At 58.9% G+C, this 922,746-nt stretch carries 783 protein-coding genes, 21 tRNA genes, 4 pseudogenes and 1 CRISPR repeat array (2 of these 809 running past the window's edge); of the genes and pseudogenes, 356 read left to right on the forward strand and 452 right to left on the reverse strand.

Annotated features, from left to right (window positions below; genetic code table 11):
• The 17 genes from gyrA to OOT55_RS04245 all read left to right on the forward strand — a co-directional run.
• Nucleotides 1–559 carry the 3' portion of a DNA gyrase subunit A gene (gyrA, locus tag OOT55_RS04165; protein ID WP_265367887.1) on the forward strand. 2,012 nt of this gene lie to the left of the window's left edge, so the window shows 559 of its 2,571 coding nt (coding positions 2,013–2,571); its start codon lies beyond the left edge, outside the window; its stop codon occupies nt 557–559.
• A 90-nt stretch (nt 560–649) separates the two neighbouring features.
• On the forward strand, nt 650–1,747 hold the full coding sequence (gene pheA, locus OOT55_RS04170) for a prephenate dehydratase (protein WP_265367888.1): 1,098 nt from the start codon (nt 650–652) through the stop codon (nt 1,745–1,747).
• A gap of 8 nt (nt 1,748–1,755) precedes the next feature.
• Nucleotides 1,756–4,014, forward strand: a complete 2,259-nt coding sequence (locus OOT55_RS04175) for a bifunctional prephenate dehydrogenase/3-phosphoshikimate 1-carboxyvinyltransferase (protein ID WP_265367889.1) — start codon at nt 1,756–1,758, stop codon at nt 4,012–4,014.
• Between the two features lie 103 nt (nt 4,015–4,117).
• Nucleotides 4,118–5,029: a sulfate adenylyltransferase subunit CysD gene (gene cysD, locus OOT55_RS04180; protein ID WP_265367890.1), complete on the forward strand. Its 912-nt coding sequence runs from the start codon at nt 4,118–4,120 to the stop codon at nt 5,027–5,029.
• A gap of 2 nt (nt 5,030–5,031) precedes the next feature.
• Nucleotides 5,032–6,444, forward strand: a complete 1,413-nt coding sequence (gene cysN / locus OOT55_RS04185; protein ID WP_265367891.1) for a sulfate adenylyltransferase subunit CysN — start codon at nt 5,032–5,034, stop codon at nt 6,442–6,444.
• A 135-nt stretch (nt 6,445–6,579) separates the two neighbouring features.
• Nucleotides 6,580–7,845: an IS110 family transposase gene (locus tag OOT55_RS04190; RefSeq protein WP_265365638.1), complete on the forward strand. Its 1,266-nt coding sequence runs from the start codon at nt 6,580–6,582 to the stop codon at nt 7,843–7,845.
• Nucleotides 7,846–8,652: 807 nt separating this feature from the next.
• Complete coding sequence (locus OOT55_RS04195; protein WP_265367892.1) at nt 8,653–8,919, forward strand: ComEA family DNA-binding protein; 267 nt, start codon at nt 8,653–8,655, stop codon at nt 8,917–8,919.
• 145 nt (nt 8,920–9,064) lie between these two features.
• A complete protein-coding gene (gene pyrF / locus OOT55_RS04200) occupies nt 9,065–9,772 on the forward strand; it encodes an orotidine-5'-phosphate decarboxylase (RefSeq protein ID WP_265367893.1) in 708 nt (235 codons plus the stop codon).
• A 109-nt stretch (nt 9,773–9,881) separates the two neighbouring features.
• On the forward strand, nt 9,882–10,535 hold the full coding sequence (cmk, locus tag OOT55_RS04205; protein WP_416140993.1) for a (d)CMP kinase: 654 nt from the start codon (nt 9,882–9,884) through the stop codon (nt 10,533–10,535).
• 71 nt (nt 10,536–10,606) lie between these two features.
• Entirely contained in the window at nt 10,607–11,962 is a 1,356-nt protein-coding gene (locus tag OOT55_RS04210; RefSeq protein ID WP_265367895.1) for a phosphomannomutase CpsG, read from the forward strand.
• A gap of 121 nt (nt 11,963–12,083) precedes the next feature.
• On the forward strand, nt 12,084–12,974 hold the full coding sequence (gene galU, locus OOT55_RS04215; RefSeq protein WP_265367896.1) for a UTP--glucose-1-phosphate uridylyltransferase GalU: 891 nt from the start codon (nt 12,084–12,086) through the stop codon (nt 12,972–12,974).
• Between the two features lie 3 nt (nt 12,975–12,977).
• On the forward strand, nt 12,978–14,384 hold the full coding sequence (locus tag OOT55_RS04220; RefSeq protein ID WP_265367897.1) for a mannose-1-phosphate guanylyltransferase/mannose-6-phosphate isomerase: 1,407 nt from the start codon (nt 12,978–12,980) through the stop codon (nt 14,382–14,384).
• Nucleotides 14,385–14,972: 588 nt separating this feature from the next.
• Nucleotides 14,973–16,652 (forward strand): 30S ribosomal protein S1, encoded by a 1,680-nt coding sequence (gene rpsA, locus OOT55_RS04225; protein WP_265367898.1) that lies wholly within the window; start codon nt 14,973–14,975, stop codon nt 16,650–16,652.
• A gap of 207 nt (nt 16,653–16,859) precedes the next feature.
• Complete coding sequence (locus tag OOT55_RS04230; RefSeq protein ID WP_265367899.1) at nt 16,860–18,095, forward strand: ATP-grasp domain-containing protein; 1,236 nt, start codon at nt 16,860–16,862, stop codon at nt 18,093–18,095.
• 32 nt (nt 18,096–18,127) lie between these two features.
• Nucleotides 18,128–20,122: a hypothetical protein gene (locus OOT55_RS04235; protein WP_265367900.1), complete on the forward strand. Its 1,995-nt coding sequence runs from the start codon at nt 18,128–18,130 to the stop codon at nt 20,120–20,122.
• Nucleotides 20,123–20,486: 364 nt separating this feature from the next.
• Nucleotides 20,487–20,909 (forward strand): DUF6795 domain-containing protein, encoded by a 423-nt coding sequence (locus tag OOT55_RS04240; protein ID WP_265367901.1) that lies wholly within the window; start codon nt 20,487–20,489, stop codon nt 20,907–20,909.
• A 19-nt stretch (nt 20,910–20,928) separates the two neighbouring features.
• Entirely contained in the window at nt 20,929–22,083 is a 1,155-nt protein-coding gene (locus tag OOT55_RS04245; protein WP_265367902.1) for a lipase family protein, read from the forward strand.
• A 172-nt stretch (nt 22,084–22,255) separates the two neighbouring features.
• Here OOT55_RS04245 and metH read toward each other — a convergent pair whose 3' ends face one another.
• On the reverse strand, nt 22,256–25,972 hold the full coding sequence (metH, locus tag OOT55_RS04250; protein ID WP_265367903.1) for a methionine synthase: 3,717 nt from the start codon (nt 25,970–25,972) through the stop codon (nt 22,256–22,258).
• 232 nt (nt 25,973–26,204) lie between these two features.
• On the opposite strand from metH, the gene OOT55_RS04255 reads away from it, so the two are divergent.
• The 8 genes from OOT55_RS04255 to OOT55_RS04290 all read left to right on the forward strand — a co-directional run bounded on the left by OOT55_RS04255 (nt 26,205) and on the right by OOT55_RS04290 (nt 37,971).
• Nucleotides 26,205–28,562, forward strand: coding sequence for a glycosyltransferase family 4 protein (locus OOT55_RS04255; RefSeq protein WP_265367904.1), 2,358 nt, complete (start codon nt 26,205–26,207; stop codon nt 28,560–28,562).
• A gap of 2 nt (nt 28,563–28,564) precedes the next feature.
• Nucleotides 28,565–29,611, forward strand: a complete 1,047-nt coding sequence (locus tag OOT55_RS04260; protein WP_265367905.1) for a glycosyltransferase family 4 protein — start codon at nt 28,565–28,567, stop codon at nt 29,609–29,611.
• 143 nt (nt 29,612–29,754) lie between these two features.
• Nucleotides 29,755–31,089, forward strand: a complete 1,335-nt coding sequence (locus OOT55_RS04265) for a glycoside hydrolase family 130 protein (protein WP_265367906.1) — start codon at nt 29,755–29,757, stop codon at nt 31,087–31,089.
• A 66-nt stretch (nt 31,090–31,155) separates the two neighbouring features.
• Nucleotides 31,156–32,568, forward strand: a complete 1,413-nt coding sequence (locus tag OOT55_RS04270) for a mannose-1-phosphate guanylyltransferase/mannose-6-phosphate isomerase (protein WP_265367907.1) — start codon at nt 31,156–31,158, stop codon at nt 32,566–32,568.
• A 142-nt stretch (nt 32,569–32,710) separates the two neighbouring features.
• Nucleotides 32,711–33,298 carry a Fe-S biogenesis protein NfuA gene (nfuA, locus tag OOT55_RS04275; RefSeq protein ID WP_024460018.1) on the forward strand — a complete coding sequence of 196 codons (588 nt, stop codon included), beginning with the start codon at nt 32,711–32,713 and terminating at the stop codon, nt 33,296–33,298.
• 172 nt (nt 33,299–33,470) lie between these two features.
• A complete protein-coding gene (locus OOT55_RS04280; protein ID WP_265367908.1) occupies nt 33,471–34,628 on the forward strand; it encodes an efflux RND transporter periplasmic adaptor subunit in 1,158 nt (385 codons plus the stop codon).
• The gene (locus OOT55_RS04285; RefSeq protein ID WP_265367909.1) at nt 34,628–36,580 is read left to right on the forward strand and encodes a MacB family efflux pump subunit; all 1,953 of its coding nucleotides are present in this window, start codon (nt 34,628–34,630) and stop codon (nt 36,578–36,580) included. The genes OOT55_RS04280 and OOT55_RS04285 overlap by 1 nt, the downstream gene beginning before the upstream one ends.
• Before the next feature lie 5 nt (nt 36,581–36,585).
• Nucleotides 36,586–37,971, forward strand: coding sequence for an efflux transporter outer membrane subunit (locus OOT55_RS04290; protein ID WP_265367910.1), 1,386 nt, complete (start codon nt 36,586–36,588; stop codon nt 37,969–37,971).
• Nucleotides 37,972–37,986: 15 nt separating this feature from the next.
• Here OOT55_RS04290 and OOT55_RS04295 read toward each other — a convergent pair whose 3' ends face one another.
• The 4 genes from OOT55_RS04295 to OOT55_RS04310 all read right to left on the reverse strand — a co-directional run bounded on the left by OOT55_RS04295 (nt 37,987) and on the right by OOT55_RS04310 (nt 48,586).
• Nucleotides 37,987–40,470 (reverse strand): NAD-dependent epimerase/dehydratase family protein, encoded by a 2,484-nt coding sequence (locus OOT55_RS04295; RefSeq protein WP_265367911.1) that lies wholly within the window; start codon nt 40,468–40,470, stop codon nt 37,987–37,989.
• Nucleotides 40,471–40,661: 191 nt separating this feature from the next.
• Complete coding sequence (locus tag OOT55_RS04300; RefSeq protein WP_265367912.1) at nt 40,662–41,735, reverse strand: 3-deoxy-7-phosphoheptulonate synthase; 1,074 nt, start codon at nt 41,733–41,735, stop codon at nt 40,662–40,664.
• A gap of 491 nt (nt 41,736–42,226) precedes the next feature.
• The gene (locus OOT55_RS04305) at nt 42,227–45,754 is read right to left on the reverse strand and encodes a UvrD-helicase domain-containing protein (protein WP_265367913.1); all 3,528 of its coding nucleotides are present in this window, start codon (nt 45,752–45,754) and stop codon (nt 42,227–42,229) included.
• A gap of 108 nt (nt 45,755–45,862) precedes the next feature.
• On the reverse strand, nt 45,863–48,586 hold the full coding sequence (locus OOT55_RS04310; protein ID WP_265367914.1) for a PD-(D/E)XK nuclease family protein: 2,724 nt from the start codon (nt 48,584–48,586) through the stop codon (nt 45,863–45,865).
• A gap of 204 nt (nt 48,587–48,790) precedes the next feature.
• Here OOT55_RS04310 and OOT55_RS04315 point away from each other — a divergent pair, with 204 nt between their 5' ends.
• On the forward strand, nt 48,791–51,388 hold the full coding sequence (locus OOT55_RS04315) for an EAL domain-containing protein (protein ID WP_265367915.1): 2,598 nt from the start codon (nt 48,791–48,793) through the stop codon (nt 51,386–51,388).
• Nucleotides 51,389–51,394: 6 nt separating this feature from the next.
• Here the strand turns inward: OOT55_RS04315 and murI are convergent, their stop codons facing one another.
• Nucleotides 51,395–52,225, reverse strand: a complete 831-nt coding sequence (murI, locus tag OOT55_RS04320; protein ID WP_265367916.1) for a glutamate racemase — start codon at nt 52,223–52,225, stop codon at nt 51,395–51,397.
• 206 nt (nt 52,226–52,431) lie between these two features.
• Here murI and rmuC point away from each other — a divergent pair, with 206 nt between their 5' ends.
• Both rmuC and OOT55_RS04330 read left to right on the forward strand, forming a co-directional pair.
• Nucleotides 52,432–54,021 (forward strand): DNA recombination protein RmuC, encoded by a 1,590-nt coding sequence (gene rmuC / locus OOT55_RS04325; RefSeq protein WP_265367917.1) that lies wholly within the window; start codon nt 52,432–52,434, stop codon nt 54,019–54,021.
• A 54-nt stretch (nt 54,022–54,075) separates the two neighbouring features.
• Nucleotides 54,076–54,540, forward strand: a complete 465-nt coding sequence (locus OOT55_RS04330) for a DUF2489 domain-containing protein (RefSeq protein ID WP_265367918.1) — start codon at nt 54,076–54,078, stop codon at nt 54,538–54,540.
• Here OOT55_RS04330 and trmA read toward each other — a convergent pair.
• From trmA to OOT55_RS04345, 3 genes are all read right to left on the reverse strand, one after another.
• Nucleotides 54,537–55,625 (reverse strand): tRNA (uridine(54)-C5)-methyltransferase TrmA, encoded by a 1,089-nt coding sequence (gene trmA, locus OOT55_RS04335; RefSeq protein ID WP_265367919.1) that lies wholly within the window; start codon nt 55,623–55,625, stop codon nt 54,537–54,539. The two genes, OOT55_RS04330 and trmA, sit on opposite strands and share 4 nt — an antisense overlap.
• 74 nt (nt 55,626–55,699) lie before the next feature.
• Nucleotides 55,700–56,482: a hypothetical protein gene (locus OOT55_RS04340; protein WP_265367920.1), complete on the reverse strand. Its 783-nt coding sequence runs from the start codon at nt 56,480–56,482 to the stop codon at nt 55,700–55,702.
• Nucleotides 56,479–58,017, reverse strand: coding sequence for a two-component system sensor histidine kinase NtrB (locus tag OOT55_RS04345; protein ID WP_265367921.1), 1,539 nt, complete (start codon nt 58,015–58,017; stop codon nt 56,479–56,481). Before OOT55_RS04345 ends, OOT55_RS04340 begins: the two co-directional genes overlap by 4 nt.
• A 277-nt stretch (nt 58,018–58,294) precedes the next feature.
• Here OOT55_RS04345 and OOT55_RS04350 point away from each other — a divergent pair.
• From OOT55_RS04350 to pepN, 9 genes are all read left to right on the forward strand, one after another.
• Nucleotides 58,295–58,370: transfer RNA gene (locus OOT55_RS04350), tRNA-Val, on the forward strand.
• Between the two features lie 34 nt (nt 58,371–58,404).
• Nucleotides 58,405–58,481 (forward strand) — tRNA-Asp (locus OOT55_RS04355).
• A 645-nt stretch (nt 58,482–59,126) separates the two neighbouring features.
• A complete protein-coding gene (locus OOT55_RS04360) occupies nt 59,127–60,467 on the forward strand; it encodes a hypothetical protein (protein WP_265367922.1) in 1,341 nt (446 codons plus the stop codon).
• Nucleotides 60,468–60,538: 71 nt separating this feature from the next.
• Nucleotides 60,539–61,678, forward strand: a complete 1,140-nt coding sequence (locus OOT55_RS04365; RefSeq protein ID WP_265367923.1) for a cyclic nucleotide-binding domain-containing protein — start codon at nt 60,539–60,541, stop codon at nt 61,676–61,678.
• A 74-nt stretch (nt 61,679–61,752) separates the two neighbouring features.
• Nucleotides 61,753–62,649 (forward strand): NAD(+) kinase, encoded by an 897-nt coding sequence (locus OOT55_RS04370; protein WP_265367924.1) that lies wholly within the window; start codon nt 61,753–61,755, stop codon nt 62,647–62,649.
• Between the two features lie 7 nt (nt 62,650–62,656).
• A complete protein-coding gene (locus tag OOT55_RS04375) occupies nt 62,657–63,649 on the forward strand; it encodes a metallophosphoesterase (protein ID WP_265367925.1) in 993 nt (330 codons plus the stop codon).
• Between the two features lie 102 nt (nt 63,650–63,751).
• Entirely contained in the window at nt 63,752–64,600 is an 849-nt protein-coding gene (locus OOT55_RS04380) for a rhomboid family intramembrane serine protease (RefSeq protein ID WP_265367926.1), read from the forward strand.
• Nucleotides 64,601–64,641: 41 nt separating this feature from the next.
• A complete protein-coding gene (locus OOT55_RS04385; RefSeq protein WP_265367927.1) occupies nt 64,642–64,902 on the forward strand; it encodes a YeaC family protein in 261 nt (86 codons plus the stop codon).
• A 356-nt stretch (nt 64,903–65,258) separates the two neighbouring features.
• Nucleotides 65,259–67,940 carry an aminopeptidase N gene (gene pepN / locus OOT55_RS04390; RefSeq protein WP_265367928.1) on the forward strand — a complete coding sequence of 894 codons (2,682 nt, stop codon included), beginning with the start codon at nt 65,259–65,261 and terminating at the stop codon, nt 67,938–67,940.
• 89 nt (nt 67,941–68,029) lie between these two features.
• Here pepN and lpxH read toward each other — a convergent pair whose 3' ends face one another.
• Complete coding sequence (gene lpxH, locus OOT55_RS04395; RefSeq protein WP_265367929.1) at nt 68,030–68,752, reverse strand: UDP-2,3-diacylglucosamine diphosphatase; 723 nt, start codon at nt 68,750–68,752, stop codon at nt 68,030–68,032.
• Nucleotides 68,753–68,759: 7 nt separating this feature from the next.
• Entirely contained in the window at nt 68,760–69,269 is a 510-nt protein-coding gene (locus tag OOT55_RS04400; RefSeq protein ID WP_265367930.1) for a peptidylprolyl isomerase, read from the reverse strand.
• Nucleotides 69,270–69,409: 140 nt separating this feature from the next.
• On the opposite strand from OOT55_RS04400, the gene tmk reads away from it, so the two are divergent.
• Nucleotides 69,410–70,027, forward strand: a complete 618-nt coding sequence (gene tmk, locus OOT55_RS04405) for a dTMP kinase (RefSeq protein WP_265367931.1) — start codon at nt 69,410–69,412, stop codon at nt 70,025–70,027.
• Between the two features lie 11 nt (nt 70,028–70,038).
• Here tmk and traF (OOT55_RS04410) read toward each other — a convergent pair whose 3' ends face one another.
• Entirely contained in the window at nt 70,039–71,268 is a 1,230-nt protein-coding gene (gene traF / locus OOT55_RS04410; protein WP_265367932.1) for a conjugal transfer protein TraF, read from the reverse strand.
• Nucleotides 71,269–71,424: 156 nt separating this feature from the next.
• Complete coding sequence (locus tag OOT55_RS04415) at nt 71,425–72,051, reverse strand: RluA family pseudouridine synthase (RefSeq protein WP_265367933.1); 627 nt, start codon at nt 72,049–72,051, stop codon at nt 71,425–71,427.
• Between the two features lie 239 nt (nt 72,052–72,290).
• Here OOT55_RS04415 and OOT55_RS04420 point away from each other — a divergent pair, with 239 nt between their 5' ends.
• The 9 genes from OOT55_RS04420 to OOT55_RS04460 all read left to right on the forward strand — a co-directional run bounded on the left by OOT55_RS04420 (nt 72,291) and on the right by OOT55_RS04460 (nt 80,707).
• Nucleotides 72,291–73,304: a DNA polymerase III subunit delta' gene (locus OOT55_RS04420; RefSeq protein WP_265367934.1), complete on the forward strand. Its 1,014-nt coding sequence runs from the start codon at nt 72,291–72,293 to the stop codon at nt 73,302–73,304.
• A gap of 159 nt (nt 73,305–73,463) precedes the next feature.
• Complete coding sequence (locus OOT55_RS04425; protein WP_265365857.1) at nt 73,464–74,498, forward strand: IS110 family transposase; 1,035 nt, start codon at nt 73,464–73,466, stop codon at nt 74,496–74,498.
• Between the two features lie 612 nt (nt 74,499–75,110).
• Nucleotides 75,111–75,461 (forward strand): PilZ domain-containing protein, encoded by a 351-nt coding sequence (locus OOT55_RS04430; RefSeq protein ID WP_024460045.1) that lies wholly within the window; start codon nt 75,111–75,113, stop codon nt 75,459–75,461.
• A gap of 221 nt (nt 75,462–75,682) precedes the next feature.
• Nucleotides 75,683–76,462 (forward strand): TatD family hydrolase, encoded by a 780-nt coding sequence (locus OOT55_RS04435; protein WP_265367935.1) that lies wholly within the window; start codon nt 75,683–75,685, stop codon nt 76,460–76,462.
• A gap of 175 nt (nt 76,463–76,637) precedes the next feature.
• Nucleotides 76,638–77,261 (forward strand): dUTP diphosphatase, encoded by a 624-nt coding sequence (locus OOT55_RS04440; RefSeq protein WP_265367936.1) that lies wholly within the window; start codon nt 76,638–76,640, stop codon nt 77,259–77,261.
• A 72-nt stretch (nt 77,262–77,333) separates the two neighbouring features.
• Nucleotides 77,334–78,662 (forward strand): UDP-glucose dehydrogenase family protein, encoded by a 1,329-nt coding sequence (locus tag OOT55_RS04445; protein ID WP_265367937.1) that lies wholly within the window; start codon nt 77,334–77,336, stop codon nt 78,660–78,662.
• A gap of 2 nt (nt 78,663–78,664) precedes the next feature.
• Nucleotides 78,665–79,156, forward strand: coding sequence for a transcription/translation regulatory transformer protein RfaH (gene rfaH / locus OOT55_RS04450; RefSeq protein WP_265367938.1), 492 nt, complete (start codon nt 78,665–78,667; stop codon nt 79,154–79,156).
• A gap of 105 nt (nt 79,157–79,261) precedes the next feature.
• On the forward strand, nt 79,262–79,711 hold the full coding sequence (locus tag OOT55_RS04455) for an NfeD family protein (RefSeq protein ID WP_265367939.1): 450 nt from the start codon (nt 79,262–79,264) through the stop codon (nt 79,709–79,711).
• A gap of 69 nt (nt 79,712–79,780) precedes the next feature.
• Complete coding sequence (locus OOT55_RS04460) at nt 79,781–80,707, forward strand: SPFH domain-containing protein (protein WP_265367940.1); 927 nt, start codon at nt 79,781–79,783, stop codon at nt 80,705–80,707.
• A gap of 145 nt (nt 80,708–80,852) precedes the next feature.
• Here OOT55_RS04460 and cysN (OOT55_RS04465) read toward each other — a convergent pair whose 3' ends face one another.
• From cysN (OOT55_RS04465) to OOT55_RS17825, 3 genes and pseudogenes are all read right to left on the reverse strand, one after another.
• The gene (gene cysN, locus OOT55_RS04465) at nt 80,853–82,757 is read right to left on the reverse strand and encodes a sulfate adenylyltransferase subunit CysN (RefSeq protein ID WP_265367941.1); all 1,905 of its coding nucleotides are present in this window, start codon (nt 82,755–82,757) and stop codon (nt 80,853–80,855) included.
• Between the two features lie 294 nt (nt 82,758–83,051).
• On the reverse strand, nt 83,052–84,548 hold the full coding sequence (gene cysD, locus OOT55_RS17765; protein ID WP_416140994.1) for a sulfate adenylyltransferase subunit CysD: 1,497 nt from the start codon (nt 84,546–84,548) through the stop codon (nt 83,052–83,054).
• Nucleotides 84,549–84,812: 264 nt separating this feature from the next.
• Nucleotides 84,813–84,995, reverse strand: a pseudogene (locus tag OOT55_RS17825) (helix-turn-helix domain-containing protein); the annotation flags it as partial.
• A gap of 520 nt (nt 84,996–85,515) precedes the next feature.
• Between OOT55_RS17825 and OOT55_RS04475 the strand changes: the two are divergent.
• Complete coding sequence (locus tag OOT55_RS04475; protein WP_265367942.1) at nt 85,516–86,922, forward strand: MBL fold metallo-hydrolase RNA specificity domain-containing protein; 1,407 nt, start codon at nt 85,516–85,518, stop codon at nt 86,920–86,922.
• A gap of 42 nt (nt 86,923–86,964) precedes the next feature.
• Nucleotides 86,965–87,687: a transposase gene (locus tag OOT55_RS04480; RefSeq protein ID WP_265367943.1), complete on the forward strand. Its 723-nt coding sequence runs from the start codon at nt 86,965–86,967 to the stop codon at nt 87,685–87,687.
• Between the two features lie 79 nt (nt 87,688–87,766).
• Here the strand turns inward: OOT55_RS04480 and OOT55_RS04485 are convergent, their stop codons facing one another.
• Nucleotides 87,767–88,405, reverse strand: coding sequence for a hypothetical protein (locus tag OOT55_RS04485; RefSeq protein WP_265367944.1), 639 nt, complete (start codon nt 88,403–88,405; stop codon nt 87,767–87,769).
• Nucleotides 88,406–88,659: 254 nt separating this feature from the next.
• Complete coding sequence (locus OOT55_RS04490; protein ID WP_265367945.1) at nt 88,660–89,583, reverse strand: DUF4351 domain-containing protein; 924 nt, start codon at nt 89,581–89,583, stop codon at nt 88,660–88,662.
• Between the two features lie 218 nt (nt 89,584–89,801).
• Here OOT55_RS04490 and OOT55_RS04495 point away from each other — a divergent pair, with 218 nt between their 5' ends.
• The gene (locus OOT55_RS04495) at nt 89,802–93,104 is read left to right on the forward strand and encodes a hypothetical protein (RefSeq protein ID WP_265367946.1); all 3,303 of its coding nucleotides are present in this window, start codon (nt 89,802–89,804) and stop codon (nt 93,102–93,104) included.
• 175 nt (nt 93,105–93,279) lie between these two features.
• Nucleotides 93,280–93,738 (forward strand): hypothetical protein, encoded by a 459-nt coding sequence (locus OOT55_RS04500; RefSeq protein WP_265367947.1) that lies wholly within the window; start codon nt 93,280–93,282, stop codon nt 93,736–93,738.
• Between the two features lie 122 nt (nt 93,739–93,860).
• Here the strand turns inward: OOT55_RS04500 and OOT55_RS04505 are convergent, their stop codons facing one another.
• The gene (locus OOT55_RS04505) at nt 93,861–94,304 is read right to left on the reverse strand and encodes a hypothetical protein (RefSeq protein WP_265367948.1); all 444 of its coding nucleotides are present in this window, start codon (nt 94,302–94,304) and stop codon (nt 93,861–93,863) included.
• Nucleotides 94,305–94,700: 396 nt separating this feature from the next.
• On the opposite strand from OOT55_RS04505, the gene OOT55_RS04510 reads away from it, so the two are divergent.
• The 24 genes from OOT55_RS04510 to OOT55_RS04625 all read left to right on the forward strand — a co-directional run bounded on the left by OOT55_RS04510 (nt 94,701) and on the right by OOT55_RS04625 (nt 126,159).
• Nucleotides 94,701–96,764 (forward strand): hypothetical protein, encoded by a 2,064-nt coding sequence (locus tag OOT55_RS04510; protein ID WP_265367949.1) that lies wholly within the window; start codon nt 94,701–94,703, stop codon nt 96,762–96,764.
• Between the two features lie 25 nt (nt 96,765–96,789).
• Nucleotides 96,790–97,149, forward strand: a complete 360-nt coding sequence (locus OOT55_RS04515) for a hypothetical protein (protein WP_265367950.1) — start codon at nt 96,790–96,792, stop codon at nt 97,147–97,149.
• The gene (gene rfbB, locus OOT55_RS04520; RefSeq protein WP_265367951.1) at nt 97,142–98,209 is read left to right on the forward strand and encodes a dTDP-glucose 4,6-dehydratase; all 1,068 of its coding nucleotides are present in this window, start codon (nt 97,142–97,144) and stop codon (nt 98,207–98,209) included. Before OOT55_RS04515 ends, rfbB begins: the two co-directional genes overlap by 8 nt.
• Before the next feature lie 98 nt (nt 98,210–98,307).
• Nucleotides 98,308–99,189, forward strand: coding sequence for a dTDP-4-dehydrorhamnose reductase (rfbD, locus tag OOT55_RS04525; RefSeq protein ID WP_265367952.1), 882 nt, complete (start codon nt 98,308–98,310; stop codon nt 99,187–99,189).
• A complete protein-coding gene (rfbA, locus tag OOT55_RS04530; protein ID WP_265367953.1) occupies nt 99,186–100,055 on the forward strand; it encodes a glucose-1-phosphate thymidylyltransferase RfbA in 870 nt (289 codons plus the stop codon). The genes rfbD and rfbA overlap by 4 nt, the downstream gene beginning before the upstream one ends.
• A gap of 319 nt (nt 100,056–100,374) precedes the next feature.
• On the forward strand, nt 100,375–104,787 hold the full coding sequence (locus OOT55_RS04535; protein WP_265367954.1) for a glycosyltransferase: 4,413 nt from the start codon (nt 100,375–100,377) through the stop codon (nt 104,785–104,787).
• Between the two features lie 329 nt (nt 104,788–105,116).
• The gene (locus OOT55_RS04540) at nt 105,117–105,854 is read left to right on the forward strand and encodes a sulfotransferase family 2 domain-containing protein (RefSeq protein ID WP_265367955.1); all 738 of its coding nucleotides are present in this window, start codon (nt 105,117–105,119) and stop codon (nt 105,852–105,854) included.
• An 88-nt stretch (nt 105,855–105,942) separates the two neighbouring features.
• Nucleotides 105,943–106,695, forward strand: coding sequence for a hypothetical protein (locus OOT55_RS04545; protein ID WP_265367956.1), 753 nt, complete (start codon nt 105,943–105,945; stop codon nt 106,693–106,695).
• A 182-nt stretch (nt 106,696–106,877) separates the two neighbouring features.
• Complete coding sequence (gene rfbC / locus OOT55_RS04550) at nt 106,878–107,423, forward strand: dTDP-4-dehydrorhamnose 3,5-epimerase (RefSeq protein WP_265367957.1); 546 nt, start codon at nt 106,878–106,880, stop codon at nt 107,421–107,423.
• 21 nt (nt 107,424–107,444) lie between these two features.
• On the forward strand, nt 107,445–107,789 hold the full coding sequence (locus tag OOT55_RS04555; RefSeq protein ID WP_211331030.1) for a MarR family EPS-associated transcriptional regulator: 345 nt from the start codon (nt 107,445–107,447) through the stop codon (nt 107,787–107,789).
• Nucleotides 107,790–107,831: 42 nt separating this feature from the next.
• A complete protein-coding gene (locus OOT55_RS04560) occupies nt 107,832–109,163 on the forward strand; it encodes a hypothetical protein (protein WP_265367958.1) in 1,332 nt (443 codons plus the stop codon).
• A 21-nt stretch (nt 109,164–109,184) separates the two neighbouring features.
• Nucleotides 109,185–110,456, forward strand: coding sequence for a glycosyltransferase (locus OOT55_RS04565; RefSeq protein ID WP_265367959.1), 1,272 nt, complete (start codon nt 109,185–109,187; stop codon nt 110,454–110,456).
• A 15-nt stretch (nt 110,457–110,471) separates the two neighbouring features.
• A complete protein-coding gene (locus OOT55_RS04570; protein WP_265367960.1) occupies nt 110,472–112,499 on the forward strand; it encodes a glycosyltransferase in 2,028 nt (675 codons plus the stop codon).
• Between the two features lie 5 nt (nt 112,500–112,504).
• The gene (locus tag OOT55_RS04575; protein WP_265367961.1) at nt 112,505–113,434 is read left to right on the forward strand and encodes a hypothetical protein; all 930 of its coding nucleotides are present in this window, start codon (nt 112,505–112,507) and stop codon (nt 113,432–113,434) included.
• 23 nt (nt 113,435–113,457) lie between these two features.
• Entirely contained in the window at nt 113,458–115,062 is a 1,605-nt protein-coding gene (locus tag OOT55_RS04580; RefSeq protein ID WP_265367962.1) for an aldolase catalytic domain-containing protein, read from the forward strand.
• A 10-nt stretch (nt 115,063–115,072) separates the two neighbouring features.
• Nucleotides 115,073–115,753 (forward strand): cytidylyltransferase domain-containing protein, encoded by a 681-nt coding sequence (locus OOT55_RS04585; protein WP_265367963.1) that lies wholly within the window; start codon nt 115,073–115,075, stop codon nt 115,751–115,753.
• Nucleotides 115,750–116,397 (forward strand): HAD family hydrolase, encoded by a 648-nt coding sequence (locus OOT55_RS04590; protein ID WP_265367964.1) that lies wholly within the window; start codon nt 115,750–115,752, stop codon nt 116,395–116,397. Before OOT55_RS04585 ends, OOT55_RS04590 begins: the two co-directional genes overlap by 4 nt.
• Nucleotides 116,398–116,693: 296 nt before the next feature.
• A complete protein-coding gene (locus tag OOT55_RS04595) occupies nt 116,694–119,594 on the forward strand; it encodes a glycosyltransferase (RefSeq protein WP_265367965.1) in 2,901 nt (966 codons plus the stop codon).
• Between the two features lie 27 nt (nt 119,595–119,621).
• A complete protein-coding gene (locus tag OOT55_RS04600; protein ID WP_265367966.1) occupies nt 119,622–120,572 on the forward strand; it encodes a hypothetical protein in 951 nt (316 codons plus the stop codon).
• A gap of 19 nt (nt 120,573–120,591) precedes the next feature.
• On the forward strand, nt 120,592–122,571 hold the full coding sequence (locus OOT55_RS04605) for a glycosyltransferase family 2 protein (protein WP_265367967.1): 1,980 nt from the start codon (nt 120,592–120,594) through the stop codon (nt 122,569–122,571).
• Nucleotides 122,558–123,973 (forward strand): glycosyltransferase family 4 protein, encoded by a 1,416-nt coding sequence (locus OOT55_RS04610; protein ID WP_265367968.1) that lies wholly within the window; start codon nt 122,558–122,560, stop codon nt 123,971–123,973. Before OOT55_RS04605 ends, OOT55_RS04610 begins: the two co-directional genes overlap by 14 nt.
• Before the next feature lie 58 nt (nt 123,974–124,031).
• Entirely contained in the window at nt 124,032–124,802 is a 771-nt protein-coding gene (locus OOT55_RS04615) for an ABC transporter permease (RefSeq protein ID WP_265367969.1), read from the forward strand.
• Nucleotides 124,799–125,539: an ABC transporter ATP-binding protein gene (locus OOT55_RS04620; protein WP_265367970.1), complete on the forward strand. Its 741-nt coding sequence runs from the start codon at nt 124,799–124,801 to the stop codon at nt 125,537–125,539. The genes OOT55_RS04615 and OOT55_RS04620 overlap by 4 nt, the downstream gene beginning before the upstream one ends.
• 53 nt (nt 125,540–125,592) lie before the next feature.
• Nucleotides 125,593–126,159 (forward strand): hypothetical protein, encoded by a 567-nt coding sequence (locus OOT55_RS04625; RefSeq protein WP_265367971.1) that lies wholly within the window; start codon nt 125,593–125,595, stop codon nt 126,157–126,159.
• A 183-nt stretch (nt 126,160–126,342) separates the two neighbouring features.
• Here OOT55_RS04625 and OOT55_RS04630 read toward each other — a convergent pair whose 3' ends face one another.
• Both OOT55_RS04630 and OOT55_RS04635 read right to left on the reverse strand, forming a co-directional pair.
• On the reverse strand, nt 126,343–127,128 hold the full coding sequence (locus OOT55_RS04630) for a glycosyltransferase (RefSeq protein WP_265367972.1): 786 nt from the start codon (nt 127,126–127,128) through the stop codon (nt 126,343–126,345).
• A complete protein-coding gene (locus OOT55_RS04635; RefSeq protein WP_265367973.1) occupies nt 127,125–128,087 on the reverse strand; it encodes a glycosyltransferase family 2 protein in 963 nt (320 codons plus the stop codon). The genes OOT55_RS04630 and OOT55_RS04635 overlap by 4 nt, the downstream gene beginning before the upstream one ends.
• Nucleotides 128,088–128,160: 73 nt before the next feature.
• Between OOT55_RS04635 and OOT55_RS04640 the strand changes: the two genes are divergently transcribed.
• From OOT55_RS04640 to OOT55_RS04650, 3 genes are all read left to right on the forward strand, one after another.
• Nucleotides 128,161–129,084 (forward strand): NAD-dependent epimerase/dehydratase family protein, encoded by a 924-nt coding sequence (locus OOT55_RS04640; protein WP_265367974.1) that lies wholly within the window; start codon nt 128,161–128,163, stop codon nt 129,082–129,084.
• Nucleotides 129,085–129,326: 242 nt separating this feature from the next.
• The gene (locus OOT55_RS04645; RefSeq protein WP_265367975.1) at nt 129,327–129,950 is read left to right on the forward strand and encodes a DUF6036 family nucleotidyltransferase; all 624 of its coding nucleotides are present in this window, start codon (nt 129,327–129,329) and stop codon (nt 129,948–129,950) included.
• A complete protein-coding gene (locus OOT55_RS04650) occupies nt 129,947–130,408 on the forward strand; it encodes a hypothetical protein (RefSeq protein WP_265367976.1) in 462 nt (153 codons plus the stop codon). The genes OOT55_RS04645 and OOT55_RS04650 overlap by 4 nt, the downstream gene beginning before the upstream one ends.
• A 136-nt stretch (nt 130,409–130,544) precedes the next feature.
• Here the strand turns inward: OOT55_RS04650 and OOT55_RS04655 are convergent, their stop codons facing one another.
• Nucleotides 130,545–130,712, reverse strand: a complete 168-nt coding sequence (locus tag OOT55_RS04655) for a hypothetical protein (protein ID WP_265367977.1) — start codon at nt 130,710–130,712, stop codon at nt 130,545–130,547.
• Between the two features lie 87 nt (nt 130,713–130,799).
• On the opposite strand from OOT55_RS04655, the gene OOT55_RS04660 reads away from it, so the two are divergent.
• Entirely contained in the window at nt 130,800–131,822 is a 1,023-nt protein-coding gene (locus OOT55_RS04660) for an MraY family glycosyltransferase (RefSeq protein ID WP_265367978.1), read from the forward strand.
• On the opposite strand, the gene OOT55_RS04665 is transcribed toward OOT55_RS04660, so the two are convergent.
• Nucleotides 131,819–133,738, reverse strand: coding sequence for a polysaccharide biosynthesis protein (locus OOT55_RS04665; RefSeq protein ID WP_265367979.1), 1,920 nt, complete (start codon nt 133,736–133,738; stop codon nt 131,819–131,821). The two genes, OOT55_RS04660 and OOT55_RS04665, sit on opposite strands and share 4 nt — an antisense overlap.
• A 253-nt stretch (nt 133,739–133,991) precedes the next feature.
• A complete protein-coding gene (rlmKL, locus tag OOT55_RS04670; protein ID WP_265367980.1) occupies nt 133,992–136,181 on the reverse strand; it encodes a bifunctional 23S rRNA (guanine(2069)-N(7))-methyltransferase RlmK/23S rRNA (guanine(2445)-N(2))-methyltransferase RlmL in 2,190 nt (729 codons plus the stop codon).
• Between the two features lie 346 nt (nt 136,182–136,527).
• Between rlmKL and rmf the strand changes: the two genes are divergently transcribed.
• The gene (gene rmf / locus OOT55_RS04675; protein WP_024460100.1) at nt 136,528–136,740 is read left to right on the forward strand and encodes a ribosome modulation factor; all 213 of its coding nucleotides are present in this window, start codon (nt 136,528–136,530) and stop codon (nt 136,738–136,740) included.
• Nucleotides 136,741–136,864: 124 nt separating this feature from the next.
• On the opposite strand, the gene OOT55_RS04680 is transcribed toward rmf, so the two are convergent.
• A tRNA-Val gene (locus OOT55_RS04680) sits at nt 136,865–136,941 on the reverse strand.
• Between the two features lie 151 nt (nt 136,942–137,092).
• Here OOT55_RS04680 and OOT55_RS04685 point away from each other — a divergent pair.
• The 4 genes from OOT55_RS04685 to OOT55_RS04700 all read left to right on the forward strand — a co-directional run bounded on the left by OOT55_RS04685 (nt 137,093) and on the right by OOT55_RS04700 (nt 138,783).
• Complete coding sequence (locus tag OOT55_RS04685; RefSeq protein WP_265367981.1) at nt 137,093–137,536, forward strand: hypothetical protein; 444 nt, start codon at nt 137,093–137,095, stop codon at nt 137,534–137,536.
• A gap of 205 nt (nt 137,537–137,741) precedes the next feature.
• Nucleotides 137,742–138,140: a type VII toxin-antitoxin system MntA family adenylyltransferase antitoxin gene (gene mntA, locus OOT55_RS04690; protein ID WP_265367982.1), complete on the forward strand. Its 399-nt coding sequence runs from the start codon at nt 137,742–137,744 to the stop codon at nt 138,138–138,140.
• Nucleotides 138,125–138,538: a type VII toxin-antitoxin system HepT family RNase toxin gene (gene hepT / locus OOT55_RS04695; protein ID WP_265367983.1), complete on the forward strand. Its 414-nt coding sequence runs from the start codon at nt 138,125–138,127 to the stop codon at nt 138,536–138,538. The genes mntA and hepT overlap by 16 nt, the downstream gene beginning before the upstream one ends.
• A complete protein-coding gene (locus OOT55_RS04700; protein WP_265367984.1) occupies nt 138,535–138,783 on the forward strand; it encodes a hypothetical protein in 249 nt (82 codons plus the stop codon). Before hepT ends, OOT55_RS04700 begins: the two co-directional genes overlap by 4 nt.
• 75 nt (nt 138,784–138,858) lie before the next feature.
• Here OOT55_RS04700 and OOT55_RS04705 read toward each other — a convergent pair whose 3' ends face one another.
• On the reverse strand, nt 138,859–140,688 hold the full coding sequence (locus OOT55_RS04705; protein WP_265367985.1) for an ABC transporter ATP-binding protein: 1,830 nt from the start codon (nt 140,686–140,688) through the stop codon (nt 138,859–138,861).
• A 54-nt stretch (nt 140,689–140,742) separates the two neighbouring features.
• Between OOT55_RS04705 and OOT55_RS04710 the strand changes: the two genes are divergently transcribed.
• A complete protein-coding gene (locus tag OOT55_RS04710; RefSeq protein ID WP_265367986.1) occupies nt 140,743–141,135 on the forward strand; it encodes a hypothetical protein in 393 nt (130 codons plus the stop codon).
• On the opposite strand, the gene OOT55_RS04715 is transcribed toward OOT55_RS04710, so the two are convergent.
• Nucleotides 141,136–141,987 carry a pirin family protein gene (locus OOT55_RS04715; protein ID WP_265367987.1) on the reverse strand — a complete coding sequence of 284 codons (852 nt, stop codon included), beginning with the start codon at nt 141,985–141,987 and terminating at the stop codon, nt 141,136–141,138.
• 44 nt (nt 141,988–142,031) lie between these two features.
• Nucleotides 142,032–142,637, reverse strand: coding sequence for an FMN-dependent NADH-azoreductase (locus OOT55_RS04720; protein ID WP_265367988.1), 606 nt, complete (start codon nt 142,635–142,637; stop codon nt 142,032–142,034).
• A 115-nt stretch (nt 142,638–142,752) separates the two neighbouring features.
• Here OOT55_RS04720 and OOT55_RS04725 point away from each other — a divergent pair, with 115 nt between their 5' ends.
• The gene (locus OOT55_RS04725) at nt 142,753–143,685 is read left to right on the forward strand and encodes a LysR family transcriptional regulator (protein WP_265367989.1); all 933 of its coding nucleotides are present in this window, start codon (nt 142,753–142,755) and stop codon (nt 143,683–143,685) included.
• On the opposite strand, the gene OOT55_RS04730 is transcribed toward OOT55_RS04725, so the two are convergent.
• Nucleotides 143,641–145,023, reverse strand: coding sequence for a class II fumarate hydratase (locus tag OOT55_RS04730; protein ID WP_265367990.1), 1,383 nt, complete (start codon nt 145,021–145,023; stop codon nt 143,641–143,643). The genes OOT55_RS04725 and OOT55_RS04730 overlap by 45 nt on opposite strands.
• A gap of 74 nt (nt 145,024–145,097) precedes the next feature.
• Nucleotides 145,098–145,946 carry a fructosamine kinase family protein gene (locus OOT55_RS04735; RefSeq protein WP_265367991.1) on the reverse strand — a complete coding sequence of 283 codons (849 nt, stop codon included), beginning with the start codon at nt 145,944–145,946 and terminating at the stop codon, nt 145,098–145,100.
• A 54-nt stretch (nt 145,947–146,000) separates the two neighbouring features.
• Between OOT55_RS04735 and uvrB the strand changes: the two genes are divergently transcribed.
• From uvrB to OOT55_RS04750, 3 genes are all read left to right on the forward strand, one after another.
• Nucleotides 146,001–148,004 carry an excinuclease ABC subunit UvrB gene (uvrB, locus tag OOT55_RS04740; RefSeq protein ID WP_265367992.1) on the forward strand — a complete coding sequence of 668 codons (2,004 nt, stop codon included), beginning with the start codon at nt 146,001–146,003 and terminating at the stop codon, nt 148,002–148,004.
• A 1-nt stretch (nt 148,005) separates the two neighbouring features.
• On the forward strand, nt 148,006–148,656 hold the full coding sequence (locus tag OOT55_RS04745) for an alpha-ketoglutarate-dependent dioxygenase AlkB family protein (protein ID WP_265367993.1): 651 nt from the start codon (nt 148,006–148,008) through the stop codon (nt 148,654–148,656).
• Between the two features lie 169 nt (nt 148,657–148,825).
• Nucleotides 148,826–149,479 (forward strand): response regulator, encoded by a 654-nt coding sequence (locus OOT55_RS04750; RefSeq protein ID WP_265367994.1) that lies wholly within the window; start codon nt 148,826–148,828, stop codon nt 149,477–149,479.
• Here the strand turns inward: OOT55_RS04750 and OOT55_RS04755 are convergent, their stop codons facing one another.
• Nucleotides 149,480–150,892 carry a sodium/proline symporter gene (locus tag OOT55_RS04755; protein WP_265367995.1) on the reverse strand — a complete coding sequence of 471 codons (1,413 nt, stop codon included), beginning with the start codon at nt 150,890–150,892 and terminating at the stop codon, nt 149,480–149,482. It lies immediately after the preceding gene.
• Between the two features lie 144 nt (nt 150,893–151,036).
• Here OOT55_RS04755 and uvrC point away from each other — a divergent pair, with 144 nt between their 5' ends.
• A complete protein-coding gene (gene uvrC, locus OOT55_RS04760) occupies nt 151,037–152,875 on the forward strand; it encodes an excinuclease ABC subunit UvrC (RefSeq protein WP_265367996.1) in 1,839 nt (612 codons plus the stop codon).
• Between the two features lie 59 nt (nt 152,876–152,934).
• Here the strand turns inward: uvrC and OOT55_RS04765 are convergent.
• From OOT55_RS04765 to OOT55_RS04785, 5 genes are all read right to left on the reverse strand, one after another.
• A tRNA-Leu gene (locus OOT55_RS04765) sits at nt 152,935–153,029 on the reverse strand.
• A 45-nt stretch (nt 153,030–153,074) separates the two neighbouring features.
• Nucleotides 153,075–153,161: transfer RNA gene (locus OOT55_RS04770), tRNA-Leu, on the reverse strand.
• 26 nt (nt 153,162–153,187) lie between these two features.
• A tRNA-Cys gene (locus OOT55_RS04775) sits at nt 153,188–153,261 on the reverse strand.
• Between the two features lie 101 nt (nt 153,262–153,362).
• Nucleotides 153,363–153,908 (reverse strand): CDP-diacylglycerol--glycerol-3-phosphate 3-phosphatidyltransferase, encoded by a 546-nt coding sequence (pgsA, locus tag OOT55_RS04780; protein WP_265367997.1) that lies wholly within the window; start codon nt 153,906–153,908, stop codon nt 153,363–153,365.
• Nucleotides 153,909–154,128: 220 nt separating this feature from the next.
• Nucleotides 154,129–154,623, reverse strand: coding sequence for a MarR family winged helix-turn-helix transcriptional regulator (locus OOT55_RS04785; protein WP_202960771.1), 495 nt, complete (start codon nt 154,621–154,623; stop codon nt 154,129–154,131).
• A gap of 257 nt (nt 154,624–154,880) precedes the next feature.
• Here OOT55_RS04785 and ectA point away from each other — a divergent pair, with 257 nt between their 5' ends.
• The 17 genes from ectA to OOT55_RS04870 all read left to right on the forward strand — a co-directional run bounded on the left by ectA (nt 154,881) and on the right by OOT55_RS04870 (nt 172,199).
• On the forward strand, nt 154,881–155,393 hold the full coding sequence (gene ectA / locus OOT55_RS04790) for a diaminobutyrate acetyltransferase (RefSeq protein ID WP_265367998.1): 513 nt from the start codon (nt 154,881–154,883) through the stop codon (nt 155,391–155,393).
• A gap of 142 nt (nt 155,394–155,535) precedes the next feature.
• Nucleotides 155,536–156,972 carry an aspartate kinase gene (locus OOT55_RS04795; RefSeq protein ID WP_265367999.1) on the forward strand — a complete coding sequence of 479 codons (1,437 nt, stop codon included), beginning with the start codon at nt 155,536–155,538 and terminating at the stop codon, nt 156,970–156,972.
• Nucleotides 156,960–157,859 carry a tetratricopeptide repeat protein gene (locus OOT55_RS04800; RefSeq protein ID WP_265368000.1) on the forward strand — a complete coding sequence of 300 codons (900 nt, stop codon included), beginning with the start codon at nt 156,960–156,962 and terminating at the stop codon, nt 157,857–157,859. Before OOT55_RS04795 ends, OOT55_RS04800 begins: the two co-directional genes overlap by 13 nt.
• 133 nt (nt 157,860–157,992) lie before the next feature.
• On the forward strand, nt 157,993–159,600 hold the full coding sequence (locus OOT55_RS04805; RefSeq protein WP_265368001.1) for a BCCT family transporter: 1,608 nt from the start codon (nt 157,993–157,995) through the stop codon (nt 159,598–159,600).
• Complete coding sequence (locus OOT55_RS04810) at nt 159,597–160,577, forward strand: quinone oxidoreductase family protein (RefSeq protein WP_265368002.1); 981 nt, start codon at nt 159,597–159,599, stop codon at nt 160,575–160,577. Before OOT55_RS04805 ends, OOT55_RS04810 begins: the two co-directional genes overlap by 4 nt.
• Before the next feature lie 39 nt (nt 160,578–160,616).
• The gene (locus OOT55_RS04815; protein WP_265368003.1) at nt 160,617–161,525 is read left to right on the forward strand and encodes a 5'-nucleotidase; all 909 of its coding nucleotides are present in this window, start codon (nt 160,617–160,619) and stop codon (nt 161,523–161,525) included.
• Between the two features lie 228 nt (nt 161,526–161,753).
• Nucleotides 161,754–162,728 carry an HTH-type transcriptional regulator CysB gene (cysB, locus tag OOT55_RS04820; RefSeq protein ID WP_265368004.1) on the forward strand — a complete coding sequence of 325 codons (975 nt, stop codon included), beginning with the start codon at nt 161,754–161,756 and terminating at the stop codon, nt 162,726–162,728.
• Between the two features lie 308 nt (nt 162,729–163,036).
• Nucleotides 163,037–164,002 (forward strand): YbgA family protein, encoded by a 966-nt coding sequence (locus OOT55_RS04825; protein ID WP_265368005.1) that lies wholly within the window; start codon nt 163,037–163,039, stop codon nt 164,000–164,002.
• Entirely contained in the window at nt 163,989–164,957 is a 969-nt protein-coding gene (locus OOT55_RS04830) for a MerR family transcriptional regulator (protein WP_265368006.1), read from the forward strand. The genes OOT55_RS04825 and OOT55_RS04830 overlap by 14 nt, the downstream gene beginning before the upstream one ends.
• A complete protein-coding gene (locus tag OOT55_RS04835; protein ID WP_265368007.1) occupies nt 164,957–165,397 on the forward strand; it encodes a nuclear transport factor 2 family protein in 441 nt (146 codons plus the stop codon). Before OOT55_RS04830 ends, OOT55_RS04835 begins: the two co-directional genes overlap by 1 nt.
• Entirely contained in the window at nt 165,397–166,842 is a 1,446-nt protein-coding gene (gene phrB / locus OOT55_RS04840; RefSeq protein WP_265368008.1) for a deoxyribodipyrimidine photo-lyase, read from the forward strand. Before OOT55_RS04835 ends, phrB begins: the two co-directional genes overlap by 1 nt.
• Nucleotides 166,843–166,853: 11 nt before the next feature.
• Nucleotides 166,854–167,609, forward strand: a complete 756-nt coding sequence (locus OOT55_RS04845; protein ID WP_265368009.1) for an SDR family NAD(P)-dependent oxidoreductase — start codon at nt 166,854–166,856, stop codon at nt 167,607–167,609.
• A gap of 26 nt (nt 167,610–167,635) precedes the next feature.
• A complete protein-coding gene (locus OOT55_RS04850) occupies nt 167,636–168,901 on the forward strand; it encodes an NAD(P)/FAD-dependent oxidoreductase (RefSeq protein WP_265368010.1) in 1,266 nt (421 codons plus the stop codon).
• Nucleotides 168,901–169,689: a DUF1365 domain-containing protein gene (locus OOT55_RS04855; RefSeq protein ID WP_265368011.1), complete on the forward strand. Its 789-nt coding sequence runs from the start codon at nt 168,901–168,903 to the stop codon at nt 169,687–169,689. The genes OOT55_RS04850 and OOT55_RS04855 overlap by 1 nt, the downstream gene beginning before the upstream one ends.
• A 2-nt stretch (nt 169,690–169,691) precedes the next feature.
• Nucleotides 169,692–170,960, forward strand: a complete 1,269-nt coding sequence (locus OOT55_RS04860) for an SAM-dependent methyltransferase (RefSeq protein WP_265368012.1) — start codon at nt 169,692–169,694, stop codon at nt 170,958–170,960.
• Between the two features lies 1 nt (nt 170,961).
• Entirely contained in the window at nt 170,962–171,486 is a 525-nt protein-coding gene (locus tag OOT55_RS04865) for a DUF2878 domain-containing protein (protein WP_265368013.1), read from the forward strand.
• Nucleotides 171,471–172,199 (forward strand): hypothetical protein, encoded by a 729-nt coding sequence (locus OOT55_RS04870; protein WP_265368014.1) that lies wholly within the window; start codon nt 171,471–171,473, stop codon nt 172,197–172,199. Before OOT55_RS04865 ends, OOT55_RS04870 begins: the two co-directional genes overlap by 16 nt.
• A gap of 20 nt (nt 172,200–172,219) precedes the next feature.
• On the opposite strand, the gene OOT55_RS04875 is transcribed toward OOT55_RS04870, so the two are convergent.
• Together OOT55_RS04875 and OOT55_RS04880 are read right to left on the reverse strand one after the other, a co-directional pair.
• Nucleotides 172,220–172,543 (reverse strand): EscU/YscU/HrcU family type III secretion system export apparatus switch protein, encoded by a 324-nt coding sequence (locus OOT55_RS04875; RefSeq protein ID WP_265368015.1) that lies wholly within the window; start codon nt 172,541–172,543, stop codon nt 172,220–172,222.
• Nucleotides 172,540–174,042, reverse strand: coding sequence for a flagellar hook-length control protein FliK (locus tag OOT55_RS04880; RefSeq protein WP_265368016.1), 1,503 nt, complete (start codon nt 174,040–174,042; stop codon nt 172,540–172,542). Before OOT55_RS04880 ends, OOT55_RS04875 begins: the two co-directional genes overlap by 4 nt.
• Before the next feature lie 93 nt (nt 174,043–174,135).
• Between OOT55_RS04880 and ccmA the strand changes: the two genes are divergently transcribed.
• Genes ccmA through OOT55_RS04915 form a run of 7 tightly spaced genes read left to right on the forward strand, consistent with a single transcriptional unit; the run spans nt 174,136 to nt 179,511 of the window.
• Nucleotides 174,136–174,816, forward strand: coding sequence for a cytochrome c biogenesis heme-transporting ATPase CcmA (gene ccmA, locus OOT55_RS04885; RefSeq protein ID WP_416140973.1), 681 nt, complete (start codon nt 174,136–174,138; stop codon nt 174,814–174,816).
• Nucleotides 174,806–175,492 carry a heme exporter protein CcmB gene (gene ccmB, locus OOT55_RS04890; RefSeq protein ID WP_265368018.1) on the forward strand — a complete coding sequence of 229 codons (687 nt, stop codon included), beginning with the start codon at nt 174,806–174,808 and terminating at the stop codon, nt 175,490–175,492. The genes ccmA and ccmB overlap by 11 nt, the downstream gene beginning before the upstream one ends.
• A gap of 25 nt (nt 175,493–175,517) precedes the next feature.
• Entirely contained in the window at nt 175,518–176,270 is a 753-nt protein-coding gene (locus OOT55_RS04895; RefSeq protein ID WP_265368019.1) for a heme ABC transporter permease, read from the forward strand.
• Nucleotides 176,267–176,485 carry a heme exporter protein CcmD gene (ccmD, locus tag OOT55_RS04900; RefSeq protein ID WP_265368020.1) on the forward strand — a complete coding sequence of 73 codons (219 nt, stop codon included), beginning with the start codon at nt 176,267–176,269 and terminating at the stop codon, nt 176,483–176,485. Before OOT55_RS04895 ends, ccmD begins: the two co-directional genes overlap by 4 nt.
• A 50-nt stretch (nt 176,486–176,535) precedes the next feature.
• Nucleotides 176,536–177,006: a cytochrome c maturation protein CcmE gene (gene ccmE, locus OOT55_RS04905; RefSeq protein ID WP_265368021.1), complete on the forward strand. Its 471-nt coding sequence runs from the start codon at nt 176,536–176,538 to the stop codon at nt 177,004–177,006.
• Nucleotides 176,996–178,984 (forward strand): heme lyase CcmF/NrfE family subunit, encoded by a 1,989-nt coding sequence (locus OOT55_RS04910; RefSeq protein ID WP_265368022.1) that lies wholly within the window; start codon nt 176,996–176,998, stop codon nt 178,982–178,984. The genes ccmE and OOT55_RS04910 overlap by 11 nt, the downstream gene beginning before the upstream one ends.
• A complete protein-coding gene (locus tag OOT55_RS04915; RefSeq protein ID WP_265368023.1) occupies nt 178,981–179,511 on the forward strand; it encodes a DsbE family thiol:disulfide interchange protein in 531 nt (176 codons plus the stop codon). The genes OOT55_RS04910 and OOT55_RS04915 overlap by 4 nt, the downstream gene beginning before the upstream one ends.
• A 300-nt stretch (nt 179,512–179,811) precedes the next feature.
• On the opposite strand, the gene OOT55_RS04920 is transcribed toward OOT55_RS04915, so the two are convergent.
• Together OOT55_RS04920 and OOT55_RS04925 are read right to left on the reverse strand one after the other, a co-directional pair.
• Nucleotides 179,812–179,888: transfer RNA gene (locus OOT55_RS04920), tRNA-Asp, on the reverse strand.
• A 19-nt stretch (nt 179,889–179,907) separates the two neighbouring features.
• Nucleotides 179,908–179,983 (reverse strand) — tRNA-Val (locus tag OOT55_RS04925).
• Between the two features lie 194 nt (nt 179,984–180,177).
• On the opposite strand from OOT55_RS04925, the gene OOT55_RS04930 reads away from it, so the two are divergent.
• From OOT55_RS04930 to OOT55_RS05000, 15 genes are all read left to right on the forward strand, one after another.
• Nucleotides 180,178–180,654, forward strand: coding sequence for a cytochrome c-type biogenesis protein (locus OOT55_RS04930; RefSeq protein ID WP_265368024.1), 477 nt, complete (start codon nt 180,178–180,180; stop codon nt 180,652–180,654).
• Nucleotides 180,651–181,928: a c-type cytochrome biogenesis protein CcmI gene (gene ccmI, locus OOT55_RS04935; RefSeq protein ID WP_265368025.1), complete on the forward strand. Its 1,278-nt coding sequence runs from the start codon at nt 180,651–180,653 to the stop codon at nt 181,926–181,928. The genes OOT55_RS04930 and ccmI overlap by 4 nt, the downstream gene beginning before the upstream one ends.
• Nucleotides 181,929–182,066: 138 nt before the next feature.
• Nucleotides 182,067–185,576 (forward strand): chromosome segregation protein SMC, encoded by a 3,510-nt coding sequence (smc, locus tag OOT55_RS04940; protein ID WP_265368026.1) that lies wholly within the window; start codon nt 182,067–182,069, stop codon nt 185,574–185,576.
• A gap of 45 nt (nt 185,577–185,621) precedes the next feature.
• Nucleotides 185,622–186,848, forward strand: coding sequence for a cell division protein ZipA (gene zipA, locus OOT55_RS04945; protein ID WP_265368027.1), 1,227 nt, complete (start codon nt 185,622–185,624; stop codon nt 186,846–186,848).
• A 72-nt stretch (nt 186,849–186,920) separates the two neighbouring features.
• Nucleotides 186,921–188,966 (forward strand): NAD-dependent DNA ligase LigA, encoded by a 2,046-nt coding sequence (gene ligA, locus OOT55_RS04950; protein WP_265368028.1) that lies wholly within the window; start codon nt 186,921–186,923, stop codon nt 188,964–188,966.
• Nucleotides 188,966–189,574 carry a transglycosylase SLT domain-containing protein gene (locus OOT55_RS04955; RefSeq protein WP_265368029.1) on the forward strand — a complete coding sequence of 203 codons (609 nt, stop codon included), beginning with the start codon at nt 188,966–188,968 and terminating at the stop codon, nt 189,572–189,574. The genes ligA and OOT55_RS04955 overlap by 1 nt, the downstream gene beginning before the upstream one ends.
• A gap of 73 nt (nt 189,575–189,647) precedes the next feature.
• On the forward strand, nt 189,648–190,073 hold the full coding sequence (locus OOT55_RS04960; protein WP_265368030.1) for a hypothetical protein: 426 nt from the start codon (nt 189,648–189,650) through the stop codon (nt 190,071–190,073).
• Between the two features lie 445 nt (nt 190,074–190,518).
• A complete protein-coding gene (gene hemB, locus OOT55_RS04965) occupies nt 190,519–191,502 on the forward strand; it encodes a porphobilinogen synthase (protein WP_265368031.1) in 984 nt (327 codons plus the stop codon).
• Nucleotides 191,503–191,509: 7 nt separating this feature from the next.
• Complete coding sequence (locus tag OOT55_RS04970) at nt 191,510–191,785, forward strand: DUF3012 domain-containing protein (protein ID WP_265368032.1); 276 nt, start codon at nt 191,510–191,512, stop codon at nt 191,783–191,785.
• 7 nt (nt 191,786–191,792) lie between these two features.
• On the forward strand, nt 191,793–193,301 hold the full coding sequence (locus tag OOT55_RS04975) for a Wadjet anti-phage system protein JetA family protein (RefSeq protein WP_265368033.1): 1,509 nt from the start codon (nt 191,793–191,795) through the stop codon (nt 193,299–193,301).
• Complete coding sequence (locus OOT55_RS04980) at nt 193,282–193,995, forward strand: DUF4194 domain-containing protein (RefSeq protein ID WP_265368034.1); 714 nt, start codon at nt 193,282–193,284, stop codon at nt 193,993–193,995. The genes OOT55_RS04975 and OOT55_RS04980 overlap by 20 nt, the downstream gene beginning before the upstream one ends.
• Nucleotides 193,996–193,998: 3 nt before the next feature.
• Complete coding sequence (locus tag OOT55_RS04985) at nt 193,999–197,622, forward strand: ATP-binding protein (RefSeq protein WP_265368035.1); 3,624 nt, start codon at nt 193,999–194,001, stop codon at nt 197,620–197,622.
• Nucleotides 197,619–198,431 carry an ion transporter gene (locus OOT55_RS04990; RefSeq protein WP_416140974.1) on the forward strand — a complete coding sequence of 271 codons (813 nt, stop codon included), beginning with the start codon at nt 197,619–197,621 and terminating at the stop codon, nt 198,429–198,431. The genes OOT55_RS04985 and OOT55_RS04990 overlap by 4 nt, the downstream gene beginning before the upstream one ends.
• A 4-nt stretch (nt 198,432–198,435) precedes the next feature.
• A complete protein-coding gene (locus OOT55_RS04995; protein WP_265368036.1) occupies nt 198,436–199,284 on the forward strand; it encodes an ATP-binding protein in 849 nt (282 codons plus the stop codon).
• A gap of 119 nt (nt 199,285–199,403) precedes the next feature.
• The gene (locus tag OOT55_RS05000; RefSeq protein ID WP_265368037.1) at nt 199,404–200,195 is read left to right on the forward strand and encodes a peptidylprolyl isomerase; all 792 of its coding nucleotides are present in this window, start codon (nt 199,404–199,406) and stop codon (nt 200,193–200,195) included.
• A 66-nt stretch (nt 200,196–200,261) separates the two neighbouring features.
• Here OOT55_RS05000 and OOT55_RS05005 read toward each other — a convergent pair whose 3' ends face one another.
• From OOT55_RS05005 to OOT55_RS05020, 4 genes are read right to left on the reverse strand one after another with little or no spacing between them, the layout of a single operon-like run.
• On the reverse strand, nt 200,262–200,708 hold the full coding sequence (locus tag OOT55_RS05005) for a Dabb family protein (RefSeq protein ID WP_265368038.1): 447 nt from the start codon (nt 200,706–200,708) through the stop codon (nt 200,262–200,264).
• Nucleotides 200,705–202,690 (reverse strand): CASTOR/POLLUX-related putative ion channel, encoded by a 1,986-nt coding sequence (locus OOT55_RS05010; protein WP_265368039.1) that lies wholly within the window; start codon nt 202,688–202,690, stop codon nt 200,705–200,707. The genes OOT55_RS05005 and OOT55_RS05010 overlap by 4 nt, the downstream gene beginning before the upstream one ends.
• Nucleotides 202,691–202,720: 30 nt before the next feature.
• Nucleotides 202,721–205,873, reverse strand: coding sequence for an efflux RND transporter permease subunit (locus OOT55_RS05015; protein ID WP_265368040.1), 3,153 nt, complete (start codon nt 205,871–205,873; stop codon nt 202,721–202,723).
• Nucleotides 205,873–206,985 (reverse strand): efflux RND transporter periplasmic adaptor subunit, encoded by a 1,113-nt coding sequence (locus tag OOT55_RS05020; RefSeq protein WP_265368041.1) that lies wholly within the window; start codon nt 206,983–206,985, stop codon nt 205,873–205,875. The genes OOT55_RS05015 and OOT55_RS05020 overlap by 1 nt, the downstream gene beginning before the upstream one ends.
• A 215-nt stretch (nt 206,986–207,200) precedes the next feature.
• Here OOT55_RS05020 and OOT55_RS05025 point away from each other — a divergent pair, with 215 nt between their 5' ends.
• Complete coding sequence (locus OOT55_RS05025) at nt 207,201–207,569, forward strand: hypothetical protein (RefSeq protein ID WP_265368042.1); 369 nt, start codon at nt 207,201–207,203, stop codon at nt 207,567–207,569.
• On the forward strand, nt 207,556–208,110 hold the full coding sequence (locus tag OOT55_RS05030; protein ID WP_265368043.1) for a hypothetical protein: 555 nt from the start codon (nt 207,556–207,558) through the stop codon (nt 208,108–208,110). Before OOT55_RS05025 ends, OOT55_RS05030 begins: the two co-directional genes overlap by 14 nt.
• Nucleotides 208,111–208,136: 26 nt before the next feature.
• Here OOT55_RS05030 and OOT55_RS05035 read toward each other — a convergent pair whose 3' ends face one another.
• On the reverse strand, nt 208,137–211,211 hold the full coding sequence (locus OOT55_RS05035; protein WP_265368044.1) for a glycoside hydrolase family 15 protein: 3,075 nt from the start codon (nt 211,209–211,211) through the stop codon (nt 208,137–208,139).
• Between the two features lie 186 nt (nt 211,212–211,397).
• Between OOT55_RS05035 and OOT55_RS05040 the strand changes: the two genes are divergently transcribed.
• The 6 genes from OOT55_RS05040 to OOT55_RS17830 all read left to right on the forward strand — a co-directional run bounded on the left by OOT55_RS05040 (nt 211,398) and on the right by OOT55_RS17830 (nt 220,143).
• Nucleotides 211,398–213,077 (forward strand): VRR-NUC domain-containing protein, encoded by a 1,680-nt coding sequence (locus OOT55_RS05040; RefSeq protein ID WP_265368045.1) that lies wholly within the window; start codon nt 211,398–211,400, stop codon nt 213,075–213,077.
• Entirely contained in the window at nt 213,070–215,352 is a 2,283-nt protein-coding gene (locus OOT55_RS05045) for an ATP-dependent DNA helicase (protein WP_265368046.1), read from the forward strand. The genes OOT55_RS05040 and OOT55_RS05045 overlap by 8 nt, the downstream gene beginning before the upstream one ends.
• Before the next feature lie 196 nt (nt 215,353–215,548).
• Nucleotides 215,549–216,805: a GGDEF domain-containing protein gene (locus OOT55_RS05050; protein ID WP_265368047.1), complete on the forward strand. Its 1,257-nt coding sequence runs from the start codon at nt 215,549–215,551 to the stop codon at nt 216,803–216,805.
• Between the two features lie 116 nt (nt 216,806–216,921).
• Nucleotides 216,922–219,072 carry a glycoside hydrolase family 32 protein gene (locus OOT55_RS05055; RefSeq protein WP_265368048.1) on the forward strand — a complete coding sequence of 717 codons (2,151 nt, stop codon included), beginning with the start codon at nt 216,922–216,924 and terminating at the stop codon, nt 219,070–219,072.
• A gap of 74 nt (nt 219,073–219,146) precedes the next feature.
• On the forward strand, nt 219,147–219,938 hold the full coding sequence (locus OOT55_RS05060) for a glucose 1-dehydrogenase (RefSeq protein WP_265368049.1): 792 nt from the start codon (nt 219,147–219,149) through the stop codon (nt 219,936–219,938).
• Nucleotides 219,931–220,143 (forward strand): YchJ family protein, encoded by a 213-nt coding sequence (locus OOT55_RS17830; protein WP_416140975.1) that lies wholly within the window; start codon nt 219,931–219,933, stop codon nt 220,141–220,143. The genes OOT55_RS05060 and OOT55_RS17830 overlap by 8 nt, the downstream gene beginning before the upstream one ends.
• 34 nt (nt 220,144–220,177) lie before the next feature.
• On the opposite strand, the gene OOT55_RS05065 is transcribed toward OOT55_RS17830, so the two are convergent.
• The 8 genes from OOT55_RS05065 to cadR form a co-directional block, all read right to left on the reverse strand.
• On the reverse strand, nt 220,178–223,165 hold the full coding sequence (locus OOT55_RS05065; protein WP_265368050.1) for a Tn3 family transposase: 2,988 nt from the start codon (nt 223,163–223,165) through the stop codon (nt 220,178–220,180).
• A gap of 9 nt (nt 223,166–223,174) precedes the next feature.
• Nucleotides 223,175–224,146 carry a site-specific integrase gene (locus tag OOT55_RS05070; protein ID WP_265368051.1) on the reverse strand — a complete coding sequence of 324 codons (972 nt, stop codon included), beginning with the start codon at nt 224,144–224,146 and terminating at the stop codon, nt 223,175–223,177.
• Between the two features lie 40 nt (nt 224,147–224,186).
• A complete protein-coding gene (locus tag OOT55_RS05075; RefSeq protein WP_265368052.1) occupies nt 224,187–224,621 on the reverse strand; it encodes a PIN domain-containing protein in 435 nt (144 codons plus the stop codon).
• Entirely contained in the window at nt 224,618–224,839 is a 222-nt protein-coding gene (locus OOT55_RS05080) for an AbrB/MazE/SpoVT family DNA-binding domain-containing protein (RefSeq protein WP_265368053.1), read from the reverse strand. Before OOT55_RS05080 ends, OOT55_RS05075 begins: the two co-directional genes overlap by 4 nt.
• Nucleotides 224,840–225,114: 275 nt before the next feature.
• Complete coding sequence (locus OOT55_RS05085) at nt 225,115–228,237, reverse strand: efflux RND transporter permease subunit (RefSeq protein ID WP_265368054.1); 3,123 nt, start codon at nt 228,235–228,237, stop codon at nt 225,115–225,117.
• 10 nt (nt 228,238–228,247) lie between these two features.
• Complete coding sequence (locus OOT55_RS05090) at nt 228,248–229,204, reverse strand: efflux RND transporter periplasmic adaptor subunit (RefSeq protein ID WP_265368055.1); 957 nt, start codon at nt 229,202–229,204, stop codon at nt 228,248–228,250.
• A 34-nt stretch (nt 229,205–229,238) separates the two neighbouring features.
• Nucleotides 229,239–230,474, reverse strand: coding sequence for a TolC family protein (locus OOT55_RS05095; RefSeq protein WP_265368056.1), 1,236 nt, complete (start codon nt 230,472–230,474; stop codon nt 229,239–229,241).
• A 588-nt stretch (nt 230,475–231,062) separates the two neighbouring features.
• On the reverse strand, nt 231,063–231,485 hold the full coding sequence (gene cadR, locus OOT55_RS05100; protein ID WP_265368057.1) for a Cd(II)/Pb(II)-responsive transcriptional regulator: 423 nt from the start codon (nt 231,483–231,485) through the stop codon (nt 231,063–231,065).
• 155 nt (nt 231,486–231,640) lie between these two features.
• Here cadR and OOT55_RS05105 point away from each other — a divergent pair, with 155 nt between their 5' ends.
• From OOT55_RS05105 to OOT55_RS05130, 6 genes are all read left to right on the forward strand, one after another.
• On the forward strand, nt 231,641–232,540 hold the full coding sequence (locus tag OOT55_RS05105; RefSeq protein WP_416140976.1) for a cation transporter: 900 nt from the start codon (nt 231,641–231,643) through the stop codon (nt 232,538–232,540).
• Between the two features lie 203 nt (nt 232,541–232,743).
• Entirely contained in the window at nt 232,744–233,316 is a 573-nt protein-coding gene (locus OOT55_RS05110; protein WP_265368059.1) for a DsbA family protein, read from the forward strand.
• Nucleotides 233,317–233,472: 156 nt separating this feature from the next.
• On the forward strand, nt 233,473–234,720 hold the full coding sequence (locus OOT55_RS05115; RefSeq protein ID WP_265368060.1) for a cytochrome P450: 1,248 nt from the start codon (nt 233,473–233,475) through the stop codon (nt 234,718–234,720).
• Between the two features lie 189 nt (nt 234,721–234,909).
• Entirely contained in the window at nt 234,910–235,881 is a 972-nt protein-coding gene (locus OOT55_RS05120; RefSeq protein ID WP_265368061.1) for a sodium:calcium antiporter, read from the forward strand.
• Between the two features lie 833 nt (nt 235,882–236,714).
• Entirely contained in the window at nt 236,715–237,734 is a 1,020-nt protein-coding gene (locus OOT55_RS05125) for a DNA-binding protein (RefSeq protein ID WP_068810574.1), read from the forward strand.
• Nucleotides 237,735–237,804: 70 nt separating this feature from the next.
• Nucleotides 237,805–238,119, forward strand: coding sequence for a YchJ family metal-binding protein (locus OOT55_RS05130; RefSeq protein ID WP_265368062.1), 315 nt, complete (start codon nt 237,805–237,807; stop codon nt 238,117–238,119).
• A 165-nt stretch (nt 238,120–238,284) separates the two neighbouring features.
• Here the strand turns inward: OOT55_RS05130 and corA are convergent, their stop codons facing one another.
• Nucleotides 238,285–239,358 (reverse strand): magnesium/cobalt transporter CorA, encoded by a 1,074-nt coding sequence (gene corA, locus OOT55_RS05135; protein ID WP_265368063.1) that lies wholly within the window; start codon nt 239,356–239,358, stop codon nt 238,285–238,287.
• A 129-nt stretch (nt 239,359–239,487) separates the two neighbouring features.
• The gene (locus OOT55_RS05140) at nt 239,488–239,916 is read right to left on the reverse strand and encodes a CBS domain-containing protein (RefSeq protein WP_265368064.1); all 429 of its coding nucleotides are present in this window, start codon (nt 239,914–239,916) and stop codon (nt 239,488–239,490) included.
• Nucleotides 239,917–240,098: 182 nt separating this feature from the next.
• Here OOT55_RS05140 and OOT55_RS05145 point away from each other — a divergent pair, with 182 nt between their 5' ends.
• Together OOT55_RS05145 and secD are read left to right on the forward strand one after the other, a co-directional pair.
• Nucleotides 240,099–240,485, forward strand: a complete 387-nt coding sequence (locus tag OOT55_RS05145) for a hypothetical protein (RefSeq protein ID WP_265368065.1) — start codon at nt 240,099–240,101, stop codon at nt 240,483–240,485.
• A gap of 45 nt (nt 240,486–240,530) precedes the next feature.
• Entirely contained in the window at nt 240,531–242,834 is a 2,304-nt protein-coding gene (secD, locus tag OOT55_RS05150) for a protein translocase subunit SecD (protein ID WP_265368066.1), read from the forward strand.
• On the opposite strand, the gene OOT55_RS05155 is transcribed toward secD, so the two are convergent.
• On the reverse strand, nt 242,826–243,845 hold the full coding sequence (locus OOT55_RS05155; RefSeq protein WP_265368067.1) for a diguanylate cyclase: 1,020 nt from the start codon (nt 243,843–243,845) through the stop codon (nt 242,826–242,828). The genes secD and OOT55_RS05155 overlap by 9 nt on opposite strands.
• Before the next feature lie 218 nt (nt 243,846–244,063).
• Here OOT55_RS05155 and OOT55_RS05160 point away from each other — a divergent pair, with 218 nt between their 5' ends.
• Nucleotides 244,064–245,374, forward strand: coding sequence for an acetyl-CoA C-acetyltransferase (locus OOT55_RS05160; protein ID WP_265368068.1), 1,311 nt, complete (start codon nt 244,064–244,066; stop codon nt 245,372–245,374).
• A gap of 10 nt (nt 245,375–245,384) precedes the next feature.
• Nucleotides 245,385–247,517, forward strand: a complete 2,133-nt coding sequence (locus OOT55_RS05165) for a 3-hydroxyacyl-CoA dehydrogenase NAD-binding domain-containing protein (protein WP_265368069.1) — start codon at nt 245,385–245,387, stop codon at nt 247,515–247,517.
• A gap of 79 nt (nt 247,518–247,596) precedes the next feature.
• On the opposite strand, the gene OOT55_RS05170 is transcribed toward OOT55_RS05165, so the two are convergent.
• The 4 genes from OOT55_RS05170 to glgC are packed head-to-tail and all read right to left on the reverse strand — an operon-like array spanning nt 247,597 to nt 252,518.
• On the reverse strand, nt 247,597–248,022 hold the full coding sequence (locus OOT55_RS05170) for a PilZ domain-containing protein (protein WP_265368070.1): 426 nt from the start codon (nt 248,020–248,022) through the stop codon (nt 247,597–247,599).
• 8 nt (nt 248,023–248,030) lie between these two features.
• On the reverse strand, nt 248,031–249,539 hold the full coding sequence (gene malQ / locus OOT55_RS05175; protein WP_265368071.1) for a 4-alpha-glucanotransferase: 1,509 nt from the start codon (nt 249,537–249,539) through the stop codon (nt 248,031–248,033).
• A complete protein-coding gene (locus tag OOT55_RS05180; RefSeq protein WP_265368072.1) occupies nt 249,539–251,260 on the reverse strand; it encodes a glycoside hydrolase family 57 protein in 1,722 nt (573 codons plus the stop codon). Before OOT55_RS05180 ends, malQ begins: the two co-directional genes overlap by 1 nt.
• On the reverse strand, nt 251,250–252,518 hold the full coding sequence (gene glgC / locus OOT55_RS05185) for a glucose-1-phosphate adenylyltransferase (protein ID WP_265368073.1): 1,269 nt from the start codon (nt 252,516–252,518) through the stop codon (nt 251,250–251,252). Before glgC ends, OOT55_RS05180 begins: the two co-directional genes overlap by 11 nt.
• Before the next feature lie 318 nt (nt 252,519–252,836).
• Between glgC and glgB the strand changes: the two genes are divergently transcribed.
• The 3 genes from glgB to OOT55_RS05200 are packed head-to-tail and all read left to right on the forward strand — an operon-like array spanning nt 252,837 to nt 258,121.
• Complete coding sequence (gene glgB, locus OOT55_RS05190; RefSeq protein ID WP_265368074.1) at nt 252,837–255,029, forward strand: 1,4-alpha-glucan branching protein GlgB; 2,193 nt, start codon at nt 252,837–252,839, stop codon at nt 255,027–255,029.
• Nucleotides 255,026–256,501 carry a glycogen synthase GlgA gene (glgA, locus tag OOT55_RS05195; RefSeq protein WP_265368075.1) on the forward strand — a complete coding sequence of 492 codons (1,476 nt, stop codon included), beginning with the start codon at nt 255,026–255,028 and terminating at the stop codon, nt 256,499–256,501. The genes glgB and glgA overlap by 4 nt, the downstream gene beginning before the upstream one ends.
• Nucleotides 256,502–256,537: 36 nt before the next feature.
• On the forward strand, nt 256,538–258,121 hold the full coding sequence (locus OOT55_RS05200; protein ID WP_265368076.1) for a PQQ-dependent sugar dehydrogenase: 1,584 nt from the start codon (nt 256,538–256,540) through the stop codon (nt 258,119–258,121).
• A gap of 69 nt (nt 258,122–258,190) precedes the next feature.
• Here the strand turns inward: OOT55_RS05200 and OOT55_RS05205 are convergent, their stop codons facing one another.
• Together OOT55_RS05205 and OOT55_RS05210 are read right to left on the reverse strand one after the other, a co-directional pair.
• A complete protein-coding gene (locus OOT55_RS05205) occupies nt 258,191–258,586 on the reverse strand; it encodes an ectoine synthase (RefSeq protein WP_265368077.1) in 396 nt (131 codons plus the stop codon).
• 82 nt (nt 258,587–258,668) lie between these two features.
• Nucleotides 258,669–259,286 carry a redoxin domain-containing protein gene (locus tag OOT55_RS05210; protein ID WP_265368078.1) on the reverse strand — a complete coding sequence of 206 codons (618 nt, stop codon included), beginning with the start codon at nt 259,284–259,286 and terminating at the stop codon, nt 258,669–258,671.
• Nucleotides 259,287–259,471: 185 nt separating this feature from the next.
• Between OOT55_RS05210 and OOT55_RS05215 the strand changes: the two genes are divergently transcribed.
• Together OOT55_RS05215 and OOT55_RS05220 are read left to right on the forward strand one after the other, a co-directional pair.
• Nucleotides 259,472–260,173: a hypothetical protein gene (locus tag OOT55_RS05215; protein WP_265368079.1), complete on the forward strand. Its 702-nt coding sequence runs from the start codon at nt 259,472–259,474 to the stop codon at nt 260,171–260,173.
• A gap of 1 nt (nt 260,174) precedes the next feature.
• Entirely contained in the window at nt 260,175–261,599 is a 1,425-nt protein-coding gene (locus OOT55_RS05220) for a Y-family DNA polymerase (protein ID WP_265368080.1), read from the forward strand.
• A gap of 61 nt (nt 261,600–261,660) precedes the next feature.
• Here the strand turns inward: OOT55_RS05220 and OOT55_RS05225 are convergent, their stop codons facing one another.
• Nucleotides 261,661–264,726, reverse strand: coding sequence for an efflux RND transporter permease subunit (locus tag OOT55_RS05225; protein WP_265368081.1), 3,066 nt, complete (start codon nt 264,724–264,726; stop codon nt 261,661–261,663).
• A gap of 30 nt (nt 264,727–264,756) precedes the next feature.
• Nucleotides 264,757–265,878, reverse strand: a complete 1,122-nt coding sequence (locus OOT55_RS05230) for an efflux RND transporter periplasmic adaptor subunit (protein ID WP_265368082.1) — start codon at nt 265,876–265,878, stop codon at nt 264,757–264,759.
• A 357-nt stretch (nt 265,879–266,235) separates the two neighbouring features.
• On the opposite strand from OOT55_RS05230, the gene OOT55_RS05235 reads away from it, so the two are divergent.
• Entirely contained in the window at nt 266,236–269,355 is a 3,120-nt protein-coding gene (locus OOT55_RS05235; protein WP_265368787.1) for an error-prone DNA polymerase, read from the forward strand.
• Nucleotides 269,356–269,373: 18 nt separating this feature from the next.
• Here the strand turns inward: OOT55_RS05235 and OOT55_RS05240 are convergent, their stop codons facing one another.
• The gene (locus OOT55_RS05240) at nt 269,374–269,976 is read right to left on the reverse strand and encodes a DUF938 domain-containing protein (protein WP_265368083.1); all 603 of its coding nucleotides are present in this window, start codon (nt 269,974–269,976) and stop codon (nt 269,374–269,376) included.
• Nucleotides 269,977–270,015: 39 nt separating this feature from the next.
• Nucleotides 270,016–271,608, reverse strand: coding sequence for a fused MFS/spermidine synthase (locus OOT55_RS05245; RefSeq protein WP_265368084.1), 1,593 nt, complete (start codon nt 271,606–271,608; stop codon nt 270,016–270,018).
• 131 nt (nt 271,609–271,739) lie between these two features.
• Here OOT55_RS05245 and OOT55_RS05250 point away from each other — a divergent pair, with 131 nt between their 5' ends.
• The gene (locus tag OOT55_RS05250; protein ID WP_265368085.1) at nt 271,740–272,405 is read left to right on the forward strand and encodes a hypothetical protein; all 666 of its coding nucleotides are present in this window, start codon (nt 271,740–271,742) and stop codon (nt 272,403–272,405) included.
• 259 nt (nt 272,406–272,664) lie between these two features.
• On the opposite strand, the gene rimO is transcribed toward OOT55_RS05250, so the two are convergent.
• Nucleotides 272,665–273,984: a 30S ribosomal protein S12 methylthiotransferase RimO gene (gene rimO / locus OOT55_RS05255; RefSeq protein ID WP_265368086.1), complete on the reverse strand. Its 1,320-nt coding sequence runs from the start codon at nt 273,982–273,984 to the stop codon at nt 272,665–272,667.
• 116 nt (nt 273,985–274,100) lie between these two features.
• On the opposite strand from rimO, the gene pabB reads away from it, so the two are divergent.
• A complete protein-coding gene (gene pabB, locus OOT55_RS05260) occupies nt 274,101–275,492 on the forward strand; it encodes an aminodeoxychorismate synthase component I (protein ID WP_265368087.1) in 1,392 nt (463 codons plus the stop codon).
• 30 nt (nt 275,493–275,522) lie between these two features.
• Here pabB and thrH read toward each other — a convergent pair whose 3' ends face one another.
• Entirely contained in the window at nt 275,523–276,140 is a 618-nt protein-coding gene (gene thrH / locus OOT55_RS05265; protein ID WP_265368088.1) for a bifunctional phosphoserine phosphatase/homoserine phosphotransferase ThrH, read from the reverse strand.
• 455 nt (nt 276,141–276,595) lie between these two features.
• On the opposite strand from thrH, the gene OOT55_RS05270 reads away from it, so the two are divergent.
• Together OOT55_RS05270 and OOT55_RS05275 are read left to right on the forward strand one after the other, a co-directional pair.
• On the forward strand, nt 276,596–277,324 hold the full coding sequence (locus OOT55_RS05270) for a phosphoadenylyl-sulfate reductase (protein ID WP_265368089.1): 729 nt from the start codon (nt 276,596–276,598) through the stop codon (nt 277,322–277,324).
• 42 nt (nt 277,325–277,366) lie between these two features.
• On the forward strand, nt 277,367–277,705 hold the full coding sequence (locus OOT55_RS05275) for a hypothetical protein (RefSeq protein ID WP_265368090.1): 339 nt from the start codon (nt 277,367–277,369) through the stop codon (nt 277,703–277,705).
• A gap of 144 nt (nt 277,706–277,849) precedes the next feature.
• Here the strand turns inward: OOT55_RS05275 and msrA are convergent, their stop codons facing one another.
• The 8 genes from msrA to OOT55_RS05315 all read right to left on the reverse strand — a co-directional run bounded on the left by msrA (nt 277,850) and on the right by OOT55_RS05315 (nt 285,360).
• Nucleotides 277,850–278,497: a peptide-methionine (S)-S-oxide reductase MsrA gene (gene msrA / locus OOT55_RS05280; protein WP_265368091.1), complete on the reverse strand. Its 648-nt coding sequence runs from the start codon at nt 278,495–278,497 to the stop codon at nt 277,850–277,852.
• Nucleotides 278,498–278,841: 344 nt separating this feature from the next.
• Nucleotides 278,842–279,915, reverse strand: a complete 1,074-nt coding sequence (sohB, locus tag OOT55_RS05285) for a protease SohB (protein WP_265368092.1) — start codon at nt 279,913–279,915, stop codon at nt 278,842–278,844.
• A 58-nt stretch (nt 279,916–279,973) separates the two neighbouring features.
• Nucleotides 279,974–280,627 (reverse strand): cation/multidrug efflux pump, encoded by a 654-nt coding sequence (locus tag OOT55_RS05290; protein WP_265368093.1) that lies wholly within the window; start codon nt 280,625–280,627, stop codon nt 279,974–279,976.
• A 15-nt stretch (nt 280,628–280,642) separates the two neighbouring features.
• Nucleotides 280,643–281,443 carry an NAD(+) diphosphatase gene (gene nudC, locus OOT55_RS05295; RefSeq protein ID WP_265368094.1) on the reverse strand — a complete coding sequence of 267 codons (801 nt, stop codon included), beginning with the start codon at nt 281,441–281,443 and terminating at the stop codon, nt 280,643–280,645.
• A gap of 4 nt (nt 281,444–281,447) precedes the next feature.
• Nucleotides 281,448–283,157, reverse strand: coding sequence for a pilus assembly protein (locus OOT55_RS05300; RefSeq protein WP_265368095.1), 1,710 nt, complete (start codon nt 283,155–283,157; stop codon nt 281,448–281,450).
• Between the two features lie 214 nt (nt 283,158–283,371).
• The gene (gene dnaQ, locus OOT55_RS05305; RefSeq protein ID WP_265368096.1) at nt 283,372–284,082 is read right to left on the reverse strand and encodes a DNA polymerase III subunit epsilon; all 711 of its coding nucleotides are present in this window, start codon (nt 284,080–284,082) and stop codon (nt 283,372–283,374) included.
• Nucleotides 284,083–284,084: 2 nt separating this feature from the next.
• A complete protein-coding gene (gene rnhA, locus OOT55_RS05310) occupies nt 284,085–284,522 on the reverse strand; it encodes a ribonuclease HI (RefSeq protein ID WP_265368097.1) in 438 nt (145 codons plus the stop codon).
• Between the two features lie 25 nt (nt 284,523–284,547).
• Nucleotides 284,548–285,360, reverse strand: coding sequence for a class I SAM-dependent methyltransferase (locus tag OOT55_RS05315; RefSeq protein ID WP_265368098.1), 813 nt, complete (start codon nt 285,358–285,360; stop codon nt 284,548–284,550).
• Nucleotides 285,361–285,445: 85 nt separating this feature from the next.
• Here OOT55_RS05315 and gloB point away from each other — a divergent pair, with 85 nt between their 5' ends.
• Together gloB and OOT55_RS05325 are read left to right on the forward strand one after the other, a co-directional pair.
• A complete protein-coding gene (gene gloB, locus OOT55_RS05320; RefSeq protein ID WP_265368099.1) occupies nt 285,446–286,231 on the forward strand; it encodes a hydroxyacylglutathione hydrolase in 786 nt (261 codons plus the stop codon).
• A 141-nt stretch (nt 286,232–286,372) separates the two neighbouring features.
• Entirely contained in the window at nt 286,373–287,968 is a 1,596-nt protein-coding gene (locus tag OOT55_RS05325; protein ID WP_265368100.1) for a lytic transglycosylase, read from the forward strand.
• Between the two features lie 93 nt (nt 287,969–288,061).
• Here the strand turns inward: OOT55_RS05325 and OOT55_RS05330 are convergent, their stop codons facing one another.
• From OOT55_RS05330 to OOT55_RS05390, 13 genes are all read right to left on the reverse strand, one after another.
• Nucleotides 288,062–289,927, reverse strand: coding sequence for a SurA N-terminal domain-containing protein (locus OOT55_RS05330; RefSeq protein WP_265368101.1), 1,866 nt, complete (start codon nt 289,925–289,927; stop codon nt 288,062–288,064).
• Between the two features lie 251 nt (nt 289,928–290,178).
• Complete coding sequence (locus tag OOT55_RS05335; protein ID WP_024460227.1) at nt 290,179–290,451, reverse strand: HU family DNA-binding protein; 273 nt, start codon at nt 290,449–290,451, stop codon at nt 290,179–290,181.
• Between the two features lie 366 nt (nt 290,452–290,817).
• Nucleotides 290,818–293,238 (reverse strand): endopeptidase La, encoded by a 2,421-nt coding sequence (gene lon, locus OOT55_RS05340; protein WP_265368102.1) that lies wholly within the window; start codon nt 293,236–293,238, stop codon nt 290,818–290,820.
• Between the two features lie 167 nt (nt 293,239–293,405).
• Nucleotides 293,406–294,695, reverse strand: coding sequence for an ATP-dependent Clp protease ATP-binding subunit ClpX (gene clpX, locus OOT55_RS05345; protein WP_265368103.1), 1,290 nt, complete (start codon nt 294,693–294,695; stop codon nt 293,406–293,408).
• 146 nt (nt 294,696–294,841) lie between these two features.
• Complete coding sequence (clpP, locus tag OOT55_RS05350; protein WP_265368104.1) at nt 294,842–295,477, reverse strand: ATP-dependent Clp endopeptidase proteolytic subunit ClpP; 636 nt, start codon at nt 295,475–295,477, stop codon at nt 294,842–294,844.
• 161 nt (nt 295,478–295,638) lie between these two features.
• Complete coding sequence (gene tig, locus OOT55_RS05355; RefSeq protein WP_265368105.1) at nt 295,639–296,952, reverse strand: trigger factor; 1,314 nt, start codon at nt 296,950–296,952, stop codon at nt 295,639–295,641.
• A 73-nt stretch (nt 296,953–297,025) separates the two neighbouring features.
• Nucleotides 297,026–297,110: transfer RNA gene (locus OOT55_RS05360), tRNA-Leu, on the reverse strand.
• Nucleotides 297,111–297,268: 158 nt separating this feature from the next.
• The gene (locus OOT55_RS05365) at nt 297,269–298,282 is read right to left on the reverse strand and encodes a TraB/GumN family protein (protein WP_265368788.1); all 1,014 of its coding nucleotides are present in this window, start codon (nt 298,280–298,282) and stop codon (nt 297,269–297,271) included.
• Between the two features lie 88 nt (nt 298,283–298,370).
• Nucleotides 298,371–299,549, reverse strand: coding sequence for an acetyl-CoA C-acyltransferase FadA (gene fadA, locus OOT55_RS05370; RefSeq protein ID WP_265368106.1), 1,179 nt, complete (start codon nt 299,547–299,549; stop codon nt 298,371–298,373).
• Nucleotides 299,546–301,720 (reverse strand): fatty acid oxidation complex subunit alpha FadB, encoded by a 2,175-nt coding sequence (fadB, locus tag OOT55_RS05375; RefSeq protein ID WP_265368107.1) that lies wholly within the window; start codon nt 301,718–301,720, stop codon nt 299,546–299,548. The genes fadA and fadB overlap by 4 nt, the downstream gene beginning before the upstream one ends.
• A 61-nt stretch (nt 301,721–301,781) precedes the next feature.
• Entirely contained in the window at nt 301,782–302,351 is a 570-nt protein-coding gene (locus OOT55_RS05380; RefSeq protein ID WP_265368108.1) for a helix-turn-helix domain-containing protein, read from the reverse strand.
• Between the two features lie 28 nt (nt 302,352–302,379).
• Nucleotides 302,380–302,739: an MmcQ/YjbR family DNA-binding protein gene (locus OOT55_RS05385; RefSeq protein WP_265368109.1), complete on the reverse strand. Its 360-nt coding sequence runs from the start codon at nt 302,737–302,739 to the stop codon at nt 302,380–302,382.
• Between the two features lie 56 nt (nt 302,740–302,795).
• The gene (locus tag OOT55_RS05390; RefSeq protein ID WP_265368110.1) at nt 302,796–304,490 is read right to left on the reverse strand and encodes an NAD-dependent malic enzyme; all 1,695 of its coding nucleotides are present in this window, start codon (nt 304,488–304,490) and stop codon (nt 302,796–302,798) included.
• A gap of 15 nt (nt 304,491–304,505) precedes the next feature.
• On the opposite strand from OOT55_RS05390, the gene OOT55_RS05395 reads away from it, so the two are divergent.
• Nucleotides 304,506–304,919 carry a hypothetical protein gene (locus OOT55_RS05395; protein WP_265368111.1) on the forward strand — a complete coding sequence of 138 codons (414 nt, stop codon included), beginning with the start codon at nt 304,506–304,508 and terminating at the stop codon, nt 304,917–304,919.
• Nucleotide 304,920: 1 nt separating this feature from the next.
• On the opposite strand, the gene OOT55_RS05400 is transcribed toward OOT55_RS05395, so the two are convergent.
• The 3 genes from OOT55_RS05400 to ffh are packed head-to-tail and all read right to left on the reverse strand — an operon-like array spanning nt 304,921 to nt 307,308.
• Complete coding sequence (locus tag OOT55_RS05400) at nt 304,921–305,436, reverse strand: hypothetical protein (protein ID WP_265368112.1); 516 nt, start codon at nt 305,434–305,436, stop codon at nt 304,921–304,923.
• Between the two features lie 16 nt (nt 305,437–305,452).
• Nucleotides 305,453–305,896: an META domain-containing protein gene (locus OOT55_RS05405; RefSeq protein WP_265368113.1), complete on the reverse strand. Its 444-nt coding sequence runs from the start codon at nt 305,894–305,896 to the stop codon at nt 305,453–305,455.
• An 11-nt stretch (nt 305,897–305,907) separates the two neighbouring features.
• Nucleotides 305,908–307,308, reverse strand: coding sequence for a signal recognition particle protein (gene ffh, locus OOT55_RS05410; RefSeq protein ID WP_265368114.1), 1,401 nt, complete (start codon nt 307,306–307,308; stop codon nt 305,908–305,910).
• 207 nt (nt 307,309–307,515) lie between these two features.
• Between ffh and OOT55_RS05415 the strand changes: the two genes are divergently transcribed.
• Together OOT55_RS05415 and OOT55_RS05420 are read left to right on the forward strand one after the other, a co-directional pair.
• Entirely contained in the window at nt 307,516–308,319 is an 804-nt protein-coding gene (locus OOT55_RS05415) for a cytochrome C assembly family protein (protein WP_265368115.1), read from the forward strand.
• 66 nt (nt 308,320–308,385) lie between these two features.
• A complete protein-coding gene (locus tag OOT55_RS05420) occupies nt 308,386–309,660 on the forward strand; it encodes an HlyC/CorC family transporter (protein ID WP_265368116.1) in 1,275 nt (424 codons plus the stop codon).
• 7 nt (nt 309,661–309,667) lie between these two features.
• On the opposite strand, the gene OOT55_RS05425 is transcribed toward OOT55_RS05420, so the two are convergent.
• From OOT55_RS05425 to OOT55_RS05480, 12 genes are all read right to left on the reverse strand, one after another.
• Nucleotides 309,668–309,901 (reverse strand): hypothetical protein, encoded by a 234-nt coding sequence (locus tag OOT55_RS05425; RefSeq protein ID WP_265368117.1) that lies wholly within the window; start codon nt 309,899–309,901, stop codon nt 309,668–309,670.
• A 44-nt stretch (nt 309,902–309,945) separates the two neighbouring features.
• Nucleotides 309,946–311,337, reverse strand: a complete 1,392-nt coding sequence (cysS, locus tag OOT55_RS05430; protein WP_265368118.1) for a cysteine--tRNA ligase — start codon at nt 311,335–311,337, stop codon at nt 309,946–309,948.
• Between the two features lie 6 nt (nt 311,338–311,343).
• Nucleotides 311,344–313,077 (reverse strand): glutamine--tRNA ligase/YqeY domain fusion protein, encoded by a 1,734-nt coding sequence (locus OOT55_RS05435; protein WP_265368119.1) that lies wholly within the window; start codon nt 313,075–313,077, stop codon nt 311,344–311,346.
• A gap of 163 nt (nt 313,078–313,240) precedes the next feature.
• Complete coding sequence (gene mltG, locus OOT55_RS05440) at nt 313,241–314,269, reverse strand: endolytic transglycosylase MltG (protein WP_265368120.1); 1,029 nt, start codon at nt 314,267–314,269, stop codon at nt 313,241–313,243.
• Nucleotides 314,266–315,132 carry an aminodeoxychorismate lyase gene (gene pabC, locus OOT55_RS05445; RefSeq protein ID WP_265368121.1) on the reverse strand — a complete coding sequence of 289 codons (867 nt, stop codon included), beginning with the start codon at nt 315,130–315,132 and terminating at the stop codon, nt 314,266–314,268. Before pabC ends, mltG begins: the two co-directional genes overlap by 4 nt.
• 81 nt (nt 315,133–315,213) lie before the next feature.
• Nucleotides 315,214–316,455, reverse strand: a complete 1,242-nt coding sequence (fabF, locus tag OOT55_RS05450) for a beta-ketoacyl-ACP synthase II (protein ID WP_265368122.1) — start codon at nt 316,453–316,455, stop codon at nt 315,214–315,216.
• Between the two features lie 191 nt (nt 316,456–316,646).
• Nucleotides 316,647–316,883 (reverse strand): acyl carrier protein, encoded by a 237-nt coding sequence (gene acpP, locus OOT55_RS05455; RefSeq protein ID WP_012487300.1) that lies wholly within the window; start codon nt 316,881–316,883, stop codon nt 316,647–316,649.
• Between the two features lie 209 nt (nt 316,884–317,092).
• On the reverse strand, nt 317,093–317,836 hold the full coding sequence (gene fabG, locus OOT55_RS05460) for a 3-oxoacyl-ACP reductase FabG (protein WP_265368789.1): 744 nt from the start codon (nt 317,834–317,836) through the stop codon (nt 317,093–317,095).
• 8 nt (nt 317,837–317,844) lie between these two features.
• Nucleotides 317,845–318,792, reverse strand: coding sequence for an ACP S-malonyltransferase (fabD, locus tag OOT55_RS05465; protein WP_265368123.1), 948 nt, complete (start codon nt 318,790–318,792; stop codon nt 317,845–317,847).
• 52 nt (nt 318,793–318,844) lie between these two features.
• Entirely contained in the window at nt 318,845–319,846 is a 1,002-nt protein-coding gene (gene plsX, locus OOT55_RS05470; protein ID WP_265368124.1) for a phosphate acyltransferase PlsX, read from the reverse strand.
• A 33-nt stretch (nt 319,847–319,879) separates the two neighbouring features.
• Nucleotides 319,880–320,062 carry a 50S ribosomal protein L32 gene (gene rpmF / locus OOT55_RS05475; protein ID WP_024460253.1) on the reverse strand — a complete coding sequence of 61 codons (183 nt, stop codon included), beginning with the start codon at nt 320,060–320,062 and terminating at the stop codon, nt 319,880–319,882.
• A 40-nt stretch (nt 320,063–320,102) separates the two neighbouring features.
• On the reverse strand, nt 320,103–320,639 hold the full coding sequence (locus OOT55_RS05480) for a YceD family protein (RefSeq protein ID WP_265368125.1): 537 nt from the start codon (nt 320,637–320,639) through the stop codon (nt 320,103–320,105).
• Between the two features lie 120 nt (nt 320,640–320,759).
• On the opposite strand from OOT55_RS05480, the gene OOT55_RS05485 reads away from it, so the two are divergent.
• Complete coding sequence (locus OOT55_RS05485; protein ID WP_265368126.1) at nt 320,760–321,347, forward strand: Maf family protein; 588 nt, start codon at nt 320,760–320,762, stop codon at nt 321,345–321,347.
• Between the two features lie 38 nt (nt 321,348–321,385).
• Here the strand turns inward: OOT55_RS05485 and OOT55_RS05490 are convergent, their stop codons facing one another.
• Complete coding sequence (locus tag OOT55_RS05490) at nt 321,386–322,036, reverse strand: HAD-IA family hydrolase (protein WP_416140977.1); 651 nt, start codon at nt 322,034–322,036, stop codon at nt 321,386–321,388.
• 31 nt (nt 322,037–322,067) lie between these two features.
• Nucleotides 322,068–323,063, reverse strand: a complete 996-nt coding sequence (gene rluC / locus OOT55_RS05495) for a 23S rRNA pseudouridine(955/2504/2580) synthase RluC (protein ID WP_265368128.1) — start codon at nt 323,061–323,063, stop codon at nt 322,068–322,070.
• A gap of 769 nt (nt 323,064–323,832) precedes the next feature.
• On the opposite strand from rluC, the gene rne reads away from it, so the two are divergent.
• The 7 genes from rne (at nt 323,833) to OOT55_RS05530 (ending at nt 329,792) form a co-directional block, all read left to right on the forward strand.
• Complete coding sequence (rne, locus tag OOT55_RS05500; RefSeq protein ID WP_265368129.1) at nt 323,833–327,030, forward strand: ribonuclease E; 3,198 nt, start codon at nt 323,833–323,835, stop codon at nt 327,028–327,030.
• Between the two features lie 147 nt (nt 327,031–327,177).
• Nucleotides 327,178–327,268, forward strand: a tRNA-Ser gene (locus tag OOT55_RS05505).
• A gap of 345 nt (nt 327,269–327,613) precedes the next feature.
• Entirely contained in the window at nt 327,614–328,297 is a 684-nt protein-coding gene (locus tag OOT55_RS05510) for a Bax inhibitor-1/YccA family protein (protein ID WP_123637431.1), read from the forward strand.
• 67 nt (nt 328,298–328,364) lie between these two features.
• Nucleotides 328,365–328,757 carry a sulfurtransferase complex subunit TusD gene (tusD, locus tag OOT55_RS05515; RefSeq protein ID WP_265368130.1) on the forward strand — a complete coding sequence of 131 codons (393 nt, stop codon included), beginning with the start codon at nt 328,365–328,367 and terminating at the stop codon, nt 328,755–328,757.
• 16 nt (nt 328,758–328,773) lie between these two features.
• Entirely contained in the window at nt 328,774–329,136 is a 363-nt protein-coding gene (gene tusC, locus OOT55_RS05520) for a sulfurtransferase complex subunit TusC (protein WP_265368131.1), read from the forward strand.
• A gap of 11 nt (nt 329,137–329,147) precedes the next feature.
• A complete protein-coding gene (tusB, locus tag OOT55_RS05525) occupies nt 329,148–329,456 on the forward strand; it encodes a sulfurtransferase complex subunit TusB (RefSeq protein WP_265368132.1) in 309 nt (102 codons plus the stop codon).
• Nucleotides 329,457–329,459: 3 nt separating this feature from the next.
• Nucleotides 329,460–329,792 (forward strand): TusE/DsrC/DsvC family sulfur relay protein, encoded by a 333-nt coding sequence (locus OOT55_RS05530; protein ID WP_265368133.1) that lies wholly within the window; start codon nt 329,460–329,462, stop codon nt 329,790–329,792.
• A gap of 26 nt (nt 329,793–329,818) precedes the next feature.
• Here OOT55_RS05530 and OOT55_RS05535 read toward each other — a convergent pair whose 3' ends face one another.
• The 6 genes from OOT55_RS05535 to OOT55_RS05560 all read right to left on the reverse strand — a co-directional run bounded on the left by OOT55_RS05535 (nt 329,819) and on the right by OOT55_RS05560 (nt 334,949).
• Nucleotides 329,819–331,192, reverse strand: a complete 1,374-nt coding sequence (locus tag OOT55_RS05535; RefSeq protein WP_265368134.1) for an alanine/glycine:cation symporter family protein — start codon at nt 331,190–331,192, stop codon at nt 329,819–329,821.
• A 3-nt stretch (nt 331,193–331,195) separates the two neighbouring features.
• Entirely contained in the window at nt 331,196–331,525 is a 330-nt protein-coding gene (yajC, locus tag OOT55_RS05540) for a preprotein translocase subunit YajC (protein ID WP_265368135.1), read from the reverse strand.
• 146 nt (nt 331,526–331,671) lie between these two features.
• On the reverse strand, nt 331,672–332,115 hold the full coding sequence (locus tag OOT55_RS05545; RefSeq protein ID WP_024460266.1) for a helix-turn-helix domain-containing protein: 444 nt from the start codon (nt 332,113–332,115) through the stop codon (nt 331,672–331,674).
• Nucleotides 332,116–332,472: 357 nt separating this feature from the next.
• On the reverse strand, nt 332,473–332,955 hold the full coding sequence (gene bcp / locus OOT55_RS05550) for a thioredoxin-dependent thiol peroxidase (protein ID WP_265368136.1): 483 nt from the start codon (nt 332,953–332,955) through the stop codon (nt 332,473–332,475).
• Between the two features lie 82 nt (nt 332,956–333,037).
• Nucleotides 333,038–333,919 (reverse strand): carbon-nitrogen hydrolase, encoded by an 882-nt coding sequence (locus OOT55_RS05555; protein WP_265368137.1) that lies wholly within the window; start codon nt 333,917–333,919, stop codon nt 333,038–333,040.
• The gene (locus OOT55_RS05560; RefSeq protein ID WP_265368138.1) at nt 333,906–334,949 is read right to left on the reverse strand and encodes an agmatine deiminase family protein; all 1,044 of its coding nucleotides are present in this window, start codon (nt 334,947–334,949) and stop codon (nt 333,906–333,908) included. The genes OOT55_RS05555 and OOT55_RS05560 overlap by 14 nt, the downstream gene beginning before the upstream one ends.
• A gap of 154 nt (nt 334,950–335,103) precedes the next feature.
• On the opposite strand from OOT55_RS05560, the gene OOT55_RS05565 reads away from it, so the two are divergent.
• Nucleotides 335,104–335,583, forward strand: a complete 480-nt coding sequence (locus tag OOT55_RS05565) for a molecular chaperone DnaJ (protein ID WP_265368139.1) — start codon at nt 335,104–335,106, stop codon at nt 335,581–335,583.
• 14 nt (nt 335,584–335,597) lie between these two features.
• Here OOT55_RS05565 and OOT55_RS05570 read toward each other — a convergent pair whose 3' ends face one another.
• From OOT55_RS05570 to OOT55_RS05585, 4 genes are read right to left on the reverse strand one after another with little or no spacing between them, the layout of a single operon-like run.
• A complete protein-coding gene (locus OOT55_RS05570) occupies nt 335,598–336,416 on the reverse strand; it encodes a methyltransferase domain-containing protein (RefSeq protein WP_265368140.1) in 819 nt (272 codons plus the stop codon).
• An 8-nt stretch (nt 336,417–336,424) separates the two neighbouring features.
• Complete coding sequence (locus OOT55_RS05575; protein WP_265368141.1) at nt 336,425–337,036, reverse strand: tRNA-(ms[2]io[6]A)-hydroxylase; 612 nt, start codon at nt 337,034–337,036, stop codon at nt 336,425–336,427.
• A 14-nt stretch (nt 337,037–337,050) separates the two neighbouring features.
• The gene (locus tag OOT55_RS05580) at nt 337,051–337,539 is read right to left on the reverse strand and encodes a DUF1289 domain-containing protein (protein ID WP_265368142.1); all 489 of its coding nucleotides are present in this window, start codon (nt 337,537–337,539) and stop codon (nt 337,051–337,053) included.
• A gap of 1 nt (nt 337,540) precedes the next feature.
• Entirely contained in the window at nt 337,541–338,599 is a 1,059-nt protein-coding gene (locus OOT55_RS05585) for an SMP-30/gluconolactonase/LRE family protein (protein ID WP_265368143.1), read from the reverse strand.
• Nucleotides 338,600–339,423: 824 nt separating this feature from the next.
• On the opposite strand from OOT55_RS05585, the gene acnB reads away from it, so the two are divergent.
• Nucleotides 339,424–342,042: a bifunctional aconitate hydratase 2/2-methylisocitrate dehydratase gene (gene acnB / locus OOT55_RS05590; protein WP_265368144.1), complete on the forward strand. Its 2,619-nt coding sequence runs from the start codon at nt 339,424–339,426 to the stop codon at nt 342,040–342,042.
• Nucleotides 342,043–342,167: 125 nt separating this feature from the next.
• On the opposite strand, the gene OOT55_RS05595 is transcribed toward acnB, so the two are convergent.
• Nucleotides 342,168–344,627, reverse strand: a complete 2,460-nt coding sequence (locus OOT55_RS05595) for a pectinesterase family protein (protein ID WP_265368145.1) — start codon at nt 344,625–344,627, stop codon at nt 342,168–342,170.
• 150 nt (nt 344,628–344,777) lie between these two features.
• On the opposite strand from OOT55_RS05595, the gene OOT55_RS05600 reads away from it, so the two are divergent.
• The 3 genes from OOT55_RS05600 to OOT55_RS05610 all read left to right on the forward strand — a co-directional run bounded on the left by OOT55_RS05600 (nt 344,778) and on the right by OOT55_RS05610 (nt 347,538).
• Nucleotides 344,778–345,515 carry a dienelactone hydrolase family protein gene (locus OOT55_RS05600; protein WP_265368146.1) on the forward strand — a complete coding sequence of 246 codons (738 nt, stop codon included), beginning with the start codon at nt 344,778–344,780 and terminating at the stop codon, nt 345,513–345,515.
• A 98-nt stretch (nt 345,516–345,613) separates the two neighbouring features.
• Nucleotides 345,614–346,636, forward strand: coding sequence for a DUF3080 family protein (locus OOT55_RS05605; RefSeq protein WP_265368147.1), 1,023 nt, complete (start codon nt 345,614–345,616; stop codon nt 346,634–346,636).
• Nucleotides 346,637–346,701: 65 nt separating this feature from the next.
• A complete protein-coding gene (locus OOT55_RS05610) occupies nt 346,702–347,538 on the forward strand; it encodes an SDR family oxidoreductase (RefSeq protein WP_265368148.1) in 837 nt (278 codons plus the stop codon).
• A gap of 37 nt (nt 347,539–347,575) precedes the next feature.
• Here OOT55_RS05610 and OOT55_RS05615 read toward each other — a convergent pair whose 3' ends face one another.
• The 4 genes from OOT55_RS05615 to OOT55_RS05630 form a co-directional block, all read right to left on the reverse strand.
• Nucleotides 347,576–348,034, reverse strand: coding sequence for a methylglyoxal synthase (locus OOT55_RS05615; protein ID WP_265368149.1), 459 nt, complete (start codon nt 348,032–348,034; stop codon nt 347,576–347,578).
• Nucleotides 348,035–348,062: 28 nt separating this feature from the next.
• The gene (locus tag OOT55_RS05620; RefSeq protein ID WP_265368150.1) at nt 348,063–349,085 is read right to left on the reverse strand and encodes a quinone-dependent dihydroorotate dehydrogenase; all 1,023 of its coding nucleotides are present in this window, start codon (nt 349,083–349,085) and stop codon (nt 348,063–348,065) included.
• Nucleotides 349,086–349,153: 68 nt separating this feature from the next.
• Nucleotides 349,154–349,375, reverse strand: a complete 222-nt coding sequence (locus OOT55_RS05625) for a DUF2835 domain-containing protein (RefSeq protein WP_265368151.1) — start codon at nt 349,373–349,375, stop codon at nt 349,154–349,156.
• On the reverse strand, nt 349,372–350,265 hold the full coding sequence (locus tag OOT55_RS05630) for a substrate-binding periplasmic protein (RefSeq protein WP_265368152.1): 894 nt from the start codon (nt 350,263–350,265) through the stop codon (nt 349,372–349,374). Before OOT55_RS05630 ends, OOT55_RS05625 begins: the two co-directional genes overlap by 4 nt.
• A gap of 258 nt (nt 350,266–350,523) precedes the next feature.
• Here OOT55_RS05630 and OOT55_RS05635 point away from each other — a divergent pair, with 258 nt between their 5' ends.
• On the forward strand, nt 350,524–352,071 hold the full coding sequence (locus tag OOT55_RS05635) for a glutamate synthase-related protein (protein ID WP_265368153.1): 1,548 nt from the start codon (nt 350,524–350,526) through the stop codon (nt 352,069–352,071).
• A gap of 98 nt (nt 352,072–352,169) precedes the next feature.
• Here the strand turns inward: OOT55_RS05635 and ltrA are convergent, their stop codons facing one another.
• Together ltrA and katG are read right to left on the reverse strand one after the other, a co-directional pair.
• Nucleotides 352,170–353,447, reverse strand: a complete 1,278-nt coding sequence (ltrA, locus tag OOT55_RS05640) for a group II intron reverse transcriptase/maturase (protein WP_265367236.1) — start codon at nt 353,445–353,447, stop codon at nt 352,170–352,172.
• A 791-nt stretch (nt 353,448–354,238) separates the two neighbouring features.
• Nucleotides 354,239–356,467: a catalase/peroxidase HPI gene (gene katG, locus OOT55_RS05645; protein ID WP_265368154.1), complete on the reverse strand. Its 2,229-nt coding sequence runs from the start codon at nt 356,465–356,467 to the stop codon at nt 354,239–354,241.
• A gap of 238 nt (nt 356,468–356,705) precedes the next feature.
• On the opposite strand from katG, the gene OOT55_RS05650 reads away from it, so the two are divergent.
• Nucleotides 356,706–357,605 (forward strand): hypothetical protein, encoded by a 900-nt coding sequence (locus tag OOT55_RS05650; protein ID WP_265368155.1) that lies wholly within the window; start codon nt 356,706–356,708, stop codon nt 357,603–357,605.
• Between the two features lie 91 nt (nt 357,606–357,696).
• Nucleotides 357,697–359,064, forward strand: a complete 1,368-nt coding sequence (gene dbpA, locus OOT55_RS05655; protein ID WP_265368156.1) for an ATP-dependent RNA helicase DbpA — start codon at nt 357,697–357,699, stop codon at nt 359,062–359,064.
• A 10-nt stretch (nt 359,065–359,074) separates the two neighbouring features.
• On the opposite strand, the gene OOT55_RS05660 is transcribed toward dbpA, so the two are convergent.
• From OOT55_RS05660 to OOT55_RS05690, 7 genes are all read right to left on the reverse strand, one after another.
• Complete coding sequence (locus OOT55_RS05660; RefSeq protein WP_265368157.1) at nt 359,075–360,280, reverse strand: pyridoxal phosphate-dependent aminotransferase; 1,206 nt, start codon at nt 360,278–360,280, stop codon at nt 359,075–359,077.
• A 13-nt stretch (nt 360,281–360,293) separates the two neighbouring features.
• Nucleotides 360,294–361,700, reverse strand: coding sequence for an amidase (locus tag OOT55_RS05665; protein WP_265368158.1), 1,407 nt, complete (start codon nt 361,698–361,700; stop codon nt 360,294–360,296).
• Nucleotides 361,701–361,717: 17 nt separating this feature from the next.
• A complete protein-coding gene (locus OOT55_RS05670; RefSeq protein ID WP_265368159.1) occupies nt 361,718–362,662 on the reverse strand; it encodes a D-2-hydroxyacid dehydrogenase in 945 nt (314 codons plus the stop codon).
• A 28-nt stretch (nt 362,663–362,690) separates the two neighbouring features.
• Complete coding sequence (locus OOT55_RS05675) at nt 362,691–363,950, reverse strand: aspartate aminotransferase family protein (RefSeq protein ID WP_265368160.1); 1,260 nt, start codon at nt 363,948–363,950, stop codon at nt 362,691–362,693.
• A 68-nt stretch (nt 363,951–364,018) separates the two neighbouring features.
• On the reverse strand, nt 364,019–365,161 hold the full coding sequence (locus OOT55_RS05680) for an isocitrate/isopropylmalate dehydrogenase family protein (RefSeq protein WP_265368161.1): 1,143 nt from the start codon (nt 365,159–365,161) through the stop codon (nt 364,019–364,021).
• A 5-nt stretch (nt 365,162–365,166) separates the two neighbouring features.
• Nucleotides 365,167–366,645 carry an NAD-dependent succinate-semialdehyde dehydrogenase gene (locus OOT55_RS05685; protein WP_265368162.1) on the reverse strand — a complete coding sequence of 493 codons (1,479 nt, stop codon included), beginning with the start codon at nt 366,643–366,645 and terminating at the stop codon, nt 365,167–365,169.
• A 211-nt stretch (nt 366,646–366,856) separates the two neighbouring features.
• Nucleotides 366,857–371,749: an NAD-glutamate dehydrogenase gene (locus tag OOT55_RS05690; RefSeq protein ID WP_265368163.1), complete on the reverse strand. Its 4,893-nt coding sequence runs from the start codon at nt 371,747–371,749 to the stop codon at nt 366,857–366,859.
• 225 nt (nt 371,750–371,974) lie between these two features.
• On the opposite strand from OOT55_RS05690, the gene OOT55_RS05695 reads away from it, so the two are divergent.
• From OOT55_RS05695 to OOT55_RS05745, 11 genes are all read left to right on the forward strand, one after another.
• Nucleotides 371,975–372,934: an AAA family ATPase gene (locus OOT55_RS05695; protein WP_265368164.1), complete on the forward strand. Its 960-nt coding sequence runs from the start codon at nt 371,975–371,977 to the stop codon at nt 372,932–372,934.
• The gene (locus OOT55_RS05700) at nt 372,934–373,902 is read left to right on the forward strand and encodes a DUF58 domain-containing protein (protein WP_265368165.1); all 969 of its coding nucleotides are present in this window, start codon (nt 372,934–372,936) and stop codon (nt 373,900–373,902) included. The genes OOT55_RS05695 and OOT55_RS05700 overlap by 1 nt, the downstream gene beginning before the upstream one ends.
• Nucleotides 373,903–373,914: 12 nt before the next feature.
• Nucleotides 373,915–374,460 carry a DUF4381 domain-containing protein gene (locus OOT55_RS05705; protein WP_265368166.1) on the forward strand — a complete coding sequence of 182 codons (546 nt, stop codon included), beginning with the start codon at nt 373,915–373,917 and terminating at the stop codon, nt 374,458–374,460.
• Nucleotides 374,453–375,466, forward strand: coding sequence for a vWA domain-containing protein (locus tag OOT55_RS05710; protein WP_265368167.1), 1,014 nt, complete (start codon nt 374,453–374,455; stop codon nt 375,464–375,466). The genes OOT55_RS05705 and OOT55_RS05710 overlap by 8 nt, the downstream gene beginning before the upstream one ends.
• Nucleotides 375,466–377,367: a VWA domain-containing protein gene (locus tag OOT55_RS05715; RefSeq protein ID WP_265368168.1), complete on the forward strand. Its 1,902-nt coding sequence runs from the start codon at nt 375,466–375,468 to the stop codon at nt 377,365–377,367. Before OOT55_RS05710 ends, OOT55_RS05715 begins: the two co-directional genes overlap by 1 nt.
• A gap of 53 nt (nt 377,368–377,420) precedes the next feature.
• Nucleotides 377,421–379,124: a BatD family protein gene (locus tag OOT55_RS05720; protein ID WP_265368169.1), complete on the forward strand. Its 1,704-nt coding sequence runs from the start codon at nt 377,421–377,423 to the stop codon at nt 379,122–379,124.
• Nucleotides 379,124–379,414, forward strand: a complete 291-nt coding sequence (locus OOT55_RS05725; protein ID WP_265368170.1) for a GIY-YIG nuclease family protein — start codon at nt 379,124–379,126, stop codon at nt 379,412–379,414. Before OOT55_RS05720 ends, OOT55_RS05725 begins: the two co-directional genes overlap by 1 nt.
• Complete coding sequence (locus OOT55_RS05730; RefSeq protein WP_265368171.1) at nt 379,411–380,016, forward strand: tRNA-uridine aminocarboxypropyltransferase; 606 nt, start codon at nt 379,411–379,413, stop codon at nt 380,014–380,016. The genes OOT55_RS05725 and OOT55_RS05730 overlap by 4 nt, the downstream gene beginning before the upstream one ends.
• A gap of 26 nt (nt 380,017–380,042) precedes the next feature.
• A complete protein-coding gene (locus OOT55_RS05735; protein ID WP_265368172.1) occupies nt 380,043–382,979 on the forward strand; it encodes an insulinase family protein in 2,937 nt (978 codons plus the stop codon).
• Nucleotides 382,980–383,607: 628 nt separating this feature from the next.
• Nucleotides 383,608–384,459, forward strand: coding sequence for a PP2C family protein-serine/threonine phosphatase (locus tag OOT55_RS05740; RefSeq protein WP_265368173.1), 852 nt, complete (start codon nt 383,608–383,610; stop codon nt 384,457–384,459).
• Nucleotides 384,459–386,807, forward strand: a complete 2,349-nt coding sequence (locus OOT55_RS05745; protein WP_265368174.1) for a bifunctional serine/threonine-protein kinase/formylglycine-generating enzyme family protein — start codon at nt 384,459–384,461, stop codon at nt 386,805–386,807. Before OOT55_RS05740 ends, OOT55_RS05745 begins: the two co-directional genes overlap by 1 nt.
• A gap of 32 nt (nt 386,808–386,839) precedes the next feature.
• Here the strand turns inward: OOT55_RS05745 and murB are convergent, their stop codons facing one another.
• From murB to OOT55_RS05780, 7 genes are all read right to left on the reverse strand, one after another.
• Complete coding sequence (gene murB, locus OOT55_RS05750; RefSeq protein WP_265368175.1) at nt 386,840–387,865, reverse strand: UDP-N-acetylmuramate dehydrogenase; 1,026 nt, start codon at nt 387,863–387,865, stop codon at nt 386,840–386,842.
• A gap of 13 nt (nt 387,866–387,878) precedes the next feature.
• Entirely contained in the window at nt 387,879–388,352 is a 474-nt protein-coding gene (locus OOT55_RS05755; protein WP_265368176.1) for a low molecular weight protein-tyrosine-phosphatase, read from the reverse strand.
• 247 nt (nt 388,353–388,599) lie between these two features.
• Nucleotides 388,600–389,355: a 3-deoxy-manno-octulosonate cytidylyltransferase gene (kdsB, locus tag OOT55_RS05760; protein ID WP_265368177.1), complete on the reverse strand. Its 756-nt coding sequence runs from the start codon at nt 389,353–389,355 to the stop codon at nt 388,600–388,602.
• A complete protein-coding gene (lpxK, locus tag OOT55_RS05765) occupies nt 389,352–390,383 on the reverse strand; it encodes a tetraacyldisaccharide 4'-kinase (protein WP_265368178.1) in 1,032 nt (343 codons plus the stop codon). The genes kdsB and lpxK overlap by 4 nt, the downstream gene beginning before the upstream one ends.
• Nucleotides 390,384–390,399: 16 nt before the next feature.
• Nucleotides 390,400–390,825: an ExbD/TolR family protein gene (locus tag OOT55_RS05770; RefSeq protein ID WP_265368179.1), complete on the reverse strand. Its 426-nt coding sequence runs from the start codon at nt 390,823–390,825 to the stop codon at nt 390,400–390,402.
• 19 nt (nt 390,826–390,844) lie between these two features.
• Nucleotides 390,845–391,471, reverse strand: coding sequence for a MotA/TolQ/ExbB proton channel family protein (locus OOT55_RS05775; protein WP_024460312.1), 627 nt, complete (start codon nt 391,469–391,471; stop codon nt 390,845–390,847).
• 127 nt (nt 391,472–391,598) lie between these two features.
• The gene (locus OOT55_RS05780; RefSeq protein WP_322113826.1) at nt 391,599–393,989 is read right to left on the reverse strand and encodes a DNA internalization-related competence protein ComEC/Rec2; all 2,391 of its coding nucleotides are present in this window, start codon (nt 393,987–393,989) and stop codon (nt 391,599–391,601) included.
• A 165-nt stretch (nt 393,990–394,154) separates the two neighbouring features.
• Here OOT55_RS05780 and OOT55_RS05785 point away from each other — a divergent pair, with 165 nt between their 5' ends.
• Both OOT55_RS05785 and OOT55_RS05790 read left to right on the forward strand, forming a co-directional pair.
• Nucleotides 394,155–396,329: a hypothetical protein gene (locus OOT55_RS05785; protein WP_265368181.1), complete on the forward strand. Its 2,175-nt coding sequence runs from the start codon at nt 394,155–394,157 to the stop codon at nt 396,327–396,329.
• Nucleotides 396,330–396,416: 87 nt separating this feature from the next.
• Complete coding sequence (locus OOT55_RS05790) at nt 396,417–396,956, forward strand: DUF2062 domain-containing protein (protein WP_265368182.1); 540 nt, start codon at nt 396,417–396,419, stop codon at nt 396,954–396,956.
• Between the two features lie 10 nt (nt 396,957–396,966).
• Here the strand turns inward: OOT55_RS05790 and OOT55_RS05795 are convergent, their stop codons facing one another.
• The 3 genes from OOT55_RS05795 to OOT55_RS05805 are packed head-to-tail and all read right to left on the reverse strand — an operon-like array spanning nt 396,967 to nt 400,103.
• Complete coding sequence (locus tag OOT55_RS05795) at nt 396,967–398,196, reverse strand: lipoprotein-releasing ABC transporter permease subunit (protein WP_265368183.1); 1,230 nt, start codon at nt 398,194–398,196, stop codon at nt 396,967–396,969.
• Nucleotides 398,189–398,872: a lipoprotein-releasing ABC transporter ATP-binding protein LolD gene (lolD, locus tag OOT55_RS05800; RefSeq protein ID WP_265368184.1), complete on the reverse strand. Its 684-nt coding sequence runs from the start codon at nt 398,870–398,872 to the stop codon at nt 398,189–398,191. The genes OOT55_RS05795 and lolD overlap by 8 nt, the downstream gene beginning before the upstream one ends.
• Nucleotides 398,865–400,103, reverse strand: coding sequence for a lipoprotein-releasing ABC transporter permease subunit (locus OOT55_RS05805; RefSeq protein WP_265368185.1), 1,239 nt, complete (start codon nt 400,101–400,103; stop codon nt 398,865–398,867). The genes lolD and OOT55_RS05805 overlap by 8 nt, the downstream gene beginning before the upstream one ends.
• Nucleotides 400,104–400,284: 181 nt before the next feature.
• Between OOT55_RS05805 and OOT55_RS05810 the strand changes: the two genes are divergently transcribed.
• Together OOT55_RS05810 and OOT55_RS05815 are read left to right on the forward strand one after the other, a co-directional pair.
• The gene (locus tag OOT55_RS05810; RefSeq protein WP_265368186.1) at nt 400,285–400,899 is read left to right on the forward strand and encodes a PilZ domain-containing protein; all 615 of its coding nucleotides are present in this window, start codon (nt 400,285–400,287) and stop codon (nt 400,897–400,899) included.
• Complete coding sequence (locus OOT55_RS05815; RefSeq protein WP_265368187.1) at nt 400,896–401,234, forward strand: hypothetical protein; 339 nt, start codon at nt 400,896–400,898, stop codon at nt 401,232–401,234. Before OOT55_RS05810 ends, OOT55_RS05815 begins: the two co-directional genes overlap by 4 nt.
• Here OOT55_RS05815 and sthA read toward each other — a convergent pair.
• Genes sthA through OOT55_RS05860 form a run of 9 tightly spaced genes read right to left on the reverse strand, consistent with a single transcriptional unit; the run spans nt 401,221 to nt 409,871 of the window.
• On the reverse strand, nt 401,221–402,618 hold the full coding sequence (sthA, locus tag OOT55_RS05820) for a Si-specific NAD(P)(+) transhydrogenase (RefSeq protein ID WP_265368188.1): 1,398 nt from the start codon (nt 402,616–402,618) through the stop codon (nt 401,221–401,223). The two genes, OOT55_RS05815 and sthA, sit on opposite strands and share 14 nt — an antisense overlap.
• A 5-nt stretch (nt 402,619–402,623) precedes the next feature.
• Nucleotides 402,624–402,920 (reverse strand): (Na+)-NQR maturation NqrM, encoded by a 297-nt coding sequence (gene nqrM, locus OOT55_RS05825; protein WP_265368189.1) that lies wholly within the window; start codon nt 402,918–402,920, stop codon nt 402,624–402,626.
• 57 nt (nt 402,921–402,977) lie between these two features.
• On the reverse strand, nt 402,978–404,021 hold the full coding sequence (locus OOT55_RS05830) for an FAD:protein FMN transferase (protein ID WP_265368190.1): 1,044 nt from the start codon (nt 404,019–404,021) through the stop codon (nt 402,978–402,980).
• A 13-nt stretch (nt 404,022–404,034) separates the two neighbouring features.
• The gene (nqrF, locus tag OOT55_RS05835) at nt 404,035–405,258 is read right to left on the reverse strand and encodes an NADH:ubiquinone reductase (Na(+)-transporting) subunit F (protein WP_265368191.1); all 1,224 of its coding nucleotides are present in this window, start codon (nt 405,256–405,258) and stop codon (nt 404,035–404,037) included.
• Between the two features lie 17 nt (nt 405,259–405,275).
• Nucleotides 405,276–405,884, reverse strand: coding sequence for an NADH:ubiquinone reductase (Na(+)-transporting) subunit E (gene nqrE / locus OOT55_RS05840; RefSeq protein WP_265368192.1), 609 nt, complete (start codon nt 405,882–405,884; stop codon nt 405,276–405,278).
• A gap of 2 nt (nt 405,885–405,886) precedes the next feature.
• Nucleotides 405,887–406,546 (reverse strand): NADH:ubiquinone reductase (Na(+)-transporting) subunit D, encoded by a 660-nt coding sequence (locus OOT55_RS05845; RefSeq protein WP_123637490.1) that lies wholly within the window; start codon nt 406,544–406,546, stop codon nt 405,887–405,889.
• 3 nt (nt 406,547–406,549) lie between these two features.
• Entirely contained in the window at nt 406,550–407,329 is a 780-nt protein-coding gene (locus OOT55_RS05850; RefSeq protein ID WP_265368193.1) for a Na(+)-translocating NADH-quinone reductase subunit C, read from the reverse strand.
• Complete coding sequence (locus OOT55_RS05855) at nt 407,322–408,524, reverse strand: NADH:ubiquinone reductase (Na(+)-transporting) subunit B (protein ID WP_265368194.1); 1,203 nt, start codon at nt 408,522–408,524, stop codon at nt 407,322–407,324. The genes OOT55_RS05850 and OOT55_RS05855 overlap by 8 nt, the downstream gene beginning before the upstream one ends.
• Before the next feature lie 3 nt (nt 408,525–408,527).
• Nucleotides 408,528–409,871, reverse strand: a complete 1,344-nt coding sequence (locus tag OOT55_RS05860) for a Na(+)-translocating NADH-quinone reductase subunit A (protein WP_265368195.1) — start codon at nt 409,869–409,871, stop codon at nt 408,528–408,530.
• Between the two features lie 467 nt (nt 409,872–410,338).
• On the opposite strand from OOT55_RS05860, the gene mfd reads away from it, so the two are divergent.
• Both mfd and OOT55_RS05870 read left to right on the forward strand, forming a co-directional pair.
• Nucleotides 410,339–413,800 (forward strand): transcription-repair coupling factor, encoded by a 3,462-nt coding sequence (mfd, locus tag OOT55_RS05865; protein WP_265368196.1) that lies wholly within the window; start codon nt 410,339–410,341, stop codon nt 413,798–413,800.
• Nucleotides 413,797–414,717 (forward strand): CsiV family protein, encoded by a 921-nt coding sequence (locus OOT55_RS05870; protein WP_265368197.1) that lies wholly within the window; start codon nt 413,797–413,799, stop codon nt 414,715–414,717. The genes mfd and OOT55_RS05870 overlap by 4 nt, the downstream gene beginning before the upstream one ends.
• Before the next feature lie 101 nt (nt 414,718–414,818).
• On the opposite strand, the gene OOT55_RS05875 is transcribed toward OOT55_RS05870, so the two are convergent.
• The 3 genes from OOT55_RS05875 to OOT55_RS05885 all read right to left on the reverse strand — a co-directional run bounded on the left by OOT55_RS05875 (nt 414,819) and on the right by OOT55_RS05885 (nt 417,025).
• Entirely contained in the window at nt 414,819–415,034 is a 216-nt protein-coding gene (locus OOT55_RS05875; RefSeq protein ID WP_024460332.1) for a cold-shock protein, read from the reverse strand.
• Nucleotides 415,035–415,230: 196 nt separating this feature from the next.
• Nucleotides 415,231–415,785, reverse strand: coding sequence for a hypoxanthine-guanine phosphoribosyltransferase (locus tag OOT55_RS05880; RefSeq protein ID WP_265368198.1), 555 nt, complete (start codon nt 415,783–415,785; stop codon nt 415,231–415,233).
• Nucleotides 415,778–417,025: a mechanosensitive ion channel family protein gene (locus OOT55_RS05885; RefSeq protein WP_265368199.1), complete on the reverse strand. Its 1,248-nt coding sequence runs from the start codon at nt 417,023–417,025 to the stop codon at nt 415,778–415,780. The genes OOT55_RS05880 and OOT55_RS05885 overlap by 8 nt, the downstream gene beginning before the upstream one ends.
• Nucleotides 417,026–417,316: 291 nt before the next feature.
• Between OOT55_RS05885 and OOT55_RS05890 the strand changes: the two genes are divergently transcribed.
• The 3 genes from OOT55_RS05890 (at nt 417,317) to OOT55_RS05900 (ending at nt 418,749) form a co-directional block, all read left to right on the forward strand.
• Nucleotides 417,317–417,631, forward strand: coding sequence for a DUF6763 family protein (locus OOT55_RS05890; protein WP_265368200.1), 315 nt, complete (start codon nt 417,317–417,319; stop codon nt 417,629–417,631).
• 127 nt (nt 417,632–417,758) lie between these two features.
• Nucleotides 417,759–418,361, forward strand: a complete 603-nt coding sequence (gene lexA / locus OOT55_RS05895) for a transcriptional repressor LexA (RefSeq protein ID WP_265368201.1) — start codon at nt 417,759–417,761, stop codon at nt 418,359–418,361.
• Nucleotides 418,354–418,749 (forward strand): cell division inhibitor SulA, encoded by a 396-nt coding sequence (locus OOT55_RS05900; RefSeq protein ID WP_265368202.1) that lies wholly within the window; start codon nt 418,354–418,356, stop codon nt 418,747–418,749. Before lexA ends, OOT55_RS05900 begins: the two co-directional genes overlap by 8 nt.
• Nucleotides 418,750–418,822: 73 nt before the next feature.
• On the opposite strand, the gene OOT55_RS05905 is transcribed toward OOT55_RS05900, so the two are convergent.
• The 3 genes from OOT55_RS05905 to topA form a co-directional block, all read right to left on the reverse strand.
• Complete coding sequence (locus tag OOT55_RS05905) at nt 418,823–419,080, reverse strand: hypothetical protein (protein WP_024460338.1); 258 nt, start codon at nt 419,078–419,080, stop codon at nt 418,823–418,825.
• A gap of 67 nt (nt 419,081–419,147) precedes the next feature.
• On the reverse strand, nt 419,148–419,657 hold the full coding sequence (locus tag OOT55_RS05910) for a DUF6586 family protein (protein WP_265368203.1): 510 nt from the start codon (nt 419,655–419,657) through the stop codon (nt 419,148–419,150).
• A gap of 31 nt (nt 419,658–419,688) precedes the next feature.
• Nucleotides 419,689–422,310: a type I DNA topoisomerase gene (gene topA / locus OOT55_RS05915; RefSeq protein ID WP_265368204.1), complete on the reverse strand. Its 2,622-nt coding sequence runs from the start codon at nt 422,308–422,310 to the stop codon at nt 419,689–419,691.
• A 341-nt stretch (nt 422,311–422,651) separates the two neighbouring features.
• On the opposite strand from topA, the gene OOT55_RS05920 reads away from it, so the two are divergent.
• On the forward strand, nt 422,652–423,356 hold the full coding sequence (locus tag OOT55_RS05920) for a hypothetical protein (protein ID WP_265368205.1): 705 nt from the start codon (nt 422,652–422,654) through the stop codon (nt 423,354–423,356).
• On the opposite strand, the gene OOT55_RS05925 is transcribed toward OOT55_RS05920, so the two are convergent.
• Complete coding sequence (locus tag OOT55_RS05925) at nt 423,316–423,828, reverse strand: hypothetical protein (RefSeq protein WP_265368206.1); 513 nt, start codon at nt 423,826–423,828, stop codon at nt 423,316–423,318. The genes OOT55_RS05920 and OOT55_RS05925 overlap by 41 nt on opposite strands.
• A gap of 131 nt (nt 423,829–423,959) precedes the next feature.
• On the opposite strand from OOT55_RS05925, the gene OOT55_RS05930 reads away from it, so the two are divergent.
• Nucleotides 423,960–424,412 carry a universal stress protein gene (locus tag OOT55_RS05930; RefSeq protein ID WP_265368207.1) on the forward strand — a complete coding sequence of 151 codons (453 nt, stop codon included), beginning with the start codon at nt 423,960–423,962 and terminating at the stop codon, nt 424,410–424,412.
• A gap of 20 nt (nt 424,413–424,432) precedes the next feature.
• Here the strand turns inward: OOT55_RS05930 and OOT55_RS05935 are convergent, their stop codons facing one another.
• A complete protein-coding gene (locus OOT55_RS05935; RefSeq protein ID WP_265368208.1) occupies nt 424,433–426,331 on the reverse strand; it encodes an ATP-binding cassette domain-containing protein in 1,899 nt (632 codons plus the stop codon).
• Nucleotides 426,332–426,541: 210 nt separating this feature from the next.
• Here OOT55_RS05935 and OOT55_RS05940 point away from each other — a divergent pair, with 210 nt between their 5' ends.
• The gene (locus tag OOT55_RS05940; protein WP_265368209.1) at nt 426,542–428,533 is read left to right on the forward strand and encodes a transglycosylase SLT domain-containing protein; all 1,992 of its coding nucleotides are present in this window, start codon (nt 426,542–426,544) and stop codon (nt 428,531–428,533) included.
• Nucleotides 428,534–428,552: 19 nt separating this feature from the next.
• Here OOT55_RS05940 and OOT55_RS05945 read toward each other — a convergent pair whose 3' ends face one another.
• Complete coding sequence (locus OOT55_RS05945; RefSeq protein WP_265368210.1) at nt 428,553–429,491, reverse strand: chemotaxis protein; 939 nt, start codon at nt 429,489–429,491, stop codon at nt 428,553–428,555.
• Nucleotides 429,492–429,699: 208 nt separating this feature from the next.
• Between OOT55_RS05945 and OOT55_RS05950 the strand changes: the two genes are divergently transcribed.
• Nucleotides 429,700–430,929, forward strand: coding sequence for an EAL and HDOD domain-containing protein (locus OOT55_RS05950; RefSeq protein ID WP_265368211.1), 1,230 nt, complete (start codon nt 429,700–429,702; stop codon nt 430,927–430,929).
• An 8-nt stretch (nt 430,930–430,937) separates the two neighbouring features.
• On the opposite strand, the gene OOT55_RS05955 is transcribed toward OOT55_RS05950, so the two are convergent.
• The 6 genes from OOT55_RS05955 to OOT55_RS05980 all read right to left on the reverse strand — a co-directional run bounded on the left by OOT55_RS05955 (nt 430,938) and on the right by OOT55_RS05980 (nt 437,782).
• Nucleotides 430,938–431,183, reverse strand: a complete 246-nt coding sequence (locus OOT55_RS05955) for a glutaredoxin family protein (RefSeq protein WP_265368212.1) — start codon at nt 431,181–431,183, stop codon at nt 430,938–430,940.
• Complete coding sequence (locus tag OOT55_RS05960; RefSeq protein WP_265368213.1) at nt 431,184–432,452, reverse strand: DUF5610 domain-containing protein; 1,269 nt, start codon at nt 432,450–432,452, stop codon at nt 431,184–431,186.
• A gap of 74 nt (nt 432,453–432,526) precedes the next feature.
• Complete coding sequence (locus OOT55_RS05965; RefSeq protein WP_265368214.1) at nt 432,527–433,318, reverse strand: FHA domain-containing protein; 792 nt, start codon at nt 433,316–433,318, stop codon at nt 432,527–432,529.
• 108 nt (nt 433,319–433,426) lie between these two features.
• On the reverse strand, nt 433,427–434,119 hold the full coding sequence (locus OOT55_RS05970; protein WP_265368215.1) for a sensor histidine kinase: 693 nt from the start codon (nt 434,117–434,119) through the stop codon (nt 433,427–433,429).
• Between the two features lie 54 nt (nt 434,120–434,173).
• On the reverse strand, nt 434,174–435,817 hold the full coding sequence (locus OOT55_RS05975; RefSeq protein ID WP_265368216.1) for a tetratricopeptide repeat-containing response regulator: 1,644 nt from the start codon (nt 435,815–435,817) through the stop codon (nt 434,174–434,176).
• 177 nt (nt 435,818–435,994) lie between these two features.
• Entirely contained in the window at nt 435,995–437,782 is a 1,788-nt protein-coding gene (locus OOT55_RS05980; protein WP_265368217.1) for a bifunctional diguanylate cyclase/phosphodiesterase, read from the reverse strand.
• Nucleotides 437,783–437,895: 113 nt separating this feature from the next.
• On the opposite strand from OOT55_RS05980, the gene cmoA reads away from it, so the two are divergent.
• Nucleotides 437,896–438,630: a carboxy-S-adenosyl-L-methionine synthase CmoA gene (gene cmoA, locus OOT55_RS05985; RefSeq protein ID WP_265368218.1), complete on the forward strand. Its 735-nt coding sequence runs from the start codon at nt 437,896–437,898 to the stop codon at nt 438,628–438,630.
• Nucleotides 438,627–439,613, forward strand: coding sequence for a tRNA 5-methoxyuridine(34)/uridine 5-oxyacetic acid(34) synthase CmoB (cmoB, locus tag OOT55_RS05990; protein ID WP_265368219.1), 987 nt, complete (start codon nt 438,627–438,629; stop codon nt 439,611–439,613). The genes cmoA and cmoB overlap by 4 nt, the downstream gene beginning before the upstream one ends.
• Before the next feature lie 12 nt (nt 439,614–439,625).
• Here the strand turns inward: cmoB and OOT55_RS05995 are convergent, their stop codons facing one another.
• The gene (locus tag OOT55_RS05995) at nt 439,626–440,171 is read right to left on the reverse strand and encodes a flavodoxin (protein WP_265368220.1); all 546 of its coding nucleotides are present in this window, start codon (nt 440,169–440,171) and stop codon (nt 439,626–439,628) included.
• A 181-nt stretch (nt 440,172–440,352) separates the two neighbouring features.
• Here OOT55_RS05995 and OOT55_RS06000 point away from each other — a divergent pair, with 181 nt between their 5' ends.
• The 3 genes from OOT55_RS06000 (at nt 440,353) to OOT55_RS06010 (ending at nt 443,675) form a co-directional block, all read left to right on the forward strand.
• The gene (locus tag OOT55_RS06000) at nt 440,353–441,072 is read left to right on the forward strand and encodes a response regulator transcription factor (RefSeq protein ID WP_265368221.1); all 720 of its coding nucleotides are present in this window, start codon (nt 440,353–440,355) and stop codon (nt 441,070–441,072) included.
• Complete coding sequence (locus OOT55_RS06005) at nt 441,069–442,481, forward strand: ATP-binding protein (protein ID WP_265368222.1); 1,413 nt, start codon at nt 441,069–441,071, stop codon at nt 442,479–442,481. The genes OOT55_RS06000 and OOT55_RS06005 overlap by 4 nt, the downstream gene beginning before the upstream one ends.
• Before the next feature lie 267 nt (nt 442,482–442,748).
• Nucleotides 442,749–443,675 (forward strand): GGDEF domain-containing protein, encoded by a 927-nt coding sequence (locus OOT55_RS06010; RefSeq protein WP_265368223.1) that lies wholly within the window; start codon nt 442,749–442,751, stop codon nt 443,673–443,675.
• Nucleotides 443,676–443,685: 10 nt separating this feature from the next.
• Here the strand turns inward: OOT55_RS06010 and rluB are convergent, their stop codons facing one another.
• The 5 genes from rluB to OOT55_RS06035 form a co-directional block, all read right to left on the reverse strand.
• Nucleotides 443,686–444,708, reverse strand: a complete 1,023-nt coding sequence (gene rluB / locus OOT55_RS06015; protein ID WP_265368224.1) for a 23S rRNA pseudouridine(2605) synthase RluB — start codon at nt 444,706–444,708, stop codon at nt 443,686–443,688.
• Entirely contained in the window at nt 444,705–445,559 is an 855-nt protein-coding gene (scpB, locus tag OOT55_RS06020) for an SMC-Scp complex subunit ScpB (RefSeq protein WP_265368225.1), read from the reverse strand. Before scpB ends, rluB begins: the two co-directional genes overlap by 4 nt.
• 40 nt (nt 445,560–445,599) lie before the next feature.
• Nucleotides 445,600–446,469: a segregation and condensation protein A gene (locus OOT55_RS06025; protein ID WP_265368226.1), complete on the reverse strand. Its 870-nt coding sequence runs from the start codon at nt 446,467–446,469 to the stop codon at nt 445,600–445,602.
• Between the two features lie 125 nt (nt 446,470–446,594).
• Complete coding sequence (locus OOT55_RS06030; RefSeq protein WP_265368790.1) at nt 446,595–447,221, reverse strand: L-threonylcarbamoyladenylate synthase; 627 nt, start codon at nt 447,219–447,221, stop codon at nt 446,595–446,597.
• Nucleotides 447,222–447,268: 47 nt separating this feature from the next.
• The gene (locus OOT55_RS06035) at nt 447,269–448,102 is read right to left on the reverse strand and encodes a PHP domain-containing protein (protein ID WP_265368227.1); all 834 of its coding nucleotides are present in this window, start codon (nt 448,100–448,102) and stop codon (nt 447,269–447,271) included.
• A 97-nt stretch (nt 448,103–448,199) separates the two neighbouring features.
• Between OOT55_RS06035 and OOT55_RS06040 the strand changes: the two genes are divergently transcribed.
• The 7 genes from OOT55_RS06040 (at nt 448,200) to OOT55_RS06070 (ending at nt 452,929) form a co-directional block, all read left to right on the forward strand.
• Nucleotides 448,200–448,940 (forward strand): VC0807 family protein, encoded by a 741-nt coding sequence (locus OOT55_RS06040; protein ID WP_265368228.1) that lies wholly within the window; start codon nt 448,200–448,202, stop codon nt 448,938–448,940.
• A 29-nt stretch (nt 448,941–448,969) separates the two neighbouring features.
• Nucleotides 448,970–449,269 carry a YciI family protein gene (locus OOT55_RS06045; RefSeq protein WP_265368229.1) on the forward strand — a complete coding sequence of 100 codons (300 nt, stop codon included), beginning with the start codon at nt 448,970–448,972 and terminating at the stop codon, nt 449,267–449,269.
• Between the two features lie 125 nt (nt 449,270–449,394).
• Entirely contained in the window at nt 449,395–450,084 is a 690-nt protein-coding gene (locus OOT55_RS06050; RefSeq protein WP_265368230.1) for a TIGR04211 family SH3 domain-containing protein, read from the forward strand.
• 17 nt (nt 450,085–450,101) lie between these two features.
• On the forward strand, nt 450,102–450,713 hold the full coding sequence (locus OOT55_RS06055; protein WP_265368231.1) for a peptidylprolyl isomerase: 612 nt from the start codon (nt 450,102–450,104) through the stop codon (nt 450,711–450,713).
• Nucleotides 450,710–451,474 (forward strand): pyridoxine 5'-phosphate synthase, encoded by a 765-nt coding sequence (locus OOT55_RS06060; protein ID WP_265368232.1) that lies wholly within the window; start codon nt 450,710–450,712, stop codon nt 451,472–451,474. Before OOT55_RS06055 ends, OOT55_RS06060 begins: the two co-directional genes overlap by 4 nt.
• Nucleotides 451,475–451,570: 96 nt before the next feature.
• Nucleotides 451,571–451,984 carry a CBS domain-containing protein gene (locus OOT55_RS06065; RefSeq protein ID WP_265368233.1) on the forward strand — a complete coding sequence of 138 codons (414 nt, stop codon included), beginning with the start codon at nt 451,571–451,573 and terminating at the stop codon, nt 451,982–451,984.
• Nucleotides 451,985–452,137: 153 nt separating this feature from the next.
• Complete coding sequence (locus OOT55_RS06070) at nt 452,138–452,929, forward strand: TrmH family RNA methyltransferase (protein WP_265368234.1); 792 nt, start codon at nt 452,138–452,140, stop codon at nt 452,927–452,929.
• Between the two features lie 200 nt (nt 452,930–453,129).
• Here OOT55_RS06070 and OOT55_RS06075 read toward each other — a convergent pair whose 3' ends face one another.
• From OOT55_RS06075 to leuC, 20 genes are all read right to left on the reverse strand, one after another.
• A complete protein-coding gene (locus tag OOT55_RS06075; RefSeq protein ID WP_265368235.1) occupies nt 453,130–454,428 on the reverse strand; it encodes an ammonium transporter in 1,299 nt (432 codons plus the stop codon).
• A gap of 366 nt (nt 454,429–454,794) precedes the next feature.
• Nucleotides 454,795–456,813 carry a transglutaminase TgpA family protein gene (locus OOT55_RS06080; RefSeq protein ID WP_265368236.1) on the reverse strand — a complete coding sequence of 673 codons (2,019 nt, stop codon included), beginning with the start codon at nt 456,811–456,813 and terminating at the stop codon, nt 454,795–454,797.
• Nucleotides 456,806–457,789 (reverse strand): DUF58 domain-containing protein, encoded by a 984-nt coding sequence (locus tag OOT55_RS06085; RefSeq protein WP_265368237.1) that lies wholly within the window; start codon nt 457,787–457,789, stop codon nt 456,806–456,808. Before OOT55_RS06085 ends, OOT55_RS06080 begins: the two co-directional genes overlap by 8 nt.
• A 107-nt stretch (nt 457,790–457,896) precedes the next feature.
• Nucleotides 457,897–461,334 carry a LamG-like jellyroll fold domain-containing protein gene (locus tag OOT55_RS06090; RefSeq protein ID WP_265368238.1) on the reverse strand — a complete coding sequence of 1,146 codons (3,438 nt, stop codon included), beginning with the start codon at nt 461,332–461,334 and terminating at the stop codon, nt 457,897–457,899.
• Between the two features lie 204 nt (nt 461,335–461,538).
• A complete protein-coding gene (locus tag OOT55_RS06095; RefSeq protein ID WP_265368239.1) occupies nt 461,539–462,462 on the reverse strand; it encodes an AAA family ATPase in 924 nt (307 codons plus the stop codon).
• Nucleotides 462,463–462,497: 35 nt separating this feature from the next.
• Nucleotides 462,498–463,685, reverse strand: coding sequence for an O-succinylhomoserine sulfhydrylase (locus tag OOT55_RS06100; protein ID WP_265368240.1), 1,188 nt, complete (start codon nt 463,683–463,685; stop codon nt 462,498–462,500).
• Nucleotides 463,686–463,696: 11 nt separating this feature from the next.
• Nucleotides 463,697–465,232, reverse strand: coding sequence for an amidophosphoribosyltransferase (gene purF, locus OOT55_RS06105; RefSeq protein WP_265368241.1), 1,536 nt, complete (start codon nt 465,230–465,232; stop codon nt 463,697–463,699).
• A gap of 56 nt (nt 465,233–465,288) precedes the next feature.
• Nucleotides 465,289–465,783 (reverse strand): CvpA family protein, encoded by a 495-nt coding sequence (locus OOT55_RS06110; RefSeq protein ID WP_265368242.1) that lies wholly within the window; start codon nt 465,781–465,783, stop codon nt 465,289–465,291.
• Nucleotides 465,784–465,894: 111 nt separating this feature from the next.
• Nucleotides 465,895–466,461: an SPOR domain-containing protein gene (locus OOT55_RS06115; RefSeq protein ID WP_265368243.1), complete on the reverse strand. Its 567-nt coding sequence runs from the start codon at nt 466,459–466,461 to the stop codon at nt 465,895–465,897.
• Complete coding sequence (gene folC, locus OOT55_RS06120) at nt 466,454–467,791, reverse strand: bifunctional tetrahydrofolate synthase/dihydrofolate synthase (RefSeq protein WP_265368244.1); 1,338 nt, start codon at nt 467,789–467,791, stop codon at nt 466,454–466,456. Before folC ends, OOT55_RS06115 begins: the two co-directional genes overlap by 8 nt.
• Nucleotides 467,792–468,655 carry an acetyl-CoA carboxylase, carboxyltransferase subunit beta gene (gene accD, locus OOT55_RS06125; RefSeq protein WP_265368245.1) on the reverse strand — a complete coding sequence of 288 codons (864 nt, stop codon included), beginning with the start codon at nt 468,653–468,655 and terminating at the stop codon, nt 467,792–467,794.
• 83 nt (nt 468,656–468,738) lie between these two features.
• Nucleotides 468,739–469,545 carry a tryptophan synthase subunit alpha gene (gene trpA, locus OOT55_RS06130; protein ID WP_265368246.1) on the reverse strand — a complete coding sequence of 269 codons (807 nt, stop codon included), beginning with the start codon at nt 469,543–469,545 and terminating at the stop codon, nt 468,739–468,741.
• A gap of 24 nt (nt 469,546–469,569) precedes the next feature.
• The gene (trpB, locus tag OOT55_RS06135; protein ID WP_265368247.1) at nt 469,570–470,814 is read right to left on the reverse strand and encodes a tryptophan synthase subunit beta; all 1,245 of its coding nucleotides are present in this window, start codon (nt 470,812–470,814) and stop codon (nt 469,570–469,572) included.
• Nucleotides 470,804–471,442 carry a phosphoribosylanthranilate isomerase gene (locus OOT55_RS06140; protein ID WP_265368248.1) on the reverse strand — a complete coding sequence of 213 codons (639 nt, stop codon included), beginning with the start codon at nt 471,440–471,442 and terminating at the stop codon, nt 470,804–470,806. Before OOT55_RS06140 ends, trpB begins: the two co-directional genes overlap by 11 nt.
• Nucleotides 471,443–471,522: 80 nt before the next feature.
• Nucleotides 471,523–472,422 (reverse strand): tRNA pseudouridine(38-40) synthase TruA, encoded by a 900-nt coding sequence (truA, locus tag OOT55_RS06145; RefSeq protein WP_416140978.1) that lies wholly within the window; start codon nt 472,420–472,422, stop codon nt 471,523–471,525.
• 112 nt (nt 472,423–472,534) lie between these two features.
• Complete coding sequence (locus OOT55_RS06150; protein ID WP_265368249.1) at nt 472,535–475,729, reverse strand: FimV/HubP family polar landmark protein; 3,195 nt, start codon at nt 475,727–475,729, stop codon at nt 472,535–472,537.
• Between the two features lie 360 nt (nt 475,730–476,089).
• On the reverse strand, nt 476,090–477,199 hold the full coding sequence (gene asd, locus OOT55_RS06155) for an aspartate-semialdehyde dehydrogenase (RefSeq protein WP_265368250.1): 1,110 nt from the start codon (nt 477,197–477,199) through the stop codon (nt 476,090–476,092).
• A gap of 254 nt (nt 477,200–477,453) precedes the next feature.
• Nucleotides 477,454–478,533 (reverse strand): 3-isopropylmalate dehydrogenase, encoded by a 1,080-nt coding sequence (gene leuB, locus OOT55_RS06160; RefSeq protein WP_265368251.1) that lies wholly within the window; start codon nt 478,531–478,533, stop codon nt 477,454–477,456.
• 273 nt (nt 478,534–478,806) lie between these two features.
• Nucleotides 478,807–479,454, reverse strand: a complete 648-nt coding sequence (gene leuD / locus OOT55_RS06165; protein WP_265368252.1) for a 3-isopropylmalate dehydratase small subunit — start codon at nt 479,452–479,454, stop codon at nt 478,807–478,809.
• Nucleotides 479,451–480,887: a 3-isopropylmalate dehydratase large subunit gene (gene leuC, locus OOT55_RS06170; protein WP_265368253.1), complete on the reverse strand. Its 1,437-nt coding sequence runs from the start codon at nt 480,885–480,887 to the stop codon at nt 479,451–479,453. The genes leuD and leuC overlap by 4 nt, the downstream gene beginning before the upstream one ends.
• A 121-nt stretch (nt 480,888–481,008) precedes the next feature.
• On the opposite strand from leuC, the gene OOT55_RS06175 reads away from it, so the two are divergent.
• Together OOT55_RS06175 and OOT55_RS06180 are read left to right on the forward strand one after the other, a co-directional pair.
• Nucleotides 481,009–481,875, forward strand: a complete 867-nt coding sequence (locus OOT55_RS06175) for a LysR family transcriptional regulator (protein WP_265368254.1) — start codon at nt 481,009–481,011, stop codon at nt 481,873–481,875.
• 142 nt (nt 481,876–482,017) lie between these two features.
• Nucleotides 482,018–482,761, forward strand: a complete 744-nt coding sequence (locus tag OOT55_RS06180; protein WP_265368255.1) for a TIGR04219 family outer membrane beta-barrel protein — start codon at nt 482,018–482,020, stop codon at nt 482,759–482,761.
• Between the two features lie 65 nt (nt 482,762–482,826).
• On the opposite strand, the gene OOT55_RS06185 is transcribed toward OOT55_RS06180, so the two are convergent.
• The 3 genes from OOT55_RS06185 to prmB form a co-directional block, all read right to left on the reverse strand.
• Nucleotides 482,827–483,600 carry an amidohydrolase gene (locus tag OOT55_RS06185; protein ID WP_265368256.1) on the reverse strand — a complete coding sequence of 258 codons (774 nt, stop codon included), beginning with the start codon at nt 483,598–483,600 and terminating at the stop codon, nt 482,827–482,829.
• 91 nt (nt 483,601–483,691) lie between these two features.
• Complete coding sequence (gene aroC / locus OOT55_RS06190; RefSeq protein WP_265368257.1) at nt 483,692–484,789, reverse strand: chorismate synthase; 1,098 nt, start codon at nt 484,787–484,789, stop codon at nt 483,692–483,694.
• A 40-nt stretch (nt 484,790–484,829) separates the two neighbouring features.
• On the reverse strand, nt 484,830–485,747 hold the full coding sequence (prmB, locus tag OOT55_RS06195; RefSeq protein WP_265368258.1) for a 50S ribosomal protein L3 N(5)-glutamine methyltransferase: 918 nt from the start codon (nt 485,745–485,747) through the stop codon (nt 484,830–484,832).
• A gap of 221 nt (nt 485,748–485,968) precedes the next feature.
• Here prmB and folE point away from each other — a divergent pair.
• Nucleotides 485,969–486,511: pseudogene (gene folE, locus OOT55_RS06200) on the forward strand (GTP cyclohydrolase I FolE); the annotation flags it as partial.
• A 9-nt stretch (nt 486,512–486,520) separates the two neighbouring features.
• Here folE and OOT55_RS06205 read toward each other — a convergent pair.
• The 7 genes from OOT55_RS06205 to OOT55_RS06235 form a co-directional block, all read right to left on the reverse strand.
• Nucleotides 486,521–487,480, reverse strand: coding sequence for a DUF4892 domain-containing protein (locus tag OOT55_RS06205; RefSeq protein ID WP_265368259.1), 960 nt, complete (start codon nt 487,478–487,480; stop codon nt 486,521–486,523).
• Nucleotides 487,481–487,494: 14 nt separating this feature from the next.
• Nucleotides 487,495–488,403: an alpha/beta hydrolase gene (locus OOT55_RS06210; protein ID WP_265368260.1), complete on the reverse strand. Its 909-nt coding sequence runs from the start codon at nt 488,401–488,403 to the stop codon at nt 487,495–487,497.
• Entirely contained in the window at nt 488,400–489,353 is a 954-nt protein-coding gene (locus tag OOT55_RS06215; RefSeq protein WP_265368261.1) for a substrate-binding periplasmic protein, read from the reverse strand. Before OOT55_RS06215 ends, OOT55_RS06210 begins: the two co-directional genes overlap by 4 nt.
• Before the next feature lie 3 nt (nt 489,354–489,356).
• Entirely contained in the window at nt 489,357–489,824 is a 468-nt protein-coding gene (sixA, locus tag OOT55_RS06220; protein WP_265368262.1) for a phosphohistidine phosphatase SixA, read from the reverse strand.
• A 9-nt stretch (nt 489,825–489,833) separates the two neighbouring features.
• A complete protein-coding gene (locus tag OOT55_RS06225; protein WP_265368263.1) occupies nt 489,834–490,256 on the reverse strand; it encodes a DUF4389 domain-containing protein in 423 nt (140 codons plus the stop codon).
• Complete coding sequence (locus OOT55_RS06230; RefSeq protein ID WP_265368264.1) at nt 490,256–491,275, reverse strand: NAD(P)H-dependent glycerol-3-phosphate dehydrogenase; 1,020 nt, start codon at nt 491,273–491,275, stop codon at nt 490,256–490,258. The genes OOT55_RS06225 and OOT55_RS06230 overlap by 1 nt, the downstream gene beginning before the upstream one ends.
• Before the next feature lie 480 nt (nt 491,276–491,755).
• The gene (locus OOT55_RS06235) at nt 491,756–492,292 is read right to left on the reverse strand and encodes a flavin reductase family protein (protein ID WP_265368265.1); all 537 of its coding nucleotides are present in this window, start codon (nt 492,290–492,292) and stop codon (nt 491,756–491,758) included.
• A gap of 175 nt (nt 492,293–492,467) precedes the next feature.
• Between OOT55_RS06235 and OOT55_RS06240 the strand changes: the two genes are divergently transcribed.
• The 8 genes from OOT55_RS06240 (at nt 492,468) to OOT55_RS06275 (ending at nt 497,418) form a co-directional block, all read left to right on the forward strand.
• Nucleotides 492,468–492,544 (forward strand) — tRNA-Pro (locus OOT55_RS06240).
• 25 nt (nt 492,545–492,569) lie between these two features.
• Nucleotides 492,570–492,646, forward strand: a tRNA-Arg gene (locus OOT55_RS06245).
• A 161-nt stretch (nt 492,647–492,807) separates the two neighbouring features.
• A tRNA-His gene (locus OOT55_RS06250) sits at nt 492,808–492,883 on the forward strand.
• Nucleotides 492,884–492,995: 112 nt separating this feature from the next.
• On the forward strand, nt 492,996–493,844 hold the full coding sequence (folD, locus tag OOT55_RS06255; RefSeq protein ID WP_265368266.1) for a bifunctional methylenetetrahydrofolate dehydrogenase/methenyltetrahydrofolate cyclohydrolase FolD: 849 nt from the start codon (nt 492,996–492,998) through the stop codon (nt 493,842–493,844).
• A 10-nt stretch (nt 493,845–493,854) separates the two neighbouring features.
• Nucleotides 493,855–494,550: a pseudouridine synthase gene (locus OOT55_RS06260; protein WP_322113827.1), complete on the forward strand. Its 696-nt coding sequence runs from the start codon at nt 493,855–493,857 to the stop codon at nt 494,548–494,550.
• A complete protein-coding gene (locus tag OOT55_RS06265) occupies nt 494,543–495,574 on the forward strand; it encodes a methyltransferase (RefSeq protein WP_265368267.1) in 1,032 nt (343 codons plus the stop codon). The genes OOT55_RS06260 and OOT55_RS06265 overlap by 8 nt, the downstream gene beginning before the upstream one ends.
• A 290-nt stretch (nt 495,575–495,864) precedes the next feature.
• Nucleotides 495,865–496,275: a DUF6795 domain-containing protein gene (locus OOT55_RS06270; RefSeq protein WP_265368268.1), complete on the forward strand. Its 411-nt coding sequence runs from the start codon at nt 495,865–495,867 to the stop codon at nt 496,273–496,275.
• On the forward strand, nt 496,276–497,418 hold the full coding sequence (locus tag OOT55_RS06275) for a lipase family protein (protein WP_265368269.1): 1,143 nt from the start codon (nt 496,276–496,278) through the stop codon (nt 497,416–497,418). It begins immediately after the preceding gene.
• A gap of 51 nt (nt 497,419–497,469) precedes the next feature.
• On the opposite strand, the gene OOT55_RS06280 is transcribed toward OOT55_RS06275, so the two are convergent.
• Both OOT55_RS06280 and OOT55_RS06285 read right to left on the reverse strand, forming a co-directional pair.
• Nucleotides 497,470–498,219 (reverse strand): methyltransferase domain-containing protein, encoded by a 750-nt coding sequence (locus OOT55_RS06280; RefSeq protein ID WP_265368270.1) that lies wholly within the window; start codon nt 498,217–498,219, stop codon nt 497,470–497,472.
• Between the two features lie 3 nt (nt 498,220–498,222).
• On the reverse strand, nt 498,223–498,846 hold the full coding sequence (locus tag OOT55_RS06285; RefSeq protein ID WP_265368271.1) for a DNA-J related domain-containing protein: 624 nt from the start codon (nt 498,844–498,846) through the stop codon (nt 498,223–498,225).
• Between the two features lie 241 nt (nt 498,847–499,087).
• Here OOT55_RS06285 and OOT55_RS06290 point away from each other — a divergent pair.
• Nucleotides 499,088–499,163 (forward strand) — tRNA-Asn (locus tag OOT55_RS06290).
• Between the two features lie 71 nt (nt 499,164–499,234).
• Here the strand turns inward: OOT55_RS06290 and OOT55_RS06295 are convergent.
• The 4 genes and pseudogenes from OOT55_RS06295 to OOT55_RS06310 all read right to left on the reverse strand — a co-directional run.
• Nucleotides 499,235–500,782: an alpha/beta fold hydrolase gene (locus OOT55_RS06295; protein WP_265368272.1), complete on the reverse strand. Its 1,548-nt coding sequence runs from the start codon at nt 500,780–500,782 to the stop codon at nt 499,235–499,237.
• Complete coding sequence (locus OOT55_RS06300) at nt 500,782–502,317, reverse strand: putative bifunctional diguanylate cyclase/phosphodiesterase (RefSeq protein ID WP_265368273.1); 1,536 nt, start codon at nt 502,315–502,317, stop codon at nt 500,782–500,784. The genes OOT55_RS06295 and OOT55_RS06300 overlap by 1 nt, the downstream gene beginning before the upstream one ends.
• A 319-nt stretch (nt 502,318–502,636) precedes the next feature.
• Nucleotides 502,637–503,848, reverse strand: coding sequence for a glycoside hydrolase family 26 protein (locus tag OOT55_RS06305; protein ID WP_265368274.1), 1,212 nt, complete (start codon nt 503,846–503,848; stop codon nt 502,637–502,639).
• Between the two features lie 398 nt (nt 503,849–504,246).
• A pseudogene (locus tag OOT55_RS06310) lies at nt 504,247–504,786 on the reverse strand (AsmA family protein); the annotation flags it as partial.
• A 117-nt stretch (nt 504,787–504,903) separates the two neighbouring features.
• Between OOT55_RS06310 and OOT55_RS06315 the strand changes: the two are divergent.
• The 3 genes from OOT55_RS06315 (at nt 504,904) to OOT55_RS06325 (ending at nt 507,815) form a co-directional block, all read left to right on the forward strand.
• Nucleotides 504,904–506,457 (forward strand): FMN-binding glutamate synthase family protein, encoded by a 1,554-nt coding sequence (locus tag OOT55_RS06315; RefSeq protein WP_265368276.1) that lies wholly within the window; start codon nt 504,904–504,906, stop codon nt 506,455–506,457.
• Complete coding sequence (locus OOT55_RS06320) at nt 506,450–506,962, forward strand: DUF3806 domain-containing protein (protein WP_265368277.1); 513 nt, start codon at nt 506,450–506,452, stop codon at nt 506,960–506,962. Before OOT55_RS06315 ends, OOT55_RS06320 begins: the two co-directional genes overlap by 8 nt.
• 280 nt (nt 506,963–507,242) lie before the next feature.
• Complete coding sequence (locus tag OOT55_RS06325) at nt 507,243–507,815, forward strand: TMEM165/GDT1 family protein (protein WP_123637559.1); 573 nt, start codon at nt 507,243–507,245, stop codon at nt 507,813–507,815.
• Between the two features lie 144 nt (nt 507,816–507,959).
• Here the strand turns inward: OOT55_RS06325 and OOT55_RS06330 are convergent, their stop codons facing one another.
• Nucleotides 507,960–508,382, reverse strand: coding sequence for an HIT family protein (locus OOT55_RS06330; RefSeq protein ID WP_265368278.1), 423 nt, complete (start codon nt 508,380–508,382; stop codon nt 507,960–507,962).
• Nucleotides 508,383–508,969: 587 nt separating this feature from the next.
• On the opposite strand from OOT55_RS06330, the gene OOT55_RS06335 reads away from it, so the two are divergent.
• Entirely contained in the window at nt 508,970–510,799 is a 1,830-nt protein-coding gene (locus OOT55_RS06335) for a DEAD/DEAH box helicase (RefSeq protein WP_265368279.1), read from the forward strand.
• A 258-nt stretch (nt 510,800–511,057) separates the two neighbouring features.
• Here the strand turns inward: OOT55_RS06335 and OOT55_RS06340 are convergent, their stop codons facing one another.
• A complete protein-coding gene (locus OOT55_RS06340; RefSeq protein WP_024460422.1) occupies nt 511,058–511,339 on the reverse strand; it encodes a hypothetical protein in 282 nt (93 codons plus the stop codon).
• 27 nt (nt 511,340–511,366) lie between these two features.
• On the reverse strand, nt 511,367–514,291 hold the full coding sequence (gene rapA / locus OOT55_RS06345; protein WP_265368280.1) for an RNA polymerase-associated protein RapA: 2,925 nt from the start codon (nt 514,289–514,291) through the stop codon (nt 511,367–511,369).
• A gap of 185 nt (nt 514,292–514,476) precedes the next feature.
• Here rapA and OOT55_RS06350 point away from each other — a divergent pair, with 185 nt between their 5' ends.
• Nucleotides 514,477–515,373 carry a D-hexose-6-phosphate mutarotase gene (locus OOT55_RS06350; RefSeq protein ID WP_265368281.1) on the forward strand — a complete coding sequence of 299 codons (897 nt, stop codon included), beginning with the start codon at nt 514,477–514,479 and terminating at the stop codon, nt 515,371–515,373.
• A 139-nt stretch (nt 515,374–515,512) separates the two neighbouring features.
• Here the strand turns inward: OOT55_RS06350 and OOT55_RS06355 are convergent, their stop codons facing one another.
• The 6 genes from OOT55_RS06355 to OOT55_RS06380 form a co-directional block, all read right to left on the reverse strand.
• The gene (locus tag OOT55_RS06355; protein ID WP_265368282.1) at nt 515,513–516,496 is read right to left on the reverse strand and encodes a malate dehydrogenase; all 984 of its coding nucleotides are present in this window, start codon (nt 516,494–516,496) and stop codon (nt 515,513–515,515) included.
• A 216-nt stretch (nt 516,497–516,712) separates the two neighbouring features.
• Nucleotides 516,713–517,897 (reverse strand): lipopolysaccharide assembly protein LapB, encoded by a 1,185-nt coding sequence (gene lapB, locus OOT55_RS06360; RefSeq protein ID WP_265368283.1) that lies wholly within the window; start codon nt 517,895–517,897, stop codon nt 516,713–516,715.
• 5 nt (nt 517,898–517,902) lie between these two features.
• On the reverse strand, nt 517,903–518,202 hold the full coding sequence (locus tag OOT55_RS06365; protein WP_265368284.1) for a LapA family protein: 300 nt from the start codon (nt 518,200–518,202) through the stop codon (nt 517,903–517,905).
• Nucleotides 518,203–518,229: 27 nt separating this feature from the next.
• A complete protein-coding gene (ihfB, locus tag OOT55_RS06370) occupies nt 518,230–518,520 on the reverse strand; it encodes an integration host factor subunit beta (protein WP_265368285.1) in 291 nt (96 codons plus the stop codon).
• A gap of 158 nt (nt 518,521–518,678) precedes the next feature.
• The gene (gene htpG / locus OOT55_RS06375) at nt 518,679–520,580 is read right to left on the reverse strand and encodes a molecular chaperone HtpG (RefSeq protein WP_265368286.1); all 1,902 of its coding nucleotides are present in this window, start codon (nt 520,578–520,580) and stop codon (nt 518,679–518,681) included.
• A 224-nt stretch (nt 520,581–520,804) separates the two neighbouring features.
• The gene (locus OOT55_RS06380; RefSeq protein WP_322113828.1) at nt 520,805–523,249 is read right to left on the reverse strand and encodes a glycoside hydrolase family 3 protein; all 2,445 of its coding nucleotides are present in this window, start codon (nt 523,247–523,249) and stop codon (nt 520,805–520,807) included.
• Nucleotides 523,250–523,439: 190 nt separating this feature from the next.
• Between OOT55_RS06380 and OOT55_RS06385 the strand changes: the two genes are divergently transcribed.
• From OOT55_RS06385 to OOT55_RS06395, 3 genes are all read left to right on the forward strand, one after another.
• Complete coding sequence (locus OOT55_RS06385; protein WP_265368287.1) at nt 523,440–523,859, forward strand: secondary thiamine-phosphate synthase enzyme YjbQ; 420 nt, start codon at nt 523,440–523,442, stop codon at nt 523,857–523,859.
• A 78-nt stretch (nt 523,860–523,937) separates the two neighbouring features.
• Nucleotides 523,938–524,912, forward strand: a complete 975-nt coding sequence (locus tag OOT55_RS06390; protein ID WP_265368288.1) for a DnaJ C-terminal domain-containing protein — start codon at nt 523,938–523,940, stop codon at nt 524,910–524,912.
• Between the two features lie 2 nt (nt 524,913–524,914).
• Entirely contained in the window at nt 524,915–525,247 is a 333-nt protein-coding gene (locus OOT55_RS06395) for a chaperone modulator CbpM (RefSeq protein WP_265368289.1), read from the forward strand.
• Between the two features lie 53 nt (nt 525,248–525,300).
• Here the strand turns inward: OOT55_RS06395 and OOT55_RS06400 are convergent, their stop codons facing one another.
• Nucleotides 525,301–526,092: an ion transporter gene (locus OOT55_RS06400; RefSeq protein WP_265368290.1), complete on the reverse strand. Its 792-nt coding sequence runs from the start codon at nt 526,090–526,092 to the stop codon at nt 525,301–525,303.
• A 10-nt stretch (nt 526,093–526,102) separates the two neighbouring features.
• On the reverse strand, nt 526,103–526,774 hold the full coding sequence (locus tag OOT55_RS06405) for an RluA family pseudouridine synthase (RefSeq protein WP_265368291.1): 672 nt from the start codon (nt 526,772–526,774) through the stop codon (nt 526,103–526,105).
• 36 nt (nt 526,775–526,810) lie between these two features.
• Here OOT55_RS06405 and OOT55_RS06410 point away from each other — a divergent pair, with 36 nt between their 5' ends.
• Nucleotides 526,811–527,041 (forward strand): DUF2970 domain-containing protein, encoded by a 231-nt coding sequence (locus tag OOT55_RS06410; protein WP_265368292.1) that lies wholly within the window; start codon nt 526,811–526,813, stop codon nt 527,039–527,041.
• 5 nt (nt 527,042–527,046) lie between these two features.
• On the opposite strand, the gene OOT55_RS06415 is transcribed toward OOT55_RS06410, so the two are convergent.
• Both OOT55_RS06415 and OOT55_RS06420 read right to left on the reverse strand, forming a co-directional pair.
• Entirely contained in the window at nt 527,047–527,529 is a 483-nt protein-coding gene (locus OOT55_RS06415; RefSeq protein ID WP_265368293.1) for a MarR family winged helix-turn-helix transcriptional regulator, read from the reverse strand.
• Between the two features lie 172 nt (nt 527,530–527,701).
• On the reverse strand, nt 527,702–527,839 hold the full coding sequence (locus OOT55_RS06420; protein ID WP_265368294.1) for a hypothetical protein: 138 nt from the start codon (nt 527,837–527,839) through the stop codon (nt 527,702–527,704).
• 365 nt (nt 527,840–528,204) lie between these two features.
• Here OOT55_RS06420 and OOT55_RS06425 point away from each other — a divergent pair, with 365 nt between their 5' ends.
• Nucleotides 528,205–529,869 carry a nitrite/sulfite reductase gene (locus tag OOT55_RS06425; RefSeq protein WP_265368295.1) on the forward strand — a complete coding sequence of 555 codons (1,665 nt, stop codon included), beginning with the start codon at nt 528,205–528,207 and terminating at the stop codon, nt 529,867–529,869.
• Nucleotides 529,853–530,362, forward strand: a complete 510-nt coding sequence (locus tag OOT55_RS06430) for a DUF934 domain-containing protein (protein WP_265368296.1) — start codon at nt 529,853–529,855, stop codon at nt 530,360–530,362. The genes OOT55_RS06425 and OOT55_RS06430 overlap by 17 nt, the downstream gene beginning before the upstream one ends.
• An 83-nt stretch (nt 530,363–530,445) precedes the next feature.
• On the opposite strand, the gene OOT55_RS06435 is transcribed toward OOT55_RS06430, so the two are convergent.
• The 11 genes from OOT55_RS06435 to OOT55_RS06485 all read right to left on the reverse strand — a co-directional run bounded on the left by OOT55_RS06435 (nt 530,446) and on the right by OOT55_RS06485 (nt 542,316).
• Nucleotides 530,446–531,525 carry an alkene reductase gene (locus tag OOT55_RS06435; RefSeq protein WP_265368297.1) on the reverse strand — a complete coding sequence of 360 codons (1,080 nt, stop codon included), beginning with the start codon at nt 531,523–531,525 and terminating at the stop codon, nt 530,446–530,448.
• 151 nt (nt 531,526–531,676) lie between these two features.
• The gene (gene yiaK, locus OOT55_RS06440; protein WP_265368298.1) at nt 531,677–532,699 is read right to left on the reverse strand and encodes a 3-dehydro-L-gulonate 2-dehydrogenase; all 1,023 of its coding nucleotides are present in this window, start codon (nt 532,697–532,699) and stop codon (nt 531,677–531,679) included.
• Between the two features lie 21 nt (nt 532,700–532,720).
• The gene (locus tag OOT55_RS06445) at nt 532,721–533,890 is read right to left on the reverse strand and encodes an ABC transporter permease (protein WP_265368299.1); all 1,170 of its coding nucleotides are present in this window, start codon (nt 533,888–533,890) and stop codon (nt 532,721–532,723) included.
• Nucleotides 533,887–534,642, reverse strand: a complete 756-nt coding sequence (locus OOT55_RS06450; RefSeq protein ID WP_265368300.1) for an ATP-binding cassette domain-containing protein — start codon at nt 534,640–534,642, stop codon at nt 533,887–533,889. The genes OOT55_RS06445 and OOT55_RS06450 overlap by 4 nt, the downstream gene beginning before the upstream one ends.
• 12 nt (nt 534,643–534,654) lie before the next feature.
• Nucleotides 534,655–536,193, reverse strand: coding sequence for an alpha/beta hydrolase (locus OOT55_RS06455; RefSeq protein WP_265368301.1), 1,539 nt, complete (start codon nt 536,191–536,193; stop codon nt 534,655–534,657).
• A gap of 18 nt (nt 536,194–536,211) precedes the next feature.
• On the reverse strand, nt 536,212–537,357 hold the full coding sequence (locus OOT55_RS06460) for a patatin-like phospholipase family protein (RefSeq protein WP_265368302.1): 1,146 nt from the start codon (nt 537,355–537,357) through the stop codon (nt 536,212–536,214).
• Nucleotides 537,358–537,376: 19 nt separating this feature from the next.
• The gene (locus OOT55_RS06465; RefSeq protein ID WP_265368303.1) at nt 537,377–539,005 is read right to left on the reverse strand and encodes an AMP-binding protein; all 1,629 of its coding nucleotides are present in this window, start codon (nt 539,003–539,005) and stop codon (nt 537,377–537,379) included.
• Nucleotides 539,006–539,185: 180 nt separating this feature from the next.
• Nucleotides 539,186–539,992, reverse strand: a complete 807-nt coding sequence (locus tag OOT55_RS06470; protein ID WP_265368304.1) for a dienelactone hydrolase family protein — start codon at nt 539,990–539,992, stop codon at nt 539,186–539,188.
• A 113-nt stretch (nt 539,993–540,105) separates the two neighbouring features.
• Nucleotides 540,106–540,417, reverse strand: a complete 312-nt coding sequence (locus tag OOT55_RS06475; protein ID WP_265368305.1) for a YqfO family protein — start codon at nt 540,415–540,417, stop codon at nt 540,106–540,108.
• A 38-nt stretch (nt 540,418–540,455) separates the two neighbouring features.
• The gene (locus tag OOT55_RS06480; protein WP_265368306.1) at nt 540,456–541,313 is read right to left on the reverse strand and encodes a CheR family methyltransferase; all 858 of its coding nucleotides are present in this window, start codon (nt 541,311–541,313) and stop codon (nt 540,456–540,458) included.
• Nucleotides 541,314–541,362: 49 nt separating this feature from the next.
• Complete coding sequence (locus OOT55_RS06485; RefSeq protein WP_265368307.1) at nt 541,363–542,316, reverse strand: chemotaxis protein CheV; 954 nt, start codon at nt 542,314–542,316, stop codon at nt 541,363–541,365.
• A 224-nt stretch (nt 542,317–542,540) separates the two neighbouring features.
• Between OOT55_RS06485 and flgA the strand changes: the two genes are divergently transcribed.
• From flgA to OOT55_RS06510, 5 genes are all read left to right on the forward strand, one after another.
• Nucleotides 542,541–543,311 (forward strand): flagellar basal body P-ring formation chaperone FlgA, encoded by a 771-nt coding sequence (flgA, locus tag OOT55_RS06490; protein WP_265368308.1) that lies wholly within the window; start codon nt 542,541–542,543, stop codon nt 543,309–543,311.
• 140 nt (nt 543,312–543,451) lie between these two features.
• Nucleotides 543,452–543,766, forward strand: coding sequence for a flagellar biosynthesis anti-sigma factor FlgM (gene flgM, locus OOT55_RS06495; protein WP_265368309.1), 315 nt, complete (start codon nt 543,452–543,454; stop codon nt 543,764–543,766).
• Between the two features lie 76 nt (nt 543,767–543,842).
• On the forward strand, nt 543,843–544,322 hold the full coding sequence (locus tag OOT55_RS06500) for a flagella synthesis protein FlgN (protein ID WP_265368310.1): 480 nt from the start codon (nt 543,843–543,845) through the stop codon (nt 544,320–544,322).
• Nucleotides 544,323–544,401: 79 nt separating this feature from the next.
• Nucleotides 544,402–544,477: transfer RNA gene (locus tag OOT55_RS06505), tRNA-Arg, on the forward strand.
• Between the two features lie 36 nt (nt 544,478–544,513).
• Nucleotides 544,514–545,224: a 16S rRNA (uracil(1498)-N(3))-methyltransferase gene (locus OOT55_RS06510; protein WP_265368311.1), complete on the forward strand. Its 711-nt coding sequence runs from the start codon at nt 544,514–544,516 to the stop codon at nt 545,222–545,224.
• Between the two features lie 10 nt (nt 545,225–545,234).
• Here the strand turns inward: OOT55_RS06510 and OOT55_RS06515 are convergent, their stop codons facing one another.
• The 3 genes from OOT55_RS06515 to ttcA form a co-directional block, all read right to left on the reverse strand.
• Nucleotides 545,235–547,679 (reverse strand): putative bifunctional diguanylate cyclase/phosphodiesterase, encoded by a 2,445-nt coding sequence (locus OOT55_RS06515; protein WP_265368312.1) that lies wholly within the window; start codon nt 547,677–547,679, stop codon nt 545,235–545,237.
• Between the two features lie 139 nt (nt 547,680–547,818).
• Nucleotides 547,819–548,931 carry an alanine dehydrogenase gene (gene ald, locus OOT55_RS06520; protein ID WP_265368313.1) on the reverse strand — a complete coding sequence of 371 codons (1,113 nt, stop codon included), beginning with the start codon at nt 548,929–548,931 and terminating at the stop codon, nt 547,819–547,821.
• 63 nt (nt 548,932–548,994) lie between these two features.
• Complete coding sequence (gene ttcA / locus OOT55_RS06525; RefSeq protein WP_265368314.1) at nt 548,995–549,876, reverse strand: tRNA 2-thiocytidine(32) synthetase TtcA; 882 nt, start codon at nt 549,874–549,876, stop codon at nt 548,995–548,997.
• 211 nt (nt 549,877–550,087) lie between these two features.
• Between ttcA and OOT55_RS06530 the strand changes: the two genes are divergently transcribed.
• The gene (locus OOT55_RS06530; protein WP_265368315.1) at nt 550,088–550,840 is read left to right on the forward strand and encodes a flagellar brake protein; all 753 of its coding nucleotides are present in this window, start codon (nt 550,088–550,090) and stop codon (nt 550,838–550,840) included.
• Between the two features lie 132 nt (nt 550,841–550,972).
• Nucleotides 550,973–552,544, forward strand: coding sequence for a methyl-accepting chemotaxis protein (locus OOT55_RS06535; protein ID WP_265368316.1), 1,572 nt, complete (start codon nt 550,973–550,975; stop codon nt 552,542–552,544).
• Between the two features lie 10 nt (nt 552,545–552,554).
• Here OOT55_RS06535 and gorA read toward each other — a convergent pair whose 3' ends face one another.
• The 11 genes from gorA to OOT55_RS06590 all read right to left on the reverse strand — a co-directional run bounded on the left by gorA (nt 552,555) and on the right by OOT55_RS06590 (nt 567,252).
• Entirely contained in the window at nt 552,555–553,922 is a 1,368-nt protein-coding gene (gorA, locus tag OOT55_RS06540; protein ID WP_265368317.1) for a glutathione-disulfide reductase, read from the reverse strand.
• Between the two features lie 424 nt (nt 553,923–554,346).
• Complete coding sequence (locus tag OOT55_RS06545) at nt 554,347–555,768, reverse strand: GTPase/DUF3482 domain-containing protein (RefSeq protein WP_265368318.1); 1,422 nt, start codon at nt 555,766–555,768, stop codon at nt 554,347–554,349.
• Nucleotides 555,765–556,811, reverse strand: coding sequence for a DUF2868 domain-containing protein (locus OOT55_RS06550; RefSeq protein WP_265368319.1), 1,047 nt, complete (start codon nt 556,809–556,811; stop codon nt 555,765–555,767). Before OOT55_RS06550 ends, OOT55_RS06545 begins: the two co-directional genes overlap by 4 nt.
• 92 nt (nt 556,812–556,903) lie before the next feature.
• Nucleotides 556,904–557,137, reverse strand: a complete 234-nt coding sequence (locus OOT55_RS06555; protein ID WP_265368320.1) for a hypothetical protein — start codon at nt 557,135–557,137, stop codon at nt 556,904–556,906.
• A gap of 88 nt (nt 557,138–557,225) precedes the next feature.
• A complete protein-coding gene (gene cysG / locus OOT55_RS06560) occupies nt 557,226–558,656 on the reverse strand; it encodes a siroheme synthase CysG (RefSeq protein WP_265368321.1) in 1,431 nt (476 codons plus the stop codon).
• Nucleotides 558,657–558,972: 316 nt separating this feature from the next.
• Entirely contained in the window at nt 558,973–560,265 is a 1,293-nt protein-coding gene (serS, locus tag OOT55_RS06565; RefSeq protein ID WP_265368322.1) for a serine--tRNA ligase, read from the reverse strand.
• A gap of 228 nt (nt 560,266–560,493) precedes the next feature.
• A complete protein-coding gene (gene crcB, locus OOT55_RS06570) occupies nt 560,494–560,868 on the reverse strand; it encodes a fluoride efflux transporter CrcB (protein ID WP_265368323.1) in 375 nt (124 codons plus the stop codon).
• Entirely contained in the window at nt 560,868–562,220 is a 1,353-nt protein-coding gene (locus tag OOT55_RS06575) for a replication-associated recombination protein A (RefSeq protein WP_265368324.1), read from the reverse strand. The genes crcB and OOT55_RS06575 overlap by 1 nt, the downstream gene beginning before the upstream one ends.
• On the reverse strand, nt 562,220–562,840 hold the full coding sequence (lolA, locus tag OOT55_RS06580) for an outer membrane lipoprotein chaperone LolA (protein WP_265368325.1): 621 nt from the start codon (nt 562,838–562,840) through the stop codon (nt 562,220–562,222). Before lolA ends, OOT55_RS06575 begins: the two co-directional genes overlap by 1 nt.
• 510 nt (nt 562,841–563,350) lie before the next feature.
• The gene (locus tag OOT55_RS06585) at nt 563,351–564,616 is read right to left on the reverse strand and encodes an IS110 family transposase (RefSeq protein ID WP_265365638.1); all 1,266 of its coding nucleotides are present in this window, start codon (nt 564,614–564,616) and stop codon (nt 563,351–563,353) included.
• A gap of 341 nt (nt 564,617–564,957) precedes the next feature.
• Nucleotides 564,958–567,252 (reverse strand): DNA translocase FtsK, encoded by a 2,295-nt coding sequence (locus OOT55_RS06590; protein WP_265368794.1) that lies wholly within the window; start codon nt 567,250–567,252, stop codon nt 564,958–564,960.
• Between the two features lie 314 nt (nt 567,253–567,566).
• Here OOT55_RS06590 and trxB point away from each other — a divergent pair, with 314 nt between their 5' ends.
• The 4 genes from trxB (at nt 567,567) to infA (ending at nt 570,626) form a co-directional block, all read left to right on the forward strand.
• Nucleotides 567,567–568,514 (forward strand): thioredoxin-disulfide reductase, encoded by a 948-nt coding sequence (gene trxB / locus OOT55_RS06595; protein ID WP_265368326.1) that lies wholly within the window; start codon nt 567,567–567,569, stop codon nt 568,512–568,514.
• A gap of 53 nt (nt 568,515–568,567) precedes the next feature.
• Entirely contained in the window at nt 568,568–569,290 is a 723-nt protein-coding gene (gene aat, locus OOT55_RS06600; protein ID WP_265368327.1) for a leucyl/phenylalanyl-tRNA--protein transferase, read from the forward strand.
• A 23-nt stretch (nt 569,291–569,313) separates the two neighbouring features.
• Nucleotides 569,314–570,024 (forward strand): arginyltransferase, encoded by a 711-nt coding sequence (locus tag OOT55_RS06605; RefSeq protein ID WP_265368328.1) that lies wholly within the window; start codon nt 569,314–569,316, stop codon nt 570,022–570,024.
• Between the two features lie 383 nt (nt 570,025–570,407).
• Nucleotides 570,408–570,626 carry a translation initiation factor IF-1 gene (infA, locus tag OOT55_RS06610; protein ID WP_265368329.1) on the forward strand — a complete coding sequence of 73 codons (219 nt, stop codon included), beginning with the start codon at nt 570,408–570,410 and terminating at the stop codon, nt 570,624–570,626.
• Between the two features lie 113 nt (nt 570,627–570,739).
• On the opposite strand, the gene clpA is transcribed toward infA, so the two are convergent.
• Nucleotides 570,740–573,013: an ATP-dependent Clp protease ATP-binding subunit ClpA gene (gene clpA / locus OOT55_RS06615; protein ID WP_265368330.1), complete on the reverse strand. Its 2,274-nt coding sequence runs from the start codon at nt 573,011–573,013 to the stop codon at nt 570,740–570,742.
• Between the two features lie 24 nt (nt 573,014–573,037).
• Nucleotides 573,038–573,424, reverse strand: coding sequence for an ATP-dependent Clp protease adapter ClpS (gene clpS / locus OOT55_RS06620; protein WP_265368795.1), 387 nt, complete (start codon nt 573,422–573,424; stop codon nt 573,038–573,040).
• 273 nt (nt 573,425–573,697) lie between these two features.
• Between clpS and cspD the strand changes: the two genes are divergently transcribed.
• Entirely contained in the window at nt 573,698–574,003 is a 306-nt protein-coding gene (gene cspD, locus OOT55_RS17770; protein ID WP_322113830.1) for a cold shock domain-containing protein CspD, read from the forward strand.
• A gap of 113 nt (nt 574,004–574,116) precedes the next feature.
• Here the strand turns inward: cspD and OOT55_RS06630 are convergent, their stop codons facing one another.
• On the reverse strand, nt 574,117–576,351 hold the full coding sequence (locus OOT55_RS06630; RefSeq protein ID WP_322113839.1) for an NADP-dependent isocitrate dehydrogenase: 2,235 nt from the start codon (nt 576,349–576,351) through the stop codon (nt 574,117–574,119).
• Between the two features lie 95 nt (nt 576,352–576,446).
• Here OOT55_RS06630 and OOT55_RS06635 point away from each other — a divergent pair, with 95 nt between their 5' ends.
• Entirely contained in the window at nt 576,447–577,028 is a 582-nt protein-coding gene (locus OOT55_RS06635) for a pseudouridine synthase (protein ID WP_265368332.1), read from the forward strand.
• A gap of 510 nt (nt 577,029–577,538) precedes the next feature.
• Here OOT55_RS06635 and sucD read toward each other — a convergent pair.
• The 9 genes from sucD to sdhC all read right to left on the reverse strand — a co-directional run bounded on the left by sucD (nt 577,539) and on the right by sdhC (nt 588,978).
• Nucleotides 577,539–578,411: a succinate--CoA ligase subunit alpha gene (gene sucD, locus OOT55_RS06640; RefSeq protein WP_024460477.1), complete on the reverse strand. Its 873-nt coding sequence runs from the start codon at nt 578,409–578,411 to the stop codon at nt 577,539–577,541.
• A gap of 122 nt (nt 578,412–578,533) precedes the next feature.
• On the reverse strand, nt 578,534–579,697 hold the full coding sequence (gene sucC / locus OOT55_RS06645) for an ADP-forming succinate--CoA ligase subunit beta (protein ID WP_265368333.1): 1,164 nt from the start codon (nt 579,695–579,697) through the stop codon (nt 578,534–578,536).
• Between the two features lie 138 nt (nt 579,698–579,835).
• Nucleotides 579,836–581,275, reverse strand: coding sequence for a dihydrolipoyl dehydrogenase (lpdA, locus tag OOT55_RS06650; RefSeq protein WP_265368334.1), 1,440 nt, complete (start codon nt 581,273–581,275; stop codon nt 579,836–579,838).
• Nucleotides 581,276–581,387: 112 nt separating this feature from the next.
• Complete coding sequence (gene odhB, locus OOT55_RS06655) at nt 581,388–582,644, reverse strand: 2-oxoglutarate dehydrogenase complex dihydrolipoyllysine-residue succinyltransferase (protein ID WP_265368335.1); 1,257 nt, start codon at nt 582,642–582,644, stop codon at nt 581,388–581,390.
• 52 nt (nt 582,645–582,696) lie between these two features.
• On the reverse strand, nt 582,697–585,531 hold the full coding sequence (locus tag OOT55_RS06660; protein WP_265368336.1) for a 2-oxoglutarate dehydrogenase E1 component: 2,835 nt from the start codon (nt 585,529–585,531) through the stop codon (nt 582,697–582,699).
• A 226-nt stretch (nt 585,532–585,757) separates the two neighbouring features.
• Nucleotides 585,758–586,462, reverse strand: a complete 705-nt coding sequence (locus OOT55_RS06665) for a succinate dehydrogenase iron-sulfur subunit (RefSeq protein ID WP_024460482.1) — start codon at nt 586,460–586,462, stop codon at nt 585,758–585,760.
• A 12-nt stretch (nt 586,463–586,474) separates the two neighbouring features.
• On the reverse strand, nt 586,475–588,238 hold the full coding sequence (sdhA, locus tag OOT55_RS06670; RefSeq protein ID WP_265368337.1) for a succinate dehydrogenase flavoprotein subunit: 1,764 nt from the start codon (nt 588,236–588,238) through the stop codon (nt 586,475–586,477).
• A 3-nt stretch (nt 588,239–588,241) separates the two neighbouring features.
• Complete coding sequence (gene sdhD, locus OOT55_RS06675) at nt 588,242–588,610, reverse strand: succinate dehydrogenase, hydrophobic membrane anchor protein (protein ID WP_265368338.1); 369 nt, start codon at nt 588,608–588,610, stop codon at nt 588,242–588,244.
• Complete coding sequence (gene sdhC, locus OOT55_RS06680) at nt 588,604–588,978, reverse strand: succinate dehydrogenase, cytochrome b556 subunit (RefSeq protein ID WP_265368339.1); 375 nt, start codon at nt 588,976–588,978, stop codon at nt 588,604–588,606. The genes sdhD and sdhC overlap by 7 nt, the downstream gene beginning before the upstream one ends.
• A 641-nt stretch (nt 588,979–589,619) precedes the next feature.
• Between sdhC and OOT55_RS06685 the strand changes: the two genes are divergently transcribed.
• The 3 genes from OOT55_RS06685 (at nt 589,620) to xthA (ending at nt 594,280) form a co-directional block, all read left to right on the forward strand.
• Entirely contained in the window at nt 589,620–590,897 is a 1,278-nt protein-coding gene (locus OOT55_RS06685) for a citrate synthase (protein ID WP_265368340.1), read from the forward strand.
• A gap of 280 nt (nt 590,898–591,177) precedes the next feature.
• The gene (locus OOT55_RS06690) at nt 591,178–593,361 is read left to right on the forward strand and encodes a carboxy terminal-processing peptidase (RefSeq protein WP_265368341.1); all 2,184 of its coding nucleotides are present in this window, start codon (nt 591,178–591,180) and stop codon (nt 593,359–593,361) included.
• 106 nt (nt 593,362–593,467) lie between these two features.
• Nucleotides 593,468–594,280 (forward strand): exodeoxyribonuclease III, encoded by an 813-nt coding sequence (xthA, locus tag OOT55_RS06695; protein WP_265368342.1) that lies wholly within the window; start codon nt 593,468–593,470, stop codon nt 594,278–594,280.
• 73 nt (nt 594,281–594,353) lie between these two features.
• On the opposite strand, the gene OOT55_RS06700 is transcribed toward xthA, so the two are convergent.
• The 3 genes from OOT55_RS06700 to OOT55_RS06710 all read right to left on the reverse strand — a co-directional run bounded on the left by OOT55_RS06700 (nt 594,354) and on the right by OOT55_RS06710 (nt 600,293).
• Entirely contained in the window at nt 594,354–595,859 is a 1,506-nt protein-coding gene (locus tag OOT55_RS06700; protein WP_265368343.1) for a tryptophan halogenase family protein, read from the reverse strand.
• Nucleotides 595,860–595,944: 85 nt separating this feature from the next.
• Entirely contained in the window at nt 595,945–598,977 is a 3,033-nt protein-coding gene (locus OOT55_RS06705; RefSeq protein ID WP_265368344.1) for a TonB-dependent receptor, read from the reverse strand.
• 278 nt (nt 598,978–599,255) lie between these two features.
• Nucleotides 599,256–600,293, reverse strand: a complete 1,038-nt coding sequence (locus tag OOT55_RS06710; protein ID WP_265368345.1) for a glycosyl hydrolase family 95 catalytic domain-containing protein — start codon at nt 600,291–600,293, stop codon at nt 599,256–599,258.
• A 250-nt stretch (nt 600,294–600,543) separates the two neighbouring features.
• Between OOT55_RS06710 and OOT55_RS06715 the strand changes: the two genes are divergently transcribed.
• Nucleotides 600,544–601,038, forward strand: a complete 495-nt coding sequence (locus OOT55_RS06715) for a hypothetical protein (protein ID WP_265368346.1) — start codon at nt 600,544–600,546, stop codon at nt 601,036–601,038.
• A gap of 150 nt (nt 601,039–601,188) precedes the next feature.
• Nucleotides 601,189–601,596: an HU family DNA-binding protein gene (locus tag OOT55_RS06720; protein WP_024460491.1), complete on the forward strand. Its 408-nt coding sequence runs from the start codon at nt 601,189–601,191 to the stop codon at nt 601,594–601,596.
• A 41-nt stretch (nt 601,597–601,637) separates the two neighbouring features.
• Here the strand turns inward: OOT55_RS06720 and OOT55_RS06725 are convergent, their stop codons facing one another.
• The gene (locus tag OOT55_RS06725; protein ID WP_265368347.1) at nt 601,638–602,120 is read right to left on the reverse strand and encodes an HIT domain-containing protein; all 483 of its coding nucleotides are present in this window, start codon (nt 602,118–602,120) and stop codon (nt 601,638–601,640) included.
• Nucleotides 602,121–602,251: 131 nt separating this feature from the next.
• Here OOT55_RS06725 and OOT55_RS06730 point away from each other — a divergent pair, with 131 nt between their 5' ends.
• Both OOT55_RS06730 and OOT55_RS06735 read left to right on the forward strand, forming a co-directional pair.
• Nucleotides 602,252–603,979, forward strand: coding sequence for a proline--tRNA ligase (locus OOT55_RS06730; RefSeq protein ID WP_265368348.1), 1,728 nt, complete (start codon nt 602,252–602,254; stop codon nt 603,977–603,979).
• 20 nt (nt 603,980–603,999) lie between these two features.
• The gene (locus tag OOT55_RS06735; protein ID WP_265368349.1) at nt 604,000–604,593 is read left to right on the forward strand and encodes a lytic transglycosylase domain-containing protein; all 594 of its coding nucleotides are present in this window, start codon (nt 604,000–604,002) and stop codon (nt 604,591–604,593) included.
• Here the strand turns inward: OOT55_RS06735 and OOT55_RS06740 are convergent.
• The 4 genes from OOT55_RS06740 to OOT55_RS06755 all read right to left on the reverse strand — a co-directional run bounded on the left by OOT55_RS06740 (nt 604,565) and on the right by OOT55_RS06755 (nt 607,448).
• Nucleotides 604,565–605,056 (reverse strand): regulatory protein RecX, encoded by a 492-nt coding sequence (locus OOT55_RS06740; protein ID WP_265368350.1) that lies wholly within the window; start codon nt 605,054–605,056, stop codon nt 604,565–604,567. The two genes, OOT55_RS06735 and OOT55_RS06740, sit on opposite strands and share 29 nt — an antisense overlap.
• 9 nt (nt 605,057–605,065) lie before the next feature.
• Nucleotides 605,066–605,632 (reverse strand): DUF4136 domain-containing protein, encoded by a 567-nt coding sequence (locus tag OOT55_RS06745; protein ID WP_265368351.1) that lies wholly within the window; start codon nt 605,630–605,632, stop codon nt 605,066–605,068.
• Between the two features lie 146 nt (nt 605,633–605,778).
• Entirely contained in the window at nt 605,779–606,810 is a 1,032-nt protein-coding gene (gene recA, locus OOT55_RS06750) for a recombinase RecA (RefSeq protein WP_265368352.1), read from the reverse strand.
• A 104-nt stretch (nt 606,811–606,914) separates the two neighbouring features.
• The gene (locus OOT55_RS06755) at nt 606,915–607,448 is read right to left on the reverse strand and encodes a CinA family protein (RefSeq protein ID WP_265368353.1); all 534 of its coding nucleotides are present in this window, start codon (nt 607,446–607,448) and stop codon (nt 606,915–606,917) included.
• A gap of 103 nt (nt 607,449–607,551) precedes the next feature.
• Between OOT55_RS06755 and mutS the strand changes: the two genes are divergently transcribed.
• Together mutS and fdxA are read left to right on the forward strand one after the other, a co-directional pair.
• Nucleotides 607,552–610,173 carry a DNA mismatch repair protein MutS gene (gene mutS / locus OOT55_RS06760; protein ID WP_265368354.1) on the forward strand — a complete coding sequence of 874 codons (2,622 nt, stop codon included), beginning with the start codon at nt 607,552–607,554 and terminating at the stop codon, nt 610,171–610,173.
• Nucleotides 610,174–610,217: 44 nt separating this feature from the next.
• The gene (fdxA, locus tag OOT55_RS06765; protein WP_036159885.1) at nt 610,218–610,541 is read left to right on the forward strand and encodes a ferredoxin FdxA; all 324 of its coding nucleotides are present in this window, start codon (nt 610,218–610,220) and stop codon (nt 610,539–610,541) included.
• 69 nt (nt 610,542–610,610) lie between these two features.
• Here fdxA and rpoS read toward each other — a convergent pair whose 3' ends face one another.
• From rpoS to tilS, 13 genes are all read right to left on the reverse strand, one after another.
• Nucleotides 610,611–611,618, reverse strand: coding sequence for an RNA polymerase sigma factor RpoS (rpoS, locus tag OOT55_RS06770; protein WP_265368355.1), 1,008 nt, complete (start codon nt 611,616–611,618; stop codon nt 610,611–610,613).
• A gap of 116 nt (nt 611,619–611,734) precedes the next feature.
• Nucleotides 611,735–612,382, reverse strand: coding sequence for a peptidoglycan DD-metalloendopeptidase family protein (locus tag OOT55_RS06775; protein ID WP_265368356.1), 648 nt, complete (start codon nt 612,380–612,382; stop codon nt 611,735–611,737).
• A 311-nt stretch (nt 612,383–612,693) separates the two neighbouring features.
• Nucleotides 612,694–613,626 carry a DUF368 domain-containing protein gene (locus OOT55_RS06780; RefSeq protein ID WP_265368357.1) on the reverse strand — a complete coding sequence of 311 codons (933 nt, stop codon included), beginning with the start codon at nt 613,624–613,626 and terminating at the stop codon, nt 612,694–612,696.
• 41 nt (nt 613,627–613,667) lie between these two features.
• The gene (locus OOT55_RS06785) at nt 613,668–614,312 is read right to left on the reverse strand and encodes a protein-L-isoaspartate(D-aspartate) O-methyltransferase (RefSeq protein ID WP_265368796.1); all 645 of its coding nucleotides are present in this window, start codon (nt 614,310–614,312) and stop codon (nt 613,668–613,670) included.
• 84 nt (nt 614,313–614,396) lie between these two features.
• The gene (gene truD, locus OOT55_RS06790) at nt 614,397–615,398 is read right to left on the reverse strand and encodes a tRNA pseudouridine(13) synthase TruD (protein WP_265368358.1); all 1,002 of its coding nucleotides are present in this window, start codon (nt 615,396–615,398) and stop codon (nt 614,397–614,399) included.
• On the reverse strand, nt 615,395–616,360 hold the full coding sequence (locus OOT55_RS06795; RefSeq protein WP_265368359.1) for a YheT family hydrolase: 966 nt from the start codon (nt 616,358–616,360) through the stop codon (nt 615,395–615,397). The genes truD and OOT55_RS06795 overlap by 4 nt, the downstream gene beginning before the upstream one ends.
• Nucleotides 616,361–616,373: 13 nt before the next feature.
• On the reverse strand, nt 616,374–616,853 hold the full coding sequence (gene ispF / locus OOT55_RS06800) for a 2-C-methyl-D-erythritol 2,4-cyclodiphosphate synthase (protein WP_322113831.1): 480 nt from the start codon (nt 616,851–616,853) through the stop codon (nt 616,374–616,376).
• Nucleotides 616,853–617,578, reverse strand: coding sequence for a 2-C-methyl-D-erythritol 4-phosphate cytidylyltransferase (gene ispD, locus OOT55_RS06805; protein WP_265368360.1), 726 nt, complete (start codon nt 617,576–617,578; stop codon nt 616,853–616,855). Before ispD ends, ispF begins: the two co-directional genes overlap by 1 nt.
• A 38-nt stretch (nt 617,579–617,616) precedes the next feature.
• Entirely contained in the window at nt 617,617–617,892 is a 276-nt protein-coding gene (gene ftsB, locus OOT55_RS06810) for a cell division protein FtsB (protein WP_265368361.1), read from the reverse strand.
• A 220-nt stretch (nt 617,893–618,112) separates the two neighbouring features.
• Nucleotides 618,113–619,402, reverse strand: coding sequence for a phosphopyruvate hydratase (eno, locus tag OOT55_RS06815; RefSeq protein WP_265368362.1), 1,290 nt, complete (start codon nt 619,400–619,402; stop codon nt 618,113–618,115).
• 56 nt (nt 619,403–619,458) lie between these two features.
• On the reverse strand, nt 619,459–620,310 hold the full coding sequence (kdsA, locus tag OOT55_RS06820) for a 3-deoxy-8-phosphooctulonate synthase (protein ID WP_024460511.1): 852 nt from the start codon (nt 620,308–620,310) through the stop codon (nt 619,459–619,461).
• Nucleotides 620,311–620,359: 49 nt separating this feature from the next.
• Nucleotides 620,360–621,988, reverse strand: coding sequence for a CTP synthase (locus tag OOT55_RS06825; RefSeq protein ID WP_265368363.1), 1,629 nt, complete (start codon nt 621,986–621,988; stop codon nt 620,360–620,362).
• Nucleotides 621,989–622,111: 123 nt separating this feature from the next.
• Nucleotides 622,112–623,446 (reverse strand): tRNA lysidine(34) synthetase TilS, encoded by a 1,335-nt coding sequence (gene tilS, locus OOT55_RS06830; protein WP_322113832.1) that lies wholly within the window; start codon nt 623,444–623,446, stop codon nt 622,112–622,114.
• A gap of 153 nt (nt 623,447–623,599) precedes the next feature.
• Between tilS and OOT55_RS06835 the strand changes: the two genes are divergently transcribed.
• A complete protein-coding gene (locus tag OOT55_RS06835; protein ID WP_265368364.1) occupies nt 623,600–625,537 on the forward strand; it encodes a S9 family peptidase in 1,938 nt (645 codons plus the stop codon).
• A 2-nt stretch (nt 625,538–625,539) separates the two neighbouring features.
• Entirely contained in the window at nt 625,540–626,061 is a 522-nt protein-coding gene (gene greB, locus OOT55_RS06840; protein ID WP_265368365.1) for a transcription elongation factor GreB, read from the forward strand.
• 46 nt (nt 626,062–626,107) lie between these two features.
• Here the strand turns inward: greB and OOT55_RS06845 are convergent, their stop codons facing one another.
• From OOT55_RS06845 to OOT55_RS06855, 3 genes are read right to left on the reverse strand one after another with little or no spacing between them, the layout of a single operon-like run.
• Complete coding sequence (locus tag OOT55_RS06845; RefSeq protein ID WP_265368366.1) at nt 626,108–626,614, reverse strand: CC0125/CC1285 family lipoprotein; 507 nt, start codon at nt 626,612–626,614, stop codon at nt 626,108–626,110.
• Between the two features lie 57 nt (nt 626,615–626,671).
• Nucleotides 626,672–627,403, reverse strand: a complete 732-nt coding sequence (locus OOT55_RS06850; protein WP_265368367.1) for a hypothetical protein — start codon at nt 627,401–627,403, stop codon at nt 626,672–626,674.
• Entirely contained in the window at nt 627,400–627,891 is a 492-nt protein-coding gene (locus OOT55_RS06855) for an RNA polymerase sigma factor (protein WP_265368368.1), read from the reverse strand. The genes OOT55_RS06850 and OOT55_RS06855 overlap by 4 nt, the downstream gene beginning before the upstream one ends.
• A gap of 131 nt (nt 627,892–628,022) precedes the next feature.
• Here OOT55_RS06855 and OOT55_RS06860 point away from each other — a divergent pair, with 131 nt between their 5' ends.
• Complete coding sequence (locus OOT55_RS06860) at nt 628,023–629,417, forward strand: S8 family serine peptidase (RefSeq protein ID WP_265368369.1); 1,395 nt, start codon at nt 628,023–628,025, stop codon at nt 629,415–629,417.
• Nucleotides 629,418–629,441: 24 nt separating this feature from the next.
• On the opposite strand, the gene OOT55_RS06865 is transcribed toward OOT55_RS06860, so the two are convergent.
• The 15 genes from OOT55_RS06865 to cysM form a co-directional block, all read right to left on the reverse strand.
• Nucleotides 629,442–630,437, reverse strand: a complete 996-nt coding sequence (locus OOT55_RS06865) for a hypothetical protein (protein WP_265368370.1) — start codon at nt 630,435–630,437, stop codon at nt 629,442–629,444.
• A 65-nt stretch (nt 630,438–630,502) separates the two neighbouring features.
• Complete coding sequence (locus tag OOT55_RS06870; RefSeq protein ID WP_265368371.1) at nt 630,503–631,318, reverse strand: hypothetical protein; 816 nt, start codon at nt 631,316–631,318, stop codon at nt 630,503–630,505.
• 421 nt (nt 631,319–631,739) lie between these two features.
• Nucleotides 631,740–632,492 carry a hypothetical protein gene (locus tag OOT55_RS06875; RefSeq protein ID WP_265368372.1) on the reverse strand — a complete coding sequence of 251 codons (753 nt, stop codon included), beginning with the start codon at nt 632,490–632,492 and terminating at the stop codon, nt 631,740–631,742.
• A 357-nt stretch (nt 632,493–632,849) separates the two neighbouring features.
• A CRISPR array of direct repeats spans nt 632,850–636,182; the repeat unit is 28 nt; unit sequence TTTCTGAGCTGCCTGCGCGGCAGCGAAC.
• Between the two features lie 130 nt (nt 636,183–636,312).
• Nucleotides 636,313–636,876 carry a type I-F CRISPR-associated endoribonuclease Cas6/Csy4 gene (gene cas6f / locus OOT55_RS06880; protein WP_265368373.1) on the reverse strand — a complete coding sequence of 188 codons (564 nt, stop codon included), beginning with the start codon at nt 636,874–636,876 and terminating at the stop codon, nt 636,313–636,315.
• A gap of 3 nt (nt 636,877–636,879) precedes the next feature.
• Nucleotides 636,880–637,899 carry a type I-F CRISPR-associated protein Csy3 gene (gene csy3, locus OOT55_RS06885; protein WP_027330763.1) on the reverse strand — a complete coding sequence of 340 codons (1,020 nt, stop codon included), beginning with the start codon at nt 637,897–637,899 and terminating at the stop codon, nt 636,880–636,882.
• Between the two features lie 31 nt (nt 637,900–637,930).
• Entirely contained in the window at nt 637,931–638,908 is a 978-nt protein-coding gene (gene csy2, locus OOT55_RS06890; RefSeq protein WP_027330762.1) for a type I-F CRISPR-associated protein Csy2, read from the reverse strand.
• Entirely contained in the window at nt 638,901–640,259 is a 1,359-nt protein-coding gene (gene csy1 / locus OOT55_RS06895; RefSeq protein WP_265368374.1) for a type I-F CRISPR-associated protein Csy1, read from the reverse strand. The genes csy2 and csy1 overlap by 8 nt, the downstream gene beginning before the upstream one ends.
• A 46-nt stretch (nt 640,260–640,305) precedes the next feature.
• Complete coding sequence (gene cas3f / locus OOT55_RS06900) at nt 640,306–643,713, reverse strand: type I-F CRISPR-associated helicase Cas3f (RefSeq protein WP_265368375.1); 3,408 nt, start codon at nt 643,711–643,713, stop codon at nt 640,306–640,308.
• Nucleotides 643,710–644,693, reverse strand: a complete 984-nt coding sequence (cas1f, locus tag OOT55_RS06905; RefSeq protein WP_265368376.1) for a type I-F CRISPR-associated endonuclease Cas1f — start codon at nt 644,691–644,693, stop codon at nt 643,710–643,712. The genes cas3f and cas1f overlap by 4 nt, the downstream gene beginning before the upstream one ends.
• Nucleotides 644,694–644,812: 119 nt before the next feature.
• Entirely contained in the window at nt 644,813–645,643 is an 831-nt protein-coding gene (locus tag OOT55_RS06910; RefSeq protein ID WP_265368377.1) for a WYL domain-containing protein, read from the reverse strand.
• 227 nt (nt 645,644–645,870) lie between these two features.
• On the reverse strand, nt 645,871–647,160 hold the full coding sequence (locus OOT55_RS06915; protein ID WP_322113833.1) for an HD-GYP domain-containing protein: 1,290 nt from the start codon (nt 647,158–647,160) through the stop codon (nt 645,871–645,873).
• A gap of 250 nt (nt 647,161–647,410) precedes the next feature.
• Nucleotides 647,411–648,205 (reverse strand): nucleoside triphosphate pyrophosphohydrolase, encoded by a 795-nt coding sequence (mazG, locus tag OOT55_RS06920; protein WP_265368378.1) that lies wholly within the window; start codon nt 648,203–648,205, stop codon nt 647,411–647,413.
• A gap of 116 nt (nt 648,206–648,321) precedes the next feature.
• Entirely contained in the window at nt 648,322–650,559 is a 2,238-nt protein-coding gene (relA, locus tag OOT55_RS06925; protein WP_265368379.1) for a GTP diphosphokinase, read from the reverse strand.
• A gap of 59 nt (nt 650,560–650,618) precedes the next feature.
• Nucleotides 650,619–651,986, reverse strand: coding sequence for a 23S rRNA (uracil(1939)-C(5))-methyltransferase RlmD (gene rlmD, locus OOT55_RS06930; protein WP_265368380.1), 1,368 nt, complete (start codon nt 651,984–651,986; stop codon nt 650,619–650,621).
• Nucleotides 651,983–652,882 carry a cysteine synthase CysM gene (gene cysM, locus OOT55_RS06935; protein WP_265368381.1) on the reverse strand — a complete coding sequence of 300 codons (900 nt, stop codon included), beginning with the start codon at nt 652,880–652,882 and terminating at the stop codon, nt 651,983–651,985. Before cysM ends, rlmD begins: the two co-directional genes overlap by 4 nt.
• A gap of 148 nt (nt 652,883–653,030) precedes the next feature.
• Here cysM and OOT55_RS06940 point away from each other — a divergent pair, with 148 nt between their 5' ends.
• Nucleotides 653,031–655,829, forward strand: coding sequence for a response regulator (locus tag OOT55_RS06940; RefSeq protein WP_265368382.1), 2,799 nt, complete (start codon nt 653,031–653,033; stop codon nt 655,827–655,829).
• Nucleotides 655,830–655,971: 142 nt separating this feature from the next.
• On the forward strand, nt 655,972–657,603 hold the full coding sequence (locus tag OOT55_RS06945) for a sodium:solute symporter (protein ID WP_265368383.1): 1,632 nt from the start codon (nt 655,972–655,974) through the stop codon (nt 657,601–657,603).
• A gap of 485 nt (nt 657,604–658,088) precedes the next feature.
• On the opposite strand, the gene OOT55_RS06950 is transcribed toward OOT55_RS06945, so the two are convergent.
• Nucleotides 658,089–660,272 carry a galactose-1-epimerase gene (locus tag OOT55_RS06950; RefSeq protein ID WP_265368384.1) on the reverse strand — a complete coding sequence of 728 codons (2,184 nt, stop codon included), beginning with the start codon at nt 660,270–660,272 and terminating at the stop codon, nt 658,089–658,091.
• Nucleotides 660,273–660,373: 101 nt separating this feature from the next.
• Between OOT55_RS06950 and OOT55_RS06955 the strand changes: the two genes are divergently transcribed.
• Nucleotides 660,374–662,248 carry a DUF5060 domain-containing protein gene (locus tag OOT55_RS06955; protein ID WP_265368385.1) on the forward strand — a complete coding sequence of 625 codons (1,875 nt, stop codon included), beginning with the start codon at nt 660,374–660,376 and terminating at the stop codon, nt 662,246–662,248.
• 119 nt (nt 662,249–662,367) lie between these two features.
• On the forward strand, nt 662,368–662,955 hold the full coding sequence (locus tag OOT55_RS06960) for an SCO family protein (protein WP_265368386.1): 588 nt from the start codon (nt 662,368–662,370) through the stop codon (nt 662,953–662,955).
• A gap of 29 nt (nt 662,956–662,984) precedes the next feature.
• On the opposite strand, the gene OOT55_RS06965 is transcribed toward OOT55_RS06960, so the two are convergent.
• From OOT55_RS06965 to OOT55_RS07005, 9 genes are all read right to left on the reverse strand, one after another.
• Entirely contained in the window at nt 662,985–664,697 is a 1,713-nt protein-coding gene (locus tag OOT55_RS06965; RefSeq protein WP_265368387.1) for a hypothetical protein, read from the reverse strand.
• Nucleotides 664,698–664,814: 117 nt separating this feature from the next.
• Complete coding sequence (gene recO, locus OOT55_RS06970) at nt 664,815–665,534, reverse strand: DNA repair protein RecO (protein ID WP_265368388.1); 720 nt, start codon at nt 665,532–665,534, stop codon at nt 664,815–664,817.
• Nucleotides 665,535–665,549: 15 nt separating this feature from the next.
• On the reverse strand, nt 665,550–666,449 hold the full coding sequence (era, locus tag OOT55_RS06975; protein WP_265368389.1) for a GTPase Era: 900 nt from the start codon (nt 666,447–666,449) through the stop codon (nt 665,550–665,552).
• 3 nt (nt 666,450–666,452) lie between these two features.
• A complete protein-coding gene (gene rnc, locus OOT55_RS06980) occupies nt 666,453–667,157 on the reverse strand; it encodes a ribonuclease III (protein ID WP_265368390.1) in 705 nt (234 codons plus the stop codon).
• On the reverse strand, nt 667,157–667,573 hold the full coding sequence (locus OOT55_RS06985; protein WP_265368391.1) for a DUF4845 domain-containing protein: 417 nt from the start codon (nt 667,571–667,573) through the stop codon (nt 667,157–667,159). The genes rnc and OOT55_RS06985 overlap by 1 nt, the downstream gene beginning before the upstream one ends.
• A gap of 31 nt (nt 667,574–667,604) precedes the next feature.
• On the reverse strand, nt 667,605–668,486 hold the full coding sequence (lepB, locus tag OOT55_RS06990; protein WP_265368392.1) for a signal peptidase I: 882 nt from the start codon (nt 668,484–668,486) through the stop codon (nt 667,605–667,607).
• 22 nt (nt 668,487–668,508) lie between these two features.
• On the reverse strand, nt 668,509–670,308 hold the full coding sequence (gene lepA / locus OOT55_RS06995; protein ID WP_265368393.1) for a translation elongation factor 4: 1,800 nt from the start codon (nt 670,306–670,308) through the stop codon (nt 668,509–668,511).
• A gap of 184 nt (nt 670,309–670,492) precedes the next feature.
• A complete protein-coding gene (locus tag OOT55_RS07000; RefSeq protein WP_322113834.1) occupies nt 670,493–671,884 on the reverse strand; it encodes a DegQ family serine endoprotease in 1,392 nt (463 codons plus the stop codon).
• A 154-nt stretch (nt 671,885–672,038) separates the two neighbouring features.
• Nucleotides 672,039–672,974, reverse strand: a complete 936-nt coding sequence (locus OOT55_RS07005; protein WP_265368394.1) for an OmpA family protein — start codon at nt 672,972–672,974, stop codon at nt 672,039–672,041.
• A gap of 125 nt (nt 672,975–673,099) precedes the next feature.
• Here OOT55_RS07005 and pyrC point away from each other — a divergent pair, with 125 nt between their 5' ends.
• Nucleotides 673,100–674,155, forward strand: a complete 1,056-nt coding sequence (gene pyrC / locus OOT55_RS07010) for a dihydroorotase (RefSeq protein WP_265368395.1) — start codon at nt 673,100–673,102, stop codon at nt 674,153–674,155.
• A gap of 35 nt (nt 674,156–674,190) precedes the next feature.
• Nucleotides 674,191–674,829, forward strand: a complete 639-nt coding sequence (rnt, locus tag OOT55_RS07015; protein WP_265368801.1) for a ribonuclease T — start codon at nt 674,191–674,193, stop codon at nt 674,827–674,829.
• A gap of 41 nt (nt 674,830–674,870) precedes the next feature.
• Here rnt and OOT55_RS07020 read toward each other — a convergent pair whose 3' ends face one another.
• Nucleotides 674,871–675,005, reverse strand: a complete 135-nt coding sequence (locus OOT55_RS07020) for a hypothetical protein (protein WP_265368396.1) — start codon at nt 675,003–675,005, stop codon at nt 674,871–674,873.
• Between the two features lie 178 nt (nt 675,006–675,183).
• On the opposite strand from OOT55_RS07020, the gene OOT55_RS07025 reads away from it, so the two are divergent.
• Nucleotides 675,184–676,005: a universal stress protein gene (locus OOT55_RS07025; RefSeq protein WP_265368397.1), complete on the forward strand. Its 822-nt coding sequence runs from the start codon at nt 675,184–675,186 to the stop codon at nt 676,003–676,005.
• Between the two features lie 166 nt (nt 676,006–676,171).
• Here OOT55_RS07025 and OOT55_RS07030 read toward each other — a convergent pair whose 3' ends face one another.
• Nucleotides 676,172–676,831 carry a DUF3313 family protein gene (locus OOT55_RS07030; protein WP_265368398.1) on the reverse strand — a complete coding sequence of 220 codons (660 nt, stop codon included), beginning with the start codon at nt 676,829–676,831 and terminating at the stop codon, nt 676,172–676,174.
• Nucleotides 676,832–676,847: 16 nt separating this feature from the next.
• The gene (purL, locus tag OOT55_RS07035) at nt 676,848–680,714 is read right to left on the reverse strand and encodes a phosphoribosylformylglycinamidine synthase (RefSeq protein ID WP_265368399.1); all 3,867 of its coding nucleotides are present in this window, start codon (nt 680,712–680,714) and stop codon (nt 676,848–676,850) included.
• Nucleotides 680,715–681,028: 314 nt separating this feature from the next.
• On the opposite strand from purL, the gene mltF reads away from it, so the two are divergent.
• Both mltF and OOT55_RS07045 read left to right on the forward strand, forming a co-directional pair.
• Nucleotides 681,029–682,513 (forward strand): membrane-bound lytic murein transglycosylase MltF, encoded by a 1,485-nt coding sequence (gene mltF / locus OOT55_RS07040; protein ID WP_265368400.1) that lies wholly within the window; start codon nt 681,029–681,031, stop codon nt 682,511–682,513.
• Between the two features lie 52 nt (nt 682,514–682,565).
• Nucleotides 682,566–683,192, forward strand: a complete 627-nt coding sequence (locus OOT55_RS07045) for an IMPACT family protein (RefSeq protein WP_265368401.1) — start codon at nt 682,566–682,568, stop codon at nt 683,190–683,192.
• A 37-nt stretch (nt 683,193–683,229) separates the two neighbouring features.
• On the opposite strand, the gene OOT55_RS07050 is transcribed toward OOT55_RS07045, so the two are convergent.
• Both OOT55_RS07050 and OOT55_RS07055 read right to left on the reverse strand, forming a co-directional pair.
• The gene (locus OOT55_RS07050) at nt 683,230–684,432 is read right to left on the reverse strand and encodes an MFS transporter (RefSeq protein WP_265368402.1); all 1,203 of its coding nucleotides are present in this window, start codon (nt 684,430–684,432) and stop codon (nt 683,230–683,232) included.
• Complete coding sequence (locus tag OOT55_RS07055) at nt 684,429–684,599, reverse strand: rubredoxin (RefSeq protein WP_265368403.1); 171 nt, start codon at nt 684,597–684,599, stop codon at nt 684,429–684,431. Before OOT55_RS07055 ends, OOT55_RS07050 begins: the two co-directional genes overlap by 4 nt.
• Nucleotides 684,600–684,693: 94 nt before the next feature.
• On the opposite strand from OOT55_RS07055, the gene OOT55_RS07060 reads away from it, so the two are divergent.
• Nucleotides 684,694–686,499, forward strand: a complete 1,806-nt coding sequence (locus OOT55_RS07060; RefSeq protein ID WP_265368404.1) for an ABCB family ABC transporter ATP-binding protein/permease — start codon at nt 684,694–684,696, stop codon at nt 686,497–686,499.
• 7 nt (nt 686,500–686,506) lie between these two features.
• Here OOT55_RS07060 and traF (OOT55_RS07065) read toward each other — a convergent pair whose 3' ends face one another.
• From traF (OOT55_RS07065) to OOT55_RS07080, 4 genes are all read right to left on the reverse strand, one after another.
• On the reverse strand, nt 686,507–687,988 hold the full coding sequence (traF, locus tag OOT55_RS07065) for a conjugal transfer protein TraF (protein ID WP_265368405.1): 1,482 nt from the start codon (nt 687,986–687,988) through the stop codon (nt 686,507–686,509).
• A gap of 77 nt (nt 687,989–688,065) precedes the next feature.
• Nucleotides 688,066–688,512 (reverse strand): DUF6491 family protein, encoded by a 447-nt coding sequence (locus OOT55_RS07070; protein WP_265368406.1) that lies wholly within the window; start codon nt 688,510–688,512, stop codon nt 688,066–688,068.
• Between the two features lie 60 nt (nt 688,513–688,572).
• Complete coding sequence (locus OOT55_RS07075; RefSeq protein ID WP_265368407.1) at nt 688,573–689,535, reverse strand: D-Ala-D-Ala carboxypeptidase family metallohydrolase; 963 nt, start codon at nt 689,533–689,535, stop codon at nt 688,573–688,575.
• A 24-nt stretch (nt 689,536–689,559) separates the two neighbouring features.
• Entirely contained in the window at nt 689,560–691,251 is a 1,692-nt protein-coding gene (locus OOT55_RS07080) for a L,D-transpeptidase family protein (RefSeq protein WP_265368408.1), read from the reverse strand.
• Nucleotides 691,252–691,350: 99 nt separating this feature from the next.
• Here OOT55_RS07080 and OOT55_RS07085 point away from each other — a divergent pair, with 99 nt between their 5' ends.
• The gene (locus OOT55_RS07085) at nt 691,351–693,459 is read left to right on the forward strand and encodes a TonB-dependent siderophore receptor (protein WP_265368409.1); all 2,109 of its coding nucleotides are present in this window, start codon (nt 691,351–691,353) and stop codon (nt 693,457–693,459) included.
• A 412-nt stretch (nt 693,460–693,871) separates the two neighbouring features.
• A complete protein-coding gene (locus tag OOT55_RS07090; protein ID WP_265368410.1) occupies nt 693,872–694,699 on the forward strand; it encodes a MipA/OmpV family protein in 828 nt (275 codons plus the stop codon).
• Between the two features lie 108 nt (nt 694,700–694,807).
• Here OOT55_RS07090 and OOT55_RS07095 read toward each other — a convergent pair whose 3' ends face one another.
• From OOT55_RS07095 to pdxH, 11 genes are all read right to left on the reverse strand, one after another.
• Complete coding sequence (locus tag OOT55_RS07095) at nt 694,808–695,365, reverse strand: hypothetical protein (RefSeq protein WP_265368411.1); 558 nt, start codon at nt 695,363–695,365, stop codon at nt 694,808–694,810.
• Between the two features lie 268 nt (nt 695,366–695,633).
• Nucleotides 695,634–696,752, reverse strand: a complete 1,119-nt coding sequence (locus OOT55_RS07100) for a protein kinase domain-containing protein (RefSeq protein WP_265368412.1) — start codon at nt 696,750–696,752, stop codon at nt 695,634–695,636.
• Nucleotides 696,749–697,162 (reverse strand): DUF3010 family protein, encoded by a 414-nt coding sequence (locus tag OOT55_RS07105; protein WP_265368413.1) that lies wholly within the window; start codon nt 697,160–697,162, stop codon nt 696,749–696,751. The genes OOT55_RS07100 and OOT55_RS07105 overlap by 4 nt, the downstream gene beginning before the upstream one ends.
• Before the next feature lie 158 nt (nt 697,163–697,320).
• On the reverse strand, nt 697,321–698,058 hold the full coding sequence (locus OOT55_RS07110) for a HEPN domain-containing protein (protein WP_265368414.1): 738 nt from the start codon (nt 698,056–698,058) through the stop codon (nt 697,321–697,323).
• Between the two features lie 103 nt (nt 698,059–698,161).
• Nucleotides 698,162–698,479, reverse strand: a complete 318-nt coding sequence (locus OOT55_RS07115; protein ID WP_265368415.1) for a hypothetical protein — start codon at nt 698,477–698,479, stop codon at nt 698,162–698,164.
• 326 nt (nt 698,480–698,805) lie between these two features.
• Nucleotides 698,806–699,999, reverse strand: coding sequence for an NAD(P)/FAD-dependent oxidoreductase (locus OOT55_RS07120; protein ID WP_265368416.1), 1,194 nt, complete (start codon nt 699,997–699,999; stop codon nt 698,806–698,808).
• Nucleotides 699,996–700,514, reverse strand: coding sequence for a tRNA adenosine(34) deaminase TadA (gene tadA / locus OOT55_RS07125; protein WP_265368417.1), 519 nt, complete (start codon nt 700,512–700,514; stop codon nt 699,996–699,998). The genes OOT55_RS07120 and tadA overlap by 4 nt, the downstream gene beginning before the upstream one ends.
• Nucleotides 700,499–700,768 carry a DUF1653 domain-containing protein gene (locus OOT55_RS07130; RefSeq protein ID WP_265368418.1) on the reverse strand — a complete coding sequence of 90 codons (270 nt, stop codon included), beginning with the start codon at nt 700,766–700,768 and terminating at the stop codon, nt 700,499–700,501. The genes tadA and OOT55_RS07130 overlap by 16 nt, the downstream gene beginning before the upstream one ends.
• A gap of 38 nt (nt 700,769–700,806) precedes the next feature.
• Nucleotides 700,807–702,015 carry a CaiB/BaiF CoA transferase family protein gene (locus tag OOT55_RS07135; RefSeq protein ID WP_265368419.1) on the reverse strand — a complete coding sequence of 403 codons (1,209 nt, stop codon included), beginning with the start codon at nt 702,013–702,015 and terminating at the stop codon, nt 700,807–700,809.
• Entirely contained in the window at nt 702,012–702,989 is a 978-nt protein-coding gene (locus OOT55_RS07140) for an NAD(P)H-quinone oxidoreductase (protein ID WP_265368802.1), read from the reverse strand. The genes OOT55_RS07135 and OOT55_RS07140 overlap by 4 nt, the downstream gene beginning before the upstream one ends.
• A 20-nt stretch (nt 702,990–703,009) precedes the next feature.
• On the reverse strand, nt 703,010–703,654 hold the full coding sequence (gene pdxH / locus OOT55_RS07145; RefSeq protein ID WP_265368420.1) for a pyridoxamine 5'-phosphate oxidase: 645 nt from the start codon (nt 703,652–703,654) through the stop codon (nt 703,010–703,012).
• 129 nt (nt 703,655–703,783) lie between these two features.
• Between pdxH and mobA the strand changes: the two genes are divergently transcribed.
• From mobA to OOT55_RS07165, 4 genes are all read left to right on the forward strand, one after another.
• Complete coding sequence (mobA, locus tag OOT55_RS07150; RefSeq protein ID WP_265368421.1) at nt 703,784–704,416, forward strand: molybdenum cofactor guanylyltransferase MobA; 633 nt, start codon at nt 703,784–703,786, stop codon at nt 704,414–704,416.
• A gap of 323 nt (nt 704,417–704,739) precedes the next feature.
• Nucleotides 704,740–706,224, forward strand: coding sequence for a SulP family inorganic anion transporter (locus tag OOT55_RS07155; protein WP_265368422.1), 1,485 nt, complete (start codon nt 704,740–704,742; stop codon nt 706,222–706,224).
• Nucleotides 706,225–706,238: 14 nt separating this feature from the next.
• Complete coding sequence (locus OOT55_RS07160) at nt 706,239–707,093, forward strand: universal stress protein (RefSeq protein ID WP_265368423.1); 855 nt, start codon at nt 706,239–706,241, stop codon at nt 707,091–707,093.
• A gap of 2 nt (nt 707,094–707,095) precedes the next feature.
• Entirely contained in the window at nt 707,096–707,476 is a 381-nt protein-coding gene (locus tag OOT55_RS07165) for a VanZ family protein (RefSeq protein ID WP_265368424.1), read from the forward strand.
• Here OOT55_RS07165 and OOT55_RS07170 read toward each other — a convergent pair.
• The 7 genes from OOT55_RS07170 to OOT55_RS07200 all read right to left on the reverse strand — a co-directional run bounded on the left by OOT55_RS07170 (nt 707,462) and on the right by OOT55_RS07200 (nt 718,645).
• Nucleotides 707,462–708,346, reverse strand: coding sequence for a CHASE domain-containing protein (locus OOT55_RS07170; RefSeq protein WP_265368425.1), 885 nt, complete (start codon nt 708,344–708,346; stop codon nt 707,462–707,464). The genes OOT55_RS07165 and OOT55_RS07170 overlap by 15 nt on opposite strands.
• A 46-nt stretch (nt 708,347–708,392) precedes the next feature.
• Entirely contained in the window at nt 708,393–709,388 is a 996-nt protein-coding gene (locus tag OOT55_RS07175) for an alpha/beta hydrolase (RefSeq protein ID WP_265368426.1), read from the reverse strand.
• 123 nt (nt 709,389–709,511) lie between these two features.
• Nucleotides 709,512–711,446 carry a dihydrolipoyllysine-residue acetyltransferase gene (gene aceF / locus OOT55_RS07180; protein WP_265368427.1) on the reverse strand — a complete coding sequence of 645 codons (1,935 nt, stop codon included), beginning with the start codon at nt 711,444–711,446 and terminating at the stop codon, nt 709,512–709,514.
• Between the two features lie 74 nt (nt 711,447–711,520).
• Nucleotides 711,521–714,172 (reverse strand): pyruvate dehydrogenase (acetyl-transferring), homodimeric type, encoded by a 2,652-nt coding sequence (aceE, locus tag OOT55_RS07185; protein ID WP_265368428.1) that lies wholly within the window; start codon nt 714,170–714,172, stop codon nt 711,521–711,523.
• A 205-nt stretch (nt 714,173–714,377) separates the two neighbouring features.
• A complete protein-coding gene (locus OOT55_RS07190) occupies nt 714,378–717,245 on the reverse strand; it encodes an insulinase family protein (RefSeq protein ID WP_265368429.1) in 2,868 nt (955 codons plus the stop codon).
• Nucleotides 717,245–718,357, reverse strand: a complete 1,113-nt coding sequence (locus tag OOT55_RS07195) for an AI-2E family transporter (protein ID WP_265368430.1) — start codon at nt 718,355–718,357, stop codon at nt 717,245–717,247. Before OOT55_RS07195 ends, OOT55_RS07190 begins: the two co-directional genes overlap by 1 nt.
• A gap of 39 nt (nt 718,358–718,396) precedes the next feature.
• The gene (locus tag OOT55_RS07200; protein ID WP_265368431.1) at nt 718,397–718,645 is read right to left on the reverse strand and encodes a sulfurtransferase TusA family protein; all 249 of its coding nucleotides are present in this window, start codon (nt 718,643–718,645) and stop codon (nt 718,397–718,399) included.
• A 155-nt stretch (nt 718,646–718,800) separates the two neighbouring features.
• On the opposite strand from OOT55_RS07200, the gene OOT55_RS07205 reads away from it, so the two are divergent.
• The gene (locus OOT55_RS07205) at nt 718,801–720,243 is read left to right on the forward strand and encodes a M48 family metalloprotease (protein WP_265368432.1); all 1,443 of its coding nucleotides are present in this window, start codon (nt 718,801–718,803) and stop codon (nt 720,241–720,243) included.
• Between the two features lie 19 nt (nt 720,244–720,262).
• Here the strand turns inward: OOT55_RS07205 and OOT55_RS07210 are convergent, their stop codons facing one another.
• The 4 genes from OOT55_RS07210 to OOT55_RS07225 all read right to left on the reverse strand — a co-directional run bounded on the left by OOT55_RS07210 (nt 720,263) and on the right by OOT55_RS07225 (nt 725,493).
• A complete protein-coding gene (locus OOT55_RS07210; RefSeq protein WP_265368433.1) occupies nt 720,263–723,595 on the reverse strand; it encodes an EAL domain-containing protein in 3,333 nt (1,110 codons plus the stop codon).
• A 125-nt stretch (nt 723,596–723,720) separates the two neighbouring features.
• On the reverse strand, nt 723,721–723,945 hold the full coding sequence (locus tag OOT55_RS07215; RefSeq protein WP_265368434.1) for a SlyX family protein: 225 nt from the start codon (nt 723,943–723,945) through the stop codon (nt 723,721–723,723).
• Complete coding sequence (locus OOT55_RS07220; RefSeq protein WP_265368435.1) at nt 723,942–725,120, reverse strand: serine hydrolase domain-containing protein; 1,179 nt, start codon at nt 725,118–725,120, stop codon at nt 723,942–723,944. Before OOT55_RS07220 ends, OOT55_RS07215 begins: the two co-directional genes overlap by 4 nt.
• Nucleotides 725,113–725,493 carry a c-type cytochrome gene (locus tag OOT55_RS07225; protein ID WP_265368436.1) on the reverse strand — a complete coding sequence of 127 codons (381 nt, stop codon included), beginning with the start codon at nt 725,491–725,493 and terminating at the stop codon, nt 725,113–725,115. Before OOT55_RS07225 ends, OOT55_RS07220 begins: the two co-directional genes overlap by 8 nt.
• Nucleotides 725,494–725,592: 99 nt before the next feature.
• Here OOT55_RS07225 and yciH point away from each other — a divergent pair, with 99 nt between their 5' ends.
• Nucleotides 725,593–725,919, forward strand: coding sequence for a stress response translation initiation inhibitor YciH (gene yciH, locus OOT55_RS07230; protein WP_265368437.1), 327 nt, complete (start codon nt 725,593–725,595; stop codon nt 725,917–725,919).
• A gap of 263 nt (nt 725,920–726,182) precedes the next feature.
• Nucleotides 726,183–726,719, forward strand: coding sequence for an energy transducer TonB (locus OOT55_RS07235; protein WP_265368438.1), 537 nt, complete (start codon nt 726,183–726,185; stop codon nt 726,717–726,719).
• A 61-nt stretch (nt 726,720–726,780) separates the two neighbouring features.
• On the opposite strand, the gene OOT55_RS07240 is transcribed toward OOT55_RS07235, so the two are convergent.
• The 17 genes from OOT55_RS07240 to rpsB form a co-directional block, all read right to left on the reverse strand.
• A complete protein-coding gene (locus OOT55_RS07240; RefSeq protein ID WP_265368439.1) occupies nt 726,781–727,731 on the reverse strand; it encodes an acetyl-CoA carboxylase carboxyltransferase subunit alpha in 951 nt (316 codons plus the stop codon).
• Between the two features lie 181 nt (nt 727,732–727,912).
• Nucleotides 727,913–731,413 (reverse strand): DNA polymerase III subunit alpha, encoded by a 3,501-nt coding sequence (gene dnaE, locus OOT55_RS07245; RefSeq protein WP_265368440.1) that lies wholly within the window; start codon nt 731,411–731,413, stop codon nt 727,913–727,915.
• A 15-nt stretch (nt 731,414–731,428) separates the two neighbouring features.
• Nucleotides 731,429–732,046 carry a ribonuclease HII gene (gene rnhB / locus OOT55_RS07250; protein ID WP_265368441.1) on the reverse strand — a complete coding sequence of 206 codons (618 nt, stop codon included), beginning with the start codon at nt 732,044–732,046 and terminating at the stop codon, nt 731,429–731,431.
• A complete protein-coding gene (gene lpxB / locus OOT55_RS07255; protein WP_265368442.1) occupies nt 732,043–733,227 on the reverse strand; it encodes a lipid-A-disaccharide synthase in 1,185 nt (394 codons plus the stop codon). Before lpxB ends, rnhB begins: the two co-directional genes overlap by 4 nt.
• Before the next feature lie 9 nt (nt 733,228–733,236).
• The gene (lpxA, locus tag OOT55_RS07260; RefSeq protein WP_265368443.1) at nt 733,237–734,007 is read right to left on the reverse strand and encodes an acyl-ACP--UDP-N-acetylglucosamine O-acyltransferase; all 771 of its coding nucleotides are present in this window, start codon (nt 734,005–734,007) and stop codon (nt 733,237–733,239) included.
• 70 nt (nt 734,008–734,077) lie between these two features.
• On the reverse strand, nt 734,078–734,515 hold the full coding sequence (gene fabZ, locus OOT55_RS07265) for a 3-hydroxyacyl-ACP dehydratase FabZ (RefSeq protein ID WP_024460588.1): 438 nt from the start codon (nt 734,513–734,515) through the stop codon (nt 734,078–734,080).
• Between the two features lie 90 nt (nt 734,516–734,605).
• Nucleotides 734,606–735,616, reverse strand: a complete 1,011-nt coding sequence (lpxD, locus tag OOT55_RS07270; RefSeq protein ID WP_265368444.1) for a UDP-3-O-(3-hydroxymyristoyl)glucosamine N-acyltransferase — start codon at nt 735,614–735,616, stop codon at nt 734,606–734,608.
• 14 nt (nt 735,617–735,630) lie between these two features.
• The gene (locus OOT55_RS07275; protein WP_265368445.1) at nt 735,631–736,146 is read right to left on the reverse strand and encodes an OmpH family outer membrane protein; all 516 of its coding nucleotides are present in this window, start codon (nt 736,144–736,146) and stop codon (nt 735,631–735,633) included.
• Between the two features lie 126 nt (nt 736,147–736,272).
• Complete coding sequence (bamA, locus tag OOT55_RS07280; RefSeq protein WP_265368446.1) at nt 736,273–738,918, reverse strand: outer membrane protein assembly factor BamA; 2,646 nt, start codon at nt 738,916–738,918, stop codon at nt 736,273–736,275.
• Between the two features lie 108 nt (nt 738,919–739,026).
• Nucleotides 739,027–740,379, reverse strand: coding sequence for a sigma E protease regulator RseP (gene rseP, locus OOT55_RS07285; protein ID WP_265368447.1), 1,353 nt, complete (start codon nt 740,377–740,379; stop codon nt 739,027–739,029).
• A gap of 10 nt (nt 740,380–740,389) precedes the next feature.
• Entirely contained in the window at nt 740,390–741,577 is a 1,188-nt protein-coding gene (gene ispC / locus OOT55_RS07290) for a 1-deoxy-D-xylulose-5-phosphate reductoisomerase (RefSeq protein ID WP_265368448.1), read from the reverse strand.
• A 7-nt stretch (nt 741,578–741,584) separates the two neighbouring features.
• Complete coding sequence (locus OOT55_RS07295) at nt 741,585–742,451, reverse strand: phosphatidate cytidylyltransferase (RefSeq protein ID WP_265368449.1); 867 nt, start codon at nt 742,449–742,451, stop codon at nt 741,585–741,587.
• A complete protein-coding gene (uppS, locus tag OOT55_RS07300; RefSeq protein WP_265368450.1) occupies nt 742,444–743,193 on the reverse strand; it encodes a polyprenyl diphosphate synthase in 750 nt (249 codons plus the stop codon). Before uppS ends, OOT55_RS07295 begins: the two co-directional genes overlap by 8 nt.
• Nucleotides 743,194–743,258: 65 nt before the next feature.
• Nucleotides 743,259–743,816: a ribosome recycling factor gene (frr, locus tag OOT55_RS07305; RefSeq protein WP_265368451.1), complete on the reverse strand. Its 558-nt coding sequence runs from the start codon at nt 743,814–743,816 to the stop codon at nt 743,259–743,261.
• A complete protein-coding gene (gene pyrH, locus OOT55_RS07310) occupies nt 743,806–744,549 on the reverse strand; it encodes a UMP kinase (protein WP_024460596.1) in 744 nt (247 codons plus the stop codon). Before pyrH ends, frr begins: the two co-directional genes overlap by 11 nt.
• An 88-nt stretch (nt 744,550–744,637) precedes the next feature.
• Entirely contained in the window at nt 744,638–745,513 is an 876-nt protein-coding gene (tsf, locus tag OOT55_RS07315) for a translation elongation factor Ts (protein WP_265368452.1), read from the reverse strand.
• Nucleotides 745,514–745,612: 99 nt separating this feature from the next.
• Nucleotides 745,613–746,356, reverse strand: coding sequence for a 30S ribosomal protein S2 (gene rpsB / locus OOT55_RS07320; RefSeq protein WP_265368453.1), 744 nt, complete (start codon nt 746,354–746,356; stop codon nt 745,613–745,615).
• Nucleotides 746,357–746,688: 332 nt separating this feature from the next.
• Here rpsB and uxuA point away from each other — a divergent pair, with 332 nt between their 5' ends.
• From uxuA to OOT55_RS07365, 9 genes are all read left to right on the forward strand, one after another.
• Nucleotides 746,689–747,873, forward strand: a complete 1,185-nt coding sequence (gene uxuA / locus OOT55_RS07325; RefSeq protein ID WP_265368454.1) for a mannonate dehydratase — start codon at nt 746,689–746,691, stop codon at nt 747,871–747,873.
• A 78-nt stretch (nt 747,874–747,951) separates the two neighbouring features.
• Nucleotides 747,952–748,722 carry a type I methionyl aminopeptidase gene (gene map / locus OOT55_RS07330; protein WP_265368455.1) on the forward strand — a complete coding sequence of 257 codons (771 nt, stop codon included), beginning with the start codon at nt 747,952–747,954 and terminating at the stop codon, nt 748,720–748,722.
• A 2-nt stretch (nt 748,723–748,724) separates the two neighbouring features.
• Nucleotides 748,725–751,436 (forward strand): [protein-PII] uridylyltransferase, encoded by a 2,712-nt coding sequence (locus tag OOT55_RS07335; protein ID WP_265368456.1) that lies wholly within the window; start codon nt 748,725–748,727, stop codon nt 751,434–751,436.
• A gap of 295 nt (nt 751,437–751,731) precedes the next feature.
• Nucleotides 751,732–752,946 carry a succinyldiaminopimelate transaminase gene (gene dapC, locus OOT55_RS07340; protein ID WP_265368457.1) on the forward strand — a complete coding sequence of 405 codons (1,215 nt, stop codon included), beginning with the start codon at nt 751,732–751,734 and terminating at the stop codon, nt 752,944–752,946.
• Nucleotides 752,947–753,268: 322 nt separating this feature from the next.
• Nucleotides 753,269–753,940, forward strand: a complete 672-nt coding sequence (gene nth / locus OOT55_RS07345; RefSeq protein WP_265368458.1) for an endonuclease III — start codon at nt 753,269–753,271, stop codon at nt 753,938–753,940.
• 40 nt (nt 753,941–753,980) lie between these two features.
• Nucleotides 753,981–754,370 (forward strand): SirB2 family protein, encoded by a 390-nt coding sequence (locus OOT55_RS07350; RefSeq protein ID WP_265368459.1) that lies wholly within the window; start codon nt 753,981–753,983, stop codon nt 754,368–754,370.
• A 4-nt stretch (nt 754,371–754,374) separates the two neighbouring features.
• Entirely contained in the window at nt 754,375–755,427 is a 1,053-nt protein-coding gene (locus tag OOT55_RS07355; protein WP_265368460.1) for a lysylphosphatidylglycerol synthase transmembrane domain-containing protein, read from the forward strand.
• A 2-nt stretch (nt 755,428–755,429) separates the two neighbouring features.
• Entirely contained in the window at nt 755,430–757,661 is a 2,232-nt protein-coding gene (locus OOT55_RS07360) for a glycosyltransferase (RefSeq protein WP_265368461.1), read from the forward strand.
• 158 nt (nt 757,662–757,819) lie between these two features.
• Nucleotides 757,820–758,341 carry a hypothetical protein gene (locus OOT55_RS07365; RefSeq protein WP_265368462.1) on the forward strand — a complete coding sequence of 174 codons (522 nt, stop codon included), beginning with the start codon at nt 757,820–757,822 and terminating at the stop codon, nt 758,339–758,341.
• Here OOT55_RS07365 and OOT55_RS07370 read toward each other — a convergent pair.
• The 3 genes from OOT55_RS07370 to OOT55_RS07380 form a co-directional block, all read right to left on the reverse strand.
• Nucleotides 758,338–758,682 (reverse strand): hypothetical protein, encoded by a 345-nt coding sequence (locus tag OOT55_RS07370; protein WP_265368463.1) that lies wholly within the window; start codon nt 758,680–758,682, stop codon nt 758,338–758,340. The genes OOT55_RS07365 and OOT55_RS07370 overlap by 4 nt on opposite strands.
• A 44-nt stretch (nt 758,683–758,726) precedes the next feature.
• On the reverse strand, nt 758,727–759,674 hold the full coding sequence (locus OOT55_RS07375; RefSeq protein ID WP_265368464.1) for a rhodanese-related sulfurtransferase: 948 nt from the start codon (nt 759,672–759,674) through the stop codon (nt 758,727–758,729).
• Nucleotides 759,675–759,781: 107 nt separating this feature from the next.
• Nucleotides 759,782–760,099: a BolA/IbaG family iron-sulfur metabolism protein gene (locus OOT55_RS07380; RefSeq protein ID WP_265368465.1), complete on the reverse strand. Its 318-nt coding sequence runs from the start codon at nt 760,097–760,099 to the stop codon at nt 759,782–759,784.
• Nucleotides 760,100–760,181: 82 nt separating this feature from the next.
• Here OOT55_RS07380 and OOT55_RS07385 point away from each other — a divergent pair, with 82 nt between their 5' ends.
• Nucleotides 760,182–760,382, forward strand: a complete 201-nt coding sequence (locus tag OOT55_RS07385; protein ID WP_265368466.1) for a hypothetical protein — start codon at nt 760,182–760,184, stop codon at nt 760,380–760,382.
• Nucleotides 760,383–760,427: 45 nt separating this feature from the next.
• Here OOT55_RS07385 and OOT55_RS07390 read toward each other — a convergent pair whose 3' ends face one another.
• The 4 genes from OOT55_RS07390 to OOT55_RS07405 all read right to left on the reverse strand — a co-directional run bounded on the left by OOT55_RS07390 (nt 760,428) and on the right by OOT55_RS07405 (nt 763,444).
• The gene (locus OOT55_RS07390; protein WP_265368467.1) at nt 760,428–760,973 is read right to left on the reverse strand and encodes a hypothetical protein; all 546 of its coding nucleotides are present in this window, start codon (nt 760,971–760,973) and stop codon (nt 760,428–760,430) included.
• Nucleotides 760,970–761,701: an OmpA family protein gene (locus OOT55_RS07395; RefSeq protein WP_265368468.1), complete on the reverse strand. Its 732-nt coding sequence runs from the start codon at nt 761,699–761,701 to the stop codon at nt 760,970–760,972. The genes OOT55_RS07390 and OOT55_RS07395 overlap by 4 nt, the downstream gene beginning before the upstream one ends.
• Complete coding sequence (locus OOT55_RS07400) at nt 761,649–762,968, reverse strand: hypothetical protein (RefSeq protein ID WP_265368469.1); 1,320 nt, start codon at nt 762,966–762,968, stop codon at nt 761,649–761,651. The genes OOT55_RS07395 and OOT55_RS07400 overlap by 53 nt, the downstream gene beginning before the upstream one ends.
• A 104-nt stretch (nt 762,969–763,072) precedes the next feature.
• Nucleotides 763,073–763,444, reverse strand: a complete 372-nt coding sequence (locus tag OOT55_RS07405; protein WP_265368470.1) for a diacylglycerol kinase — start codon at nt 763,442–763,444, stop codon at nt 763,073–763,075.
• A gap of 162 nt (nt 763,445–763,606) precedes the next feature.
• Here OOT55_RS07405 and OOT55_RS07410 point away from each other — a divergent pair, with 162 nt between their 5' ends.
• Nucleotides 763,607–764,158: a phosphatase PAP2 family protein gene (locus OOT55_RS07410; protein WP_265368471.1), complete on the forward strand. Its 552-nt coding sequence runs from the start codon at nt 763,607–763,609 to the stop codon at nt 764,156–764,158.
• Nucleotides 764,155–765,228 (forward strand): MJ1255/VC2487 family glycosyltransferase, encoded by a 1,074-nt coding sequence (locus OOT55_RS07415; protein WP_265368472.1) that lies wholly within the window; start codon nt 764,155–764,157, stop codon nt 765,226–765,228. The genes OOT55_RS07410 and OOT55_RS07415 overlap by 4 nt, the downstream gene beginning before the upstream one ends.
• Before the next feature lie 18 nt (nt 765,229–765,246).
• Here OOT55_RS07415 and arfB read toward each other — a convergent pair whose 3' ends face one another.
• From arfB to rpoE, 5 genes are all read right to left on the reverse strand, one after another.
• Nucleotides 765,247–765,660: an alternative ribosome rescue aminoacyl-tRNA hydrolase ArfB gene (gene arfB / locus OOT55_RS07420; protein WP_416140997.1), complete on the reverse strand. Its 414-nt coding sequence runs from the start codon at nt 765,658–765,660 to the stop codon at nt 765,247–765,249.
• A gap of 25 nt (nt 765,661–765,685) precedes the next feature.
• Complete coding sequence (locus tag OOT55_RS07425) at nt 765,686–766,147, reverse strand: SoxR reducing system RseC family protein (RefSeq protein WP_265368474.1); 462 nt, start codon at nt 766,145–766,147, stop codon at nt 765,686–765,688.
• A complete protein-coding gene (locus OOT55_RS07430) occupies nt 766,144–767,073 on the reverse strand; it encodes a MucB/RseB C-terminal domain-containing protein (RefSeq protein ID WP_265368803.1) in 930 nt (309 codons plus the stop codon). Before OOT55_RS07430 ends, OOT55_RS07425 begins: the two co-directional genes overlap by 4 nt.
• Nucleotides 767,074–767,082: 9 nt before the next feature.
• Nucleotides 767,083–767,769 carry a sigma-E factor negative regulatory protein gene (locus OOT55_RS07435; RefSeq protein ID WP_265368475.1) on the reverse strand — a complete coding sequence of 229 codons (687 nt, stop codon included), beginning with the start codon at nt 767,767–767,769 and terminating at the stop codon, nt 767,083–767,085.
• Between the two features lie 136 nt (nt 767,770–767,905).
• Nucleotides 767,906–768,496, reverse strand: a complete 591-nt coding sequence (gene rpoE / locus OOT55_RS07440) for an RNA polymerase sigma factor RpoE (protein ID WP_024460621.1) — start codon at nt 768,494–768,496, stop codon at nt 767,906–767,908.
• A gap of 387 nt (nt 768,497–768,883) precedes the next feature.
• Between rpoE and nadB the strand changes: the two genes are divergently transcribed.
• Nucleotides 768,884–770,506 (forward strand): L-aspartate oxidase, encoded by a 1,623-nt coding sequence (nadB, locus tag OOT55_RS07445; protein ID WP_265368476.1) that lies wholly within the window; start codon nt 768,884–768,886, stop codon nt 770,504–770,506.
• Nucleotides 770,507–770,536: 30 nt separating this feature from the next.
• Here nadB and OOT55_RS07450 read toward each other — a convergent pair whose 3' ends face one another.
• Both OOT55_RS07450 and OOT55_RS07455 read right to left on the reverse strand, forming a co-directional pair.
• Complete coding sequence (locus OOT55_RS07450) at nt 770,537–770,965, reverse strand: protein YgfX (RefSeq protein WP_265368477.1); 429 nt, start codon at nt 770,963–770,965, stop codon at nt 770,537–770,539.
• A gap of 7 nt (nt 770,966–770,972) precedes the next feature.
• Entirely contained in the window at nt 770,973–771,221 is a 249-nt protein-coding gene (locus tag OOT55_RS07455; protein ID WP_265368478.1) for a succinate dehydrogenase assembly factor 2, read from the reverse strand.
• A gap of 249 nt (nt 771,222–771,470) precedes the next feature.
• Between OOT55_RS07455 and OOT55_RS07460 the strand changes: the two genes are divergently transcribed.
• Complete coding sequence (locus OOT55_RS07460) at nt 771,471–772,403, forward strand: YgfZ/GcvT domain-containing protein (protein ID WP_265368479.1); 933 nt, start codon at nt 771,471–771,473, stop codon at nt 772,401–772,403.
• Nucleotides 772,404–772,474: 71 nt separating this feature from the next.
• Nucleotides 772,475–773,311, forward strand: a complete 837-nt coding sequence (locus tag OOT55_RS07465; protein WP_265368480.1) for an HDOD domain-containing protein — start codon at nt 772,475–772,477, stop codon at nt 773,309–773,311.
• A gap of 8 nt (nt 773,312–773,319) precedes the next feature.
• On the opposite strand, the gene OOT55_RS07470 is transcribed toward OOT55_RS07465, so the two are convergent.
• Both OOT55_RS07470 and OOT55_RS07475 read right to left on the reverse strand, forming a co-directional pair.
• Nucleotides 773,320–774,579 carry a valine--pyruvate transaminase gene (locus OOT55_RS07470; RefSeq protein WP_265368481.1) on the reverse strand — a complete coding sequence of 420 codons (1,260 nt, stop codon included), beginning with the start codon at nt 774,577–774,579 and terminating at the stop codon, nt 773,320–773,322.
• Between the two features lie 8 nt (nt 774,580–774,587).
• The gene (locus tag OOT55_RS07475) at nt 774,588–775,901 is read right to left on the reverse strand and encodes a YihY family inner membrane protein (protein ID WP_265368482.1); all 1,314 of its coding nucleotides are present in this window, start codon (nt 775,899–775,901) and stop codon (nt 774,588–774,590) included.
• 115 nt (nt 775,902–776,016) lie between these two features.
• Here OOT55_RS07475 and wrbA (OOT55_RS07480) point away from each other — a divergent pair, with 115 nt between their 5' ends.
• Genes wrbA (OOT55_RS07480) through sppA form a run of 3 tightly spaced genes read left to right on the forward strand, consistent with a single transcriptional unit; the run spans nt 776,017 to nt 778,987 of the window.
• Nucleotides 776,017–776,640 (forward strand): NAD(P)H:quinone oxidoreductase, encoded by a 624-nt coding sequence (wrbA, locus tag OOT55_RS07480; RefSeq protein WP_265368483.1) that lies wholly within the window; start codon nt 776,017–776,019, stop codon nt 776,638–776,640.
• Nucleotides 776,641–776,644: 4 nt separating this feature from the next.
• Entirely contained in the window at nt 776,645–777,049 is a 405-nt protein-coding gene (locus OOT55_RS07485; RefSeq protein ID WP_265368484.1) for a DUF2069 domain-containing protein, read from the forward strand.
• Nucleotides 777,050–777,103: 54 nt separating this feature from the next.
• Entirely contained in the window at nt 777,104–778,987 is a 1,884-nt protein-coding gene (gene sppA, locus OOT55_RS07490; protein ID WP_265368485.1) for a signal peptide peptidase SppA, read from the forward strand.
• Here the strand turns inward: sppA and OOT55_RS07495 are convergent.
• From OOT55_RS07495 to OOT55_RS07520, 6 genes are all read right to left on the reverse strand, one after another.
• On the reverse strand, nt 778,984–779,694 hold the full coding sequence (locus OOT55_RS07495; RefSeq protein WP_265368486.1) for a UbiA family prenyltransferase: 711 nt from the start codon (nt 779,692–779,694) through the stop codon (nt 778,984–778,986). The genes sppA and OOT55_RS07495 overlap by 4 nt on opposite strands.
• 173 nt (nt 779,695–779,867) lie before the next feature.
• The gene (locus OOT55_RS07500; RefSeq protein WP_265368487.1) at nt 779,868–781,232 is read right to left on the reverse strand and encodes an alkaline phosphatase family protein; all 1,365 of its coding nucleotides are present in this window, start codon (nt 781,230–781,232) and stop codon (nt 779,868–779,870) included.
• A gap of 226 nt (nt 781,233–781,458) precedes the next feature.
• Nucleotides 781,459–782,589 carry a metabolite traffic protein EboE gene (gene eboE / locus OOT55_RS07505; RefSeq protein ID WP_265368488.1) on the reverse strand — a complete coding sequence of 377 codons (1,131 nt, stop codon included), beginning with the start codon at nt 782,587–782,589 and terminating at the stop codon, nt 781,459–781,461.
• Nucleotides 782,577–783,722 carry a 3-dehydroquinate synthase gene (locus OOT55_RS07510; RefSeq protein ID WP_265368489.1) on the reverse strand — a complete coding sequence of 382 codons (1,146 nt, stop codon included), beginning with the start codon at nt 783,720–783,722 and terminating at the stop codon, nt 782,577–782,579. The genes eboE and OOT55_RS07510 overlap by 13 nt, the downstream gene beginning before the upstream one ends.
• Before the next feature lie 24 nt (nt 783,723–783,746).
• The gene (locus tag OOT55_RS07515; protein ID WP_024460636.1) at nt 783,747–784,643 is read right to left on the reverse strand and encodes a TatD family hydrolase; all 897 of its coding nucleotides are present in this window, start codon (nt 784,641–784,643) and stop codon (nt 783,747–783,749) included.
• A gap of 33 nt (nt 784,644–784,676) precedes the next feature.
• Nucleotides 784,677–785,588, reverse strand: a complete 912-nt coding sequence (locus tag OOT55_RS07520; protein ID WP_265368490.1) for an EboA domain-containing protein — start codon at nt 785,586–785,588, stop codon at nt 784,677–784,679.
• A gap of 204 nt (nt 785,589–785,792) precedes the next feature.
• On the opposite strand from OOT55_RS07520, the gene OOT55_RS07525 reads away from it, so the two are divergent.
• Nucleotides 785,793–786,221: an FKBP-type peptidyl-prolyl cis-trans isomerase gene (locus OOT55_RS07525; protein ID WP_265368491.1), complete on the forward strand. Its 429-nt coding sequence runs from the start codon at nt 785,793–785,795 to the stop codon at nt 786,219–786,221.
• Nucleotides 786,222–786,263: 42 nt separating this feature from the next.
• On the opposite strand, the gene OOT55_RS07530 is transcribed toward OOT55_RS07525, so the two are convergent.
• The 4 genes from OOT55_RS07530 to OOT55_RS07545 form a co-directional block, all read right to left on the reverse strand.
• A complete protein-coding gene (locus OOT55_RS07530) occupies nt 786,264–787,706 on the reverse strand; it encodes a glycoside hydrolase family 28 protein (protein ID WP_265368492.1) in 1,443 nt (480 codons plus the stop codon).
• Between the two features lie 200 nt (nt 787,707–787,906).
• Nucleotides 787,907–787,983: transfer RNA gene (locus tag OOT55_RS07535), tRNA-Arg, on the reverse strand.
• Between the two features lie 367 nt (nt 787,984–788,350).
• Nucleotides 788,351–788,438: transfer RNA gene (locus OOT55_RS07540), tRNA-Ser, on the reverse strand.
• A gap of 227 nt (nt 788,439–788,665) precedes the next feature.
• A complete protein-coding gene (locus OOT55_RS07545) occupies nt 788,666–789,229 on the reverse strand; it encodes a nitroreductase family protein (RefSeq protein WP_265368493.1) in 564 nt (187 codons plus the stop codon).
• A 261-nt stretch (nt 789,230–789,490) separates the two neighbouring features.
• On the opposite strand from OOT55_RS07545, the gene OOT55_RS07550 reads away from it, so the two are divergent.
• The gene (locus tag OOT55_RS07550) at nt 789,491–790,882 is read left to right on the forward strand and encodes an adenylate/guanylate cyclase domain-containing protein (RefSeq protein ID WP_265368494.1); all 1,392 of its coding nucleotides are present in this window, start codon (nt 789,491–789,493) and stop codon (nt 790,880–790,882) included.
• Nucleotides 790,883–790,923: 41 nt separating this feature from the next.
• Here OOT55_RS07550 and queF read toward each other — a convergent pair whose 3' ends face one another.
• Genes queF through OOT55_RS07565 form a run of 3 tightly spaced genes read right to left on the reverse strand, consistent with a single transcriptional unit; the run spans nt 790,924 to nt 793,533 of the window.
• Complete coding sequence (queF, locus tag OOT55_RS07555) at nt 790,924–791,754, reverse strand: NADPH-dependent 7-cyano-7-deazaguanine reductase QueF (protein WP_265368495.1); 831 nt, start codon at nt 791,752–791,754, stop codon at nt 790,924–790,926.
• 20 nt (nt 791,755–791,774) lie between these two features.
• Complete coding sequence (locus OOT55_RS07560) at nt 791,775–792,518, reverse strand: ABC transporter permease (protein WP_416140999.1); 744 nt, start codon at nt 792,516–792,518, stop codon at nt 791,775–791,777.
• Nucleotides 792,519–792,537: 19 nt separating this feature from the next.
• Nucleotides 792,538–793,533, reverse strand: coding sequence for an ABC transporter ATP-binding protein (locus OOT55_RS07565; RefSeq protein WP_265368497.1), 996 nt, complete (start codon nt 793,531–793,533; stop codon nt 792,538–792,540).
• A 63-nt stretch (nt 793,534–793,596) separates the two neighbouring features.
• Here OOT55_RS07565 and OOT55_RS07570 point away from each other — a divergent pair, with 63 nt between their 5' ends.
• Nucleotides 793,597–794,013, forward strand: a complete 417-nt coding sequence (locus tag OOT55_RS07570; RefSeq protein ID WP_024460645.1) for a PA2817 family protein — start codon at nt 793,597–793,599, stop codon at nt 794,011–794,013.
• 185 nt (nt 794,014–794,198) lie between these two features.
• On the opposite strand, the gene OOT55_RS07575 is transcribed toward OOT55_RS07570, so the two are convergent.
• The 4 genes from OOT55_RS07575 to OOT55_RS07590 form a co-directional block, all read right to left on the reverse strand.
• A tRNA-Gly gene (locus OOT55_RS07575) sits at nt 794,199–794,274 on the reverse strand.
• 14 nt (nt 794,275–794,288) lie between these two features.
• Nucleotides 794,289–794,364: transfer RNA gene (locus OOT55_RS07580), tRNA-Glu, on the reverse strand.
• 26 nt (nt 794,365–794,390) lie between these two features.
• Nucleotides 794,391–794,466: transfer RNA gene (locus OOT55_RS07585), tRNA-Gly, on the reverse strand.
• Between the two features lie 2 nt (nt 794,467–794,468).
• Nucleotides 794,469–794,544, reverse strand: a tRNA-Glu gene (locus OOT55_RS07590).
• A 230-nt stretch (nt 794,545–794,774) separates the two neighbouring features.
• Here OOT55_RS07590 and OOT55_RS07595 point away from each other — a divergent pair.
• Nucleotides 794,775–795,557: a hypothetical protein gene (locus tag OOT55_RS07595; RefSeq protein ID WP_265368498.1), complete on the forward strand. Its 783-nt coding sequence runs from the start codon at nt 794,775–794,777 to the stop codon at nt 795,555–795,557.
• Between the two features lie 31 nt (nt 795,558–795,588).
• Here OOT55_RS07595 and msrB read toward each other — a convergent pair whose 3' ends face one another.
• Nucleotides 795,589–795,984, reverse strand: coding sequence for a peptide-methionine (R)-S-oxide reductase MsrB (msrB, locus tag OOT55_RS07600; RefSeq protein WP_265368499.1), 396 nt, complete (start codon nt 795,982–795,984; stop codon nt 795,589–795,591).
• Nucleotides 795,985–796,097: 113 nt separating this feature from the next.
• Here msrB and OOT55_RS07605 point away from each other — a divergent pair, with 113 nt between their 5' ends.
• A complete protein-coding gene (locus tag OOT55_RS07605) occupies nt 796,098–797,312 on the forward strand; it encodes a pyridoxal phosphate-dependent aminotransferase (protein ID WP_265368500.1) in 1,215 nt (404 codons plus the stop codon).
• A 24-nt stretch (nt 797,313–797,336) separates the two neighbouring features.
• Entirely contained in the window at nt 797,337–797,828 is a 492-nt protein-coding gene (locus OOT55_RS07610; protein ID WP_265368501.1) for a hypothetical protein, read from the forward strand.
• A 137-nt stretch (nt 797,829–797,965) separates the two neighbouring features.
• On the opposite strand, the gene OOT55_RS07615 is transcribed toward OOT55_RS07610, so the two are convergent.
• From OOT55_RS07615 to OOT55_RS07625, 3 genes are read right to left on the reverse strand one after another with little or no spacing between them, the layout of a single operon-like run.
• Nucleotides 797,966–799,087 carry a 4-phosphoerythronate dehydrogenase gene (locus OOT55_RS07615; protein WP_265368502.1) on the reverse strand — a complete coding sequence of 374 codons (1,122 nt, stop codon included), beginning with the start codon at nt 799,085–799,087 and terminating at the stop codon, nt 797,966–797,968.
• Nucleotides 799,088–799,990 carry a 5'-3' exonuclease gene (locus tag OOT55_RS07620; protein ID WP_265368503.1) on the reverse strand — a complete coding sequence of 301 codons (903 nt, stop codon included), beginning with the start codon at nt 799,988–799,990 and terminating at the stop codon, nt 799,088–799,090.
• Nucleotides 799,987–800,550 carry an elongation factor P hydroxylase gene (locus OOT55_RS07625; RefSeq protein WP_265368504.1) on the reverse strand — a complete coding sequence of 188 codons (564 nt, stop codon included), beginning with the start codon at nt 800,548–800,550 and terminating at the stop codon, nt 799,987–799,989. Before OOT55_RS07625 ends, OOT55_RS07620 begins: the two co-directional genes overlap by 4 nt.
• Nucleotides 800,551–800,754: 204 nt before the next feature.
• Here OOT55_RS07625 and OOT55_RS07630 point away from each other — a divergent pair, with 204 nt between their 5' ends.
• Entirely contained in the window at nt 800,755–801,453 is a 699-nt protein-coding gene (locus OOT55_RS07630) for a hypothetical protein (protein WP_024460654.1), read from the forward strand.
• Between the two features lie 64 nt (nt 801,454–801,517).
• Here OOT55_RS07630 and tusA read toward each other — a convergent pair whose 3' ends face one another.
• Nucleotides 801,518–801,772: a sulfurtransferase TusA gene (gene tusA, locus OOT55_RS07635; RefSeq protein WP_265368505.1), complete on the reverse strand. Its 255-nt coding sequence runs from the start codon at nt 801,770–801,772 to the stop codon at nt 801,518–801,520.
• Between the two features lie 152 nt (nt 801,773–801,924).
• Between tusA and OOT55_RS07640 the strand changes: the two genes are divergently transcribed.
• The gene (locus tag OOT55_RS07640; RefSeq protein WP_265368506.1) at nt 801,925–802,305 is read left to right on the forward strand and encodes a hypothetical protein; all 381 of its coding nucleotides are present in this window, start codon (nt 801,925–801,927) and stop codon (nt 802,303–802,305) included.
• A gap of 76 nt (nt 802,306–802,381) precedes the next feature.
• Complete coding sequence (locus OOT55_RS07645) at nt 802,382–802,672, forward strand: antibiotic biosynthesis monooxygenase family protein (protein ID WP_123637756.1); 291 nt, start codon at nt 802,382–802,384, stop codon at nt 802,670–802,672.
• A gap of 6 nt (nt 802,673–802,678) precedes the next feature.
• On the opposite strand, the gene rlmM is transcribed toward OOT55_RS07645, so the two are convergent.
• From rlmM to OOT55_RS07660, 3 genes are read right to left on the reverse strand one after another with little or no spacing between them, the layout of a single operon-like run.
• Nucleotides 802,679–803,734, reverse strand: a complete 1,056-nt coding sequence (rlmM, locus tag OOT55_RS07650) for a 23S rRNA (cytidine(2498)-2'-O)-methyltransferase RlmM (RefSeq protein ID WP_265368507.1) — start codon at nt 803,732–803,734, stop codon at nt 802,679–802,681.
• Entirely contained in the window at nt 803,731–804,366 is a 636-nt protein-coding gene (locus OOT55_RS07655; RefSeq protein WP_265368508.1) for an alpha/beta family hydrolase, read from the reverse strand. The genes rlmM and OOT55_RS07655 overlap by 4 nt, the downstream gene beginning before the upstream one ends.
• On the reverse strand, nt 804,359–804,589 hold the full coding sequence (locus OOT55_RS07660; RefSeq protein WP_265368509.1) for a YheU family protein: 231 nt from the start codon (nt 804,587–804,589) through the stop codon (nt 804,359–804,361). The genes OOT55_RS07655 and OOT55_RS07660 overlap by 8 nt, the downstream gene beginning before the upstream one ends.
• Before the next feature lie 71 nt (nt 804,590–804,660).
• Here OOT55_RS07660 and OOT55_RS07665 point away from each other — a divergent pair, with 71 nt between their 5' ends.
• The gene (locus tag OOT55_RS07665) at nt 804,661–805,185 is read left to right on the forward strand and encodes a glycine cleavage system protein R (RefSeq protein WP_265368510.1); all 525 of its coding nucleotides are present in this window, start codon (nt 804,661–804,663) and stop codon (nt 805,183–805,185) included.
• 205 nt (nt 805,186–805,390) lie between these two features.
• Here OOT55_RS07665 and OOT55_RS07670 read toward each other — a convergent pair whose 3' ends face one another.
• The 17 genes from OOT55_RS07670 to OOT55_RS07750 form a co-directional block, all read right to left on the reverse strand.
• Nucleotides 805,391–809,461 (reverse strand): DUF6701 domain-containing protein, encoded by a 4,071-nt coding sequence (locus OOT55_RS07670; RefSeq protein ID WP_265368511.1) that lies wholly within the window; start codon nt 809,459–809,461, stop codon nt 805,391–805,393.
• A 50-nt stretch (nt 809,462–809,511) separates the two neighbouring features.
• Nucleotides 809,512–809,913, reverse strand: coding sequence for an MSHA biogenesis protein MshP (locus tag OOT55_RS07675; protein ID WP_265368512.1), 402 nt, complete (start codon nt 809,911–809,913; stop codon nt 809,512–809,514).
• A gap of 19 nt (nt 809,914–809,932) precedes the next feature.
• Entirely contained in the window at nt 809,933–810,706 is a 774-nt protein-coding gene (locus OOT55_RS07680; RefSeq protein WP_416140979.1) for a PulJ/GspJ family protein, read from the reverse strand.
• The gene (locus tag OOT55_RS07685; protein WP_265368514.1) at nt 810,706–811,185 is read right to left on the reverse strand and encodes a prepilin-type N-terminal cleavage/methylation domain-containing protein; all 480 of its coding nucleotides are present in this window, start codon (nt 811,183–811,185) and stop codon (nt 810,706–810,708) included. Before OOT55_RS07685 ends, OOT55_RS07680 begins: the two co-directional genes overlap by 1 nt.
• Entirely contained in the window at nt 811,169–811,627 is a 459-nt protein-coding gene (locus OOT55_RS07690; RefSeq protein WP_265368515.1) for a pilus assembly FimT family protein, read from the reverse strand. Before OOT55_RS07690 ends, OOT55_RS07685 begins: the two co-directional genes overlap by 17 nt.
• A 23-nt stretch (nt 811,628–811,650) precedes the next feature.
• Nucleotides 811,651–812,070, reverse strand: a complete 420-nt coding sequence (locus tag OOT55_RS07695; protein WP_265368516.1) for a type IV pilin protein — start codon at nt 812,068–812,070, stop codon at nt 811,651–811,653.
• Nucleotides 812,071–812,094: 24 nt separating this feature from the next.
• Nucleotides 812,095–812,508, reverse strand: a complete 414-nt coding sequence (locus OOT55_RS07700; RefSeq protein ID WP_265368517.1) for a type II secretion system protein — start codon at nt 812,506–812,508, stop codon at nt 812,095–812,097.
• A gap of 141 nt (nt 812,509–812,649) precedes the next feature.
• Nucleotides 812,650–813,219, reverse strand: a complete 570-nt coding sequence (locus tag OOT55_RS07705) for a hypothetical protein (RefSeq protein ID WP_265368518.1) — start codon at nt 813,217–813,219, stop codon at nt 812,650–812,652.
• 4 nt (nt 813,220–813,223) lie between these two features.
• Nucleotides 813,224–814,444 carry a type II secretion system F family protein gene (locus OOT55_RS07710; protein ID WP_265368519.1) on the reverse strand — a complete coding sequence of 407 codons (1,221 nt, stop codon included), beginning with the start codon at nt 814,442–814,444 and terminating at the stop codon, nt 813,224–813,226.
• On the reverse strand, nt 814,444–816,180 hold the full coding sequence (locus OOT55_RS07715; RefSeq protein WP_265368520.1) for a GspE/PulE family protein: 1,737 nt from the start codon (nt 816,178–816,180) through the stop codon (nt 814,444–814,446). Before OOT55_RS07715 ends, OOT55_RS07710 begins: the two co-directional genes overlap by 1 nt.
• A gap of 1 nt (nt 816,181) precedes the next feature.
• Complete coding sequence (locus OOT55_RS07720) at nt 816,182–817,558, reverse strand: tetratricopeptide repeat protein (protein ID WP_265368521.1); 1,377 nt, start codon at nt 817,556–817,558, stop codon at nt 816,182–816,184.
• Nucleotides 817,555–818,478 (reverse strand): ExeA family protein, encoded by a 924-nt coding sequence (locus tag OOT55_RS07725; RefSeq protein WP_265368522.1) that lies wholly within the window; start codon nt 818,476–818,478, stop codon nt 817,555–817,557. The genes OOT55_RS07720 and OOT55_RS07725 overlap by 4 nt, the downstream gene beginning before the upstream one ends.
• A gap of 13 nt (nt 818,479–818,491) precedes the next feature.
• Nucleotides 818,492–820,249 carry a pilus (MSHA type) biogenesis protein MshL gene (gene mshL, locus OOT55_RS07730; RefSeq protein ID WP_265368523.1) on the reverse strand — a complete coding sequence of 586 codons (1,758 nt, stop codon included), beginning with the start codon at nt 820,247–820,249 and terminating at the stop codon, nt 818,492–818,494.
• Nucleotides 820,246–820,575, reverse strand: coding sequence for a hypothetical protein (locus OOT55_RS07735; RefSeq protein WP_265368524.1), 330 nt, complete (start codon nt 820,573–820,575; stop codon nt 820,246–820,248). Before OOT55_RS07735 ends, mshL begins: the two co-directional genes overlap by 4 nt.
• The gene (locus tag OOT55_RS07740) at nt 820,568–821,245 is read right to left on the reverse strand and encodes an MSHA biogenesis protein MshJ (RefSeq protein ID WP_265368525.1); all 678 of its coding nucleotides are present in this window, start codon (nt 821,243–821,245) and stop codon (nt 820,568–820,570) included. The genes OOT55_RS07735 and OOT55_RS07740 overlap by 8 nt, the downstream gene beginning before the upstream one ends.
• Entirely contained in the window at nt 821,238–821,867 is a 630-nt protein-coding gene (locus tag OOT55_RS07745; protein WP_265368526.1) for an MSHA biogenesis protein MshI, read from the reverse strand. Before OOT55_RS07745 ends, OOT55_RS07740 begins: the two co-directional genes overlap by 8 nt.
• The gene (locus tag OOT55_RS07750; protein ID WP_265368527.1) at nt 821,867–822,724 is read right to left on the reverse strand and encodes an MSHA biogenesis protein MshI; all 858 of its coding nucleotides are present in this window, start codon (nt 822,722–822,724) and stop codon (nt 821,867–821,869) included. The genes OOT55_RS07745 and OOT55_RS07750 overlap by 1 nt, the downstream gene beginning before the upstream one ends.
• Nucleotides 822,725–823,105: 381 nt before the next feature.
• Here OOT55_RS07750 and trmL point away from each other — a divergent pair, with 381 nt between their 5' ends.
• The 4 genes from trmL to mnmC all read left to right on the forward strand — a co-directional run bounded on the left by trmL (nt 823,106) and on the right by mnmC (nt 826,803).
• Nucleotides 823,106–823,573 (forward strand): tRNA (uridine(34)/cytosine(34)/5-carboxymethylaminomethyluridine(34)-2'-O)-methyltransferase TrmL, encoded by a 468-nt coding sequence (gene trmL / locus OOT55_RS07755; protein WP_265368528.1) that lies wholly within the window; start codon nt 823,106–823,108, stop codon nt 823,571–823,573.
• A 127-nt stretch (nt 823,574–823,700) separates the two neighbouring features.
• Nucleotides 823,701–824,165 (forward strand): flavodoxin domain-containing protein, encoded by a 465-nt coding sequence (locus OOT55_RS07760; protein ID WP_265368529.1) that lies wholly within the window; start codon nt 823,701–823,703, stop codon nt 824,163–824,165.
• Nucleotides 824,162–824,683 (forward strand): flavodoxin FldB, encoded by a 522-nt coding sequence (gene fldB, locus OOT55_RS07765; RefSeq protein WP_265368530.1) that lies wholly within the window; start codon nt 824,162–824,164, stop codon nt 824,681–824,683. The genes OOT55_RS07760 and fldB overlap by 4 nt, the downstream gene beginning before the upstream one ends.
• Nucleotides 824,680–826,803: a bifunctional tRNA (5-methylaminomethyl-2-thiouridine)(34)-methyltransferase MnmD/FAD-dependent 5-carboxymethylaminomethyl-2-thiouridine(34) oxidoreductase MnmC gene (gene mnmC / locus OOT55_RS07770; protein WP_265368531.1), complete on the forward strand. Its 2,124-nt coding sequence runs from the start codon at nt 824,680–824,682 to the stop codon at nt 826,801–826,803. Before fldB ends, mnmC begins: the two co-directional genes overlap by 4 nt.
• A gap of 12 nt (nt 826,804–826,815) precedes the next feature.
• Here mnmC and OOT55_RS07775 read toward each other — a convergent pair whose 3' ends face one another.
• Complete coding sequence (locus OOT55_RS07775; RefSeq protein ID WP_265368532.1) at nt 826,816–827,484, reverse strand: DUF502 domain-containing protein; 669 nt, start codon at nt 827,482–827,484, stop codon at nt 826,816–826,818.
• A 52-nt stretch (nt 827,485–827,536) separates the two neighbouring features.
• Here OOT55_RS07775 and OOT55_RS07780 point away from each other — a divergent pair, with 52 nt between their 5' ends.
• Complete coding sequence (locus tag OOT55_RS07780) at nt 827,537–828,349, forward strand: glutaminyl-peptide cyclotransferase (protein WP_265368533.1); 813 nt, start codon at nt 827,537–827,539, stop codon at nt 828,347–828,349.
• 95 nt (nt 828,350–828,444) lie between these two features.
• Here the strand turns inward: OOT55_RS07780 and OOT55_RS07785 are convergent, their stop codons facing one another.
• Nucleotides 828,445–828,651 (reverse strand): cold-shock protein, encoded by a 207-nt coding sequence (locus tag OOT55_RS07785; RefSeq protein WP_265368534.1) that lies wholly within the window; start codon nt 828,649–828,651, stop codon nt 828,445–828,447.
• Between the two features lie 312 nt (nt 828,652–828,963).
• On the opposite strand from OOT55_RS07785, the gene fnr reads away from it, so the two are divergent.
• The 7 genes from fnr to OOT55_RS07820 all read left to right on the forward strand — a co-directional run bounded on the left by fnr (nt 828,964) and on the right by OOT55_RS07820 (nt 835,151).
• The gene (fnr, locus tag OOT55_RS07790; RefSeq protein WP_265368535.1) at nt 828,964–829,704 is read left to right on the forward strand and encodes a fumarate/nitrate reduction transcriptional regulator Fnr; all 741 of its coding nucleotides are present in this window, start codon (nt 828,964–828,966) and stop codon (nt 829,702–829,704) included.
• 39 nt (nt 829,705–829,743) lie between these two features.
• Complete coding sequence (locus OOT55_RS07795; protein ID WP_265368536.1) at nt 829,744–830,337, forward strand: DUF4202 domain-containing protein; 594 nt, start codon at nt 829,744–829,746, stop codon at nt 830,335–830,337.
• A 73-nt stretch (nt 830,338–830,410) separates the two neighbouring features.
• Nucleotides 830,411–830,761, forward strand: a complete 351-nt coding sequence (locus OOT55_RS07800) for an ArsC family reductase (protein WP_265368537.1) — start codon at nt 830,411–830,413, stop codon at nt 830,759–830,761.
• A gap of 70 nt (nt 830,762–830,831) precedes the next feature.
• A complete protein-coding gene (gene dapD / locus OOT55_RS07805) occupies nt 830,832–831,866 on the forward strand; it encodes a 2,3,4,5-tetrahydropyridine-2,6-dicarboxylate N-succinyltransferase (RefSeq protein WP_265368538.1) in 1,035 nt (344 codons plus the stop codon).
• An 84-nt stretch (nt 831,867–831,950) separates the two neighbouring features.
• Entirely contained in the window at nt 831,951–833,081 is a 1,131-nt protein-coding gene (gene dapE / locus OOT55_RS07810; protein WP_265368539.1) for a succinyl-diaminopimelate desuccinylase, read from the forward strand.
• Between the two features lie 34 nt (nt 833,082–833,115).
• Nucleotides 833,116–834,333: an MFS transporter gene (locus OOT55_RS07815; RefSeq protein WP_265368540.1), complete on the forward strand. Its 1,218-nt coding sequence runs from the start codon at nt 833,116–833,118 to the stop codon at nt 834,331–834,333.
• A gap of 59 nt (nt 834,334–834,392) precedes the next feature.
• Nucleotides 834,393–835,151, forward strand: a complete 759-nt coding sequence (locus OOT55_RS07820) for a DUF1461 domain-containing protein (RefSeq protein ID WP_265368541.1) — start codon at nt 834,393–834,395, stop codon at nt 835,149–835,151.
• Here OOT55_RS07820 and djlA read toward each other — a convergent pair.
• From djlA to OOT55_RS07835, 3 genes are read right to left on the reverse strand one after another with little or no spacing between them, the layout of a single operon-like run.
• The gene (gene djlA, locus OOT55_RS07825; protein WP_265368804.1) at nt 835,126–835,935 is read right to left on the reverse strand and encodes a co-chaperone DjlA; all 810 of its coding nucleotides are present in this window, start codon (nt 835,933–835,935) and stop codon (nt 835,126–835,128) included. The two genes, OOT55_RS07820 and djlA, sit on opposite strands and share 26 nt — an antisense overlap.
• 35 nt (nt 835,936–835,970) lie before the next feature.
• Nucleotides 835,971–837,593 (reverse strand): protein adenylyltransferase SelO, encoded by a 1,623-nt coding sequence (locus OOT55_RS07830; RefSeq protein WP_265368542.1) that lies wholly within the window; start codon nt 837,591–837,593, stop codon nt 835,971–835,973.
• A gap of 34 nt (nt 837,594–837,627) precedes the next feature.
• Nucleotides 837,628–838,239: a hypothetical protein gene (locus OOT55_RS07835; protein WP_123637791.1), complete on the reverse strand. Its 612-nt coding sequence runs from the start codon at nt 838,237–838,239 to the stop codon at nt 837,628–837,630.
• A gap of 339 nt (nt 838,240–838,578) precedes the next feature.
• Between OOT55_RS07835 and OOT55_RS07840 the strand changes: the two genes are divergently transcribed.
• Nucleotides 838,579–839,325 carry a peptidase gene (locus tag OOT55_RS07840; RefSeq protein WP_024460696.1) on the forward strand — a complete coding sequence of 249 codons (747 nt, stop codon included), beginning with the start codon at nt 838,579–838,581 and terminating at the stop codon, nt 839,323–839,325.
• Here OOT55_RS07840 and OOT55_RS07845 read toward each other — a convergent pair.
• The 12 genes from OOT55_RS07845 to OOT55_RS07900 all read right to left on the reverse strand — a co-directional run bounded on the left by OOT55_RS07845 (nt 839,279) and on the right by OOT55_RS07900 (nt 855,461).
• Nucleotides 839,279–840,295 (reverse strand): zinc-binding metallopeptidase family protein, encoded by a 1,017-nt coding sequence (locus tag OOT55_RS07845; protein ID WP_265368543.1) that lies wholly within the window; start codon nt 840,293–840,295, stop codon nt 839,279–839,281. The two genes, OOT55_RS07840 and OOT55_RS07845, sit on opposite strands and share 47 nt — an antisense overlap.
• Nucleotides 840,296–840,300: 5 nt before the next feature.
• Entirely contained in the window at nt 840,301–841,263 is a 963-nt protein-coding gene (locus OOT55_RS07850; RefSeq protein ID WP_024460698.1) for an alpha-E domain-containing protein, read from the reverse strand.
• A gap of 1 nt (nt 841,264) precedes the next feature.
• Entirely contained in the window at nt 841,265–842,713 is a 1,449-nt protein-coding gene (locus OOT55_RS07855) for a circularly permuted type 2 ATP-grasp protein (protein WP_024460699.1), read from the reverse strand.
• 529 nt (nt 842,714–843,242) lie between these two features.
• Nucleotides 843,243–843,704 (reverse strand): hypothetical protein, encoded by a 462-nt coding sequence (locus OOT55_RS07860; RefSeq protein ID WP_265368544.1) that lies wholly within the window; start codon nt 843,702–843,704, stop codon nt 843,243–843,245.
• Nucleotides 843,705–843,710: 6 nt separating this feature from the next.
• Entirely contained in the window at nt 843,711–844,805 is a 1,095-nt protein-coding gene (locus OOT55_RS07865) for an RHS repeat-associated core domain-containing protein (RefSeq protein ID WP_265368545.1), read from the reverse strand.
• A gap of 320 nt (nt 844,806–845,125) precedes the next feature.
• Nucleotides 845,126–845,527: a DUF4279 domain-containing protein gene (locus OOT55_RS07870; RefSeq protein ID WP_265368546.1), complete on the reverse strand. Its 402-nt coding sequence runs from the start codon at nt 845,525–845,527 to the stop codon at nt 845,126–845,128.
• 2 nt (nt 845,528–845,529) lie between these two features.
• On the reverse strand, nt 845,530–846,627 hold the full coding sequence (locus OOT55_RS07875; protein WP_265368547.1) for an RHS repeat domain-containing protein: 1,098 nt from the start codon (nt 846,625–846,627) through the stop codon (nt 845,530–845,532).
• Nucleotides 846,628–847,313: 686 nt separating this feature from the next.
• Entirely contained in the window at nt 847,314–849,983 is a 2,670-nt protein-coding gene (locus OOT55_RS07880; RefSeq protein WP_265368548.1) for an RHS repeat-associated core domain-containing protein, read from the reverse strand.
• Complete coding sequence (locus OOT55_RS07885; RefSeq protein ID WP_265368549.1) at nt 849,983–851,971, reverse strand: hypothetical protein; 1,989 nt, start codon at nt 851,969–851,971, stop codon at nt 849,983–849,985. The genes OOT55_RS07880 and OOT55_RS07885 overlap by 1 nt, the downstream gene beginning before the upstream one ends.
• 808 nt (nt 851,972–852,779) lie before the next feature.
• Nucleotides 852,780–853,901, reverse strand: coding sequence for an endo-1,4-beta-xylanase (locus OOT55_RS07890; RefSeq protein WP_265368550.1), 1,122 nt, complete (start codon nt 853,899–853,901; stop codon nt 852,780–852,782).
• A gap of 17 nt (nt 853,902–853,918) precedes the next feature.
• Nucleotides 853,919–854,527, reverse strand: a complete 609-nt coding sequence (locus OOT55_RS07895; RefSeq protein WP_265368551.1) for a carbohydrate binding domain-containing protein — start codon at nt 854,525–854,527, stop codon at nt 853,919–853,921.
• A 271-nt stretch (nt 854,528–854,798) separates the two neighbouring features.
• Nucleotides 854,799–855,461: a 2OG-Fe(II) oxygenase gene (locus OOT55_RS07900; RefSeq protein WP_265368552.1), complete on the reverse strand. Its 663-nt coding sequence runs from the start codon at nt 855,459–855,461 to the stop codon at nt 854,799–854,801.
• Nucleotides 855,462–855,573: 112 nt separating this feature from the next.
• On the opposite strand from OOT55_RS07900, the gene OOT55_RS07905 reads away from it, so the two are divergent.
• Entirely contained in the window at nt 855,574–855,837 is a 264-nt protein-coding gene (locus OOT55_RS07905) for a hypothetical protein (RefSeq protein ID WP_265368553.1), read from the forward strand.
• Nucleotides 855,838–855,872: 35 nt separating this feature from the next.
• Here OOT55_RS07905 and OOT55_RS07910 read toward each other — a convergent pair whose 3' ends face one another.
• Nucleotides 855,873–856,208, reverse strand: a complete 336-nt coding sequence (locus OOT55_RS07910; protein ID WP_024460702.1) for a DUF1820 family protein — start codon at nt 856,206–856,208, stop codon at nt 855,873–855,875.
• 171 nt (nt 856,209–856,379) lie between these two features.
• Between OOT55_RS07910 and miaB the strand changes: the two genes are divergently transcribed.
• The 5 genes from miaB to lnt all read left to right on the forward strand — a co-directional run bounded on the left by miaB (nt 856,380) and on the right by lnt (nt 862,196).
• On the forward strand, nt 856,380–857,756 hold the full coding sequence (miaB, locus tag OOT55_RS07915; RefSeq protein ID WP_265368554.1) for a tRNA (N6-isopentenyl adenosine(37)-C2)-methylthiotransferase MiaB: 1,377 nt from the start codon (nt 856,380–856,382) through the stop codon (nt 857,754–857,756).
• 477 nt (nt 857,757–858,233) lie between these two features.
• A complete protein-coding gene (locus OOT55_RS07920; RefSeq protein ID WP_265368555.1) occupies nt 858,234–859,283 on the forward strand; it encodes a PhoH family protein in 1,050 nt (349 codons plus the stop codon).
• A gap of 13 nt (nt 859,284–859,296) precedes the next feature.
• Nucleotides 859,297–859,803 carry an rRNA maturation RNase YbeY gene (gene ybeY, locus OOT55_RS07925; protein WP_265368805.1) on the forward strand — a complete coding sequence of 169 codons (507 nt, stop codon included), beginning with the start codon at nt 859,297–859,299 and terminating at the stop codon, nt 859,801–859,803.
• The gene (locus tag OOT55_RS07930; RefSeq protein ID WP_416140980.1) at nt 859,793–860,683 is read left to right on the forward strand and encodes an HlyC/CorC family transporter; all 891 of its coding nucleotides are present in this window, start codon (nt 859,793–859,795) and stop codon (nt 860,681–860,683) included. Before ybeY ends, OOT55_RS07930 begins: the two co-directional genes overlap by 11 nt.
• 4 nt (nt 860,684–860,687) lie before the next feature.
• The gene (lnt, locus tag OOT55_RS07935; protein ID WP_265368556.1) at nt 860,688–862,196 is read left to right on the forward strand and encodes an apolipoprotein N-acyltransferase; all 1,509 of its coding nucleotides are present in this window, start codon (nt 860,688–860,690) and stop codon (nt 862,194–862,196) included.
• 7 nt (nt 862,197–862,203) lie between these two features.
• Here the strand turns inward: lnt and OOT55_RS07940 are convergent, their stop codons facing one another.
• Both OOT55_RS07940 and OOT55_RS07945 read right to left on the reverse strand, forming a co-directional pair.
• Complete coding sequence (locus OOT55_RS07940) at nt 862,204–863,088, reverse strand: MBL fold metallo-hydrolase (protein ID WP_265368557.1); 885 nt, start codon at nt 863,086–863,088, stop codon at nt 862,204–862,206.
• Nucleotides 863,089–863,108: 20 nt separating this feature from the next.
• Nucleotides 863,109–863,444, reverse strand: coding sequence for an ArsR/SmtB family transcription factor (locus OOT55_RS07945; RefSeq protein WP_265368558.1), 336 nt, complete (start codon nt 863,442–863,444; stop codon nt 863,109–863,111).
• 284 nt (nt 863,445–863,728) lie between these two features.
• On the opposite strand from OOT55_RS07945, the gene OOT55_RS07950 reads away from it, so the two are divergent.
• Nucleotides 863,729–863,941, forward strand: a complete 213-nt coding sequence (locus OOT55_RS07950; RefSeq protein WP_024460709.1) for a DUF2892 domain-containing protein — start codon at nt 863,729–863,731, stop codon at nt 863,939–863,941.
• 3 nt (nt 863,942–863,944) lie between these two features.
• Here OOT55_RS07950 and OOT55_RS07955 read toward each other — a convergent pair whose 3' ends face one another.
• Nucleotides 863,945–866,083 carry a methyl-accepting chemotaxis protein gene (locus OOT55_RS07955; RefSeq protein WP_265368559.1) on the reverse strand — a complete coding sequence of 713 codons (2,139 nt, stop codon included), beginning with the start codon at nt 866,081–866,083 and terminating at the stop codon, nt 863,945–863,947.
• 255 nt (nt 866,084–866,338) lie between these two features.
• On the opposite strand from OOT55_RS07955, the gene OOT55_RS07960 reads away from it, so the two are divergent.
• The 3 genes from OOT55_RS07960 to OOT55_RS07970 are packed head-to-tail and all read left to right on the forward strand — an operon-like array spanning nt 866,339 to nt 869,896.
• Nucleotides 866,339–868,048 (forward strand): ExeA family protein, encoded by a 1,710-nt coding sequence (locus OOT55_RS07960; protein ID WP_265368560.1) that lies wholly within the window; start codon nt 866,339–866,341, stop codon nt 868,046–868,048.
• Entirely contained in the window at nt 868,048–868,857 is an 810-nt protein-coding gene (locus OOT55_RS07965; RefSeq protein WP_265368561.1) for a general secretion pathway protein GspB, read from the forward strand. The genes OOT55_RS07960 and OOT55_RS07965 overlap by 1 nt, the downstream gene beginning before the upstream one ends.
• 43 nt (nt 868,858–868,900) lie before the next feature.
• On the forward strand, nt 868,901–869,896 hold the full coding sequence (locus OOT55_RS07970) for a lyase (RefSeq protein WP_265368562.1): 996 nt from the start codon (nt 868,901–868,903) through the stop codon (nt 869,894–869,896).
• A gap of 1 nt (nt 869,897) precedes the next feature.
• Here the strand turns inward: OOT55_RS07970 and OOT55_RS07975 are convergent, their stop codons facing one another.
• From OOT55_RS07975 to OOT55_RS07995, 5 genes are all read right to left on the reverse strand, one after another.
• On the reverse strand, nt 869,898–870,266 hold the full coding sequence (locus OOT55_RS07975; protein ID WP_265368563.1) for a DUF6164 family protein: 369 nt from the start codon (nt 870,264–870,266) through the stop codon (nt 869,898–869,900).
• A gap of 2 nt (nt 870,267–870,268) precedes the next feature.
• Nucleotides 870,269–871,594, reverse strand: a complete 1,326-nt coding sequence (locus tag OOT55_RS07980) for a sensor domain-containing diguanylate cyclase (protein WP_265368564.1) — start codon at nt 871,592–871,594, stop codon at nt 870,269–870,271.
• 131 nt (nt 871,595–871,725) lie between these two features.
• Nucleotides 871,726–872,094, reverse strand: coding sequence for a cytochrome b5 domain-containing protein (locus OOT55_RS07985; RefSeq protein ID WP_265368565.1), 369 nt, complete (start codon nt 872,092–872,094; stop codon nt 871,726–871,728).
• 22 nt (nt 872,095–872,116) lie between these two features.
• The gene (locus OOT55_RS07990) at nt 872,117–873,415 is read right to left on the reverse strand and encodes a ferredoxin reductase family protein (RefSeq protein WP_265368566.1); all 1,299 of its coding nucleotides are present in this window, start codon (nt 873,413–873,415) and stop codon (nt 872,117–872,119) included.
• 73 nt (nt 873,416–873,488) lie between these two features.
• A complete protein-coding gene (locus OOT55_RS07995) occupies nt 873,489–874,844 on the reverse strand; it encodes an MBL fold metallo-hydrolase (protein ID WP_265368567.1) in 1,356 nt (451 codons plus the stop codon).
• Between the two features lie 322 nt (nt 874,845–875,166).
• Here OOT55_RS07995 and OOT55_RS08000 point away from each other — a divergent pair, with 322 nt between their 5' ends.
• The 3 genes from OOT55_RS08000 to OOT55_RS08010 all read left to right on the forward strand — a co-directional run bounded on the left by OOT55_RS08000 (nt 875,167) and on the right by OOT55_RS08010 (nt 877,928).
• Entirely contained in the window at nt 875,167–875,751 is a 585-nt protein-coding gene (locus OOT55_RS08000) for a gluconate 2-dehydrogenase subunit 3 family protein (RefSeq protein WP_265368568.1), read from the forward strand.
• 2 nt (nt 875,752–875,753) lie between these two features.
• On the forward strand, nt 875,754–877,445 hold the full coding sequence (locus tag OOT55_RS08005; protein ID WP_265368569.1) for a GMC oxidoreductase: 1,692 nt from the start codon (nt 875,754–875,756) through the stop codon (nt 877,443–877,445).
• Between the two features lie 75 nt (nt 877,446–877,520).
• Nucleotides 877,521–877,928 (forward strand): NIPSNAP family protein, encoded by a 408-nt coding sequence (locus OOT55_RS08010; RefSeq protein ID WP_265368570.1) that lies wholly within the window; start codon nt 877,521–877,523, stop codon nt 877,926–877,928.
• 15 nt (nt 877,929–877,943) lie between these two features.
• Here the strand turns inward: OOT55_RS08010 and OOT55_RS08015 are convergent, their stop codons facing one another.
• Nucleotides 877,944–878,702: a substrate-binding periplasmic protein gene (locus OOT55_RS08015; protein WP_265368571.1), complete on the reverse strand. Its 759-nt coding sequence runs from the start codon at nt 878,700–878,702 to the stop codon at nt 877,944–877,946.
• A gap of 119 nt (nt 878,703–878,821) precedes the next feature.
• On the opposite strand from OOT55_RS08015, the gene OOT55_RS08020 reads away from it, so the two are divergent.
• From OOT55_RS08020 to OOT55_RS08035, 4 genes are all read left to right on the forward strand, one after another.
• Nucleotides 878,822–881,068, forward strand: coding sequence for a heavy metal translocating P-type ATPase (locus OOT55_RS08020; protein WP_265368572.1), 2,247 nt, complete (start codon nt 878,822–878,824; stop codon nt 881,066–881,068).
• 28 nt (nt 881,069–881,096) lie between these two features.
• On the forward strand, nt 881,097–882,608 hold the full coding sequence (locus OOT55_RS08025; protein ID WP_265368573.1) for a TolC family protein: 1,512 nt from the start codon (nt 881,097–881,099) through the stop codon (nt 882,606–882,608).
• Nucleotides 882,601–883,920 (forward strand): multicopper oxidase family protein, encoded by a 1,320-nt coding sequence (locus tag OOT55_RS08030; RefSeq protein ID WP_265368574.1) that lies wholly within the window; start codon nt 882,601–882,603, stop codon nt 883,918–883,920. The genes OOT55_RS08025 and OOT55_RS08030 overlap by 8 nt, the downstream gene beginning before the upstream one ends.
• Before the next feature lie 133 nt (nt 883,921–884,053).
• Complete coding sequence (locus tag OOT55_RS08035) at nt 884,054–884,422, forward strand: DUF883 family protein (protein WP_265368575.1); 369 nt, start codon at nt 884,054–884,056, stop codon at nt 884,420–884,422.
• Nucleotides 884,423–884,453: 31 nt separating this feature from the next.
• On the opposite strand, the gene OOT55_RS08040 is transcribed toward OOT55_RS08035, so the two are convergent.
• Complete coding sequence (locus OOT55_RS08040; protein ID WP_265368576.1) at nt 884,454–885,446, reverse strand: diguanylate cyclase domain-containing protein; 993 nt, start codon at nt 885,444–885,446, stop codon at nt 884,454–884,456.
• A 185-nt stretch (nt 885,447–885,631) separates the two neighbouring features.
• On the opposite strand from OOT55_RS08040, the gene wrbA (OOT55_RS08045) reads away from it, so the two are divergent.
• Nucleotides 885,632–886,234, forward strand: coding sequence for an NAD(P)H:quinone oxidoreductase (gene wrbA / locus OOT55_RS08045; RefSeq protein WP_265368577.1), 603 nt, complete (start codon nt 885,632–885,634; stop codon nt 886,232–886,234).
• Nucleotides 886,235–886,301: 67 nt separating this feature from the next.
• Here the strand turns inward: wrbA (OOT55_RS08045) and OOT55_RS08050 are convergent, their stop codons facing one another.
• Nucleotides 886,302–887,468, reverse strand: a complete 1,167-nt coding sequence (locus OOT55_RS08050) for an endo-1,4-beta-xylanase (protein WP_265368578.1) — start codon at nt 887,466–887,468, stop codon at nt 886,302–886,304.
• A 205-nt stretch (nt 887,469–887,673) separates the two neighbouring features.
• Here OOT55_RS08050 and ppsA point away from each other — a divergent pair, with 205 nt between their 5' ends.
• Genes ppsA through glgP form a run of 4 tightly spaced genes read left to right on the forward strand, consistent with a single transcriptional unit; the run spans nt 887,674 to nt 896,308 of the window.
• Nucleotides 887,674–890,061 (forward strand): phosphoenolpyruvate synthase, encoded by a 2,388-nt coding sequence (gene ppsA / locus OOT55_RS08055; protein ID WP_265368579.1) that lies wholly within the window; start codon nt 887,674–887,676, stop codon nt 890,059–890,061.
• Nucleotides 890,058–891,053 carry a 2-hydroxyacid dehydrogenase gene (locus OOT55_RS08060; protein WP_265368580.1) on the forward strand — a complete coding sequence of 332 codons (996 nt, stop codon included), beginning with the start codon at nt 890,058–890,060 and terminating at the stop codon, nt 891,051–891,053. The genes ppsA and OOT55_RS08060 overlap by 4 nt, the downstream gene beginning before the upstream one ends.
• Before the next feature lie 7 nt (nt 891,054–891,060).
• Nucleotides 891,061–893,793 carry a cation-translocating P-type ATPase gene (locus tag OOT55_RS08065; protein WP_265368581.1) on the forward strand — a complete coding sequence of 911 codons (2,733 nt, stop codon included), beginning with the start codon at nt 891,061–891,063 and terminating at the stop codon, nt 893,791–893,793.
• A gap of 1 nt (nt 893,794) precedes the next feature.
• On the forward strand, nt 893,795–896,308 hold the full coding sequence (glgP, locus tag OOT55_RS08070) for an alpha-glucan family phosphorylase (RefSeq protein WP_265368582.1): 2,514 nt from the start codon (nt 893,795–893,797) through the stop codon (nt 896,306–896,308).
• 18 nt (nt 896,309–896,326) lie between these two features.
• Here glgP and OOT55_RS08075 read toward each other — a convergent pair whose 3' ends face one another.
• The 10 genes from OOT55_RS08075 to OOT55_RS08120 form a co-directional block, all read right to left on the reverse strand.
• Nucleotides 896,327–897,517 carry an efflux RND transporter periplasmic adaptor subunit gene (locus tag OOT55_RS08075; protein WP_265368583.1) on the reverse strand — a complete coding sequence of 397 codons (1,191 nt, stop codon included), beginning with the start codon at nt 897,515–897,517 and terminating at the stop codon, nt 896,327–896,329.
• A gap of 60 nt (nt 897,518–897,577) precedes the next feature.
• Nucleotides 897,578–899,938 carry an ABC transporter permease gene (locus tag OOT55_RS08080; RefSeq protein WP_265368584.1) on the reverse strand — a complete coding sequence of 787 codons (2,361 nt, stop codon included), beginning with the start codon at nt 899,936–899,938 and terminating at the stop codon, nt 897,578–897,580.
• A gap of 6 nt (nt 899,939–899,944) precedes the next feature.
• On the reverse strand, nt 899,945–900,649 hold the full coding sequence (locus OOT55_RS08085) for an ABC transporter ATP-binding protein (RefSeq protein WP_265368585.1): 705 nt from the start codon (nt 900,647–900,649) through the stop codon (nt 899,945–899,947).
• Nucleotides 900,646–901,062, reverse strand: a complete 417-nt coding sequence (locus OOT55_RS08090; protein WP_265368586.1) for a hypothetical protein — start codon at nt 901,060–901,062, stop codon at nt 900,646–900,648. Before OOT55_RS08090 ends, OOT55_RS08085 begins: the two co-directional genes overlap by 4 nt.
• Before the next feature lie 89 nt (nt 901,063–901,151).
• The gene (locus OOT55_RS08095; protein ID WP_265368587.1) at nt 901,152–902,273 is read right to left on the reverse strand and encodes a lipid A deacylase LpxR family protein; all 1,122 of its coding nucleotides are present in this window, start codon (nt 902,271–902,273) and stop codon (nt 901,152–901,154) included.
• A 264-nt stretch (nt 902,274–902,537) separates the two neighbouring features.
• On the reverse strand, nt 902,538–903,131 hold the full coding sequence (locus OOT55_RS08100; RefSeq protein ID WP_265368588.1) for a TetR/AcrR family transcriptional regulator: 594 nt from the start codon (nt 903,129–903,131) through the stop codon (nt 902,538–902,540).
• Nucleotides 903,132–903,256: 125 nt separating this feature from the next.
• Entirely contained in the window at nt 903,257–904,165 is a 909-nt protein-coding gene (locus OOT55_RS08105) for a hypothetical protein (RefSeq protein WP_265368589.1), read from the reverse strand.
• A 96-nt stretch (nt 904,166–904,261) separates the two neighbouring features.
• On the reverse strand, nt 904,262–906,391 hold the full coding sequence (locus OOT55_RS08110; protein WP_265368590.1) for an MtrB/PioB family decaheme-associated outer membrane protein: 2,130 nt from the start codon (nt 906,389–906,391) through the stop codon (nt 904,262–904,264).
• 13 nt (nt 906,392–906,404) lie between these two features.
• Nucleotides 906,405–907,337 carry a DmsE family decaheme c-type cytochrome gene (locus OOT55_RS08115; protein WP_265368591.1) on the reverse strand — a complete coding sequence of 311 codons (933 nt, stop codon included), beginning with the start codon at nt 907,335–907,337 and terminating at the stop codon, nt 906,405–906,407.
• Nucleotides 907,324–909,426 carry an OmcA/MtrC family decaheme c-type cytochrome gene (locus OOT55_RS08120; RefSeq protein WP_265368592.1) on the reverse strand — a complete coding sequence of 701 codons (2,103 nt, stop codon included), beginning with the start codon at nt 909,424–909,426 and terminating at the stop codon, nt 907,324–907,326. Before OOT55_RS08120 ends, OOT55_RS08115 begins: the two co-directional genes overlap by 14 nt.
• Before the next feature lie 365 nt (nt 909,427–909,791).
• On the opposite strand from OOT55_RS08120, the gene OOT55_RS08125 reads away from it, so the two are divergent.
• Nucleotides 909,792–910,430 (forward strand): c-type cytochrome, encoded by a 639-nt coding sequence (locus OOT55_RS08125; RefSeq protein ID WP_265368593.1) that lies wholly within the window; start codon nt 909,792–909,794, stop codon nt 910,428–910,430.
• Nucleotides 910,431–910,444: 14 nt separating this feature from the next.
• Complete coding sequence (locus tag OOT55_RS08130; RefSeq protein ID WP_265368594.1) at nt 910,445–911,050, forward strand: NapC/NirT family cytochrome c; 606 nt, start codon at nt 910,445–910,447, stop codon at nt 911,048–911,050.
• 61 nt (nt 911,051–911,111) lie between these two features.
• Here the strand turns inward: OOT55_RS08130 and purU are convergent, their stop codons facing one another.
• Together purU and OOT55_RS08140 are read right to left on the reverse strand one after the other, a co-directional pair.
• Nucleotides 911,112–911,972, reverse strand: a complete 861-nt coding sequence (gene purU / locus OOT55_RS08135; protein ID WP_265368595.1) for a formyltetrahydrofolate deformylase — start codon at nt 911,970–911,972, stop codon at nt 911,112–911,114.
• 84 nt (nt 911,973–912,056) lie between these two features.
• A complete protein-coding gene (locus OOT55_RS08140; protein ID WP_265368596.1) occupies nt 912,057–912,974 on the reverse strand; it encodes an AEC family transporter in 918 nt (305 codons plus the stop codon).
• Between the two features lie 458 nt (nt 912,975–913,432).
• Between OOT55_RS08140 and OOT55_RS08145 the strand changes: the two genes are divergently transcribed.
• From OOT55_RS08145 to fusA, 10 genes and pseudogenes are all read left to right on the forward strand, one after another.
• Nucleotides 913,433–916,384 carry a ribonucleoside-diphosphate reductase subunit alpha gene (locus tag OOT55_RS08145; RefSeq protein WP_265368597.1) on the forward strand — a complete coding sequence of 984 codons (2,952 nt, stop codon included), beginning with the start codon at nt 913,433–913,435 and terminating at the stop codon, nt 916,382–916,384.
• Between the two features lie 221 nt (nt 916,385–916,605).
• A complete protein-coding gene (locus OOT55_RS08150; RefSeq protein WP_265368598.1) occupies nt 916,606–917,883 on the forward strand; it encodes a ribonucleotide-diphosphate reductase subunit beta in 1,278 nt (425 codons plus the stop codon).
• A gap of 421 nt (nt 917,884–918,304) precedes the next feature.
• A complete protein-coding gene (locus OOT55_RS17835; RefSeq protein WP_416140981.1) occupies nt 918,305–918,892 on the forward strand; it encodes a histidine phosphatase family protein in 588 nt (195 codons plus the stop codon).
• A 527-nt stretch (nt 918,893–919,419) separates the two neighbouring features.
• Nucleotides 919,420–919,701, forward strand: coding sequence for a hypothetical protein (locus tag OOT55_RS08155; protein WP_265368599.1), 282 nt, complete (start codon nt 919,420–919,422; stop codon nt 919,699–919,701).
• A gap of 553 nt (nt 919,702–920,254) precedes the next feature.
• Nucleotides 920,255–920,722 (forward strand): DUF1294 domain-containing protein, encoded by a 468-nt coding sequence (locus OOT55_RS08160; protein ID WP_265368600.1) that lies wholly within the window; start codon nt 920,255–920,257, stop codon nt 920,720–920,722.
• Nucleotides 920,723–920,766: 44 nt separating this feature from the next.
• Entirely contained in the window at nt 920,767–921,192 is a 426-nt protein-coding gene (locus tag OOT55_RS17840; RefSeq protein WP_416140982.1) for an NUDIX domain-containing protein, read from the forward strand.
• Entirely contained in the window at nt 921,179–921,547 is a 369-nt protein-coding gene (locus tag OOT55_RS17845) for a GFA family protein (protein ID WP_416140983.1), read from the forward strand. The genes OOT55_RS17840 and OOT55_RS17845 overlap by 14 nt, the downstream gene beginning before the upstream one ends.
• Complete coding sequence (locus tag OOT55_RS08165; protein ID WP_265368601.1) at nt 921,526–922,002, forward strand: hypothetical protein; 477 nt, start codon at nt 921,526–921,528, stop codon at nt 922,000–922,002. The genes OOT55_RS17845 and OOT55_RS08165 overlap by 22 nt, the downstream gene beginning before the upstream one ends.
• 27 nt (nt 922,003–922,029) lie before the next feature.
• Nucleotides 922,030–922,245 (forward strand): annotated as a pseudogene (locus OOT55_RS08170) (DUF6122 family protein); the annotation flags it as partial.
• A 216-nt stretch (nt 922,246–922,461) separates the two neighbouring features.
• Nucleotides 922,462–922,746: the start of an elongation factor G gene (fusA, locus tag OOT55_RS08175; RefSeq protein WP_265368602.1), read on the forward strand. It continues 1,803 nt past the right edge of the window; 285 of the gene's 2,088 nt are visible here — the first part of the coding sequence; its start codon is at nt 922,462–922,464; its stop codon lies off the right edge, out of view.

Here is a 922,746-nt window from a genome sequence, read left to right on the forward strand (position 1 = left end):
GAAAGCGATCGAGCTGGACGAAGGAGATTCGTTGGCGTTCACCGCCATCACCAATGGTGACCGTGATGTGATGCTGTTCTCCAGCAGTGGTAAAACCGTGCGCTTCAAGGAGTCCACCGTACGTTCCATGGGTCGAGTATCCCGAGGTGTACGCGGTATTCGCATGGACGACGAGTATCAGGTGGTTGGCATGGTAATTCCGCAGGAGGGCGGTAAAGTGCTGACCGTCAGTGAGCACGGTTATGGTAAGCGCACGCCGGTGGAAGAGTTCCCCACCAAGGGTCGCGGCGCTCAGGGCGTTATCGGCATGCAGACCACCGATCGCAACGGCTCGGTGGTGGGCGCGGTGCAGGTGCTCGACGGTGAAGAAATCATGATGATCACCGACATGGGCACGCTGGTGCGCACCCGGGTGGATGAAGTCTCGGTATTGAGCCGTAACACCCAGGGTGTGCGTCTGATTCGCCTGAAAGAGGGTGAGCACGTCAAAGGCGTGGAGCGCATCGAAGAAGACGAAGAAAGCGGCGAGTCCCTGGTAGAAGAAGACGGCGCCGAGTAACGGGTGACTTTTTTGGCACCCATAGCGGTGCCGAAAAAACACGACGACAGGCACCCAACGGGTGCCTTCTCAATGGTAAACGATGCTTCTATGAACGAATCTGAACAACTGAAGGCGCTGCGCGATCGCATCGATGCGATCGACGACCAGATTGGCAAACTGATTTCCGAGCGGGCTCAGTGTGCCCAGGAAGTGGCTGAAGTCAAAAAGAGCGCAAACCCGGAAGAAGCGGCGAAAAGTTTTTACCGTCCCGAGCGTGAGGCCCAGGTGCTGCGTAAAGCCATGGAGCGCAATCAGGGTCCGCTGAGCAACGAGGAAATGGCGCGACTGTTCCGGGAAATCATGTCGGCCTGCCTGGCCCTGGAACAGCCGATCAAAGTGGCGTTTCTGGGGCCCGAGGGCACCTTTACCCAGCAGGCGGCGCTCAAACATTTCGGTCACTCCGCCATCGCCTTGCCGTTCTCGGCCATTGATGAAGTGTTTCGCGAAGTGGAAGCCGGTGCAGTCAACTACGGGGTGGTCCCGGTGGAGAACTCCACCGAGGGTGTGGTCAATCACACCCTGGATAACTTCATGACCTCCAACCTGAAAATCTGTGGTGAAGTCGAGCTTCGGATTCATCAGAACCTGTTGATATCCGATGTCACCCACGTGAAAAATATCAGCCGTATTTACTCCCACTCACAGTCTCTGGCCCAGTGTCGCAAGTGGTTGGACGCGCATTATCCGAATGCCGAACGGATTGCCGTCAGCAGCAATGCGGAAGCGGCCAAGCGCCTGAAAGGGGAGTGGAACGCGGCGGCCATTGCGGGCAGCATGGCTGCCGAATTGTACGGCTTGAAAGTATTGGCCGAGAAGATCGAGGACGAACCGGACAATTCCACCCGGTTTCTGATCATCGGTACCGAGTCGGTTCCGCCCAGCGGCGATGATAAAACCTCGCTGGTGGTGGCCATGCGCAACGAGCCCGGAGCCCTGCATAACCTGTTGGAGCCGTTCCATCGTCATCATATCGATCTGACCCGCGTTGAATCCCGGCCGGCGCGCACGGGTGCCTGGACGTACGTGTTCTTTATTGACTTCAGTGGTCACGCCAAGGATGTCGAAGTGAGCGAGGTGCTCAAGGAAGTGTCGTCGCGGGCGGCCGATCTGAAGCTGCTCGGCTCCTACCCGAAAGCGGTTCTTTAAGGGCGCTCATGTCGGTCATTTCAGAGGGACACGTAAAGCCTGATCAGACGCCGGTCATCGGCAAGCTGGTGGTGGTCGGTCTGGGCCTGATCGGGGGCAGTCTCGCCATGGGGTTGCGCCAGAGGCACGCCTGTAACGAGGCCATTGGCGTCGTTCGCCGACCGGATGCGGGACGCAAAGCCATTGAGCTGGGCGTCGTGGATCGGGTGGTGGATGACCTTGGTGTCGTGGCGGGCGAGTTGGGCGCGGGCGATGTGATTTTTATCGCGGTGCCGACCCTGGCGGTGACGTCGGTTCTGACCGCGATTCGCAATCAGGTCTCACCGGAAGTGACGGTGACCGACGGAGCCAGTGTCAAAGGCAGTGTGCGTTCCGCCGCCGAATCCGTCTACGGCCAGATTCCTGCCCAGCTGGTACTGGGGCACCCCATTGCCGGTTCCGAGCGCAGTGGAGTCACGGCGTCCAACCCGGATCTGTACGAACACCATCGTGTCATCCTGACGCCGCTACCCGAGACCGGTGCAGCGCATCTGGAGCGGGTGCGTGCACTGTGGCAGGCGGTTGGGGCTGAAGTGCTGGAGATGTCGGTCGAAGAGCACGATCAGGTGCTTGGGGCCACCAGTCACTTACCGCACGCCATCGCCTATTCGCTGGTGGATACTCTCGCCGAAGACATCGGCAACCCGAACATTTTCCGCTACGCCGCCGGTGGCTTCAGGGACTTTACCCGCATTGCCTCCAGTGACCCGGTGATGTGGCACGACATCATGAAAGCGAACCGGGGTGCGGTTCTGGATTCGCTGGATCTGTTTATCGACAACCTGACCCGGTTGCGCGCGGCCATTGATCGTGAAGACAGCGAGTATCTGCTGGGCGTCTTCACCCGTGCCAAAGCCGCCCGGGATCATTTCACCAATATTCTGGCCAAGAGAGCGTTTGTACCTGCCATGACCACAGGAAAAATAGATTACCTATTGCAACCCGGCGGCGCCGTGACCGGCACCATTCGGGTGCCGGGAGACAAGTCAATTTCCCACCGTTCGATCATGCTCGGCTCATTGGCCGAGGGCGTGACCGAAGTAGAAGGCTTCCTGGAAGGGGAGGATGCGCTGGCGACGCTACAGGCGTTTCGAGACATGGGCGTGGTCATTGAAGGGCCGAGTGAAGGCCGGGTCAAAATTCATGGTGTGGGCCTGCATGGCCTGAAAGCCCCCAAAAAGCCGCTCTATATTGGCAACTCCGGGACCACCATTCGCCTCATGTCGGGAATTCTCGCCGGGCAGGCATTTGACAGTGAGATCAGTGGCGATGAATCCCTGGCCAAGCGGCCCATGGATCGCGTTGCCAACCCGCTGCGTGCCATGGGGGCCGTGGTCGAAACCGCTGAAGGTGGCCGTCCGCCACTGAAAATCAAAGGTGGGCAGGCGCTGAAAGGCATTGACTACAAACTGCCCATGGCCAGTGCTCAGGTGAAGTCCTGCGTATTGCTGGCTGGGCTGTACGCCGAGGGCACCACCCGCGTAACCGAGCCGGCGCCGACTCGCGATCACACTGAACGCATGTTGACCGGTTTTGGCTACACCGTGAAGAAAAACGGTGCGGTGGCCGAGCTCACCGGCGGCGGTCACCTCACCGCGACCAGAATTGAAGTGCCTGCGGACATCTCTTCCGCCACCTTCTTCATGGTGGCCGCGAGCATTGCCCCTGGATCGGACCTGACGCTGACTCACGTTGGCATCAATCCCACTCGGGTCGGTGTCATCAACATTCTGAAAGCTATGGGAGCCGATCTGACGCTCGGCAACGAGCGTACCGTCGGTGGTGAGCCGGTGGCCGACATCCGTGTGCGCTACGCGCCGCTCAAAGGTATTCACATCCCGGAGGACCAGGTACCGCTGGCCATTGATGAGTTCCCGGCGCTGTTTATCGCCGCCGCCTGCGCGGAAGGGGAGACGGTGCTGACCGGTGCGGAAGAGTTGCGGGTGAAGGAAAGTGATCGCATCCAGGCCATGGCCGATGGCCTGACCACCTTCGGCATCGATGCCCGGCCCACCCCCGATGGTATTGTGATCCGGGGCGGTACCATGGGTGGCGGTGAAGTGGAAACGCACCACGACCATCGCATTGCCATGTCGTTCGCGATTGCGGCACTTCGGGCCACTCAACCGATTCGGGTCAAGGATGCCACCAATGTGGCCACCTCGTTCCCGACCTTCGTGGAGCTGGCCAAACAGACCGGAATATCCTTAGAAGTAATCGATCATTAAAGGACAGGGCGCATTACTCTATAATGCGCCCTACGTTAAATCCCAGTCACCCAAGGGCGGGTGCATCTAACGCGTGTCCCGCCCCCAAACAGTGTTGAGCGGAATGTCAGACAAATACAATCTTACCCACCTGAAACAGCTGGAAGCCGAAAGCATCCACATCATTCGTGAAGTGGCAGCGGAATTTGATAACCCCGTGATGCTCTACTCCATTGGCAAAGATTCGGCGGTCATGATGCATCTGGCCCAGAAGGCTTTTTATCCAGGCAAACCGCCGTTCCCTCTGATGCATATCGACACCACCTGGAAGTTCAGGGAAATGATCGAGTTCCGTGAAAAGCGTGTGAAGGAACTCGGCTGGGACCTGATTGTGCACATCAACGAAGAAGGGGTAAAAATGGGCGTGGGCCCGTTTACCCACGGCAGTGCCAAACATACTGACATTATGAAAACCCAGGCGCTCAAGCAGGCGTTGGACAAGTACAAGTTTGATGCGGCGTTCGGTGGCGCCCGCCGGGATGAAGAGAAGTCCCGGGCAAAAGAACGCGTGTATTCCTTCCGCGACAAACACCACCGCTGGGATCCGAAAAACCAGCGTCCGGAGTTGTGGAATATTTACAATGGTCGGGTCGACAAAGGCGAGAGCATTCGTGTATTCCCGCTGTCGAACTGGACCGAGCTGGACATCTGGCAGTACATCCATCTTGAAAAGATACCGCTGGTCCCGTTGTATTTCGCAGCCAAGCGCCCGGTCGTCAAGCGCGACGGTACCTGGATTATGGTGGATGATGACCGTATGCCGCTGGAGCCGGGCGAAGAACCGGAAATGAAAATGGTGCGTTTCCGCACCCTGGGTTGCTACCCCCTGACCGGCGCAGTGGAATCCGAAGCGACCACGCTGCCGGAAATCATTCAGGAAATGCTGCTGACCAAAACCTCTGAGCGCCAGGGCCGCGTGATCGATCACGACAGCTCCGGCTCCATGGAAAAGAAAAAGCAGGAAGGGTACTTCTAATTATGAGTCACCAAAGCGAATTGATCGAAACCGATATCGACGCCTACCTCGAACAGCACGAGAACAAAGAACTACTGCGTTTCCTCACCTGCGGTAGCGTCGACGACGGCAAAAGCACCCTGATTGGCCGCCTGCTGCACGACTCCAAAATGATCTACGAAGATCAGCTGGAATCCATCAGCTCGGACAGCAGCAAGTACGGTACCACCGGTGAGAAAGTGGACCTGGCACTGCTGGTGGACGGCCTGCAGGCCGAGCGTGAGCAGGGCATCACCATTGATGTCGCCTACCGGTATTTCTCCACCGCCAAACGCAAATTCATCATCGCCGACACCCCGGGGCACGAGCAGTACACCCGGAACATGGCCACCGGTGCCTCCACCTGTGACCTGGCGGTGATTCTGATCGACGCGCGCCACGGGGTCATGACCCAGACCCGTCGCCACAGCTATATTGCATCGCTGTTGGGCATCAAGCACATTGTGGTCGCGGTCAACAAAATGGACCTCGAGGGTTTCAGTGAAGAGGTCTATAACCACATCAAGTCGGATTACCTCAACTTTGCCGAAAAGCTGGGAATGACCGATGTCCAGTTTGTACCCATGTCCGCCCTCGAAGGCGACAATGTGGTCAATCGCAGCGAGCGCTGCGACTGGTACACCGGCCCGACACTGATGGAAATCCTGGAGAATGCACCGGTTATGGCCGAGCGCAACTTCGAGGACTTCCGCTTCCCGGTCCAGTACGTGAACCGCCCCCACCTGAACTTCCGTGGATTCTGCGGCACCATCGTGTCCGGAGTCGTGAAGGTGGGTGATGAAGTCAAAGTGTTGCCCTCGGGCAAGAAAAGCAGGGTCAAATCCATCGTGACATTCGATGCTGATCTGCAGGAAGCCTTTGTCGGGCAGGCCGTGACCATCACGCTTGAAGACGAGATCGATGTCAGTCGTGGCGATATGATCGTGCACGCGGCGGATAAGGTGGAGCAGACCAATCATCTCAAGGCGCATCTGGTCTGGATGAATGAGGACGCGGGCGAGCCGGGCAAGGAGTATCTGTTCAAGTTCGCCAGTAAACTGGTCTCGGGGCACATCGATAACCTGGAATACCGGGTGGATGTGAATACCCAGGAGCACAAACCGGCGGACAAACTGCAGTTGAACGATATTGCGGTGTCCGAGTTGTCGTTCAGTCAGCCGGTGGTGGTGGATGCCTATCCGAATCACCGGATGAGTGGCTCGTTCATCGTGATTGACCGGCTGACCAACCTCACTGTCGGTGCCGGCATGGTCATCGAAGGCCTGCGCCGCACCAAAACCAGCCACCACCAGTTCAGTGAATTCGAACTGGAGCTGAACGCCCTGGTCCGCAAGCACTTCCCTCACTGGGATGCTAAAGACCTGTCTAAGCTGTAGAGCCTTTTAGGGGGGGCTGGTTGGGCTCCCCCGTAGTCAGTTATAAGGTAGAAAAAAGAAAGGGGACCCTCATAACTCGGTAACTTGCTGTAACAGCAAGGTGCGAAGAACCGAGAGCATTGGAGGTGTCCCCTTATGCGCAAGTATAACTATCGTGCCCAAAATTTCCAGAAGGTGAACTGGGATCAACTGCGTGAGCAGACGGCGGGCGAGCGGTTGATTCTGGCGATTGATGTGGCCAAGAAGGACTTCTACGTGGCGCTGATGAAGCCGGACCGGACGGTTCTGAAGACCATCCGCTGGGAGCATCCGCAACAGAGCCCGGCCCTGCTGCGGGAACTGGCGAACCTCAAGGCTCAGCGCCTGGAGGCGGTCATGGAGCCGACCGGTACCTATGGCGACGCCTTGCGCTACCAGTTGAGAGCTCTGGGTGCCGAAATCTACCGGGTCAGCCCCAAGCGGGTGCACGACGCCGCTGAAGTGTATGACGGGGTCCCGAGCCTGCACGACGCCAAGGCGGCTTACCTGATCGGCCGGCTGCACCTGGATGGCATCAGTCAGCGCTGGCGCGAGCCGAGTGAAGCGCGTCGAGCTCTGCGAGCCTTACTGAATCGGCTGGAGCAGGTACAGGAGCGCCACCAGCGGGCACTGAATCGGCTCGAAGCGTTGTTGGCCCGGCACTGGCCGGAGGCGCTGTGCTGGCTGACATTGCAGAGCGCCAGCTTGCTGCACCTGCTGGCCGAGTACGGCGACCCGGTTCGGGTGACGGCACAGCCGGAGCAGGCGGACCGACTGCTGCGCCGAGTCGGTGGGCACATGCTTAAGACGTCCAAGCGCGAAGGCCTGCTGCGCAGTGCCGCCACGACCTTGGGCGTGCCGGTGGTCGAGACCGAACACGAACTCATCCGGGCCCTGGCCCAGGAGATGCTGGACACACGGGCGCAGTCCCGCGAGCTGGAGCGAGCGCTGTCCGAGCACGTCGAGCACACCCGGGAGCTGGCCTGGATGGCCGAGGCACTGGGCCATAACAGCGCGGTGGTGCTTTACTGTGCCCTGGGTTCGGCCAATGACTACCCGCGTGCGGCCAGCTATCTGAAAGCGGCGGGGCTGAACCTCAAAGAGCGCTCCAGCGGCAAACACAAAGGGCAGCTGAAGCTGACCAAGCGAGGGCCCGGGGTGGTGCGCCACTACCTGTACTTCGCCGCCCTTCGCCTGATACGTCAATCAGGCCCGGCCAGAGCCTGGTATGACGCCAAGCTGGCCCGACACCGAGGCCCCAAGGGCAAACTGATCATCGCGCTGATGCGCAAGCTGGCCAAGGCGCTGTGGCATGTGGCTCAAGGCAAGCGGTTCGATCCGGCCAAGCTCTTTGCCGAGCCACCCCGGGCCGAAGTGGCATAAGCACCACCGAGTCGACCGATGAGGACGAACAGAGACGAGCAACAGGAGCGAGCAATGAGTTAATCCAGCCGTAACACGCTGGCAACGAGTCTTCCTTCGGGCTGACCTTCGATCCGACCTCTAGCCCAGTCTTGAGGCTCCTAAGTAGTCAAGAGGCAGCCCGCGGGATGATCCATGGAACGCGATACCCAAGGTAACTGAGTTGATGCCGCCAGGCGGACATCCGATGCGAGAGGTTCGGTTGACCCCATGGACGTTCATCCGGGAGGCCTTCGAGCTGGCACACAGGCTAAACACACGAGTACCACCGGCATGTGCGTCAACGACTCAGGCAATGCCAGCAGACTCGTGTGCCCAACAGGCAGGTAAAATGATTAAATAAAGGGACTTGACTGAGTTATGAGAGGTCGGATTACGCTCCGCTAATCCGACCTACGCGACCGGGCCTCCAGTGGGTGCTAGTTCCCGAAACGTTCAGTGACCCCCGCGGAGGTTGGGCATACCCTTGTGAGACCGTCACCCGCCTGGACGGCGGGTGATGAGCCTACAGGGATGTATTTACGGCGTGTCTCACAAGGGTATGCCCAACCGCAGCACTCTGATACGAAGTGCATCTCCAAGAAAATCAAAGAAACCTTCACACCCACAATGTGATCCCTATCAAATCTCAGAAAATTGTCGGCAATTTCCTACAAAACGCCGCGCACATTTCCCCTACGCGCCACGCTCCTCGCTGAATAATCTGACTCCCACGTCGTCGGACGACGTTTACTGTTTACTCAACAAACCAAGCAAAAGGAGTTCATCATGAAACTGATCTCATCCTTCCTGTGTGCCATCACCCTGCTGTTCAGCGCCGTGGCTTTTGCAGCCCCGTCAGCCCCCGTCAACATCAATACCGCTGATATTGAAACACTGTCAGAGCTCGACGGCATTGGTCCCAAAAAAGCCGAGGCCATTGTGGCCTGGCGCGATGAGAACGGCGAGTTTGTCAGCCTGGATCAACTGGTGGAAGTGCAGGGCATTGGCGAGGCGACCATTGAGTCAAATCGCGATCATATGACGCTCAACTAAGCCCCGGCCATTGTCGGGCCCGGTTGGAGCTGCGCTTCAGCCTCTCCCCGGACAGCGATTAGACGCTGCAATTTGATGCCAAATTTGCTTTAATGGCAGCCCGGATTCACTGAATCCGGGCTTTTTTTGTGCACAGGGGGAAAATATGCCCAATCCCGAGGCTCCACGCATTGTTGTCGCCATGGACTACGACAACGCTGACGACTGCCTGACCATGGCGCGCCGGCTTTCACCGGAGAACTGTCGGCTCAAGGTCGGCAAAGAACTTTTTACCCGCAGTGGCCCTGCCGTGGTAGAGCAACTTCAGGGGCTGGGGTTCGATATTTTTCTGGACCTGAAATTCCACGACATTCCCAACACTACGGCAGGCGCCGTGCGCGCGGCGGCTGAGCTGGGCGTTTGGATGGTCAACGTCCACGCCAGCGGCGGCGAGCGCATGATGTGCGCCGCCCGCGAGGCCCTGGATAAAGTCTCCGGCCGACGCCCGTTACTGATCGGTGTCACGGTACTGACCAGCATGACGGAAGCGGACCTGCACTCTGTCGGAGTTGCCCGTACGCCAATGGAACAGGTCCTGCATCTGGCTGATTTGAGTCATAAAAGTGGCCTGGATGGTGTGGTATGCTCGGCTCAGGAGGCCCGAGCGTTGAGCGAGCGGCTCGGCCCGGATTTTTGCCTGGTCACCCCCGGGATTCGTCCGGCGGACAGTGCGACGGATGACCAGCGTCGGACCCTGACGCCACAGGAAGCGATCGCTGTGGGGAGCCACTACCTGGTCATTGGCCGCCCAATCACCCGGGCAGCCGACCCCATTGCCCGCTGCCGGGAAATCGCCCAGAGCATTGCCCCTTGAGGCAAGGCCTCAATCCGTTGATGGCAAGCCGTGCTGTCCGGCTCGGCGCTCATCCGGAAACGAAAACGTTCAAGACAGTTAAGGAACCCGCGTGACCGAAGACAGTCCCATCCCGGTAATTGCGATTGACGGCCCCAGTGGTGCCGGCAAAGGCACCCTCAGTCGGTTGGTGGCCAAGCGCCTCGGGTACCACCTGCTCGACAGTGGGGCCCTCTACCGATTGACCGCGCTCGCGGCCATGAACGCCGGCGCCGATCTGGATGATCCGGAGGCGGTGGCCACCGTGGCCCGCCATCTGGATGTCCGGTTTGATGCCGCAGGCGAGGACACGCGAATTCTGCTGCAGGAGCAGGATGTCTCCCGCGACATCCGCACCGAGGCGGTCAGCATGAATGCGTCCCGGGTGGCGGCTTATCCGCCGGTTCGGGAAGCGCTGCTGCAACGACAGCGAGATTTCCGTCAGGCACCGGGATTGGTGGCTGACGGGCGTGACATGGGCACCACCGTCTTCCCTGATGCTGGCGTCAAAATCTTTCTTACTGCCAGCCCTGAAGCGCGCGCGGAGCGCCGCTACTTGCAGTTGCGGGAGAAAGGAGAGAAAGTGGATATGGACGCCTTGGTGGCGGATATCCGGGAGCGGGACAAGCGGGACAGCGAAAGGGCCGTGTCGCCTCTGAAACCTGCCAGCGACGCCCACTTGGTGGACAGTACCGAACTGACCATTGAGCAGGTGTTGGAGAGAATTTTAAGCTATACCCGCTAGACGGGTAGAATCCGGCGCCCGGGCGGTGTCGGGACAACGACTACCAATAACACAAACCGGACGGAACGAAGATGAAACTGACCTGTTTTAAAGCCTACGACATCCGCGGCAAGTTGGGCGAAGAGCTCAATGAAGACATCGTCTACCGCATCGGCCGCGCCTTTGCGGAATACCTCAAACCGAAAGCCGTTGTGGTCGGCGGTGATGTGCGGGAAACCAGCGAGTCGTTGAAACTCGCCTGCGCCCGCGGCCTGCAGGACGGTGGCGCGGACGTGATTGATATCGGTCTGTGCGGCACCGAGGAGATTTACTTTGCCACCAGCCACCTGAAAACCGACGGTGGTATTGTGATCACGGCCAGTCATAACCCGATTGACTATAACGGCATGAAAATGGTGCGGGAAGGCTCCCGTCCCATCAGCGGGGATACGGGCCTGAATGATATCCAGGCCATGGCCGAGGCCAATGAGTTCCCCCCCGTCGACGAGTCGAAGCGAGGCGCCTACCGTAAGGGCTCGGTACTGGAAGACTACATCCAGCATCTGCTGAGCTACGTCGACAAGGACAAGCTCAAACCCATGAAACTGGTGGTCAACGCCGGCAACGGGGCGGCGGGGCATGTCATTGACGCCATCGAACCGCACCTGCCCATGTTCGAATTCATCAAGGTCCACCACGAGCCGGATCCGACTTTCCCGAACGGTATCCCCAACCCACTGCTGCGCGAAAACCGCGCTTCCACCAGTGAGGCCGTGATCAAACACGGCGCGGATATGGGCATTGCCTGGGACGGCGATTTCGATCGCTGCTTCCTGTTCGATGAGAAAGGGGAGTTCACGGAGGGCTACTACATCGTCGGCCTGCTGGCCGAAGCCTTTCTGCTCAAGGTGCCCGGCAGCAAGATCATCCACGACCCGCGCTTGACCTGGAACACGATAGACATCTGCGAAAAGCACGGCGGCACCGCCATTCAGTCCAAAACCGGCCACTCCTTCATCAAGGAGCGCATGCGCAGCGAGGACGCCATTTACGGCGGGGAAATGAGCGCCCACCACTACTTCCGGGACTTCGCTTACTGCGACAGCGGCATGATCCCCTGGCTGCTGGTCGCCGAGCTGATTGGTCGCAAAGGCCAGACCCTGTCCGAACTGCTGCAGGACTGCATTGATCGCTTCCCGTCACCGGGTGAAATCAATAGCAAAGTCGATGACGCGGCGGCCGCCATTGACCGGGTGTTCGAACACTACAAGGATCAGGCCAAGGCCGTTGATCGCACCGACGGCATCACCATGGAGTTTGACAATTGGCGCTTCAACCTGCGCATGTCCAACACCGAACCGGTGGTGCGCCTGAACGCCGAAAGCCGCGGCGACAAGAAACTGGTGCAGGAAAAAACCGACGAAGTGTTGGCGCTGCTGAATCAGTAAGTTACGAGTGAAAGGGTGGGGTTCACCCGATGCCGCGACCGGACAACTCTAACCCTCCACTCTAAAAATCAACCGGACACAACACTCTGGGAACGACCCCCAACACTCAAGGAGATCACCCATGCAGATCAAAAAAGCCGTCATCCCTGTTGCCGGACTGGGCACCCGTATGCTGCCCGCCACCAAAGCCATCCCCAAAGAGATGCTGCCCGTGGTCGACCGGCCCCTGATCCAATACGTGATTGAGGAGGCGGCGGCGGCTGGCATCAAGGAGATCGTTCTGGTCACCCATGCCAGTAAAAACTCCATCGAAAACCACTTCGATACCAGTTTTGAACTGGAAGCCCAGCTCGAAGCGCGCCTCAAGCGCTCACTGCTGGAGGAAGTCCGCTCCATCACTCCGCCGGGACTGACCGTCATTTCCGTGCGTCAGGCCGAGGCCAAAGGCCTGGGTCACGCCATCCTGTGCGCCCGCCCGGTGGTGGGGGAAGAGCCCTTTGCCGTGATGCTGCCTGACGTATTGATCGACAAGCACCACTGTAACCTGCGCAAAGACAATCTCGCGGCCATGACCCGTCGCTTTGATGAAACCGGTAGCAGCCAGATTCTGGTTGAGGAAGTGCCCTGGGAGCAGGTGCACAAATACGGGGTGGTCGACTGTGATGGCGCGCAAGTTGAGGAAGGCCAATGTGCCGCCGTGAAAGGCATGGTGGAAAAACCCGAACGCGATGCGGCGCCGTCCAATATGGCCATCGTCGGTCGCTACGTACTGTCCAGATCCACCTGGGATCTGCTGGCCAAAACCCAGCCGGGCGCCGGCGGTGAAATTCAGTTGACCGACTCGCTGGACGCTCTGGTGACCGACGAGACCGTTGAGGCCTACCGCCTGCTCGGTAAGAGCCACGACTGCGGCTCGAAACTGGGCTACATGATGGCCAATATTGAATACGGTGTTCGTCACCATGAAATTGGCGAACAGTTTGATGCGTACCTCAAGAGTCGGCAGGGCTGATCAATGATAGTTCCCGTCATCCTTGCCGGCGGCTCCGGGTCACGCCTGTGGCCCCTGTCGCGCAAACACTACCCGAAACAACTGCTCAAGCTGTTTGGCGACACCACAATGTTGCAACAGACGCTGCTGCGCCTGGAGGGGGTGCCCAACCTGGGCGACCCGATTGTGGTGTGCAACGAAGAGCACCGCTTTATGGTGGCGGAGCAGTTGCAGGAAATCGGTCAGAGCAGAGCGTCCATCCTGCTTGAACCGGTGGCACGAAATACCGCACCAGCACTGGCGCTGGCGGCGGTCAAGGCCCGCACACTGGTGGATAACCCGACGCTGTTGGTGTTGGCGGCGGACCATATGATCCAGGGCGTGGAGGCGTTTCAGATTGCCATCGCCGAGGCGGTGAAGGCCGCCGAGTCCGACAAGCTGGTGACCTTCGGCATTCAGCCCACCCGGCCCGAAACCGGCTATGGCTATATCAAGACCCGGCGCGAGGGGCAGGGCAGTCATCCGGTAGAGCGGTTTGTGGAAAAACCGGATCTGGCCACCGCCGAGCAGTATCTGGCGGAGGGCGGCTATTACTGGAACAGTGGCATGTTCGTCTTCCTCGCCAAGACCTTCCTGTCCGAACTGGAGCGCTGCTCCCCAGACGTTCTCTCGGCCGCCGAACGGGCCTACGACCGGGCCAGCATCGATCTGGACTTCGTCCGCATCGACCGGGAGGCTTTCGCCGAAGCGCCGGACATCTCCATTGACTACGCGGTGATGGAAAAAAGCCGTGCCGTGGTTTGCGTGCCTCTGAACGCCGGCTGGAGCGATGTGGGCTGCTGGCAGTCGTTCTGGGAGTTGTCCGAGAAGGATGACCATGGCAACAGCTTCGTGGGCGATGCCATTGATGTTGACTCTCGCGACACACTGGTGTTCACCCAGGACAAACTGGTGGCCACCATTGGCGTCAATAACCTGATGATCATCAATACCCCGGATGCGGTTCTGGTCGCTGACAAGAGTCAGGCCCAGCAGGTTAAAAAGGTGATTGCCCGGATTGAGCAGGACAACCGCACCGAGCATCTCCAGCATCGGGAGGTTTATCGTCCCTGGGGTTGCTACGACTCGGTGGACCAGGGTACCCGCTACCAGGTCAAGCGCATCCGGGTCAAACCCGGCGCGAGCCTCTCCCTGCAGATGCACTATCACCGGGCCGAGCACTGGGTGGTCGTCAAGGGCACCGCCCAGGTGGAATTGGACGACCAGACGCTGCTGCTGTCCGAGAATGAGTCGACCTATATACCGGTCGGCACCCGCCACCGCCTGAGCAACCCGGGCAAAATCCCCCTGGAAATCATCGAAGTCCAGTCCGGCCCCTACCTGGGCGAAGACGACATCCAGCGCTTCGACGACAACTACGGCCGGACTTAATAGAAGGGGTGTAGAAGCATCTCGTAGAACATCCGGGTGCTTTGTCGTGTAGTGCTCCGGTTGGGTATACCGTTGCGAGACACGCCATGAATACATCCCTGTAGGCTCTGCACCCGCCGTCCAGGCGGGTGACGGTCTCGCAACGGTATACCCAACCTCCGCGCTGCCAGCGTAACGTTCCGGGAACAAGCACCTTGGGCTGAACATGGCACTGAGGGACGGGGAGCGGAAGCCCTTTCAAGACCGTAAGCGGAGGGACTCCGCGCGTCGAGCCCCCAGGGATGGGTTTACGGCGTGTCTTGAAAGGGCTTCCGCTCCCCGGCCCGGACGTGATGCCAATCACTTCGCACGAAGCCCCAGTTCTTGCTATCTCCCCCAAGATCTGCTAGCCTGCCGCGCTTGCTAGAGCGTGTATCCAGACCATTGTGTACAGACCCTGGCATGGGCAGCCCGGCTGGCGCCAGCTTCGAAAGCCGGATCACTGTCTCTTTCATAAACTGACCCGTACCACTGGCAGTACGGTAAACCCGTGACACCGCACCACAGACAAGCGGATCGAGCGGGTACTAAAAGGTAGCATGAATGTCCATGAGCGAAAGTTTTGCTGAACTGTTTGAAGAGAGCCTGAAATCCGTCGATATGCAGCCGGGTACCATCGTGACCGGTGTTGTCATCGACGTCGACAAAGACTGGGTAACGGTACACGCCGGCCTCAAGTCAGAAGGCGTAATCCCGGCCAGCCAATTCCTCAATGAAGATGGCGAGCTGGAACTGCAAATCGGCGACGAAGTACAGGTCGCACTGGAAACCGTAGAAGACGGTTTCGGTGAAACCCGCCTGTCTCGCGAAAAAGCCAAGCGCGCTGAAGCCTGGAAAGTGCTCGAAGCCGCTCACTCCGCCGACGAAGTGGTTAAAGGCGTTATCAACGGTAAGGTCAAAGGTGGCTTCACCGTGGATGTCTCCAGCATCCGTGCCTTCCTGCCGGGCTCTCTGGTAGACGTTCGCCCCGTGCGCGACACCACCCACCTCGAAGGTAAAGAGCTGGAATTCAAGGTCATCAAGCTCGACCAGCGTCGCAACAACGTTGTGGTGTCCCGCCGTGCCGTGCTGGAGCAAGCCAACTCCGAAGAGCGCGAAGAACTGCTGGCGACCCTGCAAGAGGGTATGACCATCAAGGGTATCGTCAAGAACCTGACCGACTACGGTGCGTTCGTAGATCTGGGCGGTGTTGACGGCCTGCTGCACATTACCGATATGGCCTGGAAGCGCATCAAGCATCCGAGCGAAATCGTCAATGTCGGCGACGATATTGAAGTGAAAGTCCTGAAGTTCGACCGCGAGCGCAACCGCGTTTCTCTGGGTCTGAAGCAGCTGGGTGAAGACCCGTGGGTCAACATTACCGCTCGCTACCCGGAAGGCGTCAAGGTCAAGGCCGTGGTGACCAACCTGACCGACTACGGCTGCTTTGCCGAGCTGGAAGAAGGTGTGGAAGGTCTGGTTCACGTGTCTGAAATGGATTGGACCAACAAGAACATTCACCCCTCCAAGGTTGTGAATGTAGGTGACGAAGTGGAAGTCATGATCCTGGATATCGACGAAGAGCGTCGTCGCATCTCCCTGGGCATGAAGCAGTGCCAGGAAAACCCCTGGGACGTCTTCGCTCGTACCTACGCCAAGGGCGACAAGATCAGCGGCAAGATCAAGTCCATCACCGACTTTGGTATCTTCATCGGTCTGGACGGTGGCATCGACGGTCTGGTTCACCTGTCCGATATCTCCTGGCATGAGACAGGTGAAGAAGCGGTACGCAAGTACAAGAAGGGCGACGAGCTGGAAACTGTGGTTCTGGCCATCGACCCCGAGCGTGAGCGCATCTCTCTGGGCATCAAGCAACTGGAAACCGATCCGTTCTCAGAGTACCTGGCCGAAAACGACAAGGGCTCTGTGATCAAGGGTATCGTGAAGGAAGTTGAAGCCAAGGGTGCGACCGTGACTCTGGCGGAAGACGTTGAAGCCTATCTGAAGGCCTCTGAACTGAGCCGCGAGAAAGTGGAAGACGCGCGCAACGTGTTGAAAGAAGGCGAAGAAGTAGAAGCCAAGATCATCAGCGTTGACCGCAAGAACCGCACCATCAACCTGTCTGTGAAGTCCAAGGACGTCGCCGACGAGAAGGCTGCGGTAAAAGAGCACAGCGCCAAAACCGCTGAGCAGGCTTCGCCCACCACTCTGGGTGACCTGATCAAGGCGCAGATGAAGAACCAGGACTGATTCGTTAGTCACAGGTTGTTCAGAAAAAGGCCGGCATTCGCCGGCCTTTTTTTATGGAAACCTCGGTATATAACTATAAAGTCTATCGATACCATACGTGTCCCGGACCTCCCGGCTGGTACAGTGCACGCCTCTTGTCTATGTTTATAGATGAGCCCGCGCGATATCGCCCGGGGTGTACTACCGCCATGTCTGGAGAATCGCACCATGAGTTCCAAGCACACCTTCAACCCTGAAAAAGGTTACGTCGCATTGTTGGGCTGGGCCCTGGGGGCGATTGAGGCGGCCGACAAATTCGATCGCCGCTACGTGGTGGTGGCCCCGGAGTGGGCTGAAGACTACTGCAAGCAACACGATATTCCCTATGTACCCTGGAACTTCGAACGGCTGAACGACCGCTCCATGGAAATCGCCCAGACACTGAAGGACATGGGTGTGGATGTGGCGATTCCGCTGTTTGAGGAAACCGTTGAATGGGCGGGTGCGATCAACTCGGTCTTACTGGATAATCCACGCCTTTTTGGCCAGTCCATGTTGCTACGCGACAAAGCATTGATGAAGCGCCGTGCGCAGCTCGGTGGAATCCGTGTGGGCATTTTCGAGGAGGCCCACGACAAGGAAGACGTCATCCGGTTTCTCAAACGGGTAAACCAGACGCTGCTGAAACTGGACGGTGACCCGAACGATCCGATTCACCTGAAGGCCTTCGACAAGGCCGGTTGTCTGGGCCACCGGGTCATTCGCACTCCGGATGAAGTGGATTCCATTCCCGATGAAGAATTTCCGGTGCTGATGGAGTCTCATCTGGACGGCTGGGAGTTTGCCGTCGAGGCCTGGATTCACAACGGCAAAATCTGTTTTCTGAACATCTCCGAGTATGTCACGCTCGGTTACTCCGTGTTTGTACCCGCGACCCCGGAGCTTGAAAAATATCGTCCGCAGATTACCCAGCAGATTGAAAAGCTGATCAAGACGTTTGATATTGATTTCGGTTTTGTCCATCCGGAATACTTCGTCACCAGCGATGGCGAAATGTATTTCGGGGAAGTGGCCTATCGTCCCCCGGGTTTCAAGGTGTTTGAGTTGCTTGAGCGAGCGTACGGATTCAACGCCTACCAGGGGCTGATTCTGTCGTTCGACCCCAAAACCACTGAAGAAGAAATCAAGGCCTTTTTCCCGCGGGAAGTGGTCGATGCCAAAGGCCATGCCGGCTGTTTTGGCGTTTACCCCCGTCGTCGCGTCGTCAGCAAACTGGAAATTCCGGAAGAGACGGAAGATCATCCGTACTTCGATTTTCACGAGCTGACCCCGCCACTGGAAGAAACCGTGACCAAGCGCACGGCATTTGGTACCCACTGGGGATTGATCTATTTCTTCGGTGAGGACCCCTACACCATGCGGGATTTGCTCAAACATCAGGAAGAGCTGGATTTCTATGTATAATCAACTCCGTTGCATGAGTTGAGGAGGCCGGCTTGAGCCAAACGGAACCGAACTATAGCGCCGACGCGGACAAGTTGGCCCGCCTGGGAAATCAGTTGGATGAGGCGATTGAACAACTGGCGGAGAGCCGTGAGTTTGCCAGGATCACCAAGCTTCAACGCCTGTTGGATATCGCCCGTCGGGTGATGTTTCTTGACGGGGGGTGCGTCTTTCTGGAAGCGCGTGCCCAGCGCCTGGAAGAGGCGGGCGTGTTTGAAGGGTCCGATTGGGCGCAACCGCAAATCCTGATTCCTTCGCTGACCACCTATTCGCTGAAAAGCCCGGATGCCCACACGGTGGTCATTGAGGCCATCAGTGAGCTGCGCCTGTTGGCCATCGCCATGGGCGATTATCTGCACCCCAGTATGTCGGCGGAGCAGGCGCATCATTATTTGACCCAGGTGCTGGCCATCAATCTGGAGCTGTTGTTCGGCGCGCCCAGCGAAGCCGAGCGCGAGCAGCAGGGGCGGCTGGCACTGGCGACCCGGTCGCTGTATCGGCATTTGGCCGAGCGCATTGGCTATGAACATGTGATTGATAAGCTGATTGAAGAAATCTGGCGGATCCTTCAGCAGCGTCCCATCGAAGTCGACAGTGTAAAACGGATGATCACCCAGATAGCGGTCTGCCAGACCAATCCCGAGATAGACCTGGGGATCAGCGGGCAGGGGGCTGACCGTTTGATCAGCAGTCTTTACGGTCCGACTCAGGCCTGTCGGGAGGACCCCGGGGTAGCGGTCTATCAGGAGCGGTTGCTGGCCATGGACAGCGGCGCCTTGCAGTACGAAGCGACCGGCTTCGCCCGCGCGATGCATGATACCGGGTTGGTCTCGCCCTATCATCCGGTGCTGCTTCGCCATTTGTTGGAGCACGGTGACTACCTGTTGTCCGAGGCGCTGGGATTGTCCAGTACCGGCCGCGATTGTTTATTGTGCTACGACGAACTGACCCGAGCCATCATTGATCAGGCGATTTATCCCGAAACGGCGCAGGGGATCTACGGGCTCGCGCTGATGCTCGAGCGTGGCATCCTCTATCAGCCCGCCATGGCGCCCGCTCTGTGGCGCCAATTGGCACTGCCGATATCACCGTACTGTCGGGAACGCCTGGAAATGATCTTTGGTGCTCAGCCATCACCTACAGCCTGGTTGATGCAGGGCGTCCTGTGCATGTTGGGCCAGCCGCTGGGTGTGGGGCAGGGTAACAATCCCACATGCCAGTCTGCTCGAGCCTTGTCCATGTGGGCCTATAACGATCCCGACTATCTGCTACAGATGGTGGTCTGGGCGGCCCGTGATGATGAAATCATCATTCATTTCGAGGGGCAGCCAATCTCCTCCCGGGAGAGTGAGTCGGGGGTCGCCTCCGATATACCCATGGATCTTGATCCGGTCTCGCTTCTGGTCGTACCCCATCTGGATCGCATCTATGCCGAAATGGGGCGTCGTTGTGTCGGGCGGGAAGGCGACCCGCACCGATGGGTGAACCCGGAGTTCCACGGCTGGTGGTCGGGTCGGGGCTTCCGTATTAATGTGGATGTCACGACGGGACAGCTCTGGGAGCTGGATGACTTTCTGCGCCACTTCTACGCCAGCTATCATCCCTACTACAACGGTAACCAGCCGCTGATCCACCCACAACCGGCCGGCATTGCCGTGACCGATAGCGCGGCCCGCTTTGTGGGATGGCATGCCATCACCATTCTCAGGGTCGCGCTGGATCCCAAAGAAGTGATGCGGGTGTACTTCTTCAACCCGAACAACGACAGCGGTCAGCACTGGGGGGATGATGTGCTGGTCAGCACCGCCGGCAATGGCGAGCGCTTTGGTGAAGCTTCTTTACCCTTCGAGCAGTTCGCCTCCAGACTCTATATTTTCCATTACGATCCGCTCGAACGAGGCGAGCTCGCCAACGTCACCGACGAAGAGCTCACTCGCGTCAAAGAGCGCATCCACCGCAGTTGGGGTGCCGACCGGCAGCCGTCATAAAGGCCACGGGGTTACGGCGGATACGGGGTCCAATCGTTGCGCTCGGCCGTAGGGCGGATAAGCGGCTCTGGCGCGCATCCGCCGTTTCCCCGCCCGTGGTAATCGTAGGACGGATCGGCCCGACGCGTCGGAGCCTTCGGCGCATCCGCCAAATAATCCCCCAACCGTGACCAACACCTCACTTTTAATGTCCCCTTCATCGAACCCCTTGACGATATTTCGCCGCCTTCGGTATCTTTCCTGGTTCCAATGGAAATGCTTCACCGGTACAAAGGATGGCCCCATGACTCGACCTCGACGACTCCCCTCCGTACTACTCAGCATTGCCGTATTTCTTTTGATCTGTTCACAGCAAGGAGCTGCCATGGCGTTTTTTTCAAAGAAGGAAGTGGTGCTCAGCTCACCCTTCGCCGCTCAGATTACCTACCAAGGAAAGCCGGCTTCCGGTGCCAGGATAAAGCGCATCATCAAATGGCAGAGTCAGGTTGGCGAAGAGGACTTTGCCGAGGCGGATGATCAAGGCCACTTTTCGTTTCCGGCCATAAGAGATAGTTGGCGTCGGTTACTTCCCGCTGAATTTGTGGTTTATCAGGATATTGTTGTTCAGTACCAAGACCAGGAATTCAAGATCTGGATCGGAAGCAAACGCGAAGAGCATGAATGGTCAGAGCTCGGCGGAGAGCCGATCAATATGCATTGCGAGCTGACCGATGAGATCCGCCGAGTTGATGTCAAGCGGGGACTGTTAGGTACGAATTGTCACTGGGAACGTATAGAGGTTCGTTAATTACAAGGAGGAACGGAAAATGGAATTGACTCCACTGCGAGCGTCGGAGTTGGCTGATGGCATATATGACGTTCAAGACCGTGAACGCTTGAAGCTCTTCTTACTGAGACCCGAGTTTTCGGGTAAAGGGAGTGGTTTACTTTCCGCAGAGGTGGGTACCCGGTTAATCAATACGGAAGATGCGTTTGGTCTGTGCGCTCTGGGGCGCGGACAACGAGAAAATGAACTCTTTTTCGTCTTCCGTGGCTCCACTTGGGCCAACTACGGCGCCGACTGGGCCAGCAATGCCAGAATCGGTCTGGAGCGAGGCAGAACTGGCACCTTGGTCCATATCGGTTTTAATCAGATCTTCAGCAGCCTCCTGCCACAGTTGAAGGACTTTCTCGATAAACATCCGCATATTTCCGGTCCGATCCACTGCATTGGTCACAGTCTGGGCGGCGCAGTGGCGTCGCTGGTGGCCGACTGGATTAGAAGCCAACGTCGCAACCCGGTCAAACTCTACACCTTTGGCGCGCCTCGTGTCGGGTTGGAAGGCTTTGCTCGGCATCTGACCAACAGGCTCCACACGGGCAATGTGTACCGTGTCTACCATAAAACCGATCCCGTCCCGATGATTCCGGTTTACCCCTACCGCCACCCGCCATCACCCGGTGATGGGTATCACATTCCCTGGGGCCCAGGCGCCATATCTTTTGCCGCTCACCGTATCGGTCACTATGTGGACAGCACTCGTCAGTGCAGTTGGTTGGCGTTGAAAGGACGTCCTAACCCCGAGTTGGGAGAAGAGGCGCTCAAACAATGGTTGTCTCGAGACACGCTGGATAATCCCGCGGACCCGTCGGTCTGGGAGCGGATCAATAGTGCGATGGCGTGGGTGCTGAGGAAAATCAGCGTGGTGTTTGTGGCGCCGATTCAGACAGCATTGATGGGCGGGCTGACCTTGGCGGACCGAATTGCGCTGGCCTTACGGCAGGGCGTTGATGCTTCCAAAGATGCCGGGTTCTGGGTATTGCGGTTGATGCGACGGATTATGCGGTTGTTGGGTTTTGGGGCGATTGCTGAGACGACGGCGGAGCTGACGAGGGAGTTGATGCGCTGGGTGCTGATCCGGCTGATTGATCGAATGACCCAGATGGCGCAGCGGGCGTTGCGGCATTTGCGGGGTGGTTGATAGGTCTGGTGCCGGTTTGCCATGTTCGTCTTGGGTTGGTAACGGCGGATGCGGGCTTCGCCCTCCGATGCGTCGGACCGATCCGCCCTACGGCCGAGCGCAGCGGTATAGACCCGCGTAGGGTGGATAAGGGGCGCAGCCCCGTCATCCACCATGGAGAGTCAGGAGGGGATCACTCCGTCCCCGGCTCATACCCGAGCACCGGGCTCAACCAGCGCTCCATTTCGATCAGGCTCATACCCTTACGCTTGGCGAGGCTTTCCACCTGATCTTTCTGGATTTTACCCACATTGAAATACTTGGATTTCGGGTGGGAGAAATACCAGCCTGATACCGCCGCCGTCGGGTACATGGCGAAACTTTCGGTCAGTTCGAGGCCGGAATTTTTCTCTGCATCCAGCACCCGGAACAGCGTTGCCTTCTCCGTGTGGTCCGGGCAGGCGGGGTAACCCGGAGCGGGGCGGATGCCCTGGTATTTCTCCCGGATCAATTCATCGTTACTCAACGCTTCATCCGGCTGATAGCCCCAGAACTCGGTCCGCACCCGGCGGTGCATATGTTCTGCAAACGCTTCGGCCAGACGGTCGGCCAGGGCTTTGACCATAATCGCATTGTAGTCGTCCCCGGCCGCCTCGTACTCCTTCGCCAGCTCTTCGGCGCCGATACCGGCAGTGACCGCAAAGCCGCCAATGTAATCCCGCTTGCCGCTGTCTTTGGGGGCTACGAAGTCTGCCAGCGAATAGTTGGCGGGATCATTTCCCGGCTTCTGATTCTGCTGACGAATATGGTGCAGGGTATCGATCACCTTACCCCGATCGTCATAGAGTTCGATATCGTCGTGATTGACTGTGTTGGCGGGCCAGAGACCGATCACCCCGCGCGCCTTCAGACGTTTCTCGTCGATCAGCTTGCGCAACATTTTCTGGGCGTCGTCAAACAGGTTGCGCGCCGCCTCACCGACCACCTCATCGTCCAGAATTTTCGGGTACTTGCCGGCCAGGTCCCAGGACATGAAGAACGGTGTCCAGTCGATGGTATCCAGCAGATCTTCCAGCGGGTAATCATCAAAGACTTTCAAACCGGTAAAGGTTGGCGCCGGTGGGGTGTATTCCTCCCAATCCATCTTGGGTGCATTCTCGATCGCTTTCGGGTAAGTGCGCAGGGTGCCGCGCGGCTTTCGGTTGGCATTGCGCTCGCGCACCTTGTCGTACTCGGCCTGCAGGTCGGCGACGAACTTCGGGCGGTTGGCATCCGAGAGCAGGCTGCCTGCCACACCGACGGCGCGGGAGGCGTCAGCCACATACACTACCTGGTTCAGGTTGAAGGCCGGGTCGATCTTGACCGCCGTGTGTGCCTTGGACGTGGTGGCGCCACCGATCATCAAGGGTTTATCGATGCCCTGACGTTGCATTTCCCGGGCGACATTCACCATTTCATCCAGCGACGGGGTAATCAGACCCGACAGACCGATGATATCGCAGTTCTCTTCGACCGCGACCTTGAGGATTTTTTCGGTGGGCACCATGACACCCAGGTCGACCACCTCGTAGTTGTTACACTGCAATACAACACCGACGATGTTCTTGCCGATATCGTGCACGTCCCCTTTGACCGTGGCCATCAGAATCTTCCCGTTGGGCTTGCTGGCCTCGGTTTTCTCCGCTTCGATAAAAGGTTGCAGGTAAGCCACGGACTGCTTCATCACCCGGGCGGACTTGACCACCTGGGGCAGGAACATCTTGCCCGCGCCGAACAGATCGCCGACCACATTCATGCCATCCATCAACGGACCTTCAATGACATCCAGTGGCTTGTCCGCGCGTTGGCGCGCTTCTTCGGTGTCTTCGATGATGTAGGCGGTGATGCCTTTGACCAGTGAGTGCTCGATGCGTTTTTCCACAGCCCAACTGCGCCACTCGAGATCTTCCTTTTTCTCACCGCCGCTGCCGTCGCCTTTGTATTTCTCGGCAATTTCCAGCAGGGCTTCCGTCGCGTCGTCTTTGCGGTTGAGCACCACATCTTCGACTTTTTCTTTCAGCTCGGCGGGCAGGTCGTCGTACACCGCCAACTGACTGGCGTTGACGATACCCATGTTCAGTCCGGCCTTGATGGCATGGTACAGAAACACCGAGTGAATCGCTTCGCGCACCGGATTATTGCCCCGGAAGGAGAACGACACGTTGGATACACCACCGCTCACGCCGGCGTGGGGCAGGTTGTCCCGGATCCAGCGGGTGGCTTCAATGAAATCCACCGCGTAGTTGTTGTGTTCTTCAATGCCGGTGGCAATGGCAAAAATATTCGGGTCGAAAATGATGTCCTGCGGCGGGAAGCCTACCTTGTCGACCAGAACGCGATAGGAGCGTTCACAGATCTCTTTCTTGCGCTTGGCGGTATCGGCCTGGCCGTCTTCATCAAACGCCATCACCACCACCGCAGCGCCGTACTTGCGACACAACCGGGCGCGTTCGATGAACTCTTCTTCGCCTTCCTTCAGGCTGATGGAGTTGACAATCGGCTTGCCCTGAATGCATTTCAGCCCGGCCTCGATCACCTCCCACTTGGAGGAGTCCACCATCACCGGCACCCGAGCAATGTCGGGTTCGCCGGCAATCAGATTGAGAAAGCGCACCATGGCTTTCTCGGAGTCCAGCATCGCCTCATCCATATTGACGTCGATCACCTGGGCGCCGCCCTCGACCTGCTCCAGCGCGACTTCCAGCGCGGTGGTGTAGTCCTCTTCCACAATCAGACGCTTGAACTTGGCCGAACCGGTGACGTTACAACGCTCGCCCACGTTGACGAACAGAGAGTCCTTGGTGATGTTGAAGGGTTCCAGGCCGGACAGACGACAGGCCGGCGCAATGTCGGGCAACGGCCGGGGCGCGTGACTGGCCACCGCATCGGCGATCGCTTTGATGTGTTCCGGTGTGGTACCACAGCAGCCACCGATAATGTTCACCAGACCGCTGGCGGCAAACTCTTCGACGACGGCGACCATTTCCTCGGGGGACTGGTCGTACTCACCGAATTCATTGGGCAGGCCGGCGTTCGGGTGTGCCGACACCCAGCAGTTGGCCACCCGGGACATTTCCTGCACGTAGGGCCGCAGCTCCTCGGCACCCAGAGCGCAGTTCAGCCCCATGGAAAAGGGACCGGCGTGGGCCAGGGAGTTGTAAAAGGCTTCGGTGGTCTGCCCGGACAGAGTGCGCCCGGAGGCATCGGTAATGGTGCCGGAAATCATCAACGGCAGCTCAACACCGTTCTGCTCAAAATAGGTCCGTACCGCAAAGGTGGCGGCCTTGGCGTTGAGGGTGTCGAACACGGTTTCAATCAGAATCAGATCCGAACCGCCTTTGACCAGCCCGTCCAGGGCTTCCATATAGTTCTCGACCAACTCATCGAAGGTGATATTGCGCGCGCCCGGGTCGTTCACATCCGGAGAGATGGAGCAGGTGCGACTGGTGGGCCCCAGTACCCCGGCGACAAAGCGGGGTTTGTCCGGGTTGTCGGCGGTGTACTCATCGGCAATTTCCCGGGCCAGCCGCGCGGCGGCCAGGTTCAGCTCCGGTACCAGTTCTTCCATGTCGTAGTCCGCCATGGACACGCGGGTGGAGTTGAAGGTGTTGGTCTCGACGATATCGGCCCCGGCGTCGAGGTAGCCCTTGTAGATGTCTTTGAGCATGGCCGGTTGGGTGATGGCCAGCAGGTCGTTGTTACCCGCGACATCCTGGTGGTAATCCGCAAAGCGCTCGCCCCGGTAGTCGGCCTCGGACAGCTTGAGGTTCTGGATCATGGTGCCCATGCCGCCATCGAGAATCAGGATGCGCTCGCGCACCAGGCGATGGAGGGCGTCAATACGGGCTTGGCGATCGTCGGTCAGGCTCATGGATTACCTATCAAAGGGGATTGATTTGATTCGAAAGGGCATGGATTTTACCAGAAATGGCAGGCGAGTCGTAGCCCAGGGCAAAAGCCAACAGCCGGACTTGAAACTTTGCTCTCTGCCCCTATATACCGATTCGATATAGCGCCCGGTTGCTCGCCAGTGTGACTGGGTAGAGTGCCGGTAGTCATTGGTCTGCCGGGTAGACTGAAACCTTCAGATGGAGTTGATTGTTGTGGCCAAATCAGCTTTCTCCGATATCAAGTCCATAGCGGTTATCGGCAATTACGCTCCCCGCCAGTGCGGTATTGCCACTTTTACGACTGACCTTGTGGAATCCTTGTCCAGGGCGGTGGGTGAAAACGCCTGCTGGGCGCTGGCAATGAATGATCAACCCGAAGGGTATGATTACCCGGGTAAAGTGCGTTTTGAAATAAACCAGCACCAGTTGAAGGATTACCGGCTAGCGGCTGATTACCTCAATATCAGCCATATCAATCAAGGTGAACACAGTGATGTGGTGTGTGTGCAGCATGAGTACGGTATTTTCGGGGGGCCGGCGGGCAGTTACATTCTGGAGTTACTGGGCAAGCTGCGCATGCCCGTAGTCACTACACTGCACACGGTGTTACCTGATCCTGATCCCAAGCAGCGAGCCGTTTTACGTCAGTTGGCTGATCTTTCCGACCGACTGGTAGTGATGGCGCACAAGGCGGTCGATATCCTGCAGACCCACTACGATATTGGCCCCGACAAAGTGGCTTATATTCCGCACGGTATACCCGATATGCCCTTTGTGGACCCTAATTATTACAAGGAACAGTTTGGGCTGTTGGATAAAAAAGTCGCTCTCACCTTTGGGCTGCTGTCGAAAAACAAAGGCATTGAGTATGCCCTCAAAGCGATGGCGCGCGCCGTCAAATCGTGCCCCGATCTGGTTTATGTGGTTCTTGGTGCCACTCATCCCCATGTCCTGAAGGCCGAAGGAGAAGACTACCGAATCAGTCTGGGTCAGTTGGTACGCAAACTCAAACTGGAAAAACACGTTATTTTCCAGAACCGGTTTGTCACCTTGGACGAGCTGTGCGAGTACCTGGCGGCTGCGGATGTGTATATTACCCCCTATGTGGAGGAGAACCAGATCACCTCCGGCACCCTGGCCTACGCCATGGGCACGGGCAAACCGGTGATTTCCACCCCCTATTGGTATGCTCAGGAGATGTTGGACGAGGGACGGGGGCGGTTGGTTTCCTTCAAGGATTCGGACGCAATGGGCGAAGCTCTGGTGGACTTGCTGAGCGATGATGCCGAGCGGCACAGAGTGCGTAAACGTGCCTATGATTTCAGCCGAAGCCACGTGTGGAGCCAGGTGGCGCAACGGTATCTGCAACTGTTCAGGGAGGTCAAAGCCGAGCGCAGTCGCTGCCCCAGGCCTTATCAGTCATCTCCCAGCCTCTCCGGTCGCTTGGGGTTGTCGCAAGAGCTGCCGGAGCTGAGACTGGACCACTTGGCAGCCATGACGGACGACACAGGCATGCTTCAGCACGCCCGTTACAACATTCCCGACCGCGATCACGGCTATTGCACGGACGACAATGCCCGCGCTCTGATGGTAGCGGCTCAAGCTTGCAGTCTTGCGCCGGAGCAGTCCGATTTGCCCCGGCAACTGGCCGACCGCTACCTGGCGTTTCTTCTGCACGCCTTCAACCCGGACGCCGGTGGTCGTTTCCGCAATTTCATGAGTTATGACCGCCGCTGGTTGGAAACCCGAGGCTCAGATGACTCCCATGGGCGTGCCCTCTGGGGGCTGGGCACCACGATTGCGCTCTTGGGGGCTGGTCAAAGCCTGCCCGTGGCTACCAGCTTGTTTAAAGCGGCGCTTCCAGTTGTAGAGGAGTTTCCCTATGTTCGGGCTCAGACCTTTGCGCTGCTGGGGCTTTGCGGATACCTGAGCGTGTTCTCGGGTGACTCTGAAGCCCGGCGGATTGCCACTGAGCTGGCCGAAAAACTCTACCGAGCGTTTACAAAGGCGGATGACCGGGAGTGGCCCTGGCCGGAAGACGTGCTCACTTACGACAACGCGCGCCTACCTCAGGCGTTAATCGTCGCGGGCGAGTGGTTGGGACGGCGGGATATGGTGGAAAGCGGTGTCAATAGCTTGTCCTGGCTGGTGGATGGCCAGTTGGAGGGGCCTCTGGGCGAACAACATTTTGTCCCCGTGGGTAACAACGGTTGGTATCCCCGAGGCGGCCACAAGGCGCGTTTTGATCAACAGCCTTTGGAAGCCAACGCCATGCTGGACGCTTGTTTGGCCGCCTACCGAGCCACAGGAGAGGAGCTCTGGCTGGAGCGAGCCATGATTGCCTTTAACTGGTTTCTCGGACAAAACGACTTGAGCCTGTCCCTTTATGACGCCAAAACCAATGGGTGTTGCGACGGGTTACAGAGCGACTGCGTCAACCTCAACCAGGGAGCCGAGTCGACTTTGGCCTGGTTGCTCTCGGTAGGGGCTTTGCAGCTCTTGTCCGAGCAGCAAGTGTTGCAGCCGAGAGGGGGCGAGGTATCAGTCGAGGTTCGGTCAGAGGAGGTCTAGCTGTGCGAATAGCCATGCTCTCACCCATTGCCTGGCGCACGCCGCCGCGTCACTACGGCCCCTGGGAGCGCATTGTGTCCCTGCTCACAGAGGGATTGGTCGCGCGGGGCATGGATGTAACCCTGTTTGCCACTGCTGACTCGCGCACCCGAGCGAGGCTTCAAGCTGTCTGCCCGTGCGGTTACGAGGAGAATGAGCGTCTGATTCCCAAGGTCTGGGAGTGTCTTCATATTTCAGAAGTGTTTGAGCGGGGTGGGGAGTTTGATCTGATTCATAACCATTTCGATTACCTGCCGTTGACATATTCGGCCATGACGTCGACACCAGTGGTCACCACAATCCATGGCTTTTCTGATCCAGGCATCTTGCCGGTCTACGAAAAGTACAACGGGCGCTGCCATTACGTCTCCATCAGTAAGGCTGATCGGGTCCCCTCGCTGGATTACGTTGCCAACGTGTATCACGGGATCGATCTGGACAACTTCACGCTCCGTGAGGTGCCTGAAGATTACCTTCTGTTTTTTGGTCGTATTCATCCGGATAAAGGAGCGGCCGACGCCATAGAGATTGCCCGGCGCAGTGGTAAGCGGCTGGTTATGGCCGGCATTGTCCAGGATGATGATTACTTCAATCGCTATGTGGAGCCAGCGCTGAAGCCGGGCAAGGTTGAGTATCTGGGCAGCGTCGGCGCCGAGCGTCGGAATCGCCTACTGGGTGGAGCCTTGGCTCTCTTGCACCCGATCCATTTTGATGAACCCTTTGGTCTGTCCGTGGTTGAGGCCATGGCGTGTGGCACACCTGTGATCGCCTACAGACGAGGGAGTATGGCCGAGGTGATTGATTCGAACAGGACGGGTTTTCTGGTCAGGGACCAGGACGCCGCCGTGGACGCTGTAAAACGTCTGCCTGAATTGCAACGTATTGACTGCCGGACTCACGTGGAGCGGCATTTTTCCGTCGAACGTATGGTGGAAGACTACATTCAGGTATATCGGCATATTGTCGACGTTCGACTGATGGGAGCAGAGACTTTGCAAACGGAGAACTAACGGGAGAAACTATGCATAGGGTTCCCAGGGTTAGACGACGCAAGTGGAAGTTGATGCCCGACTCGGGACGGGTCATTTGTCGGCCCCATATCCCAGGGGGCAACCCGGATCAACTGCGCAACCTTATCCAAAGAGTGTTGGATATGCCGGAGGCACAGGTCCGGGAGGTATTGTCTCAGGTTCAGTTGGACTTCTCGGATCGGCACCGCAACCTTCCCCGCATTCTGGAACGTCACTTCGATCTGGTGGCGCATTGTGTACCCGATGCATATTCACTGACGGCCTGTCAGCGGGAGTTGATTGGCGCCTACGTGACCATGGAGTACGCCTACTCCTCCGCGGCTCTGTTCAATCCCTCCATCGTGCCTCATCCGGATCAGACGGGTCTGGACTCTCGTGATCTGCGTTTTGTGCTTAGTCTGAGAGCTGTAGGCGAGGGTCATATATCTTCGATCGAATTTCGTAGCGGCGTGATCGGGGCCAACGGCAACGTCTTGTTTGATCCGGTCAGTGACTACGTCGAAACTCCAGTTCGTCAAGCGAACCCCATCTATGACAGGGGGCTGTTTACATTGAAGCTGGAGGACATGAATGTTGACCAGAATATTGCGCAGACACTGATGGAGCGGTTACCTGCCCGGTTTGACTATCGCACGCTGCAGATTGAGCTGAATGGCCTGTGTCACCAGCTGGACTACGAGCCTGCTGTTGTCAATCGGACTTTCTCGGCCGTTAACTGGCTGGCCAACTCCAATTACGAGCTGGACTTCGATCCGGGCAGACCCATTTCCGAAAGAGTGCTCTTCTCGACTTCAGAGCTTGAGCGAAGCGGAGTGGAGGACGCCCGTTTTGTCCAGTTTCATGGGGACGGTGGTGACTGCACTTATTACGCAACATATACCGCCTACGACGGTGCTAATCTGCTACCTCAGTTGATCGAGACACGGGACTTCGTGCATTTCAAAATGTTTACTTTGAGTGGTCGAGGGGTTCAGAACAAAGGTATGGCGCTTTTCCCGAGAAAGGTTCACGGCAAATACGTCATGCTCTCCCGTCAGGACGGTGAAAACAACTACTTGATGGTGTCTGATAACCTGCACGTGTGGAAAAGCTACAGCACTTTACAGGTCCCTGCCGAGCCTTGGGAATTTGTGCAATTGGGTAATTGTGGTTCCCCGTTGGAAACCCGTCGGGGCTGGTTGGTCATTACCCATGGGGTGGGGCCCATGCGAGAGTATTCCATTGGAGCCATTCTGCTCGACAGGGATGAGCCGAGTCGGGTGATAGCCCGGTTGCGACGTCCTCTTTTGCGACCTCACCAGGAAGAGCGGGAGGGTTATGTGCCCAACGTGGTTTACAGCTGTGGCTCATTGATTCATCAGGGTGAACTGATTATGCCCTACGCCATGTCGGATATCAGCAGTGGCATGGTGAGTGTGAATGTGGATGAACTGATCGACTGTATGGATCCGATTTGATAGCAAAAAGGATTGAAGCGATGTTTCGACGGTGATTATCGAAGTTAGAACATAGGAGATACCGACATGATTCTTCCCGTGGTACTTGCTGGCGGTTCTGGAACCCGGCTCTGGCCGCTGTCCCGAACCCATTATCCGAAACAACTGCTCAAGCTCTTTGGTGATGCCACCATGTTGCAACAGACCCTGCAGCGTCTGGAGGGGCTGGAAGGCCTGGGAGACCCCTTGGTAGTGTGCAACGAGGAACACAGATTTATGGTGGCCGAACAGCTACAGGAAATCGGCCAACATCAAGCGACTATTCTGCTTGAGCCGGTCGGGCGCAATACGGCGCCAGCTTTGGCGTTGGCGGCATTGCATGCCTGTGAACTGGAGGACGACCCAAAGCTTTTGGTATTGGCTGCCGATCACATCATACGCGACGTGCAGGCTTTTCGCAGTGCCGTACAGGTCGCCTTGGTAAGTGCCGCCAAGGGTAAATTGGTGACCTTTGGCATTCGTCCTACTTGCCCTGAAACCGGATATGGCTACATCAAGACGTCGGAGCAACCGGATGTCGAGGGGGCCCACCAGGTCGAACAGTTCGTGGAAAAACCCGATTTGGCCACTGCCGAACGGTATCTGGAGCAAGGTGGTTTTTACTGGAACAGCGGAATGTTTGTCTTTCGGGCTCAGCCCTTTTTGGATGAGTTGCGACGGTATTCACCACAGGTGGTGGAGGCCGTCGAGGCCGCCTATCGAGAGGCCGTCAAGGATATGGACTTTGTGCGCACCAGTGCTGAGGCCTTTGCTCGGGCACCGGAAATCTCCGTGGATTATGCCGTCATGGAGCAGAGTGATAACGTGGTCTGTGTGCCTATGGATGCGGGCTGGTCCGATGTGGGCAGTTGGCAGTCGTACTGGGAGCTGTCCGAAAAGGATGAAAGGGGTAACAGTTTGGTTGGTGATGTCTTTGACTTTGGTTCCCGAGATACTCTCGTATACTCCCGGGACAAGCTGGTGGCAACCTTGGGTGTCGATAACCTGATGGTCGTGAGCACCCCCGATGCTGTCCTGGTGGCGGATAAAAACGCCGCACAGGACGTGAAAAGAATCATTTCCCTCCTCCGCGAGCGGGGTCGCAGTGAGCATCTGCAGCACCGGGAGGTTTACCGCCCTTGGGGTTGTTACGATTCGGTAGACCAGGGCACTCGTTATCAGGTCAAACGCATCCGGGTGAAACCCGGAGCCAGTCTTTCCTCACAAATGCATCATCACCGGGCCGAGCACTGGGTCGTCGTCAAGGGTACCGCCAAGGTGGAAAAGGGAGACGAAACACTGCTTTTGTCGGAAAACGAATCGACCTTCATTCCATTGGGCACTCGGCACCGGCTCAGTAATCCCGGCAAAATTCCTCTGGAGCTCATTGAGGTCCAGTCCGGGGCCTACCTGGGAGAAGACGACATCGTCCGCTTTGACGACCATTATGGGCGTGCTTGACTGGCCTCCTGAGAGGGTGTCACCGCGTTTCGTGGCCTGACACCCGATCAGCCCTTTGTTTCCCGCCTCAATATCCCGTAAAATACCCGAGTAAATCAATCAGGTATACGCCTGTCCCAGTATTGGAGGCCCGCACGCCACTATGGTCAATGTACAGATCACCGAATCCGCCCAGCAGTACCTCAAAGAGCTTCTGGACAAACAGAAGGACAGTGAGGGCGTCGGAATTCGCATGTTTGTTGCCAGCCCGGGAACCCCCCAGGCCGAGACCTGCATTGCCTACTGCCGCCCCGGCGAAGAAAAGGAAGACGACGAAATTGTCGAACTGACCGGCTTCAAAGCCTACTTTGAAGGTCGCAGCCTGCCCTACCTGGAAGACGCCAAGGTCGACTACTCCCCGGATCGGATGGGCGGGCAGCTCACCATTCGGGCGCCCAACGCCAAAATGCCCCAGGTCAACGACGACAGTCCCCTGGAAGACCGCATCAACTACGTCCTGTACAACGAAATCAACCCGGGCCTCGCCTCCCACGGCGGCAACGTCAGCCTGGTGGAGATTACCGAGGACAACTATGCCGTGCTGCGCTTCGGCGGCGGCTGCCAGGGCTGCGGCGCGGTGGAAGTGACGCTGAAAAACGGCGTTGAAACGACGCTGAAAGAAAAACTGCCCGAGTTGGCGGGTGTTCGGGATGTGACCGACCACACCGACCGCACCAACGCTTATATCTGACGCGATCCGCCGCAAGCCCGGTGTCCTATCCGTGTTAACGGATGTAAAGCCGGGTTAAAGCCCGGTAAAAGCGCTGCCAACCCGGTCGCATCTCCCGCACAATAGCCGCTCCAATAAATGCAATCAGGAGCGGCAACAACGGATGGTGTATTCCCGGCGGTTATTCAAAAAGGTGGCTGTTGTCACCGCGCTCATTCTGCTCACCCTGATATTGGTCGGACTGTGGCCAAACGGCTCCGATGAGGAGGCCCTCGCCAGCGTGGAAGTGCGGCGTGGCAATATCGAGGCGCTGGTCACGGCGACCGGCGTGTTGCAACCCCGAACCTATGTGGACGTCGGAGCCCAGGTGTCCGGCCAGTTGGAAAGTCTGCATGTGCAGGTGGGGGATGAGGTCAAACAGGGGGATCTCCTGGCGGAAATCGACCCCACGGTGTACCTCGCCCGTGTCGACGGAACCCGAGCGCAGTTGCGCAACCAGCAGGCGCAACTGAAGGATCGCAAGGCACAACTGACGCTGGCCGACATTCAGCTCCAACGCCAGAAAAACCTCTTCGCCGAAGACGCAACCACCCGCGAGGCACTGCAGAGTGCCGAGGCCTCACTGCGCTCTGCAGAGGCGCAGATCGAAGCGCTGACCGCCCAGATCGAACAGACCCAGTCCACCTTGCGTGCCGAGGAAGCCAACCTTGAGTACGCCAAAATTTACGCCCCCATGGATGGCACCGTCGTGACCATTGACGCCCGTCAGGGGCAGACGCTGAACGCCTCCCAGACAACCCCGATACTGATGCGCATTGCGGACCTCGACACCATGAGTGTTCAGGCGCAGGTCTCGGAGGCGGATATTGGCCAGCTGGAAACGGGCATGCCGGTCTACTTCACTACCCTGGGCAACCAGGGGCGGCGCTGGGAAGGGGAGTTGTCCCGGATTGAGCCGACCCCCCTGGTCGAAAACAATGTGGTGCTCTATTACGCCCTGTTCGATGTGCCAAACCCCGGCGGCCGCCTGCTGCCCCAGATGACAGCCCAGGTATTTTTTGTCGCCGGCGCCGCTGACGATGCCCTGGTTGTTCCGGTATCCGCACTGCGCTATGGGGGCCAGGAGCGGCGTGACGCCGGGACGGACTCCGCCAGCGGTCGACCGGCGACGGTGTCTGTGGTGCGTCCCGGTGCCGCGCCGGAGTTGCGGAACGTGCGTGTCGGCGTCACCGATCGGGTGCACGCGGAAATCCTGTCCGGTTTGCGTGAGGGCGAGCGGGTTCTGCTCAGTGGACCCGAGAGTCGTAACCGGCGTGAGCAGGGCAATCGCCTCCCCCGGATGTTCCGCTGATGCCGAGTACCCCCATATTGAACCTGTCCGGGGTTACCAAGAGCTACCATAACGGCGAGCTCGAAACCCGGGTACTGCATGGCATTGACCTGACCGTTTACCCGGGAGAGTTTGTCGCGATCATGGGCGCGTCCGGCTCGGGGAAGTCGACCCTGATGAATATTATCGGGTGCCTGGATAAGCCCACAGACGGCCAATACTGCTTTAACGGGCGCGACGTCGCCCACCTGTCGGCGGATGAGTTGGCCCAGTTGCGTCGGGAATCCTTTGGTTTTGTTTTCCAGAGCTACAACCTCCTGCCCGGCGCCAGTGCGCTGGAAAATGTCGAGATGCCGGCGATCTACTCCGCGCTCACGCCTGCCCAGCGGCGCGAGCGGGCCCGGGAGCTGTTGTCCACACTGGGACTGGCCGACCGGCTCGACCACAAGCCCAGCCAATTATCCGGTGGCCAACAGCAGCGGGTTTCAATTGCTCGAGCCCTGATGAACGGTGGCCAGATCATTCTTGCCGACGAGCCGACCGGCGCGCTGGACAGCCATAGCGGACGCGAGGTGATGGCTCTGTTGCAGTCCTTGTCCGAGCAGGGCCATACGATTGTATTGATCACTCATGATCCGGCCGTGGCGAAGCACGCCCACCGGCGCATCGATATCAGTGACGGTCGGATTGTCGCCGATCCGGGCGCGGCTGAACCGGTATCGGGCGCGGAGCCGCCGTCCGACCAACCCGCGGCCGATTGGCACCGCGACCCGCCGTTCCGCAATGAACTGACCGAAGGCACCAAAACCGCATTTCGCTCGTTGGGCAGTAACCTGTTTCGAACGGCGCTGACCCTGTTGGGGATTGTGATTGGTGTGGCCTCGGTCATCACCATGCTGGCCATCGGTGACGGTGCGCGCCAGGACGTGGTGGACCGGATCAGTTCCATGGGGAGTAATCTGTTGCTGGTCCGACCCGGCGGGCCGGACCAGCGCGGTGGGCGCTGGAGTGTGACCACTCTGGTTCCGGAGGACATGGACGCAATCAACCAGACCGTGCCCAATATCATCGCCGCGATTCCCGAACTGACCGGCGGTCAGACGCTGCGTTATGGCAACTCGGATCATCGCGCCGAGATCAACGCGACCTCGTACGCGTTTCCGGCGGCGCGCCAGTGGTCGGTGGCGCGCGGCAGTTTTTTTACCCTGGAGCAGCAGAACAACTATACGTCGGTGGCGGTATTGGGACAGACCGTCGCGGACTCGCTGTTCGGCGAAAAATCCCCGCTGGGCGAGTACATCATGATTCACAACGTGCTCTTCCAGGTGATCGGGGTCATGGAAGAGCGGGGCGCTTCCCCCATGGGACAGGACCAGGACGACGTGGTGCTGGTGCCCTATACCACCGGAAGCCTGCGTCTGTTTGGCCAACAGCACCTGCGCAATATCACCGTTGCCGTGGCGGATACCGACCGGATGAATGCCACCCAGGATGCGGTTCATCAACTCTTGCTGCAACGCCACGGCACCGAGGACTTCCAGATTCGCAACATGGCCTCGTTGATTGAAGCCATTTCCGAAACCCAGGATACCCTGACCTGGTTGCTTGGCTCCATTGCCGCCATTTCCCTGTTGGTTGGGGGGATCGGGGTGATGAATATCATGCTGGTCAGCGTCACCGAGCGCACCCGGGAAATCGGTATCCGCATGGCCACCGGCGCGCGAACACGACATATTCTGCAACAGTTTTTGATTGAGGCGCTGGTGGTGTCCGCCCTGGGCGGGTTGATCGGCGTCGTATTGGGACTGTCGGTGGCGGCGGTACTGAGCTACTTTGGCACACCCATTTACTATTCCCCGTTGCCGGTGGTGCTGGCATTCAGTTGCGCGTTTGCCACCGGCCTGATTTTTGGTTATCTGCCCGCGCGCAAGGCGTCCCGGTTGAATCCGGTCAACGCCCTGGCCACGGAGTGAACGCGATGAAATGCAACGTTTTTGCCGTATGCTGCAGCCTGAGTGTTCTGGTGGGGTGCGCGAATATCGATCCTGTGCCGCGCCCCGACATCGATGCCGGTCTGACCTGGAACAGTGCCCTGGCCGCATCCGGCGCGAGTGAGGACGGGAGTCCCTCAGCGAACTGGTGGCAGACGTTCAGCGCTGAACCTCTCGATACCCTGATGCGGCAGGCCTTACAGAACAGCCCGGACCTGATGGCCGCAGAGCAGCGCCTGCGCCAGGCGGATTGGCAAATGCGCGCCACGGGCGCCTCGGTGTATCCCAGCGTCAACGTCGGGGCGGCGACCAGCAGGCGCAGTAACCAGGACATCGAAGGTGATAGCCGCTCTTCGGAGTCCACGTCCACCAATCTCGGGTTGAGTTATGAGCTGGACCTGTGGGGTCGGGTGGCCGCGGAACGGGCCTCCGCCCGCGCTGGTTTTCGGGCCAGTGAACAGGATTACCGCGCCGCTTACCTGAGTCTGACCGGCGCCATTGCCAACACCTGGTTTGAATATCAGGCGCTGCAGGCTCGCATTCAGATCGCCCTGGATAATATTGCGCTGAGCGAGCAGGTAATGAATGTTGTCCAGGTGCGCTATCGCAATGGCGTGGCCAGCGCGGCGGATGTGGCTCGCCAACGCACCAACCTGCTGTCCCAGAAGGCGCAGTTGCCGCCACTGGAGTATCAGATGGAGCAGACCCGCCGGGCGCTGGCGGTACTGGTGGGCGAGGTGCCCCAGACGCTGTCGGTTGAACCACAGGCACTCAGCGACATCCGTTTGCCGGAGCTGAAGGCTCAGCCGCCCGTGGAGGCCATTTTTGCGCGGCCGGATGTGGCTCGCGCCGAAGCGCAGCTACAGGCCGCCGATGCGGACGTGGCGGTGGCTCGCCGGGCGTTTCTGCCCTCCCTTAGTTTGAGTGCCGGTTTCAGCTTATCGACGGCGGAACTGTTTTCGTTGAGTGATGCGCGTGAATCCGACAACACCGGCCTGTCCCTCAGTCAATTGATTTTCGATGGTGGCCGAACCCGCGCGCGGAGCCGTCAGGCGGAGGCGAGACGTCAGGAACTATTGGCTCAGTACCGGCAGACGCTGCTGGTGGCGTTGCAGGAAACCGATGATGCCCTGGGGCGTGTCACCCTGGAAGCCGGACAGGAGATAAGCGATCAGGCGATTCTGGCGGAAGCGGAACGGGCTTTACGGCTTACGGAAGTGCGTTATCGGGAGGGCAGTGATGACCTGTTGACCCTGATCGACGCCCAGCGGAGCCTGTTTCAGGCCCGGGAGCGACTGGTCGAGCGTCGCCTTGATCGTTTATCAGCGGCGGTGACCCTTTACCAGTCGCTCGGCGGCTCAGGACAACAGTAAGCTCAACTATTCGAGCTATTTGATTATTGCATCATACTCGCCGTAGCGTCCTTTGATCGGTCCGCGACGAATGCTCAGGGCGATAGCTGTTACACCGCAAAACAGGCCCGCCAATAGAGCGGCGATGTCTGCCGAGTAGGCAAGCGGCGTCACTAGCAGAATCAGCCCAAGGGGAACAATCAGCCACCGAAGCGGTCGGGCGGACTCCGCCAGGGCAATGCCCGCGACGGTGATCATCAGCGCCCCCACCAAATGGTCCCAATTGGCCAAAGCGCCGTCGTTGCCCAGTGTCACGCGGGTAAACATCAACCAGACGCCGATGACTATCACCAGCGCCAGACTCCAGGGGAGATTGACACCGGTGATCACCGAGTCTCTGAGAATACTCAGCGGGTTGCGTTCGAAGTGTTCCCGCTCGGAATCAGTTCGCCCCTCATCCGTATCGCCGGTAAAAAAGACCTTCAGTACAGGGGCGCCCGCTTTATGGCGCCGAAGCAGGAACTCGCCGGTGGCAACAAATTCGTTAAAGGCGTAAGCGATCTGCAGGAGCATCAGGGCTGCCATAGCGAGGCAGAGCGTGCACCAGGTGCCAATCAGGATGGGCTGAATGATGATAAAGGTGATCGATACCACCCCGAGCGGGACAATCAACACACCGAATGAGGCTACCAGCCAGGGCATGGTGCGCCAGCGTCGGGTGCTGCCTGTCAAACCGATCAACACTTCAAGGGCGTATACAATCGCGCCCAAGCCCGCATCGGCTACGGGAAACGATTCCGAAATCTCTGAGGTGGTAATGGCCTCTGTCCCATTCTTACCGTCGGCCCCCAGGCCTGTAAAGAAGGGATCCCATACCCCATCAATGTACCCGAGCTGATAGGCTGCCATATAACGGGAAATAAAAAAGCCGACCAGAGCGAGGGCAATGACCGGTAGCCGCTGGAGCCAGCTCGAAGGATTGTTATCCCAGCCCGGGGGATAGAGCGGGCCGGTAGTGGCGGCTACCGGAGAAACGCCGGGTGTCGGTCGCACCGCCGCTGAAAATCCGATCGCCAGCATCCCCACCAGAGTGCCATTCAGGTAAGCGGAAGCATTGTCTGTCCAGAAAGCCAGCGGGGCAAACAATACCCAGAGTCCAATGAGCGAGCAGACCCAGCGTGCCCAAGCCATTTTCCACGACAGAGATGCAGCGGCGAAGCCGATCAGCAACACTCCGGATCCCCAGTCACTGTAGGCCAGACCCGTGTCGGCGTAGCCCAGCAGTACCGGCGAGGAGATAAGCCAGAACCCCAGCGCTACGTTAATGAAATGTGCCCAGATCGTGTTCCCATGCGCTTGGCGGAACTCCCGTTGGTGTTGGACGAACAGCCGCTGCGGATTGTGTCCGTGCTCATCGGCTTCTTCGAGCCAGTCAGGAGGCGTAATGCCATTGGCTTTGTACCAGCCCAAAGGGTCTTTCTTCAGCTTTTCGACAATCTTGGGCAAAGTGTCAAACAGCGTGTGCTGGGGAGACCAGCCCAGTTGCTCCCGCGCCAGGCGCGTATCCAGCTCGTAGTGATCGTCGGCCAGATCAATCATGAAGGGACGAATAAAGGGCTTTTCGCCTTTATCGAAATCATCCGGGATCACCGCCTCACCTTTCTCTTCAACAAAGGCGCCGGTTTTGGCGATGGGCTTGGGTACCGATACCGTAGCCCAGTGCTCTTTTCCATGGATCAGTTCGCCCAGCCGGTTTTGCAATGCTTCATAGGTGTCGCAGCGTTCTTCGCCCACCAGAATGGCATTTTCCCTGGGCAATTCCTTACGCCGCTCCAGGGTCAGCCTGAAGGCTTCGATCATATCCTCTTTGTGAATGCAGGCCTGTCCAACGCCCGTGTTGCCCGCGTAGAGGTGACTTTTCAGATTGTGTTCATAGATACGGACAATTTGATGTGCCAACGTGGGGACACAGTGAGTTTCATCATAGAGACCGGCAAGCCGAAGTAGTGTATAGGGCATATCGCCGGCATATTCGCGAATGACCGCCTCGGTTTCCGCCTTCGATTGTGGATAAATCCACTGAGGTTGGATCGGTGTGTCCTCATTGATGCGTTGGCCCGGCGAGAGTGGTTGGTGGACCAGCATGGTGCTGGAGTAAATAAATCGCTCCACGTCAAAGCCTCGGAGCCCTTCGAGCAGGTTGCGTGTGCCTTCGACGTTGACTTTTCGGTAGAGCGGTGAATGCTTTCCAGAGAAATCAAAATAAGCGGCCAGATGAATGACCGCAGCGATATGACGCCCGCACTCTTTTGCGACTGTTTCGAGAGTCAGTTGAACGGAATCGGAAGCGCTGAGATCAAATGTGTAGCTCGCATCCGCTTCATCGCTCTTGGCAATATCCAGCGCCACAATGCGATAGTGATCGCGCAACGCCCGGGTGAGCGCGGTACCGATAGCGCCCGCACCGCCGGTGATTAATACGACGGGTTTCTCGCGATTGTTCGCCTGTCTGTTACTCATAGATCAGCTCCCGTTCGCGGTTGATAGAAGGCGAAGAGTGCGTCACTGATGACGATCCATCATATTGACGGCAATTGAAATCTAGCACTTCGATTGGGAGGGTGCAATTGAACCGGCTAGAGATTGAGAGTATCAACAAAAAAAGAGCGCCATATGGCGCTCTTTTTCATTGCGGAGAAAGGAGAGAGCGATTATCCGCGCTTCTTAAGGTGATCTTTAATTTTATCTCGCATATCTTTCAGAGCGCGTTCGGTAGTCTCCCAATCGATACAGGCATCGGTAATCGACACCCCGTACTTCAGATCCTTCAGATTTTCCGGAATCGGCTGGTTGCCCGCGCCAATATGACTCTCCACCATCAGGCCGATGATCGAATCATTGCCTTCCATAATCTGGTTGGCCACGTTCTCCATCACCAGCGGCTGAAGCTCATGGTTTTTGTTGGAGTTCGCGTGACTGCAGTCGACCATGATATTGGGCGGATTGACCCCGGCCTTCTCCAGTTCCTGCTCGCACATGGCAACACTGACCGAATCGTAATTCGGCTTGCCGTTACCACCGCGCAGCACCACATGGCCGTAGGGGTTGCCACGGGTGTGGATAATCGATACCTGGCCCTCGGTGTTGATCCCCAGAAACCGGTGCGGCTTGGAGACTGACTTCAGGGCGTTGATCGCCACGGTCAGACTGCCATCGGTCCCGTTCTTGAAGCCCACGGCGCCGGACAGGCCACTGGCCATTTCCCGGTGCGTCTGGGATTCGGTGGTGCGGGCACCAATGGCGGACCAGCTGATCAGATCCTGCAGGTACTGGGGTGAAATCGGATCCAGCGCCTCGGTAGCGGCGGGCAGGCCCAGCTCGGCAATATCCAGCAGCAGTTTGCGGCCCATATGCAGACCTTTCTCGATCCTGAATGAGTCGTTCAGGTCGGGGTCGTTGATCAGGCCTTTCCAGCCGGTCGTGGTCCGTGGCTTCTCGAAATAGACGCGCATCACCACATAGATGGTATCGCTGACCTCATCGGCCAGTGTCTTCAGACGCTGGGCATAATCCATCGCCGCGTCCACATCGTGGATGGAGCAGGGGCCAATTACCACAAAAATCCGCGGGTCCTTACGGTCGAGGATATTGCGAATGGTTTCCCGCCCCTGGGTGACAACCTCCCGGGCCTTGTCGGTCATCGGCAGCTCGCGCTTGAGGTCGGCCGGTGAGATCAACAGCTCCTGGGAGACAACGTTGAGATCGTCTATTTGCGTGTCGGTCATTAGGGTTAGTCCATAGAGTGTTTCGAGAATACGGCACCATTCTACTGAAAATGGGGCACTTTTTGGGAGAAATTTGCCGATGGGGTTGATAGTTTTTGTTGTTTTGTAGCGCGGTATTTGAATTGCGTCACTCCGAGGATGACGCTCCGGCTGGGCATACCCTTGAGAGACACGCCGTGAACCCGTCCATGGGGGCTCATCACCCGCCGTCCAGGCGGGTGACGGTCTCTCAAGGGTATACCCAGCCTCCGCAGTGCCAGCGTAACGTTTCGGGAACTAGCGATCACACAACTATCGAGATGGCACTGAGGGGCGGGGAGGGGAAAGCCTTTCAAGACCGTAAGCGGAGGGACTCCGCGCGTCGAGCCCCCAGGGGCCGCTCTATGGCTCCTGCCATCGCGGCATTCGTGCATCCATGCACATCATGGGTTTACGGCGTGTCTTGAAAGGCTTTCCCCTCCCCGCACCGGACGTGATGCACCTCCAAAGTGTTACGGGTTGACCTCCACCAACCGCTTTTCCGAGGCCAGCAGCGGAAAATACAGGGCGGTTTTGATGGGGCGGGTTTCGCCCAGGTCCTGCATTACCCTGGCATAGCGCGCTAACTGCGGCGTATAGGTCGCCACCTCCTGCGCCACAAACGCCTCCGGCGACTGATCCGTCTCCGGTTGGCTGCTCTTGTAATCCACAATCCAGCGCACACCGCCATCCACAAACGTCCGGTCAATCACCGACTCCCGGACCTCGGTGCCCACCACATGATGAATCGCCCGTTCACAGGCACTGTCCTCATGAGTCGGGTCCAGCAGCCAGCGGCCATCCGGGTCGGTCAGCGTCTGATGCAGACCCCAGCGAATCTTCTCCAGAGCCTCCGCAATGGTCTCCGGCTCCCAGCCGAACTGGCGCAACTGCAAGGTCCAGAATGGTCGCTGCTGCTCCGCCCAGGCCTCCGACCAGGCGTCCAGTGGCTGCTCGGTCAGACGCTGCAACTGGTTGTGCAACACCGTGCCCGTATGGCGGGCCAGGCGGGCGGCCGGGGCTTCCACCTCGGGGATGTTTTCCTCATCGCCAAACTCCCGCCCCCGGTACGCCTGTAACACGGTCACCTCGGTGGGCGCCGGTGCCCGCCAGTCCGGGGCCAGGCGGAGGATGTGCTGGAGTCCTTCGTAGTCGCTATCACCACCGGAGGTGACCGCGGGCACCTGGGTGCCCGTCGGGGCGCTCAACATCTGCGGCTGAACGGGCTCCCAGATGGTGCGTAACAGAGAGCCCTGGCGGGGCGCGCGAGGCTTGCCGCTGCGCGCATCCAGCCCCACGCAGGCCACCAGGTGCAGCCGCTTTACCGCCCGGGTGCATCCCACGTACAGCAACCGGGTGGCCTCAAAACCGTCCCGCAGCTTGGCTTCGTTGCGCATAAACTGATAGAGCGGGTCGGTGTCGGTGCCGGTGGGTGCCAGCGGCCCCAGCAGCAGTTGGCGTTCGCCGGCCTGGTTGATGCGCTGCTGCCAAAGCAGCAGCTCCTTGTCGTCGCTACTGCTCGCCCGGTCCAGGCCCGGAATGATGACGGTGTCGAACTCCAGCCCTTTGGACTTGTGCAGGGTCATCACCTGCAGTCGCGGGTTGGCATCGGCGCGGGGCGCGGCGAACAGGCTTTCCACGCCGCGCTCGAAGGTGTTCCAGTCCCGCAGGCCGCCACCGTGCTGGTGTTTTTCCAACAGGTTGAAGTAACTGGGAATATCCTGGGCGTCGCCGGGCTCGGCGAGCAGGGCGGGGCCGCCCAGGGCCAGCCAGATGCCTTCGATCCACTGGCGCAGGGGTTTGCGATGACGCTCCCGCCAGGCGGGTTCCAGGACGGCCATCAATCGGTCCAGACACTGCCGACCGGTATCGGTGATGCCCGGGACCTGATCCCGAAGCTGTAATTGCCGCCAGATCACCGGCCAACCGTACCTGGGCCAGGGGTTCTGCACACCGAGATCGGTGGTGACCAGTGCGTGCAGGTCGTGCAGGTCCAGACCGCACCAGGGGGCGCGCAGGATCGAGAGCCAGGCGATGCGATCATCCAGATTCAAGAGGGCCCGGGTCAGCGACATCAGGTCGACAATGGCCATACGACTGGCGAGTCGGTCAATTTCCGTGGCCTGCCAGTGCAGGCCGCGCCGGGCCAGGGCGGGCAGAATCCATTGCAGGTGTGGCCGGCTGCGTACCAGAATGGCCACCGAATCCTCATCATCGGCGGCCAATGCCCGCTCGGCGAGTTCCGCCACCGACTCGGCCTCCTGCAACTGTGCCAGCGTCTTGTCCGGGCTGGCCTCGGGATGGCTGGTCTCGCTGTCGGCCTCCTCCGAGTCGTTCTGATGCAGACAGCCGTAAAACTGCACCGCCTCGCCCTCCAACGGCGCGTTGAAGGCAATTGACGGTGAGTAGCGCACGGCCCCGCGACCGATATCGTCCCGGGCGGGAAAGGCCCGGGAGAAAATGTCGTTGACCCAGCGCACGACGTTGGTCTGGGAGCGGAAGTTCACGGTCAGATCCAGCGCGGTCATGGGCACCTCGCCGATGCCATGCTCGCGGGCGTCCAGAAACAGGCCGACATTGGCGTCGCGAAACCCATAGCAGGACTGCATACCGTCCCCCACGATAAACAGGGTGCGGCCGTCGTCGGGTTGCCAGCCCGCAGTCAGTTGTTCCAGCAGCCGCAATTGCGGGGCCGCCGTATCCTGAAATTCATCCACCAGAATATGCTGGATGCGGTAATCCAGTTTGAGGGCGATATCCGAGGGGTTTTCTTCATCCCCCAGAGCGAAACTGGCCGCCTGGGCAATGGCGCTGTAATCGGTGGCGCCCAGCTGTTTGAATACCAGGGTCAGTTCGGCGCTGAGCAGGGGGAGCAGCCGGGTCAGGCTGTCGAGCAGTTGCCACTGACTTTCCGTGTACTCCGCCGGGGGCAATTGGCGCACGGCGTGCAGTTGCTCGGCCAGGTCCGGGGTGTCCTCCTGAATCTGTGCGACCCACTCCCCGTACTGCTCTTTCAGTGCGGCGCCGGGTTTGCCCGCGGGAAAGCCCTCTTTTTTGGTCAGTCGTTTGCGCCACTCGCCCCTGGCGGTGAGCATCAGCTCGGCGAGCGCCTGCCAGTCGGCCACCGCCGCCGGGCCCGGATCGGGCAGGGCGGTGATACCTTTCAGTCGCAGAATCGGGCTTTCCGGGTTGTCCTGCTCGACGTTCGTGGCGGCCTGATCGGCCAGGTGGCACAGCTCGCTGGCGTGGTAGCCGATGCCGTCGGTCACCCGGCTCAGCTGTTCTTCAATCACATCCCGCAGCACCGCCTCCAGGTAGGGGCGGGCGTGGGCCTGCTGGGCCTCGAGCATCACGCCCAGCCACTGGTCCCGCTTGGCCAGCAGACGCATCAGCAGCGTTTCGATGGCCGGCAGATTGGTGTCCAGGTGACGCAGCAGGCGCTTCAGGTCCTCGCGGACGGTGTCGTCGGTTTCCAGTCGGGCCAGGAACTGATGCACGGCCTGGCGGTAGGCGAGTTCCGGGGCATCCAGGGTGTCCGGTTGCGCGCCGAGCTGGCTGTCCAGGGGCAGTTGCCGGGTGATGGCCCGGCACAGACTGTCGATGGTCTGGATGCGCAGTCGCTGTGGGCTCATCAGCAATTGCCACTGGCACTCTTCGTCGCGCTGCAAGACCGCCTGAGCCAGACGCCAGGTGCGCCGGGCGTGGGGGTTTTCCGGCTCCGGCTGCTCGGCGGCCTCGCGCAGGGCCGCCATGATGCGGTCCTGCATTTCCCCGGCGGCCTTGCGGGTGAAAGTGATCGCGAGGACTTCTTCGGGAGCGTCGCAGCGGGCCAGCAGGGTCAGGACGCGCTGGGTCAGCAGGCCGGTTTTGCCCGAGCCGGCGGGCGCGGCCACCGCAAAGGAGCGGGTCGGGTCCAGCGCCGCCTGCCGTGCGTCGAAGTCCGGTGGCGCATCGGGGCTGAAGGCACCGTGGGGGAGGTTGTCCAGTGTTGTTGCGTCCATAAAGGTATCGTTGTCAATTTATACACGGGTTTTCGGTGGATCGGTCCGACGTCTCGGAGGGGCGAAAGCCCCGTCATCCACCATCAATTTGGGGCGCGGATCGCACCATCACGGGATAAACCGTGCGATGGTGTCGGCTTCCAATATCCGGTTTAACGGCACCAACTGCCCGCTGTATCGCTGCGCCTTGGCGTCCTTGAAATCCACCCGGGCATCGCCGGCCATAAAGGTCCGGGCCAGGTCGCTCAATACCTCACGCCACTCGGCCCGTTGAGCGTCCCAATCCTCACTGGGTTTTACCCCGGGCGGGGGCGTACTCAGGGCACCGAGGCCAATCCACTGCAGGGCCTTGGGGTTGAGCTGCGCGAAGGCGATTCCACTCACCGGATCTTCCTCGGTGACCGCATACAGCGGCAGTTGCGGCTCGTCGGGGCGCGGGCCCTGCCACTGATTGGCATTGAGATCGGCGCCGGTCTTGTAGTCGATCAACAACCGCTCGCCGTTTTCCAACTCGTCGATACGGTCGATAAAGAGCGTCAGGTTCAGGCCGTTGAATTCAATCTGCCGACGTTGCTCGGTGGCCACCACCCGAAAGGGCGGACGGCCTTTTTCGAGCGCCAACCAGCGCTCGATCATCAGGCTCAACCGCTCCTGCTCCAGTGCGCAGTACTCCGGCCCCAGCTCTCGCGGCCGTCGCTGACGGATTGGCGCCAGAGTCTGTTCGCACGCGCGGCTGATCAGTGCTTTCAGGGCGTCTTCCTCAATGGCGTGCAACTGAGCGGAGTCCCGCAGGGTTTTCCAGACGGTGGCCAACACGCCGTGCAACACCGTACCGCGCTCCGCGGGGGACAGGCCCAGGACCGGCGCATCCGGGAGCTGAGCCCCCAGACGCAGTTGGGCGAAGGCGTTGAACGGGCAGGCCGCTTGATGCTTAAACAGCGAGCTGCCACCGGGCGCTTTGCTGCCGGCGGTGATACCGGGCCCCCTGGCGCTGTGTACCGGTGTGAGTACTCGGGCTTCCCCCAGGGCGGCCTCGAAGGCCTGTCGGGCACTGATGGGTTCCGGCACCAGTTCGGCCAGTGGCGTTTCCGGCAGGGCGCGAATCAGGGGGCTGGGTGACAGGTCGCCCTGATCGTCGCTGTGGGGTGCGCTGAATACCACCTGCTCGGCACACTGCCGGTAGTGGTCGGTCAGGCTGCGGGCAAAGTGCAGTTCCCGCTCGGCACTGGCGTGGGGCATCTGCCGGTCCCGCTGTAGTTCGAGCGGTATCAGGGGGTTGGGGGCGGGTACCGGTGGCCATTGGCGCTGATGCAGGCCCAGTACCCAGCAGTGGCTGAAACGCAGGCCGGCGCCTTCCAGTGCCCCGAGAATCTGAATGGGTGAATCCGGGGTCTGGGCCTGAAACGGGGTCTGCTGGGCCAACTGGTTCAATTGGCTAAGGGCCTGGCTCAATGTCAGGTCGGCGCCGGTGGCCTCAAGGGCGGCAAAGGTTTCCAGCAGCTCGTGCCAAAGTCCCAGTTGCTGGAACTCCTGGCTGTCCAGCCGGCGCGGGCCGGGCCAGCCCAGGGTATCCAGCTGCTGGCGGAATGTCCCGGCCCACTGGCGGGCGCTGCCGGAGCGGGGCAGGCGCCGCCGTTGCTCATCAAGCAGTTGCAGACGCCGGTTCAGCGTCGGGGTCAGCTCCGACGGTTCGGACGAAAGCGCCGTGCTGTCCTCCATCTGGTCAAGCCACTCTGTGATGGCCTGGCCATGGAAGCGCAGGTCGCTTCCGGTGAGCTCAAACTTGCCCTGTTCCCGTAACCGGGTGACCCACTGCGCGCGCAGCACGGTTTCTTCGCTCCCCCAGAACGGGTTCTGGAGCAATTGACACAGTTCGTTCAGCGGCCATTGGTCCCGCAAGAGTCCGAGCAGGCTCAGGGCGGCGTGTATCAGCGGGGTAGTGCCCAGCGGCACCCCGGCCGAGAAGTTGAACGGCAGGGTATAGCGCGGCGTTCCCGGCAGCGGAACGGTGGGTTCAAAAACCTCGGCAAAGACCCGCTCCACCTGATCCCGTCGTTGGCCCAGGTCCGGGACGATGATACCGATGACGGCCTCCGGTGAGGTCTGCAACTGGCGGAGGCTCCACACGGCGGCCGCGCGCAATTCGGTGTCCGCATCCGGGGTCGATACGCGATGCAGGCGGTTGTCGGTAGTACCTTTGGGCGACAGGGCAATACGTTCGCGCGCCGCGGCCTGCAGAATGCGTTGATGGAGCGGTGGCAGATCGTCAAAACCCAACAGCCACAGTCGGGGTTCCGGCGCCAGTGCGCCGGACTCATAGGCCTGGGCCACGATGGCCTGACCGGCTTCCGGCGTCATCAGGCGACGACTCGCCAGCCGCTGCTCAAACAGCTCGGCCCAGCGCAGAAAGCTGCGGCCATTCCCGTTGAGGTAGAGGTCTTCCCGGAGTGTGTCCGGAGAGACCTCCCATAGCGCGAGCGCGCGCAGCGCCGAGTCTGCTTGCTGGGCCAGAGGGTCGGCCTGGAGCAGTGCCTGGGCCTCGTCCGACTGGCCAATCACCTGTTCCCAGACCCACTGACGCTGGTGGCGGCTGGCCAGAGCGCGGTCGCAGCCGGCGTAGCCCCGGGTGACCAGGGTCTGCCACTGCTCGTCCAACCAGCGGTTGAGGGGCCATACCCGTGGGGCCTCCCAGGCCGCTTTGCCCTGTTCCCGCTGGTATTGGCTCCAGGCCTTGAGCAGGTGGCGGCGCAGCCGGTCGTTGGCGGTGATGATGGGCTCACCGGCATTCAGGGCCGGTATCAGGGGGGCCAGGTCAAAGAGAGAGGTCGCCATGGTGCTCCGGAGTCTGGGTCGTTTGCGCGAAGAATAGCATGCTCGGCCCGAGGCTTCAGGGATGGTGCTCTTTCCCTTAAATGATTGATGCGCCAGATTCTGTGCTAGTCTTGAGAAAGCTTTGAGAAAAACGAGGGTAGGGCGGTACCCACGGAGCCTACTTGGGATCACCATCGACCGGGACCGCCATTCTGGGGAATACAAATGCCGTTGATGACATCGATCAACACCAAGCTGTTGGCGATCGTGGTCTTGTTCGCAGCGATCAGTGGGGTGTTGATTGGCTTGTGGCAGGGGGCGGAGGAATCGCGTCGCCTGCAGCGGGGATACGATGAGCGACTTCGGGCGTTGGGCGAGCGCTATCGGGACCGCCTGGCCCAGGAGTTCGCCCGTCGTCAGAACCTGTTGACGGCGACGAGGGATGCCTTGGCCGATTCTCTGAGGCGTACCGCCGGGGACGCGGTCCCTCCGGATTTCGGATTCCAGCGCGACCCTGATGGTGCGGTGCGGGAATACCTGGGCGAATCGGGCGTTTTCATCCACCGGAACGCCCCGATCACCGACCACATGCGCCGGCTGGTGTACCACACCAATGGCACCTGGTTGAATATCGAACCGCTGTTGAAGACCCAGTTCAACGCCTTCTATCTGATTACCCGGGATCGGATCAGTCGCATCTGGCCCGCGTCTCTGGTGTCCGGGCATCGGCCCGACCACGACGTCACTCAGGAAATTTTTTATACCCTCGCCGCCCCAACGGAGAACCCGTTGGGCAAGCCGCGTTGGACGCCCATCTACTTTGACTATTACCCACAGGTATGGACCACGTCATTACTGGTACCACTTTACGTGGAGGGCCGCTTTGAAGGGGTGGTCGGGGCGGATCTGGATATGTCGTTTCTGTTCGGCCAACTCAGTCAATTGGAGTCTGACTTCGACTCCCTCAACGGGTTTATCTTCAGTGCCGATGGCGAGTTGATTCTGCATGGTGATCAGGCTGCCGAGCAGCCGGTTTGGCGGCACGACGAATATCGGGTCTTCAATCAGCGGGCTGAGTTGAGTCCGGGAATGAGGGCGTTTATTGATCGCTCCCGATCAGGCGACTGGGCACCGGGCGGGGTGTTCAGTCACGAACTGCGGGGCGAGATGCAGCGCATCAGCTACCAGCCGCTACCCGAGCTCGATTGGTATATCGGGCTGCATTACCCCGAGTCCATGCTGGAAGCCCGGCACGCCGAAACCATGATGACCATCTACCAGAACATCGCGGGCATGTTGTTGTTTCTGTCGCTGGGGATGTACTACGGATTGAAATGGTTGGTGACTCGCCGGATTCTGCAACTGGCGGACACGACGGAGCGCATCGGCGTTGATAACTGGTCGATCCGGCTTCCGGAGTCGGGCAATGACGAAATCAGCCAGTTGGCCCGGGGCATGAACCGCATGCTGGAAAAAATCAACGAGTTGTTTCGCGGTCTCAATAACAGCATTCAGGATATGGAACGGCTGGCCTATTATGACCAGCTTACCGGCCTGGAAAACCGGCTGTTGTTCAAGGAGCAGCTGCGCACCGCACTGTTCTCGATTCGGCGCGAGGGCCACAATCTCGCGCTGCTGTATCTCGACCTGGATCACTTCAAAGACATCAACGACAGTCTGGGCCATGAGGCCGGAGACCGGTTACTGGTGCAGGTGTCCCAGCGGCTGAGGGCCTGTCTTAGGGACGAGGACTCGGTCGCCAGGCTCGGCGGAGACGAATTTGCCATTTTGTTGCGCAACGTTTCGGAGCCACGGTATGCCTCCATTGTGGCGGAAAAAATCATTGATGCACTGAGCCACCCGGTTCGCTTGAATGCCCAGGAGGTGGTGGTGGGCACCAGTATCGGCATCACACTGGCGCCGGACGACAGCAAGAACCTTGAACTGTTGATGCGCAACGCCGATCTGGCGATGTACCAGGCCAAGTACCACGGGCGCAATGTGTATCGTTTCTATACCCCGGATATGAACCGGGAAGTGGAGCAGCGTTTACGCCTGGAGCGCGAGTTGCGTCTGGCACTGCAGAATCATGAGTTCGAGCTGTATTATCAGACCCAGCTCGATATGCAGACCGGAGCGGTGGTGGGGATCGAAGCCTTACTGCGCTGGAACCATCCGAGCCGGGGCCTGGTGCCACCGGATGAATTCATCCCCGCCGCCGAGGAAAGCGGACTGATCGTACCCATTGGTCAATGGGTCATACGAGCGGCCTGCCAGCAAGCGAAAAATCTCCACAAGGCACAATTCAAGCACATCAAAGTGTCGATCAATGTGTCGGCAAGACAGCTCAGTGACCGGGACTTCGTGGCCGACTTCAAAGCAGTGGTGCAGGATACCGGCGTTGCGCCCGAACAACTGGTGCTGGAGGTCACCGAAAGCACCCTCATGGCAGACACCCGGATCGCGCTGGCGCATCTGCACGCGCTGCGGACCCTGGGTGTGGGCCTGGCGATTGACGACTTCGGGACCGGCTACTCCTCGCTGAGTTACCTCAAGCGTCTGCCGGTGACCTGCCTCAAAGTGGATCGCAGCTTTGTTCAGCAACTGCCGGCGAACGAGGAGGATCGGGCGATTACCACATTGATCGTCGCCATGGCCAACAGTCTCAATTGCCGGGTGGTGGTGGAAGGTGTGGAAACCGAGCCGCAGTGGGCCTTTCTACGCGAGTGTGGTTGTCACTTCGGTCAGGGCTATTATTTCAGTTATCCGGTGCCGGTGGAGCAACTCATGGTGGGCTTGCTGGAGGCCTTGAAGAGTGAGTGACGGCCGTCAGTCGTTGGAGACGGCAATCACCTGAACATCGGTGATGCCGAATTCGCGAAGCGCCGGTTCGAGCCGCTCGACTTCCGGCCCATCGGCGGTGAACAGAGCCTGATGCGATGGGCTCGTGCATGCGGATCCCTCCAGCCCCAGCTCGGCCAACCAGTAGGCCACTCGCCGGGCAATGGCTTCCCCGGAATCAATCAACGCCACGTCCGGCCCCACAACGGCCTGTAATTCCCGCTTGAGCAGAGGGAAATGGGTGCAGGCCAGTACCAGCGTATCCATCTCCGAAGCGCGCGGATGGGCCATCATGGGTGACAGCAGATCCTGCAATTGCTCCGGTGAAGGCGTCTGCCCGCGCAGGTGTGCTTCGGCCAATCGAACCAGTTCAGAACTGCCCAGTGAAATGACGGTGCAATCCGGGGCGAACTGCTGGATCAGGTCCCGGGTATAGGGGCGGGCGACGGTGCCCGGTGTGGCGAGCAGACCGATGACTTTGGTGTGCGACCGTTGGGCGGCTGGCTTGATCGCCGGAACCACGCCCACGATCGGCTCGCGGAAGTGGGCCCTGATGTGCGGCAGGGCGAGGGTGCTGGCACTGTTGCAGGCCACCACCACCACGTCCGGGCGGCTGTGCTGAATCAGTTGGTGCAGCACCCGATCGACGCGGGCAATCAGGATCGCTTCGCTTTTGGTCCCGTAGGGAAAGGCGGCATTGTCGGACGCGTAACTCACCGAGCAGCCCGGGAGCAGTCGCTGGATATCCGCCATGATGCTCAGGCCGCCGACACCGGAGTCGAACACCAACAGGCGAGGGGGGCGGGCATCAACGGGCATAACAAACATCCGGGGTTGAAAGGTCCGTGGTCACTGGCTTCACAGTCGTTCTTGCGCTCCTCGGTTGGATTTCGTTCCGGCCGTTGGGCCGGCGGTGGCGAATGCGACGTGGGCAGCGCCGGTCAGGCTTGGTAGAATCGCCGCGACGATTGTATTTTGCTCCCCGGTTCCGCACAAGGGAACCGGCCAAATAACGGGAATGACCTTTGCCTCTGACCAACGTGACGTTATTGATGGCCGCCGCCGGAGGCCTGCTGATCGGCCTGGTACTGACCGTGCTGTTTTACCACTGGCGACTCAAGGAAGCCGTGGCGGCGCGGACACGGGAGTTGGAGCAGACCCTTCAGCAAGCGCAGAGTGACTGGGCGTTGGAGCAGGCCGATCATCGCCATGAGCGGGCCCGACTGGAGCGACAACTGGCGGACCTGCGCAGCCGCGAAGAGGAGCTGCGTCAGCAGTGGCGTGAGAGTCAGCAACAGCGAGAATCCCTCCAGACGCGGCTGAGCAATGTACAGCAGGAACTCGCCGCCGCCCGGGAAAAGCTCGAATACCTGGGCGAAACCCGGCAGGAGCTGCGTCAACGCGAACAGGCCCTCGCCGAAGCACGCCGTCGGGCGACGGAACTGGAAACCCGGCTCGGGCAGGAGCGGGAGCAGTTTGAATCCCAATTGGCCCTCTTGCAGGATGCCAGGAAGCAACTGACCGGTGAATTTGAAAATCTCGCCAACCGGATTTTTGAAAGCAAGCAGCAGCAATTCTCCCACAGCAGCAAATCCCTGCTGGAGACCGCCATCGACCCCCTGAAGACCCAGCTCACGGACTTCCGTCGCAAAGTGGAGGACGTGTATGAAAAAGAAAACGCCGAGCGGAACAAACTCGCCGGTCACATTGAGCAGTTGCACCGTCAGGCATTGAAAATCGGTGAAGATGCCGTCAACCTGACCCAGGCCCTCAAAGGCAATACCAAGTCCCAGGGCAATTGGGGGGAAGTGGTTCTGGAGCGGCTGCTCGAACAGTCCGGGTTGCAGAAAGGCCGGGAGTATGAAACCCAGGTCAGCTACGCGAGTGCCGATGGCGGGCGTCGCACGCCGGATGTCATCGTGCGCTTACCGGAAAACAAGGACATCATCATCGATGCCAAGGTATCGTTGGTGGATTACGAAAAGTATTGTAACAGCGACGATCAGGGCGAGCGCGACAGGTTCCTCGCGCAGCATATTCAGTCGCTACGCAACCATATCCGCGGTTTGAGCGTAAAGGACTACGAGCAGCTCGATGGCGTTCGGGCGCTGGATTTCGTGTTCATATTCGTGCCCATTGAAGCGGCCTTCATGCTCGCGCTTCAGCAGGACCCCAAGCTGTACAGTGACGCCTACGACAAGCACATCATTCTGGCCAGCCCGACCACCTTGCTGGCCATTCTGCGCACGGTTGAAAATATCTGGCGATACGAGAAGCAGAACAAAAACGCCGAACGCATTGCCAAAGATGCCGGGGCACTGCACGATCAGTTTGTCTTGTTGTTGGAGGCACTGGATACCGTGGACAACCACATCGGTAAAACCCGGGAGGCGTTCGACACGGCACGCAAGCGCCTGGCGACGGGCAAGGGCAACCTGCTGCGTCGGGTGGATAATATTCGTCGCCTGGGCGCCAAAACCAAAAAGACCATCGGTCGGGACAGGCTGGAAGAGGCGGATGAGTCCGTGGCCCTGCTGGACGTCGATGAAGCGCCGGACGCGGATGAGGCGCTGGAGGATGCCGCAGACCGGGACGACGAGAAATCCACGGACTGAGGACCAGTCGGCCCATCGCGAACCCTGAATCAAGTTGACTGAAAGGATCAAACCATGAGCAGTACCTGGATCATCCTGAGCATCGTTGGAGTCGTCATCATCGTCGCTCTGGCCGTTGTTGCCGGCACTCTGCAGTACAGAGTGCACAAGCTGAAACAGGCACGCAAAGCCCAGGAGTCGGCGTTGCAGGCCGAGAGTGATGCCCAGCGGGAGCGGATCAACAAGAGCATACAGGTCATCGCCCATTCCATCGGCTCGGACGACATCACACTGACCGAGGCCAGTATCCGGATCAGTGTCCTGCTCGACAGCCTCGGGGTGGACGATGAGGTGCGGGAAGAGTTTTCCGCCTTCTACGAGCTGAAAGGCGCAACCGAACACATCCCGTTTCTGGATGCCTGGAAAGCGCTCAGCAAGAAAGAGCAGTTCCGCTTTGACCGGGAGCGCGCCACGCAGGAACAGTTCCACGAAAAAGCGGTGGTGGATGCCGCCAAACGCATCCGCGGCCGCCGCTTCTAACGCTTGCGAAGTACGACGCCGCACTCCAGGTGATGGGTATACGGGAACTGATCAAACACCGCAAAATGTTCGATACGATGGGTCTGGGTAATCGTATCCAGATTATGCTTTAGCGTATCCGGATTGCAGGACACATACAGAATATTATCGAACCGTTGGGTAATGCGGGTGGTGTGCGGATCCAGCCCGGCCCGGGGTGGATCGACAAAAATGGTGCTGAACGCGTAGCTGTCCAGGTCCACGTGGCGCAACCGGCGAAACGGCCGGACCTTATCCAGCGCCTGGGCAAAATCCTCGCTGGACATTCGCACCAGCGTCACGTTCTCCACGCCGTTCAGGCGCTGATTGTACTCGGCGGAGGCCAGCGAACTTTTGGCCAGCTCGGTTGCCAGAACGTTGCGAAAATTCTGCGCCAGCGGCAGCGTGAAGTTGCCATTCCCACAGTAGAGCTCCAGCAGGTCCCCACCGAGGGAACGGCTGTGATCCACGGCCCAGGTCAGCATTTTTTCACAGACGCGCCCGTTCGGTTGAGTGAACCCGGTTTCCACCTGCTGGTACTGGAACGTTGTGTCACCCACCTGCAAGCGCTCAATCACAAAGTCCCGGTCCAGCACGACCTTCTGCTTCCGGCTTCGACCAATCAGGTCCACGCCCAACTGTGTTTTCAACGCTCGCGCGGCCTCTTCCCAGGCGTCATCCAGGCGCTTGTGATAGAGCAGGGTGATCAGAGCCTCGCCGGACAGCGTGGTCAGAAACTCCACCTGGAACAGTTTGAGCCGCAGTACCGGGTCGGCATTGATGGCCGTCAGCAGTTCGGGCATCAACTGATTGATCTGCTCGGAGGCAACGGGGAAATCCTCAATAAGAAAAGGTTTCTTGTATTCCCCGGGCTGATACATGGCGTAGTTCACCTGGCCATCCTCCTGCCACATCTTGAACTCGGCACGTAACCGGTAATGGGTTTCAGGAGAGCTGAAAACGTCAATCTCGGGCAGGTCGAAGCGGGCGAAATCCTCCTTCAGTCGCGCCAGTTTCTGGTTCAACTGGGCATCGTACTGCTCGGGGAATACTTGATGAATGGCCATAGTGTCGGGTCTGTGTGAAAAGCGGGGCGTCCGCCCCGAAAAGGGGCGGATTGTAACAGCTCAACGGCAGCTTTTCAGGGTGCCCGGCACTCACCCCAGTCGCAGACAATAAAGCTCTGGCTCTGCTGACCGCAGTAGATGCCATAGGCCTCGTGGGGCCACTCGTTGGCAATCACCACCAGTTCGGCATTCGGGCAGGTGTTCGCCATCCGCCGCTCTATGTCCCGATAACTGCGGCCGGGGGCGAGATTGCGGGGTATTTCGAGGGCCAGGGTCGGCACGTCACCCATTGTGACCGGGCGTTCGGCATCCGCCACCAGCGCGTCCCGCACCAGAAGGTCGCGTTCGGAGTCGGGGGTCAGGTAACGGCGCTCGGTCAAGGTCGGTTCCAGTTCATCCAGCCGGCGCTGGCAGACAATTCGCTGATTGTTGGCACTGCGCTCGTTCAGCCGCAGCTCTCGCTCCGCCCGGCCCTGATGTTCGTGTTTGAAGCGCACAGCGGACAGTGCCAGGGCGTGGCCGGCGTAGTCACGGGTTTCTCCCGCCAGGGCCCGGTTCAACTGATTGTCGGCGCCGGAGAGTACCTCGGCGTGGGCATCCATCCAGAGGGTGCGCAAGTCCTGGGCGTACAGCTTCAGCTCCGGGCTTACCGAGGCGCACTGCGAGAGCAGGCTCTCTGTGTAAATGGCCTCCGACAGTACCGCGCGGGCCATGTCGTTGCGCTCCTCCTCGGAGGGCGGTACCACTTTGGGTCCGGCACAGGCGGTAAGCAGCAGCGCAAGTGCCGTCAACAGAGCGGGAATCACGGACCGGCCGGTGGTGGGCGCTGGTGACCAGGCTTGAAGTGTTCGAATCATAAGGAAGACCCCGAAGAAAGCGAGTGAGATGGGCGATGATGTTCGGTGCGGTCGGCCAGGGGCAGCCGAATGGTAAAACAGGTACCCTCGCCGGGCATTGAGTCCACTTCGATGGTTCCGGAGTGGTGCTCGGTAATGATGAAATACGAAACCGACAAGCCGAGGCCGGTACCCTGGCCCACTTCCTTGGTGGTGAAAAACGGTTCGAAAATATGCCGGCGCACCTCTTCGGACATGCCCGGGCCGTTATCCTCGATCTGTAAAACCGCGGCCCCTCGCTCCAGGTAGGCGCGCAAGTGAATGACCGGCGCGGTGTCGGGGGTTTCGTCGCGCTCATCGCTCTGGAGTGCCTGAACGGCATTGCGCAGCAGGTTCAGAATCACCTGCTGGATCTCCGCGGCTGAGCCCACCACGGGAGGCAGGTCCGGGGCCAGCTCGGTGATGATTTCCGGGCGTCGATGCCCCTGGCTGCTCTGCAGGTTCAGGGTGTTGTCACTCAGTTCCAGCGTGTGCTGAATGATGCGCCCGAGGTCAAACTGCTCGTGCGCCCGATTGTTGCCTCGAGAGAACTCCAGCATATTGCTGACAATGTGCATTGAGCGTTCGCCCGCCTCGCGAATGTCTTCCAGAAAGTGAAACACCCGCCGCTTGGTCAGATATTGATGGAGTTGGGCCAAGTCCAGTCCCAGCTCCCGGGCCACCTTGTGATTCTGTTCGAGTTTGAGCGAGGTGCGCCGCTGAATGTTCTGAACCCCATGCAGTACCGTGCTCAAGGGATTATTGATTTCGTGCGCCATACCGGCGGCCAGTTCGCCAAGCGACATCATTTTTTCGTTCTGGATCATCATATTCTCGATGCGCACACGCATGGTGATGTCATCCAGCCGAATCACCGCCCCGATCGCCTGCACCGCAATCAACGGATAAATACTCAGATCGGTATAGCGCGCATTGCTGCCCTGGCCCTCCTGAATGTTTTCATTCACGAAGGGTACGCCGCTTTCAATGGTGCGGGTGATCGTCTCCATGGAAATGGGCAGGGCCGGGTAGACCTCCGCCAGGGGGCGCCCCAACGCCTGCTCCGGGCTCAGGCCGGTCGCCAGTTCGGCGGCACTGTTCCAGTGCGTTACCGTCCCGTCCGGCGTCACGCCAATCAGGACGGACGGCATTGCATTGATGATGCTGTGGAGGTAGTCCTGGGTTTCCCGCAGCAGAATCTCGGTGGCCTGATGGTGAGCGACTTCGTCCTGCAACTGCTGATTGGTCTGGTTCAGGCTCTCGGTGCGTTCGGCGATACGCGCCTCAAGCTCCACCTTGTTCTGGCGCAGCGCGTTGCGCGCCCGCTTGTTGTTCAATCGGCTGCGTTGCAGACCGATAATCAACAGCGTCTGAAACACCAGAAGAAGCACGATCACTCCCCAGAGCAGGGCAGCAGGCCACGCGGACTCTTCCTGAGCCCAGACCGCTGGTGACCAGACCAGCCACAGTCCCAGCCAGAGGAGTCGAAAACCGTGTTTCAGCCGGCGCGCATTCAAAGGCGATATCGCTCGTGTTGTTATCGGTGACAAAGGGGCATTCTAACCCCCTGAGGACCTAACTTCTAACGAACTGCGTCAAAATTCGGCGCCAAATCCGAAGCGGTGCAGGCAAAGCCCATTTTCACCCGCTCCGGCAGCGTTGGCGACGGCCATGAATCCATCGCCAAATGATCAAAAAATGCCCAACAATCAACATCTTGGCTTTTTTATCAATAATTTCCCGAAAGTGTTTGACACCGGTTCGGATTTCGGTAGAATGCGCAGCCCATGGCGAGGGTGGTTAGCTCAGTTGGTAGAGCGGCGCCCTTACAAGGCGTAGGTCACAGGTTCGACTCCTGTACCACCCACCACTTCGTTAAGTGCGTTCCCTTGCCATGACAGCGCGGACCGGTAGTTCAGTTGGTTAGAATGCCGGCCTGTCACGCCGGAGGTCGCGGGTTCGAGTCCCGTCCGGTCCGCCATATTAAGAAAGAGCCCCACAAGTTGGGGCTTTTTTGTGCCTGTAAGAAACTGCCGTGGTTCGCCGCGGACGGGGCTCGAACCCGCAGGGTCGACCAATTTGTCGGGAACAAATTGGGACGGCGAAGCCGCCCGGAGGGTGAGCCTCAGGATGAGGCGAATCTTTCCCGTCCGGTCCGCGCAGCGCAAAGCGCTGCCAAGGCGTTCAGCAATCACAAGCATTTCGAGTGAGTCCCGTCCGAGGACGTGATGCTACTCCACAGCTAACTGAGAACCCGCCCCAAAAAAAATCCCCACAATCACGAAACTGTCACACCCCAATCGTACTCTAACCCTGACGGATCGGCGCATGGAAGGGACTCCACCATTAACGACGCGCCGCGAACCAAAGAGGATATGATTGTGGAAGACTACCTGGAAGACCTGCTGGATTACAGTTTCGATGACATTGACGACGACGGTGCTGAAGACTACTCCGACCTGTAACGCCCTCCCCCCTGAACGGGCCCGTCCGGGCCGATTATTCTGCCGACCGGATCACAGAGTCATTGCCAAGCAACCGGCATAATGCGCCGGTCAACTTGAGTGTTGGCGGATTTTGACGTTAACTGTCAATAGTGTCCCTGTCATCAATACCCGGTTTGCCTATGGCCCATCCCAACTCGGAACACACCGAAGCGGTGTTCTTTTTCTCTGGCGATCAGGTTGCCCGGGAGATGTTGTACACCGAGTTCGAAGCGATTCTGGATGGCTTTGTGCCGGTGCCCGACTACGCGGGCCAGACCGCCAAAGCCGCTTACCTGACCATCAATCCCCAATTGCAGATCAGCGCATTGGTGTTTTTCGTCATCGCCTTTGACGGGCGGGGCATGGTGGACAATCGCTGGAACCTGCCGCTGCAACAGTTGGTCGAGCAGGCCTCCCGGGGGCCGGATCTGGGCGCGGGGCCGATTCGTCTGGTGTGTTTCAGTCAGTGCCCGGTGGCCTGGCAGCAGCAGTATCTGTGGGACCCGCAAATGGAGCCGGGCCGCAACAGCTTTGTGTTGTTGCGCAAATCGGTGGCGCGCAACCGCCTGGGACTGGTGAAGTATGAACCGGAGCCCGAGGAGACAAAGGACGAGGAATCCATTGCGCCCCGTGAGGCACAGAAGCTCAGAAAGGCACTGCACGAGCACTACTCTCAGGAGATGCGCGACCGACTGGCCCGTATGCTCAAGGAGCAGCGGCTTCGCATCACCACCCTCAACAATCGCCATGCCCGCAGAATTGATGGACTCAACCAGGAACACCAGCAGAGGCTGCAGGCCTACCGGGACAAAGTCCGCCAACTGCAGGAGCAGAATGGCGAGCTGAGCCAGCGTCTGGAGACGTTGAAAGAGAACTTTGATGCCCAGGTTCAGAAAATCGAGGGCATGCGGGAGTACTTCAGTCATAAGCTGAAGGCGGCCCATGCAGATGAAAACCTGCAGCTCCAGACACTGCAGGAAAACTATGAGATGGAGCTCGAGGCCCGGGTCCAGAACGCCACCGCCGAGCTGGAAGAACGCCTGGGGATGCGTGAAATGGAGTTGTTCTACCGGCACCAGCAGGAAAACAACTTCAAGGAAGAGATTGCCCGCCTGCGCCAGGAAAACCAGAGTCTGCTGGAGCAGGGTGGCGGGCAGTTGCTCGACCGGCTGGATCGGGCCGGCCTCAGTTTTGTCGCGTTTCACCCCGGTGTCGGTCAGCTCACCGTTCCCGCCAGCGAGATGGCCGCCTACCTCGACGACCCGGAGACCTTCGCGGCCCGGGCCGCCGGTGTGGTACCGGCGCTGTACAAGGAGTGGCTGGCACACTCCCGCGAGCCGGTCTGTACCGCCAAAAACGACCAGGGCCACGTCTGTGGCAAGGCTTTGGCCCAGGTCGCCCGCCCGGCCGACTTTCACCCCGGCGAAAGCGATCGCTGTGCGGCCCATCAGGTGGTGGTCGGTCAGCGCTTGGCACAGTAGGGAAAACGGCGCACAATAACGCTCAATTCCACTCGCTCAGCGAACCATGCGAAATCGGTAAGGAACGACCCATGCTGTCATCGCAGCCTCAGACGCCGACCTCCGATCCGGCTTTTGATCTCTCTCTGACCCGCACCCTGGTGCCGCTCAAAGACATGAGCGAAAGCCACCTCCGGGACCTGCTGTCGCACAGTCAGGCGGAAGTGGTCTTTGCCGGGCAGACCCTGTTTCGCGTCGGCGAATACGATCGCCAGCACCTGTACCTCCTGCACGGTGATATTCTCCTGACCGACCGGCAGGGCGCGCAGACCCGGGTCAAGGGGCGTTCAACCCTGGTGCCTCTGGCCCACCAGCAGCCCCGGCCGGTGACGGCGGTTGCCGAGACAGATTGCAGTATCCTGCGCATCGACAGTGAGCGCCTGGACCAACTGCTGACCTGGAGTCAGGTGTCGGACTATCTGCAATTGAACATCTCCCGGGAACGGGATCTGGATGAAGACATCGACTGGATGACCACGGTGTTGCGCTCCAACCTGTTTTTCAAGGTGCCGCCCCTGAATGTCGAGCAGATTTTCTATCGGCTGAAACCCCGGGTGGTCCATACCGGTGAAACCATCATCCGCCAGGGTGAAATCGGCGACTGTTGCTATTTCATCAAGGAAGGGGAGGCCGAGGTTCACCGCCATGGGGACGGCCGTTGGACGCACCTGGCCGACATCGGTCCGGGCCGGTGTTTCGGGGAGGATGCGCTGGTGAACGATGCCCCGCGCAACGCCCGGGTGCGTATGCTCAGCGACGGCGTGCTGATGGTGCTGGACAAGCAGGATTTCTACCGACTGCTCAAGGCCCCCGAGGTGCCGACGGTACCGCTGGCCACCTTGCCGGAAGCCCGTGCCCGAGGCGCCGTGCTGGTCGATACCCGCAGCGAGGAGGAGTACAGCGCGCAGCACCTGTCGGAGGCGGTGAACATCCCGCTCAGCCTGCTGGCCATCAAATCCCGCCTGCTGGCCGATGACGTGGAATACCTGTGCTACTGTGACACCGGCCGCCGCAGCCGGGCCACGGCCCACCTGCTGCGTCAGCAAGGGTATCGGGCGCAGGCACTGAACGATGCGCCGGCGCTTTTTGGCGATCCTCAATGGGCAGAACAGTTCGATGACCCGACCCCTTATGTGTTAAAAGAGGGCCGGGCCTGTCCGGAGCCCGCCTGAAGCTATCACCTCTGGGGCACCCCTCCGGTGCCCCGACATGCCAATAAACTGACCATTGCGACGAGAGAGTCTGAATGTCCGAATTCACCACCATCGGCCTGATAGTGCGCCGCAACAGCGATCGGGCACTCTATTCCCTGAAGCGCCTGATCCGCTTCCTGCAGAGTCGGGGCCGGGCGTTTGTGCTTGAGCAGGAAACCGCCGAGCACTTTCCGGACAAGGATCTGATCAACGACGCAACGCACACCGTCTCCCTGGAAGAGCTGGGCTCACACTGCGATCTGGTGATCGTGGTGGGTGGCGATGGCAGTATGCTCAGCGGCGCTCGTGCGCTGGTCGACAGTGGTGTGCCCTTGTTGGGGGTCAACCGGGGTCGCCTGGGCTTCCTGACCGACATCACGCCGGAAGACATTGAAGAGAAGGTGGGCGAGGTGCTCGCCGGCGAATACGTCGAGGAGCAGCGTTTTCTCCTGGACATGAGTGTCTATCACCGTGGCCAACTGGTCAGCGCCGGCGATGCACTCAACGATGTGGTGCTGCACCCGGGAGAATTTATCCGGATGCTGGAGTTCGAGCTCTATGTGGACGGCCACTTTGTGACCAGTCAGCGCTCCGACGGCATGATCGTCTCCACGCCCACCGGTTCCACCGCTTACGCGTTGAGTGGTGGCGGGCCCATCCTGCATCCGCGCCTGGACGCCATCGGCCTGGTACCCATGAACCCGCACACCCTCAGCAGTCGCCCGATGGTGGTGCCCGGGGACAGTGAAATCAAAATTCTGGTGGGCGAGCATAACAATACCAACCCTCAGGTCACTTGTGATGGTCAGATGCATTTCATGGCCCACCCGGGCGACGAGGTGCTCATTCGCAAAAAGCCGAAGCTGCTGAAATTGATTCACCCGGTCAACCACAACTTCTATGAGCGCTGCCGCTCCAAGCTGGGGTGGGGCGGGCACTTGCTGGACTGAGGTATCAATGGGGTCAGAGTCGTTTGGTGCGGGTTTATCGGGACAGTGGCAGGGCTATGACGTCATCGGCGACGTTCATGGCTGTGCCGATACTCTGGAGCGGCTCCTGCGCAGACTGGGTTACCGTCAGGGTGCCAGCGGCTACTACCATCACAGCCGTCAGGCGATTTTCGTCGGCGATATCATCGACCGGGGCCCGAGAATCCGTGAAGCCCTGCAGTTGGTGCACGCCATGGTGGCCGCCGGTGCCGCCCGCATGGTGCTGGGCAACCACGAGTTCAATGCCTTGGCCTACTACACGCTCAAAACCGGTGGGCGCCCGGGTGCCCCGGCCGACTATCTGCGTCCCCACACCGCCCGCAATACCCGTCAGCTCGCCGAAACCCTCGCCCAGTTCGCCGACTACCCGGAAGAGTGGAACCGGTATCTGGCCTGGTTTCGCCGCCTGCCGTTGTTTCTGGAGTGGCCGGGTTTTCGCGTGGTCCATGCCTGCTGGGACGCGGAGCTGATCGCCCGACACCGGGCCCGTTTTGGTGACGGTCACTTCGACGAGACGTTCCTGCAGGAAACCGCCATCCCGGGCAGTGTGGCGGCACGTACCAAACAGCGCCTCACCAGTGGTGTCGACCTGCCTCTGCCGAAAGGTATGACCATCGTTTCCAGCGACGGTGTCGAACGGACGCACTTTCGGACCAAATTCTGGGCCCCAGACGCGCAGACCTACGCGGAGCTGCTGTTCCAGCCCGATCCCCTCCCGGAGGGTTTCGGGCAGCAACCGATCAGCCCCGAACACCGGCAACAGATGGTAACCTATGGCGCAGAGGAAAAACCGGTGTTCGTCGGCCACTACTGGCTCAAGGGCCACCCGGAACCCATTGCCCCCAACATCGGCTGCCTGGATTACAGCGCGGTCAAATTCGGGCGACTGGTGGCCTACCGTTTCGACGGCGAAACGCAACTGAACCCGGAAAAATTTGTCTGGGCCTACGTCGATCCCTGATAGATTATTTGATGTCCACCTGTATATTTGCGTAGGGCGGATCGGTCCGACGCATCGGAGCGCGCATCCGCCGTAACCAAACTTCAACCAACGAGCCCCCAAGTGACCTGGATTCCTGTCAAACAACTCCCCCTGACCCGCGACCTGACCGAGCTCAGCCGTTTCCTTCGCCAGAGAGGCCTGATTCATCGCATTACCGACGAAGGCACCCACCAACAGATCTGGGTCCAGGATCCGGCTCTGGTCGACCCATTGGCGGATCTGACCGAACGTTGGTTGCAGGGCGAACTGGAGCTGCCCACGGATGAATCACCGCGCCGCGATGTGCCTGCCGGTCCTGGCCCCCGACAGTTCCCGGTCACTCTCGCGCTGCTGCTACTCAGCGCCACCGGTACCCTGATCGGCATGAACCTGCTCGGCGGTGCCCTGATTCCCTGGCTGACCTTCCAGCCCCTGAGCCTGACCGGTGCCGGCCCGGAATTTGGCAGTTGGAGCGAGGCCATGGCCCGGGGCGAACTATGGCGCCTGCTGACACCGGCATTTCTGCATTTCAGCGCCTTTCACATCCTGTTCAACGGCCTCTGGATCTGGGAGTTGGGTCGGCGCCTGGAGGCCGTACTGGGTGTCGGTCACTACCTGCTGTTTTTCGTCGGCACCGCCATCGCCGCCAACCTGGCCCAATTTGCCAGCGGCCCGTCGGTTTTTGGTGGCATGTCGGGCGTCGTCTACGCCCTCATCGGGTTCATCTGGATGCGCCAGAAATTCAGCCCCCATCCGATGCTGGCAGTCCCCCCGGGCATCATCGGTTTTATGCTGGTCTGGCTGGTCATCTGCTTCACCGGCATCGTCGACCGCTTTATCGGTGGCTCCATCGCCAACGGCGCCCACTTCGGCGGCCTCCTGGCTGGCATGGCCTGGGGCATCCTGACCAGCAAAAACCCGGCGCGCTGATTTGTTATACTGCCTCCAATACCTGAACACAGAGCGATCCCATGAATTACCAAGACCTGCTCAATTCACTGACCCCGGAAATCTATGACAACCTCAAGCGCGCCGTGGAACTGGGCAAATGGCCCGACGGCCGGGTGGTGACGCCGGAACAACGGCAGCATTGCATGGAGGCGGTCATCGCCTACGAACACAAACATCTACCCCCGGAGCAACACACCGGCTACATTCCCCCCAAGCCCCACACTCACTGCGGCGGCGAAGGCGAGGTGGCTGAGGCCGAGCAGCCTCTCAAGTGGAAGTGACACTTTTATTTTGTCTTTTGGGATAAGTTGTAGTCCGGCCGGAGGCGGGGTAGACCGTTCGGAGACCCGCCGTGAATACATCCCTGTAGGCTTCTCATCGGCATCCATGCCTCAGAGAGTCTCCGAACGGTCTACCCCGCCTCCGGCCTCCGAGCTATCGTAAGTCCGTGAGGCAACCACAGTTTCTACAACGTGCAGAGGGCCGGTTCAGGGTGTATGGTTCCCAGACCGTAGAGCGGGGGACCCGCGATCCGAGCCCCCAGGGATGGGTTTACGGCGTGTCTGGGAACCATACACCCTGAACCGGCCCGGTCCCTGAATTTGGCACCCCACGCTTAAAATATTTGGAGTTATTTATGTCCGCACGCGACGCACAACCGAAAGCCATTCAACTGAAAGACTACCGGCCGCCGGAATACCTGATCGACCGCACCGAACTGCACTTCGACCTCGGTGCCAACAAAACCCGCGTCACCAGCACACTGACACTGCGCCGCAACCCCGACGTGACCCCGACCGGCAAAGGCCTGACCCTGCACGGCCAGGAAATCGAACTCGTCTCCGTGGCCGTCGACGGTCGCCCACTCAGCGACAATGAATACCGCCTCGACGACGAAAGCCTGACCCTGCTCGACGCCCCCGAACAATTTGAACTGACCACCGTCGGCGACATCGACCCCAAAAACAACACCTCCCTCGAAGGGCTCTACCGCTCCAGAACCATGTACTGCACCCAATGCGAAGCCGAAGGCTTCCGCAAGATTACCTGGTACCTGGATCGCCCCGATGTGATGAGCGAGTTTTTCACCACCGTGGTGGCCGACGAAAAACAGTTCCCGGTCCTGCTCTCCAACGGCAACCTGATCGAGCAGGGCAGCGCCGATAACGGCCGCCACTTTGCCACCTGGCACGATCCACACAAAAAGCCGGCCTACCTGTTTGCGTTGGTGGCGGGTAACCTCGAGCACATCGAAGACACCTTTACCACGATGTCCGGTCGCGAAGTGACGCTGAAGATTTTTGTCGAAGCCAAAGACCTCGACAAATGCGGACACGCCATGACGTCCCTGAAAAACGCCATGCGCTGGGACGAAGAACAATATGGGCGGGAATACGATCTGGATATTTTCATGATCGTCGCCGTAGACGATTTCAACATGGGCGCCATGGAAAACAAAGGCCTCAATATCTTCAACACCGCCTGCGTATTGGCCAAACCGGAAACCACCACCGATGCCGGTTTCCAGCGCGTTGAAGGCGTTGTGGCCCACGAGTATTTTCACAACTGGTCCGGCAACCGCGTCACCTGCCGGGACTGGTTTCAGTTGAGCCTGAAAGAAGGTTTCACCGTCTATCGGGATGCGACTTTCTCGGCGGATATGGGCTCGCCCACGGTCAAGCGGGTGGAAGATGTGTCCATGCTGCGCACCCTGCAATTCGCCGAGGATGCCGGTCCCATGGCGCACCCGGTGCGGCCGGATTCCTACATCGAAATTTCCAACTTCTACACCCTGACCATTTACGAGAAGGGTAACGAAGTCGTGCGCATGTTGGCCAACCTGTTGGGGCCGGAGCTGTTCCGCAAAGGCACGGACCTGTACTTCGAGCGCCATGACGGCCAGGCGGTCACCACTGAGGATTTTGTGGCGGCGATGGAAGCCGTATCCGGTCGCGACCTGACCCAGTTCAAACGCTGGTACGATCAGGCCGGCACACCCAAGCTGACCGTGACCGATCGCTGGGACGAGGACGCCGGGGAATACCACCTGACCATTGCCCAGAGTTGCCCGCCCACGCCCGGGCAACCGGAAAAACAACCCTTTCATATTCCGGTAGCCATGGGGCTGTTGGGCAGCGCCGGCTCACTGCCGCTGAAGATCAAGGGGCAGGCCCCGAACCCGGACACCGATGACAACACCCACACCGTGCTGGAATTGACGGAGGCGGAGCACACCTTCGTATTCGAGCAGTTGCCGGAAAAACCGGTGCCGTCCCTGCTGCGCGGTTTCTCCGCACCGGTGAAATTGCATTATGACTATTCCCGCGATGACCTGATGCGCCTGATGAGTGGCGACAGCGACGGCTTCTGTCGCTGGGATGCCAGTCAGCAATTGGCCATTCAGGTGATTGAGGATGTGATGGCCGTCTATCAGAAGGGCGACGATCTGAGCGGCATTGCCATCGATGAACGGTTGATCGAGGCCAACCGCCTGCTGCTGCAGGACGAGTCGCTGGATAAAGCCATGGTGGCCCTGATGCTCAGCCTGCCGTCAGAAGCCTATCTGGGCGAGCAGCAGGACGAGATTCAGGTGGAGGCCATCCACCACAGCCGGGCTGCGGTCAAACGGGCTCTGGCCGAGGCGCTCAAACCCGAGTTGACCCGGATTTACCGCGCCTACGATCACGGCAAACCCTACCGGCCCACCGCGGATGACATTGCCGAGCGCAGTCTGAAAAATGCCGCGCTCAGCTATCTGATGACCCTGAACGAAGCGGAGATGATCAAGGCCTGTGAGCAACAGTACCGTCAGGCCAACAATATGACCGACGCGATCGCGGCGGTGGGTGAGTTGGTCAACAGCCAGGCATCCGGTGCCGAAACGGTTCGGGAGCAGGTGTTGGCGGACTTTTACCAGACCTGGAAAGACGAGCCGTTGGTGGTGGATCAGTGGTTGCGGGTGCAGGCGACCAGCAGTCGGCCCAATACCTTGGACGTGGTACGCGAACTGGAACAGCACCCGGCGTTCGAACCCAACAACCCGAACAAGATCCGGGCGCTGGTGGGTGCCTTCACCAATGCCAATCCGATCAACTTCCACCGCGCCGACGGGGCAGGGTATCGATTCCTGGGCGATCAGATTCTGCGCCTGAATGCCGTCAACCCGCAGATCGCCGCGCGGCTGGTGACGCCCTTGACCCGTTGGAAAAAGTATCCGAAAGCCCTGCAGGAATTGATGCACGCCGAGCTGGAGCGCATCAAGGCCGAACCGAAGTTGTCCAAGGATGTGTACGAGGTGGTGAGTAAGAGTTTGGTGTGATGGTGGGTGCGGTGAGCTCGGCAAGCGCGTTAAGTGGGGCAACGGCGGATGCGCGCTGCGCGCATCCGCCGTTATCCTGTCTGACGTCGTTACAGCTCCCAAGACTCCAACTGCAACACCCCGGGCTGCGCCACCAGACACCACCCCCGCTCGTGCCAATCCCCCAACACAATCCGCTCCCCCGGCTGGCCATTCAATTCCAGCGGGTGGCGGGCGGGCCGGTGGGTGTGGCCATGAATCAGCAGGTCAGTGCCTTCCTTGCGCATCGCTTTTTCCACCTCGCTCGGCGTCACATCCATAATATCCTGCGCCTTGTTGCTGTTCATGCTCTTGCTTTGCAGGCGCATATGCGCCGCAAGCTCACGACGTTTGTCCAGCGGCAGTGACAGGACTTCCGCCTGCCACTGGGGAGAGCGAACCCGACGGCGGAAGGCCATATACTCGGCATCCCGCGTACACAGACTGTCGCCGTGCATCAGCAGGGTGGGGCGTCCATACAGGTTGATCACACTCGGGTCCGGCAACAGTTCCGCACCGCAGGCACGGGCGAAGTCATCGCCGATCAGAAAGTCCCGGTTACCGTGCATCAGGTAGATGCGCGTGCCGGACTCCGCCAGCGTCTTCAGCGCCCGGGCGACGGCCCTCGACAGTTCACTGTTATCGTCGTCGCCAATCCAGGCATCAAAAAAATCACCCAGAATATACAGCGCCTCCACGCCCCGGGCCTGTTCCCTGAGGAAGCGGAAAAAGCCTTCGGTAATAACGGGCTCGCGCTCATTCAAATGCAGATCGGAAACAAACAACCGCGTCATGGAGAACTTACTCGCTGACGCTGGCTTTCTCGATCAACACCGGCTCAACCGGAACGTCCTGATGCCCGGCTTTGCTGCCGGTGGGTACCGCCTTGATCTTGTTCACCACGTCCATGCCTTCCACCACCTTACCAAACACGCAGTAGCCCCAGCCCTGCATGGACTTGTCGCGGTGGTTGAGGAAGCTGTTATCCTGAACGTTGATGAAGAACTGAGAGGAGGCGCTGTGCGGGTCATTGGTGCGCGCCATGGCGACGCTGCCCACCGCATTGCCCAGACCGTTGTCGGCTTCGTTTTCAATCGGGGCCCGGGTCGGCTTCTGTTGCATGTCTTCGGTCATGCCGCCGCCCTGGACCATGAAGTTGCTGATCACACGGTGAAAGATGGTGCCATCGTAAAAGCCATCCTGCGCGTACTGCGCGAAATTGGCCGCTGTTTTGGGCGCTTTCTCGTGGTTCAGTTCGATGGTGATGTCGCCATAGGAAGTATGCAGAGTGACCTTGGATGCGGTGCTCATAGTGGAACCCTTATGTTAGGACTAAAAGCCCGCATCTTACCACAAGGCCGTCATCACCAGATAAGCGTTAAGATGCCACCTGCTCAACCATGATAAACTTCGCACAGAATTTTATGCCATAACCACAGGACCCATCATCCGTGACCCCAGGCCGCTTTATCACCGTGGAAGGCACCGAAGGTGTCGGCAAGAGCACCAACCTCAACTTCATCCAACAGTGGCTGGAGGGGCAGGGCCATCGTGTGCTGGTCACCCGTGAACCGGGCGGTACGCCCTTGGCGGAAGAGATACGCAGCCTGCTGCTGGCACCCCGGGACGAGACGGTGGATCCGATGGCGGAGTTACTGATGGTGTTCGCGGCCCGCGCCCAGCACCTGGAGCAGGTGATCAAACCGGCGCTGGCGGCCGGCACTTGGGTACTGTGTGACCGCTTCACGGACTCGACCTACGCCTATCAGGGCGGCGGCCGGGGATTTGATCAGAGCGTCATTGCCCAACTGGAAACCCTGGTACAGGGCGAACTGCGTCCGGACCTGACCGTCATTCTGGATATTGAGGTCGAAAAGGGGTTGGCCCGCGCCAGTCGGCGCAGCGTGCCGGATCGGTTTGAAGGGGAGGCGGTAGCGTTTTTCGAGCGGGTGAGGGCGGTGTATCGGGTGTTGGCCGCCCGGGCACCGAACCGCTACGCGGTGGTCGATGCCGGGCAACCTCTTGAGCGGGTCCAGCAGGCCATCAAACAGGTCTTAATCAACCTGTAGAGTTCTGTATTTTAGAACCGCAGGCCCAACTGCATGGAAGCACCGGCGGTATTTCCATCACCGGTAAAGCCGGCAATATCCACATTCACCACATTGAACGGTGAGAAGCCAACACCCACCGATACGGTGTCTTCCACGTTATCTTCCAGATCGCGCTGGAAGCCCACCCGCAATTGCGCCCAATTGAAAGCGTTCAGCTCGGCGCCGGCGCGAACAAACTGGGTGTCCTGCCCGGTGGCAAAGTTCGGGCTGGTGTTCAGATCGGCGGCAACCTCGGCGGTAAACCAGCTGCCCTCGTAACCAACGGCGGTCGTGGCGCGCGGCTTAATCTCCAGCGTGTCGCCGGGCACAATGGTCTCGTACTCATTGCTGATCAGGTTCGACACCGTCAGGGCGTAGCGCATGTCGCCGCACAGGTAAGTTGCCCCCAGGTCGACGTTCACATCGTCGGTTTCCACGGTGTACTGATCACCGTCGAAATCGTCCTCATCAAAATCGTCCACGGTGGAGGAGTACACAAACGTCATCACGTGCATCCACTTCGGCGTCACCCCCAACAGCAGGCGCGAGTCTTCACCGGTCTCCAGACTCCTGGCCATCGCCAGGCCCACCTCGGACACCGCCGCACCACGGCCCACACCGTAGGACTGCAGACCGGAGGGGTCGAAGTTGGTTTGACCGACAGACTCTTCGATGTATTGGTAATCTTCCTCGTTGATCACTGTTTGCACGGCGGCCTCGACACGAGTTTTACCGACTACCGACAAAGACAGAAGATCATTGGGGATGGCCAGAACAAAACTGCCGCCAGCGCCAATGTTGGCGGTCTTGTCTGCAATATTCTCCAGGCGGCGAATAGCCTCCTGGGCTTCTTCTTCCATCAACTGCCGCGCTTCCTGCTCCGACGCCAGCGGATCATTGGGGTCAAAGCCACCAATCTCGTCGAAGTAGTCATAGGCCGTTTTTTCTTCCAGTTCATCCAGGTAATCAGCCAGATCTTCCAGGCCGTCGATCAGGTCGTCTTCGTCTTCACCCAGCACGCCGCCGTTGAAAACCAGGGCAAAGTCGTCTCGTCCCTCAAACTTGGCGCCCAGACTCGGGTTATAAACCACACCGTCGGCATAACCGCCGGTGGCGTAACCCGCCCCGGACATACCGGTCAAGCGTCCGTTGTAGTAGTCACCGGCAACAGCGACGCCGGAAGCGGCCATCAAGGCCATGCTGAGAAGCGTTTTTTTCATTTTACAAACCTGTGAAGGAGAAACTGAGGGAAACGTAAAAAAATGTTAGTGGTTAAATTGTGACCCATTATATAAGCAGGTGCAATAACCCATTTGGGTGTTATTAGAAAATGGTCTTGATCTTGCCTCGGGGAGAAGCTTTGGCAATAACAGCGGCTAAAAAGCGGGCGGTGACTCACAGTGCACGGGTGAACCGGTCTGCGGATGGCTAAATTCAATTGTGGTGGCGTGCAACAGCAGACGCTCCGAAGCGGCGAGATACCCCGGCGTCGCATACAGATTGTCCCCCAGAATCGGATGCCCCAACGCCTGCATATGCACCCGAAGCTGATGCGACCGCCCGGTCACCGGCTCCAACGCCACCCGCGTCACGTCCGCACCACGCTGCAGAACCCGATAACGCGTCAACGCCTTCTTGCCGTCAGTATAGTCAACTTTCTGTCGGGGTCGATTCGGCCAGTCACAGATCAACGGCAAATCCACCTCCCCCGTATCAGCCTCCACCACACCGCCGACCACCGCCGTATAACGCTTATGCACCGTCCGCTGCTCAAACTGCCGAGCCAGATGCTTCTGCGCCTCATACCCCAGCGGAATCAACACCAACCCCGACGTCGCCTGATCCAGCCGATGCACAATCCGGGCATTAGGGTAGGGCGCCAACAACCGATTGATCAGACAATCCTGCTTCTCCGGCCCACGCCCCGGCACCGTCAACAACCCGGCGGGCTTATTGACCACCAGCAGCGTATCGTCGGCATAGACAATCTCAGGAAGTACCATCGACCCCACCAAAAAAGGCGCCATTGTACCCCAGACGACCCGCACTGAGGTCCGTGGAGGGGAAGCCCTTTCAAGACCGTAAGCGGCGGGAATCCGCGCGTCGAGCCCCCAGGGATGGGTTCACGGCGTGTCTTGAAAGGGCTTCCCCTCCATGGGCCGGACGTGATGGAGCAACCGCTGGGCAACCACCAACCCGAACGCGTACAATACCGCCAAACTTCAACCGAAACCGACGCCCCATGTCCGAACACTTCCCGGCCCTGCCATACCCCTGGCAAAAAGAACCCTGGCAACGCCTCAACCGCCAAATCAGCGAAGGCCAACTGCCACACGCCCTCATGTTCGCCGGCCCCCCAGGCATCGGCAAAGCCCACCTGGCCACCGCACTCGCCCAGCGGCTCCTGTGCCAGACACCCCAGCAAGACACCGCCTGCGGCAAATGCCACAGCTGCGGCCTGCTCAAAGCCCAGACCCACCCCGACCTCACCGTGCTGCAACCGGAAGAGCCAGGCAAAGCCATCAAAATCGACGCTATCCGCGAACTCACCCAGACCCTGGGCACCACCGCCCAACAGGGCGGCTACAAAGTCGTCATCCTAGAGCCGGCCGAAGCCATGAACGCCAACTCCGCCAACGCCCTGCTCAAAACCCTGGAAGAGCCCGCTGACGACACCGTGTTGATCCTCATCAGCCATACCCCCAGCGCCGTGCTGCCCACCATCCGCAGCCGCTGCCAACTGCGCAGCTTCGCCATCCCGCCCCAGGCCCAGGTCCTGAACTGGCTCAACCCCCTGGTCTCCGGCAGCGGCTTCGAACCCGAAGCCCTGCTCGAACTGGGCCGAGGCGCACCCCTGCACGCCCTGGCCCTACTCGAAGGCGACGCCCTCGAACAACGCCGACAGCGCGAAAAAGACTTCATCAGACTCTGCGACCAGCAGCTTACCGCCATCCAGCTCGCCGACCAATGGCAAAAAGGCGACGTCGGCGAAGCCATCGAATGGCTTCTCATCTGGCTCTACGACCTGGCCCGATGGCAAGCCGGCGCCGACGTCTCCACCTTCAAACCGCTGCCGGATCACCTCCAACACCAATTCCAGCGCATCCCCCCGGCGCTTCTACACCGGTACCTGGAAAAACTCCTCACCGTCAAAAGCCAATGGCTCAGCGGCGCCAACCCCAACAAACAGCTACTATTGGAAGAGTTGTTGCTCGATTGGGGTGTCGTGATGCGGCAGGCGATGAGGGCGGCGTAGAATTTGGGTTACGGCGGATGCGCTTCGCTTATCCGCCCTACACGACCTGCCGTAGTATGCGTAGGGCGATGAGATGGTCTCCTCCCCTCCTAATCGGCGTCGCGATGCGCCAAGATAGGGGAGGAATAAGTTCCTATCTGAGATGAGTGGGAGGAGACCATGGCAAAGCTTACAACGATTGGCATTGACCTCGCAAAGAATGAGTTTGCAGTGTACGGACTGGGCCCGAATGGCCAGTGCGGGTGGAGGCGCAAATTGCGCCGCAAGCAACTGCTTAATCAGATGGCAAAGCTGGCCCCTTGCAAGGTAGCCATGGAAGCCTGCGCCAGCGCCCATTACTGGGGGCGCAAGCTACAGGCACTGGGGCACGAAGTGAAGCTGCTGCCGGCCCAGCATGTGAAGGCGTATCTGCGGGGCCAGAAGAACGACTACAACGATGCCCAGGCGATCGCCGAGGCCTGTGAGCACGGACGAATCCGCCCGGTGGCGATCAAGAGTATCGAGCAGCAGGATGAGCAGATGCTGCACAAGCTGCGCCGCAGCGTGATCGCTGAGCGCACCCGGATGGGCAACCGGCTGCGAGGCTTGCTCGCCGAGTACGGTGTCATCATCCCTGAGGGGATAGCGGCCCTGCGCCGGGAACTGCCCCTGGCGCTGGAGGATGCCGAGAACGAGTTGAGCCCACGGGCTCGGCAGTTGCTGCACCGTCAGTATCAGCGCTTCCTGGAGGTAGAAGAGGAGTTGGCCTGGTATGACCAGGAGGTGAAGCGACAGGCCAAAGCCGATGAGGTCTGCCAACGCCTGGATGCGCTGCCGGGTGTTGGCCCGGTGGTAGCCAGCCAGCTCAAAGGCTGGATGGGCGATGGCCAGCAGTTCGGCCGGGGGCGGGATGCCTCGGCGGCACTGGGGGTAATACCGAGACAGAACAGCACCGGTGGCAAGGAGGTCCTTCTGGGGATCAGCAAACGGGGTGATCCCTATGTGCGGGCGCAGGTGATCCACGGAGCTCGGGCGGTGGTGTCACGAGCGGACCAGAAAAGCGACCCGCTCAGCCGCTGGATCCAGCGCATCAAGGCCGAGCGGGGGTTCAACAAAGCCACCGTAGCGCTGGCCAACAAGTTAGTCCGCATGGCCTGGGTGATCATCGCCCGAGGCGAGCGGTACCGGCCGATCGAGGAGCGAATGGCCGGATAAGTTAATCAGGGAGCGAGTGGAATAGACAAACGAGGCGACGTAGATAGTTACGGAGGTAAACCTTCCCTCAGGTTGCGAGGGTCACAGCGATCGATGGCATAACAGGTCAGACCGGCCTGCCGAAAACCTGACTTATCCGAGGGCCCCAAAGGCCGTTAGGGCGATGAGGACGGCAGGCGCGCATCTTCCATCAAGGCCAGAGGCGACAAAGCCGCCTCGTTCAACAGGCCGGATATACGGGAGCCAACCTGTCCCTGACATCGAGCACTGAGACCTTGCAAACGGGGAGGAGACCATATACGGATAAGCGCGAAGCGCGCATCCGCCGTAACCAACCCCAACCAGCGCGACGTATGGCACTGAGGGCTGCGGAGGGGGTGAACCTTTCCAAGACCGTAAGCGGCGGGACTCCGCGCGTCGAGCCCCCCATGGACGCCCCACACGGATGTGGGAAGTGTCCCGGAGCGCCGGGAGCGCGAAGGGGGGCCGGGTTTACGGCGTGTCTTGAAAAGGCTTCCCCCTCCGAGGCCCGGACCCAACTCAAGCACCTTATCTGGACACCAAGGTACGAATCCATTACTGTTTCACCAAAATCCAACACCGGAGCAGAGTATGCACGCACTTGGCGGTGCCCGAAACGGGATACTTTCTCTCACCATCAAAGACAAAGCCGTGCTCTACGCGGCCTACATGCCCTTCGTCAAAAACGGCGGCCTGTTCATCCCCACCGGCAAAAGCTACAAACTGGGCGATGAAGTCTTCATGCTCCTCAACCTCATGGACGAACCCGAAAAAATCCCCGTCGCCGGCAAAGTCGTCTGGGTCACCCCAAAAGGCGCCCAAGGCAACCGCGCCGCCGGCATAGGCGTCCAATTCAGCGACCAGGACAACACCGCCGTCAACAAAATCGAAACCTACCTCGCCGGCTCCCTCGAGTCCGAGAGGCCGACGCATACCATGTAGTGTATGCGTCGAGGTTGGGTTACGGCGGATGCGGCCTCTGGCCTTATCCGCCCTACGCAAACCACGGCCGCTCGCGTAGGGCGGATAAGCGCGAAGCGCGCATCCGCCGTAACGAACTCCAACATACCCAACCACCCGCATTAACCGGCACGACATACCCACCCCTGGTATGCGACAATCCCTCCCCAACATCCATTCACCCGAATTTACGACCGACTGCAATGCTGACCGACTCCCACTGCCACCTCGACCGCATCGACCTCAAACCCTACAACGGCGACCTCGACGCCGCCCTCGACGCCGCCAGAGAGCGGGGCATCCGGCAATTCCTGTGCATCGGCGTCAGCCTCGAAAACCGCGAAACCGTCGTCGACATCGCCCGCCAATACCCCGACGTCTACGCCTCCGTCGGCGTCCACCCCTGCGACGTCGAATCAGGCACCGCCACCGTCGAACAGCTGGTAGAGTGGGGCGGGGCACCCGAAGTCATCTGCCTGGGCGAAACCGGGCTCGACTACCACTATGCCGAGCAGACCAAAGAACTCCAACAGGAAAGCTTCGCCCTGCACCTCAAAGCCGGTGCCCAAGCAGGACTGCCCATCATCGTCCACACCCGCGAAGCCCGGGAAGACACCCTGGCCCTCATCCGCGAACACGGCAGCACCGAACACGCCGGCGTCCTCCACTGCTTCACCGAAACCTGGGACATGGCCAGCCAAGCCCTCGACCTCGGCTACTACATCTCCCTATCCGGCATCGTCACCTTCAACAGCGCCAAAGCCCTGCGCGAAGTGGCCAAACAGATCCCCCTCGACCGCCTGTTGGTCGAAACCGACTCCCCATACCTAGCGCCGGTCCCGCACCGGGGTAAATCCAACGAACCCCAATACGTACGCGAAGTGGCAGAGTTTGTCGCCGATCTCCGGGGAATGCCCGTAGAAAAGCTCGCGGAGCAGACCACCGAGAATTTCCATCGGTTGTTTCCGAAATCTCGAGGTTAGGCAACGGCGGATGCGCCTTCGGCTCCGAGGCGTCGGACCGATCCGCCCTACGCAAACCACGGCAGGTCGTGTAGGGCGGATAAGTGCGAAGCGCGCATCCGCCGCTACCGGGCTCCGTCAACGCTCCAAACAATCAATGTATAATGCCGCCACAAAAACCAACCGGAGACACCTGATGCCCCGCACCCAACAACTGATGATCATGCTCGACCTGCAAGACAGCATGAACACCAAAGTCCACCCGGAATGGCGCTCCCAGCAATTCGAATTCTACCGCGCCATCTGGATCGAATGCGCGGAGCTGCTCGAACACTACGGCTGGAAATGGTGGAAAAAACAGACCCCCGACACCGACCAGGTCGCCCTCGAACTCATCGACATCTGGCACTTCGGCCTCAGCATCCTCCTGCAAAACAGCGACGACCTCGACGCACTGGCCGCCGACATCGACCAACAGCTCAACGTGAGTACCGACGAACCCGACTTCCGCCTCGACCTCGAAGCCTTCGCCGGCGCCACACTGGCCGACCGCGAATTCCACATCGACAAATTCGGCCGCCTCATGGCCGGCGTCGACATGAGCTTCGAAGACCTCTACCGGGGCTATGTCGGCAAAAACGTCCTCAACTTCTTCCGGCAGGACCACGGCTACAAAGACGGCAGCTACCGCAAACACTGGCAGGACGGCCGGGAAGACAACGAGCACCTGGTGGAAGTGGTGCGGGAACTGGATGCGGGGAGTCCCAGCTTCAAAGATGACCTTTACCAGGCGCTGGTAGCGCGGTACCGCCACACATAGAAATACCCACCCAACCCCGTTATCATACGCCCCAACGAAATCCACTCTCTTTATGAAAGGGACCTTACCCGCATGAAAGTTACCGTATTTGGTACCGGCTACGTCGGTCTGGTGCAAGGCGCCATCCTCTCCGAAGTCGGCCATGACGTGGTCTGTGTTGATGTAGACGCCAAAAAGGTCGAGCGCCTTAAAAACGGTGAAATCCCGATTTACGAACCCGGCCTGGAGCCGCTGGTGACCGAAAACTACGCCGCCGGCCGCCTGCATTTCACCACCGACGCGGCCGAGGCCGTCAAACACGGTGACCTGCAATTCATCGCCGTGGGTACTCCGCCGGACGAGGACGGCTCCGCCGACCTCAAATACGTGCTGGCCGTGGCCGAGACCATTGCCACCCACATGGAAAAGCGCCAGGTCATTATCGACAAGTCCACTGTGCCCGTGGGCACCGCCGACAAGGTGAAAACCAAAGTCGCGGAAACCCTGGAAAAGCGCAGCCGCACCGACCTCGAATTTGCCGTGGTGTCCAACCCCGAATTCCTGAAAGAAGGCTCTGCGGTGGCCGACTGCATGAAGCCGGACCGCATTATCATCGGCACCGATGACGACTACGCCGAGGAAATCATGCGCGAGCTGTACGCGCCGTTCAACCGTAACCATGACAAAGTCATGATCATGGACGTGCGCAGCGCCGAGCTGACCAAGTACGCCGCCAACTGCATGCTGGCCACCAAAATCAGCTTTATCAACGAAATTGCCAACCTGGCCGAATTGCTGGGTGCGGATATCGAAGCCGTGCGGCAGGGCATCGGCAGCGACCCGCGCATTGGCTACCAGTTTATCTACCCCGGCGTGGGCTACGGCGGCTCCTGCTTCCCGAAAGACGTCCAGGCCCTGATTCGCACCGCGGACGACATCAACTTTGACGCCAAAGTACTCAAGTCGGTGGAAGCGCGTAACAACGAACAGAAAACCACCCTGTTCCAGAAAATCAACAAACACTACGGCGGCGACCTGAAAGGCAAAACCTTTGCCGTCTGGGGCCTGTCCTTCAAACCCAACACGGACGACATGCGCGAAGCGCCCTCCCGGGTGCTCATGGAAGCCCTCTGGGCCGCCGGCGCGAAAGTGCAGGCCTACGACCCGGAAGCCATGGAGGAAACCCAGCGCATTTACGGCAGCCGTGACGATCTGAGCCTGTGCGGCACCAAAGAAAGCACCCTGAAAGGCGCCGACGCCCTGGTGATCGTGACCGAATGGCAGGCCTTCCGCGCTCCGGATTTTGAGCTGATCAAACAGCAACTGGCCCAGCCGTTGGTGTTCGACGGCCGCAACCTGTTCGATCCGAAGCGGATGGTCAAGAAAGGTTTCACTTATTACTCTGTGGGCCGCCCTTCGTAAATATGACCCAACCCAAATGGTATCTGGTGCAATGCAAACCACGGCATGCGTTTCGGGCCGAGGAGCACCTCGCCAACCAGGGCTTTGAGTGCTTCCTCCCGTCGCACCGGGTCAAGCGTAAACACCGCGACAAATACCGGCTCGTGACCGAGCCGCTATTTCCGCATTACCTCTTCATCCGCCTGGACGACGAGAGCAACTGGGGCGTCATCCGCTCCACCCGCGGCGTCGCCCAGGTGGTGACCTTTAATGGCGTTCCCAAGCCGGTACCCGAAGACATCATCGAGGGGTTGCGGCAACACTGCGCGCTGCTCAACGGCGCCGAGCCGGAACCGCTGTTCAGGGCAGGGGACCGGGTGGTGATCACCAAAGGCGCCTTCCGTGAGCTGGAAGCCGTGGTGTACGCCACCAAAGGGGAGGAGCGCGTCGTCCTGCTGCTCAACCTCCTCAACCAACCCCAACACATCGAAGTCCCCATCGACGCCATCCGGTAACCCGATCACACCACCACCGAGTTTTACATCGCTCGGCGGGTGCCCCACACGGCGGTGGATGGTACTATGGACGCCTGAACCAATAACAACCGCACGGACGTTACTATGCTGATTACCACCTACGCATTCTGGCTACTGCTGGGCATCGCCTTACTGCTCTCCGAGCTGTTTATCCCCGGGCTGATCGCCGCCTTCTTCGGCATTGGCGCGCTACTGGTCGGCCTGCTCACACTACTGGGCATCATCGACACCCTGGTCGCTCAACTGGCCGTCTTCGCCGTGTTCAGCCTCGTGGCCCTGTTCGCCCTGCGCAAACACTTCCACCGCTGGCTACGCGGCGCCGAAGCCGACCGCTCCGCCAAGGACATGGACGACGCGGGCGTCATTGGTTCCCGGGTCAAAGTCCTGACCGACTTCACCGACGGCACCGGCAACGTACAACTCAACGGCGCCAAATGGGACGCCGAATCCCCCGATCCCCTGAAAATGGGTGACACCGCCTGGGTCACCGAACACAAAGGCATTATTTTGGTTGTCAGTGCGAATAAGCCGTAACCATGCGTGACGCGACTCTTTAATCTGATGGAACTGCATAATTCATTACCTTAACCCGGAGAACCACCAATGGAACTTGATATCCCCACAATCATCATGCTGGCCATCGTCGCGCTGGTCATCATCACCCTCGTCAAAACCGTACGCATCGTCCCACAGCGATCCGCCTTCATCGTCGAGCGCCTCGGTAAATACGCCAAAACCCTCGAAGCCGGCTTCCACATCCTGATTCCGTTCGTCGACAAAGTGTCCTACCAGCACACACTGAAAGAAGAAGCCATCGACGTCCCCAGCCAGGCCTGTGTGACCAAAGACAACATTCAGGTCGTCGTCAACGGCGTCATCTACCTGCAGGTCATCGACCCGAAACTCGCCAGCTACGGCATCAGCGACTACCGCTACGCCGGTATCCAACTGGCGCAGACCACCCTGCGTTCAGTGGTCGGTAAAATCGATCTGGACAAAACCTTTGAAGAGCGGGAATCGATCAACGTCCAGGTGGTGCAGGCGCTGGACGAAGCGGCCAAACCCTGGGGCGTGAAAGTCATGCGCTACGAAATTGCCGACATCGAACTGCCCGCCACCATCCTCGACGCGCTGGAAAAACAGATGCGCGCCGAGCGTGAACGCCGCGCCACCGTCGCCGAATCCGAAGGCGAACGTCAGGCAAAAATCAACGTGTCAGAAGGGCAGAAGCAGGAAACCATCAACCTGTCCGAAGCCGAAAAGCTGCGTCAGATCAACGAAGCCGAAGGTAAAGCGCGGGAAATTGAAATGATCGCCACCGCCACCGCGGAAGGTATTCGCCGCGTCGCCGAAGCCATCAACCTGGAAGGCGGCAAAGATGCTGTGAACTTGAGAGTTGCGGAACAGTACGTACGTGAGTTCGGCAAGCTGGCGAAAGAAAACAATACCATGATTCTCCCCGCCGAATTCGCAGACATCGGCGGCGCCGTCGCCGCCATCACCCGGACATTGGAGTCCGCCAAGAAATAATGGATGTCCCGCTGGGAGGGTTGCGTAGGGCGGATAAGGCCGAAGGCCGCATCCGCCGTAAATACACGTGACGCACGGTAACGGCGGATGCGCTTCGCTTATCCGCCCTACGCGGACAATGCCGTACGCCGCCCGCCCAACACAACTACGCCAAATACCCCCGATCCGCCATAAACTGAATCACCCGCTCGGCGGCCTCATCGGCGGAAATATCCGTGGTATTCAACACACACTCCGCATTCACCGGCGGCTCATAAGGCGAATCAATCCCGGTAAAGTTCTTCAACTCCCCCTTACGCGCTTTGCGATACAAGCCTTTCACATCCCGTTGTTCGGCCACCTCCAGCGGCGTATTCACATACACCTCCACAAACTCATTGGCCTCCAGCAAGTGACGGGCCATATCCCGCTCGGAGCGGAAGGGCGAAATGAACGCGGTAATCACAATCAACCCCGCATCCACCATCAGTTTGGCCACCTCCGCAATGCGGCGGATGTTCTCCACCCGGTCCGCATCGGTAAAGCCCAGGTCCTTGTTCAGACCGTGACGGACGTTATCGCCGTCCAGCAGATAGGTGTGATGACCGCGCGCATACAGCTTCTTCTCCACCAGGTTGGCAATCGTGGACTTGCCCGCGCCGGACAAACCGGTCAGCCAGAGCACACAGGGCTTCTGGTTCTTCAGTTGCTGACGCGCCTGCTTGTTCACATCCACATGCTGAACGGTAATGTTCTGGCTGCGCCGCAGGGAGAAGTGAATCATGCCCGCGCCCATGGTGTTATAGCTCAGGCGATCGATCAGAATGAAACCACCGGTATCGTGGTTGTCCTTGTAGGCATCAAAGGCGATGTCCTGGTCCAGGTTGATGGTGCACACCCCGATGCCGTTCAGCGCCAGGTTCTTGGCCGCAGTGTGCTCCAGGGTGTTCACATTCACCTGATACTTGATGTCGGTAATGGTGGCCGATACGGTTTTGGTGCCGATTTTCATCAGATAGGTACGGCCCGGCAACATCGGGTCGTCATTCATCCAGACGATGGTCACCTCGAACTGATTGGCGACGGAGGCGGGGGTGTCAGACGCACAGAGCAGATCGCCCCGGGAGATATCGATCTCATCGGTCAGGGTCAGAGTTACCGATTGCCCGGCCACGGCCTCGTCCAGATCACCGTCGAGCGTGTAAATGCGCTCCACGTAACTCTCACGACCGGAGGGCAGGGTGCGTATTTTATCGCCCGGGTGAATGACCCCACTGGCGAGCTGTCCGGAAAAACCCCGGAAATCCAGATTGGGCCGGTTCACCCACTGCACCGCCATGCGGAAGGGCGATGCCTGCATCAGTTCATCATCCACCTCCACCGTTTCGAGGTAACCCATCAGGGTCGTACCCCGATACCAGGGCATCCGCTCACTGCGTTCGATAATATTGTCGCCCCGAAGCGCGGACATCGGAATGAAAGTGATATTTTCCAGACCAATCTGCTTGGCGAACTCACGGTATTCCTCAACGATGCGATTAAACGTTCTTTCCGAGTAATCCATCAGGTCCATCTTGTTGACGGCGACCACCACATGGCGAATGCCGATCAGTGCCGCCAAGTAACTGTGGCGTTTGGTCTGGGTCAGAATGCCTTTGCGGGCATCGACCATCAGAATCGCCGCATCGGCGGTGGACGCGCCGGTCACCATATTGCGGGTGTACTGCTCATGCCCCGGTGTGTCGGCAACAATGAACTTGCGTCGGTCGGTGGAGAAAAACCGGTAGGCCACATCGATGGTGATACCTTGCTCGCGCTCGGCGGCCAGGCCATCCACCAGCAGGGCAAAGTCCAGCTCCTCACCTTGGGTACCCCAACGGGCGGAGTCCGCCTCCACGGCGGCGAGCTGGTCTTCAAACAGCATCTTGGATTCAAACAGCAGACGCCCGATCAGCGTACTTTTGCCATCGTCCACACTGCCGCAGGTAATAAAACGCAGCAGGCTCTTGTGCTCGTGCTGCTCCAGATATTCGTTAATGTCTTCCGCGATCAAACTCGATTGGTGGCTCATAATCTTGTCCTGTGAATCTCTTTTGGCATCGGCGGATGCGGGTTTAATCGCTGCGCTCGACCCCTACGCAAATTTGGATGCTGAGGTCCGGGAAGGGAAACCCCTTTCAAGACCGTAAGCGGCGGGAGTCCGCGAGGCGAGCCCCTATGGACGCCCCACATGGATGTGGGAAGTGTCCCGAAGCGCCGGGAGCGCGAAGGGGACCGGGTTTACGGCGTGTCTTGAAAGGGGTTTCCCTTCCCGGACCGGACGTGATGTCACACCAGGCTCGCCAAAACCCAACCCAAACATTGCTCAAAAATACCCTTCCTGCTTCTTCTTCTCCATCGACGCGGAAGAATCATGGTCAATCATCCGCCCCTGACGCTCGGAAGTGCGGGTCAACAACATCTCCTGAATAATGTCCGGCAACGTATCCGCCTCGGACTCCACCGCGCCGGTCAACGGATAACAACCCAAGGTCCGGAAGCGCACCTTCTTCATCATCGGCACCTCGCCCGGGTTCAACGGCATGCGGTCATCGTCCACCATGATCAGCGTACCGTCGCGCTCCACCACCGGGCGCTCGGCGGAATAATACAGAGGCACAATCGGAATCTGCTCCAGGTGGATGTACTGCCAGATATCCAGCTCCGTCCAGTTCGACAGCGGGAACACACGAATGGACTCTTTCGGGTGTTTTCTGGCGTTGTACAGCTTCCAGATTTCCGGGCGCTGGTTCTTCGGATCCCACCGGTGGTTGGCGGTGCGGAACGAGAAAATCCGCTCCTTCGCGCGGGACTTTTCCTCATCCCGGCGCGCGCCCCCAAATGCCGCGTCGAACCCGTACTTGGTCAACGCCTGCTTGAGCGCCTCGGTTTTCATGATGTCGGTATGAATGGCCGAGCCATGAGTAAAGGGGTTGATGCCTTGCGCGCGGCCTTCTTCGTTGACGTGGACAATCAGCTTCATGCCGGTTTCCTTCGCCATGCGCGCGCGGAACTTATACATCTCCTGAAACTTCCAGGTGGTATCCACGTGCAGCAGAGGGAAGGGCGGAATGGACGGCGCGAAGGCCTTCATCGCCAGGTGCAGCATTACGGCACTGTCCTTACCGATGGAGTACAGCATCACCGGATTCTCCGTTTCCGCGACCACTTCGCGCATAATCTGAATGCTCTCGGCTTCCAGCCGCTGAAGATGTGTGAGTGCCATAGGATTCCTCTTTGATGGTGTTTGCAATGCTGAATGGTCGGCGTCGACCGGTGACTGTTTGACGGCCTGGGGATGTTGTTTCGACGTGGGTGTCGGTGGATGACGGCCTTCGGCCTTATGCCACCCTACGGGACTTGAGCCGATAGAATCGCTATCCTGGGGTTGTGAACTCTCCCCGGCACCCTCGGGATTAGACGTGTCCATTGCAGGTTGGGCGGGCCAATGGGGTGTGGTTAATAATTGAACGGATCGTTCGCCCGTCAGCCAAGGTTTCAATGGCTCGTGCCGGCTCAAATCCACCGATTGAAGCACAAGCACCGCCTCGGTACCCAGGGTCTGTTCCAGGCGATCGAGAAACGTCGCAATATCATCGGCACGAGGCGGGGTAGGGAGGGCGGACCACAACAACTGGCCGCGACCGTCCCGGGCATAGAGTTGATAACCGCGCAGTGGCTTACCGTCATAGTCGCCCCGAATCGAGCGAATCCCCCCGGTCAACACCTTCCGCCGCCCGGCCTCCACCGCACGCTCGGCCAGCACCTTATCCAGCACCTCACGGGAAGGCCCGTCAGCGACGCTCAACCCCCACCGCTCCATATACCGCCCGGCACTGCGCCCGGTAACCTCAATCCCCCGGTCTTCCAGAAACCCGCTTACAGCCCGAAGACTCCAGAGTTCACTCCCATTGCCCGGCGTAGGGCGGATAAGCGCAAAGCGCGCATCCGCCGTTGCAGGACTTGCAGCATCTGCCGCTCCTGAGCTCTCGGCTTCCGAAACCCCTGGGTCTACAACGTTCAACTGAGCCTCTCCCGCACGCTCGGATCCAGGACGATCAGACGCTTCACGCCCTTTACGCCCCCGAGCCTTCGTCTCCACCGCCGCCCAACCCCCGGCCACAAACCGCTTGTAAGCGTCCGTAATAGTCGGTCGAGTTAACCCCGTCAACTCACTGATTTCCTTATAAGTTTTCTGCTCAATCCGCAGCCGCACCGCCTGCTTACGCAGCCGGTTCAAGTCCTCCGGAGAAAGCCGTTTACCACCCATAACCCAACCATCAGTGATCAGAAAACACCCAGATTACCCAACAATCACGCCAATGTAAAACATTTAGTGTCCTGAAAATCAAAGGGGTCAGAGTCGTTTGATTTACTTGGTATCAAACGACTCTGACCCCTTTGGTTCTCGGAAGCCCCAAAAAACGTGACCTAAATCACACAACCCCACCTTTGTAGTCAATCTCCTACAAAACCCACCCACAATCTCCTATTTCCCGCGCCACCGGACCCATGGAGAATACACATCACAGGGAAGCGAAAGGAAACACGCCCCGCCAGGAACGGCAAAGGAACCTCAGGCAGGACGCCAACAGGACGAGCACTGACATGACGTCACAGGAAGCGGCTCAGAGGGTAGGGGAATCAGGAAGTGCAGCCCGCCTGCACAGCTCAGGACGAGCAAACGCACGGTCCGTCGCGTCAGGCATCAGACCGTCACCATCAAGGGCCAGCGCCCCGCGCTGGCCCTTGTCTTATATGGTGGGACTTACTAAAAACTGAGAACACCAATGGACTACCCAAAATTCCAACACCACGGCGGCGCCGACGGCGTCACCGGCAGCTGCCACCGCTACATCGCCGGCCCAGACCACGCCGTACTCATAGACTGCGGCCTCTTCCAGGGCCAGGACGCCGACCACATCGACAGCCTCGAACAACACCAGATCCACTTCGACCTCAGCGCCGTCTTCGCCCTCATCATCACCCACGTCCATATCGACCACATCGGCCGCCTGCCATACCTCATGGCCGCCGGATTCAAAGGCCCCATCTACTGCTCGGAACCCTCCGCCAAACTGCTCCCGCTGGTCATCGAAGACGCCCTCAAAATCGGCTTCACCCGGGACGCGCGGCTGATCAACCAATTCCTCGATACCGTCAACCAACAGCTCAAACCGCTTCCATATCGGCAATGGCACACCATACTGGACGACGAGCAACGCAAAATCCGCATCAAACTCCAGCGCGCTGGCCACATCCTCGGCTCCGCCTACGTTGAAGTCGACCAGCTCGACAAACCCTCCGGGCAAAGCCACCGCACCGTCTTCTCGGGGGACCTGGGCGCGCCTTACGCGCCGCTGTTGCCGGCACCCAGGTCCCCCTACAAAGCCGACACCCTGATCATCGAAAGCACCTATGGCAATCGCATCCACGAAAGCCGCAAGGATCGGCGCCTCAAGCTCAAAGCCGCCATTGAACACGCCCTGAAAAACGACGGCACCGTGATCATACCGGCCTTCAGCATCGGCCGAACCCAGGAGCTGCTCTATGAGCTGGAAGACCTGATCTACCGGGGAGGGGAAACCTGGCAAAAAATGGAAATCATCGTCGACTCACCCCTCGCCGCCAAATTCACCCAGGTGTATCGAGAGCTAAAACCCTTCTGGGACGCCGAAGCCCAGAAGCGGCTCAAGGCCGGTCGTCACCCGTTGAGTTTTGACAACCTCTACACCGTCAACAGCCACGAAGAACACCTGCAGACCGTGGACTACCTCGCCAAAACCGGCCGCCCGGCCATCGTCCTGGCCGCGAGCGGCATGGCCGCCGGGGGCAGGGTGGTGAACTACCTCAAAGCCATGCTGGGAGATGAGCGCCACCAGGTCCTGTTCGTCGGCTACCAGGCCCACGGCACCCCCGGTCGCACCATCCAGCAATACGGCCCCACCCACGGCTGGGTCGAACTCGACGGCGAGCGCCGCACCATCCGGGCGGGTGTCACCACCATCGGCGGCTACTCAGCCCACGCAGACCAGAATGACCTGGTGCATTTTGTAAAACGGATGAAGCAATGGCCCAGCACCATCCGCTTGGTCCACGGCGACCGGGAAGCAAGGGAAACGCTAAAGGAAAAATACCAGGCACTGGGCGAATCCCGTCACCACCACTTCAACATCCTTCTACCCACCAACGACTAATCAAAGGGGTCAGAGTCATTTGAATTTTACAAGGAGGAAATCATGCCAAGACGGCCACGTCCCTATTTGCCAGGGTACCCGCAACACGTTATTCAACGGGGCAACAACCGAAGCGCTTGTTTCGCAGATGAAAAAGACTACAAGGTCTATTTAAAGTATTTGCGGGAAGCGGCCGAACAGTGTCAGGTGGCCCTACACGCTTACGTTTTGATGAGCAATCACGTTCACCTGCTGCTCACGCCCTCAGATGAGTCTGGTGTCGCTCGAATGATGCAAGCTTTGGGGCGACGATATGTGCAGTACTTCAACAAAAGCTACGAACGCACCGGGACGTTGTGGGAGGGGCGGTACCGATCAACCTTGGTCGACTCCGAAAGTTACTTGCTTGCAGCGTACCGATATATAGAACTCAACCCCGTGCGGGCAGGCATGGTAGATCACCCATCAGAATACCCTTGGTCGAGCTACGCCCATAATGCTGTGGGGCGTACAGACGCCCGAATTACGCCTCATCCGGGCTATGAAGCGTTGGGTGCTCACCCGAAAAGGAGGCAAGAGGCTTACCGGGCCCTGTTCGAAGAAATATTGCCGAAATCCGATGTTCAGAAAATAACCGAAGCCACCGAACGAGCTTGGGTATTGGGCAGTGAACGTTTCAAACGAGACTTCGAGCGACGAACAGGGCGCCCCGCCGCAGCTCGGCCGAAGGGCGGTGACCGCAAATCAGCCGACTGGAAGAAAACCAAAGGGGTCAGAGTCGTTTGATTCTGGCCTGAGAGTAAATAATCAAACGACTCTGACCCCTTTGATCCCCAAAGCCGACAACTTCCCCCAGACCGGAAACCTACACACAGATCTCCGTTTCCTCCTGGCTCAACTCTTCCAGCGTCTCGATCGTCCCGTCGGGCGAGACCTGAATCAGATTCTCTCCGCGTACCAGACACTGCGAGTCCCACGCCACATGAACGATATAACCCTCGTCGTTCGCCTCAAAGGCCAGCGGCGTCAGTACGCTTAAGTTTGGAGTGTGAGTCAAATACACAAACAGCTCCGCCTCGGTATCAATGTCGCCAAAAAATTCCAGTAACAGCGCGTCGGAATCAATAACGGTCGCGTCAAAACCGGTTAAAGACACCGCATAAACCGGGCAGTACATGGGGCGACACTGAGCACCAAAACCGGTATCAAGAACCGTGGTCTCCTCAAGAATGGCTTTCTGAGTATCATCCAGAGCCTCATAGGTTGACTCATCAAAGGTCATCAACCGCTCAAATTCATCGCTCCCCAGCCCGGGAATCGCACCCAGACGAATCTCCCAATAGTCCACGGGTTGGGCGAGATCGAAATCCTCGGCCGAGTACTCCCCGGAGAAGGTGGTTTCCGGAATTGAAAGCGTTTGTCGAGGGTTCTCCGGTGAAGGTTGGTCATCGCCGGAGCAGGCGACCAGGGACAGGCTGATGGCGAGCAGTAATGTACGAGTCATGGGCATTTCCCTATAGTAGTGAGTGAACACAGGTACACGGGTAGCGTAGCCAAGGAAAATGTAGGACTGTGTAAGGTTTTGTTCGGAAACTGTGTGCCAGCCGGCTCGCTGGTCTGCTCAGGCCGCAGACGTAAGCCGCCTGAATCACCATGAACACGACGAGCCCGGGGAGGGCAAGCAGTGGAACTGCAGGGGGCGTGAACGCCTACTCGTGAAACCGAGTAATTGAGAACCGGATACGACAAATGAACCTGCTATTCAAACACCTCGGCTAGCGTCTCGGCATCCAACACACGGTCACTCCAGGCTTCGATTTGCTCGACGGAGGCGTTATTCACCCGCTCCTGAGTCACCTCGTCCAGAGTCCCGAAGCGTTTAGTGAGGAATCGGGTTAGCATATTGACAGCCTCTTGGCGACGACCTTCTTCCCGACCTTTTTCAAGACCTTCCTGTCGACCTTTCTCAAGCCCGATACTGGTAAAGCGCTCTGCAAAACCGGCCATTTCATCACTCTCCCGCTGATATTCTCGCTCATAGTGCTGACGTTCATTATCCGTCAGGTCAGTATAAATGTCGACAAAGTCCACGTACTTGCGGCGTCGGTTCCAGTCTGGCTCCAAAGACAGCAGCCCCTGAATGGCTTTGGCATATATTTCAACCTTTAATGCCTTAGGCCAGCACATATTAGGCAAGTTCAATCGGGCCACAATGTTGTCGCTATTCTGCCAGAGCTCATAGGGCAGGGCACTTAACTCACATTTGACGTACCTGAAGTCCAGATAAGTGTGCTGATCGCTTCCCAGCCGCAACCGCTCAGGAATGTGGCCAGCCTTATTCAGAAAAATGACCACGGGCACCACTCTATCCGTATCATACAGCTCTGCCAGATCCAGGCAGTAATGCGCAAGACGCCCGATGGAAAATCGGCCAGCGTTCGACTCCTCTTCCAGCACAAACAGAAGTGCTTCTCGCTTCCCGTCCGGCCATTCGACCAGCAGTGGCACATCCAGCTCCCGAAACCGGTCACCAAGCCGTTCTTTGAGCTGTTCCTGCCGTATGGGCACAATTTTAACGCCCGGTCCCAATGCCGCATGCTCCTCCGGCGCGAACAGCTCCAGAGCTTGTCGAGGGTAGTCCAGTATCAGGTTTTTGAAATTTTGGTCGTGGCTGGCAGGCATGAGCACTCCCTGGCTTTTAAGCTGTATATCCAGACAGTATTGTGTAGGTGACGGGTTGTCAACGCTGTATAGAGCGCCATCAAACGACTCTGACCCCTTTGATCGACCCCTTTGATCCCCCAAGCACAAACCGCGTATCATCACCATATTCAACATAATAAAACCGCCTCAGGAGCCACAGGGCGGCAGGAATCCGTTACCGCTACAGGAGTTCCATCATGGACGCCGTCAAAACGACCCTCATCATCCCGGCCCTGACAATTGCCCTGGCAGCCTGTGGTGGCGGAGGAGGGGGTGCCGGAGAGAACTCCGGAAACCCCTCCGGCGGCCTCTTGGACACGCTTGACGACATACCGGAAATCCAGTCCTATCGGCCCGTCTTCCCTGAACCGCGCTATGACGGCATCACAGAACAGGCTTCGCTGACACGGCAGAACAGCTTCTACTTCGTTGAAGCGGTCTACCAGCTTCTGGATCCCATATTCGAAGCCGGTACCACGCAGTTTTATATCGATAAGCCCGGAATACTGGATTACCCCTACACCGGCCCCTCGGATTTCCAGTGCATCAGCGGCAGCCTGGATCACGCCCAGCACGAACGGGATGACCGGATTGTCCAGGTGATAACACTCGATCAGTGTGAGAGCCGCGACCACGGAAAGGCCCATGGCCAGGTCATCTCGGAGGTATTTATCGATGCCGAAGGGTGGCCCACCCATGCCATCGCCACCTATCGGGACCTCACCCTTGAGGTGGAGGGAGAGCGCTTCAATTACTACGGCCAAATCACCACAACACCGGAGCGCCGCCTGTTGGTGGATTACCTGACAATCCGTAATTCCGCACTGGACGCCACCTACCACGCCCGGGACCTCGAGAGCCTGGACGGTACGCTGACCGGCCCCATTTACCACAGCCACTGGGGTTATGTAGAGATAACCGCCGAGCCGGGCCGGACGTCGCAGACCAGGCTGGACGGCGCCGGGAACACCAGCCTCGATATGGCGTTTTATCGCGCTTACACCGCCTCCATCCTGGAGTTTTCACTGTCATCCCCCGCCATTGAGGCAGAATTTGCGGTGTCAGCCCTTGAAACCTCCGCACCGCTCGACGACCTGTTCCTTTGGCCCTATCGTGACAACCAGGCGCCTCAAGGGCAGGTGGACACGCCGGAATTGGTCGAGCCAGGCCATACGATGATCCTGGACGCCTCCGACTTTCGCGATGCGGATGATGACTTCGTCACCTATTCCTGGCGCCACCTGAGCAAACCGGACGGCTGCAAGGATGCATTGCCAAAAAGTGCGCCGGTAGTTGAACTTCGGGACGCCTGCAGAGGCACACACGAGCTGGAGCTCGTGGTCAGTGACGGATTCAATGAGGTTGTTCGGCCTTTCACGGTAACTGTCGCCGGTCCGCTACCCCAGGCAGAGAAGGTTGTGGCGCTGGAGTCCGAGGACGACTCTGAATCACTGTCGCTGCAAGTCGAAGTGAACAACGCCTCCGAAGCAGGTCCGCTCAGCTATGCCATTGCCTATGGACCACCGGGCGTTGAGGTCAGCTCATCCGGCCTCGTGACCGGAATCCCGGAGCGCCTGTTTCAGACCAAAGGCGGCAGTGTATACATCGGTATTGAAGTGAGTAACGAGCGCTCCGTGGTACAGGAGTTCACCATCAACTACCCCAACCGGGCACTGGAGATCGCCGCCACCAACCGCGGCGGTGCTCCCAATGACCTCTCGCGCGGATGGCAGGACATCAACAATGACGGTAATCCGGAACAACTGGTCGATTACAACGATACCTTCGCCATCATCGAAGTGCACGAGGGGGCCACACGATACCGCCACCTGGAAACCAGAGCTTTCTCGACCGACTTCCTGAGTGATAAAACCGTCATCGACTACAACGCAGACGGCCAGATGGATATAGTGCTGCTGTACCCGGAAAAATATGTCGCCCTGTCTGGCGAGGACTTCAGTCTGATTGCCGAAGTGCCCCGGGACTCCAGCATCGCCGAGCAAAGGGTTGCCGAGCTGTTTCCCGACACGCCGGTGCTCTACGGCGATATCGATGGCGACGGCGCCGATGATATTCTCCGGCTCCCGTTAACGGGTGCCGTCGAGCAGTTCACCGTCGAACACTACAGTGACGACTCAGAGACCTTGCTACAGACTTATACCCTCAATGTCCCTGAGCTGGACGGTGAATACGGGTTTGAAACCCGGTTCGTCAATCTGGATGACGAACCGGGGGACGAGCTCGTCCTGGCCCCCTACAGATCCGATCAACTCTACCTGCTCAAACGCGCTGGCACGGTGTTCGAGTTGAGCCGGAAGATCACTTACCCGGAGCGGGGCGAACACACGGCTCAGAACCGGCTTGAAAGCCTGAGCCAATTTACTGAGCACTCCGCCGCCATGATGGGCAGTGCCGACGATGGACAGCTATTCGAATTCAGCCTGCTTGATGATCCGGTTCACTACGAGTCCGGCTTTCAGCATTACTCATTGGAGCTCGACGGTGTGAATGGCCTGCGCACGATTCGTAGCGGCCCCAACAGTATCGATGTGATCGGCGTTCGCCAGTGGCTGAACGAGCAGGGCGAACCGCAAAGCGAAATGACCCTGAGCACACTCACGGCTGACCTGGAATGGACCGGGCATCAACGATTTCCCGAATTGCCCACGCCTTACAGCCTGGATGACGTTGTCAGCATCAGTGCGGCGGACGAATCCCGGGATTTCTGGCTATACGTCCATTGGCCACCCAGCTACAGTGTGATAGACCCGGTATTGGGAGTAAGCATTTTCAGCGCGGAAGCGGTTGCCACTGCGCTCGGGTCAGGCGACCTGGATGGTGATGGACGAGTGGAGGCCTACGGAATCAGCGACGCTGGACTGTATAGGCTAAATAGCGATACCTATGCGTTTGAGTTGGTGGACGACTCGCTGCCTGAGCGCACCTTTGAGGAGGAGGGGCCGTTTGTGGCGACGTTTGCTGGCACCAATCCAGCATTGTTTGTACCTTGGGAGTTTCAGTCCAGTGGGCGGAAGCCCCGGCTGGACATCTACGAGTACCGCGACAATAACGTGCAGCGCACCGGCACCCTCACATTCGATACCGAACCACTAGACATGGGCCACGCACAACAGGATGTAACCGGCGATGGTATTCCGGAGCTTATCGTATGGAATACCATCCGGCAGACCGAGTTCTGGGTCATCGACAGCAGCCTGAACGTGGTGGCGCAGTTCACCACGGAAACACCGATAGATGGCGTGTTTGAGCTCCCCACACAAACGTCCGATAGCCTCGTGGCCTACCAGCAAGGGCAGGGCGCGGGCAACTGGCGGGATACCCATATCATTCAAATCGACCCGAAGTCGGGCCGAATCTTCACCCGATCGCCCATCTTGCCGGGCTGGACGGATAAGAACGGCCTGGCCTGCCTGGGAGACAACCTGGCCGATTGCACCAAAATGGTCATCACGAGCCGCGGGGTATTTTCGTTGAAGTAAACACCTTGGCTCGCTTGGGGCGGCACCCATGCGGTGCCGCCCCAAGCCCGACTCACCTTGCCGGGAACCAGGCTACTATGAACAGTGGCTTGAACAAATAAACTTTAAAAGCCTGACCATCATGACAAGACTGATTTTTATACTTTCTCTGCTTCTTTTATCATCGTGTGGGAAGGTGACTGATTTAAGTGACTCCGAGCCTGCTCAAGACCAGTTGATAGGAAGGACTTATTGCACGGAGAGCAACCTGTTCATTTATGAGTACATCCCCTCATCAAACTTCTACGACAATAATAATGCCGATTATTATTTGGCGACTTATATCGAAAGTCCGGATGAGACGCTGGAGGGGCATTTAAGTTGGCTTGAAAGCGGAACCTCACTGGAGAAAATTGCGGACGTTTATTTTGTTGGAAAGGGCAGTAAGCTGAGAATTCAGTCGCTGTTTTTCCATATTAGCCCACTCTGTTGTCGATATTTTTCCCCTATTGGCACCCTGGAAGGACACGAATCAAAACGGATTGATCTGAGGAATATTTTTGATCAAGAGTATTCCGCTGACTCACCTTTCTCTCGCCTCGGTGTGGACTTCACGCTAAGTCCGGACGATAGGTACATAAAGTCGTGTGAGTGACAATGTGAATCGAGCCGCCTGATAAGCAGCGAGATATAGTTACTTGCTATAAAAAATAACCAGCTAATAGATTTCCAGTTCTGGCACAGGAGGGGTATCGTTTGCCGCTACGCTTTCCCTGCCTATTGAGAGCGGACACACTCTAACTGAAATCCATAGTCGTTTATGTTGACCATCGCGCACTCAGTCACCGATATCTGGCCTGGCGGCGTGCCGTCCTCGTAGTAAAGAGTGCCCGAATACAGGCTGTAACCATCGTACGCGTACCCACTGTAGTCGGCTTCGTTCAAGCCGTCTTGGCGGAATATTACGAAAAAGGGCTGGTAGTCCAAGTACGCATCAAGGGCGCAATTCTGTGCGGCCTCAATTTCCTCCTCATTCCGGTCCTCAGAGTCGCCTCTATACACTGTGCCACAGTCCGTCGCATTGCTTCCTGACGCCTCTTTGATTTGGGAGGAGAAGTCATCGGCATCGCCTGGTGTGGGATCATCGCTTTCAGATTCGTCGGAACCACATCCCGCCATTAACAGGGAGGAAAGAAACACGGTTTTTACGTACCTGTTCATTTGAAAATCTCCTTTTTGGTGCATTTATACAATGACCGATACGTTAACACATGTACCCACAGCCGTCTGACGGGGCAGCGATACCGGAACATAAATTATCTCCAATTATTGCAAAATGACTGTCCGGTCTCTACCATCCGTTCATCCTGTGAACAATGCGCCCGGGATGGGCACTCAATTCAACCCTCTGGTGATGCCGTCATGACAAGGTAGGGCGGTAGCGTATCCGGGCTCAAAACTGTAAAATCTTGTAAATAAACCGGCCGCTACAGGGTAGTTTTGGCGAAAAGTCGTTAAATTGCGTGAAAATGCCTGGAAATTTCCGCAAAACGTTGAATTCAACCGAGTAGCTCCCGCCTACTCAGCCCGTGACGAATACCCGGATAATCGCTATTTATGCCCAAGTTCCCTCATAACCTGAGCACCATCCTCCATATGGGTGCCGGCAACGCCGATGAATTGCCCGAATACCTGAACACCAACGCCAAACGAATCCTGCTGGTCGAGCCAAACCCCAAGTTGGCCGAAAACCTGCGTCGGCGGACGGCGGACGATGCGCGCATTGAGGTCCTTGAGGTCGCTGTATCCGACGACCCTCAGCGACACTTGCTGACTGAATACAATATTCCTGAAGCGGCCAGCCTGTACAAGCCCGACGGGCTCTACAAGCTGTTCCCGGGGCTGAGAAGCATTGTCCAGCACTCTGTAGAGGTCCGTCACCCCGCTGCGCTGGTTGCGGATACGCTCCCGGCTGAAGAATCCAACCTGCTGGTGATTCAGGTGCCGGGAGCCGAGCAGTCGATTGTTGAGGCCCTGGCGGCGGAGAACCTGCTGGGGCGTATCAGCCAGTTGGCGGTTACCTCCTCTGACAAGCCGCACTACACCTCGGGCAGTGCGGCGCCTGCCGTGCTTGATGTCCTTAAGGGAAGCGGCTTTGAAGTGGCGGAAGAAGACCGCTCGAACCTCGATTGGCCCCAGTGGCACCTGATGTTTGATGCCCGCGCCCATAAGATCAAAGCGCTGGAAGCGGCTCTAAATGAAAAACAGGCTCAAATCGAAGCTGTCCAGCAAGAGCTCTCGGCTAAAGAAAATGAGCTCAGTGGGCTTGCGGAAGAGTTAGCTGCTCGCGAATCGAAAATTAAATCGCAGGAGGAGCGGTTATCTCAGGCAGAAAGGAGTAATGGAGAGTACAAGCAGCGTATCGAGACTACGCAACGACAGCTCTCTGCCAAGGACAACGAACTAAAAGGCCTTAAGGAAGAACTGGCTGCGCGGGACTCGACAATTAAATCGCAGGAAGACCGGCTGTCCCAGGCGAATGACAATACCAAAAAGCTCGAAGGCGAGCTGAAGCAAAAAGAAGAGCGCATCAAAGGCCTCACCGCCGAGCTGGAAGAACGCACCAACCAAGCAAAACAGCAAGAGCAAAAGCTGAAAGAGGCCGGCAGCAAACAAGCCGAACTCACCGAGCGCCTCCAGCAGCACGAAAAAACCATCAACACCCAAAAAGAGCAGCTCGATCGTGCCCAAAAGGCTCAGGCAACCGCCGAACAGAAGGCCACAGACTTGGCCAACAGAGTCCAGGCCCTGGAACAGCAGCTCAAGGCCCAGCACGCCGCACAGCAGCAGTCCGATAAACTGCTGCAACGCATGGAGTATCTGTTTGAGCAGCAAAGCCTGCAGCTTGAACAAGCCGCCAATGCGTTGGGTCGTCACGTCAGCGTGACTGCCAAAACCACCGCCAAAGAGCTGGAAGCCGGTATCCAGCTCCAGCAACAGTACGGCTCGCAGATGATTGGCCTGGAAGAGCAGGGCAAACGACTGCCTTCCACCGTGGCGCTTCAGCTATCGCGCCAACTGAAATCCCAACCGTACGACGTCATTATCGAAATGGGCAGTGGCGTCACCACCTCCTTTCTGGCGCACACACTACGCAGTCGCCCCCAGGAGAGCGTGAGCAAGACAGCCGCCAATACCGATGTAGCTCACTATATCGACCCCAGCGATGAAGATCTCCCCAAGCGCATCGTCTGCTTTGAGCACAGTCGTGCCCGGTTCAATCACCTGCAGAGCACGCTGAAGCAAAGCGGCTTGGCGCCGGTAGTCAATCTTCATTTTGCCCCTCTGGTGCCCTACCAGCATCAGGGCACGGAATACCTGTACTACGACTGTGCAAACCGTTTGCAGCAACTGGCCAATCTGTTTGAAAATCGCCAGGCCAGAATCTTTGTCCTGCTCAACGAGAGCGCGGAAGAACAACAGCCGGATCGGTTCGCCGCTTTACCGCAACTGCTTCAATACCTGTCGGCACATACCCTGGATGTTGTGGTAAACGATGTGGACAAGCACGCAGAGCTGATCGATCAATGGCAGGCACTGCTCAACACTCGCGGCCTCGAGTACCAACCCGCCGTTGAGTTTGGCGCGCCCACCGCGCAGCGCCTGACCATTAACCCCTAAACCATGAAAGGATGCAGGAGCCAAAATGCCGCTGGATAAACCTTTAAACCTAGACTTCGACTCGTCCGGCTCCCCGTCGAATGGGCTGCCGGACCAATCGTCGCCCAGCCCCAAATCGGGCGACCTGGCGACCCAGGTAGAAGAGCTGAAAAAAGAGCTGCAAGCCAAAAACAGAATACTGGATGCCAAAAATCAGGAAATCAGCGAGCTCAAAATCAAAAACCGGCAGCTGAATGACACCAACAACGACATTCAGGCCCGGCAACAAATACTGGAAGAAGAACTCGGCAAAGCCGAAGCCCAAATTGAACTGATTCAGGAACTGCTGCTGGAAGACGAATCGTCAGAAGCGAGCAAGAAAGAGGAAAACAGTAAACATGAGTAAAACCATACTGGTCACCGGCGGCGCCGGCTTTATTGGCTCCGCCGTGGTACGCGAGCTGATCAATAACAGCGAGCACACGGTCATCAACCTGGACAAGCTCACCTACGCCGGTAATCTGGACTCGCTGACCAGCGTGGCCGACAACCCACGCTACCAGTTTGTGCAGGCGGACATCACCAATGCCGAACAGATGGACCGCATACTGGCGGACACACAGCCGGACATCATTATGCACCTGGCCGCCGAAAGCCATGTAGACCGCTCCATCGACGGCCCGGCGGACTTTATCCAGACCAACATCGTCGGCACTTACACGCTGCTGGAAGCGGCCCGTAAATACTGGAGCAGCCTGAAAGCGAGCGATGCCGCCAAGGCGGAAGGCTTCCGCTTCCATCATATCTCCACCGACGAAGTCTATGGCGACCTGGAAGGTACGGACGACCTGTTTACCGAAACCACTTCCTACGCCCCCAGCAGCCCCTACAGTGCCAGCAAGGCCAGCTCGGACCACCTCGTCCGCGCCTGGGGCCGCACCTTCGGCCTGCCGGTGGTCATCACCAACTGCAGCAACAATTACGGGCCATACCATTTCCCGGAAAAGCTCATCCCGCTGATGATTCTCAACGCTCTGGCGGGCAAGCCGCTGCCGGTGTACGGCGACGGGCAGCAGATCCGGGACTGGCTCTACGTGGAAGACCACGCGCGGGCCCTGATTCTGGTTGCCCAGAAGGGTGAGCTGGGAGAAACCTACAACATCGGCGGCCACAACGAAAAAGCCAACCTGGAAGTCGTGCAGACCATCTGCGACCTGCTCCAGGAGCTGGTACCGCAGGACGCCAACTACCGGGACCTGATCACCTTCGTTACCGACCGCCCGGGTCACGACCACCGCTACGCCATTGACGCCAGCAAAATCCAGAAAGAACTGGGCTGGACACCGGAAGAAACCTTCGAAACCGGCCTGCGCAAAACCGTCCAATGGTACCTGGACAACAAACCTTGGTGGCAAAAAGTCCAAGACGGCACCTACCGCGGCGAACGCCTCGGAGTAGGTGCCTAGCACCGCAGTCTACGTAGGGTGAATAAGGGCAAAGCCCGTCATCCACCAAAACCCCACATGGGTTCGCTGACACCAAACACCAAAATGGCACCACCACTATGAAAATCCTCCTCCTAGGCCAAACCGGCCAGGTCGGCTTCGAACTAAAACGCGTGTTCGCCCCGCTGGGCGATATAGTCGCGCCAACCCGAGACCAGCTCGACCTTGTGAACAAACAGGCCGTAGCGGACTACCTGAGCGAACACAAACCACACTTGATCCTGAACGCCGCCGCTTACACCGCCGTCGACAAAGCCGAAAGCGAGCAAGAGCTTGCCAGCCGTTTGAATGGCGGGTTACCACAGCAGTTGGCGGATTACGCCAAACAAGCCAATGCCAGCCTGATCCACTACTCATCCGACTATGTGTACCCGGGGCAGAGCGATCAGCCCTTCGATGAGAGCGCACCCACAGGCCCCTTGAGTGTGTACGGCAGAACCAAGCTGGAGGGAGACGAAGCCGTCACCGCCAGCGGTTGTCAGCATTGGATATTTCGCACCAGTTGGGTTTACAGCGCCCGTGGTCATAACTTCATGAGAACCATGCTCCGCCTGGGCAAGGATAAAACCGAACTCAAGGTGGTGGCGGACCAGATCGGCGCTCCCACACCGGCGCGGCTCATTGCCCAGGTATCCCTGCTGGCCTACCTGCGGGGTATTCCTGCGGGCACGTACCACCTGGCACCCAGAGGTGAAACCAGTTGGCAAGGGTTTGCCAAGGCCATTTTCAATCTCTATCGCGCTATGGGCCAGCCATTGGCCATTGAGCCTGAATCGGTACACGCCATTCCCACCGCTGATTACCCAACCCCGGCTAAACGGCCGCTGAATTCCAGGTTAGCACTGACCAAGCTCGAAACTGCGCTCGGGATAACGCTACCTCAATGGGAAAGCCAATTAGAACAAACCCTTGAAGAATCTATCGATCGGGAGACAACATGAAAGGCATAGTACTGGCCGGAGGTTCCGGCACCCGTTTACACCCCATCACCATGGGCGTTTCAAAACAACTTCTACCCATTTATGACAAGCCGATGGTGTACTACCCCATCTCCGTACTGATGCTGGCCGGTATCCGGGATATTCTGATTATCAGCACGCCGGACGATATGCCTCAGTACGAAAAGCTGCTGGGCAATGGCGAGCAATTCGGTGTCAACTTTACCTACAAGGTGCAGCCAAAGCCCGAAGGCCTGGCCCAGGCCTTCATTATCGGTGAAGAGTTTATTGGCGACGACAGCGTCTGCCTGGTGCTGGGCGACAATATCTTTCACGGTCAGCACTTTAGCGACCAACTGAAGCGTGCGGCTAAAAAAGAGAAGGGCGCTACGGTATTTGGCTACTGGGTAAAAGATCCGGAACGCTTTGGCGTCGTGGAATTTGATGACGACGGAAAAGCCATCAGCATCGAAGAAAAGCCCAAAGAACCCAAGTCCAGCTACGCAGTAACGGGCCTTTACTTCTACGACAATGACGTGGTTGAGATTGCCAAATCCGTACAGCCCTCTGAACGAGGTGAGTTGGAAATCACCTCCATCAACAACGCTTACCTAGAACGTGGCGACTTGAGTGTCGAGCGCCTGGGACGAGGATTTGCCTGGCTGGATACCGGGACACACGATAGTTTGCTAGAGGCTTCCCAGTACGTGCAAACAATTGAGCATAGGCAAGGTTTAAAAGTAGCCTGTTTGCAAGAAATTGGATGGCAAAACGACTGGATTACTGACTTGCAGTTACAGGAGCAGGGCAATCAGCTTGATAAAACCCAGTATGGAAGGTATTTGCTTGGACTTGTGTCTCATGGATAGGCAGCTTAGTTAAAGTTATAGTTTTGGGTTGACAGCGATCACTTTAGTTCTAGGTTGTGCAGTTGAAATGGCTTGCTCTGTTATGCCTCTCCTCATTGGAGTGAGCATTAAACACAAGGTGAGTTAAATTGAAAGTATCACTAAATCCGTTGTCTTCTTCAATTAATGCGAAGGGTGGCCTGGATGACGCACAATTCTGAGTGTTTTTGAGAAAGAAGTAAATTTTTTTAAACTTGGTGGCTTGCGTCAGCCCCTTCTATTTATTCTAGAGCGCCTGGCGCCCTCCACCACCTAAGCGCTAACGTATAATAGGTTTCATATGATAGATAAAGATGTGTCGCCCCTTACGGAAGGCAACTTATTGTTTTTAAAAGGGATGTATAGTGACGCGATCAAGAAATACCGAAAAGCCAAAACCGTCCTCCCTGACTTCGAAAACATTATTGAATTCAATATTAATAGAGCCCTTGAGCTTCTTGATGACAAGGGGGGGGTAGGTGGCTCTAACGAAGACTGCACACTGGGGGAAGTAACTTCCCGGCGTTCTAATAATGAATGTTCTTCAGAGGCAAAGATTGCGGTTGTTGTTCACGTCTATTATTTGGAGATGTGGACGCTGATTAGGAATCGATTGTTAGCCATAAGAACTAAGTTTGATCTGTTTGTAACCTTTTCTGAAACTATCGACGTAACATTTGCTGATATTGTAAGAAATGAATTCTCTGATGCTAGAGTGAGCCGAGTTAAAAATGTTGGGTTAGATATAGGCCCTTTTCTAGGTTTAGTCCCAACTCTAGTTGAGGAAAAATATACTTGTGTGTGCAAGCTACACACAAAGAAAGGTTTGGGAGCTCAAGGGGCGGCATGGCGGGATTTGATGCTGGATTCTTTGGTGGGTTCAGAAGAAAATTTTTGTACTATCGTTTCTGCGTTTTCAAATAACAACAACTTGGGTTGTGTGGGGTCTTTGCCTATTTTTCAATCCGCGCAGCGGTTGATGTATGGTAACAAAGGTGTTGTTGAATCATTTGTTGAATTTGTGAGCGGTGATCATGGAAAAGTTGGTGATTGGGGCTTTTTTGCGGGAACGATGTTTTGGATAAGGCCCGAGCTTTTGCTGGGGTTATGCGAATTTATTAAGACTAAGGGGATTCTGTTTAGCGACAATTATAAGGAAGACGGTCTTATTGAGCATGCAATCGAACGAATTTTCGGGCTGATTCCTCGCTTGTATGGGGCTTCGGTGGGGTTGTTGACTGCTAAGGTGGATTCGTTTAGTGACTCAGGTTTAGTTATTGATTCTGATGAATCGCTCATAGGGAAAGCGAACATTTCAGATGTGTTGAAAAGGTTGGTTTCTTACGAGAGCGATCGAAAGCTCATTCAAAAATCGGGCCTTTTTAATGAGAATCAGTACTTGGCCCACTTCCCGCCTCTTAGATGTGCGGATGTAGATCTAATTACTCACTATCTGACATTCGGGACCTTCAAAGGCGTGCCTCCTGACGGAATATTTAAGCCGCAAGATTATCGACACGCCAATAAGGATGTTACAAGTTCTGGAGTTGAGCCATTTGTTCATTACCTCAGATATGGTGCTAATGAAAACAGGCAATTAACAATTTCCTCAGGTGCCTACAAAGAAGATTCGGCATTTTTGCGCTATAAGGTTATGAATGCGGTTAATATTGACTGGCCTTCACTTTCTTCTAGGTCGGGAAGGGGCGGATTAGTTTCGGTAATAGTTCCGGTCTATGGTCAAGGGGAACTTACCAAGAATTGCATTGAATCATTGTACTTTTCAAAAAACGAAACATGTTGGGAGCTAATTGTCGTAGATAACGGGAGTGACTTGAGCACTAAATCCATTTTGGAGGAGCTTTCCCGAAAATATGGATTTAAATTGGTTACAAATGATCAAAATTTAAACTTCGCTTTAGGTTGTAATGTCGGATTTTCAGAGTCATCAGGAGAATATGCAGTCTTTTTGAATAATGATACGACTGTGAGCGATGGTTGGTTGGATAATATGATCCGGCCAATGATTAACTCTAGAGATATTAAAGTTGTTCAGCCAAAACTAGTTTTCCCTGATGGAACGGTTCAGTGTGCGGGTGTTGTGTTTTCTAGGTGGAGCAACCTTGGCTACCCTTTATATGCTGGCCTCCCAGCCAATTCTTCTGTAGTAAACAAAGGGAGATTCTTACATGCAGTCACAGCCGCGTGTATTGGTGTTAGATCTAAAGATTTTGCTGATGTTTGCGGGTTTGATCCTTACTTTATAAATGGTCAAGAAGATGTTGATTTTTGTTTGCGTGTTTGTAATCAGAAGCGTCAATGCTGGTACGAGCCAACCTCAGTGGTGGTTCATCATGAAGGAAAGTCCGAAGGTAGAGGGAAATACATAAGCAAAAATCGAAAAAAGTTTGTTGATCGCTGGTCTACAAAAATTTTATTTGACGATCAGTCTCACTATGATGATGATCACGCTGTTGTGGTTTCGTGGTCGTTAGATTCAATGAAAAACTTAAAAAGTGGCGTAGCTATATATCGACCGGTATTTCAGTCTGAGGGTTCAAGTAATTTTCCGAAAGATAGTTGTGCTTCTCCTTTTAGGTTTATAGATGCATGTGACGTGACGCACGTAGATGAGGCTTTTGACTCGTTTCTTCAGGGTGCGCAAACACATAACAGAGAGTTGCCGACGGTACTTATGGTTGCTCATGCTGCAGGGAAGTCACTTTTTGGTGGTGAGCGAAGCTTTCTTGACATGCTTGTAGCGGTGTCTGAGCTAGACTTGAATTTGTATATTTGTCTTCCTCAGGTGGCTAATCAAGAGTATTTAAGCGCGCTTAGATCTCTGTCTGCTGGTGTTTATTGTTTTGACTATAAACATTGGTCGGCGAACCAAGGCCCTAAGTACGATGCAATTGAACGATTTAAATCTATTATGTCATTTCATGATGTGCAGTTTGTTCATGTTAACACGCTAATGCTTAGAGAACCTCTGTTGGCGTCAAAAGAGCAAGGTGCCGTTAGCTATTGTCATGTCAGGGAACTGATTAGCAAAGATGAATATCTCTGCAGGCATATAGGGCTGGATGCCGAGCCGATTAAGCAATATGTGAGAGAACATTCCGATTTCATAATAGCTAATTCCGCCGCTACTAAAAATGACTTTGGTGGTGATGAAGCAGTTTTCTTGGCGCCCAATGTTGTGGATGTTGATGTTCTTGATATACCGGAACGAAACGAGAATGATGTAGTTTTTGGTGTTATTAGCAGCAATATTCCAAAAAAGGGTATCTATGATTTGGTCGAAGTGGCAAAGCTGTGCGAAGAAGAGTGTCCCGACGCAAAGTTTGCACTGATCGGGCCAAACAATTCGTATGTTGAAAGTATCAAAGAGTCCATAATATCTTCAGGCTCTCCTCAGAATATAATTTTCCCTGGTTACTTTGATTCTCCAGTAGAGGCAATTTCTAAAGTCGATGTTGTTTTAAACCTTTCGTCTTTCGCGGAGTCCTTCGGACGAACTGTTGCGGAAGGTATGGCTGCAAGGAGGGCGGTGTTAGGTTATAGTTGGGGTGCTTTGCCAGAACTGGTAATCGACGGATTCAATGGTTATCTTTCTCCTTTTGGTGATACTCATGCTGTTGCTGAAAAGGTGAAGCTTCTCTACCGATCTAGGTCGGAAAGGAAAAGATTGGGCGAAAATGGTAGGCAGCATGTGCTGAGAAGGTACTCACCCCCAAGTCTCGTCAGCAATTTCAAGCTTTCTTACCTGAGAGGATATGCTATCAGTTTAGATAAGCGGTTTAACACTGATAGCAGACTTGTTGGAACGCTTGATATTGCCTTTCAAAAGTACTCTGTCAGCTTTAATTCGCTATTCAAGAAAGTTAGTGTTGTTATTCCAGTTTACAATGCGATTGATTATTCGATGGCGTGTATTCAAAGTGTTTTGAAATACACCGACATGAGATATGCCCAAATTATAGTCATGAATGACGGAAGTACAGATGAGATAGGCGTGAAAAAACTTAGTAATTTCTGCTTAAATCATCCTAATATAAAGTATATTGATAATAATGTGAACTTGGGTTACACGAAGACTGTTAATAAAGCAATACAATCGACATCCAACGATGTGGTTTTGTTGAATAGTGATACAGAAGTTACGTCTGGATGGTTGTTTGGTCTGCGTTTGGCAGCATATAGCAGTGAAACGGTAGGTACTGTTACATCAATGGGTAACAATTCAGGAGCATTTTCCTTCCCAAAGCCGGGCTTTTGCAATGTCCCTGAGGATGGTATGAGTAGAGAGGTCTATGCTGAAAATATTCTCGCCGGAAGCATTGGCTCACCTTTAATTAGACTGCCGACTGGGAATGGCTTCTGTATGTACATCAAAAGATCACTTATTAACCAGGTGGGAGTTTTTGACGAAAAGTCTTTTCCAAAAGGGTATGGGGAAGAAAATGATTACTGCATGAGGGGGATCAAGAATGGTTATTTCAATGTTATATCTCCTTGGTCATATGTCTTCCATGTAAGAAGTGCCTCATTTGCAAGTCAGAAAGATGTTTTAATTAAGCAGGGCGAAAAAGCGTTGGATAGACTCCATCCAAACTATAAAAAGCTCGTGAAAGTTAGTTTTAATGGGCTTCTTATTAAAAAAGTTCAATCTAACGCCTCTAGATTGCTTCTTCGTTATCAGGCTCAAGATTAAGGTTTTATGCTTATAGCTTAAATTTTTATTGCGCTTTAAGTCGTTACAATGCTTATAGTTTGGCTTAGATGCTGTGCAGTTGTCGTTCCTGACCTGATGCAAGGTTCGCATAGGCTACCATTCTGAGGTTCACCCATATCATGGACTTAGAGTTAGATACAGAGATGTGTTTTGCAATGGCTTGGTATATTTGATACGCATCATTTTGTCTGAGCTATATTTTGGTCTTTGTCTGACCATGAATAATGTTTAAATGAAAGAGAAGGCTCTCCAGCATGTTTCGATATTCAGCCATTAGCAATAGCGCGTTGAACATGAACTCGTCGTTTATGATTAGTAAGTCCCACGCGCTAAGTTTGTATAAAAAAGCTGCCGTATACTCTTTTATACCAAAAAATGCGTGTTCAACACTTCGTTATTCTGTCGCTATAGAGAATGAGTGCTTGCCTCCTGGTGGAGATATTAATTGGATTCACGCCAACAATGCGACATTCTCTGTGACATTGCAAGAAGCGCTTCTTGCAAAATATAGATTCGTTGTTCTGCGCTGCCCTTTTCGTCGATTGGCGAGTGTTTTTTTGGATAAAATAGTTAACAAGGAGGCTCCGACAGCGTGGACCTATTACTCTCTTATTGGAAGAGAGCGTTCGTTAGATGATGTGACGTTTGAATATTTCATTAACTCGTTGCTGAGCCTAAAACTTTTAAAACATGAGATTCATTGGCGGCCTCAAGTAGATTTTCTACTTTACGAGGAGTATTCGGACGTTTTTTGTGTAGAAAGGTTTTCTAGCGCCATTCAGACTCTTAAAGAAAAAATTGATTTTGACGTTTTTGATGCTAGGGAGCTTACTAAGCACGGTTCAGATAGGTATTCTCTAATAGAGGAAGGACTCTGGCATGATGTCCCGGTTAAGGAGCTCTACTCATTGAAAATGGCAGGTCGCCTTCCTTCAGTGGAAGGTATGTATCCTCGGCATATATACTCAGCAGTTTTAAATGGATACAAGAATGATGTTGAACTGTACAGTAGTTGGTGCAATAGCAAGCTTTTGCTAAAGCCATAAAGTACTTTATGCTATTGAAGGTTGGTGTTTTGGTTTGGTCCTATTTTGTCGAATTGGTTGATTTGGTTTTGTTGAAGGATAATTGCTTATGGAAATGCTATCGCCACGAGCTGCTTCCGCTCTTTTAAGTGCGAGATTGAGTTCTAGGTTTGATAGGTTTATCGAGCTTTTTTTTGATGAAGAAGTTTCAGCGCTTAGTTATGTTGGTTTTCAAGAGTTGATATCGGATGCTCTTGAAATTCCTGATTTGAATCTTGCGCGCCGCTGGGTGTCCGCCCTTCTTAAGCGTGACTTGTCGTCCAGGGAGGTTGCTAAGATTATTGCATATATTCCTGCTCAAAAAGCTTGCTCAGAACATCCTGAATCAAAGAGTTCTGGCCAGCTAGCTGAGGGAGAAGGCGACCCTAATGCATGTGAGGCTGCTCTTTACTGGTGTTGTGGTGGTGACTACCAGTTCTCGGAGAGGTGTTCTCTGAAGCAGAATTTTTCTGCGAGTGGAAGGTTAGAGAAGGTTAATTTTGAAATTGGTGCAATGGAGAAAAATTGCACTGCGGTACGTTTCGATATATCCAATCGTCCGGGCGCGTATCTTGTAGAGAGTCTTCGTCTTCTTGGGTGTTCAAATGAGCAGCTTTGGTGCTGGTCTGGAACGTTGAGCGATGTTGGTAGAATTGTTGACGTCGATTTAGTTTGTCCTGCTAGTATGAACGCCTTTGGCGTAGCTGGAGTGGCTGCTTATAGTAACGATCCTCAATTTCAACTCACAATTGATGATGGAATACTTGATCAGTTATCTAGGTCGGGTGGACGATTGGAGCTTGTCGTTCGCGCCTTTGTGTGATTTTTCTTGGTTGGCGTGAAGGGGATTCTGTAGCGGATGTGAATACGTTATAGTGTGTGGATCGTTCTTTACGTTTGTGAATGAGCCTTTTAGTTTTGATTTATGATTGACTCATTTAAAAGTTCTGAATTTTGTTCTGAATGATTGTTTAAATTGGTGTGATTTCGTGCATAAGGGGTAGTATGGAGTATAGAAAACTGAATGTTTCAGGCGTCGCTTTGTTAACACCAAAAGTTTTCGGTGATGAACGTGGCTTTTTTATGGAGACGTTCCGCCAATCAGAGTTTGTTGAGCACTGCGGTGATTACCAGTTTGTCCAGGACAACCACTCAAGCTCCAGTAGAGGGATTCTGCGCGGGCTTCATTATCAACATAAGCAGCCTCAGGGGAAGTTGGTGCGTGTTACCCGTGGCGAGGTGTTTGATGTTGCGGTGGATATGCGTAAAAGCTCCCCAACCTTTGGCCAGTGGGTGGGCGCCTATCTCAGTGAATCCAACAAGCAGATGCTATGGGTTCCGCCGGGTTTCGCTCATGGCTTCTATGTAACCAGTGAGATGGCCGAGTTTCAGTACAAATGCACGGATTATTATGCACCTGGCGATGAGTATAGCTTGCGCTGGGATGATCCCACTGTAGGCGTCAAGTGGCCGGTTCAGGATGGCAATGTCAAGCTCTCGGACAAGGATGCCAATGGACTGGCGTTTTCGGATTGTCCTTATTTTGACTAGTAATGTGGTAAATGGCTGATCATGATGGATGACGAATACCGATATAAGGTGCTTAAGGTTCTGGAGGATCAGCCAGAAATCACCCAGCGGCAGTTGGCCAAGTCCCTCGGCATCAGTCTGGGCAAGGTGAATTATTGCCTGAAAGCGCTGGCGGAGAAGGGGATGATCAAGGCTGCCAATTTCAGAAACAGTGAGAATAAAAAGGCCTATGCTTATCTTCTGACGCCTCGCGGTATTGAGGAAAAGGCCCGTATGACCGTTGATTTTCTCCGAATCAAACTGGCTGAACATGAAGCCCTGGCTCGTGAAATTGCCGAGCTTAGAAAAGACGTGTCTGAGCTTCAGGATAAGCGGCGTCCCTATTAGTTTCGTACTCATATTTTATTTTTTATTGGGAGCAATGTCTACATGGCCCTGGTTGTTGGAGCTTTACCCCATAGTCAATGGCAGCGGCTGTCCCCTCTGTTGGAGGCGATGGGCTGGGACGGTCGGTCGTCCGAAGTTGAGCGTTGGTACTTAAGTGACCGTTCACCGAATGGTTCGGGTGATGTCAGCTATGTGCTGCTTCACAGCCGTCCGGAGCGTTGTATTGCGCAGGCCCTGGCGGATGGATGCGATATGAAATCGGCGGTTTCCGCATGGATTGCATCGGCAGAATCGTTATTGGCCTTTTTCCGACACAATCGTTCTCAGGCTGCTCTGTTGGATGTTGATGCGGTGTGTGATAGTCCGGATGAGGCATTGAAATGGCTGGCTCAAAATCACGCCGCACTGAAGACGGCTGCTAACTCGGCGTTAGAGCGTTCTGTTCGGGTCGGGACTGTCCGAGACGGGCAGGACCTGGATCAGAATCTTGACCTGCTGGTCGCTGTGCAGGCTGCGGATCAAAGTACGAACATTCAAGGTTTATTGCCTTACTTCGAGGCTGGCTCTGTCCCCGTGGGGAAAGAGACCTATGCCCGACCTTTGGTCGATCTAATGTCTACCGTTGCGAGCATTGAGACTGTAAAGCGCAATAGTAGGGCCGCAAAAGAGAGCGAAGAACAGGTTAAATCCCTTAAAGATGAGAATGATTTAGTTATTAAAGAGCTGTTCAAAGTTCAAGAGGAACTTGAACGCTACTACCTGAAGAGTAAAGACAAAGATGCTGAGCTCGAGCGCCTACGATCTGAGAATGGAACGGTCAAGGGGGAATTGGTGTCCCTCAAGAGCAAGCTCGAGTATACCGCTTCTGAAATGGAAAAATTCAGTCGGGACAAGCAGAAAGAAATTGCGGGCATTCGGAAGACGTTAAGTGATAAAGAGCGGGCGCTCAGTAAAGCGACCAAGCGGGCGCAGAAACTGGAACGTGAGCGCGACGAACTGAATGCCGCGTTGATGGCGGTGCAGGGCAGTCTGTTCTGGCGTCTGACTTTCCCGCTGCGGTGGGTGCTGGGCAAAGTCAAGCGGGTTGGTGGTCTGTTTCGTCGACGTGGTATCAAGAAAAATGTGAAAGTGCTTCAGCAGTCGGAACTGTTTGATGGTCAATGGTACTTGGCGCAGTACCCGGATGTCGTACAGTCGGGATTGAAGCCGGAGGAGCACTATGTGCGCCACGGTGCCTTTGAGGGGCGCGATCCGGGCCCGTACTTTTCCAGCAAGAATTATCTGCGCGCGAATCCGGATGTGGCCAAGGCCGGATTGAATCCGTTGGTGCATTATGTGTTGCATGGAAAGGATGAAGGACGGCGAGTTGCGTAAGTTATGCCCACAGGAGGTGTTGTGAAGGTTGGGGTTTGTGGATGGGAGTTGTCCCATAATGCGGCGGGTCGGGCGGTTACGCTGCTCGATCTATATCGGCGGGTGCCAGGGTGCGAGGCATCGCTGATTGGCTGCATTTTTCCCCATTGGGGACGTGAGCTCTGGAGCCCGTTGCAGGGAATGGGGCTGGATCCCGACGTGGTGCTTGTGGAAGACCCCGCTCGCTTTCTGGCGCAAGCCGAGGCGCTGGTTAAGCGTCAGCGCTTTGATCTCGTACACCTGTCCAAACCCAAGTTGCCCAATATTATTATCGGCTTGTTGTATAAGCTGATCTGGCAGGCGCAGGTTATCGTTGATATCGATGATGAGGAGCTGGCGTTTGTGGGTGCCGATCACCCGGTGACGGCCCCCTCTGAGCTGGAGGTTCCCGTCGATGACCTGACCGGCAAGGCGGCCACCCAGTTGGCGGTCGGGCTGTCCCGCTACTTTGACGGCATAACCGTCTCTAATCCCGCGCTGCAGCGGGTGTATGGCGGTGAGGTGATTCCCCATGCGCGCGACGAGGTCTCGTTCAGCCCTTCGCTGGCCCGTCGACGGTTCAATCGGGCCCTGTTTGGCATACCGGACGACTGCAAAGTGGTGCTGTTCAGCGGTACACCCCGCAAGCACAAGGGGATTTTTGATATCGCCGAGTCGCTTGCCACCCTTGGCCGGGGGGATGTGCGGTTTGTCCTGGTGGGGGACTTTCCGTTTTCGGACGTCAAGGAGGAGCTGCTGCGCATTCGGGGAGTGAACTTTCAGTTTGTCGCGGGTCAGTCCTACCGGGATACGGCGGATGTAGTGTCGATTGGCGATGTGGTGGTACTGCTGCAGGACGCGGAGTCCCGGGCGGCGGAGTTTCAGGTGCCTGCCAAGCTGACCGATGCACTGGCAATGGGGTTGACGGTGCTGGCTCAGGAGCTGCCCGCATTGAGTGATTTGGCGGCGGCGGGTGCTTTCCAGCCCGTTACCCGTCAGAGCCTGACCTCCGCACTCGCGACGGCGTTGGATGCGCCCATTGATCCGGTTCATTCAAGTGCCAGAAACCTCTTCCTGGAGCGGTTGTCCATGCAGAGTGTGGCGCCCCGCCTGGAACGCTATATCGTTGGGTGCGGTCGCAAACGCTCGACGACAAAACCCACTGATCTGGAGCCTTTTCGGAATCAGTTGCTGGAAACCGATAGCGCTGGCCGGAGCCGGGTTTCCAACGATTTTCTGCGGTTGGTGTCCGATACGCTTTCGACACTTGCCTGACGCTTAATTTATTCAATGAGTCACGCTATTTTGGCCAATTCGTCTTCACCCTCCGTGTCCGACTACTTCGATAACATTTATCTGGTGAACCTGGAGCATGAGACCGAGAATCGCTTCAAGGTGGCTCACCATCTGCGCGCCCATGGCATCCGGTTTGAGCTGTTTGCAGCGGTAAACGGTTACCAGGGGAGAGCGTATGCCAAGTGGCAGGAATACTCGGCCCGGCCCCTAGGGGCTTTGCGGCGTTTCCCGGAGTTCAACGAAAAGGAAAAAAGCCGGGGCAAGCACTTTATCGAGTCTGCCGGGGCGATCGGCTATATCCACACCTACATTGCCATTCTGAAAGACGCCAGGCGGCGTAATTTCAAACGCATTCTCATACTTGAGGATGATGTCATCCTCGCCAACGATTTCGGTGAGGCCTTCAAGCGCTTTCTGACGTCGGTGGGTGATGACTGGAAGGTGTTGCAATTGGGGGCCTCCCAGTACAAGTGGGGCGATGTGGACCTGGATGCGGCCAAGGCCAACGGCTATTACTATCCGCGTAGCCTGGCAACCTGTGGTTCCTTTGCGATTGCCTTTGATCACAGTGTGTTTGAGGAGCTGATCGAGATCGAATCCAGCTTTGAGGCGCCCTTTGACCACATTACCCTGGGCGAGCTCTATGAGCGGCACTTTGGTAAGTGCTATGTGGCGTACCCGAACATCGTGATGCCGGATGTTGGCACCAGTACCATTCGCGGTGCCCGGAATCAGTTTGAGCACGGTAAACGCATGAAGTGGGATGTCACCAATTTCGACTATCCCCTGAACAAGTTCAGCGTGGGGTTACTGGTGCGTCATCCCGCTCAGGCCAGAAGTCTGCTGGATGCAGTAAAACGCAATGAGCTACCGGTAACGCTTGCGGTATTGGGTGTTTCGCCCGATGGGGTGCGTCCCATTCATAACGCGGAGCTGACCACCGTTGAAGACTGGCAGGGCGCCCTCCCGGAAGACGCCTTGGGAGAGCTCCCGGCCTACGATTGCTATGCCTATACCGCGTCGACTGCCGATGTAGAGATAAGCGACATTATTCGGTTGGTGGAGTCCAGGCTTGCGTTGTCCCCGTCTGATGGTGGCACCCTGATTCCCTTCCAGCCCCGGGTTCGAGCGTTGGTGGCGGGGCGGGTGAGTACCATCATCCCGTCCTACAAGCGCCCGGAGAACCTGCTGCGAGCGTTGAGCTCTGTGGCTGGCCAAAGCTGGGCGGACAAGGAAGTGATCGTGGTGTCTGATAACGGCGAAGGTAGCCCGTACAACGAAGAAACCCGCGCGGTCGTTGAGAAGGTGCGACGCAAGTACCCTGATGTCACCATTCACTATGTCGAACACAGCGTCAATCGCAATGGGGCGGCGGCCCGGAACACCGGGTTGCAGTACGCCTCCGGGGAGTTTGTCACCTTTCTCGACGATGACGACGAATATTTGGGTGGCCGACTGGAAAAGTCCGTTCGGAAGCTGCAGGTTCTGCCCAAGGCCGTGGGAGCGGTCTATTGTGGGTTTCTGGGGTGGAACTCTCCGGCCAACAATGAGTCCCGGTACCCGAAAGGTAATGTGTCGGAACACATTTTAACACTGGATTACAAAAAACATTATCTTCACACCAATACGGCGACCTACCGGCGCCTGTACCTTGATATGATTAATGGCTTTGACGAAAGCTACCCGCGTCATCAGGACCTGGAGTTCAACCTCCGATATATGGCGGTTTCCGGGTTTGAGACCGTACCCGAATGCCTGGTTCGCCTGAACCCTCAACCTTCGACGGTCAGCAACAAGGTGTACGGTACGCGCTTTCTGGCCATCAAGCAGAAGTTCCTGAACGAATTCGCCTGGCTGATTGACCGCTTTGAGGCGCCACTGAGAGACCGGATTTATCACACGCACTGGGATGAGGTGCATCGGTATGTAGCGGACCGCGATGAGGTGTTGGCGGCGCTGCGTGGCCAGGTCACCAATGGCGAGTTGCAATTATTTTTAAGACTGACAGGCGAGGGACAGTAGGTTTTATGATCGTTAACGTAGGTGGATTTGGACACACCGGCAATACAGCACTGTTGGACTTTCTGATCGATACGGGCCACTTTGCCCCCCTGGCCCGGGATTTTGGTGAGTCATCAATTATGCGGGGCAAATGGTGCCTGAACGGGATGTTCAAGAGCCTGAAGCAGGGGCAGTGTGATGTCCCGGTTTCGTGCTACACGGACGCCTTTTTGGGGGTCATTCGTGATGAACATGAGCCGTTCGGCCCACCGGATATCAATGATTTCAAGCGGAATGCGCGGGTGTTGCACCTGTTGGGCGATGGGTATCGGACATTGGTCAAGCGGCTGGCCGATGACTTTGAACAGGCCCTGACCAGCCGATCCGGGGAAGCGGCATTTATCAGTCAGACGGTTGCACCGTTCTATCGCGAGCTGGAAGCGCTGGTCAAAAGCAAAACCCCCACGGGTGAGCCGGGGTACATGCTGACCCGAAATGACCCGGCGGGCTATGCCATCGCGCTGTTGGACAAGATAGAATTCGATTTTCACTTGTCCATCATTCGTAATCCGGTGGATGTGGCCTATGAGTGGTGCCAGTTTTACCATAAAACCGTTGATGAGCCGACGATCCGAAAGTTCGCAAACCAGTTCTGCAAGAAAATCGATCGGTTTACTCGTGAATTTGAGGCGCTGAAGCCTCGAAGCCGTGAACGGGTAGCCTTGATCGCGTTTGAGGATATTGTTTCTTCCGCGCCGGTTCGCGCCTCGCTGTGCGAGCGTCTGGCGATTCCGGTTCCCTCCCAGGCAGTGCGTTTCGATGCATCGAAGTCTGTCAAGAACGTTGGCGTAGGGCAGGGCATGAATGAAGACCTCAAGTCGTTTGTCACGAAAGTCTGCGGCAAGAAATACGATGAATTCTCGCGGCGTTATGAGTCGTTGCTTGTTTCGCCTTAGCACACAGATTGGATGGGTGAGTTATGAAGGTTTTGGATTGCACATTACGGGATGGCGGTTATTACAATAGCTGGAATTTTACGGCCAGCCTGGCGAACGCTTACCTGAAAGCAATGGTGGCAGCCCGGGTGGATGTTGTTGAGCTGGGGCTACGCTCGTTCATCAACAAGGGCTTCAAGGGGCCCAATGCCTACACGACGGATGATTATCTGGAGTCTCTGGAGATTCCCGCCGGGCTGGATGTGGCGGTTATGGTAAATGCCGCGGAGCTGGTGGGCGAGGCGGGCCTTGAAGAGAAGCTGGGCCGGCTGTTTCCCAAAGCGGCGTCGGATTCCAAAGTGGATGTGGTGCGCATTGCCTGTCACGTTCATGAGTTCAAAGAGGCATTGCCGGCGAGCCAGTGGCTGAAAGACAAAGGCTTTACCGTCGGGTTCAACCTGATGCAGGTGGCGGATCGCTCTCCGGACGAGATTTCGGAGTTGGCCAAGGAGGCCAGTCAATATCCGGTGGATGTCCTGTACTTTGCCGACAGCATGGGCAGTATGACGCCAACCGATACCCTGAATATTCTTGGCCACTTCAGAACGCACTGGAAGGGCCCCATGGGTGTCCATACCCACGACAACAAAGGGTTGGCCCTGCAGAACACCATGACGGCCCTGGAGCAGGGCGTAGAGTGGCTGGACGCAACGGTCACCGGTATGGGACGTGGCCCGGGCAATGCCCGTACCGAGGAGTTGGTCATCGAGGCGGCGGATATTCGTAAGACGGAACTGAATCTGGTACCGCTGATGACGCTGATTCGTGAGTTCTTTCAGCCATTGAAAGCCCAGTGCGGCTGGGGTTCCAACCCGTATTACTACCTGTCCGGCAAGTACGGGATTCATCCGACCTACATTCAGGAAATGTTGGGAGACTCCCGCTATAGTGAAGAGGACGTACTGGCGACCATTGATCACCTGAAACAGGAAGGTGGCAAAAAGTTCAGCTTTAACACACTGGACGCCACGCGTAACTTCTATGTCGGTAAGCCGAGAGGGAACTGGAAACCGTCTGACCGGTTTGCGGATCGCGAGGTCCTGTTATTGGGTACCGGGCCCGGCGTGGCGGATCACCGGCAGGCGCTGGAGAGTTATATTGCCAGGCATAAGCCCGTCGTGGTCGCCATGAATACCCAGTCGGCGCTGGATCAATCATTGATTGATGTCCGTATTGCCTGCCATCCCGTACGCCTGCTGGCGGACCGTGACCATTACTCGGAGCTGCCTCAGCCCCTCATTACGCCGGCATCCATGTTGCGTGATGACGTCAAGGCGGCCTTTGAGGGTAAGGAGCTTCTGGATTACGGACTGTCCGTCGAGGAAGATACTTTCCGGTTTGATGATTATGCCTGTGTGTTGCCGTCGTCGTTGGTGGTCTGTTACGCACTGGCGGTGCTGACCGCCGGAAGTGCTCGCCGCATCCTGATGGCCGGGTTTGACGGCTATTCGGCCGATGATCCCCGTAACGCGGAAATGAACACCATCCTCAGTCTGTATCAGGATCATGACCAGTCACGGGAGATCCTGTCGATTACGGATACTCGCTACGAGATGCCCGCTAAAAGTGTTTACGGGATGATGGGGTAGAGCCATGGGGATGAACGTATTTTTGCCCTGCCGTCAAGGCAGTGAGCGGGTGCCGAGGAAAAACATCAAGCCGTTTGCGGATTATCCGAACGGCCTGTTGCAACTGAAGCTGGAGCAACTGAGCGATGCAACCCGGGTGGACCGGATTTACCTTTCCACCAACGATAATGACATTATCGCTTACGCGGAATCTCTGGATAACCCGAAGCTGGTGGTGCACCGTCGTGACGACGCGCTCTGTACCAGTGCCACCAGTACGGATGAACTGATGGCCCACGTGGTGGACCTGATCCCGGGTGGCGATGTGTTGTGGACGCATGTTACCTCGCCGTTTGTCGGCTCCGACACCTATGATCAGATCATTCAGGCGTATTACGACGGGCTGGAGCAGGGCTACGACTCATTGATGACAACGACCCTGATCCGTTCCTTCCTGTGGAATGATGACGGTCCGATCAACTATGACCGAGCCGTTGAGAAGTGGCCCCGTACCCAAACCCTTCCCGCCGTTCATGAAGTCAACAGTGCGGCCTTTGTGAGCAGCCACGATAACTATCAGCGTTTTCAGGACCGGATTGGCCAGAACCCGGTTCTGTTTCCGTTAGGTCATATTGTGGCCCATGATATCGACTGGGACGATGACTTCATTCTGGCGGAGTCAATTGTGAAAGCGGGACTGGTCAACGTATGATGGATCAGTACCGAACAATCGTGTTTGATTGCGACGGGGTCATTCTGGACTCCAACAAGGTAAAAACGGAGGCGTTTTATCAGGCCGCCTTGCCTTACGGGGAAGAAGCGGCGAGGGCGTTGGTGCAATACCATGTGAGTAACGGTGGTATATCCCGTTACGTCAAATTTGAAGCCTTTCTCTCGGAGTTGGTGCCTGCGGGAACTCCAGGCCCTGGGCTGGATGAACTCCTCGAACGCTATGCCAGCTCGGTAAAACAGGGACTGCTGGAGTGTCGAGTCACCGAAGGACTTGATGAGCTGAGGGCGGCAACGCCCAAGGCGTCCTGGCTGGTGGCTTCGGGTGGAGACCAGAACGAGCTCAGGAGTGTTTTTGCGCAGCGAGAACTCGCCTCGTTATTTGATGGCGGGATTTTCGGAAGTCCGGATGACAAGAAAGTGATTCTGCAGCGTGAGTTGGCGGCTTTGCCCGATGACGAACCTGCTCTGTTTATTGGTGACAGCCGCTATGATCATGAAGTGGCTCAGGCATTTGGTCTGGACTTCGTGTTTGTCAGGCAGTGGACGGAGTTCAGCGGGTGGGAGGCCTATTGCCGAAGCCATGGCATTCCGGTGGTGGATGCACCGAGGGACCTGCTGAGCTGATGATGGACGAGCGCCGAGCCGCGAAGGAGATCGCTGCATCCGGGTGGTTTGATGAAACCTGGTACCGCGAAGTATACGGTGCTGATGACGCATCGAACCTGGATCCGGTAACCCATTACCTCCGCTACGGGGCAGACTGTGAAAGGGACCCGAGCCCCTGGTTTTCCACGTCTGCTTATCGGGATCAGGTCGGGCGGTCTGTTTTGGCGGGTATCAATCCGCTCTGGCATTACATGCAGTTTGGGCGGCTGCAAGGGCGAAGAATTTCGCCTTCGACACTGGCGAATGATAGGAAGGTGACCGCCCGTCACGCGTTGGAGTTCAGCGCGAAAGCACTGGAAAGCAAGCTCTGGGGTGGCTTTTCAGAGGCCGCGTTGTCGGCCTTGCAGGCCAAGGTGTGTATGCCGGCGGTAGACGATGCTGAGCGAGCATCGGCTTGCTGGGCGCTGGCCCGTTGGTTCTCTGCCCGGGGCGACTCTCTCAGGGCGGTGCGCTATCTCGAGCAGCGGGCCGTTATTGACGCTGATGGCTTTTCTATTGGCGCTGAAGGCTCTTCTTCTCGCGACCAGCTCATTCTGCTGGTAAACAGCCTGGCGTTGGCCGGTAATGGCGAACGGGCCTGGGCTCTGTCAGGCAACGCGAGGCGGCGTTTCAGGGGAGCGGTGGATGTTCAACTGATCAGCGCCAATGCGCTCTGGGCTCTGGATGACCTTCAGTATGAGAGCGAGCGCCTGTCGACCATTAACAGCGTATTCCAGTCAATTGGTGCGTGTGCAGTAGAAAAAGCCGATGCCAGTCAGCCGTTGGCACTGGATAATTTGCGCTGTGAGCCTGCACCTGAGGTGGATGCCTCAGGCGAGCTTATTACCATCATCATGCCGGTATTCAACGCGGGCGACTCGGTGGCCTTTGCGATCGAGAGTATTCTGGCTCAGAGCTGGTCCCATTTTGAGCTGTTGGTGGTGGACGACTGCAGTGAGGATGACACCGTTGCCGTTGTTTCCCGCTATTGTGAACGGGACCAGCGGGTTCGACTGATCCGGAATCCCCGGAACGCCGGAGCCTACTATTGCCGTAATCTTGCGCTTGCGGAAGCCAAAGGTCGGTTGATTACGGTGCACGACAGCGATGACTGGTCCCATGCCGAGAAGCTGGAGCGCCAGGTGGCCGCGTTGCGGAGTTCGCCCTCTGCGGTGGCGTCACTGACCGATTGGGTTCGGGCCCGGGAAGACCTGTTTTTTACCGGTACCTACCGGTTCGGCGGCACGCTGGTTTCTGAAAACCTGTCGTCACTGATGTTTCGCCGCTCAATTCTGGATGAGTTGGGCAGTTGGGATCTTGTCCGCGCCGGGGCGGATACCGAGTTTTTGCGGCGGATAAAAGCCCGATATGGCAAATCCTCTGTGGTGAAAGTGAACCCTGGCACTCCGTTATCATTCTCGTTGGATCAGCCCAGGTCGCTTACACGTACCTCATTGACCCACACGCGAACCCAGTTTTACGGCCCGAGACGAGAGTACCGGGAGAGCGCCGCTGCATGGCATCGAATGGCCGCACCAGATCAGCTGTTTGTCTCGCCGGAAGCCAGTACACGACCGTTTCCCGCTCCGGATGTCATGCAGGTAACGCCAGGACATCCGCGCCGCTATGACCTGGTGGTGGTCGCTGATTTCAATATGAGCGGCGGAGCCTATGGTTCCACAATGCAGTACGTTGAAGCCGCATTGGCCTTGGGGCTGAGCGTGGCGCTTTGTCAGTGGCGGCGCTTTGACCTGGATACAACCGCTCCCTTCAATGAGGGGCTACGCCGCCGGGGCTTGAGTGGGGAGTTTGATGTTCTTGCTCCGGGTGATGAGGCCACGGCTGAGACCGTGCTGATTGGCTATCCGGTCATTCTGAACCAAAAGCCGGATCTGCTTCCGGTGCTGCGGACGGAACGGCTGCTGATCCTCGTCAACCAGATGGCATCCCGACTGTACTCGGGAGGGGACGCTCAATACGATCCGGTCGAAGTCACGGACGACATTCATCGCTGGTTTGGTGTTTACCCCACGTGGGTTCCCATATCGGGTCTCGTTCATCGCCTGATGATTCAGGATGGGCGTTACCCAAGGATCCATGATGACATTTGGACCCCGTTGCAGCCCGTCAATCTGGACTCTGCGGAGCATGTGCGTTGGCGCGGCGGCGAACGGGCAGTTCCGGTTATTGGTCGGCACTCCCGGGATCATTACACCAAGTGGCCCCAAAGTGCGGAGCGAATCAGTCAGGCCTACTGCGCCGGTCAGGCCTGCGAGGTGCGTTTGCTGGGCGGTGCCGATTGTGCACTGAGTATACTGGGGGAGAAACCCCGTAACTGGGTGTTGCACCCTTTCACGGATGATACCGCTAGCTTCCTGAAGGACCTCGACTTCTATGTTCATTATCCCTACGAAGATTATATCGAGGAGTTTGGCCGAGCGGTTCTGGAGGCGATGAGTTACGGAATACCGGTAATATTACCGCCGGTTTTCCGGGATACCTTCGGCCCGGCGGCGACTTACGCGGAGCCGGACGAGGTTTGGCAGCGTGTTACTGAGCTATGGCAAAGTGAACAGGCTTACCTGGAGGCGGGCCGTAGATCCTACGAGTTTGTCCGCCGGAACGCAGGCTATGATCAGCTCGCCAATCGATTGAACCGGGAAATGACCACGATGAGTACGCAAGAGCAAACCGAATTTGAACTTCGCCGAAAGGTGGAATCAATACAAGTGCGACTTGAGCAAGCCGAACGTGAGTTGTCACAAAAACACCGGGAAGTGGCCTCCTTGACACGCCTTTTGGAAAATCGTGATCGGGTCCCCGAACGCTCCTTTCCGGTTCGCCCCTGGTATGAGCGATTCTGGCGGACCGCCAGTAAAAAGCTGCCTGGTCGGGCCCTCAGGGCCATTGCCAACTCCTCATGGTTTGACGCTCAGTGGTATCGGGACCACTATCCCGAAGTGCAGGGTAGTGCACTGTTCAAGCTATCTCCTGCACTGCATTACCTGAGGGTAGGGGGCTTTGAAGGCAAGGACCCGGGGCCGGACTTCGATAGCGATTGGTACTTGAACACCAACCCCGATGTCAAGGCGGCCGGTGTAAATCCCTTGTACCACTACATTCTGTTTGGCCGGAGCGATGGACGCCGCCCCCACCCGGGGAAATCCGAACTCTAATCCGATTATTGATTACGACGTGTCACGATGAAACCTATTTATTTTGTACATATTCCGAAAACTGCGGGCACCAGCTTCCGGGTAGCCTCTTTGAAGTATTACGGTAAGCGTTCCATTGTGTGCGACTATGGAGAGTCGGCGCCTGAAACGAGCGACCTGGTCAGACAGTATGCTTACCAGAACCGAGACTACTGGAAGCTTTTTGAGCAGATCAAGCGGGATGGCTCAGCCATGCTGGGAGGGCATGTTTCGATCTTGAAGTACGTCACCGGTCTGGGTGTTGCCAATACCGTCGTTTTCTTTCGAGACCCCCTACAGCGAATGTACTCTGAGTATCAGCACCTTGTTAGGCATAAGGGGTTTAAGGAGAGCTTTAGAGACCTGTATACCCGGAACCCTTATATTAATGTACTTTCTCGTAAGCTCGAAGGCGTTCCGGTGGAGGCCGTTGGCTTGCTCGGTTTGACAGAAGCTTACGGCGAATCGTTAGCGTTATTTAATCGTTGTTATGGAGCTGAACTGACGGAGCTTCAGGAGAATATGGGTAAAAAGCGTGTCGATGATGCACATGATATCGATCCGGTGAGTGTTAGCGAATTTTTGAAGCTTAATGAGAAAGATGTAGAGCTCTACCGTTACATTCAGACTCTTTTTTCTCAGAGACTGGAGCTGTTCCAGCGTAAGCTTCCATATGCCCATTGTAAGCTGGCGAGTGTCACCCCAAAGAAGGTTTCCGGGTGGGCATGGTGGGAAGGTGAAGGTACCAGCTCCGTGGAAATTGATATCCGGGTGAATGGTACCGTTGTTGGACGTGCCACTTCCACTGAACTTCGGTCGGGACTTCTTCGGGCATCACCTCCGAGGGGGGGGTATGTCGGCTTCTCGCTTCCTATTGAGGTGTCACCGGGGGACGAGGTCGATTGTGTTGTTTCGAAAACGGGACAAGTCTTCCCACCCAATAGACATGTGTTCGCCTGATGACGGATGTTGGACGACTATGAACATTATTGGGCGTATTAAAACACTCGTCAGATTTTGGCTCGATGTAAGAATGGTTTATTCCAGTCCGCTCTTTGATGAGACGTTTTACGGCAAGCAGAACAATCCAGGTGGGGCCGTTTCCCGGCTTCAATCGGTTGTTGAGTTTTTGACAGACCGTGAGGCCTACGAGATCAGTCCTTCGCAAGGCTTCAGCTCAGACTGGTATTTACACCGATACCCGGACGTAGAGCAGCTGGGGGTTAACCCGCTAGTGCATTACCTTCGCTTTGGCAAGGCGGAGGGTCGCCTTCCGTTTCACGGAGCGACACCGGGCGAGCCTGTCCCTGAGGGTGAGTCCTGGGTTTCTCGCCAACACTCATTGCTCTGGGGCGGCTTTGAGCATCTTGCGATGCCAGCTTTGATACGCTGCATTAAGAAGAAGCGGGACATGGACGCCATGTTGACCGTGGCGGAGTGGCACTACGCCTACGGAGACCTTCACAAGGCGTCCAATCTTCTTGAAGGCTGCCTGAGTAATGCAAAACCACCGCACTTAAAGCGTTGTCTTGTAGGGTTGAGCAAGTGCTATAGCCTGTTGGCGGAACGTGAATCACTCGGGGAGCTGCTTTCGAAGGAAGAGAACCGCCTGGCACTATCAGATGATCTTCCGTTTGTGGAATCCAATAGTGTGGTTGGCCGGGCAGAAGGGCGGCTGGAGCCGATCAATCGTTTGTATCGCGCCCATGGGTTGGCTCCTGTGGCGCCTCAGGAGAGCAGCCGGCCGCTCTCACTGAAGAATCTCACGGGCCTCGTTGACGCAGAGGGTGATTTCGAGTGCGCCGACCCGCTGGTCAGTGTTGTTGTGCCTGCGTTTAATGCGGAAGAGGGGATAGGGACCGCTTTAGATAGCCTGTTGTCTCAGACCTGGCGCAATCTTGAAGTGATTGTGGTCGACGACTGCAGTTCGGATGCGACGTGCCGCGTAGTAGAGGCGTATGCTGCAACGGACGCGCGGGTTCGTCTACTCAGAAACGAGCGGAATAGGGGAGCTTACCCCAGTCGCAACAGAGGGATGCAATCTGCAAGCGGTCAGTTTGTCACGGTTCACGACAGTGATGACTGGTCTCACCCACAGAAGCTTGAGCGCCAAATGCAACCACTGCTCCAGAATGACCGGTTGATCGCCACCGTCAGCAGCTGGGCCAGAGTGACGCCGGATATGCGTTTTGTGGGCTCCTGGATGCTGACTCAGGGATTCATTGAAGACAATTTCTCTTCCTGGTTGATAAGGCGGGACATTCTGGAAAGAATCGGGTTATGGGATGCCGTGAATGTGGCCGCAGACACGGAGTTTTTGTGGCGCATGGAGCATCATTACGGCTACCAGTCCCTGTACCATGTTTGTAAGGGTGCGCCGTTATCGTTTGCGCTTTCGGATGCGTCGACATTGACACAGACCAAAGCGACTCACGTCAAGACAGTGTATTACGGGCTGCGCAGATTGTACCGGGAGGCATCATCCTGGTGGCATCGGCAAAGTGGTTTTGCGCCTGTTATGGAGGAGGTGCGCCCGTTTCCTGCCCCTATTGGCAATCTTAAAGACGCGTCTCGCTACTTTGATGTGGTCGTCATTGGCGATTTTGCAGAGGTTGGCACCGATTTCAGCCCCATATTCAGTCAGCTCGATACCCTGTTGTCGGATGGACAGGCGCTCTGCCTGGTTCATTGGCCGGACCCTGAAGGCTGGCTTGGTCGCCCTGTGCGAGATGACGTGTTTGATTTCTGTCAGTCCCGACATCTGACTCTGGGGCACAGTGGGGTTACCGTTGAAGCGAGTACGTTAATGTTGCTTGACGGCTCCTTATGGAGGCGGCGACCGACCAGGACCATCGCTATTGAAAAGCTGGACACTGTCATCATCGTGAACGGATTGCAGCCCGATGATGCTGATGCAATAAAAGACTACTTTGCACACGGTGGTTATGATTATTCGTAAACTCACCAATGACCTGTTGGCCTTGATTTGCAGGTTGTCCCCAAAAGCGAAAGACTTTGATGCCGCGTGGTATTGCGCAAGGTATCGGGATGTCGCGGACATTGGTATCGACCCACTATTGCACTACTGCCGGTTCGGGTATCGGGAAGGACGTGATCCTAACCCGATGACCAGTCTTTCGGGTGAGCGACTCACCGAGTCATCACGGTTTAGTGTGTCTCGCCTGGGTGATAGCGGCATCCTGGCGATTTCGGGTGATAGGGAGCTGATTGACAAGGCTCCAACGATTCTGTGTTGCGGGCACCAGGCCGGTCATGAGCTTTACGGAGCAGAAAGGAGTTTTCTGGATACCCTGGCAGTACTGGCGGAGCTCAAGGTCAATCTGGTGGTAACCTTGCCGGAAGCGTTCAATGAGGATTATCTGGCCGCCATTCGTCCTCATTGTTCCCGGTTGCTGATTCTCCCCTATGGCTGGTGGGCATTCGGTACAGAACCTCAACCAGTGGTTGTCGAACGATTCCAGTCGATCATTGAATCGTTCGGCATATCCGCCGTTTATGCGAATACAGTCGTTCTTTTCGAGCCACTGATCGCCGGACGGATAATGGCGGTTCCGGTATCTGTTCATGTACGTGAGCTGCCGTATCAGGATCCCTCGTTGTGTGCGTTGATGAGAGCAGACGCCGAAGCGGTGATCCAGCACCTTCGTGAGACATCGGACTTCCAACTGGTCAACTCCCGATTTACCGGCGAGACGCTGAGATTGGATGACGCCATTGTTATTCCGAACTCAGTCAACGCCGAGGATTTCAAGAGCATCTCGCCACCTGACTGCGAGAGTCACTCCTTGCGGGTTGGCATGATCAGCAGCAATTTGCCTAAGAAAGGGCTGGATGACTTTATCGCCTTGGCGGGTATTTTTGCCGACGAGGGCTCTCCAATACGTTTCAAACTCATCGGCCCCGAAAATGAGCATACACGTCTGATCGAAAGACGGCAGGCAGCGGGTGAAATCTCTGATAATATTGACATCCTCGGTTATATCGCCTCGCCACAGGCGGCCCTCAACGAGCTTGATGTCCTCCTGAATCTGTCTCATTTTGAAGAATCTTTTGGACGAACCGTGCTTGAAGCGATGGCGGCGGCACGTCCCGTTGTTGTTTATGACAGAGGGGCTTTAAGTGAGCTTGTGAGGCATGGGGAAACTGGGTATTTGGTCCAGTTTGGTCATGTTGAAGGTATCAAGCGCTGTATAGAGCGTTTTTTGACAGACCCTCAGCTGCTGCGTGCGCTGGGGCAGAACGGCAAGCGACGGGCTACCGAACAGTTCGGTGTTCTGTCGGTCAAAGCCGGGCTGGAGCACTGGTTGGATTTGGTTTACAGCCCCCGGAAAACCGGTTAGCATCGCGTTCAACGGATGAACGTATGCTTGCCTTAAGAATTTGGATGAAATTTAATCAATGAACCCGCTTCAATTTATCAGTTTGCTGGATCTCAAGGCCCGGATGGCTTTGAAGTCTGAGGCATCCAAGCTGTACCTCAGTTACCTTTGGTGGGTGATTGAGCCGATGCTTTGGGTGTTGGCCTTTTACTTTGTTTTTACCATTTTGTTGGAAATGGGGCGGGATATCGCCTTTCTGATGTGCGGCAAAATCCCCTTTTTGTGGTTCAGCAAGTCGGTGACGACGGGGTCGAATAGCATTGTTGCCAGTAAAGGATTGATCAATCAGGTCAACATACCGAAAGTCTTTTTTCCCTACCAGTCTCTCCAAGAGGCGTTGTACAAGCAATGGCTGGTTTTCCTTGTGTTGTTCGCATTGCTGATATTCTATGGTTATAACACGTCCTGGCATTGGCTTTGGGTATTACCCGTTATTGTCGCCAATTACCTGCTAATATTGCTTTGTACACTGGTGGGGGCCTTCCTCGTCAGCTATGTGCGCGATATCAGGATGTTGATTAATATGGGTGTCCTGTTTTTGATGTTTGCATCCGGTATTTTCTGGGACGTCAATGACATCGCCGACCCGGTCAAGCGGGAAGCGCTGCTGACCTGGAATCCGGTGGCGTTCATACTGGATGCCTACCGGGCGGTACTGATGAGGGGAGAGATGTTTGATCATCAGCACATGATTGTGCTTTCCGCGGTTATGCTGGGAGGGATCGTGTTGATGCACCTCGTATACCGATTGTTCAACCAGTCCATTGCATCGAAGGTGATTAATTCATGAGCACCGGTGATGTCTTGCTCCAGGCTAAGGAGTTGAGGTACAGCTACGCCAGTCGTCTGTGGGGCTTCAAGCGCTTTGAGTTTGAGGTTCTGAAAGGGCTCAACTTTAACGTGTATCGTGGTGAAACACTGGGCATCATGGGACGCAATGGCTGTGGCAAAAGCTCGCTGCTTCGTATTCTGAACGGCATTGTGGCGCCCACGGAAGGTGAGCTTAAACAGTCCGGCCCGCTGACAAGAATATTGCTCACGCTTGGGTTGGGTTTTGACAAGGATCTGACCGGCCGTGACAATGCAATGTTAAGTGCGATGCTTCAAGGGTACTCACGAAGTCGTGCCAAGGAGGCGCTAGAAGATATCAAGGAGTTTTCAGAGCTGGGTGATTTTTTTGAGCGCCCGGTCAAAACCTATTCCTCAGGTATGCGTAGCCGCCTCGGCTTTTCTACCGCGCTGAAAACAGAAGTGGACCTGCTTCTGATTGATGAGACATTGAGTGTCGGTGATCAGCACTTCAGCCATAAGGCTGAAAAGGCAATGATGGAGAAAATCAATAGCGAGCAAACTGTGATTTTTGTCAGTCACAGTGGTGGCCAGGTCAAAAAAGTGTGCAGCCGCGCGATTTGGCTGGAGGATGGGGTCATCCAGGCCGAGGGCGACACAAAGGAGGTGGCGGCCGAGTATAAGGCGTTCATGGATGAGTTGGATCGGTCGGGCGGTAAGTCTGCCTGGGAGCGATAGTCCGCAAACGGTTCTGCTTTTGGCGAACTCAGGTTATGGTTTAGGCGATTACTATGAAACGATTTGATGATATTTTGAATGCTGCGTCACCCAGGCGCGCGAGTGGCTTTATCGATGGCAGTATGGCGGTCGCGATATTTGCGGTTCTTCTGGTGGTGTTTCTTGTCGTGTCGACGCTGTATGGGTATGGTGTCTTTGACGACGAAGAACAGAAAAAAGTGAGTTACTTTGATCTGGATAAAAGCACTCTGGCCCGTTGGGATGCGCAGATGAGCTGTGGTCCCGCAGGTACAAGCCCGGAGTTTGAGGTCAGTCGATCTCTTTGGGTGGGCGAGGATGTCGTCTTGCTTGAACGCGGCAGCTATAAGCGGTTTTTCGAAGAAACCGACAACGCCATTGAGATTCCCGGAGAGCTTCCCTTTCGGTTTGAGTGGTGGTTTGGACACATCGAAAACGGGATGATTGAGGTTAGCGGTTGGTACAATGAAGGAAATGACGTGGTCAAAAAGGTGTCTTTTTCCGGGCGGCGTATAGAGGATCAGGTTTCATTCGCTGGCCGTCGGGGACCGCGTCGCTGCGAGGTAAAGGCAACGCCTGCGGACGAGGGTGCAGACGAGTAGGGCGGATAAGGGTAGCGCATCCGCCGCTACAGCACGTTCTGCTACTCCGCACCTAAACACCCTCGTTGCGTCACGGGTATTTACGGCGGATGCGCCTCCGGCCTATCCGCCTTACGCAAGGAGTTCTGAGCGATTCAGTCCCGTAGGGTGGATAAGCGAAGCGTCATCCCCATGAATCCACCGCTACTTCAACGAATCAACCCCAAACAATGCGGTTTTGGTACGCACCCACGCAAACCGCAACGCACTCCTTAAATGCCACCACAAATGCCGGTTGTTCAACGTATGACTGGCCCGCTTACCCCGGTGCACCATCCTTGCGCCTGGCACATAGTAGGTTTTCTCGCCCAGCATATGCCTTGCCCGCCAGCAGAAGTCCACGTCTTCATAATATAAGAAATACCGCTCATCAAACCCGCCCAGGGCTTTGAAGGTGCTGGCGCTGAACGCCAGGCAGGCACCGGATGCCCAATCCACTTCGCAGGCCCGATCCGTGCAGCGGTCCACTCCGGTCCGGTTTTTCCGGAACAGATAGGAGGTGACCAGTTCCCACAGGTAGGGAAAGCGGCGCACAGATTCCTCATGCTCCTCGAATTTCCTGTCCTTGAAGATATTGGGCGCGCCGATTTTTGCGCCGGTTGCCTGCATGTCGTCGATCAGGTGCTCAATGGCCTCACGGTCGCATTCGAGGTCCGGATTCAGGATTACAAACCAATCGTTCTCAACGTCCATGCCCAGCATATGCTGGCAGTAGTGGAAAACCTTGTTGTGGTTGGCACCGAAGCCCAGAATGTTTTCGTTGGCCAGGTACGTCAACTTGTGTTCCGTCGCGTAGGTTTCCAGCTCCCGGGCAGGGCAGTTGTCCAGGATGACGATCTGGTGTTCGGGGGCGTCCAGCCGATGAGGCCGAAGGTCGTGAATGATTTCCAGCGTATCTTCATGAGAGACAACAGAAATGTAGACGGTCATTCCGGCTTGACTCCCTTCGCCAGTACGATGCTTGCCCAGAGTGTGACGTTGTGGCGCATGTCGCGATGTTGCGGCCAGCGTCGCAGTATGAACGCGCTGCGTTCAATGATGTTGCCCCGGAGAGCGCGGCGATAGTGTTTGAAAAATCCCTGACAACTGAGCGGCAGGCCATCGCTGTAGTGATCGGCGAAGGCAGCGGCTTGCCGGAGTATGCGGGTGGCAACCGCCCGCCGATGTGAGAGGCTTCGGTTTTTACGCCCCGCTTTGTTCTGACTTCCCACCTGGTTGTTGTCATGCTGGCGATACAGAAGCGTCGGCTCCCGGATGTAATCAATATGGCCAGTGCCGCTGGCGATCAGCGCGAGCCACCAGTCGTGCATGACGATGTCCGGGTGCTCGGCGGTGGGTTCCATGGCGGCGATCAGGGATCGGTTGACACACGCCGAGGCACCTTGCACTGTGTTGTGAAACGCGAGCCGTCGCGGGTCCCTGGCGTTGTCCGGACGCAGTTGGTCCAGCTCCCAGAAGGAATGTTTTTCGTCCCTGTCGGGGTGCCAGACCCAGGCGTCGGAAAAAATCAGGTGAGGGCAATGCTCGCCGTGCATTTTTTCGGCAAACAGTGCGACTTTGTTGTCCAGCCAGATGTCGTCCTGATCCGCCAGAAAGACGTAGTCGGCGGTGGTTTTCGGTAGGGCGGTCAGCACGTTGCGAATCACGCCCCGGCCCGGTCCGTCGATGATCTCGATCGGTATGGGCGAGGATTGTGCGACTTGGTTTACAATGGCGCGGGTGTTATCGACCGAGTGGTCGTCGCTGACCAGCACACGCTTGGGGGCGGGCTGTTGGCGAAGAATACTGTGCAGTTGTTCTTCGATGAATTCTGCGCCATTGTAGGTGCAGACGAGAACGTCGTAGTCGATCCCTGAGGCGGGCTGTGCCGGGTTGGGCGTGTTGGGCATAGGGTTAAATCAGTTTTATCCGTAATTGGGTGGAGTATACCTGAAAAGTTCGGCGGTATGGGTGAGAGGGTAAATGACGATCTGGATTCCCGGCGCGACCGGTTTTGTGGGGCGCGCTTTGATGGCTCGGCTTCGGGCTGATGGACAATCGGTGATGCCTATTTCCCGCTCGGCGTCGACGGTGGAGGGGGTTACCGCGCATCGTATTTCGGCGTTGGGCTCGTTGCTGTCCGCCGGTGATACGGTGGTGTATTGCGCGGGTAGGGCGCATGTGACCCGCACGGGCAGTGCCGAGGATGAACTGGCGGCCCATCGCCGCGCCAATTGCGACGAGCCTCTGGCCGCTGCGCGCCTGGCCTCGGCCCGGGGCGCGCGCCGGTTTGTGTTTGTCAGCAGCATCAAGGTCAATGGTGAGCGCACCGAGGGCGTGCCGTTCAGCGAACGGGATACGCCGCACCCGGAGGATGCTTACGGGCGTTCCAAGTGGGAAGGCGAGCAGGCGTTGTGGGAGCACGCCCGGCAGGCGGGAATGGAGCTGGTGATTGTGCGTCCGCCACTGGTGTACGGGCCCGGCGTGCGCGCCAATATGGCGGCGCTGATGCGAGTGGTCGGGCGCGGCTGGCCGTTGCCGCTGGCGTCGGTGCGCAATAAGCGCAGCCTGGTGTTTGTGGAGAACCTGGTGGACTTGCTGGCGCTGTGCTGCACACACCCGGCGGCGGCCAATGAGGTGTTTCTGGTGTCCGACGGCCGGGATCTGTCCACGCCGGAGCTGGTGCGCTTGATGGCCGAAGCCCAGGGGCGCACTGCTCGGTTATGGCCGTTTCCGGTGCCGTTGTTAAAACTTGGCGCCGGCTTGCTCGGTCGCCGCTCAATGGCGGACCGGTTGTGTGATTCCCTTCAGGTCAGTACCGATAAAGCGAAAAACCGCCTGTTCTGGCGACCACCGTTTTCGGTGGAGGAGGGGCTGCGAAGAATGGTGGGTGAAGTTGGTGGATGACGGCCTTTATACCGCTGCGCTCGGCCCCTACGTAAACCGTGGCATCTGGTAGGGTGGCATAAGCGGCGCAGCCGCGTCATCCACCGGAATGGGGGGCTACGAGCACCCATGTGGTCTCGAAACGACGAGTGGGAATGGCACGCATGTAACGCCAGATGACCGGTAACTCGGCGGTCTTTGGAGTATTGCGGCATGGCGAGTGAGTTGTGATAGAGTATGGCTATTAACCTCTGAGGGCTCACATGTCGATCGATCCACGTAAATACCCGACGATCCAGCCTAACACCGCTTTAGGGCGGGCTCTCGTGGCTTTTTTTGATGTGCTGGAGCCAGTATTTGCTCAGGGCGATAAGGGTGTTTTTCAGGCGATTGTGTTTGGCGGTTGTGCGGTGCATATTCATACGCAATCTCGGGGTAGCGCCGATGTGGATGCCGAGCTGGTATCACACGGTTATGCGGACGTATCGGACATAGTCGCGCTTTTGGATGAAGAAGCCTATGTATTCGAAGACGAAGAGGGCGTGTCGCAAATGCTGGAGCTGGATACCAGCTTCAATACGACGCTCGGCCCACTGCACGAGGATTACGAGACTCGCATTACCCGTTTGGTGACTCAAAGCAGTGTTCCCAACGTGGAAGTTTATGTCGCTAGTGCGGTTGATGTGGCAATCTCGAAGCTCGGTCGTTTCGGGGATCGCGACCAGAAGGATATTCAAGCGTTGCTCCGGCTGCCTCGTGTAGATATTGAAGAGTTTGAACGCTTGGCTCGAGAAGCTATCAGTTACTATGTGGGTGATCAGGTAAGGCTACGTGGCAACCTGAGTGCGGTATTAGGCGATTATAGCGGCAGCGAGGATTCGACATGACGGTTTCTGTAAAGCATAAGCGTCTGTATCGGGTGGGATCGTACCCCCTGGAGAGTGTTGTCGATGAGGTAAAGCAGCTGGCTGACGCCGTTTGGTACCGAGGATACAGTCCAACGCAGGAAGAACTGAGTTGGCTAGGCGATGTCATGCCAAGCGAACACTTCCAGCGCACACTTTGCGTGCTTGAGCTGCTGAGTCAATATCCGGTGTGCCGTCGGGAAACAGCGCGGCATCTCCAGAAGCTCACCGGACAGTTTCATCAAAAGCTTTTTGTGGGAACTGACAACAAACCTCCCCAGGGCCGGTACTCTCCCAGTAAACGATGGGGTTTGAATGATTCAACGAAGTCTCTGCGCAAAGCGCTGCTACCAATGCAGACGCGCTCTTTTGCAGATGCGACTGGGCGCCGCCATGGTTTGAGCGGGGATCCGCATCATACGGCGGCTTTTCAGCCCTAAGTTGGTTTGTGTTTCCGTCCCTTCTAATCGATCCCTAGTCGCTTCCTTGCCTCACTTAATGTGACGGTGCGTCCTTCTCTGGCGTCCGCTAACCCCTTTGCTACGGCTTTAACAAGTCGACTACACTTATTCAAATTCATAATTCCTCTCCCGATTCCAGGGCGAAGCGGTGGATGGGCAGCTCCTTGAGCTTCGGAGCGTGGATCAGTACATCCACTTTTCGACCGTCGAGCAGGCGGCTGAGACGTGTGGATAACCTGGCGGCATCCAGTGCCGGGTGCTCAACAGGGCGTTGCGTACTCACTATAAGGTCGATATCGCCGCCTCTACGCGTATAATGCCGCAAAATTTGTGATAGGTAGGCCTGATTTTCTAACGGATGGTGAATACGTTGACGTTGATTCTGATTTTAGTGGTGGCGCTGGGGTTGGCCTGGGGTCTGACCGGGGTGTTGCGGGGGTATGCGCTGCACAAAAAGCTGATGGATATTCCCAATGCGCGCAGTTCGCATTCCGTGCCGACGCCGCGCGGCGGTGGGGTGGCGATTGTAGTCGTCTGCCTGCTGGCCTTGCCGGCCCTCGCCTGGTTGGGCCTGGTGGCGGATGCGGTAGTTTATGGCCTGGCCGGCGCCGGGTTGCTGGTGGCGTTGGTGGGCTGGTGGGACGACCACGGCCACGCACCGGCGTTGGTGCGCCTGCTGGTGCATTTTTCGGCGGCGGCCTGGGGCTTGTATTGGCTGGGCGGGCCGATGGCGCTGCCATTGCTGGGCTGGACACTGGAGGGTGTCTGGCTGTGGGTGCCGCTATTGGTGTATCTGGTGTGGGTGCTGAATCTGTACAACTTTATGGATGGCATCGACGGCATTGCCGGGGTGGAGGCGTTGACCGTCTGTGTGAGCGGGGCGCTGCTGGCCTGGTGGGCTTTGCCGGAGGCCAATGTGGCGTTGTACGGCCTGTTGGCGGTGGCGAGCCTGGGCTTTCTGATCTGGAACTTTCCCCCGGCAAAGATCTTTATGGGTGATGCCGGCAGTGGCTTTGTGGGGCTCTGGTTGGGGTTGTTGTCGGTGTACGCCGGGCATCAGGCACCGGAGCTATTCTGGGGCTGGGTGATTCTGTTGGCGATGTTTGTGGCGGATGCCACGCTGACGTTGTTTTTTCGGTGGTGGCGCCGGGAGAATCTGTTTGAGGCGCACCGCAGCCATGCCTATCAGCACCGGGCGGTGAACTGGGGGCATAAGGCGACGACCTTGTTTTACGGCACCCTGAATGTGGTCTGGTTGTTGCCCATGGCCTGGTGGGTGGTGTCCGGGGGCATAGACCCGCTGTGGGGTGTGTTGTTGGCGTACGCGCCGGTGGTGTTTCTGGTGTATCAGTTTGGTGCCGGGATCCGGCATGTTGAGTGGGATGATTATTAATTAACCACCCGCAATTTCCCTGTGTTTTGCTTCTGCCGCCACACCGAATCACTGATCAGCATGCTGGCTTTGTAATCCGTGGGCGCTTCCACCAATAGCTGTTTGACGCGGTCGCACTGGTAGGCGTGGCAAGCGACGTCGAGGTCGTCGAGCAGGTTTTTGGTTTCTTCCCAGCTCAGGTGATGCTCTTCGGCGCGCAGGATGCCGGGGTGCTGGGTGCCGGAGACGTTGCTGCCGATCAGCAGTTCTTCGTACAGCTTCTCGCCCGGGCGCAGGCCGGTAAATTCGATTTCTATATCGCCGTTGGGGCGGTCTTCGTCTTTGATTTCCAGGCCCGAGAGGTGAATCATCCGGGTGGCGAGATCGACGATTTTCACCGGCTCGCCCATATCCAGCACAAACACGTCGCCGCCGGTACCGATGGCGCCCGCCTGAATCACCAGTTTGGCGGCTTCGGGGATGGTCATGAAGTAGCGGACCATTTCCGGGTGGGTGACGGTCACCGGCCCACCGTTTTTGATCTGTTCCCGGAACAGCGGGACCACCGAGCCGGATGAGCCCAGCACGTTGCCAAAACGGACCATGCTGAAGATGGTGGTGTTCTGGCGCTTGGCCAGGCCCTGCAGTACCAGCTCCGCCAGTCGCTTGGAGGCGCCCATGATGTTGGTGGGGCGCACGGCCTTGTCGGTGGAGACCAGCACAAAGGATTCCACCCCGGCGCGAATGGCGGCCTCGGCGGTGTACCAGGTGCCGTAGACGTTGTTGCGCACGCCCTCGACGATGTTGTGCTCCACCAGCGGCACATGCTTGTAGGCGGCGGCGTGGTAGACGGTCTGCACACCAAAGCTGCGCATGATGGTTTCCACCCGGTGTTCTTTCTGAACCGAGCCCAGGATGCTGTACAGGTTGATGTGATTGGTGCGGAATTCCGGGGTTTCCTGCAGTTCTCGCTCGATCTGGTAGAGGCTGAATTCGTTCAGCTCAAACAGCACGATGGCGCGAGGCCGGTGCTGGATGATCTGGCGACACAGCTCACTGCCGATGGACCCACCGGCACCGGTGACCATGACCACTTTATCGGTGATGTTGGCGGCCATCAGCTCCGGCTGGGAGGAGACCGGGTCCCGGCCCAGCAGGTCTTCAATTTCCACATCCTTGATGTGTTCGATACGGGCCTTGCCGCTCAGAATATCCGGAATGGCCGGCACGGTCTGAACCGAGATGGCGAGGGATTCCAGGCGTTTGATCACCTGGGCCCGACGGGAGTTGGGTGTGCTGCCCAGCGCGAGTAGTACCTTGCTGACCCGGTGCGTCCGGATCAGAGCCTCAATCATCTTCGGGCTGTAGACCTTGATGTTGGCCACCACGGTGCGGTGCAGGGCCGGGTTGTCATCCACAAAGGCGACGGGTTTGTACTGGGAGCCCTGAAGCGCCAGAGTGAGCTGGTGACCGGTGTACCCGGCACCGTAGACGATGACCGGCTCTTTCAGGTCCACACTGCGCCGGTTGAGCATCATGATGATGCTGCGCACCATCAGGCGCGGGGCGCCAATAAGCAGCAGGGCGATGGTCAGGTAGATGAACGGAATGGAGCGGGGCAGTCGCGACTGGGTCAGAAAGCTGGCGGTGGCCAAGACCAGGGCGGAGATAAACACGCAGCCGACAATGGTCAACATGGCCGGTGTGCTCATGTATCGCAGAATGGCGCGGTACATGCCCATACGGATAAAAACCGCGAGACTCACCACCAGGGTAATGGAGATGACGGTGACGTCTTTGTCGAGAAACTGGGAGTTAAAGGTGCCGAGCCGCAGGAAGACGGCAGCGTAAAAGGCGGTAACAATAGCGACGGTGTCGTAAATCAGGGAAATAACGCGTTTGGTGGTCCGGGAGGACTCAAACAGGGCTTCCAGCATAGACCTCTAACTCCATTAAATTGACCGAATCTGCCCCTGGCCGATTGTGCTCCTTCTTGGGGCGATAACCGCCGGAGTATAGCGCAAAATCAGTGCAATTGTTACGAAAAGCTTACGGTTTTTGGGGGTAGATTGAATAGAGCAATTTGGGTGCCAAATGGTGGGCATCACGGGTATTTACGGCGGATAAGGCCGAAGGCCGCATCCGCCGTAACCCAAGCCCGCCGCATCCGCCGTTACCCCTTGGTGACGCCTACCAACGAACCAGCCAACACTGATGAATCTTCGGATTTCGTTGAAAATCCTTATCAATGGTCTGGGGGGTTATGTCTTCGAGCTTATATTCGCTCAACGCCGCCCGATCCATCGCAAACGTGCGTAAATTGGTGGAGAAAATCAGGGTTCCGCCTTTGGCCAACGCCTTCATGGCGCCTTCGATCAAATCCACATGGTCCCGTTGAATGTCCAGTACGCCGGGCATTTTCTTGGAGTTGGAGAAGCTCGGCGGGTCGAGCAGAATCAGATCAAATTCCTGTTCGTTGGTTTTCAGCCACTCCACGCAGTCGGCCTGTTCGGTGCGGTGCTTGGTGTCACTCAGGCCGTTCAGGGCCAGGTTGTTGCGGGCCCATTTCAGGTAGGTGTTGGACATATCCACACTGAGAGTGAACCGGGCGCCGCCCAGGGCGGCGTGAACGCTGGCGCTGGCGGTGTAGCAGAACAGGTTCAGAAAGCGTTTGTTGTTCGCCATTTCGGCGATTTTCAGCCGTACCGGGCGATGATCGAGAAATAATCCGGTATCCAGATATTGCCACAGGTTGACCTGCAGGCGTGCCTGGCCTTCGATCACGTTGATGATCTCTCCGTCCGGGCGCTCGGCGAGCTTCTGGTACTGGCTGCCGTCGGAGTGTTTGTGCCGGCGGCGCTGTTTGTAGCTGACCCGGTCCGGGTGAATATCCAGAGCCCGGGGGACGGCGGCCTGAATCTCCGCGAAGCGCTGCTCGGCCCGGGCTTCGTCCACGGATTTGGGGGCGGCGTACTCCTGAACGTGAGCGTAGAGGTCGCCCTGCTCGGAGCGGTACAGGTCGATGGCGGCCGAGTACTCGGGCATATCGGCGTCGTAGAGGCGATAGGCGTTAATGTTCTGCTTTTTCGCCCACTTCGCCAGCTGTTTCAGATTCTTTTGCAGCCGGTTGGCGAGCATCTGGGCGCCGGAGGACAGCGGGGCGTCGGCCTCGAGTTCGGCCTTCAGGGGCTTGGGCGCGGCGCTGACGAACTGGCTTTCTTCAATAGAGAACATCAGCAGCTCGGCGGGCAGGGTGCCGTTATAGAGGCGGTATTTCTTTTCCGCCCGCAGGCCCATCTGTTTGCCCAGCTCGGGGTTGCCGGTGAATATGCCCGCGCGCCAGCCTCTGAATTCGGTTTTCAGTCGCTCACCCAGGTGCTGATACAGGAGCTTCAGGGATTCAACATCCCCCAGGCGCTCGCCGTAGGGCGGGTTGGTGATCACCAGGCCGGGTTCGAGCACCTTGTGGGTGGGCTGTTTGAGGTCGGCGAGTTCCTTGCGACTGACCCGCAGCCAGTCGTCCAGTTCGGCCTGGATGATATTGTCTTCCGCCGCGCGGATGACGGACAGATTGGCGTCGTAGCCGCGGATTTCCGGGCGTGATTTGGCGAGGCCGGCGCGTTTGCGGGCAATGGCCTCTTCGCGCAGTTCCAGCCAGATATCATTGCGGTGATTGAGCCACTGCTCAAAGCCAAACCGGGCACGGCCCAGACCGGGGGCAATGTCCGCGGCGATCAGGGCGGCCTCCACCAGCAGGGTACCGGAGCCGCACATGGGGTCGATCAGAGCGCCGCCACGGGCGGCGATGTCCGGCCAGCCGGCGCGGATAAGGACGCCGGCCGCCAGGTTTTCCTTCATCGGGGCGGTGCCCTGTTTGGTGCGGTAGCCCCGACGGTGCAGGCTCTCCCCGGACAGGTCCAGGCTGATGGTGACTTTGCCTTTGTTCAGGCGGGCGTTGATGCGCAGGTCCGGGTGCTGTTTGCTGACCGATGGGCGATCACCGGTCACATCGCGAATGCGATCGACAATGGCGTCCTTGATTTTCAGGGCGCCAAACTGGGTGTTGCGAATGGCGCCGCTACTGCCGATAAAGTCCACCAGCAGGGTGCTCTGGGGACCCAGGTGTTCTTCCCAGGGGATGTTTCTTGCGCCATTGTAGAGGGTGTTCTGGTCACCGACAGGAAATTCCGCCAGGGGCAGCAGGATCTTGTTGGCCAGGCGGGACCAGAGGCAGGCCCGGTAGGCGAGGGCAATGTCCCCTTCGAAGGCGACGCCCGCCACGGTTTCCTTGAGGTGTTGGGCGCCAATGGCGTCCAGTTCCTGGTACAGCAGTCCTTCAAGGCCCTTGGGGCAGGTGGCAAACAGGTTCATAGATATCATCAGTTGTTTTGGGTGCGGCGTGGTGCCGGTGTGTGCGTTGGGTTTTACGCTTGCAAGCCCACCCCAACCACTTTGTCAAACCGGATTCTAGAGCAAAGTGCCATATGAAACATCTCTGCTATAAAAAAACAATCGTTCACAGCCGGGGGGCTTTTTGCTGTACTGAGCATTCGCCTCCAAGGAACCACCACCGATTTTCCCGGGTGGCTGGCGAGAGGCGAAGCAGTACCTCCCTACGCACGGTGCCGGGCATCCCCGTCCAGCGAGTGCGTTTCCCAAACAGGCGCAGCGCCACCCCGGCGCCTGCGCTCTGCAAGATTAACGGCTACATAGAGGTGCATCACATATGAAACGTCAAAAGCGTAACCAGACAGCTCGCGCATTTGGTAAGGGTTATCAAGCCGGTATTGCGGGTCGGTCCCGCAGCCTGTGTCCGCACGAGAGCGGCACAGCGCGCCAGGAATGGCTCTCCGGTTGGCGCGAAGCGCGCACGGATCAGTGGGATGGTTACAATATGGCCGCTCAAGTGCAAAAACTGAACAATTTGTCCCCTCACTGACTGGAGCCTTTTGACAACCTTATTTCTTGGCCATCATCTCCTCAAACTAGCCCGCTTAACGCGGGCATTTTTTTGGCATAAAAAAACGGCTTGGGGTCTGAACCTCAAGCCGTTTTTCGGTATTTGGTAGGACTAACCAGATTCGAACTGGTGACCTCTACCATGTCAAGGTAGCGCTCTAACCAACTGAGCTATAGTCCTGTCTCGTTTGAGGCGCGAACTTTACCAAAACTTCGGATTTTTGCAACCCCTTTTTTTGCCCATGCCGCAACCACCCTTCAGGCGCCACGGAACCCAATGCCATGTGCTATAGTCTCTGGACTTGGATTTCAACAACAAAGAGGAAAACTCTATGCGCATCAATCGGTTAAGCAAAGCCATCGCCTCCGGCCTGTGTGTGGGCCTGATTCTCCAGACCACGGCCTGCGGCACGGTCCTGTACCCCGAGCGAAAAGGGCAGACCGGTGGCCAGCTCGACCCGGCGATTGTGGCCCTGAACGCGGTGGGTTTGCTGTTCTTCTTTGTGCCTGGGGTGATCGCCTTTGCGGTGGACTTCTCTAACGGCACCATCTACCTGCCCGGGGGCAGCGCCCAATTGACCGACGAGCAGATGGAGCGCATCACCCGTGCCGATGGCCAGGTGGATCAGGAGGCGCTGGAGTTGTTGGTCAAAGAAGAGCTGGGTATGGATGTGGACCTGCAGGCGAGCGGTGTCGAGGTGCGCAGCATGCAGTCGGCCGAGCAGGTTCAGGCCCTGATTCAGTCCCGCCAGCCGACCACGTTGGCAGCGTTGTAAGACTGGGAGGTTTGTCGGGTTACGGCCTTTGGCCTAACCCGACCTACTCGACCGTCACGCAGCGCATCCGGTAGGTCGGGTCGGTCCGACGTTTCGGAGCGCAAAGCGCGTAACCCGACAAATTCCGCCGCAAGCCCAGTAGGTCGGACCGGTCCGACGTTTAGGTAATCAACGCGCGTAGTCCGATATCCCCCAAGGAGACATTATGCTGGCTGAAGACACCATCAACTCACTCAAGCTTGCGTTGGCGGATCGGGCGGATATTCGCCTGGCGGTGCTCTTTGGTTCCATGGCTGAAGGTCGGGAGACGGCGGCAAGCGATCTCGATCTGGCTGTCGAGACAACCGCGCCGTTAACGACAGAGCAAAAGATGGCTCTGATCGGGGAACTCGCGAGTCGTTTTGGTCGTGCCATCGACATTATTGATATACGTCAAATCGGACAGCCCCTGCTCCATGAGATCGTCAGCAAGGGTGTCCTTGTCAAAGGTTCGGTGTCCGACAAAGGCGATCTTCTCTATCGAAGCATCATGATGGAAGAGGATTTTGGCCGTTATCAACGACGGATACTGGAGGGGAGGCGCAACCAGTGGATAGGGCTTTGATAGAGGAGAAAGTCGAGTCACTCCGGCGTTGCGTCCGGCGGGTTGAGCAAAAGCTCCCGGCGTCTTTGACGGAATTGCTGTCGGATCTGGATGCGCAAGATATCGTTGCTCTGAACTTGACTCGCGCCGTTCAGCTCTGCGTGGACATGTCCGCACACTGGCTGGCCGAACATTCCGATGCTCCCGCGCCAAAAACCATGGGGCAGGGCTTTGATGCCCTGGCGAAAGTGGGGGTCATTGAATCCGCGTTAGCAGAGAGGATGAAGAAAGCCGTTGGCTTCAGAAATGTGATGGTTCACAGTTACGATGAAATTGACTGGGCCATTGTCTATGCGATTGGAAGTCGCCACCTGGATGATTTCAAGCTATTCGCCCGAGCACTTTTGGCTGCCCAATGAAAATCAAAAATCCCATTACCGCCATCTGGCGCAGTGATGCGTCCCGTGGGTTGAAGATCATTGCCTGCAGTTTGCTGCTGGTGTTTGTCACGTCTTTGCCTCTGATTGCGTATGTGGTGGTTGGGCCTTCCGATGGCAACCCGATTGGGTTGGGTCTGTTATTTGCCGGTGGGGCAATGGTGGCTCATGTGGGTTTTTTTGTTGGGCTTTTGATGTTGATCTGGGATCATTATTTTCGGAAGTAGGGCGGGGTTTGTTGGTGGATAAGCGCGTAGCGCGTCATCCACCAAAAGAACAAACAACCCATCCGCCTTAACGAATCACTCCTCCCCCAAAAACCCACCGGACTGATGCGACCACAACTGCGCATACAGTCCACCTTCGGCAATCAATTGCGAATGGGTTCCCTGTTCGACAATCTTTCCCTGGTCCAACACGATCAACCGGTCCAGCGCGGCGATGGTGGACAACCGGTGTGCGATGGCGATAACGGTTTTGCCTTCCATGAGGCGGCTCAGGTTGGCCTGGATGATACTTTCCACTTCCGAATCCAGGGCCGAGGTGGCCTCGTCCATGATCAGGATCGGGGCATCTTTCAGTAGCACCCGGGCGATGGCGATACGCTGGCGCTGGCCACCGGAGAGTTTCACCCCGCGTTCGCCCACGTGGGCATCGTAACCTGTGCGTCCTTCGGCATCGCTCAATCCGAGAATAAAGTCGTGGGCTTCGGCCTGTTTGGCGGCTTCGATCATTTCCTCTTCCGTCGCACCGGGCTTGCCGTACAGCAGGTTGTCGCGCACGGAGCGATGGAGCAGGGCGGTGTCCTGGGTGATCATGCCGATCTGGGCGCGCAGGGTTTCCTGCTGAACCTGACTGATGTCCTGACCGTCGATCCGGATCTGCCCCTTCTCAATGTCGTAGAAGCGCAGCAGCAGGTTGACGAGGGTGGATTTGCCGGCGCCGGAGCGACCGACCAGGCCAATCTTTTCGCCGGGCTTGATGTTCAGGGAGAAGTTCTCCAACACCCCTTCGCCTTTGTCGTAGTGAAAGGTCACCTGATCGAATTCAATGCCGCCGTCACGGACGTTCAGCGGTTGGGCCTGTTCCGCATCGCCGACCGCACGCGGGTGCGAGAGGGTGTTGATGCCGTCTTTGGCGGTGCCGATATTTTCAAACAGGGTGGAGACTTCCCACATGATCCACTGGGACATGCCGTTCAAACGCAGCACCAGGCCCATGGCGGCGGCAATGGCGCCGACCGAAATGATGTCGCCGCTCCACAGCCAGATGGACAGCGCGGCGCTGCTGAAGATCAGCAGGGCGTTGATGCCCCAGACACCGCTGTTGAGCAGGGTGGCCAGGCGCATTTGCGGGTAGACGCTGTGCAGAAACCGCTCCATGCCGTCCCGGGCGTAATCGGACTCGCGCCGGGAATGGGAGAAGAGTTTGACCGTGGCGATGTTGGTGTAGGTGTCCACAATGCGCCCGGTCATGTCGGCCCGGGCATTGGCCTGTCGGGTGGCGACGGCGGACAGGCGCGGCAGGAAGTAGCGCAGCAGGGCGATGTAGGCAATAAACCAGACGCCGAGCGGCACCATCAGTCGCCAGTCGAGTGAGCCCAGCAGCACCAGCATGCTGGTGAAATACACCAGCACATAGACGGTGATGTCCAGGAGTTTCATGACTGTTTCACGAACCGCCAGGGCGGTCTGCATGACTTTGGTGGCGATGCGTCCAGCGAATTCGTCCTGGAAGAAGGCGACGCTCTGACCGAGCAGGTAGCGGTGCGCCTGCCAGCGGATGATCATGGGGTAGTTGCCGAGCAGGGTCTGGTGAATCAGCGTGGAGTGAAAGAACACCGTGACCGGAATGGCGATCAGGACCACAAAGGCCATCAACCACAGTTCCGTGCCGCGTTCGGCCCAGAGTTCGGTCGGGCTGTACTGGCCGAGCCAGTCGACGGTCAGCCCCAGGAACTGAAACAGGGCCACCTCCATGACCGCAATCAGAGCGGCCATGAAGGACATGGTTAACAGGAATTTGCCGGCGCCTTTGGTATAGTGGCGACAGAAGGCCACCAGACTTTTGGGCGGTTGTTGCGGCTCTTCGACCGGGAAGGGTTTGAGCAGGCTTTCGAAAAACGCGAACATAGGTGTCTACGGCTGGGGAAATGAGGGCGTAGTTTACCGGCTTTTGGAGGGAAAATGAAAAAACTGTTAATGGTCTTCGGCGCCGGCTCGCTCGGCGGTTTGGGTAACAGCCTGGTGGTGTGGTTGTTCGGGATGTACGGCATCAGCCAATCGCTCGGGGTATCCATTGCCCCGGGATTGTCGCCGGACTGGCTGTACCCGAGGATTGTCTGGGGTGGGCTGTGGGGCTTTCTGTTTCTGTTGCCGGTGCTGAACAATCGGCTCTGGGCCCAGACTTTTGTGCTCAGTCTGTTCCCGACCATGATTCAGTTGTTTGTGGTGTTTCCATATCAAACGCCGCATGGGATGGCGGGTTTGGGGTTGGGAACCCTGACGCCGTTGCTGGTGATCGTATTCAATTGGGTGTGGGCATTGGTGACGGCGGTGGCGTTGCGGATGGGGCGGTGATTACCCCCCCAACCGCCCGGCCCGGTAATCATTGATCGCTTCCTCGATCTCCTCCGGGGTGTTCATCACGAAGGGTCCGTACTGGGCGATGGGCTCACGGATCGGTTGGCCGGCCAACACCAGGGTGCGTGCCCCTTGCGCACCGGCGGTGATGCTCAATGACTCGCCATCACTCAGCACGCCGGCCGCCCCGTTTTTCAGTTGCCGTGGCGGTTCGCCGACCGTGAGGTCGCCTTCGAACACGTACAGGAAGGCATTCAGGCCTTTCGGCAGTGCCTGCTCGAAGGTGGCGCCAGCGGGCAGTTGCACATCCCAGTAACGCGGCTCGGTGCTCAATCCCTGAATCGGGCCTTCCACCGTTTTGCCATCGGCCGTCACACTACCGGCAATGACCTTTACTTTGCCGCCGTTCGCCAATTCCAGCGTCGGGATGTCGCTGGCCGGAATGTCCCGGTAGGCCGCCGGCTTCATTTTCTCCGCCGCGGGCAGGTTCAGCCACATCTGGAAGCCGTGCATACGACCTTCTTCCTGTTGCGGCATCTCGGAATGGATGATGCCCCGTCCGGCGGTCATCCACTGCACGTCGCCACTTTTCAGGTCGCCCCGGTTGCCCATGTGGTCCTCGTGCAACATATGACCTTCGAGCATGTAGGTCACCGTTTCAAACCCGCGGTGCGGATGAGACGGGAAACCGCCGATGTAGTCGTCCTTGCTCTCGGAGTTGAACTCGTCGAGCATCAGGAAGGGATCCAGGCGCGCCTGCTGGCTCTGCCCCAGGCTGCGCTTGATCCGCACGCCGGCACCGTCGCTGGTGGCGAGGGCCGGAATCAGTTGTTGCAGTTGGCGTTGCATAGACACCTCCGTCGGGTTGTTACCCGTTGATCTGGGCCACTGTATCAGGCAGCGGCCAATTCGGTAATTTCCTGTTCGGCACTGGAGAGTGCCTTTTGCTGGTTGTCTTCACCCATGGCCAGACCCTCGGCGTACACGAAGTGGGTCTCGGTCAGGCCGATAAAGCCCAGGAACGTATTAAGGTAACCGGTCTGGGAGTCGGCATCGGTCCCCTGATAGATACCACCACGGGCCGCAAAAATATACACCGGCTTGTCGTCCAGCAGGCCTTCAGGTCCGTTACTGGTGTAACGGAAGGTTTCACCGGAACGGGCAATATGGTCAAAGTAGGCCTTGAGGGTGGACGGTACGCCGAAGTTGTACATCGGCACCCCGAACACAATCACATCCGCACGCTTGAGCTCGTCAATCAGCTGATCCGAGTAGTTCACGATGTCCTGCTGGGTTTCGGTGCGCTTGTCCGCCGGGGTAATGAAGGCGTGCAGGCGCTCCGCGTCCAGGTGCGGGATCGGGTGGCGGGCGAGGTCGCGTACGATGACCTTGCCGCCGGGGTTGCGTTCGCGCCAGCGTTGAACAAATTTGTTGCTGAGAGCGCTGGAGTGGCCGTCGTCGCCGGACAGGCTGCTGTTGATCTGAAGTAGTGTCGCCATGTGAATCTCTCCCTTAGAGACTGTTGACTCGATGGTTCTATTAAATGATTTGACGAGCGAATAATAAATAGCGATATTTGGAAGGGTTTGATCGAATTATCTGATGGGTGGCGCTATGGAACCGAAAGTGAGCCTGGATCAGTGGCGGGCCTTTATGGCGGTGATCGATGCCGGTGGCTATGCCAAGGCCGCCGAGGCGCTGGGTAAGAGCCAGTCCGCGGTGTCTTACGCCATTTCCCAGTTGGAAACCGCGCTGGGTGTGGCGGTGTTTGAGCTGCAGGGGCGCCGGGCGGTGCCCACGCCCGCCGGGGACGTGCTGTATCGCCGGGCCCGGCACCTGTTGATGGAGGCGGAAAGCCTGGAAACGGCGGCAACTCAGCTGTCCGCCAAGGTGGAGCCGCTGGTCAGCCTGGCGGGGGACATCATTGTGCCCCCCGAGCAGGTGTTGGGCTGCATTGCCATGTTCTCCCGGGAGTTTCCGGACACCCGGGTGGAACTGTATGAGTCAGTGATGAGCGGCACCGAGGATATGCTGATCCAGCACCATGTGGACCTGGCGATCGCCGGACGGGTGCCGGCGGGTTTTAACGGAGAGTATCTGATGTCCGTGACCTTCCGGGGTGTGACCAGCCCGGATCATCCGCTGCAGCATCTGGGAAGGCCGGTGAGCTATGACGACCTGCGTCACTACCGGCAGTCGATTGTCCGGGATTCCGGTATTCACCGGCGTTACAGCGAGGGTTGGCAGGAGGCGGAGCAGCGCCTGACGGTGAGCCATATCCGCACGTCGCTGCATGCGATTCGCCTGGGGTTGAGTTATGCCTGGTTGCCCGAAGCTTATCTGAAGGATGACCTGGAGGCCGGGACACTGAAGCTGATTCCGATGGAGACCGAAAGCGAGCGGGTCCACGCGCTCTATCTGATATTTGCCGACCGGGAGTTGGCGGGGCCTGCAACCCGGCATCTGGCGGAGGTGTTGAAGCGGCAGTTGCCCAACGTAAAGCTACCCCGGCAATCCGCCCTTGGTCAGCTTGGCCGGATCCAATAACTTCTCCAGCTCCTCCCGACTCAGATTCGTTTCCGCCTCCGCCACGTCAATGATGGGCCGCCCTTCGGCGTAAGCCTTTTTCGCGATGGCCGCCGCCTTGTTGTACCCGATGATGGGATTGAGCGCGGTCACCAGGATAGGGTTGCGGGCCAGGGCGTGTTGAAGGTTGTCCTCGCGCACGGTGAAGCTGGCGATGGCGCGCTCGGCGAGTACCTCGCAGCTGTTGCCCATCAGTTTGATGCTGGAGAGCAGGTTGTGGGCCACCAGTGGCAGCATGACGTTGAGTTCGAAATTGCCCGACTGGCCCGCGACGGTGATGGCGGTATCATTGCCCATGACCTGGGCGCAGGCCATGGCCACGGCTTCGGGAATCACCGGGTTGACCTTGCCCGGCATGATCGACGAGCCGGGTTGCAGCGCTTCAAGCTCGATCTCGCCCAGTCCGGCCAGGGGGCCGGAATTCATCCAGCGCAGGTCATTGGCGATTTTCATCAGGCTGACCGCCAGCGTCTTGAGTTGCCCGGAGGCGGCGACCGCCACATCCTGGCTGCTTTGCAGGGCGAAGAAATTCTCCCCCGGGGCGCAGACCAGACCGATGTTCTCGCTCAGTTGACGGGCGAACAGGTCGGCGAACTCCGGGTGGGCATTGACGCCCGTTCCGACCGCGGTGCCGCCCTGGGGGAGGGCGCAGAGTTGATCGAGGTTCTGGTGCAGGCGCTGTTCGTTACCCTCAATCTGGCTGGCCCAGCCGTGAAGTACTTGCCCGAAGGTCACCGGCATGGCATCCATCAGGTGGGTCCGACCAGTTTTCACTACCTGGTCCAACTCATGGGCGCGATCCAGCAGGGTGGTGTGCAGGAACTTCAGTTCCGGCAGCAGGTGGTTGTTCAACGCCAGAGCGCCACTGACGTGAATGGCGGTCGGAATGACATCGTTGCTGCTCTGGCTCATGTTGACGTGATCATTGGCACCCACGGCCAGGCCGCTGCGTTCGGACGCCAGATGGGCAATGACCTCATTGACGTTCATATTGGTGCTGGTGCCGGAACCGGTCTGAAAGACATCGACAGGAAACTGGTCGTCGTGGTCGCCTTTGATGACGTCGTTGGCCGCGTCGATGATCGCCTCCGCCACGGGATGCTCCAACAGTCCGAGGGCGGTGTTTGCTTGCGCGGCCGCTTTCTTGATCTGGGCCACGGCGTGAATGAAGACCGAGGGCAGGGGGGTGCCACTGATGTGGAAGTTGTTGATGGCCCGCTGGGTCTGGGCGCCATAAAGAGCGCTGACCGGGACCTGAACGTCGCCCATGCTGTCTTTTTCGGTGCGGTACTGGCTCATTGCGGGGCCTCCTTTCTGGACATTCCCGGGGTTTCCACCCGATGATGAATATAATTCACTTTAACTAACCGACATTAAGTATATCGTCTAACTATCTGAATTACTTGAGAGTGATAGCCACCGCCAAACAGGTTCAGATGGTTGAGCAGGTGGTACAGGTTGTACAGTGGCACCCGTTCCCGCCAGCCGGATTCGGGCGGATTGATTTGAGTATAGTGGTCGTAGAAGTCGTCTGAGAAACCACCGAACAGGCGGGTCATTGCCAGCTCGGCTTCGGGCCAGCCCCAGTGGACCGCCGGATCGATCAGTACCGGATGGCCCGCCTGGTCGCAGTGGATGTTGCCGCCCCAGAGGTCGCCGTGGATCAGGGCGGGCGCCTGCTCGGGAATCCGTTCGGGCAGCTTCCCGCACAGGGTTTCCAGGTCCCGCAGCTCCCGGGAGGAGAGAAGCCCGGCGGCTTCCGCCAGCCGCCCCTGATACATCAGGCGGTGCTCGGCGAAGAACCGGTGGCCATTCGTTGTGGCGGGGTTGGGTTGCGGGGTGCGACCGCAGTAGTTGTCCATGGTAAAACCGAAGTGCGGCGCGGGTTGGCGGTGCTGGGCGGCCAGCCCCTCGCCCAGGTTCCGCCAGTACGTCGGTCCGGGGCGGCCGGGTGCGATGTATTCCAGGGCGATAAAGGTGGGCTGGGCGGTGATCACCTCCGGCACCCGCAACGTACCGGTGGATCTCAGAGCTTCAAGGCCGGCGGCCTCGGCGAGGAAGAAATCCGCCGGTGCGGTGGTCTGTTGTTTGATGCACAGGTCCCGCCCATCCGTCGTGGTGATGCGGGCGGTATCGCAGATATCGCCGCCGGAGAGGGGTTCCGTTTGGGCAATATCGGTATTCAGATCAGTTTTTAACCAATGTTTAATAGCGTCCATCATTTACCATCAGGGTATGCGTTACAATGCTTTTTTGATCGTACAAAAGGCGTCTCAATGTCAAAGCAGTTTGTGGTTCAGAGCGATTACCAGCCCGCCGGCGACCAGCCGGCGGCCATTGCCGGGCTGGCCAAAGGCATCGATGCCGGGCTCGCGCACCAGACGCTACTGGGTGTGACCGGTTCGGGCAAGACCTTTACCATGGCCAATGTCATTGCCCAGGCCCAGCGGCCCACCCTGATTATGGCACACAACAAAACCCTGGCCGCCCAGCTCTACGGGGAGTTCAAGGAGTTCTTTCCGAACAACGCCGTGGAGTACTTTGTCTCCTATTACGACTACTACCAGCCCGAGGCCTATGTGCCATCCTCGGACACCTTCATCGAGAAAGATGCGTCGGTCAACGAACATATCGAGCAGATGCGTCTGTCCGCCACCAAGGCGCTGATGGAACGCAAGGACGCCATTGTGGTGGCGACCGTGTCGGCCATTTACGGTCTGGGCGATCCGGACTCCTATCTGAAAATGCTGCTGCATCTGGTGCGGGGTGATCAGGTGGACCAGCGCCAGATCCTTCGCCGTCTCGCTGAGCTGCAGTACACCCGCAATGACATGGACTTTCAGCGCGGCACCTACCGGGTGCGGGGGGATGTGATCGATATTTTCCCGGCCGACTCCGAATTCGACGCCTACCGGGTGGAGCTGTTTGACGAGGAGGTGGAGCAGATCTCCGTGTTCGACCCCCTGACCGGCGAGGTGCGGGGCAAGGTGGCGCGGGCCACCATCTACCCGAAATCCCACTACGTGACCCCGCGCAGCCGCATGCTGGAGGCCATCGACCAGATCAAGGTGGAGCTGGAGGAGCGCCTGAAACAGCTGCGTGAGAACGACAAGCTGGTGGAGGCGCAGCGCCTGGAGCAGCGCACCCGCTACGATCTGGAAATGATGCAGGAGCTGGGTTACTGCAATGGCGTGGAGAACTACTCGCGCTATCTCTCCGGTCGGGACGCGGGCCTGCCGCCGCCGACGTTGTTTGACTATCTGCCGAACGAAGCGCTGCTGATTGTGGATGAGTCCCACGTGACCATTCCCCAGATCGGTGCCATGTACAAGGGCGACCGGTCGCGGAAGGAAACGCTGGTGGAATACGGCTTTCGTCTGCCTTCGGCGCTGGATAACCGGCCCCTGCGGTTTGAAGAGTGGGAGCGTCTGGCCCCGCAGATGATTTTCGTCTCGGCCACGCCGGGGCCCTACGAAGCGGAACACGCCGGGCAGGTGGTGGAACAGGTGGTCCGGCCCACAGGCCTGGTGGACCCGGAAATCGAAGTGCGACCGGCCACCACCCAGGTGGACGATGCCCTGTCCGAAATCCGTCTGCGGGTGGATCGGGACGAGCGGGTGCTGCTCACGGTGTTGACCAAGCGGATGGCCGAGGACCTGACCGAATACCTCGCCGAGCACGGGGTGCGGGTGCGCTACCTGCATTCGGACATCGATACCGTCGAGCGGGTGGAGATCATTCGCGACCTGCGCCTGGGCGAGTTCGATGTGCTGGTGGGCATCAACCTGTTGCGGGAGGGGCTGGATATGCCCGAGGTGTCCCTGGTGGCCATTCTGGATGCGGATAAGGAAGGTTTTCTGCGCTCCGAGCGCTCCCTGATCCAGACCATCGGGCGGGCCGCCCGGAACCTGCACGGCAAGGCGATTCTCTATGCCGACCGGATCACCGGCTCCATGCAGCGGGCGATCGACGAAACCGAGCGCCGGCGGGCCAAGCAGTTGGCCCACAATGAGGCGCACGGCATTACGCCGATGGGCATTCGCAAGAGCGTGACCGATATCATGGAGGCGGGCCCGGTGCCCGGGTCCGGCGCTCGCCGCCAGCGCAAGGAGGCCGTGGCTGAGAAGCGGGCCCGCTACGAGGTCGAGCAGGAGGGCGATCCCCTCAAGGCCGTGGCCAAGCTGGAGCAGGCCATGTATCAGGCCGCCAAGAACCTGGAGTTTGAAGAGGCGGCCCGCTTGCGGGATCAGATCGAAAAGCTGAAGCACCGGGCCCTGTAATATGGCGGCGCAGCAGACCTCGCTCTTCGGTGACTCGGCGAGCCTCGAGCCGGAAGTGCTGATCCGGGAGGAGGGCGACGTCCGGCTGTACCGGAACTGGTGGACGCCCGGGGAAACCGGGCGATTATTTCAGCAGTTGCAGGCCGAACTGGCCTGGCAGCAGACCCATATTCAGATGCACGGCAAGCGGGTGGCGGTGCCCCGGCTGGACGTGTGGTACGGTGACAGCGGCCATCCGTACCGGTACTCTGGCGTACAATTCGACCCTTTACCCTGGTCTCCCACGTTGTGGGCCATAAAAAACGAGCTGGAAACAAGACAGGGGTTGACCTTTAACAGCGTCTTGGCCAATCTTTACAGGCACGGGCAGGACAGTGTGGCCTGGCACAGTGATGATGAGCCGGAGCTGGGCCGCCACCCGGTGATTGCCTCGCTCAGCCTGGGTGCCGAGCGGCGTTTCGCGCTCAGGCACAAAACCCGCAAGGATATCGCACCGGTGCGACTGGATTTGCCCAGTGGCTCGCTGCTGATCATGGCCGGGGCCACCCAGCATTACTGGCAACACCAGTTGTCGAAAACTGCCCGGGCGGTCGGACCAAGGATCAATCTGACCTTCCGAACGGTATATGGCCCGGGCGATACGGGTTTATAATGTAATCGACTGCAATTTTCGAGGGACCGAGCGTGAGACCGGTTCCCTCACGCCCCGCTTATGCGCACCGTATCCCGGTGCCAGGAACCCCATAACAGACGCTTTGCAAAAAAGCGCCATAACAACAATCGAATGTGTCAGGAACAAAAAGCTGGATTGGGGGCTAACGTTGACAAAGATTCTGGTAGTAGACGACCACGACCTGGTTCGTATGGGCATTGTGCGCATGCTGGCCGACGTGGACGGCTTTGACGTCGTGGGCGACGCCAAAAGTGGTGAGGAAGCCGTTACCAAGGCTCGGGTCCTGGTACCCGACGTGGTATTGATGGATGTGAAAATGCCCGGTATGGGCGGTCTGGAAGCCACCAAAAAACTGCGTCAGATCAATCCTGATGTGAAGATCATCGCGGTCACGGCCTGCGATGACAGTCTGTATCCCACCCGGCTGATGCAGGCCGGCGCGGTCGGGTACGTCACCAAAGGTGCCGAATTCACCGAAATTACCGACGCCATCAATAAGGTGATTCGCGGCGACCTGTATATGAGCAACGCCATTGCGCAGCAATTGGCCCTGAAAAACTTCGCCGGCGAAGGGGAAAAATCGTCTCCCTTTGAAAAGCTCTCCCAGCGGGAACTGCAGACCGCCATGTTGATTGCCAATGGCCAGAAAGTGCAGGACATTGCCGATATTTTCTGCGTCAGCCCCAAGACGGTAAACAGTTATCGCTACCGGATTTTCGAGAAGCTGGACATCAACAGTGATGTGGAGCTGACCCTGTTGGCGGTGAAGCACAACTTTCTGGATCCGGAAGCGGTGGTGTAATCAACTCTCATCGCGCATGACCCTGACGCCGCCGAAGGCGGCAATGAGCCCGTAGACCGCAAACGCGATCAGCATGGAAGGCATCAGCTCGTACACATACTCCTGAATGACGGTGTAGTGGCTGATCAGGTAGGCGGCCACCCCGGACAGCATGATGGTAATGCACTGGCCTTCGGTGGGCAGGCGGTTGAACCGGTAGATCAGAAGCAGGGGGGCAAAGGCCGAAGCCAGCAGCCCCCAGGCCAGAATGACCAGCTCGAAGACACTGTCCTCCCCGTAAAGCGCAATGAACAGAGCCACCACCACCACGGTCAAGGTGGCGAACTTGGTGAACAGGAAGCCAAGCGGATTATTGGGGCGGAGATCCCGGGAGAGGGTGGCGGAACAACTGATCACCAGTGAATCCGCCGTGGACATGGTGGCGGCAAACAGGCCCGCCAGCACCAGGCCCGCCAAAAGCTCCGGCATCAGTTCAACCGCCATGGTGGGCAGGGCCAGCTCGCTGTCGAACTGATCCGCGTCGGTGATGATCAGCCGGGCCAGCAGTCCAACCACAATGGTCGCGCCGTAGAAGAAGGTAAACCAGCTGTAGTAATAGGCCCGGACCTGATTGATCAATTTGGAGTCGGTCAGGCTCATATAGCGGACCATCACGTGGGGTTGACCCACTACCCCGAAACCGGCAAATACCCAACCCAGCACGAACAGCGCGGCGGAGTACCAGGTGCTGCCCGGGGGAAACCAGTTCATGTAACCGCCTTCCACGTCGTGGAGCGATTCCATCATCGAATTCCAGCCGCCCATATGCTCCATGGCCATCCACATCAGCAGGGGCATGGCCACCACCATGACCATGGACTGGGCGGCATCGGTCCAGATGGAGGCCCGTATACCTCCGGCGAAGCTGTAGATCAATACGACCACGGCGCCCAGAATGGCGCCGGTGGAGAGGTCCCAGTCCAACAGTACATGCAGCGCCTTGCTGCCGGCATTGAGCTGGGCACCGGCATAGGTACCGAGGAAAATCAGAATCAGCAGCCCGCTGAGTGCCCGCAGGCGGTGATAACGCTGGCCCCACCAGCGACTGATCAGGCCGCTGAACGAGTGCAGGTCCTGCTTGCCAGTGGTATCGCGAATTGAGCGCCAGAGGGTCAGCGAGCCCAGGTAGTCCCCGAAGATCCAGCCGATCATCAGCCAGATGGAAGACAGGCCGTTGACGTAGGTGAAGCCGATCATGCCGGTAAACATGTAGCCACTGTTATTGGTGGCCACGGCGGAAAGCGCGACCAGCCAGGGCCTGATACTCTGACCGGCGGTCAGGTAATCGGCGGTGGTGTGCTTGCTGGCCAGGACCGACAAGGCCCCGATCACCACGAACACCAGTAGAAAGAACAGAAAGCTGGCAATCAACATAGTTTAACCATAGCGGCAATTCCGGAGACTCGCAAAATGGCCCGGGTTGGCCCGTCTTCACTTAACCGGCGGTTTCGGTCACAATACGGAACTGTTCTGCCCGCCACGGTGATACCGCGAACCACGACCTGCGACCTTTTACCTATGTGTAACCCCGCTGCCCCAGACGCTTTTGACGCGACGCGTTTTCTGGCCAACACCACCCAGCAACCCGGCATCTACCAGATGTACGATGGCGAGGGGAAGCTGTTGTACGTGGGCAAGGCCAAGAATCTGAAGAAGCGGCTGTCGAGCTACTTCCGTAAAACCGGTCTGCCTCCCAAAACGGCAGCCCTGGTGGCGAAGATCCAGCAGATCGATGTGACGGTCACCGCCAGCGAAACCGAAGCGTTGATTCTTGAACAGAACCTGATCAAAAGTCATCGCCCGCCGTACAATATTCTATTGCGGGACGACAAGTCCTACCCTTATATTTTTCTTTCCAGCGCCGAAACGTTTCCCCGCATCAGCTTTCATCGCGGGTCGAAGAAAAAGCGGGGCCATTACTTTGGCCCATACCCGAACGTTGGCGCCGTGCGCGACAGCATGAATTTTCTGCAGAAAACCTTTCAGGTGCGTCAGTGTGAAGACAGCGTGTTCAAAAACCGCTCGCGCCCCTGTCTGCAGTACCAGATCAAACGGTGCACCGCTCCCTGTGTGGATTACATCAGTCCGGAGGATTACGCCGAGGATGTGCGTCATACCCGGATGTTCCTCAGCGGCGACAGCGATACCCTGTTGAAGGAACTGGCAGATCAGATGGATGCGGCGTCCCAGGCGCTGGATTTTGAACGGGCGGCCGCGCTGCGGGATCAGATTACCGCGCTGCGCTCGATCCAGTCCCAGAACCTGATCGAAGAGGGGTACGGCGATCTGGATGTGGTGGCGGCCGTTCTGCAGGCGGGTCTGATATGCGTGCACGTCCTGTTTGTTCGTCAGGGGCGAATTCTGGGCAGCCGGAGTTATTACCCACAAGCGTCACTCGCGGATTCGGAAACGGATGTACTGGCGGAATTTCTGCCGCAGTTTTATCTGGCCAGTGAGGGCAGGGAGATTCCCCGGGAAATTGTCACCAGCCATCCGGTGGCCGAGGCCGAACTGATTGCCCAGGCGCTCAAGAGTGCCTCGGGCCGTCAGGTGACGGTGACCGACAAGGTTCGCACCCACCGTTCCCAGTGGGTGCAAATGGCCACAACGGCCGCTCAGCAGAACCTCTCCAGCCGGGTGAACAGCCGCAAGAACAGTATGGATCGCTTTATCGCTCTGCAGGATGCGCTGGGGCTGGACGAGATGCCCCAGCGGTTGGAGTGTTTTGATATCAGTCACAGCAGCGGTGAACTGACCCAGGCGTCCTGTGTGGTGTTTGATACCAACGGGCCGCTCAAGTCTGATTATCGTCGTTTCAATATTGAGGGAATCACGCCCGGCGACGATTACGCGGCGATGGAGCAGGCGTTGCAACGCCGCTATACCCGTTTGCAGAAAGGCGAGGGTAAGCTGCCGGATATTCTGATTATCGATGGTGGCAAGGGTCAGTTGGGCAAGGCGCAGGCGGTGCTGGCGGAGTTGGGTGTCAATAATGTGCCGTTGCTCGGTGTGGCCAAGGGGACGACGCGCAAGGCGGGGTTCGAGACGCTGTATTGGGCGGAGACCGGCAAGGAGTTTGTGATGTCGAGCGATTCGCCGGCGTTACACTTGCTGCAGCATATCCGTGATGAGGCGCACCGGTTTGCGATTACCGGGCATCGCCAGCGCCGGGACAAGAAGCGGCGGACCTCGAGTCTGGAGGGGGTGCCGGGTATCGGGGCGGGTCGCCGTCGGGAGTTATTGCGTCATTTTGGAGGGCTGCAGGAGGTACAGAAGGCCAGCGTGGCGGATCTCGCCAAGGTACCGGGCATCAGCAAACGCCTGGCGGAGGAAATCTACGGCCATTTTCATGGGTAATGGTGGTTGTATGACGTCCGGTTCGGCGCCTGTGGGTCTACTAATTCCGCGAGTATAAATGGTGCCCGGAGCCGGAATTGAACCGGCACGACTGCAATAGTCGGCAGATTTTAAGTCTGCTGTGGCCGCTCTCGGACGTCCTGTCCTCCGCGGCACTTGGGCTTCCTGCCCGGCGTCTACCAATTCCGCGGGTAATAAATGGTGCCGGGAGCGGGACTTGAACCCGCACGATCTTACGATCTCAAGATTTTAAGTCTTGTGTGTCTACCAATTTCACCATCCCGGCCGGGGAGAGTACTACGAAGGGAAAGTTGGAGGCGCGAGCCGGAGTCGAACCGGCCTAACCGGATTTGCAATCCGGGGCATAACCGCTTTGCTATCGCGCCTTGCTTGAAGAGGGGCGAATTCTAAAGGAATCGCTCAAAAAATCCTAGGGGTTTCCGTGGGTTATCCGGGAATTTTTTGTGGTTGATCAATATTTGAACGCCTACTTCAATCGCATAAAGGGCCAGGCGGCGCGCAGGTAGAGGATCATGGACCACAGGGTCAGCAGGGCGGCGCTGTACAGGGTGATGTAACCCAGCCAATAGAACAGCGCGAAGGGCAGGTCGGCCAGTAGGACGATCAGGGCGGTCATCTGCAGCGTTGTCTTGATTTTACCGATGTAGGACACCGCCACGCTGGCGCGCTCGCCCAGTTCGGCCATCCACTCCCGCAGGGCGGAGATCACGATTTCCCGGCCGATGATCACAATCGCCGGTGCGGTAAACCAGGGCGTGGCGTGTAGTTCCACCAGTAGCGCAAGGGCAATGACCACCATCAGTTTGTCGGCCACCGGGTCCAGAAAGGCGCCGAAGGGGGTGGATTGGTCGTATTTGCGGGCGACGTAACCATCGGCCCAGTCGGTGATGGCCGCGATACTGAAGATCATGGCGGAGGCGAAGTGTGCCCACCCGAACGGAAGGTAAAAGACCACTACAAACAGCGGAATGAAAACGATGCGGATCAGGGTCAGTTGGTTCGCCAGGGTCATGGGATAGATCGGTCTCTGGTTCTGTCGTTGGGCGAATCATACAGCCGTGAGACGGGGGTGACCAGTGTCGAGCGTTATCCGTATTGCACAGAGGGCCGAATTGGGGCCGACCTTTCAAGACCGTGGAGCGGGGGACCCGCGATTCGAGCCTACAGGGATGTATTTACGGCGTGTCTTGAAAGGTCGGCCCCAATTCGGTCCGAGCCCGGATATGTGGCTGCTATAGCGTAGGGATCGCGCGATCCAGAGCGCCCACGTCAAGGAAGGGCGAGGCATCAATATCTTTGGCGTCCATCATTTCCGCCACGCGTTGCAGGGCGGCGATGATCATGCTCTGCTCCCACTCATCCAGCTCCCGAAACCGCTCCACAAAGTTGTCCTGCAGCGCCGTGGGCGCGGAGGCCAGGATTTTTCGGCCGTGGTCGGTCAAACGGGGGTAGACCTTGCGTTTGTCGGTTTCCGAGCGGATGCGTTCGATCAGCTCCCGCTTCTGCAGGCGATCCAGAATGGTGGTGACGGTGGCCTGGCTCAGGCTCATATCCCGGGCCAGCTCGCTGATGGTCATGTCGCCCTTGGCGTGGACGATCTGCAGGAGCAATAACTGTGGCCCCGTGACGCTGGCTGTTTTGACCAGCTTTTTGGAATGCAGGTCCGTCGCCCGGATCACCCGACGCAGCGAAACCAATACCTCTTCAATTTTGTCCGAGGTGCTCATGGACTTGAGCGCCGTCATGTTGCGTTCGGCGCGGGAAGCCAGGCCCTGAGGCAGGTGAGATTCGTCTTTGGTCATGCGCTTGTCTCCGAAGGGCTAGACGGGTTCGGGTGGACTCATCATTTCGCTTAGTGTACTATAGATTTTTATTTAGTTCTCTAACTATTTCAATTCATTCGAATTGTCGGGGCAAACCTTGATTTTTTGCGGGTTTGGGATCATACCCCTATATTGTTGTTATAAACGGGAAGGAGCAGAGCATGACCGACACACCCAGTGACAATCTGGATTTTCGCAAGCCCACCGCTGAGGTCGGCTACCTCCTGAATCAGTTGGTGGCTGCCAGCCCGCCTCTTGACCCCAATTCCATTTACTGCAATCTGCTGCAGTGCTCCCATTTCGCGGATACCGCCGTGGCGGTGTTCGATGGCGAGACACTGGTCGGTTTTGTGTCGGGGTACGTAGAACCCAACAAACCGGACACACTGTTTGTCTGGCAGGTGGTGATTGCCGAGGCCGCCCGGGGTAAGGGGTTGGCCAAACGGATGCTCAAGCACTTGCTGAGCCGCGAAGCCTGTGCCGAGGTGCGTTACATTGAAACCACAATCACACCGGACAACGAAGCGTCCTGGGCGCTGTTCCGCAGCCTGGCCCGCGATCTGGATACCGAGCTGAACAGTGAGGTGTTCTTCGAGCGCAATATACATTTCGGTGGCGAACACGATGACGAACACCTGCTGGTGATCGGCCCCTTTCAGACCAGTCGCCACTGATTCGGTAGGCACTGTTTCATAAAAAGTCACACCGGCCGACCCGTCGGCCAGAAGGTGCCTCAAGATGAGTAGAGGTATCGAACAAGCGGGTTAGCGGGGCGGCACCCCGGTAACCCGCACAATGTTTCAGAATGGAGGACTTATGTCACACACAGTCGAAAAAATCGGCGGCACGTCAATGAGTGAGTACGAAGCCGTACGCGACAATGTGGTTATGAAGAACGGGAAAGACGAGGACCTCTATCATCGCATTTTTGTGGTTTCCGCCTATGGCGGCCTGACCGACCTGCTGTTGGAGAACAAGAAGAACGGCCAGCCCGGTGTCTACGGCCTGTTTGCCAGCACCAACGATGACGATCCCTGGATGGAAGCGTTCGACAAGGTGCGCAAGCGCGTGCTGGAGCTGAACAAGCAATATTTCGGTGACACCGACCTGCGTAAGGAAGCCGATGCCTATATCAAAGAGCGCCTGGATGATGCCGAGCGCTGCCTGACGGATCTGCAACGTCTGTGTCAGCACGGCCACTTTGAGCTGGATGCGCACCTGTTCACCGTGCGTGAGATGTTGGCCAGTATCGGTGAAGCCCACAGCGCCTGGAACATGGCCAACCTGCTGCAGCGCGACGGCGTCAACGCCCGCTTTGTGGATCTGTCCGGTTGGAAGGCCGATGGCGCTCTGCCGCTTGATGAGATGATCAAGCGCTCGTTCGAAGGTATTGATTTCGCCAAAGAGCTGCCGATCGTGACGGGCTACACCCACTGTAAAGAAGGTCTGATGGCCAGCTTTGATCGCGGCTACAGCGAAATGACGTTCAGCCGTATTGCGGTGCTCACCGGTGCCCATGAAGCGATCATTCATAAAGAGTTCCACCTGAGCAGTGCGGACCCCCGCCTGGTCGGGGCCGACAAGGTGGTGCCCATCGGCCGCACCAATTACGATGTGGCGGATCAACTGGCGAACCTGGGGATGGAAGCCATTCACCCCCGTGCGGCCAAAGGCCTGCGTCAGAACGGCATTGCGCTGCGGGTGAAGAACACCTTCGATCCGGATCACGATGGCACCCTGATCACCGGCGATTACGTCAGTGAAAAACCCTGTGCGGAAATCATTGCCGGTCGCAAAGGTGTGTACGCGATTGAGGTGTTCGACCAGGACATGATGGGCAATATCGAGAAGTATGACTCGGGTATTCTGCACCAGATTTCGCGCTTCAAGGCCCATGTGGTGAGCAAGGACATCAATGCCAACACCATTGTTCACTATGTCGCCGGTAACCTGAAAACCGTCAACCGCATCCGCAATATGCTGGAAGAGAAGTACCCGGATGCGGAAGTGGATGTGCGCAAGGTGGCCGTCGTGTCCGCCATCGGCAGTGACATGAAAGTCTCCGGCATGCTCGCCAAGTCAGCGACGGCGCTGTCCAGTGCCAACATCAGTGTGTTGGCCATTCACCAGTCCATCCGCCAGGTGGATATGCAGTTCATCGTTGACGAGGACGATTACGATCAAGCCGTGAAGAGCCTGCACAAGGCTCTGGTGGAAGTCCATGACCACGGGGACGCCATATGCGCAGCCTGATCAGGCTGGCCGCGCTCTGTCTGATCTGTGCCTCGGTATCGGTGTTCGCCCAGAGCGACGCCGATGGCGAGGCACGTCAGCGTGTGGCCGAGGAAATCGAGAAGCTGGAAGAACCGATGTACAGCCCGTTCATTGAGCGCTATATGCTCGATGAACTGAAGCAGTTGCGGGTTGACTTGTCCAATCAGCGCGCCGAGCTGATTCAGCAGGTGGTGGACCGGGAGATTGAGTCGATCGACCGCGGGGTGACCTACGCGACCAATACCGTCACCTACTTTTTCTATCTGATTGCGGCGGTGAGTTCCATTCTGGTGTTGCTGGGCTGGAATTCCATACGCGACATGAAAGAGAAGATGAGCAGCCTGGCGGATGAGGAAGTGGGCAAGCTGGTCAATGCCTACGAAGTGCGCCTGCGGGGTATCGAGAAACAGCTGACCCAGAAAACCCGGCACATTGATGCCAACCGTGAGGAAATTGAACGCACCCAGGAAATTCATTCGCTCTGGTTGAGAGCCAATCTGGAACATACGCCGGCGAACAAGATTGCCATCTATGACCAGATTCTGGCCATGAAGCCCGAGGATTGTGAGGCGCTGACCTACAAAGCGGATGTGGTCCTGGAACTCGGTGAACCCCAGTGGGCGGTGAACCTGTGTCAACAGGCCCTTTCGATTGATTCGGACAACGCCCACGCGTTTTATCAGTTGGCCTGTGCTCACACGGCCCTGGGGCACTATGAAGACGGTGTGCATTTCTTGGGCGAGGCACTGGCCCGGGCGGAGAGTTACCGAGAGTCTCTGATGCAGGATCCGGCGCTGTTCCCGCTGCACGATATGTCCGCGTTCAAGGAGCTGTTGGGGATTCGGGAAGAAGACGGGCAGTCGTAGAGTGTGGTTACGGCGGATACTACCGAGGTTCGCGTAGGGCGGACAAGCGCGAAGCGCGCATCCGCCGTCGCCATACATTAAAACGACACAACCAATAACCAATAACCAATAACAGGCCACCGAGGAGTTTCCGATGTTCGACAACCTCGCCCAACGCCTGAAGTTGAGCGCCATTCCGCAAATCTTCTTTATCTCCGTCGGCATTATCGTCCTGTTCGTCGGCTTCGCCATTCCCTTCAATGAACCCTTTGCCCGCTTTTTTGACATGCTGGGCGGCTTTACCTTCACCAACTTTGGCTGGTTTTACGTCCTCAGCGTCAGCGGCCTGTTATTGTTTCTGATCTGGGTGGCGACCAGTCGCTATGGCCGGATTCAATTGGGACCGGACGGGCAGGGGCCCGAGTACGATACGCTGACCTGGTTCTGCATGTTGTTCGCGGCCGGTATCGGTACCATTCTGATGTTCTGGGGCGTGGCCGAGCCCATGTCCCACTTCGCCAACCCGCCCCTTGAGGGTGTTGACGGCGGCACCAAAGACGCCGCCCGCCTCGCGATGAATATCTCCCTGTACCATTACGGTTTACACACCTGGACCATTTTCACCATGCCGGCGCTGGCGATCGGGTATTTCACCTACCGTCAGGGCCTGCCGATGCGCATCAGCAGCGTGTTCTATTCGGTGCTGGGGGATCGTATTTACGGGCCGATCGGGTGGACCATCGATATCATCGCGTTGCTTGGCACCCTGTTTGGCGTGGCCGTGTCGGTCGGCCTGGGGACGCTGCAGCTCAACACCGGTATGAATTATCTGTTCGGACTGCCCAAAGGGCAGGTGGCCGAAATGGCCATTGTGGCCGCCATTACACTGGTGGCATCGGTGTCTGTGGCACTGGGGCTTGATCGGGGCATCAAGCGACTGTCCGAGTTCAATATCGTAGTGGCTCTGGTCATTCTGGTCTTTGTCGCGGTGGCCGGACCGACGCTGTTTATCGTGTCGGGTACGGTTCAGAATATCGGTGGCTATCTGCACAATCTGCCCTGGCTGGCATTCTGGACCGAAGCTTACAATGAGGGCAACTGGCAGCGTCAATGGACGGTGTTCTACTTCGCCTGGACGATTTCCTGGGCTCCTTATGTGGGCATTTTCATCGCCCGGATTTCCAAAGGCCGGACCATCCGCCAGTTTGTGGCCGGGGCGCTGGGCGCGCCGCTGCTGTTCACCATCGTCTGGTTTTCCGTGTTCGGGATGGCGGCCATCGATCTGGACCTGAACCACGGTACGGATATCGCCGCGCAAGTGCAGGCGGACGTCTCGGTGGCGCTGTTCAGCTTTCTCGAGCAGTTCCCGCTGTCATCCCTGATATCAACCCTGGCGGTGATTGTAATCGTGGTATTTCTGACCACCTCGGCCGATTCGGCGGCCCTCGTGGTGGATCTGTTGTCGCGCAAGGACAGTCAACCTTCCCGAACCGTTCAGCGGGTGTTCTGGACTCTGTTGCTGGGGTTGGTGGCCGCCACGCTGTTGCTGGGGGGCGGTTTGCAGGCGCTGCAGAATGTGATCACCGCACTGGGATTCCCGTTCTGTGTGCTGCTGGTGTTTATGGCTTACTCATTGACCCGCGCCCTGCATGCGGACTATCTGGGGTATTCTATGGAGGAACTCGCCGAAGGTAAGGCACCGGCGATGGGACCCATGGGCTCGCTGCCCAGTGATCGCAAAGGTCGAGGAGATGACGAGTGACTGAACATCGCGCCTACCGGGTTCACCAGCCCGGTGATGAAAACGCACTGAGTCTGGAGCACACGCCCGCACCCGAGCCGCGCGCGGGACAGGTGAGGGTGCGCCACAAGGCCATCGGCCTGAACTTTATTGACATATATCACCGCACAGGCCTGTATCCCCTGGATCTGCCGACCGGTCTGGGGTTGGAGGCCGCCGGGGTAATCGAGGCTCTGGGGTCGGATGTCCAAGGCTGGAAGGAGGGTGACCGGGTGGCCTATTGCAGCGGCCCACCCGGGGCCTATGCCGACTCCCATGTCGTCGCGGCGGATCGGCTATTGGCACTGCCGGATGGCATTGAGTACGAAGTCGCCGCGGCCACCTTGCTCAAGGGCCTGACCGCAGCCTATCTGTTACACCAGACTCACGCCGTTCAGCCTGGGGAAACCCTGTTGTGGCACGCGGCCGCTGGCGGTGTCGGGCTGCTGGCCTGTCAGTGGGCGGCACATTTGGGGGCGCGAGTCATTGGCACGGTGGGATCGGATGCGAAAGCGAAATTGGCGCTGTCCCGCGGCTGTTACGAAGTGATCCGCTATCGGGAGGAGTCGGTCGTAGAGCGTGTCATGAGCCTGACCGATGGCAAGGGTGTTCCGGTGGTGTATGACTCGGTGGGCAAGGATACCTTTGACGTCTCTCTGGACTGCCTGGCCCGGCGCGGGCTGATGGTGAGCTTTGGCAACGCCTCCGGTGCGGTGCCGGAATTCAGCCCCTTGCTGCTGGCCCAGAAAGGCTCGCTGTATATCACCCGACCGACGCTGGCGCATTACGCGACCACACGGGAGGAGCTGGAGACTTTGGCCGGACTCTGGTTCGAGGCGGTGTTGTCCGGTGCGGTGAAAGTGGATATCAATCAGACCTACCGCCTGGACGAGGTACCCCGGGCGCATCGCGAGCTGGCAAACCGGCAGACTACCGGGGCCAGTGTTATCATTCCGTAACCCAATTCGAACACTATCAACCATCAGGACCCCAACACCATGCCCAAAGGCTTCGGCACCAAACTGGTTATCGCCATTTCGTCCCGAGCGCTGTTCGACCTGGATGAGAGTCACCAGGTATTTATCAACGAAGGCCTGGAAGCTTATGCCAACTACCAGATCGAGCGCGAAGACGAACCCCTCAAACCGGGGGATGCCTTTCCCATGGTACAAAAGCTGCTCCACCTGAATGAAAGCCTCGAAGGCGACCCCCGGGTCGAAGTGATTCTGCTGTCCCGCAACAGCGCCGATACCGGCTTGCGGGTGTTCAATTCCATCGAGCACTACGGGCTCAACATTACCCGGGCCGCGTTCTGCAGTGGCAGCAGCCCGTACCGCTATATCTCGGCGTTCGGCTGCCACCTGTTTCTGTCCACCGACGGTGAAGACGTGCGTCAGGCGCTCAATCAGGGCGTTGCGGCCGCGACCCTGGTCGCCGCCAAGAACAAGTCCGAGCAGGAAGAGGAGCTGCGCTTTGCCTTCGACGGCGATGCGGTGCTGTTTTCCGATGAGGCGGAGCAGGTGTTCAAGAGCCAGGGCCTGAGCGCCTTTGCCGAAAGTGAACGAGCGTCCGCCAAAACGCCGTTGAGCGGCGGCCCCTTCAAGGCCTTCCTGTCGGCACTGCAGGGCTTGCAGAGTGAATTCACCGAAAGCCGTTGCCCCATTCGCACGGCACTGGTCACTGCCCGCTCGGCGCCGGCTCATGAGCGGGTGATTCGCACTCTGCGGGCCTGGAATGTGCGCATCGACGAGTCCCTGTTCCTGGGGGGATTGCCGAAAGGGGAGTTCCTCAAGGCCTACGGGGCGGACGTTTTCTTCGACGATCAGCAACAACACATCGAGTCGGCCAGCGAGCACGTTGCCAGCGGCCATGTTCCCCATGGCGTTGCCAACCAGGTGCCAGGCTAGGCAGTGGCAGTCTATATAGTCTAAAGTTATAGCGAGGGTTATTTTTTGACCAGAGGCTGGCAATTTGGCTTCTGAGGCTCTATTCTACAAAAGAATAATTACCGTAATTTTTATAACACCGTCCTTTTGTTAACACCGCGCTCTGGGTGATCGAGTCGACGGTTGGGGTTGAACGGTCTGCTGTGTCGGGGCGCACGGGGGCTGTCCGAAGGACGATCGGAGGGCATTATGAAGCTGCAACAACTGCGTTATATCTGGGAAGTGGCGCACCACGACCTGAATGTGTCCGCGACCGCCCAGAGCCTGTACACCTCCCAGCCGGGTATCAGCAAGCAGATACGCCTGCTGGAAGATGAGCTGGGTGTGGAGATTTTTTCCCGCAGTGGCAAACACCTGACCCGGATTACCCCCGCCGGTGAAGCAATTCTGAAAACCGCCGGCGAGATCCTGCGGAAAGTCGACAGCATCAAGCAGGTGGCGCAGGAGTTCAGCAACGAACGCAAGGGCAGTCTGTCCATCGCCACCACGCACACCCAGGCACGCTATGCCTTGCCGCCCATCATTCAGTCCTTCATTAAGCAGTATCCCGATGTATCGCTGCATATGCATCAGGGCACGCCCATGCAGATTTCCGAAATGGCCGCGGATGGCACGGTGGATTTCGCCATTGCCACGGAGGCGATGGAGTTGTTCAGCGACCTGGTAATGATGCCATGCTACCGCTGGAACCGCTGCATTGTGGTGCCGCGCGAGCACCCCTTGGCGCAGGTTGAGCCGTTGACGCTGGAGGCGGTGGCCAAGTATCCGATTGTGACGTACGTGTTCGGCTTTACCGGTCGCTCGAAGCTGGACGAGGCGTTCATGAATCGCGGTCTGGCACCGAAGGTGGTGTTCACGGCGGCGGATGCGGACGTGATCAAGACGTATGTCCGTCTCGGTCTGGGGATCGGTATTGTGGCGAAGATGGCGGTGGATGAGCATCTGGATTCGGATCTGGTGGCATTGAATGCGGACCATCTGTTCGAGAGCAGCGTGACCAAGATCGGGTTCCGCCGCGGGACCTTCCTGCGAGGCTTCATGTACGATTTCATCGAGCGCTTCGCCCCTCATTTGACACGCAATGTGATCGACGAGGCCTACAACCGCCACTCCCGCGCGGAGTTGGAGGAGCTTTTTGCCCATATAGAGCTTCCCACCTATTAGTGAGTAAGTGGCCGAATCACGTCCGGTTTGTGGAGGGGAAGCCCTTTCAAGACCGTAAGCGGAGGGACTCCGCGCGTCGAGCCCCCAGGGGCCGCTCTATGGCATCCATGCCATCGCGGCATTCGTGCATCCATGCACATCATGGGTTCACGGCGTGTCTTGTAGAGGTATACCCTTCCGCAGCACTTTCTACGTAGTTTCTCAGCCGTATATTCTCTTCGTAATAATTATACAAAACCTCTTGCCTTGTACAATAAATCGGCGTACAACTTATACAAAGCCTGGCCACTTGTATAAGAGGTGCATCGATGGATACCCACGCAGACGTCAAAATTCCGGTCGGCATCAGCGAATGCCTGCTCGGGGAGCGGGTCCGGTTTGACGGTGGACACAAGCGTAACCGCTTCCTGACCGACGTCATGAGCCGCTACTTCGACTATCGGCCGGTGTGCCCCGAAGTGCTGATTGGCCTGGGAATCCCCCGTAAACCCATTCGCCTGGTCGCCACCGATAAAGGCACCCGCGTGCGCGGCGTTCAGGACGACCGTCTCGATGTCACTGAAGCCCTGGCCGCCGAAGCCGACAAAGCGCTGGAGCGGATGCCCGACCTCTGCGGCTACGTCATGATGCAGAACTCGCCCAGTTGTGGCGCCTTTCGCATGAAGCGTTACGGCGAAAACGGCTATCCGCTCGACAGCGACGGGATCGGGGCCTATGCGGAACGGTTGATGGAACTGCATCCGCTGCTGCCGGTGGAAGAGGCCGGTCGCCTGACCGATGCCGGGCTGCGGGACAACTTCATCTCCCGGGTGTTCGCCTACCACGACTGGAAAACCTCAGTCGAGCCCGACCCTACGCCGGCCAAGCTGGTGGATTTCTACTCCCGCTACAAATATCAGGTCATGGCCCACCATGTGCCCAGTTACCAGTCCATCGGTCGGCTGGTCGCACAGGCCGGCACCCGGGATATCCATGAGCTGTGCAATGAGTTTCTGAACGCCTTCATGGCGGCGCTGAGCCATAAAACCACCCGCAAGAGCAACACCAATACCATGATGCACCTGCGCGGTTACCTGCGGGATCTGCTGGATGGCAACGAGCAGCAGGAGCTTTCCGAGGTGATTGATGCCTACCACGCCGGGGACGTGCCGTTGGTGGTGCCGCTGACGCTGCTCAAGCATTACCTGCGTAAAGTGGACAATCCTTACCTTCAGAAGCAGACATTCTGGGCACCGCATCCGGAAAAACTGGGGCTTCGCAATGCCAACGTCTGAGGATCGGGACCCAATGGTGTCCGAGGCGGTTCCCATTCGCAGGGTCTCCGAGCTTACCGGCGTCAACAGCGTGACCCTGCGGGCCTGGGAGCGGCGGTATGGCTTGTTGAAGCCGTTGCGCACCGCCAAGGGACACCGCCTGTACCGGCCGGAGGATATCGCCCGGGTGGAGGCCATTCAGCGTTGGCTCGCGCGCGGTGTGGCCGTCGGCCAGGTCAGGGCACTGCTGGACCAGGGCGTCGATGAGAGCGCAGCCGGACTTTCGGAGGCGGACCCCTGGCAACAGCACCGGCAGGCGATGGGGCAGGCGCTTGCCACCCTGGATGTACGCGCACTGCAAAAGCGGCTTGCAGCGCTGACCGCCGAATACCCGATGCCGGTTCTGGTGGACCATTGTCTTGAACCCCTGTTGTCGCAGTGGCGGTCCGACGTCGGGCAGGGCCGGCCACAATACGGTGCAACCACGCAACTGATGTGTCTCGAGTCGGTGTTGCTGGGCCATTTTGCCTCGGCCCGGCATCGGCAGACGGTACCCAGGTCGGCGCCGCGCCTGTTGCTGGTGGATAACGGTCGCACACCGGATTCCGTGCTGCCGATGATCCTGGCGTACAGTCTGGGCGTAAACAGGCTCCAGGTGGACTTCTTCGGCCCGCTGCCCCAGGCAGAGTGGTTGTACGCGGTGGATCTTCGGGATGCTGATGCCGTGCTGCTCTACACCGACAGTGTGCCCGAGCCGGGACTGGGCTCCGTACATCGCGATCTGGAGCGGCAACTGGCGGTTCCGGTCTGGTTGGCGGGCCGGCAGACGGCGCTGGTGGAAGACGCGCTGCGACCGCATTGCCTCGGACAATCCCTCAGCGAGATTCTGGCGGCGCTGGCGGCCCGGCGTCCCACGTGGGTCGATGGTCCTATTTCCTCTGATAACGGGTCCGCAGGCTCTGGAGTATCGCAATAATGGCAGACACACTGATCGCACAAATCACCATGCTGTACGAGCGATTTGACCCGGCGCTGATCGGTGCGCTGGACCAGATCTACGATAGCGACGTGGTGTTCGAAGACCCTCTGCACCGGGTGGAGGGACTGGTGGCGTTGCGTCGGTATTTTTCCGGCATGGTGCACGGTCTTGAGGAGTGTGGTTTCACCTTCAATCACATCCTGGAACAGCGGGGACAGGCGGGCGAACCGGATCAGGCCGTGCTGCTGTGGACCATGCACTACCGCCACCGCAAACTCAAAGGCGGCCGGCGGCTGAGTCTTGAAGGCAGCAGCCATCTCCAGTTCCGGGATCGGGTGCTGTACCACCGCGACTATTTTGATGCGGGTGCGATGCTCTATGAGCACATTCCGGTGTTGGGGTATGTGATCGGCAAGATCAAGGCGAGGTTGGGGTAATGGCGGCGGCGGATAGTCAGCGTATTCTCGTGTGGCTGCGCAATGACCTGCGGCTGCGTGACAACCCGGCACTGTATCACGCGGCCGAGGCCGGGCAGGGTGTGGTGGCGGTGTACGTGCTGTGTGAGAATTTCATCGAGCGGCACAGTACGGCGCCGGCGCGGCTTGACTTTGTTCGACGGCACCTGGTGCAACTGCAAGCCGACCTGGCCGAGCGGAATATTCCACTGGTCCTGCTCCGGGTCCGTCGGGCCGACGACATTCCGCACCAACTGCTGACGCTGGCGCGGAGGGAAGGGTGCCACTCACTTTACTTCAACGCGGAGTATCCCCTGGATGAACTGGACCGGGACCGGGACGTCGCCGAGCATTTCCGTCGCCATGACCGACACTACAAGCGATTCCACGATCGGGTGATTCTGCCACCGGGCCAGGTACGCAACGGTCAGGGCGAACCCTACCAGGTGTTTACCGCCTTCAAACGGCGATGGCTGCAACTGGCGCGTGAGCTTCCGATGGTGCCGCACGGTCTGCCCGCCGTTCAGCCGGACACCCTGGGGCAGGTCGGCGATGCGGGGGTGCCGCTGGAGGCCCTGTTCCAGGGCATCCATCTGAAAGATCTGTCGGCACTCTGGCCCGCCGGTGAGGAGGAGGCGCTGCGCCGCCTCGCCGAGTTTGCGGACGGGCCCATTCATGACTATAAAAACAGACGGGATCTGCCGGCGGAGGCCGGCACGTCCACGTTGTCGCCCTATCTGGCAGTCGGCAGCCTGTCTCCGCGTCAGTGTCTGAACGCCGCACTGACGGCCAACGAAGGCCGCTGGGACGAGGGCAGTGATGGCGTGACGACCTGGATCAGCGAATTGGTCTGGCGGGATTTTTATCAGCATGTGACCGTGGACTTTCCGCAGGTGTGCAAGAACCGTCCACTGCAGAGCCATACCGATGGCTTCCCCTGGCGCAGTGATGAGGACGACCTGAACCGCTGGCGTCGGGGAGAAACGGGTATTCCCATTGTCGATGCGGCGATGCGCCAGCTTCTGGAAACCGGCTGGATGCACAACCGTCTGCGGATGATCGTGGCCATGTTCCTGACCAAAAACCTGCGCATTGACTGGCGCCAGGGCGAGCGCTGGTTCATGTCCCAGTTGATTGACGGTGACTTTGCGGCCAACAACGGCGGCTGGCAGTGGAGTGCCTCCACCGGAACCGATGCAGCGCCTTACTTTCGGATTTTCAATCCGGTGACCCAGTCCGAGCGTTTTGATCCCGACGGACGGTTTATTCGTAAGTACATTCCAGAGCTGGCAAAGGTTTCGAGCCGACAGATTCACCAGCCGCCACCGGTGTCCGGTTACCCGGCACCGATGGTGGACCTGAAAGCCAGCCGCAAGGAGACCATTGCGTTGTTCCAGCAGCTCAATGGCTCACCGTCAAAGGGCTAGAGGAGTTGTCTATGAACCAGTCCCGCTGGATATGGGTTACAGGTGCTTCAACCGGTATTGGTGAAGCGCTGGCCCGCCGATTGCTGCAAGACGGTCACCGGGTGGTGATCAGTGCCCGCTCGGCCGACAAGTTGGACGCCCTGGCCCGGGCGTTCCCCGAACAATGCCACACACTGCCGGTTGACCTGACCGATCGCGAAGCGCTGAGTCAGGCGGCCGACCGATTGAAGGCGATTACCCCCCATCTGGATGCCGTTGTGATCAACGCCGGCACCTGCGAGTACATCGACGTCAAGCACTTCGATGCGGCCCCCTTTGCTCCGGTGATGAACATCAATGTGATCGGTTCGGCCAATACCGTTGAGGTGGCCCTGCCGTTCCTGCGCCGCTCGCCGAATCGCGCGCAGGTCGTCGGAGTGGGCAGTATGGTCACGGTCCTGCCGCTGACCCGCAGTGAAGCGTACGGCGCCTCAAAGGCCGCGATGGAGTACTTCATGCACTCGCTGCGCGTGGATCTGGCGCCGGAGGGCATCGACGTGACCCTGGTGCGTCCCGGGTTTGTCAAAACGCCGCTTACCGATCGCAATGACTTTGAAATGCCGTTTCTGGTCGAGGCCGAAACGGCCGCGGAGCACATTGCCCGTGGTATGGCCCGGCGCCAGCGAATTGTGCAGTTTCCCTGGCAGTTGGTGTGGACCATGCGCCTCATCAGCTGGTTACCCCTGGGCTGGAAAACAGCTCTATTGAAGAAGATGGTGAAAGCTTGAGCAAGACATCAGGTGCTGTGGGCACAATGGATTCTGAAACAAAACATATTGCGATCATCGGCTCCGGTATCAGCGGATTGACGGCGGGGTACCTGCTGGCCAAAAGGCATCGCGTGACGGTGTTTGAGGCGGGCGACACCATCGGTGGTCACACCGCCACCAAGCGCGTGAACGTGGCGGGGCAGGACTATGATGTGGATACCGGGTTTATCGTCTTCAATGACCGGACATACCCGAATTTCATCAAGCTGATGTCCCGGTTGGGGGTCGCCAGTCAGTTGACCGATATGGGCTTTGGCGTGACCCGGCCCGACAACCATTACGAGTATAGTGGCAGTGGTGTGCGCGGCCTGTTTGCGCAGAAACGCAATCTGTTGCGGCCGGCACACTGGCGGATGCTGCGGGATATTCTGCGCTTCAACCGCGCCTGTACCCAGGCGTATGAGCAGGACCAGATCGACCCGGAAATGACGCTGGGCCAGTACCTTGAACAGGAACGGTACAGCCGGTTTTTCCGGGAACACTATATTCTGCCGATGGTATCCGCCATCTGGTCCTCCGGGCTGTCCGGTGCGGCGGAGATGCCGCTGATCTTTTTTATCCGCTTTTTCCATAATCACGGTCTGCTCACCGTCACCCAACAGCCCCAGTGGTACACGATCAAGGGGGGCTCCCACAGCTACCTGACACCGCTGACCCGGGAGTTCGCCGAGGGTATCCACACTGGTTGCCCGGTGACCCGCGTGGAGCGCACGGAACAGGGGGTGCGTCTGACCACGGACCGTTTTGGTGAGCAGGCCTTTGACGAGGTCATTTTCGCCTGCCACAGCGATCAGGCCCTGAAGCTGTTGGTGGATCCGACGGATCGCGAATACGATATTCTGTCGGCCATTCCCTACCAGGATAACGACGTGGTGCTGCACACCGATTCAAGCATTCTTCCCAAAGCGCGTGGCGCCTGGGCCAGTTGGAACTACCGGCTGAGCCCCGGACGGGATGACGAAGCCGTTCTGACCTACAACATGAACATGCTTCAGCGTCTGGCCTGTCCCGAGACGATATGCGTCAGCGTGAATGCCACGCAGTGGCTGGATGAGCACAAAATTCTCGGTCGCTATCGCTACAGTCATCCGGTGTTCAATCGGGCCAGTATCGCCGCCCAGGCCCGCTGGAGCGATATCAGTGGGGTCAATCACACCCATTACTGTGGTGCCTACTGGCGCAACGGCTTTCACGAGGACGGTGTGGTATCCGGTCTGCGTGTGGCCAAGGCGTTGGGGGAGTCCTTCTGATGCACAGTGCCATTTATCAGGGCTGGGTCCGTCATCGCCGCTTTGTGCCCAGAAACCACGAGTTCCGTTATCGGTCGACGCTGTTTTATCTGGACCTGGATGAACTGCCGAGATTGTTTGAAGGGCTGCGCTTCTGGGGGTTCAATCGCCGTCGACTTGGCTGGTTCCGGCGGGAGGATTACCTTCACCCCGAGAAGCCGGACCTGAAGACAGCGGTGCGCGAGGAAGTCACCCGTCAGACGGGGCACTGTCCCTCCGGCCCCATCCGGTTGCTGACCAATCTGCGTCAGTGGGGGCTGTGCTTCAATCCGGTCAGTTTCTATTACTGCTTTGAACCGGACGCGGAAAGGCCCAGTGTCATCCTGGCGGAGGTCAATAACACCCCCTGGAATGAGCGGCACTGCTACGTGATTCCCTGCAACCCGATCACGGGCAAGAGTCGATTGGGCTTCAGGAAGGCCTTTCATGTATCGCCGTTCAATCCGATTGATATGGAGTACCGGTGGATCAGCACCGCGCCGGAGGAAACGCTGCTGGTGCACATGGAAAACTGGCGGGAGGGCGCCCGTCACATGGATGCGACGCTCAGTCTGGAACGACTGGCCTGGGCGCCTTCACGTCTGAATCGCATTTTGTGGCAGCAGCCCTGGCTAACGATCAAAGTGCCCCTGGCCATTTATTGGCAGGCACTCAGACTCTGGTTAAAGCGGGTGCCTCTCTATGGGCATCAGACGGCCCCGGCTTCTGAACGATCCCTCACCCGAATTACGCTGGCACCCAGGAGGTAGTTGTGACGCATTCCAACCCCAGCATCGCTCGCTTCAAAGGTCATCGATTCGCCAAGCCTCGCTGGAACCAGGCGCTGGCGAAGCGTCTGATCCTCAAAACCCTGTCGGCCATGGAGGAGGGCTGCCTGCGCCTGCATGATGGCGATGAATGTCATGAGTTCGGTCAGCCGGCCGACGAGGCGATATTGGTGGCCGACCTGCATGTGCACAATCCGATGGCCTATGCCGAGGTCGCTTTCGGTGGCTCGGTCGGCGCCGGCGAAGCCTATATGAGCGGCTACTGGTCGACGCCGAATCTCACTCAGGTCACGCGCATCTTTGTCCGCAATATGCACGCGCTCGACAAGATGGACGCCGGTCAGTCGTATGTCGGCAAGAGGCTTCTGCGGTTGTTCCGGTGGATGAACCGGAACTCGAAAGAGGGGGCCCGGCGCAATATTGCCGCGCACTACGATCTGGGCAATGACTTTTTCCGGCTGTTCCTCGATCCGAGCATGATGTATTCCTCGGCCATTTATCCGCATCCGGAGTCGACCCTGGCGGAAGCGGCCGAGTACAAGCTGAAGCGCATTTGTGAAAAACTGGAACTGGGCCCGGACGATCACCTGTTGGAAATTGGCACCGGCTGGGGCGGTTTGGCAATCTACGCCGCCCGTCACTACGGATGCCGGGTCACCACCACCACGATTTCCCGGGCGCAGTGGGAACACGCCCAGGCTCAGGTCAAGGCGGCAGGGCTTGAGGATCGGGTGACGCTGCTGTTCAAGGATTATCGGGATCTGACCGGCGAGTACACCAAGCTGGTCTCGGTGGAAATGATCGAGGCGGTGGGGCATGAGCATTTCCGCGAGTACTTTGAGCGCTGCTCCCGTCTGTTGGCCTCCGATGGTCTGATGTTGATCCAGGCGATCACCATTGCCGATCAGCGCTATGAGCACGCCCGCAAGCATGTGGACTTTATCCAGCGGTACATTTTCCCCGGCGGTTCATTGCCCTCCGTGGCCTTGATGAGCGACCTTACCCGGCGCTTTACCGACCTGAACCTGCTGCACCTGGAAGATATCGGGCAGCACTATGCGCGCACTCTCAGGGATTGGCGGCTCGCGTTTGAGGCGCAGCTCGACAAAGTGCGGGCGATGAAATTCGACGAGCGGTTTATCCGCATGTGGGAATACTATCTGTGCTATTGCGAGGGAGGCTTCATTGAGCGCAGTATCGGTACGGCCCAGTTGTTGATGGCCAAGCCCAAATATCGCCCGGAGCCGGTCTGACGTGACACTGACCCGACACTATTGGTGGATCAACGCAATCGTTTCACAAATCGGCTGGTTTGTGTGCGTGCTGTTGGGCAACGTTCCGGGTGTGGCGTTTACGTTTCTGTTTGTGGTGCTGCACTTCCGGTTTGCCCCGGTCCATCCACGGGACTGGCTGGCGATTTGCGTGGCCCTGCCCATGGGGGTCGCCCACGACAACCTGCTGGGGTACTTCGGGGTGCTGGATTACAGTGCCGTGTCCGCCTCGGGTCTGGCGCCGGCCTGGTTGACGTCGCTCTGGGTGATCATGGCGCTGACCTTACATCACCCGCTGAAGAGTCTGTATGAACGCCCCTGGTTGATTGGCTTGGTCGGCGCTGTGGGTGGTCCCATGGCGTACCTGGGCGGCGTCCGGTTGTCCGGGGTCGAATGGGGTATGTCGGTCACTCATGGGTTTCTGATCATGATGGCCATCTGGTGCTGGTTGTTACCCCTGCATCGTTGGCTGGTGTTGCGAGGAGAGCGGTTATGTGGAAAACCTTGATCTCGAGTGTGGTGGGAAGCCTGCTTCTGTTTCCGGCGTTTCAGGCTCTGGCGGAAGATAGCGAGTATGAAATCATCGGCGCCGCGTATCATGCCGAAGACATTGAGCAATTGCTGTACGAAGAACGGTATACGCCGATCGATGAGAATGGCAAGGGCGAGGTGCATTACGTGGACCCGGACGGCGAGCGTATTGCGGAGAAATCCCTCGACTACTCATACGGTGACAGTCGTCCCTCGTTTGAACTGCGGGACCTCCGTGAGGATCTGCACTGGAGTGCCCGATGGACGGATGACGAGGAGCGGATTCGGTTGGCGCGCGGCTCGGTAGACGCGCCGGACACCGAGACGGTGGATGCCAAAAGCCGGCAGGTGATCGACGCCGGTTTCGATCCGTTCATCCAGAGCCAGTGGGATCGTTTGATGGATGGAGAGCGGGTGACGTTTCACTTTGCCTTTCCCAATCGGCTGACCAATGTCCGCCTGCGCGCCGAGCGCATTGACGCCGAGGACTCGCCCATTCAAAAGCAGGAAGAGGACTGGGTGTATTTCCGTATCCGGGTGAACAGTGCCGTGCTGTCATTGTTCGCGGATAATCTGTACCTGGCCTATGATCCGGAGGACACCCGTCTGATGGTCTTTCGCGGTCGCTCGAATATTCCGGACGCCGACGGCGAAGGGCGGGATGTGGAAATTCACTACCGTTATCCCTAAGACCCGGGTAAGGCACGGGATCAGGGCGTCGACGAACCCGGTGTGAATCCCTCGGGCCGTTTGCCCTGCAGCTCGTAGGCAAACGCGATGATGTGCGCGACGGCCCGGTACAGGCTTTCGGGAATTTCATCGCCAAGCTCAAGGGTCACCAGCAGGTTGACCAGCTCGCGATTATCGCACAGCGGCACACCTTCAGCTTCGGCGATGGCCATGATTTCCCGGGCCACGTCGCCCTGGCCCTTGGCGCTGACGTGGGGGGCGTGGGTGCCGTCGTAAAACAGGGCGACCGCTTTTTCGATGTCCTCCGGTGTGAACCCGGTTGTCTCTTCGTGGTGTGCGCTCATGTGGTGATATCCACCAGTGAATAGCGAATGTCCGTCATGGGGCGGGGTGGGGCGCCCGTATGACATTCCAGTTGGGTGACTTCGATTCCTTCCTTTTCCAGACGTTGCCGCAGCTCCGTCAGGCGCGACCTTATGGCATTGGCCGTCGGTTCCCGCTCGGCCCACAGGCGAGTGGCCACCTTCTGATCGCGCACGGTGACCTGCGCGTACAGGGTGCCGGCATCCGGTAAGTCAAAACTGAGCTGAACCTGCCACTGGCGGATTTTCCCGGTTCGTCTTCCGGTTTCATCCTTTTCCGGCTCCGGTTCGATTCGCAGCAGCAAGGGTTGAACGTCCTGCCCCAGGCGCATGGGCACTTCCAGGGTCAGTGTCTGGGGGGCGGGACCGGCGTCCGCGGGGGCAAACTGTTGGGTGAGCGCCTGACTCTGCTGGGATTGTACTCGCGCGAGACTGTGCAGTGCCAGTTGATGAACCATCTGTAGCAGCTGTGTGCGCAGACTCCGGTCCGCCAGTTCCGGTGCCGAGCGGGTTGATACCTGCTCGAGCAACGCGCCCAGATTCAATTCATTGCCCCGCATGACATCGGGTGACTGACCGAGCCGACCCAATTCGGCTCGTACCTGATGCAACACTTTCAACAGGGCGCCTTTCCAGTCTCCGGACAGTACCCGGTGCACGGCGTCGGCACCGGCGCGGTCGGCTTGCCCCGTTGTTGCGCCCGGTGCCGCGGCGTCACGGGCCGCCGTGCGCAGAGCGGTCAGCAGCTTTTTCTCCAGAAAGACGCCACTTTCGCTCAGCGCCTCACGCAACCCGCCGGGTCGGGTCAACCGGGAGGGCTCCCGCAGCTGCTGGGCGGCCTGTCTCAGCGCCTGTTGCAGACTGCTGGAAAACAGGTCGCGCTGTTGTCGATAGCTGAGTAACTGATCAATGCGGGGCAGCGCCGGGGCAAGATCGGGAGCGTCCTTCATCGGCAGCGCCCGGCGCAGTGCCTCGGAAATGACTGAGGGGCCGCTGGCGGTACCGGACGGGGGAGAGGGTGAGGTGCCTCCCGTGGCAGGCGACGCCGCACGCGGTGTGGCGAGCTGCCACAGTCGGTTTTCAGCCAGGTATACGGCCACCTGTTGGCCCGGCTTCAGGGCCCGGTCGGTGTAGGTCACGACATTCTGTTGTTGAACATTCAGTCGGACCAATTTGAGTTGGGCCGCGTTGAGCAACTGCTGTTCGTCGGTGAGCCGCGCGAGCTGTTGCGTGCGATTGGCGCTCTCGGGTCGGCTCTGCCACTGCAGAAGGGTATCCACCAGACGGTTGATCAACTGCTGGCGCTGCTCGGCGGTCACGGGCGCCACCTGGCGTACTTCGGCCGTAACCGCGGAGGCCGGCGAGCGGGCCAGCGATTCGATGAGCAGGCGCATCAGGCCGGATTCGCCCGCTGGACGTTCGCCGCTGCTGGGGCGCGTCAAGGGCAGAATCGGATTTGTCGGAGACAGCTTATCAACCATGTCATGTCCGTTCGGGCTTTTCATTGTGGGGAGTGACGCAACCCCGTTATAATCCGTCGCTCACCAGTATAGCGGCCAGCGGGCCGTTTTCGTATGGCGAACGGCGGCACTATTTTGGCGGAGCTCCTCCTGACATTAGAGAATCTGACCTGTGAGCGCGATGAGCGCCCCCTGTTCAGTGGGTTGACCGCCCGGTTGTTCGCCGGAGAACGGGTCCAGATCCTCGGCCCCAACGGTGCGGGCAAAACCACTCTGTTACGCACGCTGGCCGGTATCGGTGCACCGGCCGCGGGACGCATTGCCTGGCGTGGCACGAGCGTTTCCGCCTGTCGTTGGGCGTTTCGCCAGTCTCTGCTGTATATCGGTCACGCCCCGGGCATCAAGGCGGCGCTCACCCCCCTGGAAAATCTGGCCTGGTATCGCGCGCTCAGTGCCGGAAGCCAACAGGGCGACCCGGTGGCCGCGCTCGAGCGGGTCGGACTGGCCGGCTATGAGGATATTCCCTGCTACCAGTTATCCGCCGGCCAACTGCGCCGGGTGGCGCTGGCGAGGCTGTATCTGTCCCGCGCACCGTTATGGATTCTCGATGAACCCTTTACCGCAATCGACCAGAAGGGCGTGGCGGACCTGGAGCAACAGCTCCAGAACCACACCCGTGAGGGAGGGCTGGTGATCCTCACCTCCCACCAGGAGGTTCGACTGCCGGAACTACGCCCGCTCAACCTGCTCGATTACCCGCCGCGTGAAGAAGAGGAGGCGGGTTATGAGCTCTGAGCCGGGCAGTGCGTTTGTCGCCACCCTGAAACGGGATCTGCGCCTCGCGGGGCGCCACCCCGGCGACTGGATCAACCCCCTGGTCTTCTTCCTGATTGCCATTACCCTGATTCCCCTCGGCGTGGGTCCCGAAGCGGCGCTGCTCGCGGTGCTGGCGCCGGGCATTCTGTGGGTCATGGCCCTGCTCGCAACCCTACTGTCTCTGGACGGTCTGTTCCGCTCCGACTTTGACGATGGCGCCCTGGAGCAGTGCCTGGTCAGTCCGTCATTGCTCTACCTGACGGTCCTCGCTAAAGTGGTGGCCCACTGGCTGGTCACCGGGCTGCCTCTGACCCTGATGTCCCCCTTGCTCGGGCTGATGCTGGCTCTTCCGGAAGGCGGTTATGCGGTACTGTGCCTGTCGCTGATGATCGGCACGGCCACCATGAGCCTGATCGGCTCCGTGGGGGCGGCGCTGACGGTGTCCTTGCGCCGGGGCGGGCTGCTGTTGTCGCTGATCGTGATGCCACTGTATATTCCGGTATTGATTTTTGGCGCCAGCGCTGTCAACGACGCCGCCCTGGGGAATGAGGTGGGCGTCGCCCTGGCGGTGCTGGGGACCTTCGGGGCCATGGCCGCCGTGCTGGCCCCGTTCGCCGCCGCGGCGGCTCTGCGCATCTGTGTCGACAGCTACTGATACAAACACTGAGGAGCACCACCGAATGGCTTCCTGGCAATGGTTTCACCGACTTGGCTCTCCCCGCTGGTTCTATGACAAGACCGGTGCCTGGCTGCCCTGGCTGACGGCCGTTGCCCTGGTTCTGTTGGTGCTCGGCACCGTCTGGGGGTTGGCCTTTTCGCCGGAGGACTTCAAGCAGGGCAACAGTTATCGCATCATTTATATCCATGTGCCGGCGGCTTTCCTTGCCCTGGCGGGGTATTACATCATGGCGGTGTGCGGTGCGGTGGGGCTGATCTGGCGGATGAAGCTGGCCTTCATGGTGATGAAGTCCGCCGCCCCCATTGGTGCCGCCCTGACCTTTGTGTCCCTGGTGACGGGCGCCATCTGGGGCAAACCCACCTGGGGCACCTGGTGGGCCTGGGATGCACGCATCACTTCCATGCTGATTCTGTTCTTCCTGTACCTCGGCATCATGGCCCTGCAGAGTGCGTTCCAGAGCCGGGAAGCGGCCGATAAGGCCAGTGCCGTGCTGGCCCTGGTCGGTACGGTGAACATTCCCATCATCTACAAGTCCGTGGACTGGTGGTATACGCTCCATCAGCCCGCCACACTCAAACTCACTTCGGCGCCCACCATTCACGCCTCAATGCTGTACCCCTTGTTGACCATGATCCTGGCGTTTTACATATTCTATGCGGTGGTACTGTTGCGCTATACCCGCTTTGAAATACTGCGCCGTGAGAGCCGAACCGGCTGGGTGCGGGAACTGATTGCCCGGGAGGAGCGTCCATGATGGGCTTTTACTTTGACTCGTTTGGCGAGTTTTTGCGCATGGGCGGGCACGGGCCCTACGTGTGGGTCTGCTACCTGATCACCTGGGGAACCCTCCTGTACCTACTGCTGAGCCCGGGTATTCGCCGTAAACGCTGGCTGCGTCGGCAGGCGGCACTGCTTCGGCGTACCTCGGGGCCCGCCGATCAACGCGGGGCAGCGACGTCCCGATCCTGATACACTGCGGCTTCTTTCGGCCGCCTTCGTGAAGAGAAGTGAAGTAGCCTATGCATCCCGTCCGTCGACAACGTCTGTTCATGGTGCTTTTTGTGGTGGTCTTTTCCACCCTGGCCGTGGGTCTGATGGCTTACGCCTTGCGCGCCAATATCAATCTGTTCTATCCGCCCGGTCAGATCGTTTCCGGAGAGGCACCGGTGGATACCCGCATCCGCGCCGGAGGTTGTGTGCGACCGGGCAGTGTGCAGCGCTCCCAGAGCGGTGACCTTGAGACCCGCTTTGATCTCACCGACGGGGTGGTGGATTTCACGGTAACCTACGGCGGTATCCTGCCGGACCTGTTCGCCGAGGGCGAAGCGGCGGTGGTCAACGGGACGCTGGGAGAGGATGGCGTTTTCCGGGCCACAGAAGTGCTGGCCAAACACGATGAAGAATATATGCCCCCGGAGGTCGCCGACGCGATGTCGGCCGCCGGTGGCGATCACGACGAAGGCTGTGGAGTAATGGTTTATGGTCCCTGAGATTGGACATTTCGCGCTGATTCTGGCGCTGGCATTCAGTCTCGCCCTGGCCACGGTACCCCTGGCGGGCTCGCTGACCGGCAATCAGTTGCTGATGCACACCAGCCGCTCTCTGGCGACCGGCCTGTTCTTTTTTGTGGCCCTGTCGTTCGGCTGCCTGACCGTGGCGTTCATTCAGGACGATTTTTCCGTCTCGTACGTGGCGGGCCATTCCAACTCGCTGATGCCGGTGTATTACAAGATCAGCGCCGTCTGGGGCGGCCATGAAGGGTCGCTGCTGTTGTGGGTGCTGATGCTGGCCGGGTGGACGCTGGCCATCGCGCATCTGAGCAAGAGCCTGCCCCTCAGCCTGCGGGCCCAGGTGCTGGCGGTGATGGGCTTTGTGGCGATCGGCTTCCTGCTGTTCATGCTGTTGACTTCCAACCCGTTTGACCGGCTGCTGCCGCTGCCGCCGGAGGAGGGCAGTGACCTCAACCCGCTACTGCAGGACTTCGGGCTGATTGTCCACCCACCGGTGTTGTACATGGGTTACGTCGGTTTCGCCGTCAGTTTCGCATTTGCCATCGCCGCCCTGATCAGTGGCCGGATGGATGCGGCCTGGACCCGCTGGGCCCGCCCCTGGACCAATACCGCCTGGGCCTTTCTGACCCTTGGTATCGCGCTGGGAAGCTGGTGGGCGTACTACGAGCTCGGCTGGGGTGGCTGGTGGTTCTGGGACCCGGTCGAGAACGCCTCCTTCCTCCCCTGGCTGGTGGGTACCGCACTGATTCATTCCATGGCGGTCACCGAGAAGCGCGGGTTGTTCAAAAGCTGGACCCTGTTGCTGGCAATCTTCACCTTCGCCCTGAGTCTGCTGGGTACCTTCCTGGTCCGCTCCGGGGTGCTGACCTCGGTGCATGCCTTCGCCAATGACCCGGAGCGGGGCGTGTTCATCCTGATGTTCCTGTTGCTGGTGGTGGGTGGTTCACTGACCCTGTATGCCCTGCGGGCACCGGTCGTGCACAACACCACCCGGTTCACGGCGACCGCGCGGGAAACCTTTCTGCTGGCAAACAACATCCTGCTGGTGAGCATCATGATCAGTGTGTTGCTCGGCACCCTGTACCCGCTGATTGCCGACGCCCTGGGCTGGGGCAAGATTTCTGTGGGGCCACCGTATTTCAACCTGTTTTTTGTGCCCTTGATGGGGCTGGTGTGCCTGATGATGGCGCCGGGCGTTTCCAGTAACTGGAAGCGCACCACCTGGCAGCAGTTGCGCCAGCTGCTGTGGAAACCTCTGACCATCAGCGTGGCGGGCGGTGCACTGTTTCCCGCCGTCTATGGGGATCAGTATTCGTGGCAGGCCGGCCTGGCGGTGTTCTTCGCGCTGTGGATCGTAACCGCAGGCCTGTCGGACCTGAGCTACCGGCTGCGTCACAGCGAACGCTGGTGGAGTGGCCTGAAAAAGCTGACCTTGAGCTATTGGGGCATGCAGTTGGCACACGCCGGTATCGCGGTCACCACGATTGGTGTCTGTCTGAACACGGTTTATACCGAGCAGCGCGATGTCCGTATGGCGCCGGGCGAGTCGGTGCGCACAAGCCACTATGAATTTGTGATCGAGAGCGTTGAGCGGGTGCGCGGTCCCAACTATATCGCCGATGAAGCCCGTATCCGTGTGTCGAAAGACGGGGACTACCTGTTTCAGATGACGCCCCAGAAGCGACGCTACCTGGCCGGTGGCAACCTGATGACCGAAGTGGCCCTGGATCCCGGCCTGTTCCGGGACCTGTATGTCGCCATGGGTGAGCCCCTGGAAAATGGCGCCTGGGCCATGCGGGTGCATATCAAGCCATTTGTGCGCTGGATCTGGCTTGGGGCGATTTTCATGGCGCTGGGCGGAGGCCTGGCCGTGGCCGATAAACGGTACCGCCGCCTGGCCCAGAAAGAAGCTGACAGCCGCACACCGACATTGGGCGGCGAGGTGAACGCCGGATGAATCGTCTGAAGCTTTTTATTCCACTGATGATCTTCGCTGTGCTCGCCATTCTGTTCTGGCGCGGGCTGAGCCTGGACCCTACGGAGATGCCCTCAAGCCGGGTCGGTGACCCGGTGCCGGCTTTCAGCTTGCCGACGGTGCGCGATGCCGATGCCCGGATTACCGAGCAGACCTTCAAAGGGGAGGTGAGCCTGGTCAATGTCTGGGCCACCTGGTGTGCCGCCTGCCGGATTGAGCACCCGTTTCTGGTGCAGCTCGCGGAGGAGGGCATGCCCATCTACGGCATCAACTACAAGGACGATGTCGAGGAGGCCAAACGCTGGCTGGCTCAGTTGCACGACCCTTATCGTTTGAGCGTGGTCGATCAGGATGGTCGTCTCGGAGTGGACCTCGGCGTGTTCGGCGCGCCGGAGACCTACGTGGTGGACAAGCAGGGGGTCATCCGGCATCGCCATGTGGGGATTATCGACCAGCGTGTGTGGGATGAGGAGCTTGGGCCGTTGGTGGAGCGGTTGCAGGCGGAGTAGGGTGGAATTTGGCTGCAGAGGTTGCGTAGGGCGGATAAGCGAAGCGCATCCGCCGTAACCCAACCGAACTTCTTGGCGGTTTATTGTCTTCGTCTGATCTCTTTGGCAGCGCTTCGCGCTGCGCGGACCGGACGGGACTCACTCGGGCCATCCATGGCCCTCGCCCTTCGGGCAGCCTTCGGCTGTGCAAAATGGCTGTCCTGCCATTTTGTCGAACCCGGAGCGCGGGTTCTCGCCCATCGCGAACCACGATACATACGAAAAAGGCCCACACGACAGTGTGGGCCTTTTTCGTATGTATGGCGGACCGGACGGGACTCGAACCCGCGACCTCCGGCGTGACAGGCCGGCATTCTAACCAACTGAACTACCGGTCCGCGGTAGTGTGAACGGTTGTGGTGGGTGGTACAGGAGTCGAACCTGTGACCTACGCCTTGTAAGGGCGCCGCTCTACCAACTGAGCTAACCACCCCCGTTCAGGAGCTGCGTATTCTAATGAAACGGGGGCTCAGGTCAATTGCTTTTTGGCATTTTTTTCAAAAAACTTTCTCCGGCTAATTTTCCCCGGTTTCTCGCCACCCGAGAGAGGGGCTTGTTATACTCTCCGCTCGCGAATCAGTAGAGGGGGCGTTTGCCTTGAGGTCATTGGTACGGACTTGGTGGTTTATGGGGTGGCTGGTATTGCTGCCCTGGTCGACAGCGCAGGGCGCCGTGGATATCCGTGAGTTTGACAGTGAGACGGACCGACAGCGGTACCAGAGTTTTATTGATGAGCTGCGTTGCCCCAAGTGTCAGAACCAGAACCTGGCGGGCTCTGATTCCCCGATCGCCAAGGATCTGCGCGATCAGGTCTACCGGATGATTGATGAAGGGCGGTCTGACAAGGAGATCACCGATTTCCTTGTTGAGCGCTACGGAGACTATGTGCTCTATCGCCCGCCGCTGAAAGCGGCCACATTGGCGCTCTGGCTGGGACCCGTAGTGGTCCTGTTGCTGGGGGTCATTATCCTGATCTGGGTCGTCAGACAACGCCGCAGCAGTGGGGCGACCCGGGCGGGCCCTGCCGAGCATCTGACTGATGCCGAACGTGCCGAGCTGGATCGGCTGCTGAACTCTTCCGACGACGAGACTCCCCAACGATGATGACACCTCTGTGGTGGGTCATGGCCCTGATGGTGGTCGTGGCCCTGGCGTTTTTTCTTTGGCCCATGCGACGCAAGGCGACCGGCTCTCACCTTGAGCAGGTGCGCCGGCACTATCTGGAAACCAATGTCGCACTGTTCCGCAAGTACCTCGCGGAGTTGAAGGCGGACCGGGATGCGGGCCGTATCAACGAGGAGACGTTCGAGCAGTTGAAACTCGAGCAGGAGCGGGCGCTTTTGGAGGAGGAGCGGGAGCTGGCCAGCAGTAAACCCGTGCGCGGACGCGCCTTGCCGGGGGGTCGTGTATTGATCATCGTGGCGGCGGTGTCCATGATCGGCAGCCTGGCGTTCTACCAGTGGCGTGGCGCCAGCGAGGATGTGTTCCTGGCCAATCTCCAGGCGAACAAGGCGCGCCTGGATCGGGAAGAACGGATGAGCGATCAGCGGGTGGATCCGAGTCGCACCTGGGAGCTGGTCGAGCACATCCAGGCGCGTCTGAAACGGGAACCGGAGTCAACACAATACCTGTTTCTGCTGGCTCACTATTCCCGCGAGCTGGGCCATTACGATCAGGCGGTCGATGCCTACGAGCGTATTCTGGCGCTGGAGCCCGGCTCGGCCCGGATTCGGGCCGAACTTGCGGAAACATTGTTCATCCGCGATGACAACCGGATCGGTGAACGCGCCCGCTCACTCATCGACGAGGCGTTGGCCGCTGACCCGCAGGAAACCACGGCCCTGGGTCTGGCGGGTATCGATGCGTTCGGTAAGCGCGACTTTCAGGAAGCCATTGACTATTGGCAACGTGCCCTCGATGTGATGAATCCCCAGTCCGGGAATGCCATGGCGTTTCAGCGGGGCATCGAGCGCGCCCGCGAGGCGCTGGGTCAGACGGGCGAGTCCAGTGCCCCCGAGATTTCCGAGGGTCAGGTCAGCATTACGGTCGAAGTGACACTGGATGAACAAGTCCAGTACGACGGCGACGAAACGGTGTTTGTTTACGCCCGCGCCTGGGACGGATCACCCATGCCCCTGGCCATCCGGCGCATATCGGCAAGCCAATTGCCAATATCCATTACTTTGGATGAAACTATGGCCATGTCTCCTTCGGCCTCATTGGCGACGGTCGAACAGGTGGAACTGGTGGCGCGGCTGTCTCCCAGTGGCGATGCCGTGCCCCAGGCCGGAGATTGGGAAGGGCGTATGGGGCCGGTGGACGTGGGGAACGCCTCCGATTCCCTGACGTTGGTCATCGACGAGCCCATCGCCGAATAGCACAAATCCGTGTAGAATCCCCGCTTTTGCTACCCGCGTCCGGAGGCACGCCCCGGATGCGGTAAAATTCTAATGATTTCAATGGGCTAGGCGACGGCTTTCCGGGCGCCAAACGTCGAAACAGAGTGATAGGGACCTATGCGCCTCAAGTGTATCAAGCTGGTCGGTTTTAAATCCTTCGTCGACCCGACCACGGTCAACTTTCCCAGCAATCTGTGCGCGGTAGTGGGCCCCAATGGCTGCGGCAAGTCCAATATTATCGACGCCGTCCGCTGGGTGATGGGGGAGTCCTCCGCCAAGAACCTGCGCGGCGAAGCCATGACGGATGTCATTTTCAATGGCTCCAACGCCCGCAAACCCGTGGGACAGGCCTCCATTGAGCTGGTTTTTGACAACTCCGACAAGACGGTTCAGGGCGAATACGCCGCGTTCAATGAAATCTCCATCAAGCGGAAAGTGACCCGCGATGCCCAGAATTTCTACTACCTGAACGGCACCAAATGCCGCCGCCGCGATATCACCGATATTTTCCTGGGCACCGGTCTTGGTCCGCGTAGCTATGCCATCATCGAACAGGGGATGATTTCGCGGTTGATCGAAGCCAAGCCGGAAGAGCTGCGGGTCTATATCGAAGAAGCGGCAGGGATTTCAAAGTACAAGGAGCGGCGCCGTGACACCGAAAACCGCATGCGCCGCACCCAGGAGAACCTCGAGCGCCTGACCGATATTCGCGACGAGCTGGAGCGCCAGCTCAGTCGTCTGCAGCGCCAGGCCCAGGCGGCGGAGAAGTATACGGAATACAAAAAAGAGGAACGTCTGCTCAAGGCCCAGTTACAGGCGCTGAAGTATCGCAATCTGGATGATCAGGCCAAGACCAAGCAGACCGGCATTCGCGACCTGGAGCTACGCATGGAATCCTTCGTCACCGACCAGGTGAACAAGGACACCCAGATCGAGAAATGTCGCAGCCAGTACACCGAACTTCAGGACAAGTTCAACGAGGTTCAGGGCCGTTATTACGCCATCGGGGCGGACATTGCCCGCATCGAGCAGACCATCCAGCACGCCCAGGAACGCAGCCGCCAACTGCAGACCGACCTGGAGCAGACCGAACGGGACAGCCGCGAAGCCGAGGACAGCCTGCAGTTCGACCGGGAAAAGGCCGAGGGCTGGGAAGCGGAGCTGATGGAGATCGAGCCGGAATTGGAGCTGGTGCGCGCCGCCGAGGAATCCTCCGGCGATGCCCTGCAGGAATCCGAAGAAGCCATGCAGCGCTGGCAGAGTGAGTGGGACGCCTTCAACCAGCGAGCGGCGGAGCCACGGCAGCGGGCGGAAGTGCAGCAATCCCGGATTCAACACCTGGAGCAGGTCCAGCAGCGCTTGTTGCAGCGGATTGAAAAACTCAAGGAAGAGAAGTCCAATCTCCAGTTGGGCTCTGATGATGAAGAAATCGAACAGCTGAACGAGCAACTGGCCGAACTGGACCTGGTGGTCGAGGAAAAACGCGGCCGCAGCGAAGCGCTGGGCGAGGAACTGGACGCTCGCCGGGAGAGCAACAACCGCTTGGCCGACGAACTCGATCAGGCGCGCAGCAAGCTGCAGAGCCTGCGCGGTCGCCACGCCTCCCTGGAAGCCCTGCAGCAGGCGGCCCTGGGCGAGAAAAGCGAAGCGGTGGCCGACTGGCTGGCGGAGCAGCAACTCACCGATCAGCCCCGGGTGGCCGAGACCCTGACCGTATCGGACGGCTGGGACAAGGCCGTCGAAACCGCCCTGGGCAACAGCCTTCAGGCCGTCTGCGTAGACGGTTTTGATGCCGTGGCCAATACTCTGGCCGGGCTCAGTCAGGGCGAACTGGTGTTGATGGACACCGCCCGCCGGCCGGGCGCCAGTACCGGCGACAAGGCGGAACGCCTGCTCGACAAGGTGCAGGCCGACTGGGACCTGAGCGAGCTGCTGCACGGCGTCTACATCGCCGAAGACCTACCCTCCGCCCTGGCCCTGCGCTCACAGCTGGAGGCCGGCGAGTCGGTCATTACCCGCGACGGCCTGTGGCTCGGCCCCCAGTGGCTGAAAGTGGCCCGGGACACCGACGCCAGCGATGGTGTGATCGCCCGTCGCCAGGAACTGGAAGAGCTGGACGCCAGTATTGCCGAACTGGAAGAAACGGTTGCCCGGCTGGATGAGGCCCGCACCGAAGGGCGTGAAGCCGTCCAGACGCTGGAGCGTGAGCGGGAAACCCTGCGCCGTGAGTCTGACGAGCAGAGTCGGCGCGCGGGAGAGCTTCGGGCCCAGTTGAGCGCCAAGCAGGCCCGTATCGAACAGATCAGTGTGCGCCGGGAGCGCACCGAAACGGAAATCCGCGAGGCCAGCGAACAGCTGGATCAGGAGGGCGAACAGCTGGCTGAGGCCCGCATGATCCTCAGCGAAGCCATCGAATCCATGGAAATGGACACCGATGAGCGCGAGCGCCTGTTGCAGCAGCGCGATGAAATTCGCAGCGGCCTGGACCAGGCCCGGCAAAAGGCCCGGCACGATCGCGACAAGGCCCATGAAATGGCCATGCGCGCCCAGTCATTGAAAACCCAGTTGGACAGTATCCGCCTGGGTATCAGTCGGCTGCAGGAACAGACCCAGCGGCTGCGCGAGCGCAAAGAGCAGTTACTCGAGGCGCTCGGCGAAGCGCGGGATCCCGCTGAAGAGCATCAGTTGGAGCTGGAAGCCAACCTGGACAAACGGCTCGCCGTCGAAGGCGAGCTGAGCGAGGCCCGGCGCGCGCTGGAAGAGGTCGAGCAGGAATTGCGCACCGCCGAGCAGGCCCGGCACAAGGCCGAGCAGGAAGTCCAGGCCGTGCGCGCCCATCTGGAGCAGGAGCGCCTGGCCGCACAGACCTTTGAAGTCCAGCGGGCCGGACTCGCCCAGCAACTCAAAGAAGATGAATTCGATCTGGAGACGCTGCTGGCGGAGCTGCCCGAGGATGCCGAGGTGAAACCTCTGGAGCAGGAACTGGAGCAGGTGGCCGGCCGCATTGCGCGCCTGGGGGCGATCAACCTGGCGGCGATTGACGAGTACCAGACCGAGTCCGAGCGCAAACAATACCTGGATGCCCAGGACGAGGATCTGCGCGAGGCCCTGGAAACCCTGGAAAACGCCATCCGCAAAATTGACCGCGAGACCCGCACCCGCTTCAAGGAGACCTTTGACGAGGTCAACAAGTCCCTACAGGAGCTGTTCCCGAAAGTGTTCGGTGGTGGGCACGCTTATCTGGAACTTACCGGTGAAGATTTACTCGATACCGGTATTGCCATTATGGCGCGGCCTCCGGGCAAGCGGAACAGCACCATTCACCTGCTCTCGGGCGGGGAGAAGGCACTGACCGCCATTGCGCTGGTGTTCTCGATTTTCCGTCTGAACCCGGCACCGTTCTGTATGCTGGACGAAGTGGACGCGCCGCTGGATGACGCCAACGTGGGGCGTTACGCCCGCATGGTGGAAGAGATGGCCCAGCACGTGCAATTCATTTACATTACACACAACAAGATTGCCATGGAGATGGCGCACCAACTGATGGGTGTTACCATGCACGAGCCGGGCGTTTCCCGCCTGGTGACCGTGGATGTGGACGAAGCCGCGGAACTGGCAGCGGTATAATGCGCCTCGGGCGAGCAGACAACGGAGTAACTGACGGTTAACGCTATGGGTGACTGGCTGACGATACTGATTATCTTGCTGATCCTCGGGATTCTGCTCGATGGCTGGCGGCGCATGCACAATGCCCGGAAGGACTCCCTGAAAGTCTCTCCGTCGATGCGTCGCTCTGCAGGGCAAAGCCGCTCGGAGGCCGACGATTACAGCGCCGAGCTGCCCAATGGCGGGGCCCGGGTCGTGGCTTATCGTGAGACGCCGGAAGACGAGCGTCCGTTTCACCGTGCGCCGGTCGACGAAGTCGACGACGATCTTGAATTCGATGATAGTGCAGACGACAGGGAAGAGGACCGTGAAGAGGACGGGGAGTTGGCCGAGGATGACGAGGCGAACCTCGACGAGCAACTGGCCGAGTTGGACGGCCTGGATGGCGAAACTCCCGAGTCTGACACCCGACCACCGGCCACCTCGCGCCTGTCTTCCGATCGTCAGCGCTCTGACACCCACCGGGGTATTCCGGAGCAGGTCACACTGAATCTGGACGAGTCGGTGCCCATCCTGATGGAAACCACCGGCGACGATACCTTTGAGGACGACCCGGAGCGGATCGAGCCCACCCTGGGCGGGAGTGCGGACAGTGCACCCGCCAAGGCCAGGGCCGCCCAGCCGGAGACGGCCAGGCCAGCGCGCCCCGAGCCGCGCAAGCCCGAGCCGCCGACGGCGAAGCCCGCCAGGCCTGCAGCGCCCAAACCCGAATCCCGCAAGCCTGAGAAGGCGGCCGCAGCGGCCCGCAAGCCCAGACCCGACGACGCACCCAAGGCGCCACCGCAACCCGAAGAAGTGCTGATAGTGAACGTGATGGCACCCAGTGGCGAGCAGTTCCGGGGTGATGCCCTGCTGGATTCTCTGGTATCAGCGGGCCTGCGCTTCGGGGACATGAACATTTTCCACCGCTACGAAGGGGCCAAAGGCGGCGGCCCGATTCTGTTCAGTCTGGCCAATATGGTCAAACCGGGCGTTTTCGATCTGGACACCATGGCGGACTTCACCACACCCGGGGTCAGCCTGTTTATGACGTTGCCTCTCGAAGAGCGCGTTGAACTGGAAAACGTGGAAGTGTTCGATGAAATGCTCGAGGCGGCTCGGGCCATCGCCCTTGAACTGGGGGGTGAACTCAAGGATGAAAATCGCAGCGTCATGACCCGGCAGACCCAGGAGCATTGCCGCCAGCGAATTCACGAGTTCGAGCGCAAGCAACTTTCCCGGATGCCGCACTAGGTGGCATGAACGCGAACGCGGCGCTGAACGCTCTGATACCGATGTAACCCGACTGCCAGGATAACCCTGTACATGGCCAAGTCCACCTCCGCCGTTCCGGCCGAGACCAGCGCCCGGGCGCAAGCGCTCCGGGCCGAGATTCAGGAACACAACTACCGCTACTACGCGCTGGACGAGCCCCGGATTCCCGATGCGGCTTACGACCGGCTGATGCGCGAGTTGCAGGCGCTGGAAGCCGAGTATCCCGAGCTGGTGACGCCGGATTCACCCACCCAGCGGGTCGGCCAGACACCGCTGAGCGCGTTTGCGACCGTCACCCACGAACTGCCGATGCTCTCCCTCGACAACGCCTTCGACGAGGAAGACCTGATCGCGTTCGACCGCCGGGTGCGGGAACGATTGCAGGATGAGGCGACCATCGAATACGCCTGCGAGCCCAAGCTCGACGGAATTGCCGTGAGCCTGCTGTACCGCGACGGGTTACTGGTGCGCGGCGCGACCCGGGGCGACGGCACTCAGGGTGAGGACATTACCCAGAACGTCCGCACCATCGATTCCATTCCCCTGAAATTGCGCGGCTCGGGGTACCCCCGGGTTCTGGAAGTGCGCGGTGAAATTTACATGCCCAAGGCCGGCTTCGAGGCACTGAATGAAAAGGCCCGGGAGAAGGGCGAAAAACTGTTCGTCAACCCGCGCAATGCGGCGGCCGGCAGCCTGCGCCAGCTCGATGCGCGGATTACCGCCACCCGTCCTCTGGAAATGTGTGCCTACAGCGTGGGCTATGTCGAGGATGGCGAAGTGCCCGCCAAACACTCGGAAACGCTTGAGGCTTTCCGCGACTGGGGGCTCAAAATCAACCGGGAAATGCGAGTGGTGCAGGGCGTTGAGGCCTGTATTGAGTACTATCGGCAGTTGGGCGAGCGCCGGGCCCAACTGGATTACGATATCGACGGTATCGTTTTTAAAGTAAACCGTCGGGATCTGCAGGAGGAGTTGGGCTTCGTGGCCCGGGCCCCGCGCTGGGCCATTGCCTACAAATTCCCCGCCCAGGAAGAGATGACCCGACTGCTCGACGTCGAGTTTCAGGTGGGGCGCACCGGCGCCGTGACCCCCGTGGCCCGGCTGGAACCGGTATTTGTGGGGGGCGTAACGGTATCCAATGCCACCCTGCACAACCGTGATGAAATCGAACGACTGGGCGTCAAGATCGGTGATACCGTCATCGTGCGGCGTGCCGGGGATGTGATTCCGCAAATCGTCTCCGTGGTGGCGGATCGCCGCCCCGACGATGCCCGTGACATCGAATTTCCGGATCACTGCCCGGTGTGCGGCTCACCCGTAGAGCGTGTGCCGGGCGAGGCCGTGGCCCGCTGCGACGGTGGTCTGATCTGCGCTGCCCAGCGCAAGGAGGCCATCAAGCATTTCGTTTCGCGCAAAGCACTGGATGTGGACGGTCTGGGCGACAAGCTCGTGGACCAACTGGTGGAAAAGGGTCTGGTGAACGCCGTGGCGGATCTCTACCATCTGACGCGGGAGGATCTGATCGGGCTGGAGCGCATGGGCGAAAAGTCCGCGGACAACCTGCTCAACGCACTGGAAGCCAGCAAGCAGACCACTCTGGCGAAATTTATCTACGCGCTGGGCATTCGCGAGGTGGGTGAGGCCACGGCCCGCAACCTGGCACAGTATTACGGCAGCCTGGACGCCCTGGCCGAAGCGGACGAGCAGCACCTGCAGCAGGTGGAAGATATCGGTCCGGTGGTTGCCCATTTTGTCGCCGAGTTTTTTGATCAGCCCCACAACCGGGACGCCGTGCAGGCGCTGCGCGATGCGGGGGTGCATTGGCCCGAGCAGGCGCCCATTGACCGGGATGCGTTGCCGCTGTCCGGGTTGACCTACGTCCTGACCGGCGCCCTGGAATCCCTGACCCGGGACGAAGCCAAGGAACGTCTGCAGGCATTGGGGGCCAAAGTCGCGGGCAGCGTATCGAAGAAAACCGACTATCTGGTGGCGGGCCCGGGCGCGGGCTCGAAACTGAAGAAAGCCGAGGAACTGGACGTGGACATAATGGACGAGGCCGGTTTGCTGGCGTTGTTGGCCAAGTGGGAGCAGACCTGATGAGAATTCCGAGCCTGATACTGGTGTTGGTATGCGCCGGGCTGGCGGGTTGTGCCTCGGCGCCCCCGAAGAGCAGTGACAATATCTGCGACGTCTTTGACGAAAAGCGCGGCTGGTATAAAGATGCCCGCCGGGCCGAGCGCCGCTGGGGCTCGGATATCCCCACATTGATGGCGATGATGTACCAGGAATCCACGTTCCGCTCCAAGGCCAAGCCGCCACGCACCAAAATTCTGTGGGTGATCCCCGGGCCGAGAAAAAGCAGCGCGTTCGGGTACGCCCAGGTCAAGGACGAAACCTGGAAAGAGTATCAACGGATGAGTGGCAATCACTGGGCCAGCCGAAGCCACTTTGCCGACGCCATTGATTTTATTGGTTGGTACAATACCCAGAGCAACAAGCGGGTGGGGATTGGCAAAAACGACGCCCGTAATCTTTACCTGGCCTACCACGAAGGCCACGGGGGTTATGAACGGCGGACCTATGACCAGAAAGCGTGGCTGGTGGGTGTCGCCGGGAAGGTCGAGACTCGGGCGAAGCGCTACCGGGAGCAGTTGAAGTCCTGCGAGCGGCGTTTCAAGGGCCCTTGGTGGTGGCCGTTGCGGTGAACTGATGTCGGATTACGCGCTGCGCGCCAATCCGACAAAAACATTGGTCAAGCAGTCGTGAAAAGGAGCGGCTATGGATCAAGAATCGATTGTGTACGGTTGTATCAAGGACATGGCGTACCTTCCGTCGGAAGGCCAGCGCTTGCGGGTCAATCGCGATGCGATGCTGACGTTGCCGCACGCGGACGATTGGCCGTTTTTGTCCCAGGAGATGTTTTCGATCCCGCAGGTGGAGGTCCGCCCGGGGCATTACCAGACGGAGGTGATGCATTTCGGTGCGTCTTACAAAGCCGTTGAGTATGAGTGGGATCAGTGGATCGCACAGTTTGAGGATTTGCTGAGCAAGATGTACTGGGTCTCGGCCACGGTTCATCTGGAGACGGAGTTGTGCGGCACCCATACGTTTACCTGGGAGTCCACGGCGAATTACCACAAGCCGGGCTCGGGGGATATGCAGGTACGCTGCGAGTGGTCGCACGAGGGTGCGCTAGCGGTTTAATGATGGCTACTGGATAACCTTCTCCATCACGATCTGAAGTTCCGATGGCGACACGATAACTTTCGTGCTAACCAGAGGGTCCGGCGGCTACAAGGTAAGGGGTTTCGGAAACGCATAAACCCGTCCCTGGGGCTCCATCGCTTCTCCCTGAAGCGACGGTTCCGAAACCCCTTACCTTGCATCCGCCTCCGTGCGGTCGTAGCGACGCTGGGCGCGGCACCAAAGTTGCCTACGTTAGCAATGAGGCGGATGCGGGGTATAGCCATTGGAGACTCTCGGAGACATGGATGTCGACGAGAAGCCCCCATGGATGGGTTCACGGCGGGTCTCCAATGGCTATACCCCGTAGCCGCCGGACTCCCCGATTTGTACGTAAGTCGCTTTAAAGCTGTCTTTTAAAGAGAGTTAGAGAACGCCAAATTTTAAAATCGATCAGAGGTAATCAATGACCAACGATACTCATCCCGAATTTCGGTTTCGTCGGCTGCGGCGGACGGGCGCGCTGCGCGACATGGTTCGGGAGACCCGGCTTGAGGTCAGCGACCTGATATTGCCGCTGTTTGTCGAAGAAGGCATTGATCAACCCGTCGAGATCGGCAGCATGCCCGGCGTGGTGCGTTACCCCGAAGCGCAGCTCGCCGACAAAGTGACCAGCGCCTGGAACAAAGGTATTCGGGCCGTCCTGCTGTTCGGCGTGTCCCGGCATAAAGACCCCGAAGGCTGCGACACCTGGAACCCCGAAGGCCTGATGGCGCGCATGATCCGCACCGTCAAAACCGCCCAACCCGACATGTGCGTCATCAGCGACAACTGCTTCTGCGAGTATACCGATCACGGCCACTGCGGCGTGGTCCACGGAGACGATGTCGACAACGACGCGACCCTCAAAAACCTGCAGAAACAGGTCGTGGTGGCCGCCCAGGCCGGTGTCGACATGATCGCGCCCTCCGGCATGCAGGACGGCATGATCGCCGCCATCCGCGCCGCGCTGGATGCCTCCGGTTATGGCCATATTCCGGTCATGTCCTACTCCACCAAATTTGCCTCCGCCTTTTACGGCCCGTTCCGGGACGCCGTGGACAGCAACTTCAAGGGCACCCGCGCCAGTTACCAGATGGATCCCGCCAACCGCCGTGAGGCGCTGGCGGAATCCCTGCAGGACGAAGACGAAGGCGCCGATATTCTGATGGTCAAGCCGGGCATTGCCTATCTGGACGTGCTGGCCGACATCCGGGCCCACTCCGCCCGTCCTCTGGCGGTGTACCAGGTCAGTGGCGAGTACGCCATGATCAAGGCCGGTGCGGCGGCCGGTGTGATTGACGAGCGCGCGGTTGCGCTGGAAAGCCTGCTGGCGTTCAAACGCGCCGGCGCCGATCTGATCATTACCTATTTTGCCGAAACCGTGGCCGACTGGCTGAACGAATCCTGAGGTTGTCATGAAAGCGATTTTTGCCCTGATGGGCGCCAGTGTCCTGATGATTGTGGTCGGCGTGCTGCTGATCCTGAACCAACCCGAGCCGCAGCCGGAAGAACCGGCTCGGGACATCGGAGTGATTCCCGCCCCGGCGGAGCGGGACTCTGAGATCCCGCAGATTGAAGTCAATGCCGAGCCGGGTACCGATACCTGGTGTGAACAGATGATGAATGTCCCCAACGCCGACTGGTCGCGGGAGGATTCCCAGACCTTCGCCGACCAGTGCATCTACGATTAATCGCTGAATGTTCTTCACCGACGAACGTCCCCATTTCTTCAATCCGCTGACCGGTAAGTACCGTGAAGTGGTGGCGGAGTGCCTGCGTCTGTTGTACCAGCGGCTGTACACCGATCTGCGTGACTACGGAGCGGGACTGAACCGGGAAGGGCTGCTGGATATCTTCAAGGAAGCCATTGCCCGCACGCCGGTTCTGGACAGTCGTGACGAGCCCGGTGACAGTGAGGGGCGTTTCAAAACCCAGCGGGAACTGGCGGGCTTTATCGTCAATCGACTGCTCGAAGCCGGTTGGCTGGAGCGGCGGGTGGACGATGCCAACCTGCAGAGCAGTTACGGTTTCTCCCGTATGGGGCGGCTGTTTACCCAGCCCTTCGCCGCCAACCAGCACAATGATTTTCGCACCCGGCATCGCAACACCCGCAATACCCGAAACAGTCTTCAGGCTTTTCTGGACCGTGGCGAAGTGCACGATCTGTTGGACGCCTACGAATACTCCGAGCGGATCATCAGCGACTTCACCGATGTGATTGCCGAACTGGAAGAGCGTAAGCGGCAACTGGTCCGCGACGTGGAAGCCCGGCAACTGGTGCAGCAGGCCAGTGATGAATTTTTCGACTTCATGGAAAAAGTCTTCAAGCCCGATCTGGAAGTCCGGCTGTCCGCCGACAGCGTGGAAAAGTACCGTGACCAGGTGGCCCGGATCATCACCCGGATTCGACGCAAACGCAAATACGGCGAAGGTGATCCGGAGACCGCGGAAAAAGACTGGCGAGCGGTGATGGAACTGCGCCTGCGCGCTCTGCTACCCCAGCGGGTGGTGCCGGGCAGCTCACTGCTGGAGACCCTGCTCCAGACCATCGAAACGCGACTGAAGAACGCCTGCGATGTCATGTTGCCGGCGCTGCGCAAAGCTCTGAACACCTTCACCCAACGGGCCGACATCATCATTCGTCAGCTCAGCTACATTCACGCCCAGAGCGGGGATGGCGCCCTGGAACTGTGTCAGCTATTGGCCGCGCAACCTCGCGAGCGACAGGATGAACTCTTGCAGCGCCACGGAGAGGACTGGTCCGCACTGCACTTGCGCTATATCGATCCCGGTCAGCTGGTACTGCGTGAACGACGGTCCCGGGCTCCGATTCGCAGCGACCTGGACGATGATCGCCCTCTGGACCGCGACGCCCAGAAACAGCTGTACATTCAACAGGCGTTGGAGCAGGCCTTTTCCCTCCAGGGGAAAGATGTTCGAGCCTATGTCCAGCAGGCATTGAATGATCAAGGGCAGGTCAGTAGCGGCGCACTGACGGCGGTGAGTATACCGGAGCTGTTGAGCCTGGCGCGGGCCACGGAAGTGGGCGCGGCGGCCAATCTGTCGTCCGAGTTTGGCTTCCGGGTGCGACAGGATGAGGCCTGGTTGGCGGAGAGTCCGCGCATTACCGAGGGCGATTTCTTCTCTCGCCGCGACGAATACATTATTGAACTGACCGAGGAAGCCAATGAGCCCTCTGACCGATAGCCTGGAACGGGCCCTCGACACCCACAACCTGACACTCAAGGAGTGGCGGGAATTGATTCAGCGACTGCTGGACTACGGCGTATTGTGTCGGGACGACAGTCAGGTGGAAGCTGAGTTGTACGATCGCTTTGAGCGTATTGAGGCGCTGGTGGATGACTACCTGAGCCTGATGGGGGTTCGTCTGCAACACGACACGCGCTTTCAGTTTGTCCGCCTGATTCCCCCCGGTGCGCGGGTACCGGGTCTCGAAGATGAAAGTGACGAGCCGTTCAACGGCGGCTTCCGCACACGACTGAATCAGGCGGAAATTGCGCTGGTGCTGATTTTGCGCGCGGAATATGACAAGGCGGTGCGCGAAGGCGTGATTGACGAGCAGGGCTGCGCGACGCTGTCCCTGGAAGCGGTGGCGCTGGCCAGCAAGAACCTTCTGCAACGCAGCCTGCCCGAAGCCCTGGCGGAGCGCCGTCAGTTGTTCCGCCGGTTACGTCAGTTGCGGCTGATTCATTACGCCCAGGAGGCGGATCTGGAACAGACGGACAGCTGGGTCAAGGTGCGGCCATTGATTGTGAACCTGGTGAACAATGAATGGCTGGATAACCTGAGGCAGGATATCGAAGCCGAAGCACCGACCGAGGATGAGGCCGGTGAAGCAGAACCGGAAGGTGCATCGATATTTTCCGGGGAGCGGACCTGATTTATGTATCTGAAAAAATTCATCTACATCCACTGGGGCAACATCCCCAACACCGAATGTGAATTCGGCCCGATCAACCTCTTTTCCGGGGGGAATGGTTCGGGCAAAACCACCGCGGCGGATGCCATCCAGACCATCATGACCGCCGCTCACGACAACCTGTTCCACTTCAACCCCGGACAGGATGAAGCCAGCCAGCGCGGGCGGGGTGGCAAGCAGGTGCGCACGCTCGCCTCCTACGTACTCGGCTGCGATGACGGTGCCTACGCCCGGCCCGAGGGCTGTGATGGCTATCTTGGCGCCGTGTTTTACCCCACGCCAGGGGAGACCAGCGAACCGTTTACCGCCCTGATCGGGATGCGCGCCCACCTTGAAGGTGCGGGCCAGCAACGGGTGGCGCGCTTGGACGAACTGCAATTCCTGTTATTGCCCGGTGTGCAGATTGGCTTGTCAGACCTGTTGAAAAGCGATACCGGTGGCCGCTATGTACTGCCTCTGGATCGGGCTTACGCTCTATTGCGCAAACAGTTTGGTCCGGAGTCCGTGGAGAAGTACGATAAGAAAAAAGCCTATCTGGGTCGACTATACGGCCTGATTCGGGATCGGCAGGATGCCGTTTCCGAGCGAGAGGCCATCAATGCCGCCCGGGCGTTTTCCCGCTTTATGGCCTATAAACCCATCAAGGGCATTGATGAGTTTGTCGCCAATGAAGTACTGGAGCCCCGGGATCTGGGGGAGGCGATTCGCTCGGTTTCCTCAATGCTCAAACGCATTCACGGTATGGAGTCAGACGCCCGCCAGTTGCGCGAAGCGATCGAGCGACTCAATCAGGGACGCCTTACCGCCGGCGGGTTTATCGAACAATGGCTCGACTGGCAACTGCTCCACTACGGTCTGGCCCGACGTCGATACAGTGACTGCCAGAACCGTTATCTCGCGGAAAAACGCAAACAGCAGAGCCAGCGGGAAGCGGTGGAGGCCAACCGCCAGGCCATTGAACTGAGTGAGCAGCGCCGCGACGACCTGCAACAACAGTTGCTGGATCTGAACACCCGCCGTCTCGGGATTCCCGGGCTGCGGGAAAAAGACCAACTTGCCCAGGAACGTAAAGCCGAAGAACAGCGACTGCACGCGACGGTGCCAACGCTGCTTGAGCAGTTGCAAAGGGTCGACCGCAACCGTGAGAACGCCAAGGTGCTGCACGACGGATTGCGCCGGACATCCCTGTCACTGGTGCTACCCGAACTGGCCGATAAATCCCGTAACGCCCGACTGAAAGCGATTGCCGAGGATGACGCCCGGCTGGACGCCCATGAGCTGCTCAACCGGGACTGGATCGACATCAGCCCGCTGGAATCCCGTCTGGATCAGGCGTTGTCTCAGCAACAACAGCACCGCCAGTGGTGGGCGGACTGGTTTGAGAGCGACGAGGGCGTGCCCAACCTGCGGGATCGTCTGGCACGCGAGTGTGACAAGCGCCAGCAGGCCTGCGACCAGGTACAGGCGCGGGTGGAGCGCCTGGGACGGGAAATGGGGGCACTGGAAGCTCGGGAGGTCAGTTACCCGCCCTACGTGCAACAGGCGCTGGCGGAGCTGCACAAACAGCTGCCGGAAGCCGATGCCCGGGTGCTGTGCGATCAGGTGGAAGTGACCGACCCGGAGTGGCAGTCCGCCATTGAGGGCTACCTCGGCGGCGCCCGTTTCGGGTTGATTGTGGATCCGGACTATGAGGCGGATGCCATCCGACTGGTCCGTTCCCTGAACGGCCCCGGTCAAAAAGCGCGCGTGATTCAGGGTCACAAGGCCCGGCGGGATAATGAAAAGCTGGGTGCTTTGCCCCAGGGCAGTGTGGTGGAAGTGATGCAATTCAATCACGACACCGCCGAGCAATACCTGAAGGCGAGCTACGGCTCAGTGCAGCGGGTGCCGGATGCGGATACGCTGCGCAATACCCGACGGGGGGTCACACGGGACTGCCTCGGCTCCGGGAATTATTCCCTGTTCCGCTGCGATATTGCCGACAGCGATCTGGTGTTCGGCCAGAGCGCCCGTGAGCGGGCGTTGGCCGCCCGCCGTCGGGAGCATGAGGCGCTGACCCGCGAGTGGCAGGCAAGCCGTGACCTGGCTGACGAAGCCCGGCAACTGCTCGCCGCAGTGGACCGGCTGAGTGTGCCGGAACACGGCAACTGCCTGCAAACCCTGCTCAGCGCCCAGCGTCGCCTGCAGTCCCTGGAGCAACAGGCCGAGCAGCTCGACCTGAGCGCCGGTGAGGCCCTGGAAGAGGAGCTCCAGGCGTTGAAGGGCCGGGTGGATGAACAGGCCGCCCAGGCGCGTGCGCTGAACGAAGAGCGCGCCAATCTGCTGGCGGAATTGAAAAATATCGACAGTCGCTGCCAGACGCTGGATCGGGATCAGGACCAGACCCTCGCGGTGGTTGAGCAGTGTGAGCAGAGCCTGGAGGGCCTTGATACACTGACGCCGGGTTTTGATGCCGAAGCGCGACTGGCCGAAGTCGACGACGACCTGCGCGAAGCGCGTTACTACGAAGCCCGCCTCGCGGATGTGCAGGGCGAGCTGAAAAGCGCACTGCATAAACTCCAACAGAGTGTGTTGCAGCACAACCAGCAGTGCCGCCCGGCGGATGCCTTTGCCCTGGAGCTGGATTTCAGTGACGAGTTTGGACGGGAAAACTTCGCCCGGATCTGCCAGTTACGCCGCCAGTTCGACAGCCTGTACAACCGGGATAAAAACCACATCCTGGCCCAGCGCCACAGCGAACTGCAGTCCCTGCGGGACAGCTTCAACAACGCCTTTGTGACCAACCTCTGTCACTCGATCTACCAGGCCATCAACGATGGCAAGCGGGTTCTGGAGGATCTGAACCGGGAGCTGGAGCACCATCGTTTCGGGGCGGACCGGGAGCGGTTCCGGTTTGATTGGCAGTGGGTGCCGGAGTTCAAGGAATACTGGCAGTTTTTCAAGGCGATCATCGATAATCCGAGTCTCGGCGATGGCGCGACCCTGTTCGATATCGAGCTTGAACCCAGGCACCAGAAGGTGCGCGAGCGCCTGATGTCCATGCTGCTGGATGACGACGAACAGAAGGCACTGAGAGAGCTGGAACGGATCGCCGACTACCGGAATTACCGTCGCTATGAAATTTACAAGGAACCGGAAGGCAAACAACCCATCGCCCTGAGCCAGTACGGTACCGGTTCCGGTGGCCAACTGGAGACGCCGGCGTATATTATTCGCAGCGCGGCCATTACCTCGGCGTTCCGGTTTGGCGAGGGTAACAGTCATTTGCGGATGGTACTGGTGGATGAAGCTTTCTCCAAGATGGATGAGCACCGCTCTCGGGAGGTGATTCACTACCTGACCGAAAGCCTGGGGCTGCAGCTGTTGTTCATCATGCCCAGCAGTAAGTCCGGGCCGTTCCTGGAGCTGATTTCCAATCAGTTTGTGTTCAGCAAGTGTGCCACGCGCGAGCGGGTGGGGGAGCTGCAGACCCGGGTGGTTCTGGATCGTCAGGAGTGCGATCGGGAACGGATTCAGGCGTTGATGGCGAACCACCGCCAGACCATACGCCAGCAGGCGGAGCTGGATTTTCTGGAAGAAGTCGAATGATATCAAACGATACGTTGCAATCCCGGTTCAACCAACTGCGCACCAACAAGGCCTTCGAGCTGTTTGTGGTGGGTATCATCATCTTCTCGGCCCTGGTTATCGGGGCCAAGACCTATGACATTCCTCCGCTGATCTCCAATGCGATTGTCATTACCGACTGGTTCATCACCGTCTTCTTTCTGGTGGAAATCACCATTCGCTTTCTGGGCGAGCCCAGGAAACGGGATTTTTTCAAGTCCGGCTGGAACCTGTTTGATACCACCATCGTCGTGGTCAGCCTGATTCCCATTGAAGACAGCGAGCTGGCGCTGGTGGGACGTCTGGTGCGGGTATTCCGGGTGCTGCGCATGGTGTCCATCATTCCGGAGCTGCGCACGCTGCTGATCTCCCTGCTGCGAGCCTTACCCCAGCTCGGTTATGTGGCGTTGATGATGTTTATCATCTTCTATATCTACGCCGCCATTGGCGGCATGTTTTTCGCCAGTGTCAATGAGACGCTGTGGGGTGATATCGCCATCAGTATGTTGACCCTGTTCCGGATCATGACGTTTGAGGACTGGACCGATGTGATGTATGAAACCATGACGGATTATCCGTTCAGTTGGGTGTTCTATGTGACTTTCATCTTCCTGTCGGCCTTCGCGTTTCTCAACATGATTATCGGGATTGTCGTCAACGTGCTGGACGAACAGCACCGCAAAGAACGTCAGGAAGAGGGCGAGCCGACCTTGCGAGAGCTGCAGAATGAGCTGCGCGAGCTGAAGGAACTGGTGCGCCAGTCGAACCGAACCCGAACACCTCAGGAGTAACATCATGACCACGATGGATTCCATTATTGACCGGCTGGATCAACTGCTGGATCGGGTAGAGGGATTGCTGCCACCAGAAAGTCCGCCCATCGACTGGACCGCCGAGGCGTTTCGTTGGCGGACTGTCAACGGTCGGGGATTTCTGCAAGCGGTGCGCCACCCGCATCGAGTGGCGTTGGAGGCGTTACAGAATATTGATGCGCACAAGGAAACACTGGTGCGCAACACCCGGCGCTTTCTGGAAGGGAAGCCGGCCAACAATGTCCTGCTTACCGGTGCCCGCGGAACCGGCAAGTCCACTCTGATCAAGGGGGTCTGGAATACCTTTTCCAACCAGGGTCTGAAACTGGTGGAGGTGGATAAGACGGACCTGCCCAATCTGACCGATATCCTGGTACTGCTGGAAGAACGCCCGGAGCACTTTATTGTGTTCTGCGACGACCTGTCTTTTGAGGAAGGAGATGCCAGCTACAAAGCCCTGAAGTCCGCACTGGATGGTTCCATTGCATCCCCGGCGGACAACATTGTGTTTTACGCCACGTCCAATCGACGTCACCTGTTGCCCCAGACCATGCGGGACAACCTCGATGTCAGCTATGAGGAAGGGGAGCTTCGCCCGAGTGACAGTATCGAGGAGAAAACCTCACTGTCGGACCGGTTCGGTTTGTGGTTGAGCTTCTACCCGTTCAGTCAGAACGAGTACCTCGCGGCAGCCCGCTATTGGGTGGAAGCGCTTGGTGGGCAATGGAGCGATGAGGTGGAGGCAGAAGCCTTATTGTGGCACCGGACCCGGGGCGCCCGCAGTGGCCGCGTTGCCTGGCAGTTCGCCCGGGACCATGTCGATCCCGCCTGAGCGGGGCTCGAACGAGTCTCGTTACAAACTGTTAACAGCCCTCTACAAAAGGTTACAGATTCAAGACAGGGGCTTTGCTAAAGTGGCGGTATATAATGACTCACTCTAAGGAATCTTTCATGCTTAAGCCACTTGTTGCCGCTGCTGCTCTGGCATCGACCGCTGCGCTCTCCAGCTCACCCGCGCTGGCCACCATTGTTGAATTTGAAACGGTACTCGGTAACGTCCAGGTCAATCTTTACGATGAGACCACCCCGGAGACTGTCGACAACTTCTTGTCCTATGTGGAATCGGGTGCTTACGACAATACGTTTTTTCATCGACTGGTCCCCGAGTTTATCCTTCAGGGCGGCGGTTTTCTGTATATCGAAGACAGCGGTGATGTAGAAAGCATTGAGACCGATGATCCGGTGGTCAATGAGCCCGAGTGGTCCAACCGCCAGGGCACCATTGCGATGGCCAAGTTGGGCAATGACCCGAACAGTGCAACCTCGCAGTGGTTCTTCAATCTGGAAAACAATCACGAAAACCTGGACGTACAGAACGGCGGTTTTACGGTCTTTGGGGAAGTGATCAGTGGTATGTCCGTCCTTGAAGACATTGCGGAACTGCCGCGGTTCAACCTGCAAGGTGCGTTCACCAATTTACCCCTGCGCAATTATGGGGAAGAGGAACTGGAAAACGATGTGGAGGTGGATTCCACCCACCTGGTGACGCTGCTGTCGGTACGGGTGATTGATGATGCGGAAAACTCGGCGGCGGATCTCGATCCGGTTCCCAATACGCTGATCGATACAGTGGACGACAAAGACTCCGGTGGCAGTTCCGGTGGTGCCATGGGGTGGTTGATGCTTGTGTTTGGGTTAGTGGGCCTGCGGAAAGCTTTGGGTGCGAAATCGCGTCGGCAGTGAGTTGCATGCTTGTCGGGTTACGCGCTGCGCGTAACCCGACAATCGCGCAATCTCACGACCCGCGACTTACACTTCGATCGAATCAAATACTGTGACCTTCCGCCACAGGTGCGAACAGTCCTCCACAAACTTCTGGTGGATCGGATGCACCTGGTAGGCGTTCTGTCCTTCAACGTCATCGAACAACAGCAACTCTGATACCTGGTAGCTGTTATCCACCACATCCCGTTTTTCCGTTGAGGCCGGCACGCCAATATGAATGCCGCGCACGGTCTCGATCTCTTTCAGTGTCTTCAATCCGGCGATCAACGCTTCCCGATCTTCCTCGGAGTCCGGGTTTTTCAACCAGAAAAAGACGCTGTGCGTGAGCTTGGGAACGGCCACCTGTGATGACTTTCCGTTTTGCTGGGCGGGCTCATTATGGTTGTGAGCCTGGGCACCGGGCAGCATGACGGCAGCGCCCAGAGCCGCTGCACCGGTGATGAATTGCCGACGATTGGGAAGGTCTGTCATTGTTGTTGCACTCCTGTATGGATGGCTTTATGGATGCCAGTATCGGTCAGTATCACCAACTGGTCTTGGGGTGAAATCTCCAGCGCGGCATCCCGCGCTGGATTCAGTTGCAGATGACGCCCGTTACGCGCCTCATGATAGTAAACGCCGAGCGCTGTCTCGCCGCGCTCCCCGGCCAGGGTTTCCAGCTTCCAGAACGGCAATGATCCCTGAATACCGTAGTCGGTGGGGGAGCGGAAGAAAATCTCGGCGCCGCCTTCGGTAAACAGCTCATCGAACACCAGTCGCAGCTCCGGGCGCAACGCGACCTGCGCGAGCAGATGACTGAGAATCAGCGGGCTGATGATGGTTTCGCCGTGCTGGTGGCCCAGCAGAATCGCGTTGTCCGGGTCGCTCAGTTCCAAAAGCAAATGCGGCGGTGTACTGACATGTTTGAGGTGCTCTTCGAGAATACTCTGGCCCACGATGGCCCGCGCATCGGCCTCCTCACCACTGCCCAGACGATCACTGCTGGTGAGTATGATGCTGTCATACTGGGCCGGCTCGATATCATAAAGCTCGCCTTCCTGCATGAAATCCGTCTCGATATGCCGGCACTGTGCCCGAACGTCTCCCAAATGATAGCGGGCGATGGATAGTTCGCGCTCGTCCGGCGGCACAACAGAAACAATATCGAGCTCAAACCGGTACTGCCGGTAACTGCCCAGCTCATGCACCAGAGCGGGCAGGCGATTATTCCAACCGAGAATCAGCACTCTCTTTCGGGTAACGCGGTTCGCCGGTTTGTGCTTCTCACCCAGCGCCTTGCGCTCCACCGGATTGAGTCGGTAGCCGGACGCCTTCAACGGTTGGGTATCACGGAATTCCGGTGCAATGAAGACGACCTTATCCGAGGCCGCCACAACCGCATCGGACGGTGCGTTCAACTGCACGCGCCAGCCGTCCTGCTCACGGTGCAGCAGGCCACAGACCACCGCACGCGGGCAACGCATGGCAATGCTGGCCAGGGAATCGCCCGCGAAGTGCTCGCCACTGCGCACATAAAATTCATTGCCACTCTGATCGGTCAATAATTCGTTGTAGACCTCGGACAGCCCCGGGTGAATCAGGTTCTGCGCCATGAGGCTGGCAATGGTCGCATCGCCGGGTACTACTTGCAGTGGTCCCTCGTAGGCTCGCCGGGCGATGGGCAGTTTGCGCAGATCCTGAATCTCGGCCACGACAAACGGTCGGGGAACGCGCTCGGTGCGGGCCTGGGCATCCAGGGACATCAGCGCCTTGATGGTTTCCACATCCGAACTGACCAGACTGTTGAGCTCGTGGGAACCACTGGGAATGATGACCGCGGCCGCATTGAGACAGGCGGCGCGGTGCAGGGCATCGGGCTGCAGAGGACTGCCCGAGCGCAATACGATCTGTCGGGCCTTGCGACCGATCCCAGGCTCCGCACGGAGTTCCTCGGCCTGCACGGCGGACATATCCTCCGCCAGCACCACCAGTTTGAGACGCGAGCTGTCCTGCCCGAGCAGGTGCTGGCGCATGGAGCCGGAAGCACTCAACAGTTCCCGGATGAGGGGCAGGGTGCGACTGTTCCAGCCAACGATCACGACGTGATTGCGGAAGGCCACCGGGGTAAGCCCACGCTCAAGGGCGGTCATACGCGCGATCAGCGACCGGGTGAGAATGGCCACCAGAGTACCCATGAACACCACATAGCCACTGACGGTCAACAGGGTCGACACGAAGCGTAACCAGGTGCCTTCGTCATCCCCGAGATACCCCGGATCCGTCAAGCGCAGAAACGCCCACCAGACGGCGTCACCGACGTCTTCTCCCTCACCGGCGGGAAAGGCCAGCAAGCCTCCGGTGATTGAAATGAGCGCGATAATGGCGCCAACCACCAGTAACTGAAACAGGGCGCCTTTGACGAATTGGCGCTCGACAAAAAATTTGACCCGGTCTATAAAACGCAACGGCAGCATGGCAGCTCCTGTCCCGACGAGCTCAGTGCATTAATGAGGGCTGCCAGTATACCGGTTTTTCCGCTCAGTCCAATTCAGAACCATTACCGTCAGCGAGGGCAACATGGTCAGCGTCACCAGAGTGGCGCCGATGATACCGGCCATGACAATGACCCCGACCCCCCGGTACAGCTCGCTGCCGGCGCCCGGCAGAAACACCAGGGGCGCCAGGCCGACAATGGTGGTGATCGTGGAGATGGCGATGGGCCGAAGACGCGAGCTGACCGCTTCACGCACGGCATGCACCGAGTCCATGGCCTCCTCTTTGAGATTGCTGATGGCGCGGTGAACGATCAGGATCGGGTTATTGACCACCGTGCCCATCAGGATCAGAAAGCCGAGCATGGAGATCATGTCGAAGGGCTGGCTGATGCCCCCGAGACCGAGCGCCGAGGTGACGCTGCCGACCAGGTTGAGCAAGGCGAGCCCGGCGATACCGCCGGCAATACCCAGAGGAATGGTGGTCATGATCAACAGCGGATAGCCCCAGTGGGTAAAGATGGCGACCATCAGCAGATAGACAATGAACAGAGCGACCAGGTAGTTGCTGCTCAGGGACTCGCGTGTGGCGTCCAGTTGGTCGGCGGCCCCGGAGATGTTCAGGGTAACGCCGGTGGGCACCTGGCCATTGTCCTGAAGGTAACCCACCACGTCTTCACGTACCCGCTCCACGCCAGTCTCGAGCGCCACCGAACGGGGCGGAATAATGTTCAGCGTCACGGTGCGACGGCCGTCCAGACGGCGGATGCTACTGGTATCCACAGTTTCCATCATCCGGGCGAAGTCAGAGAGGGGCAGGGTACCGCGCTCGGGTATGTAGACGGCGATATCCTGGAGCGTGTCCAGATCCGCGCCGGGTCCCTGCTGGTTGTACAGGTAGATATCGATTTTATCATCGGCGAGAAAGAACTCGTTCACAAACGCGCCGTCCGTCAGCGCTGAAACGGAGAAACCGATGTCCTCGGTATTCAGGCCGAGTTCCGCCGCCCGATCCCAGTCGGGGCGGATTTCCAGCAGGGGTTGGGCCAGCGACAGACTGGAGGGCCGGGTCTGGATGCTCGGGTTGTCAAACACCGTTTCAGCGCGGGCGTAAGCGGCCTGCGCCACCTGAAACAGACTGGCGAGATCCGGCCCGGAGATGTCCAGATTCACGCTGCGCGTGCCGCCGTCGTTGCTGCTGATGATGGAGCCGCGAGCGGCGAATGCCCGCATTCCCGGGTAGGTTTCGTACTGCTTCACCAGAGCGGCCATCAGGTCCTCGATCTGCCCCGGGTCTTTGGATTCGGTGATGATACGCAGGTTCTGGGGCGAAATGCCGAGGTTGATGTACTTCATGGCAGGCACCTCGGTTTCCCCGCGCTCGTAGGCCTCCGGCTCATCGTCCACGTAGGGCATGAAGTATTCCTGGAGTTCCATGCCAATGGCCTCCATGGTCTCGAGGTTATAGCCCGGCGGGGCATTCATGGAGGCGAAGGTTTTCGGCTCCTCGCCCTCGGGCAGGTATTCCGCCGGCGGGGTCAGGAACAACACGATGGCGCCACTGATCACGACGGTGATCACAATGGCGCTAATGCGACGCCTGGGCGTTTCGATCAGCCAGTGAATCTGCCGGGTAATCCGCTGCTGCAGTGGATGTTCGTCCTCGCCACCAGACGCGCCCTCAAATTTCAGTCGGGCGCTCGCCGTCGGAATGACGGTGATTGCCACCAGCATGGACACCAGAATCGAGGCGGAAATGGCAATGGCGATGTCCGAGTACAGTTGTCCGGCCTCTTCGGCGATGAAAACCACCGGCAGAAAAACCATCACGGTGGTGAGGGTGGACGCCAGCACCGCGGGCCAGACTTTCTGCACACCGGAGACGGCGGCCTGCAGTTTTTTCAATCCTTTGCGACGCTCCAGCTCGATGCTTTCGAGCACCACGATACTGTTGTCGAGGGTCATGCCGATGGCGAAGGCAACGCCGGCGAGCGAGATGACATTGATGGTCCGGCCGGCAATCAGCAACCCGAGAAACGCGGCGATCGTACAGATGGGAATACCCACAACCCCCAGGGCGGTGGCACGGAACGAGCGCATGAAGGCGTACATGATGCCAGTGGCCAGCAGGGCGCCGAGAATCAGGTTTTTCCAGACGTTGAACACCGACGCCTGCACATACACCACATCGTCAGCGGTCAGCGCTAGTTCCATACCCTCGGGGTTGAGCAGGTCCCGGTTGATCCGCTCCACCTCGGCCATCATGGCCTCCTTGATGGCGATCACATTGGAGCCGCTTTCCCGTCGCACGGACAGGCTGATGACGGGACGGGTGTTGACGTAGGAGGTCTGGCGGATCTTGAAATGATCGAGGCTGACCTCAGCCACATCCGAGAGGCGGGTAATGCTGTCTCCCCGGCGTTCGAGAATCAGATTTTCCAGGTCCTCAAGGTCCTCGAAACGGCCCATGGTGCGCAGCAGATAACGCCGCTTGCCGCTTTCCACTTCGCCGCCGGACAGGTCCCGATTGCGCTCGCGAATGGCGTCACGCACCTGGGTCAGAGTGATCTCCCGCTCCGCGAGACGCTCGGGGTTCAGGTGAATCTGAATCTGGCGCTCGGCGCCGCCACCGACATTGACCTCTGAAACACCGGGTACGCCGGACATGCGCGGCCTGACGTTGTCTTCAATGAAATCGCGCATCATGTCCATATCCAGTTCCCGAGGGTTACCCTCCAGCGGGGAGATACGGAAATACATGAAGGCGTTGGCGGAAAATGAGGTGGCGTAGACGCTGGGTTCGTCCACATTTTCCGGATAGGAGGGGACCTGGGTCAGGGCGTTGTTGACACGGATCAGGGTCTCGTTGATATCCACCCCGAATGGAAACTCCAGCTCGATCTGCGCCGAACCGAAATCCGCGGTGCTCTGCATTTCCACCAGGTAGGGGATGTTGCGCAGATACTCCTCCTGCTCAATGAGGATTTCTTTTTCCACGTCCTGGGGCGTGGCGCCGGGCCAACTGGTGCGAATGGAAATGGTGCGAACTTCCAGGTCCGGAATCATCTGTACCGGAATGCGCAGCGCCGCCAACACACCCAAAACGCAGATGATCAGAACGGTGACGGTAACCAGAATGCCGTGGCGGACAACCCAGTGAAACATCAGCGGTCACCTCCCTTGCCGGTTTCCGCCCCGTCGACAATACGCTCGGGCAGAACGTCCTGCCCCTCCTGCAGGGCTTCGTTGCCCAACGTCACCACCACATCACCGGACGACAGGCCGGAGCGGATTTCCACCCGACCCGAGGCGCTGATGCCCGGCGTGACCTGCTGCTCGCGGACGCTGCTGACCTGGCCCTGTTCCGCCTCGGTTACGACCCAGACACTGACCCGACCATCCGGATAGCGGATCAGGGCGTCACGGGGCACCGAGAGACCGGTTCGCTCGGTATTCAACTCCAGAAGTCCGGAGGTGGACAGACCGGGAATCAGTGGCGGGGCGTCGTCGGGTGGGGTCACGCGCAACAGAAAGGTCCGTGCACCCGTCTCGCTGAGGGGGACTTTACGATGAACCCGGCCGGTGACTTCAGTGTCAGGGTAAGCGTCAAAACGCAGTGCCAGACTGGACTGCTCGCTGACGCTCGGAAAATAACGCTGGGGCACCTGGAAGTGAACCCGCAGTGGGGCGCTGGCGACCAGCTCCATCAACGGATTCCCCGGGGACACCCATTCGCCCAGATCCACCTGACGGGAACTGACCACACCGTCGAACGGGGCTCTGACCTGGTGTCGCTCCAACTCCGCCTCCAGTCGGCGCAACCGGGCCTGGGCGGCGTCCCGGTTGGCCCGGCTGACCCGCTCTTCGGCTTCCAGGCGCCGAATGTCACTGGCGGCGATGGCACCATCGCGCAGCGACCGGGCTTCATTGAGCTGACGTTCACTGTCCTCCCACTGTGCTTGGGCGCTGGCCAGGTCCGCCGCCGCCTGGTCCCGATCTATACGGACCAGCTCGGGATCCAGTTCCAGCAGGAGGTCGCCGGCGTTGACCCGGTCCCCGGTATCAACCGCCAGGCGAGACACCAGCCCGGCCACCTGGGGCGAAAGCAGCGATCGCTGCTCCGCCGTGACCGAGCCGGTCAATGGAACCGTCTCGATGACCGGCCTCTCCGCCACCCGAACGGCCTCGACTCTGGGGGGCTCCTGCGCCGTGGCCCAGGAGGCGGCCAGCAGGAGCAAAAGGCTGTACAGTGGGCGAGGGATGGCAATCATCTTCATACCGGTTTATCTCCTGGGTTCCTTCAACACGCTTCAGCATACCGCCTGAGGCAAAAGGCGCAAATCTCCACTGCGTTAAGATTTGTCTTCAATCTCACCCGGGGCAGGGCGTTTTGATCTGCTTTATGCTAGGGTATGCTTCCCGGTGAGGGCGTGAGGCCGCCATCGAGGCTGGCCCGCCCGCACCCTGGTAACAGAACTACGGAATACGCAGTATGAACGATCAGTACGACCGCCGGAATGCCGCCTGGCGCGCCGCCCAGCAGTGGCGGGAGAAGGCCCGGTCCAGCTCGCGGTGGCGTGGCCCGAAGCTGTTTCTCGCCTGGGTGGTTTTTGGCCTTCTGATGCTTATTGGCCTGGTCATTGCCCTGGTGTTTTTGCTGGTCGGCTGGCTGGCCATGCCACTGTTGCGGCGTCGCTTCCGCAAACGCACCGAGCAGATGCGTGCCCAGGCGGAGCAGGCGGCCCGGCGGGCCAGCGGGCAAGGTCCCGGCTCAGGCTCCGGCAACCGGGGCAATGTAATCGAAGGCGACTACTCCGTTGATAAACCGTCTTCCGAGACCGATCGTCGTGGCCGTTCATAACACCAAAGGGCTGATTGTCGCCGTACTACTCAGCGTTCTGTCCGGCTGCGCAATGTTCCAGCCGGATATCAGCCGCAGCGCCTGGCCCGAGAACATACCGCCCCGTTCCGAGTTTGAGGCGTTGTACGCGGCGGACCAACGCAATCAGGCGGTTCAGTCCGAAGAAGAATACCTGACCTGGATCACCCGTTTTTATCAGGGGTGGAAGCTGTATCCGCAGGGGTGGAACGATCTGGTGCCCGAGATTCTGGCCGGAGTGGCCGACCCCGATGAACGGGCCGAGCTTGCACGGGAGTTCTACGATGCCGGACGATTTATTGCCAGCGAGTGGGCCAAGGATGCGGATACCCGGAAAGTACGCACCCGCCAGCTCTCCATCTGGGGCAATGCAATGCGCGAAGCGGTAGCACGGGATGAAATTCGTGTAATGGTCGAGCAGATCGCGCAGGACGTCGACCGCCTCAAGGCCCAGCGCCTGACTTACTCCGATATCACGCCGGGGCGCTATTACGCGGAAGACGAAGACGACGTGTTCCGCTGAGCATCACTGTCATGCCACCGGGTTCATCAGACGGTCTGGGTGGCCGTGTCCAGCTCCATCAGCACCTGATTGACGTAGGTCTGCAAGACACCCGGGGACTGCTCCAGCAGGTTGTCGATATCCCGGGTACCGGGCTTGGCATGATCCTTTTCCGCGACGTACCGCCGTGCGGCCGCTTCCAGCACCTGACTGAAGACCACCGGCGCGTCAAAGTAGGCGTCCGGGTTTGCCTCGCAATATCGGGTAAACGCCGATAGCGTTTCCACGATGGCCGTTTTGTAGTAAGCCGGGTGAAGCTTTTGGGTCAGTCGGTCAATCAACTGGGCAAAACTTTCTTCCCCCGAAGTCATGGAGCTGCGCACCAGCTCGCAATCAAGCGTCGAGTCCTCACTGCCGCGATCGCCAAATTCGAGCACGGTGGCGTGAGACAGGCTCTGCCAGATGGCTTTCAGAAAGTCGTTGTCCAACCGTGTGACCAGCCCACGGGCCAGACGCCATTCAAACCAGTCCGCATCCAGCGCGTGGTACTGCTCAGCGGCCGTCCGCGGGATCGCGCCGGGCTCGGGTTTGCTTAGCTGAACTTCCTCGGTGAAGATGCGACGCTGGTAGGTAAGAATGTCCACCAGGCGCTGCATCACCGTCGACGGCGGCAGCAGGCCCAACTCATCCAGTGAGCAATAATCGTTACCCACGTGCCCCTGGCGCAGACACAGTTGCATGAAATTGTGCAGGTGAATCGAGCGCAGCCCATCGAACAGCTCGGGCCGGGTACGGACCAGGGTGCCGATCTGAGCCAACATTTCCTGTGCCAGGGTGCGCTCGACCGGATCCTTGTAGGTCCGCAAGAGGCCATTCATCAGTTCATCGTTGTCCAGGTGGGCACTGACAATGAATTCACGCTTTTTGTCTCCCAGCACGACCAGCAGGTGCCGCATGGCGAGCACCGACAGGCTGCCGGCCAGGTCACTGTGAAAACGGTTCAGTGCCGCAAAGCAGTAGCGGGCCATCAACCAGTGATTCAGCTCGCGCGCGCGGCGGTACAGAATTTCCAGCCACTGCTGCAACGTCACCGGCTGAGCGTCGTGCTGGCCGACCAGGGCATCCAGGTCCCGATGGTGAATAAAACCGGCCAGTTGCTTCTGAAGTTCGATTTCCGATGCGTGCGGGAACGCGTCCCAGATCGCCTGGGCCTGCGGGTCGAGATCGTCCCACTCGATCAGACAATGGGAACAAGCACGGGGCGCCAGTGGCTCCAGTTTCACATCACGAATACTCAGTGCATTCACCCGGGAAGCGCGATAGGCGAGGTTGGCCGACGCATACCCGACATGCTCGTGTTCGGTGCGCAACTGCAGTGCGCGAATGGCCTCGAACAGAGTGTCAATATGAGGCATCTGACACAGGTCGTGGGTCATCAATAAGGTGAACACCGCGACTTCCTGATTGATCCAGTGCTTGCGGATATGCTCGATTTCCTGCGCCAGGCTCTCGCTGAACCAACGGGCATCGTAGAGGCGGTAGTCCTCCTCTTCGCTTTGCAGCCACGACAACGTCAGGTAGACCCTGCCGTTGATCTGGTAGGTCTGGGAGCTGGCCAGGCTCTGCAGCCGACGGGCCGGACGTCCGGTCAGTTTCAATGCGGCGTTGGCGCCCACCTGACCATAGGCCCGGACCAGCTCGGGCGCGGGCAGGGCCGTCAGTGGTTTGATTTCCTGAAGTGTTTCGGCAATCACACCGTGCTTGGAGAGAATGTCTTTGGTTATCTCGTTATCGGCCAACACCACCAGGGCAATATTCGATTTGATGAACTTGGTGGCCCGTCGGCGCAACGACAGAGGGTCCAGGTGATCGGGCTCAAGCAGCCCTTCATGCATGATCAGACCGGTCCAGTAGAGACTCTGAGCCCAGACCAGCGGCACATTGTCGTTGGCCACCCGAGCCTGGGAGCCCGGCTGTTTCTTCTCCGCCGCAACGCGATCGTCCGGCAGGTAATACAGCTCAGGTAACAGCCCGATTCCGTCCACCTCAACCATCAACGACTCCAGTCGGTCCCGGTAGTGCCGAGCCGTTGACTCGTTGCCGTCGAACAGTGCCTGGATGTACAGGTAGGTGAAAAAAAGTGGCCACTCGGACTCGACATGCTCGAAATTCGCCAGCTCCGAGTGCTCGTAATACAACCGGGAGGTTTCTTCCAGCACGGTCTGGTGGCCATCCCAGATAAACCGTTTGCAGCCATAGTGACCGCCGAGTTTGCCCAGAATTTCGTCACGGGTCCGGGTGACCAGTTTTTCCCGGCTGACGGCAAAAGCGGGGAAGCCGATGATGCTCAGAAGGGCACTGTCCACCTCCTTGGATACCGACTCCCTGGGCAACAGGGAGGCGAGGGTGGTCCGCGCCAGGGAAATGGCGTCGGCGACCACGTGAATCGTGGCCCGTTTGGGGCCATTGGGCCCGAACAGGTTAAAGCCGTCCAGCGCTTGCAGGGCGGCCTTCGCCATGCCCACTGAGCTGGCGTTGATCTCGGTTTTGCCGTTGTTGATCTTGTTGCCACGCTCCCAGATACCGTAATCCGGCGTGCGATAGGCACTGGAAATGTAGTACACCAGGTTCTGCACGAAATCCACCTCGCTGAAGGTGGTGACGATCCGCAAACCCGATGCGGTCATCTGCGCGAGCATCAGCAGGTACAGGGACGTCGCATCAATCTGCAAGTGGCCCCAGGCGTCATCGGCGACGACCGTGAGGCCGGTGGCCGTGTCGTATTTGGCGTGCAATGCATCCATCGGATCGAGGGACGACTTGAAAGTTTCGACTTTGTCTGACTGGCGCATCATCGACTGGAGCAAGCCGCGCATCAGTTTGATGGTTGCCTGCTCAAGCTGGTCGCTGCGATCCCGGTCCCCGGCGTGGCGCAGGGCCATGCCCAGGGCCCAGACGCAGATGATGGAATAGACATTATCCCGCACCCAGGCGTCCGTGTAATCGCCGTGATGGTTTACACTGGTGCTGGCCGGCAACAGCCCGGTCACCGGATGCTGGCGGCTGAGGATGACCGTATCGATTTCCTGAAACAGCTGGTTCAATACTGACTTGTTTTTCATAGGGTTGCTTTACACCGCGTTGAGCAGGCAAGGAGAGCATGTTGTCATTATATGAGTAGAACACACCCGTTGATATGACAATTTTTCACGCTGGCACAGGATTGACGTGACACCGGTTAAAAGCAGCATATTTCGTGCCCGAGACGCGTCAATCGACAGCGGGGCATGGGTTCCATTGAGGTACACGTGACACTGACTTTCACTCCCGCATCGCTGGATGATCCGCTCTACTACCTGCGCAATTTCGACTGGGTACTCGGCTGGGTGCGACAGCGCTACGGCGATGTCCTGCCCCCGGCCGAACGCGGCTTCATCGACCAGGCCCTGGCGCTGCCCGAGGCCAGTCGCGGCCTGTTGGTGCGGATGGTGATGCGCAAGGGGGATCTGTTCCGACCGGAGACGCTCAATTACCCGGAACTCGCCCCATTTTCCGACGCCGCCGCCCCGCTGCAAGAGGCCCGCTGGCTGGTTGAGGACCCGGAGGTCAGCCTGGAAACGCTGTTCCGACTGCTTACCTGGCCGTCACTGAAAACCCTGTTGAGAAGCACTCTGAACGCCCACGGTATACCGCCCAGCGCCCGTAAGGGCGAGGCGCTGGCGATTCTGCTGGGCGAGCCGGAGTCCGGGGACCTGATGCCGCGGCCGGCGTCCGGTTGGGGGTTATCGCCACAGGCGTTCGTTCAACTGACCGTCATGCCTCAATGCGACCGGCTGCGCTGGTTGTTCTTTGGTAATGGCTATCAGGACTGGTCCGAGTTTGTACTGACCGAACTGGGCCTGTATCAATACGAGCCGGTCATTTTTGATGAGCGCTCCCGACCGGTGCATCGACGCACCGAACTGGAGACCTTCTGGCGACTGCTCGAGTGCCGCCAACAGTGGCACCAGGACGAGTCGCCAGAGGCGATTCTTGAGCAATTGCCGCCCGAGCCGGAGGACCAGCCCTGGCTGGCCCGTCACTACCACCGCCTGCTGTTCAAAATGGCCCGTCACTGGGAGCGCACCGGGGAGCTGGAACGGGCCCGGAACGGCTACCAGCGCTCGAGCTATCCCGGGGCTCGCGGCCGGTTGCTGCGCGTGCTGGAACGCCTGGGACAACACCGGGCGGCGTTCGAGTTGGCGCAGGTGGCGCAACAGTCGCCGGAAAGCGAAGCCGAACGACAACAACTGGAGCGACTGGTGCCCCGATTAAGGCGCACCCTGACCGGCGAGCGCCAACGCCGCGCGGCGCCTCCCGAGGTGGCGGAAGTGCATTTGACGCTGCCCCAGGCGGCATCGGTGGAGCGGGCGGTCGCCACCCACTTGAGCACCCCGGAGACACCGGTGTACTACGCCGAAAACACCTTACTGACCGGGTTGTTCGGTTTACTGATGTGGGACGCGGTGTTCGAGCCACTGCCGGGGGCTTTTTTTCACCCCTTCCAACGGGGCCCGGCGGACCTCTACTGGCCGGATTTCGTCGAGCGCCGCGCGGCCCGCTTCGATACCCTGATGGCGCTGCTGAACAGCGGCGAGTACCGGGCGACCATTCTGGAGAATTTCGAGCGCAAGGCGGGGCGGCAGTCCCCCTTTGTTGCCTGGGGCGCACTGGACCGGGAACAGTTGACTCTGGCACTGGAGTGTATTCCCGCCTCGCACCTGACCCTGTGCTTTCAGCGTTTCCTGCAGGATCTCAAAGCCAACTGCGCCGGGCTACCGGACCTGATCCGGTTCTGGCCCCGCGAACGCCGCTATCATCTGCTGGAGGTCAAAGGCCCCGGGGACCGTTTGCAGGACAATCAGAAGCGCTGGCTGGCATTTTTTCAGCAACATCAGATGCCCGTCTCGGTGTGTTACGTACGCTGGAGTGACAACGCGGATGACTGACACATCCTATACCGTCTCCGTTCGGGCTCTGTGCGAGTTCACCGCCAAGCGCGGCAGCCTGGACATGCGTTTTACGCCGTCACCCAGCGCCCGGGAGGGCGTGGAAGGGCACCTGTGGGTGACCCGTCGCCGTCCGGACCACTACCGGGCGGAAGTGCCCCTCAAGGGCCATTACAACAACCTGACCGTGCGGGGCAGGGCGGACGGCTATGATCCCGAGCAGGGGCGCCTGGAAGAAATCAAGACCTTTCGCGGGAGCCTCGACTTGATTCCCGACAATCATCGGGCCCTGCACTGGGCGCAAGCCAAAGTCTACGGGGCGCTTTTGTGCGAAATGGAGGGACTTGAATCGATCGAGTTGGCGTTGGTGTATTTCGACATCGTCCGGCAAGAGGAGCACCACCTGACCGAACACTGGTCGGCGGACAAGCTGAAGGCCGAGTTCGAAATTCAGTGCGAGGCCTTTATCCTCTGGGCCGAACAGGAACTCGCGCACCGGGAGCGACGTAATCTGGCGGCGATGGAGCTCCAGTTTCCGTACGTTGAGTTCCGTTCCGGCCAGCGTCCCCTTGCCGAAGCCGTCTATCAATCCGCCGCCACCGGTCGCTGCCTGCTCGCCGAGGCGCCCACAGGCACCGGAAAAACCCTCGGCACTCTGTTTCCGCTAATCAAAGCCCTGGCCACCCAGTCGCTGGATAAAGTGTTTTTCCTCACGGCCAAAACCCCCGGTCGCCAACTGGCTCTGGACGCTTTACAGACATTGGATTTGCCGGAGCTCAGAACGCTGGAACTGGTGGCTCGGGAAAAAAGCTGTGAACACCCGGATAAAGCCTGCCATGGCGATTCCTGCCCACTGGCAAAGGGCTTTTACGATCGTCTGCCCGAGGCGCGTCAAGCCGCCGCGCGGGAACGCTGCCTGAATCAGGCGCGGTTGCGCGAGATTGCCCTTGCCCATGAGCTGTGTCCCTATTATCTGAGTCAGGAGATGGCCCGCTGGAGCGACGTCATCATCGGTGATTACAACTACTATTTCGACCAGAGTGCCATGCTTTTCGCGCTGACCCAGACCCACCAATGGCGCACCGCGCTGTTAGTGGATGAGGCTCACAACCTGATTGAACGCGCCCGGGGCATGTACTCGGCGGAGCTGGATCAACAGCGCTTCCGACGCACCAAAAAGCAGGCGCCGAAAGCGCTGAAATCCCGCCTGGAGTCACTCAACCGCAGTTGGAACGAGTTCAATCAATCCTTGCCGGAGGGGCGGGACACCATTTTGCAGAGTGAACCGCCGGAAGCGCTGATCGGTCAACTGCAACTGACCGCGGCGGCGATCACCGATTACCTCGCCGAGCATCCCTTTGCCCTGGACAGCGAACTGATGCAATTTTATTTCGACGCGCTGCAGTTCCTGAGAATCGCCGAACTGTTTGATGAGCGTGATTTTCTGTGCGACATCGAATGGCGCAGGCCGCCCCAAGGAAACGTCCGCCGCGGGGCGCGCCGGGGAACAGTCATCAACCCACGCAACCTGATTCCCGCCGCCCAACTCAAGCCCCGGTTCGAGGGCAGCCACAGCGCGACGCTGTTTTCCGCAACCCTGAACCCGGCGCGCTATTACTGCGATTTGCTGGGCCTGCCGGACAACTCCGTGGCGATGGCCATGCCGTCCCCCTTCAGCGCGGACCAGTTGACTGTTCATACTCACCGCCAACTGTCCACCCGCTACCATGACCGCGCGCAATCCATTGCACCCATCGCCGATCTTATTGCTGAGCAATATCACCGGCAGACGGGAAATTATCTCGCGTTTTTCAGCAGCTACGACTATCTGCAACAGGTGCACGAACACCTGGATGTCCATTACCCCGACGTCCCCACCTGGGCACAGGAACGGAAAATGAACGAAGCCGCTCGCGCCGCGTTTCTCGCCGCTTTTCAGGAACACAGCAGCGGTGTCGGGTTTGCGGTACTGGGCGGCGCCTTCGGGGAAGGTATCGATCTTCCCGGCAAACGACTGATCGGCGCTTTTGTCGCAACACTCGGACTACCCCAAATGAATCCGACCAACAATGCGCTTAAGCAGCGGCTGGAAGAACAGTTCGGCCAGGGCTACGACTACGCCTACCTGTACCCCGGCCTGCGCAAAGTGGTGCAGGCCGCGGGCCGCGTGATCCGCGGAGAGGGCGATACCGGCGTGATACATCTGATTGACGACCGCTTCGCCCAACCGGGCATTCGCCGTCTGTTACCCGACTGGTGGGCATTGGAGCAGTAGGGGGTAAAGCGAGAACTGAGGTCCTGCGGACCTTGCAATAAGATGATAAATGTGCCATTTTGGTGACTTATTGGCCGCTGTACTTCCGTAGCAGCGTCAAACACAACAATTATTACAATAAACCATGAATCAGAAGAGTCGCCATACATCACAGGGGCTTCTCCGCCGGATCGGTCCAAGATTCGGCACCGAGGCTATGGTCCTGCTGTTCGCGCTCATCAGCGTTGCGTTGATGGCCTGGCAGCACTGGGGAATGAACCTGGTCATGCCCATCGCGTCAGAGAACGGCAATCCCGGCTGGGTGGAGGATGACCGCTCCGAGAATGGAAACTCCATTGTGCAGTACCAGCAGAACGACGCCTATCACATGCAATGCGAAATACGCACTGCCATCACCTATCCGTTTTGCAACCTGTTTACCGCCCTTAACCCCGAAGACCGAGGTGTGGATCTCACGCAATACACCACCCTGCACCTGGACCTGTCGCACCAGTCGTCGACTCGAGACAGTCTGCGTGTATACCTGAACCACTTCTTTGCGCCCGAAGATCAGATCTGGTTTCCCTACAAAAGCAACCAGCAGGTGATCAACCCCCGTGAGGGACGCCACTCTTACACGCTCAAGCTGGACGAGTTTTACGTTCCGCCCTGGTGGGTCTATGCCAGTGACCTGCCACCGAAGCAAACCACTCCGCAGTTGACCAACGTTCGTCACCTGGTGCTGTCTACCGGCGACAGCTCGATCCCTCGTGAGGTGAGCCTGATTCTTCATCACGCCGAACTGAGAGGCAAACGAATTTCCGCCAATGCCCTGTATCGAGGCCTCATCTGGGCCTGGATGCTGATGGCGCTGCTGTATTTTTCCTATCGCGCCATTCGGTACAGTCGCGAGGCCAGGACCAAGCACGCTGAAACCGAACAGCTCCGCTCCCTCAACCGGTTGCTGGACCTGAAGAGCAAACGGTTTGAAGACCTGGCGACCCATGACCCCCTGACCGGGCTGTACAACCGCGCCGGGCTTCGCCCGCACCTTCAGGAAGCCGTAGCCGACTACAAGAGAAAGCAGCAACCTTTTTCGATATTGATGATCGACCTGGATCACTTCAAGCCGATCAATGATACCTACGGTCATGAAGAGGGCGACCGTATTCTGGCGGCCTTTGCCCGCATGGTTTCCGATCGGTGCCGGCAGAGTGACATACCCGCTCGCTGGGGTGGGGAGGAATTTGTGGTGGTGTGCAAGAACTCCACCGCTGAAGCGGCCGGGGTGTTGGCGGAAGACCTTTGTCGGGCGACCCGGGAAGCCAGACTGGGGGAGGGCTATGTCGTCACTTGCTCAATCGGGGTTGCCCAGGCTCGCGGCCCCGATGTGGGAGCGTTGTTCCGAAGCGCGGATGAGGCATTATACCGGGCGAAAAACGGTGGGCGCGATCAGGTGATGACAAGTTCATGATTCGCGCGGGCCGCCTGATCTCTGGTGGCATCAAACTCTGGATCAACGCCTGATTTGACCTTAAATCACTGTGTGTGACAAACTCGGCGCTATTAATTCAATAACAGGACAGCGCCATGAGTACCCTCTCCAGTATTGCCGCCGTGACGGCCCTATCGTTAATCACCGTTATACTCAGTGGCTGCGGGGGTGGTAGCTCCGGCTCGGAACCTGACGCCCAGGGTTCCAGCTCCAGTGACAGCTCAAGCGCCGCCAGCACGCCGTCAGGCCAGGGCTACCAGGAACCCGACCGGAACCAGAACCGGTTCTCACCCCGGGAGAACTGGCTGAATGACCCGAACGGGCTGGTCTATGCCGATGGCACCTATCACATGTTCTATCAGTACAATCCCAACGGCACCGGCTGGGGCTTCATGTCCTGGGGCCATGCGACCAGCAGCGACCTGGTGCACTGGGAAGAGCAGGACCTTGCGTTGTCTTACCAACCCAGCCAGACCACGCGCGCCGAAGACCTGACCGAGATGATTTTTTCCGGCTCGGCCGTGGTGGACGAGCACAATGCGGCCGGTTTTGGCGAGGACGCCCTGTTGGCGTTTTATACCAGCCACTACCCGAAAGGCTCCCCGGATTACCCGGATCGACTGATTCAGGCCCAGTCCCTGGCTTACAGCACCGACGGTGGGGACACCTGGACGCAGCACGACTCGAACCCGTTGATCGATATCGGCTCCGCGGACTTTCGAGACCCCAAAGTGATTCCCTACACCGAGGGCGATACACAGAAGTGGGTCATGCTGGTGACCTTGTCGGTGGAGCGCAAGGTCGCCATTTATGAATCCGACAATCTGATTGATTGGGATCGGGCCAGCACTTTCGGGCCGGTCAACGCCGTCGACGGCCTCTGGGAGATGCCGGACCTGTTCCCGCTCCCCGTGGACGGCGATGAAAACAACCGCAAGTGGGTCATGTTGCTCAGCGTGGGCGATGGCGGGGCACCCAATGGTGGTTCGGGCGTGCAGTACTTTGTCGGCGACTTTGATGGCACCACCTTTACCGCCGACAATACCCCGGGAGCGGTGGTTGAAGCTGAAGGTGGCACCCTGTTCGATGACTTTGAAAGCGGCTATACACGGTGGAGCGTCACGGGCAACGCCTTTGGCTCCTCGCCTGCGGAGGGCACCCTGCCAGATCAGCAAACGGTCTCCGGTTACGAGGGCCGATATCTGGTCAACTCTTACCGGAACGGCGACAGCAGTACCGGCACCTTGACCTCAGAGTCGTTTACACTCGATGCAGACTACATCCACTTTCTGATTGGCGGCGGCAACCATCCGGCGTCCACCAGCCATGAAACCACCTTCAACCTCCAGATCGATGGCCAACGGGCCGCGTCCGCCACCGGTAAAGACGCCGAGCGCCTCCAGTGGCAGTCGTTCGAGGTCGGTGAACACCGCGGCCGCAATGCCAACTTTGCCATCATCGACAACAATACCGGGGGCTGGGGACACATCAATGTCGATCACATCTGGTTCTCTGACGAGCCGTTTGAGCCGGAAGACACGGCGCTCTGGATGGACCATGGCCCGGACTTCTACGCACCGATGACGTTCGACAACATGCCCGACGGACGCCGCATCACCGTCGGCTGGGCGAATAACTGGCGTTATGCGGGGGCCATTCCCACCGGAGATTGGCGCGGCAGCATGAGCATTTCGCGTGAACTGGAACTCGCCACCATCGACGGTACGATTCAGCTCGTACAGAAGCCGGTGGCGGAGCTACGGACTCTGCGCGATGAGTCGCGCTACGTGGCTCTGAACGATGTGACGCTGAACAATGAGTCAGTCCCGCTCGAGAGTGAATCGTTTGACCCGGGTGTTGCGGAAGTCTCGGTACGATTCGCCGTGGGCTCCGCCAGCGAAGTCGGCATCCAGCTCGATTCCGAAGAGGGTGAATCCCTGAACATCGGTTATTCAGTAGAAGATGGGACGCTGTTCGTTGATCGTCGGTCGGCCAATCGGCAGTTCATCCATCCGGACTTTACCGGCATTCACCGGGGGCCAATGACACGGGGTAATGACGAAATCGAGATTCGCGTCTATTTTGACCGTTCCATGGTTGAGGTGTTTGGCAATGGCGGCGAGACGGTTCTGGCAAGCCGATTCTTCATGTCAGAGGGCGAACGCTCGCTACAGTTTTACAGCAAAGACGGCGAGGCCGAGTTGATGTCGGCCGAAGCCTGGGGGCTCAACTCGATCTGGCAGTAAAGCAGGGCGCTTGTACGGGTCAAGCGCCTTCGGTATAACGGAGCCCTCATTCCCGAGTCCTCAGGAAAAGCCCGATGTCCTCGAACGACGACGCAACAACCCCAACCGGACAATCCAATGTGGCGCTGGTAACCGGCGCGGCTCAGGGAATCGGCAGAGGCATCGTCCAGTCGCTTGTCCGGCGGAACTGGCGCGTTTTGCTCTTCGATATCGACGAAGCCGCCGGACGGCAGTGTCTGGAACAGTTGCCCGAGGGTAGGGCAGCGACGTTTATTGCCGGTGACGTGGCCAACGAGGCCGATGTTCGGCGCTGTATTGAGTATACGCTGGCGTGGGGTGGCCGACTGGACGCACTGGTCAACAACGCTGGCCTGGCCGATCCGCACTCCGGCCCACTGGAGGCGCTCGCGCTGGAGGACTGGCAGCGTCGACTCGACGTCAACCTGACCGGCCCTTTTCTGATGGCCAAGCACGCCGTCCAGGCACTGCGGGCTTCCAGGGGCGCAATCATCAATATCGCCTCAACCCGCGCCTGGCAATCAGAGCCACAGTGTGAATCCTACGCCGCCAGCAAAGGCGGCATAGTGGCGCTGACCCACGCCCTGGCCATGAGCCTCGGGCCGGAAGTGCGCGTCAACAGCATCAGTCCCGGCTGGATTGATGTCCGCGCTCTGCAGGCCGATGCGCCAGATGACCTGACACCGCTCCCGCCCAGCGCCCACGCGCAACACCCGGTCGGCCGCGTGGGCAGGGCGGAAGATATCGGCTCGCTGGTGGCTTACCTCGCTTCACCGGAGGCGGGCTTCATCACGGGGCAGGATTTTATCGTGGACGGCGGTATGACCCGGAAAATGATCTATGAGTGACCACCCGATTTGCTCCTGCGGGAGCCAGGCGGCCTATAAGGAGTGCTGCGGCCAGTACCATAGCGGAACGCCGGCGCCTACGCCGGAGACGCTGATGCGTTCCCGTTTCAGTGCCTTTGTGCAGAACAAAGCCGACTACCTTATGGCCACCTGGCACCCGTCAACACGAGGTCCGGCCGGTAAAACTGTAAAATTCAGCCACTAGCCTCGTAAGCGATTGATCCAAAACCATTTTCCCGTTATTCGATCTCCAGCTCGAAAGCCATTGGTTTAAATTTCTTGGACAAATCAATTTCGAAGCTGCCCAGTCTACCAAGGTGCTCTGCGTGGTATGGCGAGAAGCTGGCCATGTGCTCTCGGGTAATGCTGTGCCCTTCTGCCTTCAATTGGTTAAAGACCTCCGTCATTGCATTCACGTTGTAAAGAATCGCAACATTGGCAAGTAAGTGATTGTATTTCACGATCTTGCTCTGCTCATGCCTGAGGTTTGCGCTGATCTTCCCACCGTTGGCAAAAAACAACCAGCGCGCAAATTCGTTGAACTCTTCACTCTTACATGTGGCGGCCTGAATCGTCCTCCGCAGGTCAAGGTCGGTAACATAGTCCAGCAAAAACATGGTTCTGACGACCCTTCCCAGTTCCCGAAATGCAAAGTACAGCTTATTCTTGCGGTTTTTGGTGCCAAATCGCCTGAGAATGGTCGACGCGGTGATCTTGCCCGTTTTTACCGACATGGCGGTCCTCATCATATCGGGGTAATGCGTCTGAATGAGCTCCCACCGAATGGGATCGCTGAATAGCGATTGGATATGCTGTAACACCAGTCCCCTGTCTGACTTGTAGAACGTTAGGTCTTTGATGTTGCGGATGCGAGGCATCAGTTTAATGCCCAGCAGGGAGGCCAACCCGAACACCGGCGTTGACTGCGCCTGAGTGTCGCCGTGCACGGTATCCGGATTGAAGTCGGATTTGTCGTTCAAGAGACCATCGAGAATGTAGATGGCCTCGTAAACACCGCACGGAATGAACCGGCTGAACAATGCAATATAGGTATCGGAGACATGGTAGTAAGCGATACCCCCGTAACTGCCGTATCGCAGATGGTATTCAGACAGCAGATTGTCCTCGTACAGGTCCCAAAGCTTGCCATCAGCAGAAACGCTGTTGCCTGAGCCCCAACACTCAATTAGGCCGTACTTCTTGTAAGCGTTGTTGACCTTGGCGATGGCCTTATCAAGGCGCTCTTCGGTCGTCCTTTTGAGACTGATCCAGGCGATCTGTTTGCGGGATATGCCTTTCACTGACCGGGCCGTTTCTGTCGGTCCGATGTTGGTTCCGTAGCAGAACAACGTCAGTACAAAGCGTAGAAAAGGGTCGTCGATACGTGAATCAAAGCCGGATAGCGGTCCGAATTGGTGATTCAAATTAAGCCATTTCTCCACGGTGATGGCCAGATCAAGCAGGTTAATCTTCTCCAGGCGATCTTTAAGCAAGGCAGAAATGGCTTCAATTTCGGGCGGCGGATCATCGGTTTTGGCTTTACCAATAACAAGCTTCCCATTTTCAATACGAACCAGTTCGTCATCCGGAAAACGCTGATCCGCTTTCTGACAAGAGTTTGTCATGGCGCTTTTCAATGCCTGTGTGAAGGCGGGAGCCCCGGCGACCAGGCCTACCTGCTCGCAGTACGGTCCTAACCCGGCCTCGTACTCTTCCCAAGTGATCATTTGCTCGCGATAGTCGTCGAAGGTTTCGCTGTAAGGGATGAACAAGTCACCCGTGCTCAGTTCCTCCGCGATTCGCTCGAATACGCATAGTTCGAAGCACAGTTTATTGACATGGGTAACAGTTGCAGACTTCGTGGACTTGCCGGTTACCAGCTTCCACCATTTATCTCGAATCCACCGGATGTTCAGCACGTTCTTACTTGAGGGTGAATCGGGGTCACTTAGAATGCACAGGGTTTCAGTGCGGCGCTTTTTGTGCTTGAGGATAAATCGGAAAGCCTTAAGGAGATCTTTATCTTCGGTGGCCGACGCGAGGTTTAGTATCTCGATCGTACGGAACAACGTGGCTCGCTGCTTTTTGTACAGCGGCACCATGAAGGGCAGGTAGTTGTTGCCAGCATAGGCCATGTACTGTTCGCACATTTGTAAGATCAGCTCGCTGTCCTTGCCCAACACAGGATCAAACGCGGTTACTGTTTCCGGCTTGTCCAGATATATTTGGACGGTACCGGACAGTATAGCTATGAGCCGGTCCGTCTGCTTTTGGTGATGAGCCAGATACTCCTCCAGCTTCTTTTCCGCCGTGCGATCCATCTTCTGAAGGAGCTTGATGACGATCTCAGCGGCCTTGTCCAGGGTTTGGGCATACTGATGACGAATCAGCACGATCATCAGTGCCGTGCGTTTGCTCGCCTTGAGTTTCATCAGCTCAGCGTGGTCGAGAGCCTTGGCTTCGTTGATGAATTGCCGGTGTTTGACAGGCGGCAACCCCAGATCCACGGGTAAGCTATTTTGCAGGGACGTCAGCCATTCCAGATAGGTGATGTAAGTCTGAATATTTCGAGGCGTAGGCCGTTTGGGCTCGTTTTTCAGGGTGTTCCAGCCAAAACCACTCGCTCCACCGGCAGATCGGAGCATTTGCCCGATGAGCTGGCGACCTCCGGCCGTCAGATAGCCGCAGAGTTGATCATAGTACCTGTTATTGACTTCTCGGCGCGCCGATTGGCATAGTCGGTCGAGAGCGCTAAAAGCGGGCAGCTCGTACTTCTCCTTGACCAGGTACTCCAGGGTGACATTGATGATATCGGCCAATGCCTCTTTGGTGGCGGCCGCCTCCAGCGCCCAGCCCCGCACCAGAACACCCGTTGTTTCGCTATCGAAAGGTCGAATCTTCAGGTACTGGCGAATGAATTTGACGTGCCGAATTTTCGCGCCCGAGGCGAAATAGGTCTGCAGTTCCTTACGAGATGTTCGGGAACGACTGTGAGCTCTGATGTGGTTGAGGATAACGTCTGGCACCTCGCCCAGTGTGGCAAAGCGCCCCAGCCTTTGAACCAGTTTCAGCTGCACCAGTAATCCGAGATACGAGGCGCTGGTACGTTTACAGTGACGTTGGGCGAAGCGAAGCTCTGTATCTGTCGGCGTGTAAACATCGCCGAGCTCGTGCGGCGAAAGGTCCTTCTTAAGGCGCGGGTACGCGGTGTGGTAGATGGCTACCATGGCAAGTGCTTATTTTGTATCAGGTGAGTTTGAGGGACCACCGGAAGCCTCGGCTTCGTTCGGCACGTGTCCAATCCGAAGGCGGGCGAACGGATCAGGTGCATCGATGTAGCGCATTGCGGAATGAACGTCTCTCCATCCCACATACTCCATCAAAGACTTCGTGTCCCAGCACTGGTCATTGGCCCAGTTCGCAAAGCCTCGGCGCAGGGAATGGCTGCTGAAAGCGTCTGAACCCTCTATGCCGGCGTTTTGGCAACAGGATCTGACGATGCCGATGATACTGTTCGGGTGCAGAGCTTCATCCGCAAGCCGGCCCCAGCGATTAACTCCCCGAAAGACCGGCCCCTGCTCGATTTGCGCCGCGTTGATCCAGTCCAAGTAAGCCTCTACGGGGCACAGCTGCTTCAGCGCTGGCGCTTTGAAGTAACGCCCTTGCCCCGAGCGGTCACCTTTGGTGCGGGGTAGATAAATCTCCATGCCTGAGCTAGGCTCCGCCTGGATATGCTCCACATCAAGCCGTGCCAATTCATCGCTCCGAAAGGCCCGCCAGAAACCCATCAGCATGAGCGCTTTATTGCGAAGCGGCTGCAGTGGCAATGCGTGCGATTCGTGTTGGGCAATCTGCTGATCAAGGTGGGCTATGATGGCCGTCAGCTGCACTAACTGGATGGGCCGGGCCCGCTTTTCTGGGACCGGGTGCAGCTCGGCAATGCCTTTTAGTACCTTTTTGACGTGGGGTGCCTTGGTGGGATCGGAGAACCCTTGCTCAAGATGCCAAGCCGCCAGACCCGCGAGCCGCTGGCGCAGGGTGTTTAGCGAGTGAGTGCGGGCATGATCAACCAAGTAACGTGCAACACTATCGGCCGTGGCCGGCAGGAAGCCGCCCCATTCGGCCTCAAAGTGCTGGACAGCGGCTTGATACGCTCTGCGGGTGTTGGCGCGGGTGGCTGCGTGTATGTAGTGGTCAATGCTACTCATGTCGGTTTTTAGCTATCTCGAATTCTCAGCACAGGCGGTGCTATGGGCTCAGCGTCCCTGGTATTTCCAGAGCCGCGACATCGAAGGTGTAGACACCCTCGAGCGCCTGATGCCACTCGCGTGCTTGGCGCATGGCTTTATTCACGATCAGCGCATCGGGAAAGTCAGCGCTCTTTTTCTTGCCGCCGACTTTCACCGGCCGCGCATTTTTATAGTCACTCAGCGCTCGCCAGACGGTCTGGCCATCTTCAAAGACAATGTTCGGCTCTTCAAATAGCGCGCTAAGAACGCCCGCTATCGCCTCACGATTCAATCCATAACGCTTGCCGGCTAGAACCCACATTGCCTCTACCAGTACGACATCCGTCACCAGCACGGGCACAGAACCTGTGATCAATGACGCGGCCTTTTGTGATTGAGTCTTATCGTCCTGCAGCAGGTACCGAAGAAGCACATTGGTGTCGATCGCAATCATGGACTGATACTGCTTTGTCGCGACGCCTCGTCGCTTACCTGCCTGTCTACGCTAACGCCCTTGAGGATGCCGAAAGCGGCTCCGGAGGTTTTCTTGATGATGGTGATGTGGCCATCGTTATCGACGAAGCTCTCGTATTCATCACCAGGCTCAATGCCCGCCAGCCGGCATTGATCGACGGGCAGTGTGATTTGCCGCTTGGAGCTCACTTTTGGCATAGGACAACTCTCTTTACTACTTACGGTTCAGTAAAGGGTAACACCGCCTTTACGAGTGGTCAATACGTAAAGAAACCGATGCGCCGTCCGTGGTAGCTGACATGAGCCATGCGCCTGGGGTCACAGGATTAGCCATGCCAGCTGCCAATCGTGGGTACCACATGACTCACGTGTTTCAGGGCAGACTATGGACAGCATCTGGATGGTTTTGGGTTTAGCAGCACTGCCCGCGATTGGTAAGCCTCGGGACATCCCGTTCCCAAGGCTGCGGACCATTAAAAGCTTGAGCTGCCGTTTCTTCTACCATGAACAATCCGATAAAGCGCTGGCAATACCAGCAATGTCAGCAGTGTCGATGAGATGATGCCGCCGATAACCACCGTCGCCAAAGGCCGCTGAACTTCGGCACCGGTTCCAGTGTTAAGCGCCATAGGCACAAAGCCCAAGCTGGCCACCAGCGCCGTCATCAAGACCGGGCGCAGGCGCAGGAGCGCACCGTCGATGACCGAGGCGATCAAATCACCCGATGCGTGCCAGCGGTCGCGGATAAAGGCCAGCATGACGAGCCCATTCAATACAGCTACGCCCGATAGCGCAATAAAGCCAACGCCGGCTGAAATCGACAGCGGCATATCACGTAGCCACAGGGCTAGCACCCCACCGGTCAACGCCAGGGGCACGCCAGTAAAGATGATGAGTGCGTCCTTGATCGAGCCCAGCGCCATTACTAGTAGCATAATGATAATGGCGAAGGTCACCGGAACCACGAGCGAAAGCCGCTGACTGGCCGAGGCCAGTTGTTCAAAGGTACCTCCGTAATCCAACCAATACCCGGCCGGCAGCTCGACTTCGGCGGCAATACGCTGCTTGGCTTCGTCGACGAAAGAGCCCAAGTCCCGACCGCGCACATTCACCATGACCACGACCCGGCGCTTGCCGTTTTCCCGGCTGATTTGACTGGGTGCGGGCGCAATTTCGAGCGTGGCGAGTTCCGACAAGGGGGCAAAACCGCCCTGCGGCAGAGGCACAGGCAGCTCATGCAGGTGCTTGACCTCGCGCCGTATGCTTTCTGGAAGACGGACCACCAGTTCAAACCGACGGTCACCTTCGTAGATCAGCCCTACGGACTCACCGCCGATGGCAGTCGCGACAAAATCCTGCACATCGTCGACGTTAAGCCCATAACGAGAGATCGCCATCCGCTTTGGGTGCACTGAGAGCATCGGCAGGCCATCGACTTGTTCAACCCGCGCATCGGCTGAACCTTCCATGTCATTCACAACTGCGAGAATCGCGTGGGCTGAGGTCAGCAACTGGTCGAGATCATCGCCAAAGACTTTAATACCCAGATCCGAGCGGACGCCGGAAATCAGCTCATTAAAGCGCATTTCAATCGGCTGCGTAATCTCGTAATTGTTCCCCGGAACTTTTTCCAAGGCCTCTTCCAGCTCTTCGAGCAGTTCCGCTTTGGGAAGTTTTGGATCGGGCCATTCGCTGCGCGGCTTCAGTATCACGAAGTTGTCCACCACATTCGGGGGCATCGGATCCGTGGCCACCTCGGCAGTGCCTATCTTGGCCAGCACCTTATCCACCTGGGGAAAAGCCTGGATGCGCTTTTCCAGCATTTCCTGCATCGCCACCGACTGTTCTAGCCCTGTCCCGGTAACCCGTAACGCCTGCACTGTAATGTCCCCTTCGTCCAGCTGGGGCACAAATTCGGACCCCAAGGTCGTGGCGAGCCAGCCTGAAGCAAGCACCAGGGCTGTGGCACCGGAGACAATCCACCATCGGAACCTGAGCGCCCGAGTCAATAGCGGTCGATACAGTGACTTTGCGGCGACAACGACGCGATTTTCCTTCTCACTGATGCGCCCGGTCATAAAGACGGCCACCGCCGCAGGCACCACGGTCAGTGACAGTACTAAGGCCGCCAGAAGTGCCATCACCACGGTAGCGGCCATCGGCTGGAACATTTTGCCCTCGACACCTGTCAGCGTGAACAGCGGTATGTAGACGACCGTAATGATCAGTACGCCGAACAGGCTCGGACGAATGACCTCATTGGTGGCTTGAAAGACCACCCAAAGCCGCTCCTTGCGCTCGAGCTTGCCCTTGCCAGCCGCTTGTGCTTCGGCTAGGCGGCGCGTCGCGTTCTCTACGATGATGACCGCTCCGTCGACGATCAGGCCAAAATCCAGCGCGCCAAGACTCATCAAGTTGGCGGAAACCCCGGTCTTGACCATGCCGAAGATGGTCGCCAGCATCGATAGCGGAATCACTGCGGCAGTGATCAAGGCCGCGCGGATATTGCCAAGCAATATAAAAAGTACTGCGATAACCAGCAGTGCGCCTTCTAGCAGGTTTTTCTTGACCGTCGCAATGGCTTTATCCACCAAGGTGGTGCGATCGTAGACAGTCTCCACGCGAACACCCTCGGGAAGAGAGGGCTTAATTTCTTCAAGCCGTTCCGCCAGATCGCGGGCCACTGCGCGTGAGTTTTGCCCCATCAGCATCATCGCTGTGCCAGCGACGGTCTCGACCCCGTTCCGCGTGGCTGCGCCGCTGCGTAGTTCTTTGCCAATGGCGACCTCGGCGATATCGGCGATGCGCACCGGTGCGCCGTTCGCGAGCTTCACCACCACCTGTTCGATATCGGCTATGGTTTCCAACTGGCCCGGTGATCTCACCAGCAGTTGTTCACCGTTGTGCTCGATGTAGCCTGCGCCGCGGTTGTTGTTATTGTTCCGAAGGGCCCGGCTTACATCATCCAGCGTCACCCCAAAAGCCAGTAGCTTTCGCGGATCAGGTGTTACGTGGTACTGCTTGGCGAAGCCGCCGATGGTGTTGATTTCCACTACACCGGGCACAAGGGCCAGTTGGGGTTCAATGATCCAGTCCTGAACTTCCCGCAAAGCCGTTGCGTCGTATGGCGTGCCATCGGGTTGAACCGCGCCGGGCACAGCCTCTACCGTGTAGGTAAAGATTTCGCCAAGGCCCGTTGCGATGGGGCCCATCTCGGGCTCGAGGCCCGGCGGGAGAGCGTTTTTAATGCCACCCAGGCGTTCATCGATCAGGTTGCGAGCGAAGTAGATATCGGTGCCTTCCTCGAACACCACTGTCACCTGCGATAAGCCGTAGCGGGACAAGGACCGTGTGTACGACAGATTAGGTAGCCCCGCAAGCGCTGTCTCCACCGGATAGGTGATGCGCTGTTCGGCCTCCAGTGGCGAGTAGCCGGGAGCCTGTGTGTTGATCTGGACCTGGACGTTGGTAATGTCCGGTACTGCGTCGATAGGTAGGCTCTTATAGCTCCAGACACCTAGGCCGATCAGTACAAAAATAAAGGATAATGTGAGGTAGCGCCGCTCGATTGAGAAGCGCAGAATCGATTCAATCATCGTCTGTCTCCTAATCGTGGTCTTCGACGCTGGATTTCAAAAGATCAGCTTTGACTAAAAAGCTGTTGCCCACGACATAGCGGTCACCGGCTTCGAGCCCCGATAGGACTTCGGTGTACCGGTCGTCACTGCGTCCGAGTTCTACGGGTTGCGCTTTGAACGTATTGTCCACTTTGACGAACACCACCGTTTTGCCCTCAACTGTTTGCAAGGCGCGGCTGTCCACTGCGAGAGGAGCTTCGAATGACTCGACGACGATCTGCCCCATCACTAATAATCCAGGAGCCCATTGGCCGGTGCGATTGTCGAGTGTGCCTCGGGCAATGACGTAAGGTTGCATTCCACTGTCGGGCAGTACATGGCTGAGCGTGGTGGTGCCGTCAACACTGTCGGAAGAAAGCAGAACCGTCTGCCCTTGCGCGACGGCTGACCTTTGGCCAGGGAAAATTTGGAGCTCGACCCAAAGCGTATTCAAGTTGGCGATGGAGAACAGGACTTGATCCTGAGCCAATTCGCCTGCGGCCGCTTGGCGATCAGTGACGACGCCATTGATCGGAGCGCGAAGTTGGTAGGTCCGCAAGCTGTCGTTGGACTCGACTTCAGCGAGCAAATCTCCAGCTTGGACCCTGTCGCCGATTTGGGCATGAACCTGAATGATCTGGCCTGGGAATCGGGCTCTGACCCCGGCTTCCTGCCCCGGTGGCACGACGATCTTTCCGTAGACTCGCACGGTCCGATCAAGGGTAGCGGGCCCGGCTTCTTTTGTACTGATTCCTGCTTGCTGCGCCGTCTCCGGGCTGATCTGGACCAAGCCGTCTCCTTCTCCTTGCTCGTCATCATCTCCTGTGGGATGAGTTTCCGGCGCTTCATCGAGCCGTTCGTGTCCATCCAAGTCTTGGCTGACGGCGCCGCTCGAGGCGAACGTCAACATGAATACTGCCAAGATAAAGTAGTATTTGTGTCGCATAATGTTATTCCTGTTGTTTTTGGAGCACCGGCGGTTACCGGGCGAGTTTGCCGGCTGACAGGGGCTCGGCAGTCAACTGTTCAATGAGAGCGCCGTATTGAAGCGCTGAGGCTGCGGCGTCGATCACCCTTCGCCGAGCATCCAGCAACTCTTGCTGCGCGGCGGTCAGATCCAGGTAGCTGTACCGGCCTCGCTCGTAGGCTTCCCGCGTTTCCCGTAGCGCGCGATCAAGCGTTGGAATTACCTCTTCGTGCAGTGCCGTTGCGGCGTCGATGTTCTGTTGTCGGTTCTGGAAGGCTTCAAAAAGTTGGGCATGCAGATCGAGCAGCGCCGCTTCTCGGCGAAACGCCACTTGATCGCGTTCGGCCTGGGCTGCGCGAATATCCCCACGGCTGCGGCGGCCCGAAAACAAGGGCATACTCACACCCGCAACCAGTCCAGTGTCGCCAGTGCCTTCCATCCGGCGCACGCCTAAACTCCAGGAAATATCGTTGTTGGCGCGCGCTTGCGACAGCCGCAGTTCGGCCTCTTTCAGGCGCGCCTCGCTGGCAAACACGGCCAAAGCGGCGCTGCCTTTGGCCCGGGCATAGAGCGATTCGAAATCGTCCGCTGGCGGAAACTGAAACAGGTCGCCCTGAAGCTCCTCGAAATCGGCTTCGGTGGCGCCCCAGAGGCTTGCGAGCTGTGTTTTCTCGGTGTCAAAGACTCGCCGGATGTGAGACAGGGTGATCTGCGTTTGAGCGAGGGCCGCTTCAGCGCGCAAGACTTCTGCATCAGGCGCCGCGCCCGCACGTGCACGCTGTCCAGCCGCCTGCAGTGTGGTGCGCGCTAGCGCCAATGCATCTTCAGCTAAATTCAGGCGTTCCTGCGCGGCCAGGGTGGCGACGAATCTCTGGGTCACCTCGCCGAGCAAATCCAGCGCTTTAGCCTTGCGCTCTGCCTCCAACAGGTCCGCTCGAGCATCGACCAACGCCACGCGCGCCGAACGCTTACCGCCGAGTTCGATGACCGACGACAATGCCACGGTTTGTTCAGAGGCATTCAGCCCCTGCATTTCACCTCTGCCGGCAAAGTTTTCGACCTCCGCGCCCAGCTCATAGGCTGGCGCCAGATCAGCCGATTCTCTAAGACCCTTGAGACCGCGCATTCTGACGTCGAATACCCGCAGGCGGGGGTTGTGTTGCAACGTTTGGAGAATAGCGTCGTCCAGTGTCAGCGCCACCTGCTGGGGTTGTCCGTACGCGGCGCCGCTCAGTAATAAAAAAATCAATAAGACTCTGTGTACGGTGCGCGCACGCCAGGAGGCGTACCCGGCCCGTAAGCCAAAACAGTTCATCGATAACATCCTAGAATGATTAATATTGATCGGTGCCCACCAAGGAGACCGGCTTAAGGGTGTTGAATGAGCGGAGAAATGTCAGGCTTTGGGCGGACGAAACAAGGATGAGGCGTGATCGGATGAGAGAGAGATGTGATAAAACGGTAGCTTTCGCGTAGCGTCCGGGTAGAAATCGGAGAACTGGTGAGCAAATACGGCGAGCCAGCAAGCGTGACACTGACTGCAGCACGAACAATCGTCTGTCAGCAAGGCAGTGTTCGCAGCATCTCTTGAATCGATTTCTCCATTACCAGCGTGCGGGCCAAGGTCTTGAGCCTCCAGGCTCCACTCGAGCGGGCGATCAGTCCATTGAGAAAACGGATGCGCGTCCGCAGCGACCATAAAGGTCTGCAGCACCATCAGCGTTATCAATACAATCGTCACTCTTTGTTTTGTCAAAATTGAGTTCCGTACTTAAACAGGTTTCAGCACATTTCACGGCGCGAGAAGCAGCAGAGTCACCGCTCGAGCTTCATTTGTTTAGCTTTTATTCCTTTGAACCGTACCCCGGCTGCCTTTGGTCAGCCCTCGTAAAATGCCGCATTGTTCTACCTTGCGTCCGTCAGCACAGGCCTTGCGCAGCGACCGTAACTGGACTTCAAGCGCTTGTAGTGTTTCGATTTTAAGTACCACCTGATCAATGTGGTTATCAATAAGATCATTGACACTACCGCAATACTCGGTCGGTTGGCTTCGCAGTTGCAATAACTGCCGGATTTCGTCAAGGCTCATGTCCAGCGCTCGACAGTTACGAATGAATAGCAAGTGCTCCAAATCCGAGCCGTCATAATCTCGGTAATTGCCCTCGGTCCGCGAAGGTTCTGGTAAGAGGCCTTCTTTCTCCCAAAAGCGTATGGTTTCCACCGGCGAGCCGAGTTTTTTGGCCAATTCACCAATTCTCATTGGGAAATCTCCTTCGTCAGGATAAACCCTATAGTAACTTAAGTCTTTTGGTACATCAAGTGCAGAGGCAACAGCCGCAGAATGCCTTGACTCTAAAGTGGCTTTAGGGTCTGTAATAACACGAAATTTCCTTCGACGCTGAGCGAGGTTTGGCTGTGACAAAGTCCTGTGATGATCACTGCAATCCACAAACCCCTTCCACGGATAGGTCTGAGGTGAGTCATACTCAAGACGGCGCTGGTTCGTGGGTCAGCGTTTTTAAAGTGGCAAAGATGGACTGTCCGTCTGAGGAACGAATGGTTCGACTTGCGCTGGATGGGCTGGATTCGGTCAGAAGGTTGACGTTTGATCTGCCAAATCGTCAGGTACGAGTGGTGCACGAGGGTTCGCCACAGCCGATTAGCGAGCGGCTAGACCCGTTGGGGCTTGGCGCTGTGCTGGAGAATAGCGAAGCCGCCAGTCCCGAGGAGGCCATCGTCACGCCGGCCGCCCTGGCGGAAACGGCTGCGAAAGAAGCGAGAATTCTACGCTCACTGCTGGCGATCAACGGCCTGATGTTCTTCGTAGAACTGACGGTAGGCTATCTGGCGCAGTCTGCGGGCCTGATTGCGGATTCTCTCGACATGTTTGCCGATGCGGCTGTATACGGCCTTGCGCTTTACGCGGTGGGACGGGCTGCGCAGACGAAATTGAAAGCGGCCCGCCTGGCCGGATGGCTGCAACTGATTCTAGCGTTCGGTGCACTTTCTGAGGTCCTGCGCCGGTTTCTATTTGGCAGCGATCCTGAGTCGGTACTCATGATGGGGATGGCTTTGGTGGCACTAGTGGCCAATGTGAGCTGTCTGCTGCTCATCTCCCGCAACCGTGAAAGCGGTGTTCACATGAAAGCCAGCTGGATTTTTTCCGCCAATGACGTCATAGCCAACTCGGGGGTTATTCTCGCGGGCGCACTCGTGTACTGGACCGGCTCCCCTTATCCCGACCTGATAATCGGGCTAGCCATAGGTTTGGTGGTGCTTGGTGGTGCGCGCAAAATTCTCAGGCTAAAAGGCTAGCGTACGCACATACACCGGGAACAATGGAATAAGCGCAAAACCCAACCCAAGCGAAAAGGTGAAAATTAATGGTAACCGGGAATCACTCGTTTCGCCGCGGAGCGATAATAGTCAGCGTTATCGTTGTGGCGTTGGCCGCGGCTGGAAGCCTGCTCTGGCCCACGGAAAACCAGTCGCCGCTCCCTCAATCAGGGGGCGATGTTGTGAGAGAAAATCGCGGGGAGCTTTTCGATGACCCGCGTTCGCCTGTGGGCGGTAATCCACAGGGTGATATCACCATTGTGGAGTTTATGGATTACAACTGTGGGGCTTGTCGACGGATGGCGCCGATCCTGGCGCAAGCCAAGGAACGGGACCCTGGCTTGCGCATCGTCTATAAAGAATTCCCCATCCGCGGTCCGGATTCGACCCTTGCCGCAAAAGCAGCCTTGGCTGCGCACCGTCAGGGGAAGTACGTTGAATTTCACAAGGGATTGATGGAATTTCCCGGGCAAGCGTCACAGGTAGCGATCGAAGAAGCCGCAGGTTCCCTCGGCTTGGATATGGAACGGTTACTGGCCGCTATGGAGGACCCGGCCATTGCGCGGCAAGTAGAACGAAATCGAGCCTTGGCAAACACATTAGGAATCATTGGTACGCCAGCGTTTGTCATTGGGACTGAAGTCAGGTCAGGTTTGCTTGAACTTTCCGCGCTGGAATCCTTGATTGAACACGAAAGGCGGAAAAGGGGTTCATCCAAGGACTCGACTTCAGATATCCGAGCGACAGGCGAATGACCCGCATGTCAGGATCGGTATGCTAGCGGTTGCGAAGTCCATGTCCATGGCGACATTGTCTCTGGCTTGAGGTTGCTAGGCATTTCTCCCGGCGCCAGCACTGCGCTGGGCAATGAAGCACCAGTTTACCCTGCGAAACTTGAGAGAGGTGGAGTGATGCCCCAGATACCGATTGACAGAAGCCGGGACAGTACTCTGGCTTTGCTACGTGATCCCTACGACTTTATCGCGAAGCGGTGTCAGCGCTACCAGTCGGACGTGTTCCAGACCCGCCTGCTGCTTCGACCGACCATCTGTATGTCCGGCCCAGAGGCGGCGCAACTGTTCTACGACACGAGCCGCTTCGTCCGTAGCGGCGCGGCGCCCGGCCGGATCCAAAAAACTCTGTTCGGTCGAGGCGGTGTGCAGGGGCTGGATGATGATGCGCACCGGCACCGCAAGAAGATGTTCCTGTCGCTAATGACGCCGGAGAGGCTGAGGTTGCTTGCGGAGATGGCCTCTGCCGAGTGGGATAACCATGTGCAAAAATGGAGTTCGCTGGATAAAGTCGTGCTTTACGACGAGTCGCAGGTGCTACTCACCCGCGCCGTGTGCGCCTGGGCAGGTATCCCGCTTGAGGAGTTGAAGGTCGGCAGGCGGACGCGCGAGCTAGCAGTGCTATTCGACGCTGCCGGATCGGTCGGTCCCAGGCATTGGTGGTCGCGCTTGGCCCGCCAGCGGGCTGAGCGCTGGGCGGCGGGGATGATTGAGCAGGTTCGCAACGGCAAGCGGCATGCGCCCGAGCAGAGCGCGCTTCAGGTCGTCGCCCTGCATCGAGAACTCAACGGCGAACGGCTAAGTCCGCGCATTGCCGCCGTGGAACTGCTGAATGTGCTCCGTCCCACCGTAGCCGTTTCGGTTTATGTCACATTCGCCGCTTACGCGCTGCACCAGTATCCCGACTGCCAGCGGAAGCTTGCGGCCGACGAGGATGGCTACGCAGAATTGTTCATACAGGAGATCCGGCGCTTCTATCCTTTCTTCCCCGCTGTAATGGCGCGCGTGCGGCACGGCTTTGACTGGAAGGGCTATAACTTTCCAGCGGGGCGACGGGTCATGCTGGACTTGCATGGTACCAATCATGACGCGCGAATCTGGGAGGCGCCTGAGGCGTTTCGGCCGGAGCGCTTCCGCCAGTGGGATGGCAGCCCGTTCAACTTCATTCCGCAAGGCGGCGGAGAGCATCAGATTAACCACCGCTGCCCGGGCGAGTGGATCACGATCGACCTTATTAAGATCGCTCTGGACGTCATGCTGAAAAGGATGCGGTACGACGTACCGGCGCAGGATCTGGAGATCGATATGTCCCGGCTGCCCGCCTTACCTCGAAGCCGGCTTGTCATCAGCAATGTGCAGGCTGGCTAAAGCAATTGCTGGCATAAGTGCTGTCGAAGGTTCGTAAATGCCAGCACTCCGGCAGATGGAGCAACACGTTGTCATCCAACGGGGCGGCAGCGATCTAATGCGAAAACCGGCTCTGCAGCTTCTGCATTCGGAGCCCTTGGATAGCTGGCTACCGGTGGATGCCTATCCACCAACCGAAAGGAGGAACTGATGAACGCCTGGATCTGGGGAATTGTGCTACTGATCGCCATTTGGGCCGCGCACTGGGGGGCAGATCAACTGGCGTCTCCGCTGAAGAAGCTTCGTAAAGGCTGGGGCTTTTCGGGTGTCGCGGGGGGCGCGCTGGTCGGTATCGCCACCGCCAGTCCGGAATTGGCGATCAACATCACCAGCGCCGCCAAGGGTGTTAGTGACATTGGTCTCGGCGCGATGCTGGGCGCGAATCTGATCGCGCTGCCACTCACGCTGACTGTTGGTTATATCGCTTTTCGGACCGGCTCCGATCAGCAGGCGTCGACGGCATTGCCGATTGAGGAAGAGACGGTAACTCGGCACGTGTTGCCCTACCTGGCGATTCTGGGACTCGTCGCCCTCTTGACGTTACCTCCGGCCTGGCGCGGACTGCAGCCTATCGATGGCTGGATTCTTCTGGGCGCCTATCTTGCCTACCTCGCCCAGGTGCTGCTAAGGGGGCGCTCCGAGAGTCAATCCCAGCAGTGGAAGAAAAAAGAGTGGCTATTAGCCGCCGCAGGTCTCTGCGTGCTCGCCATAGGCGCCTATTTCACGGTGCGCTCCACCCAGCAAATTGTCTCTGCCCTTGGAATATCCAAATTGGTCGGGGGTATCTTCATTACCGGCACCATGAGCGCATTGCCGGAAGTCTTTTCCACCTGGAGCGTAATGCGAAGCCGACAGCATACGGCTGCGGTGACGGTCGTCCTGGGTGACCTGGTGGCGACGATGACCATTGCGTTTATACCGCTGGCCATCGTGTCCACTGCCTTGCAGGAGGTCCAGCTGTTTTGGGTTAGCCTGGCCGCGTTAGCTGCGATGGCTGCCGCCTTCGGCGCATTGATTGGCACCAAGCAACCCCGCCTGCGGAGCTGGAAAGTCGGCATCATTGTCGCCCTCTACTTGGCTTACATCGCCGTGACCCTCATTTGGGTTCTGAATGCTGTTTAGGATGTTCCGACGCCGTTCTGCAAACATCGGCCAACGCATGATTAAGTTGCTGCGTTGAAGGCGTTGTCGGTGTGCAGCGGCTCAGCGCGCCTTTCGGTCTCGGGGTGAAGCTTCGCGACGCCCCATTACTTGTCTTCGTCATCCGGCTGTTCCCGGTCCTGAAGGAAAACGGGCGTAACCCCAGACCTCGAAAAAAGGTATCGCAGGGGCCTTGGCTCTCGCTAGGCAGCGTATTGTGCAGCCAATCCCGGTCCACTTGATTCAGCGTCACCGCATCGGCTGGAGTCGCATCCAACAGTGAGTCCAAGGTGGGGCCTTGAAGCTTCTGCTCATAGGCCTCGACCAAGGCCACAAGGTAATCGCGCTTTTTCTCTTCAGCGGTGTTGGTCCAGCCATTATTAAGCTACCAATCTTTTTCAGGGCCTCACAGTAATCGGCTTCAGTCGTGATGGGTTTGCGCGCCCTGGATGTGTTTCCTTCGATATTTACGTCGCATCACAGAATGTCCTACGACTTCTACTGCTAACGAAAGCCGTTGCAGCCTCAACCTGGGCCGGTACGTCTAGAACGATGTCGCAAAGCCGCCTAGGGTTGCACTGATGGAGTTCTATGCCCGCCGGCGGGCAAGCCAATGATGCGCCACAGCGAGGTAGACGGTTGAATGCGCACCTGTACAGGTTTTAGCGTCAATTTGGGCAAAAAACGCCCTAACCCAAGATAATGCTTTATTATCTTGGGTTAAATTAGGTCTATTCAAAGCTCCCATTACCGCCTAATATAGTACGTATATACATATTACGTATCACAGTACGAAATAAACAGGAGAGGACAGCATGGCTCGTGGCGGTATCAACAAAGCATTGGTGGCCAAGGCCCATCAGGCCGTTCTAGCCAGGGGAGAAAACCCCTCCATTGACGCGATACGCATAGAGCTCGGTAATACCGGCTCCAAATCAACGATTCATCGCTATCTCAAAGAGCTGGAGGAGGAGGCGTCCACCAGACTCGATGATGAGGCCCTATTGAGCCAGCCCATTAAGGACCTCATTGCGCGCCTGGCATCGCGCCTACAGGAAGAGGCACACGACATCATCGATGAAAGTAAAAGCCGCTATGAACACCGGATCAAAGAGCTCTCTGACCGCTGCGCCGCGCTCACTCAAGAGGCTGGCCAACTGGCCGATCAGCAGACAGCGTTGAAATCGCGCCTTGATGAGACGAGTGAGCAATTGGCTGCCAAATCCGCGGCCTGCGATGCCTTAGATAAACAGCTCAACGAGGTGGGTCAGCGCGAGGCCAGCAGGGCGGCGCTGCTCAAGGAAAAGCAGGCTCATATCGAATCCCTTGAGGAAAAGCACCGTCACAGCCGGGAGGCACTGGAGCATTATCGTGAATCGGTGAAAGAGCAGAGGGATCAGGATCAGCGCCGGCATGAGCAACAAATTCAGCAGCTTCAGGCCGAGATTCGCACGTTAAACCAGACAATTTCCGTCAAGCAGGGCGATTTAACGCAGCTCAACAAGGACAACGCGCGCTTGGTCAGCGAGCTGAGCGCTGCACGCAAAGCAACACAGGACCTCGAATCGAAGCTTAATCGGACTGACGCGAAGCTTGAAGATGCCAATAAGCAATTGCAAACCCAGTCGACGGATCTGCAGCAGTACGCCGACAGCGCTCAGCGCCAGGCCTCGCAAATTGATGAGCTGACGCAACGCCTTGAATCGGCGCAAAGCAAGGTGCAAGATTTTACCGTCAGCCAGGCCAAACTGGAGGCTGAGCTATCGGTTAAGAACGATATGATTGAGCGCCTAATGGCTGAAAACCGGCGCCAATATGACGAACCGGCCACGTAAGCGGGAGGTGATCCAGGATTGCTTCTAGATGTCCAATATTTTCCTTTAAAATCAATGAGATGTAGAGTTAGTGGCTGGATTTTACAGCTTTACCGGCCGGACCTCAACACGCCCCGAACACCTGGACCTGAGCGATAGCCCGGAATGGGTGCGGTTATCGGTGCTGGCCAGCGACACCAACGGCGACCGGGGCCGCGTCCACTTCAGAGCGTATTACCGTGCAGGTGGTCAGTGGCGCTTCCTGGAAGAGCATTCCGAATTCGTGCGGGAGTCAGGACGCTGGTTTTACATCAATGGAGAGACCCGGGACGAAAGTTTCAAGCCGGGGCGTAATGATGCCTGCCTGTGTGGCAGTGGGCGTAAGTTCAAGAAGTGTTGTGGTTAATGTAATGAGCTGGATAGCCTACGGGAGAGGTGTAGTCGGGATATCCTAGCAAGCGCTTGGGAATCCTTTGTACAATTTAACATAATATACATTATGCGAACTAAAGGAGGCTGAGAGTCTTGAGAGAATTCTGCATTCTGGCTATTGGTCGGTCGCTGTTTCGGTTCATAACCATCCACGTCGTCTGAAGAGCCAGATCAGTCCTGCAGTGATTACAATCATCACGATCCACACCATCGGGTAACCAAAGTACCAACGCAACTCCGGCATCGCCCAGGGGCTACCCGGGTTCTCGAAGTTCATCCCGTACACGCCCACCACGAACGTCAGAGGGATAAAAATGGTGGCGATGATCGTCAACACCCGCATGGTTTCATTGGTACGCTGGCTGACGCTGGAGAGGTAAATCTCCAGCATGCTGGTGGCCATCTCCCGGAAACTCTCCAGCAGCTCGATGATCTGTACGCTGTGATCGTGGCAGTCTCTGAAGTAGACATGCGTATTGGCATGGATTAACGGGTCCTCCGCCCTCATCAGACTGGTCAGTAGCTCCCGTTGTGGCCAAAGCACTCGCCGGAGCACCAGCAGCTCTAGCTTCAGGCCATGAATACCGGCCAGCGTCCGCTGACTCGGATTTTCCAGCAAATCCGTCTCCAGGTCCTCTAACTGGTAACCCAACTGTTCCAGCACCGGAAACCCGGAGTCGATGACCAGGTCCAATAAGGCGTAGAGCAGGTAGTCAATTTCCCGGGATAGAAATTGCCGGTTATTAGGCCGCCGCATGCGCTGACGAACCGCTTCAAAAGGGTCTTCATCAAGTGGACAAAGACACAGCAGATAGTTTTTGCCGACGAACAGGCTGATCTGGACAATCTCCAGGCTTTCGCCGTTATAGAGGGGCATCGCCGCAATCAGAAACAGCCGGTCGTCATAGAGTTCGAGCTTGGGTCGTTGTCCGGTATTGAGTACGTCCTCCAGAGCGAGGTCATGCAGGTCAAACAGCTCGCCCAGATTTCTGAGTGTTTCCGGGTCAACCTGGCCATTCACCTGAACCCAGGTTTTTGTGTCTCTGCTCAGGTACTCCCGGCAATCAGTGGCATTTTCCAGCCTGACCTCTTCCAGATGATCATTGGTGTAATCGATCAGGTGAAGGCTTGGCGGCTGTCCTGGTTCGCTTTTCGCAACCAGAGTACCCGGCTCGGTGCCGGGATCGTGATAATGCTTGCTAAAATAAGCCATGTCGGGTCCTTATGAGCCTTCCGCTACGCCACTCTAGAGCATAGCCCAATCGACGGAAGGTGCCACTCGGCCCGGGATCCGGCAAGGGCGAGGACAGACTGCCGCCCTGCCCTCGTCGGCGATCGGTCCTCAGTGATACCGCTGGCAGCAGTGAACCACCCGCTGCATCAAATCGGCATCTTTCTTGTCGCACTGCTCGGCAATGTCACTCAAGCTGACCACTCCGACAAAGTCCTTGTTGGTTCTGTTGTTCAGTACCACCAGGCGCTGGACATTTTGCTGATACATGTTCTGGAGGACGTCTTTGACGTCATCGTCCTGATAGCAATACAGCACTTTGCCACTCATGATGTCACTCACATGATCATCGGCGGTTTTGCCGTTGGCCATGGTCCGTATTGCGATATCCCGGTCGGTGACAACGCCTACCAGCTTTTCCCGCTCGGCAACGGGCGTAAAGCCGCGCCCGGTTTCGGCCAGCCGCAAAGCCGCCTCACGGATGGTCGCGTTGGCGTCGATATACTCGGGTTTGTCGGTCATCAGTTGTTTGACTTGCATGACGGACTCCTTCTTTTTCGGGTTTGAACATTTGTGGTTCTCGGGACTTGCGACAACAGGGGATTGAAGGAATTCCTGTGCCTTACTGTCGACGTGGGTCCCCACATTTTATTTTCAAGCCCGGATTGACTTTATCTCCGACCGCCCCCAATCTATCGATGAATCACACTTGGCGCAGCCCCATGTACCGACCCAACCCCTCAAGACACCGCCGCCAGTCCGGAGCCTTCAACGCTCTGTGGCTCACCTTGCTGATCCTATCAGTGGGATTGTTCGGCGCTGGGGCTGGTGGCGTTCAAACCTCTGACCACTCGCCGGAGGTCGGCTTCTCGGGCGCCTTTGATCCGGTGGTCGGCGCACCGTCGTCCACGGTGCTCAATGCCCTTCCCAATGGAGAGCGTCAGTCCTCAGAAGGAACCGACGAAGGCGATCATTCATTCGCCGTCAATAACGCATTTAATGGCACAGTCGCCGAGCTCTCGGCGCCCTCCTCTGACTATCATTCACCGACGCCTCCCAGGCTGAAGCACCCGCTAAACCAGGCTCCACGAGCGCCGCCACTCGTCTAATCCGTCCAGTTTTCACTTCTTTTACGGATTAAACGAGGAATTCCCATGAAATCCCTGCAAACGCGGGCCATCGTGTATGGCCTGGTGATTCTGTTGGGCGTGCTGAGCGCCCTACCCAACCTGCTTCCCAAATCCATCAGTGAGGCCTTGCCTTCCTGGTACACCACCAATCAACTCGCCCTGGGCCTGGATCTGCGCGGTGGTTCTCACTTGTTGTTGAACGTTGATACGACGGATCTCGGCTTTGAGGCGCTGTCCAGTGCCGAGCGTGCGGCCGCTCTGGACGATGTCATTGAGCGTAGCCTGGAGATGGTCCGGCGGCGCCTGGACGAAACCGGGCTGACCGACCCCACGGTCACCCGCCAGGGTGAAGACGGCATTCTGGTACAGCTGCCCGGTGTGGATGACCCGAGCCGAATTCGGACCCTGCTGGGCACGACCGCGAAGATGACGTTCCACTGGGCCGTCAATGATCAATCCGTTGGACCGGTGTTGCTGTTGTCGGGGCCTGAGGAGGAGTCGCTGTATCGCCTGGAAAAACGGGTTGCCCTGCAAGGCGAGCACATTCGCGATGCACAGATGGCGTTCAACCCGGATACCGGGGAACCGGTTGTCAACTTCAAGCTGGATAACGACGGCGCCCGTCGTTTTGGCGATATGACCCGGGATAACATCGGGCGGGCACTGGCGGTGGTTCTGGACGGTGAGGTCATCACCGCGCCCGTCATACGCTCCGTCATTGCCGGAGGAAGCGGGGAGATCAGCGGAGGATTTACCACCACGGAAGCCAGTGATCTGGCCTTGCTGCTACGGGCCGGCGCCCTGCCCGCCCCGCTGGACGTGGTGGAAGAGCGCACGGTGGGCCCGGAGCTGGGCAGTGACTCCATCGCCATGGGCGTCAGTGCCGGTTTACTGGGTACCCTGCTGGTGTTTGGTTTCATGTTGGTGGTTTATCGGCGCTGGGGCTTGATTGCCAGCGCCGCACTCGCGCTGAATATCGCCTTGATTTTTGGCGTGCTCAGTCTGTTTCGGGCGACGCTGACCTTGCCGGGAATCGCGGGCATTATCCTGAGCATCGGGATGGCGGTGGATGCCAATATTCTGATCAATGAACGTATTCGCGAGGAAGTCGCTCAGGGTGGTCGCGCCTGGAAGGCGTTGGATGCGGGGTTTGGCCGTGCCTGGGCCACCATTCTGGACTCGAACGTCACCACGCTGATTGCCATCAGTTTGCTCTTTCTGTTCGGTAGCGGTCCGGTGCGGGGGTTTGCGGTCACCATGGCGGTTGGCCTGCTGACCTCTTTGTTCACGGCCATTGCCGTGGCCCGGGTGTTGATGGAGTGGCGAGTCAGGCGCCTCGGGCGCCGTGCGCTGGTGATACCCGGCCTGGCCTGGATGAACAGGGCCGGACAAGCGCCGCTGAATATCATGAAAGCCCGTTTTGCCGGTATCGCCCTGTCGGCGGTGCTGTCTCTGGTGTCCATTGGGCTATTTGTGTCACCGGGGCTGACCTACGGTGTGGACTTTACCGGCGGTAGCGTGGTGGAGGTTCGCGCTCCGGCCCTGTCCGTCGAACAGTTGCGCGACCAGCTGACGGACCCGGCCCTCGCGGGTGCGGCGATTCAGGAGTTTGGCGAGGCGGGTGTGTTTCAGGTTCGCTTGCCCACCGAAACGGCTGATAACGTCGCTTCCGGCTCACTGGTGCAACACCTGAAAGCCGACGTGTTGGCCGCCGACCCCGACGCGAGTTTTCCGCGGGTGGATATGGTGGGCCCCAAAGTCAGCGGAGACTTTACCGAGGCAACGATTCTCGCCGTTTTGATGGCCGGTGGCGGTATGCTGATGTACCTCTGGTTCCGGTTTGAATCACATTTCGCCCTGGCGGCGACCTTGACGCTGGCGTTGGATCTGGCAAAAACCGTTGGCTTTTTTGCGTTGACAGGCATTGAGTTTAATCTGACAGCGGTGGCCGCCCTGCTGGCGCTGATCGGCTATTCGGTGAACGATAAGGTGGTGGTGTTTGACCGCATTCGGGAAAACCTGCGCCTGGATCCAGATCGATCGTTGTGGACGCTGTTTAACGACAGTATCTCCGCGACATTGAGCCGCACCTTACTGACCTCAATCACCACCGTGTTGGCTATTGTTCCAATGGCGATTGCGGGTGGCGCCGCAGTACAGAGCTTCGCCTGGCCGATGCTGTTTGGCATCGTTGTGGGAACCAGCTCGTCCATCTTTATTGCCGCTCCGATCCTCTATTGGCTCAGCGAACGTCGCACGGCAAAAGGGCTGCCTCAACTCAAGCCCACAGGAGAGGCGCTTCGGGCCGAGCTGGATGCGCTACCCTGAGGCCAGGGGCGCGCCAGTCACTCGGTTGCGCCCCTGGTGTTTGGCCGTGTAGAGCGCGACATCGGCACGCTCCACCAGCGTTTCGGGCGTGTCGCCAAAACAGCTTTCGGCCACGCCCAAGCTGGCCGTCAATGGCTGGTCGAGATCGAACGGATGGGAGGCAATCGCTCGACGGAGATCTTCGGCCAGTTGCTCGGCGGCCGCCAGTTCGGTATTGGGACAGACAATCAAGAACTCTTCTCCGCCCCAGCGTCCAAGGCAGTCGGTTTTGCGGCTGCGGGATGTCAGTATCTTGGCGAACTGGGCCAGCACCTCATCGCCTTTGCGATGGCCGTACCGGTCGTTAATCGGCTTAAAATCATCAATATCCAACATGATCACCGACAGTGGATCCGGTTGGCGCGTCTGACGACTGAGCTCCAAATTGAGGACATCGTCAATCTTGACTCGGTTAAACAGCCCCGTCAGCGGGTCGGTAACGGCCAGGCGCTGCATTTCCCGGTGCGCCTGCTCAAGCTCCAGGGTACGCTGCTCAACCATGCGTTCCAGTACGATGGACTCGGCTTCAATTTCCCTCAGCGGATAGCCTTCATCGGGCCCATGGGCGGTGGACGGTTGGGACAGGTGCTTGTGAACCACCTTCCAGTGGCCGCCATCGCGAGTCATGATCAGCGATACCCGAACCCCGAAAAAGGTGACTTTGCGTTGCCGTATTTGGGTGTGCCAGTCCATCTCGCCCATGACCAGCCCGTATTGATCGTCCAGGAGGATGGCCTTGCGCCGGTGCACGGTGAAGTGAATGGGATCGGGGACCGATTCCACTTCCCGTTGGTATAGGTGCAGCGCCGAATCCAACCCGTAAACACGCTCGTCCCGCCCTGTGCCGAAACCGGTAATGCCATCCGTTGCCAGAGCTGCGGATGCTTCTGGGTTACGACCGGTCAGGAACACCTGAAAATAATGATCAAAGGCCTCTATGAGCGATGCTTCGCTGCTGGTTATATGCCCCATCGTCCCGGTTCACTCTGTTGTTTTCACAACACCCGCTACTCCGTCAGACACAGCGAGCTTGATCGTCTAGGTTAGTTTGATTTTTGGTTTGTCGCAAGAGTATACCGCTTATGGCCGGACCGGAATCAGAAGGGTTCGCCAAAGTTGGCGCTCGGTGCCCTAAAGCCTTATGCTTGAAGCTGAACTTGTCGAATGCCGTGACTTTACAAGGAGCCACCATGGCGAATGATTCGAATTCACCATCCGAGGGACGCCCGGTCTACTTGATCGATGGCGCCCGAACGCCCTTTCTGAAAGCGCGAGGCCGGCCGGGCCCGTTCACACCGGTCGATTTGGCGGTCCAGGCCGGACGCCCCCTGCTGTTGCGCCAACCGATGGCCCCCACCGAATTTGACCAGGTGATTCTCGGTTGTGTGAATGTGATTTCCGAGGAGATGAATCCGGCGCGTGTGGCGGCGCTGCGCCTGGGCATGGGCGAGGCCATGACTGCCTTTACGGTGCAGATCAACTGCGGCTCGGGGATGCAGTCCATCGACACAGCCTACCGGACCATTCAGGGGGGCAGTGCCGATCTGATCCTCGCCGGCGGTGCGGAAGCGCTGAGCCATTCGCCATTGCTGTTACAGCAGAAAGCCGTGAACTGGCTGGCTGACTTACAACTCGCCAAAAGCCCCATGGCCAAACTGAAGGCGCTGGGACGGTTCCGCCCTTCCCTGTTCAAACCCGTGATCGGGCTCGAGCGTGGTCTCACCGATCCCATTGTAGAACTCAATATGGGGCAGACGGCGGAAGTCATCGCCCAACTGTTCGGCATTACCCGAGCCCAAGCCGATGAATACGCGGTAAGCAGTCACCTGCGCCTGGCCCAGGCCCAGCGGGAAGGCTGGCTGGACAACGAAGTGGTTCCGGCGATTTCCTCTGACGGGCGCATTTACAAAGAAGACGATGGTGTTAGGCCGGATAGTTCGGTGGAGCATCTGGCCAAACTTCGACCGGTGTTCGAACGCCCCTACGGCATCGTGACCGCGGGCAACAGCTCCCAGATCACTGACGGTGCGTCCTGGATGATTCTGGCTTCGGAAGAAGCGGTAAAGAAACACAACCTGACGCCGCGAGCGGTGATTACCGATAGCTGCTGGTCCGCCCTGGACCCAGAAATCATGGGCCTGGGCCCGGCGATGAGTATTGCGCAGTTGTTGTCACGTCACCAGTACCGGCTCGACGACATCGACCTGTGGGAGCTCAACGAAGCCTTTGCCGCGCAAGTGCTCGCCTGTCTGGCAGCGCTGGAAGATGAAACGTTTTGCCGCGAAGCGCTCAAGCTGGAGCACTGTTTCGGTCGCATTGACCGTGACAAGCTCAACATTGATGGCGGCGCGGTCGCTCTCGGGCATCCGGTGGGCACCAGCGGTAACCGCATCGTGTTGCACCTGCTCAACGCCCTTGAGCGCAAAGGTCTCAAACGTGGCATCGCCACCCAATGCATCGGTGGCGGCCAGGCCGGCGCCATGATGATCGAACGAGTTTAAGGAGAGCGCCATGACTGGTCCCGTCTATTCTGCCCTGCAAGCGCGCGCCCTGGAGCTGGGGCCCTTTGGCCACGAACCGTCCAGGGATAACCCCGGTCCCTGGCAGCACTGGCAACTCGGCCGGGATGAACAGGATGTTGCCTGGCTGTTGCTCAACAAAGCCGACTCCAGCGTCAACGTCCTTTCAGCCGATGTGCTGGAGGAGCTGGGTCAGGTGCTGGATGCCTTGCAGGACAATCCGCCCACGGGCCTGGTGCTACGCTCGGGCAAGCCGGGAAGCTTCTGCGTGGGAGCTGATATCAAGGAGTTTCGGCATCTGCACAGCGAGCAGGAAGTGAGCGAAAAGCTGACCCGCGCTCACGGGCTGGTCAAGCGACTGGTCGACCTGCCCTACCCGACGGTGGCGGTGATTCACGGCGCAGCGCTTGGCGGTGGTCTTGAGCTGGCTCTGTGTTGTGACTACCGCATAGCGGTGGCCGGCGCATCCATGGGCACACCAGAAGTGCTACTGGGCCTGCATCCGGGCCTGGGCGGCACCGGCCGGCTAGTGGATCTGATTCACCCGGTGGCCGCCATGACCATGATGCTGACCGGGAAGAATACCCGTGACCGCAAAGCCAAAGCGCAGGGCCTGGTCGATCTGGTGGTACAGGAACGGCACGTGGCCAATGCAATCAGCGCCGTCATGTCCGGGAAGGTTAAAAAACGCAAAAATACTTGGCAGGCCAGGCTGTTCCGGATTGATCCACTGCGTCGGTTTGTCGGCAAAAAAATGCGTACCCAGGCCGCCCGAAAAGCACCACCGGAACATTACCCCGCCCCCTACGCCCTGGTGGATCTGTGGGAAAAATACGGTCGCAACGGAACCGACCTCTTACGCCACGAAGTGGACTCCTTTGCCAAGCTGCTGACCAGTGACACCTCGCGCAATCTGGTGCGGGTCTTTTTCCTGCGCGAACAAATGAAGGCACTCACCTCCGTTGATCCGCAGGTGGCACCCATTCGACAAGTACACGTTATTGGTGCCGGTGCCATGGGCGGCGACATCGCCGGCTGGTGTGCCATTCAGGGGCTTCGGGTCACGCTGTTTGACACCCAGCCTGAAATGATTGCCAAGGCCATTGGCAAAACGGCGGCCCTGTGCCGCAAGAAGCGCTTCTCCAGTGCCGATACTCGGGCGGTGCTTGATCGGCTGATTCCGGATTTTCATCACGATGGTATTGCCCAGGCCGACCTTGTACTGGAAGCCGTGCCGGAAAAACTGGAAATAAAACACAAGGTGTTCGCCGAAGTGGAGCCGAAGCTGAAAGACGGCGCCATTCTGGCGACCAACACGTCGAGCATTCCGCTGGAACAACTCCAGGACGGGTTGAAGCATCCGGAACGTATGGTGGGCGTGCACTTCTTTAACCCGGTCGCGCAGATGCTGCTGGTGGAGGTGGTACAGCACTCGAAGATGAACAGCGAAACCTTCGAGCGCGCGAAAAAATTTGTCGGTCAGATCAGCCGGCTACCCACTCCCGTATCCAGTGCCCCCGGGTTTCTGGTCAACCGGGCGTTGACCCCCTACCTGATCGAAGCCATCGTGATGCTGGATGAAGGCCACAGCCCGGAAAGTATTGATCGAGTAGCGCTGGATTTCGGTATGCCCATGGGTCCTATTGAACTGGCCGACCAGGTGGGACTGGATATCTGCCTGGGCGTGGCTGAGATGTTGCGCGAACGGCTGGATACCGAACTGCCGGAAACGCCCCGGTGGTTCAAGGATAAAGTGGACCAGGGCAAGCTCGGTAAGAAAACCGGTCAAGGGCTGTACGTATGGGACAAAGGCAAGCCCAAAAAACGCAAAACCCCGCCCCGAGCTCCGGAAGAAACACTCGACCGACTGATTCTGCCCATGCTCAATGCCTGTATGGCCTGCTTGCGCGAAGGGGTTATCGACAATGAGGAACTGCTCGACGGCGCCATGATTTTCGGCACCGGCTTCGCCCCCTTCCGCGGCGGCCCGATGAAATACGCCCATGAACGGGGCTTTGCCGATATTCATCAACGGTTACAGCAGCTTGAACAGCTGCATGGTCAGCGTTTCGCACCGGATGCGGGGTGGACCTCGGAGGCGGCCTCTTCTGACGCAGAGACCTGAATGCTCTTTAAGGGGCCACCGGCCCCTTTTGATTGGGCGTTAAGGCGTCGGAGTAACTCAACTAGATTGAGCGACGGTGTCAGGAATGACGGACCGGACGACGCACCGGCAGTGTTTCATCAGGAGTCAGCTGTGCGGCCCGAGCCGCTGTATTGGCTATTAAATCCCGGTTCAGCCGATGAGGGTCGCGCTGGCGCTGTTCGATGAACTCACGCAGCGGTTTGGCACCCTGCTCTTCCAGCATCTCCATCTCCAACCCGATACCGGTTGACGATTTCCGTACCACCAGCGCCGCCACGCAGCAACGTCGGTTGTCTTTAACACGATCACCCAAAAGGATTTCCAGCTCCAGTTTCTGCAACTCACGGACGTCTTCGTAGTCCGTTTCCAGATACAGCCCGTGACTGCTCCCGTTTTTGATCCGCCCCATCGCCACCGGCACACCGTGTTTGTAGATCAGCGTGTTGATGTTGAGCGGGACTCGTCGACTGCATCGATGCTCCATGGGTTACCTCATGATCTTGGTGGCTGCAGGGGTAAATTGGGCTGCCGCCCGTAGAGCGTCAGCCAGTGATGGAGTGTTTCGTTCAGGTGTGGGGGCACCTGGGGCCAGACAAAGCGCCATTGCCAATTTCCATCCTCGGTGCCCGGGCGATTCATACGATGCTCCGACCCAAGACCGAGCAGATCCTGGAGCGGGATGATGGCCATCTGCGCTACAGAAGACAGTGCCAGTCGCACCAGCAACTGGGGCATGGGTTCCTGGCTGTTATGGCAGTATTCCAGCAGCCGGGTGCGCACCGCTTCGGGCTGTTGTTGATACCAACCCAGGCTGGTGTCGTTGTCGTGGGTGCCCGTATACACGACAGAGTGAGGGTCGTAGGTATGCGGCAGGTGGGGGTTGTCGGGGTTGCCATCAAACGCAAACTGCAAAACCACCATGCCGGGTAAGCGGAACTCTTCTCTCAGCGCTTCAACCGACGGGGTGATGAACCCGAGGTTTTCCGCAATCAGAGGCAGATTTTTGTGCTCTCGGAACAGACTGTTGAGCAACGCGCGTCCCGGTGCTTCGACCCAGCGCCCCAGACGCGGCTGCGGGGTCGTGGCGGGGATTTCCCAGAAGGCTTCCAGTCCCCTGAAATGATCCAATCGGATAAGATCGAACCAAAGCAATTGTGTGTTCAGTCGCTGACGCCACCAGCGGAAGCCGCTGGCCTGCATTTCATCCCAGTTGTAATGCGGATTGCCCCAGTGCTGCCCGTCTTCGGAAAAGTAATCCGGTGGCACACCGGCAATAGTCAGTGGCTGACCCTGTACATCCAGTTTGAACAGGTCCTGATTGGCCCAGACATCGGCACTGTCGTGTGCCACGAAAATCGGCATATCACCAAACAGCGCGATCTCTCGAGTGCGAGCGTACTGACGCAGCGCCTGCCACTGATAGTCAAACACAAACTGCTCAAACCGACGGGCTTCGATGCTCTGACTCAGCTCCCGACGCATGCGGGCCATGCCCTGGGCCCGGCGCAGACGGATATCATCCGGCCATTGTGTCCAGTCACCGTCCGGGTAACACTCCCGCAACGCCATGAACAATGCATAGTCATCCAGCCACTGGCGTTGAGTGTGACAGAAACGTTCGTACGCTTCGGCCTGCTCCGGGTGCTGATCATATTGAGAGAAGAACGTGTCGGCCGCTTGACGCCGCGCCCGTTCACCACTGAGTGCCTGACGCTGCTCCGGTGTCAGCCACCCTCTGGTCACAAGATCATCCAGATCGATAAGCGATGGATTGCCGGCGTTGATGGACAACGTCTGGTAGGGCGAGCGGTTGGCATGGGTGGGGCCTACCGGCAACATCTGCCAGATGGTAAAACCACACTCGGCCAGAAAATCCACAAACCGGAAGGCATCCGCCCCCAAGGTCCCCTGCTCTCCCGGACCGGGTAGCGACGTCGGGTGCAGCAGCACTCCGGCCCGCCGGTCCTGCAGCAATGGGTGAGGTAAATCGCGCAAGGCCATCAGGTACTGCCCTCCACATGGCCCCGACGCATGACTCCACCGGCGGCCGGTGCTCCACCACCATGGCTGAAGGCAGTCTGTAAATAATCCGGCGGTGGCTGTTTGAGTAGTCGATACAGGTTGGTCAGGTGTCGGCGGTAGAGGTAGTCAAAATCCCGGACGCTTTCGGACGGATTATAGTCCCCAAACCACCAGAACCAGTCGGACCCTTCACACTGAGCCAACTGCAACTGCGCCGCACTCTGTTCGGCGTCGGACAAGGTGTTGCAATGCTTGTCGTAGACGGCTTTTGCCTCACAGAGCATGTCCCAGGCGCGGTTTTTATCCCGGTCACCGATCCAGGTGGAAAACGTGCCGTAGACCCAACTGCCTGCGACCAGGTGATCGAGCGCAACAGGGTTCAGCTTTGCATCGTCCAGCGTTGATTCGTAGGTTGTCATTTCCAGACGGGGATGACTGCTGATGCGTCGGTACAAGGCTTCCAGAAAATACCAGGCATTTTCCGGGTAATACTCCCAGGCGTTTTCACCATCCATGATGATGGAAATCACACAGGCCTCGGGGTTATCGCTTTCATCCGCAATGCGGACCAGATGGTTGATCAGATCACCGACGGCGTCTTCGGCGTGCCAGTCCGAATACTGAAAACCGATCAGGTCGGACAGCCCATCATCCCGGAAAAAACACCGGATCGGTTGCTGGTCGAACGTGAAGGCACGATGCAGATGTTTGGGCGCCTGCCTGGCATTGGCGGTTTTTTTGAGACTGTTGTGCAACACGGAGTCTCCCGTGGCGGTCCAGGTAAACCCTTCCTCCGAGAGTAGCTTCAATGTCTGATCACTGAGGGCTCCCTCCGATGCCCAACAGCCCTTCGGACGTGAGCCAAAGTAGCGCTCAAACACCTCAAGCCCCTGTTTGAGGTGCCAATGAGCTCGCGCTTCACCGCCCGGGTAAGCGGCCGACTTTGGCAGAACGACGTCCGGCATGGCTTCCCGTGCGCTATTGAAGTCCAGCAGCAATGGCAAAATCGGGTGAGCGTAAGGGCTCATGGCCAACTCGATCCGCCCTTCGTCCCTGAGGGCCCGGTACCGGGGTTTGATCGCCCGCAACTGTTCGGCAATCACCAGCAGCAAGGTCCGACGGTCCTGATCCGTGAAGCCTCCCCCTTTGGACTGCAATGTCTGAACCCGCGGGTCGTCGCGCCGGTGATTTTCGCCCAGCCAGGCAAGGTGATACCAGACCACCAGGTCAATCAGGAACTGTGGGTTCAGATAACACTGGCGTTGCGGACTGTCAGTGGTTTGCTCCAGCACCTGAACCAGAAATTTGTAGGCCGGAAAGCGCTCGATCATCCGATCCCTGTGCGCCCGCAAGCAGTTCTGGGCGAGGGTCTCATACGCTTCGCTGCCTGGCTCGGGTAACTGGTCCTGCACCAGTGCCTCGAGCATCGGATCGCGTATGGCGGTACCGTGATCGAGATAATCATCCACCTGGGCCTGGTAGTCGTCGAGCTGCTCCAGCAGGATGGGCGAAAAATTCACAACGGCCCGAGCCTTGGGGTTATCCTCCAGATGGACGAGCATGTCGGTGTAATCCTTCAACGCATGCAGGTAGGTCCAGGGGAAGTAGTATTCCCCTGTCAGTCGGTCGCGATAATCCGGCTGGTGCATATGCCAACAGAACACCACTTTCACCCGGGGTTTGACATTGTCAGAACACATGGGGGTATGCCTCATCAAGCATTTCCGGGGTCACCAACACCACACCTTTTGTCGACACATGAAAGCGCTTTTTGTCCTCTTCCGGATCGAATCCGATCACCGTTCCCGGCGGAATCTGGCAGCCCCTGTCGATCAGGGCGCGTCGAATCCGGCAGTTCCGGCCGACATCCACCCGGGGGAACAACACCGAGTCGGTAATCTCGGAATAGGAGTGAACCCGAACCCGGGGGAACAGCAGCGAATGGTGCACCTGGGCTCCGGAGACAATACAGCCACCGGCAATCATCGAGTCCACAGCGTTGCCCCGGCGCCCTTCATCGTCAAAGACGAATTTGGCCGGGGGCACCTGTTCCTGATAGGTCCAGATGGGCCATTCCGAGTCGTAAAGGTCCAGCTCCGGCGTAATGCCGGTCAGCTCCAGGTTGGCTTCCCAGAGCGAGTCGATGGTGCCCACATCCCGCCAGTAGGCCTTGCCGCCGGTAATCGGGTCGCGAAATGGAAAGGCCATGACCCGGTGGCTTTTCATTAGTGAGGGAATAATATCCTTGCCGAAGTCATGGGAGGAACCGGGCAGGTTCTGGTCATTGAGAAGCTCGCGGAACAGCACTTCGGTGTTGAAGACATAAATCCCCATGGACGCCAGGGCCTGATCGTCCGAGCCGGGCATGGGTTCCGGGTCCCGGGGTTTTTCCTGAAACTTGGTAATCCGGTTATCGGTGTCGATGTTCATCACGCCAAAGGCGCTGGCCTGTTCCAGTGGCACTTCAATGCAGCCGACGGTAATGTCCGCCTCGCGCTCCACATGGGCCGCGAGCATGGTGCCGTAGTCCATCTTGTACACGTGGTCGCCGGCCAGAATCAGTACATAGGCGGGATTATGGCGACGAATGATATCCAGATTCTGCCACACGGCATCGGCCGTACCCGCATACCAGCTCTCCCCCATCCGCTGCTGAGCGGGCAACAACTCGACAAACTCACCGAGTTCACCACCAAGGAAACCCCAGCCGCGCTGTATATGCCGGTCGAGGGAGTGGGATTTGTACTGGGTCAACACACTGATTCGGCGAATGCCCGAATTCACGCAGTTCGACAAGGGAAAGTCAATAATGCGGAACTTACCGCCATAATGGACCGCTGGTTTGGCGCGCCAGTTGGTCAACTCATGGAGGCGGGATCCTCTTCCGCCGGCCAGAACGATGGCAAGGGTTTCCCGGGTAAGGCGGCTGACAAAACGGCCGGATGTTGACGTAAGCATAATGGATCCCCAAAAGCGAGCGGTGCGCCATTTATTCGACGGTCGAATAACGGGCACGCGTTTTCATAGGTCAGCAATAACAGTGCCAAGGATCCCTGCTGCCACTAAACTGTTCAGGCAATCCGTTGGCCACTCGAAGTTACCGTTCAAGTTGCTCTCTAAGTGTAGTCTTAAAAAGTGCGATACTGCTTGTCCAAAATCAATTTGCCTCACAAATTGTGGCGGCAAAAGCAACTTGGCAGAAAGGTCACAAACCGCTGGTAATATACCGTTATCCCTATTACGCTTTAACGACATACATGTTGTGAGTCCTCTCCCATGCCAGCGACTGCTCTGAAGGAAGCCAGCCAACGCCTGGCTCAGGCACGACACCACGATCCCTTTCAGGTGCTGGGTCGACACCCGGTACCGGGAAAGCCGGATACCCTTCTGTTTCGCGCGTTTTTACCTCAGGCAAGCCAAGCGGTTCTCTACGGGGTTAAAGACAAACTGACTTTAACCAAAGAAGCGGCGTCAGATTTCTGGTCGTGGCAAGGGAAGGCAGCGCAGCTACCCGAACACCCGGAAATCGAATGGCAGGACCACCACAACTGCACCCATACCGCGCACTACCCTTACACCTTCGCGCCACAACTGGGCGATATGGATCTGCACCTGTTTGGCGAGGGTCGGCACTGGCAGGTGTACGAGGTGCTGGGGGCACACCCGCGAACTGTCGACGGCGTGGCCGGCGTGTTGTTCGCCACCTGGGCGCCGGCGGCCGAACGGGTCAGTGTGGTGGGTGACTTCAACCACTGGGACGACCGGATTCATCCCATGCGGGTGCGCGGAGGCAGCGGCGTTTGGGAGCTGTTCATTCCCGGGTTGAAGCCCAACACTCTCTATAAGTATTCAATCCGCAACCGGCACTCTGGTCATATCCAGATGAAGACGGACCCCTACGGTCAGGTGTTTGAGGTTCGCCCCAAAACCGCCGCCCGGGTAACCGCCCCCTCCGATTACCAATGGCGGGATCAGTCATGGCTGGTCGAGCGAAGCCGTTGGGATTGGCAAAGTGCCCCCCTGTCGGTGTACGAGGTGCACCTGAGTTCCTGGCGCCGCAGCGAAGACGGCGGTTTCATCAATTATCGGACCCTGGCGCACCAGTTGGTGGACTACGTCAAACCTTTGGGCTTTACTCACGTCGAATTGTTACCTATTACCGAACATCCCCTGGACGACTCCTGGGGGTACCAGACCACCGGGTACTATGCCCCGACCAGCCGTTTTGGCACCCCCGATGATTTCCGCTACTTTGTGGATCACCTCCACCAGTCCGGCATTGGCGTCCTGCTTGACTGGGTTCCCGCCCACTTTCCAAAAGACGAGCACGCCCTGGCCCGTTATGACGGCACCGCGTTATATGAACATGAAGATCCCCGTAAAGGGGAACACCGGGACTGGGGGACACTGATTTACAACTATGGCCGCAACGAGGTGCGCAACTTTCTGCTCGCCAATGCGCTTTACTGGTTGAAAGAGTTTCATATAGATGGCCTGCGCGTCGATGCGGTGGCCTCCATGCTCTATCTGGATTACTCGCGGGAGGAAGGCGACTGGTTGCCCAATCGCTATGGGGGTAATGAGAATCTTGAAGCGATCGATTTTCTTCGCCAACTCAACGAGCTCTGCCACGGCGAGCACCCCGGCGCTCTGGTGTTGGCTGAAGAGTCCACCGCCTGGCCTCAGGTGACCCGTCCCACCTGGGTGGGCGGACTGGGCTTTTCCATGAAATGGAACATGGGCTGGATGCATGACACTCTGCTCTACATGAGCCGGGACCCGATTTACCGTCACTACCATCACGATCAGCTGACGTTCGGTCTGATTTACGCGTTCACCGAGAACTTCATGCTGCCGTTTTCTCACGACGAAGTGGTCCACGGCAAAGGCAGCATGCTCACTAAAATGCCCGGTGATGACTGGCAACGCTTTGCCAATTTGCGTCTCCTTTACGCCTACCAATGGACCTACCCGGGCACCAAGCTGCTGTTCATGGGCTGCGAGTTCGGACAATGGAAAGAGTGGGCCCATCACGGCGAACTGGACTGGTTATTACTGGACTATGAGCCACATCAGGGCGTCAAAACCGCACTGTCCGATCTGAACCGGCTCTATAAAAGTCGTACCGAGTTGCACCAGCGCAGCTTTCGCAGTGATGGTTTCGAATGGATTGACTGTCACGACAGCCCCCAGTCTGTGATCAGTTACCTGCGTGCCAGCGACGATGGGTTTGTTGTTGTCATTCTGAATTTCACACCAACCCCCCGGGAAGGTTACCGCCTCGGCGTCCCCAGCCCGGGACACTACCGGGAGATTTTCAACTCGGATTCCACCTACTATGGCGGCAGCAATGTCGGCAACCCGCTGCCGCTGGCGTCCGAAGATCGCCCGTGGATGAACCGTCCCTATTCCATTGAACTGACACTGCCACCACTGGGTGCCATCATTCTCGATCTCGACCGGACATGAATATTCTTTTTCTGGCCAGTGAAGCCTTTCCATTGATCAAGACCGGCGGACTTGCGGACGTTGCCGGTGCCCTGCCCCGAGCCCTGATCAAACGGGGTCACTCCCTGCGCCTGGTGCTGCCGGCCTATCGGTCGGTACTTGAGCGGTTGCGCTCCGATCAACGCGAAGACAAACCACCAGCGCTCAAAGTTCGAGGACAGATCGACCTGGACGGAACCCCCGTGACACTCTGGCAAACGCGCCTGCCCGGCACCCGGGTACAGGTGTGGCTGGTGGATATTCCCGCGTTCTCCGAGCGTGCGGGTAACCCTTATGTGACACCCGAAGGTGTCGACTGGCCAGACAATGACCAGCGTTTTTATACTTTGTGTCGCGCTGCGGCCGAATTGGCGATGGGACGGGCCGGCATCGACTGGAAAGCCGACCTGGTGCACGCCAATGACTGGCAAGGGGCGATGGTCTGCGAGATGCTGGCCCGGGAAGCAGCGTCGCCGGCGACCGTGTTTACCGTTCACAATCTCGCCTATCATGGGCTGTTTGACTACCAGGCGATGCACCGACTGGGGCTGGCGCCCTGGTTGTGGCAGCCGGACTTCCTCGAGTTTTACGGACAGCTGTCGTTCATCAAGGCCGGTCTGGTATTCGCTCAGCGGCTGACCACGGTCAGCCCAAGCTATGCCCGGGAAATCCAGACCCCCGAACTGGGTTGCGGCCTCGATGGCCTGCTCCGAGCCCGGCGAGAAGCACTCAGCGGTATCATCAATGGCATTGATGTGCAGGCGTGGAATCCCGCCCGGGATCCCTGTCTGGCCGTACCCTATGATCGACGGCGACTGGTCCGCAAGGCGGACAACAAGCGGGCCCTTTGCACCGAGCTGGGCCTGGCGGATGCGCCGGATAAGTTATTACTGGGATTTATTGGCCGCCTGGTGGAACAGAAAGGGCTGGACCTGCTGCTGGCCACCCTGCCGGAACTGCTCGCCCGGGGCGACGTTCAGATCGCTCTGTTGGGCTCAGGCGTCAAAGCCTATGAGCAGGCCTTTACCGGGCTCGCACAGGACTACCCCCAGAGCCTGTCGGTCACGCTCGGGTATGACGAAGCCTTGGCGCACCGCATCGAAGCCGGTGTCGATGTCTTTCTGATGCCCTCGCTGTTCGAGCCCTGCGGTCTGAACCAGATATACAGCCTACGCTACGGCACCCTGCCTCTGGTTCACGCGGTTGGTGGTCTGAAAGATACCGTCATTGACAGTGATGATCCGCAGACAGCCAATGGTTTCACCTTCGCCCCGGCCAGTGTCGAGGCGCTTCGAGCCACACTCAAACGCGCCCTCGCCCTTTATCAGGACCCGGAAGCCTGGCAACAACGACAGTGGAATGCCATGAGTGGTGATTACTCCTGGGACAGAAGCGCCGCCGAGTATGAGCGAATTTATGAGTTGGCACTGGAGGATAAAAAGCAGAACGCTTGAATGGTACACTCTCGGCTCCATTGCACAGAGGTGACCATGCCAACTTCACTCCCTTCCTGGTCCAGATGGCTGCTCGCATTTATCGCGGCCCTGCTTGTGGGTACACTGCTGGGCAGTCTGGTTCAAACGCAATTCAATCTGCTGGCCATTCAGTCCATGGGTTTTCCCGTCCCGCTAACTGTGCGGCTGGTGACCAGCGCCCAGGATCTGCTGTTCTTTGGTCCGGTATTCGCCGCTCTGTTTGGCGGCAGCTTTCTGGTCTCACAACCGGTCGCCCTACTGATCAACCGCTGGCTGCCTCCCGTCTGGCAGCCCCTGCTTTGCGCGCTGGGCGCGGCTGTGGGATTTGCGGTCACCCTGAAACTGGTTGATGCCCTTGCGCCCATGCCGACCTTGATTGCAGCCACCCGATCCGCTTCCGGCACTCTGGCCCTGCTGGCCTGCGCCGCACTGGCCGGCTGGCTGTTCGCCCGCTGGCGCCCCAACCGCTCGACTCGACCGGTACGATCACCTTTGGCTACATCCGCGGCCCTTGTGCTCGTCGGTGCGATCGGGCTGCTTCCCGAACCCGCCTCAGCCAATGAGTCGGCAGATTACCGGATCGAAACCGTGGCCCAGGACCTCGAACACCCCTGGTCCGTGGCGTTTCTCCCGGAAGGCGGCCTGCTGGTGACTGAGCGCCCGGGGCGACTGCGCCATATCGACGCTCAGGGTCATTTGCACGCTCCCATTTCAGGTGTTCCCGAGGTCTATGCCCAGGGTCAATCCGGATTGTTTGACGTGCTCCTGGCCAATGATTTCGAGCACAGTCGCCGACTGTATCTGAGCTACGCCTGCGGCACCTACAGCGCCAACCATACTTGTCTGGCCAGTGCCCAGTGGCAGGATTCGGCCCTGCGGGCGGTCCAGGAAATTTTCCGGACCCGACCCGCCAAAACCGCATCAGCCCACTTCGGTGGCCGTCTGGCCTGGCTGGAAGATGACACGCTGGTGATGACGCTGGGGGACGGCTTTGACTATCGCGAGCAGGCACAGAATGTGAGCAATCATCTGGGCGGTACCGTGCGGCTCAATTCCGACGGTTCGGTGCCGACCGACAATCCGTTTCGGAGTCAGACAGGGGCCGCCCCGGAGCTCTACACCCTGGGCCACCGCAATGTGCAGGGATTGTTCTTTGATGCCGCCTCCGGCACGCTGTTCAGCCATGAGCACGGCCCCAAAGGTGGCGATGAGCTCAATATATTGGTACCGGGGGAAAACTACGGTTGGCCGGCAGTGACCCATGGGCTGGATTACACCGGAGCGCGAGTCTCACCCTACGAGCAATGGCCCGGCATACGCCCACCGCTCTGGCACTGGACGCCGTCCATCGCGCCTTCGGGTTTGACGCGTTATACCGGTACCTTATTTCCCGAGTGGGAAGGCAGTTTACTGGTCGGTGGCTTGGCGTCACGACAAGTGCATCGGCTGACGTTCACCGATGGGGTGATCACGGAACAGGCGCCGCTGTTTGGTGAGCTGCAGGCACGCATTCGGGACGTTCGGGTCGGCCCGGACGGGGCTGTGTATCTTGTGACGGACAGTCCGGAGGGGGAAGTACTCAGGGTAACGCCGGATTGACGGAAACACCGGCTCGGGAACGGCCGGGGAGAAAAGTCGGGGCGGGCGATGCCCACCCCGGACAATGTATCAGTCTTCGCTGTTATCGGGCAGGTAGGCACCGTCTTCGTCGTGCACTTCACGACCGGTGACCGGCGGGTTGAAAGCGCAGATCAGACGCATATCTTCAGTGCCTCCACGCAGGATGTGCTTGTCGTGCTTATCCAGCGCGTACAGAGTGCCATCGGTGATTTCATGGGTTTCGCCCGTGGCCAGGTCGGTGATCGAACCATTACCGCCCACACAGTAAACCGCTTCCAGATGGTGTTTGTACCAGAACGTGTGCTCGGAGCCTGCCTTGATGATGGTTTCATGGAAGGAGAAACCCATTCCGTCCTTTTTCAACAACAGACGGCGGCTGGTCCACTGTTGTGCGCTGACTTCGCGTTCACTGCCGATGATGTCCTGCACACGTACAATTTTCATAAATGCTCCTCGTTGACTTGAATGTTCAGCCGACCATTATAACCGAAATGGTCCCGTGACCCCACGGGCGCTCCTCCAGCTGTCACTGAATGTCCAGATCCAATCCACAGCCGTAGGCCTCCGTCCGGGATATATTCACCTCTTTTCCCGCCATGCCGGCCTCCAGAGTGGCCTCAATATAACTGGTGGCGGACTCAATGGCGTCGGGACTGGAGCCATCACTGTCATCCGGAGCACCGCTGTACACCAGCGTGCCACGCGGGTCGATGATGTAGATCTGAGGGGCTTTGCTGACGCCATAGGCACGCGCGACCACACTGGTGTCATCCAGTAGAACCGGCGCACTGGCGCGCAGGTCATGGCTCTCCTCCAGTGCCAACGCCTCTTCCGCTTCAATCACATTGTCCGGGCCGGGCGCCGAGGAAATGATGGTGAGCCACTTTACTCCCTGCTCCCGATAATGCTCCTGCAGGCGGGGCAAATTGCCGCTGTCATAGTGATTCTCAACCGCTTCACACCCCGGATGAAACCACTCCAGTACGACCCAATCCCCAATATAGTCCGTGAGCGTATGGGGCTGGCCCGCCGCATCATTGGCCCGAAAGGCCGGCGCGGGATCTCCCGGGGTGGCGGTTGCCAGGGCGGCGGCCGGCATCAGCAGCGATGAGAGGCACAATAGGTGACCCAGAAACGGCTTCATTCAACGAGGCTCCTGTATTGACTGAACATGTTGTCTGCTACGTCATACGCGCATGCGATGCAGACATACGACAGGCTCGCATCCTAACAGACTCAGGGTGAATTCTCAGCCGTTTCTATGGTTTACAGCGGCAGACTGACGGGCCTATACTGTTTTTATATACAGTATTTTCTCGCGAGGTATACTTGAACCCCGACCTGGAACAACTCAAGCAGCGACGCCTGGTCTGGCGTGGACGCGATGCCGCCCGTCCGCTGGAAGCGCGTGACAGCGGTTGGCCAGAACTGGACGAGCGACTGGGTGGCCTCCCCGGCGCCGGAGTGGTCGTGATTCAGGCGGCTCCGGGCATTGGCGAACTGCGGCTGCTGTGGCCATCCATGGGGAAACAGTCCCGACTCACAGTCCTGATTGCCCCGCCTTACCGGATAGGGGCCGAAGGCTGGCTCGGTGGCGGTGTGACGCTGGAGAAGCTGTTGGTGCTCCACCCCGACACGGCTCAAGCCGCCCTCTGGGCGACCGAGCAGAGCCTGAAAAGCGGCACTTGTGGCAGTGCCTGTCTGTGGCTGGCGCAGCGTTTACAGCCGATCCAGGCCCGGCGTCTACAGCTGGCCGCCCGTGCCGGCCAATCCACGCTGTTTTTGTTCTCGCCACCCACTCTGGAGATTCCCCACCTGCCCATCGATCTGCATCTGGCCCTAAGTGCCGTTCCACAAGGCGTCCGGGTCGAGGTACGTCGCTGTCGACAGGGGCGACCACTGGCACCGTTCACCGTGGTCATGACCGAACAGTGGCCGGAACTGACCCGACCACAGGCTCACCCCGGGCAGGGACCAGCGGTACAGCAACGCCACGCCCAGCAACGCCACGACGGAGCAGAGGCGGTTTAACATGCTCTGGCTCTACCTCCGGCTACCTCGACTGCAACTGGATACCCAGGCCCCTGATGACGATTGCCCCGTGGCCGTTGTGGATGAGCGGGACAACCGGGTAGTACAACTGAATGAACCGGCCTCCCGCGCGGGAATTACGCTGGGAATGGGGCTGGCAACCGCCGCAGCGCTCTGCCGGGAGGTCCAGTTACTGCCCTACCAGCAAGCCATTGAAACGCGTCGCCTGGAAGAGCTGGCCCACGGGTTATACGATATTTCAGGTGACATATCTACAGACCCTCCCTGTGGAATGTGGCTTGGCGCCTCAAGAATGGTTAAGTACCATAATGGATTTGACAATTATTGCAAAAAAATAACGCGCTTTTTGAGCCGCCGTCGCCTGTCAGCCCGGCTGGCGTCCGGCCATACCCCACTGGCCGCCAAACTGCTGGCCCACTCCCCGGAAGCGCCACTGATTGAATGCCCTGATAGACTCCGGCAAGCCATCCGGGACTGCCCGCTCAGCGCCACCCAATTGCCAGAACAAACACAGGAGCACCTGCATCGGCTTGGCATCAAGCACCTGAGCGGATTACTGGATATCCCACCCAAGGCGCTGTCCCGGCGCTTTGACCGACCGCTGGCCGAATACGTGAGCCGGCTCGTCGGCTACTTGCCCCACCCCCTGCCCTTCTATCAGCCACCGGATTACTTTCGTCAGCATCGGGAGCTGCCCTGTGAACTGACGTCCAGCCATTCGTTGACCCCCTGGATCAGACGGCTGCTGGAGGAACTGGAGGCGTTTCTACACCACCGGGACAGGGTCGTGGAGCGAATTGAACTGACGCTGCAGTTGCGCAACCGGGAGCCTCTTTCGCTCACCATCGGCGCGGCGCAGGGGGAGTCCCGTGCCGAGCGCTGGTGCCCCCTGGTCCAATTGACGTTGGAGCGGCATCCGCTGGAGGCCCCGGTAGGCGGGCTGACGCTGACGGCCCGCACGCTGATGCCCCGCCCCGGGACCTCCGGAGACCTGCTCGGTGAACGCCACGGCGCATCGATGGAACCGGCCCAACTGGTGGCGCTACTTCAAGCGAGGCTGGGTTCAGACCGGGTCCGGGGCCTGATGGTTGAGGAAGACTTCAGGCCGCTGCGAGCCAGTATTGAGTCCCCTCCCCTTGAGCCTTCGTCGCCGACAGCCCGAGGCACCGAAGCGGCTCAGCCCGTCCCTCCCGCCTTGCGCCCCGCCTTTCTGCTAGCCGAGCCACAGGCGTACTTGCAACCCCTTGAAATCATCGAAGGGCCAGAGCGAATTACCACCGGATGGTGGGACGGTGAGCCCCAGGTTCGGGACTATTACATCGTGCGTAATGCCCAGGGACAGTGGTGCTGGGCGTTTCGGGAGCCGAACCGTTCAGGATGGTTTTTACAAGGGTATTTCGCGTAATTGTGAAAGGCGACAACCGATTCGAGGGGCGTTGCCCCTGAACCGGCTGCCGACCGCCCTATCAGGCGGATTTGGCGTCACCCGCGTGATAATCCCGCGCCAACCACAGGTAGACCGCCGGCACCACAAACAGGGTGAACAGCGTACCGATGGTCATACCGCTGGCAATCACCAACCCCATGGCATGCCGGGAGGCTGAACCGGCACCCGTGGCAATCAGCAGCGGTACCATGCCCAATACGGTCGCGGCCGTGGTCATCAGAATCGGGCGAAGACGAATGGCGGTGGCCTCTTCAATGGCCTCGCGTTTGCTGCGCCCTTCTTCCTGCAGTTTATTGGCAAATTCCACGATCAGGATACCGTGCTTGGCAATCAGGCCGATCAGCGCCAACAGGCCCACCTGGGTGTAGATATTGATGCTGGTCAGTCCGAGGCTGATAAAGATCAACGCACCACAGATACTCATCGGTACGGTCACCATGATGATGATACTGTTGCGGAACGACTCGAACTGAGCCGCCAGCACCAGGAAGATCACCAGCAGGGCAAAGAAAAACGTCATGACCAACTGCTGTCCTTCACTCTTCAACTGACGTGATTGCCCGGAGTAGTCGACAGCGAAACCGGCCGGCAGCACTTCGGCGGCGATCTCATCCAGCAAGGTCAGGGCCTCACCGAGGGAAACCCCCGGGCGGGGTACGCCAGAGATGGTGACCGAGTTCAACTGCTGGAAACCGGTCAGCGAGCGGGGCTGGACCGATTCTTCCAGCGTCACCAGCGACGACATGGGCACCAGCTCGCCCTCTACGTTCCGGGTGTAATAGTTCTCGAGTTGCTCAGGGTTCAGGCGCTCAGTGCGCTCGACCTGGGGGATCACCCGGTAAGAGCGGTTGTCCAGCGAGAAGCGTCCGGCGTAGCCACCCCCGGTCATACTGCCCAGGTCGGCGGCCGCCTGCTGCATATTGACCCCCATCAGGGCGGCCTTTTCCCGATCGATCTTGACCGTCTGGCGGGGACGGTCAATGCGCAGATCGCTGTCCACAAAGATGAACCGGCCCGTCTCTCTCGCCCGGGACAACACCTCGTCGGCCACCTCATCCAGCACCGCATAAGGCTGAGTGGTTCCGATCACAAACTCGATCGGTGCCCCGCCGCCACCGGGCGATGGCAGTGACGGGGGCACAATCGCAAACACATCGAGACCGGGAACCTTGGACATGAATGGCTGAATCTCGTTGTCGAGAATTTCTTGTGTGGTGCGCTCCCGGCGGTCCCAGGGCGCCAGCACCATGCCGGCACCTGCGGTGTTGGAGCCGTTCATACCATTGATCACAAACATTTTCTCCAGCTCGGGAATCTGATCCCGAAGCTGATTGATATAGTCCGTATTGCGCTCGGTATAATCCAGGGTGGCGTAGGCATCACCGGTGGCAATGGTAAAGACAAAGCCCTGATCTTCCGGCGGCTCCAACTCGGTGCTGCTGGACACAAACAAAAAGTAACAGGACACCAGAATGATGAGGGCAAAGACCAGCACCACCGGGGTGGTGTTCAGCGTACCGTGCAGCCAGCGCTGATAACCCTGGCGCAGTTTGTCAAAGTGGTCGTCCAGCCAGACTTCAAACTTCGGCCGGGGGCCACCATGGCTGCGCGAGCGCAGGATACGCGAGCACATCATCGGGGAGAGCGTCAGCGCCACCACCCCGGACAACACCACTGTCGCCGCCAGCGTGAAGGCAAACTCGACGAAAAGAATACCGGTGAGACCACCAATAAAGCCCAGCGGAATAAACACGGCCACCAGTGTGGTGGACATGGCGATGATCGGCCAGGCCAACTGGCGCGCCCCGAGAATGGACGCCTCCAGGCGTGACATCCCCTCTTCCACATGGCGCTGAATGTTCTCCAACATGATGATGGCATCATCCACCACAATGCCGATGGCCAGTACCATCGCCAGCAGCGTCAGCAGGTTGATCGAGAACCCGAAGATCCACATCAGGAAGAAGGTGCCCACCAGCGACAGTGGTACGGCCACCGCCGGTACAATCACGCTGCGTACCGACCCGAGGAAGGCATAAATCACCAGAATCACAATGATCAGGGCCAGTACGATGGTGAGCACCACCTCATCAATGGCGCTCTCGATGTATTCAGTGGAATCATAGGGAATGTCGGCTTCAAGGCCTTCGGGCAACTGAGGGGTAATGTCCCGATCCCAGACCTCGCGTACCTCGGCGATCACATCGAGGGCGTTGGCATCCGGGGAAATCTCAATCCCCATAAAGGTCGCGGCCAGGCCGTTAAACGTTACCGAGGTATCATAGTTCTCTGCGCCCAGTTCTACATCGGCGACATCCCGCAACCGCACCAGTGCGCCATTTTCGGAGCGTACCACCAGATCCTCAAACGCCTCGGCACTGCGCAAATCGGTGCCGGCATTGAGGTCAATCGCCACCATCTGACCCTTGGTCCGCCCCAGAGCGGCCAGAACGTTATTGGAACGCAGCGCGCCCATCACATCAGAGCCGGTCACACCCAGTGACGCCATCCGCTCCGGGTCCAGCCAGATACGCATGGCAAAGGTCCGGGCACCGAGAATCTGGGCCCGCTGGACCCCGGGAATGGTCGACAGCTGGGGTTCCACGACCCGCACCAGGTAGTCGGTAATCTGGTTGTTATTGAGCAGCTCACTGTAAAACGACAGATACATCGCCGCAGTCGACTGCCCGACCGCCAGTGTCACCACCGGGTCCTCGGCCTCTTCCGGCAAATCGGAGCGCAGGGCATTCACTTGCGCGGCAATCTGGGTGAGTGCTTCGTTGGGGTCGTAATCCAGTCGCAGATAGGCCTGAACCGTACTCACCCCCGCGCTGGAGGTGGACTGCACATAGTCAATGCCTTCCGCTGCCGCGACTTCCCGCTCCATCGGCTTGGTAATAAAGCCCTGAATCAGATCCGCATCAGCGCCGATATAGGCCGTACTGACCGTCACCACGGCGTTCTGGATTTCGGGAAATTGGCGCACGTTCATATCCATGCCCGCACGCGCGCCCAGTAACAAAATAAACAGGCTGACCACCGAGGCCAACACCGGTTTGCGGATGAATACGTCAGTAAACCGCATACAATTTTTCTCCTTTAAGCCTGCTGGGCCTTACTGATTGACCGGCGTCGGTTCCAGCTCAGCGCTCGGCTGAACACTGGGATCATCATTGATTTCGACCGGGGCGTTATTACGCAACTTGAGCAGGCCGGACGTGGCGATCCGCTCTCCCTCTTCCAGACCGTCCAGTACCGCGATCAGGTCGCCGCGGCGATCGCCCGTGCGTACAAATCGACGCTTGGCTCGCAAGGTCCCTTCTTCGTCTTCTGACAGAACGAAAACGGAGTTGCCATAAGGATCAAACTGAATGGCGGTCTGCGGTACAACAATCAGATCCTGGGGCTCGCCCAGAGCCAGCGTGACCCGGCCGAACATGCCCGGCCGCAGCTGTTGATCCGGATTGGCCAGAATGGCCTGAATGGTGAACGTCCGGGTAGACTCGTTGATGGCCGGTTCGATCGCACTCACCTCACCTTCAAACAACGCATTGCCATAGGCATCCACCCGGGCCTTCACCGGCAACCCCACGTCCACCGCCGCCAGTTGCCGCTCGGGCAGATCGAAGTTGAGGTACACCGGATCAAGGGACTGTACCGCCACCACCGGGCTGCCCGGCGACACATACTGGCCGATATTCACCTGCCGGATGCCCGAGATACCATCAAAGGGCGCCCGAATGGTTTTCTGACGGATCCGCGCTTCCTGGGCCTTCACCGCTGCGGTGGCCTGGGCCGCCTCACTTTCGCGGCGCTGAAGCTCGGATTTTGAGCTGTTGCCTTCGTCGAACAGTCGCTGATAGCGTTCAAGCTCCATGAGTGCAAGCTTTTCCGCCGCCTGCAACCGACGCAATTCCGCTTCATCCACTTCGATATCCAGAGACACCAACCGTTGTCCTTCGGTCACACGATCGCCATTTTCAAAATGGATTTCGGTAACAATACCACTGGCCTCGGTCGTCAGCTGAGCGCCGTTGACCGCGCGGAAACTGCCCACCGCTGTGGTTTCCTGACCCCACTGGGTCCGACCCACTTCCGTGGCGGTAATGGTGACGGTCTGCTCCGGCATGTTGTCAAAGAAATTACCGATCATGGTATTGATGAATGCCTTGAAGCCGAAAATGCCGCCAAAAACGACCCCTACGGCCACCAGCATAATGATCATTCGCTTGGTCATGCGTGTGCTCCCTACTCCTGAATCGCGCGTCGCGAAGGTATCTGACTCTGAAATGTGGTGTATTCCGAAACCCGCCGACCGGCCCCGGAACCTACAGTGAAACCCTGGAAAAGATCTGTTGAACCCTGAAGCCAAACGGATACGCGGGGGTGGGCTCTTTAGATGTGCGCAAAGCTTACAACAGGGCGCCGTAAAGGTACACGGTTGTTACAGAATCTTACATATGGCACCGAGGCGTATGCCTTCTTTCAATAGCAGGTCCCCTCTGTTTATTACCGCACCGCCTGGTTGCTCTACTTGCATAATCGGCATTGTCGTAATACTGTATATATAAACAGGTATTGAATGCAGCACGCCATGAGCTACGCCGAACTCGTCTGTCAGAGCAATTTTTCCTTTCTGGAGGGAGCATCCCACCCCGAAGAGCTGATGGCCCGGGCCGATGAATTGGGCTACCGGGCGCTGGCACTCACCGACGAATGCTCGGTGGCCGGCGTTGTACGCGCCTACGCGGAACACCGCCGGCTCGGGTCAGAAACCCGGCTGATCGTCGGCAGTCGGCTGCGCCTGCCACCGGGGCTGGACGTGGTTTTGCTTTGCCCCAGCCGTCAAGCCTATGCCGAGCTCTGCCGGATCATCAGTAACGCCCGACGGCGCAGCCCCAAGGGTCAGTACCAACTTGAAAAGTGGGATCTGAAATCTGTCCAGCATGGACTGCTGTTATGGTTGCCCTCCGGCGACGGAGCGCTGGATCATCGCTGGGGCCAATGGTTGAAAAACCATCATGAGGGTCGACTCTGGCTGGGCATACGACGTCACCTGACGCACCGGGAGCACCGGATGATTGCTCACTGCGAGCAGCTCGCACAGGACCTGGACCTGCCCCTGTGCGCCTGCGGTGATGTCTTGATGCACCGGGCCGAACGCCTGCCACTACAGCAGGTGCTCACCGCCATACGCCTGGGCACCACCGTTGCCAAAGCCGGTCGCAGGCTCTGCCCGAATGCCGAGCAAAGCCTGCGCAGTCGCGCCAAACTCGAAAAACTGTTCAAGCCCGAATGGCTGGCCGAAACTCTGGCGATTGCCGAGCGCTGTACTTTTGATCTGGGGGAGCTGCGCTACGAATATCCGGCCGAACTGGTCCCCCAGGGGCAAACGCCCTTCTCTTATTTATGCGACTTGGTGGAACGGGGAGTCCGGAAACGTTTCCCCGAAGGTCCCGATGCCGCCGTGAGGGCGACGATCGATAAGGAGCTGGACCTGATTGACAGTCTCGGTTACGCGCACTTTTTCCTGACCATTCATGACCTGGTCGTCTTTGCTCAACGTCGCGGCATTTTGTATCAGGGGCGGGGCTCGGCCGCCAACTCGGTGGTGTGTTACTGCCTGGAAATCACCGCCGTCGACCCGAGACACATCAAAGTTCTGTTTGAACGCTTCCTTTCCAAGGAACGGAATGAACCGCCCGATATCGATGTGGATTTCGAACACGAGCGGCGCGAGGAAGTCATTCAGTACATTTATGAAAAGTACGGGCGCCCCCGGGCAGCGCTGGCCGCCACCGTCATCCGCTACCGGTTCAAAAGTGCCCTGCGGGATGTGGGCAAGGCACTCGGTATCGGCGAATCCCATCTGGACTTTCTGATCCGCAACATCAACCGGCGGGACCGGGACAGCCAGTGGGAGCAGCAGGTAACCGATATCGGACTGGACCCCGAATCCGGAACTGCCCGGCAGTTGGTGCAGTTGGTCAATGAGCTGCGCGGTTTTCCCCGCCACCTGTCGCAACATGTGGGGGGCTTTGTCATTTCTTCGGGGCCACTCTACGAGCTGGTTCCCATTGAGAATGCGGCCATGGCTGAGCGCACGGTCATCCAGTGGGACAAGGATGACATCGAAACCCTGGGACTGCTGAAGGTGGATGTACTGGCACTGGGCATGCTCACCGCGCTGCGCAAAAGTTTTGATCTGGTGCGCCGGCACTGGGGACGCTCACTGACCCTGTCCGAACTGACCGGCGCCATGGATGACCCGACGGTCTACCGGCTGATTCAGAAGGCCGACACCGTGGGGCTGTTTCAGATAGAGTCCCGGGCGCAGATGTCCATGCTGCCCCGCCTGAAACCGGCCTGCTATTACGACCTGGTCATCCAGATTGCGATTGTCCGCCCGGGGCCGATCCAGGGCGGCATGGTACATCCCTACCTGAAACGCCGGAACAAGGAAGAAGCGGTTGACTACCCGTCCGAGGACGTCAAAGGCGTCCTGGAGCGCACCCTGGGGGTTCCCATTTTTCAGGAACAGGTCATTCAACTGGCCATGGTGGCCGCCGGATTTACGGGCGGAGAGGCCGACCAATTACGACGCGCCATGGCGGCCTGGAAAAAAACCGGCGACCTGGGAAAGTTTCACGGCAAACTGGTGGATGGCATGGTGGCCCGGGGCTACACCAACGAGTACGCGCAGCGCATTTATCAGCAGATCTGCGGTTTTGGCGAATACGGTTTTCCCGAATCCCACTCGGCCAGTTTTGCCCTGCTCGCCTATGCCTCGGCATGGCTGAAACAACACTACCCGGAAGCCTTCTACACGGCGCTGCTCAACAGTCATCCCATGGGGTTTTATTCCCCGTCACAGTTGATTCAGGATGCCCGTCGCCACGGGCTGGAGGTGCGACCGGTCTGCGTGAATTGCTCGGAGCGGGATCACTGCCTGGAGAAAACCGATCAGGGCTGGGCCATTCGTCTCGGCTTCCGGTTGGTCAAGGGACTTTCCGAAACCGGTATCGCTCAGCTTGTGAAGCAGCCTCGCCGGGACGGCCGGAACGGAGAGTGCCGTTTTCATCAGGTGTCCCAGTTGCAGTCCGCCGGCTTCAGTCAGCGGGACCTCGAAGCCCTGGCCAGCGCCAACGCCCTGCATTGCCTCAGTGACAACCGCTACCAGACCCGATGGACATTGATGGACCAGAGTCACTCCCTGCCGCTGTTTGCCGACCTCGATGAACCACCCCCCCTGGCACAGGCGGCCGAACCGGAGGCGGACTACTTACCGGCCCCAAGCGAGCTGGACAATCTGGTGGAGGATTATGCCAGTACCGGGCTGACCCTGAACCGTCATCCGATCACCCTTCTCGATGAAGCCGGTGTGATCGGACGTTTTACCCGGGCCAAAGACCTGAACACCCGGGATCACAAATCCATGGTAGCGGTTGCCGGTGTAGTGACCGGACGGCAGAGCCCCGGAACAGCCGCCGGAGTCACTTTCATTACTCTTGAGGACGATACCGGCAACAGCAACGTTGTGGTCTGGCTGGCCACGGCCCGGGCCCAAAAGCAGGCCTATTTAACCGCACGACTGCTGAAAGTTCACGGCATTCTCGAACGGGAGGGAGACGTCGTTCATATCATTGCGGGCCGTCTGGAGGACCTCAGCCACCGGCTGGAGGCGTTGTCCACCCGATCCCGGGACTTTCACTGAGCCCGAATGCGCTGCTGATTACTGCCGAGTAAAAACCAGACAGCGATTGTTGGCGGGCAGCTCAAGGGTTTCGCTTAGGTGCAACCCCCTGAGCTCGGCCTCTTCGGCGACCGTCTGACGGTTGCGAATGCCACGGTGCGCGACCTGGGATCGGAGCTGCCGGTCGAACGCCGCGTTGCTCTCACTGGTGAATTCACCCTGTTCATTGAAAGGCCCATAGACAACCAACAGCCCGCCGGGTGACAGGATACGCGCACAGCCATCCAGCAGCGACAGCACCGCTTCCCAGGACATAATATGAAAGGTATTCGACGTGAACACCGCGTCCGTCTGCTCAAGGGGCCACACTGGCTGCGTAACATCGAGGGTCAACGGCGGTTGCAGGTTGCTGCCAAAATAATCCGCCAGCCAGGTCCGTATGCCTTCATGGTGTTCAGGCAAATCGCTGGTCTGCCACGTCAAATGCGGCATGGCTGCCGCAAAGTACACGGCATGTTGCCCGGTGCCCGTACCGATTTCAAGGACGTGACGGAAGGTCGCAAAACGCGGCGCGAGTACCGACAATATGGGCTGCTTGTTGTTCTCGCAGGCTTGGGAGAAGGGTTTGTCGACGACCGTCATAAGAACGACTCCGGCACGGTGAAAGAGGCCCATTGTATCTCAATAAAACAACACTGACTCACCCACCCGGTCAATCAACAAATCCCGATAGTACTCTGCCTTGGCAATATGCAATGTTTCCAAGGGGTTGAAGTCATCCGTAATCACCAGCTTGGTATCGCCCTCGACATTCACTTCCCGGGCTTCCAACCATCGACGAGGGGGTTCGGGGCCGCTGAGCTCCAGGGGGGCGTCCGACACCACGAACACGAAGTCATTGAATGTCGCCTCCGGTGAGGATACAAAAGTGCGACGATGCTCAAACACCTGATCCAGGGTGTTTGCCACAGCCTCCACCGGTGCCTGCTGCCCTTCGTGAGTCAAGCCAACAAAGTTCAGTGCCAACACGCCCCCTGGTTTCAACCGGGCTTTCAATGTCTGAAACATTTCAAGACTCAATAGATGAATGGGCTCCGCGCCTCCGGTAAAACAGTCGTGCACAATCAGGTCATAACGCCGATTGAGCTGCTGGATCCGGTAGCGCGCATCGCCCACTACCACATCGCCCGTCGGCTGAAAGCTGAAGTAGGCCTGAGCGGCGTGAGCCACTGCCGGGTCAATTTCAATGGCGTCGGTTCGCACTCCAAAACCGGCGTAGGCATTGACCAGGTGACCACTGCCCAGACCCACCAGCAATGCCGAGTCCCCGGCCGGATGAAACCGGGGCAACTGCCCGACAACCTGCTGATACCCCAACAAACCCAAGCCGGTCTCCAGATCTTCAGCCCCGATCGTCGAGCCCCCGGACATCAGCCAGCGTATGCCGCGCTCCGGCTGATCAATGACCCTGACCCAACCGTAATGGGTTTCCGCCTCAAAGACCACCTCCGAGCCAGGATAATGCCGCGTGCCCACCGTGGAGCCGACGCCCAGTAACAGCGCCGCCGCCAACACGCCCGTCGACACACCCCAGACCAGCAGTGAATGGCCGGACTTCAGCCGCTGACGCTCGTAAAGTGACAACACGAACGCCATTACCAGCATCAGCAGGCTGAGACTGATAACAATGATCTCGGTACCGAACAGGGGCAACAGGAAAAAACCGAGTACCAGGGTGCCCAGCACACTGCCGAGCGTACTGATTGCGTAAACCGTGCCGGCGGTTCGCCCCACCCGCTCCAGTCCCTGAGTCACGGTTTTGATCACGTAGGGGCCGACCATTCCCAGCGTCAGCAGGCAGGGCGTGAACAATACCAGTGCACTGAGCAACGCCCCGCCCCGCAACCCGAGTCCATTGCTGGCCAGTTGAACCGGTTTGCTCAGTAACGGAATCACTCCAATCAGAACTGCGGTGACCAGAAGAATATGGGACAGCCGCAACCAGGGCGCGGTGTCGGCGAGGCGCCCGCCCACCAGATAGCCCACTGAAAGTGCCAGCAATGCCGTGGACAGTAGCGAGGACCAGACGATCATACTGACGCCATAGTAGGGGCCGATGATCCGCGTTCCGAGCAACTCGATCATCATCACAGTCGCGCCGGTCAGACTGGCGGTCACATAAAAAAGCCACCGGTCAATTCGGGTCAATGGCGGGTGACCACGCGCGTTGTCAAAAGGGTTCTGTTGGGGCTTGGTCTGCTTGTGTTTGGACACGTTCCATGACCTCTATTATTGTTGTATTGCAAATGGTTAGCCGTAGACTATAAGAAGTTCCGCAAGCTGCCAACGCGACCTTCCGTTTTTGTGGTCTGGTTCGCAGCCTGTGAAAAGTATCCGGAGGCACTGTGCGTCGATTACCGTCTGTTCTCGCCTGGCTCAACGGCCTGATCCCCTTGGTGGCCGTTGTCGGGGCTTACAGCATAGCGCTGCACCAACAGGCCGCGCCGGCATGTAACCCACTCATCGACGGCTGCACTTCAATCAGTCGGGCGGCGCGCAGCGGCGATGCGATTTTCCTGTTTCGGGGCCTGATGATGCCGCTGAGCATGTTGCTGGTGCTTTACTGGCTGCTGCAGTGGCATTGGCTGAACCAGTTGATCGGCCCACGCCGCCGACACACTGTCGCCCTCTGGCTCGGAATCATTTCCGCGCTCGCACTGGTGCTCTACACAAACTATCTCGGCACTGGTGGAGGTTTCTACGAGTTTATGCGCCGTACCGGCATCATCTTCCATTTCGCCTTTGCCTTACTGGCTCAGTTGATTTGCGTGCAGTCGCTGTTCAGCGCCCGCAACCGGCTTCCATCGGACATTATTACCCCGGTTCGCTGGCAGTTTGCGCTGGTGTCAATCCAGTGGTTGTGGGGCGCGGTATCCCTGGCGGTGGATATCACTCTGCCCGCGTTCGAATACGAGGCAAAGAACGTGATTGAATGGAATTTCGCCTGGGCAATGGTGGGGTTTTACGGTGTAAGCGGCTGGATCTGGTGGCGACACCCGCCCCAACCGTAGGGCTCTCATGCTTTACCACAAAGGCCTGATATGGCACTGAGGCGTCAGCGAGGAATACCGTTTGCAGACTCTCGAAGGCATGGATGCCGACGCGAAGCCCCCATGGGCCGCTCTTTGGCATCCATGCCACCGCGGCATTAGTGAATCCCTTCACGTCACGGGTTTACGGCGGGTCTGCAAACGGTAATCCTCGCTGACGCCGGGCGTGATCCGCAATACCAAAACTCTACGGGTTAATGAGCGGCATCACATGAACGCCCTACACCAATGAACCCCACAGGTCGTATTCGTCCGCCTGCTCAATGATAACCTGAACCTTATCGCCCGGTTGCAGGCCCGCGGCGCCATTCAGGTAGACCAGGCCGTCAATTTCCGGAGCGTCGGCGTAACTGCGACCGATGGCGCCCTCTTCATCGACTTCATCAATCAGCACCTCCAGAGTGCGACCGATCTTGGCCTGAAGTCGTTGGGCGGAAATTTTCTGCTGTACCGCCATAAAGCGGTCGAAACGCGCCTGCTTGATCTCTTCCGGCACCGGGTCGGGCAGCTCGTTGGCGGCCGCCCCTTCCACCGGTGAATACTGGAAGCAGCCAACGCGGTCAAGCTGTGCCTCTTCCAGAAAATCCAGCAACTGCTGAAAATCTTCTTCGGTTTCACCAGGAAAGCCGACGATAAACGTGGAGCGAATGGTCAGGTCCGGCACCTGTTCGCGCCAGCTCTTGATCCGCTCCAGGGTTTTTTCGACCTGCCCCGGACGCTTCATCAGTTTGAGCAGACGCGGGCTGGCGTGCTGAAACGGAATATCCAGATAGGGCAGAATTTTACCTTCCGCCATCAGCGGAATCACCTTGTCGACATGAGGGTAGGGATACACGTAATGCAGGCGTACCCAGACACCCAAATCGCCCAACGTCTCGCACAGCTTCAGCATGTCGGTTTTCAGCGGGCGGCCGTCCCAGAAGTCGGTGCGGTACTTCACATCAACGCCGTAGGCGGAGGTATCCTGGGAAATCACCAGCAGCTCCTTGACCCCCGCTTTCACCAGGCGCTCGGCCTCGCTCATCACCTGCCCGATCGGGCGACTGACCAATTTGCCCCGCATATCCGGGATGATGCAGAAGCTGCAGCTGTGATTGCAGCCCTCGGAAATTTTGAGGTAGGCGTAGTGCCGTGGCGTAAGCTTCACGCCCTGGGGCGGCACCAGGTCCACAAAGGGGTTGTGGTCCTTGACCGGCGGTAGGTGTTGGTGCACCTGATCGAGGACTTTTTCGTAGGCGTGTGCCCCGGAGATGCCCAACACCCCAGGGTGCACTTCACGGATCTCCTCCTCCTTGACCCCCAGGCAACCGGTCACCAGCACTTTGCCGTTTTCCCTGAGCGCCTCACCGATGGTGCCAAGGGACTCCTCCACCGCACTGTCGATAAAACCGCAGGTGTTCACAATTACCATATCCGCCCCGTCGTAGGTCGGGACAATCTGATAACCCTCGGTGCGCAACTGGGTCAGAATACGTTCGGAATCGACCAGGTTCTTCGGGCAACCGAGACTGACAAAACCAACGGTGGGCGTGTGTTTCATAAGACAAACTCGTGCGGGGCGAAAAAGGGCGCTATTGTAGGCCTTCCGGGTCCGGATTGCATGGGGTTCCCGTGGTAGAATGCCGGTTTTCCCTGAACGAGCCGTAATAGATCTCCATGAGGCCCAGCCCACGCATCACCTCCCTGCCCTATTTTTCCGACAGCGCTCAGTGGTTTGCCTGCCTGGCCGATTGGGACGCCCCGGTGTGGCTGGACAGCGGACACCCCGGCAGCCACTACGGCCGCTTTGATATCCTGGCCGCCGAACCGGGCACACAGCTCACCTGCCGAGGCACTCACTGCGACATACACCGTCTCGGACAGGCACCGGAGCGCCGGCGTGCTCCGCCACTGGAGGTCGTTCGCCAATTGATGCCGCCCCCGCTGGCCCCCCTTGAGGAGGTTCCGTTCGCCACTGGCGCCATCGGCTATTTTGGCTACGACCTCGCCCGCCGCCTGGAGCGACTGCCAGAACAGGCCGACGCCGATATCACTCTACCGGACCTCTGGCTGGGTTTTTATGACTGGGCTATCGTGCAGGACCACCAGACGTCCCGGGCCTATCTGGTCACTCGGCCCGAGCGGGATATCGAGCAAGTCCACGCCCGGCTATTGGCCAAAGCGCCGGAAAACGCACTTGATGATTTCCTTGAAGAAACTAAAAATAACTTTATTATCAGTAGGTTCAGTGCTGAACTTAATGCAGATTCTTATCACAAAAAGCTCGATCGCATTCTCGATTATATCCACGCCGGCGACTGTTACCAGATCAATCTGGCCCAGCGATTCCATGCCGACTACCAGGGCAATCCCGCCCGGGCCTTCCTGGCCTTACGACAGGCACTGCCCTCCCCATTTTCCGGCTTTATCCCGCTGGCGGACGGCGCGGTGATCAGCCTGTCTCCCGAACGCTTTATTGCACTGCAGAACGGTCAGGCGGAAACCCGCCCGATCAAAGGCACCGCCCCACGCCGGAACGACCCGGAGGCCGACCGGGCTGAGGCACAGGCCCTGGCCCAAAGCGCCAAAAACCGGGCGGAGAACCTGATGATTGTCGATCTGCTGCGCAACGATCTGAGCAAATGTTGCCACAACGTTCGCACGCCCAAGCTGTTCGAGTTGCAGAGCTTCGCCAACGTTCACCACCTGGTCAGCACGGTCACCGGCGAACTGAACCCCGACGCCGACGCCCTGACGCTGCTCGCCGGCAGCTTTCCCGGGGGTTCCATTACCGGTGCACCGAAGGTTCGCGCGATGGAGATCATCGAGGAGCTTGAACCGGTTCGACGCTCGGTATACTGCGGCAGCCTCGGCTACCTGAGTGCCGATGGCAATATGGACACCAGTATTGCCATTCGCACCCTGGTCTGTGATCAGGGGCGGGTCTACTGCTGGGGTGGAGGCGGTATCGTGGCGGACTCCGAGCCGGAGTCAGAATACGAGGAAAGCTGGAATAAAGTGCGGGTGCTGATGGAGACGCTTGAGCGCGAGTTTTCCGGGAAGCCGTGAGGGCGCCGCTTGGGCGCCCTCCCCGTCAGGCTACAGGCTCAAGTCCCGATTGCTGGCGGCAATGAAGGCCTTTTTGAGGTCTTCGTAGTTATGGACCGCGGGGAACTGGGGGAACTCGTCAATGACATTCTGCGGTGCATGGAACAGAATACCGGCATCCGCCTCACCCAACATGGTGGTGTCGTTGTAGGAATCACCCGCCGCAATAATACGATAGTACAGGGTTTTGAGCGCCAGCACAGACTGGCGCTTCGGGTCTCTCTGGCGCAGGGTATAATCCGCGACCTTACCGTTCTCATTCACCTGCAGACGATGGCACAGAAGCGTCGGAAAACCCAGTTGACGCATCAGCGGCTGGGAAAACTCGTAGAACGTATCCGACAGAATGATGACCTGGAAGCGTTCCCGCAGCCAGTCAACAAATTCGGGCGCGCCGTCCAGAGGCTTGAGTTTGGCGATGACCTCCTGGATTTCATTCAGACCCAGGCCATTTTCCTCCAGAATGCGCAGGCGCTGCTTCATCAGCACGTCATAGTCCGGAATATCCCGGGTGGTCGCTTTCAGCTCTTCAATCCCCGTAACCTTGGCAAACTCAATCCAGATTTCCGGAACCAGAACCCCTTCGAGGTCAAGACAGGCTATTTCCACAGTTACCCCCGCATATCATGAAAGTCGCCGGGACAGCGCCCGGAAAATGCCGGCAAATTTACCGGTTTGCCTGCGGAAACGCAACTTGCGCCACGTCTTTTAACGCCCCAGGCAAACGCCGGGTTTTCACGTGGAACATAGATCGGAAACATCTATAAAGCAGAAGGAAAAAGAATAAAAGTTATTGATAACCTGGTAACTTTTGACCATTCTGTGGTTTTTTTAAACAATATATAGCAAAAATACGGGAACCCGCTACAACATGCTGTGCATTTAAGCATCAAACCGATGAAACATTGATCAATGTTCCACGGAAAGAGTCCGCCATCATTCTGCCTGGAATTCAGGCGATACGGTGATGGAATAACCTCATAAAGTCTGGGTATTAGGAAGTTTTTTCGGCCTCTGGTATTCTTCTTCGCCTTGATCAGCCAACCCCAGCCATGGAATTATCAATGACGAGTGAACTGCTCAATACCGTCGACCTGGACGCCGAACTGCAAAAAGCGTCACCCCAGAAGATTCTCGAATTTGCCCTGAGCGAGTTTGACAACATCGTGGTCTCTTTCAGCGGCGCCGAGGATGTTGTTCTGGTGCACATGGCCCATCAGATTCGCCCGGACATCAAAGTGTTCGTGCTGGATACCGGCCGCCTGCACGCCGAAACCTACCGCTTTATCGAGCGGGTACGGGAGCACTACAAAGTGGACATTGATGTCCTGTCGCCGGATGGCGAGGCAATACGGAAGCTGGTGCGTGAAAAAGGGCTCTTCAGCTTTTATCAGGATGGCCATCAGGAATGCTGTGGTATTCGCAAAATCGGTCCCTTGCGTAAAAAGCTGCTGGAGGTGGATGCCTGGATTACCGGGCAGCGCAAAGACCAGAGTCCGGGTACCCGTGACGGTATTCCGGTGATTCAGGACGACAAGCTGTTTGCCCGACCCGGCGAGCGTCTGGTGAAATTCAATCCGCTGGCCAACTGGAGTTCCCAGCAGGTCTGGGACTATATTCGGGCCATGGAAATTCCTTACAACGAACTGCACGATCGCGGCTATGTCTCCATCGGTTGCGAACCTTGCACTCGCCCGATCGGCCCCGGCCAACATGAGCGCGAGGGCCGCTGGTGGTGGGAGGAATCAACCAAGAAAGAGTGCGGACTGCACGCGGACAACGTCAAGTCTTGAGGCGTCGTTGGCCCGGGCGGCAGAACGCCAGGAGGTAAAATCATGACCATCACGCTGGTGAAAAAGATACTCAAAGACGGGTCGCCCTGCGCGAAGTGCGCGGACGTTCTTCAGAAGCTGGAAGAGAGCGGCCATATGAGCCGCATCGACGATATTCTGGTGGCCGACGAACGCGATCCGAACAGCCCCGGCATGCAACTGGCCCGGCAATATCAGGTCGACCGGGCCCCCTTTTTTCTGGTCGACCGTGAGGATGGTCAAGACCCGGCAATTTATACGGTGTACCTGAAATTTGTCCGGGAGGTGTTGGAGCAGGAAGCGTCAGAGTCGGACGAGCTGAAAGAGATCATGAAGGACAATCCGGATCTGGATTTTCTGTAAGGTGACACAACCCCACCGGGGTGGTCGACGTCACCTTACTTGCCGTAGGGTGGCATAAGGCCGAAGGCCGTCATCCACCATTTGAAGGTCATCCAGCACAGCAAACGGTGGATGGCACGCTAAGCGCTGATCCACCCTACCCGGCTACGGCGTTGGGCAGGAGATACCAGTACCACCCAACCCGCAATAACCGCCCGGGTTTTTGGCCAGGTATTGCTGGTGGTAGGGTTCGGCATAGTAAAAGGGGCCGGCGGGCTGTATTTCTGTGGTGATTTCTCCCCTTCCCCGTTCTTCAAGCGCGGCCTGATACCGATCCCGACTCTGTTCCGCCGCCGCTTGCTGCGTGGCGTTCTGGGTGTAGATACCGGACCGGTACTGGGTGCCTCGATCATTGCCCTGGCGCATGCCCTGGGTTGGATCGTGATTTTCCCAGAAGGTTTTGAGGATGCTGTTCAGCGGCGCGACGGTGGGATCGAATACGACCAGGACGACTTCGTTGTGACCGGTATAGCCGGAACAGACTTCTTCGTAGGTGGGGTTGGGGGTATAACCGGCGGCGTAGCCCACGGCGGTGGTGTAGACGCCGGGCAGTTGCCAGAAGCAGCGCTCGGCGCCCCAGAAGCAGCCCATGCCGACGACGATCTGTTCAAGCCCTTCCGGGAATGGCGGCTGCAATGGCGTGCCTTTGACAAAGTGTTTGGCGTTGTCGCCTTCGAGTCTCATCGCCTCATCACGTCCTTTCAAGGCCTGATCCCGCGTGGGCATTTCCAGCTTTCTCGTACCAAAGAACATTTGATTTGCCCCGTTTTGGAAGTTGCTGAGGAGTTTGCGTAACGTCCGGGAGCTACGAGGTGGGTTGATTGCAGACCCGCCGTGAATACATCCCTGTAGGCTTCTCGTCGGCTCCCTGCCTCCGAGAGTCTGCAATCAACCCACCTCGCATCTCCCTCAGTGCCAATATCACCTGCGTTCAAGTACCCCAAATGTTGCTAATCCCTCGGAGGCGGCTGTCCCTATGACCTTCGGAGACTCTCGGAGACATGGATGTCGACGAGAAGCCCCCATGGATGGGTTCACGGCGGGTCTCCGAAGGTCATAGGGGCAGCCGCCGGGCGTTCAAACAACGTCCGGGGTCGTTAAAACCAGCGCTGGTTATTGGAACGCTGCCACCAGCGTAACAGAAGACGATCGACCGCACCCTCGGTGGCCATACCGAGCTTTTCCGGGAGCGACTTCTTGTGCACAAAACTGACCTCAAATACATCGGACTTTTCGGCCAACTGTACCAGATACTCATCACTGGTTTTCAGCTCATCAATCAGCTTCACCGACTGCGCGCGACGACCAAACCATATCTCCCCGGTGGCCACCTTATCGATCTCCACCTGAGGGCGGTGCTCCGAGACAAACTCCTTGAACAGAACGTGGGTATCCTCGAGATCCTCCACAAACTTGTCCCGGCCCTTTTTGGTGTTTTCACCGAACATGGTGACGGTACGCTTGTACTCGCCTGCGGTAAACATCTCAAAATCGATGTTGTTCTTTTTCAGCAGTTTATGAAAGTTCGGCAACTGGGCCACCACCCCGATTGAGCCCAATACGGCGAAGGGTGCCGCCAGAATCCGGTCCGCCACACAGGCCATCATATAGCCCCCACTGGCTGCCACCTTGTCAACGCAGACGGTCAGGGGAATATGGCGGTCGCGAATCCGGGCCAGCTGACTGGCGGCCAGGCCGTAACTGTGTACCAGCCCACCACCACTTTCCAGTTTGACTACCACTTCGTCGGCGGGCCTGGCCAGGCTTAACACGGCGGTGATTTCTTCGCGTAGGCTGTCGGTGGCAGAGGCCTTGATATCGCCGTTGAAGTCCAGCACAAAAACCCGTTTTGTGTCGGAATCCGCCGGTTTTTCGTCGGATTTGGCACCGGTTTTGAGTGCTTTCTTTTTCTTTGTCTGTTCAGCCTTTTCCCGCTTCTTTTCGGCCTTGGCGTCCGCCTTTCGCGTTGCCTCATCCAGCGCGACCTGCTTCAGGGCATGGGTCATGTGTTTGAAGCGGTCGTTCAGTTTGACCACCTCGACGTGCCCCTTGTCGGCTTTTTTACGGTTCTTGCTGCCGGCGGTTGCCACCAGTCCCACCACAAAGCCGATGGCAATCACGACGGTGACGACTTTGGCCAGAAACAGCCCATATTCATTGATAAATTCCAAAGCTTCACTCCGTTATTTGGTGATGTTCTTCTACGTTTGCTCTCGGGTACCGGCGCCTTCAATCCCAGACAGACAGCGCCTGACGGGCCGGCTCATTCAAGGGTCTCGCCAGCAATCCCGACGATGACAGACGAACTTCGAACAGGGCGTTGTCGGCCATGGGCACAAACGTCGCGCTGCCGTAGCGGGCATCGACGACCGGGAACCAATCGGGATGTCGATGGATCAGCGCCCAGACATCCGGGCCCCAGGTTCGATGCTCCAGGCTGTATACGGTGCGTTCGGCATTGCGCTCATCATTCAGCGTGTAGTATCGGCCACTGAGACGATCCAGCCGATAGCCGGGCTTGATACCCAAACCGCCCAAGAAACCTTGCCATTTGATGACACGCGCGTCCAGTTGCCACTGATCGCCGCGCAATTCGAACGTCTCCTCTTCGCCACTACTGTGCACCAGGGTCGCCTTGAATCGCTGGTCGCCAAGTTGTCTGAGGCTCAATGTCGCGACGGGCTCCTCCTGCGCCATCTGTCGATAGCTGAACAGGTCCAGAGCCGCCAGGGCCAACATCAAGGCGAGCACCAACAGGCCCAGCCCGACAAGGCCACGCAAAAATCCCATCAGCCAATGCCGACGAGCCAGAAGACGCAGGGCGGCATAGACCAGCATCAGTCCAAGCAGGATGATGACTATTGAAAAGATCGTGTAGAACATGCAAATTCCTTTATCTCAGGAGCACTTATTGTGCTGCTGTGCGACAAAATCCGCAATCAACTGCCCGGCAATGGTCTGCGGGGGCGGCGTGACCGGCAGGTTGTCGTAGCGCCACCAATTGGCTTCCACGATTTCATCGCCGTCCACCTGAATATCCCCCGAGTCATACTCGGCGTGAAAGCCCAGCATCAACTGTCCCGGAAACGGCCAAGGCTGGCTGGCGAAGTAGCGGGGAGCCTTGATGGTCAGCCCCACCTCCTCCATCACTTCACGGTGTACGGTGTCTTCGACGCGCTCGCCGATCTCGACAAAACCGGCCAGTGCCGTGTGAATTCCCTGGCGCGAGCGGGCGTGACGGGCCAACAGGCAGTGATCACCACGGGTCACCAGAGTGATCATGCAGGGGCTGAGGCGGGGGTAAAAACGCAGCTCGCAGCGCGGGCACCGGTGGGCGGGCTCTCCGGCCGGCATGGGTTCGGTCGGGCCGCCACAGCGTCCACAAAAGCGGTGCTCCAATCGCCACCGTGACCACTGCAGCGCATTCCCCACCAGGAAAAACAGCTGGTCGTCCAGCAGGCCCAACTGCGTACGCAGGCTCAGCCACTGGCAGCCTTCTATGGTCTGGGAGTCGACAAGGTGCAGAGCGTACAGCGAAACCGCATTCCAGTGGCCGAGAAAATCGCGGTCCGCTGTCGCCAACCAGGGTTCCGCTTCCGCCTCATCCAGCAACCTCAGCCGACCGGATTGGTCGCACAGGACATGTCCTTCCCCGACCAGCAAGTACCGGCGGGAATGCCCGGGTTGAGAGTCAATCACCACCTCAACTCACCGGGTAGCCCAGCGCGGCCAGGCTTTCCTCGGCAACCTGGAGAACACTGTCATCGGTATTCCGATCCTGGCGCAGACTGTCGATATAGTACTCAAGACTGATGATCGCATCCGCGAAATTTTCCAGCATATGCCGAACAGCCGCCGGCTGCTCGCTTTTAAGCAAGGACTCTTCAATGAACTGCGAACAGGAGTGCAGCACGGCCGCCGATCGTGGACGGTTGAGCAGGATCATGCCGCCGCGGATGGTGTTCAGGGTAGTGGCCACATTTTTGATATGCCCGACATCGTAATTTGATTCAGCGTAGGAGGTCAGTGCCCGCTTGATCATGGCCAGCCCGGATTCAGCCTCTTCCAACACCAGTTCTTCCGCTTCGGCGAGCTGGCTGTTGGCAATGATTTCGTCGCGGGATGTGGCGTTCAGCTTTGCCAGTCGTTCGTCGGAGAGATTCATTTTGCCCAGGCCGGACACGGAACTTTCTATATACAACAGCGTGTCGGCGACGGCGAGCAGTTCCTCCGGGTCGATGGTCTCGTCGGATTTCTGCCAGCGTTGAATCTTCTGGATTTCTTCTTTCAGGCTGTTACTGGGTGATATCAGCCCCACCACAGACAGAATGTCGGCCACTTTCTTGAGGGTTTCCAGCAGTTCCGGGCTCTCTCTCAACAGTTCGGTGCCGCCCTGGGCCGCCCGTTCGAGAATGTTTTTGGTACTGCGCAATTCGTCTTTCAGGACCGCGCCCATGGAGTTGATGGTGGCAGCACTTGGCCCTTTCAGAAACTCCAACTCCCGCACCAGTTCCGCATCGGTGTAAGGAAGCGGCTCCAGCCCGTAAGCTTTGACCACCGCATCAGTGCGGGCGCCGTTAGCCCGTGACAGGGCAATCAGATACAGCATTTCCTTAAGCAGCGCGGGCTCCGGGGCCAGCTCAAGCCCCTCGCGGCCGGCGGTCTGAAGCTGTTTGATGTGACGATCCAGCACACTGAACAGGCGCTTGCGACCGACACTGATGTCCATGTTGGTGGCCCGCAGCGCCTCGAACATGGCCGCGGCCACCCACCACAGACCCGCCCGGGGCCGGCCGTGGCTGATTGACTCGAGCCGCTCCATCGCTCGCCCCATCATACCCAGAGAGGCACGTTGTTGTTTGTTTTGAAGCAGGTTGACCAGGCCCACCTGATACATGTGTCGCAGCCGACGTACCAGTGGTGGCAGATCTTCCCCAAGGACGGTACTGCTCTGCCCCTTACCCGAATAGATCGGTTCGGGCTCAAGCGAGTAAAAGTAGCTCTCTGGCAAAGGCGGAGCCTTGCGAAGCTGGCGCAACTCGTTGATATGAGGAATAAGGAGCACGGCCATGCTGCGGGAGGTCTGCAGGCAGTACTCCAGGTAGCGCGGCAAGATGAAAAAAGCGGACGTCAGCACATCCAGTTTGCGATTGGTGTTCTGCTCTTCCCCCAGCGGTATATCCGTGATCTGTTCGACCAGCTCCTGGGCCAGCAAGTCAACGCCGCGCAGTTGCAGGAGGTTCAGCGTACCGCTGATCTGTTTGATACCATCGATGCAATTCTGGAGGAGTTCCCCATTATTGCGATCGGCGGCAAACTCCTCCAGCCGGGCGGCGGCCTGCTCAATGGTGGCGACCAACTGATCCTGAACCAGCTTCAGGGAATTGAGGTTGACGTTTTCAGTGCTGCTCACTGCCGCTACCTTTTCTTGTCATGATTCCAGCCCGTGTCCCCCAACGACCTTTGTGAGTCCATCAGACCCCGCCCGGGAGGCGCTTTTCGGGAAAACAGCGCTCTACGTGCTCTCGTTTTATGGGAAACAATGTAACCCAAGTCCCCCTATTTTTCACACAAATTTGAACAAAGCAACGTAAGCCACTAAGAAATCAGCCAATTTGGGACTTTGGTCAATCTTGCCAGAGCACTTGCCCGGCACTTTTCTCGATCACCTCAAGCTTCGCGCGGTGGGCGGCCAACTCCTCATCATTGGCACGAATGACCGGTGTCGGCGTCCGTTGCGCGGACAGGGGGCGCCGCTCCTGACCGGAACTGTCATTACCGCTGCCCGCCGATGAACTCCCTCCCAGTGACAGGGCCGTCTGCCCCCCGGTCATCAACAGATAGACGTCGGCCAGGATCTCGGCATCCAGCAGCGCTCCGTGCAGTTCGCGCTGGGTATTGTCAACGCCGTAGCGCTTGCACAGCGCATCCAGATTGTTTTTCTGTCCAGGGTGTTTGCTTCGGGCGAGCACCAGACTGTCCACCACACCACAGCGGCGGGTGATGGAGCCATACCGGGCATTCCACTGCCTGAGTTCGTGATCGATAAAGCCGATATCGAACGGCGCATTGTGAATGACAAGTTCGGCGCCATCGACAAAGGCCAGGAAGTCCTCAACAATCTGGGCAAAAACCGGCTTGTCTGCCAGCATCTCATTGGTGATGCCGTGCACTTCCATGGCGCCCGCATCCACCTCCCGCTCCGGGTTGATGTACTGATGGTAGTGGCGCCCCGTGAGCTTCCGGTTGACCAGTTCCACACACCCGATTTCGATGATTTTGTGTCCCTGGGAGGGATCGAGCCCCGTGGTTTCGGTGTCCAGTACGATCTGTCGCACAATCAGTTCCTCAATTCGTCAATGCCGCGGTTGGCCAGTTGGTCCGCCAGCTCATTCTCCCGGTGACCACTGTGCCCCTTGACCCAGTGCCAGTCAATTCGATGGGTTTGCACCGCCTCGTCCAGAGCCCGCCACAGATCGACATTTTTCACCGGCTTTTTCTGCGAGGTTTTCCAGCCGTTGCGCTTCCAGCCGGCCATCCACTCACTGATGCCCTTGCGCACGTACTGGGAGTCGGTGGTCAAAACCACTTCACAGGGCTCCTTGAGCGCTCCCAGCGCCTCAATCGCCGCGCGCAGCTCCATCCGGTTGTTGGTCGTATCGGCTTCGCCGCCGTACAGGCTTTTCTCCTGACCATTGAAGCGCAGCAATGCGCCCCAGCCTCCGGGCCCCGGATTACCCCGACAGGCACCGTCCGTAAATATCTCGACTTTTTTCAAACTATCACCAGCAATTCATTGATTTTCAATACTTTTGATCTTTCCTCATGGGCTGAACGCCCAACCCCGGCAGTGATGAAGGGCGCCTCTCCCAACTGGGTTTGACAGGAATCGCTCCACCCAGCTCTTTGCAGGCCACGACCTGATAGAAGGCCCCGCCGGGCAAGTGCAGGGTTTTACCCCAGCGGTCACACCATTGCAAACGGCGCAGCGTGCCCGGATGTTGCACTGGCAGACGATAAAACCCGCGCTGGATGCTATCCGGCTCCAGATCCAGCAACTGCAGCCAATCCAACAAACGCCCGAGCCTCAGTGGCTGATGCCGCCAGAGGGCATGGCGGCTGAACAGCCGGGTAAAATAGCGCGTCAGACCGAAGCCACTCCAGGGATTGAACCCGACGACGACCAGGTATCCCCGGGGAATCAGCACCCGCTGGGCCTCACGCAACAACTGGTGTGGCGTCGGGCTGAAATCCAGGGCGTGGTGCAGCACCACCAGATCGACGGACCCGCTGGCCAGTGGTAACTGGCGGGGATCCGCAATCAGCGACGACAGGGGGGCAGCCCCCGCATTATCGAGCGCTACCGTCACGCGATGAGTGATACGACTGCTGCCCGTGATATCCAGAGCGGGATCAACACTGATCTGCAACAGATGGTAGCCAAACAGGTCCTGCAACACGCCATCCAGAGCGACCTGCTCGGCCGCCAACAGCGCCCGGCCCAGCGGAGTGTCGAGCCAGGCCGCCATTTCCCGGGCAGACTGATCCGCCAGCGGCACGCCAAAACGCTGGCGCCGCCAGGCTCGAATCCGGCTCAGGAACTTGTCTGACGTCATAAGTACTCGCCCCACTCGGCGGTTGCGCAGGTATCCGCTAAGCTGAGAGTATACTCGCTTAACCCCATGAAAACAGGAGCCTTTAATGCGCGAACCCATCGGTATTCCCGCCCTGGACAGCAACTATTTCTGGTTGTTGCCGGTGGGCGATGCCCCGGAGTGCCAGGCGGGCGACGTATATCTTGTTGACCCCGGTGACGCCGGGCCCGTGCTACGGACATTGCAGCGGGAGAATCTCACTTTGCGGGGTATTCTGATCACTCACCACCATTGGGATCATACCGACGGACTTGACGGGGTGCTGGCCCGCCTGAGCGTCCCGGTGTATGGACCGGACTCGGTTCCCCAGGTGGATCACGTTGTGAAGGATGGTGATCGGCTCGAACTCCCGGGACTGGCCGTCTCGGTAATGGCGGTACCCGGTCACACGTTGGACCACCTCGCCTACTTCCAGCCTGCAGCCAACGACGCGCCTCCGAGACTGTTCTGCGGCGATGCGCTGTTTGCGGCGGGCTGCGGCCGCCTGTTTGAAGGAACCCCGGCTCAGGCTCAGGCATCCCTGGACAAGCTGAGCGCCCTGCCCGACCAGACCCGGATTTATTGTGCCCACGAATACACCCAGACCAATCTGCGATTTGCCCTGTCTGTGGAGCCGGACAATCTGGCCGTGCGCCAGCGCCTGGGCGACGTCGATAAGCTGAGAGCGCGCAAACTGCCCACCCTGCCCAGTGAACTCGCCCTGGAACGGACGACCAATCCTTACCTGCGTACAGAGGACCCGGCCCTGCTGAACGCACTGCAGTTGCCCCTCGATACCGAACGGTCAGAGGTCTTTGCCGAGCTTCGCGCCCGGAAAGACCGGTTTCTTTAGCCCCCAGAGGATGCAGGATGAACCGGGTGCCACTCTGCTCCGGCGTTCCTTGACGCCCCCGGTGAGAGTCCCTAGAATCGCGAAAATCCGCGCCTGGCGAACGACGTCTGGCATCATTTGTCACCAGCACTTCGGTAATCAATGAATCGATTCAAGCGCCCTCTCGCCCTGGCCGTCAGCCTGATCAGCCTCGGTGGCTGCCAGGCCCTGAGCCCCTCGGAACCGTCCAGAACGGCGGATAGAAGCCGCCCCGTCATCGACGAGTCGCTATGCACCCTGGATCGGGAGCAACAGGCAACATTCGTGGTCTCGGATCAGGGCAACCTCTGGCCGCGTTTGCGCGCCGGGTATGGGTTGCCCGAGGTTGACCACCCGCGGATCGACACCTATGTTGATTGGTACGCCCGTCACCCTCACTACATGGAGCGCGTCATTGAGCGGGGGCAGCGGTTTCTCCACCACATTGCCAATGAGCTTGAAGCCGAAGGGATGCCACTCGAGCTCGCCCTCCTGCCAATCGTCGAAAGCGCTTTTGATCCGTTTGCCTACTCCCATGGACGAGCTTCCGGTATCTGGCAATTTGTCCCCGCCACTGGCCGGCAGTACGGACTCAAACAGAACTGGTGGTACGACGGGCGCCGCGATGTGGTCGCCTCCACCGATGCCGCCATTCGCTATCTCAAGTATCTCAACGAACTGTTTGATGGCGACTGGTTGCTCGCACTGGCGTCCTATAACACGGGTCAGGGTAACGTCATGCGCCGGATCCGCAGCAATGAGCGCCGGGGCAAACCGACCGACTTCTGGTCGCTGAACCTGCCCCGGGAAACCCGGGCCTATGTTCCGCAATTGCTGGCGCTTGCGAAAGTGATTGGGGAGCCGGAGCGATACAACCTTTCGCTCAATCCCGTTCCGGACGAACCCTACTTCCGGGTGGTCAATGTGGAGTCGCAGATCGATCTGGCGCAAGCGGCCGAGCTCGCAGAGCTGGACCTGGATGAGCTGTACCTGTTGAACGCCGGCTACAATCGCTGGGCGACGGATCCGGACGGCCCTCACCGGTTGCTGATTCCCGTTCAACACGAAGAAACCTTTCGCACCAACCTCGCCAGTATTCCGACCCGGGAACGCGTCGGCTGGGATCGCTACCGCGTGGTCAGTGGCGACTCATTGATCACGATCGCCCGTCGTTATCGAACCAGTGTCGACACGATCAAAAGCGTCAACCAATTGAGCAGCAACGTGATCCGGGCCGGCCAGACGCTGATGATTCCCACAGCCAAACATCCGGCCAACCGCTACGCGTTTAGCGCCGATCAGCGCCGCCAGCGGACCCAGAATCGCTCTCAGGGCAGTGAAGGCAGCACCAGGGTGGACTACAAAGTGCGCCCCGGGGACAGTTTCTGGACGATCGCCAAGCGCCACGGGATTACCGTCGGCGCTCTGACCAACTGGAATGGCATGGCACCGGGAGACACCCTTATGCCAGGCCAGACTCTGGTGATCTGGACTGAACAGGAAGGTCTGACCAGCAGTGCCCAGAGCGACCGTCGCTCAGTCGTACGCAAGGTGCACTACCGGGTACGCAAAGGTGACTCAATCGCCCGCATCGCCAGTCGTTTCAACCTGTCGGTCCAGGATATCCTGCGCTGGAATACGGTATCCGCGTCCAGTTATATTCATCCGGGCCAGTCCCTGACACTGTTTGTCGACGTCACCAATAACGCCTCTTTCTGAACAAACGGGTGTTTCGCACACAACAAAAAAACCGCCCTTCTGAGGCGGTTTTTTTGTTGTGTCTGACCGGCGGGCAAATGGCCCGCCATTTGATCAGCGTTCGACAGTGACGTCCTGACGCAGTTGTTCGCGATAGGCCAAATACTCTTGCTGACCCCGCATTTGCGCCAGGTTGCGGCGCAAAGACCGCTGCTCCTCTTCACTCAGTTCGCGCCACTCGCCATCCTGCGCTTGAGTCAGCACCACAACGGCATAGCCATTGCGGGTGGGTACACCGCTGACCACAGGCTCGCCTGAAGGCTTGGGCAGGGAAAACACATGCTGCACCAGGGAGCGGTCCAATTCGCTGGCGCGACGTTCGACACCTTCGGCGGTCTGGACCTCAAGCCCCGCCTCTTCCGCCACAGCGGAGAGCGACTGACCGGACGCAACCGCCTGGCGAAGCGCCTCACCCCGCTCAGCCAACAGAGACTGAATGCGCTCATTACGCAACTGCCGGGCAATCTGGTCCCGCACCTCTTCCAGTGGCTTGATGTAAGCCTCCTGGTGATCGGTTTTCTTGATGACGACCACCCGGTCATTCGCCAACTCAATCAGGTCACTGCTGTTATCACGCTCCAGAACTTCTTCTGAAAAAGCGGCTTCAACCACCGCCGTTTCCGCCGCAACACCTGAGCCACCGCTGCGACCAAACAGACCGGTATTCTCCAGAGGGAGGTTCAATTCCTCCGCAACCGACTGCAGGCTGTCCGCGTTGTATGACAGCTCGCCGAGGCGTTCCATCAGAGTGACGAACTCGTTCTCCGCTTCAACCCGCTTGAGCTGTTGGGCAATTCGCTCCCGTGCCTCTTCAAACGTCGTCTCTTCCGTGCCGCGCTCTTCGGTCACCGTGATCAAGTGCACTCCAGCGTCGGTCTCAACCGGCGCCGACACTTCGCCAACCTCAAGAGAATTTACGGCCACCATGAACGCTTCCGGCAACCCCTCGCCGGACACGAAACCCAGATCACCGCCCTGGCCGCTGGAGCCGAGGTCATCGGAATACTGTTCCGCCAGTTCTGCAAACGAAGCGCCTTCTTCCAGCGCAGCCTGCACTTCGGCAATCCGTTCGTCACTCGGATCTTCAAGCAGGATATGGGCAACGCGACGTTCCGCTTCCTGACTCTCCTGGGCGGACTGGTTCTGCTCGAACTGGTCACGCAACGTCTGCTCATCAATTTCGATGTCCGCCATCAGATTGGCGACACTCAGATCAATATAATCGACGGCCACCTGTTCGGGCTGGCGGAACTGGGGTTGATTGCTTTGATAGTACGCTTCGATATCGCTATCGGTCACCTCCACCTCGTCCGCGACCCGATCCCGGGTCAGGGTGGCGTACTGGAAGTCCCGGCTCTGGAAATTCAATGCGGCGAACCGCTCCAGTTCGTCCTGGGTCACGAAGCCGCTGGAGGCCACGCCGGAAGACAACTGGTTGAGCAACAGTTCCTGGCGAAGCAAGCTCTTGTACTGGGCGGGGGTATAGCCCATGGAGCGCAGTACCTGCTGGTAACGGTTCGGATCGAACTGGCCGTCCTCACCCGCGAATTGCGGGAAGCTCAGGATCAACTGATCCAACGTGCTTTCGCTGACGCCCATTCCCTGCTTACGGGCATGCTGGATCAGCACCTTGCGCTGAATCAGTGCCTCCACAGCAGGCTCACGCAAACGCTCATCGCTGACAAATTCGGAAGGAACGGAGTCGCCATACTGATTCAGAATCTGCTGGCGCTGGCGATAGATTTCCCGTGCCACCTCATTCTCGGTAATGGACTCGCCATCCACAGAGACCACTTCGCCAGAGCGACTGGAACCAGAGAACAGCGCCTCGGCACCGGACAAAGCGAAAATAATCACCAGGAAGCCGACCAGAATACCGGCTACCACACCCTTGGAGTTGTCGCGAATCGTCTGCAGCATTGTCTGCTCCTAGTCATATAAACCCGTTGGGACGATCGATTCCAACGCGCTTTCTTATCATCTTGCCCAAACCAGGGACTGAGCGAGTCGCTCTGGTTGAATAAAGAAAAGGCGCACCTCTATAGATGCGCCTCTTCATACCGCCGGGTGAGCTCCGACCCGTTTCTGGAGCAGTCACTCAATACTCAGAAACGGATCAATGAACGTTCCCGGCAATCACCGAAAACGCGCACAAGGCGCGTCAAAAACGCTTAGTTAACCGCGTCTTTCAGTGCCTTACCCGCTTTAAAGCTGGGCACCTTGGCTGCGGCGATCTGGATCTCGGCGCCGGTCTGTGGGTTGCGGCCGGTGCGCGCGGCACGCTCTTTCACAGCGAAGGTACCAAAACCGACCAGAACAACCTGATCACCCTTCTGCAGAGCACCAGTAATGTTGTCAACCATGGCGTCGAGCGCACGGCCGGCAGCAGCTTTAGGAATATCCGCAGATGCGGCGATGGCTTCAATCAGCTCGGATTTGTTCACACTTAACCCCTTTTGATTATTTGCTTCAGAAATCGATGGCGCAGGTTACTGTTCAAAGTCAGTATATGACTGTTCAAAACCCGCTCAGGTTACTACCCGCTCAGGCAAACACCATTAGCCTGAACAGTGAGTTGGCTAGGACAGCGATTCGCCCCCCGTGCCGCCTGCTTGGCGAATGAACTGCGATTTATACCAAGTGAGGTCAGGCGGGTCAAGAAGACAATGTTCGCTTTGTGCGATTACTTCTATGATTGAACGTTATTTGACCAAACCTGCCCAAAACCGGAGGCTAAAGCCTGGTTTTGTTACCCGGATGCCAGCCCTCAGGCTGGCCCGGTTGTTACCAATGGAAACCGCTATTTCAGATCAGTGTGTATTGATCCGGTTGCCGCAATCGTCCTGCTGAGCCTTTTTTTCGAGTGCCTGGTACTCCTCATCAGACAGTGGCTTGGGCATCGACTGCAGCGCGATCTGAAGTACGTCATCAATCCACTGTACCGGTTTGATGATGAGATCTTCCTTGATGTTGTCGGGAATTTCTTTCAGATCACGCTCATTTTCCTGCGGAATAATAACGGTCTTGATACCCCCACGATGGGCTGCAAGTAACTTCTCTTTCAACCCTCCGATTCGCAACACCTCACCCCTCAGGGTGATTTCACCCGTCATGGCGACGTCGGCTCGCACGGGAATACTCGTCAGTACCGAGACCAGCGCGGTGCACATGGCAATCCCGGCGCTCGGACCATCTTTCGGGGTTGCCCCTTCCGGCACGTGGATATGAATATCCACTTTCTCATGGTAATCCGGTGCGATTCCGAGCACTTGGGCACGCGACCGAACCACGGTGAGCGCTGCCTGAATGGACTCCTGCATGACATCGCCCAACGAGCCGGTTTTGATCACCCGACCTTTACCCTTGACCGCTGATGACTCGATCGTCAGAAGTTCGCCACCCACTTGCGTCCATGCCAGGCCGGTGACCTGACCAATCTGGTTTCGATCTTCCGCCCGGCCAAAGTCAAACTTGCGAACCCCCAGGTAATCCTCCAGCACTGCCGAATCCACCACGTCTTCCCGCAAGGTCTTGTCCTTCACATGGCGGGTGACCACCTTGCGGCACACTTTGGCAATTTCCCGCTCCAGTCCACGGACACCGGCCTCGCGAGTGTAATACCGCACGATATCCCGAATCGCCTCGTCGGCAATTTTCAATTCGCCTTCCTTGAGACCGTTGGACTTCATCTGCTTCGGAATCAGGTAACGAAGTGCAATATTGAGCTTTTCATCCTCGGTGTAACCCGGGATACGAATGACCTCCATGCGATCCAGCAGAGGGCCCGGAATATTCATGGAGTTGGACGTGCACACAAACATGACGTCCGACAGATCGTAATCCACTTCCAGATAGTGATCGTTAAAATGGCTGTTCTGTTCGGGGTCCAACACTTCCAGCAATGCGGACGCGGGATCACCCCGGTTGTCCATGCCCATCTTGTCGACTTCATCCAACAGAAACAGCGGGTTCTTTACCCCGACTTTGGCCATCTTCTGCACCAGTTTCCCGGGCAGAGAGCCAATATAGGTCCGACGATGGCCACGAATTTCCGCCTCATCCCGGACCCCACCCAGGGCCATACGGATGAACTTCCGGTTTGTGGCACGGGCAATGGACTCACCCAGCGACGTTTTACCCACGCCGGGAGGACCGACCAGGCACAGGATCGGACCCTTGATTTTGTTGACGCGCTTCTGGACCGCCAGGTATTCAAGAATCCGTTCCTTGACTTCCTCCAGACCAAAGTGATCTTTCTCCAGCACATCCTCCGCACGCTGCAAATCGTGACGAACCTTGCTGCGCTTTTTCCAGGGGACCTTCAGCATCCAGTCGATGTAGGCGCGCAATACCGACGCTTCCGCCGACATGGGAGACATCATGCGCAACTTGTTCAGCTCTGCGCGGGTTTTCTCCTCGGCTTCCTTGGGCATACCCACCTGCTCGATTTTTTTCTCGAGCTCGTCGATTTCGTTGCCCTCATCTCCCATATCGCCAAGCTCTTTCTGAATGGCTTTCATCTGTTCATTCAGATAATACTCGCGCTGGCTTTTCTCCATCTGCTGTTTGACGCGTCCGCGGATTTTTTTCTCGACCTGGAACAGATCGATTTCCGCCTCCATCAAACCCAGCAGATGCTCGATACGCTCGCGCACCGACACCATTTCCAGAATGGCCTGCTTCTGGCCAAGCTCAAGTGTCATATGGGCAGCCACGGTATCCGCCAGACGGCCGGGCTCGTCAATGCCACTGAGTGAGGTCATCACCTCCGAGGGTACTTTCTTGCTCAGCGTGACGTATTGTTCAAACTGGTTAATGGTGGAGTTGATCAGAGCGTCCGCCTGATGCCCCGTCAGAGTTTCCTCTTCCAGCAGGCTCACCCTGGCCCGAAAATGCTTGTCAATGACTTCAACATTTTCGATCGCGGCGCGTTCGCCGCCTTCGACCAGTACCTTGACCGTACCGTCGGGCAGCTTGAGAAGCTGCAGAATAGTGGCAACGGTGCCGACGCTGTACAGATCTTCGGCCTTGGGGTCATCGTCACCGGGATTTTTCTGGGCTACCAGCAACACTTGCTTGTCGCTCGACATGGCGCTTTCCAGCGCCTCGATGGACTTGTCACGGCCCACGAAAAGGGGGATCACCATGTGGGGATAGACCACTACGTCGCGCAGGGGCAACAGCGGAATATCACTGACTTGGGTGGGAATGGGCTTGTCTTGTTGATCCATCTGGGTCGGTCCTCATAGTGGAAGGCCTGAAACTGCTTGTCGCCAATTGGCTACACAGTAAAAGATTGGGGGCTACCCCGCCGGATTACAAGTTTTTGACGGTAAAAAACCGCAAAGAGCGCCCGTCAGGCGCTCTTTGCGGTTCCACCACGGTACTGCAACCGCTCTCAGTCGCCTTTGGCCACCTTCGCTGGCGCCTCGCTTTGCTCGTAGACCAACAAGGGCTCAGATTCTCCCTTGATGACGGACTCATCTACGATGACTTTCACGACACCCTCTTCAGAGGGAATCTTGTACATGGTATCGAGCAGCACCGCTTCCATGATCGAGCGCAATCCCCGGGCACCGGTTTTGCGGTCCATGGCTTTCTGCGCCACCGCTTCCAGAGCATCCCGGCGGAAGTCAATATCCACCCCTTCCATCTCGAACAGCCTCTGGTACTGCTTGGTCAGGGAGTTCTTCGGCTCGGTCAGGATCTCGATCAGCGCTTCTTTATCGAGCTCATCCAAAGTCGCTATCACGGGAAGACGACCGACAAACTCCGGAATCAGACCATACTGGACCAGATCCTCGGGCTCCAACTGGTGCAGAATTTCGCCAAACTTTCGCTTGTCATCCTTGCTTTTGACTTCCGCACCAAAACCGATTCCGCCTTTCTCGGACCGGTCACGAATCACTTTATCCAGACCGGCGAAGGCGCCACCACAGATAAACAGGATGTTTTTAGTGTCAACCTGAAGGAACTCCTGCTGCGGATGCTTTCGCCCGCCCTGAGGAGGCACCGAAGCCACGGTACCTTCGATCAACTTGAGCAGCGCCTGCTGGACACCCTCCCCCGACACATCGCGGGTGATGGACGGGTTGTCAGACTTGCGGGAAATCTTGTCAATCTCATCGATATACACGATCCCCTGCTGCGCCTTGTCGACGTCGTAATCACACTTCTGCAACAGTTTCTGAATGATGTTTTCGACGTCTTCACCGACGTAACCCGCCTCGGTTAACGTCGTGGCGTCGGCAATCGTAAAAGGTACATCAAGCAGGCGTGCCAGAGTTTCAGCCAGCAGGGTTTTACCGCTGCCAGTGGGCCCGACCAGCAGGATGTTGCTTTTGCCAAGCTCGATCGGGTCCTTGCCTTTATCGCCCATCCGCAAGCGCTTGTAGTGGTTGTATACCGCCACTGCGAGCACTTTCTTGGCACGTTTCTGGCCGATGACATATTCATCCAGAATCGATGAGATTTCGCTCGGCGTGGGCAGATGCTCGGAAGGCCCTTCGGCCGCCGCCTCCTGAATCTCCTCCCGGATGATGTCATTACACAGATCGACACACTCATCGCAGATGAACACCGAGGGGCCGGCGATCAGCTTGCGCACTTCGTGCTGGCTCTTACCGCAGAACGAGCAATACAGCAATTTGCCGTTCTTGTCGCCACTGTCTTTGGTGTGATCGGTCATTAAACCACTCCGTCTTAAACGCTTATAGGGGTAAAGATGCAACCTTTTACCCGGAATTTCAAGCTGGATTCGCCCGTTTGGCCTCCAGACTCAATGAAGTATACGTCCCGGGCTCCGTTTGGATGCCCGGACGTGCGGGTGCCGGATTATGCAGCGCCACCGCGGCGGCTGACCACACTGTCCACCAGGCCGTACTCGACCGACTTCTGGGCACTCATGAAGTTGTCCCGTTCGGTGTCCAGCGCAATCTTCTCCACCGACTGGCCGGTGTGGTAGGCCATCAGTTCATTCAGGCGCTCCCGGATGCTCAGGATTTCGCGCGCCTGAATATGGATGTCCGACGCCTGCCCCTGGGCTCCACCGCTGGGCTGGTGAATCATGACCCGGGAGTTGGGCAGACAGAACCGCTTGCCTTTGGCGCCGGCGGTCAACAGGAATGCGCCCATGCTGCATGCCTGACCGATACACATGGTGCTGACATCGGGCTTGATGAACTGCATGGTGTCGTAAATCGCCATACCGGCGGTCACCGACCCCCCCGGCGAGTTGATGTACAGATGAATATCCTTGTCGGGGTTCTCGGCTTCCAGGAACAGGAGCTGAGCCACCACCAGGTTCGCCATATAGTCTTCGACCTGCCCCACCAGGAAGATCACCCGCTCTTTGAGCAGTCGGGAGTAAATGTCGTAAGAGCGCTCTCCACGGGCGGTCTGCTCCACCACCATGGGAATCAAGCCGGATGCCATAACGTCAGGTACCTGTTTGGAAAAATCGTTCGACATAAAAACCGTATGTCCTTCTATTGACTACCGCGGCTCGACTGGACGGAACCGCTGAAAATGGTAGGGAAAGCTTAACCTGAGAAACGCTGATATGCCAGCATAAGGAGACTTTGGCGGGGAGAATGGCCACAAACTGTCCAGTTTGTGGCCATTTTGTACAATTATTGCTGCTTTTGACGGGTAACGATATCGTCGTAACTGCTGGACTCGTCAGTCACTTTGGCCTTATCCAGGATGAAGTCCACCACCTGGTCTTCCAGGGCCGCCGACTCGACGCTGGACAGCAGCTGTCGGTTCTCGTAGTAATAATTGACTACCGCCTCAGGCTCTTCATAAGTGGAAGCCAATTCCTCAACCATTTCACGGACGCGATCGGCATCCACTTTGATCTGGTTTTCCTTGACGATCTCACCCACGATCAATCCCAGGGCGACGCGGCGTTCCGCATCCTCCTGGAACATGGTGTCCGGGAGCAGGGACTTGACATCAAAGTTCTGCTGCTGACCACCGAAGCGCTGCATCATCTGCTGACGCAGGGTCTCGATCTCGCTGCTCACCAGTGCCTTGGGCAGCTCCGGCTTATGGGTTTCCAGCAACGCATCCATGACCTGGTTCTTGGTCTTGGCCTTGATGGCATTTTTCAGTTCGCGTGCCATATTGGCCTTCACTTCCTTCCGGAACTGCGGCTTACCGCCCTTCTCGACGCCGAATTTGGCGTAAAAATCTTTGTCCAGCTCGGGCAGTTCTTTCTCGGAAACGCTGTTGACGGTCACCTTGAATTCAACCGAGGCGCCGCGCAACTCTTCGGCCTGGTAATCTTCCGGGAAGGTCAGCTTGAGGGTTTTCTCATCGCCCGCTTTCAGACCGACCAGACCTTCTTCAAAGCCGGGAATCATTGAACCGGAACCCAATACCAGGTTCTGCCCTTCCGCGCTGCCGCCCTCAAAGGCCTCGCCATCGCGGGTGCCAACAAAGTCGATATTGACCTGATCGCCGTCTTGGGCGGCCCGATCCACTTCTTTCCAGGTGGCCTGATGCTCACGCAGCACGTCAATCATCTTGTCGACGTCTTCAGCGGTCACGTCCGCCTTGTAGCGAGTCACTTCGATGTTGGAGAAGTCGCCCAACTCCACGGAGGGATAAACTTCAAAGGTCGCCACATACTCCAGGTCCTTGCCCTCTTCGAACTGCTTGGGTTCGATGGACGGCTGGCCAGCGGGTTTGACGTCTTCTTTACGCACGGCCTCATAGAAGCTGCGGTTGATCACGTCACCCAACACTTCCTGACGAACACCTTCGCCATAGCGCTGCTTGACCACTTTCATGGGTACTTTGCCCTTGCGGAAGCCGTTGATACGAATGTTCTTGGCAGCCTGCTGCAAGCGCTTCTGCACTTCGCTATCGACTTCTGCGGCGGGAACTCCCACCGTCAGGCGACGCTCCAGACCGGACGTTGTCTCTATGGAAACCTGCATTCTCTTCCTCTATACGCTATTCGCATCGGGGGGCCAATGCCGTTAAGGGTGACTCATGAATGATCTTACTAATTGGTGCGGTCGGAGAGACTCGAACTCTCACACCTCTCGGCACCAGAACCTAAATCTGGCGTGTCTACCAATTCCACCACGACCGCGGTCACTGCGGAGACACCCGGAACTCCGGCGTCATCCACAGACTTCACAAAACCGCCAAGCCACTGATTTTTATGGATTTTTAACAAAAATCAGCCCAGTGGCCGGTGTGAAGGCAGGAGATTGTGCCACAAGCCCCGAAAGGGTTCAATAAGCGCGGTCAGAGCCGCTCGACGCGGTACCCGGCCTGTCTGAGGTTGTCGACCAGCCCATCAGGGCCGATCAGGTGACCGATTCCGACCACCAGAAACACCCGCTGCTGGGCGGAGAGGTAGGATTCCACGGCACTGGCCATGGCTTCGTTACGGGTTTTGAAGACCCGCTGGTAGAGCGTATGACTGAACGGGTCCTCGCGATCAAAAGCGCCCAGAATGACGGACTCCAGGTCAGACCGGTCCCCTTCCCGCCAGGCCCGCGCCATTCTCCGCAATTGCGGTCCGGTTGCCTCCAGGTCCTCCAGCGTGTGCTCCAGAAAGGCACTCTGTTCGACTTCGGTCATACCGGCAAACAGGGAGAGTTGCTGCTCGAGCGTTTCCAGCGGCTCCACCGGTTTTTGCCCCTTTGCCAGGTCCAGAAAGTAGCGATCCACGCCCTGCCCGGCGCGGTAATCGCTTCGGGCCACCTGGAGATTAACCAGTTGCAGAGCCGCCAACCAGGGCCGCAAATGTACGATGGATTCCGTCTGTAGCCCCAACCGCTCGCTGGCCTGGCTGAGCTGTTCCCAGAGCGCCGGCGCAATGCGTTCGGATAACTGCACGCCGGAAGGATAACGTCCCATGCGATCAAGAGTGGCGTGCATACGCTCGGGCCCAACCCGGGACACGTCGAGTTCTACCGCCAGCACATCCGAGTCGCGGTAGGCATCAAGCACTTTATCGGGAAGGGGGAAGAAACTGTCGTCACCGAAATGCAGCGCCCCGAAGAGGTACACCGGTTCCGGTTGGGCCGGGTGCTGAACGCGCCACAAAAGCGGCCGCGATGCGGTCTCCCCGGATTCTTTCTGCGCTGCATCCGAGGGGGACTCATGAGGAGCGGCAGCCTGCGCGAATGCCGGGCCCGCCCAGAGCGGACCCACGAAAAGGAGCAACGCCAAGACGAACCGCACGCCCTGAGTCGGTGTGCGGGTATCGATCAGCCTGTCTGCAGGCGCCAGAGCACCGATTCTATTGACCACCAAACGCTGTCCGCCGTCATCAGAGAGTCATAATGATGACGGAGTCTAGCAGAACCTGCGCGAAAATCGACCCCCTTTTGGCCCGTAATCAGTTGATCCGCTCTATCACGGTGCTGATTCCCTGCCCCAGGCCGATGCACATGGTGGCCACACCCAACGTCATATCCTGTTCCGTCATGGCGGTCAGCAGAGCGCCGGTAATACGGGTTCCCGAACAGCCAAAGGGGTGCCCCAGTGCGATCGCACCACCATTGAGATTGACGCGCTGATCCAGGTCGTCCAACAGCCCGAGATCCTTGAGTACCGGCAGCGCCTGCGCCGCGAATGCCTCATTGAGCTCCACGCACTCTATGTCTTCCATCGTCAGGTTGGCGCTGTCCAGCGCCTTGCGGGTCGCCGGAACCGGGCCGTAGCCCATAATGGAAGGGTCCACCCCGGCGAGCCCCATGGACACCACCCTGGCCAGCGGCGTCAGGCCCAACGCTTGCGCCCGCTCGGCGGACATGACCAGCATGGCCGAGGCGCCGTCGGAGAGTTGCGACGAGGTCCCGGCAGTGACCTGACCGTTTTTGGGGTCGAACACCGGGCGCAGTTGGGCGAGCCCCTCCACCGTCGTGTCCGCGCGGATCGTTTCGTCCTCCGCCACCATGATGGGAAAGCCATCCTCATTGTGTCCGGCGACCGGGACAATTTCCCGCGCGAAACTGCCTCTGGCCTGCGCCGCTGCGGCACGCTGGTGCGAACGCGCACCAAACTCGTCCATCTGAACACGGGTAATGCCGTGAAGGCGCGCCAGATACTCGGCGGTAACCCCCATATTCCCTGCCGCCTTGGCCACCGACAGCCCCAACAGGGGGTTCGGGTCAATAGCCTCGTACATCGGGAGGTGTCCCAGATGTTCCACACCGCCAATCACGTAAACATCTCCCAGACCCGCGCGAATATTGGCCGTTGCGGTATGCAGAGCCGCCATCGACGAGCCGCACAGACGATTGACGGTTTGCGCCGGCACCGAGTGTGGCAGACCGGCCCGCAGCCAGATATTCCGCGCGATATTGAACGCCTGCTCCTCGCGCTGCAGCACACAACCCCAGATAAAGTCATCGACGGTCTCCGGCTCCAGTGCCGGATAGCGGGACAACAGTGCGAGAATCAGGGTAGAGGATATGTCATCCGCCCGGCTGAAGCGGAAACATCCGTTTTTGGAGCGCCCCATGGCGCTGCGAGCGTAATCGACAATAACCGCGTCTCGGTGATGCAAGGTCATTGGGCACCTCCCTGAGGGGGAACAACAGGATAGAAAGACTCACCACCTTCGACCCGACGCAGGAGCCCATCGGGCAATTCATACAGCGGGCTCAGGTCAGCCCAGGGCTCAGCCATGGCCCGAAAGCCATCGGCACCGACGGTGTCGACCCAGCGCAGAGGTCCGCCACGAAATGGGGGGAAACCGGTGCCATATACCATGGCCATATCGGCCTCTGCCGGCGAAGCCACAATTCCCTCATCCAGACAGCGCACCAGTTCGGTCACCATCGGAACCATCATCCGGGCCACAATGGCCTCATCCGACAGCTCGGTATCGCTCAGGGCTCCCAGCGAATCACGGGCCCGGGAACTCGACTGTTTTTGCGGACGCCCTTTCCTGTCGTCGACGTAGTCGTAAAAGCCGCCGCCGTTTTTTTGCCCCAGTCGGCCGCCGTCAAACAGCACTTCGGTGCAGGAGGTGAAATCACGCCGGAGTCGATCCGGATAGGCATCAGCCATCACCTGCTCGGCATGAATGGCCGTATCCAGTCCAACCACGTCAAGTAGATAGGCGGGCCCCATCGGCCAACCCCAGCGCTCCATGACCCGATCGATTCGCTCGAAATCCACACCATCGCGCACCAGTAGCGCGAAGCCCGCAAAGTAAGGGAACAGAACCCGATTGACCAGGAACCCCGGGCAATCATTGACGACGACCGGCTTTTTGCCCAACTGACTGGCGTAGGAGACCGTCCTGGCAATGGCCCGGTCCGACGTTTTCCCGCCCCGGATGACTTCCACCAGGGGCATCGCATGCACGGGATTGAAAAAGTGCATGCCGCAAAAGTTTTCCGGACGACTCAGGGCTTCGGCCAGCGTGGTAATGGAGATGGTGGACGTATTGGTGGCCAGGATGGTGGATTCGGCCACCTCCCGCTCCGTCTCGGCGAGTACCGACTGTTTGACTTTGAGGTTCTCCACAACGGCCTCAACCACTATATCCACCTCATCGAAGCCGTCGTACACCAGTGTCGGCTCAATCCGGTTGAGCGCCTCACCCATGGCACTGACCGTCATTCGCCCTTTTTCGACACGCTTGACCAACAGCCGGTTGGCCTCATCCAGGCCCTGCTCCAGCCCCTTCCGGGCAATGTCTTTCATCTTGATCGGAATCCCTTTGAGCGCCGACTGATAGGCAATGCCCCCGCCCATGATCCCGGCACCCAGAACCGCCGCCCGGGAAACACCCTGCCTGTCCGCTGCCTGCCACCGCTTGGCGTTCCGGGCCAATAATTGATCATTGATGAAAATTCCAACCAGCGCCTGAGCCACCGGTGTCGTCGCCAGACGGGCAAAGGTTTCAGCCTCGATGACCAGGGCCGCTTCCCGACCCTCACCCGCCGCTTTCTCCATCACCTCAATGGCCGCTACCGGCGCTGGATAGTGGCGCCCCGCCTGGGCGGCCACCACCGCCTTGGCCGACTCAAACGCCATGGCGGCTTCGACCGCGTTGTGTTTCAGGGGAGAGGTTTTGGCGGCTCGACGGGCGGCATAGTCCAATCGACCGGCATGACACTCTCTCAGAACGTGTAAACCCGCATCCCGCAATTTGGCTGTCGTCACTACCGCATCCACCACACCGGCTTTCAGCGCGGCCCTGGCATCCCACTGGCGACCGCTGGCAATCCATTCTGCGGCGGTATCCACGCCCGCCAAGCGGGGTAACCGCACGGTGCCTCCCCACCCCGGGATGATCCCCAGTTGGGTTTCGGGGAGCCCGATCCTGGCCTCATCCGTCATCACCCGGTAGTCGCAGGCCAGACACAACTCCAGACCACCTCCCAGCGCGTAACCATCAATGGTAACGACCACGGGAACGGGCAGGTCTTCAAGGCGATTGAAGTTCCGGTTGTTACTTGCCAGGTAGGCTTTCACAGCCTCCTCACCGGCGGCAAAGAAGCCCTGAAACTCCCCAATATCCGCACCAACCATGAGCGCCGGCTTGGCACTGCTGATCAGCAGCCCCTTTAAATCCGGCGGGTTCAGGGCAGACAGCGCATCAAGCGCTTCGCCCAATTCGATAACGGTCTGCCGACCGAACTTGTTGACGGACTCCCCCTGCAGGTCAAACACCAGTTCGGCAACACCGTCGTCGAGCATGACAAGCTTCAATGTGTGTCCCTGATACATACGTACGGTCTCTATTGGTCGTGATCGAAAGGCGTAGTCAACAGCAACGGCGCAGGCATCGTCAGTTCCCCTCACCGGTCACCATCGCGATGGCGGGAACAGTGCCGGTATTGCGCACGCGAAACCACTGTCCTCTGGGCAATTGAAAGCCATCGCCCTCGCTCAAAGTGTAGCAGCGAACCCCCAGCGTCAACTCGAGACTACCTGAAAGCAACCAGCCGGACCGGGCCGATGAAAGACACTTGGGCTCCGCTCCACTATCCGCACCGGGAGCGAACTCCAGGCGCTCGAGCCATTGGGGATGGGGTTCCCATTGAGGAAAGCGCTCGCTGAGCAGACCCACGTCGGACTGCTCGGTACGAATGATCTGACTGGAGCGCAAGACGCGACCGATGGGGGCTTGAGTGTCTAATGCAAAAAATTGTGCCAACGACAGGGGGATGGCATTGAGCAGTTTTTCCAGCGAGCCCACAGAGGGGCTGATTTGGCCCTGCTCAATCAGGGAAATATTGCTGTTGGTCACGCCGGCCCGACGAGCCAGCTCACGCTGGGACAACCCATTGAGCTCCCGCACATGACGGAGCCGTTGACCCAGCGCGATCGCCTGAGGGTCACGCTCCGTCCGGCTCATGTCAGTCACCGCGCGCTCAACGTGATTGTCAGTGGCCCAGAAGCCGCTGCTGATCAGCGGCAGGCAAGTTTTCCACAACCCGTTCGTAGGAGTGGTCAATCAATTCCAGGATCAGGTCGTCCGGCACACTGCCGTCCAGAACGATGGTGTTCCAGTGAACTTTGTTCATGCGGTGACCGGGCTGAATCGCCGGGTAGGTATCCCGAAGCTCCTGGGCACGGTTCGGTTCGCACTTGAGATTGATGTAAGGCACGCCATCTTCTCCCTCGGCGAGGGTTGCAAACAGTTTATGGCAGACTTTGAAAGACGTCACACCCGGCCCGGCCGGCTGCAGTTCTACCGCTTCAGGTTTCGCCAATATGCTGGCCTTAGCACTTTCGTAATCCATTGATTTTGCCTCACACAAGGTAGTCGGTTAATTTTACAAAACCATAGTCTAACAGCTTAAAAGGAGGTTCGGCGATAATCACGATACTCGGGCTCCCAGAAATTACTCGCGATTTTCTGGTCCACTACCTCGTCCGGCACCGGCATGGCAACACCGTCTTCAACCGCCTGCCGGAAGACCGCCCGGGCAATCACCTTGCTCACCGAGCGAATCTCGCCCAGTGGTGGCAGTAATGCCCCCTGACCGGTTTTCACCATCGGGGAGCTCTCGGCCAATGCCCGACTGGCCGCCACCATCATATTGTCGGTAATCCGTGACGCTTTTGCTGCCACAACGCCCAGCCCCACGCCCGGGAAGATGTAGCTGTTATTGCACTGGGCAATCTCGTGACGCTGACCCGCGATATCCACGGGCTTGAAGGGACTACCGGTTGCCACAATAGCCTTGCCGCTGGTCCAACGAAGAATGTCGACCGGCTGTGCCTCAACCTGGGAGGTCGGATTCGACAACGGCAGCACAACCGGACGCTCGCAGTGGGCCTGCATGGCTTCAATGACCGCCTTGGTAAACAGCCCCGGCTGACCCGACACTCCGACAAGCACCGTGGGGTTGGCATTACGCACCACATCCAGCAGACTGATCTGGTCGGGATTTTTGCTGTGGGAAAGATCCCAGCCGGCAACCTGTTCGTCCGGTACACACAAGGGCCTCTGGAAGCTGCGTACATTCTCTGAACCCGAGCGCAACAGGCCGGATCGATTCAACAGGTAAATCCGTCCACGGGCCTCCGCTTCACTCAGCCCCTCCTGCCTCATCAGGACAATAATCTGCTCCGCAATACCGCATCCGGCCGAACCCGCACCGGCAAACACAAAGGTCTGGCTGGCCAGTGACTCACCCTTGGCCTTGCAGGCCGCCAGAAGCGTTCCCACCGTTACCGACGCGGTACCCTGAATATCGTCATTGAAGCAGCAGATCTTGTCTTTATAGTGCTCGAGCAACGGGGTCGCGTTGCCCTGGGCAAAATCCTCAAACTGAATCAGCGCATCGGGCCAACGCACTCGCACCGCCTCAATAAACTGGTCGACGAAGGCATAGTACTCGTCACCGGTGATGCGCTCGTGTCGCCACCCCATGTACATGGGGTCGTTGATCAGGGACTGATTATTACAACCCACATCCAGCACGACCGGCAGAGTGTACGCCGGGCTGATGCCGCCACATGCGGTATAAAGTGCCAGCTTGCCGATCGGAATCCCCATGCCGCCAATACCCTGATCCCCCAGACCGAGGATACGCTCACCGTCGGTGACGACGATCACTTTGACCTTTTGTTTCGTGGCGTTCTGCAGCATGTCATCCATGCGTTCCCGATCGGGATAGGTAATGAACAGGCCGCGCTTGCGGCGATAGATTTTTGAAAATTGCTGGCAGGCCTGCCCCACGGTCGGCGTGTAAATCAGCGGCATCACCTCTTCCAGATGATCCACTACCAACCGGAAGTACAGCGTCTCATTGGTATCCTGAATATTGCGCAGGTAAATATGCTTGTCAATATCGTTGTGAAACGAGCACAATTGTTCGTAGGCACGTGCCTTCTGCTCTTCAATGGTTTCGATACTGTAGGGCAGCAACCCTTCGAGATTGAACTGCTGACGTTCCTGGGTGCTGAAGGCGCTACCCTTGTTTAACAGTGGGGCTTCCAACAGAGCCGGACCCGCGAACGGAAGATAAATGGGGCGTTTTTTCACATGACACCTGCAGCGATGAACAAAGACGCAAATGTTAACACAGACCTGGATACTGAACAGATGACCAACGATACAACGGCAACCGCACGCTATCTTAAGGTTCTGGTGACCGGATCCCTGATGGTCACCCTGACCGCATGCCAGGGAGGGTCCGCAAGCGACGAACAACAGGCTCAGCCTTTGCCGGAAAACCTGACGACTTGCCCGACAGAACGGCCCGAGGTCTGTACCCAGCAATACGACCCGGTGTGCGGATATTTCCGGCTCGCTCCCAGAGATGACGGGGTGACGTCAAGCAGGGAGTGGGCAACTGAAGCGGCGACCGGTGCCGGCCAGATGCGGACCTTTGGCAACGCCTGCAGTGCGTGCATGGAAGAGAGTGTCATTGGTTTTGTACGTGGAGAGTGCCGCTCGCCTTCGTCGGAGTGACTCAACGATCGACCGTGCTGTCGGCAAGCACGTTTTCGATGACGCGCACCATATTGTCATTGGCACTTTTTTGAGCGCGGGCGCAGGCGGTTATGAGCGCACTGGTCTTCCATCGGGCGAAAAAACCCTGCACTCCGAATACGTGCATCTGGGCGGATACCTGGGTTCCCTCCTGACAACTCGAGCACGCCAGGGTGACCCGCGCCCGATCCCAGGGCATCGGCCCCTCACGGGCAGACAGAGGGGCATCATCATCGACCCTGGTGTATTGGTAGTCGTACACCAACCGCTCTGGTGCGCAGACCTCGACAAGCTCAAGCCGGGTCCGATAGGCATAGGCCGACTCCGGCACACTGATCCAGTAGACCTTGCCCGGCTCGGTGGGCGTTTCGTCCGCCGAAAGATGCGCACCATAAAACTCGGGTAACCGCATCAAGTACCGCTGGAAATCGCTGAGGCAGGTGAACACCTCGGTCTGCGGTCGTCGGATCAGATAGCGGGTATCAAAAAAAAGCATCGCCGTACCGCCGCGTTCAAGGCTGCCGTATCGCACGCAGAAGTTCGGTGCCTTCGGCATCTTTCAGAACCAGGGTATCCGGCTCACTCAGCTGCACAGCGGTCGCCTGGGGCAACAGTTGGAACATCTGCTCCTCCTGCACCATCACCGTCGCCGCGCAGGCCATCCGGGTGCTACCCAGAGATGAATCGATACGCAAACCCGAAGCGTCATAGTGATAGACGCCAAAGAACCGGTTGCAGCCACCGTTACCCGTCAGTCGTGGCGGCTCGGAAAACTCGAGAAAGGCATGGCTGGCCGCATCCAGCCCGTCGCCTCCCAGAGACACCACCTGCCAGGTACCCTGGAAGTCCGCCAATGCCGGCACGGGCCGGCCCTGACCGGCGGCATGAAACGACTGGCAGGCACTGAGCGATGACAGCGCCAACGTCGCCAACATCAGCGCCTGGATCAATCGCATTGCCCGGCACATCAGCGGCGGAACCCCGGGGGCAACTGACCACCACCGGCTCCGGGCATACCGCCCCCACCGCCCATCATGCCGCCCATGCCACGCATCATCTTGCTCATCCCGCCGCCTTTCATTTTTTTCATCATTTTGGACATCTGCTTGTACTGCTTAAGCAGGCGGTTCAGGTCCTGAATCTGGGTGCCCGAGCCCATGGTGATCCGACGCTTGCGAGAACCGTTGAGCAGGTCCGGATTGCGCCGTTCAAAGGGCGTCATGGAGTCAATGATGGTTTCCATGACTTTGAACTGGGCGGTCAGGTTGTTCTGTTGGGCCAGCTGCGCCATATTGCCCATTCCGGGCAGCTTTTCCATCATGGAGCCCAACCCCCCCATGCTCTGCATCTGCTGAAGCTGATCCCGTAAGTCTTCCAGGTCAAAGCGCTGTCCCTTCTTGACCTTTTTGACCAGCTTGTCGGCCTTGTCCTTATCGATTTTCTGCTCGGCCTGCTCGATCAACGACATCAAGTCGCCCATGCCGAGAATCCGGGACGCGATACGGTCCGGGTGGAACGGCTCAAGCGCGTCCACTTTTTCACCCGTACCCAGAAACTTGATCGGTTTGCCGGTCACCTGACGGACCGACAACGCGGCGCCACCGCGAGCATCACCGTCTGCCTTGGTCAGAACCACACCGGTCAACGGCAACGCCTCATTGAATGCCTTGGCCGTATTGACGGCGTCCTGACCGATCATGGCATCGATGACGAACAGCGTTTCGGCCGGGTTGACCGCCTTGTGCAGCGCCTGAATTTCTTCCATCAGGACATCGTCAATGTGCAACCGACCGGCGGTATCGACGATCACCACATCGGCAAACTGCTTGCGAGCGTGGGCGATGGCCGCGTCCGCGATAGCCACTGGCTTCTGTTCGGCCGAGGATGGGAAAAAGTCCACACCCACCTCTTCGGCCAGGGTTTCCAGTTGCTTGATGGCGGCGGGACGATAGACGTCGGCACTGACCACCAGCACTTTTTTCTTTTCCCGCTCTTTGAGGTAGCGGGCCAGCTTGGCCACCGAGGTGGTCTTACCGGCACCCTGCAGACCTGCCATGAGAATGACGGCGGGCGGTTTGACAGCCAGATCCAGGGACTCGTTGGCCGCCCCCATTACCGACACCAGCTCCTCCTGAACGATTTTCAGGAACTGTTCGCCGGGATTGAGCGCCTTGCTGATCTGCTGTCCCAGTGCCTTGCTGCGAACCTGGGCGACAAACGTCTTCACAACCGGCAGCGCAACATCCGCCTCCAACAGCGCTTTGCGTACCTCCCGCAGGGTGTCTTTGATGTTGTCTTCGGTCAGCCGGGCCTTGCCGGTGACCCGGCGCAGGCTTTCGGATAAGCGATCACTCAGCGTATTGAACATGGTTACTCTCGACAGCAGATCAATGATGGGCGCGATTATACCCCCAAAGGTGGGGCCCGGGTCCAGCCAGCGGAACCGACGAGGCCCACCCTCCGGCCGACGGGAGAATGAGAAGCCTTCCGCTTCTCTTTGCCGGCACCTTGTGACACACTGCTACCCACCGGAATCCATTGGACATCAACGCGCATTCGAGGACGTTCCACGACTATGACCACCCTGCTCCTCAACAGCCTGGCTGCGGCAATGTACCTGATCACCGGAGCCTATCTGATCTGGGCTCTGCGTCAGGGCCGGGAGCCCCACCGCCGCAATCTGCTTATTGCGGTCGCCGCCGCTCTGGTGGTCCACGGTATCGGTGTGCACCAGTTGGTCGCACTCCCCCGGGCCATTGAGCTCGGGTTTTTCCGGGTTTCTTCCCTGCTGTTCTGGGTGATCAACGCTGTGGTGCTGCTGAGCAGCCTGCGCAAACCCCTGCACAACCTGTTCATCCTGCTCTTACCTCTGTCGGCAGTGGGGGTCATTGCCTCGCTGTTGGGCCGAGGCGCTTCGGGGCATCCGCTGGTGCTTGATTACGCCCTCGCCAGCCACGTGTTGTTGTCGATTCTGGCTTACAGCCTGCTGACCATTGCCACCCTGCAGGCGCTCCTGCTCGCCTGGCAGAATCACCAACTGAAGCACCGTCACCCCAGCGGGCGGGTCCGTCTGCTACCCCCGCTGCAGACCATGGAAGCCCTACTATTCGAGCTGCTGTGGGCCGGTCACCTGATGCTGACCTTGTCGATCATTTCCGGCTTCCTGTTTCTCGACGACCTGTTCGCCCAGCACCTGGCCCATAAAACGGTTTTTTCGCTGGCGGCCTGGGTGATCTACAGTGTGCTTCTCGGGGGCCGTCACTATCTTGGCTGGCGGGGCTATACCGCCATTCGCTGGACGCTGGGCGGCTTTCTGTTACTGATGCTCGCCTATTTCGGTAGCAAGCTGGTATTGGAGCTGATTCTCGGAGCCGCCTGACTATTGATTCGAGGGGGATTCTCCTTCAAGATACCCGGCCTCGCAGCAGAATGGGCATAAACCGCCTTGAACGAAGCACCGCTAGAAATACTGTTCGCCGCGCTCATCGGACTGTTAGTCCTCTCCGCGTTCTTCTCCAGCTCGGAAACCGGGATGATGTCCATCAACCGGTACCGACTGAAGCACCTGACCAAGAAGGGCGACCATCGCGCCATTCGCGTCACCGGCTTACTGAAAACACCGGACAAGCTCATCGGGCTGATCCTGATCGGGAACAATCTGGTCAACATTTTTGCGGCCTCCATTGCCACCGTGATCGGCGTTCGGCTATACGGCGATGCGGGCATCGCCGCCGCGGGCCTGATTTTGACCTTTGTCATGCTGGTATTCGCGGAAGTCACTCCGAAGACCCTTGCTGCCCTGTACCCTGAACGCTTCGCTTTTTTTTCCAGCTGGTTTCTCAAACCACTCTCCATCATTCTCGCGCCGGCCGTTTATCTGGTGAACGGAATTTCCAAGAGTATTTCCCGGCTGTTCGGTCTCCATAAAGCGCACAGTGGCGTCGAGCACCTCAACCCTGAGGAGCTCCGAACCGTCGTTGACGAGGCCGGAGACCTGATTCCCGATCAGCATCAGGGCATGCTCCTGAATATTCTCGACCTGGAGAAGTCGACGGTCGAGGACATCATGATTCCGCGCAACGAGGTGGAGGGACTGGACCTGACCCTTCCGGTAACGGACTTGCTGGAACAGATTCGCACCAGTGAATATACCCGACTGCCGCTGTTTGAAGGTGACATCAATAACGTGGTCGGTATTCTGCACCTGCGCAATGCGGCCCGCTTCATTCGTGGTACGGACGACAGCGTCACTCTCGATGATATTCGCCGGTTCGCAAACGAACCCTACTTCGTCCCGGAAGCGACTCCGCTGCATACCCAATTACTGAATTTCCAGCAGCAAAAATGCCGTATGGCCCTGGTGGTTGATGAATACGGGGAGGTGCAGGGACTGGTGACACTGGAGGACCTTCTGGAGGAAATCGTCGGTGACTTCACCACCAACTCCGCCGAAGAATCCGACGAGGACATTCAACCCCAGGATGATGGCACCTATCTGATTGACGGCGGCACCTTCATACGGGATATCAACCGCGCTCTGGATTGGGACTTACCGCAGGACGGGCCCAAGACGCTGAACGGTCTGGCGATGGAATACCTTGAAAGTATTCCGGATGCGCATATCGGCTTTGCGATTGACGGTTACCAGTTTGAGACCCGGGAGCTGACGGATAAAATGATTTCCTGGCTTCGGGTCAAGCGCGTCCCCGCCGGCAACTGACGGCGCGCTAGCGCTGGTGGCGTCGCTCCCGCCAGCGGCGTACCCGGAACAACACAAATCCCAGGACGGCGGCTGACAGTATCAGACCGATCAACAGGAGGGCGGCCACCCACAGCGTGTTCGCCAGGTCCTGCCAGCGCACCCCCCAACCATACACCGCCAACGCCAGGAACGCGGCGCAGGCGAGAAGGCTGACCCATAGGGTGCGGTACCGACGGTAGGTGGCTCGAAAAGACTTCATAGGTTACCTCTGTTGGCGCTTCATTCCTGACGCTGAGACAAGACTTATTCCCGGCGCCATTGGGTTCCGGTGGGTGAGTCCAGAAGCACCACGCCCTGCGCCTGAAGCTGATCACGAATTTCATCAGCCCGGGCAAAGTTCTTCGCCTTCTTGGCGTCAGCACGCTCGGCAATCAACGCCTCAACCTGCTCGACACTGATTGCATCGGCACCGCCGGCCTGTAGAAACCGGTCGGGCTGATCTTGCAGCAGCCCCAAAATACCTCCCAACGCTTTCAGCTCGGCCGCCATTGCCCGAGCCGTTTCGGTATCCGACTCACTGTTCAGGTCGCGAACCAGATCGTACATGACTGCCAGTGCAAGCCGGGTGTTGAAGTCATCGTTCATTGCCGAGACAAAATCACGATAATAGCGACTGTCCTGCAGTTCACTCATTGAAGCGGGCTCGACGTCGGCATATTCACGAAGCGCACCATAGAACCGCTCCAGCCCGGTACGCGCTTCGATCAGGCTATCCTCGGAATAATTGATCGGACTGCGATAGTGACTGCCAATCAGCAGGTAGCGGACCACTTCCGGGTGATACTTCACAAGCACATCGCGAATGGTGAAGAAGTTGCCCAACGATTTGGACATTTTTTCACCGTCTACACGCAACGCGCCAGCGTGAATCCAGTAATTCACGTAATGGCAGCCGTTGGCCGCCTCACTCTGGGCAATTTCATTCTCGTGATGCGGAAACGGCAGATCGGGGCCGCCGCCGTGAATATCGAAATGTTCGCCCAGGCAGTGTTTACTCATGGCCGAGCACTCGATATGCCAACCCGGACGGCCTCGCCCCCAAGGCGAATCCCAGCCGGCCTCATCGGCCTCAGCATGTTTCCACAGGGCAAAATCACGCGGGTCTTCTTTGGCTTCATCCACATCAATGCGGGCACCGGCGAGCAGCTCGTCGGGATTCTTGTTGCTCAGACGCCCATAATCCTTGAATCGACTCACCCGATAATAGACATCACCGTTACTCGCCACATAAGCAAAATCCTTGTCAATCAGAGTCTTCACCATGGCGAGAATATCGTCGATATGAGCGGTTGCCCGCGGCTCGAAATCGGGAGGAACAATACCCAGTTTTGCCTCATCTTCGTGAGCCGCATCAATGAACCGGGCGGTCAGACTCTGATAGGGCTCACCGTTCTCCTCCGCCCGCCGTAAAATCTTGTCATCGATATCGGTCAGGTTTCGCACGTAGGTCAGCTCCCAGCCCTGACTGCGCAAAAAGCGAGCGATGACATCAAACACCACCAGCACCCGCGCGTGCCCCAGATGGCAGTAGTCATACACCGTCACCCCACAGACATACATGGAAATCCTGCCCGGCCGTATGGGTTGAAAGGCTTCTTTCTGTCGCGTCAGAGTGTTGTACAGGTGCAGAGTCATAGTGAATTACTGTTGATCCATTTTGGCCCAGGTATCACGCAACTCAATGGTGCGATTGAACACGGGCTTGTCGATAGTGGAGTACTTGCTGTCCAGGCAGAAATAACCGGAACGTTCAAACTGAAAATGATTACCCACCTTGGCACCCGCCAGACTGATTTCCGCCTTGCAGTTATCCAGAATTTTCAGGCTGTCCGGGTTGATGGCCTGCAGAAAGTCTTTACCGCCCGAGTCCGGTGACGGATCACTGAACAGACGGTCGTACAGGCGCACCTCACAGTTGAGATGGTGGGTTGCCGACACCCAATGAATAACGCCCTTGGGTTTGACACCATCGGCCGGGTCCTTGCCCAGAGTGTCTTCAATGATCCGGGCAAGAATTTCGACCACTTCGCCCTGCTCATTCTTGATGACCTCATCGGCCTCGATCACGTAGGCATTGCGCAAACGTACGCGTTTGCCGAGCACCAGCCGTTTGTATTTCTTGTTCGCTTCTTCGCGGAAGTCGTCCTGCTCAATATACAGCGTGTGGGTAAACGGCAGCACCCGCTCACTGAAGTCATCCCGGTTTGGATGCCCCGGAGCACGCATTTCCTCAACACGGTCTGACGGGTAGTTGGTCAGCGTCACCTTGAGCGGATGCAACACACACATGGCGCGGGGGGCATTCTTGTCCAGATGATCCCGCACCGCGTACTCAAGCATGCCCACGTCCACCACGCTGTCCGAGCGGGTAACACCAATGGCGGTGCAGAAATTACGCAGCGCTTCCGGCGGATAGCCTCGTCGGCGCATACCGGAAATGGTGGGCATACGCGGATCGTCCCAGCCGTCGACGTGCCCTTCATCCACCAACTGCTTCAACTTGCGCTTGCTGGTAATGGTGTAGTTCACATTCAGGCGCGCAAATTCATACTGTCGGGGCCTGGCGGGCACAGGAAGATTTTCGATAAACCAGTCGTATAGAGGCCGATGATCTTCGAATTCGAGTGTGCAGATGGAATGGGTAATACCCTCCAGCGCATCACTCTGCCCGTGAGCGAAGTCATAGGATGGGTAGATGCTCCAGGTGTCTCCGGTATGATGATGGCGCGCTTTTTTAATCCGGTAAATGATCGGGTCACGCAGGTTCATGTTGGGCGCGGCCATATCTATTTTGGCTCGCAGCACACACTCACCTTCCGCAAATTCCCCCCGACGCATTTTTTCAAACCGTTCCAGGTTCTCTTCCACGGAACGATCCCGGTAAGGACTGTTGCGCCCCGGTTCGGTGAGCGTGCCGCGGAACTCGCGCGCCTGATCCGGACTCAGGTCACAGACATAGGCCTTGCCCTCACGAATCAGGTGCAACGCCCAGTCGTACAGGTTCTGGAAATAATCGGAGGTATAGCGGACCGGTCCGCCCCACTGAAATCCGAGCCATTGCACGTCGGTCTTGATGGCATTGACATACTCTTCGTTTTCTTTTTCCGGATTGGTATCGTCAAAACGCAAATGGCAGACCCCACCAAACTCTTCCGCCATACCGAAATTCAGGCAGATGGACTTCGCATGACCGATGTGAAGATAGCCATTGGGCTCCGGGGGGAACCGGGTCACGACCTGCTGTACCTGACCGGATTCAAGATCTTTGCGGATGATCTGCTGAATAAAGTGCAGAGGTCTTTCCGGTGCCCGGTTTTCTGCGGCACCCGCATTGTCTTTGGTGTCTTTGCCCTTGGCGGGCGACTGATCGCTCATACGACTTGCGTTCCCATTGGTCTCGGTTGAAATCGAGTATCCCGAAGATTGTGAAGGTCCGGCAGGACTGGCCTGCTGATTGGCTTGAAAAGCCGTCTATTGTAAACACTCCCCCCGGTTTTTCCTAGCAAACCCGCGTTCCGGCCCGCTTTGGAATCCGCTGTCAGGGAGTGGCTGGCAACGACGATCGATAGTCCTCCCGTCGCTGCAGCTGATATTCGCGCACGGCTTTATTGTGAGCGTCCAGCGTATCGGAAAACACATGGGTACCGTCCCCCTTGGCCACAAAATAAAGCGCAGTTCCCGGTGCCGGATTGACGGCAGCGGCAAGCGCGCCACGCCCGGGAAGCGCGATTGGCGTCGGTGGAAGACCCGCATTGGTATAAGTGTTGTAGGGCGTCGGTGTTCTCAGATCCCGGCGGGTCAGACGCCCCTCGTACCGCTCCCCCATACCGTAGATGACGGTGGGGTCGGTCTGCAGGCGCATTCCCCGTTTCAGGCGTCGCACAAAGACGCCGGCTATTTCTTCCCGCTCCCAGGGTGCGCCGGTTTCCCGCTCAATGAGGGAGGCCATGATCAACGCCTCATAGGGTGTTTCGTAGGGCAAACCGTCCACCCGCTGCGACCACAGGCGCTCCAGTTCCTCGCGCATCACTCGATGGGCCCGGCGCAATATCTCGACATCAGTGGTGCCCCGGGGGAACCGGTAGGTATCCGGGAAAAACCATCCTTCAGGATGCTCCACCTCCAGCCCCAGACGAGCCAGTTGCTGCTCGAGGCTCAAGCCCTTGAGCTCAGCCACAATGGTTTCCTCCGCGTGCAGCGCGGCCAACGCCTGTGCATAGGTCCAACCCTCAATCAGCGTCACCTGGTGAAGCACGACGTCACCGGCATTGAGCTTTGCCAGCAGGGTCAGTGGTGTCAGTCCCCGCTGAAGATGATATTCGCCCGCGTGGACCCGGGTCTGTCCGCTCAGACGCGCATACAGACGCAGCGCCCGTGGGTGGCGTAACACGCCCTGTGTGGCCAATGCCGAGGTCAGGTGACCCAGAGTCTCGCCGCGGGAAAGCTCGTAGCGTAAGCCGTCTTGCGGAAGGGCCAGCGGGCTGTGCAACCAGTGGTAGCCGTAAGCCCCAAGCCCCCCCGCCAGAATCACGCCCAGAATGGTCAGTTTTGCCAGCAGCCGCTTCACGGCACCTCCTGTATGTCTTGGTGATCGGTCAACCACTGTTCCAGCTCCCGCTGCAATTGTCGGGTCTGTGGACCGACCGAAAACGTCTCTCCACCGGGTGCCAGTCCGGTCACCGGCCAGATCCCGAATACGCTGTTACAGACAAAACACTCGCGGGCACCGATCAGTGCCTCACGGGTAATCCGCCCCTCTTGAATCGCCAGATTGAGCTTCGGCCCCAGAATGTCCATGACCAGACGGCGCATGACCCCGGCAACGCCATTGCGGTCCAACTGCGGGGTCCACCAGCCATCGTTCAGGCGCACAAAGACATTGCTCAGGGTGCCCTCAATCACATGCCCCGAACCGCTGCTCAGCAGCCCCTCCGGATATTCATCGCCCCACTCCCTCCGGGCCAACACATACTCAAGGCGATTGAGATGTTTCATGCCGGCCAGTACCGGATTATCCCCCAGGCGATGGCGACACTCGTAGAGCACGACCCCGTCCCGACCCGCCTCCCAAACCGGGGAAACGCCGGGGCGCAACTGCCAGCTGTAGCTGAGCAGGGGCCGTTTCGGTGGCTGATAGGCTCTGCCACCCACACCGCGGGTGACCACCAGCTTGAGAACGCCATCCGTACCAGACAGGCGCGACAGTACCACCGCCTTCTCCCGCTCGATGCGCTCCTCATCCAGAGCCATACCCAGCCGTTGTGCTCCGGCGATCAACCGCTCCCGGTGCCAGGGCCATAGCGGTACCCGCCCGCTTCGTATCCTGGCGGTTTCAAATAAACCGTCCCCGTACGCCACGCCACGATCCAATGCAGAGAACCCCGCACCGAATTCACCGTTTGTCAGGGTGATCAATTCTGAGTCTGTCATACAGAAAGTCTACCAAAACCGGACACAAAAACGCCGGAGTGCAGCACACTCCGGCGTTCGAGTCTAGGGACCACCAGCCGGCTAAATGTTGCGGAAAATCAACGAACCGTTGGTACCACCAAAACCGAAGGAGTTGGACAGAACCGCATCAATCTTGCGCTCCTGCGCGGTATTCGGCACCAGATTGATGTCATTACAACCTTCATCGGGGTTCTCAAGGTTGATGGTAGGTGGCGCCACCTGATCCCGAATCGCCAGTACACTGAAGATGGCTTCCACGGCGCCCGCCGCACCCAGCAGGTGACCGATCATTGACTTGGTGGAGCTTACCGCCACCTGATCCACGGCCGACCCCATGACGCTCTTGACCGCCTGACATTCGGCCCGGTCACCTGCCTGGGTTGAGGTGCCGTGGGCATTGATGTAGTTGATGGTTTCGACCGGAATACCGGCATCCCGTACGGCATTGCGCATCGACAGTGCGGCGCCCGCGCCATCGGCGGGCGGCGAGGTCATATGATAAGCGTCGCCGCTCATGCCAAAACCCACCAGCTCGGCGTAGATCTTCGCCCCGCGCGCCTTGGCATGCTCGTACTCCTCAAGGACCATGACCCCCGCGCCATCACCCAATACAAAACCATCGCGATCCCTGTCCCACGGACGGCTGGCCGCTTCGGGCGCATCATTGCGGGTGGACAAGGCGCGCGCCGCCGCAAAACCGCCCAGCCCCACCGGGGTCGTGGCCATTTCGGCACCACCGGCCAGCATGACATCACACTCATCATACATGATGCTGCGAGCCGCGTAGCCTATGCTGTGTGTACCGGTCGTGCAGGCGGTGGTAATGGCAATATTCGGTCCGCGCAGACCGTACATGATCGACAGGTTGCCAGCGATCATATTGATGATCGCCCCCGGCACAAAAAACGGTGAAATGCGGCGCGGTCCTTTATGTTCGATCATCAGCGCACCGTCTTCAATGGAACCGATCCCACCAATACCCGAACCGATGGAAACCCCCATTCGATGGCTGTTGGCTTCATCCACTTCCAGACCGGAGTCACGCATCGCCTGAATACCGGCCACCATTCCGTACTGAATGAAGGCGTCCATTTTACGAGCGTCTTTTACCGGGTAGTAACCCTCAACGGAAAAGTCCTTCACCGACGCGCTGAAGCGGGTGGTGAAAGCCGAGGGGTCAAAATGTGTGATGGGGGCCGCCCCACTGACACCGTTGACGATTCCGCGCCAGCTGTCAGCGACAGTATTTCCCAGCGGGCTGACCATACCCAACCCCGTAACTACGACTCTTTTGCGCGACACCTTGAAAGCTCTCCGACAAAAATGACAATCACCGGATCCGGGCTGTCCCCCTCAGCCTGAAAAGGGGACAGCCCGGGCCCGAGTGCGATTCGGCATTATCGCCGTCCAGGACGACAATAAGCAAAAGAAAAAGCCGTACTATTTCACAATAATACGGCTTTTCGGAAGACGGTAATCAACCAGCTTGAAGATTACGCCAGGTTGGCATTGATGTAATCGATAGCCAACTGAACAGTGGTGATCTTCTCGGCTTCTTCGTCCGGAATTTCGGTTTCGAATTCCTCTTCCAGAGCCATTACCAGCTCGACGGTATCGAGAGAGTCGGCACCCAGATCTTCGACGAAAGAAGCTTCGTTTTTAACTTCTTCTTCTTTCACACCCAGTTGCTCGGCAACAATTTTTTTAACCCGTTCTTCAATGCTGCTCATGATGTTATATAACTCCTAGTAGGTAGTATCGACGAAGCCAATAGCCGGACCCGGAAAAACCGGTAATACCCGGAAAGACTCCTTAGATTAAGCTACGGACAAAATCGACGCGCATTTTACATCGAATTGCCCCGGGTTGTAACGGATATGGCCAATTTTCTTTGATTTTTACAAAAACTCAATAAAAATCAGAGGGTTAACCAAAGCCATTACGCCATATACATGCCCCCGTTGACATGTATCGTCTCGCCGCTGACGTAACCTCCGGCATCACTCGCCAGGAAGGCAACCACAGAGGCAATCTCCTCGGGCTGGCCCAGACGGCCAAGAGGGATCTTGTCGAGCAACTGTTTGCGCTGCTCTTCCGGCAGAGCACGGGTCATATCGGTATCGATGAACCCCGGCGCTACGGTGTTTACCGTAATACCCCGCGAGCCTACCTCAGCAGCCAGTGATCTTGCAAATCCGGCCACTCCAGCCTTGCTGGCCGCATAGTTGGACTGTCCGGGATTACCCATGGCGCCCACCACTGAGCTGATGTTGATGATGCGCCCCCAGCGGGCTTTCATCATGCCGCGAAGCACGGCTTTGCTCAGCCGATACACAGAGCTCAGGTTGGTGTTGATGACGTCAAACCACTCGTCATCGTTCATCCGCATCAGCAGATTGTCCTTGGTAATACCGGCATTATTCACCAGAATGGCCGGCACACCATGTCGCGCCTTCATGTCCGCCAGAACCGACGCTATGGATTCGGCATCCGTCACATTGAGCACCATGCCTTCACCGGTTACGCCCCGGGATGCGAGACGCTCGGTGATCCGGTCCGCGCCGGACTGGCTGGTCGCGGTGCCCACCACCACAGCGCCAGCGGCGCCCAATTGCTCGGCAACAGCGGCGCCAATGCCCCGACTGGCACCGGTAACCAGCGCTACCTTACCCTCAAGATTCATCATGGGTGTTATTCCCCTTTGGTCTGTTGCAACACCGCCTGGAGGTCGTCAGGCGATTCAATGGAAAGCGTGTTCAGCGATTTATCGATACGCTTATTGAGCCCCGACAGCACTTTGCCCGGCCCACATTCAACGGTAGTGGCGACACCCTCATTGACCAGCGCACGTACGCAGTCGACCCACAGCACCGGACTGTAGATCTGTTCGATCATCAGGCGCTTGATCGCCTCCGGGTCGGACTCGCGTTTGGCGTGGACGTTATGTATGACCGGTATACTGGGCGCCCGGAACTCCGTCTCGGCGATTTTTGGCGCCAGGCCGTCCGCGGCCGGCTGCATCAAGCTGGTATGGAAAGGCGCACTGACCGGCAGAGCCAGAGCTCGCTTGGCGCCCGCCGCCTTGCACAGCGCCATGGCTCGATCAACGGCCGCGGAGGCTCCTGCGATCACAACCTGACCGGGAGAGTTGAAGTTCACCGGGGCCACTACTTCCCCTTCGGCACCCTGCTCACAGGCCTTGATAATAGCCTCATCTTCCAGCCCGATGATGGCGGCCATACCACCCTGCCCCGCCGGCACGGCGTCCTGCATCAGCTTGCCGCGCAATTGAACCAGCGCGATGGCATCGGCAAAATTGACCACATCCGCAGCCACCAGAGCTGACCATTCACCCAGACTGTGCCCCGCCAGACGGGCGGGCACGGCACCATTCTGAGCCTGCCAGACACGCCATACGGCCGTGCTGGCCGCCAGCAACATGGGCTGAGTCCGCTCAGTGAGATTGAGCTGCTCTTGCGGCCCCTTCTGAACCAGCTCCCAAAGGTCGTAACCGAGCACATCAGATGCTTCGGCAAACGTTTCCGCCACCACGCCGTACTCCTCGGCCAGGTCCGCCAGCATGCCCACTTTCTGCGAACCCTGACCAGGAAAAACAAAGGCCAATGTTTGTTCGGACATAAACTCCACCTCTTATTGATGCTGTTTCCAGAGCCGCGAGGCGCACGGGCCATCATGCCCCGTGCGTCGCCGCGAGCTCGGTTTCAATATGTTCTGTTACCCTTCGGCGCACCTGTTCTACGGCCACTCTCAGGGCCCCGGAAAAGGCTTCCTCGTCAGCCCCACCGTGACTCTTGATCACCGGCCGCCGGAGCCCCAGAAAAATGGCCCCATTGTAAGCCCCCGGGTCCAACTCGACGCGCCACCGGCGAAGCAGCGGCATCAATAGAGGAACGGCCAGTCGGTAGCGCCAGCGGGATCGGATGCCGGAGCGCAGCTTCTCGCCAATCAGCCTCGCCACACCCTCACTGGCCTTGAGCGCGACGTTACCGGTAAAACCATCACACACCACAACGTCAGCACGTCCGGTGTAGATATCGTCTCCCTCAATGTAGCCGATATAGTGCACCCGGTGATCGTTGGCAATCAGCCGGTTCGCCGCCTGCACCACCTCCGGGCCCTTACCGGACTCAACGCCGACATTCAGCAGCGCCACTTCCGCATCCCTGCCCAACTCCCGGGTCGCCAGTACAGCCCCCATGAGCGCAAACTGATGCAACTGCTCCGCCGTGGCCTGCACGTTGGCACCGAGATCCAGCATCCAGGTCCGCCCACGGGACACCGGCATGGCCTTGCAGATGGCCGGCCGCTGGATGCCCGGCAGACTTTTCACCAGGTAGCGGCCCATCGCCATCAACGCTCCGGTGTTGCCGGCACTGACACAGGCATCGGCCTGGCCGGTACGCACCAGATCCAGGGCCCGCCACATGGAGGTCTCACGCCCATGACGAAGTGCCGCACGCGGGTCATCATCCATCGCCACCCAGGAGGGTGCGTGATGCACGGAGACAGAGGACGGGAGGGTCTCGGGCAGCAAGCGCTCCAGAACGGAACGCTCACCCACTAGAATAAAGCGAACCCCGGACGCGGCCGATGTTGCCAGTCGGAGTACCGCCAAGATAGCAGTGCGGGGACCTAAGTCCCCGCTCATAGCGTCTACCGCTATACGAATCATTTCCGGATGGCTGAGTAGTCAGCGACTCCGAAATTACTCGTCGTTGCCGGTGTCAACCACTTTGCGACCGCGGTAAAAACCGTCGGCAGACACGTGGTGACGCAAGTGCTTTTCACCGGTCGTCGGGTCTACTGACAGCGCCTTGCCAGTCAGCGCGTCGTGAGAGCGACGCATACCACGCTTGGAACGGGTCTTACGGTTTTGTTGTACGGCCATGATGATCTCCTGTTGACAATACCACTGAAGCCGGGGCGCCTCACGATTTCGGCGAGCCCTTGAGTTGCTTCAGAACTTGAAACGGGTTTTTTGTCGGTTCCGGTTCCACCGGTTCGCCACTGCTGAGCAACTGCTCATCAATGCATAATGCCTCGTGGTACGCCACCGACGGCAAACTTAACAATAACTCTTCTTCTACCATCGCGTAGAAGTCCGTGTTCCCATCCTCCGGCAAGATCCAGGGATCCAGGGCGCGAGGCAGCTGTCTAGCCTCCTCTTCCGTGCGCACCATTGCCAGTTCAATCTGCGCCCCCACCGCAACGGTCACCGGACCGAGACAGCGCTGACAGGTAAACACCAGATCAGCGACGGCGGAGCCCTCAACCACCAACTTGCCCGCCTCACTGATCCCGAAGGCCAGCTCCACTCGGGCTTGCGCCCCTTTCTCGAGCAGCAGGTCCTGAATCCGGGCCAACTGATCCACCGGCAAATAGCCACCGATGCGGACGCCCTGCTGCGCGAATTTGCGCGGGTCGCCCTGACGCGGCAAAGGCTTGTCAAAGGGGGCTGAAAACATAAGCGCGCAATAATAGGGATAAGCGCCGCCTGTGTCAAAGAAAAAAGTGGCCAAAGGCCGCAGCGACGGGGGTTTCCGTTAGAATAGTCGCCGATCGTCACTATTTTTGGAGATTAACCCATGCCGGAGCTACTGCTGGCGTCCAGCTCCCCCTATCGCCGCCATTTGCTGGAACGACTGGGCCTGCCCTTTACCTGCGCCTCACCGGCCGTGGACGAAACACCCCGTGCGCGCGAGACACCGGAAGCCCTGGCCCGGCGCCTGGCGCAGTTGAAGGCGCGGGCGCTGGCACCCGACGGCTTCCGGGACCGATTGATCATTGGCTCGGATCAGGTGGCCAGCCTGGACGGGCTCTGTCTGGGCAAGCCGGGCACCCATCAGAACGCCGTCGAACAGCTACGGGCCGCCAGCGGCCGGGTGGTCACCTTCTATACCGGCCTGTCCCTGTATGACGCACGCATCGGCACCGATGAAACCCGTTGCGAGCGTATCCGGGCACACTTCCGCGTCCTGACTGAGGAGCAAATTGAACGCTACTTGAGGAAAGAGGAGCCCTATGACTGTGCCGGCGCCTTCAAAATGGAAGGACTGGGCATCTGCCTGTTCGAGCGGCTGGAGGGGGATGACCCCAATGCACTGATCGGCCTGCCATTGATCCAATTGACCGAGCTGTTACAGAACGCCGGGGTCGATCCCCTCCTTCTATAAGGTCGCTCTGTGACTGAAGGGTGGCGCCGGAGGTCGAGTTACAGCCGATTCCAGCGAAGCAACTCATCAAACTGATCCAGGCAAAGCGCCGGCTCATAGGCGTGCAGTCGATCGATTGCATGAGCCCCGTAACTGACGGCGATACGATCCATGCCGGCTCGCCGACCCATGTCCATATCGTATTCGGTATCCCCCACCATTGCCGCGCTGGATGGCTCGGCCCCCAACTCTTCAAGCAACTGGTGCAGCATCAGCGGATGGGGCTTGGAAGCGGTTTCGTCGGCACAGCGGGTGGCATGGAAGAACCCCTGCAACCCCATGGTATCCAGCACACGATCCAACCCGACCCGACTCTTGCCCGTCGCAACCGCCATCTGATGCCCGGCGTCACGCAGGCAGGTAAGCGTTTCCAGCACTCCGGGGAACAACGTTGAGGGCTGCGCCTGGTCGGCGCGCAGATAATTCGCCCGATACCGGTCGCGAAGCTTTCCGTGTCCGTCGTCATTCTGATCCGGAAACAATAAATGCAGCGCCTCGGGCAGACCGAGCCCGATAATGTTCTGCACCGCAGCGGCTTCCGGTATCGGCCACCCCAGATCCTCGGCTGACTGCTGCATGGCCCGGGTAATCAGGCCCGTGGAATCGCTCAAGGTGCCATCCCAGTCAAAGATCAACAACAACGCACACACCTCTTGATCAGTTCTGTCAGAAATTCGGGGTTCATTCGGGCAGGCAAGGCGTCTGCGCCAGTGCCGCATCCAGATCGTCCGGCAGTGGCGCGGACACCCGCGTCATTTCCGACTGGCCCGGCAGGTAAAAGCCCAACTCGGCGGCATGAAGAAACAGGCGCTTCACCCCTCTTGCCCGCCAGTGCTTATTGGCCTCGTCATCACCGTACTTCTCATCCCCAACCAGGCTGTGGCCGGCAGACTGGGCATGCACCCGGATCTGATGAGTCCGTCCGGTAATCAGATGCGCCTCGACCAGCGTGGCGCCCTCAAACCGCCGTAAAACCCGAAACCGCGTCAGACTCGGCTTGCCCTCAGGGTGTACCTTGACGATACGGTCGCCATTGATCTCCAGACGCATCAGGGGCGCATCGACTTTGGTTTTACGCTCGGACCAGCGTCCCAGCACCAGTGCCTGATAGATCTTGGTCACACCTCCGGCACTCTTATCCCTGAGCGCAGCCTGCATGTGCCGGAGCATACTGCGCTTTTTGGCCACCATGATGCAGCCGGAGGTGTCCCGATCCAGGCGATGGATCAGCTCCAGAAAACGGGCCTCCGGCCTCATCTGCCGGAGTACCTCGATCAGCCCGAGACTGACACCGCTGCCACCATGCACGGCGAGCCCCGGTGGCTTGTTGAGCACCAGTAACCCCTCGTTTTCAAACAAAATGGCGGCCTCAAGCTGACGGACGAGCTGATCGCTCGGCTTGGGAGCGGGCACACTCTGGGTCACCCTGACCGGCGGCACCCGCACCCGATCTCCGGCAACCAGGCGGTAGTCGGGCTTCACACGTCCTTTATTTACCCGGACTTCGCCCTTGCGCAGGATATTGTATACCCGCGACTTGGGCACCCCTTTGAGGCGGGCCATCAGGAAATTGTCGATCCGCTGACCGGCCTGATCGGCGTCAACGGTCAGCCACTGGACCTGCGTGGGTGGGACCTGCGGTGGCGGAGCCGAGCGGGAAGCGGAGGGTTTAGTCATGGCGCGCATGATAGCGCAAACCGGGAGGCATCGCGACGGGATCCGGACCGAAAACACAGGCCGATTGAAGCTTTTTGCAATTACTGTTATATTCCGGGCTGCTGGGACAGGCAGGTTTCCGGACAGGTAAGCGTAAAACAGGCCTGTTGCGAGGAAATACCGCTGACAGCAACAGGGCCACTTCGGGCCAGGCGAGATGGTTTACCTCCCCCCGAAGCCGGCCAGTGAACTGACAAAACCGGTGCTACCGCAACGACGCCCGAAAGGCCTGCGGGGCACCCCATGACCATCGCGCCAACCGCGTGATAGCCATTGTTGATACTGTAAGTGTTTTTGTAGAACTCTGATTTCTACGCATTGCCGGCCAGGTGAATTTCCGGCGTCACAGCAAACACAGGGTCCAGACCAAGATGGTTTCTGGCGGATCCGAGAGACACCACGTGACGATTCGGCACCCGAACACAACCCCGGCACTGCCAGATTCCACGCGGCACCCCATTGAGCCCAGCTCGACCGGGGTCCGCCTGAAGCCGAAACAAGAAAACTAGAGTTTCATGGAGCAGGATTGCATGACGATCAAGGCAACCGACAGCCCCCTCCGCCGACCGGCATTTTGCCGGGTGGAGCTTGTGGTTGGCGATCTGCCTCTGCCCCCAACCCCGACAGCTCCTCCCCTGGAGCCCAGTCGGCCTTAAGGTTGTAAAACACAACAGCGTTGACCTTGGTTATTCCGCTGGCCTGGCGCCCGGACGACTACATTAGGTAACGCATGAAAAGAATGCTCATTAATGCAACTCAGCCCGAAGAGTTGCGCGTGGCTCTGGTCGACGGCCAATGGCTGTACGATCTGGACATCGAGAATCGCAATCGAGAGCAAAAGAAAGCCAATATCTACAAAGGTAAAATCACCCGGGTTGAACCCAGCCTGGAAGCTGCCTTTGTTGATTACGGTGCCGAGCGCCACGGCTTTCTCCCCCTGAAAGAAATCTCCCGCGAGTACTTCAGCAAAGCCCCCAACGACGTCGAGGGACGCATCAAGATCAAGGAAGTGGTCAAAGAAGGCACGGAAGTCATCGTGCAGGTCGACAAGGAGGAGCGCGGCAATAAAGGCGCCGCACTCACCACGTTTGTCAGCCTGGCGGGTCGCTATCTGGTTCTGATGCCCAATAACCCGCGCGCGGGCGGAATCTCCCGCCGCATCGAAGGGGAAGACCGGGCGCAACTCAAAGACGCGCTGAGCGGCGTTGAAATCCCCTCCGGGATGGGAATCATCATTCGCACCGCCGGTGTCGGCCGCAGCTCGGAAGAACTCCAGTGGGACCTGAATTACCTGCTGCAACTCTGGGAGTCCATCGACAAAGCCGCCAAAAGCGCCCCAGCGCCCAACTTCCTGTTCCAGGAGAGCAATGTCATCATCCGCGCCATTCGCGACTACCTCCGTCAGGACATCGGCGAAGTGATCGTGGATAACAAGGAAGCCTTCGATCTGGCCAACGGCTTCATCCAGCAGGTGATGCCCAACTTCGGCAGCAAGGTAAAGCTGTACAACGACGACATTCCGCTGTTCAACCGTTACCAGATTGAAAGCCAGATCGAGACCGCCTTTCAACGCGAAGTCAAGCTGCCCTCCGGTGGCTCGATCGTGATTGATGTGACCGAAGCGCTGGTATCCATCGACATCAACTCCTCGCGCGCCACCAAGGGCGGCGATATCGAGGAAACCGCTCTGCAGACCAACCTGGAAGCGGCCGATGAGATTGCCCGTCAGCTGCGCTTGCGGGATATGGGCGGTCTGATCGTTATCGACTTTATCGACATGCAACCGGCCCGCAATCAGCGGGAAGTGGAAAACCGCATGCGCGATGCGCTGAACATGGACCGGGCCCGCGTTCAGGTGGGCCGGATCTCCCGCTTCGGTCTGCTCGAGATGTCCCGCCAGCGCCTGCGCCCCTCTCTGGGCGAAGTGCATTCGAAAGTCTGCCCCCGCTGTAACGGCCAGGGAACCATCCGCAGCACTCGCTCTCTGGCTCTGTCGATCCTGCGCCTGGTGGAAGAGGAAGCCCAGAAAGAGCGCAGCGCCGAAATCCGCGCCATCGCGCCGGTGTCTGTGGCGACCTATCTGCTCAACGAAAAGCGCAAAACCATTTCCAACATCGAGCAACGCAACAGCACCCGTGTGGTCGTCGTACCGAACGCCGACATGATGACCCCACACTTCGAAGTTCAGCGTCTGCGCGATGACGACGAGGGCACGCTGGAAACCAGCTACAAAATTGTGGCCACCGCCGACGAGCACAGCGAAGAGGAAGTGGAAACCAGCAGCAAACCGGCACCAGTGCCCCAGCCCGCTGTGCAACCGGCCACTCCCACCCAAGCGGCACCGACACCGGTCGCCCCCAAACAACCCGGCTTATGGGAGCGCTTTGTCGCCCTGCTGGTCAAGCTGTTCAAAGGCGACGAAGACGACCAGAAGTCGTCCTCGTCGAAAGGTAAAGGCCATCAGCGCAGCCGCCACAGCCGCGGCGGCAATCAGAACCGCCGCCGTGAAGGTGCTGGACGCAATCGCCGCGGAGGTCGTCGCGATGAGCGTGGCAGCCAACGGGACACTGACAGTCGCCCCGATAAGCGCCAGGAAAAAGCGGCGGAAAAGTCCCCGGACAGCAGCCAGGACAAGGGCCAGGACAAAAACGTCGAGGGAAGCAGCGGCCGCCGCTCCCGTGGCGGCCGAAACCGTCGCGGCGGAGCCGGGAACAAGCCGGACAATCGCGGTGACAACAGCCAACCAAAAGACGCAACTCCGCAAAAAACGGAAACCGCCGAGGTCGAATCGCAGGCGCAGGATCAGGGAACTGATGACCAGCAGGATAACCGGCCGCCCAAGCGCCCGGCGGGACGCCGCACCCGTTCCGGCCCCCGTCGTCGCAACCGCCGTGAACTGCCCGAAGAGGTGATTGAAAAAGCCAACGAGATCCAGGCTGCCAATCAGGACACGACCGACAGCGTAAAAGCCGAGCGGAGCAACCGGGCAAGCCGTGATCAGGCGCGCAGCCCCGAAGCCCGGAGTGATAAACCGGCCGAAGACAAAATGTCCAAGGCGAATGCTCCGACCCGCCGTACCGACACTGAATCGGCAGCCGCACCCGTTGAGGCCGCCGAGGCCGACCACACCAGCGTGTCACGCGCCGCCGAAACCACTGCCCCTCAAGCTGCGGCCCCGGCCGACAGCGCTCCGGCCGTGCAAGCCCCGGACGAAGACAATGTCATAAAACCGACCGCCACTGCGGAGCTTCGGGAGGACGTGCCCCGGCGAGTCAGCCAACGCCAGGTGGGCGAGCCGCGTCCACCGGTCGACAAGCCCGATGCGACCAAGGGTGACGCCACCTCCGGTAACGCAAAGCCGGGGGCCGAGGCGCCTCAGGAGCGCTCCGAGGCAAAGACTGGCTCCCCTGACGTCGACGCCGCAAAGCTTGAGGCTGCAGCGGAAACCACTCCCGAAACGGATCAACCGCCCACTCCGGGACCCAAATCGGCGACGGGCGATGAGCCGGTGAATACCGGATCTCCGGAAGAGTCTGCTCCCGATCGGGCGCCCGCCGTCACGGCGGAGCCGGAACAGAACGTTGAAGTCGACGCGACTGAAGCCCCGGAGCAGACGATTGCCCCGGCGGCCACGGCCGAACCGGCAAAAGCGCCGCACTCTTCTCCCGTCGAAAAACAGGAGGTCACTGAATCGACACCCACGTCCAGTACCCGGCCGTCGACCCGGGCTGCCAACGACCCACGTCTGGCACCCCAACCCAAAGTGCCAACGGAGATTGTGACGGAACACCGCCAACGCTCCAGTGCCCAAGCGCTGGATACCCGGCAACCGCCAGCGGTAAGCCACAATCCACGTCCTCTGGCCCGTCCGGCGAATGATCCTCGCAATCGACAAGCTCCGGAAGTGGAGCCAAGCGCCAGCGAGTAAGTTTCACGACCGGCAGTACAAAGGGCGCCCCAAAGCGGGGCGCCCTTTTTTATTCCGCCATGGCAAGTAAGTGTTCGAAATCCTTGGGTTTTTTTCAATACTCCCCCTTGCCCCGACGAAAAAGCCCTGTATAATTTGGCCCTTCTCGGAAGGGTGGCAGAGCGGTTGAATGCAGCGGTCTTGAAAACCGCCGTAGGTTAATAGCCTACCCAGGGTTCGAATCCCTGCCCTTCCGCCATATAAAAACCCCCGCCAGCAATGGCGGGGGTTTTTTATGGCAAAAGGGACGAGAACCCTCCGGTTCGAGCAAACGGCAGGACAGCCGTTTGCCACCGCCGAAGGCGCCGACGTGCAGGAAGCACTAATGCCGCGAAGCACAGGACGTGCGAGAGCGGCCGAAGGGCAGCGCACATGGATGTGCGCTGGTGCATCCCTGCGCCCCCCACCTCACCTAACAAATATTTACACCACCACCCTAGAACTCCCCGAATTCGCCCCCATCTAAAGCGAGAATCTTGGCAAGTTTCAGCCGGTTCCAGTATGATCTGTGTCAGGCAACGTTTGTCATCAATGGAGAAAAGCAATGCGAGAGCTCTACACCCAGAATGCCCGTGCTGACATCGGCAGCAGCATTGAGGTCAACAAGGTTTTGCGCAACACCTATATGTTGCTGGCACTGACCCTGGCCTTCAGTGCCGTTACTGCCGGGATTGCCATGGCCATCAATATGTCCCACGGTATGGGGCTGATCATGAGCGTCATTGCCATCGTGCTGGTCTGGTTCGTGCTCCCCAAAACGGCCAATTCATCAGCGGGTCTGGGTGTCGTTTTCGCCTTCACCGGTCTGATTGGCGCCAGCCTTGGGCCGATCGTGAATCATTACCTGGCCATGTCCAATGGTGGCTCGATTGTGCTGCAGGCCCTGGGTGGCACGGCGGTGATTTTCCTCGGGCTGTCCGGCTACACCCTGACCACCCGTAAGGATTTCAGCTTCCTGCGCGGGTTTGTCGCGGTCGGCCTGATGGTCATGATTGCCTGTATGCTCCTGCTGATTGGTGCGTCCCTGTTCGGTTTTGACGTTTCCGCCTTGAGCCTGGCCTTCTCGGCCGGTATCGTGCTGCTGATGTCTGCCCTGATCCTGTTTCAGACCAGCGCCATCATTCACGGCGGGGAAACCAACTACATCATGGCGACCACCTCGCTGTATCTGTCGATCATCAACCTCTTTACCAGCCTGCTGCACCTACTCGGTGCCAGCAACGAGTAAAGCGGGTCGCACAATCACGAAAAAAGCCCCGACCATCGGGGCTTTTTTGTTTCGGGAATCAGTGTCGATGAAGTTTTCTCTCGCCATCCATTCCGCTCCGTTCAGTTCCCAGGCGAGTCAAAGCGCCTTGAACTTTGCTCGGGAACTGCTCCGGCAGGGCCACGACATCTATCGTGTGTTTTTCTATCAGGAAGGCGTCGCAACCGGTAATCGGCTCGCCACGCCCGCTCAGGATGAACAGAACCTGGTTGAAGAGTGGCGGACGCTGGCGCGGGAAAACGCTGTGGATGTGGTGATCTGTATCGCGGCCGCTCTGCGCCGAGGCATACTCAACCAGGAGGAGGCGGACCGCTACCAGCGCGATGTCGCCAACCTCGCGCCCGAGTTCAACCTGAGCGGATTGGGACAATGGGTGGATGCCGCCGTCCACGCCGACCGCGTCGTAACCTTTGGAGCCTGAGGGAGAGCAAACGAAAATGCGCCGTCGCCTGCTGTTTGTCATGCGCCATGCCCCCTACGGTAGCAGCACTGCCCGAGAGGCCCTGGATGCGCTCCTGGCGAGCGCGGTCTTCGGTCAGGACGTTGGGGTATTGTTCATCAATGACGGTGTTTTTCAATTGGCCCAGGATCAGTCTCCGGCCGCCCTCCCCCAGAAAAACCTGGCATCCAGCCTGAGAGCGTTACCGCTCTACGACGTCGAACGTCTGTATGTCCACACCCCGTCGTTGACTGAGCGGGGGCTATCAATGTCCGATCTGGTCATGGACAACCTTATCGAGCTGGACAGCAGTGCGGTGGGCCGCCTGTTTTCCGAGCAGGATCAACTCCTCAGCTTCTAGGGTCGTCCGTCATGAGCACACTGCATACCGTCAATAAATCCCCGTTTGAGCACCGTACGTTGCGTGCCTGCATCGATGTCTGCCAGCCTGGCGACGCGGTTCTTCTACTTGAGGACGGTGTCTATGGGGCTCTGCCGGCATCGCCGGAGGCGAGCGCGCTGACCACCTTGCAAGCGCGCAAGATTGAGGTGTACGCCCTGGAGGCTGACCTACGGGCTCGAGGCCTGATTGACCGTATTGCCGTTGGAGTGTCGGTTGCGGATTATGCAACCTTCGTGGCACTTTCAGTCGCTCACAATACAATTCAGAGTTGGTACTGATCCATGTCGTTGATGGTGAGCGGAAAGGCACTGGAAACGGACAAGGAGGGCTATCTGAAGCACCTGCAGGATTGGAGCCCGCAGGTCGCTGAGGTACTGGCCAGGAACGAAAATATTACCCTGACAACCGAGCACTGGGACGTGATAGAGGTACTGCGTGAGTTCTACCGGGAATTTGAGCTGTCCCCCGCGATGCGTCCCCTGGTCAAGCGGGTCGGCCAAAAGCTCGGCGCGGATAAAGGTCGCAGTATTTACCTGATGAAACTGTTTCCCCCCAGCCCGGCCAAGGTCGCCAGCAAGATTGCCGGATTGCCCCGCCCGGACAACTGTTTATAGGGCAGCAGCGGGCCTTACAAGCGCTTTTACAGGCCGAGTGGTTCCGTATTTTTACGGGCAAAGTACTCGCGGGTCAGACCGACAACGACACCGGAAAGCGCCAGCAGTGCAATCAAATTGGGAACAGCCATCAGACCATTGAGAATATCCGCCAGAATCCAGACCACACCCAGGCTCATGTTGGCCCCCACCGGGATTGCCAATACCCATAACACTCTGAACGGCGTCACAACACGCTCACCCATCAGATACTGGGCGCAACGCTCGCCGTAGTAACTCCACCCCAAAAGCGTGGTGAACGCAAACAGGGAGACACTCAGCGCAATCAGGTGCTGCCCCTGGGGAATGGCCGACGAAAAGGCCGCTTGGGACATGGCGGCACCCTCAGCACCGGTTTGCCAGGCGCCGGTCACGATCAACACCAACCCCGTCACAGTGCACACCACCAGTGTATCGATAAAGGTTCCGAGCATCGCTATCAGCCCCTGGCGCACCGGACTGTTGGTTTGTGCCGCCGCGTGGGCGATGGGGGCGCTGCCCAGCCCCGCCTCATTGGAAAACACGCCGCGGGCAACGCCGAACTGGACGGCCATCATCACGGTCGCACCCGCGAATCCGCCGGTGGCCGCGGTCCCCGTAAAGGCGGAGTCAATAACCAGCGCCACCGCGCCGGGCAACACGGGCAGATGAATGACCAGAATCGCCAGTCCCGACAGCAGATAGACAATGGCCATGAATGGAACCAGTTTGCCCGCCACGCTGGCCAGCCGCTTGATACCACCGATCAGAACCGCTCCCACCAGCGCCATAAGTACGACACTGGTCAACCAGGGGCTAATATTGAAACTTTCCGACAGAGCGTCGGCGACGGAGTTTGCCTGAACCGTATTACCGATACCAAACCCGGCGAGCATTCCGAAAAAAGCGAACAGGGTGCCGAGCCACATCCAGCGCTTGCCCAACCCGTTCTTGATGTAATACATGGGACCACCGACGTGGCGCCCCCGATGATCGGTTTCCCGGAAGTGGACCGCACACACCGCTTCCGCGTATTTGGTGGCCATACCCACCAGCGCACTGCACCACATCCAGAATAGTGCGCCCGGGCCACCAATACCGATGGCCGTGGCGACGCCCACGATATTGCCCGTGCCAATGGTGGCGGACAGCGCCGTCATCAGTGCGTTAAAGCCGCTGATGTCCCCTTCGCCCTGGGCCTGGCGGCCCTGGAAGAGTTGCCGGAAAGCGGTGCCGATGCGTCTCAGCGGCATAGCGCCAAGACGCACCATCAGGAATAGGCCGGTGCCCAGGATAAGCACCAGCATGAACTCCCCCCACACCAGATCACTGAGGGTCTTCAAAAAGGTTTCCAGTGAGCTGAGAGCCGAGGAGTCACTCATGGGTTAGATAGACTTGATGGTGCCTTTGGGCAGAACGGCGTGGACCGCTACTTTCTGGAACTTCTGCTCAATATTTTCACCCGTTTCCAGAACAATATAGTTGTCATCAACTTTGACGATCTTGCCCAGCAGGCCGCTGGTCATGACCACTTCATCACCTTTGCTCAACGCGGACACAAGATTCTGGTGTTCCTTTTGACGCTTACGCTGCGGGCGAATAATAAACAGGTACATGAACACAAACAGGCCCACAAACATCAGCAGCGTGACCATCGGGTTACCCTGGGGTTGTGCGGCGTCTTGAGCCATTGCGGCGGGAATAAAGAAATCCATGAAACAAGCCTCATTCTTCTAGGTCGGAAAAAGGGCTAACTCTACCCTGTTTGCGCGGGGCAGGCAATTACATGGAGGGGGGCTGTCGGTGAAAAGCAAAGGGCCTCAGCCGCTGGGGACGGCCGAGGCAAGCGCTGAATCTGATTCTAGGCGTAATCGCGAAACAGCTTGCGGAAGACGCTGGGAGACAGTCCGGTCCACCGCTTGAAGGCGTTGGTGAAACTGGTGCGGTCCGAAAAATCCAGTGCCTTGGATACCGCATCAACGCTCATGTGCTGATCAATGAGAAACTTGATCGCGTAATGGAAGCGTAAGCTGTCCCGCAGTTGGGCAAAATTTTCGCCCTGCTGCTGCAAACGACGCTGCAAAGTCCGTTTTGACAGGTCCAGATCCTCGGCAATGTAATCAATTGCCAAAGGGTCCTGACCGACGCGACGGTGCAGTACATCCAGAACTTTGGCGGCCACCCCTTCTGCCGGGGGGATGCGCGCCAACTCCAGATATTCATGATAAGACCGGACACCGGGCGTGGCGAACGGACGTGCCGCACTTTCACTGATTCGATCGTCGATACGCTGTAACTGAATCATACAGGCCTCTCCTTCTGCCAAAAACTCTGGGCATTGAAAATTAATGACGCTGGGTGGTCGCGGAGCGACTGTCAACCGAAGCCGCCAGTAACCGAGCTCGCGCGATCGTTATTGTCGACCAGCGGACAGGCCGATGCCTGAGCTCTGATCGGTCCCGAGGTTTGACGGTCAAACCCTGTACCTCGAGGGCCGGGCCCTCAACCTCAAGACAGCTCTAGTATAGGCCAATCAAAGCGGAATTGTCGCTAACGGAGTCAAAAAACCCGACATTCATCGGGACTAAGATCACATTTTTATTAAAAACCTGATCTTATACCGTAAAAGTCACTCCCGACTCGATTTGGCCCATCCACTGCGTCATTCACTTCCAAAATGCTCCCGAACCCAGGTCAGAATGACCTGATCGTGGTTTTTGGTGGTGAACTTTTCAGGGATGTCCCGCAGGCGCCCTTCTTTATCAATGATGAAGGTGGTACGGATCAGCCCCATGTACTCTTTACCGGCAAACTGCTTCAACCCCCAGACGCCATATTTTTCGGCAATCTGATGGTCGGGGTCCGACAGCAGGTCAAAGGTCAATCCCTGTTTGGCAATAAACTTCTGCAGTGCCGGCTCCTTGTCCGGACTCACTCCCAATACGACCGTATCGTACTGCGCCAGTTCCGCCAGCGCGTCACGCATACCACAGGCCTGGACCGTACAGCCGGGTGTCGATGCTTTGGGGTAAAAATACAGAACAACGTTCTGCTTGCCCCTGAAGTCTTTCAGACTGACCTTTTCGCCGTTCTGGTTGTTCAGGGTGAAAGCCGGGGCCAAGTTGCCGATTTTCGGTAATGCCATGGTTCGCTCCGAGTCCTGTTGGTAAAAAGAATACATCCGGCACTGCACCACTCTGGTGCCACACCTCGGTGATTGAGGCCTTTCAGTCCCGGTAGAGTTTGAGCAGATCCCCGTAATGGTCGACCCGCCGGTCCCTCAAGTAGGGCCAGATCCGCCGAACACTTTCGCTCCGCGCCATATCCAGCGAGACCACCGCATGCTCCACCTGATCGGTGCTGCCCTGGTAGAGGAACTCGCCCTGGGGACCCGCCACAAAGCTGCTGCCCCAGAAGTCGATACCGGTACCGCCTCCCGGGTCCGCCTCGTGACCAATACGATTGACGCTGACCACGGGGACCCCATTGGCCACCGCGTGGGCGCGCTGAATGGTGATCCAGGCCTGGCGCTGACGTTCCTGCTCCTCGGGGTCATCTTCCCGACTCCAGCCGATGGCGGTGGGGTAGATCAACAACTCGGCCCCAGCCATCGCCATCAGGCGAGCCGCTTCCGGGAACCACTGGTCCCAGCACACCAGAACCCCGAGCTTGCCCACCGAAGTCTGAATGGGCTGAAAGCCCAGGTCGCCCGGGGTGAAATAAAACTTCTCGTAAAAACCGGGATCGTCGGGAATGTGCATTTTGCGATAGGTGCCGGCGATGGTGCCATCGCGCTCCAGCACCACCGCCGTGTTGTGATACAACCCCGGCGCCCGACGCTCGAACAGCGAGGCGACGATCACCAGGTTCAGCTCCCGGGCCAGGGCGCCGAGGCGATCGGTGCTGGGGCCGGGAATGGGCTCGGCCAGGTCAAACTCGTCTACGTCCTCCTGCTGGCAGAAATACAACCCCCGGTGCAATTCCTGCAGCACCACCAACTGAGCCCCCTGCTCCGCCGCGCGGCGGATACCGTCAATGGAGGCCAGCAGGTTGGCTTCGAGGTCAGCACTGCAGGCGTGTTGAATCAGCCCGACGTTAAGCTGGGTCATACAGGACTCCTTCGGGTAATTGCATGGTAATACAGTGCAGACTGCCCCCCTGCTCAATCAGCACAGAGCAGGGAATGCCAAAAATGTGGTAGCCCGGAAAGGCCTGCATCACCTGCTCCAGGGCCTGTTCGTCGGCGGGACAGTCGTACTGCGGCACCAGAACGGCGCCATTGATGATCAGAAAGTTGGCGTAGGTGGCCGGCAGGCGCCGGCCGTCGTCGCTGTGTATCGCGCCCGGCCAGGGCAGCGGCACCAACCGGTAGGGCTCGCCGTCGGCATCCGTCAACATCGCCAACTCCGCTTCCATCGCTTTCAGCTCGGCATAGTGCCCATCGTCGGGGTCATCGCACTGCACATAAGCAATGACATTGTTCGGACACAATCGCGCCAGGGTGTCGATATGGCTATCGGTGTCATCCCCCTCGAGATGACCGTGCTTTAGCCAATTGATTTTACGCACCCCGAAGGCCGCCTTCAGGCGCGCTTCAATGGTCTCGCGAGTCAACCCCGGGTTGCGGTTTTCATTCAACAGGCAGGCTTCAGTGGTGAGCAGCGTTCCGCGCCCATCGACCTCAATCGAACCGCCCTCCAGTACCCAATCCTGGCGCTCCAGCGCCACGTCGGGAAAGGCGCCGTCGCGATGCAGGCGTTCGGTAATGCCGTTGTCCAGATCGTGGGCAAACTTGCCGCCCCAGCCATTGAACTGGAAGTCCAACAGGACCGGACGCTCGCCCTCGAGCACGGTGAGCGGGCCGTGGTCCCGGGCCCAGGTGTCATTGCTCGGCGCAGGACGCAGGTGAACACTGTCCATGGGCACATTCATCGCCTCCAGGCGGCTCTGTATGGCGTCCAGCGCCTGCTCCGGGACGGCTATGATCAGGTCCGCATAGTCCGCAATCACGGTCACCAGCCCCTCATACAGCGGGATCACCTCATCGAGTAGCGGCGCCCAGTCGCTGTCCCCATGGGGCCAGGTCAGCAGCACGGCATCCTGGGGTTCCCACTCGGCGGGCAGGCGGAATTGTGGCATCAAAAACACCTCGTTGGTTCAGCTATAAAGGGCGGCGATTATAGCGCATCCGGGCCACTCGGGTCCGCCGCGCCAACACTATCACCGGCCGCTCACCCTCTCTATAATAGCCGCCACTGAATACGTCGCCCTTCAGCGACCGGACGAGTTCACTATGCTTCGATTGCTTATCGCCCTGATTGTCATCATCGGCCTGTGGGCGGCCATGGCCCATATCCGACGTTTACCGCCAGCCGAGCGCAAACGCCTGTATTGGCGCCTCGGCCTGTGGGGGGGCGGCCTGGGGCTGATTCTCCTGGTCGCTACGGGCCGGGCCCACTGGCTGTTTGCGGTGCTGGGCGCCCTGCTCCCCCTGGCGAAAACCGCCATTGCCCTGGGCCTGCAGTTTTTCCCGATGTGGAAGCAGCGCCAGCAGCAGGCCGGACCCACCAGCCCGCCGAGCGGCCCCATGGATGTACGCGAAGCCATGAACACGCTGGGCCTGAAAGGCGACGAACAGGCGCTCACCCGGGAGGACATCATTGGAGCCCATCGCAAACTGATGCAGAAACTGCACCCGGACCGGGGCGGCAATGATTATCTCGCGGCCAAGGTCAACGAGGCCAAAGAGCTGTTACTCAAGCGCCTGAGCTGACGGAGCGCATGACCTCAGATCGCCCGTTTTTTAAGCAATACATGCATGTAGCGCCCGAGCGAGCGGTAGGGCTCCAACTGCGAGAGGCGCAGCTCCTGCGCCAGCACTGTGTCCGGCGCCTGCTCACGTAGTGACTTGTCCAGAATATAGTCATGAAACACCCGGATACCGCTGGTGGCCAGCCGCTCCAGCGGCCGCGCCGCCAGCCACTGATCCACGGTCTCCGGATAGAGCGGGTTGATGGGGGACAGGCTGCCTCGAAAACCACCGTAATCACCCCGCTCCACCTTCTTGAAGTTCGCCCGCAGCAGGTTTTTGTACACCGCACCATGCAGATTGTAGTAGCACAGGGAGAGGTGACCGCCGGGCTTGAGCCAGCGGATCAGGTGATCAATCAGGACTTCCGGATCCAGCACCCATTCAAGTACCGCGTGACAGATAACCAGATCAAAGGGTTCGGCACCTACCGGTAACGCGTCCTCCAGAGACTGGATGGCGCTTTGCACCAGAGTCACCCGCTCACTGACCCCCAACTGCTCCGCTTCCGCCCGGGCGCCGAGCAGCATCTGCTCGGACAGGTCGCACAGGGTAATGGCATGCCCCGCCCGCGCCAGCGGCAGGGAAAACTGGCCCTGCCCGCCGCCGGCATCCAGAATGCGCAGGGGCGACCGACCGGTGTCGGGCACAAAAGGCGGAAATGGCCAGTGTTGACCAAAGTCGCGGCGCAGCACACTCAGCCGGATACGCCCCTTGAGCCCACCGTAGACATTGCGGGCGAAACGCTGGGCGAGATCGTCAAAGTTACGGTCGCCGGTGACCGGTTGCTTGGGCATAGGGTGCCTCAGGCGGCCTGGGGTACGCCGCTGTGAAAGCGGAAGGTGTCATCCGGTGATTCGATCAGCGAGCGCTCCAGCGTCAGAAATTCCTCCACCCGAGCCTCAATGGACTCGCCGCCGGCGGCCTTGCGGGCCAGTTTAAGGTAGTCCTGAAAGTGACGGGCCTCGGACTTGAGCAGCGACAGATAAAACCCCTGCAGCTCTTCATCAAGATGCGGAGCCAGCTTGGCAAAGCGCTCACAGGAACGGGCTTCGATGATCCCGCCCACAATCAATGTATCCACGTAGCGCCCCGGCTCGTGGGTGCGGATCGGTTTGCGCAGCTCGGAAGCGTACCGGCTGGGGGAAATCTGCCCGTAGGCGATACCGCGCTTCTGCATCAGGCTCATCACCTGCTCGTAATGACGCAGTTCCTCACGGGCCAGGCGGGACATTTTGTGCATCATCTCAAAATCGCCCACATAGCGGTACATCAGCGTCAGCGCGGTGGACGCGGCCTTCTTTTCACAGTTGGCATGATCGAGTAACAGCAGCGGCTCATTGGCCAGCGCCCAGCGCACCCAGGCATCCGGCGTTTCGCACTGAAGAAAATCAAGAATAGGTTTTATATCAGTCATTTACATCACAAAGTTCAAGTGTTTTGCGCTGCTTTTTGCATCGCATCCGCGGCCAAACCCGGGGCAATATAGCGCTCGTAGTGCGCGCAGGAAAGTTCGTAATAGTCGTGATCGATCTGATCACGCAGCTCGGGCAGAGAATACGCCCGCCATTCGGGGCGCACCCGCAGGCCGTAGTGCGCCGGCTCTCGGATCTGACTGGCCCCGGCCTTGAGCAGATCGAAGATCCAGCAGTGCGGGTCCCGATCTTCGTTGAACCGCACCTGCTGGTGCCGAATCTGCTCGCGCAGGACAGCTTCATCCAGGATCTCAAAGCGCGCCGCCACCACCTGGGTCAGAAAGGCCTCCAGACGTTTGACGATGATATGGCGCTGCTCCTGATCGTAGGCATTCCAGTCGATCACCTCGTGGGCAAACCGCTTGCAGCCACGGCACACACTATCCCCGATGCCCGTTGAACAGACACCCACACAGGGGGTTTTGACCCGTTTGAATACTGCCATATCAATAAGGATATCCCGCTACATCCAGTTCAATCTGCCAGAGCGTACCCGCGCCGGTCAGGTACAGCGTCTGACGCTCGGGGCCGCCAAAGGCGGCATTGGTGATATTCGCATCGACACGGATCTCCGCCAGGGATTCACCCTCCGGGGAGAAGACCCGCACCCGCTGCTTGGTGTGTTCGGTCACATAGATGTTACCCAGACAGTCAATCGCCATCCCGTCGGGAACAGTCACCTCGACCAGATCCCGTTGCCCGGCCACATGACCATCTTCATCCAACGCGTAGGCCCTGAGTACCCCCTGCTCGCCGCCACCGGCGACATAGAGTGTCTTCTCATCCGGGGACAGGGAGACACCATTGGGGTTGCTCAGGGTGTCGTCGACCACGGACACACCGTCGGCATCAATGCGATAGACCCGGGTCTTTGGTTGTCCACCCGGCGCCGCGGAGCGCTGGAAGTCCGGGTCGGTAAAATAGATCACGCCATCGCGGGTCAGGGTAAGATCGTTGGGAGAGTTGAACGGGTTATCGGCAAACTCATCCCAGACAATCTCCCGGTCACCGGTAGAGAGCTCGTAGCGTGAGATGGCCTTGGCGTCGTGGGTGGCGGCCATCAGAAAGCCCTCAGCATCCACAGCCAGGCCGTTGCTGCCGCTGTCTTCCAGCGCGGTTTCCAGGGTACCTTCCGCCGTCAGGCGCTGCACTCGCGAGGGGAAGCCTTCCTGAAAGGTGAAGTCGGAGAAGTACAGGGACCCGCCAATCCAGACCGGCCCCTCGTACAGGCCCGCCTCTTTCCGGGTGGTGGCGGAGCCCGGAATCCGCTCGGCGGTCAGCGTCCCGGAGGGGGCCTGACCCGGGTCTTGCGGGCACTGCCATTGGCTGTCTGGCGTGGGGGCGGTACCGGAATTGTCCGGATCGCTGTACTCGACTCCACTGGCCGCGGCATTACCGGAGGCCTCGGGTGTCGGCTGCGACTCTTCGGCGGGTTCACAGCCCCAGAGAATCAGCGCGGTCAGTGCGGCACTCAGAGGCGCCAGGGTGTGTCGGGTGGTGTTCATGGAGGATGTCCTTGTGCCGATTTTAAGTTATTTATAGCTTTAGGTTTTGAGCGTAACTTATTGATTTTAATGAAATCAAATCGATCAGAAAAGCGAGCATCATTATACCGATCACTTGGATCATGAGCCAGTAACTTTAGTTTGACCGCCAGTCGATCGGCGCTCTTTGCTCCCCCAAAAAAGGCGCTCCGATCATAATGCTCCGATGGGGTATAGCCTTGCGAGACACGCCGTGAACCCATCCATGGGGGCTCATCACCCGCCATCCAGGCGGGTGACGGTCTCGCAAGGCTATACCCCATCTCCGCAGTGCGAACGTAACATTTCGGGAAATAGCACCCTGAGCTCCAAGGTGGCACTTAGGGACGGGAAGGGAAAGCCCTTTCAAGACCGTAAGCGGAGGGACTCCGCGCGTCGAGCCCCCAGGGGCCGCTCTATGGCATCCATGCCACCGCGGCATTCGTGCGTCCATGCACATCATGGGTTTACGGCGTGTCTTGAAAGGGCTTTCCCTTCCCGGCCCGGACTTGACGCTTACCACCAGTCTATCTGCCAAAGTCGGCGTGTCTCACAAGGGTATGCCCCGGCGGAGCGCCACAACCGGAGCACCATAAGCATCGAAGCTCCATACAGCCCAACCGGGCGCCCTACACAGTTAATGGGGGTTACTGTATAATCCGCCGCCGTTGAGCCGTGCCATCAACCGCCTCCCGGGGCGCGGCGCCGGACCCAGGGTCCACTCGCATCCATGACGGTCATGGATAGTCTCTCAAGGCAGAGATCCTGTTGAGAGAGTAACCCCACAAAATCAGAGGAACTCAATCGTGCTTGAAGCCTATCGTACTCACGTCGCGGAACGCGCCGCGGAAGGCGTACCCCCCAAACCGCTGAACGCAGAACAAGTTGCCGAACTGGTCGAACTGCTCAAAAACCCACCCGCTGGCGAAGAAGACACCCTGGTCGAACTGATCAGCCACCGCGTCCCCGCCGGTGTGGATGAAGCCGCTTACGTCAAAGCCGCTTTTCTGAGCGCCATCGTGAAAGGCGAAGCCGAAAGCCCCCTGATCTCCAAAGAACACGCCGTCAAACTGCTGGGCAACATGCACGGCGGTTACAATATCGAAACCCTGGTCGAGCTGCTGGATAACACGGCTCTGGCTCCCCTGGCCGCCGACGAACTCAAGCACACCCTGCTGATGTTCGACGCCTTCCACGACGTGGAAGAAAAAGCCAAAGCCGGCAACGAATTTGCCAAAGGCGTACTGCAATCCTGGGCCGATGCCGAGTGGTTCACCAAGCGCCAGAAAGTGCCCGAGAGCATCAAGCTGACCGTCTTCAAGGTCACCGGTGAAACCAACACCGACGACCTGTCCCCGGCGCAGGACGCCTGGTCCCGTCCGGATATCCCGCTGCACGCCCTGGCCATGTACAAAAACGAGCGCGAAGGCCTGACCCCGGACGAACCCGGCACCATCGGCCCGATCAAGCAGATCGACGAGTTGAAGAAGAAAGGCTACCCGCTGGCCATGGTGGGCGATGTGGTCGGTACCGGCTCCTCGCGTAAATCCGCTACCAACTCCGTGCTCTGGTACATCGGTGAAGACATCCCGGGTGTGCCCAACAAGCGCACCGGTGGCGTCTGTATCGGCAGCAAAGTGGCACCAATTTTCTACAACACCATGGAAGACGCCGGCGCGCTGGTATTCGAAGCGCCGGTGGACGATCTGAACATGGGCGACGTGATCGAAGTGCGTCCCTATGAAGGCAAGATTCTCAATGGCGAGACCGGCGAGCTGATTTGCGAATTTGGTCTGAAGTCCGAAGTCCTGCTGGACGAAGTCCAGGCCGGCGGCCGGATTCCACTGATCATCGGTCGCGGTCTGACCGGTAAGGCCCGCGAATCCCTGGGGCTTGCCCCCTCCGAGCTGTTCCGCAAGCCCGAGCAGCCGAAGGACACCGGCAAGGGTTACACCCTAGCCCAGAAGATGGTCGGCAAGGCCTGCGGCATGGAAGGCGTGCGTCCCGGTACTTACTGCGAGCCCTACATGACCACCGTCGGCTCCCAGGACACCACCGGCCCCATGACCCGCGATGAGCTGAAAGACCTGGCCTGCCTCGGCTTCTCCGCCGACCTGACCATGCAGTCCTTCTGCCACACCGCCGCCTACCCCAAGCCGGTGGACATTGACACCCAACACACCCTGCCCGACTTCATCATGACCCGTGGCGGTGTGTCCCTGCGCCCGGCGGACGGCATCATTCACAGCTGGCTGAATCGCATGCTGCTGCCCGATACCGTGGGCACCGGCGGCGACTCCCACACCCGTTTCCCCCTGGGCATTTCCTTCCCGGCCGGTTCCGGTCTGGTGGCCTTTGCGGCCGCTACCGGCGTGATGCCGCTGGATATGCCGGAATCGGTTCTGGTGCGTTTCAAGGGCGACATGCAGCCGGGTATCACTCTGCGTGATCTGGTCAACGCCATTCCCTACTACGCCATCCAGAAGGGCCTGCTGACCGTCGAGAAGAAGGGCAAGAAAAACATCTTCTCCGGCCGCATTCTGGAAGTGGAAGGTCTGCCGGATCTGAAAGTCGAACAGGCCTTCGAGATCTCCGATGCCTCGGCCGAGCGCTCCGCCGCCGGTTGCACGATCAAGCTGGGCAAAGAGCCGATCATCGAGTACCTGAAGTCCAACATCACCATGCTGCGCTGGATGATCGAACAGGGCTACGGCGACGTGCGTACCCTGGAGCGTCGTGCACGCAAGATGGAAGAGTGGCTGGACAACCCGGAGCTGATGGAAGCCGATGCGGACGCGGAGTACGCCGAAGTGATCGAAATCGATCTGGCGGAAATCACCGAGCCGCTGCTGGCCTGCCCGAACGATCCGGACGATGTGAAGAAACTGTCCGACGTGCAGGAAACCAAGATCGACGAAGTGTTCATCGGTTCGTGCATGACCAACATCGGTCACTTCCGTGCCGCCGGCAAACTGCTGGAAGCCACCAAAGAAGAACTGGCCACCCGTCTCTGGATTGCACCGCCCACCAAAATGGACGAGCACCAGCTGATGGAAGAAGGCTACTTCAACATCTTTGGCAGCAAAGGCGCCCGCACCGAAATGCCGGGCTGCTCCCTGTGCATGGGCAACCAGGCGCGGGTGGCTCCTAACTCCACGGTGGTATCCACCTCCACGCGTAACTTCCCGAACCGTCTGGGTCAGGGTGCCAACGTCTACCTGGCCTCGGCCGAGTTAGCCGCGGTAGCCGCCATCACCGGCAAGCTGCCCACTCCGGCGGAGTACCTGGAGTACACCAAGGGCCTGAACAGCATGGCCAGCGATATCTACCGCTACCTCAACTTCAACGAAATTGAGGAGTACCAGAAGTCCGCAGACGAAGGTAAGCGCATCGCGTCGGTGCAGATTGAGGAGGTCGCGGTGTAAACCGCCCTACCCTCATCGCCCACAAAAAAGCCCGCTGGCGTCTGTCAGCGGGCTTTTTTATTTTGCGGCGTCGCACAAACTTTGCCAATGAGTGGCATAACGCCGTCGTTGTCAGCCGACCCTGTTTACGGCTGAGGGTTCCAGCCTTCGCCACCGTTATAGGTAGAGAAAATTTGCTCCCTTGAAGAGAACCCGGTTTCGTACTCCTGCTGACTCAGTGTATAGCTCACCCAACCGCTGGTATCGAGCGGGTCGCCATTGATATCCATGCTGTTGTATTCGCGCCAGCCGTTAGTGGCGGTGGCGGTTTCCGGGTTGGGAGTCGGGTCGGTGTGCCAGGCACTCGAACGGATGTGGTCATCCATGCGGGTATTGACGAACACCACGTTGTCGAAATAGTCCTGACTGCCGCCACTGCGCGCGAGGGCAAACGTATTGTCAGCCACATTGGCACCAGTCGGTCCTTCACCGCGGGTCAGTTCGCTGTTCAGGAACACAAAGCCTTTGACGCTGTCCGGTGTGCGGGCCTGAAGGATGTAACCACCGCTGCCGCCATCGGAGCGACCCACCGTGCGGATTTCGCTGTTCTCAAACAGCGCCGCTTCCACATAACCCCAGATGTAATCCACATTGCCCGCAACCAGGGACTCATAGAACCAGCTGTAGCCTTTGAGCAACAGGGTGTCCTGCTCGCTCAGAAAGGCAGCGTCTTTGGCCACCAGGCGATGGGGACTATTGAAGTAAATGGTTTCGGCCTGACCACCATCGCCGACCAGGGTGGTATTCTCGATCGTGAGGTGTTCAAGGACCAACATGTCCGCAGACTCGACCAGAAACAGTGGACGGCCACTGGTGCCACCATTGAGCTGCTCGTTGTTGCGGTACGCGATGCGGGTATTCTCCCGACTTTCGCCGCGCAGGGTGAGGTTGTTTTTGTTGCGCAGGTACAGCGGTTCACGGTAAGTGCCGTTCATCACATTGACGGTCACCGCCTCGTCTTTGCCCAACTCCAACATGGCGTAAGACAGTGCGCCCTGCACCGTGCGGAAATCCGCCTCGCCGGTTTCGGCCACCGTCAGCTCATTACCGGAAGGGGTATCCGCCGTGGTGCTGAACGTCCAGGCGGCGTCTTTACCGAGACCTTCAAATTCAGCCCCGTTGAGGGTGCCGTCAATCACCCCATCGGCAATGGCGACGTAATAGGTCTCGCCGGGCTCCAGAACACCGTGATGGGGTGCAATCACCACGCTGTTGCCCTGGACCCAGATCTGCTCCGTGTTGAGAGTGCGCGCCCGGTCGGCCGATGGCAGGCTGTCCTGCTCGCCCAGCACACTGATATTGTCGATCACAGCGTCATCACTGACACGGTAAATACGGGCCGAGCCCGCCGCACCGAGGGTGGGAACATCGTCAAAGGTCAGCTTGATCCGGGTATCGCGCAGAATATCGGTTGCACCAACGGCGGGAACCACACGCTCAGCCAGGTCGTACACCGCGGTTGGCTGGACGAACGCCGGAGTGATTGTGGCTTCAATGGTCCGGACCAGCGTCGCCTCAGAACCACTGATAAAGGTAATGGTCGCCTCGCCCTCGGCCAGGGGACTCAAGTGCACCTGACTGCCCTGCACGTCGACACCGACCACGGCCGTATTCGAGGACTCGACGCTGAACGTATCCGGATCCCCATTGCTCTGTACCGCCATTACGTCAATCACATAATCATCGGTCTGCGCCTCGGCGATCCATTCGCTACTGGCCGGATCAATAGTCAACTGCACCGGTTTGTTGGCCGGATCACCGATGACCACATCGTCAATCTCAAACGACTTGTTGGCGGTAAACAGCCCGATATCACCGATACCGGTGTAGTCGGTATCGGTATGGGAGCCGACATTCTCACCATTGAAATAGACCGTCAGGGTATCGCCGATCAACTCAAAACGGACGGTGTACCACTGCCCGCCCTCCAGCGTATCCCTGGGGCCCTGGATGATTTCCCGGCCCACCTGGACCGGACGATCGATCGTGCCGTCCACCGACTTGGCGATTTCCACCTTGGTGCTGTCGGTGTTGTTCTGCACATTCAGACCCGCGGCATACCAGTTGCCTTCACTGTGATAGCGTGCCATCAGGTACAGGAACTTGTTTCCGGTGGTGCTGTTTTCGCGGGGGCGGATACGCGCCTCCACGTAATAGTCTTCCGACGGGATCTCAAGCGCGTTGACGTCGATAAAGGCCAACTCGCCGCCCTGACTGGCGGCGGTGAAACGCAACACGTGGTTGTCGCCATCCTCCACTACGTCGAACGTACCGTCCGGTTCACCCTCCGGGTTATCCGGGGACGACTGGAGAACCCACTGATCGGCCGTGCCATCGGCGAAGTCGTCACAGAAGTACAATCCGCTCTCCGGGCAGACAAATACCGTCGACGCCGACTCTGACGAGGCGCTGGCGCTGCTGGAGGAGGCCGTGTTGCTGGAGGATGAACTGCTGGAGGAGGACCCGTTATCGGGGGATGAAGAGCCGCCACAGGCGGCCAGCGCGCTGCTCAACAGCAGCACGTACAGCCATTCAGGTTGATTCATTGTTTTTACTCTCACGTAATTATTTATAATATGTCATATCAAATGACCTCCGAATAATCTCAATCGCTCGCCGGCCGGTCAAGCCCCCGGTTTAGGCTCTTTGGTTATAATGTGTCATTTCCCGACCACCCGCTATTGATGGACCCGACCATGCTGATACAAAACGACCATGTCGATCTCGACACACCCACCGGCACCATGCGCACCTACGTGTATCGCCCCGTGGCCGAAGGTCGCTATCCGGCCATCATTTTCTACTCGGAGATTTTTCAGCAGACCGCCCCCATCGCCCGCTCGGCGGCGATCATGGCCGGGCACGGCTTCGTCGTTCTGGTCCCTGAGGTGGCCCACGAGCTGAATCCGATTGGCACCGTGCTGGGCTATGACGACGCCGGCAAGGAAAAAGGCAACAACGACAAGTTCGCCAAGCCATTGAAGGATCACGACACCGACACCCGGGCCATGGTCGCGTTTCTCGAACAACAGCGCTACTACTCTGGCGCGGTGGGCAGTATGGGCGTCTGCCTGGGCGGTCACCTGGCCTTTCGCGCTGCGTTGAATCCGGCGATCAAGGCAGCCTGCTGTCTGTACGCCACCGATTTGCACTCGAACACACTACCCGCGCCGCCGGAAGACCAGACCCTGGCCCGGGCCGGTGAAATCAAAGGTGAGCTGCTCATGATATGGGGGCGACAGGATCCGCACGTCCCGGATCAACCTCGGGCGGAGATCAATCGCGCGCTCAGGGACGCGGGGTGTACCTTCAGTTGGCTCGAGGTCAACGGCCAGCATGCCTTCATGCGCGATGAAGGCGATCGCTACGATCCGGAGCTGGCATTGCAGTGTTACCAGATGGCGGTCAATCTGTTTCGGAAAGCGCTGCGCTGAAAGCGGTCAGGGACCCCGGCGGCACTTCGCCACCCAGATTCTGAGCCCACCGCACCCGTGGCTCGTCCGTATCGGCTTCGGGAGCGTACAATAGCAGTATGCGTGTCATCACCTGCCTGCTAATGATTGCCCTGTTATCAGCCTGCCAGCCAACGCCGCCGGCCGAGGCCATGCTGGATGACTACCTGACCCGCCTGTCCCGGGTGCTGTCCGTGGAGATTCCCCCCACTGACGGTGCGCCCGCTCCCCGTATGCCCCCTCCGCGGGAACTGCAGGTCGAGCTCGAGCCTCTGTCCATCAACCTGCTGGACTTTTGGGGGTTTCGTCAGTGCGGCCTGGCCGAGGTTCTCGGAGAACGCAACAGTATTCTCGGGCGGGTCATGGTGCCCTCCCAGCATCTGCATATGGACGGTCGCATCCTCCAGCAATTGCGCTATTGCATTCAGACGCTGGAGGATCAGGAGCTGGTGGCGCTGGCCGAAGACCTGGAACAACGCAAACGACAACAGTGGCCGACGCGCTACTGGAATGCCAGTGCGGCGGCACCAGAGCTGCGAGCCTTCTGGAGCCCGTCCACCACACCACTGACGCCGGGCCGGGAAGCAAGCTTTCAGGAAGCGCTGACCGCCCTTGCGTTTCTGGCTCAGTTGCCGGAACGCCTGAACCAGCAACGGTGGCCGGAACGTCCGGACCTTGAGTCTCACTATAAGGCGCTGGAACAATATGCTCTGGGCGGAAAGCTGCTGCAAAGCCTGGTACTGGGAACGCACCACATCCACGCCGCCAACCAGATGCTGCAAGAGGCTCATCAGGAGGAAACGCTCTGTCCGGCCGGGCTGCAAAAGCGGGAACTCGAGTACGCCCGCAACGTCATGGTCAAGGTTTTCGTTGGTGAGGTTCAACCCTGGCTGGCGGCGGTCAATCGTCGAGCCACCAGCGTCATTAAACACTATGAGACACTACTGGACCAACAGCCTGCCGAACAGAGGCCGACCATTCAGCCATTCTTCGATCAAGTGACTGAGCGCCACTTTACTTTCCAGAACAGCCTGCGCGACCATGTCGACCTTTGGAAAACCCTGTTTGAGGGCTGCGACAGTCAGGCCATTCCGTCAAGGTGACCGGGCGGCGAAAAATCCAGTACACTGCCGTCTTCCAAGGATCACCCACCGCGAGATCATTCCGCATGTCAGACACCAAAACCGTCCTCGTAACCGGCGCCTCCAGTGGCATTGGCTATCACTGTGCCAAGTCGCTGCAGAAAGACGGCTACCGCGTCATTGCCAGTTGCCGAAAGCTGCCCGACGTCTCCCGGCTGCAGGCAGAAGGCCTGACCTGTATTCAGTTGGATGTCGCCGATTCCGGCAGCATCCGCCGCGCCGTCGAAGAAACGCTGCAGTTGTGCGACGGCAAGTTGTACGCCCTGTTCAACAACGGCGCCTATGGCCAGCCCGGAGCAGTCGAAGACCTCAACCGAGACACCTTGCGCCGCCAGTTTGAGACCAATTTTTTCGGCTGGGCGGAGCTGACCAATGCTCTGCTCCCCGCCATGATTGCCGCGGGTGAAGGACGGATCATTCAGAACAGCTCAGTGCTGGGCTTCGCCGCCATGCCTTTTCGAGGGGCCTACAACGCCAGCAAGTTTGCCCTGGAGGGACTGACCGATACCTTGCGCCTGGAACTCAAAGAAACCGGCGTGCACGTCAGCCTGATTGAACCCGGCCCCATATTGAGTGACTTCCGCAAGAATGCACTGGCTGCCCTGAAGAGCAACATCGATATGAAAAACAGCCGGCATCGGACGAAGTACGAAAACGCCATTCAGCGCCTGAGCAAACAGGGACCGGCGCAGCGGTTTACTCTGGGACCGGATGCGGTGTACAAACGCCTGAAGCACGCGCTGGAAAGCAGGCGCCCCAAACCACGCTATTACGTCACCTTTCCGACCTATCTGATGGGGTACCTGAAACGGGTGCTCAGCACCCGACAACTGGATAAAATTCTGGGGAAAGTGGCCACCTGAACAACTTGGCCATGTTCAGGTAGTGATGGGCGGGCACTTATTGTGCCCGTTTTGCCATATAGGCGTCGTAGTCCGGAATGGAACGATCCACCTCGTGGTTAAACAGAGGTGACGCCACCATGAAATCCGCCGATATCTGGTTACAGGCCACCGGTATATTCCAGACCGCAGCGATACGCAACAGGGCCTTCACGTCCGGATCGTGGGGCATCGGCTCGAAGGGATCCCAGAAAAATATCAGAAAATCTACCTTGCCTTCGGTAATCAACGAGCCAACTTGTTGATCGCCGCCCAGGGGACCACTGATCAACTTGTTGATCGGCAATTGCGTGGCATTTGCAATTACCGTCCCCGTTGTTCCTGTGGCATAGAGCGTATGACTCTTCAGGGTTTCCCGGTGCTTACCGCACCAGGCCACCAGATCTTTCTTTTTGTTGTCGTGTGCCACCAACGCAATACTTTTATTGTTTGGCAGCGTTACTGTTTTAAATTCCATACGTCATTTTCTCCGGAACAGCTGTGGGTCAGTCACGCTTCTCGGTCAGTGCCCGGGTCACGTCAGTAATGAGGCGCGGTCCGTGGTAAATAAAACCAGTATACACTTGAACCAGGCGCGCACCTGCGGCCATTTTCTCTACCGCGCTGGCACCATCGCTGATTCCTCCAACGCCAATGATCGGCAGCCGGTCTTTCAGATGGCTGTGCAAAGAGGCAATAACGCGAGTGCTTTTATCACGAACCGGCAGGCCACTGAGGCCACCGGCCTCTTCACTGTGAGCCAGCCCCTCTACCCCTTCCCGGCCAATCGTGGTATTGGTCGCGATTACACCATCCATCCCTTGCTCGAGTAACACCCTGGCTACCTGCTCGATGGCGACATCATCCATATCCGGGGCTATTTTGACAACCAGCGGAACATAGCGACCGATTGCCTGATAATGCTTTTGCTGCTCTGCTTTCAGGCGCTCCAACATGCGGGCCAGGCTATCGCCAAACTGCAGATCACGAAGTCCCGGTGTATTCGGGGAGGAAATATTGAATGTGATGTACTCGGCGTGGGCGTAAACCCGGTTCAGGCAGAACAGGTAGTCATCCACCGCATTCTCCAGCGGAGTCGTCGCATTCTTACCGATATTGATCCCCAGAATACCCGAATAACGACGACGCTTGACCTGCTCCACCAGATGGTCGACCCCGAGATTGTTAAAACCCATCCGGTTGATGATCGCTTCCTGCTCCGGCAAGCGAAACAGCCTGGGCTTGGGGTTGCCCGGCTGGGGTTTGGGAGTGACGGTCCCAATCTCGACAAAGCCGAAGCCGAGCGCCCCCAGCGCGTTGAAGTAATCACCATTCTTGTCGAGCCCGGCCGCGAGCCCCAGGGGGTTGGCGAAGCGCAACCCCATGACCTCCACCGGGTTGTAGGCCGCTTTCGGTCTGAACAGAGGCAGGAGTTTCAGACGCTCGGCCGCTCCAAGCCAGTCCAGGCTGATGTGGTGAGCGGTTTCCGGGTCCAGTTTGAACAGGGCGTTGCGAATCAGCGAATACATGCAAGGGCTCTTTGCAGCGGGGTGGAACAGCGTCAAAACAGAGCCGAAGGATACTGGATTTCGGGTTTCTAGTCGATTTTTTCGATGTTTTTGAAGCGGTTATCGGCATCAAAGTGGATTCGGAATCGCCCTCTGATTCCCTCACGCGTGACAAACTGGCGCAGAATCGGCGCCGGGAACCGCACGCTCCGGCCATCGACCGTTTGGGCAAGTACACTCTGAGCACTGCCCTGGTACCAGCGTTGGTACTCATCAGGAGAAATATAGAGATTGACGACTACGGCATTCAAGGGCGATACCACAGCTCCGGGCGGTCCAGCGGGGTTTCCGGGGTCATCAGCGGGTTCTCCAGATGAATGAGGGTACGTTCATTCAGACGTGCCCGCTCCAGACTCTCCCCAAAGTGTGCCATAAGCACTCGATCAAATGAACCATCTTCGATGGCGGCCAGCAGGCCGCGCTCAATCGCCTCGGCCAGACGCGTATTATTCCGACGCACAAAAAAGTAATACGCTGAAGGGTATACCAGAGCCACATGCTGATCCACCGCCAGATTCAGCCCCGAGAACACCGATTGCTCCTTCCAGACTTCAACCACCGAGCGGGGGAAGTAATCCACCCGCCCGGCGTAAAGCATCTTGAACATACCTTCCCAATGAGGCGTCCGGATCACCCGGAGCCCGTTACTTTCCAGAATGGCGCTGTCCGGCCAATCATGTCCCTGGACGGTTTTCAGGTTACGCAGCGGCTCCAGATCACGCATGTCCGCAAACCGGTCCTCGTCACCGGACCGGATCATCAGCAGCCGCCAGCCGATCAGGCCCTTGAACAGGGGCACCCGGACGGGACGCAACACTGTTTCCCGGGTCTTGTTGGTATTCATCCAATGAATATCGTACACGCCCTTTGCCACCGACATGACACTGCGACTTTCACGAAAATTGGATAAGGTGACGGGGTGCAGAACATACTCCTCACCCGCTTTATCCAGCGCCAGGGTCAGCAATTCCAGAAAATAATTGGGCCGGGTCTGCCCATACTCTTCGCCCAGCACCGGGTATCGAATTACCAGTGCCTCACCTTCCGCCGTATCGCTATCGGCCAAAGAAACACCGCTCAGGGCCACCACAAGGAACAGAATAGCGCCCTTTCGCACCGTTTTTATAACCTGAAGTCGCATTTATCTCACCCCATCCGCATAATAGTTATTAGTCATCAAAAACTGCGGAACCATAGGCAGAATAACGAATTCACGCGCCAATTCAAAGCAGAAACCATCGCAAATTCCAGACAGCACCGCGAACCCGCCTTACTTTTTTGAAGAGTAGGTCCGCTCCCGGCAAGCGCCAAACGTTTGGGTTCAATGGAAACACATCTATTCTTCAAAGATAGGCGTACCCTCAAAAAAGCCCCTCAAATACCCAATACAGGAGCCACTATGAGTCAGCCCGTTATCGCCAACAACAAGCCCGCAAAAGTGACTCTCAAAAAAGGCGAAGAGTACGCCTTTTGCCGATGTGGGCGCTCCGGGGATCAGCCCTTCTGCGATGGCTCCCACTCCGGAACGGGCTTTACCCCCAAAATATTCAAGGCCGAAAAAGATGGCGATGCCTTTCTCTGCCAATGCAAGCACACCGGCGATGCGCCCTTCTGTGACGGTACCCATAAGCAATTCAGTAATGACCAGGTCGGGGAAGAGGGGCCCGCCCGGGCGCAGGATGAGCCAGGCGGGCCTCCACCGGCCAAAGCGACACCGGAGGAGCCCACAGTCGAGTTCATTCATCTGCTGGCCCGGGAGGGACTGAAGAATCTGGGCAATCATGGACCGGTAGCGGCCATGGGGGTACCGCGCAGCGAGCTGCCCCACTGGGATGACCTTCAGATCATGGTCGCCCAGATGGCCACCAAGCCGCTGATGGAGGATGTCGACGTTGATACCGAGCTGGTGATTGGTCCCGAGGCGAAAAAGCCCCTCAGCCTCAACATTCCGCTGCTGGTTTCCGATATGAGTTTCGGTGCCCTGTCGGAGGAAGCCAAAATTGCGTTGGCCAAAGGCGCGGAGATGGCAGGCACCGGCATATGCTCGGGTGAAGGCGGCATGCTCCCGGAAGAAAAAGCCGAGAACAGCCGTTACTTTTATGAGCTCGCCAGCGCCCAATTCGGCTATAAGGAGTCACTGCTGAGCGATATTCAGGCCTTTCATTTCAAGGGTGGCCAAGGCGCCAAGACCGGTACAGGCGGTCATCTGCCGGGCAACAAGAACACCGGGAAAATCTCTCAGGTACGCAACATCCCCGCCGGCGAGCCGGCTACCTCGCCGCCTACGTTCAAGGACCTTTCCAGCGTCAGGGATTTCAGGCGCTTCGCCGATCGCGTGCGGGAAATCTCCGGAGGGGTACCAGTCGGCTTCAAGCTGAGCGCCAACCACATTGAAAGAGACATCCAGTTCGCGCTCGATGCCAGCGCGGACTACCTCATTCTCGATGGCCGGGGCGGAGGCACAGGCGCCGCTCCCGAAATGTTCCGGGATCATATCAGTGTGCCCACCATTCCCGCCCTGGCACGGGCCCGACGCTATCTGGATGAACAGAAGGCGAGCGGCCGGGTCACGCTCATCATTACCGGTGGCCTCAGAGTGCCAATGGACTTTGTCAAGGCGCTGGCGCTCGGCGCCGACGGCATAGCACTATCCAACAGTGCCATCCAGGCAATCGGCTGCGTCGGAGCGCGAATCTGCAACACCAACAACTGCCCTACCGGGATTGCAACCCAACGTGAAGACCTACGCAAGCGCCTCAACGTCGACCAATCAGCCGAGCGCTTGAACACCTTCTTCGGCGCAACGATTCAACTCATGAACGTGATGGCCAGGGCCTGCGGTCATAAGGCGTTGCGCGAGTTCAACCGGGAAGACCTGTCAACCTGGCACCGGGACATGGCGCTCTTGTCGGGGGTTCGATACGCGGGGATCGGGAAACCCTGGTAGGCTGCAGAATTTCAAAACATAATCGAGTAGGGTGAGGCGTCTCCGCCTCAGCCCTCTCACAGAACCGTACATACGGGCCACGTATACGGCTCATGCCATTAACTTACCCCGAGCTCGGGGACAGTGATGCCGGTTCGAACCTTGGTCAGGTCTACCAACCTCAGTTCATCGTGCAGGTAGGCATTGGGGATCGCATGATGCGCCAGCGGCGACGCCGCGTTGCGCCAGCTACGCATCTTGATGGACTTGAACGGCGGGCGGTAGCCCAGCTGTTTCAGCCTCCGATGTAGCCGGCTCGGTTTCTTCCACTGGGTGAGCTGGATGCAGCGTAGACGACGCCTCAGCCATCTCATCACCTGCTTCAGAACCCGAGCGCAGTTCGCTACCCGGAAGTAGCCGGCAAAGCCCCGCAGCACCGGATTCAACTCGCGGATGATCTGCATAAGTCCGATTCCACGGTTTCGCTTGGTCAGCGCTTTGAGCGTCTGCTTGAGTTTCACCACCTTCTTGTCCTGGATGCGGGTGTACTTAGTGTGGATCACCACACCCAGGAACTTCACCCCCTCATCGCTGTGGGCGATGTGGGTCTTGGTGGCATTCACCCTCAGCTTCAGCTCTCCTTCCAGATACCCTTGGGCCACCCGTAACGCATTCTCCGCACCCGCTCGTGAGCCGCACAGGATCAAGATGTCGTCCGCGTAGCGGACGATGCGGTGACCCCGCGCTTTCATGAACTGGTCGAAGGCGTCCAGATAGACGTTTGCAATCAATGGACTGATCACGCCGCCCTGCGGGCTGCCCAACGTCGTCTCTTCGAGGTGGTGCCCCACCATGACTCCGCTTTCCAGAAACTGGCGCAGCAGTGACAGAACACTGCCGTCCGTGATCCGTCGGCGGAACCGGCGGATGATCAGGTCGTGATTGAGGGTGTCGAAGCATTTCGACAGGTCCATGTCCACGACCCATTCGCGCCGATAGCGGCGGACGAACAACTCCGCCTTGCCAATGGCGTGGTGAGCACGGCGTCCCGGACGATACCCGTAACTCGACGGGTGGAAGTCCGGCTCGAAGATCGGTTCTATGATGCCGCGCAACGCCTGTTGCACTACCCGGTCCCGAACCGTCGGAATGCCCAGCAGACGCTCACCGCCATCCTCCTTGGCAATGACCACACGTCTGACCGGTCGCGCCCGATAGCGCTTCTCCTTCAGCTCGAGTAGCAGGCACGACAGCTCCACCTCCAGATTCGCCTCGAACGCACTCAGGCTCTGCCCATCGATTCCGGCCGCACCTTTGTTGCGTTTGACGTGTCTGAAGGCTTCATACAGACGCTGCTTTGACAGCAGGTGCCCGTACAGACTGTAGTATCTCCTCATGCCTGCGCATCTCCGTGATGACGGCTTCGAGGGTCGGTCTGGCTGCCGGCCTGGTTCAAGCGATCCGCCCGGGTGCTAGCGCTGTGGCAATCGTCCGCCACGGTATCGCCCTACTGCCTGGTTCGCAGAACACCGAAGCCACCACGTTCCCGCAGCGCCTCAATGCACGTGCCAGCCCCGTCGGGCTGCTTGTGAACACAGCGTCCACCGCTCGCTCGTCGTCCGTCATACTCGCTAATGACTTCCGCCCTTCGCATCCCAGCGGGGCTTTTGGCTCCGCTCGGCCCGCTGAACCTCCGCCAGCGGTCGTTCCGGCTTTGTCCTCCGCACTGTTACCAGGCTTCTTCGGTCGGAACTTCTTCACTACTACGGCTTCATCTGCCACCTCGCACCCACTGTGACCTCGGCTCTCGCCTTGCGCCCCAGCATCCGGCACGGCCGGATTCGGTGTCAGGCTTCCCCGGTTACTGCACCGGCTCCCCGTCAACGATGCCACCCTCAATCACAACACAGGTCTGACTGAGTATCGGGCTTCGCGCTATCTTGCACGCTTACCCACCTGTGCTGCCGAAGCAGGTTCACTGTCGTTGTGTACCGTTGACCTCCTATGGCTTCCTTCAGACCCCACCGTTGGCCAGTGACGCCCTTGCCAGTCGGATTATCTTCCCCTCAGTCGGGGTGATGTCATCTTCTTTCAGACGACCGGGTTTGCCGGCTTCGCCGGGCAAACAAAAAACCCGGGCATCAAAATGCCCGGGCTTTTTCACTGTGGGAGCTTATTGCAGGACAACTCAGGCCAGATCAAACCGATCGGCATTCATCACCTTGGTCCAGGCGGCCACGAAGTCTTTGACAAACTTCTCTTTCGCATCATCCTGAGCATACACTTCAGCCAGCGCCCGAAGCTGTGAGTTGGAGCCGAACACCAGGTCCACACGAGTGCCGGTCCACTTCAGTTGACCGGTTTTCATGTCCCGACCTTCGAACACATCTTCATCGTCTTTGCTCGGAGCCCACTGCGTATTCAGATCCGTCAGATTGACAAAGAAGTCGTTGGTCAACTTTCCGGGAGACTGCGTGAACACGCCGTGCCTGGCCCGCTTGTAGTTGGCATCCAACACCCGAAGACCACCGACCAGCACCGTCATCTCGGGCGCGCTGAGCTCGAGCAACTGTGCCTTGTCAATCAGCATCTCCTCATCGGAGACCACAAATTTGGCTCGACGATAGTTTCTGAAACCATCGGCTTCGGGCTTGAGTACCTCAAAGGACTCTGCGTCGGTCTGTTCGTCCGTCGCGTCGGTGCGGCCCGGCGCAAAAGGTACTTCAATGCTGTGACCCGCCTCCTTGGCCGCCTTCTCGATCGCCGCCGAACCACCGAGCACAATCAGATCGGCAAGCGACACTCTCTTGTTACCGGACTGGGCACTATTGAACGCCTTCTGAACACCTTCCAGCGCCTTGAGCACCTTGGCCAGCTGTTCTGGCTGGTTAACCTCCCAATCCTTCTGGGGCGCCAACCGGATACGGGCGCCATTGGCACCACCGCGCATGTCCGAACCCCGGTAGGTGGAGGCTGCAGACCAGGCGGTGTAAACCAGCTCCGGGACCGACAGACCAGATCCCAGAATTTTGCCTTTAAGGTCAGCAATGTCCTGAGCGTTGACCAGTTCGTGGTCCACGGCCGGAACCGGGTCTTGCCAGATCAGGTCTTCAGCCGGTACTTCCGGCCCCAGGTAGCGGGATTTCGGCCCCATGTCCCGGTGGGTCAACTTGAACCAGGCCCGGGCGAACGCATCCGCGAACTCCTCCGGGTTTTTGTGGAAGTGCTCGGCAATTTTGCGATACTCCGGATCTTCCCGCATCGCCATATCGGCGGTGGACATCATGATGTGCACTCGCTTGGAGGGGTCTTCCGGATCTGGAGCGTGATCTTTGTCCGCCAGGCCTTTCGGTTGCCACTGGTTGGCCCCCGCCGGGCTCTTGGTCAGTTCCCACTCGTAGCCGAACAGCATGTCAAAGTACGTCATATCCCACTTTGTGGGGGTCGGTGTCCAGGCGCCTTCCAGACCACTGGTAATCGCATCTCGCCCTTTGCCACTGCCGTAGCTGTTTTTCCAGCCGAGTCCCATCTGTTCTATTGGTGCCGCTTCGGGCTCCGGACCCACATACTTCTCGGGGTCCGCGGCGCCATGAGTTTTACCGAACGTATGGCCGCCGGCGGTCAGAGCCACGGTTTCATAGTCGTTCATTGCCATTCGCTTGAAGGTTTCGCGAATGTCTCTGGCGGAGGCCAGCGGGTCCGGATTGCCGTCCGGGCCTTCCGGGTTGACGTAAATCAATCCCATCTGCACGGCAGCCAGCGGGTTTTCCAACTCACGATCGCCTGAATAACGGCTGTTCGGCTTGTCACTGGTGGCCAGCCACTCATCTTCGGCCCCCCAGTAGATGTCTTCCTCGGGCTGATAAATGTCTTCACGTCCACCGGCGAAACCAAAGGTCTTGAAGCCCATGGACTCCAACGCGACGTTGCCGGTAAGCACATACAGGTCGGCCCAAGACAGTTTGTTACCGTACTTTTTCTTGATAGGCCACAGCAGACGGCGGGCTTTGTCCAGGTTACCGTTATCCGGCCAGCTATTGAGCGGTGCAAAGCGCTGGTCACCCGAGCCGGCACCTCCACGACCATCGCCCATGCGGTAGGTGCCCGCGCTGTGCCAGGCCATCCGGATGAAGAAGGGGCCGTAGTGACCATAATCAGCGGGCCACCATTCCTGGGAGTCGGTCATCAGCGCCTCAAGGTCTTTTTTGACGGCTTTGAGGTCCAACGTTCTGAACGCTTCCGCGTAGTCAAAGTCCTCACCCAATGGATTGGAGCGGGGCGAGTGCTGGTGGAGAATATTGAGGTTGAGTTGATTGGGCCACCAGTGCTGATTGCCGGTGCGTTCGTCGCTTACTTTGGTCCGCGAGCCGTGCATTACCGGGCATTTTCCGGCGACTGTAGCGTCATTTACACCCATTGTTAACTCCTTTGATTTGGCCTGTGGTGGTACGATTTATTAATACAGTAAAGACTATACACCCTAAACCTTCCATTAATTTAGTTTGATTTTCTTACCGATTTGATAGGTTTTGGCTATAGAAAAAAGGGAGCTCCGGTCGCGTTCTGGCCCTCGATCTGTTTAGAGCAGACGCCACCGCCACATTCGATTATCATGGCACCAATAGTCTTACCCGACAGGACCAATTTCGCGACCGATGCGATTGATCTCCCTCTTGCTTGTATTGGCTATTTGCCAGGCCACATTCGCCGCCCAGCCCACGGGGTCGGTGCCGGAGGTGATCAAGATCCCCTATATGGAACGGGCCGGACTACACCGGGACTATGCCAATGATTTACTGAAGCTCGCCCTGGAGTTGTCCGAGCACCGGTATGGGCCCTACGAAATTGTCCAGCAGCCGGCGCAAACCGTCATTCGCCGTCAACTGTTGGAGCTTCAGGAAGAGGGGCACCTATCCGTCGCCCTATCGATGCCCATGGCGGAATGGTTGAACAACGCCGAAATGATCCCCTTTCCGATCATGAAAGGCCTGGCCAGCTACCGACTGTTCTTCAGTCACCGCAAGAACCTGGACCGGTTTAATGCCATTGATGACCTCGATACCCTCAAAACCCTGAAGATTGGACAGGGCCCGGGCTGGTCCACCAGCAAGATTCTGGAAGACAATGGCTTTGAAGTCGTCTACGGTGGCCCTTACAAAACGTTGTTTCCCATGTTGCACGGGGATCGCTTCCAATTGCTGATGCGCGGCGTGTATGAAATCCAACCCGAGCTGGAGGCCTACCTGCCTGAGATGCCCGAGCTGGTGATTGTGGATGGAATCGCGATATACACGTATCTACCCATGTACTTTTTTGTATCCCGGGAACAACCCGGGCTGGCCGAACGATTGCGCTACGGACTGAAAAAGGCACACGACAACGGTCAGTGGGACGCACTCTTTGACCAGTACTTTGGCGATATGTTGAACTGGTTGAACCACGGGACAAGACGGGTGTTCTATCTGGACAACACCAATATTGACCGTTCGTTCTACGCCAATGACAAGTCTTTTCTGCTGAAGTCCATTGTGGCACTGGAATCGCAACGCCCTTAAGCCGACCTCGGCTTGCGCCGCTTAAGCCGAGGCTCCATAACGACCCGGGACAAGTGTTCGGGGTGAAACCATTTTTCTGAGAGAGTGACCTTTGACCCATACCGACTTTGCCACACTGCCCCTCGACCCGGCTCTGCTCCGCAACCTCGAATCCCTGGCCTATCATCACATGACCCCCGTTCAGGCACAGAGCCTGCCCGCCATTCTGTCCGGTCAGGATGTCATCGTTCAGGCCAGAACCGGTTCAGGGAAAACCGCCGCTTTCGGGCTCGGGCTGCTTCACAAGCTTCAGGGGGAATCATTCCGTATCCAGTCACTTGTCCTGTGTCCGACCCGGGAACTGGCCGATCAGGTGGCCGAGGAAATTCGTACCCTGGCGCGCACCCTGGCCAACATCAAGGTACTCACGCTTTGCGGCGGGGTTCCGATCGGTCCGCAAATTGGATCCCTTGAGCACGGCGCCCATATTGTCGTGGGAACACCCGGGCGTATTGACGATCACCTGCGCAAAGGCACGCTTTGTCTTGACCAGGCGAATACTCTGGTGCTTGATGAAGCTGACCGAATGTTGGACATGGGTTTTCAACCCGTGTTGGACCGTATTGTCGAACAGATCCCCTCCGCCCGACAGACCCTCCTGTTCAGTGCAACCTTCCCCCTGCAGATCGAATCCATCGCCGCGCGAATGATGAACCGACCGATCCGGATTACCGTGGAAGAACCGCACGATGAGCACAGCATCGAGCAGATCTTTTCGCCCATAGAAGGACTCTCACGGCCCGAGGCCGTGCGCCTGCTGCTGCTCGCGGAACGTCCAGACGCGGCCCTGGTGTTCTGTAACACAAAGGAAGACGTCAAGACCCTTGCGCAGCACCTGAGCCGGGCCGGCCTCAGCACCCAGGCGTTGCACGGCGATCTGGACCAGAAAGAACGGGACCAGACCATGGTGCTGTTCGACAACAACAGCTGTTCAGTCCTCGTGGCGACGGATGTCGCCGCCCGGGGGCTGGATATTGAGGCGGTGGACCTGGTCATCAACTACCAGATTGCACGGGACAGCGCGGTGCACACTCACCGGGTAGGCCGGACCGGACGGGCAGGCCGTAGCGGCAAGGCCATCACCTTGTTCGAAGAGAGGGAGCGCTTCAAGCTGGAACGCCTGGGCAACGCATTGACCCTGGCCTCCCTCCCCGACACTGAGACCCTGAAGCAACCCCCGTACCGGGCTCCAATGGCCACACTGCAGATTGATGGCGGGAAAAAACAGAAGGTGCGCCGGGGGGACGTCCTGGGCGCCTTGACCGCCGCCGGTGGTCTGCAGGGCCAGGATGTCGGGAAAATCCATCTTCAGGACCTGCGTACTTACGTGGCGGTCAAGCGCGCCGATGCCCGTACCGCGCTGGATATGATCAACAAGGGCAAGCTCAAAGGCCGTCAGTTCCGGGCCCGGCTACTTTAATCCGTCGCGGTCAATCAAAATCCTGTTGTTCCATCCAGGGAATAATGCGCTCAAAGGCCTTTTCGATATTCTCCATTGAGGTAGAGTAACTGAGTCGCAAAGAGTTGCTGCAACTGCTGCCGAAGGTTTCACCGGGAATGGTACACACACCGGTTTCCTTGAGCAGGCGCAAAGCGATGTTGGTGCCATTGGCGCCCTCCGGCAGCGATGGAAACAGGTAAAACGCACCTTCGGGCACATAGCCTGTCATATGCGGCGTCTGATCGACCAATTCCACCAGGCGGTCGCGCCGCGCCGTGTATTCCTTGAGCATATGATTGATAAACTCGTTACCGCCGTGCAGCGCCGCCACCCCGGCCCACTGAAACGGCGTGTTGGCCACGGTGGTGGTGAACATGTGATAGCGGCGCAGTTTTTTGATCGCGCCCTGACTGCCAATCAGCCATCCGATACGCATTCCCGCCATGCTGTACGTTTTTGAAAAACTGCTGACCACCATGACGTGATCGAGATCGCTGCAGCAGGACAACACCGACGGGTAGGTCTTACCGTCATAAATCAGATGGTCGTAAACCTCATCACTGATGATCTGAATACCACGATACGCGGCTTCTTCAACAATGGCCTCCAGCGTTTCCCGCGGATACACCGTGCCGGTGGGATTGCTCGGCGAGTTCAGCACGATACCGTAGGTATGCGGCTCAATCGCATCGATGACCTCCTGAGGATCCAACTGATGATTGTTTTCCGCTCGGGTGGGAATTTCGGTGACTTCACCTCCGTTCATGCGAATCAGCGGGGAGTACAGCATGAACGCGGGGTCGGGTACGATGAAATGCCGCCCCGGCGCCGAGACCGCCGTCAACGCCAAATACAGGGCTTCGGTGGCGCCGGTGGTAACCATGATGTTATCCGGGCTCAGGGTGCGTTGATAGCGCTCGCCGTAGTATATGGCGAGCGATTCCAGCAGCTCCGGCAAACCCGCATCCATGGTGTAGCCGGTTTGCCCGCGTTGCAGTGCTTCCACCCCCGCGTTGATCACGTTCTGCGGTGTCGGCAGATCCGGCTGACCGATGGACAGGTGGATCACATCCTCCATGGTGGAGGCGAGATTGACCATTTTCCGGATACCCGGAATCGGGATGGTCATCAACGCCGGATTCCAGATGGGATCCTCGGACTCGTAGAACTCGAAATCCATATTGCTCAGTGGCATACCGCTTCCCCCTTCAAGACATCAACGCCGGACGGCAATCAGTCAGGTCGTGGGCCTGCTGATAGGCGTCGGCGGTTTGCAACACCAGCGCGTCGTTGTAGCGTGCACCCACCAGTTGCAGGCCAATGGGCATGCCACTGGAATCAAACCCGCAGGGTACGGTAATCGCCGGCTGACCGGTCATGTTGAACGGATAGGTAAAGGGCGTCCAGGTGGGCCAGCGGGTATTCGGCCAATCTTCCGGCACTTCCCGGCCTGTTTTGAACGCGGTAATCGGCAGCGTCGGCGTCAATAGCAAATCATATTTCTGGTGGAAATTCGCCATGCGCTCGCGCAGGCGCACGGATTCGTCCACCGCCCCCATATAATCAAGCATGGTCAGGCGACCCGCTTTTTCGGCCACCTTTACCAGTTGAGGATCCATCCGCTCGCGCTTTTTACTGCCCAGTTCGCGTATGGCGTTCGCCACGCCGCCGTAAAACAGGTGACCAAATGCGGGCAAGGGATCGCTGAAGCCCGGATCCACACGCACAACCTCCGCACCCAGTTCCCGAAATACGTCCACCGCCTGAGCCACCGCGCGCTCGATATCCGGATCGACGTCAACGTAGCCCAGGTTGGGGCTGTAGGCGATGCGCAGGCCTTTGATGCTGCGGCCCAAGTTACCCAGATAATCGATGTGTCGACGGGGAATGGCGCGAGTATCGCGATGATCGTGCTCAGTTATGACGTTCATCATCAAAGCGCAGTCCTGCACCGTCCAGGTCATCGGCCCCGCCTGGGTGAGCGAGCCGAAGGGACTGGTCGGCCAGTGTGGTACTTCACCCGACGACGGTTTGAAGCCGACCAGCCCACAGAACGACGCGGGAATGCGGATGGAACCTCCCGAGTCAGTACCCAGGGCCAAAGGTGCCATACCCAGAGCGACCGCAACAGCACTGCCACCGCTGGCACCACCGGCGGTCTTCTGTGGATTCCAGGGGTTGTTGGTCACGCCATCGACCGGGTTGTCGGTCACCGCTTTCCAACCGAACTCTGAGGTGGTGGTTTTACCGACCGGGACATAGCCGTGTCGGGCCAGTGCCGCGGTGGCAGGCGACGTCCTGTCCAGCGTGTGTTTCGGGTCCACTGCCTGAGAGCCCTTGCGGGTGGGCCACATCGGGGTAAAAAACACATCCTTTATCGCCACCGGTACCCCATCAAGTACACCCTGTGGCTGATTCTGCCGATAGCGTTGCTCGGATTCCCGCGCCAAGGCCAAGGTGGTATCCCGGTCCACCAGGCAAAATCCGTTGGTTTCGGAGTCCACCCGTTCGATCTGGTCAAGCATGGCGTTGGCCACATCGACTGGTGACAGCGCGCCATCCCGATATTGCTCCAGAAGTTGTACCGCGGTCATCCGCAACATCGCTTGGCTCATCAACGGCCCTCCTCGGGTCAAACTTTTTGTACCAGATTGTTCAATTCGTCGCCCGCCTGCCAGCGGGTGAAGTTCTCGGTGAATTGCTCGCCCAGCGCACGCCGCCAGCCGATAAAATCACCCGCCATATGGGCGGAGATCATCACGTTGGGTTTATCCCATAGCGGGTGTTCCTCCGGCAGCGGCTCTTCCTCAAACACATCCAGTGCCGCGCCGGCAATGTCTCCTCGATCCAACGCCGCCAGCAGCGCCTCGGTGACCACGATGGGACCGCGACCGACATTGATCAGGTGTGCCGAGGGTTTCATCGCCCGAAAGGTCTGCTCATCGAACAGCCCTTCCGTATCCGGGGTCAACGGGGCGGTAATCACCACGTAATCCACGTGCGGCAACACCGCCATCATGTTCTCCTGGGCATGCACCTCGCGAAATCCGTCAATGGTCCGCGCGGTGCGCGCGGTGCCCTGCACTTCCAGCCCCGCAGCGTTCAGCAACTGACCCACCGTTGTGCCGATGGAGCCCGCGCCCACGATCAGCGCACGCTGACGATCAATCAACCGCGTTTCGCGGTGCTGCCAGCGATGCAAGCGCTGATAGTTGAGATTGCCAATCGTATCTTTGGCGAACAGTAAAATAGCCCCGAGTACATACTCAGCGATACCGCGATTGAAAATACCTCGCGCGTTGGTAATGGGGATATCACTGTCACGCAGCGCCGGAAACATCAGCGCATCCACACCCGCACTGGTAGCGTGTACCCAACGGACACTGGGTGCCTCTGGCCAGCAGCGCTCAATCATTCCGGAACGAAAGTCGGTGACCACCAGAATATCGGCTCTGGTCAGGCCGTCGGCCAGGGCCTGTTCATCTCTCACGTGAGTCACCCGAACCGGGTCGGGCAACCCATCCAGGCCCGGCAGGTCCGGCTCGTCGTCGGCCGTTAGCACCAATACTTCGGTCATCGTTGATCCTTTTGAGTCGATTCAGTCTTCACAGTTCAGACGGAACGGCTTCGAGAACCTTGCCGAAGCGGTCCGCCGCATCGTCCACCTCGTCGGCGGAGACGACCAATGGCGGCAACCACCGGATGATCTGTCCGGCGGTACCACAACGCAGTAACAGCAGTCCGCGCTTTTCCGCCTCTTTCGCCAACTGTTCCGCGATGTCCGCTCGGGGCCGGGCCGGGCTGTGGGCGATTTCCATGCCCAGCATCAACCCTTTACCACGCAGGTCGTCGATCCAGGCATACTCTTTTTTGTACGCCTCCAGCCGGGCAAACAACTGCTCACCCCGCTCGGCGGCATTGGCCACCAACTTCTCACCCTCGACGACCTCCAGCGTCGCCAGTGCGGCGGCACAGGCCACGGCGTTGGCACCATAGGTTCCGCCTTGCGAGCCGGGCAGCCCTTTGTTCATCAAGGACTGTGAGGCGGCAATCGCCGACAGCGGGAAACCACTGGCGAGCCCTTTGGCCGTGATGACAATGTCGGGGTGTACTTCGGCATGCTCATGACTCCAGAACCGGCCGGTGCGACCGTAACCCGCCTGAATTTCATCGGCAATCAACAGGATATTGTGCTCCTTGCAGCGCTGGGCGATGCCCTCGAGGAACGCTCGCGGCGCCGGGTAGTAACCATACTCCCCCTGCACGGGTTCGATGATCATGGCCGCGGTGTCCGCTGGTGCGCTGTGGGTTTTGAGAATTTCGTCCAGCTCGCGCAGACAGAACTCGACCGCCGTCTGCTCATCCCAGCCGTAGCGGTAAGCGTGGGGAAACGGCGCGGTCACCACGCCGGCCATCATGGGATGAAAGCCGGTGCGCACCTTGGTGCCCGAGGTCGTCATGGAAGCCGCGGCCATGGTCCGGCCGTGAAAGCCACCGTGAAAAGTCAGGATATTGGCGCGACCGGTCGCGTGGCGCGCGAGCCGCAACGCCATCTCGACCGCCTCGGAACCGGAATTGGCAAACGCCACGGAGTCGATTCCGGAAGGCATTTTCTCCACCAGCCGGTCGGTCAACTTGAGCATCGGCTCGTGGGTGACGGTGGTGTACTGGGCATGAATGACTTTGCCCACCTGCTCCCGCGCCGCTTTGACCACCGTGGGGTGACAGTGACCTGTACCGGTCACACCAATACCCGAGGTGAAGTCCAGGTAGACTTCACCGTTGGTGCCATAGAGCCAGACGCCTTCGCCGTGCTCGACGCAGACGTTGCTGGATTGTTTCAGGAGTGGCGACAGATGGCTCATGGGTAGTGCTCCTGTTTGTCGGTGGTACTCAAATGCCAATTCTGACGTTCAATCGGTACCAGTGGTCGTTACAAGTAACCGAGAATGGATTGGGTGATCTCGTCTGTTGTGCGCGTTCCGCTCTGGCGACCTTGCGCCTGCAGATCTTCCGCAACGGCCGAGCGCAACGATTGCGCGGCTTCGGCCAACCCCAGCCAGTCGAGCATCATGGCGGTGGTCAACAACATGGCACTGGGGTTGGCAATGCCCTGCCCCGCGATGTCCGGCGCACTGCCGTGAGTCGGCTCAAACAACGCCGGACGGGATTTGTCATCAGGATTGATGTTGCACGACGGCGCAACGCCCAGACCTCCGGCCAACACGGCGGCCAGATCCGTCAGGATGTCACCGTGCAGATTGCTGGCCACCACTACATCGAACTGCCAGGGGCATTGCACAAATTTCATGCAGGCCGCATCCACCAGTTCGTGATGAACGCCGATCTCCGGATACTCCCGGGCAACGAGTTCAAAGACTTCGGTGTACATTTCGCCCCAGTGTGGTTGCGCATTGCGTTTCGTGACAAGGCACACCTGGGCCCCTTTCAGGCCCGAACGATCACACAGGTACTCGCGCAGCTCACCCTGTTGCTCCCGTTCCGCCAGTCGCTCCTGGGCACGGGCAAAAGCGTGACGAATCAACCGTTCGGTGGCCTTGCGGGTAAACACCTCCAACTGCGTCGCCGTCTCCTCCGGTGTGCCCGCGCGCAAGCGGCCACCCTGATTGACGTACTCGCCTTCGCTGTTCTCCCGAATCACCAGCATGTCGATATCCCTGGCTCGCTCGTCGGCAAGATACTGTGGCGCCCCCGGGAGCAGGCGCGCCGGACGCTCACAGGCCCACAGGTCCAGACCTTTGCGAAAGGTCAGCAGAGGCGCCAGGGACACCCCATCGGACAACCGGTAACGATCCGGGTCCCGGGTCGGCCCCGGATCCCCCAGGGCTCCCAGCAACAGAGCCTGGTAGCCACCGAGTCGTTTGAGAGCGTCCGCGGGCATCATTTCCCCGTGCTCGCGATGCCAGGCGGTACTGGGCCAGGGCAAGGTATCCCAGCTCAACGGTAACCCGTACCGTTCGCGCAGCGTGTCCAGCACCCGCTCGGCGGCGGCCACCACTTCCACGCCAATACCATCGCCGGGCATCAATGCCAGCTTGATCGGTTGCTGCGCCATGACCGCTACTCCCCACCCATGCAGAGGTATTTGATCTCCTCGTATTCCTCCATGCCGTGACGGGATCCTTCACGGCCCAGCCCCGAGGCTTTCATGCCACCGAAGGGCGCGGCGGCGTTGGACACCGCACCCTCGTTGATACCAATGATGCCGCTTTCCAGGGCATCTGCCACGCGCCAGACCCGATGAATGTTCTGGCTGTAAAAGTACGCCGCCAAGCCGTAGGGCGTGTCGTTGGCCAGGCGAATGGCATCCTCTTCCGAGTCGAACGCCATGACCGCCGCCAACGGACCAAAGGTTTCCTCGTGGCACACCTGCATGTCCGGCGTAATGTCAGTCAGCAGCAGAGGCTCCACATAGTTTCCCCTGTTTCCTTCCGGTGCCGGACCGAATACCCGCTTGGCGCCTTTGCTCATGGCATCCTGGTAATGCTGCTGAACCTTTTCGACGGCGGCGCGATTGATCAGCGCGGACTGGTTGACGCCCTCTTCAAACCCATCACCCACTTTCAGTGTTTTCATCGCCTCGGTCAGCTTCTCGACAAAGGCATCGTGGATACGTCTCTGAACCAGAAAGCGATTGGCGCAGACACAGGTCTGGCCGGTGTTGCGAAACTTGGACGCCATCGCGCCTTCAACCGCCTTATCCAGGTCGGCATCGTCAAATACGATAAAGGGCGCATTGCCGCCCAATTCGAGCGACACTTTCTGGATATGCTCGGCGCACTGGGACATGAGAATACTGCCCACCCGGGTGGACCCGGTAAAACTGAGTTTACGTACCACGGGGCTGCGGGTCAGCGCCTGCCCAATCGGCTGGGGCTTGCCCGTAATGACATTCAGAACGCCCGCTGGCACTCCGGCTTCCTCCGCCAGTTGAGCCAGTGCCAGTGCGGTGTAGGGAGTCGCTTCCGCCGGCTTGACGATCATTGAGCAACCGGCGGCCAGGGCGGCCCCTGCCTTGCGGGTAATCATCGCTGCGGGGAAATTCCAGGGCGTAATGCAGCAGGTGACACCCACCGGCTGGCGTGTTACCACAATATGTTGACCCGGCTTGGCGCCGGGAATGGTTTCGCCGTAAGCGCGGCGCGCCTCTTCGGCAAACCATTTGATAAACGACGCCGCATAATTCACCTCACCTTTGGCTTCCGCCAGGGGCTTACCCTGCTCCAGGGTCATCAAGGCACCGAGATCGTCGGTATGATCCAGCATCAACTGGTACCAGCGCATCAGAATGTCGTTGCGCTCATTGGCCGTTTTATGGCGCCACACCTGAAAACCCTTTTCCGCTTCAGCAATGGCGCGCGCGGTGTCCTGCTCGTTGCAGTTGGGAACATGACCGATGGTTTCGCCGGTTGCCGGATTGTCAACCGCCAGCGTCTCGCCACTGTCGGCCTGCACCCATCGACCCCCTATGTAACAGGCCTGTTGAAACAGCGCGGCATGGCTGAGTTTGATCGGGGCTGTTTGCTGGGTCTTGGCCATGGTCATCAAGCTCCTGTTGCTCTTAACATGTGTTCGTTCGTCACTCGTGCTCGCTCGTCACTTGCGTTGTCACTGTCAATTCGGCACCTGTCCCAACTCTAGCAGACATCAGCCGGCTGAAAGCAAGTGTTTTCCCGACTTTTTGTCAAGAAATGTTGGTAAGTTCGTTGAACTCTAACAGTTCGTAGACAAACGTTTTGACGCCTAAGCATTACTCGGGATCTCCATATTGAGTGATTTGTACAAGATCAAGCAGCTCGCGCAACGCCACAGAGAAAATGGCGTAGTCAGTACCGCTGCTGTTCTGCACATCATTCATCATGGAGCGCCAGCGATCAAACTGTGGGGCAAACTGTTCAGTCCACTGGTTCACGGTGCGTTCCACCGGGCACTCGTCGCTCACCCACCGGCACAATGCCAGAGTCAAGTTGCGTAATTGCGACTCCAGATCATCCAGATAGGTCTCTCGCGCCATGGCCTGCCAATAACTCTCTACCGCGGCTTCGGATATCTGACGGGCGAATTCGTGCAGTTGTAACTGCTCATTGATGCTCAAGTAGAGGCGTAGCACAGACAACAATGGCAGCTCGGTGTGTCGTGACGCCTCGGCAACACTCAATCCGGAATACAGGTGCCCCGGGGTGGCAACGCGGGGCAACAGTTCGTCGGGCACCCCGGCGTCTGTCAGGTAACTGACCTGAGCCTGCCAGTCGTCGAGAGCCGCACCGCTCAACTGATCCGGCAATGTCCGTATGACCTCTTCCACCAGCGGCAAGAACTGCCGAATTTCCGTATCAGGATCAAGATGACTGCGGCGGTTGCGCAAAAACCACCGGGACGCACGGCGCACCCGCCGCATCAGGGTTTTCATCAATTCCATCTGCACATCGGCATCCACCTGATAATCCAACGACTCCAGTGCGCGCCAGACATCATCCAGTTGATAGATATCCCGGGCGATAACGTACGCCTTCGCCATATCACCCGGGCCCACCCCTGTCGAGTCCAACAGTCTCTGGGCGAAACTGAGCCCCATGGTGTTGACCAGATCGTTGGCAACCTGGGTCGCTACCAGTTCACGGCGCAACCGATGACGGTTTATCCACTCCGGGTAGTCTCTCTGCAGCGGCTCGGGGAATGCCCGGAATGCAAAGCGGGCAATGTACTCATCGTCGGCCAGATCCGCCTCGGCCAGGTCGTTCTTGAGAATCACCTTGGCATAGGAAATCAGCACGGCCAACTCCGGACGAGTCAACCCTTGCCCCTGCGCCTGACGTTCAGCCAGGGTTTCCTCATCCGGAAGAAATTCCAACTGACGATTCAGTCGACCCTCGGACTGCCATATGCTCATTACCCGGCGATATTCCGCGTTACGACGCACGGCATCCGAACTGGCCAGACTGATGGCCTGCGTTTGACGATAGTTGTTCTTGAGAACCAGCGCCGCCACTTCTTCGGTCATCGCCTCCAGACGCTGGTTACGCTGTTTCTGCGTCAGGTCGCCATTGGCCAATACTTCGTTCAGCAGGATCTTGATGTTGACTTCGTGATCCGAGCAGTCCACGCCCGCTGCATTGTCGATGAAGTCGGTATTGCAGGCGCCACCATTGAGCGCGAACTCAATCCGGGCGCGCTGTGTCATCCCGAGGTTTCCGCCCTCACCGACCACCTTGCAGCACAGCTCATCGGCGTTGACTCGCACCGAGTCATTGGTTTTATCGCCCACATCCATGTGACTTTCGGTACTGGCCTTGACGTAAGTACCGATCCCACCGTTCCACAACAGATGCACTGGCGCTTTGAGCAACTGATGAATCAACTCGTTCGGTGTCAGTTCATCCTGATCGATCGCGAAACGCTGTTTCATTGCATCGGTCACACGGATGGCTTTGGCGTCCCGGGAAAAAACACCACCGCCGTCGCTGATCAGGGACTCATCATAATCGGCCCAGCTTGAGCCCGGCGTTCTGAACAACCGCTGTCGTTCCCGAAAACTTTTCGCTGCCTCGGGGTTCGGATCGATAAAAATATGCAGATGGTTGAACGCGGCCACCAACTGAATGTGTTCTGACAGCAGCATGCCGTTGCCGAACACATCGCCGCCCATATCGCCTATTCCCACGACGGTAAAGTCATCGCGCTGAGTATCCAGCCCCAACTCCTTGAAATGGCGCTGAACCGCCACCCAGGCGCCTCGGGCCGTGATCCCCATTGCTTTGTGGTCATACCCCTGGCTCCCGCCAGAGGCGAAGGCATCGCCCAGCCAGTGGCCGTACTCGTCGGAAATGTCGTTGGCAATGTCCGAAAAGGTTGCCGTGCCTTTGTCGGCCGCGACCACCAGATAGGGATCGTCCTCATCCAGCCGGACCACCTGTTTCGGCGACACCAGCTCACCGGCCACCCGGTTGTCGGTCAGGTCGAGCAGACCCCGAATAAACGTCTGATAGCAGACGATCGCCTCTTTCTGAAGAGCCTGTCGATCACCCCCGACAGGCGGACGTTTGCAGACAAACCCTCCCTTGGCACCGTTCGGAACGATGACCGCATTCTTGACCTGTTGCGCCTTGACCAACCCCAGCACCTCGGTACGGTAGTCCTGCAATCGATCCGACCACCGAATCCCCCCACGGGCCACTTTCCCTGCGCGCAGGTGCACGCCTTCTACGCGGGGGGAGTAGACAAAAATCTCATACAGCGGACGAGGCTCCGGGATATCGGAGATCTGGCGCGGCATCAGTTTGAACGCCAGATACGCCTTGCTCTGGCCATCCGCCCCGCGCTGAAAATAATTGGTTCGCACCGTGCCATCAAGAATGGCGAGGTACCGACGAATGATGCGATCTTCATTCAGGTTGGCCACCCGATTCAGGGAGGTCAGGATACGCGCGTGAATGGCTCCGCGCCGCTCGGCGCGATCACCCCGTGCGGAAGGATCAAACTGTGCTCTGAACAGAGCGACCAGATCCCGGGTTATACGGGCATGATTGACCAGTGCCGAGGCGATATAACCCTCAGTAAAGTTGAACAATGTCTGGTGCATGTAGGCCGCCAGTGCGCGCAGCACCGTCACTTCCCGCCAGCTGAGTCCGGCACTCAGAACGAGGCGGTTGAAGCCGTCACTTTCGGCGCGCTGATTCCAGACCGCGGCAAAAGCGTCCTGGAACTTATGCCTCACAGCCTGTATATCCAGAGAAGCCTGTGCGTCGTAGGTCAGGTGGAAATTGTGCAGGTAAACCTCATCACCCGAACTCGACACAATATCGTACGGGTGCTCCGCCACCACCCGAAGGCCCAGATGCTCCAGTACCGGAATCACGTCGGACAACTCCATCGGGCAGTGCCGACGGAACACTTTAAATCTTAGTCCCTGAGTGGAACTGTCGGCAGGTTGGTAAAAACTCAGTGCGAGGTCATCCTCGCCATCGAGACTGAGAATGTGGTCAAGGTCCTGAACCGCTACCCGGGCGTCAAAATGTTCCCGGTATGCGGACGGGAACGCATCTTGGTACTGCTCCATGAGTTTGACCGCCAACTCTTCTCCTTTTGCTTCGGTCAGCGCTTCGAGCAGTTGATCCTCCCAGGACCGGGTGATTTCGATGATCTGCCGCTCAAGTTGTTCGACGTCATAATCTGCGGCACTGTCTACAGAAGCTGGACGGTCGGATTCCAGGCGGAATACCAGGTGAACCCGGGCGAGAATCGATTCGGAAAAATAGGTGTTGAACTCTACCTCCTCAGATCCCAGGGCCTTGCCCAGCAAGGTCTGAATCTTGATCCGGATTCGGGTGGTAAAGAGGTCACGGGGGACATACACCAGACAGTTCACAAAGCGACCGAACGCGTCGGGACGGACGAACAGGCGGACCCGATAGCGTTCATTGATCCTGGCCACTCCTGTGGCAATTTCGTAGAGCTGGCTGGTACTGCTCTGAAACAGCTCGTCCCGGGGAAAGGTCTCGAGAATCTGACGCAGTGCCTTACCGTCGTGACTTGAGCGACTCAAACCCGAGCGCTCGAACACCTCATTGACTTTCTCCCGGATCAGCGGAATTTCGTATGGGCTCAAGGTATAGACCGCAGAGGTGTACAGACCCAACACCCGGCTTTCACCACAAAACTGACCCTGTGAGTCAAAACGCTTGATCACGATATAATCAGAGTACGCCTGACGATGGACGCGGGAGCGCTGTGGCGCCTTGGAAAACGCGATCAACTTGGGAGACAAATGAAACTGTAAAGTGCCCGGGTAATCGTCACTGACCGGCTTTCGATCGGCGGGGCTGTCGGCGTCCCGAAACAGCCCAAGACGTTTATCAGGCCGCTCCTCCAGCCAGGTCTCCTCCCCCTCGGTCCGAAGGTCATATTCGGTGTACGCCATGAAAGTGAAATGGTCTTGCAACAGCCAATCCAGAAATGCCCGGCTTTCCGAAACCTTCTGATCCAGCGGCGCCTGTGTCACCCGTCCGAGCTGCTCAGCGGACTTGGACGTGGCCTGTTTAAGCGCGCCGAAATCATCCACGACGAGACGTACCTGGTCCATGACCGTCATCAGCGATCGACTGATCTGTCGCAACAGACGGTCATCCGTGTGCAACCGGATTTCCATATACACCAGGGCCTCCGGGGCCCCCGCTTTGGACGGGCTCCGACCGTTGTCTCCCTCGCCAGGCCAGAGTCCGATCAGCCGCTGATGATCGTCTCTTGCAACGTGGAGCACGGTGCTCTTGATACTGTGAATTGCGATATTACGTCGATTCAGCTCAATCCGGATCGAGTCGACAAGAAAGGGCATATCCTGCTGCTGGACCAACAAGACACTGTGCGGACAGAGCCAGCCGTCCTCTTCCAGCGTCGGGTTGAACAAGCGCACCATCGGCTTGCCCGGCCGGAACTGGTTCATCAATCGCCACGCGCTGTGCACCGCACCGAACACGTCCTTGATCGGTCGGCCGACCCACTCTTCCAGCGGTAGCCGCGCAAAGAATGCCCGGCTGAAGGTGAGCCAGAATGTCCACTGGGTGTCCCGAATGGACTCCCTCGCCAGAGTGTCCAACTCCGCGAACAACCCCTCCTTGTCACCGGCGTTCACCAATCGTATATCCACACTGCCTCCTGTTTGTCGTTCCGCCGATATGATCGGTATGGCCCAGTTTTCAGTTTGGTCCGGGGGTGTACACTTGTCGAGTGCAACTGCTTGAAAATCAGGGAACTGACGCCATTAACACGAGTCTACGAGCGCATCGCAGCGGAATCACCGCCAATTGGTCAGCGTTTGATCAGATCGCCGATCAAATAAGACACAACTTCAGATCACAATAAGTGGGGACCCATGCAGGCACACGACGCATTACACACCCTGATTCACTGGCTCAATCAGCAGATCGTCGGTCAGGAGCACCTGGTTCAACGGATGCTGATCGCCCTGTTGGCTGACGGACACCTGCTGGTGGAGGGCGCCCCCGGGCTGGCCAAAACCAAGGCCATCAAAACCCTGTCCGATGCCATTGAAGGCAATTTTCAACGCATACAGTTCACTCCTGACCTGCTTCCCTCGGACGTAACCGGCACCGATATCTACCGCCCGGAGCAGGGCCGCTTTGAATTTCAACCCGGCCCCATCTTCCACAATCTGGTCCTGAGCGATGAAATCAACCGGGCCCCGGCCAAAGTCCAGTCGGCTTTGCTGGAAGCCATGGCCGAGCGACAGGTCAGCGTGGGCAGCACCACCTACCCACTGCCGGAGCTGTTCATGGTGATGGCCACCCAGAACCCCATTGAGCAGGAGGGCACCTATCCCCTGCCGGAAGCTCAACTGGATCGCTTCCTTATGCAGGTACTGGTGGACTACCCCGATATTGAATCCGAGCGGAAAATCCTGAAACTCGCCCGGGCCGAGGCCGCGCATCAGGAAACACCGCCGCCGGCGGAAATCAGCCAGGCCGCCCTGTTTGAGGGACGTCAGGCCGTGCTGGCCATTCATATGGCCGAGCCGGTTGAGGAGTATATCGTCCAACTGATCAATGCCAGCCGACGCCCGGGTGATTACGACCCGGAGCTGGTCAACTGGCTGGAATACGGGGCCAGCCCCCGGGCCACCATTGCCCTGGACCGTTGTGCCCGGGCTCATGCCTGGCTGGAAGGTCGGGACTATGTCAGCCCCGACGACGTGCGCGCCATCGCCCACGATGTGCTCCGCCACCGTCTCATTCTGAGCTTTGAAGCCGAAGCCACCGGCATCTCCCGTGAACAGGTCATCGACCGCCTGCTTGATGTGGTACCGGTGGCCTGATGGTTAACGCTGGCGCCCACCCCTCTCCCACTGCGCTGGCTCCCCGGGGCGCTTACTGCGACTTGGGGGACCTGCTGCGTTTACGGTTTGCCGCCCGGGACCTGCAACTGTTTGCCCGTCGGCCGGCGCGCAGCCTGCTCACGGGTGGGGTGCGCACCCGACTGCGGGGCCGGGGCATCGATTTTGAGGAAGTCCGGCTCTACCAGCCCGGCGACGATGTACGCACCATCGACTGGCGGGTCACAGCCCGTACCCAAGTACCCCACACCAAGATCTTTCGAGAGGAGCGGGAGCGCCCGGTCTTTGTCGTCGCCGACCAGCGCTCGCCGATGTTTTTTGGCAGTCGCACCTGTTTCAAATCCGTACTGGCCACCCATATTGCCGGCACGCTTGCCTGGGCCGCCCTGAACCAGAGCGACCGGATCGGCGGCCTGGTCTTTGGCGACCACAGTCAACGGGATGTCCGCGCCCGGCGCAGTAAACACGCCGCACTTGAGCTGCTTCATCAACTGCACGATTACAATCACGAGCTGGCCTCTCCGGTTGCGGAGGCCGGGGTCACCTCTCTGGAGACGCTGTTGGCCGACGTCCGCCGGGTGGCAAAGCCGGGCAGTGCCGTATTTGTGGTCAGTGATTTCCATGACTTCGATACCCGCTGTGAGCAGCAACTGTTTGAATTGGCGCGCCATACCGATGTGACCTTGATACACGTCTTCGACCCGCTCGAGCAGACACTGGACAGCAATCACTTTCTGACGGTGAGCAACGGTCAGGAGCGTCTGCAATTGCCCGCACAGGACCCGGCATTCCGGCGGGCCTACCGGCAGGATTTCGACGCCCGGTTGCAGACCCTGATCGAGAGCAGCCGACGTCTGGCTCTGCCGCTGCTGTCCTACGCCACCGATGACGATATTCACACACTGCTGCGCGAGCGTTTCGGCGCCCGCCGTCACCGCGCCCGAGGCTAACTGACTTCGCCCATGAATCCGCAAGACCCACTGGCACAACTGAACGACATTCATCTGCCGGAGCCCGTCGGCTGGTGGCCCCTGGCCTGGGGCTGGTGGCTGTTGATTGCCCTGCTGTTGATGGTGATCGGAGTACTCCTGTGGAGGGCCCACGTCCGGCGACGCCGACAACGCTACCGTCGCGAGGCGCTGGCCTTACTCGAGCATGCCTACCGGGACTACCAACGGAGTTCGCCGGGCCCGTCGACCCGTCGACAGTATCTGCAACAGGTCAGTCAACTGCTTCGCCGGACCGCCCTGAGTGCCCTGCCCGATGCACGGGAGGCGGACCTGGCCGCATTGAGTGGACAGCAATGGCTGCGTTTCCTGGACCTGAGCGCCTCGTTGGCACCCGCGTTCACCGAAGGCCCCGGTCACATCCTGGCCGACGGCCCCTACCAGCCCGACCCTCAAGTCGACGTCGACGCCCTGCATCGACTGGCACAGCAATGGATTCGCGCTCATCGACTCTCCGAGCGGCGCCTGTCGGATCTGTTGGTGGAGGTGCATCATGCTTGAACTGCAATGGCCCTGGCTCCTGTTGCTGCTGCCACTGCCGCTGCTGATGCGTCTGGTTCCGGAGGAGCCCAGCGGCGAAGCGGCCCTGCGGGTGCCCTTTTTTGGTCGACTGAAACAACTGCGCGAAGAGGACTCCCGCCGAACCGAACGGCGCTGGCTGATGGCCCTGTGCCTCTGGCTGATCTGGAGCGCCAGCCTGCTTGCCGCCAGCCACCCCCAGTGGGTGGGCGAGCCGGTCAGCCTGCCCAGCAGCGGGCGGGACCTGCTGATGGCCGTGGACATTTCCGGCAGTATGGAAATCGAAGATATGCAGTACCAGGGTCAGGCCATCAATCGCCTCCAGGCCGTCAAGGGTGTGGTGGGTGAGTTTGTGCAGGAGCGCCAGAGTGACCGGCTGGGCCTGATCCTGTTCGGGACCCGGGCCTACCTTCAGGCACCCCTGACCTATGACCGGCAGACCGTATACACACTGCTGCAAGAGGCACAAATCGGCTTTGCCGGCGAGAAAACCGCCATCGGCGATGCCATCGGGCTGGCGGTAAAACGCCTGCGGGACCGTCCCGAGGCCAGCCGTGTGCTGATCCTTCTGACCGATGGTGCCAACAACGCCGGGGAACTATCGCCCCAGCGTGCCGCCTATCTGGCCGAGCAGCACAACGTCAAAATTTACACCATCGGTTTCGGTGCGGAGGAAATGATTACCCAGACCATTTTTGGCCAGCGCCGGGTGAATCCCTCCCGGGATCTGGATGAAGACACCATGAGAGAAATAGCCGCCCAGACCGGCGGACGTTACTTCCGGGCCCGCAGTCTTGAAGAGCTGTACCAGGTACACCAGACCCTGAATGAGCTGGAGCCCATCGAGTTCGATGAGGAAACCTTCCGGCCGACCCGCAGCCTGTTTCACTGGCCGTTGGCGTTCGCCTTCGCGCTCAGCGGTCTGCTGGCCGCCGGTCGCGGGTTGAGCCCGCTCATGGCGGCGCGCGCCACCGGGGAGGCTCGCTGATGGATACCATTCACACAGCGCTTGAGAACTTTCACTGGCTGCGCCCGCTCTGGCTACTGGCCCTGATTCCGGCCGCCGCTCTGATTCTGGTGCTCTGGCGCCGGGGACAGCAGGCCCGCCAGTGGCGCCAACTGATCGCTCCGGGGCTACTGGAGCACCTGCTGGACCCGGCCACTCAAGAGAAACGCCGGCACTACCTCTGGGGTCTGTCCGCGGCCTGGCTGTTGGCCTGCATCGCCCTCGCCGGCCCGAGTTGGGAAAAGCGGCCCATGCCAGTGCATAAAACCGAGAATGCTCTGATCATAGTGCTCGATTTGTCACCCTCCATGCTGGCGGAAGACCTGGCGCCGTCACGACTGGTACGCGCCCGGCTGAAAATTGCCGATGTCCTGCGCGAGCGTCAGGAAGGCTTTACCGGCCTGATCGCCTACGCCGGAGATGCCCATGTGGTCTCTCCACTGACCGATGACACCGCCACCATCCGCAGCCTGCTCAACGCCCTGCATCCCAACGTCATGCCCGTGCCGGGCAGTCGCCCGGAAGCGGCCTTCGAACAGGCCAAAGCCCTGTTCAGCGACGCGGGTATCAGCGAAGGACAAATACTGTTGCTGACGGATGGCGTCGTGGATAAAGCCGTCAACCCCATCCTTGATCAGCTTGGGAATACCGGTTTTCGTCTTTCCATTCTCGGTATTGGCACCTCAGAGGGCGCTCCCATCCCCAATGACCGGGGCGGCTTCGAACGGGACCGTCAGGGCAATATTGTCGTGGCCAGGCTCGAGCAGGACCGACTGGAACGCCTGGCTGGCCGCACCGGCGGTCGCTACGAGCGCATCGACGCCAGTGCCGACGATGTGCAGTGGCTGCTCGAACAACCCCGCTGGATGGAGGGCAAAGAGCGCCAGCTGGATCGCCAGTTCGACACCTGGTATGACCGGGGCCACTGGTTGGTGCTGCTGTTGTTACCCATTGTGCTGTACAGTTTCCGGCGCGGTCTGCTGGTGCTGGTCATCGCCTTGCCCCTGGCCGGCCTGCTCCCCCAACCGGTCCAGGCGGCAGACTGGCGGGCCCCGTTCCTGACACCGGATCAACGGGGCGCCCGGGCTCTGGAAGACAGTGATCCGGCCGGGGCCGCCGAGCATTTCCAGAATCCGGAATGGCGCGGTAGCGCACTGTATCGGGCGGAAGATTACGCGGCGGCGGCGGAAGCCTTTGCTCAGAGCGACAGCGCCCGCGCTCACTACAACCGGGGCAATGCCCTGGCCAAAGCCGGTGACCTGGACGGTGCGATTGACGCCTACGACCAGGCGCTGGAAAAAGATCCGACCCTTGAGGACGCCCGCGCCAACAAGGCGCTGGTGGAACAGCTCAAACAGCAACAGGAACAACAGGAGCAGCAACAAAACAGCGACGACTCACAAGACGGCGACAATGACGCCGAAGAGTCCGGGCAGAACAAACAGGATTCACAAAGCGAGCAGGACGGAGAGTCGCAATCACCCTCTGAGAACGAGTCGTCCGAAGACAACGAACAGAACGCCAGCGAAGAGAATCCATCGGATTCCGACCGCAGTGATTCACAAGACGACGACAAACCACAGCGAACCGATACAGAAAGCCCATCGCCGGAGGACCAGGACAACGGATCCGAACAGGAGCAAACCCCACCCGGGCAGCAGGATCAGGACGGTCAGGAAAGCGAGCAGGAGACGACGGCCGCCACTCTCCAGGAGGGCGATATCAGCGATGAAGAGCGCCAGTCCATGGAGCAGTGGCTCCGTCAGGTGCCCGATGACCCCGGCGGTCTGCTGCGCCGCAAGTTCGAGTACCAGAGCCAACAGCGGCGCTTACAACAGATGCGCGGCGAAACCGAAGGACAGGGAACCGAGGAGCGTTGGTAAACATGGACTCACTCCAGACAACCATGAGACAGACACCGGACACGATGAAACCCATGAGACAGCTCGCGACCCTCTTGAAGGCGACCCTATTGATAACCTTGCTACTGGCCAGTCACGTTCAGGCCCAGGAGCTCATCGCCAAGGTCGACCGCCAGACCATCGGGCTGAACGACACCCTGACCCTCACGGTGCGCCAGACCGGTCGGACGCTATCGGGCGGCCCGGATTTTGACGGCCTGCGCCGCGACTTCGACATTCTCAGCAATCAGCGCAGCCACCAAATGCGGATCGTCAATGGCGATATGGAAGGCTGGACCGAGTGGCGCCTGATGCTGGCACCCAAACGGGCCGGTACCCTCAACATCCCCGCCTTCGAATTCGACGGGAATCGCAGTGAACCCCTTACGGTGACGGTGCAGGAACGACAGCAACAGCCCGACAGCGACGGTCGGGATATTTTTGTGGAAACCGAACTGGATAAAGAGCGTGTCCACGTTCAGGAGCAGATCCTGTTCACGGTGCGCCTGTACAGCCGGGTCAACCTGGACGGTGCCGAAATTCAGCCCCTCGAACTGAACGATGCCGTTATCAAAGCCGTCAATGAAGAGAATTACATCACCCAGATCGATGGGCGTCAGCACATCGTTCTGGAAACCACCTTCGCCCTCTTTCCCCAGCGCAGCGGTAGCCTGGACATCCCCTCCCTGGTGTACGAGCTCGCGGTCAGCCGGGGACAGCGTGATTTCTGGGGCCGCAGCAGCCGGCAGCGGGTCCGCACCGAAGCCCTGAGCGTGACCGTGGACCCGACTCCGGATCACTACACCGGGGATACCTGGCTGCCCGCCCGCAACCTGCAACTGAGCGAACACTGGGGCACCGATCCGGGTTCCCTGCGCCAGGGAGAGCCCGTGACCCGACGTATCACCATTCAGGCGGACGGTCTGACCGCCGCGCAACTACCCGCCCTGACCCTGGAAGAAACCCCGGGCCTGACACTTTACCCGGACCGCCCACAAACCGAAGAGCAGGTCAACGCGAGCGGTGTCCAGAGCACCAGCACCCTGACCCTGGCGATGGTGCCCAACCAGAGCGGACGCCTCGAGATTCCGGCGGTCACCCTGACCTGGTGGGACACGGAAGCCGATCAGATGCGTACCGCCGAACTGCCGGCCAGCACCGTTAATGTCACCGCCGTGCCCGGTGCCGCCCCCGCCTCCGAGGTCACGCCATCCCGTGAGCGCGACAACGGCGACGCCGCCACCGCTGCCCGCCAGACCGCAAGTGGCCCAACGCCGCTGGTCACCATAGTACTGGGCATAGCCACCGCGCTCCTGTCAGCCTTGAGCCTCTGGCTCGCCTTCCTCGTCTGGCGCCTGAAGACCGATCTTGCGACGCGAGAGGCGCAGGCCCGAGGCGAGAGAGACCGGGCCCGGGCCGCCCGCGGCCGAGCCTGGCAAGGCGTCAAACGCGCCGCCAAAGCCGATGATCTGCACGCGCTGCGCCGGGCCCTGCTCGACTGGGGAGCCGCCATCTGGCCCGAGGTGCCCCCCCGAGGTCTGACCGATCTGGCCGAGCGACTCGACGACGACGTGGCAAGGGCGCGGCTGCAGGAGTTGGACGCCATACTGTTCAAGGGTGAGCCCGACTCGCCGTTCGACACCGCTGCCCTGCTTCAGGCATTGAATCAGAGCCGGGCCGGTCAGCGGTCCGGACGTACCGATACCGGGGGACTCAAACCCCTGTATCCCAATCCCTGATGGCGGGCCACCGGTGGCAGGTTTACATCATTCTCGGTGACGATGGCCGGTACTACACCGGCATCACCACCGATGTCGTCCGCCGCTGGAAGGAACATCGCAGTGGGCCACGCGGGGCACGCTATTTTCGCGGACGGCAACCCCGGCAGTTGTGCTACCTGGAGCTCCACCCGGACCGCTCCAGCGCCAGCCGGCGGGAATACGCGATCAAGCAGCTGTCACGCACGGCCAAAGAACAACTGATCGCCAGCGCACCCGCTCCGGCCATCGACCCGGAGGCCGCCGAATGAGCCGTGCTCTCTGCCCCCGCTGCGAACGACCGGAGCGAGCCTGTATCTGCCAATGGGTTCAACGGACCGACAACCACGTGTCTCTGCTGATTCTGCAGCACCCGGAGGAAGAACACCGGGCCAAAAACAGCGCCCGACTGCTTGACCTCAGCCTGCAACACAGTCAACGGGTGGTCGGTGAACACTGGTCCGATGCGGAGTTGCACAGGCTGCTCGCCCGGGCCGATGAATCCATACTGCTTTACCCGGATACCGACGATGTGCCCGCCCCCCGATATCTCGACGTGTCAGAGGGCTCTGGGTTGACGGATGCGGCGCCCCGTCACCGGCAACTGGTGGTGCTTGATGCCACCTGGCGCAAAAGCCGCAAAATGCTCTACCTTAACCCGCCGCTGCACACCCTGCCGCGGCTGGCTCTGACCGATACCCCGCCATCGCGCTACCGGATTCGCCGGGCTCGCAAGCCCGGTCAGCTCTCCACCCTGGAAGCCTGCTGTTATGCACTGGCGCATCTGGAGGGCGAGCGCGTAGACTATGGACCTTTACTCGACGCTTTTGACGGCTTCAACGATCAGCAACTCGCGTTTCGACCGAAGCCGTAAACCGATACCGGAGATTGTGAGACTTTATGACCCACACCAGCCATGCCGCTTTTGAGCACCTGCGCAGCCAGACCATCGACTCCCTGAACCTGCGGGTGGAGGAGTACCAGCACAAAGTGACCGGCGCTCAGCATATCCACCTCGCCAGCGACAATCCGGAGAACGTTTTTCTGGTCGCCCTGCGCACCGTGCCCCAGGACTCCCGCGGAGTGGCCCACATTCTCGAGCACACCGCGCTGTGCGGCAGCGAAAAGTACCCGGTGCGCGATCCGTTTTTCATGATGATCCGCCGGTCCCTGAACACCTTCATGAACGCTTTCACCAGTCCGGACTGGACCGCCTACCCCTTCGCCAGTCAGAACCGCAAGGATTTCGACAACCTGCTGGATGTGTATCTGGATGCGGTGTTTTTCTCCCGTCTGGACGAGTTGGACTTTGCCCAGGAAGGCCATCGCCTGGAGTTCAAGGAACCGGACAACCCCGACTCCCCGCTGACCTTCAAAGGCGTGGTGTTCAACGAAATGAAAGGCGCCATGAGCTCGGTGCCCGCACAACTGTGGCAGTCGCTGTGTCGCTACCTGTTCCCGACCACCACCTATCACCACAACAGCGGCGGCGATCCCGAGCACATCCCGGATCTGACCTACGAGCAACTCAAGCATTTCTATCGCACCCATTACCATCCGAGTAACGCGATTTTCATGACCTACGGCGACATTCCCGCGGAGGAGCATCAGGCCAAGTTTGAAGCCAAAGCCCTGCACCGCTTCGAGCGTCTGAATGATGTCATTGCCGTAGGCGAAGAAAAGCGTTACCACGCCCCCATCGCGGTGGAAGAAGCCTACCCGCTGGAGGAAGGTGAGGACCCGACGCACAAGACCCATGTCGTCATGGGCTGGCTGCTCGGCAACATCACCGATCTGGATCAGACGCTGGAGAGCCAACTGATGACGGCTGTCCTGCTGGATAACAGCGCATCCCCCCTGCTGCATGCGCTGGAAACCTCCGACCTGGGCCAGGCCCCCTCGCCGCTGTGCGGACTGGATGATTCCCAGTACGAGCTGGCCTTCGCCTGCGGACTGGAAGGCTGTCAGTTGGAGAAGGTTCCGGAAGTGGAACAACTGATACTGGGAACTCTGGAACGGGTAGCCGAAGAAGGCGTGCCCCAGGAACTGATTGAAAGCGCCCTGCACCAGTTGGAACTGCAGCAGCGTGAGGTCGGTGGGGACGGTTTTCCCTATGGCCTGCAACTGATCATGAACAGCCTGCCCGCGGCCACCCACCGGGCCGATCCCATCGCCCTGCTCGACCTGGATTCGGCTCTGGTGAAACTGCGGGAAAAGGTCCGGAGCCCCGATTTCATTCCCTCGCTGGTGCGCCGTTGGTTGCTCGACAACCCCCACCGTTTACGCCTGACCTTACGCCCGGACAGCCAGTTCACCCGCCGGGCCCAGGAGGCCGAACAAAAACGGTTGGCCGATATCAGCGCCAAACTCACCGACGACGATCGCCAGTGGATTGTGCAGCGCGCCAAAGCCCTGCAGGAGCGCCAGGTACAGAAAGACGACGACAGCATCCTGCCCAAAGTCGGCCTGGAAGACATTCCCAAGACCATGGCGTATGTCGAAGGCAGCCGGGAAACCCTCGACCCGAAGAACCCCGCCAGCGACCCGCTGCGCCGCTACGGTGCCGGCACCAACGGCCTGGTGTACGAACAGGTCACCTGCAAGCTCCCGGACATCAGCGATGAGGAGCAGCCGCTGCTGCCGCTCTATTGCAACGCCCTGACCGAAGTCGGTCTGGGCAACCTCGACTACCTGGAGACCCAGCGCTGGCAGGCAAGCGCGGTGGGCGGCATCAGCGCGTCGGCGACGGTGCGCGGCACCACCGATGATGTGCAGAACATCGACGCCTATTTCACTCTGGGGTCCAAGGCACTGAACCGCAATGCCGGGGCCATGAACGAACTGTTGCGCGCAACCCTGACCGAGCCGCGCTTTGACGAGCACAACCGGCTCAAAGAGCTGGTTTCGCAGATGCGCGCCCGCCGTGAACAGAGCATCACCGGCAACGGCCACAGCCTGGCGATGCTGGCCGCCTGCGCCGGCATGGCCCCCTCGGCTCGCCTGACGCACCGGATTGGCGGCCTCGAGGGCATCGCCCACCTGAAGCGGCTGGATCAGGCCCTGAAGGACGGCGAATCCCTGAAAGCCTACGCCGCCCAATTGGAAGGCATCCATGCCCGCCTGCGGGTCGCACCACGGGAGTTCCTGCTGATAGGAGAACCCCATCAGCTCGACGAGCTGCGCGACACCGTGCAGTCTCACTGGCCCAGCGAGCCGCCGGTGGCCGATTTCCGGTCCTTCGGACTGCCCGCCGTTCACGAGCCGGTCCGCGAGGGCTGGCTGACCAACACCCAGGTCAACTTCTGCGCCCAGGCCTACCCGACGGTGCCCTCGGAGCACCCGGACGCGGCCGCCCTGACGGTGTTGGCCGGCTTCCTGCGCAACGGTTATCTGCACCGGACCATTCGCGAGCAGGGCGGTGCCTACGGCGGCGGTGCCAGCCAGGACAACAATATCGCGGCCTTCCGCTTCTTCTCCTACCGGGATCCCCGCCTGGCGGATACTCTGAAGGATTTCGAGGCGGCCGTGGATTGGCTGTTGTCCAGCGAACACGAGTGGCAGCCGTTGGAGGAGGCGATTCTGGGGGTGGTCAGCAGTTTGGACAAGCCCGCCTCTCCGGCCGGTGAAGCCCGCCAGACCTATCAGGCGGAGCTGTTTGGCCGCACCCGTGAAAAGCGCGAAACCTTCCGCAACCGGGTGCTGGGCGTCACCCTGGCCGATATCCAGCGCGTGGCCAATGAGTACCTGAAACCAGAACGGGCCAGCACGGCGGTGGTCAGTCACAGTGGAGAACGAGCGGTTCTGGAAAGTTTGGGATTGGAGTTGCGCGAGCTTTAAAGGGGTATGTTTGTCATTGGCTAAGTAACTTCGGAAGGAATGCTCCGCCTGGGTAGCCGTTAGTAAAGAAGGTGCAGAGAATAGGTGACGCCCGGGCCATGAGGGGGAAACCCTTTCAAGACACGCCGTGAACCCATCCCTGGGGGCTCGACGCGCGGAGTCCCTCCGCTTACGGTCTTGAAAGGGTTTCCCCCTCACGGCCCTCAGTGCCGGATATTACTTGGGTTGTTACACAAGCCCTCTTTTGAAAGGTCCGAGTTCCCGGAACGTTACACTGGCACCGCGGAGGCTGGGTAACCCCTTGTGAGACCGTCACCCGCCTGGACGCCCCACATGGATGTGGGAAGTGTCCCGAAGCGCCCGGAGCGCGAAGGGGACCGGCGGGTGATGAGCCCCCATGGATGGGTTCACGGCGTGTCTCACAAGGGGTTACCCAGGCGGAGCACTGCCTACGAAGCAAAAAGAATAGTCCTCTCCAAACATCGGGACGGTTTCTAACGTGTGCAGCCGCTTCGGCACATCGACACCTCAAACCGCGACCTGTTATGTAGTTTTCGACGGCAAAGTGCTTTAGGATTCCCGAGGCGATCCCAAGCCGGTAACATACGATGGTGACAACGGACTAACTATGCCCCAGCCACCCCTGGAATACAGCGCCGCCACCCACGCGGGTCACAAGCGCGACAACAACGAAGACACCTACCTGAGCCTGCCCGAACGCGGCCTCTGGTTAGTGGCCGACGGCATGGGGGGCCATGAAGCCGGAGAAGTCGCCAGTGCCATCGTCCGGGATACCCTCCTGGACCAGCAACACAAAAGCCTCACCCAAGCCATTCAGGCCTCGCACCGGGCCGTACTCAAGGCCGCCGCCAATGGCGAGGGCGCACCGGGCATGGGCTCCACCATCGTCGCCCTGCGCAGCCGGGATGACGACTACGAAGTCGCCTGGGTGGGAGACAGTCGGGCCTACCTCTGGACCCACACCGAAGACGGCGGTCGACTCGAGCGCCTGACCACCGACCACTCCTACGTGCAGATGCTGCTCGCCTCCGGCGTGATTGAGGAAGCGGAGGTCGAGGGCCATCCGGATAAAAACATCATCACCCAATGCCTGGGTTCCTATGAACTGCAGGAGGTCAAGGTCGACTCAGTGCGCGGCCAATGGCTGAAGGATCAGTGGATTCTGCTGTGCAGCGACGGGCTCACCGACGAGCTGGATGACGAAGCCCTGGCCCGGTTGCTGTTTCGCTGCCGCAGCCCGCGCGCGGCCGTCAACCGGCTGATGCGAGCCGCACTGGACGCCGGCGGACGGGACAATATTACCCTGCAGCTGATTCAGTCACCGCTGAGCCGGCGCTCGCGCTGGAGCACTCTGTGGCAGTGGGTGCCACACATTACCGGTCGACGTGGCCCGGATCTGGCCCTATACGCCACCGCCCTCCTGTCACTGGCATTAGTGCTCTATTGGGTGGCCCGGTAATGCACATTCCCGGCTATCGCATCATTCGGAAAATCAACCAGGGCGGCATGTCCACCGTCTACCTCGCCATTCAACTGAGTGTGGGACGAGAAGTGGCCCTGAAGGTCATGTCCCCGGCACTCAATGGCGACCCGGTCTTCAGTGAACGATTTCAGCGTGAAGCCAATATCGTCGGTCAGCTGTCGCATCCGAACATTGTGTCCATCTACGATATCGGGCGCTACAAAAACCTGAATTACATCGCCATGGACTATCTGGCCGGGGGCTCCATTCACGAAAAAATGGCCTCGGGCCTGAGCACCCAGGAAGTCCTGCGGATCACCCGGGAAATTGCCGGTGCGCTGGATCACGCCCATGAAAAAGGCTATATCCACCGGGACATCAAACCCGAGAATATTCTGTTCCGGGAAGACAACTCAGCAGTTCTGTCCGACTTCGGCGTGGCCAAGACCGTAAGCTCCGCCTCACGGATGACCAATGCCGGTACCGTGGTCGGTACCCCCCACTATATGAGTCCGGAACAGACCCGGGGCAAACCGGTGGATGGTCGCGCCGACATCTACAGCCTGGGTGTGGTCTTTTACGAAATGCTGACCGGGCAGGTGCCCTATCAGGCGGATGAAGCGGTGGCCATCGCCATCAAACACCTGACCGCGCCCATTCCCAAGCTTCCGCCGCAATACCAGGCCTACCAGAAAATTCTCAACCAACTGCTGGCCAAAGACCCGGACAACCGTTTTCAGCGGGGTCGGGACCTGGTGGCCGCCATTGATGCGCTCGAAGGTCCATCGGGACTGGGGCAGACGTACTTCACCACGGCGGACTCCACCCGGGTGCAGCTTCTCTCGCTGTTCAGGGCATTGCTGGCGACCACACTCGGCGCCATTCGGGAGCAGCTGCGCCTGAGCTGGCAGAGCCTGTGCGCGCTTCGCTGGACACCACGCCGTGGCCTGTACCGCCACCCGCAAATCCGGGTGACTGAAATCAAAGGTCCCTTGAATCCGCCTAAAGAGCACACCACGGTCATTTCCACCCAGGTTCAGCAGGCGGCGCACTACCACTCACTGTGGCGTGGCCGGCGGTTGCTCTCACGCACCCTGACTCTGGTAATACTGCTGACCGTCATCTGGGGTGCTTTCAGTCTGGCACTGAATGAGTGGTCACTGCCCGGTGAGCGCTGGCTGCCGGAGCCGGTGCAGTCGCTTGCCCGGCGCACAGCGCACTTGATCGCCCCCGGCACGACCGAGGCCAGACCCGAAGCGGTGCGCACAACCAACATTCCCACGACCCCGCTGGTGTTACGCCCCGAACCCGAGACCCGCCCCACATCCACTGACACGCTGATGGGGATGACGCCCGAGGCGCCCGTCGATACGCCCGCGGCCGCCCCACCACGGTACGAATTGCGGGTCACCCCGGAGCCGGAAAACGCCCGGGTCCGCATCCTGAACATACCGGACCGATATTACCCTGGCATTCCTTTGCTGCCCGGACGCTATCATATCGAAACCAGCTATCCCGGCTACGACACCGACACCCGCTGGATCGAAGTGGAGGACCAGGCGGTGACCCTGCCCGTCTCGTTGCGCAAAACACCCGTGGCCGGCGCAACCTTCTACAACGAGCTGCGCGATGGCGACCGCGGGCCCGAAATGGTGATTGTCCCCGCCGGCCGTTTCACCATGGGCAGCAAGTTGGACAGCCGCAGCATGCCCGAGCGCAACGTCCGCATTCCCCGGGCGTTTGCCATCAGCCGCTTTGAAATCACCTTCGCCGACTATGATAAATTTGCCCGGGCCACCGATCGCTCCCTGCCCGATGACCAGCGCTGGGGACGGGACAATCGCCCTGTGATCAATGTGAGCTGGAACGATGCTCAGGCCTACGTCCGTTGGCTCAGTGACACCACGGGAAAACGCTACCGGTTACCGAGTGAGGCCGAGTGGGAGTACGCCGCACGGGCGGGCACCAGCACGACCTTCTGGTGGGGAGAGACCGGCGCCGACGCCGACGGTCTGGCCAATTGTCGACGCGGCTGCAACAGTGAGTACACCGGCCTCTTTTTTTCAAAGAGTGCACCGGTGGGCTCCTACCCGGCCAATGCCTTCGGCCTGCACAGTGTCGCCGGCAATGTCGCCGAATGGACCCGGGACTGTTACCGTAACCATTTGCTGGAAATGCCTCAGGACGGCTCGCCGCTGGTTACGGACAGCTGCTCCGAACGAACCGTACGCGGCGGTTCTTTTGAGGATTCAGTGGGCAATATCGCCTCTCATGTACGACGGGGTGAGCCCGCCGATTATCGGGATAGCACCCTGGGCTTCCGCGTTGTGGTCGAGCTGTACTGACCCTTCAGCGCCACCTCCGCCGGGACAACGCTTCAGGGATAAACCCGGGGCTCGGGCTCGAGATCCACGCCGTACTCTGCGGCAATAGAATGGCGAATCTCCTCCGCCAGAGCCAGCACGTCCGCGCCGGATGCACGACCGGGATTGGTCAGCACCAGCGCCTGGCGCGCATGCACGGCCACCGGGCCGCGCGCCACGCCCTTCCACCCCGCACGCTCGATCAACCACCCGGCGGCGAGTTTTACATGCCGCGCATCGACCGGATAGGACACCAGCCCGGGATGACGCACCTGCAACTCGAGAAACTGGTCCAGCCCCACCAGCGGGTTTTTGAAAAAACTGCCCACGTTGGGAATCTCCGCGGGATCCGGCAGCTTACGACGCCGGACCCTGCACACCGCCTCACTCACCACCACCGGCGTCAGTTGAGCTACGGGAATCTCCCGAACCGCTTCTTTCAAGGCGGGATAGGTCACCTTCAGATGCGGCTGCCGGGACAGTTTCAGGGTCACTGACAAGATGATGTATCGGTCTTTGCCACTGCGCTTGAACAGGCTGTCACGATAACCGAACTCGCAGGCGTCTTTATCGAACCGGTGTACCTCACCGGTCGCGACATCCATGGCCTCCAACTCGGAAAAGACATCTTTCAGCTCCACGCCGTAGGCGCCGATATTCTGGATTGGTGCCGCCCCCACAGAGCCGGGAATCAAGGACAGATTTTCCAGCCCCCAGTATTCGTGCTCAAGACAATACTGCACCAGCTCATGCCAGTTTTCGCCGGCGGAAACGCGAAGCCAGAAGTGATGACGGTCTTCCTGAACCAGCATTTTCCCGGTCATCCGCATATGGAGGACCAGACCGGGGAAATCCTCACGTAGCACCACATTGCTACCGCCACCGAGAATCAGCAGGGGAAAATTCCGTTCGCGCGCAAACTGAAGCAGCGCCGGCAGTTGCGCCACGTCGGTGACCTCGGCGTAATGCCGCGCCGTGACCGGCACTGCCAGGGTGTTGTAGGGTTGTAGGTTGATGTTGTCCTGTATGTCCACGCGCACCGGCTCTCTCTTATTACCGCTGAGTTTTTATGTGTTGAATCAGCCCATCGCAGGCACTTTCAACCAGATCGAGCACCAGCTCAAAACCGTCACCTTCGCCGTAGTAGGGATCGGGGACTTCGCGATAGTGAGCGTTTTCACCAAACTCAAGAAAGAGTCCAAGGTGCCCGGTGAAATGTGCCGGCCTGATGGCTTGCAGATCCTGCAGGTTGCTGTGATCCATGGCAAGAATGTAATGATATTCTTCAAAGTCGGCCGGATTGACCTGCCGGGCCCGAAGGTGACTGAGATCATAGCCGCGCTTGAGCGCCGCACGCTGGGAGCGCGCATCGGGCCCTTTGCCAATATGCCAGGCACCCGTACCCGCCGAATCGATCTGGATACGTTTCTCCAATCCCGCCTGGCGGACTTTCTCTTCAAATATCCCATGGGCGGTAGGCGACCGACAGATATTACCCAGACACACAAATAATACATTGACGCTCATGCTTAAACCTTTGCCTAATAAATACTGATTTCATCTTTACGACTTCAGTTCTGGTCTCGTTACGCATAGGCGTCGAGAACAATCGTCAAGTTCACACGGAGGCGGCAGAGGGGCAGATAGCGTTTGGAGACTCTCGGAGACATGGATGTCGACGAGAAGCCCCCATGGATGGGTTCACGGCGGGTCTCCAAACGCTATCTGCCCCACTGACGCCGGACTCAAAAAAAACCACCAGACCAAATACCGACTAACCCAACAACCGACGAACCCGATCCAAATCAAGTTCAGTGTCGACACCACCAGGAACAGGCCGGCAAGCCTCCGCAACGTGAATCGACTCACCCTGCCACATGACCCGCAACTGCTCCAACGACTCAAACCGCTCCAACGGCGCCTGATCCCAAGTCACAAACCGGTGCAACAACCCCACCCGATACGCATAAATCCCAATATGCCGCCGCGCCACAAACCCCTCCGGTAATGCCCTTCCCTCCCCCGCAAACGCATCGCGAGGATACGGAATCGGCGCCCGGCTGAAATACAGCGCGCGACCGCTCATATCGCTCACCACCTTCACAATATTCGGATTACAAAAATCCTCCACCGACTCAATCGGCTCACACAAGGTTGCCACACTCGCCGAATCGTCATTCGCCAGATTCTGCGCCACCTGATTGATGACCGCCGGCGGAATCAGAGGTTCATCGCCCTGCACATTGACCACGATGGCATCGTCCGGCAACCCCAACTGGCTGACCACCTCCTGCAACCGATCGGTCCCCGACTGATGATCCGGGGAGGTCATACACACCGTCGCCCCGAAAGCGCGGGCCGCCAGTTCGATGCGCTCATCATCCGTGGCGATGATGACCTTCGTGGCGGCGCTCTCACAGGCGCGTTCGTAAACGTGCTGAATCATCGGCTTGCCGGCGATGTCTTTGAGTGGTTTTGCGGGCAACCGGGAGGAGGCGTAACGGGCGGGGATGACAACGTAAAAACTCATGGAATCGAATTCGCTTCAGGTGTGGATTTGAGGGCATCAATGCGTTTCAGGAAGTCGTTCCAGAACGCCTCCGGCAATGTGGCGCTGACACTCAGGTACCACCAGTCCGCTTGGGCGAATGCCTGACACTTGACCGCATCTTTGGCAGTCATCACAACTGGAAATGCCGGCTGGAAGACCAGCTCGCCCGGGCGGTAATGATGATGATCGGCGAAGCGGTGGGGAATCGGTTCCAGCCCAAGGCTTTTCAGCGTGGCAAAAAACCGGTCGGGATTGCCGATACCCGCCACCGCATGCACCGGTGTCTGTGGAGCAAAATGGGTCAGCGATGCACGGGCGTCATCAGACACCCGATGCCAGACATCCGGGGTCACCGTCATAGCGTACTGGGTCGTGCGCAACGTCGGGGCCTGTTGACGCACCTTGTCCCCTGAACCGTTGACCACCACCCAGTCGACCTCATTGAGCCGTTCAACAGGCTCGCGTAACGGCCCGACTGGCAGGCACCAGCCATTGCCGAAAGCGCGGGCGCCGTCCACCACGGCAATTTCCAGATCCCGAGCCAAACGGTAATGCTGCAGGCCGTCGTCGCTCAGTACAATGTCGCAGCCTTTCTGGCGCAGTACCTGCGTGGCGTCAACCCGATCCGGGCCGACACACACGGGACACCGGGTTGCCCGGGCGATCGTCAGGGGCTCATCACCGCAATGGGTTACCGGGGTGTCGGGTGAAACCATCAAGGGGTAGCCGGGCGCCTTGCCCCCATAACCCCGACTGACCACGCCCGGTTTGTGACCCGCCTCTTGCAGACGTTGCACCAGGGCAATGAGCAGCGGGGTTTTTCCGGTACCACCGACACTGATATTGCCGACCACCACCACCGGTACATCAAACGCGACCGCGCCGCGCTCCAGTCGGACACGACGCCGGCGCGCCAGCACACGAAACAGCCAGGCCACCGGCGCCAGCAGGTATACCCAGCGGGCCTTACCGTACCAGGCATTTTCCCAGACCGAGGCCAGCGTCATGTCAAACGCCCCCGAATCACTCCCCGGACTCGGGGCGCCGGGTGGTGATACTCAGGTGCACAAACCCCAACTGGCCGGCAGCATCCATGGCCCGGACCACGCTTTCGTGGGGGGCTTTGGCATCAGCGGTAATGGTCAGAGGCAACTGATTGTTGCCCTCCGAGGCCTTTTCCAAAGCCGACATCAGGGTCACCAGCTTACTGTTTACCAAGCTGCGACCATTGATCGAGTAATCGCCTTCCGCGGTAATCAGAATATCCAGCGGCGCATCGGCGTCCTGCTCGCTCGCTTCACCTTCGGCTTCGGGCAGGTCGATGCTCAAATGGGTTTCTTTGGTAAAGGTGGTGGACACCATAAAGAAAATCAGCAACAGAAATACCACATCGATCAATGGTGTCAGATTGATGCTGTCATTTTCTCTAGATTGACGTCGAAATTGCACCCGCTTGCTCCTCGGTCAATCAGTTGGCTTTCACATCGACCCGACGGTCGCTGTGCAGGGCGTCCACAAGTTTTACCGCTTCTTCTTCCATGGTGACCACAATGGTGTCGACCCGGCGCTGGAAAAAGCGGTGCAGAATCATCGCGGGAATGGCCACGGTCAGGCCGGCGGCGGTAGTGATCAGCGCCTCGGAAATCCCGCCGGCCAGAACGCCGGCATTGCCAGTGCCCTGTAGCATGATGGCGGTAAACACCTTGATCATACCGATCACGGTGCCGAGCAGACCGAGCAGCGGTGCGATATTGGCAATGGTGCTGAGGATGGTCAGGTAGCGCTCCATTTCATGGATGACCTGGCTGGCCGCCTCCTGGATACTGTCTTTCATGACCTCCCGTCCGTGCCGGGAATTACTCAGACCGGCGGCCAGGATGCGCCCCAGGGGAGACGACTGCTTGAGCTCGCGGAGCTTGCCTGCGTCCAGCTGATTGTTTTTGATCCAGCTCCATACCTGTGCCAGCAGGTGCCGTGGAGCGATTTTTTTGGGGTCGAGAGTCCAGTAACGCTCACCACCAATGGCAATCACCAGGATGGAACAGAGAATAATGGGGACCATCAACCAGCCACCCGCGGTAATAATCTCAAACACTGAACTTTTCCTCTTTTAAATCGTTTTCTGGCCAAGGCGCACCCATCAGGGGCGCAAGATAGCACAGACCATTTCCAGCGGGAAAACACCCTGTCACATTTTGCGACAGTCAGTCCCCGACGCACGGTTATTCATACCACCACCGTCTGGGGGCTTGCCGGGCATACCGCTCGCGGCGCCTCCCCTGCTTATCCCACTCGAACACAATGGCGCCGAGTGTGGCGGTATTGAGCACCTCAGCATCCCGGGCGCGATAACGCTCCACCACCGCCTGATCCGGATGACCGTGTCGCCCCCGGTAAGCCGCGCTGATCACCGCCGTGGAAGGCCGGGTCCGGGCGACCCACTCCACCGAGGACGATGTCGTTGCGCCATGGTGTGGCACCTGCAGCACGTCAACCGGCCCCCGGAGCTGATCCCGGCCGATCAATCGCCACTCCACCTCCCGCTCAATATCCCCAGTCAACAGGATTCGCTGGCCGGCGTATTCGATTTCAAGAACGCAGGAGCGGTTGTTGTCGTTCATCCGAGCGGGAAAGCCTCCGTGCAGAAACCGGAAACTCACCTGATTCCATTGCCACGAGGCGCCCTGGTGGCACTCTTTCCCGGGCATCGGTGCAGGCAGTTCCGGATCACCAACCCACAGCGTTTCCGTGGGCAGGCTGCTCAGCACACTGGACAGGCCACCGGCGTGGTCATCGTGACGATGACTGACCACCACGGCGTCCAGTTGATGGACACCCAATTGCCGCCAGTAAGGTACGATCACGCCGGAGCCCGCATCCAGCCGCTCACTGTAAGTGGGGCCCGTATCATACACCAGCCGATAATCCGGCGTCTGTACCGCTACGGCCAGTCCCTGCCCCACATCCAGAAACGCAACCCTCAAAGGCGGTACCGGTGGTCCCGGCAGCAATAGCGCCAACAGCAACCCCGGATACCCCAACCAGCGACCGGGCATCCCCCTTGGCAACAACGTCAATAACGCCGCCAGTCCGGCCAATGCCAAGGCGGGCCCGGACAACACCGCCTGAAACAATGCCATTGGCGCCAACGCCTCCAACCATCCCAGCCAGGTCAACAGCGCGGACAACCCCACATCGGCAACAGTCAGTGCCATTTCGCTGGCCCAGGGCCAGACCACGCTCAGCGCCAATGCCAGCAGCAACCAGGGGACCACCATCAGGGTCACCAGCGGAATGGCCAGTACATTGGCGATCGGCGCCAGCAGGCTCACACCGTGCATCAATATCAACAGCGGAACCAGCAACCCCAGAAACACCGCCCATTGGGACGTCACTACCCCACCGCCCCGCTGCCGTCCACTCGGGCGCCGACGACCGGTGAACGCCAGCACGAGCACCGCGACGGCGGTGAAGCTGAGCCAGAACCCGGGGTCGAAGGGCGCGAGGGGATCCCGCAGCAGCACCGCCAACCAGGCCAACAACAGTCCGGTTGGCGCCGGTAACGTCCGCCGGCAAAGCGTCATCCACTGGACCACGCCGATCATGATCAACGCTCGTTGAGTCGGTATGCTGAAGCCGGCCAGGGCGCTGTAAAGCAGCGCACACAGTAGCGCGAGCACCTGCCCCGAGGCCGAGGCGGGTACCCGGTGGCACAGCACGTTGAGCCCACGCCCCAGAACCCCGCCACACCACAACCCCGCCAGGGCCACCATTCCCACATGCAACCCGGAAATGGCCAACAGGTGATTGGTTCCGGAGCGCAGCAGCTGAGCCCAGCGCTCCGGACTTAGTCCGGATCGATCCCCAATCAATAGCGCCTGCATCAGATCCCGGTGCACCAAGCCGTGTCGGCCTTCCAGCCAGTGCCGAACCCGCTCCCGCCAGTAACTTAACGATTGGGCGGACGGCGCCGCCAGCCGCCGGTTATCGGCGCTTTCCCGTACATAAGCGGTCGCATCGACCCCCTGGCGCATCAACCAGAGCTGGTAATCCAGTCCGCCGGGATTGACGAAACCCCGTGGCGGTCGGACTCTCAATGTCAGTTGCCAGCGCTCACCGGCATGCAGAGACGGCCCGCCATACCAACTGACCAGAATGTGCCGTAACGGCAGGTCCAGAGGGCTCCCCGTTGTTGATTCGACCCGCTCAACCTGCAAGCGGATACGCTCGCGACGCGCATCGTGGTCCGGCAGACCGACCAGTATCCCCTGAACGCGAATCTCCGCGCCGCCGAAAGACTGGGGGAGGCGATGATAAAGCTGCCAGTGACCAAACGACGCTCCCCAGAGAAACCCCAGAAGCCCGAACGCCAGACACTGTCGCCACCGGGGTGCCCGCCAGAACAGTCCCAGAATCAGTGGCACTAACAGACCCAATACGAATGGCGGCGGCAAGTATGGCCGCTGGGAGGCCAGGATAATTCCCAGAGAACAGCTCACCAACGCCCCGTTGAGGGAAAAGGCGCGGCGCCGGCTTGTCATCCACCGACGTACAGTCTTCGCTATCGCTGAACGACCGGTACCCTGAGGGGCCGGATTTTCTGGAGGGGTCATCGCATTTCCTTTGCGTGAGGACGAGCCCCGATTATGCGTAAAGCAGGCCACACCACCAAGCCTATTACGGGCTATACTGGGTCCGACTCTATCTAACTGTGACAGAGTCCACAGTTTCAACTCGGTATCGACAGTAATTTGACGCTTTCAGAGGGCGCATAAAAAATGCTGGATTCGTTGACACTGACAACGATCATTCTGGGAGAGCTGGTGTTTCTGCTCTCTCTGGGTTGCGCGCTGCTCGGTGTGCTCTTGCTGCGTGAGCGTCGCCATCAGAAAAAAGTCATGGCCGCCTATCAGCGCCTGCGCAACACCGTGCGCACCGAACGGGCCCAGAACCGCACGCCCCCGCCGGCATCGCCCTCAGAGGGCGATGCCGTGGCCGATTACCTCCTGCGCGTGAAGGATGAGGCGCGGGATCGCTACCGGAATATTACCCAGACCACTCTGCCCCGATTGACGCCGGAACATCCCTTCAACGCGAAAATTGCCGCGCTTCGATACCTGTTCTCTGAAGCCGAAGAGCGGGCCTATCGCAAAGAAAAAGCCTCTGGAGATTCCTGGGTACTCCTGGAAAAACAACTGTATGACATCGCCCGCTGGGTGGTTGACCGACAGGAGAGCAAGCCGGGACGCCAGCGTAACAATCAGGTGAAACTGCTCCAGCAGCGGGTCGAAAAACTGAAAGGTTTCGAAAAGCAGGCGCGGGATCTGCAGCGCAAACTGGAACTGAACCGGCTCAAACGGGAAGAGTTGGAACGATTGCAGGAAGAAAATCGCGTTACCATCGAAAAGCTGCAGAAAATCAATCAGGCGCTGAGCCAGTCACAGGATGGCGACGCCGATAGCCTGCGTCGCCAGTTGCGGGACATCATGGACTCCGACGCTCGCCCTCTGGTGGCGCCCCCCGAACGGCGCCTGACCAACATTGAACACTTTTCCGCCGACAATCAGCGTCTGAATAGTGAGCTGGCTCGAGAGCTGCGCGCCTATAGCACCGAGTTTCCGGACAACCGCAGCAGTCATCTTGAACAAACCATCAAGCGTCTGGAAGCCGAGCTGTTCCGATCCGAACAGCACATTCAGGAACTGAAACAGCAGCGAACAGGTACGGAGGCCGGCTCCCAAACGTCGGCACGCGACGCTGACGAGCGCGAATCCGGGTCAACAGAACTGGCCTCGAAACCTTCAGAGTCCATGGAGCAGATCGAGGAAACCCTCCGGGTGATTCACACCAACATGGCTGACAGCAGCCAGGCGCTGACGATGGCCTCCGGCGGTTTCGGTCAATCGCCCTACTCCCTGGCCGAAATCCAGCAACTGCGCCACAACAACACCCGGCAGCGGAACCTGATCGTAGACCTTGAGGGTGAAATGCGTCTCCTGAGAGACGCCATTCCTCAAACCGAGAATGACGCCGAGCGGGCGGAACAAACGGAAAAACTGGCCAAACTTGAGCGACTGGTGAGAGAGTGCGAGCACTGCATTCTTGCACTGGAAAGCGAGGTGGACCTTCTCTACACACAATTGAAGGAACGCGAGCAACAGCAAGCGCACTCGTCCGGGCCGTCTGACGAGGAAGTATCGCTTGAACAACTGCAATCGGAGCTGAGCGCGATGGCGAACCGGCTCGAAGACGTACTGCTGAACAGCGAGCGGGATTCCATTCTGAGTCAGTTCGCCCAGGCGAGTGTTCGCGTCCAGTCCATTGAGGAGCTGGCCCGGTGCGTGATCAGTGCCCTCAAACGGGGCCAGTTGGTAGCCGGCTTTTACCTCCAGTCAAAACTCGGACATGCGGAGTACTTCCCCGCAAAGCAGTTTAATGAGCGCGAGCGGGCCATGATTCGCCGCACCACCATCAGCCAGAACGTGGCGTATCTGAACGAGGGCATCATGTTCGCGAGCGACCATATGCACCTGCTGCTCAAGGACCCGCATGCCGATGAACAGGAGCTGCAGAAAACCGAACAGCTGCTTCAGGCGCTGATGGATATCACGGGAACAAGGGTCAACAGTCTGGAAATTGAACAGGCCAGCCAACAGCAGCGCCGCTATCTGCAGGAGTGGTCCGATGGTGCCCACAATACGCTCGTCAATATGGAAATTCGCTACGCCTATCAGGTCGAGGAAACGCTGCGCCTGGTCGACACACTGATTGAACAGATGCACAGGGCCTGCTCCGTTCTGGAAGCAAGCGACGCCACCCGGGCGGTCATTGACAACGCCCTGAACGAGTGCCAACACCGGCTACGCAATCTTCTGAGCCAGGATGAGAGCATTGATGAGGGTTGCACCTGGCTTCTGAGCCATCTCGATGAGCTGCCCAGAATTGCGAAATAACGCCCCACTTCGCGTGGTTTATCATCGTTTTTTCACCCGAGGACAGGCATAATGGCCCCATTATTTTCGGCCGTTATGTGATCGAGTATGGCACGCAAGCTACTACGGCGCTTCATCCCCAGCGCACACGCCATCAAGAGCAACCCCGCCCTGCATTTTCTCGGGGACCTGCTGCACGATCCCAACCTGTTTCATCTGAACCGCCATTCAGTGTCAGTGGCGTTCTTCGTCGGCATCTTTGTGGCGTTTATCCCGCTGCCCGGCCAGATGCCCATCGCCGCCCTCCTGGCACTGCTGCTTCACTGTAACCTGCCCATCTCGGTGGCGCTGGTATGGATCAGTAACCCACTGACCATGCCCGCCATTTTCTTTTCAACCTATCAGTTGGGCCGCTGGCTGTTGGAATTACCGCCGGTTCAGGTTTCACTGGAATTGAGTTGGCACTGGCTGATGCACGAGTTCAGCCTGATCTGGAAACCGCTACTGGTGGGTTCGCTGCTCTCGGGGTTGGTCTTCGGTGTACTGGGCTATGTGGTGATGCAGCTATTCTGGCGCTGGACCGTGGTCAAAAGCTGGCAACGGCGCAAGCTCAGGCGTCGCCCACCGCCGTCCGGAGACAGTCAGTGAGAATCTGCCCTTACTCGAACCGCAGTGCTTCGGCGGGCTGAACCCGGGTTGCCCGCCACGCGGGGTACAGACTGGCCACCAGACTGAGAACCAGCGCCGTACCGGCCACCTGGGCGACATCGGGCCAGTGCAGATCTGACGGTAAATAGCTGATGGGATACACGTCGGACTGCAAAAACTGAATGCCCAGCAATCTTTCCAGCCATTGAACCCAATCCGTGACCCAGTAAGACAAGGTTACTCCAAGTGCGGTGCCGATACCGGTTCCCACGATACCGATCATTCCCCCCTGGATCATGAAGATACCGAGAATTTCGCCACTGGATGCCCCCAGTGTCCGCAGAATCGCAATATCCCCCTGTTTGTCCACAACTACCATGATGAGTGTCGACACCAGGTTGAAGGCGGCAATGGCGATAATCAGGAACAGCAGCAGACCCACCAGTTGTTTCGACATGTGAATCGCCTGATAGAGGTTACCGTGAGTGCGGGTCCAGTCCGAGCTGTAGTACCCTCCGGGCAATTCATACACCAGGTCCCGGGCCACCTGCGGAGCACTGAACAGATCGTGCACCTGGAACCGGATACCACTGGCTGCGCCCGGATGACTGGTCAGCTCCGAGGCCGTCTCCAGAGCGGTGAGTGCCAGATTATTATCGAGCTCCGTGCCGGTATCGAACACGGCCAGAACCGCCAGCGCCTGGACCCGGGGAGCGCCGTCCCCGGCCGGCACAACCAGAATCAATTTGTCATCGGTCTCGACCGACAGTGTCCGGGCCAAACCGGCCCCGAGCAGCACACCCCGAGGGTTGTCCGCCAGACGTTCCCATATTCCGTCGGGAAGATATCCGGATAACACCGACAGGGATTCGCGCTGCTCTGGCGGAACCCCAACCAGTCCCGCGGGCGCAACATCGCGCTTGTGGGACAACAGCCCCTCCAACTGGACGAAAGGCGTTGCCGAGCTCACACCAGGGTGGGCCTTCACCCGATCCGCCAGATCCCGATAATCGGCCACGCCGTCCCGGTGATACAGCGCGGCGTGAGGCATGATGCCGAGAATACGTTCACGCAACTCGCGATCAAAGCCGTTCATGATCGCCAAAACGGTAATCAGCAACGCCACCCCGATCACCAAGCCGACAATGGATACGGACGAAATGAACGACACCAGATGGCTGTGCCTGCGGGACAGTGCATAGCGCCGTCCGATCAGACCAATATAGCCGGCACTACCCATGCAGCGCTCCGTCTTCCAGCGTCAGGGTCCGATCCATACGGGCGGCCAGATTCAGATCGTGGGTCACCACAACAAAACTGGTGCCACTATCCCGGTTCAGTTCCGTCATCAGGGCCTGAATGGATTCCGCCGTATGACTGTCGAGATTGCCGGTCGGCTCGTCCATCAGTACGCAGGCGGGGGAGGTTACCAGTGCGCGTGCGATCGCCACCCGTTGGCGTTCGCCACCGGACAACTCCGAGGGTTTGTGCGTGACCCGCTCACTGAGTCCGACCCGCGCCAACATGTCTCGGGCACGCCGGTGGGCCTCGGCTCTGGCAACCCGGCCAATCAACAGCGGCATGGCGACATTCTCCAGCGCACTGAACTCCGGAAGCAGGTGGTGGAACTGATACACAAAACCGAGTTTGCGGTTGCGCAGGCGCCCCCGTTGATCGGCACTGAGCATGCCCAGCGACTGACCCGCCACCTCCACGTCGCCCTCATTGGCCAGATCCAGCCCGCCCAGAATATTCAACAGTGTCGATTTGCCGGAACCGGAGGCCCCGACGATGGCCAGCCGCTCCCCTGGCGCCACTGCCAGATTCACCGCGTTGAGCACCGATACCGTCTGCGGGCCCTGGGCATAGGTCTTGTGGACGTTGTGGCAGCGCAGGACTGCAGTAGAATCACTCATAGCGCAAAGCCTCTGCTGGTTCGATTTTCGCAGCCCGCCAGGCGGGATACAGCGTGGCCAGGAAACTGAGGAACAGGGACACCGCACAGATGCTCAGGACATCCTGCCACAGCAACTGGGACGGTAAGTGACTGATGAAATAGACAGAGGGATCGAATACCCGCATGTCCAGCAGGCTTTCCAGGCCCGCCACGATGGGGCCGATGTACAGCGCCAACACACAACCGAGCAATGCCCCGGTCAACGTGCCGACGAAACCGACCGCGGAGCCCTGTACCATAAACACGGCCATGATCTGCCGGGCCGTCATTCCCAGCGTGCGTAACACGGCAATGTCACTACGCTTGTCCGCCACCATCAGAATCAGGCTGGAGACAATGTTGAAGGCAGCCACCGCGATAATGATGCCCAGCAGGACGGCAATGACGATTTTTTCCATTTTTACCGCCTGAAACAGGCTGCCCTGCGTCTCACTCCAGTCGCGTACCCGCAGCGCCCCCGGCAACTCGGCGGCCAACTCTCTCATCACAGGGCCCGCCCGGTAAATATCGTCCACCTGCACCTGAACGCCCTGAACCCCCTGGTAACGGAACAGCCGGCGCGCATCATCCAGATGGATCAGCGCGAGCCGCTGATCCATCTGGGCACCGACTTCGAAAACACCGACCAGAGTGAACCGGCGTACTCGGGGGTAGACCCCTGCCGGCGTCACCCGAATATCCGGTAGCGTAATGGTGACCGAATCCCCCAGCGCCAGCCCAAGCTGGCGCGCGAGCAGGCGCCCCATGACAACCCGGAACTCTCCTGGCTGCAGGTCCAGAGTCGACCCGAGCAACATGCGGGACTCCACCACCGAGACATCGGACTGCCGCTCGGGCTCGATGCCCTGAATCTGGACACCTTCCGAGCCGCGTCCGTAGTTGACCAATCCGAAGCCTTCGATGTAGGGCGCAACGCCCCGAACGTCGGGATGTTTTCTCACGTGCTCCGCCACCGGGCCCCAGTCCGCCAGCTCGGGCGTACCATCAATAAAACCGTGGGGCACCACACTGAGAATCCGCGATTTCATCTCGCGGTCGAAACCGTTCATCACCGACAGAACGACGATGAGCGCCATCACACCAAGCGCCATGCCCAGCAGGGAAAAGGCGCTGATGAAAGAGATAAACTGGTTGCGGCGCTTGGCGCGCGTGTAGCGCAGACCGATATGTAGCGGGACATTGATTGGCATGAGCGCATTTAACCCTATTGACCAGAACGCCACAAGCCCGGAGCGTGGTTTTCCCGGGGCGAATACCGGCGCAACACCGGCTGCCCGACCGACGAAAGGCCGCTGACTGAGTGGCGGGATACACCGGCAACGCGGTATGCTATACCTTATTACAATGACAAAAGCCTGTTGCGGGACTCTTATGCCTGAACGCCGACTCTATTTTCGTATCGACGACTATCTGGACCTGGAGTACCTGGCCGTCGATGAAGACACGCTCCGGCACACGCCGGCCGAGAACCTTTTCCCCGGCGCAGCGGCGCTCAAGACCTACGCGGAGCTGAAAAAGATTGACAGCGAGTCGAGCCAGCTGTTCTATCAGATCAAGGACCGCGATCGGCAGATTGCCGATTATCTCTACCTGCTCAACCGGAAAATCGACCTGCTCGCCCAGCAACTGATCAGCGAACCCAGGCTGCACGGGACTCACGCCACCGATCAGCGACGGGTCAATATCAGTGAAGGCGGATTGGCTTTCAGTAACCGGGAACCATTGGAACTCGGCCAGCCCCTTGCCCTGAACCTGACCTTCCTTCCCACCTACGTTGGGCTGGCCATCTACGCCAGGGTCGCGCGGTGTGAACCACTTCGCACCGGCGGCTACGAAATTGCGGCAGAATTCGAAGCGCTGACTGACCCACAACAACACCTTCTCAGCCAACAGATCATGCGCGCCCAGATGGCGGAAAAACGCCGCCTGCAGGATATCGACCCCGACGATAAGGGCAACCTCTACTCCAAAGGAGCTTCTTCATGACGACGTTTCGATCTTATACCTTGCTCGCCCTGAGCCTATCCCTCGGGCTTGGACTTTCAACCGCTGCAAGCGCCGACCGGGTGGAGATTCCGGTAGGCCAACAGGGAGGAGCCGAGAAAGCGGGAGAAGTGCCCACCAATGGCATGACCCAGGCCCGGGTGGAGTCGCGTTTTGGTGCGCCTCAGGAACGCCGTTCGGCCGTGGGCGACCCACCGATCTCCAGTTGGGTGTACGAGGACTACGTGGTCTATTTTGAGCACGACAGGGTGTTGCGCACCGTACTGAAGCACCGCCCCCGGGCGGAAGCGGCGCCCTCACGCACTAACGGCGGTTGATACGGTTGATACCATCCAGCGCCGCCAGACGATAGGCCTCCGCCATGGTGGGGTAATTGAAGGTGGTATCCAGGAAGAACTGGATGGTATTACCCGCCCCACTCTGACTCATGATGGCCTGACCGATGTGGACAATCTCGGCGGCCTCAGCACCAAAGCAGTGGACCCCCAGTATTTCCAGACTGTCGACGTGGAACAGTATTTTCAGCATCCCGACGTCTTCACCACTGATCTGCCCGCGGGCGGTATTCTTGAATAACGCCCGACCCACTTCGTAAGGCACCTTGGCGGCCGTCAACTCCGTTTCGGTTTTACCGATAGAGCTGATTTCGGGCAGCGTGTAAATACCGGTGGGGACATTGGTGACCGGCTTGCAGGGCTCCCCGGTAATTACCGCGGCGACCGCCCTGCCCTGATCAAACGATGCACTGGCCAGGCTTGGCCAGCCGATGACATCGCCGACCGCAAAAATGTTATCGACCGAGGTGCGATAGTCCTGTGACACTTTGAGATTACCCCGGTAATCCACATCCAGCCCGGTCGCTTCCAGATTCAGTTTATCGGTATTGCCACTTCGCCCATTACACCAGAGAATCGCATCGGCCTTGAGTCGCTTGCCGGATTTCAGGCGCAGCGTGACACTGTGATCGTCGGCGTCAATGGACTCGTATTCTTCACTGTGACGCACCGTCACATCGCTGTCGCGCAAGTGATAACTGAGCGCGTCGGAAATCTCGTCATCAAGAAATGACAACAGTCGATCACGATTGTTGATCAGGTCAACTTTCACCCCGAGACCGGAAAAAATGGACGCGTATTCACAACCGATAACACCCGCACCATAAATAATCATATGACGCGGGGTATGCTGCATCTCCAGAATGGTATCGCTGTCGTACACCCTGGGATGATTGAAATCCACATCGGCGGGCCGATACGGGCGCGAGCCGGTCGCGATGATAATTGATTCGGCCGTAATGGTTTCCTGAGCGCCATCGCCCAAATCAACGCTGACCGTATTCGCATCCACAAACGACGCCAGCCCCGTGTGCAGAGTCACCCGGTTGCGAATGTAGAACTCGGTATGCAACTCGACCTGCTTGGGAATCACCTTGGAGGCCGCCGCCAACACTCGGGGATAGGACAACCAGCGAGTATCCCCCATCTCCCGGAACAGGCTGACGCTGTTGTAGCGAATCAACTGCTTGACGGCGTGTCTGAGGGATTTGGACGGAATCGTACCTTTGTGGGCGCAGTTGCCGCCCACATGAGCCCGACTTTCAATTACGGCAACCCGCAAATTGGATTTTGCCGCCGACATGGCAGCGCTTTCACCCGCTGGTCCGGAACCGATTACCAGCACATCGTAGGTGTGATCAGCCACTAGGGTTATTCTCCTGATTGGGTTTTGGAGGACGTCGCTCTCTCTTTACCCTCTGATGCCACCGTCTGGCTGGCATCGTACGCCAAATCGTCGACGGGCAGGCCCGCCTGCTGACGCTCATTGATTTCTTTACATTTGTCTTCGTCGTTACCACACAGGTCGCAGACGTAATCTTTCTCGCCCAGCGCCGCTCCCACGCCACCACAGGAGCCTTTGAGCGGCTGTCGGCCAAACAGTACGCCGATGGACATTCCCACCACCACCAGAAGCATGACCAACAGCGAAACCAGAACCATACCCATAACTTACCTCACTTGCCCGACGGGCCGCTTACCACAGACCCGCCAGTGCGTTAAAACTCAGCGCCAGGGATCAAACGCGCTGGAGTAGTCATCGTCAAAACCGTCATCGGTTTTGACAATCATGTACACCGGGAGTTTTTCCCGTTCCGCCAGCGCCATGCCCTCGTCGGGCCCGAGCACATTCAGGGCAGTGGCCCAGGCATCGGCCTCGGCCGCCGTAGGCGCCAAAACGGTCACCGACGCCAGGCGGTGCCTGATAGGACGACCGGTTCGAGGGTCAATCGTGTGAGAGTAGCGAACGCCACCCCGTTCAAAATAATTTCGATAGTCACCGGACGTCGCCATGGCAATATCCGTCAGGGCCAGAGCCTGCCGGCCTTGTCCCTGAATCAACGTAGGCTGCTCCACACCTATCCGCCAGGCATCGCCCCTCGGGCTCTGCCCGCTCAGTCGAACCTCACCGCCAATCTCAACCAGAAAGTGTTCATAGCCCTGATTCTCAAGCCAGCGAGCAATATGATCCACCCCGTAACCTTTGGCTACCGCCGACAGGTCAAGACGAATGTCACTTTGCCGGCGAGCCCGTCGTCCATCGAGAGACAGCTGCTGGTAGCCGATAGTGGAGCGAACCCGATCAACCTCTTCATCGGTGGGCACCTGCTCAGGCTCCGCCCTCGGGCCGAACCCCCAAAGATCCACCAGTGGCCCGACGGTGATATCGAATGCGCCGCCACTGCGCTCACTGATCGACTGGCTGATGGTCAGCACCTCGGCGAGGGGCGCTGAGAGCGTCTGCCAGCGATCAATCCCGGAGCGATTGAACTGCATCAGTTCCGAGTCGTCAATGTAGGTGGACATCTGCTGATTGATCCGCGCCAGTTCGGCATCCAGCCCCGTCTGCAGCGCCTCAACATCAAGCTCCAGGGGCTTACCCGCTTCCGCCACCAGGGTTACGTTATAGGTCGTCCCCATGGTCGAGCCCGAAAAACGGTGAAAGTCCCGCTCCGTTCCTGCTTCACAACCCGCCAGCAGTAAACCAAAAAACAAAAACGAGGCCAGCAGTACCGGCCCCGTTTTTATTGTTGTGAGAACCTTGAACAAATCGTGTCCTCTATTAACCGCCGAAGTCATCCAGCATGATGTTCTCATCTTCAACGCCCAGATCCTTGAGCAGCTTGATGACGGCCGCGTTCATCATCGGTGGTCCACACATGTAGTACTCACAGTCTTCCGGTGCCGGATGGTCCTTCAGATACATGTCGTACAGTACGTTGTGAATAAAACCGGTCGGCCCTTCCCAATTGTCTTCCGGCTGAGGATCGGACAATGCCACATGCCACTCGAAGTTCTCGTTCTCTTCCTGAAGCTGATCATACTCCTCGTGGTAGAACATCTCACGCAGCGAGCGCGCGCCATACCAGAAGGTGATCTTGCGATCGGTTTTGATTCGACGCAGTTGGTCGAAAATATGCGAGCGCATGGGCGCCATGCCGGCACCACCGCCGATAAACACCATTTCCGCATCGGTATCTTTGGCAAAGAACTCACCAAAGGGCCCGTATACGGTGATGGTATCACCCGGCTTCAGGCTGAATACATAGGAGGACATGATGCCCGGCGGAATATCCTTGGAACCCGGAGGCGGCGTCGCGATACGGATATTGAATTTCACAATACCCTTCTCTTCCGGATAGTTCGCCATGGAATAGGCACGCATCACTGGCTCATCGACCTTGGATTCCAGCTCAAAGAAGCCGAAGCGCTCCCAGTCACCACGGAATTTCTCCTCAATGTCAAAGTCCTTGAACTTGACATGGTGCGGCGGGCACTCCAACTGAACGTAACCGCCGGCACGGAAATCAACGTTCTCGCCTTCCGGCAGCTTCAGTGTCAGCTCTTTGATGAAGGTCGCCACATTCGGGTTTGCCTCAACAGTGCACTCCCACTGCTTCACGCCAAACACATCTTCCGGCACTTCGATGACCATGTCTTCTTTGACCGGTGTCTGGCACGACAGACGCCAACCCTCACGGGCTTCACGCTTGGTGAAATGACCTTCTTCCGTGGGCAGCATGGCACCACCGCCCTGCTCTACCACACACTTGCACTGCGCGCAGGTGCCACCGCCACCACAGGCGGACGGCAGGAACAGGCCCGCATTGGCCAGGCTCTGCAGCAGCTTGCCGCCGGCGGGAACCTGGATCTTCTTCTCGTGATTGATCTCGATGGTTACGTCGCCACTGCTCACCAGTTTGGCGCGGGCGCTCAGGATGATTACCACCAACGCCGCAACGATGACGGTAAACATGACCACGCCCAATATAATTTCCAAATTCATCTAGCCTACCTCGCTGGTTACAGGTCGATGCCGCCGAAAGACATAAAGCCCAGGGACATGAGACCGACAGTAATGAAGGTAATGCCCAGGCCTCGCAGGCCCGCCGGCACATCGCTGTACTTCATCTTCTCGCGAATACCCGCCAGAGCGGTAATCGCCAGGGCCCAACCGACGCCGGAACCGGCACCGAAGGCAACACTCTCGGCAAAATTGTAGTCGCGCTCCACCATGAACAGCGAACTACCCAGAATGGCGCAGTTCACGGTAATCAGTGGCAGAAACACACCCAGAGCGTTGTACAGCGCGGGCACGAATTTATCCAGCACCATTTCCAGAATCTGAACCAGCGCGGCAATCACACCGATGTAGGTAATCAGGCCGAGGAAGCTCAGGTTGACGTTGGGCAGGCCGGCCCAGGCCAGGGCCCCATCAGCCAGTACGTAGGTATAGAGCAGATTGTTCACCGGAACGGTAATCACCTGCACCACAATAACAGCGATACCCAGGCCAAAGGCGGCACTGATCTTCTTGGAGATGGCCAGGAAGGTACACATCCCCAGGAAGAACGCCAGCGCCATGTTTTCAATGAAAACGGTCCGTACAAAAATACTCAGTAACTGTTCCACAATCAGGCCTCCTGCGGCTTGGTGTTAGGCGCCATCTTGAACTCTTCTTCTTCGACCTGCTCCGGTTTCCAGGCACGGATGGCCCAGATGAAGAAGCCGATCAGGAAGAAGGCGCTCGGCGGCAACAGCAACAGACCGTTTGGCACGTACCAGCCACCCTCGGTCACCGGAGTCAGCAGGGTGACGCCAAACAGACTACCGGAGCCGAACAGCTCCCGGATAAACGCCAGGCCCAACAGGATCACACTGTAACCCAGGCCATTACCCACCCCATCGATAAAGCTCGGCAGTGGCGGATTCTTCATGGCGAAGGCTTCGGCACGGCCCATAACAATACAGTTGGTGATGATCAGGCCCACGAACACGGACAATTGCTTGCTGATGTCATACGCCACGGCCTTCAGTACCTGGTCGACCAGAATCACCAGTGAGGCGATGATGGTCATCTGCACAATGATCCGGATACTGCCCGGAATGTGATTGCGCACCATGGAGACAAACAGGTTGGCGAACGCGGTTACCGCGGTCAGGGCGATACACATCACCACCGTCACGCTCAGGCTGTTGGTAACGGCCAGAGCAGAACAGATACCCAGAATCTGCAGCGCAATCGGGTTGTTGTCAAAAATTGGTTCAATCAGAAGTTGCTTGAGCTTCTTCATGGCTTAGGCCTCCCCTTCGCGCAAGTTCTTCAAAAACGGCTTGAAGCCCATATCACCGAGCCAGAACTCGACCAGATTATCCACACCCTTGCTGGTCAGAGTCGCGCCTGACAAGCCATCCACCTTGTATTGAGCATTGGGGTCAGACGCATCGACGCTGCCTTTGATGACTGACAACTGTACATTGCCGTCTTCACCATAGACTTTTTTGCCTTCCCACTGCGACTTCCAGTTCGGATTGTCCACTTCTCCCCCCAAACCGGGTGTTTCCGCGTGTTCATAGAAGCCGAGGCCGGCAACGGTATTCCCGTCGGCCTCCAGGGCCATGAAGCCATAGAGCGTGGACCAGAGGCCATAACCGCGGACCGGCAATACCAGCGTCTGTAGCTCGCCACCCGGACCTTCCACCAGGAAAACTTCCGCATAACGCTCACGCCGTGAGATACCCGCGATATCCTCGTCACCGCTCAGGTTCATGGAGCGACTGGGATCCTTGGCGGCTTTCCACTGATCGTAGCTCGCCGGATCCACCTCATCAGTGAACTTGCCGGTTTCCAGGTCCACGACGCGGGTCTGAACCCGCTGCTCGAAAATCTCCTCAACACTGCCTTCGCCATCAAGCAAACCGGCAGCAGCAAGGATATTGCTTTTGAAATCCAGTTCCTGGTTGGTCTGCTGCATCGGGCGCAACAGCACAGCGGCTGTCGACACTACGACGGAACAGACAATACACAACAGCAGGGTAACTGTGATTGTCTTTTTGATCGTATCGTTATTAGCCACGTGCCAACCTCCGCTTGATATTCGCCTGTACAACAAAGTGGTCAATCAGGGGCGCGAACAGATTGGCAAACAGAATCGCCAACATCATGCCCTCGGGGAAAGCGGGGTTAACCACGCGAATAATCACGACCATAAAACCGATCAAAGCACCGAACCACCACTTACCAAGATCCGTCATGGCCGCCGAGACAGGGTCAGTAGCCATAAAGATCATCCCGAATGCAAAACCGCCCAGGACCATATGCCAGTACCAGGGCAAAGCAAACATTGGGTTGGTATCGGAGCCAATCAGGTTGAGTAAAACCGTAGTCGCGATCATGCCCAACATAACGCCGGCGACAATACGCCAGGAGGCAATGCCCATGATCAGCAGTACCGCACCACCGATAAAAATGGCCAAAGTGGACACTTCACCGATTGAGCCGTGCATATTCCCCAGGAATGCGTCCAACCAGGTCATTGATTGAGTCAACCCATTCAGGCCTTCCTGGTAGGCCACTGACAGGGCAGTCGCGCCAGAATAGCCATCGACCGCGGTCCATACTGCGTCGCCAGACATTTCCGCCGGGTAGGCAAAGAACATGAAAGCGCGACCGGTGAGTGCAGGGTTGAGGAAGTTCTTGCCAGTGCCACCGAAAACTTCTTTTCCCACGACCACGCCAAAGCTGATACCCAATGCAGCTTGCCACAGTGGCACATCGGGCGGGCAGATCAAAGCAAACAGCACGGAGGTGACAAAGAAACCTTCGTTGACTTCATGACCACGTACAGTCGCAAACAACACTTCCCAGAAGCCACCGACCACAAACACCACGAAATAAATCGGAATGAAGTACGCCGCACCGTGCCAGAAGGAGGCCCAGATGCTGCTCGCATCATAACCGCCCATCATTTCAATGAAGGAACCACGCCAGCCCTCAACGGACGCTATGCCCATATCGGCCATGATGGTGTTGGCCTGAAAGCCCATGTTGTACATGCCGTAGAACATGGCCGGGAAGGTACACAGCCACACCGTGATCATGATGCGCTTGAGATCGATACCATCGCGCACATGAGCCGTGGTTTTGGTGACGCTGGAGGGCCGATAGAAGATGGTGTCCACCGCTTCGTACAGGGAATACCATTTTTCGAGTTTGCCGCCCTTGTGGAAGCTGGGCTCGATCTTGTCGAGATAGTTGCGCAGAGCTTTCATACCTTAGCCCTCCTTCTCAATAGTGGTGAGATTGTCACGCAGGATCGGGCCGTATTCGTATTTGCCCGGGCACACGAACGTGCACAGAGCCAAATCTTCCTCGTCCAGCTCCAGACAACCCAGTTGTTGAGCGGTCTCGGTATCGCCGACAATCAGGGAGCGAAGCAGTTGCGTCGGCAGAATGTCGAGCGGCATCACGCGTTCATAAGCACCTACCGGCACCATGGCGCGCTCGCTACCACTGGTGGTGGTCGTGAAGTTGAATTTCTTGCCTTTGAACAGCTTGGAAATGTAGATACCCATGACAGAGAAGGCATTGAACCCGGCGCGCAGGTAGTGCAGCATCGGACGGTCATTGCCCTCTTCAAGTACCGACACCTGCTGGTGATAGCGGCCGAGGTACGAAACCGGACCACGGGCATTACGTCCACCAAACACCGAACCGGAGATCAGGCGGTTTTCAGCGGGTTTGAGTTCCCCGGCGGTCAACTCCTCGAGGTTGGCACCCAACCGGGTGCGCAGCAGGCGGGGCTTCTCGACCTGTGGACCACCCAGGGCCACCACGCGGCGGGTATCCAGCTTGCCGCTGGTAAACAGGGTGCCAATGGCAATCACGTCCTGATAGTTGACGGTCCAGACCAGCTTTTTGTCACTGACCGGATCGAGGTAATGAATGTGGGTGCCCGCATTGCCGGCCGGGTGCACACCACCGAACGCTTCGGTGACAAAACGCTCACCTGTGGCGACGGGGATATCGGCACCCGCGGCTTTACAGACAAACACCTTGCCCTCGGTCATCCGGCTCAGCACCACCAGCCCCTGCTTGAAGGCCTCGGCCTGCTCGGCGATGATCAGCTCCGGGTTGGCCGCCAGCGGATTGGTGTCAATGGCAGTCACGAAGATGGAGTTGGGCTTGCTGTCCAGGGCCGGCACCTTGCTGAACGGGCGGGTCCGCAGTGCGGTCCACAAACCGGACTCGTTCAACAGGGCGCGGGCGTCCTCATCGGACACCTGAGCCGGATCCGTGCCTTTATAGGCCTCAAACGTCTCGGCGTCGTCGCCTTCGACATCGATCACGACGGACTGCAGCACACGGCGTTCGCCACGATTGATGGCCGCCACAGTGCCGGAGGCAGGCGCCGTGTAGCGCACACCTTCCGTCTTTTTATCGGTAAACAGTAACTGACCGAGCTTGACCTTGTCCCCCACCTGGACCGCCATGGTCGGTTTCATACCGTGGTAATCGAAACCGATGACAGCCACAGAGCGGATTTTTGGACCCTCGCTGATGGCCTGCTCGGGCGCACCGGATATAGGTAAATCCAATCCCCGACGGATCTTTATCATACGTCTCTGCCTAATCACTCGTTGGATAAACTGACCTGACGGGAACTGGCCCGTCGGGTCGGTGTCGTATTGCCGGACTGCCAGCCTGCGCTTCGCACACCCAACCCCAGCGGCCCGACGTAAACTGGGTTGCGTTATTCAATATGTGCGGATATATAGTTGTTAGAAGCGCATGTTCGGGGTGCCTGGGCAGGTACAGACCCGCCATCCCTCTATAAGCACCATTGCTATGAGATTTCTCCGCCTCAACACCCATTGCGGAGTCGATTTGGGCAGAATTTCCACCCTCACCCTTGGAAAAATCGCCGCAATTATAAAGATCACAGCGCCGAAAGGCCAGTCCGTTGGCGGGTTTTTTGCAGCCACCGAGGAGTACCCACAGCGGTGGTAGCGCCATCATTACGGTTGCCAAACACAATCTCATCAGGTCGGGTACAATGGCGCCTTTTTTCCGCAGTCGTCAAACCATGAGTGAACAGAACCCGCTGAATCCGCCCATTGCAAACCGCTCCGGCGACCGCCAGACCTGGGGGCAACTCCACGGTGCGGCCCAGGCACTCGCGCTGGCGAATGCGGCCCGATCCCACGAGGGCCTGAGCCTCGTCATCGCGCCAGACACCAGTACCGCTCAGCGCCTGGAGAGCGAGCTTCGTTACTTCGCGGGCGACACCCTGCCGGTGCTCCACCTGGCGGACTGGGAGACCCTGCCTTACGACACCATATCACCCCACCAGGACATCATCTCGGAGCGACTGCGGACTCTCTACCGCCTGCCGGCGACCCGCCAGGGAATTCTGGTGGTACCGGTCACCAGCGCCCTGCAACGCTTGATGCCCCAGAGCTACCTGCTGGGCAACAGTCTGCTGCTCGAACCCGGCGAACGCCTCGACCTGCAAGCGCTGCGCCAGCGCCTGGAGAAGGCCGGCTACCACTGTGTGGACACCGTGTACGAACACGGGGAATTCGCTGTGCGCGGCGCGCTGATCGACCTGTTCCCCATGGGCAGTGACTTCCCCTATCGGATCGACCTGTTCGATGACGAGGTGGAAACCCTGCGCCGGTTCGACCCGGAAACCCAGATGACCGTCGAACAGGTCGACCGCATCGAGCTGTTGCCGGCCAGGGAGTTCCCTCTGGATAAAAACGGTATCAATCGCTTTCGGGATCACTGGCATGCCCGTTTTGATGTTGATCATCGGGCCTGCCCTGTCTACCAGGACGTCTGTAGCGGCATTGCACCGCCGGGCATTGAGTATTATCTGCCGCTCTTTTTCGAGCAATCGAGTCACCTGTTCGAGTACTTGCCGGAGAACACCCGGATCTTTGCCCTCGGGGAACTCGAGTCGGCCGCCAATCGCTTCTGGAGTGAGCTGCAAAACCGCTACGAAAGCCGGAAAGTCGACCCCCAGCGCCCCATCATGCCACCGAGGGATATCTATCTGGGAGTGGATGAACTGTTCGGCCTGATCAAACCGATGGCCCGCACCTTCGTCCAGACGGCCCCCGTGGAGCCTGGCGCCGGCCGCATCAACTTTGCGACCCAGGCACCGCCCACACTGCCGGTCAATCATCAGGCCGACAACCCCATGGCGGCCGTGGAAGCATTCCTGATGGAGTTCGACGGCCGGGTTCTGTTCTGCGCCGACTCCGCCGGTCGCCGTGAAACGCTGCTCGAGCTGCTGGGCCGCATCCGGGTTCACCCGACGATTGTCGACAGCTGGGACGCGTTTACCCTTGATGACACTCGCCTGGCACTCTGTGTCGCACCGCTCGACCAGGGTCTGCTCCTGCGAGACCCCAGACTGGTAGTCATTGCCGAATCCCAACTGTTCGGCGACCGGGTTCAGCAACAGCGCCGGCGTCGTCAGGCGCAGGACAACAGCGACCTGATCGTCAAGAACCTGACCGAACTCAAACCCGGCGCTCCGGTGGTACACATTGACCATGGCGTGGGCCGCTATCGGGGCCTGGAAACCCTGGAAGTAGACAGCCAGTCGACGGAGTTCCTGACCCTGGAGTACGCCGAGGGTGCCAAGCTCTATGTACCGGTAACCAACCTGCACCTGATCAGCCGGTTCAGTGGCGCGGACGAGGAATTGGCCCCGCTGCATCGGTTGGGCAGTGAACAATGGCAGAAAGCGAAACGTAAAGCGGCCGAGCAAGTCCGCGATGCGGCCGCCGAGCTGCTGGACATCTACGCTCGCCGCGCAGCCCGCAAAGGCTTTGCCTTTCAGGACCCCCAGGCCGCCTACGAAAGTTTTGCCGCCGCCTTCCCCTTTGAGGAAACCCCGGACCAGCAGCGCGCCATCGAAGCGGTGGTGCAGGACATGCTCTCCCCACAGCCCATGGATCGCCTGGTCTGCGGCGATGTCGGCTTTGGCAAGACTGAGGTGGCCATGCGCGCCGCCTTCATCGCCAGCTACAGCGGCAAACAGGTGGCATTGCTGGCACCGACCACCCTGCTCGCCCAACAACATTTTGAGTCCCTGAAAGACCGTTTTGCCGATTGGCCCATCACCATCGAAGTGCTCTCGCGTTTTCGCACCACCAAAGAGGTCAACGAGGTCCTCAAGCGGGTGGAAGCCGGCACAGTGGATATTATCGTGGGCACCCACAAGTTACTTCAGGGCGATATACGCTACAAGAATCTCGGGCTGCTCATCATTGATGAAGAACACCGTTTCGGTGTCCGTCAGAAGGAAAAACTCAAGGCGCTGCGGGCGGAGATTGACATCCTTACCTTGACCGCGACGCCCATTCCCAGAACGCTCAACCTGTCCATGTCCGGCATCCGGGACCTGTCCATTATCGCCACGCCGCCGGCGCGACGCCTGTCGGTCAAAACCTTTGTCCGCACCCAGGACGACGCCATCATCAAAGAGGCCATTCTGCGGGAAATCCTGCGCGGCGGGCAGGTGTACTACCTGTATAACGAAGTCAAGAATATTGAACGGATTGCCCGGGAGCTGGGCGAAATGATTCCCGGGGCGCGGGTGGGCATCGGTCACGGTCAGATGCGTGAGCGCGACCTGGAACGGGTCATGTCGGACTTTTACCACAAGCGGTTCAACGTCATGGTATGCACTACCATCATTGAAACCGGAATTGACGTACCCAGCGCCAATACCATCATCATCCACCGCGCCGACAAGTTCGGACTGGCCCAGCTACATCAGTTGCGCGGTCGCGTGGGACGCTCCCACCACCAGGCATACGCCTATCTGCTGACACCGGAGAAACGTGCCATGACTGCGGATGCCCTCAAGCGGCTGGATGCTATCGCGGCCGCTCACGATCTGGGGGCGGGCTTCACGCTCGCCACTCACGATATGGAAATCCGCGGTGCCGGCGAACTGCTCGGCGAAGAGCAGAGCGGCCAGATCCAGACCGTCGGTTTCTCGCTGTACATGGACATGCTGGATCGCGCCATCAAGGCGATCCGGGCCGGCAAGGCGCCGGACATCGAGCAACCTCTGGACTCGGGCATTGATGTCAACCTGCGCATCCCGGCCCTGATTCCCGCAGACTACTTGCCGGACGTACACACACGTCTGGTGCTCTACAAGCGACTGGCCAACGCGGAATCCGATGAAGCCCTGCGCGAACTTCAGGTGGAAATGATCGACCGATTCGGGCTGCTGCCCGACGCCACCAAGAACCTGTTTGCGGTCACCGCCCTGAAGTTACGGGCGGAAAGGCTCGGTATCGCCAAACTGGAAGCTGGCGACCGGGCCGGTCGCCTGGAATTTTCCGAACAAACCGAGGTCGATCCACTGACCATTGTGCAATTGGTGCAAAGTGACCCACAAACCTACCAATTGGCAGGGGCCAATCATTTAAAATTCGTCCGAAATATGGAAAATGGCGAAACACGACTGAACGCTGTTTCAGAACTGCTGGATAAACTGACGCCCGGAAACCGCTCATGACCCATGCTTTGCGCACGTCCCGCTCCTCGTTCGTCCTGGCCACCCTTCTCGGTCTGGTCGCCTGCACCGCAATAGCGTCGGCGGTGGCCGACGAGTCCGCCGACTGGTACCAGGTGGAAATGATCGTCTTCGAGCGCACCAGTGGAGCCGACAGCATCGAACAGTGGCCGCGCAACATCCAATTGCGCTACCCGCTTAACTGGGTGACCCTGCAGACCCCGAACGTCGATCAGGAAGAGACTGGCGAAGCGTCGACGACCCGCCCCTCCTGGGACAACGGCCTCGCCGCTCTCGATAAACCGGCACCGGTCGATCCCGCTCGGGACCCCTTTCTGCCGCTGCCGGAGGCCATGCGCTCCATGGACCGGTTCGCCAACGCGATGGACCGGTCCGGTCAATATCGGGTCCTGTTTCACGAAGCCTGGCGACAGCCCGTTACCGAACTGGAAGACAGCCCCGCCCTGCTGATCCAGGGAGGCGACTCCTTTGATAACCACACCGAACTGGAAGGCAGTATCACCCTGAGCGTGTCGCGCTACCTCCACCTCCATACCCGGCTGTGGTTCACCGAGTTCGAGCCCAATTACGGTCAACCGCCTGGCGCCTGGCCGGAGCTGCCCCGCCGTCCGGATGCACCTCAACCAGACACCGCCGGTCGCGACGGGGCCGCCCCGCTCTGGGCCGATGAATGGCAAAGTCCGACCGGTAATGCCTGGGACATGAGCCTTAACACCACCTCAAGCCTGCCCGACTTTCTCGAAGAGGACTATCTGCCTCGCCGGATAGTGACCCTCAATCAGCAACGGCGCATGCGCAGCGAAGAGCTGCATTATCTGGACCATCCCATCATCGGATTGCTGATTCGGGTGACGCCCTATGAGCGTCCCGATGAAGAAGCCACCGAAAGCGGGGAGTAAGCGGATTAGAGACGGAAAGGAATAACCGGGAGGCGCACCGCCTTCACCGGGTCGATTGGAAAACACCCGCCCGCTACCGGCGACGGGTGACCGCACAGGTGTCAGGCAACGGCGACAACGTCGTCGGCCTGGAGCCCTTTATCACCCTCGAGCAGCTCAAACTCCACGCTCTGTCCTTCCGACAGGGAGCGGTAGCCTTCACCTCGGATGTTGCGGTAGTGCACGAAAATATCGTCACTGTCTTCGCCACAGGTGATAAACCCGTAGCCTCTGGCGTTGTTGAACCATTTGACGGTTCCTGACGCTCGCTCAGCCATAGTGATACCCCATTATTCTTATCAAAAGTCCTGACGTCTTTCACCCGGTCACCCGGGCCTAACGGCGTCCGTTTTGACGGACGCCCACGTTTTAAGCCATATGGCTCCGATTGTCCAGTCTTGGGTGTGGATTTTGCGACACTCTTAGCATTTTTGGTTATATGGACAATAAGAGAACGGCACCACTGACAAGCTCTCAGTCTCCGTTACAGGACACGGGGACTGCAAATATTCCCGGGGCATTACGCCAAAGCCCCTGATAGTCCATACCAAACCCGAACACAAAACGATCAGGCACGGTCAACCCGACAAAGTCGGCTTCAATCGCCGGGGGCTCAGACAAACATTTCTGCACCATTGCCACGGTGTGAACGGAATGCGCTCGCTGCGCCCTGCACGTGTCCACAAGCGCCTCTAGCGTCAGACCCCGGTCGAGGATATCGTCGACAATCAGGACCCGCCTGCCCGCCAGCGGGGTCGCCGGGCGGTGCAGCCAACTCAGCTGGTCGCCTCCTGCCATCCGATGCCCGTAGCGACTGGCGTGCACATAATCGGTTTCCAGAGGCATCGACAGACGCGGCAACAGATGCCCGGCCGTGACCAGCCCGCCATGCATCACGGTCAACACCAGCAGCGGCTCGGGCCCGGTGAGTGCCTCTTCCATCTCCCGGGCGAGACGGTCAAGCGCACACTCCAGCTCGTTCAGGGAATATAGGCGCTCCGCCCCAACAGGCCAACGTGAATCAGTCACCGTCGCCACCGGATGGCTCACCATCGATCTCGGGGCCATAAGAGGTATCACCGGCTGAGCGGTTGGTCGGCGCACTCTGCTTCCCTGACACCTTCCCGACCGACGATGCCTCGCTCTGGGCCCCGGCGGCGCCAGCGCCTTCGCTTCCGGACAGGCGGACCGGCTCAGGCACATGCAGGGTGGACGTCGGGTAAGCGATCTCCGCGCCGTACCCAGTGATGATATCGGCAATTTTCAGCATGATATCCTGCTTGATCTCGTGAAATTCCACCCAGTTGACGGTCTTGGTGAACGTGTAGACGAAGAAGTCCAGAGAACTCGCCGCGAAGGTATTGAAGTTGACGATCAGCGTCTGGGTGTCTGTTTCGATGCGTTCATCGTCCAGCAACATCTGCCGGACGTCCGCCACAATGGCACCCATTTTGTCGACATCGTCGTAGCGAATACCGATGGTCTCGAGGATCCGCCGATTCTCCATGCGCGACGGGTTTTCCACGGAAATCTGGGTGAAAGTCGCGTTGGGCACATACAGGGGCCGGCGGTCAAAGGTTCGAATACGCGTCTGGCGCCAACCGATGTTTTCCACCACCCCTTCAATTTCCTTGTCCGGTGACCGCACCCAATCACCCACCGCAAACGGTCGATCCATATAGATCGTCAGGCCACCAAAGAAGTTCGCGAGGAGGTCTTTCGCCGCGAAACCCACGGCGATCCCCCCCACACCACCAAAGGCCAGCACGCCGGAGATACTGTACCCGAGGGCCTGCAGCAGCCCCAGCCCCGCGGTAATGACCACGGAGGCCCGCAGCAACTTGCTGACCGCCCCCACCGTGGTCGGGTCGCCCGGCTCACCCACCCTGGGGTTCAGAAACTCCTGTTCACCCAGTTTGATAAAACGCACCAGGAACCAGGTGACCAGCAGTACGATCCCCACCTGACGGATGGTTTCAACCGCTCCCATCAGCTCGATGTCCGCGCCCTGATGGGTCAGATAGCTCGCCCAACTGATACCCAGCAGCCAAATAATACCCTTCAGTGGCGGCCGAACCGACCGGAACGCCATCATCAGCCAGATTGCGTTCCCCTTGTCCGCCTTTCGCTCCAGTCGTTTGACCACATAGCTGACAACCATGGCCAGGACCAGAGTGGCCATGACCACACCGAACGCGTGCACGATCCACAGCTGATCCCGATCAGCCAGATCGGTCAAGAATGTCTTAATCGGTTCCCACAATTCCATGGCAATCACTCAATCAGGTTTAGACAAAGTTTTTATGTAAAACCCTGCCGATAGATTCATTTCGACTCAGCGGAGTATACCCACGCCGGTCCAAAAGCCAAAACTTCAAGGAAAATTAGGCAATTACCGCAACCGCTGCAAGAGCCCTCCCGGATTGGGCGCCAGCGCTCATCCTCACGATGGCCGGAGGGCCTTGCGAGGTAGCGGAACAGCCGTGGTAAGGTAACTTAACGCCGTGCGACTGCGCACGACGGATCCGGTTTTCATCCACACGAAGGGGAGAAGTGAACCATGGGCTTTCAGTCTCCAAGCATTGGCAGCTGGTACTTCGATCGTGAGGACCAGCAAGTCTTTGAAGTGGTCGCCCTGGATGAGCAACAAGGCACCATTGAAGTGCAGTATCTCGATGGGGCTATCGGTGAATTTGATCTGGAAACCTGGCCGCAATTGCCACTGGTACCGGCCGCCGCCCCCGAGGACTCCGAAGCCGCCTACGAACTCAGCCAGGAAGACCGCTGGAACGACGATGAGGTTATGGTCCCGGATTCCTGGAACAACCCCCTGAATGACATTGAGCCCGACCTGTTCCCCGGCTACGACGACTGATCCCCAGCCCCCCCTCGCGCGTCCGACCCTACTTTTATCACCTGTGCTTGCATACAGGTGATAACTGTATATAATCACAATATCTGTATAAAAACCCAGACCACAGCGGTCACCAACGGAGCTCGCCATGTACAACTTGACCCCTCGCCAGGAAAAGGTGCTGCAGTTGATCAAGAATTACGCGGAAGAAACCGGCTATCCGCCGACCCGCGCCGAGATTGCCCGTATTCTGGGATACAAATCGGCCAATGCGGCGGAGGAACACATCAAGGCCCTGGCCCGTAAAGGCGCCATTGAGGTCATCCCCGGTGCCTCCCGTGGCATCAAACTGGTCGAACCCCAGCAGGGGCTGCCGCTGGTTGGACGTGTCGCGGCCGGCAGTCCGATTCTCGCCCAGGAGCACATCGAAGACTACTGCCAACTGCCCCACAGTTTTTTCACGCCCCAGGCCGACTACCTCCTGCGGGTTCACGGCATGAGTATGAAAGACGCCGGCATTCTGGATGGCGATCTCCTGGCGGTACACCGCACTCAACAGGTCCGCAACGGCCAGATTGTGGTGGCGCGTATCGGCGATGAGGTGACGGTGAAACGGTTCAAACGGGTCGGCAATCGCGCCCAGGTGGAACTCTGGCCCGAAAACCCGGATTTTGATGTTATTGAAGTGGACCTGCGCGACCAGGAGTTCACTATTGAAGGTCTCAGTGTAGGAGTCATTCGCCGTGATTAACGCCCCCGTTCAGTCAGCCGCACCGGTACCCGCAGGCGGTATCACCGAGCTGGTGCTGACCCACAACGCGCCCGAACAGACCCAACTGCTACTGCCCATGGTAGCGCACTTGAGCCGAACCGTGAGCGATCGCTGGTTGACCTGGATCAGCCCCGGCCCGGTGGATCGGCGGTTGCTCGAGCGTTACGGCGTGGACGTCCGGGGCATCCGCCTGATTCACGCGCCGGAGACGGAAGACAACCGCTGGATACTGTGGGAGGCGCTTGCCAGAGGTAACAGCCACACGGTCATCGCCAGCCCCGGAGCCTTGAGCGACCGTGAACTCAGACAGCTCGAGTCCGCTGCGCGGCAGGGACAGTGTCAGGCCTTGCTGTTGCGGGTTCGATAACGGGCAAGCAAAACTGCGCCGCTCCAGGGCAGGAGCGACTCGAACGCCCCTCCCAGGAGGGCGAGATCAAAGGTCAGTGATAGACCGGCTTTTCCTCGGTATCGGCAAACTCACCCAGAAAATCCTCCACACCGTCTTCGGCGATCTCACTGGCCGCTTCCATACCCGCCTCGATCATGGCTTTGGCCACATCCAGTTTGCCCTCGCGCATGTAGGAAAGAGAGTCGGCGGAGAACCGGATGCTGACCAGGGGTTCGCCATTTTCATCGGCCCGCTGCAGAACCACGTCGCCATTGGCCAGCTCTACGATTTCATACAGGGATGATGACATAACGACTCCGCCTTCTTCGGTGATTACTGAGGGCCAGTTTACCACAGGCTGTCGGCTCTGGGCGCCCTCAGTACTCGGCGCTGGTTTCGCGTTGCCGCTCCACCAGTTGATTGAATGCCTCAAACCACTGAGCCATTCGACGGTGGGTAATTTTCCCGGGGGCCCCCTCAGGCGCTTCCAGGTCCAGCACCTCGATACGGGCCACAGGAGCCGCACCGGAAGCGGCCCAACAGGCGTCATAGGCCTCCTGAAGGGCATGCAGCCAACTGTCCGGATCCTGACGCAGACTGAGCAGCTCCCGGGCTTCTGAAGGGTTCTTGCCAAAGCGCTCCAGGGCCTCCAGCAAGTCCCGTTCAGTGCTGATCCGGGTCACGTCCGGAACCGCGTAGCTTTCCGCCAACTCCCTCAGATAGTGCCGATAAGCACAGAGCAGATGAAACGCCGCCGCGTCGAGCAACGCCTGCTGGCGCAGGCGCTCATTGGCGTTGCCTGGCTCGCCGTCGTTGACGAGCTGCTTGAGCAGCGCACGACAGTAGGCCACTTTCTGGTTAACCCGTGTCAGACTCGTTCCGGCCATTAACAAACCTCAACAACAGCCCAATGGCTGATTACTTGTTGGCAACCCATTTGCCTTTTTCGTAAAAGGCCTTCCATCCCGTCGCCTTGCCCTCGACTTCCGACTGTACATACTGCTCTTTGGTTTTCCGGCTGTAGCGAATCACCGTCTTATTACCATCCGGATCCTCGGTGGGTGCGGAGAACAGAAACGTGTACTTGGGGTCGATCTCCTTTTTATGGGGCAGAATTTCCGCCACCAGAGGGGCTCGGGTTTCCCGGTTTTTGGGGAACTGACTCGCGGCCAGAAAGAGGCCTGAAGCGCCATCTCGCAGTACGTAAGTGTCATCCACCTTCTCGCACTTGAGTTCCGGCATGGGTACCGGGTCCATTTTCGGTGGCGCCGGCTCTCCGCTTTTGAGCAGCTTACGGGTATTTTTGCACTCGCTGTTGGTGCAGCCGAAATACTTGCCGAAACGGCCGGTCTTCAACTGCATCTCGCTGCCACACTTGTCGCACTCAAGCGTCGGTCCTTCATACCCTTTCAGCTTGAAGCTACCCTCTTCCACTTCGTATCCCGGGCAATCCGGGTTGTTGCCGCAGATGTGCAATTTGCGCTTGCTGTCGAGCAGATAACTGTCCATTGCGGTGTTGCACAGCTTACACCGGCGCTTGGTGCGCAGCAGCCGGGACTCGGCCTCTTCATCCGCATCCGCATCGAGCGCCTCGTCGCCGGAGACCAGATTCATGGTGTTTTTACAGCGCTCTTTGGGCGGCAGACTGTAGCCCGAGCAGCCCAGGAACACGCCGGTGCTTCCGGTGCGGATCTGCATTGGCCGACCGCACTGATCGCACTTGATATCGGTATCGGTGGGTGAGTTGGCCCGCATACCGTTTTCACTGCTCTGAGCCTGCTCGAGTTTGCGGGTGAACTCCGCGTAAAATTCATCGAGCAACTGCTGCCAGTTTTTCTCACCCTGGGCAACGTCATCCAGAGAGTCCTCCATGCTGGCCGTGAACCCGTAGTCCATCAGGTCATCGAAACTTTCCACCAGACGCTCGGTGACAATATCCCCCATTTTTTCGGCGTAGAACCGACGGTTCTCCTGCCGCACGTAGCCCCGGTCCTGAATGGTTGAAATGATTGACGCGTAGGTTGACGGCCGACCAATGGCACGCTTTTCAAGCTCCTTGACCAGACTCGCTTCGGTAAAGCGCGCCGGCGGTTTGGTGAAGTGCTGGGAGGGCTCAAGTTTGATCAGCGGCAGAACCTGCCCCACCTTGATATCCGGCAGCACCACATCTTCATCTTTTTTGGCCACCGGAGGCAGTACCTTCAGGAAGCCGTCAAAACGAATGACCCGGCCGCGGGTGCGGAGCTCGAAGTCTTCGGCCTTGACCACGATCGAGGTACTGGTAAATTCCGCCGGGCTCATCTGACAGGCCACGAACTGCTGCCAGATCAGGGTATACAGCCGCTCGGCGTCGCGCTCCATACCACTCAGATGGTTGGGCTTGACCGTCACACTGGACGGACGGATCGCCTCGTGCGCTTCCTGGGCCCCTTCCTTGCTGGAGTAGACCAACGGGCTATCCGGCAGATAGCGCTTGCCGTACTCGTCCTGGATAAAGTCGCGACAGTTGGCCACCGCTTCCTGGCTCAGGTTGGTGGAATCGGTTCGCATGTAGGTGATGTAGCCCGCCTCATACAGACGCTGAGCCATCATCATGGTTTTCTTGACACCAAACCCCAGCCGCGTGCTCGCCGCCTGCTGGAGCGTAGAGGTGATAAAAGGTGCGGGTGGTTTGGACCTGGTGGGCTTGTCCTCGCGGTCGGCCACCTCGTAGCGCGCCCCTTCAAGCGCCTTGACCGCGGCCATGGCCTGGGACTCATTGAGTGGCTTGAAGGCTTTGTCACCCTGCTTCTTGACCTCAAAGCGCACCGCTTCCCCGCCGCCGGCTTTCAGCTGGGCGGCCAGGGTCCAGTACTCCTCGGGCACGAAGGCCCGAATTTCCCGTTCGCGCTCAACCACCAGACGCACCGCGACCGACTGCACCCGTCCGGCAGACAGCCCACGGGCAATCTTTTCCCACAGCAGGGGCGACAACATATAGCCGACCACACGGTCGAGGAAACGGCGCGCCTGTTGGGCATTGACCCGGTCCCGATCGATCCGGCCCGGCTGTTTGAAGGCGTTCTGAATCGCGCTCTTGGTGATCTCGTTGAAAACGACCCGCCGATACTGTTCGGGTTGACCGCCGATCGCTTCCTGCAGGTGCCAGGCGATCGCCTCCCCCTCGCGGTCCAAGTCCGTTGCGAGGTAGATGGTGTCGGCTTTGGCGGCCAACTTACGCAGCTCTTCGACCACCTTTTCCTTGCCCGGCAGAATCTCATAATGGGCTTCCCAGCCGTGCTCGGGATCAATCCCCATCCGTTTGATCAACTGCTCCTTCTGCTTTTTCGCCTTGTACCTGGCCTTCTCGGCCGGCGACAGCTTGCGGGTCTTGGCAGCCTGACGGGCACGCTCTTTGGGATCGACCGGTTTGGAGTTGCCGCTGGTGGGCAGGTCCCGAATGTGGCCGACACTGGACTTGACGATGTAATCGTTGCCCAGATATTTGTTGATCGTTTTGGCCTTGGCCGGGGATTCGACAATAACTAAGGATTTACCCATGCGACTCTTCTTTGTCCGTTCCGAGTGAGAGCGGCTAGCCGGATGGCCAGAGCGCTGCAAAATGCCGGTTGAGGTGCGCATATATAAGTCCTCAACCGGGCTGGGTCAAGTCGCGACTTGACTGAAAGGCCGGTTTAGCCCCGCCCGACTCATTGCTCAGGTGCTCCATCCAGGACGCTGATACCCCCGGGAAAGGCCGCCGCCTCATGCTTCTATCTACTTGATTTACAAGGCTTTGATAAAAATAGATCATAAAGCTTTGTCGGCCCGGGCCGACAACCTGAAAAGCGGGTGTCACCCCGTCTCGAATTATTTCTTTCACTGTGGACCACCGGAGCACCATGGCCAGCCTGTTGCTGCTGACATTACTGCTGCTGTTCTCGCTGCTGATCGTGCACCTGGTGAACCTGCGCGAGGAGCGCTTTCGCCAGATCCGGTCGCGCCAGCGCCGGCTTCGCTGGCGCATTGACGCGCTTGAGGAAGTCCTGGTCGGCATCGAGGAAACGCTGCCCAACCGCGCGATTGCCCGCTGCATCAACCGCGAAATACTGCACCTTCTGGAGCAGATGCTGGAGCTCGAGGAAGGCGACAAAACCCACCTGGAAACCCGGATCGCCCATGTCCGGGAGCGGGCGGACGAGATGTTGCACAACCAGGAACCAAACCATGCCGGTCGGTTGCGGGAGAGCGATGCCGAAATGGCTCGGGCCAAGGAGTGCCTGGATCAGGCCGCCAAGGTCTTGCGCCGACAGGACAATGAAGGGCGACTGGAGGGAGAAACACTCAGCGACTACCTCCTGGAGCTGTCCTGGACGCGACTGATGATTGATGTGGTGACCTATATCGCCGAGGGTCACAAGGCGCTACAACGCGGTGACATCACCACGTCCCAGGCGTACTACAAACGCGCCCAGGGGTTATTGATCGGCTCCGATCACCCCTACCCCCAGCGCATGGCGATGATTCGGGAGCTCGGGGACGTGATTCAGGGTAAGCGCAAGGCCCTCAGCCAGGCGTTGATGCCGGAGACGGACTACAATCCCTGAGTGCCGCCAGAGTCTCCTCCACCACAGCGAACGCCCGGTCCCCTCCCGCTTCCGTCCAATACACTGACCACCCCCCCGGGTCGCCACTGAGCGCTTGCACCGAACGAGGCATTTGCGGCAGGCGATCGCGCAGACAGTGCAGCTCCGCCGGTGTCGCTCTCCCCCTTCCCTGCCAGGCCCAGTAGCCCATCAGGTGGGATTCGTGCTCATAGGGAGTCCGCACCAGCATCCAGTCTTGGACGGGCCCTCCCCCTTTGGCGGCGGGCTGGCGGTAAACCGGCAGTCGCTCCGGTTCGCTGAGATCGGTGGCCTGTCGCGGCAATGCTTCCAGAGTTACCCGCAGGCCCTTTTCGGTCGCGCGCCGACGCACCGCTTCCTGCTGCCGGTCGCGCTCACTGGGCTGGAGCATCATGACCGGCCCCAGCACCATGGCCAGCACACCCAGCAGAATGACGACGATCCAAAGATTCAATGTTCTCCCCTCCGGGTATTATCGGTTCCCCTGATCCCACGCTTTAAAAGTGCTACTATCATTAGAGTCAGCGAGCGAAAAACCGCTCGCGCTTGCGGAGCGTTCGCCAATCACTTACGGGAAGTCAGATTATGGCAATTTACAAACATATTATTGCTGGCCTGGACTTGTCCGAGGAGTCACCTCAGGTTCTGCAGAGGGCCACAGAGCTCGCCCGGGCCTGCCAGGCCACCGTCAGCGTCGCCCATGTCATTGAACCTCTGACGTTCGCTTACGGTGGCGACATGCCCGTCGACCTGTCAGAAGTCCAGGAGCAACTGCAACTGAAAGCCGAGCAGGAGCTGCACCGGCTCACCCAGCATGTCGACTTTCCCATCCAGCAGGAACATGTTCTGGTGGGTCAGCCCGCGACGGAACTGCATTATCTTGCCAACCAGGAGGGAGCCGACCTGATCATCGTGGGCAGCCACGGCCGGAAAGGCTTCGCCCTGTTACTCGGCTCCACCTCCAACAGCGTCCTGCACGGTGCCAGTTGCGACGTGCTTGCCGTCCGGGTGGCGCAAGCCGATACCCGCGAGACCTGATTGATCGTCTGGGGGCGCCTTCAGGCGCCCTGCATGTCTTCCAGCTCGGCCCAGCGCTCAAAGCAACCTTCCAACTCGGCCTCCACATCGGCCAGCGCCTTCAGGTGAGCATCCACCTTGTCCTGAGACTCATTGTAGAACACCGGATCGGCCGCCTGCTGCTGCAGCGTTTCCAACCGGGCTTCAAGCGCTTCGATACGCTCCGGTAACTGGTCAAACTCCCGCTGCAGTTTATAGCTGAGCTTTTTGGGCTTTGCCGCCGTCGCGGCAGGGGCCGGCGACGCGGGTGAGGCCATCTCGGGGGCGGGCTCCGAAGGTACGCTGTCGTCCGTCCAACGTCCACCCTGGCGCAACCAGTCGTCATAGCCACCCACATACTCGCGCACCTGGCCGCGTCCTTCAAACGCGATGACGCTGGTGACGATATTATTGAGGAACGCCCGGTCGTGGCTGACCAGCAACACGGTTCCGTCGTAATCCGTCAACAGGTCCTCGAGCAGCTCAAGCGTCTCCACATCCAGGTCGTTGGTCGGCTCATCCATGACCAGCAGATTGGCCGGCTTGCTGAACAGCTTGGCCAGCAGAACCCGATTCCGCTCGCCCCCGGACAGCGCCCGCAAGGGGGTCCTCGCCCGTTCACCGGTAAACAGGAAATCACTCAGATAGGAAATGATGTGACGGGACTTACCGTTGAGTTCGATGAACTCTCGCCCCTCGGCAATGTTGTCCACCGCGCTCTGATCGAGATTGAGCTGTTCCCGCAACTGGTCGAAATAGGCCACCTGTAACTGGGTTCCCAAACGCACACGACCCCGTTGGGGCTCCAGTTCACCCAGAATCAGCTTCAGCAGTGTGCTCTTGCCCGCGCCATTGGCACCGATCAGGCCGATCCGGTCCCCGCGCATGATCACGGAGGAAAAGTCCGAGACAATCGCTTTGTCCGGGTAGCCGTAGGACACCCGCTCCAGCTCGGCCACCAGCTTTCCGGATCGCTCGCCGGAACTGACCGAGAATGAGGACTTGCCCTGCAGTTCGCGGCGCTCCTTACGAGTATCCCGCATGGCTTTCAGGGCCCGAACCCGCCCCTCATTCCGCGTCCGGCGCGCCTTGATCCCCTGGCGGATCCAGACCTCTTCCTGGGCCAGCTTCTTGTCAAACAGGGCGTTGTGACGGGCCTCTTCCGCCAACGCCTGCTCCCGGTACTCCAGGTACCGGTCGTAAGTGCCGGACCAGGTACGCAGGTGTCCCCGGTCCAGTTCGGCGATATCCGTCGCCAACTTCTGTAGCAGAGACCGGTCGTGTGTGATGAATACCAGCGCACCCGGAAATTGGAGAAGCTGCTGCTCAAGCCATTCAATGGCGGCAATGTCGAGGTGGTTGGTCGGCTCGTCAAGCAACAGCACATCGGGTCCAGACACCAGCGCCTGAGCCAGAGCGACCCGGCGGCGCCAGCCTCCGGACAGACTGGCCATGGCCCAGTCACCCTCAAGCCCCAACCGGGTCAGGGTGGTATCCACCTTCTGTTGGAACTGCCAGCCGTCCTGAGCTTCGATCTGCTGCTGCAGACGCGACAGCTCGTTCATATCACCCTCGCCGCCAGCCTGCGACAGGTGATGGAATTTTTGCAACAATCCACCGACATCCCCCAGCCCCTCGGCCACCAGGTCAAACACGGTCTTGTCATCGGCTTCCGGGAGATCCTGGGCCAGTCGTGCCACTTTGACTTCGGGCCCGACCTGGACAGTCCCGCCATCGAGTTCGACCTCACCGGCCAAGACTTTCATCAGGCTGGACTTACCGGTCCCATTGCGGCCAATAAGACAGAGCCGACGGCCCTTCTCAACGGACAGATCAACCCCGTCCAGCAACACTTGCAGGCCATAACTGAGTTGGGCGTTTTCTAAGCGAATCAATGACATGGGATTACTTTTTGATGTCTTGCACAAAGGAAATAAAAAACCGGTTCTTATCGCGGAACGCCAGTAGCGCAAGCCCTTGGGGCCTGTTATGCTGATTTAACAACCGCGGGACGGAGGGGCATCATACAGCCTTCCTTCACGCCACAGAAGAATAATCCGGTCAATCGGCGAATTACCGGTCAATGTACGAGAAAATGAGGTAGCAACACCATGTGGTCGCTGCGTATTCGATCCCATTTTCCCCGGATTGCCGTCTTTATCGGCATGTCCCTGGCAATACCTGTCGCACTCGCTGATTCTTCCCCGGAGGGTGTCACCTGGCCGGACGCGGCCTCGGAGAGCCAGGACCGCCTGGCCCAGAGACAGATTTTCCTGGATGCCCGGGATGCGCTATCACGACGACAGATGACCCGCTACCGGGCGCTGCTTGAGCAACTGGAGGATTATCCCCTCACCCCGTACCTCACCTACCGGGAACTCACCCGCAACCTGCAAAACGCCTCCCCGGAGGCGGTCAACGCCTTTATTGAGGCTGAGTCCGGGTCCTATCTGGCCCACCAGCTTCAGCGTCAGTGGCTGCATACGCTCGCCCGGCAGAAACGCTGGACGCAGTTCCTGACCGATTACCCCGGCCCTCTTGGAGACACCGAGTTGGCCTGCCATGCCCTCCACGCCCGTCTGACCGGGGATGATTCCGGCGCGCTGGAGGAGGTAGAACCCCTGTGGAATGTGGCTCACTCGCAACCGGACGCCTGCGACCCGGTATTTGACCGCTGGTTGGCTGCGGAACGACTGACCCCCGCCATCGCCTGGGAGCGCCATACCAAAGCCGTCAAGGCGCGCGAGTACGGTCTGGCGAGCTACATTGCACGGCAGATGCCGGCGGCCTGGCAACGCAAGGCCGAACTCATGCGGGAGGTCAACCGCAACCCCCAGGCACTGGCCCAGACGGCGCGTTTTCGCGAGCAGTCCGAAGCCATGCAGGACATCATCAATCACGGGATTCAACGCCTCGCCCGCCGGGACGCCATCCAGGCCCTGGCCCTGTGGCGCGGTTACGACGCCCAGCAACTGTTCTCCGACACTGAACGCCTGGCCACCCAGGAAACCATTGCCCAGCGCCTGATATTCCAGGACCACCGGGAGCAGGCCGACCAACTGCTGGCCACGGTTCCGGCACTCGGCAACACGGAGTTGATCGAATCCGTGATCCGCGACGCACTGGAACAACTGGACTGGGAGCGCGCCTACACCTGGCTCAACCAGCTCCCCGCCGAGGCCCAGGACAGCGAACGGTGGCGCTACTGGCGCGCCCGGATGATAGAGGAGCTGGCACTTGAGAACACGGGTCCCGAACCGAAGGACCTCTACGCGGCCGTTGCCGCCACCCGGAGTTTCTACGGATTCCTCTCCGCGGACAAGTTGGGCTTCGAATATCGGCTCCTCGACCAACCGGCCCCGGTTTCAGAGGCTGTACTGGCCGAAATGGAGCGACACCCGGCCCTGCAACGTGCCTACGAATTGTTGATGATAGGAGACACCGTTGCGGCCAGCCGAGAGTGGTATTACACCGTGCCAGGGCTGGAACACGAACGGATTATGGCCGCCGGCAAATTGGCCCAGCGCTGGGGCTGGCACCGCAAAGGCATTCAGGCAATGATCAGCGCCCGTTTCTGGGACGATCTGCAGATGCGCTTTCCTCTCGCCTATCAGGAACATGTGCAGTCCGCAGCCCGGGAAACCGCCATTCATCCCCACCTGCTGTTCGCCATTGCCCGCCAGGAAAGTGCCTTCATGCCCCACGCCCGCTCACCCGCTGGCGCCATGGGCCTGATGCAGCTGATGCCCGCCACGGCTCAACAGACCGCCCGGCGAGCCGGCGTGCCTTATCGTCGGGTTGATCTGCTCAGCCCCGAAAAGAACATCGCTCTGGGAAGCCGGTATCTGAGTGAATTGCTGACTGAATTCGGCGGCAACCGGATTCTGGCAACAGCGGCGTATAACGCCGGCCCCTACCGGGTAAAGCAGTGGCTACGGGAGAAGAAACACAAACTGCCCTACGATGTCTGGATAGAAACCATACCGTTTCGGGAAACCCGAGGTTACGTGCAGAACGTACTGTCCTACTCGGTGATCTACGGTTACCGGATGGGGGAGAAAAGCCCGTTTATCACCGCCGAGGAGGCGAGCGCGCCTTTCTGATCGCGCGCTCAACGGGGTATCAGAGGTTCAAGTAGGCTTTCAGTCGCGCCTGAACCACGCGAGCCAGCTCGTCCGGCGCAAACTTGGACAGAAAGGCGTCGCAGCCGACTTTCTTCACCATCGCCTGATTGAACCCTCCGCTGAGCGAGGTGTGCATCACGACATGTAGATCGCTGAAATCCGTCGATTGACGGATTTCAGCGGTGAGTCGGTAACCGTCCATTTCCGGCATTTCCGCATCGGTGATCAACATGAGCACCTCATCGGACGCCCGTTTTCCCTGTGCGGCCCACGTCTCCAGCTGTCGCAACGCTTTGAGTCCGTCCTGAACCGCAATGAGCCCCAGCCCCAGTTCGTTCAGCGTCTCCCGCACCTGCGCGACAGCGGTTGCCGAGTCTTCGGCAAGCAGCACCTTCAGACCACGCGCCCGGGCTTCCCGCACCAGAGTCTGATCCAGAGTCTGCTCCGATACCGACGTATTGAGCTCTGCCACTTCGGCCAGAACCCGCTCGACGTCCAGAATCTCCACCAGGCGACCGTCCACACGGGTAATCGACGTCAGGAAGTGGCTGCGACCCGCCCCCTCCGGCGGTGGCAACACCTCTTCCCAGTTGAGATTGACAATACGATCCACGGGCCCGGTCATGAACGCCTGAACCGAACGGTTGTACTCGGTGACGATCAGATTCTGCTCGGCGCCCTGAGGCAACGGTCGGGCACCAATCGACGCGCTCAGGTCCAGCACCGGGATCGTCTGCCCGCGCCACTGGGTCACGCCGCACACCCGGGAGTGGCTGTGCGGCACCCGGCGCAACCGGGGCATTTTGATCACTTCCTGGACCTTGAAGACATTGATCGCGAACAGCTGTGCACTCCCCAACCGGAACAGCAATAGCTCCAGCCGGTTTTCCCCTACCAGACGGGTTCGCTGATCCACGGTACTGAGCAGGTTTGCCATAGTGAAATCCCCGATAGAAGGCGCGGCTGTTATTGTCTGAATGAATGTGCACCGGCGCCCGATACTGGCCAGTTTAGCAGAAATGGCGCAATATTCATCAATCTGATCCGGACGGTCACCCCGACTCCCGCTCCCCGCGATTGTATACAAGGACCGTACCGGGCTAAACTGGCCTACTGGTTCGATTTAAGGATAACGCAGTAGCCCCATGTCTGAGCTCCTACCGCTGCTGGCGCGGCAACCCATTTTCAACCGATCCATGCAGGTCGTCGCGTACGAACTGCTGTGCCGCTCCGGCTCCGGAAACCTGGCCACCTTTTCCAGTGGCGATTCCGCCAGCTCTCAGGTGCTACTGCACACCTTCACCGATCTCTCGCTCGAGAAGGTGGTTGGCAAGCTCAAGGCCTATATCAACTTCACCCGGACCCTCTTGATCACGCCTCCACCTTTTGACCGCCGTCAAATGGTGGTCGAGGTTCTGGAAGACCAGGTAGTCGATCAGGCACTACTGGCCGGATTGACGCAGTTGAGATCCGAGGGTTACACCATCGCCCTGGACGATTTCGTGCTGACCGAACAGACCCGCCCCCTGCTGGACCATGCCGACATCGTCAAACTCGACGTGCTCCAGCTGTCGGAAGCCGAGCTACTGGATCATATCGAACAACTCAAACCTCTGGGCCTCACCCTGCTGGCCGAAAAGGTGGAAACCTACGAGATGCTCGAGCACTGCCGGGCCCTGGGGTTTGACCTGTTTCAGGGGTATTTCCTTGCGCGTCCGAAAATCCTTTCCGGCCACAAGATCTCCGAGAGCAAACAGGCCGTATTGCAACTGCTCGCCGCCCTGCACGACCCCGATGTCTCCATCCTGCGCGTCGAGCAACTGCTCTCTCAGGACCCGGTGCTGAGCTATAAACTGTTGCGCCTGGTCAATTCGGCCGCCTTTGCCCTGCCCCGAACCATTGAGTCTCTGCGCCAGGCCATTACTCTACTCGGCCTGGACATCATCAAGAACTGGGTCAACCTGTTGGCCATGGCAAATCTCGGCAATAAACCCACCGAACTGAGTGTGGCGGCTCTGACCCGCGCCCGCATGTGCGAGGCGCTCGCCAGTGCGATGCACAAGGAGGCCCGTCAGGACGCATTCTTTACCGTGGGATTGCTGTCCACACTGGATGCCTTCATGGATGTGCCTCTCGATGTGCTGCTGGGCAACCTGTCGCTGAGCCCGGAACTGAGTGAGGCCCTGCTGTTGCATCAGGGGCACGAAGGCCGGATCCTGGACATTGTGGAACACTACGAGCGGGGTGCCTGGGAGACGATCGACTGGGGTTACCTGGACAGTGTGGGCATTACACCCAGTCAGTTGTCACAGGCGTATCTGGAAGCGCTTCAGTGGGTCTCGGACACCATGGACCAGATAGGAATGAGCCTCTGACAGGGGGCCTAATCGTCCAACAGCCCGACGACCTCTTTTGAGGTGAAAGGCCACCCCAACTCCGCGCCGGAGTCGGACCGGGCCACCACCGGAATCCGGGTCCCGTAACGGGCCATCAAAGTGTCCGAGTCGGCAATATCCACCTCTTCCAGGCGCCACCCGCTCTGCGTCAACGCAGGCCAAAGCTCATCCTTGGCCCGCTCGCACAGATGACAGCCCAGTGTGGTGTACAGGATCAGAGCCGATTCCGCCAATCAGGCCTCCCGAGGAGCGTCACCGGTTTCGGCGGCATTACGCTGAGCGCGATCAGCGCCCCCCGAGTCCGTCGTCAATGCCTCCAGCATGTCTGCCATGAACGCCCGCAGGCTCTGGGCTTGCCGATTCTCGCTCTGATCCGGGGACACCATGCGCTCAGCGAGCGCCAATACCAGAGGCTCCGGCCGCTCGGCCACCCGGGATGCATCGGCAAGTGCCGACTCCAGCCCCCGCAGAAACTGTCCCAGCGGTGCCAACCGCTCCTGAAGTGCGGGACCTTGTTCCGGCGCACCCGCAGCGCGGCCATAGGTCTCGCTGACCTGCCGGATCGACGATTGACTCAGGCTCAATGAAAAGCCGGCAACCTGCTCACGGTCATAACCCAGCGCCATGGCCGAATCCAGCGCGCCTTCCAGGTCACCGGTGAAAAACTGCTCGGCCAGCCGATCGACACCGCCCAGCAGGGATTCGATGGCAGACCGCTCATCGGCATTCAGGTCCCCTTGCACGGACCAGCTCAGCGACCGGCTGGCAGACGCCGAAAGGGATGAGCCGCCCTCACCCGAACCACTGAGCGACACCCCGGCGCTGCTGTCGGCCTGGATGGTGACCCGATCCCCCTCCGCCGTCATCAGTTCGAAACTGAACCGGGTGGCGCGAGCTTCTCCGTACTCATAGGCATGCGGTTCACCGGAGCGGGAAACCGCCTTGCCATCATCAGAGGGTTCATCCGATGCGCCCCGTTCAAGCTGCTGTTCGAGGATCCGCTGCCGAAGCACATCGATGCCGGTCAGCACCCGATCACGGGTATCGTCAATGTCGGCCTGAATTTCCGGGGAGAAGCTAGCCAGCGCCTCCAACTGCTTCTGCGCCTCGGCGAAGCCCTTTTCAAAGCCGGCCAACCCCGCATCCAGCCGCGCCTGAAGCTGTGCTTCGGTCGCGCCCTCCGCCGCGTCCTTGAGCAGTCGACGCTCAATGAAGCCGAGTATGTTACCGGCGACTTTCTCAGCGCTCAGCGGCTCAAAGCGGTCGAAGGCCCGGGCAGCACCGCCCCGCTTGGACGCCAGTTTTTCATACCCCATGGCCAGGGTCTGCTCGATGGTCTGAAACGCCTTCTGGCGACGTTCCTCCAGACTGGAGGTCTCGGCACCCGGAGAGCGTTCCGAGGCCGTTGCTCTCTGAGAAGCAGCCCCAGCATTGCGCCCGGACTGCTCGGGGAGAAGATTCGCCGGACGACCGGAGGGACTGTGAATTGAGGCAATGGGCATTGTGCACCTCCCGGGAGGCGAGTGAATTTACGATACGCTCTCTGGTTATCGGCCGACGCAGGCGGACCTTTAGATTATTTTTTAACCAGCCACACGACAACCACGGCGGCCAGTAGCCCGAGCAGCACCAATCCTCCGACCCAGCCCCGCTGGCGGGTGGTCCGCTCGGAGCCGGCGGTCGACGCCGTCGGCTGAGACTGAACCGTCTGAGGTTCCGCGGCCGCCTCCCGTCGAGTCGCCCCGTCCACTCTGGGTTTCTGCGCGGGCGCCTTTGGTGAGGGCGCCCTGGTCGGGGCAGTGCTGCGCACGGTGGTTTTCCCGAGATCATCGGAGGGGCCGATGACGCCGAAGCTCAGAGTATCAAAACGCAGCTCATCCCCCCGACGAACCCTTGCTTCAGTCACCCGCTCGCCATTGAGAAAGGTCCCATTGGATGAGCCCAGATCTTTCACGTACAACAGACCGTCCAGAATCTGGAGCTGTGCGTGCCGGCGCGACAGGTGCGCCACGGCCAGATGGATATCACACTCACTGGAGCGCCCCACCACTGTGGTCTCGGCCAGCGGAAATACCCGGGATCCAAGGGCCGCGCTGTTGGGTTTCAGGCTCCACTCGGTGAGCGCAGTCTGCGGTTGCCCGACATCCTTTTTCGGATCAATGATTTCCAGCTCCAGATCTCCCAGGGTTATCCGATCACCCTCCTGAAGCCGGCACCGGTCTTCAATGGTTTTGCCGTTCACCTGCAACCGGTGCTCTGGTGCACGGTTTTTGAGGATGAGGCGGTCGGCACGGACACCGATCACAAACTGCAGACTGGCCACGGCGGCGTGATCCAGTATCAGGTCGTTGGAGGCAGAGCGCCCCACTTTGACTCCCGGTTCTACCAGCCACACTGACTGGTGTTTATTATGTCGGGCTCGAAGTTTCAGCATAATTATTATGGGTTGCCTGTTAAGGGTTTCAGTGCCCGGCCATCACGGCAGGGTCAAGGTAAGAATGCCACCGCCGAGTGGGCCGTGATTCGCCAATTCAAGACTGCCACGGGTGCCGCGCGCGCGATGCAACTGCACGATTCGGGAGGCAAACAACAACCCCAGATTCGTGCTGCCACTGGAAAATGACACTCCCGCGTTCATTTCCAGAGGGGCATCCAGCATCGACTGGGGATAACCCTGCCCGTCATCAGCAATTCGGATATCCAGCCCCCGGTCCGTCACCTCGGCGCTGATCATCAATTGTGAGCGCGAGTAACGGGCACAATTTACCAGAATATTGTTGATCACGCCGCCAAGCAACTCGCTGTCAAAGTACCATTTGAGATCCGGATCACAGTTTACCGTCACCTCCAGATCCCGTGCCTGAAACAGCACGTCATTCCGGTCAACCTGGTCCTCCAGCAGATCCATCACATGGTGCTCATCAATCTGAACCCGCAACGATTCGTGCTGCATGCGGTAAAGTGTCAACAACTGGACCAGTTCGCTGTTGATTCTGGACGCCTCATAACCAAGCACTGAAAAGGTTTTTCGCTGAGCATCATTCTCGGGAGGGCTGTCCGCCAGCATGGACTCCAGGGTGTGCAACAGCATTCCCAGCGAGTTTTTCATGTCGTGAACGCTGGACGCCAATACAAAGCTGAAATCCAGGCCGCTGTCTTGTTCGTCCATTGTGCTCCCCTTATGGGTATTCAGGGTATGATTCACCGATGATACTCCCCGCTATCAACTACTGGTTTTGGCTTTGTGTTCAGCTTGTCGATACAGATCCTGAAGCTGCCTAAAGCGACGGAATTGCTCGTGGCTGGGCAGAATGGTGTCCGTCACAAACTGGAGGGTCGCATCCACCTTGGCGAGGTCGGTTCCATTGGCATCTTCGCGGTCTATTTTGTCCAGCAACGCCTGGGCGAGATTCAGACGCACCCCGATGTGCCGGGGAAATTTGCGCAACGCCTCATCGAAACAATCGATCGCCTCGCGGTACTGCTGCTGCTCATAGAAGCTGATGCCCCGTTGATTGATCTCGGCCACCAGTTGACGGTTCTTATGGCTGACCGGCTCCTCGAGCAGCCGGTCAATTTTTTCCAGATCGCGCTCCTGCCCCGCATGCAGTGACGTCAACTCCTGAAGCAGCTCACTGGCCTCTGTAGTCCGGCCTGTAGCGCGATAGGTCTTGGCCAGTTCCAGCGACGCGTCCAGATCGAGAACCAGGCCTTCCTCGGCCAGCAGGGTCTGTGTCTGTTCAAGCAATTGCTCAGACAGTCTCTTGTCCCCCTGCCCCGCGGCAATCTGGGCCTCGATCAACAGTGCTTCCGCCTTCCGGTCCGTCTGTTTGCCAAACCGCTGTTCGTAATCACTCAGGGTTTTCAGCGCGTCTCTGGCATGATGTTTGGCCAGCGTCTTGTCTTCGGCAAACAGCGTCGCTGTCGCGCGGGCAAAGTCCAGATGAACCTCGGCCCGGTCATACACCGAGTTCTCACCCAGACGGACCGCCTTGCGATACGCCGTTGCCGCCGTGGCCACATCGTGGTTCTCCATCGCCGTTTCGGCCAGCGCCTGCTGTCGCCGGATGGCCAGCGGAGAGACCTCGACAGCGTGCTCCAGCACTTTCTGCAGACGGTCCCGGGCACCCTGCTCGCGGCATATCCGAGCCTGGAGGTCATACGCCTTCATGAACAACGGATGCTCCTGGATGGTTTCCTCCAACCACTGTTGCGCCCCCAGTAAATCCCCGCGAGCACGTTTGACCTCGGCCATGCCGACCATCGCCCAGTCCAGAGAGCGATGCTCAAGCACCTCGCGATAGAGCGCCTCGGCGGCGTCGATATCCTCCATTTCGAGGTACAGTTGGCCGAGCATTTTCTGGCAGTGGGCCGCAAACCGCCCATCGGAGGCCACTTCCTTGCGACACAACTGAATGGCAACGTCAAACTGTTTGCCGTTGATCGCCCGGTAGATGGGCGTCAGTTTGTCGCGCCGGGCCATCAGACGATCCAGCCGCCGCTGCAAGGATCGGGTGGTAATCGGTTTGGCCAGGTATTCGTCCGGCTCCGAATCGTAAGCCGCCATGACCATGCTGCGGCTGGATTCCGCTGAAATCAGGATAAAGACGGCGGTCGGCTCAAGAATTTTGTGGTGCCGCAAGTCCTCGAGAACCTGTTGCCCCGTCTTGCCTCTCCCCAGATTATGATCACACAGGATCAGGTCATACATTTTTGCCTTGCACAGGCGCAACGCTTCGGCGCCGTTGCTCGCGGTATCAATCGCATTCACGCCCATTTCCTGAAGCATTTTACTGACGGTCATGCGAAAGCTGTCAAAGTCGTCCACAATCAGCGCGTGCAGATTTTTGTAGCCCGCATAGGCCATAGGGAGTCTCCGGAACCAAGTCATACAGGGCAATCAATGCCTGTCCACAGAATAGCGTATTTGTTGGGGAGGGAACAGAAAATCAAGAAAATTCAAAGGCCTGCGCAGACCCCTTGAGGCCTTGCCCCGGGGCGTCAGTGTGGATGGTCCCGCTCTGTCAGTGGCCGGCTCCAGCCACTAACCGGGTTGTTGGCGGCGGGACTCAAACAGTGAATTGCCGCCCTGGGCTTTGGCACTGTGCTTTGCCTCAGCCAGCAATTGAGCCACCTGATGGTGGGTTTTGCAACGGGTCGGATCCGGCGTCACACAGCCGATAGACAGGGTGAGAGGGCCGAAACGTCGCCGCCGGCCGGTGCGATCCTGGCTCCAGTAGTCTTCCAGCCCCGACGGCATCAGGTTCGACGCGTCCTCGAGAAACTGGGCCAGAATACGATGGCACCGCTCTCGCCAGTCATCGCTGCGGAATACCACCACAAAATCATCTCCCCCGACATGCCCGACAAAATCCTGATACTCGTCGGTCTGCTTCACCAGGACGTTCCCCAGCATCAGAATCACGTCATCTCCCAGACCATAACCAAAGGCGTCGTTGAACGGCTTGAACTGATTGATATCGCAATAGGCAACCGTAAAGGGCCGGGCATCAAGGAGCAACTGGTCTATCCATTCATACAGAGGGACGTTTCCAGGAAGCTGTGTCAGGGGGTTACTGTGTCGCGCCAGACGCATCTTCTCCTCGGTAATGCAGCGCAACAGCCGCCCCACTCGGACCACACCGGCGTACCGCCCCTCCCGTTCAACCAACAGGTCCACGCTCAGATTCTGCAGAGGGTCCTCGGTGGCCATCTGTCCGGCCACTTTCAACTCGCACTCGACATCGACCCGGATCGTACGCTTGCAGATGAAGGTGGCAATAGGCTTGCCGGCGTGCAACTCATAGGAATAACGATGAGAGAATATATTGAGAAGCTCGCTGCGGCTGACCATCCCCAACGGACGGCCATCCTCCACCACGGGCAGGCAGGTCAGTTGCTGATCCGCCCGAAATCGCTCGACCACCGACAGTGTCGACACCGTCGGTTCGACTGACTCGGCGTGCTGAACGATATCGCCCACCCGCTGGCGAAAAGTGAAGGTCTCGTGCAGCCTTGGACGAAAACCCACCAGCCGCTCCAGCCCTTCGAGATGCGTGGGCGGATAACGGCAGGGCCGAAGCAGCAGGAAGCCCTGAACATACTCAACCCCCAGAGCCGCAAGGGTGCGCAGCTCTTCTTCGCGCTCAATCCCCTCGGCAATCACCCGATTTCCGAGCCGGTGTGCGATATCCAGCATGGCCCGCACAAATTCCCGCTTGACCGGATCGGCGTCTATGCCGCTGATGAAGTGCCGATCAATTTTGACGTAGTCTGGGTTCAGCTCACTCCAGACCCTGAGTCCGGCATAGCCCGCTCCCAGGTCATCCAGAGCGACCGCAAAGCCCTGATGACGGAAGTGATCCGTGGCCGCCCGGAGCGAGACAAATTCATCCAGCGGCTGACGCTCGGTCAGCTCAAAAACCACCCGCTCTGGATCAAGGCCGACCCGGGTCAGAATCTCCCGGGTGACCCCTTCCCGATAGTGACGGTCCGTAAAGCTCAGCGGCGACATGTTGAGGAACAGCTTGCCGGGTAGCGACTGCGCCACAAAGGCCTCGCAGGCCACTTCCCGGCAGGCGTACTCCAGGGCCGCCAGTTGCTGACTGCACCGGGCCGCGTCAAACAGCTGCGCCGGACTGTGCAGATCACTGGCCTCCGGGCCCCGGATCAGGGCCTCGTAGCCGATGATCCGACCGCCATCAAGCGCAATAATGGGCTGAAACAACGGCGTGAGCTGTTTCCCGTCCATAAGGCGCTGAAGTGCCTCCGAAGGACCGGATGGGGAGGAAAGGTGGCGGTTGGCCAGCTGAGGGGACACGTTGGCAGACATTTCTGCATGGTGAAACACCGATGTGACAATTCCGTGACAGCCCGCCCCTGCCAATTCGGAGCCGCAATGGGTACAATTCGCGCCTGAACTCGCCCAATACCCTGGAAGTACCCATGCCCGACCATCGTCCCGATCAACTCTACGCCGACCCGCTCGCCGAGGTCAGTCGATTTGCCTTTGATCAGAAGGTCGTGGATGTCTTCCCGGACATGATCAAGCGGTCGGTCCCGGGCTACGCCACCATCATCAACATGATCGGAGATCTCGCCGAACGCTATGCGACCTCCAACAGTCACTGTTACGATCTTGGCTGTTCACTGGGCGCCGCCACCCTGGCCATGCGACACCGGATCCGGGCCAGCAACTGCCGGATCCTGGCGATCGATAACTCACCCGCCATGATTGAGCGGTGCCGCCAGGTGCTCGCCGCCGACACCGCAGAACCACCGGTAGATCTGCTCTGTAATGACCTGCAGACGGTTGAGGTGACCCGTGCTTCCATGGTCGTACTGAACTTCACCCTGCAATTCATCCCTCCCGCCGAACGCCAGGCGGTACTCAACCGGATCGCCGAGGGCCTTCAGCCCGGAGGAATTCTGATCCTGTCCGAAAAGGTCGCGTTCAATGACCCCATGCACAACGAGTTGATGATTGAGCTGCATCACAACTTCAAACGAGCCAACGGCTACAGCGACCTGGAAATTGCGCAGAAACGCAGCGCATTGGAGGAGGTCCTGATTCCCGAAACGCTCGAGACCCATCGCGACCGCCTCCGCCAGGCCGGCTTTACCAGTGTGGATGTCTGGTTCCAGTGTTTTAACTTTGCCTCAATGATTGCCATCAAATGATTGCGTATTACCACCACTTACTGGAAGCACTGAGCGCCGACCCGGCGCTGTCTCATTGGGCGGAACTACTGCCGGACCAGATCGCCCGTGGACTGGATCCGCGCCGCTATGGCGATTTGCCCCAATGGCTCCGGGCACTCGACCAACTGCCGGATATCCCGGCACACACCGTGGAGCTCAACCGCGAGGTTCGAATTGAGAACGATAACTCGCTGGGTGCCGACACCCGTCAGCAATTACAGACCGCTCTGGAGGCTCTGATTCCCTGGCGCAAAGGCCCCTATCACCTCCACGGCATTCACCTGGATACCGAGTGGCGCTCTGACTGGAAGTGGGATCGGGTCAGCCCGCACCTGGCCGACCTGACCCATCGACGGGTGCTGGATGTGGGTTGCGGAAATGGCTATCACTGCTGGCGGATGCTCGGTGCCGGCGCCGCACGGGTCATCGGCATTGACCCATCGCCCCGCTTCGTTGTCCAGTTTCTCGCCATCAAGCGGCTGATGGGTGGTGACCCACCGGTGGATGTTTTACCGGTGGGTATTGAAGCCCTGCCCCCGAAGCTGGAGGTGTTCGATACCGTGTTTTCGATGGGGGTGCTCTACCACCGACGCTCGCCCATGGATCACCTGCGAGAACTGAAAGAAGCCCTGCGCCCAGGCGGTCAGTTGGTCCTGGAGACACTGGTCATCGAAGGGGGCCCGGGCGAAGTACTGGTGCCCGAAGGTCGCTACGCGAAAATGAATAACGTGTGGTTCCTGCCCAGCGGACCCAGCCTGCTGAGCTGGCTGCGCAAAGCGGGCTTTCAGAACCCACGAATGGTCGACTTCTGCCCGACCACCACCGACGAGCAGCGCTCGACCCATTGGATGAGATTCCACTCCCTGCCGGAGTTTCTCCACCCGGAGGACCCGACGCTCACCGCCGAAGGGCACCCCGCCCCGATTCGGGCGGTGTTTGTTGCCGAGAATACAGGGAGTTGAGCGACCGGCGGATCAGTCGTCGCTCAAAGGGGTAAGCGGCGTGGATAGTCCAAACGCCTGATGAATCTGTTCACACCAGAGATTCAGGCGGCTGAGGGTCAGCTCCTCCTGCTGATCCTCATCCAGGGCCAGGCCGACAAACAGCCCCTCGCCGGGAATTTCGGCCTTGGACGCCTCAAAATCGTAGCCTTCGGTGGGCCAGTGCCCCACGATCGTCGCCCCACCTGCGACCACGACATCGTGCAACATGCCCATGGCATCGAGGAAATAGTCACCGTACCCGAACTGATCGCCCAGACCAAACAGCGCAATGGTTTTACCGCTGAAGTCCACTTCGGACACATCATCCCAGAACTCTTCCCAGTCCGACTGGATCTGCCCGAAATCCCAGGTAGGGATACCGAGAATCATCTGGTTGTAGTCCGCCAGATCCAACTGGGTTACCTCGGCAATATCGTGCACGGCAACCACCGCTTCCCCCAGACACTGCTGGATCAGGTACGCTACCCGCTCGGTGTTGCCCTCATCGCTGCCGAAAAACAAGCCTATCTGCGCCACATGTACCTCTGTTGGAATCGCTCCGGATGGACGGGGATTCTCCCAATTCTGGCCGGCGCAGGCAAGTACGGGCCGCATGTTAAAAAAGGTTAAACTGTGCCCCATGCCATGACAGACGGTAGAGGCTGATGCACACTAGTGGTCCATGCGGCATTCAAACGAGGCAAGAACCGACACTACCATGGTGAAACTGCTACTGATCGACGATGACCAGGAACTCTGCCAGTTGCTCAATGAATACCTGACGGCCGAGGGGTTTGAGGTGGACGTTGCCCACGACGGCGAGCAGGCGCTGGAGCAGGTGAACCGCGGCCATTACGCCGCGATCATCCTGGATGTGATGCTGCCCAAGCGCAGCGGCTTTGACGTTCTCAAAGCCGTGCGCCAGAAGTACACCACGCCGGTACTCATGCTCACCGCAAAAGGAGACACCATTGATCGTGTGGTGGGACTGGAAATTGGTGCCGACGACTACCTGCCCAAACCCTGTGATCCCCGGGAGTTGGTCGCCCGCCTTCGGGCCGTGTTGCGCCGGGCCGGCAGTGCCGTACAGTCACCGGGCGGCGCGGAAACCCTGCAGGTAGAGGCTCTGCGCCTGCATCTGGGCAGCCGCAGCGCTTACTGGCAGGAGCAGGATGTCCCCCTGACCGGCACCGAATTCAGTGTGCTGGAATTACTGGTTCGCCAGGCCGGTCAGGTCATCAGCAAAGATGAGCTCACCGAGCAGGCCCTGAACCGCAAGCTGACCCCCTATGACCGCAGTATCGATGTGCACGTCAGCAACATCCGGAAAAAGCTGACCAGTGCCGGAGCCCGCCGGGAGATGATCATCAACGTGCGCGGCGCCGGTTACATGCTCACCCTGAACGATACCTCCGAGGGTGGCCTCGCCTCCGCATGACACGACTCTATCTGAAAGTTTTTTTCACCTTCTGGCTGATCACCGCCTTGATCATTGTGGCCACCAATGTCCTGGTGCACTGGTTTGATCTGGCGCCCGATACCAAGCTGCATAAAGCCAGCTACGACAAGGACTATGCCCCGGCCCGCCGCCTGCTGTTCCAGATGGTCGGCTCGGCCATCAATCGCAATACCGAGGAACTGATCCAGGATATGAGGGCCATGCCCGGCTGGTCGACCCAGTACTTTTACATTGTCGACGAGCAAGGGGAAGACCTGCTGGATCGGCCGGTACCCGAGGGCGTCCAGGCCCTGATCCCCGAGCTGACCAGTATCAAGCCCTACGGCCGACACATTGAGGGCCACCAGAAAATCTATGGCCGCTATCTGTCACTGAACGATGGCCGAAAGATCAAGGTGATCACGGTATCCTCGACCCACGACGATCCCTCCGAAGCGGATATCATGTGGCAGCTGTTCATCAGCAATATCTGGCCGCTACTGCTGGTATCCATTCTGATCTGCGGGGTGGCCTGCTACTTCCTCGCCCGGCATTTTTCCCGCAGCGTCGCCACTCTGCAGAAAGCCACCAAACAGATCGCCAACGGCGATCTGAGCGTGCGTGTCAGTTCTCATTTCGCGGGGCGTCGGGATGAAATCGCGAGTCTGGGTCGAGACTTTGATCACATGACCGAGCGGCTCGAAAAGGCCATGCTGGAGCAGAAACGCCTGATCAAAGACGTATCCCACGAGCTTCGCTCCCCCCTGGCCCGCCTGCAGGTCGCGCTGGGCATTGCTCAGCAACGCAGCAATGGTAGCGTCGACAAGGAGCTGGATCGGATCAAGAAGGCGGCCGACTACCTGGGTGATGTCATCTCCGACATTCTGGCGCTGCCCGTGCACGACAACGGCGGCTGGGAGTTGGACGACACACTGGATCTACGCGCCCTACTGGAAACCCTGATGGAAAACTATGGGGCCGAAGCACGCCGCAAGGGGGTGACTCTGGTGCTGGATTCGGAGCTGGACGAGGCCCTGGTACCCACCCACGGGAACATGCTGGTCGGCGTATTTGAGAACGTCCTGCGCAACGCCCTGCATTACACGGATCCGGCCACGACTGTCCGCCTGTCGCTCTCCGCCGACACGACCCACAAACCCGACGATCCATACTATTGTGTGCGGGTCTGCGATCAGGGGCCCGGGGTGCCGGCGGAAAGCCTGTCCGATATTTTCCAGCCGTTCTACCGGACAGACGAAGACCGGAATCGGGAGAGCGGCGGTTATGGACTGGGGTTAGCCATTGCCCAGCGCAGCGTCGCCTTGCACCAGGGCACCATTGATGCGGAAAACCAGCCACAGGGCGGCCTGTGCGTCCGCGTTTGCCTGCCCGCCGTCAGGGAGGGCTGAATACGGGCAGGTCGCCTCCGCTGCACCGGCAAGACTTATCCGCCCAGCGGCAAGCCTTGTCAAGATTCCGTCGGCACACCGCTCTACAGAAATTCATGCGCCAAACACCGACACTGAATCACCCGGTTTCTCCCAATAAAAACAACAGGTTATAGAACCTCATTCGATACTGGCACAAAACTCGCTAAAGAACACATCAAGGGTAACCCCCGGTATCCGGCACTACGCCGCGATAAATGTGACCCTCCAGATAAAGCGAACCTGTTCATGCCAGATGATGCCCGACCGCTACACCGCCATCAGCCCGGTGCTCCGCCGAGCGATTCGGCGGGACAGCGTCTGCAGTTGCTGCAACGCCTGCAGACCACTCAAGAGCCCGCCACCATGGTGACCCACTTTTTTCAGTGTGTGGCCCCTCTGCTTAGCCTCAAAGGGTTGCGTTATGAGGCGCCCATACCGGGCGGTATTCTTGAATTGGGTAGCCTCGGACGTCATCAGTGTGATTACGCGCTACACGGCGCCGACCAACCGCTGGGATCAGTCCTGTTTTATCGAGACCGCCGTTTCTCCGAAGTGGAGTTGGAGCGACTCGAACAGTGGCTGAGCCTGCTTGTGGTGCCGCTGCGTAACGCCCTGAGTTATCAGAATGCACTGCGTCTGGCATCGGTAGACAGCCTGACCGGCCTGGGCAACCGTGCCGCTCTGGATTCAGCGCTGCACCGGGAACTGCGTCTGGCGGAGCGCCACGGCCACGACTTTTCCCTGTTGTTGATTGATGTGGACCATTTCAAGCAGATCAATGATCGCTGGGGACACAGTCGAGGTGACCGGATACTCAAAGAGGTGGGGAAAGCGATCGGCCACGCCTGCCGGGACACCGACCTGGTGTATCGCTACGGCGGTGAAGAATTTGTCGTGCTACTCAGTGGCACCGACAGCAGCGGCGCCCGGGTGATCGCGGAGCGACTTCGTCAGGTCGTCCAGAACTGGATGACTGACGCGGAACATCTGTCAGTCACGGTCAGTATCGGAGTGAGCTACCGCAATCCGGAAGGTGAGACATCCATTCACAGTCTATTTGACCGGGCAGACCAGGCACTCTACCGGGCGAAAGCCCAGGGCCGCAACCGGGTGGCCATGGAGTTGGGCTGCGACACGGGTGAGGGCCCCCGCGTTCAGGCGCGGCTCAGTTGAGCCGTTGCACTCAACCGTCCTTGGGCGCGCGGGGCTTTTTCTGTTTGGCGGTGGGAGACCGCTTGCCGACGCCGGCCCGCAAACGCTTTTCCTGCCGTTCCAGGCGTTTTCGTTCGTCAGGCGTCAAACGACTCACTTTGGGCCTTTCAATGCCCGCCGTCAGCAGAAGATCCCGGATCTCTTTGTCGTTGAGCTCGATCCACTGCCCCACTCTGACATGGGAGGGAATAAAAATGTTTCCGTAGCGCACCCGTTTCAGACGGCTGACCTTCACCCCCTGAGACTCCCACAGCCGGCGAACTTCACGATTGCGCCCTTCCATCACCACGCAATAAAACCAGCGGTTGCGTCCCTCTCCGGCGCCCTCGACAATATCGGTGAACCGTGCCACACCGTCGTCCAGCAGGACGCCCTCCACCAACTGGCGTTTCATCTCATCATCCACGGCGCCCTGAATCCGCACCAGATACTCCCGATCGATCACTGAGGACGGATGCATCAACTTGTTGGCCAGCTCTCCATCGTTGGTGAACAACAGCAGTCCGCTGGTGTTGTAGTCCAGACGCCCCACCGAGATCCAGCGCTCGCCCTGCAGAGCGGGCAGATTTTCAAAAACCGTGCGCCGCCCTTCCGGGTCCTGACGTGAGCAGATTTCACCTTCGGGCTTGTTATACAGAATCACCCGTTGACGGGACACCTGGGTGCGCACCTGAACCCGCTCGCCCTTGAAAAAGATGGCGTCGTCGGGCGTCACCCGATCCCCCAGATGCGCCAGGCGATCGTTGACTTTTACCAGGCCGGCCTCAATGGCGCGCTCCATTTCCCGGCGGGAACCAAGCCCGGATCGGGCCAACACTTTCTGCAGCTTTTCATCCGCCGGCGCCTCAACCACCGGCTTTTTATCCCTGGTAGCGGTGGCTGGCTTGCCTTTTGCCGCCTTCGGCGACGCACCGCGACCGGTTTTGCCGGCGGCTGTTGGCTTGTGGGTGTTGCTCGACGGCCCAAAGGGGCCCGGTCGTTTCGATTTACTCATAGGGACGATTGGTCTGCCTCGGGGTTCTGACGCGGCTCGGCGTCTGTGTCTTGCGTTTCGTCACGTTCAAACAGCGAACCTTCATAGTGTTCCGTTTCGACGGGTTCGCTCTGCTGGTCTCGAGGTGACTCTGCTTGAGCCTCCCCCTCAACGTCATCCTCCGGCGCCGCATCCGGTTCCTGCGCCGGCGCTGGGGTTGCCTGCTCCGGCTCGTCACCCGACGCCCCGGTTTCTTCCGTCTGGGCTTCACCGGTCTCGTCATCCGCGGCATCGTCCCCGCCGTCATCCGTGTCGAGATCCAGTGCCGCATTGATGTCGTTGAGATCGCGTATTTCACCCAGACTGGGCAACTCATCCAGGCTTTTCAGGTTGAAATAGTCCAGAAACTGGCGGGTGGTGGCGTAGAGCGACGGACGACCGGGCACATCCCGGTGACCGACGACCTTGATCCACTCCCGTTCGGTCAGCGTCTTGATGATGTGGGAGCTGACCGCAACCCCCCGAATTTCTTCAATATCGCCGCGGGTGATGGGCTGGCGATAGGCCACCAACGCCAGGGTCTCCAGCAGCGCCCGGGAGTACTTCTGGGGTTTTTCTTCCCACAGTCGGTTGATCCAGGGCGCCACCTCGGTCCGCACCTGGAAGCGCCAGCCAGAGCCGACCTCCTTCAGCTCGAAACCCCGGCCTTCACAGTCCGCCGCAATGGCCTCCAGAGCCGATTTCAGGTCGTCGGTTTCCGGCTCTTCGCCCTCTTCAAACAGGGCCTTGAGTCGATTGAGGTTCAAAGGCTGGCCTGCGGCCAGCAGAGCCCCTTCGATAATAGTACGCAGCTGGGTCGATTCCATGGTCATGCTTGGTTCACACTGATTGATCGGGAGTACCCGGGCATGGCTACTGCACCCGGGCCTTTACGTGAATGGGGCCAAACGGCTCGCTCTGGACTATCTCCACCAGGGATTCCTTGATCAGTTCCATGACCGCCAGAAAGGTCACCACAACGCCGAGACGACCTTCCTCCACGCGGAACAGGGCAACAAAGGGCATAAACTGATTGTGGGCCAACCGGTCCAGCACCTGGGCCATCCGCTCGCGAGTGGACAGCTTTTCCTTTTCCACATGGTGACTTTCAAACATGTCGGCCCGGCGCAACACCTCAGATAGAGCCAGGAGAATCTCCTTGAGCTCAACATCCGGGTCGGGGCGAGTCAGATTGCGGTCCGGTGCCTCCGCGCTGGCCTGGAATACCTCGCGCCCCACGCGGGGCAGTTCATCCAGATCCTCGGCCGCCTCCTTGAAGCGCTCGTACTCCTGGAGGCGACGAATCAACGCGGCCCGGGGATCCTCTTCGTCCTCTTCTTCCTCGCTGGAACGAGGCAGCAGCATCCGCGACTTGATCTCCGCGAGCATGGCCGCCATCACCAGATACTCGGCCGCCAATTCAAAGTGCGCCGCGTCCATCAACTCCACATAGGCCATGTATTGGCGGGTGATTTCGGACACATCGACATCCAGAATGTCCAGATTCTGTCGCCGGATCAGGTACAGCAACAGATCCAGCGGGCCCTCGAATGCCTCTAGGAACACTTCCAGCGCGTCCGGCGGAATGTACAGATCCTTTGGCAGCTCGGTGTACGCCTTGCCCTGAACAATCGCAAAGGGCATTTCCCCTTGGCTGGGGCGATGCGTCAACTCAGCCGCCGGCTGTTCTGCCGGGTCGTCGCGCTCGGCTGTTTCGGCCGTATTGTCTGCGGATGAACTCATTCACTCTCTCGCCCCGAGGGTACTCGGGATGGATAACGGGTTGACGGGCCCGCGGCACGACGCCGCCGGCCGGGCATTATAACGATTTAACCGGCTGGGGCCTACTCGAGACCGGTGCACGGACGCTAATCGGGAATAAACGCCGAGGCATCGCCCTTGCCCTGACGGGTCACCTCCGGCACAGGGCCGGTCAGATCAATGACGGTGGTCGGTTCCAGCCCACAGTTGCCGCCATCAATGACCAGCTCCACCTGATGTTCGAGCCGGTCGCGGATATCCTCCGGATCGCTCATGGGCAGCTCATCGCCGGGCAGCAGCAGGCTGCTGCTCATCAAGGGTTCACCCAGTGCCTCCATCAGCGCGAGCGCAATCCGGTTGTCCGGCACCCGCAGGCCGATGGTCTTTCTTTTCGGGTGCATCAGCCGGCGAGGCACCTCCGAGGTGCCCGGAAGGATAAAGGTGAAAGGGCCCGGGGTGTGGTTTTTCAGCAGGCGAAAGGCCTGATTGTCCACCCGGGCAAAGGTCGCCAGCTCGGAGAGGTCCCGACACATCAGGGTAAAGTTGTGATGCTTGTCCAGGCGACGCATCTGGCGAATGCGATCCAATGCGTTTTTGTCACCGACATGGCAGCCCAGAGCATAGGCCGAATCGGTGGGGTAAGCGATGATGCCTCCACTGCGGATGATATCGACCGCCTGGCGGATCAGGCGATCCTGGGGGTTGTCCGGATGAATCTGAAAATACTGGGCCATAATCGTGCTCTTGTTGTCATGGGTGTAGCTGCCCTCGTGCGGGTCAATCACGTTGCAAAACCGGGAAGTTCCCACACGGGCCGGCAGCGCTCCGGCAAGGGGCCGAAATTCCCCAACTCCTGCCAGGGGGCATCCGGCCGGTGAAAATCACTGCCACAGGAGGCCGCGAGCCCCTCCCGCTCGGCGATACGGGCCAGATCCTCGGCAACGCCTGAGGGTTGCTGTCCGCTGACCACCTCCAGGGCATCGCCACCGAGGTCGGCGAAATCCGAAATCAGGGCACACATTTTGGTCCGGGTCAGAGTGTATTTCTTCGGATGGGCCAGCACCGCCAGGCCACCGGCCCCGTGAATCCAGCCAATCACCTGTTCAATACCCGGCCACTGAAATTTCACATCGGCCGGTTTACCGGCGCCGAGATACTTCTTGAAGGCGGCCCCCACGTCCTTTACTTTACCCTGAGCCACCAGAAACTGGGCAAAGTGGGGGCGTCCCAGCTGGCCACCGCCGGATTCGCTCCGGGCCCCGGCCAGTGCACCGGGAATGCCCAGTTGCTCAAGCCGTTCGGCAATCGCCTCCGCCCGACTCTGCCGGGCCTGCTGCTGCGCCTGTATGGCCGCCTGCAGGTCCGGCGACTCGATATCGATGCCCAGCCCGACAATATGGACGCCGCCTTTGCCCCACTGGCTGGAGAACTCAATACCGGGAATCAGTGTCAGACCGACATCGGCTGCGGCGAGCCGGGCCCGGTTCACACCCTCGACGGTATCGTGGTCGGTCAACGCCAGCGCGGACACACCCTGCGCCCTGGCTCTCGACATCAGCGCCTCAGGGCTTAAAATACCGTCTGAGCAGTGACTGTGGCTGTGTAAATCGTACAAAAACAGGGCTCCCGCCGTAAAAGCGGCATTATGGCACGTCTGAACGCCCGGGAGCCAACGAACCTTGCAACCCCTGACTTACAACATCGAGGCCTGAATGACCGACAGCGACAGCGTCACCGAGAAATCCACCAAGCTCGGACCCAACCCCAAGCGGGAAAGCCTGTTGGCCAACCTGCTGTTGAATATTGTGATTCCCACCATCATTCTGACCAAATTCAGCGGTGAGGAGCACCTGGGGATCAAAATGGGCATTGTGGTCGCCCTTGCCTTCCCGCTGGTCTATGGCGCGCGGGATTTTATGGTCAGCCGCAAGCTCAATGTGTTTTCCGCACTGGGGTTTGTCAGTATTCTGCTGACCGGCGGTATCAGCCTACTGGAGCTGGATCCACAGTACATTGCCATCAAGGAGGCCGCCATCCCCGGTCTGATCGGTCTGGCCACCCTGCTTTCGCTGAAAACCCGGTACCCGCTGGTCAAGACGTTTCTGTACAACGACAAAGTGCTCAAGGTCCACAAGGTCGCCGCCGCTCTGCGCGAGTACGGCAATGAGACAGCCTTTGAGCGGACCCTGCGCAATGCGTCCTATCTCATTGCGGGTTCGTTTTTCCTCTCGTCGTTTTTGAACTATCTCCTGGCCAAGCTCATTCTGGTGAGCGATCCCGGCACCGTCGCTTTCAACGAGGAGCTGGGTAAAATGACGGCACTCAGCTTTCCGGTCATTGCCGTCCCCGCCATGCTGGTCATGATGTTCGCCCTGTTCTACTTATTCCGCCGGATTCGACACCTGACCCATCTGGGCCTGGACGAAGTCATCAACGACGGAAGCAACGACTGACCCGGAACCCATGCACTCAAGGAGCCACCATGTTTTATGCCATAATCAGTGAAGATGTGCCCGATAGCCTGGAGAAACGCAAAGGCGCTCGTACGGATCACCTGGCCCGACTGAACGCCCTGAAAGAAGCGGGTCGCCTGTTGCTTGCCGGGCCTCACCCCGCCACCGACAGTGAAGACCCCGGCCCGGCCGGTTTTACCGGCAGCCTGGTGGTCGCCGAGTTTGCCTCACTGGAGGAAGCCCGGGCCTGGGCGGACGCGGATCCCTACGTCGCCGCCGGCGTCTATGCCAGGGTCGCCGTCAAGCCGTTCAAGCGGGTACTACCGTGACGGTGACAGCGGCACACCCTGGACCCTTGAGGCCGAAATTTGTGGCCTGTGCCACTTGGTTTGTGCCGACTTTGGCGTACAATCCCGACGTTTAAACCTACTTCCATAAGACTACGGGTATCAGCGTGAACAAACTTCTGATCAGTCTATGCCTCATTGCCTTGGCCTCGCCGTTATTGAGTGTCTCGGCCCAGGCTCAGGACCGCTATATTTCCGACGTGCTCTACGTGCCGCTGCGCAGCGGCATGGGCAATCAATACCGGATCGTGCACAGCGGACTGCGCAGTGGCACCCGCATGGAGCTGGTCCGCGAAGAACAGAGCAGCGACGGTGAAAACTGGAGTCTGGTCCGTCTGGAGGACGGCGAGGAAGGCTGGATCCGCAGCCAGTTCCTGTTGGACGAGCCCACGGCAGAACTCAAACTGAGTCGAGCCGAGCAGCGTGCACAAAACGCCGCTCGCGAAAGTCAGGCCCTGCGCGATCAATTGACCGAGGCACAACAGCAGGTGGCGCAGCTGGAGAGCGAACTGGCCGATGTGCGCACCCGATACGAAGCGCTCCAAGAGGAGCATGAACAACTGCGCACCCTGTCGTCCGACGCGGTGGGACTGCACGAGCAACACCAGGAGTTGAGTGAGAACTATCAGGTACTGCAGACCCGATACGACGTCATTCAGGCCGATAACGAGCGACTGAAACGGGATCGTCGCTACCAGGACTGGCTCTTTGGTGGCGGCATTCTGATTGCCGGCGTCATTCTGTCCCTGATATTGCAGGCGATCGGGAAACGTCGTCGCCAATCCGAATGGCGTTAGAAGGAGTCACCCTTCACATGAGATTTCTGGCGCTGGTTGGTTTACTCACACTGTCTGCCGGGCTGCGGGCAGAGGCCGATACCGCCCTACCCCGGGTCGAGCTGACCACGGACGAGGGGACCATCATCCTCGAGCTGTTTCCTGAGCGGGCACCCGCGACCGTGGACAACTTCCTGCGCTACGTCGATGAAGGTTATTACGAGGGCACCATTTTCCATCGGGTCATTCCCGGTTTTGTGCTCCAGGGCGGAGGCCTGACCTACGACTTCACCCGCAAGCCGCCACGGGACCCCATCGTCAATGAGTCGGATAACGGCCTGAGCAACAAGCCCATGACCCTGGCGATGGCCCGTCACAGCGATCCGGACAGCGCCACATCCCAGTTTTACATCAACCTGAACCACAACCCGGGCCTCGATGCCACTGAAGATCGGCCGGGCTACACGGTCTTCGGGCAGGTGGTGGACGGCTACGACACCGTGATCACCATTGTCGAGGCACCGAAAGGCAACTACAAACAGTTTCCGGATGCTCCCAATGTGCCCATCCGGATTCTGGACGCTCGCCGGTTGCCGGACAATGTCAAAACCACCGCGGATGGCGCGGATGGAAAGGAACCCTCGTCATGAATTCCACCAAGCTGAGTGTCAACCTGAACAAGATCGCGCTGATCCGCAATTCCCGGGAGGGCAACTACCCGGATGTGGCAAGGTTCGGGCAGATCTGTCTGGATGCCGGCGCCGACGGCCTGACCGTTCACCCTCGACCGGATCAGCGCCACATCCGACCGGACGATGTGTTTGCGCTCAATCAACTGGTTCAGCAACACCCGGGTATCGAATTCAATATCGAAGGCAACCCGAACGCTGAGGCCATTGGCGCTTACCCCGGCTTCATGGCTCTGGTCCGTCAGACCCGACCCCACCAGTGCACTCTGGTCCCGGACAGCAATGATCAACTGACGTCGGACCATGGGTTTGACCTGACCCGCAGTGGCGATGCCCTGCGGCCCATCATTGAGGAACTCCATGAACTGGGGTGTCGGGTCAGTCTGTTCATGGACCCGGATCCGGCACAGATCGACCTGGCCCGCACTATCGGTGCCGACCGGATCGAGCTTTACACCGGCCCGTATGCGGCCGCGCACAAAGCACACAATTCCGAGTTGCACACGCTTCTGGAACAATACCGGGCCGCCACCGAGCACGCCCGTCATATCGGACTCGGAGTCAACGCCGGACATGATCTGAACCTGGATAACCTCGGGCAGTTTCTGCATATCCCGGGCATTGATGAGGTGTCCATTGGCCACGCCCTGACTGTCGACGCACTGACCATGGGCATGGCCACCGCAGTTCACGCCTACCTTAGGCTCTGTCACCACCGGTGAGCCGGGCAGGCGCCCCCGGAACGCAAGTGCCATTTTATCGGCTATCCTTAAGGTGAAGACAGACGGTTTTACCTGCCGCAAACAAAGGAGTCAGCCATGCATTCCATTTTGGTAAAAGACTACATGCAGCCGGCCACCCATGCCATCTCAGTAACTGCCAACACAGCGGAGGTGGTCGAACGGTTACTGAAGAGCGGCTTGACCGGCGTGCCGGTTATTGATGAGCGCGAAGCGGTCGTGGGCTTCGTATCGGAGCAGGACTGCATCAAGGAAATGCTCAACGATGCTTTTTTTTGCGAGGAACCGGCCAGTGTCAGTAAGCTGATGAGTCACAACGTGCTGACCGTCACACCCAACACCAGCATTGTCGAACTCGCCCAGACGATGATGCGCGAAAAACCCAAAAACTACCCGGTGGTCAGTGATGGCAAGCTGGTGGGCATCATTACCCGGCGACACGTTCTGCAGGCGTTGATTGACAACGATGAAGACTGCTATTTGCGAACCTGATCGCACGGTGGACCGAGCGCGGCTTCCGGGCGATCTGTCAAGACGAGCCGCACAGCCGGCTCGTCACACCAAACACTGCATTGCCCTCCAAACAGACAGCGAAGTGGCCAACACGCTATAATCCGGAGCCACATTTCTCCAACGACGGTCACTATGCCCAAGCCAGACAAACCCCATCAGGACTCGGCCTCCTATCGAGCCAAGAAACAGTTTTTTGATTCGTTGCTGACGGTCTATGGCCGCAAGCCGGTGCTCGAGGCGTTGCGCGACCCGGCGGTCAAACTGTTTCGCCTGCACCTGGCCGAGAGCAACAAACCCACCGGCATTCTCGATGAGATCGTGGGAATCGCCAAGTCACAGGGTGCGGATATTCACTACCATGACCGCAAGTCGTTGTCGCGGATCTCCAAAAACAGCAAGCAGGATCAAGGGGTGGCGGCGGATCTGCAGTGCCGGGCTTATCAATCTCTCGACCAGTTTCTGAAGCAACCGCCTCGCCCTGATTTCCGCCTGTTGGCGCTGGACCGGATCACCAATCCGCAAAACCTGGGGATGATCATCCGTTCGGCGTGTGCGGGTAATGTGGACGGTATTCTGTTACCGCAAAAAGGCGGAGCACAGATTGATGCTCTGGTGATCAAGGCGAGCGCGGGCACGGTGTTCCGGGCTCCGATCATTCACTGCCCTACTCTGCCCGAGGCGCTTGCCAATCTCAGAGAAACCGGCGCCACCATCTGCGCGCTGTCATCGCACGCGAAACAGACGCTGGGCAACTTCAAACCAACCGGTGGCAGTGTCTATGTGTTGGGCAATGAAACGGAGGGGGTTTCGGCGGAGACGGCCAGGCACTGCAACCACCAGCTTTCCATCCCGATGAACAACGGCGTCGAGTCACTCAACGTAGCGGTCACGGCCGCCCTGATCGCCTTTCAGGACGCTATCTGAGGTTCTCCTTGCTCGTACTTTGTAGTGTGTGCTGCCGGAGGGTAGGCCCCCTTTGAGACACGCTGTTACGTGAGTTTGCATCACGCCCGGGCCGTTGAGGGGGATTACCCTCCCGCAGCACAACCTACAGGGTTGCCAAACGAGATTGTTACACCCACACAATACGAAGCACCATGAGAAGGTGCTAGAAAAACTGGCTTTTACAACTTATACCCTTCCTCTTCATGATGGGTAATATCCAGGCCAATCAATTCTTCTTCGCGAGTCACCCGCAATCCGGAGGTCAGAACACCGGTCACTTTCAACAGAATGAAGGTCACCACCCCGGTGTACACCGTTGCCACAACAACGCCGACCACCTGGACCCCGAACTGCTGCCCCATCGTCTCGATACCCTCGGCAAACCCCTGACCACTGAACACACCCAGTTGAGTCGAAGCAAAGACACCGGCCAACAGCGTACCCAGCATACCGCCGACCCCGTGTACCGGAAACACATCCAGCGAATCATCAATCTTGAACACCCGCTTCATCGCCTGGGTCGCGTAGAAACAGACAATGCCTGCCGAAACGCCGATAATCAGAGCACCGCCGGGACCCACAAAGCCGGACGCCGGGGTGATGGTGCCCAGACCGGCGACCATGCCGGTCACGATGCCCAGCACGCTCGGGCGACCGAACTTCACCCACTCCATCGTCATCCAGGCCAGCGAGCCGGCGGCGGCAGAGATGTGAGTCACCAACATCGCCATGCTGGCATCGCCATTGGCCGCCAGGGCGCTGCCACCGTTAAAGCCGAACCAGCCCACCCAGAGCATACCGGCACCGGTGACGGTCATGGTCATGTTGTGAGGAGGCATCGCGGTTTTCGGGAAGCCGTCCCGTGGCCCCAGAACCAGCGCCGCCACCAAGGCCGCCACCCCGGCGGTAATGTGCACAACAATACCACCGGCGAAATCCAGTACCCCCATGGCGCCCAACCAGCCGCCGCCCCAGACCCAGTGACAGATCGGAAAGTACACACCGAACAGCCACAGCGTCGAGAAAATCAGGACCGCCGAGAATTTCATCCGCTCGGCGAAGGCGCCCACAATCAGCGCGGGTGTGATCACGGCAAAGGTCATCTGAAACAGGCTGAACAGGCTCTCGGGAATATCGCCAGACAGGGAGTCCGACTCCATACCCGAAAACAGGATCCGGCTCGCGTCGCCAATCCAGGCGTTGCCTTCGCCGAAGCTCAGGCTGTACCCGGCCACCAGCCAGATCAGTGAGGCGATACAGGCGATCGCGAAACACTGCATCAGAATCGACAGAATATTTTTCGACCGGACCAGACCGCCATAGAACAGCGACAAGCCGGGCAAGGTCATAAACAGAACCAGGGCCGTTGCCGTCATGATCCAGGCGGTATTGGCGCCACTGAGTTCCGCTTGTGCCAGCGCGGTACCCGGTAGCAGTGCCAGGGTGATCAACCCGAAAGCGACAGGTCGCTTGTTCATACGCTCATCCTCATTTTGTGTGTCGGCCCAAGGTCGCCGACTATTATTGAGTCACTGCAATGCCCCCGATCGGTGCAGACAAGCGAGGGCAACCCACTGAAAGTACGGGCAACACCGACCGGTCAATTCCGGCAACCGGAACCTCCGAAGACGGCGTTACACCAGAGTGCAGAGCGCTTTGGAAAGCAGGAATCGTGCCTCAACATTTTTTCTTTTTATATCAATGAGTTAAAGAATTCACCGGGCAAAACCATCGATAATTGGCACCAACACTGTGCACAGCGGGCACTGTTGTGCACCACATAAGAACACAATGCAGGAGAATTGCCCGATCAACGGGCGTCCGGCGAAGCGGGCGCACCAGGATCAGGCAGGAGGGGTTTCAGGCGTCGTACGCGCGCCTCTGAACGCCGTCACCGCGCGGGCCAGATCGGTCAGTGCGGCGCGGTTGTCGCCGTAGCTCACACGCTCGTAAAGATCCGCAATACGGATCAGGGCCGGCTCCAGTTCGGCCTGCTGGCGCCCCAACCGGCGAGCCAGCGCGGTCAGGGGTTCTCCCCGTTGGCGCGGACACCCCATGCGGCTCAGTTTGCGCTCCAGGCGCGCCAGTTGGCGATCGGCCGGATAGCGGTAATGCGGGCGTTGGCGCCAGAACATCCAGAGCAGCAGCACCGACACCAGCGAGGCACCGGCCAGCACCACTGCCAGGGCGATCCGCCACAGATCAGCGCCGCCGAGCCAATCTTCCAGAAACGCTTCCTGGCGCCCCTGATCGTAACCGAGCACCCAGCGGTGCCATTCATAATTGAGCGCATCCCAGCGCAGTTGCAGTTGCATCACCAAGGATAAATCGGCACCAAAAGGTCTCTGCAGCATGTCGCCGTCCGTGGCACTCAGCGAGACGTCCAGACCTTGCTCGATTCGCTCCGGTGCCACAGCCCCGGTCGGGTCAAAGCGCACCCAGCCTTCGCCCTCCAGCCACACTTCCGCCCAGGCGTGCGCATCCCGCTGGCGGACGGTCCAATAATCCTCCAGTGGATTGTGGGTGGCGCCGAGATACCCCACCACCACCCGGGCGGGAATGCCCGCCGCGCGCAGGAAAAAGACAAAGCTGCTGGCGAAGTGCTCGCAGAAGCCCTCTTGCGTCTGCCACAGAAATTCATCGACGCTGTGCTGCCCCAGAGTCTGTGGGCGCAGTGTGTAGCGAAACCGCTCCCGGTAAAGCCCCATCAGGCGCTCTATCAGTTCGCTGGGCGAGCTGGCTTCCCGCGCCCACTGCCGGGCCGTCGCCCGGGTTTCCGGGTTGGCGTCCCGGGGCAACTGCAACTCCTGGCGTCGCTCCCACTCGCTCAGCCCGGAGCGCTGGAACCCATAGCGGGTGTGCGACTGAACACGGTAAGCGGTGCGCTGCATGACTGGATCATCCCGTTGCAGCCGCATCTCCTGCCCCACTCCAATATCATCACTCCAGCGGACCGGTGCCGCCAGGGCATAGAGCCAGGGTTGGCGGGTCGGCTCCAGCATGACCTCATAGGCCACAGGCTCACCCTGGGGTTCCACCTGTTTTATCCACTGCTGAACATCCTCCTCGCGCCGGCTCAGAAAGTGCGTCGCCTGCTGACGGTCGGTGGGCTGCCACTGTCGACCATCGAAATGGGAAAACACCAGGCCTCGCCAGTAACGATCTCTGGGCGGTGGCGCCACGCCGTCGAAGGTGACCCGAAAAGCCAGCGCATTGGATTGCGCCAGCTCACCGATATCCCCCGGTGACATGCTGTCACTGATGCCCGTGGTCGCGGCGCGGCGGTCCTGGGGCACCGACCAGAGCGCGCCGGTGCGTGGAATGACCAGAAACAGAACCAGCATGAGGGGCGTCGCCTGCAGCACCAACCACCCCGCCTGCCGCATACTGGGCCAAAAGCGGACATCGCCCAACGACTGATGCGCCGCCAACAGCGTCGCCGTCAATAACAACAAGGACAGGACACCATACACGCCCGCCAGTGGTCCTGAGTGAAACAGAAATTGGGTCGCCGAAACAAAGTAGCCGAGATAGACAGTGACCAGCAGATCCCGGCGACGACGCAGCTCCAGTAACTTGAGAATGAAGCCGGCCAGCAACAACCCGACCATCGCCGTCATATCAAACCGGGCGCCGTAACTCATCACAAGGCCGCCGCCGAAGCCCGCCATCAACCCGAGGCGCACCCACAATGAGGGGAAACTCCAGGCGCCCCGGAAAATCTGCCAGCGCCAGGCCATCACGCACAGCCAGCCGGCCCACAGCCAGAGCGGCGCATGCACCGAGTGCGGCAGAAGAATAACGGCCTGGGCCACCAGCAGCCAGGCGAGACTGGTGCGGGTAATCTGTTCCCGTTCAGCCACGAACCCCTCCCTCAGCCAACTCCGGCAAACCGTAAAGCGCCAGGGCCCGCAGCACCCGCTCCTGATGCGCCTGACCGCGCCCCAGCGGGATGTCCAGCCCCGGCAGGCGCAACCCATAGTCTGCGGAGGTTTTGCCGTACTCCACCGCCCAGAAGCACAGCCGACTCAGTCGGCTTTCCTGATCCAGCCCCGGGAGCGCGTCCCAGTCCAGCCAGACCTGTTCACTCTGGTAGCCGGCATAATCTTTCAGATAGAGTCCCTGCTCCCGGGCGTAGAGTTTCCAGGCCACATGAGCCATCGGGGCGCCGACCTGATAGGAGCGAAATCCCTGAAACTCTTCCTGGTTTTCCGCCGAGAGTTGCTCACCGACCTCCCCGCTCAAATGCGCTTGTGACGGGTGGTCGCTGGAGCGCGGTGCGGGGTAAACCAGCGCCCGCCCATCCAGGTGAACCCAGGACCAGACCCGAAACAGCCCCAGAGGGTAATAACTCTGTACCCGGAGGCGCTCCGGAACCAGCCAGCCTCGCCGGCGGGCGCGGTATGCCAGCGTCACCGTGCGCTCTGCCCGGTCCGGCACATCGGCTTCGACGGTCAGATCCCGATCCCACCCGAGCAACAGGGCCTCGTGGCGCGAGCCCGAGGCAGGTTGCAGCAGCAGGTCAAACTCAGCCCATTCGCCGGCAAAGGCGGGATGGGCTCGCTGTACCGAGAGGGTCAATCCGGACAGGTTGCGAAACGCATGCACTACCGACACCGACATCAGGCTGAGCAACAGAAATGCGGAAGCCAACACCAGATTGTTTTCGTAGTTGGTGCCCAACAGCCACAACAGTGTGATGACCAGCAGAAAGCCGATCCCCTGCGCCGTGGGCAGGACATAGATGGATTTGTGGCGCAGACGGACCGACTCGGCCCGAGGAGCGCGACGCGCCACCCAGTGCCAGAACCAGTGTGTCAATGTATCGGGTAAACGCATCAGGGCTCAGTGATTCATCGGACTCGGACCGCTACCTTACCCTGTCCCCCCTAAAAAAAGCCACCGGTCGATCGACCGGTGGCTTTTTTGCTGTCGCGAATAACGGACTAGGGTGCGCTGCTGTATATGGCCGCCACATCCTCTGCGCTCAGGGGCACATCATAGATGCTCAGCTCATCCACCAACCCATCATAGGGGGTATCCCAGTAGTTGACGCCCACCCCGAATACCGTGGTTCCCGCGGGCGTAAACACATCCGGGAAACCCGCACCGGTGAACACCGCTTCGCCATCAAGATACAGCCTCAGGTTGCCCGCGTTATTGACCGCCACAAAGTGCGTCCAGGTACCCGTGGGAATCTGGGTACCGGTATCGCCATCAAACCAGTCGGTGCCCGACCAGAGCATGGTGTTGCCGTCACCGGGGCCATTAGGCACCACGCTTATCCAACTGTCCGCAGAGGCCGCGCCGAAGAAAGCGGTGGTGAACTGGGTCAGTGCGGACGGATTGAGCCACACCGATATCGTGTAGGTTGCATCGGTAATCAGGTTGTCCGGCAGTGCAACCCCATAGGTACCGTCGAGACTGAGTGCACGACCGACCCGCCCCTCGTCAAAGCTGAGCGAGCCACCGGTGTTGTCCAGCCGGTTACCGGTCACCATGCCGGAACCCGTGTTGCCCGTGGCATCGTCGAGATGATCGTCGAAGCTGAAGCGCGCGGCGGGCTCCGGCATACCTTCCGACAGAACGGTGACCGTAATGTCGCGGGTGACCGATTGCCCCTCCAGACTCAGGGTCGCGGTCAGAGTCACATCGGCATCGCTTGCCGCCGGCCGGGTCACTCGTGCGGTGGCCCCCTCGACCTCAACGACGGCGCTGTCTGACGAGGTCCAACTGACTGCGGTCGCAAACGGGCCGCTCACCGGCAGCGAAAAGTCTTCAATCACTGCGCTGGTATCGCCGAGTGTCAACTGGTCGCGGGCTACGCCGAGCAGCTCCGAGGTGGACAGCCGATCAATATCCAATGCCTGGATTTCGGCGGCGCTGAGCGCGGCGTCGTACACATTGAACTCGTCCACCAGGCCATTGAAAGGCAGATCCCAGTAATTGACGCCCAGAGCGAAACGCCCGGTATTGTCGGTAAAGAAATCCGCGACCGAACCACCGGCGTACGCCTGCTGACCGTCGATATAGACCCGCACATAGCCCTGGGAGACCGACACCGCCAGGTGACTCCACTCTCCGGCGGGAATGGTCTCGCCCGTTGCACCGTCAAACCACGCATCGTTATTCCGGCTCCAGAACATGACGTTCTCGTCCCAGGAACTGGGCAGGAAGCTGAACCACTGGCTCGGTTCAACGAGCGGGTCTGAGACGTCTCCCGGCACTTCACCAAACACCAATGTCGAGAACTGGGTGATGACGTTGGGACGCACCCACAGGGACAGGGTGTACTCATAATTGCTGATCAAGCCGTCGGGGAAGCGCACACCGCTGCTACCATCCAGCGACACCGCCTGTCCGGCACTGCCAGCGGTGTAACTGAGGTTGCCTTCACCCACTTTATGAATACGATCACCCGTGCTCACGGCGGCGTCAAACTGACCGGTACTGTCACTCAGGTCATTTTCAAACTCGAATCGGGCCACCCGGTTGAACGGCATACGCTCGGGCACCCACACCTCGAGCGTGACCGTTTCCTGCTCGCCCTGATACAGAATGGTCGCGGTGAGGTTGACCGACGCATCACCGGATCCCGGCGCGGGACGCTCGACCCGGCCATCGGTCGCAATGACGGCTTCATTGCTGCTCTCCCAGAGAATCTGGGCACCGCGAATACCATCGGTGGGCAACGTCAGTACATCGCCTTTGAAGGTTTCCGGCAGCGTCAGCTCGGCGGCAACCGCCGCCAACACCTCGGCTGTCGACTGTGCGGGCAAACGGGTTCCCCAGACACTTTCACCGCTACCGGACACCGCCGAAAATGCTGGCACCAGTGCCGCAATGCGTTCATCCCACTGCCAGCGCAACTGCCCCTCGTAACTGCCAAGGCCGTCCAGTTGTATTGCGATGCGATTGAGCGCTTCCGGGTCCAACTGATAGGTGCCGGTCACTTCGCCGGTGATGGTGCCGTCGTCGTGCAAAGTCATCGCCTGCGACTGACGCGCTTCCCGGTTGATGTCCTTGCCATGATTGATGAACTGGTAGTCACCGACCACATCCTCGCTGTCCACCACATTGTCGCCCTCAATGGGCGCGTACCGATGCGGTGATGCGACCAACCAGCCATCGGCGGTGGCCATCAGCTCATGGACCCGAATGGCATGCTGCTCACCCCGATCGGGGAAACGGGTATGGGTGATCAGAAAATGCTGCCCGGTGGCTTCGTCGTAGTACGCCGAGTTGTGTCCCGGTGCCAGGTAACCCCGGCTGCCGTGGTCGTCACCGGTGCGGGAACGGAAGTTGAAGCCCCCCATCAGCTTGACGCCATAGGGCGCAATACCGTCCCAGCCGCCCCGAGCCAGGGCCATGTCATTACCCTCGGCATCCAGATAGGGACCATCGGGCGTGCGCGAGCGGGCAATGCGTATGTTGTACCCGTCGGTCGAGACAAAACCGCCGAAGGAAGCGAACATGTAGTAGTAGTCGGTCTCGGGACTGTAGAGCACAAAGGTGCCTTCAATGGCGCTATGATCCCCCCCGGTCAGATGCTTGCCGTAGCCCTGTCCCGGTTCGGGCAGCCCGGTCGACTCATCCATGGCGAGGATGTGAATACCGCCCGCGTAAGAGCCATAGATCATCCAGAGGTTGCCATCCTTGTCATGGAACGTGTGAGGGTCGATGGCATTGGGATGGATGTTGCCGTTGTAGGACTCAATCTCCCCCACACCGTAGCCCTGATCAATTTCGGCGTCCGTCTGCCCGGACCAGAGGAAGATGCCCTGATTTTCATAGGGACCGAAAATGCTGTCCTCCGAGGTGGCCAGGCCGAGATAGGAACGCGGCGCATCGCAGACACCGCTGGCCGGGTTGGTGCAGTGATTGAAGTAGAAGTAGTACTTGCCGTCGGCCAGCTTGCGGATGTCCGACGCCCAGGAACCCACGTAACCGCCGGTCCACTCGATGCCTTCGGCCACTTCCGTTTCGTAGTTGCCAAACAGCGGGTAATCGGTGAGATCGGGATTCTCCAACGCGATACCCGGCGCCTCTGATGTCCATGTGATCAGATCCTGGGAGCTGGCCATCGCCAGGTGGGAACCGACCACATAGTAAGTGCCATCGTCGTCCCGGAAGACCGAGGGATCGTGTACCGCCACATCGTTGTACTGAATCAATTCGCTGTTGACGGTGGGATTGGCCCGGGGCTCCACTCGCGCGGGACTCGACGAGCTGGAAGACTCAGACGAGCTCGATGACACCTGTGACGCGCTTGAACTGGAGCTGGATGCCACGGATGAGCTGGATCCGCCGTCGTCACTGTCGCCGCCACAGGCCGCCAGGACCAGCGTACTCCCCAGCACCCAGGATAGTCGTTGTATCTTCATGATCTAATGCCTCTGCTTGCGTTTATTGTTAGACAGAACTGCATCGGAAATAGTATTACAATACTACGTTAATTGGTAGACATATAATCACACAATTAAACGATAATCAGAAAGAATTTGGACTAAAAAAGAGGGATTTTTAGATCAGAAAGATGTTTTTTCCGCCAAACAGTGGAAAAACCACTTTAATTTGTATTATTTATATTAGACGGAAACTATGTCAACGGCGTTTAACAGCTCCGTGATCAGCGCCTGCTCATGCCCCTCGGTGCCGCTGGCGGCGGGGGCAATCCGGTGCGCCACCACAGGAGGAAGCAGCGTCTGAAGGTCTTCAGGAATGACGTAGTTGCGCCCGTGCATGAACGCCCAGGTCTTGGAGGCACGAAGTAGGGCCAGGGCCCCTCGTGGGGAGAGTCCGCAGGCAAACTCCGGTGAGTGCCGGGTGTGGTGAACCAGTCGCTGCAGGTAATCCAGCAGGCTGTCTGAGGTTTTGACCTGTTCGGCGGCGTGCCGGATCTTGGGCAGTTGCTCGGGGTTAAGACGGGTTTTGACTCCGGCCAGTTGCTGACGGGGGTCGCCGCCGAGAAACATCTGGCGCTCGGCATCCGCACTGGGGTAACCGAGGCTGATGCGCATCAGAAAGCGATCCTGTTGCGATTCCGGCAGCGGGAAGGTACCCATCTGGGACAAGGGGTTCTGGGTGGCAATGACGAAAAAGGGATCCTCGAGCTTACGGGTCTCCCCTTCCACCGTGACCTGACGCTCCTCCATGGCCTCCAGCAATGCGCTCTGGGTTTTCGGCGTGGTCCGGTTGATCTCGTCGGCCAACAGCAACTGGGTGAATACCGGGCCGGGATGGAAGCTGAAGCGCGACTGCTCCCGCTCGAACACCGACACACCGATAATATCGGCGGGCAGCATATCGCTGGTAAACTGGATTCGCTGGTAGGACAAGCCCAGCACCTTGGCGAGCGCATGAGCCAGGGTGGTTTTCCCCATACCGGGCAGGTCTTCAATCAACAGATGCCCGTCTGACAGCAAACACGCCAGGGCGAGTTTTATTTTGTCTTCCTTGCCCAGCAATACCTGGCCGATTTCATCGACGACTATCTGGATAAAATCCCGCATTGACCCTCTGCCCTGTTCTGGTGGGTTCAGCGGGCTCAGGACAGCCCGCGCAACAAATCGTTTTTGAGATCCTCGACATCCTCAAGGCCCACCGCTAACCGGATCAGATTATCGGCAATGCCGGACTCGGCTCGCTGCTCGGGGGTCAGGCGTCCATGGGTGGTCGTCGCCGGGTGCACGATGGTCGTTTTGGCATCGCCCAGATTGGCGGTGAGTGAGCAGATCCGGGTGCTGTCAATGACCCGCCATGCGGCGGCCTGGTCACCTTTCACCTGAAAGGAGAGGACACCACCGAAGGCCGACTGTTGTCTGCGCGCCAATTCGTGTCCGGGGTGGTCAGGCAAGCCGGCGTAATAGACACGCTCCACCTGGGGCTGACGCTGAAGCCACTCCGCCAACGACTGTGCATTGCGTGAGTGGGCCTCCATCCGCAGACGCAGGGTTTCCAGCCCCTTCAGGAAAACCCAGGCATTGAAGGCGCTCAACGTCGGGCCGGCGCTACGGACAAACGCCAACACTTCACTGACGGTGTCCTGATCCCCGGCAACCACTCCCCCCAGGCATCGTCCCTGGCCATCAATGTACTTGGTCGCCGAATGAATGATCAGGTCGGCGCCGAACTCGATCGGTCGTTGCAGGGCCGGCGTACAGAAGCAGTTGTCCACCACCAGCTTCGCGCCCCGGATATGGGTCAGGTCGGCCAGAGCCTGAAGGTCAACCACATCGCATAAGGGGTTGGAGGGCGTCTCCACAAACACCAGCCGGGTGTTGGCCTGAAAACCGCGCTCCCACGCCGACGGATCAGTGGGGTCCACAAAGGTCACCGCCACCCCGAAGCGCTGCAGGTACTTGGTGAACAGTACGGTGGTGGTGCCGAATACACTCCGGGAGCACAGGGTATGATCCCCTACCTGCAGCAGTGCCATACAGGTGCTGAGAATGGCCGACATGCCAGAGGCGGTCGCGACCGCACTCTCGGCCTTTTCCAGAGCGGCAATACGCTCCTCGAAGGCCCGCACCGTCGGATTCGTGTAGCGGGAGTAGACGTTGCCCGGTGCGTCCCCGGAGAAACGGTCGGCCGCTTCCTGGGCACTGCCGAATACATAGCTGGAGGTCAGGAACAATGCTTCGCTGTGCTCGCCCTCCGCCGTGCGGTGGCAACCCGCACGGACGGCCAGCGTGTCCAGGCCGGCACCGTCCAAGCTGTCGTCGAAATCGGTCATGATCGCTCTCTTCAGGGGTTTTCCGCTACATCATTGTGCAGGCCGATCAGAGTAGCCTCGGGCTTGGTCGCCTTTTTGTGAGCACTACTCTTGGCACCGTCGTTGCGTTCGGCTTCCAGTTTTTCCAGGTAGGCATCGTCCACATCACCGGTCACATACTCACCGTTGAACACCGCGCAGTCAAACTCGGTAACCGTGCGGGTGCCCTCGGCCGAGGCGGCAATCAGGTCTTCAAGGTCCTGATAGATCAGCCAGTCGGCACCGATTTCCCGGCAGATTTCCTCGTGGCTGCGGCCGTGCGCAATCAACTCCTTTACGGTCGGCATGTCGATGCCGTAAACATTCGGATAAATGACCGGTGGCGCCGCCGATGCAAAATACACCTTGGCGGCCCCCGCATCGCGGGCCATCTCGATAATCTGTTGGCAAGTGGTGCCACGCACAATCGAGTCATCCACCAGCAGGACGTTCTTGCCCCGAAACTCCAGTTCGATGGCATTGAGTTTCTGACGTACCGACTTCTTGCGTTGCTGCTGGCCGGGCATAATAAACGTCCGCCCGATGTAGCGATTTTTCACCAGCCCTTCCCGGAACTTTACCCCCAGATTGTAGGCCAATGCCTGCCCGGCCACCCGGCTGCTGTCCGGAATCGGCACCACCACATCAATGTCGTGGTCGGGGCGCTCGCGCAGAATTTTTTCCGCGAGTTTTTCCCCCTGGCGCAAACGCGCCTTGTACACCGAAATACCGTCCATGATCGAGTCAGGCCGGGCAAAGTACACATGTTCGAAAATACAGGGGCGAAGCCGGGTATTCTCGGCACACTGACGGCGATGAAGCTCACCCTCGGCGGTGATGTAGATCGCTTCACCGGGGGCTACATCGGCAATCAGGTCAAAGCCGAGCACATCCAGCGCGACGCTTTCCGAGGCGACCATGTACTCGGTCCCGGCAGCCGTTTCCCGCTTGCCATAGACCAGGGGACGGATACCATTCGGATCGCGGAATGCGATCAGGCCGTAGCGGGCAATCATTGACACAACGGCGTAGCCACCACTGACCCGCCGATGAACGCCGGCAATGGCTTCAAAAATATCGTCCTCATTGGGCTGCAATTTCCCCTGGGACTGCAGCTCGTGGGCGAACACGTTGAGCAACACCTCGGAGTCGGAATCCGTGTTGACATGACGCAGGTCGGTTTTGAACAGCTCTTCGCTGAGCTGGTCCGCATTGGTCAGGTTGCCGTTATGGGCCAGAGCGATACCGTAGGGCGAGTTGACATAAAAAGGTTGAGCCAGCGCCGGACCGGAGCTACCCGCCGTCGGGTAGCGCACATGGCCGATACCGATATTGCCCACCAACCGCTGCATATGACGGGTCCGGAAGACATCCTTCACCAGACCATTGGCTTTCTGCTGCGCCAGCTTGCCGCCGTCACAGGTCATGATACCCGCCGCATCCTGGCCGCGATGTTGGAGTATGGTCAGCGCGTCATAGAGCTGCAAATTGACATCGCTTTTACCCACAATACCCACAATGCCGCACATAGAAAAACCACCTTTACGTCATAAAAAATCGGAACACCCCGGGCGGCGTCCCGGGGTTAAAACCACTGAAAAAAGAAGCGGGTTGTCTCGGCCGCCAGTGCGCGAGCCCAACCTTCGAACGCGAGAAAATGCGGTACCAGGGCCGACTCGCGCCACCACTCGTCCTGGTCAACGGGAATAATCGAGGGCAACAGGATCAGCAGCGCCATGACCACGACCAGACCACGGGCCAACCCGAACAGCATACCAAACAGTCGGTCGGTGCCCGACAGACCGGTCATCCGGACCAGCTCGCCAATCAGGTAATTCACCATGGCGCCGACAATCAGTGTCGCCGCAAACAGAATGACGAAGGCCGCCATTTCGCGAATAGAGGGGGTGGGAATCAAGTCCGTGAGCAACACCGCCAGGCGATCGCCGAACAGCACAGCCACCACAAAGGCCACAAGCCAGGTGACCAGCGACAGGGCTTCTTTGACAAAGCCGCGTTTGATGCTGATGAGGCTGGACACCAACAGTATGCCCAGTATGGCCCAATCTGCCCAGTTCATTCGCTGGCCCGACTCATGCTATGGAAAGCTCCCCGGTTACTTGCGCGCGCATTTTAGCAGAGGCTCTCTGGATCAGATACCCCCGGCGCCCGTCGGGGCCGCCAGAGCGTCTCAAGGTTCGAAACGGAGAATCAAGGCGTCGACCTTGAGGGCCCGGTCTATCGCCGCCTTGGTCGATTCGGCCTCCGAGCGACTCACCTTGGGACCGATAAACACCCGACTGACCGCCCCGGCGTCGGTGCTGGCGGAGCGCACATAGGCCCGGTAACCATCCGCCTGCAACCGGTCCCGCAGCGCCCGTGCGGTTTCCGGATCACGGAAACTGGCGACCTGAATCACCCAGGCGGTGCGCTCGTCGACATCAGCCGTCGACGCCCCGGTTTCCGGAACGGACGGTTCGGCAACCGCCTCGGACTGCGCTTCCTCCAGAGAGTCTACGACCGGCTGCGAGGTGTCCTCCGGCATAAACATGGTATCCGGCTCCGGCGCCGGTTCGATGTTGTCCGGCGCCGTGGGTGCCTCAAAAACCATTGTTTCCTCGGCGGGGCGATCGGGAATCAGTGTCTGGGTACTGACCGGCTCGACCTGCCGATCCCGCAGAATGCTGGGCACCACCAGAATTCCAATCGCGATAAGAACGATCGCACCCACCAGGCGCTGCTTCAGGCCGCTATTCATGGTTACTCTCAAGATTAGTGCGCACAGGATCGTCGTGTGTCTCGGGGCCCGGCGGGGCACTCTCGGCTTCAAACCAGTCGAGGGCCGCACTGACCGTATAGAATGACCCCATTACCACGATTCGATCTCCGGGCCTGGATTCTTGCCTCAGTCTCGCCATCAGTTCGGCTACTGTACCACAGCCGCTCGCCGAGACGCCGAGTCCCTCCAGGTCTTTCGCCAATTGCACCACAGTGGCGGCTCTGGGCACGTCCGGAAGAGACACCAGCCAGCAATATGCCATGATCGGTGCCAGCGGCGCCAGGGTGGCAACCCGGTCCTTGTCGGCCATCATACCGATGACGACATGGGTCTCCCCTGCGCTGTCATCGACCAGACGGGCCGCCAGGTGCCTGGCGGCGGCGGGATTATGGGCGACATCAAGAACCAGCGTCCGACCCTCCCAGGCTCGAACCTGATAGCGCCCAGGGAGGGTGAGCCGGCCGAGTTCACAGGCCCGCGCCAGTGGCTCAACCTGATATCCCAACTGCGCAACCACCTGAAGAGCCGCCGCAAGGCTCGGCCAGGGAAGCACCGGCCGTTCAAACTGGCACTGCTGAGGCTCACCGGCAGGGCCCTGCCCCCACCAGCACCACTGATCCTCCCGAACCGTAAACCCGAACTGCTCGCCAACCCGTTGCAACGCAACGCCGCGTTCCCGGGCAGCCACCAACAACCCTTCCGGCGGCTGATCGTCAGCGCACAGCGCAATCTGTCCAGTGCGGTAAATGCCGGCTTTCTCGCGGCCGATACTGTCCCGGTTATCGCCCAACCAGGCCTGATGATCGAGGTCGACGCTGGTTACTACCGCCGCGTTGGCGTCCAGCAGGTTGACCGCATCCAGGCGGCCGCCCAGGCCCACTTCGAGGACCATGACATCCACCGCCCGATCCCGGAAAATCAGCAGCGCCGCCAACGTCCCGAACTCGAAGTATGTCAGACTGGTATCGGCGCTCGCGGCATCAATGCGAGCGAAAGCGCGGCACAACTCATCATCACTGACCGGCACACCGTCAACCCGGACCCGCTCGTTATAGCGCTGGAGATGGGGCGATGTATAGGCGCCCACCCGCTGCCCCGCCGCCTGCAACAGCGCCGCGCAGGCAGCCACACAGGAACCTTTGCCGTTGGTGCCGGCAACACTGATCACCCGGGCTTGGGGTGTTAGCAGGTCGAGGCGCTCGGCCACTACACGAATGCGTGTCAGGCCGAGCTCTATTTCGGTGGGGTGATGGCTTTCCAGCCAATGCAGCCAGTCGTCCAGGCGCTCAAAGCGCATTGCTGATGCCAATCAGACCGCCTCGCGGCGAGTGAATTTGGCCAACAGCCGCGCCAGAGTATCGCGCATGTCCCGGCGGTGAATGATCATATCGATCGCGCCTTTGTCGAGCAGGAACTCGCTACGCTGAAAGCCTTTGGGCAGTTTCTGACGAATGGTCTGCTCAATGATGTTGGGGCCGGCGAAGCCTGCCCGGGCGTTAGGCTCGGCGGCGTTGATGTCGCCCAGCAGCGCCAGACTCGCCGAGACGCCACCATAGACGGGGTCGGTCATCACCGACACGTAAGGTGTACCCTGGCGCTTCAGGCGCTCAATCACGGCACTCGTCTTGGCCATCTGCATCAGAGAGATCAACGCCTCCTGCATGCGGGCGCCACCGGTCGCCGAGAAACACACCAGAGGGATATCTTCCTCCAGTGCCACCTTGGCCGCCCGGGCAAAGCGCTCACCGACCACATAGCCCATGGAGCCGCCGTGGAAGGCGAACTCGAACGCCACCGCCACGACCGGCATGCCCTTCAATTGACCTTTCATGGCGACCAGGGCGTCTTTCTCACCGGTGGTTTTCTGGGCGCTTGAGAGACGATCCTTGTACTTTTTCACATCGCGGAACTTCAACCGGTCGATCGGCTCAACCTCGGTCGCCAGTTCCTGGCGGTTGTCCTCATCCAGAAACAGGTTCAACCGGGTTCTGGCGCCGATGCGCATGTGATGATCACACTTGGGGCACACATCGAGGTTACGTTCCAACTCTGGACGATAGAGCACCGCCTGACATTTCACACACTTTTTCCAGAGCCCCTCCGGTACCTTGCTGCCACCACGCTTGCCGTCCGCACGGGCCATGCTCGGTACAATCTTTTCTAGCCAACTCATGTCGATTCTCTCTGCGAAATCTTGAGGTTTTCAGTCTTTACCGGGCACCTCGGCCCGACTCGGGTGTTCAATAACCGGGGTGATCAGGCATCCAGCGCCTGACGGATACCGCCAACGATATCACCGACCGCTGCGGCGATCTGCGCGGGCGACTGCTCGTATCGCTCGCCCATGGTATTCACCAATACACTGCCAACCACCACACCATCGGCCAGCGCCGACAGCTTGCGGGCCGTTTCGGGATCCTTGATCCCAAAACCAATGCACAGCGGCAGATCGGTCAGTTTACCAAACTCATCCAGCTTGGCCTTCACCGCGTCGACGTCCAGGTGCCCCGCCCCGGTAACGCCCTTCAGGGAAACATAGTAAATAAAACCGCTGGCAAGGGCTGACACCTGGCGGGCACGCTCAACACTGGTGGTCGGTGCCAACAGCAGAATATTGTCCATCCCCACGGCCGAGAGCTCTCGCTTGAGCGGCTCCGCCTCTTCCGGCGGCAGGTCCACCGTGAGCAGCCCGTCGACGCCCGCCTCGGAGGCCAACTGCGCGATGGTGTCGTAACCCATGCGCTCGATCGGATTGGCGTACCCCATCAGTACCACCGGCGTCTCGGCGTCGGTCTCACGAAACTTCCGCACCAGCTCGAGTGTGCCGCGCAAGCTGATTTTGTGCTCCAGGGCCCGTTCATGGCCACGTTGAATCACGGGCCCTTCCGCCATCGGATCGGAAAAGGGAACACCCAGCTCAATAATATCGGCCCCCTGTTTGACCAGTTCGTGCATCGCTGGCAGCGTGGCTTCGGGATACGGATCCCCATTGACGATGTAGGTCACCAGTGCTTTTCTTCCCTGCGAGCGCAGGTCCTGCAGACGTTTGGCAATACGACTCATGAATTCTGTATCCTGGTTCAGCGCTTACACTTCGATGCCGTCGAGTTTTGCAACGGTAAGAATGTCTTTGTCTCCACGGCCGGAGAGGTTCACAACAATACTCTGATCCGGGCGCATGGTGGGCGCCAGCTTTTCGGCATAGGCCAGCGCATGGCTCGACTCCAGCGCGGGCATGATACCTTCGGTCAGGGTCGTTTTACGGAACGCCGCCAGGGCTTCCTGGTCATTGATGGCCACATAGTTGACCCGCCCCTGGTCCTTCAACCAGGCGTGTTCCGGGCCGACACCCGGGTAGTCCAGACCGGCGGAGACCGAGTGGGTCTCGATGATCTGACCGTTCTCGTCCTCCATCAGGTAAGTCCGGTTGCCGTGCAGTACCCCGGGGATACCCGCGCTCAACGGCGCGGCATGGCGTCCGGTCTCAACGCCGTCACCCCCGGCCTCGACACCATACATCTCGACACCGTCATCCCCCAGGAAGGGGTGAAACAGGCCAATGGCATTGGAACCGCCTCCCACGCAGGCCACCAGGGCATCGGGCAGACGACCGGTCTGCTCCAGGCACTGGGCCCGGGCTTCCCGTCCGATCACGGACTGGAAGTCGCGCACCAATTGAGGATAGGGGTGCGGGCCGGCCACGGTACCGATGATGTAGAAGGTATCGTCGACGTTGGTGGCCCAGTCCCGCATGGCCTCGTTCATCGCATCTTTGAGCGTACGCGAGCCGGAGGTCACCGGAATGACTTCGGCACCCAGCAGTTTCATCCGGTACACATTGAGAGACTGGCGCTGTACGTCCTCGGCCCCCATGTACACACAGCACTTGAGACCAAGCCGGGCCGCCACGGTGGCCGACGCCACACCGTGCTGCCCCGCACCGGTCTCGGCAATGACCCGCTGTTTGCCTGTGAACTTGGCCAGTAGCGCCTGACCAATGGTGTTGTTCACCTTGTGGGCACCGGTGTGGTTCAGGTCTTCACGCTTGAGGTATATCTGGGCTCCGCCCAGCTCGCGGCTCCATCGCTCGGCATGGTACAGCGGTGACGGGCGACCCACGTAGTAGGCCAGATCCTTGTCGAATTCCGCCTGAAAATCCGGATCGTTTTTCAGGTCATTGTAGATGCGCTTGAGTTCATCCAGGGCATAGATCAGAGTCTCGGACACAAACCGCCCGCCGTACGGGCCAAAGTGGCCGTCGGCGCTGGGAAACTGGCTGTAATCGGTGTCGGAGTACCGCTTGCTTGAAAACGCTTGAGTCTTAGAGTTCACCTTGATCACCGTTGAGGGCGTTAAATATAAACTGGTTCACTTTGCCGGCGTCCTTGAGACCGGGCGACGCCTCGACACCGCCACTGACATCGACGCCATAGGGGCGGGTCGCGAGGATCGCCTGACGGACATTGTCAGGGGTCAGGCCACCGGCGAGAATGACGGGCCGCTGCGGGTTCCGCGGTACCCGCTCCCAATCAAAGGTCTCGCCGGTGCCGCCGGGGACCCCTTTTCGATAGGCATCCAGCAAAAAACCAGACGCGTGTGGATAATCAGCCATGGCGGCCATGACATCCAACTCAGGACGCATACGCAGCGCTTTGATATATGGACGTCCGTAGCGACTGCATTCGTCGCTCGTTTCATCGCCATGAAACTGCAGCAGCTGCAGGGGCACCTCGTCCAACACGGCTTCTATCGTGGCCGGTGTGGCGTTCACAAACAGCCCCACCAGCGTCGCGAAAGGCCCCACCGTGCGGGCGATGGCTTTGGCCTGCTCGACCTCCACCGCCCGCGGGCTGGCAGCGTAAAAAACGAGCCCCAGGGCGTGGGCGCCCGCCCTGAGCGCTAGGCGAGCGTCCTCCGGCCGTGTAATACCGCATATTTTAACCCGAATATCCTGGCTCATGTCCGCCCTGCCTGCCGGCTTGAAAACAGACCGGGGATACTAGCAGAAATCCGGACAAATTGCTGCCAGAGGCCGCCGGATCAGGGATTTTCCGCCAGCCCACCCAGAGGTTCCGGCACGAAAATCGGGCCCGGCCGGCCCTCGGGCAGACCAAACGATGTCGGGTAATCGACATGAACCAGATACAGCCCAAAGGGGCGCGCCGTCACACCCCCCGCGCTGCGATCCCGGGCCGCGAGAATGTCCGCGGCCCAGCTCACCGCCGCCTCACCGGAACCGATGGCCAGAAGAACCCCCACAATATTGCGTACCATATGATGCAAAAAAGCGTTGGCCCGGACCTCGAGCACAATCAGGTCGCCGCGCCGGGCGAGGTGCAGATAGTCAATCCGGCGAACCGGGCTGCGAGCCTGGCACTGGCTGGCCCGGAATGACGTGAAGTCATGCTCTCCGACCAGAGCCTGGGCCGCTTTGCGCATGGCATCCACATTCAGCCGCTTGCGGGACCAGGTGATGTGTTGATGGGTCAACGCCGAGTAGGTATCCCGGTCTGAAATCAGATAGCGGTAGGTGCGTGAGCGGGCACTGAATCGGGCGTGAAATCCGGGCTGCACCGGCCTCGCCCAGCGTACCGCGATGTCAAAAGGCAGCTGTGCGCGGGTTCCCAGCACCCAGGCCTTTTCCGGCCTCTGTGCCAGGGTGTCGAAATGGACGATTTGCCCGGTGGCGTGAACGCCGGCGTCGGTCCGGCCGGCACAGATCAGGCTGATCGGCTCATTGGCCACCGCACTGAGCGCCTTCTCCAGATGCCCCTGAACGGTGGGCACCCCACTGGGTTGTGTCTGGAATCCGTGGTAATGGGTCCCCTGATACTCCACCGCCAGGGCTACCCGATTCATACCCTCGGGCCACTCGGTGTCGGGAAAAATCTCTGCATTGCGCTTGTAGGCCCTGGGCTGGGTCAGATGGGTTTCAGTCATCACTTGCTCTTGTCTCGACAGTCGGCCATTTCAGAGGACAACGCCAATCCTGAAAAAACAAAGCCCTGCGCACGGAATGCGCAAGGCTTTGCGGGAGAACCCGAGGAAGAAATCAGCTCTCGATCCGACCCAGCAGTTCCTCCGCTTCCTGTTGTTGCTGCTCGTTGCCCTCCTGGCGCACCTCTTCGAGAATATCACGGGCACCGTCCGCATCGCCCATATCGATGTAGGCGCGGGCGAGATCGAGCTTGGTCGCGGCCTCATCGGTATCGGCCAGGAAATCCAGTTCCGCATCCATATCCTCCTCGGACGGCTGCGAATCCGAATCGGTGGCCGCCGTATCCTCAGATGAGAGTCCCGACAACGCCTCTTCAAACATCTGATCTTCATCGACATCGCCCGACACCGACTCTGATCTCTGCCCAATGTCCGCAGAGTCGGCCTCATCAGCAACCGGAGCGCCCGGGGTCTCTGACGTGGCGTCTCCTTCGAGATCGGCATCCAGATCGCTCATTTCCTCATCCAGCGACGACAGATCGAGGTCCCCGGTATCCAGCGCATCCAGGTCAACGTCATCACTGTCACTCGGGGACGAGGTCGGCTCAACCCCGGGCTCCTGATCGCGCTGGGCGTCGGACCAGTCTTCTGACAGCGCATCGTCCAGATCCGCGAACGCATCCTGACCCGCCTCCTGCTCATCTTCGGAGGTGGCGTCGCGATCCAGGCCGGATTCATGTACGGTCAGCTCGTCGTCCGCATCGTCCTGCAGGTCGAATGACAGGTCATCCTCAGCCACGGTCCCGGAATCACTGTCCGAGTCCGCAGTGTCCACCGGCTGCGAAGTCAACGACGAGGTTTCTGATGGCTCCTCATCCAGGTCGGACAGCGCATCATCCAGGGCTTCGATGTCGCCCTCGGACGAGGTTTCATCCAGTTCGAAATTCCAGTCGTCGTCGGCACTGATGCTTTCGGTCCCGGGCGCGTCGGTCTCTTCATCCAGCTTGAGATCAAGCTCCGGGAAATCATCCTGATCGTCGTCGGCGGAGCGCTCGTCAGAGGCGGATTCCGGCTGCAGCGTAACCTGATCACTGTCGTCATCCAGATCGAAGTCCAGAGAGAACTCCTCGTCAGGCGACGCCGACTCGGACTCGTCAAACGACAGGTCATACCGGTTGGACGACGCATCCAGGTCCGACTCCGTGGTTACGGGCTCGATGGCCTCATCGTCAAGATCCAGATCATCATCGAGATCGAAGTTGAAGTCATCGTCCAGACTCAACTCACTGTCGTCATCAGTCGACTTGTCGTCGCGTCGTGATGACCCGGACGCTTCGTCCAGGTCCAGTTTGAAATCAAAATCATCAGCGCCAGTGTCCTCAAGAGAACTGAAGTCTTCCTTATCCTCGGGGGACGCGGCACCTGTATCAAGCGCGTTGACATCGAATTCACCGGCGCCGGGAATCGTATCCCGAAGCTCACCGGCCCGCTGAATGGCCGACCGATCGTCGGTTCCCAGTAGCGTGGAGTAGTGCCGATCAAAGGCTTCGACATCGCGATTTTCCGCATAGACTTCCAGCAACTTGGACAGGATCGCGGGGGAGGTGGGCTCTTTTTCCAGCCCCTTGAGCAGCAACTCTTCCGCCTGGTCCAGTTTGCCGTAGGCGATGTAAATATCGGCCTCACCAACGACATCACCGGTCTCCGCTTCAACGGAATCATCCGTTTGCTCATCCCAATCTTCCGGCTCCTCGCGCCCGGCATCGTCCTGCGCCAGATCAATACCGGCTTCGTCACCGCCGACCTCATCGGACTCAAACTCATCGGAAAACCCTTCTTCGTCAAAAGCGGGCTCAAAATCGTCATCGTCATTCCGCTCGACCGGCTCGCTGTTCTGTTGCCGACGGCGCAGCGCGGCAAACGCGCCCAGCAGGATCACCAGCGCACCCACCCCAATCCAGAGGAGGTTGTCCATTACGTGATCGATCAATGTCTTTTCTTGCGGAACGGAACGTACCACCCGCTTGCCGCGGTCGTCCTCAGCCACGGCGGCCTGGTCGGCCTGGCGATCGGTCTGGGACGCCTCCGCCTCAGTGTCCTCGGACGGCTGGGGTTCAACCTCACTGCGCGCCTGGGCTTCGGTGCTGTCTCGAGTCGCTTCCGGTTCGGCCTGCCGGGCATCGCGGTTTTGTTGAGCGGTAGCCTGAAGCGCTCGCAACTGCTCGTTGCTGGCTTCAATCAGGCTCTCCATCGTCTCGATCTGCGCTTCCAGCTCTTCCACGCGGGAGGACAACTCCCGGTTTTCCCGGCGACTCTTGTCCAACTCTTCCTGAGCGGCGGACAATTCGGCCTGGAGCTCGGCACCGGAATCCGTGCTGGCACCGCCACCCTGCCCGGCATCACCGGCACTGCCCTGACTCGGCGCCGCCAGACGCACCTGACCGCTGACGTCACTGGGACCGCTACGCCGGGAGGCGCTGCGCTGACCGGCATCCAGTTGCGCTCCCATGGCGCCGCCAGACCACTCCCGGTTGTGCTCGGCCACTTCACGCACCGCGTTCTGCGGATTCAGATTGCGAATTTCATCGCGATTGGGCAAGCGCAGTACCTGACCCTCGCGGAGCAGGTTGATGTTGCCATTGATGAAGGCCTCCGGGTTTTTACGCTGAATCGCCAACATGGTCTGTTGAACCGACAGGTCACGCCCCGGACGGACCCGCAGAGCGATCTCCCACAGGGTGTCATCGGATGTGACGGAGTAGGTATCACCGTCGTAGCCAGCCTGCTGTCGGGCTTCGGGTTCAGAGCGCTGAGTTGTCTGGGGGCGTGCCCCTGCTTGACGCTCCGGCGCCGCCCGGGTACTGCCCGAGGTGGCAGACTGGACGGGCTGGGTCTGGCGGTCATCATCAAAGGTGGGGAGATCCAGCAGGAACGTGTACTCGCGCAACAGTCGGCCACTGGCCCAGCGCGCCTCTACCAGGAAGTTCATGTAGGGTTCCCGCACCGGCTGCTGGGTGGTGACCCGTACAATCGGGCCTTCAGGATGGTCCAGCAACAGTTCGAACTCAAGCTGACCGTAGAACGCCATGCGCTCCAGCCCGGCACGTTCGAAATCTTCCCGGGAAGCGAGCCGGACGATAATCTCATTGCGACTCAACCCTCTCAGGTTGGTCAACCGGATGTCCGCCTGGAAGGGCTGGTTGAGCGCCGATTTCAACTCGGATTCCCCAAGCCCCAAGGCAAATCCTGGTTGAGCAACCAGCAAGACGGCCAATCCGATCACAAAACTCAGCTTACGAAGCAGATGCATAGGACGATCCTTTATTATCTCCCTGGCCCCATGTGCCCGACTGAAGTCATCGACTCTCCCGTCGATTTTGACGGCACGGTGAACCTGATTTGGCTTAGCAGGAGTTATAAAACCTAGAATAATTCTTCACTAATGGCTGTAAGTATTCATTATAAGTAGCTTTTTATCAACACTTTAGCCCGTCAAGAGACGGGCTTTATGGCATGTTTTTATACATTCTTTGCACCGCCGCACAAAAAACAAGGATTTTGGCGCCGGCGACAGGGAACTTTTCAGAGATCCGAATTGAGTTCCCCGTCCCTGCCATACAAAAAACCCCGCGCGGTCGGACCGGGCGGGGCTCAACTTACCCGAGGATAATCAGGCCTCTTTGAGAATGCGCAATACGCGACGCAGCGGTTCAGCAGCCCCCCACAGGAGCTGGTCACCCACCGTGAAGGCGGACAGGTACTGGGAGCCCATATTCATCTTGCGCAGACGTCCCACCGGCACCGTCAGTGTCCCGGTTACCGCCGTCGGCGTGAGGTCACGCAGTGTGGCTTCCCGCTCATTTGGCACCACCTTGGCCCACTGGTTGGCTTCGGCCAGCATGGTTTCGACCTCATCCAGCGGCACGTCTTTGTTCAGTTTGATGGTCAGCGCCTGGCTGTGGCAGCGCATAGAGCCGATGCGAACGCAGATCCCATCGATGGGCACCGGGTTGTCGCTGCGACCGAGAATCTTGTTGGTCTCGACGTGCCCTTTCCACTCTTCTTTGCTCTGGCGGTTATCCAGTTGCTTGTCGATAAACGGCAGCAGGCTGCCCGCCAGGGGCGCGCCGAACTGGTCGGTCGGAAAGTCGTCGCTGCGCATGGCGGCGGCCACTTTGCGGTCGATTTCCAGAATCGCCGAAGCCGGGTCGTCCAGCTCTCTGGCGACGGAATCGCGCAGGGCACCCATCTGGTTGAGCAGCTCGCGCATATTCTGAGCACCGGCCCCACTGGCGGCCTGATAGGTCATTGAGGTGGCCCATTCGACCAGGTTGTTCTGGAACAACCCGCCAAGGCCCATCAGCATGAGGCTGACGGTGCAGTTGCCGCCAACGTAGTTTTTCACGCCTTTGGCGATACTGTCTTTGATGACGTCCAGGTTGACCGGGTCCAGCACCAGTGCGGCGTCGTCGGCCATACGCAGGGTGGAGGCGGCGTCGATCCAGTAGCCTTTCCAGCCACTCTCGCGCAGCTTGCCGAACACTTGGGTGGTGTAGTCGCCGCCCTGACAGGTGATGATCGCATCCAGCGCTCTGAGGGCGTCCAGGTCAAAGGCGTCTTTCAGGGGCGGCACGCCGTCCACCACCGCAGGGGCTTTACCACCGGCGTTGGAGGTGGAGAAGAACACCGGCTCGATGTCCGCAAAGTCGTTCTCTGCCTGCATGCGCTCCATCAATACGGAGCCGACCATGCCGCGCCATCCGATAAAACCTACTTTCATAATAGTTCTCTCTTTCTCAGTGAGTGAATTCTGTTTTGCGTTTTGTGGCGAAAGGCCCATCACGTCCGGGTCAAGGAGGGTAAACCCTTCCTGGACACGCCGTACATACATCCCTGTAGGCTCGAATCGAGGGTCCCCCGCTCCACGGTCCAGGAAGGGTTTACCCTCCTCGACCCTAAGTGCCAAAGTTTGCGTAGGGCGGATCGGTCCGAGTTTCGGAGGCCAAAGGTCGCATCCGCCGTTACCCAGCAAGACTAAGCTTGCAAAGCCGCAACCACCGCATCGCCCATTTCCGCCGTGGACACTTTACGGCTGCCCTCGGTCACAATATCCGCAGTGCGCAACCCCTGGTCCAACACCTTACCCACGGCCGCCTCGATGGCGTCCGCCGCGTCGGTCATAGACAGAGAATAACGCAACATCATCGCGGCGGACAGTATGGTCGCCAACGGATTGGCAATGCCCTGCCCGGCTATATCCGGCGCCGACCCGTGGCAGGGTTCGTACATGCCCCGGCCGTTTTTGTCGAGGGACGCCGAGGGCAGCATGCCGATGGAGCCGGTGAGCATGGCGGCGGCGTCGGACAGGATGTCGCCGAACATGTTGCCGGTGACGATCACGTCAAACTGCTTGGGCGCGCGCACCAGCTGCATGGCGGCGTTGTCCACGTACATATGGGACAACTCCACGTCCGGATATTCCGGGGCCAGCCGGTCCATGACTTCGCGCCAGAGCATGGTCGCTTCCAGCACATTGGCTTTGTCCACCGAGCAGACCTTCTTGTTCCGCTTGCGCGCCATCTCAAAAGCCGTACGACCGATGCGCTCGATTTCGCTTTCGCTGTACTTGTATGTATTGAACCCTTCGCGCTCGCCATTCTCCAGGGTGCGAATGCCCCGGGGTTCACCGAAGTAGATGCCACCGGTGAGCTCGCGGACGATCAGGATATCCAGACCGGACACCACTTCCGGCTTGAGACTGGAGGCTTCCACCAGTTGCGGGTAGAGCATGGCCGGACGCAGGTTGGCATACAGCTCCAGGGAGGAGCGGATTTTCAACAGGCCTTTTTCCGGCCGGATGGCCCGGTCCAGCTTGTCCCACTTGGGGCCGCCGACAGCGCCGAGCAGAATCGCGTCGGACTGGCGGGCTTTCTCCAGGGCTTCGTCGGCCAGAGGCACGCCGTGTTTGTCGATGGAGCAGCCGCCCATCAGGTCTTCTTCAAAGCTCAGGCCGAGGTGGAACTGGTCGTTGACCAGATCCAGCACTTTTTTGGCTTCGGCCACGATTTCCGGGCCAATGCCGTCGCCCGGGAATAATAGAATCTGTTTTCCCACTGGGGGTCTCCTGTTGGTATTTTTCCTGTCGATTACATGCTTGGGTGCTGTTTCAAGCTCATTTTGGTGGATGACGGCTCCATACCGCTGCGCTCGGCTCCACCCTACGCTTATCGCGATGGTCGTTCATGGCACCGAGGTTCGGGAAGGGGCAACCTTTTCAAGACCGTGTAGCGGGGGACCCGCGATGCGAGCCCCCAGGGATGGGTTTACGGCGTGTCTTGAAAAGGTTGCCCCTTTCCGAACCGGACCTTACGCCGTCCCCAAATCTCTTTACCGCAATCCGTCAAAGAGCCAAGGCGCGTCTTTACGGCGCTGCGCTTCGTAGGCCTTGATCGCATCGGCATGCTCAAGCGTCAAACCGATATCATCCAGGCCATTCAACAGACAGTGCTTGCGGAACTCATCGATCTCGAACGCAAATGATTCACCGCTCGGCGTAGTGACCGTCTGCTGCTCCAGGTCGATGGTCAACTGATACCCTTCCTGCGCATACATCTCGTTGAACAGGCGGTCGACAATGTCCGCATCCAGAACGATCGGCAGCAGACCGTTTTTGAAACAGTTGTTGTAAAAAATCTCCGCAAAACTCGGGGCAATAATGCAGCGGAAGCCGTAATCATCCAACGCCCAGGGCGCATGCTCCCGGCTGGAACCGCAACCGAAGTTTTCCCGGGCGAGCAGTACCGTCGCACCCTGATAGCGCGCGAAATTGAGCGGAAAATCAGGGTTGAGCGGGCGACCGCTACAATCCTGATCCGGCTGCCCCTCGTCGAGATAGCGCAATTCGTCAAACAGGTTTTTGCCAAAGCCGGTGCGCTTGATCGACTTCAGAAACTGCTTGGGAATGATCATGTCGGTATCGACGTTGGCCCGATCCATGGGTGCGGCGATGCCGGTCATTTGAGTAAAGGATTTCATGCGGCCTGCCCTCCGGTAATTTCTCGCACATCGACAAAGTGACCCGCAATGGCGGCCGCTGCAGCCATGGCCGGACTGACCAGATGGGTGCGGCCGCCGTAGCCCTGACGCCCCTCGAAGTTTCGGTTCGAGGTGGAGGCACAGTGCTCGCCGGCACCCAACTTGTCGGCATTCATGGCCAGACACATGGAGCAACCCGGCTCCCGCCACTCAATACCGGCGTCGATAAAGATTTTATCCAGGCCTTCTTTTTCCGCCTGGGCTTTCACGGTACCGGAACCCGGCACCACAATCGCTTCTTTGACCGAATCGGCTTTGCGTTTGCCTTTGACCACTGCGGCCGCCGCCCGAATGTCTTCAATCCGGGAGTTGGTGCAGGAGCCGATAAACACCCGGTCGAGCTTGATGGAGCGCATCGGCTGCCCGGCCTGAAGCCCCATATACTGCAGGGCCCGCTTCATGCTTTCGCGCTTGACCGCGTCGGCTTCCGCCTCCGGGTCCGGCACAGAGTCGTCAATGGACACCACCATCTCCGGCGAGGTGCCCCAACTGACCTGGGGCTTGATGTCCTCACCGCGCATCTCCACCACGCGGTCAAAGTGCGCACCTTCGTCGCTTTTGAGGTCGCGCCAAGCGTCTACCGCCTTGGTCCAGTTTTCGCCTTTCGGAGCGTAGGGCCGACCTTCCACATAGTCGATGGTGGTCTGATCCACCGCCACCATGCCCGCGCGGGCACCGGCTTCGATGGCCATATTACAGACGGTCATCCGCCCTTCCATGCTCATATTGCGGAACACATCGCCACCAAACTCGATGGCATAACCGGTACCGCCGGCGGTGCCGATTCTGGCGATGATGGCCAGGACCACATCTTTCGGGGTGACACCGGGGCCGAGTTCACCGTCGACCCGGATCAACATGTTCTTCATCTTTTTGGCGACCAGACACTGGGTGGCCATCACATGCTCCACCTCACTGGTACCAATGCCGTGCGCCAGAGCGCCCAGGGCACCGTTGGTGGCGGTATGGGAGTCACCACAGACGATGGTCATCCCCGGCAGACTGGCACCGGACTCCGGCCCGATCACATGCACAATGCCCTGACGCTGGTCGTTGATCTTGTACTCGGTGATACCGTACTCGTCGCAGTTGTCGTCGAGGGTTTTCACCTGGATCAGGGACACCGGATCCTGAATGCCGGAAACGCCCGAGGCTCGCTCTTTCGAGGTGGTCGGGACGTTGTGGTCCGGCGTCGCCAGGATGGAATCCGCCCGCCAGGGTTTGCGACCCGCCAAGCGCAGACCTTCGAAGGCCTGGGGCGAGGTCACTTCGTGAATGATGTGCCGATCGATATAGATCAAGGCTGAGCCGTCGTCGCGCTTTTGCACGAGATGGGCATCCCACAATTTGTCGTAAAGGGTTCTGGCGCTCATAAGGGTTGTCTTCTCAAAGCAGATCACGATTCAGGCGTATTTTAAGGGCCCGCAACCAATAAAACAAATTTATAATTTTTATCTATTGCATTCCATTATGGAATGGATAGACTGACAGGTTATGGATACACAACACCTACAGGCCTTTGTGGCCGTTGCCGAAACCGGTTCGTTTTCCGCCGCTGGCCAGCGCCTGCACCTGACCCAGCCCGCCGTGAGCAAGCGGATCGCCACCCTGGAGCAGCAGTTGAACAGCCCCCTGTTTGACCGGGTTGGGCGCCAGATCAGCCTGACCCATGCCGGTTTGTCCCTGCTGCCCAATGCCAAACGGATTCTGCAGGAGGTGGCGGACGCCGAGCGTGCCATTACCGACCTTCAGGGCGAGGTGCGCGGCGCGCTCAGTATTGCCACCAGCCACCACATCGGACTGCACCGCCTCCCCCCCACCCTGCGTCACTTCACCGAGCGCTATCCCGAGGTGAAGCTGGATCTGCATTTTCTGGACTCGGAGCAGGCGTACGGCGAAGTGCTGCAGGGACGGTTTGACCTGGGCATTGTCACCCTGGCACCGGAGTCCGACCCGCGCATGGCGGAAGAGATAATCTGGCGCGACCAACTGCACTTCGTGGTCTCGCATAATCACCCCCTGGCCCAGCGGCAGTCCCTGACCCTGAAAGACCTCAGCCCCTGGCAGGCGATTTTGCCGGATACCAACACCTACACCACACGTCTTGTTCAGGCGCTGTTCGATGAGCAGTCCCTGGCGCTCGATGTCGGTATGGTCACAAACCACCTCGATACACTGAAAATGATGGTATCCATCGGTCTCGGCTGGGGGGTTTTACCACAAACCCTGCTGGGTGATGGTCAGGTGCACCCTTTGCCTCTGGACCACACCGTGATCACCCGGAACCTCGGTGCCATTCACCATAAACAGCGCAGTCTGAATAACGCCGCACGGGTGTTTCTGCAGTTGTTGCAGGGCTGAAGTGACAGTGAGCGAAAAACACGTTTGTCGCGCCGACATGTTGCGCTTGAAGCACTGTTTTGCTCTACGTCACACTTTTTACGGTCTGCTCTGCTAAGATACGGGTCAGTCCATTCACCCAACCAAAAATGGGAACGATGTTATGAAAAAAGTGATGCTTGCAAGTGGTCTGATGCTGGCCGCACCGTTGGCCTCAGCGGACTTTCTCGGCGTTTACGCCGGCGCTGGCCAATGGCAAAGCGATTACTCCGGTGTGATCGGTGACACCAATAACGATATTGATGTCAACGAGTTGGGCCTCAATGAAAGCGACAACAACTATTTCTACCTCGCCTTCGAACACCCTATTCCGCTGCTTCCCAATGTGCGTCTTCAGCATACCGATCTGAGCAGCTCTCAATCGGCCACCATCGTCGACACCTTCACCTTGGACGGCGAGACTTTTACCCCCGGCGAAGTGGCCACAGACGTTGACCTGACCCATATCGATGGCACTTTGTATTATGAACTGCTGGACAACTGGGTGAGCTTTGACCTGGGCCTGACTATCCGTAAATTCGATGGCTATGTACAGGCCGAAAGCGAAACGGTCGGCAATTCTCAGAACGTCGTGTTGGATGAAGCCATTCCCATGGTGTACGGCAAGGCCCGTTTTGATCTGCCGTTGACCGGCCTGTCTGTGGGTGGCCAGGCGAACGTGATCAATTACGACGACAACAGCCTGAGCGACATGAGCGTCAACGTGGCTTATGACTTTATTGACTCTATGGCCCTGGATCTGGGTATTGAGGTCGGCTACCGGCAGATGAACCTGGAGATCAATGAAGACGTGACCGCTGATGTGGAATTGAGCGGGCCTTACGCGTCTTTGAATCTGCATTTTTAAGAAGCGGTATTCGGAGTTGGGTAACGGCGGATGCGGCTCCGCCGTTACCCAATCAGAACCAACACTCAGCGCAATATCTCAAACCCATCCGCATCCAGATGGGCGGGAAATGACTCCCGGTATTGGGTCAGCCTTTCCGCACTGAGCACCGAGGTAAAACACCCTTCGCTATCCTCTGCATCGACCAACACCTCGCCAGCCGGACCATAAATGGCACTGTCACCGCTGTAACTCTGATCCTTCTCATCCACCCCGATGCGATTCACACCCACCACATAACTCAGATTCTCGATCGCCCTCGCCTGCAACAATCGCCGCCAGTGCAACGATCGGGCGGCGGGCCAGTTGGCCACATACAGGGCCAGATCGTAATCGTCCCGATTGCGACTCCACACGGGAAAGCGCAGGTCGTAGCAGATCATCGGCAGAACACGCCAGCCATTCAGCTCCACCAACACCCGCTCCTGTCCCACGGCATAGCGCTTGTGCTCGCCCGCCATACGAAACAGGTGCCGCTTGTCATAGTGTACCCAGCTACCATCGGGGCGCATCCACACCAGGCGATTGCTGTAATGGTCATTGTCCTTCACCACCAGAGAGCCGGTCACCACTGCATCCAGCTCGGACGCCCAGCGCGCCAACCACTGCCAGGCGCGCCCGCCCACGACTTCAGCGTGGTCCCGCGCCGTGGCGCTGAATCCGGTGGTAAACACTTCCGGGAGTATCACCAGGTCACTGCCCCTGGCCTGCTCCAGCCAGGGTTCATAGCCGGCCAGATTGCGCTCCGGAGCGTCCGGGGCAATGCTGGTCTGAATCAGGGATAAGGTGAGATCTTGCATGAACAGGCTCCGGGAATTTCTCAGAGCCCGACCTGCCGGGTGTACGGCATGCCGGGACAGAGCCCCAGCATGCCACAGTCGCGACGGGGAATCACGACTGCGCGGGAATCACCGGCGTATCGACGCGCACGTCCGTATTCTGCGCCCGGTGGCGCAGACAGTGGTCCATCAACACCAGGGCCAACATGGCCTCGGCAATGGGTGTGGCCCGAATGCCCACGCACGGGTCGTGACGGCCAGTGGTAATCACTTCCACCGGGTCGCCGTGCACATCAATGCTGCGCCCGGGCACTCGCAAGCTGGAGGTGGGCTTGAGGGCCAAGTGCGCGACAATGTCCTGGCCCGACGAAATGCCGCCCAGAATGCCGCCGGCGTTGTTGGAGGCAAAGCCCTCCGGGGTCAGCTCATCGCGATGCTCGGTACCCTTTTGCGCCACGGACGCAAAGCCCGCACCAATCTCCACCCCTTTCACCGCGTTGATGCTCATCAGCGCATGGGCGATCTCTGCATCCAACCGGTCAAAAACCGGTTCACCCAATCCCGGCTGCACGCCACTGGCCACCACGGTAATCTTGGCGCCCACAGAGTTACCCTCTTTGGCCAGCGCCTGCATATAGGTTTCCATCTCCGATACCTTGGAGGCATCGGGGCAGAAGAAGGGATTCTGGCTGATCTGGTCCCAATCCACCGATTCAATGGCAATGGGCCCCAACTGCGACAGGTAACCGCGCACTTCGATGCCGTAGCGCTCGCGCAGATATTTTTTGGCAATCGCACCGGCCGCCACCCGCATGGCCGTCTCGCGAGCGGAGGAGCGACCACCGCCACGATAGTCACGCACGCCGTATTTGTGATGGTAGGTGTAGTCAGCGTGGGCCGGGCGGAACTGATCCTTGATTTTGGAGTAGTCCTTGGAGCGTTGATCGGTGTTTTCGATCAACAGGCCGATAGGTGTACCCGTGGTTTTGCCCTCGAACACTCCGGACAGAATCCGCACCTGATCAGCTTCGCGCCGCTGTGTGGTGTAGCGGGACTGGCCGGGCTTACGCCGGTCCAGATCGAGCTGCAGATCTTCCTCCGACAGTGCCAACCCCGGCGGGCAGCCATCGACTACCGCGCCCAGCGCAGGACCGTGGCTCTCGCCGAAAGTGGTTAAGGTGAACAGTTTGCCAAAGCTATTGCCGGACATAATCGGTTCCGAATTTCTCGTCTACGCAAAAAGAGGGAGATTATACCTCAGAAAAGGCCGCCAGCGCCCGAGCGCTGAGCACGAATACGCCGTGACCGCCCCGCTCGAACTCCACCCAGGTAAAGGGTAGCTCGGGGAAGGCCCGCTCCAGCGCCGCCCGGGAATTACCCACCTCCACCACCAGAATACCGTCCTCGGTCAAATGCCGGGGTGCCTCGGCGAGCAGCCGTCGGGTAAAATCCAGGCCATCATCCCCGGAACCCAGCCCCAGTTCAGGCTCGGCGCGGTACTCCGCCGGCATGTTGGCCAGATCTTGGGCATCGACATAGGGCGGGTTGCTGACGATCAGGTCATAGCGGCGCCCCGAGAGTTCGGCGAAGCCATCCGATTCCAGCGCTTCGACACGCCCCTCCAACAGATGCGATCTGATATTGGCCCGGGCCACCGCAAGCGCATCCGGAGAGATATCACTCAGGTCCACCCGTGCATCCGGAAAGGCATAGGCGCAGGCAATACCAATGCAGCCACTGCCGGTACAAAGGTCCAGCACACGCTCGGGCTCGACTTCCAGCCAGGGCTCAAATCCGGCCTCAATCAATTCGGCGATGGGAGAGCGCGGCACCAATACCCGCTCATCCACCGCGAAGCGAAGTCCGCAGAACCAGGCTTCACCGGTAAGATAGGCGGCGGGCACGCGCTCTCGAATGCGACGTTCCAGCAGCGCCACCACCGCCTGGCGCTCGGGATCGGTCAGCCGCGCATCCAGCCACTCCTGGCGACTGTTCTGAACGGGCAGATGCAAGGTATGAAGCACTAGTTGTACGGCCTCATCCCAGGCATTATCAGTGCCATGACCAAAAAACAGACCTTCCGCACTGAAACGGCTTGCGCCCCAGCGAATAAAGTCACGAACCGTTTTCAGAGGCGCCCATTCCGGCGCGGCGTGCGAGGATGACACGGTAATGCCCTTTGAGTTGTTAAATAAAGTCGCTATTGTAACGGTTATGAGCCACTAGGGGTGGGCTCTCTCGACCACGCCTGGCGAAAGCCCATGGTTACCGGAGCCAATGATCCGGAAGAGGCATCCAGCCGTAAAAAACCCTTTACCAAACTGGCCGCTTGCCGTAGGGTAGCTGCCCTCCTGAAAAGCTCGCAGGCCCCCACAGGGTTGAGGAACAGACAATGAAAGAACATTTTGCCCGGATTATTGAAGGCATCGGCGAAGATCTGACACGTCCGGGACTGGCCGACACCCCTGAGCGGGCGGCCAAAGCCTTCCAGTTTTTGACCAAGGGATACGAACAGAGTCTGGATGAGGTCGTCAATGGCGCCCTCTTTCCCTCCGACTCCAGCGAAATGATCATGGTCAAGGACATCGAGCTGTACTCCCTTTGCGAGCACCACCTGCTGCCCTTTATCGGCAAGGCCCACGTCGCCTATATACCCACCGGACATGTGCTGGGCCTGTCAAAGGTGGCCCGCATCGTCGACATGTTTGCGCGCCGCCTGCAGATTCAGGAGCAACTCACCGTGCAGATTGCCGAATCCATCCAGAATATCACCGGCGCCTCAGGCGTGGGCGTGATCATCGAGGCACAACATATGTGCATGATGATGCGCGGCGTGGAAAAACAGAACTCGGTGATGAAAACCTCTGCCATGCTGGGCACGTTCCGCAGCAACCAGGCGACACGCACCGAATTTCTGTCGCTGCTTCGCTAGGATCAATACTCAGCGCTCGGGTAAACGCACGACCTCGACCCGAGCGCTTCTCTCCCCCTTCCCGGCGGGCGACAGGCTTCCCAACCCGAACACCGGCATCCGCTGCTCATCAATGCCGCGCGCTTTGAGCTTCTCTCGCACCTGCTCCGCGTATTCCATCGACTGTGCCTGCTGCGACTCCAGTGAACCGGCGCCATAGTCGTGCCCGACCAGGGCGACGACCCAATTCGGTTCCTGACGCAACAGTGCGGCCAACGCTTCGATAGTCGACTCGGCCACTGAGACTTGCCAGTCCTGAGCTGAGCCCACCACATCGAACCCCGGCAACACAAAATAACCCGCCTCACGCAAACGCTCTCCCAGCACCGTCGGGTTTACCGTGAGAGAGGGGCGCTCCACTTCCGGCATCTGAACCAGATCCAGTTGGACGTAAACCCGCCGGTTGCCGCGACGGACTGAATACAGACTCGCGTAATAGACCGTATCATCGCGAACAATTTCAAACACACTGTAATACTGAAACTGATCCAGACCGTACAACTGAATGACGTTGAAGTGATTGTTGGCCCAATTGATGCTGCCGCCACACTCGCGCTCCTCACAAGCGAACAGTTCTCTGGCGCGACCGGCCGTCAGTTGCTTTTCGTAAAACGCAAACCCCTCCCGGGCGCTATAGCCTGACGGCAACTCCAGTGTGCGCCTCAGCACATTCCCCCGGACTCGCTGCTCCCGCTCCGCTGACCAGGTTCCTCCCAGCTTTTTGTAAGTGGACAGCGCCAGCACATAAGTCTCATCCGGGCGATACTCACGCATCATTATCCGGGCTTCGGGGAAGTCCTCCAGTCCCAGAAATTCCGGCACCTGTGTCGTGCTCTGTGCGAGTGCGGAGGTGGCGGCCAGACAAAGGGCCACACCCGACAACGCCCTATTCAGAAGAAAGGTTACTGCGCGATAACGCCTCAATCGCATGTCATTCCCCCATCTCAGATCGGATCGCCCGACCGGGGCAAAGGCTCTGAGGGCCCATGCCACCCCAACGCCTGCCCATTGAAAAACCGACGCAGACAGTCGGCCACCTGTGGCGCCTGGGACTCCAGGTGCAGATGATGACCACCGGGCAGTTCAATCCAGTCCAACCGCTCGGGAAACCGCTGCAACGCCTCCCGGTAGTGACTGAACAATCGGGGAATTCCGTCCCGCCCCAGAATCATTGCCATGTCCGCCGTCGCACAGGCGAGAAACGCCTCGATATAATCCTCCGTCAGCTTCACTGCGGAAGGCGCCAGAAGGCGTTGGTCTGTGCTCCAGGAATAACCGTCCGCGACCCGCTTTGTGCCGCGCTGGGTCAACGCCTCGGCCGCACCAATACTGAGCGGGAACATGCCCCGGGCACGCGCCTTGGCGGCGAGCTCCAGATCCCGATAAACGCTGAGCGGCTTAGTCCGCAACGAGCGCATTTCCAGAATGGAGCGGGCCAGCTGACGCGGCGCCTCCCGCGGCTGGTGCACCTCGGGCCACAGTGCTTCGATCAGTGCCAGCCGGGTAATTCGCTCGGGAAAGGTGCCCGCCGCAATCATCCCGATGATACCGCCGCGGGAATGGCCGAGTATGGAAAACTGATTCCAGCCCAGTTGATCGGCAACCTCGAACAGTTCAGAGACATCTTCCCAGATGTTGTAGGGGCCAGCGCCGGGCCGGTGGCCGCTGCGACCGTGACCGGCGAGATCCAGCGCCACAATATGGGCCCCCGGAAGCAGCGGCGCCAACGCCTGGAAACTGGCACTGTTATCCAGCCAGCCATGCAGCGCCAGAACCGGCTCGCCACCGGGGTCGCCCCACTCCTGAGCCGCCAGGGTCAACCCCGGCAAGGAGAAGGTTCGCTCCCGAATCATGGTTCAGACACCTCGGAGTCGTCGCGGTCGATTTCAGTAGCACTCAGGGTTTCGGGGCGCCACCACAACTCCGGTCGGTTCAAAGGCACAGACTCCGGCAACAGGGGATTGGTCAGCCTCAGCACTCGCCGATCGGATAACTCACCGCGTTTGAAGACCGGCCGATGACTGGGGTGTTGATAGAAAAGCTCATCGAAACTGCCATCCGCAATCGCCCGTTCAAGCCCCTGTTCCAGACGTTGCGCCAAAGCGGTGTTCTGGCGACGGACGAAAAAATAGCTCGCCGCCGGGTAATACAGCAACAACGTCGGCTCGACCTTCAGATCGAGCTCCGAGCGCTGCGCCACTTCGACCCAGGGTTCACTCAGGGCGCGGGGAATATAATCAATGCGCCCGTGCTGCAACATGGTGAAAAGCGAAAAATAACCACTGGTGGTCACGGGCAGTTCGTTGTGCCGGAGAATGTCCGTGTCCGGCCAGTCGGCCGCCTGACCGGCCACATGCCGGGCGAGATCTTCGACCGTTTTCGTGTCGGCAAAACGGGCGTGGTCACTCGCTCGTACCACCAGCAAACGATACCCCACCATCCCCTTTGTCAGCGGAATGCGCACGGGCCGCAAGTGCCGCTCCCGATTGCGCGTGGTCATACTCCAGAGCACATCCACTTGCTCGCCGGCGGACAGCAACCGGAGTATACGCCCCTGAGGGACGCGCAGAGGAACCGCCTGGAGACGGTAATCGCCAAAGTCGTCACGGGTTTTATCCAGCGCCAGGCGCAACAGATCCTCAAAATAGGTGTTCCGCTGATCCAGAGGACTACTCATATCCGGATAGCGCACCACCAGCGGTTCATCGCCACCCCGCGCCGCCCAACTGGAGCCGCTCCAGATGATCGCGACGGTCACCCCGACGCCGAGAAGTCGATACCACGCAACCACCGGGACCACCATGCGTCAGTCGTCCCGGTGGCGCAGCCAGCGCAGCTCTCCAACACCGGCCGCGACCACATCCATGGTCAGACAGGCGACGGAGGCCGTCCCCATCGGGTAACGGCCCGGCTCGGCACCGGTCAGATAGTGAATCAGGTCACCCACCAACGGCATATGGCTCACCAACAACACATGCTCTTCTTCGCACACTTGCAGTTGCGCACACAGCGCTTCCAGATCCGCATCGGGAGTCAGTAATTCGGTCACGACCGGCTCCGCACCGCGGCCCAACACCTGATTGACAATCGCGGCGGTCTGCCGGGCCCGACGGTAGGGACTGACCCATAGCTGATCCAGCTCGGATAACTCCGCGCTCAGCGCATTGGTGACCCGCTCAACGTCGGCCGCTCCCCGGGCGGTCAAGGGCCGCTCGGCATCGGATGACGCCTTGGCCTGAGCCTGGCCATGGCGCATTATGAACAGGGTTTTCATTCAAGCACCTCAATTACGCGGATGATCGTCGCCGGTATTATTCTGGTCTTCTTTGTTCGGAGCAGACTTGTCATTCGACGACGCGGCCGCCGCCCGGGGCCTGGTTTTGCGACGCGGCGCTGTTGAAGAAGGCGCTGTTGAGGAAGAGGGAACAGTTGCGTCCGGCCAGTCACTGAACGGAAACGGCTTGTCGTCGCGACTGTAGGTGAGAAATTCCAGCACCCGGTAAATGTACAGCGCCAGCGACTCCCCGAACTGACGCAGATTGCCATTGGGGCTTCCGGTCAACAGTGCAAACAGGAACTGCAGGACGATCACGACCCCCATGACCAGCCCGGCCACATAGAGCAGTACGGCAAACAGCAGCATGTAGACCAGCCGCAGCCAGTGCTTGCCCGATGTCACATTGGTTTTCAGAGATTCTGTGTCCATTAGTGCGCTCCCATATATTCCACGTCGTGGTTTTGTTCGCCCAGCATCAGTTTCCGGGCGACATCAGCGATTGCCTCACCCTCAAATAGTACCGCAAAAAGCCCCGAAACAAGAGGCATATAAACGCCCAGCTCGTCCGCCTTCTGTTTGACCTGACGCAGCGTGTTAACCCCCTCGGCGACCTGCCCCAACCCCTGGATGACCTGCTCCAGGGGCTGACCCTGCCCGAGCGCATAGCCCACCCGATAGTTGCGGCTGAGGTCCGAGGTGCAGGTAAGAATCAGATCGCCCACGCCGGCCAGGCCCAGGAACGTCATCGGGTTGGCCCCCATAGCAGCGGCAAAGCGCCCCATTTCCGCCAGACTGCGGGTCAACAGCATCGCCTGGGTGTTGTGCCCCGCCCCCAGCGCCGCAGCCATACCGCATACAATGGCATAAATGTTTTTCAACGCACCACCGAGTTCAACGCCATACCGGTCAGGGTTGGCGTAGACCCGGAAGGTCTCGGAGCGCAGACAGCTCTGGACCTGTCGAATCAGTGCCTCGCTCTCACTGGCAATGACCGTGCCGGTCTGTTGTCGGGCCACAATTTCCTTGGCGAAGTTCGGGCCGCTGAGCACCCCAATGGCATGTTCAGGCAACTCCTGCTCAAGAACCTGACTCATCAGAGTAAAGCCCTTTGGCTCAATGCCCTTGGCCGTACTGATCACCATTGCCTCTTTTCGCAGTAGCGGTGCAATCTGCCGGGTTACCGCCCGAAAGGAGTGACTGGGAATAGACACGAATACCAGATCGCTGCCGGACACCGCCCGGTCGAGATCCGATGTCACCTCCAGACCGTCAGCCAGCCGCTGTCCGGGCAGATAGCGCCGATTCTCCCGCGCCGCCTGGGTCTCGGCGGCGCTGGCGGAGTCACGCATCCAGAGAAAGGTGCGAACGCCGTTTTCGGCAATAATGTTGGCAATGGCCGTTCCGAAGCTTCCGCCTCCGAGTACGGCCACCGTGAGCTCTTGGGTCATAGGGTTAGATCCGTCCTGCATTGATACCGATCGCTTTAAAGTGTAGCCCGCTTCCACAGGCCCGGGGATGACAAGCCGCCTCCACAGGGAAAGCCGGCTGATGACACAAAAAATTCACATTTTTCTTGTCCACATTTTCTGTGGATAACTTGGTGGATACTTTTTGGGAAAGTGCCTCCAACCCGCATCAACTCTGACCGTTGCACAGATTGCCCAAAAAATAACCGTCTCGATTTTTCCTTTATTTATCAATATGTTACGAATGTCAAGCCGGGATATAACGAAGTTTTCGCCCGCTGTCGGAAGCCTTGACAACCGCCGCACCGCTAATGTGCATAAAACAGTTAGTGGACCTTAACCGCGAAACTCCCGTAGCCACAAAACTTTCATAAAGCAAGCGTATTATTACGCGCGCTCGAGATTATTTCGACGCCATCCATGCGCCCGATCGAGGCGCTCCGGAACCGTCGTCAACGCGCTTCAGCGGGGCACGAGTGAGCTGTAGCCACCATCAACATAAATCAACGGATCGACGGCCAACTCCCCGAGTTTCACTTCGTGAATCCGGGCTACCACAATGTGATGGGTGCCATAGGTCAGTATCTGGTCCGACTCGCAGAAGAAGGTTGCCTGAGCGTCCGCCAGGTAAGGCACCTCGCCCCGCCCCTGGCGCCAATCTCCGATACTGAAACGGGGCTGATTCCCCTCAAAGCCGGCGCATCGATTTGAAATGGCCTGCTGGTCGGCGCCCAATATATTGATGGCAAAAGGTGTCCCGGGAGTGGATAGATGTCCCTCCAGCGCCACCTGTTTATTCACGCAGACCAGCAGGGACGCGGGGTTGTCTGACACCGACGTGACCGAGGAGACCGTCATGGCATGACGCTCACCATCGTCGGAACGGGTGGACAGCACCGATACGCCGGACGCCAGGCGACGCATCCCCATCTTCATCGCCATACCCAGTTCGGCCTCCCGCTGGCGATCGACCTCGTTTTGCTTGGGGGTATCCTGCATGCTTACTCCTCACATCTGGTAAGCCGCTATTCTGACGAGCCGCCGTGGCAGACACAAGTGCCGCAGCACGCCCCTCAGCCGTAGTGCCAATTTACCGTTGACGCGGTGGGGCACCATCGGTATTATGCGCACCTCGCGAATGACGGCGTCCACTGGATGGCCATTCGGTCTACGGCGGAGTGTAGCGCAGCCTGGTAGCGCGTCTGCTTTGGGAGCAGAATGTCGGGGGTTCGAATCCCTCCACTCCGACCAATCGCCTGCGAGATTTCCCAGCCATGCGCCCGTAGCTCAGCTGGATAGAGCACCCGCCTTCTAAGCGGGTGGTCGCAGGTTCGAGTCCTGCCGGGCGCGCCATCTTCAACGTGGGGTAATGAATCCACTGAAAGATCGGAAGGCTCGTCAGACGACAAACCTGTATCAGGGTAAGACCTCAAAGGTCTGGATTCATACCGAAAACTTCGGTAGAGTACGCGCCCTGAAATTGACCCCGGCAATCGGGGCAACACCGTGCAATGGTGGCTGTAGCTCAGTTGGTAGAGTCCTGGATTGTGATTCCAGTTGTCGCGGGTTCGAGCCCCGTCAGCCACCCCACTTCCCCCTCCCTGTTTCCCCCAACGACACCACAACGGCGCTTTGCCTGAGCGGAGCACTGTGGGACAATAGCGCCCTTTTCCACTCCAGCCCAGCATGAGGAATTCGGTCCATGCCAGCACAGATTCTCGACGGTAAAGCCCTCGCCAAAAAAACCGAGCAAGAGCTCGCCCAGCGTGTTGCTGATCTCAAAGCCCGCAGCGACGGCCAGGCCCCTATTCTGGCCACCATTCTGGTGGGTGATGATCCGGCCTCGGCCACCTACGTGAAAATGAAGGGCAACGCCTGTGAGCGCATTGGCATGGAATCCCTGCGCATTGAGCTGCCGGCGAGCACCACCACCGACGAGCTGCTCGCCAAAATCGACGAGTTGAACAACGATCCCAATGTGCACGGCATTCTGCTGCAGCACCCGGTCCCGGCGCAGATTGACGAGCGTCGCTGCTTCGACGCCATCAGTCTGGAAAAAGACGTCGACGGCGTCACCTGTCTCGGTTTTGGTCGTATGAGCATGGGCGAGGAAGCCTACGGCTGTGCGACCCCCAAAGGCATCATGCGCCTGCTGGACGCCTACGACATCGAACTGGAAGGCAAGCACGCCGTCGTGGTTGGTCGCAGCGCCATACTGGGCAAGCCCATGGCCATGATGCTGCTCGGGGCCAATGCCACCGTGACCATCTGCCACTCCCGCACCAGAAACCTGCCCGAGCTGGTTCGCCAGGCCGATATCGTCGTGGGCGCCGTTGGCCGCCCGGAATTCATCAAAGCGGACTGGATCAAAGACGGCGCCGTAGTGGTCGATGCCGGCTACCATCCGGAAAAAGTGGGCGACATTGAACTCGAACCCCTGGTCGACCGGGTCAGTGCCTATACCCCGGTGCCCGGCGGCGTCGGCCCCATGACCATCAATACCCTGATTTACCAGACCGTAGAGTCCGGCGAAAAGAGCATCGGCCAGTAGCGAGTTCGGCATGGCCATGCGCCTGGACAAATACATCAGCCAATGCACCGGCCTGTCCCGCAAGGGCGTACGTATCGCCCTCTACGGCAAGCGGGTGCAGGTCGATGGTGTCACCACCAAAAGTGTCAGCCAGGCACTGACGGGGAACGAGCAGGTCACGCTGGACGGCGAACTACTCACCCTCCCCCGGGCCCGCTACCTGATGCTGCACAAACCGGCAGGCACGCTCAGTGCCACCCGGGACAACAGCCAGCCCTGCGTGTTGGATCTGCTGCCGCCGGAACTGGCCGACGGCCTGCAGATTGTCGGCCGTCTGGACAAAGACACCACCGGCTTGTTGCTGCTGACCGACGACGGCACCTGGAATCACCGGATCACCTCCCCTCGGCGCGCCTGCGCCAAAGTGTATGACGTCACCACCGCCGACCCCATTGCGCCAGACGTCGCCAAGCAGTTTGCCGAAGGCATTCTGCTCAACAATGAAAGCAAGCCGACCCTGCCGGCCACCTTGGAGCCACTGGAAGAGCGGCGCGCGCGAGTCACGATTCAGGAAGGTCGCTACCATCAGGTCAAACGCATGTTCGCCGCCACGGGGAATCGGGTCGTTGAACTGCATCGACTCGCCGTGGGCGGGATTGTGCTCGACCCCGAATTGGCGCCCGGCGACTTCCGTCCGCTGACCGAGGATGAAATCGCCCGTGTCTGACAGCGCCTCCCAGTGGCTTATGGAACAGATACAAACGGACCCGGGCCTGGACAGCCTATGGTGTCTGGATGAGCACGCCCAGAGCGAATCCGTGCCCAGCAATCGATCCATCCGCGTCATCACCAACCGATGGGACCAGGCCGAGCGCACTCGTAAAGCCGGTCTGGATACACACTTCAGCGACTTCGATTTCAGCCCCTGGGCCAACGACACTCTGGACCGGGTGTTCTATCGTGTTTCCAAAGAAAAGCCCGTGGTTCACCATGTCATCAATGAGGCCGGGCGTTGCCTGAAACCCGGCGGCGAACTGGTCATATGTGGCCACAAAACCGAAGGGACCAAAACCTATATCGACAAAGCCGCCGCCTACCTGGGCGTGCAAGAGAAAGCCAAAAAAGCCGGCCAACTCTATGTGGCCCGATTGCGCCGACTGGAACACTTGAACCAGCCCCTGGACGACAGCGATTACACCTCCCCTCGCGCGATTTTCACAGAAGACGGCGTCGAGTTTTTCAGTAAGCCCGGACTGTTCGGCTGGCATAAGCGGGACAAGGGTAGCGCCCTGCTCTGGGAGCAGGCAGCACCGCGCCTGCGCCGCAGTGGTGCGACGAGCCTGTTGGACCTGGGGTGTGGCTACGGTTACCTCGGGCTGATGACTCATCGCCTACCCCTGCAGCGGCGGGTACTGACCGACAATAACGCCGCCGCCCTGGCCATGGCCAGCTACAATGCTGAACGCAACAGCGTGCCCGCCGAGGTGATTGGCGCCGACTGTGGCGAGCGCATTACCGACACCTTTGATGCCGTGCTGTGCAACCCGCCCTTTCACCAGGGGTTCAGCGTCAGCGGGGATTTGACGGACCGGTTTTTACGCAGTGCTTACGCCCATCTGACGCCCACGGGTCGAGCCTGGTTTGTGGTGAACCGATTCATTCCTCTTGAACGGAAAGCCCGCGGACTCTTTACTCACGCCGAAGTGCTGGTTGACCAGGACGGCTTCAAAGTGATGGAACTTTGCCGCTGACCGCCCTTGACGAAGGCTGTGATCTGACTCACAAAACGCCACGGTTCTGGCGCAATTACCTCCCTGTCATTTTGCCTGTTCTCCCACTTTGCTATGATTGACAGCGCTGGCGGAGCCAGCGAATGACACCGCCGTCAGGACAGCGCCCAACGTCAAGGAAAGATGCCTACCCCCTCCCTTTCCCGACCAAGCGCCGTTCCGGCCAATGCAGGACAGCTCCGGAGAGACCGCCCATGCGGCAAACACTATGCGGTATCGTTTTACTATTGATCAGTCAAGGAGGTATGGCTATGTCCCTGTTTGATATCGGAAAAGTCTGTGTATTTTCTGAGTTTAAGGCCAGAGTTACGGTGAACGGAGAGCCGTTGAAAAACGCCGTTGTTATCAGAAGGTGGGAGTGGCTTGAACCTCAGCAAGATAGAACAACTACCGACGAAAATGGTTACTTTACATTCCCTGCGGCGTTTGAGCGTTCCATTATGAATAGAGCGTTGCCGATCGAGCTGGTCATCGCTCAAGGAATCTACGTAGAAACAGAAGGTGAAGTAAAGAAAATCTGGTCAAACTCAAAACGCGAACCAGAAGAAAACGCCGAATTGGGAGGCCAGCCAATCAACCTCTCTTGCGAACTGACCAATGACATGAAAATAACCCGTCAGTACGGATCGATCATGAATACACTTTGCACAAGGAGTGAGTAGATGTCTTCAGAACTACAACCCACATTCGCTTCGGAACTGACTCGCGATGTCTATGGCGTCACTTCTGAAATAACGTTCAGCGATTTTACTCAAGCTTATAAGTCGGATATGGCGCTATCCTCTTCAAACGCGGTAAGCGGAGTAACCGGTGGGTACATTATCAAAAAGCGCCAAACAGTCGCCATTTTTTCGAAGGGCAAAGGCAAGCACAAAAATGAGGCCTTCGTTCTTTTCAAAGGCACATCGAGCCTCTACGACGCGCTGACCGATCTCAATGCCGGAATAAAGACATCGCATACCGGCACCCCGATTCACCAGGGGTTTTACTACGCTTTCGATTCCGTACTGAACGACCTGAAGAAATTCATTGGCGAACTGAAGGGCGTATCCATGATTCATTGTCTCGGGCACAGCCTTGGCGGTGCCCTGGCCTCCCTCGCCGCTGACTGGATACGCGCCCGCTCTTCCCTGCCCGTCAAGCTCTACACCTTCGGGAGCCCGCGGGTTGGGCTGGACATGTTCGCCCGAAAGTGTACATCTCGCCTGAGTTCCAACAACATATACCGGGCCTACCACCGCACCGATCCCGTCGCGATGGTACCAACCTGGCCGTTCACTCACGTCCCGACCCAGGATGTGGACTATCGGATTCAATCCCCGGTCGCCGCCATCCCCTGGGAATACCATAAAATCAAGCGCTACGTGGATTCAGCCAACGACGCACGCTCCTGGGAGGTGCTCAAAAACAACCGTCCCCAGGGTTACCTGGACAACACGATTGAACGGTGGCTGGAATCCGATGGACTCGTATCCTTCAGCGCCCGCTCACTCGAACTGGTGAATGCCGCATTGATGTACGTCTGTAAAAAAGTGCTCCACGCCACGGGTGTCGCATTAGTGGTGGCGGGCTCAACGACTTTGACACTGATGGACCGGCTGGCAATTTTTCTGCACAAGGCCATAGAAGTATCATCCGATGTGAGTGGCTGGGTGTTCCATCTGGTCAAAAAAATGGCGTCACTGATTGGCATCACGGTGGTGGAGGGAACCAGCCTGACCATCAGCTTTATGCGTGCCGTCTTTCTACGCCTCCAGCAACGTATTGCGAGCATGGTGCAGAGCGCGGGACGCGACCTGCGGTAATCTGACGCACCAGCTTTCCTGATACCGTCGGGCCGCCCGAGGCCCGATTGACTAACGCAACGTCCGGCGGCGATAACGCAGCCGGCATTGCGCCCGCCGCTGGTCCAGTTCGGGATGCGCCTGCAACCGAGCGTCAAACGCCTCCCACTCCGGTGCCTGCCGAAAGAAGGCGCCAATCGCATTGACGTAGTGCGGCGTGCTGAAGCGCTGCGCCTCGGCCCAGTGTCGGCGAATCACGCGATCTTTGCAGCACGCCGACGCACGCAGCTGCGCCTCGCTTTCGAAATTCATCACCAGAGCACCGCCCGGCGCCACCACCGACCAAAGCGCGCTGCACCAGTTTGCATCAGCCGCAATGGCGCGCTCCGCTTCGCCGCCCACATGACCGAACAGATCGTCAATCACCAGATCAAATCCCGGCCCTCGATAGTGGGCCAGCCATTCCCGCGCGTCCGCCTCCAACAGGCAGACATTGGCCGCCGAGGCACCGAACACCTCTCGCGCCACCTGCAAATGCACCGGGTTCAATTCAACACCGACAATCAGGTCCGGGCTCAAAAACCGATTGAGCTGGCACACCACGGCACCACCGCCCACACCCAACAACAACACCCTCGACGGACGACCCGACCGAAGTGCAAAGGCGGGCAGCAACAACAGGTCCCAAACGCTGCCGGTCACCGGCTCGGCGGGATTGTACTGACTGTGAAACACACCGTTGGTGTACAGACGCAGACTGTTACCCGCCCGACGGACCTCATAGCGATCCTCACCCCGCTGACGCAGCCAGACCAGTGCCACCGGCTAGCGGCCCCGCCCAAGCACCGCCATGGCGGCATTGATCTGTTGCAGACGCCGCTCGGAGCCGCCCCGATCGGGGTGATGGTCCATCGCCAGACGGCGGTAACGCTGCTTGATTTCCTCCCGGGTCACCGGATCCGCCAACTCCAGGGTCGCCAGCGCTTCTGCTCGCTCCCGGTCTGTGGGAGCCGCGCCCTGCGCCATGCGTTTCCAGAAACCCGCCAGCAACTCCACCACCGTCTCCTCGGTAGCATTGTCGTAATACGACCAGTCCAGGTAAAACTCGCGCAGTGCGCCCGACTCCGCCTCGGACACCGCCCGGGCACTCTCCCCGTCCGCCAGGGGCCGCAGATAGATCGCCAGGGGCGAAATCACCAGCGCCTGCCCCCGCCGGGCGAACTCCGTCTGCAACCGATGCAGGGCGTTAAACACCTGGAAGTGCACCCGGAACAGCGTCAACGGGTGAAAGCTGTAATCCCGATCCACCAGCCCTTGGGCTTTCAGGCCTTTGATCAGGGTAAACTCGGTCTGGGCTACCCCCTGCGCGGCCTGCAGCAGCTCACGAACGGGGTCGATCAGCGGATTGCGCTCCCCTTCATCGGGCAGTTGTTGAGTGTGTTCAGTCATAGCCGCCAGTATAGGGAAAGCGGCCCGGATTACCAGCAAAAGGCCCGACACCCGACGACGGGCCGCCCGATCTAACCCGTTGAAAAAGCACCAGTTATTACCCAAAGTGCGCAGAGAACACCCAAATTGCACAAAGCGCCACCAGACCGCCCCCAGAGGGGCACTTTTTTCTGAAAAAAGGGTTGACCGATCCAAATCCGGACTATAGGATACGCACCACTTCCAGACAGGAAGGCGCCACTCCGCCTTAGCTCAGTTGGTAGAGCAAATGACTGTTAATCATTGGGTCGCTGGTTCGAGCCCAGCAGGCGGAGCCAAATACGAAGAAACCACCCACCTTGGGTGGTTTTTTTATGGCCGACAGTCAGCCCTTTGACGCCTTCACGCCCTACTTCTCATTCTCCGCAATACACTCCGGCACCCAGTCCCGTTCCGGATGATCCAGAAACCGCCCCAGTGCGGCCTCTGCACAGGTATCCGACCAGATCACCGAGTGGCCTACGTCGTCGGCGATATGGAGCTGCGCATCAGGCCAGCGGCGAGCCACATCGCGGGCCCATTGCGCCGGAGTCACCGGATCCAGCTCACCGGCGAGTATCAGAGTGGGGGCGGCAGGAGGCTCCAGGGGAGGCAGGGGCTGGTCGGCGGAACCCAGCCACCGACAGACGTAGCTGTCCCAGCGGTCCATGTAGGCGGCATAACGCGGATAGCGGGCCAGCTCAGCATTGTAGGCCGCTTCGGTACCCAGCGTATGATCGAAACAATCCACGGCCATATAGGTCAGGCTCGAGAGGCTGCCATCCAGCGCCTGATTGATAAAGGACTCCACCAGCGGGACCACGCGTTCAGGCTGAGCGTTCACAACGCCCTGGAGTGCTTCGGCAATCATTGGCCAGTCGTTCCGGTGGTACATGGCGCTGAACACAGTGGTGAGCAACCGATTATCATCCAGTACTACGTCAATGCGTTCCGTCCGGTACCAACTCTCCACGGATAACTCCAGGGGCGCTTCCTTGAGCGTCGCGAGCGCCTGCATCAGTAACGCTTCCAGATCTGGTACCGATTCGGCGCACCCTTCGCGCCCTTCACACCAACGAATAAAACGTTCGATACTCTCGGTCACCACGCCGGGCCAACTGATCAACCCTCCCTGATCGGGGGGATAGAGAGAGTCCAGCACCAGCGTCCGTACCGGCGGTACCCCTTCGTCATCCGGTGCGGCGGCCGCCAGGGCGAGACGCGTGCCATAGGACACACCGATGAGGTTGAACTGCTCGTAGGGCAGCAGACGCATCAGCGCCACCAGATCCGCGGCACTTTGCCGGGTTCCAAACTGATCCGGGTGAAAGTGCCCGGCCGCTTCCAACCGGGCAAAGCAGGTTTGCAGAAGCTCCGCCGCTTCACGAGCTTCACGTTCCGGAGCGATACGCTGACTGACGATCCGTTCACTATAGGCATCGTATTCCGGGCAGGTTAACGCGGGCCGGCTTTGTCCTACCCCGCGCCGATCCATCAAAATCAGGTCTCTCTGCAGGTGGCTGTAGTCCTGCCAGGACTGCCAGAATTCAACGCCGTCTCTGTCCAGCCCCGCCGAGCCTCCCGGGCCGCCCGGCAAATAGATGACCGGATCATCCCGCCGCGACGAGGCGTTGGAGCGGAGAATGACCACGGGCAAGCGGAACCGCTGATCGCCCACCCGGCTCCGGTAGACCGGAGTCAGCAGGTCCGCGCAGCGCACCTCCCTGCGCCAGTGGCTCTGAAAGTCACAGCGGCGGAAGCGTAGCTCATAGCCTGCCGCGCCGTTCGCGGTATCTTCCGGACCGGTTCCCGTCGCGCGGGGCGTATCCGGGTTGGCGGGAAGGCCGTCGAACCAGTAGGCGCTGAACACCGCCGCGAGCCCCAAGCCCAGTGCCACTATCCACACGGTGTTGCGCATCAGGCATCGACCGTTTGCCGGAGAATCAGGGCCCGGTACTCATCGCCCGGCATGGGACGGGCCAACCAGAACCCCTGCAGATAGTCCACACCCAGCCCTTCGAGCGCCTGGCTCTGGGTCTGCGTTTCCACGCCCTCGGCCACCACCTTGAGATTGAGCGCCTTGGCCATGGCGACACTCGCTTCCACCAAAGCCCGATCCTGCGCCGATTGGTCCATACCCTGAACAAAACTGCGGTCAATCTTCAGGTAGCTGAAAGGGTGTTGGCGCAGATAACTCAATGAGGAATACCCCTGGCCAAAATCATCCATGGAAATGGCCACACCAAGGTCCGTAAGCTGATTGAGTACATCCGCCACCTCGATGACATTATTCAGTAGCACGCCCTCGGTAATTTCCAGAATAACGCAGCGCGGGTCGATCCCGGAATGAAGCAACGCCTGCTGCAGATCACTGACAATGTAGCCGTGCACAAACTGTTTGGGGGACACGTTGACCGAAATCGTCAATGGCTGACCGCTGGCCCTGATCAACTCGACGGTCCGGGCAAACGCCTTTTCGAGCACCATGATGCCCAGCTTGCGAATCTGCCCGCTCTGCTCCGCGACCGGAATAAAATCCGCAGGCGAAATGAAACCCTCTGCGGTGCGCCAACGCACGAGCGCCTCGGAGCCGGTGCAACGGCTTTCAACCGGTTCGTACACCGGCTGGAAAAAAACGTCCAGCGCGTCCTCGTCCAGGGCTTCGCGGAGTTTCTGCTGAAGATCAAAACGGTGCTGCAGGCTGGTGGCCATTTCCGATTGATAAAAATTGAAACAGTGCTTGTATTTTTTACTGTGATGCAACGCGAGATCGACGCTGCGTATCAGACCCAACAGCTGTTCACCATCCTCTGGATAACAGGCCACCCCGGCACTGGCGGTGACGGTCAACTCCATACCGTCGAGGGTGACCGGTTCGGTCAATGCATCCAGCAACGCACCGACGCGGGCCGCTATCCGATGACGGCTTTCGGTCCCCGCGCACATCATCAGAAACTCATCCCCGCCCTGGCGCACCAGATGTTCACCGGGTCCAAGCTGCGCTTTAAGCCGCCGGGCGAGTGCGACAATCAGTTGATCCCCGGCCCGATGCCCGAGGCTGTCATTCACCTGTTTGAAATCATCCAGATCCAGTTGAACAACGCAGAAACCTTTTCCGCTGCGTTCAGCTTGTGCGAGGAGCCGGCGCATCACCCGCAGACCAAAACGACGGTTGGGCAGGCCCGTCAAATAATCGGTATAGGCTTTGCGCCGGATGAGGGACAGGTGCCGGCGCTTCAGATCCAGTTGCCGCGACAGAGCCCAGTTCAGCCGATACGCCAGCAGGTAAATGATCACGCTGGACGCAATCACAAACAGCCAGCCTTTAGTGGTCTGCCAAAACAGAAAGCTGGTGGAGTCTGCGGAGACCAGCCAGAACAATATCCGATCGGACAGCAATATCCACAGGGACGCGAGAACGAGGTAAATCAGAGCTATCCGTACTGGGGTCATAAATGGTCAATATCGCATCAACAGGCCTGCGTTGAGGATAGCAGCCATAGATCAATGCGGCCATATGCCCATGTTTTTTTGTTCCACAATAGACTATGACAATCGGGATCATAGCCCACAGTCGTTGCTATAATCTGGTCAGGTGTCCGCTTCGGACTGTGCAGTGACGGGAGTTTTGCCCCTATGAGCGCCCATCTCGGCGCTCCTGATGCCGGCCCCCCGCGGCCGCAAGCGCCGTCGGGAAATCCCCTCTGGGCCGGTCAATCAGCCGACAGACGGCAGTCCTGCGGGCACCCTCTTCCATTGGATGCCCCACGGATCAGGGAGACTCATACAGGGCCGGGAGGTCGGCCTCGAACAGCGTGGCCGGGTGTTCGTAGAATTCGATAAAGTCCGCGGCGGCCGGGTGACCCGGGTACGGCACGTAGAAGTGATCCCGGTTTTCCCGCGCACGATTGGCGTTGCGCCACACCTGCATATACACGATCTGTCGCGTCCATTCGTTGGCCCGCCAACCGTCGAGCAGCCGCTCGGTAAAGAACCCGGACTCGAACAGCGTGTCTTGCCCACCTTCGGTCATGGCGGCAAGCTTGCCCCGCTGCGCCGCCAGACGGGCCAACCCGCCCAGGCTGGCAACAAACTGTTCGGCATCCTCCTCAGGGGTGGCCGTGTTGGAGGCGTGCCCCAGGTCCCAATAGTTATCAATACCGAGAATATCGACGTAATCATCGCCCGGATAACCGTAGAGGTAGGACGATTCAAACTGATCCATGTCGAGCCGGCTGCGATCCGGCGAGAAGGCGTACAACAACTGATCCAGCTGTCGCTCCCGGGTCAGGTAATCCACGGTAAAACGCCATAGCTGGCGATAGTCGTCCTCCGAGGTCGGCCCTTTCCCCCACCAGAACCAGTCGCCGTTGTGTTCGTGCCAGGGCCGAAAAATCAGCGGCATGGGGCCAATGCGTCCATCGGGCAGGGTCACTTCCAGGCCGTCAACGAAATCCGCGAATTGATCCAGCGCCCGAACCAGGTCCCGGTGGTAGCGCCCACCAGGGAGCAACTCCGCGGCACCGGCATCGGTCTCCCAGGCACTACGCCCGGAGCCCGGGTGGGTCATGTGCCAGGAGAGACTGACCACGCCACCGCGTTCATAGGCCGTCCGCATCCAATCCCGCATTCGGGCAAAGGGCACACCATCCAGGTTGCGGGCATCATTCAACTCCAGGTGGCCCAGGTCCCAACCATAGAGCGCGGGGTAGTCCCCGGTGGTCAGTTTCACATCGGAGCGACCGGAATCGTCGCGCCACTGTACGCCATAGGCAAGACTGTCCTGATGACCAAAAAGAAAGCCCTCACCTTTGAGTTCATGCAAGTTGTGCCAGAGCGCGCGAGCAGCGGGATCGATGTCCGCCGTGATCGGTTCGGCCACACCGGTGGCCCGCTTTGCGGAACCAGATTGAGGGGTTGAGCAGGCCGTCAGCAGGGCAATAATACCCACCAGCAGACCGCGAAAGACATAAGCCCTAGCCATATCACACCTTGTTTATCGGGTTATTCGGATCGTTTTCACAGGGTTTGGTCGGCCGTCCTGACGGCAGAACGCCACCGATTGTAATCGGTTACAACGATAAGGTGCAACTCTGCCAATCCGAAAAAACCAGGACGTTCAGGAAAATGGCCCCGGAGCCGCCCTGCCCCGGGAGAAGGGAATTATTACCGATTGAGCAACGAACGGACGGCGTCGACTTTTTCCTTATCCTCGTCGGACAGCCGGGATTCCAGCTCCTCTTTCAGAGCGCCCTCTGCTTCCGAGCGCACTTCCTCTTCCACCCGTTGGCGGGCCTGCTGCAACAGCGGATTGAGTATCGCACGGGTCAGCTGTGCCGGAGTCAACCCCTGCTGGCGGTCTCCCAGGTTTTCCAGGTTGATATCCCGCAACGTCAATTCCCGACTGCCCAGCTCGTCCGAACTCAAATTCAGCCCCGCATTGGTGAAACTCAGTTTCTCAACCATAAAGCGCACGTCCGGGCTCGCGGTAGTGGATTTGGGGGCCTCCTCCCGGGTCCCGGAACCCATCTGATCCAGCAGGGTTTTCAGATTGATACGGGTCAGGTCCCGATGCTCGGCGTTGAGCTGCGCACCATCGACTTTGATTTCCTCGATCACCACCACATCTTCGGTGATTGAACCGGGACGAATGTCCAGCGTGACCTCTCCGACCCGGAATATCGACTGATCTGAATAGCCCTCCGGGTTGGCAATCGACAGTCCGCGAATACTGCCCCGCCCTTCCGTCAATTCAATGTGCACTCCGTCCACCTGAACATCCGTTTTGGTGACCGTGGGGCCAACGGATTCAATGGCGGCTTCCACCAGTGTGTCCAGGTTGCGCAGTCCGATAAACACCGCAATGGCGATGACGACTATCAGGGCCACCAGAATGCTGACTATGATTTTTGTGGCTTTCATGGAGGATCCTCAGTTTGACAACGGGTATGACGTGGCCGAAGGCCGGTAAAACCCTTATCATAGCGGCCACATTGACCTCACGCCAATGCCATTTCCAACCCGACAGCGAAGGTTGCCATGTTCGACGATGTATTTGCTCTGAAACTCCTGACCATTATGGTTCTGCTGTTCGTCACACTGATCGGCATCGGCCTGCTCACCGTCGCGGCCATGTACGTGGTAGACATCACCCAGCGCAAACACACCATCCGCCGCAACTACCCGGTGATCGGTCGTTTCCGGTACTGGTTCGAACATCTGGGGGAGTTTTTCCGGCAATACTTTTTTGCCATGGACCGGGAAGAAATGCCATTCAACCGGGCCGAGCGCGCCTGGGTTTACCGGGCGGCGAAAAATCTCGACCTGAATCTCGCCTTCGGTTCCACCCGCGACCTGAATCCGTCGGGCACCGTGCTGTTCCTGAACTCGGCCTTCCCCACGCTGGAGCGGGACGCCGCCATGCCCTCGGCAGTGACCATCGGGCCCTATTGCCGCCAGCCTTACACCACTTCCGCGTTCTTCCATATCTCCGGCATGAGCTATGGTGCCCTGTCCGCGCCGGCGGTCCGTGCCCTGTCACGCGGTGCGGCCAAAGCCGGTTGTTGGTTGAACACCGGCGAAGGCGGCCTGTCGCCGTTTCATGAAGAAGGCGGTTGTGACCTGGTCTTTCAGTTGGGAACCGCCAAGTACGGCGCCCGGGACATGGATGGCAGACTCTCGGACGAGAAGCTGACCCAACTGGCCGCCAGGGAAGCGGTGAAAATGTTTGAAATCAAGCTGAGCCAAGGCGCCAAACCGGGCAAGGGCGGCATTCTGCCCGCCGAGAAGGTGTCCGCCGAAATCGCCGCCATCCGGGGGATTCCCGAAGGGCACCCGTCCATCAGCCCCAACGGCCATCCGGACATTCGTTCCGTGGAGGATCTGCTGGATATGATCGATCACATTCGCCAGGTCACGGGGAAGCCGGTGGGGTTTAAAACCGTCCTGGGCGACAAGCAATGGCTCAGGGACATGGTCGCCGCCATCCGGCTTCGCGGCATCGACCGGGCGCCGGACTTTATCACCCTGGACAGCGCGGATGGTGGCACCGGTGCCGCGCCACAGCCGCTGATGGACTACGTCGGACTGCCACTCAAAGAGAGTCTGCCCTGGCTGTGCAGCCTGTTGCAGGAGGCCGGACTGAAGGATCGCATCCGGGTCATCGCCTCCGGGAAACTCATCAACCCATCCATGGTGGCCTGGGCCATCGCCTGCGGCGCCGACTTCATTACCAGCGCCCGTGGATTCATGTTCTCTCTGGGCTGCATTCAGGCGATGCAGTGCCACAAAAACACCTGCCCGACCGGTGTGACCACCCACGATCCAAAACTGCAGCGGGGCCTGGACCCCACCGATAAAGCCGAACGGGTGGCCCACTATCACCGCAACCTGACCTACAGCGTCGGCCTGATTGCCCATGCCTGCGGTGTTCCGGAGCCCCGCCTGTTGCGCCGGCACCATGTGCACATGGTGTTACAATCCGGCCTTTCCCAACCCTTGAATGAACTCTACCCGGAGCCCATTACTCTGATAGACAACGGCGAAAGCTCGCCGGCACTGGACTCCAACCCCAAAGAGGTAACGCATGAATAAATTGTGTCTCGGCCTTGGCCTGCTGCTGTTACTTGCCGGCCCGGCCACCCTGGCCCAGGAGGTCACCATTGAAGACTTCGCCTGGATGGATCGCAACCATATGGCGCAACAGGTCAAGCGGGTGGATGATCTCGCCCGCACTCGAGTGGGCAGCCAGATCCGCGAAGACCTGAGTGACCTGACCACGCTACAGCGTATCGTGGACCGGGAACTGGTCTCGCCCGAAGACCGCCTGACATTGCAAGCGCTGGGCGCGGTGCTGGGCAACGTAATGGCGGCAGAGGTGGACGAACTGGAGTGGAAAGTCTACGAGGACAACCGTGGCCGCAGCCGGGCCCTGTGCGTAGAGGGAACGAAAGAGTGCCTGTTCCCCATCACCATGCTGTCCCGGCGGATGGAGGTGGGCCTGAAGCCGGACGTCCGTCAGGTTTACAAGGACGCCCTGGCGCTGATTGAACCTTACTTGCCGGAGCTACCTTACGGCGGCGCCACCAGCCGTCGATAAGCGAACACCGGGCGCCACCGCAAAATGGCGAACGATTCGCATTTGACTTGCGGGGCGACACTTCCTAAAATGCAGGCCTCTCTCGGGGGAGTAATCGGCCAGCACCTGGTATCGCTGGCGTTACTGTCAACATAATTGCGCCACAGCGCATGGCAGTGACACCCCACCCTGCGGCACCCGCCGCGCGGGTCGGGCTGATGAGACCTGAGATACAGACGCCTATCCCGGCGGGGCGGCGTGTGTATCTCTGTCTAACAGCCCCGCCCGGACGACGTTTTTGATGGAAGCACTGATCGGATCGACACTCGCCGTGGCCCTGGCCGAAATCGGCGACAAGACCCAACTGTTGGCGCTGCTCCTCATTTCCCGTTATCACCGCCCCTACGCGATTGCCGCCGGTATTCTGGTGGCCACCCTGATCAATCATGCCCTGTCCGCATTGCTCGGCAGTTGGCTGGCGGACCTGATACCGGCGCAATGGGTCCCCTGGATACTGGCCAGCAGCTTTCTGATCGTCGCGCTGTGGACGCTGATTCCTGACAAAGCCAGCGATGAACCCGGCCGCTTTCATCAATACGGGCCCTTCGTGGCCACTCTGGTGTTGTTTTTCCTGGCGGAAATTGGCGACAAGACCCAAGTCGCCACGGTGGTGCTGGCGGCCAAGTTCGACGCTTTTCTGATGGTAGTGATCGGCACCACAGTCGGCATGCTACTCGCCAACATCCCAGTGCTGTTCGCCGGCCGCTGGCTGATGGACAAGATTCCGCTCAAATACGCCCGGATCAGCGCCTTCATGCTGTTCGTGATTCTGGCAGTGGTGACTTTGATTCATACCAATGGGCAAGTACATTGAGATATTTGCCCCGATTCCCGCTTGGGTAACGGCGGGTGCGGCCTTCGGCCTTACCCGCCCTACATAAACCACGGCAGCTCGCGTAGGGCAGATAAGGCCGAAGGCCGCATCCGCCGTTACCAACCCCCAACCACACCGGCCCATTCAACTCAAATCCGCTTCACCATGCCCCCGGGCAACCAACACCTTGCGAATCTTCTGCGCCGCTGCCGCCAGATCCTCGGCGTCAGCACTGCTCGCATGATCAAAACTCAAATCCCCCATTGAATCCAACGGCACCAGGTGTATATGGGTGTGTGGCACTTCCAGGCCGGCGATCATCATGCCCACCCGCTTCGCCGGATAGGCCTCTTTCAGGCCCTTGGTCACTTTCTGGCTCACCTGCATCAGATGGCTGAGCAAGGCCGGCGGCAGGTCATCCCAGTGATCCACCTCCTCCCGGGGCACCACCAGGACATGGCCCTCACGAATCGGTTGAATGGTCATGAAGACCACGGCTTTGTCGTCTTTCCAGACAAAATGACCGGGGAATTCGCCGGAAATCACTTTCGAAAATACACTGGCCATAGGTCGTCTCCTTTTGATGATCGTTTGTGGAGGACAGGATAACACCAATAAACCATTACAGACTTGGGTTACGGCGGGTGCGCTTCGCTCCGATGCGTCGGACCGACCGCGCCCTACGCATTACAACTTGTGACCAGGCAGGCCGCTGTGTGGGGTTGGTATTTCAGGACTCTCGAAGGCATGGATGCCGACGCGAAGCCTACAGGGAAGTATTCACGGCGGGTCCTGAAATACCGACCCCACACAGCGACCGGGCTAACAGCACCTATCAATTCTTGAAGAATTTAAAGCTGGTAACTGCATAGAAATGCGCCTATAATCCGCGCCTCTTCAGTTAAGCCCTCTATGCGTTTGGGGAAATGGTGTTACGGGGCAGAGCTGAGACGACAGGGACCTGTCATGGCTGCAAGAGTGCAGCCCAGGCGACCGCCCACTGGCGGAACACACGCCCAACGTGCCGCGATAAGGCCCCGGACCTGCCGAGATCGCACCCTCTGATCACCCGACAACACCCCCTGACCACGCCGCGCCCATTATCCCGCTGCTCCGGCCGCCGCGCGCCTATTGCATATTGAGGCTAACACTCCATGACCGAACAAACCCCCTTGCTGTTTACCGACCTGGGCCTGTCTGAACCCGTGCTTCAGGCCATCCAGTCCGTCGGCTACGAACAGCCCTCGCCCATTCAGGCAGCCGCCATCCCGGCCCTGCTCGACGGCAAAGACATCGTGGGCATGGCCCAGACCGGTACCGGCAAGACCGCCGCCTTCGCCCTGCCCCTGCTGTCGCGCTTCAACCCCGAGCAGCGCGAGCCGCAGATCCTGGTGCTGGCGCCGACCCGCGAGCTGGCCATTCAGGTGGCCGAAGCCTTCCAGCGCTATGCCAGCAAACTGAACAACTTTCACGTACTGCCGATTTACGGCGGCGGCGACATGGGCGGCCAGTTGCGTCAGCTCAAGCGAGGCGCTCAGGTTATCGTCGGTACGCCGGGTCGCGTGATGGACCACCTGCGTCGCGGCACCCTGGATCTGTCCAAGCTGCAGAGCCTGGTGCTCGACGAAGCCGATGAAATGCTGCGCATGGGCTTTATCGATGACGTCGAGTGGATTCTGGAGCACACACCCAAGGCGCGCCAGACCGCCCTGTTCTCGGCCACCATGCCCAGCCAGATCCGCAAGGTTGCCAGCCAATACCTGAACAGCCCCCAGGAAATCAAAATTGCCAGCAACACCTCCACCGGTGACAACATCGAGCAGGTGTACTGGATGGTCAGCGGCACCAACAAACTCGACGCCCTGACCCGTATTCTGGAAGTCGAGCCGTTCGACGGCATGATCATTTTTGCCCGCACCAAGAACGCGACCGTCGAGCTGGCGGAAAAACTCGAAGCTCGCGGTTATGCGGCATCTGCGTTGAATGGCGACATGAACCAGCAACTGCGTGAGCGCACCATTGAGCGGTTGAAAAACGGCAAGCTCGATATCGTAATCGCCACTGACGTGGCAGCGCGCGGTATCGACGTGGAGCGGGTCAGCCATGTACTTAACTACGACATCCCCTACGACAGTGAAGCCTACGTTCACCGTATTGGCCGCACCGGTCGTGCCGGTCGCAGCGGTAAGGCGATTCTGTTTGTAGCACCACGCGAGAAGCGCCTGTTGTATGTGATCGAAAAGGCGACCCGTCAGCCGATCAAGCACATGGAATTGCCGACCGGTGAAGCCGTGACCGCGCACCGGATCGATCAGTTCAAGCAATCAATCCAACAGGTTTTTGATACCAGTGTGGACCTGAGTTTTTTCAATGATCTACTGGCCGATTTCAGCCATCAGACCGACCGCTCACCGGAAGAGATTGCCTCGGCCCTCGCCTATCTGGTGCAGAAAGAGCGCCCATTGCAGGTGAAGCTGGCCGAGATTCGTCCGGAAAAGCCCAGCACCAAAGGCAAAAACAAGCTGGCGCGCGAAGCCAAGGCCGGCAAAGGCCCTAAGCCCCGCGTCGATGACTCGGATCTGCAGCGCTATCGGTTGGATGTGGGACGCAGTCATGAAGTGCGGCCGGGCGATATTGTTGGCGCCATTGCCAATGAGGCCGGTATCGACAGTCAGTACATTGGTCACATCAAGTTGTTTGATGAGTTTTCAACGGTGGATCTGCCCAAGGGTATGCCGCCGGAAGTGATGCAGTTGCTGAAGAAAGTGCGGGTGCGCAATCGGCCTCTCAATATTGCCGAGGACACGGGTCCGCGCAACGATGGTCCGGCGCCGGATTTCAAGCGTCGCGGTCCCAAGCCGGGCGATAAGCGTGCGCCGGGTAAGTTTGCGGGTAAGGGCAAGCCGGATGGTAAAGGTAAGCCGAAAGCGAAAGTGCGTGATCGTGATGTGAAGAATAAAGGGTATCGCGCGAAGAAAGTATAGAATCCAGATTCCACCCGTTTGCACCTACCATGGTGGGTAACGGGGACCACGGCGGCCACGGTATAAACCGGTTGGAGACCCGCCGTGACTAATCGGCAGGATGGCCGATTAGCACAGCGAAGCTGCCCGACGGGTGAGCCACAGGGATGTGGCGAATGAACCCATCCCTGGGGGCTTCTCGTCGGCATCCATGCCTCCGAGAGTCTCCAACCGGTTTATACCGTAGCCGCCTCAGTGCCAGATTATTGTATCGGTGTCCTACTCATCAAACATCTGAATCATGTAGCCGCCTTTGATGGCGGCCTGCATGGCTTTGTCGGCTTCCACGACGCGGGGGTCTTTGCGCAGGGTGTCGGCCACGTATTTGCGGTTTTCAATTTCGATTTCGGTGAAGCCCGCTCGCATCAGGTAGATTTTGCACAGTTGTTCAGCACCGAATAAATCCACGTAATCGATATAGACGATAAACGGCTTTTTGTCGCCGGCTTTGATGTCATCGCGATCCGCACGCGCGGTGCCATTGGCGGAAAATATATACATTCAGAACCCTCTGGGACGGCCGGTCTGTCATACCGTCATGATGACACGCACTGCGTCCATTCGCAGTTGCGCACGATTCAAATACTGCTCGGAATCCGCGAGCTGTTTTTCAAGCGTTTCGATTTCCTGGTGGCGAACGTTCGGGTTCACTTCGGCCAACGCCCGCAGACGCTCAAGCTCCGTGGACAGTGCTTGGGTCACTCGTGCGCGCGCGTCGTCAATCAACGCCTGCTGCCTGGGCGCAACCAGGGCTTCCGCCTGCTCCATCATTTCCGACAACTGTGGTCGGGCGTGGCGGACCAGGTCCTGGGCGCTGGGGCGAGGGACTTTTTGCAGCAGACTGTCGAGTTTGCCCGCCGCAAGTGCGCCGCTGAGGTCTTTGCCTTTTGGATCGAGCAGGACCCGCAAAACCGACTCGGGCAGGTAGCGGTCCAGTTGCAGCGCGCGTGGTGCCGGGCAGTGCAGTACGAACAGCGCTTCCAGTAGCAGGGTGCCGGGCTTGAGGGGCGGCAATTTGATGGTGGCCAGGGCGGTGTTGCCGAATTCGCTGTGGGCGATCATTTCCTGGGCGCCGTGTACCAGTGGGTGCTCCCAAGTCAGGTAGTGCATGTCTTCCCGGGACAGGGCGAGGTCGCGATCAAAGGTGACGGTCATGCCCTCTTCCACCAGACCGGGGAAGTGGGATACGCGCATCTGCTCGCTCGGGTGCACCACCCAGCTCTGTTCACCGTGCTCGTCCTGATCAATGCCAAAGGCATCAAACACCCGCTCCAGATAGGCGGGCAGGGTTTCATCGGAATCCTGTTGTTCCAGTGCCTCGACCAGGGGTGCGGCTTTTTCCGGCTGGCAGGAGTTCAGCTCCAACAGGCGATCCCGTCCGGCCTGCAATTGCACCCGAAGTGCTTCGGCTCTTTCACGGGTATCGTCCAGCAGAGCATCAAATGCGGTGTCGTCCACATCGGTGAGCGAGGCCAGCAGCCGCGCTTCAAATTCGTCGTACAGCGTCCGGCCAATGGCGCAGGTGTGCTCAAAGGCATCCAGGCCACGGTGATACCAGTACAGCAGATGCTCCTGCGCGGTATCCGCGTAGTGCGGCGTGTGGATATTGACCTGGCCCTGTTGGCCGATACGGTCCAGGCGACCGATGCGCTGCTCCAGCAGGTCCGGGTTCAGAGGCAGGTCAAACAGCACCAGGTCCTGGGCAAACTGGAAGTTGCGACCTTCACTGCCGATTTCCGAACAGATCAATACCTGGGCGCCGGCTTCCTGATCGGCAAAATAGGCGGCGGCACGGTCGCGCTCAAGCAGACTCAGGTGCTCATGGAACACTGCCGAGGCAATACCTTTGCGCAGGCGCAAATAAAGTTCCAGGGCCTGGGCGCTATCGGCGCTGGCGCAGATGACCAGCACCTTGTTGCCGCGCTGGCTTTTCAGAAAATCACTCAGCCAATCGACCCGCGGGTCCACCAACCACCAGTCGGCCCCCCGGTGTTCAAACCAGAAATTTTCCGGCCTCAGTTGTTCATCCAGTGGCCGCTCGCTCAGGGCCATCAGGTCGTCGTCTTCCAGGTCCAGGGGATGGTTGTGCAGCTTGCGCTCCGGGAAGCCGGAGACGGACGCGCGGGTATTGCGAAACAGCACCCGACCGGTACCGTGACGATCCAGCAAGGCGTGGATCGCCTGCCCCACCGCTTGACCGGGCTGGTCCTTGGCCTGGGCTTTCAGACGCTTGAGCTCCGTGGCCGGCAGGTAATCAGTCAGGGCGCTGTCCAACGCCTTCAAGACGTCGCTTGAGCCTCCATCACGGGCGGCCAGCAAGCCCTGCACCCGCTGATTGAGCGCTTCATAGCCGTCGTGTTCGGCGAGGAAAGCGTTCAAATCATGGTAGCGATCCGGATCCAGCAGGCGCAGTCGGGCGAAGTGACTTTCCACACCCAGTTGCTCCGGCGTTGCCGTGAGCAGCAGCAGACCCTCCGAGACCCTGGACAACCCCTCAATGCAGCGATAGGAGGCGCTGGGCTCGCCGTCATGCCACTGCAGGTGGTGGGCCTCATCCACCAGCAGAAGATCCCAACCGGCTTCTACCGCCTGCTGGTAGCGCTGCTCACTGCCGGTCAGAAACTCCAGGGAGCAGAGAATCAGCTGTTCGCTTTCAAAAGGATTGTCCTCGGCCTCGGCGATCACAATTTCCTCGTCATCGGGCAGCAGAGACGGGTCAATATCATCCAGTCCGGCCATGCCCTGGCAGCGCGCTTCATCCAGCAGAGTAAAGCTCAGGTTGAAGCGCCGCAGCATTTCCACCAGCCACTGATGCTGCAGGCTTTCGGGCACCACCACCAGAGCGCGGCGCACCCGTCCGGTCATCAATTGCTGGTGCAGAATCAGGCCGGCTTCGATGGTCTTCCCCAGACCCACTTCGTCGGCCAGCAGTACGCGGGGCGCCTGCCGCCGGCCCACCTCACTGGCGATGTATAACTGGTGCGGTAACGGCTGAATACGCGGACCACTCAGACCGTAGACCGGGCTCTGCCGGTGGCGATGCAGAGTGTCGAGGGTCTGGTGACGCAGGCTGAAATGGGTGTATTTGTCGATCTGCCCGGAGAACAGACGCTCGCGCGGCGTGCTGAACTGGACAAAGCTGTCCAGTTCGAACTCCGGAATCAGATGTTCATCCCCTTCCTCGGTGTAACCTTTGTAGGCCAGCAACAGCCCCTGTTCCATGACGTCGGTAATGGTGATGGTGGTGCCGTCCTGGTGGCTGACCACTTCATCCACCTGGTAGCGCACCCGGCTGACCGGTGCGCTACGCAGGGCGTAGGTCCGACGTTGGCCCGCGGCCGGGAACCCCAGAGTGACCTGTCGCTCATCGGTTTCCAGAACAATACCCAGACCCAGTTCCGCTTCGGTGTCGCTCACCCACCGCTGACCAATGACAAATTGCTGTTGACTCACGCCGGCCTCTTTCATTCGCTGATTTCAGGGTGCGCATGATACTGGCTGCGTGGCCGAAAGCCAAAGGGTGAGCGGGCGGCGAGGGAAAATAACCGATGTGACCGCCGGCAACATAGTCTGCTTTCCCCCATTTGGCGTAAAATAAGACGGTTTTTTCTTACAACACCCGTCGACGAGGAGTCACTATGCCCGCATTGGCCGATCTGGTGCGCCCCTACCCGGGGATCACTTTGACCGACAGCAAGACCCTGTTTCCCGACGCCCAAGGGGCGGGCCTGCCTCTGATCCACGTTGACACCGCCCTGTGTCAGGCGGTGGTCGCCCCACAGGGGGCGCAATTACTGTCCTTTACCAAAGCCGACGGTACGCCCCTGCTGTGGCTGAGCCCCCGGTGCCAATTCGAACCGGGTAAGGCGCTGCGCGGCGGGGTGCCTGTATGTCTGCCCTGGTTTGGCCCCCACCCCGACCAAGACAAGCCACAACACGGTTTTGCCCGCACCAGTGACTGGGACCTCAAACAGGTAGCCCGGGCCGACAACGGCCGCTGTGAATTCTGGTTCGAGCTGGAACACACCGGCGACGACCGGTTTGCACAGACCTTTACCGCCGCCTTGCGAATGGTGTTGGGGCAGACCATCGAACTGGAACTGAGCCTGACCAACCACGATTCACAGCCGGCGGATTTTACCTGGGCGCTGCATAGCTATCTGCCGGTACAGGCGCTGGACAAGGTACAGGTACCGGTGCTGGCCGGACGGGACTATCTGGACAACCTGCGGGACCACGCCCGCCTGACGCAACGCGGCCCACTGACCTTTACCGGGGAGGTCGATCGGGTGTTCCCCGCCGTGGAGTCCGAGGTGACGTTGGAACCTCAGCCGCGCTTGCGGCTGACCCATGAAAACTGCCCCAGCCTGGTGGCCTGGAATCCCGGCGTTGCAAAAGCGGCCGCCATGGATGATATGGGAGAAGGCAATGAACAGGGGTTTGTGTGTCTGGAACGGGGGGCGGTGCTGGATGAGGGATGGACATTGGCGCCCGGTGAAACCCGCCGAGGGAAGGTGACAATCAGTGCGGTGTAGTTGTCAGTCAAAGGACTGGCTGAGGTGTCGGATTACGCGCTGAGCGCTAATCCGACCTACGGGCCGGCTGGGCCCATCCTGATCAGTAGGTCGGATTAGGCCCGAAGGGCCGTAATCCGACACCACTTCACAAACCGCCTTATGCCGGCAGCAGATCCTTCACTGCATCGCGTTCTTCCTGCAGTTCCTTCTCGGTCGCCTGCATTTTCTCGCGGGAGAAATCATTGATTTCCACACCCTGCACGATTTCCCACTCGCCGTTTTTGCAGACGCAGGGGAAAGAGTAAATCAGGCCCTTGTCGATGCCATAGCTGCCATCGCTGTAGACCCCCATGCTGACCCAGTCACCCTCGGCAGTGCCCAGAGCCCAGTCGCGCATATGGAAAATGGCCGCGTTGGCCGCCGACGCCGCTGACGAAGCACCGCGCGCTTCAATAATCGCCGCGCCACGCTTCTGGACGACCGGAATGAAGTCATTCTCATACCAGGATTGCTCAACCAGCTCCATGGCATTGGTACCCGCCACTTTGGTCTGGTGAATGTCCGGGTACTGGGTCGAAGAGTGATTGCCCCAAATGGTCAGGTGGGTAATGTCATTGATGGTTTTGCCGGTTTTCTGAGCCAGTTGAGTCAGGGCACGGTTGTGGTCCAGACGGGTCATGGCGGTGAACTGACGCGGATCAAGGTCCGGCGCGTTGCGCTGGGCAATCAGCGCATTGGTGTTCGCGGGGTTACCCACCACCAGCACTTTTACATCGCGGGAGGCGTGATCATTCAGCGCCTTGCCCTGCACAGAGAAAATCTTGGCGTTGGCTTCCAGCAGGTCTTTGCGCTCCATGCCCGGACCGCGCGGACGAGCACCCACCAGCAAGGCGTAATCAGTGTCTTTGAAGGCCACGGCCGGGTCATCGGTGCAGGTCATACCAGCGAGCAGCGGGAAGGCACAGTCGTCCAGCTCCATCGCCACGCCTTCGAGCGCCTTGAGCGCGGGGGTGATTTCCAGCAATTGCAGAATCACAGGCTGATCTTTGCCCAGCATTTCGCCAGCGGCGATGCGGAACAGGAGCGAGTAGCTGATTTGACCGGCGGCGCCGGTGACAGTAACGCGTACAGGTGCTTTCACAATGTGTCTCCGTTTTGGGTATGAATTCAGTGGCTTCCCCCGGCGCCCGGAACCAACACAGGGCGGCTTCATCCGGCAGAAGTGATGGCTGTCTTGTTGTGGGAGGTAGAACCGATGCAGCCTGACGGCCGGACATTATAGGGGATTGGGAGAAAATTTCACCCGCTTGACGCTTTTTAACACCTCGGGAGCAGACGGGCTACCGTCGAACCGGTACTACTCGCCTTCCACCCCGGTAATCGGTGTGATGCTGCCCCAGGTTTTGCAACTCGGGCACAACCAGTGAAGCTGGTTGCCAGCGAAGCCACACTTCCGGCAGTGATGGCTGGGCTTGGCCTCCAGCACCTGATCCACCAACTGCTTGAGCAACTGGAGGTTATCCCGTGCACGCCCCTCGGAGTGGAGCAGATACAGTTCGACGAGGCGGTTCAGCAGCTTGATGGTGGGCCGGCGGCGCAGATGCTCGGCAATGAAGTCCGCCGCCGCGTAATCATCCCGCGCCCAGCGCACCTGCTCCGCCATCTTGATCACCAGAGAGCTGCTCGGGTATTGAGCCAGCAGCTCTTCCAGATAACGCTGCAGCCCTTTGGTGTCCCCGATGCGCTCGTAACAGGCGCAGATCAGGTCCAGGCTCTCGACCACCAGTTCCGGATCCTGATGGGGAATACGCTGCAGGATCTTCAGTGCCTCCCGATCATTCCCCTGCCCGTGCTCCAACTGCCCCCACAGGAGACTGGCCCGGACGGACTGGCGATCGTAGCCGAGGGCCTTCTGCAACTGGCGTCGGGCCGTCAGCAGGTCATTCTGCTCCATGGCGTCTTCGGCCAGCTCGCAGCAAAAGTGGGCCCGCGCAATGGCGCGCTCGCCGGTGTCTCGGCCAAACCGCCGTTGACCGATCTGATTGGCGGCCGCAATCGCCTTTTCCCAATCCTTCTCGTCCTGAAAGATCTCGATCAGATGGGTAAGTGCCTCAGACTTGTACTGACTGTTGACGTCCACCAGTTCCTGGAGCAGCCCTTCCGCCCGATCCAGAAGACCGGCCCGAATAAAGTCACGGGCCAGTTCCAGTTGTGCTTCATGGAGTTGCGGAGTGGTCAGGCTGGGACGGGCCAGAAGGTTCTGATGGATACGGGTAGCCTTGGCGATCTCCCCTTTACGGCGCAGCAGGTTACCCAGCGCCAGGTGGGTCTCCAGCGTATCCGGGTTGACCTCCAGCGACTCGATAAAGGCGTCCACGGCGCTGTCGGCCTGCTCGTTCAACAGGTAGCTGAGACCCTTGAAATATTTGGGGCCATAGTGCTGGTTGTCCTGCTGGAGGCGACGACCCCTTTGCCGCCAGCCCAGTACAAAACCCGCTGCAATCGCCACCATGATCAGGCCAAACAAGCCGATATCGACCATGCGCATCAATCCCGAATGGGTTGCAATCGAAGTTGCTTGAGTTCTTTCTCGCAGCGGGCGAGCTGACGCTCTTTGGCCCGGAGTTGCCGGCGCAGGCGTAACAACGGAGGCAGGCTGACCACCATACCCAGGACGGTACCCAGCGCGGTGAAGATCAGCAGCCAGACACCCAGGGAAAGACTGGGCAGACCCAGGCCCATCAAGGTGACCGGTACCGCCTGAGCGTTCTCGAGCGCGAACCAGACGCCCAGCAGGAAGGCAAGCACCCACAAGGCGACTTTAAACCAGCGCAAGAGTGGTTTCATGGTGCGCCAACCCTGAGGGCGAGAGCGTCAGTGCTGTAGGCTTTCATTAACACGGTCGCGCATCTCCTTTCCCGGCTTGAAGTGTGGAACGTATTTACCTTCGAGCTCAACCGTCTCGCCGGTTTTCGGGTTGCGGCCCATACGGGGCGCCCGATAGTGCAGAGAGAAGCTTCCGAAGCCACGGATTTCAATCCGCTCGCCGGAAGACAGCACGTCGGCCATATGGTCGAGGATGAGCTTCACCGCTAGTTCAATGTCTTTGACCGGCAGTTGGTCCTGTTGCTCGGCAATGTACTCGATCAGTTCCGATTTGGTCATGGCGTTTGCCCTGTTATTGGAGAAGAGGGTACCCGCCGTTTACGTCGATGGGCACCCCGTGCTGGCCTTGCACTTATTTTTGTCCAATTTCAACAACTTAGGCTAGCTTATACCGGACCAGAGGTACAAGCAAGTAGGCGGATTTTGAGGAAACACCGTCAGTGGCTCAGCTCCAACAACAGCTTGTTCAACCGCTGCACGTAAGCCGCCGGATCTTCCAACTGGGTGCCCTCGGCCAGATTGGCCTGGTCGAACAGCACCTTGGCCAGGTCGGCAAAACGCGCTTCATCCGACTCCTGATCCAGTTTCTGCACCAGCGGGTGATCGGGGTTGAGCTCGAAGCTGGGCTTGGACTCCGGCACCTTCTGCCCGGCCTGCTCCAGGATGCGACGCATCTGGGCGCCCATTTCGTGCTCGGCGACCACCACACAGGCCGGGGATTCGGTCAGGCGGTGGGTGATGCGCACCTCGGCCACTTCATTCTCCAGTGCTTTCTTGACCCGCTCCAGCAGTGGCTTGAGTGCTTCGGCCTGCTTTTCCTGAGCCTGCTTTTCGTCTTCGGAATCCAGCTTACCCAGGTCCAGCTCGCCCTTGCCGGCGTCCTGAAACGATTTGCCGTCGTACTCCATCAGATGGCTCATCAACCACTCGTCAACCCGATCGTACATCAACAGCACTTCGATACCCTTCTTGCGGAAGACTTCCAGGTGCGGGCTGTTTTTGGCGGTATTGAAATTCTCCGCCGCAATGTAATAGATCTTGTCCTGCCCTTCCTTCATCCGGCTGATGTAGTCGTCCAGAGACTGATCCTGGTCGGGCTTGTCGGTGTGGGTACTGGCGAAGCGCAGCAACTTGGCGATCTTCTCACGGTTGGCAAAGTCTTCCGCCGGCCCCTCTTTAAGCACCTGACCAAACTCTTTCCAGAATTTGGCGTATTGTTCCGGCTCATTCCGGGCCATCTTGGACAGCATATCCAGCACCCGCTTGGTCAGCGCGGTGCGCATGGTGTCGATGTTCGGATCCTTCTGCAGAATTTCCCGCGAGACGTTCAGGGACAGATCATTCGAGTCCACCACGCCTTTGATAAAGCGCAGGTACAGGGGCAGGAACTGCTCGGCGTCGTCCATGATGAAGGTGCGCTGGACGTAGAGCTTCAGGCCGCGGGCACCGTCACGATTGTACAGGTCAAACGGCGCGTGCTCGGGCACATACAACAGGCTGGTGTAGTCCAGATTGCCCTCGACCCGGTTGTGACTCCAGGTCAGCGGATCAGCGTAATCGTGGCTGACGTGCTTGTAGAATTCTTTGTACTCTTCGTCACTGATGTCGGAGCGGGAGCGAGTCCACAAAGCCGTGGCGGTATTGACCACCTCGTCTTCCGGCTCTTTGTCTTTGTCGTCCTCCGAGGTCTGCAGCTTCTGCATGAGCACCGGGATGTCGATGTGATCGGAGTACTTTTTGATGATCGAGCGCAGTCGCCATTCATCGGCAAATTCATCGGCATCGCCGCGCAGGTGCAGCTCGATGGAGGTACCACGCTCGGCCTTCTCAACATTCTCCACACTGAATTCCGCCTCTCCGGCGCTTTCCCAGCGCACCGCTTCGTTGGCTGGCACGCCGGCCTTGCGGGTGGTCACCACGACTTTGTCGGCGACGATAAAGGAAGAGTAGAAACCGACCCCGAATTGGCCAATCAGTTTGGAGTCTTTTTTCTGATCACCGGTGAGGTTTTTCAGGAACTGCGCGGTTCCGGACTTGGCGATGGTACCCAGATGTTCAATGACCTCGTCCCGGGTCATGCCGATGCCGTTGTCGCTGATGGTGAGGGTCTTGGCTTCTTTGTCGACGCTGACGCGTACTTTGAGCTCGCTGTCGCCTTCGTAGAGGCTGTCGTTTTCCAGGGCTTCGAAGCGCAGTTTGTCCGCCGCGTCGGAGGCATTGGAGATGAGCTCACGCAGGAAGATCTCGCGGTTGGAGTAGAGCGAGTGGATCATCAGGTGCAGCAGTTGTTTGGCTTCGGTCTGGAATCCAAGCGTTTCTTTATGGGCGTCCACGGTCATGGGTGCGTAGCTCCTGTCATACAATTGGCATTAAACACGACTCCCCACCATCACTGGTCGGGGTTTGAATTCTGTGGGTGGGTAATGGGGGCTTTCGGGGGAATATCAAGGGTTGGGGCTTCTACGTTACCTGGGGGCAGGTACTCTGGCCAGAGGGCTGCGGGAGGGTATACCCTCCCGCAGCCTTTTGATCGAAGTACCAAAGACCAACCGTCTTTGTAAAACTACCCCTTCTCAACACGCACACCCGAAAAAGTAAGCTCCAGCTCGCCTTCGGTCGCAAGGCTGAAGGGCTCGAGGACGCGGGTGAAGAACTCTTCCGGGGGGAGGACCAGGCCGAAATCCGAGCCGACGTCGGGGAAGCGGTCCAGGGCGATGGACAGCGTCTGCCACCCCTGCCCCGCCAAAGCGCGCAGCTCTTCAGTGACCTCCACCTGTGACAGTGCCGACGGACCACAGCCGACGCGCCACTGCACCGGTGCCGTGGGTGCGCGATCCACCTTCAAGTCCACCACCAGAGCCCCGTTGGCCTTCCAGTAATCCGTCAGCACCTGACGATCCCGGGTCGCCAGCGCCATGGCGCCGAAACCATCGCCATTCCAGATCACCTGCCGGGCATCCTCCTGCACCTCACGGTCTACCGCGTTCACCGTGACCGTAGACACCTGCACCTGATTGCCCTTCATGACCGCCTTGTCGTTCACATGGCCCTCGACCTCCACCCGCCAGGCATCCAGCGGGCGCATCTTGAACAGCGTCCAGACATCCTCGGTGGCGGGCAGTTGCAGGCCCTCTTCCGACAGATCGTCGCCCAGCGGATCGTCCTGTCCGTACGCCAGACCATAACCATAGGGAAACAGTGGCGCGTAGCCGGGCTCGCCCATATTCAAAGGGCACTGATCCGGGCGATCGGGCCAGGAGAAACTCAGCTTGCCCTTGACCGGATGACACACCTGACCGTTGGCGTCGGTAAACAGCACCTCGGCAACGCCACCCCCTTCCGTCCCCGGCTGCCAGATAACCATAAACGCATCGGAGGCGTTCAGCTCGCGGTTCACCCACAGTGGACGACCGGTAATAAACAGGGATACCACCGGAATGCCCCGAGCCTTGAGGGACTTGAGCAACGCCCAGTCCCGCGTGTCGCGGGGCCTGTATTGGACATTCTGCACGTCACCCTGCATTTCGGCATAGGGGTCTTCTCCGAACAGGACAATGGCCACATCCACGGACTCGTCACACTGGCCGTCCGGGCTGATGAACACCTCGCCCCCCGCGTCCCGAATGGTGGCCTCAATGCCGGCGCTGACGGTAGTGGCGCCCGGAAAGTCCCGAGCGTCCGTTCCGGTGCCTTGCCAGGTGACCGACCAGCCGCCCACCTGTTTACTGATATTGTCGATACCGTCTCCAGCCAAAAGTACCCGCTGTTTTGGGGTGAGCGGGAGTAGCTGATTGCGGTTTTTCAATAGCACCAGCGATTCGCGCACCGCCTGACGGGCCACGTCCCGATGTTCTGGGGCACCGATAAGTGACTGACGCCCCGCGAGCGTCCGGCTTGAGGGGCGGCCTCGCTCAAACAGGCCGGCGCGCAATTTCACCCGCAGAATTCGCCGCACCGCATCGTCGACACGAGACTGTGGAATAGTGCCATCGCGCACCTGTGCCACGGTATTGTGGAACAGGGTTTTCCATTCGGGGTGTGGCACCATGTAAATATCGAGCCCGGCATTGATCGCCTGGGGGCAATTCAGCACGTCGGCACTGGGAATGAAGGCGTGGCCATTCCAGTCCCCCACCACCAGACCATCAAAGCCCATCTGGTCTTTCAGAACACGGGTCAGCAGATGGTAGTGACCGTGGAGCGGTTCCCCGTGCCAGCTATTGAAAGACGCCATGACGGCCTGCACGCCGGACTCGATCGCACTGAAATAGCCCGCACCGTGAATATCCCGCAAGCGCTCCTCGGAATCGACATTGTCACCCCTATCTATGCCGTTCACCGTACCACCGTCACCAATAAAGTGTTTGGCGGTGGCAATGACATGTTGCTCATCCAGGCACGCCTCGCCCTGCCCCTGAAGCCCCCGCACCATCTCGCCGGCATAGGCACGCACCAGCTCCGGGTCTTCCGCCCAGGATTCATAGGTCCGCCCCCAGCGATCGTCTCTGGCCACGGCAACGGTGGGCGAAAAGTCCCAGTCCAGACCGGTCGCGACAATCTCCCGGGCGGTCGCCTCGCCAATCCGGCGAACCAGTTCGGGATTGTGGGCGGCGCCCAGCGCGATATTGTGTGGAAACAGGGTCGCCCCCACCAGGTTGCCTACCCCGTGCACCGCGTCGGTTCCCCACATGATGGGAATGGGCAGACGCCCATCCCGGTCATCCATTGAGGCTTCCCAAAACTGATCAGCCAGGGCGGCCCAGTCACTGGCCTGGGCGTACCGATCATTATTGGGCACGCTGCCGCCGCCGTTGAGCACAGAGCCCAGGTGGAAGTCCCGAACATCATCCGGGGTTACCTGTTTGATCTCCGGTTGAATCATCTGACCCACCTTCTGCTCGAGGGTCATTCGATGCAATAGCGCGTCGATACGCTGCTCAATGGCATCATCCTTGGGTAGAGCGCTTTTCAGGCGCGGCCAGGTCACTTGGCGGGAAGCGTTGAACATGACGACAGGGGCTCCGATTATTAAATGGTTTTACGGACTATAAGGTGGGGCATTCTAGCACAGTCGCCAATCCCATAAAGTCGGGGCTGCAAATTCAACAACACCGCGTTACCCTTTATGACTGCATAACGTCGAGTGCGCCACTTCCGGCGCCGACGTTCTCCACGCGACCGATACAGGCAGATAACCTATGTGGCAACAGACTGAATTTCGCCTGCCCCCCAAAAGCCGGGGCTTCCATCTGGTCACTCAGGAGGTGCTCAAAGCGCTGCCCCCGCTGGATCACCTTCGCTGCGGCCTGCTGCACCTGTTTATCCAGCACACCTCCGCGTCACTGACCATTAACGAGAATGCCGACCCGACCGTGCGAGGCGACCTGGAGCGGCACTTCAACCAGTTTGTCCCCGAGCGGGCCCCCTACTACGAGCATGACTACGAGGGCGACGACGACATGCCCGCGCACATCAAATGCACCACCATCGGCACCAGTCTGACCATTCCGATTACCGACGGTCGCCTGAATCTGGGGACCTGGCAAGGCATTTACCTGTGCGAACATCGCAACCGCGCCGGCAGTCGCACTCTGGTCGCCACCCTTCAGGGAGAGTAAGTGCCATACTTGATGAATATCAATTTGACCCAATCATTAAGACGTTAGATTGGGTTTCTGTGATTCGAGAGGTCGCCGATGGAGTACAAGGATTACTACAAGACTCTTGGAGTAGAAAGAGGCGCCAGCCAGGACGATATAAAACGTGCCTACCGAAAACTGGCGCGCAAATATCACCCGGATGTCAACAAAGATCCCGGCGCCGAGGACCAATTCAAGGAGCTTGGAGAAGCCTACGAGGTACTCAAGGACCCGGAAAAACGTGCCGCTTACGATCAACTCGGCAGCAACTGGCGACGCGGCCAGGACTTTGAACCGCCCCCGGATTGGGGCCAGGACTTCGATTTTGCCGGCACCGGGCGTCACTACGGCGGTGGCATGGGCAGCGGCGATTTCAGTGACTTTTTCGAAAACCTGTTCGGCGGTGGTTTTCGCGGTGGAGGCTTCACCCAGAACAGCGGGTTCAGCCAAGGCGGCGGTTTCCGGGCCCGTGGGGAAGATCAACATGCCCGCATTCAGATCGACCTGGAAGACGCCTTCAGCGGCGCCTCCCGACAGGTCACCCTGCGTAGCCAACAGGTGGATGCCCAGGGACGAATCCATGCCGCCCCCCGTACCCTGAACATCAAAATTCCCAAAGGGATAAAACCCGGACAGAATATCCGTCTGGCGGGCCAGGGCTCGCCTGGCCTGGGGGGTGGGCCCAGTGGCGATCTCTACCTTGAGGTGGAATTCAGGCCCCACCGTTACTTCCGGCTGGACGGGCGAGACCTGTTTCTCGATCTGCCCCTCACTCCCTGGGAGGCGGCATTGGGCACCAAAGTGAAAATTCCCACGCCCGCCGGCAAAGTCGACCTGAAGATTCCCGAGGCATCCCAGAGCGGCCGCAAACTCCGGCTCAAAGAGCGCGGGCTGCCCGGCTCTCCGCCGGGGGACCTGTACGTCGAGTTGAGCATTCACACACCCCCCGCTCAAAACGCCGCGACGCGAGCCGCTTATGAGCAATTGGCGAAAGCCGCGCCATTCAACCCTCGCCGTCATCTGGAGAGCTGATTATGCCGGGAGATACACACCGCCTGATGGCAGGCACCGTTCTGGAAGAAGACGTTGAGTTGACGCTGGGCGAACTCTGTCGGCGCTGCCAGGTGGAGGCCGACTTCGTGGTCGAACTCATTCACGAGGGAGTCATCGATCCGATCACTCCTTCGGCGCCGCGCTGGACCTTTCGAGGGCACTGCCTTACCCGCCTGAACCGTGCCCGTCGCCTGCAGCGGGACCTGGGGCTGAACCTCGCCGGCATTGCACTGGCACTGGAGCTGCTCGATGAGCGCGAGCGCCTGTACGCCGAGCTGGCCCGCTGGCAGCGGGCGGATCGCGAAACAGAGTAGTACGGCGGCGCTTGTGTGGCGGCTGAAAGTTACAGAATTAGCCGCATGGACCACTAGTCGTCCTTGTCCCTACGGTTTTTCTGCATGGCTTCACTGAATGCCGCCGCCATGATTCCCGTCGGCATGGCGATGATGCCGATACCCGACAGTGCCGTCAGCGCCGCAAAAAACCGCCCGAGCCCGGTCACGGGATACACGTCGCCGTAACCCACTGTGGTCAAGGTGGCCACCGACCACCACATGGAGCGAAGCACACTGCCGAAGGCCTCCGGCTGCACCCCGCCCTCCAACAGGTACAACATGATGGACGAGGCCAGTAGCACCAAAAACGCCAACCCGAAACTGACGTAGAGCTCAAACTGACGCAGCCGGACCGCATGCCCCAACTCCCGCAGCGCTTTGGAGAAACGCCCCAGCCTCGCCAGACGCAAGATCCGCAGCACCCGGATCAGACGCATGAACAGAGCCTCCATGCCCACCAACCCCAAAAACAGTGGCAAAATGGCCAGCAGGTCGACCACCGCGGCAAAGCTGCCCAGATAGCGAAGGCGGCCCCACACCGGGTGGGCATATTGGACGTTCTCCACTGCCACCCAGGCTCGAATCAGGTATTCCAGCAGAAAAACCGCGCCCACCACCCACTCGAAAGCGACAAACCATGGCTCCCGCCCTACCCGGATGGCGGGCTCGGTTTCCAGCAACGCCACCAACACCGCCACTATGATCAGCGCACAGATCCATCGGTTGGCCGGGGAAAGCCCCTGATCGGGCCAGGCGCCCGGCTCCAACTGCCGGTACAGCCGGGCGCGCCAGGGATGTTTTGCGGAGGATGACGAGTGAACCATGAATAGGCTCCTAAAACGGTACGACCGACTCATAAGAGACGGCTTCACCCGACTCCGGGTGGGCAAAGCTGAGCGTCGAGGCGTGCAGCAGCAGACGCGGCGCCTGCTGACGTACCGCCTCCGGCGCGTAGAACTCACACCCCAGTATGGGGTGTCCCAGCTCGGCGCAATGCAGGCGCAACTGGTGCGAACGCCCGGTCACCGGAAACAGTGCCAGGCGTGTGGTATTGCGCCCAGAATCACGGGAGAGGACCCGGTAATGGGTCAGTGCCGGCTTGCCGTCCTCAGCCACCTTGCTCCGTGGGCGCCGCTCCGGGTCGGGGGCAATCGGCCACTCCATGACGCCCCGATCTTCCAGTACCCAGCCGTGTACTACCGCCGTATAGGTTTTCTTCACGGTACGAGCCTGAAATTGACGACTGAGGTTGGACAGGCTGGCTTTGGTGAGAGGAATCACCAACAGTCCGGAGGTGTCGAAATCCAACCGATGAACGGCGTGAACATCCGGGTAAGTCTCCCGCAGCCGGGCGATGACACTGTCCCGATTGGCCGGATGGCGGCCGGGAACGGTCAACAACCGGGTCGGCTTGTCCACCACCACAAAGCTGCTCTCCTGACGTACAATGCCTACGGCCTCGCCGCAGGCAGGCAGAACAGTCAGTTGATCCATCGAAGAAGACATAGTACGACTCGCAAAAAACGACAATGAGGCCGACACATGAGTGCCCGTGAAGAAGACCAAGACCCCAATAAAAAACCCAGCCTGTTTCAGGTCATCATCAGCACCCTGGCCGCCGCCTTTGGTGTGCAAAGCAGCAAGAACCGCGAGCGGGACTTCAAGCACGGCAGCATTGCCGCCTACATCATTTCCGGGGTGTTGTTCACCGCGATCTTTATCCTGATCATTGTGTTCGTGGTTCGACTGGTGCTCTCCCAAGCGGGGCAGTAAGCCACTTAAACGTGCTTCCAGAGTTGCGTGCTATCGATATCAACGGCCTTTAACAGCTTCTGGATATTACCTTTGAACGCCCGCAGTTCCGTCGGGTGTAACTGATTCAGAAACCGATTCTGATGCGCGACGGCAAGTTCGTTGAGCGTTTCGACCAGGGCGTGACCGGAGCGGGTAAGGTGAACCTTCACGGAGCGACGGTCCAGTCCGTCGTGCTCGCGTTGCACCAGTTGCTTGGCTTCCAGTCGATCCAACAGCCGGGTGACCGCCGACCGATCCACCGCAATATGGTCGGCGATCTGGGCCGGAGTGGTGGCCAGCTCATGAAACAGCACGTTGAGGATCATCCATTGAGGCCAACTGACCTCATGCTCGGTCAGGGCGTCATTGAACGCCTCCCGCATCTGGCTGGCCAGGCGGTTGATCCAGAAAGTGAAACTGTTGTGCAGGTGCAGACCTTTGGTGGCCGCTCGATCAGAACCCAGCATAATTCCCTCGCAATGACATCGGACAGGCATTGAGGGAATCCTGCCAGACATTAATTGACAACGCAATTATTTCAATGCAAGGCGTCTGGTAACCGGGGGATTGGGAGCTACGGGGCGTTTCGGGAGCCCTATCAACCCGGCACCCCATAGGGGGTACCGGTCAGGTCCCCGCTTACTGGCCGCTGACCCAGTAAATACAGGTGACCACGAATATCGCAATCAACGCGATCGCCGCCATCGCATCGGCAAAGGCGTCGCCCTCATGGACTTCATGGCTATCATTTTTTACAACATCAGTCTGCTCAGACATTATTGTTATTCTCCTCTCGCCAAACGTGGTAAGGACCGGAGCGCCGCGTTACGCCCCATTCAAGACAGCTGAATCTAATCACACCCCACCGGGATTGACAAGCCACCGCCACCGGATATAACCAAAAAGCATTAGGATAGCGGAAAACATTCGTTTAAACAGGACGGTAGTATCTGGTACTTTTGCGGCCTCTGAAGCGGATCAGTGACCTGCAACAGGGTCGGTCATCGATCCACGCGGGGTCGCGCCGGAGCCGGTTTTGCTGTATCCTCCGCCGCGAGAAAACACCGGTTTACGGGCGCCCTTGCATTAGCGCTCGCTAACATACCCAACCTTTCCCGGAAGTACAGGTAATACAGCCCTCTATGTACATCTATGACGAATATGACCGCCGCATCCAGGGGCAGCGCGTTACCCAGTTTCGCGCGCAGATGGAGCGGTATCTGGACGGCCAGTTGGAAGAAGCGGAGTTTCTTCCCCTGCGCCTGCAAAACGGCCTCTATGTTCAGCGCCTGGCGCCGATGCTGCGCATCTGTGTGCCCTACGGCCTGATGAACAGCCGCCAATTGCGCAAGATGGCCCACATTACCCGTACCTACGACAAGGGTTACTGCCATATCAGTACCCGCCAGAATATCCAGCTCAACTGGCCTCAGCTGGAAGAGGTGCCGGACATTCTGGAGGAATTGCTGGAAGTGGAAATGCACTGCAACCAGACCAGCGGCAACTGCATCCGCAACACCACCACCGACCAGTTTGCCGGCGTCGCGACCGATGAGCTGGTGGACCCCCGCCCCTATTGTGAACTGATTCGCCAGTGGTCCACTTTCCACCCGGAATTTGCCTTCCTGCCACGCAAGTTCAAGATCGCCGTAAGCGCCACTCAGGAAGACCGGGCCGCCATTCGCGTGCACGATATCGGCCTGCAGATCGTGCGCAACGACGCCGGCGATCTGGGCTTTTCCGTCTTCGTTGGCGGCGGCCTGGGCCGCACGCCGGTCATTGGCAGCCTGATCAATGAGTTCGTGCCGGAGCAGCACCTGCTGACCTATCTGGAAGCGATTCTTCGCATCTACAACCAGTTCGGTCGCCGGGACAACAAATTCAAGGCCCGCATCAAGATTCTGGTGCGCGCCATGACACCGGAAGTGTTCGCCGAAAAGGTCGAACAGGAGTGGCAACACCTGCGCGATGGCAGCGCCACCCTCACTCAAGCGGAAATCGATCGGGCCCACAGTTACTTCACCGAGCCGGCCTACGAACCCCTGGACGATGCCGCCGCCCAGGCCGAGCTCGACAGGCTGGCCGGCGACAACAAAGCCTTCTCCAACTGGCTCAAGCGCAACGTGCGCGATCACAAGAAGCCCGGTTACGCCGCCGTCAACCTGTCGCTCAAACCGACCGGTATTGCGCCCGGCGACATTACCGACCGGCAGTTGGAAATCATCGCCGACCTGGCGGACGATTTCAGCTTTGGCGAGGTGCGTACCACCCACGAGCAGAACATGGTGCTGGCGGATGTCAGGAAATCCGATCTGTTCGACCTCTGGCAAAAAGCCAAGGCCGCCGGATTTGCAACACCCAACATCGGCACCCTGACGGACATCATCTGCTGCCCGGGCGGTGACTTCTGTTCACTGGCCAACGCCAAGTCCATTCCGATTGCCGAGGCCATTCAGCGCCAGTTTGAAGATCTGGATTACCTGTACGACCTGGGTGACATCGACCTGAACATTTCCGGCTGCATGAACGCCTGCGGACATCACCACGTCGGTCATATCGGTATTCTCGGGGTCGACAAGAAAGGCGAGGAGTTCTATCAGGTCACCCTCGGTGGCAACTCCAGCAATGATGCGTCCCTGGGCAAGGTCATTGGCCCCTCTTTCACGGCCGAGGATATGCCCTCGGTCGTACAGAAAATCATTGATGTGTACGTCGAGCAGCGGACCGAAGAAGAGCCCTTTATCGACACTGTCAACCGACTGGGTATTGCCCCCTTCAAGGAGCGTGTCTATGCCAAAGCTAGTTAAAGACGGCGCCATCGTCGACAACGAATGGACCCTGATGGCCAAACCCGAGGGCGAGGCCTCAGAGGCCAGCGTACCCGCCGGGAAGGTCATCGTCCCGCTGTCCGTCTGGCTGGCCCGGAAAGACGCACTCACCGCTCGTGACGATATCGGCGTATGGCTGGATACCGACGAAACCGCAGATCAACTCGGTGAAGATGCACGGCGTTTGCCGTTGGTAGCGGTGCACTTTCCGGCGTTTGCCGACGGACGCGCGTTCACCAACGCGCGGCTGCTGCGCGAGCGTTTCGGGTTTACCGGCGAGCTGCGGGCGGTGGGTTACTTCCTGGCCGAACAGGCCTGTTATCTACGCCGCTGCGGGGTCAATGCGTTCGACTTCGGCGCCGATCGTGAGCAGCACCTTCAGGCGACCGTTGACGCGCTGGATGACTTCACCGAGTATTACCAGGCCTCGGTGGACCAGCCACTGCCGCTGTTTCGCCGTCGGCCCTCTTAAGCGCGACGCCCGCCCGGCTCCCATAAAAAAACACCCCGTTGGAGCAGTCCTCGGGGTGTTTTTTATGGGCCGCGAGTCAAGCACTACGCGGTTTCCATTCGGACCCTGGACTGGGCCAGCGAGGGGTAGTCGGTATAACCTTCCGGTCCGGAGGCATAGAAGGTCGTCGGGTCCGGCTCATTCAGAGGCGCATTCTTGGCGAACCGCTCCGCCAGATCCGGGTTGGCGATATACAGCCTCCCAAAGGCGACCGCATCCGCCTTGGCATCGGCCAGCCAGCGTTCGGCGCTGGCCTTGTCAAAGTTTTCATTGGCGATATAAACACCACCAAATTGCCTCTTCAACTCCGGGCCCAGGCTGTCCTCCGCCTCATGCTCACGCGAGCACAGAAACGCCAACCTGCGCTTGCCGAGCTCCCGGGCTACGTAACCAAACAGCGCCGCCGGGTCTTCATCCCCCATATCGTGACCGTCACCCCGAGGCGCCAGATGCACCCCTACCCGACCGGGCTCCCAGACTCCGAGTACGGCGTCGGCCACCTCCAGCAGAAGTCGGGCACGGTTTTCGATAGAGCCGCCATACTGATCTGTTCGGTGGTTGCTGTTGGTCTGCAGAAACTGATCCAGCAGGTAACCATTGGCACCATGAATTTCCACCCCGTCAAAACCCGCACGACGGGCATTCTCGGCACCCCGTCGGTAGGCTTCAATCAGTTCCGGAATTTCTTCCAGCGTCAACGCACGTGGCGTGACATACTCTTTCTTCGGGCGGATCAGACTGACATGGCCCTGCGGGCGAATCGCGCTGGGGGCGACCGGTAGCTCACCGTCCAGGTACACCGGGTCCGAAATCCGACCGACGTGCCACAATTGCAACAGAATTTTCCCACCTTCAGCATGAACCGCCTGCGTCACCTTACGCCAACCTGCCACCTGATCCTCCGACCAGATACCCGGCGTATCCGGATAGCCGACCCCCATTGGGGTCACAGAAGTGGCTTCGGTCAGAATCATGCCCGCGCCGGCACGCTGGCGATAGTATTCAGCCATCATGTCATTGGGTACGCGGCCTTTCGAAGCGCGACAGCGCGTCAGGGGCGCCATGATGATTCGATTCGGCAGGTGCAGATCACCGATCTGGATCGGGTCGGTCAAATGGGGCATGTGTCGTTCTCCTGAACAAACTCCGATGAGGACGGTAAAGGGATGAGCAGATGTACGTGAACCCTATTGCTTGGGATCATTTCCCTTTTTTAAATCCGCCCTCAGTCGACCTTTACTTTCCTTTACCTGAAACAAAGGCTGCCCCCAACCGCTACAGCGCTCGAATCGATTCCCATAGACTGGCATCGACCGGTATCCCTCGCTTCCGGTTCTGCGCCCGCCGAGCCAACACCGCTTCGCCAGGGTAGCGGATAACGCCATTTGACGCCGCCGGTTCAGAGCGATGCAGATCATCAATGATTGACTGGACAGTATCCAACAGAGCGGGACGGTCGCCCAACTTTCCGAGGTCAATGGCAATGAAAACCTGAGAAACACCATACTCTATTGTCTGACGGGTTATATCCGCGGTAGAGCGACCGCCACTGAGCAGAGTCGCCAGCAGGTCCAACAACAGTGACAGCCCCGCGCCTTTCCAATAACCCACTGGCACTGGTCGATGGGTTTCGAGAATCGCATGAGGGTCATCGGTCATTTCCCCGGCGGCATCATAGCCACCCGGCACGGCAAGCTTTCGCTGCTGCCCCGCGGCCAATTCCATCGCTCCGTAGGAAAATTGCGATTGCGCCATATCGAGGACAACCGCACCCGGCTCATGGGGCACCGCCATCACCAGCGGGTTGTTACCCAGGCGGCAATCCCTGGCTCCCCAAGCCGGCAGATTGGCGATGGTATTGGTCCACCCGATAAACACAAAACCACGCTCAGCGGCTCGCCAGCCATAGGTACCACCACGCATCCAGTGGTTGGTATTGGCCAGCCCCACACAACCCATGCCGTGAGACTCGGCCAACGCCATGGCCCGATCCGTGGCGACACGGGCATTGAGGATGCCCGCCCCCAGATGCCCATCCCACTGCTCCAGCGCGCCAGCGCTCAAGGTACACACAGGCTTTGCCGAGGGCCTGACATGACCGCTGCGGACCAGATCGACAAACCGGGGAAACCGGTTCAGTCCGTGTGTGTATACCCCATCAATGCTGTTATCCGTGAAGGTGCTCGCCAGTTGCCCGGCATCGGCCGGCGCAAAGCCTTCCCGAACCAGAATATCGGTCAGCGTCTGTACACTGACCGCCCGACTGACCCGGAGCGTTTGCCCACTGTGTGATCGCATGACGCCCTCGTATTTCCTGAGTTACTGAAGAATCGATTCCTGGCGATAGCGGCGCACCGCCAACGACATCAGCAGCGCTGCCAACACCATGCAACTGACGGTCGACAAGGCCCAGTGCGCGGGGGCAATCAATTGCCCATTCACCAGATCGGTCATGATCTGATACTGGCTGAGCAACGGAATCGCCATGGTGAGACCATGCTCCGGAATACTCAGAAACTGCAACAGGAAAAACGGCAACATCGGAACCATCATCGCAATGCCGAGCTGGGTTTGCGCTTCCTTGGTAGAACGAGCGAACGCGGCGATGACAAACAGAAACGCCGTCATCAATAAAGCAACCGGCAAATGCAGCAGACCGGCCGCCACAAACGTCGACGCTGAAAAATCATAGCGACTGGTAAACACCCCATCATCCAGCAGGCCAAACAGGGCGAAGCCACTGATCAACGGTAGAACCAGTGACAGCAGAACGAAGGCCAATATGGCGACATACTTCCCCAGTACCAGTTGCCAGCGCGCGACCGGTAACGCCAACAGTGGTTCCAGCGATAACCGCTCCCGCTCACCCGCCGTACTGTCCACGGCCAGATAGAAACCGCCCATCATCATGGAGAAGAGCAACATGAATGGCAGGATCAGGCCCATGAACGCCTCCCCCGGCATCTGCGTGGAGACATCCCGCTCGCTGATATGCAGCGGGTCAAACACCTGCTCATCCATCCCTCGGGCGAGAAAACGCAGGCTTCGCAAACGGGCATCATAGCCGTCAAGAACCGCACGCAACCGGCGTCGTTGCGGGGCCGCCTCATCATCACCACTGTGGTAATGAATCACCACCGGAGCGGGCTCCGCGTTGCGGAGGGCCGGCTCATAGTCCTCCGGAATTTCCAGCACCAGAGGCAAGGAGCCAGCGCGCAGACGGTCGATGAAATCATCCCCGGCCGCTTCGGCATTGATGTTGTGTTCAGCCAGAAAGGCCATCAAGTTGGGAGCCCGCTCACCGCCAACCACCGCTACCGACAGGGGCTGTTCGACATCGACGCTGAATTTGTTGACGTTGAACACCAGCGGCCCGATCATCAACGCCGGTAGCAACAGCGGGCCGTACAGCAGGGTGAAAAACATGGAACGGCGGTCCCGTAAATTGTCGCGAATTTCCTTCAGCAGAATCACCCAGAATGACCTCATCCCTGAACCTCCGGTCGTTCACCAATGGCGGCCACAAAGGCGTCTTCCAGATCATTCTGTCCGGTCTTTTCCAGAATACCGGTAACGCTGTCCGTCATGGCAATGCGTCCTTCACTGATGATCGCCACCCGATCGCAAAGACGGGACACCTCTTGCATGATATGGCTGGAAATCAACACACAGTGGCCTTCGTCCCGAAGACCGCGAAGTATCGTCCGCAGATTTCGCGTGGCCATGACATCCAGGCCATTGGTCGGCTCATCAAGAATGAGTGTGCCGGGGTTATGAATCAACGCCCGCCCCAGCGCCACGCGGGTTCTCTGCCCCTGGGAAAACCCCTCGGCCCGTCGGTCTGCAAAGCTCTCCATCTCCAGCCGCTCAATCAGCTCATCGGCCCGCTGATGGGCCTCCCCGGCGTCCAGACCACACAGCTGACCGTAGTACACCAGGTTTTCCCGACTGGTCAGCCTGGGGTACAGGCCGGCATTGTGTGGCAAAAATCCCAACCGGCGACGAACCGCCAGGGGCTCTTTCACCACATCATGACCATCCACACAGGCCAGACCCCGGTCCGGCTTGACCAATCCGGCCAGAATTCTCAAGGTCGTGGACTTGCCGGCACCATTGGGGCCCAGCAGACCGGTGATTTCCCCGTCCCGAGCGTCAAAACTGACATCCACCAATGCCTCGACCGGTGTCTTTTTGCGGTCTTTTGACGGAAAGGACTTTACCAGAGCCTCGGTATGTATCACGTCAACATCGCCTCAGGGTGGAGGACCATTTCGGTCGAGAAACAGGGGAACGGTTCGCACTCGTTCAAGACACTCAGCCGACAACGCATTCGGGTCAGCGGAGATGACAAACCGCGCAATAATGTCCGGGACACAGCCTTCAACGCCGACGTGGTGACCCCGCTCCGGGACCACCAGGTGACGAGCGTTGCTCAGTGTCTGTATGAGTCGATCGCCATACGCGGGTGGCGTGATCGGATCTCGCGCCCCGCTCAGCAGCAAGGTGGGAATGGATGAGCGCAGCGGTGTTTTAAAATCCTCTCCTATCTCTCCGCGGGGCCAGGACTCACACAGAGCCATCAGTCCCTCCAGAAACTCCGGCCCCATGTAGGTTGCGTGCTCCCCCCGAGTTTCGGACTCAGAATAAAAAGGCGCGTCCTCGGTACACAGCACGCTGTTATGCATACCCAGAGCAATGTCGTCACTGATGTCGAGCCGTTGCGCGAGCCGCGCCAACGCGACCAGGTTTCCATCCCGCGCCGCTGAATCAATCAACGGCGGCAACACTGACAGCACATCACTGTTGTAAAGTGCCATGCGAATGACACTGACCAGATGGGCACGCGTGAACGTCAACGATTGCCAGGTACCCTCGCGGATGGACTCATAGCGGACATCGATCGGTTCTTCTTCAAGCCGATTCAACAGTTGGGTGATCTGCCGCTCCAGTTGAGGGAATCGCTCGCGACAGGACGACGCCTGCTCGCATTGGTGAATCAATGCGTCCAAGGCGGCCTGGCTGTGCGTGGCAATTTGAGGACCGAGGCTGACATCCGCCGGCAGTACACCATCCAGAACGGCCGTGCGAACTGCGTCCGGGAAGCGACGCATATAGGTTTGCGCTACCCGCGAGCCATAGGAAACGCCGTACAGGTTCCAACGGGACACCCCGAGTGCCCGGCGCACCTGTTCCAGATCCTGGACCGCCACTTCGGTTGTATATTGGCGGGGGTCGCCCTTAAAGTTCTGCAAGCACGTTTTGGCGAGGGATGACAGTTGCACGGGGTCAGGATCAGCCAGGGGCACCGAGGCATCGTCGAGCGAGCACGTCTGAGGATTTGATTGGCCGGTACCGCGCTGGTCCACCAGATAGATGTCGCGACGCCGGGCCAGTTGGGAAAACGCCCGATCCAGACGCAGAAAGCTGCGACTGGCTGCCTGCCCGGGACCGCCGGCGATTGCCAGCACGGGGTCGTCATGAACCTGGGCTGCAGTCGCAGGAAGACGCACAATCAGCAAGTCAACCCGGGCGTCCTCCGGCTGCGGTTGATCATAATTCTCCGGAACGCTCAGCCGCGCGCACTGCACGTAGCGGAGCAGTTTATTGGCACTCAGGGCACAGTCCGAGAATTCGATTTCTGCCACCGGATCCGTCAGTGTGCCCGTAGGACCTTGCCCGGCACCCTCCTCGGCCCCATCACCTGTCGCAACCGCAACACTCGACAACAGGATGACGCCAGACAGTAACAGCGCGAGCCAATGGTGCACCACCTCCCGGGCTTGCATGAACATCGACAGGGTCTCCAGGGTTTATCCGTTCTGTACACCGAAAAAGGGTTTCAATCGATCGGCTTCCCACATGGTGTCCTGATAGCCGAGTTCCATCAATTCACGGATGAAAGACTGATGAAACAACAGGTAACTGGCCGCTGTCGCGCCACCGCCTTTGGCCGTTGCACCGATGGCCCGCAGGAAAAAGCGCAGACTTTTGGGCAGGTTTCGCACCTTGCGCCCGGCAATATTGTCCAACTCCCGGGAGGGCGAGATAATCCGGTTGTCCACCGCACGCAACGGCAAATTGGACGCAGCGAGCTTATCTTCAGGAATCATCCCGACCAACTCGTTGATGCGCTCAAGATGCTCGAGGTCGCCTTCCAGCGCATCGATAAATGCGCTGTTAAACAGCTGCCCTACAATCTGGGCCATGGACGGAGAGTGTCGCACGGTGCGTCGATGAATCGGTTTTCGGGCCTCGCGATTGCCGCTCACCCCGACGATAAACAGGGATTCAGCTCCCAGGTGCAAGGCCGGGCTGATGGGCGCCAATTGGCGAAGCGCACCATCGCCGAAGTATTCCCGGTGGATGCGTACCGCCGGGAAGATCGTCGGAATGGCCGACGAAGCCAGTAAATGCTCCAGCTTCAGCCGGGTCGGCATACCCACCCGTCGGTGGCGGTTCCAGCCCTCCAATTCAGGCGCCCCCTGAAAAAAACTGACCGACTGCCCCGAGCTGTATCCCATGGCATTGACCGCCACTGCATGCAGCTTGCCACTGGCAATGGCCGCATCGAGATTCTCAAACCGGACCGAAGTACCCAGCAGGTGCCACAGTGGGCCGTTGTCCAGCATGGACAACGGCCGGGTGCGGCCTACGCCTTCGTTGAACAGGGAGAAACCGAGCAGACCCAGACCTCGCGCCAGGTCACTCCAGCCGTGCCGGTACACATGGCCCGGAGTCAGACGTTGCCAGATACCCGCCAGGGATTGCACCGACTCGCGAAAATTGCCCGGGTGACACGCCAACGCAAGGGCATTGATTGCGCCCGCCGACGTACCACAGATGATCGGGAACGGATTGACGGTTTCGGCTGGCAGAATATTGGCCAGCGCCTGTAACACACCCACCTGGTAGGCGGCACGCGCGCCGCCTCCAGAGAGAATCAGGGCTCTTTTCATGAACACTCTCTAGCTGATGTCACGCACCACCGGTATCCGCTGGTTCCTCGTCCCGCAGCTTGCGCCGCAACACCTTGCCCACATTGGACTTGGGCAACTCATCTCGAAACTCCACCTCATGAGGTACTTTGTAAGGTGTCAGGTTTTCCTTGGCAAACTCCCGCACTTCCTGAACCGTCATGGTGCGGGTGGCGACGATGTATGCCTTCACCAACTCGCCACTCTCCTCATCCGGCACACCCACAACCGCGGCTTCGACAATGTCGGGGTGGGTACAGAGCACATCTTCCACCTCGTTCGGGAAAACCTTGAACCCGGAAACATTGATCATGTCTTTCTTGCGGTCAACAATCCGGATGTAACCATCCTCCTGAATGATGGCCATATCGCCGGTTCTGAACCAACCCTCATCATCCAGCACCTCCCGGGTTTCCTCCGGTCGATTCCAATAACCCTTCATGACCTGCGGACCGCGAACACAGAGTTCACCCGGCTCCCCCCTGGGCAGCGACTGTCCGTCCTCGTCGATCACCTTGCATTCCGTGTCCGGCATGGGCAGCCCGACGGTGCCCTGCTGAATCGCGCCCGGTGGATTGATGGAGACCACCGGTGAGGTTTCCGTCAGGCCATAGCCTTCGAAAATCCCGACACCGGTGACCTCTTTCCAGCGCCTTGCGGCGGCGGCCGTCAGCGCCATGCCGCCCGAAGCCGTCAATCGCAAATGACTGAAATCCAGGCGGGCGAAATCCGGGTCTCGGCACAGAGCGTTGAACAGCGTGTTCAATCCCACAAAGCAGGTAAAGGGCTTGCCTTTGAGCGTTTTGACAAAGCCTTTGATATCCCGCGGATTGGGAATAAGCAGGTTATGATTGCCCAGGGACAGCGCCGAAGTAATGTGCAGCGTAAAGGCATAGATGTGATAGAGCGGCAGGGGCGCGATGTAGTATTCCTGGTTGACCCGGAACTCACCCTCCATGTGCTTGTTCACCTGGAGCATGTTGGCAACCAGATTGCGGTGGGTCAGCATGGCGCCTTTGGCGACCCCGGTGGTGCCTCCGGTATACTGGAGCACGGCAACATCGTCCGGGGACTGTTCTACCTTGCGGTATGCTCCCTGGGCGAGGCTGAGTGCCTGGCGGAACTCGACCTGTCGTGGAAAATGGAAGGCCGGCACCATGCGTTTGATGTACTTGATGACGGCGTTAAGCAGCACCCGTTTCACGGGCGGATGAAGATCCGCCAACTCCGTCACAATCACCTGCTCGACATCGGTTTCAGCGACAATCGACGCAGCCTTGTCCGCGATGTTGGCCAAAACAACCAGCGCCCGTGCGCCCGAGTCCTGCAACTGATGTTTGACTTCCCGAGCGGCGTACAACGGGTTGGTATTGACCACCACCAAGCCGGCGCGCAGCGCCCCCAAAAGAGCCACCGGGTACTGCAGAATATTGGGAAGCTGTATCGCGATACGGTCGCCCGGTTGAAGATCGGTCTGCTGCTGCAAATAGGCCGCAAACCGGCTGGAGAGACGGTCGAGATCACCGTACGTCAGCGTATGGCCAAGACAGGTGAACGCGTCGCTGCGCTCGAACTGACGCAATGCCTCATCCAGAACCGACACGACGGTGCGGTCGTAATCTAGGGTCATAATCACTGTACTCCATCTCGGGGCCCGCTCCGTCTTCCTGTGAACCGCGGTGCCGGGCATCATTTAGTGTTATCTACAGTGATTATCGGTGCCCTGCCAAGGACTTGCAACCGATGCCCCTCACTTTTACCCTCACCACGTCGTCAGGACCTGACGGCGTGGTGAATCGATCATCAACCGCTAACGGAACAGTGCTTCCAGAAACTGTTGCGTTTTGTGCCATGAATCGGCATCGGCGCTGGCATCGTATGCCAGAGGCAATTCAAACCGACGCCCCAGTTCGCTGGCTTCCGGGTTGGTAAAGCCGTGCTTGGCACCCGGGTAGTTCACAACCTCATAGTCCACGTTGGCCCGGGTCATTTCCGCCTCAAAGTCCGCCACCTGCTCGGCGGGCACCATGGGGTCCGCCTCGCCGTTGAACACTCTGACCGCGGCCTTGACCTCCCCCGGTTGAGCCGGCGAGTCCGTGGCCAGCATGCCGTGATAACTCACCACACCATCCAGATCGACGCCCGCACGCGCCATATTCAGGACCACGGCACCACCAAAACAATAGCCCAGAGCCGCGATGTCATCCGGGGCCACCATGGGCTGTTCGCGCAATACCGAGAGCGCCTCGGTGAACCGGGCTTTGGCGGCCTCCCTATCGCTCATCACCGCCTGCATGAATTCATTCGCCTGGCTGGGATGATCGGCGTATTTGTCCGAGCCATACATGTCCAGGGCAAATGCGGCATAACCGAGTCTGGCCAGCATGTCGGCGCGCTGGCGAACGTATTCGCCGTGCCCCCACCATTCGTGCACAATCAACACACCCGGGCGGGGTCCACTGACTTCGGAGTCATAGGCCAGGTAACCGGTGAAGGTCTCACCACCGACCTGGTAATCGATTTCGCGGGTTTGCAGCTCTGCGTGTGCTGTGGCACAGACCGAGAGCAGGCTGCCGGTCAGCGTCCAGCGGATCAGACGAGGGATCAGGTTGTTCATGTTGGGGACTCCTTTTTCCTTTGAGGGAGAGGTTAACCATCGGACTGGGCTATACGCGACAATAACCGTCTTGTATCACTGTGAATCCATCCGGAATAATAACGACCTGCGTCTCAGATATCCGCCAGCTGCCAGACATCGTACGCTGGCTCCTCGTAGGGATGGGCCGCCCGCAGTGCCGCAATCGCCGGGTGAATCAGGTCGTCTGCGCATACCAGTTCCACGCGATATTCGGCCACGCGCTCGACGTCACCTTGGCGCCCGAGGAAGGGCTGACTGCCCTCCAGGGGCCGGAATTGGCCCTGCCCGAGACTCTGCCAACAGCAGCAGTCATAGTCACCAATCCTTCCGGCCCCGGTCGCAAATACCGCGGCCTTGACCGTTTCAAGGTGGCTTTCGGGAACGAAAAAAGCCAGTTTGTACACGGCGTCTCTCCTTCGTCAGGTCAACCCGTCACTGGATGCTATTTGGCGCGATACAGAATGCCCGGATCACACCGGACCATTTCAAACAGATGGGACGCTCCCGCCAACCCTTCCGACGATCCCAGAAACAGGATGCCGCCCGGTTTGAGCGAGCCGTGAATTTTTTCCAGGATGCGCCGCTTGAGCTCCGCATTGAAATAAATCAGGACATTCCGGCAAAAAACGACATCAAATTTTCCCAGCCCCGCGTAGGAGTCCAGCAGGTTCCAGGCTTTGAATTCTATTCGATCCCGGACCAGAGGTTTCACCCGCCAGACGTTGTCCCGCGGGTTGTCAAAATAACGTTCGAGCCGCTCAGTCGAAAGACCACGCACCACCGACAGGCGATCATATTCACCCCGTTTGGCCTGGTCCAGCACAATGGAGGAAAGGTCCGTCGCGACAATTTGTACCGGCCGGGCCAGAGCGCCCATACGCTGCCGACGAAACTCCTCCACCATCATGCTGATCGAGTATGGTTCCTGGCCCGAAGAGCAGGCCGCAGACCAGATCCGGATCGGCCCCGCCATACGATGCTCGGTCTGCATCCAGGCCGGCAACAGGGTGTTGCGCAAGTACTCGAAGGGGTAGATATCACGAAACCAGAAGGTTTCGTTGGTGGTCATGACATCAATGACCTGCTCTTTCAGGCGGCGGTTACTGTTCTGCTTGAGCGCTCTGACCAGATCACTGAACGAGGACAACTGGTACTCCTCGAGCAGGCGTCGGATGCGGTTGGAAACCAGGTACTGTTTATTGTCACCCAGCGCAATGCCACAGGCGTCCTGCAGAAACTGACGAAAGTGATCAAATTCCGCCTGATCAAAATTGTCGCGTTTTCCCGCCGCATTACTCATCAATACTTACCGCTCAAAAGTACACTCCCACGGTGGTATGAACCACCCCTCATTCCTGTTGCTCCAGCAGATCTTCACCGGTCATGGCCCTGACCCGATCATTGACCTGGCGCGCGAGTTCATCCGGGCTGAACTTCGCCAGAAAAGCGTCGGCCCCGACCTTCCTGACCATCGCCTGATTGAAGACGCCGCTGAGCGAAGTGTGCAGTAAAATGTGCAGTCCCTTCAAATCCGGATGGTTGCGCACCTCGGCCGTAAAGGTATAGCCATCCATCTCCGGCATCTCAATATCCGAGATGATCATCACCAGTGCCTCATCCGGATTCTGTCCCTGAGCCACCATATCCAGCAGATAGTCCAGCGCTTCCCGCCCGTCCTTTTTGAGCGTCGTCTGAATGCCGATAGACTGCATCACCCGTTGCACCTGCTTGCGGGCGATGACCGAGTCGTCCACGATCAGAACATGCTTCTGAACCACCCGCTCACTGAGCCCCTCTTCGAGCACCCCGGCACTGATCTGCTCGTTGACCGGTGCCGCTTCCGCCAGAATTTTTTCGACATCCACAATCTCCACCAGCTCGCCATCCACCTCGGTGACCGCCGTCAGATAATGCGCCTTGCCCGCGCCCCGCGGTGGCGGATGAATGTCGCTCCAGTTCATGTTGACGATCCGGTCAACCCCTCGCACCAGAAACCCCTGGGCCGTGCGGTTGTACTCGGTAATAATGACAAAGCTGGACCGTATGTCCTCCAGGGGCGCCTTGCCGATGGCCTGATTCATATCCATGATCGACAGGGTACCACCGCGGATATGAGCCACGCCCCGCACCACCGGATTCCGTCCCGGGATGGCATTCAACGGCGGGCACGGTAAAACTTCCTTCACCTTGAACACGTTGATTCCATACAACTGCCGTCCTCCCAAGCGGAACAATAGCAGCTCCAGTCGGTTCTCACCCACCAGACGTGTTCTCTGGTTCACATTATCCAATACTCCGGCCATGAAAGCCCCTTCTACCTCTGATTCGTTGAACAGTCAGTGATCTGCCTGACATGTGGGTACGCCTGCGCAGTATGGGCAGATGCCCCCAAGCAATCACGGCGAGCAATTCGCCGCACGGCACGCTCCTTGCTTCATAACTGCCGATAGTGCCGTTAGCGGCTGAAAACCGTCGCGCTTTAACGGTCGGTCTGCTTCGCAGTCATGCACAAAGAATAGGACAAAAGATGGGTCCCTGTCGCCTTTTTAACAGCCTGACCGGCCGCCTCCCCCGTGGGGCGGGCCTGTTCTGTCGGCGATTGGCAGGTGCATTGATACTGTTCCTGTTGACCAGCGCGTCCCTGGCCCGCCCGGAGACCCCGCATCAGCAGGATCTGGACCAACTCAGAGCCGACGTGAAGCAATACTTGCAGGCGCACTACCGGATACCGCAGATAAAACAGGCCAGGGTTACCGTGGGCCGGTTGGACAGTCGCCTGCGCCTCAAGGCCTGCGAAGCGCCCCTCGCCCTGTCGGTGAACGATGAAGAGCGCAGTGGCGGAAATCTGACAGTGCACACGCGCTGCCCCGGCCCCACCGCCTGGGCCCTGTACGTGCCAGCCGAGGTGGCGGTGTACCGTGAAGTCGCCGTGGCCAGCCGGAGCCTGGGCCGGGGGCACCGGATCTCGCCCAGTGATATGACCATGGAGTTGAGAGATACCGGCCAGTTGCGTCAAGGTTTTGTCGTCGACGCTGACTCCGCGCTTGGCAAAGAGCTCCGCCGTCCCCTGAAAGCCGGGGAACCGATCCGGCTCGGATTACTGACCGAGCCGACGGTGGTGGAGCGCGGCGATCAGGTGCGGCTGCGCGCCCAAACCGGCAACATCAGTGTTGATACCATGGGAACGGCGCTGAGCTCCGGTCGGGTTGGTGACCAGATCCGGGTGCGCAATGACCGTTCAGAGCGTATTGTGAGGGGACGAGTCACCGGGCCGGGCTCGGTTGAAGTGATTTTATAACGCGACATGGGTCACATTTATACAAAAAGAGTATTAAAGTTATAAGGATGCCGGCCGATAGCCCGGTCAGAAGCCCGCATTCTGGCAGGCTCCCGGCCTTCCCGGCCGGCATCATCGAATATTTTGTTGGGGAACAGAAGATGGTTATTGATTCAAACAACGGTATCAAGCCCGGCAGCAACGGTGGTAACAGCCGCCCGACCACGGTGGCACCCCGCGAATCCGGCCCTCAGTCCGGTGCGGCCGGCAGCCCGCGCCCGGCCAGCCGCGACAGCGTTGAACTCAGTGCAGAGGCACAGAGCATGAACCGCCTGGAAGAAAACCTCGCGCAACTGCCGGATGTCGACGTCGAACGCGTCGCCAGTCTGAAGCAGGCGATCGCCGAAGGGCGGTTCGAGATTGATGCCGAGCGCATCGCGCAGAATATGCTGAATCAGGAAGACCTGCTGGGATAACCCACACCGGCCCGGCGGTCCCCCAACGCCGTCAGGGCCGACGTATTGTCGATGATCCGCCAGAACCGAGGCCAATATGACCCCCTCAGCTGAATCCGTCAGCCAGATGCTGACCCAGGACACCCAGACCATCGAGGAGCTCAGGCAAGTACTGCTGAGTGAACGCGAAGCACTGGAACAGCGTAACCTGGACGCTTTACCTCCGCTCATAGACGCCAAAAACCGGACCATGGCCGCGCTGGGAGAGCATGCTCTGCAACGTCAAAGCTGGCTGGACGCCGCCAAGCTCCCCCACGACCACGAAGGCTGGCAGCAATGGCTCCAGCAACGCCCCGACACCCGGGCCCAGGCCGCGCAGTGGCAAGTGCTCGCGGATCAGTTTGAAGCCTGTCGGGCACTCAACGAAATCAACGGCAAGATCATCCAGCGCTCCCGGCAGACCGTGGGTACGCTTCTCGATCTGCTCAGAGGGCAGAGCACCGATGGCCCTTCCCTGTACAACGCCCAGGGCCGCTCCGGCTCCCAGGGCGGCTCCCAGACCCTGGTCAAAGCCTGAAGCCGGCCTTGTGCCGGCGCAAGGCTTTTTAGTATAGTTGCCGCCCCTGTCGGCGCGCCGGGCCAGCGCTGCAGCCGATGTCCCCGTCGATTAACAGGATAAATCCTCCGCCTCCTAAGCGGAAGCTCCAGGTTCGAGTCCTGGCGGGGACGCCATTTTGTCGATTCAACGCCCGCAACCGGTCACCCCCAATGAACTTACTGTTGCTTGCCGACAGCGACCTGCTCAGTCCCACGGTGGCCGACCTGTCGGATAAGCGCCGCCTCGACCATATTCTTCAGGTGCTCAAGCCCCAGCTCGGTGACCGCCTGACCGTTGGCCGACTGAACGGCGACTGGGGCACCGGGGAAGTGACCGAACTGAGCCGGGAACGAATCCGGTTGTCCCTGACGCTGGATCGTCCGCCTCCGGAACCTCTGCCCCTGACGCTGGTTCTCGCCCTGCCCCGTCCCCAACAGATCAAGCGGATATTGCAGACCGTCGCCGGCAGCGGCGTCAAAGCGCTGCACCTGATTCACAGCCGTCGAGTGGAGAAAAGCTATTGGCAGTCGCCCAGCCTCCATTCCGACGCGGTGGAGGCTCAGTTGCAACTGGGGTTGGAACAGGGGTGCGACACCGTTATGCCGCAGGTGCACTACCATCGCCAGTTCAAACCGTTTGTGGAGGACACGCTGCCCGGGTTGATCGAAGGCCGACGTGCCATGGTGGCACATCCCTATCAGGCCATTCCCTGTCCGGCACAGGTGCGAACGCCCGTTACCTTGTTGGTGGGCCCGGAGGGCGGGTTCAATGAATACGAAATCGGGCGATTCAGCGAACTGGGCATTCAGTCGGTACACCTGGGGCCCCGCATCCTCAAAACCGAAATTGCCATCCCCTACCTGCTGGGCCGCCTGTTCTGATAGCGGGACCTCAGACAGAGACGGTATTCTCCGCCAGCATGTCATCGAATTTCGCCAGAGTGACGCCGGGACTGAAATAGAACCCCTGGTAGTAGTGACAACCGTACCGCTGAAGAATATCGAACTGGGCCTCTGACTCCACCCCTTCGGCAATGACATCCAGATCCAGCAGACGACCCATGGTAATGATCGTTTCCACCAAAACCCGATCATTGTGATCGTCCACAATATCGCGGACAAAACTCTGGTCGATTTTCAGCACGGTAACCGGTAGCTGTTTGAGGTAGCTGATGGAGGAGTAGCCGGTTCCAAAGTCGTCCAGAGAGAAGCTGATTCCCCGTTCTGCAAGGCGGCGCATGGTCACAATCGCCTCATCCACCTGATGGATTACGATTCCCTCTGTGACTTCCATTTCCAACGAGTTTTCGGGTATCGGGTAACGTTCCAGTGTTCGCAGGACATCGTCGGCAAAGGCGGTCCGACGAAACTGTCTGGGACTGATATTGATGCTCAGGCGCATACCCGGTTTCCACCACCCCTCTTGCCGCCAGTGCACCAGGGTCTCGCAAGCGCTTTCCAGCACCCATTGACCGACATCCAGAATCAACCCGGACGTTTCCAGAATGGGGATAAAATCGGCGGGAGAGACCACCCCTTTGGTTGGATGATGCCACCGCAGCAGCGCCTCGGCACCCACTATCGTTCCCGTTTCCATATCGACTTTGGGCTGATAATGCAGTGCAAACTGCCTGCCCTCCAGCGCCCGATGCAGGTCACCCTCCATCACCAACTGCCGGCTGACCTTGTCCGCCATCTCTTCGTTGAAAAATTCGATGGCGTCGCGTCCCTTCTCCTTGACCTGATACATGGCGGTATCGGCAAAGCGCAGCAACTCGTGCACCGAGCTGTTTTTATCGGGATAAATCACCACCCCGACACTGCAACTGATGCGCAAATCCAGGTTGTCGGTGTGGAACGGCCGGGAAATGATCCGCCGGATTTTCTCGCTGATTTCCCCGGCCCGTAACGCGGCGGTCGAGAGGTCGCTGTCCAGCACGGTCAAGACAACGACAAATTCATCACCGCTCAGACGGGCGACCAGATCTTCCTCCCGGACCGAGCTGACCAGCCGTTGCGCCACTTCCTTGAGCACCCTGTCTCCCACCGGGTGACCCAGAGAATCATTGATATTCTTGAACTGATCCAGATCGATGAATAATACGGCACCGCAATAACCGTGCCTCGTCGCCCGGCGAATTTCCAGCTCCAGACGTTCAACCAGTTGTACCCGGTTGGGCAGATTGGTCAGCGCATCATGGTGCGCCATATGTTCCATTTTGGCCTGGGCATTCTTCCGCTCGGTAATGTCCACCGACACCACCAGTGCAACCGTCTGATCATAGTAGTGCAGCGGCATGATGTGGCTCTGGAGGTAGAGAGTTTTCCCATCCCGGGTCACAAACGCCTCTTCATTGATTTCGACATCAATACCCTGGCGAATCACTCGTTGATCGTTCTGCAGAACAAGCTCGACATCGTCCACCGCCGTACGGAGCAGTTCGCGCACATCCTGTCCACGCATGGTGTCGACGTCACGCCCCACCAGATTGGCCAGCGCCTTGTTCGCGAACAGGTAGCGCCCCTCGATATCCCGGGCACCAATCATCACCGGCAGGCTGTCGATGATCTGACGCAGATGCCCCTCGCTTTTCCTCAGCGCCAGCTCCACAGCACGACGCTTGGCCAATGACAGGTCCACGGCATTCAGCAATTGATTGCTGCTGTCGAGCAACTGAGCCAGTTCATCCTGTCGACCGGGCAACGGCGTCAGGCGCCGAACCCCGGGCTCTTCCGGGTTGATACTTTTGATTTCACGAGACAGACGGGCCAGCGGCTTGGCCACCACAAAATAAAAAGCAAAAAACAGCAGCACCACCAGCAGCGCATTGCGAGCCAGCCCGGTGAGCAGATTGAGACCGGAGCGTTCGTAAAAGCCCTGCAGCGCCTGATCCATATCGACGGTAAAGGCCAGACCACCGGAAGCGGTCTGACCGTACCCCGGAATCGTCAGGTCGGAGTACAACCGCCGGGTTTCGTCGCTGATCAATGACGTCAGCCACCGGGTCTGGGAGGGCTTCTGCGCGGTCTGGCCTTCTGCGAGGGTATTACCGAGCTCGTCGGTCACCCGAACGCCAATGACGAAGTCATAGGCCAGCAGACCATTGACCACCTCGGCGGAAAGATCGTCATCCAGCGTGTGGACGGCCCGCATCGCCGGCGGCGTGGCGACCTCCATCACACGGCTGAATAACAGGTTCAGTTCCTTTCGCTGGTTGTCCAGGTCCAGGTACAGCTGCACGGAACTCATCAGCAGGCCAAGCAGAAAAGCCAGAATGATGCCGATTTTCGCCAGCCGGAAAGAAACTCCCTGAAAAAGCGAGGGTTCGTTCGTCATTTATGATTATTTTCCCGTGACTGTCAGTATCCTGGCCCGAGATCACCCACCGGCGAGCCCGCCGAATGAGCCGACCGCGGGGACTCTGGAGATGGCGCACCCACCGAGCCATCCTGTCGTTTATTTCAACAATCGTAGCTTACTCCGGTCCGCCGTCGAACGCTACCCATGGCTTGCCCAAAGCCCGGGCCACGGCCTCGTGAGTAATTTGCCCGCGATGCACATTGAGGCCCGCGCCCAGGCCGGGATCCCGCTTCAGGGCCTCAAGGCCATTCTGCGCCAGAGCCTGCACATAAGGCAAGGTGGCGTGACTCAGCGCCAACGTGGCGGTTCTGGCCGCGGCGGAGGGAATGTTCGCGACACAGTAGTGCACCACCCCATCCACAGAAAAGGTCGGTTGTCGGTGCGTGGTGGGCCTGGAGGTGGCGAAGCAGCCCCCCTGATCGATCGCCACATCAACCAGCACTGCCCCATGGGGCAAAACGCCCAGCTGCTCCCGGGACAGCAGTTTGGGGGCGGCGTCCCCCGTCACCAGCACGGCGCCAATCAGCAGATCGGTGCGAGGCAGTGCCTGCTCCAGCGCATCTTCGGTCGCGTACTCACAGACCAGGCGTCCGTGGAACGCCGCGTCGAGCTCCCTCAGACGCGTCAGAGACTTATCCAGAACTCTGACCCGGGCTCCCAACCCCAGCGCCATACGGGCGGCCTGAGTGCCCACAACGCCACCGCCGACAATCGTCACCCCCGCCGGAGAAACCCCCGGAACACCGCCCAACAGAATCCCCCGCCCGCCCTGGTGCAACTCCAGGTGGTGGGCTCCCGCCTGGGTGGCCAGACGACCGGCCACTTCGGACATGGGCGTCAGCAAAGGCAACCGCCCCGTTCGGTCCGTGACCGTCTCATAAGCGATACAGGAGGCGCCGGAGGCCATCAGGCCCTCGGCCTGTTCGGGGTCCGGCGCCAGGTGCAGAAAGGTAAACAGGATCTGGTCGGATCGGAGCTGACGGTACTCATCCGGCTGGGGTTCCTTGACCTTGACGATCAACTGGGCGTCTGCAAAGACGTCCCCGGCAGAGTCCACCATGGTGGCCCCCGCCGACTCATAGGCAGGGTCATCAAAACCGACCGCCGAGCCGGCCCCACGCTCTACCAACACTGGATGGCCCAGAGCGGTCAACTCACGCACGGCACTGGGGGTCAGGCCAACGCGGTATTCATCGGCCTTGATTTCCCGGGGTACGCCAATCCTCATAAACACCTCTCGGCATGGGATATGTGTACCCCGAGTATAGGGGCTGGCTATCGGTGAAGCTACTCAGGAAACCTGCAGCGCTGGAATAAACTGTTGAACACCAGACTCCGCTGGCCGCTCGTCCTCAGCGCCGGCCAATGCGTCCGGATCCACCGTCAGACCGGCGAAGTCGAACAGCTCGGTATCCGCCAGTTGCGAGGGGGCGACATTGCGGATCGCCGAAAAGATGGTCTCGGTACGTCCCGGGTGCTGGCGCTCCCAGTCGGCCAGCATCTGCTTGATCACCTGCCGCTGCAGGTTCTCCTGAGACCCACAAAGGTTACAGGGAATGATCGGAAAGGCCTTGTAATCGGCGAAATCCGCCAGGTCCTGTTCTTTGCAGTAGGCGAGCGGACGAATCAGGACGTTGCGTTTGTCGTCGGCGAGCAGTTTGGGAGGCATGGCCTTGAGCTTGCCCCCGTAGAACATGTTCAGAAACAGGGTTTCGATAATATCGTCCCGGTGGTGGCCCAGAGCGATTTTGGTCGCGCCGATCTCATTGGCAAAGCTGTACAGGGTGCCCCGACGCAGGCGTGAGCAGAGGCCACAGGTGGTTTTGCCTTCGGGAATGACGTCCTTGACGATGCTGTAGGTGTCGCGCTCAATGATGTGATAGGGCACCCCCACCTGTTCCAGGTACTCGGGCAGAATATGCTCGGGAAAGCCGGGCTGCTTCTGGTCCATGTTGACGGCAATCAGTTCGAAGCGGATAGGGGCGGTCTTCTGCAGGCTCATGAGGATGTCGAGCATGCCGTAGGAGTCTTTACCACCGGAGAGGCAGACCATGATCCGGTCGCCGTCTTCGATCATGTTGTAATCGGCAATGGCGCTGCCGACCTGACGACGCAGACGCTTCTGCAGTTTGTTGTATTCCAGGCGCTCTTTGCGCACGGCGGGCTGACTCATAATACTCTCGATGTTCGACGGTCCGAAAAATGCCGCCATTGTACGGATTTTAGCCGCCACAGGGAATTGCCGCCCATAGCGGCAACCGTCTGCCGCTTTGTCTACTGAAACCTGGCTCTTTTGGGACTTCGCATTCTGGCACACCCATTGCAAACTCACTCGTAACCGGCAAAGAACCGTCCGTTTTATCGACCTGGAATACGAGTCACCTATGGCCCTGTTGCGAGCACTGCTGCAAAAATTCTCCGCCAACGAAGCCTCTGAGCTAGCGGTATCCGCCCCGCAAGCTCCAAGGCCCGAACCCGCGTGCGCCAGACACCTGCGTCCCCTGGCCGACCGTCGCCAGCTGCTCGCCGTGCGCCACCGGGGGCGTGAATACCAAAGCCTGATTCTCGCCCTCGACACCGACCGGCAACTGCTCTGGCTCGACGAACTCTTCCCCCGGGCCATCAACCTCGAACCCGGCGACGACCTGACCCTCAGTCACCACGAAAACGGCCAGCTGTTCGAATTCAGCGCACCGGTGGTTGGCTGGAGCACCCCCCAGCGAACCGGTGGGCTCGCCCTGCCCTTCCCCGAGCAATTCTACATGGGCCCCCGGCGCCGCTGGCCCCGGCTGAACGTATTCGGCTGGTACCCCATCAGCGCCCGTCTGGGTGTACCGGGACTTTCACCCCTTTGCGGCGAAGTCCTCAACCTTTCCGCCGGCGGCATGCGACTCGGGCTGACCGGTGACTGGCGGCCATTTCTCCATCACCGGGACATATTGCCCCTGTGTGAATTCACCGTCGCCCCGGGACTCAAGGTTCGCTGCCGGGTGCGGGTCTGTGCCTTCAACCTCAGCCACCGCCCCTGGCGCCAGACCCGGGTGAGCCTGGCCTTTGTCGACCTTGCCGGTGAAACCCAAGCCGCACTGGCTGCATTCGTCGTCGCCCAGCAGAGCCGGGCTCTGGCCGCAGCCTAAACACAAAACTTCTCTCAACTTAACGCCCGAGTGGTCGATAACGCCGGTAACTGGGCTACCCTTAAAGCGGTAGCCTCAATAAACCCAAAGGCACCTGCTATACGTTATCGCGGTTACCGCTAAGGACAATGTATGCGTAATAACGGCCCCGTGACTGGCCGCAACGTACCGGTGAAATCGGGCGACGAGCTGGTCTCATCGACCGACACCAAAGGTACCATCCTTTTCTGCAACGACACTTTTCAGGAAATCTCCGGTTTTTCCCGGGATGAGCTGATCGGCCAACCGCACAATGTGATTCGCCACCCCGAGATGCCCGAGGCCGTGTTCGGCCTGATGTGGGGTGCCCTGAAGAGTGGCAGGCCCTGGATGGGCATCGTCAAAAACCGGTGCAAGAACGGCGATCACTACTGGGTGGACGCCTATGTCACGCCGCTGCGGGAGCAGGGCCAGGTCCGGGGCTACGAATCCGTGCGAGTTCACCCCGATGCGCAGAGGGTAGCCCGGGCCGAAGCGAGCTACCGACGGATGCGTGCCGGCAAACCCGCCTGTCCGCTGTGGTTGAGTCTCTGGCACAGCGCACGCACGGCCGTGCAGGTCGCCGGAATTGCACTCCTGATTCTGTTGGCCGGCAGTTGGGTGCTGGGTCTGTTGAGCCCACTGACAGCCCTGGCGGCCCTGGTGGGCAGCGTGGTCATCGGAGGCGTTACCCAGGCACTGCTCGCACAACACCTTAACGTCAGCATCGCCCAGGCTCGCGCCATTATGCACGACCCGATTGCGGCCTACATTTACACCGGACGCAGCGATGCATTGGGGGAAATCGAATTTGCACAGTTGGCCTTGCGAGCGCGTCTGCGCACCACCCTCGGGCGATTCGGGGAGTCGGCCCGGGAACTGCACGGTCATGCGGCGGAGGCGCAACGGCAGGCCGCACAGACCCATCGCGGTATGGACGAGCAACAGCGGGAAACCTCGCGTGTTGCCGTGGCCATGCAGCAGATGGCACAGGCGGTCCAGGAAGTGGCCAGTGGTGCATCCGATACCTCTGACGCGACCCGCAGCGCGATCGGTGAGGTCCAGCGTGGCGATCAGGTGATTCAGACTGCCAGTGGCGCCATCAGTGAGCTGTCGCAACAGGTAGACAGCCTTGGCCAGGTACTGGCGCGTCTGACCGCCGACAGCGGTGAGATCGCCAAAGTGGTGGACGTGATCCGGGGCATCGCCGAGCAGACCAACCTTCTGGCTCTGAATGCGGCGATCGAAGCCGCCCGCGCCGGTGAGCAGGGGCGTGGGTTTGCGGTGGTGGCGGATGAGGTGCGCACCCTGGCCCAGCGCACCCAGGATTCCACCGGGCACATTCGCAACATCATTGAAAAGCTGGGCGAGGCCACCGGCCAGGCCGGTGACAGCATGGAGCAGTGCCTGCAACTGGTCGATCGCAGCGTGGGCGAGATGGACAATGTGAAGCACGCCCTGACCGCCATTTCCGGGGCGGTGGAGAAAATCGACCAGATGTCGCATCAGATTGCGTCAGCGGCCGAAGAGCAGTCTGTGACGGCTCTGGACATTGAGCAGAACACCCAGCACATCAGCGAGATTTCCGACCGGACCCAAAAAGAGGTGGCCGATGCGGAAGCGCTCAATAAGGAAATGGAGCAGTTGTCCGAGCGTCAATTGAACCTTATTGTGCGCTTTAACTGATTCCGGACGCTCACTGGCTGTCTCTGGCAACCGGCTGGCGGAGCGTGACAAATTCCTCAGCCAGGGTCGGATGAATACCGATGGTGCGATCAAAGTCCGCTTTGGTGGCACCCGCGGTCATGGCCACACCCAAGCCCTGCATGATCTCGGCCGCCTCGGGACCGACCATATGGCATCCCAGCACCCGATCCGTATCCCGATCGACAATCAGCTTTACCAACGCCCGCTCATCGATATTCGGCAGGGTAAATTGCATCGGCCGGAACGAGCCCCGGTAAATGTCCACATTGGCACACACCTTCCTGGCTTGCTCCTCGGTCATGCCGCAGCTGGCCATGGGCGGCTGACTGAAAACCGCCGTGGGAATATGCCGGTAGTCCACCCGCTCGTTCATTCCACCGAACAGATTGCGAGCCAGCGCCATCCCCTGGGCCAGAGCCACCGGGGTCAACTCGTCAGGGCCGGTCACATCACCGAGTGCATAGACGGAGGGTTCATCCGTCTGAAAGTCGTCGTTGACAAGAATGCGCCCATTCTCATTCAGTCGCACCGCCGTATTCTGCAGTCCCAGCCTTTCCGTTTTCGGCTTGCGTCCAGTGGCGTACATGACCTGGCCGACGGTGAGCGAACCTTCCTGGTTGGTGTGAACCGTCAGTTCATCGTCCGAGATTTTTTCAATGCGCGTGACGTCGGTATTGAAGTGCAGGTGGATGCCTTTCTTGGGTAGTTCCTGTGCCAGATGCGTGCGCACATCCTCATCGAATCCGCGCAGGAACAACTCCCCCCGGTAGCACAAATGGGTTTCGACCCCAAGGCCACTGAAAATACCCGCGAACTCCACCGCAATATAACCACCACCGACGATCACTATGCGCTCGGGCAAGCTGTCCAGATAGAAGGCTTCGTTGGAGGAAATGGCATGCTCGATCCCCGGCACGTCGGGCATCCAGGGCCAACCACCCACGGCAATCAGAATGCGTTCGGCGGTATAGGTACTATCGCCGACGGCAACGGTGTGTCCGTCGAGCAGCGTGCCGGTGCCGTTGATGATTTCCACCCCGGCGGTGTTGAGCAGTTTGTCGTACACCTGATTGAGTCGTTCGATTTCCCGGTCTTTGTTGTCGCGCAGTTCCTGCCAGTCAAACTTGATGGCGCCGGCGTGCCAACCGTAACCCGGAGCGGCGTGAAAGGTTTCACGATAGTGGGAAGCAAACACAAACAGTTTTTTGGGTACGCAACCGACATTGACGCAGGTACCACCCAGGTAGCGCTCTTCAATGATCCCCACCTTGGCCCCAAACTGCGCCGCAAACCGACTGGCCCGCACCCCTCCGGACCCCGCGCCGATCACCAGCAAATCGTAATCGTATTGGCTCATGTTTATCGTTGCTCCTGTCGGTTGTTGTTCTCGAAACGTTCGTCGATATCTAGTTCATCTCGTCGTCACGACCGGTTCGGGAAGGGGGATACCTTTTCAAGACACGCCGTAAACCCGGCCCCCTTCGCGCTCCCGGCGCTTCGGGACACTTCCCACATCCATGTGGGGCGTCCACGGGGGCTCGACGCGCGGAGTCCCTCCGCTTACGGTCTTGAAAAGGTATCCCCCTTCCCGACCCTCAGTGCCACATACAAATTTTGGTGTGGGTTCTATTTCCCGAAACGTTACGTTGGCACTGCGGAGGCTGGGTAACCCCTTGCGAGACCGTCACCCGCCTGGACGGCGGGTGATGAGCCTACAGGGATGTATTCACGGCGTGTCTCGCAAGGGGTTACCCAGCCGGAGCACTTCATCCGAAGTCCCATCAAACCCAACTGGTTTTTTCTTCCCGCGAAAACGCCTCGTCCAGGGAAACCCGTAACTGATGCTCCACCCAATGGACCAGAGCGTCCTGATGCCTGGCCTGCCAACGCCCCTGCTGAAGTCGTTTTGCCCAACCCAACAGTTGCACCTGCTCCTCTCTTGGCCAGGTACCCGCCTCAGAACGCAACACCACCGCACTGCGCTCCGCATGGGGTTTGAGCCACAATTGGCGGGTAAACGTCAAAGCCCGGGCCATCACCACCAGTGGGAAGTTCGGATGCTTCACCGGCCCCATCACCTGTCGCTGACGCGTTAAAGGCAACCAACCCAAACGCTTACCCGGCAGCTCCCGGCTGGCCAGCCAGCCGCCCATCGAACCGATGACACCACCGGAAATGGCTCCGGTCAACAGTGACGCCCCGCCCAGTCCGGCATCCACCACCAGGCCGGTTGCCACGCCCGCACTGCCGCTGACCCACAGCAGCTCCCGCTGTTTGAGGCCCCATAAATACCAGGTTTCAGTATTCATCAATTGATCGGTGTCCAGTTCCCAATTGCCGTCCCGCGCCAGTTCGCTGGCGCGGTGCCCCCACGCCTCACGCAACTGACGGAAAAAGTCCGTTTCGCGCTCATCCAGGGCGCGACGTAACTGTTCCTCGGCGCGCTGACGGCCAATCGCGCCGGGCACCTGCACCGGCTGGCGCTCCAGCAGTTGCTCGGCCCAGTAGGCGGCCAGGGCATCACTGACGTCGGTCAGGCGCTGCTGATCCCGCGCCGCCAATCCTTGAATCAGGCGTTGTATCGGCGCGGACCAGTCGGGGGTCAATTCCCCCACCGCACGCAGTAGCGCCTGTCGGGCAGGCAGAGTCGCGGTAAGCGGGTTGAATACCCGGACCCACTGAAAAAACTGTCCGAGGGTTCGCTGCCAGGTCCCGGTTTGCGACTGGGGCGCCATGGGGTTGATCACGGCGAGCCTCGGTTGTCCGGTCCAACGCAGAATTTCCATTTCCGCCTCGTCCATCGCGGAAGGCGCCTGGGCGCCATCCACCACATAGAGAATACCCGCCCCGTCCATAATGGGTCTGAGCAGTTCGACCTCATCGGGAAAACGGTCGGCATGGCCCGGCTCCGCCAAAAAAGCCCGCACCCGGTTCGGACGCTCTCCGGGGCTGATCGGCTCACGCTCGAGCCAGGCCAGTACCTGACGGGCTCTCTGAAAGCCCGGCGTGTCCACCAGAGTCAGTAATACACGACCGTTCAGCGAGAATTCAAAGCGATCCGCACGACGGGTAGTGCCGGAAGCCGGGCTGATCCGCACACTGTCGTTCTCGGTCAAGGTAGAGACAATGGAGGATTTGCCCCGATTGGGGTGTCCCACCACACACAAGGTGGGCGCCTGACTTGCAGATCCTGATCGGCTCATTCGGTCACCCACTCCAATTGGTGTTCGCCGGCAAACTGACGCCAACTGGCCAGATGGCGCTCCGACCGCGTCTGGGCGTCGACCATGGCCCGGATACCCTGTCGGGTGGTGCCCGCACTTCTTACCTGTGCGACCAGATCCGCCAGTTCACCCACCGGCGAGCGGTTGGCGGGCACCTGCCAAAGAATGGCTTTCGGCCGGTTGGCCAGCAAGGTGTTGAGCTGAAATTCGTCGTCTGACCAGAGGTTGCTGCCAAGGCTCGGCTGCCCCTGTTGGTGTCGTTCCCAGTTGATCACCAGCGCGTTACTCCAGGCGCTGAGCGACGAAGCATTCACGCGCTCCAGTTTTACCCCATCGCCCTGACTTTCCCCCCGAACAGCGGGCCCTGGTCGCCGGGCTTTCAGTTGGCGCACGCGCAGAAGCCCGACGAGCGCTAGCAGAGCCCGCGGCAAGAGGTTGTAAAACAGCAGGCTGGCCATCAGAAACGGCCACCAGTCGCCCGCCCGTTCGATACTTGAGGCCTGGGGGTCGATACGTACGTAACGGGTTGCGTCCAATAGGGCCGCATCAGGCACGGCGGCGGGCCAGAGCCAGGCCCAGGGCGCGGCCAGCAGTTGCATCAGGCGCAGAGGGCTCTGTTCACCGTTGAGCAGGGTGGAGCTCCAGCCGAACGCCAGGTCGGTGAACAGCAGCAGGGTCCAGAACCCCAGTAACATGCCCAGTCCGAGCAACAACCAGAAACCCTGTAAACCAACCAGCATCTGCCAGCGTTGAGCCCGTCTGGGATACCAGTGAAGGGTTTTTTGGCGCCAGCGGAACAGCCAGGGGCGGTCGCGGCCAAAGGCCGCCGCTCCGGCCGCCACCAGAGTACCCAGCAGGGGCAGTCCGGCCCAGAGCCACCAGAGCCAGAGCACGTTGAGTCGGCCCCCCGGCGCGTAGCTCAATGACGCGGCGGCGATAAGCCAGCCAATGATCACGGCAAGTGGCCAGAGCCAGAAAGGCAATTGCAGGCGGACATCAGCGATGCCGTTGGATTGGGTCATTCCGTCCCCGGGACAATCGATAAGAACAGGGGGAGATTTAACCACATCCTGAGGGGCGCCCGCGAGCGCTGAGGCTCGCGGGACGAGAGAACTTACACTTCAATGTCGATCTTGCGGCGACGGCGACGGTCACCTGAGCGCATATCCACCAACGGCTTGATGTCCCGACGGCGCCGGTCACCACGTCGACGCTCCCGTATGGGTGCCGTGGGAGTGGTGTCCAGCACCTGCTCACTCACCGGCAGGGTTTCATCTTTCGCCCGGGTGGTGTTGATCTTGGTTCGGGCCGAGGGCGGCAAGGTACTGGTTGGACCTATGTAGGTCATGATGACCTCCGATTCAGTTCGGGCCGTCAAAACGACGGCGCTTACCTTTTATATCGGTATTGGACCCGTAATCTTGACCACAAGTTCGCTATTTTGTGACCGGCGCCTCATTACTGTCAATTTCTTGACCCTTCGTCCGGTCGGGCGAAAACCAGCTCAACTGCCGGTGCAGCTTGACCACCTCTCCGACGATCAGCAGTGTCGGCCCGTGCACATTGCTGCGGGCGACCCGCTCAGCCATGTCGTTCAGGGTCCCGATCAGTACCCGTTGATCCTGCGTGGTGCCCTTCTCCACCAGGGCCACCGGAGTCTCCGGCGCCCGGCCATGCTGCATCAGCACCTGGCAGATTTCTTCCAGCCCCACCAGGCTCATATAAAACACCAGCGTCTGCCCCGGCAGTGCCAACTCGGGCCAGGTCAGGTTCGGATTGTCGGTCTTCAGATGCCCGGTGATGAAACGTACCGACTGGGAGTAATCGCGGTGGGTCAGCGGGATACCCGCATAAGCCGCGCAGCCCGAGGCGGCGGTAATGCCCGGCACCACCTGAAAGGGAATCCGGTGCGCCGCCAGCAGATCAATCTCCTCGCCGCCACGGCCGAAGATAAACGGATCGCCGCCCTTCAGGCGCAGCACCCGCTTGCCCTCCTGGGCCAGCTTGAGCAGTAATTCGTTAATATTTTCCTGAGGCATGTGATGATCGCTGCGTCGCTTGCCCACATAGATCCGGTCCGCATCCCGGCGTACCAGCTCCATCACTTCCGGTGACACCAACCGGTCGTAGAGCACCACATCCGCCTGCTGCATCAGGCGCAGTGCTTTCAGGGTCAGTAACTCCGGATCCCCGGGACCACCGCCGACCAGATACACCTCGCCCTGGGTATCGACATAGTCCGGGTTGGCCAGATCCTCGGCAATGGCTTTCTCAGCCTGTTCATCCTGGCCACTGAACACCAGCTCGGCAATCGGCCCCTGCAATACCTTTTCCCAGAACCGGCGCCGGTTTTCCTCACTGAAGGACTGCTTCACCCGCTCCCGCCAACGGCTGGCCAGTTGGGCCAGGCGACCGTAGCTTTTGGGAATCAGGGTTTCCAGCTTGGCCCGTACCATCCGCGCCAGTACCGGCGCCTCGCCACCGCTGGAAATGGCAATCACCAGGGGCGAGCGATCGACAATCGCCGGGGTAATAAAGCTGCAGAGCTTCGGGCTGTCAACCACGTTGGTGGGCAGGTAGCGGGCCTGGGACTCTTCCGAAATGCGAACGTTGAGTTCGTTGTCATCCGTGGCGGAGCACACCAGCACCACGTCATTCAGATCGCTGGATTGGTACTCCCGATAATGCAATTCACCACCGCCCTGCTCGGCCAGGTGTTTGAGCTCATCGGAAATCTCGGGGGCCACAATACACAGTCGGGCACCAGCGTGGGCCAGCAAGCGGCCTTTGCGGGTGGCAATGTCGCCGCCGCCGACCAGAAGGCAGCGGCGGTTTTTCAGATCCAGAAAGACGGGGAAATAATCCATAAATTGACACCACCGGCATCGCGGATGAACAGGCATTGTGAAAACGGTGGATGACGCTTCGCTTATCCACCCTACGACTGATAAATTTACGTTGACCGTGGGTGCTAGTTCCCGGAACGATACGTTGGCACGGTGGAGGTTGGGTATGCTGTTGTGAGACCGTCACCCGCCTGGACGGCGGGTGTCGAGCCTACTGGGACGTATTTACGGCGTGTCTCACAACAGCATACCCAACCGGAGCGCTACCATCGAAGCTCTGGAGAACGACTGTCGGATTACGCGCTTTGCGCTAATCCGACCTACACGACACTCCGGTTTAAACCGGGGTGTTTACGCCCAGGCTTTTCAGCCCACCCATGTAGGGCTGCAAGACTTCCGGGATGGTGATGCTACCATCCTCCTGCTGATAGTTTTCCAGCACCGCCAATAGCGTTCGACCAATCGCCAGCCCGGAACCATTCAGCGTATGCAGCAGCTCCGGCTTGCCGGTTTCCGGGTTGCGATAGCGGGCCTTCATCCGGCGCGCCTGGAAATCCCGGAAGTTACTGCAGGACGAGATTTCCCGGTAGCGCTCCTGAGACGGTACCCACACTTCGATATCATAGGTTTTCGCCGCTGAAAAGCCGATATCGCCGCCGCACAGAATAACGGTGCGGTAGGGCAAACCCAGTTTCTGCAAAATCGCTTCGGCGTGGCCGGTCAGTTTCTCCAGGGTCTCATCGGATTCTTCCGGACGGACAAACTGCACCAGCTCCACCTTTTCAAACTGATGCTGACGAATCAGTCCACGGGTATCCTTCCCGTGGGAGCCGGCTTCACTGCGGAAACAGGGCGTGTGGCTGACAAATTTCATGGGTAGTTGGTCCGCCCCATCAAGCAGCACATTGCGCAGAATATTGGTGACCGGCACTTCCGCCGTGGGAATCAGGTAAAAACACCGCTCATCATCCAGCTTGAACAGGTCTTCCTCAAACTTGGGCAACTGACCGGTGCCGGTCAGCGAATCCGAGTTCACAATAAAGGGCACGTTCACTTCCTCGTAACCGTGCTCCTCGATGTGCGTGTCCAACATGAACTGTGCCAGGGCCCGATGCAGACGGGCAATGCCTGAGCGCAGCAATGCGAAGCGCGCACCGGTCAACTTGCTCGCGGTATCAAAATCCAGCCCGCCCAGGCGCGCGCCCAGATCCACGTGATCGACAATCGGAAAACCGAACTCGCGCGGCGAACCCCAGCGGCGCACCTCGACGTTATCGTCTTCGCTTTCACCTTCGGGCACTTCATCAGCGGGAATATTGGGAATGCCACTCAACAGGTCATCCAACTCCGCCTGAATCTCATCCAGCTCCGCTTCGGCTTTACCCAGGGCCTCTTTCAGCTCACTGACCTGGGCCAGCAGGGGCTCCACATCCTCACCCCGCTGCTTCGCCTGGCCAATCGATTTGGCGCTGGCATTGCGCTCCTTCTGCAGGTTCTCGGTCTTCACCTGCACCTCACGACGGCGCTCCTCCAGCGACGTCAGGCGCGCGACGTCCAACTCATAACCACGCTTCTTCAGCGCCTCGGCCACCGCTTCGGGATTGGTACGAACAAGTTTTGGATCCAGCATAAAAATGTCTTATTCAGTTCAGATGGTTAAAAATTTGATGTTCTAAAATAACTCGCGGTACGGTCTACTCTCTAAGTTCCCGGAACTTGGAGCTTACTGCCAGCGGATACGGGTACTGATACCCGGGACCGTCGGAGGCATGGATGCCGACGCAGAGCCTACAGGGACGTACTTGCCGCGGGTCCCGGGTATCAGTACCCGTATCCGCCCCCAATCAAAACAAAAGCACTAAAAAAACATACGTGCGAAATAAACCGACGCAACAACGGCGAGCAAACAACTCAACAACGTGACCAGCGAATAAACCACCGCCACGGTCGGCGCCCCATTCTGCCAGAGCAACAAGGCATCCAACGAAAACGTCGAGAAAGTCGTCAACGCCCCCAAAAAACCGGTAATCACAAACGGCCGATACTCCGGCGGCAAAACACCTTTATCGACAATCATCACGAAAGCCACGCCCACCAACAGACAACCGAGCACATTGGCCACCAGCGTTCCCAGCGGAAAACGCGTACCCATCACCGGAAACAGCCAGGTCGTCAAACCGAATCGTCCCATCGCCCCGAGGGCGCCGCCCAAAGCCACGGCCAACCACTGCATCAATCGCTCTCCCGGCTGTAACGTCGAATCGGGCTCTTGGCATCCAGTTCACGGAAATAAGCCAACTTTTCCCGAATCCTCTGCTCAAGCCCTCGCTCCACCGGCTCGTAATACACCCGGTCCGCCAATTCGGGCGGCAAATAACACTCACCCGCCGCGTAAGCGCCGGGCTCATGGTGGGCGTAACGGTACTCCGCCCCGTAATCCATGGACTTCATCAACTTGGTGGGGGCATTGCGCAAATGCACCGGCACCTCATAGCCCGGCTGCTCGCGCACCTCGGCCATCACCGTATTGAAGGCATTATACACAGCATTGCTTTTGGGTGCCGAAGCCATATAAACCACGGCCTGGGCGATGGCCAACTCACCCTCCGGACTGCCCAGGCGCTCCTGGGTATCCCAGGCCGCCAGCGCCAGAGGCAGTGCGCGCGGGTCGGCATTGCCGATATCCTCACTGGCAATGCGGACTATGCGCCGGGCGATATAGAGCGGATCGCAACCGCCATCGAGCATGCGGGCAAACCAGTACAGTGCACCGTCCGGGGAGGAACCGCGCACCGATTTATGCAACGCGGAAATCTGCTCATAAAACAGATCCCCGCCTTTATCAAACCGGCGAACATCCGCCGCAAGCACCTCTTCCAGCACCGACCGATCGATCACTTTCTGACCGTCACGTTCCTCCGCCAGATCCGACGCGATCTCCAGCAGGTTCAGCGCCTTACGGGCATCGCCATCGGCGGCCCTGGCGAGCGTATCGAGCCACTCGTCGTCTATTCGAATAGCGTCATTGCCCAACCCTCGCTCGGTATCCTCAAGTGCCTGGCGCAAGACCTGACGAATATGCTCGAACTCCAGCCCGCGCAGCACATACACCCGGCAGCGCGAGAGCAGCGCGTTGTTCAGTTCAAACGACGGGTTCTCGGTGGTGGCACCGATAAAAATCAGGGTGCCGTCCTCCACATAAGGCAGAAACGCATCCTGCTGCGCTTTATTGAAACGGTGCACCTCATCGACAAACAGGATCGTCTTGCGCCCCCGGGCGGCCCGCTCCTGCTCGGCCACCTGCACCGCCGCGCGAATATCCTTCACACCCGCCAGCACGGCGGAAATGGTCTGAAAGCGCGCGTCCGCCTGCTCGGCAAACAGCCGCGCCAGGGTGGTTTTCCCCACACCCGGGGGCCCCCACAGAATCATGGAATGTAAATGACCGCGCTCAATGGCATCGCGCAGCGGCTTGCCGGGCGCGAGTAAATGCTCCTGACCGATGTAGTCCGCCAGGTTGCGCGGCCGCATCCGCGCCGCCAAAGGCTGATAGACCGGCTCGCTTTGAAACAGATCGTTAACCATCAATCCACCAACACATCGACGCCCTCCGGCACCTCAAAGGTAAACCGACTGTCATCGATGGACTCATTGCGTTTCAGATCGGACAGGGTAAACCGGGTGGTCTGATCCAGATTGTCATCCATCCGGATCTCTCTCAACAGATCACCGTCAAACGTCAGCACCAGCGCGGCGAACAGACTGTCATCATCCTTTGGTTCCAGGCGGAACGCATCCCAGCCTTCATCCGTCTGTGCATGGGTAATCTCAAACTGCTCATTCAGCGCCGTCAGCTCATCACTGAGAATCAGCGCCGGCGTATCCTGCAACTCCTCATCGAATTCACGCACCGTCACCTGCATCAGATCCGGGTCGTACAGCCAAATGGACTCGTGATCCGACACCAGACGCTGCTCAAACGGCTCCCGCGTGTGCCAGTCAAACTTGCCCGGGCGAGCCATGGCGAAATCCCCCGAGCTCTCCTCCAGCACCTCGCCGTCCATATCGATCAAGACCTGGGTGAACTCACCCTGCAAGCTGGTCATGGCGTCCAGACGGGAGCGCAGTTCCGCGGTCGGGTCGGCTTGCAGGGGGGTGCTCAGAAGGAGCAGGGTTGAGGTGATCAGAGCGTAGAGTCGATTCATAAATAGTAGCTCGGTTGTTTGGTTGTGTTCTTTGGACCCCAGGGGGTGACTGTAAAGTTCCGGTGGTTGTTTTGTCGGATTACGGCCTTGCGGCCTAATCCGACCTCTCATAACTCAGTCAAGTCCCTTTATTTAATCATTTTACCTGCCTGTTGGGCACACGAGTCTGCTGGCATTGCCTGAGTCGTTGACGCACATGCCGGTGGTACTCGTGTGTTTAGCCTGTGTGCCAGCTCGAAGGCCTCCCGGATGAACGTCCATGGGGTCAACCGAACCTCTCGCATCGGATGTCCGCCTGGCGGCATCAACTCAGTTACCTTGGGTATCGCGTTCCATGGATCATCCCGCGGGCTGCCTCTTGACTACTTAGGAGCCTCAAGACTGGGCTAGAGGTCGGATCGAAGGTCAGCCCGAAGGAAGACTCGTTGCCAGCGTGTTACGGCTGGATTAACTCATTGCTCGCTCCTGTTGCTCGTCTCTGTTCGTCCTCATCGGTCGACTCGGTGGTGCTTATGCCACTTCGGCCCGGGGTGGCTCGGCAAAGAGCTTGGCCGGATCGAACCGCTTGCCTTGAGCCACATGCCACAGCGCCTTGGCCAGCTTGCGCATCAGCGCGATGATCAGTTTGCCCTTGGGGCCTCGGTGTCGGGCCAGCTTGGCGTCATACCAGGCTCTGGCCGGGCCTGATTGACGTATCAGGCGAAGGGCGGCGAAGTACAGGTAGTGGCGCACCACCCCGGGCCCTCGCTTGGTCAGCTTCAGCTGCCCTTTGTGTTTGCCGCTGGAGCGCTCTTTGAGGTTCAGCCCCGCCGCTTTCAGATAGCTGGCCGCACGCGGGTAGTCATTGGCCGAACCCAGGGCACAGTAAAGCACCACCGCGCTGTTATGGCCCAGTGCCTCGGCCATCCAGGCCAGCTCCCGGGTGTGCTCGACGTGCTCGGACAGCGCTCGCTCCAGCTCGCGGGACTGCGCCCGTGTGTCCAGCATCTCCTGGGCCAGGGCCCGGATGAGTTCGTGTTCGGTCTCGACCACCGGCACGCCCAAGGTCGTGGCGGCACTGCGCAGCAGGCCTTCGCGCTTGGACGTCTTAAGCATGTGCCCACCGACTCGGCGCAGCAGTCGGTCCGCCTGCTCCGGCTGTGCCGTCACCCGAACCGGGTCGCCGTACTCGGCCAGCAGGTGCAGCAAGCTGGCGCTCTGCAATGTCAGCCAGCACAGCGCCTCCGGCCAGTGCCGGGCCAACAACGCTTCGAGCCGATTCAGTGCCCGCTGGTGGCGCTCCTGTACCTGCTCCAGCCGATTCAGTAAGGCTCGCAGAGCTCGACGCGCTTCACTCGGCTCGCGCCAGCGCTGACTGATGCCATCCAGGTGCAGCCGGCCGATCAGGTAAGCCGCCTTGGCGTCGTGCAGGCTCGGGACCCCGTCATACACTTCAGCGGCGTCGTGCACCCGCTTGGGGCTGACCCGGTAGATTTCGGCACCCAGAGCTCTCAACTGGTAGCGCAAGGCGTCGCCATAGGTACCGGTCGGCTCCATGACCGCCTCCAGGCGCTGAGCCTTGAGGTTCGCCAGTTCCCGCAGCAGGGCCGGGCTCTGTTGCGGATGCTCCCAGCGGATGGTCTTCAGAACCGTCCGGTCCGGCTTCATCAGCGCCACGTAGAAGTCCTTCTTGGCCACATCAATCGCCAGAATCAACCGCTCGCCCGCCGTCTGCTCACGCAGTTGATCCCAGTTCACCTTCTGGAAATTTTGGGCACGATAGTTATACTTGCGCATAAGGGGACACCTCCAATGCTCTCGGTTCTTCGCACCTTGCTGTTACAGCAAGTTACCGAGTTATGAGGGTCCCCTTTCTTTTTTCTACCTTATAACTGACTACGGGGGCGGACGGAGTACATTCGCTTTTGGTTACGGCGGATGCGGTTTATACCGCTGCGCTCGGCTCCGCCCTACGCGACCTCCGGTGGACGCTGACACTGAGGCGAGAGAGGGGAATACCCCTCGGAGACTCTCGGAGGCATGGATGCCGACGAGAAGCCCCCAAGGATGGGTTTACGGCGGGTCTCCGAGGGGTATTCCCCTCTCTCGCCGGTCTCTCTCGAAACCACCATACGAAATCAGTTTTTAGGGACCAGGACCTCGCGGTTGCCGTTATGGCCGGCTTCGGAGACGACGCCGGCGGCTTCCATGGTATCGATCAGACGGGCCGCGCGGTTGTAGCCGATACGCAATTTGCGCTGTACCCCCGAAATCGACGCCTTGCGCGAATCAATCACAAACGCCACCGCCTCATCGTAAAGGGCATCCCCCTCACCGGCATCACCGCCCTCTTCCCCTCCGGGCATACCCGGGACCGGAATCGAACTGGTCGTACTCTCATCCGTCACCCCATCAATATAATTCGGCTCACCGCGCTTCTTCCAATCCGCCACCACCTTGTGCACCTCATGATCATCCACAAAAGCGCCGTGGACCCGCACCGGATTGCTCGTGCCCGGAGGCAGATACAACATATCCCCGTGACCCAGCAACTGCTCCGCCCCACCCTGGTCCAGAATCGTGCGTGAATCAATCTTCGAGGACACCTGAAACGCAATCCGCGTCGGCACGTTCGCCTTGATCAGGCCGGTGATCACATCCACCGACGGGCGCTGGGTCGCCAGAATCAGATGAATACCCGCCGCCCGGGCCTTCTGGGCAATACGGGCAATCAACTGCTCCACCTTCTTGCCGACGATCATCATCATATCGGCAAACTCATCGATCACCACCACAATCGCCGGCAAATGCTCAAGATCCGGTGCCGTGGCCTCCTCCGCACCCGGCTCGTAGTTCTCTTCCGGTTTGAACAGCGGGTCTTTCAGCGGCTCCCCGGCCTTGCGGGCCTCATCCACCTTGCGGTTATAGCCGGCCAGGTTGCGAACCCCCAGGGCGGCCATCAGCTTGTAGCGCCGCTCCATTTCCCCGACGCACCAGCGCAGGCCGTTGGCGGCGTCCTTCATATCGGTAATGACCGGGGTCAGCAGGTGGGGAATGCCCTCATAGACCGACAGCTCCAACATCTTCGGGTCCACCAGCATCAGTCGCACCTCCTCCGGAGAGGACTTGTAGAGCAGACTGAGCAGCATCACGTTCACGCCCACCGATTTACCCGAGCCGGTGGTACCCGCCACCAGCAGGTGGGGCATTTTGGCCAGATCCGCCACGATGGGTTCGCCGGAGATATCGTGACCCAGGGCCATCGTGAGCACGGATTTGGCCTTGGCATACACATCCGAGGCCAACACTTCACTCAGACGCACAATCTCCCGGTGCTCGTTGGGAATCTCAATCCCCACCACCGACTTGCCGGGAATCACCTCGACCACCCGCACACTGATCACCGCCAGAGAGCGGGCCAGGTCTTTGGCCAGATTGGTAATCCGGCTGGCCTTGACCCCGGGGGCGGGCTGAATCTCAAACCGGGTCACCACAGGCCCGGGCTGCACCGAGACCACCTCGACCTCGATCCCGAAGTCCTTGAGCTTCAGCTCCAGAAGACGGGACATGGCTTCCAGGGACTCTTTGGAATAGGACTTGTCGCTGTGTTCATCGGCCGGATCCAGCAGATCAATGGACGGCAGATCTCCCTCGGGGGGTGAACTGTCCTTGGTATCGAACAGCGACGCCTGCCGGGCCGGCTTGGGCTGGGGTTTGGGCGGGGCCTTTTTGACCGGTTCGCTGATCGTGGGTGGCACCCGCTTGGCGGTTTTCTCAACCTGCTTGGCCACCGCTTCCCGACGCGTGCGCTGGGCCTCCTTCGCGGCCTTGCGCTCGGCGCGCCGATGCTGCCAGTGCTGGAAGCCGGAGCGGATCCTGTCAAACAGCACCAGCGTCAGGCGCCCGATCTCATCCATCAACGCCAACCAGGACAGATCCGTGAATATGGTGATACCGAACAGGAAAATCGCCAACAGAATCAGCGTACCCCCCGTGTAGCTGAACGCGCCTTCAATAGCCTCAGCCACCGAGGCGCCCATCAGACCGCCATTGGAGAACGGCAGGCTGGCCCCGTCCGGATAGTGCATACTGGCAATACCGGTACCCGCCACCATCACCAGAATCAGACCGACCACCCGCAGCGAGATCAACAACCAGTCAAATCCGGGCTGTCGCTCGCGATCGCGAAAGACCTGCCAGGCCCGATAGGCCAACAGGACCGGGAACAGATAGGCCAGATAGCCAAACAGGGACAGGAACACATCGGCCAGCCAGGCCCCGGCCGGGCCGCCGGCATTTCGAATGCGGCTGTTCTCTCCGGTGTGGGACCAGCCCGGGTCACCCGGGTCATAGCTCACCAGGGCCAGCATCAGATAAACGCTGATGGCCGCCAGCCCAATCAGTGCGCCCTCTTTGACGATGCGCACAACCACGCTGTCGGCGGGCGCGGTGTCGGTACTGGCGGTGGAGGATTGAGAACGCTTCAAACGGAGTTATCCTGTCGGGTTGATGAGTGTCGGCGCTATTCTATCGGGCTGAAGCGGGTTTGCAAAAGCGACCGGTTCATAGCGTGGAAGGAACAGACGCCGACCTTCATAGCTCAGAACGATAAAAGTAAGAGATTACCATTAAAGAAAGCAATACCTGGCATTGGTTCATACTATTTTGCGCCCCGAGAGCGATTCACTTATGATGAGCGCCTTCAATTCCTCCCCTCACACTCAATTGACGTAAAGGACAGCAAATCATGAGCGAAGCACAGCATCATCGCCTGATTATCCTCGGTTCGGGTCCCGCCGGTTACACAGCGGCCATCTACGCGGCCCGTGCCAACCTGAAGCCGGTGCTGATTACCGGCATGCAGCAGGGTGGCCAGTTGACCACCACCACGGATGTGGAGAACTGGCCGGGCGGTGTCTCTGACCTGCAGGGGCCGGACCTGATGGTGCAGATGCAGCAACACGCTGAGCGCTTTGACACGCAGATCATTTTTGACCACATCCATGAGACGGACCTGAGCGAACGCCCTTACAGGCTGACGGGCAATGAAACCTATACCTGTGATGCACTGATTATCGCCACCGGGGCATCCGCCCAGTATATCGGCCTGCCCTCGGAAGAGGCCTTTATGGGCAAAGGCGTCAGCGCCTGCGCGACCTGCGACGGCTTTTTTTACCGCGACCAGAAAGTGGCCGTGGTGGGCGGTGGCAACACTGCGGTTGAAGAGGCACTGTACCTGTCCAATATCGCCAGTGAAGTCACCCTGATTCACCGTCGTGACAAATTGCGTGCCGAGAAGATCCTGCAGGACAAACTGTTCGCCAAAGCCGAGAACGGCAACATCAGGATCATCTGGGATCATACCCTGGATGAAGTGCTGGGCGATGACAACGGCGTCACCGGCGCCCGCCTGCGCAGCATGCTCAATGAAAGCACCCAGGAAATCGATGTCCAGGGCGTGTTCATCGCCATCGGCCACAAGCCCAACACCGATATCTTCGCCGGCCAGTTGGACATGAAAGACGGCTACATCAAGATCAAGAGCGGCTTGAACGGCAATGCCACGGCCACCAGCGTACCCGGTGTGTTTGCCGCGGGCGATGTGTCGGACCACGTGTATCGCCAGGCCATTACCTCTGCCGGCGCCGGCTGTATGGCGGCACTGGACGCTGAAAAATACCTGGACGACCTGTAAAACAGGCCCCGGAAACGTCTCGCCGGCCCACCCGGGCCGGCCTGAGAACACCTATGATTACCCTTCCCTGGCTTGAACCCGACACCCTGGACTTTCCGCCCACGTCCGAAGCCCTCGACGAGCCCAATGGGCTGCTCGCCGGTGGCGGCGATCTGCGCCCGGAACGCCTGATACACGCCTACCGTCAGGGTATTTTCCCCTGGTACGAAGCGGGCCAACCAATCCTGTGGTGGACCCCGGACCCGCGTGCGGTCCTGTTTCCGGACCGACTGCACATCTCCCGATCCCTGCGCAAGACGCTAAAACGAGGCGTCTACAAGGTTACCGCCGACCAGGCTTTTGAAGCCGTGATGCGCGCCTGCGCCGCCCCCCGCGATGGAGCCTCCGGCACCTGGATCACCGATGACATGCTGGCGGCCTACACACGCCTTCACCATCAGGGCGTAGCGCATTCCGTGGAAGTCTGGCGGGAAGACCGGCTGGTGGGCGGGCTTTACGGACTCGCTCTGGGCCGTGTCTTTTTTGGCGAATCCATGTTCAGCCGGGCGGATAACGCCTCCAAGGTTGGCTTTGTCCACCTGGTCGCCCAACTCAAGGCGTGGCATTTTGAGCTCATCGACTGCCAGGTGGGCAGCGCCCATCTGTTCAGCCTTGGGGCGGAGGAAATTTCCCGTGAAGTGTTCGAAAAAATCCTGCTAGACTATGCGTATCTGCCCTCGATCAGCGGTCCCTGGCAACTGAACCAGCCCGTGCTGCGGACCGACGCCCAGAGATAGACTTCCCGACGGGAGGAGAGGCCATGACCGACCTGTCGAACCTCAAGCTTTTCGCAACCCAGCCGCACCCTTGCAGTTATCTGGAGGGAGAAGAAGCCACTACCCTGTTTATCGACCCCAATGCGCCGGTGGACCAGGACCTGTACAGTCAGTTGTCCCAGATTGGTTTCCGACGCAGCGGCGCTCACCTGTACCGGCCGCACTGCGCCCAGTGCAGTGCCTGTGTGTCCTGTCGTATTCCGGTCGAACACTTCCGGCCCAACCGCAAACAACGCCGCTGCTGGCGGCGCAATGAAGACCTGTCGCTGGCCATGGTGGAGCAGATTGACGCCGATGAGCACTACGCGCTGTATGCCCACTACATCAACACCCGCCACCGCGACGGCGACATGTACCCGCCCTCGCGGGCCCAGTACGAGGCGTTTTTAAGCCGGGCCTGGGGGGTGACCCAGTACCTCGAGGTGCGCGATGGCGAGGGCCGACTGCTGGCCGTTGCGGTGTGCGACCGACTGGATGACGGGCTGTCGGCGGTGTACACCTTTTTCGACAGCCGGGAGGACCGCCGCAGCCTGGGGGTTTTTGGCATTCTGGCCCAGGTGGAGCAGGCCAAAGCCCTGGGCTTGCGGTATGTGTATCTGGGGTATTGGATCAAGCAGTGTCGGAAGATGGATTACAAGACTCAGTACAGATCCTTGGAGATGCTGGTCAATCGGCGCTGGGTGCGGGTTAACTGACCAACCCTCTTACCCAGTAGATAGGCGTGACGTCCGGTCCGCTGTGCGGTGCCCTGTTCCCGGATCGTGGAGCGGGGGACCCGCGATTCGAGCCCACGTGGACGACCCACATGGATGTGGGAAGTGTCCGTAAGCGCCGGGAGCGCGTAGGACCGTATTTACGGCGTGTCCGGGAACAGGGCACCGTGCAGCGGACCGGACGTTCTGCGACTCCAAAGCTCAATAAACCACCTTTTATCCCACCAGCACTTGGCCTTTCGGCTCATTTCAGGCACAATTCACGCCTATTTTTGGCCCTGCGGGGCAATCATTCAGACTTACCCTGTGCACGATGTCTGAAGTTCGACGACAATGCACTCACAGAAAGCTGAGGAAACGGCCGAATGGCGAAAGAAGACAATATTGAATTTGAAGGCGAAGTGATCGACACCCTGCCCAATACCACTTTCCGGGTAAAGCTGGAAAACGGGCACGTGGTGACCGCGCACATCTCCGGCAAGATGCGGAAAAACTACATCCGCATCCTCACCGGCGACAAGGTCAAGGTCGAAATGACTCCCTACGACCTCACCAAAGGTCGCATTACCTACCGCTCCCGCTAAGCACCCCTTCGGCGCCCTGCCCGCCCGGCGCCGAACAGCCTGGTTACCGACAAAAAACCCGCGCCTCCTGACGGTGGCGCGGGTTTCGTTGTGACTACTGGAAAGTGAGTCGGTCAGGCCTTGCCATCCACCTTGATCGCCAGCTCGTCCTTGTCCGGATTCACACTCACATACACGGAACCGCCGTTTTCGGCCAGCTCGCCGAAGAGTACAGCCTCCGCCAGGGGCTTCTTGACCTTCTCCTGGATCAGCCGCGCCATCGGGCGGGCCCCCATTTTTTCATCATAACCGTGCTCGGCCAGCCACTGCCGGGCCTCGTCCGTGACGTCCAGAGTGACCTTCTTGTCGTCCAACTGGGACTGCAGTTCCACCAGGAACTTGTCCACCACGGTCTTGATGACGTCCATACTCAGGGCGCCAAACTGCACGACGGCATCCAGCCGGTTGCGGAACTCGGGGGTAAAGGACTTCTTGATCGCCTCTTTGCCATCGGTGGTATGGTCCTGATGGGTAAAACCGATGGACGGCCGGCTCATGTCCTCAGCGCCCGCATTCGTGGTCATCACCAGAATGACGTTGCGGAAGTCCGCCTTGCGGCCGTTGTTATCGGTCAGGGTCCCGTGGTCCATAACCTGCAACAGCAGGTTGAACACCTCGGGGTGCGCCTTTTCGATCTCATCGAGCAACACCACACTGTGGGGATGCTTGGTCACCGCGTCAGTCAGCAGACCGCCCTGGTCAAAACCGACATAGCCCGGAGGTGCACCGATCAGGCGAGAGACCGTGTGCCGTTCCATGTACTCGGACATATCGAAACGGATCAGCTCCACACCCAGACACTTGGCCAACTGCCGGGTCACTTCGGTTTTACCGACACCGGTGGGACCGGCGAACAGGAAGGAACCGATGGGCTTCTCGGCGGAGCCCAGACCGGCCCGTGACAGCTTGATCGCGGTCGACAGGGTATCAATGGCCTCGTCCTGCCCGAAAACGGTCATCTTCAGGTTGTCATCCAGCTTGCGCAACTGCTCTTTGTCCGAAGAAGAGACGCTCTTCGGGGGAATCCGCGCAATTTTGGCGACCACGGCTTCAATGTCGGAGACACCGACCGTTTTCTTGCGCTTGCTCGGCGGCTGCAACTGCTGGTAGGCGCCCGCTTCGTCAATGACGTCAATCGCCTTATCCGGCAGAAAGCGTTCGTTGATATAACGCTCGGACAGCTCCGCCGCCGTGCGCAGCGCCGGATCGGTGTAGCGAAGCCCATGATGCTTCTCAAAGCGGCTCTTGAGCCCCTTGAGAATCTGGTAGGTCTCGTCCACCGTGGGTTCTTTGACGTCCACCTTCTGAAAGCGCCGGGACAGGGCCCGGTCCTTCTCAAATACGCCACGATACTCCTGATAGGTGGTAGAACCCATGCAGCGCAATTCGCCGGAGGACAGCAGAGGTTTGAGCAGGTTGGAGGCGTCCATGACACCGCCGGAAGCCGCCCCCGCACCGATAATGGTATGAATTTCGTCGATGAACAGAATCGCGTTCTTCTGTTTTTTCAGTTCACCCAGCAACCCTTTGAAGCGTTTCTCAAAGTCACCGCGGTATTTGGTGCCCGCCAGCAAGGCCCCCATATCCAGGGAATAGACCACACTGTCCGCCAGTGCCTCGGGGACACTGCCGTCTACCACGCGCTTCGCCAGCCCTTCGGCGATGGCGGTTTTACCCACCCCGGATTCGCCCACCAGCAGGGGATTGTTCTTGCGCCGGCGCGAGAGGATCTGGCTGACCCGCTCCACCTCATACTCGCGCCCGACCAGGGGGTCAATTCGACCCTGCATGGCCTGCTCATTGAGGTTGGCCGCGAAACTCTCCAGTGGGCTCTGACTGGGCGATTCGCCATCGATGGCGTCATCGTCGTGCTGCTCCTGAGCCGAGTCATTGCCGTGATCGGACTGGCCGGCCACCTTGTGGATACCGTGAGTGATGTAGTTGACCACATCAATACGGGCAATACTCTGCTGCTTCAGGTAGTAAACCGCCTGACTTTCCTGTTCACTGAAGATGGCCACCAGCACGTTGGCCCCGGTCACCTCCTGTTTTCCCGATGACTGGACGTGGAACACCGCCCGCTGCAGCACCCGCTGGAAGCCCAGTGTCGGCTGGGTCTCCCGCTCGGTATCGTCCTCCGGGATCAGCGGCGTGGTGGAATCAACAAACTCAATCAACTCCTTGCGCAACTGGCCCAGGTCCGCACCGCAGGCACGCAGGACATTCGCCGCCGATTCATTGTCGATCAACGCCAGCAACAGGTGCTCAACGGTCATGAATTCATGCCGCTTTGAGCGCGCCCCCTTGAACGCCAGGTTCAGGGTAATTTCGAGATCTTTACTTAGCATCGCTGATAACCTCTAACAACAGAGTCACCGGTCGTCGTCTTCCACTGCTTCGATTTCACACAACAGCGGATGTTCATTGTCCTTGGCAAATTGATTGACCTGGGCCGCTTTGGTCTCGGCAATATCCCGAGTATAGACACCGCACACGGCTTTACCTTGGGTATGTACTTTGATCATGACCTGGGTCGCCTTCTCCCGGTTCATGGAAAAAAAGATTTCCAGCGTCTCCACCACAAAATCCATTGGGGTGTAGTCATCATTGAACATGACCACCTTGTACATAGGCGGACGGCGCAGTTTGGGCTTGTCCTCCTGCACCGCCACATTGCCTTCTCCCTCCGCCGCATCCGGTTCCCTGGCCAGAGTCGGCTCTTTACTTAAGGTTAGATGATAGATCGCCATTTTTCCCATCAGTACCGAAAAAGGTTGCGTAAAAATGTGTAATCCGGCCGGAATATACGACCGGGGTATACGTAGCATTGTACCGGAACGATGCCCCGGTCACCTACCTCTGCCAGGCCGTGTACTTGACATCAGGGAGAAACTTCGCTAAAACGACTGACGTTGGTCAAAAAAGCAACAAAGTGATGGGCTAGCTAAACACTTTGAGCAATAAGCCAACAAACTCTAATAACGATTAACGATGAGACCTCCGAGTCTCTCCGCAACAGAAGGATACCCCCCATGCCTACAGGTACCGTCAAGTGGTTCAACAACGCCAAAGGCTATGGCTTTATCCTGCCGGACGAAGGTGGCGAAGATCTGTTCGCGCACTATTCGGCCATCCAGATGGAGGGATATAAAACCCTCAAGGCGGGTCAACTGGTCGCGTTCGATATCACCAAAGGTGACAAAGGTTATCACGCCACCAACATCATCTCCTCCGATGCCCAGCAGGCCGACGAGCGGGCCACAGCCAGCAACGGCGCCAGCGAGCGACGAGACTTCGACTCCGCGCCGGGCAAATCGACCGCCGTCACCACTCACTGACTGAGCGGGCACGTTCCGGACCCAATCTGAAACAAAAACCCCCGGCGCCCTGATGGACCCCGGGGGTTTTTAGCGCCATCAAGCACCTATCCCTGTGCTCTATATGGTGTCATTCAGGCGTTTTTCAAGGCTTCCAACGCTGCATTGAGCGTTGCGCTCGGGCGCATCACGTCGGACACCTTGGTCCGGACCGGGCGGTAGTAACCGCCGATATCCACCGGTTTGCCCTGAACGCCGTTCAATTCAGCAACAATTTTCGCTTCCTCAGCCTTCAGCGTGCGGGCCAGCTCCGTGAAGCGCTGTTTGAGCTCGGCATCCTCGGACTGAGCTGCCAGAGCTTCCGCCCAGTACAGCGCCAGGTAGAAATGACTGCCGCGATTGTCCAGCTCGCCGGTTTTGCGGGAGGGCGATTTGTTGTTCTCCAGGAAGTCGGCATTGGCCTTATCCAGAGCGTCGGCAAGCACCTTGGCCTTGGCATTTCCCGTCACTTTGCCGTAATGACGCAGTGACTCCACCAATGCCAGGAACTCGCCCAGCGAATCCCAGCGCAGATGGTTTTCCTCCAACAGCTGCTGGACGTGCTTGGGGGCTGAACCGCCGGCGCCGGTTTCAAACAGACCTCCGCCATTCATCAGCGGCACAATGGAAAGCATCTTCGCGCTGGTGCCCAGCTCCATGATCGGGAACAGGTCGGTCAGGTAGTCACGCAGCACGTTACCGGTCACGGAAATGGTGTCCTTGCCCTGACGGATGCGCTCGAGGGAAAAAGTCATCGCATCCACCGGCGCCATGATGTGAATTTCCAGACCGCTGGTGTCGTGCTCTTTCAGGTACTGCTCCACTTTCTTGGTGACCTGGGCGTCGTGCGCGCGCTTGGAGTCCAGCCAGAACACGGCCGGGGCGCCACTCTCGCGAGCGCGGTTGACCGCCAGCTTGACCCAGTCGCGGATCGGCGCATCTTTGACCTGGCACATGCGGAAGATATCGCCCGCCTCGACGCTCTGCTCGATCAGCACCTGGCCGCTGGCATCCACCACCTGAACCTTGCCGCTGGCCGGCACTTCAAAGGTCTTGTCGTGTGAACCGTACTCTTCGGCCTTCTGGGCCATCAGACCGACGTTGGACACGCTGCCCATGGTGGTCGGATCGAAAGCGCCATTGGCTTTACAGTCGTCAATCACCGCCTGGTAAATGGTGGCGTAGCAGCGATCCGGGATCACGGCCTTGGCATCGTGGCGAGCATTGTCCGCGCCCCACATCTTGCCGGAGTCACGGATCATGGCGGGCATGGAGGCATCAATGATCACGTCGCTGGGGACGTGCAGGTTGGTGATGCCTTTATCGGAGTTGACCATGGCCAGGCGTGGGCGCTCGTTGTACACCGCTTCCACATCGGCAATGATGGCCTTGCGTTGGTCTTCCGGCAGCTGCTCAACGCAGGAATACAGATCGCCGATCCCGTTGTTCGGGTCAAAGCCAACAGACTTCAGAGCGGCTTCGTGTTTTTTCAGCGCGTCGGCGTAATACACTTCCACCGTATGGCCGAACAGAATCGGGTCGGAGACCTTCATCATGGTCGCCTTCAGGTGCAGAGAAAAGAGCACATCTTTGGCTTTGGCATCTTTGATTTCGGCTTCTAGGAAGTCCCGCAACGCCTGCTTGCTCATCACCGCCGCGTCAATGATCTCACCGTCGAGCAGCGCGGTTTTTTCTTTCAGGACCTGGGTGTCACCCGCGTCGGTGACCAATTGGATTTTGACATCGGTGGCTTTCTCGACCAGCACGGACTGCTCGCTACCGTAAAAGTCGCCGTGGGACATGTGAGCCACGTGAGATTTGGAGTCCGCAGACCAGGCACCCATTTTATGCGGGTTTTTGCGCGCATACTGCTTGACCGAAGCCGGGGCACGACGGTCGGAGTTGCCTTCGCGCAGCACAGGATTGACCGCACTACCCTTCACCTTGTCGTACTTGGCCTTGACGGCTTTTTCTTCGTCGTTCTTGGGCTCATCCGGGTAATCCGGCAGGTCATAGCCCTGTTTCTGAAGCTCTTTGATGGCCGCCTTCAACTGGGGAATGGAGGCGCTGATATTCGGCAATTTGACAATATTGGCTTCCGGCGTTTTTGCCAGCTCGCCCAACTCCGCCAGATCATCGGCGATGCGCTGCGCTTCACTCAGACGCTCCGGAAACTGGGAAATGATCCGTCCTGACAGGGAAATGTCACGGGTTTCAATCGCTACGCCACAGGGTTCGGCAAAGGCGCGAACGATCGGCAGCAGAGAGTAGGTCGCCAGCGCGGGCGCCTCGTCAGTTTCCGTATAGATGATTTTGGATTCGGTCATGATAAGCTGTCACTCCATCTTGTCTGGGGGTGTGCCGGTGTTTTGATCGCGCGCATTATACCAGTAATGACCACGCCCGGCATGAAACGAGGTTATCTGTGGCACGTCTGTTGTTGTTCAATAAACCTTATGGGGTACTCACTCAGTTCACCGATGCGGAGGGCCGGGATACGTTGGCCCGTTACATCGATATCCCCGGCGTTTACCCGGCCGGCCGTCTGGACCGCGACTCCGAGGGCCTGCTGTTGCTCACCGATGATGGCCAGGTGCAGCACCAGATCGCCCACCCGCTGCACAAACTGCCCAAGGTGTATTGGGTGCAGGTGGAGGGCGCGCCCGACAAGTCTGCTCTGCAGGCGTTGCGTGAGGGTGTCACGCTCAACGACGGTCGGACTCGCCCGGCCAAGGTAAAACAGATTCCCGAACCATTCCTCTGGCCCCGAAACCCTCCGGTGCGGGAGCGAAAATCCGTTCCCACCATCTGGCTGGAGCTAACCATCACCGAGGGCCGCAACCGTCAGGTACGCCGGATGACGGCGGCGGTCGGCCACCCCACACTGCGCCTGGTCCGCGCCCGCATCGGCACCTGGTCCCTGGATCAGCTAAAGCCCGGTGAGTATCGGACGGAAAAACTTCATCTACCCAAAGCGCCGGTCAAGCCTTCATTGCGTAAGCGTTGAGTTGCTGCTCTTGGCGGCACCTTACTAGGCACTTCGCATTGTGGCGCTGCGGGTGGGTATACCACTGCAAGACACGCCGTAAACCCATGATGTGCATGGATGCACGAATGCCGCGATGGCAGGAGCCAATGAGCGGCCCATGGGGGCTCATTACCCGCCGTCCAGGCGGGTAATGGTCTTGCAGTGGTATACCCACCCTCCGCTGGTGCCAACTCAACGCTGTTTGGAGCTAGCACGTTTTGCCACTAAAACCCCTCGGTACCCGTCTACAGACAGTCGGAACAACATGGCGATGCGTCGGTGGCAATTTGTTGGCACTGAGGCGTTGGGGAGGAATACCATGTGGAGACTCTCTGAGGCATGGATGCCGATGAGAAGCCTACAGGGATGTATTTACGGCGGGTCTCCACATGGTATTCCTCCCCAACGCCGGACTAAAACGTCGCTCAAGAAATAAGACAACAGACACAAAAAAGGCGGCTCACAGGCCGCCTTTTTTGACTGAAAGACTTACCAACCAGTGGCTTCTTTCAGAGCCTGGCCGATGTCCGCCAGGCTGCGTACGGTTTTCACACCGGCGTCTTCCAGGGCCGCGAACTTCTCGTCAGCGGTGCCCTTACCGCCGGCGATGATCGCACCGGCGTGGCCCATGCGCTTACCCTTCGGCGCCGTGACACCCGCGATGTAAGATACCACCGGTTTGGTCACATTGGCCTTGATGAACGCTGCGGCTTCTTCTTCCGCACTGCCACCAATCTCGCCGATCATCACAATCGCTTCGGTCTTCGGATCGTTCTGGAACATCTCCAGAATGTCGATGAAATTGGAGCCCGGGATCGGATCGCCACCAATACCCACACAGGTGGACTGGCCGTAACCGAAGTCGGTGGTCTGCTTGACCGCTTCATAGGTCAGGGTACCGGACCGGGACACGATGCCCACTTTGCCCGGCTTGTGAATGTGGCCCGGCATAATGCCGATCTTGCACTCACCCGGTGTGATCACACCCGGGCAGTTCGGGCCGATCAGGCGTACGCCCAGCTCATCGCATTTCACTTTGCAATCCAGCATATCCAGAGTCGGAATGCCTTCGGTAATGCACACGATCAGCTTGATGCCGGCGTTGGCCGCTTCCAGGATCGAGTCCTTACAGAACGGAGCCGGTACATAGATGACGGACGCTTCGGCGCCGGTTTCGGCCACGGCTTCAGCGACGGTGTTAAACACCGGCAGGCCCAGATGGGTCTGGCCGCCCTTGCCCGGAGTAACACCGCCGACCATCTTGGTGCCGTAGGCAATTGCCTGCTCAGAGTGGAAGGTACCCTGGGCACCGGTGAAACCCTGGCAGATCACTTTGGTATCTTTGTTGATCAAAACGCTCATTGTTGAGTCCTCAAATTCTATTGTGCTGCGGAGTGTGAAACCGTCCCTGGTGTCTGGGTCCGGCCCGGCCGTCCTGGCCGGTCGCTAAGGGCGCTGCGGAAACATTCAGTTTCCGGTCGCCCTTAGCCCTCCGCGGCTTTAACCACTTGCTGAGCAGCGTCAGTCAAGCTGGTCGCGGCGATGATGTTCAGACCGCTGTCCGCCAGTACTTTGGCGCCGAGCTCGGCGTTATTACCTTCCAGGCGGACAACCACCGGCACCTTCACGCCCACCTCTTCCACGGCGCCAATCACGCCTTCGGCGATCAGGTCACAGCGAACGATACCGCCGAAGATGTTGATCAGAACGGCCTTGACGTTTTCGTCAGACAGAATGATTTTGAACGCTTCCACAACGCGCTCTTTGGTGGCACCGCCACCGACGTCCAGGAAGTTCGCCGGCGCACCACCGTGCAGTTTGACGATGTCCATGGTACCCATGGCCAGACCGGCACCGTTGACCATGCAGCCGATGTTGCCATCAAGTGCCACGTAGTTCAGTCCCCACTTGGCGGCGTGGGCTTCACGGGCGTCTTCCTGCGAGGGGTCATGCATTTCGTGCAGATCATCGTGGCGGTAGAGCGCATTGCCGTCGATCGCCACTTTGGCGTCCAGGCAGTGCAGATCACCGGCCGGTGTGATGACCAGCGGATTGATCTCGATCAGCGCCACGTCCTTCTCTTTGAACATTTTCGCCAGACCCAGAAAGATCTGTACGAACTGCTTGACCTGTTTACCTTCCAGGCCCAGCTTGAAGGCCAGCTCGCGGCCCTGATAGGGCTGGGCGCCAACCAGCGGATCGATGGTGGCCTTGAGGATTTTTTCCGGTGTTTCCTCAGCCACTTTCTCGATTTCCACGCCGCCTTCGGTAGACGCCATGAACACGATACGACGGCTGGAGCGATCGACCACAGCGCCCAGATAGAGCTCTTTATCGATATCGGTGCAGGTCTCAACCAGAATGCGGCTGACCGGCTGACCTTTTTCGTCGGTCTGGTAGGTCACCAGGTTCTTGCCCAACCACTGCTTGGCAAAGGCTTCGACTTCCGCCTTGGACTTGACCAGCTTGACGCCGCCCGCCTTACCGCGGCCGCCAGCGTGAACCTGGGCTTTGACGACGAATTCAGTACCGCCGATGGTGTCGACCGCGGCTACCGCTTCCGCGGGAGTCTGGGCAGCGACACCCTTGGATACGGGCAGCCCGTACTGAGCGAACAGTTGCTTACCCTGATATTCATGCAAATTCATGGTGCAGTTCCACATTGTCTGTTGCCGGACCGAGGTCTCTTACGGCATTTCCGGCAAGAATGACCAATTAGCAGACCGCACCGCGGCGGCCTGCCCCCTGGGTTGAGTTGTCTAACTCAGTGTCATTTCTCGTTATTATTAGCGCTTCTTCTTATTGGCGACATGGATCGCATGACCATGAACCGCCAAGGCTGCTTCATGCACAGCTTCAGACAGCGTCGGATGGCCAAAGACCATCAGACCCAGATCTTCAGCACTGCTGCCGAACTCCATTGCAATCGCCACCTGCTGAACCAGATCGGCGGCACTCGGTCCCACAATGTGGGCGCCCAGAATGCGATCGGTGTCCGCATGGGCAATGATTTTGACCAGACCGCCGGTTTCATTGGCCGCCATGGCACGGCCGCTGGCCGCGAACGGGAAGGTACCGACGTTGTAGGGCTCGCCATCGGCCTTGATCTGCTCTTCGGTACGACCGACCGAGGCGACTTCCGGATGGGTATAGATCACGTTGGGAACCACATCGTAGTTCATGACAGTTTTCTGACCGGCAATGCGCTCGGCGACCATCACGCCCTCTTCGGAGCCCTTGTGAGCCAGCATCGGACCGCGAACCACATCGCCAATCGCCCAGACGCCGGGCGCACCAGTGGCACAAAGATCATTGACGTAAATAAAGCCGCGCTCGTCCAGGTTCACGCCGCTGTCTTCTGCCAGCAGGCCCTCGGTATAAGGACGACGCCCGACACAGACAATCAGCTTGTCAAAGATCTCTTTCTGTTCTTTACCGTCTTTGTCGGTAAAGGTTACGGTCACTTTCTTGCCCTTGACTTCGGAACCGGTCACCCGGCAGCTCAGACGAATATCCAGTCCCTGCTTGGTCAGAATTTTCTGGGTTTCTTTGGCGATCTGCTGGTCCATGATGGACAGGAACTTGTCCATGGCCTCAAGCACGACCACATCGGATCCCAGACGGTTCCAGACACTGCCCAGTTCCAGACCGATCACGCCGGCACCGATGACGCCGAGACGTTTGGGTACCGCATCAAACTCCAGAGCACCGGTGGAGTCGACAATCACATCGTTGTCGATTTTCGCTACCGGAATGTCGATGGGCTTGGAACCGGAGGCCAGAATGACGTTATCCGCTTCCAGAGTTCTGGTTTTACCGTCATGCCCGGTCACTTCCACTTTACGGTTGGCCAGCAGTTTGCCGGTGCCGAAAATCGAGGTAACGCCGTTGGCCTTGAACAGCGCTGAAATACCGCCGGTCAACTGCTTGACGATGTTGTCTTTACGCTGGATCATTGAAGGCACATCAATTTCGATGCCCTTGGTAGAAATACCGTGTACTTTGAAGTCATCTTTGGCTTCGTGGTATTTGTAGGAGCTGTCCAGCAGCGCCTTGGAGGGGATGCAGCCCACGTTCAGGCAGGTGCCACCGTTGACGCCCTTGCCTTCGCTGTTCTTCCACTTTTCAACACACGCCGTTTTCAGGCCCAGCTGCGCCGCGCGAATCGCCGCAACGTATCCGGCCGGGCCGGAACCAATGACTACCACATCAAATTTATCAGACATATTTCGTTTCCCAGGTTTGCAAGGCTGCCTGGCACCCTCTTGATCGGGCCAAACACCGTCATGCGATCAGTGAGCTATGCCAGAGCGGGCAGTAACCTGCCCGCTCTGTTCATCAGATTTCCAGAAGGATTCGTGCCGGGTCTTCCAACAGATCCTTGATGGTCACCAGGAACTGAACGGCTTCTTTGCCATCCAGCAGGCGGTGGTCGTAGGAGAGTGCCAGGTACATCATCGGCAGAATTTTCACCTCACCATTGACCGCCATCGGGCGCTCCTGAATCTTGTGCATTCCCAGAATGGCGGATTGCGGCAGGTTCAGAATCGGGGTGGACAACAGCGAACCGAACACCCCGCCGTTGGTGATGGTGAAGGTACCACCGGTCATTTCTTCAATGCCCAGTTTGCCGTCACGGGCGCGCAGGCCGTAATCACGAATGGTGCTTTCGATATCCGCCAGCCCCATGTTTTCGGCATTGCGCAATACCGGCACGACCAGCCCCTTGTCGGTGGACACGGCGACGCCGATGTCCTGATAGCCATGATAGACAATGTCGTTATTGTCGATCGAGGCATTAACCGCGGGGAAACGACGCAGCGCTTCGGCGGCGGCCTTCACGAAAAAGCCCATGAACCCCAGACGGGTGCCGTCGTGGGACTTCTCGAACTGGTCTTTGTATTTGGCGCGCAGCTCCATGATCGGCCCCATGTTCACCTCGTTGAAGGTGGTCAACATGGCGGTCGTATTGGAGGCCTCAAGCAGACGCTCGGCGATACGCTTACGCAGGCGGGTCATTGGCACCCGCTTCTCGGCACGATCGCCTGCCGGCGCTTCGACTTCGGCGGCTTTGGCGGGGGCGCTGCCGGGCTCGCTGGCGGTCTTGCTGCCACCGGACTTGAGGAAGTTGGCCACATCCTCTTTGGTGACCCGACCGTCTTTCCCGGTACCCGGAACGCTGTTGGGGTCGATGTCGTTCTCATCGGCCATCTTGCGAGCCGCCGGGCTGAGCAGTTTTTCGCCCTCGTCACCGGACGTCGCCTGGTCGCCGCCGTCAGCGGGCTTGCTCTCGGACTTCTCGTCGGATTTTTTCTCCTCGGCGGCCTCGTCTTTTGCTTCGCTCTTGGCGCCAGCCTCGCCTTCTTCAAACTTGGCAATGACTTCATTGCTCAGGACGGTATCGCCCTCTTCTTTCAGAATTTCGGACAGGCTGCCATCAGCCGGCGCCACCACTTCCAGCACCACTTTGTCAGTTTCGATATCGACAATCAATTCGTCGCGGGAAACAGCTTCACCGGGCTTTTTGTGCCAGGTGGCGATGCTCCCGTCCTGAACAGATTCGGGGAAAGTCGGGGCTTTGATCTCAATAGTCATTCTTTGTCCTTAGCAATCGCTGTGGATTCTTTGTCGAACACAGGCTCCGGCGTCAAACGCTCAGAGCCTCATTGATGAAACGCTTCTGCTCTTCCAGATGCACGGAGGCATAACCCGCGGCCGGTGCCGCTGATGGGTCGCGCCCCACATAGCTGAGATAGAGGTCCGGGTTGTGATCATTCACCACACGCCGCATGTGGTGCTGGCTGCTGTACCAGGCGCCCTGGTTCATGGGCTCTTCCTGGCACCAGACGATATCCTTCAAGTTCTTGAAAGGCGCCAGCGCTTCTTTCAACTCTTCTTCCGGGAAGGGGTAAAGCTGTTCCAGCCGAATCAGCGCGACATCATCCTGTTCACGCTCCATACGCTCTTCAAGCAAATGGTAGTAGACCTTACCGGAGCAGAGCACCACCCGTTTGGCTTTCGCCGGGTCCACCTGCTCTTCGGTGATCACGTTATGAAAGTAACCATTGGCCAGATCTTCCAGGCTGGAGGTCGCCAGCTTGTGACGCAGAATCCATTTCGGACTCATGACCACCAGGGGGCGACGCATCGGGCGGATCACCTGACGACGCAGCATGTGGAACACCTGAGCCGGGGTGGTCGGAATGCAGACCTGTATATTGTGCTCGGCACACAGCTGCATAAAGCGCTCCAGACGCGCGGAGGAGTGCTCCGGGCCCTGCCCTTCGTAGCCGTGAGGCAACAGCATGGTCAGGCCACACAGGCGGCCCCACTTGTGCTCACCACTGGTGATGAACTGATCGATGACCACCTGCGCGCCGTTGGCAAAATCGCCAAACTGGGCTTCCCAGATGATCAGGCCGTTCGGGGTGGTGGTGGCATAGCCATACTCGAACGCCAGCACCGCTTCTTCAGACAGGAAGGAGTCATACAGATCCAGCGCTGGCTGATCCTCTTTGAGGTGACGCAGCGGGATATAGGTGGAACCGTCTTTCTGACTGTGCACTACTGCGTGACGGTGTGAGAAGGTGCCTCGCCCGACATCCTGACCGGTCAGGCGGACGCCGTAGCCCTGATCCAGCAGCGTTGCGTAGGCGAGCGTTTCCGCCATACCCCAGTTGATGGGCAGAGCGCCACCGGCCATCTTGCGACGGTCGTCGTAAATCTTGCCGACCTGCTTGTGCACCACCACGCCGTCGGGAATCTCGCACATCTTGTGACCGAGTTCCTGCAGACGTTTCAGGTCGAAGCTGGTATCGCCCGGCGTATTCCAGTCGTGGCCGATGTAGGGCGTCCAGTCGACAAACAGTGAGCGGTCCGGCTCAGTGACCAGGCCGTTGGCCACACTTTCACCGCGATCCAGGGCGGCGCGGTAGTTGTTCATCATCTCGTCGACTTTTTCCGCCGTCACCACTCCGGCCGAAATCAGCTTGTCAGCATAGAGGGCCCGGGTGGTTTTGTGCTTGCGGATCAGCTGATACATCAACGGTTGTGTCGCAGAGGGATCATCGGCCTCATTGTGGCCGCGACGGCGGTAGCACACCAGGTCGATCACCACGTCTTTCTTGAACTCATAGCGGTAATCCGCCGCCAACTGCGCCGCAAACAACACCGCATCCGGGTCATCACCATTGACGTGAAAGATCGGCGCTTCCACCATCTTGGCGACATCGGTGCAGTATTCGGTCGAACGCATGTCCTCGCGCTTGCTGGTGGTAAAACCAACCTGGTTATTGATCACCAGATGCACGGTACCGCCCGTGGCATAGGCGCGGGTCTGGGACATCTGGAAAGTTTCCATGACCACGCCCTGACCGGCAAATGCCGCATCCCCGTGCACCACAATCGGTAGCACTTTGGCACCGATCGGGTCATCACGGCGGTCCTGACGGGCCCGTACCGACCCTTCAACCACCGGAGAAACGATTTCCAGGTGCGACGGGTTGAAGGCCATGGCCATGTGCAACTCGCCGCCGGGCGTCATGATGTTGGAGGAGAACCCCTGGTGATATTTGACATCACCCGAGGTATCCACCAGACGCTTGGTACCCTCGAACTCACCAAACAGCTCGGAAGGACTTTTACCGAAGATGTTGACCAGGGTGTTCAGACGGCCCCGGTGGGCCATACCCAGTACAATTTCTTTCGCGCCATAACCGCCCGCGCGGTTGACGATGGCATCCACCAACGGGATGAAGCTCTCTCCCCCCTCCAGACCAAAACGCTTGGTCCCGGGGTATTTGCTATCAAGGTGCCGCTCCAGCCCTTCGGCGGCCACCAGACGATCCAGCACCGCCAGGCGTTGCTCATCACTGAAATCGGGCTTGGAACGCACACTCTCCAGACGCTGTTGAAGCCACTGCTTCTCCGCCAGGTTGGTGATGTGCATGATTTCCGGGCCGACGTGCCCGCAGTAGGTCTGTTCCAGAGCGTCGACGATGTCCTTGAGCGGAGCCTCTTCCCGGCCGATGAACAGGTTGCCGGTATTGAAAACGGTATCCAGATCAGCATCGGTCAGACCGTGAAACCCCAGCTCCAGGTCGGGGACCCGTTCACGGTCCATCAGGCTGAGGGGGTCGAGTTGGGCTTTCTGGTGGCCGCGGAAGCGGTAGGAGCTGATCAGTTGAAGAACTTTGACCTGCTTGCGCTCATGCTCGAGGCTGACTGAGCCCGCCGCAGTGGCCGAAGCGGTCGCTGAGCGGGTTTTGGCGAGACGCTGAAACTGCTCGCGAATAACGGAGTGCGGAACGTCCTGGGTGACCACCCCATTGACCCGGGGCAACTGCTCAAAATAAGTGCGCCACTCGTCGGGAACCGCGTTGGGATCGTGTAGATATGTGTCGTAGAGCGCTTCGACGTAGGCGGCATTCCCTCCGGAGATATGGGACGTGCGCCAAAATTGCTCCATGATGCTGTCTTGCATTACACCCACCTTGTCATGGGGTTCACCAACCACCGGGGCAACCGGGATGGCTGGCGGCCGGATCGGGTGTTACCCGATACTCCCCCTGCTAGTCTCTAGCCGTTAGCTACCATAACGCACCCCGCTTGTGGCAGAGCGCGCCGCTCAAATACTCAGGCACACCCCGAAGGGTGTGCCGGACGGTCGGACCCCAGGTCCAACCCTTTTTGCTCACACCTGAGTGTGATCAGGTCGCACTCTGCAGCAGCATGGTGCGAATATGACCGATGGCCCGGGTCGGATTCAACCCTTTGGGGCACACGGACACGCAGTTCTGAATGCCGTGACAGCGGAATACGCTGAAGGGGTCATCCAGATTCGATAAACGCTTCTCGGTCGCCAGGTCACGACTGTCCGCCAGGAATCGATAGGCCTGGAGCAGACCCGCCGGACCGATAAACTTGTCCGGATTCCACCAGAACGACGGGCAACTGGTCGAGCAGCAGGCACACAGAATGCACTCGTACAGGCCGTCCAGCTTGGCACGATCTTCGGGAGATTGTAACCGCTCGATCGCCGGAGCGGGGGTATCATTCTGCAAATAGGGCTCGATTTTCTTGTACTGATCGTAGAACTGGGTCATATCGATGACCAGGTCACGAATCACCGGCAGCCCCGGCAGTGGCCGAACCACCAACTTGTTGTTCTTTACCGCCTGAGACAGCGGCGTAATGCAGGCCAGACCATTGACCCCGTTGATATTCATGCCATCCGAGCCACAAACCCCCTCGCGGCAGGAGCGGCGGTAAGCCAGGGACTCGTCCTGTTCCTTGAGCATGCCCAGCACGTCGAGCACCATCAGATCCTTACCCTGCGTGTCCACTTCATAGGACTTCATGTAAGGCGCTTTGTCGGTCTCGGGGTTGTAGCGATAGACTTCAACTTTCAACATAACTCGTACCCCTTAATAAACACGTGCTTTCGGTTCGAACGCGTCCATGGTGCGCGGGGCAAAGTTCACACCGCGCTTACCCACCCGCTTGTCAACCGGATAGTACATGGAGTGGCACAGCCAGTTTTTGTCGTCGCGCTCCTGGAAGTCCTCGCGGGCATGAGCGCCGCGGGACTCGGTGCGCTCGTTGGCGGCGATGGCAGTCGCCTCAGCCACTTCCAGCAGGTTCTGCAATTCCAGAGCTTCAATCCGGGCCGTGTTGAACGCATCGCTCTTGTCGTCAATGGACACGTTTTCAATGCGCTCTCGCAGAGCGGCCAGCTTTTTGATGCCCTCGGCCATGAAATCGCCCTTGCGGAACACGCCGAAGTGATTCTGCATCACTTCCTGCAGCTCTTTGCGCAGTACTGCGCTGCTTTCACCACCAGTAGAGCTGTTCAGTCGATTCAGGCGGGCCAGCGACGCTTCAATATCGCTCTCGCGCGGCGCCTGCTGCTCGGCGCCTTCACGCAGCACCTTCTCAATGTGCTTGCCGGCCGCCCGGCCAAACACCACCAGGTCCAGCAGCGAGTTACCGCCCAGGCGGTTGGCACCGTGTACCGACACACAGGCCGCCTCACCGCAGGCGAACAGACCTTCAATCGGAACGTCCTTGCCATCCGCGTCCACCGTCAGGGCCTGACCGTTCACGTTGGTCGGAATACCACCCATCATATAGTGGCAGGTGGGGACCACCGGGATCGGCTCTTTGACCGGATCCACATGGGCAAAGGTACGGGAGAGCTCGCAGATACCGGGCAGACGGCTTTCCAGCACTTCTTCGCCCAGGTGATCGAGCTTGAGCAGTACGTGATCGCCATTGGGGCCACAACCGCGGCCCTCCAGAATCTCCATGACCATGGAGCGTGCGACCACGTCGCGGCCAGCGAGGTCTTTGGCGTTGGGCGCATAACGCTCCATAAAGCGCTCGCCGTCCTTATTGATGAGGTAGCCGCCCTCACCTCGGCAACCTTCGGTCACCAGGGTGCCCGCGCCGTGAATACCGGTGGGGTGGAACTGCCACATTTCCATATCCTGGACCGGGAAACCGGCGCGCAGCGCCATGCCAATACCATCGCCGGTATTGATGTGCGCGTTGGTGGTGGAAGCGTAAATACGACCGGCACCGCCGGTTGCCAACACTGTGGCCTTGGAGCGGACAAAAACCGTCTCGCCGTCTTCAATGTTGATAGCGATCACGCCCACCACAGCGTTATCGGCGTTCTTAACCAGATCCACGGCATACCATTCATTCATGAATACCGTGTTGCTCTTGATATTGCCCTGATACAGGGTGTGCAGCAGCGCGTGCCCCGTGCGATCCGCCGCCGCGCAGGTGCGCGCCGCCTGGCCGCCACGGCCAAAATCCTTGGATTGACCACCAAACGGACGCTGATAAATGCGCCCCTCTTCGGTACGGGAGAACGGCAATCCCATGTGCTCAAGCTCGAACACGGCTTCGGGACCCACGGAGCACATATACTCGATGGCGTCCTGATCACCGATGTAATCCGAGCCCTTTACCGTGTCATACATATGCCAACGCCAATCATCGTTGGGGTCGGCACTGGCAATGGCGCAGGTGATGCCGCCCTGGGCGGACACGGTATGCGAGCGGGTCGGGAATACTTTGGTGATCACCGCGGTTTTGTAACCGGAGCTGGCCAACTGAAGGGCCGCGCGCATGCCCGCGCCGCCACCACCGACGACGATGCCGTCAAAGGAAATCGTGCGCATAGCTTAAAACCCCCAGATAATTTCGACACCCCAGAGGGTGTAAGTCACGGCGACTACCGCCAGCAGTACTTGAGCCAGCAGACGCAACACCAGGGCTTTTCCGCCCATCATCCGCTCGGTGATGTAGTCCGTCAGGACCGCCCACAGGCCGATCCAGGCGTGAGCCACGATGGACAGCAGGGTCATGAGGGTGAACACCCGCATCCACAGCTGGCCAAACAGGCCCTGCCACTGCTCAAAACTCAGTTCGGGGGTTATTAGCATGTAAGCCACAATAAAGACGGTGTAGATGGCCATGATCACCGCGCTCACACGCTGGATCAGCCAGTCATACAGGCCGCTGCGGCCGAGATTGGTTACCGCGGTTACCATATCCAGACTCCTGCCAGAACAATCAGTACAACGGCCACCGCCAGTGCGAGCTTCGCACCCAGGCGACCACCTTTCAGGCTTTCACCAATGCCACAATCCATAAACAGGTGCCGGACCCCCATCGCCATGTGATAGGCAAGCGCGGCGACCACCGCCCAGACAATGAATTGCCAGACCGGTTGGGTCAGCGTCTCCTGCAGAGCCACAAACTGCTCTTCAGAGGCAAGGCTGCCATCGAGCAACCAGAGCAGTACGGCCACTCCGGCAAAAAGGAATACACCGGAGATACGGTGAAGAATGGAAACAATTGCGGTAATCGGAAGTTTGATGGTGGAGATATCGAGATTGACAGGTCTTTGGTTTTTCACGGTTGATAGTCACCTTCTAGCCCAGCAATGTAGGCAGGTTAGCGAAATAGCGCCAAGCGCATCTCTCCAGAGCACACAGGGCGGTCGCCAGGTTGATTTGTTTGTGCGCCGTATCCGATCAACACCTTGTTAAAGATGGTGGCCAAGACCGACGATTGGCTCTCTCACCGCTGCCTGCAAGTCGCGGCGTATTATAGAGAGTCGAATCCTGAAACACAAACAAAAACCCGGGCAAAAATCGCCCGGAAATGCCCGATTGGCGTGCACTGGAGCCTCTTGACGCCCCATTTGGAGGCAAATCGCCACCGGATTTTTCCACCTCCCTCCCGGAGCCCGAAGTCAGACAGCGCTGTCATCTATTACGACACGCCCCGCGCCACCGGATCACTCCTCCCCGGAACCGTCCCCGGGGCAGCCGAAACAACAGAAACGGGCCCGCAGTCAACCGGATTTTTTGCCAACCGGCTCGCGAAAAACTACCGAAATGGGCCCTTCTCCTCTATAATGCCGCCTCCCATCAACCCGTGGGCTGTTTGACAAACCCACGCCGGGGCTTATAGTGACGCCCCGATTAAAAACCCGGTCTGGCCATCCAGCCATTCCTGGAAGCCTTAAAAGTTTGTAAACCACAGGAGTCCGTAATGACTGACAGAAAAGCACGGTTAACGGTCGACGGCCTGGATGCGCCCATTGATCTGCCTGTTTACCCGAGCACTGCCGGCCCTGACGTGATTGATGTCTCCGGCCTGACCAAGAAGGGTTTTTTCACCTACGACCCGGGGTTTATGTCCACCGCCCCCTGCGAGTCCAAAATCACCTTCATTGATGGTGCCAAAGGGGTGCTTCTGCACCGCGGCTACCCCATCGATCAACTGGCTGAGCACTCCGACTACCTGGAGACCTGCTACCTCCTGCTGAATGGCGAGCTTCCCTCAAATGAGCAGAAGGCAACCTTCGCCGAGGAAGTCAAAAAGCACTCCAAAGTCGATGACTCGGTGGCCAGAATCATCCGTGGTTTCAACCGGAACGCCCACCCCATGGCCATCATGGGCAGCGCGGTCAACGCCCTCGCAGCGGTTTATCATGATGAGACCGACATCACCAGCGAAGAGAGTCGCCGCATCACCGCTTACCGCCTGATCGGACAGATGCCGACCCTGGCCGCCATGGCCCACAAGCACCGCCAGGGAGAGGAATTCATTGCGCCCGATGCCGATCTCGCCTACGCTGAAAACTACCTGAACATGACCTTCGGTACCGCCGGACAAGGCCCGAAGGTCAACCAGGTGCTGGCCAAGGCCATGGACCGGATCTTCCTGCTCCATGCGGACCACGAGCAGAACGCTTCCACCTCCACCGTTCGCCTGTCCGGCTCCTCTGGCACCAACCCCTTTGCCGCGATCGCGGCCGGCATTGCCACCCTGTGGGGACCCGCCCACGGCGGTGCCAATGAGGCCGTGCTCAACATGCTTGAGGAAATTGGTAGCGTCGACAATATCGATACCTACGTGGCCAAGGCCAAAGACAAAAATGATCCCTTCCGCCTGATGGGCTTCGGTCACCGGGTCTACAAGAACTTTGATCCACGCGCCAAAGTGATGAAGCAGGCCGCTGACGAAGTACTCTCGGAGCTGGGCCTGGAAAACGACCCACTGCTGGCGATCGCCAAGCGTCTGGAGAAAATTGCACTGGAAGACGAGTACTTCATCCAGAAGAAGCTCTACCCCAACGTGGACTTTTACTCCGGCATCATCATGAAAGCCATTGGCATTCCCACCGAAGCGTTCACAGTGATTTTTGCCACTGGCCGCGCCGTCGGCTGGTATGCCCACTGGCAGGAAATGGTCAGCGCCCCCTACAAGATCGGTCGCCCACGCCAGTTGTATACCGGCTACAGCAAGCGGGATTATCCCGCCTGAGGCACCCATCTCAGACGCCCTCCGGGGCACGCCGGGGCCGCACAGTGTGCGGCCCCGATGCATTTCGGGCCCTCGTCACCCATTGCCGGCTGATCGCCTCGCGCACACCCGGGGGAACTCTCCCGTCCGTTTACCTTTCTAAACGTCTCCTGAAGCCGCCCCGGTAGCCATACTCCGGGGGCTATAGTAGTATGAAACTCCAGTATTAATGCCGCTTCCAGTGCGCCTTTCGACCTCCAGCAAGGTCCTTGGGCACCGGAAACACAGCAGGATTGAATCTATGCTCAACGTCCCGAAGTTCCTGCGCAGCAGTCTCGCCATCTCGGCCCTGTTGTTCAGCGCCCCACTGGTCTGGGCTGCCGCCCTGGCCCCCCTGGAAATCACGGATCAACACCGCCAGGTCACGGCGAGCGTGGTCCAGCAACTGAGCGAGCACCACTACCGGGACCAGTCCCTCAATGACGACATGTCGTCCGAGTATCTGGACAATTACCTGAAAACGCTGGACCCCACCAAGAGCTATTTTTTCAAAGCCGATATCGACGGGTTCAATCGTCATCGGGACAGATTTGACGACTGGCTCGCCAAAGGCAACCTCAACGAGGCCTTTGAAATCTTCGACATCTACCGGCAGCGTCTGACGACACGCCTGGAGTCCGTGATTGAACGACTGGAAAGCGACGAGATTCAATACGACTTCACGACCGACGATGAGCTCGTGGTGGATTGGGAGCACGCCGAGTGGCCCCAGGACAAGAAAACCGCCGACGAACTCTGGCACCGTCGGGTCAAAGCCAGTCTGCTGGATCTGGTGCTCGCCGGTAAAGATCTCGAAGAAAGCAAGGAGCTGCTGCGCAAACGCTATGAGAATCAGCTTCGCCGGGTTCGCCAACAGGACAACGACGATGCATTCGAAGTCGTGATCAACAGCCTGACCACGCTGTACGATCCGCACACCAACTACCTGTCGCCGAGAACACTGGAAAACTTCAATATCAACATGTCTCTGTCACTGGAGGGTATTGGTGCCGTACTCCAGACAGAGGACGAGCACACCAAAGTCATGCGTCTGGTTCCCGCCGGCCCGGCAGACAAGCAGGGCGAGCTGCGTCCGGCTGACCGCATCGTCGCCGTCGGTCAGGGCGAGGAAGGCGAAATGACCGACGTGGTCGGCTGGCGCCTCGACGAAGTGGTCGAACAGATTCGCGGCAAAAAAGACACCGTCGTCCGTCTGGAGGTATTGCCTGCCAAGGCCCCCACCGACAGTGCCACCAAAATCATCACCATCACCCGGGACAAGGTCAAGCTTGAGGAACAAGCCGCCAAGCACGACGTATTCGAGGTGATGAATGGGCGCGACCGCTACAAAATTGGCGTCATTCGCGTGCCCACCTTCTACATGGACTTCGAGGCTTATCGCAAGCGCGACCCCAACTTCAAGAGCACCACCCGGGACGTCCACCGCATTCTGCAGGAACTGGAAAAAGAGAATGTAGACGGTATTGTGCTCGACTTGCGAGGCAACGGCGGCGGCTCCCTGCAGGAAGCCACCACCCTGACCGACCTGTTCATTGATCGCGGACCCGTGGTTCAGATCCGCCAGACCAATGAGCTGATCTCGCGCAATTATCAGTCACATTCGCGAGCGGCTTATCGCGGTCCGCTGGTGGTTCTGATTGATCGCCTGAGCGCCTCGGCCTCGGAAATTTTTGCCGGCGCCATTCAGGATTACGGACGAGGCATTATTGTCGGCACCCAGAGCTTCGGCAAAGGGTCTGTGCAGTCTCTGGTGCCGGTCGATGCCGGGCAGCTCAAACTGACAGAATCCAAGTTCTACCGCGTATCGGGCGAGAGCACACAGCACCGCGGGGTAATTCCCGACATGACACTACCCAGCCTGGTCAACATTGACGATGTCGGTGAAAGCACCTACGACAATGCCCTGCCCTGGGACAAAATACACGCAGTCCCACACTCCCGCTACTTTGATATTCAGGCGCTTTTGCCGCACCTGAACCCCTTGCATGAGCAGCGCGTGAAAAAGAATCCCGACTTTATTTACCTGCGCGAGCAGATGGCGCTGACGGAAAAGAACAAGGACCGCACGGTCGTCTCCCTGAATGAAAAACAGCGACGGAACGAGCAGGAATCCCTGGAAAAGGCCTTATTGCAGCTCGAGAATGAGCGTCGCAAAGCCAAGGGACTGTCACTGTATGAAAGTTACGAAGACATCGACCGGGTGGCCAGCGGCGACGAGGAGGAGGCCAGCGATGGCGCCAATACCGAAGAAGCGGCCAACGATGACGAAGAAGGTGATCTGGTCAGTTTCACCGCCCTCTCGCACAGTGAAATCAATCCAGACAAAGACCCCTTTCTCAACGAAGCCGGGCACATTCTGGTGGATTTCATTGAGCAACTTGAATCCATGAATGAACAGGATCGGGATCGCGTCGCCAACTGGTGAGCAAGCAGACCCACGACCCTGATACGGCCCACCGTTTACGGCAGCGCTGTATCGGGGTCTTTTTCAACCCACGCCTCAATAAGATCGGACTCAGGACTTTAACCGCATGAACGCCGTTTCCTTCAACGTAAACAGTATCCGTACCCGCTTTCATCAATTGCAGGCCGTCATCGACAAACACCAACCGGACTTCATTGGCCTGCAGGAAACCAAGGTCACCGACGACCAGTTTCCCGAACAGGAAATACGGGATATGGGGTACCATGTGGAGTTCTACGGTCAGAAAACCCATTACGGCGTTGCACTATTGTCCCGCCTTCCCTTCAAGCAGGTGATCAAGGGTTTCCCCGGTGATCTGGAGGAGTCTCAACGACGTTTTATCGGCGGTGTATTCGACTCTCCCCTGGGGGGTGAGATTACCGTGCTTAACGGCTATTTCCCTCAGGGCGAAAACCGTGACCACCCGGTGAAGTTTCCCAATAAGCGTAAATTTTACCAGGACCTGATGACCTACCTGAACGAACACTGTGACCCCTCCAAGCCGCTGTTGGTGATGGGAGATATGAACATCTCTCACACCGATCGGGATATTGGTATTGGCGAACAGAATCGCAAGCGCTGGCTGCGCGAGGGAAAATGCAGCTTCTTGCCGGAGGAACGGGAGTGGTTGGATACCCTTCTGAACTGGGGGCTTAAGGACACCTTTCGCCAACACAATCCCGACGAAGAGCGCACCTTCAGCTGGTTTGATTATCGGAGCAAAGGCTTTGATGCAGACCCCAAGCGCGGCCTGAGAATTGATCTGATTCTGGCGACCGATCCGTTACTCAAGCGATGCACCGAGACGGGCATTGACTACGACATCCGGGGCATGGAGCGTCCCTCGGATCACTGTCCGATATGGGCAAACTTTCAGTGACCAGAGCCACATACTCGCCAACTCCCACCCCCGCCGATACGACAGGCCCCGGGATCAACGGTTGAATCGAGAGCTAAGCGCTGTCATACACCTGAGCCAGAAACTCCGAGTGTGACGGCGCACAGCTCGCCGCTTCGGCGACCAATTCTTTCATACGGATCATCACCTGCTCAAGCTTATCGGCATCCAACGAGACAACAGATGGCGGGCACTGACCCGGCAGGCGTCCGAAACCATTGTACATGGCCATCCAGTTGGCCTCATGAAATGATTCCTGCTCGTGCAGTACCAAGGAACCATCCCGGTCGTAGTTCGCCATTTTTTCTCGCAACGGCTCTGGCACCGGCCGATCCCGAAAACTGCGCCAGAAAGGCGTGTCCGAACGATCGCTGGCGATATAATGCAACAGTATAAAATCCCGGACCCGTTCATATTCCTGTTGGTTCAGCCGGTTCGCCTCGTCAATGTTTTCCGGCTGGATCCGAAGGTCCGGAATGAACTGCATCAACTTTTCCATTCCGGTTTGAATCAGGGAGATACTGGTGGATTCCAACGGTTCAATAAAACCGCTCGCCAACCCCAGCGCCACGCAATTGTGCCGCCAGAAATCACGTCGCATTCCCGCTTCAAAAGATAATTTCCTCGGTTCGGTAATGGGCGCTTCCCGAAGACTGCTTAGCAAATCCCGTTCAGCTTGCTCGTCATCAATATAACGACTACTGTACACGTAGCCGTTCCCGCAACGCTGCTCCAGTGGTATCCGCCACTGCCAGCCAGCTTCCCGGGCAATAGACCGGGTGTACGGAGTGAGGCCCTCAGTGTTCTCCGTCTGCACGACAACCGCCCGGTCACAGGGAAGCATATCGGCCCAGGAGTCAAACGGAACGCCCAGGGTCTGTCCCAGGATCAAACTGCGAAACCCGGAACAATCAATAAAAAGGTCACCTGAAATCCGCCCCCCCTCTTTCAGAGTGAGCGCCTGCACATAACCGTTGTCGGAATTCAGCTCCACCGCCGCAACATTGGCTCGCCGGTGTACCACACCCCGCGCTTCCGCGTAGGCCTGGAGAAAACGGGCATATAGACTAGCGTCGAAGTGGTAGGCGTAGTTATAACGGGCCAGGGGAGAGGTGGCATCAATATCCGGCTGGGAAAAACGCCCGGCACGTGCCATTTGCACAGCGACACTATAGTGATCAAGGCTCGAACCGCGCCCCTCCAGCCGCTGTTTTACCCAGCAGTGGTAAAACGACTGCCCAGCGATTTTGGTACCAAAATCAGCGAATGGATGAAAGAACTTATGTCCCTGACATCGCCAGTTTTCAAATTCGATTCCCAGCTTGAACGTCGCACCGGTTGCACGGATAAACTCCGCTTCTGAAACCCGTAGATTCCGATGCAATTGCCGGAGTCCCGGCACAGTGGCCTCTCCAACTCCGACAGTGGGAACGTCCGGGGATTCCACTAACTCAATATGCAGATTACGGTCCCTGTACCGTTCGGCCATCATGGCGGCCGCCATCCACCCAGCGGTGCCACCGCCAAGAATGACGACACGTTGAATCGGATCGTTAATCATAAAACTCACCATTTCACCGCCTACACACCATGGTACCGGCGGCCCCGAGAGACGGGCACATCCCTGTGCACCGGGTAAGACAGGGTTAGAACGTCGCCCGCAGACTCAGAGAATAACGGGTATCCTGAGTGTTGACGAACGCCGTATGATCCCCGGCCCCATTTTGCCGGACGACACCCCGGGTTTCAGATTGACTGATATTGTACGCTTCGAAGTTCACGTACAGATTCTCATTGATCGCATAACCCAAGGTAAAGTCCAACTGACCATAGTCGTCCGCGAATATCGGCAAGCGCCAGTCCACCCCGGCATTGCTGCCGTTCCAGCCGTTAGGCCCGATGGAGAGCATCTCCTCGCTGCGCCAGTTCCAGGCAAGACGGGAACTGAAACCATAGTTGTCGTACATCAGGACAAGGTTATAGGTGTGCTCCGAAATGCCTTCGAGCGGCAGCCCTTCGTATGTCGAACCGTCGGTATCGACCGGCTGGGTATCCCGCGGCACATCGGCACTGCTGTCAATGTAGGTATAGTTGGCTTGGACCCCCAGACCATCCCAGGGCTCGGGCAGACGATCAAAGAACTTGGTACCGCCAACCTCAAAGCCGGTCACTTCCGCCGTACCGGTATTCACGGTACGAATGCTGGTGACGTCCTCGAAACCTTCGAACTCCTCCAGGGTCACCGTGGACTCCCGGAAAAAGTCCGATACGTCCTTATAGAACAGCGCCGAATAAAGCATACCGCCGTTATCGTCGAAATACCATTCGGCGGTCAAGTCGTACTGATCCGCCTCCATCGGCTCAAGCACGGGGTTGGTGCCATTGGAACTGAGATTGAACTGCACCATGCTTTCATCAAAGTCATCAATGGTATCCGGCTGCTCCACCCCTTCATCCCACTCAGCGCTCAGGTTCAACAATGCCTTGGTCCGGTAGAACTCGGGCCGCCAGATGCCGCGGGAGGCTGCAAAACGGAATACCAGTTCGTCTGTGGCATCCAGTTTCAGGTTCATACTCGGCAAGACATTGGTATAACTGTTCTCCCCCGAGTAGGGCCGGTCGGGCTGGAAGAAGGGTTGAACGGTAATGTCATTGCCCTGATCATCGGTCTCGCCCGTGGGGACACTGAAGGTCGGATAGGTCAGTTGCCCGGTTGAGACATTCTCCGTGCGCACGGCCCGGACCCCGATATTACCTGACAACGGCATTTCCCACTCGTCAAAGCCGAAATCCGCACGAACATAGATGGCCTCGGTGGTCTCGTCCTGCGTGTTGACGTTATCCGGGCTGTTCAGGTCCAGCGCATTGAAATCCGGTTGGCTGGAGCCACCCGGCGTCACCGCCACAATCGCGTCGGTAATCCCCCGGAAGTCACTCAAAAGGCGATCATCAATCAGCATGGCGGTAGTGGGCACGTTGGTGTCCCCACGCTGGAAGTCGTCAAAGGAAAAGCGGGTCAGGTATTGAGGATCCTCGATTTTAGGCAAATCATCGGTGGTTTCGATACCGTTCCAACCACCGACACCGGTCACCATCCAGGGCTGATAACGGGCACTCCAGTGAGCCGTCTCCCGGTTCTCCGCGGTTTTGTCGGAATAGCGGGCCCCCGCCTTCACCGACCGAATGACCGAGTCATCAAACTCATATTCAACATCCAGAGTAACGGAGGTGGCCTTCGCTTCGTTGTCCGACGGAATGGACATCATCTGTCCGTAGCTGAAATTCCCATGGTTGGTCAGATACCCGGCGGGCAAAACCTCAATGTCGGGAGTGCCATCGGTCGTATCCAGGCCGGTCACCCGAATCGCCTCGGGGAAAGCTACCAAGCCCAGGGTATAATCTTCCGACTCCGCCGTGGATACTACGTGCTGAATATCACCTTCAATCTGCCAGTTTTCGTTCACGTTCAAGGAGAAACCGGTGGAGATATCCGTGGTCACCGACTCATTCTTGGAGTAGCGGGTACTGGTCCCGAAGGGAACCCCATTTCCCTGGGCCGTGGTGATGGTACCACTGACCAGGGCGTTGTTCTCATCGTAGACCCAATCATCCCCGCCCGGCACGGGCAGAAACTGATTGAAACCACCACCGGCATCAATGAAGAAGGCATGCTCATTCCAGTTGCGCTCGGCTTCGCTACGGAAAGCGGTCATGTACCACTCGGAATCGGAGTTCGGTGCCCACTGAAGGGCGAGATACTGCCCATCACGAGACCGTTCATAATCATTGCGCCGCCAGTCAGCACCGCGAGGGACATAGACGGTTCGATCGGGTTCGATTTCCGCAAGCTCTCCGGTCTCACCGGGAACCCGCGGGTGAAACGCACGAATCAGAACGTTATCGGAGCGGCTTGAAATATCAGAGGTCGATACATCGAGGAGAATACCGAAGTCGCCCAGATCGGTATCCCACCGATTGCTATAAAGACCGGAAAACTCGGAGTTGAATTCCTCAATGATATCGCCGTAGTTCCCTTTCGCCGTGAAGCTCATGACTTGTCCGTCAGAGTCAAACGGCATGCGGGTGCGAAGATTGACAATTCCCCCCAGACCGCCTTCAACCATATCTGCGGTTGGCGTCTTGTACACATCGACACCGGCCATCAACTCCGCCGGCACGTCATCAAAACTCAAGCCTCGGCCGCCACTGGCAGAGAAGATGTCCCGCCCATTGAGCTCACCGCGAACCTGCGGCAGTCCCCGGATGGAAACTCCGGCACCTTCGCCGGCAAAGTGTTCCGGGTCACTCGGATTGTCAAAGCGCGATACCGCCACACCTGAAACGCGTTGCAGCGCTTCAGAGATGCTGCGGTCAGGCAATTTACCGATATCTTCCGCAACGATCGAATCGACGATGGCATCCGCATTGCGTTTGATTTCTTGGGCGGACTCGATACTCAAGCGCTGACCAGAGACGATGATCTCCTCAAGCTGAGCCTCGTCTGCCGACATCTGAGCCTCAGCGTCACTCTGCTGAGCAAAACTGACCGAATGGTAGCCGATAGCACCGGCAACCAGCACTTTACTACTCCAGCGCACCGCTTCAGCCAGTTTGCGGCGAGAAAACGGTGCCTGCCGAACGTGCGCACCCATTGCGATAGAATCATTGGTTGTTGTCATATAATGAACTCCACTTGCTTGGTTATTAATAGAATCGCGATATTATTGTTATCCATCTGAGGTCCTTTTTCTTCGTGACTATAAATTGCTTCCTTCTCCGCTCACGAAGCTTTCCAGCACGGAGCTTCCCATTTTTCCAAGAAGATCCCCGCGCCTTTACGGAGTCTATGCAGCTTCATCCGACACTCGCCAAAAACGATACACTCCACTTTTGAGAGCAGACCACTGGCGCACCTCACCCTCTCCGGAGAGCGTCAATGGAGTGCCATTATTCATGTTCACGGCCGTGTACGGCTTTGAAAATGGTTCACTGCGAAGTCGATAGACGTCGGGCCCGCCGACCTTGAGTTCGACCCACTGAAGCCTGCTCTGTCGCCCTCTAGCAGACGCGCCCAAAGGTTGATCTTCCACGCCTGAGCCGAACCTGTTCCGCCATCGCCTCGAGCATTGAGCGTGGTTTTTGTGGTTTCCAGCAGTGCGCTTTGTTCGGCAGTAATCTGTCTACCCGGATGGAGCGCGAACAGGTGAGGCACAGGACGAGGGATCTTCTCCGGATCGTCCAGGTCCGCATGCCATTCCTGCGGCTGGTCCCATCGCCCGATTTTCAAACCGGGATTCAGCCGCTCCAAAAACTCCCGGTTCCGATTGAAAAGATAGTGTTCGTAATAGTGCTGAGCCCGCCAGGCGCCCGCCTCGGGTTGCCAGAAGGCGGTGGGCCAGTCGATAACCCCGACGAACCCCCAGATGTTTGTATTGAGAAGCAACGTCCAGCCATCGGCGCCATAGAACTGTCTGGCCGAGCGCCGCCCGGGCTTCACCAGTGCATCGACAAAATCGAACAACGGCCCTGTGGTTTCTGAGAGATTGGTGACCTCCTCCGGCCAGTAACTCATCTGAAGGTTGATATTGACGTGGTAGTCAGCGTTCCAGGGAGGTGTTTCTGAATGATTCCACACGCCCTGCAAGTTGGCGGGCAGAGAGCCATTGCGGGAAGACGCAATCAGAAGGTAGCGGCCAAACTGAAAATACAGCACCTCCTGCGCCCGGTCTTCTGCCGGCGTGTTGGTGGATCCGTAATCCGCCAGCAACTGCGGCGTCGGCTTGTCATAGGTAGACTGGCCCAGGTCCAGTACAACGCGATCGAACAGCGCTTGATGGTCCGCGCTGACCCGAATCACGATTACCTGATCGGGAGAGCTGGCGAAATACTCCAGCTGGTAGGTTACGTCCTCCTGCCCGAAACTGACGCTGGCGACAACCGGTAGTGCACAGGCAAGCACCGTCAGCCCCATCAAGAGGCGGGTAGTGAAGCACAAACAAATGACTCGAACCGTTATTGCCGACAAGTACACACCCTTTACCACCATTATAATTATCGGTTGCGCCTGGAATTGGGCCAAAGCTCAGTGACGCCTGTATCGTTACTTATAGCCTCTTTTTTTCATTGGCGCAACAACTTTCTTATATGATAATAAATGAATTGCCCAGACTCCATATGCCTCCAACTTCGTTTATCATGGGTTTTACCCCATGAAAGAGTGACCTATAACGCCAGGAGCCGCTACCATGTCCCCGGATACCCCCCGCCAGCCAGACCTTATCGACGGACCGGAAGCCTTCCGCCAGGCACTGATCCACGTCGCCCAAAATACCCGTCGATCCCTGTCTCTGTTCTCTCCAGATCTGGCCCACGAGATCTACGACCTCCCAGCATTGGCTGAGGCCCTCTCCGAGATTGCCCGGCGGCATCGACAGGCACGAGTGCAATTATTGGTCCGGGATACCCGGGCGCTGGTCGATCAGGGGCATGGGTTGGTGCGGCTGGCCCAGCGACTGCCGAGTAAAGTTGCTTTGCGTCGGCTCAGGAACGACATCGAGACCCAGTCCATCGCATTTGCATTGGGCGACCGGGAACATCTGGTGTACCAGAACGACCCGGATACCTATCACGGCTTTTACGATGAGCATGCGGGGGCGCGAGTGAAGACGTTGAGGGAAATTTTTGACCGGGCCTGGGAAACCGCCGAAGAGGATCCCCGCCTGCGACAATTGGCGTTATAAACGCAAAAAAGCGGATTTTTGGGTTGCTGATCGTCGTTTTATCCTTTATATATAGTGCCAGCCGCACCTGGTGCGGTTAATACGCTATATAGTCAGGCTTTTTCGTCTGTCTGACTCAATAAACACTTGACCATCAACAAGGATCATATTATGGCTGCTCGCAAAACTGCTGCCAAAAAGGCACCCGCAAAAAAAGCTCCCGCCAAGAAAGCCGCTGCCAAGCAGCCGGCCGCAAAGAAGGTAAAGGCGATTTCCGAGCGTTACAACAAAACCCAGATTCTGAATCAGATCGCCGAAAACACCGAGCTGAGCAAGAAGCAGGTCCAGTCGGTACTGGACGAGCTGTCCGACATCATTGAAGGCCACGTGAAGAAGCGTGCAGTGGGCGAGTTTGTACTGCCCGGCCTGCTGAAGATCACCACCGTGAAGAAGCCTGCCACCAAGGCACGCAAGGGCATCAACCCCTTCACCGGCGAAGAGACCGTCTTCAAGGCGAAGCCGGCGTCCATCGCGGTCAAGGTGCGTCCGTTGAAGAAACTCAAGGAAATGGCCCTGTAAGAGCCATTCCCTCCCGACAGGGCCCCTTCCGGGCCCTGTTTTCAATACCAGTCGCCGGGTTCCGTCATTTCCGCCAGATTCACTGTCAGATCATCCAGCGATTCAATCACCTCAAAGTCCTCCCCGACCAATGCGGCTCGCAGATGGTCCAGACGGTCCTGTAGCTGGGCGTCGGTGTAGCTCGCCGCCGGTTTGACACCCCAGATGGGCTGCGGCCATGCCGGATCTGTCTCAAAACGGGCAATGTGATGCACATGCAGCTGGGGAACGACGTTCCCCAAAGCGGCCACATTCATCTTGTCGGCGTCAAACACACTGGTCATCACTTCCGCCAACCGGCAGGACTCGCGCATCAGTTGCTGTTGGTCTTTTTCACTCAAATGATGGATTTCAAACACATCCTCCCGCAACGGAACCAGCAGACACCAGGGGTAATTGGCGTCCTTACTGAGCAGCAGCAAGGACAGCGGAAAGCGCCCCACCGGCACCGTATCCTCCGCCAGGCGTGAATGCAGTTGAAACATAACCCTCTCCTCGTCGACTTCTGTGGGTTGTTCGTCACTTCCTGCGCCTCAGGAGTCTGTACCCGAGCCAGCAAGCACCGTAGAATAAGCGTTTTGTCTGATTACCAGTATAGCCACTAAGAAGCCAATCTATGCGAGCCAGCCGTTATTTAATTGCCACACTGAAAGAGACTCCCTCCGATGCCGAGGTCATCAGCCATCAGTTGATGCTGCGTGCGGGCATGATCCGCAAGCTGGCCTCGGGACTGTACACCTGGATGCCCCTCGGGCTTCGTGTGCTGCGCAAGGTCGAGCGCATCATCCGTGAGGAAATGGACCGTTCCGGCGCCCAGGAAGTTCTGATGCCAGTCGTTCAGCCCGCCGAGCTTTGGCAGGAGTCCGGGCGCTGGCAGCAATACGGCCCCGAGCTGCTGCGTGTCAGTGATCGGCACCAGCGGGACTTCTGCCTCGGCCCCACCCACGAAGAGGTCATTACCGACCTGATTCGCGGTGAGATCAACAGCTACAAACAACTGCCGGCCAACTTCTATCAGATCCAGACCAAATTCCGCGACGAAATCCGTCCCCGGTTTGGCGTGATGCGCGCCCGCGAGTTCACCATGAAGGACGCCTACTCCTTTCATCTGACCCAGGAGTCTCTGCAAGAGACCTATGAGGTCATGCACCGTACCTACTGTGCCATCTTCGATCGCATCGGTCTCGCTTACCGCCCGGTGTTGGCCGATACCGGCTCCATCGGCGGCGCTTTCTCGCACGAATTTCACGTACTGGCCGACAGCGGCGAAGATGACATCGCGTTCAGTAACGGCAGCGACTATGCCGCCAATATCGAAAAGGCCGAGGCCCTTGCGCCGAGCGACACGCGCCCGAACGCCAGCGAAGCCATGACCGAGGTTGCCACTCCGGACCAGCACACCATCGAACAGGTCGCAGGCTTTCTGAAAGTCGCGCCGGAGCAGACCGTCAAGACCCTGATCGTATTGGGCGAAGCCCCGGAAGAGGGCTCCGCGCCCCTGGTGGCCCTGGTGCTGCGCGGCGATCACGAGCTCAACGACATCAAGGCCGAGAAAATCGACGGTATTGCCGCACCGCTGACCTTTGCCCCCGAGGAGCGCATTGAAGCGGAGCTGGGCGCGGGCGTGGGCTCCCTCGGCCCGGTGGGCCTGACCATTCGCGTACTGGTGGACCGGGCGGCCGCCCAGCTGGCGGACTTCGTCTGCGGGGCCAACCGGAACGGCTACCACCTGACCGGCGTCAACTGGGAGCGCGATGCACCCCTGAACGACGTGGTGGATCTGCGCAACGTGGTGGCCGGAGACCCGAGCCCCGACGGTAAAGGCCAGTTGGAGATCAAGCGCGGCATTGAGGTCGGCCACATCTTCCAACTGGGCACCAAGTACAGCGAAGCGATGAATGCGCGCGTGCTGGATGAAAACGGCAAAGAAAAACCCATGATCATGGGTTGCTACGGTATTGGGGTATCCCGTGTGGTGGCGGCGGCCATTGAGCAGAACCATGACCAGAACGGCATCATCTGGCCCCAGAGCATCGCGCCCTTCCAGCTCGCCCTGGTGCCAATCAACCCACACAAGTCACCGGCAGTGGCCGAACAGTGTGAGGCGCTGTACCAGCAACTCACCGACCTGGGCGTTGAAGTCCTGTATATGGACGAAGACAAAGCGCGCCTCGGCGTCATGCTCGCCAACACCGACCTGATGGGTATTCCACACCGTCTGGTGGTGGGCGATCGTGGCCTGGAAAAAGGTACCCTGGAATACAAAGGGCGTCGGGACGAGCAGGCTCAGGATGTTCCACTGGAACAGGTGCTCGACTTTATCCGCGAGCGTCTGGCGGACTGACCTCGATGCGTGGGCCGGGCGTGAAGAAAACCGCGTTCAGTGTTCTGGTGGCACTGTGGATAGCGAGTGCCACCAGCTTCGCCTGGGCGCAATCGAACACCCTGGCCTACGCCGAACCGGCCATCGAAGTGGATGAACAGCTTCGGCAGAAGCTGCTCGATAACATTCGCGCAGCGGACAGTTTCGAGGATCGCTTTGATGCCGAGGCCTGGCTGATGCTGATGTCGGGACGCCTGGAGCGCTATGTGCGCGATCCGGACCGACGCCTGCGCTTGCTGCGTAAAATCCACAGCGCGGCCCGCCAGACCGACCTGCAGCCCGAGCTGGTATTGGCGGTCATTGAGGTGGAAAGCCACTTCAACCACTACGCGGTGTCGCCGGTGGGTGCTCAGGGAATCATGCAGGTCATGCCGTTCTGGAAGAACGAGATTGGCCGACCGGAAGACAACCTGATCGACCTGGACACCAACCTGCGCTACGGCTGTACCATCCTCAAGCATTACCTGGAACGATCAGAGGGGCGCCTGGCGGAAGCCCTGGCACGTTATAACGGCAGCTATGGCAGCTACCGCTACGCCGCCAAGGTCATGGATGCCTGGGAACGCTGGCGATAGCCTTTCGGGCCTGTTCGTGGGAAAAACCACGGTATTGAAGGAAGCGGGTCTGACGAGCTTTCTCTTTGGGGGTTTCCACGGGTGCATCGCCGAAGCGCTTTCGGCGCACCTCGTTCGCCAGGTCCCACCAGCGCTCATCCCCTTCATCAAGATAAACGCTGACCAGTGAGTCAGACACGCCTTTCTGACGAAGCTCCTGGGCGATACGCAGAGGCCCCTTGCCCTGCCGCTCCCGAGCGGAGACAAATGCCTCTGTGAAGCGCTCATCGCTCTGAAGCCCCTGTTCTTCCAAACGGGTCAGGGCTTCATCCACCAAGCGGACCAGGTCACCGTTCGCACCAAAGCGTTTGAGCAACTTGGTCCGGAGCTCCGTTCGGGCATGCTCGCGACGGGCCAGCAAATTCATGGCTGCCAGTCGTATCTCACCCACCGTGGGTTCATTCGATTGGTCCCGTTCTGACATCGGTCCGACTCAGCGCACGGGCGGAAAGTTCGACAGGACTTCGGTAACAGCGGCCGAGAGGCGCTGGCGCTGCTCCTGCGGTGTCAGGCCGTCGTACAAACGCTGTTCGGCCACGCCCCGCCATAATGGTTTGTTGTCCTCGACCCGGGCGATATCAACAATCAACGTTCCCTGACGGTACACCCGCGGGCTGGGCCCGTAAGAATAGGGGTAGCGGTACCAGGGGCCGTAGCCGTAGTAGCCAAAACCGTAGCGCTGATCGTAGCTGCGCACATCCAGTCGATCCTCCACCACGATGTGATAACGAACCACGAAATCCGCCTCTTCACCCTCGTCCACCGATTGATAGCGCGACGCCAACTGACTTTCAATAACCCGCTGCAGATGACTCAAAGTGAACGGGGAGATCAGCAGGCTGTTACTGTCATCCTGTTCGGCCAACTCGACCCGAAAACGGTTGAGCTCACCAAACGCATACTCGGGGTCGTAATCGGTCACCACCGAGGGCGTACTGGTACAACCTGCCAGAAGGCCCAGTACCAACAATAGTCCAACACCCAAACGAATCAGTCGCACAGCCGCTTTCCTCTTGTTACCTTGCATTGCCTTGACGGTGAAACACGCCCCGTACAAGGGATACCATGAGTATCACGTTAGTTGGACCACAGACAAGAGACCCGGGTTCAACCCGGGTCTCTTGTTGTTCGGTGGGACAGCGAGCCTCAGGCTTCGCTCTCCTCCTCCACATTCTCCTCGGACGTTGCCGGAATATTCAGCAACTCGCCCCGAACCCGTTTTTCCATTTCCTGGGCAATCGTCGGATTTTCCTGGAGAAATTTCACGACGTTGTTTTTGCCCTGGCCAATCTTGTCGCCATTGTAGCTGTACCAGGCACCGGCCTTGTCCACAATACCAAGCTTTACCCCGTAGTCGATGACCTCACCGAAGCGGTTGATACCACTCCCGTACAGAATCTGGAACTCAGTTTGTTTGAACGGCGGTGCCACCTTGTTCTTGACCACTTTCACCCGGGTTTCATTACCGATGACCTCATCGCCCTCCTTGACCGATCCGATGCGCCGGATATCCAGGCGAACCGAGGAGTAGAACTTGAGCGCGTTACCACCGGTGGTGGTTTCCGGGCTGCCAAACATCACACCGATCTTCATACGAATCTGGTTGATGAAAATCACCAGACAGTTGGCATTTTTGATGTTGCCGGTAATTTTACGCAGTGCCTGGGACATCAGACGAGCCTGCAGGCCCACATGCTGATCGCCCATCTCGCCTTCAATTTCCGCGCGGGGCGTCAACGCCGCCACCGAGTCCACCACCAGCACATCAACCGCGCCGGAGCGCACCAGCATATCGCTGACCTCCAGGGCCTGCTCACCGGTATCCGGTTGAGAGATGATCAGGTCATCCACATTGACGCCCAACTTTTCGGCGTAAATCGGATCCAGCGCGTGCTCGGCGTCGATAAAGGCGCAGGTGCCTCCCTGACGCTGGGCTTCGGCAATCACCTGCAGCGTCAAGGTGGTTTTACCGGACGATTCCGGCCCGTAAATCTCGACCACCCGCCCCTTGGGCAGGCCGCCAATACCGAGGGCGGCATCCAGCCCCAGAGAGCCCGTGGAAATGGCGGGAATCGCCACCCGTTCACGATCGCCCATGCGCATGACCGTGCCTTTACCAAATTGACGTTCAATCTGGCCTAAGGCGGCCTGTAGCGCTTTCTCTTTATTCGCGTCCATCCGACACCTCGATCAATGCTGTGAAAATAATACTTGAAACGGTTTCGTTACAACTGCCGACAGCATACACGAAAAACCTGTATGCGCAAACAGTAACTCGATATTTATACAGTAGTTTCCCCTTCGGTCGCCAGAGTCAACAATTGCTCCAGCGCCGCCATCACGGTCTGCTGCCGGACCGCGGCCCGATCTCCCGCAAACCGGTACCGCCGGGCGCCACTGATCCGCGCTTCGTCGTGACCGCACGCCCAGCCCAACCATACGGTGCCCACCGGTTTATCGTCCGAGCCGCCGTCGGGTCCGGCGATGCCGCTCACGGCAATGCTGAGATCCGCACCAGACACCCGGGCCGCCCCCTCTGCCATGGCGCACACCACCGCTTCACTCACTGCACCATGACGCTCAAGCGTACTCTCGGAAACCCCCAGCAGGCGCACCTTGGCATCATTGGAGTAGGTCACCAGGCCATAGCCAAACCAGCCCGAACTCCCGGGAATGTCCGTGATGGCGGAGGCAATACCACCTCCGGTGCAGGATTCTGCCGTCGCCACCGACCAGTGTCGTGCCGCCAGCGCCCGCCCCAGGCGCGTGGCGAGCGCCCGGGTGTCGGTTGCGGGGATAATGAGAGGTTCGGCCATGCGCTCAAGGTATGTCAGGCGTGGGACGAGTGCAAGCCCCGGATGAATTCCGTAGAATAGCGCAGCTTACAGTCACCCGATAACCTCCAGGCAACGCCGCTTTATGAGCAAGACATCCGACGCCCCAAGCCAGCACACGCCGATGATGCAGCAGTACCTGCGGATCAAGGCCGAACACCCGCAGGAGTTGGTGTTCTATCGCATGGGCGACTTCTACGAATTGTTCTACGACGACGCCAAGCGGGCCGCCGAACTGCTGGACGTGACCCTAACGGCCCGCGGCAAGTCCAACGGTGAACCCATCCCCATGGCGGGCATTCCGTTTCATGCCGCCGACGGGTATCTGGCCAAGCTGGTGCGCGCCGGCGTTTCGGTCGCCATCTGCGAACAGATCGGCGATCCGGCCACCGCCAAAGGGCCGGTAGAGCGCAAGGTGGTGCGCATCGTCACGCCGGGCACCGTCAGCGACGAGGCCCTGCTGGACTCCGGGCGGGACAACCTGTTGGTGGCCCTGCACCAACAGGGAGAGACCTTTGGCCTCGCTTCCCTGGATATCGCCAGTGGCCGTTTTTATGTGCTGGAGGTCGAAGGGCTGGATGCGGCCCTCAGTGAACTACAGCGGCTGCGCCCCGCGGAACTGCTGGTCAGCGATGACCTGACCACTCCCGAGTTGCTGGAGAACCGCAAAGGTGTGCGCCGCCGGGGCCCCTGGGAATTCGAACTGGACAGCGCCCGGCGTCTGCTGACGCAACAGTTTGGCACCCAGGATCTGGCAGGCTTCGGCTGCGATCATCTGGACTGCGCCATCGCCGCCGCCGGCTGCCTGCTCAACTACGCCCGGGAAACCCAGCGCGCCGCCCTGCCGCACGTGCGCGGGTTGAGTCACGAAAACCGGGAGCAGGCGGTCATCATGGACGCCGCCACCAGGCGCAATCTGGAACTGGACATCAACCTCGGCGGTACCGAAGAAAATACCCTGTACAGCGTACTGAATCGCTGCGCCACCGCGATGGGCTCCCGCCTGCTGCGCCGCTGGCTGAACCGCCCACTGCGCGACCTGCCGATTCTGCAATCCCGTCAGGACGCGGTGGCCGAGCTGCAACACCAGTACACCTTCGAGGTGATCCACCGGATTCTCAAGCGCATCGGCGACATGGAGCGGATCCTCGGTCGCCTGGCCCTGCGCTCGGCACGCCCACGGGATCTCGCCCGGCTACACGCCTCCCTGGCCTGCTACCCGGAGCTGCGCAGTGAGCTGGCCCAGCTCGGCGCGCCGCACCTGTCCGAACTGGCACAACAACTGGGGGAGTTTCCCAAAGCGGTTGACCTGTTGGGACGGGCCCTGGTTGAAAACCCACCGGTGGTCATTCGCGATGGCGGCGTGATCGCCGAGGGCTACGATGAAGAACTCGATGAGCTGCGCAATATCAGCAACAATGCCGGCCAATATCTGGTGGACCTGGAAACCCGGGAGCGCGAGCGCACCGGCATCACCACGCTGAAGGTGGGCTACAACCGCGTACACGGCTATTTCATCGAGCTGAGTCGCACCCAGGCCGAGCAGGCTCCAGCCGACTATATTCGCCGCCAGACCCTGAAAAACGCCGAGCGTTTCATCACCCCGGAGCTGAAAGAATTCGAGGACAAGGCGCTGTCCGCCAAAAGTCGGGCCCTGGCCCGGGAGAAACTGCTCTACGACCAGTTGATCGACATCCTGAACGACGATCTTATCCCGCTGCAACAGTCGGCCGCCGCCGTGGCAGAGCTGGACCTGCTGACCAATCTGGCCGAGCGGGCCGACAGCCTGGGCTGGAGCCGACCCATACTGAGTGCCGACCCGGGTATCGACATCCAGAGCGGACGGCATCCGGTGGTCGAGCACGTCAGTCAGGCACCGTTTGTCCCCAACGATCTGCGCTTTAGCGATGAGCGCCACATGCTGGTGGTTACCGGCCCGAACATGGGCGGTAAATCGACTTACATGCGCCAGGCGGCGCTGATCGCCGTGCTGGCCCATATCGGCAGCTTTGTTCCGGCGGCCGAAGCCCGAGTGGGCATGCTGGACCGGATCTTCACCCGGATCGGCTCCTCCGACGACCTGGCCGGCGGCCGATCCACGTTCATGGTGGAGATGACCGAGACCGCCAACATTCTGCACAATGCCACGCCGCGCAGTCTGGTGCTGATGGACGAGATCGGCCGGGGCACCAGTACCTTTGACGGCCTGGCCCTGGCCTGGGCCTGCGCCCGCCATCTGGCGGAAAACGTCAAAGCCTACACCCTGTTCGCCACCCACTACTTCGAGCTGACCCGGCTGCCCGACGAGCTGCCGGGGATCGTCAATGTGCATCTGGATGCGACGGAACATCACGACAGCATTGTGTTTCTGCACAAGGTTCAGGAAGGCCCGGCCAGCAAGAGCTACGGCCTGCAGGTGGCCAAGCTGGCCGGCATACCCAACGGTGTACTGGCCCAGGCGAAAGTGCAGCTTGCCGAGCTCGAGGGCGAATCTCCGAATGAGCGCTCCACGGCGAGGTCCACCGCGGCGGCTCCCTCGTCTGCTGCAGCCGCCACACCAATCCAGGGCGGGCTGTTTGACAGTGCTCCGCACCCGGTCGTCGAAGCGCTGGGTTCAGTACAACCGGACGACCTGAGCCCCCGCCAGGCTCTGGAGCGACTTTACGAGCTGAAGGCTCTGATGGCTGGTAAAAACCAGGAATACTGATAGAATAAGCGCCCGAATCTGAACCGTGTTAGCTGGAGTCCGCTATGACATTTGTTGTTGGGGAAAACTGCATTAAATGCAAACACACAGACTGCGTGGAAGTCTGCCCCGTTGACTGCTTTTATGAAGGCCCCAATTTTCTCGTGATTCACCCGGATGAGTGCATTGACTGCGCCCTGTGTGAACCCGAGTGTCCAGTGGATGCCATTTTCTCGGAAGATGAGCTGCCGGAGGGGCAGGAAGTGTTCCTGGAACTGAACGCCGAACTCGCGGAAGTGTGGCCCAATATCACCGAGAAAAAAGATGCCCCGGCGGACGCCGAGGAATGGGATGGCGTTGAAGGCAAACTGCAGTACCTTGAACGGTAAACCGTTTCCCCCATAAAAAAGCCGGGCCATCGGAGCCCGGCTTTTTTATGGCTGTCACAGCAGTCCCCATCAAACGCTGAACAGTGCCTCGCTATTGAGCCCCTGCTTTTCGATGATTTCGCGCAACCGCTTGAGCGCTTCCACCTGAATCTGGCGGACCCGTTCACGGGTCAAACCAATCTCATGGCCGACCTCTTCCAGAGTGCACACTTCGTGGCCACGTAACCCGAATCGCCTGGCCAGCACTTCGCGCTGCTTCTCACTCAGGTCGTCCAGCCAGCGATCCAGGCTCTCATTGAGATCCCCGTCCTGCATCAGAAAAGCCGGGTCGGAATTGTTGATGTCCGGAATGGTATCCACCACGGTCCGGTCGGAGGCATTGCCTACCGGGCTATCTACCGAGGTAACCCGCTCATTCAGACCCAACATCCGCTCCACATCCGCAACGGGCTTGTGCAGCAACGCGGCAATTTCATCCGAGGAGGGTTCATGATCCAACTTCTGGGTCAATTCCCGGGCCGCCCGCAGGTAGATATTGAGTTCTTTCACCACATGAATGGGTAGCCGGATGGTGCGGGTCTGATTCATGATCGCCCGTTCAATGGTCTGGCGGATCCACCAGGTAGCATAAGTGGAGAAGCGGAAGCCCCGCTCCGGGTCAAACTTCTCCACCGCGCGAATCAGGCCCAGGTTGCCTTCCTCAATCAGATCCAGCAACGCCAACCCCCGATTGACATAGCGGCGGGAGATTTTCACCACCAGGCGCAGGTTGCTTTCGATCATCCGCTTTCGGGAGGCGGCGTCCCCCCGCAGCGCACGGCGGGCAAAATAAACTTCCTCCTCTGCCGTCAGCAGCGGAGAAAAGCCGATTTCGTTCAAATAGAGTTGCGTCGCATCGAGACTTTTGGAGAAATGATCGTCAGAGTTGCGATCAACAGAGGTGCGCCCTCGTCGGGCGGAAGCGGGTGCAGCGGTGGTCGGCTCCTCTTCAACCACGACATCGTCGTTAAAATCAATTTCGTGAACAGCGGCGGCTGACTCACGATCCATTTTTGCGTCCCGTTCTTGCAGTGCCATAGATCACCCCTCGTTCTGCATACGGCTCCTGGTGCCGCCCCTATGGCATCCAACAGCCTTAACCCAAGTTATCGTTATACTGCGACACTTTTTTACACCGGTTTATCGATTGCCCGTTAACGCTTGGGCAAATACCGGATAGGGTCAACGGGTTTCCCGTCACGCCGAATCTCAAAGTGCAGGCGCACACTATCGGTGCCACTGGAACCCATTTCGGCAATCACCTCTCCTGCTTTTACCGCGTCACCTTCGGCCACCTTCAGGCGACGGTTGTGGGCATAAGCGCTGAGGTACGTGTCATTGTGTTTGATGATCACGAGATTGCCATACCCACGCAGCCCGCTGCCCGCATAAACCACCTGTCCGGCAGCGGCTGCCTGTACAGAGTCTCCCAATTTACCGCTGATATCAATACCCTGATTGAGGCCCGTAGAGGCGCCGAAGGCAGCGATCACCCGCCCCTTGACGGGCCAGCGCCAGTCGGGGTTCCCCGCAACCAGGGGAGGGGCAGAGGCGGATTTGGGAACAGGTGTTTTATTTTTTTGACGATCAGGGGATGCCTCAGGTGTAGACCTGGTCGCCACTTTGGGTGGATCAACGCGTTCAGCGGGCTTGGTTCGCGCCGCCATATTGTGAACATCGAGGCGCAGGATCTGACCTGGATAAATCGTGAACGGCGGGCGAATGCCATTGTGCTGGGCCAGCCTCCGGTGATCCACATCATACCGCCAGGCAATCGAATACAGGGTCTCACCGGCGCTCACCCAATGTCTCTGGATCTCCCGACCGGGCGGCTGAGTGCGTTCAACCACATCCGCCTGCTGGGTAGAACAGCCTCCCATCGTCATCCAACCGATCATTATATAAATCAGTCGGTGACATATCCTCGAGCGGTGGGTTGACCAGTCCTGCATAAACACACTCACGTTACGGGCTGATGCGAGGGTCCCGTTTATTTGGATTCGCAATTAGCGCCGGGCCCTTATTAGAAAATACTCTAAAATATGGGTTGCCACTGTGACTTATTGGTGAATCGACCACTTTGCCAGCCATCCCATGCAGCGCCAAGGGTCGGTCAATCATCGACGCCTCGCTTCGCCCAGAACTCCAGAGCGAGCACCAGCAACAACCCCAGCGCCATCAGGACCAACACCATCGCTGTCTGGGGGTCAGACCCGACAACGCCCTCATAGTGCCACGGAAGCAGGTTTTCCTGAACCAGCGGGACCTGTTCTCCATGACGATTGGTATAGGTCTCCATCGTGTGCTTCCAGGGCCAGATGATACTCAAGGACCCCACCAGGAAGCCGGTCAGCACCGCCAGGGTCCGATCATGATAACGGTGCAACAGCCAACCCAGAAAATGGGAAAAGAGGAGCAGTCCGGTCACGCAGCCGGCGAGAAAACACCCCAGTATCCACCAGTTCAACTCCACGACGGCCTGAATGAATACGGGGTACATGCCCATCAGCAACAACAGGAAACTGCCGGAAACGCCGGGGAGAATCATGGCGCATATCGCTATGCAGCCGGCGAGATAAACCATCCACCACTCGGCGGGCAACTGGACCGGCTTGCCAACGGAAATCGCCAATGCGACCAGGGTCCCCAAACCCAGGCCGAGCCAGATCATCGGCGAGCGAAGGGGTAACTGACGGCCAATGTAGACGATCGACGCCACCACCAGTCCAAAGAAGAACCCCCATACCAGCAGCGGATGAAATTCCAGCAGGTAGTGAACCAGATTCGCCAGAGAGAAAATACTGAGCAGCACTCCGCCGAACACGGTCAGTAAAAAACCGCCGTTAACGTGCCGCCAGAAGGCGGCAATACCCTGGTGACGCCAAATGCCCAGCGCCGCGGGCGTCCAACGGCGCAGAGAGTCAATCAGCTCCTCGTAGATGCCGGAGATAAACGCGATGGTACCGCCGGACACCCCGGGGACCACATCGGCCGCCCCCATTGCCATCCCTTTCAGGCAGAGAATCAGTCGGTCTTGCAGGGTCATGGGAGTCCTTGTCATTGTGGAGCGGAAACGGACATGAAAGCTCAGCGGCTGGTGCCGGAGAGCAGAGGGACAAACTTGACCGGCTCCAGCACCTGAGTCACAAAGTTCTCGCTATCCCCGTCGCGCATGATCAGGTTCAGGGACTGGGTCTGGTCTCCTACGGGAATCACCAGGACACCGTTCGGCGCCAATTGATCGAGCAGCCCCTGGGGGACAAAACGGGGCGCAGCCGTGCTCAGAATACCATCGAAAGGGCCCGCTTCCGGCCAGCCAAACCCACCGTCGGCGTGCTTGAGGTGAACATTGCGCAACCCCAACTCACGCAGTCGCTCACGGGCCTTGTCCTGCAGTGGCTTGATCCGTTCAACGCTGTACACCTCGCCCACCAGTTGCGCGAGAACACTGGTCTGGTAGCCGGAACCAGTGCCCACTTCGAGCACTTTTTTCAGGCGCCCACCCGCCGCCCCCAGCAGGATTTCGGTCATACGGGCCACAATATACGGCTGAGAGAGTGTCTGACCGTACCCGATGGGCAGGGAGCTGTCTTCGTAGGCCCTGTGGGCCAGCGCCTCATCCAGAAACCAGTGGCGGGGCGTGTTACGCAGGGTATCCAGGACCTGCAAGTTGGTGACGCCCTTGTCGGCCAGCCTTTGCACCAGACGCTCCCGCGTGCGCTGGGAGGTCATTCCCACACCTTCCAAATTCAGACTCGTCACTGCGTATTTCCCCGGCAATCTAGCTGTCGATAGTCTTCTGATGAAAAGCGCCCACTATAGCACAGAGCCCCCGGACGCTGCCTCTACGTCCGGTGTCTGCAGGCGGGCCAGTTCGGCCAGTACGGCGGTCGCAAACGTGCCCGGTGCGAGCGCGAACGACAGCACAAGGTCCTCCCCTTCCCAGGCCCCTTCCAGACCTTGCGGGCGCAAGACGAGGGCGCGCCGCTCCTGCTGTAACCCGACATGCTCCAGTCCGTCGCACCAGGCTTTCCAGGGTGCCAATACCCGGGATTCCAGTTGGGCCGTCGTCTGCTCGCTCAGCAGCCGCCCCCGTCCCCACAGTGGTCCGGAGGGCACCGCGCTTGGCTCGCCAGCCAACGCTTCCCGCCAGGAGCTCTCGCGCACCCGCTCCGCCAGCACTTGATTGAACAACCAGGCGCGGGCGGCGGACATCACCATTCCCCGTTGCTGACGGTTTTTGATGCGCACACCCTCCACCAGCCAGCGCTGCGCCTGATGCAGGTTGCCCGCGTCGCGACCAAACCGCTGCTCGCCAAAGTAATTGGGAACGCCGTCCTGCGACACGCGCTGCAGCGTCTGCGCCAGAGCATTGCGGGAATCATGGTCGTCCGGATGAACCCGGTGCAGGCGGATCACAAAGCGATTGGCCTGATGCTGACCGCGCCGCAGCTTTCTCGGGTGGCGAGCCACCCGCAGCAGGGTGAGACCGGCCGCCTCCAGCGCGGACCAGTCCGGCGTTTCCCCACGCGGCTGATGAATACTGAACCACTGGGTGGTCACCGCACGCCGATCTTTCAGCCCGCAGTAACCGACATCCCGGGTGGGTACACCCGCACAGCGCGCCAGTTGCCCGGCCACCCAAGCGGTATTGTCACCGCGTTTGCGAACCTGTACCAGCCAGTGCTCGCCCTCCCCCTCCGGCTCAAACCCCAGGACTTCATCCACCTGAAAATCTTCCGGTATCACCCGAAACCCGGCGGACACTCGGGGGCCGCCCCAGGCGGTGGGCATTCGGAAGTCAAACTCGGGGGTCATGCCATCTCCCGGCCAAAGTGTTGCAGAAATCGTCGCTCAAGCCACCAGTCACCCGGGCCCTGCCAGAATCCGACATGGCCACCAGTGCGGGGCGCTTCAAATATCAGATGGTCATGGGCCTCGGCTTCCTCGGTCGAGAAACAGCGATCGTTGAAGAAAGGGTCGTTGCGCGCGGTCACCAACAGGGTGGGAACGCGGATATCCTGCAGAAAGAATCGGCTACTGCAGCGGGCGTAATAATCGGCCGCATCGCGAAAGCCATTGAGGGGCGCTGTGTAGTGCTCATCCAGGGCCCAGAGGGTTTTCATCTGTTTCAAACGTTGCAGATCGAAGTGCCCGGGGAATTGTGCGGCCTTGGCTTTGAGCCGACGTTTCATCGAGCGGACAAAGTGTTTGTGGTACAACCAGTTGCTCGGACGCTCCAGAGTCAGCACACACGCGAGCAGGTCCAGTGGAACCGAGGCCGTAGCCGCCGCCTCAACACCCCGTTCGCGAGCCGCCTCACCCTGCTCTCCCAGCCATTTCAGGGTCACGTTGCCTCCGAGCGAGAAGCCCCCCAGGTGCAGACGGGCAAAGCCTGCGCCCGCGGCCCAGGTGATTACCGCATCCAGGTCATCACTACAGCCGGAATGGTAGATACGCGGAGTACGGTTGAGTTGGTCACCACAACTGCGCAAATTCCAGGCAAGTACCGACCAGCCGTTGGCCAACGCCGCCCGAGTGGTTCCGAGGATATAGCCACTTCGAGCACTGCCCTCCAGACCATGGGAGAGAATCAGCAACGGAGCGTCCGGCTCTGGACGGCGATACAGCTCGGCGTGCAACTGGTCACCATCAGGCAGATCAATGTCCACCGGCTCGCCGGCCAACTTCAGACGGCGAATATAACGGGGCACCAGTGTCTGCAGATGTCCGCCGGGCAGCCACATCGGTGCCCGGTAATCCGCGTCGTTGACCGGCATCAGGAGAAATTCCTCAGTGTTGTAGCGGCTCAAGCAGCACCACCGCCTGTGCGGCGATACCCTCTTCCCGGCCGGTAAAGCCCAGCCGCTCGGTAGTGGTGGCCTTGATATTGATCTGTCCCACGGCGCTGTCGAGATCATCCGCAATCCGCTCAATCATCGCGGGGATGTGGCGTGCCATTTTCGGCGCCTGCGCAATCACGGTCATGTCAGCGTTCACCAGTTGCCAACCCTGTGCCCGCACCTTGGCATAGACCATCCGCAACAGCGCCCGGCTATCGGCGTTTTTATAACCCGGATCGGTATCCGGGAAATGCCGGCCGATATCCCCCAGGGCGGCGGCACCCAGCAGTGCATCGCACAGAGCGTGCAGCAGGACATCACCGTCCGAGTGTGCTACCAGCCCCCGGTCGTGCGGAATAATCACACCACCCATCACCACTTTATCGCCCGGCCCGAAGGCATGAACATCAAAGCCCTGTCCCACTCGCATCAGTGCTGCTCCTGTCGCTGTAAAATCGCCTCGGCCAACGCCAGATCCTCCGGCCGGGTCACTTTGATATTGTCGGTGCGCCCCTCAACCATCAGCGGTTGGTAGCCCGCCAGCTCCATTGCCGACGCCTCATCGGTCACCGCCTCGCCCTGGCCCAGCGCCCGAGCCAGACACTGATGAAGCAACTGATAGCGGAACAGTTGTGGCGTCTGCGCCTGCCAGAGCCCCCGTCGGTCACAGGTATCGAGTATCACATTGCGGGGGCCGACGCGCTTGAGCGTATCCCCCACCGGCACACCGAGAATACCGCCCACCGGATGGTTGGCCGCGTGTCGGCGCAGGCTGGCAATGGCACTCGGAGTGATGCAGGGGCGGGCCGCGTCGTGCACCAGAATCCAATCCTCCGCCTCAGCTTGCAGGGTCAGGTAGTTCAGGGCATTGAGCACAGAACGGCTGCGCTCGCTGCCACCGTCCACCACCGCGATCCGGGCGTTACCGGCCAACGGCAACTGCTCCCAGTAGGGATCAGTCGGACTCAGTGCCAACACCACGCCGGCCAGGTCGGGAATGACCAGTAGACGTTCCAGTGTATGCTCCAGAAGGGTTTTGCCGCGCAGACGCAGATACTGCTTGGGCAAATCGGAGCGCATGCGGGTACCAATGCCGGCCGCAGGAACAATAGCCCAACAGCGGTTTGGAGCACTGGCTCGGATGTGATTGCCCATAAACGGTTCCGAAGATGCCTGAGGTCAGCAGACCTTTATTATTGGGGATCGACGACCATGAAAAAAGTCTCACCGTCTCGAATCATGCCCAGATCCTCTCTGGCCCGCTCTTCAACGCTGTCCAGCCCTTCCTTGAGTTCATCCACTTCAACGGCCAGGCGACGGTTGCGCTCTTTGAGTCGTTCGTTGGCCAGCTCCTGGGCCTGAATGTCGCGATCCAGACGGGCCACATCCGCCCAGCTTCCTTCCGCAACCCATAGGCGGTATTGCAGGGCGGTAAACAACACTATCAGGATGGCCAACAGAATTTTCATTGTTACCGGCTCCTGGTTAGTGGATCCTGGGGTAGATGCCTTCGGATAAACGGTGGATGACGCACTTTGCGCTTATCCACCCTACATCGCTACCGTTACGGCGGATTGCCTTGATTGGGATTACGGCGGATGCGGCCTTCGGCCTTATCCGCCCTACGCAAACCACGGTGCCATCCGCCGTTACCCAAACAATCCGCCGTAACCTTACTCTCTACCTTACTTAGGCCTTGAATTCCGCACGGCCCTTGTACGGCGCCGAGCCATTCAGCTCCGCTTCGATGCGCAGCAGGCGGTTGTACTTGGACACACGGTCGGAACGACACAGAGAACCGGTCTTGATCTGACCCGCTGCGGTCGCCACGGCCAGATCGGCAATGGTGGTGTCTTCGGTTTCACCGGAACGGTGGGAGATCACCGCGGTGTAACCGGCGTCCTGGGCCATCTTGATCGCATCCAGGGTTTCGGACAGCGAGCCGATCTGGTTGAATTTGATCAGAATGGAGTTACCGATCTTCTTGTCGATGCCTTCTTTCAGAATCTTGGTGTTGGTCACGAACAGGTCGTCGCCCACCAACTGGATCTTGTTCCCCAGCTTCTGGGTCAGGTACGCCCAGCCGTCCCAGTCGCTCTCATCCAGACCGTCTTCGATGGAGATGATCGGGTACTTGGCCGACAGATCCGCCAGGTAATCAGAGAACTCTTCGGCGCTGAACACCTTGCCTTCGCCAGACAGGTCGTACTTGCCATCTTTATAGAACTCGGACGCGGCGCAGTCCAGTGCCAGGGTCACATCTTCACCCAGTTTGTAGCCGGCATTGGCCACGGCCTGACCGATCACCTGCAGAGCCTCTTCGTTGGACGGCAGGTTGGGGGCAAAACCACCTTCGTCACCGACAGCGGTACTCAGGCCCTTTTCGCTCAACACCTTCTTCAGGGCGTGGAAAATTTCCGCACCGGTGCGCAGCGCTTCGGAGAAGGTCTTGGCGGAGACCGGCTGAATCATGAACTCCTGAATGTCCACGTTGTTGTCGGCGTGCTCGCCACCGTTCAGGATGTTCATCATCGGTACCGGCATGGAGTACTTACCGGCGGTGCCGTTGACTTCTGCAATGTGCTGATACAGGGGAATGCCCTTGTCGATGGCGGCGGCTTTGGCAGCGGCCAGGGACACGGCCAGAATGGCGTTGGCGCCAAACTTGGACTTGTTCTCGGTGCCGTCGGCATCGATCATGATTTTGTCGAGAGCGCGCTGATCGGCGGCGTCTTTACCCACCAACAGGCCTTTGATGGTGTCGTTGATGTGGCCCACGGCCTTCAGTACACCCTTGCCCAGGTAACGGGACTTGTCGCCGTCGCGCAGCTCCAGTGCTTCGCGCGAACCGGTAGAGGCGCCAGAGGGGGCGCAGGCGGAGCCCACGGCACCGCTTTCCAGAATGACTTCAGCGCTGACGGTCGGGTTACCGCGACTGTCCAGAACTTCGAAAGCTTTGATGTCGACAATTTTACTCATGCGTAGATTGCTCCGTTTGCCAATAAATAATGAAAAAGGGTTCGTTACTGCGTTCGTTACTGAATATCCAGTGGCGGCAACTGCTTCACCACATCGTCAATAGCTTTGATCTGGGCCAGGAACGGCTCCAGCTTGTCCAGCGGCAGCGCGCTGGGACCGTCACACTTGGCGTTGTCCGGGTCCGGATGGGCTTCCAGGAACAGCCCCGCCAGGCCGACGGCCATACCGGCACGGGCCAGCTCGGCGACCTGGTGACGGCGGCCACCCGAGGCTTCGCCCAGCGGATCGCGACACTGCAGCGCGTGGGTGGCGTCAAAAATAATCGGCGCCCCGCCGCTGACTTCCCGCATGGTGCGAAAGCCGAGCATATCCACCACCAGGTTGTCGTAACCGAAGTTACTGCCCCGCTCGCACAGAATGATCTGGTCGTTGCCACATTCGCGGAATTTTTCCACGATGTTTTTCATCTGGCCCGGACTCAGAAACTGGGGCTTCTTGATGTTGATGACCGCTCCGGTCTTTGCCATGGCCTGTACCAGGTCCGTCTGGCGCGCCAGGAAGGCGGGCAACTGAATCACATCACAGACCTCCGCCACCGGCTGACACTGATACTGTTCGTGCACATCGGTAATGACCGGCACCCCGAAGGTGTCTTTGATTTCCTGAAAAATTTTCAGGCCTTCTTCCATGCCCGGGCCGCGAAAGGAATGGATGGAGGAGCGGTTGGCCTTGTCGAACGAGGCCTTGAACACGTAGGGAATTCCCAACTTTTCGGTCACCTTGACATAGGCTTCGGCCACCTGCATTGCCATGTCCCGGGATTCGAGGACATTCATGCCACCGAACAGGGTAAAGGGACGTTGGTTGCCCACCGTCAGCTTGGCAATGGCAATATCTCGATCAGTCACAGCGTTCTCACTCTATCGTTGGCGGGCCCCGCAGGGCCCGCGAGGCGGATCAGGAGGATTTCTGGTTGGCCAGGGCGGCGCGAACAAAGCTGGTAAACAGCGGATGGCCGTCGCGCGGCGTGGAGGTGAATTCCGGGTGGAACTGGCAGGCGACAAACCAGGGGTGATCCGGCAGTTCCACCGCTTCCACCAGGGTATCGTCCGCCGACCAGCCGCCGATGCGCAGACCGGCTTTCTGCAGCTGGTCCACGTAATTGTTGTTCACTTCATAACGGTGCCGGTGACGCTCGACAATCACATCCTTGCCGTAAATCTCACGGGTTTTTGACCCCGCGACCAGCCGACTCTCCTGACCACCGAGGCGCATGGTGCCGCCCAGATCCGAGGTTTCGTCACGCTGTTCGCGGCGACCACTGTTGTCCACCCACTCGGTAATCAGACCGATCACCGGGTCCGGGGTGTGTTTATCAAATTCGGTACTGTTGGCGTTTTTCAGGCCGAGCACATTGCGGGCAAACTCGATCACCACCGATTGCATACCCAGGCAGATACCCAGGTACGGCACCTTGTTCTCGCGCGCATAGCGCACCGCCATCAGCTTGCCTTCCACCCCACGGTTACCGAAACCGCCGGGCACCAGAATCGCATCCGCTTCGCGCAGCAGGCTGTCGCCCTGCTCTTCCAGTTGTTCGGCGTCCACGTATTGCATGTTCACTTTGGTACGAGTGTGAATGCCGGCGTGAATCATCGCCTCGATCAGGGATTTGTAGGCATCCAGCAGTTCCATGTACTTGCCGACCATGGCGATGGTGACTTCATGCTCGGGATGCAGTTTGCCATCCACCACGCGATCCCACTCGCTCAGGTCCGCCGGGCCACAGTCGAGCTCGAACTGCTCGACGATAATGTCATCCAGGCCGAATTCGTGCAGCATGCGCGGAATGGCGTAAATGGTGCCGGCATCCGGCAGCGGGACCACCGCGCGCTCATCCACGTTGGTGAACAGGGCAATTTTGCGGCGGGAATCTTCGTCGACTTCCCGCTCGGAGCGACACAGCAGAATATTGGGCTGCAAACCGATTGAGCGCAGTTCTTTCACAGAGTGCTGGGTCGGTTTGGTCTTGGTCTCGCCGGCGGTGGCGATATAGGGCACCAGGGTCAGGTGCATCAGAATGGAATTCTTGGGGCCCAGCTCGACTTTGAGCTGGCGCACCGCTTCGAGGAACGGCTGGGACTCGATATCCCCCACGGTACCGCCGATTTCCACCAGTGCCACATCGGCATCGCGGCCGCCTTCAATAATCCGGCGCTTGATTTCGTCGGTAATGTGGGGAATCACCTGAACCGTTCCACCCAAGTAGTCGCCGCGGCGCTCTTTGCGCAGCACGGTTTCGTACACTCGACCGGTGGTGAAGTTGTTGCGACGGGTCATCTTGGTGCGAATGAAGCGCTCGTAATGCCCGAGATCCAGGTCCGTCTCGGCCCCGTCTTCGGTGACGAACACCTCGCCGTGCTGAAAAGGGCTCATGGTGCCCGGATCCACGTTGATGTAGGGATCCAGCTTCATGATGGTGACGTTCACGCCCCGAGACTCGAGAATTGCCGCCAGAGAAGCCGAGGCAATACCCTTGCCCAAAGACGAAACCACACCACCGGTAACGAAAATATATCGCGTCATGTAAAACCTTGTTCAGTACGATCGAGGGACAGACAAATACCGGGCGCCAACGCTGTGCTTGTCGTTGGGGTATTTCTCTTCAGGACGGGGCGCCAGAGTACCAGAAAGGCGGGATCGCCTCAATCAAAAGTTGTACCACCTCAGGCGGTAGCCCGGTTGGCCGGGGGCCGCCGAGAAGCCCTTGCAGACCCACAGATCCCCGGCGGCCACCAGGGTCTCGCCGCTGTAAATCAGCGGCAGCCGGGCCCGCCACCAGGGCGCGAGCGCGTACTCCTGCAGCAGTCTCTTCAAGGTCTGTGAGTGGGCCCGCCCCTCCGGCTGACAGCGTTCGCCTCCCCGGCGCCACTGGATAGAGAGGTCCGGCAGTCCCGAGGCCAGACGGGAGCCACTGGCGCCCTGCTCCCCCTTTTCAAAAGCCAGCACGGCGCCACCCGGCAGCGGCACTCGTCCCTCTTCGCACAGCTGCAGCGGGATTCGCCCTGAGGGCACCGGTGCCTCGATCGACGCACTGCTCAGCAAATACAGTCCCTCACGAAACCGGCGCAACTCCCAGCCATCCCAGGCCACACGGGCCTGGGCGTCCTCCCGCCCGTCCACCAGTTGGCGATCGACCTCGGTCAATCGGTCACGATTCAAACCCGGCACTCCACGCTCCCGGAACCAGACCCGCAACACCTGATGCCGCCGCGCCGGCGACAGGCCCCGCAACCCCGGTAGGCTGAGCACCCGGTCGACGGAGGCGTGCGGATCGGCAAACTCAGGCGCCAGACGCGCCAGGTCCTCCCGTGCGTACTCGTCCAGCAGTGCCTCGGATTCCGCACACAGCGCCGCACTCTGCCCCCAGCTCTCCGCCAGATGCGGCCAGCGCTCCCGCAACGCGGGTATGACCCGATGACGGAGGAAGTTGCGATCAAACTGCAGGTCCTCGTTGCTTTCATCTTCCACCCAGGACAACCCGTGACTCTGTGCGTAGGTTTCAAGCTCGCTCCGGCTCACGCCCAGCAGCGGACGCCAGAGCTCCCCGGCACCCAACGGCCGCCGCGACGCCATCCCCGCCAGCCCTCGAATCCCGGAACCTCGTGCCAGTCGCATCAGCAGGGTTTCCACCTGGTCGTCGCCATGGTGGGCGGTCAGCAGGATTTCATTGCGTTGGAGCTGTTGAGTGAACGCCTGATAGCGCGCTTCGCGAGCCGCGTCTTCCAGTCCCTTGCCGTCTTTCTGGACATCGACGGTCACTACGTCCAAAGGCACGCCTAGCTGTTCACACAGTGTTTCGCAGTGACGCTGCCATTGGTCGGCATTAGGAGATAACCCGTGATGAACATGCACCGCCCGCACCCCCGAATACCCACTCGCCACCGCATGCAACAGCACGGTGGAATCCAACCCACCACTAAGCGCAACGCAGTAGCGACGATCTTCTGGAAGTGTTTGGATGGACTCTATTAATGGCATCATGGGCGTGAATAAAGTGTAATTGCGGCAGAACGACCGGCGAGCCACATTGATAAACCAACAACGATCACTGACAATGAAGGCATTGTCACCGTTTGGTTAGGGGTTGTCCACGACCGCCCACCGAACGACTCAACCAACCGCGACAGGATGCCTATGGCTACCACCGCCCCCTACGGAAGTTGGGCCTCGCCCATCAACGCACAGACACTCACCCAGGGCACCGTTCGCCTCAGCGAACCCGCCATCGACGGCGACGACATCTACTGGCTCGAATCCCGACCCAGCGAAAAAGGCCGCAGCGTACTCGTGCGGCTCAACGCCCAGGGCCTGCGCCAGGACATGACCCCACATCCCCACAGCGTCCGCACCCGCGCCCACGAATACGGCGGCGGCAGCTACTGCGTACAGGACGGTGTCGTCTACTGCGTACTCGACAGCGACCAACGCATCTACCGGCTGACCGATCAGTCGCTCACCGCCCTCTCCCCCGAAGGCGACTATCGCTACGCGGACCTGACCCTCGACACCGCACGGCAGCGGTTGATCGGCGTACGGGAAGATCACACGGTCAAAGACACCGAAGAACGGGCCGAAATTGTCGCCATCGCGTTGGATGGCAGTGGCGATATCCAGGTGCTCGCCACCGGCGCGGACTTTTACAGCAACCCGCGCCTGAGTCCCGATGGGACGCAGTTCTGCTACCTGTGCTGGAATCATCCCAACATGCCCTGGGACAGCACCGAGTGCCATCTGGCAGACGTGGCCGACGATGGGTCTCTAAAGAACCTCCGGATGATTGCCGGGGGTGAAGGCGAGTCGGTATTTCAGCCGCAATGGGCCCCGGATGGTGAACTGTATTTTGTCTCGGACCGAAACAACTGGTGGAACCTGTACCGTTGGACCGGTGACGACGCGGAAACCCTGTGCCATCTGGACGCCGAATTTGCCACGCCCCAGTGGGTGTTCGGCATGTCCACCTATGATTTCCTCAGCCCCAATACCGTTCTGTGCACCTACACCCAGGAAGGTTACTGGCTGCTGGCCCGGCTGGATCTGACTCACGGTACCCTGACCCGGATCGAGACCGGCATGACCGACATCAGCTCGGTGCGCTGTGGCGGTGGCAAGGGCCTGTTTCTTGGAGCCAACGCCCAGCATAACGTCTGCCTCTGGGCGTTCAGGCCCGAAGGGACCGAAGCGCTGGTACCACTGGCCCGCTCGGCCTCGTCGGACCCGGACCATCACTACCTGTCCAATCCCGAGCCCATGACCTTCGAAACCTCCGACGGGGAGGAGGCGCACGGTTTCTATTACCCGCCCCACAACCCCGATTTTGTGGCACCGGAGCATGAGCGCCCGCCCCTGCTGGTGATGTGTCACGGCGGCCCCACCGGCGCGACCCAGACCGCGTTGAACCTTAAAATCCAGTTCTGGACCAGCCGCGGTTTTGCCGTGCTGGATGTCAACTACCGGGGCAGTACCGGTTACGGCCGCCGCTATCGCGAGCGGCTCAAGGGCAACTGGGGCGTGACCGATGTGATTGATGTGTGCAGCGGCGCCGACGCTCTGGCCCACCAGGGACTGGCCGACCCGGAACGCTGTGCCATTCGCGGCAGCAGCGCCGGCGGCTACACGGTGCTGGCCGCCCTCACCTTCCGGGACACCTTTCAGGCCGGCGCCAGCCTGTACGGCATTGGCGATCTGGAAGCGTTAACCCGGGACACCCACAAATTTGAATCCCGTTATCTCGATTCCCTGGTGGGCCCCTACCCCGAGCAGCAGCGCGTGTATCAGGAACGCTCCCCGCTCAGGCACATCGAACAACTCCATTGCCCGGTGATTTTCCTGCAGGGCGAAGAAGACAGAATCGTGCCGCCGAACCAGGCCGAAGCCATGGTCAAGGCACTGACCGACAAAGGTATCGCCAACGCTCTGGTGCTGTTTCCCGAAGAGGGACACGGCTTCCGCCAGGGCCCGAATATCGAACGGGCCATGGAAGCCGAATTGTATTTTTACGGTCAGGTTTTTGGCTTCACGCCGGCCGACAAAATTGAACCCGTGCCTATCGCTCACCTGAAGGAGAACCTCTGAGTATGGGCCGCTGGCGTCCCCCCGCTCCCGGAAGCTCGCCCTACATCACGCCGACGGGTGCCCGTCGGCTGAAACAGGAGCTGACCCACCTGTGGAAGGTCGAACGTCCACAGGTCACCCAGACCGTGCACGAAGCCGCGAAAAACGGCGATCGTTCGGAAAACGGCGATTATATCTACGGCAAAAAGCGCCTGCGGGAGATCGACCGCCGGGTGCGCTACCTGAGCAAACGCCTGGAAAACGTGACCATCGTGGATCGCCTGCCGGAGGACCGGAGCAAAATCTTTTTTGGCGCCTGGGTGACTCTGGAAGATGAGGACGGTGAAGCGCGGACTTACCAGATCGTCGGCCCCGACGAGTTTGACCTGAGCCGTGGCCAGCTCAGCGTCGACTCACCGCTGGCCCGGCAACTCCTCGGCAAGCGGGTGGACGATGAGGTGGTGGTGCGCACCCCGGAGCAGGGGGAACTGGTGTATTGGGTTACCGCTATTGAATATCGGGCGTATGAGGATACGCTGGCATAGGGCCCGGCCAGTATTGGGCCCTGTTGGTGTACCTTGAGGGGCTTCTCTAGTTCACTCGCTTGCGCAGATTGTCCCGCACTTCCAGCGCATCGTAGCTTTCGCCTTCTGTGGGCCGCACACCCTTGCCCAGGCGGATTTCCAGAATCACTTCCGACTCTGATCGATCCCCCGAACGAATCTCGGCGCCGTACGTGGTGGAGGGGCGGGAGCGCGTGGTGCAGCCGAGCAGGCCGCACTGGCGCTCCCACTCCCGGGTGCGACTTGCCCCCACTTTACTTCCGGACTCCCGTTTCTCGCCATCCACCAGCCGATCGACAACGACAAACCAGTCGTGGTCCGCCATCAGGGTCAGCTCGGCGGCGCGCAGCAGGGCGTAGTCCATGGCCTCGAAGCGTTCGTCGCCGCGTATTTTAAAGGACACCCGATAGTGGTTATCGGCAATCTGGCTCTCCCGGTAGCCGTAGCCACCGTCCGATGCCGGCCGGTAGACCTCGGGGGCCGCACAGGCGCTGATCAACAGAGCCATCATCAGAACGAGTATTGGCGTTTTCATACACTACCTCCCGGTTATCTGGTCAAGGGCTTTAACGATTGACCCGATGGCGTCTGGCTACGGCTGCCAATCGCGTTCGATCAACTGCTTTTCCTGATCCGGCTCAATGATGCCGCCGTCCATCATCTGGTCCAGTGCACTGTCGAGCAATGAACCACCGCTGGCAGTCTGATAGCTGCCGGGCGCTGCGGACGGCTGGCGAACACTGGCCAGCTGTTCCCAACCGGCGTCGGCCTCTGGAGCGCGGCAGGCGATGTTCTCCGAGCGTTCTCCCCCACCGGTGACAAGGTACTGCCGGCAGTGCTGTCCGTCGCGGTTCACGAAGGTGAGCCGGGGGGTCACTTCCCGGCCGTCAGGCAGGGTTTCACTGGTGCCACTGGGCAGCGTTTCCAGACGCTCGGCAACGGACCGGAAAGCATCGGCCTGGGGATTACCGACGTTGTCGGTGACCTCGGCCAGTCCGAACCCGAGCGCGAGTGCAACAGCGGCCGCGATACCGGTCTGCGCGTTCAGGGCCTGACGGGCCCGCCGCCATAGGGGAAAGGCAATCACCTGGGCAGACTCGGGCTTGGCGTCGTCCTCCGCCAACAGCTTTTGTACTCCGCTCGGCAGTGGCCGTTCATCAATGGCGTGGGCGCGCTTGCGCACCAGTTTGTCCACGGCGCTGAGCTCCGCCAGGCGGTCCGCCAGTGCCGGGTCTTCGGCCAGCCGGGCGCGAACCTGCTCCATCTCGGCCGGAGGCAATTCGCCGTCCAGAAAGGCCGACAGGGTGTCATCGTTGATGTTCATGCGCTGGTCCTCGCTACAGGTGAATTCAGGCTTTGTATGAGAGCGGTCCGGGCGCGAGCCAGGCGGCTCATTACCGTTCCCGGGGGTATTTCCAGCGTGGCGGCCGCCTCCTTGTAGGACAGGCCCTGGACGGCCACCAGCGACAACACCAGGCGCTGGTCGTCCGGCAACCGGTCCATGGCGCGGCTGACCTGGTCGAGCTCGACTTCGCTCGACATGGCCCGCTCCCCATCGACGATTTCGCGCTCCTGCAACTGCGGCTGAAAGGTCGCTTCTTGGCGGACCTTCCGGGAGCGGTAACCGTCGATCCACAAATTCCGGCAGACCCGGAACAGCCATTTCGTCAACTCCACTCCTTCGGGTACAGTGCGGTTCAGCGCTCGCTCTACCGTGCTCTGCAGCAGGTCGTCGGCATCGTCCATCGACCCGGTGAGCGAGTAGGCAAACCGCCTGAGCTGAGGCAATACCTCGGTCAATTCGCTTTTCATAGACAGCACCTTTCTGTTGTACCCTGTTAACGGGCCAGCGGGGTTTTTATTCCCGGCCCCAGGAATTTTTTATCGGGTGAGGCCGTTATAGTAACAGGTACCTCACTAGCTCCCTCACCGGATATCCGATTATGAAAGCCAACGTCCGCCGCCACCGCCCGACCAGACACCGGCCAGCCAGGCTGACCCGATTTCGTCCACTGGTGCTGTGCCTACTGGGCCTCGGCACCATCGCCCAGGCTCAAATCGGTTTGCCATCGGCGGTGACCGACCGGGTGGAACGCTCCGTTGATTCGGTAGAGCGCCTGCGCCGGGATTCCCTCCCCGAGGTCACCAGTGCCCTGGAGCGCCGACTCGCTGCCCCTTTGCCAAAGCAACTACCTGACAACCTGCGCCCGCCGGAAGAACCCCTGGGCGCCCTCCCGAGCCGCGTGCCAATACTGGATTCCCGGGGCGCGACCCTGTTTATGGAGGTGGAAGTGGAAGACGGCTGGCGCGCCGTACAGAGCGAGTGGCTGCTGATGCTCGCGCCCGGAGAGCGGGCATTGCTGGAGCCGCTGGATGTCGAGTTCCTGGAGCAGAAGCGTCTGCCGAAGCTGGGGTTGGAGTTGGTGCGCTTCCGGGTACCGGCTCGACTGGACTCCTACGCCGCTCTGCGAAAAGCCTTGCCGGCCGACCTGGCCGAACGGCTGGACCGCAACCACATCTACAATCCCCAGGCCGCCAAGCCAAGGGCGGAATCCGCCGAGCGCCCGCGCACCCCACTGTGTGAACAGCCGGTGAAAGTGGGCATGATCGATACCGCCATCGCCACCGGGCATCCGGGGCTGATCAACAGCCGCATCGTGGAACGGAACTTTTTACCGGACACCGAGGGCACCGGGGAGCAAGGTCCGCCCACCGGCCATGGCACGGCGGTCGCCGGACTGATGGTAGGGAGCTTTGACGACGCACCGGCACGCTTGCCGGGGGCAAGGCTCTATAACGCCTCCGTGTTCTACAGCCGCAACCAATACGCCCAGGGCGCCACCATGATGCACCTGATGTCGGGCCTGGAATGGCTGACCGAGCAGGAGGTGAGCGTGATCAATATGAGCCTGACGGGGCCTGACAACCGGATACTCGCCACCGCCATGGAGCGGATCACCGCAGAAGGAACCGCCGTGGTCGCGGCGGCGGGCAATGCGGGGCCTGCGGCCTCACCGCTTTATCCGGCGGCCTACCCCGGCGTGATCGCCATTACCGCCGTGGACGCCGACGGGCAGGTGTATCGCTGGGCCAATCGGGGGGAGCACATCGATTTCGCCGGCCCCGGCGTGTCGGTACGCACCACCCGGGGCAATGGGGAATTTGGCCATGAGAGTGGCACCTCCATGGCAGCGCCGACGGTGACCGCTCATGTGGCCTGTGCCCTGGCCAACCAACGGGCGTCCAGTGAAGAGGTGGTGCAATATCTGGCCGGGCAGGCAAAAGATCTGGGAGAGAAAGGCCGCGACCCGATTTTTGGTCACGGCCTGCTGGACTAGTCGGCTAAAACAATCGGACAAACATCAAAACTCCAGGCTCAGTGACGCCGATACCCCGGTTTCCCGGTAATCCGCCGCGTCGAAATTCGAGTCGTATTGGCCGTGCTCGACTTTGGTTTCCAGCGCCAGCCACTCGACGAAATTCAGCGTCCAGATCGCTTCGACGACATGACTGCGGTCGTGCCGGGTGCCCGCTCCAGTCGGCGACATGGGATCATCAGTTCCGGGAAGCCATTGTGTGTCTCCATTGTCGGTCTCAGGCAGCGACTCCTCGTTATCGTAGTCCCGATCCTGATACCGCCAGCCCAATTGTATCCGGCTTTCCTTACCCGCAATCGAGCCTGTATGAGAATAACGGGCCCGCAGTTTAAGGGCGGTGTTGTCGAACGCCGGTGAACTGGCTTCTTCAACCTCGCGGCCCACACCCAGTGACCAGAAGCTGCGAGCACTGTTGAAAAAGTAATAGACATCGGCGGCCAGTTCTTCGCCATCGGCGTTGCGTTCACGGTTGTTCTCAAACCGTTTTTCGCTGTCGGTATAGGCACCGCGAAGATAAACACCGCCGCTAAACAGCTTGGCGGCGTAGAGGCTGTCTCGGGTCAGATCCAGCAAAGGTTCGGACGCAAGCTGGGCGTCCGCGACATGGCGGCTCAGACCCCAGGTAATGCCCGCCAGGTCAATGGCGGCATCAAGCGAAGCGATACCCAGATCCTGATCGAATTCGCTGACCTCGTGATACCGGCGTGAGGACAGGCTGTAGCTGCCTTTCAGGGTGATCCGCTCTGTCGGGTAAAGCTCACCGCCGACTCGACCGTAAAACACATGCGCCGAGTCGCCCTGACTGGACGTCTGGTCCAGCGACGCCACCGAAAGCGTCGAATCATAGGCACCGCCGGCCTGAAGTTTCACATTGAAGTCCGCCTTTTTATCCGACGTGCCGTCGTTTTGAGCAAGGGCGGGAACACTGGAAAAAACGGCGGCAACGGTCAGTACCATTCGGGGTAATGTATTCATATTCATGGGAATGACTCCGAAAAAAAGCACCGGTCGGACTGAGGCCCGCCGGTGCTGACTGGAAGTGGGTGTTAGCGGGTGATACTGGCATCGAGTGCCTGTTTGACGGAGGCTTCAGCGGCCCCGGCCGCTTCGCCGGCAACCTGGTTGGCTACCGTTGCGCTCACCTGCTGGGCAACCTCCGCATCAACCGCCGCCGCCGTTGCCGCGCTTACCGAGTTGGACACTTCATTGCCAACCGCCTGGCTGACTTCCGCGGCCACATCGACACCAGCCGCCGCCGTAACGCTGGCCGACTCCACAGCCGCAGCGGCCTGCTCCTCTGCCTGGGCGCCAGCCTCTGCAGCGGTATCAACGCCATTCTGAACAGCGGCTTCGGCCGTGCCCAGCCCCTGTTCCATACGCTCACCGGCTTGCTCACCGACGGACGCCGCCGTGGTCAACCCCGCCTCGGCGCCGGCATTGGCTTCACCCTCGACATTCTGTGTAGCCGAGGTAGCAGCCTCGCCAGTGCCTTCCAGCAGAGTGCGGGACTCAGCAGTCAGGTTGGAAGCGCTATCCGAGCGTTCTTCGACATCGCCGTTGATAGTGTCCCCGTTGTCGGCCACCTCATCATCCGTTTCGGCGGGCTCATCCCGGGAAGACCGTTCTTCGTACCGCAGGCTCACCGCGGACGAGCTCCCGGCATCTCCCCGGGCTTCTGTAGACGCCGCGCTCTGCTGTTCCTGTTCGCCGGCCGGCTCACCGGCTTCGCGAGTTCCGGAGGTTTGCATCTGAGCATCGGCGTTAACGCGAGCGTCAGCCTCGGCCTCAGAACTGAAGGTTTGAGCAGAGCTTGGCAGAGCCAAAACAGAAGCGATTGCAAGTACCAGTGTTGATTTTTTCATGACTAAGACCTCCTACTGATTGGGTTTCAACCAGTTAACGTCTTAGTGGGAAATTTATTCCACAGAGGGTCTAAAAATTGATTCCACCGCCATTATCCGGCGGGAGGAGCAGTCAGGAACGGGGCCGGGCGTGATTCCTGACTACCCTTGAACGTAAAGAAGTCCCGGATGCAACACGCTCGTGTTCCACCAGGTTGATTATCTGGCTTTTACCAAGGTCAAACTCACTCACGGCGAATAAACGACGTAACCGCCCAAGCGATTAAACAGCCGAGCACGAAGACCCCTATCGCTAAAGGAAGATTCCCAAGGTAGACCCAAGACAGAAGCGCCGCCAGCAACGCTATGTAGTATGCTGCCTGTTCAATGATTGCAGATAACAACGACCCCAATTTGGAGAATTTCCTCGCTGTTGAATCCTTCACTTGCACAACCCCTTGATATCAACATTCTCGGGCCTTGAGCAAAATTCAGATATTGCCACTGGGGCTGGAGCAAGTTGACTGAACGACATTATTTCGAACAAGGCGCTCTCCGCATTATCTGAAAACGCCTGTTCCTTCTCAGAGAGATGGACATCCAAATTATAGTTGATTTTTGGAACTGGAAGCTCAGGGCGCCCAGTGAGAACAGATTGAACTATAGATTCGACATGAACTTTCCCTATCGCAACAGACTTTATTGCCGCACCATAGCTTGCGATGAGAAAGTGAGTTGCTGCTGCCGAGCGTTTGGCATTCCTGGATAGCCGACGAGCCCCCGCTAAACCACCTGTGGCCGCGAAGCTAGTAAATATGCCACCTCCGACTCGACCACTGAGATCACTTTTTCGGTAGCGAAGATTGTATTTGACCACTGTTTCAATAATTTTTCTCCCTTTAGGGTTACCCCTAAGAACCTCAGAGGCTTTCCATAGGCGGCCCGCAAAGATACTCGCTTGAGCCCTTCGGCCAGGTCCCCACAGGCCCAGCTGCATTTGCAGCTGAAACAAACCAATCCACCATGTGATCGGATGGTTATAAGCGCCCTTGATAAACCTGTGCCACGCCGGCTCGTCACCCACGGCATAACTTTGAATAAACCGATCAAACTCTTGCGAGCTTAAATTTTGCAAATTCTCAATTAAAACTTGAGAGTCTGCCTTGTCCATCCCATCCAGTGACAATTTATTCATAACACTTCCTTAATTTCCCGTCTTGACGCCGCGCTCACTAATGCAGCTATCCAATCGATCGAACCCATCGGGCTCGGTGGAATAAGGCAGAAATATAGCATTGCGAAAACTAACTATTCAATATGCAATTGACACCGCTTAACCCGAAACATAGACGTTTCCGTGGAAACTCACGACAACCAAAGCTAGCACCATCTACTCTTGTCGTCACTTTCATTATTCTCGCAGACTTTCCGCCATTATTCTTTTGTTGCTCCAGCTCATTCTTCCTCAACAACTCGTGATTGTACTAGAGAGGCGCCAATGTATCTTGTGGATTATCGGCCCCGAACAAGCGGAGAGCAGTTGTGGATAAAATTTCTAAACTACCTGTTCGGCAGCGAACTTAGTAACGAGCAACCGCATGGTCTCGTTATATTTCTGAGCTACCTGTGCGGCAGCGAAGCCTGAGCGGGCCAGCGGTTTCGACCCGGAGCATTTCTGAGCTGCCTCTGCGGCAACGAACTTTTACAGCACCGATGGCCAGAACTGGTCCGATTTCTGAGCTGCCTCCGCGGCAGCGAACGTCGAGCTTTTCCAGTAGTTCCTAGCTCATTTTTTCTGAGCTGCCTATGCGGCAGCGAACTGCCCATCTGTATCCAACGCATTCAGCACCTCTTTCTGAGCTGCCTGCGCGGCAGCGAACTTTTCCACAGCCCGTTTGCAAATGTTTGTAGCTTTCTGAGCTGCCTGCGCGGCAGCGAACGAGCGGATGCCGGAAGCTCTGGCTTCCTTCGATTTCTGAGCTGCCTGCGCGGCAGCGAACACAACTCAAGCAGTAGCCGACGCTCTGAGCAATTTCTGAGCTGCCTGCGCGGCAGCGAACTACGGCTTCTCAAGGGCGCTGGTGCCGTAGATTTTCTGAGCTGCCTGCGCGGCAGCGAACAATACACCCCAGCATACCCAGACGTTACTTGCTTTCTGAGCTGCCTGCGCGGCAGCGAACGATGGCACGCTGTACCTCGTGCAAGCATTCTATTTCTGAGCTGCCTGCGCGGCAGCGAACGGCCTGCCTTGCTTTGTCGCCCTCGCTCCACGTTTCTGAGCTGCCTGCGCGGCAGCGAACTACTCCCAAGCCCTGAACTTCAATCTATTGTTTTTCTGAGCTGCCTGCGCGGCAGCGAACATGAGCTTTTGGCTAGAGCAGCCACAATGGTTTTTCTGAGCTGCCTGCGCGGCAGCGAACTATGCCTGAATCGCGGCATTGTCACAAATGTTTTTCTGAGCTGCCTGCGCGGCAGCGAACAACCGCAGTAGCTCGGTGCAGGACTTCACCCATTTCTGAGCTGCCTGCGCGGCAGCGAACGCGACATCGAGGCCGATGCGTTCGAGATCATCTTTCTGAGCTGCCTGCGCGGCAGCGAACGACCTGGAGCTGCTGCGCTCTCGCCTGAGCGATTTCTGAGCTGCCTGCGCGGCAGCGAACAAAAGTGGCGTACCGCGGCGGACATCATTGACTTTTCTGAGCTGCCTGCGCGGCAGCGAACGACCTCCTGCCATGGCGGGCCGCTGGCGAGGTTTTCTGAGCTGCCTGCGCGGCAGCGAACTTTGTGCAGCAGCTGGAGAAGCGAGGCTACCATTTCTGAGCTGCCTGCGCGGCAGCGAACTCGACAAGTTCGGTGCCATTCTTTCGGTCACTTTTCTGAGCTGCCTGCGCGGCAGCGAACGCCTGGACGGGCAACGTGACGGGCAACCAGACTTTCTGAGCTGCCTGCGCGGCAGCGAACGTGCTGGTGCGGCTGCGCAGGCGGGCGCTGACTTTCTGAGCTGCCTGCGCGGCAGCGAACGTCAGGTTGTTGAGCGGCCGCGTGGGCTTCCAGTTTCTGAGCTGCCTGCGCGGCAGCGAACTACCAGTCAGTGCGGATCCCCTTTAACTATGTTTTCTGAGCTGCCTGCGCGGCAGCGAACTCGGCGGGCGCACTGGTACCGTCCTCATCGATTTTCTGAGCTGCCTGCGCGGCAGCGAACGAGCCTGCGGGTGCGTCGCACCACCGCCGGGTTTTCTGAGCTGCCTGCGCGGCAGCGAACTTTTGGGGCGGCTTAGGCCGCTGCCTGTTGCTTTTCTGAGCTGCCTGCGCGGCAGCGAACCTGCACATCGGGTTGATCGCCCGGCGTATCCATTTCTGAGCTGCCTGCGCGGCAGCGAACACCAAAAAGGGCGGCCATAGCCGCAATGTTCTTTTTCTGAGCTGCCTGCGCGGCAGCGAACGAAGTGCTTGGCCAAGAACGCCATGACTAGCTTTTCTGAGCTGCCTGCGCGGCAGCGAACGACTCCATCAAGCGCTTTTTTAGTGCCCGCAATTTCTGAGCTGCCTGCGCGGCAGCGAACGCGTCACAAGGGCTGAATATATGGCGGCAACTTTTCTGAGCTGCCTGCGCGGCAGCGAACCAGGACTTCCACAAACTCACCGTGGCGGAGCTTTTCTGAGCTGCCTGCGCGGCAGCGAACCCACCACGCGGCGCAATTACACCCGGGTCATATTTCTGAGCTGCCTGCGCGGCAGCGAACAAAAGACTTCACCGGCCCCGCGCTTTAGTCTCTTTTCTGAGCTGCCTGCGCGGCAGCGAACAGCGGCGTGGGCGGCGGGTACCGTATCGATACTTTCTGAGCTGCCTGCGCGGCAGCGAACACCATTGCCGACCTGAACGGGCTGAGCATCGATTTCTGAGCTGCCTGCGCGGCAGCGAACTCCTGGAATGGAAGCTGGATGCTTTCTGTTGTTTTCTGAGCTGCCTGCGCGGCAGCGAACGGTACGCGCCGCTTCCGCATGGCCTACGAAGATTTCTGAGCTGCCTGCGCGGCAGCGAACTTGGTGGAATCCCAGGTGTGCAGGCGGCGGCTTTTCTGAGCTGCCTGCGCGGCAGCGAACATGCAGCGCTTCGAGCAAAGCCGCGCGGGTCGTTTCTGAGCTGCCTGCGCGGCAGCGAACTTGGGCTACCGCGCCGATGCAGAAGAAGAGGATTTCTGAGCTGCCTGCGCGGCAGCGAACCAGGGCTTTGCCAGTATGTCGGCCCCGATGAATTTCTGAGCTGCCTGCGCGGCAGCGAACTCACCGGTTCTTCGCGTTCGTCTACCCGAACCTTTCTGAGCTGCCTGCGCGGCAGCGAACAGTTCAATGACTGCTTTTTCGATGTCTGTCATTTTCTGAGCTGCCTGCGCGGCAGCGAACGTCGTCGTCGGTCAGCGGCTCGCCCATGTAGTTTTCTGAGCTGCCTGCGCGGCAGCGAACATAAGTGCCGGGCTGATTGCTCCGGGTGTTGTTTTCTGAGCTGCCTGCGCGGCAGCGAACGATGACTTCGACAGTGACATACCTTTCTAAAATTTCTGAGCTGCCTGCGCGGCAGCGAACTCAACGATCCGGTGCCGGTGAAACGGTCCGATTTTCTGAGCTGCCTGCGCGGCAGCGAACCTCAACTACCTGGTCGTCGAATTCCTGATACATTTCTGAGCTGCCTGCGCGGCAGCGAACATGCAGACCGAGCGCGGCCGTGCGCTGCTTGATTTCTGAGCTGCCTGCGCGGCAGCGAACTTGGCGCCTACGCTGGCGCCAACTCCGATAGATTTCTGAGCTGCCTGCGCGGCAGCGAACATATATCTTTGAGAAACATGGGGCCGCCAGTGTTTTCTGAGCTGCCTGCGCGGCAGCGAACTAGATCAGTTTAGCCGTAAGATACTGATTGTTAAAGAACTTTCTCAAATTCGCATGAGAACCCCAAAGTTTTGAGGCAGGAGGTAAGTCATTGATTTTACAGGGGCCTGGGAAGCCCCTGTAAAAAAGGGTCAGAAGATGGGAACGGTGGCGCCCAGGCTGAGGCCATAGCTGTTAAATCGACCTGAAACGGGCTCAGGCATGGGTTTGCCCTGCTCTACAAACAGGTGAAACCCTTGACCTGTGCTCTGACTGCGCAACACAGCAAAAGGCAAATCAGGCCGCTGCTCCACCGAGTCCGGAATGGCCTCAGACGCTTCCTGGTAGGTCTCGCCCTTGCGCTTCATCCTCCGCCTGCGCAACCGCTCCACGTTGGTCTTGTACTGCCGACGTTTCACACAACTATGCTGAGTATCGGCTGGAACCTGTTGAGCCGGGGATAGCTCAATATGGTCCCGCATGCCTCTAAGCCAGTCCAGAGCCTGGAGCTGCTTCAAGTCCGCACTCGAGCCGTGAATCCTCAGAATACTCCCCAAGCCCTTGGGCTTGAGGCTGTACTCCGGGAAGCTGACCCCGATGCGATCCGTCTCCAGACTCACTAGGGCCCGGTGCAGCTTGTTATAAAGTGCGCCCATCAGCATTGGCTGGGAGAACTCTGGATCGGGCAATAGCTGGATATCAAGGTAGTGGTCCATAGGTCACCCCGCATCGCCGAATACACCGCCGCGAATCAGGGTCGCCATCACAAAGTGCTGCTGTTCAACCTCAGGCATTTTGTCTTTCAGGACCCAATTATCCAGCAGGTTGTAGAAGTCCAGCTTCTGCTTGGGCTGACGGTACGCCTTGCCCTGATTGGTGACCGAACCATAGGGTTCCACCGCAATCGGCCCCAGATCCTCAGCGCCGGGGTACCAGGTATCGATGGTGCGCAGCGCGTTGCCGATCTTCTGTGAGTGAATGGCCGCAACCTTATCGACATCGTAGAGGGTTTTACTTTTGTCACCGCGCCCGCGATCCAGAATCAGCTCCTGTGACGGAAAAACTTCCTGCCCCTCCCCGAGCCGGACAAAAGCAGTCACCTGCAAGAGGACGTGCTGTTCCTCCGTCAGGCCCGCCTCTATCACCTTGGCCAGTTCCGTAACGCCCTGATTGGTGTTGGAAAAGTCCCGCAATGACAGCTCCAGAGCATCAAACTGCCAACTTTGTGCAGGCTGACCATCCTGCATCCGGGCAACACGCACATCCACATCTTCTGCGCCGACCCGGTTGCGCCAGAGAAAGCGGCCATTAGCCAAGTTGGCGGCATAGCGTTTGGCCAGCTCACCAAAACCGTTCTCGGCCACATAACCGCCGACAGTCTCCTTCAGTTTCTCCTGATACGCCGGCTCATTGCAGGCCGACGGCTTACCAGTACCCCCCAATACGCGCAGGGTAAAGGTGACTTTCAGGGTATCTGCGCCCGTGGACAGTGCCGCTACATCGACGGTTTGCAGGTTAGGGTTTTCTATTTCGGCGTCGAGTTTGGCCGGGTCCTGGTCCTTGGTTTTGAGTCGGTTGGAGATGGTGCCGCGAACGGATTTCTCTTTGATCGCCACCGGTGTCCAGTTTGTGTGGTTCTCCCTACTCTCCCAGTCGCCACAATAAAATAGCGCATCGGAAGGGTCCAACTTGCGCTCGAATGCCAGTACAGATGCGGTTTTCAATGTATCGTTAGCCATGGTTAGTGTCCTCTTTAGCCTGGGTTATTCATCAAAGGTCATAGTCATATTCAGGGGTCAACTCTGGGCTGTAGCCATTCCGGCAGCGGTAGAGGCCCTCGTTCGGCTGACTGTCCGGGTACCAGAACATTTGCTCTGACGACTGCAGCCTGTGAGGGCTGAGCCACTGGCCGATGCCGTAAACACTCTCGACAAAGCAGAATGGCGTTGTGCTGTCTCTTGCGTTGGCAACCGAGCCGGGCGCCTGCACCTCAGTAAGGGCGCCATAACCCAGGGGGATGGGCACCAGCCAGCCCTTTCGGTCATGTTGCCATTCGCCACTGCCATCCTCACCCGGCTGCCAGGTCCAGTTGATTCTTGAAAGCGACAGCCAGGCGTCCAGCCGGTTGGCGTCGGGCGCTGTCTTGCGAAGCTCAGCCAGACGCTCATCAAGCAGGTCACTGCGCTCCACCAACACAAACCCGGGCAGCAGGCGCATTTTCAGACGGTTGAATCGCTTCTTATTGTCCGCATCATCGCCGGTAAAAGGTTCTACATAAGGGGCTTGCTTTCGGTTTCGCGGCTGGATGGGCAGCACCGTGCCGCCGGCAATGCGCATGGTACTGACCAGCTCTTGCACCTGGGCGGCCACTTCCCGGGCTTTACCCGGTTCTCGCAACGCATCACTGCGCACCGCAAACACCAGGCTGAGCTCCAGGTGAATGCGCCCTTCTTCCACAATCGCGGCGGGTTTGCCATCTTTACCCATGGGATTGCGAGTCAACCGAAAGCTGCTGATGTAACCGGACCTGTGCGTTTGTTCATCAAAGTCGTGGGCCACAACGCTGACGGCATTGAATTGCAAATCCAGCCCCGCCGCCTGGGTCTTGCGCTCCAGTGCCCACATCAGCCCGAGAAACGCGGTCATGGAGGGAAACCCGTGGGTCATTGGGCTGGACAGCGCATTGGCGTTTTGCACCCGCAAGCGGGGCAGCACCATCAGGTACTCAAATGGGGGGAAATCAGCCATTGGACACCTCCTGAGTCGCGGTCACTTGCGCAGCTGGACGGCGCCACCTCGAAGGCCAATCGGAATCAACTAACGCCTGCCTGGCCCAGTGGGCGGCTTCGGTGTCACCGACCGGCACGCCCGCATTGTGCAGAATATTGTTCAGCCAACTGCCAAAGCGGTTGGCAACCTCCTGGGGCCAGTCTTTCCATTCCAGCGCCTGCTGAAAGGCCTTATCGTCCTGCTCGTACTCAGGTCGAGGCGACAAATTTGTCCGCTCCGAGTCCAGCCACAGCTGTTCACACTCCACCAGTTGGCAGTCCGGATCACGCGTCCAGCCCGGTTCTCTGGACTGCCGGACGGTACAGCCAAAGGCCACCAGGGATTCGCCCAAAGCGCGCTCTATATCCTCCCGTTTTTTACGGGTCTCCATGGTAGAATCTGGGTCATCTTTAAGCAGTTTAATCAGCGCCTTTAGCAGCCCATTGACACCTTCATAGCGGCGAAAATGCCGCATGACCGCTTCGGAGGACATGAGTCGGCGCTCACTGGATTGACGCCACTGCGGCGGCAAGGAAGCGAACAGATAGTTCACACCACCGCGTTCACTATTGAGTTGGCTGATATTCTGGGGTTTGGTGCCACCAAGCTTTCTCGCCGCCAGACCTCGGTACTCAACATAGGGCGTGGAGTGTTCGTGGCGCTTGTAATAGGCTTGGCGAGCCTCTTTGTTGCCCTCCCCGAAACGGGCTTCATTGATGCGGCCATGCACTTCGTGAGCGAAACTGCTGGAGAACATGGGCTGTAGCAGCTGGAAGCCCGCGTTATCTGTCGGCTCGCCAGACACGCACCAGTACACCTGTTTGGCCAGGACGTGAGAGACCGGCGCCGCCGGCGGACGAACCAGAGCTTTAAAAGCCTCGGCCCACTCCTGAGCCACTGACTCATCGGTGTCCAACGCGGCCAAAAGACTGGAATCATTTTCCTGCAGCCAGTCCAGAAGCCGTTTGCCATCAACTTCCAATTTCAAGAGCTTGTAGACATCAAGGGCAGCGGCATTGCCCACGACATCTTCTGCAAACCCCTCACCCAGCATGTGACTGCCCACTTCTGTCCGCTGTTCAAGGGTTTCTGGGGGAATGTGCAAGCTGCTGCCCTTGGCGTCCGGATGCGTGGCCTTGAGCACATGGGTCACCGCCTGAATCTGCGATACGCGCCGGGCGGCATCGGCTAGCCAGGTTCGGTAGTCATACTTTGCGGCCAGCTTTTCGGCCGCCTCACCCTCCAACCCTTTGAGCTTGGCGTCTCGCCGTTCTCCGACAAAGCCCGATATGGCCTGATAGAACCGGTTCGTCCTGTCTTCATCACTCATACTTTCTCTCCCCTTTAAATGAGCCTACAAAGTTGGATATATTCGTTCATCGTTTTTTACTGAACCCCAACACCGGGTCAAACCACCAACCCTGAGCACTCTCAAGCACGTTGACCGTGGTAAATTTCTCTGCGCATTTGGATAAATCCTGACCCTGAGCCTCTGCCTGCTCCAACAGCAGAGCCAGCAAGTCGTGTTGCCCCCACGGTGTCACTCGCTCTCCCTTCGGTGGCGGCCTGTCGATAACCAGACTCTCCGCCGAGGTATAGATGGCAGATTTACCTCGGCTCCCCTCCTCAAAAATACGGTGGGGCACCAGCCGTTCCTCGTCTTCATCGGGCAAGAACACCAGAGTCACCTCCTTCTGGGCGTCGTCGGAACGGAAGGGCTGTTGCTGGGGTAACACACAGGTGAGCATAGCCCGGGGGTACTGCCAGGCGGAGGCTGCGTTGAGTGGGTTGCCTCGTCTGTCGAATCGTCCGCCAGAGGTGGCAATGGCTTTGGGAAGCATGGTTTCGGCCAGCCGGGCATGTTCCAGGTCCACCAGGCTGTGCTTGGCCTGCCAGGGCTGAGGGCCGGGCTGAATGCGTGGGCGGGCAGTAATAATGCGGTATTCGTCCTCACGAAGCAGTTTGCTCAGTTTTTGCGTCGCCAACCGGAAAGGCGCCTCAGCGGGGGCATCGGCGTCCTCAAAGCCGGGATAGACAAAGGCGGCCCTTCGCCGATCGTCGGCTGGGTGTGTACCACCCGTGTAGTGGCGCAGGTTGGTCTCAAAGATGGCGATATTGGGTGTTTGACAGGGTTTTTGCCGATGCCGCTGGACCCGGCCAGCCAGTTGGATCAGAGAACGCATGGACGAGGGCTCTACCACCGCCCAAGCGTAGTCATGATCGCGCCCCACTTCCGTTACCGGGGAGCCCAGCACCACAAACAGGTGGTCGTTTTCGGGGGAGCCGTCCAACGCGGCGCGAATATCGGCGCGCTCAAACACCGCCTCGGGCTGACGGCGGTTGAGGGTGGTGTCCAGTTGATTTTCGATGGCCGAACGCAACAACAGGGGCAGCCGGGAGTGGTAGACACACAGATGAATATGAACCCCTTCCGGCGCACCCAGCCGAAATAGCGCCTCGGCCACATAGAACAGGGGCTCGATATTGGCCATGCGCACTAGGCCGAAGCTCACTTTTTTGCCGGTGTGTGGACAGGTCTCGCAGTGGTCGGCGTGCAGCGGCAGTATGGTCTCGCGAACCGCATTGGCGAACGCCTCGAAGACCTGCTCCCTTGATTGTGATTGCTCAATGGGCAAATGTACCAGCGTGCCACGCCGTTTGGCGCCGTCTGCCTTGATGGCATTGTCCAGTGCCTTGACCCGCTGCTCGACAAAGCGGCTGTGTGCCCGGGTGTAGTCCTGTCCGGTGGGAATCTGCTCGCGCTGTACGCCGAATTCATCCACCCAAAGGCAAGGGATTTCCATACCACTACCCGCTTTCAGAGGCTGGTCGCCCCGGTTGCGGTGGTAATGCTGCCGCCCGGCCCGGTAAGCCTGGAACATACCGTCCAGTAAGGCCGGAGGCAGAGTAGCGGAGGAAAGCACCACGCGACTGCCCAGCAGGCCCGCCCAGTGAACCAGGCGCGCCAGAGCGGGTAAATCGTTCAGGTCAAAATCATCCAGTTCATCGAGCACAAGGTCGCTGCTCATCAGCCGCAGCATGGGCGCAATCTGGCGCCCGGCCCGCTGAGCTTCGGTGGCGGGCATCAGGTGGTCGATGGTGCAGACCAGCATGGGGGCGGACAGCAGGGAGCTGATTTTGGGGTTGGCCATGGCTTTGGATAACAGCGGGTGGTCCGCGTGTTCGCCTTCAAAGAGGACATGGCTGTCTTCTTCGATCAGATCCTGGGTGGAAGCCGAACCGGTTTGTTCTGCCTGCGCTTCGTGGTATTCAAACAAGGCCCGGCTCGCCGAGCCCCCCACCCGGATGGCCAGCTCGTCCTCGCCCAGGTTGAGGTCCTCGCGATAGCTGCGCCCGGTTTGCAGTGTGAGGGTCCGCAAACCCAATGCAAAGGTGGCGCGCATGCCCAACACCGGGTCCGCGAGAGCATTCAGAATACGGGCGTTGGCCAGGGTTTTGCCGCAACCCGTGGAGGCCATATTGACGATGAAAGCACCCCGCTCCGCCGCCGTATCCCGCATCGCCGTGGCCGCGTCGGCGCCCTTGTCCTGCCAGCGAAAGCGGTCCAGGCTGCTGCGTTTTTTGAGCCCTTTATGACGAGCCAGCCGGGGCAGATAGCGTTCAAAGCCCGGCAGTGCGTGGCTGATGCTCCCGGCCATTCTGGCTACACCCAACAGATGTTCGTCCAAAGTTTGCTTTAGCTTGCCGTCCTTGCCGGTATTGGCAAACAAGGGGCCTTGACTGTCGGCTTTTACTCGTTCAAGGCTTTCCGGGGGAAGGGAAGAATAATAGTGGTCCGCCAGCATCAAGCTCAGGCGGGCCAGGTGCATCACATAGGGGTTATCCAGCCAGTCGCCATGGCCTTTCTCCTTCAGGGCGAGCAGGCGCTTCGCCAGTTTGGCGGACTGGATACGCCACTTGGGCAGGTTGACGGGGAGATCGCCCGCCATATCCCAGTAGGGCTCAATGGTGCTTGTGTCGGCCTCGCGTTTCTGTTCATTCCACTTGTGGGTAATATCCTGGACCAGATCTGCCAGCTTTTCCGCCTGGTCAAAAGGCGCTTTTTTACCCAACCGTTCTTGCTGCTGCGTTGCTGTATTCTCAACGGGCATCACAGGCAGGCGATGGTGGGTCAGCACCAGCCAGGCGACGGCCGAAGCCAGTGGGGGTAAGCCGTCAAACGGCGGCGGTGTGTCCGCATCGAGGCCGTCGCGCCAATACCGGCCAGCCTGTAACCAGGTTTGCTCATCTTCGTCTGTGGGCGCCATCATCCGCTTTAGCCAGGTGGCGTCATCATCCTGACCGACGAACGCGAGGAACAAACGCAGAGAGACCCACTCGTGGCGGTAAAAGTGCTTTTCCTGGCGCTTGCCGGCCAAGCGTTGCTGAAAGGCAATGCTAGCCTTGCCCAAGTCGTGTAAGAGTCCGGCCAGTTGGGCCAGCAGCTTTATGTCTTCCCCGGTATGCCAGTCATCTTCATCACTGCGGCGCACAATGTTGCGCTGGGTACTATTGGTGGGCACGGCCCCGTGGAGGTTGAACTGACTGGCATTGCCCACGATCCACATCAGCTCGCTGTGGTCCTTGCCCCGAATCCAGTGACAGGCTACGGCGGTGTTCTTGCGGGCAGTTTTGCGCAGGAGCTTACGCAGGGTGTTAAGACCCTCCATGGTAATGGCCGTCTGCCAGGTTCGGTCGCCCCGGCGCTCGGCAAACTGATCCAATATTCGGCGGGACTCTGTGAGGGCGCGCTTACTGCACTGGGACACCAACAATACATTCATTCGCCCTGCTCCACTAAGGCGGCGGTTTCCAAGGCAATGGACTTCAGGGTGTCGATCATAAAATCCAGGGACTCGCTGCGGGTCAGCGCCTCGATACAATTCTGGCGAAACTGCTGCTCCTCATCGCCACGCATCGCCGACAGAAACGCCTGGGGAAGTATGGCCGCATCCTTGATCAGGTCAGCGGCGTCGAACACCAGACCGCCACGGCGGGTTTTACCGTGTATAATGGCCAGGCCGTGTGGTAAGCCCAAAGTCCAGGTGGCCGTTGCCCCCAGGCCGTACGCGAGATAGTTGCCGTGGTCCAGAAAACGGTTAGCGGGGTCGGCGCCCGTGCCCCGCTTGGCGCGGGTAAAATCACCATAGCCGACGGCGTCCACCGCCAGTTTGAAAAGCGCCTTGGTCAGCCGGGCTTCCTCGGTCAGCAGTGACATAGTGTCAGGCTGGACGTCAATGCGCCGAGCACTCTCCGAGAGTAAGCTGTCGAGTCTGTTTGCATCTACCGAGAAGCCCGCGTCCTGCAACCCTCTTTTACACCATTCCTGCTGCAATCGCGCCAACCGTGCCCGCTGCAAGGCTTTGGCGGCCGCCAGGCGCAACTCATCATCGAACCAGAATTTGACCCATGCCTGCAGGTACTCTGTGGGGCGATACTCACTCTGAGGCGAGAGCCAGGTCACATCAACGTCAACTTCATTGGCGGTGAATAAGGGCGTACCTCCGCCGCCACAGAACCCAACCAACACTCCAGCCTTGGCCAGCTCCCGCATCGCAGCCTGGGTAACAGACGTTCCTGTGCCCAGCAGAATACTGGTCGTATTGGCAATGGGAATGTTCCAGTACAGCGATTCTTTCCCCTGATCGGTCACATACTCTACCCTGCCACCATTGACCAGTACTCGGCAATGCTGAAGATAATAGATATTGGCTCTTTTGGAATGGAGGATGGTTTTCAAATCCGAAGGCGAAATATCTTCCATACCTGATCTCAATTCTCTTACTGGGTGTTGTTCAACCCTAACCATTACGCATAGCAAACGAAATACTGCCCATAAACACAGGTAAACTCACTTGTCATATTCTGACTTAAGCAACCGCTTCACCCTTCAAACAGCCACTCCTTCACGTCATCTCGGTTGACGAGCACCAGTTGCTGAGCTTCGGGTGTTCCATCCCAGATTTTGGTATTCACCTGCATTTCCTGAATCAGGTACTGCACCAGGCAGGCTCGAGTTCGCCGATAGAGATGTCCATCCGTCATCTGGTAATCATGCTCCAAAACCTCCCGCTTCGCGTCCGGCAAGCGCGGGTCCGGCGCGAATATCAAAGTGACTTCCGTGTTCCAAGCTTCATCCTGATCGGCGGTCTGACGGCTTCTCCCGATCAGCTCGGGCTCACCCCGGAACCGGCTGAGCACAAAATCGCGATACTCGCCGCTCTTTTCGCAAAACGCCCTCAGGTGCCAGCGCAGGCCGGTATTGACGAACGTATGGGGGGCAATGACCCTCCCTTCCCGATTGGGATTGGACAGAGAGACATAGTCCACCTCCACCCGTTGCTGTTGGCGTATGCCGGCAATCAGGCCACGCATAACGGTGGGCGCGACGTGACGCGCGGGCAGGCGGAGGGATTCATGAGGAAGGATGGCGGGCGCGGGAATACGATACCCGGTCTGAATCCAGTTCAGGTATTCGGTGACATCGTCGGAGATATAGTGACGCCGGAAGTGGCTCGATGGTATCCAGGCCTTGCGGGAAGCGTCATAGGCCAGGTTGCCTTTGGTCAGTTCGTTATAAGCGTTGATATCCGAGCTGGCCTGTTGGCGCGAGAGGCCAAACTGCTCCACGATTTGTCGCGTATTGATCTGCCCTTCCCACCAAGCAACCAGCTCAACGTAGCGATAGCGGTGTTGAGGATGGGTTTTGTCCATTTATGGCTCCTGCCAATACTTGTATTTCTACACAAACCCATCGGATGCGTCCCCTTATTCTTCACACACCACGCACAGAGATATTGGTTACCTAAACAGCTGAAGCTCTGTCTCCAAGCGCAATATCTTGACGATCCGGAAAATCCGACGAGAACTGGAAGTGTGCCCTAAACCACACTTTATGCCAACCCCACCGGGTTCGCACCGCCGACGCATGAAGGTTGCCGTCAGGACGCCGCCCGAAACACCAGCCCCTTTTCCCGATACTCCGCCACGCTGATGCCGTAGGTCCCATCCTTGAGGGCTCGTTGAATCAGGAAATCGTCTTTCAGGTGACCCCGCTCCACATCCGCCAGGTTGATAACCTGTTCCTTTTTGAGCGGTCGTTCGCCTCGCTTGATCAGAATCACCTTGGGCAGGTGGCGGTATTTCTTACTGGTTTCCAGCACTATGCCCACCAGCTCATTGCGCAGCTGTACGATGGTGCCCGGGGGATAGAGGCCGATGCTTTTGATGAATTCCAGGGCGAGCTTCTCATCGAAATGGGTGCCCCGGTCCTTGTAGATGTTCTTCAGCGCAGAGGTGGTCGGTATGGCCTCGGCGTAGCAGCGATTGGCGGTCATGGCATCGTAGGCGTCGACCAGTGCGATAATGCGGGCGAAGCGGGAAATTTTCTCCGCCGTCAGTTTGCGCGGATAGCCCGTGCCGTCAATACGTTCGTGGTGGGTGTAGGCCACATCCACCACCACGTTTAAAATGCCCGGCGTAGACAGCAGCAGGTTGCGGCCGTGCACGGTGTGGGCACGGATCATGTTGAACTCTTTCGGGGTGAGCGCGCCGGCCTTGTTCAGGATGTCCGGCGGCACGCGCATTTTGCCCACGTCATGCAGCAGTCCGCACAGTCCCAGCTTTTCCAGGTCGGCCTCTTCCATGCCCAAGTGCCGCCCGAACGCGATGGCCAGGATGCAGACGTTCAGGCAGTGTTCGGCGGTGTATTCGTCTTCGTTGCGGATTTTGGTCATCCACAACAGGGCGTCGGGGTTGCGCAGGATACTGTCGACGCAGGTCCGCACCGTGGCTTTGGCCTGCTCGGTATTGATGGCACCCCCAAGGCGAATGTCGTCGACCAGGGTTTTGGTGAGTTGACGGGCCTGGCGGAAGACCTTGATGGCCTGACCGTGTTCTTCCCGGGCGGAGACTTTGTTGATGTAGGTGGTTTTCGGACGGATGGCGGCTTTCAGGCCGGTGCGCTGCTCCGGGGGACGCCACTGCGTCTGTACGGCGTCAATCCACACATAATCAGCGTATTCGGCGACGGTTTCCACATCTTCCGGGCCTTCGATCATAAAACCCTGCACCAGGAACGGCGTCTCGAGCCAATCCCGGTCGAGTTTGGAGACGAACATGCCGACTCTGAGCTCGGAGACATGGATTTTGAGGGAGCTTGTGCTCCGGTCCATCGAATCCGGTTGGACATCTTGCCAATTCACCGTCACTTCTCCTGGCCGAAATTCCATTACCTTTATTGTAGCCGATGGGCTGGAGGTTAACCGATTTCATTGGGGCGGTCACAGAGTTTTTGTTTATAAGGGGAAGGCGGATTTTGGTGCCAACGTCATAAGACGGTGCGGCAATCGATTGACGAGGCGGCGTAGAGGTTCGTAGATCGGCTTAGGCCGAAGGTCGTAAGCCGACAATGTGGGGATCGGGTGAGATGGTCGGATTACGCGCTGTGCGCTCCGATGCGTCGGACCGATCCGACCGACCTTACGTTTGGGTTTTGGCGTTGTTCCAGAGGGTGTCGAGGGCTTCGAGGGAGTGATCGTTCAGATTTCCCTCGGCATTCTGCTCGACGTAGCGGAAGCGCTGCTCAAACTTGCGGTTGGCCTGGCGCAGGGCCGCTTCGGGGTCGATTTTCAGGTGGCGGGCGACATTGGTGACGGCGAACAGCAGATCGCCCAGTTCTTCGGTCAGGTGTGCCTGGTCGCCAGCCTCCAGCGCCTCTGTCAACTCGTCGGTCTCCTCCCGGATTTTGGCCAGGGGACCGCGGATGTCCGGCCAGTCAAAGCCGACGTTGGCGGCGCGTTTTTGCAACTTGGCCGCGCGACTGAGGGCCGGGAGGTTCAGGGGCACGTCGTCGAGCACACCCTGCACACCCTTCTCTTCCCGCTCCTGTTGTTTGATGGCTTCCCAACGCTGTTTGACATCCGCTGGCAATGAGGCCTGGTCGTCCACGCGACTGTCCAGAGTGCCATCGGGGAAGACGTGCGGGTGACGGCGGATCAGCTTGTTCACCAGGCCATCGACGATCTGGCCGAAATCAAAACGCTCCTCTTCCTTACCCAGTTGGCTGTAGAAAATGACCTGAAACAGCAGGTCGCCGAGCTCTTCGCGCAGGTGGTCGTAATCGCCCCGTTCGATGGTGTCGACCACTTCGTAGGCTTCTTCCAGGGTGGAGGAGGCGATGGTCCGGTAGGACTGCTTCAGGTCCCAGGGGCAGCCGGTGTTGGGCTCGCGCAGGCGGGACATGAGGTAGAGTAAGTCGTCTACAGTGTGAGGCATGGTCGTGATGGTCCCGAGTGTTTGGGGTTACGGCGTGTTTGGGTTGCGGCGGATGCGCGCTCTGCGCTCCGATACGTCGGACCGATCCGCCCTACGCGTTGCTTCGGTGCCAACACTCAGTGTTTGCGGCGGGCCGAGGCGATATTGGGTAGCTGGTTCAGACGCGTGAGAATTCGACTGAGTTCGTCGATGCTGCGAATCTCGGCGCTGACCAGCATATCCACGGTGTTTTTGCGTTTATCGGACAGGGTCTGCATGGCGCTGATATTGATGCGTTCGCTGTCCAGCAGTGTGGTGATATCCCTCAGCAGGCCCTGGCGGTCGTAGGCTTCGATGATGATATCCACCGAATAGCTGCTCTGGGGGGCTTCACCCCAGGACACCTTGATGATCCGCTGCGGTTCATCGGCCTGGAGCTGCAGGATGTTGCTGCAATCCTGCCGGTGAATCGAGACCCCTTTGCCCAGGGTAATGTAGCCGGTAATGGCATCGCCGGGTACCGGGTTGCAGCAACTGGCAATCTGGGTGAGCAGGTTGCCCACACCTTCGATGTAGACATCCGAGTCTTTCTTGCGCTTGCCGGATTTGGCCTTGAACGGAATGACCAGCTCTTCCGGGCGCGACGCCTTGAGCAGTCGCTGGGCGGCGCTCAGCACCTGGCCGACACCGATGTCGCTGGCCCCCACCGCAGCATAGAGATCATCCAGGCTCTGCATATTCAGTTTGTGAGCCAGGGCTTCAAAATCCAGGTCCAGCAGCGCCAGCCGTTTGAACTCGCGGTCCAACAGCGCCTGCCCCTCGGCAATATTCTGATCCCGCGCCTGCACCTTGAACCAGTGCTGCACCTTGGCCCGGGCCCGGGCGGTGTTGATATAGCCCAGCGCCGGAGACAGCCAATCCCGGCTGGGCGCCTCCCGCTTGCCGGTGAGAATTTCCACCTGATCGGCGGTATTCAGGTGATAGTTCAGGGGCACGATGCGGTTATTGACCTTGGCACCGCGACAGCGATGGCCAACGTCGGTGTGGATACGGTAGGCAAAGTCCAGCGGAGTGGCGGTTTTGGGCAAGTCCACCACATGGCCTTCCGGGGTAAACACATAGATACGGTCCTGATCCACCGCCCGCAGCCCTTCCTTCAGCGGCTGTCCGTCGCCACCGAGTTCGTCGTGCCACTCGAGCACCTGGCGCAACCAGGCGATTTTCTGCTCGTAGCTTTTCTCACTGGCGTCGGCATCGGTCCCTTTGTACCGCCAGTGGGCGCACACGCCCAGCTCCGCCTCTTCGTGCATGGCAAAGGTGCGGATCTGGATTTCCAGCACTTTGTTTTCCGGACCAATGACCGCGGTATGCAGTGAGCGATAACCGTTTTCCTTGGGCGAGGCGATATAGTCATCGAATTCGTGGGGAATGTTGCGCCACTGACTGTGCACAATACCCAGCACGGTATAGCAATCCCGCACGGTCGGCACGAGAATGCGCACGGCGCGAATGTCGTATACCTGGGAGAAACTGATGCCCTTGCGCTGCATTTTCCGCCAGATGCTGTAGATGTGCTTGGCCCGCCCAGTGACCTCGCCCTCGATGTGGGCATCTTTGAGCTCGTCACGCAGAACCGTCAGGACCTTGTCGATATACTCCTGACGCGCCAGTCGCCGCTCGTCCAGCAGTTTGGCAATCCGTTTGTAGTCCGCCGGCTCCAGGTAGCGAAAGGCCAGGTCTTCCAGTTCCCATTTGATGTGGCCGATGCCCAGCCGGTGTGCGAGGGGCGCATAGACGTCCGCCACTTCCCGGGCGACTTGCCGGCGCCGCTGGGGGCCCGCATCCTTGACCGCGCGAATGGCGCAGGTGCGCTCGGCCAGCTTGATCAGCGCCACGCGTACATCATCGACCATGGCCACCAGCATCTTGCGGATATTTTCCGCCTGCTCTTCGGACTGACGACCGAACACCCGCTCGTCACCGTCGCCCCGTTGGTAGCTGATGGCGGCCATGCGCAGTACGCCCTTGATCAGCTTGGCCACGGTTTCACCAAACGCTTTCTGGACGGCCTCCAGGGTCAGGCGCTCTTCGCGCACCGCCCGGTAGAGAATGGCAGCCACCAGAGTGTCCTGATCCAGTTGCAGGTCCGCCAGAAGTTCGGCCATGTCCAGCCCGATGCTCAGACAGCTGCTGCCCCAGTCGTACTCCACCCGGGTACTGACCCGGTCGGCTTCGGCACTGAGTGCGCAGGCCCGGCGCAACTGCTGCCGGCTTTCCTCGGAGCGATCCGCCGCGCCCGGCAGTCGCTCCAGCCAGGCTTCAATGTCAATGGTGCCATCATCGGCAACGGGATGGTCTTCTCGAACTTTTACCATCGGTCTTGTTCACCCTCGACCGCCGGACCTCAATCAGCCCGGAGATCGTCCTGTCGGTGTTAGCGGCGCTGGAACAGCGCCATGGATTCCACATGTTCGGTGTGCGGGAACATATCCAGCACGCCGACGGATTGCAAGTCATACCCCGCGGAGGCCAGTTCTGCGGCATCGCGCGCCAGCGTGGCCGGGTTACAGGAGACATAGACCAGCCGGCCGGGCCGGAGTTTTATCAATGTGTCCAATACCTCTCGCGCCCCATCCCTCGGCGGATCGATCAACACGGCGTCCGGTGTGCCCCAGCGACGGCGCATAGCGGGGCTGGGGTCGGCCAGATTGGCCTGGGCGAAGGTCGCCTCCAGATGATTGCGGCGGGCGTTCTCCTCGCCCCGGCTCACCATGCTGGCGGCCCCCTCCAGCCCCAATACCCGGGCACCGGAGCGGGCCAAGGGTAGCGTAAAGTTGCCGATGCCACAAAACAGGTCCAGAACCTGCTCTCCCGGCCGGGGGGCAAGCCAGTCCAGGGCCTGCTGGACCATACGCCGATTGACCTCGGCATTCACCTGGGTGAAATCCTGGGGATGAAACCCCAGGGTCAGATCGAACTCGGGCAGCGCATAGCTCAGGCGGGGATCGCAGGGCTCTCCCGCCAGAGTGAGCAGCGTCGTCTGGTCGTTGATCTGGCGCCAGATTCGCTCAGGCGGAACACCCGGCAAAGCCGTCGCCAGCGTTTCCCGATCGGCGTCTTTCAGCGTTCTGATTTCCCGCAATACCAACGCCGGCCCTTCACCGGCCAGAATCAATTCAATATGGCTGATGGCCCCCGGTGCCTGCAGGCCGGACAGCCAGAGCTTCAGTGGCTCAATCAGAGCGTTGAGCGCCGGCGCCAACACCTCGCAGTGCGCAATGTCCACCAGCTCGCGCTGGCCCCGACGGCGAAATCCTACGGTGACCCCGCCGCGCTTGTCGGTCCAGACCCCCAGCCGGGCCCGATGGCGGTAGCCCTCGCTGGGCGATTCGATGGCGGGCGCCAACTGGCGTGGGGTAACACCACCCCACCGGGCCAACTGATCCAGCAGGGCCTGCTGTTTGAAGGCGAGTTGGGCATCGGGTCGGACGTGCTGCAACTGGCAGCCACCACACTCCCGAAAGTGCACACAGGGTGGGCTTTGCCGCTCCGGTGCCGAGGTGAGCAACTCGGCCACTGAGCCCTCCGCGTATCGGCTCTGCTCTGCCTCCAGAAGCACCCGCACAGACTCGCCGGGCAGGGCTCCAGCGACGAACAGCGTCTTGCCCTGCCAGCGGACAATACCCCGTCCATCGTGGCTCAGGCGCTCCACAGTCAGCGCATCGGGCAGGCGCCTGGGTTGAAACCGGGGCTTGCGGGCTGACCCCGGGCGCCGGCCGGGCCGCGGTGGTCGGCGACTCATGCCCGGAACACGCCGGACGACAGGTAGCGGTCGCCCCGGTCGCAGACAATGGCCACAATCACCGCATTGCTGACGTGCTGACTCAGTTCCAGCGCCGCCGCCACGGACCCACCGGAGGAGACGCCGGCAAAAATGCCCTCCTCGCGCGCCATGGCCCGCATGGTGTCCTCCGCCAGCTTCTGCGGCATATTGACGATCCGGTCGACCCGGGAGGCGTCGTAAATTTTGGGCAGGTAGGCTTCCGGCCAGCGGCGGATGCCCGGAATTTTGGCGTCTTCGTCCGGCTGCAGGCCCACAATTTCGATCTTGGGGTTCTGCTCCTTGAAGTAGCGGGAACAGCCCATGATGGTGCCTGTGGTACCCATGGAGCTGATAAAGTGGGTAATCCGCCCATCGGTCTGACGCCAGATTTCCGGGCCGGTGGTTTCGTAGTGGGCCTGAGGGTTGGCCGCATTGCCAAACTGGTCCAGTACCCGACCATGCCCCTCGGCCTGCATTTTCAGCGCCAGATCGCGGGCGCCTTCCATACCCTCCGCCTCGGTCACCTGAATCAGCTCGGCGCCGTAGGCCGTCATGGCGTCCTTGCGCTCCTGGGTACTGTTATCGGGCATGATCAGGATCATCCGGTAGCCCTTGATCGCGGCCACCATGGCCAGGGCAATGCCGGTGTTGCCGCTGGTGGCCTCAATCAGGGTATCACCGGGACGGATCAGCCCCCGGGCCTCGGCCTGCTGGATCATCCACAGCGCCGGCCGGTCCTTGACCGAACCCGCCGGGTTATTGCCCTCAAGCTTGACCAGAATCTCGTTACTGGTCTCGCCGGGCAGCCGCTGCAGGCGCACCAGCGGCGTGTTGCCGACACAGGATTCAATCGTGGGAAAAGGGGATACCGCCATAATCTGAACGCCATAACCATCGATGGGACGGGGCTGGGAAGCGCTTCACAGACCCCGCAAAAGCCCGCTATTCTACCGCCGAATATGCTAAGGTGAAACCAAACCAGCGGACTTGGCCGCGCACGGAACGGAAACGATAACAAGCCCCATGAGACTGACCGACATCAAAACCCAGATATGGCGCCTGGTACTCTTCCCCGCCCTGGGTGTCACCCTGATCCTCGCGTTTACCCTGACGTACCTGTATCTGGCGCAGCTGAACAAGTTTGTCAGCCAGCGCGGCGGTGCACTGAGCGAGAAACTGGCGGAGATCAGCGCGGAAACCCTGAGCCGAAATGACCCGGATCTGTTGCGTTCGGTCATCGAAGCTTCCCTGGAAGAACCCTACATCCGGGCCGTTGAACTGTATCTGAAAGACAGCGGTACCACCATTCACAGCGGCCCTCGCATGCTGCCGCTGGTCAACCCCGGCCCGGCGGACCTGAGCCAACCCCAACAGCGCAGAACCCCCAAGTCAATCCGCTTCGCCCACCCGGTTCCGGGCATTGAGGGAGCGCCCTCCCCCGGCTGGATCGAAGTGGAGCTGCTGGCCTCGCCGTTTCTGGTACTGCGCTACCAGACCATTCTGATCACCCTGGTGTTGACGCTGGTGTGCCTGGCAATGTGCGCCTGGTTTTCCACCCGCCTGTACAAACGGCTGACCCACCCGCTGAACCAGATCCGGGAGACGATTCAGGGCATGGCACGGGGCCAGATGGATCGTCGTCTGCCCAATATGGAAAGCCGTGAACTGGACGAGCTGGCCCGGGCGGTGAATGACACCGCCGAGTCTCTGGAGCAGGCTCACCGTGACATGCAGGTGAACATCGACCAATCCACCGAGGACCTGCGGGAAACCCTGGAAACCATCGAAATCCAGAATATCGAGCTGAACATGGCCCGCAAGGAAGCGTTGGAAGCCAGCCGGATCAAGTCGGAGTTTCTGGCCAACACCAGCCACGAAATCCGCACCCCGCTGAATGGTATCCTCGGATTCACCAACCTGGCGCTGAAAACCGATCTGGATGAGCAGCAAAAAGAGTATCTGGAGACCATTCGGGACTCCTCCCAGAACCTGTTGACCGTGATCAATGACATTCTGGACTTCTCGAAAATCGAATCCGGCAAGTTGACTCTGGACTACGTGCCCCTGCCCCTGCGCAAGGTGGTGGAAGAGGCGGTGCACATTCTCGCGCCGGATGCCCACGAGAAAAACCTGCAACTGGTGACTCTGCTCGACGACAACCTGCCACTGCACCTGCTCGGTGACCCGCTGCGCTTCAAGCAGGTGCTGACCAACCTGGTGAGCAACGCCATCAAGTTCAGTCAGCAGGGCAATATCGTCGTGCATGCGGCCTTGATCAACCGCCAGGAAACCCAGTTGACGCTCAAGGTCAGTGTCAGCGACAACGGTATCGGTCTGACCGCGGAGCAGAAGGAGCGGCTGTTCAGTGCGTTCAATCAGGCAGACACCTCCAGCTCCCGGGAATACGGCGGCACCGGTCTGGGCCTGGTGATCTGCAAGGGGCTGGTGGAGCGCATGGGAGGCGAGATTGGCGTGGAAAGCCAGCCCGAACAGGGCTCCCGCTTCTGGTTTACCGCCCGCCTCGGTATCGACAAAAGCCTACCGGAAACACCGGCCGAACGCCTTCTGCTGGGCGAGCGGGCGCTCATCTGCAGCGACAACCCACCCTCCTGCCATCAGTTGGAACAGTTGCTGCATTTGTGGCAGGCCGATACTGAGACGATTTCGTCCATTCACGATATTTTCCCCGCGTTGCGCAAGGCGCAGGAGCGCGACGACGCGTTTCGTCTGGTCCTCATGGATATAGCGCCGAACGAGCGCAAGCTCCAGGCGCCTTTATTGGAAAGCCTGACCCAGCAACTGCGTCGGGAATTCGACTGCATCCTGGTGGCCTGTTGTACACCGGCACACCAGCGCCTGTTCCGTCAGGGCGTGGACCATTGCAGCACCAGCTTCGTCAACAAGCCCATCAGCTACGATGCACTGCTGGAAACGCTGGCCCGTCAGATGGACATTCCCCTCAAGCGGCCGGGAGACATCCAGGGCAAGGCCCAGAGCGCGGCGGACAAGCCCGCCGCCCGGATCCTGGTGGTCGACGACAACCCAGCCAACCTGCAACTGGCCGGAGAATTGTTGCGCGGCCTGAATACCGAGGTCGCACTCGCCACCAGCGGACAGGAAGCGCTGGAGTGGTGCCGGAAGCAGGATTTTGACCTGATTTTCATGGACATTCAGATGCCCGGCATGGACGGCATTGAGACCACCAAGCGACTGCGTGCCGACCACCCGCGGCGGCGCACGCCCATTATCGCCCTCACCGCCCACTCCATGACCGAGCAGAAGGCCGAGTTGTTGATTGCCGGTATGGACGATTGCGTCAGCAAGCCGGTCAGCGAAAACCAGTTGGCCCATATCGTCAACCGCTGGGTGCCCCTCAACGGACGCCAGGCCGTCGAGGGGCCAATGACTGGCACTCCGACCCAACCCAGACTGCCCGCCATTGAGCTGGCGGAGGACGAGCAGCCCAGCCCGGTGGACATTCCCCTGTGTCTCAAACTCGCCAACCATAAACCCACGCTGGCCCGGGACATGTTGGAAATGCTCATCAAGAACCTGAGCGGCGAGCGGGACGCTATCAACCAGGCTTTCGACAGTCAGGACTTTGAACAGCTCGAAGAGCTGGTGCATCGACTGTATGGCAGTTGCTGTTACTGCGGTGTACCCCGTCTGAAGCGGATCAGCGGCCTGCTGGACAAGATTCTTCAGGCTCGCCAGTATGACCAGGTGGCCAGCCCGATCAAGGCGCTCGACAACGAGGTCGACGAAATTTTGCGCTGGGCCTACGAACGGGATATCAGCGCCCTGTTCGATGTCGACCCGTAAGTTTCTCGATTCTGGTGCAATCGGTGATTCTCAGGTCGCCCTGTTAAATGTTATGATAATACTTTAATAAGCAGGTTCCTTTCAGGGGAGCCATCCAATAACGCTAACTCATAGCCTAAAAAAACCAGGGTGGTAGATAACGATGATTCCATTCAGTGGTCTGGACTGGGCCGTTCTCGGCCTGTTTTTCCTGATTCTTCTTGGGGTAGTAGTCTGGTCCTTCATGGAGAAGGAAAAAGACACCACCGATTACTTTCTGGCGGGCCGCAACGCGGGCTGGCTGGTAATCGGGGCCTCCATTTTCGCCTCCAACATCGGCTCCGAGCATCTGGTGGGCCTGTCCGGCGCCGGCGCCCAGACGGGCATGGCCATGGCTCACTGGGAGCTTCAGTCCTGGATTATCATTATCCTGGGCTGGGTGTTTGCGCCCTTTTACTGGAGCGCCAAGGTCTACACCATGCCCGAGTACCTGGAGCGCCGTTACTCCAGCAGCTCACGCACTTTTCTCTCGTTCATCTCGCTGGTCAGTTACGTCCTCACCAAAGTGTCGGTCACGGTCTACGCCGGTGGTGTGGTCCTGAAAACCGTGCTGGGTATTGATTCCCTCTGGGGCATCGACTTCTTCTGGATCGCGGCCATGGGCCTGGTGTTGATTACCGGCCTGTACACCGTCGCCGGTGGCATGAAGGCGATTCTGGTCACCTCCGTCATTCAGACGCCCATTCTGATTCTCGGCTCGCTGGTCATCCTGTTTGTGGGTATGGACAAAGTCGGTGGCTTGGGCGAGCTGGAGCGCATCAACGCCGAACGCATGAGCCTGATGCGACCACTGGACGACCCGGAATTCCCCTGGCTGGGCGTGATCGGCGGCTCCATCATCATCGGTCTGTGGTACTGGTGTACTGACCAGTACATCGTTCAGCGTGTCCTGACCGCCAAAGGCATTCAGGCCGCCCGTCGTGGTACCATTTTCGCCGGTTACCTGAAACTGCTGCCGGTGTTCATCTTCCTGTTCCCGGGCATGATCGCCTACGCACTGCACGAGCAGGGCCAGATCAGCCTGGCCAGCGCCGACCAGGCCTTTGCCACCCTGGTGACCGAGCTTCTGCCTTCAGGCATCAAGGGCATTGTGATCGGTGGTCTGATCGCCGCCCTGATGAGCTCCCTGGCCTCGCTGTTCAACTCCTCGGCGACCCTGTTCACCATCGATTTCTACAAGAAGTACAAGCCCCAGTCGAGCGAACAGCACCTGGTGAAAGTGGGCCGTTATGCCACCGTCGCCGTGGTGGCGCTGGGTATTCTGTGGATTCCGATCATGCAGTCCATCGCCGATGTGCTGTATGAGTATCTGCAGTTGGTTCAGTCGCTGATTGCCCCGGGCATTGCCGCGGTTTTCCTGCTGGGTGTGTTCTCCCGCAAAATCACCCCCGCCGCCGGTATCACCGGTCTGGTCGCCGGTTTCGTGATCGGCATGACGCGCCTGGTGCTGACCATTTTCGAGGACAGTTTGCCCGAAGGCAGTATCTGGCTGGGCATGGTCGAGCTGAACTGGCTGTACTTCTGCTCGGTACTGTTTATCGCCATTGTGCTGTTGGTCATCGGGGTGAGTTTCTTCACCCGTCAGGCCAGCGATGAGCAGGTGGCCGGTCTGACCTATGGGTCGATCAGTAAGGAGCAGCGCGCTGAAATCAAGGCCGGCATTGATAAGTGGGATATCATCCACACCGTGATCATTCTCGGCATCACCGCCTTCATTTACGTGCGGTTCTGGTAAGGCATTGAACGCTCGGCAAGGATGCCGATGAACATTCCGAAAACGGCTCACCTTTTGGGGTGGGCCGTTTTTTTGTTGGTTACTTCGTCGTGGAGTGCTGCGGGTGTGTATACCGGTTGGAGACCCGCCGTGAACCCATCCATGGGGGCTTCTCGTCGACATCCATGTCTCCGAGAGTCTCCAACCGGTATACACACCCTCCGCTAGTGCCAACGGAGCCCTCGGTGGGAGGGTGTACCCCTTTGAGACCGTCGCCTGCCTTGGACGCCCCACATGGATGTGGGAAGTGTCCCGAAGCGCCGGGAGCGCGAAGGGGACCGGCAGGCGATCGAGCCCCCAGGGATGGGTTTACGGCGTGTCTCAAAGGGGTACACCCTCCCGCAGCACTCCACGACGAAGTAACCAAACAATACCTCTTCAAACAAAAAAAACCGCCCAAGGCCAAAGGCCAAGGGCGGTTCATACGCTCCGTTGTTTCGAACGTCTTACTTCACATCAAACCGGAAACTCATGCTGGTTTCATACACCTCACCCGGCTCCAGAATGGTGCTCGGGAAATCCGGCTGGTTGGGTGAATCCGGATAGTGCTGCGGCTCCAGGCAGAAGCCACCGTGGAGGACAAACTCGCGCTCGCCATCAGAGAGCGAACCGTCCAGGAAATTACCGGAATAGAACTGAATCGCCGGCTCCTCGGTCAGTACTTCCAGCACCCGACCAGTGTTCGGATCTTCGGCGCGGGCCGCTACGATCAGCCCATCCTGACCCTCACGATCCAGAACAAAATTGTGGTCAAAGCCACCACCGACGCGAGTCAATTGTGGGTGGTCGGCATTGATGTCCTGGCCAATCGGCTTGGGCTCGGTGAAGTCCAGCGGGGTACCGGCAACGGGTGCCAGCTCGCCGGTCGGGATCAGGCCGCTGTCCACCGGCGTGTAACGATCGGCATTGATCTGCAGGATGTGATCCAAGATCTTGCCTTCACCGGACAGGTTAAAGTAGGTGTGCTGAGTCAGATTCACCGGCGTCGCCTTGTCGGTTTCCGCGCGGAACTCGGTGATCAGCTCGTTATCGTCGGTCAACACGTAGCGGGTGGTCACTTCCAGATTGCCCGGATAGCCCTGGTCCCCGTCCTCGCTCAACAGGAACAGCTCAACCGCCAGGCCGCGCTCGTCGGAGACAAACTTGGCATCCCACAGTTTTTTGTCGAAGCCAACCAAACCACCGTGCAAGTGATTGTCACCGTCGTTCTGATCCAGGGTGATGGTCTCACCATTCAGATCAAAGCGGCCATTGGCAATACGGTTGCCATAGCGGCCAATCAGTGCGCCAAAGTACGGTGGGTTCTGTTCCACATAATCGTTCAGCGTCTCAAAGCCCAGCACCACGTTATCCAGCTCACCGTTTTTATCCGGCACGGTCAGATGCGTGATGATGCCACCGTAGTTCATCAGCTTGACCTCCATGCCCTCACCATTGTTCAGGGTGAAGCGGGTCACTTCACGGCCGTCGGGCAGCTCGCCGAACGATTCCTTGCTGATGTAGGCGCGGCCATACTCAGAGGCGTCCGCATTGCTGTCTTCGTACTGCTCGGGGTTCAGGTGGTGGTTGTCCGGACGGTTCTGATAAAACTCCGGAAATCCGTCCTCATCCCATCCGATCACCCGCACCCGGGCGTGGCGGTTGGGATCGGTCAGGGGGTTGCCCTTGAGCTCTTTGTAGCTGCGAGTGTGATAGACCATCAGGTCCGTCTCACCGTCTTCCGCCACAGTGAAACTGTTGTGGCCGGGGCCGAAACGCTCCAGAGACTCATTGGTGTGGAACACCGGCTCGGGGGATTTCTTCCAGGAGGCGGGATCGGTCAGATCGGCGTCCTCATCCGCCCATACCAGACCCACGGCATAGTTGTGATCCGTGGCCGCCGCGGAATAGGTCACGAAAATCCGGCCGTTGCGCTTTAGCACCGCCGCGCCTTCATTGACCTTGTAACCCACCTGCTCCCAATCGAGCTCGGGCTCGGTAATGGCGATCACCGGTCCGGTAATGGACGTGGGGCTGTCCATTTCGGCCAGGTAGAGTGCGGAATTGTAGCGCTGCTGCTGATCGCTCTGGGCCCAGATCAGATAGCGCTTGCCGTTGTGCTCAAAGGTGGTGGCATCAAGGGAGAAGCTCTCCCAGGGGGTCTCGATTGCGCCCTCGTCGGTCCACTCCCCGGTCATCGGGTCTTCGTTGGGGTTCGACAGCACATGCATCCGCATGCGGAACGGCTGATCGCCGTGGCCCAGCGCCACATGCACATACCAGACGCCATCTATACGGTGCAGTTCCGGTGCCCAGACGTTCCCCGCGGTGGGGCCTTCGTCCGGACGCTGCCAGATCACCTTGGGCTCGGCGTCGGCCAGGCCATTGAGGGTATCGGCGGTGACCAGCTCGATCCGGTCAAACTCCGGCGCGGTGGAAATAAAGTAATATTGGCCGTCTTCGGTGCGGTGAATCCAGGGATCGGCCCCGAATTCGACCAAGGGGACCTGATACTCAGGCAATCCGTTATCGACACTTGCGTTGGTGGAGGAGGTTTCCTCGGGCGCCTCGGAACAGGCAACCAGACCCAGTCCGGCAGCCACCAGGGCGCCTCCGGCCAACAGCTGTCGCAGAGGAGAGATACTTGTCATAATCCATACCTTCTATCGTTGTCGTTATCAGCGTTATTCGTACCGGACATTCTACGAAAGGCCTTATTGTAATACAATAAAATAACAACACTGGAGGTAATATGATCGGCCACTACCTGACGCACAGCACTCGCCGCCTGAGTTACGGGGTATGCATGCTCAGCCTGATCCTGCTCATTGGCTGCTCGGATCCACATCAGGAGTCAGCCACCGCGGAGAGCGACCTTCCCGTGTACCAACAGTGGCACAACATCACTCTCGACTTTGAGGGACCTGAAACCTCAGAGCAAGACGCGGACAACCCCTTTCTGAATTACCGGCTCACGGTCACCTTTACCCATGACGGCCAAGAGTACCCCATTCGCGGTTACTATGCCGCCGATGGCCGGGCCAGCGAGAGCGGCGCCGATGCCGGCAACATCTGGCAGGTGAAATTCAGAGCCCCGGAGACCGGCCAGTGGCAGTACCGTGCCCGACTTGAGCGGGGCGAGAAAATCGCGCTCGGCACAGGCGCCGGTGACAGTGTGCCACTCGACAATGCCACCGGCACCTTCACGGTTGAGGCCAGCGACAAGAGCGCACCGGACTTCCGCGCGCTGGGCCGACTGTCGGTGAACAATGGTCATTTTTACTTTCCCGATACCGACCGATACTGGCTCAAGGGCGGTAGCAACAGCCCGGAGAACTTTCTCGCCTACAAAGGGTTCGATGGTACTTACCGGATTGCCGCATCGGCTCGCGAGGGAGAAGCCAGCGCCGATAGCGAACTGCACCGTTACGAGTCACATCGGCAAGACTGGCAACCGGGCGATCCCACCCTGCGCGGAGACACCGGTAAATCCATTTTCGGCGCCGTCAACTATCTCGCCGAAAAGGGGATGAACGCCATTTATCTTCTGACCATGAATATCGAGGGCGACGGCAAAGATGTCTGGCCCTACACCAGCCCGGAGGATTTCACCCGCTTTGATGTGAGCCGATTGGCACAGTGGGAGCAGCTGTTTCAGCACATGCAGAATAAAGGCATTCTCATTCATCTGGTCACTCAGGAAACCGAGAATGAGCGACTGCTGGATGACGGCGATGTCGGTCCGATGCGCACCCTCTACTACCAGGAGCTGATTGCCCGTTTTGGCCACCATCTCGGGTTGATCTGGAACCTGGGCGAAGAGAACGGCTACGCCGAATGGTCTCCTCCGGCGCAAAACACCGAACAACGCAAAGCCATGATCCGCTTCTTTGAGCAGGCGGACCCTTACCAGAACCCGGTGCTACTTCACACCCACGCGGAAGTCGGCACCCGTGAGCCCGTACTTGAACCCCTGCTGGGCGTCGAGGGCCTTGATGGCCTGTCACTGCAAGCGCACGATCGGCAGCACGCTCATCAGGTGGTCATGAAGTGGAAAGAGCGCTCAGAGCAGGCCGGTCAGCGCTGGCTGATCACCATGGATGAAATCGGCATGTGGCACACCGGTGCCGACACCGACGAGAATGATCCCGGTCACCCCAGCCTGCGCGGTGATGTGCTCTGGGGCACACTGCTGTCCGGAGCGGCCGGAGTGGAGTGGTATTTCGGTGCCCATAATCCCCACAACGACCTGACCTCGGAAGACTGGCGCCAACGGGACGAGCTTTGGTCACTGACCCGTCACGCCATGACGTTCTTCCGGGCCTATTTGCCCTGGTGGGACATGGCGCCGGCACACGACCTTTTGTCTCGGGAAGGGGCGTTTTGTCTGGCCAGGCACGACGACACCTACGCCCTGTATTTCCCCACCGACACCGAACAGTATCAGATTGATCTGAGCGGGCTGAGCAACGACTTCAAGGTTCATTGGTACAACCCGGTTTCCGGTGGCGACCTGTACTCGGGAAGCGTGACCAACGTAGAGGGTGGCGCGGAGGTCACTCTGGGCAATCCGCCCGGCCGGGCGACAGAGGACTGGGTGGTTCTGTTGCGCAAAAGCGGACGCTAAGTAAAAGGCTCGGCCGCCCTTGAATCCGCTCGGGGCCGGCTCGACAGCGCGGTCCTTGCAGTCGCTGGCCGCCCGGGGGATACTGAGCCCACTCCTCCGGGCCATCGAGGTCGCCGACCATGTCCAGAGCCCTGCCCGCCTGCGGCCTGTCTTTATTGTTGCTCGCCAGTTGCACCCAGCGGGACGAACCATTGGTGCTGACCCACGGCACGCTGACCGAGACGCCCCGACCGATCGCCGAGTTCCAATTGACCGACCAGACCGGGGCGGCCTTTTCCAGAACCAACCTGCTGGGTCAGTGGACCGTGCTTTTCTCCGGCTTTACCCACTGCCCCGATATCTGCCCACTGACGCTGGGCATCATCCGCAACGCCGAGGCTAAGCTTGAGACGCCAGGGCATCACCGGGTGGTTTTTGTCAGTGTCGATTCCGAGCGGGACACGCCGGCGCTGTTGCAGGAGTACCTGGGATGGTTTGACCGGGACTGGGTGGGCCTGTCCGGAACCCGCGCGGCGCTCACCCCCCTGCTCGACAGCCTGGAATTGGGCTATGTACGGGTGCCACTGGGCTCGGAGGGCGACTACACCATGGACCATTCGACGGCCGTGGTGTTGATCGACCCGAAAGCACGGCTGGTCGGCTACTGGAAGGCGCCCCTGGACGCGGGGCAACTGGCGGCGGATCTGGCCGCCCTGCCCGCCCCTTGACTGGATCGGACAGAGCGCCAGGTGATACCTCAGAGCCTGGAGGAGGTCAGGGTAATATCGGCATGAGCCCAAGCCTTTTCAAAACGCTCGGCAATAGCGTCGGCACTGTCATTTTTCCCTTGGGCTCGCAGAGCCCGCTCCAATCCGAACAGAGACCAACCATTTTCCGGGTTCCGACGAAGCTCAGCGCGGTAAGTCGCCTCCGCTTCCGCCGGTCGCTCGGCTTCGAGCAATATCGCACCCAAAGTCTGGCGCACGGGGGCATGCCAGGCCGGTGGCTCGTCGTAGGGCAGCTCCCCCTCAATGGCCATCCCCTCATTGAGCGCTGACAGTGCACCATCAAGGTCTCTCTCGGCCCAGGCGATTTCCCCGGCGAGCGTCCGCTCCGCCACACGCACGCCGTGAACCAGTGAGTACCGATTCCAGACCCGCATGGCTTCAATGCGCGGGTCTTCGGTGAGTGCCATCAGCGTCGCATGATGTTCCCGCGCTTCAGATCGCCGCCCACTGCGCAGCGCGGCCATTCCCTGAGCGTACTCCCACATGGCGACCATATAAGGCAAATCCTCCGCCGGCTTTGGCGTGGTGGCGATCTCATCCCACAACCCGAACCGGACCCGCGCGAACAGGGGAGACAGGGCAAAGTTCTGCATGGCCTCCAGACCCGGTGCCCGCATCAACTCCTCGTCACTGGTTCGCCCGTAGGTCGACTCTGCCGCCGCCAACGCGGTTGCCTGATTCCCCGTCATACTCGCGGCAAACCACAGAAAGTGATGGTTGTGAGGAACATAACCCAGGGGATAGACCCCGGGCCCGGGACGGCAGGCAGCCAGATAGGTATTGTCGGCTTCGATCGCACGCTGGTTGGCGAGCACCGCGTCCTGCCAACGCCCCACCCGGGCGTAGATATGGGCAGGCATGTGCACCAGGTGGCCAGAGCCCGGGATCAAGTCACGCAGCCGGTCTGCCGCCATCACGCCCCGCTCCGGTTCATTGGATGCCTCCACCGCGTGCACATAGAGATGAAGGGCCCCGGCGTGTTCATCGTTGCGCTCGATAATGCCTTCAAGCACCGCGACAATCTCGGTCGTATTGCCTGTGGGGTTACCTTCGCTGTCCCAATAATCCCAGGGTTGAAGGTCCATCAGGGCCTCGGCGTAAAAGGCCGCCGCATCAAGATCATCTGGATACTTTGCCACCAGCTCTGCCATGGCATTGGCGTAGGCGCGATCGAGGGCCGAGCGGTCGTCCGGCGGATTTTCCTGGTAGCGTGCCGCCAGGGCGCGAATATAGGCCTGCTCCCGAGGGGTTGCGTTTTCCGACAGGGCCTGGGCGGCCTTTAACCGCTCCCAGGCGGCCTGATTGTTGGCCGGGTCCATGCCGGCATTCACGTGCGGTCCCAGCACCAGCGCCGCACCCCACCAGCACATGGCGCACTCCGGGTCCAGTTCAACGGCTTTCAGAAAGGAGCGTTCGGCGGCCTGATGATTGAACCCGTAGGTCAGCATCAGCGCCTGATCAAACCATACCTGAGCGTCGGGGTTCTGATGGCTGATCGGGAAGTGGTAATCACCCAGACCATCGAGCAGGGTGGCGCCAACGGGGGCAATTTCGGGCAAGTAATTATCGGGAGAGGTGTCGGACGTGGCGGTGCGGGCGGTCGTATCGCGCTGGCAGCCTGCAGCCAGCAATGCAATCAGAATCAAACCTGTAATAAACCAGGGAGGGCGGAACCGTTTCATGGGATTTACCTCGCAATTCCGTTTAGGAGCAATTCAAGCTACGCCCCGTCCTACCACCTGTCAATCGATTGTTTTCCGGCCTCGCCATCATGCCCTGGCCCTGGCATCAGACGCTTATCAGGCCGGGCGGAACAGGTCCCGACTTTTCAATGGCTTACTCCCCAACAGCGGATGCAGCATCAATCGGCTGAGGCGTTTGGCGGTCATCAGGGTTTGGGGCTGTGAAAAGTCGGCCCGGGCGCACGCCAGCAGATCGGCCCCGACAAACAGCTTCGGCGTTTCCTGCGGGTCACGGCTGCTATAGGTGGGAATGAAACCGGCCTCCGGGTCGAAGCGGTAAAGTGCCTCGGCCCGCACCGGTTCGCCGGTGTCCGCCTCCTCGGTAAAGCTGATTCCGTAACCCAACCCGTCCAACAGACGCCACTCGAACTGGCGCAACACCGGCTCGGGCGAGGCATCCGCCAGATTGGTGGACAGGGCGTTCATCGTCCAGCGGTAATCGTCAAACAGATCGGGGTTGGGATCCTGCTCCCCGAGCAGGCGCACAATCAGCTCATTGACGTAAAAGCCACTATAGAGCGACAGGCCGACCAGCCGGTGGCCGATACCATCCGCCTCCACCGCCGTGAGGGTTTTCAGGCTGCTCTTGCCACTGAGCGAGACCAGGATGGGAATGAACGGGTTGAGCAACGGGCGGCGCTGGCTTTTCCCCCGGCGCACCCCTTTGGCGACGGCGCCGACCCGGCCAAGATCCGGCGTCAACAGGTCCAGCAACAGGCTGGTATCCCGGTAAGGACGGGTATGCAGCACATAGGCGGGCTGGAACTCTATGCGCATATCGCGCCCCCGCCTTTACAGGTCGTCGTAACCCAGGCTGCGCAGGGCGCGGCTGTCATCGGACCAGCCCGACTTCACTTTGACCCAGAGCTTGAGCATCACTTTCTGATCAAACAGCTTTTCCATATCCAGCCGGGCCTGTTGACCAATCTGCTTGATACGCTCGCCGCGTTCGCCGATCAGAATGCGCTTCTGGCCATCCCGCTCCACCAACACCACGGCGGAGATATGCAGAATCCGGCCCTCGTCTTTGAACTCTTCGATTTCCACCGCCATCTGATACGGAAGCTCATCACCCAACTGGCGGGTGATTTTCTCACGCACCATTTCCGCCGCCATAAAGCGCGAGCTTTTGTCCGTGAGCTGGTCTTCCGGAAACAGGTGTATCCCTTCCGGTAACCGCTCCACAATCAGGGCTTCGAGCCGATCCAGGTTGGTGTTGCGCAACGCGGACAGCGGGATCATTTCCGCCTGGGGAAACCGCTCGCTCAACGTCTGCAGGTGCGGTAACAGGGTGTCTTTCTGTTCAATTTTGTCGACTTTGTTGATGGCCAGAATCAGCGGGCAGGAGAGATTTTCCAGCCGCTGCGCCACCATCTCATCCTCCTCGGTCCAGGCCAATCGGTCCACCAGGAAAATCACCACATCCACATCCTTGATGGCCGTGGTGGCCGCCTGATTCATATAGCGGTTGATGGCCTTGGTTTCCGCCCGGTGCAGGCCCGGCGTGTCGACAAAGACGATCTGGGTATCGCCTTCGGTCTTGATCCCCTGCACATTGTTGCGGGTCGTCTGGGGCTTGCGGGAGGTGATGCTGACCTTCTGGCCGAGCATATGGTTGAGCAGTGTGGATTTACCCACATTGGGACGGCCCACAATGGCCACATAGCCGCAGCGTTGCTTTGAATCTGTCATGGCCTAACCCTTACGCTTCGGTTTGAGGGTGATGTTCTGCAATTTTTCCAGCATCTCGGCGGCGGCCTGTTTCTCGGCCACCCGCCGACTGCTGGCCTGAGCCCGGACGGTTTCCTTGATGGGCGTCACCCGGCACTCGATCGTGAACTGATGCGCATGGGCCTCGCCTTCCACCTCGACCACGTCGTACTCGGGCAGGGGCAGCTTGTGCGCCTGCAGAAATTCCTGCAGACGGGTCTTGGCGTCTTTGGCGGGCTGAGCCAGCGAAAGCGCCTGCAGGCGGGGCTGGTACCAGGCATTGACCCGTTCGGCACAGACCTGAAAACCGGATTCCAGATAGATGGCCCCGATCAGGGCTTCCACCGTATCGGCGAGAATCGACTCGCGACGGTGGCCACCGCTTTTCATTTCACCCTCGCCCAGACGCAGACACTCGCCAAGCTCGAATTCACGAGCCAGTTCGGCCAGGGTTTCCCCTTTGACCATCTGGGAGCGCAAACGGCTCAACTGCCCTTCCCTTGCCTCGGGAAACTGGTGATAGAGCGCCTCGCCGATAATGAAGTTGAGGATCGAGTCGCCCAGAAATTCCAGGCGCTCGTTATTGCGGGCACCGTGACTGCGATGGGTCAGTGCCAGATCAAGCTGTGCCGGGTCACGAAACTCGTAACCCAGGCGAGCCTGCAAGCGTTGTTTGAGAAGGTCGGACACTAATTACCACTGTTGCTTTCTAGGGGTTTACAGCACCGTTCAGGGGCGGAGCTGTCGAGCTGGTTATTGAAGGTAAATACCAGATCGATGTTATGAATAAAGGGGATTCGCTCTTCATAGGCGATGGTGATCAGCACCCGGCTTGAGCGCTTGTCAATATCGATATTCCGGCGGCCTTCGGTAGTCACGTTGTTAACCGTATAGAACTTGGTGAGCCGGGAGCGAATCTCTGATGGGCTCATGCTGAACAGGTCGTTATTGTTTCGGGCCAGTGACTTGAGCGCCGAGGTAATGTAACGGTTTTCCGCGTAAACCGGTACGACCTTGAATGCGGTAAACAATACGGCCACGGCGACCAGCACCACAAACACAAACCCAAGGGTGGAAATGCCGCGTTGAGACTGTCGAAGTTGCATGCGTACGCCCTCTTTGGTGAACGCCTAACGGTTAATGGATTGCCCCGGCCCGCTCGAAGCTCGGCACACTGAACAGGGAGTCCCAGTGCATCCAGATGGCAAATGCCTTGCCCACAATCGCGTCTTCCGATACGAAACTCAGATCCGGGCCGCTACCGCGATTCAGCTCGTTCCAGCCCCGGCTGTCGTGACTGCCATCCCGGTTATCCCCCATCATGAAGTAGTGCCCCTCGGGCACCACCCAAGAACCGTACTGACTGTAGCGGCTGGGTTCCAGATGCTTGCGCACAGTATAGGTGTTATCGCCCAGGGTTTCCCGCACCACACGATAGGCGGGTCGGGCGGATCGATTGACGTCAATCACCTCCTCTTCCACCGGCTCTCCATTGATGGTCAGCTGGTGGTCGATATAGGTCACCGTATCCCCGGGCAGCCCGATGACCCGCTTGATGAAATAGGTCTCCGGCTGGTGGGGTGGAAAAAACACCATCACCTCACCACGCTCAGGCTTGTTGACCGGGATCACCTCGGTGTTCAATACCGGAAGCCGGATTCCATAGGTGAACTTGTTCACCACGATAAAGTCACCCACTTCCAGGGTGGGCTCCATGGAACCCGAGGGAATCTGAAACGGCTCGGCAATAAAAGAGCGCAGTACAAACACCAGCGCCAACACCGGGAAAAATGATTTGGAGTATTCGACCCAGACCGGCTCTTTACCCGCGGCGTCACGCGCTTGCTGGTAGGCTTCTTTTTGGTGTTTATCCGCCAGGTTGGCACGTTCAAACTGCTTGTCTACCGCATCAAGCTTCTGCTTGCGCGGCTTGGCCAATACCAGTGCGTCATACAACCAGACCAGGCCTGTGACGAACACCGCCAAGGTCAGGATCAAGGGTAGATTAATGCTGCTCATAAGCGTTCCCTGATTATGGTTATCAGTTATCGACCTTCAACACGGCCAGGAAGGCGTCCTGGGGAATTTCAACCCGGCCAACCTGTTTCATCCGCTTCTTACCGGCTTTCTGCTTTTCCAGCAGCTTTTTCTTGCGCGACGCATCGCCACCGTAGCACTTCGCCGTCACATTCTTGCGCAGTGCTTTCACCGTGGAGCGGGCAATGACGTTGCCACCAATGGCCGCCTGAATGGCGACATCGAACATCTGCCGGGGAATCAGTTCTTTCATTTTCTCAACCAGCGAGCGGCCGATGCTCTGGGAATGATCCCGGTGCACAATCAGCGCCAGGGCATCGACCTTATCGCCGTTGATCAGCACATCCAGACGCACCAGATTGGCGGGCTCAAACCGGTCAAAGCTGTAATCCAACGAGGCAAAACCCCGACTGGCGGATTTCAGCCGATCGAAGAAGTCCATCACCACTTCGTTCATGGGCATGTCGTAACGCAACGTGACCTGGGTGCCGGTGTACTGCATGTCTTTCTGCATGCCGCGTTTTTCGCTGCACAGGGTGATCACATTACCGAGATACTCCTGGGGCACCAGAATGTTGGCCTCGACAATCGGCTCGCGCATTTCCTCGATTTCGCCCGGATCGGGCAGGTTCGAAGGGCTGGAGACGTACAGCGTCTCGCCTTTGGTGGTGAGCACTTCGTAAACCACCGTCGGAGCCGTGGTAATCAGATCCAGGTCGTATTCCCGTTCCAGCCGCTCCTGGATGATTTCCATGTGGAGCATGCCGAGGAAGCCGCAGCGGAAGCCGAAACCCAGCGCATCGGAGCTCTCCGGTTCAAAGAACAGGGACGCATCGTTCAGGGTCAGTTTGGACAGCGCCTCGCGGAAATCCTCAAAGTCGTCGGCATCGACCGGGAACATGCCGGCGTACACCTGGGGTTTGACCTTCTTGAAACCGGGCAACGCCGGGGTTTCCGGGGTACTGGCGTGAGTCAGGGTGTCCCCGACCGGGGCACCGAGAATGTCCTTGATGCCGGCGATCACAAAACCCACTTCCCCGGCCTTGAGTTCCTTGAGCTTGGTCAGCTTGGGATTAAACACGCCAACGCTGTCCACCACGTGGGACTTGCCAATGGACTTGGTGATGATCTTGTCTTTGACCTTGAGGGTGCCCTGCTTGACCCGCACCAGCGAAACCACGCCCATGTACTTGTCGAACCAGGAGTCGATGATCAATGCTTGCAGCGGGGCATCCACATCCCCTACCGGCGGTGGCACCAATCTCACCAGTTCCTCCAGAACGTCCTCAATGCCCATACCGGACTTGGCGCTACAGCGCACCGCCTCGGTGGCTTCAATGCCGATGATGTCTTCAATTTCCTGGGCCACGCGCTCGGGCTCGGCCTGGGGCAGATCCATCTTGTTCAGTACCGGAATCACTTCCAGTCCCTGCTCAATGGCGGTGTAACAGTTGGCCACCGACTGGGCTTCCACCCCCTGACCGGCATCCACCACCAGCAGCGCCCCTTCGCAGGCAAACAGGGAACGGGAGACTTCGTAGGAAAAGTCCACATGCCCCGGGGTGTCAATAAAGTTGAGCTGGTAGGTTTTGCCATCGCGGGCCTTATAGCTCAGGGTCACGCTCTGGGCCTTGATGGTGATGCCCCGTTCGCGCTCCAGGTCCATGGAGTCGAGCACCTGCTCGGCCATCTCCCGATCGGTCAGACCGCCACAGACCTGGATGAAGCGGTCGGCGATGGTGGATTTACCGTGGTCAATGTGGGCGATGATGGAAAAGTTGCGGATATGGCTGAGATCAGTCACTGGGCGTCAAATTCTTAGGTTGGTGCAGTTGGCAAAACGGCGGGAGGAGCCGGGCGCCCTGTGGGGGGCACTACCGAAGCCCGATGGAGCCGCCGGACAAAGGCGGCCAGTTTAGCGTATTTGGCAGACCCCGGCTATGGGGAGCCCGGCCTGCCAGCCCGTCCCTGGACCCGTTTGTGCAGGGCTACTCAATCCGCAGGGTGGTGAACGCCGGTTGCCCGTCGCGCAGGAAGCGCACCGCTACCGGCTTGTCTTTGGGCAGGTCGCCGATCAGGGCCCGATAGCGACTCACCGAGTCCACCTTGTCGTAGCCCAGTTGCGTAATAATGTCGCCGGGGCGCAACCCGGCACCGGCGGCGGGGCTGCCCCGAGTGACGCGGGTCACCAGCACACCGGTCTCCTGGGCGTCGGAGGGCAGCGCTTCGACTGTCAGGCCGAGCGGATCACCGGAAGGAGAGGCGTCGGGGCCACGGCTGGCCACCTGCCCATCGTGATCCGGTAGCAGGCCGATTTCCACATCGATGGTGCGCTCATCGCCCCGCCTCATCACCACGACGGGCACTTCCGAGCCGGGCTCGGTGCGACCCACCAGCGGGGGCAGATCACCGGACTCACCGATGGTGCGACCGTCGTACTTGAGGATAATGTCGCCCACTTCCAGACCGGAGCGGGCCGCCGGGCCCTCGGGGTCCATGTTGGAAATCAGGGCGCCGGTGGCCCGACGCAGGCCGAACGACTGGGCCAGGTCACGGTTGACGGGCTGAATCACTACGCCCAACCAGCCGCGTTCCACCCGGCCCTTGCTCTTCAACTGCGCCACCACCTCCTTGGCCAACCCCGCCGGAATGGCGAAAGACAAGCCGATGGAGCCGCCGGAGCGGGTATAAATCTGGGAATTGATGCCCACAACCTCGCCGTCGAGGTTGAACAGCGGGCCACCGGAGTTGCCCGGATTGATCGCAACGTCCGTCTGAATAAAGGGCACATAGGTATCGTTGTTCGGGCCGGGAATGCTGCGGCCAATGGCGCTGACGATCCCGGAGCTGACCGAGTAGTCCAGACCAAAGGGCGAGCCGATGGCTAACACCCATTCTCCGACCTTCACGCTATCGGAGTCCGCAAAGCGCAGATACGGCAGATCGTCGGCATCCACCTTTAACAAGGCGAGATCGGAGCGGGCGTCGTAACCGACCACGTCGGCAACGTATTCACGCCGATCGATCAAACGGACGTAAATATCATCGGCGTTTTCGATGACATGGTAGTTAGTCAGGATATATCCATCCTCGGAGATCACAAACCCGGACCCCATGGAGCGAACGTCCCGCTCCTGCGGCATGCGCCGCTCAAAAAACTCCCGGAAGATATCCGGAATATCCTCCTGATAGGGGACCCGATTGCCGGTTTCGACGCGGCCCTGGGTGGTAATTTTGACCACAGCGGGAGAGTGCTCTTCCACCAGCTCGGTGAAGTCCGGCAGATTGCGTGCCTGTGCCGGTAGTGCCAGCGCCAGCATGCAGACCAGGCTCATCAGATAAACCGCCAGTGGCGAACGGGAAACCTTCATATGGGGCATGAACCATTCCTCTCAGGTCAATAACAGTAAACGCAAGGGATAGAGCCAGCTTTGACTGACGCTGGCGTCATAAATTCCATGGATCGTGACAACGACCTGTCAGGAACGACAATGAGGGCGGATATCGAAAGGTCAAGGGCAGTACGAGAGGCATTCAATCCCGCTGGACGGACAGTCGCTCATCCCGACGCTCGAGGCGAATGGTAACGCGTCGATTTTCGGCGCGCCCTTCCGGATCGCGATTCGAGCCCACGGGGTAGCGCTCGCCATGCCAGCGCGTGATGATCTTGCGCTCGGGGACGCCGCGCTCAATCAGGTATTGCGCCACCATTTCCGCCCGCTCCCGGGACAGTTCAAGGTTTTCGGCCCTGAGGCCAACACCGTCGGTATGGCCATCCACATAGAAATGGGTAATCCGCTCATCGGCAGACGCATACAGCGCAATGCGATCCAGCTTCTCCAGTTCGGATTCGGGAAGATCGGCGTACCCTGCGGGAAAGTACAGGGCGTTGCGCTCCACCTGATCGAAATTGACCGGCAACAACCCGGACAGGCAGTCATTGAACCCGTCCAGGGCCTCGCGAAAGCCCACCGGCTCTAGCACAATCTCCGCAGCCTGGGCCCGGCCATCCCAGGGCGCATAAGAGATGATCAGTCGACGCCCCGTGCGCAGCTCCGCCGCCAACCGCTGGGAGCGCTGCCAATCCACCGCCAGCGGTTGATCGCCCGCCTGCACCGAGACGGCTTCCAGTGCTTCTGGTTGGGCCGTTTCGCGCCACTCGGGGTGTTCTGCCCGGATCCGGGCCTCGCCGCTTGCCAGATGCCGGTTGGCCTGCTGCAGGACAAAGCGCTGCGCCTCGCCCGCCCGGCGGGTAAATACCGCGCTGCCAAACCGGGGAATCGACTGAACCAGACGACACTCGAACACCGAGGCGTCCAACTGCCAACCAGCCTCGGCTACCGGACCGCGAAACTGCTCGGCTCGCGCCCCACCCACCAGCGAACATACCAACAGCAGACACCACAGTGGTGCCCACCGAATGTTCTCGCGGTATTCCGGGATAATACGGGGCCCTGGAGGCATCATCATGGGTTATGGCTCATTGGCTGACTCACACTCATACCGTCCTTATCGGCACCGGATAGCTGCGCTTTAACGGCAATTTTGGTAGCATGCCCGCTCTTTAGCCCGATTCCAGCCTTACGACGGTGTCCATGACTCAGCAACTGACCCTTACCCGCCCCGACGACTGGCACATTCACCTGCGCGACGGCGACGCCCTGCCACGCACCGTGAGCGATGCGGCCACGCAGTTCCAGCGCGCCATCGTCATGCCCAATCTGGTGCCGCCGGTGACGACCGCCGAAGCGGCCATCGCCTACCGGGATCGCATCCTGGCGGTGCGGCCGGTCGGCAGTACCTTTGAACCGCTGATGGTGTTGTACCTGACCGATAACACCACACCCGCCGACATTCGCGCCGCCAAGGCCGCCGGCGTCGTTGCGTGCAAACTCTATCCGGCTGGCGCCACCACCAATTCCGACTCCGGTGTGACGGATATTGACGGGCTCTACCCGGTTCTGGAGACCATGGAAAAAGAAGGGCTGCGCTTTCTGCTGCACGGTGAGGTGACCGACGCCGAGATCGATATTTTTGATCGTGAGCGGATATTCCTGGAGCGCACCTTCAGCCGACTTGTTGCGGACTTTCCCGCACTGCACACGGTGTTGGAGCATATCACCACAGCCGACTCAGTGGACTTTGTCCAACAGGCCGGAGATCGCGTTGCCGCCACCATCACGGCCCACCACCTTCGCTACAACCGCAACCATATGCTGGCGGGCGGCATTCGGCCCCACTATTACTGCCTGCCGATTCTCAAGCGCAATCGCCATCAGCAGGCCCTGATCGAAGCGGCCACCAGCGGCAGCCCCAAATTTTTTCTGGGCACTGATTCGGCCCCCCACGCCAAGGGGCGCAAGGAAGCCAGTTGCGGTTGCGCGGGTTGCTACACGGCCTACTCGGCGATGGAGCTCTATGCCGAGGTATTTGAAGAGGCGGATGCCCTGGATAAACTCGAAGGGTTTGCCAGCCATTTCGGGCCGGATTTCTACGGCCTGCCCCGCAACGCCGACACCATCACGCTGACCCGGACCGAGTGGCAACTCCCGCAAACGCTGCCCATGGCGGATACCGAACTGGTGCCACTCGGGGCCGGCGAGACGCTGCGCTGGAAACTCACCTCCACCCGGACCAAGGGGGCGGCGTGAATCAGCCGGAAGCCGCCAAAGACCCGAATTCGCCCATGGCCAGCCGCTTCCGCGGCTATCTGCCCGTCGTCATTGACGTCGAGACCGGGGGGTTCAACGCCGCCACTGACGCCCTACTGGAAATTGCCGCCGTCACCCTGACCATGGACGACGACGGCACGCTGCGCCCGGACGAGACCTTCGATTTTCACGTGGATCCCTTTGAAGGGGCGAATATTGAACAGTCGGCGCTGGATTTCACCGGGATTGATCTGGAGAGCCCGGATCGGCCCGCCGAGCCCGAATCCATGGTGATGCCGGACCTGATGCAGGCGATACGTCGGGCGGTGCGCGCCCACGGCTGTACCCGCGCGGTCATGGTGGCGCATAACGCGCATTTCGACCTGGGATTTGTCAACGCCGCCGTGGCACGCTGCAATATCAAGCGCAATCCTTTCCACCCATTTTCCTGTTTTGATACCGCCACTCTGGCCGGGCTGGCCTGCGGCCAGACCGTGCTGGCCAAGGCCTGTCGGGTGGCCGGCATCGAATTCAGCAACAGCGCTGCGCACAGCGCCGGCTACGACGCCGAAAAAACCGCCGAACTGTTCTGCTACATCGTCAATCAGTGGAAGCAGTTGGGGGGCTGGACCCCGCCTATGCCGGGTGAGCCCCAGGGCACCGAACAGGCCTAGGGGTCCGATTCCCCTGGGCCTGATGCCACCCGCCAGCCCGCTTACCGCTGTTGTGGCGGTTGATTCGATTGACCACTGTTGCGCCGGCGGCGCTCCTCTTCTTTGCGCTTGCGGGACTCATGGCTCGCCTTGACCCACTCATCTGACCGTCGCTGCCACTGTTTGTCATTCGGCATGGTGCTCATCTCCTGAGATATCGGGGAACTTTGTCTCCATGGTAATCCAAATTCGTTGCTAACCCCATGACCCCCGGGGAAAAATTATCTCTGTAAAAACGTTTCTCCGATTGCTATGCTTAGGGTTTAACACTAAAAACAATCAAGGTATCGAATTCGAACCACAGCAGGAGCCACTATGACGACCCCTCAGCAGAAAATTTTTGTCGTTGTCGACCCCAACGACGAGCAGCACATCGCCCTGGAGCGCGTGGCGGTAACCGCCAAGCTGCTTGATGTAAAGCCCTACGTTTATGTCTTTGTCGCCGTCGACGGTGACGCGGTGGATACCCGGGCCAGCAACGACAAGCTGTTCCGGGATCAGCGCTGGTTCGACGCCATGATCAAGAAACCGCTGGAAGACGCCGGCATCGAATACCTGATCGAAGTCTCCTGGTCCAGCGAGTGGCAGGCCTCCATCATGCAGTCCGCCAAACGCTTTGGCGCCGACCTGATTTATCTGCCAGTCCACGCCAAGGTGAACTACACCCGCTTCACCTTTACCGAATCCAAGTGGGAGCTGCTCAAAGGGGCGCCCTGCCCCGTGGTGCTGATCCGTCCGGGCGCCAAAGAGGCCCGCAAGGTCATTCTGGCGGCAGTCAACTTCCAGGCGCAGCGCAATGTGCAACGCGAGCTGAATAAAATCATTCTGGAACAGGCACGCCATTACGCCCAGCTTTACAATGCCGAACTGCACGTTGTGAATGCCTACCTGGATTCCATGAACTATCCGGATCGCGGCCGACTGGTACGTGAAACCGGCCTGGAGCAGGATCGTATTCACGTGAACAATGGCTATACTTCAGAGGTCGTTGCCCAGGTGGCGGACGAGATCAACGCCGACCTGGTGGTGATGGGGACGCTGGGGCAGAACGGTATGACCACCTCTCGTCGCGGTAACACCGCCGAGCGCCTGATTGCGGCGCTGGATGACGATGTGATGGTGATTAACCACGAGTAAGGTTCAAGGCCACACCTTGGTTACGGCGGATGCGCGCTTCGCGCTCCGAAACGTCGGACCGATCCGCCCTACGAATACGAATAGCACGGAGTTCGCGTAGGGCGGATCGGTCCGACGCATCGGAGCGAAGCGCATCCGCCGTAACAGTCTCGCTTATTGACCTCCCCTACTGACGCAACGCGTCCAACTCCTCCCGAAACCACTTCATCCATTCGAGAAACGCCCTCTGCACCTGCATGGCCGTCAGGGGACTGTTGCGCTCGTTCAATGAGCGATCGATCGGTTGGCGGCTGGTCATGGTGGCCACCAGATCACCCGACACACTGTCGTACAGATCCAGCGTCAGCAACATCACGATGGTGCCCCGCGGTGCCCCGGAACCTTCCTCCGGCGCCTGAACCGCCTGACGCAGCTGCCCCCGGACCTCCAGCACACTCGGCCCGGGATCCATGGCCAGCGCATAGTCGCCGCGCATCACCAGAGTGTGCACCAGCGACTCGGTGTAGGTCTGGCGGAAAAACTGGCGATCGTTGCGGTTAAGGTCTTTGAGAGGCAGCTCCCGACCGGCCGGGCGCCACTGATCCAGATTCAGCGCCGGCACCCTCAGGGAGTTATAGCCGCTGAAATCCACCCCCGGCACCACAAATACACCGTCCAGCGCGGGGTCGTCCAATGTGGCCACCAGGGCGTCGTCCTCGCCGGCATCACCCGCCGACTCGGCACGCTCACGCTCATCGGATTCCGGCGTACTGGCGCAGCCCACCATCAGCAGGCTTAGAGCCAGCAAGCCCAGCCAGCGAGGACCACCGGAAATACGACGCTGCATAACTCCCCTCTTCTGATCAGTCTACAAAGACCCGGGCATTGCGGAACATACGCAACCAGGGGCCGTCATCGCCCCAACTGTCCGGATGCCAGGAGTTGGTCACCGAACGGAATACCCGTTCCGGGTGAGGCATCATGATAGTGACCCGCCCATCGCGACTGGTCACCCCGGTAATGCCTTTCGGCGATCCATTCGGGTTGGCCGGGTAGCGCTCGGTCACCGCCAGGTGATTGTCGAGATAGCGAAGGGATACCAGGCCACTGGTATCACACTGTGACAACTGATCGGCGGAAAATTCCGCCCGACCCTCGCCATGGGCCACCGCCACGGGCAGATGGGAGCCGGCCATCCCCTTGAGCAACACCGACGGTGATTCGTCGATACGGACCAGGCTGACACGCGCCTCAAACTGTTCGGAACGATTGCGCACAAAATGCGGCCAGTGCTCGGTACCCGGTATCAGGGACTTGAGATTGGACATCATCTGGCAACCGTTACACACCCCCAGACTGAACGTATCCGCCCGCTCAAAAAAGGCGGCAAACTGGTCCCGGGCGCGCGCATTGAACAGAATGGTTTTGGCCCAGCCCTCACCGGCACCCAGCACATCACCATAAGAGAATCCGCCACAGGCCACCAGCCCTTTGAACTCCTCCAGCGAACGACGGCCGGAGAGAATATCGCTCATGTGCACATCCACCGCCTGGAAGCCGGCCCGGTCAAACGCCGCCGCCATCTCCACCTGACCGTTGACGCCCTGCTCTCGCAGCACGGCAATGGCGGGACGCACACCGGTGTTGATATAAGGTGCCGCCACATCCTCCGCGGGATCAAAGGTCAACTCGGCACTCAGCCCCGGATCCTCACTCAGTAGTTGCTCAAACTCCTGACGGGCGCACTCGGGGTTATCCCGAAGGGCCTGCATACGGTAGCTGGTTTCTGCCCACAGGGTCTGCAGAATCGCCCGTGACTGATCAAAGATCAGTTCACCGTCGGCTTTCAGGTGCACCCAGTCTTCATCGTTGGGCTGACCAATGACGGTGGCGGGCACGCCGGCCTGCTCAAAGCGGGCCAGCACGGCATCACGGTCTTCGCGCCGGACCTGCAATACCGCACCCGGCTCTTCACTGAACAGCGCGGCCAGCGCGTCGTCACCCAGCCCGGTCAGGTCCGCATCCAGGCCGCAGTGACCGGCGAAGGCCATTTCCACCAGGGTCGCAAACAGGCCACCGTCACTGCGGTCGTGGTAGGCCAACAGCTGCTCCTCGGCCAGACTGACCTGAACCGCGTTGAAAAAGCCTTTCAACTGCTCGGCGCTGTCCAGGTCCGGAGACTGTTCACCCATCTGGTTATAGACCTGCGCCAGAATGGAACCGCCCAGGCGATTCTTGCCGTTACCCAGATCCACCAGAATCAGATCGGTGTCACCTTTATCCAGACGCAATTGCGGGGTGACGGTCTGGCGGACGTCCAGCACGGGAGAGAACGCCGAGATCACCAGCGACAGCGGCGCGGTCACGGCCTTCTCCTTCCCTTCTTCCTGCCAGGCGGTGCGCATGGACATGGAGTCCTTACCCACCGGAATGGTGATCCCCAGAGCCGGGCACAACTCCATACCCACCGCCTCGACGGTGCGGTACAGCTTTTCGTCCTCGCCTTTATGGCCCGCCGCGCACATCCAGTTGGCGGACAGCTTGATGTCAGACAGCTTCTCAATACGGGTCGCGGCAATGTTGGTGATGGCCTCGGCAATGGCCAGCCGGCCCGAGGCAGGCGCATCCAGCAACGCCACGGGGGTGCGTTCGCCCATGCTCATGGCTTCGCCCCGGTAACTGTCGTAACTGACCGTGGTCACCGCGCAGTCCGCCACCGGTACCTGCCAGGGGCCGACCATCTGGTCCCGGGCCACCATGCCAGTGACCGAGCGGTCGCCAATGGTGATCAGGAAATTCTTGCTGGCCACCGCCGGGTGCTTGAGCACCCGTTCGGCCGCCTCATTGATATCCAGCTCTGAGGTGCCGAAGCTCTGGGTGGCCGCCTGGTAACGCTCGGCGCTGCGATGCATTTTGGGCGGCTTGCCGAACAGCACCGACATGGGCAGATCCACCGGCTTGGCATCAAAGTGTTTGTCATTCACCAGCAGATGCTTCTCGCTGGTCGCCTCACCCACCACGGCGTAGGGGCAGCGCTCGCGCTGGCAGATGGCTTCAAAGCGCTCCAGGTCTTCGGGCTGAATGGCGAGTACGTAGCGCTCCTGGGATTCATTACACCAGATCGCCAACGGGCTCATGCCCGGCTCGTCGTTGGGCACATTGCGCAACTCAAAGGCACCGCCACAGCCGCCGTCTTTCACGAGTTCGGGGAACGCATTGGACAGGCCGCCGGCCCCCACATCATGAATAAAAGCGATGGGGTTCCGGGCGCCCTGCTGCCAGCAGCGGTCAATCACTTCCTGACAGCGACGTTCGATTTCCGGGTTCTGCCGCTGCACGGAGGCGAAGTCCAGATCCTCGGTAGAGCTGCCGGAATCCATGGAGGACGCCGCGCCACCCCCCAATCCGATCAACATGGCCGGACCGCCGAGCACGACCAGCTTGGCCCCGGCATTAAACGGCGGCTTGTCGACGTGTTCGGTTTTGATGTTGCCGTAACCACCGGCCAGCATGATCGGCTTGTGGTAGCCGCGACGCTCGCCGTCAAAGTCATCTTCGAAGGTCCGGAAGTAACCATTGATGTTGGGGCGGCCAAATTCGTTGTTGAACGCGGCCCCGCCAATCGGCCCCTCCAGCATGATATCCAGGGGGCTGGCAATACGGCCGGGGCGACCGTAGCTCTGCTCCCAGGGCTGCTCAAAATCGGGAATCTGCAGGTTGGAGACCGTGAACCCGTTCAGACCCACCTTGGGTTTGGAGCCGCGGCCCACGGCGCCTTCGTCCCGGATTTCACCACCGGCACCGGTACCCGCCCCCGGGAAGGGGGCAATGGCCGTGGGGTGGTTGTGGGTTTCCACTTTCATCAGCAGGTTGATCGGCTCTTTGTGAAAACCGTAAGTCTGGGACTCCGGGTCCGGGTAGAAGCGCCCGGCTTCCGGCCCCTCTACCACCGCCGCGTTATCGGCATAGGCGGACAACACCTGCTCGCCGCCCTGCTCATAGGTGTTCTTGATCATCTTGAACAGACTGCGCGGCTGGTCTTCGCCATCCAGCGTCCAGGAAGCGTTGAAAATCTTGTGACGGCAATGCTCGGAGTTCGCCTGGGCGAACATCATCAGCTCCACATCCACCGGGTTGCGGCCCAGTCCCTGGAAGCTTTCCACCAGGTAATCAATTTCATCATCGGCCAGCGCCAGACCCAGCTCCCGGTTGGCGGCCAAGAGGGCCTCCCGACCACCGGAGAGAATATCCACGCTGGTTTGGGGCGCCGGTTTCTGTTTCTGGAACAGACGACTGGCCTGCTCCAACTCGGACATGACCGTCTCTACCATGCGGTCGTGCAGCAGCTCGGCAATGGCCGAGTGATCCGTGTCGCCAAATTCACCGTTTACATAGAACGCCGTGCCGCGCTCCAGTCGGCGAACCTGCGTCAGGCCGCAGTTGCGGGCGATATCCGTGGCCTTCGACGCCCAAGGCGAAATAGTACCGGGACGAGGCACCACCAGAAACAGTTGGCCGTCGTGGCCCGCCTCGGTTTCCGGCTTGGGACCGTAGGTCAGCAGTTGAGCCAACGTCTGCTGCTGGTTGTCCGACAGGGGACTGTCCAGGTCGGCAAAGTGCACATATTCGGCGCTCAGGCCAGTAATGGCGGGAACCCGGGCCTGCAGGGTGGCCAGGAGTTTTTCGGAGCGGAAAGACGAAAGTGCGGGGGCGCCGCGCAAAATCAGCATGTCGATCAGGACCTCAGAGGTTCGGAGGGTTTTGAAGAGGGCGCAATTGTACTTGAAATGTCCGTCAATGGCAGCTCTTACCGGCCGCCAGCCTCGCAGGCTCGCTGGAACCGTTCGTCGGGAATCTGGCACCAAAGTCGACACAGTGCGCCTGATCGGCTAAAATTTGAGCAGATGCCGAGCCCATTAACCCATTTTTGATCAGAAAACAAGCTAGCAGTTCACAGCCACAAGCTTTAGAATTGCGCAAATTTTGCACGGGTCAGATGGGATCTGGCGCCATATCCGAAACCCTCGGAGAGGAGAAGCCGTAAATGGAAGTCCGCAAAACCCCCCGCCTTATCCAGGCGGCCGCCAAACATCTTTTCAGCCTGACGGTCATCAGCGTCAGCCTGCTCCTGGTCGGCAGCAAGCTGCCCACGACCCTGGAGCGCGTCTATGCGCTGGGCGAGCTGCGTGTGGTATCCCGCAACGGCCCCACCACCTACTATGAAGGCCCCCACGGCCAGACCGGTTTTGAATACCTGCTGCTGCAACAGTTCGCCAATGAACTGGGTGTGCGCCTGGTCATTGAAGACGAGGAAAGCCTCGACACCATGCTCAACAAGGTGCGTGGTGGTCAGACCCATTTTGCCGCGGCCGGGCTGAGTATCACCGAGCGTCGTCGTCAGCGGGTGCGCTTCAACCAGCCTTATATGACGATTCGTCAACAGGTGTTGTATAACAGCCGAAACCCGGCGCCCCGCTCGGTAGAGGACCTGATTGGCAAAGACATTCTGGTGATCGCCAACTCCTCTCACGCCGAGCGTCTGGAGGCGATCAGGACCCACTATCCCGCCCTGAGCTGGCGCGAAGCCTCGTCCGTCGAAATGATCGACCTGCTGGAAAAAGTCCACAGTGGCGAGGTGGACTATGCCGTCGTGGACTCCAATGCCTATGATCTGAACCGGCACACCTTCCCCCGGGCTCGCGTGGCATTTGACCTGGGGGCGCCTCAGGAGTTGGCCTGGGCCTTTCCCCGCAGCCGGGACGAAAGTCTGTACCGGGCCGCCGAACAATACCTGAACCAAATCAAAGAGGACGGCACACTCGCCGCCATCAGCGAGCGCTTCTACGACCACATTGATGAGGTCACCACCGGCGGTGCCCTGCTTTTCTCCTACCGGCTGGAAAAGCGCCTGCCGCAGTGGCAGACCCTGCTGCAGGAAGCCGCCGACGAGTTTGATCTGGACTGGCAACTGCTTGCCGCCATCAGCTATCAGGAAAGCCACTGGAACCCCAACGCCCGCTCCCGCACCGGTGTACGCGGCCTGATGATGCTGACCATGGCCGCCGCCAGCGACATGGGCATTGAAAATCGGATCGACCCCAAGCAGAGCATTCACGGTGGGGCCAAGTACTTCCGCAACCTCTACGATCGGCTGCCGGAACGCATCCAGGGGGAAGACCGCACTTGGCTGGCACTGGCGGCCTACAATGTGGGCATGGGGCACCTGGAAGACGCCCGCAAGATCACCCAGGCATTGGGTGGCGACCCGGACCGCTGGGTCGATGTACGCGAACACCTGCCGCTGCTCGCCAAGCGTTCCTACTACAAGTACACCAAGCACGGCTACGCCCGTGGCTGGGAGCCGGTGACCTACGTGCGCAATATCCGCAATTTCTACAGCATCATCGCCTGGCATCAGCAGCAGGAACAGCGGCAGATTGCCGCACAGGAAGCGGAAACCGAACAGCAACGCATCCAGCGCAAAGTCAGCAGTAACCGTGCGTTGAACATGCCCTTGTCAGTGCTCTGAGTCCGTCACTGACGGCAACCGGCGCGAGCGCCATTTGTGGTTTAATGGCGCCATGAACGAGACTCCTCCCCTACAATCCCCCTATCGGGTGCTGGCCGAACCCTGCCAGCACACGCTGGAAGAAAAGCGCAGCCTGTTCCACACCTACCTGTTTCCGGTTCAGGCGCGCGACCAGGCACTGGCCCATGTCGAGGCCCTGCGCCAGTCCCAACCCGGCGCCTCACACTATTGCTGGGCGTATATTCTGGGCCCGGCGGACCAACCGCGCAGTCAGGCGTTCAGCGATGACGGAGAACCTTCCGGCACGGCGGGAAAACCCATGTTGCATGTACTGACCCAGCGCGGCGCAGGCGATACCCTGGCGGTGATTGTGCGCATTTTCGGGGGCGTGAAGCTCGGCGCTGGCGGGTTGGTGCGCGCTTACGGCGGTGCGGTATCCCAGGCGCTGGATCTCGCCCAGTGGCGAGAGATCACCCCGAGCACCGAGATCACCATTACCGTGGACTTCGCCATGGAAGAACGGATTCGACACTGCGCCCAACAGCGCAAGCTGACGGTTATTGATGTCGACTACCAACAACAGGTTCGCCTGACGCTCGCCGTGCCCCAGGCGGAGCTGGATGCGCTGCGCGATGAGATCCAGCACCTGACCAGCGGCCAGTTTCAATGGCACCACTGATCAGCGCCCGATCTGGTTCGGCACGCTCCCGGTAACTTCAGGTAGAGGCTACCGGCGTTGACGATCGCAGTTGCCAGACACACAGGGCCACCACCACGGCCATGATCAGCGGCACCATGGCCAGGTTCAGCACCACCCATCCCCACAGGTGAAACAGCGTACCCGCCAGTAGAGAACCGATAGCCACCAGCGACAGGACGATCAGGTCATTGACACCCTGAACCTTGCCCCGCTCGGACTCGGAGTGAGAGCCGGCCAGCATCACGCTGCCGCCGACAAACAGAAAGTTCCAACCGATCCCCAGCAACACCAACGCCACCCAGAAGTGGGCGAACTCCGACCCCGAAGCCGCCGTTGCGCTCGACAGCAACAGTGCCCCGGCGCCGGCCATCAACACCCGGTAAAGCCCCAACCGGGCAATCAGGCTTCCGGTGAAAAACGACGGCACAAACATGCCCAGCACATGCCACTGCATGATGGTGGCCACCTGCCCCATCTCGAACCCTTTGGAGAGCATGGCCAGAGGCGTCGCGGTCATGACCAGAATCATGATCGCGTAGCCGACCGCACCAGCCAATACAGCCACCTGAAAGCGGCCCTGCCCGGCAATGTCCCTCATGGGCCGCACCACGTCGTCGGAGTGGGGCTCACCCTGAGGCGGTACGCGCAATAGGGCCAATAGCAGGCTCGCCAGCAACGCGAGCAACGCCATCACCAAATAGGGTCCACCATCGGGTACCGAGGTCAGCCACTCATAGTTGGCGCTGGCATTCCACGGGCCGAGAAAGGCCGCCGCCACACCCCCGGCCATGACCCAGGAAATGGCGCGACTGCGCATCGCCGGACGAGCCACATCCGCTGCGGCAAACCGGTAGTACATGGCAAAACCCTGATACAGCCCCACCAGAAAGTTACCCAAGCAAAAACCGATGAAGGTGCCCTCCGCAATGGACCAGAATGACAGCAGGCTGCCCGCCAATCCCCCCAGCAGTGCCCCCACCAGAAAGCCCGGTCGGCGCCCAACCCGTTTCATGAAGAGCGACGCTGGCAAGGTGGAAAGCACTGCGCCAACCATGGTCAGGGCAATAGGCAATGTGGCCAGTGACGGGGTGTCGCTCAGTCGGCCACCGACCACGCCACTGAGCGTCATCACGGTAATGGCCGCCACCATAAACAGCGTCTGGTTGATCACCAAAATCGCAATATTGAGTATTTCCCGGCGTGTATCAGTTCCTGTCACTCGTCAATCTCCACCATCTCAAAGTCCTGTTTGCCCGCACCGCAGTCCGGACACTCCCAGTCATCCGGCACATCCGCCCAGCGGGTCCCGGGGGCTATGCCATCGTCGGGCCAGCCCTCCTGTTCATCGTAAATGAAACCACAAATCAGGCATTGCCACCGTTTCATACCGCCTCCGGTCTTTATGTCTAACCCTACGAGATTTTTCACGCTCAAGCTGGCATCATGCGCGCTAACCCGGTCACCCGAAGAGAGTTCCCGAATGCACCGCCCGTACGGACCGACACCGCCCCGAGACGCCAGCATACCCCGCCTGAACCTGCGTGAAGTATGGGGCTATTTATGGCCCTACCTCTGGGACTTCAAAGGGCGGGTGATCCTGGCCATTATGGCATTGCTGGCTGCCAAAGGGGCGACGCTGGCCATGCCCTGGGCACTCAAGCATATCATTGATGGCGTAGACCGGAGCCTGCAGCCCGAACTGGTACTGCCTCTTGCCTTTCTCCTGTTCTACGGCTTTTTGCGCTTTGGTGGGGTGTTTTTCGGAGAGCTGCGGGATGCCATTTTCAGCCGGGTCACCGAACGGGCCATGCGCCGGATCGGGCTCAGGGTGTTTGAACACCTGCACCGGCTGGAGCTGAACTTTCATCTGAGCCGACAGACCGGCGGCATCAGCCGGGATATTGAGCGGGGCACCAGTGCCATCAGTTTTCTGATGCGCTTTCTGATGTTCAACATCGTCCCGACCCTGTTTGAAATCGTCATGGTCGCCGCCATATTTACCTTGGCGTTCTCCGTCTGGTATGCCCTGATCATTCTTGTGGCGGTGGTCATCTATATCGGCTTTACTGTGGTCACCACCGAGTGGCGCACCCGCTTTGTGCGCGAGGCGAACCAGGCCGACTCCTCCACCAATACCCGCGCCGTCGACAGCCTGCTCAACTATGAAACGGTCAAGTACTTCAATAACGAAGCCTTTGAAGCGCGGACCTACGACACCTTTCTGGAGCACTGGGAGAAAGCCAAACTCAAAAACCGCCTGTCACTACTGGCATTGAACTCCGGGCAGGCATTGATTATCGCCGCCGCCATTACCGGGATGATGATCATGGCTACCCAGTCGGTCATCGACAAGACCATGACGCTGGGCGACCTGGCCATGGTGAACGCCTATATGATCCAGTTGTTCATTCCCCTGAACTTTCTCGGTTTTGTGTATCGGGAAATGCGCCGGGCCCTGACGGACCTGGAAAACATGCTGGGCCTACTGCAGCGCGAACCGGGCATTGAAGATGCGCCCGAGGCTCGCGAGCTGACGGTGCCGCGAGGCGAGGTGCGGTTTCACCAGGTGTCGTTTGGCTACCACACCGACCGGCCGATTCTGAAAGGCTTGGACTTTCAGGTGCAGGCCGGGCAGCGGGTGGCCATTGTCGGCGCATCGGGGGCCGGTAAGAGTACCATCGCCCGGCTGCTGTACCGGTTTTATGACATCGATGAAGGCCGCATCACCATCGATGGTCAGGACATCCGTGAGGTGACACTGGACAGTCTGCGCCGCGCCATTGCCATCGTTCCCCAGGATACGGTTCTGTTCAATACCAGCATCCGCGAGAACATTGCCTACGGCAATCCGTCGGCGTCGGAGGAGGCCATTGATCGGGCCATTCGCATGGCGCACCTGGACGGCTTTATTGCCGCCTTACCCAAGGGTGATCAAACGATGGTTGGAGAGCGGGGACTGAAAGTCTCCGGCGGCGAAAAACAGCGCATCGCCATTGCCCGGGTGCTGCTCAAGGGGGCACCCATTCTGATTTTCGATGAGGCCACCTCCGCCCTGGACTCCCACGCGGAAGCGGCTATCCTGGCCGCCATGCGGGAAGTCTCTTCCGGACACACCAGCCTGGTTATCGCCCACAGGCTGTCGACCATCGTCGACGCTGACACCATTCTGGTTCTGGACGAGGGCCGGCTGGTAGAACAGGGGTCCCACGATTCGCTGCTGGCTCACGACGGCCGCTACGCACAGTTGTGGAGGCTGCAACAACAATCCGCATCCGCAGATTCATGAGCACACCCTAAAACGACAGTCCCGCCTGCAAGGCAAGCCCCCATTCATCACCGTTGGTGCTCTTCGCAGCGCCGATATCCAGATGGGCGCGCCGCCCGCCCAAACCCAACCCCACGGAGGGCAGGGTTTCAGCATCAACCACGTTGTGCCGTAAGCCTGCGCGCAGCGCCGTGTTACGCCATAGAAACCATTCGGTTCCCACACTCAGGTACTGCTTGTCGGGATCGAACCCCAGAGGTTCATTGCGCGTGAGGTCCCAATCCACACTAATCCGGAAAGGCTCCGTTCGGAAGCCAAGCCCCACCCGGGCAACCGGACGTTGGCGTATACGGTCACCCAACGCCGTTGTGAAATCATGAGGCACCAAATTGCGGACCACCACTCCCCACTGCCAGGGCCCGGGTAAGTCATGAACCAGCCCGGCATCCATATTAAAGCGGGTGTATTCGCGCCGGTGAACCTCCTCGCTGTAAACGTCAAGCTCAAACTCATTGACCGGTTGCTCAAAATGAATCGTAGTGAAGTGCACCTGTTTTAAGGTAATGCCGAAGTGCAAACGATCGCGCCGATCAATCAGAAAACTACGAGCGACGCTGAGTGCCTGTTCAGTTACCTCAGCGCCCCGACTTTCGATGGTCGAATAAAACTCCTGCGGCAAAGGCTCTCTCAGGTAGTCCTGAACACCCTTGCCACTGGTCTGGTCCGCAACAGCGTCATCGTAGAGCGCGTCAAAATCCACGTATTCATTCAGGGCCCGAACGGCATCCCAAAGCCGCTGGACCTGAGCAACGGCCTGCTCAAGCGTCAGGGATTCGGAGTTTTCCGCCATGGCTTCGGTGGCCATCACCTCATCCAGGAGATCGGCAAAACGGTCCACGGTGTTGGTCACCCGATCGATGCTGGCGTTGTCCCGCTCGGAAACCCGCACCATGCTCCCCATCACCAAAAACTGCCGGTGATAACCACCAATAGCCCACTGACCCGCAGGGTAGCCAAATGAAGCGCCATAAGAGGCACTGACCCGTAGAGGTTTGTCAGAGAGGTGATTGATATCGCGCTGAACATTCCGAATGCTTGTGGTCGCCTCTCGAAGCTCGGCACCCGATTCAAAATCCGGTGTGTCGAGCACGACCGACGACATGATCAGTTCTTCAAGATCGACGCCTTCATAACGGTCCGAAAATTCATCCGCCGCCTGCAGAAAGTTGTCGCGATCAAGCAGTCGTGCCCCGATATAGGTGTGGGCGTGCAGTCGCGACAGACGCTTGGGGTCGTGGTTGATCAACAGCGCGGGGTTAAACAGACTCGCATTGTGTGAGCGCGCCGTCACCACGCCGGTGCCCGCCATCGACAGTGAGCGTGCATCAAAGGAGAGAAATGAAATGGCATTGGCACTATTGCCCCACATTCCCAACACCATCGTCCATATGACCGCATACTGCGGTGCTTTGCGCCCGACGTTCGGGCGCTGTCCCGTTTCGAGCATCATGCCCTTCCTACTGATTGAATCCTGAAATTTAGTGGTTCCAACTTAACCGCAGAAGCCTTGCAAACGGCAAACCGGAATCAGTCCTCCACAGACTCCTCGCCAGAGCGCAGCGCATCATAACGTTCAACGGCCTGACGGTGCGCCTCGAACGCCGCTTCCCGATTCTCGAACTCGAACATCTGCCTGATCGTACAGTGGTCACCACCGGCATAAACCTTGTGCATGCCGCCGCCACACACCTCACTGAAGCGCTCTTCAAACAGCGCCGAGGGCGAGGTATCCAGTGCATTGCAGCCGGGCATCACCGTCGCCAGGTAATAGCTGCGCCGCCCATCAATGGAAATCACCTCGTGATCCAGAACGCCATAACCCCGGATGTCACTGTGACGGACACAGGCACGGCCATTCTGCCCTATGGTTTCTGCCAGAACCTTGTGGAACGGAGGCACCTCGTTCTCTGTGGTCGCACACGCCGCCAATCCGGTGCAAAGAGTGGCGATAACCACGGCCATCGCTCGTGTCATAGATCACCTCAATCGTTGGTTTTTCACATCAGCATAGCAGATTCAGCGATACGCTGCGGATCAGGGCAGCTCCCACCGGGCATTGAACCCACGGGCATCAACGTGGACGAATGGACCGCGATGCGGCCGGGGGCCGTACAGCCCCACTCCACCAATCAGGCGCTGAAAATTGGGCAGGCGATGCACATCATCGACAACCCTCCGCAACCACTCGGCATCCTGAATATCTACCCGACCGTCCTTGTTCAGGTCGTCCATTTGTCCGTCGCCAGAGGTATCAATGAATATATCGGCGGCACCACCCCATATGTGCCGGGAATAACGCCCGTTTTCAATGGCTTTATTGTACCAGGGGGTACGATAACCGCTCATAACGGTAAAGCTGTCTGTACGGACACCACGTCGATTGACTTCGGCCAGAAGCACTTCAAGTTTTGCCAGCAGGCTTTCACGCAGTACAAGGTACTTGGGCCAGTGCTCCGGTTGCTGTTTACACAGAAACTGCCCCAGCGTGAAGTGCGGCGACACCTTGATATCCAGCATCGACGGATACACCTCAATGTAACCCTCCGGCGGAAGGTAGATGGGATTACCTTTCAATGGCTCCGCTGGGTAACGGCCCATACGATACCCGTTGAGATAGCCGTTCGTCGGCTCACCGGGAGTCAGGACAAAAAGCCTGAGGGTCATGGGTGCCGATTGCGCCGGACGCACCTCAAGGGTAACCAGTCCAGCCGTATCGGGGGCCGTCCACAGCCAACGCCCGGCCGCTTTATTCAACAGTTCGCCATCGGACACCTCGACCCGTACCGGCTGGTCAAAGGCCAGCGGAACCTCCAGTGTTGCGGCCTCCTGTGGCAGGACAAAGAAAGCGAACTCTCGCCACTGAACTGACCGGCCGTTGAACGTCGCGGTATAGCCAACCCGCCCCGGGTCAAAGTCTACCCCCGAACCGGGGGCGGGGCTTGCCAGAAGCCATGAGGCCACCATCAGTAACAGAGACCACCCGACCGTTGTTTTCAAAATACTGCGTACTCCACATGGACCTTAAAACCCCCGTTCAGCCGGGGGCGTGTTTAATGCGTTGATCAAAGGCAGATCCCTCTCGTAAACGTCTCGTCGATACTGGACCCGCCCCTGCTCATCGGCCCAGGCCGTCCAGTACAGCAAGTGCACCGGAATGGGCTGCCGCAACCGAACGGTTGTCTCCTCGGCCCGGTCATAGATCGCCTGCAACGCGCCGCCGGTCATTTGTTGACCGCGGTCGATCAAGAGCCAACGGGTCAGCCGATCGGGCTCCTCCAGGCGAATACAACCCGAGCTTTTAGCCCGGTCGTCCTCCGCAAACAGCCCCCGGGCCGGCGTATCGTGCAAGTAAACATTGTGCCGATTGGGGAACATGAACTTGACGCGTCCCAGGGCATTTCTGGGTCCTGGTGCCTGTCGCAATCGGTACGTAAACTGGCGGGCCGTGAGCGTTTGCCAGTCGACGTCTTTTGGATCAACACGGACCTCTTCCGTTCCCCAACCATGCAGCACCGAAAACCCCATTTCCTCAAGGTATCCCGGGTTCTCTTTAACAAGGGGGAGTTGGTCCTTTACGGCCAACGAGTGCGGGACCTCCCAGGACGGGTGAATCACCAGATACGTCATCTGGCCCGTAAACACCGGTGTCCGGCGGTAAGGGCGCCCCACGACCACCCGCTGTCTCATCACAACATCGCCGCGTTGAACCACCTGCATATCGAACCCGGCGATATTGACCAGAATATACTCTTCCCCCAGAGACTCCGGCAACCAGCGCCAACGCTCCAGGTTCGCCCGCAGCTGTTCCACTCTCTGATCCGGGGAGACATTCAGTTCCGCCAGGGTTCGCCGCCCCACCAAGCCATCCGGTTTGAGGCCGTGACGGGCCTGAAAACGGGCCACCCCGGTCAGGAATGACGCGTCTACCACTGTTGCACCGGCGTCCGGTCGCGGCGCCTCTTCCAGGTCACCCAGAAGCTCCAGTCGCCTCCGAATGGCGGGCACCCGTGGGTCGTCGTCTCCCTCTCGTAAGATCGGGCCATCGGGAATAGGTTCCCAGGCCTCATTGCTGGCCCATTGCCGCTGCAGACTCAACCTGCGGACGAGGTCCCCATAGGCGGGGTAGCGTGGCACCTGGGCACGCAACGCGGCCTGCAGACCCATTCGATGCCCCGAGTTAGCCGACTCCAGAACCGCCATAAGTTGAGGTGGCTCGCGCTCGATCAACCAATCCGAATCAATCGTTTCCGGCTCAACCCGACCGTATGCCAAGTGATTTCCCAGCGTCAGCACCGCATCGGACGCCAGCAGCTCCAATCGGACCTGACTCGCCAGGTCGTCCTGAGAATCACGCGATGCTGACAACAGTCGCTCCAGCTCACTCCGATGATAATGTTCTGGCGTCAGGCCGTGCTCAAAGGCGATATCGATCGCCTCGAGAAGCCGGCTCTGGTTATCTTTGGGACGCCCCTCGGGGTCAAACCAGATTGGCTCCCAGCCACGGGCCTCATACAACACCTGCAGGGGCCCCTTGGCGAACAGCGACGTCGATGGCGGCGCTGCCGGCGATTCAACCGTCATCGATGGCAGCAGCTCGAGCCGCTGTCGAAGCGCCTCTCTGAGCTCGCCCGAGGCGTGAACGACGGGGGTGAGCCCCAGAGCGCCCAACGCATGAAGCCCAACCAGTGCAATGAAAATCCCTTGTTTCAACATCAAGCCCTCCAGCAGGATTCATTAACGCTTGAACATGGTAATGATAATCCTTATTATTACGGAAAATTGTCGTCACACTACACATTTGTGAGGTTTATCGTGCAACAGCTCTCCTACCCCCGGATCGCAACCGCCCTGGGCCTGCTGATTACGTCAGCCAGTACTCTGGGGCAAACCGAAACACCGCAGATTCAGGAGCTACAGGTCACCGGGACAATGTCCCGTTACTCAGCCATGAAATCCGATACGCCCATCATGGAAACCGCTCGTTCGGTGTCTATTGAGGGGCTGCAGGACATCATCGACAAGGGCGCCATCAGCCTGGACGATACCTTTACTTACGCCTCCGGGGTCTTCGGCAAAACCTATGGCTTCGCCACGCGCGGGGACTGGGTGAAAGTTCGGGGGCTGAATGTCCCTCAGTATCAGGATAGCCTGCAGTCGCTGTTCGGCAACTACAACAATACCCGCCCGGACATCTACACCCTCGAGCAGGTCGAAATTCTCAAAGGCCCGGCCTCCGTGCTCTACGGTCAGGGATCTCCCGGCGGTATTGTCAATGTGGTGAGCAAGCTGCCCAAAGCTGAATCCGCGCACGAAATTCTGGCCGAACTGGGCAGCTTCGATCGCCATCAACTGGCGTTCGACAGCACCGGCGCCATGGATCCCGATGAGCAATGGCTCTATCGGGTGGTGGGCGTTTACCGCGATACCGACACCCAGGTCGATCAGGTGGATGAAAATACCCGGGTATTTGCGCCTTCGATCACCTGGCAGCCAAGCCAGAAGACCCGCGTGACCGCCCTGCTCAACCGCACCGAGACGGACAGTGACGTCGGAGCCCAGTTTCTGCCGGTGTATGGCACCCTGTTGCCAGCACCCAACGGCCAGTTTATCGACAACAGCACCTACACCGGCGATCCGGACTTCAACTATTACGACACCGAGACCACCTCACTGACCCTGCTGGCCGAGCACCAGTTCAACTCGGTATGGAGCCTGGAGCTGACCTCCCGCTACACCGATGCGAGGGCCGACTATCAGCAGGCCTGGACCGCATTCATCGGCGGCGACCGTTACGTTTACAATGACGATGGCAGCCTGTACGGCGATGGATTGGTCCCGCGCTCCTTCTATGGCAGCAAATCCACCTCTGAACAGACGGCGCTGGATGCCCGCCTCCGCGCCAACTTCCAGACCGGCGCCCTGTTTCACGAAGTGCTGATCGGCACCCAGTATCAGGATGTGACTCTGGGGGAAAGCGGCTTTTATGACTACGCCCGTGGTTACGATGTGGCAACCGGAACCGTGCTGGATGACAGTACCTGGATCAACGTGTTCGATCCTCAATACGGCAATATTCCCCCCGCCAGCGAGTTTACCTACACCGCTTCACCCGACAGCACCACAGAAGATGTGGGCCTGTATATCAATGACCAGATCAGCGTGGGCAACTGGCGCATCACCGCCGGGGTGCGCTTTGACGATACCGAAACCCGCAGCGGCACCAGCACCCAGAGTGACGATGCCGTCAGCACCAGTGTCGGCGCCCTGTATCAGTTCGACAACGGCCTATCTCCCTACGTGAGCTTTGCCGAGTCCTTCGATCCCGTGATCGGAGACAATGGCCGCGGCGAACCGCTGGATCCCCAGGAAGGTGAGCAGTGGGAGGCCGGCTTCAAATACCAGCCCAGTGACTTCCCCGCCATGGTCACCCTGGCTTACTTTGATATCACCCAGTCCAACCTGAACGACCCCAGTTCCCTGGTGGGTGAGTATCAGCAACAACGGGGCGAGGCTTCAATCACCGGTGTGGAACTGGAGGGGATGGTATTCCTGGGCGACCTGAGCCTTGAGCTCAATGCCAGCCAACTGGATACCGAAAGCGCCGAAGGCCATCGACTGGCCAGCGTACCCGAGCGTCAGGCCTCCACCTGGCTGACCTGGCGCCCCGGCGGTTTCGAAGGCTTCAAAGCCGGTGCGGGCCTCCGCTACGTGGGTGAGAGCTGGGACGGCATCGATCAGCTTCGCACGCCTTCTTACACCCTGGGCGACCTGATGATCGGCTACCAGACCGGCCCCTGGGACCTGACCCTGAATGCGCGCAACGTCGCCGACAAAGAGTTCCAGGCCACCTGCCTGTCGCGGGGAGACTGCTTCCCCGGCGAAGCCCGCTCGGTGGTTGGCCGGGTCCGCTACCAGTTCTGATCCCCCTTCACGCCGCAGGGACGCGGCGCTACTTCCTGGGAGCCGGCGGCACAAACACCCGCCAGGGCTTGCCTTCACAACGATCAAAATTCTTGCAGGACGGCAGACAGCCACGACAGGGAAGGCGGTGCGGTGATTCCGGCTTGGATACAGGTTGGTTCACATCAGACTCCGATTGAATGACTTGCTGGCTCTGTTTACGCTCCGGAACCGCATACAGATAACTGTAGCGTATAAGTCGGGCCCCTTATCAGGCCCCACTTCCCCTCTGCGCTCGATTCCCAGCCGACGGCCCTACCCTGGTATACACTCAAAGAAGTAATGGCAGGTAATCTTTTCCCAAAAATCGTACGTAAAAGCCGTGTCATCTGAGCAATCGTGCTATGCCATCGCATACGGGGGAGACACTTACATGAAAACATCTACAACTTTACTATCGGCCGCGCTCCTACAGGCCCTTTTTCTGCAACCCGCACTGGCGCAGGAGGGAAACACCGCCCTGGTGCCCCTACCCTCGATCGACGACTTCACCCAGGGTGAAGATGGCTTCGCCTTCGGCCTTGGCCTGGCTGTTGAATACGAAACGGCCTACGAAGGGTCCGATGAATTCGGCGTCGAAGTCGATCCTGCGGGGGCGGTGCAATGGCGCAACGACGACGATATTTTCTTCTGGGCGGGTGAAGCGATCGGATGGCGCGGCCTTCGCTCGGACACCTGGCTATTTGAGGCCGTTGTCGGCTTCGAAGAAGGTCGAGAGGAAAGCGACTCCGATGACGGCCGACTGGATGGCCTCGGCGCTACCGATGAGTCGGTCGAATTCGCCCTGCAAGCCCGCCGCGCGTTCGATGCCGACTGGCGTTACTGGCTGGATGGCCGACTGGTCACCAGCGACAACGGCACCCTGGGTATCTTCGGCGTGGGCCGCCGCTTTGGCGACCAGATGGACGGCACCGGCTCCGAGCTGGCGATTGTTGCGGTGTACCACGATAGCGACCTCGCCAATACCGAATTCGGCATAACCCCCGCCCAGTCCGCCGCCTCGGGACTGGCCGAAACCGAGATGAGTGGCGGCTTTCGCTCGATTGGGTTGAATTACACCTACCGTAACTACATCCGCGAGAACTGGCAGATTTTCGGTGAAGTGCTCTATGAGCATTTCAGTAGCGATATTCAGGATAGTCCCATCGCGCGTAGTGACTATGAAGCCGAGGTGGGGGTTGGGTTTATTTACGTGTTTTAGACCGGCTACGCTGCCCACATGCGCAGCGCTTTAAAGATGGCAAAGCCACAGAGGAACAGCCCTCTGTGGCTTTGATTGTCAAACCTATTTATAAACCCTTTAAAGATTTCAGTAGACTTCCTCGATATCAATCCGCGAAAGCTCCATAAACCTTAGCCCAACTTCTCGTAGACAACCTTTATCAGGGGACCACCGATCTACAACGTGATACCTTTCGTTTCTCCTCCCTTCGAAAACCCACCGCGATCCATCGAGACCTCTCGCCTCACCTTGAGTCGGCTGAGACCAAAATTTACACTCATCTTCTAATTTAGCGATAAGAACCTTGGCTTCTTCGCGAGGAATTGTAATTCTCTCATCATTTATAAGTTTTCCTGAATCATAGCCTCCAGCGCCATCTGTCCGTTTAACCGTAAGATCGTACTGCTCACCGGAATTCTTGGCAAGTCGAAACGCCATGGGAGAATGAAATGTCCGCAACCACGTAAAACGGAAAACCAATACTTCTGAAGAATCTTTCAGGGAAGGTTCTTCCATACTATTTAGATGGTAGGAGTACCACCCCCGCACAAAGCTATCGAGATCCTTGCCATCTTCAAACACACCTTCAGGAAAGTAGCTCGCATGAGCATTAAACCCTAGAATTAGTGTAAAAAATAGTGACATTCGGATTATCATAGTTCAAACACTCTAAGTTGAAGTAGAATGTGGAGGTAAAAACTCACAGTGAAAGCCATCATTCTTCGTCGCTTTCACCCGCCACTAATCACAACGTCGAACCTTTCTCTCTGAACAGCTCAATAATGGTGTATCTGGCAACAGAAGGTGTCTACTTTTATTGGGGAGTTCAGACGCCTACCGCCAGCCGTAACCGGCGCATTTGCAGTGAGCCCCGCGAACGAAAAATGTGTGCGCGTTTACGGCATTGTTAAGGCTAAGGGAGCCCGATGCTGACTCGAAGTTGATTGAATACGGCATCTATTGCACCAGGTGTATAGCTCTTATCGGCCCTAAAACTGCTACTTGTGTGTCTCTTTTTCTTGACCTTAAATGACTCACCATCCTGCTCAAGAAGAAAATCGTTTCCTTTCCAGTTTTTTAGCTTCGGACCCGCCTTGGTTTGAATCCATTCAGGCATACCATTTCTGACCCTTGCGAGCTCTGCCAAAAACTCACCAACTGATTCATATCGATCACCATGCCCTTTCACCGCCTTTCGCAAAACGCGCTTTAATGGCGAAGGCACAAAGCATGGAATGCTAGACCAATCTAGAAGGCGCTGTTTATTAATTCGTTGTTCTATGCAACTATCAATATACTGAGAAGTGGCAAAATCATCGTTCTGATCAATTTCCTTAAACGCTTTCCGACCCCTTTGAGTCAAGTGCGTCAGCAAGTCATTACTAAGACTTCCTCCGAATAGCATATATCCGATTATTCCGGCTTGATAGACATCCGAGCTTCTGTCAAAAAACGCATTGGGGCCGAATGCTTCAGGAGGCCTAAAAAGGATGCTGTGTTTTGATGCTGGAGCTTGTCCTGATGCCGAATCAAACTTTCGGGCAGAACCAAAATCAGCAATTACAAGCTTATCATCATGAACTAATAGATTTTCTGGTTTGAGGTCACGGTGCACTATTCCAATTATGGGATCGTGCAATGCAGATAGCCCCGAAAGAAGCTGGCAAAGCAAGCTATGAGATAAGCTTGTTGACAGATAATACTTATCTAAAAACTTCGCTAAATCACCCTCATCAGCCGAGGGTGTCATGTAAAATGAGCAACTGGTTCTGAGTTTTCGAGCGTCGTACACCTTTAGAACATTTTCGTGATTCACTCTTGCCAAAATAGCTGGCTCTTGGTCAATCGCACTGTCTTCGTGAAAGTATATTTTAAGAGCTACACGTCGTTTCAAGACGCGATGATACCCTAATAATACATCTCCGTTTGCTCCGGAGTCATTGTATTCGAGAGCTTCAAATTCCGGGAACTGTGCAAGGGCCTGCTGAACTTCATCAGGCAGTTCCTCTGTCTTGAGGTCCTTGGGATTCACTGCAAGCCCTCGAATGCTAAATCATACGCTTTTCCAAGATCCACTGTACTTGGCCTTTCAGTTTTTGAGCCTGACTCACGTCGATCTGTCGCGCGAATTGTTGCCGAATGAACGAATTCCACTGGAGCTTGCGAAGTAGCTAGAAAAACACCCTCCAGGAGAAAAGTCCCGGCACCACCAGCCCCTTGTCCGCTAGTGGCACGCCTGTTAATTATTACCTTATCAATGCTATTACTAGTGCAATGAGCTCTAAATGCTTGCACAAACACCTCTACATCGTCCTGTGTTGGATTCTTTGGTAGGTCGAGCTTGGTGAATTTTTCAGCGAGCAACACATGTGATGCTCTAGAGCCGGACAATGTAATTATTCTAGCCTGATTGGCCTTGAGAAAAATTCCAGTAACGATCACAAAAATGACTCCTTTTCTTGGGGAACTCGAGGTCCCTAACGCCAATGTTCAGCGGCCGGTTTGAAGGCGCAACCGCGCCGGCAAACCGGTCCGGTGGAGGCCCGCGAGGGCCGGAACGAACTGCAACTGCTGACTATGCTCTTGGTATTCCGACAAGCTTAAAGCTTGCTTCGCAGTTCGTAAGCGAATTTTTCAACGGTTCCGATGGCTGATTTAACAACATCTCCGTTTAACGGGAGCACCTCGCCATCTCTATTTTTTCCATTCCTGTGAACAATATCGTGCCTTTTGGAAGTGACCGAACATATCTCATCAAGTCTCACATTTACTTTTTTATTAAGAACCCCGCGGATGATATTGACGACCTTGGGAATATCATGAAAAACGTTTTCAGACAGCTTACCAATAACGAATTTTCTTATTCCATCATCTTCTATCACTATTTCGCTTAGCTTGAACTTTTCTTCTGAGAAGGGACGGACATTCTTGATAGCATTATTAAGGTGCGTGTCGCTCGATGCGATGAGTGACTTAACAATGTCCTCTAGGTATACCTCTAGTATCGTCACCGCGTGGGCATAAATCATTTTGCACAAAGTGGGGCTTAGCATTAGCTCAATCGCGCTAAGCAGGTCTTTTAGTTCTGAGATATCTTTATAAAAAATAGAGTCTGCATCACCTAGCGTTAAATGCAGGTAATAATCATACTCATCCTGTTCTCTATCGATTCTCTCCAGCCGCGCTTGCTCTTCACAGTATTCATGGAAAGCTTCAACGGCTTTATTCCATTCTTTTGAGCCTTCTTCACCAGCATCATCACCGAAGTTTTCTTCGATCCATTCATACATTGGCTCTAGCTCTTGCGATTCCATCCACTCACGCTTTGCTTGACCCATGCAGCCTTCCTTCAGTGAAAGTGTGCTTTGATAAAATAACGACCAACTCACCTGCCGCCGAAGGCGGTCGGGTGCAGTTGCTTGTTCAATTCGACATTGATCTTTAACAAAATGCCGATTCCATAGCCTTGACTACATCATTCGACGAAAAGCTATCGATAGGATACTCCTCCACAGACGTGAAATCCTCCGTACCTCTCACGCCTTGTGCGAGAGCAACCACACCTGGTTTTTCATCTATAACAACCAGTGCAATCCGCTTTTCAGACCGCAGGGAATCTATAGTGATGATATCTGCATTAGGCAATTGAGGTTCTCGGGAAAAGCCCACAGTCGTGCCGAAACCATCGTACATCTTCGAGAATACGGTATTGGCATGCATTGCTATACTTTGTATATCTTGAAGTCTTTCCTCAGTCATTTCTAAGTCCTTACTATCTATTGGTCACCGTAAATATTGAACAACTGTATATCGAGCCGGCACGGTTCTGCACGGAGGGGAAAGACGGAGTAACGACGCTAAGATTCTGAAATAAAAGAAGTTTTTTGACGATCATCCGTTTCACCCTAGGTGTAAAAGTGTGCTAGCACGGTTTATCATGATTCTCGGCACGCTTATTATTGCCTGACTCCCGTAAGCATTTGATTTGACGGGTAGTATTATTCTCGTAGGGGCAAAAGCGTGCGTTACCTTGAAGTAAAGTGTGCACTATTTTTTCAGGAATTCAAATATCGGATTCTGCCCCGTCAAATCACCTGCCCAGCGCAGTACCCACTGGCCCAGGCCCATTGGAAATTGTAGCCCCCCAACCATCCAGTCACGTCGAGCACCTCGCCAATAAAGTACAGCCCCGGCACCGCTCTTGCCTCAAAGGTCTTGGAGGACACCGCCTGGGTATCCACCCCGCCGCGGGTGACTTCCGCGGTGCGGTAGCCTTCGGTGCCCGGCGGGACGATCTGCCAGCGGTGGAAGCCTTCGCACAGGGCGTCCATGTCGGCGCGGCTCCACTCCGCCAGAGGTTTGTCCTGTAGGCCACTCGGGAAGATCGGCAGTTCCAGCCAGGTTTCCACAAAGCGCTTGGGCAGGTGGCGGGACAGGCGGTTTTTCAGGGTGGTTTTCTGGCCGTCGGAGTGCCATTGGTTCAGCAGGTCTGCAAGCGATTCGCCCGGCAGGAAGTCGATGGTGATGGCTTCCTGGCGGTGCCAATAGTTGGAAATCTGCAAGATGGCCGGGCCACTCAGACCCCGGTGGGTGAACAGCAACGCTTCGGCAAAGCGCTGCTCGCCGCACTCGACCGTCACCGGCAGTGACACGCCCGAGAGCGAACAGGCAATCTCCAGCCACTGGCCACTCAGGGTGAAGGGCACCAACGCCGCTTCCCGCTCGGTGACCGGCAGGCCGAACTGTTTGGCGATCTGATAACCGAAGCCTGTGGCGCCCATGGTGGGAATGGACAGCCCGCCGGTGGCCACCACCAAGGATTCACACTGCACGCCGCCGTTGGTCGTGGCCAGGGTAAAGCCGCTGTCGGTTTTCTCGATCGATTCAATGGTACAGCGGGTCTGGATGCTCACGCCCGCTTGGTCGCACTCGGCCAAGAGGATATCGAGAATATCCCGGGATTTGTGATCACAGAACAATTGTCCCAGCGCTTTTTCGTGATACTGGAGATCGTAGCGCTGCACCAGTGCCAGAAAGTCATAGGGGGTGTATCGGCGCAAGGCGGAGATGCAGAAGTGGGGGTTGTCGGAAATGAAGTTCTCGGGCGAGACATCGTAGTTGGTGAAATTACAGCGGCCGCCACCGGACATCAGGATTTTTTTGCCCACTTTGTTGGCGTGATCCAGCACCGCTACACTTCGCCCGCGAAAACCGGCGGTGGCGGCACACATCAGCCCGGCGGCGCCGCCGCCGATAATCACACAGTCGTAATGTTTCATGAAGGGTTTTGTGTCTGCTTGCGCGCCTTGGCTTCAGCCCGGCGCCGGCGAAAAAATTCGGTCAGTTGCTGTTGGCACGCGTCGGCAAGCACCCCGCCCTGCACCGCCAGCCAGTGATTGTAGTAGTCCGTCTGCGCCAATTGGTTGCGGCTTTCCACCACCCCGGCTTTGGGCTCGGTGGTGCCGTACACCAACCGTGCGACGCGGGCGTGAATCAGGGCGCCGATGCACATGGTGCAGGGCTCGAGGGTCACATACAGGGTGGTATCCGGCAGACGGTAGTTCTGCTCCAGGGTTGCGGCCTGGCGCAGCGCTACCACTTCGGCATGAGCGGTGGGGTCCTGCGCTCGAATGGGTTGGTTGAAGCCTTCGCCCAGCACCGAGTCATCACGCACCAGAATGGCCCCGACGGGGACTTCGCCCAATCGGGCGCCCTGCTCAGCCAGGGACAGGGCGCGACGCATCCAATATTCGTCCCGTTCGTGCACGGTATCCGTCGCTACTGTCCCGCCCACAGGTGATCCTTTTCCATGGGTTCCACATAGGCAAAGCGGGGTACGGTTTCGCCGGCCACTTCCACCGATTCGGTAAACATGGACAGCGGACGGACCCAGAGACTGTAATCGCCATAGAGGCAACGGTAGACCACCATGGCCTCCCCGGTTTCGCTGTGGGTGGCCACTTCCAGCACCTGATAGTCCTTGCCTTTGTAGTGGCGATAACGGCCCGGCTTCAGTGGCTCACCAGGTATTTCATCGGTTTTGTTCATAACTCATTACTCGTTATATCGGGCCTCGGGTCAGGTCGTTACACAATGCCCTGTTCGCGCAGATGACTCAAGTCCTCGGCACTCAGGCCCAGCGCCTCCTGTAACACCCCATCGGTATGCTGCCCCACTTCTGGACCGGGCCAGTTGGTGCCGCCGGGGGTACTGTCCAGGCGCGGCATCATCGCCGGGATTTTCAGTGGTTTGCCATTGATCTCGACCTGCTCGAACAGACCCCTCGCCTGAAAATGCGGGTCGGCCATCATATCCGCGACATTGTAGATCGGGCCCGAGGGCACCCGCGCTGCTTCGAGCTTGGTCAGAACTTCGGCGGACTCTAGAGAACCACACCAGTCGGACAATGCAGCATCGATTTCTTCCACGCATTCGACGCGCCCGGCGTTGGTGGCCATACGTGGGTCTTCCGCCATCTCCGGCCGGTCCGCCGCGCGCATCAGGCGCTGGAAAATGGAATCGCCGTTGCCACCGATCACCACGTATTTGCCATCCTGACACCGGTAGGTGTTGGTGGGCACGATGCCGGTGACGGTGGTGCCCGAGGGCTCGCGGATCACGCCGGCGCCATCGTATTCGGGCACCACCGCTTCCATCAGGTTGAACATGGCTTCGTACAGGGCCACATCCACCACCTGACCTTCGCCGCCCGGTTGGCGCTCGCGTTCCAACAATGCCAGGGTAATGCCCAACGCCGCGTGCAGGCCGGCGATGGTATCACCGATGCTCAGGTTCGGGCGCACCGGTGCCTGATCCGGGTGGCCGTTGACGTAGCGAAAGCCGCTCATGCCTTCACACACCGAGGCGAAGCCGGGTTTTTTGGCGTAGGGGCCGGTCTGGCCGAAGCCGGAGATCCGGCAGTAGACCAGTGCCGGGTTGCTTTGCTTGATGACGTCGGGGCCGAGGCCCCAGTCTTCCATCACGCCGGGGCGGAAGTTTTCGATCAGGACATCGGCGCTGTCGATCAGTTGCCGGGCGATGTCCCGGCCTTTGTCCTGTTTGAGGTCCAGGGTGACGCTTTTTTTGTTGCGCCCCAGGCTGCGCCACCAGAGGGAGGTGCCGTCTTCCACCACGCGCCAGCCGCGCAGGGCGTCGCCTTTGCCCGGCGGTTCAATTTTGATGACCTCGGCCCCGAAGTAGGCGAGCATGCAGCCGGCGAAGGGGCCGGCGATGAGTTGACCGAGTTCGATGACGCGGATGCCTTCGAGGGGGCGAGGGGGAGTGGTTTTTGTCATAAGTCGATAATGGCTTTGCCGATCAGGGTGTTGGATTCCATCAGCTCGTGGGCTTTTTGGGCGTCGCTTAGTGCGAAACGGTGATTGATCAATGGCCTCACACGTCCGAGGGCAATCAGGGGCCAGACGCGTTGTTCCAGTTCGCGGGCGATGCCGGCTTTTGCTTCGGCGCTCTGGGCTCTCAACGTAGAGCCGGTCAGGGTCAGCCGCTTGAGCATCAGGGGCATCAAGTCTACCTCGACTTTGCTGCCGCTTAAAAAAGCGATATTGACGATGCGCCCTTCTTTGGCCGCCGCTTTGATATTGCGTTGGACGTAGTCGCCGCCGACCATATCCAGAATCACATCGGCGCCCTGGCCGTCGGTGAAGGCTTTGACCTCGGTGACAAAATCCTTTTCGCGGTAGTTGATCGCCCGGTCGGCTCCGAGCGCCAGGCAAGCCTCGCACTTTTCAGGGCTGCCGGCGGTCACGATGACGCGGTGATCCAGGGCCTTGGCCAACTGTATGGCCGTGGTGCCAATGCCGCTGGCACCGCCGTGAATCAGCAGGGTTTCGCCCGGCTGCAGACGGGCCCGCTGCCAGAGATTGTGCCAGACGGTGAACAGGGCTTCCGGCAGGGCGGCGGCGTCCTCCAGATCAACGCCCTCGGGTAGCGGTAGGCATTGGTCCGCCGGAGCGACGGCATACTCGGCATAGCCACCACCATTGACCAGGGCACACACCCGGTCACCCACCTGCCAGCGCTGAACCTGATTGCCCACCGCAGCCACCGTTCCCGAGACTTCCAGCCCCAGCACCGGGGAGGCGTCCTCCGGGGGTGGGTACAACCCCTGTCGTTGCAGTACGTCGGGGCGGTTTACCCCCGCCGCCGCTACCTGAATCAACACCTCACCGGGCTTGGGCTCCGGAACGGAGCCCTCGGCCAGGGTTAACACCGATGGTGCGCCGGCAGCGCTACTGTCCACATAACGCATGGTTGAAACGCCTTGCACCCTCAGGGCTCCAGTCGGTCGATGGTCCAGTTGCCATCGGGCTGAAGGTTGTACTCAAACCGATCATGCAGGCGATGGGCCCCGCCCTGCCAGAACTCCACCTGATGGGGGCGAACCCGGTAACCACCCCAGAAGTCCGGCAGCGGGATTTCCTGTCCTTCAAAGCGTTTTTCCAGGTCACGAAAGTACGCCAACAACGCTTCCCGGGAGGCAATGGGGCGACTCTGGTGGGAGGCCCAGGCGGATAATTGACTCTCTTTGGGCCGGGACCGGAAATAGCGCTCGGACTCTTCGCGCGAAAGCGGCTCGACCCTACCGCACACGTCCACCTGGCGCTCCAGTGAGTGCCAGGGAAAATGCAGACTGGCCTTCGGGTTATCCGCCAGCTCAAGCCCCTTCCGACTGGTCCGGTTGGTGTAGAACACAAACCCCTGCTCGTCCAGCCCTTTGAGCAACACAATGCGCTGCGATGGCTGCCCATCCGGAGAGGCGGTGGCCAGCACCATGGCCGTGGGGTCGGGAATCTCCGCCTTCACCGCCTGCTCCATCCAGACTTCAAACTGATCAATGGGGTTGGCGCTCAAATCTTCCAGGTTCAAACCACCGCGCAAGTACTCCCGGCGCAGACTCTGCAAATCAAGACCCATACTCAAGACTCCCGGTGAAACCGGCTCCGCCGATACGGAACCGTTAAAAAAATCGACACAAAACAGTCGCGCGTTCAATCTCTTACCGCGTATAGTACTGGTAAAACCCGATACCGTTAACCAGAGATTATGAACGACAGACCCCCGATTCTGGGCATTATCCTCGCCGGAGGACTCGCGCGCCGTATGGGCGGCGGCGATAAGTGCCTGCTGCCACTGGGCGGTCAGACCCTGCTCCAGCGGGCGATCGCCAAAGCCAGGCCCCAGGTGGACGAACTACTGCTCAACGCCAACGGCAACCACCTGCGGTTCACCCGCAGCGGCCTGACGGTCTTGTCCGACGAGTACCCCAACTTCCCCGGCCCTCTGGCGGGTATTCACGCCGGCTTGCAGTGGCTGGAGAACCATCGCCCCGAACAACAGTGGCTGGCCAGTTTTGCCAGCGACACGCCGTTTTTCCCCGACAACCTGGTCAGTGAGCTGCACCGCCGGGCCGGGGAGACTGGCGCGACTCTGGTCCTGGCCCGCTCGGGCGAGCAGATCCACCCGATCTTCGGGCTCTGGCATCGCTCCCTGCTGCCGGCCATTCGCGAGGCTCTGCAGGCGGGCAAAACGCCACGGCTGCAGGACTGGGCACGGGAGCAGAAAGCCGAATCGGTCTCCTTTGAGCAGACGGACTATGACCCGTTTTTCAACGTCAACCGGCCGCAAGATCTGTACGATGCCGAGGCGCTCCTGCCCCTGACGGACCGCCCCCGCTAGCCAGCTCCTCCCGTGCAATCCGGGCCCTTTTCGGGTATACTTCGCCGCCTTCAAACCAAGCCACCGGTCTGACGGCCCCGCGCCGCGCCAGCCTGGGTGCTGATAATAACGATACCCATCACCGGTTTTGCGACTTGGCACTGGGAGCTCCCGCGCATCAGCGCCCTGGAGCCTCCATGGAATACTCCGTTGCCCGTCCACACGATCAGTAAACCGCCGCGCGTCGGCGCTTTGCCTGCCGGTTCTTTCTTTTCAAAACCATCGGTGACGCCCGTCCTGCACGGCCGTCCACGGTATTGACTTCGAACTGCTGGAAACTATTTATGCTCGCAAACATTCGACAGGATTGGTTCTCGAACCTCAAAGGCGACAGCCTCGCCGGTATTGTGGTGGCGCTGGCGCTGATTCCCGAAGCCATCGCCTTCTCCATCATCGCCGGGGTGGACCCCAAGGTCGGTCTCTACGCCTCCTTCTGTATCGCCGCGGTCACCGCCTTTGTGGGCGGCCGCCCGGGCATGATTTCCGCCGCCACCGGTGCCATGGCTCTGTTGATGGTGACGCTGGTCAAGGAACACGGATTGGAATACCTGCTGGCCGCCACTCTGCTGACCGGTGTCTTTCAGATCATTGCGGGGATTTTCAAGCTGGGGGCGCTGATGCGTTTTGTCTCCCGCTCGGTGGTGACCGGATTTGTGAACGCCCTGGCGATTCTGATTTTCCTCGCGCAGTTGCCGGAAATCACCGGACAAAATGCCACCCTGCCGGTTTATCTCATGCTCGCGGCGGGCCTCGGCATCATCTATCTGTTTCCGCTGTTGACCAAAGCGGTGCCCTCCCCGCTGGTATGCATCATTGTCCTGACCGGCATCGCCATGTACCTGGGTATGGACATCCGTACCGTGGGCGATATGGGCGAGCTGCCAGACAGCCTGCCCGTATTCCTCTGGCCCGATGTGCCGCTGAACTTTGAAACCCTGCAGATCATTTTCCCTTACTCGATCACCCTGGCGGTGGTCGGCCTGCTGGAGTCCATGATGACCGCCACCATTGTCGATGATCTGACCGATACCCCGAGTAACAAAAACCGCGAGTGCATCGGCCAGGGTACCGCCAATATCGGCTCCGGCCTGCTGGGCGGAATGGCCGGTTGCGCCATGATCGGCCAGTCGGTGATCAATGTGAAATCCGGTGGTCGCACCCGCCTCTCCACCCTGACCGCCGGGGTCGTGCTACTGATTATGGTGGTCTTCCTGGATCAGTGGGTCGCTGCAATCCCCATGGCCGCTCTGGTCGCAGTCATGATCATGGTGTCGATTGGTACCTTCAGTTGGTCTTCGGTCAAAAATCTCAAAGACAATCCCAAGAGTTCCAGTATCGTCATGGTCAGCACGGTGGCTGTGGTTGTGGCCACTCACAACCTGGCCCTTGGCGTTCTGGTGGGCGTGCTGCTCAGTGCATTGTTCTTCGCCCGTAAGGTGGGCGATATTCTGTACATCGGCTCCAGCCTCTCCGACGATGGCGAACACCGTACCTACCATGTAGTCGGGCAGGTGTTCTTTACCTCCGCCGAGCAGTTTATTGACGGGTTCGATTTCAAAGAAGCGATCGAAAAGGTTACCATCGACCTGCACCGCGCTCACTTCTGGGACATTACGGCAATCAGCTCACTGGATAAGGTGGTGCTCAAGTTCCGCCGGGAAGGCACCGATGTGGAATTGGTTGGTCTGAACGAGGCCAGTGCCACCCTGGTGGATCGGTTTGCCGTGCACGACAAGCCGGATGCCGTTGAACGCCTGATGGGCCACTAACCGAGAGAATGAGTATGCACAACAAAGTCATTGCCTGTATTGACGACTCTCATTACGCGGAATCCGTCTGTGATTATGCGGCCTGGTCCGCCCAGCGAATGGAGGCGCCCCTGAGCCTCGTTCACGTGTTGGATGAGCCCACCAAGAGCAGTCAGCAGAACCTCAGCGGCAGCATCGGGTTTGGCGCTCAGGAGGCTCTGCTGGAGGAGCTGGCCAGCCTGGACGAGCAGCGCGCCAAAGTCGCCATGGAACATGGCCGGCTGATGTTGAAAGCCGCCCGTGAACGGGTCGAACAGAAAGGCCTGACCGGGGTGGAAACCCGTCAGCGTCATGGCGAGCTGGTCAACGCCCTCGCCGAACTGGAAGCCGAAACCCGGATGCTGGTGGTGGGCAAGCGCGGTGCCGACACCGCCTCGGCGCACGGCCATATCGGAAGCCATCTGGAGCAGATCATCCGCACCCTGCACCGGCCGATTCTCATTGCCCAGCAGAGTTTTGAACCGCCCAAGGCGATCATGTTCGCCTTCGACGGCAGCGCCACCACCCGTACAGGTGTGGATATGGTTGCGGCCAGTCCGCTGTTCAAGGGTATTCCGATTCACCTGGTCACGGTTGGTGCCGACGTCGACAGCAACCGTGAACAACTGGATTGGGCGAAGAACAAACTGACCGACGCCGGTTTCGAGACCCAGGCCACCATCATTGCCGGCGACCCGGAAACCGTCCTGGAAGAGTATCAGCACACGCACAATATCGACCTGCTGATTATGGGCGCCTACGGCCATTCGCGCATTCGGCAACTGATCGTGGGCAGCACCACCACTCACATGATCAGTAAAACCCGTATCTCTCTGATGGTATTGCGCTAAGCATGATTCTACCGAACTGGTGGCGCCCGCTGTGCCGGTGGCAGTTCGCACTGCTGCTGGCGATTTACACCTATTTTGGGCTCACCACCGCCTCCGGCCCCCACATCCCCCAGTACAACGACAAGCTGATGCACTTTCTCGGCTACGGGATCGCCGGCTGGTCCATAACGGTCGCCCTGCCCGGCTGGCCGATGTGGCAACGTCTGCTGGTCCTGGTGGCGTACTCGACGGGTATTGAAATCATTCAGCACTTCATGCCGCCGCGGACGTTCAGTTTCGGTGACATACTGGCCAATATAGGCGGCGCGCTATCGGGCCTCGGTTCCGCCGAACTTGCCCGACGGCTCGCCCCCAATCTGAGCCGCGCTCTACTCGAGCGCTGACTTCCGATCTCTGGAACCCGGCACCAGGCGCTGACGCCGATGCAGCACTGCCGAGTAAGTTCCCAACGCCGCCACCAATGCCAACACCCATCCGAATATCCGCAAGGTGAATATGGGGAGCCAGTGGGTATCCCCGGTACGGGTCTGAACCACAAACTCCCAGTCCCGTCCGGATGTCAATCGCACCACTCCGTCCTGATGGAACAACGCGTCATCTCCCCACAGGTGGACCGGTTGCTGATTCCTACGGTTCGCCCGTACCGAGAATCTGTGCCGACTGTCACCTTCCATCACGCCAAACATGGCATCAAGCAATGGTTCCGCGTCAATCACGGTGGACAGCAGCCCCCAGTACGCATCGTCGACGTAAATCGGGTCGCGGTATACAAACGCCTTGCCCCCCTGAAGCAAATCGACGCCTTCGGACAGCACGGGTCGGCGCTGTTCGACCGCGCGTTTGACATCCGGCCACTGCGATTCCAGCTCGCGGTAATCAAGGCCAATCGCGGCCTGGTTGCCTTCAGGCGGATAAACGTAGGTAAGCCGGTAATTGACGGCGACTCCGAAGTTGCGGATCAAAGGGCTGGTCTGGTAGGCGACACGCAGGATACTGAGGATTTCATCACGTTCCAGTGAGTCGTGCCGTACCGAGAAGTAACTGCTCAGGCCGCGAGTGAGATACAGGACGTTGTTCAGCTCCCGCTCGGCGTTGGAGCGCAGATCGGCGGCGAAGGTCAGCGCCTGTAAGCGCTGTTCGCTGTACAACTTCCCCTTGTACGAGAAGATCACCCCTTCTACCACACCGATCACCAACAGAAACACCAGTGCGGGCAGAATCAGGGGTGAGCGTTTCCCAGGCGGTTGACTCAAACCGGAATTACCTCCATATCAAAGCGACGCGGAACCATCATACGCTTCACTCTGACGCGCTACCAGAGCCGCTCCATAAGCGTTGAAGAAAAGCCGCGATCTCGTCAGCGGTGGGTTGTAGCCACGGATCAAACAGCCAGAACGTGTGCGGCGTATCATCAAAGCGCCGAACATGATACTCGACTCCCAGGGGCTTCATCTTCGCTATCATTTCATCACGGCCGACACCAAAACGCTCCTGGGCACTGTTCAGAAACAGAATGGGGGGCATGTCCCCATGGACGTAGTAGATTGGAGAACCCTTGTGCCAAAGCCCGGTTTGTTCTGAATAGCGCCCACCAAACCAGGAGCCGGCCGACGAGGGGTTCTTGCTCGGATCATCCTCGTAATAGCGAGCTTCTTCCGAGGTAAAATCGGACAGACCATCAATATTCAGTATCGCTTGCACGTCACTGGATATCGAGCTGTTCTTTTGATTCAGATCAAAATACGGATCGCCAGCCGTAATACCGGTCAGGCTGGCAATTTGCCCACCGGCCGAGGTACCCCCCACCGCAATCTGGTTGGGGTTAACGCCGTAGGCATCGGCATGCGCGCGTAGCCACCGGATCGCCGCCTTGACGTCATGAATGGCGGCCGGGAAGCGCGCCTCTGGCGCCAGGCGATAGCTGATATTGGCCACCACAAAGCCTCGCTCCGCCAGCGCGTTGGCCAGAGGCGTCAGGTTTTCCCGGTAACCGGAGCGCCAACCGCCCCCGTGCACCAGAACCACCGCCGGGCGATGACGCCCCGCTTCTGGCCGATGCAGATCCAGTTGCAGCGCCCGCCGACCATATTGCACATAGGTCAGATCCCGTTCGACGTGGACCCCGTCGGGCGTATCGAGACTGGCGATTTCAATGTGCGGGAAGTGCTTCACTTCCTTTTGATAGGTATTTTCCGCCGTATAGGTGTTTTCAAACGGCACCGGAGGTTCGGTGATAACGGCTTGAGCGCAGCCGAACAAAAACACGGGGACGAATAACGAAGCGAGTTGTTTCATGGTGTTCTCTCGTTGGTTTTATCATTTTGAATGGTTGATTTGGCACCCCAGGGATGCCGACATACATACAAAAAAGGCCAGCAAACGCTGGCCTTTTTTGTGACTTCAACACTTCACCAGAACTCAGAGCAACAGGCGACGTACATCCGCCAGCGCCCCGGCCAGGAAAGTGAAGAAACGACCGGCATCCGCACCGTTGATCGCGCGATGGTCGTAGGACAGAGAGATCGGCAACATGTTGCGCGGCACAAACTCTTTGCCATTCCATACCGGCTTGATCTGGGCACGAGACACGCCCAGGATACCCACTTCAGGCGTGTTCACAATCGGCGTGAAGCCGCTGCCGCCCATGGCACCCAGGCTGGAGATGGTAAAGCACCCACCCTGCATGTCCGCCGCGGTCAGTTTGCCGTCGCGCGCCTTCTTGGCCATGGCGTTGACCTCTTCGGTCAGTTGCCACAACCCTTTCTTGTTGACGTCACGAATCACCGGCACCATCAAGCCATTCGGAGTGTCCACCGCGATACCAATGTGAACATACTTCTTCTGCACAATATGTTCACCGTCGTGATGCAGGGACACGTTGAAGCTCGGCTCCGCTTCCAGCGCTGCGGCGCAGGCTTTGAGCAGGAACGGCAAAGGTGTCAGCTTGGTGCCGCGTTTTTCGGCCTCGGCTTTCAGCCCTTGGCGGAACTCTTCCATATCGGTAATATCGGCGTCGTCCCACTGAGTCACGTGCGGGACATTGAGCCAGCTGCGGGTCATATTGTCCGCGGTGAGCTTTTTGATCTTGCTCATCTTCACTTCTTCGACTTCACCGAACTTGCTGAAGTCGATCGGCGGTACACGCGGAATCGCGCCACCACCCGCGGCCGGTGCCGCACCGGACTGGGACGCCGTAACGATGTTCTTCACATAGTCGCGAACATCGTCTTTGGTGATGCGACCGCGAGGACCGGAGCCTTTCACCTTGGCGAGATCAACACCCAGTTGACGCCCCAGTCGACGCACGGCGGGGCCGGCGTACACATCACCACTGTTGATGACTTCGGCGCTGGCCGCCGTGGCGGTCGCCGGAGAAGACGACTCGGCTTTGGGTGCGGGCTCACTCTTGGCGGGCGCTTCGCTCTTGGCCGGAGCAGACGGTGCCGGTGCGGCACTGCCTTCGGCTTCGATGACACCGATCAGGTCACCCTGGGACACCTTGTCCCCCTCTTTCAGGGCGATGCTTTTGATCTTGCCGGAGGCCGGAGCGGGAATTTCCATTGACGCCTTGTCCGTTTCCAGCACGATCAGGGTGTCGCCTTCGGACACTTCATCGCCGGCCTTGACGCTGACTTCGATCACTTCCACGCCTTCCGCGCCGCCGATATCCGGCACCGGCATGTCCTGCTCACCACCGCCCTGAGGCGCGGCTGGAGCGGCACTTTCCGAACCGGACTGGCTTGCCGGCTGACTCTGCGCGGGTGCTTCGCCACCAGCGGTTTTCATTTTCCCGATGACATCGCCTTCGGACACTTTATCGCCTTCTTTCAACGCGATGCTGCTGATGGTGCCGCTGGCCGGCGCCGGGATTTCCATGGAGGCCTTGTCGGTTTCCAGCACGATCAATGAATCCCCTTCGGAGACCTCATCACCGGCTTTGACGCACACCTCAATGACTTCCACACCTTCCGAACCGCCGATATCCGGCACCGGGATATCCATTTCACTGCCGCCGGAGGCCTTGGGCGCCTCTTGCGAGGCCTTGGACTCTGCGGCTTTATCCGAAGCGGACGATTCAGCGCTTTCGTTCTGGCTGTCGTCACCGGCGCCCTCACCCTCCAGTTCCAACTCGAGAATGGCGGAACCTTCCGACACCTTGTCGCCCTCTTTGACGGAGATGGCGGTGACCTTACCCGCCTTGGGGCAAGGGATGTCCATGGACGCCTTGTCAGTTTCCAGCACAATCAGTGTATCTTCAGCGGCGACGGTATCCCCCACCGCGACGCTGATCTCAATCACTTCTACATCTTCGGAGCCGCCGATATCGGGGACTTTGATGGTTTCTGTGGCCACAGTAACTCCTCACTCATATTCTTGGTGTTCGACCCAAAACCCCGGGGACTCAGCCCCGGGGCGCACACGTTGTTTTAAACGGTCAGAGGGTCGGCCTTGTCCGGATCAATACCAAACTGCTTGATGGCCTTGCTGACCACCTCGGGCTTCACTTTGCCCTGATCCGCCAGGGACTTGAGCGCGGCAATCACAACGAAGTTGCGATCCACTTCAAAGAAGTGGCGCAGTTTTTCACGGCTGTCACTGCGACCGAAACCGTCAGTACCCAGTACATAGTAGTCGCCCGGCACGTAGGGACGCAGTTGTTCCGAGTAGTTCTTCATGTAATCGGTCGCGATGATGAACGGGCCTTCCTGCTTTTCCAGTTGCTCGGTCAGGTACGCCTTGCGGGGCTTATCACCGGGGTGGAGCAGATTCCAGCGAGCGGCGCGCTGACCATCGCGGGTCAGTTCGTTCACGCTGGTGACACTCCAGACATCGGCCTCCACGCTGAAATCGTTGCGCAGAATTTCAGCCGCAGCCCGTACTTCCTGCAAAATCGTACCGGAGCCCAGTAACTGAACACGATTTTTCTTCTTGCTGGTACCTTTTTCCAGTTGGTAGATACCCTTGATGATACCCTCTTCGACGCCCTTGGGCATATCCGGATGAACGTAGTTTTCGTTCATCAGGGTAATATAGTAGTAGCAGCTTTCCTTGTCCTGATACATACGCTTCAGGCCATCCTGCACGATCACCGCGACTTCGTAGGAGTAAGTCGGGTCATAGGTGCGGCAGTTCGGGATGGTATTGGCCAGAATATGGCTGTGGCCATCCTGGTGCTGCAGACCTTCCCCGTTCAGGGTCGTGCGACCGGCGGTACCGCCGAGCAGGAAGCCACGCGCCTGGGCATCGCCGGCCAACCAGGCCAGGTCACCGATGCGCTGGAAACCGAACATCGAGTAATAGATGTAGAACGGCAGCAACGGCTGATGATGGTTGCTGTAGGAGGTCGCGGCCGCAATCCACGCGGACATGGAACCGGCTTCGTTGATACCTTCCTCGAGGATCTGGCCTTTCTGATCCTCTTTGTAGTACATGATCTGACCGGCATCCTGCGGCGTGTACTTCTGGCCTTCGGCCGAGTAAATACCGATCTGGCGGAACATGCCTTCCATACCGAAGGTACGGGCTTCGTCCGGCACGATCGGAACCACTTTATCGCCCACTTTCTTGTCTTTGATCAACGTGTTGAGCACGCGCACAAAGGCCATGGTAGTGGAAATGGTGCGGTCGCCAGTGCCTTCGAGCTGCTTGCTGAATGTTTCCAGCGGCGGAATTTCCAGCGCCTCAAAATCCGCTTTACGGGCCGGCAGATAACCGTTGAGCTGCTTACGCCGCTCGTGCAGGTACTGCATTTCTGCGCTGTCTTCCGGCGGACGATAGTACGGGATTTTCTCCAGATCTTTGTCTTCGATCGGGATGTTGAAACGGTCCCGGAAGGTCTTGAGCGCATCGATATCGAGCTTCTTGACCTGGTGCGCATTGTTGACCGCTTCACCGGTCGGGCCCATGCCATAACCTTTTACGGTCTGGGCCAGAATGACGGTGGGTTGGCCTTTGGTATTCACCGCGTTGTGATAGGCGTTATACACCTTGTGCGAGTCGTGACCACCACGAGCCAGGTGCAGAATTTCGTCGTCGGTCATGTCTTTGACCAACTCGAGCAGCTCGGGGTATTTTCCGAAGAAATGCTCACGGGTGTAAGCGCCCCCATTGGCCTTGTAGTTCTGCATTTCGCCGTCGAGGACTTCGTCCATACGCTTCTGCAGCAAGCCGGTTTTGTCTTTTTCCAGCAGTTTGTCCCACTGGCCGCCCCACAGAACCTTGACCACGTTCCAGCCGGCACCGCGGAATACGCCCTCGAGTTCCTGAACCACTTTGCCGTTACCGCGCACCGGGCCGTCCAGGCGCTGCAGGTTACAGTTGATGACAAAGATCAGGTTGTCGAGCTTCTCGCGGCCCGCCAGAGAAATGGCACCCAGAGATTCCGGCTCATCACACTCACCGTCACCCAGGAAGGCCCAGATTTTCCGGTCGCCTTTTTCAATCAGACCGCGCTGGTCCAGGTAGCGCATCACATGCGCCTGATAAATGGCGTTGATCGGGCCGAGCCCCATGGACACGGTCGGGAACTGCCAGTAATCCGGCATCAACCAGGGGTGCGGATAGGAGGACAGGCCTTTACCGTCCACTTCGCGACGGAAATTATCCAGTTGCTCTTCGGTCAGGCGACCTTCGAGGAAGGAGCGGGCGTACATACCCGGTGAGCTGTGGCCCTGAAAGTACACCAGGTCGCCCGGCTTACCGTCTTCGCTGCCGCGCCAAAAATGGTTGAATCCGACTTCATAGAGGGTCGCAGCTGAGGAGAAGGAGGCAATGTGGCCACCCAGCTCGTCGGCACTCTTGTTCGCACGTACCACCATCGCAATGGCGTTCCAGCGAACGATGGAGCGAATCTTGCGCTCGATGTAGGCATCGCCGGGGCTCTGCACTTCTTTCGAAACCGGAATGGTGTTGCGATAAGGGGTGGTGATCGCCGAAGGCTGATCAATACCGTGGTCTACCGCGTTCTCTGACAGTTGCTTAAGAAGGAAAGTGGCCCGTTCTTTGCCTGCGTGGCGAACAACTGACTCAAGGGCATCCAGCCATTCTCTCGTTTCGAGGGCATCGATATCTTCTTGCATTAAATTCTCCTCAGCCGTGCACGCATTGGCACATCTAATCGTTGCGTTCAATCAATAGGAAATTGAAAACAGGTGTCTCTGCACCGCCATAGAGCCCTTGTGTGGGATGTTATATAGGGTTATGGCCAGTATTGGTAGAGCCGAAAAATCAGCGAATTCTTACATATTCACGCCTTTTTTACCAGTCCGCCGCCGAGCAGCGGCCTCAGGGGTAGCTGAGGGCCTCAAGGGCCTTTTGGTAGTCGGGTATGGCGTCGATCACCTTGGCCGCCGGTGCTTCTTCCGACCGGTCCGTCACCAGCCACAAGCGCCGGGCGGGATCGGCAAACACCTTCCTGTAATAGGCCTGCAGGGAATCAGCGGTCACAGCCTCTACCGCCTGGGCCAGGCGTTCGCGCCGGTCGAAACGGGTGTCCCCCATCATCAGGCCCTCCCAATACCGGTCAGATTGCTGATACAGGGTCTTTGCCGGTTCGCGCAACTCGCGAACCAACGCCGTTTTCTGTTCCGCCAGCCCCTCTTTTAAGTGGATTTCGGCGCCAGCCAGGAAGCCATCCATTTCCCGCCAGAGGCGATCACTGTCAACCGATGGCGACTGGACGACCAGCACGGTGCCCTCCTGATCTTTGAGCGGCAACCCAAACACCGTGGCCACATAGCCCAACTGCTTCTCGGTGCGCAGCTCATGGAAAAACGCCGGTTGCAGTAGCCGTCGGGCCAGCTGCATATGGGCCACATCATCCAGCTCCGTGGAGAGTCCCTGGACGTACAGCATGGTGACACTGTCATCGTGCTCCAGAGGCCGCTCATACACCCAGGGGCCCCGGGATTTCAGGCGGAACACCCGGGCCGGCGCCAGATCCTGGCGCGTCAGGTCACCGAGCAATTGATGCTCGAGGTAAGCGGCCAGGCGCACCGCCTCCTGGCGATACAGGTTACCGTACAGCAACACTTCCAGTTCCGCGTCTTTGAGTACCGAATCGGCGAACTGGTGAATGGCTTTAAGATCGATGCCCTCGAGCACCCGGAGCTTGTCCCGCCCCAGAGAATAGGGCGCAAAGTGCAGGCGCGGCACCTGTCTGGCAATAACCCCGTAGGGCGTATCGAGCGCTTCGTTGCGCCAACGCCGCGCCACCGTGCGCTTGAGGTCATCAAAGCGATCCTGCTCAAACCGCCCCTTGCGCAACGCCTCCACAATGCGGGTCAACAATAGATTCTGGCGACTGCTGTACCCGAAGATTTCAATATCCAGGCCCCGGGTGTTGGGGCGTAACGAGAAATCCAGCCCGGCCAGTTGGGCCGGGTAAGCAAATTCATTGAGCTGGTCTCGCACCAGCTCGGATAACAGCTCGGCTTTGGTCGCGCCCTCGACACTGCCAGCCACCCGGGGAAGCTTGAGACGAAGTCGCATGCTGGTTTTGGGAACCTCAAACTCCTGATCCCATTGGTACCAGACTTTGATTCGTGCCTTGTCCACCACCGCCTCGGGCAGGCCGGGCGCTTTTGTGGGCGAGGCGCCCGGCCCCGGCAGCAACGGCGCCTCTTTTACGGCCAACCGGGTGGGGATAAAGTCGTTGGGCTTGGGCAACGTCAGTTGCTTCTGGATTCGCGCCTTGATCGCCGGCTGCTCGACCGGCTGATCGTCCACCCGGTAGGGAGCCTGATAATACGGCGACCGGACATTGCCCTCCACCGTGGGCGCCACCAGGGAAACCAGCACATTGCCGCTATTGAGATAGCCCAGGTACTTCTTGATCAACCGGGCGTCATACCCCGCATACCGATAATCGCCCCACAGTACGTTGACCGGGTCGTAGAGATGCAGCCGATGCGCAAGCCCCCGCACCGTCTCCACCGGGGAGCGAACCTCCTGGAAACGGAAATCAATGTTCGCCATTTGCTGAAGCTCTTCGTAGCGCCAGGCGTCCAGCCCCCGGGCTTCGATCTGTTTGATGGCATGAAACACCAGCGCAACAATCTGATCCGCGGCCCGCACTCCAAGCTCGGTCAACTCGATCGAAACCTGAAACAGCGCGTCGTGCCGGTCACGGTGCCGGGTTCCCGCGCTCAGGCCCTCCGCCCAGCCGAGCTCCTTGAGCAGCGACAACAGACTGCCCTCCCCTTCGTGCCCCAGCAAGTGGCCGATATAGTGCAATGGCTTATGAGCCTCGCTCTCCGCGCTGACCGGGAGCGGGAACAGGAGGGACAGGCGACGAAGGTCTTTTTCGGGCTCGATGGACACCCTCATCGGCAATTGGTCTTTCCCAAACAGGGGAGGATAGGCTTCCGGCAGTGATACGTCCCGAACGGGTATGGCTTTGAACCGCTCGGTCACCTGCTTCTGCAGGGCATCCAGATTTTCCCGCCCCAGAACCACCAGTGACATCAGATCCGATGAATAGTAGCGCTGATAGAAATCGATCAGATCGGCCCGAAGGGGACGCTCTTCGGTATCGGCCAGGGTGGTGAGATTGCCGACCCCAAAACGGGCCGCCGGGTGGGCCGGATTCATCAACGCCTGGTAGACATCGTGAATACGGCGAGCGTCATCGTTCAAGCGGGCCTTGAATTCCGACTCCACCGCAAAGCGTTCCCGGTCAACGTACTCGGGATTGAACCGCGGTGCGATAAAAAACTGTGCAAAGCGGTCCAGCGCCGGCTCAAGGTATTCGGGGTCGATATCGAAGAAATAATTGGTATGCTCACTCGCGGTGTAAGCGTTGTGGCTGCCACCGTGACGGCTGATAAACGCAGGATAAGCACCGGGCTCGGGGTATTTTTCCGTACCCAGGAAGAGCATATGTTCAAGAAAGTGCGCCAGACCTTCCCGACCCAACGGGTTCTGGTGATGACCGACATGGACATCCAGAGAGGCCGCCGCCTTCTCCGCCTGGGGATCCGATATCAACAGGACTTTCAGTCCGTTTTCCAGCTCCAGATAACGGTAGTCCCGGTGATCGATATCACCTTTTATGGGGACCAGAGCCTGGGCGTGGGCCGCCATTAGCAGGAGCATCACCAACAGACCGGCCCGGGACAGACGCCAACGGCGGAGAAAGACAGCTGCGCGCATTATGCCTCGCTTTGTTCGGTGTCATGTGATGCCTGTCCCTGCAACTCCTGATTGTGCGCCTCCTTGACGCCAATCGGCCAGGCGTAGAGAATCGCCTTGACCAGGGTGGCCAGAGGGATGGCGAAAAACACGCCCCAAAACCCCCACAAACCACCGAAGACCAGCACGGCCAGAATGATGGCCACCGGATGTAGATTGACCGCTTCGGAAAACAGCAGCGGCACCAGCACATTGCCATCCAGCGCCTGCAGGACACCATAGGCGATCAGCAGATAAACAAATTCCGGCCCCCAGCCCCACTGGAAAAAGCCCACCAACGCCACCGGTATGGTGGCAACCGCCGCGCCGATGTAGGGTACCAATACAGACAGCCCAACCGCGATGGCCAGCAGGGCGCTGTAATTCAGGCCGAACAGGACAAAGACGACATAGGCGGTCGCACCGACGATAGCAATCTCGATGGCCTTGCCCCTGACGTAATTGGCGATCTGCTGGTTCATCTCCTCCCAGATCTTGCTCATCAGCGGTCGCTTCTCCGGCAGAAAGCCCGCGAACCAGCGCATGATGGACTGACTGTCCTTGAGGAAGAAATACACCAGAATGGGTACCAGAACGAAGTATACGAGCACGGTGGCCAACACCGGCAAATTGGACACGGAAAAGCTGACAATGTACTGCCCGACATACCCCAGTTCAGAGCTGGTAATGGACATCATCTGCTCCACCTGAGCCTCACTGATCAGGCTCGGATAGCGCTCGGGCAAAAGCAGCATCAACTCCTGCCACTCTCTGAGCATTCTGGGCAACTCGGCAAAAAAGCGGGTGGACTGTTGCCAGATGACCGGCACCAGACCCAGCATGATCGCCGCCACACTGGTCATCAGCACGAGAAACGTGATCAATACGGCCAGCCAATGCGGGACGCCCCAGGATTTCAGGCGAACCACCATACCCTGCATCAGAAACGCGATGATCAGACTGGCAATCATGGGCGCCAGCACAGCCCCCAGAGTCAGGATGACCACCAGGCCTACCGCCAGCAGCACCAGCAGCAGTACCGCCTCCTCATCGGAGAAGTAGCGATCAATCCAACGGCGAATAATCTTCAGCATAAGTGTCCGTTTTGACCTGTCGTCACGCTTAATGCGTGGTCAGGATTTTACCAGAATGTAGATGTAGAGGCCGTCGGGCGATTCTTCCCGTTCCAGCCGGTGGCCCGCCAAGGCAGCAAATGTCTGAAAATCCCGGACCGAGCCGCCGTCCGTCGCGAGAACTCGCACGGCCTCGCCCGGCGCCACATCGCGCAGAGCCTGCTTGGCTTTGAGCAATGGCAGGGGGCAGCGCAGTCCCTGGGCATCCACCTCCATGACGATCGGTGGAAGGTCATCCCGTCCGGTCATGGGGTGTCCCCGTGTCGCGGCAGCGCCTGAACCGAGCCCGGTGCCCGTGGTCTTAGAGTCAACGCCGCACCGGGGATACAGCCTGCCTCTGGCGCCACGGGGGCGGCCGAGGCTACACTGTGCGCAACAGGAAGAACACCGGAGTCTGAGTCGACGTGAAACATGCTGTTACCCTTGTCTTGAGTCTGATGCTGATATCAGGCACCGCCAGTGCGAACCGTGAGCTGCAGTTGCCGGTACTCGGCGATACCAGTTCGGCGATCAGTTCCCCCCACCAGGAGCAGCAACTGGGCCGTGAAGTGCTGCGATTGTACCGCAGTCAGATGCCCACGTCCTCCGATTACCAGGTAGTCCAATATCTGGAAGACTTGCTGAACCGGCTTGCGGTGCACAGCGAACTGGAAGACCCCAGCCTGCAACTGGTCGTCATCGAAAACCCCACCATCAATGCCTTTGCCGCTCCGGGGGGCATTATCGGGGTCAACACCGGTTTGCTCAACTACGCCGAAAATGAACACCAGTTGGCCTCGGTACTCGCCCACGAACTGGCTCACTTGAGTCAGCGCCACTATGCCCGGCGCCTGCAGCAACAGCAACAGATGAGCGTCCCCTACTATGCCGCCCTGCTGGGCAGCCTGATTTTGGCGGCCACATCCGGTTCCGACGCCGGCATCGCCGCCATGATGAGCACCCAGGCCGCGGCTCTGGACGCCCAATTGCGCTTCAGCCGGCAGTTTGAGCAGGAGGCCGACCGCCTGGGTATGCAGACCATGGCCCGGGCCGGGCTGGATCCCAACGCGGCCAGCGACATCTTCGAAATCATGCTCCGGGCCACCCGTTACACCGAGCGCCCCCCGGAATTTCTGTTGACCCACCCGGTCACCGAGCGTCGGATTGCGGATACCCGGAATCGCGCCATGAACCTGCCCCGCCCGGAATCAGCGGTTAACCTGGAATACCACCTGATGAGGGCCCGTACCCGCATAGAACACGAACAGTCTGCACAGAGAGCCGTACAACTGTTTCAGAGCGAGCTGGATGCAAAGCGGGAACCGCTTGCGGCGAGCCGTTACGGTCTGGCCCTGGCGCAGGTTCGGGCCGGTCAGTTCGACGCGGCCGAAGCGACGATGGCCCCCCTGCTGGAAGACGATCCCGATCGCCTGACTTACCAATTGCTGGCAGCGGAACTGGACACTGAACGGGGCGCTCATGACGCGGCACTTGAACGCCTGAGCGCACTGCACCGGGCGCAACCGGACCATTACGCGGTCACCATGCGCTACGCCTTGGCCCTGATGAAAGCCAACCGGTTCGAGCAGAGCACCCAGTTGCTCAATCGCTTCTCCCGCCAGCGCCGGGATGATCCCGCGGTCTGGTACTGGTTGGCGGAAGTCAGCGGTCTGGCCGGCGATATTCAACAGGTCCATGAAGCCCGCGCCGAATACTTCATTCAGGTCGGCGCTTACAGCCAGGCGCTTCAGCAACTGCAGAATGCGCTCAAACGCACCGATGATGACAGTACCCACACACGGATCCTGCTCAGAGAGCGCATCAAGCAGGTTGAGGAAATGCAGCGGACGGCGGCGCGCATTCTGTAATACGACTCGGGCCCATTGATCAGTTGCGGCGGGAACTGCGAGGACGCTCGACCCACCGGGAATCCGTGAGCCAGGATTGCAATGCCGTCTCTGGCATAGGGCGGCCGATATGGAACCCCTGGGCAAGATCGCATTCGAGGTCCTGCAGTCGGCGCAACAGGGCCTCGGACTCGACGCCTTCGGCCACCACGTTCAGCCCCAGATTGTGCGCCAGGTGGATGGTGGATTTGACAATAATTTCATCCTGCTCGTCATCCAGCATCTGCCGGACAAATGAGAAGTCAATTTTCAGGGTCTGTACGGGCAAACGCTTCAGGTATGCCAGGGATGAATAGCCGGTTCCGAAGTCGTCGATACTCAGACAGATTCCCAGCGCATGCAGACGCTCCAGATTGGTCATCGCACGGCGCGGATCGGTCATGATCGAGCTTTCGGTGATTTCCAGTTCAAGGGCCCAGTGTGGCAATCCATACTCCTTCAGCAGCAACTCCACTTGCCGGGGCAGAGTGTCGTCCATCAGATTCCGCGCCGACAGGTTGACCGCCACACTGAGCGGGAATCCCGCGTCATGCCAGTCACAACAGGCCCTTATGCTTTGCTTCAACACCCAGTTCGTCAAGGGGTGTATCAGATTGGTGGCTTCGGCGATGGGAATAAACTCCGCCGGGGAAATCATGCCCAGCGCCGGATGCTGCCAGCGCAACAGCGCCTCCAGTCCGAAACACCGCTGGCCGTCCAGTTCGATTTTCGGCTGAAAATGCAGACACAACTGGTCCTCCCGAATGGCCCGCCCGAGCTCGTTGATCAATGACAGTCGCTGAGGAGAATGCGGGTCTTTTTCACCGTCGTACAGGGCCACACCGGTCATTTCCGATTTGGCGCAGTACATGGCGACATCCGCATAGCGCATCAGGGTACTGACATCGCTGGCCTGATCCGGACTCATCGAAATGCCGATACTGGCGCTGATCTCGGTGGTGTAGCCTTCAATGACAAACTCATTGCGCAAGGCATCCAGAACCCGATGACCGAACACCAACGCCTGTCGATGATGGCGGATGTCCGGAAGAAAAATGGCAAACTCATCGCCGCCCAGGCGGGCGACCACGCCCGGGGTATCCGCCATTTCGCTACTCAGTCGCGGGCCGATCTGACTCAACAGTTGGTCCCCCACCGAGTGACCCAGGGTATCGTTGATTTCCTTGAAGCGATCCAGGTCGATCAGCAACAACGCCGCCTTGCGTCCATCGGCCTGCTTCAGCCAACGTTCCATCTCCCGATAAAGACGCGTCCGATTGGGTAAGCGGGTCAAGGCGTCATGCGTTGCCTGGTATTCCAGTTTTTCTTCATAGCGCTTGCGTGCGGTGATATCTTTGCTGGTTCCCCAGACACGACACAGATGTCCGTTCTCGACTTCGCCAACACAGGAAATCTGAAAGTGTATGTCACCCCGACCGCGCGGATCCCGTCGGGCAATTTCATAGTCTATGAGTTGATAGCCGTTGCCGATGAACTGCTTTACATCAAAGCGATAACGGCTTGAGCCCGTCTCCCGCAGGCCGGTTCCCAACAATGAATCAACCGAGGGCGCTCCCATGATCTGCGCCAGGACGCGGTTTCCCTCTGCGAGACGCGCATTGCGGACAATCGCGGCCTCTTGCTCGCCCGGGGTCAGATCGACGGACACAGGCGGCAACATGTCATAACGCCAGATCGCCTCTGAACTGTTGGCAATAAACGCCCGATAACGCGCTTCACTCTGGGACAATGCCCGCTCGCGCTGGACACTGTCGGTAATGTCATTGACCACCAGGAGCACGCCATTGACATACCCCTGATTATTTTTGGTCGGAATTTTGTCGACCGAAAACCAGTGTCGCTCACCCTCATTCTGCGCACTTTCGATTGAGGTCAGTTGGGCCTCACCGGAGCGCACCACCTGCATCAGCTCCCGCTGACGCTCTTCCGGGCTATCCCAGTGCGGGGCAACCTCGAGAAAACTTTTGCCCACCTGTAACGCTGGCCCGAGTAACGCCCGGGCCAGTTCATTGAAGTCCTTCACCAGCCCCCAGCGGTCAAAGTAGCCAATACCGGCGCGCATGGAGTCCAGCAATAGCCTCAGTTCCTGGCGCTGGCTCTGCAGGCTGTGCTCAATGGCTTTCTGACGGGTAATATCGGTCATGATCTGACCGATCCCCCGGCGGGCACCGTCCGGCCCTTCAATCGGGAATCGCACACAGACAAACGTATACTGGCGCCCGTCAGGGCCCGGCAAAACCTCCTCCACCTCCGACGGCAGAGTGCCCGACAGCAATGCTTGCTCCTGCGCCCGCAGCCGTTCCGCGACCGGACCGGGGAACAGATCTGCGTCGGACTGCCCACACAGTTCATCGGCATCGCGACCGACCCAGCGAGCAAAACTGTCGTTGACCAGCAGGTATTTGCCGTCCAGAGATTTGATTGAGACCAGGTTGTGGGAATTGTTGATCAGGCTGTAGAGCAACTGGTCCCGGTGCTGCAACTCCTGATGGGCGCTCTGCTCACCACTGCGATCCTGACACTGGATCAACACCCGGGTCACCTCACCGTGACGGTCCCGCATGGGCAGGAAGCTGACTCTGAGCGGAACCCGCTGATCCACGAACAGCGCATTGCGATGAACATTGCCCAGGGGATAATCAAGATCAAAGCACTGAATCTCGCCCCGCTGGAAAACCCGGCGTACCCGACTCAACAGGTCCGGCCGCGCCTGCAACACCCGATCGTGCAAGACCCGATACCGACCGATTCCGGCGGTACTCTGGCGAGGTGTAAGCTGCAGGAGCGCCTCCAGGGCGTGATTGCACTCCAGCATCACCCCGTCCGGATCGGTGACAAAACTGGCTATCGGGCTCTCGGCAAACAGGCGGGACAACAGACTCTGGACGTATTCGGGCCCCGGGTTGGCCAGCCAGTGCTGACTGCTGACCACCGCCCCCACGCAGTAGTCGTGCCCCGATTCCGTCCGGTACCGACGACCGATAAAGCGCAGCCTCGGCTGGCTGGCCAGACCGGCCAGACAGACTTCGCACGAGGCCGGCCCACCGCCCTGGCGATTCCGGGAAAATGTCTGCTGAAACAGATATTGATCCGCCGGGGGCATCAGGGCCAGCAATTGCGTCTCATCGGCAATTTCGCCCAGCTCCGGCACCCAGCGATAAATGGAGTCAGAAAGTGTCAGCGTCCGCTCATCCAGTGACAGCTCCCACAGAGCGATATCCGACGCACAGAGGGCCGAACCCACCAATTCAGGATCGGAAAGCGTGCCGGGTAGAGCAGTGGCGCTGGACTGACCGGGGTTTCCCTGCCGCATGTTCTGAAGGTCGACTCTTTTTTCGAGATAATAGTGGGTGACCCAAGTGTAGACGAAAAACGCCCGGTGAATGAGCGCTCACGTCAACGCCTATCGTCAAAAACCACCATCCATCCGAAAAATCGTCAGTAATGCGGCGGACGCTCATCGGCCAGACCGCCCTCCTCCCCCGGCGACTGCTCCACTGCATCCCTCAAATCCCGATACTTGCCGGCCAGTGCCCGCAACTGCTGCTCCAGCCGATCAATCTGTTCGGTCTGACGCGCCACCACCTCATTGAGGTCGGTCAGGGTCTGCTCCTGAAACGCCAGGCGGGATTGCAGGTCTTCCAACGTATCAAAGTCACTCATGGCGTCTCTCCCAGGCAGTCATAAAGGGCGTTGATCAGGCGCTGCGGGCGGGGATCAATCAGCAGGCTCTGCCCCATTCGTCCGGTGACATAGCCGAAGCCAATGCCATAGTCCGGATCCGCAAAGCCCAGACAGCCCCCCGCCCCCGGATGCCCGAAACCGCCCCTGCCCCGGCCAAACCGACAGTCAGCCCGCTTCTGGGACAACATGAAACCGTGTCCGAAACGCAGCGGCAGGCCGAGCACCCGATCCTGCTCAAAACTCAACTCTTCCCGGCACAGAGAGAGAGGCTTCTCCGATAACAGACGAACCCCGCCCAGATCGCCCCGATTGGCGAGCGCGCCGTACAGAGCCGCCAGATCCAGCGCACTGCTGTGGCCATTAGCGGCGGGTATCTCCGCCTGACGCCATTGATCGGTGTTGGCAGCGGTCAGGAGCGACATGGGGTTACTGAAGGCTTTGTTGGTCACCCCTCGCGGGTCGGCTTTCATGATTTTACCGAGTGACTGGCTGTCGGCTCCGTTGCTGGCACCGCCGAGGGCCTTTTTCAGTGGCCGGGCTTGCGCCAGTGACGCTTCCCCCTGGACACCAAAACCCAACCCGAGCCCGAGCGGCTGGGTAATGCGGTCCGCGACCCAGTCATTGAACCGGTCCGCTCCGGTAATGCGACGCACCAACTCCCCCAGCGCCCAACCGAACAGAAACGGGGAGTATCCCTGGGCCGAGCCGGGGGACCACCAGGGCTCGGCCCGCTCGATGCGCTCAATCATGACATCCCAGTCAAAAATGTCATCCTCCGCTACCCGATCCTGAAGCGCGGACAAGCCTGACCGGTGGCTCAGCAGATCCCTGACCCGAATGCCCCCTTTGCCCCGTTGGGCAAATTCCGGCCAATAGTGGGCCACCGGCTTGTCCAGATCCAACTGCCGGGTATCCACCAGTTGCAGTATGGACAGCGCCACGATCCCCTTACTGGCGGAAAACAGGTTGACCTGGGTATCCTCCTGCCAGGACTGCCCCGGTGACGCTTCACCCGCCCAGAGGCTGACCAGTGGCTCACCGGAGCGGTAGACCGCCAGAGCCGCCGCCTCTTCACCGGCCTCGGCCATATTCTCCTGAAAGGCGTTTACCAGTGGCTGCCAGCGCTCCGTCCAGCGTCCCTGAACCTCACTCATCACCGGCTCCCGGCAGGCTGGCGAAGTAGTGGCTGAGGGAATCAATCGCCTCATCGCTGAGATTGCGTGCGACCGAACTCATCATGGGGTTGTCCCGCTCGCCGCTGCGGAAGGCATGCAGCTGTTCCTCCAGGTAGTCCTGCGGCAAACCGGCAATCGACGGATAAGAAGCCACCCGGGAGATGCCCTCAGGCCCGTGACAGCCGACGCACATGCGCGCCACCCGTTTACCCTCGGCAATGCGCTGCTGCTCGGGGCTGAGCGAGGCCTGGGCACCCCCCGGTTCAGAATCACTGCAGGCCATCAGTCCCGAGCCGATGCTCAACAACAGTGCTCCTTTCAGCAGCCGCCACGGCAGATTGTTCAATGTCACTGGTATCCCCTTGTCGATAGGCTTTGGTCGAAAATCGGGAGGGATTCTACCATTGAGGTTGGTATCATGGGGCTTTTGTCCCCGGGGAGGTCCGTTTCGATGAGCAAAAACAGTCGTCTGGTGTATTCGACGGAAGTGGGTCGCATCAAGCCGCAAGCCGAGGAATCCGAGGCGCCACCCGCCGGCGATGGCATTGTGCGGTTGCACCGTGAAACCAAGGGTCGCGGCGGTAAGGCGGTGACACTGATCAAGGGGATTCCGCTGGCCGGCGCGGAGTTGAAGGCGCTGGCGAAGGAGCTGAAGAAGCTCTGCGGTGTGGGCGGCACGATCAAGGACGGCGAGGTGACGATTCAGGGCGATGTCCGGGAAAAGCTGAAACCGGCACTTGAGAAGAAAGGGTTTACGGTAAAGATTGCTGGCGGGTGAATGTTGCCCTCACGTTGGAAGTCGGGGACTCCGCATTGCAGTGCTGCGGAAGGGTGAGCCCCTTTGAGACCGTCACCGGCCTGGATGGCGGGTGATGAGCCCCCATGGATGGGTTTACGGCGTGTCTCGCAAGGGGATATCCACCCGCAGCACTCCGCTACAACGTCCCTGGCAAACAGGCCAATCAATAACTGGCGCTATTTTTGCAGTAATCCGAGGCAAACCTTCATAACGTCAAGTTTTTGTCTTCGAGGACTCAAACCGTGGATAGCGCGATCTTTATCGAACTGCTGGATACCTCCCTCAAAGTCGCCCTGGGGGCACTCATCGCCGGGGTGGCCGGATGGTGGGTCATGCGGCGCAACGCCATTGTCGGCTCCCGCTCCCCCCAGGAAAACCGCAAACTCAGCCTGCTGGAGGACATCTCCAGTCAGGTCGGTCGGGTCACCCACACCTTCGCCAAATACTCGTCACTGGCCGCCGAATCCATCCAGTTTGGCAAACGCTGGCCCAAAGAGCGCCGAGCCGAGCTGGAACAGATCAGTGCCGAGTTGGTGAGCGAGTTCAAAGGGCTGGCAGACGCCGAAGCCAAACTGCTCATGCTCGGCGAAAACAACCTAGAGCGCAGCCTGCGTCTGTACGGCAGCCAGATCGCCCAGTTTCGCAAACAGGTCTACGCCGGGCGTGATGACATCAGCCTGGAACAGGTGGCGGCGTTCAAAAAAGAGGTGGCCCGCACCCGGGAGAAATTCTACGAGCTGCTCAGTCGCAAGTACGATCGATTACTGGCGAACGCCTAGGTCATAAAAAAACCGCTCACAAAGAGCGGTTTTTTTATGACCAAACCATCCGGTTTCGAGATCAGGGATTGCCGTAGCTCATCAGGCGCTGGTAGCGACGCTCGAGCAGGTCATCGATCGGTTCTTTACCCAATCGATCGAGCTGCGCACTCAAACGATCTTTGAGTTTACTGGCCATGGCATCGATATCCCGGTGGGCACCGCCCAGGGGCTCCGGGATAGTCTCATCCACAATGCCCAATTCTTCCAGCACCGTGGAGGTCACACCCATCGCCTCGGCGGCCTGGGGCGCCTTGGCCACAGTTTTCCAGATGATGTTGGCGCAGCCTTCCGGGGAGATCACGAAATAGGTGGAGTACTGCAGCATATTGAGCTGATCGCCCACCCCGATCGCCAGGGCGCCACCGGAGGAACCTTCGCCAATCACGGTGCAGATGATCGGGGTGCGCAGGCGTGACATCACCGCCAGATTCTGGGCAATGGACTCGCTGATACCCCGCTCCTCGGAGTCGATGCCGGGATAGGCCCCCGGCGTGTCGATCAGCGTCAGAACCGGCAACTTGAAACGTTCCGCCATTTCCATCAGACGCAACGCCTTGCGGTAGCCTTCCGGCCGCGGCATGCCGAAATTGCGATAGACCTTGTCGTGGACGCTACGGCCTTTTTCCTCGCCGATCACCATGACGGGCTTGCCATCCAGACGGGCAACGCCGCCGATAATGGCGTGATCGTCGCCGAAGTGGCGATCACCGTGCAGCTCGTCCCAGTCGGTAAACAGGCGTTTGATGTAATCAGAGGTATAGGGGCGGTGCGGGTGGCGAGCCACCTGCACCACTTGCCAGGGGGTCAATTGCGCGTAGATGCTCTCGGTGAGCTTGGTGCTCTTTTCGCGCAGCTTGGCAATTTCCTCGGTGATATTGAGGTCGTTATCGCTGCCCACCAGTTGCAATTCCTCGATTTTGCCTTCGAGTTCAGCGATGGGCTGTTCAAATTCCAGATAATTCAGATTCATAGTCGGCTTTTCAGGCTCAGTGTTGTCGTCCGATCAATAAACGCGGATGGAAAGGCGCCTAAGATACGCGAAACCGTCAAAATAGTCGACCTTTGAGGCGGTGTAGGTGACAGCGGGTGGCTGGCTTTGGGTTACGGCGGGTGCGCGCTTTGCGCTTACCCGCCCTACGCCGCCTTACGCACTACGAATAGACCAGGTGAACGCTTTCCGGGCCGTAGGTGTCGCGCAGGCGTTGGAGCAGGTCATCCTCGGGGCGGACCTGCCAGGCCTGCCCCAGACGCACCTGCCCCCGAGCGCCCTGGCGCGTGTAGTCAATCACGATCGGGCAACGCCCCTCCCGGTAAGGATCCAGCAGCTCACTCAACTGCCGGGAGAAGTTGGCCGACAGAGCCCCCGCTTCCACCGCCAGACACAGCTCCCGGGCCCGTTCCTGACGCATATCGGACAACAGCCGCAACTGATCGGCACGCATCTTCAGCGAACCGCTGTAATCGTCGTGACTCACCTGCCCCGTGATGACCAGCAGGCTGTCTTTCAGCAGTAGATCCCGATACTCGTTGAACGCATCACTGAACACCGCCACCTCGATACGGCCGGTGCGGTCATCGAGGGTGACAAAGCCCATATTGTCGCCGCGCTTGGTCTTCATGACCCGCATGGCCACCACCAGCCCGGCCACGGTCTGGGACTCTTTCTGGGGCTTCAGATCGATGATGCGCGAGCTGACCAGGTGGTTCAGTTCACTGTCGTATTCATCGATCGGGTGGCCGGTGAGGTACAGGCCGAGCGTTTCCTTCTCGCCGTGCAGACGCTCCTTCATGCTCCAGCTGCGGACTTTGTGGAACTCGCCGTAGGCATCGCCCTCCGGATCGCCGCCGGGAATCACATCGCCAAACAGATCCACCATACCGGCACTCTGGTTGGCCGCTTTCTGCTCGGCGGTTTTGACCGCCTCGTTGATCGCCGCGAACATGACCGCGCGGTCGTAATCAATATCCACGCCCGGGCCCAGCTTGTCGGCGGCACCGGAACGGATCAGGGCTTCCAGGGCCCGCTTGTTCACCTTGCGCGGATCGACGCGGGCGCAGAAGTCAAACAGGTCCTTGAAGGGCCCATCCTTGCGCGCGGCGATGATGCTTTCCACTGGTCCTTCACCCAGCCCCTTGATGGCGCCGAGGCCGTAGATGATGTTGTTGTCGTCATCCACGCTGAACTGGAATTCACCGGTGTTCACATCCGGCGGCAACAGTTGCAGCTTCATCTGACGGCATTCTTCGATGAAGGTCACCACTTTGTCGGTCTTGTCCATGTCCGAAGACATGGTGGCCGCCATAAAGTGCGCGGGGTAGTGCGCTTTCAACCAGGCTGTCTGATAGGACACCAGCGCGTACGCGGCGGAGTGGGATTTGTTGAAACCGTAGCCGGCGAACTTTTCCACCAGGTCGAAAATTTTCATTGCCAGGTCGGGGTCAATCCCCTGCTCTTTCGCCCCCTGGGCGAACACCTCCCGCTGCTTGGCCATTTCCTCGGGCTTTTTCTTACCCATGGCCCGGCGCAGCAGGTCGGCGCCACCGAGACTGTAGCCCGCCAACTCCTGGGCGATCTGCATCACCTGTTCCTGATACACGATCACGCCGTAGGTCGGCTTCAGAATCGGTTCCAGGCGCTCGTGTTGATACTGCGCATCCGGGTAGGCCACTTTCGCGCGGCCGTGCTTACGGTTGATGAAGTCGTCCACCATGCCCGAGTCCAGCGGGCCGGGGCGGAACAGGGCCACCAGGGCGATCAGCTCTTCCAGGCTTTCCGGCACCATGCGCTTGATCAGGTCTTTCATACCCCGGGATTCGAGCTGGAATACGGCGGTGGTTTCCGCCCGCTTGAGCATGTCGAACGTCGGTTTGTCGTCGAGGGGAATCGCGGCGATATCCAGGGGTTCCTCCCCCGCCTTGGCGCGCTGTTGATCGATCATCGCCTTGGCCCAGTCGATGATCGTCAGGGTGCGCAGCCCGAGGAAGTCAAACTTCACCAGACCGGCGTCTTCCACGTCGTTCTTGTCGTACTGGGTGACCAGACCACCGCCGGTCTCATCGCAGTACAGCGGGGCAAAATCGGTCAATTTGGTCGGGGCAATCACTACCCCACCGGCGTGCTTACCGACGTTTCTCGCCAACCCCTCGAGCTGTTTGGCCATGTCCCAGATTTCCTGGGCTTCCTCGTCGGTCTCAAGAAATTCGCGCAGTACCTCTTCCTGTTCCAGCGCCGCTTCCAGGGTCATCCCCGGCGTGGCCGGAATCATTTTAGAGAGCTTGTCCGCCAGACCGTAGGACTTACCCTGCACCCGGGCGACATCACGCACCACCGCCTTGGCAGCCATGGTACCGAAGGTAATGATCTGACTGACCGCATCCCGGCCATAGTTGTCGGCCACGTAGGCGATCACCTGGTCGCGGTTGTCCATGCAGAAGTCGACGTCGAAGTCGGGCATGGAGACCCGCTCCGGGTTCAGGAAGCGTTCGAACAGCAGGTCATACTGGAGTGGGTCCAGGTCGGTAATCTGCAGCGAGTAAGCCACCAGCGAACCGGCACCGGAACCCCGACCGGGACCGACCGGAATATCGTGGTCCTTGGCCCACTGGATGAAGTCCATTACGATCAGGAAGTAACCGGGAAACCCCATCTGGATGATGATATCCAGCTCGAACTGCAACCGGGTTTCGTAGGCCTTTTTACGCTCCTCATAATCCGCTGCCTGCGGATCGAGAATGCGCTCCAGGCGTTTGTATAAACCTTCGTAGGAAATTTTGGCAAAAAATTCGTTTTCGGTCATCCCGTCGGGAATGGGATACTCCGGCAAGTAGTATTTGCCGAGTTCAATATCCAGATTACAACGCTTGGCGATTTCAACCGAGTTTTCCAGCGCTTCGGGGATATCGCTGAACAGCTCCGCCATTTCCTCGGGCGAGCGCAGGTATTGTTGATCGCTGTAGCGGCGCTCGCGCCGGGGATCGTCCAGCGCCCTGCCCTCGCTGATGCAGACTCGCGCCTCATGCGCCTCAAACTCGTCCTGCCGAAGAAACCGGACATCGTTGGTCGCCACCACCGGACACTGCGCCTGTGCCGCGAGGTCTACCGCCGCGTGCAAATAGTCTTCATCGTTGTCCCGACCGGTGCGTTGCAGCTCGAGATAAAACCGGTTGGGAAAGTCCGCCATCCAGCCACTGAGCAGTTCTCTGGCCTGATTTTGCCGGCTGGCAATGAGCGCCACGCCGATGTCACCAAACTTACCCCCGGAGAGCGCGATGACGCCCTCGGCCAACTCGCTGATCCACTCGCGCTGAACATAGGCGATGCCCTGTTGCTGGCCTTTTTGCCAGGCGCGGGAAATGAGTTCGATGATGTTTTTGTACCCTTTGTTGTTCATGGCCAACAGGGTTATCAGCGTCGGTTTGCCGTCGGGATCGGCGTTGGCCACCAGGAAGTCGCTACCGGCGATGGGTTTGAGCCCGGCGCCCTGGGCGGCTTTATAGAATTTGATCAGGCCGTAGAAGTTGGTCTGGTCGGTCACCGCCACCGCCGGCATGCCCAGCTCGGCCACGCGTTTGACCAGGGGTTTGATGCGCACCAGACTGTCCGAGAGGGAGTATTCGGTGTGTAATCTGAGATGGACGAATTGTGTGGTCATAAAATCTGCCGGGTATTAAAAAAGTTCAATCTGCTCCAGGCGTTCGCGGATTGGGGCGTAGGTGGTGCGGTGGATGGGCGTGACGCCGAGTGTGTCCAGTGCCGCCATATGGGTTTTGGTCGGGTAGCCCTTGTGCTCCGCGAACCCATAGCCTGGATACTGCTTATCAAATGCCACCATCTCACGGTCCCGCGCCACCTTGGCCAGAATCGACGCCGCACTGATCGCCGGGTGACGACTGTCGCCCTTCACCACCGCCTCCGCCGCATACGACCACTTGGGCAGGCGGTTGCCGTCCACCAGAACATACTCCGGCTGTTGCGCCAAACCCTCCACCGCACGCGTCATCGCCAACAGACTCGCCTGTAAAATATTGAGCCGGTCAATCTCCGCCACCGACGCCCGGGCGATGCACCAGGCGGCGGCCTTTTCCTGAATCTCCGCGAACAACGACTCCCGGCGCTTTTCCGTAAGCTTCTTGGAGTCGTTCAACCCCTCAATGGGTTGTCTGGGGTCCAGAATCACCGCTGCGGCCACGACGTCACCGGCAAGCGGGCCTCGGCCCACCTCATCCACGCCCGCGAGCCAGGGGCCGGTGTAGACCGGTTCGAACGGTTCCAGAACACCTCTCATCGCGACCGGGCCTCCAGTAGCTCCACGATGGCCGCAGCCGCTTTCTCACTGGCGTTTCGTGCCAGGTCGCGATGCATTTCGGTAAAGGTCTCTACCAACGCCCCAGTCTGCGCCGGATGGTCGATATAATCCAGCACGGCGGCGCTGAGCGACTCAGGCGTGGCATCGTCCTGGATCAACTCGGGCACCAGACGTCGGTTGGCCAGCAAATTGGGTAAGGAAACGTATTCCGTTTTCAGCATTCGGGACAAAATCGCGTAGGACAGACGTGCCATTTTGTACGCCACTACCATCGGCGTCTTCAACAGCATGGCTTCCAGAGCCGTTGTCCCAGAGGAAATAAGCGCCACATCAGCGGCCGCCATCGCCTGCTGCGATTGGCCTTGCACAAGGTGCACCGGCAGGTCTACAAATTCGGACAGTTGGTGATGGATCTGCCGGTAACGCTCGGGGCTCGCGGCCGGAATCACGAACTGTACATTGGGTCGCTGGTCGCGGCACAGTCGAGCCGCCTTTAAAAACAGTGGTCCAAGCTGCTCCACTTCACCATTGCGGCTACCGGGCAACAGCGCGACCAGAGGCCCCTTGTGTTTGATACCCAAGGTCGCACGGGCACTCGCCGAATCAATTTTCAGTGGAATTTCATCTGCAAGGTGGTGGCCTACGAACGCCACCGGGACCTGGTGTTTTTCATAAAACGCGGCTTCAAAGGGCAATAGCGTCAACATCAGGTCAACGCTGCGTGCGATGCCCTTTACCCGCCCCTGACGCCAGGCCCATACCGAGGGACTGACATAATGGACCGTCGGTGTGCCCGCCGCCCGCAAATGGCGCTCAATGTTCAACGTGAAATCCGGAGAGTCCACGCCGATGAACACCGCCGGCGGCTGCTCGGTAAAGTGGGTTTTGAGAAACTTGCGGATTTTCAGCAGCTCCGGCAGCCGTTTCAGAGGGTCGATCAGACCCATAACCGAGAGCCGGTCCATCGGAAAAAACGAGTGAAAGCCCTGCTCGAGCATACGCGGCCCGCCGATACCCGAGAATTCGCAATCCGGGTAATGCTGACGTAGAGCCCGCATGAGCGCGGCACCGAGAATATCGCCGGAGGCTTCACCCACCACGATACCGATCTGAAGTCGGCCACTGGATGAGGTCGATGTCGGGTGGTTCTGCGCTTCCATAGGATGGCCCTAGCGAACAATACCGCGTGAGGAGTGCCGGATAGAGTCCACCATCACGCCGAGCGCCTCGCAATCGGCAGCCATCGCTTCGAGCTCGGTCAACGCCTCGCCGAGCGTCAGACCACGGCGATACAGGATTTTGAAGGCTTTCTGAATCGTGGCCACTTCCGACTTGTCAAAGCCGCGGCGCTTGAGCCCTTCGGCGTTGATACTCTTCGCTTCTGCCGGGTTGCCGTTGGCCATAACGTAAGCTGGCAGATCCTTACCCAGTGCGGTGCCCATACCGGTAAAGCTGTGCGCGCCGATATGACAGTACTGATGCACCAGAGTAAATCCGCTCAGAATGGCCCAGTCGCCAATATGGACATGACCCGCCAGGGCGGTGTTGTTGACCAGGATACAATGGTTGCCCACCACGCTGTCGTGGCCGATATGCACGTAGGCCATTAACAGGTTGTGATCACCAATGGTGGTCTCGCTGCGATCCTGAACCGTTCCCCGGTGGATGGTTACCCCTTCCCGGATAATGTTGTGATCGCCGATGACCAGTCGAGTGGGCTCCCCTTTATACTTGAGATCCGGGGTTGCTTCGCCCACCGTCGAGAATTGATAAATATGGTTGTGTTCGCCAATCCGGGTGGGTCCCTTGATTACGACATGGGACTCAATCACCGTACCCGAGCCAATTTCGACATCAGCACCGATTATCGTCCAGGGCCCGACCTCGACATCGGGCGCCAACCGGGCATCGGAATGAATAATCGCAGTGGGGTGAATCAAGACTGTTCTCGCTCTTGTCCGGGAAGTTCGAGGGTGGAGAGGTGCTCAAACAGAACACCCCGGGCTCCGATTAAACCTTGCGGTCCGCACACAGGATGTTGGCGGAGGCGGCCAGAACACCGTCGACCGTGGCTTTGCACTCAAACTTCCAGATACCCCGCTTCACAGAAACCACCCGGGATTCCAGTGTCAGGCGATCACCGGGGATGACCTGGCGTTTGAAGCGCACATCATCAACGCCGGCAAACAGGTAAATGGAACCATCCTCCGGTTTTTTGTTCATTGTCTTGAACCCCAGAATACCCGACGCCTGCGCCAACGCTTCCAGAATCATGACACCGGGAAATACCGGGCTTTGCGGAAAGTGACCGTTAAACACCTCTTCGTTGACCGAAATGTTTTTGTAAGCGACGATTGATTCGCCCTCTACCAGCTCCACAACCCGATCCACCAGAAGAAACGGATAGCGGTGTGGCAGGTATTCTCGTATTTCTCGTACATCCATCATAGTCAACGACCCCTGGGTATTCATGATAGCCCGCCTGAGTCGGCCGGCAGTTTATCTCTGACGCCACCTTACCGGTAGCGATAGGTTCACTTATTCGTCGAGCTTTTTCAGGCGTGTGGCCAGCTCATTCAACTGCTTAAAACGCACGGCATTGCGGCGCCACTCACGGGTGGGCGCCAGTGGGGTTCCGGAAGAATAGGAACCGGGCTCGTGAAGGGAATGCGTGACCAGGCTCATGGCCGTAATGTGCACCCTGTCGGCGATCGTCAGATGCCCCACAATGCCAACTCCGCCGGCAATGGTGCAATTCTCCCCTACCGTGGTGCTCCCGGCAATACCCGCCTGTCCTGCAATTGCCGTGTTTCGTCCGATACAGACGTTGTGGGCAATCTGGACCTGATTGTCGATTTTTACGCCATCTGCAATTCGGGTATCGTCCAGAGCGCCCCGATCTACTGTCGTCCCCGCACCGATTTCAACATCATTACCAATCACAACGCTGCCCAACTGGTGGATTTTCAACCAGCCGTCGGCGGTGGGGGCAAACCCGAACCCGTCCGCGCCGATCACGGCGCCGCTGTGAATCACGCAGCGATCACCAATGCGAATATCGTGGTAGAGCACGGCACGGGCGGAAATTCGGCTCCCGGCGCCGATATGACAGCCATCCCCAATACAGGCGCCTGCCCCTATTTCCACTCCTTCCGCCAGAACCACTTGCCGACCCAGTGTCGCGTTGGGGCCAATACGCACTCCCTCCGCCAGCTGACAGCCCTCGCCAATGACCGCCGAAGGGTGGCAACCGGCCGGGACCAGTGGTCGATCATCGAAACGCTCTGTCAACCGGGCATAGGCTTCATAGGGATTGGCGGCGAGCAGCTTGTTCCCCGGGTATTCTGCGGCCAGATCCGGGCGCATGATCACGGCCGAGGCGCGGGTACTCGCCAGATATTTCCGGTAAACCGGATTGGCGATGAAGCTCAACTGCCCCGGCAGAGCCGACTGCAGCGTCCCCAGTCCGCTCAGAGGGCAGTTGCCATCTCCTTCAAAGTCGGCGTCGAGCCACGCCGCCAACTCCGCCAGAGTCAAGGTGGGTGACACGCTCAGGCCCTCTATCAGTTGGCCTTGTTCAGCATTTCAGTCAGATCATCGGTGATATCATACTCTGCCGAGGCGTGAAACGCGCTTTGACTGTTCAATACCAGACCGATTTTCTCCGCTTCTATCAGTTGCGCCAGGGCTGACTGGGTCTGTTCACCCATTTCCTGCATGATCACCTGCATCACCTGCTGGCGCTCTCCCTGGAGGCCCTGTACCGTGCGCTCGTACTGCTCACGCAGCTCGCGCATTTCCTGCTGCTTGGCCTGTTTCTGCTCGTCAGACCAGGTCATACCGTTTTTCTGGGCGTCTTCCTGAAACGCCTGTAGCTCAGAGGTCAGGCTCTGGTAGCGGGTCCGCAGAGCGACGTAATCCTCGTCTTTTTCCAGGGCCTCCAGGCGCGTTTGCGCTTTTTCGGTGCCGAGAACAGCGGCCTGAAGGTCCAGCACGACGACTTTACCTTGCGCCAGCGCCACGGAAGAGCCCAGGAGCAGCACCAGACCGAGGGCAACTTTCTTTGCATTAGCCAACATCACGTTAATTTCCTCTGTATTATCAATAAGTTAGGAAATGAAAAGGCCCTGTATTCAGGGCCATTGAGTCCCCCGAGGGGGTCGTATCCTGCGGGCAAGGCCCGAAAAGGTGCCAATGATACCGCGTTAGAAGGATCCACCCAAAGAAAACTGGAAAAATTCCGCTTTGTCTTCCTCGTTTTCGTTGATTGGGCGCGCCACCGCGAAGGTCAGCGGACCAAACCCGGTAATCCAGGTCAGGCCAAAGCCCGCCGAGGCGCTCAGGCGATCGATATCCGGCTCGTAACAGTTGCGCTGGCGTTCGGAGCAGGTGGTGCTGAACACATTACCCGCCTCCACAAAGAAGCTGGACTGCAACATACGCTGATCCTTGATGAAGGGCAGCGGAAACAGTATCTCTGCGCCGGCCTCAATCTGGATGTTGCCACCGAACGCATCGTAGCGGCTGTTGCGATTGCTTAGCTGACTCTGGCGTACGCCGTATTGAGTGACCAATTCACCGGGGTTACATTTGAGGGCATCAAGATCGAAGTTTTCACCAAACGCCTCCCGGTCCTCACACAGCAAGTAGCCCGAGGAGGTTTCACTGTCGGAGATGACGCCATCGCCGTTGGCGTCGTCCCAGGCGAACGGTACGGTATAGGAGCGCTCTGCCGGCGTTGAGCGCGGCCCCAGGCTGTTGCGCTCGAACCCGCGCACCGAGCCGAAGCCACCGGCGTAAAAATGCTCGAAGAACGGTAGCTCCGTATCACCGTAACTGTCCACGAAACCCAGGTTGGTGCGCAACTTCAGGGTCAGAGCACGGGTCAGGGGCTTGTAGGTTTCACCCTGGAACTGGATTTTGTAGTACTCGAGATCCCCGCCCGGAACCGCCGCTTCAATCGAAAACCGCTGCGAGGTACCGCGGGTGGCGAGCATTCCCCGATTCAGAGTCGATTTGACGTAGTTGAACCCAACCAGTCCATCCTGAAACTCATTGCCATACAGGTCCAGGTACCCGGGTTCCCCCAATACAGACTCGGTCACCCGGTTATCGCTGTAACCATCCGGAAAGTCCTGTCCCATGGCGATATCTTCCTGCATCTGCTCGAGTTCGCTCTGGGTAATGTAGGGAGCCCCCTCGCCGATAATGGGGGTGCGGATGATTTCTCGCGGAGACGATGCCGACGGCTTGACCGTCAGATCGCGAGCTTCAAAGCTGAACCCGATGCGCTCGATTTCCGAGATCGGATAGCCAAAACTCAATCGTGCACCATAGGTGTCCGTGCTATAACCGGCCACACCATAGTTGGCGTAATCACTTTTAGTGTAGTAAAGGTTGATGCCGCGGCTCACCCCGTCTTTGGTGAAATAGGGATCGTTATAACTGAAATTATAGGCGGTCCGGAAGCGGCTGTTGCTCAGGGAGAACCCGACCTGCTTACCCGTACCGAACCAGTTGTTCTGCTGAATATTCGCCGACAGCAGCAGCCCACTGTACTCGGCATAACCGATTTGCAGCCCCATACTGCCCGAGGGCTGCTCTTCGACCGTGTATTCCACATCGACCTGATCACTGGTGCCCGGCACTTCATTGGTTTCGACGTTCACCTCTTTGAAAAAACCCAGACGATCCAGACGGATCTTCGAGTGTTCAATCTGGGAGTTCGAGGCGGCCCCGCCCTCCATCTGCCGCATTTCCCGGCGCAACACTTCGTCGATGGTCTTGGTGTTGCCTTTGAAATTGATACGACGCACATAGGCCCGTTGCCCGGGGTCGACAAAAAAGGTCACTTTGACAGTTTTGTCATCTTCGTTCTTTTCGGGAATGCCCTCCACTTCCGCGAAGGTGTAACCCTCATTGCCCAGCCGCTGGGTAATATACTCTGACGAATTGGTCATCAGAATCTGGGAAAAGTCGTCACCCTCGCGCAGCATGATCATCCGCCGGACCAGCTCTTCAGGCAGCTTCAGGTCACCGGCAAGCTCCACTTCACTGACCTTGTAAATATCGCCTTCGGAGACATTCAGGGTAATATAGATCTTGGATTTGTCCGGACTCAGCGCCACCTGGGTGGAGTCGATACGGAAACTCAGATAACCGCGATCCAGGTAAAAGGACTCCAGGGTTTCGATGTCACCGGTCAGCTTTTCCCGGGAGTATTTGTCATCACCGGTAATCCATGAAAGCCAGCCTGAGGACTTGAGCTCAAACCCCTCGAGCAACTCCTCCTCGCTGTAAACGTCATTACCGACGATATTGATGCCTTTGATCCGGGCCGGCTTGCCTTCATTGACGTTGACGGTCACTTTCACCTGATTGCGAGGCAGGTCCTCCACTTCGATATCCACCGAGGCCCCGTAACGGCCCTGGCCAATATACTCCCGTTCCAGCGCCTGACTGATCCCTTCCAGGGTCGCCCGCTGGAAAATCTGTCCCTCGAACAGGTCGCTGTCACGAAGACTGTTCATCAGGTCTTCGGTTTTGATGACCTTGTTTCCCTCGATGGTGATCTCGTTGATCGCGGGGCGCTCCTCGAGCTTGACCACCAGAACGTCGCCGTCGCGGCCCATGGCCACATCGGCAAAGTAGCCGACCTGAAACAGCGAGCGGGTCGCCATCCGTATATCTTCGGAGGTCACCTGATCGCCCACCCGTAACGGCAGAGCACTGAACACCGTGCCGGCCGACACCCGTTGCAACCCCTCTACCCGAATGTCACTGATCTGAAAACTCTGGGCCTGAACTACTGCCGATAGCAATAGGGCGACCACCAGACTTATCACTCGCATCCAAACTCGCATCATAGAAAAATTCTTTTTTCGGTTGAGATCAATTGCATTCGGCAGTATTGGCACCGCCACGAATCTTGTACATCCCGCATTGAAACCGGGTTTCGGTCAAAGCCGCATAATATCGTTGTAGAACGCCAGTACCATGAGCCCCACCACCATCACCAGTCCGATCTGGTAGCCGATTTGTTGTGCGCGATCGGATACCGGGCTGCCTTTGACCACTTCGATGGCGTAGTACATCAGGTGGCCACCATCAAGCACCGGAATCGGCAACAGGTTGAACACTCCAAGGAAGATACTGAGCAGAGCGACAAAGCCCACAAAGCTTTTCCAACCACTCTCGGCGGAATCGCCGGCCACCTTAGCAATGGTGATAGGGCCACTCAAGTTTTTCGTCGAGATTTCGCCCACCACCAGCTTTTTCACGGACAACAGGACGAAGCCGGCCGTCTCCCAGGTCCTGTCGACACCGGCCACGAAGGATTCCACCGGCCCGTAACGATAGGTCCTGATCCGGTCCTCGGGCCATGGCTGAGGCTGAATACCCACCCCAATGCGACCAAAGCGTTCACCATTCTCCTCAACGGTCTCCGGTGTCACCGATAGACTCGCCTGACCGCCATCGCGTTCCACGGTCATCTGAATTTCTTCTCCGGGACGTGCCCGAACGTAATCCACCCACTCGGACCAACCCGATACGACCTCGCCGTCGACGCTGAGAATGCGGTCACCCGACTGCAGTCCCGCAAGCTCCGCCGGACTGCCGGGGACAATCTGTCCCAGAATGGCCTGTGGTTCGGGACGATCCAGTGTCAGCCCCAACCCCGCCACCGGGTCCGGCTCCTCAGCGCCCCGCAGCCAGCCATCAAGTGGCGCCTGGGACATGTATTGCAGGTCTGAGCCCGGGTACTTCACCAGAAACTGGATTGTGCCGCTCTCGCCCAGACGACGCAGCAACTGCTGATGCAACGCTTGCCAGGTGGGCGTCGGCTCGCCATCCACGGCCAGAATTTCCTGCCCGGCCTCAAGCCCCGCCTGCGCTGCAATAGATCCTGGCTCTACCTCTCCAACAATCGGAATCGGCTCCCGGGTGCCGGGGATCATCAACAGCCAGAACAGCAAAATCGCCAGAATGAAATTGGCCACCGGCCCCGCCGCAACGATGGCGATGCGCTGCCAGACATTTTTACGGTTAAACGCCCGGTGCAGCTCCTCTTCCGGGACATCACCTTCACGCTCGTCCAGCATTTTGACGTAACCGCCCAGTGGTATGGCGGCCAGCGCGTACTCCGTCCCCTGTTTGTCCCGTCGGCGCCATAGCACCCGGCCAAAGCCGATGGAGAATCTCAGGACCTTCACCCCACAGCGGCGCGCCACGTAGAAGTGCCCAAATTCATGCACGGCCACCAGAATGACCAGGGCAACCAGAAACCAGATTATTGTCTGAACAAGAGCCACGGAATACCTCTCAGCGTGCGTCGATCAGGGATTGCGCCAGGCGTCTGGCCTCCTGATCCGCGGTTTGGACCACCAGCAGGTCCTCGGGTTCAGTCACAGTTACCCGCTCCAACACTGATTCGATCACCTTGGGAATATCGGTAAAGCCTATCTGGCGCTTGAGAAATGCCGCCACCGCCACCTCATTGGCCGCATTGAGCAGCGCGGGAGCCGTACCGCCCCGCGCGGCGGCCTCCACCGCAAGCCTCAGTGCGGGGAAGCGGTCCAGGTCGGGCGCCTCAAAGTCGAGGCGGCCGGTGGCGATCATATCCAGGCCGGAGACGCCCGAAGCGATTCGCTCCGGCCACGCCAGCGCATGAGCGATGGGTGTGCGCATATCCGGATTGCCCAACTGGGCCAAGACCGAGCCATCCACATATTCCACCATGGAATGAATAACGCTCTGCGGATGAACGACCACTTCAACTTGCTCCGGCCGGGCGTGAAATAACCAGCACGCCTCGATCAACTCCAGCCCCTTGTTCATCAGGGTGGCGGAGTCCACGGATATCTTCTGCCCCATATTCCAATTCGGGTGGGCGCAGGCCTGCTCGGGTGTGACCGCTGCCAACTGCTCCCTAGAGTACTCGCGAAAGGGGCCCCCTGAGGCCGTCAGCAGTATCTTTCGCACTCCGCAGCTGGCCAGACCCTCACTCAGGCAGTCCTGGGGGTGGGCAGGCAGACACTGGAAGATCGCATTGTGTTCGCTGTCGATAGGCAACAAGGTCGCGTGATGGCGCTCGACCGCCCGGGTAAACAGCGCTCCGGCCATGACCAATGCCTCCTTGTTGGCCAGCAACACTTTCTTGCCGGCCTCCACGGCCGCCAATGTGGGCACCAGGCCCGCCGCACCGACAATTGCGGCCATAACGGTATCGACAGCGGGGGCTGAAGCGACATCGTTCAACGCCTCAACGCCTGACAGGACTTCCGTTTCACTGCCCCTCGCCTTGAGCCAGGCCTGCAGTGCCTCGGCTCCGGCGGGTTCGACCACTACGGCATAGCGAGGCCGATGCGCAAGACAGGCATTCGCCAGCTTGCGCCACTGGGAAAAGGCGGTAAGCGCATACACTCGATAGCGGTCGGGGTGCCGGGCCAACACATCCAGCGTGCTATTGCCGATGGAGCCGGAGGCGCCCAATATCGTCACAAGCTGCATAATGACCTCAGCCCTGGGGCCAGCCGCCGGCCAGCAGTGCGAGTGCGAACACCGGTGCGGCCGACGTCAGGCTGTCGACCCGATCCAGAACACCGCCGTGACCCGGCAGCAGCGCACTACTGTCTTTGATGCCGCGCTGTCGTTTGACCATACTTTCCAGCAGATCACCGAGCACCGACACCAGGCTGGTTGGCAGGATGATGGCCAGCCAGAACAGCACACTGCCCTGCCAGAAATACCCCACCAGCAAAGCCAACAGGGTATTGGCTGCGACACCTCCGGCAAAACCCTCCCAGGTCTTGCCCGGGCTGACGCTGACGGCCAGTTTATGTTTCCCCCACCGACGCCCGGCAAAATAGCCACCGATGTCCGCACAGGCCACAATCGCCACCAACAGGACCAGCAGCCAAAGGCCGCTGTCCTGGACGCGCAAGTAGGACAGTCCCGCCCAGGCGGGCACCAGGACAAAAAATCCCATCAGTGCGCGCATCCAGCGACTGTGCCAAAGCAACGCACTGCTGGGGTAGCCCTGCACCCATAAAAGGGCCAGCGCCCACCAGACACAACCCACCATCAGGATGTTGCGAAACGCCAGGCTCTGGCTCTCCAGCAATTCACGGTTATCAAGCGCCTGTTCCGGCAGTTGGTGGACACCCAGGTACACGGCGCCCAGCGCCAGCAGTCCCCCAACCACCAATACGTACACGCCGCGCTGCCAACGCTGTGACAGACCGGAGAGATTGGCCCACTCCCAGGCACCGATCAGCGTAATGGTCGCGGCAAACGCGGAAAACAGAGGGCCGGGCAAATACACCAGAGCGAGGACAAAAACGCTTGCCAATACAACGGCGGTGATCACTCGTTGCTTAAGCATGTCTTGCCTCCCCGGTATGACCCGGCGCTTCGAGTTGATCGGCCGTCTGCCCGAACCGACGTTGGCGTTGGTAGAAATCCTCGGCGGCGGCTTTGAGTTCATCGGCACCAAAATCCGGCCAGAGCAATTTGCTGAAATACAACTCGGCGTAGGCGGATTGCCACAGCAGAAAGTTACTGATGCGCACCTCACCCCCGGTGCGAATCAACAGATCCGGATCGGGCAGATCGCCCAGACAGGTATAGCGATGCAGGGTAAACTCATCGATATCGGCCGGATCCAGGGCTCCGGCGGCAACCTTTTCCGACAATTGTCGCGCGGCCTGGGCGATGTCCCAGCGGCCGCCGTAGTCGGCCGCGATGACCAGCGTTGTGTTGCCTTGGCCGGTCATCGCTTCCGCCTCGGCGATGGCTTTCTGCAATGACGGACTGAATCGTTCGCGATTGCCCACCACACGCAGTCGAACGTTTTTCTTCCGGAGCTCTTTGACCTCCTGCTTCAGATACCATTGAAACAGCGACATCAAGGCTTCCACTTCTTTCTTGGGGCGCTTCCAGTTTTCGCTGCTGAACGCGAACAGGGTCAGAACCTCGATGCCGAGCTCCTGGCAGGCGGTCATGATGTCACGGATGCGCTCGGCACCGACTTTATGACCGGCCACACCGGACAGTCCTCGCTGCTTGGCCCAGCGGTTATTGCCGTCCATGATAATAGCGATATGGCGCAGGGAATTGCTGGTCACAAAAAACTCCTGGATCAGTTGCCGCGCGGGCCAAACGGGGTTGTCACTGAGACAACCCCATCGGCTCAGATTTCCATCAGATCCGCTTCCTTGGCACTGAGAGCCTTGTCAATCCGGGCGATGTATTTATCGGTTATTTTTTGAATCTCATCTTGAGCACGACGTTCATCGTCTTCGCTGATCTCTTTTTCTTTCAGCAGGGATTTTACATCCGACAGAATATCGCGACGCACACCGCGCACCGCGACACGAGCATTTTCCGCTTCGTGGCGCGCCTGCTTGATGTAGTTCTTGCGAGTTTCCTCGGTCAGCGGCGGCATCGGAATGCGAATGACGCCACCATTGGTGGACGGATTCAGGCCGAGGTCCGATTTCATGATCGCTTTCTCGATCTCCGGCACCAACTGCTTTTCCCAGGGGTTGATGCTCAGGGTGCGGGCATCTTCCACGTTGACGTTGGCAAGCTGAGACAATGGGGTCTCTGCACCATAGTAGGATACGTGGATGCCATCCAGAATACTCGGATGGGCGCGGCCGGTGCGGATTTTGTTGAAGTTGTTACCCAGCGCGTCGACCGATTTGGCCATACGGGCTTCGGCATCTTTTTTAAAGTCATTCAGCATTGTTTTTGCCCTCTTCGATCAGGGTGCCCTCATTGCTACCGACCACAATGTTGAGCAGAGCCCCGGTTTTGTTCATGCGGAATACCCGCACTGGCATATCGTGTTCCCGACAGAGGCAAATCGCAGTCAGGTCCATTACCCCCAGTTTACGCTCCAGCACTTCGTCGTAAGTCAGGCGATCGTATTTGGTCGCGGCAGGATCCTGCATCGGATCGGCGGTGTACACACCATCTACCTTGGTGGCCTTCAGCACAATATCTGCCTCGACTTCGATGGCGCGCAGACAGGCGGCCGAGTCGGTGGTAAAGAACGGGTTGCCGGTGCCGGCGGAGAATATCACCACCTCACCCGAGGTCAGGGCGCGGTTGGCCTGGCGACTGTCGTAGTGTTCGACGATGCCACTCATGGGAATGGCGGACATGACCCGGGAGGAGATATTCGAGCGCTCAAGCGCATCGCGCATCGCCAGCGCATTCATCACAGTCGCGAGCATGCCCATATGATCACCGGTGACGCGATTCAGGCCGGCGCTGCTGAGCGCGGCACCGCGAAACAGGTTGCCACCGCCGATGACCAGACCCACCTGAACACCGATGCCAACCAACTGGCCAATTTCCAGGGCCATTTTATCCAGCACTTTGGGGTCAATCCCAAAGCCCTCAGAGCCCATCAGCTCTTCGCCGCTGAGCTTCAACAGAATTCGTTTGTACTTTTTGTCACGCGCGCTTGGCATACAGGGATCTCCGCTAGGTGCTCATTCAACGTCAGAAAACCACCGGGTGTGCCCATCCTCGGGCCACCCGGCGAAAGAGCGGCGGTGATTAACCCTTGGAAGAGGCCTTGACCTGAGCGGCCACTTCTTCGGCGAAATCGACGGTCTCTTTCTCGATACCTTCGCCCACTTCAAAGCGCACAAAGCTCTGAATGGTCGCACCGGCGTCGGCGGCCAGTTTACCCACCTTGATCTCCGGATTCTTGACGAACGGCTGCTCAACCAGGCTGCCCTCTTTGAGGAACTTGTTGATACGCCCCATCATCATCTTTTCCACGATTTCAGCAGGCTTGCCTTCCATATCCGGCTGAGCCTTGATGATTTCCTTCTCTTTTTCCACCAGTTCGGCGGGCATATCGTCCGGGTTGATTACCTGCGGGTTCACCGCGGCCACATGCATGGCAATGTCGCGCGCCAGTTCGGCGTCGCCGCCGCCCTGCAACTGGGCGACCACCGCAATACGGTTGTTGGAGTGAACATACCCGTCGACCACGCCGCCTTCTACCACGGCAGCCCGACGCACGGTGATGTTCTCGCCAATTTTCTGGACCAACGCTTCGCGGTCGCCTTCCAGCTCGCCGTTCATCAGGGCCGCCACATCGCTCTGCTTGTCGGCAAAGGCCTTGTCCAGGACTTTGTTGACAAACGCCAGAAAGCCTTCATCGCGGGCGACAAAGTCGGTTTCACTGTTCACTTCCAGAATCACTGCGTAGCTGTTGTCGTCGGCCACTTTAACGGATACAACACCGTCAGCCGCGGTACGACCGGCCTTTTTGGCGGCCTTCAGGCCACTGGCCTTACGCAGGTTCTCGATAGCCACTTCAACGTCGCCTTCGGCTTCGTTCAGGGCCTTTTTACACTCCATCATGCCGAGCCCGGTACGCTCGCGCAGCTCCTTAACCATTGACGCAGAAATCGCTGCCATGTCGCTATCCTCTTGAAATGGGTCTAACTCAATATTCGAAAAAAGGGGGCCGCCGTCTGGCCTGCCCCCTTGTCTTGTGCCGATCGGCCAGGAGCCGGTTTACTCGGACGCGGCTTCGCCTTCGGCGGGCACGTATTCATCTTTGTTGGGCACAGCAGAGGCTTCTTTCGCCCCTTCCAGGCAGGCATCTGCCATGGCGGAAACGTACAGTTTGATGGCGCGAATCGCATCATCGTTACCCGGGATGACATAGTCGATGTCGTCCGGGTTGCTGTTGGTGTCCACGATACCGATGATGGGCAGACCCAGCTTTTTGGCTTCCTGAACGGCAATGCGCTCATGGTCCACGTCAACGATGAACAGGGCATCGGGCAGGCCGTTCATGTCTTTGATACCACCGATGGAGCGTTCCAGCTTTTCCATCTCGCGGGTGCGCATCAGCGCTTCTTTCTTGGTCAGCTTTTCGAAGGTACCGTCCTGGCTCTGGGCTTCCAGGTCGCGGTAGCGACGGATGGAGGCGCGGATGGTCTTGTAGTTGGTCAGCATACCACCCAGCCAGCGATGGCTGACAAAGGGCATACCGGCACGCTCGGCCTGCTCTTTGATGGTCTTCTGGGCGGCGCGCTTGGTACCGACGAACAGTACCTTTTTCTTCTGGGCGGCCATTTTCTTGACCACGTCCATCGCTTCAGCGAAGGCCGGCACGGTCTTTTCCAGATTGATGATGTGAATCTTGTTGCGGGCACCGAAGATGAAACGGTTCATCTTGGGGTTCCAATAGCGGGTCTGGTGGCCGAAGTGGGCACCAGCCTGCAGCATATCGCGCATGCTTACTGTAGGCATTTTGTCATTCCTATCGGGTTGGGCCTCCATACACCCCGCCAGCCAACCCACTGAAAACAGCGAGCACCCAGGCTGAACGTGACGGTGTATGTGTGACGTTCATGGTTTATTTTGCCGCCCGTTTGATCGGGTCGGCACCCCACTGCCGTGCAAAGCACTGGCCGCGGAGCCGCGCTTTATACCATAATTTGCCCACCAGTGGAACCCGGACGAGACATCCACCCCACTCGCGCCGTTGCGTCCGGGTAGCCACTCATGTCTAATAGTCATACAGACACTAAACTCTTGCCGCCACGCCCGGCGGCAGCACTGGATGAGCAGAGAACGATACCATGAAAGAGACCTGGCGCTGGTTTGGCCCCAATGACACCGTATCCCTTGAGCAAATTGCCCAGGCGGGCGCCACCGGAGTGGTCACGGCACTGCATGAGATCCCCACCGGAGAAGTCTGGCCGCTCAAAGCGATTCTGGAGCGCAAGGCGCTGATCGAGGCACGAGGCCTGGAATGGGCTGTCGTTGAGAGCGTGCCCCTGCATAACGATATCAAGACCCGCAGTGGTGACTTTGAGCGACACATCGCCAACTACCGGGACACACTCACCAATCTCGCGGCCGCCGGGATTCACGACGTCTGCTACAACTTCATGCCGGTCGTCGACTGGACCCGCACCAATCTGGACTATGAGCTCGCCAACGGCAGCCGGGCGCTGCGCTTCGAGATGGCCGACTTTGCCGCCTATGACCTGCACATCCTCCAGCGTCGGGACGCGGAGGCCTGCTACTCGGCCGATGTCCTGAATCGGGCCGGGCAGCGATTCCGCGCCATGTCGGACGCCGAGAAGGCCCAACTGGAGAAAAACATCATTGCCGGCCTCCCGGGCGGGGAAGGCTCCTACGATCGCGAGGGCATCCGGGTGGCAATCGAGCAGTTTATCGCCCTTGGCGAGGAAGGGATGCGCGCCAATCTGATCGCCTTCCTCAAGGACGTCACCCCCGTCGCCGAGGCGGTCGGCCTGCGTCTGGCCATCCACCCCGACGACCCGCCGTTCTCGCTCTTCGGGCTGCCGCGCGTGGTGTCGACCGCCGCGGACGCCCGCGCCCTGCTTGACGCCGTGCCCAGCGAGGCCAACGGCCTGACCCTGTGCGCCGGTTCCTACGGCGCCCGGGCAGACAATGACCTGGTCGCCATGGCCCGGGAATTTGGCTCCCGCATCTATTTTGTGCACCTGCGTAATATCCGGCGCGAAGCGGATGGCTCCTTTTACGAATCAGACCATCTCGGCGGGGACAACGACATGGTAGGGCTGATCCGGGCCCTGCTGGACGAAGAGCGGCGCCGACGCAAGAACCACAGTCGACTGCCCGAAATCGCCATGCGCCCGGACCACGGTCACCTGATGGCCGAGGAAATCGGCCGCCCCGGAATCAACCCTGGCTACTCCTACGGTGGACGAATGAAAGGATTGGCCGAATTGCGCGGTGTCATTCACGCGCTGAAGTATGTGGATGCTGCCTGATCCCTGCATCCCGCAGACTGTCAGACGCTGGCCAGATCGTTTAGAATGATGGTTTTCCTTTCAATCTAGCGAGTCGACATGTCTGTCAGTATTAAAACCCCGGAAGAAATCGAGAAAATGCGCGTTGCCGGCCGCATGGCCGCCGAGGTGTTGGAACTGATCGAACCCCACGTTCAGCCCGGCGTGACCACCGCCGAGCTGGACCGGATCTGCCACGACCACATCATCAACGAGCAGAACGCGATTCCGGCCTGCCTCAACTACCGGGGCTTCCCGAAATCCATCTGCACGTCCGTCAATCAGGTTGTCTGTCACGGCATTCCCTCGGAAAAGAAGGTGCTCAAAAACGGGGATATCGTCAATATTGATGTGACCGTGATCTACGATGGTTACCACGGCGATACCAGCAAAATGTACTTCGTCGGCAAGCGTCTGCCCCACGCCGAACGCCTGGTCAAGGTCACTCAGGAGTGCCTTTATAAAGGGATCGAGATGGTCAAACCCGGCATCAAGCTGGGCGACATCGGGCACGCCATCCAACAGCATGCCGAAAGCAACCATTATTCAGTGGTCCGGGAGTACTGTGGCCACGGGATTGGCGCGGTCTTTCATGAGGACCCGCAGGTCCTGCACTACGGCCGTCCGGACACAGGGCTGGAGCTCAAAGAAGGTATGACCTTCACCATCGAGCCCATGATCAACGCCGGCAAACGCCACACCAAGACCAAAGGCGACGGCTGGACTGTGGAAACCAAGGATGGCCGACTGTCAGCGCAGTGGGAACACACCCTGGCCGTGACCAAAGACGGTGTAGAAGTCTTGACGGCCCGCCACGAAGAAGATTTCTGATCATGGATACCGCTGCGCTGCCCTACTTTGAACGCCCTCTGTTCTTTTTCGATCAGGCGCGGTTTCGACGCGCTCTGGCAGAGCAGCCCGTCATTACGGTCTTCAAGGACGCCATTACCGCCGCCAACCGGCAGTTTGATGCGCGCTTTCGCGAGGGCGAGGATATTCGCGCCCTGATTCACGAGCGCGCCCTGTTTGTCGACTGTATGCTGCACTATGCCTGGCATCGCAACCACTGGCCTCTGGGCATCAGCCTGGAGGCGGTTGGCGGCTACGGCCGCTGCGAACTGCATCCGCATTCCGACATCGACCTGCTGATCCTGACCGGCAATGACAATATTCGGGACCGCTGTCAGGAGCAGATCGAACAACTGCTCACCTTTCTCTGGGACATCGGCCTGGAGATCGGCCACAGCGTCCGCTCCCTGGAGGAGTGCGTCGGCTACGCCCGCAATGACATTACCGTCGCCACCAACCTGATGGAGTCCCGCACCCTGGTGGGCGACAGTTCGCTGCGCATTCAGTTGATGCAGGAAACCGCCCCCGATCAGCTCTGGCCAGCGGATGAGTTTTTCCGGGCGAAATGGCAGGAGCAGATTCAGCGCCACCAGAAGTACAACGACACCGAATACAACCTTGAACCCAACATCAAGAATGCACCGGGCGGCTTGCGTGACATTCAGATGATCGGCTGGGTGGCCAAGCGTTTTTTTCAGGTCCGAACGCTCAAGCAGCTTGAAGGCAAAGGTTTCTTTACCGAAGAAGAGTTCTCCCTGCTGCAGAGCGGCGAAGAATTTCTGTGGCGGGTCCGCTATGGCCTGCACCTGATCGCTGGCCGCGCGGAAGAGCGCCTGCTGTTCGACCATCAGCGGGAGCTGGCCGCCATGTTCGGCTATCGCGACAACAGCGAAAGCCTGGCGGTGGAGCAGTTCATGCACCGTTACTATCGCCTGGTCATGTCGCTACGCGAACTGAACGACGTGCTGCTGCAATTTCTGCACGAAGTCATCCTGCAGAAAGGCGTCAATAAAAATGTGACCGCGCTCAATGAACGCTTCCAGCTACGCGATCACTATATCGAGGCGGCGCATATTTACGTCTTTGAAGAGACGCCATCGGCACTGCTGGAAATTTTTGTCCTGATGGCCAAACATCCGGAAATCCAGGGGGTACGCGCGTCCACCATCCGTCTGATCCGCGAAAGCCGCCACCTGATCGACGAAGACTACCGTCGCCACCCGACCAACACCCAACTGTTCCTGGAGTTATTCCGCTACCCGGAAGGGCTGGTAGAGCAGCTCAAACGGATGTCCCGCTACGGCATTCTCGGGTTGTATCTGCCGGAGTTCGGCCAGGTCACCGGGCAGATGCAGCACGACCTGTTCCACATTTATACCGTGGATGCACACACTCTGAAAGTCATGCAGAACATGTGTGACTTCTGGGCCCCCGACGCCAAAGACGAGTTTCCGATCGCCGCTCATGTCATCAAACGGCTCCCGAAACCGGAGCTGCTCTATATCGCCGGTCTTTACCACGATATCGCCAAGGGACGCGGTGGGGATCACTCCACCCTTGGGGCGGTGGACGCCGAAGACTTTTGCCAGCGCCATGGGCTGTCGCCCCGGGAGACCCGGTTGATCTGTTGGCTGGTGGAGCAGCATCTGCTCATGTCCGCCGTGGCCCAGAAGCAGGACATTTCTGACCCGGATGTGATTCACGACTTCGCCCTGCGGGTCGGCGACCAGCAGCGTCTGGACTACCTGTATACCCTGACGGTCGCCGATATCAACGGCACCAACAAGGAACTCTGGAACACCTGGCGGGCCAGCCTGATGCGCCAGCTCTATATGGAAACCAAACGGGCGTTGCGCCGAGGCCTGGAAAACAATATCGACAAGCACGAGCTTATCGAGGAAACCCAGCAGTCAGCCCTGCGCAAGCTCGAGCGCAAAGGCATTTCCGCCGACACCGCCTGGCAACTGTGGAGCGACATGGGCGAAGAATACTTCATGCGCGAGACGGCACTGGATATCGCCTGGCACAGCGAGGCGATGATCCAGCACACCGACGACACACCGCTCATCCTGATCAAGAAAACCACCAACCGGGAACTCGAGGGTGCGACGCAGATTTTTGTGCGCAGCAAGGGTCGCAAGAATGTGTTCGCCGCCGTGGCGACCGCCCTCGACCAGTTGAACCTCAATATTCAGGACGCCCGCATTTACAACTCCAATAGCGGCTATACCGTGGATACGTTTTTTGTTCTGAATCAGGACGGTGAACCGCTGGGCGACGACCCGAAGGTGCTGAAGCGCATCCAGGATGCCCTGTTGGACGAATTGCGACTGGTGGATGATTATTCCGAGGTCATCAGCCGCCGTACGCCCCGTCGCCTCAAGCATTTTACGATGCCGACGCGTACCAGTCTGAGCAACGACATGATCAGTGGCTATACGGTGCTGGAGGTCATCAGCCCGGACCGCCCGGGCTTGTTGGCGTGTATCGGCCGAATTTTTCTGCAGTTTGATATTCTGTTGCAGAATGCCAAAATCGCCACCTTGGGTGAGCGGGTGGAGGATGTGTTTTTCATCACCGATAACGAGGGCGAGCCCTTGAGCGACCCGGCATTGTGCGAGGCGCTACAGCGGGAAATCTGCGAGCAACTGGACAAGCGCGCCACCAAAACCTCGGCGTCGGTGGTAAATTTCTAAGCTTTTTAAGTTGTTGGGTAGCGGAACGTCCGGCGGCTACGGGGTATACCCCGCATCCGCCTCAGTGCCATTGGCGAACTTTCATGGTGCAATGACTTACTAACGTGCTATCTCCAAGCAAGTATCGGTGTGGCACAGCGGAGGGAGGGTATTCCCCTTTGAGACCGTCACCGGCCTGGACGGCCGGTGCAGAGCGTACAGGGATGTATTCACAGCGTGTCTCAAAGGGGAATACCCTCCCGCAGCACTCAATTCGAAGTAACGGTATACACGTCCAGGACCCAAGACAAATCCAATGAACCCAGACCTGAATCACCTGCACCCTTATCCGTTTGAAAAGCTCGCCAGGCTCAAAGCGGGCGTAGAGCCACCGGAACATCTATCGCACATTGCATTATCCATTGGTGAGCCCAAACACCAGCCGCCGGAGTTCGTGCTCGACACCCTGAGTCAGAACCTCAACCGGGTCGCCAACTACCCCGCGACCAAAGGCCTGCCTGAATTGCGTCAGGCCATCGCCCAATGGGCCGAAAAGCGCTTTGCGCTGAGCCCGGGACAACTCGACCCCGAGACCCAGGTGCTTCCGGTGAATGGCACCCGCGAAGCCCTGTTCGCCTTCGCCCAGGCCGTGGTGGACCGCACCGCCGAACAACCTCTGGTGGTCAGCCCCAACCCGTTTTATCAGATCTACGAAGGCGCCGCCCTGCTGGCCGGAGCGCGTCCGGCGTTTCTGAACTGTACCACCGACAACCACTATATTCCCGATTTCTCAGCCGTCGACCCGAACGTGTGGACACACTGCCAGCTTCTGTATATCTGCTCACCGGGCAACCCCACCGGCGCGGTACTCACGCTTGAGCACTGGCGCACCCTGTTGGCACTGGCCGACGAGTACGATTTTGTGATCGCCTCGGACGAGTGTTATTCCGAACTGTATTTCGACGAACAGACACCGCCTCTCGGGTTGCTGCAGGCCTGCACCGAGCTCGGCCGTGAGGATTTCAGCCGCTGTGTGGTCTTTCACAGCCTATCCAAGCGCTCCAACCTGCCGGGGCTGCGTTCTGGTTTTGTGGCCGGTGATGCGTCGATTCTCGCGGAGTTTTTGCGTTACCGGACCTACCACGGTTGTGCCATGCCGGTGCCCTCGCAACTGGCGAGCATCGCGGCGTGGGAAGACGAAACGCATGTGCGGGCGAACCGGGATCTGTACCGGCAGAAGTTTACGGCGGTGTTGGACATCCTGGACGGCTGTCTGGATGTCTCCCGCCCCGAAGCGGGCTTTTACCTCTGGCCGCGTACGCCGGTGGACAGCGAGACTTTTGCCCGGGAGTTGTTTGCCCAGCAGAACATTACCGTCCTCCCCGGCAATTACCTGGCCCGCGACACCGAAACCGGCAACCCGGGCGACCACTATGTCCGAATGGCATTGGTGGCTTCCCTCGACGAGTGCGTCGAAGCGGCACATCGAATCAAGAGGTTTATGGCTCAATACGAGGTAAGAGCGTTGTAGGAAGTGCTGCGGGATGTCGCAGTACTAGGCTGGAACTTCGAATGGAGTGCTGCGGGAGGGGGTTCCCAGATAGTTTCGGGAACTAGGTAGTTCTGCAAAACCTCTGAGTGGCAATGAGGAGGATGCGCGGGAAGCCAGTTGAAGACTCTCGGACGCCTACATGGATGTAGGTGTTAGAGCGACGCAGGAAGCCAAAGCCGAGGCATGGATGCCGACGAGAAGCCCCCAGGGATGGGTTCACGGCGGGTCTCCAACGGGGGTACCCCACAGCCGCCGTCCTAGACGATCACCAAGATATTTTTAAAGAATGATGATCCAAGATATGACAAAGCCGGAAAATTTAAAGAAACCCGAACGAGTCGAGTTCATTTTGAATCGGCTCCAGGAACTGTACCCCGAGCCGCCGATACCGCTCGATCATAAAGACCCCTACACCCTGCTGGTCGCTGTGCTGCTGTCCGCCCAATGCACCGACGAGCGGGTCAATCAGGTCACCCCACACCTGTGGCAACTCGCCGACAACCCGAAAGACATGGCCAAAGTACCCGTCGAAGACATCCAGGCCGTCATCCGCCCCTGCGGACTCTCACCCCAGAAAGCCAAAGCCATCTCGAAACTGTCGCAGATACTGATCGACGAACACAACGGCGAAGTGCCGGCGGACATGGCCGAACTGGAAAAACTGCCCGGTGTCGGCCACAAAACCGCCAGCGTCGTCATGAGCCAGGCCTTCGGCGTGCCGGCCTTTCCGGTAGACACCCACATCCACCGTCTCGCCCAACGCTGGGGGCTGACCAGCGGTAAAAATGTGGTACAAACCGAAAAAGACCTCAAACGCCTGTTTCCCAAAGACCGGTGGAACGCCCTGCACTTACAGATCATCTACTACGGACGGGAGTACTGTTCCGCGCGGCGCTGTGATGGTACCGTGTGCGACATCTGCCGAACCTGCTACCCCGCTCGCAAACACCCGAAGAGGGTACAGAAACCCTGAGCTGCCTGTAACTACCCCATACCATTCAAGGAGTCCCCGGATGATCGCCCTGCTCAAACATCTGCACCTCACCTTCGTACTGCTGTCGTTTACCGGCTTTTTCATTCGCGGCCTCTGGATGATTCAGGAATCCGGCCTACTGAAGAAAAAGTGGGCCCGAGTACTGCCGCACATCAACGATACCCTGCTGTTGATCAGTGCCATCGCATTGGCGGTCGCCCTCGGCTATTCACCGGGTGATCACCCCTGGCTGATGACCAAAATCGTTGCCCTGTTTGTTTATATCGGGGTGGGAGTGTTGGCGTTCCGCCACCCCAGCAAACCGATCCGGATCGCCGCCTGGCTGGTTGCCTTGGGGCTGTTCCTGTATATCGTCAGCATGGCGCTGTATAAGCATCCGTTAGGCGTTCTACTGGCGTTCAATGCCTAGAACGATGACAACCTCACTCCCGGTATCCTGGCGGCGGCTGGTTCTGTTCAGCCTGAGCTTCGTAATCCTCACCGGTATCGGACTCTACTCAGTCTATGGACAATTTGCTGAACGGGAGCTGACCTTCGATACGCGACTGCTCCAGCCCTGGGTCCTGACGACCCTGTTCGGCCTGCTGGTCGCGTACTACGTTACCGACGCCCTGCGCCTCGGGTTCACACTCCAGGCCCTCGGGCACCGTATACCCTTTCGAAAGTTACTCTCGCTGGTGTTCATCAACCTGTTTTTTTCCAACGTAACGCCCATGGCCACCGGCGGTGGTTTTGCCCAGATCTGGTACCTTCGCCGACACGGAGTGCCGTTCGGCCACGCCACCGCGGCCACTACGCTGAGAACACTGCTGGCGGTGGCCTTTATCTTTACCCTCGCCCCCCTGAGTCTACTCACCCTGGACGTGTTCAACGGGGGACTGCTAAAGCGGGATATCGGAGTGGCACTCGCCGTATTCGTCTGTCTTTACCTCGGCTTCTTTACGCTGGTCCTGTTTCGCACTCGCTGGCTGATTACGCTGTTGAGCCGTCTGCTTCTGCGCCTTCACCGGTGGCACTGGCTGAATGCGCGACGCCATCGCCACTGGCAATTCCACATGCGTCGCGAGATGTTGCGCTTCGCACGCGCTTTTCGCGAGTACGGGTCCGGAAACCGCTGGGCCGTAGTCGGTTCAATCGTATTCACCGCCGGGTTCTTACTGAGTCTATTCAGTTTCCCGGCGCTGCTGTTATGGGGGCTGGGTTACTCGGTGAACTACCTGAACGTTCTGGGTCTGCTGGTGGTCACCACCTTTATCATGTACTTTTCGCCGACACCGGGCGCATCGGGAATTTCCGAAGGCGTATTCGGTCACTTCTTTCGCGCCCTGGTTGGCGGCCCCCACTTGTTGCTGGTCACCGTCGCCTGGCGTACGCTGACCATCTATCTGGGTATGGTCATCGGGCTGATTCTGTTCAAACGGGCCCTGGCCAACAGCCTGTTGAGTAACCACAGCCGGACCTCATGACAATGAAACATCCACGCCTTCTCAAGTGGCTGTTCTACCTGAACCTGACCATTGTCGGTTTCCTGGTCGGGTACAAGCTATACCTCAACCTGGACCGATCCGAGTACAACAGTGTACATACCGAGCAGTTACGGACGCTGCAGTCACGGCTCGGGTCCAGGGACGAGTTCCGGTTCGCCGTCGTGGGCAACATCAACAACTCCGTCGGCATCTTCGAGAAGCGCATCATCCCCACGCTGAATCAATCGGGGGTGGACTTTATGGTATCCGCCGGCAATGCGGTCAGCGGCGGTGGCGAGGACAAGTATCGGGCGTTGCACGGTACCCTGAGCCATCTGCAGATACCGTATCTGCTGACCTTCGGAGAGCAGGAGCATGAAGACTTCGGCAGCTTCCGCTTTTACGAGCACTTCGGTCCCTATTTCTATAATTTCAAGTTGGGCCACAGTCAGTTCATTTTCCTGGACAGCACAGGTAAAACGCCGTGGCGATGGCAGATAGAGTGGCTGAAGGGGCTGCTCAATGACGCACCACCCGGCCCCGTGTTTCTCTTCCTCGGGCACCCCGTTTATCCGGTTGAGCACGACCTGCTGTTCAAGCGGAAAGACCAGTACCTGCAGGACGCGGCGTTCAGAGATGCACTGCTTGGCCTGATTCACCAGCACGATGTTTCCGCGGTGTTCTCCGCCAACCTGCCGCTGTATTCGGAACAAACGCATCAGAACACCCGCTTCATTACCACCGGTGGCGGCGGCGGGCTGGTTTTGAACGACGACATCAGCTTTTATCACTACGTCAATGTTGCGGTATCCGGTCGCGATGTCGAAATCACTCTGGAACGCCTCGAAGTCGGTCAACACCCGTTGCTCTCCACACTGGAAAGTCTCTGGTTCTTCATTTACTCCCTGTTCTATGTGGGTTACGTCAATTTCATCCTTCTGGTCAGCGCTTTCACGGTTATTGCCATCAAACTCTACCAGCGTATTGTGGTCGGCCGGGACTATTATCCCGATTTTGACTTGGATCCCACCCCCTGGCAGGACACTCCCTTGCGGGTCGCGATGTTCACCAACAATTATCTGCCTTTCATTGGTGGGGTTCCGCTATCGATTGAGCGACTCCGCCGTGGCCTTCTCGCCCTGGGGAACGCGGTTCTGGTGGTGGCGCCGCGGTATCGCCGGCAGGAGCCTGAAGAGTCCGGTGTGGTTCGAGTTCACTCTCTGCTGACGCTCGGCGTTCGCGGCGAGTTCAGGCTGCCCAATATTTTCCTGAAACGGATCCGTCGAGCGGTACGTGAGTTCGGGCCCGATCTCATTCATGTCCATCACCCCATCTGGATGGGCTCCCTGGGTCTTTGGCTGGCCCGGCGCCTGGATATTCCCTCGGTCTACACATACCACACCCGACTCGAGCACTATGCCCACTTCGTACCGCTCCCCGGTGCCCTGTTCCGCAACCTGATCTCCCACGGGCTGATCAAGCGCTTCGCCAACCGGTGCAGTGGGGTCATCGTCCCCACCAACTCCGCCGAGGATTATCTGCGCATGATCGGAGTGAAAACCCCCATTTTTGTACAACCCACCGGCATTGACTATGAGCGCTTCCAGACGGTGGAGAATGAAACACTGGAGCGGCTTCGCCGACAGTACTCGCTGGCCGGGAAACGGGTTCTGATCAGTGTGTCCCGGCTGTCCACGGAAAAAAACATTGATTTCCTGCTGGATGCCGTGGCACGTCTCAAAAACCAGACAGTGACGCCCTTTCACCTACTGATGATCGGCGACGGACATGAACGCCACCGCCTGCAACAACGAATCGAACAGGAGGCGCTTTCCGAGTACGTCACTCTGGTGGGTGCGGTTGCTCCGGAGGACATGCCCACCTACTATCGCCTGGGCGACCTGTTTGTGTTCGCCTCCAAATCGGAAACCCAGGGCATGGTGATTCTGGAAGCCATGGCCGCCTCCCTACCCGTTGTCGCGGTGCGCTCCAGCGGCATTGATGATGTGGTCCGGGAGGACGAAAACGGCTATAAAACACCCGACAATCTGGAAGTCTGGTGCCAGCGCGTTACCTTGCTGCTTGAGGACGAGGTACACCGCCAGCGTCTTTCCGAGCGGGCACAATCGTTTGCACAGCAATACTCTACCGACGCATTTGCGCACAACGTGAGAGGAATTTACAGCTGGCTGATGGCGGCCCATCATCAGCAAAAGAACCAGTCACGGTGGTAAGGCGGCTCTTTTTACAGCAAAAACTTATAAGTTTCCGTTATCTAGACTGATTTCTAATAACAAGGACAGGTTAAGGTCCCTGACGTTGACGGTGTCGCCGAAATATCATATACAGGCATTACGCAGTACAAAATTCATAACAAACCACTGGCGCGACTATGAAAAAACTATTCATTCTACTCAGTCTTATGGTGTGCCTACCCAGCCAGGCCTGCGATGAAACCTGCAAGCGCGAGGCGGCCATGGAAGAGCACGGAGTCAAATTTTCCAGCTATCTGACGGCGTCCTACTGCCAGGACACCAGCGTGGCCTTTTTGCTGCGCGCGCGTGAGAGCCTGCAGAGCTACCGGGATGAAAAGCTGACCACCGGGCACAAGGGAGGGATGCGCAATATCAGCAACTTCCTGAAGCAGCGCAAGCAATGGCTTGAGGAGTGTGATCAGTATCTGGCTCTGACCGGTCAGGGCCGGGTGTTCCGCGATGAAGCCACGACCCAGAATATCCTGACGGCCATCGACTCCACCACGGCGGAACTCGATCGGTTGGTCTCCAGCGGAGGCGGTGTTCACGCCCCTGCCAGTCAGGCAGAGATGGCGGGTGTGCGCATGGACCAGTTATTCATGGTGGTCGACAACCACCGGACCGACCTGCAACTGCGGGGTCAGTTGGTCATCCGCTAATCCCTTTTCTTGAGCGACAGCTTGGGCCGCGCGGGGCGGTCCTTGCGCTGCTCAGCAAACTGTCTGGCACTCTCTTCCGCCCGCCGGGCCCGGCTGTTAACCACGGTGGACCGTTTCGGGGATCCCGCGTCCGAACCGTTGGCGGCTGCGGCCAACGCTTCCATACCCGACCGCAGCAGGCGAGCCTGATCCGCAAAGCTCAACCCTTGTGGGTAATTGGCCGGCGCGACGCCGGAGGGGTTGCGGAGATCGCCCTCCACTTCCAGACTGAAACCACTCGGGTGCTCGGCCCTGCCTCGGGCCAGATCCAGGGTCCACGCTTGGTAATCCAGGGATTCCATGAGTCAATCTCCGTTGGGGGAAGTGGCGTCGGCGCCCTTCCAGATCACGATTTGGTTTCGGCTCGACGCTGGCGCGCCGGCGGTGCGGCGCCGATATGGGCTTCATTGCGCTGACGCGCCAACTCGATCTGCTTTTGTCGCTCAGCGAATCGGGCCTTCTGGTCATCCGTCAGGCGATGGTAACAGCGCGGGCAGCTGACGCCTTTCATGTACTCTGGCGCCTGCTTATCGTCTTCCGTGATCGGGTGGCGGCAGCCGTGACACTGGTCGTAGGTTCCCGGCTCAAGGCGGTGATTGACCGCCACACGGTTATCAAACACAAAACACTCACCCCGCCAGAGGCTCTCTTCCTCGGGCACTTCCTCCAGGTATTTGAGAATACCGCCCTGCAGATGGTAGACCTCATCAAAGCCCTGTGACTTCATGTACGCCGTGGCTTTCTCACAGCGGATACCACCCGTGCAGAACATGGCCACTTTCTTGTAACGCGATGGGTCAAGATTGTCCTGCACGTATTGGGGGAATTCGCGGAACGTCTCGGTTTCCGGGTCAACCGCCCGCTCGAAGCTCCCGATCGCATACTCGTAGTGGTTGCGGGTATCGATAACGAGTACGTCGGGGTCAGAGATCAGCGCATTCCAGTCGCTCGGGGCCACATAGGTACCCACGCTCTGGCGAGGATCTATGCCCTCCACGCCCATGGTCACAATTTCCTTTTTCAGCTTGATCTTCATTCGATAGAACGGCTGCTCATCGCTTGGGGACTCCTTGTGTTCCAGATCGACCAGTCGCGGGTCCGAACGCAGGTAGTCAAGCAATCCATCAATGCCCTCCCGGGACCCGGCAACCGTGCCATTGATCCCCTCATGGGCCAGCAGTAGCGTCCCCTTGAGACCCAGCGCCACGCAGCGCTCCCGCAGGGGATCGCTCATTTCCCGGAAGTCCGGCAGAGACGCAAATTTATACAGGGCAGCGACGACAAAAGCACTCATGGGAAGACAATAAACCTCAGGGGACTGACAGAAAGCGCGCATTATAAACGCTTAAATTTTGAACAACCAGCATCAGGCGGTGGATTGACGCGTCAATTCTCCACAAATCAGGACCGGGCGCCACCGCCCAGGCAAGGGGGTGAACCCGGTACCTGATTGACTTCACGCCACTCATCGGGACTGTAGGTGTGCAGCGCCAACGCGTGCACGGGGCCCCGCAACTGCTCGGCCAGCGCACCATAGACCGCCTGATGACGCTGTACCTGCCGCTTGCCGACGAAGGCCTCGGATACCAGAACAACTTTGAAGTGGCTCTCTGAACCGGGGGGCACATTATGCTGATGGCTTTCGTTGTGCACCTCCAGGTGGTGGGGCTGAAAAGCCTCTGTCAGTGCTGTGGTAATGGACGCTTCTACCGGTTTCATACTTCGCTCCGAAAAATTATCGGTATTTTACCGATTGCCGACTACACTGTGTTAACCCAACCTTAAAAAACGATTGACCGACATGCATCGCCCAGATCACATTTTCATCAACCGCCGCCGCGGCCCGGACCGACGGCAGGAGCCGGACCCCTGTGCTGAGATGCCGATGGACCTCTATCATCGCAAACGCCGTAAATCAACGGACCGGCGCACGCCGGGCCGGTCTCTGGAACAGGATTACTATGCCTTTTTCAGCGAGGGTGGCCTCTATTCCCACCACTGATCACTGATCCCGCCCCAATGAACAAGCGCTACCGACCCCGGGAGGTCAGGCTGACGCGACGACATCCAGGGCCCGTAACACCTTTGAAGTGACCGGATAAACCGGATACTCACGAAAAAATTCCGCCAGATCGAACGCCTCCAGCACCCGTTCACTGTAGTCCCGATGTCGGGCTCGTGCGGCGTCGAATCCCCGGAACTGGAGTTGCTGCAAGCAATCCGGGCAGACTCGCCACGGCCAGGGGTCCGGCTCGGGTAACCGGGTGGCGACCTCCAGTTGCAGGCCCGGTTGCTGACGACGCAATTGTTGCAGAGTCCGGCAGTACGCCAGGTGATACCCCGGTGCCGCCCAACTCTGCCCCGGCGCCCGGCCCCAGAGCAGAACGCGGCTGTTTTTATACGCCAGCGTGTAGTCATGCAGACAACGCAGCGCGGACCAGCCAAGCGTCAACCCCATCTGGAGCTGCTCCCGCTCCCCGGCCGTCAGATGCAGGCGCGGATCAAAAAATTCAAATGCCCCGAGTTGGTCCGCCCCCAATGACGTCCGTAACCGGTTGAACGGTTCAAATTCCAGAAAGTCCGGCAGCTTCACGAGCGATCCTCTGAAAGCAGTCCCTCGATGCGGGATTCGGCATCCGTGCGCAACCGGAATTCCACCCGACGGGAGCGAACTTCATCCTCCCGGCCATTTCGGGTCACCACTTTGGAAGATGACAGACCGTTGGCGGTCAAATGTGCCTTGATCCAGGCCCGCTCACCCTCAACGTCCGGCAAGCTGAGCAGGTAGGCCAGCGTGGTGCGGGTTCGGGCCTGGGACAGTGCCATGTTGCGGATATAAGCCTCCCGCTCGGGCAGATCGCCCCAGTCGCTGGAGGTGTGCCCCTCTATTCGCACCTCGAGAATATCGTTCCGGTATTTGGGGGACGTTATGATCGCCAGGTAACGGGGGAAGAAATCCGACAATATCGCCTCGAAGGCGGGACGCAGGGTGTCTTCCCCCTGGGGAAAGAGCACTTCGGTATCGTAAAAACGCAGGCTCAGGTCCCGGTTGAGCTCGGCCCCCCAGCGCGGCAGATCGTCCCCGAACTCTTGTTGAAGATCATCGTACAGCTGGGTTTTCAGGCGATCGTAGAGCACCGCCACATCACGGATTTTGCGGCTCTCAATCTCGAGCTGAACCATGTAGACCACCGCAATCAACAGGAACACCATCATCAGTCCCCCCATCAGATCACTGACGGAGACCCAGTGCTCCTCATGCTCTACATCATGGTTGGGCCGGGGTGCGAGCGGGTTTTGACGGTCTGGTGGTTGAGTCATGAGTGGTATCGGGGCCATTGGAATCAGTAACCGCGCTGCTGGCCTGGACGAGCGCACGCAGCTTGTCGGTCAGCGGCGAATAGTCGTTGACAAATTTCTCGGACAGTGAGGTCAATTGATAGCCGAAGGTGGTGAGCGCTTTGGTCAGCTCCCGCTCCAGCGCCTTGTCCAACTCCTCCAACTGACTGCCTGTGCGGTCGACAAGGGCTTCCACCTGCTGGTGCAGACCGGTCTGGGATCGGGTCAGGCTGTCAGCCAGATTGCGATGCACTTCCGCCGAGGTATCCCGCAGCGCCCGGGAGGCTTCATCCAATACCTGGCTCAGTTGCTGCTGGTTGCGGGTGACGCTGTCCGCCAGCTGATCGGTCAGCGCATCGACCCGCCCCTCCAGGGAGGGCAAACCGGCCGCCGCCTTCTCGGCCACCGTCGACAACTGGGACAGATATTGGTCCAGTCCCCGGGCCTGCGCCTGCAGTGCCTCCATAAGACCTCCGAGGGACTCGGACACCTGATTGAACACTTCGGAGTGGGTGACCACTTTCTCATACGCCCGGCTGGCCTTGTCGAGCAACTCGCCGTTGGACTTCTGGGTGACCAGAAGCTCCTGCAGCTCGGTTTTGTAGTTCTGCTGCCAGAGCAGCATATTGCCGACCGCTTCATTGAGCTTCTTGAAGTTTTCGCCGTACTGGACGTCAATCTGGGCGTTGAAGTCTTTCAGCACGGTTTCCAGTGCGCGAATCAGTGCCTGAGTGTTGGCCTCGGTCATATCGGCCTGATACTGCTCCAGCGACCGCTTCAGCCCCTGGATTTCCTCCTGCTGTTGCTGCCGCAGCCCCTGCACCGCGGCATTGAGGCCACCGGCATCAGGATCGGACAGGGACTGGTGGATGTCGGACAGCAGATTGGCCAGATCATCGACGGTGGCCGCCTCGTAACTGGATTGACGCCGGTGCTGGCGCAGCGTCGTGGCCAAATGCCGAAACTTGACCAGCAAGGCGCCCAACAGGCCGGCAATGGAGGTCCAGAACGCCGTCTGCAGTCCCTCGATCAGCCCCGGGACACTGGATTGGATATCACCGGTGTCAAACTCCAGCAGCCCCAGAGCCACGCCGATAAAGGTACCGAAAATACCCGTACTGGTGAGAATGGTCGGGGCGTGTACCGCACTTTGGGAGGAGTAGCCAGGCCCGATGAAATAGACCGTCATCAGCACGATCAATGCCATCAAAACCAGTGACAGGGTGGAGAATTCGAGCAAGAAATCCATAGAGGCCTGAGTCTGTGTGCCGTCTCGGCGTTAACGTCGGCCCCGAGTGTAGCGTATTCGCCCCCCGCTCGACCACTGTCAGTCCCCTCGGTGCACAGACAACCTCAGAGAAACCGCTCCGCCGCCACACTCAACCAGATGATGGCCAATAAGATGAGGCTGACCAGCACCAGCGCCGAGCCCATATCTTTGGCCCGCCCCGACAGCACATGCATTTCATCGCCAGTGCGGTCAATCGCGGCCTCAATGGCGGAATTCGCCAGTTCCGCCATGATGACCCAGAACACACTGGCCACCAGCAGCAACCGCTCCATCAGGGTCGTACCCAGCCATAACGACGCCGGCAGCAATACAATGGCCAACAGGACCTCCTGGCGGAACGCCGCCTCAAAGCGCCAGGCCGCGGCGAAGCCGCGCATGGAATACCCGAAGGCATCGATAATCCGGCTCAGACCGGTTTTTCCGGGTTTCGGCATAACGATGTACGACTCCTGAATGAACGCCAAAGCCGGCTACGTTAACGGATTGTTCCGGGGATGGAAATCCCGGCCAGTGGCTGTCATAGAAGATTCACAATGGAATGCTATCAATACGCTGTCGACGGCTGAAGTCCTCAGACCCAACCAAGGCGGTGACCCATGAACAGTCTATTTGAACGCGTCCATCGGCTGGATACCCTCGCTTTCCTGTGGCTCCATGTCACTAAGCGCTTTCCCTACCGCAAATCAGTCCGATGGATATCGAGGACCGGAGACGGGCACCTGTATATTCTGGGCTCCCTGGCGCTGGCATTACTCGAACCTGAGCACGGACAAGCCTTTCTGCTGGCGGGCATGCTGGCCTATGCTCTGGATATCAGTCTCTACCTGTTGCTCAAAAATGTCATCAAACGAGACCGCCCCGCCATGAAAATTGATTTCTACGAAGCCTGGATTACCCCATCGGACCAGTTCAGCTTCCCCTCGGGGCATACCGCCGCCGCGTTTCTGTTTGCCGCTCTGGTCACCAGCTTTTACCCGGCGTTTGCGCTGCCCTGCTATCTGTGGGCCAGCATGATTGGCGCCAGTCGGGTGCTGTTGGGAGTACACTATCCCAGTGATATCGCCGCCGGAGCGTTATTGGGGTCCGGGGCCGCCATGGTGGGACTGTTCGCCTCATCAATCATTTGGCCAGCAGCGGGCGTTTTATGAAGATATTGTACGGTGTTCAGGGCACGGGCAATGGACACACCACCCGTGCCCGGATTATGGCAAGGGCGCTTGGAGAGGAGGGTGTCGAAGTAGACTGGGTGTTTTCGGGACGGGCGCCGGAAGACTACTTTGATATGGACGTCTTTGGCCAATACCGATGCTTTCGAGGCCTGACTTTTGTCACCGAGCACGGGCGGGTGAATTACCCCCGGACCGTCCTGAGCAGCCATCTGCGGGCACTCTACCGTGACATTCGCACCCTGGATGTCAGTGGCTATGACCTGTTAATCAATGATTTCGAGCCTGTCACCGCGTGGGCGGCCCGCCGAGGCGGACTGCCCAGCATCGGCATTTCTCACCAGTGCGCGTTCATGCACCAGATCCCCAAGCGGGGCGAGAACCTGTTTGTGCGTGCATTCATGCGGCATTTCGCGCCGGTGGATCACGCCATCGGCCTGCACTGGCACCACTTCAACCAGCCCATCCTGCCGCCGTTGATTGAGCCCTCGCAGTACCCGAACGAGTGTCATGCGAATGAGTACCTGGTGTATTTGCCCTTCGCCCAACCCGAGGATATCGTACCCCAGCTGCGCGCATTTCCGGACACACGTTTCTACGTCTACCAACCGGTACCCAAGCCCATCGATGAAGGCCACATACAGATTCGCCCCTTTTCCAGAGAGGGCTTTCAGGCGGATCTGCACCGGGTCGAAGGGGTCATTTGCAGCGCGGGTTTTGAGCTGCCCAGCGAAGCCATTCAACTGGGTAAAAAGCTGCTGGTGCAACCGGTGGTCGGCCAGATGGAGCAACAGTCAAACGCCTTTGCACTGAGCCAGCTGGGTTATGGCTCTGTCGCTCAGGTATTGACCGAGAAGGCTATCGGAGACTGGTTGGCCATGCCGCGCGCTCGCCCCGTCGATTACCCCAATGTTGCCCAGGCCCTGGCACGCTGGCTGGTCAATGACCGCAAACCGGCATTCGGTCAGTTGCGGGATGAGCTGTGGCGCCAAGTGCCGGAGCCGGAGTCCAAAATCACCCTGGAGCGAGCCTCGGCGACGGTTCAAACCTGAGTCAGTATCCGTGCAGGTTCAGAGGTCCACTTTGCCCCGATTGCGCTTGATGGCGCCCCGCTGGGTCTTCCGGTCCATACGCTTCTGCCGTGCGGCTCTGGACGGACGAGTGGGACGCCGGGGCTTGGGTCGGTGGCTGGCCTTGGCAATCAGCTCGGCCAGACGTTCCAGGGCATCCGTCCGGTTTTTCTCCCAGGTCCTGAAACGCTGGGCCTTGAGCACCAGGACACCATCACTGGTAATCCGCTGATCCCGCATCTGGAGCAGGCGCTCCTTGACCGCTTCCGGTAGCGACGACGCCTGGACATCAAAACGCAGGTGTACCGCGCTGTTTACCTTGTTCACATTCTGACCTCCCGCACCCTGAGCGCGGATGGCCGTCAGTTCAACTTCGTGTTCCGGAATCGTCAGAGCGGGGACGGCAGGCAAAATTCAGCCTCTCAAGCAGGGGAAGGGGTCACGAAGGAATCAGGGTGACCGGTTGGCGATCATCGAGCAGAACCGGCTGCAGGCGGCGATCATACCGGGTCTGATAGGCACGCCAGCGGACCAGCGCCCCGCCGGCCAACAGGCCGACCAGCGCGCCGAGGGCGCTCAGGCCATCGGAGGCCCAGATTTGTTGCGCCACACCGGCACCCGCCAGCATCCCCAGCAAGGGCGTGAGGTATACAAAAAGGGAGCCATTGACCACAACGCTCTCGGGCACGCCGATCTGAACTTCCTGATCCAGACGGAAATCTGCCGGGTCCCGCCCCTCCAGCAGCACCCAAAGGTAACTGGTATGCCCCATGAGTCGGGCCATCAGACTCTGGCCACAGCCCTTCTCGGCCGCACAGCTGCCACAGGTGGACCGCTGAATGGTTTCCACCCAAAGGCCGTCGGCCTCAATGGCGACAATGCGCCCGGTTTCGGAAATCATGGTTGTACCTCGCTGGCCCCATGCAACGCGGTAATGCCTCGAGCCAGTTGCTCGGCAACATCACCGGGAATTTCTCCCACAACGGTCACCCGATACGGTTGACTGTTCGCCGTGAGCTGCCCCATATAAGCGGAAGTGGCCCCCCGGTGGGCCCGACCTTCCACTTCGGGGGAGTTGGCCACCGGCTGTAAAAAAACCGAAAAGCTGGCCAACCCGTCGGTATACATTAGCATATCGATACCGTTTGGTAGACGTTTCTCCCCGGAATAGGCAAACCCGGGGGGGAGCCAGCCAAGACTCCAGCGTGTCGGCTGATCAGCCTCGGGGTCCATGCAGTCGGACCGGCTTTCCGGCCAGGACCCGACATCCTCCTTTAAACGTTCGGCATCCGGATTGATTTCCAGATCCACGAACTGAAAGCGCTCCAGCAGCCGTTGCTGCTCATCGACCAGCAACGCCTTGAGCAACAATCCGGTAGCACGATCCACGCCCAGCAAATAGCCATAGCGGAGTTGGTCTCTGGGCCGAACCTCCAGGATATGGGCCTCCCGGCCCGCGACCCGATCTGACCCTCGAACGGTCAATTGGTAGTAGCGATCAAGGCGGGCCACCGCCTCGGGAGAGACATCAGAATTGAGCAGGCGGTAACCGGTCGTCTGGCACCCTGCCGGCCCGCCAAGTTGCTGAGCGGCGCCGGCGGGACCATTGAGATATTCGAGCCGCTCATACACCTGGTCGCCCTCCGACCAGCGGTATACCCGAAAGCTTTCCATGGCGTTGCGGTGCTCATAGGTAAACGAGCCCCGGTAGTTGAGGTCCTGGCCGGCACGGGCCATGTTCTGCAGCAGGTTGAGCGGGTCCGGGCTGTCTGCCTGGGCCATCCAGCCCGCTGAGAGCAATACCAGGCACGCCAGCAGTCGGCCCATCACGGCGATTTACTCCTCGTCTTGATTGGTCACTCGCGCGAAGGGTAGAACCCCCTGGTTGCTATTGCGCGCCGCGTGATCACTGTGAGCCTGCATCAACTGATTCAGATAGGCGCGGATTTCCTCGGCGGGAATCTGGCCGGATTCGGCATGCACCGGCACGAAAATCACTTCACGGGACGGGCGCTGAACCGGATCATAGCCGCTCTCCGCACTGGCCGTACGAGCCATGGGCAGGGACGGAGCCTGATAGCCCGCCGGTAGGGAGACCGGTTCGGAGCGACCGATATCGCTTTCGGCGCTGCTGCGCTCGGCAGACGTGGTGCCGGCCAACGTATTGTCAGCTTCCATACCCGGATACTGCTGGACCCCGATCAATACCGCACCGGCTACCGACGCGGCCACCGCCACTTGGCCGACCCGCTGCCACCAGTGGCGGTGGCCGGATGCCGGCACAGCCTCGTCGGCCAGAGCCTGACTGATTCGGTCCGCAAAGCCCGACGGGGCGATCACATCCAGTTCACGTCGCATTACCGAGCCGGCCAACTGGTAACGGGACCAGCGCGCTTTCAACTCCGAATCCTCTGAGTTTTCAGCGCCAACCTTCAGTAACCGACGTACTTCCAGCGCCGACGCTTCACCGTCGACCAGTGCCGACAGTGACTCATTCAGGGAGTGATTGCTCTGTTCAGTCATCGCGCATGTACCTTCATTAAGCGACATCAAATAGTGGCTGAAGCACCGCTGTGCCTCAAACCCCCGGGCCTTCATGGGGTGAGACTGGGCTCCCCGCCAAAGGTTCAGCCAAAAACCAAAAAATCTTAACAAACATTTACGACTCTGCCACCAGCGGTTCGATGCACCGGTCGATGGCTTCGCGAGCCCGGAATATCCTCGATCGCACGGTGCCTACCGGACAATCCATGATGTGGGCGATATCCTCATAGCTCAGCCCTTCCATCTCCCGGAGTGTCACCGCCGTGCGCAGATCTTCCGGCAAGTCCCGTATGGCCTTGTCAACCACGGCCTGGAGCTCATCGCGCATCAGGCTGCGCTCCGGGCTCTCGATATCCTTGAGGGCCTCGCTTCCGGTGTAAAACTCGGCATCGTCCACTTCCACGTCACTGGCGGGCGGCCGCCGGTTGCGCGCCACCAGGTGGTTTTTCGCGGTATTGATGGCGATCCGGTAAAGCCAGGTATAGAAGGCGCTGTCGCCCCGAAATTTGGCCAACGCCCGGTAGGCCTTGATAAACGCCTCCTGAGCAACGTCCTGCACTTCGGCCTGATCGCGGATATAACGTCCGATGATGGCGTAAATTTTGTGCTGGTACTTGATGACCAACAGGTCAAAGGCGCGCTTATCGCCCTTCTGTACTCGCTCAACCAGTTGTTGATCGGTGTCCTGCGCGGCGTGCGCTGTCATCCCCTAACCCCCAAGCGACCCGGGCCCCACGACGGGACCCCGGCCTCATTCATCTGTTGTTGTTTGCCACTGTTGCGATTTGCCACTTTCAGCCTGTTGGAGCGAACACTACTCATCGGCATGGTGAGCGACCGACCCTTCATCATCGGTGCCCCACAGACCCAAGGTCTGATAAAAAGTTCATAAGTGCTGCTACCCATTATTACCCAACGATCTCTAAGACACTGGCCACGAGCCTTGCTATTATACGGGTTTATACCATCTACCTCTAACGTTACGGTCGGCCCGACCGGGTTCCGTGCCGCAGAGCGATGATCCCGGAGAGAGCCCGGCGACGTAAAAGCCCCCCAACGGGCCTCTCCCGATAGCAGGACAGGTATACATTGAATGAGTAACCACTTTAACAGCGATATTCTCGTCATCGGGTCCGGCGCCGCCGGCCTGACTCTGGCGTTGCAACTGGCCCAACATGGACGGGTTCACGTATTGAGCAAAAATGCCGTCAACGAGGGCTCGACCTGGTTTGCCCAGGGCGGTATCGCTGCTGTTCTGGATGATGAGGACTCCATCGAAGCGCATGTGGGCGACACCCTCAATGCCGGCGCGGGCCTGTGTCACGAGGATGCGGTCCGGTTTACCGTCGAGCGCAGCAAGGGCGCCATTCGCTGGCTGATTGATCAGGGCGTCAATTTTACCCGTGAAGGTGGCAGTGGTGGCTACCACCTGACCCAGGAAGGCGGGCACAGCCACCGACGAATCATCCACAGCGCCGACGCCACCGGCGAAGCCGTCCACAGCACCCTGATCGACCGGGTGCGCGCCCAACCCAATATCGAATTGTTCGAGGATCATGTCGCCCTGAACCTGATCACCCAGGCTGACAAAGGGTCACCCAAACTGCGCTGCACCGGCGCTTACGCGCTCAACCGGCGCGATGACCACGTGCACGTTTTCCAGTCCCGCGTCGTGGTTCTGGCCACCGGTGGCGCCAGTAAGGTCTATCTGTATACCAGCAACCCCGACAGTGCCAGTGGCGACGGCATTGCCATGGCCTGGCGGGCGGGCTGCCGGGTCGCCAATATGGAGTTCAATCAGTTTCATCCCACCTGCCTTTATCACCCTCGGGCCAAAACCTTTCTGATTACCGAAGCTCTGCGCGGCGAGGGTGCCTACCTGCGCCTGCCCAATGGCGAGCGGTTCATGACCCGGTTTGACGAGCGTGCCGAACTGGCGCCGCGAGACATCGTGGCGCGGGCCATTGACCACGAAATGAAACGCCTGGGCTGCGATTGCCTCTACCTGGATATCAGCCATAAACCGGCCGAGTTCATCAGCGACCATTTCCCGACGGTAAAAGCCCGCTGTCTGGAGTACGGCATCGATATCACCAAAGAGCCGATCCCCGTGGTTCCCGCCGCCCACTACACCTGTGGGGGAATCATGGTGGACCACCACGGGCAGACTGACCTGCTGAACCTCTATGCGATCGGAGAGACCTCCTTTACCGGCCTGCACGGTGCCAACCGCATGGCCAGCAACTCGCTGCTGGAGTGCATCGTGTACGCGCAGTCCGCGGCAGAACACATCGGTGAGCGCCTGCCGGACATTGATGTTCCGGAAATGTCACCCGACTGGGATGAATCCCGGGTCACCAACTCCGATGAGGATGTGATCATCTCCCACAACTGGGATGAGTTGCGCCGCTTCATGTGGGACTATGTGGGCATCGTGCGCACCCAGAAGCGTTTGCAGCGGGCGACCCACCGCATCAAGCTGTTGCAGCGGGAAATTGCCGAGTACTACAGCAATTACAAGGTCAGCAGCGACCTCATTGAACTGCGTAATCTCGCCATGGTCGCCGAGTTGATCATCCGCTCGGCCAGCGCGCGCCGGGAAAGCCGCGGTCTGCATTTCTCCCTCGACTATCCGGAGCGCTCGCCCATTGCACGCGATACCATTCTGGTTCCGATGAATTACGCCGGCCAGAATGTGATTGTAAACAAGGAGTAGGACTGCCAGGCGGGTGTGGGCGCGCCTCGACTAGTGTCGCTGATGCCAGCGCCCCATCCGTAACCAGACCCTCAGGCGCCGGCGATCGTCGGCACTGGCGCTGTCGGGCAAAATGACCAACGTGTGTACCGCCCGCCCGTCAACTTCCCGAAAGCGCACCAACTGAAGCCAGGGCCAGATCAACCACTCCCCGAACGGCGCTACGGTGACCACCCCGGATTGCCAGCCAAGGGTCCACTCACCCGCTTCGTAGCTCAGTACCGTCGGCCCGGACCGCCTCCCCGAGCGACACCATTCCCAGGCCAGCAGCGCATTGAACAGACACAGAACAATAATCCAACCGGCCGGTACGCCGGAGTGGCCGACAAATGCGAGCCAGGGCAGCACCGCCAGGGTCAACAGCAGACACCGATGCAGGCGCTGCAACCAGAGCGATGGCTGCAGATGAATGGGCGCCAACCGAGGGTTAGCGGGCGTTGATTCCCGTATTGGCCCGGACAATGTCGACAATCCTTTTCAGTTCAGAGTCCTCGGGATCCTGGCGATGCAGAAACCAGGCGAACATCTCCTGATCCTCCGACTCCAGCAGCTTCCAGTAACGTTCTTTGTCCGCCTGCTCAAGGCCGGGGTACACGTTCTCCAGAAAGGGCAGCAGAATCAGATCCAGCTCCAGCATACCGCGGCGACTGCCCCAGAATAGACGGTTGCGTTCCACAGACATCTCCCGTTAGCAACAAGGGTGGCAGTATATCATCGCCCCGGGCCACGATGAACGGCGCAAGACCAGAGAATGGGTCGCACAGCGGCCTTGAGCCTGCCCGTCCGACGCTGAATGGCGCTCTGGCGTTTACCGGGCTTGGAGCCACCGACGTATCGTTCTATCATGCGCCCTCGGTGAAAGCTCTGGTGCCGCTGCGGCACGAGCCCATCACGTTCGAACCGCAACCACGGGAGCGCCCTACCCATGCCGACGGCATCTGCAAACTCTACCCATTGGCTGGCTCTGACCGACTGGACCCTGATGGCGGTCAGCGGGCCTCAGGCGAAAACCTTTCTGCAGGGCCAGGTAACCTGTGACATTCGTGAGCTGACCCCCGGGGAGAGTCGGCTTGGCGCTCACTGCGACCCAAAGGGCCGAATGCAGTTGAGTTTCCGCGCCCTTGCCACCTCGGACGAACGCATTCTGCTTCGCATTCCCCGCACCATGGTTGAAGCGACCACCGCGTCGCTCGGCAAATACATTGTTTTCTCCAAAGCCGAGTTGTCCGACGAGGGAAGCCACTACCGGCTGCGGGGTCTATGGGGCCCTCAGGCTCGCGAGCTGTTGACCCAACAACTCACCGAACCCGCCATGGAAGCCGGCCAGTGGGTCGAGCATGACGGTAATGTCATTCTGACCCTGGGGCCGGAACGGTATGAGTGCTGGCTCGATCCCGAGCAAACCGGTCGACTGGACCACGCCCTGGGCACACCCGAGACGGGTGACCCGCTATGGCGCCTGCTGGACATTCGGGCCGGACTCGGCGAGGTGATGCCCGAGACCCAGGGGCTGTTTACCCCCCAGTTACTCAACTTCACTCGCATTGGCGCCGTCAGTTTTCGCAAAGGCTGTTTTACAGGCCAGGAAATCGTCGCCCGCCTGCACTATAAAGGGAAGCTCAAACAGCACATGCGAAGGCTGGCTCTGACATCGGGCGAACCGCACTCACTGCGGCCCGGAACACCGCTGTACAACGAGGCGGACAAAAAAGTGGGGGAACTGGTCACCGCAGCCCCGGATGAGCGTTCCGGTTGGGAGTGCCTGGCCGTCGTTGACGACCGCGCTCTGGAGGAAGTTCTGCGAATCGACCACACTTTCCCGGCCGAACCGCTATCATTACCCTATACTGTCGAATAAACTGCAATGGTTGACCGTCCGAAAAAGCTGGCGGCCCATGAAAACCCTGAAGACGAAGAACAGGAAACCCCATGAGTCATGTTGTCGAGCGCGTCCGAGACGAAATCATCAGTGCCATCAAAAACGATCAGTTGGTTCTCCCCACTCTACCGGAAGTCGCACTGCAGGTCCGGGAAGTGGCTGACGATCCGGATGCCAATCTGGATCAACTGGCCAAGGTCATTGGCAACGACGCCGCGCTGAGCGCCCGCATCATCCGGGTGGCAAACAGCCCCCTGCTCAGAGCCAACCGCCACATCGAAGATCTGAAAACCGCCCTGAGCCGGCTGGGAATGGAATATACCTGCAACCTCGCCACCGGTCTCGCCATGGAGCAGATGTTCCAGGCCACCTCGGATCTGGTGGACAGCCGGCTGCGGGATGTGTGGATGCGCTCAAGCGAAGTGGCCGGCATCTGCCATGTACTGTGCCGACACTACACCAGGCTGCAGCCGGACAAGGCGACCCTGGCTGGCCTGATCCATAAAATCGGCGTTCTGCCCATTCTGACCTATGCCGAAGAACACCCGTCGCTGTTGACCGACAGCCTGACCCTGGACCGGGTGATCGACGAGCTGCAGGGTCCACTGGGTGACATGATCCTCAAGGCCTGGGAATTCCCTGAGGAGCTGGTCAATGTGCCCAGCCGACACCTGAAATTCGACCGTAAGGCCCAGACCGCCGACTATGCCGACCTGGTCACGGTCGCCCTGCTCCAGAGCCACATGGGCGACGGCTCCGCTCTGGGGGAGATGGATTACCAGAGCGTCACCGCATTTGAGCGGCTGGGTATGGACCCGGACATGCAATCGGCGGAAGCGGAAGATCTCAGCGACGAAATGGCCGCCGCCATGATGGCCCTGCAATAAGGCGTGGATCAGGCGCCGTCGGTGTAGAGGCGGCGCACCTCGTCGCCCAGTATTCGGGCGCCCTGTGCAACCCGCTCTGGTGCCTGGCAGTAGGTAACACGCAGACATTCCTGGCGGTGCCCCCACTCTCCCTCCAGCCCCGGAAAGAAGTGCTCTCCCGGCACCACCAGCACACCGCGTGCCTTGAGGCGCTCGTACAGTGCCATGCTGGAAATGGGCAGCCCTTCAAACCAGAGCCACAAAAAGAACGCGCCCTCGGGACGATGAATACGAACCGGCAGGCCTGCCAATTCGCGCTGAAACACCGTCAGGGCTGACCGCATCCGCTGGTGATAAAAAGGCCGGATGACCTCCGGTCCCAACTGCAGCAACTCCCCCCGAACCAGTAACTGTTGCGCCAACGCCGGTCCCAGATTGCCACTGGCCAGACTCAACACCGTATTGGCTCGGGCGAAGGCCTGAATGATCTCCGGTCGGGCGATGACAATGCCCGTACGTGCTCCTGGCAGCCCCAGCTTGGACAGGCTCAACACCAGTATGGTGTTGTCATTCCAGAACGGTCGCGTCGACGGGTAAACGATGTCTGGAAATGGCGCGCCATAAGCGACATCCAGAATCAGGGGGAGGTCGCGCTCCTGCGCCAGAATATCGAGGCGGTCCAACTCCTCCTCGGTCACCAAATTTCCGGTCGGGTTGGTCGGACGGGAAAGGCACAGGGCACCAACGTCGTCTCCCAGCGTCAGTCGCTCAAAGTCGATGTGATATTTGAACAGCCCCTCGGGGAGCAATTCAATCGCGGGACGATTTGCACGAAACAGCGACGGGGCCAGTCCGACATCCGCATAGCCCAGATATTCGGGCACCAGAGGCAACTGCACTTTACGAGAAACGCCATCACTGCCTTCCCCGGCGAGAAGATTGAATAGTACGAAGAACGCTGACTGACTGCCATTGGCCACCGCCAGATTCGCCCGGGTCACCGGCCAGCCGCAGGTCCGACGCAATTCGCGGGCCAGTGAATCCAGAAACTCCGGATCCCCCTGGGGCGGCTGGTAAACACCGAGCATCGGCCGTCGAATGCCGGGGTCGTCCATCACGCCCTGAAGGGCACTGCTCAGGGACGCCTCCACCTCGGGGATCGAGGCGGGATTACCACCCCCCATGAAAATCATATCCGGATTGACCCTGAGCGCTTCACCCAGGTCGTCCATCAAGGTGACAATGCCGGCATCACCCGCCACTTTTTCGCCAAACCGGGACAGCTTCATAAACGCCCTCAGATTCCGCTCACGCGAGACGCCGGACGCTCAGACGGACCGGCCGCCTTATCATTCTCGGTCGCTTCTTTTTCCAGGGCCGCGTCGAACAGTTCCGCAAAGGTCATATCCAGTTGTTCAACGGAAAACATTTCGATGCGCCTCAGACGCTCGTGCACCTCGGGATACCAGGGCAACTTATCCAGATCAAGGCACGGATCGGGCAAGACGTTGGGCAGCCTCAACAGCGGGCCCAGTTCCCGAATGCGGCGGCGGTGGAGATCCCGGCAGAGCACGAAATCCCCCTGATTGGTCACCGCAATCCAGTGTTCTCTCTGCAAAGCCGTACGGATTCGCTGCCACTGGTCCGAAGCCAGCCCCAATTGCAACAGCTCACCATCTTCCAACCCCCGCCCTTCGAGACTGCGGCGATAGAAATGCCACAACACCACCATGGCGGCCACCAGATCCGGGTAACCCCGATCCCGCAACGCGATCTGGTAAACGCCGATGGTATGAACCAGAACAGCGCCGGCCAAAATCACAATCCAGGTCAGGTTTACCCACAGCAGAAACAGCGGAACGATGGCAAAGGCACCGTAAATGGAACTGAGTGCGGAGTTGGCGACAATAACGCCAAACACCGCCTTGAGCAGCTCAAACACCAGTCCGGTCACCACTCCGCCGATCAACGCATGGCGGATGGGTACTCGGCAATTGGGCACAGCGGCAAATAGCAGAGTGAAGGTCGCCGAGGTCAGCAGCCAGGGAGTAAACTCAAAAATCCAGGTAATCAGCCCGAGCGCTTCATAACCATCCATGAACAGTCGCAGAGAGGCCAGATAGGTGCTCATGGCCAGGCCGATGCCCAGCAGCAGAGGTCCCAGACTGAGCACCGCCCAGTAGAGCAGAAATTTGGAAATGCCCCGGCGGCCCCGCACGATACCCCACACCGAATTGAAGTTTTTCTCGATATTGGCCAGCATGAAATAGGCCGATGCCACCAGAAACACGACGCCCACAATGGTCAGGCGACGGGCCTGTTGCGAGAATTCGCGCAGATGACCGAGCAACTCCTGGCCGGTTTCAGGTACCATATTGGCAAAGATCAGATCCTGGACTTGCTCACCCAGCCCCTGAAAGGCCGGAATGGCGGAGAACATGGAATAGGTCACCGTCATCAGGGGCACAAGGGCAAACAGGGTGACGTAGGTTAACTGTGCGGCACTTTTCTGGCAGTCGGTATCTTTCAGTTGCTGCCCGATCATCTGCAAAAACTGCCATGTCAGGCGCAGATAGTGGCGACGATTTTCCGCGTTGAACAAGTCCCGCATAATCGGCATTTCCTAATGTAAAACCTGAGCCCGAGCGCCAGGTACCGTCTTGAAGGAAGCGTATGATCACACTGTACCACAACCCCCACCATCACAAGCCCGGGCAGGTCGTCCTATGCCCTACGTTCTGATCCTGTACTACAGCCGGACCGGTTCGGTTGCCGCCATGGCACAACAACTCGCCCGGGGCGTAAGGCGTGTCAAAGGCATTGAGGCCCGACTGCGCACGGTGCCGGCCGTCTCCGCCGATACCCACGCCAGCGAGCCGGCCGTACCCACCGAAGGGGCACCCTATGCAACGCTGGAAGACCTGCGCCACTGTGCCGGTTTATTACTCGGCAGCCCGACGCGCTTCGGCAATATGGCCGCTCCGCTCAAATACTTTCTGGACAGTACCAGTAGCCTCTGGGTCAATGGCGACCTGATTGACAAGCCGGCGGCGGTGTTCACCTCAACTTCGACATTGCACGGTGGTCAGGAGAGCACGCTGCTATCGATGATGCTTCCCCTATTGCATCATGGCATGATATTGATGGGCCAGCCATACAGCGAACCGGCGCTCACCCACACGCGCAGTGGCGGCACCCCCTACGGCCCGTCACACTGGGCCGAAGGCGCCGAGCCGGTCACCCTGACCGAACACGAAACCACACTGTGCCAGGCGCTCGGCCAGCGCATGGCGCAGTGGGCACTGCGCGGCCCCCGAGCCGTCGACACCCCGACCGCAAGCGGAGATTGATCTTATGGGAATGGCTCCTAAGGCCCCGGAAACCCCCGAACAGGCACAGCACATACGACGCAAGCTGTCGATCGCCCGCGCCCTGGTGCTGACCACCTACTCGGGGCTGCTCCTGATGTTCACCCTCCTGACCCTGTTCAAGGCCGAGCCCAACTGGCCGCTATGGGTTGTGCAGGTCGTCCCTCTGCTGATCTTTGCACCCGGGTTAAAGCGTGGCTATCATCGGACGTATAGCTGGTTGTGTTTTGTGGTGCTACTGTACTTCACCTGGGCCGTCACCAATACGCTCTCGCCACTGGCCTACTGGCGTGACTACCTGGCGGTGGCACTGACCGTCGTACTGTTCTCCAGCGCAATGATGGCCAGCCGCTGGCGCCAGCAATGGTGGCTCTGGGAAAACCGCCACTGACCGGCCGCTGATAACCACAACCGCTCATACCTCAGGATCGAAAGGACCGACACCGTGACCTACGACGACCAGACTCCCGCTCCCGCCCGCAAACGCCGCGGATTCATTCGCCGGTTTTTCGGCTTCATCGGACGAAGCATCAGCTGGTTGCGCGTGGTATTGGGCAACCTGATCTTTCTGCTGGTGTTGCTGTTCGTGGTGCTCGCCTTTCTCCCCAAGGAGCCCCTGGTATTGCCGGACGAGTTTGCCCTGACTCTGGCGCCGACCGGTTACCTGGTGGATGAGGAAAGCTACGTGGATCCTGTGAACATGATCCTCGGCGGCGGCGACGACTCCTCGATGGAAACCCCCATCCGCCCGCTGATTCAGGCCATTGATGCCGGCCGCACGGATCCGAGAGTCAGCGGCCTGGTGCTGGAATTGGACGAACTGCTGGGCGGTGGAATCAGCAAGCTTGAGGAGATAGGTGCGGCCCTGCAACGATTCAAAGACAGCGACAAGCCGATCATTGCCCTGGGCAGTCTGTACACCCAGGAGCAGTATTACCTGGCGAGTTACGCCGATGAGATATACCTGGATCCGATGGGCTCGGTACTGCTCACCGGCTACGCCAACTACCGCAACTATTTCAAAAGTGCCATGGACAAACTGTCCGTGAATTTCCACGTCTTCCGGGTCGGAAAGTACAAAGATTTTATCGAACCCTATACCCGGGACGACATGTCTCCCGAATCCCGGGAGCACAACAGCGAGTGGCTCAACCAGCTCTGGGGCGTATACACCAGCCGGGTGGAAGCGCTGCGCCAATTGCCCAGCGGCGCCGTCAATGACTACATCCGCAACATGGATATCCAACTGGCCTCGGTGAGCGGCGACAGTGCACAACTGGCACTGGAATCGCAGCTGATCGACGGAATCCTAAGCCACCGCGAGCGCCAGCAACTGCTGACCGAGCGTTTCGGTCACAGCGACTACGGGGATCATTACAATGGAATAGGCCATAGGACGTTTTTGGCCGATGTCCGTCGCCAGTCCGCAAAATCCGCAAACGACCGTGTCGGCTTGATCGTCGCGTCCGGTACCATCTCCTCCGGCGAGCAACCCGAAGGCAGCATCGGTAGTGATAGCTTCCTGCAACGGTTGCAGCAGGTGCGGGACGACCCGAACATCAAAGCGCTCGTCATCCGCATCGACAGCGGCGGTGGTAGCGCCTATGCCTCGGAGGTCATTCGTTCCGAAATCGCGGCACTGCGGGCAGAAGGGATGCCGGTACTGGTTTCCATGGGCAGTATGGCCGCCTCCGGAGGCTACTGGATGGCCGCGGGCGCCGATGAAATCTGGGCAACACCCACGACACTGACCGGTTCCATCGGCGTATTCGGGGCCATACCGACCTTTGAGGACAGTCTTGAGAAAATCGGCATTCATGTAGATGGAGTTGGCACCACGCCGCTGGCCGGCTCCATGCGCCTGGACCGAACACTGACACCCCAGGCCAACCGGATCATTCAACAGACGGTGAATCACATTTACCAACAGTTCATCGAACTCGTTGCCGACGCCCGGGGGCTGACTCCAGAGCGGGTGGATCAGTTGGGTCAGGGACGCGTGTGGACGGGTGCGATGGCACAGGAGCTCGGACTGGTGGACCGTTTGGGTAGTCTGGAAGAGACACTCGCCGCGGCGGCGGAGCACGCTGAGCTGGGCGACTACGAGGTGCGCCAGATCACCCGCCCGCTGGCGCCCTACGAGCAGTTTCTCAAGCAGCTCAGCGGCAGCGCCGTCAGCGCCTGGGTGCCGCAGGTATCTGGGCCGGAGTGGTTGACGCCGAAGTTGAAGAGTCAGCTCGCGCCGTTGCTGGAACCTCTGCGGATGTTGAGTGAACTTGATGATCCAAGAGCGGTTTATGCGCGGTGTATGGAGTGTCTGGCGCCCTAATCCCCCCGAACATACCGCTGGCTCAGCCGGGTCAACAGGGTCGCCGCAACACCAATCGCGAGCCATACGGGGTTCACCACAATCGCGAGAAATACCCCGTCGACAATCCCCATGGCCGCGATCATCCAGGGAATCACGGGAAAACCAAAGCCGTCTCGACGGCTGTTCTCCCACCGCGCCACCACCGTGACCGCCAGGGTATAAACCGTCTGAATACCGCCCGCCAACCATACCAACGCGGGCACCTCCCCCACCAAGGCCACCGCAGTCACCGCGTAAACCCCAAGCCGGGTCAGCGCCATCAGAAACACGGTACTCCAATGTTTTTTATGCAACGCATCGTACAGAACAATCACCAGCAATAAAGCCAGGCCCGCCAAGGGCGCCCGATCGTCCGGAGCAAAAAACAGAAACACGAACCCCGTGGCAAACAGCCCCAACGCGATACTCAACACCTGCCGGGGCCGAACCCGCCCCGAAGGAATGGGACGATAAGGCTGATGCTGGGTATCCCAATCCCGATCACAGTAATCGTTCAGCGTCATACCACCGGCATAGAAACAGGAAATGGCAAAGATCAACAAACCGATGGTGTAGCTACCACCAACGGTAGCACTGACCAACACCGCGGTCGTCAGGATGTTCATCCACACTGTCGGCAGGTTACTGACCCGCCCCAGGGCTAACAGGGTTTTTACAGAAGGCATAACACTCTCAATTCGGTGCAAGGGTTAACGTTGGCACTGAGGCCGAAGGTGGGGTCTACCGTTTGTAGACTCTCGGAGACAAGGATGTCGACGAGAAGCCCCCATGGATGGGTTCACGGCGGGTCTACAAACGGTAGACCCCACCTTCGGCCGGACTCTAATAGCACACTTAACTAATCAAACAAATGCTTCAACATAAGATCGCAGATATCCGTCGCCGGCACTCTTCCGTCGGGAATCAACCGCGGCTCCGTACTCATCAGCAAAGGCAGCGACTCCGGCGAACCATCACTCACCCCATGGGAACCCTTCACCAACTCCGGCGCAACGGCAATCACATCCATCACATAGCGAAAGCCGAGTTTTTTCTGAGCCACCCGACGCGCCGCTTTCAATTTCGGAAACCGCAGTTTCGGGTCAAAAAACAACTCACAGGGATCGAAACCGGGCTTGCGGTGAATCTCCACCTGATGAGCGTAATCCGGCTGGCGCTCATCGTCCAACCAGAAATAATAGGTAAACCAGCTATCGGGCTTCGCCAGCAGCACCAACTCACCGCTGCGCTCATGTTCCAGCCCCAGTTCGGCCTGTTCGGTTTTATCCAGAACCCGATCAATGCCTTCCACCCCTTCAAAGACCTGGCGAACGGCGGGAATATCATCGGGGTTGTGTACATAGATGTGGGCAATCTGGTGGTCCGCCACCGCGAAGGCGCGGCTACTGAAATAATCCAGATACTCTTTGCCCAGGTCCACTTTCACCGAGACCATACCCGCATCGCGCAGCAGTCGGTTGGGATGCACCGCTCGGTTGACCTTCTGAATACCGTACTCGGACAGCACCATCACGCGGCAACCGCGCTGTTGAAAAAAGTCGAGCAGATCACCCACCAGGGTATCAATCTCCTGCAGGTCCTGAGCGATATCACCATCGGGCCCCTCTTTCTGGAGCACATAATCCAGATGCGGCAGGTACACAAGCTGCAGGCTGGGCCGCTTCTCTTCTTCAATATACTTCGCCGCATCCGCAATCCACTGACTGGATTTGATGCTGGTCATGGGGCCCCAGAAGTTGAACAGCGGAAAGTTGCCGAATTTTTCACTGAGGGTGTGGCGCAGTTCCAGCGGGCAGGTATAGCAGTCCGGCTCTTTGCGACCGTCGGCCAGGTACAGTGGGCGCGGCGTCAGGGTCCAGTCGGCATCGGTGGCCATGGCGTACCACCAGAAGGTGTTGCTGCAGGTAAAGTTCGGGTCGCGCTCTTTGGCCAGGTGCCACACTTTAGGACTCTGAACCAGTTTGTTACTTTGCCGCCAGAGCCAGACTTCGTTCATATCCCGAAAATACCAGCCATTGGCCACGATGCCATGATCTTTCGGTGGCTTACCCGTGGTGTAAGTGGCTTGGGCAGTACAGGTAACCGCAGGAATAACCGGCTCAATGTCAGTGGCCTTGTCTCGCAGCTTATTGAGATTGGGCGTATGCTCACCCAATAATTTTCTCGTGAGACCTACGACGTTAAGAACAACCGTTCTATGCATATCACCACTCTTTAATTTGGCACATCAGTCAATGGAGAGAGCAATCGGTCCGGAGTCTGTTCCAATACTCTCGGAGGCAGGGAGCCGACAAGAAGCCTCCAGGGATGATTCACTAGCCACATCCGTGTGGCTAGCCCTCCGGGCAGCTTCGCTGCGCAAATCGTCTATCCTGCCGATTTGTCACGGCGGGTCTTGGAACAGACTCCGGACCGATTGCGTCGAGCGTTCAGTCACAATCCAGTAGTTGGTTTACCCACATTAGCTCTCGGGCGATACTCTCCCCCACCGACTCCGTTTTAAGGTGTTCGGGCAAAACGCCAAAGCTGTAGGTTTCCACTTCCAGGGGAATATCGGTAGCCAGTTTGGGCAGCAATGTTTTCAGAAACCCCTGGGTGGTGCCGCAGTCGCCCAGGTGTTCGAGGAAGATCGGTACGTGGAAGTGTACCCGGCACTCGGTTGGCGTCAGGCCCGCATCCATGGCCGCCTCGAATTCGGGTAAGTCGGGGAAAGCGTGTAGCGCTCCATCACCGGTGCGGGCAATGGCCTGGTGTAGGTAGACCGGCTCATTGAAACCTTTGAGGCGCTCGACTTCTTCCGGGGTGTCGGCCTGCAGAGCGCTGGAGACCTGGACTTTGGCGATGGGGATTTCGGCTTCGGCCAAGCGCTGCAGGCAGATGGCCGGGTCTTCGAATTCGACGGCCTGGTGGCAGCAGTCGAAGCAGACGCCCAAATGGGCGTTTTCGGCCAGACTCAGACGCGGGCGCAGGCGTTGGAAGAAGGCCAGCAGTTCGTCGGTGGTTTCCAGCACGCAGGCCGGCTCGGGTTCGATGGCGAGCATCAGGTGTACGCCGGTGCTTCGCTTCAGGTTGGCGAAGTGGGCGAGTACGTCCTGGATGTGGTCGAATACGGTGTTCCAGTCTTCCGGTGCGAAGCCCTGTTTGAAGGCGACCGGTACCGTGGATATCGACAACTGTCGGGCATCCGGTTGCAGTTGTACGGCGATGTCACCGAGCTGGCAGGTGTAGCGCACGCGCTCTTCATCGCGCCAGTCCGGCAGGTAGACGTTTTCTTTGACCCGTTCGTTGTGGAAGGCGCCGTAGGGAAAGCCATTGATGGTCAGCAGATAGGCGTTGTGCTCGCGACACCATTGCTGGAATTCCGCGACCGCCTGGGCGTCCACTTCCGTCGCCGCTTGCCCGGCGATGCGCAGCCCCAGGGGAAAGGGACGCTGGGCGGTGTCTCCCAGTCGCTCCATGACTTCCAGCCCGTGGCTGTTGAGGTTGTGCATCACATCGGCCCAGCCTTCGCCGGGGTGGATGTTGCTGCAATAGGTGAGTGGCGCGTTCAGCTTGGCCATTGGTTCTCCAGCAGTTGCTGACGGCACTGGTGCATGGTGTCCAGGTCAATGTGGTCCACTTCTTCCGCTTCGCCCGCCGAGATCAACAGAGTGATGCACAGCTCGCCGCCCAGGTGTTCGCGGAAACCCTGCAGGGCCGCGTCGATATCCAGCGCTTCAAGGGCCGGATGACGCAGGGTGAAACCGACACCTTCGAGCGTGTCGCGAATGGCCAACAGGGTGTGTGTATCGATGGTGCCCATGGCGTGGGAGTACAGTGAGTCCAGGGCAATGCCGATGGCCACCGCTTCGCCATGGCGCAGCTCGGAGTTGGAAAGTTCTTCCATCCGGTGCGCGCCCCAGTGACCGAAGTCCAGAGGCCGGGCACTGCCCTGCTCGAAGGGGTCACCACTGGTGCGGATATGGTTCAGGTGCAGCTCGGCGCACCGGGCGATCATATGCTCCATGGCCTTGGGTTCAAATTCCCCCAGGCGATGGCGCGCTTCATGTAGCCAGTGGAAAAATTCGCCGTCGCGTATCAGCGCGACTTTCACCGCTTCGGCAATGCCACAGCGGCTGTCCCGAGCCGACAGGCTGCTCAGCAGATCGTAGTCGTTGATCACGGCATAGGGTGCCGCGAAAGTACCCAGGTAGTTTTTACGGCCGCGATAGTTGATGGCATTTTTTACTCCAATACCGGCGTCGTTTTGGGCCAACACCGTAGTGGGCATGCGGATCAATCGGATGCCGCGATGCGCGGTGGCCGCCGCATAGCCCATGGCATCGATCACGGCACCGCCGCCAATCACCAAGGCGAAGCTGTGCCGGTCAATCCGATCGGTTTGCGTGCGCCGGTAAAACTCATCGACTTCCACCGGATCGTTCTTGCAGATCTCGCCGCCGCGCACCATCAGTGGCGGCTCAATCAGCTCGATCCGGTCCGCGTGAGCCTCGGCGTAAGCGCGCATGCGCTCCACCAGGTCCGGGTGGCCCTTGAGCACCTGATCGTCGATCACGGGCAGAACCCGGTGACGCTTTTTGCCCGCAAACGCGAGCACCTTGAGCAATATATCGCTCTCGGGGTTGAAGGTGTACCGGTTGAAATACACCGGGAACTCGTGCGTCATGGTGAACGCCTGGTGAATCTGCCACATGAGTTGCTACCGCTTATTCTGCAATCAGTTGGGCACCGGCTCATCGACGCGGGGTTGTTGGCCGCGCAGCACAGTGTTGTCGTTATAGGATTGGCGCTGATCAATTACCGCCGGCCGGGACAGCTCGTCGATGTCGATCTGTCCGGACTGGGCGTAGGCGTCCAGGGCGTTCTGCCAACAGGTCAGCTCAATGGCTTTTTCCTCGATACCGCGCTCGCGCATCAGGTTGGCGGTCTTCGGAACCGACAGTGGATCACTCACGCCCCAGTCGGCGGAGCTGTCGACGATAATGCGTTCCGGCCCGTACTTGCGGACCACCTCCACCATCCGTTCGGAGCCCATCTTGGTATTGGGGTAGATGGTGAAGGCCGCCCAGGCGCCGCTGTTCAGTACATCGTCCACGGTCTCTTCGTTGTTGTGGTCGATGACCAGCTTCTCCATGGGCACGCCGATTTCCCGCGCCACATCAATGGAGCGGATGATGCCGTTTTTCTTGTCCCGGTGGGGGGAGTGCACCATCACCACCATGTCGTGCTCGACGGCGAATTCCAGTTGGCGCTGATAGATGTACTCTTCCGCCGGAGTAATCTCGTCATAGCCGATTTCCCCAATCGCCACGACCCCCTCTTTCAGGGCAAAGTTGGGCAGGATTTCCAGCGCCTCACGGGCCAGGCCTTCGTTGTTGGCCTCTTTGGAGTTGATGCCGATGGTGCAGTAGTGGGCGATGCCGAACTGCGAGGCGCGGAAGCGCTCCCAGCCCACCAGGCTGGCGAAGTAATCGATGAAGCTGCCCACGTTGGTGCGCGGCTGGCCCATCCAGAAGGCCGGCTCGATGACCGCGCGAATGCCCGCGGCGGCCATGTTCTGGTAATCGTCGGTGGTGCGACTGCTCATATGAATATGCGGGTCAAAGTACTGCATAAGCACGCCTCTGTTATTCGGGTACGTTATTGATCAAGCGGACGGCCGCTCGGCAAACAGGGGCGCAAACTGCGCCTGTTCGGAGCGCCCTGCGGTCGCGTTTTGCCAGTAGGGTAACACTTTCGGGTCGGCCGGCTCGACCGACGCCAGCCACTGCGCCTGCCCGGCACGGGCGGCGGCGAGCAGCATGGCCTGCTGTTCCATCGTGGTGGCCTCGGGCCAGTGGGTGTCGAGAAACTGGCGGACCCGCTCCGGGTGGTGAGGCCCCAGGCAGAGCCAGAGCCCAAGGTGGTAGTGGCGTCCGGCGCTGTGGCGCTCCTCGGCCCAGTCCAACGCCATCCGGGTCAGTTCGGGGGTGAGCCGCTGATCCAGCCCGGATACCCGGTACAGCGGGCAATCCAGAAACAGCGCCTTGATCACCAACTGGTGCCAGGCGGTATCGTCAAAGTGGGTGACCGGATACGGCGAGTCCAGGGCAACGGCTTCAAATACCGTCAACATATTGGTACGGCAGGCCTCGGCCGCCCGCCAGGTAAAACGCTCGCCGCGAGGCAGCAGGGGCAGGCTTCGGTAGAGCGCGCAGGTCTCCCCCTCGTCGGCAAAGCGGAACAATGCCTCGAATTCCTCGGCAAAGCTCGCCTGCTCCAGGTCGGGACGCACCAGAATCAGGTTGATGCGCAGCAGCTCGAGCCGGTTCCAGGCCCGGGGGCTCCAGCCCGGCAGGGCCCCCTCGGCAGCGGCCAGCTCCGTGTCGGTCAATCCCAGGGGCTGGCGTTTGGCGTGCCGGCTGGCCATGGCCAACAGATTGGCAAAGGCCTGGCCTCGTGCACCGTCGACTATCTGGCTCTGCGCCTTGGTCCAGAAGGCCCGAGCGGGCTCAGTCAGATGTTCATCCAACAACGCCTGCAATAATTGATGTACTGAATACTCCGAAGCCACTGCCACTACCCATAAATCATATAATTAGACGATCGATTATACGCAAACGACCAAGGGTAATCGAGTCATCCCAAGAAGGTAACCCCCAGAATCGTAAGGAATCGTTTAACCCGGCGGCCCCACTCCGCCCCGTTACCCAGGCTTATACAATTGCAATTCGGGGCATTTTCGGCAAAGCTTGCGCTTTTTAGCAATCTGAACGACAAGCCTATGCCCTCCAAAAAGCTCAACAAAGGCTCCTCCGGCCAGAATCGCAAAGCCAGCGAACAGTACATGGACAAGTTCCGCCAGAAGCCCGGCGTGGTGGAAACCGATTCCGGGCTGCTCTACCGGGAGGTGGAGCCCGGCCAGGGCCTGACGCCCACCATGGACGATAAAGTGGTAGTCAACCAACGCATCCAATTGGTCAACGGCAAAGTGATTGGCGACACCTATCAGGAGGGGATGCCCGATACCTTCTGGATGAAAGAAGCCATTGCCGGTATTCAGGAGGGGTTACAACTGATGCGGGAAGGCGCCCGCTACGAGTTCGTGGTTCCCCCGGAGCTGGCCTGGGGCAAGAAGGGTGTGGGCAACAAAATCGGGCCCAATGCGGTGTTGATCTTCGACCTGCGCCTGATGGAAGTGGCGTTCGACTAGCACCGGCACAGCATGGCGCTGCACCGGTGCCCACTTCGAGTGTTACAACTGCAGTGGTTCGCCGTTGAGACTCACGGACTCGGTCTCGATGGAGGAGACATTTTCCAGAATACCCAACTCATCGGCATGCTTGATGGTGACATCGTGTAACGTCACCCCGCTGATGGGCGCGCGCTCAAAGCCGCGCAGATGGAATACCCGCTCGGCATTGTCCACCACCATATTGCTGACATGGAGGTCCTTCACCTCTGGCAGGTAATCTCCGGCATCCCCTTCCTCATAGTAGAAGTTGATCACGAAGACATCTTTCACCTGTCCAATCACGATATCCCGAATGGCGATATTCTCGATCAGCCCGCCACGCACCGAATTGGTTTTGATGCGCACCGCGCGGTCCAGCACCGGGCTGTCCATATGACAGCGACGGGCAAACACATTGCGCGCACCGCCCGAGATTTCACTGCCAATCACCACCCCACCGTGACCGGCTCGCATCTGGCAATCCTGAATCACAATATTCTGGATTGGTGTGGCCAGACGACGGCCATCGGCGTTTCGACCGGATTTGAGTGCAATGCAGTCATCCCCGGTATCGAACAGGCATTTTTCGATCAACACGCGGTTGCAGGACTCGGGGTCACAACCATCGGAGTTCGGCCCGTGACTGACGCACTGCACGCCGCGCACAATCACGTCTTCAGACAGCACGGGATTGATCAGCCAGAAGGGGGAGTTGCGGATGGTCACGCCTTCGATCAGTACGCGTTTACAGCGGTAAGGCTGAACAAAGGGCGGACGCAGGTAGTTGTCCTCGAACACCCGCTCATCCACCGGCACACCTTGTTCTGCCATTTCAAACAGCGGCGTGCGGGTGTGCTTCTGATCCTCTACCGGATCAATGGGCCACTGAGCGCGGCTCCACTTACCCTTCCAGGGCCACCAGACGGTATTGGAGCCATTGCCCTCCAGCACACCCTCGCCTGTCACCGCGATGTTTTCCTGCTCGTAGGCGTAAATCAGCGGCGAGTACCCCATCAGTTCCACCCCTTCCCAGCGGGTCATCACATAGGGCTTGTAGCGCTCCGGGTCCGTGTAGAACGAGAGTACGGCCCCTTTCTGCAAGTGCAGATTGACGTTGGATTTCAGGTGCACCGGGCCGGTGTTGAACTGCCCTGCCGGAATCACCACCCGGCCACCGCCGGCGGCGGCACAGGCCTCAATGGCGTTGGCAATGGGACTGGTATTATCGGTTTCGCCATCGCCCTTGCCACCGAACTCGGTGACAGGGAAATCCCGGTTCGGGAAGTCCGTTCGCGCGATACGGTTGATGATGTCGTCGGCCTCGGCCCAGAGGGCCTCGTCACGTCCCGCGTAAGCGGGGGCTGCAGGCGATGTGGTGTTACAGCCGGCCACGGGCAGTAATCCCAAGGCACAGGAAGACAGACCCAGCGCCTTCAGGCTGCCGCGTTTCTGTAGATCGATCATGTTTTCTATCCCGTCGGTTGATTGACTTTAATAAGTATTTGTTATGAGTCGTCCGTGATCAGAGCCTTGCCTGTATACGGCAAAGCCTTGGGGAATAGTGAGACAAAGTGGGGGGAGTTTCAAGAAGTAGGCACAGGAAATGGGGCAGAGTCATGAATATAAAAAAGCCCCACCTCTTTCGAGGTGGGGCTTTTTGTATGTGGCGCACTCGGGAGGATTCGAACCTCCGACCGCTCGGTTCGTAGCCGAGTACTCTATCCAGCTGAGCTACGAGTGCGTCGTCAACGGGGGCGAATATTAGAGATCTGAAGGCGGTTCGTCAAGTGTTTGATTGGAAAAAGTTTTTTTTGGAGATGGGTTTCGGCGGATGCGCTTCGCTCCGATGCGTCGGACCGATCCGCCCTACGGCCGAGCGCAGCGGTATAAACCTGCGTAGGGCGGATCGGTCCGACGCATCGGAGCCGTAGGCGCATCCGCCGGTGAGGTTGGGTGGGGATATACCAGGGCACATCCATGTGCCCTGTCCCTGCGGGACGCCTTCGGCGGTACCGAATGCTCCCGGCATTCGGTCGAACCCGGCGAGGCTTCTCACCCTCCCCTAACGGCCATAAAAAAACCGCCCCCTTCCGGGGACGGTTTTTGTATGGCGGTGAGGGAGGGATTCGAACCCTCGAACGGTTTCCCGTTACACACTTTCCAGGCGTGCGCCTTCAGCCACTCGGCCACCTCACCGTAAAATCGAATTGTCTGTTCTAAATGAGCTTCCTGCTATTCTGGTCGAGGCGCCCGCGGCGTGCGCGTTACCGCCCCTTCGGGCGTTGCCTTCGGCTCAGCCACTCGGCCACCTCACCGTAAAATCGAATTGTCTGTTCTGAGCCAGCGTGTTTTCCTCAAGCCGATTAAACGACCCGCCGTTCAGAGGGTGCGTAATGTACACAAGTGGCGTGCTAAACGCAACGCTATTGGCCCGGCCAGGGGTGAAAAAATGTCTCTGGATTCACTGACTTGGGAGGCTGGGGTGGTTTGGCGGGGGTGCCCAGGTAGAGGAAGCCCACGATCTGTTCCAGCTCGCCGACGCCCAGCCCTTCATTCACCACCGGATGGTAAGTCATGGCTCCGGTCCGCCAGAAGGCACCTACCCCCTGGGCGAAGGCGGCGTTGAGCATGTTCTGGACCGCCGCTCCGGCCGAAATCAGTTGCTCTACGTGGGGCACCTTGGGGTTCTGCCGGCAGGCGGCGATGGCCACCAGAATCAGCGGCGCGCGGCGCGGCTTGGCCCGAAGGGACTGCTGGTCGGGTTCAGGCGTGTCCGGAGCGTCTTTCAATGCGGCCTGCACAAACAGATCGCCCAGTCGATCCAGCCCCTCCCCTTCAACCACCAGAAAGCGCCAGGGCTGCATCAGGCCGTGATCGGCGGCACGCAGCGCCGCACGATAAATGGCATCCCGCTGTGCATCACTGGGAGCCGGTTCAGTCAACTTGGGAGAAGAAACCCGTTGGTGCAATACGTCTAGTGCGTGCATAGGAGCCTGCGTTCAGATGAATGGGGCGGGCATGATAACATGACAGCATCCGTTGATTTAGGCGCCATTTAGGCGCGGTTAAGCGCTGTTCGTGGACTTTTCGTGTAAAAAAACGTCTAATAGGTCCCTCAGGGACTGATACGCGACTCCAGGACCGACCTTGCCGATTGAAAACCATCCGGCGCCCTCACGCTCCCCAGAGACTCTATTTAAAGAGCGTATCGCGTCGAGCAGGACAGCACACAAGGTTTCCCGATAACAATGACTAAGAACTCAGCGCACAAAAAGCCCGAAGAGGCCCAGGCGGAATCACCGCTTCACCAATACTATTTTCGATCACTGATCTGCTTTGCCGCCGCAGGTACGCTGGCCTCCTACATTGAGTGGTCGGCTATCCAGCCCGTGTATATTGGCACCATTGTTTTTCTGCTTCTATACACCTACCTGACCTACCACTTCACCCACACTCTGGATCGCGAAAAACTCAGCCGTGTGACCCGCTATCTGTCCTGGGCCGACGCGGCGTTGATCGGGCTGGTACTCAGCCTGACCAACTTCAGCCTGTTACCACTGGCGTTATTTCTGACCATGATCCAGTTCAACGCGCTGCTGACCGGTGGACTGCGGCGTTGGGTGGAGGACAACGTCGCCTTTGCCGTGGGTATTCTGCTCAGCTTTCTGGTGCACAAGCCACAGTGGGTGTTCAGCAGCAGCATTGAAATCAGTGCGGCCAGTCTGATTGGCATCATCACCTATTTTCTGGCGTATGCCCTGTACATGCACCAGCGAATGCGCCGCCTGATCATGAACCAGATGAAGCTGGAGAATGAGCAGAAATGGCACAAGATCCGCTCGTACAAACTGTCCCGGTACCTGCCGCCGCCGGTATGGCGCGCGATCAATCAGGGCAAGGACCATATGCTTCAGGCGGAGCGCAAGCGTATCACCGTGTTCTTCTCGGACATCAAGAACTTCAGCCAGCTGTCAGAAGAAATGGAAGCCGAAGCCCTCACGGAACTGCTCAACCACTACCTGACCGAAATGTCGAAAATCATCACCCACTTTGGCGGCACTATCGACAAGTTTATGGGTGACGGCATTATGGTCATGTTCGGTGACAGCAACAGCAAAGGCGTCAAACAGGACTGCATGAACTGTGTCTCCATGGCCATCGCCATGAAAAAACGCATGAAATCCCTGCAGCAGGAGTGGTACAACCAGGGCATCAAAAAGCCCCTGCAGATCCGGATGGGCATGAACACCGGTTACTGTACGGTCGGCACCTTCGGTACCTCAAGCCACCTGGACTACACCGTGCTGGGCACTCACGTGAACCTGGCCAGCCGCCTGGAGTCCGCCGCACAGCCGGACGAAATCCTGATTTCCCACGAGACCTGGTCGCTGGTCAAGGACGCCGTCATGTGTCAGGACAAGGGCGAAATCACGGTGAAGGGCTTCAGCCAACCGGTAAAGGTCTACCAGGTAGCCGGTTTCCGCAAGGACATGGGTAAAAACCAGAGCTTCTTTGAGGATCGCGCCGAAGGCTTCTCCATGTACCTGGACCTGGAGAAAGTGCGCAACTATGAAAAGGCCAAGGTGATCAAGGCGTTGCAGACCGCCGCCGAAAAACTCAAGGATAAGGTCATCGTATAGCTGCGGTCAGGCGGATGAACACCCGCCTGAGCAGCGTTTGCCTACTGACGCACCAGGCGCTCAAAGCCGGGGACAGGCCCCGGCGCGGAGCTGCGCCAGGGGTTGATATCCAACCCGCCGCGACGAGTGTAGCGCGCGAACACCGTCAGAAACTCCGGCTGACAGCGCGCCTGTAGATCGACAAACATCCGCTCAACGCAGTGTTCGTGAAAGTCCTGATGTTCGCGAAACGACACCACGTACTTCAGCAAACCCTCTCGTTCGATTTTCGGACCGCGATAATGAATTTCCACCGTGGCCCAATCCGGCTGACCGGTGACCGGGCAATTGCTCTTCAACAGATGACTGTGCAGCCGCTCTTCCACCCATTCCGCGCCTGTGGCAAGCAACTCGGGCGCCGGGTGGTAGTGCTCGATGGTAACCGGCAACGCGTCGATACACTCCCCGCCCGCCTCGGCAATCGGCAGTTGAGCATCCGCCACCGGCTCAAGCTGAACGCTGACATCCGCACCGGCGGCCGCACTCAAGTCCTGGATCATCTGCGCCCGCACCTGCTCCTGCCCGGCAAAGCGGCTTTGATTGTAAGAGTTCAGATACAGCTTGAATGATTTGGACTCAATCAGGTTCGGACTGGTGCACGGCAATCGAAATTGCGCGACGGCGACGATGGGCTTACCGCACTCATCCAACCAGGAGACCTCATAGCCGGTCCAGAGGTCGGTGCCATAAAACGGCAGCGCCGACTCACTCAACCCCAGGGACGCCCGAGTCTCGACCCGGGCGATGGGAAACAACAACCCGGGGTCATAGCTCGAGGCGTAGGCCGTCTGCTGCCCGAGCGGTCCATGACTGTTGGATGTGTGCTCACTCATAACGCCCCTACCCTGAAAAGTTACGCGCGCAGACGCTTGCCGGTTTTGAGCAGGTGCATGCCGACGGCAAACAGCACCATGACGCACACCACCAGGCCACTGAACGCCACGCCGATATTGACGTCCGACACGCCCAACATGCCATAGCGGAAGGCGTTGACCATATACAGAATCGGGTTCAGCTGGGCCACGCCCTGCCAGAAGTCCGAGAGCAGATCAATCGAGAAAAAGACCCCGCCCAGATAGGTCAGCGGCGTCAGCACAAAGGTCGGCACGATGGAGATATCGTCAAAGGTATTGGCGAACACCGCATTGATGAAACCGGCCAGGGCGAACAGCACCGCCGTGAGCACCACAATGGATACGGTGATGACCCAGCTGTAGATCGGCAGGTCGGTAAAAAACAGTGACAGGAGGGTCACCATGACCCCCACCGCCAATCCGCGGGCCACGCCGCCGAGCACATAGCCCAACAGAATGATGTAGTTCGGTGTGGGCGAGACCAGCACTTCTTCAATGCTGCGCTGAAATTTCGCACTGAAAAAAGACGAGCTGACGTTCGAGTAAGAGTTGGTCAGCACCGCCATCATGATCAGGCCGGGCACCACAAACTGGATGTAGTCAAAACCGCCCATCTCACCGATACGACTGCCAATCAGCTTGCCGAAAATCACAAAGTACAGCGCCATGGTGATGGCCGGCGGCAGCAGGGTCTGCACCCAGATGCGGGTAAAGCGTTTGATTTCCTTGCGCAGCAAGGTCATAAACGCGATCCATTGTTCTTTAAACTCCACGACGATCACCTCCGGTCGCTGGTTCGTTGGCCGTTGTCTCTTCTGGTTCGTCAGTGGCGGGCTCAGCCACCTGACCGTTGCCGGTCATGGCGACGAACAGTTCCTCAAGTCGGTTGGCTTTGTTGCGCATACTGACGATATCGAGCCCCTGGGCGGTCAGCGCGTCAAACACCCGGTTCAACGACTGGCCTTTTTCCAGATCCACCTCAAAACTGTGCTCATCCAGCAGCCGGGTTTCAAAGCCTTCGATCTCTGGCGCTTCCCACACCGAGTTGGCGCAATCGAAAATGAACACCTCGCGGTTCAGCTCTTTGAGCAGGCTACGAATGGTGGTGTTTTTGACGATTCTGCCCTGATCGATAATGGCCACATGGCGGCACAGGCTTTCCGCCTCTTCCAGATAGTGAGTGGTCAGGATGATGGTGGTACCCTGAGCATTGATCTCCCGCAGGAACTCCCACATGGAACGGCGCAGCTCAATATCCACCCCGGCGGTGGGCTCATCGAGAATCAACAGCTTGGGCTCGTGCACCAGTGCGCGGGCAATCATCAACCGGCGCTTCATACCGCCGGAGAGCATACGGGCGGGGGTATTGCGCTTGTCCCACAGGCCAAGTTTTTTCAGGTATTTTTCGGTCTGTACCATGGCGACCGACCGGGGCAGCCCATAAAAACCGCCCTGTTGCAGCACAATATCCTGAACTTTTTCAAACTGGCTGAAATTGAATTCCTGGGGCACGATGCCCACTTCTTTTTTGGCTCGGGAGAAGTCGGTATCAATGTTATGGCCAAAAATTTCCACCTCGCCGCCGCTCTTGCGGACCAGTGAACAGAGAATGCCAATGGTGGTGGACTTGCCGGCCCCGTTGGGGCCCAGCAGCGCAAAAAAGTCGCCGGGCTGAACCTCCATGGAAATGCCCTTCAGGGCATGGAAGCCGCTCCCGTAGACTTTGGAGAGATTTCTAATCGAAAGTGCAGCTGTCATAATGTCGGATTCACTCATTCATTTGGGGGCGGCGATGACTCAGCGCCACCCGGGGAGTTTAGCGTGTCGACTCAGCTCAACCATTACGCGGAAACACAGCATCGAGACTACCACTTGCGCCTGTTGCGCGATTTTATCCAGCAGGCTCAGCAGCAGCCCCCGTTTATTGAGGAAGACTGCCCCGAGGATGACCTGGAGTTTCTGGCCCGCCTGGAAGCGCTCCCCAGAGCCCACCAGGACGAGGACTTCCTGTACCGGGGGCAACAGGTCCTGAGCCGGGTTGTGGCCGCCTACGGCCACTTGGTACCGCTGCTGCACCGCGACCTGCTCTGGTACTTCGGTGGCGACTGCCTGCATTACATGCCGGATGAAGAGATCGCCAAATACCAGCTCCTGGACGAACGCCGCCACGAAGCCATTGCCGAAGGCCGGGAGTTCTCCTATGAACACGAACGGGCCAAGGTGTTTGGCCTGCATTAGTCGGCCACTGCGTCAGCGGGCACGGGAAGCCGCGTAGTTTAGCAGATTCGGATGTAATCGTCTTTTTAGTGAAGGCGAGTCGCATGGATGCGCCGAGTGCAACGAGACTCGTTTCCCGGGCGGATTCCTGTGCCCAACGGCCAGACACAAAAAAAGCCGACCGAAGTCAGCTTTCTTTGAAGATTTGGAGCGGGAAACGAGACTCGAACTCGCGACCCCAACCTTGGCAAGGTTGTGCTCTACCAACTGAGCTATTCCCGCCACAGAGCGTAAAGTGGCGTCCCCTAGGGGAGTCGAACCCCTGTTACCGCCGTGAAAGGGCGGTGTCCTAGGCCACTAGACGAAGGGGACTAAAACTGGTCTGTATCTAAGGAAACTGGAGCGGGAAACGAGACTCGAACTCGCGACCCCAACCTTGGCAAGGTTGTGCTCTACCAACTGAGCTATTCCCGCAATGGCGTCCCCTAGGGGACTCGAACCCCTGTTACCGCCGTGAAAGGGCGGTGTCCTAGGCCTCTAGACGAAGGGGACCCGGACCTCCCTGAGCGCTTTATGCCGTGGCATTACCCTCAGAAAGTGGAGCGCATTCTAGGGAGCGGACCGGCACCTGTCAACACTTTTTTCGAATTATTCGACCGGGAAAACAACCACTTAGCGACGCCCCTCTTTCAGCCCTCCCGATCATTAGTGCTATACTGCGGTTTTTACGCCAAATTCCCCATTCGACCCGATAAACTTCGAATCAATAACAGCGGCGGCCTATGTCCTCTTTAATGATTGCCAGCATTATTTTCGCCTTGCTCATCGTGCTGGTAGGGTACGCCTTCATATCCCAGACACTCGAAAAACGCAGAAAGCGGCGCCAACGCCTGCTGACCGCCCTCAAACATCGACAGCGCAACTTCAAATACATGATTTCCGGGTTCCCCGAGGGGCTGCTGGGCAAGGACCTGACCCTGATCATTTACCGGGCTCTGCTCGATGCCTGTGAACAGCTCAGCCGGCTGGAGCCGCGGGAGCCTGGACACATGGAGGACTTCACTTTCTACTCCGGCGAGCTCGAAGCGCTTAAACATCGCACCCCTGCCGAGCGCGCGCGCCCTGCCTCCGCGGAGCAAGCCGTCGAAATCAAGCGGCTCCTGCAGGAGCTGTACCGATTTATCGCGCATCAGACCGAGCGCGGCAATATCGGTCAGGCGCAAGGTCAGACCTACAAGGACCAGATCAAACGCCTGGCCCTGCTGGTTTCCGTGGATGCCCACGCGGTCTCCGCCCGACAGGCCCAGGCCGCCGGCAAACCCAGGCTCGCCATCCACTACTACAACCTGGCCCGCAAGATGCTGACGCAGGAGAAAGGCGGACAGGGTTTCCAGAAGCAACTGGCCCAGATTAACGGCATCATCAAAAAGCTGGAGAGTCAGCTTGAACAACTGTCCGCTGACGGCGCCTCCCCCACCAAAGAGGGCTCTGCGCCGGAAGAAAAGAAAGAGTGGGAAGAGTTCGAGCAGGAAACCGACTGGAAAAAGAAGCAGCTCTACGATTAATCCGGTCAATCGGCAACAGCGATCCGGTCCCCTACTCCTCGTCCAGCTTTATGGATGCGGAGTTGATGCAGTAACGCAATCCCGTTGGTGCGGGACCATCGGGAAAAACGTGTCCCAAGTGGCACCCACAGCGGCGGCACATCACCTCGGTTCGTCTCATACCGTGACTGCCGTCAAAGGCTTCCTCAATGGCCGTCTCGGATTTTGGCGCGTAAAAGCTCGGCCAACCACAGCCTGCATCGAATTTGGTATCGGCATCGAACAGGGGTTCGCCGCAGCCACGACACCGATAGGTTCCGTCTGAGAACACATCCCAATACTCACCGGTGAACGGTGGCTCGGTGCCCTTCTCCCGGCAGATCCGGTATTGCTCCGGCGACAATTGCTGACGCCATTCGGCGTCGCTGCGATTTTTCGGGTCACTCATAGATGCTGCTCCTTGACAGGGGCTGGGAAGAGACGGGATGATTCAGGCATGATTCGGCTTTCAGTGCCGTACATCTGATTTTTAACCCGCCATTATTGGACATGATACTGTAGATGCGCACCGTCAATAAATCCACCAAGCTCGAAGGGGTCTGCTACGACATTCGCGGCCCGGTTCTTGAGCACGCCAACCGCCTGGAAGAAGAAGGCCACCGAATTCTCAAGCTGAACATCGGCAATCCGGCGCCCTTTGGCTTTGCCGCCCCCGATGAAATCATCCAGGACGTCATCTACAACCTGCCCAACGCGGAAGGCTACACAGAATCCCGCGGGCTGTTCGCGGCGCGCAAGGCGATCATGCAGGAAAGCCAGCGCCTGGATATCCCCAATATTGAAATCGACGATATTTTCCTGGGCAATGGCGTCAGCGAAATGATCGTCATGGCCATGCAGGCGCTGCTGAATAACGGCGACGAGGTGCTGGTGCCCGCCCCCGACTACCCGCTGTGGACGGCGGCGATCAACCTCGCGGGTGGCAAAGCGGTGCACTATCTGTGCGATGAGCAATCCGACTGGTTTCCGGACGTGGCCGATATCGCCAGCAAGATCACCGACCGCACCCGCGGCATTGTGGTGATCAACCCGAACAACCCCACCGGGGCGGTGTACAGCCAGGATGTGCTGGAGCAGATTGTTCAGCTCGCGCGGGAAAAGAACCTGATCATTTACGCCGACGAAATCTACAGCAAGATTCTGTACGACGATGCCGAATTCATTCCCCTGGCTCGCCTGGCCCAGGACGTACTGTGCGTCAGCTTTAACGGCCTGTCCAAATGCTACCGTCTGGCGGGCTTCCGCTCCGGCTGGATGACCGTCAGCGGCGCCAAGCACAAGGCCAAGGGCTATATTGAAGGCCTGGAAATGCTTGCCTCCATGCGACTGTGTGCCAATGTGCCGGCCATGTACGCGGTACAGACCGCGCTCGGTGGCTACCAGAGCATCAACGAGCTGATCGTCCCCGGCGGCCGCCTGCGGGATCAGCGGGATGCGGCATTGAAGGCCATTGATGAAATTCCCGGCATGAGCTGCGTCAAACCCAAGGGCGCACTCTACCTGTTCCCGAAACTGGACCTGAACCGCTATAAAATCAAGGACGACCAACAGATGGTGCTGGACTTCCTGATTCAGGAGAAAGTACTGCTGGTACAGGGAACCGCTTTCAACTGGCCCGACCGGGATCACCTGCGGATTGTATTCCTGCCCCGGGAAGACGACCTGACCAAGGCCATTCAGCGCCTGGGCCGGTTCCTGGAGCATTACTCGCAATAAGGTACGGGACAGGTATCAGGCGTCATGGCGGATATTCATATCGCAGACTTCTACAAAGATGCGGCGCGGATTCTGGTGCAGCTGTACAACCAGTTTCCGCGCCCGACCATGCTGTTTGTGGAAGATATTGCCGGGCCGGACACGCCGGATGAGTTCGGCCTGCACAGCCCCCGCCACCAGAGCTGTCTTTCCACGATGCTCTGGCTCGCACAGACCGGTTACCTGCGGTATGAGACTCTGGTCCGGCAGGAAGCCATTGATCAGGCGGTGTTGACCCAGCGGGGCTTCACCCTCCTGGCGAGCCCCCTGCCGGTACACGATGTGGTCGGCTTCGAGGCCCTGCCCCACGACTCGGACGCCCCCGATTCAGATGCCAACCCCAGCGATGATGTACAGGCCGCAGCTCGCGCCGACAATGGGGTACAGTTGTTACGGGATGTGCTCAAGCACGGCTCGTCGACCGCGATTGAGCAGGTGATGTTGGAGTTGTTTCGGCAGGCCCGGCATCATCCTTAAAACGTTTTACGGCGGATGCGGCACGGTCGGTTACGGCGGGGTTACGGCGGATGCGCGCTTCGCGCTTATGCCGCCCTACGCAACCTGTGGAGCCAGGCGCATCCGCCGTAATCCAAGATCGGTACCACAGGGGTGCCCTACTTGAAACCTAGCTCGTTCAACCGCGCTCGCGCCTCACCCGATGCTCCCGACACCCGATAATTATTGAACTCCCGCCGCTTCGGATACTGCTTGCGCAGCTGATCAAACCCCTTGGCGAAATCCACCTCGCCCCGCTCCGCCCGGTCAGCCAACGCCCGCAGGCGTTGGTCATCCTCGGCAATGGCGTACACTTGGGGAATCAGCGTTTTCAGCGCCGACCAGACATCACCGTCCGCCAGCGTCCGCTCCGGGTCCGCCACCGCCGGGCGCAAGGCATCCAACACTTTATCCGGCGCGCGACCCAGGTGCCGACACAGGGCCTCGTAAATCATGAAAGTGCCCTGCATCTTGCCATCGTAGCTGTACCCGGCAATATGGGGGCTGCCCAGCTCGACCCGCGCCAACAGGGGCCGGGAAATATCCGGCTCCGGCTCCCAGACATCCAGCACCACCCGCAGATCCGCTCCGGCTTCCAGGTGAGCCAACAGGGCCTGGTTATCGATGACGGCCCCGCGCCCGGCATTGAGCAAGACCGCGCCCGGGCGCAGCCGTTGAAGTTCTCTGGTACCGATGAGGTGATAACTCGGGTGTGGGCCGGACCGGGTCAAGGGGGTGTGCATGCACACCACATCGCTGTCCAGTACGGCTTCCAGCGAAGTCAGGTCGGGTACCTGCTCGATGGAAAGAAACGGGTCGTACACACGACATTCCACCCCCTGGGCTTTCAGTCGCTGATACAGCCGTCCACCCACGTTACCGCACCCGATGATGCCAACCCGCTTTCCAAGCCAGTCGAGATCGAGATGGGCCAGCGCCGCGTAGACATATTCGACCACGGAGTTGGCGTTGCACCCCGGGGCGCTGGACCAGGCGATGCCCTGCCGTTCCAGATAGTCGATATCGAGGTGGTCGACGCCGATGGTGCAAGTGCCCACAAACCGCACGGGGGTGTTGTGGAGCAGGGTTTCGTTGACCTGGGTGACGGAACGCACGAGCAGCGCGTCGGCACCTTGCAGGTCGGCGTTGGTCATATCCCGCCCGGGCAGGCGAACAACCTCCCCCATTTCCCCAAAGCATTCATTGACCAGAGGGATGTTTTCATCCGCTACGATTCGCATTCAATAATCCTCTAATACTCGTCGGGCCCGGCTCAGAAAACCGTCTCCAAAGCCCATTTCGTCGGCGAACTCCTCCATTGCCCACCAATCGACCGGCCCGAAGGTCAGATCTGACAGAGTAACGTCCAACGGCAGATTGTCCACGATTTTGGCCAACTGCCGGGAAATCGCCACCTGCTCCCAGTGCACCTCCAACTTCGCCGCCAGGGACTTCGCCCCCCGGATGGGCAAGGTTGCGACAGCCTCCCGGTTCGCCCAAAGCTCATCCAGAGTACCAAAATGCGCCAGCAGCGCACTCGCCGTCTTGGGCCCTACTCCCGGAACGCCCGGGATATCGTCGATGCTGTCTCCCACCAACGCCAGATAATCCACCAACTGGTCGGGTCGGACGCCGAGCTTGGCTTCAATATCCGGGGCATAGGCCCGCTGGTCCGCGGCGTGGTCCCACAGGTAGTCCTGGGGGCGACACAGGAGTTGGCCGAGGTCCTTGTCCCGGGTCAGGATCGCCAGCGGCCGGGGGCTGCGGCGCATGGTACGGGCCAGTGAGCCGATCAGATCGTCCGCCTCGTGGGTCCGGCTGGCAAAGCTGGCGATACCCAGAATTTCACCAAAACGGCGACAGGCGGCCAACTGGAACGCCAGGGCCTCATCCGGATGGGCCCGGCTGGCTTTGTAGTCCGGGTACAGGTCGTTGCGGAAACACTGGCCCAGGCTCTCGTCGTAACAGGCCGCCAGGTGGGTCGGCCGGGTCTGCTCAATCAGTCGCATCAGAAAGGTGCTGTAGCCGTACACGGCGCCGGTACCATAGCCGTGCTCCCGACTCGACCAGTGGTCGGGCAGGGAAAAATAGTATCGGAAAATGTAGATTGATGCGTCAATCAGACAGATCGGGGACGGCGTCATGCCAGTTCCCTCCAATCGAAACGCGCTTCAACCAACAGCGCCTCTACGTTGTTGGCGGTGCCATAGAAACCCACCAGCGCGGCCAGGAAGGCATGGACCCGATCCGTGACCCCCTCCCGGCAGAAACGAAGTGCCTGCTGATGGATCGCCCGCTTGAACTCCTCACTGGGGCCGAACCCCGCGTCCAGATTGTCGGCGCTGGGGCGAAAACGCCAATCAGCCGCCCGGGAGAACAACCACTCCAGCGCCTGGGGGCGCACCTCCACCCGCTCGAACTCGGCCTGCTGCGCCGCCGTGCGGCCATCCGGCGCGTACCAGTAACCGTAATCCTCCTGCAGGCGCCGTTCGCGGCCGGCGACACACCAGTGGGCTACCTCGTGCAGCGCACTGGCGAAGTAGTTACGGGTAAACCAGATGCGGTGGGGGCGGCCGGGGGCGTACAGGGGCTCCTCGGCACCTCCACAGAGGCGAGTGGCATGGCTCTCGCGGAAGGTCTGGTCAAACAACTGGATCAAATCTCGGCAATCGTGACGGCTAGTGTCACCAACATCGGTCAACATGCAACTCCTCAAACACACTCGGGCAGGCTGGCTCTGGTGTGCGGAAAGATTTTTACTACTAGGTGTTGTGCTTTCGGGTTATAACCTATACTTTAGTGACAGATGGTTCTGAAAAGGCTCGAGCTGTGCTCGGGAACCTCTCTGACACCATCGGTGTCTCCTGGGCTAGCGTCGTTAGCCCCAGCCTCAGCCGGGAGGTGTATTATGAAGACCTCACAGTCGCGCCACAACACGGAAAATGTGGTTGATCTCTTCACAGGAAAGTCTCTCTCCGAGCTGCACGATCAGCGTTTCGTTCGCCTGGCACCGGAATTGGACGGCCTGGAAATGTTGTACTCCAACGATACCAGCGACGATCGCCTGTTCAGCCTGAAAATCCTGTGCTGGGGTCTGCGCGCCAACGGCGAGGTGGTTGGCCTTGTGCCCTGGCTCAATGACATCGTTGCCTGCCCGGATATCTGCGATCCGCTCAACGGCCAGTGGGAGGGTTACTACGACCCCGGCATTGACGACGTTTTCTTCGACGCCCCCATTCACAAGGTGGTCGAACTGGAAACCGCCGCCGAGTATTACGAGCTCCAGTGTGAGAATGACGACGATGTCGTTCAGGAGTTGCCGGATACCATTGGCACCCATGCGGTGCTCGCCACGGAAGAAACCAACAAGCTGAACCTCGTCGAGGTGATCAGCTGGCGCCTGCAGCATGACGGCAGTATTTACGGCATGCTCACCGACATGAACAAAATCGTGAGCACTCCGGTCCTGCCGGGGGATGCCTGTCTGTATCCGGCGCAGCAGAGCGATCAGTTCCGGTACTTTTTCCAGCACCAGATTGCCAACAAGATCAAGGCGGAAGACCCGGAGGCTTTGGCGGCCATTTCGCTGTTGGTTGATGGGTATTGATTCAAGATAGCTTGGGTAGGTGTTGTCGGGTGACGCGCTGTCGCGCTAACCCGACCTACTGAAGCTAGCCACTTTTACGGATGTAATACCGGTACTCTTCCCCGTCCCTTTCTTCCAGCACCAACTCATGCCCGAGAAACAGGCAAAACTTGGGCACATCCCGCTCCGTGGATGGATCGGTGGCAATCATCTCGATCAATTCTCCGGCAGCGATCTCCCGCACAGCGCGATGCAACAACATGACCGGCTCTGGGCACACCAGGCCCCGAGCGTCCAACGCTTTGTGAATAGTCCCCAGACTCTCGTTGCGAACAGACATCGACCCTTCCCATTTTCATCAAAACGAAATTTTTCGGCTTTCGTCGGTAAAACACCCACTTCATTGCTAGACTTCAGAGTAGGAGATCTGCCCGCAGGAGCAGAGCGCTGTTTCAGCGAATCAGGGCGTCGTGTTTTACAGGGGTAGTCTTTATGCCGTCACCCAATCGCCATACTGCACACAATGCACTAACGCCCACTGCGCTGGTCATCACCTCTCATTTACTTCGCCATGATAACCCGAATCTCGCGCAAGCCATACAACAGGCCCTGAAAGCACTCCCTTCCGCGCCGGCCACAACCTCAGCAGATGGCGCCAGCACTGAACTCAACCGCCAGTTGCTCAGCAACCTGCACGCACAGACCGTGGGTGAAATACTGGCGGCTCTCACGGCGCTGGGCCAACAGGCACTGCACGACCATCAACGCCACCCCGAGCGCGTTGCGTTGCTGCATGAACTGCTGGACGAGTGGGTCGCTTTGGCCGAGTGGATTTTACAACGCAACGAAAGCCCCCCAAACCAATGGCATTGACGCGCGCTTTGCATTCGCAGGCGTGGGCGCTAGAATAACGCCCTGATGCCTTACTACTCATTTGCCGGATTCATTCATGATCTACGTGCTCGTTGAACGCCATATTGCCGACGGAATGGAAAGCACCTACGAAATGGCCGCGCGCAAAGCGCTCAAATCCGCTTACCAGGCCGAGGGCTTCCTCAGCGGTGAAACCCTGCGGGACCTGCAGCGCCCCAACCATCATTATCTGCTGTCCAAGTGGCGTTCTCTGCACGACTGGAAGCGCTGGTACTACAGCGACGAACGTCATGAGGTCATGAACCAGCTCAACCCGACGCTGGCGGACTTTGAAAAAATCACATTGCTGGACAAGAACCCGGTCTAGGAAACGCTATCGCAAGCGCATGATGTGGCCGGTCACTTCTTCTCGGTCGTGATACAACTGTTTGAACGCCAATGCCACATCCAGCCCTGCCGCTTCACACTGCTGCTCGATACGCTCACGCAAACGTGCCACTTCCATGTAGCGCTGCTTCATGGGCAATTTCAGATTGAACACCGCCTCCCGACACCATCCCTGACTGACCCAGAGTCCGATCATGCTCGCCACCCGGGCGGGCTTGTCGGCGATATCACAGACCAGCCAATCCACCGGCTTTTTGGGCTGGTAGACAAAACCGTCTTCCCGGTGATGAGTGACCTGGCCGGTTTCCATGAGCGACTCCGCCATGGGACCGTTGTCCACCGCATCGACAAACATGCCCCGGCGCACCAGTTGCCAGGTCCAGCCACCCGGCGCCGCACCGAGATCCACCGCTTTGAGTCCGCCGGCGAGGCGGACATCCCACTCGTATTCGGGGATAAAGTGATGCCAGGCCTCCTCCAGTTTCAATGTGGCCCGACTCGGGGCCTCTCTGGGCTGACGCAGGCGGGGAATGCCCATGGGCCAGGCCGCACGGTTATCCACCGGGCTGACGCCCAGATACATGCACTGGCCGGACAATACCAGCAGGTGCCAGTGCCAGCGGCTCTTGGGGTCCACCAGCTTCTGTTTTTTCAGGGCGGCCATCAACGGTGAGGTCAGCTTCTTGCCGAGCGTCGACAGCTCCTTGCCCTCATTGGTATCGGGCGTCTCCACCACCAGTGAGCGTGCCGCGGGCAGCGCTTGCGCCGCTTCCACCAGCGGTCCGACCCTATCCCCCGGGGGCAGGTTGGCCAACGGCGCCGTAGTGACGAACCACTGACGGGCAAACACCAGATCCATAAAATGCAGTTGCCCAACCAGCCTCAACGCTCCTTCGGGCTCATGGGTCACGTAGATCACATAGGCCTGCCCTTCCCGGGTTTTGATAAACCCGTACACACCGGCGGCCGCTGCCAGCTCCTGAATCTCCGCCGCGCACTCTTTTTCAAAACCGGGCCGACAATGTAAAAACAGATGGTTCACGGGCGCTCTCCCCAGTGTTGATCAATCCAGTCAACGATACGCTCGATCGCCGACTGCCAATGTTGTTGCTGACGGTACCCGGACTTCACTCGCGGTTTGAAGTCGTGGTCGCCATCCTCCAGCCAGAGCCAGTTCAGGGTCGAGGGCAGGTCATAACCACGGATCTCGTCCCGACTACCCAGCGCATCGCGGGTGCCCTGCACAATCAGGGTTGGCACCTGAACCGCCTGTAAGGGCTCCAGACGGGTCTTGTCCGGCTTGCCCACCGGATGAAAGGGGTAGCCCAGGCAAACCAGGCCCGACACCCCGGGCTCATTGGCCACCAGGCTGGCCATCCGCCCACCCAGCGACTTGCCGCCTATCAGCAGGGGAAACGCCGTCGGCTGCGCAGAGGCCATCGCCTCGCGCCACGCCTCCAGCAGCTCGGGCTGACGGTTGGGTGGCCGCTTTTTGCCTCCACTCCGCCGCTCGGCCATATAGGGAAACTCAAACCGCCAGACATCAACGCCCCGGGCACAGAGCCCCTCGGCCATGGCGTTCATGAAGTCACTTTCCATGGACGCGCCCGCCCCGTGGGCCAGCAGCAAGCGGGCCGAGGGGTTCGACGGGGTGTTTTTCAGCCAGTCAGTCATCTCCGAGGTCCCGGGCATCCCGCTCCGGGAGCAGGCTGACGGTTTCGGTGGCGGGGTCGAACACGATCACCACATCGCCCCGCTCAATCTGGGCCTGCACTTGTTGCACCTTGCGCTCCAGGCTGGTTTCCTCCCAACCGTAGTCAGTACCCTCGCGAGTGATGAATTCTTCAATAAGGCCACGCAGGGCGTCCGCGGATACTTGCTGATGGGGAATGATCATGGCTTCACAATGACTTTTTTCCGGGGTTGCGCCACAATGGTGGCATAACAACTCTGAAGTGGATGACAACGATGCAACACTATCTGATTTTGACGCTGATCAGCGACGACAAGCCGGGCATTGTGGAGCGACTGGCGCAGATTATCCAGCAGCACGAGGGCAACTGGCTGGAAAGTCGCCTGTCGCACCTGGCCGGCAAGTTCGCGGGTATTGTACAGGTTGCGGTGCCCGAAGCGCAGCGCGAACCCTTGACCGCCGCCCTGCAGGCCCTGGGCGGACAGGGGCTGAAGCTGGTGGTCGAATCCGCAGAAGCCACCGAGCGCGCGCCCTTCCGGGCGTTCCGCTTTACCGTGGCCGGACCGGACCGCGCCGGTATTGTGTTCGAAATCGCCCAGGCCTTCGCCGAGCGCAACATCAACATGGGCGAACTGGAAACCGATTATTCCAGTATGCCCTGGTCCGGCGAACCGCTGTTTCAGGCCAACGGTGTGATTGAGGTTCCGGAGTCGGTGGATATGAACGAGCTACACGATGATCTGGACTCCATCGCGGATCAGTTGGCGATTGATATCCGTCTGGAAGAAGACCAGCCGTAAGGCTCCCATGTGGTGCCGCAAAGCATTGGTGTGGCACTGAGGCGTCAGCGAGGAACACCGTTTGCAGACTCTCGAAGGCATGGATGCCGACGAGAAGCCCCCAGGGACGGGTTCACGGCGGGTCTGCAAACGGTGTTCCTCGCTGACGCCGGACGCGATGAGAAAACGCTTCAGGCTAAAATAATCTGCACCATTTGATTCCCTACTACTCCAGAACCTCTCGCCAATAAATAATTCGATCGTGCCCCCGGTAAGAACCAAAGCCGACGTTCGCGGGAGGCATCTGAGTATCGTTCAGAAAATCACCGTCCTGATTCCAGTCGAAGCGCAGCCAGGGGCGGTTGGTCAGATCCATCCCGATATCGAACGACCCGGTATTGCCCTCCCCCGGCGCGGTGAAGTAGTGATCGGCATCACTGCTGCTGAAGTTGACCCCCACCCCGTCGAGATTGGCGTATTGACCCGTGGTGCTGCCGCCGCCAATAGGAACCGTGCGGTTACTGTCGTCCACCAGATTGCCGGTCGGCTGATAGGTTATCGCTTCCCGGGGAATGCGGGTGCAGCTGTCGTCGACGTTGCGGACAAATTCTGAACCGTTCCAGAATTCGGTGTAAAAAGGCACCGGCAGATCAATGACTTCGGGGCCGAAGGCGTCCTCGAGGTGCAGGCGGCCATAGCGCAGATTGAGCGACTCGCCCAGAGCAACCGCGTTACAGTTGCCCGCCGCCACGCAATCGCCGCTGGTGTTGGCGTTCATATCCAGATCCACCAATGGACGGGCGTCCAGCGCATCCGTCAGGGTCAGCCCCCACTGCAGATCACCCCAGGGACCGTCGGGTCGGGTATTGGCGGCGCGCAGGAAGGCGGCGCTGGGGTCCTGGATTTCGAGCACGCCTCCGGTCCAGTTGGCATCACTCAGGAGTTGGATGCGACCACTCAGGTTTGTACCATTGCCGCCGTCGCTGTCCTCCGCGACATATCCGGGGACCGCAACGCCGCTGTAACCCAGGCTGACATTGTCGTAATTGGAGACAACCGCACCAAACAGGTTGCGGGCCTGCACCGTAAAAGCCACATTGAGGGCCGCGTGGTGTTGATAGCTGAAAGTTCCACATGCATCGGTAACCGTCGCCCCGCTAAGATGGTAGTCAAACGGGTAAAAGCGACCGATCGAACCGCTTTCAGTCAGCATGGGCAGATCACCGGCAGTCAGGTAATCATCATCCACCAGACGCGGGGTCAGGGTGAGGGCACCGACATTGTCCCAAGTGACATTATCGTTTTGCAGCCGCCCGCCTTCCAACAGGGTAAAACTTGCATTCCCTCCCAACACCCCAGGATCTCCGCCTGAGGGATATATCAACGACGTCCAGTTCAGTCGAGCGGACTCGCCAGTGGTTTCATTGCCGAAGTTGGGCGTTACCGCTCCCCTTGCGTTGCGGGCTTCCAGTACTACAGTAAATGGTTCTCCGGCGGCGACGAAGCCCGCTCCACTGGTGGCGGAACCAGGATTGGGGTTGCCAGCTCCAGACCGCACGGCGTCCACCACCAACGTATAAGGTTTGACCACAAACTCGTTACTACTACCCGACGCAAGCACTTCGCGGCCGGGGTCAGTTTCCACCTCGACGAGCGTTTGACCATGCAGCCTGAGTTGTCCCACATCGGAAAACTCAAACGGCACGCTGGCAAAACCCTCGGCATCAAAGGCCAGGTCGGTCGCGGTATAAGTTAGGGGTTGAGCCTGGTCATTCGCGGCGATGGCGTTGTCATCGAGCGTCAGGGTTTGCGCCGGGCTCTGGACGCACACCGCTGGATCCCGACACTCGTATGCCAGATCGACCGAGCGGGTTTCCCCCGCCAGAACATTCAGACAAGATCCGGTGCTGTCGTCAGTTCTGACAACCCGCACCACCGGGTCCAGGTCCGTCTCCCCCGCAATCTGGTGGGGAATCGGATCGCCTGCGCGGTTCCCGTAGAATCGCAGGCCGACATCGGAAAACACGATAGCTTCCGGAGATCGGCCGGACGCATCACCGTTTACTTCCGCCACTTCGGGTACCAGCGTGGCGGGCGTCGTTTGGCTGAGGTAGCGAACCACCCCGGTTTCCGTGCCACCGAATATGTAGCTGTTCCCTCCAACCCAGGATGCATTGATGTCCGCCGGGTCGACACCCAGTATGATTTCGGTTCCGGCGGACGGGGCCACCGCATTACCCGCACTGTCCCGGGCAGTAATCTGCACGGGCTCGGCTTCGCAGGTTACCCCGGAGAGGGAGTGTTCCAGTGTATAGGTGGCGACCTGATTGACCTGACAGTGATAAAGTCCCGCCGCCGTTCCTTCACTGTTACCAGGAGGAATCAATTGGTAATTGGACGGCCCGCCACCGATCTGGCGCCATAACAATTCAATCTCTGCTACGCCACCGTTTTCGTAAAATTCCATGGTCACATCGTAAGCGCCCCCCGCCTCCAGGGACACATTGCCGCTGGTATCGGTCTGCACCGCGTGATCATTCCAGCGTTCTATCACGAGATCACCATCCACCCAGAGGCGCACACCGTCATCCGAACGGGTGCGAAACCGGTAGTTAGCGGATTGCGTCACATAGAGTTTGCCTGTCCAGCGGATGGAAAAATCGTCATCCCGGTTCGCCAGGGGAGCCGGCCCTTGACCAAAGTCCCAAAAGAAATCAATGGGGCCGTCGACCCGAGTGGCTTCCGGACCACCCGACAGGGTCTGGTTGTTGAAATACTCACCCTGCAGCCCCGGCACAGCATTTCCAACAGAACAGATCGCATCTCCGCAGGGATGAGTGGCGTTATAGACGGCGGTAACGTCCACATCGGTCAGCGCACCACGGTATACTCGTACCTCATCCAGATCACCCGCAAAGTATTCGGGCGTTCCTCCGGTGTCTTCTATTCGGCCAATCGAACTATAAGCGGTGGTGGCCTCCGCCGTGCTGATCGCGCCGGATGCGTCCAGACTACCGTCGATATAAATACGATACTCCGCCTGCACCACATCCCGTATCAAAACAACATGGCGCCATTGGCCGTTATTGATGGCACTCTGGGATTTGGTGGAGTAGTCGTTGCCTACCGACACACCAATGCGACCACTGCCATCAAGCCAGCCCCAGAATATGTCATTCGTTCCGCCGTTTTGCTCCACTCCCGCAATACCGGGAGCCACCCATCCAGTATCATTTCCCGTCTGGGTCGTGCGGATCCAGAACGCCAGACTGGCGGTGCCATTCAACGTATCGGACAATCCGGGCACGTCCACGTAGTCATCATTACCGTCGAACTGACCATAGCCACAGGTGCCCGGATCTCCTGCCAGAGCGGGCGATGCCGTTTCGGTATCGGCACCATTACGTGCCGTACCATGGTTACCGTTACCATTTTGATCAACGACTTCGCCGCTCGTGCCGGACCAGGCAGCTTCATCCATGGTCCAATAGGCTTCCAATCCCGCTTCACCCCCTGCGGTATCGGAACAGAAGGGCGCAAAATCGGCGGTGGCCAGAGCAGAGGCGCTATAGGCAATCTCGTTTTCATTGTCCAGATTGACCTGCGAGGCCGACAGGCCTCCGGTCACCTGCGATTGGAAGCCGGCCGAGAATGTGCCGCCGGCATACAGAAATGCATCAAGCTCGACCTCGTTCGCCAGTGATACATTTCCCGTCGCATAAATCAGTAGCCTGTCGGCACTGAAACCACTGGTCTCGACCTGAAAACCAAACGAGACATTCCCGTCAACGAAAATCCGAACCGTACCGCCTCCCCGGGGAGAGATCTCTGTCTCCTGGCCAATCACCAAATCGCCATCAATCCAGTAATCACCCGAGCTGAGTTCCAACTCAGACTGGAAATTGGTCGTCAGGCTTTCCATGAGATATTGTCCACCAGCCGATCTGAATCGCAAACGGCGCTGCTGGCTCACTTCTACGGAGCGGTAATCCCCCGAATCAACATTTATATTGCCACCGCCCGAGATGTCGCCGTCGCTACCAGTGCCTCTCACAAAATCCGGGCTGCTGCTGGCCGCCGGGGTTCCGCTGTCGGTACAGGTTGCGCCACCACAGGTGACCTCCTGCTCCACAATCAGCGAAGGGGTGTCCAGTACATTGTCGCCGCCATCGATCGCCGTCTGGAAATCAAGACTGACACTGCCTGTACTGGAATGACTCTGGACGCCATTGGTAAAGATGGCATCACAGGCCACCGCCCAGGTCGAAGGAGCGAGTATGATCAGCAGTAGTGCCATCGCGCTGCGCGCGACAGCGAACCCATGAATTGATCGAGTGAAGTATTCCATCAGAATCGGGCCTGAACATTCAGCAAGCGTTCGGCACGTGTCGGTCCACTGCCGCAGCGACCAGCAACTTCAAGGTTGTAGACGCCCGGTTCCGCCAGACTGCATTGAACCACAGCGGTGCACAGGTTGAGTCCGTCAACACCGGAATAGTCGAGTGATTCATTCAACCCACCACACCGATTATCCACCAACGGCCGGGAACTGGCATTGGGGTAAAACAATGCATTCAAACCGAACTGCACCGCACTCTCCGCCGCGTACAACGCCTGCACGGTAACTACTTCCTGAACACTGGCAATACTGCTCTGGCTGGTGGTGCGCCAAAGAGCCAACGAGGCGAAGCCCATCACGACGATAATAAACAGCGCAACCGGCAACAGAAAGCCGCCCTGTTTCCGCATAGAACGGTTTTGAAAAAGATCAGGGGACATTGCGGATCAATACCTCCTGCTCAAAAATCATGGTTTCGCCGCCCTCACTGAAGGCGACGTTCATCTGCAGTAACACGTTGCGACTGTCACTCGCGGCAGACAACACGAAGGGACTGCCCGATGCCTGAGCGTTGCGGGCCAACAAATCAAAGTCACTGCCAGGATCAACGTTCGCCGCCGTACGATCCTGCTCGGGATAAAAACGCAACTGTCCGCCAAACAGGCAGAAGGCCTGGGGCTGATTGAGCAGGAAAAAGCGCCGCCCAATGGAATTGCGCTGCCAGGTCCGACTGGGGAACGTCACCTCGGTGGCGGTGCGGCTGTTGACCGGCGCCAGCGACACCGGGCTACCGCCATACAGCTCCCCGCTGTCCATCGCTCCGATACTGAGGTAATCCGCGGTGCCAAAGTCCACCGAGTGAGGCGCGGTCTGGATCGCGGTGTGAGGGGGCGCCCCGTTGGCCACATCGGGCACCGGCTCACGGTAAATACCGCCACCCGCCACCGGCATAAACTCCACACAGTCACCACCATTGGTAATGCGCACGCTGTAGGGCATGGCACCGCGAATCTGGCGGGTCATCCGCTCCAGCGCCTGTCGGGCGGTATTGACCAGTGCCGCCCGGGCCTGGGTCTGGCGATAGCTCTCCGTGGCACTGACGATAAAGCCGGTGCCAATGGTGGCCACCAGCGCAAGTACCACGATGACCGTAATCAGCTCCACCAGGGAAAACCCGGCTTGTCGTGACCGGCACCGGCACATCAGAAGTTGGTCCTGTAAGCTGAGAGGGTGAGTGATTCGCCGCTGGGCGCTGTGGTGGTCACGGTAATCCGCTTGGCCCAGCGGTTGTTGGCCAGCCCCAGCTCACTCCCTGCAAATTCAACCGCGACGGTGCGATTGTATCCGGGATAGGGCGAGTCGGTTTCACCGTCGAAGCTGCTGACACCACCGGAATCGGCACAGACCGGCGGCGTGGGCCGACCCGGTGGCGCCTGACTGTCGCAGGCCGGCACACCACCGGGTGGCGTATTGGCATCGTAGGGTTGTGCCAAAACCACATCCAGTCGGGACTGGGTGGATTCCAACAGCCGCACCCGTACCAGCGGGTCCACGCTGTTGATCACCGAATATCGATAGACGCCCAGCAAAGCCCCGAGCGCCAGAGCAATCACCGTAATAAAGACGATCAGCTCAATCAGGGTAACGCCGCGCTGGCGACACAGTTCATGGCGTGTAGGCATAACCGCTGGCCTCCACACGCACAGTGGCCGACGTCGAACCACGGGTCATGACAATCTGGCCCGGATCGGTCCGGCCCAATTTATCAAACGAATAGGTGCCCGTACCGGTCGTAATGGTGACGCCTTCGGGCAGTGTCAGTGGGTAGGTTCCACCGGTGGCGGCCACGGGAGTGCCGTTTTCCGTCACATTCAGACCGGACGTGACAACATTCACCTGAATGGTGTTGCTCGTGCTGGCACGGGCCATGGCAAGTTGTTGCGCGGTAAACAGGGCGGACAGAACCTGGTCGCGTGCGGATTGGATCGCTGCAGCGTCGGTATCATAAAAACGGGGCAGCGCCACCACGCTGATAATACCCAGCAGGATGATCACTGCGATCAGCTCGATCAGGCTGAAACCCGATGACTTCCGGCCATTGTACATTGCGCACGCTGAGGGCATGGTCGGACCTGTTGCAGAGGACGTTAGGAGCTGCTTGGGTTGATTCCGTGAAGCGTAAAGCTGGCGCGGATAGCGGTGTTCGACTCATCAACAACGTCGCACTGAACAGTAGCCATATGCGATACCGTGCCATCGCCGGACCCGGCCGCTTCAATCCGATAGCCTGTCGGTAAGCCGGTCGCCAACAGAAAACGGGCATTCCCGCAGGTGTTCATTGGGAAAGCCGATTGGGAAATAGCCGTCGGATATTCTTCCCTCAAAATGAAGGTAGCCAAATTGGAAGAACTAGCGGTGGACAAAGTCGCTGCCAACTCCTCTGCTGCTACCCTCTTCGCGGACGATGAGAAATCAATCAGCTTGGGAAGCGAAAATGCAGCCAAAACTGCCAAAACAGTAATGACTGCAACCAACTCCACTAGAGTGAAACCTTTGAAACGAAACACTCGGCTGTATCCAGGAAAACTGAATTATGGGGTCGTTGGAGCTGCAACACCGTAAACGGTGAAGTCCGCATCAGCCTCAGAATCAGCCACATTGGGAGAGTGAACGGTACATGTTTCGTTTGCACCATCACCAACCGCCAAGGACTCGATCTCATAGTTTGCGGGTAGCGCTCCCCCCTCCAACAGACCGGCCGCATCGGTACAGTTCTCAATCGTGACAGGAGTTGGCGCATCCTGTATTCCCGCATCAGTCGCGACCGCCGCAGCATAGTTCAATGCACTGGCACTCGCCAGGTTACCCGCAACGCCATCAACAGCCGCTTCACGAGCCGCATCCGACAAATCCACAAACCGTGGCACCGCCACAGCAGCGATAATACCCAGGATAACAATTACCGCAATCAGTTCGATCAGAGTAAAACCGGATTGTTGTTTCATATGAAAACTCCGTTAAAGGTCGTGAGTTATTGTAGAACCTGTAAAAACCACTGCTGGCGCCGAACTCCGCACTTGGCGCATGTTTTCACCTAATATAGGTGAATTCAACTTCCATGCCAACACTTGAACCGATAAAAAGCGTCATTCCGGTGACGAGCTGACCGAAACCCGCCCATCAAACGGAAAATAGTCAAAATATCGACGACCGCTGTCGTCAACCAAATGACGGTAGCGGCAGGCACTTTCCCGGCCCTCGCCCACCCTGGCCACCCCGAAGACCGCATCCGGCGCCAGTGCCCCCTCCAGGCTGACAGGTGGCGCTTGATGCAGAAACGCGCGCCACAGGTCCAGGCACTCCTCGGGGTCGAGATGCCCGTCTGCGGCCTCGCGACGGGAGCGGGTGTTCACCGGCCAGCCTTGAGGGTTCAGATAGACCCTGATGTCCGAGGCATCTTCCAGGCCCACGGGCAAGGTCGGCAGCTCACTGAACACCACCACATCCCGCTCTGCTTCACCGCGAGCCCGCTGCAGGTACCACTGCGCCCGCACTCCGGAAGCCGCCGTCTTGAAGTTCTGGGCCGCCAGCTCGAAACTCAGCCGTTGCACGTCACCGGCCATGCGGCCATACAGCCCCACGGCGAACACCAGAACGATGCCGATCAACGCGGCGACCAACAACCATTCGAACACCCGCGGGGATCTCTGGCTCATAGGCTCACTGCTGAATGTTGTACATTTCCCACATGGGCAGAAAGATGCCCAGGGCGAGAATCAGGACAAAGCTGGCCATAATGACTACCATGATGGGTTCGATCCGGTCGCTCAGACGCTTGGTATCGTAGTCCACCTCCCGCTCATAGAACTCGGCCACTTCCGAGAGCAGTTGGTCCACCTGGCCGCTCTCCTCGCCCACCGCGATCATCTGCAGCACCAGCGGCGTAAACATGCCACTGGTCATATGCGTCTGAAACAGCCCTTCGCCACGCTCCACACCGGCCCGGATATCGCGGATCTTGTCGCCCAGCCAGGGGTTATCAATGGCCCGGGCACAGAGATCCAGCGCCTGGTTGACCGGCAGCCCGGCCCGCAGCATCACGCTGAACGAGCGCGCATAGCGGGCCATGGAAGCCCGTTCGATGATGTCGCCGATCACAATCAGGCCCAGTTTTTTGCGGCCCCAGACCCGGGCACCTTTATCGGTCTTGATATAGCGACGGAACCCGTAAAAACTGCCCACGGCCACAAACAGCAGATAGGGCCAGAAAGCGACAAAGAAATCGGACACACCCACCAGAATGCGGGTGGGTAGCGGCAGGTCCGCACCAAACTGGGAAAACATATTGGCGAAGGCGGGAATCACCTCCACGTTGATCACCAAAATGGCAATGCCCAGGGCAATCAGCACAAAACCGGGGTAGCGCAGCGCCGCCTTGATGCTCTTGATGGTTTCCTGGTCCCGCTCCAGATACTCACTCAACTGTTTGAAGGCGCTCTCCAGGGAGCCGCTGCCCTCCCCCACACTCACCACGCTCACAAACAGGTTGTTGAACACGTTCGGGTGGTGACGCATGGCGACCGACAGCTCGAGGCCGGATTCCAGTCGGTCGGCGATGTCTTCCAGGGTATTGCGAAAGGTCACGTGGCGCAGGTTGGCGGCCAGGCCGCGAATGCCCCGCACCAGAGGCACGCCCGCCCGGGTAATGGTGTACATCTGCCGGCAGAACATGATCAGGTCAACGGTTTCTACCTGCCCGCTGTGGCGCCACTCCTGCCAGCGTTCAGACCAACTGGGGCGGTGCTCATAGGGTTCGATGGCAATGGGGGTCACCCCGCGCCCGGCCAGCTGGCCGGCAACGGCGTCGGGGCTTGGGCCCTCCAGTTGGCCGGATACGGGGCGACCCTCGGCGTTGCGGCCTTTGAATTGGTAGAGGGCCATCAGATCAACTCTGCCTCATCTTCGATCTGTGCTGAGACTTTCATGACCTCTTCGAGGGTGGAGATGCCCTCAATCGCATAATCGAGTGCGCTGTGGCTCAGGGGGCGATAGTTGGGGCTCTGCTGGGCCGCTCGGGTAAAGGCATTGAGGCTGTTGTCCCGCAGCGCCTCGGCCATGGCCCCATTGACTTCCAGTAGTTCGAAAACGCCGACCCGACCGCGATAGCCGGTATTGTGACAGTGCGGACAGCCCGCCCCCTGCCTGAATTGCACCTGACTCAGGTCCCGATCTTTACCAATGGCCGCCAACAACTGGCGTTCATTGGCATCCGGCTCGTGATCCTGAATGCAACTGGTGCAGATGCGGCGCAACAGGCGCTGAGCCACGATCGCCTTGAGCGCCGTGGCCACCAGGTAGGCATCCACCCCCATGTCGATCAGGCGCAGCGCGGAGGTCAGGGCATCGTTGGTGTGCAGGGTGGACAACACCAGGTGGCCGGTCATGGCCGCGCGCAGGGCAATTTCAGCGGATTCGGCATCCCGGATTTCCCCGACCAGCAGAATGTCCGGGTCCTGACGCAGTGACGCCCGAAGAACGCTGCCAAAGGTCAGGCCGATGCGCTCGTGAAGCTGGACCTGATTGATACGCGGCAGGCGATACTCCACCGGATCTTCCACGGTGATGATTTTCTTCTCTGGCTTGTTCAGCTCCGATAGCGCACCGTACAGCGTCGTGGTCTTACCGCTGCCGGTCGGGCCGGTGACCAACACCAGTCCGTGGGGGCGCACGATGATTTTGCGAAACCGGTCAACCAACGCCGGTGGCATTCCCACCTTGCCCAGCGGCAATACACCATCGGTATGGTCGAGCAAGCGCATCACCACCGACTCACCAAATTGCACCGGCATGGTGGACAGACGCACATCAATATTGCGCCCCTTCACCTTCAGGTTGAAACGCCCGTCCTGAGGTTTGCGCTTCTCGGATATGTCCAATCCGGACATCAGTTTCAGGCGCACCACCAGGGCCGGCGCAATGCGCTTTTCATTCATCACCTGTTCGAGCAGTACGCCGTCAATGCGGTTGCGAATCCGCAATACCGTTTCATCCGGTTCGATGTGAATGTCCGACGCCTTGGCGGTAATGGCCTCTTCAAAAATTTTCTGCAACAGCTTGACCACTGGGGCGTCGCTATCGGTCGCCTCGGCGGCGAAATCCGTCAGATCGATGGCGGAGCTTTCCAGTTCCTCATCCAGCTCTTCGGCCAGAGAGGCAATTTCGCTGGCCTGGCTGTAGGCGATGTCGAGCACATCCAGCAGTTCCGATTCACGCACCACCGCCGGTTTGATCGGCTGATCCAGTTGACGGGTGAGCTCATCGAGGCAAAAAATATCGGTGGGGTCGGCCATACCCAGAAGTAAGCCATCGGGGTCTTCACGCAGCGGAAGCACCCGATAACGGCGTGCACTGGTTTCCGGCAAGCGCCGGATCAACTCTTGATCAAATCGGAATTGGCGCAACTCCACAAAGGGGATGTTCAACTGGTCCGAAAGGAGGTTAAGCAGCGCATTTTCGTCTACGTATCCCAGGTCCACCAGCGTATTACCGAGCTTCCGGCCGCTCAGCTTTTGCTCTTCCAGCGCGTGGGAGAGTTGTTCTTCGGTGATCATCTGCTGGGCGACCAGCAGATCCCCTATGCGAATACGTTTGCGGGTATTCTGTTGCGTCTCAACCATGTCAGGGTTCCCGGTGTTGCGTTCGACGGGCCAGGGCACCGATGCGCCCTTCCAGATAACGGCGAATGGACTCGTTCCCCTCATAAGCGCCACTGGCAAGTGCCTGCTCAAAGGCGTGCAGCGCGACCGCCTCACGTTGCCGGGCATCTTCCGCCAGCCCCAGCCCCAACCAGTAGGCCGGCCGTGCGCCAAAGTCATTCAGTAACTGTCGGTAGTGATTGGCCGCCTGCTCGTGGCGTCCCTGCTCATAATTCAGGCGAGCCCATAAGGCCCGGTAGGGTTCATTGTCCGCGGCCTGTTCCGCCGCACGCTCCAGCATCACCAGGGCCCGGGCATTGTCTCCGCGCAGAGACCAAAGCTCGGCACCCAGGCGTGCCCGCTCATCGTCCGGCAAGGCTTGGGACCGATTCAGCAGTTGCTCCGCGTCCGAGGCATTACCCTCTTCCAGGTAAAACTCCACCAACGCCACGGTACTCAAAGCCGGGGGCGCCGCCCCATCCGGCCACTGGGCGAGCGTCTGTTCGAGAAAGTGTCGGGCTCTGCCATGCTGATCGCGAGACCACCACTGACGCGCCTGCTGCGCTCGCCGCTGATCCTCCGTTGCCGGGTCGAGCCGGACACTGAGCGAGGACGCGTCCGCCGCCTTATCGGCCTCCGGCTCAGTATCGCCCTCTGCTTGACGGCCCTGCAAGGCCTCCAGTCGGGCCTCGCTATTCTGCATTCCTGCCAGTTGCGGCGCCACTGAGCGAGCCCGGCGCAGAAACTGCCGGGCCGCATCCAGAGCGTCCCGGTCCATGGCGGCTTCGGCCAGTTCCCGATAACGCTGGGCGATAGCCGCCAATCCGGCGAGCGCCTCGGGGTGCTCAGCGCTGATAGCCAAGACCTGTTGATAGTATTCGTACGCGTTGTCTCCCGCCGGGCGCGTCAGCCGATCCCGATCACGGGCCTCCCGCGCCTTGTCGAGCAACACCTGGATGGGTGCCTGATCCGCCGAGGGGGTGGAGCCTCGTGGCGCATCCGGAGCCTCCTCCGCAGGCTCCAGACTCACGGGCGGCGTCAATGCCGCCTTCACTTCAGGTGTGTCTGGCGCGTCGGCAACCGGCTCGACCGGATCAGCCGTCTTCGACTCCGCCACCACGTCGGAGTCGACCGGTGGTGTGGGCGTGTCCGTCAACTGGCCCCGGGTTCCATCATCCGATCCGACAAATGTCCAGAACACCAGAAAGCCCGTCATTATTGCCACGACAACAGCCAACCCCACCCCAACCAGGTAGCGCGACTGCACCGGTTGGGCACGGTGTGTTGATGGCCCGGTCACGTCCGAAGGCGCACCGCCGCGCCGATCCAGGTCGCGCAACATCTCGTTCATCAGGCTCATGGCGCCACCCCATACCACCAGAGGCCGACACCGAAGCCCACCAACAATAATGAGACAGCCAGCCAGGGGGTCCACGCGAAGGGCGTCGCGGATAACCAGCGCCCCAAACGACGACTTTCGGTCGTGTCCTGTACCGCTCTGGCCACCTGAGCCCGACCCACCATGGAGCGCCCCTGACCATAGCTGACCAACAGAGCCTTGTGGGCGAGCACGTTGATCAGTCGGGGAATCCCCCCGGATGCGCGGTGCATCAGTCTGACCGCCCCACGGGTGAACAGGGAGCGCCCCCGATAACCCGCCGACTGCAGACGAAAATCGAGATAGTCGGGCAGGGTTCGGCGATCAATGGTGCCCAGGGTTTCCGAAAACACAATACGCTGCTTCAACTGGCGGAGGTCGCTGCGGTTGAGCACCTCCTCCAATTCCGGCTGTCCCAACAGAACCACCTGCAGCAGTTTACTTTTTTCGGTTTCCAGATTGGTCAGTAGGCGCAACGCTTCAATGGTTTCCCGGGGCATGGCCTGGGCTTCGTCCACCACGAGCACCACGCGCCGCTTTTCCGCGGCAAGAGCCACGAGGCGACCATAGATCTCGTTCAGCAATTGATAGGCCGGCATGTCGGGCGCTGACGACACACCGATTTCCTGCGCCAGAAAGCCTTTCAGTTCATCCGGCGTCAGGTAGGGGTTGGGAATGTAGGCGGTGAGAAATTCCGGCCCCAGGCTGGCCAGTAGCTTGCGACACAGCAGGGTTTTTCCGGTCCCCACTTCCCCGACAATTTTGATGAATCCTTCGCTATGCCGAAGGGCCAACAATACCGTATTGAGCACGGCCCGATGGGCAGCGCTGTCGAAGAAGAACTGGGTATCGGGCGTAAGGGAAAACGGCATTTCCCGCAACCCGAAGTAGTCCTGGTACATGACCGGCTCCGCGCTATTGCTCCCAGAGGTCGCGATAACCATCGCCCATCTGTTGCATGCGATTACGACTGCGATCGAGTTCGTCCTGCCAGGTGTTGTCATCAACCACCACTGGCCGCAGCAGAATCACCAGTTCGGTTTTCTGACGGCTGCGCCCCTGGGTCTTGAACAGACTGTTGATCAGCGGAATATCACCCAGCAACGGGCGCTTGCCGTCGGTATCCCGGGTGTCTTCCTGCATCAGGCCACCCAGCACCACCACCTGACCACTGCGCGCCCGGACAATACTGTCGGACTCGCGGATGCCCCGTTGCGCCAGGGGCAAGGCAAACTCTTCGCTGCCGACCGTGAAAATTTTCAGTTGGTCGTTCACTTCGCTGACCACAGGGTGAATGTGCAGGATCACCTCTCCGCCATCGGCGATCTGAGGGGTAACATCCAGAGCAATACCGCTGAAGAAAGACGACAGTTCGATATTGGGCGTGCTGGTCACCGACGCCACATTCGAAGTGGTGTTGTTGGAAATGCCGGTCACGAAGTACTCATCAGAGCCCACGCGAATCAGCGCCTTCTGGTTGTTCACCGTGGACACCCGAGGGCTGGACAGGACCTGTACGCTGCCCTGGGTTTCCAGCAGATCAAGCAGCTCGGTGACATCTCCCACTTGCAGGACTGAGGTAAACAGATTCTCGGTACCACGCTGCACCTCTTCCAGACCGGCAATCTGGCGCGACGTGGTGCCCGGTATATTGCGCACGGCCGAATCCTGCTCCGAGTAACTGGTCGAACGCAGCCGGTTGTAGCCGTAATCGAGCTGCCCGCTGATCGCGCCCCAGTTGATTCCCGCCTGAAACCCTTCATTCAGACGAACCTCGAGAATTTTCGCCTCCAGAATCACCTGGCGCCGGACACTCAACTCAGAGCGCTCCAGAAACTCCCGCACCGCATTCAGTTCGTGGGGCATGGCCTTGACCACCACCATACCGGCCTGGGGACTGACCATGACCATCCGGTCGCCGCTCTCGCCACCCACAATGGCAGACACCGATTGACGTAACGATTGCCAGAAATCGGTACGGTTCATGGTCTGCACCCGCGCCCCCGGAGTCACTTCGGAGCCATTGGTATTGTTACCTTCCTCTCCCGCGAGCAGGCCCAACAGATTGGCACCGTCATCCCCCCCGCCGGTGTTATTGGAGCCGCGATTGTTCCGGTTATTGTTCGATGACTCACTGCGACCGATCGACAGGTTGGTATCCGATACCCCCACCCGCTGAACGTCCAGATAGTTCACATGGAATACCTGGGTCTGAAGCTCGTTGGGGTACACCGTATAAATATTTCCCGAGCGCCGGTAGTCGTAGCCGTAAATGTCCCGCGCCACCTCCAGCACCTCATCGACGGTGACGCCTTTCAGCTCCAGGGAAAGGCTGCCACTCACGTCGGGATGCACCACGATGTTGGTCTCTGAATCCTCCACCAGTCCGAGGAAAAACGCCTTGGCGGGCACGTTACGCACCCTGACATCAAACCGTTCCGGAGTCACATCGGCCGCACGGCTGCGCTCGGGCACCAGCGCCCGGCTCACCTCCTCGGGCACCACCTGGGCCTGCTCACGCTGCTCTTGAGCCAGCTCGCCCATTTCACGCTCGGCCGCCAGTTGCGAATCGCGGGGCCCAACACAGGCCGTCAACAGGACAGCCACCACCAGCGTTGCGACACCTTGCATCGTTCTTTGCAGAAAATGCGGGTCCATAATCGTTTGCCTCATTGCTCCGCGGGCCTCGTCCGGCGCACAGATTCATCGTTCAAATTCAAACGCCACTGCCGGCCACCCTGGCCGACAATCACCGAATGGGATTCAATCCGCACCAGCCGCACCCCGCCGGTGTTGGCAATCATCTCGCTCTCCTTCAGCGACTGACCGTTGATGATGGCCAGGCGGCGCGAATTGCCTTCCATAATCGCGTTCAGGGTCAGAGCCACCGACTCACGACTGACCCGATAGTCCAGAGGGCGGGTGGGATCGCGTTGGGCATCCGCCCACACCAGTGCCGACCAACCAATCAGACAGGCAATGCACAGCCATCTAGACACCGAGCAGGCCCTCCTCTGCACTCAGGGTATACACCCGTAATCGAATGTCGCCCACCGGGTAGTCCGCCACTTCATAGTCGAGACGATCCCAGTAGAACCGCCAGGGCAACCCTTCGAGCCGACGCAGAAAACTCAGCACCTCAAAGAAATCCCCACTGACTTCCAGCTCCACACTGTGCCGAAAGACACCGGTCGCCGTGTGGGCCGATTCCGCATTTTCAGCCTCGCCCGTGGTTCCACTCAACGGCAGTTCTTCCACGGGAAGCGTACGCACCCGGCGCAACCGCAGCTCCGTCGTGGAGATCAGTACCTCCTGAAGAATCTGGGGCAGTTGGTCCGCACTGACCAACCCCTGGGAAAGGCTGGCCAGACTCTCATCAAGCTCATCGAGCGTACGCTGCAGTTGCGCCAGCTCCTGTGCGGGTCGGCTGTCGGCCTCGGTGCTCATCAGGGCGGCCAGTTGTGCCTGCTGGGCACCCCGGTCATTCGCGACCGCGGTGCGCTGCTGTTCAATCTGCTCCCGCTGACGCTCCTCGGGCAACGCCACCAACCATTGCCAGAGCCCGATCAGTACCGCAATAACACACAGCAATAGCAGTACCCGCTCGCGCAGAGAGTACGCCTCCACCCGCTCGGACCATCGCTGCCAGGTCTGCTGCCACTCAGTCACCCGATCGCCCTCCCCGCACACTGGCGTCGTCGGCCAGGGCGCGCTGCACTGAGAACATCAGCCCCGGTCCCCGATCATCGGGCTCCCGGGCCACTTCCAACACGCCGAACGATACGCCTGAAAAGCTCTGGTCACGACGCAACTGCTGCAGATACAGAGGCACCTGTTCAGGCTTGCGAACCCGACCGGCCAGCTCGACGTACTGGCCACCGGACTGAAGCGAAAACCGGGCCAGCGCCAGGTCATCCAGCGCGTGGTGGGACAGACTGGACAACTGTCCCGAAAACCCCTCGGCGTTCCCGAGGTTCTGCTGGGACATCAATTGCAGAATCTGCTCCCGTCGCTGTATCTCCTGACGCAGACGGGCCACCTGCTCTTCCACCGTCGCCCCTCGACGGGCGGGAAGTTCGGCCATCAGTTGCTGAACCTGCCGCTGTAACGCGTCCAGCTCTGCCCGTTCACTGGTCAAACGCGCCTGCAGGGAATCGGTGTAGGCCCCGCTCCATAGCGACAGGCCGACAATCAACACCAGAACAGCCGCTATCGCGGCGATCATCTGGGTCAGACTCAGCCACACCCGGCGGGGGTGAAACTCCGGCAAATACAGATTGACCTGTTGCATCAGTCTGACTCCCCCTCGGTAAACCGCAGTGCGGCGCCGATGGCCGGCAGGCACAGCGTCAGGGTGTGGGACTGAACCTGATCTCCAAACCTCAGCGAGGCTTCAATATCCAGCAGCGACAACGGCATCGGTAAGCCGTTGGTCAGTGATTCCGTGATTTTATCGGGGCTGAGGTTCTCGCCGACCAGGCAGATCTGACCGGGCGGTGGCTGACGCATCTGGCGTTCGAAGTAATCCAGGGAGCGCTGGATTTCCAGCAGCAGAACATCTTCCGGCAGATCCTCCAGCAGCCCGCCTTCGTAGGGCACGTTAAAGCGACGCGCCAGGTGCAGGTCATCGCCACGAACGATGTGCAGACTCCCGGTGCCGCCACCGAGCTTGACCAGCGCGACGCCCCGGGTGGTGTCACATACCCGATACACCAGATTGCGCAACGCCAGTTCCGGGATATCAATCACCTGAAGCTTCAGCCGGGCCTCGGCCACCTGGGCAATTCGCTGCTCAATCACATCCCGGTGAACGACCGCCACATAGGCCATGCGTTTGCCGCCCCGGCTACGGTCTTCCGGCAGAAGAAAGGCATCCAGTACCGCCTGATCGGCGGGGAAATCGATCAGATCGCGAATCCGCCAACGCAGCGCTTCGCGCAACTCCGAAGCGGGCACGGCAGGCGCCTCAACCAGCAGCAGATTATAGTCCTCCCGTCCCAGCACCAGGTGACAGGGTTTGCGCCGCAGTCCCAACTGCTCTACGCGCTCCTCCAGCAGTCGACACTGACGCTGCCTATCGCGCTCGGGGAGCCATTCTGCAATCTGAAGCAAAGGCGCAGGCGCCTCCGCTTCGGACGCGCCGCTCATGTCAGGACGGGCTTCTGCACAGACGAGCGAAACCCCGCCCTCGTTGAATTGGACGCCAACTATACCTGAACTGGATGGTCGTTTACGAAATAAGCTCAACGGCTGGCCACCTGGGCTTCCCGAATTATTGTTGACTGCCGGAATTCCGCTCCCCATTCTGTCTGAAGCGACCGTCAGGCCTGACAACATACCTGACGATAAGAGGCAATAAACATGCCTGAACGCTGGTATTATGACGCATTGAGCACGAGACTCTCCGGAGAATCGCACGAGCGCCAATAAAATCTCGCCCTGAAGGCGCTTTATATTCCTTTTTGTTATAACCAACAACATCAAACACGGATCTTTCGCACAATAGTACACGAAATCGGCTGAAAACCAATGTTCCATATTGTTTTATTTGAACCGGAAATACCCCCCAATACCGGCAACATCATCCGTCTGGCGGCCAACACCGGCTGCCACCTGCACCTGATTGAACCCCTGGGGTTCGTGCTCGATGACAAACGGCTGCGCCGCGCCGGGCTGGATTACGGTGAATGGCAGAGCCTGCAAACCTACCGGGACTGGCCCAGCTTCCTTGAACAGCGACAACCCGTGCGACTGTTTGGGCTCAGCACCAAAGGCCACCGCTACCCCAGTGAGACCCGGTTCGAGGCAGGTGACTACCTGCTGTTCGGCCCGGAAACCCGGGGACTGCCCGCCTCCATACGGGACCAGCTGGGACGGGACCGACTGCTGCGCATTCCCATGGTGGCCGACAGTCGCAGCATGAACCTTTCCAATGCCGTATCCGTAGTGACCTACGAGGCCTGGCGTCAACTGGGGTTCCCGGGCAGCCACCGCTGACGCTTGTGTACCCCGCCACAGCATCAATGACGGGGTACACTAGCTCGAACAGGCTGGTATCATGCCGTGCTCTAAGGGCGCCAGCCTGATCCAGCATTCGTACCACAGTCGATTACCAAGGGGACTCATGAGTCAAATCCAGATATTGGTGGGCAGCGTCACCGGCAATGCAGAGCACATCGCCGAGCTCGCGGCCGAGGAACTGGAGCGCAAAGGCCACCAGATCAGCATCAACAACTTTGCTCAGGTGGAAGACCTGGTTCGAAGCCCCGACGAAATTCTGCTCATCTGTACCTCCAATACCGGAGCCGGTGATCTGCCAGACAACCTGCAACCTCTGTATGTTCAGATGACCCGGGAGTATCCCGCCATTGCCGGGCGCCAATACGGCCTGATCAACCTCGGCGACAGCAGCTATACCACCTTTGGTGAAGCCGGTCAGGCCATCGACGACGCGTTTGCCGACCTCGGCGCGCAGCGAATCGGCGAACCTCTGGTACTGGATGCCTGCAGCGGCGACGACCCCGGGGAGTCCGCCCGGGAATGGCTTGAGAAGTGGGCGGCACAACTACCCAACGGAGGGCAGCCATGAGCCGTGCCCCCATCGGACTGTTTTATGGCAGCTCTACCTGCTACACCGAAATGGCGGGCGAAAAAATCCGCGCGGTGCTGGGTGAAGACCGGGTCGACATGTTCAATATTGCCGATGAACCGGTCATCACCGCCCAGTTTTACGACTATCTGATCTTTGGCATCCCGACCTGGGACTATGGTGAGCTACAGGAAGACTGGGAAGAGATCTGGGAAGAGCTGGCGGAGCTGGATCTGCGCGGCAAATCGGTCGCGCTCTACGGTCTGGGGGATCAGATTGGCTATCCCGAGTGGTTTCTCGACGCCATGGGTTACCTGCATGCGCAACTGTTGGCCCGTGGTGCCCGACTGTGCGGGTATTGGCCTCGGGAAGGCTATGAGTTTGAGGCCTCTCAGGCACTCACCCCCGAGGGTGACCAGTTTGTTGGCCTGGCGCTGGATGAAGAAAACGAGTTCGAGCTGACCGATGAGCGCATCGCGCGCTGGTGTGAACAGGTGACCCGGGAGTTCGGTTTGTGAGCGACGCCCCGGGGCCGGACCAGGACCTGGAAACCGCTCGGTTGGAGTGGGATGAAGCGGGTCAACCGATGTCCACCCGATTTGGCGATGTGTACTTCTCCCGCGCCGACGGTCTGGCCGAGACTCGGCACGTGTTCCTGAATCATAATCGGCTGGCGGAGCGCTTCCGCGCGCTGGCACAAAACCCCACGCCGGCACGCCGCTTTGTGATCGGTGAAACCGGCTTTGGCTCGGGCCTCAACTTTCTGGCCGCCTGGCAACTCTGGCGGGAGGCCGCCCCGGCGGATGCCCGACTGCATTTCATCAGTGTGGATCGTTTTCCCCTGCGGCGGGAAGACCTGGAGCGAGCCCTGGGGTTGTGGCCCGAGCTAAGGGCGCTCGCCGATGAGCTGATTGCACACTACCCACCCACCGTCGGCCCGGCATTTCATCGATTGCACCTGGACCGGGGGCGGGTGTGCCTGACACTGATTTTTGATGACGCCCAACGCGGCCTGGCCCAACTGCTGAACAGCGATCATCCGGATTTTATCCACGCGGGGCCGACCGTAGATGCCTGGTTTCTGGACGGTTTCGCGCCGGCCAAAAATGCCGACATGTGGACCCCGGAACTGTTCGCCACCCTGGCCCACCTGAGTCGGGCCGGCACCACACTGGCCACATTCACCGCGTCCGGCATGGTCCGACGCGGCCTGGCCGACGCCGGTTTCACGCCGGAGAAAGTGCCCGGTTTCGGTCGAAAGCGGGAAATGCTCACGGCACATTATGCAATGGCGGAATCCACCTCGGTGCCCGCAACGCCGAACCGCCCGATTTCCGCCCCTCATCGCCTGAACCGAAAGAAGCCGGCCCTACCCTGGGCTCTACCCTCGCACCCGGGACTGAGCCCCGACACGCCGCGAACCGCTCTGATTGTCGGAGCCGGACTGGCCGGCTGTCACAGCGCCCGGACGCTGGCCGAACGGGGCTGGCAGGTGACTGTTCTGGAGCGGCACCGCCGCGCGGCTCAGGAAGCGTCGGGCAACCCCCAGGGGTTGCTGTACGCCAAACTCTCCCCCAAAAACTCGCCACTGGCACGCTTCAACCTGTTGAGTCTGAGCTTTGCCCAGCGCTTCTACCGCACTTACTGGCACATCGATAACGGGGAAGACGCCGGACGTTTCGGCGCCGCCTGCGGGCTGCTTCAGGTAGCCACCACTGACAAAGAACGTCAGTTGCAGACCCAGATTGCTCAACGCTTTCAGGCCACACCGGAATTTGTCCGCCCGGTCGACGCCACCGAAGCCGGCAAACTCGCCGGACTGCCGCTGCCCCGGCCGGCCCTGTATTTTCCCCGGTCGGGCTGGCTGAACCCGGCCGCCCTGTGCGAAGCGCTACTTGACCACCCGAACATCCGTCTGGGGGGCGACACCACGGTCACGGACCTCTGCCAGCAGGATGAGCACTGGTGCGCCCGGGACTCGTCCAATCGAGAACATCGGGCCCGCATCGCCGTATTGGCAAACGCCCGGGCCGTGCAACACTTCGTCCAGACGGCCTCACTGCCGCTGAAGGCCATTCGCGGCCAAATTACCCAGGTGAACGCAACGGATCGAAGTCGACAATTGAGCACGGCACTCTGCGGCGATGGCTACCTCGCGCCCACGGACGGGGCCAGACACTGCCTCGGCGCCACCTTCAACCTGCACGAGACCGATACCGATTTAAAGGAACGGGATCAACGGCAAAACCTGGACCAGTTGGCCCAGTTTGGCCCCGAGGTCGCCAACCTGTTTGCGGACCAACCTTTGGCCTCGCTCGAGGGACGGGTGGCCTTTCGGTGCACAACGCCGGACTATCTGCCTCTGGTCGGGCCCGCCCCGGATCAGGCCGCCTTTCTGGAGGACTTTGCCGCCCTGCGCAAAGACGCCCGGCTGAACATTTCCCGCCCGGGGCGCTATCACCGGGGGCTGTTCATCAATGTGGGCCACGGATCGCGCGGACTGTGCTATACCCCGCTCAGCGCCGAGTTGCTGGCCGCCCACATTGAACGTGAACCAATGCCCCTGGACCGCGAACTGGTCCAGGCGCTGCATCCGGCGCGTTTTCTGATCCGGGACCTGATGCGTAACAAAATATAATAGCCCATCGCCTCAATGACGGCGGGTACCAGGATCTTCGGCGGCTGCCGCCGGTGCTTCGGGCGCAGGTTCTGGCGGGTCACTGATGATCTGGGAGCCGCTGCCACAGGCAATCACCGTGCGCATGGCCGCTTCGACACTGATATGGGGCAACAGCTCGACACAGTCTTCGGTCAGGTGGTAGACAAACCCGGACGAGGGAATCGGGGCGGTCGGCACATACACCGTGCAATCACCATTGCTGTGACGCGCGGTCACAATGGCGGTGACCGAGACCGGATTCTGACGACCCATAATATAGGCACGGCAGACTTGTCCGCGCAGCAATGAGGTATTGTTTTCGCTGCCCAGGAACTGCATGACCACTTCCCGGATGGTGCTGTAGCCGGGCGCAAAGCGGGTGAGCCACTGATCCACCCGGTTGTGTATCCAGCGGCCAATGCTGGTTTTTACCGCCAGGCCGATCAGGAAAAAAGCCCCCAGCACCAACACGATACCGAGCAAGTCGGCCACCTGCTCCGCCAGTGGCGCCCAACTGGCCAGCCAGGTGCTGATCGGGGCAATCACGGCGGTCACCAGCCCCAGCAGCCACTGCAGGATAAAAATAAATATGGCAATCGGCAGCGCGACCATCAGGCCACCGAGTAGTGTCAATCCCACAAACGACTGCCAACGTTTCATAAATGCCTTCCCGTTGATTACCATAGAGCCCTCTCTGTCCAGGACCACGCTTATGACACAAACTTCCGGTGCTTTCAACACAGTCAACCGCTGGAGCTGCCGAACCCTGTGGCTTACCGGCTTGTTGATGGCCCTGGCCGCCTGTGCCGATACCGGCCCTCCCGGCATCATCCAGTACCAGTTCCAGGTGGAGGCCGAACAATCCCATGACCCGTCCATGTTCACGCAGGGCCTGCTGAAGCGCGGCTCGCGGTTCTATGAAAGCGGGGGCCGATACGGCCAGTCCCGCCTGATTTCCTATCAGGACAATGGCCGACAAGCCGACCGTGAACGGTCGCTGGCCGCTCGGTACTTTGCCGAGGGACTGACGGAGTTGAACAACGAGCTCTACTTGCTGACCTGGCGAGAAAAAACACTACTGGTGTACGACGCCGACACGCTGCAGCCCGTGCGGCAGCTCAACTATTCCGGCGAAGGTTGGGGGCTGACCGATGACGGAGAACGTCTGATTCGCTCCGATGGCAGCGCCCAACTCTATTTTCACACGCCGGACGACTTCCGGCTGACACATCAGGTTACTGTCACCGAGAACGGCAAGCCGGTCACGCGCCTGAATGAACTCGAATACGTGGACGGCGCCGTATGGGCAAATATCTGGTATTCAGATCGCCTGATCCAGATTGATCCCGATAACGGCCGTGTGATCGGGTCTCTGGATCTGTCCGAACTGGTCCGCACAGCGCAACCGGCGACTGCGGGCGCAGTACTGAACGGTATCGCCTACGACGCCGAGCGAGATCAGTTCTGGGTGACCGGCAAATTGTGGCCAACGCTGTATCGCCTGTCCTTGACGCCCAAACCTTGACGGTGAGCCTGAACCGAATCTCGGGGGCGACCGATACCGCGCAAAAAAAAGCCGCACCAACTGCGCGGCTTTTTCATGCGGCATCACCGGGTGGCTTACAATCCAACCACGTTGTCCGCTTGAGGGCCTTTCTGGCCGTCTTTCACGTCGAATTCCACGCGCTGGCCTTCGGACAACGTCTTGAAGCCGGTACCGGAGATGGCACTGTAATGCACAAACACATCCTGACCGCCTTCCTGCTCAATGAATCCGAAACCCTTGGACTCGTTGAACCACTTAACAACACCTGTACTTCTGGACATAGTTTTAACCTTGACGTTTTGCTGAGTCGAATGAAATCCGCACCGGTACCACATGACTCCGAACGCGGGACAACCCGCTGGCACAGTTCACTTACTTATGACTGACAAAACGTGTTACTAAAAGCAGGCGTACAGCGTGTGCAGGACAACCTTGTTAGAACGACGGTGTAACCATAAATAATGCGGCGATTGGCCAGCAAAATGACTATATACTCGTTGCCGAGCCCCTGTAAAGAGCTCGGCAACGCTATACCTTTACCCTGCCTGGCAAAGCTGCAACAATAAGACTGTCCGCCCCTTACAGAAGATACTATGATCCGGATCAGCACCTCTGAAACCAGTTGCAGTCACGACTCCAGGACGTCTTGCAGCACCTGTCGTCTAAACACCCTGTGCCTGCCGTTAAGCCTGCATCTGGATGACGTCGATCAACTCAACCGTATCGTCCAGCGCGGCCGCCCGCTTCACAAGGGTGAGCACCTGTATCGTGCCGAGGACCCATTCGACTCCCTGTTCGCGATCCGCTCCGGCGCCGTGAAGGCTTCCACCCTCAATGAGCAGGGTGAAGAGCAGGTCACCGGCTTCTATTTACCCGGCGAGCTGGTGGGTCTCGACGGCATCGCCGATAATCGATACACCAACACCGTGATCGCACTGGAGACCTCGTCGATCTGCGAAATTCCCTTTGAACAGATGGAGGACCTGAGCCTCAAGATCCCATCGCTGCAGCGCAATGTCTTCCAACTGCTCAGCCGGGAAATCACTCAGGACCAACAGTTGATCAGCCTGCTGAGCAAAAGCAGCGCCGAAGAACGGGTAGCCACCCTGCTGCTGAGTCTCTCCAGCCGCCACCAGCGTCGCAAGCTTTCGCCCACCGCCTTCCGGCTGCCCATGTCACGAACCGACATTGGCAACTTCCTGGGTCTGACCATCGAGACCATCAGCCGGGTGTTCAGTCGCCTGCAGCAGCAGAAGGTGCTGTCCGTCGACAAAAAGGAAATCCACATTCTGGATATGGACCAACTGCGCCAACTGGCCAGTCAGCGCCACTGATACCGTTTGCCGATCAACCCCACAGGATTGACTCGCCCCATGCCCGATTCACAGACTCGACTTGATCAGACTCTGGCCGCGTTCGACGCCGCCAACGCCGAAGACCCGAACCGGGAAACGGATCAGGGCGAGAGCCACCCCAAAGAGTGGCTCTACGGCCGACGTATGACCGAGACCCTCAACGCCTTCTGCCCGGATGCCTCGGAACCCCTGCAACTGGCCGCCCGCTGCCAACACATTCGCCGCTGGGAGAGCCCACGCAGCGACTATCCCGAGGGCCGGGCCGGTTATAAAAAGTGGCGCAGCCAGCTCGCCCTGCACCACGGGAAGGTGGCCGGCCAGATCATGGCCGAGCACGGCTACGATGAGGAGACCATTCGCCGGGTGCAGGACATGCTGATCAAGCGCAATCTCAAGCGCGACCCGGAGGTGCAGACTCTGGAGGATGTGATCTGTCTGGTCTTTCTGAGCCATTACCTGGAAGACTTCGCCCAGAAGCACGACGAGGAAAAGCTGATCGATATCATCCAGAAGACCTGGAACAAGATGTCTGAGCGGGGCCATGAGGCGGCCTTGAAGCTGCCGCTGTCCGAGCCGATGGGGCGCCTGATTCACAAAGCGTTGGAGGCATAAGAGACCGCAACCCCGCCAAACCCACCTCAAAATTTGCTACAATTGCCGGTTTTGCAAAACCGGTGAACATTTCATGGCAGCGATTACCCTCTACGGCATCAAAAACTGTGACACCGTCAAGAAGGCCCGCCGTTGGCTGGACGACCGGGGCGTGGACTACCGGTTTCACGATCTGCGCACGGATGGACTCACCGAAGCGCAGGTGGCCGGCTGGCTGAACGAACTGGGCATGGACCTGGTCAACAGGCGCAGTACCAGTTGGAAAGCACTGGACCAGACCACCCGGGAACAGATGACCGCTGACAACGCCGCCGCCGTGATTCTCGAGAACCCCACCCTGATCAAGCGACCGCTGCTTGATACCGGGGATACCCGCCACGCGGGGTTCAAGGCAGACGATTACGCCGCCTGGCTGGCCCGTTGAGCTGGCCTTTCGCACCGCAGCGCGTTTCTTTCAATTTCCGTATTAACGTAATGACCCACAGGACATGATCATGACCCAACTGTACAGCCTCGGCCTTGGCGTCGGCACCCAGAACCTGAACAACGAGTGGCTGGAAGTTTTCTACCCTCAGCCTCTGCTCAACCCGACCGAGGCCACCGCATCCGCCGTCGCTCAGGCGCTGAACTACCAGGGTGGCAATCAGGTCATCGAACTGGACGTCAACAACATGCAGGCCCTGGCCGAGGCGCTTGAGCAGGCCGGTGACGATACTCAAGCCGCCATTGCCCGCTCGTTCATTCACAGCAAGCGTCCGCTGGTGGCCACCCTGCTGGCCGAAGACAGCGCTCCGCAGTCCGTGCCGGAAGGCTACCTCAAGCTGCACCTGATTTCCCATCGCCTGGTCAAGCCCCACGGCACCGACCTGACGGGCCTGTTTGGCTGTCTGCCCAACGTGGCCTGGACCAATCAGGGCGCGGTCGACCTGGACGAGCTGCCTGAGCGCCAGCTCCAGGCCCGCCTGGCCGGTGAACTTCTGGAAGTGGCCTGCGTGGACAAATTCCCGAAAATGACCAATTACGTGGTGCCCAAGGGCGTGCGTATTGCCCACACCGCCCGGGTGCGTCTGGGCGCCTACCTGGGTGAAGGCACCACCATCATGCACGAAGGCTTCGTGAACTTTAATGCCGGTACCGCCGGGCCGGGTATGATCGAAGGTCGTATTTCGGCCGGCGTGTTTGTCGGGTCTGGCTCCGATCTCGGCGGCGGCAGCTCGACCATGGGCACCCTGTCCGGCGGCGGCAACATCATCATCTCCATCGGTAAGGAGTGCCTGTTGGGCGCCAATGCCGGCACCGGCATCCCGCTGGGCGATCGCTGCACCATCGAATCCGGTCTGTACATCACCGCGGGCACCAAGGTGGTGGTCCTGGATGATCAGGGCAACGAGGTGAACACCGTCAAGGCCCGGGAGCTGGCGAATCAGTCCGGCCTGTTGTTCCGCCGCAATTCCCTGACCGGTCGGGTCGAGTGTGTGACCAACAAGACCGCGGTGCAGTTGAACGAGGCGCTGCACGTTAACAATTAACGTCAGGTTACGGCGGATGCGCGCAAAGCGCTTATCCGCCGTTCCCAAAAACCGCTCCGAAGGCCCCACCCCAAGAGACCGCTTATGACCCCCACTCTCCAACTCGCCCACGACCTGATCCGCCGCCGCTCGGTCACCCCCGAGGACGCCGGCTGCCAGGACCTGATGATCCAGCGTCTGGAGGCCATCGGCTTTCAGGTGGAACGGTTGCGGTTTGAAGAGGTGGACAACTTCTGGGCCACCCGGGGCACCGAGGGGCCACTGCTGGCCTTTGCCGGGCACACCGATGTGGTGCCCACCGGTCCGGAAAGTCAGTGGCAACATCCCCCGTTCGAACCGGTGGTCGAAGACGGGATGCTGTACGGTCGGGGCGCGGCGGATATGAAAGGCTCTCTGGCCTCCATGGTTGTGGCCTGCGAGCAATTTGTGGCGGAGCATCCTGATCACCAGGGCCGGATCGGTTTTCTGATCACCAGCGATGAGGAAGGCCCCTCGGTGAACGGCACTGTGAAAGTGGTGGAGTGGCTGGAAGCCCGCCAGGAGAAAATCGACTGGTGTATCGTGGGTGAGCCCTCCAGTACCGACCGGGTCGGCGATGTGATCAAGAACGGTCGCCGGGGGTCCCTGGGCGGGGTCCTGAGGGTCAAGGGCGTTCAGGGGCATGTGGCCTACCCGCACCTGGCGGACAACCCGATTCACAAAGCCGCCCCTGCGCTGGCCGAGCTGGCGGCCCAGGAGTGGGATCAGGGCAACGAATTCTTTCCGGCGACCAGCTTCCAGATTTCCAATATCAACGGCGGCACCGGGGCCACCAATGTGATCCCCGGCGAAGTGGAAGTGGTGTTCAACTTCCGCTTTTCCACGGAAGTGACGGAAGCACAGTTGCGCGAGCGCACTGAAGCGATATTGAACAGGCACGAGCTCGATTACGAGCTGGACTGGAAACTCAGCGGCCAACCCTTCCTGACCGCCGAGGGCGAGCTGGTCGACGCTGTCGTCAAAGCGGTGGAGCAGCACACCGGGCAGAAGCCAATACTCTCCACCGCCGGGGGCACCTCCGACGGCCGCTTTATCGCGCCCACCGGAGCCCAGGTGGTCGAGCTCGGTCCGCGCAATGACACTATTCACAAGGTGGACGAATGTGTGAGGGCGGAGGATCTGGACACCCTGACCGCTCTCTATCAGAGCACGCTCAAACGGTTGCTCACCCGCTAAAAATCGATCACCTGCTGGAGACTGAGAGAGTACTGTGCAGAATTATTTTCGCTTTATCGCCCAGTCCTGGCCGCTGTTGGCGTTTGGCTTTATCAGTATTTTCTGGGGCAACTTCGGGCAATCGTTTTTCATCAGTTGGTACGGTACGCCCATTCAGGAATCCCTGGGGCTGTCCGCCGGTCGGTACGGTTCACTGTATTCCATTGCCACCCTGACCAGTGGCCTGCTGATCATGGCGTTCGGGGGGCTGATTGACCGGCTGCCGTTGCGTTTCTTTGCCTCCCTCTCCGCGGTCGGGCTCACGCTCGCGGGCATCGTAATGGCACTGGCCTATCATCCCCTGCTGTTGTTGCTCGGCCTGTTTCTGCTGCGTTTTTGCGGCCAGGGACTGCTGCCCCACACGGCCCAGACCACCATGGCCCGCTATTTCGACCGGGACCGGGGCAAGGCACTGAGCGTATCGGCCAGCGGCGTACCGGTCGGCGAGGTGATTCTGCCCATTGCGGCGGTGGCACTGATTACCCTGATCGGCTGGCGGGGCAGTTGGGGCGTCATCGCCCTGTTGACCGTGACGCTCTACATTCCCCTGATGCTCTGGCTGCTCAAGCAGGCCCCGGTGGATACCCGCAGCCGCCCCGCCACCGCGGACGCTGAGGTACTCAAGCGCAGCGCCGGGCGCCGGGACATGCTCAAGGATTACCGGTTCTGGCTGGCTCTGCCCACGGTGCTGGGTGGTCCGTTTATGGTGACCGGCATTTTCATTCAGCAGGGTTTTATTCTGGCCGAAAAAGACTGGTCAGCCGCCTGGCTGGCCAGCTGCTTCATTATCTATGGTGTCACCCACTGGGTGGCGCAACTGGTCACCGGCATTCTGATTGACCGGTTCAGTGCCCAGACGGTGCTGCGTTTTGTCCTGGTGCCCCTGACCGGGGCGGTGTTTGTTCTCGCATACCTGGAGGGCCACTGGGTGGCGCCGCCGTTCATGATGCTGTTGGCCATGACCATTGGCTCCGGCAGTCCCGTGGGGGGCGCACTCTGGGCCGAGGTATACGGTACCGCCAAGCTCGGTTCCATCCGCTCACTGATGAGCTCGCTGATGATCATCTCCACCGCCATTTCGCCCTTTCTGTTCGGCGTGCTGATCGACCGGGACCTGACCGCCCAGCAGATGTTCAGCGGCACCGGCTGGGTACTCATTGCCGCCCTGATTCTGGTGCAGTTTTCCTATAAGTCGCAGTCAACGAAATACTAAGACTTTTCGGATCCCCCGGCTCTTGGCATCATAGGCCTTCCACGATTAAGGGAAGGCCCATGCTGACATCACTGCTTCATCAATCCAGTCACTGGTTCAACCGATTGGCACTGTGGCCGCTCCTGTTTGTCAGCCACTTTCTTGCCGCCAGCCTGCTGGCCTGGCACCTGCTCGCTCAAGTGGACTTCGGGTTTTCCCTGGCCTACCCGCTGCTGGATATTGATCAGCACATCGAGCGTTTCGGACCGGAAAACCGCTACAAAACCGGGTTTGGAGAGACCTCCCGGGAAGAGCATGTGCGCCTATTCGGCGAAATCACCCGCAGCATTCAGAGCAGTGGCGAGGGTCTGGCGGAGATTCAGTACACCCTGCCCAACGGCCAAAGCAGCACGCTGATGCGCCTCCCCGAAGTCATTCACCTTCAGGATGTGGCTCGGCTGGTGGATCACTATTATCTGGCGGGCCTGACGGCGGCGGTATTACTGGTCGTATTGGGGCTCTACGTGCGCCAGCGCCAGCTGACACCACCGAGGCCGCGGAAGGTATTGTGGGTGACCGGTGCCAGCCTGGCGGTTGGCGGTGTCGCGCTCTGGGTGATCGGCCCGGTGAAGGTCTTCTACTGGCTGCACGAATACGCCTTCCCCAAAGATCATCCCTGGTTTTTCTACTACCAGGACTCCCTGATGACCACACTGATGAAGGCGCCGGACCTGTTTGGCTTTATCGGTGCGCTCCTGCTGCTACTGACCCTGATCCTCTGGGCCCTGTCCGGCGCACTATTACTGCGCGGATTCAGGCGCGGGCGCGCTCTTCCTTGATCAGATCATAGGCGGTGCGGATTTCCTGGGAGCGCTCGGTGGCCTCCTTGATCATGTCCTCCGGCACCCCCTGCCCGATCAGCTTGTCCGGGTGGTACTCGCTCATCAGCTTTCGGTAGGCTTTCTTCACCTCGGCATCACTCGCCTCAGGAGAGACACCCAGGGCATCATAAGCCTGCCTGAGCCGGTCCCGGGCTGACGGTCCGGCACTGGCCCCACCCTGATAGTGCTGCTGGCCACTGAAGCTGTTCTGGGCCTGGATCATCCGCAGCAACTGCTCGAACATGGCGCTGGACAGGCCCAACCCGAGGGCAATCTGGCGCAGCACCTGGACTTCCTGCTCATCCAGCTCGCCGTCGGCCAGAGCAATGTTGACCAGGTAGATCAGCAGCATCCGCACCAGATTGGCACGACGACCACAGACCTCGCGGAACCGGATCACCTGGGCATCGGGATCAAAATCCGCCGCCACCCCTTCCTTGAACAGGGCAATCGCCTGCTGGCGATGCTCCGGGGTAAGCCCCATCTCATTCATGTAGGCTTCGGTCTGCTTGATTTCCGACTCGGAGACCCGGCCGTCGGCCTTTGCCAGGTGGCCCAGCAGGCGAAACACCGTCTCGAAGAACGTCTGCTCGATTTCCCGACGCCGCTCGGGCGAGCCCTCCGCCTGAATCTGGTTGTACCCCTTATCGAACAGGTGGCCCACCACCAGGCCGAGCAGCGCCAACAGGGGGCCGCCCATAAACCAGCCGAGCACACCGCCAATGAGTTTTCCGAGAATCATCATAAATAGATCGTTTCCTTTAACTGTTCAGATCATCAGGAGCTGCAGGAGAGCATGGAGCAGCCCGCCTTGCGCCGGGCCCACTCGGGCCGGCGGGCAAAGTAAGCGGCGTGCTCCGGCTGTTCGTCGTAGGGGCGACGCAAAAGTTCCTGCAGCCGATGAATTTCGCTGAAATCCCCCGCTTCGGCCCGATCAATGGCCTGCTGGGCCATGTAGTTGCGCAGCACGTACTTGGGGTTGGTGCGGTTCATCAGGGCCCGCCGCTGAGCGTCTTCGGTACCGTGCAGTACCCGGTCCTGAATCAACCGGTCCCGATAGCGACGCAACCATTCGGCCATGGTGTGCTCGGCCTCAAAGGTCGGTGGCTGATAGTAGGCTTCCAGCACCGGTTCCAGCAGCTGAGCGCTGTCCACCTCCTCTCCGGGCGCCTCGCCATCCGGATGGAAATCCGCCAGTCGGCGGAAGAAAATCGTCATATCGATTTCGGCGCTCTGCAACACCTGTTGCAGTTCAGACACCAGCACCGAGTCCCCGTCTTCCCATCGGCTCAGGCCCAGCTTCGCAGTCATATCCCGCTGCCAGCAGCGCTGATATTCCTCGCGATAGACATCCAGCACCGCCTGCAGGGGCTCTACCTCGCCAATCAGCGGATGTATGGCATTGGCCAACTGAGCGAGATTCCACAGCGCCACCTGGGGTTGGGCACCGAAGCGATAGCGACGCCCCTGGGCATCGGTGGTGTTGGGGGTCCAGTCCGGGTCGTAACCTTCAAGCCAGCCGTAGGGGCCGTAGTCGATGGTCAGCCCCAGGACCGACATATTGTCGGTGTTCATAACCCCATGGACAAAACCCACCCGCATCCAGTGGGCCACCATCTCGGCGGTGCGCACCGCCACCTCTTCCAGCCATCGCAGGTAGGTGTCACGGCCCGGCGCGCCGAGGTGAGGGAAGTCAGTCTGTATCGTCACGTCGAGCAATTGCTGGAGCAGCTCATGCTCCCCGCGGGCCGCATGCAGCTGAAAGTGGCCGAAGCGGGTAAACGATGGGGCCACACGGCAGACCACCGCTCCGGGCTCCCACTGGACGTTGCCGTCGTAGAACATGTCCCGTTCAACCTTATCGCCAGTGAGTACCAGGCTCAGTGCCCGGGTGGTCGGGACGCCCAGATGGTGCATGGCTTCACTGCAGAGAAACTCACGCACCGAGGAGCGCAGCACCGCCAGACCATCGGCGCCCCGGGAATAGGGCGTGCGCCCTGCGCCCTTGAGTTGCAGGGTCCAGTGCTCACCCGCCTCGTTCAGAACCTCGCCCAGATTGATGGCCCGGCCATCACCCAACTGCCCGGCCCAGTGACCAAACTGGTGACCACCGTAGACGGTGGAGTGCGGTTCCATACCGGGCAACAGTGCATTGCCGGCAAACACCTCGGCAAACGCCTGGCTGTCGCAGTCTTCGGGCAGGAACCCGAGCGTATCGGCCACTTCGCGGGCGTAGGCAACCAGCGTCGGTTTACTGGCCCGGCGCGGGGCAACCCAGCTGTAGCTGGCGCCGGTCACCGGGCGCGGCACATTGTCCGCCACCGGGTCGGCCGGCAAAGCCCTCAACCAGCGGTTATCGAATTGGGGAAGGTGACGAAATGAAGAGGAGGTGTCGGTCATGGGGCCAGTATATCATCTGGCCCCATGGCGGGGGTTAATGGACGCGGCGACGGGCAGCCCAGAGGCCACCGAGACCGATCAGCAGCAAGACGAAGCCACCAGCCTCGTTAACCGAAACGGCTGTATCCTGGAACTGCAGGCTGTCCATGGCGAAGATGCCACCGGCAGCGTCAACGACCAGCCTGGAAACATTGGTAAAGTCAGCCGCAATCCAGAGCGGCTGGTTTTCGAAGTCCGGGTTGATCTGCGCGTCGACCAGCTCGCCGACCTTATTGCCCTGACCATCATAAGCCACCAGGGTAATCCAGAACGACATGTTGTTGTAATTGCTGGTCGACGCGAAATAGGCCCCCATAAAATCAAAGGGATTATCGCGGGTAATTTCCAGGTTACTTTCGAACCCCTGATTGAACAGAAACTGGCTACCACTGTGCGCCGCATCGCCGAACCCCGACATACCGGAGTCGCCCAGCCCCCAGCGACTGTCCCAGTTGAACCCCGCATAGCTTTGTTCGGACACACTGCCTTCTGAGGGGTCCAGATCATCAAAGGTGATCAGATCCGCGCTTGCCAAGGGTGCGCCAAGCAGCAGAGCTATAGCGAGGCCCTTTAGCCAGCGCTGTGTGAAATGAATTCCGTCTTTCATAATTCCAGATCCGTGTCATATGCCAATATTTGGTGGGTTTAAGCGCCATCCCAATATGGCATTTAATGCAACGAAAGAGCCAGAATTAAAAAACCCTTTAAAAACAATAGGTTAAATTTGTTCACGCAAACACCCATCCTCCGACAATGCTTTTGGCGCCAATCCTGTAAAGCGCTTCGACAAAACCCTCCCCGTCAAAACCTGCGTCGGACCACTGAATTCGGGGCCTCGTCGGGCAAATTGACAGCCCCTGCCCACCCCTTCGGTCACCCGCTCCTTGACGCTCCGGGTGACTGCTCTTAACCTAGGCGCCCTTTGAGTTACTGGGCGAGCCCAACTATGACCTACTGCCTGGCCATCAACGTCGAGAACGGATTGGTGTTCTGTTCGGATTCACGCACCAACGCCGGGGTCGACCAGGTGAGCACCTACAGCAAGATGTACCGCTTCGGAATCGAGGGCGAGCGTCAGTTTGTGGTGCTCTCGGCGGGTAATCTGGGCACCACCCAGGCGGTGATTTCCCGCTTGAAGCGGGATATAAAGGATGACGCCGAACAGAGCCTGAAAACGGTCGAATCCATGAGTGACGCCGCCGAATATCTGGGAGAGGTCAACCGCGCCCAGCAGGAAAAACACTCGGATAACACCAGCGCCAATTTTGAGGCGAGTTTTATCATCGGCGGGCAGATCCAGGGCGAGAAACCCCGGGTGATGATGGTGTACCCGGCGGGCAACCATATCACCACGTCGAAAGACACCCGCTACCTGCAGATCGGAGAAAGCAAATACGGCAAACCGATTCTGGACCGTATCCTGACCGCCAAAACCGACCTGGACACCAGCGCTCTGTGCGCCCTGGTCTCCATGGACTCCACCATGCGCAGTAACCTCACGGTTGGGCCTCCCATCGAGCTGCTGCGCTACGAGAAGGACTCGTTCACCGGTCAGCACAACCGCTTCGATGAAGACGATGAGTATCTGCGGGAATTGAAAAAAGCCTGGGATGCCCGTCTGGTGGAGGCGTTTGTGCAACTGCCGCCTATTGACTGGCAGCCGCAATCACCCGATGAATCACACGAAGCTTAGCGATCACTGAGTCGGTCAGCACGAACGGATAGGCGTCCGGCAGGCCCATGCTGCGATTCAGGGCGTTGAGCACCACAGTCAATTCCACCCAGCTCTGGACCAGCTCGTCCACCGAATCCGTCGCCACCACGGGGGCGGAGCCAAAGGCCCGGGCGGTGTCCAGGGTATCCCACATGTGCAGGTAGTGCGCCCAGGTCTCAGCCCAGTCTTCCAACGGGTGTGAACAAGCATAGGCGCTGATGTGGGTACCCTGCCAATTCGGGTTTCCCCCCTGCTTATAATGGCTTTTCAGCGCTTGCTGATAATCCACGTGGGGATTGCCAAACACCTCGATCACCTCCTGCTCCCAGGCCGTCCCCCGCACCAGCAGGTCGTAGTAATAGTGACCGCTCTCGTGGCGAAAGTGCCCGAGAAGGGTCCGGTAGTACTCCCCCAGTTGCTGGCGAATCCGCTCCCGGTAGGCATCGTCCGCCTCGGCCAGGTTCAGGGTGATCAACCCCATGGCGTGGCCGGTGGCCACATAGGATTCACGCACATTGGCGTTGGAGCGGCTGTCCTCCAGGAACGCGAACTGCAAGCCGATTTTGGGCGCCTCATGACGCCCCTGAACCGGCAGCCCGAGCTGCATCAGGGTGTAGATCAGATGGCGTTTGGCCGATTCCAGCTTGGCCCAGTGGCGCACATTCCCGGGGCGTTCCAGGTGCGGCACAATCTTGTTCAATCGACAGGAACGACAGTAGCGGTGACGATCACCGGCGGGCAGCACCCAGTTGCAGCTCTGATATTCGATGTGATTGCGACAGTCGTGAAAGCGTTCGCCCGAGGCACTCACCAGCACACCGTCCGCTTCGAGAATCAGTGCCACCATATCCTGCCGCTCGGGATCAAACCGCAGCAGGCGCCCGCAATTCAGGCACTCGCTATTATCAAAGAAAATGCGCTGGCCGCAGGTGCACTTGAAGTCTTTCATAGGGGTTATTGGCTCTGGGCCTGAGGGGCGACAGGCAGGAACCAGGTATTGGCAATCTGCCGGTGAATATCCGCCACTTCCAGTTGCACGTTGTCGACGTACTCCTGAAGGCCGGATTCGAGCAGCTCGGGAATGTTGGCACTGCGCAGGCGACGGCGCACGCCGGTCACCGCCCGCAGGGCTTCATCACTGTTGGGCAACTTGTGCAGGCAGGATTCCAGCTCACCCAGGCTGTGGGACACCGAGCGCGGAAACATACCGTCCTGCAACAGAAAGGTCACCACATCCTCCGCGTTCACCCGGTCCTGCACATGCTGGCTGTACATCTGATAGGCGCTGAGCGAGCGCAATACGCTCATCCAGAGAATATTGTCGTAGGGCTCCAGTACATCTTCCTCACCGCTGAGGTGAGGCAACAGGTTCGCCGAGCCGGCATCGACAATGCGGGTGGTCATATCGGCCCGCTCCAGGTTGCGTCCGATGCGGATGAAGTCATAGGCGCTGTTGTGACTCATACAGCCCGCCAGCAGGCCGGTGAACTGCTGAATGCTGGCAATGACCGTATGCAGGACCCGGTTGCGCTCGCGCCGAGCCACCGACTTGGACAGATTGTCCTTCACCTCGAGATACAGGTTGTTGATCAGCTCCCAGGCTTCCATGGGAATGATTTCCCGGGTGATCCGCGCATTCTCCCGCGCCCAGCTCAGAGAGTTGAGCAGCGAGGCCGGGTTGTCCCGGTCCGACAGCATGAAGCGCACCACCGTGCGCTCATCGGCCTCCTCGGTATCGCCGCGATTGAAATAATCGCCGGTGCCACTGATTTTGATCAGCGAGCCCCACCCCACCCGGATGCCCCGGGGCAGATCCATCAGCAGGTGAGAGTTGACATTGACCAGGCGCGCGACGTTTTCGCTGCGCTCCATGTACCGGCTCATCCAGTAAATACGTTCTGCGACTCGTGACAACATCTTATTTGTCCCCCTCAACCACAATCCAGGTGTCTTTGCTGCCACCCCCCTGGGAGGAGTTCACCACAAAGGAGCCCTTGGTCATCGCCACCCGGGTCAGGCCTCCGGGAGTGACGTGGTGATCCCGCCCCTGAAGAATGAACGGCCGCAAATCGATATGCCGTGGCTCGGCGTTGCGCGGTGTCACCACCGGCGCAGTCGACAGGGACATCAACGGCTGCGCCATATAATTGCGCGGATTGGCCTTGATCTTCTGGGCGAAGGCTTCCCGCTCTTTCTTGCTCGCCTGGGGCCCCATCAACATGCCGTAACCGCCGGACTCGTTGGCCGGCTTGACCACCAGCTTGTCGAGGTTGGCCAACACATAGTCCCGATCCTTTTTATCGTTGCACAGGTAGCTGGGCACATTGGGCAGGATCGGGTCTTCGTCCAGGTAGTATTTGATCATCTTGGGCACATAGGTATAGACCAGCTTGTCATCCGCTACCCCCGCCCCGGGGGCATTGGCCAGGGCGACATTGCCCTTGAGCCAGGCGCGCATCAGCCCCGGCACACCCAGCACCGAGTCGGGATTGAACATCTCCGGGTCGAGGAACAGATCGTCGATCCGCCGGTAAATCACATCCACCCGGGCCAGACCATTGATGGTACGCATGTACACCATATCGTCTTCCACCACTAGGTCGCTCCCCTCCACCAGCTCCACGCCCATCTGTTGGGCCAGATAGGAGTGCTCAAAATAGGCGGAGTTGTAGATGCCCGGGGTGAGCACCACCACTTCGGGAAATTCCATGGGACGCGGCGAAATCGCCGCGAGGGTATCGAACAACTGGTTGGGGTATTCGGTCACCGGCAGAATGGTGTGGTTTTCAAACAGCTCCGGCAGCACCCGCTTGGTGACCTTGCGATTCTCCAGCATGTAGGACACGCCCGAGGGAACCCTCAGGTTGTCTTCCAGGACGTAAAACTGCCCTTTCTCGTCGCGAATCAGGTCGGTGCCGCAGATATGCGCCCAGACCCCAAACGCCGGCTTCATGCCAATGCACTCCGGCCGGAAGTTTTTGGAATCCGCCAACAGCTCTTCCGGAAAGACACCGTCCTTGATGATCTTGCGCTCGTTGTAGACATCGTCAATAAAGCAGTTGAGTGCCTTGAGGCGCTGGATCAGGCCGCGCTCGGTTTTCTCCCACTCGCGCTGGGAAATCACCCGGGGAATGATGTCGAAGGGCCAGTCGCGGTCAATATTGCCCGCGTCGCTGTAGACGGTGAAGGAGATCCCCATGGTCTTGATCGCCAACTCGGCGGAGAGCTTGCGCTCCTGAAGCTCCTCGCCGCTGAGGGAAGCGAGGTAGTTGGCCAGATGGCGGGCCGCTTTGCGCGGGTTGCCGGGGGAGCTGATCAGTTCGTCGTAGAAGTCGCCACAGGCGTATTCGCGCCAGTCAATCTGCATAGTTGGGTCCCTACCGCTGCATGAGAGGCACCTCAAAAGGAACCAGACCACCCTCTGAGGCGCTGATCAGGCGACAATAGCATTTTAACGCTCGAACGCCAAGGTTCAAAGCGTAGAGCACAGTTGCCCACCAAAACAAGATAAGCTAAAAGACCCCTCCATATGTGTTCACTAACAGCTGTGAGCACACCCAAACAATGACCTGAGATAAGTTAATTGCGACAATATAGGAGTTAATTAACATAAGCCATACATCGGCTACCACAACACCAGATAGCTAACAACCAGAAAGAACAAGGAAACAGAAAACGCCAGCCCCCTCATTCCCTTGTTTGAAACACTAACTGTCACTCCCCTCAAAACTATAGGCAGCCCCAGGATATAATCTCTGATAACTAAAAGACTCGCCAAAAACATTAAAAATGAAAAAACCTTTACCATAAATGGATCAGAACTACAAATGATCAAATGAACGTAGAAGACTATACTTACAAAACAAATAAAAAATAGAATAAACTTTTCAATAAAATTAAACCTCTGACAAATAAAGAAATTTTTTCCTTTCGTCAGAAACAGAAGCCACTGCATTGAACATGTATTCTCGTCCATCCTCACAAGACAGAAAAAGAAACTGATCATTCGGATAAAAGGCAATCTTCTTCCCCACGATATTATCAAAGCACGCCTTTGAGTCCCAACGAAAAATTTCTCCCGAGGTAAACTCAAACATCATTGCCTCTGGAGGATTCAACTTCTCAAAAAAGCTTATCTGATTACTCTTGAAATCTATAACATTATCTCCAATGGAAATTATTACCAATACACCGTTATTTAGAATAAAAAACAATCTTCTACCATCGAACTGATAATCCAACAGAGCTTGACCATTAATCAACTTCAACTCAGGTATCGAAGTATTCTTCACAGCGGAAGAAAATGAACTATAGGCTTTAGGATATATTTCCGGCTTTACTTTAAGAGTCTTTAACATAAAATTCTACCAATATTTATCATTCTTAGAAGAACGGTGTCCTCCCGTCCATTTTCCAGTTCGTGGGTTTTTAAATGCAGACTGAACCTCACCATTTGAATCCACGCCTGACCACTTCTCCGTATAACCTTGACCTCTAAGTCCAGGATCTTTAGTTCTTCCTTCATACTCAACTTCGTCCAGTGGATTCACCTCCCCGACCGCACCTTCAAGGCTATCGTATTCTTCCTCAACCTCTCCGCCTTCATTAAACATCCCATTGATCGCCGCAACCATTCCAACCTTATGTCCTGTTAGGTTATAAATGGCAACCGACATCAAATTATCTTGGGCGTTCTGCATCCCCCGAACAAAGGCCTGTGCTACCTCTCTCTGAGCAGCGGCCGACTGGCACCATATATTACATTGTGCGGTAACCTCGCCGTCATACTCTACAGACGTCATTCCCGTTGGATCAGTGTATCTAAGAGGATCATTATGCACATAAGCATAAAGATTCATCTGGTCCTCATACCCAATCGGATCGGTCTGCAAGAACCGCCCTATCTGCGGATCATAGGCCCGAGCCCGGTAATGATACAAGCCCACTTCGGGTAACCACATCTGACCGGTATACCCAAACCGGGACACGTTCCCGCCTCCGGCCACCCCGAAGGCATCATAGGTATTGATCGACACGACCGCGCCAGAGCTATTGGTCTGAGCGACCACCGATCCCTGATGATCTATATGATAGAACTTTCGGTTACTGGTTCCAAGAACGCTGCCTTCGAACACCGCCACCGGCGCCAGGCGATTCATAGTCGGGATGTACCGACGCTTGACCGTGGTGCCTTCGTACTCGGCGATGACATGCTCCCCGCTGTACAGAAACAACACCGTCTTGTTGGTATCGTAGGACTGGACCTTATAGAGTCGCCCTAACGGGTCATAGGTCAATCTTGCATTATAGGTCCCTGTAGAGCTGGTCAGCCGATTGTCTTCGTCATACGCATAGGTGGTAATGCCATCGGTCTTATAATTGCCCTTTTCATCATACTGGACGGTATTGCCGTTGATCTCCGTGTACTGATTCAGACCGTTGGGCTGATAATCTCCCACCAGCCCTACCTTACCCTTGTGAAAGAACCGGTCGTTCGAGAGCTGCTTCCCAATAATCTGGTTTGCCGAGTTATAGGAGAAATCCGTAGAGGCATCATTCAGACTTCCCGAGTAGTTCTGTTGATGACGCTTCGGCCGGCCAATGTCGTCGTAAGTTGTTGATCTAAAAGCGAATAAGACTGAAACCTTGTCACTACTGGATCTAAAAGTCAGGGGCTCGCATAAGTGCAGAATGAAACGGGAGTTATAAAGGGCGCAAAGGGAGTTGGACACTGATCAAAAAATAATCCCTCCGTCCCCTTTAATTCAGGGGTCCCCTATTACGTGTCCTCTTCTTCCGGATCCATATACAAATCGAAAATCACATCAATGCCGTGCGGCTCTATTAGCTTAACAAGGTTCGATGAAAAAACTGCCCCACCTTGCCCATTATCTGAGCTAAGCCTACAAAATATATCTACATCAACTTTATTTTTTATAGTAGACAATTGCTCCTGTTTAGCATCAAGAATTTTTAGAATTTTTCTAATATGAGATTCTAAAGAAACTTTTATTTCGGGGTCCAGCTCCCAGGCCCAATATGAAAACTCTCTCTTCTTTGCACCTCTAGAAAACGTCTCTCCCATTGAAAATCCGCTGGTAGGATCACCTAAAACCTTCTTCAACTCACCAAGTGTAAGTTCCTTGGAGGAAATCCGCAAAGTCGCTTTTAACTCCAACATTATTAAGTATCCTCTATGTTACCTATACTATCGCCAAGGCCACCACTTTCTGTCTGCGGGAAAACTTCACCGCAATCATTACAGACTTCGACGTCTGGATTTCCTTCAAGTTTACCTTTCTGCTTAATTTCCTCAATTCTATTTTTTGCTTCCTTAGTTTTAATTCCGTGCTCTTGGCCTATTTTCCCAGGCTTATTGCTTGTATCTCCTCCGCAAGAAGGGCAATCACCAACCTCCGCCTGCCCTTGACCTTTGTTTTCAGTAGAACTGGAATCAGATGATTCATTAAAAATACTGCTAACGGCATTAGCTACAGCGTTTGCTGCCGAAACCCCTTTCTTAACGCCACTAGCTACTGCTTTTCGACAGCCTGGACTCTTCGAGCAAGCTTTCGCTCCTATTGAAATTCCGGCACCAATACACGCCCCACCGCAGGCCGCCTTGCCAGTTGGGTCTGTAAAATTCAATGGATCATTATGCACATAAGCATAAAGATTCATCTGATCTTCATACCCAATCGGATCCGTCTGCAAGAACCGCCCTATCTGCGGATCATAGGCCCGAGCCCGGTAGTGATACAAGCCCACTTCGGGTAACCACATCTGACCGGTATACCCAAACCGGGACACGTTCCCGCCTCCGGCCACTCCAAACGCATCATAGGTATTGATCGACACCACCGCGCCAGAGCTATTGGTCTGGGCGACCACCGACCCCTGATGATCTATATGATAGAACTTTCGGTTACTGGTTCCAAGAACGCTGCCTTCAAACACCGCCACCGGCGCCAGCCGATTCATAGTCGGGATGTACCGACGTTTGACCGTGGTGCCTTCGTACTCGGCGATGACATGCTCACCGCTGTACAGAAACAACACCGTCTTGTTGGTATCGTAGGACTGGACCTTATAGAGTCGCCCTAACGGGTCATAGGTCAATCTTGCATTATAGGTCCCAGTAGAGTTGGTCAGCCGATTGTCTTCGTCATACGCGTAGGTGGTAATGCCATCGGTCTTGTAATTGCCCTTTTGATCATACTGGACGGTATTGCCGTTGATCTCCGTGTACTGATTCAGACCGTTGGGCTGATAATCTCCCACCAGCCCCACATTACCCTTGTGAAAGAACCGGTCATTCGAAAGCTGCTTCCCTATAAACTGGTTTGCCGGATTATAGGAGAAATCCGTAGAGGCGTCATACAGACTTCCCGAGTAGTTCTGTTGATGACGCTTCGGTCGGCCAATGTCGTCGTAAGTTTTTGATCTAACAGCGAATAAGACTGAAACCTTGTCACTACTGGATCCAAAAGTCAGGGGCTCGCATAAATGCAGAATGAAACGGGAGTTTTAAAGGGCGCAAAGGCAGTTGGACACTGATCAAAAAATAATCCCTCCCACCCACCTTTAATGCTGCTGCCTCTTAGCTTTTTCCTCCATGAGTTTCTCGAAAATTTTACCCTCTTTACTTCGACGAGCAAAGTAAAGAGAAGAGATCAATATTACGCCTCCCAGAAAAAGCATAACCTCGGCAGGCTCCTTACCTTGCTCATAGATAAAAAATTGCAGAGTAGAGTTCATCCACGCTGGGAAAAATATAGCAAAGGGAATCAAAAGCACACAGAATAATATAAACGTTGCTCCGGATAGAGCGGCTAGCAAAGCGCCTCTCAACCTACTTTGGTAAAGGGTCGCTACAACACCAAAGTATAACCTTGCGCCACAGTAACATATTACTAGACACCCTAGACTTCCTAAAAAAAATAGCATTGCAGACATAATAACACTCTTCAATAATTTTGCTGAGTGCAAACAATAAAATGACCTGTACATCCAAATTGATCAACTAAACTCTTGCCTGTCTCTTGCTGACCATTCTCAGCAGAACCTAAGTCGTCATTGCCTCTCCTTATATATATTGTAAGCATATCCGAGCTTGATGCAGCCCTCTCAGCCGCCCCCATTATAGCGCCTTCAACTAATGCTCCCGCAGCCAGACCTGAGCGCGTAACGGTACCACCCACGCCGACCCTATAACCAATTACTGGATAAGTAAATGATCGTGACAATTGCCCCGCGACAACTCTCCCTGCTCCCGTTCCTAATGCACCTGCCAATGTAGTCCAAGGATCGACCTTTTTGAAATCAGACCAATCCAAATTTCGAAACCCCTTCCTTGAACCCTCAACGAATGCTCCGCCCAATGACTGCCCCAGAACGGAAGCCGCCGCCCCGCCAAATAGTGTACCCGTTGCACCCGATTTCCAAGGGGTAACTAGGCCAACTGCCCCACCGGCCAAAGCACCAGCAGCTGCACCTTTCCAGTCTCCACCACTCGCTATAAATCCGCCAAAACCTCCGGCAAACGCTCCGTAAATACCCCCTACAACTTGAATTGCCATTTCTCCAGTTGGATCGATGTAACTCAGCGGATCATTATGCACATAAGCATAAAGATTCATCTGGTCCTCATACCCAATCGGATCGGTCTGCAAGAACCGCCCTATCTGCGGATCATAGGCCCGAGCCCGGTAATGATACAAGCCCACTTCGGGTAACCACATCTGACCGGTATACCCAAACCGGGACACGTTCCCGCCTCCGGCCACCCCGAAGGCATCATAGGTATTGATCGACACGACCGCGCCAGAGCTATTGGTCTGAGCGACCACCGATCCCTGATGATCTATATGATAGAACTTTCGGTTACTGGTTCCAAGAACGCTGCCTTCGAACACCGCCACCGGCGCCAGGCGATTCATAGTCGGGATGTACCGACGCTTGACCGTGGTGCCTTCGTACTCGGCGATGACATGCTCCCCGCTGTACAGAAACAACACCGTCTTGTTGGTATCGTAGGACTGGACCTTATAGAGTCGCCCTAACGGGTCATAGGTCAATCTTGCATTATAGGTCCCTGTAGAGTTGGTCAGCCGATTGTCTTCGTCATACGCATAGGTGGTAATGCCATCGGTCTTATAATTGCCCTTTTCATCATACTGGACGGTATTGCCGTTGATCTCCGTGTACTGATTCAGACCGTTGGGCTGATAATCTCCCACCAGCCCCACATTACCCTTGTGAAAGAACCGGTCATTCGAAAGCTGCTTCCCTATAATTTGGTTTGCCGGGTTATAGGAGAAATCCGTAGAGGCATCATACAGACTTCCCGAGTAGTTCTGCTGATGACGCTTCGGTCGGCCAATGTCGTCGTAAGTTGTTGATCTAACAGCGCCTCCCGAAGTGGTTTCGGTGAAAGGCCGACCAAATAGGTCATCGTCATACGACAATAGCGTTCCCGACCCAACTTTGATTGAATCCAAGCGATCAAGCTCATTGTAACCATAGGTAATGACCGTGCTATTGCCAGGGAACTTTAGCGTTCTGAAATTTCCATTTTTGTCAAAATCAGTGACCACAGGAGATCCTGTTACGAGCGTGTTCCGCTCTTCACTTAGCTCACCAAAGCCATTGTACGACCTGATTACACCACTGCCACTCCGGGAGGCAAATTTGGCATAAGTCATGTTTCCCATCAGATCGTAATCGTAGTAGACATCTCTTGTCGTACTGTCAGGCACATTTTTGAAGGTTACCCGGTTAAGATTGTCATAGCTGTAATAGATGGTTTTTCCATCTCGCCGACGAAGCAGCCTTCTGTTACCGTTCGCATCGTAGTCGTAACGCTCGAAATCCGTACTATTGGATCGCGCCGGAGCCAACTTGTCGGGATAGAATGTATGCGTCCTTCTCTCGTAATTGTCGTAGTCATACTCGGTAAAGTTACGATTTGCATCATAAACGCCCATCAGAAGGCGACCGTTGTACACGTACTCGGCATAGATCTGCTCTAAGGGCGTTCCAACGGCGCGATGCTCCTCAACGACATTATCCAAAGTATCGTATTCGTAACGGGTAATTCTATCCTTCCCAAAGCTTCCCTCCGAATCCTGATCACAGGCTAACGAAGGTAGGCTTGAAATCGAAAATTGAGACGCATTCATCCTGACGGCACGGCACTTCAACCGTCCCTTGTTATCGTAGGAATACTGCGTTACTTGACGTAAAGTTCCGCTGTGTGAAGCGACTCTTTCTGTGAGTTTTCGACCAAACCCGTCGTAAGAAAAATAAATCTGCTTTTCCAGGACGAAGCCTGACCAGCTCACCGGATTAACCAGTTCATTCTGCCACGAAGAAAGGTAACCATACTCCGACTTAACAAGCAGCCCTTTATTATTATAACTGTATCGCCTTGCCGGAAAGTTTCCAGAACCAGACTCTGGACTTATTTCACCCGTTAATCGGCCTGCAACGTCATAACGGAATGCATTCAGGTGACTCACATAGTTTTGCGACGCATAGATCCCGTCAGAAAACAGAGCTCCCCAGATCAGAAGGACTATGAGAACAATATTCAGATTGTTCCGGACACTACGATAAGATCCCAGACTGTTCATCATCACACTCCTTGCGGGCAGCTTGTTGAAACACCGTTAGGAGAGATCTCTCCAATCCGATTCCCATACTGGTCATACTGGTAGCAAGTGATTCTCGACTCGCCATCGCTGGTTACTTTTACAGACTTCAAATGCAGATTATTGGCGGTGCCATCCTGAGGACCATAGTCATACTCGGTAACCACCTCATCTGAGGCGCCCATTGCGCACCCAGATGATGTCGTGGATGATAATTTGCAGCGAGACTCCTTCCAGAGCAACCACAACGGTCGGTCCGCCTTGGCTACCGAGGATCCGCTCTTCTTATAGTAGGCATAGTACTGTTTATACTCGTATCTGACTTTCGCTCGAACTCCCAACCTATCCGCAGGGTACGTAACGGTCGACACTTCTCCCGACCCGGAATGATAGGTGAAATTGGTCACATTTCCTCTTTGATCCTTAACCCACTCCGGTTTATTGCAGTATTTCCTGTTCGATGCGGAGCAGCTGGACGGATACTTCGCCACCACCTCGGAATCAGGGTATATCACTTTTTCGAGATTTCCTCGGTTATCATACTGAAACTGTCTTTCAGGACCGGCACCGGAAATTGGGTCGTGGCGGGTTATAAAGTTCCTGAATGAGCTTTCGTAATAGTAAGTCCCTGTTTTTGGATTGGTCACTGTGATCAGCGAACCAGGAATCATTATGGAGGGCTCTACTTTAAGAGTACCCGTATATGAGGAACTTTGATTGATCATCCGACCGGGCGGTAACTGCTGACTGTATTGCGATTCACCAAACTGAGTCTCCGACTGAGAAACCCGGCCTACACTGGTGTCCAGCCGCCAAAAATCAAATGATGTCTTAATACCACCGCCTCCAGTCACTATACTCTCTGAAGTGAACACGTTTTCGTATTCGTATTCCCGAACGTAGTTCGAAGACGCTGGCCCTTTAATCCGTTTCAACCGCGGAGACCACTTCTGCTTCTCGGCCCATGGATAGGGGCCAACATAGGAGCCATCTTTGATCATCACATCCTGAGACTCGAAATGGTACTCGGTTGCCTGCCCCCCAGAATCAGTCACTTTGAAGATAGAGCTACCCAGGAATATGGCCTGGGGCATTCCACCGGGCCACTCAAATTCCGCCTTGGGCCAACTATTTGAGAATGAACAGTTGGCTGTCGTCTGCGTTTGGCAGTAATCAACCGCCAGATTTACACCATAAACGTACTTAGGGTTTCTTCCAGACCACGTGCTGGAGGCGGCTTGGGATATTTGCGCATCCGGATGGATAGAGGACCTGATTGCCTTCTTCTCTGAACTCAAGTCTCTCGTATCGTTTACATAGTGATATTTCAAAGCATAGCCAGTGTTTGTCGTCACGCCGCCCAGCGAGCTGATATAGTATGTCAAACCATTAGGCTGGATCACTTCTCTCAAAGGTCCTCCGCTGGCGGCTGATGATCCGGATCGAGCATACTTCAACTCAGTCCCGTCGGGCTTTCTCCAAACGAGATACTGACCACTGGATTCAAGGGTTAATGAGTTTCTTTTGTCGCCCAGCGCCTGATAGGTGTAGTTTGAGGAAACATTATGGGCGTTGGCATTAAATAAGCCACTAACCATCACCTTGAAATCCTCTGATCCCATGGGACCGCTGACCCTCATCACTTTGAATATCGGATAAGTAACGCCGCCATACTGGATACTCCTTCCCACCTCCTCATATCTCGCAGAACCAGAGTAATTATCGTGGTAGCCGTACCAACCCTGAAATGAAAATTCATTAGTAAAGTTGGACACACTGTGACTCAACCCTCTATCACCACCAATTGCTACAGTGTTCAACGAAGAAACCACTTGGCCCGTCGCAACATTTACACCATTTTTATCCACAACCTCCACGTCAGGTGGTGCGATACGACTATCTTGTATTGCATAAACCTGACTGAACATTATCAACAGTAAGGGGATAATGATTGCTCTGATTAACTTATTCATTTCAATTCCCTTTTAGAAGTAGGCTTTCGAGCTGCACGATGTTGCCGAGCAGGCCTGAATCCAGACAGGAGCTTCATTCGGACCACTTGTATAATAGGTTGTTTGATTTACATCATTTATCACTGGGTACTGCTCATTCGATAGTTTTAGGTTATAGTGTGTAGCACCAGGAACAACAGACCAGGTTATCGTGTAACCACCGCCAGTATGCGTGTAGTAATTTAGGGATCCAGGTGGCGGAATAACTTCTTCCTCATAGAGATCACAAGGGTCTGTTATTTGTGAGCTATCGGTAACGACCGTACGATTACCTGCTTCGTCGTAACAGTAACCACTTTTCGTTGTCCCGTTTGCGCTCACAAGAGTCAATCGTCCCAATTCGTCATACTGATACCCTAAATCAACCGCTCCACCTGAGGATGTTCGGTTAACCTGGACCGACTTCACCGTCGTGTACGCACAGTTCCCCGCGTAGCCCAGCGTCTGACTATCACACAGTCTTAACCTATAGCCATAGGTTCCATTCGATTTCGTCACCAGCATTGATCCGGACGACGGAGCCCCACCTTCCGACGAAATAATAGTGGATGTTCCGTCGCTATTCAGCTCCACCATAAATACATAGAACCTTGAGTTTGACGAGTAAGAGACCTGAAATGACCCATTAGTACTCGTCGACGGACTAACCGAGAAGCTTATCGCGTAAGCGGAACCAGACGCGACTGACAAATACACAAATAGAAAGATCGGGCGCAGGAAATAGCGCCACTCTTTTATCCCTGCCATCAATTCCATAACACTTGCTCCTTCACCCTTTTTTAAGATTGATTAGCACATCATGAGCCAGCTTCGGTTCGTAGCTTCTGTTGTACAGAAGAGGATAATTCCTCCTGCCCGGAACCGGAAAGTCGTTCAACCACGTGTATTCATCGGAGATGCCCCATAAATTGACCAGACCAATATGGCTACGGTACTTCAGGAACAACGAGAAAAGATCCGCATACCGTCCAGACAACCTGATTTCCGTTTCCATGGATAAATCATCGCCGTAGTATGAGCTTTCACTTGGCGATTCATTGATAGGGTTACCACTTATCACTGGAAGAACATCAATATCCAACTCCGATATGTAAATTCGGTACCCGCGCCCAGAGAAGTCCTTCAAAGCCTCTTCAATATCCTTTAGTGATGGGTAATCCAGGTGATAATGCCCCTGCATTCCGATAGCATCGACCAATCGACCTCCGGAGTTGATTTCATCAAGAACTTCCAGAACTTTGGTACGCTTTGATTTTTTCCAAAGGTTATAATCGTTGTACACCAGAATGGCATTTTTATCGGACTTCCTAGCCTCTTCAAATGCTATCGAGAGATAATCCGAACCTATCGTTTGATACCATAGATTCTTCACCCACAGCCCGTTGTCATCAATAGCCTCATTCACAACATCCCAAGAGTGGACTCTTCCTGAATACCGGTTCACCAGCGTTGAGATGTGATTTCTCATTCTTTTGATTAACGTTGACTTGGTTACCGGGCTAGAAACTGAGGAAGACTCCCGGTACACCCCCTCGGGAAGCTGAGAGTGCCAAATTAGCGGATGCCCGTAGATATGCATTCCGTACCTCTCCCCTAGCTGGACTAGATGATCTGAATAAACCCAGCTCCACCGATCTTCCGAGGGGTGAATATTCTCCCACTTGAAAATATTTGCTGAGGAGATTGAGCTGAATTGATCCTTCAGAATTTTGATCGCCGGGTGGTCTTTTATTGCAAGATGCTCCGCGTCAATCATGGAGCCAATCATGAAATCATCTTTATAGACCGTTTTAAGACCCGTTATGTCCCCGTTGGAAATCGATTGTGGAGAATAGAGACCGAGAACCGAAAGGGCTCCTAACGATTTAAGAAACGTTCTTCTTGTAGGCATAGCACGGCATCCTTGCGTTAAGGAAGTTTTACCAACGATACATTGTCAATCAGAATATTGGCGTCTAGATTTTCCGGAAACGAAAAATGTATTGGGGTTCGTACGATGTCCTGTTCTGAATAGAACTCAAGGACCACCTCCTGCCACTCGCCCATCAAATAGACCCGTTTGTTTTTTATGGATTGGTAGTTACCGTTTTCGATACCTACCCCCACTACGGTTCCTCGAGGCCCCCTTACCCACAGGGCATATCGATAGATAGTGAGGGGAATGACGTCGACCGCGTCCTGAAACACCTGAATATCCCAAGGGCTACCTTCAGAAGCTTGATGAATATCGACGCGTAAGGAGTAGCTCTCCTCTTTCAGGCCATTCTTCACAACTGAGAAGTGAGCACCTGCACCATTTTTAACGTCGGTGGTCCACCGCGCGAGGCTTCCTTCCTGGTCAAGAGGATAATCGAATACAAGCTTCCAAGGGTCATCCGCCGTAGGAGGCACCAGTTCAAAGGGAGCGACAGAACCGACTAAAGGGCCATCTGAAGAGTCAGAGCACGCTGTTAGTACATTCACGAGGAAGAGCGTAAACACTGTAATTGTTATTGTTTTACAAAAATCTAAGTCCATATGTCGCCCACTTTTCCTATGGGTGGTCTCATACCGTTCTGTTACATCCTGACCGGCAATATTATTGTGCGGCGAACTCTGGCGCCGATATTTTTATTTTGTAGTTGTTACATTGACAATATCAAGATAATTTACAATTAGTGCGCCATATAGCAACAAAAATCCACAAAACCTCAGATTAGCGAAATTTTTGCCCTACAATAAGGTATTTGTTCAGAATAATCTTTGGCTCATTAATTGTTATTTCTTAAGCCGATTCCGCTCCAAAAGATTACTTGGGTGGGTCAACCACCAAAGCTGAACTGTTGTTCACCCGGAACCAGCCCGCGATGCTGTGGCGTTCACGCAGTGCGGGGCGGACTTCGTGCGGGAACACTTCGCTGAGGAAAATCACCAGCTTGCCGTATTCGGGACGGACGCACTCCAGCTCTGACTCACCGTCTTCGGCGTAAATCACCAGCTCGCCACCGTCATTCGATTGCCATTGGGGGTTGAGATAAAAGACCGTGGACAGCACCCGGTTGGACTGCCCCTTGAACGCATCCAGGTGCTTCTTGTAAAAGGCGCCGGGCGGGTAGCTGGCGAAGTGGGCTTCGTAATCAAACAGCCCGAGAAACAGGCGGCGGTTGAGCCCCTGGCGCAGTTGCTCCATCCAATCGAGAAAACCGCCGGCGCCCTCGCTTTGCCCCTGCAACCAACAGATTTGGTCCGAGCGCACAAACCGGTTAACCTGAAAGTCGTCCTGACGGCCAATACCCGCCGGTTTGAACTCCGCACTGTCGAGCTGCTTGAGTTCAATAAACAGCCGATCCACCAGTGCCGGGGGGACAGCGGCGGGTATTACCGCATAGCCTCGGGTTTCCAGTTGCTCGGCGATATAATCCAGCGTGTCGCCGTCGGAGGGGCCCCGGGGCGGTAGGGGTTGGGTGCTCAATCGTGGTCCTGCCTTTACGTTCCGGGGCGCCACGGAACCGGCGCCGTCAGACGGCTATATACCGTAAATTAACGCGGAATACACGCTTTTCAATCGCAAACCCGGCAATTTTATGAAGCACTCATGGCTCGCCGCCTTAAAGGCCCACTACACCGGCTCTCTGGAGCAGGGCTTTCGCCAGTTTCGGCTGGGGGTTTCGCTGTTTTTTCTGGGAATGGTAGGGCTCTATATCGCCAACACCCTGCTGAAACCCTCCATAGAACAGGAGCTGGTTGTGCTGGGGAGTCTGTTGGTGGGTGGAGCGGGCTTCATCTGGGCCATGATGGCCCACCTGCGGATGCTGATCGGGCGACTGATCCGGTTTTTCAGCCGGTAGGTAGAAAGATCAGCCCCCAGCGATGGCGTCCGGGCTCAGTTGTCCGAGCCCGGCTTGGGAGCAAAATTGCTGTAGGGGAACTGGGTGACCTTCTCGCCCTTGAATTCACTGATTTTGCCCGCGCCTTCCTTTTCCACCTCATCGATACGGACGATGGCGTGCATGGGAATATAGGAGCGCTTGACCCCGGCGAATTCGTTTTTGAGCTTCTCTTCCGACGGGTCGACCACCAACTGGCTGCGCTCACCGAAAACGAACTCTTCCACTTCGATAAAGCCGTACATTTCGCTTTGATAGATGGCGCAGGCAAAGACCTCATAGACCTGGCCCTGATTGACGAAAATGACTTTGTAGACGGGTTTTGCGGCCATAGAACTGCTCGGGTTTTCCAGACAAATCGAAAGGGCGCGAAGAATAGCACAAATCCCGTGCTGAATAGACCCATTTTGTGGGTAAATTTTGATCAATCTATGGGATTTCAGGCCCAAGATCGCTATAATGCGCGACCTCGAATTTGACCATTTTTTAACCAGGTTGTTGCCATGACCACCGAGCACAGCACCCCGACGCCGAAAAAACTCTATATCAAGACCCACGGCTGTCAGATGAACGAGTACGATTCCGCCCGCATGCGCGACCTGCTGGGCGAATCGCACCAGATGGTGGCCACGGAAAATCCGGAAGAAGCGGACGTGATCCTGATCAACACCTGCTCCATCCGGGAGAAGGCCCAGGAGAAGCTGTTCCACGAACTGGGCCGCTGGAAGTCACTGAAAGACGCCAAACCGGACCTCAAGATCGGCGTGGGCGGCTGTGTGGCCAGCCAGGAAGGGGAAGCCATCTCCAAGCGGGCGCCCTTCGTGGACATGATTTTTGGCCCCCAGACCCTGCACCGCCTGCCGGAAATGATCGAGACCCCGCGCGGCGACAGTGCCGTGGTGGACATCAGTTTCCCGGAAATCGAGAAGTTCGATCACCTGCCCCAGCCGGAGTCCGACGGAGTCAGTGCCTTCGTCTCCATCATGGAAGGCTGCTCCAAATACTGCACCTTCTGCGTGGTGCCCTACACCCGGGGCGAGGAAGTCAGCCGCCCGGTCACCGATGTTCTCGCCGAAATCGTGCACCTGGCCGGTCAGGGCGTGCGCGAGATCAACCTGCTGGGCCAGAACGTCAACGCCTACCGGGGCGAAAACAGTGATGGCACCGTGGTCGATCTGGCCGAGCTGATCACCTACGTCGCCGCGATCGACGGTATCGACCGCATCCGTTTCACCACCTCTCACCCGGTGGAGTTCAGCGACTCGCTGATCGATGTCTACAACGAGGTGCCGGAGCTGGTCAGCCACGTTCACCTGCCGGTACAGAGCGGTTCGGACCGGATTCTGATGGCCATGAAGCGCGGCCACACCGCCCTGGAGTACAAGTCCAAGCTGCGCCGCCTGAAGGCCAACCGCCCGAACATCAGCTTCTCCTCGGACTTCATCATCGGCTTCCCGGGAGAAACCGACGCGGACTTCGAGGCCACCATGAAGCTGATTCATGATATTGGCTTTGATACCTCCTTCAGTTTCATCTACAGCCCCCGCCCGGGCACCCCGGCGTCGGATCTGCCGGACGAGACGCCCATGGAAGTGAAGAAAGAGCGTCTGAAAATTCTGCAGACCCGTATTACCCAGCAGGCCCAGGACATCAGTCGCAAGATGGTGGGCAACACCGAGCGGGTGTTGGTGAGCGGTTATTCCAGGAAGGACCCGGGCCAGTTGTCCGGGCGTACGGAGAACAACCGGGTGGTGAATTTCCGCTGCGATGACCCGGCGTTGATCGGCAAGTTTGCGGATATTCTGATTGAAGAGGCATTGCCGAATTCGCTGCGCGGGACCTTGTTGAGTTCCGAACTGGATCAGGATTGGGCGGCTTGATACTTCGTAAGAGACTAGTAACTCCGTAGGAAGTCCGGGCGCGCTACCGGGTAACCTCTTCTCAAAACGCGGTGAATACATCCCTGTAGCTCCCTCGCTTCATCCCTGAAGCGAGGGTTTGAGAGGAGGTTCCCCGGCACCGCGCCCTCCAAGGAAGATTCGTGGCTCAGGGCTTACGTAGGGCATAGAGCGCGTATTTACCTCGGAGGCCTTGATATCGGGTGGGTTGTTTCGGAACCCTCTCTTCAGGGATGAAGAGAGGGAGCTACAGGGACGTATTTATCGCGTTTCCGAAACAACCCACCCGATAGCAAGGCCGGAACATCTACAAGGCTCCAGGTTAGCAAGAGCTCCTTATAACCCAAGGTTTGCAAAACTACCCGGCCTAAGAAACAAACAGCCGAAGGTTTGCCTTTTCGCCGTCATTTTTATGGTTTAGGCTTAAAGTAAGTCCATATACAGGAGAACGACACCTCATTGAATAGTCACGCAGTAACCAGCCCCGACGCCGTCACCCATCGGGTGACCCTGGAACCCGACGACAACCGCCGTCTCGCCAGCCTCTGTGGTCAGTTCGACCAGCACCTGCGCCAGATTGAAGAGCGCCTCAATATCCAGATTCGCAACCGCGGCAACCAGTTCGCGCTGACCGGTGATGCCCAGACCACCGAGACCGCCGCCGAACTGCTCAAAAGCCTCTACCGCGAAACCAATACGGCGGAGCTCACCCCTGACGAAATTCACCTTGCCCTGCAAACCTCCGGTATTGAGGAGCTTATGGACCGACTGAACGACCGCGTGACCGACGAGGGTGCCGCTGAATCCGGTACCGGTGGTGATCAGGCCTCCGGCGGCATGACGCTGATTCGCACCAAAAAGTGCACCATCAAGCCGCGAGGCGGCAATCAGCAGCGCTATGTGAAAGCCATCCAGGCCAATGACATCAACTTCGGCACGGGACCGGCCGGCACCGGTAAAACCTACCTGGCGGTTGCCTGCGCGGTGGAAGCCCTGCTCAAAGACGAAGTCGAGCGGATTCTGCTGGTGCGCCCGGCTGTGGAAGCCGGCGAGAAGCTCGGCTTTCTGCCCGGCGACCTGGCCCAGAAGGTGGACCCCTACCTGCGCCCGCTGTACGACGCCCTGTTTGAAATGCTGGGCTTTGAAACCGTCGGCAAGCTGATCGAGCGCAACGTGATCGAAGTGGCTCCACTGGCCTACATGCGCGGCCGGACCCTGAGCAACGCCTTTGTGATTCTGGACGAAAGCCAGAACACCACCCGGGAACAGATGAAAATGTTTCTGACCCGGATCGGCTTTGGCTCCACCGCCGTCATCACCGGCGACCCCAGCCAGATCGATCTGCCCAAAGGGCAGAAATCCGGGTTGCGGCACGCCGTTGAGGTGCTGTCGAACGTCAATGGCATCAGCTTTACCCACTTTACCGCCAAGGACGTGGTACGCCACCCGCTGGTTCAGCGTATCGTGGAAGCCTACGACGCCTTCGACGAGAGCAACCCGGACGACTGACGTGCCCCTGACCATGGATATCGCCGTCGCCTCTGAGGACGACGGCCTCCCCTCTTTCGAGCTGATCGAACGCTGGATTGGCGCGGCGCTTACCGCCGGCGCCCATCCGCCCCGACCGGACGCTGAAATCAGTGTGTGCATCGTGGACGAGGCCGAAAGCCAGGCCCTGAACCACCGCTATCGGGGCAAGGACAAACCGACCAACGTCCTGTCTTTTCCGGCGGACCTGCCCCCGGAGCTGGATTTACCCCTGCTCGGCGATCTGGTGGTCTGCGCCCCGGTGGTGGCGCGGGAAGCGCAGGAGCAAGGCAAAAGCCCCGAGGCCCACTGGGCCCACATGCTTGTGCACGGGACCTTGCATTTGCTAGGTTATGATCATATTGATCCGTGGGAAGCCGACCAGATGGAAAGTCTGGAAACCCGGATTCTGACTCGGTTAAACTATCCGGCGCCTTATGATGAGGCTCCCATACCCGGCGCAAGCCAACCAACAGGACAGATTCAAACCCATGAACGATGACCCTCCGAGTAGCAGCCTTCAGCCACGCTACTCCGATAAAGCCGACCGATCGGACAAAACCGAGCGCGCCGACCGGTCCTGGTTGCACAAGTTGATGCAGGCCTTCAATGGTGAACCGCAGTCCCGCGAAGAGCTGCTGGAAATCATCAAAGAAGCCGCCAACAACAAACTGCTCGACCAGGAGGCACTGAGTATCATCGAGGGGGCTCTGGACGTCTCGCTCCTTCAGGCGCGGGAGCTGATGATTCCCCGCTCCCAGATCGTCGCCATCCGTATCGACGAGACCCCCAAAGAGTTTCTGCCCAAGATCATCGAGTCCGGCCACTCCCGCTTCCCGGTGATTGGCGAGAGCTTCGATGACATCAAAGGCATCCTGCTGGCCAAAGATCTGCTGCGCATGATGCTCGAAGAGAACACCGACTTCAGTCTGGAGTCGATCCTGCGCCCGGCCAACATCATTCCCGAAAGCAAGCGGGTGAACGTCCTTCTGCGGGAATTCCGGGAAAAACGCTACCACATGGCCCTGGTCATCGATGAATACGGCGGTATCGCCGGGCTGCTGACCATTGAAGACATTCTCGAGGAAATCGTCGGCGACATCGAAGACGAAACCGACGAGGAAGTCAGCGACGAGTTCATCAAGCGGGTCAGCGATACCGACTTTATCGTCAAGGCCCTGACCCCCATCGACGACTTCAACGACTACTTCGATGCGGGCCTGAGCGAAGAGGACTTCGACACCATCGGCGGCATTCTGATGCAGGAGTTCGGGCACCTGCCCAAGCGCAACGAAGTCGCCACCATCGACAACTTCCAGTTCCGGGTGCTGTACGCGGACAACCGCCAGATCCATCTGGTGCGGCTGACCCTGATCGAATAATCCCATGAGTCAACTGCGAGCGGCGCTGGCGCGCCTACCGGGCTGGGCGGCCTGGCTGCTGTGTGCGGCGGCCGGCGCGCTGGTCCCCCTGAGCTTTGCACCGTTTGACCTCTGGCCACTGGCGCCCATCGGCCTGGTGGCCTTTGCCCTGCTGCTGGATCAACAGGGCGGCCGTACCGCCTGGTGGCGAGCCTGGGCCTTTGGCATCGGCCTCTACGGGGTTGGGGTGTCCTGGATTTTCATCAGCATCCACAGTTTCGGCAACGCTTCGGCCTCACTGGCGGCGGTCATGACCGGGCTCTTTGTGCTGTTTGTCGCGCTGGTCTTCAGCCTGCCGTTTTACCTCTACGGCCGCTGGTTCGGCCAACACTCCCTTGGTCCCCTACTCGCCTTCCCCGCGCTCTACCTATTGGGTGAGTGGCTGCGCGGCTGGCTGCTGACCGGCTTCCCCTGGCTGTACCTCGGCTATGGCCACCTGGATACCTGGCTGGCCGGCTGGGCTCCGGTGACCGGCGTCCTGGGGCTCAGCCTGATCCTGGCACTGACCGCCAGCATCATCGCCCAATGGCTCCTGCGCCCTTCCTGCCCACGCACTCAAATCGCTGCCACTCTGTTGGTGTTTGGCCTTTGGCCCACCGGTTGGGGGCTCGGCCAGATTGAGTGGACCCACCCCCAGGGAGAACCGGTCACCGTCGGCATGATCCAGCCCAACATCCCCCAGGACCGCAAATGGGACCCGACATTTTTTGAACCCACCCTGGAGCGGCTCGATGGTCTGAGCGAAGACCTGTGGGACAACGACTGGCTGATCTGGCCCGAAGCGGCCATTCCCCGGGTGTACCACCAGATGCTGCCCTATCTCGAAACGCTCAATGAGCGCGCCGAGGAGACGGAAACCGGCTTTATCACCGGAATCATTTTCGATGAGCGGCGCAAGGGTGAGTACTACAACAGCGTGGTCGGGCTCGGTCCGGCGCTGGGGATTTACCACAAGCGCCGCCTTGTGCCCTTTGGTGAGTATGTACCGCTGGAGGACTGGTTGCGCGGGCTGATCGACTTCTTTGACCTGCCCACCTCCATCATCAGTCGTGGCCCCTGGGAGCAAAGCGGTTTGCAGATTGGCAGCGTGGGTATCTCCGCATCCGTCTGTTACGAGGTCGTGTACCCGGACCTGGTGGCCCGCAGTGCGCGGGACCGGCAGGTGCTGTTAACCATCAGCAATGACGGCTGGTTTGCCGACTCCATCGGCCCGCTACAGCATATGCAGATGGCCCGGATGCGGGCCCTGGAAACCGGGCGCCCAATGATTCGGGCCACCAATAATGGTATCAGCGCCTTTGTGGATCATCGCGGTCAGATTGAAAAGCGGGCCGAGCAGTTTGTGCAGACGAATCTGGAGGGGAGTGTGCAACCCCGAACCGGCATAACGCCGTTTATGGGGTGGGGGAGTTGGCCGGTGGTTGTCCTATGCGGAATGATTTTGGTGTTATTGCGAGCGTTTCCGCGGCGGTGAGTTTGGGTTACGGCTTGCCGCACCCACTCAAGGTATTGATCGGAATCTTGAAATACCGGGTGCCGTTGTCCTCCGCCGGCGGGAACTGGCCCGCCCGGACATTCAACTGCACCGACGGCAGAATCAGGCGCGGCATATCCAGCGTCGCATCGCGCGCCTCGCGCATCTTCACAAACTCCTCCTCACTGATGCCCTCACCCACATGGATATTGCCCTTGCGCTGGGCACCCACGGTGGTCTCGCACTGGTGGTCGCGCTCCTCCCCCGGGTAATCGTGGCACATGAACATCCGGTATTCATCGGGAAACTGCAGTAACTGTTTCACCGAACGGTACATCCGGCGCGCGTCACCGCCCGGAAAATCACAGCGGGCGGTGCCCCGATCCGGCATAAACAGGGTGTCGCCGACGAAAATCGCATCGCCAATGCGCCAGGCCATATCCGCCGGGGTGTGGCCGGGAGTGTAGATCACCGCCCCCTCCAGATCGCCAAAGGTGAAGGTCTCGCCTTCGGCAAACAGCTTATCGAACTGACTGCCATCGGGCAGAAATTCTTTCTCGAAGTTGAAGATCTTGCGGAAAATTTCCTGCACCTGAACGATCTGATCGCCAATGGCCAGCTTGCCGCCGACCTGCTCGCGCACAAAGGGCGCGGCGGAGAGGTGGTCGGCGTGGGCGTGGGTTTCGAATATCCAGTCGACCGTCAGGTTTTTGTCGCGCACAAAGTCTACCAGCCTCTGGGCGCCCTGGGTGCTGGTCTGACCGGCCTTGGGGTCGTAGTCCAGCACCGGGTCGATCACCGCGGCGTGCCCCCCCTCGTGGTCGTAGACCACATAGCTGAAGGTCTCGGTGTCCGGATCGAGAAAGGGTTCGACCAAAGGGTGTTTGGGCATGGGGCCTCCGATATTGAAACTCAGGCCTCGGCCTGCTCGGGCATCAACCCCGGGCAATAGATGGACTGCAGCACCCGGATCACCCGCATGGCCTTGTCCCCCGCCAGGCGGTAATACACCGTCTGGGACTCCTTGCGGGTCGCCACCAGGCCCGCCCGGCGCAGGTTGGCCAGATGCTGGGACAGGGCCGACTGGCTGAGGGGAATGTGCTCATTCAGCTCCCCCACGGACATCTCCCCGGCCCCCAGGGTGCACAGCACCATCAACCGGTGTTCGTTGCTCATCTGCTTGAGCAGGTTGGCCGCGTCGCGACTGTGGGCCTGCATCTCTTCCAGGCCGGCGTTGAATGCGTTCATCTCAAGTTCCCGAACCGGTCGTTACGATACGCCCACTACACCGCAAAACCTCCGGATTGTCAATATTTCTAATTTAGATACATCTAAATTAGAAAATTAATCGATTTTGTGATGACAGCATCCCCACCATCGGCTATATTTATTAGAACAATCTAATTTACTGCTGGCCAGCAGAAGTTGCTTCAACCGGAGAGTACCCCAAAGGCAGAGGACCGACTTAGCCACTTATCGCCAGTTGAGGCGAACCACGGGTTTTAACCCGATCAATCAATGAGGAAACCACTATGAGCCTTGAACGTGCTGTTACCGCCTTCGCCGGTTTTATGGTCCTGCTGTCCGTCGCCCTGACCTACTGGGTTCACCCCGGTTTTGTCTGGCTGACGGTCTTTGTGGGTGCGAATCTGTTTCAGCAGTCCTTCACGGGGTTCTGTCCGGCAGCGTCGTTTATGCGTAAGGTGTTCGGACTGAAAACCGAGGCGGAACTGGCGAGGTTGTAAACATTACCCACTCACCTGAAACGCGCTGGTCAGGTGATGCAGGTTCGACGCCGTGCTGCGCAGTCGATCCGAGCTGCCGTGCAGAGCCCGGATCACGTGGCGCATGTCATTGCTGGCCCCCACCACCTCTCGGGTCTGCTGCCCATGCTCCTGACTGTGCGCTTCGATGTGACGGATGATCTCAAACATCCGCTCGACAATCCCGTGCAGCTCGGAGTTGTCGGAAGACGCATCGCTGGCCAGTTGCAGCCCCCGGTCGACATCCGCCACACTGCGTTCCATAAAGGTGGCGGCCTGGGCCGCCTCTTCCTGAATGGTGGCAATCTGCTGTTCAATCTCCTTGGCCGCATCGGCGGTGCGGGCGGCCAGCCCCCGGACCTCATCGGCCACCACGGAAAAACCGCGGCCGTGCTCACCGGCCCGAGCCGCTTCAATGGCCGCGTTCAGCGCCAGCAGATTGGTCTGACTGGTGATATTACTGATCAGAGAAACCATGCCCCCGATTTCCCGCGTCCGTTCGTTCAACTGATGAATGGTCCGCGCGGAATTCTCCACCGCATCGCGAATCGCCTGGGTGCCGGAGCTGGCGGACTCAAACTGGGCCCGGGCTTCCTGCACCACCGATTCCATGACCTGTTTCATTTCGGTGGCGGTGCCGGAGGCGTTGCTGATTTCACCGATCTGCTCTTCGAGCAGACTCAACATCTGCTCCATGGCAGCGGTCACCTGGGTCATGGTCGCATTGGCGCTGTCATTGCGCTGAAGCATCTGCTCACTGTTCTGCTTGACCTCGTTGGCCGAGCGGATCACCGAGCCGATAATGCCATCCAGATTGTCGATGAAGCTGTTGGCCCAACGCCCCAGATCGCCGGTTTCATCGGCCACCAGTTTGCGGGTGTCCAGGCGCTGCTTGAGGTTGCCGCCGCCCTCCCCCAAGGCATGAATGATTTCGGTCATCTTTCCGAGTCGTCGGGCCAGGCGTCGGGGCCCACGCATCAGAAAACTCCACGCCCCCACCGCCAGTGCTCCCGCCGTGGCGAGATTGATGGACCACAGTGGCCACTCGCTCCAGGCGTGCAGTGTCATATTGCCGCCGAACACCAGCAGCAGTGGCAACAGCAGTAATCCCATGAATCGATAGGTAATGGAGCGAAACCGATACACCTCCTCCAGGTCACCCTCGCACATCATGCCCCAGCGGTCTTTAGAGCCCTTGAGAGTGAAGGTTACCCCCTTACCGATTACCGGAATATGGCGATAATCGGAATAGCCCGGATAGGTGACAAACAGGTTCTCGCCGTTGCGGATGGTTTCGCGCACGCCGGGATGCAACTGGCCAGTGGCCGGGTCGGTAAAACGGATCTCGAATTCGGTGTGCCGCTTGACCCCCACCACGCCCCAATCGGTGTGAATACCGCTTTTGAGGTTTTCGCCGTGGGAGAAAGTACTGTCTTCAAAGCGGGACCGTGACAGAGCCGTCCCCGGAACGATGCGCCGATCAAAACCCGGCTCCACCATAAACAGATAATTGTCACCGGACTCGGTGAAAATATGCCCCGCTTCCCGTTGAATCAGATCGCCGAGTACGTCATTGGGAACCCGGGCGCAGACGCAGCCAATCGCTCCGTCCGCCAACGCCACCGGCTGGTAAAACATCAGGGTCACCTCGTCGTGAAAGCGTGACGAGGAAGGGCCAATATCCAACGTGGCCCGATCCACATAGGGCCCATGCAGAAACGCCCCTTTCAATCCTTCCTCCAGCGCCCGGGCATCCAGATCACGCGCACCGACTCTGGCGCGATAGCTGGAGGCCAGCACCTTGCCGGTGTCGTCCACGACAAACAGCTCCGAGGCATCCACCCAGCGCTGAAGCTGCTGTGGCAATAACGTATCCCAGCGGGCTGGATCCTGCTCTACGCTGGCAGCCAGGGAAACCATCTGCTCCCACTGCCCATCCACCCACTGATTGAGAATATTGATCCGTGTCTGGGCGACACTTTCAAAGGCCTGCTCCATCAGCGCATAGCGATTGCGATTCAGCCAACAGGACCAGCCCATGCGCAACTTGCCGGTAGCGCCAAACCAGTTCAGCCAGCGCCGCTCGGCGCCGGACAGATTCATGCGAGTACTTCGTAAACTCATTGAGCCATTCCGTCTTTTCTTGGGGTTGATACCCGAAGACATAGCAGGAAACAGGCCAACCGAAGAACCGGGAATAACGCGCCACGCTCCCAGAAAAGCACCGTTCCGGTGCATGACCGACACCACCACCTCACTTTGAGCACCATCAGAGTGCATATCAATTCCAGTGAGGCAGGCACCGCTGGTGGTAACGACGCTTTAACCGACCGGAGTTTCCGGCTATTCTGACCAGCGGACGCCCTATCAGAGACCGCCATGTACCATCCGTTTTTCGGCCTACAGGAACCGGCTTTTGCCATCGCCGTCAACCCGCGCTACCTCTACATGAGTCAGCAGCATCGGGAGGCCCTCGCGCACCTGTTGTTTGGCCTGCGCGGCGGCGGTTTTGTGCAACTGACCGGCGAAGTGGGCACCGGCAAGACCACCATCATCCGCTGCCTTCTCGAACAGCTTCCGGGCGACACCGACATCGCCCTGATTCTGAACCCCATGGCCTCCGTGCCCGAGCTGCTGGGCACCATCTGCGATGAGCTCGGCGCCCGCTATATCTCGGACGACGACACCAGCGTCAAAACCCTGACCGACGCCCTGTATGACCGTCTGCTGGACAACCACGGTCGCGGCCGCAAAACGGTACTGCTGATCGACGAGGCACAGTCCCTCAGTGCCGAGGCGCTGGAGCAGATCCGACTGCTGACCAACCTGGAAACCCACACCGAGAAGCTCCTGAACATCATTCTGGTGGGCCAGCCCGAATTGAGCGATCTGCTGGCTCAGCCCTCCCTGCGCCAGCTTGCTCAACGCATCACCGCGCGCTTTCACCTGAACCCGCTGAGCCGGGAAGAAACAGCGGCTTACATTCAGCACCGTCTGCAGGTGGCGGGCCTCGCCAGCGGCAGCACGCTGATTCCCGAAGACATTCAGACGGAAGTACACCGCTTCAGCGGCGGCATTCCCCGCCTGATCAATATCATTTGCGAACGCATGCTGCTCGGTGCCTACGGGCAGAACCGCAACGTCATCGACCGGGCGCTGTTTCGCCAGGCTCGCCGGGAAATCACCGGTGAGCCCGCCTCGGACCACCCCAGTAAAACGGCGGCGCCGGCAACAGAGCGGGCACGGCCAGCGTGGTTGGCCAGCGCCATCGCGGGTTTTGTGGGCATCACTTTGGGCGCGCTGCTGGTTGGCGGCCTCGGTAACGAACTGCCCTGGCAACCGACATCCGACGCGGAACCGGCCGCCCCGGAACTCAGCGCCGCCTCACTGCCCATGGCGCCGGAAGCGCCGCCCGCCAACACACCCGTCCTGGAGCCGACCGACACCGATTCCGAACCCGCGCTGGACACGGACCCGCCGGCACTGCCGGAGCGGCCCTGGCCCCGAAAACTGGATGATGCCCTTCGTCACCTGGCCGACCACTTCAGTCTGAGTGTGCCCTCCACCGGCAGCCCCTGCACCGAGAGCCCCGCGCCGGGCCATGCCTGCGGACGACGCATGCTCACCACCTGGAACGAGCTGATCGAACTGGACCGCCCCGGTGTACTGACCCTGATCACTCCGGAGCGCAAACTCGCTTACGTCCCGCTGTTGGGCCTCAATGATCAACAGGCATTGACCTGGCTGGAAGGTCGTCCGCAGACCGTTGACTGGGCCGATGTCGCGCAGCTCTGGACCGGCGAGTTTCACCATTTCTGGTTCCGCCCCGCCGGTTTTGACGGCGGCCTCAGCCCCGGCGAACGAGGCCCCGCAGTCCGCTGGCTGGCCGAGCAGTTTGCCGAACTGGACAGCGAAGCCGAGCCTCTGAGCCGGGACCGCTATAACCAGCCCCTGCAGGCCCGGGTAGAGATTTTTCAGCGCGCCGAGGGGCTGACCCCGGACGGGCTTTTCGGGGAAAACACCCTGAACCAACTGGCACGACAACTCGGGCTGGACCCGGGGTTGCTGCCGATTGCGGAGACGCCCTGATGTCCATGATTCTGGATGCCCTGCAGCGGGCCGACCGGGAGCGGCGCCGGGACGAAACGCCGGCGCAGACGCTGCCCCCAACCTCCGCACTGGCAACGCCCGCACCGGTTCCGCCCCAGCCAACGGGAGCCTGGCGCAAATGGATACTCCCGGTGGCCTTTGCGGGATTGGCCGCCGCCGGTCTGCCGGTGTACTGGCTATTCATCAGCGCTGAGCCGCCTGCGCCCATTACCCCTGAGGAGGCAACCGCAAGCGCCCCTGCCCCTATCGCTGAAAACACCGTGGAGACGAGCATCACCGAGCCCCGGCGACCGGGGATCGAACGTCTCTACCAGGCTCCCTCTCGTCCCGAGCCGTCGGACGAGTCCATTGCCTCGCTGTACCGCCGGGCCCAGGCGCCCGAACCGACCCGCCCCGAGGTTACCCCCTCCGGCGCGGCCACCGAGCGCCTCGCTTCGCCGCGCGACAGCGCCAGTGTCACACTCGATGACGCACCGGATGAACCGCCTTCATCTCGCCGGGAAGCCGAGCCAGAACCACGGCCGGCCTCCGTATCGCAGCCGGCTGTTCCGGGAATTCGGGACCTGTCCTGGAGCCTGCAGCAGGATATTCCCTCGTTGAATTACCAGGCCCACCAATATCGGGGCGGGCAAGGCAGTACCGTGACCATCAATCAGCGCGAGTATCGCACCGGTGACCGGGTTGCGACGGACCTGCGCATTGAGCGAATTGAGGAGGACGGGGTGGTGCTGACATTCAAAGGCCAGTCATTCAAATTGCAAGCCCTGAACAGTTGGATCAATATGTAGGCGCACTCTGTTTCCTTTTCACCTGACAGGAAGGAGTTCTACCATGGGCAAAATCCGCCGCTACCTGACCCGGCTGCTGTGTCTGTCAGCCGTCTGCATCGGTACCGCCAGTGCCGACCCCTTCGCCCAGGTCACTCTCACAGAGTGGGACGTCCCCTGGAAGCCAACCCGCCCCAGAGACCCCTGGCCCCTGAATGAGCAGACCATCTGGTTTGTCGGCCAGGCGGACGATTACGCCGCCACGTTCGATCCGGGCTCCGAAACCTTCAAACGCTATGATCTTGAGAAGGGGACTGGCCCGCACACCGTCATCGCCAACGAGCGGGGTGCCTGGTATGCGGGCAACCGCAACCGGCATATCGGCCTGATCGATCCCGACACGGGTGACATCGAGAAAATTGAGATGCCCGGAGACGGTTACGGGGACGTGCACACCATGGCGTTCACTTCCGAAGGGGATATCTGGTTCACCCTTCAGGCAGCCAACCAGATCGGCTTTCTGGATGTGAACGAGAGAGAAGTCACCCTGTTTGACGTGCCCACCCGTTCGGCGCGCCCCTACGGTCTGGTGGTCGACGCCGACGATCGCCCCTGGGCGACCCTGTTCGGCACCCATAAACTGGCCACCGTCACCACCGAAGGTCGTGTGGAGGAGATCGAGTTGCCCCGGGAGTCGGCCCGCCCGCGCCGTCTGGGTATCGGTGCCGACGGGGTCGTCTGGTATGTGGACTACGCCAAAGGCTATCTCGGTCGCTATCACCCCAAGACCGGGGAAATTGAGGAATGGCGGACACCGGCCGGGGAGCAGGCCTACCCCTACGCAATGGGTATGGACCACCGGAACCGCCCCTGGTTCGTGGAGACCGGGCCACGTCCGAACCGCTTTGTGGGGTTCGACCCGGAAACCGAAACCTTCAGCGAACCCGCGGAAATTGGGAGCGGCGGCATTACCGTCCGTCACATGGCTTTTGACAGGGACAAGCGGGCTTTCTGGTTTGGCACCGACGCCAATACCCTCGGCCGGGCCGTGATTGAGTAGCTCACTGACCGATCAATGCCACGAAGGGAAGGATGGACAAGGTCAATATGACCCCGATGGCAATCACCAAAGCGGCAAACCGCAGGGGCGCGGCGGCCGCTCGCTGCCAGAGGGTTGGCTGTTCACCGGCCGCCTCGCGCTCCTCTCTCAGGGTGCGCTGGTGTTCCAGACGGCGGGCCTGATAGTCCGCCATTAAGGCCTTGGCCTCAGGGAGTTGGTCCCGATCCTTCAGCCAGATGGCCGACACCCCCAGCCCCCAGAAACCCGCGTGGGTTTCGTAAGTGGCGAAGTCATGATCGGCCAGCAGTTGGCGAACCTCCTGTGCTTCATCCTCAGGTACCTGATTCAGTTTAAACAGTAATTGACCCATACTCAGCTCTTGTGCTTCTCGTCGAGGGAACAGTGACCGTCCGGCTCGATATGGACACGGTTACGCCCCGCTCCCTTCGCCTTGTAGAGCGCTTTATCCGCCCGGGACAGCAACTGATCAAACCGTTCATCATTGGTCTGCACCTGGGTAATACCGGCACTGAAGCTCGCATGGAATGTCTGCAGCTCGTCATTGAAGAATTCGGTTCCGGCAAACACCGAACGAATATCATCAATCAGTTCCAGCGCCTCTCCGGTATCGGTGTGGGGCAGCAGGATCAGAAACTCCTCCCCGCCCGATCGCCCGGCAATATCCCCTTTGCGCAAACGCTTTTTAAGGGTAGCGGCGAAGGCTTTGAGTACCTCATCCCCCATCAGGTGTCCGTAAGTGTCGTTGATGGATTTGAACCAGTCCAGGTCCACTTGCACGAGGGAAAATACCACTTCGTGACGGCGATAGTCCTCCAGCAACTCCGCCAACCGCTGCAGCAGAAAACGCCGATTGTACAGGCCGGTCAACTCGTCGGTGACCGACAACTCCAGCAGCCGGGCTTCGAGCGCCTTGCGGTGGCTGATATCCACCACCACGCCGTACCAGGTCACCACCTCCTGGTCCAGCCACTCCCGCTCCGGAGTGGCAATGCCTTCAAGCCAGATTTCCCGGCCATTCACCACCACCCGGTATTCGCAGGTCCACTGCCCCAGTGCCCGGTAGCTCTCCATAATGGACTGGTGCAGACGCTCTACATCTTGCGGGTGTATCAGGTCGAACACCAGCGAGGCATCGTGCAAAATCGCGTCGGGCTCCCGACCGTAAAACTCACGCACCCCCTCACTGACGTAAGGAAACTCCACCCGCCCGTCGGCGTACATGCGGAAAATATAGATGACTCCGGGAATGGTCTCAGCCAGTTTGTTGAGCAGTTGGGCATTGATGTGCTGCTGACTGATGTCGATATGCGTTCCCACCACCCACTCCGGATCCCCCTCCGGGGTACGGGACATCAGACGGCCCCGGTCATGAATCCAGACCCAGTGCCCCTCCTTGTGCCTGAGACGCACAATACACTCGTAGTAGGGGGTTTCGCCGTCAAAGTGGCGTTGGAAGGCTTCGTTGGAGCGAACCAGGTCGTCGGGGTGGCACAGGCGATGCCAGATGGCGATGCTGATGGGCTCCAGCTCCCGCGAACTGTAGCCCAGCATCTCCGCCCAGCGCTCATTGATGCGCTGCTCACCGGTGTGGGCATTCCACTCCCAGGTGCCGGCTCGGGTACCCTCAATGATGGCCTTCAGCCGGTTGAGTTGCTCGCTCTCACTTACCTGGGACACACGATGCCTCTGGTTACCTCAGTCTCTGCAGAGTCGGTCTTATTATCGCTAACCTGTCTTTCAACAGGGCTATCTTCGCAAGCCCGGAAGGCCGTGGCAAGCGCCAACACGGCATGACAGCGCCCGATCGGTCAATCGCCGGCATCGACCGCTTGCTCAAGTGTTCCGATGCGATAGGCTTCAAGCTCCTCCCAGGCCGCCGGACTGTGATCCCGCCCGTAGCCCTTGGTCGTCATGCCTTCGGTGGCCTCCCGCCCACACCAGGGCAGAATGACCGCCGGGGGAGCCGGATGCTGGGGCAGATAGCCGGTGACGTCATACACATCGCCGCGGATCGCCATCCAGCAGTCTTCCTGCCGATCGTGCCTGGCCACCTCCTCCAGAGTGAATACCTGTTGTGCTTCGGCCAGAGTGACCGCAGGCACCAGAGCCCAGGTCGCGAGCAGCGTCAACACAGAAGACCAGAATGCGACAAACGCCGCAAAAGCCGTTTTTTTCATGATGCACCTCCCACTCAGATCGTCAAAGCAAGACAAATTCTTCGGTGACAATTCGCCGTGCGGGAACACCGCTACTGTCCAGCGCCGATCGGGCCCGCTCCAGCAGCGGCAGGGGCCCACAGACGTAGACCGCCCGCTCCGCCACGTCGGGGCATACCCGTTCAATGAACGCCCGGTTCAGCGGCCCCTCCCGGTAAAAATAGTGCACGGTGAGCCGACTATCGGGCCAGTGCTCAAATGCGGCTTTCAGCTCGTCCGCGAACAGAAAGCGGGTTTCGTCCTGTACGCAGTCAATCAAATGAACCTGCAGCGGGCGCCCGGCTCGCACCGCCTCGCGCACGCGCCCGAGAAAAGGCGTGACCCCGATCCCGCCGGCAATCCACAGTTCAGGCCGCGAGGGTGCATCCGGAAAAAAGTCACCGTAGGGACCTTCTACCCAGAGCCGTGTGCCCTCGGGAATACTGAGCATGGCGTGACTGGCATCCCCCAAGTCCTTGATCGCCACCCGCAGATCCGGCTCATCAGGGGCCGAGGAAAGGGTGTAGGGATGTTCCTCCCGATGCCCTGCCTGGCCGACCCGGTCCGGCGTCAGATAGACAAACTGCCCGGCGCGATAACACAGGCGCTGACGCTCGGGAGCCAGCGTCAGTTCCACCACATCCCGGGCCGGATGAGCGACCCTTGTCACCCGGTAGGGACTCCGACCGCGCCAACGCGCATACAGCCACCGGTAGCTCAATGCGGAAAGCGCGAGCAGGGCCAGTGTCGTCCATACTCCCCAGGCCAGCCATCCGGGCAAGGTCCGGCTTAACAGGCCGGTGTGCAACAGCGCCAGGATAACCGTGACCCCGCTCAGGCGATGCAGCCACTTCCAGCGCTGGTACTCCGGCTCACCAAAAAAGCCGAAACTGGGCGCCATGAACGCCATCAGGGCCAGCAGCGCCACCCACCCCCACACCGAGGCGGGCTGCGTGGAAAACAGCGTGCCGATCGCCGCGTCCAGGGACGTCCCCGCCGCGGCAAACGCCAGTAGCAGTGGATGGGCCAGCAACAGCAGAAACGCGATGGCACCCAGGCGGTGGTGCAACTGCCACAGTTTGGTCAAGCCGCCAAAGGGGCGATCGAACCCGGGGACCCGACAACACAGAGCCGCCGCCATCAGCAACATGGACAACCCCCAAATACCGGTCACGCGCCCCAGGGCATTCAGGACCTCCCGGCTCTGGTCCAGACCGGGCCAGAGAAACGGCAGCGCCAGCAACCCCGGCAACAGCGCCAGTGACCAGACAACGACGCGACTGGATACCATCGGACGACGCACGAAAATGCCCTCCTGAGCGTTAAAAACGGCGCATTAACCGCGTCGGCAATCCCGGGTTATGCCGGTCATGCGGCTAGACGGTGAGAATGGACCGGTACTCGGCCACGTCCACGTCGTAATTACCGTGATCCTGTAAGTACAGGCGAAGGCAGTCGGCCGCTTCCGGTTCGCCGTGAATCAGTTGGATCGGCGTTCTCGCCCTGAGCCCGGAGTCCTTGAGCCACTGCCCGAGCTCCCGGAAATCCGCGTGGCCGGACAATCCGTCCAGAACCTCCAATTGCGCTTTGCGTGGAATATAGGCACCGTGAATTTTCACCGTTTCGCCCCCCGCAACCAGGTGCGCTCCCCGTGTACCGCCGGCCTGGTGCCCGCTCAAGAGCAGGGTATTGCGGTGATTCGGGAGCAGCCGCTTCATGTGATGCAGGATACGTCCGCCACTCATCATGCCGCTGCCCGCAATGATGATGTGCGGGTAATTCAGGTCGGCCAACGCTTTGGACTCGTCCACGCTGTGAGTATAAGTGACCAGTTCGGCCATGCGGGTGCATTCCGCATCGGTCAGCCGGTGCTGGTCAGCGTACTGGTGGTAAATGCCGGACACATTGATGGCCATCGGGCTGTCGAGGAACACCGGCAGAGTGGGAATCCGTCGCGCATCCATGAGCTTCGCCAGCATATGCTGCAGCAACTGTGCCCGGCCCACGGCAAAGCTGGGAATCATCAGCACCCCGCCGCGATTGACCGTACTGGTGACGATGTCCGCCAGTTGTTGCCAGGGGTCGCTGTCCGGGTGCGGACGATCCCCGTAGGTGGATTCAAGCAGCAGCAGATCCAGCGCCGGCAGGGTTTTCGGGGGGTACATGAGAATATCCTGCGGTCTCCCTACGTCGCCGGAAAACCCGATCCGCTTGCCTTCCGTTTCCACAATGATACTGGCCGCTCCGAGAATGTGCCCCGCGGGTTGGAAGGTGACCGACAGATCCCCTACCTGCAGCGGCTGATTGAAAGGCACCGGTTCAAAGAGTTTCAGGCTGTCCTCCGCAGTACGCTGGTCGTACAGCGGCTCGGGGCGCTCATGTCGGCTCAGTTTATGTCGGGAAAAAAACCGGGCATCCTCCTCCTGGATATGGCCACTGTCAGGCAACAGAATGCCGCATAGCGCCCGGGTGGCCGCATGAGTATAGACGGGCCCGCGATACCCCTGCTGGTACAGCCGCGGGATATAGCCGGAGTGATCCAGGTGGGCGTGGGTCAACAGCACCGCGTCCAGCGTATTCAGATCGATCGGCAGGCTTTGCCAGTTGCGCCTGCGCAACCATTTGTAGCCCTGGAACAGGCCACAATCAATCAGTACCTTCGTGCGGCCACTCTCCAACAGGAACTTGGAGCCTGTCACCGTTTCCGTGCCGCCTAAAAAGACAATCTTCACACGCACCCCCGAACCCTGTCGTCCTGCCTTTCAGCATAGACACAGACCATTACTGGCGTATTGACCTGCATCAATGGCCCCCCTAAAACTGAGAATCGCGTCCAAAGCTTGCGCCCGGCGAGCAACTTGCTTACATTATAGTCCTGACAACAATTAGTGATTTACGCGCCACCCTTTCAGGGACTTCCAGGCAACACTCAGGCCGAGTGCCTCGGTGCCGAGCGCACAAGATCAATAACAATCGCCTTGCAGCAACGACTCCCCCGGACCGATTGCCGCAGTTCACTCACTCTAAACTCGGTTCCAGATCATGAGTAACAGCATGAACAGACGAGAGATCCTACGTTATACCGCCTGGCTGACGGGCACGGCCGTGGCCGCGCCTCTGGCCAGCGCCGTACTCAGTGGCTGCTCAGACGCACCCTCCGACGCCGCCCCTGCGACTCAGCCAAGAGATGGCCAGGTACTACACTTCTTCAGCCCAGAGGCGTTCGACCTGGTGAGCCAGGTGGCGGATACCCTGCTGCCCCGCACCGACAGCCCCTCCGCCAGTGATGTTGGGGTTCCGCAAACGCTCGACACCATGCTCGGTGTTGTCCTTGAGCAAAGCTATGTCGAACAGTTTCAGCGCCTGTGGACCGATCTTGAGCGCGCCCTGAGGCGCGAACAGTTTGCGGAACAGGGTCGTGATGCACGCGAAGCGCTGCTCAGCGAACTGGAAACCACCGATGAGCCGACTCGAGCAAACGCTCGGGAAGCCATGGTAATGCTGAAGCAACAGGTCGTCATTTATTACCTCACCACCGAAACCATCGGTGAGCAGTACCTGAACTACCTCCCCATCCCCGGTGAATACAAACCCTGTATCCCGGTGAGCGATGTTGATAACAGAAAGTGGGCGATTTGATCATGGCGAATAGCGAATTCGATGCAATTGTGATTGGCTCCGGCATCAGCGGCGGCTATGCCGCCATGGAGCTGTGCAAAAAAGGCTACAAAACCCTGGTCCTTGAGCGGGGCCGGGATGTGCAACACGGCGAATACCCCACCGCCCACGACGATGTGTGGGACCTGCCCCACCGCGACAAGGTGCCCCGGGACGAAATTGCCGAGCACTACCCCAAACAGAACCGTCTCAACTGGTGGGTCACCCAGGCCAACAAGCACTGGATCAACAAAGACGACGAATACCCTTACCAGGAAGACCAGCGTTTTGACTGGATTCGCGGGCATCACGTCGGGGGCCGCTCGATCATGTGGGGCCGTCACTGCTATCGCTGGAGCGACATTGACTTTGAGGCCAACAAAAAAGAAGGCATCGCGATCGACTGGCCGATTCGCTACAAGGACATCGAGCCGTGGTATGATTATGTGGAGCCCTTCGTCGGTATTGCCGGTCAGGCCGAAGGCCTGAAGCAGGTACCCGATGGCAAATTCCTCAAACCCTTCCCGCTCAACTGCGCCGAGCAGCACCTGCGCGAAACCGTCGCCCAGAAATATCCGTTCCGGGTGGTGACTCCGGGCCGGGTGGCGAACCTGTCCGAGTACAACCCGGACGTTCACCTCGGCAAGCGCGGCCAGTGTATGTCCCGTGATCGCTGCTGGCGCGGCTGCCCCTTCGGCGCCTACTTCAGCAGCCAGTCCGCCACCCTGCCGGTGGCCGAAGCGACCGGCAACCTGACCATTCGCCCGCACAGTATCGTCAAGGAAATTGTGTACGATGCCGACTCCGGGCGCGCCACCGGCGTGCGTCTGATTGATGCCCAGAGCAAAGAAGAGCTGGAAATTTCCGCACGGATCATTTTCTGCAACGCCAGCACCGTGGGCACCACCGCCATTCTGCTCAACAGCCGCTCCGACGCCTTCCCCAATGGTCTGGGCAACCGCAGTGGCGAGCTGGGCCACAACATCATGGATCACCACTACGGCATGGGCGCCGCCGGCGTTCTGCCCGCACTGGAAAACGAATACTACTCCGGTCGCAAACCCGGCGGTTTCTACATTCCGCGTTTTACCAACCTGGATGAAGAAACCCGGCGGGAAGATTATGTGCGCGGTTTCAGTTATCAGGGCTCGGCACAACGGGCTGAAAATATTCCGGTGGGCGCGGTCGGCTCATCGCTGAAAGAGGCGGTGTTCAAACCCGGCACCTGGACCATCCGCATGACCTGTTTCGGCGAGATGTTGCCCTACCATGAAAACCGGATGTACCTGGATCACAGCAAGACCGATCAGTACGGTATGCCGCTGATCACCTTTGATGCCCAACTGCGGGACAATGAAATGAAACTGCGCCAGGACGGCGTGAAAAGCGCGGTGCAAATGCTGGAAGCGGCGGGCTGTACCGATATCACCTGGTACAACAGCGCCACCGCGCCCGGCGCCTGCATTCATGAAATGGGCACCGCGCGTATGGGCCACGACCCGGAGACCAGCGTGCTCAACAAGTGGAACCAGATGCACGATGTCCCCAATGTGTTTGTGACCGACGGTTCCTGCATGACCAGCTCCGGCACTCAGAACCCGAGCATCACTTACATGGCACTGACCGCCCGGGCCGTGGACTACGCTCACAAACAGATTCAGGCCGGCGAGCTGTAAGCGCGCCCGGTTTTCTGGCACACACCCACTCTGGGCAACCGGCTAGGTTGCCCAATTTTTCAGAGGTCAAACACGATGACATCTTTACGGCTTACCCTGTCCTTGATCACCCTGGCGACCGGCCTCAGTGCGCCGGCACTGGCCGAGTCCGGGCGAGTGTTCGAACTGCGCACCTACACCACCCATGAGGGCAAACTGCCCGAGCTGCATGCCCGCTTCGAAAACCATACCCGCTGGCTGTTTGAAAAACACGGCATGATGAACCTCGCCTACTGGACCCCCACTGATGAGTCGCTAGCCGATAACACGCTGACCTATATCCTGGTCCATGAAAGTCGTGAGGCCGCCAAAAAAAGCTGGCAGGCTTTTTCCAATGACCCCCAGTGGCAGGCGGTTTACCAAAAATCCCGGGAGAATGGCCCACTGGTCAAGCACATCGAGTCGACGTTCATGAAACCCACAGAATACTCCCGGATTCGCTAAACCGACACCCGCCGGTCAATACTGCAACGGTTCAAAGCCGTAGGTCTGCAGCAGGTAAGCATACTCGTCCGTTTCCCGGAAGCGCTGCACCGCCCGGGTAAAATCAGCGGCGAGCTTGTGGGCGTCCTCCCGCCGGCGGGAGATGGCAATGTAAATGGGGCCCCGGAATACCGGCGGCTCCATGAATTCAATCTGATTGCGCACGCCCAGACGCTCGGCGTGTAATTCAATGGCAGGCTTGTTGCCCAGGGCATAATCCACCCGACCACCGAGCAATACTTTGATCAGCTGTTCTTCGTCACTGACGCGCAGTTTTTTGAAGGCACTGTCGTCTTCGAGCGCCTCGCCATAGTAGTAGGCGCGAATTCCACCGAGTTGAAACTGACGCAGCCAGTTGATATCGGACGAGTCCAGCGACTCACCTCCCGCGCGGCGGAATACCGACACGGTTTCAAAGGCGTGGGGAATGGACGTAAAGGTAACGCCAGGGGAGCGCGTGGAGGTGTTGAACAGGGTGCAGGCAATGTCGACCCGACCATCGCCGACGTGTTGCAGCAGGCGGCTGAACGGGTAACGCCGGTATTCCAGCGTATACCCCAGTTCCCGCGCCACCCGTTCGCACACTTCAACAGAAATGCCTCGCCACTGTCCGGCTTCGGAATCGAAAAAGTAGAATGGGGGATAGTCCTTCTCAGCCACTGCCGCGACCAGCGTGGAGGCCACCGTCACCCCACTCATCCCCATGAGTAACACCGCCAGCGCAAAACACCTCATAGAGGATCTCCATCCGTCTTGGAGCAAGAGTGCAGGAAGTATAGCACCGATAAACGCCCCTTGACCTTCCAGTAATTGGAAGGTTTACCGTGTCACCATTCCCCAAAATGGAGGCAACCATGACATCCTCAAATGAATTTGATCTGCACATCAGCGGCATGAGCTGTGGGTCCTGCGTCGGCCGGGTAGAAAAAGCCCTGAACGCCGTCGAAGGCGTTGCCGAAGCCAATGTCAACCTCGCCACGGAGACCGCTCAGGTTCGCGGTACGGCCAACATCGATTCGTTGATTGACGCGGTGCGTCAGGCGGGTTACCAGGCGGAGCCGACCCGGACAGACCGGACCGACCAACTGGCCGAGGAGCGGGAGCAGGAAGCACAGAGCCTGAAGCGATCCCTGTGGTTTGCCGCGGCACTGACCCTGCCCGTTGTGGCACTGGAAATGGGCGGGCACCTGGTTCCGACCCTGCATCACGCCATCAACAACAGCATCGGTCAGCAAACCAACTGGCTGATCCAGTGTGTCCTGGCTTCCCTGGTCCTGTTCGGACCCGGCTTGCGCTTCTTCCGGCTGGGCGTTCCGGCTCTCGTGCGCCTGGCACCGGATATGAACTCACTGGTCGCCCTGGGCACCAGTGCCGCCTGGGGCTACTCGGTGGTGGCCACCTTCCTGCCCGGAGTGCTCCCGGATAATGCGGTCAATGTGTACTACGAGGCGGCGGCGGTGATCGTCACCCTGATTCTGCTCGGACGCTTTCTGGAAGCCCGGGCCAAGGGGCGCACCAATCAGGCCATCAGCCGGCTGGTGAGCCTGCAGGCCAAAAGCGCCCGGGTACTGCGCGACGGCAAAGAGGTCGAGGTAGCACCCGAGGACATACAGCGTGGGGAGACGATCGTGGTCCGCCCCGGCGAGAAAATCCCCCTCGACGGCGAGCTGGTGGACGGACACTCCTACGTGGACGAATCCATGCTGACCGGCGAACCCATTCCCGTCGAAAAATCCACCGGAGATGCCGTTGTGGGCGGCACCCTCAACAAAACCGGCAGCTTCTCTTTCAAGGTCACCAAAACCGGGAAGGACACCCTGCTGGCCCAGATCATTCACATGGTCGAAAGTGCCCAGGGTTCCAAGCTGCCGATCCAGGCCCTGGTCAACAAAATCACCCTCTGGTTTGTACCCGCCGTGATGGCCGCGGCCCTGCTCACCCTGATCGTCTGGCTGGCGTTTGGCCCCGAACCGGCCCTGACCTTTGCGCTGGTCAACGCCGTGGCGGTGTTGATCATAGCCTGCCCATGCGCCATGGGACTGGCGACCCCCACCTCCATCATGGTGGCCACCGGTCGGGCGGCGGAGATGGGCATTCTGTTCCGCCACGGCGAAGCGCTTCAGGCACTGCGGGATATGGATGCCATTGCGTTCGACAAAACCGGCACCCTGACCCGCGGACACCCGGAGCTGACCGACCTGATCCCCGCCGAGGGCTTTGAACGCTCGCAACTGCTCAGTTGGGCGGCCGCCCTGGAACAGCGCTCGGAGCACCCCATCGCCGAGGCCATTCTGGCGGCCGCCAGGCAAGAGGGGCTGACACTGCCCGACGCCACCGGGTTCGACGCATTGACGGGCTACGGCGTTCACGCCACTATTGAACAACACGACGTCGCCATTGGCGCCCTGCGCCTGCTGCGGGAGCGGAGCGAAGGCCGAAATCCCTTCGAGGCCGAGGCGGACCGACTCGCCAGTGAGGGTAAAACCCCGCTCTACCTGTTGGTGGACAGACAACCCGCAGCGTTGATTGCCGTGGCCGATAGGGTCAAAGACAGCACTCCGGCTGCCATCGACTTCCTGCACCGGGAGGGATTCAAAGTGGTGATGATGACCGGCGACAATCGCCGCACCGCCGATGCCATTGCCGGGCAACTGGGCATCGATGAAGTGATCACTGACGTACTCCCCGATGGAAAGGTCGAAGCGTTGAAGGTGCTGCAACAGCGCGGTCTGAAAGTCGCCTTTGTCGGCGATGGCATCAACGATGCGCCCGCCCTGGCTCAGGCGGATATCGGTATCGCCATGGGCACCGGTACCGATGTCGCCATTGAAAGCGCCGATGTGGTGCTGGTCAAAGGTGATTTGCGGGGCGCCACCAACGCCATCGCCATCTCCCGTGCCGCCATGCGCAATATCAAGCAGAACCTCTTCTGGGCCTTCGCCTACAATACCGCCCTGATACCGCTCGCCGCCGGCGCGCTGTATCCGGCGTTCGGGTTGATGCTCTCACCGGTCTTTGCCGCCGGCGCCATGGCCCTGTCCAGTGTGTTTGTTCTGGGCAATGCGCTGCGCTTGAAGCGGCTGCGTGCCGTATCTCCATAAACCACAGACTACCGAGGGTGAATGGCCAATGAATCGTTTGCGAACCTCCGCTGCGACCTCTCCGGCGACCCTGCTGGTCGCACTGGTGCTGCACGGCTGCGCCAGCTTGGAGCCACCGGATTACACCCATCTGGATCAGACCCTGGCCCCCCTGCAACCCGAGCCGCTACTGGGCAGCCTGGCCCAGATCCAGCCTCTGGAGGCACAGGAGCGCGAGGCACGCCTGGAACCCTTGTTGGCCGAGCCCCTGACTCCGATCAGCGCACAGCAACTGGCCCTGATCAACAGCCCTCAGGTGCGGGCCGAACTGGCCGGGCTGGGCATTGCCCAGGCCGAGAGCCTGCAGACCCGCCTGCTGCGCAACCCGACCCTCGCGGTAGGTGCTCTGCGCCCCGAGGGTGGGGGTCGCTGGCAGTTGGACCTGGGCATCAGCCAGAGCCTGCTGGACCTGTTCACCCGGGGCCTGCGGCAACAACTGGCCGAGGAAGCGCTGGCCGAAGCGCAGTTGCAGTTGCTCGAGCGCTTGCACAGCTATCTCTACCAGGTTCAGGAACACTATTTCGACGCCCTGAGCGCCCGCCATCAGGCCAGCATTGCCGAGCAATCCCTGGCCGCCGCGCGCGCCAGCCATGACCTGGCCAAGGTGTTGTTCGAGGCGGGCAATCTCAAGGAAGTCACGCTGCTCAGCTATCGGGATCAACGGCAGCGCCAGGAACGGCAATGGCGCGCGGCGCAAACCCGTGAACAGCAGGCCCGGCTGAGGCTGGCCCAACAGCTGGGACTGACCGATGTCGACGCCCTGATCCTGCCGGACAGCCTGCCCGAACCGGATGACGCCGATCGCTGGTCCTCAGAACCCCTGATTGAGCACGCACTGGCGCACCGCCTGGATCTGGCCCTGCTGCGTCAGACGGCTACCGTGCAACAGCGGCGTTTGAACCTGATCGATCGCCAGGGCCCGTTTACCGAACTCGAACTGGGTCTGAACGCCGAGCGGGAAACCGACGGCAGTATTATGGCCGGACCGGAATTCGCCATCAGCCTCCCCTTCGCGGATCGCAACCAGGCACATCGGGCCAGGCTCGAAGCGGGCCTGCAACAGACCGAAGCACAACAGGCGGCACTCAGGCTCGCGATCCGCACCGATATCCAGCAGACCCTGTTGGACATGGAACGTCTGGCGCAGGACATCCGGCAACTGGCCGATGAGGTGATTCCCCAGTGGCAACAACAGGTGGCTCTGACCCTTGAGGAATACAACTTTATGCTCACGGGCGCCTTCGACCTGATCTCCGCCAAGGAGCACGAGTTCGACGCCTGGCGGGAGCACGGCGAGGCCCTGGAAGCCTACTGGCTGTCCCGCACCCGCCTGGCCCTGGCCAGCGCCCACCCGCTGCCCATTGAGAACGCCCGCCCCACACCTCTGCCTGAGTTCTCGAATGAGATGGAATCGTCCGAAGAGGAAGAACAGGCCGGGCACGGCGCTCATCGGGAACATCAATCCCGGGAGCATCAGCACGAGGAGCACAGCCATGATTAACCGCCGACATTTTCTGCTGGGCAGCGCCGCCGGGCTGGTCGCCAGCTCCCTGCCACTGCACGGCCAGGCTCAGGAGCACGATCACTCCGGACACACTGGCCCGGAACGCAACGACGAACAAGGCACCCAGGCAGTGGCCAAAGCCGAGCGCACCGACCAGGGCTATCGCCCGGTGGTGACGCCCAACGGGCGCACCCTCGGCTACCGCTACCGCGACGGCGTCAAGGAGTTTCATCTGATTGCGGAGGAAGTCGAGCACGAGTTCGCGCCGGGCACCCGGATCAAAGCCTGGGGTTACAACGGCAGCACCCCGGGACCGACCATCGAGGCGGTCGAAGGCGACAAGGTGCGTATCTACGTCACCAACCGACTGGGCGAGCCCACCAGCGTTCACTGGCACGGCTTACTGCTGCCCGCCGGAATGGATGGCGTCGCCGGGCTGAACCAGCCCTCGATCAAACCGGGGGAAACCTTCGTGTACGAATTCACCCTGAAGCAGCACGGCACCCATATGTACCACCCCCACGGGGATGAAATGGTGCAGATGTCCCAGGGCATGATGGGAATGTTCATCATTCACCCCAAAACCCCGGAAGACCCGCCCATTGATCGGGACTACGCCATACTGCTGCACAACTGGTCCGTGCATCCGGGCACCTACCGCGCCGACCCGAGCGTCATGCAGGATTTCGATTTGTGGACCATGAACAGCAAAGTGTTTCCGGCCATTGATGAACTGGTGGCGCAAACCGGCGAGCGGGTCCGCATCCGCCTTGGCAACCTGTCCATGTGGAACCACCCCATGCACCTGCACGGTGTCCAGTTCCACGTCACCGGTTCGGACGGCGGCCGCTGGCCTCAATCCCAATGGCGCGCTGAGGTGACGGAAATCATCGGTGTCGGCCAGACCCGCGACCTGGAATTTGAGGCCGTCGCGGGCGACTGGGCCTTTCACTGCCATATGGCCCACCACACCATGAACGCCATGGGACACGGCATCCCGAACACCATCGGCGCCGATCAGTCGGCGGTGGAAAAACAGATTCAGGCGCTGGTGCCCGGCTATATGGCCATGGGCGAACACGGCATGGCCGAACACCAGGACCACACCGACAGCGGTCATATGCAAGGCCCGGCAAACACCCTGCCGATGATGATGGGCCAGGGGCCGTTCGGTAACCTGGAAATGGGCGGGATGTTCACGCTGGTGAAAGTTCGGGACCGGCTCGACGGCGACCCCGGCTGGTATCAGCACCCGGAAGGTACCGTCGCCCACAAAGTCGAACGGGTGCCGGACGATTTACCGCGCTGAACCCTTCGACTCCGGTAATGAACTGAGCGCCAACCGTTTCAATTGGGCGCTCATAAGCCTACACTGGTCTGCGAAAAGGCTTGCGAAAGTCCTTTGGCTGATGAGTATCAACCGTTTTACTAAGGAGTAGGTTATGCAAGTTCGAGACTTGATCCCGGGCCAGCCCCGGAAGAAATCCAATTCCAGCGCGATGGAACACCTGTCCGAACGCTCGGCCGAACTCACCGATGAATTCAAATCGTTTGTGGGTGATATGGAAACCATGCTCAAGAACAGCGCTTCGTTGCAGGGAGAAGAGCTGGCCCGGGCCCGCAAGGCTCTGGAAGAAAGAGTGCACAAAGCCAAGGGGGTGGTCGACGAAAAAGGCAATCGCCTGGCGCAGTACACGAAAGAGAATCTCCACCAGGCCGGAGACTACGCCCGAACGCACCCCTGGACGGTCACCGGTGCGACCCTCGCGCTCGGGGTCGCCGTCGGCCTGTTGATCTTCAAGCGCAAATGAGGCGGTGACGGGGGCACCCGTGGTCTGCCCACTAGCCGGCGACCAGTTGGTTTCGCCCCCGGTCCTTGGCCCGATAAAGGCATTCGTCAGCGGCCACGATAAGATCGTCCGGGGTGTCGACACTGATCAGGTCAGAGGTGACGACGCCAACACTCAGAGTCACTACCCCGTCTGCCGTGGCATGTTCGTGCGGGATGCCCAGAGCCTGCATTGACGCCAGAATACGCTCCGCGACACGCCGTGCGCCCGTGCTGTCGGTTTCGGGCAGCAGTACCAGAAACTCATCGCCCCCATAGCGTACCCCAAGGTCCATCGTACGGTGACTGGCACTGCGGATGGCGTCGGCAACGGCCACCAGACACTTGTCCCCCGCCAAGTGGCCATAACGATCGTTGTACTCCTTGAAATGGTCGATATCGACCATCAACAACGACAGTACACCGCCGGTGCGCTTGATCCGCGCCAGTTCGCTGACCACCACCTCATCAAAGCGACGGCGATTGGCCAGCCCGGTCAGGGGGTCGGTCAGAGACAGCGCCTGTAACTCCCGCATTGCCCGTCTCAGCTCCGCAGTGCGCCGCTCGATTTTCTCTTCCAGTTGCTCGTTCAGCTCTTTGAGCTCACGCTCGGTTTCCACAAAGCGGGTAAATTCCTTGGACGTGCCCCAGATATGGGTCACCACCCCGCGATCATCGAGCATCGGAACCAGAATGGTCTCAAACAGCCGCCGACGGCCTTCGAGCACCGGCTTCTGCTCCGTCACCACGGTGCCGCCCTGGGCCACACAGCGCCGGTAGCCTTCAATGATCTCCTCGGCCCCCTCCCAACCAGCCAGCAAGTCACGGAATCGGGCGCCAGGCACCTGCCTGGGCTCCAGACCCCGGGCCGCCTCGTTGGCGTTCACGATTTCAAAGTCGTCATCGACCACCTTCGCAATCCAGAAGGGATCGCGAGCGTTATGCCAGAGCGCTTCAAAAAACTGCAGAAGCGCCTGCTGATCAAAAGAGGCGTGAAAGTCAGGCATATCCAGATATTAGCGCAATGCGCCCAAAGATGCAGCATCAGGCGCCAAAGCGGCACCATTCCACATTTCCATGGCTCATACGTAAAGATTGGTAAGCACCTTCGGCCGCGTAACAAGACAAACCATCTATTCTCCTGTTAACGTCGTATTGACTGACTTAACTCACCCGAAAAGGAGTCTGATTGATGACCAAGGTTCTTGTCCTTTACTACAGCATGTATGGCCACATTGAAACCCTGGCATACGCCATCGCGGAGGGAGCCCGGCAAGTGGACGGGGTGGAAGTCACCCTGAAGCGTGTGCCGGAAACCATGCCTGAGGATGTAGCACGCAATGCCGGCGCCAAGCTCGACCAGGACGCGCCAGTGGCCCGTCCGGAAGAGCTCGATCAGTACGATGCCATCATCTTTGGTACCCCCACACGCTTTGGCAACATGTGTGGTCAGATGCGCAACTTCCTGGATCAGACCGGTGGACTCTGGGCGCAAGGTAAACTGATCGGCAAAGTGGGCAGCGTGTTTACCTCCTCTGCCAGCCAGCACGGCGGTCAGGAAACCACCATCACCTCGTTCCACACCACCCTGTTGCACCACGGCATGATCATTGTGGGCGTACCCTATGCCGTACCCGCACTGACCAATATGGACGAAGTCAGCGGCGGTACACCCTACGGCGCCAGTACCCTGGCCGGTGCCGACGGCAGCCGCCAACCGTCCGAAAATGAGCTGACGATTGCCCGTTATCAGGGGGAGCATGTGGCGAAAATCGCCATCAAGCAGAGCGCGTAAAACCCTTGCTCCAACCAAAAAACCGCGCCAGTGGCGCGGTTTTTTTGTACTCGTAGGGTCCTGAATGCTACTCGGCGTTGGCTGGCACTCTCAGCAACGCATCCACCGCCGGTTTGGGCGAGTAGTCGCGGTTGAACAGCAACGGGTAGTTGATGCGGTTTTCGATGGGATAGCCGTTTTTCCAGGACATATCGTCGGTCACACCCCAGAGGGTGACCCGATCAATTTTATCCCGTTTGCGGTAAAACAGCTCGAACAGTTCCCGCCAGCGTTCGGTCAGTTGCTGCTGGACGTCATCCGGCAGACCGTTCGCATAGGGATTCAGATACTCCACAAATTCCTCATTCTGATATTGTGGATGAAGCATGCCGGTGCCGATGATCTGCCCTTCCCGGGTCAACGGCAGCACATCGATGTCCATCTCGGTAATCATCACTTTCACGCCCAGCTCGGCGTAGGCATCAATGGCCTGTTCGATGTATTCCATTTTCGGATAGTTGAGCCCCCAGTGCGCCTGGATACCGATACCGTCAATGCGGATACCTTCCTCCTGCAACATTTTGACCATACGCACAATACCGTCGCGCTTGGCCGGACGCCAGGCGTTGAAGTCGTTGTAATACAACTCGGTACCCGGTGCGTACTCACTGGCGTACCGGAACGCCAGCTTGACCAGTTCATCACCACTGCCAATGCTGTTGACCCAGGTAGTGGGGCGATAGGAGCCATCGTCCGCGATCACTTCGTTGACCACATCCCAGGCGTGCACCTTGCCGGCATAGCGCCCGGCGACCACTTCGATGTGCTGGCGCATCCGCTCTTTCTGTTGCTCGGGGGTGTTGGGCTCGCCGTCTTCATTCCGGAAGAACCACGCCGGTGTCTGATTGTGCCAGACCAGGGTGTGCCCCACGGTAAACAGGTCGTTTTCCCGGCCAAATTCGACAAACGCATCGGCGGGCCCAAAGCGATAGACACCGGGCTCCGGGTTGATCTCTTCAGCCTTCATGGCGTTTTCCAGGGTCACCGTGTTGAAGTGCTTCAACACAATCTCCCGGGACTGGGGGTCATCACCGGCGGCGATTCCCGCATTTATCGCCACACCGACTTTGAAGGCGTCGGCATAGGCCGCTTTGAGCGTATCGGCGGCGGGTTTCACCTCATCCGGGCTTTTGTAGGGGGACTGCTGACAGGCAGACAGCAGTGCCGCAGCGGCAAGTATCAATACAGGTTTCATAACAGACATACCCTGGTTTTATCATGATGGATGGAGCAAGAGCGCAAGCGCTCCAGACAGCCTGGCAGGCCACTAAGAGTCACAACAACTATATCAAACTCTGCCCGGCCTGTCGGCCCGATTTCTGATCTGGCGCAACCCCCTTCTCCGCGACAGCGACTAGACTGATAACAACGACCGTTTTCCCATTCTCAGCAGGTGCACCATGACCCCGTCAGACTCCATTCTCTGGTTTGAGCAGATCACTCTGGAGGATATTGGCCAGACCGGAGGCAAGAACGCCAGCCTGGGCGAAATGACCCGCTCACTTCAGTCCGCTGGCGTCCCCATCCCCCCCGGGTTTGCCATCACCGCCCGGGTGTACCGGGACTTTATCGACGCAAACCGACTGACCGACCGGATCGCCGGGCAATTGGCGGCGCTGAAGCACAAACAGCAAAGCCTGGCGGATACCGGAGCGGCTATACGCGCACTGATTCTCGGCGGGGAATTCACCGCCGGGCAACGCCGTGCCATCGAAGGTGCCTACCACCAGCTTTGCGACCGTCTGCAGCAACCCGATGTGCCGGTGGCGGTACGCAGTTCCGCCACCGCCGAAGACCTTCCGGAAGCCAGCTTCGCCGGCCAGCAGGAAAGTTTCCTCAATGTCCGGGGGGTGGATGCCTTACTGGCGACCAGCCGCGCCTGTCTCGCCTCCCTTTACACCGACCGCGCCATCGCCTATCGGGAACAGCACGGCTTCGCTCACGAACAGGTGGCGCTTTCGGTGGGCGTGCAACAAATGGTGCGTTCGGATCTCGGTTGCGCCGGGGTTCTGTTTACCCTGGATACGGAAAGCGGTTTTCCCGATGTGGTGCTGATCAATGGCGCCTGGGGACTGGGCGAATCCGTGGTCAAAGGCAGCGTCAACCCCGATCGGTTCATGGTGTACAAGCCCTTGCTGGAGCGGGGTTTTCGTCCGATCGTCGAGCGCACCTGCGGCAGCAAAGCGGAAAAGATGCTCTATGCCGAGTCGGCGGACAAGTCCGGCAAAACCACACGAACCATCGCCACCACAGACGCCGAACGCCATCGCCTGGTGCTGAACGATGACGACATTCTCACCCTGGCACGCTGGGGGTTGCTGATTGAACAACACTACCGGCGTGCCATGGACATTGAGTGGGCCCGGGACGGTGAGACCGGTCGGCTCTATATCGTGCAGGCCCGTCCGGAAACCATCGAATCCCAAAAGGACCGGGCCGTGTTTTCCAGCTATACGCTGAAAGACAAAGGGCGGGTGCTGGTGGAGGGCGCGAGCGTCGGCAGCGCCATAGCCACCGGCCCGGTGTGCAAGCTCGACCGACACGACCAGAGTGAGCAATTCCCGAAAGGCGCCATTCTGGTGACCGACCGGACCGACCCGGACTGGGTGCCGATCATGCGCCGTGCCGCGGGCGTCATCACCAACAGCGGCGGTGCCACCAGCCACGCGGCCATTGTCAGTCGGGAGCTGAAAGTGCCCGCCATCGTGGGCACAGGCAATGCCACAGAATGCCTGACCGAAGGGGCGGATGTGACCCTGGACTGCTCGAAGGGGGCTCAGGGCAAAGTGTACGAGGGCAAGCTCCGGTTTGAGGTGAAACAGATTCGGGTGGACGAAGTTGTTCCCACCCGCACGGAATTGATGATCAACGTCGCCATGCCCGACGGCGCCCTGTACTGGTGGCAATTGCCCACTCGGGGCATTGGCCTGGCCCGGATCGAGTTCATCATCTCCAGCCAGATCGGCGTTCACCCCATGGCGCTTCTGCACCCTGAGCGGATCTCCCGCATGGAGACACTGGACACCATCGCCGATCTGACCCGGCGCTACGCCAACGCGACCGACTATTTTGTCGATCAGTTGGCCACCGGCATTGGAAAAATCGCCGCCTCCTGTTATCCCCATCCGGCCATCGTGCGATTTTCGGACCTCAAGTCGAACGAATACCGGGGATTGATTGGCGGTGAGGATTTCGAACTGGAAGAGGACAATCCCATGCTGGGATTGCGTGGCGCTTCCCGCTACTACCACGAGCGTTACCGGGAGGCCTTTCAGCTTGAGTGCCAGGCGATGAAACGGGCCCGGGAAGAGATGGGATTTGACAATATCGTCGCCATGATACCGTTCTGCCGCACACCGACCGAGGCGGATCAGGTACTGGCGGTCATGGCCGGCGCCGGGCTCAAGCGCGGCGAAAACGGTCTGCAGGTGTATGTGATGTGCGAGATTCCCTCAAACGTCATTCTGGCGGAGCAGTTTGCCCAACGGTTCGATGGTTTCTCCATCGGCAGCAACGATCTGACCCAGTTGGTGCTCGGTATTGATCGCGATTCCCAGGCACTGCGTCCGCTGTTCGATGCCCGGGACGAAGCCGTCAAACGATTGATTGCCCAGGTCATTCGGGTGGCTCACGAACACGATCGCAAGGTGGGTATCTGTGGCCAGGCGCCGTCCGATCACCCCGACTTTGCCGCCTTTCTGGTGGAGTGCGGCATTGATTCCATTTCCCTCAATCCGGACTCGATTATCCGGGCCAGCCAGCACATTGCCCAAGCGGAGAGACAATGAAAGTTGCCGTGTTCAGCAGCAAACCCTATGACAAGGCGTTCCTGAGCAATGCCAATCAGGGGCGCCACGAATTGGTGTTCCACGACACAACGCTCAACGCCGCCAGCGCCCTGCTCGCCCAGGGTTGTGCCGGAGTCTGCTGTTTCGTCAACGACCAGTTGAACGCCGAGGTGCTGAACGCCCTGGCCAGCCAGGGCGTAAAACTCATTGCCATGCGCTGCGCCGGGTACAACCAGATTGACCTGGACGCCGCCCGCTCTCTGGGCATCACCCTCACCCGGGTGCCGGAGTATTCTCCCCACGCCGTTGCCGAACACACCCTCGCCCTGATTCTGATGCTGAACCGGCAACTGCACCGGGCCCATCATCGGGTGCGCGAAAACGACTACTCCCTCGATGGGCTGCTCGGGTTCGACCTGTTCGGCAAGACCGTCGGCGTGATCGGCACCGGTAAAATCGGCGGGACCTTTGCGCGGATCATGCTCGGGCTGGGTTGCCGGGTGATTGCCTACGATCCTTTTCCCGATGAGGGGCTGCAAACGGCGGGGGTGGAGTACCTCGCACTCGATGCACTATGGCCACAGTCCGACATCATCTCCCTGCACTGCCCCCTGACCCCGCAGAACCACCACCTGATCAACGCCGACGCCCTGCTCAAAATGAAACCGGGCGTGATGCTGATCAACACCGGACGCGGCGGCCTGCTCGATACCAAAGCGGTGATTGCCGGCCTGAAATCCCGACAGGTGGGCTACCTGGGTCTCGATGTGTATGAAGAGGAAGGCGACCTGTTTTTTGAGGACCATTCCAGCCAGCTGCTGCAGGATGATGTGTTTGCCCGGCTACTGACCTTCCCCAATGTGGTGATTACCGGCCACCAGGCGTTCTTTACCCGTGAAGCGCTCGCCGCCATTGCCGACACCACCCTGGACAATCTCACTGGCTTTGAGCACGGGGACCGGACCCGTATGCACCTGATTGAGTCGCCGTGAAACCGTCATGGATACCCGAAATCTGGCAACGCCCAAGACTTCGCCGGCCGCCTCTCCCGCCGGGGAGCCGGTTCATGCGCTTAGCACCGAACAGACGCTGCACCAACTGGACAGCACCCCCAACGGATTGAGTGCCGAGACCGCCCGACAGCGACTGGCACAGTGGGGGCCAAACGCCCTGCCCACCCAAGCGCCAACGCCCGGTTGGAAGCGCTGGCTGCGGCAGTTTCACAACCTCTTCATCTACGTCCTGCTGGTCAGCGGTCTGATCAGTCTGTTCCTGAGTCACTGGGTGGATGCCGGGGTCATTACCGGCGTGGTGTTGATCAATGCCACCATCGGTTTTCTGCAGGAGGGCAAAGCCGAACAGGCCCTGCGCGCCATCCTGTCCATGAGCCGGAGTCAGTGCCTGGTGCTGCGCGACGGCGCCACCCTCACCCTCGACAGCGAAGCACTGGTACCGGGCGATGTCGTGCTTCTGCAGGCCGGCGACAAGGTGCCCGCCGATCTCCGTCTGCTGGAGAGTAAAAGTATCCGCTGTGACGAAGCACTGCTCACCGGGGAATCCCAAGGCGTTGATAAAATCGCCGCACCGGTGAGCGCGGACGCCCCCCTGGCGGAGCGACTCAACATGGCCTATATGGGCACCCTGATCACCTATGGCAGCGGACGCGGGGTGGTCACCCATACCGGCGCGCATACCGAGATCGGTACCATCAACCGGATGGTTCAGGGCGTCACCTTGAGCCCAACGCCGTTGCAACGCCAACTGCAACGCTTTGCCGGACAGCTTACCCTTGTCATTCTGCTGATCACGGCCGCCACCGTTGTCCTGGGTGCGCTGCTCCATCACCAGAGCCTGGCCACTCTGTTTCAGGGTGCGATCGGTATCGCCGTTGCAGCCATTCCAGAAGGCCTGCCCGCCGTGGTCACCATCACCCTGGCTCTCGGGGTTGAGCGCATGGCCCGCAAACGTTCATTGATGCGGCGCCTGCCCGCCGTGGAGGTGCTCGGTTCGGTGGACGTGATCTGCTCGGATAAAACCGGAACGCTCACCGCCAATGCCATGACCGCGCGTGCGCTGGTCACCAGCACCCACCGGTACACCGTTAGCGGCGAGGGCTACGCTCCGGAAGGCGACATCAAAGCGGAGCCTCGCTCCAGCGGCGACAGCGCCACCAGTGATTCCGTCGCCACCGCCACTCGCATTGCCCTGCTGTGCAACGACGCCAACCTGACCGAGGAACAGGGCCAGTGGCAGTTGCACGGCGACCCCACCGAAGGTGCTCTGCTGGTGTTGGCGTTGAAACACGGGCTGGAGGCCGACCAGTGCCGGCGCGAATCGCCCCGTATTGACAGCCTGCCGTTCGAAACCGAAAAGCGTTACATGGCGGTACTGCACGACCATCCCGACGGCGACCGGGAGATGGCCATCAAGGGCGCGCCCGACCGGTTACTGGAACTGTGCCGTGAGCAACTGGGTCCGAATGGCCCGGAACCGCTGGACCGGGATTACTGGCATCGCCAGATGGAGCAGCTCGCCTCTCAGGGGATGCGGGTCATGGCCCTGGCGCGCAAGCCGATGGACAGTGAACAGACCGAGCTGCATCACCACCATATGGAAACCGGTCTGGTCATGGTGGCGCTGGTCGGCATCAGCGATCCACCCCGCCCGGAGGCCGTGGAGGCGATCGCCCAGTGTCACGCGGCGGGCATTCGGGTCCTGATGATTACCGGCGACAACCCGGTAACCGCCGCCGCCATCGGCCGCGAGCTGGGCCTGAACAGCGAGCGGGTGGTCACCGGCGCCGAGTTCGACCGGATGAGCGACGCCGAGCGCTTCGCCGTGGTCGATCAGGTCGATCTGTTCGCCCGCACCAGTCCGGCCAACAAACTCCAGTTGGTGGAATCCCTGCAAGCCCGGGGTCACACCGTGGCCATGACCGGTGACGGCGTCAACGACGCCCCCGCCCTGCGGACCTCGGACATCGGCATCGCCATGGGCCAGAAAGGCACCGACGCCGCCAAGGAGGCGGCCGACTTTGTACTGACCGATGACAACTTCGCCACCATCACCCGGGCCGTGGCGGAGGGCCGAACGGTGTACGACAATATCGTCAAAGCGATCGCGTTCATCCTGCCCACCAATCTGGCCCAGGCCATTGTCATTGTGTTGGCCATTCTGTTCGGCTGGACGTTGCCCATCACACCGGTACAGATTTTGTGGGTCAATATGGTCACCGCCGTCACGCTCGCCCTGGCCATGGCTTTTGAGCAGAGCGAAGCCGATATCATGCAGCGCCCGCCCCGCCCCCGCCACCAGGGCCTGATCACTGCTGCGCTGTTGTACCGGATTCTGCTGGTCGGTGGTCTCGGCGCGCTCACGGTATTCACGTTGTTCGAATGGCAGTTGTCGGTCTCGGGTAACGAGGCCCTGGCGCGATCCGCCTCGGTCAATGCCCTGGTGTTGTTTGAAATATTCTATTTACTGAGTGCACGTACCCTGAACGATTCCCTGTGGCATCGGCGCTATTGGCAGGGGTTGCGCCCGGCACTGTTGGCCATCGGGTTGGTACTGATGTTTCAAGGGCTGTTCACCTACTGGCCGGTCAGCCAGAGCATTTTTGATGTCGGCCCCTTGAGTGCGAGTCACTGGCTGGTACTGGTGCTGTTGACCAGTCCGATTCTATTGATCGTCGAGTTGGAAAAGTTTCTGACCCGACACCTGCGCGGACACTGACATGCCTCTATCCTCTCGCCCATTGCCGGAAGCCCTCGCCATTCTGCGAGAGCTGTCCATGGATCTGTACTGGAGCTGGAATCACGACGGTGACCAGCTATGGCAACAGCTGAATCCGGAGGTGTGGGAACACACCCAAAACCCGGTGGAAGTGTTGCAATTGACCAGCGACGAACAGCTGCAGAAAATCGCTCGCGACAAGACCTTCCTCGCCGCGCTGAATACCCTGACCCGGGAGAGAGATACCTACCTCACCGACACCAGTTGGTATCAGCAACACTACGCCGACTCGGCGCTTAAAGGCATTGCCTACCTCAGCATGGAGTACGGCCTCTGCGACGCCCTGCCACTGTATGCCGGGGGCCTGGGTATGCTCGCCGGGGATTACCTGAAAACCGCCAGCGATCTGGGTGTGCCAGTGGTCGCCGTGGGACTGCTGTATCAGCAGGGCTATTTCCACCAGAGTCTGGATGACACCGGCTGGCAGCGGGAAACCTATCTGTACAACGACCCGGGCAGCCTGCCCCTGCGCCGGGCCCAGGCGAAAGACGGCAGTTGGCTGCATATCGATACCGAGTTTCTGTGCCGGCGGGTGCGCTTCCGGGTCTGGCAGGTCACCATCGGACGGGTCACCCTGTATCTGCTCGACAGCAATGATCCGCGCAACCAGGCCGGTGATCGGGGCATCACCAGTCAACTTTACGGCGGCGACGGTGAGCTGCGGCTGGTTCAGGAAATCGCCCTGGGCATTTGCGGCTGGCGGCTGCTCGACACTCTCGGTTTCGGTGACTACGTGTGCCATCTGAACGAAGGTCACGCCGCGTTCGCCACCTTGGAGCGGTTACGCCTTTATCGCGAGCGATACAAAGTCTCTTTTGACGAAGCGCTTTGGGCGACCCGCGCGGGTAATGTGTTCACCACCCACACCCCCGTGGAAGCCGGCTTTGACCGCTACCCCATCGGGTTGTTGCGTCGCTACATCGACGAGTTTACCCAGCAGCTCGGCGTGCCGGCCGAGCGGTTGCTGGCGCTGGGTAAAGCCAACCCGGACGACGCACAGGAGTGGTTCAACATGGCCTGGCTGGCCATACGCACCTGCGCTTTTGCCAATGGCGTCAGCGCATTGCACGGCGCCGTCAGCCAATCCATATTTCAACCGCTGTTTCCCCGCTGGCCGGAGCGCGAAGTGTCCATTGGCCATGTCACCAACGGGGTACACGTGCCCACCTGGGATTCATCCCGGGCCGATAACGAATGGCGCCTGCTGTTTGGTCCGGACCGCTGGCGTCAGGACCTGGACCGTATGCCCACCGACACACTGGAACAACTGGATAATCACCGACTCTGGCAGATGAAGGGTCAGGGACGGGCTCAACTGGTGGACTACGTGCGCCGGCGACTCGGTCACCAGTGGCGCCGGGAGAGTGACCCCGGCCAGTGTGCCGTATTCAGCGAGCAACCGCTGGACCCGAATGTGCTTACCCTGGGCTTCGCCCGACGTTTCGCCGAATACAAGCGGCCCAACCTGTTGCTGCAGGACCCGGATCGGCTGGCCGCCCTGCTCACCCACCCCCAGCACCCGGTGCAGCTGATTGTAGCCGGCAAGGCCCACCCGGCGGATGATTGGGGTAAAAACGCACTGCAGGCCTGGCACCGGTTCGCCCGCCGTCCCGACGTCAGAGACCGGGTGGTGTTTCTGGAGGACTACGATATTGAGCTCGCTCAGCACCTGGTGCAGGGCGTCGATGTCTGGCTGAACACACCGCGCCGCCCCTGGGAGGCCTGTGGTACCAGCGGCATGAAAGTGCTGGTCAACGGTGGCCTGAACCTGTCCAGTCTGGATGGCTGGTGGGCCGAGGCCTGGCGCCCGGACGTCGGTTGGGCGCTGGGCGATGGCCGCGTTCATGACAAAGAAAACGATACCGACGATGCCAGTGCCCTGTATGAAACCCTGGAGCAGGATATCGCCCCCTGTTTTTATCATCGCGACGACGCCGATATACCCGCTCACTGGTTGGAACGCGTGCGGCACAGCATGGCCCAACTGACCGCACCTTTCAGTTGCAACCGGATGCTTCGGGAATACATCGAGGGTTACTACCTCCCGGCCGCGCAATCACTGGCGAACCGGACGGCGGAAAACGGCGCTCTGGCGGCCGAACTGTTTCAGTGGCATTCAGAACTGTCCCAGCACTGGCATGAAATTCACTTGGGTGAGTTACACTTCGAACCGGACAACGAGCACCGCCGAGTAATGCTGAACGTTCAGCTCGGCGGGTTAAACCCGGACCATCTGGCCGTGCAACTGGTCGCGGACCCGACCGACACGGAGGGCGCCATCACCCTGGCATTGACGCCTGCCAGCACCCTGCAGAGCGCCACCCACAGCTATCGGTATGAAGGTCGGTTGGCCAGTACACGACCGGACAGCGACTTCACCGCCCGGGTGATCCCCAGACACCCGGCAGCGATGATTCCGGCGGAGAGCCAGAGGATCGTATGGCAGTCCCGGTAAGCCGGGTCGCCCGACGAATTAACGCCGCTCGACCCGTCGACCGGGCTGAATGTCCTGACCGGGATGGAGAATCACCCGCTCGCCCGGTTCCAGCCCCTCCCGAATTTCGGTCAACAGTCCGCTGCGCCGTCCCGGGGTCACGGTACGGCGCACGGCTTCGCCGTCGTCAATCACATACACCGCCCAGCGTTCCTCTTCCCGGAACAGGGCACTGGCCGGTACCTGCAGGACATCGTCGCCTTCCCAGAGAATAAAGCGCGCTTCCACCCGGTAACCGTCACCCAGGTCTTTCCAGTGCTCGCGCTCCGCATCAAAATCGACAATGACCCACACGCGCTGCTCTTCCACCCCCAGCGCGGAAATGTGAGTAAAGCCCGCCGGTTCAATCCGTCGTACCCTTCCCGGCAACACCTCGTCGCCGCCCCAACGTTCCAACTCCACACGCATCCCCGGACTCAGACGCACGGCATCCGGTGAGAGCAGGTCCACCTCCACCTGCAGGCTGCTCAGATCCCCCAGCGTCAGTATCGGTTCACCCGGTTGAACCCGCCCCGCACTCTGTCGTTCACGGGTGAGCACGACACCCTCCGTGGGCGCGGTGATCTTGAGCGGCTCCGAACGGACCTCGCCACCGGCGATGGTCAACGCCGCCTCGGCATTTTCCCGCTCGTGCCGCGCCACATCCACCTGAAACTGCGCCGTGCGCAAACGCGCACTGGCACTGCGTGCCTCCGCCAGCGCCCGGTCCAATGCATCCCGGGAAAGATGGCCCTCATCCACCAGCCGCTGGACCCGCGCCAGTTCCCGGTCCGCCAATTCGGCCTGGGCACGCTGGACTTCAACCGCGGATTCCGCGGCGGCCAGGGCCGATTCCGCCCGTGCCAGGGCTGCCCGGGCCTGAGCGCCGGTGCGGGCATCCAGCGCGTCGGCCGGAGCGGGGTTCAGGGTAAATAACGTGTCGCCCTTGGTCACCGGGTCACCGGGCTCAAGCAGCACACGATTGAGGTAGCCCGCCACCGGTGCCGACACCTCGAAGCGATCCGGCAGGCGGGTGCGTCCCTCCTCTTCCACGGTGATCCGGAAAGGGCCGCGAATCACCTGCGCCGAGTCCACTAACGCGGGCGGATCGCGAAAGCTGATGATCATCACCACAATCACCAGCAGAGTGACGGCGGCAAAAATCAGGGTACGACGGTTCGGGCGTTTCATAGCCATAAGTCCTTGGACTGTCTTCAGCCGGGAGGTTCGCTCCCGCGCCAGGAGGTTCATTTATTCCGCCGACTTCAAGGCCGACACCATATCCAGTCTGACCAGAGCCCGCCCCATCATCAAGGCGGACAACAGGGTCGCGACCAGCACCACCAGAGCGGCGCTGGCATAGGTATCCGCGGTCAGTACCAGCGGTACCCGGTAAAGATCGGTCTGCATGCCCAGGGTGAGCAACTGACACAGACCGGCCCCCAGCAGGAATCCGAGCGGCATGGCCAACACCGTCAGCAGCAACAGTTCGCCCAGCAAAATAAAGGCGATTTCCGGCCGGGTAAAACCCAGCACCCGCAAGGTCGCCAACTCCCGGCTGCGCTCGGCAAAGGCGATGCGCGCGTTGTTATACACCACGGCGAAGGCAATCGACCCGGCCATGAACACACTGAAAAAGGTGAACACCAGCATGCTGTCCGACATCATATCGTCGAACGCGCGGATGGTGGTTTCCCGCTGATTCACCCCCGCCACCCGGGGCATGGCCTCCAGACGGCGATTGACCTCGTCCACCTGTTCCGGGTCGACCGCCAGAAAGGCGCCGCTGACGGTATCGCCCTCGCCCAGTAGCCGGGCCAGCGTATCCTGCCGCAGATAAGCGCCCACGCCGATAAATTCGGTGACCAACCCCGCCACGGGAATGGCCAACTCCGGCTGCCGCCCCTCCTGCACACTCACCTGCAGGGTGTCACCCACACCGATACCGAGCATGGTTGCCAGATGGTCGGTCAACAGCACGCCCTCATCGGGAATGGCGATGGGCTGCAATTGATCATCGAGCACCTGCACCAGATGCCGGGGCTCGGAAAAGCCCTGGACACCGCCTCGATAGGTACGATGTCCGTACTGCAAAATCGCCGAGGCGCTGCGAAAGCCCTCCACGTAACGAACGCCGGGAAGCGCACCAAGCTCATGCAAAGCGCCGCGCTGGGTGGGCTCGATAAAGGTGACGGTCATATCCTGCTGTTGGGCGAAACGAAACTGCACATCCATCATGTAATCAATAGAGCCTTTCTGAAACCCGGTCAGCATCATCATGCCCACCGCCAAGGCTATGCCCAGTACCGACAACCCGGCCTTCACCGGCTGACGCTCCAGGTTGCGCAGGATGATTCGGGTCGGCTGACTCAGGCCCCGAATGCCCAGCCGCTCAATAACCGTACGCCGGAAATGGGTCGGGGGTTCCGGGCGCATGGCCTCCGCCGGAGGCAGTCGAAAAGCCCGATACACCGCCGTCAATGTCCCCAGCACCGTCGCGCCACCGGCGATGGCAATGGCGGTCAGCGCCACCGAGGCCCGCAACCGGAATTCCAGCCAGGGGAACCGGAAAAAGTCCTGATACAGACCGGCCAGGGCACTCGCAAGCCAGGTACCCAACAGTACCCCGAGAATGGAACCGATCAGGACAATCACCAGCACCAACATCAGGTAATGTCCGGCCACGGTCAGGCTGTCATAACCGAAGGCTTTCAGCACCGCGATCTGCTCGCGCTGGGTGCGGATCAATCGGGCCGCCACGACGTTCAACAAAAACGCGGACACACCGATAAAAATCAACGGCAGAAACACCGCCATGGCGGCAATCTGTTCCAGTTCCTGTTCAATAAAACGGTGTGACAGTTGATCGTCGCGACCATAGGCGCCGAGCCCGCCCCAGGACTCAAGCAAACCATCCAGATGATCGATGGTGGTCTGCGGGTTGGCCCCGGCGTACAACGTCAGGGTGACGTTGTTGAAGGCCCCCTCCATGTCAAAGGCGGATTCCAGCGCATCGCGATTCATCCAGAGAATGGCGTAGCGGGAAAAATCCGGAAACAGATCCCCCGGGCGAATCTGGTAGATGTACTCCGGCGACAGCGCAATGCCACTGATCCACAGCGCCTGGTAGCGGCCATTGATGACCACCGACAGTCGGTCACCGGGCTGCAATTGATGCGCCTCGGCGAAGGCTTCGCTCAACAATACCTGATCGTTGCGGCCCGCTTCCGGCAACTGGCCGGATCGCAGATGCAACTGATTGAGCTGGGGCTGACGTCCGTCGGGAATGGATTGGGCGAGGCCGGTGACCGGTTGATCGAATCCGGGCACCTGCAGTTTCACCGGTGCCTGCACGCGGGTTTCCAGGGTGGCCACGCCGGGTACGTCTCGCAGACGCTCCGCAAGAGACTCGGGCGCACGCTTGAGATTGGCGAACACCTCGGAAAACCGCTGGCTTTGATACACGCTCTGCTGGCTGAGACGCAGCGCATCCAGGGCGGTAAAGGACATCACAAACATGGCCACGCCGGTGGCAATCACCACCGCAATCGCAACGCCCTGCCCTTTCAGGGTCCAGAGGTTGCGCAGCAGTTTGATATTGAGGGCGCGCATGGCGAGTTACCAGTGCAACTGATCGGGATTGACAGGATGCGGGTTTTCCGTGACTTCGCTCACCCGTCCGTCGCTCAGGCGGATCATCCGCTCGGCCATATCCGCAATCACCGCGTTGTGGGTGATCACCGCTGTGGTGGTACCCAGCTCCCGGTTGATCCGGCGCAACACCTCCAACACTTTGATGCCGGTTTTCGAATCCAGCGCACCGGTGGGTTCATCGCACAACAACACTTCGGGATTTTTGGCGATGGCCCGGGCAATGGCCACCCGCTGCTGTTCACCACCGGACAGTTGAGCCGGGAAATGATCCAATCGCTCTTCAAGTCCCACCAACGCCAGGGCGTCGGCGGGGTCCATGGGATGGCGGGCAATGTCGGTAACGATGGCGACATTCTCCCGCGCGGTCAGACTCGGAATCAGATTATAGAATTGAAAAACAAAACCGACATGGTGACGACGAAAGTCCGTCAGCACCCGCTCATTGGCATGGCTCAGATCGGTATCCTTGTACCACACCTCCCCTTCGGTACCGCTGTCCAGTCCGCCAAGGATATTGAGTAACGTGGATTTGCCGCTGCCGGAGGCCCCGAGCAACACCACAAATTCTCCGGCGTACAGTTCCATATCCACGCCTCGCAGCGCGTGAATTTCCACCTCGCCCATGCGAAACACCCGGGTGAGGCCCCGGGTGCGGAAAACCGGTGTCATCCAATAACCCAGGCAGTCACAATGATCACCAGCGCGATCAGGGCGGCAATGGCTCCGAGCTTCATAAAGGCGACATTGCGCCGACGCACGGCATCGAGCCGGGCGGTGGTTGACGCGATGGTGGGCTCTTCGATATTGGTATTGGCGGGATCGGCGCCGGCGTAGCGGGAACCACCGGGGGTATCTTCATCGCCGGGCAGCACGATCAGCAGTGCGCCGTCATCCGCGAAATCCCGCCGCCAGTGGTCGGCCGCCTTCTTGTCGTCCACGGTTTTAAACTCGACCGGCGAACCGGTAAAGAGCGTTTTGCGCACCTTATCCGGCGACATTTCCAGCCGTTTGGCCAAGTTATCGATGACTTCCTGACGCTGAAAGCCCGTGACCAGATCGCCGGTAAACATCAGTCGATACATCACTCGCTCCTTTTGCCCAAGGTCGTGTACCTAATGTCACGCTTTGACCGTCATCTTTACATATCCCGGCGCCGTCTGCACGGGCATCATCAACGAAAGGTGCGAGCCAGAATCAGACCACCCCACAGCAGATTGCGGTCGCCGGGGCCCTGTTTGATCTCCGAGCTGTGGCCGCGCACGACGTAGCTGATGCGATACCCCTCCTCGAAGGCCACGGTATAGCCCAGCCAGGCTTCGAGCATGACTGGGCGCAATTCACTCCGCTCAAAAGTGACTTCACTGTCGCGAAACTGCCCTTGCAGAAACGCGTTGTAGGCTCGCGCTTTAACCGACACGCCACCCCAGAAATAATGCTCATCGACCGAGATACCGCTGTTGGTGTAGGACGATTTCTCGCCATAACTCACCAGTTCCGGGTTAAACGAAGACCAGGCGGTGTGATAGTCGCCGCCACGGACCGACAAGCTCCAGCTCGCCTCGGTGAGGTAGCCCACGGAACCCTGTACGGTGCTTTTGATTTCCAGGTTGTCGAACAGCGTGGCGACATGGTGTTGCCGCGCCACGGTATAGCGCGCCGTCAGTTCGCCGCCGTCGCTGATCTGATTGTCCCAGCCCCGGGCCGGCGTACTGCCGAGAATTGCATGGGCTTCATTCTGCACATTCCCCACCAGATCCAGCCCGAGAACCCCCACGGTCAACGTGCTTTTCCACGCCACGCGATTGCGGATATCCAGCCGCTCCCGGGAGTTCGCCAGGTATACCAGACCGGCATAGGGGCGATCGCCATACTGCGGTTGGGCCACCTCGATCTCGCTGGGGGTAAACCCGAACAGACCCGCTTCGCGGCTGTGCTTGCTGACCCCTACGGGCGAGAGATGCTCAAAGCCCAACGCCGAGTCCAGCCAGCCGAGCGGCGCGTCCAGAGAGAGCCAGCCGTCTTTCGCGGACCGGCCTGTGTAGGTGAAATTGAAACCGTAGGTGTAATCCTGATCCTTGCCCCCCAGAGCGAGGTAATCATTATCAATGGCCAGCGCCCAGCTCGAACGCTCCGGCTCCGTATAGGGCAGCGACCGGATCGGCGCCGCAGGTCGTTTTTGATCCTCGATCAACCAGGCCACCTGCAGCGGTTCCTGGGCGCGAGTGCCCGGGACAGCCTCTGTCTGCAGCGTCTGCGCGCCGGCGGGCTCCGCCATCATCAACAGCGATACCAAAGTCCAGAACGTTGCCGCCCAAAATAAAGTGACCGGTCGTCTTTTTTCTGTTCGGCCTTGTTTTGTTCGAGAATGCTCCGAATTCATCGCCCTATTCCCCCAAGTTCAGATTCCAATCAGCTATAGATGACCAGTCGTCTTTCAATTCACAGCCTTACACCCCGCAGCGCTTATCAGCTCCGCCACCGACGGAGACAATTTCATGCAGCGCTACAGAGAGTATTATTGTGGGTATTGAGAAACGATTTCTGGTCGGCCAGCACGTCAGTTGGCGTTTACTTGTCCGACGACGATCGGCAAGAGCGCAAGGAAGGCATCCAGCGGCTCGCGACATTTGGCGGCCTTCATCCGCATGACCGTGCCCTCCCAGGCATTGAACAGATACTCCGCCAATACCGATGAGGGCTGCGGGCTGTTCAAGCTACCCTGCCGGCGAGCCTCTTCCAGTACCGCTTCGATCGCCTCGGTATTGTTGCGCAGTAGCTGGCGCACCTTCAGGCGAATGACCTCGCTGGAGTCCGACATTTCCTGACACATGTTGCCGATGAAGCAGCCGCCGGTGACGCCGCTGTCACAGGCGCCGGTGTAGTCCCGGAAATACCGGGTCAGACGCTCCAGCGGCGGCAGACTGGTATCCTCCAGCAATGCCCGGCTCTCCTGGTTGCGCGCCTCGGTGGCCCGCTCCAGTGCTTCCAGCGCAAAATCCTCCTTGCTTTTGAAGTAGGTATAAAAAGACCCTTTCGGCACCTCGGCGGCGTCGACAATGTCCTTGATACTGGTGCCGTTGTAACCGTGGGTCGCCATGACACCCAGGCCAGCTTCCAGTAAGAGGTCTTTTTTTAACTCGCGCTTGCTCATGCCCATCAATATATGACCGGTCGTCTGGTTTTACAAGAGGTTCCTTATGGTTGTTTTCTATAAGCACCATAGGCGGCGGAATAATAGCCCGTTTTCCGTTCGTCAAAAACCCCAAAAGGATACCGTTATTGTGCTGTGGTCCGAAACCGCATGACTGGCGGCAACTCGGACTGGGGGCTCCACTCGAGACCGGGGAGCGGCGCCTCCAGGATAAACAGCCGCCGGCTCTCTGCGTGTATGGCCGTCAGCTCGTCGGCGAAATGACTCTGGAACAGCGCCTCCATGGAGCCATCCTTCAAGGCCCGCTCTAACCCCTCCTCCAGGCGCTCGGCCAGGGGCCCCGCAGTCGCACTGACATGAAACACCACCGGCAAGGGGTAGTAGAGGTAAAGATCCGGTACCAGTGCCAGAGTGCCATTGGCCGGTTGGTGGCTGGCCAGCTCGCGACGCGCCTCAATAATACCCAGCGACAGGTAGTCAAAGCGGCGCTGCTCCAGCATGGTGAACAGGTTGCTGTAGCGACCGGTGTCGTTCACCGGATAGCCATTGCGACGGAAAATGGCAACGTCCGGCCAGCTCTGCCCCTGCCCGACCGTCAACGGTTTCAGTTGATCCTCGGAGATAATCTCGGCCATGTCCTGTAGCCTGTCTTCACGAACGATCAACTGGCGGTAGCCCATCAGGCCCCCCAGAATCGGAATCGGGATGGAGATGATCCGCGCCTCCAGTGCCCCTTCTTTATCCCTCGCCGGTGCGGCGTAGACATTGATCGGATGCCCCTCAGCCAATGCGCGGCGGCCGCGCAATGAGCCAAAATCCTCATCGTGGCGTTTCAGATCATAGGCAGGGTAATCGTCGGCGGTTTTCTCCAGCGCGAGCCGGAGTAATTCATACTCATAGTTCAGCCTGCCCTGGGTGCTGTCCCAGAACCGGACTTCCATTATCGGCGCTGCGTCTGTGGTGGCACACCGGCCAGTATCGGCAGCAATGCCGAAAGCCAGAAATACCAACCATGTCTGGTGAAAAAATCGCATCATTATTATCGTTCTGAATGCCCGCTAATGTCCTCAAAGTTAACGGATCACCGTTTACGGCACAAGCCCCTGCTGCCTTACGCCCGCACGGGGGCGTTACCAGAACTGATAAGTGAGACTGATCTGCCCCACATGCACCGAATAGCGAGGGCTTTGTTGGCCGCTGGCAAGCAGGTTCGCCACCGTATCCGGCGCCACCGCATCAATGAGAAAGTCGGCACTCCGGTAGCGCTCATACCCATAACTCACGCCGACAGAGAGTGGCTCGGACAACTGGTAGCGGGCGAACAGCTCCAGCCGGCTAAGATGGGTTTTCAGGTCCGAGAAAGGCGCCGGGTCGGCCCGAGTCTCCATTTCAATAGTCCCTCGTCCAAAGGAGTAACCATAATCCAGGCCCACATCCAGCCCATTGAGCAACGCTTCGCGCTCGATACCGACACCGAACGTATCCACCCGGTCCCGTTGATGACCGGTCCAGTCTGGCGTGGAAAAGTTATCGCTGCCCGCCTGATCCGAGTCGATTCGCTGACGGGTCGCGAAGGCATAGATTGACAGATTCTCTTTCGGCCGTACCGATAGGTCCAGGCTGTGAGACAGGTCGCGCGCCTCCGTCAGACCAATCCGGGTGTTGAAATAATCGTCCTTGGCGTAATCCAGGGAGAAGCTCAGTGTCATCCAGTCCCGTGGTAAATAATCGACACTGGCGCGAACCTGGTCACGATCCCGCTCGCCCAGATGATAGCGCCGCAGCAGGGGGTTCTCGCCCGGAACGAGGTCTTCCAGTGGGCGGTAGTGCTCGACAAACCGCCGGCGCTCCTGCCCGCCCTTGAGCCGAACATCCAGCGTCTGCGTCAAGGCGGTGCGAACTTCACCCCAGTAGTCGGTAGTGCCGGTTTTTTCCGTTTCCTGAAAGCTGCGCGCCATGGTTTCCCGGGACAGACCCGCCGAGACGGTGGTTTCACTGCCCGCTTTGAAATCGGCGCGCAGCCTGCTACCGGCGCGTTCAAAACTGTAAGGCCGGTTGAACTGTGTGGGGGCCACCGCCAGATCCGTACGCACCGGGGTAAATTCCGAACGTGGGGTGCGGTTGTCGCGATCGTCATAAAAAAGTTCAGTCACCACACTCAACGCCGACCAGGGTTGCATCAACGCGCGCACCTGGCCGTTGAGCGTATCGACCCGACCGTCCAGGCTGAGAGCGGGCTGATTGACCTCGCCCACCCGGGGATTGATGGTCGCCGGCAGAAACAACTCATCCTGCCGCAGGCGACCCACGGCGAGCCGACCCGAGGTTTGCAGCAGGCGGCCCGGCTGCCAGCGCCCCGACAGCGTCAACTGATGAAAGTCATTGCCGGGCGCTTGCGCCAGACGGCCGCGCTCACCGCCTTCGGCCAAGGGACTGAAGGGGTTGTCCCAGATCACCGAGTCCGCGTTATTGTCGAACTGCGAACCGTGATAGGCCACCTGCAGGTACCAGTGATCTTCACGGTAGGAGAGCCGCGCGTCCATCCGCTCGGTCACCCGGTCGATCGTAACCGGCAACTCAACGGCGGTATTCAGAAAACTGGCACCCTGAAGCCTGATGCCCTGCTGTTCGGTGCGACGAACGTCAACGCCGTAATCCCAGTGATCGGTGCTTTGGGCACCCGCATTCAGGCCGTAAGTCTCGCGCTCCAGTCTCGGGAATACTTCCTTCAGGCTCTGGTCAAGCTGGCTCATCCCCTGCGTTGTGGAAGCCCGCTCCCAGTTCGCCGACAGGGTCAACACCCGGGTGCCGACCCCGAGAAAAGGGGTCTGCACCTGCTCCGCCACAAAGTGGGGAATCTGTTGGTATTCAAACCCGATGTCGTAGCGTCCCTGTTCACCGTACAGGAACCGCATCTGACCTGAATCGAGCCCCAGGCTTTTGGCCTGTGCCTCGGCATAGGTGCCTTCCTCATTGCGCGTCCTTACATCCAGCTCACCCAACAAAAAGGGACCGCTCTCATCCAGCCCGGTGTAATCACCAAACTTGGCGGAACTCTCGGACACATGCCCCACCCCGGCGGTGACACGCCCGTCGCGCTGGCTCTGCTCGGGACACAAACGGCAGGCCCACTCGGCCGTGTCCGCAGTCGGCCAATAGCCCTGGGCACGGCTGTCCTGACTGCCGAGGCTCATCGCCACCATAAGGCAAGCCGTCATCCAGACATGCGCGGGGCGGTGGCGAAGACAGACGGTTTCCATCGGTGACCTCCCGCTAACGACTCAGGTTACGGCCCGAGGGGTGATTGGAGCCGTGCACCTGCGAATGGCAATTGGTGCAACTACCGCCCAGTAACAGGGCGGACGGACGCCCCTCCGGCAAACGCTCCCCGGTTTGGGCAATGCTGGGATGACCGGCCCGCGAGTGACACTCCTGACACAGCAGTGGCGCCCGGCGGCGCAACAGCGAGGCGTGATTGGAACCGTGGGGAACGTGGCAGGAGGCACAATCCTCGGCCGCTGGCGCGTGCTCCCAAAGAAAAGGCCCGCGTTTTTCCGCATGACATTCAAAACAGGTTTCATTCAGTGTCCCGCGCACCAGCATGGCATCGTTCAGTGTGCCGTGGGGTTGGTGACACTCGGTACAGGTCATCTGGCCCTGACGCATCGGGTGGGTCGAGGCCAGGAGGCTCTGCGCCCGCTCCCGGGTATGACAGTCAAAACACACACCCGCCTGATCCTGCTGGTTCATGATCGGGTCGTGCGGGGTGTGTACCGAGTGACAGCTGGTGCAGGTGAGCCCCTGACGCTCGTGCACACTGCCCTGCCAGTGACTGCGTTCCTGCGACTGGTGACACCCCAGACAGATGGCTACCTCCTGTTCGCGGCTGGCGCTTCCCTGATGAGCAAACGCTAAAGGAGCGGGCCGCTCCTGGCCCGGACGCAGCCTGCCCGCATGGTCGCCTCCCGGGCCGTGACAGCTCTCGCACTGCTGTTGCGCAAACGGCGTTCCCGGGTCGCTCGCCACCGCATGGGGCGTACTGAAAATGCCCTCAATATTGTCGCCGCTATGACAACGCAGGCAGGTATCCGCCCCCTGATCGGAAAACTCCGGCAGCGCCTCATGAACATCGGTCTGGGCCAGAGCCCCGCCTGCCAGCAGGGCCACCAAGGCAACCAGAGCAATCGTCGCTTTACCGTAAACCATGAACACGTTCTACGTCAGCAATTTGGCCAGGCCCGTGACACACCGAACAGGTCTCGGTCACTGAGGCATCCAGTACCTCCTGGGTCTGATCGAACACACCACCGTTGAGTATCATATGCGTCTGCGCCAGATCATTCGTGTGGCAGGAGCCACAAGCGGCACTCGCCTCCGATACTTTCAGATGCACAGAGGGGTCTGCGGGATTCCCCTCGGTCAGCAGAGTGGTGCCCAGTACGTTGGCCGGTAGTGGTAACTGATAACCATCGTCCGTGTGGCAGGCCAGGCAATCGTCCGCGCCGCGTGGATAGCGCAGCTCGCTGAAGTCGTGGGCGTTATTGCCAAAGCCATAAGCCACATAGGGCTCATCCCGAACCTCAGAACCGTGAATGGCGTGAATCATATACTTGAAGTGCACCGACTGCTCGGGCAAGCCATCCAGCATGGAAATACCTTCCACCACGGTATCCCCGCCCCGTCGGGCCAGGTCTGTGGTGTTGGGATTGTGGCAGATCGCACAGAGCTGCACTTCATCGGTTCGCTGATTGCCATGAAAGGCCAGGGCGTCGTTACGGCTATGGCAGGCCTGGCACTTTTGGGTTTCCACCACCTGACGGCGCGGAACCGGTTCGGCGTCGGTAATGGCAAAGTATTTCACCGCCCCGGTAATCGGAATCTGGAAGCCCTCGTCCGGATCAACAGCCCGACCTTCCATACCGACCACCCCGGAACCCACCGCATCACCGGGCAGAGTGCCGGGCGCTGAAATGGTAAAGGTGCCGTCGTTATTGTCCGTCGCATTCTGGTGCACATTGGTCACCGACAACCCCGCCGATGGGCCATGCACATAGTCCCGGGTATCCCAACCGATACGGATCGCCAGACTCGCCCCCGGACCAAACAGAGGATCTTCCAGAATATCGTAGGGCGCGTCATCATTGGTAGGGTCTGTGACCGAGAACGTCACGGTCGGGGTTTCATTCTGCCCGGTGGCAATCACCTCCAGCAGGTTGAAGTGAAACCGCTGCGCCGCCACCTGTCCCGGTATGGTGTGGCTGGCCAGCACATCCCCCGCAAACCCGCCCGGCTTATGGCAGATTGTGCACTCGCTGTTGTTTGTGGCCGGGTGGCCCGCGCCCGCCACAAAATCAATATCGTCATGGCAGGAACCGCAGGCTTCCATACTCGGTTTCTCGACAATATTGATTGCCTGCGGCGTGGCGTCATCGTCCGGATCATGACAGGTCAGGCAGTTGCGCGGGTCCTGGGGATGCACCACATCAGAAAAATTGTTTGTTGAGTTCCGAAACCCCCAGAGAATGTAGTCTTCACCACTCTGCACACTCGGCAGCCGCTCCCCCATATGGATCTTATGAATCATCTCGCGAAAATCCAGGGAGTGGCCACTCTGGGCATCAACGCTTCCCGGGTTGTGGCAGGTCACGCAGTAATCGACATAGACCCGACCGCCACCGTGCAGTGCCAGGTCATTCCCGTGACAGCTGCTGCAGGATTCCTGGGCAACGATTTTTCGATGATCAATAGCCTGTTCCGGGGTCAGACCGGTCGAGGGCTGGAAGGTATACACCGCATTGGCTGCGGGCAGGGATTCACCCCGAAAACTACCGCCCACCTGCAGGCCCACCCGGTGGGTCAGTTCTGGCTCATAATCCACTGCCAGCGGCGCGCTTACCGCACTCAGATCGGTATCAAACGTATAGCGGTAGCTGCCATCACCATTACTGACCAAAACACCCGCGCTGCTACTTTCGGTGGTGGCCTGAATGACTGTCTCGGTGCCGGGCCAGGGACCGGCCCCCGGCGCTTCCTCGCGGTTAATGTAACTTTGCCAGGCACTGCTGTTGCCCTCTGTGCCGGGTACCAGTTTGGCCAACGTGAAGCTGAGCTGCTCCAGATAGGAGAAAGGATACCCGTCCTGGTCCACTACCAGAAAGTCGACCACGACCGAGTCCTCAATACTGACCTCGGTAATCTCGACCTGCAGGGCCGTGGGGACGGGACCGGCGCCACCACCGGGCGGCCCGGGTTCGCCCGGAGGCCCGGATGGCCCGGGAGGACCGGCCGTCCCCACAGGGCCGGAATCTCCGTCACACCCGATCAAACCAATCAGCAACAAAGCGCCAACCATTACACTCCAAAAGCGGGCGCACCGAGACGGGTCCGAACTCATGATCCTTCCCCCTGTGTTGATCCCAATGGAACCCTGGTAAAACTCGATAACAGACTGACCAGCGCTCACTGAAACGGCGTATCCCTACACAATGTACCCTCTGTCCGCGCGGTTTATTGACGCAGATCAAGCCATAAACCGATTCCATCAAAAACGACGGGAAATTCCGACGACGCTGCCCGGTATGTGTTATTCGTTATAGAACATTTCCAGCGATCCCGTGCTGTCCCTGGTTCGGTTAAAGGCTTCATTACTGGGAGGTCATCATGCGCAACGCCTGTGCCGCCGTACGCGGGTCAACCCGCTTTTTATCCTGGCTGCTTCCCGCCGCTGCGCTCGCGGGTGCAGTATCCGTTACCGCCGAGGTGCCTTCCAACGTTCAGGTCTGCGTCGGCTGTCATGGTGAGAATGGTATAAGCCAGAACAGTGATATACCCATAATCGCTGGTGCTTCCGCGTTCTTTCTGGAAAACCAACTGTTTCTGTTTCGTGATGAAGGGCGCCCCTGTGCGAGTGAGCTGTTCGCTCAGCAGGAAGAACCTCAGGCACCTGACCACTGCGCTCTGGCGGCGGACTGGTCCGATGATGACATCACAGAGCTCGCCGGTTACTTCGCCGAACGCCCCCACCAGAGCGCCGAACAATCGGTCGATGGGGCATTGGCAGAAACCGGCAAAGCCATCCACGAACGCCATTGCGATCGCTGCCACGCCGAGGGCGGCAGCCTGGCGCTGGATGACGCCGGCATACTGGCCGGCCAATGGCGGCCCTATCTGATTCGCACACTGGAAAGCTTTCGCGCGGGGAAACGCTGGCAGGAAGAAAAAATGGCCGACGCAACGACCAACCTTTCGGATGACGACATCAAAGCACTGGCCGAGTACTACGTCAGTGTGGGCCAATAGCGGGGAGTCACACCATGAGCGAGAACGACGAGCCGCCACCCGAGCAAAGCAAACGCCAACGGTTTGGTCGCTGGCTGTGGGCGCGCCCCCGACGCTGGTTTCTGTTCGGAATTCCCGCCGGAGGATTTCTGGCGTTTGTGATCGGCATCGGTTTCTGGATCAGTTTTGACACCACGGTCAAAGCCACCAACACCCTGGAGTTCTGTACCTCCTGCCACAGCATGCAACAGTTCGTGTTCACGGAGTACCAGAACAGCAGCCATTACAATAACCGCAGCGGGGTAAGGGTCATCTGTTCCGATTGCCATGTGCCCGAAGCCTTCTTCCCCAAGATGGCCGCCAAAATGAAAGCGACCGTGGTCGAGCTACCCTCGCACTTTATGGGTCGCATTGACACCGAAGAGGAGTTCAACGCGCACAAACCCGCCATGGCCGAACGCGTTTGGGCACGCATGCGGGCAACGGATTCACGGGAATGCCGTAGCTGCCACAGCTACGATGCCATGGCCGAGACCTTACAGAACCGACAGGCGGTACGTCGTCACTCGTTAGAGTATCGAGAAGCCACCGGCCGCACCTGCATCGATTGCCATCAGGGAATTGCCCACAGCCTGCCGTAAAAATCAAAGGGGTCAGAGTCGTTTGGTCCTTTGGATCAAACGACTCTGACCCCTTTGATTTTTAGCGGGCAAACACCACCGTCTTGCTGCCGTTGAGCAACACCCGGTGCTCGGCATGCCAGCGCACCGCGCGGTTGAGCACCACCGCTTCGATGTCCCGGCCGATTTCCGCCATTTCCTCGGGCAGGTTCACATGGGAGACGCGCTCGACGGACTGCTCGATGATCGGGCCTTCATCCAGGTCGGCGGTCACAAAATGGGCAGTGGCGCCGATCAGCTTGACGCCGCGCTCGTAGGCCTGGTGGTAAGGCTTGGCGCCCTTGAAGCCGGGCAGGAAGGAGTGGTGAATATTGATGGCCTTGCCGTTGAGTTTGCGGCACAGGTCATCGGAGAGAATCTGCATGTAGCGGGCCAGCACCAGGCACTCGACCTCATGCTCCTCGATCAGGGACCAGATCTGCGCTTCCTGCTCGGCCTTGGTATCGGGGGTGACCGGCAAGTAGTGAAACGGCAGCTCGTACCACTCGGTCAGGTCCCGCATCACTTCATGGTTGGACACCACCCCGACGATATCGATGGGCAGGGAGCCGTTCTTCCAGTTGTTGAGCAGGCTGTTCAGACAGTGGCCCCACTGGGACACCGCGATCAGCACCTTGGGCTTGCAGTCCACATCGTAAATCGCCCAGTCCATGCCGTACTTATCGCCCACCGGCTGGAACAGCTCGCGGATTGCGGGCAGTTCATAACCCTGGGGGCATTCGAACACCGTGCGCATAAAGAAGCGCCGCTGGGTCACATCCTCAAACTGGGAGGACTCGCGGATATTGAAGCCGCGCTGGGCGAACAGACTGGCGACCGCCGCCACAAGGCCCTGGGCGTCCTGACAACTGAAGGTAAGTACTATTTCCCGCACACCGGCCATGGACCAATTCCTGATATCGAATAGAGTGAATACTAAGTGAAAGGCTGCAAGACTACTGGATTGCGGACAAGGGGCTCAAGTGCTTTATGGCACGACCGGCGTGGTCCCGGCCAGGGGCAGCACAAACACCAGCACAATCGGCAGCACCACAAACGCCAACAGCGTGGACATCAGCACCATCGCGGCCACCTCCTGGGGTGCCCGGTCATAGCGCAGAGCCAACAAGTAGTTGAAGATGGCAACGGGCATGGCCCCCTGGAGCACCGCTACCCCGAGTGCCTCCCCTTCCAGACCGATCAGCCGCGCCACAACGTAGGCGAGCGCCAGGCCGCCCAACACCCGCAAGGTACTGAAGGCCAGACTGAGCCGCCAGGCCGCCAGCTTCAGGCGCGCCAGGGAAACCCCCAGCGTCAGGATCATCAGCGGAATGGCAAAGCCTCCCATCAGGTCCACGGTATTGGTCAGCCAGCGGGGCAGCTCGGTGTCGGTCAACAGCAACGCCACCGCCAGCACCATGGCGTAGAGCACCGGCTGGCGCGCCAGCGCCTTGAGCCGAGCGCCCAACCCCTCGGCGCGGGACACCATCATGATGCCCACCGTGAAGGTGCTGAGGGTCATCACCATAAACGCGGCCAGGGCCAGCGCCAGTCCGGTGTCCCCGAAGGCAAACAGACACAGCGGCAGGCCCAGGTTGCCGTTGTTGGGGAACATCAGCGAGGGAATGTAGTGCACCGGCGGCAACTTCAACCAGCGGGTCAGGACGTAGCCGATGATGCCCATGCTCAGAATCACCAGCGCCGCCGACAGGGCCACCCCGCCCATGATATTGGGCTCCACCTCCACCCGCGCCATCACCGAGACGATCAGGCAGGGGGTGGCGATATTCATCACCGCCCGGGAGACAAATTCGGAAGGGTAGTCGGCACCGGAGCGCACCCAGCCGTAGCCGATGGCGGTTCCGATAAACAGCGGGGCCATAATGGCCGCTAATTCCGCGAACATGTCGCTCCTAATGTCGCGTTACGTAAGAAAGTTCAGCCCCCATTGTACCGGAATGCGGGCGACGCACTAGCGCGAAAGGCTTCTATGTTATTTTTGGCGATAACAGCCAAAAAGGGTAGAATAAAAAAATCTATTCAGCCCGTACTGGCCAACTTTACACCACTTTCAGGGTACCCCTCCCTGAGAACACGGCCCGCGGGATAGTGGTCACTGACCTGACGATTTACGCACATTTTATCCACAGGCCATCCCCGTTCTTGTCCGCTTGCATTCCCGCCCAAAGCGCATTATCTTGTAGCGCATTCACCCGGCACCCCTATATATAGGGTTTTTGAAGGCCCCGCTCCATTGCTTCACGCTGTGCGTGGTGCCGGGCTATTCAGATTCACAAAACACCTGTCACCTGCCCAGGGTGACCGCTTAAAGCCACGGAATTCAGATCGCTCGCGGAGACGTCCATGCACACAGAAACCGACTCACAGACCACCACCACCGGCTCCCAGCCACACACGGAAGGCACCCAGCAGCGCAGCGCCTCCAACTTGTCCGCCACCGCTCCGGGTCAGATCCGGGTCATCAAGCGCAACGGCACTGTGGTCCCCTACGACCCCAGCAAAATTGCCGTGGCCATGACCAAGGCCTTCCTGGCTGTAGAGGGCGGTACCGCCGCCGCCTCGCGCCGGGTGCGCGAGACCGTGGAAAACCTGACCGGTCAGATCACCGCCACCTTCAAGCGGCGCATGCCCTCCGGCGGCACCATTCACATTGAAGAGGTGCAGGATCAGGTCGAGCTGGTACTGATGCGCTCCGGCGAACACAAAATTGCCCGGGACTACGTTCTCTACCGCGAAGAACACGCCCGCCTGCGCGCCGAGAAGCAGCCGGCCGCCAGCGCCGACACCCAGGCCGAAGACCCGGAATACCCCACCATCGAAGTCACCCTGGACGATGGCAGCAAGGCCCCGTTGGATACCCAGCGCCTGCGCACCATCGTGCGCGAAGCCTGCGCCGGCCTGACCGATGTGAGCGAAAAGGCCATTCTCGATGAGGCCATGCGCAACCTCTATAACGGCGTGAGCCTGCGCGATGTGAACACCTCTCTGGTGATCACCGCCCGCACCCTGGTGGAAAAAGAACCTAACTACACCTACGCCACCGCCCGCCTGCTGCTGGACAAGCTGCGCGCCGAGGCGCTGAGCTTCCTGGGTGTGGCCGACTTTGCCACCCAGGCGGAAATGGAAACCTACTACGCCCAGGCCCTGCCCGCCTATATTCAGAAAGGGGTAGAGCTGGAGCTGCTGGCCCCGGAACTGCTGAGCTTTGACCTGGAGAAGCTGGGCAAGGCGATCATCGCCGAGCGCGACCTGCAGTTCACCTACCTGGGCCTGCAGACCCTGTATGACCGCTACTTCATTCACAGCAACGATGTGCGCATCGAGCTGCCCCAGGTGTTCTTCATGCGGGTGGCCATGGGCCTGGCCGTGGAAGAAGACAACCGCGAAGAGCGCGCCATCGAGTTCTACAAGCTGCTCAGCTCCTTCGACTACATGAGCTCCACCCCGACCCTGTTCAACGCCGGCACCCTGCGCCCGCAGCTGTCCTCCTGCTACCTGACCACGGTACCGGACGACCTGCACGGCATTTACGGCGCGATTCAGGACAACGCCATGCTGAGCAAGTTCGCCGGCGGTCTGGGCAACGACTGGACCCCGGTGCGCTCCCTGGGCGCCTACATCAAAGGCACCAATGGCCGCTCCCAGGGCGTAGTGCCCTTCCTGAAAGTCGCCAACGACACCGCCGTGGCAGTGAACCAGGGCGGCAAGCGTAAAGGCGCCGTCTGTGCCTACCTGGAAACCTGGCACCTGGACATCGAAGAGTTCGTCGAGCTGCGTAAGAACACCGGTGACGACCGCCGCCGCACCCACGACATGAACACCGCCAACTGGGTACCGGACCTGTTCATGAAGCGTGTGTTCGACGACGGCGAGTGGACCCTCTTCTCCCCGAACGACGTGCCGGACCTGCACGATCTGTACGGCAAGGCCTTCGAGGAGCGCTACACCGAATACGAGCGGATGTGCGAAACCGGCGAGATGCGCCTGTACAAGAAAGTGCGCGCTCTGGACCTGTGGCGCAAGATGCTGGGCATGCTGTTTGAAACCGGCCACCCCTGGATCACCTTCAAGGACGCCTGCAACCTGCGCAGCCCGCAGCAGCACGCCGGTGTGGTGCACTCCTCCAACCTGTGCACCGAGATCACCCTGAACACCAAGGCCAATGAAGAAATCGCCGTGTGCAACCTGGGTTCCGTGAACCTGGCCCAGCACATCGTCGACGGCAAGCTCGACCATGACAAACTGGCGAAGACCGTCAAAACCGCCATTCGCATGCTCGATAACGTCATCGACATCAACTACTACTCCGTGGACAGCGCGCGCAACTCCAACCTGCGCCACCGCCCCATCGGCCTGGGCCTGATGGGCTTCCAGGACGCACTCTACCGTCAGCGCCTGGCCTACGGCTCGGACGAAGCGGTGCAGTTTGCCGATATTTCCATGGAGGCAATCAGCTACCACGCAATCAAAGCCTCCTGTGAACTGGCCAAAGAGCGCGGCCGCTACGCCACCTTCGAAGGCTCACTGTGGAGCCAGGGCATCATGCCCATCGACTCCATCCAGAAGCTGGCCGAAGAGCGCGGCGAGAAGTACATCGAAATGGACCTGAGCCAGACCCTGGACTGGGACAGCCTGCGCGAGGAAGTGAAGGCCAACGGCATGCGTAACTCCAACGTCATGGCCATCGCCCCGACCGCCACTATCGCCAACATCACCGGCGTGAGCCAGTCCATCGAACCCACGTACCAGAACCTGTACGTGAAATCGAACCTGTCCGGCGAATTCACCGTCGTGAACCCCTACCTGGTGCACGACCTGAAAGCGCGCGGCCTGTGGGACAACGTGATGGTCAACGACCTGAAATACTACGAAGGCACCGTACAGCCCATCGACCGCGTACCGGACGACCTGAAAGCGCTGTACGCCACCGCCTTTGAAGTGGAACCCAAGTGGATCGTGGACGCCGCCAGCCGCCGCCAGAAGTGGATCGACCAGGCCCAGAGCCTGAACCTCTACATCGCCGGCGCCAACGGCAAAAAGCTGGACATCACCTACCGCATGGCATGGTTCCGTGGCCTGAAAACCACCTACTACCTGCGTGCCCTGGCCGCCAGCACCACCGAAAAATCCACCATCACCACCGGCACGCACAACGCCGTGTCCTCCAGTGGCGGCGGAGTAGCAGCCGCCAGCGCCGCCGGTGCCAGTGCAGCAGCCCCCGCCAGCAATGGCGAAGCCGCACCGGTCCCCAAGGCCTGCTCCCTGGACGACCCAGACTGCGAAGCCTGCCAGTAAGACGATGACCCCGGCCCTTCCCAAAGGGCCGTAGGGTGGATAAGGGGCCAAAGGCTCCGTCATCCACCAAAACCAAACCCAGCGCGGCACCAAAAGTCCGCGTAGGGCGGATAAGCAAAGCGCATCCGCCGTAACCAAAACCAGACGTAGGGTGGAGCCAAGCGCAGCGTTATAAAGACGCATCCACCACTAATGAACCAAACAACCCAGAGGAAAGCGCCATGCTAAGTTGGGACGATTTCGACGCCGCCGAAGAAACCCCGCAAAAAGCCAAACCGGCCCCGCAACCCGCGCGCGCACCGGAACCCGAGCCCAAGGTCCAGGAACCGGCCGCCAGCTACGACAGCGCCCCCGCCCAGGCCGCGGCCGCCGCTGAAGCCACCCAGGGCAACGGCAAAGTCTCCGACGCCGTCGCCGAGGCCCGAGAATCCCTCGAACACCTCGACGTCGCCCCCGGCCTCGAAGAACTGGAAATGGGCGCCTCGCGCATCGAAGTCGACGACAAGCAGATGATCAACTGCCGTGCCGACCTCAACCAGCTCGTACCCTTCAAATACGACTGGGCCTGGCAGAAATACCTGGACGGCTGCGCCAACCACTGGATGCCCCAGGAAGTGAACATGACCGCGGACATTTCCCTGTGGAAAAGCCGCGACGGCCTGACCGACGACGAGCGTCGCATCATCATGCGCAGCCTGGGCTACTTCTCCACCGCCGACTCCCTGGTCGCCAACAACCTGGTGCTGGCCATCTACCGCCTGATCACCAACCCGGAGTGCCGCCAGTACATCCTGCGCCAGGCGTTTGAAGAAGCCATTCACACCCACGCCTACCAGTACTGCATCGAGTCCCTGGGCATGGACGAAGCGGAAGTGTTCAACATGTACCGCGAGCTGCCCTCCGTGGCCGCCAAAGCCGCCTGGAGCCTCAAGCACACCCAGACCCTGGGTGACCCCACCTTCAACACCGGCACCCCGGAAGCCGACCAGGAACTGCTGCGCAACCTGGTGGCTTTCTACGCCGTTACCGAAGGCATCTTCTTCTACTGCGGCTTCAGCCAGATCCTGTCCATGGGCCGGCGCAACAAAATGACCGGCGTGGCCGAGCAGTTCCAGTACATCCTGCGCGATGAGTCCATGCACCTGAACTTCGGCATCGACGTCATCAACCAGATCAAACTGGAAAACCCGCACCTCTGGACCCCGGAATTCCAGAAAGAAGTCACCCAGATGATCCTGGAAGGCACCGAACTGGAAATCGCCTACGCCCGCGACACCATGCCCCGCGGCGTACTGGGCATGAACGCCGGCATGATGGAAGAGTACCTGCACTTCATCGCCAATCGCCGCCTCGCGCAGCTCGGCCTGAAAGAGCAGTACCCCGGCGCCCAGAACCCCTTCCCCTGGATGAGCGAAATTATGGACCTGCGTAAGGAGAAGAACTTCTTTGAGACGCGTGTGATTGAGTATCAGACCGGTGGTGCGTTGAGCTGGGATTAAGTCCCGGCTCACAAAAGACAGGCATAGCCTGGGCCAGGGAGCGGCCCGACCTCCCCCACAACATCCAACCAAGGCCTTGGCCAACGGCTTTCAGGTAACGATGGCCACAGCAAACACGACATCGTGGCGCCCTCCCCCGAGTGAGCATCCGTTCGCAGTACTCCGCATCATTGGACGCCCCTCGCTACTCAAGCAGAGGATAGGTAGCAGGAAGATGACAGTGATAGATCCCAAATACTTTTCGAACAGCGAACTCTTGACGGAAAAAAGCCGGGAGAGCAACCTTGTCGGCACAACCGGAAATCGAAAAACTTATTTATTCTCCGGGGATATACGTCACGTCGACGCACTTAAACACGTCGAGTCGACGTGTTTAAACGTGTCACTTTGACGTTGAATATACTGTTAGAGCATGAAACGTATGGACATATTTCTGTTGAGACATGCTGAAACAGACTCAAACCGGGCTGGCTTACTCGCTTCGGGAAGTGAGGACGCCCTGACAGAGTACGGATATTGGCAGGCCCAAGCAATCGTCGACGGCCTCATGCAGTTGGAAATAGAAGCCATCCTGTGCTCTCCCTACTCTAGAGCCCTGGATACGGTTGAGCCTTTCGCGAAAACTACGGGGCTTCCCGTTGTAGTCCAGCCCTGTTTAGCCGAAGGCCAGTTGATACTTGAAGGCTCAGTCTCTCACGAAGAGCCCGTTTACATGCCGCACGCATCGGGCTATCTTCACCCAGTTACAAACGAGCGAGCCGGTGCGTTTCTCAGGCGGGTCAGACTGGCGCAAGAGGTAATTTTCTCTCAGTCTGCATCGAAAGTCTTGGTCGTGACCCACGGGCACATGATACGCGAGCTGTTGAACAGCCTTCTGGCTTTGCCAGAAAAAACACGATTCCCTCACGACAATTGCGGGTTAAGCCTTGTTTCTGTGGGGGAGGTAAACACAGTGTGCTTCCTTAATCGTGCCATGTGCTCTAACCAAGCCGTGCACCGGAGGCCGTAAGCGTCGCTGACGCGCCACCTCTGGCCCCGGCGACGGCAACGTTATTGATATTGAAGGCCTAGGTAAGGAGGTTTAGACCATGGAAAATAGAGATCGGCTTAAAACTAACATAAGGCTGCTCGTCGCTATAGAATCTTTGCCCTTCTGGACAATACTGACAATTGAGGCATATAGCATTTGGCTAGGTGATTCTTATGCGTTCGATATTACGCATGTCCTAGTTGTCCTAGCAATATATGCGTTCTTTCGAATAGTAGTGCAGGGGAAGAGTCCGATAGGAGCGGCTGATAATGCAAAACAATAATATACTGTTAACTGGATATAGCGTGAAGCAAGCTATTACGATACTTATAGTTGTTTTTAGCTCTCCTACCTAGGCGTGCTCATTCGCCAGGACGACTGAACCGTTCGAGGTAGATACTCCTGGATCAATAGAACCTCGGCGTACCGAATTTGAAGTGGCGGAAATTGTACGGGGTAGCGATGATGGAAGTCCGCACTCCTGCTCTGATGCAGGTGTCATCACTTTGAAGACCTTAGATCCCCCATCGGAGACGGGGTTCATATTTGAAGTATTGAAAGGCGAATTTGAAGACCGTCTTTTTACAGAGGAGCCAATAACACCTGCGGACTTCAAAGAACCTGGTGAGTTTACGTTTATCTGGCTTGACGACTCTAGCTATGAGCAGGAGCCCTTTGACATAGTGGTGCAAGTAACACCGATTTCAAGAACCGGCAATGTTGGTGAACCTACAACATTGAGAGTTTCCCATCCAGGCATCAAAAAGCCTTGGTGGCGGCTCTGGTAATCCCATACGCAATCAGGCAACCCACATGGAAACCCATATGAACGCCCTGAGAAACGACACTTTTTGGATACTAATCTCTGTTTTTTCTCTGACATTCTCAACGGTGATAACTTTCGTAAAATCAATTGAAATTGAATATTGGGCCTTTACGTCTTTTGCTATGATTGGATCAGTCTTATCATTTAGAGCTTACTTTCAGAAAACGAGGATGTATGGAATAGCTCTTGTTCTTGAGCCCGACGACAGCAAAGTTTTTCGTTTTCTTTTATTAATTTTATATTTAATCGGATATATTATTATCTTTCTATATTTACTTCTTCATTCATAATTAATTAGCCTATTGGACGACTTATCCTACACTTTTGACGCGTGACTGGCACTTCTCCTATTAAGAAACAGTTTATTCGGCCCGCTAAAAAGATGGCCACAAAATAAGTTCATCTCCGCTTAATATGAATGATTTCACTGAACCTCAGAAATGGACCATGAACAGGTGGGTGGGCCTTTAATAGAATCAGCGCCGATTGATTGCAAAGTGGAGTAAAAATTCTACATGAAAGCTTCGTATATTTTAGTAATCACGCTAGCTATATTGATGCTCGCATCACTTTACCTTGGATTTACCCCGCTTGCGGCAAGCATACTGCTGGCAGCGCTCAGCCTAGCGGCTTATACACTATACGCAAAGGACAAAACCGCCGCCCAAACCTACGGGTGGCGAGTATCCGAAAGAACGCTCCATACTGTTGCGCTCCTTGGCGGCTGGCCCGGAGCAATGATTGCCCAGAAAAGATTACGGCATAAAACCAAAAAGGCGAGTTTTCGGACGGTATTTTGGCTCACGGTGCTAGTCAACAGCGCAGGTATCGCCTGGCTTCACACACCCAAAGGCAATACTCAGCTTAGGGAAGGATTGGTTACGCTTGAACAGGCTGCGATTTCCAGTATTCACCAGGACACGGCACTAGAACTCATATTGCTTACCACTCAGCTCAGACATCGACCCGAGCGGACTCAATGAGATAAGATCACACTCGATCCCCTTGGCACAAATACCGGAAACCTATGAATAAGGCATGCCCAGTAGTAGTACGACGCCGAGAGGGTCATTTGGAGATCCTGGTATTCAGACATCCCATCGCAGGCACCCAACTGGTGAAGGGAACCATTGAACCCGGAGAATCCGGACGGTCTGCGTCGGAGCGTGAACTGGAGGAAGAAGCTGGCATCAAGTTAAAAGCAGAACATCTACTGCTTGAATGGCAAAGGCACCCTGATGAGCCCACATGGGCGATTTGGCTAATGGAACCGGGGGATCACCTGCCTGACCACTGGGATCATTATTGCAAAGATGACGGCGGCCACTTATTTCAGTACTTTTGGCACCCATTACTGAAACTCCCAGACTCAGAGTGGCATTCTGTTTTTACCGACGCTTTGGCTGCGGTCAGACAATCGCTTACTATGAGGTTGGCCCATGCACAAAGGTAGCTGTTTATGCGGGGCAGTCGTATTTGAGCTTCTATCGGAGCCCAAGGTTGTATCACATTGCCATTGTAGAATGTGCCAGAAACAGCATGGCGCGGCTTTTGCAACTTATGCGAGCCTGCCAAAGGCGCACCTAAACTATGTGTCTGGTCAAGAACAACTCGTCTGCTACAACTCGTCGGGGAACATCACCAGAAAGTTCTGTGGTATATGTGGCTCCAACATCGAATGGGCTGGCAGCGAGGCATTTCCGGACTGGGTCTCGATAGCAGCGGCTACGCTGGATACGCTATTTGAACCTAAGTCCATTAAAGAAATTCATCTGGAGTCGAAAGCATGCTGGCTGGACGGCAGGTAGCAGAGCCGATCAAGGCTTCGGAATGCGAATCGCACTTATTTGGGTTTAAGCTAACATCAATAGCTGACGATGGGCGGTTTATCAGAACTTTTCTCCTCAGCCTTATCGTAGCGCTTGTCTGCTCGTGCAGTGACCAGGTGTCGTCGCACTACGCCACCCTCTCTGAGGCGAGGGAAGACAGGTTATTTGAACGTGGCTGGCTTCCCGACATCCTTCCGCAAGACACAACCCACATATCGGTGACCAACGATCTGGATCTGAATACATCCAACGGGCAGTTTCACATACCGCCGGGGGCCCTATCCAGATTCAAGGAGAAACTACAAAAGCAGTCGGAGACGATCTACATATATAGAGAACGAGATAGCAAAGCGGTCTGGATATTCAATGTTCACTACTCTGGTCAGGTAGAGTACCAGCTTGAAGTAAAAGGGGACGGAGGGAATATAATTTAGTCCCTCCGTCCCCTTTTACTCAAAGCCTGGCTGATCATGCTAGCGACTATGGTGATCGACCTCGATCACTTGCTGGCTGACCCCATGTACGATCCTCACCGTTGCAGTATCGGCTTTCATCCGCTCCATAGCTGGCCCGCCATAGCGGCCTATGCCGGCCTGGCTGCCTGGCCTAAAACCAGGCTGATTGGCCCGGGGCTGCTGATTCACATGGCGCTGGACGGAATAGACCGATTCGTCTGAGCCCCAGGAATAAGGCTGCCACCCCCTACATCGACCAGGCTTTCACCGGTTCGGACCGGCCAGAAAGAGGCGACTTTCACCAAAATTGGCTCCTGAGGAGGCAAAACTAAGCCGCTGGTCGAAAAATCGTCATTTTTAACGAGCAAAATTCCCCGGTTTCCAGTATATTCCCTGCCTATTTTCACCCCCGTGTTCAACCCAGCTTCAGAGAGCGCTATGACTGATCTATCCCTTTACCGCAACATCGGCATCTTCGCCCACGTAGACGCCGGCAAAACCACTACCACGGAGCGTATCCTTAAGCTGACGGGTAGAATTCACAAGCTCGGCGAGGTGCACGAGGGTGAATCCACCACCGACTTCATGGAGCAGGAAGCCGAGCGCGGCATCACCATCCAGTCGGCCGCCGTCAGCTGCTTCTGGAAGGGGCACCGCTTCAACGTCATCGACACACCTGGGCACGTTGACTTCACCGTGGAGGTGTACCGTTCGCTGAAGGTA

This window comes from Marinimicrobium sp. C6131 (assembly GCF_026153455.1).
In the GTDB taxonomy this organism is placed as follows: domain Bacteria; phylum Pseudomonadota; class Gammaproteobacteria; order Pseudomonadales; family Cellvibrionaceae; genus Marinimicrobium.

Bases quoted from the DNA above. Each gene is read 5' to 3' on its own strand.
- pheA (WP_265367888.1), top strand. From the start codon at position 650: ATGAACGAATCTGAACAACTGAAGGCGCTGCGCGATCGCATCGATGCG.
- OOT55_RS04175 (WP_265367889.1), top strand. From the start codon at position 1,756: ATGTCGGTCATTTCAGAGGGACACGTAAAGCCTGATCAGACGCCGGTC.
- cysD (WP_265367890.1), top strand. From the start codon at position 4,118: ATGTCAGACAAATACAATCTTACCCACCTGAAACAGCTGGAAGCCGAA.
- cysN (WP_265367891.1), top strand. From the start codon at position 5,032: ATGAGTCACCAAAGCGAATTGATCGAAACCGATATCGACGCCTACCTC.
- OOT55_RS04190 (WP_265365638.1), top strand. From the start codon at position 6,580: ATGCGCAAGTATAACTATCGTGCCCAAAATTTCCAGAAGGTGAACTGG.
- OOT55_RS04195 (WP_265367892.1), top strand. From the start codon at position 8,653: ATGAAACTGATCTCATCCTTCCTGTGTGCCATCACCCTGCTGTTCAGC.
- pyrF (WP_265367893.1), top strand. From the start codon at position 9,065: ATGCCCAATCCCGAGGCTCCACGCATTGTTGTCGCCATGGACTACGAC.
- OOT55_RS04210 (WP_265367895.1), top strand. From the start codon at position 10,607: ATGAAACTGACCTGTTTTAAAGCCTACGACATCCGCGGCAAGTTGGGC.
- galU (WP_265367896.1), top strand. From the start codon at position 12,084: ATGCAGATCAAAAAAGCCGTCATCCCTGTTGCCGGACTGGGCACCCGT.
- OOT55_RS04220 (WP_265367897.1), top strand. From the start codon at position 12,978: ATGATAGTTCCCGTCATCCTTGCCGGCGGCTCCGGGTCACGCCTGTGG.
- rpsA (WP_265367898.1), top strand. From the start codon at position 14,973: ATGAGCGAAAGTTTTGCTGAACTGTTTGAAGAGAGCCTGAAATCCGTC.
- OOT55_RS04230 (WP_265367899.1), top strand. From the start codon at position 16,860: ATGAGTTCCAAGCACACCTTCAACCCTGAAAAAGGTTACGTCGCATTG.
- OOT55_RS04240 (WP_265367901.1), top strand. From the start codon at position 20,487: ATGGCGTTTTTTTCAAAGAAGGAAGTGGTGCTCAGCTCACCCTTCGCC.
- OOT55_RS04245 (WP_265367902.1), top strand. From the start codon at position 20,929: ATGGAATTGACTCCACTGCGAGCGTCGGAGTTGGCTGATGGCATATAT.
- metH (WP_265367903.1), bottom strand. From the start codon at position 25,972: ATGAGCCTGACCGACGATCGCCAAGCCCGTATTGACGCCCTCCATCGC.
- OOT55_RS04265 (WP_265367906.1), top strand. From the start codon at position 29,755: ATGCCGGAGGCACAGGTCCGGGAGGTATTGTCTCAGGTTCAGTTGGAC.
- OOT55_RS04270 (WP_265367907.1), top strand. From the start codon at position 31,156: ATGATTCTTCCCGTGGTACTTGCTGGCGGTTCTGGAACCCGGCTCTGG.
- nfuA (WP_024460018.1), top strand. From the start codon at position 32,711: ATGGTCAATGTACAGATCACCGAATCCGCCCAGCAGTACCTCAAAGAG.
- OOT55_RS04285 (WP_265367909.1), top strand. From the start codon at position 34,628: ATGCCGAGTACCCCCATATTGAACCTGTCCGGGGTTACCAAGAGCTAC.
- OOT55_RS04290 (WP_265367910.1), top strand. From the start codon at position 36,586: ATGAAATGCAACGTTTTTGCCGTATGCTGCAGCCTGAGTGTTCTGGTG.
- OOT55_RS04295 (WP_265367911.1), bottom strand. From the start codon at position 40,470: ATGAGTAACAGACAGGCGAACAATCGCGAGAAACCCGTCGTATTAATC.
- OOT55_RS04300 (WP_265367912.1), bottom strand. From the start codon at position 41,735: ATGACCGACACGCAAATAGACGATCTCAACGTTGTCTCCCAGGAGCTG.
- OOT55_RS04305 (WP_265367913.1), bottom strand. From the start codon at position 45,754: ATGGACGCAACAACACTGGACAACCTCCCCCACGGTGCCTTCAGCCCC.
- OOT55_RS04310 (WP_265367914.1), bottom strand. From the start codon at position 48,586: ATGGCGACCTCTCTCTTTGACCTGGCCCCCCTGATACCGGCCCTGAAT.
- OOT55_RS04315 (WP_265367915.1), top strand. From the start codon at position 48,791: ATGCCGTTGATGACATCGATCAACACCAAGCTGTTGGCGATCGTGGTC.
- murI (WP_265367916.1), bottom strand. From the start codon at position 52,225: ATGCCCGTTGATGCCCGCCCCCCTCGCCTGTTGGTGTTCGACTCCGGT.
- OOT55_RS04330 (WP_265367918.1), top strand. From the start codon at position 54,076: ATGAGCAGTACCTGGATCATCCTGAGCATCGTTGGAGTCGTCATCATC.
- trmA (WP_265367919.1), bottom strand. From the start codon at position 55,625: ATGGCCATTCATCAAGTATTCCCCGAGCAGTACGATGCCCAGTTGAAC.
- OOT55_RS04340 (WP_265367920.1), bottom strand. From the start codon at position 56,482: ATGATTCGAACACTTCAAGCCTGGTCACCAGCGCCCACCACCGGCCGG.
- OOT55_RS04360 (WP_265367922.1), top strand. From the start codon at position 59,127: ATGGCCCATCCCAACTCGGAACACACCGAAGCGGTGTTCTTTTTCTCT.
- OOT55_RS04365 (WP_265367923.1), top strand. From the start codon at position 60,539: ATGCTGTCATCGCAGCCTCAGACGCCGACCTCCGATCCGGCTTTTGAT.
- OOT55_RS04370 (WP_265367924.1), top strand. From the start codon at position 61,753: ATGTCCGAATTCACCACCATCGGCCTGATAGTGCGCCGCAACAGCGAT.
- OOT55_RS04375 (WP_265367925.1), top strand. From the start codon at position 62,657: ATGGGGTCAGAGTCGTTTGGTGCGGGTTTATCGGGACAGTGGCAGGGC.
- OOT55_RS04385 (WP_265367927.1), top strand. From the start codon at position 64,642: ATGAATTACCAAGACCTGCTCAATTCACTGACCCCGGAAATCTATGAC.
- pepN (WP_265367928.1), top strand. From the start codon at position 65,259: ATGTCCGCACGCGACGCACAACCGAAAGCCATTCAACTGAAAGACTAC.
- lpxH (WP_265367929.1), bottom strand. From the start codon at position 68,752: ATGACGCGGTTGTTTGTTTCCGATCTGCATTTGAATGAGCGCGAGCCC.
- OOT55_RS04400 (WP_265367930.1), bottom strand. From the start codon at position 69,269: ATGAGCACCGCATCCAAGGTCACTCTGCATACTTCCTATGGCGACATC.
- traF (WP_265367932.1), bottom strand. From the start codon at position 71,268: ATGAAAAAAACGCTTCTCAGCATGGCCTTGATGGCCGCTTCCGGCGTC.
- OOT55_RS04415 (WP_265367933.1), bottom strand. From the start codon at position 72,051: ATGGTACTTCCTGAGATTGTCTATGCCGACGATACGCTGCTGGTGGTC.
- OOT55_RS04420 (WP_265367934.1), top strand. From the start codon at position 72,291: ATGTCCGAACACTTCCCGGCCCTGCCATACCCCTGGCAAAAAGAACCC.
- OOT55_RS04425 (WP_265365857.1), top strand. From the start codon at position 73,464: ATGGCAAAGCTTACAACGATTGGCATTGACCTCGCAAAGAATGAGTTT.
- OOT55_RS04430 (WP_024460045.1), top strand. From the start codon at position 75,111: ATGCACGCACTTGGCGGTGCCCGAAACGGGATACTTTCTCTCACCATC.
- OOT55_RS04435 (WP_265367935.1), top strand. From the start codon at position 75,683: ATGCTGACCGACTCCCACTGCCACCTCGACCGCATCGACCTCAAACCC.
- OOT55_RS04440 (WP_265367936.1), top strand. From the start codon at position 76,638: ATGCCCCGCACCCAACAACTGATGATCATGCTCGACCTGCAAGACAGC.
- OOT55_RS04445 (WP_265367937.1), top strand. From the start codon at position 77,334: ATGAAAGTTACCGTATTTGGTACCGGCTACGTCGGTCTGGTGCAAGGC.
- rfaH (WP_265367938.1), top strand. From the start codon at position 78,665: ATGACCCAACCCAAATGGTATCTGGTGCAATGCAAACCACGGCATGCG.
- OOT55_RS04455 (WP_265367939.1), top strand. From the start codon at position 79,262: ATGCTGATTACCACCTACGCATTCTGGCTACTGCTGGGCATCGCCTTA.
- OOT55_RS04460 (WP_265367940.1), top strand. From the start codon at position 79,781: ATGGAACTTGATATCCCCACAATCATCATGCTGGCCATCGTCGCGCTG.
- cysN (WP_265367941.1), bottom strand. From the start codon at position 82,757: ATGAGCCACCAATCGAGTTTGATCGCGGAAGACATTAACGAATATCTG.
- cysD (WP_416140994.1), bottom strand. From the start codon at position 84,548: ATGGAGCGGTGGGGGTTGAGCGTCGCTGACGGGCCTTCCCGTGAGGTG.
- OOT55_RS04475 (WP_265367942.1), top strand. From the start codon at position 85,516: ATGGACTACCCAAAATTCCAACACCACGGCGGCGCCGACGGCGTCACC.
- OOT55_RS04480 (WP_265367943.1), top strand. From the start codon at position 86,965: ATGCCAAGACGGCCACGTCCCTATTTGCCAGGGTACCCGCAACACGTT.
- OOT55_RS04485 (WP_265367944.1), bottom strand. From the start codon at position 88,405: ATGACTCGTACATTACTGCTCGCCATCAGCCTGTCCCTGGTCGCCTGC.
- OOT55_RS04490 (WP_265367945.1), bottom strand. From the start codon at position 89,583: ATGCCTGCCAGCCACGACCAAAATTTCAAAAACCTGATACTGGACTAC.
- OOT55_RS04495 (WP_265367946.1), top strand. From the start codon at position 89,802: ATGGACGCCGTCAAAACGACCCTCATCATCCCGGCCCTGACAATTGCC.
- OOT55_RS04505 (WP_265367948.1), bottom strand. From the start codon at position 94,304: ATGAACAGGTACGTAAAAACCGTGTTTCTTTCCTCCCTGTTAATGGCG.
- OOT55_RS04510 (WP_265367949.1), top strand. From the start codon at position 94,701: ATGCCCAAGTTCCCTCATAACCTGAGCACCATCCTCCATATGGGTGCC.
- OOT55_RS04515 (WP_265367950.1), top strand. From the start codon at position 96,790: ATGCCGCTGGATAAACCTTTAAACCTAGACTTCGACTCGTCCGGCTCC.
- rfbB (WP_265367951.1), top strand. From the start codon at position 97,142: ATGAGTAAAACCATACTGGTCACCGGCGGCGCCGGCTTTATTGGCTCC.
- rfbD (WP_265367952.1), top strand. From the start codon at position 98,308: ATGAAAATCCTCCTCCTAGGCCAAACCGGCCAGGTCGGCTTCGAACTA.
- rfbA (WP_265367953.1), top strand. From the start codon at position 99,186: ATGAAAGGCATAGTACTGGCCGGAGGTTCCGGCACCCGTTTACACCCC.
- OOT55_RS04535 (WP_265367954.1), top strand. From the start codon at position 100,375: ATGATAGATAAAGATGTGTCGCCCCTTACGGAAGGCAACTTATTGTTT.
- OOT55_RS04540 (WP_265367955.1), top strand. From the start codon at position 105,117: ATGATTAGTAAGTCCCACGCGCTAAGTTTGTATAAAAAAGCTGCCGTA.
- OOT55_RS04545 (WP_265367956.1), top strand. From the start codon at position 105,943: ATGGAAATGCTATCGCCACGAGCTGCTTCCGCTCTTTTAAGTGCGAGA.
- rfbC (WP_265367957.1), top strand. From the start codon at position 106,878: ATGGAGTATAGAAAACTGAATGTTTCAGGCGTCGCTTTGTTAACACCA.
- OOT55_RS04555 (WP_211331030.1), top strand. From the start codon at position 107,445: ATGATGGATGACGAATACCGATATAAGGTGCTTAAGGTTCTGGAGGAT.
- OOT55_RS04560 (WP_265367958.1), top strand. From the start codon at position 107,832: ATGGCCCTGGTTGTTGGAGCTTTACCCCATAGTCAATGGCAGCGGCTG.
- OOT55_RS04570 (WP_265367960.1), top strand. From the start codon at position 110,472: ATGAGTCACGCTATTTTGGCCAATTCGTCTTCACCCTCCGTGTCCGAC.
- OOT55_RS04575 (WP_265367961.1), top strand. From the start codon at position 112,505: ATGATCGTTAACGTAGGTGGATTTGGACACACCGGCAATACAGCACTG.
- OOT55_RS04580 (WP_265367962.1), top strand. From the start codon at position 113,458: ATGAAGGTTTTGGATTGCACATTACGGGATGGCGGTTATTACAATAGC.
- OOT55_RS04585 (WP_265367963.1), top strand. From the start codon at position 115,073: ATGAACGTATTTTTGCCCTGCCGTCAAGGCAGTGAGCGGGTGCCGAGG.
- OOT55_RS04590 (WP_265367964.1), top strand. From the start codon at position 115,750: ATGATGGATCAGTACCGAACAATCGTGTTTGATTGCGACGGGGTCATT.
- OOT55_RS04600 (WP_265367966.1), top strand. From the start codon at position 119,622: ATGAAACCTATTTATTTTGTACATATTCCGAAAACTGCGGGCACCAGC.
- OOT55_RS04605 (WP_265367967.1), top strand. From the start codon at position 120,592: ATGAACATTATTGGGCGTATTAAAACACTCGTCAGATTTTGGCTCGAT.
- OOT55_RS04610 (WP_265367968.1), top strand. From the start codon at position 122,558: ATGATTATTCGTAAACTCACCAATGACCTGTTGGCCTTGATTTGCAGG.
- OOT55_RS04615 (WP_265367969.1), top strand. From the start codon at position 124,032: ATGAACCCGCTTCAATTTATCAGTTTGCTGGATCTCAAGGCCCGGATG.
- OOT55_RS04620 (WP_265367970.1), top strand. From the start codon at position 124,799: ATGAGCACCGGTGATGTCTTGCTCCAGGCTAAGGAGTTGAGGTACAGC.
- OOT55_RS04625 (WP_265367971.1), top strand. From the start codon at position 125,593: ATGAAACGATTTGATGATATTTTGAATGCTGCGTCACCCAGGCGCGCG.
- OOT55_RS04630 (WP_265367972.1), bottom strand. From the start codon at position 127,128: ATGACCGTCTACATTTCTGTTGTCTCTCATGAAGATACGCTGGAAATC.
- OOT55_RS04635 (WP_265367973.1), bottom strand. From the start codon at position 128,087: ATGCCCAACACGCCCAACCCGGCACAGCCCGCCTCAGGGATCGACTAC.
- OOT55_RS04640 (WP_265367974.1), top strand. From the start codon at position 128,161: ATGACGATCTGGATTCCCGGCGCGACCGGTTTTGTGGGGCGCGCTTTG.
- OOT55_RS04645 (WP_265367975.1), top strand. From the start codon at position 129,327: ATGTCGATCGATCCACGTAAATACCCGACGATCCAGCCTAACACCGCT.
- OOT55_RS04650 (WP_265367976.1), top strand. From the start codon at position 129,947: ATGACGGTTTCTGTAAAGCATAAGCGTCTGTATCGGGTGGGATCGTAC.
- OOT55_RS04665 (WP_265367979.1), bottom strand. From the start codon at position 133,738: ATGCTGGAAGCCCTGTTTGAGTCCTCCCGGACCACCAAACGCGTTATT.
- rlmKL (WP_265367980.1), bottom strand. From the start codon at position 136,181: ATGATATCTATGAACCTGTTTGCCACCTGCCCCAAGGGCCTTGAAGGA.
- rmf (WP_024460100.1), top strand. From the start codon at position 136,528: ATGAAACGTCAAAAGCGTAACCAGACAGCTCGCGCATTTGGTAAGGGT.
- OOT55_RS04685 (WP_265367981.1), top strand. From the start codon at position 137,093: ATGCGCATCAATCGGTTAAGCAAAGCCATCGCCTCCGGCCTGTGTGTG.
- mntA (WP_265367982.1), top strand. From the start codon at position 137,742: ATGCTGGCTGAAGACACCATCAACTCACTCAAGCTTGCGTTGGCGGAT.
- OOT55_RS04700 (WP_265367984.1), top strand. From the start codon at position 138,535: ATGAAAATCAAAAATCCCATTACCGCCATCTGGCGCAGTGATGCGTCC.
- OOT55_RS04705 (WP_265367985.1), bottom strand. From the start codon at position 140,688: ATGTTCGCGTTTTTCGAAAGCCTGCTCAAACCCTTCCCGGTCGAAGAG.
- OOT55_RS04710 (WP_265367986.1), top strand. From the start codon at position 140,743: ATGAAAAAACTGTTAATGGTCTTCGGCGCCGGCTCGCTCGGCGGTTTG.
- OOT55_RS04715 (WP_265367987.1), bottom strand. From the start codon at position 141,987: ATGCAACGCCAACTGCAACAACTGATTCCGGCCCTCGCCACCAGCGAC.
- OOT55_RS04720 (WP_265367988.1), bottom strand. From the start codon at position 142,637: ATGGCGACACTACTTCAGATCAACAGCAGCCTGTCCGGCGACGACGGC.
- OOT55_RS04725 (WP_265367989.1), top strand. From the start codon at position 142,753: ATGGAACCGAAAGTGAGCCTGGATCAGTGGCGGGCCTTTATGGCGGTG.
- OOT55_RS04730 (WP_265367990.1), bottom strand. From the start codon at position 145,023: ATGAGCCAGTACCGCACCGAAAAAGACAGCATGGGCGACGTTCAGGTC.
- OOT55_RS04735 (WP_265367991.1), bottom strand. From the start codon at position 145,946: ATGATGGACGCTATTAAACATTGGTTAAAAACTGATCTGAATACCGAT.
- uvrB (WP_265367992.1), top strand. From the start codon at position 146,001: ATGTCAAAGCAGTTTGTGGTTCAGAGCGATTACCAGCCCGCCGGCGAC.
- OOT55_RS04745 (WP_265367993.1), top strand. From the start codon at position 148,006: ATGGCGGCGCAGCAGACCTCGCTCTTCGGTGACTCGGCGAGCCTCGAG.
- OOT55_RS04755 (WP_265367995.1), bottom strand. From the start codon at position 150,892: ATGTTGATTGCCAGCTTTCTGTTCTTTCTACTGGTGTTCGTGGTGATC.
- uvrC (WP_265367996.1), top strand. From the start codon at position 151,037: ATGTGTAACCCCGCTGCCCCAGACGCTTTTGACGCGACGCGTTTTCTG.
- pgsA (WP_265367997.1), bottom strand. From the start codon at position 153,908: ATGACCCTGGCGAACCAACTGACCCTGATCCGCATCGTTTTCATTCCG.
- OOT55_RS04785 (WP_202960771.1), bottom strand. From the start codon at position 154,623: ATGAGCACCTCGGACAAAATTGAAGAGGTATTGGTTTCGCTGCGTCGG.
- ectA (WP_265367998.1), top strand. From the start codon at position 154,881: ATGACCGACACACCCAGTGACAATCTGGATTTTCGCAAGCCCACCGCT.
- OOT55_RS04795 (WP_265367999.1), top strand. From the start codon at position 155,536: ATGTCACACACAGTCGAAAAAATCGGCGGCACGTCAATGAGTGAGTAC.
- OOT55_RS04800 (WP_265368000.1), top strand. From the start codon at position 156,960: ATGCGCAGCCTGATCAGGCTGGCCGCGCTCTGTCTGATCTGTGCCTCG.
- OOT55_RS04805 (WP_265368001.1), top strand. From the start codon at position 157,993: ATGTTCGACAACCTCGCCCAACGCCTGAAGTTGAGCGCCATTCCGCAA.
- OOT55_RS04815 (WP_265368003.1), top strand. From the start codon at position 160,617: ATGCCCAAAGGCTTCGGCACCAAACTGGTTATCGCCATTTCGTCCCGA.
- cysB (WP_265368004.1), top strand. From the start codon at position 161,754: ATGAAGCTGCAACAACTGCGTTATATCTGGGAAGTGGCGCACCACGAC.
- OOT55_RS04825 (WP_265368005.1), top strand. From the start codon at position 163,037: ATGGATACCCACGCAGACGTCAAAATTCCGGTCGGCATCAGCGAATGC.
- OOT55_RS04830 (WP_265368006.1), top strand. From the start codon at position 163,989: ATGCCAACGTCTGAGGATCGGGACCCAATGGTGTCCGAGGCGGTTCCC.
- OOT55_RS04835 (WP_265368007.1), top strand. From the start codon at position 164,957: ATGGCAGACACACTGATCGCACAAATCACCATGCTGTACGAGCGATTT.
- phrB (WP_265368008.1), top strand. From the start codon at position 165,397: ATGGCGGCGGCGGATAGTCAGCGTATTCTCGTGTGGCTGCGCAATGAC.
- OOT55_RS04845 (WP_265368009.1), top strand. From the start codon at position 166,854: ATGAACCAGTCCCGCTGGATATGGGTTACAGGTGCTTCAACCGGTATT.
- OOT55_RS04850 (WP_265368010.1), top strand. From the start codon at position 167,636: ATGGATTCTGAAACAAAACATATTGCGATCATCGGCTCCGGTATCAGC.
- OOT55_RS04855 (WP_265368011.1), top strand. From the start codon at position 168,901: ATGCACAGTGCCATTTATCAGGGCTGGGTCCGTCATCGCCGCTTTGTG.
- OOT55_RS04870 (WP_265368014.1), top strand. From the start codon at position 171,471: ATGTGGAAAACCTTGATCTCGAGTGTGGTGGGAAGCCTGCTTCTGTTT.
- OOT55_RS04875 (WP_265368015.1), bottom strand. From the start codon at position 172,543: ATGAGCGCACACCACGAAGAGACAACCGGGTTCACACCGGAGGACATC.
- OOT55_RS04880 (WP_265368016.1), bottom strand. From the start codon at position 174,042: ATGGTTGATAAGCTGTCTCCGACAAATCCGATTCTGCCCTTGACGCGC.
- ccmA (WP_416140973.1), top strand. From the start codon at position 174,136: ATGGCGAACGGCGGCACTATTTTGGCGGAGCTCCTCCTGACATTAGAG.
- ccmB (WP_265368018.1), top strand. From the start codon at position 174,806: ATGAGCTCTGAGCCGGGCAGTGCGTTTGTCGCCACCCTGAAACGGGAT.
- OOT55_RS04895 (WP_265368019.1), top strand. From the start codon at position 175,518: ATGGCTTCCTGGCAATGGTTTCACCGACTTGGCTCTCCCCGCTGGTTC.
- ccmD (WP_265368020.1), top strand. From the start codon at position 176,267: ATGATGGGCTTTTACTTTGACTCGTTTGGCGAGTTTTTGCGCATGGGC.
- ccmE (WP_265368021.1), top strand. From the start codon at position 176,536: ATGCATCCCGTCCGTCGACAACGTCTGTTCATGGTGCTTTTTGTGGTG.
- OOT55_RS04910 (WP_265368022.1), top strand. From the start codon at position 176,996: ATGGTCCCTGAGATTGGACATTTCGCGCTGATTCTGGCGCTGGCATTC.
- OOT55_RS04915 (WP_265368023.1), top strand. From the start codon at position 178,981: ATGAATCGTCTGAAGCTTTTTATTCCACTGATGATCTTCGCTGTGCTC.
- OOT55_RS04930 (WP_265368024.1), top strand. From the start codon at position 180,178: ATGGGGTGGCTGGTATTGCTGCCCTGGTCGACAGCGCAGGGCGCCGTG.
- ccmI (WP_265368025.1), top strand. From the start codon at position 180,651: ATGATGACACCTCTGTGGTGGGTCATGGCCCTGATGGTGGTCGTGGCC.
- smc (WP_265368026.1), top strand. From the start codon at position 182,067: ATGCGCCTCAAGTGTATCAAGCTGGTCGGTTTTAAATCCTTCGTCGAC.
- zipA (WP_265368027.1), top strand. From the start codon at position 185,622: ATGGGTGACTGGCTGACGATACTGATTATCTTGCTGATCCTCGGGATT.
- ligA (WP_265368028.1), top strand. From the start codon at position 186,921: ATGGCCAAGTCCACCTCCGCCGTTCCGGCCGAGACCAGCGCCCGGGCG.
- OOT55_RS04955 (WP_265368029.1), top strand. From the start codon at position 188,966: ATGAGAATTCCGAGCCTGATACTGGTGTTGGTATGCGCCGGGCTGGCG.
- OOT55_RS04960 (WP_265368030.1), top strand. From the start codon at position 189,648: ATGGATCAAGAATCGATTGTGTACGGTTGTATCAAGGACATGGCGTAC.
- hemB (WP_265368031.1), top strand. From the start codon at position 190,519: ATGACCAACGATACTCATCCCGAATTTCGGTTTCGTCGGCTGCGGCGG.
- OOT55_RS04970 (WP_265368032.1), top strand. From the start codon at position 191,510: ATGAAAGCGATTTTTGCCCTGATGGGCGCCAGTGTCCTGATGATTGTG.
- OOT55_RS04975 (WP_265368033.1), top strand. From the start codon at position 191,793: ATGTTCTTCACCGACGAACGTCCCCATTTCTTCAATCCGCTGACCGGT.
- OOT55_RS04980 (WP_265368034.1), top strand. From the start codon at position 193,282: ATGAGCCCTCTGACCGATAGCCTGGAACGGGCCCTCGACACCCACAAC.
- OOT55_RS04985 (WP_265368035.1), top strand. From the start codon at position 193,999: ATGTATCTGAAAAAATTCATCTACATCCACTGGGGCAACATCCCCAAC.
- OOT55_RS04990 (WP_416140974.1), top strand. From the start codon at position 197,619: ATGATATCAAACGATACGTTGCAATCCCGGTTCAACCAACTGCGCACC.
- OOT55_RS04995 (WP_265368036.1), top strand. From the start codon at position 198,436: ATGACCACGATGGATTCCATTATTGACCGGCTGGATCAACTGCTGGAT.
- OOT55_RS05000 (WP_265368037.1), top strand. From the start codon at position 199,404: ATGCTTAAGCCACTTGTTGCCGCTGCTGCTCTGGCATCGACCGCTGCG.
- OOT55_RS05005 (WP_265368038.1), bottom strand. From the start codon at position 200,708: ATGACAGACCTTCCCAATCGTCGGCAATTCATCACCGGTGCAGCGGCT.
- OOT55_RS05010 (WP_265368039.1), bottom strand. From the start codon at position 202,690: ATGCTGCCGTTGCGTTTTATAGACCGGGTCAAATTTTTTGTCGAGCGC.
- OOT55_RS05015 (WP_265368040.1), bottom strand. From the start codon at position 205,873: ATGTTTCACTGGGTTGTCCGCCACGGCATTCTGGTTACCGTCACCGTT.
- OOT55_RS05020 (WP_265368041.1), bottom strand. From the start codon at position 206,985: ATGAAGATGATTGCCATCCCTCGCCCACTGTACAGCCTTTTGCTCCTG.
- OOT55_RS05025 (WP_265368042.1), top strand. From the start codon at position 207,201: ATGAACGATCAGTACGACCGCCGGAATGCCGCCTGGCGCGCCGCCCAG.
- OOT55_RS05035 (WP_265368044.1), bottom strand. From the start codon at position 211,211: ATGAAAAACAAGTCAGTATTGAACCAGCTGTTTCAGGAAATCGATACG.
- OOT55_RS05045 (WP_265368046.1), top strand. From the start codon at position 213,070: ATGACTGACACATCCTATACCGTCTCCGTTCGGGCTCTGTGCGAGTTC.
- OOT55_RS05050 (WP_265368047.1), top strand. From the start codon at position 215,549: ATGGTCCTGCTGTTCGCGCTCATCAGCGTTGCGTTGATGGCCTGGCAG.
- OOT55_RS05055 (WP_265368048.1), top strand. From the start codon at position 216,922: ATGAGTACCCTCTCCAGTATTGCCGCCGTGACGGCCCTATCGTTAATC.
- OOT55_RS05060 (WP_265368049.1), top strand. From the start codon at position 219,147: ATGTCCTCGAACGACGACGCAACAACCCCAACCGGACAATCCAATGTG.
- OOT55_RS17830 (WP_416140975.1), top strand. From the start codon at position 219,931: ATGAGTGACCACCCGATTTGCTCCTGCGGGAGCCAGGCGGCCTATAAG.
- OOT55_RS05065 (WP_265368050.1), bottom strand. From the start codon at position 223,165: ATGGTAGCCATCTACCACACCGCGTACCCGCGCCTTAAGAAGGACCTT.
- OOT55_RS05070 (WP_265368051.1), bottom strand. From the start codon at position 224,146: ATGAGTAGCATTGACCACTACATACACGCAGCCACCCGCGCCAACACC.
- OOT55_RS05075 (WP_265368052.1), bottom strand. From the start codon at position 224,621: ATGATTGCGATCGACACCAATGTGCTTCTTCGGTACCTGCTGCAGGAC.
- OOT55_RS05080 (WP_265368053.1), bottom strand. From the start codon at position 224,839: ATGCCAAAAGTGAGCTCCAAGCGGCAAATCACACTGCCCGTCGATCAA.
- OOT55_RS05085 (WP_265368054.1), bottom strand. From the start codon at position 228,237: ATGATTGAATCGATTCTGCGCTTCTCAATCGAGCGGCGCTACCTCACA.
- OOT55_RS05090 (WP_265368055.1), bottom strand. From the start codon at position 229,204: ATGCGACACAAATACTACTTTATCTTGGCAGTATTCATGTTGACGTTC.
- cadR (WP_265368057.1), bottom strand. From the start codon at position 231,485: ATGAGAATTGGTGAATTGGCCAAAAAACTCGGCTCGCCGGTGGAAACC.
- OOT55_RS05115 (WP_265368060.1), top strand. From the start codon at position 233,473: ATGCCCCAGATACCGATTGACAGAAGCCGGGACAGTACTCTGGCTTTG.
- OOT55_RS05120 (WP_265368061.1), top strand. From the start codon at position 234,910: ATGAACGCCTGGATCTGGGGAATTGTGCTACTGATCGCCATTTGGGCC.
- OOT55_RS05125 (WP_068810574.1), top strand. From the start codon at position 236,715: ATGGCTCGTGGCGGTATCAACAAAGCATTGGTGGCCAAGGCCCATCAG.
- corA (WP_265368063.1), bottom strand. From the start codon at position 239,358: ATGGCTTATTTTAGCAAGCATTATCACGATCCCGGCACCGAGCCGGGT.
- OOT55_RS05140 (WP_265368064.1), bottom strand. From the start codon at position 239,916: ATGCAAGTCAAACAACTGATGACCGACAAACCCGAGTATATCGACGCC.
- OOT55_RS05145 (WP_265368065.1), top strand. From the start codon at position 240,099: ATGTACCGACCCAACCCCTCAAGACACCGCCGCCAGTCCGGAGCCTTC.
- secD (WP_265368066.1), top strand. From the start codon at position 240,531: ATGAAATCCCTGCAAACGCGGGCCATCGTGTATGGCCTGGTGATTCTG.
- OOT55_RS05155 (WP_265368067.1), bottom strand. From the start codon at position 243,845: ATGGGGCATATAACCAGCAGCGAAGCATCGCTCATAGAGGCCTTTGAT.
- OOT55_RS05160 (WP_265368068.1), top strand. From the start codon at position 244,064: ATGGCGAATGATTCGAATTCACCATCCGAGGGACGCCCGGTCTACTTG.
- OOT55_RS05165 (WP_265368069.1), top strand. From the start codon at position 245,385: ATGACTGGTCCCGTCTATTCTGCCCTGCAAGCGCGCGCCCTGGAGCTG.
- OOT55_RS05170 (WP_265368070.1), bottom strand. From the start codon at position 248,022: ATGGAGCATCGATGCAGTCGACGAGTCCCGCTCAACATCAACACGCTG.
- malQ (WP_265368071.1), bottom strand. From the start codon at position 249,539: ATGGCCTTGCGCGATTTACCTCACCCATTGCTGCAGGACCGGCGGGCC.
- OOT55_RS05180 (WP_265368072.1), bottom strand. From the start codon at position 251,260: ATGTGTTCTGACAATGTCAAACCCCGGGTGAAAGTGGTGTTCTGTTGG.
- glgC (WP_265368073.1), bottom strand. From the start codon at position 252,518: ATGCTTACGTCAACATCCGGCCGTTTTGTCAGCCGCCTTACCCGGGAA.
- glgB (WP_265368074.1), top strand. From the start codon at position 252,837: ATGCCAGCGACTGCTCTGAAGGAAGCCAGCCAACGCCTGGCTCAGGCA.
- glgA (WP_265368075.1), top strand. From the start codon at position 255,026: ATGAATATTCTTTTTCTGGCCAGTGAAGCCTTTCCATTGATCAAGACC.
- OOT55_RS05200 (WP_265368076.1), top strand. From the start codon at position 256,538: ATGCCAACTTCACTCCCTTCCTGGTCCAGATGGCTGCTCGCATTTATC.
- OOT55_RS05205 (WP_265368077.1), bottom strand. From the start codon at position 258,586: ATGAAAATTGTACGTGTGCAGGACATCATCGGCAGTGAACGCGAAGTC.
- OOT55_RS05210 (WP_265368078.1), bottom strand. From the start codon at position 259,286: ATGAAGCCGTTTCTGGGTCACCTATTGTGCCTCTCATCGCTGCTGATG.
- OOT55_RS05220 (WP_265368080.1), top strand. From the start codon at position 260,175: ATGCTCTGGCTCTACCTCCGGCTACCTCGACTGCAACTGGATACCCAG.
- OOT55_RS05225 (WP_265368081.1), bottom strand. From the start codon at position 264,726: ATGCGGTTTACTGACGTATTCATCCGCAAACCGGTGTTGGCCTCGGTG.
- OOT55_RS05230 (WP_265368082.1), bottom strand. From the start codon at position 265,878: ATGACCAAGCGAATGATCATTATGCTGGTGGCCGTAGGGGTCGTTTTT.
- OOT55_RS05235 (WP_265368787.1), top strand. From the start codon at position 266,236: ATGAGCTACGCCGAACTCGTCTGTCAGAGCAATTTTTCCTTTCTGGAG.
- OOT55_RS05240 (WP_265368083.1), bottom strand. From the start codon at position 269,976: ATGACGGTCGTCGACAAACCCTTCTCCCAAGCCTGCGAGAACAACAAG.
- rimO (WP_265368086.1), bottom strand. From the start codon at position 273,984: ATGAAACACACGCCCACCGTTGGTTTTGTCAGTCTCGGTTGCCCGAAG.
- pabB (WP_265368087.1), top strand. From the start codon at position 274,101: ATGAGGCCCAGCCCACGCATCACCTCCCTGCCCTATTTTTCCGACAGC.
- OOT55_RS05270 (WP_265368089.1), top strand. From the start codon at position 276,596: ATGACGAGTGAACTGCTCAATACCGTCGACCTGGACGCCGAACTGCAA.
- OOT55_RS05275 (WP_265368090.1), top strand. From the start codon at position 277,367: ATGACCATCACGCTGGTGAAAAAGATACTCAAAGACGGGTCGCCCTGC.
- msrA (WP_265368091.1), bottom strand. From the start codon at position 278,497: ATGTTCTTTGGTACGAGAAAGCTGGAAATGCCCACGCGGGATCAGGCC.
- OOT55_RS05290 (WP_265368093.1), bottom strand. From the start codon at position 280,627: ATGTTCTACACGATCTTTTCAATAGTCATCATCCTGCTTGGACTGATG.
- OOT55_RS05315 (WP_265368098.1), bottom strand. From the start codon at position 285,360: ATGACGTCAGACAAGTTCCTGAGCCGGATTCGAGCCTGGCGGCGCCAG.
- gloB (WP_265368099.1), top strand. From the start codon at position 285,446: ATGCGCGAACCCATCGGTATTCCCGCCCTGGACAGCAACTATTTCTGG.
- OOT55_RS05325 (WP_265368100.1), top strand. From the start codon at position 286,373: ATGAATCGATTCAAGCGCCCTCTCGCCCTGGCCGTCAGCCTGATCAGC.
- OOT55_RS05330 (WP_265368101.1), bottom strand. From the start codon at position 289,927: ATGCTGCAGACGATTCGCGACAACTCCAAGGGTGTGGTAGCCGGTATT.
- lon (WP_265368102.1), bottom strand. From the start codon at position 293,238: ATGGATCAACAAGACAAGCCCATTCCCACCCAAGTCAGTGATATTCCG.
- clpX (WP_265368103.1), bottom strand. From the start codon at position 294,695: ATGACCGATCACACCAAAGACAGTGGCGACAAGAACGGCAAATTGCTG.
- clpP (WP_265368104.1), bottom strand. From the start codon at position 295,477: ATGTCGAACGATTTTTCCAAACAGGTACCTGACGTTATGGCATCCGGC.
- tig (WP_265368105.1), bottom strand. From the start codon at position 296,952: ATGCAGGTTTCCATAGAGACAACGTCCGGTCTGGAGCGTCGCCTGACG.
- fadA (WP_265368106.1), bottom strand. From the start codon at position 299,549: ATGACCTTGCATCACCGAGACGCGGTTATTGTCGATTACGCTCGCAGC.
- fadB (WP_265368107.1), bottom strand. From the start codon at position 301,720: ATGTATCAGGGACACACATTGAAGCTTGTCATGCTCGACGACGGTGTT.
- OOT55_RS05380 (WP_265368108.1), bottom strand. From the start codon at position 302,351: ATGAGCCGGACGGAGCGTGACCCTCAGGCGATCGCGCTGGGTCAACGG.
- OOT55_RS05385 (WP_265368109.1), bottom strand. From the start codon at position 302,739: ATGGATTACGAAAGTGCTAAGGCCAGCATATTGGCGAAACCTGAAGCG.
- OOT55_RS05395 (WP_265368111.1), top strand. From the start codon at position 304,506: ATGAACAAAGACGCAAATGTTAACACAGACCTGGATACTGAACAGATG.
- OOT55_RS05400 (WP_265368112.1), bottom strand. From the start codon at position 305,436: ATGCTTTTTTTTGATACCCGCTATCTGATCCGACGACCGCAGACCGAG.
- OOT55_RS05405 (WP_265368113.1), bottom strand. From the start codon at position 305,896: ATGCGATTGATCCAGGCGCTGATGTTGGCGACGTTGGCGCTGTCATCG.
- ffh (WP_265368114.1), bottom strand. From the start codon at position 307,308: ATGTTCAATACGCTGAGTGATCGCTTATCCGAAAGCCTGCGCCGGGTC.
- OOT55_RS05415 (WP_265368115.1), top strand. From the start codon at position 307,516: ATGACCACCCTGCTCCTCAACAGCCTGGCTGCGGCAATGTACCTGATC.
- OOT55_RS05425 (WP_265368117.1), bottom strand. From the start codon at position 309,901: ATGAAGTCTTTTCGAGCCACCTACCGTCGGTACCGCACCCTATGGGTC.
- cysS (WP_265368118.1), bottom strand. From the start codon at position 311,337: ATGACTCTGCACCTGTACAACACTCTGACGCGACAGAAAGAAGCCTTT.
- OOT55_RS05435 (WP_265368119.1), bottom strand. From the start codon at position 313,077: ATGAGCGATCAGTCGCCCGCCAAGGGCAAAGACACCAAAGACAATGCG.
- pabC (WP_265368121.1), bottom strand. From the start codon at position 315,132: ATGACAGACTCAGAATTGATCACCCTGACAAACGGTGAATTCGGTGCG.
- acpP (WP_012487300.1), bottom strand. From the start codon at position 316,883: ATGAGCAGCATTGAAGAACGGGTTAAAAAAATTGTTGCCGAGCAACTG.
- fabG (WP_265368789.1), bottom strand. From the start codon at position 317,836: ATGAATCTTGAGGGTAAGGTAGCGCTGGTTACCGGTGCCAGTCGGGGC.
- fabD (WP_265368123.1), bottom strand. From the start codon at position 318,792: ATGTCCGAACAAACATTGGCCTTTGTTTTTCCTGGTCAGGGTTCGCAG.
- plsX (WP_265368124.1), bottom strand. From the start codon at position 319,846: ATGATTCGTATAGCGGTAGACGCTATGAGCGGGGACTTAGGTCCCCGC.
- rpmF (WP_024460253.1), bottom strand. From the start codon at position 320,062: ATGGCCGTACAACAAAACCGTAAGACCCGTTCCAAGCGTGGTATGCGT.
- OOT55_RS05480 (WP_265368125.1), bottom strand. From the start codon at position 320,639: ATGTTTTCAGCCCCCTTTGACAAGCCTTTGCCGCGTCAGGGCGACCCG.
- OOT55_RS05485 (WP_265368126.1), top strand. From the start codon at position 320,760: ATGCCGGAGCTACTGCTGGCGTCCAGCTCCCCCTATCGCCGCCATTTG.
- rluC (WP_265368128.1), bottom strand. From the start codon at position 323,063: ATGACTAAACCCTCCGCTTCCCGCTCGGCTCCGCCACCGCAGGTCCCA.
- rne (WP_265368129.1), top strand. From the start codon at position 323,833: ATGAAAAGAATGCTCATTAATGCAACTCAGCCCGAAGAGTTGCGCGTG.
- OOT55_RS05510 (WP_123637431.1), top strand. From the start codon at position 327,614: ATGCGAGAGCTCTACACCCAGAATGCCCGTGCTGACATCGGCAGCAGC.
- tusD (WP_265368130.1), top strand. From the start codon at position 328,365: ATGAAGTTTTCTCTCGCCATCCATTCCGCTCCGTTCAGTTCCCAGGCG.
- tusC (WP_265368131.1), top strand. From the start codon at position 328,774: ATGCGCCGTCGCCTGCTGTTTGTCATGCGCCATGCCCCCTACGGTAGC.
- tusB (WP_265368132.1), top strand. From the start codon at position 329,148: ATGAGCACACTGCATACCGTCAATAAATCCCCGTTTGAGCACCGTACG.
- OOT55_RS05530 (WP_265368133.1), top strand. From the start codon at position 329,460: ATGTCGTTGATGGTGAGCGGAAAGGCACTGGAAACGGACAAGGAGGGC.
- OOT55_RS05535 (WP_265368134.1), bottom strand. From the start codon at position 331,192: ATGAGTGACTCCTCGGCTCTCAGCTCACTGGAAACCTTTTTGAAGACC.
- yajC (WP_265368135.1), bottom strand. From the start codon at position 331,525: ATGGATTTCTTTATTCCCGCCGCAATGGCTCAAGACGCCGCACAACCC.
- OOT55_RS05545 (WP_024460266.1), bottom strand. From the start codon at position 332,115: ATGATTCAGTTACAGCGTATCGACGATCGAATCAGTGAAAGTGCGGCA.
- bcp (WP_265368136.1), bottom strand. From the start codon at position 332,955: ATGGCATTACCGAAAATCGGCAACTTGGCCCCGGCTTTCACCCTGAAC.
- OOT55_RS05555 (WP_265368137.1), bottom strand. From the start codon at position 333,919: ATGACCCAGCTTAACGTCGGGCTGATTCAACACGCCTGCAGTGCTGAC.
- OOT55_RS05560 (WP_265368138.1), bottom strand. From the start codon at position 334,949: ATGCCACAATTCCGCCTGCCCGCCGAGTGGGAACCCCAGGATGCCGTG.
- OOT55_RS05565 (WP_265368139.1), top strand. From the start codon at position 335,104: ATGCTTCGATTGCTTATCGCCCTGATTGTCATCATCGGCCTGTGGGCG.
- OOT55_RS05570 (WP_265368140.1), bottom strand. From the start codon at position 336,416: ATGCCCAAGCAACCGGTCACCGGCGACCGTAACTTTGACGATCTCGCC.
- OOT55_RS05575 (WP_265368141.1), bottom strand. From the start codon at position 337,036: ATGACTGATATAAAACCTATTCTTGATTTTCTTCAGTGCGAAACGCCG.
- OOT55_RS05580 (WP_265368142.1), bottom strand. From the start codon at position 337,539: ATGGCAGTATTCAAACGGGTCAAAACCCCCTGTGTGGGTGTCTGTTCA.
- OOT55_RS05585 (WP_265368143.1), bottom strand. From the start codon at position 338,599: ATGAACACCACCCGACACACCCTGGCGCCTCTGAGTGCCGCACTGACC.
- OOT55_RS05595 (WP_265368145.1), bottom strand. From the start codon at position 344,627: ATGAATCAACCTGAATGGCTGTACGTGCTGCTGTTGAGCAGCGCGCTG.
- OOT55_RS05600 (WP_265368146.1), top strand. From the start codon at position 344,778: ATGCTGATACAAAACGACCATGTCGATCTCGACACACCCACCGGCACC.
- OOT55_RS05605 (WP_265368147.1), top strand. From the start codon at position 345,614: ATGCGTGTCATCACCTGCCTGCTAATGATTGCCCTGTTATCAGCCTGC.
- OOT55_RS05610 (WP_265368148.1), top strand. From the start codon at position 346,702: ATGTCAGACACCAAAACCGTCCTCGTAACCGGCGCCTCCAGTGGCATT.
- OOT55_RS05615 (WP_265368149.1), bottom strand. From the start codon at position 348,034: ATGGAATTTAAAACAGTAACGCTGCCAAACAATAAAAGTATTGCGTTG.
- OOT55_RS05620 (WP_265368150.1), bottom strand. From the start codon at position 349,085: ATGTATTCGCTGATTCGCAACGCCCTGTTCAAACTGGACCCGGAAACC.
- OOT55_RS05630 (WP_265368152.1), bottom strand. From the start codon at position 350,265: ATGCGACTTCAGGTTATAAAAACGGTGCGAAAGGGCGCTATTCTGTTC.
- OOT55_RS05635 (WP_265368153.1), top strand. From the start codon at position 350,524: ATGAGTCAGCCCGTTATCGCCAACAACAAGCCCGCAAAAGTGACTCTC.
- ltrA (WP_265367236.1), bottom strand. From the start codon at position 353,447: ATGAGGAGATACTACAGTCTGTACGGGCACCTGCTGTCAAAGCAGCGT.
- katG (WP_265368154.1), bottom strand. From the start codon at position 356,467: ATGGGTGTAAATGACGCTACAGTCGCCGGAAAATGCCCGGTAATGCAC.
- OOT55_RS05650 (WP_265368155.1), top strand. From the start codon at position 356,706: ATGCGATTGATCTCCCTCTTGCTTGTATTGGCTATTTGCCAGGCCACA.
- OOT55_RS05660 (WP_265368157.1), bottom strand. From the start codon at position 360,280: ATGCCACTGAGCAATATGGATTTCGAGTTCTACGAGTCCGAGGATCCC.
- OOT55_RS05665 (WP_265368158.1), bottom strand. From the start codon at position 361,700: ATGAGCCAAGCGATGTTGCGGATGACCGCGGTACAACTTCTGGAGCAA.
- OOT55_RS05670 (WP_265368159.1), bottom strand. From the start codon at position 362,662: ATGACCGAAGTATTGGTGCTAACGGCCGACGACGAGCCGGACCTGCCG.
- OOT55_RS05675 (WP_265368160.1), bottom strand. From the start codon at position 363,950: ATGAGCCATCTGTCGCCACTCCTGAAACAATCCAGCAACGTCTGCGTC.
- OOT55_RS05680 (WP_265368161.1), bottom strand. From the start codon at position 365,161: ATGGCGCAGCAACCGATCAAGCTGGCATTGATGCCCGGCGATGGTATT.
- OOT55_RS05685 (WP_265368162.1), bottom strand. From the start codon at position 366,645: ATGGCCAAGACCCAGCAAACAGCCCCGATCAAACTCAGCCATGCCGCG.
- OOT55_RS05695 (WP_265368164.1), top strand. From the start codon at position 371,975: ATGCAGGCACACGACGCATTACACACCCTGATTCACTGGCTCAATCAG.
- OOT55_RS05700 (WP_265368165.1), top strand. From the start codon at position 372,934: ATGGTTAACGCTGGCGCCCACCCCTCTCCCACTGCGCTGGCTCCCCGG.
- OOT55_RS05705 (WP_265368166.1), top strand. From the start codon at position 373,915: ATGAATCCGCAAGACCCACTGGCACAACTGAACGACATTCATCTGCCG.
- OOT55_RS05710 (WP_265368167.1), top strand. From the start codon at position 374,453: ATGCTTGAACTGCAATGGCCCTGGCTCCTGTTGCTGCTGCCACTGCCG.
- OOT55_RS05715 (WP_265368168.1), top strand. From the start codon at position 375,466: ATGGATACCATTCACACAGCGCTTGAGAACTTTCACTGGCTGCGCCCG.
- OOT55_RS05720 (WP_265368169.1), top strand. From the start codon at position 377,421: ATGAGACAGCTCGCGACCCTCTTGAAGGCGACCCTATTGATAACCTTG.
- OOT55_RS05725 (WP_265368170.1), top strand. From the start codon at position 379,124: ATGGCGGGCCACCGGTGGCAGGTTTACATCATTCTCGGTGACGATGGC.
- OOT55_RS05730 (WP_265368171.1), top strand. From the start codon at position 379,411: ATGAGCCGTGCTCTCTGCCCCCGCTGCGAACGACCGGAGCGAGCCTGT.
- OOT55_RS05735 (WP_265368172.1), top strand. From the start codon at position 380,043: ATGACCCACACCAGCCATGCCGCTTTTGAGCACCTGCGCAGCCAGACC.
- OOT55_RS05740 (WP_265368173.1), top strand. From the start codon at position 383,608: ATGCCCCAGCCACCCCTGGAATACAGCGCCGCCACCCACGCGGGTCAC.
- OOT55_RS05745 (WP_265368174.1), top strand. From the start codon at position 384,459: ATGCACATTCCCGGCTATCGCATCATTCGGAAAATCAACCAGGGCGGC.
- OOT55_RS05755 (WP_265368176.1), bottom strand. From the start codon at position 388,352: ATGAGCGTCAATGTATTATTTGTGTGTCTGGGTAATATCTGTCGGTCG.
- kdsB (WP_265368177.1), bottom strand. From the start codon at position 389,355: ATGAGTTTTTACGTTGTCATCCCCGCCCGTTACGCCTCCTCCCGGTTG.
- lpxK (WP_265368178.1), bottom strand. From the start codon at position 390,383: ATGACGCTGGCCTCGGTCTGGGAAAATGCCTGGTACGGTAAGGCCCGC.
- OOT55_RS05780 (WP_322113826.1), bottom strand. From the start codon at position 393,989: ATGACCCCTCCAGAAAATCCGGCCCCTCAGGGTACCGGTCGTTCAGCG.
- OOT55_RS05785 (WP_265368181.1), top strand. From the start codon at position 394,155: ATGCTGGATTCGTTGACACTGACAACGATCATTCTGGGAGAGCTGGTG.
- OOT55_RS05790 (WP_265368182.1), top strand. From the start codon at position 396,417: ATGGCACGCAAGCTACTACGGCGCTTCATCCCCAGCGCACACGCCATC.
- OOT55_RS05795 (WP_265368183.1), bottom strand. From the start codon at position 398,196: ATGGGTAGTGCCGGCTATATTGGTCTGATCGGACGGCGCTATGCACTG.
- lolD (WP_265368184.1), bottom strand. From the start codon at position 398,872: ATGAGTGATTCTACTGCAGTCCTGCGCTGCCACAACGTCCACAAGACC.
- OOT55_RS05805 (WP_265368185.1), bottom strand. From the start codon at position 400,103: ATGCCAATCAATGTCCCGCTACATATCGGTCTGCGCTACACGCGCGCC.
- OOT55_RS05810 (WP_265368186.1), top strand. From the start codon at position 400,285: ATGCCTGAACGCCGACTCTATTTTCGTATCGACGACTATCTGGACCTG.
- OOT55_RS05815 (WP_265368187.1), top strand. From the start codon at position 400,896: ATGACGACGTTTCGATCTTATACCTTGCTCGCCCTGAGCCTATCCCTC.
- nqrM (WP_265368189.1), bottom strand. From the start codon at position 402,920: ATGGGTATGGTTCTGGTTTCGCTGTTGGTCATGCTTCTGGTGGTGGTG.
- nqrF (WP_265368191.1), bottom strand. From the start codon at position 405,258: ATGAATTTGGAAATTATATTGGGCGTGGTCATGTTTACCGTCATCGTT.
- OOT55_RS05845 (WP_123637490.1), bottom strand. From the start codon at position 406,546: ATGAAGAAGCTCAAGCAACTTCTGATTGAACCAATTTTTGACAACAAC.
- OOT55_RS05855 (WP_265368194.1), bottom strand. From the start codon at position 408,524: ATGAAAGCTCTGCGCAACTATCTCGACAAGATCGAGCCCAGCTTCCAC.
- OOT55_RS05860 (WP_265368195.1), bottom strand. From the start codon at position 409,871: ATGATAAAGATCCGTCGGGGATTGGATTTACCTATATCCGGTGCGCCC.
- mfd (WP_265368196.1), top strand. From the start codon at position 410,339: ATGAGTGAACAGAACCCGCTGAATCCGCCCATTGCAAACCGCTCCGGC.
- OOT55_RS05870 (WP_265368197.1), top strand. From the start codon at position 413,797: ATGACCCATGCTTTGCGCACGTCCCGCTCCTCGTTCGTCCTGGCCACC.
- OOT55_RS05875 (WP_024460332.1), bottom strand. From the start codon at position 415,034: ATGGCTGAGCGAGCGTCAGGAACCGTCAAATGGTTCAACAACGCCAGA.
- OOT55_RS05885 (WP_265368199.1), bottom strand. From the start codon at position 417,025: ATGGAATTGTGGGAACCGATTAAGACATTCTTGACCGATCTGGCTGAT.
- OOT55_RS05890 (WP_265368200.1), top strand. From the start codon at position 417,317: ATGGGCTTTCAGTCTCCAAGCATTGGCAGCTGGTACTTCGATCGTGAG.
- lexA (WP_265368201.1), top strand. From the start codon at position 417,759: ATGTACAACTTGACCCCTCGCCAGGAAAAGGTGCTGCAGTTGATCAAG.
- OOT55_RS05905 (WP_024460338.1), bottom strand. From the start codon at position 419,080: ATGTCATCATCCCTGTATGAAATCGTAGAGCTGGCCAATGGCGACGTG.
- OOT55_RS05910 (WP_265368203.1), bottom strand. From the start codon at position 419,657: ATGGCCGGAACGAGTCTGACACGGGTTAACCAGAAAGTGGCCTACTGT.
- topA (WP_265368204.1), bottom strand. From the start codon at position 422,310: ATGGGTAAATCCTTAGTTATTGTCGAATCCCCGGCCAAGGCCAAAACG.
- OOT55_RS05920 (WP_265368205.1), top strand. From the start codon at position 422,652: ATGGCCAGCCTGTTGCTGCTGACATTACTGCTGCTGTTCTCGCTGCTG.
- OOT55_RS05930 (WP_265368207.1), top strand. From the start codon at position 423,960: ATGGCAATTTACAAACATATTATTGCTGGCCTGGACTTGTCCGAGGAG.
- OOT55_RS05935 (WP_265368208.1), bottom strand. From the start codon at position 426,331: ATGTCATTGATTCGCTTAGAAAACGCCCAACTCAGTTATGGCCTGCAA.
- OOT55_RS05940 (WP_265368209.1), top strand. From the start codon at position 426,542: ATGTGGTCGCTGCGTATTCGATCCCATTTTCCCCGGATTGCCGTCTTT.
- OOT55_RS05945 (WP_265368210.1), bottom strand. From the start codon at position 429,491: ATGGCAAACCTGCTCAGTACCGTGGATCAGCGAACCCGTCTGGTAGGG.
- OOT55_RS05950 (WP_265368211.1), top strand. From the start codon at position 429,700: ATGTCTGAGCTCCTACCGCTGCTGGCGCGGCAACCCATTTTCAACCGA.
- OOT55_RS05960 (WP_265368213.1), bottom strand. From the start codon at position 432,452: ATGCCCATTGCCTCAATTCACAGTCCCTCCGGTCGTCCGGCGAATCTT.
- OOT55_RS05970 (WP_265368215.1), bottom strand. From the start codon at position 434,119: ATGGACGAACAAGACAGCGGCCTGGATTTCAGCTTTGTATTGGCGTCC.
- OOT55_RS05975 (WP_265368216.1), bottom strand. From the start codon at position 435,817: ATGGCCTATGCGGGCTACAAAAATCTGCACGCGCTGATTGTGGACGAC.
- OOT55_RS05980 (WP_265368217.1), bottom strand. From the start codon at position 437,782: ATGTCTGCCAACGTGTCCCCTCAGCTGGCCAACCGCCACCTTTCCTCC.
- cmoA (WP_265368218.1), top strand. From the start codon at position 437,896: ATGCCCGACCATCGTCCCGATCAACTCTACGCCGACCCGCTCGCCGAG.
- cmoB (WP_265368219.1), top strand. From the start codon at position 438,627: ATGATTGCGTATTACCACCACTTACTGGAAGCACTGAGCGCCGACCCG.
- OOT55_RS06000 (WP_265368221.1), top strand. From the start codon at position 440,353: ATGGTGAAACTGCTACTGATCGACGATGACCAGGAACTCTGCCAGTTG.
- OOT55_RS06005 (WP_265368222.1), top strand. From the start codon at position 441,069: ATGACACGACTCTATCTGAAAGTTTTTTTCACCTTCTGGCTGATCACC.
- OOT55_RS06010 (WP_265368223.1), top strand. From the start codon at position 442,749: ATGCCAGATGATGCCCGACCGCTACACCGCCATCAGCCCGGTGCTCCG.
- rluB (WP_265368224.1), bottom strand. From the start codon at position 444,708: ATGAGTAAATCGAAACGACCGGGCCCCTTTGGGCCGTCGAGCAACACC.
- scpB (WP_265368225.1), bottom strand. From the start codon at position 445,559: ATGACCATGGAATCGACCCAGCTGCGTACTATTATCGAAGGGGCTCTG.
- OOT55_RS06025 (WP_265368226.1), bottom strand. From the start codon at position 446,469: ATGAGTTCATCCGCAGACAATACGGCCGAAACAGCCGAGCGCGACGAC.
- OOT55_RS06030 (WP_265368790.1), bottom strand. From the start codon at position 447,221: ATGGCCCAGTATTTTCAGATTCATCCGGACAACCCCCAGGATCGCCTG.
- OOT55_RS06040 (WP_265368228.1), top strand. From the start codon at position 448,200: ATGACCGACAGCGACAGCGTCACCGAGAAATCCACCAAGCTCGGACCC.
- OOT55_RS06045 (WP_265368229.1), top strand. From the start codon at position 448,970: ATGTTTTATGCCATAATCAGTGAAGATGTGCCCGATAGCCTGGAGAAA.
- OOT55_RS06055 (WP_265368231.1), top strand. From the start codon at position 450,102: ATGAGATTTCTGGCGCTGGTTGGTTTACTCACACTGTCTGCCGGGCTG.
- OOT55_RS06060 (WP_265368232.1), top strand. From the start codon at position 450,710: ATGAATTCCACCAAGCTGAGTGTCAACCTGAACAAGATCGCGCTGATC.
- OOT55_RS06065 (WP_265368233.1), top strand. From the start codon at position 451,571: ATGCATTCCATTTTGGTAAAAGACTACATGCAGCCGGCCACCCATGCC.
- OOT55_RS06070 (WP_265368234.1), top strand. From the start codon at position 452,138: ATGCCCAAGCCAGACAAACCCCATCAGGACTCGGCCTCCTATCGAGCC.
- OOT55_RS06075 (WP_265368235.1), bottom strand. From the start codon at position 454,428: ATGAACAAGCGACCTGTCGCTTTCGGGTTGATCACCCTGGCACTGCTA.
- OOT55_RS06085 (WP_265368237.1), bottom strand. From the start codon at position 457,789: ATGCGTTTACCCGATACATTGACACACTGGTTCTGGCACTGGGTGGCG.
- OOT55_RS06090 (WP_265368238.1), bottom strand. From the start codon at position 461,334: ATGAAGATACAACGACTATCCTGGGTGCTGGGGAGTACGCTGGTCCTG.
- OOT55_RS06095 (WP_265368239.1), bottom strand. From the start codon at position 462,462: ATGCGGGATTTTATCCAGATAGTCGTCGATGAAATCGGCCAGGTATTG.
- OOT55_RS06100 (WP_265368240.1), bottom strand. From the start codon at position 463,685: ATGACCGATTTCGACGACAGCTTGGACGGTGCCGGCCTGGACACGCTG.
- purF (WP_265368241.1), bottom strand. From the start codon at position 465,232: ATGTGCGGCATTGTGGGTATTGTGGGTAAAAGCGATGTCAATTTGCAG.
- OOT55_RS06110 (WP_265368242.1), bottom strand. From the start codon at position 465,783: ATGAACTGGGCAGATTGGGCCATACTGGGCATACTGTTGGTGTCCAGC.
- OOT55_RS06115 (WP_265368243.1), bottom strand. From the start codon at position 466,461: ATGAATAGCGGCCTGAAGCAGCGCCTGGTGGGTGCGATCGTTCTTATC.
- accD (WP_265368245.1), bottom strand. From the start codon at position 468,655: ATGAGTTGGCTAGAAAAGATTGTACCGAGCATGGCCCGTGCGGACGGC.
- trpA (WP_265368246.1), bottom strand. From the start codon at position 469,545: ATGAGTCGTATTGCCAAACGTCTGCAGGACCTGCGCTCGCAGGGAAGA.
- OOT55_RS06140 (WP_265368248.1), bottom strand. From the start codon at position 471,442: ATGAGCCAGGATATTCGGGTTAAAATATGCGGTATTACACGGCCGGAG.
- truA (WP_416140978.1), bottom strand. From the start codon at position 472,422: ATGACTGAAACCCATCTGACCCAGCCCAGGGCCTACAAGCGCAATGCA.
- OOT55_RS06150 (WP_265368249.1), bottom strand. From the start codon at position 475,729: ATGCATCTGCTTCGTAAGCTGAGTTTTGTGATCGGATTGGCCGTCTTG.
- asd (WP_265368250.1), bottom strand. From the start codon at position 477,199: ATGAAAGTAGGTTTTATCGGATGGCGCGGCATGGTCGGCTCCGTATTG.
- leuD (WP_265368252.1), bottom strand. From the start codon at position 479,454: ATGAAATCCTTTACTCAAATGACCGGCATCGCCGCACCCATGGATCGG.
- leuC (WP_265368253.1), bottom strand. From the start codon at position 480,887: ATGAGCGCCAGAACCCTTTACGACAAATTGTGGGATGCCCATCTCGTG.
- OOT55_RS06175 (WP_265368254.1), top strand. From the start codon at position 481,009: ATGGATACACAACACCTACAGGCCTTTGTGGCCGTTGCCGAAACCGGT.
- OOT55_RS06180 (WP_265368255.1), top strand. From the start codon at position 482,018: ATGAAAAAAGTGATGCTTGCAAGTGGTCTGATGCTGGCCGCACCGTTG.
- OOT55_RS06185 (WP_265368256.1), bottom strand. From the start codon at position 483,600: ATGCAAGATCTCACCTTATCCCTGATTCAGACCAGCATTGCCCCGGAC.
- aroC (WP_265368257.1), bottom strand. From the start codon at position 484,789: ATGTCCGGCAATAGCTTTGGCAAACTGTTCACCTTAACCACTTTCGGC.
- OOT55_RS06205 (WP_265368259.1), bottom strand. From the start codon at position 487,480: ATGCGATTGAGGCGTTATCGCGCAGTAACCTTTCTTCTGAATAGGGCG.
- OOT55_RS06210 (WP_265368260.1), bottom strand. From the start codon at position 488,403: ATGATTCGGGAGCGAACCTTCTCCTTGCCGGGGTTGACCCTGGCGGCT.
- OOT55_RS06215 (WP_265368261.1), bottom strand. From the start codon at position 489,353: ATGGTGGTCCCGGTGGTTGCGTGGTATCGACTTCTCGGCGTCGGGGTG.
- sixA (WP_265368262.1), bottom strand. From the start codon at position 489,824: ATGAAAACCCTGTTCATAATGCGCCATGGCCAGGCTCAGGCCAAGGCG.
- OOT55_RS06225 (WP_265368263.1), bottom strand. From the start codon at position 490,256: ATGGACACAGAATCTCTGAAAACCAATGTGACATCGGGCAAGCACTGG.
- OOT55_RS06230 (WP_265368264.1), bottom strand. From the start codon at position 491,275: ATGACCCAAGAGCTCACGGTGGCCGTACTCGGAGGCGGAAGCTTCGGA.
- OOT55_RS06235 (WP_265368265.1), bottom strand. From the start codon at position 492,292: ATGCAGGATACCCCCAAGCAAAACGAGGTCGATCGCCAGCGGGAGGCC.
- folD (WP_265368266.1), top strand. From the start codon at position 492,996: ATGCCAGCACAGATTCTCGACGGTAAAGCCCTCGCCAAAAAAACCGAG.
- OOT55_RS06260 (WP_322113827.1), top strand. From the start codon at position 493,855: ATGGCCATGCGCCTGGACAAATACATCAGCCAATGCACCGGCCTGTCC.
- OOT55_RS06270 (WP_265368268.1), top strand. From the start codon at position 495,865: ATGTCCCTGTTTGATATCGGAAAAGTCTGTGTATTTTCTGAGTTTAAG.
- OOT55_RS06275 (WP_265368269.1), top strand. From the start codon at position 496,276: ATGTCTTCAGAACTACAACCCACATTCGCTTCGGAACTGACTCGCGAT.
- OOT55_RS06285 (WP_265368271.1), bottom strand. From the start codon at position 498,846: ATGACTGAACACACTCAACAACTGCCCGATGAAGGGGAGCGCAATCCG.
- OOT55_RS06295 (WP_265368272.1), bottom strand. From the start codon at position 500,782: ATGCGCAACACCGTGTGGATAGTGGCACTGGGCTTGGGGCTCGCGGCG.
- OOT55_RS06300 (WP_265368273.1), bottom strand. From the start codon at position 502,317: ATGACCCCAGTACGGATAGCTCTGATTTACCTCGTTCTCGCGTCCCTG.
- OOT55_RS06305 (WP_265368274.1), bottom strand. From the start codon at position 503,848: ATGGCTAGGGCTTATGTCTTTCGCGGTCTGCTGGTGGGTATTATTGCC.
- OOT55_RS06315 (WP_265368276.1), top strand. From the start codon at position 504,904: ATGTTCGACGATGTATTTGCTCTGAAACTCCTGACCATTATGGTTCTG.
- OOT55_RS06320 (WP_265368277.1), top strand. From the start codon at position 506,450: ATGAATAAATTGTGTCTCGGCCTTGGCCTGCTGCTGTTACTTGCCGGC.
- OOT55_RS06325 (WP_123637559.1), top strand. From the start codon at position 507,243: ATGGAAGCACTGATCGGATCGACACTCGCCGTGGCCCTGGCCGAAATC.
- OOT55_RS06330 (WP_265368278.1), bottom strand. From the start codon at position 508,382: ATGGCCAGTGTATTTTCGAAAGTGATTTCCGGCGAATTCCCCGGTCAT.
- OOT55_RS06335 (WP_265368279.1), top strand. From the start codon at position 508,970: ATGACCGAACAAACCCCCTTGCTGTTTACCGACCTGGGCCTGTCTGAA.
- OOT55_RS06340 (WP_024460422.1), bottom strand. From the start codon at position 511,339: ATGTATATATTTTCCGCCAATGGCACCGCGCGTGCGGATCGCGATGAC.
- OOT55_RS06350 (WP_265368281.1), top strand. From the start codon at position 514,477: ATGCCCGCATTGGCCGATCTGGTGCGCCCCTACCCGGGGATCACTTTG.
- lapB (WP_265368283.1), bottom strand. From the start codon at position 517,897: ATGGTCGATATCGGCTTGTTTGGCCTGATCATGGTGGCGATTGCAGCG.
- OOT55_RS06365 (WP_265368284.1), bottom strand. From the start codon at position 518,202: ATGAAACCACTCTTGCGCTGGTTTAAAGTCGCCTTGTGGGTGCTTGCC.
- ihfB (WP_265368285.1), bottom strand. From the start codon at position 518,520: ATGACCAAATCGGAACTGATCGAGTACATTGCCGAGCAACAGGACCAA.
- htpG (WP_265368286.1), bottom strand. From the start codon at position 520,580: ATGACCGTGGACGCCCATAAAGAAACGCTTGGATTCCAGACCGAAGCC.
- OOT55_RS06380 (WP_322113828.1), bottom strand. From the start codon at position 523,249: ATGTTCAACGCTTCCCGCCAAGTGACCTGGCCGCGCCTGAAAAGCGCT.
- OOT55_RS06385 (WP_265368287.1), top strand. From the start codon at position 523,440: ATGTGGCAACAGACTGAATTTCGCCTGCCCCCCAAAAGCCGGGGCTTC.
- OOT55_RS06390 (WP_265368288.1), top strand. From the start codon at position 523,938: ATGGAGTACAAGGATTACTACAAGACTCTTGGAGTAGAAAGAGGCGCC.
- OOT55_RS06395 (WP_265368289.1), top strand. From the start codon at position 524,915: ATGCCGGGAGATACACACCGCCTGATGGCAGGCACCGTTCTGGAAGAA.
- OOT55_RS06400 (WP_265368290.1), bottom strand. From the start codon at position 526,092: ATGGTTCACTCGTCATCCTCCGCAAAACATCCCTGGCGCGCCCGGCTG.
- OOT55_RS06405 (WP_265368291.1), bottom strand. From the start codon at position 526,774: ATGTCTTCTTCGATGGATCAACTGACTGTTCTGCCTGCCTGCGGCGAG.
- OOT55_RS06410 (WP_265368292.1), top strand. From the start codon at position 526,811: ATGAGTGCCCGTGAAGAAGACCAAGACCCCAATAAAAAACCCAGCCTG.
- OOT55_RS06415 (WP_265368293.1), bottom strand. From the start codon at position 527,529: ATGCTGGGTTCTGATCGAGCGGCCACCAAAGGTCTGCACCTGCACAAC.
- OOT55_RS06420 (WP_265368294.1), bottom strand. From the start codon at position 527,839: ATGTCTGAGCAGACTGATGTTGTAAAAAATGATAGCCATGAAGTCCAT.
- OOT55_RS06425 (WP_265368295.1), top strand. From the start codon at position 528,205: ATGTACATCTATGACGAATATGACCGCCGCATCCAGGGGCAGCGCGTT.
- OOT55_RS06430 (WP_265368296.1), top strand. From the start codon at position 529,853: ATGCCAAAGCTAGTTAAAGACGGCGCCATCGTCGACAACGAATGGACC.
- OOT55_RS06435 (WP_265368297.1), bottom strand. From the start codon at position 531,525: ATGCCCCATTTGACCGACCCGATCCAGATCGGTGATCTGCACCTGCCG.
- yiaK (WP_265368298.1), bottom strand. From the start codon at position 532,699: ATGCGATCACACAGTGGGCAAACGCTCCGGGTCAGTCGGGCGGTCAGT.
- OOT55_RS06445 (WP_265368299.1), bottom strand. From the start codon at position 533,890: ATGAGGTCATTCTGGGTGATTCTGCTGAAGGAAATTCGCGACAATTTA.
- OOT55_RS06455 (WP_265368301.1), bottom strand. From the start codon at position 536,193: ATGTTCATGCAAGCCCGGGAGGTGGTGCACCATTGGCTCGCGCTGTTA.
- OOT55_RS06460 (WP_265368302.1), bottom strand. From the start codon at position 537,357: ATGAAAAGAGCCCTGATTCTCTCTGGAGGCGGCGCGCGTGCCGCCTAC.
- OOT55_RS06465 (WP_265368303.1), bottom strand. From the start codon at position 539,005: ATGACCCTAGATTACGACCGCACCGTCGTGTCGGTTCTGGATGAGGCA.
- OOT55_RS06470 (WP_265368304.1), bottom strand. From the start codon at position 539,992: ATGAACAACCTGATCCCTCGTCTGATCCGCTGGACGCTGACCGGCAGC.
- OOT55_RS06480 (WP_265368306.1), bottom strand. From the start codon at position 541,313: ATGAGTAATGCGGCGGGAAAACGCGACAATTTTGATCAGGCGGAATTT.
- OOT55_RS06485 (WP_265368307.1), bottom strand. From the start codon at position 542,316: ATGGCCGGAGTATTGGATAATGTGAACCAGAGAACACGTCTGGTGGGT.
- flgA (WP_265368308.1), top strand. From the start codon at position 542,541: ATGGGTCCCTGTCGCCTTTTTAACAGCCTGACCGGCCGCCTCCCCCGT.
- flgM (WP_265368309.1), top strand. From the start codon at position 543,452: ATGGTTATTGATTCAAACAACGGTATCAAGCCCGGCAGCAACGGTGGT.
- OOT55_RS06500 (WP_265368310.1), top strand. From the start codon at position 543,843: ATGACCCCCTCAGCTGAATCCGTCAGCCAGATGCTGACCCAGGACACC.
- OOT55_RS06510 (WP_265368311.1), top strand. From the start codon at position 544,514: ATGAACTTACTGTTGCTTGCCGACAGCGACCTGCTCAGTCCCACGGTG.
- OOT55_RS06515 (WP_265368312.1), bottom strand. From the start codon at position 547,679: ATGACGAACGAACCCTCGCTTTTTCAGGGAGTTTCTTTCCGGCTGGCG.
- ald (WP_265368313.1), bottom strand. From the start codon at position 548,931: ATGAGGATTGGCGTACCCCGGGAAATCAAGGCCGATGAATACCGCGTT.
- ttcA (WP_265368314.1), bottom strand. From the start codon at position 549,876: ATGAGTCAGCCCGCCGTGCGCAAAGAGCGCCTGGAATACAACAAACTG.
- OOT55_RS06530 (WP_265368315.1), top strand. From the start codon at position 550,088: ATGGCCCTGTTGCGAGCACTGCTGCAAAAATTCTCCGCCAACGAAGCC.
- OOT55_RS06535 (WP_265368316.1), top strand. From the start codon at position 550,973: ATGCGTAATAACGGCCCCGTGACTGGCCGCAACGTACCGGTGAAATCG.
- gorA (WP_265368317.1), bottom strand. From the start codon at position 553,922: ATGAGCCAATACGATTACGATTTGCTGGTGATCGGCGCGGGGTCCGGA.
- OOT55_RS06545 (WP_265368318.1), bottom strand. From the start codon at position 555,768: ATGAGCCGATCAGGATCTGCAAGTCAGGCGCCCACCTTGTGTGTGGTG.
- OOT55_RS06550 (WP_265368319.1), bottom strand. From the start codon at position 556,811: ATGACCCAATCCAACGGCATCGCTGATGTCCGCCTGCAATTGCCTTTC.
- OOT55_RS06555 (WP_265368320.1), bottom strand. From the start codon at position 557,137: ATGACCTACATAGGTCCAACCAGTACCTTGCCGCCCTCGGCCCGAACC.
- cysG (WP_265368321.1), bottom strand. From the start codon at position 558,656: ATGGATTATTTCCCCGTCTTTCTGGATCTGAAAAACCGCCGCTGCCTT.
- serS (WP_265368322.1), bottom strand. From the start codon at position 560,265: ATGCTGGATCCAAAACTTGTTCGTACCAATCCCGAAGCGGTGGCCGAG.
- crcB (WP_265368323.1), bottom strand. From the start codon at position 560,868: ATGCAGTGGTTGGCCGTGGCTTTGGGCGGCGCCCTCGGGGCGATGGGA.
- OOT55_RS06575 (WP_265368324.1), bottom strand. From the start codon at position 562,220: ATGGTTAACGATCTGTTTCAAAGCGAGCCGGTCTATCAGCCTTTGGCG.
- lolA (WP_265368325.1), bottom strand. From the start codon at position 562,840: ATGAATCGACTCTACGCTCTGATCACCTCAACCCTGCTCCTTCTGAGC.
- OOT55_RS06585 (WP_265365638.1), bottom strand. From the start codon at position 564,616: ATGCGCAAGTATAACTATCGTGCCCAAAATTTCCAGAAGGTGAACTGG.
- trxB (WP_265368326.1), top strand. From the start codon at position 567,567: ATGAGCGAAGCACAGCATCATCGCCTGATTATCCTCGGTTCGGGTCCC.
- aat (WP_265368327.1), top strand. From the start codon at position 568,568: ATGATTACCCTTCCCTGGCTTGAACCCGACACCCTGGACTTTCCGCCC.
- OOT55_RS06605 (WP_265368328.1), top strand. From the start codon at position 569,314: ATGACCGACCTGTCGAACCTCAAGCTTTTCGCAACCCAGCCGCACCCT.
- infA (WP_265368329.1), top strand. From the start codon at position 570,408: ATGGCGAAAGAAGACAATATTGAATTTGAAGGCGAAGTGATCGACACC.
- clpA (WP_265368330.1), bottom strand. From the start codon at position 573,013: ATGCTAAGTAAAGATCTCGAAATTACCCTGAACCTGGCGTTCAAGGGG.
- clpS (WP_265368795.1), bottom strand. From the start codon at position 573,424: ATGGGAAAAATGGCGATCTATCATCTAACCTTAAGTAAAGAGCCGACT.
- cspD (WP_322113830.1), top strand. From the start codon at position 573,698: ATGCCTACAGGTACCGTCAAGTGGTTCAACAACGCCAAAGGCTATGGC.
- sucD (WP_024460477.1), bottom strand. From the start codon at position 578,411: ATGAGCGTTTTGATCAACAAAGATACCAAAGTGATCTGCCAGGGTTTC.
- sucC (WP_265368333.1), bottom strand. From the start codon at position 579,697: ATGAATTTGCATGAATATCAGGGTAAGCAACTGTTCGCTCAGTACGGG.
- lpdA (WP_265368334.1), bottom strand. From the start codon at position 581,275: ATGTCTGATAAATTTGATGTGGTAGTCATTGGTTCCGGCCCGGCCGGA.
- odhB (WP_265368335.1), bottom strand. From the start codon at position 582,644: ATGACTATTGAGATCAAAGCCCCGACTTTCCCCGAATCTGTTCAGGAC.
- OOT55_RS06660 (WP_265368336.1), bottom strand. From the start codon at position 585,531: ATGCAAGACAGCATCATGGAGCAATTTTGGCGCACGTCCCATATCTCC.
- OOT55_RS06665 (WP_024460482.1), bottom strand. From the start codon at position 586,462: ATGTTGAAAGTTGAAGTCTATCGCTACAACCCCGAGACCGACAAAGCG.
- sdhA (WP_265368337.1), bottom strand. From the start codon at position 588,238: ATGCGCACGATTTCCTTTGACGGCATCGTCGTCGGTGGTGGCGGCGCG.
- sdhD (WP_265368338.1), bottom strand. From the start codon at position 588,610: ATGGTAACCGCGGTAACCAATCTCGGCCGCAGCGGCCTGTATGACTGG.
- OOT55_RS06685 (WP_265368340.1), top strand. From the start codon at position 589,620: ATGACTGACAGAAAAGCACGGTTAACGGTCGACGGCCTGGATGCGCCC.
- OOT55_RS06690 (WP_265368341.1), top strand. From the start codon at position 591,178: ATGCTCAACGTCCCGAAGTTCCTGCGCAGCAGTCTCGCCATCTCGGCC.
- xthA (WP_265368342.1), top strand. From the start codon at position 593,468: ATGAACGCCGTTTCCTTCAACGTAAACAGTATCCGTACCCGCTTTCAT.
- OOT55_RS06700 (WP_265368343.1), bottom strand. From the start codon at position 595,859: ATGATTAACGATCCGATTCAACGTGTCGTCATTCTTGGCGGTGGCACC.
- OOT55_RS06705 (WP_265368344.1), bottom strand. From the start codon at position 598,977: ATGACAACAACCAATGATTCTATCGCAATGGGTGCGCACGTTCGGCAG.
- OOT55_RS06715 (WP_265368346.1), top strand. From the start codon at position 600,544: ATGTCCCCGGATACCCCCCGCCAGCCAGACCTTATCGACGGACCGGAA.
- OOT55_RS06720 (WP_024460491.1), top strand. From the start codon at position 601,189: ATGGCTGCTCGCAAAACTGCTGCCAAAAAGGCACCCGCAAAAAAAGCT.
- OOT55_RS06725 (WP_265368347.1), bottom strand. From the start codon at position 602,120: ATGTTTCAACTGCATTCACGCCTGGCGGAGGATACGGTGCCGGTGGGG.
- OOT55_RS06730 (WP_265368348.1), top strand. From the start codon at position 602,252: ATGCGAGCCAGCCGTTATTTAATTGCCACACTGAAAGAGACTCCCTCC.
- OOT55_RS06740 (WP_265368350.1), bottom strand. From the start codon at position 605,056: ATGTCAGAACGGGACCAATCGAATGAACCCACGGTGGGTGAGATACGA.
- recA (WP_265368352.1), bottom strand. From the start codon at position 606,810: ATGGACGCGAATAAAGAGAAAGCGCTACAGGCCGCCTTAGGCCAGATT.
- OOT55_RS06755 (WP_265368353.1), bottom strand. From the start codon at position 607,448: ATGGCCGAACCTCTCATTATCCCCGCAACCGACACCCGGGCGCTCGCC.
- mutS (WP_265368354.1), top strand. From the start codon at position 607,552: ATGAGCAAGACATCCGACGCCCCAAGCCAGCACACGCCGATGATGCAG.
- fdxA (WP_036159885.1), top strand. From the start codon at position 610,218: ATGACATTTGTTGTTGGGGAAAACTGCATTAAATGCAAACACACAGAC.
- rpoS (WP_265368355.1), bottom strand. From the start codon at position 611,618: ATGGCACTGCAAGAACGGGACGCAAAAATGGATCGTGAGTCAGCCGCC.
- OOT55_RS06780 (WP_265368357.1), bottom strand. From the start codon at position 613,626: ATGACCCTGCAAGACCGACTGATTCTCTGCCTGAAAGGGATGGCAATG.
- OOT55_RS06785 (WP_265368796.1), bottom strand. From the start codon at position 614,312: ATGACCTCCCAGCGCACGCGGGAGCGTCTGGTGCAAAGGCTGGCCGAC.
- truD (WP_265368358.1), bottom strand. From the start codon at position 615,398: ATGACCCCCGAGTTTGACTTCCGAATGCCCACCGCCTGGGGCGGCCCC.
- OOT55_RS06795 (WP_265368359.1), bottom strand. From the start codon at position 616,360: ATGCCGGTCAACGACGCGGATTACCGGGCACCGATGTGGCTGCCCGGC.
- ispF (WP_322113831.1), bottom strand. From the start codon at position 616,853: ATGCGAGTGGGACAGGGCTTTGATGTTCATGCCTTCGGGCCGGGCGAT.
- ispD (WP_265368360.1), bottom strand. From the start codon at position 617,578: ATGGGCAATCACATCCGAGCCAGTGCTCCAAACCGCTGTTGGGCTATT.
- ftsB (WP_265368361.1), bottom strand. From the start codon at position 617,892: ATGAAAATTCTGTTGGCCATCCTGATAGTGTTGTTTACCGCCCTGCAA.
- eno (WP_265368362.1), bottom strand. From the start codon at position 619,402: ATGAGTAAAATTGTCGACATCAAAGCTTTCGAAGTTCTGGACAGTCGC.
- OOT55_RS06825 (WP_265368363.1), bottom strand. From the start codon at position 621,988: ATGACGCGATATATTTTCGTTACCGGTGGTGTGGTTTCGTCTTTGGGC.
- tilS (WP_322113832.1), bottom strand. From the start codon at position 623,446: ATGATGCCATTAATAGAGTCCATCCAAACACTTCCAGAAGATCGTCGC.
- OOT55_RS06835 (WP_265368364.1), top strand. From the start codon at position 623,600: ATGGCTACCACCGCCCCCTACGGAAGTTGGGCCTCGCCCATCAACGCA.
- greB (WP_265368365.1), top strand. From the start codon at position 625,540: ATGGGCCGCTGGCGTCCCCCCGCTCCCGGAAGCTCGCCCTACATCACG.
- OOT55_RS06845 (WP_265368366.1), bottom strand. From the start codon at position 626,614: ATGAAAACGCCAATACTCGTTCTGATGATGGCTCTGTTGATCAGCGCC.
- OOT55_RS06850 (WP_265368367.1), bottom strand. From the start codon at position 627,403: ATGAACATCAACGATGACACCCTGTCGGCCTTTCTGGACGGCGAATTG.
- OOT55_RS06855 (WP_265368368.1), bottom strand. From the start codon at position 627,891: ATGAAAAGCGAATTGACCGAGGTATTGCCTCAGCTCAGGCGGTTTGCC.
- OOT55_RS06860 (WP_265368369.1), top strand. From the start codon at position 628,023: ATGAAAGCCAACGTCCGCCGCCACCGCCCGACCAGACACCGGCCAGCC.
- OOT55_RS06865 (WP_265368370.1), bottom strand. From the start codon at position 630,437: ATGAATATGAATACATTACCCCGAATGGTACTGACCGTTGCCGCCGTT.
- OOT55_RS06870 (WP_265368371.1), bottom strand. From the start codon at position 631,318: ATGAAAAAATCAACACTGGTACTTGCAATCGCTTCTGTTTTGGCTCTG.
- OOT55_RS06875 (WP_265368372.1), bottom strand. From the start codon at position 632,492: ATGAATAAATTGTCACTGGATGGGATGGACAAGGCAGACTCTCAAGTT.
- cas6f (WP_265368373.1), bottom strand. From the start codon at position 636,876: ATGGACCACTACCTTGATATCCAGCTATTGCCCGATCCAGAGTTCTCC.
- csy3 (WP_027330763.1), bottom strand. From the start codon at position 637,899: ATGGCTAACGATACATTGAAAACCGCATCTGTACTGGCATTCGAGCGC.
- csy2 (WP_027330762.1), bottom strand. From the start codon at position 638,908: ATGGCTGATTTCCCCCCATTTGAGTACCTGATGGTGCTGCCCCGCTTG.
- csy1 (WP_265368374.1), bottom strand. From the start codon at position 640,259: ATGAGTGATGAAGACAGGACGAACCGGTTCTATCAGGCCATATCGGGC.
- cas3f (WP_265368375.1), bottom strand. From the start codon at position 643,713: ATGAATGTATTGTTGGTGTCCCAGTGCAGTAAGCGCGCCCTCACAGAG.
- cas1f (WP_265368376.1), bottom strand. From the start codon at position 644,693: ATGGAAGATATTTCGCCTTCGGATTTGAAAACCATCCTCCATTCCAAA.
- OOT55_RS06910 (WP_265368377.1), bottom strand. From the start codon at position 645,643: ATGGACAAAACCCATCCTCAACACCGCTATCGCTACGTTGAGCTGGTT.
- OOT55_RS06915 (WP_322113833.1), bottom strand. From the start codon at position 647,160: ATGGAATTTCGGCCAGGAGAAGTGACGGTGAATTGGCAAGATGTCCAA.
- mazG (WP_265368378.1), bottom strand. From the start codon at position 648,205: ATGCCTCACACTGTAGACGACTTACTCTACCTCATGTCCCGCCTGCGC.
- relA (WP_265368379.1), bottom strand. From the start codon at position 650,559: ATGGTAAAAGTTCGAGAAGACCATCCCGTTGCCGATGATGGCACCATT.
- rlmD (WP_265368380.1), bottom strand. From the start codon at position 651,986: ATGAGTCGCCGACCACCGCGGCCCGGCCGGCGCCCGGGGTCAGCCCGC.
- cysM (WP_265368381.1), bottom strand. From the start codon at position 652,882: ATGGCGGTATCCCCTTTTCCCACGATTGAATCCTGTGTCGGCAACACG.
- OOT55_RS06940 (WP_265368382.1), top strand. From the start codon at position 653,031: ATGAGACTGACCGACATCAAAACCCAGATATGGCGCCTGGTACTCTTC.
- OOT55_RS06945 (WP_265368383.1), top strand. From the start codon at position 655,972: ATGATTCCATTCAGTGGTCTGGACTGGGCCGTTCTCGGCCTGTTTTTC.
- OOT55_RS06950 (WP_265368384.1), bottom strand. From the start codon at position 660,272: ATGACAAGTATCTCTCCTCTGCGACAGCTGTTGGCCGGAGGCGCCCTG.
- OOT55_RS06955 (WP_265368385.1), top strand. From the start codon at position 660,374: ATGATCGGCCACTACCTGACGCACAGCACTCGCCGCCTGAGTTACGGG.
- OOT55_RS06960 (WP_265368386.1), top strand. From the start codon at position 662,368: ATGTCCAGAGCCCTGCCCGCCTGCGGCCTGTCTTTATTGTTGCTCGCC.
- OOT55_RS06965 (WP_265368387.1), bottom strand. From the start codon at position 664,697: ATGAAACGGTTCCGCCCTCCCTGGTTTATTACAGGTTTGATTCTGATT.
- recO (WP_265368388.1), bottom strand. From the start codon at position 665,534: ATGCGCATAGAGTTCCAGCCCGCCTATGTGCTGCATACCCGTCCTTAC.
- era (WP_265368389.1), bottom strand. From the start codon at position 666,449: ATGACAGATTCAAAGCAACGCTGCGGCTATGTGGCCATTGTGGGCCGT.
- OOT55_RS06985 (WP_265368391.1), bottom strand. From the start codon at position 667,573: ATGCAACTTCGACAGTCTCAACGCGGCATTTCCACCCTTGGGTTTGTG.
- lepB (WP_265368392.1), bottom strand. From the start codon at position 668,486: ATGAGCAGCATTAATCTACCCTTGATCCTGACCTTGGCGGTGTTCGTC.
- OOT55_RS07000 (WP_322113834.1), bottom strand. From the start codon at position 671,884: ATGCCCCATATGAAGGTTTCCCGTTCGCCACTGGCGGTTTATCTGATG.
- OOT55_RS07005 (WP_265368394.1), bottom strand. From the start codon at position 672,974: ATGATGATGCCTCCAGGGCCCCGTATTATCCCGGAATACCGCGAGAAC.
- pyrC (WP_265368395.1), top strand. From the start codon at position 673,100: ATGACTCAGCAACTGACCCTTACCCGCCCCGACGACTGGCACATTCAC.
- rnt (WP_265368801.1), top strand. From the start codon at position 674,191: ATGGCCAGCCGCTTCCGCGGCTATCTGCCCGTCGTCATTGACGTCGAG.
- OOT55_RS07020 (WP_265368396.1), bottom strand. From the start codon at position 675,005: ATGCCGAATGACAAACAGTGGCAGCGACGGTCAGATGAGTGGGTCAAG.
- OOT55_RS07025 (WP_265368397.1), top strand. From the start codon at position 675,184: ATGACGACCCCTCAGCAGAAAATTTTTGTCGTTGTCGACCCCAACGAC.
- OOT55_RS07030 (WP_265368398.1), bottom strand. From the start codon at position 676,831: ATGCAGCGTCGTATTTCCGGTGGTCCTCGCTGGCTGGGCTTGCTGGCT.
- purL (WP_265368399.1), bottom strand. From the start codon at position 680,714: ATGCTGATTTTGCGCGGCGCCCCCGCACTTTCGTCTTTCCGCTCCGAA.
- mltF (WP_265368400.1), top strand. From the start codon at position 681,029: ATGGAAGTCCGCAAAACCCCCCGCCTTATCCAGGCGGCCGCCAAACAT.
- OOT55_RS07045 (WP_265368401.1), top strand. From the start codon at position 682,566: ATGAACGAGACTCCTCCCCTACAATCCCCCTATCGGGTGCTGGCCGAA.
- OOT55_RS07055 (WP_265368403.1), bottom strand. From the start codon at position 684,599: ATGAAACGGTGGCAATGCCTGATTTGTGGTTTCATTTACGATGAACAG.
- OOT55_RS07060 (WP_265368404.1), top strand. From the start codon at position 684,694: ATGCACCGCCCGTACGGACCGACACCGCCCCGAGACGCCAGCATACCC.
- traF (WP_265368405.1), bottom strand. From the start codon at position 687,988: ATGATGCTCGAAACGGGACAGCGCCCGAACGTCGGGCGCAAAGCACCG.
- OOT55_RS07070 (WP_265368406.1), bottom strand. From the start codon at position 688,512: ATGACACGAGCGATGGCCGTGGTTATCGCCACTCTTTGCACCGGATTG.
- OOT55_RS07080 (WP_265368408.1), bottom strand. From the start codon at position 691,251: ATGTTGAAACAAGGGATTTTCATTGCACTGGTTGGGCTTCATGCGTTG.
- OOT55_RS07090 (WP_265368410.1), top strand. From the start codon at position 693,872: ATGAAAACATCTACAACTTTACTATCGGCCGCGCTCCTACAGGCCCTT.
- OOT55_RS07095 (WP_265368411.1), bottom strand. From the start codon at position 695,365: ATGTCACTATTTTTTACACTAATTCTAGGGTTTAATGCTCATGCGAGC.
- OOT55_RS07110 (WP_265368414.1), bottom strand. From the start codon at position 698,058: ATGGGTCAAGCAAAGCGTGAGTGGATGGAATCGCAAGAGCTAGAGCCA.
- OOT55_RS07115 (WP_265368415.1), bottom strand. From the start codon at position 698,479: ATGACTGAGGAAAGACTTCAAGATATACAAAGTATAGCAATGCATGCC.
- OOT55_RS07120 (WP_265368416.1), bottom strand. From the start codon at position 699,999: ATGAAACATTACGACTGTGTGATTATCGGCGGCGGCGCCGCCGGGCTG.
- OOT55_RS07130 (WP_265368418.1), bottom strand. From the start codon at position 700,768: ATGAACAAAACCGATGAAATACCTGGTGAGCCACTGAAGCCGGGCCGT.
- OOT55_RS07135 (WP_265368419.1), bottom strand. From the start codon at position 702,015: ATGACAAAAACCACTCCCCCTCGCCCCCTCGAAGGCATCCGCGTCATC.
- OOT55_RS07140 (WP_265368802.1), bottom strand. From the start codon at position 702,989: ATGCGTTATGTGGACAGTAGCGCTGCCGGCGCACCATCGGTGTTAACC.
- pdxH (WP_265368420.1), bottom strand. From the start codon at position 703,654: ATGGGTCTTGATTTGCAGAGTCTGCGCCGGGAGTACTTGCGCGGTGGT.
- mobA (WP_265368421.1), top strand. From the start codon at position 703,784: ATGAACGACAGACCCCCGATTCTGGGCATTATCCTCGCCGGAGGACTC.
- OOT55_RS07155 (WP_265368422.1), top strand. From the start codon at position 704,740: ATGCTCGCAAACATTCGACAGGATTGGTTCTCGAACCTCAAAGGCGAC.
- OOT55_RS07160 (WP_265368423.1), top strand. From the start codon at position 706,239: ATGCACAACAAAGTCATTGCCTGTATTGACGACTCTCATTACGCGGAA.
- OOT55_RS07165 (WP_265368424.1), top strand. From the start codon at position 707,096: ATGATTCTACCGAACTGGTGGCGCCCGCTGTGCCGGTGGCAGTTCGCA.
- OOT55_RS07175 (WP_265368426.1), bottom strand. From the start codon at position 709,388: ATGAAACAACTCGCTTCGTTATTCGTCCCCGTGTTTTTGTTCGGCTGC.
- aceE (WP_265368428.1), bottom strand. From the start codon at position 714,172: ATGCAAGAAGATATCGATGCCCTCGAAACGAGAGAATGGCTGGATGCC.
- OOT55_RS07190 (WP_265368429.1), bottom strand. From the start codon at position 717,245: ATGCGCGCAGCTGTCTTTCTCCGCCGTTGGCGTCTGTCCCGGGCCGGT.
- OOT55_RS07195 (WP_265368430.1), bottom strand. From the start codon at position 718,357: ATGCTGAAGATTATTCGCCGTTGGATTGATCGCTACTTCTCCGATGAG.
- OOT55_RS07200 (WP_265368431.1), bottom strand. From the start codon at position 718,645: ATGACCGGACGGGATGACCTTCCACCGATCGTCATGGAGGTGGATGCC.
- OOT55_RS07210 (WP_265368433.1), bottom strand. From the start codon at position 723,595: ATGCGGCAGGGAAACCCCGGTCAGTCCAGCGCCACTGCTCTACCCGGC.
- OOT55_RS07215 (WP_265368434.1), bottom strand. From the start codon at position 723,945: ATGAGTGACTTTGATACGTTGGAAGACCTGCAATCCCGCCTGGCGTTT.
- OOT55_RS07220 (WP_265368435.1), bottom strand. From the start codon at position 725,120: ATGAGTGAGGTTCAGGGACGCTGGACGGAGCGCTGGCAGCCACTGGTA.
- yciH (WP_265368437.1), top strand. From the start codon at position 725,593: ATGAGCAAAAACAGTCGTCTGGTGTATTCGACGGAAGTGGGTCGCATC.
- OOT55_RS07240 (WP_265368439.1), bottom strand. From the start codon at position 727,731: ATGAATCTGAATTATCTGGAATTTGAACAGCCCATCGCTGAACTCGAA.
- dnaE (WP_265368440.1), bottom strand. From the start codon at position 731,413: ATGACCACACAATTCGTCCATCTCAGATTACACACCGAATACTCCCTC.
- rnhB (WP_265368441.1), bottom strand. From the start codon at position 732,046: ATGAGAGGTGTTCTGGAACCGTTCGAACCGGTCTACACCGGCCCCTGG.
- lpxB (WP_265368442.1), bottom strand. From the start codon at position 733,227: ATGGAAGCGCAGAACCACCCGACATCGACCTCATCCAGTGGCCGACTT.
- fabZ (WP_024460588.1), bottom strand. From the start codon at position 734,515: ATGATGGATGTACGAGAAATACGAGAATACCTGCCACACCGCTATCCG.
- OOT55_RS07275 (WP_265368445.1), bottom strand. From the start codon at position 736,146: ATGTTGGCTAATGCAAAGAAAGTTGCCCTCGGTCTGGTGCTGCTCCTG.
- bamA (WP_265368446.1), bottom strand. From the start codon at position 738,918: ATGCGAGTGATAAGTCTGGTGGTCGCCCTATTGCTATCGGCAGTAGTT.
- ispC (WP_265368448.1), bottom strand. From the start codon at position 741,577: ATGCAGCTTGTGACGATATTGGGCGCCTCCGGCTCCATCGGCAATAGC.
- OOT55_RS07295 (WP_265368449.1), bottom strand. From the start codon at position 742,451: ATGCTTAAGCAACGAGTGATCACCGCCGTTGTATTGGCAAGCGTTTTT.
- frr (WP_265368451.1), bottom strand. From the start codon at position 743,816: ATGCTGAATGACTTTAAAAAAGATGCCGAAGCCCGTATGGCCAAATCG.
- pyrH (WP_024460596.1), bottom strand. From the start codon at position 744,549: ATGCCAAGCGCGCGTGACAAAAAGTACAAACGAATTCTGTTGAAGCTC.
- tsf (WP_265368452.1), bottom strand. From the start codon at position 745,513: ATGGCAGCGATTTCTGCGTCAATGGTTAAGGAGCTGCGCGAGCGTACC.
- rpsB (WP_265368453.1), bottom strand. From the start codon at position 746,356: ATGCCTACAGTAAGCATGCGCGATATGCTGCAGGCTGGTGCCCACTTC.
- uxuA (WP_265368454.1), top strand. From the start codon at position 746,689: ATGAAAGAGACCTGGCGCTGGTTTGGCCCCAATGACACCGTATCCCTT.
- map (WP_265368455.1), top strand. From the start codon at position 747,952: ATGTCTGTCAGTATTAAAACCCCGGAAGAAATCGAGAAAATGCGCGTT.
- OOT55_RS07335 (WP_265368456.1), top strand. From the start codon at position 748,725: ATGGATACCGCTGCGCTGCCCTACTTTGAACGCCCTCTGTTCTTTTTC.
- dapC (WP_265368457.1), top strand. From the start codon at position 751,732: ATGAACCCAGACCTGAATCACCTGCACCCTTATCCGTTTGAAAAGCTC.
- nth (WP_265368458.1), top strand. From the start codon at position 753,269: ATGACAAAGCCGGAAAATTTAAAGAAACCCGAACGAGTCGAGTTCATT.
- OOT55_RS07350 (WP_265368459.1), top strand. From the start codon at position 753,981: ATGATCGCCCTGCTCAAACATCTGCACCTCACCTTCGTACTGCTGTCG.
- OOT55_RS07355 (WP_265368460.1), top strand. From the start codon at position 754,375: ATGACAACCTCACTCCCGGTATCCTGGCGGCGGCTGGTTCTGTTCAGC.
- OOT55_RS07360 (WP_265368461.1), top strand. From the start codon at position 755,430: ATGAAACATCCACGCCTTCTCAAGTGGCTGTTCTACCTGAACCTGACC.
- OOT55_RS07365 (WP_265368462.1), top strand. From the start codon at position 757,820: ATGAAAAAACTATTCATTCTACTCAGTCTTATGGTGTGCCTACCCAGC.
- OOT55_RS07370 (WP_265368463.1), bottom strand. From the start codon at position 758,682: ATGGAATCCCTGGATTACCAAGCGTGGACCCTGGATCTGGCCCGAGGC.
- OOT55_RS07375 (WP_265368464.1), bottom strand. From the start codon at position 759,674: ATGAGTGCTTTTGTCGTCGCTGCCCTGTATAAATTTGCGTCTCTGCCG.
- OOT55_RS07380 (WP_265368465.1), bottom strand. From the start codon at position 760,099: ATGAAACCGGTAGAAGCGTCCATTACCACAGCACTGACAGAGGCTTTT.
- OOT55_RS07385 (WP_265368466.1), top strand. From the start codon at position 760,182: ATGCATCGCCCAGATCACATTTTCATCAACCGCCGCCGCGGCCCGGAC.
- OOT55_RS07395 (WP_265368468.1), bottom strand. From the start codon at position 761,701: ATGACTCAACCACCAGACCGTCAAAACCCGCTCGCACCCCGGCCCAAC.
- OOT55_RS07400 (WP_265368469.1), bottom strand. From the start codon at position 762,968: ATGGATTTCTTGCTCGAATTCTCCACCCTGTCACTGGTTTTGATGGCA.
- OOT55_RS07405 (WP_265368470.1), bottom strand. From the start codon at position 763,444: ATGCCGAAACCCGGAAAAACCGGTCTGAGCCGGATTATCGATGCCTTC.
- OOT55_RS07410 (WP_265368471.1), top strand. From the start codon at position 763,607: ATGAACAGTCTATTTGAACGCGTCCATCGGCTGGATACCCTCGCTTTC.
- OOT55_RS07415 (WP_265368472.1), top strand. From the start codon at position 764,155: ATGAAGATATTGTACGGTGTTCAGGGCACGGGCAATGGACACACCACC.
- OOT55_RS07425 (WP_265368474.1), bottom strand. From the start codon at position 766,147: ATGATTTCCGAAACCGGGCGCATTGTCGCCATTGAGGCCGACGGCCTT.
- OOT55_RS07430 (WP_265368803.1), bottom strand. From the start codon at position 767,073: ATGGGCCGACTGCTGGCGTGCCTGGTATTGCTCTCAGCGGGCTGGATG.
- OOT55_RS07435 (WP_265368475.1), bottom strand. From the start codon at position 767,769: ATGACTGAACAGAGCAATCACTCCCTGAATGAGTCACTGTCGGCACTG.
- rpoE (WP_024460621.1), bottom strand. From the start codon at position 768,496: ATGACAGCGCACGCCGCGCAGGACACCGATCAACAACTGGTTGAGCGA.
- nadB (WP_265368476.1), top strand. From the start codon at position 768,884: ATGAGTAACCACTTTAACAGCGATATTCTCGTCATCGGGTCCGGCGCC.
- OOT55_RS07460 (WP_265368479.1), top strand. From the start codon at position 771,471: ATGCCGACGGCATCTGCAAACTCTACCCATTGGCTGGCTCTGACCGAC.
- OOT55_RS07465 (WP_265368480.1), top strand. From the start codon at position 772,475: ATGAGTCATGTTGTCGAGCGCGTCCGAGACGAAATCATCAGTGCCATC.
- OOT55_RS07470 (WP_265368481.1), bottom strand. From the start codon at position 774,579: ATGAAGCTGTCCCGGTTTGGCGAAAAAGTGGCGGGTGATGCCGGCATT.
- OOT55_RS07475 (WP_265368482.1), bottom strand. From the start codon at position 775,901: ATGCGGGACTTGTTCAACGCGGAAAATCGTCGCCACTATCTGCGCCTG.
- wrbA (WP_265368483.1), top strand. From the start codon at position 776,017: ATGCCCTACGTTCTGATCCTGTACTACAGCCGGACCGGTTCGGTTGCC.
- OOT55_RS07485 (WP_265368484.1), top strand. From the start codon at position 776,645: ATGGGAATGGCTCCTAAGGCCCCGGAAACCCCCGAACAGGCACAGCAC.
- OOT55_RS07495 (WP_265368486.1), bottom strand. From the start codon at position 779,694: ATGCCTTCTGTAAAAACCCTGTTAGCCCTGGGGCGGGTCAGTAACCTG.
- OOT55_RS07500 (WP_265368487.1), bottom strand. From the start codon at position 781,232: ATGCATAGAACGGTTGTTCTTAACGTCGTAGGTCTCACGAGAAAATTA.
- eboE (WP_265368488.1), bottom strand. From the start codon at position 782,589: ATGGCCAAGCTGAACGCGCCACTCACCTATTGCAGCAACATCCACCCC.
- OOT55_RS07510 (WP_265368489.1), bottom strand. From the start codon at position 783,722: ATGTGGCAGATTCACCAGGCGTTCACCATGACGCACGAGTTCCCGGTG.
- OOT55_RS07515 (WP_024460636.1), bottom strand. From the start codon at position 784,643: ATGCAGTACTTTGACCCGCATATTCATATGAGCAGTCGCACCACCGAC.
- OOT55_RS07525 (WP_265368491.1), top strand. From the start codon at position 785,793: ATGCCCTCCAAAAAGCTCAACAAAGGCTCCTCCGGCCAGAATCGCAAA.
- OOT55_RS07530 (WP_265368492.1), bottom strand. From the start codon at position 787,706: ATGATCGATCTACAGAAACGCGGCAGCCTGAAGGCGCTGGGTCTGTCT.
- OOT55_RS07545 (WP_265368493.1), bottom strand. From the start codon at position 789,229: ATGCACGCACTAGACGTATTGCACCAACGGGTTTCTTCTCCCAAGTTG.
- OOT55_RS07550 (WP_265368494.1), top strand. From the start codon at position 789,491: ATGACTAAGAACTCAGCGCACAAAAAGCCCGAAGAGGCCCAGGCGGAA.
- queF (WP_265368495.1), bottom strand. From the start codon at position 791,754: ATGAGTGAGCACACATCCAACAGTCATGGACCGCTCGGGCAGCAGACG.
- OOT55_RS07560 (WP_416140999.1), bottom strand. From the start codon at position 792,518: ATGACCTTGCTGCGCAAGGAAATCAAACGCTTTACCCGCATCTGGGTG.
- OOT55_RS07565 (WP_265368497.1), bottom strand. From the start codon at position 793,533: ATGACAGCTGCACTTTCGATTAGAAATCTCTCCAAAGTCTACGGGAGC.
- OOT55_RS07595 (WP_265368498.1), top strand. From the start codon at position 794,775: ATGTCCTCTTTAATGATTGCCAGCATTATTTTCGCCTTGCTCATCGTG.
- msrB (WP_265368499.1), bottom strand. From the start codon at position 795,984: ATGAGTGACCCGAAAAATCGCAGCGACGCCGAATGGCGTCAGCAATTG.
- OOT55_RS07605 (WP_265368500.1), top strand. From the start codon at position 796,098: ATGCGCACCGTCAATAAATCCACCAAGCTCGAAGGGGTCTGCTACGAC.
- OOT55_RS07610 (WP_265368501.1), top strand. From the start codon at position 797,337: ATGGCGGATATTCATATCGCAGACTTCTACAAAGATGCGGCGCGGATT.
- OOT55_RS07615 (WP_265368502.1), bottom strand. From the start codon at position 799,087: ATGCGAATCGTAGCGGATGAAAACATCCCTCTGGTCAATGAATGCTTT.
- OOT55_RS07620 (WP_265368503.1), bottom strand. From the start codon at position 799,990: ATGACGCCGTCCCCGATCTGTCTGATTGACGCATCAATCTACATTTTC.
- OOT55_RS07625 (WP_265368504.1), bottom strand. From the start codon at position 800,550: ATGTTGACCGATGTTGGTGACACTAGCCGTCACGATTGCCGAGATTTG.
- OOT55_RS07630 (WP_024460654.1), top strand. From the start codon at position 800,755: ATGAAGACCTCACAGTCGCGCCACAACACGGAAAATGTGGTTGATCTC.
- tusA (WP_265368505.1), bottom strand. From the start codon at position 801,772: ATGTCTGTTCGCAACGAGAGTCTGGGGACTATTCACAAAGCGTTGGAC.
- OOT55_RS07640 (WP_265368506.1), top strand. From the start codon at position 801,925: ATGCCGTCACCCAATCGCCATACTGCACACAATGCACTAACGCCCACT.
- OOT55_RS07645 (WP_123637756.1), top strand. From the start codon at position 802,382: ATGATCTACGTGCTCGTTGAACGCCATATTGCCGACGGAATGGAAAGC.
- OOT55_RS07655 (WP_265368508.1), bottom strand. From the start codon at position 804,366: ATGACTGACTGGCTGAAAAACACCCCGTCGAACCCCTCGGCCCGCTTG.
- OOT55_RS07660 (WP_265368509.1), bottom strand. From the start codon at position 804,589: ATGATCATTCCCCATCAGCAAGTATCCGCGGACGCCCTGCGTGGCCTT.
- OOT55_RS07665 (WP_265368510.1), top strand. From the start codon at position 804,661: ATGCAACACTATCTGATTTTGACGCTGATCAGCGACGACAAGCCGGGC.
- OOT55_RS07670 (WP_265368511.1), bottom strand. From the start codon at position 809,461: ATGGCACTACTGCTGATCATACTCGCTCCTTCGACCTGGGCGGTGGCC.
- OOT55_RS07675 (WP_265368512.1), bottom strand. From the start codon at position 809,913: ATGCGGAAACAGGGCGGCTTTCTGTTGCCGGTTGCGCTGTTTATTATC.
- OOT55_RS07680 (WP_416140979.1), bottom strand. From the start codon at position 810,706: ATGTGCCGGTGCCGGTCACGACAAGCCGGGTTTTCCCTGGTGGAGCTG.
- OOT55_RS07685 (WP_265368514.1), bottom strand. From the start codon at position 811,185: ATGCCTACACGCCATGAACTGTGTCGCCAGCGCGGCGTTACCCTGATT.
- OOT55_RS07690 (WP_265368515.1), bottom strand. From the start codon at position 811,627: ATGCCCTCAGCGTGCGCAATGTACAATGGCCGGAAGTCATCGGGTTTC.
- OOT55_RS07700 (WP_265368517.1), bottom strand. From the start codon at position 812,508: ATGAAACAACAATCCGGTTTTACTCTGATCGAACTGATTGCGGTAATT.
- OOT55_RS07705 (WP_265368518.1), bottom strand. From the start codon at position 813,219: ATGAGCCAGAGATCCCCGCGGGTGTTCGAATGGTTGTTGGTCGCCGCG.
- OOT55_RS07710 (WP_265368519.1), bottom strand. From the start codon at position 814,444: ATGGCCCTCTACCAATTCAAAGGCCGCAACGCCGAGGGTCGCCCCGTA.
- OOT55_RS07715 (WP_265368520.1), bottom strand. From the start codon at position 816,180: ATGGTTGAGACGCAACAGAATACCCGCAAACGTATTCGCATAGGGGAT.
- OOT55_RS07720 (WP_265368521.1), bottom strand. From the start codon at position 817,558: ATGAGCCTGATGAACGAGATGTTGCGCGACCTGGATCGGCGCGGCGGT.
- OOT55_RS07725 (WP_265368522.1), bottom strand. From the start codon at position 818,478: ATGTACCAGGACTACTTCGGGTTGCGGGAAATGCCGTTTTCCCTTACG.
- mshL (WP_265368523.1), bottom strand. From the start codon at position 820,249: ATGAGGCAAACGATTATGGACCCGCATTTTCTGCAAAGAACGATGCAA.
- OOT55_RS07745 (WP_265368526.1), bottom strand. From the start codon at position 821,867: ATGCAACAGGTCAATCTGTATTTGCCGGAGTTTCACCCCCGCCGGGTG.
- OOT55_RS07750 (WP_265368527.1), bottom strand. From the start codon at position 822,724: ATGAGCGGCGCGTCCGAAGCGGAGGCGCCTGCGCCTTTGCTTCAGATT.
- trmL (WP_265368528.1), top strand. From the start codon at position 823,106: ATGTTCCATATTGTTTTATTTGAACCGGAAATACCCCCCAATACCGGC.
- OOT55_RS07760 (WP_265368529.1), top strand. From the start codon at position 823,701: ATGAGTCAAATCCAGATATTGGTGGGCAGCGTCACCGGCAATGCAGAG.
- fldB (WP_265368530.1), top strand. From the start codon at position 824,162: ATGAGCCGTGCCCCCATCGGACTGTTTTATGGCAGCTCTACCTGCTAC.
- OOT55_RS07775 (WP_265368532.1), bottom strand. From the start codon at position 827,484: ATGAAACGTTGGCAGTCGTTTGTGGGATTGACACTACTCGGTGGCCTG.
- OOT55_RS07780 (WP_265368533.1), top strand. From the start codon at position 827,537: ATGACACAAACTTCCGGTGCTTTCAACACAGTCAACCGCTGGAGCTGC.
- OOT55_RS07785 (WP_265368534.1), bottom strand. From the start codon at position 828,651: ATGTCCAGAAGTACAGGTGTTGTTAAGTGGTTCAACGAGTCCAAGGGT.
- fnr (WP_265368535.1), top strand. From the start codon at position 828,964: ATGATCCGGATCAGCACCTCTGAAACCAGTTGCAGTCACGACTCCAGG.
- OOT55_RS07795 (WP_265368536.1), top strand. From the start codon at position 829,744: ATGCCCGATTCACAGACTCGACTTGATCAGACTCTGGCCGCGTTCGAC.
- OOT55_RS07800 (WP_265368537.1), top strand. From the start codon at position 830,411: ATGGCAGCGATTACCCTCTACGGCATCAAAAACTGTGACACCGTCAAG.
- dapD (WP_265368538.1), top strand. From the start codon at position 830,832: ATGACCCAACTGTACAGCCTCGGCCTTGGCGTCGGCACCCAGAACCTG.
- dapE (WP_265368539.1), top strand. From the start codon at position 831,951: ATGACCCCCACTCTCCAACTCGCCCACGACCTGATCCGCCGCCGCTCG.
- OOT55_RS07820 (WP_265368541.1), top strand. From the start codon at position 834,393: ATGCTGACATCACTGCTTCATCAATCCAGTCACTGGTTCAACCGATTG.
- djlA (WP_265368804.1), bottom strand. From the start codon at position 835,935: ATGATTCTCGGAAAACTCATTGGCGGTGTGCTCGGCTGGTTTATGGGC.
- OOT55_RS07830 (WP_265368542.1), bottom strand. From the start codon at position 837,593: ATGACCGACACCTCCTCTTCATTTCGTCACCTTCCCCAATTCGATAAC.
- OOT55_RS07835 (WP_123637791.1), bottom strand. From the start codon at position 838,239: ATGAAAGACGGAATTCATTTCACACAGCGCTGGCTAAAGGGCCTCGCT.
- OOT55_RS07840 (WP_024460696.1), top strand. From the start codon at position 838,579: ATGACCTACTGCCTGGCCATCAACGTCGAGAACGGATTGGTGTTCTGT.
- OOT55_RS07845 (WP_265368543.1), bottom strand. From the start codon at position 840,295: ATGAAAGACTTCAAGTGCACCTGCGGCCAGCGCATTTTCTTTGATAAT.
- OOT55_RS07850 (WP_024460698.1), bottom strand. From the start codon at position 841,263: ATGTTGTCACGAGTCGCAGAACGTATTTACTGGATGAGCCGGTACATG.
- OOT55_RS07855 (WP_024460699.1), bottom strand. From the start codon at position 842,713: ATGCAGATTGACTGGCGCGAATACGCCTGTGGCGACTTCTACGACGAA.
- OOT55_RS07860 (WP_265368544.1), bottom strand. From the start codon at position 843,704: ATGTTAAAGACTCTTAAAGTAAAGCCGGAAATATATCCTAAAGCCTAT.
- OOT55_RS07870 (WP_265368546.1), bottom strand. From the start codon at position 845,527: ATGTTGGAGTTAAAAGCGACTTTGCGGATTTCCTCCAAGGAACTTACA.
- OOT55_RS07880 (WP_265368548.1), bottom strand. From the start codon at position 849,983: ATGATGAACAGTCTGGGATCTTATCGTAGTGTCCGGAACAATCTGAAT.
- OOT55_RS07885 (WP_265368549.1), bottom strand. From the start codon at position 851,971: ATGAATAAGTTAATCAGAGCAATCATTATCCCCTTACTGTTGATAATG.
- OOT55_RS07890 (WP_265368550.1), bottom strand. From the start codon at position 853,901: ATGCCTACAAGAAGAACGTTTCTTAAATCGTTAGGAGCCCTTTCGGTT.
- OOT55_RS07895 (WP_265368551.1), bottom strand. From the start codon at position 854,527: ATGGACTTAGATTTTTGTAAAACAATAACAATTACAGTGTTTACGCTC.
- OOT55_RS07905 (WP_265368553.1), top strand. From the start codon at position 855,574: ATGAAGCACTCATGGCTCGCCGCCTTAAAGGCCCACTACACCGGCTCT.
- OOT55_RS07910 (WP_024460702.1), bottom strand. From the start codon at position 856,208: ATGGCCGCAAAACCCGTCTACAAAGTCATTTTCGTCAATCAGGGCCAG.
- miaB (WP_265368554.1), top strand. From the start codon at position 856,380: ATGACCACCGAGCACAGCACCCCGACGCCGAAAAAACTCTATATCAAG.
- ybeY (WP_265368805.1), top strand. From the start codon at position 859,297: ATGGATATCGCCGTCGCCTCTGAGGACGACGGCCTCCCCTCTTTCGAG.
- OOT55_RS07930 (WP_416140980.1), top strand. From the start codon at position 859,793: ATGAACGATGACCCTCCGAGTAGCAGCCTTCAGCCACGCTACTCCGAT.
- lnt (WP_265368556.1), top strand. From the start codon at position 860,688: ATGAGTCAACTGCGAGCGGCGCTGGCGCGCCTACCGGGCTGGGCGGCC.
- OOT55_RS07940 (WP_265368557.1), bottom strand. From the start codon at position 863,088: ATGCCCAAACACCCTTTGGTCGAACCCTTTCTCGATCCGGACACCGAG.
- OOT55_RS07945 (WP_265368558.1), bottom strand. From the start codon at position 863,444: ATGAACGCATTCAACGCCGGCCTGGAAGAGATGCAGGCCCACAGTCGC.
- OOT55_RS07950 (WP_024460709.1), top strand. From the start codon at position 863,729: ATGAGCCTTGAACGTGCTGTTACCGCCTTCGCCGGTTTTATGGTCCTG.
- OOT55_RS07955 (WP_265368559.1), bottom strand. From the start codon at position 866,083: ATGAGTTTACGAAGTACTCGCATGAATCTGTCCGGCGCCGAGCGGCGC.
- OOT55_RS07960 (WP_265368560.1), top strand. From the start codon at position 866,339: ATGTACCATCCGTTTTTCGGCCTACAGGAACCGGCTTTTGCCATCGCC.
- OOT55_RS07965 (WP_265368561.1), top strand. From the start codon at position 868,048: ATGTCCATGATTCTGGATGCCCTGCAGCGGGCCGACCGGGAGCGGCGC.
- OOT55_RS07970 (WP_265368562.1), top strand. From the start codon at position 868,901: ATGGGCAAAATCCGCCGCTACCTGACCCGGCTGCTGTGTCTGTCAGCC.
- OOT55_RS07975 (WP_265368563.1), bottom strand. From the start codon at position 870,266: ATGGGTCAATTACTGTTTAAACTGAATCAGGTACCTGAGGATGAAGCA.
- OOT55_RS07985 (WP_265368565.1), bottom strand. From the start codon at position 872,094: ATGAAAAAAACGGCTTTTGCGGCGTTTGTCGCATTCTGGTCTTCTGTG.
- OOT55_RS08000 (WP_265368568.1), top strand. From the start codon at position 875,167: ATGAACAGACGAGAGATCCTACGTTATACCGCCTGGCTGACGGGCACG.
- OOT55_RS08005 (WP_265368569.1), top strand. From the start codon at position 875,754: ATGGCGAATAGCGAATTCGATGCAATTGTGATTGGCTCCGGCATCAGC.
- OOT55_RS08010 (WP_265368570.1), top strand. From the start codon at position 877,521: ATGACATCTTTACGGCTTACCCTGTCCTTGATCACCCTGGCGACCGGC.
- OOT55_RS08015 (WP_265368571.1), bottom strand. From the start codon at position 878,702: ATGAGGTGTTTTGCGCTGGCGGTGTTACTCATGGGGATGAGTGGGGTG.
- OOT55_RS08020 (WP_265368572.1), top strand. From the start codon at position 878,822: ATGACATCCTCAAATGAATTTGATCTGCACATCAGCGGCATGAGCTGT.
- OOT55_RS08025 (WP_265368573.1), top strand. From the start codon at position 881,097: ATGAATCGTTTGCGAACCTCCGCTGCGACCTCTCCGGCGACCCTGCTG.
- OOT55_RS08030 (WP_265368574.1), top strand. From the start codon at position 882,601: ATGATTAACCGCCGACATTTTCTGCTGGGCAGCGCCGCCGGGCTGGTC.
- OOT55_RS08035 (WP_265368575.1), top strand. From the start codon at position 884,054: ATGCAAGTTCGAGACTTGATCCCGGGCCAGCCCCGGAAGAAATCCAAT.
- OOT55_RS08040 (WP_265368576.1), bottom strand. From the start codon at position 885,446: ATGCCTGACTTTCACGCCTCTTTTGATCAGCAGGCGCTTCTGCAGTTT.
- wrbA (WP_265368577.1), top strand. From the start codon at position 885,632: ATGACCAAGGTTCTTGTCCTTTACTACAGCATGTATGGCCACATTGAA.
- OOT55_RS08050 (WP_265368578.1), bottom strand. From the start codon at position 887,468: ATGAAACCTGTATTGATACTTGCCGCTGCGGCACTGCTGTCTGCCTGT.
- ppsA (WP_265368579.1), top strand. From the start codon at position 887,674: ATGACCCCGTCAGACTCCATTCTCTGGTTTGAGCAGATCACTCTGGAG.
- OOT55_RS08060 (WP_265368580.1), top strand. From the start codon at position 890,058: ATGAAAGTTGCCGTGTTCAGCAGCAAACCCTATGACAAGGCGTTCCTG.
- OOT55_RS08065 (WP_265368581.1), top strand. From the start codon at position 891,061: ATGGATACCCGAAATCTGGCAACGCCCAAGACTTCGCCGGCCGCCTCT.
- glgP (WP_265368582.1), top strand. From the start codon at position 893,795: ATGCCTCTATCCTCTCGCCCATTGCCGGAAGCCCTCGCCATTCTGCGA.
- OOT55_RS08075 (WP_265368583.1), bottom strand. From the start codon at position 897,517: ATGAAACGCCCGAACCGTCGTACCCTGATTTTTGCCGCCGTCACTCTG.
- OOT55_RS08080 (WP_265368584.1), bottom strand. From the start codon at position 899,938: ATGCGCGCCCTCAATATCAAACTGCTGCGCAACCTCTGGACCCTGAAA.
- OOT55_RS08085 (WP_265368585.1), bottom strand. From the start codon at position 900,649: ATGACACCGGTTTTCCGCACCCGGGGCCTCACCCGGGTGTTTCGCATG.
- OOT55_RS08090 (WP_265368586.1), bottom strand. From the start codon at position 901,062: ATGTATCGACTGATGTTTACCGGCGATCTGGTCACGGGCTTTCAGCGT.
- OOT55_RS08100 (WP_265368588.1), bottom strand. From the start codon at position 903,131: ATGAGCAAGCGCGAGTTAAAAAAAGACCTCTTACTGGAAGCTGGCCTG.
- OOT55_RS08105 (WP_265368589.1), bottom strand. From the start codon at position 904,165: ATGCGATTTTTTCACCAGACATGGTTGGTATTTCTGGCTTTCGGCATT.
- OOT55_RS08110 (WP_265368590.1), bottom strand. From the start codon at position 906,391: ATGGAAACCGTCTGTCTTCGCCACCGCCCCGCGCATGTCTGGATGACG.
- OOT55_RS08115 (WP_265368591.1), bottom strand. From the start codon at position 907,337: ATGGTTTACGGTAAAGCGACGATTGCTCTGGTTGCCTTGGTGGCCCTG.
- OOT55_RS08125 (WP_265368593.1), top strand. From the start codon at position 909,792: ATGCGCAACGCCTGTGCCGCCGTACGCGGGTCAACCCGCTTTTTATCC.
- OOT55_RS08130 (WP_265368594.1), top strand. From the start codon at position 910,445: ATGAGCGAGAACGACGAGCCGCCACCCGAGCAAAGCAAACGCCAACGG.
- purU (WP_265368595.1), bottom strand. From the start codon at position 911,972: ATGGCCGGTGTGCGGGAAATAGTACTTACCTTCAGTTGTCAGGACGCC.
- OOT55_RS08140 (WP_265368596.1), bottom strand. From the start codon at position 912,974: ATGTTCGCGGAATTAGCGGCCATTATGGCCCCGCTGTTTATCGGAACC.
- OOT55_RS08145 (WP_265368597.1), top strand. From the start codon at position 913,433: ATGCACACAGAAACCGACTCACAGACCACCACCACCGGCTCCCAGCCA.
- OOT55_RS08150 (WP_265368598.1), top strand. From the start codon at position 916,606: ATGCTAAGTTGGGACGATTTCGACGCCGCCGAAGAAACCCCGCAAAAA.
- OOT55_RS17835 (WP_416140981.1), top strand. From the start codon at position 918,305: ATGGACATATTTCTGTTGAGACATGCTGAAACAGACTCAAACCGGGCT.
- OOT55_RS08160 (WP_265368600.1), top strand. From the start codon at position 920,255: ATGAAAGCTTCGTATATTTTAGTAATCACGCTAGCTATATTGATGCTC.
- OOT55_RS17840 (WP_416140982.1), top strand. From the start codon at position 920,767: ATGAATAAGGCATGCCCAGTAGTAGTACGACGCCGAGAGGGTCATTTG.
- OOT55_RS17845 (WP_416140983.1), top strand. From the start codon at position 921,179: ATGCACAAAGGTAGCTGTTTATGCGGGGCAGTCGTATTTGAGCTTCTA.
- OOT55_RS08165 (WP_265368601.1), top strand. From the start codon at position 921,526: ATGCTGGCTGGACGGCAGGTAGCAGAGCCGATCAAGGCTTCGGAATGC.